This is a genomic window from Sorangium sp. So ce327, from assembly GCF_051530205.1.
In the GTDB taxonomy this organism is placed as follows: domain Bacteria; phylum Myxococcota_A; class Polyangia; order Polyangiales; family Polyangiaceae; genus Sorangium; species Sorangium cellulosum_B.
The window spans coordinates 9753115-10675860 of the sequence record NZ_CP150330.1 but is presented as its reverse complement, the minus strand read 5'-3'; the positions used below and the strand labels follow the sequence as shown (position 1 = coordinate 10675860).

672 protein-coding genes, 1 tRNA gene and 7 pseudogenes (2 of these 680 cut by a window edge) are annotated in these 922746 nt (G+C 70.7%); 335 read left to right on the top strand and 345 right to left on the bottom strand.

The window, feature by feature from the left end:
• Positions 1-46 carry the end of a hypothetical protein gene (locus tag WME95_RS39950; RefSeq protein ID WP_437904532.1) on the top strand. The gene continues 593 nt to the left of window position 1, outside the view, so the window shows 46 of its 639 coding nt (coding positions 594-639); the start codon falls outside the window, past its left edge; its stop codon occupies positions 44-46.
• A complete protein-coding gene (locus tag WME95_RS39945; RefSeq protein ID WP_437545257.1) occupies positions 43-669 on the top strand; it encodes a hypothetical protein in 627 nt (208 codons plus the stop codon). Before WME95_RS39950 ends, WME95_RS39945 begins: the two co-directional genes overlap by 4 nt.
• Before the next feature lie 61 nt (positions 670-730).
• On the opposite strand, the gene WME95_RS39940 is transcribed toward WME95_RS39945, so the two are convergent.
• Positions 731-991: a DUF4142 domain-containing protein gene (locus WME95_RS39940; protein ID WP_437904531.1), complete on the bottom strand. Its 261-nt coding sequence runs from the start codon at positions 989-991 to the stop codon at positions 731-733.
• Between WME95_RS39940 and WME95_RS39935 the strand changes: the two genes are divergently transcribed.
• Positions 972-1247, top strand: a complete 276-nt coding sequence (locus WME95_RS39935; protein ID WP_437741649.1) for a hypothetical protein — start codon at positions 972-974, stop codon at positions 1245-1247. The genes WME95_RS39940 and WME95_RS39935 overlap by 20 nt on opposite strands.
• A 53-nt stretch (positions 1248-1300) precedes the next feature.
• Here WME95_RS39935 and WME95_RS39930 read toward each other — a convergent pair whose 3' ends face one another.
• From WME95_RS39930 to WME95_RS39900, 7 genes are all read right to left on the bottom strand, one after another.
• Positions 1301-1657, bottom strand: coding sequence for a 2Fe-2S iron-sulfur cluster-binding protein (locus WME95_RS39930; protein WP_437295123.1), 357 nt, complete (start codon positions 1655-1657; stop codon positions 1301-1303).
• Positions 1657-3663, bottom strand: coding sequence for a Fe-S protein assembly chaperone HscA (hscA, locus tag WME95_RS39925; RefSeq protein ID WP_437904530.1), 2007 nt, complete (start codon positions 3661-3663; stop codon positions 1657-1659). Before hscA ends, WME95_RS39930 begins: the two co-directional genes overlap by 1 nt.
• Positions 3660-4196, bottom strand: coding sequence for a Fe-S protein assembly co-chaperone HscB (hscB, locus tag WME95_RS39920; RefSeq protein ID WP_437904529.1), 537 nt, complete (start codon positions 4194-4196; stop codon positions 3660-3662). Before hscB ends, hscA begins: the two co-directional genes overlap by 4 nt.
• A gap of 55 nt (positions 4197-4251) precedes the next feature.
• Positions 4252-4728 (bottom strand): HesB/IscA family protein, encoded by a 477-nt coding sequence (locus tag WME95_RS39915; protein ID WP_437545247.1) that lies wholly within the window; start codon positions 4726-4728, stop codon positions 4252-4254.
• Between the two features lie 73 nt (positions 4729-4801).
• Entirely contained in the window at positions 4802-5251 is a 450-nt protein-coding gene (gene iscU, locus WME95_RS39910) for a Fe-S cluster assembly scaffold IscU (protein WP_437904528.1), read from the bottom strand.
• Positions 5252-5323: 72 nt separating this feature from the next.
• Positions 5324-6541, bottom strand: coding sequence for an IscS subfamily cysteine desulfurase (locus tag WME95_RS39905; protein WP_437555576.1), 1218 nt, complete (start codon positions 6539-6541; stop codon positions 5324-5326).
• 18 nt (positions 6542-6559) lie between these two features.
• Positions 6560-7087 carry a MerR family transcriptional regulator gene (locus tag WME95_RS39900; RefSeq protein WP_437545243.1) on the bottom strand — a complete coding sequence of 176 codons (528 nt, stop codon included), beginning with the start codon at positions 7085-7087 and terminating at the stop codon, positions 6560-6562.
• 513 nt (positions 7088-7600) lie between these two features.
• Between WME95_RS39900 and WME95_RS39895 the strand changes: the two genes are divergently transcribed.
• The 5 genes from WME95_RS39895 to WME95_RS39875 all read left to right on the top strand — a co-directional run bounded on the left by WME95_RS39895 (position 7601) and on the right by WME95_RS39875 (position 12998).
• Entirely contained in the window at positions 7601-8707 is a 1107-nt protein-coding gene (locus tag WME95_RS39895) for a glycosyltransferase family 4 protein (protein ID WP_437904527.1), read from the top strand.
• On the top strand, positions 8704-9168 hold the full coding sequence (locus WME95_RS39890; protein WP_437904526.1) for a serine O-acetyltransferase: 465 nt from the start codon (positions 8704-8706) through the stop codon (positions 9166-9168). Before WME95_RS39895 ends, WME95_RS39890 begins: the two co-directional genes overlap by 4 nt.
• A 364-nt stretch (positions 9169-9532) precedes the next feature.
• A complete protein-coding gene (locus WME95_RS39885; RefSeq protein ID WP_049876490.1) occupies positions 9533-10225 on the top strand; it encodes a class I SAM-dependent methyltransferase in 693 nt (230 codons plus the stop codon).
• Positions 10226-10683: 458 nt separating this feature from the next.
• A complete protein-coding gene (locus WME95_RS39880) occupies positions 10684-12195 on the top strand; it encodes a glycosyltransferase family 4 protein (protein WP_437904525.1) in 1512 nt (503 codons plus the stop codon).
• A 56-nt stretch (positions 12196-12251) separates the two neighbouring features.
• Positions 12252-12998, top strand: a complete 747-nt coding sequence (locus WME95_RS39875) for a class I SAM-dependent methyltransferase (RefSeq protein ID WP_437904524.1) — start codon at positions 12252-12254, stop codon at positions 12996-12998.
• Positions 12999-13018: 20 nt separating this feature from the next.
• Here WME95_RS39875 and WME95_RS39870 read toward each other — a convergent pair whose 3' ends face one another.
• The 5 genes from WME95_RS39870 to WME95_RS39850 form a co-directional block, all read right to left on the bottom strand.
• Positions 13019-14575 (bottom strand): heparinase II/III domain-containing protein, encoded by a 1557-nt coding sequence (locus tag WME95_RS39870; RefSeq protein WP_437904523.1) that lies wholly within the window; start codon positions 14573-14575, stop codon positions 13019-13021.
• Positions 14572-15837: a glycosyltransferase family 4 protein gene (locus WME95_RS39865; RefSeq protein ID WP_437904522.1), complete on the bottom strand. Its 1266-nt coding sequence runs from the start codon at positions 15835-15837 to the stop codon at positions 14572-14574. Before WME95_RS39865 ends, WME95_RS39870 begins: the two co-directional genes overlap by 4 nt.
• A 60-nt stretch (positions 15838-15897) precedes the next feature.
• Positions 15898-16707, bottom strand: a complete 810-nt coding sequence (locus tag WME95_RS39860) for a hypothetical protein (protein ID WP_437904521.1) — start codon at positions 16705-16707, stop codon at positions 15898-15900.
• A 169-nt stretch (positions 16708-16876) separates the two neighbouring features.
• Positions 16877-18430 (bottom strand): hypothetical protein, encoded by a 1554-nt coding sequence (locus tag WME95_RS39855; RefSeq protein ID WP_437904520.1) that lies wholly within the window; start codon positions 18428-18430, stop codon positions 16877-16879.
• Between the two features lie 12 nt (positions 18431-18442).
• A complete protein-coding gene (locus tag WME95_RS39850) occupies positions 18443-20755 on the bottom strand; it encodes a GumC family protein (protein ID WP_437904519.1) in 2313 nt (770 codons plus the stop codon).
• Positions 20756-21041: 286 nt separating this feature from the next.
• Here WME95_RS39850 and WME95_RS39845 point away from each other — a divergent pair, with 286 nt between their 5' ends.
• Positions 21042-24521, top strand: coding sequence for an FG-GAP repeat domain-containing protein (locus tag WME95_RS39845; RefSeq protein ID WP_437904518.1), 3480 nt, complete (start codon positions 21042-21044; stop codon positions 24519-24521).
• Here WME95_RS39845 and WME95_RS39840 read toward each other — a convergent pair.
• A complete protein-coding gene (locus WME95_RS39840; protein WP_437904517.1) occupies positions 24518-25780 on the bottom strand; it encodes a hypothetical protein in 1263 nt (420 codons plus the stop codon). The genes WME95_RS39845 and WME95_RS39840 overlap by 4 nt on opposite strands.
• 58 nt (positions 25781-25838) lie before the next feature.
• Entirely contained in the window at positions 25839-28517 is a 2679-nt protein-coding gene (locus WME95_RS39835; RefSeq protein ID WP_437904516.1) for an O-antigen ligase family protein, read from the bottom strand.
• Positions 28518-28666: 149 nt separating this feature from the next.
• On the opposite strand from WME95_RS39835, the gene WME95_RS39830 reads away from it, so the two are divergent.
• Positions 28667-29302 carry a phenylalanine--tRNA ligase beta subunit-related protein gene (locus tag WME95_RS39830; protein WP_437911074.1) on the top strand — a complete coding sequence of 212 codons (636 nt, stop codon included), beginning with the start codon at positions 28667-28669 and terminating at the stop codon, positions 29300-29302.
• Positions 29303-29367: 65 nt separating this feature from the next.
• On the opposite strand, the gene WME95_RS39825 is transcribed toward WME95_RS39830, so the two are convergent.
• Together WME95_RS39825 and metK are read right to left on the bottom strand one after the other, a co-directional pair.
• A complete protein-coding gene (locus tag WME95_RS39825) occupies positions 29368-30651 on the bottom strand; it encodes a hypothetical protein (protein WP_437904515.1) in 1284 nt (427 codons plus the stop codon).
• A 343-nt stretch (positions 30652-30994) separates the two neighbouring features.
• Positions 30995-32245, bottom strand: coding sequence for a methionine adenosyltransferase (gene metK / locus WME95_RS39820; RefSeq protein ID WP_437545213.1), 1251 nt, complete (start codon positions 32243-32245; stop codon positions 30995-30997).
• A 258-nt stretch (positions 32246-32503) separates the two neighbouring features.
• Here metK and WME95_RS39815 point away from each other — a divergent pair, with 258 nt between their 5' ends.
• Positions 32504-32899 carry a YbjN domain-containing protein gene (locus WME95_RS39815; protein WP_437545211.1) on the top strand — a complete coding sequence of 132 codons (396 nt, stop codon included), beginning with the start codon at positions 32504-32506 and terminating at the stop codon, positions 32897-32899.
• Positions 32900-32917: 18 nt separating this feature from the next.
• Here WME95_RS39815 and WME95_RS39810 read toward each other — a convergent pair whose 3' ends face one another.
• Positions 32918-33286, bottom strand: coding sequence for a PDZ domain-containing protein (locus WME95_RS39810; RefSeq protein WP_437904514.1), 369 nt, complete (start codon positions 33284-33286; stop codon positions 32918-32920).
• Positions 33287-33699: 413 nt separating this feature from the next.
• Here WME95_RS39810 and WME95_RS39805 point away from each other — a divergent pair, with 413 nt between their 5' ends.
• Positions 33700-34653, top strand: a complete 954-nt coding sequence (locus WME95_RS39805; protein ID WP_437904513.1) for a CDP-alcohol phosphatidyltransferase family protein — start codon at positions 33700-33702, stop codon at positions 34651-34653.
• A gap of 56 nt (positions 34654-34709) precedes the next feature.
• Here WME95_RS39805 and WME95_RS39800 read toward each other — a convergent pair whose 3' ends face one another.
• The 5 genes from WME95_RS39800 to WME95_RS39780 all read right to left on the bottom strand — a co-directional run bounded on the left by WME95_RS39800 (position 34710) and on the right by WME95_RS39780 (position 38809).
• A complete protein-coding gene (locus tag WME95_RS39800; RefSeq protein ID WP_437904512.1) occupies positions 34710-35417 on the bottom strand; it encodes an NTP transferase domain-containing protein in 708 nt (235 codons plus the stop codon).
• Entirely contained in the window at positions 35414-35977 is a 564-nt protein-coding gene (locus tag WME95_RS39795) for a thiamine pyrophosphate-dependent enzyme (protein ID WP_437904511.1), read from the bottom strand. The genes WME95_RS39800 and WME95_RS39795 overlap by 4 nt, the downstream gene beginning before the upstream one ends.
• Positions 35974-36495 carry a thiamine pyrophosphate-binding protein gene (locus WME95_RS39790; RefSeq protein ID WP_437325131.1) on the bottom strand — a complete coding sequence of 174 codons (522 nt, stop codon included), beginning with the start codon at positions 36493-36495 and terminating at the stop codon, positions 35974-35976. Before WME95_RS39790 ends, WME95_RS39795 begins: the two co-directional genes overlap by 4 nt.
• 4 nt (positions 36496-36499) lie before the next feature.
• On the bottom strand, positions 36500-38164 hold the full coding sequence (locus WME95_RS39785; protein ID WP_437904510.1) for an isocitrate lyase/phosphoenolpyruvate mutase family protein: 1665 nt from the start codon (positions 38162-38164) through the stop codon (positions 36500-36502).
• Positions 38165-38497: 333 nt separating this feature from the next.
• Positions 38498-38809 carry a 2Fe-2S iron-sulfur cluster-binding protein gene (locus WME95_RS39780; protein ID WP_437904509.1) on the bottom strand — a complete coding sequence of 104 codons (312 nt, stop codon included), beginning with the start codon at positions 38807-38809 and terminating at the stop codon, positions 38498-38500.
• 80 nt (positions 38810-38889) lie between these two features.
• On the opposite strand from WME95_RS39780, the gene WME95_RS39775 reads away from it, so the two are divergent.
• Positions 38890-40179 carry an NAD(P)/FAD-dependent oxidoreductase gene (locus WME95_RS39775; protein ID WP_437904508.1) on the top strand — a complete coding sequence of 430 codons (1290 nt, stop codon included), beginning with the start codon at positions 38890-38892 and terminating at the stop codon, positions 40177-40179.
• Between the two features lie 67 nt (positions 40180-40246).
• On the opposite strand, the gene WME95_RS39770 is transcribed toward WME95_RS39775, so the two are convergent.
• The 3 genes from WME95_RS39770 to WME95_RS39760 form a co-directional block, all read right to left on the bottom strand.
• A complete protein-coding gene (locus WME95_RS39770) occupies positions 40247-40588 on the bottom strand; it encodes a hypothetical protein (protein ID WP_437904507.1) in 342 nt (113 codons plus the stop codon).
• 165 nt (positions 40589-40753) lie between these two features.
• Positions 40754-42055: a DNA methyltransferase gene (locus WME95_RS39765; RefSeq protein WP_437545196.1), complete on the bottom strand. Its 1302-nt coding sequence runs from the start codon at positions 42053-42055 to the stop codon at positions 40754-40756.
• Entirely contained in the window at positions 42033-42974 is a 942-nt protein-coding gene (locus tag WME95_RS39760; RefSeq protein ID WP_437904506.1) for a zinc ribbon domain-containing protein, read from the bottom strand. Before WME95_RS39760 ends, WME95_RS39765 begins: the two co-directional genes overlap by 23 nt.
• Before the next feature lie 8 nt (positions 42975-42982).
• Between WME95_RS39760 and WME95_RS39755 the strand changes: the two genes are divergently transcribed.
• On the top strand, positions 42983-43591 hold the full coding sequence (locus tag WME95_RS39755; RefSeq protein ID WP_437545191.1) for a CPBP family intramembrane glutamic endopeptidase: 609 nt from the start codon (positions 42983-42985) through the stop codon (positions 43589-43591).
• A 39-nt stretch (positions 43592-43630) separates the two neighbouring features.
• Here the strand turns inward: WME95_RS39755 and WME95_RS39750 are convergent, their stop codons facing one another.
• Positions 43631-44923 (bottom strand): response regulator, encoded by a 1293-nt coding sequence (locus WME95_RS39750; protein WP_437904505.1) that lies wholly within the window; start codon positions 44921-44923, stop codon positions 43631-43633.
• Positions 44924-45137: 214 nt separating this feature from the next.
• Here WME95_RS39750 and mnmA point away from each other — a divergent pair, with 214 nt between their 5' ends.
• From mnmA to ftsH, 7 genes are all read left to right on the top strand, one after another.
• A complete protein-coding gene (gene mnmA / locus WME95_RS39745) occupies positions 45138-46295 on the top strand; it encodes a tRNA 2-thiouridine(34) synthase MnmA (protein WP_437904504.1) in 1158 nt (385 codons plus the stop codon).
• The gene (locus tag WME95_RS39740) at positions 46292-46945 is read left to right on the top strand and encodes a hypothetical protein (RefSeq protein ID WP_437545186.1); all 654 of its coding nucleotides are present in this window, start codon (positions 46292-46294) and stop codon (positions 46943-46945) included. The genes mnmA and WME95_RS39740 overlap by 4 nt, the downstream gene beginning before the upstream one ends.
• Positions 46946-47135: 190 nt before the next feature.
• Positions 47136-49412, top strand: coding sequence for a protein kinase domain-containing protein (locus WME95_RS39735; RefSeq protein ID WP_437904503.1), 2277 nt, complete (start codon positions 47136-47138; stop codon positions 49410-49412).
• Entirely contained in the window at positions 49409-50806 is a 1398-nt protein-coding gene (locus WME95_RS39730) for a class I SAM-dependent RNA methyltransferase (RefSeq protein ID WP_437904502.1), read from the top strand. The genes WME95_RS39735 and WME95_RS39730 overlap by 4 nt, the downstream gene beginning before the upstream one ends.
• Before the next feature lie 128 nt (positions 50807-50934).
• Positions 50935-51168 (top strand): hypothetical protein, encoded by a 234-nt coding sequence (locus WME95_RS39725; protein ID WP_437904501.1) that lies wholly within the window; start codon positions 50935-50937, stop codon positions 51166-51168.
• Complete coding sequence (tilS, locus tag WME95_RS39720) at positions 51165-52166, top strand: tRNA lysidine(34) synthetase TilS (RefSeq protein WP_437904500.1); 1002 nt, start codon at positions 51165-51167, stop codon at positions 52164-52166. The genes WME95_RS39725 and tilS overlap by 4 nt, the downstream gene beginning before the upstream one ends.
• 163 nt (positions 52167-52329) lie before the next feature.
• Entirely contained in the window at positions 52330-54276 is a 1947-nt protein-coding gene (gene ftsH, locus WME95_RS39715; protein ID WP_437545176.1) for an ATP-dependent zinc metalloprotease FtsH, read from the top strand.
• A 147-nt stretch (positions 54277-54423) separates the two neighbouring features.
• Here ftsH and WME95_RS39710 read toward each other — a convergent pair whose 3' ends face one another.
• The 3 genes from WME95_RS39710 to WME95_RS39700 all read right to left on the bottom strand — a co-directional run bounded on the left by WME95_RS39710 (position 54424) and on the right by WME95_RS39700 (position 59894).
• Entirely contained in the window at positions 54424-55932 is a 1509-nt protein-coding gene (locus WME95_RS39710; RefSeq protein WP_437904499.1) for an alginate export family protein, read from the bottom strand.
• A gap of 180 nt (positions 55933-56112) precedes the next feature.
• Positions 56113-56955: a hypothetical protein gene (locus tag WME95_RS39705; RefSeq protein WP_437904498.1), complete on the bottom strand. Its 843-nt coding sequence runs from the start codon at positions 56953-56955 to the stop codon at positions 56113-56115.
• A complete protein-coding gene (locus tag WME95_RS39700; protein WP_437904497.1) occupies positions 56952-59894 on the bottom strand; it encodes a GYF domain-containing protein in 2943 nt (980 codons plus the stop codon). Before WME95_RS39700 ends, WME95_RS39705 begins: the two co-directional genes overlap by 4 nt.
• 153 nt (positions 59895-60047) lie before the next feature.
• Between WME95_RS39700 and WME95_RS39695 the strand changes: the two genes are divergently transcribed.
• The 3 genes from WME95_RS39695 to WME95_RS39685 all read left to right on the top strand — a co-directional run bounded on the left by WME95_RS39695 (position 60048) and on the right by WME95_RS39685 (position 63692).
• A complete protein-coding gene (locus tag WME95_RS39695; protein WP_437904496.1) occupies positions 60048-60788 on the top strand; it encodes a ComF family protein in 741 nt (246 codons plus the stop codon).
• 963 nt (positions 60789-61751) lie between these two features.
• Complete coding sequence (locus WME95_RS39690; protein WP_437545169.1) at positions 61752-62789, top strand: polysaccharide deacetylase family protein; 1038 nt, start codon at positions 61752-61754, stop codon at positions 62787-62789.
• 189 nt (positions 62790-62978) lie between these two features.
• Complete coding sequence (locus WME95_RS39685; protein WP_437904495.1) at positions 62979-63692, top strand: hypothetical protein; 714 nt, start codon at positions 62979-62981, stop codon at positions 63690-63692.
• Between the two features lie 98 nt (positions 63693-63790).
• Here WME95_RS39685 and WME95_RS39680 read toward each other — a convergent pair whose 3' ends face one another.
• Positions 63791-64855 carry an endonuclease/exonuclease/phosphatase family protein gene (locus WME95_RS39680; RefSeq protein WP_437545164.1) on the bottom strand — a complete coding sequence of 355 codons (1065 nt, stop codon included), beginning with the start codon at positions 64853-64855 and terminating at the stop codon, positions 63791-63793.
• Between the two features lie 14 nt (positions 64856-64869).
• On the opposite strand from WME95_RS39680, the gene WME95_RS39675 reads away from it, so the two are divergent.
• Entirely contained in the window at positions 64870-65328 is a 459-nt protein-coding gene (locus WME95_RS39675; RefSeq protein WP_437904494.1) for a hypothetical protein, read from the top strand.
• Between the two features lie 99 nt (positions 65329-65427).
• Here the strand turns inward: WME95_RS39675 and WME95_RS39670 are convergent, their stop codons facing one another.
• Complete coding sequence (locus WME95_RS39670; RefSeq protein ID WP_437904493.1) at positions 65428-66789, bottom strand: tetratricopeptide repeat protein; 1362 nt, start codon at positions 66787-66789, stop codon at positions 65428-65430.
• Between the two features lie 179 nt (positions 66790-66968).
• On the opposite strand from WME95_RS39670, the gene WME95_RS39665 reads away from it, so the two are divergent.
• On the top strand, positions 66969-67994 hold the full coding sequence (locus WME95_RS39665) for a hypothetical protein (protein WP_437904492.1): 1026 nt from the start codon (positions 66969-66971) through the stop codon (positions 67992-67994).
• Positions 67995-68028: 34 nt separating this feature from the next.
• Here the strand turns inward: WME95_RS39665 and WME95_RS39660 are convergent, their stop codons facing one another.
• Both WME95_RS39660 and WME95_RS39655 read right to left on the bottom strand, forming a co-directional pair.
• The gene (locus WME95_RS39660; protein WP_437545159.1) at positions 68029-69441 is read right to left on the bottom strand and encodes a DUF4331 domain-containing protein; all 1413 of its coding nucleotides are present in this window, start codon (positions 69439-69441) and stop codon (positions 68029-68031) included.
• A gap of 32 nt (positions 69442-69473) precedes the next feature.
• Positions 69474-70538 (bottom strand): hypothetical protein, encoded by a 1065-nt coding sequence (locus WME95_RS39655; protein ID WP_437904491.1) that lies wholly within the window; start codon positions 70536-70538, stop codon positions 69474-69476.
• A 289-nt stretch (positions 70539-70827) separates the two neighbouring features.
• On the opposite strand from WME95_RS39655, the gene kbl reads away from it, so the two are divergent.
• Positions 70828-72018, top strand: coding sequence for a glycine C-acetyltransferase (gene kbl / locus WME95_RS39650; protein ID WP_437545155.1), 1191 nt, complete (start codon positions 70828-70830; stop codon positions 72016-72018).
• A gap of 5 nt (positions 72019-72023) precedes the next feature.
• Here kbl and WME95_RS39645 read toward each other — a convergent pair whose 3' ends face one another.
• The 3 genes from WME95_RS39645 to WME95_RS39635 form a co-directional block, all read right to left on the bottom strand.
• The gene (locus WME95_RS39645; RefSeq protein ID WP_437545153.1) at positions 72024-73193 is read right to left on the bottom strand and encodes a zinc-binding dehydrogenase; all 1170 of its coding nucleotides are present in this window, start codon (positions 73191-73193) and stop codon (positions 72024-72026) included.
• 300 nt (positions 73194-73493) lie between these two features.
• Positions 73494-74954 (bottom strand): signal peptidase I, encoded by a 1461-nt coding sequence (lepB, locus tag WME95_RS39640; protein ID WP_437545151.1) that lies wholly within the window; start codon positions 74952-74954, stop codon positions 73494-73496.
• Between the two features lie 230 nt (positions 74955-75184).
• On the bottom strand, positions 75185-76258 hold the full coding sequence (locus WME95_RS39635; RefSeq protein ID WP_437904490.1) for a hypothetical protein: 1074 nt from the start codon (positions 76256-76258) through the stop codon (positions 75185-75187).
• Between the two features lie 104 nt (positions 76259-76362).
• Here WME95_RS39635 and WME95_RS39630 point away from each other — a divergent pair, with 104 nt between their 5' ends.
• The 4 genes from WME95_RS39630 (at position 76363) to WME95_RS39615 (ending at position 82970) form a co-directional block, all read left to right on the top strand.
• A complete protein-coding gene (locus tag WME95_RS39630; RefSeq protein ID WP_437904489.1) occupies positions 76363-77361 on the top strand; it encodes an NAD(P)H-dependent glycerol-3-phosphate dehydrogenase in 999 nt (332 codons plus the stop codon).
• Between the two features lie 100 nt (positions 77362-77461).
• Positions 77462-78514, top strand: coding sequence for a hypothetical protein (locus WME95_RS39625; RefSeq protein ID WP_437904488.1), 1053 nt, complete (start codon positions 77462-77464; stop codon positions 78512-78514).
• A 50-nt stretch (positions 78515-78564) separates the two neighbouring features.
• Entirely contained in the window at positions 78565-80511 is a 1947-nt protein-coding gene (locus tag WME95_RS39620) for a sigma 54-interacting transcriptional regulator (RefSeq protein ID WP_437904487.1), read from the top strand.
• On the top strand, positions 80511-82970 hold the full coding sequence (locus tag WME95_RS39615) for an endonuclease MutS2 (RefSeq protein ID WP_437904486.1): 2460 nt from the start codon (positions 80511-80513) through the stop codon (positions 82968-82970). The genes WME95_RS39620 and WME95_RS39615 overlap by 1 nt, the downstream gene beginning before the upstream one ends.
• Positions 82971-83007: 37 nt before the next feature.
• Here the strand turns inward: WME95_RS39615 and nusB are convergent, their stop codons facing one another.
• The 8 genes and pseudogenes from nusB to WME95_RS39575 all read right to left on the bottom strand — a co-directional run.
• Complete coding sequence (nusB, locus tag WME95_RS39610; RefSeq protein ID WP_012239877.1) at positions 83008-83430, bottom strand: transcription antitermination factor NusB; 423 nt, start codon at positions 83428-83430, stop codon at positions 83008-83010.
• 16 nt (positions 83431-83446) lie between these two features.
• Complete coding sequence (gene ribH / locus WME95_RS39605) at positions 83447-83956, bottom strand: 6,7-dimethyl-8-ribityllumazine synthase (RefSeq protein ID WP_272102824.1); 510 nt, start codon at positions 83954-83956, stop codon at positions 83447-83449.
• A 96-nt stretch (positions 83957-84052) separates the two neighbouring features.
• A complete protein-coding gene (gene ribB, locus WME95_RS39600; RefSeq protein ID WP_437904485.1) occupies positions 84053-85240 on the bottom strand; it encodes a 3,4-dihydroxy-2-butanone-4-phosphate synthase in 1188 nt (395 codons plus the stop codon).
• A 37-nt stretch (positions 85241-85277) separates the two neighbouring features.
• Positions 85278-86021: a riboflavin synthase gene (locus WME95_RS39595; RefSeq protein ID WP_437545137.1), complete on the bottom strand. Its 744-nt coding sequence runs from the start codon at positions 86019-86021 to the stop codon at positions 85278-85280.
• 17 nt (positions 86022-86038) lie between these two features.
• Entirely contained in the window at positions 86039-86401 is a 363-nt protein-coding gene (locus WME95_RS39590) for a PilZ domain-containing protein (protein ID WP_272102827.1), read from the bottom strand.
• Between the two features lie 6 nt (positions 86402-86407).
• Positions 86408-88999 (bottom strand): Rne/Rng family ribonuclease, encoded by a 2592-nt coding sequence (locus tag WME95_RS39585; protein WP_437904484.1) that lies wholly within the window; start codon positions 88997-88999, stop codon positions 86408-86410.
• Positions 89000-89544: 545 nt separating this feature from the next.
• On the bottom strand, positions 89545-90081 hold the full coding sequence (locus WME95_RS39580; protein WP_437904483.1) for a hypothetical protein: 537 nt from the start codon (positions 90079-90081) through the stop codon (positions 89545-89547).
• A 332-nt stretch (positions 90082-90413) separates the two neighbouring features.
• A pseudogene (locus WME95_RS39575) lies at positions 90414-90785 on the bottom strand (carboxyl transferase domain-containing protein); the annotation flags it as partial.
• Between the two features lie 694 nt (positions 90786-91479).
• Between WME95_RS39575 and WME95_RS39570 the strand changes: the two are divergent.
• Positions 91480-94140 (top strand): protein kinase domain-containing protein, encoded by a 2661-nt coding sequence (locus tag WME95_RS39570; RefSeq protein WP_437904482.1) that lies wholly within the window; start codon positions 91480-91482, stop codon positions 94138-94140.
• A gap of 9 nt (positions 94141-94149) precedes the next feature.
• Here WME95_RS39570 and WME95_RS39565 read toward each other — a convergent pair whose 3' ends face one another.
• The 3 genes from WME95_RS39565 to pyrH form a co-directional block, all read right to left on the bottom strand.
• Positions 94150-95385 (bottom strand): KamA family radical SAM protein, encoded by a 1236-nt coding sequence (locus tag WME95_RS39565; protein WP_437904481.1) that lies wholly within the window; start codon positions 95383-95385, stop codon positions 94150-94152.
• Positions 95372-96433 carry a peptidylprolyl isomerase gene (locus WME95_RS39560; protein WP_437904480.1) on the bottom strand — a complete coding sequence of 354 codons (1062 nt, stop codon included), beginning with the start codon at positions 96431-96433 and terminating at the stop codon, positions 95372-95374. The genes WME95_RS39565 and WME95_RS39560 overlap by 14 nt, the downstream gene beginning before the upstream one ends.
• Positions 96434-96565: 132 nt before the next feature.
• A complete protein-coding gene (gene pyrH, locus WME95_RS39555; protein WP_080599110.1) occupies positions 96566-97327 on the bottom strand; it encodes a UMP kinase in 762 nt (253 codons plus the stop codon).
• A 227-nt stretch (positions 97328-97554) separates the two neighbouring features.
• Between pyrH and rpoZ the strand changes: the two genes are divergently transcribed.
• Both rpoZ and WME95_RS39545 read left to right on the top strand, forming a co-directional pair.
• The gene (rpoZ, locus tag WME95_RS39550) at positions 97555-97797 is read left to right on the top strand and encodes a DNA-directed RNA polymerase subunit omega (protein ID WP_044966694.1); all 243 of its coding nucleotides are present in this window, start codon (positions 97555-97557) and stop codon (positions 97795-97797) included.
• A 117-nt stretch (positions 97798-97914) separates the two neighbouring features.
• A complete protein-coding gene (locus WME95_RS39545) occupies positions 97915-98793 on the top strand; it encodes a class I SAM-dependent methyltransferase (RefSeq protein WP_437904479.1) in 879 nt (292 codons plus the stop codon).
• A 170-nt stretch (positions 98794-98963) separates the two neighbouring features.
• On the opposite strand, the gene WME95_RS39540 is transcribed toward WME95_RS39545, so the two are convergent.
• Positions 98964-99701: a metallophosphoesterase family protein gene (locus WME95_RS39540; RefSeq protein WP_012239864.1), complete on the bottom strand. Its 738-nt coding sequence runs from the start codon at positions 99699-99701 to the stop codon at positions 98964-98966.
• Positions 99702-100065: 364 nt separating this feature from the next.
• Here WME95_RS39540 and WME95_RS39535 point away from each other — a divergent pair, with 364 nt between their 5' ends.
• Together WME95_RS39535 and tssM are read left to right on the top strand one after the other, a co-directional pair.
• Positions 100066-100758 (top strand): hypothetical protein, encoded by a 693-nt coding sequence (locus tag WME95_RS39535; protein WP_437904478.1) that lies wholly within the window; start codon positions 100066-100068, stop codon positions 100756-100758.
• A 93-nt stretch (positions 100759-100851) separates the two neighbouring features.
• Positions 100852-103764: a type VI secretion system membrane subunit TssM gene (tssM, locus tag WME95_RS39530; RefSeq protein WP_437904477.1), complete on the top strand. Its 2913-nt coding sequence runs from the start codon at positions 100852-100854 to the stop codon at positions 103762-103764.
• Positions 103765-103779: 15 nt separating this feature from the next.
• Here tssM and rimI read toward each other — a convergent pair whose 3' ends face one another.
• The 6 genes from rimI to WME95_RS39500 all read right to left on the bottom strand — a co-directional run bounded on the left by rimI (position 103780) and on the right by WME95_RS39500 (position 109007).
• The gene (gene rimI / locus WME95_RS39525; RefSeq protein ID WP_437904476.1) at positions 103780-104304 is read right to left on the bottom strand and encodes a ribosomal protein S18-alanine N-acetyltransferase; all 525 of its coding nucleotides are present in this window, start codon (positions 104302-104304) and stop codon (positions 103780-103782) included.
• Positions 104301-105509: a vWA domain-containing protein gene (locus WME95_RS39520; protein WP_437904475.1), complete on the bottom strand. Its 1209-nt coding sequence runs from the start codon at positions 105507-105509 to the stop codon at positions 104301-104303. The genes rimI and WME95_RS39520 overlap by 4 nt, the downstream gene beginning before the upstream one ends.
• Positions 105510-105571: 62 nt before the next feature.
• Positions 105572-106852 (bottom strand): alanine racemase, encoded by a 1281-nt coding sequence (gene alr, locus WME95_RS39515; protein WP_437545113.1) that lies wholly within the window; start codon positions 106850-106852, stop codon positions 105572-105574.
• Between the two features lie 99 nt (positions 106853-106951).
• Complete coding sequence (locus tag WME95_RS39510) at positions 106952-107488, bottom strand: hypothetical protein (RefSeq protein WP_437904474.1); 537 nt, start codon at positions 107486-107488, stop codon at positions 106952-106954.
• A 434-nt stretch (positions 107489-107922) separates the two neighbouring features.
• Positions 107923-108513 (bottom strand): GTP-binding protein, encoded by a 591-nt coding sequence (locus WME95_RS39505; protein WP_012239857.1) that lies wholly within the window; start codon positions 108511-108513, stop codon positions 107923-107925.
• 11 nt (positions 108514-108524) lie between these two features.
• Complete coding sequence (locus WME95_RS39500) at positions 108525-109007, bottom strand: roadblock/LC7 domain-containing protein (protein WP_012239856.1); 483 nt, start codon at positions 109005-109007, stop codon at positions 108525-108527.
• Between the two features lie 756 nt (positions 109008-109763).
• Between WME95_RS39500 and WME95_RS39495 the strand changes: the two genes are divergently transcribed.
• From WME95_RS39495 to WME95_RS39480, 4 genes are all read left to right on the top strand, one after another.
• Entirely contained in the window at positions 109764-113573 is a 3810-nt protein-coding gene (locus WME95_RS39495; protein WP_437904473.1) for a DUF3857 domain-containing protein, read from the top strand.
• A 206-nt stretch (positions 113574-113779) separates the two neighbouring features.
• Positions 113780-113977, top strand: a complete 198-nt coding sequence (rpmI, locus tag WME95_RS39490) for a 50S ribosomal protein L35 (RefSeq protein ID WP_012239854.1) — start codon at positions 113780-113782, stop codon at positions 113975-113977.
• 26 nt (positions 113978-114003) lie between these two features.
• Positions 114004-114363: a 50S ribosomal protein L20 gene (gene rplT / locus WME95_RS39485; RefSeq protein WP_012239853.1), complete on the top strand. Its 360-nt coding sequence runs from the start codon at positions 114004-114006 to the stop codon at positions 114361-114363.
• Positions 114364-115905: 1542 nt separating this feature from the next.
• Positions 115906-117267: a sigma-70 family RNA polymerase sigma factor gene (locus tag WME95_RS39480; RefSeq protein WP_437904472.1), complete on the top strand. Its 1362-nt coding sequence runs from the start codon at positions 115906-115908 to the stop codon at positions 117265-117267.
• A gap of 156 nt (positions 117268-117423) precedes the next feature.
• On the opposite strand, the gene dacB is transcribed toward WME95_RS39480, so the two are convergent.
• A complete protein-coding gene (gene dacB / locus WME95_RS39475; protein ID WP_437904471.1) occupies positions 117424-118998 on the bottom strand; it encodes a D-alanyl-D-alanine carboxypeptidase/D-alanyl-D-alanine endopeptidase in 1575 nt (524 codons plus the stop codon).
• Positions 118999-119176: 178 nt separating this feature from the next.
• Here dacB and WME95_RS39470 point away from each other — a divergent pair, with 178 nt between their 5' ends.
• Together WME95_RS39470 and WME95_RS39465 are read left to right on the top strand one after the other, a co-directional pair.
• Positions 119177-119710, top strand: coding sequence for a hypothetical protein (locus WME95_RS39470; protein ID WP_437904470.1), 534 nt, complete (start codon positions 119177-119179; stop codon positions 119708-119710).
• The gene (locus WME95_RS39465; protein WP_437711171.1) at positions 119707-120189 is read left to right on the top strand and encodes a hypothetical protein; all 483 of its coding nucleotides are present in this window, start codon (positions 119707-119709) and stop codon (positions 120187-120189) included. The genes WME95_RS39470 and WME95_RS39465 overlap by 4 nt, the downstream gene beginning before the upstream one ends.
• A gap of 46 nt (positions 120190-120235) precedes the next feature.
• Here WME95_RS39465 and WME95_RS39460 read toward each other — a convergent pair whose 3' ends face one another.
• Positions 120236-121135 (bottom strand): fumarylacetoacetate hydrolase family protein, encoded by a 900-nt coding sequence (locus tag WME95_RS39460; protein ID WP_437904469.1) that lies wholly within the window; start codon positions 121133-121135, stop codon positions 120236-120238.
• Between the two features lie 460 nt (positions 121136-121595).
• On the opposite strand from WME95_RS39460, the gene WME95_RS39455 reads away from it, so the two are divergent.
• Positions 121596-123281, top strand: coding sequence for a CTP synthase (locus WME95_RS39455; protein ID WP_437545102.1), 1686 nt, complete (start codon positions 121596-121598; stop codon positions 123279-123281).
• 280 nt (positions 123282-123561) lie between these two features.
• On the opposite strand, the gene WME95_RS39450 is transcribed toward WME95_RS39455, so the two are convergent.
• Both WME95_RS39450 and WME95_RS39445 read right to left on the bottom strand, forming a co-directional pair.
• The gene (locus tag WME95_RS39450) at positions 123562-124524 is read right to left on the bottom strand and encodes an acyl-CoA desaturase (RefSeq protein ID WP_437711167.1); all 963 of its coding nucleotides are present in this window, start codon (positions 124522-124524) and stop codon (positions 123562-123564) included.
• Positions 124525-124654: 130 nt separating this feature from the next.
• A complete protein-coding gene (locus tag WME95_RS39445) occupies positions 124655-125644 on the bottom strand; it encodes a diacylglycerol/lipid kinase family protein (RefSeq protein ID WP_437904468.1) in 990 nt (329 codons plus the stop codon).
• A gap of 95 nt (positions 125645-125739) precedes the next feature.
• Between WME95_RS39445 and WME95_RS39440 the strand changes: the two genes are divergently transcribed.
• Positions 125740-127062 (top strand): hypothetical protein, encoded by a 1323-nt coding sequence (locus WME95_RS39440; RefSeq protein ID WP_437904467.1) that lies wholly within the window; start codon positions 125740-125742, stop codon positions 127060-127062.
• A gap of 36 nt (positions 127063-127098) precedes the next feature.
• Here the strand turns inward: WME95_RS39440 and WME95_RS39435 are convergent, their stop codons facing one another.
• From WME95_RS39435 to WME95_RS39425, 3 genes are all read right to left on the bottom strand, one after another.
• Positions 127099-129114, bottom strand: coding sequence for a DUF6029 family protein (locus tag WME95_RS39435; protein ID WP_437904466.1), 2016 nt, complete (start codon positions 129112-129114; stop codon positions 127099-127101).
• Positions 129115-129202: 88 nt separating this feature from the next.
• Positions 129203-129727, bottom strand: a complete 525-nt coding sequence (locus WME95_RS39430; RefSeq protein WP_437295034.1) for a TlpA disulfide reductase family protein — start codon at positions 129725-129727, stop codon at positions 129203-129205.
• 145 nt (positions 129728-129872) lie between these two features.
• A complete protein-coding gene (locus tag WME95_RS39425; protein ID WP_437904465.1) occupies positions 129873-130400 on the bottom strand; it encodes a TlpA disulfide reductase family protein in 528 nt (175 codons plus the stop codon).
• A 407-nt stretch (positions 130401-130807) separates the two neighbouring features.
• On the opposite strand from WME95_RS39425, the gene WME95_RS39420 reads away from it, so the two are divergent.
• From WME95_RS39420 to WME95_RS39410, 3 genes are all read left to right on the top strand, one after another.
• Positions 130808-132049, top strand: a complete 1242-nt coding sequence (locus tag WME95_RS39420) for a hypothetical protein (RefSeq protein ID WP_437904464.1) — start codon at positions 130808-130810, stop codon at positions 132047-132049.
• 126 nt (positions 132050-132175) lie between these two features.
• Entirely contained in the window at positions 132176-133276 is a 1101-nt protein-coding gene (locus tag WME95_RS39415) for a P-loop NTPase (RefSeq protein ID WP_437545093.1), read from the top strand.
• A 127-nt stretch (positions 133277-133403) separates the two neighbouring features.
• On the top strand, positions 133404-135455 hold the full coding sequence (locus WME95_RS39410) for a S1 RNA-binding domain-containing protein (protein WP_437904463.1): 2052 nt from the start codon (positions 133404-133406) through the stop codon (positions 135453-135455).
• A gap of 83 nt (positions 135456-135538) precedes the next feature.
• Here WME95_RS39410 and WME95_RS39405 read toward each other — a convergent pair whose 3' ends face one another.
• The 4 genes from WME95_RS39405 to WME95_RS39390 are packed head-to-tail and all read right to left on the bottom strand — an operon-like array spanning position 135539 to position 140243.
• Positions 135539-136771, bottom strand: coding sequence for an ABC transporter permease (locus WME95_RS39405; protein ID WP_437904462.1), 1233 nt, complete (start codon positions 136769-136771; stop codon positions 135539-135541).
• On the bottom strand, positions 136768-137988 hold the full coding sequence (locus WME95_RS39400; RefSeq protein ID WP_437904461.1) for an ABC transporter permease: 1221 nt from the start codon (positions 137986-137988) through the stop codon (positions 136768-136770). The genes WME95_RS39405 and WME95_RS39400 overlap by 4 nt, the downstream gene beginning before the upstream one ends.
• A complete protein-coding gene (locus WME95_RS39395) occupies positions 137985-138782 on the bottom strand; it encodes an ABC transporter ATP-binding protein (RefSeq protein WP_437711146.1) in 798 nt (265 codons plus the stop codon). Before WME95_RS39395 ends, WME95_RS39400 begins: the two co-directional genes overlap by 4 nt.
• 6 nt (positions 138783-138788) lie before the next feature.
• A complete protein-coding gene (locus WME95_RS39390) occupies positions 138789-140243 on the bottom strand; it encodes an efflux RND transporter periplasmic adaptor subunit (RefSeq protein WP_437545088.1) in 1455 nt (484 codons plus the stop codon).
• 82 nt (positions 140244-140325) lie between these two features.
• Between WME95_RS39390 and WME95_RS39385 the strand changes: the two genes are divergently transcribed.
• From WME95_RS39385 to WME95_RS39355, 7 genes are all read left to right on the top strand, one after another.
• Positions 140326-140937 carry an FKBP-type peptidyl-prolyl cis-trans isomerase gene (locus WME95_RS39385; RefSeq protein ID WP_437904460.1) on the top strand — a complete coding sequence of 204 codons (612 nt, stop codon included), beginning with the start codon at positions 140326-140328 and terminating at the stop codon, positions 140935-140937.
• A 40-nt stretch (positions 140938-140977) separates the two neighbouring features.
• On the top strand, positions 140978-141208 hold the full coding sequence (locus tag WME95_RS39380; RefSeq protein ID WP_437904459.1) for a hypothetical protein: 231 nt from the start codon (positions 140978-140980) through the stop codon (positions 141206-141208).
• Positions 141205-141507, top strand: coding sequence for a DUF1844 domain-containing protein (locus WME95_RS39375; protein WP_012239831.1), 303 nt, complete (start codon positions 141205-141207; stop codon positions 141505-141507). The genes WME95_RS39380 and WME95_RS39375 overlap by 4 nt, the downstream gene beginning before the upstream one ends.
• Entirely contained in the window at positions 141504-142652 is a 1149-nt protein-coding gene (locus tag WME95_RS39370; protein WP_437904458.1) for a S1C family serine protease, read from the top strand. Before WME95_RS39375 ends, WME95_RS39370 begins: the two co-directional genes overlap by 4 nt.
• A gap of 113 nt (positions 142653-142765) precedes the next feature.
• Positions 142766-143566 carry a sigma-70 family RNA polymerase sigma factor gene (locus tag WME95_RS39365; RefSeq protein ID WP_437904457.1) on the top strand — a complete coding sequence of 267 codons (801 nt, stop codon included), beginning with the start codon at positions 142766-142768 and terminating at the stop codon, positions 143564-143566.
• Positions 143563-144288, top strand: coding sequence for an anti-sigma factor family protein (locus WME95_RS39360; protein ID WP_437904456.1), 726 nt, complete (start codon positions 143563-143565; stop codon positions 144286-144288). The genes WME95_RS39365 and WME95_RS39360 overlap by 4 nt, the downstream gene beginning before the upstream one ends.
• Positions 144288-144806 carry a hypothetical protein gene (locus WME95_RS39355; protein ID WP_437545081.1) on the top strand — a complete coding sequence of 173 codons (519 nt, stop codon included), beginning with the start codon at positions 144288-144290 and terminating at the stop codon, positions 144804-144806. The genes WME95_RS39360 and WME95_RS39355 overlap by 1 nt, the downstream gene beginning before the upstream one ends.
• A gap of 22 nt (positions 144807-144828) precedes the next feature.
• Here the strand turns inward: WME95_RS39355 and WME95_RS39350 are convergent, their stop codons facing one another.
• The 7 genes from WME95_RS39350 to WME95_RS39320 form a co-directional block, all read right to left on the bottom strand.
• Positions 144829-146028: a sensor histidine kinase gene (locus WME95_RS39350; protein WP_437545080.1), complete on the bottom strand. Its 1200-nt coding sequence runs from the start codon at positions 146026-146028 to the stop codon at positions 144829-144831.
• Positions 146025-148046 carry a PAS domain S-box protein gene (locus WME95_RS39345; RefSeq protein WP_437904455.1) on the bottom strand — a complete coding sequence of 674 codons (2022 nt, stop codon included), beginning with the start codon at positions 148044-148046 and terminating at the stop codon, positions 146025-146027. Before WME95_RS39345 ends, WME95_RS39350 begins: the two co-directional genes overlap by 4 nt.
• Before the next feature lie 118 nt (positions 148047-148164).
• Positions 148165-149187 (bottom strand): Holliday junction branch migration DNA helicase RuvB, encoded by a 1023-nt coding sequence (gene ruvB / locus WME95_RS39340; RefSeq protein ID WP_437545078.1) that lies wholly within the window; start codon positions 149185-149187, stop codon positions 148165-148167.
• An 80-nt stretch (positions 149188-149267) separates the two neighbouring features.
• Positions 149268-151187, bottom strand: coding sequence for a sensor histidine kinase (locus WME95_RS39335; RefSeq protein ID WP_437711123.1), 1920 nt, complete (start codon positions 151185-151187; stop codon positions 149268-149270).
• Complete coding sequence (locus WME95_RS39330; RefSeq protein ID WP_437904454.1) at positions 151184-152746, bottom strand: sensor histidine kinase; 1563 nt, start codon at positions 152744-152746, stop codon at positions 151184-151186. The genes WME95_RS39335 and WME95_RS39330 overlap by 4 nt, the downstream gene beginning before the upstream one ends.
• A gap of 93 nt (positions 152747-152839) precedes the next feature.
• Positions 152840-153415: a GNAT family N-acetyltransferase gene (locus WME95_RS39325; RefSeq protein ID WP_437545075.1), complete on the bottom strand. Its 576-nt coding sequence runs from the start codon at positions 153413-153415 to the stop codon at positions 152840-152842.
• 4 nt (positions 153416-153419) lie between these two features.
• Entirely contained in the window at positions 153420-156152 is a 2733-nt protein-coding gene (locus WME95_RS39320; RefSeq protein ID WP_437904453.1) for a serine/threonine protein kinase, read from the bottom strand.
• A 661-nt stretch (positions 156153-156813) separates the two neighbouring features.
• Between WME95_RS39320 and WME95_RS39315 the strand changes: the two genes are divergently transcribed.
• The 4 genes from WME95_RS39315 (at position 156814) to WME95_RS39300 (ending at position 160751) form a co-directional block, all read left to right on the top strand.
• The gene (locus WME95_RS39315; RefSeq protein WP_012239819.1) at positions 156814-157152 is read left to right on the top strand and encodes a P-II family nitrogen regulator; all 339 of its coding nucleotides are present in this window, start codon (positions 156814-156816) and stop codon (positions 157150-157152) included.
• Positions 157153-157318: 166 nt separating this feature from the next.
• Positions 157319-158731, top strand: a complete 1413-nt coding sequence (glnA, locus tag WME95_RS39310; protein ID WP_437545073.1) for a type I glutamate--ammonia ligase — start codon at positions 157319-157321, stop codon at positions 158729-158731.
• Between the two features lie 428 nt (positions 158732-159159).
• Entirely contained in the window at positions 159160-160245 is a 1086-nt protein-coding gene (locus WME95_RS39305) for a serine/threonine-protein kinase (protein ID WP_437904452.1), read from the top strand.
• Between the two features lie 158 nt (positions 160246-160403).
• Positions 160404-160751 (top strand): hypothetical protein, encoded by a 348-nt coding sequence (locus WME95_RS39300; protein ID WP_272102879.1) that lies wholly within the window; start codon positions 160404-160406, stop codon positions 160749-160751.
• A gap of 162 nt (positions 160752-160913) precedes the next feature.
• Here the strand turns inward: WME95_RS39300 and WME95_RS39295 are convergent, their stop codons facing one another.
• Positions 160914-162770: a permease gene (locus WME95_RS39295; RefSeq protein WP_437904451.1), complete on the bottom strand. Its 1857-nt coding sequence runs from the start codon at positions 162768-162770 to the stop codon at positions 160914-160916.
• Between the two features lie 167 nt (positions 162771-162937).
• Complete coding sequence (locus tag WME95_RS39290) at positions 162938-163390, bottom strand: Fur family transcriptional regulator (RefSeq protein ID WP_437295011.1); 453 nt, start codon at positions 163388-163390, stop codon at positions 162938-162940.
• Between the two features lie 767 nt (positions 163391-164157).
• On the opposite strand from WME95_RS39290, the gene WME95_RS39285 reads away from it, so the two are divergent.
• Positions 164158-165066, top strand: a complete 909-nt coding sequence (locus tag WME95_RS39285; RefSeq protein ID WP_437904450.1) for a zinc metalloprotease — start codon at positions 164158-164160, stop codon at positions 165064-165066.
• Between the two features lie 75 nt (positions 165067-165141).
• Here WME95_RS39285 and WME95_RS39280 read toward each other — a convergent pair whose 3' ends face one another.
• The 6 genes from WME95_RS39280 to WME95_RS39255 all read right to left on the bottom strand — a co-directional run bounded on the left by WME95_RS39280 (position 165142) and on the right by WME95_RS39255 (position 171491).
• Entirely contained in the window at positions 165142-165909 is a 768-nt protein-coding gene (locus tag WME95_RS39280; protein ID WP_437545067.1) for a hypothetical protein, read from the bottom strand.
• Positions 165910-166301: 392 nt separating this feature from the next.
• Positions 166302-167138 carry a CPBP family glutamic-type intramembrane protease gene (locus WME95_RS39275; protein ID WP_437904449.1) on the bottom strand — a complete coding sequence of 279 codons (837 nt, stop codon included), beginning with the start codon at positions 167136-167138 and terminating at the stop codon, positions 166302-166304.
• Complete coding sequence (locus WME95_RS39270; protein ID WP_437904448.1) at positions 167120-168271, bottom strand: peptidase MA family metallohydrolase; 1152 nt, start codon at positions 168269-168271, stop codon at positions 167120-167122. Before WME95_RS39270 ends, WME95_RS39275 begins: the two co-directional genes overlap by 19 nt.
• Positions 168268-169203 carry a hypothetical protein gene (locus WME95_RS39265; RefSeq protein ID WP_437904447.1) on the bottom strand — a complete coding sequence of 312 codons (936 nt, stop codon included), beginning with the start codon at positions 169201-169203 and terminating at the stop codon, positions 168268-168270. The genes WME95_RS39270 and WME95_RS39265 overlap by 4 nt, the downstream gene beginning before the upstream one ends.
• Before the next feature lie 58 nt (positions 169204-169261).
• A complete protein-coding gene (locus WME95_RS39260; protein ID WP_437904446.1) occupies positions 169262-170260 on the bottom strand; it encodes an NAD-dependent epimerase/dehydratase family protein in 999 nt (332 codons plus the stop codon).
• A 94-nt stretch (positions 170261-170354) separates the two neighbouring features.
• The gene (locus WME95_RS39255; RefSeq protein WP_437904445.1) at positions 170355-171491 is read right to left on the bottom strand and encodes a hypothetical protein; all 1137 of its coding nucleotides are present in this window, start codon (positions 171489-171491) and stop codon (positions 170355-170357) included.
• Positions 171492-171703: 212 nt separating this feature from the next.
• On the opposite strand from WME95_RS39255, the gene WME95_RS39250 reads away from it, so the two are divergent.
• Positions 171704-173947, top strand: coding sequence for a cyclic nucleotide-binding domain-containing protein (locus WME95_RS39250; protein ID WP_437904444.1), 2244 nt, complete (start codon positions 171704-171706; stop codon positions 173945-173947).
• 76 nt (positions 173948-174023) lie between these two features.
• Here WME95_RS39250 and WME95_RS39245 read toward each other — a convergent pair whose 3' ends face one another.
• Both WME95_RS39245 and WME95_RS39240 read right to left on the bottom strand, forming a co-directional pair.
• Entirely contained in the window at positions 174024-175715 is a 1692-nt protein-coding gene (locus WME95_RS39245) for a serine/threonine protein kinase (protein WP_437904443.1), read from the bottom strand.
• Between the two features lie 85 nt (positions 175716-175800).
• Complete coding sequence (locus WME95_RS39240) at positions 175801-176769, bottom strand: serine/threonine-protein kinase (protein WP_437545059.1); 969 nt, start codon at positions 176767-176769, stop codon at positions 175801-175803.
• Positions 176770-177224: 455 nt separating this feature from the next.
• Between WME95_RS39240 and WME95_RS39235 the strand changes: the two genes are divergently transcribed.
• Together WME95_RS39235 and WME95_RS39230 are read left to right on the top strand one after the other, a co-directional pair.
• Positions 177225-177935: a helix-turn-helix domain-containing protein gene (locus tag WME95_RS39235; protein WP_437545058.1), complete on the top strand. Its 711-nt coding sequence runs from the start codon at positions 177225-177227 to the stop codon at positions 177933-177935.
• Positions 177936-177992: 57 nt separating this feature from the next.
• Positions 177993-178538 (top strand): hypothetical protein, encoded by a 546-nt coding sequence (locus WME95_RS39230; protein ID WP_437904442.1) that lies wholly within the window; start codon positions 177993-177995, stop codon positions 178536-178538.
• Between the two features lie 322 nt (positions 178539-178860).
• Here the strand turns inward: WME95_RS39230 and WME95_RS39225 are convergent, their stop codons facing one another.
• Positions 178861-180681: a PE-PGRS family protein gene (locus tag WME95_RS39225; protein ID WP_437904441.1), complete on the bottom strand. Its 1821-nt coding sequence runs from the start codon at positions 180679-180681 to the stop codon at positions 178861-178863.
• A 247-nt stretch (positions 180682-180928) separates the two neighbouring features.
• Here WME95_RS39225 and WME95_RS39220 point away from each other — a divergent pair, with 247 nt between their 5' ends.
• Positions 180929-182059: a vWA domain-containing protein gene (locus tag WME95_RS39220; protein WP_437904440.1), complete on the top strand. Its 1131-nt coding sequence runs from the start codon at positions 180929-180931 to the stop codon at positions 182057-182059.
• Between the two features lie 301 nt (positions 182060-182360).
• A complete protein-coding gene (locus tag WME95_RS39215) occupies positions 182361-184613 on the top strand; it encodes a hypothetical protein (RefSeq protein WP_437904439.1) in 2253 nt (750 codons plus the stop codon).
• Positions 184614-184748: 135 nt separating this feature from the next.
• On the opposite strand, the gene WME95_RS39210 is transcribed toward WME95_RS39215, so the two are convergent.
• Entirely contained in the window at positions 184749-185585 is an 837-nt protein-coding gene (locus WME95_RS39210) for a ferredoxin--NADP reductase (protein ID WP_437904438.1), read from the bottom strand.
• 420 nt (positions 185586-186005) lie between these two features.
• Here WME95_RS39210 and WME95_RS39205 point away from each other — a divergent pair, with 420 nt between their 5' ends.
• The gene (locus tag WME95_RS39205) at positions 186006-190052 is read left to right on the top strand and encodes a hypothetical protein (RefSeq protein ID WP_437904437.1); all 4047 of its coding nucleotides are present in this window, start codon (positions 186006-186008) and stop codon (positions 190050-190052) included.
• Between the two features lie 94 nt (positions 190053-190146).
• Positions 190147-190887: a Crp/Fnr family transcriptional regulator gene (locus WME95_RS39200; protein ID WP_437545050.1), complete on the top strand. Its 741-nt coding sequence runs from the start codon at positions 190147-190149 to the stop codon at positions 190885-190887.
• A gap of 119 nt (positions 190888-191006) precedes the next feature.
• Here the strand turns inward: WME95_RS39200 and WME95_RS39195 are convergent, their stop codons facing one another.
• Together WME95_RS39195 and WME95_RS39190 are read right to left on the bottom strand one after the other, a co-directional pair.
• Positions 191007-191654, bottom strand: coding sequence for a sigma-70 family RNA polymerase sigma factor (locus WME95_RS39195; RefSeq protein ID WP_437904436.1), 648 nt, complete (start codon positions 191652-191654; stop codon positions 191007-191009).
• Positions 191651-192277 (bottom strand): cupin domain-containing protein, encoded by a 627-nt coding sequence (locus WME95_RS39190; protein WP_437904435.1) that lies wholly within the window; start codon positions 192275-192277, stop codon positions 191651-191653. The genes WME95_RS39195 and WME95_RS39190 overlap by 4 nt, the downstream gene beginning before the upstream one ends.
• A gap of 216 nt (positions 192278-192493) precedes the next feature.
• Between WME95_RS39190 and WME95_RS39185 the strand changes: the two genes are divergently transcribed.
• From WME95_RS39185 to WME95_RS39160, 6 genes are all read left to right on the top strand, one after another.
• Positions 192494-192805, top strand: coding sequence for a hypothetical protein (locus tag WME95_RS39185; protein ID WP_012239792.1), 312 nt, complete (start codon positions 192494-192496; stop codon positions 192803-192805).
• A gap of 168 nt (positions 192806-192973) precedes the next feature.
• Positions 192974-193354, top strand: coding sequence for a dihydroneopterin aldolase (locus tag WME95_RS39180; protein WP_012239791.1), 381 nt, complete (start codon positions 192974-192976; stop codon positions 193352-193354).
• Positions 193355-193397: 43 nt separating this feature from the next.
• A complete protein-coding gene (locus tag WME95_RS39175; protein ID WP_437904434.1) occupies positions 193398-194117 on the top strand; it encodes a molybdopterin-dependent oxidoreductase in 720 nt (239 codons plus the stop codon).
• 34 nt (positions 194118-194151) lie between these two features.
• Positions 194152-194541 carry a YidH family protein gene (locus WME95_RS39170; protein ID WP_437904433.1) on the top strand — a complete coding sequence of 130 codons (390 nt, stop codon included), beginning with the start codon at positions 194152-194154 and terminating at the stop codon, positions 194539-194541.
• 412 nt (positions 194542-194953) lie between these two features.
• Entirely contained in the window at positions 194954-196009 is a 1056-nt protein-coding gene (locus tag WME95_RS39165; RefSeq protein WP_437904432.1) for a hypothetical protein, read from the top strand.
• 166 nt (positions 196010-196175) lie between these two features.
• Complete coding sequence (locus WME95_RS39160) at positions 196176-196718, top strand: hypothetical protein (protein WP_437904431.1); 543 nt, start codon at positions 196176-196178, stop codon at positions 196716-196718.
• Between the two features lie 33 nt (positions 196719-196751).
• Here the strand turns inward: WME95_RS39160 and WME95_RS39155 are convergent, their stop codons facing one another.
• The 6 genes from WME95_RS39155 to WME95_RS39130 all read right to left on the bottom strand — a co-directional run bounded on the left by WME95_RS39155 (position 196752) and on the right by WME95_RS39130 (position 204913).
• Complete coding sequence (locus WME95_RS39155; RefSeq protein ID WP_437904430.1) at positions 196752-197840, bottom strand: AAA family ATPase; 1089 nt, start codon at positions 197838-197840, stop codon at positions 196752-196754.
• Positions 197841-197876: 36 nt separating this feature from the next.
• Complete coding sequence (locus tag WME95_RS39150) at positions 197877-201803, bottom strand: AAA family ATPase (protein WP_437904429.1); 3927 nt, start codon at positions 201801-201803, stop codon at positions 197877-197879.
• 216 nt (positions 201804-202019) lie between these two features.
• Positions 202020-203045 (bottom strand): MvdD family ATP-grasp ribosomal peptide maturase, encoded by a 1026-nt coding sequence (locus tag WME95_RS39145; RefSeq protein WP_437904428.1) that lies wholly within the window; start codon positions 203043-203045, stop codon positions 202020-202022.
• Complete coding sequence (locus WME95_RS39140; RefSeq protein ID WP_437911073.1) at positions 203042-204034, bottom strand: MvdC family ATP-grasp ribosomal peptide maturase; 993 nt, start codon at positions 204032-204034, stop codon at positions 203042-203044. Before WME95_RS39140 ends, WME95_RS39145 begins: the two co-directional genes overlap by 4 nt.
• Before the next feature lie 51 nt (positions 204035-204085).
• Positions 204086-204322, bottom strand: coding sequence for a microviridin/marinostatin family tricyclic proteinase inhibitor (locus tag WME95_RS39135; protein WP_437545041.1), 237 nt, complete (start codon positions 204320-204322; stop codon positions 204086-204088).
• Between the two features lie 375 nt (positions 204323-204697).
• Positions 204698-204913, bottom strand: a complete 216-nt coding sequence (locus tag WME95_RS39130) for a microviridin/marinostatin family tricyclic proteinase inhibitor (RefSeq protein WP_437294983.1) — start codon at positions 204911-204913, stop codon at positions 204698-204700.
• A gap of 173 nt (positions 204914-205086) precedes the next feature.
• On the opposite strand from WME95_RS39130, the gene WME95_RS39125 reads away from it, so the two are divergent.
• The 5 genes from WME95_RS39125 (at position 205087) to WME95_RS39105 (ending at position 215801) form a co-directional block, all read left to right on the top strand.
• The gene (locus tag WME95_RS39125; RefSeq protein WP_437904427.1) at positions 205087-206256 is read left to right on the top strand and encodes an HlyD family secretion protein; all 1170 of its coding nucleotides are present in this window, start codon (positions 205087-205089) and stop codon (positions 206254-206256) included.
• Positions 206257-206378: 122 nt separating this feature from the next.
• Positions 206379-209189, top strand: a complete 2811-nt coding sequence (locus WME95_RS39120) for an ATP-binding cassette domain-containing protein (RefSeq protein WP_437904426.1) — start codon at positions 206379-206381, stop codon at positions 209187-209189.
• Positions 209186-211444: an ATP-binding cassette domain-containing protein gene (locus WME95_RS39115; protein WP_437904425.1), complete on the top strand. Its 2259-nt coding sequence runs from the start codon at positions 209186-209188 to the stop codon at positions 211442-211444. Before WME95_RS39120 ends, WME95_RS39115 begins: the two co-directional genes overlap by 4 nt.
• Positions 211445-211792: 348 nt before the next feature.
• On the top strand, positions 211793-213739 hold the full coding sequence (gene treZ / locus WME95_RS39110; protein ID WP_437904424.1) for a malto-oligosyltrehalose trehalohydrolase: 1947 nt from the start codon (positions 211793-211795) through the stop codon (positions 213737-213739).
• Positions 213729-215801: an amylo-alpha-1,6-glucosidase gene (locus WME95_RS39105; RefSeq protein ID WP_437904423.1), complete on the top strand. Its 2073-nt coding sequence runs from the start codon at positions 213729-213731 to the stop codon at positions 215799-215801. The genes treZ and WME95_RS39105 overlap by 11 nt, the downstream gene beginning before the upstream one ends.
• Before the next feature lie 36 nt (positions 215802-215837).
• Here WME95_RS39105 and WME95_RS39100 read toward each other — a convergent pair whose 3' ends face one another.
• The 4 genes from WME95_RS39100 to WME95_RS39085 all read right to left on the bottom strand — a co-directional run bounded on the left by WME95_RS39100 (position 215838) and on the right by WME95_RS39085 (position 235732).
• Complete coding sequence (locus WME95_RS39100; protein WP_437904422.1) at positions 215838-216458, bottom strand: Uma2 family endonuclease; 621 nt, start codon at positions 216456-216458, stop codon at positions 215838-215840.
• Positions 216459-216682: 224 nt separating this feature from the next.
• A complete protein-coding gene (locus tag WME95_RS39095) occupies positions 216683-217900 on the bottom strand; it encodes a cytochrome P450 family protein (protein WP_437904421.1) in 1218 nt (405 codons plus the stop codon).
• A 177-nt stretch (positions 217901-218077) separates the two neighbouring features.
• On the bottom strand, positions 218078-219337 hold the full coding sequence (locus WME95_RS39090; RefSeq protein ID WP_437904420.1) for a metallophosphoesterase family protein: 1260 nt from the start codon (positions 219335-219337) through the stop codon (positions 218078-218080).
• 231 nt (positions 219338-219568) lie between these two features.
• Positions 219569-235732, bottom strand: coding sequence for a protein kinase domain-containing protein (locus WME95_RS39085; RefSeq protein ID WP_437904419.1), 16164 nt, complete (start codon positions 235730-235732; stop codon positions 219569-219571).
• Between the two features lie 1147 nt (positions 235733-236879).
• On the opposite strand from WME95_RS39085, the gene WME95_RS39080 reads away from it, so the two are divergent.
• Complete coding sequence (locus tag WME95_RS39080) at positions 236880-237302, top strand: hypothetical protein (protein ID WP_437904418.1); 423 nt, start codon at positions 236880-236882, stop codon at positions 237300-237302.
• A 506-nt stretch (positions 237303-237808) separates the two neighbouring features.
• Complete coding sequence (locus tag WME95_RS39075; RefSeq protein ID WP_437904417.1) at positions 237809-238936, top strand: DUF4419 domain-containing protein; 1128 nt, start codon at positions 237809-237811, stop codon at positions 238934-238936.
• 32 nt (positions 238937-238968) lie between these two features.
• Here WME95_RS39075 and WME95_RS39070 read toward each other — a convergent pair whose 3' ends face one another.
• Entirely contained in the window at positions 238969-241314 is a 2346-nt protein-coding gene (locus WME95_RS39070) for an AAA family ATPase (RefSeq protein WP_437904416.1), read from the bottom strand.
• Between the two features lie 461 nt (positions 241315-241775).
• On the opposite strand from WME95_RS39070, the gene WME95_RS39065 reads away from it, so the two are divergent.
• Complete coding sequence (locus WME95_RS39065; RefSeq protein WP_437904415.1) at positions 241776-243497, top strand: hypothetical protein; 1722 nt, start codon at positions 241776-241778, stop codon at positions 243495-243497.
• Positions 243498-243561: 64 nt separating this feature from the next.
• Here WME95_RS39065 and WME95_RS39060 read toward each other — a convergent pair whose 3' ends face one another.
• Positions 243562-244107 (bottom strand): hypothetical protein, encoded by a 546-nt coding sequence (locus tag WME95_RS39060; protein WP_437545026.1) that lies wholly within the window; start codon positions 244105-244107, stop codon positions 243562-243564.
• A 256-nt stretch (positions 244108-244363) separates the two neighbouring features.
• On the opposite strand from WME95_RS39060, the gene WME95_RS39055 reads away from it, so the two are divergent.
• Entirely contained in the window at positions 244364-246874 is a 2511-nt protein-coding gene (locus WME95_RS39055; protein WP_437904414.1) for a PAS domain-containing protein, read from the top strand.
• A 22-nt stretch (positions 246875-246896) separates the two neighbouring features.
• On the opposite strand, the gene argF is transcribed toward WME95_RS39055, so the two are convergent.
• From argF to WME95_RS39040, 3 genes are all read right to left on the bottom strand, one after another.
• Positions 246897-247832: an ornithine carbamoyltransferase gene (gene argF, locus WME95_RS39050; RefSeq protein WP_437904413.1), complete on the bottom strand. Its 936-nt coding sequence runs from the start codon at positions 247830-247832 to the stop codon at positions 246897-246899.
• Between the two features lie 144 nt (positions 247833-247976).
• Complete coding sequence (gene rtcA / locus WME95_RS39045; RefSeq protein WP_437904412.1) at positions 247977-248996, bottom strand: RNA 3'-terminal phosphate cyclase; 1020 nt, start codon at positions 248994-248996, stop codon at positions 247977-247979.
• 52 nt (positions 248997-249048) lie between these two features.
• Positions 249049-250275, bottom strand: coding sequence for an RtcB family protein (locus WME95_RS39040; RefSeq protein WP_437904411.1), 1227 nt, complete (start codon positions 250273-250275; stop codon positions 249049-249051).
• Between the two features lie 131 nt (positions 250276-250406).
• Between WME95_RS39040 and rtcR the strand changes: the two genes are divergently transcribed.
• From rtcR to WME95_RS39020, 4 genes are all read left to right on the top strand, one after another.
• Positions 250407-252059 carry an RNA repair transcriptional activator RtcR gene (rtcR, locus tag WME95_RS39035; RefSeq protein ID WP_437904410.1) on the top strand — a complete coding sequence of 551 codons (1653 nt, stop codon included), beginning with the start codon at positions 250407-250409 and terminating at the stop codon, positions 252057-252059.
• Positions 252060-252671: 612 nt separating this feature from the next.
• Complete coding sequence (locus WME95_RS39030; protein WP_437904409.1) at positions 252672-255824, top strand: hypothetical protein; 3153 nt, start codon at positions 252672-252674, stop codon at positions 255822-255824.
• The gene (locus WME95_RS39025; protein ID WP_437904408.1) at positions 255821-256897 is read left to right on the top strand and encodes a formylglycine-generating enzyme family protein; all 1077 of its coding nucleotides are present in this window, start codon (positions 255821-255823) and stop codon (positions 256895-256897) included. Before WME95_RS39030 ends, WME95_RS39025 begins: the two co-directional genes overlap by 4 nt.
• A gap of 375 nt (positions 256898-257272) precedes the next feature.
• Positions 257273-257887: a glutathione S-transferase family protein gene (locus tag WME95_RS39020; RefSeq protein ID WP_437904407.1), complete on the top strand. Its 615-nt coding sequence runs from the start codon at positions 257273-257275 to the stop codon at positions 257885-257887.
• Here the strand turns inward: WME95_RS39020 and WME95_RS39015 are convergent.
• Positions 257806-258435 carry a M16 family metallopeptidase gene (locus WME95_RS39015; RefSeq protein WP_437904406.1) on the bottom strand — a complete coding sequence of 210 codons (630 nt, stop codon included), beginning with the start codon at positions 258433-258435 and terminating at the stop codon, positions 257806-257808. The two genes, WME95_RS39020 and WME95_RS39015, sit on opposite strands and share 82 nt — an antisense overlap.
• A gap of 479 nt (positions 258436-258914) precedes the next feature.
• Between WME95_RS39015 and WME95_RS39010 the strand changes: the two genes are divergently transcribed.
• The 3 genes from WME95_RS39010 to WME95_RS39000 all read left to right on the top strand — a co-directional run bounded on the left by WME95_RS39010 (position 258915) and on the right by WME95_RS39000 (position 262933).
• Positions 258915-260240, top strand: coding sequence for a GDSL-type esterase/lipase family protein (locus WME95_RS39010; RefSeq protein WP_437904405.1), 1326 nt, complete (start codon positions 258915-258917; stop codon positions 260238-260240).
• Positions 260241-260488: 248 nt separating this feature from the next.
• Entirely contained in the window at positions 260489-261085 is a 597-nt protein-coding gene (locus WME95_RS39005; RefSeq protein ID WP_437545014.1) for a TIGR00725 family protein, read from the top strand.
• Between the two features lie 72 nt (positions 261086-261157).
• A complete protein-coding gene (locus tag WME95_RS39000) occupies positions 261158-262933 on the top strand; it encodes a protein kinase domain-containing protein (RefSeq protein ID WP_437904404.1) in 1776 nt (591 codons plus the stop codon).
• 36 nt (positions 262934-262969) lie between these two features.
• Here WME95_RS39000 and WME95_RS38995 read toward each other — a convergent pair whose 3' ends face one another.
• Both WME95_RS38995 and WME95_RS38990 read right to left on the bottom strand, forming a co-directional pair.
• Positions 262970-263749: a nucleotidyltransferase domain-containing protein gene (locus tag WME95_RS38995; RefSeq protein ID WP_437904403.1), complete on the bottom strand. Its 780-nt coding sequence runs from the start codon at positions 263747-263749 to the stop codon at positions 262970-262972.
• Positions 263746-265083, bottom strand: coding sequence for a DNA polymerase beta superfamily protein (locus tag WME95_RS38990; RefSeq protein WP_437904402.1), 1338 nt, complete (start codon positions 265081-265083; stop codon positions 263746-263748). Before WME95_RS38990 ends, WME95_RS38995 begins: the two co-directional genes overlap by 4 nt.
• A gap of 334 nt (positions 265084-265417) precedes the next feature.
• Here WME95_RS38990 and WME95_RS38985 point away from each other — a divergent pair, with 334 nt between their 5' ends.
• Positions 265418-266338: a transposase gene (locus WME95_RS38985; protein ID WP_437904401.1), complete on the top strand. Its 921-nt coding sequence runs from the start codon at positions 265418-265420 to the stop codon at positions 266336-266338.
• Between the two features lie 444 nt (positions 266339-266782).
• Here the strand turns inward: WME95_RS38985 and WME95_RS38980 are convergent, their stop codons facing one another.
• Entirely contained in the window at positions 266783-268309 is a 1527-nt protein-coding gene (locus WME95_RS38980; RefSeq protein WP_437904400.1) for a hypothetical protein, read from the bottom strand.
• Between the two features lie 60 nt (positions 268310-268369).
• Positions 268370-268555 (bottom strand): hypothetical protein, encoded by a 186-nt coding sequence (locus WME95_RS38975; protein WP_437904399.1) that lies wholly within the window; start codon positions 268553-268555, stop codon positions 268370-268372.
• Between the two features lie 528 nt (positions 268556-269083).
• Here WME95_RS38975 and WME95_RS38970 point away from each other — a divergent pair.
• From WME95_RS38970 to WME95_RS38960, 3 genes are all read left to right on the top strand, one after another.
• Positions 269084-270064, top strand: coding sequence for a TOMM precursor leader peptide-binding protein (locus WME95_RS38970; protein WP_437904398.1), 981 nt, complete (start codon positions 269084-269086; stop codon positions 270062-270064).
• Complete coding sequence (locus WME95_RS38965) at positions 270061-271452, top strand: YcaO-like family protein (RefSeq protein WP_437904397.1); 1392 nt, start codon at positions 270061-270063, stop codon at positions 271450-271452. The genes WME95_RS38970 and WME95_RS38965 overlap by 4 nt, the downstream gene beginning before the upstream one ends.
• Positions 271453-271584: 132 nt before the next feature.
• On the top strand, positions 271585-272406 hold the full coding sequence (locus tag WME95_RS38960) for a SagB/ThcOx family dehydrogenase (RefSeq protein ID WP_437904396.1): 822 nt from the start codon (positions 271585-271587) through the stop codon (positions 272404-272406).
• Here WME95_RS38960 and WME95_RS38955 read toward each other — a convergent pair whose 3' ends face one another.
• Positions 272407-273300: an SDR family oxidoreductase gene (locus WME95_RS38955; RefSeq protein ID WP_437904395.1), complete on the bottom strand. Its 894-nt coding sequence runs from the start codon at positions 273298-273300 to the stop codon at positions 272407-272409. It lies immediately after the preceding gene.
• A gap of 90 nt (positions 273301-273390) precedes the next feature.
• Between WME95_RS38955 and WME95_RS38950 the strand changes: the two genes are divergently transcribed.
• The 7 genes from WME95_RS38950 (at position 273391) to WME95_RS38920 (ending at position 281780) form a co-directional block, all read left to right on the top strand.
• A complete protein-coding gene (locus WME95_RS38950; protein WP_437904394.1) occupies positions 273391-274311 on the top strand; it encodes a LysR substrate-binding domain-containing protein in 921 nt (306 codons plus the stop codon).
• Positions 274312-274497: 186 nt separating this feature from the next.
• The gene (locus WME95_RS38945; RefSeq protein ID WP_437904392.1) at positions 274498-275631 is read left to right on the top strand and encodes a PAS domain-containing protein; all 1134 of its coding nucleotides are present in this window, start codon (positions 274498-274500) and stop codon (positions 275629-275631) included.
• A 311-nt stretch (positions 275632-275942) separates the two neighbouring features.
• Positions 275943-276587, top strand: a complete 645-nt coding sequence (locus WME95_RS38940) for a DUF2267 domain-containing protein (RefSeq protein WP_437904390.1) — start codon at positions 275943-275945, stop codon at positions 276585-276587.
• Between the two features lie 250 nt (positions 276588-276837).
• On the top strand, positions 276838-277137 hold the full coding sequence (locus WME95_RS38935; RefSeq protein ID WP_437904388.1) for a hypothetical protein: 300 nt from the start codon (positions 276838-276840) through the stop codon (positions 277135-277137).
• Positions 277138-277172: 35 nt separating this feature from the next.
• Positions 277173-277910, top strand: coding sequence for a phytanoyl-CoA dioxygenase family protein (locus WME95_RS38930; protein WP_437904386.1), 738 nt, complete (start codon positions 277173-277175; stop codon positions 277908-277910).
• Positions 277911-278022: 112 nt separating this feature from the next.
• Positions 278023-280773 (top strand): hypothetical protein, encoded by a 2751-nt coding sequence (locus WME95_RS38925; protein WP_437904384.1) that lies wholly within the window; start codon positions 278023-278025, stop codon positions 280771-280773.
• A 134-nt stretch (positions 280774-280907) separates the two neighbouring features.
• Complete coding sequence (locus WME95_RS38920) at positions 280908-281780, top strand: DNA-formamidopyrimidine glycosylase family protein (RefSeq protein WP_437544997.1); 873 nt, start codon at positions 280908-280910, stop codon at positions 281778-281780.
• Between the two features lie 13 nt (positions 281781-281793).
• Here WME95_RS38920 and WME95_RS38915 read toward each other — a convergent pair whose 3' ends face one another.
• On the bottom strand, positions 281794-283830 hold the full coding sequence (locus WME95_RS38915) for a hypothetical protein (protein WP_437904382.1): 2037 nt from the start codon (positions 283828-283830) through the stop codon (positions 281794-281796).
• Between the two features lie 422 nt (positions 283831-284252).
• On the opposite strand from WME95_RS38915, the gene WME95_RS38910 reads away from it, so the two are divergent.
• Both WME95_RS38910 and WME95_RS38905 read left to right on the top strand, forming a co-directional pair.
• Positions 284253-284543 (top strand): hypothetical protein, encoded by a 291-nt coding sequence (locus WME95_RS38910; RefSeq protein WP_437904380.1) that lies wholly within the window; start codon positions 284253-284255, stop codon positions 284541-284543.
• Between the two features lie 65 nt (positions 284544-284608).
• Positions 284609-285115 carry a LamG domain-containing protein gene (locus WME95_RS38905; protein WP_437904378.1) on the top strand — a complete coding sequence of 169 codons (507 nt, stop codon included), beginning with the start codon at positions 284609-284611 and terminating at the stop codon, positions 285113-285115.
• 182 nt (positions 285116-285297) lie between these two features.
• Here the strand turns inward: WME95_RS38905 and WME95_RS38900 are convergent, their stop codons facing one another.
• On the bottom strand, positions 285298-285699 hold the full coding sequence (locus tag WME95_RS38900; protein WP_437904376.1) for a hypothetical protein: 402 nt from the start codon (positions 285697-285699) through the stop codon (positions 285298-285300).
• Between the two features lie 873 nt (positions 285700-286572).
• On the opposite strand from WME95_RS38900, the gene WME95_RS38895 reads away from it, so the two are divergent.
• From WME95_RS38895 to WME95_RS38885, 3 genes are all read left to right on the top strand, one after another.
• On the top strand, positions 286573-290535 hold the full coding sequence (locus tag WME95_RS38895; protein WP_437904374.1) for a serine/threonine-protein kinase: 3963 nt from the start codon (positions 286573-286575) through the stop codon (positions 290533-290535).
• Between the two features lie 273 nt (positions 290536-290808).
• Positions 290809-291609, top strand: coding sequence for a hypothetical protein (locus WME95_RS38890; RefSeq protein WP_437904372.1), 801 nt, complete (start codon positions 290809-290811; stop codon positions 291607-291609).
• Positions 291610-291731: 122 nt separating this feature from the next.
• Positions 291732-292634, top strand: a complete 903-nt coding sequence (locus WME95_RS38885) for a LysR family transcriptional regulator (protein ID WP_437904370.1) — start codon at positions 291732-291734, stop codon at positions 292632-292634.
• Here WME95_RS38885 and WME95_RS38880 read toward each other — a convergent pair.
• The gene (locus WME95_RS38880) at positions 292615-292932 is read right to left on the bottom strand and encodes a putative quinol monooxygenase (RefSeq protein WP_437904368.1); all 318 of its coding nucleotides are present in this window, start codon (positions 292930-292932) and stop codon (positions 292615-292617) included. The two genes, WME95_RS38885 and WME95_RS38880, sit on opposite strands and share 20 nt — an antisense overlap.
• A 238-nt stretch (positions 292933-293170) precedes the next feature.
• On the opposite strand from WME95_RS38880, the gene WME95_RS38875 reads away from it, so the two are divergent.
• The 3 genes from WME95_RS38875 to WME95_RS38865 all read left to right on the top strand — a co-directional run bounded on the left by WME95_RS38875 (position 293171) and on the right by WME95_RS38865 (position 295728).
• Entirely contained in the window at positions 293171-294109 is a 939-nt protein-coding gene (locus tag WME95_RS38875) for a hypothetical protein (RefSeq protein WP_437904366.1), read from the top strand.
• Positions 294110-294663: 554 nt separating this feature from the next.
• On the top strand, positions 294664-294903 hold the full coding sequence (locus tag WME95_RS38870) for an MbtH family protein (RefSeq protein ID WP_437904365.1): 240 nt from the start codon (positions 294664-294666) through the stop codon (positions 294901-294903).
• Positions 294904-295173: 270 nt separating this feature from the next.
• Positions 295174-295728, top strand: coding sequence for a hypothetical protein (locus WME95_RS38865; RefSeq protein WP_437904363.1), 555 nt, complete (start codon positions 295174-295176; stop codon positions 295726-295728).
• 42 nt (positions 295729-295770) lie between these two features.
• Here WME95_RS38865 and WME95_RS38860 read toward each other — a convergent pair whose 3' ends face one another.
• Positions 295771-296613, bottom strand: a complete 843-nt coding sequence (locus tag WME95_RS38860) for a PfkB family carbohydrate kinase (RefSeq protein WP_437904362.1) — start codon at positions 296611-296613, stop codon at positions 295771-295773.
• A 517-nt stretch (positions 296614-297130) separates the two neighbouring features.
• Here WME95_RS38860 and WME95_RS38855 point away from each other — a divergent pair.
• The gene (locus WME95_RS38855) at positions 297131-300934 is read left to right on the top strand and encodes a M23 family metallopeptidase (protein ID WP_437904361.1); all 3804 of its coding nucleotides are present in this window, start codon (positions 297131-297133) and stop codon (positions 300932-300934) included.
• 213 nt (positions 300935-301147) lie between these two features.
• Positions 301148-302623, top strand: coding sequence for an ATP-binding protein (locus WME95_RS38850; RefSeq protein ID WP_437904360.1), 1476 nt, complete (start codon positions 301148-301150; stop codon positions 302621-302623).
• A gap of 80 nt (positions 302624-302703) precedes the next feature.
• On the opposite strand, the gene WME95_RS38845 is transcribed toward WME95_RS38850, so the two are convergent.
• Both WME95_RS38845 and WME95_RS38840 read right to left on the bottom strand, forming a co-directional pair.
• Positions 302704-303606, bottom strand: a complete 903-nt coding sequence (locus tag WME95_RS38845) for an MBL fold metallo-hydrolase (protein WP_437904359.1) — start codon at positions 303604-303606, stop codon at positions 302704-302706.
• Positions 303603-304787 carry an acetyl-CoA C-acyltransferase gene (locus WME95_RS38840; RefSeq protein ID WP_437911072.1) on the bottom strand — a complete coding sequence of 395 codons (1185 nt, stop codon included), beginning with the start codon at positions 304785-304787 and terminating at the stop codon, positions 303603-303605. Before WME95_RS38840 ends, WME95_RS38845 begins: the two co-directional genes overlap by 4 nt.
• A 612-nt stretch (positions 304788-305399) precedes the next feature.
• Between WME95_RS38840 and WME95_RS38835 the strand changes: the two genes are divergently transcribed.
• Positions 305400-305963, top strand: coding sequence for a peroxiredoxin (locus WME95_RS38835; RefSeq protein WP_437904358.1), 564 nt, complete (start codon positions 305400-305402; stop codon positions 305961-305963).
• 279 nt (positions 305964-306242) lie between these two features.
• Positions 306243-308378: a glucan endo-1,3-beta-D-glucosidase gene (locus WME95_RS38830; protein WP_437904357.1), complete on the top strand. Its 2136-nt coding sequence runs from the start codon at positions 306243-306245 to the stop codon at positions 308376-308378.
• A gap of 183 nt (positions 308379-308561) precedes the next feature.
• Here the strand turns inward: WME95_RS38830 and WME95_RS38825 are convergent, their stop codons facing one another.
• The 5 genes from WME95_RS38825 to WME95_RS38805 all read right to left on the bottom strand — a co-directional run bounded on the left by WME95_RS38825 (position 308562) and on the right by WME95_RS38805 (position 315746).
• The gene (locus tag WME95_RS38825) at positions 308562-310307 is read right to left on the bottom strand and encodes a class II glutamine amidotransferase (protein WP_437904356.1); all 1746 of its coding nucleotides are present in this window, start codon (positions 310305-310307) and stop codon (positions 308562-308564) included.
• Positions 310308-310330: 23 nt separating this feature from the next.
• The gene (locus WME95_RS38820) at positions 310331-311368 is read right to left on the bottom strand and encodes an alpha-E domain-containing protein (RefSeq protein WP_437904355.1); all 1038 of its coding nucleotides are present in this window, start codon (positions 311366-311368) and stop codon (positions 310331-310333) included.
• Complete coding sequence (locus WME95_RS38815; protein WP_437904354.1) at positions 311365-312993, bottom strand: circularly permuted type 2 ATP-grasp protein; 1629 nt, start codon at positions 312991-312993, stop codon at positions 311365-311367. The genes WME95_RS38820 and WME95_RS38815 overlap by 4 nt, the downstream gene beginning before the upstream one ends.
• 53 nt (positions 312994-313046) lie before the next feature.
• Positions 313047-313514, bottom strand: coding sequence for a response regulator (locus tag WME95_RS38810; RefSeq protein WP_012239707.1), 468 nt, complete (start codon positions 313512-313514; stop codon positions 313047-313049).
• 333 nt (positions 313515-313847) lie between these two features.
• Complete coding sequence (locus tag WME95_RS38805) at positions 313848-315746, bottom strand: chloride channel protein (protein ID WP_437904353.1); 1899 nt, start codon at positions 315744-315746, stop codon at positions 313848-313850.
• 271 nt (positions 315747-316017) lie between these two features.
• On the opposite strand from WME95_RS38805, the gene WME95_RS38800 reads away from it, so the two are divergent.
• Both WME95_RS38800 and WME95_RS38795 read left to right on the top strand, forming a co-directional pair.
• A complete protein-coding gene (locus tag WME95_RS38800; protein ID WP_437544954.1) occupies positions 316018-316386 on the top strand; it encodes a hypothetical protein in 369 nt (122 codons plus the stop codon).
• Between the two features lie 99 nt (positions 316387-316485).
• Positions 316486-316872, top strand: coding sequence for a hypothetical protein (locus WME95_RS38795; RefSeq protein ID WP_437904352.1), 387 nt, complete (start codon positions 316486-316488; stop codon positions 316870-316872).
• Positions 316873-316915: 43 nt separating this feature from the next.
• On the opposite strand, the gene WME95_RS38790 is transcribed toward WME95_RS38795, so the two are convergent.
• Positions 316916-317620 (bottom strand): hypothetical protein, encoded by a 705-nt coding sequence (locus tag WME95_RS38790; protein WP_437904351.1) that lies wholly within the window; start codon positions 317618-317620, stop codon positions 316916-316918.
• 465 nt (positions 317621-318085) lie between these two features.
• Between WME95_RS38790 and glgC the strand changes: the two genes are divergently transcribed.
• From glgC to WME95_RS38765, 5 genes are all read left to right on the top strand, one after another.
• Positions 318086-319354, top strand: a complete 1269-nt coding sequence (gene glgC / locus WME95_RS38785; RefSeq protein ID WP_437544951.1) for a glucose-1-phosphate adenylyltransferase — start codon at positions 318086-318088, stop codon at positions 319352-319354.
• A gap of 197 nt (positions 319355-319551) precedes the next feature.
• Entirely contained in the window at positions 319552-320247 is a 696-nt protein-coding gene (locus tag WME95_RS38780; protein WP_012239701.1) for a metallophosphoesterase, read from the top strand.
• Between the two features lie 123 nt (positions 320248-320370).
• Positions 320371-321324, top strand: coding sequence for a 50S ribosomal protein L11 methyltransferase (locus WME95_RS38775; RefSeq protein WP_437904350.1), 954 nt, complete (start codon positions 320371-320373; stop codon positions 321322-321324).
• Positions 321321-322079, top strand: a complete 759-nt coding sequence (locus tag WME95_RS38770; RefSeq protein ID WP_437904349.1) for an RsmE family RNA methyltransferase — start codon at positions 321321-321323, stop codon at positions 322077-322079. The genes WME95_RS38775 and WME95_RS38770 overlap by 4 nt, the downstream gene beginning before the upstream one ends.
• Positions 322079-323053, top strand: a complete 975-nt coding sequence (locus tag WME95_RS38765; protein ID WP_437904348.1) for an alpha/beta hydrolase — start codon at positions 322079-322081, stop codon at positions 323051-323053. The genes WME95_RS38770 and WME95_RS38765 overlap by 1 nt, the downstream gene beginning before the upstream one ends.
• Positions 323054-323062: 9 nt before the next feature.
• On the opposite strand, the gene WME95_RS38760 is transcribed toward WME95_RS38765, so the two are convergent.
• Positions 323063-323185, bottom strand: a complete 123-nt coding sequence (locus WME95_RS38760; RefSeq protein ID WP_437904347.1) for a hypothetical protein — start codon at positions 323183-323185, stop codon at positions 323063-323065.
• A gap of 16 nt (positions 323186-323201) precedes the next feature.
• Positions 323202-324407 (bottom strand): endo-1,4-beta-xylanase, encoded by a 1206-nt coding sequence (locus WME95_RS38755; RefSeq protein ID WP_437904346.1) that lies wholly within the window; start codon positions 324405-324407, stop codon positions 323202-323204.
• Between the two features lie 400 nt (positions 324408-324807).
• On the opposite strand from WME95_RS38755, the gene WME95_RS38750 reads away from it, so the two are divergent.
• Positions 324808-325242 carry a hypothetical protein gene (locus WME95_RS38750; RefSeq protein ID WP_437904345.1) on the top strand — a complete coding sequence of 145 codons (435 nt, stop codon included), beginning with the start codon at positions 324808-324810 and terminating at the stop codon, positions 325240-325242.
• A 75-nt stretch (positions 325243-325317) separates the two neighbouring features.
• Here the strand turns inward: WME95_RS38750 and WME95_RS38745 are convergent, their stop codons facing one another.
• Positions 325318-329367 carry a serine/threonine-protein kinase gene (locus WME95_RS38745; protein ID WP_437904344.1) on the bottom strand — a complete coding sequence of 1350 codons (4050 nt, stop codon included), beginning with the start codon at positions 329365-329367 and terminating at the stop codon, positions 325318-325320.
• Between the two features lie 497 nt (positions 329368-329864).
• On the opposite strand from WME95_RS38745, the gene WME95_RS38740 reads away from it, so the two are divergent.
• Complete coding sequence (locus tag WME95_RS38740) at positions 329865-330119, top strand: hypothetical protein (RefSeq protein WP_437904343.1); 255 nt, start codon at positions 329865-329867, stop codon at positions 330117-330119.
• 164 nt (positions 330120-330283) lie between these two features.
• Here WME95_RS38740 and WME95_RS38735 read toward each other — a convergent pair whose 3' ends face one another.
• Both WME95_RS38735 and WME95_RS38730 read right to left on the bottom strand, forming a co-directional pair.
• The gene (locus tag WME95_RS38735; protein ID WP_437904341.1) at positions 330284-331456 is read right to left on the bottom strand and encodes a hypothetical protein; all 1173 of its coding nucleotides are present in this window, start codon (positions 331454-331456) and stop codon (positions 330284-330286) included.
• 62 nt (positions 331457-331518) lie between these two features.
• Positions 331519-331839 (bottom strand): hypothetical protein, encoded by a 321-nt coding sequence (locus tag WME95_RS38730; protein WP_437904339.1) that lies wholly within the window; start codon positions 331837-331839, stop codon positions 331519-331521.
• Between the two features lie 261 nt (positions 331840-332100).
• On the opposite strand from WME95_RS38730, the gene WME95_RS38725 reads away from it, so the two are divergent.
• On the top strand, positions 332101-334347 hold the full coding sequence (locus WME95_RS38725; RefSeq protein ID WP_437904337.1) for a DUF3160 domain-containing protein: 2247 nt from the start codon (positions 332101-332103) through the stop codon (positions 334345-334347).
• A 66-nt stretch (positions 334348-334413) separates the two neighbouring features.
• On the opposite strand, the gene WME95_RS38720 is transcribed toward WME95_RS38725, so the two are convergent.
• Positions 334414-334884 carry an SRPBCC family protein gene (locus tag WME95_RS38720; RefSeq protein ID WP_437904336.1) on the bottom strand — a complete coding sequence of 157 codons (471 nt, stop codon included), beginning with the start codon at positions 334882-334884 and terminating at the stop codon, positions 334414-334416.
• Positions 334881-335501 carry a TetR/AcrR family transcriptional regulator gene (locus WME95_RS38715; RefSeq protein ID WP_437904335.1) on the bottom strand — a complete coding sequence of 207 codons (621 nt, stop codon included), beginning with the start codon at positions 335499-335501 and terminating at the stop codon, positions 334881-334883. The genes WME95_RS38720 and WME95_RS38715 overlap by 4 nt, the downstream gene beginning before the upstream one ends.
• A 107-nt stretch (positions 335502-335608) precedes the next feature.
• On the opposite strand from WME95_RS38715, the gene WME95_RS38710 reads away from it, so the two are divergent.
• The 3 genes from WME95_RS38710 (at position 335609) to WME95_RS38700 (ending at position 337417) form a co-directional block, all read left to right on the top strand.
• Positions 335609-335794, top strand: coding sequence for a hypothetical protein (locus tag WME95_RS38710; protein ID WP_437904334.1), 186 nt, complete (start codon positions 335609-335611; stop codon positions 335792-335794).
• Between the two features lie 151 nt (positions 335795-335945).
• A complete protein-coding gene (locus WME95_RS38705; RefSeq protein WP_437904333.1) occupies positions 335946-336470 on the top strand; it encodes a hypothetical protein in 525 nt (174 codons plus the stop codon).
• The gene (locus WME95_RS38700; RefSeq protein WP_437904331.1) at positions 336467-337417 is read left to right on the top strand and encodes a hypothetical protein; all 951 of its coding nucleotides are present in this window, start codon (positions 336467-336469) and stop codon (positions 337415-337417) included. Before WME95_RS38705 ends, WME95_RS38700 begins: the two co-directional genes overlap by 4 nt.
• A 290-nt stretch (positions 337418-337707) precedes the next feature.
• Here WME95_RS38700 and WME95_RS38695 read toward each other — a convergent pair whose 3' ends face one another.
• Positions 337708-338712, bottom strand: a complete 1005-nt coding sequence (locus WME95_RS38695) for a hypothetical protein (RefSeq protein WP_437904329.1) — start codon at positions 338710-338712, stop codon at positions 337708-337710.
• A gap of 45 nt (positions 338713-338757) precedes the next feature.
• Between WME95_RS38695 and WME95_RS38690 the strand changes: the two genes are divergently transcribed.
• The 7 genes from WME95_RS38690 (at position 338758) to WME95_RS38660 (ending at position 346934) form a co-directional block, all read left to right on the top strand.
• Positions 338758-339141, top strand: coding sequence for a helix-turn-helix domain-containing protein (locus WME95_RS38690; RefSeq protein WP_437904328.1), 384 nt, complete (start codon positions 338758-338760; stop codon positions 339139-339141).
• A 278-nt stretch (positions 339142-339419) separates the two neighbouring features.
• The gene (egtD, locus tag WME95_RS38685; RefSeq protein WP_437904326.1) at positions 339420-340385 is read left to right on the top strand and encodes an L-histidine N(alpha)-methyltransferase; all 966 of its coding nucleotides are present in this window, start codon (positions 339420-339422) and stop codon (positions 340383-340385) included.
• The gene (locus WME95_RS38680; RefSeq protein ID WP_437904325.1) at positions 340382-341671 is read left to right on the top strand and encodes an SUMF1/EgtB/PvdO family nonheme iron enzyme; all 1290 of its coding nucleotides are present in this window, start codon (positions 340382-340384) and stop codon (positions 341669-341671) included. Before egtD ends, WME95_RS38680 begins: the two co-directional genes overlap by 4 nt.
• The gene (locus WME95_RS38675) at positions 341668-342462 is read left to right on the top strand and encodes an ATP-binding cassette domain-containing protein (RefSeq protein ID WP_437904324.1); all 795 of its coding nucleotides are present in this window, start codon (positions 341668-341670) and stop codon (positions 342460-342462) included. Before WME95_RS38680 ends, WME95_RS38675 begins: the two co-directional genes overlap by 4 nt.
• Positions 342459-343979, top strand: coding sequence for a glycine betaine ABC transporter substrate-binding protein (locus WME95_RS38670; protein ID WP_437904323.1), 1521 nt, complete (start codon positions 342459-342461; stop codon positions 343977-343979). Before WME95_RS38675 ends, WME95_RS38670 begins: the two co-directional genes overlap by 4 nt.
• A 458-nt stretch (positions 343980-344437) precedes the next feature.
• Entirely contained in the window at positions 344438-345076 is a 639-nt protein-coding gene (locus WME95_RS38665) for a DUF1294 domain-containing protein (protein WP_437904321.1), read from the top strand.
• A 538-nt stretch (positions 345077-345614) separates the two neighbouring features.
• Complete coding sequence (locus tag WME95_RS38660; RefSeq protein WP_437904320.1) at positions 345615-346934, top strand: peptidylglycine alpha-amidating monooxygenase; 1320 nt, start codon at positions 345615-345617, stop codon at positions 346932-346934.
• A gap of 274 nt (positions 346935-347208) precedes the next feature.
• Here WME95_RS38660 and WME95_RS38655 read toward each other — a convergent pair whose 3' ends face one another.
• Complete coding sequence (locus WME95_RS38655; protein WP_437904319.1) at positions 347209-347757, bottom strand: TetR/AcrR family transcriptional regulator; 549 nt, start codon at positions 347755-347757, stop codon at positions 347209-347211.
• 298 nt (positions 347758-348055) lie between these two features.
• Between WME95_RS38655 and WME95_RS38650 the strand changes: the two genes are divergently transcribed.
• The 4 genes from WME95_RS38650 (at position 348056) to WME95_RS38635 (ending at position 351174) form a co-directional block, all read left to right on the top strand.
• Positions 348056-349126 carry an NAD-dependent epimerase/dehydratase family protein gene (locus tag WME95_RS38650; protein ID WP_437904318.1) on the top strand — a complete coding sequence of 357 codons (1071 nt, stop codon included), beginning with the start codon at positions 348056-348058 and terminating at the stop codon, positions 349124-349126.
• Between the two features lie 56 nt (positions 349127-349182).
• Positions 349183-349731, top strand: coding sequence for a hypothetical protein (locus WME95_RS38645; RefSeq protein ID WP_437904317.1), 549 nt, complete (start codon positions 349183-349185; stop codon positions 349729-349731).
• Positions 349728-350663 (top strand): MBL fold metallo-hydrolase, encoded by a 936-nt coding sequence (locus WME95_RS38640; RefSeq protein ID WP_437904316.1) that lies wholly within the window; start codon positions 349728-349730, stop codon positions 350661-350663. The genes WME95_RS38645 and WME95_RS38640 overlap by 4 nt, the downstream gene beginning before the upstream one ends.
• 406 nt (positions 350664-351069) lie before the next feature.
• A complete protein-coding gene (locus WME95_RS38635) occupies positions 351070-351174 on the top strand; it encodes a DUF4215 domain-containing protein (RefSeq protein WP_437904315.1) in 105 nt (34 codons plus the stop codon).
• Between the two features lie 45 nt (positions 351175-351219).
• Here the strand turns inward: WME95_RS38635 and WME95_RS38630 are convergent, their stop codons facing one another.
• From WME95_RS38630 to WME95_RS38615, 4 genes are all read right to left on the bottom strand, one after another.
• A complete protein-coding gene (locus tag WME95_RS38630; protein WP_437904313.1) occupies positions 351220-352149 on the bottom strand; it encodes a hypothetical protein in 930 nt (309 codons plus the stop codon).
• Between the two features lie 133 nt (positions 352150-352282).
• Entirely contained in the window at positions 352283-352741 is a 459-nt protein-coding gene (locus tag WME95_RS38625; protein WP_437904312.1) for a hypothetical protein, read from the bottom strand.
• Positions 352738-353475 (bottom strand): hypothetical protein, encoded by a 738-nt coding sequence (locus tag WME95_RS38620; RefSeq protein ID WP_437904311.1) that lies wholly within the window; start codon positions 353473-353475, stop codon positions 352738-352740. Before WME95_RS38620 ends, WME95_RS38625 begins: the two co-directional genes overlap by 4 nt.
• Positions 353472-356081 carry a TonB family protein gene (locus WME95_RS38615; RefSeq protein ID WP_437904310.1) on the bottom strand — a complete coding sequence of 870 codons (2610 nt, stop codon included), beginning with the start codon at positions 356079-356081 and terminating at the stop codon, positions 353472-353474. Before WME95_RS38615 ends, WME95_RS38620 begins: the two co-directional genes overlap by 4 nt.
• A gap of 186 nt (positions 356082-356267) precedes the next feature.
• Here WME95_RS38615 and WME95_RS38610 point away from each other — a divergent pair, with 186 nt between their 5' ends.
• From WME95_RS38610 to WME95_RS38575, 8 genes are all read left to right on the top strand, one after another.
• Complete coding sequence (locus WME95_RS38610) at positions 356268-356684, top strand: hypothetical protein (RefSeq protein ID WP_044966617.1); 417 nt, start codon at positions 356268-356270, stop codon at positions 356682-356684.
• Between the two features lie 338 nt (positions 356685-357022).
• Positions 357023-357793 carry a hypothetical protein gene (locus tag WME95_RS38605; protein ID WP_437904309.1) on the top strand — a complete coding sequence of 257 codons (771 nt, stop codon included), beginning with the start codon at positions 357023-357025 and terminating at the stop codon, positions 357791-357793.
• 95 nt (positions 357794-357888) lie between these two features.
• Positions 357889-358374: a hypothetical protein gene (locus WME95_RS38600; protein WP_437904308.1), complete on the top strand. Its 486-nt coding sequence runs from the start codon at positions 357889-357891 to the stop codon at positions 358372-358374.
• 143 nt (positions 358375-358517) lie between these two features.
• On the top strand, positions 358518-359327 hold the full coding sequence (locus WME95_RS38595; RefSeq protein ID WP_012239668.1) for a ParA family protein: 810 nt from the start codon (positions 358518-358520) through the stop codon (positions 359325-359327).
• Positions 359302-360135 carry a hypothetical protein gene (locus WME95_RS38590; protein WP_437904307.1) on the top strand — a complete coding sequence of 278 codons (834 nt, stop codon included), beginning with the start codon at positions 359302-359304 and terminating at the stop codon, positions 360133-360135. The genes WME95_RS38595 and WME95_RS38590 overlap by 26 nt, the downstream gene beginning before the upstream one ends.
• Positions 360132-361049, top strand: coding sequence for a hypothetical protein (locus tag WME95_RS38585; protein ID WP_437904306.1), 918 nt, complete (start codon positions 360132-360134; stop codon positions 361047-361049). Before WME95_RS38590 ends, WME95_RS38585 begins: the two co-directional genes overlap by 4 nt.
• Entirely contained in the window at positions 361046-362353 is a 1308-nt protein-coding gene (locus WME95_RS38580; RefSeq protein WP_437904305.1) for a hypothetical protein, read from the top strand. Before WME95_RS38585 ends, WME95_RS38580 begins: the two co-directional genes overlap by 4 nt.
• 111 nt (positions 362354-362464) lie before the next feature.
• A complete protein-coding gene (locus WME95_RS38575; protein ID WP_437904304.1) occupies positions 362465-363070 on the top strand; it encodes an HAD family hydrolase in 606 nt (201 codons plus the stop codon).
• Between the two features lie 57 nt (positions 363071-363127).
• On the opposite strand, the gene WME95_RS38570 is transcribed toward WME95_RS38575, so the two are convergent.
• The 4 genes from WME95_RS38570 to WME95_RS38555 all read right to left on the bottom strand — a co-directional run bounded on the left by WME95_RS38570 (position 363128) and on the right by WME95_RS38555 (position 368008).
• Positions 363128-364522: an MFS transporter gene (locus tag WME95_RS38570; RefSeq protein WP_437904303.1), complete on the bottom strand. Its 1395-nt coding sequence runs from the start codon at positions 364520-364522 to the stop codon at positions 363128-363130.
• 323 nt (positions 364523-364845) lie between these two features.
• Positions 364846-366651 carry a fatty acyl-AMP ligase gene (locus WME95_RS38565; RefSeq protein WP_437904302.1) on the bottom strand — a complete coding sequence of 602 codons (1806 nt, stop codon included), beginning with the start codon at positions 366649-366651 and terminating at the stop codon, positions 364846-364848.
• Positions 366648-366914 (bottom strand): acyl carrier protein, encoded by a 267-nt coding sequence (locus tag WME95_RS38560; RefSeq protein ID WP_012239660.1) that lies wholly within the window; start codon positions 366912-366914, stop codon positions 366648-366650. The genes WME95_RS38565 and WME95_RS38560 overlap by 4 nt, the downstream gene beginning before the upstream one ends.
• 104 nt (positions 366915-367018) lie before the next feature.
• On the bottom strand, positions 367019-368008 hold the full coding sequence (locus WME95_RS38555) for a helical backbone metal receptor (RefSeq protein ID WP_437904301.1): 990 nt from the start codon (positions 368006-368008) through the stop codon (positions 367019-367021).
• A 171-nt stretch (positions 368009-368179) separates the two neighbouring features.
• On the opposite strand from WME95_RS38555, the gene WME95_RS38550 reads away from it, so the two are divergent.
• Positions 368180-369532 (top strand): serine/threonine-protein kinase, encoded by a 1353-nt coding sequence (locus tag WME95_RS38550; protein WP_437904300.1) that lies wholly within the window; start codon positions 368180-368182, stop codon positions 369530-369532.
• A 220-nt stretch (positions 369533-369752) separates the two neighbouring features.
• Here WME95_RS38550 and WME95_RS38545 read toward each other — a convergent pair whose 3' ends face one another.
• Positions 369753-370352, bottom strand: a complete 600-nt coding sequence (locus WME95_RS38545; RefSeq protein WP_437904298.1) for a DUF2231 domain-containing protein — start codon at positions 370350-370352, stop codon at positions 369753-369755.
• 477 nt (positions 370353-370829) lie between these two features.
• On the opposite strand from WME95_RS38545, the gene priA reads away from it, so the two are divergent.
• Entirely contained in the window at positions 370830-373295 is a 2466-nt protein-coding gene (gene priA / locus WME95_RS38540; RefSeq protein WP_437904297.1) for a replication restart helicase PriA, read from the top strand.
• A 48-nt stretch (positions 373296-373343) separates the two neighbouring features.
• Here priA and WME95_RS38535 read toward each other — a convergent pair whose 3' ends face one another.
• On the bottom strand, positions 373344-373925 hold the full coding sequence (locus WME95_RS38535; RefSeq protein WP_437904296.1) for a hypothetical protein: 582 nt from the start codon (positions 373923-373925) through the stop codon (positions 373344-373346).
• Between the two features lie 349 nt (positions 373926-374274).
• On the opposite strand from WME95_RS38535, the gene WME95_RS38530 reads away from it, so the two are divergent.
• A complete protein-coding gene (locus tag WME95_RS38530) occupies positions 374275-374721 on the top strand; it encodes a helix-turn-helix domain-containing protein (protein WP_437544900.1) in 447 nt (148 codons plus the stop codon).
• A gap of 12 nt (positions 374722-374733) precedes the next feature.
• On the opposite strand, the gene WME95_RS38525 is transcribed toward WME95_RS38530, so the two are convergent.
• Positions 374734-375279 (bottom strand): RNA polymerase sigma factor, encoded by a 546-nt coding sequence (locus WME95_RS38525; protein WP_437904295.1) that lies wholly within the window; start codon positions 375277-375279, stop codon positions 374734-374736.
• Between the two features lie 611 nt (positions 375280-375890).
• On the opposite strand from WME95_RS38525, the gene WME95_RS38520 reads away from it, so the two are divergent.
• From WME95_RS38520 to WME95_RS38505, 4 genes are all read left to right on the top strand, one after another.
• The gene (locus WME95_RS38520) at positions 375891-376808 is read left to right on the top strand and encodes a prephenate dehydratase (protein WP_437904294.1); all 918 of its coding nucleotides are present in this window, start codon (positions 375891-375893) and stop codon (positions 376806-376808) included.
• Positions 376809-377099: 291 nt separating this feature from the next.
• On the top strand, positions 377100-379193 hold the full coding sequence (locus WME95_RS38515; RefSeq protein ID WP_437904293.1) for a PPC domain-containing protein: 2094 nt from the start codon (positions 377100-377102) through the stop codon (positions 379191-379193).
• A gap of 426 nt (positions 379194-379619) precedes the next feature.
• Complete coding sequence (locus WME95_RS38510; protein ID WP_437904292.1) at positions 379620-380726, top strand: hypothetical protein; 1107 nt, start codon at positions 379620-379622, stop codon at positions 380724-380726.
• A 118-nt stretch (positions 380727-380844) separates the two neighbouring features.
• Positions 380845-381408 carry a DinB family protein gene (locus tag WME95_RS38505; protein WP_437904291.1) on the top strand — a complete coding sequence of 188 codons (564 nt, stop codon included), beginning with the start codon at positions 380845-380847 and terminating at the stop codon, positions 381406-381408.
• 32 nt (positions 381409-381440) lie between these two features.
• Here WME95_RS38505 and WME95_RS38500 read toward each other — a convergent pair whose 3' ends face one another.
• The 4 genes from WME95_RS38500 to WME95_RS38485 form a co-directional block, all read right to left on the bottom strand.
• On the bottom strand, positions 381441-383516 hold the full coding sequence (locus WME95_RS38500) for a bifunctional metallophosphatase/5'-nucleotidase (protein WP_437904290.1): 2076 nt from the start codon (positions 383514-383516) through the stop codon (positions 381441-381443).
• A gap of 91 nt (positions 383517-383607) precedes the next feature.
• On the bottom strand, positions 383608-384891 hold the full coding sequence (locus WME95_RS38495; RefSeq protein ID WP_437904289.1) for a diaminopimelate decarboxylase: 1284 nt from the start codon (positions 384889-384891) through the stop codon (positions 383608-383610).
• Between the two features lie 202 nt (positions 384892-385093).
• Positions 385094-385996 carry a protocatechuate 3,4-dioxygenase gene (locus WME95_RS38490; protein WP_437904288.1) on the bottom strand — a complete coding sequence of 301 codons (903 nt, stop codon included), beginning with the start codon at positions 385994-385996 and terminating at the stop codon, positions 385094-385096.
• Positions 385986-386336 (bottom strand): hypothetical protein, encoded by a 351-nt coding sequence (locus WME95_RS38485; RefSeq protein ID WP_437904287.1) that lies wholly within the window; start codon positions 386334-386336, stop codon positions 385986-385988. Before WME95_RS38485 ends, WME95_RS38490 begins: the two co-directional genes overlap by 11 nt.
• A gap of 416 nt (positions 386337-386752) precedes the next feature.
• Here WME95_RS38485 and WME95_RS38480 point away from each other — a divergent pair, with 416 nt between their 5' ends.
• Both WME95_RS38480 and WME95_RS38475 read left to right on the top strand, forming a co-directional pair.
• Positions 386753-387160, top strand: a complete 408-nt coding sequence (locus tag WME95_RS38480) for a response regulator (protein WP_437904285.1) — start codon at positions 386753-386755, stop codon at positions 387158-387160.
• Between the two features lie 63 nt (positions 387161-387223).
• A complete protein-coding gene (locus WME95_RS38475) occupies positions 387224-388120 on the top strand; it encodes a dienelactone hydrolase family protein (RefSeq protein ID WP_437544890.1) in 897 nt (298 codons plus the stop codon).
• Positions 388121-388178: 58 nt separating this feature from the next.
• Here the strand turns inward: WME95_RS38475 and WME95_RS38470 are convergent, their stop codons facing one another.
• The 3 genes from WME95_RS38470 to WME95_RS38460 form a co-directional block, all read right to left on the bottom strand.
• The gene (locus WME95_RS38470) at positions 388179-389039 is read right to left on the bottom strand and encodes a Uma2 family endonuclease (protein ID WP_437904284.1); all 861 of its coding nucleotides are present in this window, start codon (positions 389037-389039) and stop codon (positions 388179-388181) included.
• Between the two features lie 124 nt (positions 389040-389163).
• The gene (locus tag WME95_RS38465; protein ID WP_437904283.1) at positions 389164-390414 is read right to left on the bottom strand and encodes a hypothetical protein; all 1251 of its coding nucleotides are present in this window, start codon (positions 390412-390414) and stop codon (positions 389164-389166) included.
• Complete coding sequence (locus WME95_RS38460; protein WP_437904282.1) at positions 390411-394724, bottom strand: VIT domain-containing protein; 4314 nt, start codon at positions 394722-394724, stop codon at positions 390411-390413. Before WME95_RS38460 ends, WME95_RS38465 begins: the two co-directional genes overlap by 4 nt.
• A 247-nt stretch (positions 394725-394971) precedes the next feature.
• On the opposite strand from WME95_RS38460, the gene WME95_RS38455 reads away from it, so the two are divergent.
• From WME95_RS38455 to WME95_RS38435, 5 genes are all read left to right on the top strand, one after another.
• The gene (locus WME95_RS38455) at positions 394972-395733 is read left to right on the top strand and encodes a hypothetical protein (protein ID WP_437904281.1); all 762 of its coding nucleotides are present in this window, start codon (positions 394972-394974) and stop codon (positions 395731-395733) included.
• Positions 395734-395919: 186 nt separating this feature from the next.
• The gene (locus WME95_RS38450) at positions 395920-397491 is read left to right on the top strand and encodes a S28 family serine protease (protein ID WP_437904280.1); all 1572 of its coding nucleotides are present in this window, start codon (positions 395920-395922) and stop codon (positions 397489-397491) included.
• 79 nt (positions 397492-397570) lie between these two features.
• Positions 397571-398878, top strand: coding sequence for a PH domain-containing protein (locus WME95_RS38445; RefSeq protein WP_437904279.1), 1308 nt, complete (start codon positions 397571-397573; stop codon positions 398876-398878).
• A 380-nt stretch (positions 398879-399258) separates the two neighbouring features.
• Complete coding sequence (locus WME95_RS38440) at positions 399259-399960, top strand: thermonuclease family protein (protein WP_437904278.1); 702 nt, start codon at positions 399259-399261, stop codon at positions 399958-399960.
• Between the two features lie 603 nt (positions 399961-400563).
• Positions 400564-401904, top strand: coding sequence for a cytochrome B6 (locus tag WME95_RS38435; RefSeq protein ID WP_437911071.1), 1341 nt, complete (start codon positions 400564-400566; stop codon positions 401902-401904).
• A gap of 11 nt (positions 401905-401915) precedes the next feature.
• On the opposite strand, the gene WME95_RS38430 is transcribed toward WME95_RS38435, so the two are convergent.
• Positions 401916-402692: a TetR/AcrR family transcriptional regulator gene (locus WME95_RS38430; protein WP_437904277.1), complete on the bottom strand. Its 777-nt coding sequence runs from the start codon at positions 402690-402692 to the stop codon at positions 401916-401918.
• 92 nt (positions 402693-402784) lie between these two features.
• Between WME95_RS38430 and WME95_RS38425 the strand changes: the two genes are divergently transcribed.
• Positions 402785-404377 carry an FAD-dependent oxidoreductase gene (locus tag WME95_RS38425; protein WP_437904276.1) on the top strand — a complete coding sequence of 531 codons (1593 nt, stop codon included), beginning with the start codon at positions 402785-402787 and terminating at the stop codon, positions 404375-404377.
• 66 nt (positions 404378-404443) lie between these two features.
• Here the strand turns inward: WME95_RS38425 and WME95_RS38420 are convergent, their stop codons facing one another.
• The gene (locus WME95_RS38420) at positions 404444-405601 is read right to left on the bottom strand and encodes an RCC1 domain-containing protein (RefSeq protein WP_437904275.1); all 1158 of its coding nucleotides are present in this window, start codon (positions 405599-405601) and stop codon (positions 404444-404446) included.
• Between the two features lie 500 nt (positions 405602-406101).
• Positions 406102-407001, bottom strand: coding sequence for an SGNH/GDSL hydrolase family protein (locus tag WME95_RS38415; protein ID WP_437904274.1), 900 nt, complete (start codon positions 406999-407001; stop codon positions 406102-406104).
• Between the two features lie 394 nt (positions 407002-407395).
• Between WME95_RS38415 and WME95_RS38410 the strand changes: the two genes are divergently transcribed.
• Positions 407396-408271 (top strand): helix-turn-helix domain-containing protein, encoded by an 876-nt coding sequence (locus tag WME95_RS38410; RefSeq protein ID WP_437904273.1) that lies wholly within the window; start codon positions 407396-407398, stop codon positions 408269-408271.
• Between the two features lie 23 nt (positions 408272-408294).
• Here the strand turns inward: WME95_RS38410 and WME95_RS38405 are convergent, their stop codons facing one another.
• From WME95_RS38405 to WME95_RS38375, 7 genes are all read right to left on the bottom strand, one after another.
• Entirely contained in the window at positions 408295-409425 is a 1131-nt protein-coding gene (locus WME95_RS38405; protein ID WP_437904272.1) for a polysaccharide deacetylase family protein, read from the bottom strand.
• Between the two features lie 67 nt (positions 409426-409492).
• Entirely contained in the window at positions 409493-410818 is a 1326-nt protein-coding gene (locus WME95_RS38400; RefSeq protein ID WP_437904271.1) for a glycosyltransferase, read from the bottom strand.
• Positions 410819-411569: 751 nt separating this feature from the next.
• Complete coding sequence (locus WME95_RS38395; protein WP_437904270.1) at positions 411570-411977, bottom strand: hypothetical protein; 408 nt, start codon at positions 411975-411977, stop codon at positions 411570-411572.
• A gap of 296 nt (positions 411978-412273) precedes the next feature.
• A complete protein-coding gene (locus tag WME95_RS38390) occupies positions 412274-413347 on the bottom strand; it encodes a cyclase family protein (RefSeq protein WP_437904269.1) in 1074 nt (357 codons plus the stop codon).
• Positions 413348-413548: 201 nt separating this feature from the next.
• Complete coding sequence (locus WME95_RS38385) at positions 413549-414832, bottom strand: PAS domain-containing protein (protein ID WP_437904268.1); 1284 nt, start codon at positions 414830-414832, stop codon at positions 413549-413551.
• Positions 414833-414876: 44 nt separating this feature from the next.
• The gene (locus tag WME95_RS38380; protein ID WP_437904267.1) at positions 414877-417102 is read right to left on the bottom strand and encodes a cytochrome c peroxidase; all 2226 of its coding nucleotides are present in this window, start codon (positions 417100-417102) and stop codon (positions 414877-414879) included.
• A 131-nt stretch (positions 417103-417233) separates the two neighbouring features.
• Entirely contained in the window at positions 417234-419039 is a 1806-nt protein-coding gene (locus tag WME95_RS38375; RefSeq protein WP_437904266.1) for a hypothetical protein, read from the bottom strand.
• A gap of 335 nt (positions 419040-419374) precedes the next feature.
• Here WME95_RS38375 and WME95_RS38370 point away from each other — a divergent pair, with 335 nt between their 5' ends.
• The 3 genes from WME95_RS38370 (at position 419375) to WME95_RS38360 (ending at position 421492) form a co-directional block, all read left to right on the top strand.
• Positions 419375-420004 carry an NAD(P)-dependent oxidoreductase gene (locus WME95_RS38370; protein WP_437904265.1) on the top strand — a complete coding sequence of 210 codons (630 nt, stop codon included), beginning with the start codon at positions 419375-419377 and terminating at the stop codon, positions 420002-420004.
• 31 nt (positions 420005-420035) lie between these two features.
• On the top strand, positions 420036-420941 hold the full coding sequence (locus WME95_RS38365; protein ID WP_437904264.1) for a sigma-70 family RNA polymerase sigma factor: 906 nt from the start codon (positions 420036-420038) through the stop codon (positions 420939-420941).
• 149 nt (positions 420942-421090) lie between these two features.
• Positions 421091-421492: a hypothetical protein gene (locus WME95_RS38360; protein WP_437904263.1), complete on the top strand. Its 402-nt coding sequence runs from the start codon at positions 421091-421093 to the stop codon at positions 421490-421492.
• Between the two features lie 1217 nt (positions 421493-422709).
• Here the strand turns inward: WME95_RS38360 and WME95_RS38355 are convergent.
• The gene (locus tag WME95_RS38355) at positions 422710-423735 is read right to left on the bottom strand and encodes a hypothetical protein (RefSeq protein WP_437904262.1); all 1026 of its coding nucleotides are present in this window, start codon (positions 423733-423735) and stop codon (positions 422710-422712) included.
• Positions 423736-424453: 718 nt separating this feature from the next.
• Between WME95_RS38355 and WME95_RS38350 the strand changes: the two genes are divergently transcribed.
• Positions 424454-424591: a hypothetical protein gene (locus tag WME95_RS38350; protein ID WP_437904261.1), complete on the top strand. Its 138-nt coding sequence runs from the start codon at positions 424454-424456 to the stop codon at positions 424589-424591.
• 60 nt (positions 424592-424651) lie between these two features.
• On the opposite strand, the gene WME95_RS38345 is transcribed toward WME95_RS38350, so the two are convergent.
• The gene (locus WME95_RS38345; RefSeq protein ID WP_437904260.1) at positions 424652-426334 is read right to left on the bottom strand and encodes a right-handed parallel beta-helix repeat-containing protein; all 1683 of its coding nucleotides are present in this window, start codon (positions 426332-426334) and stop codon (positions 424652-424654) included.
• 217 nt (positions 426335-426551) lie between these two features.
• On the opposite strand from WME95_RS38345, the gene WME95_RS38340 reads away from it, so the two are divergent.
• Positions 426552-426941 carry a hypothetical protein gene (locus tag WME95_RS38340; protein WP_437904259.1) on the top strand — a complete coding sequence of 130 codons (390 nt, stop codon included), beginning with the start codon at positions 426552-426554 and terminating at the stop codon, positions 426939-426941.
• Between the two features lie 349 nt (positions 426942-427290).
• On the top strand, positions 427291-427890 hold the full coding sequence (locus WME95_RS38335) for an HdeD family acid-resistance protein (protein ID WP_437904258.1): 600 nt from the start codon (positions 427291-427293) through the stop codon (positions 427888-427890).
• Between the two features lie 40 nt (positions 427891-427930).
• Here the strand turns inward: WME95_RS38335 and WME95_RS38330 are convergent, their stop codons facing one another.
• From WME95_RS38330 to WME95_RS38310, 5 genes are all read right to left on the bottom strand, one after another.
• Positions 427931-428746: an HAD hydrolase family protein gene (locus WME95_RS38330; RefSeq protein ID WP_437904257.1), complete on the bottom strand. Its 816-nt coding sequence runs from the start codon at positions 428744-428746 to the stop codon at positions 427931-427933.
• Positions 428743-430137: a glucose-6-phosphate dehydrogenase gene (gene zwf, locus WME95_RS38325; protein WP_437904256.1), complete on the bottom strand. Its 1395-nt coding sequence runs from the start codon at positions 430135-430137 to the stop codon at positions 428743-428745. Before zwf ends, WME95_RS38330 begins: the two co-directional genes overlap by 4 nt.
• Before the next feature lie 178 nt (positions 430138-430315).
• Positions 430316-430708, bottom strand: a complete 393-nt coding sequence (locus WME95_RS38320) for a hypothetical protein (RefSeq protein ID WP_437904255.1) — start codon at positions 430706-430708, stop codon at positions 430316-430318.
• A 26-nt stretch (positions 430709-430734) separates the two neighbouring features.
• Positions 430735-431886 (bottom strand): zinc-dependent alcohol dehydrogenase, encoded by a 1152-nt coding sequence (locus tag WME95_RS38315; RefSeq protein ID WP_437904254.1) that lies wholly within the window; start codon positions 431884-431886, stop codon positions 430735-430737.
• A gap of 229 nt (positions 431887-432115) precedes the next feature.
• Positions 432116-433687, bottom strand: coding sequence for a sigma-54 interaction domain-containing protein (locus tag WME95_RS38310; protein ID WP_437904253.1), 1572 nt, complete (start codon positions 433685-433687; stop codon positions 432116-432118).
• A 197-nt stretch (positions 433688-433884) separates the two neighbouring features.
• On the opposite strand from WME95_RS38310, the gene WME95_RS38305 reads away from it, so the two are divergent.
• Positions 433885-435120 (top strand): RtcB family protein, encoded by a 1236-nt coding sequence (locus WME95_RS38305; RefSeq protein ID WP_437904252.1) that lies wholly within the window; start codon positions 433885-433887, stop codon positions 435118-435120.
• Entirely contained in the window at positions 435117-435776 is a 660-nt protein-coding gene (locus WME95_RS38300; RefSeq protein ID WP_437904250.1) for a peptide chain release factor-like protein, read from the top strand. Before WME95_RS38305 ends, WME95_RS38300 begins: the two co-directional genes overlap by 4 nt.
• A 156-nt stretch (positions 435777-435932) precedes the next feature.
• On the opposite strand, the gene WME95_RS38295 is transcribed toward WME95_RS38300, so the two are convergent.
• Entirely contained in the window at positions 435933-436949 is a 1017-nt protein-coding gene (locus WME95_RS38295; RefSeq protein WP_437904249.1) for a hypothetical protein, read from the bottom strand.
• Between the two features lie 394 nt (positions 436950-437343).
• A complete protein-coding gene (locus tag WME95_RS38290; RefSeq protein WP_437904248.1) occupies positions 437344-437538 on the bottom strand; it encodes a hypothetical protein in 195 nt (64 codons plus the stop codon).
• A gap of 43 nt (positions 437539-437581) precedes the next feature.
• On the opposite strand from WME95_RS38290, the gene WME95_RS38285 reads away from it, so the two are divergent.
• From WME95_RS38285 to WME95_RS38265, 5 genes are all read left to right on the top strand, one after another.
• Positions 437582-437746, top strand: coding sequence for a hypothetical protein (locus WME95_RS38285; protein ID WP_437904247.1), 165 nt, complete (start codon positions 437582-437584; stop codon positions 437744-437746).
• Positions 437747-438061: 315 nt separating this feature from the next.
• On the top strand, positions 438062-438553 hold the full coding sequence (locus tag WME95_RS38280; protein ID WP_437904246.1) for a cytochrome c-type biogenesis protein: 492 nt from the start codon (positions 438062-438064) through the stop codon (positions 438551-438553).
• Between the two features lie 248 nt (positions 438554-438801).
• On the top strand, positions 438802-439650 hold the full coding sequence (locus WME95_RS38275) for an MbnP family copper-binding protein (RefSeq protein WP_437904244.1): 849 nt from the start codon (positions 438802-438804) through the stop codon (positions 439648-439650).
• A 1-nt stretch (position 439651) separates the two neighbouring features.
• Positions 439652-440185, top strand: a complete 534-nt coding sequence (locus WME95_RS38270; RefSeq protein WP_437904242.1) for a hypothetical protein — start codon at positions 439652-439654, stop codon at positions 440183-440185.
• Positions 440182-441321 carry an MbnH family di-heme enzyme gene (locus WME95_RS38265; protein WP_437904241.1) on the top strand — a complete coding sequence of 380 codons (1140 nt, stop codon included), beginning with the start codon at positions 440182-440184 and terminating at the stop codon, positions 441319-441321. The genes WME95_RS38270 and WME95_RS38265 overlap by 4 nt, the downstream gene beginning before the upstream one ends.
• Positions 441322-441344: 23 nt before the next feature.
• Here WME95_RS38265 and WME95_RS38260 read toward each other — a convergent pair whose 3' ends face one another.
• On the bottom strand, positions 441345-442115 hold the full coding sequence (locus tag WME95_RS38260) for an SDR family NAD(P)-dependent oxidoreductase (RefSeq protein WP_437904240.1): 771 nt from the start codon (positions 442113-442115) through the stop codon (positions 441345-441347).
• Between the two features lie 121 nt (positions 442116-442236).
• Here WME95_RS38260 and WME95_RS38255 point away from each other — a divergent pair, with 121 nt between their 5' ends.
• Positions 442237-442923, top strand: a complete 687-nt coding sequence (locus WME95_RS38255; RefSeq protein WP_437904239.1) for a TetR/AcrR family transcriptional regulator — start codon at positions 442237-442239, stop codon at positions 442921-442923.
• An 18-nt stretch (positions 442924-442941) separates the two neighbouring features.
• Here the strand turns inward: WME95_RS38255 and WME95_RS38250 are convergent, their stop codons facing one another.
• From WME95_RS38250 to WME95_RS38240, 3 genes are all read right to left on the bottom strand, one after another.
• Positions 442942-443505, bottom strand: coding sequence for a sigma-70 family RNA polymerase sigma factor (locus WME95_RS38250; RefSeq protein ID WP_437904238.1), 564 nt, complete (start codon positions 443503-443505; stop codon positions 442942-442944).
• 72 nt (positions 443506-443577) lie between these two features.
• Positions 443578-443742, bottom strand: a complete 165-nt coding sequence (locus WME95_RS38245; RefSeq protein WP_437904237.1) for a hypothetical protein — start codon at positions 443740-443742, stop codon at positions 443578-443580.
• Between the two features lie 126 nt (positions 443743-443868).
• Entirely contained in the window at positions 443869-444954 is a 1086-nt protein-coding gene (locus WME95_RS38240) for an RNA polymerase sigma factor (RefSeq protein WP_437904236.1), read from the bottom strand.
• A 248-nt stretch (positions 444955-445202) separates the two neighbouring features.
• Here WME95_RS38240 and WME95_RS38235 point away from each other — a divergent pair, with 248 nt between their 5' ends.
• Genes WME95_RS38235 through WME95_RS38225 form a run of 3 tightly spaced genes read left to right on the top strand, consistent with a single transcriptional unit; the run spans position 445203 to position 449526 of the window.
• Positions 445203-446297: a PEGA domain-containing protein gene (locus tag WME95_RS38235; protein ID WP_437904235.1), complete on the top strand. Its 1095-nt coding sequence runs from the start codon at positions 445203-445205 to the stop codon at positions 446295-446297.
• A gap of 15 nt (positions 446298-446312) precedes the next feature.
• Positions 446313-447956 (top strand): hypothetical protein, encoded by a 1644-nt coding sequence (locus tag WME95_RS38230; protein WP_437904233.1) that lies wholly within the window; start codon positions 446313-446315, stop codon positions 447954-447956.
• Positions 447957-447993: 37 nt separating this feature from the next.
• Positions 447994-449526, top strand: a complete 1533-nt coding sequence (locus WME95_RS38225) for a hypothetical protein (RefSeq protein WP_437904232.1) — start codon at positions 447994-447996, stop codon at positions 449524-449526.
• Positions 449527-449569: 43 nt separating this feature from the next.
• Here the strand turns inward: WME95_RS38225 and WME95_RS38220 are convergent, their stop codons facing one another.
• The 3 genes from WME95_RS38220 to WME95_RS38210 are packed head-to-tail and all read right to left on the bottom strand — an operon-like array spanning position 449570 to position 451919.
• Positions 449570-450664, bottom strand: coding sequence for a hypothetical protein (locus WME95_RS38220; RefSeq protein ID WP_437904231.1), 1095 nt, complete (start codon positions 450662-450664; stop codon positions 449570-449572).
• Positions 450661-451383, bottom strand: coding sequence for a hypothetical protein (locus WME95_RS38215; protein WP_437904230.1), 723 nt, complete (start codon positions 451381-451383; stop codon positions 450661-450663). Before WME95_RS38215 ends, WME95_RS38220 begins: the two co-directional genes overlap by 4 nt.
• On the bottom strand, positions 451380-451919 hold the full coding sequence (locus WME95_RS38210) for a hypothetical protein (RefSeq protein ID WP_437904229.1): 540 nt from the start codon (positions 451917-451919) through the stop codon (positions 451380-451382). The genes WME95_RS38215 and WME95_RS38210 overlap by 4 nt, the downstream gene beginning before the upstream one ends.
• A gap of 554 nt (positions 451920-452473) precedes the next feature.
• Between WME95_RS38210 and WME95_RS38205 the strand changes: the two genes are divergently transcribed.
• The gene (locus WME95_RS38205) at positions 452474-452704 is read left to right on the top strand and encodes a hypothetical protein (protein WP_437904228.1); all 231 of its coding nucleotides are present in this window, start codon (positions 452474-452476) and stop codon (positions 452702-452704) included.
• Positions 452705-452958: 254 nt separating this feature from the next.
• Here the strand turns inward: WME95_RS38205 and WME95_RS38200 are convergent, their stop codons facing one another.
• Complete coding sequence (locus WME95_RS38200; protein ID WP_437544842.1) at positions 452959-453108, bottom strand: hypothetical protein; 150 nt, start codon at positions 453106-453108, stop codon at positions 452959-452961.
• Positions 453109-453368: 260 nt separating this feature from the next.
• Positions 453369-453917, bottom strand: coding sequence for a hypothetical protein (locus WME95_RS38195; RefSeq protein WP_437904227.1), 549 nt, complete (start codon positions 453915-453917; stop codon positions 453369-453371).
• 362 nt (positions 453918-454279) lie between these two features.
• Here WME95_RS38195 and WME95_RS38190 point away from each other — a divergent pair, with 362 nt between their 5' ends.
• From WME95_RS38190 to WME95_RS38165, 6 genes are all read left to right on the top strand, one after another.
• A complete protein-coding gene (locus WME95_RS38190) occupies positions 454280-455317 on the top strand; it encodes a deoxyhypusine synthase family protein (protein WP_437904226.1) in 1038 nt (345 codons plus the stop codon).
• A 49-nt stretch (positions 455318-455366) separates the two neighbouring features.
• Positions 455367-456410 carry an NAD-dependent epimerase/dehydratase family protein gene (locus WME95_RS38185; protein WP_437904225.1) on the top strand — a complete coding sequence of 348 codons (1044 nt, stop codon included), beginning with the start codon at positions 455367-455369 and terminating at the stop codon, positions 456408-456410.
• A 62-nt stretch (positions 456411-456472) separates the two neighbouring features.
• Positions 456473-457360, top strand: coding sequence for a phosphotransferase family protein (locus tag WME95_RS38180; RefSeq protein ID WP_437904224.1), 888 nt, complete (start codon positions 456473-456475; stop codon positions 457358-457360).
• Positions 457361-457798: 438 nt separating this feature from the next.
• Positions 457799-459031, top strand: coding sequence for a polysaccharide deacetylase family protein (locus WME95_RS38175; protein ID WP_437904223.1), 1233 nt, complete (start codon positions 457799-457801; stop codon positions 459029-459031).
• A 161-nt stretch (positions 459032-459192) separates the two neighbouring features.
• Positions 459193-459987: a hypothetical protein gene (locus WME95_RS38170; RefSeq protein WP_437904222.1), complete on the top strand. Its 795-nt coding sequence runs from the start codon at positions 459193-459195 to the stop codon at positions 459985-459987.
• Entirely contained in the window at positions 459984-460982 is a 999-nt protein-coding gene (locus WME95_RS38165; protein ID WP_437544833.1) for a HupE/UreJ family protein, read from the top strand. The genes WME95_RS38170 and WME95_RS38165 overlap by 4 nt, the downstream gene beginning before the upstream one ends.
• Positions 460983-461140: 158 nt before the next feature.
• Here the strand turns inward: WME95_RS38165 and WME95_RS38160 are convergent, their stop codons facing one another.
• Positions 461141-462316: an SUMF1/EgtB/PvdO family nonheme iron enzyme gene (locus WME95_RS38160; RefSeq protein WP_437904221.1), complete on the bottom strand. Its 1176-nt coding sequence runs from the start codon at positions 462314-462316 to the stop codon at positions 461141-461143.
• A gap of 466 nt (positions 462317-462782) precedes the next feature.
• Here WME95_RS38160 and WME95_RS38155 point away from each other — a divergent pair, with 466 nt between their 5' ends.
• The gene (locus tag WME95_RS38155) at positions 462783-465281 is read left to right on the top strand and encodes a penicillin acylase family protein (protein ID WP_437904220.1); all 2499 of its coding nucleotides are present in this window, start codon (positions 462783-462785) and stop codon (positions 465279-465281) included.
• 257 nt (positions 465282-465538) lie between these two features.
• Positions 465539-467338, top strand: a complete 1800-nt coding sequence (locus WME95_RS38150; protein WP_437904218.1) for an ABC transporter ATP-binding protein — start codon at positions 465539-465541, stop codon at positions 467336-467338.
• Between the two features lie 64 nt (positions 467339-467402).
• On the opposite strand, the gene WME95_RS38145 is transcribed toward WME95_RS38150, so the two are convergent.
• Positions 467403-468404: an alpha/beta hydrolase family esterase gene (locus WME95_RS38145; protein WP_437904217.1), complete on the bottom strand. Its 1002-nt coding sequence runs from the start codon at positions 468402-468404 to the stop codon at positions 467403-467405.
• 284 nt (positions 468405-468688) lie between these two features.
• On the opposite strand from WME95_RS38145, the gene WME95_RS38140 reads away from it, so the two are divergent.
• The gene (locus WME95_RS38140; protein ID WP_437904216.1) at positions 468689-470671 is read left to right on the top strand and encodes a carbamoyltransferase family protein; all 1983 of its coding nucleotides are present in this window, start codon (positions 468689-468691) and stop codon (positions 470669-470671) included.
• Between the two features lie 216 nt (positions 470672-470887).
• On the opposite strand, the gene WME95_RS38135 is transcribed toward WME95_RS38140, so the two are convergent.
• The 4 genes from WME95_RS38135 to WME95_RS38120 all read right to left on the bottom strand — a co-directional run bounded on the left by WME95_RS38135 (position 470888) and on the right by WME95_RS38120 (position 492230).
• Entirely contained in the window at positions 470888-471715 is an 828-nt protein-coding gene (locus WME95_RS38135) for an FkbM family methyltransferase (RefSeq protein ID WP_437904215.1), read from the bottom strand.
• A 68-nt stretch (positions 471716-471783) separates the two neighbouring features.
• A complete protein-coding gene (locus WME95_RS38130; protein ID WP_437904214.1) occupies positions 471784-480261 on the bottom strand; it encodes an amino acid adenylation domain-containing protein in 8478 nt (2825 codons plus the stop codon).
• Positions 480262-480299: 38 nt separating this feature from the next.
• Entirely contained in the window at positions 480300-485705 is a 5406-nt protein-coding gene (locus tag WME95_RS38125) for an SDR family NAD(P)-dependent oxidoreductase (protein ID WP_437904213.1), read from the bottom strand.
• 3 nt (positions 485706-485708) lie between these two features.
• Positions 485709-492230 carry an amino acid adenylation domain-containing protein gene (locus WME95_RS38120; protein WP_437904212.1) on the bottom strand — a complete coding sequence of 2174 codons (6522 nt, stop codon included), beginning with the start codon at positions 492228-492230 and terminating at the stop codon, positions 485709-485711.
• 559 nt (positions 492231-492789) lie between these two features.
• Here WME95_RS38120 and WME95_RS38115 point away from each other — a divergent pair.
• The 4 genes from WME95_RS38115 to WME95_RS38100 all read left to right on the top strand — a co-directional run bounded on the left by WME95_RS38115 (position 492790) and on the right by WME95_RS38100 (position 497515).
• Entirely contained in the window at positions 492790-493422 is a 633-nt protein-coding gene (locus WME95_RS38115) for an RNA polymerase sigma factor (RefSeq protein WP_437544827.1), read from the top strand.
• Positions 493413-494714 (top strand): FecR domain-containing protein, encoded by a 1302-nt coding sequence (locus tag WME95_RS38110; RefSeq protein ID WP_437904211.1) that lies wholly within the window; start codon positions 493413-493415, stop codon positions 494712-494714. Before WME95_RS38115 ends, WME95_RS38110 begins: the two co-directional genes overlap by 10 nt.
• Before the next feature lie 98 nt (positions 494715-494812).
• Positions 494813-495865 carry a hypothetical protein gene (locus tag WME95_RS38105; RefSeq protein WP_437904210.1) on the top strand — a complete coding sequence of 351 codons (1053 nt, stop codon included), beginning with the start codon at positions 494813-494815 and terminating at the stop codon, positions 495863-495865.
• A gap of 75 nt (positions 495866-495940) precedes the next feature.
• Entirely contained in the window at positions 495941-497515 is a 1575-nt protein-coding gene (locus WME95_RS38100) for a hypothetical protein (protein ID WP_437904209.1), read from the top strand.
• Between the two features lie 30 nt (positions 497516-497545).
• Here the strand turns inward: WME95_RS38100 and WME95_RS38095 are convergent, their stop codons facing one another.
• Positions 497546-498538, bottom strand: a complete 993-nt coding sequence (locus WME95_RS38095; protein WP_437904208.1) for an amidohydrolase family protein — start codon at positions 498536-498538, stop codon at positions 497546-497548.
• Between the two features lie 292 nt (positions 498539-498830).
• On the opposite strand from WME95_RS38095, the gene WME95_RS38090 reads away from it, so the two are divergent.
• The gene (locus WME95_RS38090) at positions 498831-499628 is read left to right on the top strand and encodes a hypothetical protein (protein WP_437904207.1); all 798 of its coding nucleotides are present in this window, start codon (positions 498831-498833) and stop codon (positions 499626-499628) included.
• A gap of 271 nt (positions 499629-499899) precedes the next feature.
• Here WME95_RS38090 and WME95_RS38085 read toward each other — a convergent pair whose 3' ends face one another.
• From WME95_RS38085 to WME95_RS38070, 4 genes are all read right to left on the bottom strand, one after another.
• Positions 499900-500550, bottom strand: coding sequence for a LolA family protein (locus tag WME95_RS38085; RefSeq protein ID WP_437904206.1), 651 nt, complete (start codon positions 500548-500550; stop codon positions 499900-499902).
• A gap of 47 nt (positions 500551-500597) precedes the next feature.
• On the bottom strand, positions 500598-503096 hold the full coding sequence (locus WME95_RS38080) for a cytochrome c peroxidase (protein ID WP_437904205.1): 2499 nt from the start codon (positions 503094-503096) through the stop codon (positions 500598-500600).
• 414 nt (positions 503097-503510) lie between these two features.
• Positions 503511-504971 (bottom strand): C45 family autoproteolytic acyltransferase/hydolase, encoded by a 1461-nt coding sequence (locus tag WME95_RS38075; RefSeq protein ID WP_437904204.1) that lies wholly within the window; start codon positions 504969-504971, stop codon positions 503511-503513.
• Between the two features lies 1 nt (position 504972).
• Positions 504973-505776, bottom strand: a complete 804-nt coding sequence (locus tag WME95_RS38070) for a glycosyltransferase family 2 protein (protein WP_437904203.1) — start codon at positions 505774-505776, stop codon at positions 504973-504975.
• Positions 505777-505809: 33 nt separating this feature from the next.
• Here WME95_RS38070 and WME95_RS38065 point away from each other — a divergent pair, with 33 nt between their 5' ends.
• Positions 505810-507126 carry an MFS transporter gene (locus WME95_RS38065; RefSeq protein ID WP_437904202.1) on the top strand — a complete coding sequence of 439 codons (1317 nt, stop codon included), beginning with the start codon at positions 505810-505812 and terminating at the stop codon, positions 507124-507126.
• A 12-nt stretch (positions 507127-507138) separates the two neighbouring features.
• Positions 507139-508122 carry a phosphotransferase enzyme family protein gene (locus tag WME95_RS38060; RefSeq protein ID WP_437904201.1) on the top strand — a complete coding sequence of 328 codons (984 nt, stop codon included), beginning with the start codon at positions 507139-507141 and terminating at the stop codon, positions 508120-508122.
• 479 nt (positions 508123-508601) lie between these two features.
• Here the strand turns inward: WME95_RS38060 and WME95_RS38055 are convergent, their stop codons facing one another.
• Both WME95_RS38055 and WME95_RS38050 read right to left on the bottom strand, forming a co-directional pair.
• A complete protein-coding gene (locus WME95_RS38055; protein WP_437904200.1) occupies positions 508602-510296 on the bottom strand; it encodes an adenylate/guanylate cyclase domain-containing protein in 1695 nt (564 codons plus the stop codon).
• 522 nt (positions 510297-510818) lie between these two features.
• Positions 510819-511631 (bottom strand): hypothetical protein, encoded by an 813-nt coding sequence (locus WME95_RS38050; protein WP_437904199.1) that lies wholly within the window; start codon positions 511629-511631, stop codon positions 510819-510821.
• 374 nt (positions 511632-512005) lie between these two features.
• On the opposite strand from WME95_RS38050, the gene WME95_RS38045 reads away from it, so the two are divergent.
• The 6 genes and pseudogenes from WME95_RS38045 to WME95_RS38020 all read left to right on the top strand — a co-directional run bounded on the left by WME95_RS38045 (position 512006) and on the right by WME95_RS38020 (position 532096).
• The gene (locus tag WME95_RS38045) at positions 512006-522601 is read left to right on the top strand and encodes a SpvB/TcaC N-terminal domain-containing protein (RefSeq protein ID WP_437904198.1); all 10596 of its coding nucleotides are present in this window, start codon (positions 512006-512008) and stop codon (positions 522599-522601) included.
• Positions 522602-522898: 297 nt separating this feature from the next.
• A complete protein-coding gene (locus WME95_RS38040; protein WP_437904197.1) occupies positions 522899-523036 on the top strand; it encodes a hypothetical protein in 138 nt (45 codons plus the stop codon).
• 136 nt (positions 523037-523172) lie between these two features.
• Positions 523173-524183 (top strand): annotated as a pseudogene (locus WME95_RS38035) (toxin TcdB middle/N-terminal domain-containing protein); the annotation flags it as partial.
• A gap of 3094 nt (positions 524184-527277) precedes the next feature.
• Complete coding sequence (locus WME95_RS38030; RefSeq protein ID WP_437911070.1) at positions 527278-528096, top strand: polymorphic toxin type 8 domain-containing protein; 819 nt, start codon at positions 527278-527280, stop codon at positions 528094-528096.
• Positions 528093-528482 carry a DUF2750 domain-containing protein gene (locus WME95_RS38025; RefSeq protein WP_437904196.1) on the top strand — a complete coding sequence of 130 codons (390 nt, stop codon included), beginning with the start codon at positions 528093-528095 and terminating at the stop codon, positions 528480-528482. Before WME95_RS38030 ends, WME95_RS38025 begins: the two co-directional genes overlap by 4 nt.
• 170 nt (positions 528483-528652) lie before the next feature.
• The gene (locus WME95_RS38020) at positions 528653-532096 is read left to right on the top strand and encodes a toxin TcdB middle/N-terminal domain-containing protein (RefSeq protein ID WP_437911069.1); all 3444 of its coding nucleotides are present in this window, start codon (positions 528653-528655) and stop codon (positions 532094-532096) included.
• Between the two features lie 93 nt (positions 532097-532189).
• Here WME95_RS38020 and WME95_RS38015 read toward each other — a convergent pair whose 3' ends face one another.
• Positions 532190-534070 (bottom strand): DUF885 domain-containing protein, encoded by a 1881-nt coding sequence (locus WME95_RS38015; RefSeq protein WP_437904195.1) that lies wholly within the window; start codon positions 534068-534070, stop codon positions 532190-532192.
• Between the two features lie 345 nt (positions 534071-534415).
• Between WME95_RS38015 and WME95_RS38010 the strand changes: the two genes are divergently transcribed.
• Complete coding sequence (locus WME95_RS38010) at positions 534416-535645, top strand: phospholipase C (protein WP_437904193.1); 1230 nt, start codon at positions 534416-534418, stop codon at positions 535643-535645.
• A 136-nt stretch (positions 535646-535781) separates the two neighbouring features.
• On the opposite strand, the gene mscL is transcribed toward WME95_RS38010, so the two are convergent.
• Positions 535782-536231, bottom strand: a complete 450-nt coding sequence (mscL, locus tag WME95_RS38005) for a large conductance mechanosensitive channel protein MscL (RefSeq protein ID WP_437544785.1) — start codon at positions 536229-536231, stop codon at positions 535782-535784.
• A 379-nt stretch (positions 536232-536610) separates the two neighbouring features.
• On the opposite strand from mscL, the gene WME95_RS38000 reads away from it, so the two are divergent.
• Positions 536611-537216 (top strand): 5-formyltetrahydrofolate cyclo-ligase, encoded by a 606-nt coding sequence (locus tag WME95_RS38000; RefSeq protein ID WP_437544784.1) that lies wholly within the window; start codon positions 536611-536613, stop codon positions 537214-537216.
• A 16-nt stretch (positions 537217-537232) separates the two neighbouring features.
• Complete coding sequence (locus tag WME95_RS37995; protein ID WP_437904192.1) at positions 537233-539818, top strand: hypothetical protein; 2586 nt, start codon at positions 537233-537235, stop codon at positions 539816-539818.
• Positions 539819-540289: 471 nt separating this feature from the next.
• Here WME95_RS37995 and WME95_RS37990 read toward each other — a convergent pair whose 3' ends face one another.
• On the bottom strand, positions 540290-540619 hold the full coding sequence (locus WME95_RS37990; RefSeq protein ID WP_437544781.1) for a PilZ domain-containing protein: 330 nt from the start codon (positions 540617-540619) through the stop codon (positions 540290-540292).
• A gap of 202 nt (positions 540620-540821) precedes the next feature.
• On the opposite strand from WME95_RS37990, the gene WME95_RS37985 reads away from it, so the two are divergent.
• Positions 540822-540998: a hypothetical protein gene (locus WME95_RS37985; RefSeq protein WP_437904191.1), complete on the top strand. Its 177-nt coding sequence runs from the start codon at positions 540822-540824 to the stop codon at positions 540996-540998.
• A 741-nt stretch (positions 540999-541739) separates the two neighbouring features.
• Positions 541740-543650, top strand: coding sequence for a hypothetical protein (locus tag WME95_RS37980; RefSeq protein ID WP_437904190.1), 1911 nt, complete (start codon positions 541740-541742; stop codon positions 543648-543650).
• A 327-nt stretch (positions 543651-543977) separates the two neighbouring features.
• Here the strand turns inward: WME95_RS37980 and WME95_RS37975 are convergent, their stop codons facing one another.
• The 3 genes from WME95_RS37975 to WME95_RS37965 form a co-directional block, all read right to left on the bottom strand.
• On the bottom strand, positions 543978-546032 hold the full coding sequence (locus WME95_RS37975; RefSeq protein ID WP_437544778.1) for a M3 family metallopeptidase: 2055 nt from the start codon (positions 546030-546032) through the stop codon (positions 543978-543980).
• Between the two features lie 129 nt (positions 546033-546161).
• Positions 546162-547301, bottom strand: a complete 1140-nt coding sequence (locus tag WME95_RS37970; protein ID WP_437904189.1) for an acyl-CoA dehydrogenase family protein — start codon at positions 547299-547301, stop codon at positions 546162-546164.
• Between the two features lie 82 nt (positions 547302-547383).
• A complete protein-coding gene (locus WME95_RS37965) occupies positions 547384-547941 on the bottom strand; it encodes a CAP domain-containing protein (RefSeq protein WP_437904188.1) in 558 nt (185 codons plus the stop codon).
• A 437-nt stretch (positions 547942-548378) separates the two neighbouring features.
• On the opposite strand from WME95_RS37965, the gene WME95_RS37960 reads away from it, so the two are divergent.
• On the top strand, positions 548379-549569 hold the full coding sequence (locus WME95_RS37960; RefSeq protein ID WP_437904187.1) for a hypothetical protein: 1191 nt from the start codon (positions 548379-548381) through the stop codon (positions 549567-549569).
• 79 nt (positions 549570-549648) lie between these two features.
• Here WME95_RS37960 and WME95_RS37955 read toward each other — a convergent pair whose 3' ends face one another.
• Positions 549649-550692 (bottom strand): AraC family transcriptional regulator ligand-binding domain-containing protein, encoded by a 1044-nt coding sequence (locus WME95_RS37955; protein WP_437904186.1) that lies wholly within the window; start codon positions 550690-550692, stop codon positions 549649-549651.
• A gap of 77 nt (positions 550693-550769) precedes the next feature.
• Between WME95_RS37955 and WME95_RS37950 the strand changes: the two genes are divergently transcribed.
• Positions 550770-551795 carry a Rieske 2Fe-2S domain-containing protein gene (locus tag WME95_RS37950; protein WP_437904185.1) on the top strand — a complete coding sequence of 342 codons (1026 nt, stop codon included), beginning with the start codon at positions 550770-550772 and terminating at the stop codon, positions 551793-551795.
• A 186-nt stretch (positions 551796-551981) separates the two neighbouring features.
• Here the strand turns inward: WME95_RS37950 and WME95_RS37945 are convergent, their stop codons facing one another.
• From WME95_RS37945 to WME95_RS37920, 6 genes are all read right to left on the bottom strand, one after another.
• Positions 551982-552452 carry a response regulator gene (locus WME95_RS37945; RefSeq protein WP_437544773.1) on the bottom strand — a complete coding sequence of 157 codons (471 nt, stop codon included), beginning with the start codon at positions 552450-552452 and terminating at the stop codon, positions 551982-551984.
• Positions 552453-552996: 544 nt separating this feature from the next.
• A complete protein-coding gene (locus WME95_RS37940) occupies positions 552997-554379 on the bottom strand; it encodes a sigma-54-dependent transcriptional regulator (protein ID WP_437544771.1) in 1383 nt (460 codons plus the stop codon).
• 2 nt (positions 554380-554381) lie between these two features.
• A complete protein-coding gene (locus WME95_RS37935) occupies positions 554382-554519 on the bottom strand; it encodes a hypothetical protein (RefSeq protein ID WP_437904184.1) in 138 nt (45 codons plus the stop codon).
• Positions 554516-555991: a sensor histidine kinase gene (locus WME95_RS37930; protein WP_437904183.1), complete on the bottom strand. Its 1476-nt coding sequence runs from the start codon at positions 555989-555991 to the stop codon at positions 554516-554518. Before WME95_RS37930 ends, WME95_RS37935 begins: the two co-directional genes overlap by 4 nt.
• A 131-nt stretch (positions 555992-556122) precedes the next feature.
• Positions 556123-557124 (bottom strand): flavin-nucleotide-binding protein, encoded by a 1002-nt coding sequence (locus WME95_RS37925; RefSeq protein WP_437904182.1) that lies wholly within the window; start codon positions 557122-557124, stop codon positions 556123-556125.
• Positions 557121-557744, bottom strand: a complete 624-nt coding sequence (locus WME95_RS37920; protein ID WP_437904181.1) for a glutathione S-transferase family protein — start codon at positions 557742-557744, stop codon at positions 557121-557123. The genes WME95_RS37925 and WME95_RS37920 overlap by 4 nt, the downstream gene beginning before the upstream one ends.
• A gap of 147 nt (positions 557745-557891) precedes the next feature.
• Here WME95_RS37920 and WME95_RS37915 point away from each other — a divergent pair, with 147 nt between their 5' ends.
• On the top strand, positions 557892-558794 hold the full coding sequence (locus WME95_RS37915; protein ID WP_437904180.1) for a LysR family transcriptional regulator: 903 nt from the start codon (positions 557892-557894) through the stop codon (positions 558792-558794).
• A gap of 41 nt (positions 558795-558835) precedes the next feature.
• On the opposite strand, the gene ahpF is transcribed toward WME95_RS37915, so the two are convergent.
• Together ahpF and ahpC are read right to left on the bottom strand one after the other, a co-directional pair.
• Positions 558836-560398: an alkyl hydroperoxide reductase subunit F gene (gene ahpF / locus WME95_RS37910; RefSeq protein ID WP_437904179.1), complete on the bottom strand. Its 1563-nt coding sequence runs from the start codon at positions 560396-560398 to the stop codon at positions 558836-558838.
• 83 nt (positions 560399-560481) lie between these two features.
• The gene (gene ahpC, locus WME95_RS37905; protein ID WP_012239567.1) at positions 560482-561045 is read right to left on the bottom strand and encodes an alkyl hydroperoxide reductase subunit C; all 564 of its coding nucleotides are present in this window, start codon (positions 561043-561045) and stop codon (positions 560482-560484) included.
• A gap of 133 nt (positions 561046-561178) precedes the next feature.
• Here ahpC and WME95_RS37900 point away from each other — a divergent pair, with 133 nt between their 5' ends.
• Positions 561179-562144: a hydrogen peroxide-inducible genes activator gene (locus WME95_RS37900; protein ID WP_437904178.1), complete on the top strand. Its 966-nt coding sequence runs from the start codon at positions 561179-561181 to the stop codon at positions 562142-562144.
• A 140-nt stretch (positions 562145-562284) separates the two neighbouring features.
• Entirely contained in the window at positions 562285-563115 is an 831-nt protein-coding gene (locus WME95_RS37895; protein WP_437904177.1) for an EI24 domain-containing protein, read from the top strand.
• Between the two features lie 39 nt (positions 563116-563154).
• Here WME95_RS37895 and WME95_RS37890 read toward each other — a convergent pair whose 3' ends face one another.
• From WME95_RS37890 to WME95_RS37860, 7 genes are all read right to left on the bottom strand, one after another.
• Positions 563155-563745 (bottom strand): Uma2 family endonuclease, encoded by a 591-nt coding sequence (locus WME95_RS37890; protein ID WP_437904176.1) that lies wholly within the window; start codon positions 563743-563745, stop codon positions 563155-563157.
• Positions 563746-563840: 95 nt separating this feature from the next.
• Entirely contained in the window at positions 563841-565541 is a 1701-nt protein-coding gene (locus WME95_RS37885; protein ID WP_437904175.1) for a delta-60 repeat domain-containing protein, read from the bottom strand.
• 115 nt (positions 565542-565656) lie between these two features.
• Entirely contained in the window at positions 565657-566790 is a 1134-nt protein-coding gene (locus WME95_RS37880; protein ID WP_437904174.1) for a prohibitin family protein, read from the bottom strand.
• A gap of 68 nt (positions 566791-566858) precedes the next feature.
• Positions 566859-568766 carry a PAS domain-containing protein gene (locus WME95_RS37875; protein WP_437904173.1) on the bottom strand — a complete coding sequence of 636 codons (1908 nt, stop codon included), beginning with the start codon at positions 568764-568766 and terminating at the stop codon, positions 566859-566861.
• A gap of 115 nt (positions 568767-568881) precedes the next feature.
• Positions 568882-569667, bottom strand: a complete 786-nt coding sequence (locus tag WME95_RS37870; protein WP_437911068.1) for an ABC transporter permease — start codon at positions 569665-569667, stop codon at positions 568882-568884.
• Between the two features lie 5 nt (positions 569668-569672).
• Positions 569673-570479: an ABC transporter permease gene (locus WME95_RS37865; protein ID WP_437904172.1), complete on the bottom strand. Its 807-nt coding sequence runs from the start codon at positions 570477-570479 to the stop codon at positions 569673-569675.
• Positions 570476-571531, bottom strand: a complete 1056-nt coding sequence (locus WME95_RS37860; protein WP_437904171.1) for an ABC transporter ATP-binding protein — start codon at positions 571529-571531, stop codon at positions 570476-570478. The genes WME95_RS37865 and WME95_RS37860 overlap by 4 nt, the downstream gene beginning before the upstream one ends.
• Before the next feature lie 115 nt (positions 571532-571646).
• Here WME95_RS37860 and WME95_RS37855 point away from each other — a divergent pair, with 115 nt between their 5' ends.
• Positions 571647-574046 carry a protein kinase domain-containing protein gene (locus WME95_RS37855; protein WP_437904170.1) on the top strand — a complete coding sequence of 800 codons (2400 nt, stop codon included), beginning with the start codon at positions 571647-571649 and terminating at the stop codon, positions 574044-574046.
• Positions 574047-574152: 106 nt separating this feature from the next.
• On the opposite strand, the gene WME95_RS37850 is transcribed toward WME95_RS37855, so the two are convergent.
• A complete protein-coding gene (locus WME95_RS37850; RefSeq protein ID WP_437904169.1) occupies positions 574153-575334 on the bottom strand; it encodes an FIST signal transduction protein in 1182 nt (393 codons plus the stop codon).
• Positions 575335-575467: 133 nt separating this feature from the next.
• Here WME95_RS37850 and WME95_RS37845 point away from each other — a divergent pair, with 133 nt between their 5' ends.
• Both WME95_RS37845 and WME95_RS37840 read left to right on the top strand, forming a co-directional pair.
• Positions 575468-576223 carry a PP2C family protein-serine/threonine phosphatase gene (locus WME95_RS37845; protein ID WP_437764615.1) on the top strand — a complete coding sequence of 252 codons (756 nt, stop codon included), beginning with the start codon at positions 575468-575470 and terminating at the stop codon, positions 576221-576223.
• A 33-nt stretch (positions 576224-576256) separates the two neighbouring features.
• A complete protein-coding gene (locus WME95_RS37840; RefSeq protein WP_437544745.1) occupies positions 576257-576574 on the top strand; it encodes a hypothetical protein in 318 nt (105 codons plus the stop codon).
• A gap of 103 nt (positions 576575-576677) precedes the next feature.
• On the opposite strand, the gene WME95_RS37835 is transcribed toward WME95_RS37840, so the two are convergent.
• The 6 genes from WME95_RS37835 to dnaB all read right to left on the bottom strand — a co-directional run bounded on the left by WME95_RS37835 (position 576678) and on the right by dnaB (position 586955).
• The gene (locus WME95_RS37835) at positions 576678-578735 is read right to left on the bottom strand and encodes a PrkA family serine protein kinase (RefSeq protein ID WP_272104360.1); all 2058 of its coding nucleotides are present in this window, start codon (positions 578733-578735) and stop codon (positions 576678-576680) included.
• A gap of 274 nt (positions 578736-579009) precedes the next feature.
• Positions 579010-580212, bottom strand: coding sequence for a YcbK family protein (locus WME95_RS37830; protein ID WP_437904168.1), 1203 nt, complete (start codon positions 580210-580212; stop codon positions 579010-579012).
• 270 nt (positions 580213-580482) lie between these two features.
• A complete protein-coding gene (locus WME95_RS37825; RefSeq protein WP_437904167.1) occupies positions 580483-581472 on the bottom strand; it encodes an L-threonylcarbamoyladenylate synthase in 990 nt (329 codons plus the stop codon).
• Positions 581473-582165: 693 nt separating this feature from the next.
• Positions 582166-584964: a CehA/McbA family metallohydrolase gene (locus tag WME95_RS37820; protein WP_437904166.1), complete on the bottom strand. Its 2799-nt coding sequence runs from the start codon at positions 584962-584964 to the stop codon at positions 582166-582168.
• A gap of 44 nt (positions 584965-585008) precedes the next feature.
• Complete coding sequence (locus WME95_RS37815) at positions 585009-585437, bottom strand: hypothetical protein (protein WP_437544737.1); 429 nt, start codon at positions 585435-585437, stop codon at positions 585009-585011.
• Between the two features lie 15 nt (positions 585438-585452).
• On the bottom strand, positions 585453-586955 hold the full coding sequence (gene dnaB / locus WME95_RS37810; protein WP_437904165.1) for a replicative DNA helicase: 1503 nt from the start codon (positions 586953-586955) through the stop codon (positions 585453-585455).
• Positions 586956-587451: 496 nt separating this feature from the next.
• Between dnaB and WME95_RS37805 the strand changes: the two genes are divergently transcribed.
• On the top strand, positions 587452-588378 hold the full coding sequence (locus tag WME95_RS37805) for a PfkB family carbohydrate kinase (protein ID WP_437904163.1): 927 nt from the start codon (positions 587452-587454) through the stop codon (positions 588376-588378).
• Positions 588379-588512: 134 nt separating this feature from the next.
• On the opposite strand, the gene rplI is transcribed toward WME95_RS37805, so the two are convergent.
• The 6 genes from rplI to WME95_RS37775 form a co-directional block, all read right to left on the bottom strand.
• Positions 588513-588965, bottom strand: a complete 453-nt coding sequence (gene rplI / locus WME95_RS37800) for a 50S ribosomal protein L9 (protein ID WP_437544731.1) — start codon at positions 588963-588965, stop codon at positions 588513-588515.
• Positions 588966-588975: 10 nt separating this feature from the next.
• Positions 588976-589296, bottom strand: coding sequence for a 30S ribosomal protein S18 (gene rpsR / locus WME95_RS37795; RefSeq protein WP_012239546.1), 321 nt, complete (start codon positions 589294-589296; stop codon positions 588976-588978).
• A 3-nt stretch (positions 589297-589299) separates the two neighbouring features.
• On the bottom strand, positions 589300-589839 hold the full coding sequence (rpsF, locus tag WME95_RS37790) for a 30S ribosomal protein S6 (protein WP_437544729.1): 540 nt from the start codon (positions 589837-589839) through the stop codon (positions 589300-589302).
• Between the two features lie 108 nt (positions 589840-589947).
• Positions 589948-590619 (bottom strand): aminoacyl-tRNA hydrolase, encoded by a 672-nt coding sequence (gene pth, locus WME95_RS37785; RefSeq protein ID WP_012239544.1) that lies wholly within the window; start codon positions 590617-590619, stop codon positions 589948-589950.
• A 124-nt stretch (positions 590620-590743) separates the two neighbouring features.
• Positions 590744-591439 (bottom strand): 50S ribosomal protein L25/general stress protein Ctc, encoded by a 696-nt coding sequence (locus WME95_RS37780; protein ID WP_437904162.1) that lies wholly within the window; start codon positions 591437-591439, stop codon positions 590744-590746.
• A 214-nt stretch (positions 591440-591653) separates the two neighbouring features.
• Positions 591654-592598: a ribose-phosphate pyrophosphokinase gene (locus tag WME95_RS37775; RefSeq protein WP_437544725.1), complete on the bottom strand. Its 945-nt coding sequence runs from the start codon at positions 592596-592598 to the stop codon at positions 591654-591656.
• Between the two features lie 185 nt (positions 592599-592783).
• Here WME95_RS37775 and ribF point away from each other — a divergent pair, with 185 nt between their 5' ends.
• From ribF to WME95_RS37760, 3 genes are all read left to right on the top strand, one after another.
• Positions 592784-593785, top strand: a complete 1002-nt coding sequence (ribF, locus tag WME95_RS37770) for a riboflavin biosynthesis protein RibF (protein WP_437904161.1) — start codon at positions 592784-592786, stop codon at positions 593783-593785.
• Between the two features lie 49 nt (positions 593786-593834).
• A complete protein-coding gene (locus WME95_RS37765; RefSeq protein WP_437904160.1) occupies positions 593835-595955 on the top strand; it encodes a hypothetical protein in 2121 nt (706 codons plus the stop codon).
• Between the two features lie 84 nt (positions 595956-596039).
• Complete coding sequence (locus WME95_RS37760) at positions 596040-597017, top strand: hypothetical protein (protein ID WP_437904159.1); 978 nt, start codon at positions 596040-596042, stop codon at positions 597015-597017.
• 45 nt (positions 597018-597062) lie between these two features.
• On the opposite strand, the gene WME95_RS37755 is transcribed toward WME95_RS37760, so the two are convergent.
• From WME95_RS37755 to WME95_RS37745, 3 genes are all read right to left on the bottom strand, one after another.
• Complete coding sequence (locus WME95_RS37755) at positions 597063-597992, bottom strand: hypothetical protein (RefSeq protein WP_437904158.1); 930 nt, start codon at positions 597990-597992, stop codon at positions 597063-597065.
• A gap of 116 nt (positions 597993-598108) precedes the next feature.
• Positions 598109-599524: a protein-disulfide reductase DsbD family protein gene (locus WME95_RS37750; protein ID WP_437904157.1), complete on the bottom strand. Its 1416-nt coding sequence runs from the start codon at positions 599522-599524 to the stop codon at positions 598109-598111.
• A gap of 64 nt (positions 599525-599588) precedes the next feature.
• Positions 599589-600287, bottom strand: coding sequence for a tetratricopeptide repeat protein (locus WME95_RS37745; protein ID WP_437544713.1), 699 nt, complete (start codon positions 600285-600287; stop codon positions 599589-599591).
• A gap of 407 nt (positions 600288-600694) precedes the next feature.
• Between WME95_RS37745 and WME95_RS37740 the strand changes: the two genes are divergently transcribed.
• From WME95_RS37740 to WME95_RS37720, 5 genes are all read left to right on the top strand, one after another.
• On the top strand, positions 600695-601213 hold the full coding sequence (locus tag WME95_RS37740) for a hypothetical protein (protein ID WP_437904156.1): 519 nt from the start codon (positions 600695-600697) through the stop codon (positions 601211-601213).
• A complete protein-coding gene (locus WME95_RS37735; protein ID WP_437904155.1) occupies positions 601210-601545 on the top strand; it encodes a hypothetical protein in 336 nt (111 codons plus the stop codon). Before WME95_RS37740 ends, WME95_RS37735 begins: the two co-directional genes overlap by 4 nt.
• A 223-nt stretch (positions 601546-601768) precedes the next feature.
• Positions 601769-602875 (top strand): hypothetical protein, encoded by a 1107-nt coding sequence (locus tag WME95_RS37730; RefSeq protein ID WP_437904154.1) that lies wholly within the window; start codon positions 601769-601771, stop codon positions 602873-602875.
• A 109-nt stretch (positions 602876-602984) separates the two neighbouring features.
• Positions 602985-604643 (top strand): DUF2254 family protein, encoded by a 1659-nt coding sequence (locus tag WME95_RS37725; protein WP_437904153.1) that lies wholly within the window; start codon positions 602985-602987, stop codon positions 604641-604643.
• A gap of 195 nt (positions 604644-604838) precedes the next feature.
• Complete coding sequence (locus tag WME95_RS37720) at positions 604839-606470, top strand: serine/threonine protein kinase (protein ID WP_437904152.1); 1632 nt, start codon at positions 604839-604841, stop codon at positions 606468-606470.
• On the opposite strand, the gene WME95_RS37715 is transcribed toward WME95_RS37720, so the two are convergent.
• Positions 606467-606598 (bottom strand): hypothetical protein, encoded by a 132-nt coding sequence (locus WME95_RS37715; RefSeq protein ID WP_437904151.1) that lies wholly within the window; start codon positions 606596-606598, stop codon positions 606467-606469. The genes WME95_RS37720 and WME95_RS37715 overlap by 4 nt on opposite strands.
• Positions 606599-606644: 46 nt before the next feature.
• A complete protein-coding gene (locus WME95_RS37710; protein WP_437904150.1) occupies positions 606645-607502 on the bottom strand; it encodes an FxLYD domain-containing protein in 858 nt (285 codons plus the stop codon).
• A gap of 829 nt (positions 607503-608331) precedes the next feature.
• On the opposite strand from WME95_RS37710, the gene WME95_RS37705 reads away from it, so the two are divergent.
• From WME95_RS37705 to WME95_RS37695, 3 genes are all read left to right on the top strand, one after another.
• Positions 608332-610092, top strand: a complete 1761-nt coding sequence (locus tag WME95_RS37705) for a DUF1592 domain-containing protein (protein WP_437544698.1) — start codon at positions 608332-608334, stop codon at positions 610090-610092.
• Positions 610093-610111: 19 nt separating this feature from the next.
• Positions 610112-611746 (top strand): DUF1552 domain-containing protein, encoded by a 1635-nt coding sequence (locus WME95_RS37700; RefSeq protein WP_437904149.1) that lies wholly within the window; start codon positions 610112-610114, stop codon positions 611744-611746.
• Between the two features lie 196 nt (positions 611747-611942).
• The gene (locus WME95_RS37695) at positions 611943-612716 is read left to right on the top strand and encodes an FxLYD domain-containing protein (protein ID WP_437904148.1); all 774 of its coding nucleotides are present in this window, start codon (positions 611943-611945) and stop codon (positions 612714-612716) included.
• An 86-nt stretch (positions 612717-612802) separates the two neighbouring features.
• Here the strand turns inward: WME95_RS37695 and WME95_RS37690 are convergent, their stop codons facing one another.
• Positions 612803-613231, bottom strand: coding sequence for a hypothetical protein (locus WME95_RS37690; protein WP_437904147.1), 429 nt, complete (start codon positions 613229-613231; stop codon positions 612803-612805).
• Between the two features lie 751 nt (positions 613232-613982).
• Between WME95_RS37690 and WME95_RS37685 the strand changes: the two genes are divergently transcribed.
• The 3 genes from WME95_RS37685 to WME95_RS37675 all read left to right on the top strand — a co-directional run bounded on the left by WME95_RS37685 (position 613983) and on the right by WME95_RS37675 (position 619457).
• Complete coding sequence (locus WME95_RS37685; RefSeq protein WP_437904146.1) at positions 613983-616046, top strand: O-linked N-acetylglucosamine transferase family protein; 2064 nt, start codon at positions 613983-613985, stop codon at positions 616044-616046.
• 250 nt (positions 616047-616296) lie between these two features.
• Complete coding sequence (locus tag WME95_RS37680) at positions 616297-617847, top strand: DUF1592 domain-containing protein (RefSeq protein WP_437904145.1); 1551 nt, start codon at positions 616297-616299, stop codon at positions 617845-617847.
• A gap of 14 nt (positions 617848-617861) precedes the next feature.
• On the top strand, positions 617862-619457 hold the full coding sequence (locus tag WME95_RS37675; protein ID WP_437904144.1) for a DUF1552 domain-containing protein: 1596 nt from the start codon (positions 617862-617864) through the stop codon (positions 619455-619457).
• 168 nt (positions 619458-619625) lie between these two features.
• Here WME95_RS37675 and WME95_RS37670 read toward each other — a convergent pair whose 3' ends face one another.
• Positions 619626-620192, bottom strand: coding sequence for a hypothetical protein (locus WME95_RS37670; protein ID WP_437904143.1), 567 nt, complete (start codon positions 620190-620192; stop codon positions 619626-619628).
• Between the two features lie 489 nt (positions 620193-620681).
• Here WME95_RS37670 and WME95_RS37665 point away from each other — a divergent pair, with 489 nt between their 5' ends.
• Positions 620682-621554 carry a sulfurtransferase gene (locus WME95_RS37665; RefSeq protein ID WP_437904142.1) on the top strand — a complete coding sequence of 291 codons (873 nt, stop codon included), beginning with the start codon at positions 620682-620684 and terminating at the stop codon, positions 621552-621554.
• A gap of 6 nt (positions 621555-621560) precedes the next feature.
• On the opposite strand, the gene WME95_RS37660 is transcribed toward WME95_RS37665, so the two are convergent.
• From WME95_RS37660 to WME95_RS37635, 6 genes are all read right to left on the bottom strand, one after another.
• Positions 621561-622679: an arginase family protein gene (locus tag WME95_RS37660; protein WP_437904141.1), complete on the bottom strand. Its 1119-nt coding sequence runs from the start codon at positions 622677-622679 to the stop codon at positions 621561-621563.
• A gap of 22 nt (positions 622680-622701) precedes the next feature.
• Positions 622702-623325 (bottom strand): histidine phosphatase family protein, encoded by a 624-nt coding sequence (locus tag WME95_RS37655; protein WP_437904140.1) that lies wholly within the window; start codon positions 623323-623325, stop codon positions 622702-622704.
• 15 nt (positions 623326-623340) lie between these two features.
• On the bottom strand, positions 623341-624108 hold the full coding sequence (locus WME95_RS37650) for an adenosylcobinamide-GDP ribazoletransferase (RefSeq protein ID WP_437904139.1): 768 nt from the start codon (positions 624106-624108) through the stop codon (positions 623341-623343).
• Entirely contained in the window at positions 624105-625193 is a 1089-nt protein-coding gene (gene cobT, locus WME95_RS37645; RefSeq protein ID WP_437544676.1) for a nicotinate-nucleotide--dimethylbenzimidazole phosphoribosyltransferase, read from the bottom strand. The genes WME95_RS37650 and cobT overlap by 4 nt, the downstream gene beginning before the upstream one ends.
• Positions 625194-625280: 87 nt before the next feature.
• Positions 625281-625353 (bottom strand) — tRNA-Ala (locus tag WME95_RS37640).
• A 136-nt stretch (positions 625354-625489) separates the two neighbouring features.
• Positions 625490-626659, bottom strand: a complete 1170-nt coding sequence (locus WME95_RS37635) for an acyl-CoA dehydrogenase family protein (protein ID WP_437544674.1) — start codon at positions 626657-626659, stop codon at positions 625490-625492.
• Positions 626660-626929: 270 nt separating this feature from the next.
• Here WME95_RS37635 and WME95_RS37630 point away from each other — a divergent pair, with 270 nt between their 5' ends.
• Genes WME95_RS37630 through WME95_RS37620 form a run of 3 tightly spaced genes read left to right on the top strand, consistent with a single transcriptional unit; the run spans position 626930 to position 631788 of the window.
• Positions 626930-627982, top strand: a complete 1053-nt coding sequence (locus WME95_RS37630) for a RimK family alpha-L-glutamate ligase (RefSeq protein ID WP_437710729.1) — start codon at positions 626930-626932, stop codon at positions 627980-627982.
• Positions 627979-628734, top strand: a complete 756-nt coding sequence (locus WME95_RS37625; RefSeq protein WP_437904138.1) for an enoyl-CoA hydratase/isomerase family protein — start codon at positions 627979-627981, stop codon at positions 628732-628734. Before WME95_RS37630 ends, WME95_RS37625 begins: the two co-directional genes overlap by 4 nt.
• 12 nt (positions 628735-628746) lie before the next feature.
• Entirely contained in the window at positions 628747-631788 is a 3042-nt protein-coding gene (locus WME95_RS37620) for an ATP-binding protein (protein WP_437904137.1), read from the top strand.
• Between the two features lie 26 nt (positions 631789-631814).
• Here the strand turns inward: WME95_RS37620 and WME95_RS37615 are convergent, their stop codons facing one another.
• Both WME95_RS37615 and WME95_RS37610 read right to left on the bottom strand, forming a co-directional pair.
• Positions 631815-632660, bottom strand: coding sequence for a Uma2 family endonuclease (locus WME95_RS37615; RefSeq protein ID WP_437904136.1), 846 nt, complete (start codon positions 632658-632660; stop codon positions 631815-631817).
• Between the two features lie 104 nt (positions 632661-632764).
• Positions 632765-633895 carry an AAA family ATPase gene (locus tag WME95_RS37610; RefSeq protein ID WP_437904135.1) on the bottom strand — a complete coding sequence of 377 codons (1131 nt, stop codon included), beginning with the start codon at positions 633893-633895 and terminating at the stop codon, positions 632765-632767.
• A 175-nt stretch (positions 633896-634070) separates the two neighbouring features.
• On the opposite strand from WME95_RS37610, the gene WME95_RS37605 reads away from it, so the two are divergent.
• On the top strand, positions 634071-634697 hold the full coding sequence (locus WME95_RS37605; protein ID WP_437904134.1) for an RNA ligase family protein: 627 nt from the start codon (positions 634071-634073) through the stop codon (positions 634695-634697).
• Here the strand turns inward: WME95_RS37605 and WME95_RS37600 are convergent.
• Entirely contained in the window at positions 634686-635294 is a 609-nt protein-coding gene (locus tag WME95_RS37600) for a hypothetical protein (protein ID WP_437904133.1), read from the bottom strand. The two genes, WME95_RS37605 and WME95_RS37600, sit on opposite strands and share 12 nt — an antisense overlap.
• A gap of 297 nt (positions 635295-635591) precedes the next feature.
• On the opposite strand from WME95_RS37600, the gene WME95_RS37595 reads away from it, so the two are divergent.
• From WME95_RS37595 to WME95_RS37570, 6 genes are all read left to right on the top strand, one after another.
• Positions 635592-638090: a beta-glucosidase gene (locus WME95_RS37595; RefSeq protein WP_437904132.1), complete on the top strand. Its 2499-nt coding sequence runs from the start codon at positions 635592-635594 to the stop codon at positions 638088-638090.
• Between the two features lie 359 nt (positions 638091-638449).
• Positions 638450-640195 (top strand): protein kinase domain-containing protein, encoded by a 1746-nt coding sequence (locus tag WME95_RS37590; RefSeq protein ID WP_437904131.1) that lies wholly within the window; start codon positions 638450-638452, stop codon positions 640193-640195.
• 7 nt (positions 640196-640202) lie between these two features.
• Complete coding sequence (locus WME95_RS37585) at positions 640203-641264, top strand: hypothetical protein (RefSeq protein WP_437904130.1); 1062 nt, start codon at positions 640203-640205, stop codon at positions 641262-641264.
• Complete coding sequence (locus WME95_RS37580; RefSeq protein ID WP_437904129.1) at positions 641261-642226, top strand: PEGA domain-containing protein; 966 nt, start codon at positions 641261-641263, stop codon at positions 642224-642226. Before WME95_RS37585 ends, WME95_RS37580 begins: the two co-directional genes overlap by 4 nt.
• 130 nt (positions 642227-642356) lie before the next feature.
• A complete protein-coding gene (locus WME95_RS37575; RefSeq protein ID WP_437904128.1) occupies positions 642357-643310 on the top strand; it encodes an alpha/beta hydrolase in 954 nt (317 codons plus the stop codon).
• On the top strand, positions 643307-644728 hold the full coding sequence (locus WME95_RS37570) for a pyridoxal phosphate-dependent decarboxylase family protein (RefSeq protein WP_437904127.1): 1422 nt from the start codon (positions 643307-643309) through the stop codon (positions 644726-644728). The genes WME95_RS37575 and WME95_RS37570 overlap by 4 nt, the downstream gene beginning before the upstream one ends.
• Positions 644729-644770: 42 nt before the next feature.
• Here WME95_RS37570 and WME95_RS37565 read toward each other — a convergent pair whose 3' ends face one another.
• The 15 genes from WME95_RS37565 to aroA all read right to left on the bottom strand — a co-directional run bounded on the left by WME95_RS37565 (position 644771) and on the right by aroA (position 662278).
• The gene (locus tag WME95_RS37565; protein WP_437904126.1) at positions 644771-645361 is read right to left on the bottom strand and encodes a PDZ domain-containing protein; all 591 of its coding nucleotides are present in this window, start codon (positions 645359-645361) and stop codon (positions 644771-644773) included.
• Between the two features lie 289 nt (positions 645362-645650).
• Positions 645651-647204, bottom strand: a complete 1554-nt coding sequence (locus tag WME95_RS37560; protein WP_437904125.1) for an FAD-binding oxidoreductase — start codon at positions 647202-647204, stop codon at positions 645651-645653.
• Between the two features lie 340 nt (positions 647205-647544).
• Positions 647545-649104 carry a SulP family inorganic anion transporter gene (locus WME95_RS37555; RefSeq protein ID WP_437544642.1) on the bottom strand — a complete coding sequence of 520 codons (1560 nt, stop codon included), beginning with the start codon at positions 649102-649104 and terminating at the stop codon, positions 647545-647547.
• A gap of 107 nt (positions 649105-649211) precedes the next feature.
• Entirely contained in the window at positions 649212-649880 is a 669-nt protein-coding gene (locus WME95_RS37550; protein WP_437904124.1) for a carbonic anhydrase, read from the bottom strand.
• Positions 649881-650538: 658 nt separating this feature from the next.
• Entirely contained in the window at positions 650539-650964 is a 426-nt protein-coding gene (locus WME95_RS37545) for an HIT family protein (protein WP_437544638.1), read from the bottom strand.
• 143 nt (positions 650965-651107) lie between these two features.
• Positions 651108-652049, bottom strand: a complete 942-nt coding sequence (locus WME95_RS37540; protein WP_437544636.1) for a hypothetical protein — start codon at positions 652047-652049, stop codon at positions 651108-651110.
• Positions 652050-652196: 147 nt separating this feature from the next.
• Positions 652197-653147: a hypothetical protein gene (locus tag WME95_RS37535; protein ID WP_437904123.1), complete on the bottom strand. Its 951-nt coding sequence runs from the start codon at positions 653145-653147 to the stop codon at positions 652197-652199.
• A 124-nt stretch (positions 653148-653271) separates the two neighbouring features.
• Positions 653272-654729 carry an AI-2E family transporter gene (locus tag WME95_RS37530; protein WP_437904122.1) on the bottom strand — a complete coding sequence of 486 codons (1458 nt, stop codon included), beginning with the start codon at positions 654727-654729 and terminating at the stop codon, positions 653272-653274.
• Positions 654726-655277, bottom strand: a complete 552-nt coding sequence (locus WME95_RS37525) for an HIT family protein (RefSeq protein ID WP_437904121.1) — start codon at positions 655275-655277, stop codon at positions 654726-654728. The genes WME95_RS37530 and WME95_RS37525 overlap by 4 nt, the downstream gene beginning before the upstream one ends.
• 121 nt (positions 655278-655398) lie before the next feature.
• Entirely contained in the window at positions 655399-655785 is a 387-nt protein-coding gene (locus tag WME95_RS37520; protein WP_437904120.1) for a hypothetical protein, read from the bottom strand.
• A gap of 191 nt (positions 655786-655976) precedes the next feature.
• A complete protein-coding gene (locus WME95_RS37515) occupies positions 655977-657782 on the bottom strand; it encodes a 30S ribosomal protein S1 (RefSeq protein ID WP_437904119.1) in 1806 nt (601 codons plus the stop codon).
• 179 nt (positions 657783-657961) lie between these two features.
• Complete coding sequence (locus WME95_RS37510; RefSeq protein ID WP_437904117.1) at positions 657962-659110, bottom strand: hypothetical protein; 1149 nt, start codon at positions 659108-659110, stop codon at positions 657962-657964.
• Between the two features lie 4 nt (positions 659111-659114).
• Positions 659115-660068, bottom strand: a complete 954-nt coding sequence (locus tag WME95_RS37505) for a hypothetical protein (protein ID WP_437904116.1) — start codon at positions 660066-660068, stop codon at positions 659115-659117.
• Complete coding sequence (cmk, locus tag WME95_RS37500) at positions 660052-660864, bottom strand: (d)CMP kinase (protein WP_437904115.1); 813 nt, start codon at positions 660862-660864, stop codon at positions 660052-660054. The genes WME95_RS37505 and cmk overlap by 17 nt, the downstream gene beginning before the upstream one ends.
• 37 nt (positions 660865-660901) lie before the next feature.
• Positions 660902-662278, bottom strand: coding sequence for a 3-phosphoshikimate 1-carboxyvinyltransferase (gene aroA / locus WME95_RS37495; protein ID WP_437904114.1), 1377 nt, complete (start codon positions 662276-662278; stop codon positions 660902-660904).
• A gap of 168 nt (positions 662279-662446) precedes the next feature.
• Here aroA and WME95_RS37490 point away from each other — a divergent pair, with 168 nt between their 5' ends.
• From WME95_RS37490 to WME95_RS37470, 5 genes are all read left to right on the top strand, one after another.
• The gene (locus tag WME95_RS37490) at positions 662447-663349 is read left to right on the top strand and encodes a nucleotidyltransferase domain-containing protein (RefSeq protein WP_437904113.1); all 903 of its coding nucleotides are present in this window, start codon (positions 662447-662449) and stop codon (positions 663347-663349) included.
• 86 nt (positions 663350-663435) lie between these two features.
• On the top strand, positions 663436-663717 hold the full coding sequence (locus WME95_RS37485; RefSeq protein WP_437904112.1) for a cupin domain-containing protein: 282 nt from the start codon (positions 663436-663438) through the stop codon (positions 663715-663717).
• A gap of 661 nt (positions 663718-664378) precedes the next feature.
• Positions 664379-665224 (top strand): hypothetical protein, encoded by an 846-nt coding sequence (locus WME95_RS37480; protein ID WP_437904111.1) that lies wholly within the window; start codon positions 664379-664381, stop codon positions 665222-665224.
• Positions 665218-666642, top strand: a complete 1425-nt coding sequence (locus WME95_RS37475) for a hypothetical protein (protein ID WP_437904110.1) — start codon at positions 665218-665220, stop codon at positions 666640-666642. The genes WME95_RS37480 and WME95_RS37475 overlap by 7 nt, the downstream gene beginning before the upstream one ends.
• Before the next feature lie 427 nt (positions 666643-667069).
• Entirely contained in the window at positions 667070-667570 is a 501-nt protein-coding gene (locus tag WME95_RS37470; RefSeq protein WP_437904109.1) for a hypothetical protein, read from the top strand.
• Positions 667571-667628: 58 nt separating this feature from the next.
• On the opposite strand, the gene WME95_RS37465 is transcribed toward WME95_RS37470, so the two are convergent.
• Together WME95_RS37465 and WME95_RS37460 are read right to left on the bottom strand one after the other, a co-directional pair.
• Positions 667629-668168, bottom strand: coding sequence for a hypothetical protein (locus WME95_RS37465; RefSeq protein ID WP_437904108.1), 540 nt, complete (start codon positions 668166-668168; stop codon positions 667629-667631).
• A gap of 7 nt (positions 668169-668175) precedes the next feature.
• Entirely contained in the window at positions 668176-669273 is a 1098-nt protein-coding gene (locus WME95_RS37460) for a hypothetical protein (protein ID WP_437904107.1), read from the bottom strand.
• A gap of 951 nt (positions 669274-670224) precedes the next feature.
• Between WME95_RS37460 and WME95_RS37455 the strand changes: the two genes are divergently transcribed.
• The 8 genes from WME95_RS37455 to WME95_RS37420 all read left to right on the top strand — a co-directional run bounded on the left by WME95_RS37455 (position 670225) and on the right by WME95_RS37420 (position 679438).
• A complete protein-coding gene (locus tag WME95_RS37455; protein ID WP_437904105.1) occupies positions 670225-670917 on the top strand; it encodes a hypothetical protein in 693 nt (230 codons plus the stop codon).
• Positions 670914-672044: a hypothetical protein gene (locus WME95_RS37450; RefSeq protein WP_437904104.1), complete on the top strand. Its 1131-nt coding sequence runs from the start codon at positions 670914-670916 to the stop codon at positions 672042-672044. The genes WME95_RS37455 and WME95_RS37450 overlap by 4 nt, the downstream gene beginning before the upstream one ends.
• A gap of 150 nt (positions 672045-672194) precedes the next feature.
• Positions 672195-672794, top strand: a complete 600-nt coding sequence (locus tag WME95_RS37445; protein WP_437904103.1) for a hypothetical protein — start codon at positions 672195-672197, stop codon at positions 672792-672794.
• A gap of 90 nt (positions 672795-672884) precedes the next feature.
• Complete coding sequence (locus WME95_RS37440; protein WP_437904102.1) at positions 672885-675620, top strand: ATP-binding protein; 2736 nt, start codon at positions 672885-672887, stop codon at positions 675618-675620.
• 262 nt (positions 675621-675882) lie between these two features.
• The gene (locus WME95_RS37435) at positions 675883-676089 is read left to right on the top strand and encodes a hypothetical protein (protein WP_437904101.1); all 207 of its coding nucleotides are present in this window, start codon (positions 675883-675885) and stop codon (positions 676087-676089) included.
• A 185-nt stretch (positions 676090-676274) separates the two neighbouring features.
• Positions 676275-677390: a hypothetical protein gene (locus WME95_RS37430; RefSeq protein ID WP_437904100.1), complete on the top strand. Its 1116-nt coding sequence runs from the start codon at positions 676275-676277 to the stop codon at positions 677388-677390.
• 504 nt (positions 677391-677894) lie between these two features.
• Positions 677895-678158, top strand: coding sequence for a hypothetical protein (locus tag WME95_RS37425; RefSeq protein WP_437904099.1), 264 nt, complete (start codon positions 677895-677897; stop codon positions 678156-678158).
• Positions 678159-678163: 5 nt separating this feature from the next.
• Positions 678164-679438 (top strand): hypothetical protein, encoded by a 1275-nt coding sequence (locus WME95_RS37420; RefSeq protein ID WP_437904098.1) that lies wholly within the window; start codon positions 678164-678166, stop codon positions 679436-679438.
• Positions 679439-679467: 29 nt separating this feature from the next.
• Here WME95_RS37420 and WME95_RS37415 read toward each other — a convergent pair whose 3' ends face one another.
• On the bottom strand, positions 679468-681063 hold the full coding sequence (locus WME95_RS37415; RefSeq protein WP_437904097.1) for an ATP-dependent DNA ligase: 1596 nt from the start codon (positions 681061-681063) through the stop codon (positions 679468-679470).
• Between the two features lie 789 nt (positions 681064-681852).
• Here WME95_RS37415 and WME95_RS37410 point away from each other — a divergent pair.
• Positions 681853-682890: a D-alanine--D-alanine ligase gene (locus WME95_RS37410; RefSeq protein ID WP_437710644.1), complete on the top strand. Its 1038-nt coding sequence runs from the start codon at positions 681853-681855 to the stop codon at positions 682888-682890.
• A gap of 180 nt (positions 682891-683070) precedes the next feature.
• Here WME95_RS37410 and WME95_RS37405 read toward each other — a convergent pair whose 3' ends face one another.
• Positions 683071-683721 (bottom strand): hypothetical protein, encoded by a 651-nt coding sequence (locus WME95_RS37405; protein ID WP_437904096.1) that lies wholly within the window; start codon positions 683719-683721, stop codon positions 683071-683073.
• Between the two features lie 200 nt (positions 683722-683921).
• On the opposite strand from WME95_RS37405, the gene WME95_RS37400 reads away from it, so the two are divergent.
• Together WME95_RS37400 and WME95_RS37395 are read left to right on the top strand one after the other, a co-directional pair.
• Positions 683922-686633, top strand: coding sequence for a M23 family metallopeptidase (locus tag WME95_RS37400; RefSeq protein ID WP_437904095.1), 2712 nt, complete (start codon positions 683922-683924; stop codon positions 686631-686633).
• A 21-nt stretch (positions 686634-686654) separates the two neighbouring features.
• On the top strand, positions 686655-688817 hold the full coding sequence (locus WME95_RS37395) for a hypothetical protein (protein ID WP_437904094.1): 2163 nt from the start codon (positions 686655-686657) through the stop codon (positions 688815-688817).
• Positions 688818-688847: 30 nt separating this feature from the next.
• Here WME95_RS37395 and WME95_RS37390 read toward each other — a convergent pair whose 3' ends face one another.
• Positions 688848-692963, bottom strand: coding sequence for a kelch repeat-containing protein (locus WME95_RS37390; protein WP_437904093.1), 4116 nt, complete (start codon positions 692961-692963; stop codon positions 688848-688850).
• A gap of 143 nt (positions 692964-693106) precedes the next feature.
• Positions 693107-693337, bottom strand: coding sequence for a hypothetical protein (locus tag WME95_RS37385; protein ID WP_437911067.1), 231 nt, complete (start codon positions 693335-693337; stop codon positions 693107-693109).
• Between the two features lie 179 nt (positions 693338-693516).
• Between WME95_RS37385 and WME95_RS37380 the strand changes: the two genes are divergently transcribed.
• Together WME95_RS37380 and WME95_RS37375 are read left to right on the top strand one after the other, a co-directional pair.
• The gene (locus WME95_RS37380) at positions 693517-694989 is read left to right on the top strand and encodes a PLP-dependent aminotransferase family protein (RefSeq protein WP_437904092.1); all 1473 of its coding nucleotides are present in this window, start codon (positions 693517-693519) and stop codon (positions 694987-694989) included.
• A gap of 114 nt (positions 694990-695103) precedes the next feature.
• Entirely contained in the window at positions 695104-696636 is a 1533-nt protein-coding gene (locus WME95_RS37375; RefSeq protein ID WP_437904090.1) for a hypothetical protein, read from the top strand.
• 338 nt (positions 696637-696974) lie between these two features.
• Here WME95_RS37375 and WME95_RS37370 read toward each other — a convergent pair whose 3' ends face one another.
• From WME95_RS37370 to WME95_RS37340, 7 genes are all read right to left on the bottom strand, one after another.
• Positions 696975-698429, bottom strand: a complete 1455-nt coding sequence (locus WME95_RS37370) for a tyrosine-type recombinase/integrase (protein ID WP_437904089.1) — start codon at positions 698427-698429, stop codon at positions 696975-696977.
• Positions 698430-698500: 71 nt separating this feature from the next.
• On the bottom strand, positions 698501-699028 hold the full coding sequence (locus WME95_RS37365) for a hypothetical protein (RefSeq protein WP_437904088.1): 528 nt from the start codon (positions 699026-699028) through the stop codon (positions 698501-698503).
• A 102-nt stretch (positions 699029-699130) separates the two neighbouring features.
• Entirely contained in the window at positions 699131-699538 is a 408-nt protein-coding gene (locus WME95_RS37360) for a hypothetical protein (protein ID WP_437904087.1), read from the bottom strand.
• A gap of 1765 nt (positions 699539-701303) precedes the next feature.
• Positions 701304-701516: a hypothetical protein gene (locus tag WME95_RS37355; protein ID WP_044966212.1), complete on the bottom strand. Its 213-nt coding sequence runs from the start codon at positions 701514-701516 to the stop codon at positions 701304-701306.
• Positions 701513-702073, bottom strand: a complete 561-nt coding sequence (locus WME95_RS37350; protein ID WP_437904086.1) for an RNA polymerase sigma factor — start codon at positions 702071-702073, stop codon at positions 701513-701515. Before WME95_RS37350 ends, WME95_RS37355 begins: the two co-directional genes overlap by 4 nt.
• Positions 702074-702129: 56 nt before the next feature.
• Entirely contained in the window at positions 702130-703014 is an 885-nt protein-coding gene (locus WME95_RS37345; RefSeq protein WP_437904085.1) for a helix-turn-helix transcriptional regulator, read from the bottom strand.
• Positions 703015-703169: 155 nt separating this feature from the next.
• A complete protein-coding gene (locus WME95_RS37340) occupies positions 703170-704249 on the bottom strand; it encodes a sigma-70 family RNA polymerase sigma factor (RefSeq protein ID WP_437904084.1) in 1080 nt (359 codons plus the stop codon).
• Positions 704250-704593: 344 nt separating this feature from the next.
• On the opposite strand from WME95_RS37340, the gene WME95_RS37335 reads away from it, so the two are divergent.
• Together WME95_RS37335 and WME95_RS37330 are read left to right on the top strand one after the other, a co-directional pair.
• On the top strand, positions 704594-705589 hold the full coding sequence (locus tag WME95_RS37335) for a hypothetical protein (protein WP_437904083.1): 996 nt from the start codon (positions 704594-704596) through the stop codon (positions 705587-705589).
• 20 nt (positions 705590-705609) lie between these two features.
• Positions 705610-707244, top strand: coding sequence for a hypothetical protein (locus WME95_RS37330; RefSeq protein WP_437911066.1), 1635 nt, complete (start codon positions 705610-705612; stop codon positions 707242-707244).
• A gap of 41 nt (positions 707245-707285) precedes the next feature.
• Here the strand turns inward: WME95_RS37330 and WME95_RS37325 are convergent, their stop codons facing one another.
• Positions 707286-707549, bottom strand: coding sequence for a hypothetical protein (locus WME95_RS37325; protein WP_437904082.1), 264 nt, complete (start codon positions 707547-707549; stop codon positions 707286-707288).
• A gap of 252 nt (positions 707550-707801) precedes the next feature.
• Between WME95_RS37325 and WME95_RS37320 the strand changes: the two genes are divergently transcribed.
• The gene (locus tag WME95_RS37320; RefSeq protein WP_437904081.1) at positions 707802-708827 is read left to right on the top strand and encodes a hypothetical protein; all 1026 of its coding nucleotides are present in this window, start codon (positions 707802-707804) and stop codon (positions 708825-708827) included.
• Positions 708828-709003: 176 nt separating this feature from the next.
• On the opposite strand, the gene WME95_RS37315 is transcribed toward WME95_RS37320, so the two are convergent.
• The 6 genes from WME95_RS37315 to WME95_RS37290 form a co-directional block, all read right to left on the bottom strand.
• Positions 709004-709153, bottom strand: a complete 150-nt coding sequence (locus WME95_RS37315; protein WP_437553442.1) for a hypothetical protein — start codon at positions 709151-709153, stop codon at positions 709004-709006.
• 215 nt (positions 709154-709368) lie between these two features.
• A complete protein-coding gene (locus WME95_RS37310) occupies positions 709369-709908 on the bottom strand; it encodes a hypothetical protein (RefSeq protein ID WP_437800063.1) in 540 nt (179 codons plus the stop codon).
• A gap of 308 nt (positions 709909-710216) precedes the next feature.
• Positions 710217-710783 carry a hypothetical protein gene (locus tag WME95_RS37305; protein ID WP_437553438.1) on the bottom strand — a complete coding sequence of 189 codons (567 nt, stop codon included), beginning with the start codon at positions 710781-710783 and terminating at the stop codon, positions 710217-710219.
• Entirely contained in the window at positions 710780-711544 is a 765-nt protein-coding gene (locus WME95_RS37300) for a hypothetical protein (RefSeq protein ID WP_437904080.1), read from the bottom strand. Before WME95_RS37300 ends, WME95_RS37305 begins: the two co-directional genes overlap by 4 nt.
• Positions 711541-712080 (bottom strand): hypothetical protein, encoded by a 540-nt coding sequence (locus WME95_RS37295; RefSeq protein ID WP_437904079.1) that lies wholly within the window; start codon positions 712078-712080, stop codon positions 711541-711543. The genes WME95_RS37300 and WME95_RS37295 overlap by 4 nt, the downstream gene beginning before the upstream one ends.
• A 510-nt stretch (positions 712081-712590) precedes the next feature.
• A complete protein-coding gene (locus WME95_RS37290) occupies positions 712591-713034 on the bottom strand; it encodes a hypothetical protein (RefSeq protein ID WP_437904078.1) in 444 nt (147 codons plus the stop codon).
• A gap of 143 nt (positions 713035-713177) precedes the next feature.
• On the opposite strand from WME95_RS37290, the gene WME95_RS37285 reads away from it, so the two are divergent.
• Positions 713178-713423 (top strand): hypothetical protein, encoded by a 246-nt coding sequence (locus tag WME95_RS37285; RefSeq protein WP_437904077.1) that lies wholly within the window; start codon positions 713178-713180, stop codon positions 713421-713423.
• A gap of 187 nt (positions 713424-713610) precedes the next feature.
• Positions 713611-714294, top strand: a pseudogene (istB, locus tag WME95_RS37280) (IS21-like element helper ATPase IstB); the annotation flags it as partial.
• Between the two features lie 129 nt (positions 714295-714423).
• Here the strand turns inward: istB and WME95_RS37275 are convergent.
• The 12 genes from WME95_RS37275 to WME95_RS37220 form a co-directional block, all read right to left on the bottom strand.
• A complete protein-coding gene (locus WME95_RS37275) occupies positions 714424-714915 on the bottom strand; it encodes a hypothetical protein (RefSeq protein WP_437904076.1) in 492 nt (163 codons plus the stop codon).
• Positions 714908-715501 carry a hypothetical protein gene (locus WME95_RS37270; RefSeq protein WP_437904075.1) on the bottom strand — a complete coding sequence of 198 codons (594 nt, stop codon included), beginning with the start codon at positions 715499-715501 and terminating at the stop codon, positions 714908-714910. The genes WME95_RS37275 and WME95_RS37270 overlap by 8 nt, the downstream gene beginning before the upstream one ends.
• Before the next feature lie 75 nt (positions 715502-715576).
• Positions 715577-715813, bottom strand: a complete 237-nt coding sequence (locus WME95_RS37265; protein WP_437904074.1) for a phosphopantetheine-binding protein — start codon at positions 715811-715813, stop codon at positions 715577-715579.
• 20 nt (positions 715814-715833) lie between these two features.
• Complete coding sequence (locus tag WME95_RS37260) at positions 715834-716790, bottom strand: thymidylate synthase (RefSeq protein ID WP_437904073.1); 957 nt, start codon at positions 716788-716790, stop codon at positions 715834-715836.
• A 5-nt stretch (positions 716791-716795) separates the two neighbouring features.
• On the bottom strand, positions 716796-717887 hold the full coding sequence (locus WME95_RS37255) for an ImmA/IrrE family metallo-endopeptidase (protein ID WP_437904072.1): 1092 nt from the start codon (positions 717885-717887) through the stop codon (positions 716796-716798).
• Positions 717874-718200 carry a hypothetical protein gene (locus WME95_RS37250; protein WP_437904071.1) on the bottom strand — a complete coding sequence of 109 codons (327 nt, stop codon included), beginning with the start codon at positions 718198-718200 and terminating at the stop codon, positions 717874-717876. The genes WME95_RS37255 and WME95_RS37250 overlap by 14 nt, the downstream gene beginning before the upstream one ends.
• A gap of 288 nt (positions 718201-718488) precedes the next feature.
• Positions 718489-719325: a hypothetical protein gene (locus WME95_RS37245; RefSeq protein ID WP_437904069.1), complete on the bottom strand. Its 837-nt coding sequence runs from the start codon at positions 719323-719325 to the stop codon at positions 718489-718491.
• A gap of 101 nt (positions 719326-719426) precedes the next feature.
• Complete coding sequence (locus tag WME95_RS37240) at positions 719427-720188, bottom strand: hypothetical protein (RefSeq protein ID WP_437904068.1); 762 nt, start codon at positions 720186-720188, stop codon at positions 719427-719429.
• Between the two features lie 1297 nt (positions 720189-721485).
• Positions 721486-725562 carry a kelch repeat-containing protein gene (locus tag WME95_RS37235; RefSeq protein ID WP_437904067.1) on the bottom strand — a complete coding sequence of 1359 codons (4077 nt, stop codon included), beginning with the start codon at positions 725560-725562 and terminating at the stop codon, positions 721486-721488.
• Positions 725563-725616: 54 nt separating this feature from the next.
• A complete protein-coding gene (locus tag WME95_RS37230) occupies positions 725617-726102 on the bottom strand; it encodes a hypothetical protein (RefSeq protein ID WP_437904066.1) in 486 nt (161 codons plus the stop codon).
• Positions 726103-726253: 151 nt separating this feature from the next.
• A complete protein-coding gene (locus WME95_RS37225; RefSeq protein WP_437904065.1) occupies positions 726254-728623 on the bottom strand; it encodes an alpha-amylase family glycosyl hydrolase in 2370 nt (789 codons plus the stop codon).
• Positions 728624-728874: 251 nt separating this feature from the next.
• A complete protein-coding gene (locus WME95_RS37220; RefSeq protein WP_437904064.1) occupies positions 728875-729936 on the bottom strand; it encodes a glycoside hydrolase family 16 protein in 1062 nt (353 codons plus the stop codon).
• Positions 729937-730022: 86 nt separating this feature from the next.
• Here WME95_RS37220 and WME95_RS37215 point away from each other — a divergent pair, with 86 nt between their 5' ends.
• Positions 730023-730892 (top strand): helix-turn-helix domain-containing protein, encoded by an 870-nt coding sequence (locus WME95_RS37215; RefSeq protein WP_437904063.1) that lies wholly within the window; start codon positions 730023-730025, stop codon positions 730890-730892.
• 119 nt (positions 730893-731011) lie between these two features.
• On the top strand, positions 731012-736162 hold the full coding sequence (locus WME95_RS37210) for an AAA family ATPase (RefSeq protein WP_437904062.1): 5151 nt from the start codon (positions 731012-731014) through the stop codon (positions 736160-736162).
• 197 nt (positions 736163-736359) lie between these two features.
• On the opposite strand, the gene WME95_RS37205 is transcribed toward WME95_RS37210, so the two are convergent.
• The 3 genes from WME95_RS37205 to WME95_RS37195 all read right to left on the bottom strand — a co-directional run bounded on the left by WME95_RS37205 (position 736360) and on the right by WME95_RS37195 (position 743064).
• Positions 736360-737232 carry a hypothetical protein gene (locus WME95_RS37205; RefSeq protein ID WP_437544570.1) on the bottom strand — a complete coding sequence of 291 codons (873 nt, stop codon included), beginning with the start codon at positions 737230-737232 and terminating at the stop codon, positions 736360-736362.
• Between the two features lie 469 nt (positions 737233-737701).
• Positions 737702-740812 carry a zinc-dependent metalloprotease gene (locus WME95_RS37200; RefSeq protein ID WP_437904061.1) on the bottom strand — a complete coding sequence of 1037 codons (3111 nt, stop codon included), beginning with the start codon at positions 740810-740812 and terminating at the stop codon, positions 737702-737704.
• 17 nt (positions 740813-740829) lie between these two features.
• On the bottom strand, positions 740830-743064 hold the full coding sequence (locus tag WME95_RS37195; RefSeq protein ID WP_437904060.1) for a hypothetical protein: 2235 nt from the start codon (positions 743062-743064) through the stop codon (positions 740830-740832).
• Positions 743065-743445: 381 nt separating this feature from the next.
• Between WME95_RS37195 and WME95_RS37190 the strand changes: the two are divergent.
• Both WME95_RS37190 and WME95_RS37185 read left to right on the top strand, forming a co-directional pair.
• Positions 743446-743589, top strand: a pseudogene (locus WME95_RS37190) (transposase); the annotation flags it as partial.
• A 148-nt stretch (positions 743590-743737) separates the two neighbouring features.
• Positions 743738-743887 (top strand): hypothetical protein, encoded by a 150-nt coding sequence (locus tag WME95_RS37185; RefSeq protein WP_437904059.1) that lies wholly within the window; start codon positions 743738-743740, stop codon positions 743885-743887.
• Positions 743888-744066: 179 nt separating this feature from the next.
• Here the strand turns inward: WME95_RS37185 and WME95_RS37180 are convergent, their stop codons facing one another.
• A complete protein-coding gene (locus tag WME95_RS37180) occupies positions 744067-745263 on the bottom strand; it encodes a serine hydrolase domain-containing protein (protein ID WP_437904058.1) in 1197 nt (398 codons plus the stop codon).
• A 366-nt stretch (positions 745264-745629) separates the two neighbouring features.
• Between WME95_RS37180 and WME95_RS37175 the strand changes: the two genes are divergently transcribed.
• The 5 genes and pseudogenes from WME95_RS37175 (at position 745630) to WME95_RS37155 (ending at position 749574) form a co-directional block, all read left to right on the top strand.
• Entirely contained in the window at positions 745630-747303 is a 1674-nt protein-coding gene (locus tag WME95_RS37175) for an alpha/beta fold hydrolase (protein WP_437904057.1), read from the top strand.
• Between the two features lie 43 nt (positions 747304-747346).
• The gene (locus WME95_RS37170; RefSeq protein WP_437911065.1) at positions 747347-747949 is read left to right on the top strand and encodes a transposase; all 603 of its coding nucleotides are present in this window, start codon (positions 747347-747349) and stop codon (positions 747947-747949) included.
• Between the two features lie 19 nt (positions 747950-747968).
• A pseudogene (locus tag WME95_RS37165) lies at positions 747969-748256 on the top strand (homogentisate 1,2-dioxygenase); the annotation flags it as partial.
• Between the two features lie 55 nt (positions 748257-748311).
• Positions 748312-748590, top strand: coding sequence for a hypothetical protein (locus WME95_RS37160; protein WP_437904056.1), 279 nt, complete (start codon positions 748312-748314; stop codon positions 748588-748590).
• A gap of 117 nt (positions 748591-748707) precedes the next feature.
• Positions 748708-749574: a PAS domain S-box protein gene (locus WME95_RS37155; RefSeq protein WP_437717078.1), complete on the top strand. Its 867-nt coding sequence runs from the start codon at positions 748708-748710 to the stop codon at positions 749572-749574.
• A 190-nt stretch (positions 749575-749764) separates the two neighbouring features.
• On the opposite strand, the gene WME95_RS37150 is transcribed toward WME95_RS37155, so the two are convergent.
• From WME95_RS37150 to WME95_RS37140, 3 genes are all read right to left on the bottom strand, one after another.
• Positions 749765-750196 carry a hypothetical protein gene (locus WME95_RS37150; protein WP_437904055.1) on the bottom strand — a complete coding sequence of 144 codons (432 nt, stop codon included), beginning with the start codon at positions 750194-750196 and terminating at the stop codon, positions 749765-749767.
• 221 nt (positions 750197-750417) lie between these two features.
• The gene (locus WME95_RS37145; RefSeq protein ID WP_437904054.1) at positions 750418-751782 is read right to left on the bottom strand and encodes an IS110 family transposase; all 1365 of its coding nucleotides are present in this window, start codon (positions 751780-751782) and stop codon (positions 750418-750420) included.
• Positions 751783-751922: 140 nt separating this feature from the next.
• On the bottom strand, positions 751923-752318 hold the full coding sequence (locus WME95_RS37140; protein ID WP_437904053.1) for a transposase: 396 nt from the start codon (positions 752316-752318) through the stop codon (positions 751923-751925).
• Positions 752319-752647: 329 nt separating this feature from the next.
• Here WME95_RS37140 and WME95_RS37135 point away from each other — a divergent pair, with 329 nt between their 5' ends.
• Positions 752648-753748: a hypothetical protein gene (locus WME95_RS37135; protein ID WP_437904052.1), complete on the top strand. Its 1101-nt coding sequence runs from the start codon at positions 752648-752650 to the stop codon at positions 753746-753748.
• Between the two features lie 41 nt (positions 753749-753789).
• Here WME95_RS37135 and WME95_RS37130 read toward each other — a convergent pair whose 3' ends face one another.
• Positions 753790-754263: a hypothetical protein gene (locus WME95_RS37130; protein WP_437904051.1), complete on the bottom strand. Its 474-nt coding sequence runs from the start codon at positions 754261-754263 to the stop codon at positions 753790-753792.
• Between the two features lie 364 nt (positions 754264-754627).
• Between WME95_RS37130 and WME95_RS37125 the strand changes: the two genes are divergently transcribed.
• From WME95_RS37125 to WME95_RS37110, 4 genes are read left to right on the top strand one after another with little or no spacing between them, the layout of a single operon-like run.
• Positions 754628-756037, top strand: a complete 1410-nt coding sequence (locus WME95_RS37125; RefSeq protein WP_437904050.1) for a hypothetical protein — start codon at positions 754628-754630, stop codon at positions 756035-756037.
• Positions 756034-758244: a hypothetical protein gene (locus WME95_RS37120; protein WP_437904049.1), complete on the top strand. Its 2211-nt coding sequence runs from the start codon at positions 756034-756036 to the stop codon at positions 758242-758244. The genes WME95_RS37125 and WME95_RS37120 overlap by 4 nt, the downstream gene beginning before the upstream one ends.
• Positions 758241-759293 (top strand): hypothetical protein, encoded by a 1053-nt coding sequence (locus tag WME95_RS37115; RefSeq protein ID WP_437904048.1) that lies wholly within the window; start codon positions 758241-758243, stop codon positions 759291-759293. Before WME95_RS37120 ends, WME95_RS37115 begins: the two co-directional genes overlap by 4 nt.
• Before the next feature lie 29 nt (positions 759294-759322).
• On the top strand, positions 759323-760384 hold the full coding sequence (locus WME95_RS37110) for a hypothetical protein (protein WP_437904047.1): 1062 nt from the start codon (positions 759323-759325) through the stop codon (positions 760382-760384).
• A gap of 209 nt (positions 760385-760593) precedes the next feature.
• Here the strand turns inward: WME95_RS37110 and WME95_RS37105 are convergent, their stop codons facing one another.
• On the bottom strand, positions 760594-761688 hold the full coding sequence (locus WME95_RS37105; RefSeq protein ID WP_437904046.1) for a sigma 54-interacting transcriptional regulator: 1095 nt from the start codon (positions 761686-761688) through the stop codon (positions 760594-760596).
• A gap of 380 nt (positions 761689-762068) precedes the next feature.
• On the opposite strand from WME95_RS37105, the gene WME95_RS37100 reads away from it, so the two are divergent.
• Positions 762069-762398 carry a DUF2934 domain-containing protein gene (locus tag WME95_RS37100; protein WP_437904045.1) on the top strand — a complete coding sequence of 110 codons (330 nt, stop codon included), beginning with the start codon at positions 762069-762071 and terminating at the stop codon, positions 762396-762398.
• A gap of 300 nt (positions 762399-762698) precedes the next feature.
• Entirely contained in the window at positions 762699-766574 is a 3876-nt protein-coding gene (locus WME95_RS37095) for a protein kinase domain-containing protein (protein ID WP_437904044.1), read from the top strand.
• Between the two features lie 152 nt (positions 766575-766726).
• On the opposite strand, the gene WME95_RS37090 is transcribed toward WME95_RS37095, so the two are convergent.
• Complete coding sequence (locus tag WME95_RS37090) at positions 766727-767209, bottom strand: hypothetical protein (RefSeq protein WP_437904043.1); 483 nt, start codon at positions 767207-767209, stop codon at positions 766727-766729.
• Between the two features lie 598 nt (positions 767210-767807).
• Here WME95_RS37090 and WME95_RS37085 point away from each other — a divergent pair.
• The 5 genes and pseudogenes from WME95_RS37085 to WME95_RS37065 all read left to right on the top strand — a co-directional run bounded on the left by WME95_RS37085 (position 767808) and on the right by WME95_RS37065 (position 771780).
• A complete protein-coding gene (locus WME95_RS37085) occupies positions 767808-768245 on the top strand; it encodes a CBS domain-containing protein (protein ID WP_437904042.1) in 438 nt (145 codons plus the stop codon).
• Between the two features lie 90 nt (positions 768246-768335).
• Complete coding sequence (locus tag WME95_RS37080) at positions 768336-769271, top strand: hypothetical protein (protein ID WP_437904041.1); 936 nt, start codon at positions 768336-768338, stop codon at positions 769269-769271.
• Positions 769272-769357: 86 nt separating this feature from the next.
• The gene (locus tag WME95_RS37075; protein WP_437904040.1) at positions 769358-770833 is read left to right on the top strand and encodes a hypothetical protein; all 1476 of its coding nucleotides are present in this window, start codon (positions 769358-769360) and stop codon (positions 770831-770833) included.
• 42 nt (positions 770834-770875) lie between these two features.
• Positions 770876-771148, top strand: a pseudogene (locus WME95_RS37070) (DJ-1/PfpI family protein); the annotation flags it as partial.
• A gap of 161 nt (positions 771149-771309) precedes the next feature.
• Positions 771310-771780 carry a cupin domain-containing protein gene (locus WME95_RS37065; protein WP_437904039.1) on the top strand — a complete coding sequence of 157 codons (471 nt, stop codon included), beginning with the start codon at positions 771310-771312 and terminating at the stop codon, positions 771778-771780.
• Between the two features lie 273 nt (positions 771781-772053).
• Here the strand turns inward: WME95_RS37065 and WME95_RS37060 are convergent, their stop codons facing one another.
• Positions 772054-772947 carry a sigma-70 family RNA polymerase sigma factor gene (locus tag WME95_RS37060; protein ID WP_437904038.1) on the bottom strand — a complete coding sequence of 298 codons (894 nt, stop codon included), beginning with the start codon at positions 772945-772947 and terminating at the stop codon, positions 772054-772056.
• Positions 772948-773083: 136 nt separating this feature from the next.
• Here WME95_RS37060 and WME95_RS37055 point away from each other — a divergent pair, with 136 nt between their 5' ends.
• Positions 773084-773563, top strand: coding sequence for a carboxymuconolactone decarboxylase family protein (locus tag WME95_RS37055; protein WP_437911064.1), 480 nt, complete (start codon positions 773084-773086; stop codon positions 773561-773563).
• Positions 773564-773589: 26 nt separating this feature from the next.
• Here WME95_RS37055 and WME95_RS37050 read toward each other — a convergent pair whose 3' ends face one another.
• Complete coding sequence (locus WME95_RS37050; RefSeq protein WP_437904037.1) at positions 773590-774900, bottom strand: MBL fold metallo-hydrolase; 1311 nt, start codon at positions 774898-774900, stop codon at positions 773590-773592.
• Positions 774901-775067: 167 nt separating this feature from the next.
• Between WME95_RS37050 and WME95_RS37045 the strand changes: the two genes are divergently transcribed.
• The 5 genes from WME95_RS37045 (at position 775068) to WME95_RS37025 (ending at position 789645) form a co-directional block, all read left to right on the top strand.
• Entirely contained in the window at positions 775068-775271 is a 204-nt protein-coding gene (locus WME95_RS37045; protein WP_437904036.1) for a helix-turn-helix domain-containing protein, read from the top strand.
• Between the two features lie 191 nt (positions 775272-775462).
• Complete coding sequence (locus WME95_RS37040) at positions 775463-781432, top strand: AAA family ATPase (protein WP_437904034.1); 5970 nt, start codon at positions 775463-775465, stop codon at positions 781430-781432.
• Positions 781429-783573, top strand: a complete 2145-nt coding sequence (locus WME95_RS37035) for a response regulator (protein ID WP_437904033.1) — start codon at positions 781429-781431, stop codon at positions 783571-783573. Before WME95_RS37040 ends, WME95_RS37035 begins: the two co-directional genes overlap by 4 nt.
• 193 nt (positions 783574-783766) lie before the next feature.
• Positions 783767-788830, top strand: a complete 5064-nt coding sequence (locus WME95_RS37030) for a protein kinase domain-containing protein (protein WP_437904032.1) — start codon at positions 783767-783769, stop codon at positions 788828-788830.
• Between the two features lie 299 nt (positions 788831-789129).
• Positions 789130-789645, top strand: a complete 516-nt coding sequence (locus WME95_RS37025; protein ID WP_437904031.1) for a GxxExxY protein — start codon at positions 789130-789132, stop codon at positions 789643-789645.
• A gap of 209 nt (positions 789646-789854) precedes the next feature.
• On the opposite strand, the gene WME95_RS37020 is transcribed toward WME95_RS37025, so the two are convergent.
• A complete protein-coding gene (locus WME95_RS37020; RefSeq protein ID WP_437904030.1) occupies positions 789855-800897 on the bottom strand; it encodes an amino acid adenylation domain-containing protein in 11043 nt (3680 codons plus the stop codon).
• Between the two features lie 952 nt (positions 800898-801849).
• Here WME95_RS37020 and WME95_RS37015 point away from each other — a divergent pair.
• The 6 genes from WME95_RS37015 to WME95_RS36990 all read left to right on the top strand — a co-directional run bounded on the left by WME95_RS37015 (position 801850) and on the right by WME95_RS36990 (position 809637).
• On the top strand, positions 801850-803328 hold the full coding sequence (locus WME95_RS37015) for an ATPase domain-containing protein (RefSeq protein ID WP_437904029.1): 1479 nt from the start codon (positions 801850-801852) through the stop codon (positions 803326-803328).
• Entirely contained in the window at positions 803325-803774 is a 450-nt protein-coding gene (locus tag WME95_RS37010; RefSeq protein WP_437904028.1) for a hypothetical protein, read from the top strand. Before WME95_RS37015 ends, WME95_RS37010 begins: the two co-directional genes overlap by 4 nt.
• Positions 803775-805472, top strand: a complete 1698-nt coding sequence (locus WME95_RS37005; protein ID WP_437904027.1) for an RAD55 family ATPase — start codon at positions 803775-803777, stop codon at positions 805470-805472.
• A 21-nt stretch (positions 805473-805493) separates the two neighbouring features.
• Positions 805494-806738, top strand: coding sequence for a PAS domain-containing sensor histidine kinase (locus WME95_RS37000; protein WP_437904026.1), 1245 nt, complete (start codon positions 805494-805496; stop codon positions 806736-806738).
• 367 nt (positions 806739-807105) lie between these two features.
• Positions 807106-809334: an NADP-dependent isocitrate dehydrogenase gene (locus tag WME95_RS36995; protein ID WP_437904025.1), complete on the top strand. Its 2229-nt coding sequence runs from the start codon at positions 807106-807108 to the stop codon at positions 809332-809334.
• Between the two features lie 165 nt (positions 809335-809499).
• A complete protein-coding gene (locus WME95_RS36990; protein ID WP_437904024.1) occupies positions 809500-809637 on the top strand; it encodes a hypothetical protein in 138 nt (45 codons plus the stop codon).
• Positions 809638-809845: 208 nt separating this feature from the next.
• Here WME95_RS36990 and WME95_RS36985 read toward each other — a convergent pair whose 3' ends face one another.
• On the bottom strand, positions 809846-811390 hold the full coding sequence (locus tag WME95_RS36985; RefSeq protein WP_437904023.1) for a hypothetical protein: 1545 nt from the start codon (positions 811388-811390) through the stop codon (positions 809846-809848).
• 224 nt (positions 811391-811614) lie between these two features.
• On the opposite strand from WME95_RS36985, the gene WME95_RS36980 reads away from it, so the two are divergent.
• The gene (locus WME95_RS36980; RefSeq protein WP_437904022.1) at positions 811615-812034 is read left to right on the top strand and encodes a GFA family protein; all 420 of its coding nucleotides are present in this window, start codon (positions 811615-811617) and stop codon (positions 812032-812034) included.
• Positions 812035-812073: 39 nt separating this feature from the next.
• On the opposite strand, the gene WME95_RS36975 is transcribed toward WME95_RS36980, so the two are convergent.
• Positions 812074-813399, bottom strand: a complete 1326-nt coding sequence (locus tag WME95_RS36975) for a hypothetical protein (protein ID WP_437904021.1) — start codon at positions 813397-813399, stop codon at positions 812074-812076.
• Positions 813400-813647: 248 nt separating this feature from the next.
• On the opposite strand from WME95_RS36975, the gene corA reads away from it, so the two are divergent.
• Positions 813648-814853, top strand: a complete 1206-nt coding sequence (gene corA / locus WME95_RS36970; protein WP_437904020.1) for a magnesium/cobalt transporter CorA — start codon at positions 813648-813650, stop codon at positions 814851-814853.
• 29 nt (positions 814854-814882) lie between these two features.
• On the opposite strand, the gene WME95_RS36965 is transcribed toward corA, so the two are convergent.
• Positions 814883-815992: a glycosyl transferase gene (locus WME95_RS36965; RefSeq protein WP_437904019.1), complete on the bottom strand. Its 1110-nt coding sequence runs from the start codon at positions 815990-815992 to the stop codon at positions 814883-814885.
• 192 nt (positions 815993-816184) lie between these two features.
• Between WME95_RS36965 and WME95_RS36960 the strand changes: the two genes are divergently transcribed.
• From WME95_RS36960 to WME95_RS36920, 9 genes and pseudogenes are all read left to right on the top strand, one after another.
• A complete protein-coding gene (locus WME95_RS36960) occupies positions 816185-817261 on the top strand; it encodes a PHP domain-containing protein (RefSeq protein WP_437904018.1) in 1077 nt (358 codons plus the stop codon).
• 390 nt (positions 817262-817651) lie between these two features.
• Positions 817652-824998, top strand: coding sequence for an RHS repeat-associated core domain-containing protein (locus tag WME95_RS36955; protein ID WP_437904017.1), 7347 nt, complete (start codon positions 817652-817654; stop codon positions 824996-824998).
• Positions 824999-825049: 51 nt separating this feature from the next.
• Complete coding sequence (locus WME95_RS36950) at positions 825050-825355, top strand: hypothetical protein (RefSeq protein ID WP_437904016.1); 306 nt, start codon at positions 825050-825052, stop codon at positions 825353-825355.
• Between the two features lie 100 nt (positions 825356-825455).
• Entirely contained in the window at positions 825456-825776 is a 321-nt protein-coding gene (locus WME95_RS36945) for a hypothetical protein (RefSeq protein ID WP_437904015.1), read from the top strand.
• Between the two features lie 2 nt (positions 825777-825778).
• Positions 825779-827257: an RHS repeat domain-containing protein gene (locus WME95_RS36940; protein WP_437904014.1), complete on the top strand. Its 1479-nt coding sequence runs from the start codon at positions 825779-825781 to the stop codon at positions 827255-827257.
• Positions 827254-827466, top strand: a complete 213-nt coding sequence (locus WME95_RS36935; protein WP_437904013.1) for a hypothetical protein — start codon at positions 827254-827256, stop codon at positions 827464-827466. The genes WME95_RS36940 and WME95_RS36935 overlap by 4 nt, the downstream gene beginning before the upstream one ends.
• Positions 827463-827801 carry a DUF6972 family protein gene (locus tag WME95_RS36930; protein ID WP_437904012.1) on the top strand — a complete coding sequence of 113 codons (339 nt, stop codon included), beginning with the start codon at positions 827463-827465 and terminating at the stop codon, positions 827799-827801. Before WME95_RS36935 ends, WME95_RS36930 begins: the two co-directional genes overlap by 4 nt.
• A gap of 406 nt (positions 827802-828207) precedes the next feature.
• Positions 828208-828402, top strand: a pseudogene (locus tag WME95_RS36925) (papain fold toxin domain-containing protein); the annotation flags it as partial.
• A gap of 101 nt (positions 828403-828503) precedes the next feature.
• Positions 828504-829124 (top strand): hypothetical protein, encoded by a 621-nt coding sequence (locus WME95_RS36920; RefSeq protein WP_437911132.1) that lies wholly within the window; start codon positions 828504-828506, stop codon positions 829122-829124.
• Here WME95_RS36920 and WME95_RS36915 read toward each other — a convergent pair.
• The 5 genes from WME95_RS36915 to WME95_RS36895 form a co-directional block, all read right to left on the bottom strand.
• Positions 829114-829425 (bottom strand): hypothetical protein, encoded by a 312-nt coding sequence (locus WME95_RS36915; protein WP_437904011.1) that lies wholly within the window; start codon positions 829423-829425, stop codon positions 829114-829116. The genes WME95_RS36920 and WME95_RS36915 overlap by 11 nt on opposite strands.
• Positions 829409-829666 (bottom strand): hypothetical protein, encoded by a 258-nt coding sequence (locus WME95_RS36910; RefSeq protein WP_437904010.1) that lies wholly within the window; start codon positions 829664-829666, stop codon positions 829409-829411. The genes WME95_RS36915 and WME95_RS36910 overlap by 17 nt, the downstream gene beginning before the upstream one ends.
• 71 nt (positions 829667-829737) lie before the next feature.
• The gene (locus WME95_RS36905) at positions 829738-830958 is read right to left on the bottom strand and encodes a DUF790 family protein (RefSeq protein ID WP_437544505.1); all 1221 of its coding nucleotides are present in this window, start codon (positions 830956-830958) and stop codon (positions 829738-829740) included.
• Positions 830945-832447 carry a DEAD/DEAH box helicase gene (locus WME95_RS36900; protein WP_437904009.1) on the bottom strand — a complete coding sequence of 501 codons (1503 nt, stop codon included), beginning with the start codon at positions 832445-832447 and terminating at the stop codon, positions 830945-830947. Before WME95_RS36900 ends, WME95_RS36905 begins: the two co-directional genes overlap by 14 nt.
• A 55-nt stretch (positions 832448-832502) precedes the next feature.
• Positions 832503-832913, bottom strand: a complete 411-nt coding sequence (locus WME95_RS36895) for a 6-pyruvoyl trahydropterin synthase family protein (protein WP_012239418.1) — start codon at positions 832911-832913, stop codon at positions 832503-832505.
• Between the two features lie 162 nt (positions 832914-833075).
• Here WME95_RS36895 and WME95_RS36890 point away from each other — a divergent pair, with 162 nt between their 5' ends.
• The 3 genes from WME95_RS36890 (at position 833076) to WME95_RS36880 (ending at position 835553) form a co-directional block, all read left to right on the top strand.
• Entirely contained in the window at positions 833076-833672 is a 597-nt protein-coding gene (locus WME95_RS36890; RefSeq protein WP_437294584.1) for a YqgE/AlgH family protein, read from the top strand.
• A gap of 25 nt (positions 833673-833697) precedes the next feature.
• On the top strand, positions 833698-834165 hold the full coding sequence (locus tag WME95_RS36885; protein WP_437544496.1) for a Dps family protein: 468 nt from the start codon (positions 833698-833700) through the stop codon (positions 834163-834165).
• Between the two features lie 149 nt (positions 834166-834314).
• Positions 834315-835553 carry a formylglycine-generating enzyme family protein gene (locus WME95_RS36880; RefSeq protein WP_437904008.1) on the top strand — a complete coding sequence of 413 codons (1239 nt, stop codon included), beginning with the start codon at positions 834315-834317 and terminating at the stop codon, positions 835551-835553.
• Positions 835554-835645: 92 nt separating this feature from the next.
• On the opposite strand, the gene WME95_RS36875 is transcribed toward WME95_RS36880, so the two are convergent.
• Complete coding sequence (locus WME95_RS36875; protein WP_437904007.1) at positions 835646-836503, bottom strand: CvfB family protein; 858 nt, start codon at positions 836501-836503, stop codon at positions 835646-835648.
• Positions 836504-836910: 407 nt separating this feature from the next.
• Between WME95_RS36875 and WME95_RS36870 the strand changes: the two genes are divergently transcribed.
• From WME95_RS36870 to WME95_RS36855, 4 genes are all read left to right on the top strand, one after another.
• A complete protein-coding gene (locus WME95_RS36870; protein WP_437904006.1) occupies positions 836911-838650 on the top strand; it encodes a hypothetical protein in 1740 nt (579 codons plus the stop codon).
• Between the two features lie 175 nt (positions 838651-838825).
• The gene (locus WME95_RS36865; RefSeq protein ID WP_437904005.1) at positions 838826-839458 is read left to right on the top strand and encodes a glutathione S-transferase family protein; all 633 of its coding nucleotides are present in this window, start codon (positions 838826-838828) and stop codon (positions 839456-839458) included.
• A gap of 257 nt (positions 839459-839715) precedes the next feature.
• Positions 839716-840516: a hypothetical protein gene (locus WME95_RS36860; RefSeq protein ID WP_437904004.1), complete on the top strand. Its 801-nt coding sequence runs from the start codon at positions 839716-839718 to the stop codon at positions 840514-840516.
• A gap of 1483 nt (positions 840517-841999) precedes the next feature.
• Positions 842000-842785 carry an alpha/beta hydrolase family esterase gene (locus WME95_RS36855; RefSeq protein ID WP_437904003.1) on the top strand — a complete coding sequence of 262 codons (786 nt, stop codon included), beginning with the start codon at positions 842000-842002 and terminating at the stop codon, positions 842783-842785.
• A gap of 91 nt (positions 842786-842876) precedes the next feature.
• Here the strand turns inward: WME95_RS36855 and WME95_RS36850 are convergent, their stop codons facing one another.
• Positions 842877-845966 carry a hypothetical protein gene (locus WME95_RS36850; RefSeq protein WP_437904002.1) on the bottom strand — a complete coding sequence of 1030 codons (3090 nt, stop codon included), beginning with the start codon at positions 845964-845966 and terminating at the stop codon, positions 842877-842879.
• 229 nt (positions 845967-846195) lie between these two features.
• Between WME95_RS36850 and WME95_RS36845 the strand changes: the two genes are divergently transcribed.
• The 4 genes from WME95_RS36845 to WME95_RS36830 all read left to right on the top strand — a co-directional run bounded on the left by WME95_RS36845 (position 846196) and on the right by WME95_RS36830 (position 852215).
• Positions 846196-847452 (top strand): FG-GAP repeat domain-containing protein, encoded by a 1257-nt coding sequence (locus tag WME95_RS36845; RefSeq protein ID WP_437904001.1) that lies wholly within the window; start codon positions 846196-846198, stop codon positions 847450-847452.
• Positions 847453-847613: 161 nt separating this feature from the next.
• Positions 847614-849236, top strand: a complete 1623-nt coding sequence (locus WME95_RS36840) for a formylglycine-generating enzyme family protein (RefSeq protein ID WP_437904000.1) — start codon at positions 847614-847616, stop codon at positions 849234-849236.
• A 390-nt stretch (positions 849237-849626) separates the two neighbouring features.
• Positions 849627-850922 (top strand): S1 family peptidase, encoded by a 1296-nt coding sequence (locus tag WME95_RS36835; protein ID WP_437903999.1) that lies wholly within the window; start codon positions 849627-849629, stop codon positions 850920-850922.
• Positions 850923-851090: 168 nt separating this feature from the next.
• The gene (locus tag WME95_RS36830; protein ID WP_437903998.1) at positions 851091-852215 is read left to right on the top strand and encodes an ABC transporter substrate-binding protein; all 1125 of its coding nucleotides are present in this window, start codon (positions 851091-851093) and stop codon (positions 852213-852215) included.
• Positions 852216-852241: 26 nt separating this feature from the next.
• On the opposite strand, the gene WME95_RS36825 is transcribed toward WME95_RS36830, so the two are convergent.
• Positions 852242-853669 carry a carotenoid oxygenase family protein gene (locus tag WME95_RS36825; protein WP_437903997.1) on the bottom strand — a complete coding sequence of 476 codons (1428 nt, stop codon included), beginning with the start codon at positions 853667-853669 and terminating at the stop codon, positions 852242-852244.
• A gap of 25 nt (positions 853670-853694) precedes the next feature.
• The gene (locus WME95_RS36820) at positions 853695-854735 is read right to left on the bottom strand and encodes a MerR family transcriptional regulator (RefSeq protein ID WP_437903996.1); all 1041 of its coding nucleotides are present in this window, start codon (positions 854733-854735) and stop codon (positions 853695-853697) included.
• 710 nt (positions 854736-855445) lie between these two features.
• On the opposite strand from WME95_RS36820, the gene WME95_RS36815 reads away from it, so the two are divergent.
• On the top strand, positions 855446-855892 hold the full coding sequence (locus tag WME95_RS36815; protein WP_437903995.1) for a DUF2147 domain-containing protein: 447 nt from the start codon (positions 855446-855448) through the stop codon (positions 855890-855892).
• Positions 855893-856025: 133 nt separating this feature from the next.
• The gene (locus WME95_RS36810; RefSeq protein WP_437852379.1) at positions 856026-856256 is read left to right on the top strand and encodes a VF530 family DNA-binding protein; all 231 of its coding nucleotides are present in this window, start codon (positions 856026-856028) and stop codon (positions 856254-856256) included.
• A gap of 54 nt (positions 856257-856310) precedes the next feature.
• On the opposite strand, the gene WME95_RS36805 is transcribed toward WME95_RS36810, so the two are convergent.
• Positions 856311-856772: a macro domain-containing protein gene (locus WME95_RS36805; RefSeq protein WP_437903994.1), complete on the bottom strand. Its 462-nt coding sequence runs from the start codon at positions 856770-856772 to the stop codon at positions 856311-856313.
• A 383-nt stretch (positions 856773-857155) separates the two neighbouring features.
• A complete protein-coding gene (locus WME95_RS36800) occupies positions 857156-859642 on the bottom strand; it encodes an arylsulfatase (protein ID WP_437903993.1) in 2487 nt (828 codons plus the stop codon).
• A 455-nt stretch (positions 859643-860097) separates the two neighbouring features.
• Between WME95_RS36800 and WME95_RS36795 the strand changes: the two genes are divergently transcribed.
• Complete coding sequence (locus tag WME95_RS36795) at positions 860098-861345, top strand: LuxR C-terminal-related transcriptional regulator (RefSeq protein ID WP_437903992.1); 1248 nt, start codon at positions 860098-860100, stop codon at positions 861343-861345.
• Positions 861346-861577: 232 nt separating this feature from the next.
• On the opposite strand, the gene WME95_RS36790 is transcribed toward WME95_RS36795, so the two are convergent.
• From WME95_RS36790 to WME95_RS36780, 3 genes are all read right to left on the bottom strand, one after another.
• Positions 861578-861730: a hypothetical protein gene (locus tag WME95_RS36790; RefSeq protein ID WP_437903991.1), complete on the bottom strand. Its 153-nt coding sequence runs from the start codon at positions 861728-861730 to the stop codon at positions 861578-861580.
• Between the two features lie 164 nt (positions 861731-861894).
• Complete coding sequence (locus WME95_RS36785; protein ID WP_437903990.1) at positions 861895-862698, bottom strand: calcium-binding protein; 804 nt, start codon at positions 862696-862698, stop codon at positions 861895-861897.
• Positions 862699-862944: 246 nt separating this feature from the next.
• Positions 862945-864072, bottom strand: coding sequence for an STAS domain-containing protein (locus tag WME95_RS36780; protein WP_437911063.1), 1128 nt, complete (start codon positions 864070-864072; stop codon positions 862945-862947).
• A 462-nt stretch (positions 864073-864534) separates the two neighbouring features.
• Here WME95_RS36780 and WME95_RS36775 point away from each other — a divergent pair, with 462 nt between their 5' ends.
• From WME95_RS36775 to WME95_RS36745, 7 genes are all read left to right on the top strand, one after another.
• The gene (locus tag WME95_RS36775; protein ID WP_437903989.1) at positions 864535-865518 is read left to right on the top strand and encodes a DUF4202 family protein; all 984 of its coding nucleotides are present in this window, start codon (positions 864535-864537) and stop codon (positions 865516-865518) included.
• On the top strand, positions 865515-866585 hold the full coding sequence (locus WME95_RS36770; protein WP_437903988.1) for a CgeB family protein: 1071 nt from the start codon (positions 865515-865517) through the stop codon (positions 866583-866585). The genes WME95_RS36775 and WME95_RS36770 overlap by 4 nt, the downstream gene beginning before the upstream one ends.
• 40 nt (positions 866586-866625) lie before the next feature.
• Entirely contained in the window at positions 866626-867354 is a 729-nt protein-coding gene (locus WME95_RS36765; RefSeq protein ID WP_437903987.1) for a sugar phosphate nucleotidyltransferase, read from the top strand.
• An 11-nt stretch (positions 867355-867365) separates the two neighbouring features.
• Entirely contained in the window at positions 867366-868169 is an 804-nt protein-coding gene (locus tag WME95_RS36760) for a TIGR04290 family methyltransferase (RefSeq protein WP_437544437.1), read from the top strand.
• Entirely contained in the window at positions 868166-869050 is an 885-nt protein-coding gene (locus WME95_RS36755; protein ID WP_437544435.1) for a beta-xylosidase, read from the top strand. The genes WME95_RS36760 and WME95_RS36755 overlap by 4 nt, the downstream gene beginning before the upstream one ends.
• Before the next feature lie 311 nt (positions 869051-869361).
• Complete coding sequence (locus tag WME95_RS36750) at positions 869362-870228, top strand: PIG-L deacetylase family protein (protein ID WP_437903986.1); 867 nt, start codon at positions 869362-869364, stop codon at positions 870226-870228.
• Positions 870219-871274 (top strand): glycosyltransferase family 4 protein, encoded by a 1056-nt coding sequence (locus WME95_RS36745; protein WP_437903985.1) that lies wholly within the window; start codon positions 870219-870221, stop codon positions 871272-871274. Before WME95_RS36750 ends, WME95_RS36745 begins: the two co-directional genes overlap by 10 nt.
• Before the next feature lie 77 nt (positions 871275-871351).
• Here WME95_RS36745 and WME95_RS36740 read toward each other — a convergent pair whose 3' ends face one another.
• The 10 genes from WME95_RS36740 to WME95_RS36695 form a co-directional block, all read right to left on the bottom strand.
• Complete coding sequence (locus WME95_RS36740; protein ID WP_437903984.1) at positions 871352-871822, bottom strand: hypothetical protein; 471 nt, start codon at positions 871820-871822, stop codon at positions 871352-871354.
• 93 nt (positions 871823-871915) lie between these two features.
• A complete protein-coding gene (locus WME95_RS36735) occupies positions 871916-872272 on the bottom strand; it encodes a DUF4150 domain-containing protein (RefSeq protein WP_437911062.1) in 357 nt (118 codons plus the stop codon).
• 33 nt (positions 872273-872305) lie between these two features.
• A complete protein-coding gene (locus WME95_RS36730; protein WP_437903983.1) occupies positions 872306-872956 on the bottom strand; it encodes a DUF3540 domain-containing protein in 651 nt (216 codons plus the stop codon).
• 7 nt (positions 872957-872963) lie between these two features.
• A complete protein-coding gene (locus WME95_RS36725; RefSeq protein ID WP_437903982.1) occupies positions 872964-874055 on the bottom strand; it encodes a pentapeptide repeat-containing protein in 1092 nt (363 codons plus the stop codon).
• A gap of 168 nt (positions 874056-874223) precedes the next feature.
• Positions 874224-877337 carry a DUF2169 domain-containing protein gene (locus tag WME95_RS36720; RefSeq protein ID WP_437903981.1) on the bottom strand — a complete coding sequence of 1038 codons (3114 nt, stop codon included), beginning with the start codon at positions 877335-877337 and terminating at the stop codon, positions 874224-874226.
• A gap of 82 nt (positions 877338-877419) precedes the next feature.
• Positions 877420-879837, bottom strand: coding sequence for a type VI secretion system Vgr family protein (locus tag WME95_RS36715; protein ID WP_437903980.1), 2418 nt, complete (start codon positions 879835-879837; stop codon positions 877420-877422).
• Between the two features lie 649 nt (positions 879838-880486).
• Positions 880487-882904 carry a type VI secretion system Vgr family protein gene (locus WME95_RS36710; RefSeq protein WP_437903979.1) on the bottom strand — a complete coding sequence of 806 codons (2418 nt, stop codon included), beginning with the start codon at positions 882902-882904 and terminating at the stop codon, positions 880487-880489.
• Between the two features lie 249 nt (positions 882905-883153).
• The gene (locus WME95_RS36705; RefSeq protein ID WP_437903978.1) at positions 883154-883987 is read right to left on the bottom strand and encodes a hypothetical protein; all 834 of its coding nucleotides are present in this window, start codon (positions 883985-883987) and stop codon (positions 883154-883156) included.
• A gap of 1 nt (position 883988) precedes the next feature.
• A complete protein-coding gene (locus tag WME95_RS36700; RefSeq protein WP_437903977.1) occupies positions 883989-884456 on the bottom strand; it encodes an ABA4-like family protein in 468 nt (155 codons plus the stop codon).
• Positions 884457-884531: 75 nt separating this feature from the next.
• Positions 884532-885299 carry a TetR/AcrR family transcriptional regulator gene (locus WME95_RS36695; RefSeq protein ID WP_437903976.1) on the bottom strand — a complete coding sequence of 256 codons (768 nt, stop codon included), beginning with the start codon at positions 885297-885299 and terminating at the stop codon, positions 884532-884534.
• 184 nt (positions 885300-885483) lie between these two features.
• Between WME95_RS36695 and WME95_RS36690 the strand changes: the two genes are divergently transcribed.
• The gene (locus tag WME95_RS36690) at positions 885484-886125 is read left to right on the top strand and encodes a Uma2 family endonuclease (RefSeq protein WP_437903975.1); all 642 of its coding nucleotides are present in this window, start codon (positions 885484-885486) and stop codon (positions 886123-886125) included.
• 67 nt (positions 886126-886192) lie between these two features.
• On the opposite strand, the gene WME95_RS36685 is transcribed toward WME95_RS36690, so the two are convergent.
• From WME95_RS36685 to WME95_RS36645, 9 genes are all read right to left on the bottom strand, one after another.
• On the bottom strand, positions 886193-887158 hold the full coding sequence (locus tag WME95_RS36685; protein WP_437903974.1) for a hypothetical protein: 966 nt from the start codon (positions 887156-887158) through the stop codon (positions 886193-886195).
• A gap of 137 nt (positions 887159-887295) precedes the next feature.
• Positions 887296-888303, bottom strand: a complete 1008-nt coding sequence (locus tag WME95_RS36680) for a UDP-glucuronic acid decarboxylase family protein (protein ID WP_437903973.1) — start codon at positions 888301-888303, stop codon at positions 887296-887298.
• Complete coding sequence (locus WME95_RS36675) at positions 888300-889463, bottom strand: CgeB family protein (protein ID WP_437903972.1); 1164 nt, start codon at positions 889461-889463, stop codon at positions 888300-888302. The genes WME95_RS36680 and WME95_RS36675 overlap by 4 nt, the downstream gene beginning before the upstream one ends.
• Positions 889460-890599, bottom strand: coding sequence for a CgeB family protein (locus WME95_RS36670; RefSeq protein WP_437903971.1), 1140 nt, complete (start codon positions 890597-890599; stop codon positions 889460-889462). Before WME95_RS36670 ends, WME95_RS36675 begins: the two co-directional genes overlap by 4 nt.
• A complete protein-coding gene (locus WME95_RS36665) occupies positions 890596-891750 on the bottom strand; it encodes a CgeB family protein (RefSeq protein ID WP_437903970.1) in 1155 nt (384 codons plus the stop codon). The genes WME95_RS36670 and WME95_RS36665 overlap by 4 nt, the downstream gene beginning before the upstream one ends.
• On the bottom strand, positions 891741-892901 hold the full coding sequence (locus WME95_RS36660) for a glycosyltransferase family 4 protein (RefSeq protein ID WP_437903969.1): 1161 nt from the start codon (positions 892899-892901) through the stop codon (positions 891741-891743). The genes WME95_RS36665 and WME95_RS36660 overlap by 10 nt, the downstream gene beginning before the upstream one ends.
• Positions 892894-894195 carry a TIGR04295 family B12-binding domain-containing radical SAM protein gene (locus WME95_RS36655; protein ID WP_437911061.1) on the bottom strand — a complete coding sequence of 434 codons (1302 nt, stop codon included), beginning with the start codon at positions 894193-894195 and terminating at the stop codon, positions 892894-892896. Before WME95_RS36655 ends, WME95_RS36660 begins: the two co-directional genes overlap by 8 nt.
• A complete protein-coding gene (locus WME95_RS36650) occupies positions 894192-895328 on the bottom strand; it encodes an SDR family NAD(P)-dependent oxidoreductase (RefSeq protein WP_437903968.1) in 1137 nt (378 codons plus the stop codon). Before WME95_RS36650 ends, WME95_RS36655 begins: the two co-directional genes overlap by 4 nt.
• Positions 895325-896443, bottom strand: coding sequence for an NAD-dependent epimerase/dehydratase family protein (locus WME95_RS36645; protein ID WP_437544393.1), 1119 nt, complete (start codon positions 896441-896443; stop codon positions 895325-895327). Before WME95_RS36645 ends, WME95_RS36650 begins: the two co-directional genes overlap by 4 nt.
• Positions 896444-896902: 459 nt before the next feature.
• On the opposite strand from WME95_RS36645, the gene WME95_RS36640 reads away from it, so the two are divergent.
• From WME95_RS36640 to pssA, 4 genes are all read left to right on the top strand, one after another.
• Positions 896903-897259 carry an antibiotic biosynthesis monooxygenase family protein gene (locus WME95_RS36640; protein ID WP_437710456.1) on the top strand — a complete coding sequence of 119 codons (357 nt, stop codon included), beginning with the start codon at positions 896903-896905 and terminating at the stop codon, positions 897257-897259.
• Positions 897260-897333: 74 nt separating this feature from the next.
• Positions 897334-898737, top strand: coding sequence for a selenium-binding protein SBP56-related protein (locus WME95_RS36635; RefSeq protein WP_437903967.1), 1404 nt, complete (start codon positions 897334-897336; stop codon positions 898735-898737).
• Positions 898738-898743: 6 nt separating this feature from the next.
• A complete protein-coding gene (locus tag WME95_RS36630) occupies positions 898744-899382 on the top strand; it encodes a hypothetical protein (RefSeq protein WP_437710452.1) in 639 nt (212 codons plus the stop codon).
• Between the two features lie 234 nt (positions 899383-899616).
• The gene (pssA, locus tag WME95_RS36625) at positions 899617-900552 is read left to right on the top strand and encodes a CDP-diacylglycerol--serine O-phosphatidyltransferase (protein ID WP_437903966.1); all 936 of its coding nucleotides are present in this window, start codon (positions 899617-899619) and stop codon (positions 900550-900552) included.
• A gap of 13 nt (positions 900553-900565) precedes the next feature.
• Here pssA and WME95_RS36620 read toward each other — a convergent pair whose 3' ends face one another.
• From WME95_RS36620 to WME95_RS36610, 3 genes are all read right to left on the bottom strand, one after another.
• On the bottom strand, positions 900566-900970 hold the full coding sequence (locus WME95_RS36620) for a hypothetical protein (RefSeq protein ID WP_437903965.1): 405 nt from the start codon (positions 900968-900970) through the stop codon (positions 900566-900568).
• A gap of 361 nt (positions 900971-901331) precedes the next feature.
• A complete protein-coding gene (locus tag WME95_RS36615; protein ID WP_437903964.1) occupies positions 901332-902825 on the bottom strand; it encodes a lamin tail domain-containing protein in 1494 nt (497 codons plus the stop codon).
• Between the two features lie 326 nt (positions 902826-903151).
• Positions 903152-904450, bottom strand: a complete 1299-nt coding sequence (locus tag WME95_RS36610) for an STAS domain-containing protein (RefSeq protein ID WP_437903963.1) — start codon at positions 904448-904450, stop codon at positions 903152-903154.
• Positions 904451-904888: 438 nt separating this feature from the next.
• On the opposite strand from WME95_RS36610, the gene WME95_RS36605 reads away from it, so the two are divergent.
• Positions 904889-905704: a tetratricopeptide repeat protein gene (locus WME95_RS36605; protein ID WP_437903962.1), complete on the top strand. Its 816-nt coding sequence runs from the start codon at positions 904889-904891 to the stop codon at positions 905702-905704.
• Entirely contained in the window at positions 905704-906657 is a 954-nt protein-coding gene (locus WME95_RS36600) for a glycoside hydrolase family 75 protein (protein WP_437903961.1), read from the top strand. Before WME95_RS36605 ends, WME95_RS36600 begins: the two co-directional genes overlap by 1 nt.
• A gap of 199 nt (positions 906658-906856) precedes the next feature.
• Here WME95_RS36600 and WME95_RS36595 read toward each other — a convergent pair whose 3' ends face one another.
• The gene (locus WME95_RS36595) at positions 906857-908107 is read right to left on the bottom strand and encodes a hypothetical protein (protein ID WP_437903960.1); all 1251 of its coding nucleotides are present in this window, start codon (positions 908105-908107) and stop codon (positions 906857-906859) included.
• A gap of 185 nt (positions 908108-908292) precedes the next feature.
• Positions 908293-908670, bottom strand: coding sequence for a hypothetical protein (locus tag WME95_RS36590; RefSeq protein WP_437903959.1), 378 nt, complete (start codon positions 908668-908670; stop codon positions 908293-908295).
• A gap of 388 nt (positions 908671-909058) precedes the next feature.
• Here WME95_RS36590 and WME95_RS36585 point away from each other — a divergent pair, with 388 nt between their 5' ends.
• Both WME95_RS36585 and WME95_RS36580 read left to right on the top strand, forming a co-directional pair.
• Positions 909059-910525: a formylglycine-generating enzyme family protein gene (locus tag WME95_RS36585; protein ID WP_437903958.1), complete on the top strand. Its 1467-nt coding sequence runs from the start codon at positions 909059-909061 to the stop codon at positions 910523-910525.
• Between the two features lie 29 nt (positions 910526-910554).
• Positions 910555-913488 carry a glycosyltransferase gene (locus WME95_RS36580; protein ID WP_437903957.1) on the top strand — a complete coding sequence of 978 codons (2934 nt, stop codon included), beginning with the start codon at positions 910555-910557 and terminating at the stop codon, positions 913486-913488.
• Between the two features lie 74 nt (positions 913489-913562).
• Here WME95_RS36580 and WME95_RS36575 read toward each other — a convergent pair whose 3' ends face one another.
• The 5 genes from WME95_RS36575 to WME95_RS36555 all read right to left on the bottom strand — a co-directional run.
• The gene (locus tag WME95_RS36575; protein WP_437903956.1) at positions 913563-916301 is read right to left on the bottom strand and encodes a kelch repeat-containing protein; all 2739 of its coding nucleotides are present in this window, start codon (positions 916299-916301) and stop codon (positions 913563-913565) included.
• Positions 916302-916970: 669 nt separating this feature from the next.
• Positions 916971-917699 (bottom strand): DUF6748 domain-containing protein, encoded by a 729-nt coding sequence (locus tag WME95_RS36570; RefSeq protein ID WP_437903955.1) that lies wholly within the window; start codon positions 917697-917699, stop codon positions 916971-916973.
• Between the two features lie 578 nt (positions 917700-918277).
• On the bottom strand, positions 918278-918910 hold the full coding sequence (locus WME95_RS36565) for a class I SAM-dependent methyltransferase (protein WP_437903954.1): 633 nt from the start codon (positions 918908-918910) through the stop codon (positions 918278-918280).
• An 11-nt stretch (positions 918911-918921) separates the two neighbouring features.
• Entirely contained in the window at positions 918922-919890 is a 969-nt protein-coding gene (locus WME95_RS36560; RefSeq protein WP_437903953.1) for a LysR family transcriptional regulator, read from the bottom strand.
• 100 nt (positions 919891-919990) lie between these two features.
• A protein-coding gene (locus WME95_RS36555; protein ID WP_437903952.1) for an AAA family ATPase crosses the window boundary here: on the bottom strand, positions 919991-922746 show its 3' portion. It continues 3241 nt past the right edge of the window; the window shows 2756 of its 5997 coding nt (coding positions 3242-5997); its start codon lies beyond the right edge, outside the window; it ends in the stop codon at positions 919991-919993.

The following is a 922746-nucleotide window of genomic DNA, read 5'->3' as shown; positions in this document are numbered from 1 at the left end:
GCCCACGGTCTTCCACGCTGAATCCACCCTTCGAGGTGCCCTGTGAGCCTCGCTGAGCTGATCGAGCAGCGCCGGTTCGTCGGCCGCGAATTCCTTGTCTGGCTCTGGTTCGAGAGCGAGCTCTTTGAGGGCCGCTTCTCCCTGGACGCCCTCGGCGTCTGCGAGCTCTGGCTCGAGGGGCAGATCACGCTCGTCCAGGAGAAGGAGCAGAGCCGGCTCAAGGGCGCGGCGCCGAGCAGCGCCCCCGAGGCCCACGAGGCGCTGCGCCAGGGCAAGCTCCCGTCGCACGCGCGCGTCCGCGTCACGCGCGGAGAGCTCGAGTATGCCTTCCTGTTCAACGCCGACGCGTTCTCGCTCTCGGGCGTGAAGATCCCGAGCGTCGTCAAGGACGCCGCGGACGAGCAGTTCTACGAGCGCATGTACCTCATCGAGGAGCTCGAGACGCTCTTCACCGCGCTCTACGGCGAGTTCCTCGCGCTCCGCCTCGGCGCCGCCTGGGAGTCCGGGGTGGCGCCGTTCATCCGCACCTGGGTCCGGGGCGAGCCCGTCGACACGGCCGCGTACCAGAAGCTCCGGGGCAAGCTCGCGCCCGTCCGCGGCGCGGCGAGGTCGAGGACGACCCCGCCGCCGGCGGCGAGGCCCGAGCGCGCGGCGCGCGTCGTCGCCTGAGCGCGCCGGCCGCCGTGCGCCGGCCACGCCGCGCAGGGCCGGCGCGCTCGCGCCGCCACGTCTACTTCACCTTGTCATAGGCCTGTCTCGCCGTCGCGAGGTGCTCCCGGAGCAGCGGCAGCCCCGTGGCGGCGAAGCGCTTCACGCCGGCGTCCTTCGCCTCCTTCGCGGCCTCCTCGAACTCCTCGACGCCGTCCTCGTGGTCGCGAGCATGGGCGAGCGGGTGATCGCCTCCGGCTGGAAGGGCGAAAGGCTCCCGAGAACTGGGCCCCGGCCGATCGCTCCATCTACGGTTGGCGCCTGTGGTCGGCGAGTTCTTCAAGCGCCTCACGAACGGCGTCGTCTTCCTCCTCGCCGCCCTGACCTTCTTCCTCGTCCCCATCGGCAGGAAGACGGCCGCGCAGCACCTCGTCGCGATCGTCTCGACGCCGCCGGCCAGGGAGGCCGCCTCGGCCTTCGCCCACATCGCCCGGCGCATCGCCACCGAGGCGAGCACCGAGCTGGACAAGCTCCGCCGCCCGCCGCCCTCGCAGCGCGAGCCGAAGCCGGCGACCGCGAAGGTGAGGCCGCCGCCGTAGCCGTCCCTGCCGTCGTTGCGGGTTGATCGCGCTGGTCGGCGCGCGCCGGGGGCTCAGCCCTTGCGCGGATCCTTCACGTTCGGGTGCTCGTTGTAGAAAGCGTCGAGGCTCTCGCGGGAGATCTCCGCCTCGATATCGCCGTCTTTCAAGATCTTCGCCTGACAGCCGAGGCGGCTCGTCGACCGGACGTCGAAGGCCTTGTCGAGGATGTCCTCCTCGTCCTCCTCGGCCTCGCTGAGGAGCTCGCGCCCCTTCGTGACGTAGACGTGGCAGGTGGAGCACGCGCAGACGCCGCCGCACGCGTCGCCCTCGGGCGCGCCCACGGACTTCGACGCCTGGAGGACGGACGAGCCCACCGGGGCCTCGACCTCCCACGCGCGTCCGTGCGCCAGAAATCGGACCTTGGCCATCAGCTCCTCCTCGCCTCGACGCCGGCCTTCGCCGCGCCAGCGCCGCCCGCCTCGACCTGCGTGTGGCTCGCGTCGTCCCCGCCGTGCTCGGCCAGGTGCGCGTCCACGCCCTTCGCCGCGGCGACCTTCGCCTCGACGTCCTCGACCTGCTTGCCCGCGATCGCCCTGGCCACGGCGCGGTCCATCCGCCGCCCCGCCCACCCGTGCGTCGCCTCGTCGAGCGCCTCCGTGCGCGCCAGGATCAGCCCCGGCTTGTCCCCGCGGATCGCCGCGTCGAGGCCCTTCAGCGCGCCCTCGATCGCCTCGCGCTCGCCGGGCTCGAGCAGATCGGCGTCCGCGGAGAGCGCCTTGCGCGTCGCCATCGCCACGCGCTCGCCCTCGACCCGCGCCTCGACGAGCCGGCGCTTGAGAAGGTCCTCCTCGCCGTGGTCCAGCGCCGCGAGGAGCATGTCCTCGACCTCCTCGTCGGTCAGCCCGTAGCTCGGCTTGACCTCGACCTTCTGCTCGACCCCCGTCGTCTGCTCGCGCGCGGTCACGCCGAGCAAGCCATCGGCGTCCACGCGGAACGTCACCTCGAGCCGCGCCATGCCCGCGGGCATCGGCGGGATCCCCTTGAGCACGAAGCGCGCGAGCGAACGGCAGTCGGCGGCGAGCTCCCGCTCGCCCTGCACGATGTGCAGATCGAACCCGGTCTGGTGGTCCGCGTAGGTCGTGAAGGTCTGCCGCGCCCCCGCCGGGATCGTCGTGTTCCTCGGCAGGATCTTCTCGGCGACGCCGCCCATCGTCTCGATGCCGAGCGACAGCGGCAGCACGTCGAGCAGGAGCACCTCGTCCGCGCGATCCATCGAGCCGGCCAGGATGTCGGCCTGGATGGCGGCGCCCAGCGCGACGACCTCCTCCGGATCGATGTCCTTGAGCGGCTCCTTGCCGAAGAGGCGCGCCACGTAGTCGCGCACGTGGGGCACGCGCGTCGCGCCGCCCACGAGGATCACGCCGTCGATGTCCGCGGCCTGGACGCCCGCGTCGCGGAGCGCGCGGCGGCACGCGACGCCCGTGCGGTCCAGGAGCGGCGTGATGAGCGCGTTCAGCTCGTCGCGGGTCACGGTGACCAGCTTCGACGCCGGGCCGCCGGTCGCCTCGGCCGCCTGCACGGGCAGCTCGATCTCGATCTGCGTCGCGTCGGTCAGCGCGTGCTTGATGCTGCGGGCGGTGTCGAGCGCGAGCCGCACCACCTCGGGCGTGCGCCGCGTCGCGCCCATCTCCTCGAGCAGCCGCTCCGCGAGCGCCCTGTCCATGTCGTCGCCGCCGAGCGAGCTGTCGCCCCCCGTGGACTTCACCTGGAAGACCCCGTTGTCGAGCAGGAGGACGGTGACGTCGAACGTCCCGCCGCCGAGGTCGTACACGGCGAACAGGCCGTTCTGCTGCTTGTCGAGCCCGTACGCGAGCGCCGCGGCGGTCGGCTCGTTGAGCAGGCGCAGCACCTCCAGCCCGGCCAGCCGGCCGGCGTCCTTGGTCGCCTGTCGCTGGGCGTCGTCGAAGTACGCCGGCACCGTGATCACCGCGCCGCCCACGGAGCGGAGCTCGCGCTCCGCCGAGGTGCGGAGCTCCCTCAAGATCTCCGCTGACACCTCGACGGGCGTCACGACCGCGTCCCGCACCTTGAAGCGCACGCTCTTCGCGTCCTCGGGGCCCTTCGGCTCCGCGAACTCGTACGGCCCGAGCCGCCGCGTCTCCGGATCGTCCGCGCCGCGGCCCATGAAGCGCTTCACGCTGACGATGGTCTCGCGGGGGTGGCTCTGCGCGAGCCGCCGCGCGCTGTCGCCCACGACCGCGCGGCCGCGCTCGTCGTAGTGCACGACCGATGGCACCAGCCGCTCTCCATTGCAGTCGTCGATGACCACCGGGCGGCCGTCGCGCACGCGGGCGACGAGCGAGTTCGTCGTCCCGAGATCGATGCCGATCGGGCTGGGCCTTGCCTTGGGGTCGAAAATTTCGAGGAGGGTCATTTCAAATCTGCGAGCTCTTCTTCGATGGCGCTCACTTCTTCGAGGAACCGCCGGATGTAGCGGAGCTCGCTGAGCAAGGCGAGCACGCCATGCAGCTGCTCCGGATCATCCCCTGCGGCGGTGAAGGCGCCCTGGATCGCCGTGAGGGTCGCCTGCTCGCGCGCGAGCATCGCCTCGCCGAGCCGCACGATCCGCGCGGGGTCGCGCCCCTTCGCCGCCTCGGCGAGCTCTTCGCGCGACTCCATCATCTCCATGAGCAGGGCGGGGGAGGCCTTCTGCTCGCCCTCCTCGCCCCGCGCGACCCCGGCGCGCTGGAGCAGCGCCTCGGCCCGGCGGATCGGATCCCTGAGCACGCGCAGGGCGTCGTTCGCCTCGATCGCGCGGCCGAGCGCGAGCCGGCGCTCGGCCGCGGGGGCGCCCGCGTAGCGATCGGGGTGGAGCGCGCGCGAGAGATCGCGGTGGCGCTGCTCGAGGGCGCGCAGGTCGAGGTCGAACCGCGGCTCGACGCCCAGGGTATCGAAGGGATCGGTCATGGCGTGCTCTGGGGGGAGGCGCCTTGGAGACGGGGCGGGCGCTCCCAGCGGCGGCTCAGGCCACCGTGAACGAGTGCCCGCAGCCGCAGCGCGTCGCCTCGTGCGGGTTCTTGAACTTGAAGCCCTGGTACATGAGCGTCTTCTCCCAGTCGAGCACCGAGCCGCCCAGGTAGAGGATGCTCTTCTTGTCGCAGAAGACGCGCACGGTCGCCTTGTCCGGCTCGGCGAACTCCAGGACGAGGTCGCCGGACCGGGGCGGCTTGTCCTCGAACTCGATGACGTAGGAGAACCCGGAGCAGCCGCCGCCGCGGATCCCGACCCGGATGGCGCCTTCGGGCGTGCCGCGCTTGGCGAGCTGCGCCCGGATGGCCTGCACCGCGGCGTCGCTCACCGAGAGCGTCCGCTTCGGCTTCGCCTCCGCCTCGCCCGAGGCCCCGTCGCTGCGCGCGGGCGCGGCGTCAGCGGTCGTGGTGGGCGCGGCGTGCGGACCGGTGTCCGCCGGCTTGGTCGTGGTCTGCTCACTGCTCTGCATGCGTCGTTCCTTCTCCGGTTCCGGTTCCGGTTCCGGTGCTGTGGGCCGCCTCCGCCCCGAAGCCCCGGCGCTGTTACTCCGCGCTCGCCGTCGCGGCGGCCGGGGCGGGGACCGAAGGCGCCGCGCCCGCGAGCTCCTTCTTCGCCTGCTGCTTGGCGCGGAAATCGGCGATGGCGCTCTTGATCGCGTCCTCGGCGAGGACCGAGCAATGGATCTTCACCGGAGGCAGGTGGAGCTCCTCGGCGATCATGCTGTTCTTGATCGTCTCGGCCTCGTCGATCGTCTTGCCCTTCAGCCACTCGGTGGCGAGCGACGACGATGCGATGGCCGACCCGCAGCCGAACGTCTTGAACTTCGCGTCCTCGATGACGCCGCCCTCGCCGACCTTGATCTGCAAGCGCATGACGTCGCCGCAGGCCGGAGCGCCGACGAGCCCGGTGCCGACGTGCTCATCATTCTTGTCGAGCGTGCCGACGTTGTGGGGGTTCTCGTAGTGCTCGATGACCTTATCGCTGTATGCCATGGCTCTCTCCTCGACCGTTTCCTTTCGTCTCGAAACCTTGCTCTGTCGGGCCGGCGGCGCCCGCGCCGCTCGTCAGTGGGCCGCCCACTGCACGGTGTTCAGGTCGATCCCCTCCTTGTGCATCTCGTAGAGGGGCGACATGTCACGCAGCTTGTTCACCTTCCGGATCACGAGGTCAGCCACGTAGTCGACCTCCTCCTCGGTGGTGAAGCGCCCGAGCCCGAACCGGATGGACGAATGGGCGAGGTCGTCGCCGATGCCCATCGCGTGGAGGACGTAGGAGGGCTCCAGGCTGGCGCTCGTGCACGCCGAGCCGCTCGAGACCGCCACGTCCTTGATCGCCATCATCATGGCCTCGCCCTCGACGAAGCTGAACGACACGTTGAGGTTGCCCGGCAGCCGCCGATCGGGCGAGCCGTTCAGCTGGATGGCGTCGAGCTCCTTCCAGAGCCGGCTCCTGAGCCGCTCGCGCAGCGACAGGATGCGCGCCGACTCCGCCTCGCCCTCCTCCATGAGGATCTCGGCTGCCCTGGCGAACCCGACGATGCCGGGCACGTTGAGCGTGCCGGACCGCATGCCGAACTCGTGGCCGCCGCCGTCCATCTGCGCGGTGATGCGGACGCGCGGCTTCGACCTCCGCACGTACAGGAAGCCGATGCCCTTCGGGCCGTAGATCTTGTGGGCCGTCACCGACGCGAGGTCGACCCCCATCTGCTCGACGTTGAACGGGACCTTCCCGACCCCCTGCACCGCGTCGGAGTGGAGGAGGATGCCCTTCGATTTCGTGATCTTTCCGATCTCGGCGATGGGCTGGACCGTGCCGACCTCGTTGTTGGCCAGCATGATCGAGACAAGGATCGTCTTGTCGGTGATCGCCCGGGCGACGTCGTCCGGGTCGACCATCCCGTACTTGTCGACCTTGAGGTAGGTGACCTCGTAGCCCTGCTTCTCGAGCCGCTTGCAGGTGTCGAGCACCGCCTTGTGCTCGATGACGCTCGTGATGATGTGGTTGCCCTTGTCCTTGTAGAACTCGGCGACCCCCTTGATGGCGATGTTGTCGCTCTCGGTCGCGCCCGAGGTGAAGACGATCTCCTTCGGGTTCGAGGCGCCGATGAACCTGGCGAGCGTCTCGCGAGCGTGGCCGACCGCCTCCTCGGCCGTCCAGCCGAAGACGTGGCTCCGGCTCGCGGCGTTGCCGAATTTGCCGTTGAAATACGGCAGCATCACGTCGAGGACACGCTGATCGACGGGCGTCGTCGCGTGGTAGTCCATGTAGATCGGAAGCTGGATAGCCATGGTGTTTCTCGCTCAGCGGTGATTCGAGCCGTGGCGGCAATGCCCATTGCCGCGGATCCCGGCGACGAGCTCGGGCTCAGCCGTGCTCTTGTCGTGGAGGTTACAGTTCGTACAGGCGGCGACGAGCTCTGCCGGGTCGCACGCCTCGCAGGTGTCGAGGTAGGCGAGGCTCGCCACGAGCTCGTGCTCGAGGGTCTTGAGGTGCGCGACCTGCTCCCGCACCTCTTCGAGCTTCTGCTGGTAGACGTGGCGGATCTGCGCCATCGCGCCGGGGGCCGAGGGGGACGACTCCCAGGTCGAGACGATCTGCTGGATCTGGCTCAGCGACAGGCCGAGGTCGTGGAGCTTGCCGATCCACCGGACGCGGGTCAGGGCCGCGTGATCGTAGAGCCGGTAGCGCCCCTTGGAGCGGGCGTGCGGCGTGAGCAACCCCACCTCTTCGTAGTGGTGGATCGCCCGCACGGTTTTCCCGGTTGCCTTGGCGATGTCCCCCACCTGAAGGAGGCGCTCCTCGTCCTCGGCACCACCGAGAGCCCCCATCAGGTCGTCCGTTCGGGACGTGCTGGACGTGACGGGCCCCGCGATGCTTTGCTCGTGGGCTAGCGGAAGGTGGTGGCGGGTGGTCATCGGGTGGTCAACGGCCCGTCGCGATCGAAACCGTGCTCGGTTGAAACCATGACCCTTACGTGCGCGTGAGGGTTGGGGACCTTGTAGGTCGGAGCGCCAAGACTGTCAACCGGGTCGTACGGGGCCAGCGTGAAACAGCGGAAGGAGGCGGAATCGGCGGCCGCTCGAGATGCCGGAGGAGCAACGTCCCGGGCCGCCGGCCGCGGCCGCGAGAGGTGTCCGCGCCGCGGCGGGTCGGGGCGGCGGGAGGGCGCGCCTGCAGAGCCCGCCGCCACCGCCCTGTGCCGAGGCAGGCTGACTGCTTTCCTGGGATCGCGGGCCGTTCGGTGACGATCCGGCGCTGTCGGCGCGGCGCTCGGCGAGCGGGCGTTCCCGCCATCCATCGCCGGACAGGTATGGTATCACCTCCGCGACGATAGCGACGCGATGGCAGACAAGAAACGAATCCTGTTCGTGGGCTCGTTCAATCCCCCGGCTGACGGGAAGATGGGTGGGCAGTACTTTGCTTGTCGCTCTCTGATCGAGAGCGATCTGAAAGACGATTTCGATTTCCTCCTCGTCGACTCCACCCTCGACAGCATCCGGGTGCAATCGGTGCGCCGCAGGCTGCACAGGATCGCGCCGAGGGTGCTGAGGTGCGTCAGGGCGCTGCTCTTCTCGAGGGTGGATGCGGTCCTCTTGTTCTCGAGCTCGGGGCTGAGCTTCGTCGAGAAGGGGTCGATCGGGCTCCTCGGCAAGCTGCTCGGCAAGAAGGTCGCCATCTTCCCTCGCTCGGGGCCGATCGTCGACAACGTCGCCAGGAGCAGGCTGTACCGGTCGTACCTGAGCGCCGTCGTGAGATCCTGCGATGTCGTGATATGCCAGAGCGAAACCTGGCGGAGCTTCTTCCAGAGCCTGGTCCCCGAGAAATATGGGGACAAACTCGTCGTCATCGAGAACTGGCTGCCCGACTCCAGCTTCGGCGACGTGGAGCACAAGGCATACCCTCGAGCCATGGACAGGCCCTTGAGGCTGCTCTATTTCAACCGGATCGAGCGGCAGAAGGGTATTTACGACTTCCTCGAGGCCATGCTCCTCTTGCAGCGGGCGAACGCCTCGGTCAGCGCCAAGATCTACGGAGACGGAAGCGAGCTGGACGACGTGCGCAGGTTCATCTCCGAGAACCAGCTCGAGAACACCGAGTACATGGGCTGGCTCTCGACGGACAAGAACGAGGTCATCTCGTCCTTCGATCTGTGCGTGTTCACCTCGCACCGCGAAGGGTTCCCGAACGCCTTGCTGGAGGTCATGGCCCTCGGGGTCCCCGTCGTGTCCAGCAGGGTGGGGGCCGTGAACGATCTCGTCGTGTCCGGGAGAAATGGGCTCCTCGTGGACGTCGGGAGCCCGGGGCAGATCGCCGAGGCGGTCCTGACCGTCCTCCGCGAGCCGGCGCTGCTGGAGGAGTTCTCGCGGCGCTCGCTCGAGAGGGTGAGGCAGACCAACAGGATGGGTCATGCCGTGACCAAGTTCAGAGACCTGTTGTCGACGCTATGAAGAACCCTTCTGTGCTGCTGTATCGGCTGGGAAACTTCTTTTATCGGAACAACCTGACCTTCGTCGCCACGCTCATCACGTGGTTGAACAGGTTCGTGTTCGCGGTCTTCGTCCCCTCCTCGGCCACGATCGGGGCAAATTTCAGGCTCGCTTACTGGGGGCTCGGGGTCGTGATCCACACGAGGACGGTCATCGGCGACAACTGCCTCATCTGCCAGAACGTCACGATAGGGAGAAACTTCGGCAGCCAGGGCGTCCCACGCCTGGGCAACGACGTCTATGTCGGAGCGGGGAGCGCCATCTTCGGCGACATCACCATCGGGGATAACGTGATCATCGGCGCCAACAGCGTCGTGAACAAGGACGTGCCGTCCAACTCCGTCGTCGCCGGGAACCCGTTCAGGATCATCGCGTCCGACAGGAAGCTCAAGTACTACGAGCTGGATAACCCGAGCGCCTGATCCGCAGGATCGGGTCGGCTCGACCGGGTGACCGGGCGCATCTCCGTGCGTGCCCGGTTCCATGGCGCGCGTGGCCCGTGCGGGCCCGCATGGCCACGGGCGTGCTGGCTTCGCCCGGCCGGGGAGCGCCCGGGGTGCCGCGCTGCGACAATTCGTCCAGATTTGTCCTGGACCGAGCTGGGAAACCGTGATTCCTTTCGCGAGGCATCCGCCCCGCCGGCGGCCCTGCCCTAGCGAGGACGTGATGAGCAACGCGGCTTCGTCGGCCGGAGACAAGGCAGGAAAAGCGCATTGGAATCAAGTGTGGTCGAACCGGTCGCTCCCAAAGCCGGTGGATCCGCACGCGCGTGGGTTTCGGCAATACGTGCGCCAGGCATTTCATCGGGAGTTCGTTCGCGCGTTCGAGGGCATGGACACGAAGGGGCAACGCCTGCTGGAGATCGGCTGTGGTCGTTCCGCCTGGCTCCCCTACCTCGCGCGTGAGTTTGGCTTTCAGGTCAGCGGGCTCGACTATACCGAGATTGGCTGCGCGCAGGAGCGGGACATCCTCGCGAGCGCAGGCATCCCTGGAGAGATCGTGTGCGCCGATCTGTTCGAGCCGCCGGAGCGCTTCGTGGGCGCCTTCGACGCGGTGGTGTCGCTCGGCGTGGTCGAGCACTTCGAGGACACGGCGGGCTGCCTCCGCGCATGCGCGCGCTACCTGCGCCCAGGCGGGCGCATCGTCACGGAGATCCCGAACATGCGCGGGCTCGTGGGGTGGGTGGCCAAGGTCACCGACAGGCCCACCTACGACGTTCATGTTCCGCTGGACCGCGAGGCGCTGGTGAAGGCGCATCGCGACGCGGGCCTCCATGTGCTGCGGAGCGACTACATCCTTCCGCTGGACGTCAGCCTCTTCGGCGTGGGCAGCATCGGGTCGCGCTGGCTCCGCCTACCGGCGGTCGGCGCTGCCTCCGCCGTTGCTGAGCTCGTCTGGGCGCTCGACGCGCGCGGCCTGGCTCCCCGACCGAACGCCGTCACGTCCCCGTACATCTTCTGCGTCGCCGAAAAGAGCTGATGGCCCGACTCCATCACACCATGGAGTCTCGGGCCAGAAAGCGCACACCAGGCGCGGGATCCAGCGCTGCTTCGGAGCGCCACGCGCCTCGCGAGGGGCTCCAAGCGCTGCGGGGACGAGGAGGGCCGCCGAGGCCACGTCTCTGTTTCGATGAAGGCGTTTCCGCTTTCACGGCAAACCCTGCTACGGCCGAGGCCGGCATAACGACATTGTCATCAGGGCGACGCACCACGGTAAACACTCACAGGTAAAATTGTACAATGTGACTGTAAAATGTAAGCAACGGAGGAAAGTTCCAGACCCTCGCCGGATTCCAAAGCCTGCTCCTGGGTTGTTCCGTGTGCTGACTTGGGGTACTAGGTGCGCACCAACAACGGGCTGTCCGCCATGGTGATGAGCTATGAATGCCGCCCGCCGCGCCGCACCTTAGGGGTGCGGGATTTCCAGAGGAGCGAGCGATGGTAAGTACGCTCACGGCGGTTATTCTGGCGCTGGTGCTCTCGTGGGCAGCGACGCCGCTCGCGCGCCGTTTGGCGGTGACGGTGGGGGCAGTGGATGAACCGACCGCGCGACGCGTACATACGCGGTGCGTCCCGCGCCTGGGCGGGCTCGCGATCGTGGCGGGTTTCGTGCTGCCGCTGTTCATCCTGGCCGCGCTGGGGACGCAGATCGGGCTGATGTGGTTCTCGCAGCACTCGCTGGTGGTGGGGCTGCTGGCTGGAGGGCTGGCGATCGCCGCGGTCGGCGCCTGGGACGATACGAAGGGAATGCGCGCGCGGCACAAGCTGGCCGCGCAGGTCCTCGTCGCGTCGATCGCCTGGGCCTTCGGGCTCCGCCTCGAGTGCGTGACGCTGCCGTACTTCGGGCATGTATCGTTCTGGCCGCTCTCGTTCCTGGTGACGATTCCGTGGTTCGTCGCCATCATCAACGCGGTCAACCTGATCGACGGGCTCGACGGGCTCGCGGCGGGCGTCGGCTTCTTCGCCTGCGTCGCGAACTTCATCACCGCGTACCTCGGCGGCTACCCCGGCAACATGGTGATCTGCCTGCTCGCGGCGACGCTCGCGGGCGCGATCGTGGGGTTCCTGTTTCACAACTTTCACCCCGCGACGATCTTCATGGGGGACACCGGGAGCATGTTCCTTGGGTTCATGCTGGCCGCGATCCCCCTCTTCGGCGTGGGCACGCACAAGGGCGGCACCGCGCTCGCCGTCATGGTGCCGCTGCTCGCGCTGGGCCTGCCGATCTTCGACATGATCTCGGCGATGGTGCGGCGTTATGTCGCTCGCCGGCCGATCTTCGCCGCCGATCGTTCGCACATCCACCACAAGCTGCTCGACAAGGGCCACTCGCATCGCAGCGCGGTGCTGATCCTGTATGGGCTCAGCCTGCTGTTCACCGTGGTCGCGCTGGTGGCGTATGTCGGTCGCTCGCTCGAGATCGGGTTCGCCCTCGTCGCCTGCAGCGTGGTGCTCTTCATCGTGGTGCGCACGGCGGGCTCGCTCCCGCTCTTCGGGGCGCAGCCGCAGGACCCCCGGCGCCCCCGCGAAGCCGCCGTGGAGGCGCTGCGCCGCGCTGTGCCGTGGGCGCTGATGGAGATCGAGGCCGCGAGCGGCGTGGACAAGCTGCGCCCGGTGCTCGAGCGCTTCGCCGAGGAGGCGAAGCTCGTCGCGCTCGAGGTGAGCTCCGCCGGGGCCAACGGCAGCGCGCGCGTGAAGCCCTGGAGCTGGGCGCAGGACGCGGCGACGCCGCAGCAGCTCCGCGAGGCGGTGGTCGCGGTGTTCCCGATCAAGCTCGAGGGCGAGACCGTCGAGCTGCGCTTCCGCTGGGACAGCGAGGAGTGCGCGGTCAATCCGCAGGCCGACATGCTGCTGCAGCTCGTCGTGGACTCTGCAGAGCGCCTGCTGCTGCGCCGGCCGCCGCCGCGCGCTCGGGATTCGCGCCCGCATGGGCGCTTCTCGGTGGTGTGAGGGGCCGCTATCCCGCGCTGATGTGTTCGTGCTGCCGGACTGATTGAGGAGATATCGTGGATATTGCCCGCAAGATCGTTGGTCTCAACTGCAAGACGAACGAGCTCTATTATCGTTTCAGCGATCATGCGCATTACTGGAAGGTCTATCAGGGCATCGTGGACGAGGCGGTCGCGCCGGCGACGGACATCATCCACCTCGGCTGCGGGCCGCTGTGGTTCGGAAAGGTCGCGACGGTGCCTCTCGACGGCAAGACCATCTACGCGGTCGATCCGGATGAGGCGGCGCTCGCGCGCAACCCGGCGCAGCGGCATATCTGCGCGTACGGCGAGTCGATCCCGCTGCCGGACGGCTGCGCGGACGTGATCGCCGCGGACCACCTGCTCGAGCACCTCGAGCGGCCCGAGGCGGTGCTGCGCGAGGCGCACCGTCTGCTGCGGCCGGGGGGGCGGTTCGTGTTCACGGCGCCGAACCTCCTCTCCTATTCGGGCCTCGCGACCCACCTCACGCCGCACTGGTTTCATACGCTCTACGTCGGGCTCCTGCGCGGGACGAGCGGCAGCGGCAATGCCAAGCCGTACCCGACGTACTTCCGCATGAACACGGTCTGGGCCGTGAAGCGCCTCGCGAAGGCCGCGGGCTTCCGCGTCGACAAGCTCGCTACCGGGGTCGACCACCCGAGCTATACGGTGTTGATCCCCGGGCTCCACCAGGCTGCGCTGGCGCTGCACCTCGTGCTCGACAAGGTCGAGGCCCTCGCGCCTTTTCGCATCACGCTCACAGGCAGCCTCGTGCGCGAGTAGCGCACGAAGACGCGCCCGCTCTAAAAGCGGATGCGAAAGCCGCTGCGCCAGGCGTCGCGCACGTCGCCGCGTCCGGAGAACACCGTGGCTGCCTGGGGCTTCCGGAAGCAGGGGTGCCATACGCCCGGGCTCCGCTCGGGCGTGAGCTGGATGCCCTCGATCTCGATGGCCTGGCGTCGCAAGGTGGCCTCGTCGAGCCTGAGCCGGGAGCAGGCGCTCGTCCTGCCGCCGAGGATGTCGTCGAGGACCACGAGCTCCCGAGCGGACAGCTCCACCGTCCGGCGATGCCGGGGGGCTCCGGGGAGAGCGCGATACCCGTCGTGTTCAGCCTCGACGGCGACGTGCGCCGAGGCGCGCTCGAGCCTGCGCACCCCGGCGCGCGCCCGGCGGCCGACGCGGAAGGCGCTCCACACCTCGCTCGAATCCATGTCGCCGAGCTCCACCGTGTTGTGGGCGCGCGTGGAGCGGGTGGTCTGCCGGTCGCCGTCGGTCTTGTAGCTGGAGACCCCGTAGTCGACGACAGCGCGCTCTCCGTGGAGCCATAGCTCGAAGGTGAGCGCGTCCGCGTGCACGTGCCCGGGCTGATAGGGGGCTCCATCCATCCCCGCGTCGAGCGCGAGCCAGGCCCGGTCGCCGAACCGCAGGATCACCCAGCCGGTGGCCGCGAGGTGGTCGAGCGACGGCGTGTCGTCCGGCGGCGCGCCGGGGGCTCCCTGCCCGCCACCGGAGGCGCTGCCCGGCGTGAAGAGTCCGAGCTCCTCGCCGAGGGCGAGCACGTGGTCGAGCTCCGGCGCGGCGTCGAGCGACGCATCGTTGAAGAGCGGGTACGAGCCGTCCGGCGCGCGCACGGCGGCGGCCCACTCCAGGGCCCTCTCCGCGGTGGCCTTCCAGCGCTCGGGTACCTCGCGGCCGGCCGCCTGCGCGAGCTCGATGGCCTCGAGCAGCCCGGCCGTCAGCGCGAGGTGGTACGACGCGGAGAGCTCGAAATGGCCGCCGTCCGCGAGGAACTGCTCCGGCAGCTGCCACGCCAGGATCGCGGAGCCGAGCCGCCACCACGCCTCGGCCTCGGGCCCGTGGGCCACGGCGCCGCCGCACACGAGCCCTATCGCGTTCTCCAGGAGGTGATTGGCGAGCAGGTGAAGCTCGAGGCCGAGCGCGATGGCCCGACACGCGCGCGCCAGCTCGGCAGAGAGCCCGGGGCGGCCGAGGCGCGCCGCCGCCGCGAGCCGGCGGGCGCGCACCGACGCGGGAAACGGGTGTGACGCGATCGGGTCGTCCCACGCGCTCGGGGCGGGGAGGGTCGGCTCGGCGCCGAGCTCATAGCCGTAGGCGCGCTCGTAGGCGTGCAGGAGCGACCCTTCGGGAATTGCGGCCAGCCGCGCGCGCCCGCGCTCCTTCTCGGCGTCGGCGAAGGCCGCGAACCGCGGGCTCGACGGGGCAAAGCCCGGCCGGAGGCGAGGCGCCAGCGCCGCGCTCGGCCCCCCGCCGAGCGCGCGGTGGCCGAGGGCGATCGGGCGGGCGAGGACCTGCAGCGGATGGAGCTGGACGAGGGTGCGGGCGATCCGCGGGAGGTTCATCGCTCGCTCCTGCTCTGGCCTTCACGAGAGCGCGAGCGGCAGAGCACGCGCTCCAGCACATCGACATACTCGCGCGCGAGCATGTCGCGCTCGAACGAGCGCATCACGTAGGCCCGCCCTGCCGACCCCATGCGCCTTCGCCGCTCTGGATCGGAGGCGAGCTCGACGATCGCCCGGGTCATGGCCTGTACGTCTTCCGGGGGAGCGACGACGCCGGCGCTCGCCTCCTCGACGATGGACCGCGCTTCGCCGTCGACCGAGATCACGATGGGCCGCTCCATGGCGAGGATCTCGAAGATCTTGGACGGGATGACCGTCTGAAAGAGCTCGGTCTTGCGCAGAGGAACCAGGCAGATATCGGCGGTCGCATACACCTCGGTGACCGCATCGCGCGGCAGGGCGCCGAGGAACGTCACGTTGGAGAGCCCGAGCTCCCGGGCGCGCGCCTCCAGGCTGGCCCGCTCCGCCCCCTCGCCGACGAACAGGAAGCGAATGTCGTCGCGCGCGCGCAGGCCGCTCGCCACGTCGAGCACGGCGGAGAGGCCGTGCGCCATGCCGTGCGTCCCCACGTACGCCACGACGAGGCGGTCGCCGAAGCCGAGCTTCTCCCGGAGCGGCGTGTCGCGCGAGGAGGGGGTGAAGCGCCCGAGGTCCACGCCGTTCCTGATGACGTCGATCTTGTCGGCGGGGACTCCTCGCTGGATGAGCCGCTCCCGGAAGCTCTGCGTGACGACCACGATCCCGTCGGACGCCTCGTAGAGGTGCTCCTCGACGCGCGTGAGCCCGCGCACGACCGCGTGCCCGGCCGACAGCGCGCCCACGGCCACGATCGACTCGGGCCAGAGGTCGCGCACCTCGAACACGAACGGCATCCCGCGGAGCCTGGAGAGCCCGTAGCCGGCCACGGCCGCGAGGAACTGGGGGCTCGTCGCGATGAGGACGTCGGCCTGCGGTAAACCGATCTGCGCGAGCGAGAGCGCAGACAGGGCGAAGGACCCATACGCGAGCGAGCGGCGCACCTTGCCCCGGTTGGCGGCGGCGTAGATCCAGGTGCGGAGGACCCGGACCCCGTGGAAGTCCTCTTCCACGCGGAGCCGACCTCGATAGGCAGCCGGGATCACCCCTGTCGGGTGGTTCGGCATGCCCGTCAGGACCGTGACCTCGTGTCCGGCACGCCGCCAGGCCCGGGCGAGCTCGGAGACACGCGCGGCGGGGGCCCCGGGCTCGGGGGGAAAGTAGGGAGAGACGTAGAGGATGCGCATGAGGGCTTCAGGGAGGTCCGTGCGTGGGAAGCGAGCTTTGCTGCCGATGAACGAGGGGCTTCAGCAGCTCAGGATGAGCTCCTTGATCTCGGTTCCGCCATGGATGCTGTCGATGTGCCCGAAGCCGCCCTCCGTTCGCGCGAAGAGCGAGGCCTTCTCGGCGTCGCGGTTGTCGATCACAAGGAGCAGCCCGTCAGGCGCGAGCGCGCGCCAGAAATTGCGCGCGGCTCGGCGGATCTGATCGTCGGAGAAATAGGCGCGGTTCAGGATGTTCGCTGCCTTGACGACCGTCGGCGCGGGGCCGTCCCACGGCTGGAAGATGTCGTGAGGCCTGAGGCGCACGCGCGCGTCACGGCGCGCGATCTCGCGGAGCCGCGGCTGGACGAGCGATACCTCCGGATAGGCCGGGTCGAACGGCGGGATGGCGCCGCGCCACCCGGGGAGCACCCAGAGCGGCCAGCGGCGCGAGCCCCCCGCTGCGGGATAGAACAGCAAGCGCGGGGTGGCGGCGAGGACGCAGGCGCCGTCCGCATCATAGAAGAACGCGCGCCCGTGATCGTCGGCGCGCACCCGGAGCGAGAGCGCCCTGTCCGTCACGTAGTACGCCTCGAAGGCGTCGCCGAGCGCGGTGATCAGATCGAGCGCCGTGCTCCCGTCGGAGGCGCCGACGTCGAGGACGACGGGGCGCTTCTGGCGGAGCGCGCCCACGAGGAGGGCGTCGCTCTGCCGGTGCCTGCCCGGCCGCGTCGTCTTGTAGGTGCCGCCCAGCAAGAGGACGGAGATCCGCTCCGAGAACACCTCGGGCGACGTGATCTCCTCGGGCCGGAGGAGGGCCCGCGGGTCCGGGAAGCAGACCCTGCGAGGCAGCATGCGCGCCGGCCAGCCTGAACGGTTCAAACGAAAGGGAAATCTCATGACGATAGGGACCTGGCTTCTCCGCTCTTCATGTTCCGACGCCGCGCGCCGCGCGGTCCATCCTGCGGCTTGCGGGCGCGCGGTCCCGCGTTGTCCTCGCGCCGGCCAACCCCGGTCGGCGCGGCTACCGCCCCAGCGCCGACGAGGGCCCGAGGCGCGGATCGCGCAGGCGCTGCCCGGATCTCCGGCGTGTCGGGCCGAGGGCGGCCAGCCCGCGCCGCAGGTGCGTGACCACCGAGGTGAGCACCACCGCCGCGAGCAGCGCGATCGCCAGCGACACCGTGATCTTGAGCAGCGCGGTCAGCTCGCCGCGAAACTGGTTGTACGCGAACGAGGCGAGGTTCACCGCCGCGGCGCGGGCGAGCAGGGGCGAGCCGCGCGCGCCGGCCACGAGGAGCGGCATCATGAAGAAGAGCCCGCTGAAGACCGCGATCTCGATGGCCGTGCCGGCGAGCCCGAAGTTCAGGTACCCTTCGGCGGCGGCGCCCATCGCGAAGCCGGCGCCGCGGCGCGCGAGGTCGGGGGCCGTCCACATGGCATATCGCTGCGCGAGGCCGAGCGGTCGCTCGCTCCAGAGCGGCTTGGGCACCAGGATGAGGAACGCGTTCACCCAGCTCTCGCCTGGGTAGCTGATGATGGGCGGCTGCTCGTTCACGACGCTGACGAGGTTGGCGTAGACGCGCTGGAGCTCTCCGATCTCCAGCGGGTTCTCTATCCGATCGAGGTACGCGCTGGCCGACGATATCTGCGCGTCGAGCCCGCTGCCCTGCTCGGCGCGGGCGCCTTCCACGACGATGCCGTAGAAGAGGACGCCCACCATGCCGATGGCCAGCCACACGCGTCGGATCTGGATGCCGAAGGCATGCGCGGCGAGCGCGACGGAGAGGATCGTCCAGACGAGGGGGCCCCGCCGGCCCATGATCGTGTTGAGCAGGAAGCTCACGAAGAAGCAGAACCCTGCGAGCGAGACCACCCTCGGCACGGTCAGCCCCGCCTTGCGGAGCGATACGACCCGGAGGAAGAGGTAAACGACGGCCACCCCGATGAGGTGCCAGCCGCCGGTGAGCAGCCCTTTGCCATCTGCCTCGAGGTGATTGGAGGCGTAGTTCATCGAGAAGAACCGCCCCACGCCGATCGTGGCGATCCATGTGGCCACGAGCCCCAGGCCCACCATGCCGACGAGGATCGTGGCCCAGTCCTGGTCCAGCGTCGCCTTGGGCCTGTGCGTCGGGACAAGGCGCTGCAGGTCGGGCGCTTCCTTGGGGCGGCTCAGCGCGGTGCAGGCGAGGGCGCACCCGACCGCGCCGGCATAGGCCACCTCCATGGCTGCCGTCTCATGGCTCGACAGGGAGAACTCGCGGGAGATGAGGAGGCGCAGGATAGGTGAGTAGGCGACGCTGAGGAAATAGGCGGCTGGTATGTAGGTCTCCGGATCCAGCGGATGGAACCGGGGGCCGCTGGCGCGGGCGAGCGACGGGGCGGCCAGCAAGAGCAAGAGGCCGATCGTCCATCCGCGGCCGTCGCCGAGCGCTCCCTCGAGGATCGGGCCGAGGGCCGCCAGCGTCCCGACGAGGAGCGTCGCGGTGACCCGGCCGAGGGGCGTCTTCGTCCGCCGCGCGGGCGCCGCGCCGGCGGCGCGCGCAGCGCCGCGCGCGCGGGGGAGTCTCAGCGAGGGCAACGGCGGCGCTCCTCAGTTCGGCAAGGAGGGTGGAGAGGGGGGTGGCGAGGGGGGTGCAGGAGCGTCCGTCGGGGCCGGGGGCGACGGCTCGGAGGGCGCATGGTAATAGCCGTCCTTCCTGTCGCCATAGTAGTGGTACACCCCGTACTCTTGGCGCTTCAGATCGACGGCGTTCAGCACGACGCCCACGGTCTTGCCGCCGACGTCGAGCAGCGCGCGGATCCCATGGCGCGCGAAGTCGTGCCTCGTCGCGGAGGCGCGCACGACGAGGACCGTGCCGTCGACCAGCGTCGACAGCACGGCGCCGTCGGTGACCGCCACGATGGGCGGGCTGTCGATGATGACCCGGTCGAAGCGGCTCTGGAGCTTCTGGAGCAGCGCCTGGAAGCGCTCGCTGTGCAAGAGCTCCGCCGGGTTCGGCGGGATCGGCCCTGCCGGGATGACGTAGAGGTTCTCCACCTCGGTCTTGAGCGCGCTCTCGTCGTCCACCACGGAGTCGTCGAGAAGCGCGCTGGTGACGCCGAGCTCCGGGCTCTTGCCGAAGATCTGGTGGATGCGCGGCTTGCGGAGGTCGCAATCGATGAGGACGACCTTCTGTCCGGCCTGCGCCATGGCGACGGCGATGCAGCAGCACACGGTCGTCTTGCCCTCGCTGGGGCCGGCGCTGGCGATGAGGAGCGTCTTGTAAGGCCGGTCGGGCGACATGAAGAGCAGGTTGGTCCGGATCGCGCGCGCCGCCTCGGCGATCCCGCTCGTCGGCTGATCGTGCACGACGAGCTCGCGCCGGCCCAGCTGGGGCGCGGCCTTGCCGCGGTGGCGCGCCCTGCGGCGCTGGGCTTCCTTCTGTTCCCGCTTGTCGAACTCCGGGAGGAGGCCGAGGAAGGGCAGCCCGAGCTCCCGCTCGACCTCATCCGGCGTCCGCAGCGTGCGATCGAGCATCGCTCGCGCCAGCGCAGCGCCGATCCCGAGGAGCAGCCCGGCGAGGATGCCTATCCCGATGTTGACGCCGACGCGCGGCCGCAGGGCGGTGAGCGGGAAGTTCGGCCGATCGAGGACGTGGATGTTGTTCACCCGCAGCATCCGCTGGAGATCGCTCTCCTTCGTGCGCTCCAGGACGAGCTGGTACAGCTTCTCTGTGTTGTCCTTCGTCCTGCGGAGTCGATCGTACTCGATCTTGAGGGAGTTCAGCTCGAACGCCTGCTTCTTCGCGTCCTCGAGCAGCCCCACGAGGCCCCCCTCCTGGCGCTTCACGATGGCGAGATCGCGGTTGACGGCGCCCTGAACGTTCTTGATCTCGGCGACCAGCGCGCTCCTGTTGGCGGCGACCCGCTCGGTCGCGGCGCGGACGTCGGGGTGGTTTTCGCCCTTGCCAGAGCCGATGAGCGCGTCGCGCTCACGGACGCACTCCTCCTGGCGCGCGCGCAGCATCTGGAGGACCGGGCTCTGGATGAGCTCGGAGGCGGGGAGGTCGAGCGGGGTGTTCGGATCGAGCTTCGACAGCTCGTGGCTCCGGGCCGCGAACTCTTCACGCTTCGTGCGCACGGACGTGAGAGCGTCGTTGATCTGCTTCATCTCCTCGCGCAGCAGGTTCGTCTTGTCCTCGAAATCGACGTCGAGGATGTTCTTGCTGAGCTTGTATTCGTGGAGCGACGTCTCGCTCGCCTCGAGATCGTACTTCAGCTTGTCGAGCTGCGCCCGGAGCCAATCGACCGCTGAGTTCGTCGAGGCGAGCGCGTCATCGAGGTTCTGCTCGATGTAGATGTCCATCAACGTGGTGAGGATGCGCTGAGCCCGCTCGCGATCCGCGTCGTTGTAGCGGATCACCGCGAGGCGGCTGTCCTTCACCGGCTCGACGACGAGCCGCTCGCGCAGGATCTCCGCGGCCTCCTCCGGGGTCACGGACATCGGCCCGGGCGAGGCCGCGTCCTTCGGGAGGTCCTTCAGAAAATAGGCATCGTTCTGCAGGTTGAGCTGGGCGACGACCGCCAGCGCCACCCGGATGGACCGGATGACCTTGTACTGGGTTTCATAGTACTCGCGGTTATTCCAGTACGAGCCGGCGCCCATGTCGACCACGGTGTCGACCCCGCGGCCGAGCGGCCGAGGAGGGTTCGGATCGAACTGCACCGTCGCCGCGGATTGATAGATCTTCTTCTGGCCGAGCGTATAGAACGTGACGCTGAGGGCGACCAGGAGCAGGGTGGTCAGCGCGATGGCCCAGTGCTTGCTGACCGTTCGCCAGGTGACGACGAGGTCGAACGCGCGCTCGTTTGAGATGTCGTCGCGGAGAGCGGTCGTGGAGGGGGCTCTGGAATCGTCGGCCATAAGTCATGCGCTCGAAGCGCCTTCGAAGCGCCTTCGTGGAGGGTAGAGGTCCGCGCGGAGGGGTAAGGTGCCCGCGGCGTCTCCAAAATTCAAGCTGGGGTTCTCGACAGGGGGACGATGTGGCACAATGTGCGCGTCGTGACAATGCGCGGCCTGGCGGCGCGCCTGGCGTCGGCTTGGCGTCGGGGAGGCGAGGTGCGGCACATTCTCGCGCGGTGCGACGCTCGCTGATGGAGTACACTCCGGCCGCGCGTCCGGAAGCGGAAAACGCGCTCGGGCAGTCAGAATGGAACGATCGTCCTTCATGGCGCGCGGCGCGGTCGCGAGCGCGGTTTGCTCTGCGCTCCTCCTCGATGCGGCCTCGGCCTCCGCCGACTGGCCATCTGCCCGTCACGACGCGCAGCGCACGGGCGCCACGTCGTCCACGAGCAATATCGTGAAGCCGGCGCCCTACTGGCGGGCGTACCTCGGCGGTGTCCTCGGGACAGGCCGGGTGCTCGCAGGGGATACGAACCAGGACGGCGATATCGACCTGCTCTTTGTGTCCGGCGGCCGCGTCGTCCTCTCCGATCCGCTGGGATTCGTCCGCTGGAGCACCCCATCGCTGGGATTGCAGACGCTGCACTCCGTCGACGATCTCGACGGAGACGGGCGGCTCGAGATCGTCGCGCTGAGCGGCGCGGGCGCGGCGGTCATCGATGGATCGAGCGGAGGCATCCTGTGGCGCGAGGACGCCTCGGAGCTCGGAACGCTCGGGGCCGCGCGCCTCGCCGATTTCAACGGCGACGGTCATCTCGATCTCTTCCTGGACGAGTGTGGCTGTTGCACCGTGCGCACGGACAGCCCGGGTGTCATCTACAGCTTCGCGGGGGGGTTCGGCGCTGTCGAGCGGTTGCCTCCTCCTCCGCGGCGCGTGCATTGCAACGCGACGATCGACACGGTGGGCGACTGGAACGGAGACGGCGCGGACGATCTCCTCGTGTCCTCCTATGACCAGCTATTCCTCGTCTCGGGCTCGGGGGACGTCTTTGCGGAGTCGGCCAGCATCGGCGTCCATCTCGGCGGGGCCGTCTGCGAGGCGGTGACCATGGGCGATCGGGCGAGCCCCGGTCAGCACGCGCTCTGCTTCCAGAATCGGGTCCGCGGCAACCAGGGCGCGCGCGAGGTCACCCTGCTCGCGTACAGGCCGGACGAGAGCCCGTCGCTCGCTGTGGTCTGGCGAAAGACCCTCAGCCCCAATGACGGCGGCGACGCCCGCGCCCCGACGCGCCTCGCGTGGGATCTCGACGGAGACGGCGCGCTCGAGGTGCTGGCGAGCGGCAAGGTGGGCGAAGCCTGGACGTCCTTCGTGCTCGATGCCGCCACGGGCGCCGTGCTCGCCACCATTCCCGACGCGATAGCGCAGGGCGCGGTCCAGGGAGACGCGGGCTCCGAGCAATGGATCGTCACGTCGCGCGAAGAGCGCGTGTCGGCGTACCGGTTCAGCCGCGCCGCCGGGGGCTCGCTGGAGCGGCTCTGGTCGCTGGACGGCGAGCGGGTGCGCACGCGGGTCGACTGGGCGAGATCCCGCAGGACGAACCTCTCCTTCTCGCTGGTGACTCCGGATCTCACGGGCGACGGACGCGGCGAGCTCGTGCTCGAGTCGACGTCGGAGCCCGTGGCGCTCACCGCGGTGGATATGCAGGGGGGCGGGGCGACGGTCGCGGCCGTCTACTCCGTCGGGCCCGGAAGCGGCATCGCGGCGCTCGAGCTACCCGTCGCGAGCGCTCCGTCGTGGCCGCGGCTGGTGGTTTCCCGGGCCGATGGGTTCCTCACGCTGCTCGACGCGTCGTTCGAGCCCTTGAACCTCGTGCGGGAGGGGCGCGACGTCCTGCCCGGGATGCGCGTCGGCGGCTTCTACACAGGCCCGGGCGCCTTCGTCAATTTCGGCCGCGCCCCGCTCGCTGCGAGGTTCTCTCCGGAGGACGCCGCCGCCAGCGTCGTGGTCGTCGACAGCCGGGGCGACCTCGTCCGGGTCGCGTCCGACGGCGCGAGCAATGTGGCGCCGGCCAAGCCTGCCTGGCGCGTGAGGGACGCGTTCGGCGCGTCCATCGCCCCCGCCGAGGGGAGCTCGCCCGCGACGCTCGCGTGCTTCAGGCGGCTGCACCCGCTCACTGACCCGGTGAAGTACGCCGTCGCGACGCTCGACGCGAACGGCAGGCAAACGAGCGAGACTCCGCTCGAGAAGCCCCCCGCGTGGGACGTGCTGCACGGAGATCTCGACGGAGACGGCGCGCGCGAGCTCGTGGCGGTCACGGTGGATCCGAACCTGCGCACCGAGGTCGTCGCGATCGATGGGGGCGGCGGAGAGCGGTGGAAACACCGTATCGACGCCTCCGCCGGCACCCAGGCCGTCGCGATCGCCGACTGGAACGGAGACGGCGCGGAGGACGTGGCGGTCGCGATCAACAGGGCCAAGGTGCTCTCGGGTCGGAACGGCAGCCCCCTCGGCGAGAACCCGGAGACGCTGCTCTATTTCATGCCCATCCTCGCCGATGTGTCGGGAGATCATCGGCTCGAGATGACCCTGCAGGGGGGGTATGCCCCCGCGCGGGCGCTGCCGCACGACCTGAGCGCAGCGCTGTGGAAGGGCGCGCAGGACATCCGTCCCTACCCGCACGGCGCGATCGCGCGCTGCGACGGCAAGACCGTCCTCGTCGAGGGATCGTTCATGAATCCGGCGCGGCTGACGTTCTCCGTGCTGGACGCCGCCAGCGGGGGGCAATCGAGCTTCATCGTCCTCGCGGGCGACGGCGCGTTCGACGCGGAGGACGCCGCAGCACAGGCGGGCGCCCCGATGGGCCAGCTCGGAGATGTGGCGATCTCGGGGAACCTGACCGGGCGCGCGTCCGCCGGTCCGACCGCCATCGTCGGCTCCACGAACGGCTTCCTCTATGCGGTCGACGCGTGCTCGGCGCGCCTCGTGTGGTCTTATGCTTTCGGCAGCCCCGTCGGCTCACCGAGCCTCGCGGACACCGACGGTGACGGACACGACGACATCCTCGTGAGCGTGGCAGACGGCTACCTCTACAACATGCGGCACGAGATCCTGCCGGCGCCCGAGTTCGTCTGGGATGTCGATCCGGGCAGCGGCGAGCAGGGCGAGGACATCGACGAGATCGAGACCAGGGACACGCTCCACATGAGGTGGTCGAAGGTCGAGGGCGCGACGTCGTATCAGGTGACGGTCGTGGGCGGGCAAGGCGATTACCTGAGCTCGCCTGCTTGGCAGGACGTGGGCGACGTCGTCGAAGCCTCGGTCGGCGGGCTGCCGCTCCTCGACGGGGCGAAGTACTACGTCGGCGTGCGCGCGATCTCTGCCGCCGGGCTCTCGCCGGACCGGGGGTCGGACGGCGTGATCGTGAGGATGCCGCAGGGCGAAGGGGGAGGCGGCGGTGGAGCGGGAGGCGCTGGCGGCGGTGGAGCGGGAGGCGCTGGCGGCGGTGGAGCAGGAGGCGCCGGCGGCGGAGCAGGGGGCACCGGCAGCGCAGGTCCTGGCGGAGCCGGCGCGGCCGGATGGGACGACACGCTCCTCTACGGCCGTGGTTGCGTGTGCACCGAGGCGCCGGGGCAGCGCCCGGCCTCGTGGGCGGCCGGCCTCGGCGCTATCGCCCTGGCGCTCGTCGCCCTCGGCAGGACCCGCGGGACGACGAGCGCGCCGCCGGGCCGCCGCGCGATCAGGGCACCTCGCGGGCGCTGGCCGCGCGACGTGCGGCCGGCGCGTTAGAAGCTCACACCCCCGCCGAGCGCCAGCGTGAGCGCGAACGCCGCGATCAGCAGGAGCAGTGCGCCGAGCGTGTACCGCCGCACAGGCGCGTCGATCACGAAGGCGAGGCGCGCCACGCCGACAAGCACCGAAGGGCCGAACACACCGAAATGGCGGACCAGGGGCGCCGGCGCCAGCAGGAGCCATCCGGCCACGCATGCGCTGCTCAGCACGCTGCCCGCCGCGAGCACGCGGCGCGAGCTTGGGCCGGAGAAGTAAATGCACATGGCGTCCGTGACGAGCGGAGCCACCGCAGAGACCAGCATCGTCATCGTCATCGCGTCGCGCGCGGCCCCCGAGTGCGGCAGGCCGGGGATCCGGACCGTGAAGATCACATAGATGGCCGCGCCGAGGAGCGACAGCAGCGCGGCCGGAGGCAGCCAGGCGCGCACGGCGCGCGCCTGCCAGGCCGCCTCGTCTCCCGATCTGCTCGCGCCCGCGACCGCGCGCGCGGCGAACGCCTGCGACGCCTGGGACAGCACCGCGGCGAACGACCAGTAGAGCACCTGCTGCCCCACGCGATGATCGCCGATGAGCTTCAGGTTGGCGCTGAGCGAGATCGGGTAAACGATGACGGTCGCGAAGTTCGCGATGGAGTACGGGACCGCGCGCCGGACGACGAGCATCGCGTAACGCGCGGCGCGCCGGAGCCGGGTCGGGCGCAGGAGGAGCAGCGCAGGCGAGGCGCCGGCGATCCCGATCGCGACGGCGACGGCATCAGGGCGCCCCGCGAGCGCGGCCAGCATGGACGCGCCCGGGGAGAAGACGAGGAGCACCGCGAGCGCGTGCAGGTACCGCCCCCGGAGCTGCCAGCTCGGCCAGATGCTCGGCGAGGCGGCGGCGAGCAGCGAGCACGCGCTGAAGAGCGCGGTGACCAACCCCGCCGTCCCGCCCAGCCCGGTGGTCAGCTCATGGGCGAGCGTGCAGCTGAAGGCGAACACCGCGACGAGCGCGAGGGCGCCGCCCACGAGCGCGCGGCCCCCCCTGGTCGCGAAGGCGCGCGCCCGGCGCGCGAGGGTCGGCGCGAGGCCGGCGGAGACCAGCGCGACGACGACCATCCCGCGCGACGTGTAGTTGGCGAGCGCGGCGAGCGCCGCGGGGGCGGCCGACAGCGCAAGCACCCACTGGGCCGCGAGCGAGACGGCGCGAGGCAGGATGACCGCGAAGGCGACCCCGGCGCCGCCGTGCATCCCAGCGCGCAGCAACGACGACAGCTTCACAGGGCGATTCGAAGGAGAGGGAGGAAGGCGAAGAGGGGCACGATCGTGCGCAATCTACCTACGGGCTGAGCGAAGGCGCCAGCGCCTTCGCCTTCTCCTCGAGGACCCGCTTGCGCAGCGCAGGGTCCTGCCCCCCGCGCCGCTGCAGCAGGCGCTCCAGCGCCTTCGACGCCTCGATGTGCGCGCCCGCGCGGCTGGCGGCGTCCGCCAGCTTGAGGAGGCGCTCCTCGGTCGGCTCGTCCTGCGCTGCCCGCGCGTAGTAGGTCACGGCCGACGGATGGTCTTGCCGCGCCGCGAGCAGGTCGCCGGCCCAGGTCGACGTCGCCGCGCACGCCGCGAGCGTGGTGCACGACGCGGAGAGCAGCTCGCGGAGCGCGGGGAGGAGCTTCTCGGACGAGGCCATCTGCGCCGCCGCGACGACCCGCAGGCGAAGACAGCCGGCCCGGTTGTCCAGCCGCTCGCAGCTCCCCGAGAGCAGCTGCTCCGCCTCCGCGCTCTTCTTGCCCAGGAGGAGGAGCCGCGCCCTCAGCTGGACCGCGAAGAACGAGTCGTCGTCGAGGCCCTGCACCGCCGCCGCGTGCGCCTCGATCTCCCGCTCGCAGGCGGCCCTCCGCCCGTCGTCACCGCCGCAGCGGGCGGAGCCCGGGACCTCCAGCATCGCGAGCAGCGCGTCGCCTGCGGCCCAGCGCGCTCCGACCCGCGCGGGGTCGCGCGCGATCGCCTCCTCCGCGCAGCGCAGGCGCAGGTCGACCTCTTCCCGGCGGTCGCCCGCGGTGGCCATGCGCTCGAGCACCTCGACCCCGGCCTTGCCTTCCGGCACGGCCCGCAGCAGCTCCTCCCACGTGTGGGTCCACTGCCGGGCGAGCACCGCGGCCGTGTCGGTCACGCCGGGGTCGTCCTCCACGGCGAGCCGCAGGCTCAGGAGCGCCTGCTCCTTGGCGCCGCGGGACGCGAGCACCTCCGCGAGCAGGAGGTGGGCGCGCCCGTGGCGGCGTGAGCGCTCGAGCGTGCGCTGGAGCCATGGGATGGGGCTCTCGCCGCTGCCCCGGAGCGCGGCGACCGCGCCGAGCAGCGGGAAGTACGGCTCCGCGGGGTGGCGGAGGATCGCCGCGCGGAGCTCCTCGCGGAAGCGTGGCCAGCCGGCGCCGCTCGCCGCGCCGGCGTCGCTCTGCGCGCGCAGCGACCGGCGGTCGTGGTCGACGTCGCGCCAGCCGAAGCGCACCATCAGGGAGACGAGCGCGAGCGCGGAGGCCACGGCGCAAGCCGCCGCATGCCACGGCCGCCACCGCGCCGGGCCGGGCTCGCCCGCCGGGGCCTCGTGCCGCGGCCGCTCGCCGTGGGCCTCACCCCAGAGCGAGCCCAGGGTCGCCGCGAGCGCGATGCTGACGCCTGGCACCTCGAGCCCGAGGTCGAACAGGTTCTGGAGGACGAGCACCGCGCAGCCGACCCAGGCGCCCAGCGCCGCCGTGCTCGCGCGCAAGGCGATCTTGCCCGGGCGAAACGCGACGCCGAGCGCGACGAGCGAGGCCGCCGCGACCGGAGCGCCCCACTCGGCCGCCCACTGGATCACGACGTTCTCGGCGTGCGTGAACACGATGTTCCCCGGCGACTGCCGGTACGCCGGGAACACCGTCTCGAACGCGCCGCGCCCGATGCCGAAAAGCCAGTGATCCGCGAGCAGCGGGAGCGTCGAGCGAAAGAGCGACAGCTTGTCGAGGTTGTCGTCCGCCATCTCCGCGAGCGTGCGGTTCGTCGCGGCGAGCGCGGCCAGCAGCGCGCCGCCGCCGATGGCCACGCTCAACAGCCAGGCCGCCGCGCCCCGGCCGCGGGGGCCGGAGCGGTGCCTGCCGCGCCGCCGCCGCGAGAGCAACGCGAAGAGGGCGAGGCCGAGCGGCAGCACGAGCAGCCCTCCGCGAGACGACGCGATGATGCCGACCCCGACGATCGCGGTGAGCCCGACGCCGGCGACCCAGGGCGGCAGGAGCGGCCTGCTCGTGAGCAGCAGCCCGACCCCCGAGAGGATGCCGAGGTTCAGGTAACCGGCGAGGTTGTTCGGGTTGAGCAGCGGCCCGACGTGCCATGACGCCACCGAGAACCGCGGTTGATACAGGCCGAAGACGGTCGTCGCGCCGAGCAGCCCGTGGGCGATCGTCGTGAGCGCGGCGAGGAACGCGCTGCCGAAGACCAGGGTGATCCCGAGCTTCGCGCCGCGCCGCGCGCCGACGAACGCGGCCGTGAGGAAGACGCCGGTATAGGTCAGCCATTTCAGGGCCTCCACCAGCGTGGCGCCGGGGTCGAGCGAGACGCTGGCGTACCGCGGCGCCGCCTCGCCGAGCGGCATCAGGGAGCGCGACCAGATGTCGGCGCTCGCCGGCGAGAGCCGCTCGAGCCACGTGAGCGGCAGCGGCGCGGCCTGCAGCAGCGTATACGCGGTCAAGCCGAGCAGCGTGAGCGCCGGAAGCGTCTTCACGGGAGACGGCTCGCCGGCGAGCGCGCTGGCGCGGAGCGAGAGCGCGGCGGCGATCGCCACGACCGCGGACACCAGGGCCAGCGTCGGCGTATGGACAGCGCCGATGGCGAGCACGGACCCGGCGACGACGGCCCCGAGCAGCCACGGGATCACGCGCTCGGCGAGCGGTGGTGCGGCGCCTCCTGGGCGGCTCCGCGCCGCGGCGCCCGTCGAGCGCCGGAGCTCGGCGGGCGACCTCAGCTTCGGGCGTGTGGAGTCCGTCGTCACGGCCGGCCAGGGTAGTCGATCTGCGCCGCAGAGGGACGGGGTCGCTCACGGCACCATCGAGTCGACCTGCGCACTCCCGGGATTGACCGAGAGAGCGTGAGATGACGAGCATCCATCCAGGAGCGCTGTCGTCGTGTAGAGTGCGCCGCGTGCTCACGCTCTCGGCGCATCCTCTGCTCGAAGTCGCCGCCTTCGTCACGACGTTCCCCGCGCCGCTCGGCGAGCTGCAGGGGAACGACGCGCTCCGCGGCCTCCTGTCCGACAAGGCCTCGGCCCCGTTCCGCTCGGACGACGCCGTGCGGTCGGCGGTCCGCGATCTGCTCCGGCACGGCGGCTACAAGCCGACAGGCCGGGGCAAGCCGGCCTCCGAGTACCTCATCCGCGCCGCCGAGGGGGGATCGCTCGCGCCCATCAACGCGGCCGTGGACGCGTGCAACGCCGTGTCGCTGCACACGGGCCTGCCCATCAGCGTGATCGATCTCGATCGCGCCCGCCCGCCGCTCCGCATCGAGGTCGCGCCCGCCGGCTCCCGGTACGTGTTCAACGCCTCGGGGCAGGAGATCGACCTCGAGGGGCTCCTCTGCGTCTTCGACGCGGACGGCCCGTGCGCGAACGCCGTGAAGGACGCGCAACGGACGAAGACGCACGCGGGGACGACGCGCACGCTCTCGGTCCTCTGGGGCAGCCGCGCGCTTCCGGGCCGCGCGGCGGGAGCGGCCGCCTGGTACAAGGAGCTGCTCGCCGGCATCGGCGCGGCGACCTCGGACGCGCCGATCGCGGCCTGAACACCCGGCGCGCGGGCCATCGCCTCTCGACGCGCGCCGGCGCGCCGCCGCTGCCGCGATATGCCCTACGGCGCCGGCGCAGGGGGATCGGGCAGCGTGATCACGCTCTCGTCCTTGTCGGTGAGCCACCGCCAGTTGTCGACGAGCCCGGTCGAATCGAGCTGATGGTCTCCGGCGTCGTATGCGCCCCACCGGATCTTGATCTCCGTGTTCGGCTCCACGGGCGCCGAGGTGACCAGCCAGCTCGTCCCTGCGCGGCCCTCGAACCCCGTCCCGAGCAGCTCCCGGATCCCGCGGGTGCACGCGTACACCCTGCCGTCGAGATCGCAGGGAGGGCCGCTCTCGCAGGCGCAGACGTCGATGAAGGTGCTGTTGACGCTCATCGCGTTCCGCTCGCTGTCGAACAGGATGTGGCCATCGATGAGGTTGGCCGGCCGCGGTGAGAGGAACGCGACGAAGTAGTCGTTGAAGCTGTCGCAGACGACGGGCCAGTCGAACGTGACGTAATTGACGTTGAACGCGAAGCCGCGGACGTTCGACGGGACCCGGAGGGTGATCTCGACGGCGGTCGGGTCGGACGGCTTCGCGAGCACCAGATCGTCACAGCCGCGGGGGTCCTTCGGGAAGTCTTCGGGGAAATCACCTTCGTATTTCTTGTCGAAGCCTTGCGGGCTCTCGAACCCCTCGTCGTTCTGCGTCCGCGCCGTGCCGCTCGAGAGGGCGAGCAGCCGCGTGCCCGCCCTCGGCGGGACGTTGGGGCCGAACTTGGGGAGGATGCCGTGCCCGAGATGGAAGTTGGCGAGCAGCTCGGCTTCCTGCGGCGGCGGCGCGCCGTCGACCATGACCCAGGCGGCGGAGACAACGCCCCAGTCGTCGGGCCCGGACGACATCTTGCACAGCTCGACGGCCCTCGCGGCGTTGAGCGGATCCAGGTCGTCGAGCGGGATCCCGTCGTCGCACGGCTCGGGCACGTTGTCGGCGATGCCGTCGCAGTCGTCGTCCACGGGCTCCGGCGAGGCTCCCCCTTCTCCTCCGACCGTCGGGAGCTCAAGCGCTCGCGGGTTGATCAGCGCGTTGCAATCGTCGCAGTCGCCGCCGAGCTCCGTGAAGCCGTCGCCGTCGTCGTCGGCGTCCGGCGAGCCGCTGCAGCCCGCGCCCCCCGCGCCCACCCCCGCGGACGTGGCGACGGTCGTCGCGTCGGCCGTCGTTTCGGCTGTTGTCGTGGCCGGTATCGCGCCGGTGCTGGAGGCGCTCGCGGCGCCGCCCTCCCCGACCTCAAGGCCGCCTACCGGTCCGATGTTCCCGGTGCAGGCCGTGCCCAGACACCCGGCCGCAGTGATGAAGCTCAAGAAATTCAACCAAGGTCTCATCGGTGCTCCTCGAGGTCGCATGGAACCAGGGAGGTTCGGTCGATCCGGCGATACGGGAGTCGTCGATGATTTTATCAGCAGAAGCGGCCGCAGCAGTCAGCCCATCCCGGCAAAGGCCGGTGCTTTTTTGTGAGGTGAATGCCCACATCGTGGCCCCTCCCTCCGACCCAGGCGCCATGGTCACGCGCGCTCCAGGAGACGCGGGTCGTGGCGACAAAACGCAGAGCGCCGGCGCTTTCACAGCGCCGGCGCTCTCGGCCTCTCCGAGGGGCCGTCCACGGTTCGCCCCGCTCACACGCAGCGGGCGGAGCGCTCTGAACGATCAGGCCTGGGCGCCCACTTCCTTCTTGCCCTTGCGCTTCGGCTCCTTCTTGCTCCCGGAGCCGTTCGTGGCCGCGGGGACAGCGGCGAGCGTCGGGCGCAGCAGGTCCTCGGCCAGCTTGGCCGCGCGGTCCGTCTTCTCCCAGGTGAACTCGTCACGCCCGAAGTGGCCGTACGCGGCCGTCTTTCGGTAGATGGGCTTCAGCAGATCGAGCTGCTCGATGATCGCCTTCGGCCGCATGTCGAAGTTCTGCATGATGTACTTCTCGAGCACGTCCTCACCTACGCGGCCCGTGCCGAAGGTGTTCACGTGGACGCCGACCGGCTGGGCGACGCCGATGGCGTAGGCGATCTGCACCTCGCAGCGCGCCGCGAGCTTGGACGCGACGACGTTCTTCGCGACGTAGCGCGCGTAGTAGCAGGCGGAGCGGTCGACCTTCGTCGGGTCCTTGCCGCTGAAGGCGCCGCCGCCGTGCCGGCCCATGCCGCCGTAGGTGTCGACGATGATCTTGCGGCCGGTGAGGCCGGCGTCGCCGAAGGGGCCGCCGACCACGAAGCGGCCGGTGGGGTTCACGTAGATCTTCGTGCTCTTATCCATCAGCTTGGCCGGGATGCACTTCTCGATGATCAGGCTCCGCACCGCGTCCACGATCGTCTTGTGCTTGACCTCGGGGCCGTGCTGCGTCGACACGACGACGGCGCTCACGCGCACGGGCGTCTGGTCTTCGTACTCGATCGTGACCTGGGTCTTGCCGTCGGGGCGCAGCCAGTCGAGCTTCTTGGATTTGCGGAGATCGGCGAGCTTCCGGGCGAGGCGGTGGGCATAGCTGATGGGGGAGGGCATCAGCTCCGACGTCTCGTCCGTCGCATAACCGAACATGAGCCCCTGGTCGCCTGCCCCCTGCTCCTTGAAGAGGCCCTCGCCCTCGGTGACGCCGCGGGAGATGTCGGGCGACTGCTTCTCGATCGCCGTGAGCACCGCGCACGTCTCGTAGTCGAAGCCCATCGCGGCGTCGGTGTAGCCGATGTCCTTGATGGTGTTGCGCACGACGACCGGCATGTCGACCCACGCCGAGGTGGTGATCTCGCCGGCCACGACGGCCATCCCCGTCTTCACCAGGGTCTCGCACGCGACGCGGGCCGTCGGATCCTTCTCGAGGATCCCGTCGAGAATGGCGTCGGAGATCTGGTCGCACACCTTGTCGGGGTGTCCTTCGGTGACGGACTCGGATGTGAACTGGTAACGGCGCATGAATCGCTCCTTCGGCGGACTCGAAATCGGACCTCTACGCATAGTTCGAGCGCGGGGCACCGTCAACGCGAGCCGCGGCCTTCCGCGGACAAAAGCGCCGGCCGGACGAGCTGCCTCCGGGCCGTCGGTGTGGACGCGAGGTGGAAGCGAGACCGGGCGAGCGGGGGGCGTCGGGCCGTCGATCCGTCGATCCGGCGCGCTCCCGGCCGGCGCGCTCGCCCCGAGTGCGCCGCGCCGTCAGAGGTTATGATGCCGCGCATGATGTTCGACGAGATCAAGGCGTGCCTCGAGCGCGAGGGCTGGGCTGTGGAGGTCGTATCCAACGACACCATGCGCAGCGACTTCCAGGGGGCCGAGCGGCTCTTCCCGCTGTTCGTGCGGCTCGCGCCACCCTTCGTCGTCTTCGCGGTGATCCCGTTCGTGCGGCTCCCGATGGAGCTCGAAGAGGGCGACGCGATCGTGCGGCGCCTGCTCCAGCTGAACCGTGAGATCAACATGGCCAAGCTCTCGGCCGACGAGGAGGGCGACGTGATTCTCAGCGTCGAGTACCGCCTCGAGGACCTCGATCCGAGCGAGGTGCGCGACGCGGTCGATGTGCTCTCCTTCTACGCGAACAAGCACTATGCCGAGCTCGTGGCGCTCGCCGCGCAATGAGCGGTCACCGGCCCCGCTTCAAGGCAGGATCTGCTCCTCTCTGGGCTTGAGCCCCTCGTGCGCCCTTAGCTCGGTGCGCACGACCCGGACGCGCCGCACGTCGCGCCCGCGGACGACGGTGAGCTCGACGGCGCTCCCGACGGCGCCGCGGAGCCGATCGCGCACCGCTGCCGACGAGAGATCCCGGACATACACGCCGTCAATCATCATGATCTCGTCGCCCGGGATCAGCCCCGCTCGCTCGGCGGCGAGGCCCGGCGGCACGTCGCGCACGTAGAGCGCCAGCGACTCGTTATCTCGCCCAAGGACAGCCCCGATGGATCCCACGCTCGCGGTGCACCCCGCGGCCACGAGCAGGAGCGCCGCGCTCCAGGACCTGCTTGCCACCGCGGCACCATAGCGCCGAGGAGCCCCGGCGCGCCGCCATTCTCGCAGGGCGCCCCCCGGAGCGCGCGGCGGGGCGCGGCGGCCATGTCAGACCGGCTCCAGCGGACGCGCGCGCTCGTCAAACGTCGCAACGCCACTGCGCCGCAGGCGAGAGAATGTGATTTTCCAGGAAGGGAGCGCCCGAGTGTGCCTGTCGCGTCCGCACGCGAGGTGCGAAGCGCGGTTCTCGGTGGGGCTTCAGGAGCGCAAACAACTACGCGGCTGGTCGCCGGAGGCGCGGGATACGCCCTGGAAAGCGCGGCGTGGCGCCGGGACGCGGGCTTGCAGCGATCTGTCACGCCATGTCCATCGAGAGGTCGCAATCCAGTTGGTCCCCGGGGGCGGCTGCCCTAGAGTCCGGGCCGGGATCGCCCATGCCTGAACCGCGCGCCGCTGCCGAGAGCTCGACACCTGCCGCCCAGTCCGGCGGTGTGCCCGGCGGCTGGAAGATGCGGATGGAGGACCCGCTCAATCGCTACTATCGGTACCCGATCGCGCGCTGGATCGTGCGGGCGCTGATGAGGACGCCGGTTACGCCGAACCAGGTGACGCTGGTTCAGCCGCTCTTCGCCGCGCTGGCCGGTTACCTGGTGACGTTCGATGATCCGAGGCACCTCATCGCCGGGGCGCTCGTGTTCGAGCTCCGCTCCATCCTGGACTGCGTGGACGGCGCGCTGGCGCGGGCGAAGAGGATGGTGAGCCCCGCCGGTCACGCCATTGACGGCCTGGCCGACTGGCTGGGCGTCGTCTTTCTTTATGCCGGCATCTTCTGGCACGTTCACCTTCACCCGCCGCCGGAGGGCCCGTGGAGCGCGACCGTGTCCACGAACGCACTCCTGCTGATCGCGCTGCTCCAGGGGGCGCTGCGCTCTTTCTCCGCGGACTACTTCAAGCTCAAGTACTGCTCGATCTTCGAGACGGGCACAGACGAGACGGCGGACGTGCTGCGCCGGAAGATCCAGGCGCTCGGCCCCTCCTCCTCGTTCTTTGCCCATTTCGATGTCTTCATCGGGCGCATGGGGCACCTCGCGTTCGAGCACGAGTGGTTCGACCCGCGGCGGAGCCGGTCCTCGACCAGCGCGGATCAGGTAAAGCAGCTGATCCGGGAGGAGGCGTCGCCGCTCACGCGCCTCATCGGCGCGCTCTGGGCGATATCGAACGGCGACGCGTTCCTGTCGATGGTGGTGCTGACGCTCCTCCTGAACCAGCTCTGGCTGGGTCAGGTCTTCTTCGCGACGGGCGGGGTCGTCTGGATCGTCGCGGTCATCGGGCTGAACGGCTGGTTCCTCCGCGGCGCATCCCGCCGCGCGAAGCTGGCCGTCGCCTGAGCTCGGCGCCCTGCGCCGCCGAGCTCAGATCCGCGCAGTCCCCGCCAGAGCCCGCTCTAGAGAGCGCTTGCCAGGCGGCGGGCCTTCTCCACGTCTTCTTCGAAGTCGATCTCGGTCCAGGGCAGGTCATCGACGCGCTCGATACCGAACGGCACCTCCTGGAAAGCGCGGTCCATCGCGGCCTCGTACTCCTGATCGAGGCGGCCGGCGGAGACCTCCTCCTCCAGGAGGCGCTGCATCGTGCGACCGCCCTGCGGGCCGACCTTGGCGAAGCCGACGGTTTCACCGGCGAGGTCCCAGTCCTTGCCCACGCGGCGCGCTATCTTGAGGACGCGGCCGGCGCGGACGCCGACCATCATCTCTTCGCCGCTCTCCTCCGAGCTCGCGTCGACCAGCAGGCAGTTCTCGTGGGGCGAGCTCACGAGGCGCCGCAGCAGCGCGGCGGGGTACAGCACGTCGGCGTCCATCCACAGCCCGCCGCCTGACAGCCGGTCGGCCGCGACGTGGAGCGAGACGATGCTGCCGTGGGTGAACCGTGGGTTCTTGACGAGCTCGATCTTCAGCGAAGGGCGGAGCGAGGCGAGCGCGTCCTCGATCATCTCGTGCCGGAAGCCGACGACGATCGTCAGATCGGTGACGCCGCTCTCGGTGAGGTTCACGAGGTGGCGCTCGAGCAGCGTCTTGCCCTCGATGGAGATGAGGCACTTGGGCGCGTCCCGGCCGATGCGCCGGCCGCGGCCGGCGGCGAGCAGGATCGCCCTCATCGGCGCGCCTCGGCCGCGAAGCGGGAGGCGAGCTCCTGCGGCGTCTCCGCGACGCGGCCGATGCCCTTCACGGTGCCGCCGTCGACGAGGGCGAGGACCATGACCGGGCCCGGCTGCACGAGCGCGACGCGCAGCGACGCCTCGAAGGAATCGACGGAGTCGGCGCGGTGCGTGGCGCGGTAGCCGACCGCGCTGGCGACCGACTCGAGCTTCACGTCGCCCGAGATCGTCCGCTGCCCGCCCGTCGAGGCGTGGGAGCGGTTGTCGAGGACGACGTGCACGAGGTTCGCCGGCCGCTCGCTGCCGACGCTGGCGAGCGCGTTCATGCCCATGAGGACGTTGCCGTCGCCGTCGAGCACGAAGATCCGCTTGCGCGGCTGCGCGAGCGAGAGCCCCAGGCCGATCGACAGGCCGAGCCCCATCGAGCCGATCATGTAGAAGTTCGAGGGCCGGTCCTGCGTCGTGTAGAGCTCGCGGCCGATCATGCCGTTGCAGCAGACCACGAGGTCGTCCTTGCCGACCGCCGCCGTGAACACCTTCAGCGCTTCGAGCTTGTTCATTCGAGCACCCCCGCGGGCACGATGAGCGCCGCCGGCTGCCTGGTGGAGAGCATGACGTCCTTCGCCCACTGCACCTGGGGCCCCATCGGCTCGGCGGCGCGGAGGACGCGGTGCTGGATCTTCATCAGATCCAGGATGGGGAGCATGATCTCGCCCATCATGATGTGCTCCGGGGCGTCGTTGCCGCCCTCGCCGCGCCAGGAGATGACGAGCAGCGCGGGCACCTCGTACATCGTGCTGAGCGAGGCCAGCGCGTTCACGGAGACGCCGAGCCCGGAGTTCTGCATCAGGACCATCGGCAGCCTGCCGCCGAGCCAGGCGCCGAAGGCCATCCCGATGGCGCTGTCCTCGCGGGTCGCCGAGATGTAACGGGCGCTCGCGTCGGCGTCGAGCAGCGAGACAAGGCCCTTCAACAGCGAGCAGGGCACGCCCGCGAAGAAGTCGAAGCCCGCCTCCTTGAGCGCGGCGACGAACTCGGGCGCGTACGATTTGCCTGAACCGTGGGAACCGTGGGACATCGCCTCACTCCTTGATGAGCGCCCAGGCGCGACGGTAGTCCTCGAACGTGTCGATCTCGAGCCACCCCTTGTAAACGTCGATCGCCTGCACGTCCGCGCCGCGGTCGATGAGCTCCTGGAGCAGGTCGGTGAAGCTCGCGCTGCGGAGCGACTCGGCCTCGTGGAAGCCGCCCTTCGCGCGGCTCTCCTGCAGCTGGTGGTAGCAGTCGGTGAGCAGGCGCGCGCCCTTCGCGGTGAACATGGCCATGCCCACGAACTCGCCGTGCGCCTCGCCCGCGGGGATCGCGCGGCCGACGCGGGCCACCCGGTGCGGCGCCTCGGCGCCGACGAAGCGGTAGCCGGCCTCCTGCGCGTCCTTCAGGGCCACGAGGTCGGGCACGCCGCGCGCGTCCTTGGGCCGCTGGCCCTCGGCGTACGCGCGGTCGACGACGATCGAGATGTCCGCCGGGCTCTTGAGGAGCTTCTCGAGGTGGCCGCGCTCGAACACGATGTCGCCGTAGAGGAAGAGGAACGGCCCGCTCAGCTCCTTGGAGGCGCGGAAGAGCGAGGACACCTCGTTCGTCGTCGCGTACTCGTCGTTGTCGTAGAAGCGGGCGTTCGGGACCTTGATGGCCTCCTTCTTGTACCCGCGCACGACGGCGACGTCCTTGACGCCGCAGGCGTTGAGCACGTCGATCTGCCGCTCGAGGATGCTCTTGCCCTTCAGGTCGAGCATCGGCTTCGGCAGCTCCTCCGTGAGCGGCAGGAGCCCCTGGCTCTGGCCGGCGGCGAGGATGACGGCGGTGACGCCCGGGCTGCCGGAGGGCAGGAAGCTCGACTCCTCCTGCTTCATCTTGTCGACGCCCACGAGCTGGTAGACGCGCTCGAGCGGCACGACCTTGTCGTCGACGCTGCCGGTGTACATCTCGCGCTTCAGCGTCTGGAGCGTCTCCGTCATCGCCTTGATCGACGAGCGGATCGCGTGGTTCGCGAAGATGATCAGCTTGAAGCCGGCCTTGTGCAGCGTGTCGACGCTCGTCGTGCGGTAGATCGTCGGCACGCAGACGAGCGGCGTGTTCGGGCGGTCCCACGCGCGGGCGAAGGAGAGCACCTCGTCCGGGTCCTTGCTCTTCGAGTGGATGAGGACCATGTCGGCGCCCGCGTCCGCGTAGGCGCGGCCGCGGCGGAGCGCCTCCTCCATCCCCCAGCCGGCGATGAGCGCCTCGGTCCGCGCGATGACCACGAAGTCGCGATCCTTCTGCGTCGCCTTGGCCGCGCGGACCTTGAGCGCGTGCTCCTCGACGTCCGCGAGCTCGCGCTTCACGCCGGCGTAGAAGCTGCAGCGCTTCGGGAAGATGTTGTCTTCCATGCAGATCGCCGCGATGCCCGCCGCCTCGTACTCCTCGACGCAGCGGACGACGTTGACGGCGTTGCCGTAGCCGTTGTCGCAGTCCGCGATGACCGGGAGCGACGTGCTGTTCATCATCTTGGCGGCCTGGAGGTTCTCCGCCATCGTGAGGATGTTCGCGTCCGGCACCGCGTAGCTCGCGGAGATCTCGAAGCCGGAAGCCCAGAGCCCGTCGAACCCTGCCTCTTCACCGATCTTTGCAGACAGCCCATTGTGCGCGCCGATGATGACGATCGGCCCGGGGCGGGCCATGAGTTCGCGCAGCTTCCTGGCTTTGGTCACGTCTCGTCCACTCCTCCGCGCGGTGTTGCCATCTCCGCCCGACGGGCGACCGCGGCTGCAGGTGTCGCGGTGCGCGTCCCAGGCGAGCGGCGCCCCGTCGTCACCGCGCGCGGGCAGCTCCGGGGGGCGCCTGATCTCGCTCTCCTCCCCGAGGAGCCGGGCTTCAGAACGGGGCCTGCCTTAACACCGTTCGCCTGTGCCGCCAATGGAAGGGCACGACCGGGGCAGACGATCGCGAGGGCGGCGGAGCGCGCTCCGCCGCGTCGGGACGTGCGCGCTGCGGCGGTGCCTGACGGAGGGCGCGCGGGATGCTCGCCGCGGGCCCCCTGCCGCTCAGCCCTCGCGGCCGACGACCCCGCGCAAGCGGACCAGCCCGGGGCCCGCGCGGAGCACCGCCTGGCACGCGAGCCGGAGCCGCGGCGGGGCGCCGAAGCGATCGAGCAGATCGCGCTCGCCGCGCGCGGGCGGTTCGAGGAGCTGCTCCCCTTCGACGACCTCGACGCGGCACGTGGCGCAGCGCGCGTCGCGGCACGAGAACACGATCGGAGCGCGCGCGTCGTCGCAGACATCGATGAGCCTGCCGGCTCCCGCCTCCGCGGTGACGGCGGGGCCGAGCGCGCCGTCCTCGAACACGACCGTGGGCACCGCCGATCCCTCCTCCCTACCTGGCGCGCGACGCCGAGAGCGCATTTTCTCGAGCGTCGGCACGCACTATACGACGAGCGATGACGGATCGCTGGGACGCAATCATCCTCGGCGGAGGGCCGGGTGGGTCGACGCTCGCCGCATCGCTGGCCCGCCTCGGGCGCCGGGCCCTCGTGCTCGAGCGGGAGAGGTTCCCTCGCTTTCACATCGGCGAGTCGCTGCTGCCGCTGTCCCGCGAGGTCTTCGAGCGGCTCGGGCTGGACGAGGAGCTGGACGCGCGCTTCCTCCGCAAATACGGCGCCCGGTTCCTGTGCTCGTCGACGGGGCGGACGCGGACGTACAGCTTCGCCGACGCGTTCGATCCGAGGTTCGAGTTCGCCTACCAGGTGCAGCGCGACGCGTTCGACCAGCTGCTGCTCCGCCACGCCGCGGAGCTCGGGGCGGAGGTGCGCGAGTCGTGGGAGGCCGTCGAGGTGGTGTTCGAGGGCCCCCGCGCGGTCGGGGTGCGCGCGCGGCCCCGCGCTCGACCCGACGGCGCCGGGGCGGAGGAGGCCGTGGCCGCGCGCGCCGACTCGAGCGACGTCGTCGAGCTCCGGGCGCCGGTGATCGTGGACGCGACGGGGCGGGACACGCTGCTCGCGTCGAGGATGCGGCGGAAGGCGCAGCTGGCCGAGCTCGACAAGACCGCGCTGTTCACCCACTACGAGGGCGTGCCCCGCGAGGCGGGGATCCACCAGGGCGACATCCAGATCGTCCTCTTCGAGCACGGGTGGTTCTGGTTCATCCCGTTCCGCGGCGAGGTGACGAGCGTCGGCGCGGTGGTGTCGTCGAGCTGGATCCGCAGCCGGGCGAAGGGGGAGCGGCTCGACGAGCTCTTCGATCGCACCGTCGCGCAGAGCGGCTGGGCGCGCGAGTTCCTCGCGAGCGCGCGGCGCATCAGGCCGGTGGGGGCGCTCGCCGATTTCTCGTACCGGATCGACCAGCTCGCCGGAGACGGATGGCTCTTCGTGGGCGACGCGGGCGGGTTCCTCGATCCGCTCTTCTCGACGGGCGCGCACCTCGCCATCAAGGGCGCCGATCTGGCCGCCACGGCCATCCACCGCGCGCTCGACGCCGGGGACACCTCGCGCGCCGCGTTCGCGGCCTACGAGGCGGAGATCCGCTACGCCGTGGATCTCTTCCTGGGGGTCGTTCAGGGCTTTTACAAAGGCCAGTTCCGGGAGACGCTGTTCGAGCCGAACCAGCGGCCCACGATGCGCAAGCTCATCACCAGCATGCTCGCGGGCGACGTGTTCCACGCCGAGCGGCGGCCGCAGTGGGCCTCGTTCCTCCGGCAGCAGTATCCGGCGGAGGTGCCCGCCTTCGCGTGAAGCGCGGCGGGCGGCCGCGCGTGCCTCGCCGCGTGCACGCTCGCCCGGGCGCTCGGCTCTCCGGCGCTCAGCGGCCGCAGGCGTCGCGGTCCAGGACCGCGTCGCTCATCTGCTTGCAGGCGGCCGCGAGCGCGACGCGCGCCTCCGCCCTCGCGTCGCCCTTCAGCGCTTCGTCGTCGGCCTCCGCCTTGGCCTCGAGCACGTCGCGCGCGATCCGGATCGCGGCCTCGTGGCTCTTCCTGCTCTCCGCGGGCAGCTTGCCGGCGCAGGTGGTCATCGCGGCCAGGTAGCTGTCGCAGGCGTCGACCCCCGTGCTGTCGAGGTCGGCCTTCCCCGGATCGCCGCCTGCCTTGCCGCAGCCGAGGGCGAAGGTGCCCGAGAGGAGAAGTGCCAGGTGAGCTCTCGCCATCGTCGCGCGCGCCGGAGCGCCGCAGGAGGCCGGAGCTGGCCGCCTCGCGCGCTGCCCGACGCCGGCGCACCCTGCCATGAGCCCGCGCCGCGGGGCAATTTTCGGTCGCTCATGCGCGGCGGGGCGCCCTGCCATGCGCCTGCGCCGCGGGGAGAGCCTGGCGGGTCAGGCGCGGATCAGCAGGATGGCGTGCTCGTGGCGCGGGCGGCGCTGGAAGGCGCGCGCCGTGGGGCGGTGGAAGTGGGGGCGCGGCTGCGACGCGACCGCGCGGACCGCGAAGCGCGCGCCGGACGCGGCGGCCCTGACCACGTCGACCGCGTAGACCGGCGCGCCGGCGACCACGCTGTCGGCGATCAGCAGGACGAGCGGCGCGCCGCTCCGCAGGACGCGCGCGAGCGCGGTGAGCACGCCGCCGAGCTCGTCGCGCCAGCGCGCGCGGCCGGCCTCGGGGCCGAGCGGGTCGAGGTGCCGGCGGGCCCCGATCTCGTCCTGCTCGAAGCGGGCGCTGCGGAGCCGGAGCCAGCGCAGCCTCGCCTCGTGGTGGGCGAGGTAGTCGTACACGCCCGGGTAGGGCGGTGACGTGATCGCGAGGTGGACGGAGCCGGCCTCGACGCCGCGGAGCACGCGCGCGTCTCCCTCCTCGACGAGCGCGGGCGGGCTCGCTTCGAGCGGCGCGGCGACCTCGGCGAGGCGCTGGGCGAGCTCCTCCGCCTTGCGGATGAAGAGCCGCGCCGGATAACCGGCGGCGATTCGCCGCGGCAGCTCGTGCTCCGACGTGTCGGACGTGCGGCGGCTGAGCTTCGTCAGGATGGCGGAGAGGACGAGCTCGAGATCGGCGCGGAGCGCGTCGGCGCCGTGGCCCGCGAGGCGGTCGAGGCCGACGCGGAGCCCGTCGAGCTCGAGCAGCACGTGCGGCTCGAACAGGGCGACGTCCTCGGGGCCGTACCGGCGGCTCGGCCCGGCGCGCGCCTTGCGGCGCTCATCGGCCGCGGCCGCGACCTCGCGGGCGGCGGCGACGAGCCGCTCGCGCTCGCCGGGGGTGCTGCCCTGCACCTTGAGGCGGGCGAGGCGCACGGCCAGCGGGTTCGCGTCGACGCCGATCGCCGCCCGGCCCGCGAGCCGGGCCTCGACGAGGACGGTGCCGCTGCCGCAGAAGGGGTCGAGCACCCGCTCGCCCGGCCTCGAGAGGCCCTCGATCAGCCGGCGGGCGGTGTCCGGGTGCATCCGGGCCGGGTAGCTGTGGAAGCCGTGCACGTGCGCGCGCGCCGCTTCCTCCGCCGTGCTCGAGCTGGCCACGTCGAGCGCGTGGGCGAGCTTCGCGGCGCTCTCGGGGTCGCCCTCGAGCACCGTCGCGCCGCCGATGTGGGTCAGGGCGCGGCGCTCCTGGGGCGCGGGCCGGCCCGCGCGGGCCTTCTGTTGCGGCGGGCCCGGCTTCGGCTTGGGATCAGCGCTTCGCGGGGTCGACATGGGCGGTCCGTTGCGTCAGGGGCTCGGCGGCGAAGGCTTCCTCTTCGGCGGCGAGGGCGTGCGCCACGCTCTCGGCCCCCGCCTCGCCCCGGTCTTCGTCGCGCGCCGCGCCGACGCGCAGCTTCGGCGCATAGCCGAACTCGCCCGCGGGGCTCACCGCGCCGCGCACGACGTCGTTGACCTCCAGCAGGGCGAGGAGCTCCTCGGCCTGGGACTCGGCGATGCGGAGGGTCGAGGCGAGCCCGCCGGCGGTGAGCGGGCCCTCGGCCTGGCGGGCGACGTCGGAGGCGACGGAGACCCAGGCGGCGTCGAGCGAGGGCGCGATGTCCCGGCTCCGCGACTTCGTCCGCCGGAGCGCCCAGAGGGCGAAGGCGCCGACGGGCGCCATGGTGAGGAGGCCGGCGGTGAAGAGCCCGACGCTCGCGTTGAGGACGAGCAGCAGCACGGCGAACAGGAACAGCTCGAAGCCGAGCAGCGCGCTGGCCGCGATGCCCGCGGCGCGCCAGACCGAGCGCGCCGAGGCCGCCGCGCGCGCCTTCTGGAGCAGCGGCACCTCGCGGCCGGATCGCTCGACGCGGGCGTCGGTGACGGGGACGCGCGGGCCGCCGCAGGCGTCGCACGCGAAGCGCAGCTCGGGGTGCGCCGAGACGCCGGTCACGCCGCCGCAGTGCGGGCAGGCCTCGGCGCGCGCGGCCGCGCCGCACTGCGGGCAGCGATCGCCCTCCGGCGCGAGCGCCGCGTCGCACACGCGGCAGCGGGCGGCGCCGGGCGACGCGTCGCTCACGGCGCGCTCGCGGATGGGGCCGAGCGGGCGATGACCACGGTCGCGTGCATGGGCGTCGACGTACTCCGGTTGCCGGCGCTCGGCCAGGGGTCCTGACGGCGGGCGCTGCTTCACCGGCTTCTTTCGGCGTGCCATGATGGGACATGGCGTCGCGATGGGCGCGGACCGGTCGAACCGACGCGACGGTGCAGGCGGCGTCCGGCTATCTCGTCCTCGCGGCGCTGGCGATCTCGCTGGGCCTGGTGCTGCGGGATGGATGGCCGTGGATCCACCCGAGCCCGTGGCTCGCGCTGCCGCCGCTGGCGGCGCTGCTGATGAGCGCCGCGCTCGGCCTCACGCTGGCGGCCGGCGTCATCGTGACGACGCGCGTCGCCGTGGCCCGGTTCAGCTGGGCCCGGCGCCTGCACGCGGAGCTCCGCCCGGTCGCGCGCGACTTCTCGCTCGGCCAGATCCTGCTCCTCGCGGGCCTCTCGAGCCTGGGGGAGGAGCTGCTCTTCCGCGGGCTGCTGACGCCGCTCCTCGGCGTGCTGCTGAGCGCGATCCTCTTCGGGCTGATGCACCAGATGCGCGGTCCGAGCCGCTGGGTGTGGATCGGCTGGGCGGTGGGCGTGGGCGCGGGGCTCGGCGCCATCTTCGCGGCGACCGGGTCGCTCGTCGGGCCGATCCTGGCGCACGCCGTCGTGAACGCGGTCAACCTGAGCTACCTGCGCGATCACGATCCGGGCGAGGTGGAGCAGCAGCCGACGCTGTAGATCGGCGCTTCCGTTTCCTCGCTGTCCCCGTTTCTGCCGTCAGCGCTTCTTCGCGTCAGGGCGGGGGGGCCTGGCCGGCGCCGGTCTCGGGGGGATCGGGGTCGCGCGCGGCGGGCCCTCTTCGCTTGCCGGCTGGGTCTCCGGGGGAGCGAGGGTCCCGCGGGAGAGCTCGCCCGTGTCCACGGCGCTCTGCCGCTCGCGCCCTGGCGAGGACGGTCGCGAGGGCGGCGTCAGGCTCCCGCTTCGCGGGAGCGTCGGAGGCTCGCTCTCCTCCACGCGCATGCCGCGCTGGCTCGACGGCTTCGCCGTCCTGCGGGTCAGCGAGGGCAGCGTCGGCGGCGCCGCCGGGGTCACCAGCTCGAACTCGAAGTTCAGCTCGAGCGACGGCGGCCCATCGGAGATCGCCACGCCGGGGTCGGAGCCCCTCTGTGGCAGAGGGGTGGGACCGCGGCGCAGGCGCTCCTCGGACACGACGCGCGACGACGGCGGCGCGACGTCGTCCAGAATGGACGACGGCCCGCCGAGCGCCGTCGTCGCGCTCCGGGGCTCCGGACGGCGTCGCGACGGCGGGAACGGCAGCTCGACGCGGGCGCTCTCGTCCTCGAGCCGGGTCGCCTCGAGCAGGTACGCAGCGATGGATGTCCGCTCCGCGGGCAGGGGGCGGACGCCTGGCACGAACGCGAACCGTCCGACCTTCCAGCTGAGCATGGTGCGGAGCGCGGCGAGCGCCGAGGCGCGCGTGCCTCCCACGGTCCCCTCGACGATGCACCCTTCGGCGATGTCCAGCTGAGCCCGACGTTTCTTGCTGCTCACCTCGAACACGCCCGAGCGCCGCTCCATCTCGAGGACCGTGAGGACGGTCGCGATGGACATCTGGCTGAGATCTCCCTCGATCGCGGTCTGATCGACGGAGGCCGGGATGGACATGAGGCTGTCCCGCCGCTGGCGAAGGCGTGACGCCATCTGCACGAGCGCCCCGATCTGCGCGACGACCTCGCCGACCCGGAACGGCTTGGTCATGTAGACGTCGGCGCCCACGTGGAACCCTTCGAGGCGGGCCTCCTGGTCGTCGAGCGCGGAGAGGAACAGGAACGGGGTGACCGATACCCGGGACGGCTGGGTGCGCACGTTGCGCGCGACCCAGTAGCCGTCGTGGTCGGGCAGCCCGATGTCGCAGACGATGCACTCGGGCTCCAGGGTGCAGGCGGTGGAGAGCCCGGCCTCCGCGGTGGCGCAGAAGATGACCTCGTAACCTGCCTCCCGGATCGCGGTGGCGAGCAGGTCCGCGATGTACTCCTCGTCCTCGATCACGAGCACGACCCCGCTCGGCATCAGGCAGACGGTACACGCGCCCTGCGGGGGTGGCCAAGGGTGAATGGCGGCGAGCCAGCCTGATCATTCATTCGCCGGCGCGCCGCCGTCCTGGCTCCTCGCGCGAGCCCTCGTCGCAGCGTCCCTCCCGCGCGCGCTCGCCGGAGCATCCCTCCCGCGCGCGTTCGCCCGCGGCGTCCGGCCGCGGCGAGGAATCCACGCTATAAGAACGGAAATGGCAACACTGGTCCGAGAGGCCGACGGTACGGCGCGGCCCGGCGAGCGGGCCTCCTCGGGGGCACGCGTCTTCATCGCGATGAGCGGCGGAGTCGACTCGTCCGTCGCGGCGGCGCGCCTCTGCGACGCTGGATACGAGGTCGTCGGCGTGACGCTGCACCTCTGGGACTACCCCGACGACGGCAGCGTGAAGAGCCGCTGCTGCGCGCCCGAGGATCAGCACGACGCCCGCCGGGTCGCCGACCACCTCGGGATCCCGCACTACACGTTCGACCGCCGCGCCCTGTTCCGCGAGCACGTCGTCGACCCCTTCGTCGAGGCCTACCTCGCGGGTGAGACGCCGAGCCCGTGCGTGGCCTGCAACCGCTCGGTCAAGCTCCGGGAGCTGTTCCCGCTGGCGGAGCGGCTGGGGGTCTCGTGGGTCGCGACGGGCCACTATGCGCGGGTCGTCCTGGAGGAGGGCTGCGCTCGCCTCTACCGCGGCCGCGATCGGCACAAGGATCAGAGCTATTTCCTGCACATGCTCCGGTCGGACGAGCTGTCGCGGCTCCTCTTCCCGCTCGGCGACTCGACCAAGGACGAGGTGCGCGCCGAGGCGATCGCCCGCGGGCTCCCGGGCGCCGAGAAGGGGGAGAGCCAGGAGCTCTGCTTCATCCCCTCCGGCCGTTACGCGCCGTTCGTGGCCGACCGCGCCGCGGACAGGCTCCGGCCCGGCCCCATCGTCGATCGGGACGGCCGCGTGGTCGGGTCGCATGGCGGGGTGCACGGCTTCACGGTGGGCCAGCGCAAGGGCATCGGCGTCTCGCTCGGCCGGCCCGCGTTCGTCGTGGGCCTCGACGCCGCGTCCGGCGCGGTGCACCTCGGCGACGAGGGCGATCTGTACGCCGCGGGCGCCGAGATCGACGACGCGGTGTGGTGCGACGACGCGGTCTTCCCCCTGGAGGCCGAGGTGCGGGTGCGCGCGCGGCACGAGGCGGCGCCCGGCATCATCGAGCGGCGTCGCGACCCCGCGACGGGCGTGGAGAGCTTCGTGGCGCGGTTCGCGAGCCCGGTGCGGTCCGTCTCCCCCGGGCAGATGGCCGTGGTCTACCGGGGCGATCGCGTCCTCGGGGGAGGCCGCATCAAGGCGGCCCTTCGCTCGCAGGCGGCGTCATGAGGGCCCGTGCGCTCGCGCCCCTCGCCTGCGCGCTCTCGCTCGGGTGCTCGCTCGGGCAGGGGGAAGGCGAGGTCGTCAGCGAACGGCTGCGCGCGGCCGGCTGCTGGGACGACAGCTACGACATGAACCCGGACTTCTTCGCCGCGGTCCCCTACCGCTCCACCTTGCAGGTCCGGGTGCAGCGGGGGAGCGACCTGCAGGAGATCTCGGACGGGCTCGCGGTCCTGATCGACGACGTCGACATCATCCGCGGGGACGGGACCGTGAACAAGCTCGACGTCGACCTGAGCGTCGGGCTCCCGCCCGGCGTCGAGCTGCCGGGCTCGCCTCCGCCGACGCCGAAGCCGGAGGGGCTCGCGCCGCTCGTGCACATGGCGCTTTACCTCCAGCGGTCCTGCCACAACCAGAACATCGTGCTCTACGCCGTCGATGGGACCATCAAGTTCCAGGCGCTGTTCAGCGGCGATCCCAACGAGACGGACGCGGTCGACAAGTACACCGACGCGACGTTCGACGTCTGGGTCGGCGATCCGCGCGACGCAGGGCTCGGTCATCCAGCCGACGCCATCCCTCGGGAGCTCCTCTCGCGGGTCACCGGGGGGTTCCGCTTCTACTTCGAGCGGGGTCAACCTGGGCAACCGTTCCCCTGAGCCCGTCACGACTCCGTCCTGGGTTTCAGGTGGTGTCCTACCTGTCGGGACAGGCGCCTTCAGCGCCCCGGTGGATTGAAGTTGACCATCTGGAAGGTGTCCTGGCCGAGACGACATGGCAAAGCGCCGCGAACTCGCGGTAAAGTAGTGACCGCTCATGCCCCAACCCCCGCCTCGACCCGCATCGCGAATGGGCGGACCGCCAAGCCCCGGGTCGACCCATTCATCGCTCGAAGCGCGCGCGAAGGAGTCCGAGAAGCAGCAGGGGACCTACTTCCTGGGCCGTTACCGTGTGGTCGACGAGATCGGGGTGGGCGGAATGGCGAGCGTTCACCTGGCTCGCATGGATGGCCCGGGCGGCTTCCAGAAGTGGGTCGCGATCAAGCGGATCCACCCTCATCTGGTCGAGGACGATCAGTTCGTCGACATGTTCCTGGATGAGGCGCGCATCGCGGCTGGCATCAACCACGCCAACGTCGCGCAGGTCTTCGACCTCGGGAAGGACGACAACACCTACTGGATCGCCATGGAGTACCTCCACGGCGAGCCGCTCCGCGAGGTGATGCGCCGCGCGGAGGAGCGCCGGCTGCGCATCTCGCCCGAGCTCGCTGCGCGCATCTGCTCCGACGCCGCGGAGGGGCTCCACGCCGCTCACGAGCTGCGCGGAAAGAACGGCCAGCTGCTCGGCCTGGTGCACCGAGACGTCACGCCGCACAACCTGTTCCTCACCTACGACGGCTACACCAAGGTCGTGGATTTCGGGATCGCCAAGGTGGCCGACCGGCTGTCGTCCACCCGCGCGGGAACACTCAAAGGCAAGTTGGCCTACATGTCTCCCGAGCAGGTGCGCGGCAACGAGATCGATCGCACGACCGACGTGTTCGCGCTCGGGGTCGTCCTCTGGGAGCTCACGACGAACCAGCGCCTCTTCCGGATGGATACGGATCTCGACACGCTCGAGAAGGTGCAGGCCTGCGTGGTCCCGCCGCCGTCCACGATCGTGCCCGACTATCCGATCGAGCTGGAGAGCGTGGTCATGAAGGCGCTCGCCAAGCACAAGCAAGACCGCTTCCAGACCGCGCGTGAGTTCTCGCGAGCGCTGCAGAATTTCCTGATGAGGAGCGGGGTCTTCGTTGGCTCCGAAGAGGTCGCGCACTTCGTGCAGCAGGTGTTCGTCGATCGCATCCAGAAGCGCGAGGCGCACCTCGCGTGGGCTGCCGAGGTGACGTCCACCATCAACGTCGAGCAGGTGCGCTCGCGCAGCTCGACGACGGCCACGGACAGCGTCGGGCTGCGCAGCCGCGGTCGGGAGCCTGAGCCGCAGCAGCGCCTCACGCCGCCGCAGATCCTTCGGCACAACGCTCCGCCGGCGAGCGGGATCGCGCCGGTCGGGCGCCCGCCGTCGAGGGACGTGGACGATCGGCAGATGGTCGCCTCATCGCTGATGGATGACGATGAGGATGTCCCGACGACGGTCGCGACGCGCGAGCAAGCCGAGCCGGTGCGCTCCCTTCCTCATGGGGAGCGCCCGATGGTGCGCCCGGCGGCCGGCATGGTGCCCGAGCCGGCGCCAGCGCAGCCGCGCCAGGCCGGCGTCCAGTCCGGCATTGCCACGGTGCGCCCTGGCATGCCGACGGCGCGCCCCGGCTTTTCGCCGGCCTACCCGGGCCCACCGCGCGTGCCCGGCGGCCACGATCCTGCTCCGCCTCCGCTCTCCTCGAGCCCGTACCCTCCGCGCGACTTCGACACCGGCGAGCTCGCGCCCCTCCCCAAGGGAGGCCTCCTCGACAGCGAGCTGGGCAACCCGCTCGCGTCCACGCTCGCGCTCCCGTCGCAGGATCCACCGCCGGTCCCGCAGGGCGCGAGCGAGCCTGCGCGTCACGCGCGGATGACCAGGACCCCGGCCGTCGCCGCGCCGTCGCCGGCGCACGCCGCAGTCCCGTACGCGCTTCCCTTCAATGGCCAGGGCCATGCCGCAGCCCATGCGCCCCCTGTCAGCTCGCCGGCGCATGCGGTCCAGGCGCCGATGACCGTGGGGCAGGCCCAGCTGTTCGCGTCCGCGGCGACAGCGCAGCCTCCACAGTCGCAGATCGAGACCGCGCTCTCCCTGCCGCGCCCGGATCCGGCGGCCATCTGGGCCGCCACGCAGGACGCGGCGTCCAGGGGGAACGGCAGGAACACGCTCGTGCTCGTCGCCGTCATCACCCTCACCGTGCTGTGCGTGCTCGGTATCGGCGCGCTGATCTACATGAAGACGAACGCCGCGCAGTCCTCGCCCTCCAGGGGCGTGGACGCTGTCCCTGCGTCGCCCGCCTCGACGGACGCGACCACCACGGGCCAGTCGAGCTCCTGCGTGCCGGGGAGCTCTGCGGGCGCCTTTCGCGCGCTCTCTCTCGCTGTCCGCGACCGAGCGTCCGTCGTCCACCCCGGCCGGATCGGCCTGCAGCGCCTTACGATGAAGGGATGAAGTCTGTCCACCGCCGCTCGAACGGCGTCAGGGCGCGGCACCGCCCCGGCGAGCGAGCTCAGCTGCGTATCGAGGCGCTGGCCGCTGGGGGCGCGGGGGTCGGTCGGCTCGCCGGCGAGGTCGTCTTCGTCCCTGGGACCGCGCCGGGTGATCTTGTCGAGGTCGAGCTCGACCGGAGCGCACGCCCGGCGAGGGGCAGGCTCCTCGGTGTCGTCGAGCCGAGCGCCGACCGCGTCGCTCCGCCGTGCCGCTTCGCTGACGCCTGCGGCGGCTGCGACTGGATGCACGTCCGTATCGAGGCGCAGCAGGTCGCGCACGAGCAGATCGTCCGGCAAGCCATCGCGCGGGCGACGTCGCTCGCCGAGGCCGATCTGCCGCCGATCCGCGTCCATCCGGCCCCCCTTTCGCTCGGCTACCGGTCGCGGGCGAGGTTGTTCGCGCGCGCGGAGCGCGGCGAGGTGCGCGTGGGGTATCGCGCGCCGAGGACGCACGCGGTGGCGGCGGTCGATCGCTGCGTGGTGCTTGTCGACGCGATCGCGCCGCTCGCCGGCGAGTTGCCCGGCGTCCTCCATGGAGCCGTGGGGGAGGGCGATGTCCTGATCTCGCTGGGCGCCTCGAGCCGCCCGGTGGTCGAGGTCCTGTGGCGTGGGCAGCTGCCGCCGGCCGTATGGCAGCGGCTGGACGAGCGCACGGCGCGCGGGGAGTGGGCCGGCGCCCGCGTCACGCTCGACGGCGCGCGCGAGGCCGCGTCGTTCGGCGATCCGCGGCCCGCGATCCTGGGAGCGGACGGCCTGCCGCTGTTCCTCGCGCCGGGCGGGTTCGGGCAGCCATCCGAGGAGGGGGCGGCCGTCCTCGCCCGCCGCGCCGCCGAGCTCGCCCACCTCGACTCGACCCGGCCGCCGCACGTCCTGGAGCTGTTCGCCGGGAGCGGGACGCTCTCCGTGCTGCTCGCGCGCGGCGCGCAGCGACCCTCCCCGGCCGCCGAGCCCGCCGGGGCCGCGGCCTCGGGCCCGCCGGGGCCCGCGTCCTTCACGGCCGTCGAGCTCTCGTCCGCAGCGGTCGCTTGCCTGCGGCAGAACCTCGCCGCTCGGGGCCTCGCCGGCAAGGCGATCGAGGCGGACGCCGATCAGCACCCGATCCCGGCGCGCACCGACGTCGTGGTGCTGGATCCGCCGCGCAGCGGGGCTCCCGGCGCGGCGCGCGCGATCGCCGCCTCGAGCGCGCGCGTGGTCGTCTACGTCTCCTGCGATCCGGCCACCCTCGCGCGCGATCTCGGCGGGATCCTCCGCGGTGGCTTCGAGATCACGGACATCGAGGCGGTCGAGCTCTTTCCCCAGACGAGCCATATCGAGTCGATCGTGCGGCTCTCCCGCGCCCGCAAATCCGTGCGCTGACGCGCGCTGATCCGCGCCGGCATGCCGGCCTGCTCGCCGCGCCGAGCGCTGCTCCGCCGAGCTCGGCCGGAGGGCCGCGAGCGGCCGCGTGGCGCCGTCGCCCGGCGGCTTGCGCTACGCTGCCAGGGATGATTCACCACCTCGACGATCGGCTCCGCGAAGAGGCGCGGCGCTATCGCCTCGTGTTCGCCTGCCCCGATTGCGCCTCGTTCGAGCCGGTGGTCCCCGATCCCGAGGGGGGCGCCGGGTCGCCTGGCCGCGGGCCTCGTTGCTCGCTTGGCTACCCGGTCGCGCCGCACCTGAGCACCTCACTCGAGGATCGCGACGAGATCATCTTCTGCAAAGCGTTCGAGCTGCGATGAGCCCTCCTGCTGGACCTCCCCCGCCGCCCAGGCGGGGCCGGTCGCACCCCCCGTCGCTGCTCCGCCTCGCCGAGCGGCTGATCCGGGACGAGCGGCTGCTCGCTCGCGGCGACGTCGTGCTCTGCGCCTGCTCCGGAGGCCCCGACTCGACCGCCCTGCTGCACGTCCTTTCGCTGCTCCGGCGGCGGATCGGCCACGAGGTGGTCGCGCATGGCGTCGACCACGGCCTCCGCGCCGCGGCCGCGGCCGAGCTCGAGATCGCGCGCGACCTGTCCGAGCAGCTCGGGGTCCCTTACGCCGAGACCCGCGTGAACGTGGCGCCCGGCGCGAACCTCCAGGCCAGGGCGCGCGCCGCCCGGTTTGCCGCGCTGGCAGCCGCCGCGGCGGCGCACGGCGCCCGCGCGATCGCGACCGGCCACACCGCGGACGACCGGGCCGAGACGGTGCTCTTGCGCCTGCTGCGGGGCGCGGGGCCGCGTGGGCTCGCCGTCCTGCCGCCGCGCGCCCCGCTCCCGTCCGACGTCGCCGGCGCGGCGTCCGGCGGCGTGGCGCCGGGCTCGGCGGCGAGCATCGAGCTCATCCGCCCCCTGCTCCGGGCCCGCCGCGCAGACATCCTGGCTCACCTCGGCCGACATCGAGTGGCGTTCGCAGAGGATCCCAGCAACCGGGATCCCCGTTTCACCCGCGTCCGCGTCCGCCGCGAGCTCCTCCCGCTCCTCGAGGACCTGTCGCCGGCGATCGTCGAGCACCTCTGCGCGCTCTCGGACATGCTCGTCGCCGGGCGAGATCGGCCGTCTGGCGGCGATCCAGACGTCCTCGACGGCAGCGAGCCGCTGTCGATTCCGCTCGGTCGGGCGCAGCGATTCGCGATCGAGCGGGCTCGCAAGCTGGGGCGGCCGCTGCGCGTCCGGGTTCGCGGCGGCGAAGAGATCGCCGTGGGCTTTCCAGAGGAGTCCAGCGTGCTTATCGAGGATGGGTCTGCGCGTCGCGGGACCTGACCGCATGCACCCCACCCGCGGCCCCTGTCGAGCCCCCTTTTTTCGCCGTGTCACCACGGTGGAGACCCGCGGTCGACGACCGAGCTGACGGGTGGCATGCTGACTGGAACACGCGTACAATTTCAGTACACGCCGGCTCGCCGCGCGAGCTTAGAGGGTCCTCGTGAAGCAATCGCACAAGACGCTGCTGCTCTGGGTTCTGCTGATCATGATGTTCTTGGCGATCTGGCAGTTCTTGAGCCCGGATTCCCGGCCCGCCACACAAGTCGCGTTCAGCGAGTTCATGGCCCAGGTCCAGGTCGAGGCCAAGGACAAGGATCCGCACGTCGAGTCGGTCACGATCAAGGACCGCGAGTACACCTTCTGGGTCAAGGACCCGAAGAGCGGGACGAAGACGAAGAAGGTCACGATCGGGCCTGACAACGCCGACGAGATCACGAAGACGATCGTCGACAACAAGGTCGCGGTGTTCTTCGAGAAGGAAGACACGTCGCCGTTCTGGCCGGGGGCGATCATGTACCTCCTGCCGACGGTCTTCCTGCTCGTGATGTTCTATCTGTTCATGCGCCAGCTCCAGGCCGGCGGCGGCAAGGCGATGAGCTTCGGCAAGTCGCGCGCCCGGCTGCTCAGCGAGGCGCAGAACAAGGTGACGTTCGCCGACGTCGCGGGCATCGACGAGGCGAAGGACGAGCTCGAGGAGATCATCGCGTTCCTCAAGGACCCGAAGAAGTTCCAGAAGCTCGGCGGCCGGATCCCGAAGGGCGTCCTGATGATGGGCCCCCCCGGGACGGGCAAGACGCTGCTCGCGCGCGCGATCGCCGGCGAGGCGGGGGTGCCGTTCTTCTCGATCTCCGGCTCGGATTTCGTCGAGATGTTCGTCGGCGTCGGCGCGAGCCGGGTGCGCGACCTGTTCGAGCAGGGCAAGAAGCACGCGCCGTGCATCATCTTCATCGATGAGATCGACGCGGTCGGGCGCCACCGCGGCGCGGGGCTCGGCGGCGGTCATGACGAGCGCGAGCAGACGTTGAACCAGCTGCTCGTCGAGATGGACGGCTTCGAGTCGAACGAGGGCGTGATCATCGTCGCCGCGACGAACCGCCCCGACGTCCTCGACCCGGCGATCCTGCGGCCTGGCCGCTTCGACCGGCGCATCGTCGTGAACCGCCCCGACGTGCGCGGCCGCGAGGGCATCCTCCGGGTCCACACGAAGAAGGTCCCGCTCGGTCCGGACGTCGACATGGAGATCCTGGCGCGGGGCACGCCCGGGTTCGTCGGCGCCGACATCGAGAACCTGGTCAACGAGGCGGCCCTCCTCGCGGCGCGTCAGGACAAGGACGTCGTCTCGATGGTCGACTTCGAGATGGCCAAGGACAAGGTGCTGATGGGCGCCGAGCGCCGCAGCATGGTCATCAGCGACGAGGAGAAGCGGACCACGGCCTACCACGAGGCCGGCCACGCGCTCGTCGCGAAGCTCCTGGAGAAGTTCTCGGATCCGGTCCACAAGGTGACGATCATCCCGCGCGGCCCGGCGCTCGGCCTCACGCAGCAGCTGCCGAAGGAGGACCGGCTCAGCATGTCGCGCGACTTCGCCAAGGCGCGGCTGTCGGTGCTGATGGGCGGCCGCGTGGCGGAGGAGATCGTGTTCGGCCAGTTCACGACGGGCGCGGGCAACGACATCAAGCAGGCGTCGAACCTCGCGCGGCGCATGGTGACCGAGTTCGGCATGAGCGACGTGATCGGGCCGATCTCGTACGGCGCTGACGAGGAGAGCGTGTTCCTCGGGCGCGATTTCACGAGCCGGCGCCGCGACTACTCGGAGACGATCGCCAACCAGATCGACGACGAGGTGCGGCGGTTCATCCTCGACTCCCACGCCGAGGCGCGGCAGCTCCTCACGGACAACCGCGAGATCCTCGAGCGGCTCGCCATTGCGCTCCTCGAGCGCGAGACGCTGGACGCCGAGGAGGTCGACGCCATCGTCGGGGGCCGCGAGCTGCCGCAGCGCCAGCGCGTCGTGATCCCGAGCTACAGCGACCGGGATCGCGCCGCCAAGGAGAAGCGCCGCGCGGCCAGCATCTTCGGCACCCCGAAGCCCGCCCCGAGCACCTGATCACGAAGCGCGGGGCGGCGCCCGATGCCTCGGGCGGCCCCCCGCGTACCTGCGGCGCCACGCGGGACGGCGCGGCGCCTCGAGCCCCTCGATTCCCTTCCCCAGCAGAAAAGCGGCGCGCGCACCCGGCGCGCTCCCGGGATCGCCTCAGGGGGCGGTCAGCGTTGCCTGCAGGAACGCCCACTGCTGCAGATCCGCCGGGCGGCCGTCGTCGTGCGCGCGGTTCGCCTTCGTGAAGATCGCCTGGGCGCCGTCACCGAAGATGAACAGGCCGTAGCCGAGCGCGAGGCGCAGCGGCTCCCACGGCTGCAAGGCGAGCGAGACGTCGATCTCGTGGCCCAGCGTCCGGCTCTCGTTGTCGCTGGCGGCGCCGACAGGGAGGAGGCGCGCTGTCACCCACCTGCCTGTTGGAGAGGCGAGACCGACGAACGTATATCCGGCGGAGACGGTCAGCGGGTCGAAGGGCGAGGCGCGGACGCTTCCGCCCCCCTCGATCACGTTGGACCACGCGTAGAGCCCCATGGGGCCGTGGTTGTTCTGCGCGTCGGGCAGGATCGGATCGAAGCGGCGCTGCGTCTCGCCCACCGCGAGCGCGCCATCGTCGCCCGTCGCGTAAGCGCCGCGGGCGCTGAAGGTGAGGTGGGCGGGGAGCGCTGTCTCGAGCTCTGCCCGCGCTGCGGCCGCGAACGCGCCGAGAGCGCGGTCGGCCGCGAACGTGGCCACACGACCGAGCTCGTACGCCCCCTCGATCGCGTAGCGAAAGCCCCGGCGGTCGCCGGAGACGCGCGCGTCGAGGACGACGGTGTCGCCGGGGGTGAGCCAGGTCGGGCGCGGCTCCCGGGTGATGCGCGCGAGCGCCGTGGCCTCGAGGTGGAGCAGGGGAGCGAGCCGCCAGATCGCGTTCAGGCCGTAGAGCTGGGCCCCTGTCCCGGCGGCGATGGGCTTGCGCGCCCCCGCCACCTCGGGCGGAGCGCCTCCCGGCGCGGCGAGGAGCACGGCCATCGCCTCGAGGTCGACGTTGCCGAGCTGCAGCCCTGCGCGCACCGCGTCGAGCGATCGCCCGGTGAGCGTCTCGTCATCCGCTCCGACGAGGCGGCCATCCCCCCACGCGATCCGCTGCCGGCCCAGCCGGATGAAGGCGCGGCGTCCGGAGCGCGCGCGCAGATCGATGTACGCCTCGTACGGCGCCGTCTCCGGGAGGGCCGGCTCGCCCGGCCCGACGAAGATCGCGTCGTCGTTCCCCCAGAGGCGCGCGTCCTGCAGCGTGACGACGCCCGTGACGGGGCCGCGCTCGACGCTCAGCCCGAGGCGCGCGCGCTGGGCGAAGAACCACTGTGTCTTGACGACGTTGCCCGTGTCGCTGAGCGGCGGCAGCGCGCCTCCGAAGCCCTCGGCGAGCACCGCGTTCGAGCTGTAGACGTCGCCGCCCGTGTCGACCGGGTACCGGCGGAACTCTCCGCGGAGCCGGAGCTCCACCGAGGGGCGGAACGTGAACCCGCCGACGGCCAAGCCCTCCGACTGCGGCGACGCCTGCGCCGCCGCCCTCCTGGGCGCGAACGTGAGCGCGAGGAGCGCCGATCCCAGAGCGATGGAGGCGAACGGCAGGGATCGGATCATCAGCGAGGAGGGCCGGAGCGCGGGGGCGTCGAACTGCACATGTGCGGCCAGGGCCGCGGCGTTCAGGCGGGCCGCGCTCCTGGATCGCTCGCGCGAGGATAGGCGTCTCGATGCGCGTCGGACAAGTGGGGAAGCGGCTCCGCTCCTCCCCGGCGGCCCCGGCGTCCAGCGGGGCCAGCGCGCGCCGTGCGGCGTGCGCGGTGCGCGATGCCGACGATGTCAGGGATCGAAATCGTCCTCGCCGTGCGACGTCGGTGGCTTCGGCGGCTTCGGGGCGGCCCCCGTGCTGCTCCCGCGCCGCGGCGGCGCCTTCACGCTCGCGGCGGGTTGCCTCGTCGGCGGTCGGCTCGCCGCGCCCCGCCGCGCCGGAGCGTCGCCCGAATCGACGGCGAGCACCAGATCGAGCGCGAGCTTCGACGCCCTGCCGGCATGTCGATCCGCGGCCGCGCCCGCCTCCGCGATCACGCGTTCGGCCGCCGCGAGCTCGTGCTTCACCTCGCGACGCTGCGGATCGTCCGCGAGCGCCTCTGCCCACGTGGCCGAAAGCGACGCCCGCTTCTTCTCGAGCTCCGCGGCGCGGTTCGAGAGCTCGCCGAGCTGCTTCGACGTCGCGAGGGAGCTCTTCAAGGACGCCTCGAACGCCGCGATGGTGTCCCTGTCCTCCGCGTCCAGCGAGCGCCCGCCTCGGGCGCTCGCGATCCGCGCCTCTGGCACGAGCTCGACCTGGAGCAGCACGCCCGCCGCGCGGAGCTCCGCCGCGCGCGCGCGCGCCGCTTCGAGCGCCGCCTTGCTGTCCGATTTCGGATCGAGCCCCAGCGCGCGCGACAGCTCGGCCGGCGCTGCGTTCGAGAGCTCCTCGGCCTTCAGCGACTCGTCGCGGAGCGCCCGGGTGGCCTCGAAGAACTCGTCGTAGGGCTGCTTGCCCGTGCGCAGGGCCTGTCCCTGATCGAGCAGCGAGACCTGCGCGGTGCACGCGGCGAGCAGGGGCGCGTGCGGCGCGACCAGCAGCAGCGCGAGCGCCGCCACGCGGAGCCGGCTCGCGCGGCCCGGCGGCCTCGTCACCCGCATTGGAGGATGACCCCCCAGAGCTCGTAGCTCGCGGCAGGCTTCGAGAGGAACACCACGCCCACGTAACCCGAGCGCGACGATACGCCGAGCACGCCTTGCCCGAAGTTCCCGGCCGGCGGCGAGAGCGCGATCGGATCCCCGATGGGGGAGAAGTTGGCGGCCAGGGTCTGCGCGCGCATGGCGCGGCTCCCCGGCGGGCCCTCGGTCCACACGAGGAGCCAGCGTCCATCGCCGAGCCCCGCGATATCCGGCGCGAAGGCGTCCCCCCCGGGGCCGCCGGAAGGGAGCGGGATCACCTGGGTCGACCTGGGGATGGTGCCCGGAGCGGCCTGCCCGGCGCGGATCTCCCATCGCCCGTCCGCTGGCCGATCGGCAAAGACGACGGCGAGCGCGCGCTCGTTCCATCCGAGCGATGGCTTGCCGATCGAGCCTCCGGAGCCGATCACCCGGGTGAGCTCGCCGACGGGCTTGCGCTCGGCGTCGAGCCAGCCTGCCCACACGGCCTTCTCGCGGCGGAACGCGACGGCGTAGCCGCTGGCGCCGGCCGCGAGCGCGCGCGGCGCCTCGAGCGGCTCATCCCCTTGCACCGGCCAGAGCGGGGAGGGGGCGGCGTCGGGAGCATCGGCCGCCACCAGAGCGCCGTCCGCCAGACCGACGACGAACGACCTCGGCCCCGGCACGCTGACGGGAGAGCGGATGGCCTGCTGCGCTGCCGTGAGGACGGTGAAGCGCTCCTCGACCGGCGAGATGCTCACGATGTCGGCGGCCTCTCGGTTCGAGAACCGCTCGCTTCGCTCCCCGGTCGCGGGATCGATCTCGAGGCCGACGGCCTCCATGGGGCTCTTCGCGTACCCCACCACGAGCTTGCCGCCCTTCGTCGCCGTGACCTCGAAGGGGATGCTCTTCGCAACGAGCGGCGCCCATGGCTGGGGCTGACGCGCCACCCAGCAAGGCTTCGGCGGGACGGGGATCGCCGAGCGCGCGGCGTCCTGCGCTGCGCCGAGCGTCGTGCGCGCCGTCCCGACCGGCGACTGGCGCGCGGTCGTGACGGAGCGGCGGCCCGCGAAGAAGGCGACGACGCTCATGAGCAGCGCCGCCCCGCAGAGGCCGACGAGCGACGAGACCGGTACGGTCACCGCTGCAGAGAGCCCCTTGCCGTCACCGCGTCGCGCCGCGAGCGCGCGCGGGTTGAGCCCTGGCGGGCCGTTGCCCGATCCGGGGACAGAGCCCCGATCCGATCGCTGGCCCGAGGCCTGCAGCGCGTCGGCAGCCGTCGCGCTGCGCTGCGGGTTCGGCAGCCCCGGCCACGAGCGCATCGCCGGGTGCCCCTGCGACGCGCTCGATCCGACGCCGACCGACGGGATCGTCGCATACTCGCGGCGCCCCATCGGCGCCTCGGCGGCCAGAGGAGAGCGCTTCGTCTCGCTGGGCACGGGCGGCGTGGGGAGCTCCGGGCTCTCGCGGCGCAGCACCGTGGTGGAGGGCTCCGGGGCGTCGCCGCGATCGCGGCTCGCCGCGGGATCGCGGCCGTCGGCGGCCGGCGTGTCCTCGGCGCTGCGGGGCGAGGGACCGTCGGCGGACGTCGCTGGGCTCGCAGGGCGAGAGCCAGGCGACGCCATCGCCGCGGGGCCGGCGACCGTGACAGGCGCCGCTTCGGCCGGCGGGGCCGGCGCAGCGAGGGGCAAGGTCGGCGTCGCCAGCGGGGCCGACGGCGCGGGGGGCGCTGCGATCAAGGGCGTGGCGCGGGGCGCGTCCGCAGGGGGGCGCGGCGGCGGCGCGGGGAGCGCTCCGAGACGGACGAGAGCCTTTGCGCCGGCCGCCGTCTGATCCGACGCGTCAGGCGCGCGCGGGCCTGCAGGCCGCTTCCCGGCGACCGCGGGGAACCGGACCGGAACTGGAGGTGGCGGCACGGAACGCTTCCCCGTGAGCGCGGGGCGCTTCGTGGGGCGACCGGGGCTCGACGGCGCCGGTGGCCCCGCCGAAAGAGGCTTGCCGGCGCCCTGATCCGCGCCGGTCGTCGCTCCGCCGCGCCCATCGTTCTGCGGTGCAGCGCCCGCCAGCTTCGCGTCGCGATCGACGGGGAGAGGCGGCGGCCGGGGTGGTCTCGCCTCCGCGCGCGACGTCGTACCGCCCGCGGCTCTCGGCGCCGTTCCCGGGCTGCTGGGCGCGGCCGCGCCCGCCGCGCGCCTCGGCGGCGCCGGCTCATCGCCGTCCGCCGTCGCGCCGGCGCCTCCCGCGGCGCTGCCTGCGTCTGCGGCAGGGCGCTGACCCGCGGAGGTCTCCTCGGGTTCCTCCGCCCCCGAGGGGAGCTTCGGCGCGCGCGGGATCTCGGTCGGTCCCTGGTCGCCGGGCGAGGGGCCGTCGTAACGGGGGAGCTGGGTGATCGCGCGGGCGACCCCCGCATCGAACGTCCCGCCCGCGGCTGGCACGACGATCGGCGCGCTCTGTCCGCTGGCCGGCGCGTCTGCCGGCGCCTCGACGCCTGTGAGCGTCCTCATGGACTCTCGCTTGCGCGGCGGCAGGGGAGGCGGCTTCGGTCGCGTTGTCGCCCGGCTCGCGTGCGGCGCCGCGGGCCTCCGCCCGTTCGAGGACCTCTCCGTGGGCGCCGGGCCGACGGGCTGCCCGCTGCGGGCGGGCGCTGCACCCAGATCCTCGATGAGCTCGAGCTCCAGCGCCGCGCCGTCCTCGCGAGCGGCCTCTTCAACCCCGGCGGCCGGCCCCTCGGGCGCAGCGGTGCGCGCCTCGGGCTTGCGCCGGAGCTGGGCGGCGTCGGCGAGCTCCGGCTGCCTGGACGCGGGCGCCCAGGCGTCCATGCCCTTGCGCCAGACGAGCGTGGAGCCTGGAATGATCCCGGCAGCCAGCGCGCTGCGCAGCTCGGCGGTGCCCAGGCTCCGCTGGACGCCACGCTCATCCGTCCATCTCCACGCGCTCAACGGGGGCCCCTCCGCCAGCTGGTAGAGCGCCGGAATTTCAGGACGTGAACCACGATGATCGCGATCGTACCGCGCGTCGTTTGCAAAGAGATCTTCTTTCGTGCGCCCACGCAACCGCACGTCCACTCACGACGAAGATCGCGCTGGTAGCTCATGAGCCTTTCCAGCGCCCTCGTCGCCGCAGTCCGCTCCGTGGTCGCCGCCGCTGCGCGCACGCTCAGCCCGCCGGCCTGTGCGGGCTGTGACACCCCGATCGCCTGTGCCTCGGTGTTCTGCGCCGATTGCGCGCGGACCTCCGTGCCTTACGCAGGGGGGGCGCCGCGAGGAGGCGCGGGCACGCGCGCCGCTGCGGGAGCACCTCTCGTCGCGTTCGCTCCGTTTGGCGGGGCGGTTGCGGAAGGTATCCGGCGCTTCAAGTACGGAGATCGTCCGGATCTCGCGCGGCCGCTCGGCCGGTTGATGCTCTGCGCGGCGCGCGATGCGGACGTGCGCGTCGACCTCGTTGTCCCGGTGCCGCTGCATCCGCGTCGTCTCGCCGAGCGCGGGTACAACCAGGCCGCCCTGCTGGCCGCGCACGTCGCTGACGGACTCGCGGTGTCCTTCGCCCCACGGGCCCTCTGCCGTGTCCGTCCCACCGCGCAGCAGGCGCAGCTCCCGCGCGATCTCCGCCTGCAGAACGTGGCAGGTGCGTTTCGCGTGCACGCGCCCGAGCGCGTCCAGCGCCGGAGGGTCGCGCTCATCGACGACGTGGCGACCACGGGGGCCACGCTCGAGGCGTGTCGAGATGCGCTCCTCGGCGCGGGCGCCGTTTCGGTGATCTACCTCGTCCTCGCGACGGCCGAGAGCGGGGCGGACGAGCTCAGAAGCTCACCTCCGTCAGCACACCGCACTTGACGCGGACGGTCCTGCCCTCGGTGAGCCATCGCGTGCCGTCGCGCGTCGGCTCGCCGAGTCGAACGAAAAAGCGCCCGCAACGCACCTCGACGGGTCGCTCGCTGGGTCCCACCGGCACGCCCGTCACGTAGACGGTCGCATTCTGGGAGGAGTTGAGCTTGAGCAGGCCGTGGCCCTTTCGCGGGGTCGGCGGAGTCGTCGCTGCAGCGTCGACGGATGTCTGTTGTTGAAGGGCTGCCGTCTCGGTGGCTGATGGTGCTGGAGGTGCCGCGGCCTCGGTGCTTGGCGGTACTGGCGGTGGCGCAGCCTCAGCACGTGGCGTCGGGGATGCGGTCGGCGTCGGCTGTGCCGTGGCCTCGGTCGCGCTCGCCAGCTGCATGGGGACGGCTGCTTGCTTTGAAGCCACAGCGGTGATGCTTACAGGACCGCCGGTGGTCACGATCGCCGGTCGAGGTGCTCGGCTGCGTGCCGCCAGTTCGGGCAGGCTCGTCTCGACGGTATACACCCCCAGCGCAAACAGGATGGTTGCTGTCGCCAGCGCAACTCCGGCGGTGCCGAGCGGCGAGAGCGGCTTCGACAGAGGCGCCGCGACTGACTCAGGTTGAGGCGAGACCGAACCAGGCTGGGGCGAGGGCGGCTTCGAGGGGGGGCCATCGCCCGACCCAGGTTGAGGTACGTCCACGCCCGTCGACCCAGGTTGAGGTACGTCCGACCCAGGTTGGGGGGCGTCCGACCCAGGTTGGGGGGCGTCCGACCCAGGTTGAGGGGCGTCCGTCGAGAACATCGGGCGCCACTTTAGCGGGATCGCTGCCGCCCCGGATTCCCCGGTCGGCGGCCCACCCGCCGGAAGCGCAGGAGCTTCGCCGTCGGAGCCGCTCTCGAGAGCAAGCACGAACGTCGGATGTGTGCTGGAATACATCCGTGTACGTCGTCGCACATCCACTGACGTGGATTCGCAGGAGGTTGCCGCGCGGTCGTCGTGTGCTCGCCGCCGGGGTGCTCGACACCCTCGGGCTCCTGGATCGCTTCCTCTGGCTGCGCGCGAAGCTTCGGCTGCCCGTGCTCTCCGTGTTCACCTACCACCGCATCGCGGAAGTCTCGGAGGTGGACGAGCTCGATCCCGGGGTCGCCGAGGTGAGCGCGCGCGAGTTCGAGGAGCAGCTCGCGGTCATCAAGACGCACGGCACCGTGGTGTCCCTCCGGGACGTGCGGCTCCTCGCGAAGGGGCGGAAGCTCCCGCCGAACCCCGTCATGGTCGCGTTCGACGACGGCTACCGTGACAACCACGACGTCGCGTTGCCCCTCCTCGAGCGCGCGGGGGTCACGGCCACGTTCTTCATCGCCACCGGGTACCCCGACAGGGGCCGCCTCTTCTGGTGGGATCGCGTCGCGCTCCTCATGCACCGGTGCCGTCGGGCGCGCGTCGAGATCGCCTACCCAGCGACCCTCGTGCTCGAGCCGCTGCGCGACCCGATCGCGGCGGCGATGCTCGTCTGCCAGACCATCAAGCGCACCTCCGGCGTCGACATCGGGCGCCTCTGGGACGAGATCGAGCGCGCCACGGGGGTGTCGATCGACCTCGGCGAGGAGCGCGCGCTCGCGACCAGGACGATCATGGACTGGAACCACATCGGGGCGCTGCGCCGGGCGGGCATGGACGTGCAGTCGCACTCGCACAGCCATCGTGTCCTCCAGACGCTCTCGCCGGAAGAGGCCACTCGCGATCTTGCGCGCTCCCGGCGCGTGCTCTCCGACGCCCTGAACGAGGCCGTGCACGCGGTCGCGTACCCCGTCGGATACAGCCTGTGCGGCGCCTTCCATCGCGCCGTGAAGGAGGCCGGCTTCGAGATCGGCTTCACCAACAACTCCGGCCTTTGCATGCTCTCGTCCTTCGACCCCCTGAATTTCCCGCGCATCGCCATGGACCGCGGGCAGATCGGCGCGCTCTTCAAGCTCAAGCTGCTCATCGGCCAGCGGCCCGGCTCCCGGTCCGGCCGCTGATCGAGCAAAGACCGCGCGCCGCTCCGCCGCCGCGCGCCCCGAGCGCCTCCGCTCGCTCGACGCCGCCTCGGCCGGCGCGCGTGTGGCCTGGGCTGTGCACGTGCACGTCGCTGGGCCGGTTCTGCACGCGCGTGGCCTCGATGGGCCAGGAAAGCTGCTGCGCAGCCTGTTCGACGAAGGGGGGCTCCCGTGAAAGGCACAATCCATGAACGCAGCTTCCGCGCCGCCGCCTCCATGCTCGGCGCAGCCTCGCTGATCTCCGCGGCCCTCGCGTCGGGATGCGGCGGCGCGTCGGCGCCCGCCGCCTCCGCGAAGGCGCCCGCGCGACCCGCGCAGGCATCGCCCGACGGGCAGGGCGCGCGGGGGGCCAGCGTCGAGCAGCGCGAGCAGCGCGAGGCCCAGCGCGCCTGGTGCGTGTACCTCGAGGCGCTCTACCAGCGGGCCACCGAGCAGGCGAAGGGCTGGCCGAAGTTCGAGCAATGCACGCAGATGACGACGATGGCCTCGCCGAAGATGCTCCGCGCGACCTCGGAGTGCTCGCTGGCAGCGCTGCGGCGCTTCGAGGGCGATCCCTTCACCGCCGCCTATGCGGAGGAGGTGAGCCGCTGCGGCTCCGAGGCCATGACGGCCACCACGCTCCCGCGCGCCGACCTGGCGCCGTACATGGCCGTCCTCTGCGGCCGCCTCGCGGGGTGCGGAGACCTCGATTACGACACCTGCCGGCAGAGCCTGGAGGACGGCCTCGGCCCGCAGCTCGAGCGAGCCATCGGCGCGATGAACAGCCGCGGCCGGCACGAGGTCCGCGCCTGCTTCGGCAAGCTCGCGTGCGGCGCCGATCTCGGCCCCCAGATCTCCGCGTGCCTCGAGCCCATCATGGACGACCTGCTCTGGCTGCCGGGGTGAAGGGCCGCCGCGCCGCGCTCCGCCGCGCCGCGCTCCGCCGCGCCGCGCTCCGCCACGCCGCGCTCCGCCGCGCCCAGAGCGGCGGCGCTGCGGGGCGGTCAGCCGGCGGAGCCCGGCAGGCGGCAGCGCGCGATCAGGGGGACATGATCGGATAGCCCCGCGAACGCGCCCTTGTGCCCGAACGGGTGCGTGCCCGTGAAGTCCAGCCACTGGAGGCGCTCGGACGAGTAGACGTGGTCGAGGTGCATGCGGAGGTTCATGAAGCCGGCCGTCGGGAAGGCGCGCGCCTCGGTCTCGGAGAGGCAGCGGACCTTCGCGAACGCGTCCACGAAGCCGATCTCCTCGCGCAGGAAGCGATCGACCGGCGAGCCTGGCAGCGAGTTGAAATCGCCGACCACCACGAAATTGTCGCTCCGGCGCTCGCGGCGGACGAAGTCGGCGAGCACCCTCGCCTCCTCGATCTGATTGGGCCCGAACCCCATCCGCGCCTCGCCTGTCCAGAACTCTCGCGAGAACACGCTCGGCAGGCTGAGGTGGGTGTTGAACACATCGAAGCTCTGCCCGCTCTCGTGCTCGAACGACACGTGCGCGCAGATGCGCGTCTGCTTCAGGCTCTTGACCCCCCGCCGATGGGTGATGTCGTGCGGGCGCTCCGCGTTGTGGTGTCCGATGTGGAATGTGTCGCGCGCGAGCACCGCGAGCCCGGTCGTGTAGATGTTCGTCCGCGAGGTAAGCCTGTAGGTGTGCGCGGGGAAGTAGTAGGCGACGTAGCGCTCGCGCCGCTCTGCCTGCGCCAGCGCCGCGTGCAGCTCCGTCATCAGGCGATCGAGCTGGGTCTCTTCCGGGTGCCAGCGCGGGTTCATCGTCGAGGACCTCAGCGACTGGGTCTCGACCTCCTGGAGGCACACGAGATCGGGCAGCGGGGACATCCGCGCGAGCGTCGTCGCGATCCGGGTGATGGCGGCGCTCGTCGAGGCGATGCCCCGCAAGCCGTGCCCGAAGTAGCGGACGTTATAGGTGACGATCCTGAGCGCCGTGGCGTCGTCGCGCGGCGTCCCGTGGCCGCGGAGAGCCCCGGGCGCCGCGCGCGTCGAGGTCGGGTCCGGTGCCCGCTCCTCAGGTGTTGTGCCGCTCGAACGAGGTGGGAGGCGTCGCTCGGTCATGTATCCTCTCGCCCATGGGCAAGAACGTCATCGTTTCCGAGGATACCATTCGTGACCTGCTGGAAGCGCATGCCTCCCTCTCCGCCTGGTATTACGAGCTCTGGTCGGCCCTGCGGGTCGCGAAGGCCTCGGCGAGCGCCCCCGATGATGCGGCCCGTGCGGCGTTTGTCGAGCGGATGGCCATGAGCTTCCCGGAGGTCGCGTCGATCGCCCGCTCCATCCAGGTGCCGAGGATGTTCGTCCCGCCGCCGCCCGCGGTGAGCGTGCCCCCCGTCGCGGCGGGGGAGACGGGAGGAGATGAGGCCCCGACAGCGATCGAGCCCGCGCCCGCCCGGCTGCGGGAGCTCCACGGCCAGCCACCGAAGAGCCAGCCAGGATCGGACCCCACCGATGAGCCCGCCCCTGCGCCGTCACAACCTGCGATCGCCCCTCCACCGCTGGTGGTCCCGTCGACCGTGAAATACGACACCTGAGGTCGAGTGCCCCCTCGGCCGGACTCACGAGCTTTCACAACACGGCACGCCTCGCGTGCTCACCCTCAGCGCGCCTCCCGCGCTGCTCCTTCAGAGCCGTCAGCGCGCCGGGCCGCGGGGGGCCTTGCGACGCGCGAGGAGCTGCTCGGCCTCGGCGGCCCCTGTCATGTCGAACCTGGGGTTCAGATCGAGCGCGTCCCGCACGAGCCGCTCGCCTCGCGCCAGGTCCCCCAGGGCGATCCGGATCGCCCCGGCGTGGTAGAGCAAGCGCGCGTCCCTCGTGCCGAGCGCCAGCGCCCTGTCGCTGGCCGCGCGCGCTTCGGCCAGCTTGCCCGCGCGGTACAGCGCCCAGGCGTGAATGTCCTCGGTGTAGATGTCTGCGCGGACGGCGCGCTCCGCGTCGGCGAGGCGGAGCGCCTCGTCGCGCTCCAGGCCCTTGGTCGCGTAGTACAGCGCGAGGGTCCGCCGGTCCGACCGCTGCCCCGCGTCGACCGCTCCGGCGTAGGCCCGCGCTGCGCCGGCGTGGTCGCCTGCAGCCATCCTGGCGTCGCCGAGCAGCCACGCGGTCTCCGCGTCCGGGCGCTGCTGGTGGGCCCGCTCGAGGAGCTCGACGGCGCGGCCCCACGCGCCGCGGGCCAGCGCGACGCGCGCCCTGCCGGCGAGCGCCGGCGGATACCCGGCCTGCGCGGCGAGCGCCCGCTCGAAGCCCAGGTCTGCGCCCTCGTGGTCGCCCTCGTGCCAGAACATCATGGCCGCCTGGGTCAGGGTCCACGCGAGCGCCTCGGGTTCGCCCGGGTCGCCGGCGTCGATCGCGAGGCGGATGATCCGCTTCGCCGTCGCCGCGTCGCCCTGGAGCCACCGGAGGTGTGCGGCCCGCGCGTAGGACGGCAGGCCGGGCCGCTGGTCGACCATCCGCTGCGCGGCGTGCGCCGCGACCTGGAAGGCGCCGAGCGCGAGGGCGGCGTCGCTGAGCGTCCCGAGCGCGAGCGCGTCGCCCTCGTCCCGCGAGAGGACCCGCTCCGCCGCGTCGCGCGCCTCGGTGAACCTGCGCTCGTGGATCAGCGCGAGGCCGAGCAGGTTGAGCGACGCGCGATCCCCTGCGGCCAGCGCGAGCCCGGCCTCCGCGCACGCGTGAGCCCGGCCGTAGAGCGACGGATCGCCCGAGGCGCGCGCCTTTCGTAGCCACGCGTGGCCGAGCGCGCTCCAGAGATCCGCGCCGTCGGGCGCCTTCGCGATACGCCGGGATAGCGCCTCGATCTCGCGATCGACGGCGCTCGCGCCCGCCGGGGCCGCGAGCGCGAGCGCGCGCGCCGCGTCGAGGCTAGAGGGCGCCGGCGCCTCGGCGGGGCGCCCGGTCGATACCGTCGCGGCCGGGACGGCCTCTGCGCGCGGGCGCTCGGTGCAACCGAGGCTTCCGCTCAGGGCAGCGCAGGCGAAGAGGCAACCCGTTCGTCGCAGCATCGGAGCGCTGACCTCCCCTCGCGCCGGAGCTCCGCCCTGGGCGCGCCGTGGCTCTCCCAGGGGCGTCACAGGCTCGAGCCGATCGCGAAAGAGCTTGCCTCGCCGGCCTGCGCCGGCAAGCTCGCCGCTCCAGCGCATCGTTCGATCGACCAGCAGCGCGCAGCGCGGAGGAGATCGCATTGCCTGTCCAGACGGATGGCGACCGCCTGCAGCGGCTCTGCGCCGCGGCGCTGATCGTGCACCTCTGCGCCGCGTGTGCTCGCCGCACCTCGCCGGAGGCGGGCGCGACCGCGACGCCGTCGCCAGGGGCGGACGCGGCCGCGGCGCCCTCGCCGGAGGCGGGCGCGACAGCGGCGCCCTCGCCGACAGGGCCCGCGGAGAACCTGCCGGGCGACGAGATCACCCCCGTCTACGGGAAGGCCGAGGGCGCGCCGGAGCCGGTCGCGGCCCGGCTGTGCGACGCGCTTCACGCGTTGCCCGTGCGGCGCAAGGCGGCGTGCTGCGGCGGCGCCGCGGGCTTCCAGGCCGCCGCCGAGTGCGCGCGCGCCCTGAGCGTCGCGGTGCGCGCGCGGGCGGTGACGCTATCGACCGACGAGGTGGGCCGCTGCGTCGAGGCGATGGAACGGTCGCTCGATGGGTGCGACTGGGTCTCTCCGCTCGCCGCCCCGGTCCCGCCAGCGTGCGAGGGGATCGTGCTGGGCGCGCTCGACGAGGGGGCCCGGTGCCGGTCGTCGCTCGAGTGCGCGGGCGGGCTGCGCTGCGAAGGCGCCGGCCCCACCGACGCGGGCACCTGCCGCGCCCCGCGCGCCGCGGGGCCCTGCGGCCTCTCGGTCGACGCGCTGGCCGCGGTCACCCGGCAGACGCGCTACGCCGAGGCGCACCCCGAGTGCCGCGGCCACTGCGCCGGGCGCGCGTGCGCGGACGACGTCCCGCTCGGCGGCCGCTGCGAGGCCCACGCGGCCTGCGGGCGGGGCCGCCGCTGCGTCGACGCGCGCTGCAGCGAGGCGGCGCTGCCCTCCGCCGGCGCCGCCTGCCTCGGCGGGCTCTGCGCGGCCGGCGCGCGCTGCGTGGACGGGCGCTGCGCGGCGCCGAAGGCCGAGGGCGAGGCCTGCACGCGCGACGGCGAGTGCCGCGCCGCGTGTGTTCGACGAGGGCGCGGGGGCGCCGCGGGCGGCGTGTGCGGGATGCGGTGCGCTGCGCCGTGACAGGCGAGCTGCGCGCTGCGCCACGCCGGGCGGCTCAGGGCCGGAAGTGGCCCTGGGTCGCGCCCTCCCAGGCCGTCGCGAGGTAAGGGAAGGCCGGGAGGAACCGCGCGTCGTTCGCGCCCACGCCGTCGCCCGCCGTCGCGCCGAGCGCGCCGGTCAGGACGAGCGTGAGCAGCGCGTCGGTGACGTCGGTCTGCTCGTGATCCGCGCCGGGGACCAGCGCGCGGCCGTTCGGGAAGCCCGACGGCATGCCCAGATCGATCCGGAGCACGTCGCCGACGGTCTCCAGGCTGTGCCCTCCGAGGCTCGCGGGCTTCAGGTTGAAGGCGTCGATGAGGTCGCTCCGGCTCTGCTTCAGCGCCTCGGGATCGAAGGCCGCGAGCGGCTGGCCTGCCTGGTAGAGCCCGGCGAACTCGGCGTCCCGCACCAGGATCGGGTTCAGGAAGTAGGCTCCGAAGTTGGCGAGATCGTCGCGCGGGTGCGCGCGGTTGTACTTGTCCTTGTCCTGCAGGCCGATGATCCAGGTGTTGATCAGCGGCAGGCCGACGCGCGACACCTGGACCCAGGGACCGAGGCCATCTTCCTTGCCGTTCGCGCGCAGGATCCGCACCTTGCGGCGGCTCGCGGAGGCCCAGACGCCGAGCGTCTGCCGGTCGCTCGGCCCCGGCGTCGGCTCCGCGCCGCCGTTGACCGCGGCGAGCGGGAGCTCGAGCGCGAGCGTGTGGACGTTGAAGCCAGCGAGGTTGTCGCGCGCGGTGCACGACGGGTTCGGCGCCGCGAGGAGCGGGCACAACCCCGCCAGATCGGACGCGCGGCCGAGATCCGCGTAGAACCCGTCGTCGCGCGGCCCGGCCCAGGCGCGCCCCGCGCCGCCCGCCATCTGCTTGAGGAACTTCGAGGACGTCGCGAAGGCCGGGTAGCCGCCGCCGGTGATCCGGTAGGCGAGCTGGTTCGTCCTCCTCCCGATGTTCGGCGGCGCGACCGCGGCGTCCCTCAGGAGCACGGTCGACGCGCCGCCCTCGATCTTCGTCACGGTGTACGTCTGCTCCCCGCCGGCGAGCTGCGAGAAGAACTCGTTGCCGCCGCTCGGCGCCGGCGTGAGCCCCGCCGGATCCGCCGCCACGTACGGCCTTGTCGAGAACCGGAACTGATAGGTCAGCGCGTCCTCGAGGCTCGACGGCCCGCGCGCGATGTGCACCTCGTAGAGCACGTCGTCCGAGAAGCCGTGGAAGTTCGGCCCGCTGGCGGGCTCCTCGAGCGGAATGTAGCTCGCGAGGATCACGAGGTTGCCGCCTTCCACCCACGCGTACAGGTCGGTGTTGTCGGCGGCCGGATCCCTCGCGATGGCCGGCGCCTCGCGGTGGCTCGACGCTGCGGCGAGGCTGGGCGCGCTGAGCGCGACGGACGCCGTGAAGACGGCGACGGCGCGGGACGGTCGGTGGATCATGCGTGCGGGTCCTTCCATCGCTCCTCTGCGGCTCATTGCCTGAGCAGGAACACCGAGCCTTGCTTCTGGGCGCTGTGATCGACGAACGCGAAGACGTCGGCGCCCCTCGCCCGGTGCAGCCCCCCGGGCTCGTCGTGGCCAGGCGCGCCGGCGGCCGTCGCCGAGCGCGCTCCGGACGCCACCTCGATCCACACGACCTCGTCGGCGCCTCGGGTCGGGTCGCGCGTGAGCACGAGCAGCGCCGCGTCGTCGCGCGTCAGCGCGATGCCGCACGGAGTACCGACGTGCAGCCCGGTCGCGAACGGGCTCACGAAGCCGTCCTCGATCCTGAAGACGGTCGCCGTCTTGTCGGGGCTCGCGAGGGTGTCGCACACGAAGACATCGCCCCGGCCGGCGACCGCGATCCCGCTCGGATCGACGAGCGGGCTCCCCTTGGCGAGCGCCGACGCCTCGCCGCCGCGCGCCGGCAGCGAGAACACGCCGGGCTCGCCATCGTCGCGATCGCGCCCCGAGAAGATGATCCGCTCCTCGTTGTCCGCGCCGCGGGCGACCTCGAGGCCGCGCGCGCGCAGCCCCTCGCCGCCCTCGATCGGGGCGACGGCGCCGCCGGGCAGGTCGATCGCGAAGAGGGCGCCCGCGTCGTCGAGCGCCGGGTCGCCCGCGCCTGGGTCGGCCACGAAGATGCGACCGCCGTCCGCGCTCGTCGCGATCCCGAGCGGCGCCACGAGCGGCGGACCAGCCGCGATCTCGGCGGCGCCCGCGCCGCCTTGCGCGCCGATCCTGAAGACCCCGGCCCTGCCGTCCGCGCCAAGAGCGGTGAAGTACACGTAAGCCCCGGCGACATCCGGCGTCGCGTCGAACGCGATCGCCGGGACGAGCGGCAAAGCCGCATAGGGAGCATCCCCCCCCGCGCCGCCCGCGCCTCCCGTTCCGCTCGCCGCTGTCGTGCTTGGCGCTCCGCCGGTGGAGCCCGCGCTGGTCCGTCCGGGCGGATCCTCCGCGCGGCTGCAGCCCGGGTTGCTCGCGGCGGCCGCGAGCCACGCGACAGCGCACAGCACACCGGCGCTTCGCCGGAAGTCCCCCCTGGCTTCCGTCATGCCTGCTCCTCCCGAGGGCGCCGTTCGTGCGCTCGGCCCGCGCGGCGCGCGCTGGCGCACGCGACGCGAGCCGCACGGCGATCGCGCGGCGCTGGACGCTGCCCGTTCTGCCACGTGCCTCCTGGATCGAGTAGGCCGCGGCCGCGCCGCGCGCGACAAAGCGGCGTGCACCCTGCCTCTCGTGTCCGGGGTCGCCTGCTGGCGCTCAGGCCCATGAGCAGCGCCGCCCTGGGGGTCCGGACGGCGTTCCCCCGTCGACCGGCTGACAGCCCCGTTTTATAACGACGTCATGTTCGATGTCGCTCGGTCACTGTACGTACGGGCGTTGGAGGACATCCGTGCGGCGGGTCTCTACAAGGAAGAGCGGATCCTCGCGACGCCGCAGGGGCCGGTGATCCGGACCGAAGGCGGCGCCGGGGTCCTCAACTTCTGCGCGAACAACTACCTTGGCCTGTCGTCGCACCCGGCGGTCATCGCGGCGGCGAAGGAGGCAATCGACACGCACGGCTTCGGCCTCTCCAGCGTGCGCTTCATCTGCGGCACGCAGGACCTTCACCGGCGGCTCGAGTCCAGGATCGCCCGCTTCTTCGGCACCGAGGACGCCATCCTCTACTCGTCGTGCTTCGACGCGAACGGCGGCCTCTTCGAGACGCTCCTCGGCGAGGAGGACGCCGTCATCTCGGACGCGCTGAACCACGCGTCGATCATCGACGGCGTCCGCCTCTGCAAGGCCGAGCGGCACCGCTACCCGAACGGGGACATGGCCGCCCTCGAGGAAATCCTCCGCGCGACGGCCGGCAAGCGGCTCCGGCTCATCGCCACCGACGGCGTGTTCTCGATGGACGGGTACCTGGCGAAGCTCGATACCATCTGCGATCTCGCCGACAAGTACCGCGCGATGGTGATGGTCGACGACTCGCACGCGACCGGGTTCATCGGGCCGACGGGGCGCGGGACCGCGGAGCTCTGCGGGGTCATGCACCGCGTCGACGTGATCACCTCCACGCTGGGCAAGGCGCTGGGCGGGGCGAGCGGCGGCTTCACGACCGGCCGGCAGCCGATCGTCGATCTGCTCCGGCAGCGATCGCGGCCGTACCTGTTCTCCAACACGCTCGCCCCGGCGATCGCCGGCGCCTCGATCGCCGTGTTCGACCTCATCGACGCGGAGCCCTCGCTGCGCCTGCGGGTGATGGAGAACGCGCGCCGGTTCCGGCAGGGGATGACGCAGGCCGGCTTCACCATCAAGCCAGGCGTCCACCCGATCGTGCCCATCATGCTGGGCGACGCGCAGCTCGCGAACGAGATGGCGAGGGCGCTGCTCGCCGAGGGCATCTATGTCATCGGCTTCTCGTACCCCGTCGTGCCGAAGGGCGAGGCCCGCATCCGGGTGCAGCTCTCCGCCGCGCACGAGCCCGAGCACGTCGATCAGGCGATCGACGCCTTCCGGCGGGTCGGCCGGCGCCTCGGCGTCGTCGCCTGAGCGGCTCAGTACCGGAGGATCACCTTCGGGTGGCTCGAGATCGCCTCCTGGAAGGCCGCCGCGTCGTAGTCCTCGAAGTCGAACACCGTCCCCTCGCCCCGGTTCAGGATGACCTCCCAGATGAGGTCGTGGATGTTCGGATCGCGCGACTCGAGCAGGTGGCGCGTGATGTGCCACGTCTCGAAGATGCGCCGGCCGATCACGCTGTGGAGGCTGATGCCGTCCACGATGAGGCGGTCGAAGTTCTCGATCACCGCGTCACCGCTCTTCAGGCCGAAGAGGATCACGTCGCCCCCGCGCCTCGCCGCGTGGATCGCGTTGTTGACGCTGCTGTTCACGCCGCTCATCTCGAGCACGACGTCGACGCCGACGCCGTCCGTGAGCTTCCGGACCCGCTCCGTCAGCTCGGGATCGCTCGCGTGGGGCCGCTCGGGGCTCGCGCGGTGCGGGCGCAGGACCGCGTCGGCGCCCAGGCGGCGGGCCATCTCGGCGTTCCGCTCCGCCGGCTCCACGCCGATGACGTAGATCGCCCCCATCGCGCGGGCGATCGCGATCGCGAACAGGCCGATGGTGCCGCAGCCGAAGATGGCCACGCGCTTGCCGCGGAGGTTCACCTTGGTGCATGCGTGCACGGCGTTGCCGAACGGCTCCTGCACCGCGGCGACCTCGGGCCGGATCTTCGCGATGTCGGTGCGCCAGAGGTTCTTCGCCGGCAGCTTGACGAGCTCGGCGAAGCAGCCGTCCTCGCTGATCCCGATGATCTTGTCGTCCGCGCACACGTGGGTGTCGCCGACGCGGCACTGGTAGCAAGCGCCGCAGGCGATGTGGCTCTCGGTCGACACGATGTCGCCGATCTGAAGCCCGAAGGACCGGCGCGCGTCGGTCCCGAGGTCGACCACGCGGCCGAGCAGCTCGTGGCCGATCGTGCGCGTCGCCTTCCGATCGCGATCGAGCGACGAGAGGATCATGTCCTTGAAGGCGCTGCGGAACCAGATGCCGCGATCCGAGCCGCAGAAGCCCGTCATGATCGGCTTGACGAGGACGCTCGCGCGGTCGTGGTAGTCCCTGGCCTCGTCGATCGCCGGGCGCTCGACCTGATCCTTGGACAGCCCGACGGTGGACTCCCACGGCTGCTTCTCGCGGTTGTACGTCAGCGCCCACATCGCGTCGCTCATGCACCTGGCTCCTGTTCGGGGTTCGAGGCGCACGCAGCTGGCGCACGGGCGCCTCGGGCATGGGAAGCGTGGCGCGTGAACGACCGAGCGCCCATCAGAAAATTGCGCTCGGGCTGCTCACGTCTACCGGCGCCTCCCCTCGGTCTCTTCGGCTCGATCCCGTGGCGCCCCGGGCGCACCGCCTGCTCCGTCGCCCTGGACCGGAGCATGACTCGCCGCGTCGAGATCGAGGGGACAAGACCGCCTACGCGCTGTCGTGGAGACTGCGCTCCCACGCGCTGTCGGCGCGGCTTCAGTGCTTCAGCGGCGCTTCGACGGAGGGCGCGCGGGCGGGGGCGGCGGGGTCGTCTCGGAGACGGGGGGCCGCTCGCGGAGGCATTTCTCGAGGCCGTCGTGCAGGGTCGCCTCGTGGGCGCCGGGGAGCTTCGGGCGCCCCATGACGTTCACGAAGAGGCGATCCTGCGCGATGCCGCCGCCGGGGCCGAAGCTCATCCACACGAACATCGCGCGTCCCTTGATGTGATCGAAGGGCACGCCCGCGCCGAGCCCGCCGCGCCAGCTGCGCGAGTCGTGGCTGTTGTTGCGGTTGTCGCCCATCACCCACGCCTCGTCGGCGGCCACCTTGAAGGGGCCCTGGAGATCGCCGCAGATGCCGCCCCGGCACGTGGAGCCCGGCGTGCAGTCGTCGCTCTCCACGCACATCATGCCGTCGGGGTTCTTTTCGTAGAGCGAGAAGTACGACTTGTCTCCGAGGTACTCGACGAACAGCTCCGCTTGCCGGCCCTCGTAGTGGTAGGGGCCGACGTGACAGTGAGGGACGAGCCAGCCGTTGATGACGGGGCGGCCGTTGATCGCCTCCAGCGTGTCGCCGGGGATGGCGATCGTCCGCTTGATGAAGTCCTGCTCCTTGTTCTCGGGGAACTTGAACACCATCACGTCGCCGCGCGACGGCGGCAGGCGAGGGAAGAGGCGCTGGTCGGTCCAGGGGATGAGCGGGCCGTAGGTGAACTTGTTGACGAAGATGTGGTCGCCGACCATGAGGGTCGGGATCATCGAGCCGCTCGGGATCTTGAACGCCTCGACGACGAAGGCGCGCAGGAGGAGCGCGACGGCCACGGCGATGCCGATCGACTCCGCGTACTCGCGCATCTCGCCCTTGCGCCAGCGGCCGAGGTGCTCGCCGACCGCGCGATCGGCGCGGCTGTGGGCGGCGTCGAACTCGTCGGCGTCGAACGTCTCGGCGCTCATCGCGCGCTCGAGCGCCGCGATCGCCTGCGTCACCTGCTCGCGCTCGCCGCTCGTCAGCTCGCGCTCGACGTCACGCTTGCGGCCGCGCAGGATCCGGTGGGCTTCCTCGAGGAGGGCCGCGGCGTCCTCGAAGCGAGCGCGCGCCTTTGGCGGGATGTCCCGGCGGCCGCCGACGCCGATCGCCGACGCGAACGGCAGCTCGTGGCGGAACCGCCAGAGGATCATCGCGAAGATCGTGAAGAGCACGATGCCCGCCGGGATCTGCTGCTCGCCGACGAAGACCCGGAGCGGCTGGGAGCTCCCTCCCTGGGCCGGCGGGGTGAGCAACCAGACGTTCAGGACCGCGAGCGCGAAGGGAACGATGCAGATCCACACGAGGTGGAACAGGAAGCGCAGCGGCGCCCGGCCGTCCCTGCCCCCTGGCGGAGGAGAGCTGCCCGTCGAGCGCGGGTCTGCGCCGCCTGTCGCCTTGGCCGCGCTGGCACGGGGCTCCGAGCTCGCGCTGCCCCTCATCGAGGGTCTGAACTCCGAGCTTGCGGGCCGACTGGCCGCGACCGACGGGACGCTCTGGGGTTGATCATCGGGGCGCGGCGGCAAGAGAGAGCTTATGTATACGCCGCCCCTCGCCGCGGCAAGTGCGCAGGCGTGGCGGGCGACGCGCGGTCCGTCGGCGTCGTCGCCCGCGTGTCCTCGTTCGCCCTCGTTGCCCTCGTTCGCCCCTCGTTCGCCCTCGTTCGCCCTCGTCAGGGCGCGTCTCCGACCTCGACGGCGTAGCTCACGAGGGCCGCGCGGTCGTCGCGGGCGTACGTCGTTGGCTGCGTCCGCCCCGCGGCGCTCGTGTTGTCGATGACCAGGTAGTATTGCCCCTTGGGCAGCGGCACCGTTCGCCGCCAGGGGGCGCCGGAGTACACAGGCTCGTCGAGCAGGGCCGCCGCGGTCAGGGGCGCCGGCGCGGGCTGCGTCAGGTACGCCTGGAGCCACGGCTCCCCGGCGCCTTGAGGCACGAGGATGACGTCCACGCCGGGCGCGCCCTCGACGGCGACCGTGAGCGTCAGGGCCTCGTCGCTGCCCGCGATCTCCAGCGGGCCGATGTAATCGCGCTGCTCCTGGTGCACCTCGGTGCGCTCGTTTGCCAGGAGCAGCTTGCCGTTGTCGCGGCGCTGGTACGGAGCGTTGGGCCGCTGCCCCTTCTCGATGATGCCGAGCCCGAACTGCACGGCGCCGTCGTCGTCGCGGATGACGGTGAAGCCCCGGGCGATCTCGGTCTTCAGGAGCTGGGCGCCGAGCGCGTTCGCGTACGCGCTGCCCTGGGCGAGCGACACGCCGCCGAGCGAGATCGCCGCGGGCTGCTCGATGAGCTTGGTCGTGAAGCTCGCCGCCGTCGTCGAGCGCTGGCGGAAGTACACGTACATCGTGTCGCCATCCATCAGGAAGTCGTGGTCGTACTCGACGGCCGCGCTCGCATCGAAGCTCATGCGCTTCGTCAGGTTCGTCCAGACGACGCCGCTCCCCCCGAACTGGAGGAGCAGGTGCCCGTTCGCGAGCTCCTGGGCGACGCACGAGCCCGGGTAGAACCGGCCCGTCACCGGATCCTCGTCGCGGAGGCGCAGCGGCACGCTCCGCTTCCGCATCTCGGTGCAGAGCTGGCTCGTCGCGAAGGCGAGGATGGCCCTGCGGAGGGAGAGGTTTCCCGGATCGTTCACGACGCCGGGCATCACGCCGAGCGCGCCTTGGCCGCACGCGCCGCACACCGTTCCGAGCAGCGAGAGGCAGAGCGCGAGGCCGAGCGCGCGCAGCGCGGCGGTGCGGAAGAGCATGGGCGCAGCATAGTCGAAACACCGGCGGGTCGAGCGGCGCGCCGGCGGGTCGAGCGGCGCGCCGCCGTCGGCCCCCGCGCGCCGGTGGTGATAGGGTCACTGCCATGGCGAACGTCGCAGTCATCGGGGCCGGCGCGTGGGGGACGGCGCTGGCGAAGTTGCTGGCGGACAAGGGCAACCCCACCGCCCTCTGGGCGCACCACGGCGAGCTCGCCGAGCGCATCGGCCGCGAGCGCCAGAACGACCGGTACCTGCCGGGCGTGGAGCTGCCTGCGAGCCTGCGGGCGACGGGCGATCTCGAGGACGCGCTCCGCGGCGCGGAGCTCGCCGTCGTGGTCGTCCCGTCGCACGCGCTGCGCGAGGTCGTCCGGGAGGCAGGGCGCCACATCCCCCGCGGCGCGCTCGTGTGCAGCGCGACGAAGGGCATCGAGAACGACTCGCTGATGCTGATGAGCGAGGTGCTGGTCGACGAGCTCGGGCGCGAGGCCGAGCCGCGGCTCTCGTACCTGTCGGGCCCGAGCTTCGCGCGCGAGGTCGCGGCCGGCCAGCCGACCACGGTCGTGGTCGCTGGCAGGAGCGAGCGCGAGACGCACGCGGTGCAGCGCATGTTCGCGACCGACAGGTTCCGGGTCTACTCGTCCGATGACGTCGTGGGCGTCGAGGTCGGCGGCGCCCTCAAGAACGTCATCGCCATCGCCGCTGGCATCTGCGACGGCCTCGGCTTCGGCCACAACGCGCGCGCCGGCCTCATCACGCGCGGCCTCGCGGAGATAGGCCGCGTGGCGGCGGCGAAGGGGGCGAACCCGCTCACCCTCGCCGGCCTCTCCGGGATGGGCGACCTGGTGCTCACGTGCACGGGCGAGCTGTCGCGCAACCGCACCGTCGGGATCGAGATGGGCAGGGGACGGAAGCTCGACGAGATCCTCGCCGGCCTCGGCCATGTCGCCGAGGGCGTGAAGACCGCAAAGAGCGCGCACGACCTCGCGGACAAGCTGGGCGTGAGCGCGCCGATTACGGTCGAGGTGTACCGGATGCTGTACGAGGGAAAGCCGCCGCAGCAGGCCGTCGTGGACCTCATGACCCGCGCCCTCACGAGAGAGTGAGACGCGGGGTCGGCTCGCGGGAAGGCACTTTCTCGCGCCGCCGCGCGCCTCGCCTCTCGCGAGCGTGTAAAGTGGCGGCGCGATGCACACGCGACCTCTCATGAGTCTCCTCTCCGCGCTCCTCCTGTCGAGCGTCAGCTCGACGGCCGCCGCCCAGTACGGCGCGCCGCCCTACGGTGGTCAGCAGGGCGGCGCGTACGGCGGTCAGTACGGAGGCCAGTACGGCGGCGGGTACGGAGGCCAGTACGGCGGCTACGGGTACGCCCCGCAGAAGAAGAGCGAGCCCAAATCGACGCCGCTTGAGGTCGGCTACCTCTACGCCACCTCCGTGGCCTACGGCGTGGGGACCGGCATCTGGATCGACGCGCTCGCCGGCATCGACGATCCCGGCGCGCAGTTCATCGCGCCCGCGCTCCTCGGCGTCGCGGCGCCGGTCGGCGTCTACTTCCTCGACTCGCCGCCGATGCCGCGCGGCATGCCGTCCGCGATCGCCACGGGCATGGTGATCGGCGCGGGCGAGGGGCTCGGCATCGCGTCCTACCAGTACGTCAGCGCCCGGAAGGGCAAGGAGTGGGGCTTCCTCGGGCTCGCGACCGCCGAGGTGATCGGCTCCACCGTCGGCGGCGCGGCGGGGTGGGGTTTCTACTATCTCCTCCGGCCCAAGCCGCAGACCAACATGTTCCTCGCCTCGGGCGCCGTCTGGGGCTCGCTCATCGGCAGCGCGTTCGGGGCCGCCGCCAGCAACGGCGACTGGAGCGAGTCGAACGACAGCATCTCGCTCGGGGGCCTCATCGGGTTCAACGTCGCGACCGCGGGCGCCGTCGGCCTGTCCGTCGCGTGGACGCCGTCGTGGAACCAGCTCGCGTGGATGTGGGGCGGGCTCGGCATCGGCACGGTGGTGTCGTTGCCCATCTACCTCGCGTACATCGGGAGCGATCACGACCCCCGCCGCGGCCTCATCGCCCAGGGCGCGGCGGGCACCCTCGGCCTCGTCGCCGGCGCTTTGTTCCTCGGGAGGCCGGACTCGAGCGCCTCCGTCGCCCTGGACGACCAGGAAGATCGTGGCCGTCCCCCGTTCGCGCGCGTGCTCGGCGGCAGCCTCACGCCCTATCGAGGCGGGCTCGGCGCCGTCGTCGTCGGAGAGCTCTGGTAAGCCGCGGTGTGCCGTCCAACACGGCTGCATGAGGCCGCGGCGCGCCTGCTATGCTGCCCTCGATGCCGACCCTGAAGTATTTCCCCTCCGAGGGCGCGCCACGCCTGTACAGCGTCCACAAGCCGGTCACGACGATCGGCAAGGCGCTCGGAAACGACGTCGCGGTCGCGGGGGCAGGGGTGCTGGACCATCACGCGCAGATCGTGTTCGACGGACGCGATTTCGTGCTGGAGGAGTGCGAGCGCGACGGGGAGATCGCGATCAACGGCAAGAAGAAGCGGCGCGCTCGCCTGGTGCACGGCGACCGGCTCCAGCTCGGCACGGTCGAGGTCGGCTTCTCGATGTTCGCCGAGGCGCCGACCGTCCAGGAGCGGCTCCCGGCGTGCGACGGCGGGTCGGAGCGGCCCGCGCCGCTGCAGGGCTCGTCGGAGCTCGCCGGCGTCCGCAAGCTGTTCGCCTTCAGCGAGAAGCTCATCAACCGGCGCAGCGTCGACGAGCTCCTCGAGGCGATGCTCGACGACGTCATCGAGCTGACGCACGCCGACAAGGGCTTCCTCCTGCTCCTCGAGGGGGCGGAGGCGGCGGCCGACACGGCGGTCAGCGGCGGCGCTCCGGCCGCGCCGGCCGCGGGCGGCGACCGCAAGCTGGCGGTGCGCGCGTCGCGCAACATCCGCAAGGAGGCCATCACGGACGCGGCCGGGGGGATCTCGGACAGCATCGTGCGTCAGGTCATCGTCTCGGGCCGCCCGGTGATCGTCTCCGACGCGCTCGCCGACACGCAGTTCGGCCGGAGCGACAGCGTCATCGCGATGAAGCTCTCCAGCGTGATGTGCGCGCCGCTCCTGTCGCAGGGCCAGATCATCGGCGCGCTCTACGTCGGCAACGACAAGATCAAGCACCTCTTCGACCGCGCCCAGCTCGACCTGCTCAGCATCTTCGCGTCCCAGGCCTCGCTCATCCTCCAGAACGCGATGCTCCTGAACGCCCTCAGGGCCGACAAGGCCAAGCTCGTCGCGGAGCTGCACGACAAGAAGTTCGGCGAGATCATCGGCGCCTGCCCGTCGATGCTCGAGGTGTTCCGCAAGCTGCAGAAGGTCGCGGCGACGGACATCAGCGTGCTCATCACGGGCGAGACGGGGACCGGGAAGGAGCTCATCGCGCGGGAGCTGCACCGGCGCAGCCCGCGCGACGGCGGCCCCTTCGTCACCATCAACTGCGGCGCGATCCCCGAGAACCTCATCGAGAGCGAGCTCTTCGGCCACGTGAAGGGCGCCTTCACCGGCGCCATCGCCAGCCGCCCGGGCAAGTTCCAGGTCGCCGACAAGGGCACGCTGTTCCTCGACGAGATCGGCGAGCTACCGCTGAACCTCCAGGTGAAGCTCCTCCGCGCGCTCCAGGAGCGGGTCGTCTTCCGCGTCGGCGACTCGAAGCCCGAGAAGGTCGACATCCGCATCGTCGCCGCCACGAACAGGAACCTCGAGGAGGAGATCCGCGCCGGCAATTTCCGGGAGGATCTCTACTACCGGCTCAACGTCGTGAACCTGTGGCTCCCGCCGCTCCGCGAGCGCGGCGACGACGTGCTCATCATCGCCAAGGTCCTGCTCTCGAAGTACGCCGACGAGCTCGGCAGCGCCGTGCGAGGCTTCAGCCCGGCCGCGCTCTCCGCGATCAAGAAGTACCCCTGGCCCGGCAACATCCGGCAGCTCGAGAACCGCATCAAGAAGGCGCTCGTCCTCTGCGACCAGGCGCTCCTCGCCGTGGAGGACCTCGATCTCGGCCCGGGCGCCGAGACGGCCATCATGCCGCTGGAGAAGGCCAAGGAGGAGTTCCAGCGGCGGTACGTGCTGGAGGCGCTCGAGCGCAACAACGGCAACCGCACGCAGACGGCCCGCGACCTCGGCGTCGACCCGCGCACCATCTTCCGCTACCTCGAGAAGGAGCAGAACCCGATGCCGAGCGGGGCCGGCGGCGTGGCCCGCGATCCGACCGAAGCGTGATGGACCACAACCCCGAAGGGCCCTTCGCAGATCCCTGTCCCACCAAGACCCGCGCCGACCTGGAGTGGGATCGCGTCCTCGAGGCGCTCGCGGAGCGATGCGCGTCTCGGGGCGGGAAGCGGCTGGCCCGGGCCCTGCCGTTCGCGTCGACGCGCGCCGAGGCCCTCACCGCGCTCGCGGAGGTGCGCGAGGCGGTGGAGCTCGCCCGGGCCGGGGAGCCGGTGCCTTCGCGCGACGTCGCGGAGCTCGAGGACGCGCTCGATCGGGCCCGCATCGGCGCGGCGCTCGCGAACGAGGAGCTGCGCGCCGTGCTCGGCCTCCTCGAGGCCGCGCGGACGTCGCGGCAGTACCTGCAGAGCCGGCGTCAGATCGCGCCCGCGCTCCACGCCGCGTGCGCGACCAACCCCGAGCTCGACGCCGTCGCGCGCGAGCTCGCGGCGGCGTTCGATCCGGACGGCACGCTCGCCGATCGCGCGTCGCCTCGCCTGGAGGCGCTTCGCGCGGAGCGGCGCGCGGTGCGCGAGCGGCTCGTCCGGCGCCTCGAGGACCTCATCCAGAAGCACGAGGACATCCTCCAGGACCGCTACTGGACGGAGCGCGACGGGCGCTACGTGCTGCCGGTGCGATCCGACGCGCACGAGCGCTTCCCCGGCATCGTCCACGCGACGAGCGCGAGCGGCGCCACCGTGTTCGTGGAGCCCCGGGTGCTCGTCGAGACGGGCAACCGGATGAAGATGGTCGACGCCGAGGTCGCGCGGGAGGAGCTGGCGATCTACGCGGCGCTCACCGCCCGCGTGGCCGAGGACGTCGAGAGCGTCGCGGCCGCCGCCCGCGCGCTGGCCCACGCCGACGTGCGGGCCGCGGCGGCGCGGCTCGCGGAGGACCTCGACCTCACCTTCCCGGACGTCCCGGAGGACGCCTTCGAGGCCGGGCGGGGCGCCTCGGAGGGCGGATCGAGGCCGACCTCCATCGAGCTCATCGGGGGCCGCCACCCGCTCCTCGCGCTCGACGGCGTGAAGGTGGTCGCGAGCGACCTCGCGATGAGCGCGGGGCGCGCGATGATCGTCTCCGGACCGAACGCCGGCGGCAAGACCGTGGCCCTGAAGACGCTCGGGCTCGCGGCGCTGATGGTGCGCGCGGGCCTGCCGGTCGCGGCCAGGGACGGCTCTCGCGTCGCGCTCTTCGACGTCGTGCTGACCGACGTCGGCGACGAGCAGAACCTCCACAAGAACCTGTCGACCTTCAGCGCCCACGTGAAGAACCTGGGGCGGATCCTCGGCGAGACGCGCCCCGGCGCGCTCGTCCTGCTCGACGAGCTCGCCGGCGGCACCGATCCGCGCGAGGGCGAGGCGCTCGCCGCGGCCGTGCTCGACGCGCTGTGCGCGCGCGGGGGCACCGTCGCCAGCACCACGCACTACGAGGGCCTCAAGGCGCTCGCGCTCGGGGATCAGCGCTTCGAGAACGCCTCGGTCGGCTTCGATCTCGCCACCATGAGCCCGACCTTCCGGCTCGTCGTCGGCGTGCCCGGCGCCTCGAGCGCGCTCGCGGTCGCGCGGCGGTTCGGCATCCCGGGCGCCGTGCTGGAGCGGGCCGAGCGCTTCCTCACGAAGGAGACGGTCACCTTCGAGCAGATGGTCGAGAAGCTCTCCGCCGAGCGCCGCGCGCTCGAGCTCGCGCGGGAGGACGCCGAGCGGGAGGCGGCCTCCTCCCGCGCGAAGCGGCGGGAGCTCGAGGCAGAGATCGAGCGGCTCCGGGACAAGGAGCGCGGCGTGATCACGCGGGAGGGGGAGGCGCTGCTCGCCAGCCTGCGGCGCGCGCGCGAGGACCTCAAGGCGGCGCAGGCGCGCCTGCGCGGCAAGCCCACCGAGGAGGACGTGCGCGCGGCCGCTCGGGCCATGGACGCGGTCGGGCAGAAGACGTCGATCGGCGGCGAGCTCGAGCTGCGCCCGAAGGACGAGCCGCAGGCGCGGCCGGCGATCGATCCGGCCGCCATCCGCGTCGGCGCCCGCGTCTACGTGCCTCGCTTGCGGGCCGAGGCCGAGGTGGTGGAGATCCTCTCGGGCGGCCAGCTGCGGGTCACCGCCGGCTCGCTCAAGCTCACGACCTCGATCGCCGAGCTGCGCGGCACCGGCGCGCCGCCGGCCGCCGCGGCGCCCCCGCAGCGCCGCGTCGATCTGGACGCCGCCGCCGACCCCGACGTCCCGATCCAGACGGCGGACAACACCGTGGATCTCCGTGGCCTGCGCGCGCACGAGGCGGTCGCCATGGCCGAGCAGTTCCTCGATCGCTCGCTCGGCGCGGGCCGCAAGGTCACGTTCTTCGTCCACGGGCACGGCACGGGCGCCCTGCGCGATGCCGTCCGCGAGGCGCTGCGCGGGAGCCCTTACGTGGCGCGCCTCCGCCCGGGCGGCCCGAGCGAGGGCGGCGACGGCGTGACGGTCGCCTGGCTGAAGTGGTGAGCGAGGCGCGCGCCCGAGCGACGGCGCGCCGTGACGCTCAGCGATCCCGGTCGACGCGGCCGAGGTTCTCGGCGATCCGGTCGAGCACGCCGTTCACGAAGGCGCCGCTCTCCTCGCTGCCGTAGCGCTTGGCGAGCTCGACCGCCTCGTCGAGGATGACCGCGCGCGGCACCTCCGGGCGGTTCATGAGCTCCCACGCGCCGAGCCGGAGGACGTTCCGATCGACGCGCGCCATCCGTTCAAGGCGCCAGTTCGTGCTCGCCTTCCGGATCGCCTCGTCCACGGCCGCGAGATCCTCGGCGACCCCGACCACCACCTCGTCCGCGTAGGCGCGTCCCTCGGGATCGCCCGGCGTCTCGCGCCAGAAGGTCGCGACGACGCGGGGCGCCGAGCTCCCGCCGGCTTCCACCGCGAACAGCATCTGCAAGGCCGCTTCGCGGCCGGTAGAGCGCGCACCCATCTCTCAGAACCTTCGTTTACAGGCCAGCGGTGTCCAGCGCGGCGCCGAGCGCGAGCATCTCGATCGCGCTGACGGCGGCCTCCCACCCCTTATTGCCATGCTTCGTGCCCGCCCGCTCGACCGCTTGCTCGATCGAGTCGGTCGTGAGCACCCCGAACGTGACCGGCACCCCGGTCTGGAGCGACACGGTCGCGATCCCCTTCGTGACCTCGGCCGCCACGTAGTCGAAATGCGGCGTCGAGCCCCGGATCACCGCGCCCAGCGTGATGATCGCGTCGACGCTCTTCTTGTGCGCGAGCCTCCCCACGATGGTGGGCATCTCCCACGCGCCCGGGACGCGCACGATCGACGTCCGGCCGAGCGCGCCGCCGTGCCGCGCGATGGCGTCGAGCGCGCCCTCGACCAGGCGGTCGACGATGAAGTGGTTGAAGCGGCTCGCCACGAGCGCGAAGCGCGCCCCCGGCGGGACCACCAGGTTCCCTTCGATCACCCTCGCCTGTGCCTGCCCGACCGCTTGCTCTGCCATCCGCCGTTCCTCTCTCCTGCAGCGCGGGATGCGCGATCGTCGCGATCGCGATCCTGTCCGAGCGTCCTTTTACCAGCGAACGAGCGCGCCCGTCTGTCAGGCTTCGCCCTTCATCGAGACGAGCGGCACCCGCTCGATCACGGTGAGCCCGTACCCGGTGATCCCTGCGATCTTCGGCTGGCTGTTCGTGAGGAGCCGGATCTGGTGCACCCCGAGGTCCGCGAGGACCTGCGCGCCGAGGCCGAACTCCCGCAGCGTCCACGGCTGCTGCGTCTTCACGACGGGGAGCGTCTCGTCGGGGCCCGAGCCCTTCAGCAGCTCCAGCTCGCGGCCCAGGTCCCCTCGCGACGGGATGTAGACGACCACCCCGACGCCGGCGCTCTCGATCGCGAGCAGCGCCTCGCGCAGGTTCGAGCCGCCGTCGAGGGGCGTCGAGCTGAAGAGGTCCGCGATGGTCGACCCGGAGTGCACGCGGCACAGGATGGGGTCCGGCGTCGCCACCGCGCCCTTGGTCAGCGCGAGGAACTGCCGCTGCTCGTTGATCACCTCGTAGACGTACACGGTCCACTCCGTGCCCGTCAGATCGAGCCGCAGCGTCCGCTCGCCCACGCAGCGGACCAGCCGCTCGGTCTGGAGCCGGTACTGGATGAGGTCCGCCACCGTCACGATCAGCAGGCCGTGCTTCGCGGCGAACACCTCGAGATCCCGCATGCGGGCCATGCTGCCGTCGTCGTTCATGATCTCGCAGATCACGCCCGCCGGCCGGAGCCCGGCGAGGCGCGCGAGATCCACGGACCCCTCGGTCTGCCCCGTCCGCACGAGCACGCCCCCGCGGCGCGCCTTCAGCGGAAACACGTGCCCCGGCGTGACGAGATCCTCGGGCGCGGCGTCGCGCGCGATCGCGACCCGGATCGTGTGCGCCCGATCGGCGGCGCTGATCCCCGTCGTCACCCCGGCGCGCGCCTCGATGCTGACGGTGAAGGCGGTGCCGAGCGGCGGTCCGCTCCGCCCTGGCGCGGACATCATCGGCAGCTCGAGGCGCGCGACCTGCTCCTCGTCGAGGGCGAGACAGATGAGCCCGCGCCCGTGCATCGCCATGAAGTTGATCGCCTCGGGGGTGACCGCCTCCGCAGCCATGCAGAGATCCCCCTCGTTCTCGCGATCCTCGTCGTCGACGAGGATCACCATCTTGCCCGCGCGGATGTGATCGAGCGCGGTGTTCACCCGGTCGAGGACCGCTTTGTCGATGGTCAGCCGATGAGGCATCGGGCCCCCGGAGGTCATGTCCTGGTCGAGCCTGCCGCTCGAGGCTGACACAGCCTCACCAGAATCCCCCCGCGCGCAGCTTTGCGAGGAGTCGTTCGTCGTGATCCGCATGCTCTCCCGTATTTCCGCGCTCTTCGTCGCGCTCGGTGGAGGCATCGCCGCCGAGCGCGTCCTGGCTCGATCGGCCCTTCACGCTGGCGAGCGATGCGACCTCGAGCGCCCGCGCCACGTAGCGCGCGAGCACGTCAACTTCAAGGTTGACGGCCGCGCCGGGGCGGAGCTCGCCGAGGAGAGTCCGGCCGATGGTGTGCGGCACCAGCATCACCTCGAACCAGATCTCGGCGGCGCCCGGCTTGGACACGGCGTTGAGCGTGAGGCTCGCGCCGTCGACCGCGATCGAGCCCTTGGGAGCGAGGTACGGCGCGAGCTCGGGCGGGGCGCTCACCCGGAGGCGGATCGCGTCGCCGGCCCGCGCGTGCTCGACGACGCGGCCGAGCCCGTCGACGTGTCCCAGCACCACGTGCCCCCCCATCCGCGCGCCGAGCGGCGTCGCGCGCTCTAGGTGGACGCGCGCGCCGACCGGCAGCGCGCCGAGCGTCGTGCGGCCGAGGGTCTCGGCGGACATGTCGCACTCGAAGCCGCCGGGCGCGATGCGATCGACCGTGAGGCAGGCGCCGTTCACGCTCACGGACTCGCCGAGCGTCAGCGGCCCGAGGCTCGCCTCCACGAGCGCGCGGGCCACGGCGCCGCCGCTCCGGCGGCGGAGGACCCCGATCGTCTCGACAAGCCCGGTGAACATCGCCGACGCCCCTCTGCCTAGCCCTTCGAGGTGCGGTGCCCCTGGCTGGTCAGGAGCTTGTCGATGAGCCCCTGCGAGTAGCCCGACAGCTCGGTGAAGACGACGCCCATCCCCTGCGGATCGTCGTGCACGCGCACGACCTCGCCGACGCCCTCGACCGTCTCGATGTCGTCCATGATCACGGTGAACCGCAGGTTCACCTTCGTCCCGACGGCGAGCGGCGTCTTCGAGCGCACGAACACGCCGGTCCGCGAGATGTTCGTCACGTACTCGTTGATGAACGCGTCGTAGGACTCGAACTCCTTGTTGATGGTGACGCGCTCTTCCTTGCGCCCCGTCTTCGCGTCGCTGCTCTCCGGAGAACCCTGATCGTCCACCATGACGCCTTACCTGCCTTGCAGATCGAACTGCTCGAGGTGGTACTCCTTCCGGGGCACGAGATCGATCCGGCGCTGGAACAGCCGCTCCGCCTCTTGCACGGCGATGCGCTCGTCGTTCTTCAGCAGGTCGATCACGGCCGGGTGCGCGTTGACCACGACCGAGTAGCCGGGCAGGTTCATCCGCTCGCGCCGTATCTGCCGCAGGATCTCGTAGGCGACGGTCTGCTTGGATTGCAGCTGGCCCGTCCCGTCGCAGTAGAAGCACGGCTCGAGGATCGTCCGCCCGAGGCTCTCGCGCGTCCGCTTCCGGGTCATCTCGATGAGGCCCAGATCGGAGATCCGGTTCAGCGTGGTCTTCGCCTTGTCCCTGGAGAGCAGCTCCTCGAGGCGGCGCCGCACCTTCTCCCGGTTCTGGGCGCGCTCCATGTCGATGAGGTCGAGGATGATGAGCCCGCCGATGTTGCGGAACCGGAGCTGGTAGGCGATCTCTTCGACCGCCTCCAGGTTCGTGGTCAGGATCGTCTCCTCGAGATCCTTCGACCCCTTGCCGACGAACCGCCCTGTGTTCACGTCGATCGCGGTGAGCGCCTCGGCCTGGTCGATGATCAGGTGCCCGCCCGAGGGCAGCGGGACCTTCCGCGACAGCGCGCGCTGGATCTCGTCCTCGATCCCGTACGCGTCGAAGATCGGCTCCGTCCCCTCGTAGAGCTCCACCGCGTCGGCGCGCTCGGGCATGAACATCTCGACGAAGCGCCGCAGCCGGATGTACTCCTCGCGGTCGTCGATCACGATCTTCTCGATGTCGTCGGTGAAGAGGTCGCGGGCGGTCTTCAGCACGAGGTCGAGCTCGGTGTAGAGCACCGCGGGCGCCCTCACGCCGCTCTCCCGCTTCTTCGCCACCTCGCCCCAGAGGCGCACGAGGTAGCCGACGTCGGCCTTGAGCTGCTTCTTCGTGAGGCCCTCGGCGAGCGTGCGCACGATGAGCCCGCCCTGCGGAGGCTTCATCGCCTCGATGGCGTCCCGCAGCCGGGATCGCTCCTTCTCCGAGCCGATGCGCTTGGAGATCCCGATGTGATCGACCGTCGGCAGGTACACGACATAGCGGCCGGGCAGCGAGATGTGGCTCGTGACCCGGGCGCCCTTCGTCCCGATCGGCTCCTTCGAGACCTGGACGATGACCTCCTGCCCTTCGCGGACGACCTCGCGGATCGGCGTCGACTTCGAGATCCGCGGCGGCTCGTTCTGCCAGCTGCGTGAGCTCTGCTGGCCCCGCGCGGTGCTCTTGCCCTTGCCGTCCCGCGACTGTTCGCGCCCGCGCTCTCGCGTCCGCTGCTCGCGCCCGCGTTGCTCGCGATCGCGCCCCTCGCGTCCGCCCTGTCCTTTGCCGCCCCGGTCGCGCCCTTCGCGCGGCGCCTCGCGGCCTTCGCGCGGGGTCTGGCGTCCCTCGCGCGGCGCCTCGCGGCCTTCGCGCGGGGCCTGGCGTCCCTCGCGCGGCGCCTCGCGGCCTTCGCGCCCCTCGCGCGGCGCCTCGCGTGCTTCCGCCGGGGCCGCCTCCGCGAGCGCGGCGCCGCCCTCGAGGTTGGCGCGCCGGTCGCGCGTCCGTCCCGATCGGCGCACGCGCGCCTCGCGCCGTCCGCGCGTGCGTCCGCTGCGCGCACGCGCTGCCGGCGGGACGTCATCGCCCTCGGCGGCCGCCGCGGCCTCCGGGACCGGCGGCGCGCTCGCCTCCTGCGCTCCCGTCTCGCCGCTGTCCGCGGTGTTGCTCAGCGCTTCCGGATGCTCCTCGGCCGCGCTCCACGCGTCCGCGGCATCCTCCGGTGGCGGGGAGGCAGGCTCGACCTCGTAGCCGGGCGCGTCGAGCTCGTCGTCGTCCTCGATGCTCGCCTCGTCGGGACCGGATTCCTCGTCGCTGGCCTCGTCGGCGTCGCTGCCTCCGCCTGGCGCGACCAGCTCCTCGTCGTCGTCCTCGTGCCCGTCGTCGATCTCCGGCTCCGGGTCGTCGGCCTCGTCGAGCGCCACCATCGTCCCCACGCCGGCGAACGCCTGGCCGGAGGGGCTTCCGAGCACATCGAGCGCCGTGGGCAGCTCGATCGGCACGTCGCTCCCTTCGTCGAGCGAGCCGCCGGCATCGACGGAGCCGCCGGCCTCGAACCCTTCTTCCGCCCCGAAGTCCCCTCCTTCCCGCAGCTCGTGTCGCCCGGGCGTCAGGTCGGGGCTCTCGGGCGCGGCTTCTGCGCCCGATAGCTCATGCACCTCGCTTTCGTCAGGTCTAGGCGCCTCGCTGCCACGCGCGGCGCGGCCTCGCGAGGAGGCGCGCTCTTCCTCGACAGTCCGGCGGTGCCCAGCCAGGTACGCCTCGAAATCGTCGGGCCGGATGAGGTCCTCGACGTGCAGGAAGGCTGCTCGCTCGAGCCCCACGTCGATGAACGCGGCCTGCATTCCGGGCAAAACGCGGCTGACTTTGCCGAGGTAGATGTTTCCGAGCGTCCCCTTGGAGCTCTCCCGCTCGAGATGCAGCTCAGCGATGATCCCGTTTTCGATCAGCGCGACGCGTGTCTCGCGGATGTCCACATTGATGACGAGAAGGTTCTTTCCCATGTCGGATGCCGCACATCGGCGGCGCCGCCAAGCGTTACCACGGGTTGCCCGGCCCATGAAGGCGCAACCCGGAGTATGCTGCGCGATTGAGGGCCCGGGACCGGAGGTCGCCGAGGCAGGCCGGCCGCCAGCGCGTGAGCTACCTCGCGTCTCCGCCGCTCTGCCTCGACGGGGCCCGGCGGCGCCTGCCGTCTGGCCCGCGGACCGGCGGCTCCTGCCGCCGGGCCAAGGCCCTGGCCGGGAGCGCCGGGTCGAGGCGCCCGCGCGCCGGCGAGGGCGCGCGAGCTTGGGCGACGTCCCTCAGGAGGCGCTCCCGGCCCTCGCTCGGGACCCGAACCGCCCGGTTCCCTCGCCCACGCTGGCACGCCGCCGCTTCCGTTGCTGCTCCGGAGCCGCCGGTGTCGTGCCCCGCGCCGCCCTGCGCCGGCTGTCGAGCCGCGACGGCTGGCACGGGCGAGCCGTCCGCCGCGGCTCAGCCCGCATAAAGGCCGAAGGGGGCGGCCATCTGGCGCCCCCTTCGGAGATGCGCTGCTGTTGTCAGAAGCTCACAGGCCACATACCGGCTCTCCGGCGGCATCGCAGCTCTTGGCGCACTCCTCGCAAACAGTGCACGTGAGGAGGGCGTCGTAGGGCGCGACCCCGGCCGCGATGTCCGTGCGGCACGTCTCGATGCATGTGGCCGGGTCATCCTCGTCGGCGCAGTCAGCGATACACACCACCAGGTCAATACAATCCTCGCTGTCCGCGCAGCCCTGGTGGACCTCTTTGCACGGCCCATCGACGGCGCACTTGTAGCAGCCATCATTCGTGTCGCGGCCGCACGTGTCCTCCGTGTCATCACAGGTCGGGGTACCCGTCGAGGAAGTGCTCGTGGCGCTCGTGCCTCCTTCTCCGCCGGCGCCGCCGCTGCCGCCGTTGCCGCCATTGCCGCCGTTGCCGCCGCCGCCGCCACCGCCGCCAGAGCTGCTGCTCCCGCTGCTGCTGGTGGTGGTGCTGGAGCCCGACGACGTGGTGCCGTCGTCACCGCAGGCCACGAGGGCGCAGCCGGAAATCAAAACCGCAGCGAATACCCAAGATTTCATGCTCAATACCTCCACAGAATCCAACCGACCCTTCATTCGTGTACTCGGCGCCCCCCCAACGCTCGGCATGCCTGCCAAACCACCCGTTTCCTGCGACCGGCCCCCGGGTGCACCTGTGCAGATCGTCGGTCAGAGAGAAGCATCGCGCGTGGAGTTCAAAGAAAAACAGCCACGCAAGTCGTTTCTACACGCTCGGGATCGGCTGCGCAACGGCGTCGCTCGCCCCAGCACCCACCTGCCGTGGCGCTCTAAGCGGTTTGCTCGCTGATCTCTCCCGGAGCACGGCTCTCACGGGCCCCCCAGCTGCCGCAAAATTCTGCTAAAGCGGGATGTTTGATGTGCTTGGAGGCCATGACGTCGTAAGCGCCGCCGCAGGCCTTGCCGGTGATCACCGTCGCCTCGGGCACGGTGGCTCCGGCGAACGCATAGAGGAGCTTCGCTCCGTGAGTGATGATCCCGCCCTATTCCTGGTCGAACCCCGGGAGGAAGCCGGGCACGTCGACGAACGTGACGAGCGGGATAGTGAAGCAGTCGCAGGAGCGGACGAAGCGCGCCGCCTTGATGTCGAGGATGTCGAGGCAGCCGGCGAGCCCCTGGGGCTGGTTCGCGACCACCCCGATGGGCGCGTCCCCGATCCGGGCGAGCTCGACCACGATGTTCTGCGCAAAGCGCTCGTGGATCTCGAGGCGGCGGCCCTCGTCGACCCCGGGGCCCCATCACGGCGCCCGGAGAGATCGAAATCCCGCCGCGCGCGACCGCGCGAGGCCATGGCAGGGCGACGACCCCTTGCAGCCTGTACGACAAGGGAGCGAGGCCGGCGGAAACGTGCGAACCGTGCGAAACATGCGAAACGCGCGCGATGTGGAGACCTGGGGACGTGCGAGGCGCGCGGGACCTGCGACGAAAAATGACCGCGGTCCTCGAGCGGCTCCGCCCTACTCTCTTGCGCGGGCGAGGGGACACCACGTACGCTGAGCGGCGCTCAGCTGCCGATGGTAAATGCAGGAATTCCCGATACGTAGACCATCTGAAGACCGGGACGCGGGGGCCGCCATCGCCGCCGCGGACCTGCCGCGCCGCGACTTCGAACGGGGCAGCTCGGGCCGGCGTGGCAGCAGAGCGGTCGCCTGCCACGGCAACTGACGTGCGGCGCCTCGTGAGATGCGCACGGAACAGCGTCACCGGCAGCCCTCGATCGTTCGCGGGAGCGCCACGCGCTCCTGGCTCGCGGCGCCTAGCGCTCGACGGCCTCAGCGTGGCCTTCCGCCTCGCGTCGCGGGGTGAGATCGTTTCGGACGAGAGGTCGCTCGAGTGAAGCTCGCTCAGACTCGTGAGGCTCGTGCCCTGGCCGTCGCCGCCGTGGCGCGAGGGCTCATCGAGCCCAACGCCCTTTGGGATATGGCTTGCCGATGGACCCTCGGCGGCGCGTCGACGCCCCAGGAGCTCTTCGAGGGGATCCTCACGCCCGAGCAGCTGGCGGCGCTGCCGGAGCTGCTCGCGCAGGAGGGCCGCAGCCCGCCCGTCGCGCGCGCCCTCTCGCCGCAGAGCGACGACCAGGACGCGCTGCGCTTCGACACGCAGCGGGAGATCGACCTGCCAGGAGAGGACGTCGGGGCCGATTTCCCGACGCTCGCGACCTCCGCCACGCGCGCCGTGAACTCCGGCGGCACCCGGTACGAGGTGGGCGAGGCGCTCGGGGCCGGGGGCGCCGGGAAGGTGGTGAAGGCGCGCGATCGGGAGATCGGGCGCGTTGTCGCGCTGAAGACCTTGAAGCCGGGGGCCGAGGAGGACTCCGCGGTAGGCAACCGCTTCCGGACCGAGGCGCGGATCACGGCCCAGCTCGAGCACCCGAACATCATCCCGGTCTACGACCTCGGCACGCTGCCGAACGGCCAGCCGTACTACTCCATGCGGGTCGTCAAGCGGCAGAGCCTGCAGAACGTGCTGACGAACCCCGAGCTCCGCAGGCAATGGCCGCTCGTCCGGCTCATCGGCGCGTTCGTGCAGATCTCCCGGGCGCTGGCCTACGCGCACCGGCGAGGCGTCGCCCACCGCGACATCAAGCCGGAGAACGTGCTGCTCGGCGACTACGGCGAGGTCTACCTGGGCGACTGGGGCAACGCGAAGCTGCTCGCGAGGGCGGAGGTGAGCGAGCCGATCTCCATCGATCCGAGCGGGCAGGACTTCGGCCGGAGGCGGCACGAGGCGATCGCGAGCGCGCTCTCGGGCACGCCCGGCTACATCGCGCCCGAGCAGATCCGAGGGGATCACGCGCGGATCGATCACCGCGCGGACATCTTCGCGCTCGGCGTGGTGCTCTACGAGATCCTCACCGGCGAGCACCCGTTCGACGCGCCGACCGTCCTCGCCGTGATCCTCGCGACGCAGACGCGCGACCCCAGGCCGCCGCGCTCGATCGCGCCGAGCTGCCCGCTGCTGCTCGAGGACCTCTGCCTGGCGATGCTCGCGAAGGATCCTGATCAGCGACCGCCGACCGCCGACCGCGTCGCGGCGGAGGCGGAGGCGTTCCTCGAGGGCGCCAAGGAGCGGATGCGCCGCCGCGAGGAGGCCATCAAGCTCTGTGAGCTCGCCAAGGCCCCGCTCGAGCGTGACCGGCGGCTCGACGGCGAGCGCGAGCGGCTCGTCGAGGAGGCGCGGCGGCTGCTCAAGGACGTGAAGGAGTACGAGGCGATCGAGCGCAAGCGGGCGGGGTGGCAGCTCGAGGACAGGGCCGCCGGGGTCGAGCGCGAGCAGGCGCGCGCCGCGGCGGAGGCGATCGATCTCTATACGAAGGCGCTGGCGTACGATCCGGACCTGGTCGAGGCGCGCGCCGGGCTCGCGGATCTCTACTGGTCGCGCGCGGTGCGGGCGGACCAGGAGCACCAGCACGCGGCGCGCATCTACCACGAGGCGCTCGTGGCGGAGTTCGACGTGGGCCGCTACGCCGCGCTGCTCACCGCCGATTCGGTCCTCTCGTTCGACTCGTCGCCGCCCGGCGCGAGCGTCGTCGCGTACCGTTACGTCGAGAAGGATCGCATCCTCGTGGCGAGCGACGAGCGCTCGCTCGGCCGCACCCCGCTCCGCGAGGTGCACCTCAAGCCCGGCAGCTACCTCTTCATCCTGAAGCGCGCCGGCTGCCGGGACGTGCGCTACCCGCTGCTGCTCAAGCGGGGCACCCACCACCGCGTCGAGGTGAACCTCTACACCGACGCGGAGATCGGCGAGGGGTTCGTGTACATCCCGGGGGGGACCTTCATCGCCGGCGGCGACGCGCACGCCTACGATCCGCTCCGCCGCGCCGAGCTCCACGTCCCCGACGTCGCGATCGCGAAGTTCCCCGTCACCTTCCGCGAGTATTGCGAGTTCCTGAACGAGCTCGAGACGCGCGATCTCGACCTCGCGCTCAAGCGCGCGCCGCACGGGACGCGCGGCTCCGAGGGCTACGTCGCGCGGCCCGCCAGCAGCGGCGGCTGGGAGCCGTTGCCCAGCGTGGTCGAGGGCGACGCGCAGAAGCGGTTCCCCGCGGAGGAAGGGCACCTCTGGAACCTGCCGGTCATCCTCATCGACTGGTTCGACGCCGTGGCCTACTGCCGTTTCCGGAGCGAGCGCGACGGGATCGAGATCCGACTGCCCACCGAGCTGGAGTGGGAGAAGGCGGCTCGCGGGACCGACGGCCGGTTCTACCCGTGGGGAGATCACTTCGACCCGACGTTCTGTCTGATGCGCTCGTCGCGGCCGTTCCTGGCGCAGCCAGAGCCGGTAGGGACCTTTCCCATCGACAGCTCGCCCTACGGCGTGCGTGACATGGCGGGCGGCGTGCGCGAGTGGGTCGCCGACGTGAACGGCGAGAGATCGTGGGCGGAGACGTCGGGTGAGCTCGAATCGGCCGCCGACGCCGGCGGAGACGCGCCGCCTTGGCGCATCGCCCGCTCCGGGAGCTGGGCCGCGGACTCGCAGCAGTGCAGGAGCGCGTCGCGCACCCGCTTCTTCGGGATCGCGCGGGCGCTGAACCTGTCGTTCCGGGTCGCGAAGCCGCTCTCGCGGGGCCCGGGTCGCTGAGCGGGCGGCTCAGCCGCCAGACCCCGCCGGGGGGTCGACGTACTCGACCTCGACGCCGCGGTGCGTGCGGAGGACGGTGCGCCCCGGCCGACGGTCGACGACGTAGTCGGGCCCGATGGGCACCTTGCCCATCCCGCCGGGCGTATCCACGATCAGCTTCGGCAGCGCGATGCCGGTGAGCCGGCCCTGGAGCTGCTCCATGAGGGAGACGCCGGTCGCGAGCGGCGTGCGCAGGTGCGCCGTGCCGCGCACGGGGTCCATCTGGAGCAGGTAATAGGGGCGCACCCGCCAGCGCACGAGACCCCGGAAGAGCGTGGCCAGCGTCGTCGCGTCGTCGTTGATGCCGCGCAGCAGCACGGTCTGGTTCATGACGGGGAAGCCGTGATCCGCGAGGCGCTTGCACGCGCGCTCGGCGGCGGGCGTGAGCTCCTTCGGGTGGTTGAAGTGCGTCATCACCCAGAGCGGGTGGTACGGCTTGAGCGCGCGCACGAGCTCCGCGGTGATCCGCTGCGGCAGCGTGACCGGCACGCGCGTCGCGATCCGGATCGTCTCCACGCTCTGGATCTGCCGCAGCCGAGCGATGAGCCGCACCACGCGGTCCGTCGAGACGGCGAGGGGATCGCCGCCGCTCACGATGACATCGCGCACTTCCGGGTGCGCCTCGAGGTACGCCATCGCCGGCGCGAGGCGCTCGAGCGCCACCGCGCCGCCGCCGTCGCCGACCATGCGTGATCGGGTGCAGAAGCGGCAGTAGACGGCGCAGCGGTCGGTCGCGAGGAGCAGTGAGCGATCCGGGTACCGCTGCACGAGGTGGGGCGCGACCTCGTGCGCGACCTCGCCGAGGGGGTCGACCAGATCGCCGGGCACCTCGATGGCCTCGTCGGCGAGCGGCACGCACTGCCGGCGGATCGGGCACGCCGGATCGCCGTTGTCGCAGAGGCTCAGGTAATAGGGGGTGACGCGGATGGGCAGCCCCGCCTTTTCGGCGCGCCTGGCGCCAGCGAGCTCCTCCGGCGTCAGCGACAGCGCCCGGTGGAGCTCGTCGGCGCTCGAGAGCGCGTGACGCAGCTGCCATGTCCAGTCGCTCTTCCGCGTCTTCACGCGGGCTGGTCGCGCTTCCTGCTGCGCGCTCGCGGCGAGCGGCCCCGGTCGCTCCGGCAGCGCGACGGCGCGGGCGTTCGCGCCTTCCTCGCCGGGTCGCCGGGCGAGCCGCGCGGCGGCGACGAGCTCGCTACTTGCCCGCATCGCTCGACGGCGCCGCGGCAGCGCCGGACTGCTCCGGCTGTGGCGTGCGGGGCTTCGTGGGATCGGGCTGCGCCGCGCTCCCGGTCTGCATGAGCTGCTCCGGCACCTTGACCGAGGAGAGCGCCGCCTCGTTGATCTCGACGGGGAACTTCTTCCGCAGCTCGTCCTCGAGAGCGCGCTCCTGGTCCTGCATCTTCTGCTGGAGGAGCGCGACCCGGATCGAGCGCTCGGCCTCCGCGAACTCGCGCCGGTGCCCGCTGGTGAGCCCGTTCAGGCGGACGATGAAGAACCGTCCGTCGGCCTCGACGACCTCCTCGCCGACCGCACCCACGCCGCCGATGCGAAAGGCGGCCGCGCGGACCGGCTCTGGGACGCGGGGGTGGGCGCCGCGCGGATCGCCGGGCGGGCTGACGATGCCGAGCTCTCCGGCGAGATCGAGCGGCGGGGCCGCGCTCTTGTCCTTCGGCGCCGTGAGCGAGTGCTTGAGGAAGAGCTCACCCCACGCGCCGCTGCTCCCGGCCTTCTGCGCCTCCTTGAGGACCTTCTCCCCGAGCGCTCGGTCGCCGACGACGATGGCGGCGACGCGCCTGCGCTCGGGCTCGCTGAACTTGTCGGCGTTCGCCTCGTAGTACGCGCGCACCTCGGACGCGGGGATGTCGGCCGGCGCGGGCAGGCCCTTTCGCGCCCGGGCGATCATCGCCTCGCGGAGGATCTGCCGGATCGTGTCCTCGACCGCGGGGTCCTTGTCGAGGCCTCGGCGCCGGGCTTCCAGCGCGAGCAGCTCCGCGTCGATGAGCTCGCTGAGCAGCTCGCGGCGCCGCTCCTTCGTCTGGTACCGGAGCCGATCGAACTGGTCCATTCGCTCCAGCGTCCTGCCGAAGTCGCCCAGCGTGATCACCCTGTCCCCGACCTTCGCGAGCACGCGCGCCGACTGCTCGGCGGTGAGGCCGAAGACCGGATCTCCCGCGTCCGAGGGGACCTGGAGCGCGGGCTCATCGCAGCCCGCGACGAGCGCGACGAGCGAGATGGCGAGCAGGGGTCGGCGCACCGGAGCTCGGATCATTGCTGGCTCGGGGTCTAGCACGGTTTCCGCGTGGCTCGAGGTCGCAGCGCCTCGTTCGGGCTGGCGCGTCGGCGGACGCCTCGGGTCGTCGCGCGCGCTGAGCGCTCGAACGCGCGCTCAGTCGACGATCGTGCCGATCTCTTCGCCCCTGCAGACGCGGAGGATGTTGCCGCGGGTCATGAGCTTGAACACCCGGATGGGCATCTTGTTCTCGCGGCAGAGCGTGACCGCCGTCGAGTCCATGACCCCGATCCTGTCGGCGAGGAAGCGGTCGTAGCTCAGGTGCGCGAACATCTGCGCGCCTTCGTGGCGCACGGGATCGCGGTCGTAGATGCCTTCGACCTTGGTCGCCTTGAACAGCGCCTGCGCCTGGATTTCCATGGCCCGCAGCGCTGCCGCCGTATCGGTCGAGAAGAACGGGTTGCCCGTGCCCGCGGCGAAGATGACGATGCTGCCCTTCTCCAGGTGCCGCATCGCCCTGCGGCGGATGTACGGCTCGGCGACCTGCCGGATCTCGATCGCGGTCATCACGCGCGTCGGCACGCCCGTCTTCTCGAGCGCGTCCTGGAGGGCGAGCGCGTTGATGACGGTGGCGAGCATGCCCATGTAGTCGCTCTGGGAGCGGTCCATCCCCGCGCTCGCGCCCTTCAGCCCGCGGAAGATGTTGCCGCCGCCCACGACGACCCCGATCTGCACCCCCATCCGCTGGAGCTCGGCGACCTCGCCGGCCACGTGGTGGAGCGTCTCGGGACGAATGCCGAACCCCCCTTCCTCGCCGCAGAGCGCTTCGCCGCTCAGCTTGAGCACGATGCGGCGGTACTTCAGCCCGGGGGCCGGACGAGGGGGAGGGGGAAGGAGAGAGTCCTGGTCAGCGGCCACGGTGCGACCTCGTAGCCGGGACCTGCGTGGAGGGCAACGAACAACGTGAACCATCGCTCGGGCCAAGCGGCAGCGCGCGCCGCAAAGGAGGAAGAGCGGGAGGCAGAACCAGAGCAAGCAGAGCAAGCAGAGGAAACAGAGGAAACAGAGGCAACGGAGCAGGAAGACCCGCCGGGGCGGCATGCGCCTTGCGCTTGCTGGGGCGGGGAGCTAGTCTCGGGCCCCCTATGGCGCGTGTGACTGTGGAAGACTGCCTCGAGCGCGAGGAAAACCGTTTCGCTCTCGTCGTGCTCGCGGCCAACCGGACGCGGCAGCTCATGAAGGGCTCGGACGCTCTCGTGAAGACGAAGAACAAGCCTGCCGTGACCAGCCTCCGAGAGATCGCGGCAGGCAAGGTGCACTTCCACCGGAGCTCCCACGAGGTCGTCTCCGAGTGGCTCCAGCAGATGAACGCTGGCGGCCAGCGCTGATGCCGCATCGGAAGGGCGCGCGTCCGGTGATGCGCGCCTCCGTGGAGGCACCGTTCCGCAGCTCGCTCCCGTCACCGTGCCAGCGCTGCGCTTGATCTGTTGCCTCGCATGAGCTGGATGGCCACGAGGCGGACGGCGCGTGTTTCGGGCTCCGGCCAGCGTCGCGATCCGGAGCTCGAAGCAGGGACGTCGGCTCACTACGAGGATCCGGCGTACTACGCGAAGACGTACGCGCGCCGTAAGGATGACGTCCGCTACTACGTCGACCTCGCCGTCGCGTCTGCGGGGCCGGTGCTCGAGTACGGCTGCGGCAACGGGCGGATCACGCTGCCTGTCGCGAGGGCGGGGGTCCAGATCACCGGGGTGGACCTGTCGGCGCCGATGCTCGGCGATCTGCGCGCGCAGCTTGGACGCGAGCCGCGCGGTGTCTCCTCTCGCGTGAGCCTCCGGCGGGGCGACATGCGGGCGCTGCGGCTGGGGCGCCGCTTTCCGCTCGTGATCTGCCCGTTCAACGCCTTCTTGCACCTGTACACGCGCGTCGATGTGGAGCGGTTCCTCGCGCGAGCGCGCGAGCATCTGACGCCGAAGGGCGAGCTCGTCTTCGACGTTTCCATGCCCGAGCCGGCAGAGCTCGCGCGAGATCCGGATCGCGCCTATGCCACGCCGCGGTTCCGGTACCCCACGAAGGATGGCCCTGGCGAGTTCGTCCGGTACACGGAGCGGTTCGACTACGACAAGGTCCGGCAGATCCTGTTCGTCTCCATGGAGTTCTCGCCCGTCGACGGCGGCGAGCGCTGGATGACGCCGCTCGCCCATCGTCAGTTCTACCCGCAGGAGCTCGAAGCCTTGCTCCACTACAACGGCTTCGAGCTCACGGAGCTCCGCAGCGATTTCTCCGCGGAGCCGCCCGACAACCAGACGAGCATGCTGCTCTATCATTGCCGGCCACGCCGTTCTGCCAGGGCTCGCCGCCCTGGACATGACGGGGGCCGCTGAAGGAGCGCGGCACCGGCGCGCAAACGCCCGGCGCCTGCTGCGCCTTGCGCCGCCGTGTGGTGGCGCCCGGTCGGCATCAGGCCATGCGCGACGTGTCCGTGCACGAGCGCGCGCGTGCCCCTTGGTCCTGCCGCACCGAGCGTGCGCCAGTGCCGCCGTTGCCTGGAGTCTCAGACGCCGATGTAGAGGCGGTGGGCGAAGTTGCGCTCGAGTTTGGCGCGCAGCACCTTCTCCGCCGCTGTCTCGATATCGTACTCGACGCGCTTGAACTCGAAGCGCTTCGTGTCGCTGTCGTAGACCGTGTAGCTCGCGCGGTTGTCGTAGTCCCGCGGCTGTCCCACCGAGCCGACGCTCACGATGTACTTGCGACCCTGCTCAAGCTGGAAGTCGACCGCAGGAAGCTCCTCGACGCTGTTCGGCGTGAGCGCGAACACCTTGCAGAGGTGGGAGTGGCCGATCAGCGTGATGTGACCGAGCTCGTTCCACATCGGGAGGCATTCGCGCGCCTGCTCGGGGGCGAAGATGTACTCGAACTCTTCGAGCCGGACGGGCGAGCCATGGCAGAGGTCGACGTTGATGTCCGTCAACTTCTCCTGGTACGTCAGGCTCCGGAGCCAGGCTGCGTTCTCGGAGGACAGCATCGCAGCGTGGGTGTCGAGCGCTTGCCGGGCGGCCTCGTAGTAATACGAGTAATCCATCCGACCCGCGACGGCCGCGTCGTGGTTGCCGAGGATCGTCTTCTTGGCCACCTTGCGGACGAGATCGGCGCACTCGTTCGGCGAGCCGCCGTAGCCGACCGTATCCCCGAGGCAGTAGTAAACGTCGATACGTTCGTGGCGGTAGGACTCGAGCACAGCGCTGAGCGCCTCGTAGTTGGCGTGCGTATCGCTGAAAATCCCGAGTCTCATTTCGACGCGAGGGCGGAGCTTAGCACGAAGGCCTCGACTTCCGTTAGGAATTCAAACCTGGATCCACGGATGGGCTGGTCGGACCGGCACCGAGCTTTGTCGGCTCGCTGGCGTTGTGTCGGCTGGCTCGTTGGTTCCGCTGGCTCCGGCGGAACCATCGGGTCCGTCAGTTCCGTCAGTTCCGTAAGTTCCGTCGGTCTCGTCAGCTTTGTCCGCTCCGACGGAGCGTGCTTCCGCTGCGCCCGGGGATCTGCAGAGGACGATCGAGGGCCGGACACGGTCCTTGCGGAGCTTGCCGAGGCGCTCCCAGCACGAGCACGTTGACGAGCGGCCACCCGCACCGGAGAAGAATAGCGTGGAGCCCATGAATACCAAACAGAACGGTGCAGGGACGTCTCCGATTTCTGCGGAGCGGCCGGCCGAGTCTGCGCTGTCCGCTGCAGCTGTCGAACCTGTCGCGCCGCCGCCGTCCACCGTGGAGGATCTCGCCGAGGGGTGCGTGCGGTTTGTGGAGCGCGCCCTCGGCGTACGGCTTGACTATCGGCCGGAGACCTTGCCCGTGCTCGACCACTACCTCGAGCAGGCGCGTGGTGCGACGTCGGAGCGGGTCGAGGCCTTGCCGATGATCGCGCACATGGCAGGCGCTTACTTCGGCGAGGTGATCCGGCGCCGGCACGCGTCGTGGTGGCGCCTGGATGGCGAGGATCCGACCTACTGGCAGGTGCAGTTCGGCTCGGTTTACCTCGCGTTCAGCCCCGTCCTCTTCGTGCGCGAGACGCTCACGCGCGGACATCGACCCGACGCCGCGCTGGACCTTGCAGAGGACTCCCTGAGCGGCGATCCGGCGGCGCTGGAGCTGCAGGAAGACGATCGCGAGGCGGTCGCGGCCAGGCTCGCGGAGCTGCCGTCGGTCTCGGAAAACGAGTACTACGCCCCCTCGACGCGGCTCGAGGTGATCGACATCGCCGTGGACGCGATCCGTTCGCGTCGGCTCGCGGCCGGCGAGGATACCGACGCCGCGCTCGATCCGGGCGACTACGAGCGCGGCGGCGACTGACGCGGGTATCGCGGCGCGCGGGGCGCCCACGCTCGCTCGGCGGCGCCGCGTGGACGTGCTCCGGAAGCGGCGACCGGTGGTATCGTCGCTTCCGTGTTGTGGGTCCTCTTCGGGCTGTTGTTCCTCATCTCGTGGGCGGCGTTCTTCACGTTCGACCTGCCCACCGCGATCCCGATCGCGACGAGCGTCGTCATCGCGCTCGCCGCGATCGCGCTCTTCGTGTACCGCCGGATCAACGCGCGCCGCGCCGCGTCTGCGCTTGAGCGGGCCATCGTCCAGCAGGGAGCGCAGCAGGCGCTCAACGCGCGGCCCGAGCGCCGCGCCGAGATCCAGGAGCTCCAGCGGCAGGTCCAGGGCGGCATCAGCGCCCTGAAGAGCTCGAAGCTCGGCAAGGGGAAGGAGCACGGCAACGCCGCGCTCTACTCGCTGCCCTGGTACGTCATCATCGGCCCGCCCGGGGCGGGGAAGACGACGGCGTTGAAGCACTCCGGCCTCGTCTTCCCCTACGCGCACCCGAGCAACGGCGGCGGCGTGCGCGGCGTCGGCGGCACCCGCAACTGCGACTGGTGGTTCACCAACGAGGCGATCCTCCTCGACACCGCGGGGCGCTACACGACGGAGCAGGACGACCACGAGGAGTGGATCGCGTTCCTGCAAATGCTCCTCAAGCACCGCGCCCGCCGCCCGCTCAACGGCATCCTGGTCGCCGTGAGCGTGGCGGATCTCATCGACGCGAGCGAGCAGCAAGTCGAGCTGATGGGGAAGAAGCTCCGCGCGCGCATCGACGAGGTGATGACGCAGCTCCACATGGTGCTGCCCGTCTACCTCCTGTTCACGAAGTGCGACCTCATCGCGGGCTTCTCGGAGTTCTTCGGCGACATGCGCAAGAGCGACCGCGCGCAGGCGTGGGGAGCGACGCTCAAGCTGAGCGCGGACAAGGCCGACCCGGGGAGGCTCTTCGACGCCGAGTTCGACGCCCTGGCGAGGCAGATCCACGCCCGCTCGCTGAAGCGGCTCGTGATGGAGCGCAGCCGCGAGGCGCGCGAGCGCGTCTACCAGTTCCCGCTCGAGTTCTCGGGTATCCGGCGGAACCTCTCCGATCTGGTCTCGACCGTCTTCATGGTCAACGCGTTCCAGGGGACGCCCATCTTTCGCGGCTTCTACTTCACGAGCGGCACGCAGGAGGGGAGGCCGCTCGACCGGGTCCTCCAGCGCATGGGCCAGGCGATGGGGATCCGCACGCACGAGGCCGCGGCGCAGCAGAACGTAGAGTCGAAGAGCTACTTCCTCCACGACGTCTTCATGAACGTCGTCTTCCCGGACGGGGACATCGCCGCCAGGAGCGCGAGCGAGATCCGGCGTCAGCGGCTCGTTCGTGGCGCGATCAGCGCGGCGGCCGCGGCGCTCGGGGTCATCCTCGCGATCCCCAGCGTGGTGTCGTTCGCCAACAACCGCGCGTTCCTGCGCGACGTGGAGGCGGACGCGCGCACCGTCAGCGCGCTCCGATGGGAGGACACGCGACCCCTCTCGGAGAAGCTCGCCGCGCTGCGGCCTGCGCTGGATCGGCTGAAGGAGATCGACAAGGCGCGCGAGGAGGGGCCGCCGGACGGGAAGGGGTGGACGATGTTCCAGGGCGAGACGGTGTACCCGCCGCTCGTGCACGTCTACGTCGCCAGCCTCCAGAACGGCTTCGTGATCCCGTGCAAGCAACGGCTCGAGGATCGCCTCAAGCTCGCGAAGGGCGACCACTACCTCCGCGAGCGGAACGACCTCAAGCTGTACCTGATGCTGAGCGACGTCGAGCACCTCGACGTTCCGTGGGCGAAGGACAGGTTCACCTCGCTCTGGGCCGAGGTGCTGCGGGCGACCTCGAACCTCACCGAGACCGAGCTGAAGAAGCAGCTCGAGCGGCACGTCGAGTACTACCTGACGCTCATCAAGGAGAAGCGGGTCACGCCGATCGCGCGCAAGGAGGATCTGGTCGCGAGCGTGCGCGCGACGCTCCAGGCCGTGCCGCCGCGGAAGCGGTACTACGACTTCTTCGTCAACGCGATCATCGAGGAGAAGTACGACGAGACGGGTGATAACAGCCGCGCCAACCGCAAGTACCCTCCGCACACGCTCGGCGACATGTTCGCCGACCGTCCCGCCGTGCTGAAGATCATCGGCAGCAAGCTGTACGCGAAGGAGAAGCGCTGGAAGGAGGTGGACGGTCCGTACACCGAGAGGGGGCACTTCGCGGTGCTCGAGAGGCTCGAGAGCGGCGCCGACAGCTTGATGGCTGAGCGGTGGGTCGTGGACCTCGCGCCCGGCGAGGAGGCCTCGATCAACAAGAACCTGGACGGCCTCGCGGCCGACTACGACGTCAGCTACATCGCCCAGTGGACCGACTGGATGGCGGACCTCACCGTGCGGGTCCCGGCCAACCTGAAGGAGGCGAAGGAGACGTACCAGGCGCTCACCCAGGCGGATTACCCCTACCTCCGCATCCTCCGCGCTCTCGAGGACAACACGCAGTGGAAGCGGGATCGCAGCGCGATCGAGGACTCGGCCCTGGCCAAGCGGGGGAAGGAGTACCTCGATCGAAAGATCGAGCAGAAGACGAGGCTGAAGGTCCCCGTCAACGTGAAGCTCATAAGAAACCGGGCGAGCTCGGTGCCGGATGAGTTCAAGCGGACCGTCGAGTTCGGCGTGCCTGCCGCGCCGAGCGGCTCGGCGCCGATCACGGACACGCCCCTGGCGAGGTACATCTCGTTGCTCAGCGCTCTTCGCGACGAGATCCAGCGCCTCGAGGATCTGAACCCCAACGTCGACGCGCGCCTCATGGCCGATCGCTTGGTCGAGGCGACGCGACAGGCCGACGCGCTCCTCCAGCCCTTCGACGAGCGGGCCAAGACGCTGCTCCGGCCGCTGCTGCTCACCCCGATGCAGGTGGTGGCGGCGCGGCTGCCGCCGCTCGCCGCGGTGTCTCGCTTTCCCGCGGCGCCTGCCGCGGGCCCGCGCTGAGCCCCGCGGCGCGGTTCAGATCTCGATGCGGATCTCGTCCCGGCCTGGTTGCACCGCGCCGGTCGCTGGATCGAGCGTGAGCACCATCTCGATCGCATCCTCGCCGTTGTCGCTGTAGTACCGAGGGCGGACCCCCATCGCGGTGAAGCCGAGCTTCCGGTAGAGCCGGATCGCTGCCCGGTTCGAGCGGCGCACCTCGAGCAGGATCAGCCGCACTTGCTGCTGGCGTGCATACTCGAGCGATCGATTCATCAACGCCGTCGCGAGCCCGCGCCGCCGCGCGGCCGGGCAGGTGGCCACGTTCAGCACGTGGAGCTCGTCGGCGACGTGCCACGCGATGAGGAAGGCGAGCGCGCGCCGCTCTTCGCGCGCGACCCAGCAGCGCGTCCAGGGGCGGCGCAGCTCTTCTCGCGCGGAGAATTGCGGCACGTCGAAGGCCGCGGACGCGACCGCGTCGATCTCGTCGAGCGCAGCGTCGTCCGCAGCGTCGGCCGTCAGCTGGCTCAGCGAGGTTGAGGGCCTCGTCGCGTCGCGCTTCACCTCGCCACCTCCGTGGGACAGCCGGAGACGATCTGGACTTGCCCCACCCGCCCGCTCTTGAGCTTCTTGCAGGCTTCCCCGAGGAGCTCGACGACCGCGGGCGACTTCCAGCGCCAGCCGTTCTCCGGGTCGTAGGCGACCAGCTCGTCGTCCAGGTAGACGTTCGTCTGTCCCGCCTCGGGAGGCGGATCGACCAGGTCGAACTCGCAGGAGACGACGATGCTGGCGATCTTCGAGAGGACGTTCCCCAGCGTGTCGAGGTTGTCCACCTTGAAGTAGAACGGGCTCACGAACTGCGCCGCGCCGCCGGCGAGCGCCATCTGGTCGAGGACATCGCCGTAGAACTCGCTCCCCGGGATGCCGACGACATAGACCTCGATCCCGCTCGCCGCGAGCCGCTCGATCGCGGCGACCGTATCGTCGCGATCGAGGCACCCTTCGGGGCCCGAGGGGCCCAAGGGCGAGCAGCAGTTCTCCTCGGGGTCGGGGCACTGCTGTTCGATGTTGGCGATGCACCCGTCCGCCTCGCAACTCGCCGAGCTGTTGCAGTTCGGACCGCCGTCGGTCGCGAGCACGACGATGGTCTTGCCGGGGAGCTCGACGAGCTTCGGCGTCAGCGCCGCGAGCGTCGCCGCGGTAGGCGTGCCGCCGAGGGGCGCGGCCCGCGTCGCCGCGCGGAACCGCGATGTCGTCGTCGAGCCCTCCTGTCCCTCTGCGAAGGGAGCCCCCGGCGTGACAGCGAACACCTCGCCGCCTGGCCTGCACGGCGCCTCGTCGGTCGCGTCCAGGGGGAACACGGCGGCGCCGACGTTGATCAGCGGGCCCAGGTTGCGCACGAGGTCGACCGCGGCGTCACGGACCCGGTCGTATCGGGTCGCGTTCGAGCTCGAGGAGGCGGGGCTGAGCATGCTGCCCGACGCATCGAGGACGAAGTAGATGTTCGGCGCTTCGGCGATCTCGACCTGGTGGATCCGGTTGCCGCAGAGCCCGCCCGCATCCGCGGCCGGTGGTCCGCTCGGGTCTTCGGTGTCCGGATCGAACCCGTCCTCCGGCTCTTGCGCCTCCTGACCGGCGCCGCTGCGCGGACGCTGCTTCGTGACCTCGTCCTCGCATGCGGTCATCGCCGCGCCGCCGAGCGCGAGCGCGGCTCCGATGCAGAAGAGCACGCCGCTGGCGCCGGCTCGCTGCTTCACGGCCGTCTTCATGGCGAGCAGCGTATCACGCCCGCTCGAGCCGGCAGCGCCAGCGCGGGCGCCGCCGCGCGCGTTCAGGGCTCGCGGTAGAACCTGGGCACGCGGCGCGAGATGCTGGTCAGCACCTCCCAGGCGATCGTCCCCGTGAGCCCCGCGATCTCTTCGGCGCTGATCGTGCCGCGCCCGAGCGGCCCGTCCTGCGTTCCGAGGAACACCACCTCATCTCCCAGGCGTGCTCCCGGTACATCCGTCACGTCGAGCATCGTGAGATCCATCGACACGGCGCCCGCGATCGGCGCGCGTTGACCGCGCACGAGGGCGGCCCCGCGGTTCGAGAGCTGACGGCTCAGGCCGTCGGCGTACCCCATCGGCACGGTGGCCACGACGCTCTCCCGGGAAGCTTGCCAGGTGTGGCCGTAGCCGATCCTGTCGCCCTTCGCGATCGTGCGCAGCGCGACGATCTCGCTGCGCACCCGGATGACCGGCTTGAGGTCGGGCGCGAGCCCCGCGCACGGCGATATTCCGAAGAGCGCGACCCCCGGACGGACGATGTCGAGCCACGCCGCAGGGAGGCGCAGCATCGCCGCGCTGTTCGAGGCGTGCCGCACCCGCGGCGTGAGGCCGAAGCTCTTCGCACGCTGCTCGATCTCCCCGAAGAGGCGCATCTGCTCGATCGTCACGCCGAGATCGTCGGCGTCCGCGCAGGCGAGGTGGGTCATGAGCCCGTCGAGCTTCACCTCCGGGTGCTTGGCGAGCGTCGCGAGCACCGCCTCGATCTCCGAGCTCGCGGCCCCGAGCCGTCCCATGCCGGTGTCGACCTTGAGATGGACGCCCACGCGACCGCGCTGCTCGATCCGCACCACGCTCGCGAGGCGCTCGATCTGGCCGGCGTCGTAGACGACGGGCACGAGATCGCGCGCGATGATCTCCTCGAACCCGTCGCGCCGCGGGCCGTAGTAGCCGCCCATGACGAGGATGGGCAGCCGGATGCCGGCGTCTCGCAGCTCGATGGCCTCCTCGAGCAACGCGACGCACAGGCCGGGGATCCCTGCGCGCTCGAGCGTCCGTGCGACCGCTGGCGCGCCGTGGCCGTACGCATCGGCCTTGAGCACCCCCCAGATCTGCGGCTTCGTCGCGCCGGTCAGCCCTCGCTCGAGGACGCGCAGGTTGTGCCGCAGGTGCGCGAGGTTCACCTCGGCGCGGGTTGGCCGCACGGCGTCCGCGGGCGCCGCTCGCCGTGGCCGCAGCACCCGCATGGGGCCTGCGCTCGCGCCGAGCCCCTCGAGGGGCGACGCCGCGCCGTTGCGATCAGGAGTCGTGCTGCTGAGCTCTTTGGGCGCGTGCGAAGCGGACATCGTGTACGCCGATAGCCCTACGCTCGATCGCGGGTCAAGATTCCAGGCCATCTTGGTGTGACAAGGTGAGGCATCTGCGCGGAGAGCAGACGACGTCGATCAGAAGCAGCGACGCATGCACCGCGTGTACTTGCCGGAGCAGCCTTTTTCGCAGGCGGCGGATTTGCAGTCGTCCTGGCATTCCTTCCAGTCCGTCTGACACGACGCGCTGCACTTCGCTCCCGGCGGTGCAACCTCCTCCGCGGTCTTCGACGCCGAGGCCGCAGCGCCGCCGTCGTTCGCGTCTGGGTCTGCGTGGGCCTCTTCCGTTGCCGCCGGCGCGGCCACGTCGGCGGTCAGGAGCCTGGGCGGCGGAGCGAGCGCGCTCGTTGGCTCAGGCACGGCAGGGGCTCGGCTGCTCGGCGGAGTCCACTCGCCTTCGTCAAAATCACTGGCGTGGCTGAGCTGCCCGGCCCGCAGCGTGGCGTACTCCACACGGTCGCGCGTCTGGCCGAACGTACAGAACTGAAGCCACTCGTCCCAGCACGCGCGCCGCAGGGTCGGCTTGACGTCGGCCAGCGAGTCAAGCGCCATGCAGTGCTCGAAGCGTACGTCCCCCTCGTAGACCGCGTTGATGCTCGCGCCGCATGCGGTCACCGAGGCGGCGGCTAGGCAGAGGAGGGTCCTGAACCGCACGTCGTAGAACACCGATAGCAGAAAAGCTCGGCCCTGGTGCCGGGGCCCGTCCTATCCGCCGCGAACCTGCCGGTCGCCCGGTCGAGGTGCTCTCCGGTTGAACTTTGCCTTGTGATGCCGTACGTTGCCGCCCCTTCGCACCGGCGGCGGCGGCACGACGCCCCCGCGCCGGGCGCCTCAACGGAGCCTGTTCATGTTCCTCATGTTGTCGAAAGGTCCTCGGAAGACCACGCGCTCCAAGTCGAAGCGCCACCGGTCCAAGCTGAAGGCGAAGAACCGCAACCGGCGCAACCGCATCTACCAGCGCGCCTGATTGTTGCGCCGAGCGCGAGCGAGTCCACGGACTCGCTCGCTGCGCGTTCTTCGAGCCAATCTTTGGGGCCGGCCCTTGGAACCTAGGGGCCGCCCTTCTTCAGCTCGGTCAGCACCAGCTTGGCGACCGCCTTGAGCGTGTCGAACACCCCGACGCCGGTCCGCGCGACCCCCTCGAAATCGGGGACGTTCGTCGGGTTGAGCAGCGAGCGGAGCTCCTCGACGGTGCCGATCTCCGGCAGATCCCGCTTGTTGTACTGGATGACGTACGGGATCTTGTCCAGCGAGTAGCCCTGCTCGGCCAGGTTTGTGCGGAGGTTCTCCACCGACTCCTGGTTCGCCTCGATGCGGCCGAGCTGAGAGTCTGCCACGAAGACCACGCCGTCGACGCCTTTCAGGATGAGCTTGCGGCTCGCGTCGTAGAAGACCTGCCCCGGCACCGTGTACAGGTGGAACCGCGTCTTGAAGCCGCGGATCTCGCCCAGCGCGAGCGGGAGGAAGTCGAAGAAGAGTGTCCGGTCGGTCTCCGTGGCGAGGGAGATCATCTTCCCCTTCGCGTCCGGGTTGGTGCGCTCATAGATGTACTGCAGGTTCGTCGTCTTGCCGCAGAGACCCGGGCCGTAATAGACGATCTTGCAGTTGATCTCGCGCGCCATGTAATTGATGAAGCTCATCGACCGCGCTCCTAGTCGTTGAAGAGGTTGTCGATGTCCTCGTCGGTGATCTCGGCGAACGGCGAGTCGGCGCCCGGCTCCTGCACCTTCTTGAGCAGCGCTTCGAAGATGTGGTTGAGCTCCTCGCTCGCCTTTCGCACCCGGAGCCTCACCAACCCGAGGCTCGACTTTGAGTCGAAGATCACCACGAGGATGACGCGGTTCCCGACCAGCTGGATGTGGATGTTCGCCTTTTCACCCTCGTGGAACTGAGTGGCGAACTCGTTCTCCTTGAGGAGCTTCGCCATCCCGCCCGTAGCGGCGATGTTCCCCGCCGTCAGCGAGGCGAGCGACGTGGTGTCGAGGTTGTCGACGTCTCCGCTCGCGGCGATCAGTTGCCCGTTTTTGTCAACGATGAAGACGACCTTCGCATTGGCGTCCTTGACGAGGCGATCCACCACGCTCTGGATCTGATTGAATTCCTCCTCGTACATCACCATCTGAGGGTTGACCATCGTTCCTCCGCCAGCGCTCTCGCGATGGGGCCCTGGGCATTGCGGGCTCTGTCGCCCTTGTCATCACCGGGCGCCGCACGTGCGGTCCCCGACCATCGTCATCCAACTGGCTTCCCGCTGCGCGGGCTTGCCTTACCACCGGTACCACGTTCGCGGCGTGACGCTCGCTGCCTTGGGACTTGCATGGCTGGTTCGCAGCGCGCAGTGCGGCTGCTCCTCGACCGTGCACCCGTACATCTTGGGACGTTTCTATCCGAAGCAGGTGCGGCGGAGCAAGGCGGCCCTTTCTGGAAGTTGGAGGATCGCACAGCCGAACCTCGCCGAGCCTTGCCGGACCCCGACGGAGCTCGCTCCCCCCTGCCCCCAGGGGAGGCTTGGTTCCGGACCTTTTCCAGGCGCCTGTCCGCCCGGGTCTCCCAGAAGGCCTGCATGATAAATATCGAAGATTGCTATTGTTTCCTTTGTTGAATGCGGTCGGACGGCGCTGCGCCCTCCTCCGGGGGCGCCGGTGTGGGGCGCGCTGCGTGTCATCGGTCTGTACCCGGCAAAAGATCGACCAAATTCGCGGGATCGGCGCGCGCGGCGGGGCGAGCTCATGAAGGTGCGGCCCGATGAACGCGGCCCGGGGGACGACCTCCTGCCGGCGTGCGTTCCGCCGGCTCGTGGGCAGCTCCCTCTTGACCTCGGCCGGTGCGACGCCTCTCCAGCCATGGCTTGTGCTTGACCGATGGCTTCGGCCACGGGATAGCGCCTCGGATGCGTGACGTGCTCAGCCGGGCCGAGCCCCGTGAGATCGAGCTCAACCCGGGGACGACGAGGGGGCGCTCCTTCTGCGCGCTCACCGTGGGGACGGCGGCCTTGACGTGCGCCATGTCGCTCGGCGCCGACGCGCGCGCGGAGCTCGGCGCGGTTCACCCTGAGGTGCTCTCCGCGCACGCGGCTGTCCGCGCGGCGAGGGGCCCCGAGGTCTACGCCGCGTTACGTGAGCTCTGGCGCACGTGGGACCGCGCGGACCCGACCCAGGTCGAGGAGGCGATCGCGTCGATCGCTGAGGCCGGCGCGACCAGCGCGCCCACCCAGGTCTATGCGGAGCTCCTCTCGGCATACGCGCGCAGGCGTCGAGGTGATCTCGACGGAGCGGTCGCGAGGATCCAGAAGCTCGGGTTCATCGGCCGCTGGGCGACGATCGGACCGTTCGACAACGAGAACAAGGGGGGCTTCGAGCGGGCGTTCGGGCCCGAGGAAGATCTCGAGCAGCCGATGGCTGCGGGCAGGACGTACGACGGCAAGGCGCGCGCGGTCCGCTGGCGCGTGCCCCCCGAGGCGCCGCAGTACGGGTGGTTTGATTTCGGCGACTTCATTCGTCCGGTGGAGAGCGTCTGCGGCTACGCGACGACGTTCGTCCGCGCGAAGGCCGGGACGCGCGCTCCCCGGCCGATCTCGATCTGGGTCGGGGCAGACGGGGCGTTCAAGCTGTTCTGGAACGGCGCGAAGGTCCTGGCCGATCCAGGGTACCGCGAGCTCGACATCGATCGGTTCGCCGCGCCGGTGACGCTGCGGCCCGGCTACAACCGCCTGACGGTCAAGGTCTGCGGACGCGCGTCGGCGCCCAAGTTCGCGCTGCGCATCGGCAACGAGAAGGGGGCGCCGGATCTCGATCTGGATGTGACCTCGGACATCGGAACCCAGGTCACGGCGCCTCAGGGGGAAGCCGCTGACGCGAGGCGCGCGGGCGGGGCGCGGGCGCAGGCCGGAGGGCCAACCTCCGGCGCGAAGCTCGCCGCGCGCGCGGCTGTGATCGAGGGGCCGATGCAGGCGTTCGAGCGAGCCGCGAGCGCCGCTCGGCCTTCGCCCGCCGTGCTGGAGGCGTTCGCGCGGTACCTCATGCTCACCGGCGGCGACGCCGAGGGGGAGCACAGAGCGCGCGATCTCGCGCGGCGCTCCGCCGAGGCCGAGCCGAGCGTGCGTCGCTACCTTCTCGCCGGTCAGCTCTCCGAGGACAGGAACCAGCAGCGCGCGTGGATCGAGCGCGCCGCCGCGCTCGCGGGCGATCGTGAGGACATCGACGTCCTGCTCTCGCAGGCTCGGCTCGCGCAGACGAGCCCGAACTGGCGGGAGGCGGCTCCGATCTACGAGCGCATCCTGGCCTCCGATCCCGATCATGTCGTGGCCGTCCTCGGGCTCGTGGACCTCTACGTGGAGGCTGGGCTGAAGCGCACCGCGCTCGCCACGCTGGAGCGGGCGCTCGCGCGCCAGCCGAGCAGCGTCTCGCTCCTCCGCGCCTCGGCGGCGCAGCTGCGCGCGCTCGGGCGCGACACGGAGGCCGCCGAGATGGAGGCGCGCTACGCCGCGCTGCGGTTCGACGACTCGAGCTTCCTTCACCAGCAGGTCGAGCTCGCGGTGGCGCGGCGCGATCCTGCCGGCGCGGAGCGCTGGATCGAGCGCTTCCTCCGCAGCGAGCCGGACTCCGTCTGGGCCCGCACGGTCGCGGCGCGCACGTACCGCGCGCTCGGCCAGGGCGATCGCGCCCTCGCGGCCCATCAGCGGGCGCTCGCCATGGCGCCTGAAGACATCGGAACGCTGCGCGCGCTCTCGGACCTCTACGGCGAGGAGGGAAACCGAGAAGCGCAGCTGGAGATGCTGCAGCAGATCCTGGCGATCAGCCCTCAGGCGAAGGATGTGCGCGAGTACATCGAGCACATCGAGCCGCCGAAGCCGCGCGCCGACGAGGCTTACGCCTGGGCGCCCGACCGCTTCCTCCCGATGCGGCGCAACGCTGACCGGCAGTATCCCAAGCGCACGCTGCGCAACCTGACGGTCACCACCGTCTTCCCGAACGGCCTGGCGAGCCGGTTCCGGCAGGTCGTCTTCCAGCCGCTGACGGACGAGGCTGCGGCGAGCGCCCGGCAGTACGCGTTCGAGTACCAGGCCGATCGCCAGACCGTGAGCCTCCGTGCCGCGAAGGTCTACCGAGCAGACGGCAAGGTCGACGGGGCGATCGAGAGCGGCGAATCAGGGGCGAACAACCCGGCGCTCGCGATGTACACATCGGCGCGCACGTTCTACGTCAGCTTCCCGCGGCTCAACGCCGGCGACGTCGTCGAGCTGCGCTACCGCGTCGATGACGTCAGCCCTCGTAACGAGATCGCCGATCACTTCGGCGAGATCGAGTTCCTCCAGGGGGATGAGCCGATCGCCAGCAGCGAGTACGTGCTGATCACCCCGAAGACGAGGCAGTTCCACCTCTTCGCGTCCGACCTCCCTGGCCTCGTGCGCGAGACCAAGGAGGACGCCGACCGGCGCATCTTCCGCTTCTCTGCCGCCTCGGTGCCGCCGGTGGCGCCCGAGCCGGCGATGCCCGCGTGGTCCGAGATCCTCGCGCACGTCCACGTCTCGACCTTCAAGACCTGGGATGAGGTGGGCTCCTGGTACTGGGGCCTCGCGCGTGAGCAGTTCGATGTGGATGATGAGGTGCGCAAGCGGGTGCGCGAGATCACGAAGAACCTTGCCGACGATCGGAGCAAGGTCCGCGCGATTTACAAGTACGCGACCGAGACGCGCTACGTGGCGCTCGAGTTCGGCATCGAGGGGATTCGCCCGAGGAGGTGTGCGCAGACGCTCGCTCGTGGTTGGGGGGACTGCAAGGACAAGGCGACGCTGATCGTCACGATGCTCCGCGAGATCGGCATCCCAGCGACGATCGTGCTCGTGCGCACCCGCATGCGAGGCGACATCGGGCCGGAGCCCGCGAGCCTTGCGCCGTTCGACCACGCGATCGCGTACGTGCCGTCGCTCGACCTTTACCTCGACGGAACGGCGGAGCACTCGGGCTCGACCGAGCTTCCGATCATGGATCGCGGAGCGATGGCGCTTCAGATCAACGAAGGCAAGCCGAAGCTCGTTCGCCTCCCGGAGCCTGCTCCCGAGGCCTCGGTCGTGCACCGGACCGTCGACATCGCCGTCAGCGCTGACGGATCGGCTCAGCTCGGGGTCGACATCCAGGTGTCCGGCGCATCCGCGCCGGAGTGGCGGACCCGCTACATGGCGGAGGGGACGCGCCGCGACCGCGCTGCTCGTGACCTCGCCACGGACTTCGGGGCGGTCGAGCTGGCGCCTGGGAAGGCCGGGGTCGAGGTGAACGATCTCGAGGACATCGAGCAGCCGGCGAAGCTGCGGGCTCGGGGAAGAGCCGTCGCGCTCGCTCGAAGGGAGGGCGACAGCCTGTCGGTCCCGGCTGTCCCCACGCAGCGCCTCGCCACCGAGTTCGCGTCCCTCTCGGCGCGCACCCGCGACGTGATCATCCCCGCGCTGACCACGCGCCGGGATGAATGGACCCTCCGGATCCCTGCCGGGTGGCGTGTCACGAGGGCGCCGCTGCCCCAGGACGTGGACACCCCCTTCGGCAAGTTCTCGCTCTCGGTCGAGCAGTCCGCGGGGAAGATCGTCGTCCGCAGTCAGATCTCCCTCACGAAGTCCCGGATCAAGCCGTCCGAGTACATGGCCTTCCGAACGTTCTGCGAGACGGCGGACCGCGTCTTCGGTCAGCGGGTGGTGTTCGGAAAGTGAGCGCCTGAGTGAGCGACTGAGCGACGCCCTGACCCCCGGCCCTCCGGCGCGCCGACCGGCCCCTAGCCGCTGCCTGGACACTTGACAACCCCACGCCGGATCGCCATAAAGCGCCCCTTCTACGCATCCCTGCGGCGCAGAACAGCCTCTCCGGTGGTTCGGAGCGGTGGCCGCCGGGAGCGATAGGCATTCGGATCGAGGGCATCATGCCGAAGATGAAGACCAACCGCGCCGCGGCCAAGCGCTTCAAGGTGACCGGCTCCGGCCGCATTCGCCGCAGCAAGGGCGGGCTCAACCACTGCATGCAGGAGAAGAGCAAGAAGCGTCTGCGTCGTCTCCGCAAGAACGACATGGTCGACTCGGCGATGGAGAAGCGCGTCAAGCTGCTTCTTCCCTACGGCTGACCCTGGAGCAGTGAGGTAAATTACCGATGCCGCGTGTAAAGAGAGGCTTCAAGGCCCGTCGCCGTCGCAACCGTGTCCTCAACCAGACCGAGGGCTACTTCCTCGGCCGAAAGAACCGCTTCCGCCAGGCGGTCGAGGTGCTCCGCCACGCCTGGGAGTACGGCTACATCAGCCGCAAGCTCAAGAAGCGGGATTTCCGTCGCCTCTGGATCACCAGGATCAACGCTGCCGCGCGCCTCAACGGCACGACTTACTCCCGCCTCGTCAGCGGGCTCAAGAAGGCAGGCATCGCCCTCGATCGGAAGATCCTCTCGGAGATCGCGATCCACGATCCTGCGTCGTTCGGTGCTGTGGCGAAGCTCGCTTCGCCCGCCGCGGCGAAGTGACGGCTCCGCGGGGTGGTCTTCGGCCCGCCGTTCGACCACCCCGATGCGGAACGGCCGAAACTGGCCAAGGCCGCCCCCTTCCCTCGCAAGTGCCCGATTATCGTAGTATTTCGTATTTTTGACTCGCCTCCGCTGCGAGCGATCCCTCGGGTTGCATCGCAGACGTAGAGTTCGGGCGCATCCCTCAGGCGGGGACGTGCGGCTGCCGTCGCTGACGCTGATCAGCATCGTCAGTGTGAGGCGATTAGGCACCGAGCAGATGCGCAGCGTGCATTTCGTGCGCACCTACTATGCACCGCCGATGGCACCCTATGATCGTGTGATCAGGGTAAACTCCGACCCAGCTCAGTCCGCCAGCGACCGGCGACCGATCGTTGTCTTTCAAGAGGCCCTGCGTCCCCAGCCGAGGCCTGACCAACCTAGGGCGTGATCCCGGTCCCCTCTCCGGGGACAGACTTAGCGATTAATTGCGCTGAGGCTGAAATTGTTGCCGGAATTCCCAACTTTCCAGGCGGTCTGTCGCGAAAAATAACCTTCTCCGCCTTCGTCCGTCGGGTGAGGGCTCGACATTGCCATCGGGAGGCCCAGGTTCAGGAAACATCGAAGCTCACTGAGAGAACGGCCTCAGCGGCTAGGTACGGGCTCCTACACGCTGGATAAGACAGCGAAATTCCCTTGCCTAGGCTGCGAGGGCGGACCCACCGAACCGCGGAACGCTGGCGAACTCGAGGTGTCCCCAAGGAGAGCAGGTTGCCGATGTTGTTGCGTCCCCGGAAGCGTACCCAGCCATGCCGTTCGGCTCGGTCGCAGCGAAACGTCTCGCTCGACAGGACATGGACAGCGCCTTCCGCTCTACATAGCGCACCCAGGTCGAGCTCTCAAACGGGAGAAGCGGGAACGCACGCTAAAAAAGGCACTGTTTTTGCTTCGGGAGCTGAGGTGCTACCGGGGACTGGCGCAGGAGCATCATTCTGCAAGAGCAGACCTGCCTCAGGTGAGAAGAGTTCGACCGGAATCAAAAGAAAGCACCAGCGGTTGCCAGTTTCAACAGGGGCTCCTTCGGTCAGCTCCTCCCCTCTGTTTGGCACGAAATCGTCTCGCCCGCCGTCAAAAGGTGGCGAGACATTTCAATCTCGCAAGGTCAGCCGTTTAGAAGTGAACGCCGACACAAAGACCAAGATGAGCACGTCGACCGCCCGCCGTCCAGAAACTGCGCGGAGAAACGCCAAGTCCTCTGCTGTAGGTGCCTCTGCGCGGCTCGCGGCATCCAAGAGCTCGCAGGGGGCCGAGACCGCATCGGCTCCCCGGCGGGGGGCATCGCAGACCACCGAGGTGGAGGTCTCCGAGGTCGAAGATTTCGGGGACAACCAGTCGCCGCGCTCGCACTTTCAAGGAGCTACCACCGTGGAGGGAGCCGCCATGAGGTCGACCAAGAGCAACGCCACTGTAGTGAAGGGCGACCCGCTCGCTCAGGGTGGGACGGCCACGCCGGAAATCGCAGCGCTCGGCCTTCTGGAAGATGACCAGACGGAGGAGACGGCTGTGCGACCCCGCCCGGCCGAGATCCTCGATGAGGAGCGGGCGGCTGACTTCATCGATCTGGACCTCGGACCGCTCGATCGGCTGCCTCAGCCCGAGCGCGCGAGGAACCAGGATCGGGAGCTGAAGGATGTCGAGGACGGGGGCGGTGACTCGATGCTCGCCCGCTATTTCCGCGACATGGCGCTCCACCCCGTCATGGGGCCGGACGAGGAGCTCGACACCGCGCGGGCGGTCGAGCGCACGGAGGTGGAGCACTGGGTGGCTCTCCTCTCCTACCTGCCTGCGGCCGAGTACATCCTCACCGCGCTCGAGGAGGATGTCGCCAAGGCGGGTGAGGACGAGGTGAAGGCTCCTCAGATCGCGGAGCTGCAGAAGCTCGTTCGCCTGGCGAAGAAGCAGAAGGGAAAGCTGCTCGCCGAGCAGGAGAAGCCGTGGACCCAGCTCTCCGAGGAGCTCGCGGCGGCTGTCCGCCTGCCTGACTCGGATCGCCTCTGGATGGCGCGTGCCTTCACCATCGCGCGCGATCTCGTGCGCGAGCCCGACTTCGAGGACGACGTGAGCGATCCCGAGGAGACCCGCCCCACGCGGCCGAGGCTCCCGATGTCTGGCTCCTACCGCCGTTACCTCGATCGGGTCGAGCGATCCTTCCAGGCGCAGCACGACGCGAAGAACCGCTTCGTGAAGGCCAACCTGCGGCTCGTCGTGTCGATCGCGCGGCGCTACAACCGCGGGCGCCTGCCGCTCATCGATCTGATCCAGGAAGGCAACATCGGCCTGATGAAGGCGGTGGAGCGCTTCGACCACAGCCGTGGCTACCGCTTCTCGACGTATGCGTCGTGGTGGATCAGGCATGCGATCAGCCGCGCCTTGGCCGACAAGGGCCGCGCGGTCCGCATCCCGGTCCACATGCTCGATACGTACAACCGCGTGGCGCGGGCGACGCAGGCGATCATCGCGCGCACGGGGCATGAGCCGACCATCGAGGAGCTCGAGAAGGAGACGGGGGTTCCGCGCGAGAAGCTCGACAAGGTGAAGGACTTCTACGCGGAGACGCCCTTCTCGCTCGATCGTCCGGTCGGTGACGAGGATGGACGCAAGTTCATCGACTTCCTCCAGGAGGAGAACGCGCTGTCGCCGTTCGATCACCTGGCCAACAGGAAGTGGAGCGACGAGGTCCGGCGTCTCCTGACCACGCTCACGCCGATCGAGTCGCGGATCATCCGCTGGCGCTTCGGCCTCGACGACGAGGACGAGCTCACGCTCAAGGAGATCGGCGACAAGTACAACCTGTCGCGCGAGCGCATCCGTCAGCTCCAGGAGCAGGCGCTCGGGAAGATCCGCAAGCAGATGCGCGACTACTGAGCGACGAGCTCAGGACGAGTCGGTGAAGCGGCCGCGCGGCGTCATGCTGCGCGGCCGCTTTGCGTGAGCCGCCCGAACGCAGCTGCGTGGGGGGCGCGCAGAGGTGAGCGGGGTCCGGAGCGCAGCGCAGCGGCCGACACGAGACAGCCCGCGCTCTCACGGCGTGCGTGCGTCCTTCCAGAGCTCGTCGGCGAGCGACTCGACGAAGTGGTCGATGGCCCTTCGTGCGGGGTCGATCTTCCCTGGGACGTCGGAGGCGAGCACGGCGAAGGCGATCGGGGAACGACCAGGGGGCGCGAGGATGTAGCCAGACAGGGCCACCACCGAGGCGAGCGTTCCCGTCTTGGCACGGATGGCGCGCTCCTTCGACCACCCGCGGAAGCGGCTGCGCAAGGTGCCGTCGACACCGCCGATCGCGAGCTGCGCGGTGAAATCTGCGCCGAGCGCCGGATCGAGAAGCGCGGCGCGCAGCAGCCGGACGATGGCCTCCGGCGATGCGCGAGCGGCGTCGAACAAGCCCGAGCCGTTCCTCAAGACGACGTCTTGCCCGAACGCATCGAGCTCCCTGAGGGTCTCGCCGACCACCTCCGCGGCATCCTCGGCTGTGCCGGGGCGCCCGCGCTTCTCTGCGGCGAGCGTCTTGAAGATCGTCTCCGCGTAGAAGTTGTCGCTGTCCTTCCCGAGGGCGGAGAGGAGCTCGCCGAGCGGCGCCGAGCGGTGAGCCACGAGGAGCCGCTTCTGGCGCTCACCGCCGAGCCGCACCTCGCCGGAGACGTCGACGCCCACCTCCAGCAGCATCTCCTTGAGCGCATACGCTACGACCAGGCGGGGATCGTCGACGCGCCTCGCCAGGCTCACCGCGCGGCCGCCCTCTGGGATGTGCCCGCTGAGGTGCGCGACGAGGCGCTCGCCGTTCGGTTCGAGCCGGACCCCGAGCTTCTCTGGTGTGCCGCGCCTCGCGGTGGTCACCGTGCCCTGGAGCACCGTGAAGCCCGGGGGATCGATCGCGATGGAGGCAGCCTGCCCTGCCTTCGACGGGCGCACCGTGAAGAGCAAGGCGTTCGCGTTCAGCGAGGCTGCCGCGACCGGGGCGCGAAAGGCCGCCCACTCCTCCGGCTGCTGTTCGAAGGCCGGAGGCACGTAGCGCGTGTCGAAGTAGCCCTGGTCGATCGCGATCGCCGCGACCTTCCGGACGTCGGACGCCCTCAGGGCGCGCGCCATCTCCCAGAGATCACGCGTCCTGAGGGAGGGATCGCCCGAACCCCGGAGCACGAGCTCGGCGACGGCTCCGTTCGACGCGTCCCCGTAGAGGCCGGTCAGGTAGCGGTAGCTCGGCCCGAGCAGGCGAAGCGCGGCGGCTGCCGTGAAGAGCTTCGCGTTGGATGCAGGGTTGTACAGGCCGCGCTGATCGAAGGCCGCGAGCGTCGCGCCGCTGGCGACGTCGAGGGCGAGCACGCCGACCCGTCCCCCCAGGCGGCGCACGTCGGTAACGAGCGTCTCGACCTGCGCTCGAGCGCGCTCAGGGTCGATTTTTCGAGGTCCGTGTGACGCGAGGGGCGCCGGGGGCGCGCTCGGCGAGACGGGGGCTCCCTGGGTCGGCCTCGCTGTGGGGGTCGAGCGGTCAGCGGGAGCGGCGCCGCTGTCGAGCGGCTGGGAGCCGCCGGGGCGGGCGAGGAGCGACGAGAGCACGAGCGCGACCGCGGAGACTGTACGGCGGGGATGTCGAGGCATGAGACCTCTCCGCCTCTACAACGCCTCCACCGCGGACGCCTCCTCCGGTCGACCGGTCGTCGCAGCCCCGGCGTCGCTCATCGGTGCGCGCGTGTGCGCTCGGGGTTGTCCTCGGAAAGGAGAGCTTGCTAGGGTGCGCGCAGACGCTCCTTCACGCTCTGTTCGAAGGGAGGACACCGTGTCCCAGCAGCATTCGACCCGCGCGCTCTTGCCGCTCATCATCCTCGCGGCTGCAGCATGCTCCGGCGCCAAGCCCAAGCAGGCAGGGGAAGACTACAACTTCGATCAGGGACCGTCCGATGTTGCCGCACCAGCCGAGACGGGGAGCTCCGGCGCCGAGGCGGGCAGCTCCGGCACCGAGGCGGGCGCGTCGGCGGACAGCGGGGGCGGGCTCAACCCCGATCAGAAGAAGCAGATGGAGATCGCCCTGCGACGCGGAGGGGACAAGGCGGCGAACTGCGCCGAGGTCGTGTCCAACGCCCCGACGGGCGAGGGAGAGGTCAAGGTCGTGTTCGACGGCCAGAAGGGACGCGTGACCGACGTGCTGGTCGGGCCGCCCTTCGCAGGGACGCCCGCCGAATCCTGCGTGAAGCGCGCCTTCGTCGGAGAGATCGTGCTGCCGTTCGATGGCGAACCGCTCGAGGTCCCGTACACCGTGAAGCTGCCGTCCAAGAAGTCGGGCGCGGGAGCTTCCGGAACGAAGACGCCATGAAGTTCGCCTCAATCGCCGTCGTCGCCGCGCTGGGGTTGGCCGCTGCCTCCGCCGGCGCGGAGGAGCCGGCGGCGCCTCCGCGGTACCCGCCGTCCTCAGCACGCGTGAAGGTCATCGTCGGCGGGGTGGCCGTGACGGCGCTCGCCTACGGCGCGGCGTTCCTCGCCGCATCGTCATGGCCAGAGGTCCCTGGGGCGAGCGAGCTGAAGATCCCGATCGCTGGTCCATGGCTCGCGCTCGCCAAGAACGGCTGCGCCGCGGACGATCCGGACTGCGGAGCGACGCTGTACGTTCGCGGGGCTCTCACCGCCATCGGTGGGCTCGCGCAGCTCGCCGGTCTGGGCCTCGTCGGCGAAGGGATCTTCATGACCACGGAGGCGCGCTCGGCGCAGCCTTCGACCCCTGCGGCGCTGACGGTGCGGCCGGCCCCGGTGATCACCGCGACCGGCATGGGCATCGGCGTCGTCGGCACGTTCTGAGCTACCGAGAACCACGCGGGCCGCGCGGTGATGCGCCGACGCCCGCTCACCGGCGGCGCCATGGCAACAGCGCAGGGCCGCTGACGGGCTTGCCGGTCATCCGTCCGATGCGCTCGATCATCAGCTCGACGCTGGCGCCGTACGGTATGCGCTGATCAGCGCTCCCACCGAAGACGCGGCCCGCTCCGATCACGTCGCCCGCGCGCAGCTCGATGTGGTTGCTGATGTACGCGACGGATTCCGCCAGCGAGAAGGTCCACTCGCCAACGCGCGAACAGGAACGCGTCTCGGCGTCGACGCGGACCTGGGTCCGCAGCGCCTCGACCGAGCCGAGCTCGTCGGGCGTGACGAGCACCGGGCCGAGCTGCGTTGCAAAGTCCTTCGCCTCCGACGGTGGGAGCCCGCGCACCAGCGACCGCGCCTCCAGGCTGCGCGCGGTCCAGTCGTTCAGCACGGTGTAGCCAGCGATCGCGCGCTCCACCTCCTCCGGGGTGGCGCGCCGCAGATCCTCGCCGAGGACCACCGCCAGGTTCAGCTCGTAGTCGGGCCTGTCCTCGAGCGGGGAGAAGGGGATCTCGGCGGCATGTCCGAGCAGCGCGCGGCTGTTGCCGAACCGATACCAGGGGCGCTCGGCGCCGTGCGCGTAGGGGCCGAGCTGGATGTACGCCGCGCGATCGGTGGCGCAGGGAGGCAGCCACAAGATCGTGGCTGGGTGCAGGTGCGTCGACGCGGGACGATCTCCGCTGAGCAGCCGATCATCCAGCGCGTGAAGGCCGGCGCAACGGAGCGCCACCACGCGCGTGTGGAAGTCCGACACGCCGCGGATGTCCGCGAGCTTCGTCCCGAAGTGGCGCTCTAGCTCCGCGACGTCGTAGAGCGCCCCGTCCCGTTCGAGCGCTACGATCGGGGTGGACGTCGCGAGCTGGAGCACGTGCGCGATTCTCATGGCGTGACCAGGCCCGCCGGGCGCCGGCGGAGCGTACCATCCCGGTCCGCCGACGCTCTCAGGCCGGCGGAGCCCCCAGCGCCTACGCCTGCGGCCGGCGGTCGGCGCCCGATCCCGAGGGACTCGACCCTTCTTGGGACATCGGATTGTCCTTTGCATTGACGCGCTGGGAGAGCGGCCTAGAATGCCGGCGGATTCAGAGCGGCATCACGTCGCGCAGGCTTGCCGTGGGTCCCTGCCGGTTGCAGATGGGCTCGTACGGCAGGTCAGGTTCTGTTGCCGGCGCGGGGTTCCCCGTCGCGGGGTTTCCTCCGGCTTCGGTCCTGCTGACGGGGCCGTGCGGCTTGTAAGCCGGGCAAGGTATTTGCCGTGGACAGCCGACCCTTGGCGGCGCTCATCTTGGAGCGCCGCTCGAGGGACTGGTTACAGGCGCGCACACGGCGCAGCGGAGCGATGGGTCATGAGCAAGCGGACCAAGTTCGTCTTCGTCACAGGCGGAGTCGTATCGTCGATCGGCAAGGGACTGGCTGCGGCCTCGATCGGGGCGCTGATGGAGTCCCGTGGGTTGAAGGTCACCCACCTCAAGCTGGACCCGTACATCAATGTCGATCCCGGCACGATGTCCCCCTACCAGCACGGCGAGGTCTTCGTCACAGACGATGGAGCGGAGACCGATCTCGATCTCGGGCACTACGAGCGCTTTACGCTCGCCCGGATGAGCCGCCAGAACAACTTCACCACCGGCCGCGTCTACGAGGCGGTCATCTCGAAGGAGCGCCGCGGCGAGTACCTCGGGGCGACGGTGCAGGTGATCCCGCACGTCACGGACGAGATCAAGCTGCGCATCCGTTCTGCTGCGGACGGGGCTGACGTCGCGATTGTCGAGGTCGGCGGCACCGTGGGTGACATCGAGTCGCTTCCGTTCATCGAGGCGATCCGCCAGCTCAAGGTGGAGTCGGGCGCGCAGAACGCGATCTCGGTGCACGTCACGCTGGTGCCATTCATCGCGACGGCGGGCGAGCTGAAGACGAAGCCCACCCAGCACTCGGTGAAGGAGATGCGCGAGATCGGCATTCAGCCGGACATCCTCCTCTGTCGCTGCGATCGGCCGCTCCCGCGCAGCATGAAGGAGAAGATTTCCCTCTTCTCGAACGTCGCCGTCGACTGCGTGATCGCGGCCGTCGATGTCGACTGCATCTACGAGCTCCCCCTCGTGCTCCACGCCGAGGGGATCGACGAGAAGATCACGGAGCTGCTCAACATCTGGGCGAGGCAGCCGGACCTGTCGCCGTGGCAGCGCATCGTCGAGCGATTCAAGAAGCCGTCCCGCGGCATCGTGAAGATCGGCGTCGTCGGCAAGTACGTGCACCTGCGCGACTCCTACAAGTCGCTGCACGAGGCGCTCGTCCACGGCGGGCTCCACAACGACGTGCGGGTCGAGCTCGAGTACATCGACTCCGAGCAGATCGAGGCGCGCGGCGCGCCCGAGCTGCTGTCAAACTTGGACGCCATCCTCGTGCCCGGCGGCTTCGGCGATCGCGGGACCGAGGGGAAGATCGAAGCCATCCGCTACGCGCGCGAGGAGAAGATCCCGTTCTTCGGGATCTGTCTCGGCATGCAGCTCGCGGTCGTCGAGTACGCGCGCCACGTCTGCGGCATGACGGGAGCCAACTCCGTGGAGTTCGATCGCAACGCGGCCGACCCGGTGATCGATCTGATGCCCGACCAGAAGGGGGTCGTCGAGAAGGGCGGGACGATGCGCCTCGGCGCGTACCCGTGCGTCCTGGACAAGGGGTCGATCGCCGCGGAGGCGTACGGGCAGACGAGCATCAGCGAGCGGCACCGGCATCGGTACGAGGTGTCGAACAAGTACCGCGAGGCGATGGTGCAGAAGGGGCTCGTGCTCTCCGGGACGTCGCCCGACCAGCGCCTCGTCGAAATGATCGAGCTGCGCGAGCACCCGTACTTCGTGGGCTGTCAGTTCCATCCCGAGTTCAAGAGCCGCCCCCATAGCGCGCACCCGCTCTTCGCGCGCTTCGTGCGCGCCGGTCTGGAGCGCCAACGCGAGCGCAACAAGGCCGAGAAGCCGAAGCCCGGCGATTCCGCCGCCGCGCACACCCAGCAAGCTGCCTCGTCCGTCAACTAGAGCGGGGTGCACAGGTTCGTGCGCTACGGGCTCGGCCGCTAGGCGGGCGAGTAACGCGTACGAAGCTACGCCGAACGACGCGGATGAGCGCGCAGCGCACGAAGATGCGCCCGCGCTCTAGCGGCCGGCGCCAGAGCTCCCGAGGGGCCCTGGCCGCCGCATCGACGGCGAGCCGGGCGGCGCTGCGATGGTCGCCGAGGGTTTTGTCGCGAGCTCTTGCGGACGAAGGCGGCCCTGCAGCCTCCGTCCGCAGATCATCGATGACGAACGCTGCGCGCGATCAGACGTCGCCGAGGCTCGGCCGGCCCAGCGGCGGGGCGTCAAGGGGCTCGGCGTTTGTGGCCTGAGGGGCGAGGAGCGGCGAACGCTCACCGACCTCCTTGATCAGGTTCCGCTGCAGCACGTGCGCCGGCGCGGTCCTGAGCTCCCAGATCAGGCCGAGCTTCTCCATCGCGCGCAGGACGTAGAAGCTGACGTCGATCTCCCACCAGAAGAAGCCCTGGTTCGCGCTGCTCATGTAGTGGTGGTGGTTGTTGTGCCAGCCCTCGCCGAGGGTGATCAGCGCGAGCCAGAAGTTGTTGCGGCTCGTGTCGGTCGTTGCGTAGCGCCGCGAGCCAAACACGTGCGCGAGGGAGTTGATCGTGAACGTGCCGTGCATGAGCGCGCACGTCGACACGACATAGCCCCACAGGAACGCGTCGTAGCCGCCCACCGCGAAGAGCAGCGCCATCATGCCGAGCGGCCCGACCACGTGGTAGCGGTCCAGCCAGCGGAGCTCAGGGAAACCCGCGAAGTCAGGGATGCGCTTCAGGTCGAGCTCCTCGTGCTCGCGGCCGAGCCACCAGCCCATGTGCGCGTACCAGAACCCCCTGCGGAGCGGGCTGTGGACGTCGCGCTCGGTGTCCGAGTACTTGTGGTGGACGCGGTGCGTCCCCCCCCACCACAGCGGGCCCTTCTGGGTCGCCGTGGTGCCGAGCAGCGCGAGCAGGAATTGCAGGCCGCGGCTCGTCTTGTAGCTACGGTGCGAGAAGTACCGGTGGTAGACCGCCGTGATCGCGAACATCCGGACGACGTACGTGGCCGCGGCGAGCGCCGCGAGCTTCCACGTGGCACCTCGGAGGATGGCGACCACGGTGCCCACGTGGATCGCAGTGATCCCCAGCACGTTGAAGATCTGGCCGAGGCTGGGGCCAGGTTTCGGTACGACGACCCGTGTAGGGCTCGATGCAGGCGCTTGCGTCATGGGTTCCAAAGTGGATGGAGCATCGAGCACGCCCGTCACTGGGGCTCACGACGCTGGTCATGATTCCGTCATGCGATGCGGCCGCCGGCTCGCCGACGGATCGGCGCAGGGCGTCGACGAGCGCGCGATCTCAGGGGCGCAGGGAGAGGACGTCGATGGCTGGCCCGGCCGAGACCCGGATCTCGCTCGCTCGGAGGGGATCGCCGTCGAGGATGTAGGGGCCGTCGCCGATCGAGGTCGCGCTGGCCTCGGCGCCGAACCGGACCGTGAAATCTTGGACGAGGTCGTCGAAGTGGTCCTTGCCGCCGATCCGGCGGCCCGCGAGGACGAGCGGAGCGCGCGGCCCGAGCTCTCGAGGGGGCAGGGCGCTGGCGACGAGGTGAGGGCGATCGAGATCCTCCCCTGCCCGGTAGGTGACCAGCATGTGGATCCCGAGGTCACGCACTGCAGACGAGCAGATGAGCGACCAGGCGCGTGGGGCGAGCTGCCGCCCCTCCACCTCGATCGTGCACGGCAGCGGGTCGAGGACGCGGCGCGCGTAGGCGCCGCCGTAGAAGGACTCGATGAACACCCGCGCCACGATGCGCGCAGCGGCGCCGTAGCCGTCGCCTCCGCGCTCGTAGTAGACATCGAAGAAGCTGGCCACGAGCCCGGTGCCGAAGATGAAGCCGATGCGCTCCTCGACGCCGCTGCGGGTCGTCGCGCGCACACGCAGGGTGGGCCGGCGGACGGCGCTCGGGATGGCCGCGCCGCTCGGGAGGCCGCGAACCTCGCTGACCGTCCGCGCGAGGAGCGCAGCCGGATCGCCGGTCATGCCCCAGTTCCGCGCGACGGTCGCCACGGTGCCGCCTGGCAGCAGGGCGAGACGCGGCAGCGAGCGATCGCCGAAGGCGCGCGCGAGGGCCGTGACGCCGGCCATGAAGCTGCCGTCGCCGCCCGAGAGCGCGACGAGATCCGCGCCTCGCCGGGCGAGCCGCTCGCAGACCTCCGCGAGCTCCGTGACGTTCGAGGTCGGGTGGAGCTCCGCCGCGCCAGCGCACGCGGCCGCCATGCGGTCGATGAGCGACGGCCTCGCCCGGTACCGGCGCGCCGTGGTGTTGACGATGACGTCGATACGCATGGTGCCGGAACGTGACCGCCCTATAAAACGGATTCCCCGGGTGGTCGAGCCGAAGGGGCTTCGAACGCGAACTTCGGCGCGGTAAGAGGCGCGTCATGCGCCGCGTGCTCTCCCGGTCGATCCTCGCCGGCCTCCTCTCGTTCGCCGCCGTCACCGGCTGCGCGAGCTCGGCCTCCCTACGCGCAGCCGAGGCGGGCAGGTTCGACGAGCTGCGGCGCACGTTGAGCGATGAGCTTCGCCGCGGCACGCTGGACAGCGACGACGCACGAGCGATCGCCCGCGCGGTCGCGCAGGGGGAGATCGCGCGCGCGACGCCGCCCTCGGGGACCGATCGGCTGCGCGAGCTCCGGACATGCGCGCGCGCGCTGGAGGACGCGCTCGCCGAGCGCGCCGCGGGCTCGGACGCGATCGCGACCGCCGCGGCGATGATCCTCCTCGAGGCGGGGCTCACCGACCCGGAGAGCGTGAAGCGGTACGCAAGCGACGCGGCGGCGGGGCGATACCCCGGCAAGGACACGGCGCTCCGCGCGCTGGAGACGCGGGCGCTCGTCACAGCCGAGGACGGCGCGGTGCGCCGCTCCCGGATGCTCGACGGAGATCAGGAGGTCCGCGTCTCGGCGCTTCGCGCCGCCGCCGCGGCGGCGGACCCGAGCGATCGGGAAGCGCTGCTCGAGGCGGCGCGGCTCGATCCTTACCCGCTCGCGCGGACGCTGGCGATCCGCGCCGCCGGGGCGCTCGGCGGTCAGGATCTCGTGCTGGCGCTGCGCGATGTCTGGACCCTCTCGGATGAACCCGGGCGCGAGGCGATCGCCGAAGCGTGGGCGACGCCGCGCGCGCTGGACAGCGGCGGACGCGCGCAGCTGCGCTGGGCGATCTCCACCCAGCGCGGCGCGCCCGCGATCGCCGCCGCGCGCGCGCTGGTCCGCGCGGGAGGCGAGGGCGCCGGCGAAGCGATCGCCGTCCTCATCGGCTCCATCCGCTCCAGCCAGAGCCGGGATCGCGTCTACGCCATCCTCTCCGCGCCGCTCCAGGACCCGGCGGTGCGATCTGCGCTCATCGAGGCGCAGGGCGATCCGGATGAGGCCGTGGTCTTCGCCGTCCATAGCCGCCACGTCGACGCCGCGCCGCGGGACGTCGCGGCGCGCGAGCGCTCCGCGGCCGTCGCTTGGCTGATGAAGCTCGCCGCGGGGACGTCGACGCGCGCGGTGCTCGCGCGGGGAGTCCTCGCACGTGCAGGAGTCCGCGCGGTCGTGCCGCTGCTGGAGCGCGACGTCCGATCCCGCGAGATCCCGGTGCGCGAGGCGGCGGGGGCGGGCCTGGTCGCGCTGGGCGAGATCCCGCGCGCTGCATCGCTCCTCGCCGACGCCGAGCCCCAGGTCAGGAACTCGGTGGCCTGCGAGATCCTCGAGGCGTTCTGAGCGTTGCCGAGGCTGCGCCCGAGGTAATCCGGTCGCTCAGAACCTGGAGACGAGCTCGAGCCGTGCGCCCTCGAACGGTGGGAAGAACCGGCACACGCCCGAAACGCATCGCAGGCCCCCGCGTCGCTGGCCCACGAAGAGCTGTGCGGTATCGACGATCCGGTCGAGCGTCGTCCTCCTCGACCCGGCCTTCCACTGCAGCCCCCCGTTGAAGAAATGGCAGAGCTCGGTGTCCTTGCCAGGCTCACACCCAGGCTGTGAGGTGTACTCGTAGCCGAACATCGCCGCGAGGTGGGGCGACCACTGGAGCGCGAGGTAGTTGTCCCCTTCGACCCAGGAAGATTCGAAGTTCTCTGGCCTGTAACGGCGACGGCTGTTGCCTTGCGCCTGGATCGAGAACGCGCCGGCAAGGTGCTTCACGACGTCGTAGCGGACGTAGCCCTCGCTATAGAAGACGTGGCCAGTGTCGGCTTCATCGGATTGCCGGACTCCAGCCCAGGCGCGCACGTGCGATCGGCTGCCGTCGAAATCGATCTCGGTGCCTGCCGCGGTGTCCCAGGTGTCGGTCCTGTTCGCGTCGTCCGTCTTGCAATCATCGTTCGCCTGGCGCTCGGAGAAGCTCACGTAGCGACCGAGCCAGGCATAAATGGCCGCGCTCCGGGTGAAGCGATAGTCGACGCGCCCGCGCCCGCCGGTCACGCAGACGTTGGGCGCTCCGATCGGCTCGACGTAGATGGGCTCCGCCGTCGGAGGCTGGTTGTACGCCACACCGTCGAACTCCGGCGCATTGAACCCCGGGTTCGACAGCGAAGAGACGTCGATGTTGGCCGAGAGCGGGAAGAATCGCCGGTAGTGCTTCCCTTCGACGGCGACGGCGAGCGGACCGCCGCGCCCGTTCGCCGCCAGATAGACCGCATAGCCGGACACGTCCTTTGCCGGCACGTCATCACGGTCGAGATGACCGCCACGGAGCTGCTGACCGGCAACCTCGACGTAGACGTCCCCGCGCTCCGCGATGGACGGAATGCTCACCGAGCCGCTGAACGTGCGGATCGTGTTGTGCTGCCGCGCAGGGGAGGCGCTGACGACATTGAACTCCGGGAATTTTCCGCCGCACAGGCGCAGCGCGACCTGAAGATCTGCGCCGCCCTCGTCCAGGCATCGGTTGAACTCTTCGGTGTATGTCTTGCGCAGCAGCAGCGCGCCGTTCGCCGCGAGCTCCACGCCCTTCAGGCTTGCCTCCAAGCGTCCGCCGAGCACGGTGTCCTCCAGGTAGTTCGGCCGTGCCCCTTCGGTGACATCGCGGGTGCGAGGGTTTCCCTGCGCATCCACCGTCGTCTCGCGCGTGACAAGGTCGTCGGCGCCAGGGAAGCCGAAGAAGAGCGGCGACCCGTCGCCATGGAGCCGCCTGCCGCTCGCGTCATCGACGCGCAGCGGGTTCATCTGCCCGGCGAAGGCGGTGGCTTCGAGCCTGAATAGCTGGAAATCCTTGTCGAGCACGAGCCTGCCGCCCCTCACGGTCGTGTCGATGGCGAGCTCGTCCATCTTCCGCACGCTGAAAACGAGGCCGCGTCCGAGTTGGGCGTAAAAGTCGCCTGCTGTTGCCTCGATGCCCGGCTGCGTGTAGGTGAGCCAGAGCTTCGCTGGATAGACGGTCGTCAAATAGCGGGAGTGAACCTCCCGCGTGGCGTCGTTCAGATTGAACGAGACCTCGTCGTTGAGGACCTTCTGTTGCAGCTCGAAGCTGGTCGCCGAGGGCCTGGCTAGGTAGAAAGAGGCGTTGAGCCGCGTCCCGAGCTGGAGGCGCCACCAGTTGAGCTGAGCGTCGACCCGATCGACGATCTCTCCGTAGTTGTCGTCGAGATAGCGTGCGGGATAGCGGCGATCGTCGTTGCGATTGTCGAAGTGGTAGCTGACGGCCGCGGTGTTCACGACATCGAGCGAGAGCGGTTCGCCGCCGACGTTCGGGAGATCGACCGCCGCCGCCGGCGAGGCCGCGAGGAGGAGCGTCGCTGTCAGGCAGGAACGGACGAAGAGGAGCGGGCTGCGCACCGCCCGATCTCTACCATGGACCTCGCCGCCGTGGAGCGAGCGAGCCGTCGATCGCGCCGAGAAGGCGCGCCGGACGGCCGCCCCGGCGCTACAGGCCAAGCGCCTTCTCGACCTGCTCGGTGAGTGCCGCCTCGTCGCCGGGCTGGTACCCGCCGCGCTTGTGGAGAATCGAGCCGTCTCGGCCGATGAGCACGGAGAACGGAAGCTCGCGCTTCGGATTGTACCTGGCGGCCACGGTCGTCTCCTCGTCGAGGAGCACAGGGAAGATCATCTCCCTGTCGTGGACCGTGCTGCTCACCTGCGCCCGCGACTCCGGTCCGTCGAGCGACACGGCGAGCACGACGAACCCCTTGTCCCTGTGCTTCTTGTAGAGCTCGACGAGGTGGGGCATCTCCGCCAGGCACGGATCGCAGGTGGTCGACCAGAAGTCGATCAGCACCACGCTCTTGCCGGCATAGTCCGAGAGCCTGACCGTCTTGCCGTCGAGGGCGGGGAGCGAGAAATCCGGGGCCGGGCTCGCCGATGAGCCGCCTGAGGCCGCTCCGCACGAGGCGGCGGCGAGGCCGAGGACAATGAACGCCAGCGAGAGCGCGCAGCGGGTTTTTCTGTTCATTGGGTTTCCGTCGCGAAGGGGTCGGCCTGAGCGCCCGACCGGCATAAGGGCTCAACGTCGCGGGCGCCCTCTGCGGCGCCCTGGCAGATTCTCCCTACACGCGCGCCGACCGGTGGTTCGACGACGCGCCCACGGCGAAGCTCGTTCAGAGCTCGCCGTTCATGATCTTCTCAAAGGTTCGCCAGAAATTGCTGTCTTCCTCGGGCACGCCAGCGACGATCTCCATGATCGTCATGTCCTGCGTCCTGACGATCATGTTCGCCGGGAACGCGTCGGCCTGGAAGAGCGCGCCGAGCTTGTACGAAGGGTCGATCGCCGACGGGTACTGCACGTCGTATCGGGTCGTCCAGCGGTACAGGTCGTTCGGGACCGCCGCCTCGCCCGGGGTCCTTCCGTCTGCGAGCTGAACAAGGAACTCGCCGCCCTGAGGTTGATACTTCTTGTAGAGCTCGGGCAGGACGGACTCTGCCTCGATTTTGCAGGGGCCGCACCATACGGACGAGACGTCGATCAGCAGCACCTTCGGCTTCGGCTCTCCCGCGCCGTAAAGCGAGCCTTCCGGAAAGACCTCCGTCCCGGTCGGGTTGTAGAAATCGGCGAGCTGAATCGGCTGCATCGTGTCGTTGTGTTCGGCGGCGTTGGCGTACCCGACGAACTGATAGTTCGCGATCACCCGGTGGAGGCTCACCCCATACGGCCCAGCCGGATATCGAGCGTTCGCAGCTTGACCCGTCCCCTCGGGAAAAGGAGGAGCAGGAATGGGATCCTCTTCTGCGCAGCCGACGAGCCCTAGAGCCGCCACGACGAAAAGGCCCATCCCACCGAGAACCGCGTCGATTCGCATGATGCCACCGCCTGAAGTATGGTGTAGGAGTGCTCATTCTTCTGGGCGGCACGGGGGGCGTCAAGGGCAACCTTGGCGTCGCCGCTTCGCTCGGGAGCGCGTTTCCGCAATCTCCGGCCAGGCCCGCCGTGCCTGCCCCGATCCGCGGGTGTTTCCCGCGCTGAGGTCCTATGCAGCAGGTTGTCGCTTCTCACAGCGCCCGTCGGCCCCGTCTCCGTAGTATCCACGCCTTCCTGATGCTGTGCTGCCTGGCGAGCGGGGCGGCCATCGCGAGCGGCGCATGCTCGTCGGGCACGCCACAGGACAGATGCTTCGGGGGGGTCATCGTCGACGGCAACTGCGAGGGCAAATGCGAGCCAGAGCTCTGCCTGGAGGGCAACACCTGCGTCGGCAACCGCTGCGTGCTCAGGTGCAGCAGCCACCGCGAATGTATTCCAGGCATCCAGGACTGCGCGCCGGCCGAGGAGGACGACACGAAGGCCGAGATCCTGGTCTGCACGCAGAAGGAGAAGATGGTGGGCTTCGGTGCGCCCTGTCCATTCGGCACCGAGTGCGGCCAGTTCGGTCGCTGCCCCGACGAGACGCCGTGCAACCCGATCCAATGCAACGGGAACCCAGGCGAGTGCAAGCGCGACACGGAGCGGTGCGGCGACGATCCCGCCTGCTCCGCCGGCAAGTGCAGCGACGGCAGCGCCTGCGTCGTCCCGGCCTGCTCTCCCGACCAGTGCACCTCGCTCGGCCTGGAGTGCCTTGGCAAGGGGCAGGGCGACGCCGAGGCCTACTGCACGATGCCGCACTGCATGGGCGATGCGGACTGCCCCGGCGGCTTCGAGTGCGCCGTGTCCCGCGATCCTCACGCGATCTGCGGCACGGACAAGGGGGATGACGGCTTCTGCGGTGAGACCGACGAGGAGTGCATCGACCCGTCCACGTTCGGGGACGGCAACACCTATGTCGAGGGCCCGGTGTGCCTGCTGCGCAGCACCTGCGTCAAGCGCACCCAGTGCGCGCCGTGCAGCACCGATTTCGACTGCTCGTTCGCCGCGGAGCAGCGCTGCGTCGCGATCGACGGCGAGCGCCGGTGCGCCAGGTCCTGCAGCGAGGACTCCGACTGCGACCTGGACTACCGGTGCGACGAGGGCGAGGGCGCGTGCATCCCGCGGTTCGGCGCCTGCACCGGCAAGGGCAACTTCTGCGAGCCGTGCCGCAACGACATGGACTGCGGCGACGCGGACTCCACGATGGAGTGCACCACCACGCTGCGCGGCGAGCGGGCGTGCCTGGACGCGGCGCTCCCCATCCGGTGCACCGCGGAGAACGCGGCTGAGGTCTGCCCGAAGTCGCCCAGCGGGCTCGTCGGCGCGTGTGTGTGCGTCGAGCAGAGCTCGAGCGGGGACTGCGTGGACTCGCGGTGCTACCTGCCGTCGCGCCAGCTCGATCGCGGCGACCCCGATTCAAGCGTCTCCACCTGCTGGTGACGGCGCCGGCCGGGCGCACGAACGGCCTGTGTCGCGCCGCGCCCGGCCAGGCCAGAGCCAGCGCCCGCGGCGACGCCGCGCTCGCCGGTTGACGGGAATCCCGAGCAGTCCTAACTCCTTCGCCCCATGCCCATCACGAAGGACGCCGCGCTCGCCGCGCTGGCAAAGGTCATCGCGCCGGACCTCCAGCGCCCCATCACCGACCTCGGTCGCGTCCGGGAGCTCTCGGTCGAGGGCGAGGCCGTCTCGCTCACCGTCGAGCTGACCAGCTACTTCAAGCAGCGGCTCGCGGCGGACATCGAGGCGGCTCTGAAGGGCGCCGGCGCGAAGGGCGTCCGGATCGCGTGGGACGTCGGCATCCCCACGCGCACCATCCTTCAGGACGACCCGTCCCCGGGCGTGCGGAACATCATCCTCGTGATGAGCGGCAAGGGCGGCGTCGGCAAGAGCACGGTCGCCGCGAACCTCACCCTGGCGCTCAGCCGCGAGGGGGCCAAGGTCGGCCTCCTCGACGCGGACATGTACGGGCCGAGCGTCCCGACCATGCTCGGCGTGATGGGCCGCCCGACGTCGGCCGATGGACAGAAGTTCCTGCCGCTCGAGCGCTTCGGCGTGAAGCTCATGTCGATCGGCTTCTTGCTGGAAGATCCGAGATCGGCGGTCGTCTGGCGCGGGCCGATGCTCCAGAACGCCCTGATCCAGTTCATGCGCGACGTGGAATGGGGTGAGCTCGACTACCTCGTGCTGGATCTTCCGCCCGGTACCGGCGACATCGCGCTGACGATTTCCCAGAAGATGAGGACCACGGGCGCGATCGTCGTGACCACGCCGCAGGAGGTGGCCCTCCAGGACGTGTATAAATCGGTCTCGATGGCCCAGAAAGTCGGGATCGCCCTGCTCGGCGTGGTCGAGAACGAGAGCTACTTCGTGTGCGACGGGTGCAGCAAGCGGCACGAGCTCTTCGGGGCCGGCGGCGGGCAGAAGATCGCCGAGTTCGCCGAGGCGCCGCTGCTCGGCCAGATCCCGATGGATCCGGCCATCCGGGAGTGGGGCGACGCCGGCACGCCGGTCGTACAGGCTGCCCCGAGCAGCCCGATCGCGCGCGCTTTCGTGGATGTGGCGGAGCGGCTGGCCGGCCAGGTCAGCGCCCACAACCTCGCGAGCGGGGGCGGCCTCCGCATCGATCGGAGCGGGGGGACCAACAAGCACCTGCCCATCATGCGGTAGGCTCTCGCGTAAACGTCCCGGATACGATATGGTTCCGGCCCCTTCCCCCCATTCAACCGAGGGGGCCGCTGGAGAGAACGCGAGCACGTTTCGCCCCCATCGGCATGCGTTGTCGCGCGAGGCGCGGATGAATACCCACGAAAATACCACCACGCCGGCGGACGCGCCGGGAGCTCCGGCCGACCAGGGCGGCCCGCTCGAGTCGTCGAACGCTGCGCCCGAGCAAGCAGCCCAAGCCCATGAAGGGGGGTCCACCCCCCCAACCGAAGCGAGCCACGAGCCCGGCGCAGAAGCGTCGTCGCAGGCGAGCTCGGCCCAGTCCGAGGCGACACCGGCCGCGGCGGCGACCGCCGCCCCGGCGAGCGCTGCCGACGACGAGTGGGAAGAGCAGCCGGGCGACAACATCGGCAACCGCGTTCCAGGCCTGCCGCGGGATGATATCGGCAACCGCAAGCCGGGGTTTTCGCCTGGCAAGCGGACCGCTCCGGCGGCCGCGAAGCCGGCGCCGGCCGCGAAGCCCGCGCCGGCCGTGAAGCCCGCGCCGGCCGGAGAGGCCGGTGCGGCCGCGCAGACCGAGGGTGGCGCTGGAAAGAAGCGCCGTCGCCGCCGTCGCCGCAAGGGCGCGGAGGAGGCCGGCCAGCCCGAGGGCGAGGCAGCTGAGGCGGCCGAGGCCAGCGGCGCGGAGGCGGCCGACGCGGCAGAAGAAGACGAGGGCGAGGAGGAGCAGGCGGCCGACGAGGCAGGCGGGCAGCCGCAGCCTGGTGGCGAGAAGCGCAAGCGGCGCAAGGGGCAGGGCGCGCCGCCGCCGCGCGAGCGCCCGGCCTTCAGCATCGGCGAGGAAGTGTTCGGCAAGGTCAGCAAGATCACCGACCATGCCATCTGGATCGACATCGCCGGGAAGGCGACGGGGCTGTTCGACCGTCGCGAGATCCTCGAGGAGGAGCCGCCCGTCGAGGGGGATCAGTTCATCGCGACGGTGGCGAGCACCGGCGTGCGCGGAGGCATGCTCCTCCTGTCGAGGGCGCCGGTGCAGCTCGATCAGGCGCGCGCGCGCGCCGAGGCTGCGCTCCAGAGCGGCGAGTCGATCGAGGGGTTCGTGACCGGGGCGGTGAAGGGCGGGCTCGAGGTCGACCTCGGCGGCCTCCGCGCCTTCGCGCCGGCGTCGCACGTCGATCTGCGCCACGGCGCCGACCTCAACTACCTCGTGGGCCAGCGGCTCGACTTCGGCGTGACCCAGTTCGCGAAGAAGGGGCGCGACATCGTCGTGTCCCGCCGCAAGATGCTCGAGGAGGAGAGCCGGAAGGCGCGCACCGAGGCGCTCACGTCGATCGAGCCCGGCTCGCTGCACAAGGGCATCGTGCGCAAGGTCGTCGCGTGGGGCGTGTTCGTCGCGCTCCCCGACGCCGGCGGCGTCGAGGGGCTGGTCCACATGAGCGAGGCGAGCCACGACCGCGGCGCCAAGCTGGCCGACCTGTTCAAGCCGGGCGCGGAGATCGACGTGAAGGTCCTCCGCGTCGACGACAAGGGCAAGCTCTGGCTGAGCCGCAAGGCCGCCACGGTCGACCCGTGGGACGCGGTGAAGGAGAAGTACGCGGTCGGCACGCGCCACAAGGGCAAGGTCGCTCGCCTGCAGCCGTTCGGCGCGTTCATCGAGCTCGAGCCGGGCATCGATGGGCTCATCCACACGGCCGACCTCTCGATGAAGCCGATCCAGCACCCGGACGAGGTCGTGAAGGTCGGTGACGACGTCGACGTTGTCGTCGCGACCTGCGACGCCGCGGGCCGGCGCATCGGGCTCCACCCCGCTCCGCCCGAGGGCGAGGAGAGCGAGCCGCGCCAGCGCGTTCAGCAGGGCAAGGCGGTGAAGGTGTCCGTCACGCAGGTGACCGAAGGGGGGCTCGTCGTCCGGGTGCTCGGCACCACGGGGCGAGCGGCTCGCGGCTTCATCCCGGCCGGCCACACCGGTACCCAGCGTGGCACCGACCTCCGGAAGGAGTTCCCCATCGGGACCCAGCTCGACGCGAAGGTCATCGAGGTGGATCCGCGTCGGGGCGAGGCCAAGCTGTCGATCCGCGCCCTCAAGGAGGACGCCGAGAAGCAGGCGTACCAGCAGTACCGCGCGGGGGTTGCGCGCGAGGCCAAGTTCGGCACGTTCGCCGACCTGATGAAGAAGAGCTGATCCCGGGGAGGCGCGCGCCGCCCGTGCGGCGGCGCCTCCTCCCTCCTCCTCCAGCCACCGCCCGCGGTCCGGCGCGCTCCGCGCTACTCGCGCCCCAGCGCGTTCACGGGATCCATGCGCGCGGCCCGCCGCGCCGGGAAGAACCCGAAGACGATCCCGATCGCCGTGCTCACCCCGAGCGCGACCGCGAGCGCACCCGGCTCGAGCCTCATCGGCCAGCCGAACGCGCGCGAGAACCCGAGGATGACGCCGTACCCGAGCGCGCTGCCGACGACGCCGCCCAGCGTGGCGAGCACGAGCGCCTCGAGCAGGAACTGCAGCAGGATGTCGATCTCCCGGGCGCCGATGGCCATCCGGATGCCGATCTCCCGGGTGCGCTCGGTGACGCTGACCAGCATGATGTTCATGACGCCGATGCCGCCCACGACGAGCGACACCGCCGCGATGCTGACGAGCAACGCCGAGAGCGCCGCGAAGATCGCGTCCTGCATGGCCTGGAACTCCGCCTGGCTCCGGACGGCGAAGTCGTCCTCGTCGTTCTCGCCGATGCGGTGCCGCTGGCGGAGGATCGCCTCGGCCTGCTGCCTGGCGCGCTCCGACGTCTCGGCCGACGTCGAGCTCAGCAAGATGGCGTGAACCTCGCCGGGCCGCGTGGCGATGACGTGCGACCGCATCGTGGTGATGGGCATCAGCACGATCTCGTCCTGGCTCTGCCCGAAGGGCGACGCCCCCTTCTCCTCCAGCACGCCGAGCACGCGGTACATCTGGCGGCCGATCCGCACCATCCGGCCGACCGGATCGAGCGATCCGAACAGATCGCGCGCGGTCTGAGCCCCGATCACGACGACCTTCTCGGAGAGGTTCTCCGAGGCGGGGCTCCACGGCTCTCCCTGCGCGACCTTCCAGCTCCGGATCTCGAAGTAGTTCAGGCGCGTCCCGACGAGCGTCGGGCTCGCGTTCTGGCCTTCGTGGATGACCTGGGCGCTCGACCTGAGGAACGGCGCCACGAGCCGGATGCTCGTCGACTCGCGCGCGAGCGCCTGGCCGTCGAGCTCCGAGAGCTTGGCGCCCGCGGTGCTGCGGACGCCCGAGGCGCGGGCGGAGCGGGCGAAGACGATGAGCGAGTTGGAGCCGAGGTTCGAGATCTGCGCGTTGACGTTGGCGCGCGCGCCGCTCGCCAGCGCCGTGACGGTGACGACGGCCGCGACGCCGATCGTGATCCCCAGGATCGTGAGCCCGGCGCGGAGCTTGTTCCGGCGGACGGCGCGCAGCGCGATCACGACCGCCGAGAACACCCGGGTGAGCGTGGCGCTCATTCGTGCCTCAGGGCGGCGATGGGATCCTGACGGGCCGCGCGGCGGGCCGGGAAGAACCCGAAGACGATCCCGATCGTCGCGCTCGTCCCCACCGCGACGACGACCGCGCTGGCCGGCAACGTCATGTTCCAGCCGAGCGTCGCGGCGAGGGCCTTGATGACGCCGAGCCCCGCGCCGAGCCCGAGCACGCCCCCGATGAGCGACAGGGTGATGGCCTCGACGAGGAACTGGACGAGGATGTCTCCCTCGGAGGCGCCGATGGCCATGCGGATGCCGATCTCGCGCGTCCGCTCGGTGACGCTGACCAGCATGATGTTCATGACGCCGATCCCGCCGACGAGGAGCGACACCGCGGCGATCGAGGACAGGAGCATCGTCAAGGTGTCCAGGATCCGCTCCTGGGACGCGCGGAACTCCGCCTGCGTGCGGATCACGAAGTTCGGCTCGTCGTCCGGCGCGATCTCGTGGCGCTGCCGGAGGATCCTGTCGATCTGCTCGACCGCGCGATCGACGGTCCGCTCGCTCGTGGCGGCGGCGACGAGCATCTGCACCCTGCCCGGCGCGCTCGGCACGATCCGCGACCGGAAGCTGCCGATCGGCATGAGCAGCCGGTCATCCTGGTCCTCGCCGAAGGGCGATTGCCCCTTCTTCGCGAGCACCCCGATCACCCGGAACGGGTGCTTGCCGATCCGGATGTACCGGCCAACGGACTCGCCCGAGCCGAACAGGTTCTCCCGGACGGTCTCGCCGATCAGGCAGACCTTCGCCTTGAGCTGCTCGTCAGCCTCGGTCCAGCCCTCGCCCATCCCGACGCTGTACGAGAGGATCGAGAGGTAGCTCCGGGTCACGCCCATGACCTGGGTCGCGACGTTGGCCTCTCCAGCCACGACCTGCGTCGACGTCGAGCTGAACGGGCTCAGCGCGGCCACGCTCGTCGACTCCTTCAGGATGGCGATCCCGTCGGCCTCCGACATCCTCGCGTTCTCGCGGCGCTTCAGCCCCGACGCCTGCGTCGACTGCGGGAAGATGTAGATCGAGCTCGCCCCCATGCCCGAGATCTCGCCCAGGACGCGGTTGCGCACGCCCGTCCCGAGCGCCACGACGATCACCACGGCCGAGACCCCGATCAGGATGCCGAGCACCGTCAGGGCGGCGCGGAGCTTCGAGCGGACGATGGCGCGCAGCGCGATCCGGACGGCGGCGAGGTAGCCGCTCATGGCGAGAGCTCGTCGCTCTCCGCCGCGGAGAGCGGCAGCGCGGCCAGCGCCGCGGCCGCGTCGACGGGGCGATCGTTCCTGAGATCGCTGCGGATCTCGCCGTCGCGCATCGTGATCACGCGGCTCGCGCACGCGGCGATGTCCGGCTCGTGCGTCACGAGGACGATCGTGATCCCGCCCCGGTTGAGCCGCTGCAGCAGCCCGAGCACCTCGTAGCTCGTGCGCGTGTCGAGGTTGCCCGTGGGCTCGTCGGCGAGGAGCAGCGGCGGCGAGGTGACGAGCGCCCGCGCGATGGCGACGCGCTGCTGCTGCCCGCCCGAGAGCTGGTTCGGCGTGTGGTGCAGGCGCTCGGCCAGCCCCACCGCGCCGAGCGCGTCGAGCGCCCGCTCGCGCCGCTCCGCCGCGCCGACGCCCCGGTAGACCAGCGGCAGCTCGACGTTCTCGAGCGCCGTGGTGCGCGGCAGCAGGTTGAAGCCCTGGAAGACGAACCCGATAAGGCGGTTCCTGACGATCGCGCGCGCGTCGTTGCTGCGCCGGGTGACGTCGAGGCCGTCGAGCCGGTACGTGCCATGCGTCGGCCGGTCCAGGCACCCGATGATGTTCATCAGGGTGCTCTTGCCCGAGCCGCTCTGCCCGACGATCGCGACGAAATCGCCGTGCTGGATGGTCAGATCCACGTGCCGGAGCGCCCTCACGATGACGGCCTCGGTCGTGTAGTCCTTGCCGACGCTCGAGAGCTCGATGAGCGGCTCGTCTCGGGGCGCCGCGGCGACGTCTTGGCTCTGGGGCAGCATCACGCCTCAGAACAGCCGAGGGCCGCGCCCCCTGCCGCTCGCTGATGGATCGTCGTTCTCGTCGGTGACGACCTTGAGCGGCCCGAGATCGGATCCGAGCGCCGTGAAGATGCCGTCGGTGATCCCGACGTCGACGACGCGCGGCTCGATCTTCTCCGCCCCGGGGGTTGCGTCGGTCAGCACGTAGATCCGGCCCTTCTTCGGCGGGAGCGGCTCGAGCGGCGGCGCCTTGATCTCCTTGCCGTCCTTGTCCCGCGCCGGGGCGGGCTTGAACCGGAGCGCCGCGTTCGGCAGCCGCCGCACCCCCTTGGCCTCGGCGGACCGGACGCTCACCGTCGCCGTCATCCCCGGCCGGAGCTTGACGTCGGGGTTGTCGACCTCGACGACCGCCGCGTACGTGACGACGCCGGACTGGCTCAACGGGCTGTAGCGCACCTGGCTCACCGTCCCTCGGAACGTCTCGCCCGGGAACGCATCGACGCTCACGTCCGCCGTCATGCCCTCGCGGAGCCGCCCGACGTCCGCCTCGTCGATGTCGGCGAGCACGCGCATCTTGCGGAGATCCTGGGCGATCACGAAGAGGGTCGGCGCCTGGAAGCTCGCGGCCACGGTCTGCCCGGGGTCGATCGCGCGGCTGATGACGACCCCGTCGATGGGCGAGAAGATGCGCGTGTACTGGAGGTTCGTCGTGGAGGAGCGGAGCACCGCCCTGAGCTGCGCCACCTGCGCCTTCGAGGCCGCGAGGTCGGCGAGCGCGACGTCGTAGGCGCCCTGGGCCGTGTCCAGATCGGCCTGCGAGCCCACCCCCTCCGCGACCATCTTCCTCGCGCGCTCGAGCCGCTGCTTGGCGGTCCCCAGCGACGCCTCCGAGCGCACGACGCTCGCGCTCGCCGCCGCGATCTGCGCCTGGTTCGAGTCGATCTGCGCCCCGAAGAGCGTCGGATCGATCTCGGCCAGCACGTCGCCGGCCTTCACGATGCTGTTGAAGTCCACGTAGACCTTGGTGATTCGCCCCGAGACCTGGGCGCCGATCTGCACCTCGGTGAGCGGCTTGACCTGCCCCGTCGACTGGACCACTTCGAGCACGTCGCCCGTGGTGATGTCGCCCGTGACGTAGCGCGGCGGCGGCGGGGGCCTCGTCCGGATCCGCCAGACGACGATCCCCGCGACGAGCGCTGCGATCGTCGCGAGGACGCCGAGGCGAGCGAGCCAGCGCTTCGTGCCTACCCGGGAGAGCTCCTGCTCCAGGCTCTCTCCCCCACGTCGAGGACGCGGTCCGCCCTCACGCAGGCCCCGGGCTGCCGCGCCGCCGGGCGGCGCCGGCGCGGTCGAGGCCGGTCGCGTCTCGCCCGGCGCCGCCTCTCCGGGACGGAGGCGCTCCGTTTCCGTGGTGGCCTGCGCAGCAGGGGGCGGCGCGTCGAGGGGGTCGCGACCGGTCGCCCGAGCCATGGAGTCGGCCATCGGACGTCCTCATAGCATGCTGCCGCGCGAGCGCGCCTCGCTTGAAACCGCGGAACCGCCGTGGCAGACCAACCGCCGCCCCATGGAGTCGCTGCCCATCGCAACGGATACGGTCGTCACGCTGTCCTACGTCCTCTTCAACGAAAGCGGAGAGACGGTGGATGAGGCATCGACCGCGGAGCCGCTCGTCTACACGCACGGATATGCTCAGATCGTGCCTGGGCTGGAGCGCGCGCTGGAAGGGCTGCGCGCCGGCGAGCAGCGCGAGATCACCGTCGAGCCGGAAGATGCGTTCGGCGAGCGCGATGACGCCGGCGTCTTCGAGGTGGACAAGGCGGATTTCCCCGATGGGGGCGCTGTCGAGGTCGGCGACGAGTTCGTCGCCCAGGGCCCGGACGGTTCGCCGATCGCGCTCCGGGTCATCGAGATCCTCCCCGAGGGGTTCCGGGTGGACACGAATCACCCTCTGGCGGGCCAGAAGGTGCGCTTTCAGGTTCAGGTCAAGGACGTGCGCGCCGCCAGCGAGGAGGAGATCGCGCAGGCTCAGGCCGAGCTGGAGGAGCGCATCGAGGATTCCGAGGGCGAGGGCTGCTGCGGTCACGACCACGACCACGACCACGACCATGATCACAGCCACCATCACGAGCACGGCGATGGTGGGGTGCTCGTGACGCTCTCGAAGAAGTCGTCATAAGCCCACCGCGAACTGGTGGGTTGTCCGAGGAGATCACATCATGACCGTAGGTGAGAAGGGCAAGCTGACGGAGCTGCAGCTCGATCGCCGGGTGCGCGAGCGCCTCCTGGCGAGCGGGACGCTCAACGCGGGGACCATCGAGGCGCACCTCGCGGGCTTGCCGGACCTGGAGGAGCACGCCGAGGGGATCGCCGTCGATCAGCCGGCGCTCGGCGCGTCAGCGCATGGGTCGCGGATCGAGCCCGAGCTCGACGACGAAGGGGCAGAGTGAGCGACGCGAAGAATCGCGAAGAGCTCCCTCCGCCGGGGAGCCCCCCGGAGCTGCCGACGCTCGACTTCTCGACCTTCGTGCTGTCGATCATCGGCTCCGCGTACGTGCACCTCGGCGACGCGCCGAGCCCCGACGGCAGGGAAGAGCAGAACCTGATCCTCGCGCATCAGGACATCGATTTGCTGTCGCTCCTCCAGGAGAAGACGAAGGGGAACCTCTCGGGCGACGAGGAGAGGTTGCTCGAGCAGGCGCTCTACGATCTGCGGATGCGCTACCTCGAGGTCTCGAAACGATCGTGACCGTTGGCGCCAGGGCTCTCCTGTGGGTCCTCCTCGCCTCGCTGGTCGCCTCGTGCAGCAAGGCCTCTCCTGGCCACTCTTCCAGCGCAAGCAGCTCCACCGTCCCCTCGGGCGCCGTGCCGGTGGCGATCGCGCCGCCTCCGTCCGCGCCGCCTCCTCCTCCGATCGTCCGCTCCGAGGGCATGCCCGGCTCCTTCGCGCCGCTCGCGCGCAGGGCCGATCCAGCGGTCGCGACGGTCAAGGCGCGCGTCGAGCGGCAGCAGCAACCGGGCGGCCGCCGCCGCACGGTCGCCGAGGGGCTCGGGACGGCCTTCGTCTATGATCCAGAGGGCTTCCTGCTGACGAACAACCACGTGATCGAGGGCGCGACCGACATCCTCGTGAGCTTCGTCGACGGCCGCGACATCAAGGCGACCGTCATCGGCCGCGACAAGCACACGGACGTCGCCGTGCTGAAGGTCGACGAGAAGGGGCTCCCGTCGCTCCCCCTGGGCGACTCGGACACCATCGAGGTCGGCGACTGGGTGGTCGCGATCGGCAACCCCTTCGGCCTCTCCCACACGGTCTCGGCGGGCATCCTCTCCGCCAAGGGCCGCACCCGGGACGACGTGAAGGGGCTCGACCCGAGCGGCTACTTCAACTTCCTCCAGACGGACGCGAGCATCAACCCCGGCAACTCCGGCGGCCCGCTCCTGAACCTCAAGGGCGAGGTGGTCGGCATCAACGCGGCCGTGCGCGCCAACGCGAACAACATCGGGTTTGCGATCCCGATCAACATGGTGCGGCAGCTGCTCCCGATGCTGCTGCGCGACGGCAAGATCCGGCGCAGCCAGGTCGGGGTGATCGTCGACGTCCTGAACTCGATCGAGGCGGGGCGGCTCAAGCGCCCCGATCGAAAGGGGGCGTGGGTGAAGACCGTGGTGGCGGGGGGACCCGCGGACCGGGCTGGCATCGCGCCGGACGATGTGATCCTCGGCTTCGAAGGAAAGACGATTTCCGACCCGAACGAGCTCCGGTGGATGGCGAGCATCGCCGGGGTGAACAAGGTCGTTACGCTCCGCGTCGCGCGGCTGGAGCGGGTCTTCGATGTCCGCCTCACGCTGGGCGAGCTGCCCGAGCTCAGCGATGAGTCCGATGAGCCGTGAGCTGAACGGCCGCCGTCTGCCGCCCGGCACGTCCGCCGGCCGCTGCGCGCCGTGCGTGGCCGCCTGCTCCGCGACCTCCCTCGTCCCCCAGCCTCCTCAGGTAAGCTGACCCCGTGGCCATTGCACCTTCTCACCCGGACGAGCTCGAGCCGGTCGCACCTCCCGGTGATCCCGGCGAGGGCGACGCGGAAGGCGACGACCTGTCCGCGGAGGGCGACCACCCCGAAACGAAGCAGATCCACCCGCGCCTGAATAGCGCTTCCGCCCGTGCGTCCAATCGCGAGGCGCGACGGCGGGAAGCGGAGGAAGATCGTGAGCTCATCGAGCGAGCGCAGAAGGGGGACCAGGCGGCTTTCCGCTCGCTCGTCGAACGGCACCAGCGCAGGGCGTTCGCGATCGCGATGGGGCTCGTCCGCGACGAGAACGACGCGCGCGAGCTCGTGCAGGACGCCTTCCTCCGGGTCTACAAGGGCCTCGGCTCCTTTCAGGGGGGCTCCTCGTTCTTCACCTGGCTCTACAGGATCGTCACGAACCTGGCGATCGACCTCATGCGGAAGCCGGGACGCCGCGACCTCGAGCTCCAGGAGAACCAGGCGGCGGACGAGCAGTCCGACTTCCCGCTCGTCGCTCGGATCGACGGCGCGGACCCCCTCAACGTCGTCCGGCGGCGGGAGATCGCCGGGCGCATCCAGGCCGCGCTCGACGCGCTGCCGCCCTACCACCGAGGCGTGATCCTGATGCGGGAGGTGGAGGGCATGTCGTACGAGGAGATGGCTCAGGCCATGGGGGTCTCGAAGGGGACGATCATGAGCCGCCTGTTCCACGCCCGTCAGAAGCTTCAGCGCGCCCTCGCCGACTGTTACGCGGAGGAAGAGGGCAAGGCCCCAGCAGAGGACCCGGAGGAGATCGCGTGAGCACCGCCAACAGCAGCAAGGCGAATCACGGGGAAGCGAGCGCCCCGCCGACGGATCTGGAGCTGATGCTCTATGCCGACGGTGAGCTCGATGAAGCTCGTCACCGGCAGGTGGAGGAGTACGTGCTCCACGACCCGCGCTGCCGGGCGAAGGTCGCAGCGCTCGTCACCGCGGCCGACATGGTCCGGGACAGCGCGCTGGCCTCCAGCGCGGCCGACGGCATCGCCGATGGGGTGATGGCGAAGATCCTCGAAGGGCAGGCGGGCGCCGCGCGGGTCGACGGGGTCGGCGCCGCGCGGCCGCTCGCGGCGCCGCCGTCGGGCGAGCCGCCCCGCGCTCGGGCGCGGCTCCAGGGATCACCGGCGAACGACAACGCGCGCGGGATCTTCGCGCTGACGGCGCTCGCCGTGGCGGCGGCCGCCGCCTTGATGGTCTGGGGCAAGATGGGCGTGGAGACGCCCACCGCGGAGCTGACGGCGCAGGCGCCCTCCGCGTTGCTCGCCCCGCCGCCCGCGGCGCCCTCCGCGTCGCTCGCGGCGCCGGCGAAGGAGCCGGACGCCGCGCCGAGCTCCGAGGGGGAGGTCGAGCCCGGCGTCGAGATCGCCGCGGTCGACTTCGGGGCACGCATGGGCACCATCTTTTACGTCCCGCAGGAGGCCGTGGCTTCAGGCCCGACGACCACGGTGGTCTGGCTCTCCGATGACGGTCCGGGAGGACAGTGATGAGATTTCTTGCGAGTGCGATCACCGCGACCATGGTCCTGGCGCTCGGCGTGAGCCCTTCCCCTGCCGTCGCGCAAGAGCAGGCGCCGGCCCCCCCGCAAGCGGCGCCGTCGGACGCCGAGGTCACGTCCGAGATCGTGATCCTCCACGCGACGAACGATGGGAAAGGCATCGACCCGAAGATCGGCAAGATGCCCGAGCTCGGGAAGCCGCCGTTCTCGTCGTACAACAGCTACAAGCTCCTCGAACGGCTGAAGGTCACCCTGCAAAAGGGGAAGCCGACCACGACGAAGCTGCCGAACGGCAGCGTCCTCATGGTGTCGCTGAAGGACGTGGTCGCCGCGAAGAAGAAGGACGAGCCGAGGCGCTTCGTCGTCAGCGCGAGCATCCAGAAGCCCGGCGGCAACTCGTTTCTGCCCCTGCTCGAGGTGAACGCCAAGGCCGGCGAGAGCTTCTTCGTCGCGGGTCAGCAGCACATGGGCGGCGTGCTGGTGCTGGGCATCAAGGTCGCGCCCTGAGTCGAGGGGATCTCGCCCCTGCTCAGCGGCGGGCCGAGGACGGCAGCGCGATCGGCAGATCCAGAGAGAAGACCGTCCCGCGCGGGGCGCGCGCCTCCGCGCGGATGCTGCCGCCGTGTGAGGCAACGATGTTCCTTACGATGCTCAGGCCGAGCCCGGTGCCGGTCCCGTCGGTCTTCGTCGTGAAGAAGGGGTCGAAGATCCTCGGCAGGTGCTCGGGCTCGATCCCGTGCCCGTCGTCGCGGATCGTCACCGTGATGTAGCCGTCCTCCGGCGACATCGCGGTGGAGATGCCGAGGCAGCCGCCGCGCTCGTTCATCGCGTGCGCGGCGTTCGTGAACAGGTTCACGAACACCTGCGTCAGCGGATCGATGACGCCGCAAACCGGAGGGATCTCGTCGAAGCGCCGCTCGACGGTGACGCCCGTCTGGTCGAGGAGGTGCTCGCAGAAGACGAGCGCGCGCTCGATGATGTCGTGGAGCGAGACGGCGCCCGGCTTCTCCGTGGACGGCCGCGCGTAGGCGATCAGGTCGCGCGAGAACCGGCGGATGCGATCCGCCGCGTCGTTGATCCTCGCGAGCCGCTCGATGTCCGAGGGGTCGAAGCCGCCGCGCTCGCCCTTGCGGCGCAGGTACTCGGAGTAGGCGAGGATCGAGGTGAGCGGGTTGTTGAGCTCGTGCACGACGCCCGCGGCCATCTTCCCGAGCGAGGCCAGCTTCTCGGCCTGCATGACCTGAGCGCGCAGCGACTCGTGCGCGCGCGCCTCGCGGAGCGACGCGCCCAGGGTGAGCACGAGCCGGTCGACCAGCGCCTGTACAGGCGCGCTGTCGAGGTACGCGGCGTCGTCGGCCGCGATGTGCATCGTCGAGCGACCTCCGGGCTCGATCGCCACGACGCGCTCGAAGGCGAACTCCGGGAGGAGCCGCGCCGGATCGCGGCCGTCGTCGCGGCGAGCGCGCGGCGAGACCCGGACGGCCACCTGCGCCCCCGTCGCGCCGGGGATGTAGACGCCGAGCCCGCAAGCCGTGAGCACCTTCGCGGCCGCGCCGAGCAGCGTCGAGGCGCGCTGCTCGATGGAGGCCGACGGATCCAGCTCGCTCGACGCGATGAGCAGGCTGTCCACCCACTCGAGCGGGATGTCCCGGGTGAGGGGCTTCCGGAGCGTGACGGGAGCGTCGGACAATGGCTGCTCCCCCAGGCGCTCCGCGGTCTTTCCGCTCACCCGATCACCCTGTTCGGGTCGTCGCCGCTCGATCGGTCGAGATCGATGATCTTCGCGGCGCCGACATAGGATTTCGTCTCATAGCGGGTGATCTTGCCGATCTTGCGGACGATCTCCGCCATCCGCTCGGCTTCGCTGCGGATCGTGGTCGCGGCCCCCTTGATGGGGGACGCGTCGTCGATCCGGCGGCAGATCAGCTCGGCGTAGCCGAGCACGCTGGTGAGCGGCTGGTTCAGCTCGTGCGCGGCCGCGCCCGCGAGCTCGGCGATGATGGCCTGCTTCTCGCGCGCGCGGAGCTCCTCCTGCGCCTCGGTGAGGCGGGCCTCCATCCGCATCCGCTCCCGCAGGTCCGTGAAGATGCCGACCGAGCCGACCGGGACGCCGTTCTCGAAGATCAGCGCCGCGGAGAGGTGCACCGGGATCCGTGACCCGTCCCTGGCCAGGACCTCGGTCCGGTAGCCCTCGAGCCGGCCGGGACCACCGTGCTCCTTCGCGTGGATGAGCCTCATGATGTGCTCGGCGTTGTGGTCGGGGTAGAGCGCGCGGGCGTTCATCGCGCCGACGACCTCCTTCGCGTCATACCCGTAGATCCGCTCGGCGGCGCGGTTGAAGAGCAGGACGACGCCCTCCATGTTGGCCGAGACGATCGCGTCGACCGAGCTGTCGATGACGCGCTCCAGGAACTCCTTCGTCTTGGTGAGCTCCGCCTCGGTGGCGCGCTCCGTTGTGACGTCGCGGAAGCTGACCAGGACGGCGCCGCTCTCCTCGCGAAGGACGCTGCTGAAGCTGAAGCTGAGGATGAGCCGCTCGTGCTCGCCCCGCCGCACGGTGAAATCCACCATGTGCGGGAACGATCCCTTGGCGAAGCCGGCCCGGATCTCCTCGAGGAGAGGGTGCTCGCGCGCGTCGACGAGATCGGCCAGGTTCGCCCTCTCGAGGTCCTCCGCCGTGCGCCCCGTGATCGCCTGCGCGCGCGGGTTGGAGAAGAGGATGTGACCGTCGGGATCGACGACGACGATGCCGTCCGCCGTCGAATAGAAGAAGTCGGCGTAGCGCTGGAGCGCCTTCAGCCGGCGCTCCGCCTCGAACCGCGCGAAGGTGCTCTGCTGCGTCTGGTCGCGGAGCGACTGCAGGATGCGCGCGTTGCGCAGGGCGATCGCGGTGGCGCTCGCGACCGTGCGGGCCAGCGAGAGCTCGTGCGCGTGGGGCGCCACGGGCTGCCGGCCGCGCAAGAAGAGCACGCCGAGCGGCTTGTCCTCGAACAAGATCGGCAGGAGCGCCAGCGAGCGGAACGCGTTCTCCGGGAGCTCCGCGCGCACGAGGTCGAACAGCGGGTGCGCCTTCGCGTCGTCGATCACGAGCACGTCGCCCGTGCGCATGACGCGCTGGATCTCGGGGTACTTGCCGAGATCGATCGGCAGATCCCGCAGCTCCTTGTCGTCGCTCGCGGCGACGACGTAACCGACGTCGCCCGCGTCGCGCACGAGGACGATGCTGCAGCGGTCGACGCGCGCCACCTCGGCGATGCGCCGCACGACCGTGAAGAGGATGTTCCGGAAGTCGAGCGTCGAGGAGAGCGCCTGCGTGAGCTCGAGGACCACCTTCGCGTCGTGCTCTTTGCGCGCGAGCGCGTCGACGTAGTCCCGGATCCGGAGCTGACCGCGGATGCGCGCGATGAGCTCGGCAGGGCGGAACGGCTTGCGGATGAAATCGTCCGCGCCGAGCTCGAAGGCGCGGGCGACCTCCTCGTCCGCGTCGAGCGCGGTCAGCACGACGACGGGGACGTCCTGCGTCCGGGGGGCGTCCCGCACGGCGCTGAGGACCACGTAGCCGTCCGGGGGCGGCATCACGAGGTCGAGCAGCACGAGCGCGGGCACGCTCGCCTTGAGCCAGGCGAGCGCGTCCGCGCCCGAGGTGACCGCGACGGCCTCGATGCCCGCGTCGGCCAGCGCGTGCAGCAGCATCTGCCGGCTGACGGCGTCGTCGTCCACGACGAGCACAGGATCACGGCGAGGCACACGCCAAGCTTAGCGACTCCAGGCTGGAGCGATGAGAGAATTCCGGGCCTCGGCGCGGCGCTGGCGCGGCGTTGCGCGGCGTTGCGCACCGCATTGCGCTGCCCGCGCGGCGCTGGGATCAGGAGAAGAGATCCCCCTGCTTCGTCGCAGGAGCCGCGAGGCCCAGGTGCTCGTAGGCGCGGCGGGTCGCGACCCTGCCGCGCGGCGTGCGGCCGACGAAGCCCTGCTGGAGCAGGAACGGCTCGTACACGTCCTCGATCGTGTCGCGCGGCTCACTGAGCGCCGCGGCCAGGGTGTCGATGCCCACAGGGCCGCCGTCGTAGTGATCGACGATGACGCGCAGCAGCCGGCGATCCATCTCGTCGAGGCCGGCCGCGTCGATCTCGAGCCGCTCCGCGGTCTTCCGCGCGATCTCCATCGTGATCGCGCCGTCGCCCAGCACCTCGGCGAAGTCGCGGACGCGGCGCAGGAGGCGGTTGGCGACGCGCGGCGTCCCCCGCGCGCGCGCCGCGATCTCGCGCGCTCCGCCGGCGTCGATCGGCACGTCGATCAGGCCGGCGCTGCGCTGCACGATGCGCTCGAGCTCCTCGACGGGGTAGAAGTCGAGGCGGACGACGTGGCCGAAGCGCGACAGCAGCGGCGCGGTGAGCAGCCCGGTGCGGGTCGTCGCGCCCACGAGCGTGAAGGGCTTCAGCGCGAGCTGGATCGTCGTCGCGTAGGGGCCGTCACCGGTCATGATGTCGATGTTGAACGACTCGATCGCGGGGTAGAGGCTCTCCTCGACCGCCGGCGTGAGCCGGTGGATCTCGTCGATGAACAGCACGTCGTTGCGCTCCAGCTTCGTCAGCAGGCCGGCCAGCGCGCCCTTGTGCTCGATCGCGGGTCCGCTCGTCACATGGAGGGCGACGCCCATCTCGCGGGCGATGATGTGGGCGAGCGTGGTCTTTCCCAGGCCGGGCGGGCCACAGAACAGCATGTGGTCGAGCGGCTCGCGCCGCCGGCGCGCGGCCTCGACGAAGACCTTGAGGTTCTCCGTGTGCTTGGCCTGGCCGACGTACTCGGCGAGCGAGGCAGGCCGGAAGAGGCGGTCGAAGCGATCGTCGTCGCCTGTCTCGGCAGGAGAGAGCGCCCGTTCAGGCATGCCACGGGCGTACCGCGTGCAAGCAGCGAAGGGAAGCGATCCGCGCGGCGGCGTGGGTCGCCGCGGGGCGCTGTTCGAGGTCAGCCGAGCGCAGGGACAGAGGACAGGCGGGGGCGGCGGGGGGGCGGGATGCGCGGCAGACGAGCGCGGCAGAGCGGCCGCCCGTCGGGGGCGCCGTCCACCTCGAGAGAGCCGCCGTGGAGCTCGATCACCGAGCGCGCGTGGCTGAGGCCCAGCGTCAGGCCGCGCCCGCGCGCCGTGGTCTGCCGGCTGAACAGGGCCTCGAGCTCGTCCGGCGGCACGTCGCGGCTGCCGTACTCGATGTCGATGCGGACCTCGTTGTTGAACTCGCCGGCCATCGTCGCCGTGAGGCGCACGAGGCGCGCCGACGGGTCGGCCGCGCCCGTCCGGAGCGCGTGCGCGACGATGACCGCGATCGCGCGCGTCGCGTAGGCCTGATCGACGGGGATCAGCGGCAGGGTGTCGCCGACCTCGATGACGACCTCGCCGCCGGCGTCGCTCGCGAGCTCGCGCGCCTTGCGGAGCGCGCCCGCGATGAGCCAGCCGACGGACGTCGGCTGAGGCTCGAGCGTGAGCTGCCCGGCCTCGACGCGGGCGGCGTCGAGGATCGACTCGATGAGGCCAAGGAGCTCCCGGCCGCGCGTCGCGATGAGCTCCAGGCTCTCGCGTTGCGCGGGGGTCAGATCCTCCTGGCCCACGAGCTCGGCGAACCCGAGGATGGCGTTCAGCGGGCTCTTGAGGTCGTGGCTCACGCTCGCGAACAGGAGGCCGCGCATGCGCTGCGCCGCCTCGCGGGACTCGAGCGCGCGCTCCTGCGCCGCGGCGAAGACGCGGAAGCGCTCGGCGAGGTCCTCGATGGCGTGCCCGAGCCGGGCGACGACGGCGAACCGGGCGGGGCGCGCGATCTGGGTGGCGCCGCGCAGCACGCTGTCCGTGCCGAGCAGGCGGACCTGCTTCGTGGCGTGCACGAGATCGGCCGCGAGGACGCGGCCGAACAGGTTGCCGAGCGCGCCGGCGACCAGCACCGCGAGCAGCGCGACGAGCGCGCCCCAGATCGCGGCAGAGGGCTCGAGGTCGGCGGAGAACCGGGTGTTGACGCAGCCGTAGTCGAGCGGCGTGATCACGGCGATCTGCCCGTCGGCCTCGCGGCCGAAGGAGGGCTCCGAGCCCACGCAGTCGTGCTCCAGGCGCGCGAGGAACCCGAACTCCGCCGCCGAGGCCACGACGTCGTTGCGGCCGGCCGCGTCGATGGCCCCGAGCGACGGGTCGAGCGCCGTGCGCGCGATGAGCCCCGCGGTCGAGCGCCGGCTGCGCTCGATGAACGTCTGGAGGTGCGCGTTCGCGATGAGCACCGCCCCGACGCCGACGAGCAGCACCGGCGTGGCGACGGCCAGGAGCAGCTTGGAGGTGACCCGCCGGCGCGGCGTCTGGTAAAGCTCGGCGGTCTCGAGCAAGGCGCCGATCGCCTCGGCCGGGCTGATCTCGAAGAGGCTGAACGCCGCGGCGCGCGTCAGCACGTAGTGCGGGATCGCGGACGCGCTGAGGATCGTGATCGCGAGGATGAGCAGGCTGACCGCGCGGCCGTCGTCGAGCTTCTCTGGCCTGATCCCGGGGATCATCATGAGGCCCGAGATCGTCGAGCTCGCCAGCACGAAGCGCAGCGCCAGCGAGGTCGGGAGCCCGGCGAACCGCTCGAGCTCCTCGTGATCGATGTCGCGCGAGCCGATCACGAGCGAGCGCAGCAGGTTCTCGTGGGTGCGCAGCCGGAGCAGCGTCAGCAGCGTGGTCGCGCAGATCGCGGCGAGCGCGATCTTGGCGCCGACCGAGAGCACGCTGGCGGCGACGCGCTGCTCGAGGATGAGCAGCTTCGGCGCGAGCGCCGCGATCGCCCCGAACGCGGCGACGCCGACCAGCGCCTGGCGGACGAGCACGCGCCTCGCGAAGTGGATCGCGTCGTCCCTCATGCGCTCCTCGGTCATGCGATCCTCCCCTGGGGGCCGCCGGCGCCGGGGTCGTTCCCGGGCGGCGCCGCCACGTCGGGCGTGGGCGGGGTCGGCGCGAACAGGGGCTGCTGCACGATCCACATCGGCAGGGTGATCGTGAAGGTCGAGCCCCGCCCGAGCTCGCTCTCCAGCTGGATCGTCCCGCCGTGCATCAGCACGAGGCGCCGCGCGATCGAGAGCCCGAGCCCCGTCCCGGCCCGGCGCGAGCGCACGTCGCCGGTCTGCCGGTACTCCTCGAAGACCGCCGACGTCTCCTCCGGCGGGATGCCGGGGCCGGTGTCCTGGACGACGATCGCCGCGTAGCGGCCGCGCCCCGTGATGTTGACCGTCACCGAGCCGCGCGCCGTGAACTTGACGGCGTTCGAGACGAGGTTGGTCAGGATCTGCCGCACCCTCCGCGGATCGGCGTGCGCGACGAGGGCGTGGTCCCCGGTGACGCGCAGCTGGAGGGGCTTGTCGCGCGCCGCCGCGGACGCCTCCCGCATCACCTGATCGACGAGGGCGCGGAGGTTGACGGCGCGGCGGGAGAGCTGGAGCTTGCCCGTCTCGAGCGCCGAGAGGTCGAGGATGTCGTCGATGAGCGTGCGCAGGTGCTCGCCGCTCTGCCGGATGACCGACAGCGCCTCGCGCGCGTCCTGGCTGAGCGGGCCGTCGACCTCGCTCTCGAGGACGTGCGCGAACCCGAGGATGGCGTTGAGCGGCGTGCGCAGCTCGTGGCTCAGCCCCGCGAGGAACGCCGAGCGCTCGCGGTCCATCGCGGAGGCCTGCTGGAGGTCCGCCCGGTAGGTGCGCTCCGCCGCGGCGAAGCGGGTGATCAGGAGGTTGAAGGCCGCTGTCAGGAGGCCGACCTGGTCGAGCGACCTGATCGGCACGGGCTCGGCCCGGATCACGTCCGTGGGCAGCGCGCTCTGGACCTGTCCGCGCGCCATCGCCGTGATGCGCTCGCGCAGGTAGTCGACATCGTCGCGCGCCGACTTGGTGAACGAGAGCGCGACCGCGACAGCCACGCCGAGCAGCAGCACCGTGAGCGCCGCGACGGCGTTGCCGAGCGCGATCGAGTCGGGCGGCGGGCTCGGCGCCGAGACGAAGGTGAGCACCGAGAGGTGAGAGAGCGGCGGGTGCAGCGGGCGCGCCGCGAACCGGACGCGGCCGAGCGAGGTCGTCGTCTCGCCCTTGCCCAGGGTGAGCATCTGGACGATCCCGGCCCTGGCCGGCGCGCTGAAGCTCTCGTTGATCAGCACGTGGCCGCCCTGATCGACGAGCAGGATCTCCGACCCAGCCCGCCGCGCCGCCTCCCGCAGGAACGCCGCCCGCTCCCCCTCGATGGTCCCGCGGAGCCGCGCCGAGAGCGTCGCGGCCAGCACCTCGGCGCGCAGGCTCGCGGACTGATCGCTCATCTTCGCGAGCTGGCCGATGCCGATCAGCGCGATCGCCACCGCCGTGGCGATCCCCACGACGATCACGATCGCGGGCGCGAGCGGCACGAGCGGCGTCGTGCCGCGGGGCCAGCGGATGAGGCGACGACGGCGGGCCACGGCGGAGTCAGGATGCTAGCGCGCTTCGGGCGGCGCACGGGCTACCTCGGGCGCGCGGAGGGAACTAGCGAGCGAGCGCCCTCGTGGGCGGCTCTACCTGGGATCGGTCGCCAGGAGCGCGAAGACGGAATGGTCGAGCCAGCGGCCGTCGCACCACTCGGCCTGCCGGGCGATCCCCTCGAAGCGGAAGCCGAGCCGGCTGATGACCGCGAGGGAAGGATGGTTGTCCGTCGCGGCCGCAACCCGCACGCGGTGCGCGCCCATGTGGCCGAACGCGAACCCGAGCGCGGCCCTCGCGGCCTCGGTCATGAGCCCGCGCCCGGTCGCCTCCTTGCGGAGCCAGTAGCCGAGCTCGCAAGAGCGGTGCAGGTGGACGCACGCCTCGAGCCCGACCACCCCGGCGAGCGAGCGGTGCGCGCGCTCGCGGATGACGAAGCGCAGCGCCCTGCCGTGATCCCAGTCGGCGGCGCACGCCTCGGCGAAGCGCACGCTCGCGGCCGGATCCGTGTGGAACTGCACCCAGGGAAGCCACCGCTGGAGGGTCGCGCGTGAGCCGTTGACCGCGAGCCAGAGCTCTGGCCCGTCGGACGGGTCGATCGGCACGAGGATCAGCCGCTCGGTCTCGATGGGACGGGCGCGGACCTCGCTTCGAGGTGGGAGGATGAGCATGGGGTCACCGGCACTGGATGCGGGCGGCGTAGGGCTCGAGATGACCCGCCTCGTAGTCAAGCCAGGCGACATACCACTCTCCGGGCTTCGCGCCGGGGCTGATCGAGGGCGCCGGCTGATCCCCGCTGATGCGGGCGAACTTCGTTGGCGCGCCGATGCCGTCGCGGTTGATCGACGCGGTGAGCAGGCGGCCCCCCTCGAACCAGACCAGCTGGGCCTGCCCGCTCGGCGCGATCGCGATCGACGGGCGCGCGCCCGACTTCGAGAACCGCTTGCGCCAGAGCGGCTGGCCCTTGGCCGGATCGATGTAGGCGGCCGATGCGCCCCCGAGCGGCGCCTCGCCGTGCCAGACGACGAAGCAGCCGCCCGCGCCGCAGGCGAGCGAGGGGCTGTCGCTCCGGACCCGATCGCTGTTCACGAGCGACAGGTCGCCGAGCGCGCGGTCGGCGCGCTTGCCAGGGCTGGCCGGCGGGAGCCCCTTGTTGGCGTTCGCGAGCGGGAGGCGCATGTACTGGATGACGCGCGTCGGCTCGCGATCGAAGCGGAAGGCGAGGTGCATCACGTCGTTCGCCACCGCCACCGAGGGGAAGCGGACGCGCGGCTTCGAGGGGCCCGTCGGGGTGACGTCGGTCAGCCGGATGATCTCGCCCGCCGGATCGAGGTTCGGCGAGAGGCGGCGCATGAAGAGGTCCTCGGAGGCGTTGTCGCCGTCGTCCGACCACGTGATCAGGAACCCCTCGGCGGCGCGCGCGAGCGAGGGCCACGAGTTCCCTCCGCGAGGGAAGGGCGCGACCATCACGGCAGGGCCGTCGATCCGCCCGTTGGCGTCGAGCCAGCGCACGTGCACGCCGGCCTCCGGCCCCTTGCCGTCCCAGTACGTGAGCACCAGCCGATCGCCTGCGGAGGTCAGCTCGGGGCGTCCGATGGCGCGGCCCTCGGGCGTCACGTCGAGCGCCGGCGACGACGGCCGCAGCGCGCCGTCCAGCGTCGTCGTGTAGGCGTGCTCGGTGCCGCCCTCGTGCGAGTCCGTCCAGGTGACCACCGCGCCGCGCGGCCCGAGCGCGATCGAGGGCCGGCTGGCCCCGACGACGCGGCCGCCCTCGCGCACCAGATCGTGCGTGCGCGGCCTCGCGAGGCCGGTGAGCGCGCAAGGCGCCTTGCCGCTCGCGTCTTTCAGGGCGACCTGCACGTGCTCGATCAGGGTCCGGGGCACGGGGTGGTTGCCCTTGTCCTGAGCGTCCTTCAGCAGCCTGAGCGCGGCCTTGAGATCGCCGGCGGCGACCGCCTCCTGCGCCTGCGCGACGAGCGGCGGCCACGCCAGGGCGGGCGGCTCGACGCGGGCGTCGGTGCGCGCCGGCACGTTGGCCCCGGCGGACGCCGACGCCGAGGGGGAGCTGGTCGCCGACGGCGCCGCGCTGCTCGACGAGACGGGCGGCAGGGCCGTCGGCTTGAGGAACTGGCGGTAACCCGCGTAGGCGCCGCCCGCGACGAGCGCGAGCACGCCGAACACGACGAGCGCGCGTCCCGCGCCGCCTCGCTTCGGCGTCGATGCGTGCGCCAGCGGATCGGGGACCGAGGTCTCGCCCGAGCCCCCGGAGAACGTGATCTGCTGCCCCGCGCCCTGGCTCATCCGCCCGGCGATCGCGGCGCCGGGCGCGCCCGAGGTGTCCAGCCCGGCGAACGGATCTCCCCCGCGCTCCGCCGGACCCGACGGGACGGTCCGCCGCGATTCGTTGGGGGTCACACGGACGACCCCCGGCGGGTCGAACGACAGGTCGGCCGGCGGGTCGCCGCCCGGCATGACGAGCCCCGCCTGGGACGGCTCCGCGCCGCGCGGCGGCGTCGGCTGGGCGACGCCGAGCGCGACCGACAGCTCGTCGGCGAACTCCCTCGCGGTCTGGAAGCGGCGATCGATGGAGCGGTCGAGCGCCTTCTCGAACCACGTGGTGAAGCTCGCCGGGAGGTCGGGGCGGAGCGCCGCCGGCTGCGGCAGGGGCGCGTTGGCGATCTGCGCGAACGTCATCGCGACGCCCTGCTCGGTCTGCCAGACGGTGCGGCCGGTGAGGCACTCGTAGGTGATGCAGCCGAGCGCCCAGAGATCCGCGCGGTGGTCGACCGCTCCCTGGCCGCGCACCTGCTCCGGGCTCATGTACGCCGGCGTTCCGAAGACCGCGCCCTCGCGGGTGAGGCGCGCCTGCGCGTCGCCGCCGTCGACCGGCGCGTAGAACTTCGCGAGGCCGAAATCGAGGATCTTCGCGCAGAGCCGGCCCTCCTCATCCTTCGTGAGGAAGATGTTCTCCGGCTTGAGGTCGCGGTGGACGATGGAGGCGGCGTGCGCCTTGGTGAGCCCTCGACACACCTGGGACACCACCGTCACGGTGGTCTCGGGGTCGAGGTACCTGATGACGGTCATCCGCTCGTACAGCGACTCGCCTTCGAGGAGCTCGAGCACCAGGAAGGGCCGCCCGTCGTCGAGCTTGCCCGAGTCGTAGACGTCGCAGATGAAGGGGCTGCGGATCGACGCGGCGGCCCGGGCCTCTCGGAGAAAGCGCTCGACCACGACGGCTGAGGTCGTCAGCTCCTGGGCGAGCACCTTGATCGCCACGCGTTTGCCGATGTCGATGTGCTCGGCCTCGTACACGGCAGCCATGCCGCCGCGCCCGATCTCGCGTGTGATGCGGTATTTTCCGGCGAGGACCGTGCCTACCGGGATCTTCGCTTTGTTCGGCAAAGCCATCAGGCAGGGCTGTCCCGCGACTGGATTCGCCAGCGCAGCCTATTCGAGCCGCGTCACAAGAACAATGGCGAGCGCAGCATGACCGGTCGGGGAGGGGCCCGATCCTCTCCATGGCGCCGCGCGAGCGGGCTCAGCGGTTCCGGAACGGCACCGTGAAAACGGATTCCACCCCGGGACGGCATCATTCATAAGGAGGGGGCCACCTCCGGCGTCGCGGTGCGTAAGCGAATTCTCACCCCCCGGCGCGCCGCCGCGCAAGCGAGCTCTGCCTTGCCCAGGTGGAGCTGTGAAAAAAGTAAGCGGGCTCCGATTTCCTGACGTCCGATGCACTTTTCTCACGCTCGCGCGGTGCGCGAAACATTCCGGAAACATGAGCTTGGGTACACCAGCCTGGACCTTCGGTCGCGCGCCAGCGTCCGGGGTGAAGGGTCGCCGATCCGGCTCCGCTGGATGGGTCCCTGAGTCGTTGACAGTGGCGGGCAAGGCTCGGTGGACCGGGCCGCCCCCGTCACGGATCGGAAGCCGGGCGGCGCCCGGCACATCGATGGGAGGCCGCCGGCGGAGGTGTCCCCCCTTTACCAGCTCTGCTCCGGCGGGGCCTTTCGGGTGAGCGCCCGGGTCTTCCACCCTGGCGGGCACCCGGTCACCACAGGCGTGCGCAATGAAAAAGGTCGAGGCGATCATCAAGCCGTTCAAGCTCGACGAGGTCAAGGACGCCCTCGCCGAGGTCGGGATTCAGGGCATGACGGTGACCGAGGTAAAGGGCTTCGGTCGGACCGGCGGCAAGAAAGAGGTCTATCGAGGGTCGGCGTATGTCGTCGACTTCGTGCCGAAGGTGAAGGTCGACATCGTCGTGCCGGACAGCATGGTCAGCGACGTGATCGACGCCATCGAGAAGAGCGCCAAGACGGGTCGGATCGGCGACGGCAAGATCTTCGTCGTCCCCGTCGAGGAGGCCGTGCGGATCCGCACGGGGGAGCGCGGCGAGGACGCCATCTAGGAGGCGCGCCGCCGGCAGAGCGTCACAGGGCATTCGCGGCGGGTCACAGGCTCGAGGATCGACAGCATCGACAGATCGGCAACCGACAACCGAGAAGCGAGCACGAGCCCGCGCACCGTCGAGTCACATACAGCGAGAGCAGCGAGTCAGCGAGGTAGAGAAGATCATGAAGGCGAAAGATGTCGTCGCGTTTGCGAAGGAAAACGACGTAAAATTTGTCGATCTCAAGTTCATCGATCTGCCCGGCATCTGGCAGCACACGACCATCCCGGCGTCCCGCCTGAACGAGGATCTCTTCGAGGAGGGGATCGGCTTCGACGGCTCGTCGGTGCGCGGATGGCAGCCGATCAACGCGAGCGACATGCTGATGACGCCCGATCCGTCGACGGCGAAGCTCGACCCGTTCCATGCCCAGAAGACGCTGAGCATGATCTGTAAGATCAGCGATCCGGTGACCGGCCAGCCCTACGGCCGCGACCCGCGTTACATCGCCCAGAAGGCCGAGAACCACCTCCGCGCGAGCGGCATCGCCGACACGTCCTACTTCGGGCCCGAGGCCGAGTTCTTCGTCTTCGACTCGGTCCGCTACGAGAGCTCGCAGCGCGGCGCCTTCTACGAGATCGACAGCGACGAAGCGGTCTGGAACTCCGGCAAGGCCGGCCCGAACCTCGGGCACAAGATCCGGTCGAAGGAGGGCTACTTCCCCGTCGCGCCGACCGACACGCTCGGCGATCTGCGCGGGCAGATGATGTCCACGCTGATCGAGACCGGCATCGGGGTCGAGGTCGGCCACCATGAGGTGGCGTCGGCCGGCCAGTGCGAGATCGGCATCAAGTTCTCGACGCTGACGGCGATGGCCGACAACCTCATGTGGTTCAAGTACGTCATCAAGAACGTCGGCCGCAAGAACGGCAAGTCGGTGACGTTCATGCCGAAGCCGCTCTTCGGCGACAACGGCAGCGGCATGCACTGCCACCAGTCGCTCTGGAAGGAGGGCAAGCCGCTCTTCGCCGGCGACGGCTATGCCGGGATGTCCGACACGGGCCTCTGGTACATCGGCGGCATCCTGAAGCACGCGAAGGCGCTCGCCGCGCTCACCAACCCGACGACGAACAGCTATCGCCGGCTCGTCCCGGGTTATGAGGCGCCCGTGAACCTCGCGTACTCGAGCCGCAACCGCTCGGCGTCGATCCGCATCCCGCTGGCCCCGGGCAACAGCCCGAAGGGCCGCCGCATCGAGGTCCGCTTCCCGGACGCGAGCTGCAATCCGTACCTCGCCTTCGCCGCCATGATGATGGCCGGCCTCGACGGCGTCCAGAACCGGATCGATCCGGGCGACCCGCTCGACAAGGACATCTACGCGCTCTCGCCCGAGGAGCTCAAGGAAGTGCCGCACATGCCGGGTTCGCTCGACGAGGCCCTCGGCGCCCTCGAGCGCGACCACGAGTTCCTGCTCCGCGGCGACGTCTTCACCCGCGACATCCTCAAGACCTGGCTCGACTACAAGCGCGAGCGCGAGGTCGACGCGGTCCGGCTCCGCCCGGTCCCGCACGAGTTCTTCCTCTACTACGACGTCTGATCGCCCACCCCCGAGGGCAGCGCAGGGGCCGGCGCACAAGAAAATTGCGCTGTGCCCCTCGCTGCCCAGCCTCTTCATCGCTCGCCGTCGTGCTCGGCGAGCGCCGATGACGCCGAGTCGAAGCGTCGCGGTATCGGAAAATCCACGGATCTCTGCGCCCCCGGGGGCGGCGAGGCGGGTTGTCGCCCCCTCGCGCCGCGAACTTTTGCTTCCTGCTGGAGCGCGCCGCACCGCGGTACCGCTCGTCCATGGCTCGGGTTATCCTGCGGTCCGGATCCGACGGGGGCGGCGTAAAGCCAGCTCCTCCTCGGTTCCTCGGTTCCTCGGTTCCTCGGTTCCTCGGTTCCGCGGTCCTCTGGCCCGCCGGTTCGTCCGTATCCTCGGTTCCCTCAGTTCCTTCAGCTCCCCAGCGACACCTCGGCGCAGCAGTGAACCCCGGCGATCTCATCCAGTCTCGCTACCGGCTCGTGAAGCTCCTGGGCCAAGGCGCCAGCGGGTCGGTGTGGGCCGCGAAGAACGTGCTCATCGATCGCGACGTGGCGCTCAAGGTGATGAGCCCCGAGGTGGCCGGGGACGCCGTCGCGCTCCAGCGCTTCTTCAACGAGGCGAAGGCGAGCGGGCGCCTGCGGAGCCCGAGCATCGTCGAGATCCTCGACCTCGGTCAGGCCGAGGACGGCTCTCCGTTCCTCGTGTTCGAGCTGCTCGTCGGCGAGGGGCTCGACGAGTGGCTGCGGCGCGAGGGCACCATCGAGCCGGAGGTGCTGGTCGAGCTCTTCCTCGGCCTCGCGCGGGCGCTCGACATGGCCCATCAGCAGGGGATCATCCACCGCGATCTGAAGCCCGCGAACATCTATGTGCATCGCAACCACCTGGGCGAGCTCGTGGGGAAGATCCTTGACTTCGGGATCAGCAAGGTCCTGGAGAAGGAGCACAACTTCTCGCTGACCCGCACGGGCTGCGTCGTCGGCTCGCCGGCGTACATGTCGCCCGAGCAGGCCGCGGGGCGCGAGGACGTGGACGCTCGCGCCGACATCTGGTCGCTGGGCGTCGTCATGTACGAGGCGTTGACCGGGACGACCCCGCATCAGGCGCCGAACTACAACGCGCTGATGGTCCGGATCCTGAGCAAGGACTGCGATCCGATCGCCGCGCGCAGGCCAGGGCTCCCGCAGCACCTCTGCCAGCTCGTCGAAGCGTGCCTCCGCCGCGAGCGCGACGAACGGATCGCCTCGGCGGACGCGCTCGCGAAGGAGCTCGAGGCCGTTCTCCGCGAGCTGCGTGCCGAGCGCTTCCGGGGACAGAAGGGGCGGCGCGCCTCGGATATCGGCCTCAGCGGCGACGTCGGCCTCGCGCCGGAGAGCACGGCGGCGCGGGGCGGCGACGCCGCCGGGACGCTGGGACGGCTCGTGCAGCACGGCAGGCGCCTGCCAAAGGCCATGCTCGTCGCGGCGGGCATCGGGGTGGTGCTCTGGGCAATGGCGCTCGTGCTCATCGGCAGGTACTGGATCCGCTGAGCGCCGCGGCGCCGCAGGGCGAGCGAGCGTGGTCGGCTCGCCCACGGCATGCGCGCCAGGTTGCTCCTTGCGGCGGTGCGCGTCGGGGCCCCATGTTGGCCCCACGTCGAGCCGTCACCCGAGCTCGAAGCGAGCATTGATGGAAAGGATGCAAGTCGATGGACGACCACCAGACGCATGAAGCGCACGCCCATGTTCATGGGCAGGGATGTGGACATCAGGCGTTGCGGCATGAGGACCACGTCGATTACCTGCACGACGGACACCTGCATCACCCGCACGGCGATCACTTCGATGAGCACGTGCTCTCGGTCGGCAAGGAGAACCCTGACGCGTGCACGCCGAGCCATGCATGCGCCGATCACGAGAAGGCGCACACGCACGGGGCAGGCTGCGGCCATCAGGCCGTGCCCCACGGCGATCATTTCGATTACCTCGTCGGGGCGCACCTGCACCATCCGCACGGCGATCACTGCGATCACCACGGCTCGGTCCAGCTAGGGTGATCGCCGCGCCGCCCCGCGCCGGAGCTCCGGCGCGTGAGGTGGAGGCCGCGGGACGACGCGCGAGGGAGACCGGCGAGCGGCGCGCGAGGGAGAGCGGCGAGCGGCGCGCGAGGGAGAGCGGCGAGCGTGAGCTCCTGGAACGACGTTCCGGGGAGCCCGGCGTCACGCGGGCGGCGCGCCGTGGTCGCCCGGTGCGCCGCTCGCGCTGCAGCGATGTGCGCCTGCGCAGGGCGCAAGCGGCTCCTCCGGCCCGGACGCACCGATGTCGCCGGCGCCGCGCATGCCGCCGAGCCATGCGCGAGGGCCGAGCCTCATGAAGCTCGAGAGCAGGAGCGCGCCGAGCGCGGCCGCGCAGACCCACGCGATGGTGGAGTGCTCCTGGGGCGCGAGGTCGTGGAGGTCCGGGATCGCCGCGAGGGGGACGAAGGCGTTCGCGACGAGGCCGAGCGCGACCGCGAAGGCGACGCTGAAGAGCGCGGCGGCGGCGGCGGCGCGCGCTCCGAACGCCCGACGCAGGCCGCCGAGCGCCGCGATGTGGGTCGCCGGTCCCGCCACGAGGAACGCGAGCGCGGCGCCGACCGGGAGCCCCTTGTGGATCATCACCGCGGCGAGCGGCGCCGCGCCGTGCGCGCACACGTGAGCGGGCACCGCGAGGAGCGCGCTCACGAGGACGTCGTCCGGCGCGCCGAGCGCGCGCGCTGCGGCCGGCGCGATGGCCGCCTCGAGGACGGCGGCGAGCAGGAGGCCCGCGACGTACCAGGCGGCCATGTGATCGAGCGCTGGACCGACGGCCTCGGCGACGGCGGCGCGGAGCCGCGCGCCCGGCGATGCCACGGTCCGGGCGACGACGGGCGGCGCGCCGCCGGAGGGCGCAGCGCTCGAGCCAGGCGTCCTGGCCACCCTGGCGACGAGGAGCGCGACCAGCACGGCGAGGAGCGCGCCGCCCGCGACGCGCGCCGCGGTGAACGGCAGGCCGAGCATCCGCAGCGAGAGCAGCGCGCCGGCAGGATCGAGCGCCGGCGCGCAGAGGACGACGGCGACGACCGCGGCGACCGGCGCGCTCGCGCGCGAGAGCCGCTGCATGCGCGGCGCAACGCCGCAAGCGCAGAGGGGCAGCGCCGGCCCGGACGCCAGGCTGCGGGCGGCCCGGGGCAGCGCCGCGCCGCCGCGCAGCGAGCCGGTCGAGCGATGCAGGACGATCGGAGAGAGCGCGCGCAGGAGCCCTGCCACCGCGAGCCCGGCGAGCACGGCGGGCGCCGTCTCGATGAACAGCGGGCCGAGCGACTCGGCGAACGACAGCTCGGACGCGTGCGCGCTCGTGAAGGAGCTCTCCGGGCTGGGGAGCGCGAGCGCGACGCAGAGCCCCGAGGCGAAGGCGATCGCGCTCGCCGTCCGCGCGCGCGCCCCCCGGGGCGGCGCCTCGTGCGTGTGGACCACGAGCCGCAGGAGGACGCCGAGGCCGAACGCGATGAACACCTCGAACGACTCGTGGGGGAGGCTCTCCACGGCGCCCTGGCCGAGGAGGGCGCCGAGGACGGTGAGCAGCCCGAGGAGCCCGAGGCGCGCTCCGAGCTGCCGCCAGCCCCAGGCGGGCAGGAAGCGCGCCGCGAGCGACAGCCCCTCGGGCAGCCGGTGCACGAGGACGGCGCTCGCGAAGAGCACCCCGTCCGCGCCGCTGTCGGCCGCAGCCACGGCCAGCGCGAGCCCGGCGCCGTCGAGCAGCCCGTGCACGGCGAGCGCCGAGAACGCGATCTCCCGCCCCAGCACCTCGCCGGTGTCGCGCCGCCGGTGCTCCGTGAGCCCGAGCGCCGCGTACCCGAGCGCCGCCCAGAGGAGCGCCTGCGCCCCGATCTCCTCGACGACGTGCGGCAGGTGGCGCGTGAGGATGAGCGCGGGCACGAGGCCGAGCGTCAGCCCGTCGAGCGCCGACGTCGGCAGCGCCTGGCGCCGGCCGAGCGCCACGAGGAGCGGCCCCGCGGCGAGGCCGGCGATCGACAGGACGACGACGAGCGCGAGCATGGGCGCGGTGGGCTATGCCCGAGCCGCGTAGCCTAATCAATATCAAATTGGTGTTGCAACCAGGATGCGGACAGGCGTCTGTCGTCGCTGAGCGTCGCTGAGCGCCGCCGAGCGCCGCGTCATTCACGCGGCACGGGGCCGCCGGTGGCCCGGGGCTGCTCCGCCGCTCAGGCCTGCACGCACCGATCGCAGCGGCCCTTGATCTGGATCTGGAGTCCCTTGCGCCGCAACGCGCGCGGCGCGCCGCGCGCCGCCTTGATTTCGATGCTCTCGTCAGGGAGGCAGAGCACATCGCCGCATGTGTCGCACATGAAGTGCGGGTGCTCGTCCGCCGCGTGGGCTCCGGTGGACTCCCGCAGCTCGAACCGCCAGAGGTGGTCGCCCATGTCGGTGCGGCGCACGAGCCCGGCGTTGGTCAAGTCGATCAGGTTCCGGTAGATGGTGGCGCGATCCCACCCTTTGGGGGCGAGCTCAGCAGCGAGCTCCGCGTGGCTGACGGGCGTCCGCGAGCGGCCGAGGCTATGCAGCACCGCGATGCGCGGCGAGGTGGCCCGCAGGCCGGCCGCCCGGATCTGCTCACGGAGCTCCTCCGCGGACTGACCTGCTTTCGTACGCGCCATGCCAGACATCTACCGTCGCCAGGAGAGTACTGCAATCACGATGCATCGCGCCCGTCGGCCGCGCAGCGCCCGGGTCGGCCGCGTGCCAGTGTGAGCGAGATCGCAGGGGCGCCGCCGAGCCCGCCGCGCCACCGCCCGCGAGAACGCTGCGTCTGCCCTCGTGCGGGCCGCGTGTGCGCGTGTCCGGCGCGGCCCCGACGAGAGGGCCGGCGGCGGCGAGCGCCGACCCGGCGCCGAGAGGATGTGGCAGGCGGAGAGTTTGGATAACGCCGTGCACCTGGCTTCGAGCGTCGCTCTAGCTGCACAGACCAGGCGGATGGGCGCGCGGCGCGGCGCTCCTCGGGAAAGCGCCTCGAAATCGGGGTGAGCTCCGCGGGCCCTGATCCCGAAGGCGCGGAGGACATGGAACAGGCGGAACAGCCAGGTCCCCGTCGTCGTCTGATCTCGAGTCGCGGGGCGCTCCCTCGGTCCGCGCCGCTCTCGACGTGTGCTCCATCATGGAGCGATCGATCCACGTTGGAGCAATCGGCGTGTCCGTTCCACACGGGCCGCTGCGCCTCGTCATCGCTCTGCGTGTCCGGGGGCCTGTCGGCGTTCGGCGAGAGAGCGCAAGACTCGTAAGACGACCAGAACGACCAGAACGACCAAGACATGGAATCTTCCTTGGTCGTCGCGAGTGGAATCAGCCCTTTTGGAATTGAACCGATTGTGATCGCGGATATATATTCATGCTTCCTTTGCGGGGAAATGAACCAAGGAGAGTGTCCATGCGAGCTCGGACGTGCGCGGAAGTATTTGCCTTAGTCTTGATCGCTGCCTTGGGCGTCGCGTGCGGCGCCGACCCCTCGACCCCCGCGGAGGATGCGCCGGCCGTCGTCGACGTCGAGCCCGAGCAGGTCGAGGCGGCGCCGGCGCCCCTGCGGCGCGGCTGCGCGACCGTCGAGCTGAGCGACGTTGAGAAGGAAGCCGTCGAGCAGTCCGTCCGCAGACAGATGGCGCTCGGGTTCTCGGTGGGCGCGGCGGTCGAGATCCCCGTGCACGTCCACGTCATCAACAAGGGCGTCGGCGTTTCGAACGGCGACGTGACGGACCGGATGATCGCGGAGCAGATCGAGGTGCTCAACGAGGCGTACGCGAACACCCGCTTCAGCTTCACGCTGGCCTCCGTCGATCGGACGAGGAACGCGACCTGGTACACCATGTCGTCGGGCTCTTCGGCCGAGCGGCAGGCCAAGGCAGCGCTCCGCATTGGTGGGCCAGACCACCTCAATCTCTACACGGCCAATCCGGGCGGCGGTCTGCTGGGCTGGGCGACGTTCCCCTCGAGCTACGCGGCCCGTCCGACCGACGACGGCGTCGTCCTGCTCCATTCCACGTTACCCGGCGGCAATGCGGCGCCGTACAACGAGGGAGATACGGGGACACATGAGGTCGGTCACTGGCTCGGCCTCTTCCACACGTTCGAAGGCGGCTGCCACAAGAGCGGTGATGGCGTCGCGGACACGGCGTCGGAGCGCAGCGCCGCGTATGGCTGCCCGCTGAACAGGGACAGCTGCCGGGGAGGTGGGCTCGACCCGGTCCAGAACTTCATGGATTACACCGACGACTCCTGCATGGATGGGTTCACTGCAGGGCAGGCCGATCGCATGTCGGCGCACTGGGACACGTATCGTTGATCGGTGGGTGATGTGACGGCGGGCGGCGGGCGACTCCGCCGCTCGCCGGCCGGACAGGCGTCCGGCAGAGATCGATCACATCGACTTGATCTGGGCCCGGCGCTCGAAGCTCCGGCTCTCGGTGAGGACGCGCGGCGCGGGCTCGGCAGGCGCCGGCCCCGCGCTCGAGTCCCTGTCTCCCTGCGCCAGGCGCTGCTGGCGGCGGGTGCCGGCCTGTACGCCGAAGTACACGCCGAGGAACGTCACGACGCCCCAGCCGAGCAGGCCGACGGCGATGAGGCCGGTCTGGCGCGACGCATCGCCCCCGAGCTGGCTGATCTCCTCCATCGGCGCCGACAGCTTGCTCACCTCCTTCATCGGCTCGCGCAGCGTCGCGACCTGCTCCATCGGCTGCTTCAGCCCGGCGACGTCGCGCATCGGCGCGTCCAGGGCGGCGACGTCGCGCATCGGTGCGTTCAGGGCGGCGACGTCCGTGAGCGGGCCGCGGATGCCCACGAGGCTCTCGTTCATCGCGGCGATGGTGGCCTCCATCTGGCTCAGCCGATCCATCGACTCCTTGAGGCGCGCGGTCTCCCGCATGCTCTGCTGCATTGCGTCCATCGACCCCTTGAGCTCGGCCAGCCGCTCCATCGCCGCCTGCATCTCGGCGAGCTTCTCCATCGGCTGACGCAGCTCGGCGAGCTGATCGATGCTCTCCTGCGAGCTCCGCAGCGTCTGATTCGAATCCTCGATCGTCGCGCGGGTCCGCCGCATCTCCTCCGTCGTTGCCTGGATGGAGCGCGTGTTCGTGTCGATCATCGTCGCCATGCCGCAGCCCGTCGACACGAGCGCGAGCAGCATCATCGGCGCAATCCGAAGGATCCTTCCGCAGTGCATACCTGATCGTTGGTTCCTCGAAGGCGGCGCGTCAATGTGTGCTTGACGCGGTGCGCTGAAATATGACATAGCCGTGTCCGAGGGGTGAGGCGCTGTGGGACATCGCGCGTGTTCGCCCGCGATCCGCTTGCGCGGCACGTGCTCTCACGGCGCTGTGAAATGTCGGTGTCGGTCCGGTGGATGTGACGCGCCGAGCGCTGGAAACCGGACGCAGGCGGTGGAAGGGGAGAGGCCGAGTGCGCAGCTGCGATGGACGCGGCGCCGCCAGCGCCGATGTCCGGAGCTACAACGCGGGTGCGTCGCGCTTCATGCCAGCGCGGCGGCGAGAGCTCCGTGGCGGCCGCGCGGGGCGGGGGCGCTCACCGCGCTGGACGGTCAGGCGGCGGGGCGCCGGCGCGGAGGGTGAGCGCGGCGAGGATCGCGAGCACGGCCGCGCCGAGCCAGGCGGGCGGGCCGGAGGCCTGCGTCCCCGCGGCGAGGGCGCCGTCGATCCACGTCGCGTCGAGCAGGGCGCCGCGCAGACCTGCGCCCGCGAGCGCGGTGAAGCTCGCGTGGACGGCGACCGCCGCGAACACGCCGCGGCCGCGCAGGAAGAGCGCCGCGGCGAGCGCGCCGAGCGCGGTCGCGAGGGCGAAGCTCGACGGGGACGCGCCCGGCGCGAGCCCGAGCGCGGCGCCGTGCGCGAGGGCGGAGAAGACCAGCGCGGGGCGGGGCGAGAGGCCGGCGCGCGCCGCGGCGGCGAACGGGATGCCGGTGAGCAGGAGCTCGTCGCGGACAGCGAGGGCGATGGCGCGCGCCAGGGCGAAGCCGAGGCTCGCCGAGGGCGCCCCGGCCTCGACCGTCACCCACCCCAGCACCGCGGAGACGCCGAGCGTGATCAGCACGGCGAGCGCGCCCAGCGCAGCGCCGAGCCCGACGCGACGGGCCAGGCGCGCGCGGCGGCCTGGGCCCTCCGGCTCCAGAGGGTCGGTCCACTGCACGCCGGCCCGCGCCGCGACGACGTCGGCGATGACCGCGCCGGCGAGCGCCGCCGCGAGCGGGCTCGACGACAGGAGCACGGACACGATCTGCAGGGCCGCGGCGAGGCCGATGAGCCAGGCCGCGCCGAGCGCGAGCTCCGTCAGGCGGCGCTGCGGTCCGGGGGGATCGCGCCGAGGAGGGGCCTGCTCCGTGGTGTTCAATGGAGCGTGTGCCACTGGCCGTTGTGCTCCACCTTCGGGACGTCCGCGTCGCCGTCGACCTCGTTGCGGTGACGCGCGCCCAGGGTGGCGACGAGCTGCACCGTGGACGGGCGCGCGGGCCGGTGGCGTACCTCCGACGCCGCGCGGAGCCGGCGGCGCGGCGCGGGAGGCGGCGGCGACCTCCGGCCGCGGAGCCGCTGCACGGCCAGCCGGCCGGAGACCAGCAGCCCGATCGCCAGCAGCGAGCCGGCCAGCACCGGGACGAAGCCGTAGCGGCGCGCGACGTTGGCGCGCCACGCGAGCTCGATCTCGCGGCCCGTCGAGACATAGGCGGCCCCGAGCGCGGCCTCGAGCGGCACGCCGCCGCGCACCTGAGCCAGCGCGCGCACGAAGCCCTGCCGCCGCTCGTCCTCGACGAGGAAGCGGACGATGTCGGCCGCCTGCGCGTAGGGCAGCGAGCCGGCCGTGTCCTCGGCGCCCGTCAGGTTCGCCTCGAGCTCGTCGAGCGGGAGGAGGCGCCCCCGGAGCGCGGCGACCGAGAGCTCCTGCGCGCGACGAGCGCCGCGGTCTCCGGCCACGTGGGCGGCGAACCCCTCATGGAACCAGCGCGGGACGACGGCGCCGCCCGTCACCTCATCCAGGGCGAGGTGCGCGAGCGCGTGACGGAAGGATGCCTCGAGATCGGGCGTCTCGGCGCCGAGCCGCGGAGAGGCGCTCAGGACGGCGAGCCGCAGCGCGCCGAACGAGATCGCCGTCACGCGGCCAGCGAGGCCCCCGGGGACGAGATCGTCGAGCTCGGCGGGCACATCCGCGATCCGGACCTTCACCGGCGCGGTCAGCACGTCGCGGCCGAGCAGGGCGCCGAGCTCGGCGCGCAGGTCGCCGGCGCGGGCGATCAGCGGGCGGACACGGTCGCGGGTGGACGGGTGATAGGCGAACTCGATCCAGCCGAGATCCTCGGTGTGGTACGCCGGAGGCGGCGGCGGCACGGGAAGATCGGCGCTGCCGTCGCGCGGCGCGGCGGGCGCGTCGTAGACGCGGGGCGCGGCGCCGGCGAGCCGCGCGGGCGCGGCGATGATCGCGACGCAGAGGAGCGCGGCGAGCCTCAGCCCGAGCCCCGCTGGTCTGCGCCGGGAGGAGCGCGTCATGGCGCGATCCGGCCCCGGAGGTGCACGGTGTCGCCGTCATCGCCGCCCGTCTGGGCCAGCACCAGCACGACGATCCCGGTCGCGACGACGCCAGCGAGCGGCCCCCAGAACCAGGGGGAGCTCCACGTCGAGCGCCGCTCCGACGGCTCCGACGAGCTGGCGCCGCCGCCCGCGGACCCCGACGCCGCCTGGGCGACGTCGGCGCGAGGCCCGCGAGGTCCCGAGGCCCCGCGCGGCGATGAGGCGGGCGCGGTCGGCGTCGCAGCGGGACCCGCCGCGCCTCCGCGCCGTTCGTCTCCCGCGAGCAGCGCGCGCACGGCCGCGCCCGCGCCCGGCCAGCCGAAGATCGCCCCGGCGGGGGCGGCCGCGCCGTCGGCGGTCCGCTGGACCGTGGCGCCGAGCTCGAGCGGCGCGTAACTCGCGCCCGCGACCCGGAGCACGCGCGCCACGGGGTGGCCGTGCGCCGTGCTCACCGCGACGACGAGCGCCGCGCCCGCGCCCGCGCCGAGCGACGCGAGCAGCCCGCGCGCGACCGGCTCGGACTCGGCGCGCCCGGCGGAGCGGCGCACCTCCGCGAGCTCCTTCACGGCGGCCGGCGCGTCCGGGCGCGGCGGATCGCCGGCGAGCACCTGCGCTGTCGCCTCGTCGATCGGCGGGCGGAGCGCGGGGTCGCCGTAGATCGCGCGGGCGAGCGAGCGAGCCGCCTCGGCGCTCGCGTCGTCCACGGCCACCACGACGGCGCCGCGCAGGGCCGACCGTGCGGCGGGCGCCTCCGGCGCGCCGCGCGCAGCCGGCGCCGCCGCCGCGCTGCCCGCGTCCGGAGCCGCCGCGGCGGCGCCGTCTCGAGGCGGCTCCTGGGCTTGCGCGGGCGCCGCCGTGAGGCCGAGCGCCATCGCGACGAGGCCCGGGGCAACCGGCGGACAGCGGAACATACATTTACGGTACGGAGGCCGTGGGCGAGCGTCAAACGGCGCGCGGCGCGGCGTCACGTCACAGCCAGCCGTGCTCGCGGTACCAGGCGACCGCGCGGCGCGTCCCCTCCGCCCAGCTCACCTCGGGCGCCCAGCCGAGCTCCCTGCGGGCGTCGCTCGAGTCGCAGACCCAGTGCGACGCGGAGAGCTCGTTCAGCTTGTCGCGCGTGAGCATCACGGCCTTGCCGGTGAGGCGGCCGAGCCCCTCGCTCGCGAGCGCGGCGCCGCGCACGAGCGAGAACGGGACGCCGAGACGGACGAGCGCCCGCGCGCCGAGCGCCGCCTCCACGTCCGCCAGCATGTCGCGCCACACATACACGCTTCCGTCGTCGATGAAGTAGGCGCGGCCGCTCGGCACGTCGCTCTCGATCGCCCGGATGCACGCGGCGGCCGCGTCGGAGGCGTAGATGACGCTGAGCGTGTTCCTGCCGTCGCCGAGCATCGGGAGGAAGCGGCGCGCGACGCTCTGGAAGAACGCGAACGACTCCTGGTCGCGCGGGCCGTAGATCATCGGGGGGCGCAGGACGACCACGGGCAACGCGCCCTTCTCGGCGAGGACCAGCCGCTCGGCCTCGAGCTTCGAGCGCCCGTAGCGCGTCACCGGGGCCGGGCGCGCGTCGGCGGCGATGGGGCGCCCGTCCAGGCTCGGGCCGATGGCGGCGAGGCTCGAGACGAACACGAACCGCCGAATCGCCCCCGCCGGCGCCGCCTTCGCCGCGTCGAGCAGGTTCCGCGTGCCGTCGACGTTGATCCGGAAGAACTCCGCCTCATCGCGCGCCTTGACCAGCCCGGCCGAGTGCACGATCGCGTCGACCCCCGGCGGGCCGACGACCGCGTGGCGGACGCTCTCCGCGTCCTCGACGGCGCCGTACGCGAGCTCGACCCCGCGCAGCGACGACAGGAACCTCGTGTCCGACGAGCGCCGCACCAGGGCGACGACGCTGTGCCCCTGCTCCACGAGCTGCTCGGCGACGTGCGAGCCGAGGAACCCGCTCGCGCCCGTGACCAGCACCCTCATCGATCCGCTCCTCCTTTCCGGTCCCGGCGCCCGCCGGCGGCTCGACGTGGCGCCGGCGCTGGCGCCCACGTCGCACAGCCGGCGCGCGCGTCCATCACAGCGCCCGCTCGTAGACGCGGTACTTCTTGTGGACCCGGCCGCCCATCAGCCGGATGCCCGCGTTGATGGCGGCGTTGTCCTCCAGCGTCCACCCCAGCTCGCCGCCCTCCATGCCGAGCAGATGCGCCGCGCGGTTCATCTCGACGTAGAGGAAGGCGCTGAGCCCGGCGTAGCGCCGCACGTGGCGCCACTTCTTGCGGATGCCGAGCACGACGAGGCGCCCGCGCTTCGGGCCGCGCACGCGCAGCCGCCACAGCAGCTTGAAGATGCCGCCCGGGAGGAGCTTGCCGTGGAAGTCCTTGATCAGCTGGTTGAGGTCGGGCAGCCCGAGCGACACGGCGGCCGGCTCGCCGTCGATGAACGTGATCTTGGTGAGCTCGGGCATCAGGATGAGCCGCACGTCCTTCGCCCACTTGACGAGCTCCTTCTCGGTCATCGGGACGAAGCCCCAGTTGTCGCTCCAGGCGTCGTTGTAGACGTCCATGAGGATCCGGATGTCGCGGAGCAGGTTCTTCGGATCGCCGCAGCGCGTGTGCACCTCCGGCATCGCCAGGACCTCGGCGTGGGCCCTCTGCGCCCGGGCGGGGACGTTGCCGACCTCGTAGCCCCACGCGTAGAGGTCCTTCACCTTCTCGAGCCCCGCTTGCTCGATGAGCCGGCCCTGGTGCGGCCGGTGGTAGGGCATCATCATCACCGGCGGGAGCTCGAAGCCCTCGATGAGACAGCCGATCTCCTCGTTGGTCGAGAGCGAGTAGGGGCCCCGCATGCGCTTCATGCCGCGCGCGCGCAGCCAGCCCGCGGCCTCGGCGAGCAGCGCCCCGGCCGTCTCGGCGTCGTCGATCGTATCGATGAACCCGAACGAGCCGGTCTCGTCGCGGTGGACCCGGAGGTGCTCGTGATCGACCTGCGCGGTGATCCGGCCCGCTGGCCGGCCGTCCTTGTACGCCACCCACGCCGTCCCCTCGGCGTGCTCGAAGAACGGGTTCTTCTTCTTGTCGAGCCGATCGGAGATGTCCAAGTCGAGCGGGCGGATATAGTTGGGCTCACCCTCGTAGACGGTGTCGACCACGTTCAGGAAGTCCTTGAGGACCTTCTTGTCGCCCTTCCGGAGCTCGCGGATCTCGATAGCCATAGGGCTTGAGCCCGTACCTTCCGAGACGCGGCGCTGCAAGGGGCTCGCACCGACGTGGTCTCGGCCCGATCGCGGAGCGCCGCGCCCCGCGCGCCGAGCCGAGCCCTCGGCTTCGCGCGCGCGCCGCGCTGATCGCACGACGCCGCGCGCGCGAAGCCGGTAAGCTCTCGCGGAGGGCCTGTCCGGCCCCCGGCAACTCAGGTGGACGCAGCATGATGACCCCGAAGGAGTTCCAGAGGCAGTTCAAGCGGCTGCTGATGAGCCGTGTGGAGGGCATGGACTGGGAAGACAAGCTCGCCCGGGTCCGCCAGTACCTGCGCCAGCTCGAGGCGCGCCAGAGCCCGGAGGAGGAGTCGGCCGAGCTCTCGCCGTCGCTGGAGCTCATCCCGTTCGAGCCCGGCAAGCGGCCTGTCGACGAGGCGCTCTATCCGGGGCACGGGTGCAGCGAGCGCGTCGGCTGCATCAACACCTCCGGCGACCCGTCGGAGCTCGGCGACGAGGTGTGGCTGCTCTACCGGCTACGCGATATCTACGCGTTCGTCGCCCCCTTCGAGCGCCCGTTCGAGGTGACCATGTCGGCGTGGTTCCTCCCCGCGAGCCCCGACGGCGGCGAGCCGTGCCCGGTGCCCGGCCTCATGGACGTGCCGCTCAGCCCGCAGATCGTCTCGACCTCGTCCTACCCCGTCCCGAAGCTCGAGCCCGCCCCGTGGAACTCGTTCCATCAGACGGTCTACGTGGCCACCATCGTGCCGGCGCGGCAGCTCGTGCCGCACCCCCCCGGCGAGGCGACCGGCGGCGGCTATTTCTGGGGCGACCTGCCCGAGTCGTTCCGGCGGCGCGTCACCGACGGCTTCGAGCCGTTCACGTTCGCGAGCCTGTTCCGGCAGCAGCTCCGCGTCGAGATCAAGCTCAGCGAGGCGGGCAGGACGGTCGCCTCCGAGTCGACGGACATCGAGATCTTCGACACCGGCCGCTTCGGCTCGCTCTACGCGCGCCTGCTCGACCGGCTCGTCAAGGCAGACACGGAGATCCAGCAGCGGGCGCTCGGGGCCGACGAGCTCCACGTCGGCTATCACCCGTGGTTCCCCGTGCTGACCATCGGCATGGACAAGGCGCTCCTGTACCTCCGGGCCATCCATCAGGACCTCGAGCAGCACCGGCGCAACCTCCCCGACCCCCGCTGGCTGCTCCGGGTGGGCCTCTACCTCGAGCTGCTCACGTGCCTCGGCATCTTCGAGGCCGTGAAGCACGACTACCCGGACATGCTCTCGCCGGGGGAGCGCGAGGCCTTCGAGGAGGGCGCGGCGTTCGCGCCGATCCGCGCGTCGATCGACGTCGCGGCGTGGGCGCAGGTCTGGGACATGCGGCACATCGCGCCGCGCGCGGCCGGCTTCTTCGCGGCCGGGCCCGTGAGCCTGACGAACCTGATGCGCAAGCAGAAGGCCACGCTCGCCTTCCTGCACGCCCACCACGCGGACCTGCAGAAGGCGATCGAGCTCGCCGGCCCCAACCTGTGGAACGCGCAGGAGACGTGGCACCGGGTGTTCCGCGACGCGGAGCGGGCCGTGCTCAAGAACAACGTGCTCGCGTTCCCGGAGCTCGCGCACCTCGATCCGCGGTGGCGCGACTTCGCGCTCTGGCACCAGCGGGGGGACATGCGGCTCTTCGGGCTCAACCTGATGCCCGAGGCGCTGACGGGGCTCTTCGGCGACCAGGACGGCATCTTCCCCGCGGCGTGCCGGCAGTACCGGAAGTCGATGAACGACGTCGCCCGGTGGGCCGCCGAGCGGAACCTCATGGATTACACGGGCGACGAGTGCATCCCGCGGAACGCGAGCCTGCTCGAGGCGTACATGGAGAAGAACCCGTCGCACCTCGCCGCGCTGCAGCGGCGCGACGGCCACGGGGCCGCGCCGTCGATCGAGCTCGAGGAGCCGAGCAAGGCGGCGCGGGAGGCGAGCGCCGAGGACCTCATGCTGCTGCTCCGGCGGACGCCGGTCTTCAAGCCGCTGCTCGATCGCGAGCTCCGCAAGCTCGCCACGAAGGCGCGCCGGATCGAGTACGGGCCGCTCGACCGGATCGTGCTGCAGGGGCAGCGGGACTCGTCGATGTTCGTCGTCGCGTCCGGCGCCGTCGAGGTCCTGGTGCGGCACGCCGACGGGCAGGACGCGACGGTCGCCGCGCTCGAGAAGGGCGCCGTCTTCGGGGAGTTCGCGCTGCTCACGGGCGAGGAGCGCACCGCGACGGTGCGCGCCGTCGACGAGGTGGTGCTCTACCAGATCACGAAGGAGGCCCTGCAGCCGATCATCGAGGCGCGCCCGCAGCTCGTGATCGAGCTGAGCTTGCTCATGGCGTCACGCCAGGCCCACCTGCGCGACGCGGCCGAGCGCTACCTCGAGGCCGAGGAGAAGGTGCGGAGCCTCGCCGGGCGCATCCGGCGGTTCGTCCTCGGCTGAGCGCGCTCGGCCCTTCGCGGCCGGCCTCGCGCTCGGCCCTTCGTGGCCGGCCGGCGTCGCTCGGCCCCCCTCGCGCTCAGCCCTTCAGGAGCCACGCGACGGCGTCGGCCTCCGCGGTGAAGAACGAGTACTCGGGCAGCCCCATGGCGGCCGACAGGCGGGAGATCTGCATCTTCGACAGCGCGCTGTTCACGAGGTTCGCCGCCTTGCGCATGCCGTGCTCGACGGCGTAGGCCATGGTCTGCTCGACGTACGGGCTCACCTCGGGCTTCTGCGGGGGGAAGTCCGCGATGTCGGCGAGCACGTACCAGGGCTTCCCGAGGTTGAGCAGCGTCGCCGCCTTCTGGCGGAACTCGTCGAGGTACGCCTTGCCCTCGTCGATGTCCCAGAACCCCCACACCTTCACGTGGAGGACCCCCGTCGACGTGTCGGGCCTGATGTTGAAGCGCCGCTGCGGGGCGCGATCGCGCTTCGACGTGAGCTCGGACCTCCTCGACGGCTCGCTCCCGGAGAGGCCCGTCCGGCCCGGCGGGTCCAGGGGGGGCGGCGTCCGGGGTCGGGTCTCCGCGGACTTCGAGGCGGCCGACGGCGCGGGCGGCGCGGAAGAAAACGAGGGAGGGACGGAGCGCGAGGGCGGATTGGGCGCCGACGGCGTGACGGAGCGCGAGAGCGGGCTGGGGTAGGAGGCCGGACCGGGGCGCGAGGGAGGCGTCTTCGACGACAGCTCCGGCACGGTGACGGTCGGCACCTCGGCGAAGCCCTTCGCCGTGCCGGGCTTCGAGGGCAGCGTCGGGTCGGTCGGGCTCGGGTTCGCGCTCGGCGCGGGCGCCGTCGGCTCCGGCAGGAGGATGACGCGCGAGGCCCGCGGGAGGGCGACGTCGAGCGCGGCGGCGAGCGCGCTGACCGCGACGGACGCGCGCTCGAAGCGGTCCTCGGCCTTGAGCGCCGTCGCCTTGAGGAACCAGCCGTCGAACTCCTTCGGCAGCGCCGCCGAGGACCGCCGCGCCGCGCGCGCGCTGGGCGCCTCCATCGCGCCGCGCAGGAGCTCCCCCGCGAGCATGTACGGGGACGCGGTCGCCTCGGCCTCCTGGGCCCAGTACGACTCGCCGACGAGGAGCGCGTACGCGACGTGCCCGAGGGCGTAGATGTCGGCGCGCGGGCCGACGTTGCGCTCGGCGCGGATCTGCTCCGGCGCCATGTACACGGGCGTGCCGAGCATCTGCCGCGTCAGCGTGGAGGCGTGGTGCTGCTCGATGACCTTGGCGATCCCGAAGTCGAGGATCTTCACGCACGGCGAGCCGTCGTCGCGGACCGTGACGAACAGGTTGTCCGGCTTGAGGTCGCGGTGGACGATGCTCGCCGCGTGCGTCTTGTCGAGCGCGAGCGCGGCCTGGAACAGGTAGAGCGCGACGTCCTCGGCGGGGAGGGCGCCGCGCTTCTTGACGAGGCTGCCGAGCTCCTCGCCGCGGAGCAGCTCCATGACGAGGAACGGGGTGCCGGTCTCCTCGTCGACCCCGGCGTCCGAGGTCCTGACGATGTGGTCGCTCTCGATGACGCCGGTGATGCGGGCCTCGAGGGAGAAGCGGGCGCGCAGCTCCTCGCTGTCGAGCAGGCTGGGCAGCATCACCTTGAGCGCGCGGCGCGTCGCGGTGACGTCGTCCATCACCTCGTAGACGGCGCCCATGCCGCCCGCCTTGATGACGCGCAGCACCTGGTAACGGTTGCGAAACCGCGTATTCGGCTGCAACAGGCCGGGCGAGGAGCTCATCCTGCGGCCCTCGGTTCAGGCATGGTTTGCACCACGCTACCAGCGCCGCTTCCCGCGTCGCAAGGCGGTCGGGTGAGGAACGTGCTCAGCGCGGGATCGCGCCTCCGGCGGCAGGCTCGCCTCTGGATCGATCGGCGTGGTCGAGGTGCGGCTCCAGCGCGCTCCAAAGCGAGCGGACGTCCTGGAAGCGCTCCTCGGGGGCCACGGCGAGCGCCCGCGCGACCCACGCGTCCACCTCGGGGAGCAGGTCGGGACGGAAGGCGTGCAAGCTCGGCCGCGGGCCGCGGGCGGCGGCGAGCAGGATGTCGACCCGGCTCGCGCCGGCGAACGGCAAGCGCCCCGCGAGCGCGCGGAAGAGCACCGCGCCGAGCGAATAGATGTCGATCCGGTGGTCGATCTCCTGGGGCCTGCCCTTCCATACCTCGGGCGCGATGTAGCTGGGCGAGCCGGGGATCGCGCCCTCGCGGGTGAGGGGGTCGGCCTGCATGACCTTGACAAGACCGAAATCTAGCAAGCGCACGCGCCCCCGTGCCGCCGTGCCGGCGCGGGCCGGCGCGCTCCCGCGGTGAGGGGAGGTGGAGGAAGGAACGCCCGTGTCGTGGTCGAGGACGAAGATGTTCGCGGGCTTCAGATCGCGGTGGACGATGCCGCGCGCGTGCGCGGCGTCGAGGGTGTCGACGATCGGGCGGAACAGCTCGCGGATCTCGTCGAGCGGGAGCCGCTGGTTCCGCGCCTCCAGCTGGCGCAGCGCCGTCTCGAGATCGCTGCCCTTCAGGAACTCCATGACGATGTAGAGGGTGCCGTCGGGCGCCTCGCTGAATGCGAAGACGTGCGTCGCGCTGGTGCCGGCCAGCTCCCCCATGGCGCGGGCCTCGCGCCGCAGGCGGGCCTTCAGGGCGGGATCGCTGGCGAACTCGGGCCGCAGGTACTTGACGGCGACGTGCGCGCCGGTTTCCTGGTCCAGGGCGCGGTAGACCACGCCGTGGCCTCCCTGACCGACCACCTCGATCAGCGTGTACCGGCCGTCGATCACGTCGTCGATGTCGTGGTCCATCGGCAAGCCCTCGGTGCTTGAGCGCGCTGCGTCAGCGTGCCGCACCGCGAGCCCAGGTTGTAGCCGCTTCGGCGCGCTGGCGGTAGGGACGGTTGGGCGCCGACCTGACGCGCCGGCCGGGGGCGGACCGGAGGCGGAGAGGGGCGGGGAAGCGGGGGCGCCGGGGGACGCGGTCCGCGGGTAGGCGCCTGCGGGGGGAAGAGGCCTGCGGGGAGCGAGCCTGCGGGGAGCGAGCGTGCGGCGAAGCGCGCTTGGAGGAGGCGCGACCCTGCGCGAGAGGGCGAACGCGCCGAGGGGGGAAGTGAATGCGACAGGGACGTCACGGATCGGGTTCAGGCGATATCCTAGGAGTGACGGAAATTGCCTGATGATTGATCTCACTCATCATGACGCAGCGACGAATTTGGTTGGTTTGCCGACCCTGAGATCCCGTGTAGAGTGGCGCCCATCCTCCGATGAGAGCCGTCCGACAGAACAGCGACCTTCCCCGGGTGAACGGCGCGCTGCCGGTCGCGCTCGACGTGCAGCCGGCCAGGCCCGGCGCGCAGGAGCAGGAGCTGGAGGAGGAGTGGACCTATGAGGTCGCTCACCACGACTCGCCGCCGGATCTCACGCATGTCGTCGGGGAGAACCTTCGGCGTTTGAGGACGCGGCGCGGCCTCTCGCTGGAGCGGCTCTCGAAGATCTCCGGCGTGAGCCGTGCGATGCTCGGCCAGGTCGAGCTCGGCCGCAGCGCGCCCACGATCAACGTCGTCTGGAAGATCGCCCGCGCGCTCGGCGTGCCGTTCTCGGCGCTCGTCAGCGCTCGCTCGGCGAGCGGCCCCATGCTGCTGCGCGGGGATCGCGCGAAGCGGCTGACATCGCACGACGGCAAGTTCACCTCGCGCGCGCTCTTCCCGTTCGATGCGCCGCGAACGGTCGAGTTTTACGAGCTCTGCCTGGCCCCGCTCGGCGTCGAGAATGCCGATCCCCACCCGCCCGGGACGACCGAGAACATCGTGGTCTGTCAGGGGACCGTTGAAATCAGCGTCGACGGACAGCGGTTTCTGCTCGCGACGGGCGACGCGCTCGTGTTCCAGGCGGATGTCCCGCACGTCTACCGCAACCCGGCGAACGTCGACTCGCTGATGTACCTGGTGATGACGTATTCGCTGCCGGCGCCCTGAGGCGGGGCGCGCTCCTCGCCGAGGAACGGGGGAGGGCGGAGCCGCGCGAGGACGCCGGTGAGCGCCGACGCTCCGCTGCTCCGAGGAGGTTTGCGGCCGCGCTACTTGGTCATGGCGGGGGTGCACATCATCATGGGCATCCCGCCGCACATCATCATCATCGGCATCCCGGCCGACATCATCTTCGTCATGGCCTCGCAGCGCTCCTTCAGCATGTCCATCGACATGCCCTCGGGCGGCATCATCTTGCAGATCATTCCGTCCTTGGTCATCTCACACGACATCTTGCACATCATGGGCATGCCCATGCCCATCATGCCGGGCATCATGCCCATCATCGGCATGCCCATGCCCATCATGCCGGGCATCATCGGCATGCTCATGCCCATCATGCCGGGCATCATGGGCATCATCGGCATGCCCATGCCCATCATGCCGGGCATCATGGGCATGCCCATCATGCCGGGCATCATGGATGCGCCAGCGGCCATCTCCGGCGTCGACATCATGGGGTACATCGTCTGCGGCATCATGGGCATCTGCATTGCAGTGGTCATGGGGGCTCCTGTCGTCAGCGCTCGTTGCTCCGGGGAGCCGTTCTAGCCGGTCGGCGTGCCGTCGCAACGCGTTGACACGGGCGCCTGTCGCTTTGCTCCAGTCTAGCGGAGGCGCCTCCACGGCGTTGGAGGCGCCGGCGCCCTGGGCGGACGAGTATCCACGATAGCGACGGCCGCTCCGCCAGGAGCGCGCTGGAGCGAGGACTGGCAGGCTCGTCTGCTCCGGGAGCGATCGAGTCCAGATCGCCTTCAGGGGTCACGTCGCCGTCGACACGGCCGGCGACAACGTGCTTGCCGCCAGGGGCGCAAGCGCCATCGACTTCGGAGCACACGTGTGGGAAATGGCTTCTCGAGCTCAGCAGCGCTGATCAGTTGATCTGCAGGTTCGCGGCCGCCTCACCGTCCTGTCCCGCGCCCGCGGCGCCGCCGCTCGGGGTCGTGCCGCCAGCGCCGCCGTACCCGGGGGCGCCGGTCGAGCAGCTGTTGTCTCCGAACGTGAAGCCGACGCTCGCGGCTCGCGCCAGGCAGGCGCTCGGGCCACCGCCCCCGCCCGCGCCCGGGCCGCCGTCGCCGCCATTGCCACCCCTGCCGCCGACGCCGCCGTTGCCGGCGTCATCAGGACCGGGGCCGCCAGGGCCGCCGTTCCCTCCGAACTGCGGCGCTCCTCCGTTGCCGCCGCGGCCGCCGTTGCCGCCCTTTTCGGTCGTGATCTCGTTGCGGGAGACGACCACCCGTCCGGCCGCCGCGAAGATACCAAAGCTCCCGCCTCCACCGCGGCCAGCCTGGCCGCTGCGGCCTCCGAGCCCGCCGCATCCGCCGCTGCCGCCGCCACCGCCGCGATCATCAGGGAATACCGAGCACGAGCCGCCGCCGCCGCCGCCCGCGCCGCCGCCGCCGCCGCCGTTCGTTCCCTGCTGCCCGTTGGTGCCGTTCGCAGGCTGGTAGACGCCCGAGGCGATGCGCCCGAGATTCGCGCCCCCTGTTCCCGGCGTCCCTTGCGATCCTGCCATGCCCGGTGCGCCATTTTGTTCTGGCGAGGTGCGCGTCGAGCAGCTTCTCGACGCGATGCCCCCCGCGCCGCCCGCCGCGCCCTGGCTGCCCAGATGGCCCGCCGCTCCGGTGTTCGGGCCATGTCCGCCATATCCACCTTTGCCGCCAGGCTCGTCGCAGGTGGGCGCCGGGCCGGCATTGCCGCGGCCGCTGCAGTTGTGGCAGCCCTGCTCTCCCGAATTCCCCGCCGTCGCCGTCCCCACCATGTGCGCCGCCCCGTTCGCCCCCGCGGCGCCGGCCTGGCCCTCCTCCACGTTGATCTGGTTGAACCGCACGAAGAGATCCGCCGTCCCCCCGCCGAGGCGCACTCCATAGGTGCTCGCGCCGGCCGACGACGGGCTCAGCGCTTCTATCGAGAGGCCCTCGATGTGCGTCGGCTGCGTGATCGACGGCGCGTGGAACACCGTGCCTGTCGCGCGCACGGTGGTGGTCACCGAGGGCGTCCTCCGGAACTTGAAGTCAGCGTTGGCGTGATCGAACCCACCGTAGATGCTGATGCCGGACACGACCGTGATTGCCTCCTGGTACAGCTCGCCCGACAGGCAGATGGCCGGCACCGCGCCCTCCTGCGCCACCTGGATGGCCTTGGCGATCGTCTCCACCGGCGCGTCGCGCGTCCCGCTGCTTGCGTCGTCCCCCGTGCTCGTCGAGACGTAGATGCATTGCTCGACGAGCCCGTCGCCGCCGTCGCAGTTGTCGTCGATGAACTCGGCGTCGATCGGATCCTCGCCCGCCTCTCCCGCAGCGGTCGGCGTACACGCGTATTCACAGCCGCACTCGTCCCCCGTGAGGGGATTGCCGTCCACGTCGTGTGTGCCCGGCAAGCACCCCAGCGCGCATCGATCCGTGCCCCCGCCGCCGCCGCCGCCCGCCTCTTCGCTGCCCCCCTCTCCACCCGACCCGCCCTCACCCCCACCCGAGCTGCCCTCACTCCCGCCCGAGCCGCTCGTGGCGGCGGCGCTGCTCGATGACGCTGTCGTGGTGCTGCTGCTCGCGGAGGACTCGCCGCCCGCGCCCGAGCCGCCTCCCGTGCCCGCGACCGGACCGATGGGGCCGTCGATCGAGCTGCTCTCCGCGCAGCCGATCGCCGAGAGCAATGCGAGCAGAGATGTCGTCTCGAGGAAGAATTGTGCGCGCATGCTTAATTCTGCACCTTCGCGCGCTTCTCGAAAAGACTTTGTCTTGCTCGTTCCCAATCATCATGGGGCTGTGTGCCACATTGCGGCTGGCATCAACAGCGCGTCCGCCCGCGCCGTTATGTGCTGCGCCGGCGCGTGCCAGCTCACGATTCCGCGATTCGCCCCTCGCGCCTGTCACCGTCTCCGGTACTCTGTGTCTGCGTACCTTCCCGCTTCCGCGCCGTCCTCGCCGTCCTCTGTTCATCCCATGCGCCTCGAATCGCTCCACCCCACCTCGCTCGCTTCCATGGTTGGGCTCGCCGTGGCCATGGGGCTCCATGGCGCGTGTGCACCGGACTCAGGAGCTGGCCTTGTCTCGTCCTCTTTCTCTTCGGACGGAGCTGGCTCGGGCGGGACCTTTGATCCGGATGGCGGGCTGTCGACCGACGCGCCTGTCGAAGCCCTGGATCCGGACGCCGCGTGTGGCCTTGTCACCGAGGAGGCGATCGCGGTCCCGCTCAATCTCTACATCATGATGGACAAGTCGTCCTCGATGGCGGGCGACAAGTGGACAAGCGCGAAGGCCGGCCTGACGGCGTTCGTCAACAGCGCGAGGTTCGCCGGCGTGCGCGTGGCGCTGCGCTTCTTTCCGCGGGTGGCGGACGACGTGCCGGCCTGCGACCACGAGGCGTACGGGGAGCCGCTGGTCCCGTTCGGTCCGCTCCCCGACAACGCGGGCGCCATCGTCGCGGCCATCGAGGCCGAGTCGCCGAACGGAGCGAGCACGCCCGTCTATCCGGCGCTGGGCGGCGCGTTGCTCCAGGGCATCGACGTGGCGAAGAACCACCCCGGCGAGGCCTCGGCGGTGCTGCTCGTCACCGATGGGCAGCCCCAGGGGCCGGCGGCCCAGTGCGCCGGGGTGAACCCGGAAGACCCGGACGCCATCGCGGATCTCGCGGCGGCGGGCGCGCGCTACGGCACCCCCGTGCGCACCTTCGTGATCGGGCTCCCGGGCGTGAACCAGAGCTTCGCCAACCAGGTGGCGGCCGCGGGAGGCACCGACGCCGCCGTCCTCGTCGGGGCGACCAACATCGCCGTCGAGTTCCAGGACGCGCTCGCGAAGGTCACGGGGCAGGCGCTCCCGTGCGAGTTCGAGGTCCCTTCCCAGGTGGCCGGCGGACAGGTCGCGTTCGACGACGTCAACGTCCTCTTCGGGCTCGACGGCGCATCGCAGGAGATCTTGCCGCAGCGCCCCGGCTGCGACGGCCCGGGCTGGCGCTACGACGACCCGGCCTCTCCCGCGGCCCTCGTGCTGTGCCCCGCTACCTGCGAGGCCGCCAGGGGCGCTTCCATCGCGAAGATCCAGATCCTCCTCGGCTGCGAGACCGTGATCCTCTGACCGAGCGCAGCCGAAGGACCGCGCGATCTCGAAGGAGGGAGGGCGAGCCGCCGGTGTCGTGGAGATGACGGCGGGAGCGACGGAGAGGCCCAGGAACCTGCGGCGCAGACGCGAAGCGTCATGGGTGAGGCGGCTCACCACGCTGACGGCGTGGATGCGCGGATCGTGGGGCCGGCACGAAGGCGTCGGACCGGCGCGCGCGGGCGGCGCCCGGCGGCGCCCAGCGCGGTGAGCGCCGCCTTGCAACTCTGCACTGCGCTTTGTGGACTCCGGGCCCCCAGAGCCGTAAGAGGACGGAACCATGACGAAGGAGTCCTCCCTCGCCGCCGCAGGCTCGCCGCGGCACGCCGCCCCCGCCGCGCTCCATCCCGCCCTGGTGCTGAGCGCCTACCTCGAGCCGCTCGTGCGCGGCCGGCGGGTCGCGGTGGTGGGTGACGCCACCATCGGCCTCGCCGACCGGCTGCTCCAGCGCGGAGCCCGCCTCGTCCATGCCTACGACCCGGACGCCGCGCGCGTCGCCGAGAAGCTCGCGCGGACGGCGCCCACCCGGCAGCCGCACCCGAACGTCGCCGTGTTCGAAGGCGACCTCGGCGTGCGCGACGGCGCCTTCGACACCCTCGTCATCCCCGATCTCTCGCTCTTCGGCGATCCCGCCGAGGTCGTCCGGCGCGCCCGACGCCTCACCGCCGCGAGCGGCGTCGCCGTCATCGCGTCGCCGAACCCGGAGGCCGCGCGGGGCCTGCTCCCCGCGGGCGCGCGCCGCGGCGCGGCGCCCGGCTACTACGCGCTCTACGACCTCGTGGCGCTCCAGTTCAAGCAGGTGCGGATGGTCGGCCAGGCGCCGTTCGTCGGCTACACGGTCGCGGAGTTCGCGCCGAAGGGCGAGCCCGAGGTCAGCGTGGACACGTCGATCCTCGACGCGTCCGAGGAGCCCGAGTGGTTCATCGCCGTGGCCGGCGAGCGCCTGCCCAGGCTCGACGCGTTCGCCGTGATCGAGCTGCCGTTCGCCGACTTCCCGGGCGCGAGCGCCGGCGCGTCGCCCGAGGCGCTCACCGAGGCCGAGGGCCGCGCCCAGCGGCTCGGGGGCGAGCTCGCGGAGCTGCGCACCCGGCACCAGCGCGATCGCGAGGACGCCGGGGTCCGCGCCGAGAGCGCGGTCGCCACGGCCGCGCGCCTCGCCGAGGCGGAGGCGGAGCTCGATGCCAGGGCGGCGCGCCTCCGCGACGTCGAGGCCAGGGCGGGCGACGCCCACGTCCGGGCCGAGCGCCTGTCGCACCAGATCCGCGACATGGAGGAGGAGCTCCGCAGCCAGCGCGATCGCGCGACCCGGCTCACCAAGCAGCTCGACGACGAGAAGCGGGTGCGGACCAAGGTCGAGCTCGAGCTCGGCATGATCCGCAACAAGCCGGAGATCGCCGGCGCCCGCGACCGCCTCGACGCCGTGACCGCCGACCTCGAGGCCGCGCGCGCCCGGATCGCCGAGCTCGAGGCGCGGCCCGCCGTGGCGGCGCCCGACCCGGCGCTCGCGGCGCGCGTGGAGGAGCTCGAGGCCGCCGCCGCGGGGGCGCGGCGGGAGCTCTCGAAGCTCACGTCGGAGCGAGACACGGCGCGCAGGCGCGCGCAGGAGAGCGAGCGCGCGCTGGAGGAGGCGCGGCGCGCGGGGGGGAGGGTCGAGGAGCTGGAGGCCGCCCGCGCCGAGCTCGCGCGCGACCGCGACCGGCAGAAGGAGCGGGCCGACCGGAACGAGCGCGAGAGCCGCGCGCTGGAGGACCAGCGGAGCGCCCTCGACGCGCGCAGGCTGCTGCTCGAGGCGCGGATCGTGGAGCTCGAGCAGACCGTCGTCGCGCTGGAGCAGCGGGCGTCGGAGCTCGAGAAGCGCGACGCAGGCGAGGCGGCGGCCGCGGAGATCGCGGGCCTCGAGGAGGCGCTGCGCGACCGGGGCCACGTCATCGCGTCGCTCATGGCGCAGCTGCGCGAGAGCGAGCGGGTGGGCAAGGAGCTCGTCGACGAGCTCGGGACGGTCTTCGCGTCGGCGCCGGCCGACGACGGCGGGCCGGGCCAGGCGGCGGACGGCGGGCAGGGCGGAGCGCTCGGGGGGCCGGGCGGGCCGGGCGGCGCGGTGGAGGCGCTGCGGCAGCAGCTCGACGCGCTGGCGCGGAGCGCCGCCGCGAGCGAGGCCGATCTGCGCGCCGCGGGATGGAAGATCGCGCAGCTCGAGCGCGAGCTGACCGAGGCGCGCGACACGGCCGGCTCTCCGCCGGCGCTCCACGAGGAGCTCGAGCAGGCGCTCGTCGCCGCGCAGGCGGAGATCGCGGCGCTGCGCCGGGCGGCGGAGCGGGACGACGTGGCGGTAGCCCGCGAGGACGTGGCGGTAGCCCGCGAGGACGTGGCGGTGGCGCGCGAGGACGAGGACGTGGCGGTAGTGCGCGAGGACGTGGCTGGCGCGCGCGGGGATGTGGCCGTCGTGCGCGACGATGTCGGCGTGCCGCCCGAGGTGATCGAGCAGACCGTGCTCCTCCAGCAGGTCGCCAGCGCTGTCGAAGCGATTGTGTGAGCCGCGGTCTGGACCGAGGCGGGCGGTGGCCCCGGTCCAGATCCGACTGCGCGGCGTGCGCGCCGCATCGACCCGCGCGTCAGCCGTGACGCCGACGCGGGGTCCCGGGCGCAGCCCGACGCGCGGCGCGCGACGTCACGCCGGGCCGGACACGTTCGTGCTCTCGGCCGGCGACGCGCTGGCGAGCGGGGAGCGCTTCTCGCCCGCGAAGGCCTTCTCCACGAGGTAGTCGCCCGGCTCGCCGCTGTTGCCCTCCTCGAAGCCGCGCGACTCCAGGAGCGCGGCGGTGTCGGCGAGCATCTCCGAGCTGCCGCAGAGCATCAGCCGGTCGTGCGCGGGGTCGAGCGCGGGCAGCGCCAGATCGGCGAAGATGCGGCCGGACTCGATGAGCGCCGTGATCCGGCCCTCGGTCTTGAACGCCTCGCGGGTGACGGACGGGTAGTAGCGGAGCTTGGGCCGCACGATCTCGCCGAGCAGCTCGTCCGCCGCGAGCTCGTGCTCGAGGTAGCGCGCATAGGCGAGGTCCTGCACGCGGCGGCACGTGTGCGTGATGACCACGCGCTCGAAGCGCTCGTACGTCTCGGGGTCCTTGACGACGCTGAGGAACGGCGCGAGGCCGGTGCCGGTCGCCAGGAGCCACAGGGTCCGGCCCGGCCGCAGGTTGCCGATCGTGAGCGTGCCCGTCGCGCGCTTGCCGACGAGGATGGTCTCGCCGACGGCGATGTGCTGCAGCCGCGAGGTCAGCGGGCCGTTCGGCACCTTGATCGAGAAGAACTCGAGCGTCTCCTCGTGGTTTGCGCTCGCGAGGGAGTACGCGCGGACGAGCGGCTTGCCCGCGACCAGGAGCCCCATCATGCAGAACTGCCCGTTCGCGAAGCGGAAGCTCGGCGAGCGGGTGGTCTTGAGCGTAAAGAGCTTGTCCGTCCAGTGGTGGACCTCAAGCACCGTCTCTTCTGTGTAACCGGGTACCATGTCGTTCATCCTTGTCGGTGCGAAAGCATCGCGGCGAGGTGGTTCGAAAGAGCGCGCTCCCCGATCAAGACAGCGGGGCGGCGCCGCGGTGCGCGAGCGAGCCGAGCTCTACCGCAAGGTCGTCTTCCATGAGTTCGCCGCTTCACATAGCAATGATGCAAATGATAATCAAGATCAGCATCGGCCCATGGGGCCGTCCACGTTGTCGCGCACGATCTCGTGGCGCGTCGTCCTCTAGGGGCGACGGCGCTCCTTGACGATGCCCCTGGAGCCGCGGGCCACACGCCGTGGAGACCGCATGCCGCGGGTCGGGCGGCGACGGCGGGCCGGGCGGGGCGCTCACGGGCCGGGCGGGTCAGGAGCGCTGCGCCGCGCGGCGTCTCTGTGCGCACGCGGTCGCTCGCGCTAAGGACCGGGCCGATGCGCGCTCCTCGCCCCCTCTCCACGCTCGCCCGGCTCGCCGGCGCCGCCGCCCTGGCCCTCGCGCTCGGCGCCTGCGGCGCGGTCACCGCGTCCGGCGCGAAAGACCCCATCGCCTCGCTCCGCGACGCCGGCGCGCATTCGGCCGACGGCGAGGTCGTCGGCCGCTGGCTCCTCGGAGAGCTCCTGGTCCCGGGCGGCACGCCTGCCGGCGCCAGGGAGGCGCGCAAGCGCCTCGAGGGGATCGGCGCGAAATCGATGCTCGCGTCGCTCGGGCGCGCGATCGACGACGAGGGGCACGGCCGCAACGCGCGCGCGGCGGCGGCCTACCTCGATGCGCTGGACGCGGCCCGGGTGAGCGCGCACCCCGACGCCCCGCTCGTGGGCTGGTTCGCCGCGAACCGCCTGCTCGGCCTGCGCTCCAGCGTCGCGGGCCTCTGGAAGAAGTCCCGCGAGGTCGTCCTGCGCGCCATCGACCACCCGGGCAAGCTGGGCTGGCGCGCGCGCGGAGAGCTCGTCGAGTGGTGGAGCCTCGACGGGCTGCCCGACGAGTCCGCCGCGGCGCGCCCGGGCGGCGCCGCCGGGACCGCCGACGACGCCGGCGACGCCGGCGACGTCAGCCGCGCGGCGCCCGCCGTGCCGCTCATCGACCACGCGGCGCGCCGCTACGGGTGCATCGAGAACGCCCGCTTCGCCGGCCCGTTCGGCCACCTGGCCGCGAGCGACCACCGCGTCCACTACGAGGCGGAGCGCGCCGGCCCCTGGCCGCCCGTGTTCCCGCGCGATCCCCACCGCAGAGGCCCGCCGCGCGTGCTCGGCGCCGAGCGCCGCGGCTGCCAGCTCTCGGCCGTCGCGCCGGAGGGGCCCGGCGAGGGCGGGGCCAGGGGAGGCATCTTCTACGTCGAGACCTTCATCGACCTGCCCGCCGAGCGCGAGATGCTCATCGCCGTCCAGGGGGCCTACGCCATCCTCGTCGACGACGTCGAGGTGCTGACGCGCGACACGAAGCAGTGGGGGATCTGGCCCCGCTTCGGCGCCCGCCTGCGCCTCGGCCCCGGCCGGCACCGCATCCTCGCCCGCGTCGGGGGGCGCGACACCTCCATCCGTCTGCTCGCGCCCGACGGCACGCCCCTCGGCGTGGCCACGTCCGCCGATCCGACGCCGCCCTATTCGCTCGTCGCGCCCGAGGTCCTGCCGGATCCCAACCCCATCGAGCCGTTCCTCACGGCGCTCGGCGTGCCGCCGCAGCCCGCTCCGAAGGTGGCGCGCGCGCTCGGGCTGCGCGGCGCGCCCCCCGCCGAGCGCGACGTGGGCGATCCGATCGCCCGGTACCTCGCGGCGACCATCGCGCACCTCGAGGGCCAGGACGACGTGAGCGCCGTGCTGATCGAGCCGCTCGTGGCCGATCCTGCGCGCGCCACCGGCCCCGCGCTCGCGGCCCAGGCGGTCTTCCTCGAGAAGGACCCGATCTTCCCGGCGTCCGACGGGCAAGACCTCGTGAAGGACGTGCGCGCGCGCGCCGCGGAGAAGGACCCGGAGCTCTGGTACCCCCGCCTCTGGCTCGCGCTCGAGGAGGCCGACAAGGTCGGCCTGTCCGAGATGACCCGCACGATCGAGGCCCTCGCCGACCGCTTCCGGGAGGTGCCCGACCTCCTGAAGACGCTCGCCGGGATGTACTCGCGCCTCGGCTGGCGCGTCGAGCACGTCCGCACCGTGAAGGAGGCCGCCGCGCGCTTCCCGGACGACATCGAGGTGCTGGGCGCCCTCCTCCGGATCCACGACGGCGACGGGCACATCGCGCAGGCCGACGCCCTCGCCGCGCGCATCCGGGAGCTCGATCCCGACGCGGAGATCGAGCTGGAGAGGGCGATCGATCGCCGCGACTACGCGGCGGCGATCAAGGAGCTCCAGCGCCTCGGCTCCGCCCGCAAGGACCGCAAGGACATCGCCGCGCGCATCGCCGATCTCCTGACCCGCGCCGGCAAGCGCGCCGAGTCGTTCGAGCAGCTCGAGCGCGCGCTCGCGAAGTCGCCGGACGACGCGGACGCGCGCCTCGCGCTCGCGGACGCGCGCTTCGCGCGTGGCGAGCGCGACGCGCTCCAGAAGGCGCTCATCGAGGCGATCCGCACCGGCGCCGACACCTCGGGCCTGCGCGACGCGATCGAGCTGCTCGACGGCACGACGGAGCTCAGCCCGTACCGGCTCGACTCGAAGAAGGTGATCGCCGAGCACGAGGCCTCGGGCGAGGTCATGCCGGGCACGGCTGCGCGCGTGCTCGACTATGCGGCCATGTGGGTCCACGAGGACGGCTCGGCGCGGATGCTCCAGCACGAGATCATCCGGATCCAGTCGCGGGAGGCCATCCAGGAGCACGCCGAGCAGCGCATGCCCGAGGGGCTCGTGCTCAAGCTCCGCACGGTCAAGCGCGACGGGTCGATCCACGAGCCGGAGTTCATCCAGGACAAGCCGACCGTGACGATGCCCCACCTCGAGGTGGGCGACTACATCGAGGTGGAGAACCTGTTCGTGCTGCGCGGCGACGGGCAGGGGGGCCTCACGTTCCAGGGCCCGCGCTGGTTCTTCCGCGAGGAGAAGGTCCCCTACTGGCGGAGCGAGTTCATCGTCGTGTCGCCGAAGAGCCGGCCGCTCGACGTGGAGGCCTCCGGCCCCGTCCCGGCGCCCGAGATCGTCGAGTCCGGCGCGCTCGTCACCCGCCGCTACCGGGTCGACAAGAGCCCCGCGCTCCCGGAGGAGCCGGCGAGCGCGCCGATCTCGGAGTTCCTTCCGAACATCCGCATCGGCTGGGGCATCCGCCTGGACAGCACGATCGCGCGCATGGTCGACGCGGCCGCCGACGAGACGCCGCGCGATCCGCGGCTCGTGCGCATCGCGCGGGCGATCGCGCGCACGCCGCTCGCCGCGGGCGGCGGCGAGCAGGGGAAGGCCGCCGGCGCCGCGCAGGACGCGCGCGGCGAGGGCGGCGGAGCGGCGCCGTCGAAGGACGAGCAGGCGCGCCGGATCTACCGGTGGGTGCTCGCCAACGTGGAGCCGGGGCGCGAGGACGACGGCCGCCGCGTCGTCATCGGCAAGAGCGGCAACCGGACCGAGGCGTTCCTCTACCTGTGCCGCCTGGTCGGCATCGACGCCGGCTACGGCGTCGTGAGCGACCGGCTCACCGCGCCGCCGCGCGGGCCCATGAGCGAGGCCGAGACGTTCAACGCGCTCGCCGTCCGCCTCGACACCGGGGACAAGCCCGGCGCTGGCGCGGTCCGCTGGATGTTCGTGCGCGACAAGTTCGCGCCGTACGGCTACCTGCCGAGCTCCCTCCGCGGGCAGCCGGCGATCGTGCTGAAGCCGGGGACGCCGCGCGAGGTGACGCCCTCGTCCGGCGCGCACGACGGCGTGGTCACGGAGGGCGTCGCCGAGGTGGCGAGGGACGGCTCGGCCTCGCTGACGATCGAGCAGCGCTACGAGGGCAAGCTCGCGATCGCGCTGCGCTCGGCGCTGGAGTCGCTCCCCGACGCCCAGCTCAGGGACGCCGTCGAGTCGCGCCTCCTGCCGCAGATGGTGCCGGGGGCGCGGCTCCAGACGATCGAGATCAAGGAGCTGGGCGAGATCGATCGGCCGCTCACGCTGAAAATGAAGATCGCCGCCGCGAGCTTCGCGCGCGCGCAGGGTGGGGAGCTGGTCATCACGCCGCCCTTCGGCGTGCGCGTGGCCAGCCTCGCCAGCCTGCCGGTCCGCGAGACGCCGCTCTACCTGTCGGAGCAGATCGCGACGCGCTCGGAGGTGCGGCTCCGCGTCAAGCTCCCCGCGGGCGCGCGCGTGATCACGAAGCTCGCTCCGTCGAAGGCGGACGACGAGGGGCGCGCCGTGCGTGTGAACGATCGCATGGACGGGGGCGCGCTGGTCCTCGATCGCTTCCTCGAGCTGCCCGCGGGCCGCGTGCAGCCCGATGCCTATACGAAGTTCCAGCAGTTCGCCCGCGCGGCGGACAGCGCGCTCGACCGGGACATCGTCGTGCAGCTCGACCGCGACGGACGCTGAGCGCTGCGCTCCGTTCGCCCTGCGCCGGGCCTCGGTCGCAGGGGATTCCTGTGTGTCAACCCACGCGGGATGGATTACTCTTTTGTTCCCTACCGTGAGCGATCTGGATTCCCAGTACGCGCAGGATGCTGGCCGCCAGCCCACGGATCCCGTGAAGGCTCGGGTGGCGCGCGCCTTCCGGCTCTGCTCGCTGTTCGCGCAGGTGGATCGCGAGGTGCGGGAGGCGGTCACGGACGCCGCGGTGCTCGAGGTGGTGGCGTCCGACGCGGCGATCTTCGAGCAGGGGGCCCCCGCGGACACGCTGGTGGTGCTCGGCCGGGGGCGCGCGCGCGTCGAGCGCGTCAACGAGGCGGGGGCGGCGTTCCCGCTCAGCTACCGCGGCACGGGCGACGTGCTCGGCGAGTCGTGTCTCGGCGGGCTGGAGACGCGGACGGAGCGGGCGATCGCCATGGATGAGGCCGAGGTGGTCCGGGTGCCGCTCGCGCTCGTCCGCGAGCTCTGCGCCCAGCACCCGGGGCTCGGTGGCGCGGTGTTCGCGCTGCTCGTCGCGCGGCAGCGGGAGACCGAGGACCGGATCGAGTCGATGCTCTTCAAGAACGTGGGAGGGCGCCTCGCCGAGTTCCTCCTGCACGCGGCGGAGCGGTGGGGCGTGCCGACGCCGCGCGGGACGCTGATCTCGGCGCCGATCACGCACGCGGAGATCGCCCAGGTGATCGGGTCGACGCGCGAGACGGTGACGCTGACGCTCGGGGCGTTCCGGAAGGAGGGGGTGCTCGACGCGGCGGGGCGGCGCCTCATCGTCAAGGACCGCGAGGCGCTCGCGCGTAAACGCTAGGGGCGGTCACCCGCTGCGGATACGGGCCCATCTCGACGTTTTCGGTGCTCAGCGCACTGGAGTGCGCTTCCGCGCCGAAAACGCCGATCTGGACCCGTCTCCTGTGCGGGTGACCGCCCCTAGGGTAGGCGTGCAGCGGAGCTGGGGAAGATGTCAGCGCGCGGCGGCTCCTGGAGCGTGGCGCGCAGCTTTTCCAGCGCGCGCGAGAGGCGGGATTTGACGGTGCCCACCGGCACCGCGAGGCGCTCGCCGATCTCCACGAGGGAGAGCCCCTCGAAATAGGCGAGCTCGAGCACCGTGCGCTGGTCCTCCTGGAGCGCTGCCACGACGCGCCTCACGCGGGCGCAGTCGGAGCCGAGCGCCGGGTCGGGGCCGCCGAGGTCGGCCGGGGCGTCGTTCTCCTCGCCGTCCGCGACCAGGCGGAGCTGCCTCGCCGATCGGAGCCGATCGAGCGCGCGGCTGCGCAGCCGCATCATGAGCCAGGTGCGGGCCGACCCGCGGAGCGGCTCGTAGGTGTGGGCCTTTCGCCAGACCTCCAGGCAGCAGTCGTGGACGAGATCCTCGGCTTCGGCGGGGCTCCCGAGCACCCGCTGGGCGAGCGCGAGGAGCGCGGGCGCGTACCGGTCGTAGAGGGCGGCGAGGGCCTCCCGGTCGCCGCCGGCGATGCGGGCGACGAGCTCCTCGTCGCTGCCCGGCGCGGACGGGGCCGCGACGTGAGCCGGCGGCGCCTCGTGAGCGGGCGCGGGCCCGGTGCTCGCGGCGATCAAAGCGCCACCTCGATGCCGCCCTCGCCGACGATCGCGCACAGGCACGGCGCGTCGCCGACGACGGTCGGGATGGCGTGGATCGAGCCGGCGGGGCTGTGGAGCTCCTCCCCGGCGCGGACGACGCGCCCGTCGTCCACGGCGAAGGCGCCCTCGAAGACGAGGATGCGCTCGTCGCCCAGGTGACGGTGGCGCGGGATGCTCCCGCCCGGCTCGAGGCAGACGAGGATCGCGCTCGTGGTCGCTCGGCGCGGGCCGGTCGCGAGCGGCAGGACGCGCATGCCCGGCAGCACGGCGTTCATCGTCTCCGGCTCGGACAGCGCGTGGAGGGCGCGCCGGGCGTCGTCCGGCGCGACGTCGGTGAGGGCGGCGAGGCGCGGCGCCATCGGGGTGAACCGCTCCAGGCGATCCACCGAGGCGAAGAGCCGCGCGCGCAGGCGGCCCTCCGCCGGGACCGGCGGCAGCGCCAGGGCGACGGCCGCGACGGCGGCCTCCGCGTCGGCGAGCCGGCGCGCGCAGTCGCTGCAGGCGCCGAGGTGCGCTTCGACCTCGGCGTCGCGCGCCCGTCCCGCGCGGGCGAGGAGCGCGTCCTCCAACGGATCATCGAGGTGTCCAGCGAGCATCATCGGCGCCGCTCCTTCGAGGCGAGGTTGTGCCCCTGGATGAGTACGCGGAGGAAGGGGAAGCGGTTCCAGCGGACGTGGCTGGACGCCCCGGACGCGCGCCGGTGACGGCCGAGGGGCCGGCGCGCTCCGCGCCGGCGCGCGCGCCGTTCCCAGTTGACGTGGCGCACGAAGCGTCGATACGCCTTCGCGAGTCGACCCCGCAGGAAAGGACCGCTCATGCCGAAGCTCAGCTCCGGGACAGCCATCGCCGTCGCATTTCTTTTCGGTTGCTCCGCGTCGTACGTCGCGCCGCGCTTCCTGGTGCCGCCGGTGCAGGCGGGGACCGATCCGCCCCGGTGGGAGATTCGATGCGTGGACGTGGAGACCGCGCGCGTCAGCGACAGTCAGGTGATCGAGGTGACCACCACGTCCGGATGGAACCCGGTCCTCAAGCGGTTCGGGCAGGAAGGCTGGGAGCCGGTGCAGTTCCTGCGCAGCGAGATGACCGCGAAGATCGAAGCCGTGTGCTTCAAGCGGCCTCTCCTCTGACGCACGTGGCGCGGAGGAGCCGCGCGCCTCGGGGGCGGTCGCGCCGGGAAGGCCGCCCGCGCCGCCGAGACGGCCGCCGCGCGCCGGGAGGGCCGCGGCGAGCGGGCGAGCCTGCTGCCTGGCATTCTTGCGGCGGAAGCCGGCCGGAAGGCGTGCTAGGGGGCGCCGATGGAGTCCGCGATCCAGACGTACCGGATCCGCCTTGACGGCATCCGCTTTCGCGCCAAGCACGGCGTGTCTCGCGCCGAGCGCGACCTGCCCCAGGATTTCGTCGTGTGCCTGGAGGTGGAGCTCCCGGTCTCGCTGTTGCCTCGAGCGGACACGCGCGCGCGCGTCTTCGATTACGACAGGCTCGCGAGCCTCGTCGTCGAATCGGGCACGAGCGCGTCGTACAAGCTGCTCGAGACGCTCGCCGAGCGCATCATCGAGCGCGTGCTCGACGACACGCCGGCCCTCCTCGTGACCGTTCAGGTCAAGAAGTTCGGCCCGCCGACGTCGGTGTCGGTGGATGCCGCCTCCGTGGAGCTCTCGGGCCGCAAGGTCGGATGAGCTCGCTCTTGCAGGCGTCCAGAGCTCTCGCCATGGTCACGTCATGGGGGACGACGCGGGGCGGCGGGCGAGGTCGTTGATCGAGCGCAAGCAGGCGTTCGCCGCGCGGCAGGCGGCGCGCGGCAAGGGCGCCTTCGACGGGCTCGCGCCGATGGGCAGCGGGCCGCCGAACCGGCACGGGATGCCGAGGCTGCCGGTCGGGCAGCGCGAGGTGACGAGCTGGCCGGTGCTCGATCTCGGCGATACCCCGGACATCCCGACCGACCGCTGGCAGCTCGAGATCGACGGGCTCTGCGAGGCGCCGCGGACCTACTCCTGGGAAGAGTTCATGGCGCTGCCGCAGACGCTCGACGTGTCCGACTTCCACTGCGTGACCACCTGGAGCCGCCTGGACAACCACTGGATCGGCGTCCGGTTCGCCGCCCTCGCGGAGCGCGCGCGCCCGCTCGCGGACGCGCGCTTCGTGCTGATCGAGGCGAGCGACATCGCGCCCGGCACGCAGACCCCCTACACGACGAACCTGCCGCTCGAGGAGGCCATGCTGCCCGACGTGCTGCTCGTCCACACCTGGGAGGGCAAGCCGCTGCCGCGCGAGCACGGGGGCCCGGTGCGGATGATCACGCCGCAGCTCTACTCCTGGAAGGGCGCGAAGTGGATCCGGCGGATCACGTTCACCGCGGCCGATCAGCCGGGGTTCTGGGAGGTCCGCGGCTACTCGAACACGGCGTACCCGTGGTTCGACGATCGGTACGGCCGACGCTGAAGCGGGCGCCGCGCGACGAGGAGGGCGAGCCAGCATGCCGGGCGAGGAGAGCGTGAAGCGCACGGAGGCCTACGCGAGGGAGCACCTGGCCAACGAGCGGACGCACCTCGCCTACGTGCGCACGGCGATCGCGCTGCTCGGCTTCGGCATCACGCTCAACCGGGTCAGCCTCTACTTCCTGGAGGCGGGGCCGCCGGCCGCGCCGGGAGGGCCGCGGTCGTTGCTGCGCGAGGTCGTGGGCGTCGGCGCGGGGATGGTCGTGCTCGGGATGGCGCTCATCGCGTGGGCCGCGATGCGTTACCTGCGCGTCGCTCGCGCCATCGATCGCGGGGAGTACCGCCCCGACCGGACGGCGATCCTGATCTTCACGGCGGCGCTGTTCCTGGCCGGCGCGGCGAGCATCGCCTGGCTGTTCGCCTCGTGAGCCGGAGGCGAAGCGTCCCGGCGCGACGCGACGCGACCCGGTGAGCAGGGGCGCACGGCCACGGACGTCCCCTCCTCGCGGCCCGGCGGAGAACACGGCGTCCGTCACCGGCTTTCCGTTGACGAGCACCGTTTTTCCTCCCTTCGACAGCGCGCCTGCCCTGCGGGAAGGCTGCCTCGCCAGCGGCGCATTCTGGCGAAAACTTGCGTGACGGCCGCGGGCCCGACGCGGCATAGTGCGCGCCTCGGATGACAGGCAAACGACACCCCGGCGGATTGGGGCCGCCAGGGTGCCGCGCCTCAGCCTCGTGCCGGAGGACTGGAGCATGGGTAGGCCCATCGCGCCTTGGTTTGTTGGTTCCATTCTTCTCATCGGCCCAGCGACGTTCTTCGCATGTGGTGACGTGCCCTATATGGGCGGAGACTGCGCGGTCACGGATGACTGCGAGTCGGACCACCAGTACGTGCCGGGCACGGTCTGCGTCGATGAGCGCTGCGTGTGCGGCGACCCGGGCAAGGTCATCTGCTGCGCGCGCGGCGAGGAGGGCTCGCGCGGCGAGCAGGGCTCGGAGTGTTTCAAGGAGTGCCTCACCTGCGACGAGTGCGCGGAGGGCACCGAGGAGGGCACCGAGAGGTGCTCCGGGGTGCCCGTGCCGCCCGGCGGCTGTGAGAGCGGCGCGGAGTGCCCCGGGGTGCCGCCCGGCGGCTGCGAGAGCGACGCGGAGTGCCCTGGCCCGCCGGACCCGCGGTGCGGCGCGGGGCGGTGCGTGGACGGCGCGTGCGCGTTGGAGATCCACAAGGGCGCGCTCGAGTCGCAGCTCCGCGGCGACTGCAAGATCGAGGAGTGTACAGCCGACGGCCGCGTGGTCAGCGCGGCGGCCCAGGACATCTACGATGATGGCAACCAGTGCACCCTCGACTTCTGCGCGGTCGATGAGCCGCAGCACCTCCTCTTGAACGAAGTCACGTGCCCCGCCTCGGGCGAGGGGCGGTGCCATGAAGGCGCCTGCGTGCAGTGTGTCGACACCGACGCGTCTCTGCGCTGTCCCGGCGGGCTCGCGTGTGATGGCGTCCGGTGCGTTCCGGGGCACTGCGAGAACGACGAGCAAGACGTCGGCCTCGGAGAGACCGGCTTCAACTGCGGTGGCCCGTGCCGGCCGTGCCAGGCGGGGGACCGCTGCCGCGCGGCCACGGACTGCATGAGCGGCGTGTGCACGAACGAGAGCTGCATGATCCCGACCTGCAGCGACGGGGTGAAGAACGGCCGCGAGTCCGGCGTCGACTGCGGCAAGCTGTATTGCCCGCGCTGCGAGCCGGGCCGGGGCTGCCAGACCGGCGCGGACTGCAAGAGCGGCGTGTGCTGGGCCGGCGCCTGCGAGGCGCCCACCTGCACGGACGGCGTGAAGAACGGCGACGAGGCCGGCGTCGACTGCGGCGGTGAGGGGTGCGCCGGGCCGTGTCCGGAGTGAGCGTATCGCCGGCGGCCACCTCGGAGACGGCGACGCCGGCGCTTCCCGGATCACGCCCTGAACCGTGGGCGTTCACCGCGGGAATCCCGGTTGACGTCCAATTTCACCATCAGTAGGACGGCTCGCGTCGTCGCGTCGCTCGTCCGCTGGGGAAAGGGGAGGTACCATGGGCACGAGAAGCTGGCAGAAGATCCCATGGGCGGTCGTGGTCGTCCTCCCGCTCCTCGCCGCACCGGCGCGCGCAGGAGCTCCCGAGATCAGCGCCGGTGCGAGCATCGGGTGGATTGAGATCGGCGACGATTATCGCCCCTCGGTGGGTCCACAAGCGGCGATATCGTGGCGCTTCGAGCGAGACTTCGTGTTCACGGTCCACGACCTGTGCACCATCCACCTGGGGCCCCAGCACGGCGGGCTCGGTGTCTACAATCAGACGTCACTCGACGTCGGCGTTGCGTGGGACGAAGGCAATTTCAGTCTGGGGCCATCGGTCGGGCTCTTCGACATGCCGTCGTGCGGCGCCGCCTTGTGCGGGCGCGTCGCCGGGGTGGCGATAGGCGGGCATGCGCAGGTCAACTCGTACTTCGCAGGGCCGCTGGGCTGGTCGACGAGCGCCCATGTGCAGTGGCTCGGCGGGGAGAGTCCTGTGCTTCCGGGCCAGGTGGCCTTCGTCGTCGTCGCCGGTCCCGTGCTTCGATGGATCATCGAATGAACACGAGGAGACCTCTGTCGTTGATGGCGGACGTCATTCGTCCTCCGCCGCGCCGCTCGCCAGCACCGTCTCTCCACCCTCCTTGCCAAGCTCGATGAGCCGGCAGGGCGTCGCCTTCCGGATCCGCTCCGCCAGCGGGCGGGAGTGCGTCGTGATCCACAGCTGGCTCCGGGATGCCGCGTGCACAAGGAGATCCCCGAGGGGCCCGAGCAGATCCGGATGCAGGCTCGTCTCCGGCTCGTTCAGCGCCATCAGCAGCGGAGGCCTCGGGCTCAGCAGCGCCGCCAGGAGGCAGAGATAGCGCGCCGTGCCGTCCGAGAACTCGCGGGCGTCGAGCGGCCGCGACATCCCTGGCAACCGGAGCTCGACGCGGAACCGCCCCTGCGTCGAGGAGACCTCGAGGGACGCGCCAGGGAACGCGCTGGAGACGGCGTCCTTCAAGGCGACCCTGTCGCCGATATCGAGGATCGTCGCCAGCGCCGCGGCCAGATCGTGGCCATCGGTGCTGAGCACAGGCGTCCGCACCCCGACCTGCTCGACCCGCAACGGCGCGCCGGAGTCGGTGCGGAAGTGGTGATAGAACCGGAAGTTCATCAGCTGTTGCCGCACCACCGAGAGCAACGGAAAGCGGTGCGGCTCCACCACCTGCGCCAGCACCGACTCCGAGCCCCAGAGCGAGAAGGGAAAGGTCACGCGGTGGCCGTCCGCGTCGCGCGCGAAGGCCGAGCCCGCGGCCCGCTCCAGCATCGGCAGGCGGCGGCGCTTGTCGAGCAGCCAGAGGTTCTCTTCCTTGATGTCCGGGTCCAGCTCGAACGGCCCTCCCGGCGGCGGCGTCAGCCCGCACTGGAGCTCGTAGACGAGCTGATCCAGCCGCACCCGCAGCGTCATCCGCACCGGGCCTTTGCTGCGCTGGCCGGCCCAGAGCACCGAGGGCATCCCCCCCTCCTCGGCCAGCGTGCGCGCAAAGGTCCCGCTCGCCGCGGAGCCGAGCAGCACCATGGTGCGATAGAGGTTGGTCTTGCCGACGCCGTTCGGTCCGACGATGACGTTGACCTGCGCGAGGGGGAGGGTCAGCTCGCGGATCGAGCGGTATCCCGCGACGTGGAGCTCCTGGACCGTCATCCCGCCCAGGATAGCCCATCGCGGTGACCGGCCTTGCTACCGCAGGCGGTGCTCGCGGAGCACGTCGGCCGGCACCGCCTCGCGCGCGAGCTCGCAGAGCCGCGCGTGGTGCGTGAAGAACAGCACCTGCGTCGTCCCCGCGAGCTCGCCGAGCACCGCGAGGGCAGCCCGGGCGCGGTCGTCGTCGAAGTGGATCAGGATGTCGTCCAGGATGAGCGGCATCGGCTCGCCCGTCCGCGCGTGGTGCTCGAGGCTCGCGAGGCGCAGCGCGAGGTAGAGCTGGTCGCGCGTGCCGTCGCTCAGGCCCGTCACGTCGACCTCGCGCTGCACCGGCGCCCTCGCGGGCTCCGCCGCTGCGTCCGCGGGCGCCTTCGCGGGCTCCGCCGCTGCATTCGCCGGCGCGTTCGCGGGCTCTACCGCTGCGTCCGCGGGCGCCTTCGCGGGCTCCGCCGCGCCGTCCGGCGCGGGCGCCCTCGCGGCCGCTGCCCCGCCGACCCCCGCGCCGGACGCCGCCGCGCGGACGCAGCGGAGGATCGCCTGCTCGCTCTCGTCGTACCCCACCCGGAGGCCGGCGAAGGCGCCCAGCGTCAGGCGGTGGAAGAGCGCGCTCGCGCGCGCCAGGATCGGGCCCTGGTTGCGCTCGCGGTAGCGCTCGATCTCGCGCTCGAGCAGCACCGCGGCGAGGCGCGCCCGCACGTAGCGGCGCACCTCGCCGCGCAGGTGCGAGAGGCAGATCTGCGCCTCCGCGGCGGCCTCCGCGGCGCCCACCGTCGCCCGGAGGTGCTCGCGCTCCTGCTCCAGGCTCCCGAGCGCCCTGTCGATCCGGCGCCGCTCGTCCTCGAGCGCCGAGAGGCGCTCCTCCGCCCGGTCGAGCTCGAGCGCGAGCGCGTCCCGCTCCACCCCGGCGGTCTCCTGCTCGAGCGCGGCGATGCCCGCGCCCTCGCCCGCCTCGAGGAGCTTGCCCTCGTTCTCGACGAGCTCGCGGTCGAGCCGGCGCGCCTCGCGCGAGCGCTCCTCCGCCAGGGAGAGCGCGGCGACGTCGTCGGCGTCGTCACCGCCGCGCGGGACGCCCGCCGCCTCGAAGAGCTTGGCGAGGCGCGCCTCGGCGGCCGCGCGGCGCGCGTCCTGCTGATCCAGCTCGCGGCGCTTGTCGGCCAGGCTCCGCGCGATCTCGCCGCGCTCGCGGAGGTCGGCGCGCGCCTTGTGGTGGCGCTTGATCAGCTGATCGGCGGCCTGATCCGCCGGCAGCGGGGCGAGATCCGGCGCGTGCCGGGACGCGAGCTCCGCGACGTCGGCCCCGAAGGTCCGGGCGTCGCGCTCCATGCCGCGCACCCGGCGGCGCTCGTGGGCGGCGCTGTCCGCCTTGCGGAACAGCGCGCCGAGCTCGTCGAGGATCGCCGTGGCCTCGTCCGCGGAGGCGTCGCCGGGCAGGCCGAGCGGCCGCACGCCCTCGGCCCACTCGGCCCGCCACGCCTCGAGCGCCCGCGTGTGCTGCGCCTGCTCGCGCTCGAGGTCCTCGATCTCGCGCTCGAGCTCCTTGCGCTCCCGCAGGAGCTCCTTGCGCTCGCGGGCCGCGCCCTCGATGGCCGCGAGCTCCTGCTCCGCGGCCTCGACGAGCGCCGGGAGGCGCGCCGGCGCGTCCTCCGGCGCCCCGGCAGCGTCGCCGCGCGAGCTCGCGCCGGCCGCGTCACCGCGCGAGGCGCCCGGCGCGGCGCGGGCGCCCTGGAGCGCCGCGTGGAGCTCGGCGGCGTGCGCCTGCATCCGGGCCCGCAGCGCCGCGGCCTCGGCCTCCGCGGCGCGCAGCCGGTCGACCGTGGCGGTCAAGGCCGCGTAGCGGCCGAGCCAGCCGCGCATCTCCTCGGGGGAGCGCGGGGCGACGCCCGCGGGCCGCCACAGCTCGAGCCACGCGGCCTCGGCCTCCTCGGCCCGGCGCGCCAGCGCGGCGCGCTCCGCGGCGAGCTGCGCCTGGTCGGCCTGGGCACGCGCCTCGTCCGCGAGCAGCCGCGCCAGGCGGGCGACCCGGTCGGCCTCGCGGCGCAGCCGATCGGCGAGGGCGTCGGCGGCGCGGACCAGGTCGGCGTAGTCGTCGGGCTTCCCCCGGGCGGCCGGCGGATCGTCGCGCGCGGCGAGCGACGGCCTGCGCCGCCCCCCGGGCGAGGCGGGCGCGTCCGCGCCGAGGTCGAAGAGCGAGGCGGTGTGGATCGACGCGGCCGCCGCGCGGGCGCCCGCCTTCGCCTGGAGGGCGCGCACCAGCGCCTTGAAGGCGGCGTCCCGGCGCTCGCGCGCCTCCGCGAGGTCGGTCTCCGTGGGGACGGCGCCGGCGCGCTGGAGCGCGTCGATCTCGCGGGCGCTCTCGCGGAGGCGCGCCTCGATCTCGGCGGCGCGCTCGCCGAGCCGCTCGCGCTCCCGGGCGAGCGCGCCCCACTGCGCGGCCGCCTGGTCGACCGTCTCGGGGAGCGGGACGGGCAGGGCGCTCGCCTCGGCCGCGGAGAGCGGCCGGCCTCCGGGCGCATCGCCCGCGTCGAGGCGCGCCCGCCGCGCTGCCGCGAGGCCGAGCCGATCGCGCTGCGCGTCGGCGTCGCGGGAGAGCTGCGCCGCGGCGGCGGCGGCCTCGCGGAGGCGGTGCTCGAGGTCGCCCTGCTTCTGCGCGCGGGAGAGCGCGCCGCGGAGCGGGGCGGGGTCCTCGCCCGGCGGCAGCTCGGCCAGCCTGCGCGCGCAGGCGTCGCGCCGCGCGCGGTGCGCGGAGAGCAGCCGCTCCACCTCGCGCGGCTTGGCCTCGGCGGCGCCGCGCTCGCGGGCGAGCTTCTTGATGCGCGCCTCGGTCGCGACGTCGACGCGCATCGCCTCCAGCCGCTCGGGGTCGTCGCCGCCGGCGAGCGAGGCGTCCCGCCCGAGCCTGCGGAGGATCGCGCGCGCGTCCTCCTCGACGCCGTGGAGCTCCGCCCGGACGCGCGGCAGGTCGACGGCGGCCTTGCGGTGGCTCCCGAGCCGGGTCACGAGGCCGTCGATCGCCCCCGCGTCGAGGTCGGCGAGCGACGCGGGGACCTCCAGCGCGGCGTGGCGGGCCTCGAGCTCCGCGATGTCGGCGCGGAGCCGCGAGGCCTGGGCGCTCGCGTCGGCGGCGCGATCCTGGGCGTCCTCGCGGTCGCGCTGCGCGCTCTCGGGCAGCAGGACGACGTGGCCGAGGGCGGCGCGCCGGCCGAGGATCGCGCGCCGCGCCTCCAGCAGCGGGAGCACCCGGAGCGCGCGCCGGAGCCGCTTGTCGGTCGACCGGAGCGCGCGCAGCTCCGCGTCGACGCGCTCCTGCTCGGCCCGCTGCTCGTCGATCTCCTGCCGCTTGCGCGTCCAGTCCGCGGGCGGGTGAGCGGCGCTCCTGGCCCCGTTGCGGGCCGCTTCGAAGGCCTTGATCGCCTCGTTGAGGGGGCGGGTCCTCGCCTGGGGCGTGAAGATCTCGTCCGCCTCCTGGCGCAGCGTGGCGAGCAGCTGATGCAGCCCCGGCCCGCCGAGCCCCGCGCCGAACAGGCTCTGACCGACGTCGCCCTTGCCCTGGAGCAGGGCCTCGGCGCCCTGGCGGAGCGTCTCGTGGGTGAGCCCGAAGGAGGTCCGGAAGAGCTCCTCCGTCACGCCGCCGAGCACCGGCGCGAGCGCGGCGTCGTCGAGGGGGTTGTCGTCCGGGTCGCGGAGCGTCTTCACGCGCCCCTTGCGGCGGACGAGCGCGAGCGCGGCGTCGCCCCTGCCCGCGAGCCGGCCGCCGACGCGGAGATCGGTGTTGTGGTGCAAGTGGGCGTCGGGCGTGATGTGCGGGATGCCGTAGAGCAGGCCGCGGATCGCCCGGAGCGCGGTGCTCTTCCCGGCCTCGTTGGGGCCGTAGACGACGTGGAGGCCCGGCGACGGCGAGGAGAAGTCGAGCCGGAGATCCGTGAAGGGGCCGAACGCGAGGAGGTGGAGCTCTAGGATCTTCACGAGATCGCTTGCCGGGCGCAGGGGGCGGTGCCCTCCCCTGAACGGATAGCAAGTGCGGAACCTCCGGGCGTTGTCAAGCCGCACCGCGCGGCGCCGGGGCGCGTTGCGCGGCGCCCGTCCGTCCGATGAGGGAGCGGCAGGTCGTGTCGTGCTGGAAGAGGCAGGCGGGCGGGCGGGCGGCACCGAGCGTCCGCTCAGCGGCGCTGCGCCGCCGCCTCAGCGGGGCTGCGTCGCGGGCGTGTGGAGGAAGGCGCTCCACGAGCCGCGCCGCGGCGCCTTGCCCAGCAGGACCTCGGCGAGCGCCTCGCTGATCGGCAGCCCGGGGTTCCGCTCCAGCCAGAAGAACTCGCCGGACGGGTTGACCTCGAGGAAGACGTACCGGCCGTCCGGCGTGCGGAGGATGTCGATCGCGCCGTAGTTGAGGCCGAGCTGATCCATCAGCCGGAGCACGCCCGTCTCGACGTCGGGCGGGAGCGTGTCCTTGCGCCAGGCGTCGATGAGCTCGATCCCCTGCCGGCGCCAGTCGACCTCGGCGCCGGGCGCCGCCTGCGAGTCGACCGAGGCCGTGAAGACGCGCTCGCCCACGACCGTGACCCGCAGCTCGCGCGCCTTCGGGATGTTCTCCTGGAAGGTCATCGGGCAGAGCGAGAGCCCCCGCATGTCCGCGAGGTCCTTGGCCTCGAGGGCGTTCGTGAAGACCACGTGCTCCTCGCCGTCGCGGTAGACGGCGAACGACGAGAGCATCTTGGCGATCACCCCGCCCGGGCAGGTCGCGGCGAAGGCCCGCGCCGCGTCCGCGTCGTTGGTCGTGAGCGTGCGCGGCGTGTCGAGGCCGACCTCGCGCGCGATGTCGAGCTGCACCTGCTTGTTCGACGCGAAGCGCACCGCCGGCAAGGGGTCGACCTGCGGGACGCGGAACGCCGCGAGCATGCCCTCCGCGGTCTGCTTCGCCTCCTGGATCGACGCGCTCCGGAGCTGCGGATCCATCGACGAGGGCAGCCTGGCGCCGTAGGCGACCCGGCGATACCAGACGGCGGTCACGTCGCCGAGGTCGAGCGCGCCGTCCCGGGTGGTCAGCGTGGAGCGGCCCGCGCCGTCCCCCGACGAGAGCGAGAGCCGCGCTCCCGCCGGGTAGGCGTCGGTGTCGAAGCGGAAGGCCTGGCCGCCCAGCCTGGCGATCGCGGCGGCGACGCGGTCGATGCACTCGTTGTCTTCGCTGTGCGTGATGATGAGGACTGTCACCGGTTCTCCGTCGGAGCGAGCAGCGCCTCCGCCAGCGCATCGGCGATCGGCAGCCCGAGATCCCGCTCCAGCATGCCCCACTCGCCGGCGGGGTTCACTTCGAGAAAGACGTGCTCTCCGTCCGGCGTCCGGATGAGGTCGACGGCCCCGAAGACCAGCCCGAGGGCGCGGAGGAGCGCGCCGAGCTGCGCTTCGACGTCGCGCGGGAGGGCGTCCGGCTCCCACCCGATGCCGATCTCGCTCACGTCCGGGTGGCGCCAGTCGACAGCGACCGACTCGTAGCGGGTCGCGTCGAGCGCGCCCGGGAAGCACCGGCCGTCGACGCAGGCGACGCGCAGCTCGCGCGCCTTGGGGATGCGCTCCTGGAAGATCATGGGGCTCTGGCGCAGCCCCGCGAGGGCGTCGAGGTCGGCCTCCGCGACGGCGTGCGTGAAGACGAACGGCGCGCCGCCGGAGAGGCTTGTCGAGAAGGGCGTGAGCATCTTGGCGACCACGTTCCCCCCGAGGCGCGCGAAGAGGCCGCGGACCTCGGCCGGGTCGTTCGTCACCACCGTCTCGGGGATGCGAAGGCCGACCGACGCCGCCGCCGCGAGCTGGCGCAGCTTGTCCTGGGCGCGCTCCTCGGCCGCGGGCTCGTTGATCCAGCGCCGCGCGGGGAGCCCGCGCAGCCAGCCGGTCAGCGCCGCCATCGACTCGCGCACGCACGCGCCGCGGTACGCCTCGGGGATGCCCTCGCCGAGGTTCGGCGCCCAGAGGCGCCGGAGCCAGACCGCGGAGATCTCGTCTCCGCCGATCTCGGCCCCGGCGTCCTCCAAGCGGCGGCGCACGCCGCCCGGCCCGAGCGCCGTCGAGAGCGTGATGTCGCGAGGGAACCGGTCGACGTCCAGGCGGACGGGGCGAGCGCCGCGCCTTCGCAGCGCCTCCGCCACGCGCCCGATCCCGAAGTCGTCCTGTGAGTGCGAGACCAGGAGGACGCTCGCGCTCGCCATCGTCACGTCAGGGTGCCTCTCTCGCACGGGCGCGGGCGGTCCATGCGGTGCTCAGGTCTCGTCGCCGTCCGAAGGGTACTTCAGCGTGGTGTAGATGGGGTCCTTCCCGCCGCCCCCGCCGTCCTCCTGGTCCGACGGGTACTTCAGCGTCTGGAAGGGCGGCCTGCCGGCCTTGACGCCGGTACGGACGCGCTTCTGATCCTCCAGGAAGCGAGCGAAGAACGGCACCGCCTCGGCGTCGTCCTTCTGCTCCTGCTGCTCGGGCTCACGGTTGTCGATATCGGCCATGGGATACCTCCAGATGGTTGCGTTGCCGCGGCGACGGAGCCGCCGAGGGCAAGAGGGCTAACATAGCGAGCAGCCAGGCGGGGGCGCAAGCCCGAGCGCGATCTTCGGCGCTTTTCAGCACAATTGCAGCGGCTCGATGTCGCAATTCCGCCATCCCGTGATGCTGTGATTCCGCTGTTGCGGCGATCTTTCAATCTCGGGCGCTCAAAGGTGTTGAATCGTGTTGAGCTTGGTTACGCGTGGTCGCGTGGTCGCGTGGTCGCGTGGTCGCGTAGTCGCGTGTTGTTACGGATTACGGGGCTACGGGATGTTGCGGGCGATTTCGGTGGGTTCCGCTCGGCCGCGGGCGGTTACCCGCCGCGCGGCGTTCGCGGTTCACTTCAGGGCCAGATCTTCGTCGCCGTCGGAGGGGTACTTCATGGTGACGTTCTCATCCCTGTCCGACGGGTACTTGAGGGTCTGGTAGATGCCGCCGGCTTTGACGCCGGTCCGGATGCGCTTCTGATCTTCCAGGTAGCGAGCGAAGAAGGGCACCGTTTCCGCCTGCTCCGTTTGCTCGTTCTGCTCGCCATCACGATCGATATCAGCCATGGGGGACCTCCAATCCAAATGGAATGACTGCCTTGCGGCGGAGCCGCAGGGGAGAGCATTCATTCAATCGGTCCGCGCTGCACGTGAAGTTTTGGGAGGCTCATCGCCTTTACCCGGGCGATGGGTGCGACTTCCTGCGCATCCTTCGCTCGTGTACCTTGGCGCGACCCCTCATGCCCGCCGGGTTCTCACGCTCGATCCACGCGATCGCGACCGACGGCCATCGCGGCTCGATCGTCGGCGCCGCGATCGGCGCGCTCCTGCTCGGAGGCTGGCTCGCGTGGTTCTTCCTCGCGCGCGTCGGGCAGTACGAGGCGAGCGTGAGCGCGCGCCTCGAGGTGGGGCAGGCGGCCCACCGCGTCGAGGCGCCCCTCGGCGGGAGGGTCGCCGCCGTCCGCCTGGACCTCCTCGGGGCCGAGGTCGCCGCGGGCGACGTCCTCGTCGAGCTCGACGTGGAGCCGCTCCGCCGCGACATGGACGACAAGCAGGCCCGGCTCTCGGCCATCGCGGGGCAGATGGGGCCGCTCCAGGCCGAGATCGCGGCGCGCTCGCGGGCGCTGCGCGACGGGGCGGAGGCGGCGCGCGCCCGCATCGACGAGGCGAAGGCGCGGCTCAAGGAGGCGGAGGCGGGCGCGCGCTTCCAGGAGCTCGAGGCGGCGCGGGCCGTGCGCCTGCGGCAGGACGGGCTCGTGTCCGAGGCCGAGGCGGCGCGGCTCGCGGCCGAGGCGCTGTCGCGGCGCTCGGCGACCGAGGCGCTCGACCGCGCCGCCGCGCGGGCCGGCGTCGAGCGACGCACCGGACAGAGCGAGCAGCAGGCCGAGCTCGCGCGGCTCGACCGCGAGGCGGCCTCGCTGGAGGGGGAGCGGCTCGTGCTGGAGGCGACGATCGCGGGGCTGCTCGCCGAGATCGAGCGGCGCAAGATCCGCTCGCCGATCGCCGGGCGGGTCGGTGAAATCACGGTGCTGCGGGCCGGCTCCTTCGTGCGTGAAGGGGACGTCGTGGCCGCCGTCGTCCCGCCCGGCGAGCTCAGGGTGATCGCGGAGTTCCCGCCCTCCTCCGTCGGGCGGATCCGCGCGGGGCAGGCGGGGCGCCTGCGCCTCGACGCGTTCCCCTGGACCGAATACGGCACGCTGGCCACCACCGTCGAGCGCGTCGCCAGCGAGGCGCAGGAGGGCCGCATCCGCGTGGAGCTCGGCGTGCGCCCCGATCCCGCGTCGCCGATCCCCATGCAGCACGGGCTGCCCGGCAACGTCGTCATCGAGATGGAGCGCGTCTCGCCGGCGTCGCTCGTGCTGCGGGCAGCAGGGCAGATCGTGAGGGTCCGCGGCGGAGCGGACGGGTGAGCCTGGGGACGGCGGGCGCCGATCCACGATCCGCATCGGAGCGAGCGAGCGCCGATCCCCGCCGCCGGCCGCCGAGCCCGAGGCGGAGGCTCCTCGCGCCGGAGGTCGTGCAGACGTCGGCGATGGATTGCGGGCCCGCCACGCTCAAGTGCGTGCTCGAGGGCTTCGGCGTCGGCGTGAGCTACGGGCGCCTGCGCGAGGCCTGCCAGACCGACGTCGACGGCACCTCCATCGACACCCTCGAAGACCTCGCGGAGCAGCTCGGGCTCGTGGCCCAGCAGATCCTCGTGCCGCCGGAGCACGTGCTCCTCGACGAGGCGCAGGCGCTGCCCGCCCTGGCGATCGTGCGGCAGTCGACCGGGCCGCTCCACATCGTCGTGATCTGGCGCCGGCACGGCGGCCTCGCGCAGATCATGGACCCGGGCACGGGGCGGCGCTGGGTCACGCGACGGCAGCTCGAGGCCGAGCTCTACCAGCACGAGCTGCCCCTGTCCGCGGCGGACTTCCGCGCGTGGGCCGCGAGCGACGGGTTCACGCGGCCGCTCGGGCGCCGGCTCGCGTGGCTCGGCGCAGGGACGCGGTCGATCGAGGCGGCGCTGTCGGACCGGGACTGGCGAGCGATCGCCGCGCTCGACGCCGGCGCGCGCCTGGTCACGTCGCTCGTGCGCTCCGGCGGCCTCGGGCGCGGGCGCGAGGCCGCGCGCGTGCTGGGCGCGCTGCTCGACCGAGACGCCGAGGCCTCCCGGGAGGAGATGATCCCGCCCGGCTTCTGGACGGCGCGTCCGGGGCCGGCCGACCCGTCCGGGGAGGAGATGGTCCTCACGCGGGGCGCCGTGCTCGTGCGGATCCGCGGGCGGCGGCCGCTCAGCTTCGCCCGCGCGCCGGCAGGCCGCGACGGCGCGCCGGGCGCCTCCGCCCCCGAGCCCCCGGCGCACGCCGAGGCGGCTGCTCGCGGCGGCGGCGAGGCGGCTCGCGGCGAGGCGGCTCGCGGCGAGGCGCGCCTCCCCCCCGACCTCGCGGCCGCCCTCGCGGAGCGCGAGATCCCGCCTGCGCGCGCGCTCCTCCGGATGATCCGCGAGGACGGCCTGCTGACACCCGCCGTGCTCGCCGGCGCGCTCTTGCTCAGCGTCGCGACGGTGGTGCTGGAGAGCCTCCTCTTCCGGGGCCTGCTCCAGATCTCGAACGATCTCGCGCTGTTCGAGCAGCGCCTCGCCGCCCTCGTCGCCCTCGCGGCGTTCCTCGCGGTGGAGCTCGCCCTCGATCTCTCGCTGACCTCGGGGATGATCCGGCTCGGGCGCCACCTCGAGGTCCGGCTGCGGATGGCGTTCCTCGCGAAGATCCCGCGCATCGGCGATCGCTACTTCCAGAGCCGCCCGGCCTCGGACATGGCGCAGCGCGGCCACAGCTTGCACGTGCTCCGCGGCCTGCCCGCGTTCGGCGGCCAGATCGCGCGCTCGGCGCTCGATCTCGCGGTGACCACGGCCGCGATCGTCTGGATCGATCCCGGGAGCGCGCGCCTCGCCGTGCCGGGCGCCGCGCTCGCGCTGGCGCTGCCGTTCGCGGGGAACCGCGTCCTCGTCGAGCGAGACCTGCGCGTCCGCACCCACGCCGGCGCGCTCACGAGCTTCTACCTCGACGCGCTCCTCGGCCTCGTGCCGATCCGGGCGCATGCGGCGGAGCGGGCCGTGCGGCGCGAGCACGCGGGGCTGCTCGGGGAGTGGGCGCTCGCAGGCCGCGCGCTCCTCCGCGCCGCGCTCGCCGTCGACGGGGCGCAGGCGCTGATCGGCTTCGCGCTCGCCGCGTGGATCCTCGGCGATTTCCTCGCCCGCGGGGGCGCCCTCTCGCGCGCTCTCCTGCTCTTCTACTGGGCGCTCGCGCTGCCCTCCATCGGGCAGGCGCTCGCGAGCACGCTGCTCCAGTACCCGGGGCACCGCAACACGGCGCTGCGCTTGCTCGAGCCGCTCGGCGCGCCGGAGGAGCTGCGCGCCGGCGCCCCCGTGCGCGCGCCCGCGGCAGCGGCGCCGCTCGCGCAAGGGGCCGCCGGCGGCTCGGGCTGCGCGATCGCCTTCGAGCGCGTGCGCATCCAGGCGGCCGGTCACGTGATCCTCGACGGGGTGGATCTGAACATCGCGGCGGGCAGCCACGTGGCGATCGTGGGCTCGTCGGGCGCGGGGAAGTCGAGCCTCGTCGGGGTCCTGCTCGGCTGGCACCGGGCGAGCGAGGGCAGGGTGCTCGTCGACGGCCGCCCCCTCGACGGAGAGCGGGTGCGCGCGCTGCGCGAGGAGACCGCGTGGGTCGACCCGGCGGTCCAGATCTGGAACCGATCGTTCCTCGACAACCTCCGCTACGGCGCGCCCGACGACGCGGCCGACTTCGGCGCCGTCGTCGAGGAGGCCGAGCTGCGCGAGGTGCTGGAGCGGCTGCCGGAGGGGCAGAAGACCCTGCTCGGCGAGGGCGGAGGGCTCGTCTCCGGCGGCGAGGGGCAGCGGTTGCGCCTGGGCCGGGCGATGCTGCGGAGCGAGGCGCGGCTCGCGATCCTCGACGAGCCGTTCCGCGGCCTCGACCGGGAGCGCCGCCGGGCGCTGCTCGCCCGGGCGCGGCGGCGCTTCCGGCGCGCGACGCTCCTGTGCGTCACCCACGACGTCGGCGAGACGCGATCGTTCGAGCGGGTGCTCGTCGTGGACGGCGGGCGCGTGGTCGAGGACGGGGCGCCGTCCGAGCTCGCGGCGCGCCCCGGCTCGCGCTACCGCGCGCTGCTCGAGGCCGAGGCAGCGGTGCAGCGAGGGCTCTGGTCGAGCGGCGAGTGGCGCCGGCTGAAGGTCGCGCGCGGGCGCATCGCCGAGGCGGCTGGCGAGGGCGCCGAGGCGGCGAGGGCGGGCGCCGGAGCGCCAGCGGAGGGCGGCGGAGCGCCAGCGGAGGGCCAGCGGAGGTGACCGCCGAGGCGCAACCCGGGTGGGAAGCCCGGCCGGACGGGGCGGAGGCGCAACCTGGGTGGGGAGCGCGGCCGCAACCTGGGTGGGGAGCGCGGCCGGACCAGGCGGTCGACTCGCTCGGCGCCCTCGAGTGGCCGGCGGAGCGCCTCGGCGACGCGCTCGAGGCGCTCGCGACGCAGGGCGGCCTGGGCCCGCGCGCGGTCGCGGCGCCCGTCCCGGCCGCCGGGCACCTCCGCAGCGCGGACGCGCTCGGGGCGTGGATCGATCAGGCCGCGGCGTACCTCGGCGTCGAGGCGGAGCCGATCGCGGCGCGCTACGACGAGATCGGCGAGGCGCTCCTCCGCGTCACGCCCGCGCTCGTGTGGCTGCGCGACGGCGGGGCGCCCCGCTTCCTCGCCGTCGTGGGGCGCAGGGGGCGGGACCTCGCTGCGCTCCGCGCCGACCGCTCCACGGCGCGCGTCCCGGTCGAGGCGATCGCCGGCCGCATCTGCCGCCCGATCGAGGCGCAGGTGCTCCCGGAGATCGAGCGCGTCCTCGCGCGCGCGGCCGTGCGGCCGCGGCGGCGCGCGCGCGCGCGGCGGGCCCTGCTCGACGAGCGCCTCGGGCCCGTGATCGTCGACGGCATCTGGAGCCTGCGCCTGCCGCCGGGCGCAACTCTCGCGCGGCAGGCCATGGCCGCGCGGATCCCGCGCCGCCTCCTCGGCCTGCTCGCGGCCCACGCGGCGGGCTACACGCTCTGGATCCTGGTGTGGATGACCGTGGGGCGCAGCATCCTCGACGACCACCTCGACGAGGGGTGGCTCGTCGCCGGCGCGCTGCTGCTCGCGACGGTCGTGCCGCTGCGCCAGCTCATGGCGTGGCTGTCCGGCCTCGTCGCGATCGACTCGAGCGCGCTGGTCAAGCAGCGCCTGCTCTCGGGCGCGCTCGCGCTCGACGCCGAGGAGGTGCGCAGCGAGGGCGCGGGCCGCTTCCTCGGCCGCGTGATCGAGTCCGAGGCGATCGAGGGGCTCGCGATGGGCGGCGGCGTCGCGGCGGTCGCGTCGGCGTTCGAGCTCGCGGCGGCGGCGGCCGTGCTCGCCCAGGGCGCGGCGGGCGCGATCCACGCGCTGCTGCTCGCCGCCTGGGCGGCCCTGGTCGTCGCGCTCTGCGTGCGGTTCTACCGGCGGCGCGCGCGCTGGACGGCCGCGCGGCTCGCGATGACGCACGACCTCATCGAGCGCCTGGTCGGCCACCGGACCCGCCTCGCCCAGGAGCGCCACGGCCGCTGGCACCACGGCGAGGACGAGGCGCTCGCCCAGTACCTGCTGCGGTCGCGCGACATCGACCGGAGCCAGATCGAGATCGGCGCGCTGATGCCGCGCGGCTGGCTCATCGCGGGCATCATCGGCCTCCTGCCGCCGTTCCTCGCGGGCACCGGCTCCGCCGGGGCGTACGCGGTGGCGCTGGGGGGCGTCCTGCTCGCGAGCCGCGCGCTGCAGGGCCTGTCGGGCGGCCTGTCGAGCCTCGCCAGCGCGGTGATCGCGTGGGAGCAGGTCTCCACGCTGTTCCAGGCGGCCGCCCGCGGCGGGCCGCCGCCGCCGCCGCTGCCCCCCGACGCGGGGCGATCGCCGGCCCGCGCGCGCGCGGAGGACGCCGAGGCCCGCGCTGTGGTCCTGGAGGCGCACGAGCTGTCGTTCCGGCACAAGGGACGGGCGCGCCCCGCGGTCGTCGACGTCTCGGTGCGGATCGCGGCGGGCGACCGCATCCTGCTCGAGGGGCCCTCGGGCGGCGGGAAGTCGACGCTGAGCGCGCTGCTCTCGGGGCTGCGCGCGCCCGACGCGGGGCTGCTGCTGCTGAACGGGCTCGACCGCCACATGCTGGGCGCCGGGGCGTGGCGGCGCCGCGTGGCGGCGGCGCCGCAGTTCCACGAGAACCACGTCCTCGCCGGGACGTTCGCGTACAATCTGCTGATGGGCAGGCGCTGGCCGCCGAGGCCCGACGACCTCGCGGAGGCCGAGGAGATCTGCCACGAGCTCGGCCTCGGCGAGCTGCTCGGCCGGATGCCGGGGGGGCTGGAGCAGGTGGTGGGCGAGACGGGCTGGCAGCTCTCGCACGGCGAGCGGAGCCGGCTCTACATGGCGCGCGCGCTGCTGCAGGGCGCCGAGGTCGTCGTGCTCGACGAGAGCTTCGCGGCGCTCGACCCGGAGACGCTGGAGCGCGCGTTGCGCTGCGTGCTCCGGCGCGCGCGCACCCTCGTCGTCATCGCCCACCCGTAGCCGCGGAGAGCGCGCTTCATCGCCTTCCATCGCACGGTCGTCAAGCCCACTTCATGGCCTCTCCCCATCTCGATGGGTCGACTCCTGTCTCGCTCTATCTCTTTCGTGTTCTCGAACACGCGTCGTGGGCAAGGAGGGAGCCCAGCGGCGCGCGAGCTTCAGAGCGAGGTCACCTCGCGCAATTTCGCCACACAGACAGCGCTGACCTCGATGTCGGTTTGCCCCTGAACGCTCTCAGGCAGCTCCGTAAGGCACGTTGCGCTCGACAGCTGAGCAGTGACAGCGGTAGCGTCGTCATGTGCAGATCGGCGCTGGACGTCATCTGTGTTGCGCCTAGAATTCATTTCAATGCCGGAATTCAAGACGGAGAGGCGGTTGCCCGTTGGCGCAGAGGTGCTCGTCGGGAAAGGGGTCCACTTCCGTGTCTGGGCGCCGGCCAGGCGCAAGGTCGAGGTCGTCCTGGAGGCCGGGCCGGGGAGCGGCGGGGCCGCCCCGCTGCGGCCCGAGGAGGGCGGTTATTTCGCGGGGCTCGTCGCGTCCGCGGCGAGCGGCACCCGCTACAGGTTCCGGCTCGACGACGGCGAGGCGCTCACTCCCGATCCCGCCTCGCGGTCGCAGCCGGAGGGGCCGCACGGGCCCTCCGAGGTGATCGATCCCGGCGCGTTCTCATGGAGCGACGCGGCATTCCGGGGCGCCCCGCTGAAGGGGCAAGTCGTCTACGAGATGCACATCGGGACGTTCACCCGGGAGGGCACATGGGAGTCCGCCGCCCGCGAGCTGCCGGAGCTCGCGCGGATCGGCATCTCCCTGATCGAGCTGCTCCCCATCGCCGAGGTCCCCGGCCGCTTCAACTGGGGGTACGACGGCGTGAACCTCTTCGCGCCGACGCGCCTCTACGGCAGCCCGGACGATCTCCGGCGCTTCGTGGACGCGGCGCACCGCGCCGGGATCGCGGTGATCCTCGATGTCGTCTACAACCACCTCGGCCCGGACGGCAACTACATCGGCCAGTTCTCCCGGGACTACTTCACCGATCGTCACAAGACGGACTGGGGAGCGGCGATCAACTTCGACGGCCCGCGATCCGAGGCGGTGAGGGAGTACTTCATCGCCAACGCCGGCTACTGGATCGACGAGTTCCACCTCGACGGGCTCCGGCTCGACGCGACGCAGAACATCTACGATGGCTCGAAGGACCACATCCTCGCCGCCATCGCGCGCCGCGTGCGGGAGGCGGCGAAGGGCAAGGAGACGTTCCTCGTGGCCGAGAACGAGTCGCAGGAAGAGTGGCTGATCCGCGCCGCCGAGCGGGGCGGCTACGGGCTCGACGCGATCTGGAACGACGATTTCCACCACAGCGCCAAGGTGGCGCTCACCGGCCGGAGCGAGGCCTATTACAGCGATCACGAGGGCTCGTCCCAGGAGCTCCTCTCCGCCCTGAAGCACGGGTTCCTCTTCCAGGGGCAGCGCTATCACTGGCAGAAGCAGCGGCGAGGGACGCCGGCGCTCGGCGTCGATCCGGCCCGGTTCGTCCTCTTCCTGGAGAACCACGATCAGGTCGCCAACACCGCGCGAGGCGAGCGGCTCTGTCAGATCGTGAGCCCGGGCAAGCTCCGGGCGATGTCGGCGGCCCTGCTCCTCGCCCCGGGGACACCCATGCTCTTTCAAGGGCAGGAGTTCGGGTCCTCGGCGCCGTTCCTCTTCTTCGCGGACCACAACCCCGAGCTCGCCCCGCTCGTGCGCAAGGGCCGGGCGGAGTTCCTCGAGCAGTTCCCGTCCTGCTCGGCGCCGGAGGTCCGCGCGCAGCTCGACGATCCGAGCGACCCGCGGACGTTCGAGCGCTGCAAGCTCGATTTCTCAGAGCGCGAGCGCAACGCCGCCCTCTACGCCCTCCATGAGGACCTCATCGCGCTCCGCCGGCGCGACCCGGTGATCCGGGCCCAGCGCCCGCGCGGCGTCGACGGGGCCGTCCTCTCGGCCCACGCCTTCCTCCTGCGCTACTTCGGCGACGACGGCGACGACCGGCTGCTCCTCGTCAACCTCGGGCGGGACATCCATCGAGGGTCGTTGCCGGAGCCGCTCTTCGCCCCGCCGCCGGGGCGCCGCTGGGAGACGTCGTGGTCCAGCGAGTCCCCCCGCTACGGGGGCCAAGGCAGTCCACCTGTCATCACCGAGGACGGCGTCCACATCCCGGGCGAGGCGGCGATCCTCCTCCACCCCGTGGTCGGGACGCCGGTGCCCGAGAAGACGAGCGCCAATCCGCGCCCGGAGGAGCCCAAGAAGCATGTACGCTGACGAGATCTGCCGGAGGATGGTCTGGTCCCGGGGCGCCGCCCCCACCTCGCAGGACGACGCCGAGCGCGGCTCGGACCCGCTCACGCGGGAATGGCTCGTCACGAACGGACTCGGCGGTTACGCGTCGGGCACCGTCTCCGGCGCGGTGACCCGCCGCTTCCATGGACTGCTGATCTCCGCGCTGCCGGCTCCCTTGGGCCGCACGATGATGCTCAGCGATCTCTCCACCCGGATCTTCACCGCGGAGGACAGGGTGTACCAGGTGGGCGGTCAGGAGCCCTGGCTCGACGACGGCGCCGCGCAGGTCATCGATCTCGCCGAGTTCCGCCTCGAGGCCGGGCTCCCCGTCTGGCGCTACGAGGGCGCGGGGATGGCGATCGAGCGGCGCCTCCTCATGCCCCACGCGCAGAACACGGTCCATGTCACGTACACGCTCGTCGAGGGGACGGGCCCGGCGCGGATCGAGCTCCAGCCGTGGGTGAATTTCCGGCCGCACGAGGGCGCGCTCGATCGTCCGGTGGCGGGCCCCTATGCGCTCACCGTGGTCGAGGATCGCTACGAGCTCGCGTCGCCGGGCGACCTGCCGCCGCTCCGGCTGAAGGTCCAGGGCGCTCGGGCCGAGTTCAGGATCGAGAGCGCCCGCCTGCGCAACGTCCGCTACCGGATCGAGCAGAGCCGCGGATACGACGCCGTCGGCGAGTTCTACAGCCCTGGCCGCTTCAGCCTCGAGCTCCCGGTCTCCGGCAGCGTGACCCTGATCGCGTCCACGGAGGCGTGGGAGACGCTCAACGCCCTCTCCACGGACGAGGTGCAGCGCGCGGAGCGCAAGCGCCGGACGCGGCTCCTGCTCGCCGCGGCGCCCGAGGTCCGCACCGGGCCGGCGGCGGAGCTCGTCCTCGGCGCCGATCAGTTCCTCATCAGCCCCGCGGGCCGCGTCGAGGACGCCGCCCGCGCCCGGGCCGCGGGGGACGAGGTGCGCACCGTCATCGCGGGCTATCACTGGTTCACCGACTGGGGCCGGGACACCATGATCAGCCTCGAGGGGCTGACGCTCGTCACCGGGCGCCACACCGAGGCGGGCTACATCCTCCGCACGTTCGCCCATTACGTGAAGGACGGGCTCATCCCCAACATGTTCCCGGAGGGCAAGAACGACGGGCTCTACCACACAGCCGACGCCACCCTCTGGTTCTTCCACGCGCTCGATCGCTACCTGGCGACCACCGGCGATCGCGAGACGCTCCGGCTCATCCTCCCAACGCTGATCGACATCGTCGAGCACCACACCCGCGGGACGCGCTTCGGCATCCGCGCCGACCCGCAGGACGGCCTGATCCGCCAGGGGGAAGAGGGGTATCAGCTGACCTGGATGGACGCGAAGGTCGGTGACTACGTGGTCACGCCACGCCGGGGGAAGCCCGTGGAGATCAACGCGCTCTGGTACAACGCCCTGCGCCTCCTCGAGCGCTGGGCGCGCGAGTCCGACGGCGACGGCGCGGCGAAGCGCTACGGCGCGGCCGCCGAGCAGGTCAAGGCCTCCTTCAACCGGCGCTTCTGGTCCGAGAAGCACGGCTATCTCTACGACGTGATCGACGGCGAGCAGGGCGCCGACGACGCCTTCCGGCCAAACCAGCTCCTCGCGATCTCGCTGCCTCACCCCGTCCTCGAGCCCGCGCGCTGGAAGGGGATCGTCGATCAGGTGAAGGAGCGGCTCTGGACGCCCGTGGGCCTCAGGTCGCTCGCGCCGGGGCACCCGGACTACAAACCGAAGTACTTCGGCGACCTCCGCGCGCGGGACATGGCCTATCACCAGGGCACCGTGTGGGGGTGGCTCATGGGCCCGTTCATCGACGCCTGGCTGAAGGTGTATCCCACCGATCTCGCCGGGGCGCGGCGCCTGCTCGAGGGCTTCGCGCCGCACCTCGACGAGGCTTGCGCCGGCTCGATCAGCGAGATCTTCGACGCGGAGCCGCCGTTCACGCCCCGCGGGTGCGTCGCCCAGGCGTGGAGCGTGGCCGAGGCGCTGCGCGCCTACGCCCGGACGGCCCCCTCGGGGGGCTGAGCGCGTCCTGCCGCGTGTCCCTCAGAGCTCTCGGCCTCACTTCAGCGCCGCGCGCAGCGCGTGGACCGCCTGGGTCTGCGTCGGCTGATCGAGGAACCCCGCGAGCCACGCAGGATCGAGCTCGGGAAGGAACGCACTCCGCGCGCGGAGCTCGAACCGCTCACCCGAGAGCGCGAAGATGCGGAGGCCCTCGTCTCGGTCCCACATCCAGACCTCGGCGACGCCGAGGCCACGGTAGATCTCCAGCTTGTCGAGGCCTCCGTGCGTCCAGACGACCTCGATCGCCAGGTCTGGCACCTCTTTGTTCGTGTCGCCGACGATGTAGCACTCGTCGGGCTCGGCCCCGCGCTCCTTCGGCGCGTTGCGGAGCGTCCACGCGCCGTATCCGCTGAGCTCGATGCCGCGCGCATCGCAATAGGCTTCGAGGAGCCGCGCGATGGTCTTCTTGACCCCTTCGTGACTGCGGGACGGGCTCATCAGCTCGATCGCTCCGTTCAGGTAGTACATGCGCACGCCGGCCCGGTCCCCCCGCACGGCGAGGAGGATCTCGTAGTCCTTCCACGTCATCCCGTAGAGGATGACGTGCTGGTCGCTCTCCTCGTGACGGGGCCGCGGTCGCTCGGCCTCGGGTGCGGCGTTCGTGGGGACAGACTGCATGGGCCAGAGGATACCCGACGGTGGAGCCGGCGGCGAGCGCTGGCAGGCGCCGGGCGCTTGCTTCCATCATTGCGTGGCGACTTCACCGCTCTCCTCCCGGCGCGCTGATGGCGGGCCGCTCGCGCTCGGAGGGGATTCTCATCACGAACGCCGCTGCGGCGCAGCAGACCGAGTGACCTGAAAGATGTCCGACGAGTCGGCGTCCAAGGAGCTTTATGTGCTCCTCAGAACACCACAGGCACCGCCGCCGGGCCACGGATCATGGGCCATTCGCTCCACACGATGTCGCGGGGCGAGGTGGCGAGCTCGATGCGCGGCAGCCTCCGGAGGAGCGTCGAGAAGGCGATCGCCGCCTCGATCCGCGCGAGCATCGCGCCGAGGCAGAAGTGGATACCGCCCCCGAAGCCGATGTGCCGGTTCGGCGAGCGGCCGATGTCGAAGCGGTCCGGATCCGGAAAGTGCTCCGGATCCCGGTTCGCGGCCATGAGCCCCGCCGCGACGCCTTCTCCCGCCGGCACGCGGGCGCCGAACAGCTCGATGTCCTCGAGCGACCAGCGGATCGTCGAGAGCTCCGCCGGCCCCTCGCAGCGCAGCACCTCCTCCACCGCGGAGCCGACGAGCCCGGGGTCCTCGTCCAGCCGGCGCCGCTCCGCGGGGTGCGAGAGCAGGAGGAACATGCCGCTCGCGATGAGGTGCACGGTGGTCTCATGGCCCGCGACGATCAGCAGGAACACCATGCTCGAGAGCTCCGCCGGGCTCAGCTTGTGCTCCTGCTCTTCGGCCAGCAAGAGGCCGCTGATCAGGTCGTCGCGCGGGGCCTTGCGGCGCGCGTCGGCGAGCGCCCGGAAGTACGCCGCGAACTCCTCCACCACCCGCTGCGCGCGCTCCACGAACTCGCGACCTTTCGCGGGCGCGAGGAGGACCTTGGTCCACCGGCGGAACCGGTCGCGATCCTCGACGGGGAGGCCGAGCAGCTCGGCGATCACCGCGGTGGGGAGCGGAAACGCGAAGTCTGCCACGAGCTCCATCCGTCGCCGGTCGATCGCCGCGTCGATGAGCCCGTCCGTGATCGCCTGGATGCGCGGGCGCAGCCCTTCCATCATCCGCGGCGAGAAGGCCCGCTGGACGATGGCCCTGAGCCGCGTGTGATCCGGCGGATCGGCGTCGAGCATGTGCTGATCCATGAAGGTCGTGCGGTCGCTGAGCGGGAAATAACGCCGGCGCACCTCGTCGGGGAGCTTGCGGAAGTCGCGGATCAGGCGCGGATCCTTGAGGAGCTCCACGCAGTCGTCGTAACGCACGGCCACCCAGATGGGCACGTCGAGGCGGGGGTGAATGAGGCGATGCAGGCGCCCCGCGGCCCGCATGCGCGCGTAGATCGCGTGCGGCTCGGCGCGGCTGCTCGGATGGAACAGCTCCGGAAAAGCGTCCTGGTCGACCATGATTCCCCCCCTTTCATGGCGTCCGGACGTTCGAGGTGATGCTCGCGTCACGCCGGATCGCGAGGTGTGCATGGTGGAGAACAGCGCTCCGTCAAGCGGCGGCCGGAGGGTTGCGCGCCGTCGACCGTCGAGCCGCGGCGTCGGATCTCGGGCGCGCCGCGGGAGCGCGCCCGACCTTCAGGGCGCGTCGCTCGCGCCGAGCAGCCGCGAGATCAGCGTGTGCTCCACGTCGTCGAGCGCCTCGCGCAGGAACGTCGGGTCGTCGAGGCGGATCGCGTCGTCCCCCTCGCGCGCCTCGACGGGCAGCTTGTTCCTGAGGCTCGCGAACTCGCGCAGCAGCGAGGACAGGCCCGCCTCGTCGTCGCGCAGCGCGCGCAGCGACCTCGTGAGCTGGCCGATCGCGTCGTCCCGCTCCTCGAGCGCGCCCACCTGGAGCGGCGAGATCGTCCGGGAGAGCACGCGCTCGATCCACAGCGCGCCGCCGAGATCGTTGGCGATCGCGCGGATCTGCCCCGTCCATCGCTCGAAATCGGCGCGGAGCGCGGCGTGCGCCTTCGTCGCGCCGCACAGGAAGACCCGCGCGGCCAGCGTGCGCCCGTCCGCCTCGGCGAGGCGCCGCTCGAGCTCCTCCCGCGTCAGATCCACGATGTCGTCAGCGCTCGCGGCCGGGGAGAGATCGACCTCGCACGCGCTCCAGCGCACGACGTCGAGGGGCCGGTGCTCGACCGAGGTGATGCGGCCGTCGTCCACCGCGACGAGGAGGGCGCCCTTCTCGCCGGTCTCGCGGGCGTGGCGGCCCTGGAGGTTGCCGGGGAACGCGATGTACGGATCGCGCGAGAGCACCTCCCGGGTGTGCACGTGGCCGAGCGCCCAGTAATCGTATCGCTTCCCGACGAGGGTGTTCAGGCTGCAAGGAGCGTAGTTGTCGTGGCCCTCGCGGCCGCCCAGACAGGTGTGGAGCATGCCGATGTTGAAGAGGCCTGCCCGCGCGTCCGGATAACCCGCGGCGAGATCGTCGGTGACGGCCTTGGCCGCGAAGCTCTGTCCGTGGACGGCGACCCCGAGCCGATCGAAGACGATGGACTCGGGGCGGCGGGGATCGAGCCGCCGGGCGTTCTCGGGGAGCTCCAGGTGACGCGTGATGTTGCTCTCGGCGTCGTGATTGCCATAGAGGAGCACGACGTCCACCCGGGCGGCGCGCAGGCGGGAGAGCTGCGCGGCGAAGAACAGGCCCGTGCTGTAGTCCTTCCAGTCGCCGTCGTAGATGTCGCCCGCGAGGAGCAGGAGGTCGACCTCCTCGGCGAGGCAGAGGTTCACGAGGTTCTCGAGCGCGCGGCGGGTCGCCCCGCGGATCTGCTCGACGGGGGCGCCCGGGTAACGGTCGAGCCCGCGGAGGGGGCTGTCGATGTGGAGGTCGGCGGCGTGGACGAACTTCATGGGCAGACGCGGCCCGAGCTTAGCCGCTCGGCGCCGGGAGCGCTGCTCATCCGATGAGGATCGCGGTCGATGCCTCGCTGGCCGTCGCCGGGCTCGACCGCGCGAGGACAGCCCCGCACAGCGCCACCCGAGCTCGTCCTTCTTCGCGTCGAACCTGCTCGTCTTCTTCGGGCTGCTCTCGCTCGGCGCGCCGCGCGCGGAGGTGGGGTTCGGGGCGGAGCCCCGAGGGGACTAGCGGACGCACGTGCAGGCGGAGTGCTCGTCGTCAGGCCCGTCTTTGCCCTGCTCGCCCCTGTCGACCACCTTCGCGTCCATGCCGAGCTGCTGCAGGAGCTCGGTGACGAGCGCGATGGCCTCCCGCTTGTCCGCCTGCGTGCGCGGAGAGGACCAGGCGCCGCTCTTCTCGACCAGCGTCCGCACCAGGGCGTCGATCGGCGGGGGGATGGGGACGTCGCCGTCGAGGGCAGCCGGCGCGTCGGTCAATTGCGCGGCCGGCGCCTCGCGCGGTGAGCCGTGCGGCGTTTCGCCCGTCGCTACCGGCGTCGTGGCCTGTGCTGGCGTCGTGGCGAACCAGCTCCGGGCGGGGGCCGCGTCGCTCACCTCGTCCATGAGCGAGCGCGTGCGGAGCTCCCAGAGCTGGCCCTGGATCTGGTTCATGAAGTCGGCATCCCGGGCGCCGTCGCTGTAGAGCTGACGGACGATGTCCACGAGCTTCTCGACCGTGCTCGGGTCGCGCGGCATCTCGTAGGCGGCGATCTTGGTCAGGCTGACGATCCCCAGATCGTTCTTCAACGAAGCCAGCGTCTTCCGGTCGCGCGCCGAGAGCTGACCGCGCGCCAGCGCCTCGGTGTGCTCCAGGATCATCAGCCCGAAGCGCTTCGCGTCCTCGTTGATGCGCTGCTGAGCCCCGTCGATGCGCTTGCTCAGTCCGAAATCGGAGACGAGGTATTTCCCGTCCTTGACCAGGACGTTATCGGCCTTGATGTCCTTGTGCAGGATGCCCGCCCTGTGCATCTCTGCATAGCTCCCCGCAAGGTCGTGGAAGATGCTGATGAGCTGCGTCCGGCTCGGCGGATTCTTCTGCAGGTGGCTCTCCAGAGACCCCTCGGCGGGATCGAGCACGATGTAGATCGAATCCCTGGCGACGAGCGCCTTCTGGAGCTTGACGACCACCGGCTCGGAGTCTTGATCCATGAGGTACATCTGGATCGCCGACTCGCGGAGGATGTTGTCGAGCTGCTCTCTCTCCTTGCCCACCTCCAGCTTGATCTTCTTGACGACGACCTTCTGCGTCTGTCCCTGGCTCTGGTGCTCGGCCAGCGCCACGTTGCCCGAGATGCCTTTTCCGATGACCTTCTGCAGCGTGTAGTTCTCGAGCGGCAGCTTGCCCGCCTTGACCGGCCTCACGCCGCCGTCGGAGATGCGCACGGGGCCGGACTGCGCCGCATCGGCCACCCGGGACGTTATGCCGCCTTCCTGCAGGCGAGCCTGTTGCGTCCCATCGATGAACTCGTCGATGAAGGCCTGCCTCGTGCTGATGGGCTGGTCGTCTTCCGCTTCCGCTTCCGCGCTGTGCACGGGGGTGGCGCTCGACAGCGCGCCCATGGCCCTGGCCTTGATCTCCGCCGGGGCACGGTCCGATTGCTCGGCGTGCTGCAGGAGCTCCACCTGCATCGGGCTCAACGCGCTCAGCGTGCGCTCGTCACCGAGCCTGCTCTCCACGAGCTCATAGGAGAGGTTCTTCACCTGCTCGAACAGCGCGTCGTAGCCCGGCGGCGCCGACGGCCCCGGCGCCGGCATGGGACCCACGAAGAACCCGTGCGCCAGCTGTATCTGCGCGTCTGAAGCCTGCTCCGCTGTGCCGTCTTCCGCCTGCGCGAGCAGCTGCTGCGCCAGCTGCATGGCTCTCGGGATGTCCTTGTCCTTCAGGGCGACCACGAGCGGAGACGGCTGTGACGCTGCGGGCTGCTCCTGGTCGCCAAGGGGCGCAGGGGCGTTCTGTCCGCCTTCAGGCGGCGAATCCGGCAACGCCCCCGCGTTGATCCCTTCGCGCAGGGCCCGGCTTCTCGCCTCGACAGCGCTCGCGTCGTCATGATGAGCGTAGGCGTCCGTCACCGAAACGGTGTCGTTCTCTCCTGACCGGACCTCCACCTTGGTACCGGGCGCCTGATGCACCCATTGCGAGCCGTCTTTGACGAGCGTCCGCCCGTCCTTGGTGATGGTAACGAGATCGTCGCGCCCCGTGATTCGCTCGACGAAGATCCCCTGCTTCTGGAGCTCTCCCATCAGCTCGCGCGCGAAGTCCGCGCTGTCGCACCCTTTGAGGCTCAGCGTCCCGAGCGCCTTCGCGCCGTTTTCCTTGAGGTGCGTCGCGAGCTCTGCCGGCGTCATGCCCCCGAAGCGGCCTGGGCTGCCGTGTGCCACGATGGTGAGCTTGTCGTTCGCGCCGAGCTCGCCCAGCTGGTCGCTCGACACCGGTCTGTGTCCATCTTTGCCCGCCAGGTTCTTGGCGTTGTCCAGGACCGCCTTGTCCGAGCCGAGCGCATAGACGCCGCCCGGGTTATCGCCCGTCTCGGCCGACGTCGTGGCCCGCGCTTGCTTGCCGGTGAACCAGCTCCGGGTGGGCGCCGCGTCGCTCAGCTCGTCCATGAGCGAGCGCGTACGGACGTCCCAGAGCTGGTCCTGGATGCGCTTCATGAAGCCGGCATCCTTGGGGGCCGCCGGGTCATCGCTGTAGAGCTGACGAACGATGTCCACGAGCTGGTCGACCGTGCTCGGGCTGCGCGGCATCGTGGAGGCGGCGATCTTGGTCGGGCTGAAGAACCCCATGTCGCTCTTCAACGACTCCAGCGTCTTCAGGTCGCGCGCCGAGAACTCTCGTGCCTTCGGGGCACGCGCCGAGAGCTGACCGCGCGCCAGCGCCTCGGTGTGCTCCAGGATCATCAGCCCGAAGCGCTTCGCGTCCTCGTTGACGCGCTGCTGGACCCCGTCGATGCGCTTGCTCAGCCCGAAATCGGAGATGAGGTATTTGCCGTCCTTGACCAGGACGTTATCCGCCTTGATGTCCTTGTGCAGGATGCCCGCCTTGTGCATCTCTGCGTAGCTTCCTGCCAGATCATGGAAGATGCTGGTGAGCTGTGTTCGGCTCGGCGGGTCCTTCTGCAGGTGGCTCTCCAGAGACCCCTCGGCAGGCTCGAGCACGATGTAGATGGAGTCCCTGGCGACGAGCGCCTTCTGGAGCTTGACGACCACAGGCTCGTCGCCCTGGTCCATGAGGTACATCTGGATGGCGGACTCGCGGAGGATGTTGTCGACCTGCTCTCTCTCCTTGCCCGGCTCCAGCTTGATCTTCTTGACGACGACCTTCTTCGTCTCTCCCTGGCTCTGGTGCTCGGCCAGCGCCACGTTGCCCGAGACGCCCTTTCCGATGATCTTTTGCAGCGTGTAGTTCTCGAGCGGCAGCTTGCCCGCCTTGGCCGGCCTCACGCCGCTGTCGGAGATGCGCACGGGGCCGGACTGCGCCGCATCGGCCACCTGGGACGTTATCCCTCCGTCCTGCAGGCGAGCCTGTTGCGTCCCATCGATGAACTCGTCGATGAAGGCCTGCCTCGTGCTGATGGGCTGGTCGTCTTCCGCTTCCGCGCTTTGCACGGGGGTGGCGGCCGACAGCGCGCCCATGGCCCTGGCCTTGATCTCCGCCGGGGCAAGGTCCGACTGCTCGGCGTGCTGCAGGAGCTCCATCTCCACCGCGCTCAACGCGCTCTGCGTGCGCTCGTCGCCGAGCCCGCTCTGCACGAGCTCATAGGAGAGGTTCTTCACCTGCTCGAACAGCGCGTCGTAGCCCGGCGGCGCCGACGGCCCCGGCTCCGGCATGGGGCCCACGAAGAACCCGTGCGCCAGCTGTATCTGCGCGTCCGGCGCCAGCTCCGCCGTGCCGCTGCCCGTCGGCGCGAGCAGCTGCTGCGCCAGCGCCATCGCCCTCGGGATGTCCTTGCCCTTCAGGGCGACCACGAGCGGAGACGGCGATGGCGCTGCGGGCTGACGCTGATCGCCGCTGGGCGCGCGGTCTTGCTGTCCGCCTTCAGACGCCGACAGCGCGAGGGCCTCCCCCTGCTGAGCGCTCTCGTCCGTCGCATCGTGCGAGACCGCGGACGCATCGGCCCGCGTTTCGCCCGTCGCTGCCGGGGCCGTGGTGAGCCAGCTTCGGGCGGGTGCCGCGTCGCTCAGCTCGTCCATCAGCGAGCGCGTGCGGACGTCCCAGAGCTGGTCCTGAATGAGGTCCATGAAGCCGGCATCCTTGGGGGCCGCCGGGTCATCGCTGTAGAGCTGACGAACGATGTCCACGAGCTGGTCGACCGTGCTCGGGTCCTCCGGCTTCTTGTAGGCGGCGACCTTGGTCGGGCTGAAGAACCCCATGTCGCTCTTCAACGACTCCAGCGTCTTCAGGTCGCGCGCCGAGAGCTGACCGCGCGCCAGCGCCTCGGTGTGCTCCAGGATCATCTGCCCGAAGCGCTTCGTGTCCTCGATGATGCGTTGCTGGACCCCGTCGATGCGCTTGCTCAGCCCGAAATCCGAGATGAGGGACTTGCCGTCCTTGACCAGGACGTTATCGGCCTTGATGTCCTTGTGCAGGATGCCCGCCTTGTGCATCACTGCATAGCTCCCCGCCAGGTCGTGGAAGATGCTGATGAGCTGCGTGCGGCTGGGCGGGTTCTTCTGCAGGTGGCTCTCCAGAGACCCATCGGCAGGCTCGAGCACGATGTAGATGGAGTCCTTGGCGACGACCGCCTTCTGGAGCTTGACGACCACGGGCTCGTCGCCCTGGTCCATGAGGTACATCTGGATCGCGGACTCGCGGAGGATGTTGTCGAGCTGCTCTCTCTCCTTGCCCGCCTCCAGCTTGATCTTCTTGACGACGACCTTCTTCGTCTCTCCCTGGCTCTGGTGCTCGGCCAGGGCCACGTTGCCCGAGACGCCTTTTCCGATGATCTTCTGCAGCGTGTAGTTCTCGAGCGGCAGCTTGCCCGCCTTGACCGGCCTCACGCCGCTGTCGGAGATGCGCACGGGGCCGGACTGCGCTGCATCGGCCACCCGGGACGTCATGCCGCCTTCCTGCAGGCGAGCCTGTTGCGTCCCATCGATGAACTCGTCGATGAAGGCCTGCCTCGTGCTGATGGGCTGGTCGTCTTCCGCTTCCGCGCTTTGCACGGGGGTGGCGGCCGACAGCGCGCCCATGGCCCTGGCCTTGATCTCCGCCGGGGCAAGGTCCGACTGCTCGGCGTGCTGCAGGAGCTCCACCTGCATCGGGCTCAACGCGCTCAGCGTGCGCTCGTCGCCGAGCCCGCTCTGCACGAGCTCATAGGAGAGGTCCTTCACCTGCTCGAACAGCGCGCCGTAGCCCGGCGGCGCCGACGGCCCCGGCGCCGGCATGGGACCCACGAAGAACCCGTGCGCCAGCTGCGTCTGCGTGTCCGGCGCCAGCTCCGCCGTGCCGCTGCCCGTCGGCGCGAGCAGCTCCTGTGCGAGCTGCATGGCTCTCGGGATGTCTTTGTCCTTCAGCGCGAGCACGAGCGGAGACGGCTGTGGCGCTGCGGGCTGCCGCTGCTCGCGGCTGGACGCGGGGGCGTGCTGTCCGTCTTCAGACGTCAGCGGCTCCAGAGACGGCGCCTCGACCTGAGGACCCATGGCGCTCGCGTCGCCAGTTCCGGTTCCATCGCTCGCGGGCGCGGCGACCATGAACCCGCTCTTGCCCGCCGTGGGAGCCTGGCTCGTGGGAGCGACCTGCGAGGGCGACTCCACGGCTGGAGACGTCGGTGGCCGGTGCCAGCTGCCGGTGAGGATGTTGGGGAAGTACTCCCCCATCCTGTCTTTGCGCACCACGAACGGGAAGGTCTTGCCGTAGCTCGAGATCGGAACGACGTAGGCGTCCGCGCCGTCGGGGGTCGTTGTCGTCTCGATGGGGCCGGCGATCCTGACCTGGTGCAGCCCCTGGTTCCCGAACGAGCTGGCCGGATCGCTCCAGGCGCTGAGGTCCTGGTCCGATCCGAGGTTGTCAGAGCCAGGCGCGTACTTCCTGGCCTCGGCGCCCACCGGCGCGGCGAGGACGATCCCATGGACGAACGGCCCGCTGCCCCCGTCGTCGAACAGCCTGTTGATCGCGTCGATGTCGTACTCGCCGTCCTTCGACGACATGACGTTGACGTCGTTCGCCTCGAGGACGTCGCCGAGGATGCCGGTATAGGCCTCCTCGCTCATGGGGAAGTCGCCGCGCTTCAGGCGCACGCCGTCGCCCGCGAGCTGGTCCTGCTTCTGGGCGAAGCGCTCGTCGAGGCCCCCCTCGACCTCCTTGATCCACGCGTCGTACTCGTCCCTGGAGCGCGTCTTCCAGAGCTTGGGCAGCGCCCGGGCGAGCATGATGTCGAGGCGCCTGTCGCCGTAGTCCTTGCCCGTGTGGCTGGACATGCGCTCGATCTGCCTGACCCTGCCGCCGAGCAGGACGTTGCGATCCGGGTCCTTGCCCCGGGCGATCTCCTCCTGGCTGGGGGTGACCTGGATCGAGCCGCCTGACGCCAGCGGGTAGGGCGTGGTCTCGAACAGCGACCTGAAGACGTCGATGGCCTTCATGGGGTTGTTGTGCAGGACCGCCTCGGCGATGGCCGTGAGCCCGCAGAAGGCGAAGTCCCGCTGCTCGATGCGCTCCGGCTGCTCGAGCAGCGTCTTGGCCCGCTCCTTGAACTCGCGGGGCATGCCGTCGATGCGGTCCACCAGCGACTTCAGGTAGCTCGTCGGATCCGTGTCGCCGGTCTCGAGCGCGCGGCTCGCATACTCGTCGAGGGCGCTCCCTCGCAGCCCGCGCTTCATCCCCATGTCGGTCAGCTCGGCGAGCGACGGGGCCGGCGCCGAGGACTCGCCCGGCGCGGCCTGAGCGGCGGCGGCGCCGCCGGGCTCGACGACGGGCCCGCCCTTGCTGGGCGCGAACGATTGAGCCCCGCCGGAGGGATCGGCCTCCGGCGCGGTCGGCAAGGAGGAGGCCTTGGCAGGCGGCGGGGGAGGGGTCTTTTCGACCCTGATGAGCTCGGTGAAGGCGATCTTCACCTGATCCTTCGTCGCGGATAGATCCTTGAGCGCCTTGAAGTACTTGCTCAGAGCCGAATCGGGCTTCTGTGTGTCGTTGATGTACTCCCCGATGAGCCGGTCGGGATCACTCTCCTGGAGCTTGCTCGAGATGTAGTCCTGATTCTTGGTATACAGTTTGTTGAGCTCGTCCGGAGTGTAAGGCTTGTCCTTGAATTCGGTGCTTCCCTTGGGCTTGAACCTGCGCTCGCCCTCGCCGTAAATTTGATCTGTCTTGTTGAGCTTGACCTCGATCTTGCGGCCTTCTTCCCTGGGCGACTCGAGCGTGCGGCCCAGCTTCAGACCTGCTATCTCCTCAAAGAGAGCCCGCATGCTGTTGTGGATATAGTTCCGCTTCCAGCTCTGGAGCCCTGCACGTCCATCGATCTGTCGCCCGACGAGCTTGGCCCGAGCCGCCGCGTCGTCCGCTCCGTCCACCCCGACGAGGTCCTCTGACCCCGGGAACTTGTTGCTGATGCCCTTTCCGACATGGAAGTAGGGCTTGTTCTGCCGCTCCTTGTCCATGCCGTTCACGCTCTCGAATCCGTTGGGTAACGATGTCTTGGATCGGAGGTACTCGAAGACCGGCATGGGGAGGCGGTTCGGTGAGAACTCGACGACGAGCACCTCGTTGGGCCCGACGCTGGCGATGCGCTTCGGCGCTTCCGGATCCTCGATGTTGATCACCGTCGCGCGCGGTTCGCCGTCATCCTTGAGGAGCCGCTGATTCAGGCGATCTACGAGCGGCTCCCAGCCCTCTTTGTCGAAGGTGTCGCTCTCATCGACGACGAGCCGGAGCCCGCTCTCCCATACCCCTCTCAGCATCTTCTCGAGCGTGGCGATCTCGTCCTTGTCCGTCCACCCCGCCGCGCCGATGATCGCGCCCTTGTCCTTGAGATCCGTTTCGGCGCCCTTTTCATCCTGCGCATACAGGACCCCTGTGATGAGGTTGAACAGCTCGAAGATGGCCGCTTTCGACTCGTTCCCCGTGCCGAACCCGTAGACGACCATGGTGTGGGTCTGCGGGCTCTCGTCCTTGCTCTTCGGGGTCTGGTCCAGGAAGGCGAGCACGCCGGGGGTCTTGGCCGCGGCGTTGCTCTTCTCGAGCTCCTCCTCGATCATCGCTCTCGGATCACCCGGCTCCGTGGTGTCGTAGATGTAGCCGAGCCCGGCGAGCGCATCGACCTCGTGGAACCGCTCTTCGTTTGCGCTGTCCCGGTAGGTGACGCCCCGCAATCCGCTTTCGCGGTTCCAGTCCATGGGCTGGAGCTGGACGAAGGAGCGGACGCCGAGCTTGGTCAGGATGTCTTTCGGCTTCTCCTCGTTGTCCATCGCGCCGGTGAGCCCGTAGTTCGCTGGGTTCCGGTCGGTCAGGGTCTGGAACGTCTTGAGGCCCATGACGTTGACCCGGAGCCCCCCGGTCTCGAAGCGCTGGGTGGCCTCGCCGTTCTCGTCGAAGCCCGGCAAGAGGCTCGTGAGCTTCGCCCGGTTCAGGCCGTATTTCTTGCCGCCGGCCTTTACGTCCTCTTGCGTGGGGTCGTCGTCGCGCTCGTTGGAGTCGTCGTAGACGACGTCGAACTCGCCGGTGAAGCCGAGATGGACGAGCCGCTTCATGAGCTGCACCGAGGCGGACTGATGGCCGTTGCCGGGCGCCCGCGGGATGAAGATCCTGAGCGTCGTCTGCTGCTTCAGCACCTCCATGGCCTCGGCCTCGAGATCCGCGGTGCTCGCGTCGTCGGCGCCGGTGGCGCTGGTCTCTGTCGAGGTGGCGAAGAACCCGCTCTGCTTGTCCTGGAGCTCTTGCGGCGGCTGGGTGCGGGGGCCGAGGAGCTCGTGGAGCGCGTCCTTCCCTTTTTGCTTCAGGTCCTGCTCGAACCTGTCGGCGCGGTCCTTGAGGGTCCTGGCCCAGTTGGTCCCGAGCTTGCCGAGGTCGACGGTGCGGGCGTTCTTGGTGCTCTCGTCGCCGATCTTGTCCTGCTTGAGGCCGCCGACGCTGGAGATCGGGTTGGCGGTCTTCTCGGTGGAGCGCCAGTTGTGGGGGTAGGCGACGGTGCTGGGCGCCCCGGGGCCGGTGGTCTCCATGCCGATCTGGAGCGCGCCGGGCCTGCCCGGCTTGGGCGGGCGGTAGCCGATGAACATGTGACCGTGGGCGCCGTCGGGCAGGATGACGTCGCCGTTGAAGTCCTTGAGGCCGAGGCCGCCGACGGCGAGGTTGATGCCGTACAGCTCGGTGTCGTCGAACTTGGTCTTGAGGGCGGCGAGCTGGCCGCCCTGCTCCTTGAACTTGCCGTCTGCGAACGAGACGTGGTGCGTGCCGATGAGGCGCTTGAACACGCCGGGCATGGGATTGCCCTTGTTGTCGGTGATGCCGAGGTGCTCCGTGAGCGCGTAGGGAGCGTTGCCCGCGGGGATCTGGATGTTGACGCGGCCGCCGTGCGACAGGAGCTTGGCGACGGGCACGTCCTGTAGGGGGACATGGCTCTTGGCGGCGCCGTCGTAGATCTCGGCGCCTTCCTGGAGCAGGTGGAAGACGTTCTTGAGCACCTCGAGCGACTGCCCGTGCCGCTCGACGACCTCATCCTTGGAGAGCTTCTTGCCCTCGGTGAAGGTCAGGGTATTGAGGAGCGTCTTCGGAGCGAGCACGGCGCCCTTGTTGATGGCCGTGGTCGCATCGTCGTTGGGCTCGGTGTACTCGAGGGTCCTGGACCATTCCTCGATGATGCCCTGGTCGATGAGCCTCTTGAGCTCGTCTCGCCTGGCCGGGTCGGTCGTATGCCTGGCCTCCATGGACAGGGCCAACGCCGCAGGCGGGGTACCCTCGAAGCGCTTGCCGGCCTCGCCGCCGTTCATCTGGCGCGAGACGTAGCTGGCGAGCACCACCTTGCTCGCCTTGTGGAGCTTGTGGAAGCCGCGGAAGCGCTCGGGGTTCTTGGTCGGGTCGTCCGACAGGTACTGCTCGATCTGGCCGTGGGTGAGCATGCCCGAGGCGTTGAGCCAGCTCTGCCCCTGGGGGGTCGAGGAGAGCTGCTCGAAGGCGCTCCACTCGGCGTCGCTGAGCAGCGGTCCCCTGGGGAAGCGCCCGCCGAGCTGCTCCTTGGCCGTCGTGGGGTCGGGAGGGAAGCCGCTGGCGCTCAGCGGGCCCTGGATCGCGTAGAGACCGTGCTTGGCCCTGTCGCGGCTGAGGGGGCCGGTGTCGGTGCGCCAGAGGGTGTTCTTGACGGCCTTGTCGACGATCCAGGTCACCTCCTCGACGGGGGTGGAAGTCGCCGGATCCGGCGCTCTCTCCGACGGCGGCTCCGCTTCTTCCTGGATCTCGTCGAACTGCGATTGCGGGTCGGCTGCCCTGTCCCCGCTGCCCGAAGCGGGGTTGTACCCGCCCAGCCTCTCCGCCGGGTCGCTGGTCTGGCCGTCACCGAGGCTGTTCGGGTCGGCGTTCGCGGCAGGGTTGAAGCCGGTCGTGATCGCGCTCGGGCCCACCGCGGACGGCCGGTTGCCGGCGCTGCGCGCGATGTTCTGGCGGATGCGCTCCCATGCGTCCCGCCCCTGGGTGACCATGCCCGGGAGCTCGTCCTTGAAGAAGTCGCGCACCTCCTGGGTCAGCTGCGCCCTCGGCGCGGGGTTGGGGTCGTGATAGGACGCGTAGGTCTCGGCGAACCACTCTTTGGGCGTGGAGAACTGGTAGTTGGAGACGGCGTTGGTGCGGGCGCTTTCGCGGTAGCTGACCCAGTTGTCGTAGTGGTCGACGTGGTAGATGCGGCCGTCGTGCGCCAGCTCCTCGGCCCCGCCGTCGGCCAGCGTCCAGGGCTGGGCCATGGCGATCTTGACGGTGCGGACGGCCCGCTCGAGCTTGTCCTTCAGGTCTGGGTCGATGGAGACGAATCTCGCGGGAAAGCTCTCCAGGGGAGCCATGTCCCTGCGCCGGTATTCCGGATCGAGGAGGGAGGCGAAGCGCTCGAGCACGGAGAAACCGTCGGGATCGCTCCGCCCCTCGTCGTCGACCTTCTGCTGCGCCTGGTCGTCGGTGATGCCCACCTTGGCAAAGATGGCGCGAGCGACGGTCTGGAATCCCCGCGAGTCGGAGTGCTCCTGCCAGCCGCCGAACCGGTCTTCCCCTGCGAGGCTCCTCCAGTCGACCAGCTTGTCGACGGAGTGGGCGACCTCGTGGCGTATCGTCCACTTGAGCAGGTTGCCGTTGGCGAGCACGTCGGACACGCCGCCCATGACCTGGCGGCGCCCGGTGATGCCGAGGGCCTGGTCCTGCTCCTGGCTGATGCCGGGGTAGTCGGCCAGGGCGCCGCGATCCATCAGCTTTCGCTGCCAGTTCCAGCGCCGGTTGAGCCGGCTGTAGATGAAGGTGGGGACGTTCGGGGGATTGACGATGTTGATGGTGTCGGTCTCCTCGTCGTACTCGCTCGCCGATTGCTCAGAGGAGAGGGCGCGGATGACCTTCCGCAGCGTCGGGCTGCCCGTGACGTGCTCGGGCGGCAGCTCACCGAGGGCCGTCTCGATGTGGTCGAGCATCTTGTGCGAGAAGTGCTTGCCGTCGGCGCCGTCGTCCGGTCCGACCTGCAGCTCGTACTGCTCGGACAGCGCCTGCTCGCGCTCCGCGGCGCCCTTGTTGGCGAACAGCCCGCCGAGCCCGTGTCCTCCGGTGCCGAGCGGGTCGCCGCCCCCCGTGGTGAGCTGGGTCCACGCATCGGCTTTCGGTGTCCGGCTCCGGGCGGGGTCGTTCGCGGCCGGCGCTTGCGATGGGAGATAGGTTCCGTAGGTGAAGACCGGGAAGAGCGACGGCAGCAGGTCCTTCTTCACCTTGATGGAGAAGCTCTGCTGCCAGGTGTGCAGCGGGACGACGTAATGGTCGCCGTCCTCGGTGATCTTGCCGTTGATGACGACCTGGTGCGCGCTCGACGTTTTGCTCGTGACCGCCTTGTCGAACGGCGTGGCCGTGGTGGGATCCTTCGCGGACTGCCTCGCGCGCTCGACGAGCCCGTGGCCGTCGAGGAAGTTGGCCAGGGCGAACGGCGCCTGTTCGGGCTTCGCGAGCGCGTCGTTGATGCGGCCCACGTCGTAGTTGTCGCCGGCGACCATGATCTGGGCGTCGCCGCCGAGGATCTCGGTGAAGATCGTCACCAGCGAATCGGCCGAGATCTGCAGATCGCCGCGCTTCTTGGACGGCCCCGTCGCGTCCTTGTCCCTCGTGGGCGCCTTGTCGAGATAACCGGGGATGGCGCGGGCGGTGTACTTGGCGTCGGCCTGGTACTGGTCGGGGGCGAGCTTGCTCAGCATCTTGCCGAGGCCCCGGGCCAGGAGGTAATCGAGGACGTGCTTGTCGGACCAGGCGCGCCCCTTGCGCGCGACGTCGGCGCGCTTGGCCCCCGCCTTCTTGACGCCGTTCTGGAGCAGCTTGTTGCCGATGGGGGCGTCCTTCAGCGGTAGCTCGCCGCGGATGACGCTTTGGATGGGATCGTCGGTCGCCTGGGCGCTCGTCGTCGCGCGGCGTTCACTCTGCGTGTCGAGCGAGAAGTCGGCGATCTGCTTGCCATCGCGATCGAAGAGCTTGCCGGTGAACTCGGCCGCGACCACGCGCGCGAACCCGGCCAGGTCGGACACGAGCTGCGTATGGAGCACGCTTTGCAGCGCGCAGATGGCGAACTCGTTCTGGGAGAGGGAGCCGGGGTCGTCGATCAGCTCCGCGAGCCTGTCGACGAGCGATCCATCCACGCCCTGAGAATGCATGAGGTCGCCAAGGAGCTTCTTGGCGTCCTGCTTGTCCGCGGCGGTGGCCGGATGAGACCAGGTCTTGCTGGCGTCGATGAGCGTCTGCAATGCGGCCTGGGTGTTGGTGTTGCCCAGGCCCTCGCGGGCGCCGTCGCTCTCCCGGACCGCGCTGTCGCTCGGTGCGCGCGTGACGTCGCGCGGGGGCCTGTCCTTGGGTGCGCGCGTGACGTCGCGCGGGTCGCTGGATGGGGCTGCGGTCGCGATGGTCGCGGCGAGGCCCACGGTGACCGCGCTCTGGCCCGCTGCGCTCGAGCCGGCTCCGGGCGGCTGCCGCGGCTGGTTGCCGGCGCTGCGCGCGATGTTCTGGCGGGCGCGCTCCCATGCGTCCCGCCCCTGGGTGACCATGCCCGGGAGCTCGTTCTTGAAGAAGTCGCGCACCTCCTGGGTCAGCTGCGCCCTCGGCGCGGGGTTGGGGTCGTGATAGGACGCGTAGGTCTCGGCGAACCACTCTTTGGGCGTGGAGAACTGGTAGTTGGAGACGGCGTTGGTGCGGGCGCTTTCGCGGTAGCTGACCCAGTTGTCGTACGGGTCGACGTGGTAGATGCGGCCGCCGTGCGCCAGCTCGTGGGCCCCGCCGTCGGCCAGCGTCCAGGGCTGGGCCATGGCGATCTTGACGGTGCGGACGGCCCGCTCGAGCCTGTGCGTCAGGTCTGGGTCGATGGAGACGAATCTCGCGGGAAAGCTCTCCAGGGGAGCCATGTCCTTGCGCCGGTATTCCGGATCGAGGAGGGAGGCGAAGCGCTCGATCACGGAGAAACCGTCGGGATCGCTCTGCCCCTCGTCGTCGGTCTTCTGCTGCGCCTGGTCGTCGGTGATGCCCACCTTGGCAAAGATGGCGCGAGCGACGGTCTGGAATCCCCGCGAGTCGGAGTGCTCCTGCCAGCCGCCGAACCGGTCTTCCCCGGCGAGGCTGCTCCAGTCGACCAGCTTGTCGACGGAGTGGGCGACCTCGTGGCGTATCGTCCACTTGAGCAGGTTGCCGTTGGCGAGCACGTCGGACACGCCGCCCATGACCTGGCGGCGCCCGGTGATGCCGAGGGCCTGGTCCTGCTCCTGGCTGACGCCGGGGTAGTCCGCCAGGGCGCCGCGATCCATCCGCTTTCGCTGCCAGTTCCAGCGCCGGTTGAGCCGGCTGTAGATGAAGGTGGGGACCTTCGGGGGATTGACGATGTTGATGGTGTCGGTCTCCTCGTCGTACTCGCTCGCCGATTGCTCCGAGGAGAGGGCGCGGATGACCTTCCGCAGCGTCGGGCTGCCCGTGACGTGCTCGGGCGGCAGCTCACCGAGGGCCGTTTCGATGTGGTCGAGCATCTTGTGCGAGAAGTGCTTGCCGCCGGCGTCGTCGTCCGGTCCGACCTGCAGAGCGTACTGCTCGGCCAGCGCCTGCTCGCGCTCCGCGGCGCCCGTGTTGGCGAACATCCCGCCGAGCCCGTGTCCCCCGGTGCCGAACACCTTGCCGAGCCCCTCCGGTTTGGTGCGCGCTCGCGACGGCCGATCCGTCCCCTGGTCCGGTGTCGCGGAGGTTGCGGCGACGTCCCCCGCGCTGGCCGCGGGCGGCTGCATCCCCGTGGTCATGGCGGTGGCCGGGTTCCGGGGGCGCCGCGCGGGCGGTTGTGTGGTCACCTGCTCGACGGGTGTGGATGTCTCCGGATCCGGCGTTCGCTTCGACGGCGGCTCCTCGGAGTCGTCGTCGTCCTCGTCCTCGTCCTCGGAGTCGTCGTCGTCCTCGTCGTCCTCGTCGTCCTCGTCGTCGTCCTCGTCGTCGTCGTCCTCGTCGTCGTCCTCGTCGTCGTCCTCGTCGTCGTCCTCGTCCTCGTCCTCGTCCTCGTCCTCGTCGTCGTCGTCCTCGTCGTCGTCGTCCTCGGAGTCGTCATGGTCCGAGTCCGCATCGCGGTGGTCCTCGTCGCCGTCGTCACTGCTCTCGTCCTCGTCCCCCGGCGGAGCACGGCGATCGCCGCCCAGCGAACCTCGCTCGGGGCGATCCGACCCATCGGACGATTCGTCGGACGATTCGTCGAGCGACTCGTCGGACGACTCGTCGGAGGCGTGCGGCGCGGTATCGTGGGTGTCCAGCTGCGAAATATCGCGCGGGCCGACGAGGTTCTTGATCGCCTCTGTCGGGTTCTCCGTCACGTCTCGCGCGAACTGGTCCGCTCGTTCCTCGAGGGGCCCTTTCCAATCGTCCCCGAGCTTGCCCAGGTCGACGGTGCGGGCGTTCTTGCCCTTCTCGTCGCCGATCTTGTCTTGCTTGAGACCGCCGACGCTGGAGATGGGGTTGGCCGTCTTCTCGGTGGAGCGCCAGTTGTGGATGTAGCCGACGGTGCTGGGCGCGCCTGGGCCGGTGGTCTCGATGCCGATCTGGAGCGCGCCCCGCCTCCCCGGCTTGGGCGGGCGGTAGCCGATGAACACGTGCCCGTGGGCGCCGTCGTTCAGGATCACGTCGCCGTTGAAGTCCTTGAGGCCGAGCCCGCCGATAGCGAGGTTGATGCCGTAGAGCTCTGTGTCGTCCAGCTTGGACCTGATCGCGGCGTACTGCCCGCCCTGCTCCTTGAACTTGTCCTTGCCGAGCGAGATGTGGTGCGTCCCGAAGTCGCGCTTGAACACGCCGGCCTTGGGTTGACCGTTCCCGTCGGTGATGCCGAGGAACTCTGTCAGCGCGTAGGGCGGGCTGCCCTTGGGGATCTGGATGTTGACGCGGCCGCCGTGCGACAGGAGCTTGGCGACCGGCACGCCCTGGAGCGGGACATGGCTCTTCGAGCCGGCGTCGTAGATCGCGGCGCCGGCCTGGAGCAGGTGGAAGGTGTTCTTGAGCACCTCGATCGACTGCCGGTACCGCTCGAGGGCCTCGTCCGTCGAGAGCGACTTGGGCTCTGCGAACGTCAAGCTGTCCTTGAGCGTCCTCGGAGCCAGCACGGCGCCCTTGTCCATGGCCTCGATCGCGGCGTCGTTGGGCTCGGTATGCTCGAGCGTCTTGGCCCATTCGTTGGCAATGCCCTGGTCGATCTGCTTCTTGAGCTCGTCCCTCCTCACCGGGTCGGTCGTGTGCCGCGCCTCCATGGACAGGGCCACCGCCGCCGGAGGCGTGCCCTCGAAGCGCTCGCCGTCATCGCCGCCCTTCATCTGGCGCGAGACGTAGCTCGCGAGGACGACCTTGCTCGGCTTGTGGAGCAGGTGGAAGCCGCGGAACTTCTCGGCGTTGTCGTTCGAAAGGTACTGCTCGATCTCGTCGAGCGGCAGCATGCCGGAGGCCTTGAGCCAGCGCTGTCCCTCAGGGGTCGAGGAGAGCTGCTGGAAGGCGTCCCACTCGGCATCACTGAACAGCGTTCCCTTGGGGAAGCGCTTCCCGATCTGCTTCTTCGCCTGCGCGGGATCGGTGGGGAAGCCGCCGCTGGTCAGCTGGTCGGCGATGCTCGGGATGGCACGCTTCGCCTTCTTGCGGCTTACTCTGCCCGTCGGAGTCCGCCATGCGGACTTCGTGACGGCCTTGTCCGCAATCCACGTCACCTTGCCGCCCTGCGCAGGGTCAGCCGTGGTGGACGAGCCTCCCGGCGGCGGTCCCGAGCGTCCAGACCCCGGCTGCCGGGAGCCCTGCCCCGCGGGCGGTGACTTCGAGGTAGAGGACTCGGCGGGCGTGGGCTCCGCGGTGGAAGCGGGTTTTCCGGCGGGGGTGCTCTTCGCGCCGCTCTCGCCCGTCTTGGGGGAGGGCTGAGCTGACGTGCTGTCCTTCGCGACGGTCTCGTTCGCGGGCGTCCCCCCGGGCACCTCGCCCCCCTTGGGAGCCGTGCTTCCTGGCGCCGTCGCCTTGGTGCTCCCTTGGGGACCCTTGCCGAGGTCCTGAATTGGCTGGTTGGTAGGCTGGGTGGAGCCCTTGGGGAGGCTGCCGTCGGTAGGAGCGGATCGAGGCCTGACGGTGGCCTCGGTGGTCCGTGGCTGTGTGGTCGAGCTGCCCTGGCCCTGAACTGGCTGGTTGGTAGGCTGGGTGGGGCCCTTGGGGAGGCCGCCATCGGAAGGAGCGGATCGAGGCCTGACGGTGGCCTCGGTGGTCCGAGGCTGTGTGGTCGAGCTGCCCTGGCCCTGGATTGGCTGGTTGGTGGGCTGGGTGGGGCTCTTGGGGAGGCTGCCGTCGGTGGGAGCGGATCGAGGCCTGACGGTGGCCTCGGTGGTCCGAGGCTGTGTGGTCGAGCCGCCCTGGCCCTGAAGTGGCTGGTTGGTAGGCTGGGTGGGGCTCTTGGGGAGGCTGCCATCGGTAGGAGCGGATCGAGGCCTGACGGTGGCCTCGGTGGTCCGAGGCTGTGTGGTCGAGCTGCCCTGGCCCTGGATTGGCTGGTTGGTGGGCTGGGTGGGGCTCTTGGGGAGGCTGCCGTCGGTGGGAGCGGATCGAGGCCTGACGGTGGCCTCGGTGGTCTGTGGCTGTGTGGTCGAGCCGCCCTGGCCCTGAACTGGCTGGTTGGTAGGTTGGCTGGGGCTCTTGGGGAGGCTGCCATCGGTAGGAGCGGATCGAGGCCTGACGGTGGCCTCGGTGGTCCGAGGCTGTGTGGTCGAGCTGCCCTGGCCCTGAAATGGCTGGTTGGTAGGCTGGGTGGAGTCCTTGGGGAGGCCGCCATCGGAAGGAGCGGATCGAGGCCTGACCGGATCCTGCAGGTTCCCGGCGTTGGAGACCGGTTGCCTTGGCGTCGCGGTGGGTGAGCTTGGTGCGCTGGTGGGTGCTCGGCCGACATTGGCGCTATTGTTGCCGGTCGTCGTGCTCCCGACATGGCTCCCTGACGGACTGTGCGGCGCGGCCGTCGTCGTCGTCGGGCCGGGCGAGCTCGGTTTGCTCGTGCTCTTCCGCGTGACGGGATCCCAGCCGGAGAAGGGGTCTGGCTTCGGGGTCGGGCTGGGAGCCGCGGCCTGGTTCACGGCGCTGGGCGCGGCCGTGCTGCTGGACGTGCTGCCGCCGTCGGTCAGGGGATGCGCGAAATTGCCCGCGCTCTTTACCTGGGCGCGCAGCCCCGAGCGGACACCTGTGGCTTTCGACGGCGAAGGCGAACGGCTGCGCGAGGAGCTGCGCGAGGAGGGCATGCGCCATGAATGACGCGAAACTCATGCGCTGCCAAGCGCCTCGCTCCTCGCCTGGAGGCGGGATATGCGGTGCCATGTCACCCTGCTCGGCCAGCAGCGATCTCTCCGGATCCGCCTTGTGGACCGGGAGATGCCCGCACCTTCGCGCCATCGTGGCGGTCCCCTGGGACCGAATCCGCGCATGCATCCAGGGCGACGTGGCGACAAGCATCGCGATTGCGGTCGGTCCGCCGAGCAGGTAACCTGGAGCTCTGATTGCACGCACGGGTGTGTCAGTTTTTCTGGAATGTTCCGCTGTGGGTGAGCGCTCGCTGTCTCTCCGCTCACGCATCTGACGCACGGCCGTGCGTCGGCGCGCCCGACGAGGTCGAGGTGCTGCCGAGGCGATTCCAAGGTTGAGCCCGCTGCGCGGCTGCCGCCGGCGCGAGTTGTCTCGCGCGGCGCGCTTGTGTACGAGGTTCTATCTACGGCAGCGCTGGCCCATGAAGCCGTTGCGCAGGGCCAGGAGGACGAGGAGCCATGAGCGTCACGACGATCGACGTTGCCGGGGTCGCGCCTTCGACGGCGCCCTTGCCTGCGTTCGACGAAGAAGCTTCGGTGCAGAGCCTGCTCGTCTCGCCGATCGAGGCCGCCTACCGCCATCGCCTGCCGCTCGTCGGGTGCACGGACGTACATCCGCTCGTCCAGGCAGCGTACATGGCCTTCACCCAGCGCTATCCGCTCGTGCTCTCGCCCGACGTGATATGGCTCTGCCTGGCGCGCGGGCTCACGCTCCACATCGCCTCGAACGAGGTGCAGCGGCGCAAGTTCATCCGGGAGGACCGCGATTTCGAGCTGACGCTCGACCGGCCTGATTTCACGCTCGGCCAGGTGAACCCGTGGCCCATCACGTTCTCGGAGCTCTCCGCCCAGACCGCAGCGCAGGTCGGCGAGCTAAGGGAGCTCCTGGCAGCCGCCTTCTCGACGACAGGGCCGGTCGAGCGGGTGGCCTCGGAGCTCACGGTGACAACCCCGCTCGCGCCGCATTTCGAGTGGGAGCCGCCGTTCCCGGCCGACATGGTGTTTCCGACACCCGGAATCCCGCGCATCTACCTGATGGGTACGGCGGATGACTGGCGCTCTGTGCGGCAGCGCGCGGAAGCGTTCGGACCGGTCGGCGCGGAGCGCTGGACCCGCGCGCTCCTGCCCGTGCTGGACCAGATCGTCGCCTCGGCGGAGGGGCGAAAGCCCCCGGATCCGGCGTTCTGGCGCGCCTTCTTCCGGTACGAGAACGCGGCGGACGAGCTCACCGGCTGGATTCACGTGCTCTTCCCCTACCTCCGCGCGTGGCCCGCAGATCACTTCGTCCCGAATACACACCTCGACGACTGGCTCGAGCGGTGGACGGCGGCGGATGCTCGGCGCAACCCGCTCTTGGCGCTGGCGGAGCCGCAGGGGCCGGGGTTGGCTCGGCTCCCGCCGGCGCTGGCGAGCGCGCCGCTGCGGCTCGTCGACGCGCACCGCCAGGAGCACGCCCTGGAGCTCATCAGCGGGCTCATCGGCGTCACACAGGACCCGCACTCGCTCGCGCTCATCCCGGAGTTCGTCTGGGCCATCTTGCACGAGGAGCCCGGGGCCGCGCCCGACGAGCCCATCGAAGCGGGCTGAGCGCCGGCCGACCGCCGCTCCCCCCCCTTCGTCTACCCGAACCGCACCTCGAGCCCCGCGCCCCCGCTCGCCACCACGACCTCTCGATCCCTGCACCCCGGATCCTCCGCCATGCGCGCCGCGATCGGCGTGATCACCCGCTCCTCGATCACCCGCTTCAGCGGCCGCGCCCCGCGCCTCGGATCGAACCCCGCCTCGGCCAGAAAGGAGCGCGCCTCGGGCAGCACACGGAGCCTCAGGTTGCGCCGCACGAGCCCGGTGCGCGCCTCGGCCTTGGCGAGCTCGAGATCGACGATCCTGAGCACGCTGTCCCGCCCGAGGCCCCTGAACTGCACGACGTGATCGATGCGGTTCACGAACTCCGGCCGGAAGTGCTCGCGCACGCCCGCCGGCGCCGCGCGCCGCGCGCCCGGGGGCAGGGCGCGCTCGTCGTCGCCGCCGAAGCCGACAGGCGCCCGGTCGGCGACGCCGAGGTTCGAGGTCATCACGATGAGCACCATCCGGAAATCGACGTGGCGCCCGTCCTCGTCCGTCAGCCGCCCCTCGCCCAGGATCGCGAGCAAGAGGTCGAACACCTCGCGGTGCGCCTTCTCGATCTCGTCGAGCAGCACGAGCGACAGCGGCTCCTGCCGCACGCGCTGCGCCAGCGTCGTCGCGTCCGGCCCCGCCGCGAGCAGGCGCGCCGACGAGCCCGGGAGCCTGTACTCGCTCATGTCGAGCCGGATCATCCGCCCCTCGTCGCCGAACATCGACCGCGTGAGCTCCTTCGCGAGCTCCGTCTTGCCCACGCCGGTCGGGCCGACGAACAGCAGCGTGCCGCACGGGCGCTCGGGGTCGTTCATCCCGGCCTTGAAGCGCGCCAGCACCCGCGCCGCCGTGTCGCACGCCTCGTCCTGCCCGATCACGCGCCGCTTCAGCCCGCGCGCGATCGTCTCGGCGCTCGCGGGGATCTCGTCGGCGATGAGCTCGATCGGCAGCCCCGAATGGCGCGCGTAGGCCTCGGACACGTCCCGCGGGTACAGCACGCGCGAAGGCGCCGCTCCGGCCGCCTCCGCCTCCGCGCCGGCCCGCGCGCCGGCCTCCTGTGCGAGCCAGTCGAAGAAGCGGAACGCCTTGCCGGGGAAGAGCACGTCGCGCCGGAACATCGCGAGGTGCTGCACCAGCCGCTTCTTGCCCGCCGGGTGCAGCCGGACGCGCGTGTCTTTCCGCGCCTCGTACTCCGCGAGCAGCGCCGGCACCGCGGCCGCGTCCGGCTCGCGCAGCCGGACGATCTGGAAGCACGCCACGAGCGAGGCCGCGCGGCGCTGGCACGCCTCGAGCTCCGGCTCGGTGCACTCCGCGATGAGGCTCACCTCTCCCGTGCGGAGCGCCGGCAGGAACACGTCGCCGATCGACGCGCCGTCCGGCTGCGGCCGCAGCAGGGGCAGGAGCGCGCCGACGTGGAGCAGATCCCCCTCGTGCGACAGCTCGCCCACGAGCTTCAGGCACCTCGCCTGCCACATGCCGAGGTACTTCATCCCGGCGAGCAGCCTGTCGGCCGACGTGCTGAACAGGCCCGGCGAGCCCGCGCGCGCCTTGTCCCTTCGCCACGCCGCGAACCGCCGCGCCAGCCGGTGGACCCAGGTCGTCTTGCCGACGCCCGGGCCGCCCACCAGCAGGATCGACGGCATCGACGTGGCGCGCGCGCCGTGCGCGGCGCGCGCCGCGTCGAACAGCGGCAGCGCCTGCTCCAGCTCCTCGGACTCGCCCACCGCGAGCGGCAGCCGCTGGCGCGCGGCCTTCTCGACGAGATCCTCGGAGACGGCGTGCAGCGTGGGGCGCTCGTCCTCCGGGCGCCGAGCGCTCCGCCCGGCGCGCTCCATCCGGCGCGGCGACCACGGGCGCACGTACTCGTCTCCCTCCCGGCGAAAATCGAAGAGCGACCGCGGGGACTCGCCGAGCAGCGCGCTCGTGACGAGCTGGCGGAGCACGTCGGGCGCGATCGAGAGATCCTCGAGGACCACGGACCAGCCGAAGCGGGGGAGCATCACGCGGACGCCGCCCTCGGCGAGCTTGCTCGCGAGGTACGTGAGCCGCAGCGGGATCTGGCGCCGGCCGACGACGGCCGTCCGCTTGACCGTGGTCTGCGGGTGGACGTCGACGTCCAGCGAGCGGACCTCGAACGACTCGTCCCACAGGTAGCGATCGAGATCGTCCTCGTCCGTGGCGAGCCTCGCGTGGAGCTCGACCTCGATCGCGCGCAGCACCTCGTCCTCGGAGGCGCCATAGGCGGACGGCGCCGGCCGATCGAAGAGGAATGCCCACGTGCGCAGGAGGATGCCGGTGAAGCGGCCGTCGTGGTGGGCGATGAAATAGACGCGGAGCGATTTCTTGGTCATACGGTGGCGGTGGAAACGCGCAGCCTGACCGCGCGAGCCTACCACACCCGGGCAACACCCCGCGCCGGGAGCGTCTCTGCGTTGCTCGGCCGCGCTGCTGGTTGTTTCATTGCGCGCGCCGTCGGTTCATTGCTCCCCTCTTTCATTGCGCCATTGTGCCGATTCCGCCGCAGTCGTCCGCGCAGCGCCCGAGGAGGCCTGTCCCGGCGCGAGGTGGAGCGGCGCCGGAAACCGCTGACGGTCGACTCAACGTCAGATCAACTCCATGCGCCGTGGTGACGGCGTGCGTCAAAGCGGCCGCGCGCCGCGACGCAGGAACAACCGTGCTGCATAATTCTGGCGGTGTGGAGATGTGTAATCTCATCCACCCTGGTCTCCTCGGGAGGTGTAGAGTGGTGTTCATGCCGCAAACGCCTTATCTCACGACGCCTCGCCGCCGCGCGGCTCGAGCCGCGTTTTCCTTGTTCCTATCGCTTGCCCCGCTCGTGGGGGCCGTGCCCGCGAGCGCTGCTGTGACGCAGCTGGATGGCACGCGCCTGCCCACGGCGGTCAAGGAGGCCGAGCTTGGCCTCGTGAGGAGCCGGGGCTTCGAGGAGGACGCTGTCACGCTTGAAGGGCTCTTCATGCACCGGGACGAAGACATCGATCCGCTGGCCGACGCGAGCACGGAGCCAGGTGTCTTCTCGCCGCTCTGCGGGTTCTCGGGAGAGCTCGTGCTGCGCGGGGGCGGGTGCAAGGTCGCGTTCGGCTGGTACAACGCGACCGCGAGCGGCGTGCGCCCGCCGGACAACCAGATCTACGAGCTGATCCCCGCGGACACCTCAACGGCGTTCGACTGCGACGACGACGACTTCTGCCCGCTGGCCACGATGGAGACCACCCAGACGGGGCAGCACGGCTGGACGCCGCGGCAGTTCTCGGCGGCGGACATCCGGAGCGATCGGCGGTACCAGGGCGGCCTGGTCGGCTTCGCGCTGATCGGCAAGGCGGGCACGTACTGCACCCAGACGAAGTTCTCGCAGCGCGAGCTGAACACCGTCTGCACGAGCTGCACGCCGAACGCGCCGTGGGTGACGACGCTGATCTACACGTCGACCGCCGAGCCCGACGCGTTCTATGTCGCCTTCGAGGACCTGCCCGTGACCGCGACGAGCTGGAAGGGGAACCAGGGCGGGTACGAGAACGACGGCGATTTCAACGACTTCGTCTACTACATCACGGGCGTGACCTGCAAAGGCGGCGGCGAGGTCTGCGACACGGGCCTGCAGGGCGCGTGCGCCGTGGGCAGGACGGGCTGCGCGACCGAGGGCGAGGTCGAGTGTCTGCCCGTGCTCGAGCCCGGCGAGCAGAAAGAGACCTGCGACAACATCGACAACGACTGCGACGGCGAGGTCGATAACGGCGAGGGGCTCTGCAACGAGGGCTTCGTGTGCAACCGCGGGTCGTGCGTGCCGTACTGCGGGCGCGGCGAGGTGGTCTGCGACCTCGGCCTCGTCTGCAACGACGACGGCTTCTGCGTGGAGCCGGCGTGCGTCGACAAGGAGTGCACAGGCGGCCAGATCTGCGTCGGCGGCAACTGCGTGGGCGGGTGTGACGGCGTCGTCTGCCCCGCGAACCAGGAGTGCCAGCTCGGGCGGTGCGTGGATCTCTGCGCCCACATCGAGTGCGAGGAGGGCGCGGTCTGCGAGCGCGGCATCTGCCAGTCCAACTGCGGGTGCCGCACCTGCCCCGCCGGCAAGGTGTGCGCGCCGCAAGACGGTCGCTGCGTCGACGCCGGCTGCGAGGGGAAGACGTGCGCCGAGGGGCAGGTCTGCGTCGCCGGGAGCTGCGCCGACGCGTGCGCGGGCGCCGTCTGCCCCGGCAACGCCCCGTGCGTCAACGGGGTCTGCGGCGAGCCGGTGGTCCACGGCGGCGCCGCCTCCGCCGCGAGCGGGTCGAGCGGACCCGACGTGGGGCTCGACGATCCGGTGGATCTGACGACCGGCTCCGGCTCCGGTCCCGGCTCCGGCTCCGGCGGCGCGAGCGGCGGCGGCACGGGCGGCAACAAGCCTGACGCGTCCTGCGCGTGCCGCGCGGGCGCGACCTCGGAGGCCTCGCCGGCCAGGGTCGGCCTGCTCGGGCTCGGTCTCCTGCTGCTCGCCGGCCGCAGGCGCCGCGCGCGCCGCGCCGCGAGCCGCCCGTAGGCCTCGCCCTGGGGCGCGCCGCGGGCCGTCCGCGAGCCGCGCCCTGGCCCGCCGCGCGCCCGGGTCACCCCGCGGAGCGCGCGGCCATCGCCGCGACGAGGCCCCCCACGATGGCCGCCAGGACCCACGCGAGGCGCGCGCCGAACGGCGACGCGGCCGCGGCGCCGGCGGGGAGCGGGAACACCACCGACCGCACCCGCCGCGACTCCGCGTCGACGAGGAGCACGCCGTCGACGTCGAACGCGACGCGGTACTCGAGCAGCTGCCGCCGCGTCGCGGGCGTGTCGATGCGCGGCGCGAGCCGGCCCGTCTTCACCTCGGCGACATACCGCCTGGGACCGTGCGCCACGAGGTAGTCGGCGCGGAGCCCGACGCTGACCGGCTCGCCGTCGATCTGGACTCCGTACGAGACCGCGACCTGCCGGCCGACGATGGTGTAGCCGAGCTCGCGGAGGAGCGCCTCGGCGCGGACCTCTCCCGCGGCGCCCTGCTCCCGGCACCGCGAGAGCCGGCGCCGCTGCCATGCGCGCCTCCACGCGAGCCGGAGCGTCTGGACCAGCCCGAAGGCGAGCGCCGCGCCGGCCACGGCCAGGAGGAGCTCGGGCGGCATGTCGCGGAAATCCACGCTGCGCGGGTTTGCTCAGGAATCGGGATACCGGGCCAAGTTTTCTGCGCCGGATCGCCTGCGGCTTGGCTGGCGCGCATGTCCACGCGCTCCTATGACTGGGCCGCAAGAGGCATACCGCCTGCTCGTGCTCTGGTGTGGTGGCGCCGTGTTCCAAGAGCGTGCCCGGCTGATCTGGTCAGGGATGTACACCCATCGTCCGCGAGAGCACCCTCCTGCTGGATCCGAGGGTCGTCTGCCTGTGATCGAACACGAGGAGAGGCACCGTTCGCACATCCGCGCGCTGACCGAGGCCAGCCGCGCGCTCGCGTCGGCGTGTTCGGCGCCCGCGATTCACGAGATCGTCCTCTCCGCTGCGGCGCGCCTGAGCGGCTCCGGCAGGGCCGTCCTGATCCTGGACGACGAGGACGGCCGTCCGGTCGTGCGAGCGGCGCTGGGGCTCGATCCGGCGCTGCTCGCCGAGCTCCGCGGCCGCCCGCTCCCGAGCGCTGACGACGGGATGGCGCGAGCGCTGGACGGGGCGGCCCACGTCGCCGCCGCGCCGCTCATCGTCAGCGGCCGTGTCTCTGGCGTGCTCGCGGCCGAGCGGGGCGCCCCGGCCTCCGGCGAGGAGGCCTGGCTGATCGAGGCGCTCGCCGATCAGGCCGCGGTCGCGCTCGCAGGCCTCGCCGATGGCGCCGAGCAGGCTGGCGCCCGGGAGCAGCGCGCGCGCTGGGAGGCGGACGTACAGGACGAGCGCTATCGCCTCCTCGGTCGAGCGATCAAGGACCCGATCTGGGACTGGGATATCCGGACAGACCGGGTCGAGCGCAACGCGACGTTTTACGAGGTCTTCCGCTACACGCCCGAGCAGACGGACTCGACCGGCGCGTGGTGGGTGGACCGCGTGCTGCCCGAGGATCGCGACCGCATTGCGCGCGCGCTCGAGGAGCTCATCCACGGGAACGCCGACAGCTGGTCGGCGCAGTACCGCGTCTACCGCGGCGACGGCTCCGTCGCCCGGGTGTTCGATCGCAGCGCGATGCTCCGCGACGCGGATGGCAAGGCGATCCGCATGGTCGGCGCGACGGTCGACCTGACCGAGCGGTTCCGGATCGAGAGCGCGCTCCAGGACCGGGAGGATCGGCTCCGGCTGGCCACGTGGGCGGCGGACGTGGGCACGTGGCGGGTCGACCTGGAGACGAACTACGACACGAGGGACGCGAGCCTGAACCGCATCCTGGGCCTGGACGAGCGCGAGACGACGCAGCCCATCAGCGACTGGCTGAGCCGGGTCCACCCGGAGGATGTCGACGCGGTGACCGCCATGACGGAGAAGAGCGTCCACGAGCGGTGCATCTACGACATCATCCACCGCGTCGTCCGCGCCGACGGGTCGATCCGGTGGGTCCACGATCGCGGGCGCATCGTCGCCGATCGGGACGGCTCCCCGCTGTTCCTGACGGGCGCCGTCGTCGACATCACCGAGCTGAAGCAGCTCGAGCACGAGCGCACGGAGCTGCTCCGCCGCGAGCAGCAGGCGCTCGCCCAGTCGGAGAAGGACCGCATCCGGGCCGAGGACGCGAACCGCATGAAGGACGAGTTCCTCGCGACGGTCTCCCACGAGCTGCGGACGCCGCTCACGGCGATCCTGGGCTGGGCGCGGCTGATCAAGGACAAGGGCCTCGCCCCGGAGCGCGTCAAGCAGGGCATGGCGTCGATCGAGCGCAACGCCCACGCGCAGGCGCAGATCGTCGACGATATCCTGACGGTCTCCCGGATCATCACGGGCAAGCTGCGGCTCCGCACGATCGCCGTGGATCTCGCGGCGGTCATCGAGGCCGCCGTGGACACCATCACGCCGACGGCGAAGGCGAAGGAGATCGAGATCCGCGTCGAGCCGGGCGAGGGGCTCAGCCACGTGTGCGGCGACCCGGATCGCCTCCAGCAGGTCATGTGGAACCTGCTCTCCAACGCGGTGAAATTCACCCCGAAGCGAGGGCTTGTCACCGTCCGGGTGGGGCGGAGCGACGCCCAGGTCGCGATCTCGGTCACGGACAACGGCAAGGGCATCGCCACGTCGTTCCTGCCGTATGTGTTCGACCGCTTCCGCCAGGGCGACTCCTCCCCGACGAGGGCTCACGGCGGGCTCGGCCTGGGGCTCGCGATCGTCCGCCACCTCGTCGAGCTGCACGGCGGCACGGTGGAGGCGGAGAGCCCGGGCGAGGGGGGAGGAGCGACGTTCACGGTGACGCTCCCCCTGCCCGTGGCCCCCTCCGCCGCGCACGAGGGGACGCCGTCCGCGCCGGGGCGCGCCCCGCTGCGGAGCGGGGAGCCATCGCCGCTCTTCGGCGTTCACGTCCTCGTCGTCGAGGATGAGCCGGACGCCCGGGAGATGATCGCGTTCTTGCTGGAGGGAGCGGGCGCGCGGGTCACAACGGCCGGCTCGGCGAGCGAGGCCATGAGCGTCCTGGATCGGCTGAGGCCCGATGTCCTGCTCAGCGACATCGGTATGCCGGGGGAGAGCGGTTATGCGCTGATCCACCAGCTCCGCGCGGCGGGCCGGGACGAGATCCGGCGTATCCCCGCCGTGGCCCTGACCGCCTATGCCCGGATCGAGGACCGGAGGAGGGCGCTGGCGGCCGGCTTCCAGAAGCACATCGCCAAGCCGATCGACCCTGCCGACCTGGTGCAGGTCGTCGCGGACCTCACGGGCCGCTCGGGCGGCGACGGGCCCCCCGCCCGCTCCCGGCGCGGCGCCCTCCTCGGTTGACCCCGCGCCGCACGCGGCCGCTCTAGGCGAGCTCGACGCCGAGCAGCCACAGCATCAGCGCCTTCTGCACGTGCAGCCGGTTCTCGGCCTGATCCCACACGCGCGAGCGCGGCCCTTCGAGCGTCTCGTCGTCGATCTCCTCGCCGCGGTGCGCCGGCAGGCAGTGCAGCACGATGGAGTGCTGCGCGGCCTTCGCCATCACCCTGGCGTCCACGGTCCAGCCGGCGAACGCGGCGCGGCGCTTCTCCGCCTCGGCCTCGTGTCCCATGCTCGCCCACACGTCCGTGTTCACCACGTCCGCGCCCGCCGCGCCCTCGCGCGGGTCGTGGGTGATCGTGACGTGGCCCGTCTTCCGCGCGCGCTCGACCTCGTCCGCGGGCGGCATGTACCCCTCGGGCCCGGCGAGCACGAGGTGGAAATCGAAGAGCTGCGCCGCCTCGAGCCACGAGCGCGCCATGTTGCTCGCGCAGTCGCCGAGGAACGCGATGCGCCGGCCGGCGATGCCGCTCCTGTCCCCGTTCGCCGCGAGCGCCTCCTGGATCGTGAAGACGTCGCTCAGCACCTGCACCGGGTGGCCGTCGTCCGAGAGCGCGTTGATCACCGGCACGCTCGCCTCCGCCATCTCGAGCAGGCGCGCGGTCGACGACGTGCGGAACGCGATCGCGTCGCAGTACCGGGCGAGCACGCGCGCCGTGTCGCGGATCGGCTCGCCGCGGGCGAGCTGGCTGCCCTGGGTGCTCAGCACGACCGGCTGGGCGCCGAGCTGCGCGATGCCGACCTCGAACGACACGCGCGTGCGCGTGCTCGCCTTCTCCAGGACGACCGCGATGGCCCGGCCGGCGAGCATCGTCGTGCGCCGCCCTTTCGGCTCCTCCTTCAGGCGAGCGGCGAGCCTGAGCACGCGGTGCGCTTCGGCCAGGGTCGTGTCCGTGATCTTGAGGTAATCGCGCTTCGCCATTGTCCCGCCTTCCGCGTCGCCGCCGTCCGGGCGCGCCGCCGCGCCGCGGGCAGCCCGCGACGCAGGGCGCGCCGTACGCCCGTCGTGATGTGGCACAACCGGGACGCCGACGTCAATCGGCCGTGGATCCGCCGTGGACCGCGCTCAGCGCCAGATCTCGATCTGCCACGCCGCGTCCGAGATCTGCGCGACCGACGCGCGGATCCCGAGGAGATCTCGGAGCAGCCCGAGGTGGGTCGTCGTGTGGGATGACGGGCGCACGGTCCGGAAGGCGCCGCGGCCCGCGAGGGCGATCGGCAAGAGCAGCTGATCGGCCAGGTGCTCACCCACGGGGACGCCCGCCGCGAGGTAGTCGCGCGCCTCCTCGGCCGCCTTGGTGGCGACGGACTCCGCGCGCACGCCCTTCACCCCGAACCCGGTGAAGACCTCGGTCACGTGCTCGCTCTCGACGGCGATGGTGAGCACGTTGCCCGGGCCGTTCCCGCCCTTCAGCACGCTGGGCTTGAAGCAGTCCGGCTCCCAGCCGAGCACCGCCGCCGCCGCGTCGAGCTCGCGCACCGCGATGGCGCCCGGGAGGTTCGACACCGTCGCGACCGCCCGCCGGCCGCGGATCTCCCCGCGCTCGAGGAGCTCGAGCGGCGCGAGCGCCGGCGCCGGCGCGATCGAGACGCGGGCCACCCCGCCGCCGGCCGGGTAGAAGCCGGGCGTCACGAGCGTCGCGGTGACGTCCGGCCCCATCCTCCGTACGAGCGGCAGGTAGGCGAGGTCCAGGAAGTCGAACGGCGGCGCCAGCGGGTTGTGCGTGCCGCCCTCGAGCGTGAGCGCCGACGGCGCGGGCGCGCGGAGCAGCGCCGGCAGGACGGTCTGCAGCACGAGCGTCGTGCTCCCCGCGCTCCCGACCTGGAACGTGTGCTCGCCGGGGACGATCGCGGTCGGTCGAAACACGATCTCCTGCGACCCGAGCGACGCGCCCGACACCTCGGCGCGGCCGATCTGAGCCGCGGCCCGGACCGAGGTCAGGTGTTGCCGCATCAGGCCCGGGCGCGCGCGGCCCTTGCGGATCGAGGTGATACGGACGGGCGTCTGCGTGATCAGCGAGAGGCCGAGCGTCGTGCGGAGGATCTGGCCCCCTCCCTCTCCGATGGATCCATCGATGGTCAGCATGGCGGTCGGCTCTCCCCTGGAACAGCGATATCACGGCGCCGGGGCGCGCGGCTCACCCCTTCACGCAGACGACCTGCCGCAGCGTGTGGACGATCTCGACGAGATCCTTCTGCGCCCGCATCACGTCGTCGATCGGCTTGTAGGCCGCCGGCGTCTCGTCGATCACGTCCTCGTCCTTGCGGCACTCGACGCCCGCGGTCGCGGCCTCGTGGTCCGCGACGGAGAAGCGGCGGCGCGCCTCGCCCCGCGACATGACGCGGCCCGCGCCGTGGCTCGAGCTGCAGAAGCTCTCCGCGTTGCCGAGCCCGCGGACGATGAACGAGCGCGCGCCCATGCTGCCCGGGATGATCCCGAGATCACCCGCCTGCGCGCGGACGGCGCCCTTGCGGGTCACGAGCACGTCCTTCCCGTAGTGGTGCTCGCGCGCCACGTAGTTGTGGTGGCAGTTCACCGCCTCCACCGTCGCGTCGAAGGGCGGCAGCTCGCCCGAGCCGCGGAGCGCCGCGATCACCTGCGCCATCATCAGCTCGCGGTTCACCGCCGCGAAGTCCTGCGCCCACGACACGGCCTGCATGTAGTCGTGGAAGTGCCTCGTCCCGTCCGGCAGGTACGCGAGGTCGGCGTCGGGCAGGTTGATGAAGAAGCGCCTCATCTCCTGCTTGGCGAGCTCGATGAAGTAGCTCCCGACCCGGTTGCCGACGCCGCGCGACCCGCTGTGCAGCATGACCCAGACGCGGTCCTCCTCGTCGAGGCAGAGCTCGATGAAGTGGTTGCCGGTCCCGAGCGTGCCGAGGTGCTCGATGGCGTAGCCGCGCCCGATGCGCGGGTGCTTCTCGACGATCTGCCGGTACCGCGGCTCGAGCTCGGCCCACGCCGCGACCTGGGCCGGGGGCGGCGAGCGCCACGCGCCGCGGTCGTTCTTCCCGCCGTTGTCGGTGCGGCCGTGCGGCACCGCGCCCTCGATGGCCGTCCGGAGCCCGCGCAGCGCGTCCGGCAGCTGCGACGCGGAGAGGCTCGTGCGCGCCGCCATCATCCCGCAGCCGATGTCGACGCCCACCGCCGCCGGGATGACCGCGCCGTGCGTCGCGACGACGCTCCCCACGGTCGCGCCGATGCCCTGGTGCGCGTCGGGCATCACGGCGATCCACTTGTGGATGAACGGCAGCGCGGCGAGGTTCTTGAGCTGCGCCTCCGCGGCGGTCTCGAACGGCACGCCGACCGTCCACGCCTTGATGGGCACGCCCGAGTCCGTGGGGATGACGTTGTAGCTTCGCTCCATGGCAAGATCTCCGGTGAGGGGTCGTTCTGCCTTCTGCGTATCGCACGGCGCGTGCCACTCGAAATCCAGGCGATCACGGGCCGCTGGCCCTGTGGATTAGACCTGTGTATAAAACGGTTAGAGAACATTCTATGACGCGCAAGACGACCGTGGTCCTCGGCATGCTGGGCCCGACGCTGGACACCGGGAAGACGGCGGAGCGCTGGTCGCGCTGGCGCCCGAGCGTGGCGCTGTGCCAGCACGAGGACCTGATCGTCGACCGGTTCGAGCTGCTCTACCAGCGCCGCTTCGAGGGCCTGGCCGAGACGGTGATGGGCGACGTGCGGCGCGCCTCGCCGGAGACGGACATCCGCGGTCACGTGGTCGAGGTGGACGATCCGTGGGACTTCGAGGCGGTGTACGGCGCGCTCCACGACTTCGCGAGGGCGTACCCGTTCGCGCCGGACCGGGAGGACTACCTCGTCCACATCACGACGGGCACGCACGTCGCGCAGATCTGCCTGTTCTTGCTCACGGAGTCGCGGTACTTCCCGGGTCGGCTCATCCAGACGTCGCCGCCGAAGCGCGACCGTGAGGAGCTCGCGGCCGGGTCGTTCACGATCATCGATCTCGACCTCTCGAAGTACGACCGCATCGCGTCGCGGTTCCAGAAGGAGCAGCGCGAGGGGGTGTCGTTCCTGAAGAGCGGTATCGAGACGCGCAACGCGGCGTACAACAAGCTGATCGAGCGGATCGAGCACGTGGCGATCGCGTCGCGCGCGCCCATCCTGCTGATGGGCCCGACGGGGGCGGGGAAGTCGCAGCTCGCGCGGAAGATCTACGACCTCAAGAAGGGGCGCCGGCAGGTGGGCGGCGACTTCGTGGATCTGAACTGCGCGACGATCCGCGGCGACGGGGCGATGTCGGCGCTGTTCGGGCACACGAAGGGGTCGTTCACGGGGGCGCTCCAGGACCGCCCGGGGCTCCTGCGCAAGGCGCACGAAGGGGTGCTGTTCCTCGATGAGATCGGCGAGCTGGGCGCCGACGAGCAGGCGATGCTGCTGCGGGCGATCGAGGAGAAGGCGTTCTTGCCGGTCGGCTCGGACAGGGAGGTGAGGAGCGAGTTCCAGCTGCTCGCCGGCACGAACCGGGATCTCGCGCTGGAGGTTCTGGCGGGGCGCTTCCGCGAGGATCTCCTGGCGAGGATCAACCTGTGGACCTTCCGGCTCCCGGGCCTCAGGGAGCGGGTCGAGGACATCGAGCCGAACCTCGATTACGAGCTCGACGCCTCGGCGCGGCTGCTCGGCGTGCGGATCACGATGAGCCGCGACGCGCGCGCGCGGTTCCTCGGGTTCGCGACGTCGCGAGAGGCGCTGTGGCCGGGCAACTTCCGGGACTTCAACGCGGCCGTGACGCGGATGGCGACGCTCGCGCCCGGGGGGAGGATCGGGGGGCCGATCGTGGAGGAGGAGATCGGGCGGCTGATGGAGGCCTGGCGGCGAGCGCCCGCGGCGGGCGGGCGAACGTTCGCCGGGGGCGGCGCGGCGGGGGAGGGGAGCGACGGGGACGATCTCGTTGTCGCGGCGCTCGGCGCGCGCCGGGCGGCGGCGCTCGACCCGTTCGACCGGGTGCAGCTGGCCGAGGTGCTGCGGGTGCTGAAGGGCGCGCGGTCGCTGTCGGAGGCGGGACGGGTGCTGTTCGCGGCGTCGCGGGCGAAGAAGAAGAGCGTCAACGACGCGGACCGGCTGCGGAAGTACCTGGCGCGGTTCGACATCGACTGGAGCGAGGTGGCGGGGGGCGCGTAGAGAGGGGTCTCCCTAGAACAGCGATCAGCTTGGAAACGCGAGAAATGAGACGCCAGGACGCCAGAAGACGCCCAAAGAAGCCAGAAGACGCCAAAAAACAATAAATCTTGGCGTCTTCTGGCGTCTCTTGGCGTCCCAACTTCTCGCTGTTTGCGTGCGGCTTCAACCCGTTTGTCGCTCCAGCACGGGGCCAGAACCGAGCCCTGGGCAACGATGTTGCGGCGACGAACCGTCGAGAGCCGCGCGCGACCAATGCGCGACGCTCCTGCGGGCCGTGACATGTCACGCCGCAGCCCGTGACATGTCATGGAGAATGCGCCTCACAGCGCGGCGGGCGGCTCGTCGTCCAGCGCGTGGAACGCGACGGATCGAGACTTTTCGCGCCCTCTGCGCCTGGCACATGGAGTGCTACGTGCCAGTCCGAGCGGCCGAGAAACAGCGTTTTCCACAGCGGCCTGTGCTCACGGGACGACAATGGCAAAACACGAGAACATCAATCTACCGGAGCGCACCAGGTTGTGTCCTTCTGCCGGTGGCAGAGGAAGGAGCACGACGAACGACGGTTCAAGGATCCAGGCGCGGCTCTCACGGGCTTTGGCGCTGGCGGCGAGCGTGAGCGTGGTGGGCTGTGGTACGCCCGAGGGGGAGGCCCCCGAGCAGGCCGCGATCTCCACGGCCAGGCAGGCGCTCTTGAACCAGTTCGAGATCGCGCTCGGGTTCCCAGCAGGCTTTTCACAGAGCAACGTCGCCCTCCATGCATCGCAGTCGCTGCGCATCGCCGGCGGGGTCACGCTGCGCGACGTGAGCGGCGCGCCAGCGCCGGCGGTGAACGTCGGCACTGGCCTCCTCGAGGTCAACGCCGCGACGAAGACAGGGTCGCTCGTCAGCGGAGGCAATGTCTGGCTCGGGAGTCAGACGGAGGCCACCGGCACGGTCCAGGCTGCAGGCACCATCACCAAGCAAGCCGGCGCAGCGATCGTCGGGACCGAGCTTCCGGCAACGCCCCTCGGCCCGCTCGGGAACCTGCGCTTCACTGTCGACTTCCCGTCGCTCGTCAGCGTACCGCCCGTCGGACCGGACACGACCTCGTCGCTGGCCCCGGGAGGGTACGCGAGCGTCTCCGTCGGCTCTCGGAGCACGCTGGATCTCAGCTCGGGCACGTACTATCTCGATCAGCTCCAGATGCAGCCTCAGTCGATCGCCCGCCTCGACACGTCGGCCGGCCCGGTGATCGTCTATGTACGCCAGCTGCTCGATTTCAAGGGTAGAGTTCAGTTCGTCGGCCCGGACAGCAGCTTCTTCCTGGCCTACCTCGGGACCGGGACGGTCTCGCTCGAGGCCGCGTTCAACGGGACCCTCGTGGCGCCCAGCGCGACCCTGCGCCTCGCGCCGGTCGGGTCGCCCGGACATCGAGGGTCGTTCTTCGGGCAAACGGTCGAGGCCGCCGAGGCGGGCTCCACCGTCACGTTCGACCCCTTCGACCACTGGTACGATGTCCTGAACATTCACCCGGTTGTCGAGTGCGTGCGACGCTTCAAGCACCCTGCGGGGGCCGCGCTCTTCGGCTACGAGAACGAGAGCGACTTCCCGGTCACGGTGCCGCTCGGCCCCCAGAACCAGCTCGTCCCCGCGGGAGGCGTGGCGCCGCCCACGACGCTCTTGCCCGGGGTGCACGACAAGGTGTTCTTTGCGCCCTTCGACCTGAGCGGCAGCCTCTCGTGGCAGCTCGCCGGAGAGACGGCGACCGCGAGCTCGTCCAGCCCCGCTTGCGATCTGGGAGATGTCCCCCCGGAGCCAGAGCCCGCCCCGCCGCTCGCCCTCGTCCCGATCGAGCGTCCGGGCGTGTCGCTCGCGTCCTTGAGCGTGCAGCTCGCGCCGGAGGTGACGACGTCTGCCACGTCCCACCTGGCCTCGGAGGTGTACGGCGACTTCGTGGGCCCGCAGGTGGGCAACACGAGCAACGAGGAGGCCGGCCCGGCCGCCTTCACGTTCACGGTCACCTCGCTCAACTTCGATGACGGCGAGGGGCTGTGTGGCACGGTCGATCCGTTCGTCGCGAGGCTCGTCATCGACGGCCAGGACAAGGGTCAGACGAGCAGCGGCACGGTGCAGGTCGCCCGCGAGCGGGCCACGGTCCACGTCTCGGTCGACGTGGACGACGACGACGCATGGTTCTGCCTGGGGGACGACGACCTCCGGGACTACGGGTTCGACGTCGACCTGTACACCGGCGCTACCGGCGCGAACGAGACGTGCATCGACGGCGGCCGCATGTGCTTCACCGCGACGCCGATCGCGAGCCCGGACATCTGCTTCGACTGGAACGCGCAGTTCGTCGACTCTGGCCCCTGGGCTGGCATCGGCAGCGAGGACTACCTTCCCGGCAAGGAGATGCAGCCGGTCCCGGCGAGCTTTGCGCGCTACCAGATCACGATGTCGAACTCGACCGGCGTGCTCTTCGACCGCGGCGGCGTGCTCGACGGCGACGGCTGCGTTCCGAGGCCCAAGCTCCCCGTCCGCTCGCACTGGCAGCTGGGCACCGACCTCCAGATCGCGACCCGCGTCATCAGCCAGCACTGCCTGGACCCTTCGGGGACCAACTGCGCCATGAACGGCTCAGCGTTCACCGGGGCCAACGTCGTCGTGCGGCAAACCGGGCAGAGCGGGCCGGCCTCCATCTGCGCGATCTACGCGGAGGACCTCGGGAGCGTCACCGACGCGACGTGCTCGGCCCACCCGATCGATTGGCCCACGATGCCCCCCGCGCCCCTCCGCCCGGCCTTCGTCGAGCACAACTCGATCACCCGAGCCGGCGCGGCGATCAGCCAGATGCTCAAACGTGAACACGAGAGCGATGGGGAGCTCGGCATCGTGCGTGCGATGATCGATCATCGCTACGAGGGCAATGGTCGAGTCGAGATCGTCGTCGACGAATATTGCGAGATCGACGATCCCTGCACGGAGGAGACCCTCATGACGAGCTGCAGGAGCCGGGACACGCTGTTTCTCGAGCCGGATGGACTCGCCGCTTCGTCGACCCGCTTCAAGTACGTCGTCGCGCACGAGTTCGGTCATTTCATTCAGGGCAGTGGTCAAGGGCTGATGAGGCCGGAGTACGGCTGCGCGGGCGACGCCGACCAGCCCGCGCTCTGCCGCTGCGATGGCGTCCCGCCCGATCAGCGGCTCCACTGCCTGCAATCGCTGGAGGAGCCGAACGCCGCGCAGGTCGAGGGATTTGCTCAGTACTTCGCGGCCAAGGCCTTCAACGCCGACATGGAATCCGACTGCACGTTCGTCTACTACAAGCCGATGTCGACCGCGGAGTGCATGCCGGGAGTGACCGATTGCGCGTTCGATGAGGACACCGGCCTCTACATCAATCAGCCGCCGATCCCGGTGAGCTGCAAGCAGGCGGTCCGGTGGCGCAACACGCACTGCGTCGACGGGAGCTCGTCCCCCGACCTCCTCTCGTTCGGCACCGAGTACGACTGGCTGGAGTTCCTCTACGGGGTCGACAGCCATCCGACGCCGGAGTTGCGCTGGAAGATGAAGGATCTCTTCAACGCCTACGTCGCCGCGTGCAGTGAATCGGAAGAGAACGTCGAACCTTGCACCGGCAAGCGCGTCAGCTGGAATGGCGGACCGGGGCACGACAGCCTGGTCGACGGCGTCGCCTTGCTGGTGACCGTAGGGCTCAGGACGCCGGCGGCAGCGCAGAGCTTCGAAAACCTGGGTGACGAGTTCGGGGTCAGCAACGTGCCATGAATACGAACGCTCCGATGACGTGCGCGATGGGCGTCGCTCTCTGGGCTCTCCTGGTCGTACCCCTCGGCTGCCAGCCCGGGGCGGAGCACCGGGAGCCGTCCGTCGTGCCTGCCAGCAACATGGATCCGGTCGGTCCGGAGGTGACTGGCTGGGAGCTCGCCTCCGCCGATGGATCCGTGTGCCGGCATCCAGCGGTGGTGGCTGAATGCGCGAATGGTTGGTGTCGCGTTCCGCCGGGCTGCTTCATCATGGGCTCGCCAGAGAGCGAGCTCTGGCGTGGTGAGTACACCGAGATTCCAAGGGCGGTCACGCTCGAGCGCGGGTTCGAGATCGGGCAGTTCGAGCTGACGCGCAAGCAGTGGTCGGAGCTCGTCGAGCTCATGCCGGAGAAGCCGGTGAAGGTCCAGGATGGTACGGCGACCTGCGAGGACGACGCGTGTCCGCTCCGGTATGCGACGTGGTTCGAAGCCCTGCTCTTCGCGAACCTGCTCTCCGCACGTCACGAGCCGCCCCTCGCGCCCTGCTTCGAGCTCTCCGAATGTCAAGGCGAGCTGGGCCGCGGCGTGATCTGCGGCCGCGTGGGCCTCGCGGGCGACGCGGCGAGCGTCTACGAGTGCGAGGGCTATCGCCTGCCGACGGAGGCAGAATGGGAGTACGCCGCGCGCGCGGGGACGAGGACGGCCTACTACGGAGGTGACATCACCGGAGCGAACCCGGACGCGCGCTACGACCCCGAGCCGAACCTCGAGCCCATCGCATGGTATGACGTGAACTCGGGAGCGCGTACGCACCCCGTGGGGACGAAGCGGCCCAACCGCTGGCTCTTGTTCGACATGCTCGGCAACGTCGTCGAGTGGACCAGCGATCGACCCGTCTTTCACGATGCCGAGGGGCCAGTGACGAACCCTGCCACGGAGATCACCCTGAGGACCGACGGGACAGATCTCCGCGTGACCCGAGGCAGCAACGCCGCGGGTTCGCGTTTTCAGCTGCGAGCGGCCAGCCAGAATTACCCCGCGTCGGACGCGGTGCACCGAGGCGTCGGCTTCCGTCTCGTCCGGACGATCAAGTGAGGCTCAGCCGCCGGGCGCCTCGTGGCGGAGGGCCCCGTCCTGTGTTGCTGCGATCTCTGGTGCAGCGAACTGGGCTTTACTGGTTCATTCACGTCACGACGGGCACGCACGTCGCGCAGATAGAGCGAGGTGGTGGCGGAGGGCGGGGAGAGGGGGTAACGGCGAAAGGCCGCTCACCTCGGGTGACAGAAGATCCTCTGTGCGATCCCGTACCCCCGGAAGAGCGACGCTATACCCCTAGGTTATCCATGCATCCAGGGCGCCGCCCTCCCTCAACAGCGTGCGGGCCCGGTTGACGGCGGCGCACATGGGCTGATATCCATCCAATGGGCCAGCTGGGTGCGCCCCGGCGGCCCGGGTCCGAACGGAGGTCACATGAAGCTCTACTACTCGTACAACTCAAACCCACGTCTCGCCGTGGCTGTGGCGCGGCACGTCCAGGCGCCGGTGGAGTTCATCCGCGCGGCCCCGTTCGCGCCGGACCAGATCGAGTTCTTCCGAACGCTCAACCCCAACACGCGCGTCCCGATCCTCGTCGAGGACGGCGCGCCCCTCTGGGAGGCCGACGCCATTGCCTGTCGCCTGTGTCAGCTGACTGGCTCGGACTTTTGGCCCGCGCCCGCTCGTCTGCCGGAGCTCTTGCGCTGGCTGAGCTGGGCGCACCAGCATTTCAATCCGCCGGCGAGCGCGCTCTACTTCGAGTACATCGTCAAGCCCACGTTCACGACCGACCGAGCAGAGCAGTCGGTGATGGACCAGCACCTGAAGGAGTTCCGACAGTTCGCGGAGGTCCTGAACGGTCTGCTGAAGGGCCGCCGCTGGCTGATCGACGACAAGCTGAGCTATGCCGACTTCCGCGTGGCCTTCGTCTTTCCGTATGCCGCGCGCGCGCGGCTGCCCTTGGCGGACTACCCCGAGGTGCAGCGGCTGTCGAACCAGCTGGACGAGATCGAGGCGTGGCGCGAGCCGTTCAAAGGCCTGGAGGGATGAGATGAGGCGTCCGCGGGCCCGAAGATGGCGCGCCAGGTGTGGCGCCGGAACATGCCCTCGATGCCATCGTTCATCAAGAGCTCGTTGCGCACGATCTTCTGCTCGAGCGTGAGCGCCTGTTCGTTGAAGCGCTCGAGCGTGAATGCCATGCGCTCGCTCTCGATCCACAGCGCGAGGGGGAGCGCGGCCGCTGGCGCGAGCGCGTAGTAGGCGGTGTAGTCGGGGCTCGTGACCCCGTTCATGCGGTGCACCCCCGCTCGCTCGAGCAGGCTCAGGGCATCGAACGGCTTCATGTGACGTGAGCCCCGGTACGTCATGTGCTCGACGAGGTGCGCCAGCTGGCTATAGCCCCGCGGATCATCGCGGCTGCCGATCTCGTATGCGACGAGGACGGCGACCGTCGGCTGCCTGTGATCTTCCTCCAGGAGCACCTCGAGGCCGTTGGCCAGGCGGAAGTGGGCGGCGCTCTGAGCCAGGCCCTCGACACCTCCCGCCGCCGAGCGGGCGCCCGGAGCTCCCGAGGGGTCCGCCGCTGCAGCGAGGGGCATGGCGACCGCCAAGAGCCCCGCCACCAGCCCTGCCGCCCTCGATCGTCCCGGCGCGCGCAGTCTCGGCTCTTGCTTGGCGTTCACTGGTTCACCCCTCGCGTGCCGTCTCCTGGCGCATGGACGCTGGAACTGTCGTCTGTGTCAAGCGCGCCGTATGGGGTGGTGTCGCCGGAGCGCCCCCCGACGGCGCCGCTCGTCGCTCGCCTGGCGTCGTGCGTGCTGGCCTGTGTGGGAGCGCTCGACGTGGATGCCGTCCGTCGCGAGGACCTGCCGTCCCGCCGGCGCCACGGAGAACATCTCTGGATATTTACCGTTTCAGTTGATAATTCCTCCCGACGGCACATTGCCCTCAGCTGCTGCGAGCCGTGATGTAGCGAACGCGACTTTACCGGTTCACTTCGTCGGCGCGGATCGATGACGGAGGTGTTGATCGTGGCGCCGAACTGCCCCAGAGTGCCCGGCGCTGGAGGTCAGTTTCGATGGCTTTTCGTTCATTTCACCAGTCACCTCTCCTGGCCCTTGCGCTGGGGGCGGTGGTCCTCCTGTCGGCCTGCTCGGATGACGACGGCGGCGGCTCGTCAGCGAGCTCCGGGGGCACGGGCGGCTCGTCCGCGAGCTCCGGGGGCTCCGGGAGCACCACCGCGCAGGGCACGGGCGGCGCGGGCGGTGGTACGGGCGGCGCCGGGGACACGGGTGGCGGCGGCACGGGCGGCGGCGGCGGCACCGGCGGCGGCGGCGGCGCCGGCGGCGGTGCGGACGCGCAGGGGATCGTGCCCAATCCCATCATCTCCCGCGGCAAGCCGGCCTTCGCCTCGGGGGGGACGGCGTCGGTGATCAACGACGGCAAGTACAGGTCGGCGGGGACCTGGATCGCGGGCAAGCCCACCTCGGCCGCGCCCGCGTGGGTCGCCATCCAGGTCGGCACCGGGTACGAGCGGCTGCTCCTGAGCTGGACGGCCTCGTACAACTACAACTACACGGACGTGCAATACGGGGCGCCGGGCGCCTACCGCGTGGAGACGTCGAGCGACTCCACGAACGGCTCGGACGGCACCTGGACGAAGGTCGCGGAGGTGACCGACAACCCGGTCCGCACGCGCGCCCACAGCTTCGATTTCGGCGGAAAGAGCTGGGTCCGGCTCGTCGTGACCGCGGCCCCCGCGACGACCGACGACACCGGCGTGCAGCTCGACGAGATCGACGTGCACGACATCTCGAAGGGCGCGGAGGACACGTGGTTCTTCCTGGGCGACAGCATCACGGCGTACGCCTACGACCGCGACACCCCGGCCACGCAGCCGAGCTTCGCCGAGAACGTGCACGCGGCGCACCCGGCCCACTATCCGGCGATGATCAACGGCGGCATCGGGAGCGAGCTCACGAAGAGCAGCGACAAGCCCAGCGCGCTCGATCGCATCGATGATGTCCTGGAGCTGAACCCCGACTTCCACTACTTCGCCATCGGTTACGGCACCAACGACTCCTGGGGCCAGACGGACCCGAGCACCTTCAAGGCAAACCTGCAGCAGATCATCGACAAGATCGAGGCAGCGGGCCGCGTCCCGGTGCTCGCGCACATCCCGTTCTCGCCGGACGGCAACCACGACGCGGTCCCTGTGTTCAACGAGGCGATCGACGCGCTGACGGAGGAGAATGGCCTCCCTCCTGGGCCGGACCTGTATACGTGGTTCAAGGACCACCCCGACCGGTTCACCGACAAGGTGCACCCGGATCCCGCCGGACGGGTGGCCATGAACAAGCTCTGGGCCGACGCCGTGGACGGCCTCTACCCGGCCCAGCGGTAGCGCGACCACGCGACCACGCGACCACGCGACCACGCGGCGCCGGCGCGAGCCTTGACTCCACGCGGCCGCGGGGGCTAGCTCGATCCGGCGCACGGACGGCGGCCCGGGGAGCACTGCCCTCGGGTGGGCTCGGCCGGCCCGCGCCCTCCAGGGTGGAGCATCTGGTTCGGGAAGATCGAACAGCCCAAGCTGGGTGATCAGCTCCTCGGCCGGCTGAAGAAATGGCGGGCGCCGGAGCGGGAGCCGTGATGGACGACGATCGGGACGAGCGAGAAGAGGAGGACACGAAGCGGGACATCGCTCCCTACGTGCCGCGCCGCCCCGTGATGGCGGTGATCGGCAACGGCCTCGCGGTGGACGCGGCGACCGAGGTTGTGTGCGTCGAGCTCGGGCGGCGCGCCGTGGAGGCGGGGTTCCGGCTGGTCACCGGGGGGCTGGGGGGCGTCATGGCCGCCGTGTCGCGCGGCGGGCGCGAGGCGACGACGTGGCGCGACGGCGATATCCTGGGGATCCTGCCAGGGTACGAGGCGTCCACGGCCAACCCGTACGTGGACATCGTCGTGCCGACCGGCATGCAGATCGGGCGCAACATCGTGGTCGTCGCCATGGCCGACGTGGTGGTCGTCGTCGGCGGCGGCGCGGGCACGCTGAGCGAGATCGCCGTCGCCTGGCAGCTCGGCAAGCCGCTGATAGCGCTCGCGGCGAGCGGGGGCTGGGCGAGGCAGCTCGCCGGGGGGCGCGTGGACGACCGGCGCTCGGATCGGATCGTGTCGGTCGCGAGCGCGGAAGAGGCGGTGGCGACGGCGTGGGAGACGGCGGGCCGCGGCCGCGGCCGGGGGGCGTGACAGGGCGCCGCGCGCGCGGCGCGGCCTCCGCGCGAGCCGGCCGCGCGGCAGCCCGTGCTAGCCTCCGCGCCGATGTCGGAAGCGGAAGAGGACGAGATCCAGCGGCTGAGAGCCCGCGTCGGGACGATCCTCCACGGAAAATGGCGGATTGACGCGCTGATCGGGGCGGGGGGAATGGCCGCCGTCTACGCGGCCACCCATCACGTGGGGCACCGCGTGGCCATCAAGATCCTGCACCCGGAGGGCGCCGTGTCCCGGGAGCTCCGCGCCCGCTTCGAGCAGGAGGCGCTCGCCGCCGCGCGGCTCGGGCACCCGGCCGCGGTGCAGGTCCACGACATCGACGTGACCGAGCGAGGAGAGCCGTTCCTTGTCATGGAGCTGCTCGACGGAGAGAGCCTCCGCGAGCGCGTGTTGCGGCTCGGTACGATCGATTCGATCGAGCTCCTCGCCCACATGGACACGCTCCTCGAGGTCATCAAGGCAGCGCACGACGCCGGGATCGTCCATCGGGACATCAAGCCCGACAACCTCTTCGTGACCCGCGATGGGCGGCTCAAGGTGCTCGATTTCGGGATCGCGCGCATGAAGCAGGGCGGCTCGGGGCTGAAGACGCGGACGGGCGCGGTGCTGGGCACGACCAGCTACATGGCGCCCGAGCAGATCCTGGGGAGGAACGTGGACGGGCGGGCCGACCTCTACGCGGTGGGCGCGACGATGTTCACCATCCTCGCGAACCGTCGAGTCCACGACGACGACGGGCTCACCGAGGGAGAGCTCCTCGTAAGGAGGAGCACGACGCCGGCTCCTCCGCTCTCGACGGTGGCGCCGGGCGTGGATCCGCGGGTCGCGCGCGTCGTGGACCGCGCGCTCGCCTTCCAGGTCGAGCGTCGCTACCCGGACGCGCAAACGATGCTCGCCGACGTGCGCGCGCTGCGACGGGGCGAGGAGCCGCCCTTCGCGACGGGGGAGCTGGCCAGGATGGACGAGCGCACGCGCGCGTACGGCCGGGCCATCCCCGACGGGCCGCCGGTGGGGGCGCAGTTCCCGAGCGCGAGCCCGCCGGGGGGGGTGATGCCGGCGGCGGTGGCCGCCTCGACGGGGGCTCCTCCGGGCCAGCCTTATCATCCGGTCGCGGCGGGGGCCGCGCCCCGGGGGCGGGGGCCGCGCGCGCCGGGAGCGACGCAGATCGCCGTCGTCGGCGGGGTGGGGGCGCTCCTCTTCTGCGTGGGAGTCGGCTTGGTGCTGCTGCTCTGGCCCTCCCGCGACCAGGGCGCCGGCGACGCTGGCGACAGCGGCGCGCCGGTGTCCCTGCCGGATGCCGCGCGGGCCCGGAGCGCTGCGGCGCTCGCTGTCGACCCCGCCGGCTGCCCGCCGGGCGTGCCTTGCACTTGCCCGGGCGGCAGTCCGGGGAACGTGCCGGTGAGCTGCCTGCTGACGTGCGGCGACGCGCCCGGCTGCAGGCCGAGCTGCTCCGATCGAGAGAGCTGCGCGAGCCACTGCGCCGCTGACTGCCAGTCTTCCTGCGCGAGGAGCAAGGGGTGCAACACGACGTGCGCTGACGGCTGCTCCACCGACTGCCGCAACGCGGAGACGTGCCAGGTCACCTGCGGCGCAGGGTGCTCGATCACGTGCGAGGACGTGAACAAGTGCGCCCACGTCGTGGGCGACGGGAGCGTGGTGAGGTGCAATCGGGTCGGAGGGTGCCAGGTGATGTGCATGGGCTCGTGCGCGGTGGCGTGCTCCAACGCCGGGGGAGGATGCCAGGTGACCTGCGTGGGGCAGGGGCGCGCGGTGAAGTGCGGCGACGGCCGCAACGCGTGCGGGGACGGCTGCTCGCTGCCGCGGTGAGACCGGGCTGGCGAGCCCGCGAGCCCTCGCCGCGCCTCAGAGCCGCGCCTTGCGCAGCGCGAGCAGCCAGTCGTTGAGCTCTCCCTGGTTGGGCGGCTCCTCCGGCAGCACGGCGTGATCGCGGGCCGCCTCGAGGGTCGTGAAGGCGCGGGCGATCTGCTCGGCCCAGCGCTCGGCGATGTCGGGAGCGAGCGGCGCCTGCTCTCCGGCGCGCTTGGCCTCGACCAGCTCGCGCGCGGCGCTGAAGCCGTAGAGGTCGAGGAGCGCGGTGACGTCGGTGACGATCTCGCCCGTCCGGAGGGCGTGGGCGCCGGTCAACGTGGTCCTGAGGACGTAGAGGAGCTTCTTCGCCGACGAGCGGCCTCCCGCGTCCCAGGCGCGGAGCTGGCTCGTGGCGAAGCCGACGTAGTGGCGGAAGATCCGGCGCGAGAGCGCGGCGGCGACGAGCGGGCGGAGCGAGGCGAGGTCGGGATCGACGTGGAGCTGGAGGGGGCCGAGGATCCGCTCGATGTAGTTGCCGTTGCCCTGGAGGACGCCGATGAGGACGGGGTGGAGCTCGTTCGAGGTGTAGTCGATCTCGACGCCGTCGATGACCTGCATCCGCTCGGGGCTCGCGTTGCCGCGGTGGAGGCCGAGCAGCTTCTCGGTCGGCTCGACGTGAACCGCCTTGAGGTCGAGGTCGCTGTCCGGCGAGGGGAAGCCGTACGCGTGGGCGCCGCTCAGGGCGATGACGAGGTGCGAACGCTTGGCCTCCTCCTCGGCGATGACGCGCGCCGCGACCTCCTGCTGCTTTGCTTCGAGCACCTGGGGGTTCATCCGTCGTCCTTTCTCTCCTCGTTGCCGGGCGCGGGGTCGTTGCCGGGCGTGGGGTCGTTGCCGGGCGTGGGGGCCGCGTCTCCGTCGTCCCAGGTTGCGACCGGCGCGGGGGGAGCGTCCTTGCCGAGGGGGCCGGGCTCCGCCGCGAGGTGCCGGCGGGCGATCGCCTCGCGGACCCGCCGGAGGAGCACGTCGGCGCGGGGAACGTCGGGGTGCGCCGGCAACCTGGTTGCGAGCCGCGCGGCCTCCAGCTCGGGCGTCATCGACTCGGCGAGCTCGATGGTGCGATCGAGCGGCCAGGCGCCGGCCTTGATGGCGAGGAGCGTCTCGCGGAGATCGCCCTGCACGACCAGGTCGACCTCGCCGTCGCGCAGCCAGCGGATGGCGGTCGCGATGAGGCGTACCAGGTTGTAGGCGTTCTTGGGGCGGAGGTCGCGGGAGAGGTCGAGCGACGTCCTGTCGGCCCGGGCGAAGGCCGCGAGCGAGGCGAAGTCGCGCGCGGGCAGCAAGCCCTGGTCGTGGAGCGAGCGGTAGAGCTGCTTGATGTACTCCTTCGCCTGGAGCTCCCGGTCAACCTGGGTCGGCGCGGCGCGCGGGCTGATGGCGGCGAGCTTCCGGGCGACGTCGTCGAGCGCCAGCGAGGGGTCGTCGGCGAGCCACTCGAGCACCCGTTCCCGGTGCTCGGCGAGGCGGTGCGCCTGCGAGAGCCGCTTCAGCTGGGAGAGCGCGTAGCGGCCGAAGCTGCCATAGATGGCCGAGGAGACGAACGCGTCGCGCGCCTCGAGGATCCAGGCGCCGATCTCGTCGCGCGCCTCGGCGGTGCGGACGAAGAGCAGCTCGAGGGTGTTCGGGTCGGCGCGCAGGGCCTGCCGGATGGCCTTCTCGACCTCCCAGTACGAGGCGCTGCCGTCGGCGCTCACGAGGTCCCGCGGGGGCTCGGCGAGGCCCGTGGTCCAAGGGAAGGGGAGGGCGAAGACGCCGCGCCGGTCGGTGTCGGACCCCTCGTTCGCGAGCCCCCACGCGCGCGACCCCACGACGGCCTCGAGGACGATGGCGGGCAGGAGCGCGTCCCAGGCGGCGCTGCGCCGCTCCGCGTGCCGCACCTGGCCGGTCTTGCGCGGGACGAGCTCGTCCCGGCGGTAGCGGACGACGCCCACGCCGACGAGCATCACGTCGAGCTCGGCGCCCGCCGAGCCGACGACGCGCCCGATGGCGCCCTGCGGGACGCGGCGCTCGCCGAGGACGCGGTCGACCCGGGTTGTCACCTCGGTGCCGTGGGGCAGCGGGACGGCGAGCGGATCGAGGTGGGTGAGGCCGCGCAGGCGGAGCTCCATGAGCGGACGCTACCATGACAACGGCATGACGACTCGACCCAGGTTGGGGGCGACCGACCCGGCGGGCCCACCGGGGCCGACCCAGGTTGGCAGTGGGCCAGGCTGGCCGGGCCCACCGGGGCCGACCCAGGTTGGCAGTGGGCCAGGCTGGCAGTTCGAGCTTGGCGTCCCGATTCGGGTCGGACTACTAACCGCAACCCAGGTCGGGCTAGCGTAAGCAATGGCTCCAGCTAAGGTGGCGGACCGCCAGGCGGCCGCCACCCACGAAGCTTGGCGAATCGGCGAAATGATTGGCGAAAATCCCTGGCACGGCACTTGTCTTGTTGCGCCTGTCATGAGCCAGCCCCGCGAGATCGCTGCCGGAGCCACCTACCTCATCACCCGTCGCGTCCTGCGCCGGCACCTGCTCTTCCGCCCGGATGCGGCAATCACCCAGCTCCTGGTCTACGTGCTCGCGGTGTCAACCCGCCGTTACGGCATCAAGGTCCATGCGCTCTGCGCCATGTCAACGCATCTGCACCTGGTCGTGACCGACTCGAGGGGCGTCTTGCCGCGGTTCTTGCAATTCTTCCATCGCATCGTCGCGCTCGGCACGAAGGTGCTTCGCGGGTGGGAAGGCCCGGTGTGGGACCACGAGGCCACGAGCGTGGTGCGGCTGCTGACGCGCGCGGCGGTGGTGGAGAAAATTGCTTATGTCATGGCGAATCCTGTCGCCGCTGGCCTGGTGCAGCATGCTCGCGAGTGGCCGGGCGCCAAGGTGGACGTGGACGACCTCGGTCGCGGCGTGCTGCGCGCGGCACGGCCTTCGGTGTATCTCGACCCGGAAAACCCGCAGTGGCCCGAGGAGGTGACGGTCTCGCTCGCGCTGCCGCCGGCCATCGAGGAGGACAGCGCGGAGGGCTTTCGCCAGGACGTCTCTGCCGAGATCGAGCGACAGGAAGCCCGGGCCCGCGCGGAGGTGCAGCGGCAAGGACGTCACTTCTTGGGCGCCGAGAGAGTCAGCAAGGTGTCCCCTTACGAGCGCGTGACGAGCTTCGAGCCGCTGCGCGACGGCAATCCAACGTTTGCGGTTGGTCGCGAGCAGGGAGACGCGTGGCGAATCGCTGGTGCCGCTGTGCGTGCATTTCGAACGTTGTACCGTGCGGCACTCGAGCGATGGCGTGCTGGCGTACGCGACGCCGTATTCCCCGCGGGGACGTGGTGGATGCGCACGTTTCACGGCGCCAGCGTGGCCGACGTCGTGCTCACGATGTAGAGCCACAGCGGCGGCGCTGCAGGAAGGCGGGCGGGACGGGCGAGGGCATCCGTGCCTTGTCATGGGGCGCTTCCGTCTGGGCCGGCGGTGTAGGCCGCAGATCGTCGTGCGGCACTGTACGCAATGGGATGTGCAGGGACGATGCCGTTCCGAATGTGTAGGAGTGGGGACGGAGGGGTTGCGATCGGCTCTGCGCGATCGAACGGGGAGGTTCGTCCGGGAAAACGAACAATTAGCCCAGCTTGGCTTTAAGTTCGCCTGGCCGGGGTCCGATCGTGACATGAGTAGAGTTCAGCTGGGCTGAATTGCTGCGTTGCCGCAGCTCAACCAGGGGCCGGCGGGCAGGCGTGCAACCTGGGTCGGGTTTGCAGGTTGGGCAACCTGGGTCGGATCGGGCCCAACCTGGGTCGGGTCGCCGCAACCTGGGTCGGGTCGCCGCGGCCGTCACCGCTCGATCAGCAGCACCGGGCTGCCCGAGAGGGCGAGCGTCACTTTGCCGCCGCTCGCGTCGGCGGAGGTCTTCGCTCCGTCCCACGCGTGGACTTCGAACCCCGTTGCCGTCGCGAGCTCGACGCTCGCGGACGCGTCCTCCGTGCCGCTCGCCGTCACGGCCCAGAGCGCGAGCCGGCGCTTGCCGTCCTTCGTGAACACGGCGCCCCGAGCGCCCCCCGGCAGCGCGAGCTCCCTGGTCGCGCCGTCATCGTAGGACGTGCCGAAGAGGACATCGTTGAGCGTGGTATATGCCTTGCCGAGGTCGGTCTTCGTCGCCTCATCCACGCTGGCGAGGGCGCCGACGTCGTTGTAGAGCCCCATGTGCGCGAACACGTCGTCGCTCCCGTCCTCGCCGTTCGATAGAATGAACCAGTCGACGCCGCCGATGCCGCGCGCCTGCGCCATCGTCATCATCTTGATGAGGTAGTTTCGCGCGTACTCCGGGCTCCCCACCTCCGGGTACTCCGGCGTCCGCGCGAGCGGCGCGCCGTTCTCCGAGACATTCCACCCCTGCACCTCCGCCCCGGCGTCGGCGAGCGTCGCGGCGAAAGCGTCCTTCGACGCGAGGAAATCGTCGACGGACGCATCCGAGCTCTTCGGGCTGAAGATCGGATAATAGTGAAAATCGAGCACGTCGATGTAGGCGCCGCCCTTCTCCGGGTAATCTGGCGTGACCGCCCCCCCGTCGGGGTTGTCGGTGTAGCGCAGGATCGCCGAGAGGAACGAGGGGTATCCGATCCCCCCCGTCGCGATCCGCGCGTTCGGATCCGCCTTGCGCGCGGCCTCCTTCGTGACGCGCAGCATTCGTATATAGTCAAATATCGATCCGTTGAACCGGGGGAGATCGGCGGCCTTCGGCGGTTCGGTCCTCCAGGTCTCGGTGACGCGCCAGTCGGCCACCCAATCGGGCTCGTTCCACACGTGCCACAGCTTGACCCAGGGCTTGTAGGCGTCGACGGTCCGATACACGTAAGAGGCCCACGCATTGCCCGGATTCACCGTTCCATCGGCCGAGAAGATCGGCTCGTAAAGGCTCTTCGGGATATAGTACTCGTTCTGCCAGTCCTCCGCGTCGGCCGGCGCCACCGTCAGATCGACCGACTCGGAGCCGATGAGAAATCCGATATGGTCCGCCATGCCCAGGGACGCGTACGATTGAATGTCCCCGACCTCGATCTCGTATCCCCACCTCGCGAGGTGGGCCGCTGGCAGCTTGATGCGGAGGCTGCGGACGCCCGCTCGCGCCGCGAGCGTGGCCTCCTTGTCGTCGCCCCAGTCCACGTTGCGGTGGCCGAGGTTGGCGCCATAGCGAAACGGGTGAGAGAGCCCGCCGTCCCCGCCGCTTCCCCCGTCTCCCGCGCTTCCGCCTCCCCCGGAGCTGATGTCGCCGCCGCCCGACGCATCGTTCCCCGGAGAGTCGTCCCCCGAACCACATGCAACGACAGCTGAAGCGCACAGCAGAACGGACCATCGACGCATGAACATTCCTCCTCCAGGCAGATCCCGGGAGGCCAGCGTAAGGGAGTTTCGCGTCCAATTTCAGGAAATCTGCGAAGCAGATTGCACCGCGCGCTCCCAGGTGCCGTTCGCCCGCTTTACAGCGGCGGGCACGCCGAGGTCGAGGACGCGCTCTCGCCGCCCGTCTCCGTGGGCGAGGTGCAGGAGCGCGAGGTGCTCGCCCGTCTGGCTCGTGCCGCCGCGCAGGTTGGCGATCCTGGCTGACACAAGCGCGTCTCCCACCGGGCGCGCAGCGCGCCGGTGGGGCATTGCTCGATCGCGCAGGAGGTTGCGCGTGCTTGTCTTCCAGCTCGCTCGGCCGGCCCTGTGGTGGCCGAGCGAGAGTGCCCGCTCTTCTCTGCGGTTCATGGGTCTCGAGGCGAGATCGGGCACACCCTCGCGGCTGGCACATCGCTTGCGATGGTGACCAGATGTAACCGATGGCAGACAGGAATCGAACATGACCGACAGCTGATCGAACGATTCCAGGACCTCGCGTCGGGAGAGGGCCTCGCGGAGAGCCAGCTCGGCGCAGGCGTCCTCGATGTCGAGGCGGTCGGCCGAGCCGTCGTTGAAGAAGGTGTGTCGAGCGATGGGCGGCTGAAATCTGGGGCTCCTCGTCAGATGAGGAGCCTCCTTCGGCGATCCATTGATTCCTGACGGGCTCTGCCCCGGTCATCGTCCTGCGTGCCAGCGCTGGCGGCGTGGTGATGCCTCGTCGCCAGCTCCGCAGCGCGAAGAAGCTGACGAGCGAGTATGAACAAGCTAGACGACGTCCCCGAGTTCCCCTGTGTCAAGACCTGGTATCGGGTCGCGATCACCGATGATGCGGTGATCTTCCAGCACGGAGAGAGGGCGCTCTGCTTTCAAGGCAAAGCCGCGAGCGAGCTGCTGCCGGTGCTGCTTCCGATCCTCGATGGAACGCGTACGGTCGAGCAAGTGATCGAGTACATGGGAAAATCCATCGAGCCCGCCACCGCGAACGCCTTGCGGTTGCTGGCCGAGAAAGGGGTGCTCACGAGCGGTTCTCCCGTCGGGGCCTCGGCGCCGCGGCCCATCCGGGAATCGGCCCGCTTCCACGCGGCATACCGCGATGACGAGCCGGAATCCCTCACGCAGCAAAGGTTGAGCGACGCCAGCGTGGCGGTCGTCGGTGCCGGCGTTCTTGCCGACGAGATCGCGCGCCAGGTGAGCCTCTCCGGGGTCACGGGCGTGCAGCGGAGGTCGTTCGATGCCGACGCGGGCGACCTGGCCTCGGCGGACCTCGTCGTGGTCGCTCCGGATCGAGGCGAGCTCGATTGGGTGGCGCGCTGGAACGCGGAAGCGCTGCGCCGGCGGTTCCCCTGGATGCAAGTGCTCGCGTACGACAGCCGGTTCTCCGCGGTAGGCCCGCTCTACCTTCCGCACGCAACCTGCTGCTACGAGTGCTACCGGCTGCGCCTCGCTTCGAACGTCGCGTATCGCGGACAGTACTGGGCCCTGGAGCGCAGCACGCCCAGCTTCCCGCTGCCCTGCGCCATGCTGGCGATCGTGAGCGGCCTCGCCGCATTGCTCGTGGCCCGCTGGATCGTCTCGCGGGACCCGCTCTTGCCAGGGCGGTTTTACGCGGTCAGCCCAGGTCAAACCGTCCGCAGCGACACGCACATGGCGTACCGCGTACCCCGGTGCTCGGCATGCAGCGTCGCCGCGAGCGCCCCCAGCCCCTGGTACGCCCTTCAGGCAGGAGCCGAGCCATGAACATGTTTGCTCCGCTCCGCTCCCGGGGCGACGAGCTGGCGCGTGGTCACGTCACGCCGAGGCGTGCGCACCGCACGCCGCTCGCCGAGGTCGCCCGCAGGCTGCGCACCCTCGTGTCTCCGTATACGGGCGTCGTGCGCGACACCGTGGAGCTGCTCCGCGCTCCGGATGACTGCCGCTTCTTCAACGTTGGCGCCCGCACGGGCGACATGTCGGATCTGGTCGGCGCGCCGAGCGAGGTCATGTCCAGCGCCGTGCATCCCGATCGAGAGGCGGCCTGGGTGGCGGCGGTCGCCGAAGCCGTCGAGCGATATTCGTCGTTTTACGTGCCTGCAGGGGATCTTGTGCTCTCTTCGTATGAGGAGCTGGACGGAGCAGCGCCGGAGCCGGAGAGCTTCGCCCTGTTTCATCCATCGCAGTACGCGTCGAGCGACTTCCCCCATGTGCCCTTCACCTCCGGCACCCGGGTCCGGTGGGTGCGTGGCTGGTCCATCCAGGATGGGATGCCCGCGTGGCTGCCGGCGCAGCTGACGTTCATGGGCTCACACCTCGCGCGCGGCGAGCCGCAGATCGCCTACGCGACGAGCAGCGGGACCGCGCTGGGCGGTACGCTGGAAGAGGCTGCGTTCAGCGCGCTGATGGAGGTCATCGAGCGAGACGCGTTCATGCTCGCATGGAACAACCGATTGGAGCTGCCGCTCCTGGATTGGCAGGGAGGCGACTCGCTTCGTCATGACGAGCGCGTGGTTCCGGCCCCAGCGGGCATTCACTGTGCCGCGCTCGACGCGAGCGTCTTCTTCCGCGTGCCGACCGCCATCGGCGTGACGCGATGCACCCTGGCCGGGCAGCCCGCGCTGACCGTCGGCGCTGCCAGCGCGGCGACCGGTCAGGAGGCTGCGCGGAAGGCGCTGCGCGAGGCCTTCCAGACCAGGGTGCTGGCGAAGCAGCTCCTGAGCGCTCTGCCCAGGGGACGGCGCGCCCTGGAGGCGCATCAAGTCCGCACGTTCGACGACCATGCGCTCTACCATGCGCTGCGAGAGAACTCCGCGTCTTCCGCGTTCCTCGATCGAAGCAGAGAGCGGCGCCACCTCGGCGACGTGCCCCCCCTGGAGGGTACGGACGTGCTCGGTCAGACCGCTTCGGCCGTGCGAGCGCTCGCGCGGCGAGGCGTCGGCGCGTACCTCGTCGACATCACCTCGCCGGATGTGCGCGACGCCGGGCTGTGGGTGGTGCGCGTGATCTGCCCGGAGCTCTGCCGGCTCGACGCTCCGCATACCGCGCGGTTCCTCGGCGGCAAGCGGCTCTATCATGCGGCGTACGAGGCGGGGCTCCGCGACCGGCCGCTCTCGTTTGCAGACATCAACGTCCATCCGCACCCGTTCCCGTGAGCTCATGCGAGAGAGGACGAGCGGGCGTCATCCACGGCGTCCGTCGTTGAACGAGCTGAAGAGACGGATCGCGCTGCACGGCGGCACGGCGCCGTGGCGCGCTGACTGGGGCACCTGGGGGACATGATGAAATTGAGTCAAGCCGATGCGGTCACGGTCAATGTCGCGGAGCTGGTCTATGGAGACCAGGTGGAGCTCGATGATCCGGCGGAGACATACCATGAGGCTTCCAAGCTCCATCCGGGCATCCTTGGCGAGGAGGCCTCTGGTAGGGCGCTCCTGGAGACGAGCGCGCAGCTCCAGCGCTCGACGGCGAGGTCGACCAAGCGGTACGTGCTCGGCGAGGCGATTCGACTGCCAGGACCGGCGCTGCCCGATGTGGGCCTGACCGCGCTCCTGCGGGAGCGCAGATCGATCCGCCAGTTCAGCGGCGCGCGCATCGACCTGCAGGCGCTCTCGAGCCTCGTGTACGCCGGGTACGGCATCACCCACACGGTCCCCGCGAGCCCGATGACGATGCGGACCGTCCCTTCAGGAGGCGCGCTTTACCCCCTGGATCTCTACTGCGCCGTCCTCGGGGTCGACGGGGTTGCCTGTGGCGTGTACCACTACGACCCCTTCGAGCACGCCCTGGAACAGGTGCGGGCTGGCGACTGCCGGGAGGAGATAGGCGGCTCCATGGTCGCTCCCGGGATCGTGATGGGCGCGAGCGTTGTCCTGCTGATCGCGGCGATGTTCAGGCGAAACCGGTTCAAGTATGGCCTCCGAGGGTACCGGTTCGCGCTGATCGAGGCCGGGCATCTGGCGCAGAACGTGCTGCTGGCCTCCCAGTCGCTTCAGCTCGGCGGCGTTCCGCTGGGCGGCTACTATGACCGCGGCATCGACGATCTCCTCGGCATGGATGGGGTGAACGAGTCTGTCGTCTACACGCTCGCCATCGGTGTGCCCGCCTGATCAGGCGTCGACCGGCGCGAGCAGCGCTGCCCGGTGGCGTGAAACGTAGCTCCGCACGTCCTCCGCGGGCTTGCCGGTGAGCTCCTCCACCGCCCTCGTCGCCACATCGAGCGTTCCGCGGGCGATCGCCTCGTCGAAGGAGGCGAGCAGCCCGGCGATCGCCGCGGGCATCCCGGCCTTCTGCATGCCTTGCTCCAGCACATCACGCGGCACGGGGACGTACTGGATCGACTTGCCTGTGACGGTCGAGGCGATCTGCGCGAGCTCGCGCTGGGACACGGCCGCCGGCCCGGTGATATCGAGCACGCGCTTGCCGTCGAAATCGGCCGCCAGGGCCGCGGCCGCGGCGCGGGCGCAGTCCTCGCGCGTGACATACCCGGCCTTGCCGTCGCCGGCCGCAGCGACCAGCTGGCCCGTCGCCAGCGCGCGCCGCAGCGAGGGCACGAGGAAGTCCGTATAGAGGTTGTTGCGCAGGACGGTCGCGCCGAGCCCGCTCTCCGCGAGGGTGTCCTCGGTGGCCTGGTGGTCGGGCGCGATCGTGATCGGCGAGCCTGGCCCGGGGTTGGTCAGCGACGTGTAGACAACGTGCCGCACGCCCGCCTTCACCGCGGCCTCGAGCGCGCTCCGGTGCTGCGCGATGCGCCGGCCCGGGCGGTCCAGCGCGTCGGTGCTGATGAGCAAGAGGCGCGCCGCGCCGGCGAACGCCTCCGCGAGCGACGCGGGAGCATCGAAGTCTGCGCGCCGCACCTCGACGCCGCGGGCGCGGAGCTCGCCGAGCTTCTCCGGGTGCCGGGTCGTGACGATGAGCGGCCCGGCGCCCTGCGCCAGCAAGAGATCGACGACGCGCCGCCCGAGCTGGCCGTTCGCGCCGGTGACGAGGAGAGGCTGAGACATGGTGAGAGCTCCTTGTGACGAGGTGGAGCGGATGTTTGCCTCTGTCTCGAATCTGGTGCAACACGCAGAAACTGGCTACTGTGTGCCGGAATGGGAACAATGGATCTGAACCACCTCTCCGTCTTCGCGGCGGTCGCCGAGACGGCGAGCTTCACGGAGGCGGCGCGCCGGCTGGGGGTGCCCAAGTCGACGGTCAGCCGGGGCGTCGCGTCGCTGGAGGCGTCGCTCGGCGTGCGGCTCTTGCAGCGGACGACGCGCAGCGTGGCGCTGACGACGGCCGGGCACGCGCTGGTGGACCGCCTCGGCTCGCGGCTCAAGGCGCTGACGGAGGCGATCGAGGGCCTCCCGGAGCTCGAGGACGAGCCGTCGGGCACGCTGCGCCTCACCGCGACGGCGGACTTCGCCACCGAGGTGCTGGCGGAGATCCTCGCCGCCTTCTGCCGCCGCTACCCGCGCATCACGGTCGACATGCACCTGTCGACGCAGCCCGTGGATCTGGTGAAAGAGGGGTACGACGCTGCGTTCCGGTTCCTCGCGAAGCAGCCGCGAGACTCGACGCTGGTCGCGCGCAAGGTGGGCGAGCTGCACCTGCAATTCTACGCCTCGCCCGCGTACCTGGCCGCGCGGGGGACGCCGAGGACGCTGGAGGATCTCGCGGGGCACGATGGCGTGTCGCTCATCAAGACGAGCCCGTTCGGGCGAGACGAGGTGTCGCGCGCCCGCGCGCAGCTCCGCGTCCGGTGGCTCGTGAACGACGGGTTCTTCGCGCGCGAGGTGGTGCGCAACGGCGGCGGGATCGGCCTGCTCCCGACCTTCCTCGTCCAGCAGGACGTGCTGGCCGGAGCGCTCGTCCGCGTGCTCCCGCGCTGGACGGCGCCGACGGGCGGGGTCTTTCTCGTGTTCCCGAGCGGCCAGCACTTGCCGAGGAAGACCGTCGCGCTGCGCGATCACGTGGTCGAGGCGCTGCGGGTGCAGCTCAAGGCGCGCGCGGGCCGCGCCGGTGAGGGCTAACGCTGCATCGGGGTGTCGCGAACATTACACGCGTGTTGGACCCACGGCAGCGCCGCGACGAGATGGGATCCGCGCCTCCCCGCGGGCGCCCCTTAAGGCTTGATTTGCCGGCAGGTCGTGAGGTTAGGTTGCGCAGCCGAGGCCGCCGGCGCATCGCGGGCGGGGCACCTGAACATGAGCGCACACGTGGACACTCTCGCGCGATCGCCGCTCGCGGTGGTCGAATACGGGCTGGATCTGGCGATCACGGCGTGGAACGAGAGCGCCGCGCGACAGCTCGGGTTCTCGAGGCAGGAGGTGATGGGTCGATCCATCGTCGAGCTGCTCCCTGTCCCCGAGGACGCGGGGTTGTGGCGGCGGCTGCTCGACGAGGACAGCGGGGAGCAGCGCCTGCGTCACACCCGGAGGGACGGGCGCGACGTGGCCGTCGTGTGGGTTCATCACCGCGTGCTCGATGCGCGGGGCGAGGCGGTTGGCGTGATGTGCATCGGCCGCGATGTGACGGCCGAGATCGAGGCGTCCAGGCGTCAGGCGGAGCACCAGCACATCCTCCGTGCCCTCGTCGAGAACCTCGATGTCGTCGTCTGGGCCTGCGATGCCAGCGGCGTGTTCACCTACTACGACGGCAAGGCGCTCGCGGCGGCCGGCATGAAGCCAGGACAGCTCGTGGGGCTGAACAATTTCGACATCTACAAGGAGCACCAGACCGGGGGGTTGCGCAGGGCGCTTCGAGGGGAGCCGATGCACAACGTCATGGAAGCGGACGGAAAGCCCATCGAGAACTGGTTCGTCCCGGTCCGGGGGGAGGGGGGCGAGGTGGACTCGGTGGTCGGCATCACGCTCGATCTCACCGAGGCACGGCGCGCGGAGAGGGAGCTCCGGGAGCGGCTGGCGATCATCGAGCGTCAGCAGCAGGTCATCCGCCAGCTCTCGACACCCATCCTGCAGGTCTGGAAGGGCGTGCTGGCGCTCCCGATGATCGGCGTGGTCGACAGCGCGAGGACGGCGGAGGTGATGGACAGCCTGCTCCAGGCGGTGGTGCGCACCGGGGCCCGCTATGCGCTGCTGGACCTGACCGGGGTCGAGGCCGTGGACACGAAGACCGCGAGCTACCTCGTCGATCTCGTCCGCGCGATCCGGCTCCTCGGCGCGGAGGGCATCGTCACCGGGATCCGGCCGAGCGTCGCCCAGACGATCGTCTCGCTCGGGATCGATCTTGCCGAGATCACGACGCTTTCCGACCTCCAGGCGGGTCTGAAGCATTGCATCGGGCTCACGCTGCGCGAGGCGACCCGAGGCGGGGGCCCCGACCCAGGTTGAGGTCGGGCGCCCCGACTCAGGTTGGGGTTGAGGTCGCCGGTTGGGGGGGCGCCGACCCAGGTTGAGGTCGGGGTCGGCGACCCCGGGGTCGCCGACCCAGGTTAGGGTGGGACGACCGACCCAGGTTGAGGTCGCCGGCCACCCAGGTTGGGGTGGGACGACCGACCCAGGTTGAGGTCGCCGAGGTTGGGGTGGGACGACCGACCCAGGTTGAGGTCGCCGCAGGTTAACGTTACCGGCCGGACCCTCCTCCCCCGGGCACGCGCCTGGCACGGGCCTCGCAAAGGATCGTCTCCGGAAGGAGGCCCCTCATGGATTACGACCGCTTCGTCGAGGAGGTGCAGCGCCGCGCCGGCTTCGAGGGCCGCGATGAGGCCGAGCGTGCGATCGCAGTGACAGCACGGACGCTCGGCGAGCGGCTGCTCGTGGAGGAGGCGGCCGCGGTCGCCGGTGGGCTGCCGGGTCCGGTCGCCGCCGTGGTGCGCGGCGCCACGTACCAGGGCGACTTCGATCGCGACGAGCTCTACGACCGCATCGCCCGCCGCGAGGGCGCGCCGCGCGGCTTTGGCATGGAGCACGCCCAGGCCGTGTGCCAGGTCATCGGCGAGGCGCTGCCCGAGGCCGAGCGCGTGCGGCTCCAGCGGCACCTGCCCGACTGGGCGGACCTCTTCGCGCCGCGCTCGGCTGGCGCACCCCCGCCGCGGCCGGCGCACGCCGCGTCTCCGCCCGAGACCGGCCAGGGCTCGACGCTCGCAACGGGCCGGCCTGGAAGCCGCCACCCCTTGAGCGAGGCGCGCCCCGAGACGGCCCATGCGCAGTCGGTCGCCCGATCGGATGATCCCCACGCGGATACCAAGCTATCGAGCAGCCCGGGGCTGACGCAGGAGCGCCTCCGAGAGACGCTGGCTGACGGGCGCCCCGGCCCCGAGCACCCCGTCAGCGAGACGCAGCGCTGAGGCCCTCGTGGCGCGTGGACGGCCCCACCCGGCGCGAGGGCCCCTGGCGCCTGCTTGACAGCGGCCGTGCTCCCGCGAACACTTCGTCTCACGGGCTGCTCCGAGCCCGGCTCCTCGCTCGCCGCCGGCACGGCTCCGCGAGGGGCGAAGAGGGCGCTGCCCTTCGGCGGTCTTCGCTCGTGATGCTGCCGCTCTTCCGTCGGTGCCGGCCGACAAGGACCGATCTCGGCAGATCACCTGGACAGGGCCGATGGGGAACCGCCACCACCACAAGAAGCTGCGCGCCGACGTCCGCGCCAGGATGGCCCGGACCGGCGAGAGCTACCAGAAGGCGCTCGCGCAGATCCTCGACGAGCGTTCCACGCCGAAGGCGGCGCGAAGCATCGATCTCGTGCCGATCGATTACTTCGGCGCGCCGGCCGCGCTCGCGACCTTCGAGATCGCGGGGCGGCTCGCGTGTCTCGTCGTCTCGAGCCGCCACCGCCCGCGGCCGTTCCCTCAAAGCCCCCTCGTCGCCCTGGCGATGCGTGGGCCTCGGGCCATCCATTGAGTGATCTCCGCGATCCCCCGTGTCGCGAGGTCAAGATGAGCACGTCAACGAGAGATCGAATCGACGCCTTTCGCGCGCAAGGCTTCTTCATCATGCGCGCTTTCCTCGACATCGCCGAGCGCGCCGAGCTCCGCCGCGCGTGCGACGCCGCGCTCCTCCGCACACGAGCGCTCTCCCGGGAGACGGGTCACTCGACCCCCAGGATCTCGCTCCTCACGGACGGCGCGACCTGCTTTCAGGACGATCCTTGCGCGCTGGAGCTCATCTCCGCGTTCGTCGGCTCCCGGCGTGTCTGCGAGCTGCTCGCCGGCCTCTCGCGTGCGGGAGCGGGAGAAGGAGAGGAAGACGTCCCGCGCCTGAAGGACGCGCATTACTACCACGAGCAGACGAGGCGCGACTGGGACGGGGACTGGCACCGAGACAGCCAGTTCGGCCAATCCGATCCAGAAATCGAGCGCGCGATCATCGCGACGACGACATCGGTCCACTTCAGGGTGGCGCTGGAAGACGACGATCGGCTCGAGATCGTCCCCGGCTCCCACGCCCGCTGGGACACCCCGGACGAGCTCCGGATCCGCAGGGGCGCCGACCGGACCACGCCGGACATGCCGAACGCCGCGCGCGTCGTCTTGCGCGCCGGAGACGCGTGTATCTTCCACGCGTGGTCGATTCACCGAGCAACTTACCTTCGGGCTCCTCCACGTCGCACGATCGACGCCCTCTACACCTTCGCTCGTCCGACCGTGCGTCGGTGGGCGCCGCCGGCGATCTGAGGTGCGGCGAGCGCCGCCGCGGCCTCCGCGCGCGTGACCGGCGCGCGATCGGCGAGCAGGCACCCGGCGAGCTTACAGCAGCCGCGCGCGAGGTCGCCTATCCTTGCCGCCCATGGCGCCCCGCCTGCCCCTGCTCCACCGCCTCGCCGGCGGGCTGGAGACCCGCCCCGTCAAGGCCGCGATCTCGCTCCTGATCCTCGTCTCGGTCCTGCCCATCCAGGGCCTCGACGAGCAGCTCCGCCCGTATTTCCTGGCGATCTTCGGCGTCGAGCTCCTCTTCCGGGCCGTCCTCCTCCACCAGCGCGGGGACGGGCGATCGCGCCTCGACGTGCTCCTCTTCGCCTTCGACATCATCGCCTGGGTCAGCTTCCTGCCGCTCGAGCGGATCCTCGACGCGCACGCCGCCCACGCCCTCCCCATGCTGCGGCTCTCGCGGCTCTTCCTGCTCCTGCGCTTCACGCGCGAGATCGCGATCGACCTCTACGCGATCATGACGCGGCGCGAGCTGCTCGAGCAGTTCGGGCTCGTCACGCTCGCCGTCTGGGGGCTCGCGTTCGGCTCCTCCGTGCTGCTCAGCCACCTCGCGATCACGCACGACTACGATGGCCGCGGCCCGACCCCGGACACCGACTTCATCGACCGGATCTGGTGGTCTTTCCGGCAGATCGAGAGCGCCGACAACCTCGTCGAGAACCTCCGGGTCCACCCCGTCGTGGCCGTCGTCTCGCTCGGCCTCACCATGGTGGGCGTCTTCATCACGTCGTTCATCATCGGCATCGGCGCCAACGTGGTCGACCAGGTCGTGCGCGCGGCGCGGCGGCGGCCGGTCCGCTACGCGGGGCACGCGCTCGTGATCGGCCCGGTGCACGAGGCCGAGATGCTGGTGCAGGAGTTCGTCCGGCTGTACGAGCGCCACCGCGCGCTCCGGAGCATCCGGCTCGCCGAGCTCTGGCTGTGGCTCATCCGCCGCGGGCCCCCGCCGACCCGCCACGCCCTGCCGCGGATGGCGCTCCTCGGCACCGAGGACGACCCGCCCGCCTACCTCTACGCGCCGGGGATGCGCTGGGTGAGCTACCGCCAGGGGGACAGCGCGCAGCCGGAGGCGCTCGAGCTCGTGGGCGCGGCCGAGGCGAAGCGGGCGTTGATCCTCGCGCGGCCCGACGCGGGGCCCGACGCCGACGCCCTGACGGCGATGACGCTCTCCTCGTTCCGGACGCAGAACCCGCACGGCCACGTGTTCGTCGAGGTGCAGGAGAGCAAGAACCGCGATCTCATCCAGGAGGTGGGCGGGCCCGGGACACATCCGCTCGACATGCAGCGGTTCCTCGGCTTCTTCCTCTGCCAGCACCTGCTCACGCCGGGCGTGGAGTCCCTCTACACCGACCTCATGACCGCGGACGGCTCCGAGTTCTACACGCACATCTTCCTGGGCGAGGAGGCGGCCGGAGCCGTCGGCAAGCTCGGCAAGGCGCCGGAGCACGAGCTCTCGTTCTCGGACATGGCGCGCGCCGCCTGCGAGAAGCAGGTGATCCTCGCGGGGGTGTTCCTCGGGGACGAGGCGGCGGTGCCGAAGCGCGAGGAGGGCAAGCTCGTGTCGGTCGAGGGGCTCGTGCCGTGGCTGAATCCGCTGCTCGATCCGCCCGAGGGGTCGCCCGCGTGGGCCCTCGGCGCGCGGGCGGGCCGGGTGCCGGCGCAGCGGCTCAGGGGGCTCATCGGCGTATCGGCGACGTATGCGCCGCTCCTGGACTACGGGCGAGAGCTCTACAGGGGGCGGGGGATCGAGCGCGCCGCGGCGCCGGACGGCGCGACGGCCGCGCACGCGTGGGCGGCGAAGCTCTCGCTGCACCTCGGCGAGATCGAGCGGGTGCTGATCGTCGGGTACAGCGCCGCGCTGCCCTCGCTGCTGCACGCGCTCGCGCGGTTCGTGCCGGGCGTCGAGGTGACGCTGGTCCTCGGGGAGCGCGGGGACGAGCGGATGCCGCTCCCCGATCGGCTCGCCTCGCTCGGCGTGACGCCCGGCCCGGGCGGCGCGCCGCCGGGCTCGGACGGGGCGATGCTCTCGCTCCCGCGCGGGGGCAGCGCGACGGTGTACACGCAGCACGGGCACGACCTCGCCTCGCTCGCGGTCCGCTGCGTGGCGCGCGGCGCGCCGCTCTCCGCGGCGGTGTTCCTGAGCGAGCCCGAGGGGCTCGATCGCGACGCCCGCACGGCGATGCGGGTCATCCGCTTCGCGCGGGCGCTGGCGAGCCGGGAGCTCGCGCACGGCAGGGCGCTGCACGTGCTCGCGGAGTTCTCCTCGGTGGCGAAGGGCGAGCACGTCCGGAGCCTCCTCGCCCCCGACAAGTGCGGCCTGGCCGTGCGGGTCAGCCTCGTCAGCACCGAGCGCATCAAGAACTATTTCATGGTCCACAGCGCCTTCGTGCCGGGAGTAACGGCTCTTTACGATGAGCTCCTCGGCGAGGGCGGGCAGGACCTCGTCCGCATCGAGGCGCCGCCGCCCGACGAGGCGGGGCAGGCGGGCGGCGAGCTCCGCTTCGACGACATCCGGTCGGCGCTCGAGCCCCGGGGCGCCATCCCCATCGCGCTGGAGCTCGAGGAGCCGAAGGAGGACCAGCCCGGCGGCGCGAGCCCCGTCGCGCAGCGGGGCTCGCGCCGGGGCGCGAGCCATGTCGCGCCGCCGGGCGAGCGCAGGGTCGTGCACCTGAACCCGCCGCCGGAGAAGGCCTTCAAGACGGCGCTCATCCGCGTCGTGTACGCGCTCGCACGGCGCCAGGATCTCGTGATCCAGGGGGCGCAGCGGCCGAGGCGGGGCGATGCCGGCGAGGCCGCGCTCGGCGAGGAGTCCCCGCGGATCAGCGCGTGATCAGCGCGTAATCAGCGGGTAATCAGCGGGTAATCAGCGGGTAATCAGCGCGTAATCGGCGCGCCGCCGCGCCTCTTTTTCGCGCCTCGCCCGAAGTCGCGCGATCTTCGTGGCGAGATCTGTATCCTGGAGGCGTGCCCGAGCGCCCGGACCTGGAGTACGTCGTTCCGATCCTCGCGCGCGAGCTCGCGGGCGCGGCCGTGGCCGCGGCGCGGGCCGAGAACTCGGTGGTGCTGCACGTCCTGCTCCCGGAGCGCCTCGACGCGCTCTTGCCGGGCGCGGAGATCCGGCGCGTGGCGCGGCGGGCGCACGCCGTGGTCTTCGAGCTCGACGGGGCGCGCGCGTTCGATCTCGTGATCTCCCCGATGCTGGCAGGGCGGTTCTCGATCACGCGGCCAGGAGAGACGCGGATTCCGACCGATCTCGCCTTCTCGCTGACCCTCGGGGACGGCCGCGAGCTCAGGGTCCGAGACGACGTGCAGATGAGCAAGGTCCACGTGCTCGCGCGGGGCGATTTCGACAGGATCCCCGGGCTCCAGCGCGTCGGCCTCGACGTCCTCGATCCCCGGGTGTTCACGCAGGAGGCGTTCCGCGCCGCCGCGCGCGGGCGGCGCGACCTCGCCAAGGATTTCCTGATGGACGGGACGGCGCTCGACTCCATGGGAGACTCGTACGCCGACGAGGTGCTCTTCGAGGCAAGGATCCACCCGAAGGCGACGGTCCAGAGCCTCTCCGAGGAGGAGACCGACCGCCTGCACGTGGCGATCGCCCGTGTCCTCGGCGACGCGACCCGGACGATCGCCCGGCGCGCGCCGGCGCTGGACGAGCGGCTGCGCGACTTCCTCAAGGTCCGCGGGCGCCCGGGCCAGCCGTGCCCGCGCTGCGGCGACAAGCTCCGTCGCGCGAGCGTCCACGGGCACGACGCGATCTTCTGCCCGGCCTGCCAGCCGGAGGCGCGGAGGAGCGCAGCGGGGGATCCGCGCCGCGCCCGGCGGGAGCCGGGCTGAGGCGAGGCCGGCGTCACAGCGCTTCCGGCAGCGGCTCCGGCGGCGCGAGCCCCGCGCTCTTCGCCCTGCACGGGACGCTCACGCCCTGACAGCCGCACTGGTTCTGGCCGCCGTCGGTGATCTTGCCCGCCGTGCCGCTCTCCGTCTCGACGTTGAGATCGATGAAGTTGCACTCGATGGTGCTGCGCGCGAGCGCCACCGAGGCGCCGAAGCTCGCGACGGCGGCGCCGTCGCTCGCCTCGATGCGCACGCCGGTCAACGTGGCCTCCGAGTCGCCGGGGTCCTTGACGATCGTGACGCCGTTTCCCTGGAGCCCATCGGCTGAGCTCCGCGTGCCGCGGACCGTGGTCTCCTCCAGGGTGGCCACGGATCCGAAGAGGGCGAGCCCCGAATCGACGCTCTCCTCGACGAGCGACGACCGGATCACGAGGCCGCTCCGCCCGTCCGGCGCGTCGAGCGCGTGGACCTCGATCCCCCGGCCGAAACGCCCGTCCGACGCCTGCGGGAGCGTGCGGCGGACCGCGACCCGCTCCAGCGTCGCGTCGGCGCCCTCGATGAAGACACCCGCGGTGCGGCTCCCCTCGACAACGGAGCCGCGCGCCGTGACGTCGCCGCGCAGCGGGCCCCGGGAGGCCACCGCGAGCCCGACGCCGTGCTTCCCGTCCGCGTCGCGCGGCAGGGTGTCGCGCACGAGCACGCCGTCGAGCGAGGCGTCGGAGCTCAGGATCGCGACGCCCACGTAGCGGCTCTGCTCGACGACCACGCGTTGCAGGGTCGCCTCGGAGCGCAGGCCCTCCTCGAGGTCGGCGGCGATGTAGATGCCCCACCCCGTCGCCAGCTTGTCCGGGTAAGGCCGCGTGTCGCGCACGACCGTATCCTCGACGACGGCGGACGAGCCCTGGACCCAGATCCCCGCCTCCTCGTTGGCCTCGAGGACGCTGCGCCTCAAGGTCACCTGGCTCGGCTGGCCCCGGCTGTTCCGGATGGCCAGCACGCCCATCCCGGCGGCGTTGGTGTCGATTCCGGTGCTGTCGCGGATCACGCTGTCCTCGACGAGCGCCTCGGAGGCGATCAGGTACACGCCGGTTCCGTGGCTCTGCTCGACGATGGATGCGCGTATCGTGATCGGGGCGGCCGTGTTGCCCTCTCCCCTGTTCGCGCCGACGCCCGTCCCGTCGACCTCGCCGGACTCGAGGGTTCCTCGCACGACGGACGACTCGAGGGCGAGCTCGGCGCCCGCGCTGTGCACGCCGACCCGATGGGCCCCTTCGACGAGCGAGCCACGGACGGTGAGCGCCGCCGGGCCTTGCTCGTTGTCCACCTTGATGCCCTGGGCGCCCGCGCCGGCCACCCAGACCTCGTCGATCACGACGCCGCTCGAGCCCGAGACCAGGATACCTTGCCCCGCGCTGCGGATCGCGACGCCCCGTATCTCGGCCGCGTCGGCGCCCGCGCCGACTTCGATGGCCGCTGCGGTGTCCGGCCCCGCCCCGGCGATCTCGACGAGCGCCGGGCACCTCCCCCACAGCCGTACTGGCTTGTCGACGATCACGTCCTCTGGATACGTACCCGCGGCGATCGCGACGACCGCGCCGGGCGCGGCCGCGCGGAGGCCCTCGCCGACGGTCGTCCACGGCCTCTCCGGCGTGCCATCGGAGTCGCCCCCTGGATAGGCGCCGTCGACGTGTTGTGTCCCCTCGTCCAGGGCGATGTCGCCCCATGGCGCCTCACCGCACGGCGCGACCTCGCGACAGGCGGTCTCCCCCGGCACGGCCATCGTCCCCGCAGGGCAGGGGGCATCCGGCAGGACAGGCGCGCACGCTCGGTCGCCCGGCGTGAAGCCGGCGCCGCAGGCCTCGGGCGGGATGCCCGCGGGCTCGCACCCAGAATCGGTGGTGCGCTCGCCGGCCGCGCACCCCGGCGCGGCCGCCCCTCCTCCTCCGCCGCCGTCAGGCGTCGCGTCCGGCCGAGGTGGGGGGGCCTCCCTGTCGCAGCCAGCCAGGAGCCACGTCGCCGTGAGCAGCAGGAGCGGAGCCCCGTGTCGGTCCATGAATCCGTCCATGAACCGGAGCACGACGTCGAGCAACAGTCTACTTGTCGTCCACCACCGTAAAAAAACGCCGGCCCGTCCGCGCTCACGGTCTTCTCTTTGCTCGAACGCGACCCAGGAGACGCGGAGGGTTCACAGGAGAGAGCAGCGAGCGACCGCCATGCACTCCGCGCCTCTTCTTCTGCGCCTCTGTGGTGCATTTTTCTTCTCACTGCATCGTCGCGTGGCGCGCCGGCGCGAGTCGAGCCTCCGTGCGAGGCACGGTGACAGGGAGCGGCGTTCTGAGCTACGCTGAGCGCCCCGTAGGAAACGCAGCATGCTTTGTAAATCTTATCACTCTGCACATCGCCTGGCCGGCGTCGCCGTGCTTCTTCTGTCGCTGCCTGGCTGCGCCCTCGACACGAGAGGCACAGGCGGGTCAGGTGAATCCGAAGCTCAACCCGGAGGACCTGGCGGCGATCCCGCTGGAGAACCCGGCGGAGCCATCGCCGGACAGCCTGACGGCGCTCCCGTCGAAGAGCCGGGCGGCGCTCCCGTCGAAGAGCCTGGCGGCGGGCCGGCGGAAGAACCCGGCGGAACGCCGACGGAAGAACCCGGCGGCGATCCGGTCGAAGAGCCCGGCGGGGATCCGGTCGAAGAACCCGGCGGCGCTCAGGTCGAAGAGCCTGGCGGCGCTCCCAAGCCGCTGTGCGGGGCGGCAGCTCCATCGCTGATCGCGTGCTTCGCGTTCGAGGGGAACCCCGACGACGCCTCGCAGCATCACTTCACGCCCGAGCGGGTGCGCAGCCTGCACTACGCGCCTGGCCGGGCCGGGCAGGCGCTCTCGGTGAAGATGGGGAGCAAACTCTACTTCCGTCACGACGCCGCATGGACCGCCTCCGCGATGACCATCGATGTCTGGATCAACCCCGCCTCTCTCCCCGAGAAGCGGCGATACACCGTGATCGACAGCGGCGGGAAGCCTTCGCTCTTCCTGATGCCGGGCGGACAGATCCGCTGCACCATGGGCGTCGAGCGGAACGTGGCTTACCCCATCGTTCCCGGGCAGTGGACGCACGTCGCCTGTCTCTCTGATGGCCAGACGCAGAGCCTCTACGTGAACGGCGTCGAGGTCGACCGGAGCCCCTCTGGCCCGGTGATCGCCTCCGGCGAACAGCCCGTCCACATCGGCTCGGACGAGCCCTCGGGGGAAGACGAGTTCAACGGGCTGCTCGACAGCCTCCGCATCTTCGGCCGGACGCTCACGCCCCAGGAGATCTGCGCGGCTGCCGGCGGCGGCTGCTGATCTGCGCCGTCCGGCGCGCACCCGACGGGGGCTCTGGCCCGCGGGCCGGCTTCATGGCCGGCGCCGCTCAGCGGCAGGCGAGCCCCGGCGTGACCGGCCAGGGCTGCCGCAAGAAGGCGCGCTCTCGGCGCGCGCAAGGAAGAGTGGAGGGAGGGAAGAGGGCTAAAGAGGAGAGAAGCGCCTCAGAAAGCGGCGTCGCGGAGCTTCTCTTTGTACTCCGCCTTGTACAGATCGTGGCAGGTCTTGCAGCTCGCTTTGGCACCGTCGATGTCGCCCTTCTTGGCCTTCTCGATGCCGTCGTTCGAGATCGCGACCCACTTGTCCATACCCTTCGGCGGCCTCGCCGCCACGTACTTCAGCGCCTCCGCGATCTTCGCGCCGTCGCCGCTCGTGGTCGCCGACTGCATCACCGTCTTCATCCAGCCCTGCATCGGACAGGCCTTCTGTCCTTTTGCACCGCAGCCGAAATCCTTCTTCTCGGCGACGGATGCGGGGAGGTCCGCGGTCCCGCCAGCGGCCCACGCGGCTCCAGCAAAGCCAATGCCGACGGTCATCAACACGGCACTCATCAGCTTCTTGCTCATCGACATCCGACGTCTCCTGTGGGTAAGGGCAAGCGCAGCGAGAGACATTGCAGCTCCGCGGGTGGATGTCAACAGCCACCTTGGTCGCCGAGCCAGCTCGCGAACGCCACCCAGGCGGAGACGGCGTCGGGGCACAAGATCTTCATCACAAACGCCGCCGAGGCGAAGATAACGTCAGGAGAGAAAAACTTCATTCATGATGTCCGCCCAGCGCCGTCTCCGTCCTCGCTCGCACCGCGCGGACGTCCTGACACCACGCCGCGGGCGGAGGTGCCGGGCCGCCGGCGAGCGCGCCTCGGGGCCGCCCTCTGGATGCGCGCCGCCTCCTTGCCGCTCGAGCGCCCACCCTGGGCGCCGTGGGCGGCGTCTCGCGTTCGTCGATGGCGCAGGCGAGGTCTCCTCGCCGGCGCGATGACGAGGTCCGCGATGCGCCAGACCGACCCATCGACAGGACGCGACTACGTAGCTTATTGACAGGGCGCGATGCGCCCTTGGATGCCTTTCAGATGCCTTGAACCGAGCCCGCAGAACACGGCACCCGGGGCGCCCTCTCCGGCGCCGGAGCCGTTCCCCCATCACGGGCGCCCTCGTCGTCGACGATTTACCCGCGCTCGGCGCACCACCCGGACGGCCTGCGCACACGCACGTATCCGTCGAGAACCTTCGTTCGCGCCGGCGGGCGGCCAGCGCGTGCGCGGAGCCGGTCCTCCCCGAGCGCCCCGGCGTGTTCTTCGTGAGACTCCAGCCCTGACGCGCCGCATCGCGCGTTCGATCCGGTCGCGACCGCCGTGGAGGTGAGTCGCCATACCATCCCGGGCCTGTATCCAGACCAGGAGGGGGGCGCGCGTGATATCGCTGGATTCACGGCCGTTGATGCGCGTCGGAGAGATCGTCGACGAGCGGTTCCAGATCGAGGGCCTCGCGGGCTCGGGCGGGATGGGGCACGTCTACCGGGCGCGCGACCGGCGAAGCGGCGACACGGTGGCTCTCAAGGTGCTTCGCCGCGCCGACAAGGGTGAGCTCAGCCGCTTCTCCTGCGAGGTGGAGGCGCTCTCGGCGCTGCGCGTCCCCGGCGTCGTCCGGTACATCGCCCACGGCGTCGCGGCGGGCGGCAAGCCGTATCTGGTGATGGAGTGGCTCGCCGGGGAGACGCTCGCCGAGCGCATCGCGCGGCGAGGGCTCACCCCCGCCGAGAGCGTCGACGTCGTCGCGCGGATCGCGGAGACGCTCGGCGCCCTCCACGGGCAGGGCGTCGTGCACCGCGACCTCAAGCCGAGCAACCTGGTCCTCGTCGAGGGGCGGCTCGATCGCGCGATGGTGCTCGACTTCGGGATCGCGCGCTTCCGGATCGACCAGCAGCTCACCCTGCCGGGCACCGTCCTCGGGACCCCGGAGTACATGGCGCCCGAGCAGGCGCGCGGCGAGCGGCGCGTCGACGCCCGCGCCGACGTGTTCGCGCTCGGCTGCGTGCTCTTCAAGTGCCTCACCGGGCGCGCCGCCTTCCAGGGCGCCGGGGCGCTCGCCGTGATGGTCAAGGTGCTGCTCGACGAGCCGCCGCGCCTCCGCGAGGTCCGCCCGGACTTGCCGGACGACCTCGACGCCCTCGTCACCAGGATGCTCGCGAAGCAGCCAGACGGGCGCCCCCGCGACGGCGCGGCCGTCGCCGAGGAGCTCCGCGCGATCGACCTCAGCCGCGCCGGCGCGGCGGATGGCGCCTACCCTGCCGCGCTGGCGCCCGTCCTGGAGCTCACGAGCAGCGAGCGGCGCGTCACGTGCCTCGTGCTCGCGCACGAGCGCTCGGCGCCCGAGGAGGTGACGCGCTCGCAGGAGGAGGAGCACGCGCGGGCGACGGGCCGCGCCGACGAGCTCTACGCGCTCGCCGAGCGCTACCAGGGCCAGATCGAGCTCATCGACGCGAGATCGCCGCTGCTCGTGCTGACGAGCGCCGAGGCGGCCACCGATCTCGCCGCGCAGGCCGCGCGCTGCGCGCTGTCGCTGCGCGCATTGCTCGGGGGCGCGCAGGTCTCGCTCGTGACCGGCCGGGCCGAGCTGACGTCGCGCATCCCGATGGGCGAGCTCATCGACCGGGCGGTCCAGCTCCTGCCGTCGCGCGGCGAGCCGGGCGCGGTCGCCGCGGTGCGCATCGACGAGGTGACGGCGGGGCTGCTGGGCGGCCGGTTCGAGACGAGCTCCGAGGGCGGCGCGCGCTTCCTCCACGGGGCGCGGGACGACCTCAAGGTGACGCTGGCGCCGGCGCTGCTCGGCAAGCCGGTGGCGTGCTTCGGGCGGGAGCGGGAGCTCGCGGTGCTGACCGCGGAGCTCGATCGGAGCATCGAGGAGTCGACCTCCGGCGCGCTGCTGGTGGTCGCGGCGGCCGGCATGGGCAAATCGCGGCTGCGGCAGGAGTTCCTCGAGACGGTGTCGGCGCGCAACGCGCGAGCGGCCGACCGCGCGCGCGGCGGGGGCGGCGCCGACCTGGCGGACGGCGCTCCCGTGGAGGTGTGGGTCGGGCAGGGGGACCCGATGAGCTCGGGCTCGGCGTTCGGGCTGCTGTCGCGCGCGCTGCGGGGCGCGATGGGCATCGTCGACGGCGAGCCGCTGGAGGAGCGGCGGCGCAAGGTGAGGGCGCGGGTCGAGCGGCACCCGGAGCTCGACGTCGGGCGCGTCAGCGCCTTCCTTGGCGAGCTCCTGGGCGCGCCGTTCCCGGACGACGACATCCGGGTCGGCGCGGCGCGGCGCAACCGGCAGCTGATGGGCGATCAGCTGCGGCTGTCGTGGGAGGAGTTCATCCGGGCCGAGTGCGCGAGGCAGCCCGTGCTGCTGATCCTCGAGGACCTGCAGTGGGGCGACCTGCCCACCCTGACGATGGTGGAGGCGGCGCTCCGGAGCCTGCGGGATCTGCCGTTCCTGGTGCTGGGGCTGGCCCGACCCGAGGTGCACGAGGCCTTTCCGGGGCTGTCTCAGGGGCGCTTCGGCAACCAGATGATGCTGCCGCCGCTCACGCGCCGGGCGAGCGAGCGGCTGGTGCGCGCCGCGCTGGGCGACGACGCGCGCGCGGAGCTCGTGGCCACGCTGGTGGACCGGGCGGACGGCAACCCGTTCTACCTGGAGGAGCAGGTCCGGGCGGTGGCGGCCGGCCACGGCGCGGACCTGCCGGAGACGGTGCTGGCGATGGTGCAGGCGCGCATCGAGGCGCTCGACGCCGAGGCGCGGCGCGTGCTGCGGGCCGCGAGCGTGTTCGGCCAGGCGTTCTGGCCGAGCGCGGTGAGCGCGCTGCTCGGGGGCGCGGTGGTGACGCGCTGGCTCTCGGAGCTGGAGCGCCGCGAGGTGGTCCACCGGCGCGGCCCCGGGCGGCTGCGGGGAGAGGTCGAGTACCGCTTCCGGCACGCGCTGGTGCGCGAGGCGGCGTACGGGATGCTGACGGAGGCCGACCGGCGGCTGGGCCACGCGCTGGCGGGCGCCTGGCTGGAGGGCGCGGGCGAGCCCGACGCGATGGCGCTCGCGGAGCACTTCGAGCGCGGCGCCGTGCCCGCGCGGGCCGCGGCGGCGTACCTGCGCGCGGCGCAGCACGCCCTGGAGGGCAACGATCTCGGCGCCGCGATCGCGCGGGCGGAGCGCGGGCTCGAGTGCGCGCCGGAGTCCGCGGTGGTGGGGGCGCTCCGGCTGGTCCAGGCCGAGGCGCACATATGGCGGGGCGACCTCGCGCTGGCCGAGGAGCGGGGGACGGACGCGGCGCGGCACCTCGCGCCCGGCTCGGCGCCGTGGTTCGCGGCCGTCACGCAGGCCGTCGCGGCCGCGAGCAAGCTGGGCGGCTTCGACCGCGTGGAGCGGTGGATGGGCGCGGCGGTCGTCGCGCCCGCGCTGGAGGGCGCGGGCAGCGCGAGGAGCACGTGCCTCTGCGCGGGCGCGGCGACGCTGGCCTTCGCCGGCCGCCCTGCCGTCGTGGACGCGCTCATCGCGGCGGTGGAGCGCGCGCTGCGCGACGGGTCTGCGACGGGCGCGGAGGTGGTCGCGGGCCTCCACAACGCGCGCGCTTTCCGCGCCATGAGCGAGGGCGATCCCAGCGCCTGCGTCACCGGCCTGGAGGCCGCGCTGGCCGCGTTCGAGCAGGTCGGCGACCGGCGCAACGCGTGCATCACCCGCGGGAACCTGGGCTATTCCTACGGGGAGCTCGGCGATCTCGGCGGCGCCGAGGCGGCGCTCAGCTCCGTGGTGGAGGCCGCCGATCGGATGGGCCTCTACGAGGTGGTGGCGGCCGCGCAGGCCAGCCTCGGGCAGGTCCTTGCCTACCTCGGCAGGCTCGCGGAGGCGCGGGCCGTCGCGGAGGCGGCCCTCGCCTCGAGCCAGCGGTTAGGCGACCCGCGGGCCGAGGTGGTGTCGCGCTCGTACCTCGCGAAGATCGCCCTGCTCGCCGGCGATTTCGCGGGCGCGGAGCGCGAGGCGCGCCTCGCCGAGACGCTGGAGAGCGCGTCGCCGTTCCGCGTCACGGCCATGGCGATCCGCGCCCGGGCGCTGATCGGGCTGGGGCGCGCCGCCGAGGCGCTCGCGGCCGCCGGCGAGGCCCTGGCAGCGCTCGAGTCGCTCGGCGGGATCGAGGAGGGCGAGTCGATGATCCGCCTGGTCCACGCGGAGGCATTCTCCGCGGTCGGCGATGAGGCCAGCGCCGCCGCCGCGATCTCCGCTGCGCGCGACAAGCTGCTCGACCGGGCGGAGAGCGTCCGTGACCCCGAGTGGCGCAGGCGCTTTCTCTCACACGTTCCGGACAACGCCCGCACCCTGGAGCTCGCAGCGCAGTGGGTCGGAGCTGTCGGAGCTGGGCGGAACTGTCAGAGCTGAACGTGATTAAATGTGGCTGAGCGTCGCTGAACGTGGCTGAACGTTGCTGTCCCACGGCGGAATCCGCGGAGGACGTGCAATTAAATAGCTGACAGTCGAAGTGGTTTGCCGTACCCTGGTCATTGACGTGGAGAGTTCCCGGCCGTCGTTGTGTTGAGCGACGCGCCGGAGGGCGTGCTGCGATCGGGGAGCGTGGGCGCTCCCCTTGGCTCGCTACCGAGGTCTCATCACGTGAAAACCAGTGCTGTACTTGGGTGCGCAGGCATCCTTCTCGTGGCTACCGGCTGCGTCGCGCCCGAGCAGGCGCTCGAAGCGGGGGATGAAACAGAGGAGCTCAGCTCGACCGCTGACGCGCTCGCGAGCGGCAACGCGCTGAGCTTCAATGCGCTGAGCTTCAATGCGCTGAGCTTCAATGCGCTGAGCTTCAATGCGCTCAGCCACGCCGCGCTGAGCAGGGACGCGGCCTCCGCGCTGAAAGATCCCAGCGAGAGGGGCGATCTCTTCCGCACGCTCGTGAAGTACACGGTCAGCTGCGCGCTCAAGGAGTCGCAGTCGTTCCGGTTCTCCTGGACCGACCGCGCGGGCGCGACCCACAAGGAGGTCTATCCCGGACACCTCGGCCTCGCGCCCCGGTGGGACCGGCGCCCGCTCGACGATGAGGGCAAGCGCATGGTCTCCGCGTGCCTCGCCGCCCACACGAACCGTTATGAAGTCTCGGTCAGCATCTCGATGCGCTCCCGACAGAACCCGCTGCATCACGAGGTCGGGTGCGACGAGCTCGACGATTACCCTCATGTCGAAGGGGCCTTCTGGGGGAACCTCTTCACGGAGACGCCGTACCTGCGCGCCTGTTACAACCCGGCGAACGTCGATGTCGCGCGCGCGGCGAAGCGCGACTGCGCCGCCGGCCGCCTCGACGCCGACGGCGATCTCGAGGGCTGCGGGATGATCGAGATCGTCGGGCGTTGCAAGGAGTCCTGCGGCAAGCTCAACCGCTCCGGGGAGTATTACAAGGAATGCGATGATCCGGAGTTCGGCGAGACGCGCTATGTGATCACCACCGCGCTGCGGTGACCCTTGCCCTCCCGCGGAGGGGGGCCGCCGGTCGTCTTCTCCCTCGGCAGCCATGATCGGAGCCGAGCGAACGCGCCGCCCTCCCTGGCGCGGGCGGCGTCGCCGGGCGAAGATGCGCGGCCATGGAGATGCATCAGGTCCGGTATTTCCTTGCGGTGACCGAGACCCGCAGCTTCACGCGCGCGGCCGAGCGGTGCGCGGTCTCGCAGCCCGCGCTCACGGCCGCCATCAAGAAGCTCGAGGAGGAGCTCGGCGGGCCGCTCGTCCTGCGCGAGCGCGGCGGCGCCAAGCTCACGGCGCTGGGGCAGCGCGTGCTGCCGCGGCTCCAGCGGCTGCGGGACGAGATGCAGGCCGTCCAGGTGATCGCGGACAACCACCGGCGGCTCAAGCAGGTGCCGCTCCGTGTGGGCATCCTCTGCACCATCGGGCCCGCGCGGCTCGCGGGCTCGCTGGCGGCGTTCCGCGCGGAGGCGCCGGGGGTGGAGCTGGAGATCGCGGTGGCCGTGCAGGGTGAGCTCCTGCGGCGGCTGGAGGAGGCCGAGGTCGACGTCATCGTCTCGAACCTCGGCGACGCTGTCCCGGACTGGTGCGTTGTGGCGCCCCTCTACGAGGAGCGCTACGTCGTGGTCCTCCCGCCCGGCCACCACCTGGCCGGGCGCGAGGGCCTGCGGCTCGAGGATCTGGACGGCGAGCCCTACCTCGATCGGCTCGCCTGCGAGATGCGCGAGCAGGTGACGGGCGTGTGCGCCGCGCGGCGCGTGGACCTGTACGCGGCGTACCGGACCGATCGGGAGGACTGGGTCCAGAGCCTGGTCCACGCGGGGCTGGGTTTTGCTTTCATGCCCGAGCACTCGGTGCTCCTGACGGGCGCTTCTCAGCGCCCGCTCGTCGATCCGGCCCTCCGTCGCACCGTCGCGCTGGTGCGCTCGGGCGATCGCACGCCGGCGCCGGGCTTGCAGCTCTTCTGGGACGCGCTGCTCTCGCGCGCTGCCCGGGCGCGGCCGGTCAACCCTTCGCGGCGATGATGTCCACGTGCTCGATGACGGGCGGCGCGGCGAGCAGCTCCGGCGCCTTGGCCATGAGCGCTGCGGCGATGCGGCCCGCGAGGTGCTCCTTGCGCCCCACCTCGTCCGCGAAGGTATCGAAGATACCGAACGTCGACGTCCCGATGCGCAGCGCGAACCAGTGAATCGTCCGCGGCTCCTCGGCGGCGAGGCCGACGGCGGAGCGGAGGAGCGCCTCGACCTCGGCCTCCTTGCCGGGCTTGGCCTCGATGCGGGCCAGGAGGGAGAGCGTCACGGCGGTCGGGGAAGCAGCGGTCATGAGATCCTCCTCTTCGGCGGCGCACGGCGCGCCGCGCTTCGGTGAAGAGAGTTGTAACGATCGGCGTCCGGCCGACCATTCGATGTTCTGGATGGATCCATCAGCGCCGTGGATGGGCGCTTCACCGGAGGGATGGCCGCGACCCTCCGCCATGGCGGCGCCACCCCCTGAGGTGGAGCGCCCCTCGGGTCCTCCCGTGTTTTCGCGCCGGCATGGGGTGTGCTCGAGGCCGAGCGTCATGCCGACGCTCGAGCACAACGCCCTCGTCGAGATGTTCCGCGAGCACCCCGAGCTCGCGCCCCACTGGCTCGCGACGCTCTTCCACCTCGATGTGCCGCCACACACCTCGGCCGGGGTCGTCGAATCGTCGCTCGACCAGCTCATCCCGGTGGAGTTCCGCGCTGACCTGGTGCTCGAGCTTCGAGACGCGAGCGGCGCGCTGGTGCTTGCGATCGTCATCGAGGTCCAGCGCGACATGGATCCGGACAAGAAGTTCTCGTGGCCGACGTACGTCACGGTCGTGCGTGCCAAGAAGCGCTGCGGCACGGTCGTCCTCGTGATCGCACCGGACGCCGGCGTGGCCGCCTGGGCGGCGGAGAACATCGATCTGGGCCTGGGCCTCGGCCATGTCGAGCCGCTGGTGCTCGGTCCGGCGGTCGTCCCCCAGATCACCGACCCGGCCGAGGCGGAGAAGGATGCCGAGCTGGCCGTGCTCTCGGCGGTGGCGCACGGCAATGGGCCGAACGGGCTCACCGTGCTCAAGGCCGCGCTCGTTGCGCTTGGCCGGCTCGACCAGGAGCACGCGATGGTCTATTTTCAGGTCATCTGGAGCGGGTTGCGTGAGCCCATGCGGCGGGCTCTGGAGGCGTTGGTCATGGAACGGCAGATCGAAGACGAGGCGAGGTTTCCGTTCGTGCGGGAGCTGATGGATCGCAGCAAGCTCGCGGGCCTACGTGAGGGCGAGCTCAAGGGCCTACGTGAGGGCGAGCTCAAGGGCCTACGCGAGGGCGAGCTCAAGGGCAAGAGGGACACGCTGCTGCGGCTGCTTGCGCGTGCAGGGATCGCGCTGACCGCCAACGAGAGCGCGCGTATCCACGCATGCGCGGACATCGCGATCCTCGATCGCTGGATCGATAACGTCCTCGGGGCGAAGACTGCGACCGACGTGCTCTCCTGACTGGCGCGCCGATGGCGAAGACAGGCGAGGAGATCCTCTCGCTCCAGCGCGTCACCGTGGAGGCGGGCACCTGCTATTGGCTCGCCGTGGACCCGAGGAAGGCGAGCCCGTTCGACCGCGGGTAGCTCGTCCTCGGCGAGATCACAGCGACGCTCGACCGGCTGTTCGACGATGGCGTCGAGGACGAGAGCGACGCGAGGCTCGCCAAGCTCGGACAGGCCCACGGGGTGACCCGCCGTTCGCCACCCGCCTTCCCCCGCCGCGCCCACCCTTCCCGCTCCGACCTGCTGCGATGCCCCCACGACACTACATGAGCTGAGGCTCCTTGCCTGTTCCCGCGGCGTGAGTCGCCGATCGATGGTGGAGCGGATCCATGGGCCATCGGTCTCGCTGGCGTGATGTCGTGACACGGGCATCGATCCCGGCGTGATGCCGTCTCGGGCGGAGACGGCCTGATCCTGCGATCCGTGCTCGGAGATTCCGGCTCGACGGCGCGGGGACCGAGGTTATGGTGCGACCCCGCAGCGCAATCGGGCCGACCCGCGGAGGGGAAGATGAACCAGGAAGAGCGGCAGGACGCAGCCACCTATCGCGTCGTCGTCGATCACGAGAAGCAGTACACCGTCTTCCCTGTCGAGCGCGCGATCCCTAGCGGGTCGCGGGAGGCCGGCAAGCAGGGCTCGATCATGGAGTGCCTCGCTTACATCGAGCAGGCATGGGAGCGCCTGCGCGCCCCGGAGGAGGGATGCGCCCCGGCGGAGGTCGCCCGGGCGCGCGCGGAGTGGCTCTCCTGACGCCGCCATGAGGCGAGGATGGCGGCGATGACAGGGGCGACGTGGCCATGAAAGCGGAGTCCGCGCCGTCCGCCCGGTAGCCTGGTCAGGCTGGACCGGGCAGGCTGGATCAGGAGCACGCTGGCTGGACGGAGGTCCGTGCGCCATGGGGGCATGCCGAAGCGTGCCAACCTGGGCCAGAGGGGAACTCCCGCGCTCGACGCAGCTGCATGAAACAAGGCAAGGATCGCCGCGGAACGGCAATTGCTGAGGGCAGGCCCGGAGGAGCTGATGCGTCACATCTCTCTCGTCGGTATTGCCCTCGTTGTGCCCCTGTTCATCGGCTGTTCCTCGCACGTGGACCTCGACGCTGATAGTGCTTCAGCGAGTGGGTCCGGAGGCGCGCCGAGCGGGGGAGGCGGCGCGCCGAGCGGGGAAGGCGGCGCGCCGAGCGGGGAGACGATGGTTTCGCCCGGGTGCCCGAGCGAGGTGCTTGTCGAGTCGACAGCGTGTCCTGAGATCGGGAAGACCTGCACGTACACGACGGGCGATTGCGTCCTCGTGTTCGAATGCAAACCCAATGAAGGTGATCCCGACGATATCTATAACAGCTGCGCAGCGCGGCCGGCAGCCTGGCTCAAGACGGAGCAATCGGCGTGCGGTGGATGCTCCGGGGCCAACGCGAGCTGCGCTCCGTGCGAGGGCGCCAGCCCAGGCGAGCCGTGCGATGCTGTCGGCTATGCTTGCGAGGACGATTTCGGGGGCGGCAACTGCGGTGGGGCGATGCGCTGCAAGCAGGACAAGACATGGGCTGCATCAACGCTCTACCCCTGGTGCTGCATCTAGGGTACAAGCGCCGGGATCCCGCCCCGCAGAGGTGGACCCGAGTCACGGCGCGATAAGCGCCGTCTGCGTCTCGATCGGATCGATCCCGCGCAGCACGGCGGCGCCGTGCGGTCCAGCGAGGCGACAGGCTTCCTCGACGGGGAGGCCGTGGGCGAGATAGAAGGTGAGCGCCCCGGCGAAGCTGTCGCCGGCGCCGTACTCGCCGAGGACGCGGTCCGGCGCGGGCGGCGCGTCGACCAGCGCGGCGCTCCCCGGGCGGAGGACGCGGACGGGCCGCGGCCCGTCGGTGAGCACCAGCGCGCCGGGGCAGGGGTCGTACGCGTCGAGCGGGGCGTTCTCGCGCGGATCGGAGGCGCTGCCGATGACCACGTCGGGGGCGATCGCCGCCGCCCGGAGCGCCGCGCCCCGGCGGGCGGTCACCACGAGGCGACGCGCGGCGCGCGCGAGGCGCAGGCTCTCGGGGTCGGCGCCGGTGAAGTACACGGCGTCGCAGCCGGCGAGGATCGACCAGGGGAGCGGGTCGGTCGCGGCGGGCTGGAGCGGGGCCGCGGTGACGAGGATGGTGCGACGGCCGTCGGCGTCCACGACGACCACCACGCGCGGGTGGTCCACGGCGCGCACCGCCGCGTGGACGTGCACGCGCCCCGGCGCGACGCGGATGCGCTCCTCGACGGCGCGCGCCGCCGCGTCGTGCCCGAGCGCGGTGAAGAGGTGGATCTCGGCGTCGCCCCGGCAGAGCTGCGCGAAGGCGAGGCCGCCGCCCCCGCCGGGCAGGAAGCGCGCGTCGAGCAGGTGAACGATGTCGCCCGGCTGGGGGACGCCCTCGGTGCGGCCGAGCGTCACGTGCTCGACGTGACCCACGACGGCGATGCGCGGCGCTGCCATGCCGCTCGACATAGCACGGCGGTGCCGCGCCGCGCGGGCGCCTCCTGGCCGCCGCCCGGCCGGAGCACGCCCGCGTCCCCAGCCCCCCGCGCTCCCCGCCACGCCCGGCGACGCCCCTCGCCGGCCATGCCCGCCACGCCCGGCGACGCCCCTCGCCGGGTATGGCCGGCGGCGCGCGGGAAAAGAGGATCGGTGCCTGTCAGAAGCCGGACGGCCGCGGCGTAGGAACGGGGGTGGCCGTCGAGCCACACCCGATCCGCGCCCTCCTGCGCGCCAGGGCCAGCCGCCGTCGCGCGCTGGTGAACGGAGACGCACGCGCGACGGCCGCGCGACGCGCGACGCGCTACCGGCAGCGGCGCGCTGGCGGGAGGGCTTTGTCTGCCCGGCTTCTCATCAACGATCCATGTCCAGAGGAGATCAACACCGTGCTTCAACACGCATTCGATAGATCCATCCGGTACCCTGCGCCATGCCTCGCCGCCGCGCTCGTCGCGGGCCGCGGGAGGACGGGCGCATCATGAGGAGGCTCTGCAAAGGCGCGCTCCTCGTGGCGCTCGCCGTCGGGAGCACCATCGCGAGCGCGAGAGACGCGCGGGCTGCAGAGGGCGCCACCGCCTTCTGGAACAACGCCGTCGAGGTCGAGGTGTCGGGCGGCGCCCTGACCCGCGGCCCGGGCTGGGGCTGGAGCGCCGGCGCCTCGTCGGTCCAGCAGATCGAGGCGGGCGACGGGTTCGTCGAGTTCTCCACGAACGAGGCGAACCGGACCAAGATCGCCGGGTTGAGCCACGGCGATGAGAGCCAATCGTTCTGGGACATCGATCACGGGGTGCTCCTTCGCGCCGACGGGGGCGTGGAGATCCTCGAGCAGGGGTACGGGAAGGGCTACTTCGGGACCTACCAGGCCGGCGACGTCTTCCGCGTCGAGGTGTTCGATGGCCAGGTGCGTTATCGCAAGAACGGGGTCGTATTCTATACGAGCCACACGGAGCCCACCTACCCGCTGGCGCTCGACGCCAGCCTGCACGACGAGGGCGCGACCGTCACCAGCGCCCAGGTCACGAGCTGCACGGCCGGCGACGAGAGCTGCATGCCGCCGGGGTTCTGGAAGAACGTCCGCTACGCCCCGGCGAACGGGACCTTGCTGACGCGCAGCCCCGGCTGGGGCTGGCACGCCGGGGCCTCGTCGGTCCAGCAGATCGAGGCCGGCGACGGGTTCGTGGAGTTCTCCACGAACGAGGCGAGCCTCGACAAGATGGCAGGCCTCGGCAACGGCGACGCCGATCAGGGCTTCGGGGACATCGACTATGCGGTCTTTCTGCGCGCCGATGGAGGCCTGGAGATCGTCGAGCAGGGGTACGGGAAGGGCTACTTCGGGACGTACCAGGCCGGCGACGTCTTCCGCGTGGAGGCGTTCAGCGGCCAGGTGCGTTACCGCAAGAACGGGCTCGTGTTCTACACGAGCGCCACGGCGCCCACCTACCCGCTCGGGCTCGACACCAGCCTGAACCACGAGGGCGCGACCATCACAAGCGCCCAGGTCGCGAGCTGCGCGGCCGGGGACACGAGCTGCATGCCGCCGGGGCTGTGGCGGAACGTCCGCTATGTCACCGCCAACGGAGGCGTGCTGACGCGAAGCGCCGGCTGGGGCTGGCACGCCGGGGCCTCGTCGGCCGAGCAGATCGAGGCGGGCGACGGGTTCGTGGAGTTCTCCACGAACGAGGCGAACCTCCAGAAGATGGCGGGCCTCGGCCACGGCGACGCCGATCAGGGCTTCGGAGACATCGATTACGCGATCTACCTGCGCGCCGATGGAGGCCTGGAGATCGTCGAGCAGGGGGTTGGACAGGGGTACTTCGGGACGTACCAGCCGGGCGACATCTTCCGCGTCGAGGTGTTCAATGGCCAGGTGCGTTACCGGCAGAACGGGATGGTATTCCACACGAGCAACACGGCGCCCACCTATCCGCTCGGGCTCGACACCAGCCTGAACCACGAGGGCGCGACCGTCACAGGCGCCCAGATCATGAGCTGCGCGGCCGGGGACGAGGGCTGCATGCCGCCGCAGGAATGGAAGAACGTCCGCTACGCCACGGCGAACGGAAGCCTGTTGACCCGCGACGCCGGCTGGGGCTGGCACGCCGGGGCCTCGTCGGCCGAGCAGATCGAGGCGGGCGACGGCTACGTGGAGTTCTCCACGAACGAGGCAGACCTCCAGAAGATGGCGGGCCTCGGCCACGGCGACACGGACCAGGGCTTCGGAGACATCGATTACGCGATCTACCTGCGCGACGACGGGGGCCTGGAGGTCTACGAGCAGGGCGTTGGACAGGGATACTTCGGGAGCTACGAGGTCGGGGACGTCTTCCGCGTCGAGGTGTTCAATGGCCAGGTGCGCTACCGCAAGAACGGGATGGTGTTCCACACGAGCACCACGGCGCCCACCTACCCGCTCGGGCTCGACACCAGCCTGGACCACGAGGGCGCGACCGTCGCCGGCGCCCAGGTCGTGAGCTGCGCGGCCGGGGACACGAGCTGCATGCCCCCCGGGCTATGGCAGAACGTCCGCTATGCCACCGCCAACGGAGGCGTGCTGACGCGCACCGCCGGCTGGGGCTGGCACGCGGGGGCCTCGTCGGCCGAGCAGATCGAGGCGGGCGATGGCTATGCTGAGTTCTCCACGAACGAGGCGAGCCTCGAGAAGATGGCGGGCCTCGGCCACGGCGACGCCGATCAGGGCTTCGGGGACATCGACTATGCGATCTACCTGCGCGCCGATGGGGGCCTGGAGATCTACGAGCAAGGGGCTCTACAGGGGTACTTCGGGACCTACCAGGCCGGCGACGTCTTCCGTGTCGAGGTGTTCAATGGCCAGGTGCGGTACCGCAAGAACGGGCTGGCGTTCCATACGAGCCTGACGGCGCCCACCTATCCGCTCAGGCTCGATACCAGCCTGAACCACGAGGGCGCGACCGTCGCCGGCGCCCAGCTCGTGAGCTGCGCGGCCGGGGACACGAGCTGCATGCCGCCGGGGTTCTGGAAGAACGTCCGCCATGCGCCGGCGAGCGGGGGCTCGCTGGCGCGCGCCGCCGGCTGGGGCTGGCACGCAGGGGCCTCGTCGGTCCAGCAGATCGCGTCGGGCGACGGGTACGTGGAGTTCTCCACGAACGAGACGAACCGGTACAAGATGGCGGGCCTTGGCCACGGCGACGCCGATCAGGGCTACGGAGACATCGATTACGCGATCTACCTGCGCGGCGACGGGGGGCTGGAGATCTACGAGCAAGGGGTTGGACAGGGCTACTTCGGGACCTACCAGGCCGGCGATGTCTTCCGCGTCGAGGTGCAGAGCGGCCAGGTGAGCTACCTGAAGAACGGGGCCGTGTTCCACACGAGCAGCGCGGCGCCCACGTACCCGCTCGAGCTGGATACCAGCCTGTACGACGACGGCGCGACCCTCACGAACGCGTCGGTCTCGGGCGCCGGCGGCGGGGGGGGCCCGACAACCGGCTGCGGCGAGGTGGGGCCCGGCGACGAGCTCAGCGGCACGAAGGTGCCCACGTTCTGCAATCACCCCACCACGATGCCGAACGGGGATGCGCCGCCCATGGGGCAGTACTTCGGCCATACGTGCACCTCGGTCGTGCTCCAGACCGTCTATTACACGCACACCTCCGGCAACCACAGCGGGCTCGATTTCTCCGTCCCGGCGCGCAGCCCCTTGTACTCGGTCGGCTATGGAAAGGTCATGTGCGCCGGGCGAGACGCCTGCACAGGCAGGTACCCCACTGCCCGGGGCGCGCCTTCCCAGATCGATCTCACGATCCGCTATGGCTCGGTGTACGTCATCTACGGGCACGCCGCGTCGAGCCTGGTCGCCGAGGGCGATCTCGTCGTCCCGGGGCAGGAGATCGGCGAATCGTCGGACTGGCCAGGCAACGATCACCTGCACTTCGAGGTCCGCCGCGTCGCCGACAACAAGGCGCCGAACCCGGTGCCCTTCTTCTCGTCGGCCCTCCGGAGCTATCTCGAGGGCACCGTCACCGACGCGCACTTCTGCACGGGGCACTTCGATGATCAGGCGGACGTGGGGTTCACGGCGACCACCCAGCTCGACGAGCGGCCGTGCACGGACGCGAACGACGGCACGACCGGCCCGATCCGCTGCCAGGGGGTGTGCGACTACAGCCCTGCGGACTGCGAGGTAAAAACCTACGGCGATGGGCGCAGGGAGGTGCGCGAGTACTGCAGCGTCTTCAGCTGCGGCGGCGGCACATTCGCCTGCGGGCTCCGCCGGAACACGGCCGCCCAGGCGTGCCAGTGACACCCGCGCCGTGACGCCGCCCATCCTCGGCCAGCGCTGTCGAGCCGAGCTCGCCGGCGCTGCCGTCTGGCCGGGCTCCACCCTCCGCCATGGCGCCGTCACCAGCCGCCGCGGAGACGCGCCGCGCCCGCGGGCGAGCGTGGAGGGCCGCGCCGCTCGGGGGCGGCGGTGCGTACGAGTTGCCTCGGGCGCGAAATCGGATCAATCGACGCCATGGAATCAGCAGTGGCGCGGCGCGCGCCAGAGCTCGGCTCCTCGAGGCGGCCAAGCCTGAGCACGCTCCTCGGGATCGCGACGTTTCTCCTCACGGGCGCGGCGATCGCCGTGGTCGCCGCGCTCATGGCCGCCGCGGCGACCATGCAGCAGGCCACCGGGATCCTCGGCGACGCGATCGAGAGCGTCCGCCTGGTGCACAGCCTGCAGATCGACCTCCTCCGCGATGCACATCAGATCCACCGCGGCGCTGGGTCCGCCAGCGGCGGGCCGATCTCCACCTTCCACGAGTGGGAGATCGAGCTAAGGGAGGGCCTTGCGGAGGCTCACCGTCACGTGAGCAGCGAGGAAGAGAGCGGCGTGCTCGTCGACGCAGAGCGGCGCGTCGACGATTACCTCGTCGGGCGTCGAGCCGGCGATGCCGGCGGCTCACCCCCCTCGCCGGACGCGCCGGCGCTGGTCACCGATTCGCTCGCTTTCGACGAGTCGTTCAAGGCCCTGGACCGCCTTGTCGAGATCAACCTCCATCAGGCCCGTGAGTCCCAGGGGCTCATCGAGCGTCTGGGCCGGCGCGCGACCACCGCCGGCGTCGCCGCCGTCATCTTCTTCATGGCGGGCGCGTCCCTGGTCCTCATCAGCGCGCGGCGGCTCGTCTACGGCCCCGTCGTCGCGATCCAGGAGGCGATCGGCCGCTACGGCGCGGGGGACCGCGCCGCGCGCGCGCCGCTCGTCGGGCCGCGCGAGCTCGGGGACATCGCGCGGGCCTTCAACAGCACGGCAGAGTCGCTGGAGCGCCAGCGTGAGGCGCAGTTCGCGTTCCTCGGCGGCGTGGCGCACGACCTCAGGAACCCGCTCTCGGCGCTCCGGCTGTCGGTCGGCTTCCTCAACGACGGAGGCCCCCCATCCGAGCCGCGCGTGCAGCGGACCATGGCGCTCGTCGGGCGGCAGGTCGATCGCCTCGAGCGCATGGTCGGGGACCTCCTTGACGCGTCGCGGATCGAGGCGTGCAAGCTCGACCTCCGGGTCGAGGATCGCGACCTGCGCGAGCTCGTGCAGGAGGCGGCCGAGCTCTACCGCCCGGTCTCGCCGCAGCACCCGATCGAGCTCTCGCTCCCCGAGGCGCCGGTGCTCGTCCGCTGCGACGCGGCGCGGATCCAGCAGGTGCTCAACAACCTCCTGTCGAACGCGCTCAAGTACTCTCCCACCGGGGGCCAGGTCGACGTGGCGGTCCACGGCGGCGCGGGCCGCGCCGAGATCGCGGTTCGCGACCGCGGGGTCGGGATCGATCCGGCGGATCTGGCGCACCTCTTCGAGCCGTTCCAGCGCCTCAAGGCGTCGGCGGGCGCGATCCCGGGGACGGGCCTCGGGCTCGCGGTGGCGAAGCGCATCGTCGAGGCGCACGGCGGCCGCCTCCTCGTCGAGAGCGAGCCGGGCGCCGGCTCGGTGTTCCGGGTCGAGCTGCCGCGTGCGTCCTGATGGGCGAGGCGGTGCACGAGGCCGCGGCGCGCGAAGCGCGACGCCTCCACGAAGTGACCCCGCTCCGCCCGGCCGTACGGTCAGGCGCCTGCCCCCGCCGCGCGCCGCCATCGGTCCTCGCGGCGCACCACCCGCCCCTCGCGCTCCAGCTTGATCAGGTGAGCCTCGAGGCTCAGCCGCGCGAGCGGCCAGACGAGCGGCGCTGTGTCTGCATAGACGACCGGCAAGAGCGCCTCGATCGGCGTGCCGCCTGCGCCGCCCGCGCCGGCCTCGCTGCCTGCGCCGGCCTCGCTGGCCGCCTCGAGCGCCGCGACCACCAGCCGCTCCCGCCCCAGCCGGTGCGCGATGTAGCGCCGGAACAGCGCCTCCGGCGCGTCGATCGGCCCGCCGTGCGCCGGCAGCGCGATCCGCGCCCCGAGCCCCGCGAGCCGATCGAGCTGCGCGAGGTACTCCGCCATGTCGCCCTCCCGGGGATCGATCAGGATGGTCCCCTCGCCGGCGACCATGTCGCCGCAGACCAGGGCGCCCTGCGCCTCGTCGAGGAAGCAGAGGTGGTCGGGCGCGTGCCCCGGCGTGTGGAGCACCCGCAGCGCCGTCGGCTCCGGCCCGCCGAGCCGCACCACCTCCCCGTCCGCGAGGCGGCGCGCGAGCGGGACGCCCGGGAGGCGCGGGGCCGCCTCGGCGTGCCCCCAGACAGGCAAGCCGAGCTCGGCCGCGAAGAAGCGCGCGCCCCCGACGTGGTCGGCGTGGTGGTGGGTCACCGCGATCGCCACGATCGACCGCCCCTGGGAGGCGAAGCCGCGCGCCCAGGCGAGCCACTCGCGGCGCTCGTCCTCGTACGGCGTGGCCGGCTCGACGAGCAGCACCTCGCCGCCGCCGAGCGCGTAGCTGTTCGTGTGGGTCGCGGGCGGCAGGGTCGGCGTGCGCGCGGGGAAGGCCTCCACGCCGCGCACGCCGGGCCCGACGGGCTGCGGGCGGATCACCGCTCCACGACGACCGCGAGCGCCTCGCCGCCGCCGATGCAGAGCGTGGCCAGGCCGCGCTTCGCGTTCCGGTCCTTCATGGCGAAGAGCAGCGTCGTCAGGATGCGCGCCCCGCTCGCGCCGATCGGGTGGCCGAGCGCGACCGCGCCGCCGCGGACGTTGACCTTCTGGGCGTCGAGCCCGGAGAGCTTGTTCACCGCGAGCGCCACCACCGCGAACGCCTCGTTCACCTCGAAGAGGTCGATCTGGTCCGTCGGGATGCCGAGCTTCTTCGTCGTGTTCGCGATGGCCGCGGCCGGCGCCGTCGTGAACCACTCGGGCGCCTGCGCGGCGCCGCCATAGCCCACGATCCGCGCGAGCGGCGTGAGCTTGTGCTCCTTGACTGCCCGCTCGCTCGCCAGGACGAGCGCGCTCGCGCCGTCGTTGATCGACGACGCGTTGGCCGCGGTGATCGTCCCGTCCTTCTGGAACGCGGGCTTCAGGGACGCGAACTTCTCGGGCTTGCCGGCGGGCGGGCCCTCGTCCTCCTTCACGATCACGGCGTCGCCCTTCCTCTGCGGGACGGAGACGGGCGCGATCTCCGCGGCGAAGAGCCCCTCGCGCTGGGCCGCGACCGCGCGGCGGAAGCTCTCCTTCGCGTACTCGTCCTGCGCCTCCCGCGAGAAGCCGTGCTCCCTGGCGCACGCGTCGCCCGCGGTGCCCATGTGGAAGTTGCCGTACGGATCCCACAGGCCATCGTGGATCATGCCGTCCACGAGCTTGCCGTCGCCCATGCGGTAGCCCGTGCGCGCCTGCGGGAGGTAGTAGGGCACGTTCGACATCGACTCCATGCCGCCGGCGACGACGACGTCCGCGTCGCCGAGCGCCACCGTCTTCGCGCCGAAGATCACGGCCTGGAGGCCCGAGCCGCAGACCTTGCTCACGGTGGTGGCCGGCACCTTGCTCGGGATGCCGGCGAAGATGGCGGCCTGCCGGGCCGGAGCCTGCCCGATACCGGCGGACAGGACATTGCCGAGGAACACCTCCTCGACGGCCTCCGGAGACAGCTTTGCCCGCTCGAGCGCCGCCCGGATGGCGACCTCACCCAGGCGGGGGGCGGGCAAGGGCGAGAGTGCGCCCTGGAACGCGCCGATCGGCGTCCGGGCCGCTGCGACGATGTACACGGGGACGGGCAGGGTCATGATCTCCTCCAGCAGCGCTGATGCCATTTCATTCGATGACGCCAGCCATGCGCCTTGCGAATGTGCCTTGGGTACCTCGGTTGCCCTGGGGGGGCAAGCCGGCCCCGGCGACGCTCCGCTGCCTGCGCGGTCGCGCGCGCGGTGGCCTGCGCGGTTCGTTCGGTTCGCGCGGTTCGCGCGGTTCGCGGGTTCACATCCTCATCGCGCGCCCCCTGCGTCGCTCCGCCGGCCGGGCTCTTCGCGACCGGGCTCTTCGCGATCCCCTCGAGATCGTATGTCACCACGCAGTCGTCCGTCGCGCCCGCGCGCCGCGCCTCGCGGGAGGGGCGCCGCGGCCGCGCGCAGGCGCGGGATACCGGGAGTGGAGAGCGCCGTCGTCGTGCGGCCGCTCGCGGACGGAATCCAAGCTCCGCCCGAGCCGGATCCAGGCTGGCCCTGAGCGCCCGCGCCCTCCGGGCCGGGGCCCCGCCGACTGAGCGCGGCGCGCGGCGACGCTGGCGCGGGCCGGGGGGCGCTATGTGGTACGCCGGGGACGTCGCGTGATATCGTGCGCGCCGATGGGGAAGGGGGGCTGTCCTCCCTGCGCCCGGGCGGACAAGGAGCGAACGAGCGATGGTGAATGCTGGCGATCGTGCCCCCGATTTCTCTCTCGAAAGCGACAGCGGTAAGACGGTGGGCCTCGCGGATTTCCCGGGCAAGACGGTCGTCCTCTACTTCTATCCAAAGGACGACACCCCCGGCTGCACGCGGGAGGCCCAGGCCTTCTCCGCGGCCCTGCGCGCCTTCGCCGATGCTGGCGCCGTCGTGCTCGGCGTCTCCCGCGACTCCGTCGAACGCCACCGGAAGTTCAGGGACAAATACGATCTCGGGGTGACGCTCCTCAGCGATCCGGATCTCGCCGCGCACAACGCTTACGGCGTCTACGGCGAGAAGTCGATGTACGGCAAGAAGGTGATGGGCACCATCCGGAGCACCTTCATCATCGGCCCCGATCGCGCGGTGAAGCACGCCTTCAGCGCCGTGAAGGTCGACGGACACGCGGACGAGGTGCTCGCGCTCGTGCGCGGAGGCGGCAGAGGCGAGGCGCCGCCCGCGCCTGGAGCACGGGCACCCGCGAAGAGCGCGGCCAAGACGCCTGCGAAGAGCGCGGCCAAGGCGCCCGCGAAGACGCGATAAAGGACCCCAGGAACCGTCGGACAACGACATAGCCGACTCGGGGCGTGCGGGTCGTCGATCGCCTGATGGATGGCATCGCGAGGGCCTCCGGCGCGGGGACGGCGGGCTCGCCAAGCTGGACGGGCCCGGCGCTTCATGAAAGAATCTGTACCGTTGCTTGCAAATCGATGAAACTACCACGACACCAGGGCTCATCTCTCGATCCGCTTCGCGGCAGGTGGAGCGATGAGCGCTGGAGCGAGGGAGCGAGGGAGCTGGATTATGATGTTGAAGCATCCGATGCTACGGACTTTTGCTTTGCTGAGCTGCCTCTCCGCGATCGCCGCGTGCGGCGACGATGAGCCGCCGCCCAAGGTGACCGAGGGCGACGGCGGCGGAGGCAGCGGGGGGGACGGCGGCGGCGGCACCGGCGGCACCGGCGGCGTGCCGGTCGAGACGTGGGATCTCGACCGCAGCAAGCCGCTCTCGGACGTCGCTCCGGAGTTCATGGAGGCGGAGCACCCGCTCGCGCCGGGCGCCGTGCTGGCCGATCTCAAGGCCCCGCTCCCCACGAACGCGACCTGGATGAACTTCGCTCTCGGCGCGGGCGATCAGCGGATCAACGCCGCGCCGTACGACCTCAAGGCGGTCCGACAGGCGCTGTCGATCTCCCGGCCCGACGTCGTGGTGCAGAGCACGGCCGTCACCTCGGCGGACCTGACGCAGCTCGCGCTCAGCGCGCGTCAGGCCTTCTCCGGCCACACCGTCAAGTCGGCCGATCTCCTCTCGGTCACCGTGGAGTGGGCGGCGGAGGGCGGCACGATGACGGCGCCCATCGTGTACGGGATGCCGTACGTGACGGCCACGTACGACGGGCTCGCCCCCTCCGTCCGCGCCGGCGACGGCGTGGCGATCACCGAGGTCAACGGCGAGTCGACGAGCCCCACAACGGTCACGGGCGACCGATTCGAGATCTCGCTCAACAACGGTCAGACGTGGGTGCTCTATGCGTTCCCCGAGATCAGCCTCGAGTGGGACGCCCTCTCCATGACGGCGGACGAGCCGTACGAGGGCTCGCTCCGCCTCGCGCTCGTCCCCGGGCCGAACGCCGCGGCCGCGCTCGACGACCACGCCGCCGTCATCCCGGTCGGCGGCGACATCGAGGCTTCGGTCACCGAGGACAACGCCACGGTGCGCTTCGTCTGGAAGACCGAGGGCGAGGGCGATCTCCTGACCATGGCGCTGCCGCACCATCTGGATCACCTCGATATGTTCAAGACGGCGGACGTCTCGTACCCGACCGTGATCGGCCAGATGAAGGGCATCTCCGGCGCGAGCTGGGAGCTCGAGTACCCGCTCAGCACGATCGGCTGGGACGCGCCGCGCCGCGCCTCGGACGAGTGGGGCGAGGCCATCATCGCGGCCCTCGAGGAGGACAAGGGCTTCATGCCCGACGAGGCGGTCGCCGGGACAGACCCCTATTTCGGGGGCAAGCAGCTCGCGAAGCTCGCGCGCCTCGCGCAGATCGCCGAGGTGGTCGGCAAGGCGGATCTCGCGGAGGAGCTCAGGGCGCGGCTCAAGTCGCGCCTCAACCCGTGGCTCAACGGCCAGAACGACAACCCCCTCGTCTACGACACGACCTGGGGCGGCCTCGTGACGACCAAGGGCCTGACGGACGAGGCCGCCGACTTCGGCCAGGGGTATTACAACGATCATCACTTCCACTACGGCTACTTCCTCTACGCGGCGGCCGTGCTCGCGAAGAGCGATGAGGCGTGGCGCGAGGAGTACGGGGACAAGGCGCTCTGGCTCGTCCGGGACATCGCCAACCCGAGCGCCAAGGACACGTTCTTCACGCCGTTCCGCAGCATGGATTGGTTCAGGGGCCACTCGTGGGCGTCAGGGCTGTTCCCGTTCGCGGACGGCCGCAACCAGGAGTCGACCTCCGAGGCCGTCAACGCCTGGTACAGCATGCAGCTCCTCGGCGAGGCGCTCGAGAACGAGGACGTGGAGAACCTCGGCCGGGTGCTCCTCGCCATGGAGACGGCCTCGGCGCAGACGTACTGGCAGGTGACCGCGGACAGCACCGTCTACCCCGAGCCGTTCAAGAACAAGGGCGCCGTCGGCGTGCTCTGGTCCACGAAGGCCGACTTCGGGACGTGGTTCGGTCCCAACCCCGAGTACGTCTATGGGATCCAGCTGCTCCCGATCACGCCGATCTCGGAGTCGCTCATCTCCAAGGACTGGGTCCAGGACGCGTGGCCCGAGATCTCGGAGACCACCGCGACCGCGGAGGACCCCTGGAAGGCGTTCCTGATCGCGGCGCACGCGACCGTCGACAAGGAGGCCGCCTGGGAGGACGCGCAGGCGCTCACCGCGCTCGACGACGGCCTCAGCCGGACCGCGCTCCTCTACTGGATCGCCACGCGGCCCTGAGCCGGCCGCCCTCTCCCTGAGGCGTCCCCTCAAGTTCTTCGGGAGATTCACAGGGAGGCGGGGAGGCGGGGAGGGAAATCTTCAAGACACTCCCTGTCTCCCCGCCTCCCCGTTCAATTTTCCCGCTGGAAAGGGCTGCTCAATGAGGGAGTCTCAGGCCCTCTCCATCCCAGCGCCCCGCCATCAGTCGATCGGCTCGACCCGCACGTCGACCGCGAGGCGCTCCGCGCCGCCACCCACGTAGATCGTGCCCGAGGTCGGCGTCGCGTCCACGTAGTTGCGCCCGACCGCGACGCGGATGTGATCGGTCTGCGTCAGGATCCCGTTCGTCGGGTCGAAGCCCTTCCACCCGATCTCCGGCAGGTACACCTGGACCCAGGCGTGCGACGCCTCGCTCTGCCGCTGGTTCTCGTGCTTCGGCCCCGTGTAGATGTACCCGCACACGTAGCGCGACGGCACGCCGAGCAGCCGCGTCAGGCAGATGAACAGGTTCGTGAAGTCCTGGCACACGCCGCGGCGGTTCGCGTACACGTCGAACGCCGTCGTGAACAGGTTGGTCGACCCCTGCTTGTACTCGTACTCCTCGAAGATCGACGCGTTCAGGTCGAGCAGCGTGTCGAGCAGATCGTAGCCGTTCCGCTCCACGAAGGTCATCGCGTACTCGATGAGCTCCGAGAGCTCGCTCTCGGCCAGCTCCGGCGGCAGGAGGAACGGCTGCAGGATCTGGCGCTGCCACGGCATCCACACGAGCGGGATCGTCGACCGCGCGCGCAGCGGGCGGAAGCTCAGCGGATCGGTGTCGAGCAGCTCCACCCGCGACCTCGACTCGATGACGAGATCATGGAACGGCGTGTCGAGCAGCACCCGCCGCGCGCGGTTGCCGAAGACGTCGTCGTACTCGCGCTGCTGGCCCTCGACCGACACCTCGATCTCGTTGTGCAGCAGCGTCTGCAGCCGGTCGTGCGCCGGCGTCAGCCGCAGGAGATGCGTGCTGCGCTCCACCGCTGTCGCGTAGTGGTACGACGTGCGGTGCACCACCTGGAAGCGGCGGATCGCCGCGTGCACGGGGCGCCGGACCGGCCGCGACGAGAGCGGCGGCGTGGACGACGACGGCTTGCGCCGGTCGGTGCGCGGCGACGCCGTGGCCCGGAGCGCCCCCTGCCGCAGCACCACGAGGTGCCCCGGCGGCACGCGCTTCCAGGACGCCGCCCGCCCGCCCGCGTGGACCTTGAGCTCCTCCGACGAGACGATGACGCCCTTGCGGCTCTTGACCCCCCGGCGCGTCAGGTCGACCTCCAGATCGTCGTCCCCGAACGCGAGGCGCTCGTACGGCGGCAGCACCTCCCACAGGAACGCGTCCCCCTCGCGATCGCGATCCGCGTAGACCACCAGATCGCGGCCGTCGGCCAGGACCGTCGTGAGGGGGCCGTGCTCGTTCATCTCGTCGAACCAGTCGCGCAGCACCGCCGGATCGATGTCGCCGATGCTCCGGAGGTTCTCCGACGCCATCCAGCGCATGAGCTCGCACAGGATGAGCTCCGTGTCCGTCGAGCCGACCGGCTGGAAGAGCGATTTCGGATCGACCTCGATCCGGTCGACGAGGCTGCCGCTGTGCGCGAACAGCCAGTCGCGCCCGCCCCAGCTCCGGCTGAACGGCTGCGTGTTGGCGTCGTTGACGCTGCCCCACGTCGCCGTGCGGATGTGCAGCACGAGCAGCGACGACTCGAGGTGCTCCCACGCCTTCACGAGCTCGCTGCGGATGCTCCCCTGCGGCGGCGCCGGCTCCTTGAGCACCGAGGCGCTCGGCTCGCCGCCGGGGTAGTACCCGATGCCCCAGCCGTCAGGCAGTTTGCGTCCGGGCTGCAGGCAGGTGAGATCGAAACATGGGGCGAGCTCGCCCTCGAACGACATCGCGAGGAGATTCGGCATGGGTACGTCGGCGACTCTGGCGGCTACTGGCTCGTGACCGTGGGGTTGCTGTCGGGCGGCCCGTAACCGAGCAGCTCACGACCGATACCGTCGCAGATCATCGCCGTCTCGTCGACCACATGGGTGAGCGCCGCGTGGACCGCCATCGGGTCGAACGGCTCGGTGGCCCTGTCGGCCACCCACTGGTGCAGGAGCTGGAGCCGCTCGAGGCTCTCGCCGCCGGGGAGCGCCACGCTGTCCGGCGGCCGGATCTCGCAGAGGCGCGCGAACGCCGCGTGGACGCAGTGCCGGATCGAGCGCGGGAAGCGCGGCTCGTACAGGAGGAACTGGGCGACAGCCTCCTCGCTCACCTGACCCTGGTTGAGCTTCATGAACGGCTCGAACCCGGAGCAGGCGCGGAGGAGCGAGAGCCAGAGCGCCGTCTCCACGACCCGGTGCTGCCTGCGCAGCGCGCCCTGCGCCTGCGCGCTCATCTCCGACGGCGACGGCGGCGGGAGGTTGGTCAGCGCGTGGTGGTGCACGTCGAGCGTGCGCGCGGTCTGCCCGACGCGCTCGAGCAGCACGCCGAGCCAGATGAAATCGAGCGGCGTGTCGTTGAGCATCGTGCTCTGCGTGAGCCCGAGGCAGAGCTGTGTGAGCTGGCGTACGCGCCGGTAGAAGGCGTAGCGGCTCGACCTGAACTCCTCCCGCGCCTCGTCGCTGTTCACCCAGAGGTGGAGCTCGTTGAGGGTCTCCCACACCTCGAGGCTGACGACCTCCCGGATCGACCGCGTGTTCCAGCGCGCGGCCGAGATCGAGCTGCGGAGGCTCGTCGGGTTGTCCTCGTCGAAGCTCATGTAGCGCTGCACGAGCTCGCCGTCGGCCGCGGCCTCCTCGCCGTGCTCGGCCCCGAAGTGCTCCTTCTGCCCGGCCACGATGATGACCGGAAGCCAGCACTGCTGCGTCGGGATCTCGGCGTCGAGCGCGAGGTTCTGCGTGACGGCGAGGATGCGGGCCATGTTCTCGGTCCGCTCGAGGTAGCGGCCGAACCAGAAGCAGTGATCGGCGACGCGGGAGATCACGGGGCCTCCGGGGGGGCAGATCCCGGCGCGGCGCCGGGAGGGTCGTTGTTCGCGGCGGCGGGGCTCGCGTCGGAGCCGCCGACCGAGGGCGTGCGCTGCCCGTTCTCCCCTGGGCCCTTGAGGACCCAGGTGTCCTTCGAGCCCCCGCCCTGGCTCGAGTTGACGACGTAGGAGCCGGCCACCAGCGCGACGCGCGTGAGCCCGCCGGGCAGCACCCACGCGCCGTCGCGGCCCGTCAGCACGTAGGGGCGCAGGTCGAGCCTCCTCGGGACCGCGGTCTTCGTGGTCGGGTCCCAGGTGGGGCTCGTCGAGAGCTCGATCCGGTGCTGGGCGATGTAGCGGCGCGGCGTCGCCTGGATGCGCGCCCGGAACTCGTCCCGCTGCGCGGCGGTCGACTGCGGCCCCATCAGCATGCCGTAGCCGCCGGCCTCGTCGACCGCCTTGACGACCAGCTGGTCGAGGTGGTCGAGCACGTAGCGCCGGTCGTCGTCGCGCATGCAGAGGTAGGTGGGGACCTGCTCGAGGACCGGCTCCTCGCCGAGGTAGTAGCGGATCATCTCCGGCACGAAGGGGTACACGGCCTTGTCGTCGGCCACGCCGTTGCCGGGCGCGTTCGCGAGCGCGACGTTGCCGGCGGCGTAGGCGCGCATCAGGCCGCGCACGCCGAGCATGCTGTCGGGGCGAAAGGCCTCGGGGTCGAGGAACGCCTCGTCGATGCGGCGGTAGATGACGTGGACCCGGCGCGGGCCGCGCGTCGTCCGGACGAAGACCTCGTCCTGATCGACGAACAGGTCGGGGGCCTGCACGAGCTCGAGCCCCATCGTGCGCGCGAGGAAGCTGTGCTCGAAATAGGCCGAGTTGTAGGGCCCCGGCGTGAGCACGACGGCGCTCGTGCCGCTCGGGCTCGCGGGCGACACCGAGCGCAGCGTCTCGGCGAGCCGGGCCGGGTAATGGTCGACCCGCTGCACGCGCGCCTTGTCCAGCAGGTGCGGCAGGACGCGCTTGCTGATGAGCCGGTTCTCCAGGACGTAGGAGACGCCGGACGGCGTGCGGAGGTTGTCCTCCAGGACCCGGAAGGTCCCGGCCGGATCGCGGATGATGTCGACGCCCGCGATGTGGATGCGCACGCCGCCCGGGGGCCGCAGGCCGTGGACCTGCTTCAGGTACTGCCCGGAGCCGAGCACGAGGTCCCGGGGGACGCGCTCCTCCTTGAGGATGCGCTGGTCCCCGTAGACGTCGTCGAGGAAGAGGCCGAGCGCGCGGACGCGCTGCTCGAGGCCCCGCTCCATGTGGGCCCAGTCCGCCGCGGAGAGCATCCGGGGGACGAGGCAGAGCGGGAAGATCTTCTCCGCGCCGCGCTGATCCGCGTAGACGGAGAACGTGACGCCCTGGTTGAGCAGGGCGAGCTCCGCGAGGTGCTGCGCGCGCGCGAACTCGTTCGGCGCGAGCGCGCCGAGGAGCGTGGCAGTGCGCAGGAACTCGGGGCGAGGAGCGCCGTCTCGACCAAACAGCTCGTCGTAGGCGCCGGGGAGGGGAGTGTAGCCGGCGAAGAGGCCGGCACCCGGGTTCTCTAACAACACTGGAGTGAAGCTACCGCCGGACGGCCCTGGAGGTCCATGGGCCATTTGCGGTTTCTGCCGCGATGGAGGCAGTGGCGCGGTCGGCTGATCGACTCGGCCTACTCGGCGTCGAGGATTTGCCGCTCTCTGGAGCGCGTGAGCTCGTCGACCGCGGCCAGGAAGGCGTCGTAGTCGATGGGCTTGGGCAGCACCCGAGCGACACCGAGGCTCGTCGCGTCATGTTTTGAAGACGCGGATGAAACAATGACTGGTATACGGGCCGTCTTCTCGTTGTGCCGGAGCGCCGTGAGCAGGCCCCAGCCGTCCATCACCGGCATCATGATGTCGACGACGAGCAGATCCGGCGGCGCGATCTGGTCGAGCAACGCCAGCGCCTCCTCGCCGTTCGAGGCGCAGCGCACCTCGTAGCCGCCCTCGCTCTCCAAGATCATGCTCACGACCTCCTGGATGTTCGGCTCGTCGTCCACGACGACCACGAGCTTGGCGCGGCTGTTCGGCGCGCTCGATCGTGTTCGTACTTCCGCGTTGCGCCGCACCGTCCGACCTCCGAGCGTATCGACAAGCATGCCGTTCTCCCCTGCGCTCTCCGGACCCCGAATTCTCCGGATGAACGAGAGTATTCCCCACGCGCTCCGTTCCGTCGCTGCGTGGAATCCAAGATTGAAAGCTCAGGAGACTCCCGAAAGCGGTGGGGGCCGCAGGCTTGCGTCATTACGCCCGAACCACGATCGGGCGCGCGGCGCGACCAGGACATCCGCGCGCGCACGTCCATGAGACGCGCGCGTCGCCCGCGTGGGCGCGCGAAAGCTAGCCATTCCCGAATTTCCAGGACGAGCGCGCCATGCGTCCGCCGTGCGTCGTGCGTCGTGCGTCGTCGTCGCTCGCCTGTCCCGAGATTCCTACTGTCCCGCGCTCTCGAGCTCCGCCGTCGCGTCGTGGTAGGCGCGCGTGACGTCGGATTCGTCCAGGATGCCGACGATCTTGCCCTCGGCGTCGGTGACCAGGAGCTCTCGCACGCGCAGCTCCAGCAGCACCTGGAGCGCGTGGTGCAGGTCCTCCGCTTCGCTGACCGACGCGGGGCTCGCCATCATGTCGTGCGCGATCGCGAGCCCCGAGAGCTCGGGGCTCGTCGCGGTGGCGCGCAGGATCTCGGCGTCGATGGTGCCGACGACCTTGCCGTCCTCGGAGAGCACGGGGAAGGTGTCCTGCCACTCGCACGCCGCGATGCGCTCGACGACGATCGAGGCGGGGGTCCGCGCCTCGAACGACACGAACGGGCGGCTGCGGATGACGATGTCGGCGACGCGGATGCTGCGGAGCACGTCGACGATGAGCTCACCCCGGTGCGCCGGGGACTCGCGCTTGGTCGCGACCTGCGCGCGGTACAGGGTGCTGTGCCGGAGCGCCACGAAGGCGATGCCCTCGCAGAGCATGAGCGGCACGAGCAGGTCGTAGCTGCCGGCGAGCTCGCAGACCATGACGAGCGAGGCGATCGGCACATGCGCGATCCCGCCGTAGAACGTGCCCATCCCGACGAGCGCGAACGCGCCGGGGTCGATGCGCGGATCGCCGAGCAGGAGCTCCGCCGCGCGCCCGAAGGCCCCGCCCGTGAGCGCGCCGAGCACGAGCGAGGGGCCGAAGTCCCCCGCGCTGCCGCCCGAGCCGACGGTGAGCGAGGTCGCGACGATCTTCGTGGCGAGCAGCACGAGCAGGAGCTGCACCGCGGTCCACCCGCCGGGCAGCCACGAGGCCCCCGTGATCGCGATCTGGGCCGCGCCATACCCCGCGCCCAGCATCCCGAACCCCTCCCCCGGCCTGGCGAAGCGCGGCCCGAGGAGCATGAGCAGCGGGGTCACGAGCGCGCCGAGCGCGAGGCCGCCGAGCGCGGGCTTCGCCCAGGGCGGCAGCGGGATGCGGTGCACCGTGTACTCCACGGCGTGCAGCGTCCGGAGGAAGACCGTGGCCACGAGCGACACGACGAGCGCGAGCGCGGCGTAGAGGGGGAGGTGGCTCGGGATGAACGGGTAGCGGGGAGCGTGCGCGAAGAGGGTCGACTCGCCGAAGAAGTAAATGAAGACGGAGTACGAGACGACGCTCGCGAGGATGGAGGGGATGAGCGCGTCGGCCTCGAAGTCGTCGCGGTGCAGCACCTCGACGGCGAGGAGCGCGGCCCCGAGCGGCGTCCGGAACACGGCCGCCATACCCGCGGCCGCGCCGGCGATGAGCAGGATCCGCCGCTCGCGCGTGTCCACCCGGAGGGCGCGCCCGATGATCGAGCCGAGCGCGCCGCCGATCTGCATCGTCGGCCCCTCGCGCCCGCCGGACCCGCCGCAGCCGAGCGTGAAGATGGAGGCGAGCGCCTTCACCACCGGGACGCGGCGGCGGACGATGCCGCCCATGTGGTGGAACGCCCGGATGAAGGCGTCGCCGCCGCCGCCGCGGGTCTCGGGCGCGAGCGCCGTCGTGAGCACCCCGCCGACGAGGGCGCCGAACGCCGGCAGGACGAGGACGAGCCAGGGCCGGAACGCCCCGACGTGCGCGCTCGAGAGCACCGCCTCGCCCTTGGCGCGGAGCGGCTCGTAGCCGGTGACCGCGATGAAGAGCTCGTGCTCGGCGAGCTCGAGGGCGGCGAAGAACAGCGAGCCGGCGATGCCGGCCGTGACGCCGACGAGGATCGCGTGGAGCAGCACCCGACCGACGAGCTGGAACGGGATCAGCCCCTGCGCGCGGGGGATCGGCGTGCGCGCCGCCCCCGTGCGGCTGGGGCGTGATGGGGAGTACTCGCGGGACGACATCATGATCTCGTGGCCCAGGGCCTCCCCCCTCGAGCGATGGGCCTGGCAGGAGCGGTAGCTTCCCTGATCTTCGGCGGGTTGCCGCCTGAAATCGCCGCCAGGATCGCCGTCCCCGGAGGCGCCCTCGCGGCGTCGGCCTCCGCTCGGTCTACGTTCGGCTTCCGTTCGGCTTCCGCGCGGCTTCCGCTCGGGCCTCCCGCGCTCCATGAGCGAGGAAGGAAGCCTGGCGCGGGCGCGGCATCCGGACCCGCCCGAGCCCGGACGAGGTGGAGTCATGACGACCGATCGGAGCACCGTCGAGTACGGCACCCTCATCACCGGAGACGCGAGCGTCACGATGGGCGACGCGGCCGTCCAGACGACGGACGAGAGCGTCCGCACGACCGCCGAGACCGTGGTGACGCCCGTCGTGGCGCTCGAGCTGGCCGCCGAGATCCTGGCGGGCTCGCTCGGCCCGCTGATCGACGAGGATTACGTGCAGGGCAAGACCCGGTTCCGGGACGTGCTCTGCGACCGGATCGACATCTCGCAGCTCGAGGCGGAGGAGCTGGTCGACGACATGGAGCGGTCGGGGCGGATCCGTTTCATCGGCGTGGCAGAGGGCCGGGGGTGGCACATCCAGCAGGGAGCGGGGGTGCGTTGATGGCCGCTGTCTCGCGCAGAAAGGCGGGCTCGCCGGTGGTGCCTGACGAAACAATTCCCTTGCCGGCGTACTCGACTCGTGGCCTACGCTGAGGCGCCTATGGAGGACGGTACGAAGCCGCGCAAGGCTGTGGTCCCGAGCGCTCCGCCCGCGCCGCTCGTGATCGTGGCCGGTTGTCCTGCCGAGCTCGTCGCTGTGTGCAGGGAGGCGGGGGCCCGGCTCGGGGTGACGGTGCGCGAGTGCGATCTGCGCTCGCTCCGGGCGACGAGCGCGGCGTCGCACCTGTACGCCGTGATCGTGGGGGAGGAGCTGTACCGGTTCGATCGGGAGGTGTTCGACGCGATCATCCGCCAGGCGCCGGCGTCGCTGGTGCGCGTCGATCGCCGGGAAGCGGACGACGCGTCGGCGCGGCGGCTGCTCGTCGATGCCGTCTTCGAGTCGGCGGCGACCGAGCCGAGCAGCGGGATCCGGTCCACCCTGACGTGAAGCGGCGCGGCGCGACGTCGCACCGCCGCCGCCAGCGGCCGCGTCAGGGCTTGCGCTTCATGCCGGGGAGGGTGGCCTTCTCGGGCGGCGGCTCGAGGTACTCGATCTGCTCCGCGGACAGGATGCCGTACTTCGGGTTGGCCGCCGCGCCGCCTGTCGACTTCGTGAACGTCACGCCGTAGGTGCCGGTGACCTTGACCTTCGCGCCGACGGCCGGGATCGGGTTCGGCAGCTCCTGGCCCCAGAACTCGTCCGTGAGCTTCGCCTCGCCCTCCTTGCCCCGCGGCGCTTTGTCGATCGCCTCGATCATGCTGTAGATCTGCGCGAAGTTCGACGCCCAGCCCATGACCTCGATCATGTCCTTCGTCTCGCCCTTCTCGTCGGCGATCGCGAAGCTGGGGACCGGCGCCTTGCAGTCCGGCGGGTCACCCTTGCCCGTCTTGTGCACCGCACAGGCGGGGGCCTCCGCGAGGTTCGTCTTGACGATGTAGCCGACGATCGAGAGCTTCTTGCCGTTCACGTCCTCGAAGTGGACGCGGCTCCGGAGGTCGTGCGTGACGCCCCAGACCGTGTAAGCGTCACCCTGCTTCTTGTTCTTCGCGGGCAGCGTCGGCACCGCGGGCAGGGTCGCTTTGCGGCCGCTGAAGGCGGGCTTTGCCGTGTAGGGCTGCTCGTCCGTTCCGCACCCTGAAGTGCCCGCGACGAGGAGGATGGCGGCGAGGAGGGGTCGACCGAATCGGGCGTTCATGGCATCTCCAAGGTCAGCGTGACGGGCACCTCCAGCAGGAAAGATCCAGCTCTGGAATAGCCCTCGGACAGCGGTGCGCCGCGTGCGGGTCAGGCGCCTCTCGCATGCGCGCGCGACGGCGGAAACGGCTAACACGGCCGCGAGTCGATCGTAAAGAGAAACGGAGACGTCCCCCTCTCTTCATCGATCCTCGTCGCGCGGCAGCGCGCCGCGGCGGAGGGCGGGCGGAGGACGGTAGAGCGCGACGGGCCGCCGCCGGCGCCGCCCGATCGCGGGGCGGGAGGGCGCGAGAGGCGGGCTCGGCGAGGCGCGCCGCGCGACCCGCCCAGGCTCAGCCCGGCGCCGCCAGGCCGGGTTGCGCAGGCCTCCGCGGCGTTCTCCCGGTCCCGGGGTTGCCTCGAATACGCGAAGGACGTGTTTCCGCTCTTCGCGATGGCAACATCGATCGAGTACCCTCTCCGTCCCATGCGCGAGACGACCCTGCGCACCGCTTTCGAAGCCTCGAAGGTTTTGGTGATGATCCTTGCTGGCGGCGAGGGCCGCCGGCTCGGCCCGTTGACGCACGACCGGGCGAAGCCCGCCGTGCCGTTCGGCGGCCGGTACCGGATCATCGACATCGTCCTCTCGAACTTCGTCAACTCCGGGCTGCACCGCATCAAGATCCTCACGCAGTACAAGAGCGCGTCGCTAGACGAGCACATCGCCCGAGCTTGGCGCCTCTCGCCGATGCTCGACAGCTTCATCGAGACCGTCCCTGCGCAGCAGCGCACGGGCAAGAGCTGGTTCAAGGGGTCGGCGGACGCCGTCTACCAGACCCAGCACGTCATCACGGACGAGTCGCCCGAGCACCTCTGCATCTTCGGCGGCGACCACGTCTACAAGATGGACGTGCGCCAGATGCTGCACGATCACCTGTCGCGCGACGCGGAGGTGACCGTCGCCGCCATCCCGGTGACGAAGGAGGAGGCTCGGTCCTTCGGCGTCATCGAGTGCGACGAGTCGGGGCGCATCCTCGCCTTCCACGAGAAGGTGCAGGATCCGCCGAGCATGCCCGGCAGGCCGGGCATGTGCCTCGCGTCGATGGGCAACTACATCTTCAAGACGAAGGCGCTGCTCGACGTCCTCGAGCACGACGCGGCGACCGAGGACAGCGCGCACGATTTCGGGCGCGACATCATCCCGCGCATGGTCCAGAGCGGCAGCCGCGTCTACGTCTACGATTTCCACGAGAACCTCGTCCCCGGCGAGGACGAGGGCGCGGGCTACTGGCGCGACATCGGGACGATCGACGCGTACTGGGCGGCCCAGATGGATCTCGTGAGCATCCAGCCGGCGTTCAATTTCTACAACCCGCGCTGGCCGATCCGGACCGGGATCAGCCACGACCCGCCCGCCAAGTTCGTCTTCCGCGACGAGGCGAACGCGCGCGTCGGCATCGCCACGGACAGCCTGGTCTCGCTCGGGTGCATCATCTCCGGCGGCAGGATCCACAGGAGCGTGCTCTCGAACCGGGTCCGCGTGAACTCCTTCAGCCACATCGAGGAGTGCGTGCTGTTCGAGGACGTCAAGATCGGGCGCCACGTCAAGCTCCGCCGCTGCATCATCGACAAGGACGTCGAGATCCCCGCCGGCGCCGAGATCGGCTTCAACCTCGAGGAGGACCGCAAGAAGTGGTTCGTCAGCGAGGGCGGGATCGTCGTGATCCCGAAGCGCGCCAAGATCGACTCCCCGTAATGCGCCTGACCAGGGCCAAGCGCGGCGCCGTCCGGGTGGCCGGCGCGTAACTCTCCTGAATTGCTTGTAAAATTCCGATTGCGGCGCGCGGCGATCGCCGCGCGCTCGCCGGCGGGGCCGCGCGGTCCTGCCGCGTCCGCGGGGACGGGCCTGGGCGCCCCCCATGGAACGGGCGTCCCTGCTACGTTGGGTGTGCGATGCCGCGCACGATCATCATCGGTGACGTTCACGGCTGCCGGGACGAGCTGGCGCGGCTGATCGAGCACGTGGGCCTCGTATCGGGCGATCGGGTCGTCATGGTCGGCGATCTGATCGTGCGCGGACCTGATCCGTGCGGAACGCTCGATCTGCTCCGGGAGGTCGGCGCGATCTCGGTGCGGGGCAACCACGAGGATCGGCTGCTCCGCTGGCGTGCCGGGCGGAGCGATCCTCGCGGCGAGCCGCTGGGGGAGCTCTCGAAGGAGACCGCGCAGCAGCTGCGCAAGCGGGACTGGGCGTGGCTGGAGACGCTGCCGTACTGGCTGGATCTGCCGGAGCACGGGCTCCGTGTGGTCCATGCAGGGTTGATCCCCGGGCTGCCGATCGAGCGACAGGATCCTCACACGTTGATGTACGTGCGCTGCCTCGGCCGCTACGGCGAGCCGGTCGAGCGCCGCGGGGGCAAGACGCTGTGGGGCCAGACGTACCAGGGCCCGCCGCACGTCGTGTTCGGCCACAACGCGCGGAGCGAGCCGCAGATGCACGCGTGGGCGACCGGGATCGACACGGGCGCGGTCTACGGGGGGCGCTTGACCGCGATGGTGCTCCACGACGGCGAGCGCGTCCCGCCGCCGGCGGCGCGCTCCGAGGTTCTGGTCTCGGTCCCGGCGCGGCGCCGTTACGTGGGGCGTTAAAAATGCTCCGCGTCTTCCAGCGGTTCCGCGCGATCGGCCGCGCCTCTCTGCGGGAATTTCGTTAGGCTCCCGTCCGCGCCGCGGCCGCTCTCCAGGCCGGCGGCCCGTCACGGAGCAAGCCAGGTGGAGCCTCGATACCCGTTCGTTGCAGTCGATGTCCCCGAGCCGGAGGCCGACGAGATCGGCGCCCTGCTGTTCGAGCTGGGCGCCAGCGGCGTCGAGCAGCGCGACGAGCAGACCCTCGTCCGCGGCGCGCGCTCGGGCCAGGTGACGCTCGTCGCCAGCTTCGAGGCGCACGGCGAGGCGATGGAGGCCATCGCGGCGCTCGGGGAGCTGTCGCCGCCGCTCGCCGCGCGGCTCGAGGAGGTGGTGGGCGACGCCTGGCGCGACGCGTGGAAGGAGCACTTCGCGCCGTTCGCGCTGACGCCCACGATCACGGTCGTGCCGCCGTGGGAGGAGCGCGCGCCCGAGCGCGAGGGCGAGCGGGTGCTCCTGCTCGAGCCGGGCAGGGCGTTCGGCACGGGGCTCCACGCGACGACGGCGCTCGTGGCGGAGCTCCTCGACGAGCACGCGGCGGAGCTCCGCGGCCGCGAGATCCTGGACGTGGGCACGGGCAGCGGCATCCTCGCGCTCGTCGCGCTGCTGCTCGGCGCGGAGCGGGCGGTCGCGATCGACAACGACGAGGACGTGATCGAGGTGGTGCTCGAGAACGCGGCGCGCAACGGCCTCGAGGGCCGCATCGAGGCGAGCGCCGGCGTCGTCGAGGGGGTGACGCGGCGGTTCCCGTGGGTCGTCGCGAACATCGAGGCGCGGGTGCTGCGGCCGCTGGCGCCGGAGCTCGCGCGCGTGCTCGAGCCGGGCGGCCGGCTGATCCTGTCGGGCATCCTCGAGAGCGAGCGCGACGATCTGATCGCGCGGTACACGTCGCTGCCGCGCCAGCTCGAGCACGTCGCGACCCGGCCGGATCCCGCGTCGCCGGGCGGCGATCGCAGGGCGGGGCGGGGCGACGCGGGCGGCGAGGGCTGGGTGGCGCTCCTGTTCCGCGCGCCGGGCGGCGCGGCGTCCTCGCCCGGATGAGCGGCCCGGGGCTCTTGCGGGTGCCGCTCGGCGCGATCGCGGCCGGCGTGATCGCGCTGCCGCCCGAGGCGGCGAGCTACGTCGTGCGGGTGCACCGCCTCCGCGAGGGGGATCGGTTCGTCGTGTTCGATCCGGAGCTCGGGGTCGAGGCGGAGGCAACGCTCGAGTCGATCGGCCGCCGCGGGGCGGAGGCGCGCATCGACCCGCCCCGCCCGGCCGCGCTGCGGCCAGGCCGGCGCGTGACGTGGATCCAGGCGGTGGGCAAGGGCGACAAGATGGACGCGGTGGTGCGCGACGCGACCGAGCTCGGGGCGACGCGGATCATCCCGGCGATCTCGGCGCGGAGCGTGGCGCGGCCCGCGGAGGAAAAGAGCCAGCGCTGGCGCCGGATCGCGGTCGAGGCGGCGCGCCAGTGCGGCCGCGGGGATGCGCCCCGGGTGGAGGCGCCGATGAGCCTCGCGGCGGCGCTCGCCGAGGCGCAGGCGGCGCCGTCGACCGAGGGCGGCGCGCTGGGGATGTGCCTGGATCCCTACGCGGAGACGCCGCTCGGCGCGCGGCTGGCCGCGCTGTCGCCGGGCATGGAGGCGGCGTTCGCGGTCGGGCCGGAGGGCGGGTTCACGCCGGAGGAGCTCGGCATGTGCGCGGCGCTCGGATTCGAGCGGGTGCGCCTCGGCGCGCTGACGCTGCGCACGGAGACGGTGTGCGCGGCGGCGCTCGGGGCGCTGATCGCGGTGAGCGACGCGCGCGCGGGGTGATGGGGCGGCGGTCGGCGAGCGGCGCGCTGGCGAGCGCTGGTCGCAGCGCCAGCGGCGCGTCGTCGCGCGGCGCGGCGCGGTGGATCGCGGCGTTGCTCGGCGCGCTCGCGGTCGCGCTCTGCGCGTGCAGCAACACGGCAGACGCTCCGAGGAGCGCGCGCGCGCCTGCGCCCGACGCGGCCGCGCTCGAGCCAGCGGAGCCCGGCGTCGTGCCCGCGGCGCCGGCCCCGGCCGTCTCCGCGGCCGCGACCGCGCCGTCCGAGCCGGCGCCGTGGCCCCGAGCGCGCCCGCCGCGCGTCGAGACGGACTGGTGCATCGACGGCGTCGACGCGCTCGACGAGGAGACCTGCTACGTCCTGCCCGACGCGCCGACCCGGACGCTGCTGCTCTATTTTCACGGCATCGTCCCGCCGGGGAAGGAGAGCCAGCAGAAGACCAACTTCGAGACGGTCGTGTCCCGCGCCGCACGGCGCGCGGGCGTCGCCGCGCTGATGCCGCGCGGCAAGGTCGGCCTCGCGCCGAAGGGCTACGCGAGCTGGTGGGGCTGGCCGACGGGCGGGCGGGCGTACGACGAGCACGCAGCTTCGTTCGTCGCGGTGTTCGCGGAGAAGCGGAGGAGGCTCGAGGAGATCGCCGGGGCCTCGTTCTCGCGGGTGTACGTCGCCGGCTCGTCGTCGGGCGCGTACTTCGCCGCGGCGCTCGCGCTGCGCGGCGGGATCGACGCCGACGGGTTCGGCGCGATGTCCGGCGGGGGAGGCCGCGCGACGCCCGAGCTCGCGACGCTCGCCCCGAGGCCGTTCTACATCGGCTTCGGCGCCCACGACACGGTGGGCGGCTCGGCCCGCGCCCTCGCGGGCGTCCTCCGCGGCGCGGGCTGGCCCGTGCGCGTCGCCGAGCACCCGTTCGGCCACGGCGCGAAGGAGGTGTACCTGGACGAGGCGTTCGCCTTCTGGCGCGAGCACGAGGCGCGCTGATCCCGCGCGTCAGAACTGGATCCCGAGCGTGTCCTCGCCCCACGACAGCCCGCCATCGAGGTGCTCCGGCGATGCCGTCTCTGACCCCGAGACGTAGGTCACGGTCGTGCGCGCCAGGGAGCGCCGCGACACGGTTGTGCGAGGGAGATCACTCGCCGCGACCGAGGAAGTCCATCAGCCAGGTCATTGCCGGCCGCATCGTGCCGTCCGGGTACAGGAGGCCCGTGCTGTCCCTCCAGGTGGAGCCGACGACGTAGCCCCAGAGGGTGATGCCCTTCACGGCGCTGTGGTTGTAGAACATCGGGAACTGCTCCTCCATCACCCTGCGTTGCTCGTCGTCGTCCGCGAGGTCGATGTCGTACTCGGTGATGTACACGGGCAGGCCCGTGGCGGCGAGCCTGTTGATGTAGTGCATCACGGTTCTGGTGCTGATCTTGTACGCGTCGTGGGCCTCCGCGCCGAGGCCGTCGATCGGGGCGCCCGCCTCCAGCGCCGCCTTCACGATCTCGACGAAGTGGTTGTGATCGCTCTCGTACTCGATGTTGTTGTAGTCGTTGAGGATCAAGGTCGCGCCCGGGCAGAACTCGCGAGCCCACTTGAAGGAGTTGACGATCCAGTCATAGCCGCTCTCGCCGGCGCCTCCGATGGCGTTCATGAAGGGAGGCACGGTGTGGGGCGGCGGCTCGTTGACGACGACGATGTACTTCGTGTCGGGGTACCGCTCGCAGAACGCCTGCATCCAGTCCCTCACGGCCTGCCGCTGCTCCTCCGCGGGGAGGCTCGTGAGCCAGGCCGCCTGCGAGGCACCCCACACGAAGCTGTGCTGCATGAAGGGGATGTCGTTGTCCTGCGCGTACTCGTAGATCGCGTCGAGCCTGCTCCAGTCTCGAACGCCGCGGGTCCTCTCGACAGAGGGCCACTTGCCCTCGTTCTCGGGCGCGATCTGGTTCCAGTGCTGGATGAAGCCGTCGCGCACCTGGCCCCTCGTCGTGATGTTGCCGACGAACTTGCCGGTGCTGCCGCTCGAGCCACCCGACCCGTCGCTGGAACCGCCGGCCCCGGAGCTGCTCGGTCCGGCGCCTCCGGCGGCTCCCGCGCCTCCGTTGCCGCCGTCGCCGGAGCCGCCCGTACCAGAGCCCAGAGCGCCCGTGCTGCCCGTGCCGGCTCCGCCGGCGCCCGTTGCGCCGGCGCTGGCGCCATGGCCCCCCGCTCCCGTCGTGCTGCCCGCGCTCGACGAGCCGCTCGGGCCATCGTCAGCCTTGTCCACCTTGCCAGAGCAGCCGGAGAGGGCCGCGATCCCGAGTGCGATCGAGATCGTGCCGCACAGCCATCGAGAAGAACGGTTCTTGTTCATGCCAACCACCCGCAAGCTGAAGGATCGTGACCGGTGACTCCCGGAGCGGGAAAGCCGAGGGGAGCAGCGCGAGGTAGAGAGCATGCGCCCAGCGCCACGCACGCCAGACAGACGGGCCCCCGGAGTTCCCGTTGCCCCTCGGATCTATCACGACCCGTGCGGTGGAGCGATCCTCCACGGTCACGAGCGCGGGCGAACCGCGTGAGGAGCGACGCGGCGCGCCGCACCCTCGCGGCGCTCCCCCGGCGGGTGCGGCTTGGTCCTCGGCGCTGCGTCCGCGAAAGTGCTCTTGCGCGCTCCGACGTGGCCTACACGGGGGCTTCCATGGGATGGCGCGCTCGGCGTTCTACCATTCGCTCGGGGCTCGCGGTAGAACGCGAGGTCCCTCAGGTAAGACAGCATGATCTACAGCTTCCCAAGCTATGTGCCCGGCATCGCGATCGCCATCGCGGTGCTCGCCGCGTCGATTGGCGTGCTCCTCCTGTGGAGGCGTCAGCCGCTGGTGGTTGCCTTGATCGCATTCGGAGTTTCTGCGGTAGCGGGTGGCCTCTTCGCGCCGATGCTGGCGATGGATCGGGTCGTCCTCGACGACGAGAAGCTGGAGCAGACCACGGGGTTCTGGTTCGCGCCGACCGTGAAGGGATTTCGTCTCGCCGAGGTCGAGTCCGTCGCGATTGGCACCGCCAGGGATAGAAAGAATCGCGAGATCGAGGTGTGGATTGTGAAGGGGAGGGACGGCCAGACGCGAGAGATCGACCCGGGTGATCTCTGGGAGATGAACGGTCAGGACATCCTCCGGCGATTGAGAGAAAAGGGAATCAACGTCAGGCGATGAGGAGAGTCGTGCTTGTCTCGCGCCCGGTGTCGGTGACCGTCGCTGAGGCGCGGAGGTCGCACGGTGCTTGAGGCCTCAGCCGAGCCACGCCTCCGCGAGCGCCAGCAGCCGAGCGTTCCCGGGGACGTTCTCGAGGAAGCACCGCCGGATCTCTGCATCCGGGATCCGGTCCGCGCGCGCGAGCAGGTCCGCGCGCGCCGCCGCCAGGGCCGCGCGCGCCGCGTCGGTCGACCCCGCTGCGTGGAGCGCCTCGGCGTGCACCAGCGTGAGCCCGATCCCCTCCGGGAGCCTGAGCCCGAGCGCTTGCAGGCGCGCCACGACGTCCTCGGCGAGCGCCGCGGCCTCCGCGGCGCGGCCTTGGGAGAGCCTCACCTGCGCGAGCACCGTTCTCCCCCAGTCATAGGCCATCGAGGGCATCGGGAGCCCTTCGAGCCCCGCGAGCGCCTCGCGCTCGGCCGCGGCGAGGTCGCCGCGCCGGCAGAGCAGGCTTGCGTGCAACAGGCGCGTCTGTTTCTGCAGGAACCGATCCTGCTGTGCCGCGTCGGCGCTGGCGAGGTCGGCGATATCCGTGATCGCCTCGTCCAGCAGGCCGCGCGCGTAGAGCAGGGCCGCGCGCCACCACCGGGCCATCCGTCCGCTCATGTCGGCGCGGGAGCTCCCCTCGGGCAGGAGGGCGCGCAGGAGCTCCTCGGCGCGGTCGTGGACCCCGAGCTCGACGTAGACTTGGGCGATGCTCACGCGCGCGGCTTCCACCGGCAGCCGCATCCCCGCCGCGTCGAACGCGGCCTCGGCCTGGCGCAGGAGCTGGAGCGCCGCCCAGGCGTCGCCGTGAAGGAGGCGCGCCTCGTCCGCCTGCATCATGCGCCGCTGGCCGGACACAAGCAGATCTCGGCAGCCGAGCGATTCGTCGAGGCGATCGAGCCGCGCGCGGCAGGCCTCGGCCAGGTCACGTCGCTCCACGAGCATCAGCCACGACCGGGCAAACCACAGCGCTTGCGCGAAGGCTGCGGCCGCCTCGGGGTCGGGGTCGATCGCGAGGAGATCTCCAGCGACCAGCTCGATGCGCTCCGCCGAGCGCTCCTCCAACGCGTGCCATAGCAACTCGGCCGTCACCAGGCACCAGTTCCGGCTCCCCGGTCGGGTGAGGCGCTGCACCTGCTTTGCCAGAGCGCCAGCCCGATCCTTCTCCCCTAACCAGCGGAGCGCCTCGCACTGAACGAGCCGCAGCGCCCCGTGGAGCTCACCCTCGGCGCCGCACTGCACGCCGCGCTCCGCGCGCTCGATCGCCCCCGCTGTGTCGCCCCCGCGCAGGAGCAGCTCCGCCGCCTCCAGGTAGCGAGCCGCCGCCTGGGCGCGCTCGCCGCCGCGCTCCAGGTGCTCGGCGAGCACCCCGGGATCGCTCTCGCCCGCCGCCGTGAGCCACGCCGCGGCCAGCTTGTGCCCGAGCGCGCGATCGGCGTCGGTCAGGGTCGCGTACGCGCCCTCGCGCAGCAGCGCGTGGCGGAACGCGAGCTCCTCCTCGCCCGGAAAGCGGCTCTCGGCGCGGCGCTCGACCACCTCCCGCGCGACGAGCGACGCGAGCGCTCCGCTCACCGGCGAGGCGGGCTCGCCGCAGGGCAGGTGCGGCGCCTCCCCAACCCAGGTCGCCGCGCCGGTCGCGGGCAGGGTCACGTCATCGCCCCCGGGCGGGGGACCGCCCTGGGCCTGAGGAGCGAGATCGCCGCCGAGCAGGCGCCGCGCCCCGCCGGCCCAGAACACCTCACCGAAGACGCTGGCCGCGCGCAGCACCCGCCGCTCCGCCGGATCGAGCGCGCTGATCCGCGCGTGCACCATGGCCAGCACGGTCTCCGGCAGCGCCTCTCCGCGCCCCTCGCTGACCGCGCGGATGAGCTCCTCCAGATAGAACGGGTTGCCGGCCGCGCGCTCGACCAGCTCGGCGATCCGGGTCGCATCCACGGCGTCGCCGAGCGCGTGCAGGGCGAGCCGCTCGGCCGCGCGGCGCGGCAGCGGGGCGAGCCGGATCTCCTGGACGCTGCGCTCGGCCCACAGCCCGGGGAAGCGCTCATGCACCTCGGGGCGCCCGAGCGCCAGCACGAAGAGCGGTCGATCCTCGAGCCGGCGCAGCGCCTCACCCAGGAGCCGCACCGAGGGCAGGTCGCCCCAGTGCAGGTCGTCGAGCGCCAGGAGGATCGGCCGGGCCTCGACCTCGGCGGCCACGAAGCGCTCGAAGGCGCGGGCGATCTGCTCCGCCATCGCCGCCGGGTGCTGGCGCGCCGCGCGGAGGGCGGGGCTCTCCTCGTCGGGGAAGGGCGCGCCCGCGATCTCGCCGAGCATCTCCGCGACGCGGCGCTGCTCGGCCTCGGGCACGCGCCGCGCGACTCGTGCGCGGATCCGCGCCTGCCGCTCGCCGAGCGGCGCGCCGGCCAGCGCGCCGGTCGCGCAGCGGATGGCCTCGCCCAGCACCCCGAAGGGCGCGCCCTCACCCACCACGTCGGCGCGGCCCGTCCAGATCTCCACGTCGGGCCGGAGCGCGCGGATGCGCTGGAGCGCCTCGTCGCAGAGGCGCGACTTGCCGATGCCCGGCGGCCCCGTCACCAGCGCCGCCCGGGCGAGCCCCTCGCCGGCGCACTCCTCGAAGAGGTCCACGAGCGCGCGGATCTCGCGGTCGCGGCCGACGCACGGGCTCTTTCGCCCGAGCAGCGTGCGCGCGCCCCCGCCCGCCTCCCGCTCGCCGTGGAGCTCGAAGCCGGCCGGGCCGCGCCGCACCTCGAAGCGGGGGTCGAGCAGCGCCCGGGTCACCTCGTCGAGCATCGCGACGCCTGCCGCGGGCGGCGCGCTGGCCACCATGGTGGCGGCGCGATCGATGAGATCCCCGACCGGCGTCTGCCCGGTGAGCTCCGCGCGCCCGGTGACGACCGCGATCCGCGCCGCGCCCCCGCTGTCGTCGAGCAGCGGCCCCAGCACCATCGCGCACCGGGCCGCGCGCGCGGCCTGATCGGTCGCGCTCCCCTTGCTCTGGAGGCTCACCAGCACCCCGCCGCCGGCGAGCTGGTCCACCCGGCCGCCGAGGCGGGAGATCGCGGCCTCGAGGCGCCGCTGCCGCGCCGCCGGCACCTCGGAGGGCAGCGTCTCGCCGGCCGCGCCGGCGGCGCCCGCCGGCACCTTGGAGGGCAGCGTCTCGTCGCCGGCCGCGCCGGCGGCGCCCGCTGGCGCCGCCATGACCAGCGAGAGCACGCGCTGCTCCCCCGCGGTGAGCGCCGCGCCGGGCACCGGCGCCGGCTCGCCGCCCTGCGCCCCGAGCGCGCGCAGGGCCGCGCCGACCTCGGCGGCGCTCGCTGGCCGGGCCGCCGGGTCCTTGGCGAGCATGCGCGCGACCAGCGCATCGAGCGCCGGCGGCGCGTCGGGCCGGAGCTCGCGCACCCGCGGCGCGGGCTCGAGCAGCAGCCGCGCCAGCACCGCGAGGATGTTCGCCCCCGCGAAGGCCGGCTGGCCGGTGAGGCACTCGAAGAGCACGGCCCCCAGCGCGAAGACGTCGGCGCGCGCGTCGGCGCGCTCGCCGCGGGCCTGCTCCGGGGCCAGGTAGCCCGGGGTGCCCATCACCACGCCGGTCCGGGTGTGCAGGCTCGTCGCGCCGCTGAGGCGCGCGATGCCGAAGTCGATGAGCTTGATGCGGCGCGGGTCGCCGCCGACGAGGAAGATGTTCGAGGGCTTGATGTCGCGGTGGATCACGCCGCGCGCGTGCGCCGCGGCGAGCGCCTCGGCCGCGGCGAGGGCGAGGGCCACGCTGTCGTCCACGCCGAGGTCCGCGCGCACGAGCCGCGCGGCGAGGTCCTCGCCATCGAGCCACTCCATGGCCAGCCAGCGCTGCCCCGCGTCGGTCACCCCCTGGGCGACGAAGCGCACGATGCCAGCGTGGCTCAGGCCGGCAAGAATGCCGCACTCCGCGGCAAAGCGCTCTCCCTGGCGGTCGCCCTCGCCCGCCAGGAGCTTGAGCGCGACCGGCTCGCCGCGGGCGCGATCGAGGGCGCGGTAGACGAAGCCCATGCCGCCCCGGCCAGCCTGGCGCTCGATCACGAAGCGCTGGGCGAGGAGGTCGCCCGGCCGTGCGCTGGCTGGGGGCAGCATGGCGAGAGGATGGGGCAGGGGTGCAGCGCGGTCGAGGGCGCGGCGCCGCAGCGGAGAACCCCACAGCGGCGCCGCTTTGAGCTGGCGGCCTTGGCGCGGAGGTGCCGTGAGCTCTGATGGGGGCGACTGCTACTTTCCGCCATGGCGCCGCCACCCCCTGAGGTTGAGTTCTCCTTGGGTTCTCCAGTCGTTTCGCGCCGGCATGGGGTGTGCTCGAGGCCGAGCGTCACGCCGACGCTCGAGCACAACGCCCTCGTCGAGATGTTCCGCGAGCACCCCGAGCTCGCGCCCCACTGGCTCGCGACGCTCTTCCACCTCGATGTGCCGCCACACACCTCGGTCGGGGTCGTCGAGTCGTCGCTCGACCAGCTCATCCCGGTGGAGTTCCCGCGCTCGTTGCGCTTGGCCGGCTCGACCAGGAGCAGGCGATGGTCTGTTTTCAGGTCATCTGGAGCGGGTTGCGTGAGCCCATGCGGCGGGCTCTGGAGGCGTTGGTCATGGAACGGCAGATCGAAGACGAGGCGAGGTTTCCGTTCGTGCGGGAGCTGATGGCTCGCAGCGAGCTCAGGGGCCTACGTGAGGGCGAGCTCAAGGGCAAGAGGGACACGCTTCTGCGGCTGCTTGCGCGGGCCGGGATCATGCTCACCGAGCGCGAAAGTGCGCGCATCCAGGCATGCACGGACATCGCTACCCTCGACCGCTGGCTCGATAACGTCCTCGGGGCGAAGACCGCGGCCGACGTGCTCTCCTGACGGTTGACGGATGCGGCCCAACAACCCAGCAAGGCGATGAATCTGACGGGTCTTGCTCGTGGATTGTCGCCGCATGTGGCCGAGCTCAGGGCTCCCCCTCCTGCGCCAGATATTACCGAACGGCTACGAATGCTGCCAAGCTCCCTGGGTAGCTCGACGTCGCCTCAGCGCCAGCGCGCCAGCTCTTTGACGTCGATGCGATAGACCGGGCTGATCCGGCCCTGCTGCGCGGGATCCGGGCAACGCAGACCGGGGATGTCGTCGGACGAACCCAGCTGGGGGAACCTGTTCGCCAGCTGGCCCCTGTTCGGGCCGTCCGGCTTGCGGTTGTATTCCTTCAGCAAAAACGTCACGAACTCGGCTTCGGTCCACGCCGGATCTTGCGAATCGAACGTGGTGAAGCGCGGCTCGCCGCTGACGTTGCCGAGGTAGACGGCATTGGCACCCTGCCAGGTGGCGAAGGAGCTGTCGTGGTGGCGCTTGACGTAGTCCGGATGATTGTAGAAATACACCCAATCGCCGGGGCGCAGCTGGTCGACGGAGTCCACGGCCAGCGCCACCCGCAGCTTGCTCACGCTGCCCTCGTCTCCCGGCGCGACTTGCACGATGTCCTCGGTGACCCCGTCGAGCGCCGCCGTGCCGACCGTCTTCATGAAGGCGCGCAAGAAGCAGATGTGCAGCGCGCTCATGCACTCGATGGCGATGGGATGGGCGTCCCAGGTGAACAGATCCTCGAGGGCGGCGGACGCGCTGAAGTCCTCGGTGTTGGCGAAATTCATGGTGATCGAGTGGGCGGGGTGGTCGTCGTCGACGGGCGCGTCCGCCATCCACGACCGCTCCGGGAAGCGATAGACACCGCGATCCCATTCGTTGGCGTAGATGAAGCGTCGATCCTGGCCCAGACGTCGCGCGGTGTTGAGCTCGCGGAGGCTTGCGATCATCCATTGGCCGAACAGAGCCTCTCGGTGCTCGACCACGCAGGTGCGGACGATGTCGACAAGGTCGCGTGCCCGGCCTTGCATGGGCTTCGAGCGGGCGTGGTTTCTGGCCAAGCCCATGAGCAACTTGCGGCGATACAGCCAGGCCCGGTCTGCGTACTGGGGCGCGATTTCACCTTGCTCGACCTTGATCAGGCGCCGGAGCAGGGTGCGCCGCTCGTTCTGGCTCTTTCGCGCCTTGTTGAGCACACGGCGGATGTGCTGGCGCTCGGCGGGCCAGTCGGTGTTGCCGGGCGGGGCCGTCGTGTGGTCGAGACGGACGAGCTCCTGGTCGATCCGGTCGATGCGCCGCTGGCAGCGCGCGGCTGCCCGCAACAACACCGCCACGCTCAACGGCACGCGCGCACCCGAACCGCAGCGACACTTGCCCACGCAGCCGCGATCGGGCGTCGTCGCATCGCTTACCCGATCACCAGCTCGTCCGCGATGGCCTGCGCCTTGGCGTCGCTGGTCACATTCGGGGCGCGGAGCGTGGCGACGAGCGCCGCGTACTCCGGCTGTTCCTCGAACGTGTCGCCGAGCTCGAAGCACAGATCCACATAGCTGGTCACGTGGGCCTCGAGGTGAAGCCCGTGGCCCGCCGCCCGCTGGAGCTGCGCCTTCAGGCGCTCAATCAGCGTCTCGTCGTTCGTGCTCCAGACCTGTTCCGGATACATCACCCGCACGCGCTCGAGCAGGCGCGGCATGAGCTCGGCGTCCGAGCGCCGGGCCAGGAGCTTCATTTGCTCGCGCCGGATGGTCAGCACGCGGCAATTACGACGGCTTCATCAAGCCGTGTCAAGGGTAGTGGCCAGCAGGAAGCCCGGAAGCCGCTTGTCGGCTCGGAGGGCTGGCACGCCGGTTGCTTGTTTGTGGCGTTGGCACACATGGAGTGGATGAAACCCGCAATTCGAGCGTCCTTCGGCCCGGGGCCGCGGCACAACGATCCGGGTTTGGCACACCGGCACACCAGCCCCCGTGTCGCGAAAGGAGCAGGAAAATCCGTGCACACCCAACGAATTCTCTCCACCCTGGTCAGCGTTGGCTTGCTGGCGGCGTGTTCCGGTTCCACCGAACCGGGCGGGTCGGGCCCCGCAGGTCCTGGCGACGAGCGTCCCGCAGACGTCGGAACCCAGGTGCAGCTCGAGCTCAGCTCGGTCGCCGCGACCGAAGTCGAAGCCCAGGTGGCCACCGCCAGACAACACGACGCGGCATCCCTCCAGGAGGCCTACGCGGTCTCGTTTTCGAACGATCTGGGCTACGGTCTCACGGACGTTCAGAACCTCGATCTGATCCAGCGATCAGAGCTGGGCCTGAATGACGCGGAGCTCGAGGTCCTGGCCGCGAACGGCTTCGTGGTTTCCAGTCGACTTGCCTATCCCAGCTTTCCCTACGCCTACGCTGCCATCTACGTGCACGATCTGCCGGTCTTCGTGAGCGGCGACATGGTGCTCGAGGCCATGCACCGTTCGTACGACGACATCTTGCAGGCCCTCGAACAAGCCGTCTTGATCCCGCGTGTCACCCGCTTGCTCGACACGATGCGTGCTCGCCTGGCGTCCGGAGATTCCGGGCTCTCGCAGCAGGCGGCAGCCGACGCGGACTTCTACCTGACCGTCGCGCGCAGCCTGCTGATGGGAGCGCCGAGCGACCCCGTGGCGGGAGCCAGCAGAGCTGAGATCGCGTCCTTCCTGACGCACGCCGAAGCGGCCGACGGAGAACAGCAAAAGTCCATGTTCGGCGTTCCGCGCCGCTTCGACTTCTCGCAGTTCAAGCCCCGGGGCCACTACACGGACACGGTGGCGCTCGAGCGCTATTTCCGCGCCATGATGTGGATGGGACGCATCGATTTTCGGCTGATCGAGACCATGCCCGATGGCTCGCGCGTCTTCTGGCGCCGTCAGCTCGAGGCAGCGCTGGCGCTGCGTGACTTGATGGATACCGCGGCGCTGGAAGACTGGTCGGGCATCGATCGAACCGTCACCGCGTTCGTGGGTGAGCACGACTACATGATCGTGCCCGAGCTGGACGGGCTGTTGCAAGGCCTGGGGGTGTCCGACGCGAGCGGGCTTGCTGCGATCGACGACTCGACGATCGCTCAGGCGATCATCGCCGGGCGCTACGGCGAGCAGCGCATCGCGAGTCACATCATGCGAAAGGACGGCGGCGATTCCACGTTTCCGCTCAACGCGAGCTTCGCGTTCTTCGGGCAGCGCTACGTGATCGACAGCCACGTGTTCTCCAACGTGGTGTACGACCGGACCGCGACGCGCGTGGTCCCGAACCCGCTCGACGCCGCGTTCGCCGCCCTGAAGAACGATCACGCGGTGAGCCTGCTCGCGCGTGAGCTCGAAGAATGGAACTACGCCGGCGATCTGGCGGCCGTTCGCGTCATCGCCGACGCCCACCCTCCATCGTACTGGGAAGGCAGCCTGTACACGTCCTGGCTCGGGGCGCTGCAGACGCTCTCGGCGAACGCCACGACCCTGGGGCCAGCCGCGGAAGGTCTGCCCAGCGTGGCGCGCAGCGAGGCGTGGGGGCGCCGTTTGCTGAACACCCAGCTCGGATCGTGGGCGCAGCTCAGGCACGACACGATCTTGTACGCCAAGCAGTCGTATACCGGCAGCAATGGCTGCGACTTTCCGGATGCGTACGTCGAGCCCTACCCCGAGCTGTTTCAGAGGATCGCCAGATTCGCCGGCCAGGGCCAGGCCTTGGTCGATACCCTCGACTTCAGCTTGAACGGGAACAACGCGTTGGGGGAGCAGGTGAGCGCCTACTTCGGCACCCTGTCGCGCATCGCGACCACCTTGAGTGAAATGGCGGAAGCGCAGCGGACGGGCATGCCCCATTCGGAGGAGCACCTGACCTTCATCAAGCAGGCAATTCACATCGAGGGCGGTGGCAGCGGCGACCCCTGGCAAACGGGCTGGTACAAAGATCTGTTCTTCGATCCCGTCGACGGCTTGAAGAGCGACCCGACCATCGCCGATGTGCACACGGACATCGGAGGCGACCTGCCGGTCCCGCGAGCTCCGTCGGTGTTGCACGTGGGCACCGGCAATCCACGCATGATGGTCATGACGGTCGATACCTGCCAGGGGCCTCGCGCGTACGCGGGCGCGGTGTTCGCCTACCACGAGCACCTGGCGGAGGGCTTCACCCGACTCACCGACCAGGAATGGGCTCGGAAGCTGGTTCAGGATCCGCCGGCCGATGTGCCGTGGATGGCGCCGGTGCTGGCGGAGTAGAGACCGGCGCGGCAAAGGCCTCGGCGCGCAGGGCTGCGCCGAGGTGCGCTCGAACGCCGGCACCCTTCACGACCGCTCGCGCTCCAGGTTCTCGCGGAGCTTGCGCAGTCCGTCGCGCGCTCGGCCGCGCATCACGCGGCGCAGGAGCGGGAGCACGAGCCAGCGAAACCACCACCGCTGATTGCGGCTGACCATGCGCCACGCGACGCGCGTCCCGTCGTCGGAGAGCGCCGCGAAGTCCACGCTCATGCGGGGCAAGAGGAAGCTCTCACCTTCGGTCACCAGACGCTCTCCGACCCGCGCGTCCTTCACCTCGATGTCGATCGTGCCGGTGCGCCCGAAGGGCATGCGCACGGTCTCCTGGTAGCGCTTGCCGACCTGCCCGTGCTCCAGCGTGTCGAGCTCGCGCATGGCTGCGACGCCCGGGAACCAAGCCGGGAAGTTCTCCATGTTGGACACGTACGCGAACGTTTCGTGCAGGGGCCGGCCGATCTCCACCGAGCCCTGCGCCAAGAGCTCCGGCTCCGCGCGGCTCACGAGCGCCTCCTCGGTGCCGTCTTGGTCTCCATCGGCCTGAGCAGGCTCTGCTCCACGATCCGACGCATCGCGCGGACGTAGCGCGGCCGGGACCAGCTCCGCTCCTCGATGAGCTCCTGCCAGTTCCCGATCGACAGGAGGGTGGCCAGGAAGTCCGCCGCATCCGACGCCGACCATTCCTCGGCCAGCGCGCCTTCGGCCTGAAGCCGCGCCACGAAGCCCGCGCAGACGCCCGTGAAACCGCGCATGCGGTCGCGCCACGCGAGCTCCGCGTCCTCGTCCGTGGCCCGCGCCGCCCGCATGGCCCGCGCCACGTCGGTGATGTGGGCGACGTAGCCCGCCCACGCGCCGATGAACTCGGAGAGGATCGCGCGCGCGTCGGAGGCGCGCTCGCACTTTCGGACCAGGTCGGCGAACCCGTGCACCTCGTCGACGTGACGCACCAGCGCGACCAGGAGCTGGGTCCTGGTCTCGAAGTGCAGATAGACCGCCTGGCGCGACACCCCGGCCGCCGACGCGATCTCCGCCATCGAGACGCCGCGACGCCCCGGCTCGGTCACCAGCCGGCGCGCGGCCTCGAGGATCACAGCGCGGGTTTCCCCGTCCTTGCTTGACATGGTGTCAACATGGGGCATAGTTTACACTGTGTCAAGTTCGACAATCGCGTCCATCGCCGCCTCACTCCTGCTGCTCGGAGGCGCTCTCACCCTCCCCGCCGATCGACGTGTCCTTCAACACCTTCCTGATCCACAGCAACGGCAGGACGATCCTCGTCGACGAAGCGGCCGACAAGGGCTACCTCGTCGCGCATACCCACGCCCCGTTTCCCGGGCTGGGCCACGTCCGGAGAGACGGAGCGTCCTACCGCTGGGTGCCCGCTCCCTACGTCGACGACGCGAAGAGGAAGTAGCGCGACGCCGCGAGGACGCACGGACGGGCTCACCCCGGCGGATGGATGACGCGCATGGCCCCTCTCCCCCGGTGACGGTCGGATCGGCCGCAGGCGCACGTCGCCGGTGGCGAGTTCACGCAGGTAGGGCGTGACTGTCAGGTCCTATCGGATGCCGCACACCGAAAAACTCGCGAAAAATCTGCTGGTCCGAAGCTTGCCAGGCTTGCGAGCGAAGCTTGCCAGGGCGGGAACCGAGGTCGAAATGGAAGGGACCCTTCAGGAAGGGCGGCGCGCGCCCGAGTTCTTGGCGTGGGCGCCGCTGGCGGCCGTCGCGCTGTTCACGTTCAACAACTTCTGGCTCAAGGGGCGGGCGCCGGTCGTGCTCGCTGGCAAGCTCAGCGACTTTGCCGCCTGCTTCTTCTTGCCGCTGTTCGTGGCGGCGCTGCTCGCTCACGTCACGTGCTGGTCGCGAGCGCGGCGGGTGGCGCTCGGGGCCGTCACGACGGCGCTGGTATTCACGCTGGTGAAGACGAGCGCAGCGGCGTCGGCCGTGCTCGACGGCTTTTGCGCCGCGCTCGGCTCGCTCGTGGCGCTGCGGTCACCAGCCAACCGCGTGGATCCGACCGACCTGCTGGCGTTGCCGATGGTGCTGCTCGCGTGCTGGTGGTCGAACAATCAGGGGAGAAAGCGATGAAGAGGTGGGTAGCTCAGAAGCTCGAGCTGGTGGCGCTGATCGCGACGGGCGCCTCGCTGGTGGCGCATGGCGGGGACATTCCGACGTGCGGTCTGAACGACGCCGAGAGCATCACCGTCAACGTGACCGGCGATTGTGGTCCTGCTGGCGTCGTCACCATCAAGCTGGGGGATGCGTCGTGCTCGGTCAGCGTGAGCGGGGACCAGACGGGCTTTCCTCGCTCGGGGCACAGCAGCGATGGCTTGAGCTCGGGGTTCAGCCTGCAGGTCGACGAGGCAGGCGGCGTCGAGCGCAGATGCACTGCGGAAAAGCAGGCGGACGCCGAGGACACGTACAAACTGAGCTGCGGTGTCCGCCGCGCCGGTGGCAGTCCGTACTGGACCCCGGTGTGCGAAGCCGAGCTGTCGCCCGTCAGCGACCAGTGCGACGTGCGCCAATGCGCCCCGCTCGCGTGCCCGGACGGCCAAGAGCCGCGCTCGGCGGCCGGTGCTTGCTGTCCGGTGTGCGTCGAGCCGCCATCGCAAGGCGAGCCGCCGCCGTTGCCGGTCGACCCGTGCGCCGACGTCGTGTGTCCCAGCGCCTGTCCGGAAGGGCAGGAGCTGGCCTACACCGGTGCCGGGTGCTGCGCCGAGTGCATCACGCAGTCTGCAGCTTGCTTCGAGCAGCGTGAAGCCTTCGAGCCCGAGCGAGCCGCGACGCTCGCGCTGGCGCGCGCCTGCAAGACGGACCTGGATTGTTCGTTCACGCAGCTGTGGACGCGCTGTAGCCCCGAATGTCCGGTCCCCATCGCCGGCAACGCCATCGGCATGACCCACGAGACGCTGCGCCTAGCGGCCGAGGAGACCTGCGCGGACTGTCTCCCGGCGGAGTTCCACTGCAGCAGCGAGCAATATATGACGGGGCGCGCCGCGTGCGTCGACGGCTCGTGCGTCGGCATCAAAGACTAGTTGTTCTGCTTCCTCAGTAGAATCAGTAGAACTTGTGGGTGAGCCATTCGGGCTCCGGCAGGTTCCCGAGCGTGTGGTAGAGGGCAATCTCCGCGTGTTCGTAGGTACGAAACCCAACCGCTTCTCTCGGGCATCTACTTGAGGAAGGACCGCGCGAGGGATCTCCCGTTCCGGGAGCGGGGGCCGAGGGTGCTGGAGAAGGTGCGCGCCATCCACGAGCGGGAGCTTGGCCTGTCCGCACACGGGTGGAGCCCAGCTCGTTCGGCGCTCACCTACGTGCAGCTGTAGTACTAGAGGCGGCGGATCCAGGAGCGCAGCGCCGCGAGCCCTGCCTCGTCGACCACCTCGGTCCCGAGGGGCGGCATCGAGGGCCAGTCGGGATCGCGCCGCCGGGCGCGCTCCACCACGTCGCTCTCCTCGGGATCGCCCGGGTTGATCACCGTGCCCACGGCGGTGCGGTACGTGGCCGTCGCCTCGACGGAGGCGAGGTCGCCGACCCGGAGCGTGAAGTCGAAGCTGCGCTCCGGGTCGTAGCAGCGCGCGCCGTCGCTCTCCGGGCGGCGCTTGTTGTGGCAATGGCTGCAGTTCGCGTGCAGCCACCCGAGGGCGGCGCGCGCCGCGGCGTCGCCGGGCAGCTCGACGGGCGCGGGCGGAGCATCCGAGAGCATCCCGCGGGCGACGACCTCGTCGAGGTCGACCTCGCCGGCGCTCGCGGCGAGCTGGATCGCGGAGAACCCGAGCACGCGGCCCTCCGTCCCGCCGTGGCAGCCCATGCAGTCGGCCGCCGCGGGCACGTCGTGCGATGTCCCGCGCGCGTCCACGGCGCCTCCGGGCGTCGCGAGCGCGTCGGTGCCGTCCGCGTTCCAGACGTAGGCGAGCGCGGCCCAGTCCCCGGGGGCGGAGCCCACCTTGGCGAGCACGCGGGTCTCGACGAGCACGCCGTCCCTGCGGAACTCCTTCCAGAGATGGGTCCCCTCGGGGAACTGCCATGCGTCCTGATCGCCGGTGTCGATCTGCGCGCCGGGCGGCAGCCGGATGAACCGGCGCTTCTCCGCGCCGTCGCTCCAGAGCTCGAATCCGGGCTCGTAGGCCACCACGTCGCTCGCCACCGCGCCGGCGGTGATGTCGGCGTACAGGCCGGTCTGCGACAGCGCGGCCGGCAACGCGGACTGACGCGCAGGAGCGGGCGCGTCGCAATGGCGGAAATCCTCGCAGCCTGCGGCGGCGAGGCCCGCGGCGGCGAGGTAGAGAAGGGTGATTTGAGGGGGAATCCGGCCTCTCTCTCGGTTGGGCATGGCCGTATCTAGGCAGGCGCGGTGTGCCACATCCAGTGATGGTTCGTGATAGATGTCATCATCGTGGTGAATCTATCGAGCATCGACCTCAACCTGCTCCACGTCCTCGCGGTCACGCTCGAGGAGCGCAGCGCGACGCGCGCGGCGCGGCGGCTCGGCGTCACGCAGTCGGCGGTCTCGAACGCGCTCGCCAGGGCGCGCGAGCTCCTCGGCGATCCGCTGCTCGTCCGCGACGGTCACGGCATGGCGCCGACGCCGGCGGCGGAGGAGCTGCTGCCGGAGCTCGCCAGTCAAGGACGGAGAGACGACCCAGCGGCTCGCGTGCACCCCCGCGTTCCGGGAAGCGCCCTTGTACTCCGCGCGCGAGCGCGCCGCCCTCGCCTGGACGGAGTCCCTCCCCCGCCTGTCGGAGACGCACGCGCCGGATGATGTCTTCGCGGAGGTGCGGGCGGTCTTCAACGACAAGGAGCTCGTGGATCTGACCATGGCGACCTCCCTCATCAACGCGTGGAATCGGCCGGGGGCGGGCTTCAGCGTCGAGCCCGGCGCCGTCGAGGTGTGATCGGCAAGTCGCCGCTCGCATCCCTGCCGGCCGCGAAGGGCGACGCAGGGGGCGCTCGGCCACCCCGGGCCGGGGATCCATGCTTGACGTCCGCCGCTCTCCTCCCAATGGACGCGCTGCCCAGCGCTTTCTCAAGGAGGTCCTGTTGAGCTCCACATTCGCGGAGGACGCGTACCCTTCACCCGATGAGCGCGCTCGGTTGCGCGAGAGCCTCACACGATCGCTGCCCGAGATCCCGCCCGTCTACTTCTACGACGATCTCGGGAGCGAGCTGTTCGAGCAGATCACCCACCTCGGGGTCTACTACCCGACGCGCACGGAAGTCGGCATCCTCGAGCAGCGCGCCGGAGACATCCTGCGCGCCGTCCGGCCGCGGCGCCTCGTCGAGCTGGGCAGCGGCGCGGGCCGCAAGATCCGCATCCTGCTCGACGCCTGGCGGTCGGTGGGCGGCGGCGAGACGTGCACGATGCTGGACGTGAACGGGCTCTTCCTGGAGACGTCGATCAGCCGCCTCCGCGCCGACTACCCGGAGTACACGTTCCGCGGCGTGATCGGTGATTTCACCACCGACCTGCCGCGGCTCGGCCGGGGCGGGGGGCGCCTCGTGGTCTTCCTTGCGGGCACCATCGGCAACCTCTACCCCGACGAGCGGCGCGCCTTCTTCCGTGAGATCGCGCGCCTCATGGAGCCGTCGGACGCGCTCCTCGTCGGCGCCGATCTGGTCAAGGACACGGCCCGGCTGGAGGCCGCGTACGACGATCCGGAGGGCGTGACGGCGGCCTTCAACCGCAACGCGCTCCGCGTGATCAACCGGCGCTTCGGGGCGAATTTCGTGCCCGACGCGTTCGCGCACCGCGCCTTCTACGACGCGGCGCGGGCGTGGATCGAGATGCGCCTCGTGGCCACGCGGCGGATGCGCGTGCAGATCCCGGCGCTCGATCTGGGGCTCGATCTCGAGCGCGGCGCCGAGATCCGCACCGAGGTGAGCTGCAAGTTCACGCGCGACTCGCTCGAGGCCTCGGCCCGGGCCGGAGGGCTCGTGATGTCTTCGTGGCACACCGATCCCGACCAGCTCTTCGCGCTGGCCCTGCTCCGGCGGAACGACGCGTGACGGAGGCCTCGTTCGAGGCGCTCCTCGCCGCCGCGTGGCGCCGCAGCGACGATCTGTTCGCGCTCGTCCCGGAGGCGTCGATGGGGCGTCGGCCCATCGCGCTGCGACACCCCTTCTCGTTCTACCTGGGGCACCTCCCGGCCTTCGCGTGGAACCAGATCGGCCGAGGCGTCCTCGGGCTCGGGCCCATGCGGAGCGATTTCGAGGTGCTGTTCGAGCGCGGGATCGATCCGACCGACGAGGACGGCGCCCGCGCCGCGTCGAGGGACGCGTGGCCGGCGATCGCCGAGGTGATCGCGTACCGCGACGAGGTCCGCCGCGCCGTGCTGGCGCGCATCCCCGACGTGCTGGCGCGCGCCGAGGACGTGCTCGGCGCGCGGGGGCGGATCCTCCAGCTCGTGATCGAGCACGAGCGGATGCACCACGAGACCCTGATGTACATGCTCCAGGAGCACGGCGCCGCGCGGCGCCCCGACGGCGCGCCCGCGTTCGTGGGCGGCGGGGGGCGCGCGGCCGAGCCCCGGCACGTCCCGGCGGGCCGCGTGGTGATCGGCGCGGACTTCGAGGCGATCCCGTTCGGCTGGGACAACGAGTTCGGGCGCGCGGAGATCGATGTCCCGGGCTTCACCATCGACTCGCTGCCGGTGCGGAACAGTGATTACCTGGCCTTCCTCGAGGCGATGGAAGACGGCGCGCGGGCCGCGCTCACGCCCCGTACGTTCGTGCGCCGCGGAGGCGGGCTGGCGGTGAAGACGATCTTCGGGCCGGTCTCCTTCGAGGTCGCGTCGGGCTGGCCGGCGCAGGTCTCGGGCGAGCAGGCGCGCGCCTATGCAGCCTGGCGCGGTGGGCGCCTGGCGACCGAGGCCGAGCTGCGCCGCGCCGCGTTCGGCGAGCCGAGCGGCGGTGTGCGCGCGCGTCCGTGGGGGCACGCGCCGGGCGAGCCGCGTCATGGCCAGTTCGGCTTTCGCGGATGGTCGCCGGTGCCGACGGGCAGCCACCCGGACGGCGCCAGCGCGTTCGGCGTCGAGGAGCTGGTGGGCAATGGCTGGGAGTGGACGTCCACGCCCTTCGCGCCCTTGCCCGGCTTCGTCGCGTACGCCCGCACGTACCCCGGGTACTCGGCGGATTTCTTCGACGGGGAGCACGACGTCGTCTTCGGCGCCTCGTGGGCGACCGACGAGGGGTTCCTCCGGCCGAGCTTCCGCAACTGGTATCGCCGGGACTATCCCTATGTCTTTTCGAGCTTCCGGGTCGTACGCGAAGAGCCACGCTCTCGGCGGCGATGATCGAGCTCGAGCAGGTGACCAAGCGCTACGATGGAATCGCCGCTGTCGACAGCGTCTCGCTGCGCGTCGCGCCGGGCGAGCTGGTGGTCCTGCTGGGCGGGTCGGGATCGGGGAAGACCACGACGCTGAAGATGACGAACCGGCTCATCGAGCCGAGCTCGGGTCGCATCCGCGTCGAGGGCGAGGACGTGACCACCGTGCCGCCGCACGCGCTCCGGCGCCGCATCGGCTACGTGTTCCAGCGGCTCGGGCTCTTCCCGCACCTGACGGTCGCCGAGAACGTGGGCATCACGCCGGCGCTCCTCGGCTGGGACGCGAGGCGCATCCGTGGTCGGGTGGACACGCTGCTGGAGCTCGTCGAGCTGGATCCAGCCGAGGTCCGCGATCGGCGGCCGGACGCGCTCTCCGGCGGCCAGGCGCAGCGCGTGGCCGTGGCGCGGGCGCTGGCGGCCGAGCCGGGCGTGCTGCTGCTCGACGAGCCGTTCGGCGCGCTCGATCCGATCACGCGCGAGCGCCTCCAGCGATCGTTCGCGCGGGTGCGCCGGAGCCTGGGGTTCTCGGCGATCTTCGTCACGCACGACGTCGTCGAGGCGCTGCTCCTCGGCGATCGCGTGGGCGTCATGCGCGGCGGGCGCCTCCTGCAGCTCGCGCCCGGCCGCGAGCTGGTGCGCGCGCCGGCCGACGACTACGTGGCCGATCTGGTGCGCGGCCCGCTCGAGCAGGCGCGCGCCGTCGAGTCGCTGATCGCGGGCGCGCCCGCGCGAACGATCGCGGGAGGCGACGCTTCGTGAAGGAGCAGCTCGCCCTCCTCCCGCGCTACCTCGCCGCCCACCTCGGGCTCACGCTGGTCGCCCTGGCGCTGGGCGTGGCCGTGAGCGTCCCGCTGGGCGTGCTGGTCACGCGATCGCGCCGCCTGGAGGGGCCGGTGCTGGGCGTGGCGAGCGTCGTCCAGACCATCCCGAGCCTGGCGCTCCTGGCCTTCATGGTGCCCGTGCTCGCGGCCCTGGGCGCGCGCAGCATCGGTTACCTGCCGGCGCTGATCGGCCTCTTCCTCTACAGCCTCTTGCCGGTCCTCAGGAACACGGCGGCCGGCCTCTCGGGCCTCGATCCGGCGGTGATCGAGGCCGCGCGCGGCGTGGGGATGACGCCCTGCGAGCAGCTCCGCCGCGTCGAGCTGCCGCTGGCGCTCCCGGTGATCGTGGCCGGCGTGCGCACGGCGGCGGTGCTGACGGTGGGCACCGCCACGCTCTCCACGCCGGTCGGGGCGCCGAGCCTTGGTGACTACATCTTCAGCGGGCTGCAGACGCGCAACACCACGGCCGTGCTGATCGGCTGTGTGGCCTCGGCCGGGCTCGCGCTGATGCTGGACGGCCTGGTGCGTGGCCTGCTCGCCGGCGTCACGCGCCACAGCCGGCGCCTCGTGCTGCTGTGTCTCGGCGGCTTCGCCGGGCTCGCGGTCTTCGCGGCCACCCCGGTCGTGCGCGCCCTCCTCGCGCGCGATCGGGTGTCCATCACCGTCGGCGCCAAGACCTTCACCGAGCAGTACATCCTCGCCGGCATCGTCGCCGGGAGGATCGAGCGCGTCGCCGGCGTGCCGGCGCGGACGCTGGGATCGCTCGGATCGACGGTGGTGTTCGACGCGCTGAAGAACGGCGAGATCGACGTCTACGTCGACTACTCGGGCACCCTCTGGGCGAACGTCCTGAGACGGAGCACGGAGAGCGCGGACCGCGCGTCGGTGCTGGCCACGGTGGAGAGGGAGCTGCTCGATCGGTACAACGTCCACGTGGCCGCCGCGCTCGGGTTCGAGAACACCTACGCGCTCGCCATGCGGCGGCCCGAGGCCGAGCGGCTGGGGATCCGGCGCATCGGCGATCTCGGGGCGCGCGCGCGGTCGCTGCGGGTGGGGGGCGACTACGAGATCTTCCAGCGGCCGGAGTGGCGCGCCATCGAGCGCGTGTACGGCCTCGCGTTCCGCGAGGCGCGGAGCATGGATCCATCGCTGCTCTACGAGGCGCTGCGGGCGGAGCAGGTGGACGTGATCACCGCCTTCTCTACCGACGGGCGGATCATCGCCGATGATCTGGTGCTGCTGGAGGACGATCGCCGGGCCATCCCGCCGTACGACGCGCTCGTGCTGGTGAGCGATCGGCTCGCGCGCACCCGCCCGGAGGTGCTGGAGGCGCTGCGCGGGCTGTCGGGGACGATCGACGCGGAGAAGATGCGCCAGATGAACGCGGCCGTGGACGAGAAGAAGGGCTCGCCGGCCGCGGTGGCCGCCCGTTTCCTCGATGAATTGCGGCGCTGAATTCTTCTGCGCTGGGCCCCCCGCGGGCCGGCCGTTAAGGCTCGCACGTCTGGCGCGGCGTGATCGGCCTTGACGTGGAACGCGCGTTCCAAGGCCGTCGGCCCATGTCGAAGGGTATCGACGTCGTGGGTTGGCGCGGATGCGCCAAGCAGATGGAGCTCGGGGCGGATAGGACAGGCAAACGCGTTCCGCAAAGCCAAGATTCTCGGAGCCGTTCCTGACTCGTGCAGTCCGATGGTACGAGCTCATTGACAGAACGGGCCTTATGCGACGAGGCAGGTCTTCCACGCCTGAAACGCCTGGGATCACCGCGACGTGCTTCCGCTTGATGTGCCGCCGCCCCCGCTGGCCGCGTTAGGATGGTGCACGGATCACGGCCCCATCCGGTGACCCCGGTGGGGCCGCTGACGGCCCCGTCGCACCGAGCCGACCCGGCGCCCGTACTTCGAGGAGACCCCATGCGCAACACCGGAAAAATCGTCCGCTGGCTGGACGACAAGGGCTTTGGCTTTATCGCGCCGGCCGACGGCGGCCCCGAGGCCTTTGTGCACATCAAGTCGCTGCCGCGCGGCCAGCGCCCCGCGGTGGGCGCGACGGTCCGCTACCGTGCGGCTCGCGACGCGCAGGGCCGCGTCCGCGCCGAGGACGTCGAACTGGCCGGCGCCAGCGTCAGCCTGGGCCCGGCGAGCCGCGCCCTGCTGGTGGCGCTGCCCTTCCTCGCGCTGGTGACAGCGCTGGCCGCCCTGGGGCGGGTGCCGCGTGTGCTGCCCTGGCTCTACCTCGGCGCCAGCCTGGTGACGCTGCTGGTCTATTACAAGGACAAGCGCGCCGCCGAGCGCGGCGCCTGGCGCACGCCGGAGCAGACCCTGCACCTGCTGGCGCTGGCCGGCGGTTGGCCAGGCGCGCTGTATGCGCAGCAGTGGCTGCGCCACAAATCCAGCAAGCGCTCCTTCCGCGTCGTGTTCTGGCTGACGCTGGCGCTGAACGTCGCCGGCCTCGGCTACCTGGCCTCCGACCATGGCGCCGGCGTCCGTGCGGGGATCGACCGGGTCACGGCACTGCTGGCCGCCGACCGGGATGCCCCTGCCCCTCATTGACTCCCCGAAACTCCCATGAGCGCTACCCCCATCCATGGCGCTGCCCTATGACGACGACCGCTTCGATAAGCCTGCCCTCCGCGGCCGTACACCACGACGGCGGCGCGCCACGGCGCGTTCGGCCCGAGCACGCCGCTGAGCCTCAGTAGCGGGCTCGGGCGCGCCCCGTAGATGGATCCCCGCGCGCGACCCTGGTCCGCAGCCGAGCTTTGACCAGCCGGCACCGCGCCTCCTGGCGCGCGAGCGCCTCGATACCTTTCGCGTGAGCGCACCGTTGAACATTCTCGGAGCGAGCGGGCACTCACCGAAGTAGCACCGACGCCAGGTCGCCGGCCCGTCCGTAGACCTGGGTCGCCGGTGCTCTCACGCGCCAAGTCTCCCGCTGTTCTCGGGAGCTCGCGGCGCGCGTGCTTCTTCCACCCGATTCGACGGCGTTCTTCGGAATCTCGGTCTTCGACCGCCCTTCCGAAAAGCTGCAGATCAGCGCTCGATCCCCTCGAACGCCGATTCAGGTCGCACTTTTGCCCGAGGAGCTCGCATGAATCGTAGTCATTACTTGTTCTCGGCGCTGTCCTTCCTATCCGCTCTCGTGGTCGTCGCGTGCAGCGACGCCGAGAAGGGCAGCAGCGGCTCATCCGGCTCCGGTCCGGAGAACGGCGACGCGGAAGCGCTGCCGTGCGACGTCGACAAGATCCTCTCCACGAAGTGCCAGACCTGTCACGGGGCGTCCCCGAAGTTCGGCGCGCCGTTCCCGCTGGTCGACCGGAGCGATCTGGTCGCGCCCGCGGTGAGCGATCCCAACAAGAAGGTCTACGAGCTCGTCGCCGCACGCGCCCGCGACACCGCGCGCCCCATGCCTCCGCCCCCAACCGAGCCCCTGACCGCCGCGGAGCTCGCGATCTTCGATCAATGGATCGCCGCCGGCATGCCGGCCGGTAAAGACACGTGCGTCGACCCGGGCGACGGCGGAACCCTCAACCCTCCGACCCTGAGCTGCACACCGGATGTCCTGCTAGCGCCGTCCGCGCCTTACGTCATGCCGAAGGACGTCCAGGACCAGTATATGTGTTATGGGGTCGATGTAGAGATCGGCCAGAAACGACACCTCGTCGGGGTCGCGCCCCGCATCGACAACAGCACCATTGTGCACCATATCCTGCTCTTCAAGGCGGATGAGGCGTCTCCCTCGACGCCCACGCCGTGCGATGGGGGCGACATCATGGGGCCTCTTCTGGCCGTCTGGGCGCCCGGCGGCAAGGCCACGGAGCTGCCGCTGGAGGCGGGCTTCCCGCTGGAAGGCACGGCACACTTCACAATCCAGGTGCACTACAGCAACATCAAGGGCCTCGACGGGCAGCAAGACAGCACCGGCTTCGACGTCTGCACGACGACGGAGCTCCGCCCCAACGACGCCGGCATCTTCATGTTCGGCACAGAAGACATCAACATCCCGCCTCACGGCTCGCTCGACGTGAGCTGCGATTACCAGTTCCCGCAGGATATGGGGGCGATTTCGGTGATCGGTGTCATGCCGCACATGCACACCCTCGGCAAGCACCTGTCGAGCAACACGGTGCCCACGGATGGCAGCGAGCCGAGCAACCTGGGGCTCGCCGATCCGTGGAACTTCGACAACCAGATCTGGTACGACAACGATACCATCCTTCGAGGCGGCGACACCGTGAGGACGCGTTGCGCGTGGGACAACCCGGGCAACCGTGCCGTGGAGTTCGGGGACCGGACGCAGGATGAGATGTGTTATAATTTCGTGATGTACTATCCGGCTCAAGAGCTGGAGTCAAAGGTGGAGGACTTGACTTCTCCGACGGAAGACGTGTCCTGTGTGACGACAAGATAGACCAGCTCGTGCAAGGCGCGCGGGTATAGCTGTACCCTACTGAGCTCGTCCAAACGGCCGGATGGCGAGGAATGGCCCGGGAGAAAGCCGAACAGGGCTCGCACCCGGGTCAACCGCTTCATGAGCGCCTGTTCCTGCCGCGCCAGCTCCACCGGCGGTAACCATCGTTCCACCCGTGCACCTCCGGATGCGGACGAGATCATGGCCCGGCGAGGCCGTCGAGCGCTTCCATCGAAGCGCTCGGGATCACCGCAAAATCAAACGGATCGGTTCCCTAGGCCTTTCCAAAGAGCTCGCGGAAGAGCGCGTCGAGCGCCGCCCGGGTTGTCTGCCGACTTGGCGACGTGCCCGTCGGGCTCGCGACGATCGAGAGCGCGAGCCCCTGGATGACGGCCCAGACGTGCTCCGCGGCCTGTTCGACCGGCACACACAGCGCATCGCTCTTCGCGCAGCGCTCGATGCGGTGCCGCATCAGCGCGTACGCCTGCGAGAACATCGAAGGGAGCTCGACCGCACGCGCCATGACGGCCGCCGTAACTGCTGGATGCGCGACGACAAATTCGAGCACCTGCTCGCAGCTCGCGCGGAGGTCCGCGACGGGATCGGACGTCTGCGCGAGCGCACGCTTCTTCGCCATGAACTTCTCGAGCGCGACGGCATGGACCGCCGACAGGAGCCCGTCACGGTTGCCGAAGTGATGGTAGAGGGTCGGCATCGTGACGCCCGCTTCCTCGCAGACCCGCCGTGTCGTGAGCGCGGACGCTCCCTCCTCTTCGAGCACGCGGTACGCGACGTCCAGCAGCGTATTCTTCACATCGGCCATCGATGGAGGGTAGCACAGCTACCCTGGCGCCCCATCGGCTTTCAGCTCCGACATAGCGCCGTCGCGTCCGAGCAGGCGATCGTGGATCGGATGTCCGGTCTTCGATCGCATCGTCGGCAAGGGCGCCGCACGATAGACGCGCCCCCAAATTCCGTCCTAGTTGGAAACGTGCGCTCGGCAGCCTCTTCGCGACGCTCCCGAGGCGCTCTCAGTAAATAATATAGCGACGCTATATACGCTGCGTATAGCTGTGATATATTAACTCTCGCCGGCCGACACCGGCAGGAAGAGTGCAGAGATGGCCGAACTCATTTTCGTCACTGGAGGTAGCGGCTTCGTAGGCGCCGCCATCATTCGGGCAATGGTCTCCGCGGGGCACCGCGTGCGTGCGCTCGCGCGCAGCGAGGAGAGCGCCCGAACCGTTTCATCGCTCGGCGCCGAGCCGGTCCCAGGCGATCTCGACGACGAGCGGTCGCTCGCGGCGGGGATGCGCGGTTCGACCGTCGTCGTGCACGCCGCCGCATCGCTGACCAGCGGCGTACGCTATCGCGACCACGAACGGACGAACGTGGAAGGCACGCGAAGGGTACTGACCTGCGCGCGCCAGGCCAAGGCTCGGCGGTTCATCTACGTCAGCGCGGCGTCCATCGTCGTCGAGCCGGGCCGCCCTACCCACGGCGACGAGACGCTCCCCGTCGTGCATCACCGGTCGATGCCGTACAGCGCGACCAAGGGCCTCGCGGAGAGGATCGTGCTGGAGGCGAACGGCAGCGAAATGTCGACCGTCGCCGTCCGCCCTCCGTTCCTCTGGGGCGAGGGCGCACCGTCGATCGGGCACATCGCCCACGCGTTCCACGAAGGACGCTTCATGTGGATCGGTGGCGGCGAGTATGCCTACAGCGTTTGCCACGTCGACAACCTCGCAAGCGCGGTCGCCCGCGCCGTGGACCATGGCCTGGGCGGAAAGGCCTACTTCGTGACCGACGACGACGTGACGAGCATGCGTCAGTTCTTCACGGACGTGATCGAGGCGACGGGCCAACCGGCCAAAGCGCGGGCCGTCCCGTACTGGTTCGGAGCCCTGCTGGCGCGGATGATGGGCCTCGTCTTCGCGCTGTTCAGACCCGGCAAGCAACCGCCTCTCAGCCTCGAGACCGTTCGGCTGATCGGCAAGCGCCTCGAGCTCTCGAACGCGCTCGCGAAGCGCGAGCTGGGCTACGTGCCCGAGGTTTCGCGCGAGGTCGGCGTTTCGCGATTGCGAGCAACGGCGTCGAACAAGCTCGTCCGACACGGCTCGACGCACGCCGCGGCGCTCGGACGGCTCGGCAAGCCGTACGGGGACATCGTCGACGGGACGGAAAAGGGCTAGTGTTCACCCCTCGGGTTCGAGTCCGCCAGCCCACGATCGCGATCGCAGCGGCATTTGTGATCGCCTCGATCTTGAATCCTCAAGCGGCCGGCGCGGTCGAGACGCCATCGGCGCAGCCGTCTTCCCCGCGCGTCCTTCCAGCTTCCGAGATTCTGTGGCCGCTGCTGCAATTGGTGCCCAGTCCTGAGATCACTTTCGGCGACGGGAGAGTGTCCGGAGGCCTTCGGTGGGAGCTCAGTCCATTTCTCTACTCCTTCGGGCTTCGCGAGCCGAGGACGCGCGTTCGCGCATTCTTCGTCCCGCCTTCGGCTCGGTTCACGGGCTCACTCGAGCTCGTGGGATCGGCCGAATACGCACCCGGGCCGCCTGAAACCAGCGACTGGGTCGGCCGACTGGGCGTGCGCGTCAACGTGCCGCTCGTCGAGCGAGGCGAGGCGCTGGCCTTGTCCGTGGGCACCGCGGCATTTCTGAGCGATGGCCACGTACGCCCGTCGTTCGACGTGGCCTTGTTGACGTTGTTCGGAACGTGCGGAGTGCGCGCCACGTTCTCGCCGGAGCTGGCGGGACGCCAGGTGATCGTGACCCTCGCGCTGAGGTTCTTTTGAAGTCGCTGCACGCCCTGCCGGCCGTCCTCCTGCTTGGTTGCGGCTTTCCTTTTACGTCGACAGCCCGAAACCTCTCGGCGTTGACGGCCACCTCATCGCCAGCGCCCGTGCGCTCGTTGCCCGAAACATCGGCGGCGGGCGTTTCCGTGCTCTGGGTGGGCCATGCGACCGTCCTCATACGAATGGGCGAGCGCTATGTTCTCACCGATCCGGTATTCTCACACACCGTCGGGATGCTCTCTCCGCGCCTCGTCGAGCCGGGCATGCCAGTGAATGAAGTCCCGAAGCTAACGGCGACCCTTGTTTCGCACCCGCACTTCGACCACCTCTCGTTTTCGTCGCTCGACGCGCTCGGCGAGCGGACGGGCACCCTTCTTGTGCCTCCTGGGATCCTGGACTACCTGCCGAGGTTTCCTTTTCAGGAGCGTGGCCTCGGCACCTGGTCATCCATCGTCCTCGATGCAGTGAAGATCACGGCGGTACCCTTGCTGCATCCGGGCGGGCGATACGGTCTTGACGAATCCTCGTGCGACGACTGCGCGACGGGATTCGTGCTCGAACACAACGGATGGACGATCTACTTCGGCGGCGATACTGCTTACTCCCCGACCCACTTCGAGGAGACACACCGGAGGTTCCCTCGAATCGACCTCGCGATCCTCCCCATCTGCCCCATCGCTCCTCGCGATTTCATGCGCAAGACGCACATGGATCCGGGCGAAGCGCTTCGCGCCTACCGAATCCTTGGCGCCAGGTGGATGATGCCGATCCACTTCGACACCTTCATCAACTCCGACGACGTCAAGGGCGACTGCTTGAACGAGCTTCACGCGAGCATGGACCAGCTGGGCATCTCCTCGGACGCAGTCGTCGAGCTGAAGATCGGAGAGCGGCGCGTTCTTCTGGAGCGGATCGTACCTCGCGACAAGTAGCCTGGAATTCTCTGCGCCCGTCGACTTCGCGTGGGTGCACATGGCGCTGCGCCGGCCCGGCGTGACGCGGCAGCTGCTGTGGACCGAGTACGCGGAGCGGAGCGGCGTGATCTGCTCGAGGTGGAGGAGGCGATCACGCTGCCGTCGGCGGTCGACCTCTGGGGCGGACGTCTCTGCGATGACGGCGATGATTGGTCGTATGAGGGGCGGATGCATCCGCGAACGACGGCAAGTCGTCGATCGCGATGATCTTGAGCGAAGGGACCAAGGCGAACGTGGTGTCGAGCAAGGTCATCGCGGGCGAAGGCAGGGAGGGTGAGCCGGGCAATGATGCGCCGAGCTTCCGCGCGAACGCCGGCGTGGTGGGGAACGACGGCGCGGACGCGCAGCGGGGAGCGCGGGCGCGGTGTGCGGAGACGGCGTGGTGGAGCCGCCGCGGGAGCAATGCGACGACGGCAACACGGCTGACGGCGACGGGTGTACGAGCGATTGTCAGATCGGCCCGGCATAGCGCCGTGAGCCTCGTGGGGCGGCGCGGCCCGCCGCTTTCAGCCGATCACGGCAGCACCTTGCGCGTCGGGCACTCGCCGTCACCCTGGAAATCGCCGAGCGTACGCGCCTGCGCGACGACGTAGTCGTACGCCGTCTCGATCGGGTCCCCGGGCACGGTGATGTTGTACTCGTCGCCGAACACGTCGGTGGCGCTCACCTGCTTGAGCTCCTCGATCGTCGTCTCGCCGTCTCCGTCGAGGTCGCAGTCGGCGACGTACTGCGCGTAGCGCTTCGTCAGCTCCACGCCGGTGGTGATGTTGTCGAAGAACCAGTGATCGCCGTGGATGGTCGGCTTCACGGCGACCGTGCCGCTGGTCGGCACGCCGAAGCCCGTTATCCCGTCCTCGGTCGCGCAGTCGTCGAACGACGTCCCGGCCGAGAAACCCCAGCGGAAGCGCACCTCCTCCGCGGGGACACACGTGTCCCCGGGCGGCGGGCACGACTCGCCGCCCGCCTTCTCGATGACGCCCTCGAAGAACACCGAATAGCCGTTCTCCACCATCAGGGCCACGTCGTCCTCCTTGGTCGGAGGCAACGTCTTCACCCCCTCACGCGCGTTCGGGAGGTCGAAGCCGAAGTGGTTCCAGCGCACCGCGCTCACGTCCTGGAACTCCGCGATCACGTACCGCGTGGCCGGGGCGTTCTTGAGGTCGAGGACGAACACCGAGGGGTCGACGAGCGTCTCGCCCGCGTCCGTGCGCCCCGCGCGCACGTTGCCCACCGTCACGAGGAACTGCGTGTACGTGACCTTCCAGCCGTCGGCGATGTTCTCCTCTCCCGTGCCCGGCTCGAGGCCCTCCGGGATCGTGTCCTCCGGCTCCACGAACACCTGCACCGTGCCGGTCTCCGACGTCGCGCCGTCGTCGCCGCACCCGGCGACGAGCGCGAGCGCGCAGGCCGCCACCACGAACCCTGTTTCTCTCATTCTCTGCATGATCGAGCTCCTGAATCGTCCAGAATCCGCCGTGATCCGACCGAGCGCGCACGGGCGCGCCCGGCGAGCACAGGCCCGCGCTGCGTCGCGCGCCCCGCGCCCGCGTCGTCTCTTGTGATGAGGCCGAGGGGGATCAGGCCGCGGGCGGGGAGCTCTTCGGCGCCAGGATCAGCAGCGGGATGGGCCGGACCTCGGACGAGGACCGGAGCGAGGCCGGACAGAGCACCTCGAGCAGCGTGGCCTCGGCCACGGGGTGCACGGGCGCGCCGAGCTGGCCGCGCAGGGTGAGCACATCGCAGTGGTCGTCGTCGAGGTGGCCCTCCGCGGCACGCTCGGCGACCTCCGCTCCGGGCGAACGGCGCTCGGCGACCTCCGCTCCGGGCGGGCGGCGCGCGGCCTCGTGCAGCGCGGCGGCGGCGGCGACGTGCACGAGCTCGCCGTGCTCGCAGCGCGCGTGGCGGACGAGCAGCGCGTGCGAGAGGCCGCACAGCTGCGCGAGCAACGCGAGCACCACGAGCCAGCGGGCGCCCCAGCCGGCGCGGGGGAGCGCCCGCGCCGGGCCGGCGGCGCCGCCGCCGCGACGGCGCCTCATGGCGCGACCGCCGCGTCGATCCAGCGGAGCTCCGGCAGGCGCTGCGCGGTCATGGCCTTGACCAGCACGTTGTGCGCCTGCGAGCCCGGCGCGATCGCGACCTCGGCCGCGCCGCCCGCGGCCAGCTCGTCGAAGTCGACGCGCGCGATCCACGTGGCCACGTCGAAGCGGACCACCAGGCGGACCGGCTCGGCGCCGACGCGCGCGTCGAGCCCGATGCTCGGCACGGCGTTCTGCCCCGGGTTCTGTGGGACGGCGTCGACCTCGGCCACGAAGTCGAGCACCTGCGCGCCCCGCGTCGCGCGCCCGCGCAGGCGAGCGGAGTGGCCGCCGGGGGCCTCGGGCGCCGGCGTGGGCGACGCCTCGGTCAGGAACCAGTGGACGCCGTAATCGAACGACGCGCTCTGGATCCGCCCCTCGAACCCGTGGACCCGGCCGAGCGGCTGGGGGGCGGGATCGAGCAGGTCGACGCGCGCGATCGAGATCATCTCGGCGACGGCGGCGTCGCAGAGCGTCGCCGCACCGCCGGACGCGGAGCAAAAGTACACAGGCCCGAAGGCGACCGTCGCCTCCTCGAGCTCGACCGTCCACGCGCGCGCGGCGATCGCGCCGGGAGGCGCGGCCTCGGCGATCGCGTCGTAGGAGACCTCGGGCTGGCTCGTGTCGGCGCAGCCGATCGCGGGCGCCGCGAGGAGCAGGAGGAGGGCGCTCGGCGCTGCCAGGCGGTCGTTCATAGGGAGAGCGTCACGTTGCCGAGGATCGTCAGCGGCGGCCCGGCGCTGATGTGCCGCGCCGGCAGCCGCGACGGGACCGGCGTGGTCGGCCAGCTGGAGACGAACGAGTACTCGGCGTCGGCGTACTCGGCGTCGAGCAGGTTCTGCGCCTCGACCCCGACCTCGATCCAGGGCCGGGACGGCGCGTCGCCGCCCCCCGCGCCAAGGCGCCGCCGGAAGGCGAGGGACGCGTCCATCACGAAGACCGGCGCGGCGCGCTGCGCCCTCGGCAGCGGCTGCGGCGAGAGGAACGTCGCGCCGTAGCCGAGCCGCCCCTCGACGGGCGCGCCGGCGATCGCGACGAGCTCCCGCCGGAGCGAGAGGTCCGCGCGCACCACCACGGGCGGCACGAACGGCAGCGGCTCCCCCGGGACGTACGACGGGCTCGGGTCCTCGGGCGTCGGCGCGGGCGGCGCGTCCTTCGTGGCGTGGGTGAACGTCGCGCTGACGGTCGAGACCAGCAGGGGGCTCGGCGCCGCCTGAACGTACAGGACGACCCCGCGGCGGGTCGTCGGCCCGATGAGGCGCATCCTCCCGCCCTCGGTCGGGTCGGCCTCGACGTCCTCGGAGAGGCGCGTCTCGTAAGCGGCCGCGGTCGCGCTGAGGCCCCCGCCGGGGCGCCACGTCGCGCCGACCTCGTAGCTCCTCACGGCCGTGAACGGCGCGTTCTCCCCGTCCTCGAGCCACAGCGCCTGCGGCGAGCGGTAGCCGTGGCCGTAGGACGCGGAGAGGCGCAGCCGGGGCAGCGGATCGACCTCCAGCGTCGCCCGCGGGCCGAAGGCCACGCCCGCCGCCGTGCGCCGGAACCCCACGATGTGCGTCTCCTTCTGGGCCGCCGGGATGAAGTTGCCGAGGCGGTCGTCCACGTCGAACACGAGCAGATCGGCGCGGAGGCCGCCGCGCAGGCGCGCCCAGCGCGCCGGCTCGAGCAGCACGTCGCCGTGCACGCCGATCCCGGTCAGCTGGATCGAGGCGTCGATGCGCCGATCCCACGTCTCGTTCTGGGGTTGGTGGACGAGGTTCTGCGCCTGATCGATCCAGTCGGTCTGCACCTCGGCGCCGAGCGCGGCCTGGCCTGTGAGCCAGGAGGTGACCGGGGCCTCGGGCGTGCTGTAGGTGAAGCCCCCGCCGAGCGCGGCGTCGTGGTTCGACTGCTCGAAGAGGTCGCCGCGGCCGGTCCACGCGGGGCGCTCGCGCGAGCGCTGCATGAAGCCGGTGAAGTTCATCCGGCTCCGGTACCCGGACGCCATCGTCCAGAGCCACGCGCTCTTCCGGGAGCCGTCGTCGTCCGCCCGCTCGACGAGGAGCGCGAGCTGGAGCCGGGTCGCCGCGGCCGACTGCGAGCGCGCCGAGACGTCGGGGTAGGCGTCGTGGAAGTCGACGCGCCCCGCCTCGATGTCGTCCCGCCGGAGCACGCCCGCGAGGTTCGCGCGGGCGCCGTGCGCCGCCACGTGGAGCAGCGCCGAGTACTCGTCCGGCAGCGGCACGCGGTACTGGCCGACCGCGCCGCCCGAGACCGCCCCGCGCGTGCCGTCGCCGAAGCCGTCGGTCGCGCGCACCACGGCGGCCCCGAACGTGTCCTCGGACTGCGTCTCGGGCGCCCAGATCGCGAGCAGCCGCCGGGTGCCGAACGAGCCGAGCGTGCCCTTCAGCAGGAGCCCGCGCTCCTCGACGCCGAGGTCGAAGTACGCGCTGCCCGCGATCGCGAAGTCGCCCTGCTGCGGATCGTAGACGCCCTCGACGACGCGCAGCGACCGCACCACCTCCGGGATGATCACGCCGAGGTCGGCGTAGCCCTGGCCGTGCACGTGCGAGCGCTGGTTCAGCGGGATCGGCCCGACCCGGAGCTCGATGTCCTGGCCGTGCTCGGCCTCGAAGCCGCGCAGGAAGATGCGCTGCGCGACCGCGTCTCCCTCGGGGTGCGCGATGTGGACGCCGGGCGCGGTGCGGAGCAGGTCGGCGGCGGTCGCGTGGGGCGCGGCGGACAGCGCCGCGCGGCCGATCCGGAAGTCGCTCGACGCGCGCCGCGGCGGGTTCGGCCGGCCCTGCACGTGGATCTCGATCGGCTTGCCGGGCTCCGCGACGGCGTGGGGGCCGGCGACGCCGCCGGCGAACTCCTCCACCGGCGCCGGCGGGGCCTTCGGCGGCGGCGCCGGCGCGGACGCGGGCGGCGCGGGCTCGGCCGGCGCGGGCGCGGGCTCCTGCTCGTGGGGGCCGGGCGCGAAGTGGAACGGCACGCGGATCCGCGCCCGCAGCGGCGCGCCGCCGCGCATGGCCGGCGAGAAACGCCACCGCCGCACGGCCTTCATGGCCGCGTCATCGAACGCCGCGCCTCCGGACTCGGCCACGACCGCGTCGCTGACCGTGCCGTCCTTCTCGACCGTGACGAACAGCGTGACCGTCGTGTCGATGCCCTCCGCGAGCCGCTCGGGCGGGTACTCCGGATCCACGTGCTCGAGGATCTGCGGCGCCACGGGCGCTTCGGGCCGCGCCTCAGGCTGCCCGAGCGCCAGAGGCGCGGCGAGGGCGACCGCCGAGAGGCAGCAGAGGAAGGACGGCCAGCGCATGAGCAACCGAGCTCAACGCGACTACCACGCCGCACAGCGGCGCCGCAAGCGCCGCACCGCCGCGCGGCGCGCGCAGACGACGGCGACGGAAGCGCGCGACGTCCGCGCGCGCGGCTTTCCGGCGACAAGTCGCGCCGGTGCAGCGGCGGTCTCGCCGCGGGGCGCGGGGCCGTGTATCGTCTCGTCATGCCGAATGAGACGCTCGTCCAGGCGGTCAAGACCATCGTCGCCCTCGCGCGCGGTGGCGACCTCGACGCGGCCTACAAGGGATACCGCGACCTCTTCCAGAAGCCGGAGTTCCTCAAGCAGCGCCCCGAGGATCAGCGCCAGGTGCTGCGGCTCATGATCCTCGCCAAGGGCGTCCCGTCGACGCCGACCGAGGCGATGATCGACGCCCACCGCGCCGCGGTCCCCGCGCTGACCGAGCTCGTGTCGATCCACGGAGATCCCGGCGACCACGAGCTCCTCGGGCTCTGCCACGTCGTGCTCGGCAACGTCGAGAGCGCCGACAAGATCTTCCGCGCCGGCCTCAAGATCGAGCGCGAGCGCAACCCGCAGAGCGATCTGTGCGGCACGCTGATGAAGCGGATCTCGCTGCTCTAGCTCCGTACGTCCGGTTCAGCGCGTCCGATCGAGGGGGCGCCGTGCTCGCGTGCCTTGAGGCGCCTCGCCTTGCGGCGGGGCGCCTGCAGCAGCCTGGATCCACGCCGAGCGCGGAGCCTGCACGGTAGCGCGGGCGACGGCGGCGGGGCGCTCCCCTGGGGGGATCGCAGGCCGTCCGCCGTGACATGTCACGCGTGCGTGACGCTCACCGCGCCGCTCCCCGTGCTCACGCCGCGCGAGATCCTCGCTTCGTGGCGTGGGACGTTCGCGTCCGGATCGTGGCTTTGCCGCCGCCGTCTCCTTCGGCAATGGCCTCGCGGAGCGGTTAGGGTGACCTCATGAACAACGGGTGGACGGCGGCGGGTATGGTGTTCTATGGCTGTTTGGCCGGCTGCGGTGGTGCTGAAACGTCACCGGGAGACTGGAAGCAGGTGCTTGCGTCGCTCGATGGCGAGCCGGCGACCTTCTCCTTCTCCTACAGGGCCGATCCGCCGGATGGAGCGATCGTGCGCGCTGCCGTTCATCAGGGGGGGATCGACGCGCCGTGCAGCTTGTACTCCGGATCGGAGACCACCAACGGGGACTTCTGGTATCTATCCGTCACGGCGAACAGCGCGCGCTCCGGCGCCTTCGACATCGTCCCGCAGATGAGCGGAGGGGACGGCATGCCTGAGCACAGGGACAGCGCGCTCGTGCGCTTGATCGACGTGCGCGGCTGGGAGAAGAGGCGGGTCTACACGGCGCTCTCGGGGACGGTCACGCTGGCGGACGTCCCGCTGGACCTGGAGGAATGGGCGGAGGGGCGGCCGATGGTGATGGACATATCCGCCTCGTTCCCGGACCAGCCCATGCAGAGCCTCGGCTGCTCCGGGGGAGGGAGCGGTGACGGGAGCATGTCTGTCCATCGATGCGAGTGCGGCAGGGAAGACGGCACGACGGTCACCTGCACGCCGGATATGCCAGGACAGGACTGCTGCCTGCGCGACGCCGCTTCGGGCGCGGGAGCGCAGGTCCGGTTGAACGCGGTGGCCCAGCAATGCCCGGACATGTGCAGCTTCACTGATCCGGGGCTGGCCAGGCACTGCCGGGCGCTGAAGGATGGGAACTGAGAGTCGGGGGAGCGTGATGCCTTGGCGGACTGTCTTCGCTTGCTCCGGGTCGCCCGTACCGCCAAGCGCTCAAGAAGACCCTAACCACGCGTCAGGTGAGCATGAAAATTGGGTGGAGTGCCCTTGCTTGTATCTGGGTCGTCGGTTGCGGCGCGGGGCCGTCGGACGGAGACGGTTCCGCGGGAGGGTCGAGCAGCTGCAATGGCGGATGTGAGCGCGACCTCTGGCCGAGGCTCATCCTCGGGATCAGCGGCTCGACGCCAGAGGCGGAGCTCGACGTGGTCGTCCTGGCGGAGGGAGACCGCTCGGGAGAACGCGAAGCCCACCGGGGAGGGTGCCCGACGTCGCTCCCGGCACGGTATCTCTGCTCGTACGGCATCCTGTCGAGCCCGAACGACAGCACGATGACGCTGACCCTGACCCTGAAGGGCAGCGGGGCCTCGGAGGAGGTCGTGATCGACCTCGCGGAGTATAACTACTGTGGTCGACAGATCAGCTATCTGCTGGTCGAGCATGACGGAGCTTCGCTGATAGCCGGTGAGCCGACGCTGATCTCCCCCTGTCAATCGATCCCCGAGTGAGCGCGCGGACCGACCAGCGCCGCCCCCCGCGGGCGTGGCCGGCCCCGCCCGTGCCACGACCCGGAGTCGAGACTGGTTTCGGGCGGCTTCCGTCCTGTTAGGATGCCCCCTGGGCGCCATCGCTGCGCGCCGTCAGGGAGTCCATGCACGTCATCGCGGTCGCGAGCCAGAAGGGCGGCGTCGGAAAGACCACGATTTCCCTCAACCTCGGGCTCGCCCTCGGGCGCGCGGGCAACCGCGCGTTGATCCTGGAGCTCGACGCGCAGGGGAGCCTCGGGCTGTCGCTGGGCCTCGCCGATCGCGCGCGGCCGGGCGTCGCGGAGCTGCTCACGGGCGCCGAGCGGCTCGAGTCGGTGCTGCTCCGGACGCGCGAGCCGGAGCTCCAGGTGCTCACCGTCGGCCGGGTCGATCCCACGACCGTCGCGGGCTTCGAGGACGCGCTCGCCCGCGGGCCCGTGCTCCCGAGCGTGCTCGCGCGGCTCTCGCCGGACTTCGACATTGTCGTCGTCGATTGCCCCGCGGGGCTCGGCAAGGTCACGACGCGGGCGCTCGAGGTGGCGACCCACGCGCTCCTGCCGCTCCAGGCCGAGCCGCTCGCGCTCCGCTCGATCGGCCAGCTGCTCGCGGTGATCGATCGCGTCCGCGCCGAGAAGAACCCGCAGCTGTCGCTGCTCGGCATGGTGCTGTCGATGTTCGACCGGCAGGCGTCCGCGTCGCTCGACGTCGCCGAGACGCTCTGGACGAAGTTCCCCGACGGGATCATCCTCGACACGGTCATCCCGCGCGACGAGGCGTTCCTCGAGGCGTCTCTCCGCGGGGCGCCGCTCCTGCTCATGCAGAAGCGCCCTCCGCCGCTCGCGCGCGTCTTCGATCAGCTCGCGAACGACGTGCTGGTTCGCCTGGACCCCACCTCGCCGGACGATGACGATGGCCCGATCTCGCTCCTCCTTTGATGTCGACGGCGCCGTCGTCACCGCGGCGGCGCTGGTCAAGCGGTCGAAGTCGCGGAGGCCTCGGGCGGCGTCGGTCGCGCCCGCGGCCGAGCCGCTCGTGTCGTTCGAGTCCCGGCCGCCGTCCTCGCGGGCGGAGCCGGAGCCGATGTCCTCGTCGCCGCTCTCGCCGTCGTTCGAGGAGCTCGCGCCCTCGAGCGATCTCCTGCCCCTGTCGAGCGCGGGCGTGGGCGGCGAGCTCGGGCTGCGGGGCGCGCTGCCCTCGTCGGCCGACGACGTCGACTCGCGGCGCGGCTCGCCGCTCGACCTGCGGCCCCTGGGCTCGCCGCCCTCGTTCGCGGCGGCGCGCGAGCCCCTCGAGGAGCGGCTCGACGGCGCCATCGAGGCGCTCTCGGCGGGCCGGGCGCCGCGCTTCCCGGACCTCGCCGCGGCGGGCGGGCCGGTCGCCCGCTGCGAGCGGGTGCTCGAGTGGATCGCCGAGGCGACGGGCGCGACGGACGTGTTCCTCGCGGACGCGGCCGGGCTCCCGTTCGCCGGCGCGATCCGCGACACGGAGGCGAGGCTCGCCGCCTCGGGCCTCATCGCGTCGGCGATCGGCTCGCTCGTCGCGGCGCTGCCCGGCGCCCCGTCGCAGCGCTTCGAGCTCTGCGTCGGCGACGGGCCGTTCTTCCAGCTCATCGGGTTCCAGGTGCGCTCCGCCGCGTACATCGTCGGCCTGATGCGCCCGGGCCCGCTCACGCCGCGCGAGGCGCACGCCGTCCGGATCGCGTGCCGTCACGCGATCGACGCCGCGGTCGGGGTCGTCGGTTGAGCGCGGAGCACGGCGAGCCCTCGTTCGGTCGTGACGTCGAGGCCGGCGCGGGCGCGCTGGACGACGACGACCCGCTCGCGCCGATCGCGCTCGACGGCATCGGCTACGGCGTCGGCGGCCTCGACGCCATCGTCGTGTTCCACCTCGGCGACGCGCGCGTCCACGCCGTGTTCGTCCGCGAGGGCGCGGCCCTGTCTCCGAGCGACGTGGCCGCGGGGCTGCGCGACGCGTACCTCGGGAGCCAGCTCGCCGCGCAGCGGCTCGTCCCGGAGCGGGAGGGCTCGATCCGCCCCGCCCGCAGCCGCGGCGCGCGGTCGTCGAGCAAGCCGCCGCGCTCGCAGGGCCGCGCCGAGGAGCTCCCGGACCCCGTGGTCACGCTGGAGCTGAGCGGCCGGACCGTCCTGCTGCGCCGCGTCCGCGCGTGCGTCGTCGCGAGCCTGTTCGACGGCACGATGCCGCTCGGCATGGCGCGGCTCGTGGCGCAGCGGCTCGCCGCGACGCTCGCGCCCGAGCTGCCGCTCGAGGAGCCGCCCGAGGAGATGCTGAGCGACCCGTCGGGGCTCTTCGAGGAGCCGCTCAGCGCGGACACGGTGGACGATCTCGTGCGGGGCGTCGCGCGCTCGGCGCCGCCGAGGGGCTCGTCCAGCATCCCGTCGCGCCGGACCAGCGGGACGCCGCCGCCCGTCGATCCGCCGTCGGCCGAGGTCACGCGGATCCAGCGGCTGCTCGCGCTGCTCGAGGCGCGCGCGCCCGAGCCTCACGTGGCGCGGCTCCGGCTCGCCCTGCGCGCCGGGCTGACGCCGCTCGCGCTCGAGCACCCCGACGGGCTCGGCGCGGAGGCGATGGTGCTCGTCGAGACGGCGGTCGCGGACATCCTCGGCCTGGAGCGCGCCGCGCTGCGGAGGCTCCTGTGACGGCGCTCCGGCACGGCCTGCGGGGCCGCATCGACGGCCCGCTCGGCGATCTGGTCGGCCCGATCGTCCCCCACGGGCTGCTCCACGTGGCCGATCAGCTGGTGATCGCGCACTCCCACCACTTCGCGCTCTTCCTGGAGCAGACGATCTTCGACGCGCTCGGCGGGGAGAGCCGCGGCGTGCGCCGGCAGGCGGCGTTCGAGGCGGCGCACGCGCTGCTCGGGCCGCTGTACGAGGACCGCCACGGGGCGTCGCCGCGGGAGAAGCTCGAGCTCGCGGGCGAGCTGTTCGCCGCGATGGGGCAGGGGCGTCTGCGGTTCGAGGTGAGCGCGGAGGGCGGCGCGGTGCACGCGGACTCGCTCTTCCACGGGACGAGCTTCCTCGCGAAGTACGGCGGTCGGATCCAGAACCGGCTGGCGGTGGACGCGTTCGCCTCCGGCTACTGCGCGGCCGCGGCGAGCCTCGCGTTCCCGTCCGACTGGGGGCGGCTCGACGCCGACGAGGTGACGTGCGTCGCGCGGGGCGACGCGGCCTGCACCTTCCTGCTGACGCGGCGGTCGGAGCGGCCGCGCTTCGGCGAGGCGCTGACGCGCAAGCAGATCGAGGCGGCGCGGGTGCGCTGGGAGCCCGAGGGCGGGCCTCTCTCGCGGGCGCAGCGCGTCGAGGGCGCGATGCTCGAGGAGATCGGGGCGCTGCGGTCCGACGAGCGCGGGCTCATCTCGGCGTACGGGGTGAACGTGGCGCTCTTGCCGGTGGGGTACATCGATCAGAAGACGTTCGACACGGTGCACCTCATCGAGCGGCGGTCTCCCGAGCTGGTCCCTGTGTTCGAGGCGCTCGTGCGGGAGGCGGCGCAGACGGGCGCGTTCCACCTGCTCGGGGGGATGCTCTCGTCCTCGTCGTTCGAGGCGGCGTGCGGCCCGGTGGGCAGGGACCAGCACGAGCGCCTGGAGCAGCTGCTCGGGCTCGCCCGCGCGCTCGGCTGGGGGGCGCTCTCCGCGCCGGAGTTCCAGCCGGGCCGGGCGCTCGTTCTGCGGGCGCCGATCACGCACGAGAGCGCGTATTACGCCATGAAGCACGGGTCCACGGCGCGGGGGCGGCTCCTGTTCCAGCAGGGGACGGCGCTGGCCATCATGCAGCTCCTGCACCGCGTCGATTTCGGGACGGTGCGGCCGATCGATGCCGAGACCTACGGTGGGCTGTTCAAGATGGGGACGCGGTTCCGCGTGCAAGAGACGAAGTCGCCGCTCAGGGGGGATGGCGCGTGCGAGGTGCGGGTGGAGGCGGTCGAGGACAGGTGGTGACGTTCACGTTCGCCCGCGAGCAAAACGAAGCACAAGGTTCTGAACGGCGGACTCTCCGAGGTGGCCGGCGCACCAGCGGGAGGCCTGCCGATGTGCTACGAGGTGCGGCCCATGCCAGGACTCGTATTCCCCTCAGGCTCGTTTGCAGCTTATCTCTTTGATTGTGACGGGACGATCGCGGACTCCATGCCGCTCCATTACCAGGCCTGGCTCGAGGCGCTCGCCCCGCATGGGTGCGAGTTCTCCGGCGAAGATTTCTACGGCTGGGCGGGCATGCCGACCGACCGGATCGTCGAGCGCCTGAACGGGAAGTACGGGCTGCGGATGCCGGTGGCCGAGGTCTTCGCCGTGAAGGAAGCGGCGTACCACCGCCTGATACCGACGGTGCGAGGCGTGCCTGAGGTCGTGGCCGCGCTCCGCGACGCTCCTCCGGGCGTGAAGCGCGCCGTCGTCTCGGGGAGCCCACGGGCGTCGGTGGAACGGACGCTCGAGTTCCTGGGCCTCCGCGGGTACATCGACGAGGTCGTCGCGGCGGAGGATTACGCGCGGCCCAAGCCGGCGCCCGACCCGTTCCTCGAGGCGGCGAGGCGCCTGGGCGTCGAGCCCGCGCGGTGCCTGGTCTTCGAGGACGCCGCGCTGGGGATCCAGTCCGCGCAGGCGGCGGGCATGCCGTGGGTCTTCGTCGATCCCCGGGCGCTCGCGGCCGAGCGTGGGTGAGCGGGGCGGAGAGGGCCGGCGGGGGATACCTCGCCTGGCTCGCGTGGAGGCTGCGCGTCAGTGCGCCGCGCGCCGCTCGGGCCGCGCGTTCCACACCCGCGTCGCCAGCGCGAAGCCGACGAGCGCGACCGGGAGCATGGCCGCGGGCCATGGCATCCAGTTCCCAGGGTGCTTCGCCGCGTCGCCCGAGGGCAGGATGCTCGCGTAAAGGAACGACTGCGCCGCGGTGCCCAGGTAGACGAAGCCGTCGATGATGCCAGTCGCGACGCCGGCGTTCTTCCTCCCGCCGAAATCCATGCTCGCGGTCCCGGACAGCATGCCGTGGACGCCGATCACGCAGAGGGACATGAACACGACGGTCCACCCGGCGATGGGGAAGCTCAGCGTGAAGAGGACGACGACCGCGCCGAGCACGAGGCCCGCATACAGCACCGAGGCCACCGGGCCCCGGCGCGAGTCAAAGACATGATCGGAGATGAAGCCGGCGAACACGCCGCCCAGGATGCCGGCGATGCAGAGGAGCACGCCCCAGTGCGCCGACACGAAGCCCGCGAGCCCGGTCTTGTCGGCGAAGATGAGGTACCACTTCATGACGGCGTTGCGGAGGAAGCCGCTGCAGAACTCGATGGCGACGATGATCCAGATGACCCGCTGCGAGAACATGCGCCGTGCGACCGCGATCGCCCCCAGGCGCTCGCCGGTGTCGCCCGAGGACGCGTCGGCTGTGTCGAAGTCCCGGAACCCCGCCTGGCCCGGCGTGTCGCGGATGAGGAAGACGTCGAGCGCCAGAAAACCGAGCAGCAGCAGGGCGGGGACGTGGAACACCCACGGCATCGGCAGGTGCTTGGCGATGAATCGACTCCAGTCGTAGGCGAAGTAGAGCCCGAGCGAGATCAGGATACCAAAGACGCCGCCGAGCATCCCGCGCTCGCGGACGTGGAACCAGGGCGCGTTGACCTTGACGATGGATACGGCGCCGAAGCTCTGGAAGTACATGTTGGCGGAGAAGAGCACCGTCATCGTGGTGATGGCGGCGCCGTGGTCGAGCCGCCCTTCCTGGGCGAGGCGGACGGCCACGCCCAGCAGGACGTTCATGAGCGCGGATCCGCCCGCGGCGATCAGGATGGTGGCGCGCCCGCCCCAGCGGTCGGTGAGCGGCCCGTTCAGCAGGAAGGCGACCCCATAAACGGCCGAGCCCCAGCCGTCGATGTTCCCGAACTCGTGCTTGCTGACGAGGTGCAGCGCGTCGAGCTCCGGCGCGTTGGCGGAGAGGTTGTACCGCCCCATGTAGAGGAAGGCGTACGTGAGCCCGAGCGGAAACCAGTTGAAGAACCGCCGGCGCCGGAACTCCTCCGAGTGCCCGAGATCGATCTTCGGCAGCCGCCGCATGACGACCGCGATGGCCGCGAGCAGGAGCACGATCGGCAGCAGCTGATTGAGCCACACGGGCATGGACGCCCTTCGACGATAACGGCCGCCCGCACGAGCGGCCATGCCTTCGCGCTTCCCCCGCGCGCCCGCTCGCTCGAACTCCGTCCGTGAGGTCCCAGCGCATGCAGTGACGTGTCGCTGTCCTGAGAGCTGCCGGAGGGGGCAGGGAGCGCGTGCGGCGCGCGTGGGGACGGGCCGTGTCTAAGCATGGCCGGTGAATCGCCCCTCAAGGGCGGTTCACCGGCCATGCGAGTTCGGCGGGGCCCCGCGCGCGCCGCACGCGCTCCCTGCCCCCTCCGGCAGCCCCTGCAGTCTCCAGGGCCTCTTCCGAGGCCCCTCCAGGATCACCCCCCCCGCCCGCGGAAGATCGCGTGGCGGAAGAAGTTGATCTGGCTCTTGGCGAACTCCTTCGCCGCGTCCAGCCGGTCCCCTTCGCGCGACGAGCTGCGGATCAAGAGCTCCCCGTTCTCGTAGAGCTCCCGCGTCTTGCTCCGCTGGAGCTTCCCGCTCGAGGTCTTCGGCAGGATGCCCGATCCGACCGCCACCACGTCATCGACGGTGAGCCCCATGGCCTGCTGGACGACGCGGCGCACCTCGCCCTTCAGCGCCTGCTTCTCCTGCTCGTCCGACGCCGGGGTCTCGAAGACGATGACCACGCGCTCGCGGTCGTTGTGCGGCTTCATCGTCCCGAACGCGATCACGTTGCCCTTGCGGACCCCGGAGACGCGGCTCGCCTCCCACTCGAGATCCTGCGGGTAGTAGTTGCGCCCGTTGACGATGATGACCTCCTTCGAGCGCCCGCAGATATAGACCTTGCCCTCCGCGAGGTACCCGAGATCGCCGGTCCGCAGCCAGCCGCCCGCGAACGCCTCCTTCGTGAGATCCGGATCGTTGAAATAGCCGGGCATCACGCTCGGGCCCCGCAGCCGGAGCTCGCCGACCTCGCGATCGCCCAGCGGGCGGGCGCTCTCCGCGTCGTCCGACGCGAAGGCCGCGATCTCGTGCCCCTCGAACGCCGACCCGCACTGCACGAGCGACGAGGCGCCCTCGCTGTCGGCCGGGACGGGCGTCGCCTTGCCCTCCTTCCAGAGCGTCTCGCCGTCCACCGCGTCGATCTGCAACCCGGCCCCGAGCGCGCTGAACGACACCGCCAGCGTGCTCTCGGCCATCCCGTACGAGCAGACGAACGCCTTCTCGTCGAAGCCGACCGGCGCGAACTTCTCGGCGAACGCGCGCAGGTTGTCGGCCCGGATCGGCTCGGCGCCGCACCCGGCGACCCGCCACGTCGAGAGATCGAGCCCCGCCATCTCCTGCTCTCGGATCCGCTTCACGCAGAGCGCATAGGCGAAGTTCGGGCCGAACGACACGTTGCCCCGGTGGCGCGTGATCGTCTCCAGCCAGCGCACCGGGCGCTTCAGGAACAGGAGCGGCGGCAGGAACGTGATCGTGTTGACGTAGTAGAGCGGGGCGATCACGAAGCCGATGAGCCCCATGTCGTGGTAGAGCGGCAGCCACGACACGCCCGTGTCGACCGACCCGCGCACCGCCAGGCCGAGATCCACGATCGCCCGCACGTTCGCCGCCAGGTTCGCGTGCGTGAGCACCACGCCCTTCGGGCGCGACGTCGAGCCGCTCGTGAACTGGAGGAAGCACACGTCGTCGAGCTCGACCTTGACCGGCTTGAGCTCCTCGCGGGCGCCCCGGAGGCCCTCCACCGCCACGATCTGCTCGAGCCCCGGCGCCTGCGCCTGGATCGTGCCGAGCATCCGCTTGATCTCGGCGCTCGTGAGCAGCACCTTGGCGCCGCTCTTCGCGACGATGTGCAGCGTGTTCTCGAGGTAGCCGGTCAGCTTGCCGAGGCCGGTCGGCGGGTAGATGGGCACCGGGATGACGCCCGCGCGGATCGCGCCCAGGAAGGCGAAGATGAAATCGGCGTTGTCCGGCAGGATCAACGCGACGCGATCGCCCTTCTGGAGCCCGAGCGCCTGGAGCGCGCCGCCGAAGCGCGCGCTGGCCCGCTCGACGCCCCCGTGCGTGAAGAACGGCTCGTTCTCGCTGGACTCCTCGATGAAGCGATAGCCCGTCTTCGTGCTCGCCGCTGCGTCCTCGATCGCCTGCGCGACCGTCCGCGGTTTCCAAACAGCCGTCATCCCGAGAGCCTTCCTTCGTTCTTGAGCCGGAGCTCGATGGCCTTCACGACGTCGGCGACCGTGTCGACCTCGCGCAACATGTCGTCGGGGATCGAGAGGTCGAACTTATCCTCCATATCCGCGACGATCTCCATCACTCCCAGCGAGTCGAGGCTGAGGTCGGCGACGAGGTGGCTCGACTCCTCGATCTTTACCTCGCCGGCCGTGTGTCCTTCCAGGAGCTGGATGATCTCTGCCCGCAACGTCTCCCGTGTCCACGTCATCCTACGTTCCTACCCCAACTGCGGCGTGGCGAGGAGGGGCTTGCTCGGCCGCAAGGACGCGGGAATTCGGCGTCGCGCCCCCTGACCCGACGCTGGCGCGTGCATCAGGGACGGGCGGCGTCGACGATCTCGCGCAGCCGACTGAGCCCCTCGAGCGCCCGCGCGCCGTACCACATGAGGTCCTTGCCGTCGCACCTGATCACGTGGCCCCGGCGGGCAGCGGGGATGTCGAGGGAGCGAAATATTGCCGCGTCGGCGTCGCTGAAGGCGTGCGGCTCATCGGGCAGCAGGACGAGCTCCGGGGCGCGGGCGATCACCTCGTCGAGGGTCACGCGGGGGTAGCGGAGGTCGCGGCCCTCGACGCGCTCGGGGGGCAGCGGCGGCGCCTTGCCCAGGTCGGCCGCGAGCGGGTAGCGCCGGGGCCGATCCTCGAAGACGTTCTGCGCGCCCACGAGATCGAGCATGTCGGAGAGGAACGTGTCGCCGTGGACGGTCATCAGCGGGTCCATCCAGATCGGGACGAAGGCGCGGATCGGCGGGCGCTCGCGGCGGCGCGCCTCGGCCGCGGCGTGGGCGCGGTAGGCGGCCGCGACCAGCTCGCGCGCTGCGGCCTGCGGCGGCTGGCCCGGGGCGCCCTCGGCCGGGGGTGCGGGCGCGCCGGGCTTCGCCGCGGCGTGCCCGAGCAGGCGCGCCAGCCGGGCGAGGTGCGCCACGCCGTCGGCGACCCGCTTCGGGAACGAGACGAGCACCCGGAGCCCCGCGGCGTCGAGGCGCTCGATGTCGCGCTTGCTGTTCTCCTCCTGGTTCGCGACGACGACGTCGGGCTCGAGCGCGGCGATCCGGTCGACGTCGGCGTCCTTCGTGCCGCCGACGAGCTCGATGCCCTCGACGTCCTCGGCGGGCGCGACGCAGTAGCGGGTGCGGCCGACGAGCCGATCCCGGGCGCCGAGCCGGAGGAGCGAGTAGGTGTCGCTCGGCACGAGCGAGACGATGCGCCGCGGAGGGGAGCGCCACTCGTGCTTGCGCCCCCGGTCGTCGACGATGCGGATGAACGACCCGGCAAAGGCCGCTCCCCAGCCTGCGCTGAACGCCATGCGCCGGATGTAGCCCGCCGCCGCGCGCGCTGCACGTGAACTGACGAGGACTGACGTGAACTGACGTGAACTGACGTGGACCGCGCCGCGCCTGAGCTGCGCGCCCCGGGGCCTGAACAGCGCCGCGTCCACTTAGTTGGCCCGCCCGGGCGAAGTCTGCGACGACGGCTCGTGCAGATCGATCGCCTCGATGTGCGTCGCGGAGGCACGCTCCCGTACCCGCCTTCCGGCCTGCCCGCTCTCCCCCTCGGCGCCGCGCGCGAGGAGACACCCCGCCGCCGGGCTGCGCCCCGCGGGGGGCGGCTGCTGCCGTGCCAGATCGGCCGCTACACGCTGTTCGATCACATCGGCCAGGGAGGGATGGCCGATCTCTACCTGGCCCGGGTGCGCACGGACCTCGGCGCCGCGCGCCTCGTCGCCATCAAGGAGGTCGCCCCGAGGTTCGCGCACGACCCGCGCTTCGTCGAGATGCTCGCGAGCGAGGCCAGGCTCGCGGCGGGGCTGCGCCACGCGTCCATCGTGCAGGTCGAGGACCTCTGCCGCGAGGACGGCTCGCTCTTCATCGCGATGGAGTACGTCGAGGGCCTCGACCTGCGCGAGCTGCTCCGCCGCTGCGCGCGCCAGAAGGTGAAGTTCCCGGTCGCGTTCTCGCTGCTGATCATCGCCGAGGCGCTCCAGGCGCTCGCGTACGCCCACCGGAAGGGCGTCGTGCACCGCGACGTCTCGCCGTCGAACGTGCTCCTGAGCTTCGAGGGCGAGATCAAGCTCTGCGACTTCGGCATCGCCCGCGCGCACGAGCGCTGCGGAGCCATGGACGAGGCGCTGCAGGGCAAGGCCGGCTACATGAGCCCCGAGCAGGCCCGGGGCGAGGCGCTCGACGCGCGATCCGACGTCTTCGCGGCGGGCATCCTGCTCTGGGAGCTGCTCGCCGGCCGGCGGATGTACAGCGCCGGCGCCGCGCTCTCCAAGGAAGCGGCGCGGGGCGATCTGCTCGAGCTCGCGCGGCGCGCGTCGATCCCGCCGCTCGTGGAGCGCGGGCTCCCCGACGAGGCGGCGCTCCACGCGATCGTGGCGCGGGCGCTCGCGATCGCGCCCGACGAGCGCTACCCGAGCGCGGCGGCGATGCTCCAGGACATCGCCGCCTACGCGGCGGCGGCCGAGCTGACGGCGAGCCCGCTGCGCTTCGGGGCGTGGCTGCGCGACAACTTCGGCGCGGAGCTGGTCGCGCCCCGCCGGGCGCGCGAGCGCGCGGTGCGCGCGCTGGAGCTCGGTCCGCCTGCGGTGATCGAGCCGATCGCGACCGCGGCCATCGCGCCGGGCGCGGGGGAGGCCGTCACGCCGAGCGCGATGGACATCGGCGCGCAGGGCGCAGAGGCCGCCGCGCCGGCCCTGGCCGAGCCCCCGCCCTGGGTCAGGGCGCAGCCTCCGCTCGCTCGCCCGCGGCAGCGCTGGCTCGTGCACAACGCGCTGCTGTTCGCCCTCGCCGCGCTCGTCATCGCGGGCTGCTATCTCGCGGCGCGCTAGAAGCGACAAACGGGTTGAAACCACGAGAAAAAGCAAGAGTTTCACAGGGAGGCGGGGAGGCGGGGAGCGAGAGACGGCAAGAGGGAGAAGTTCATTTTTCTTCCTCCCCGCCTCCCCGCCTCCCTGTGAAAATTCTCCGGGTTTCAACGTGATGGGCGTTCCAGCGCCCGCTCGGGCGAGGAGAACGTCGCGCCTCGCTCCCGTCCGGCGCCCGTCGCCGTCAGCCCGCGTCGGCGATCGGCGCTTCGGGCACGGGCACCTGCATCTCCGGCCTCCGCTCGCACGCGTCGGTGCCGATGCCGACGCCGTAGCGGTAGATGAGCTCTCCGCCGAGCCAGCCGCTCGCCCCCGCGAGGCCGAACCCCGCGGTCGACAGCGCGATCCCGAGCGGCCGCAGCCCGATCGCCCGGGAGGCGAGCGAGGCGCCGTACAGGCCGGCGATCGCGAGGTTCACGGCGCCGTGGACGAAGCCGATCCGCTTCGCGGGGCCGAGGGTGGTGCTCCAGTCGGCAAGCCCGGCGAAGGTGGCCACGAGCGCCCCGCCGAGGCCGATGGCCGCGGTCGCGTCCGCTCCCCGATCGAGACGACGCCGCCTGCGGCCGACGCCGGCGAGATCGAGCACCAGCGCGCAGGACCAGGCGCCGATGGGGATGGTCACCAGCACCGGGTGCAACGGGTGCCCGAGGAACTTGCCATGCAGCACCTTGGCGACCGTCGGCGCTCGCCTCAGGACGGATTGGATGCCGCGCTGAAGCGGGTCCGCGATCCGGTCGATCCAGTCCTGCTCCTCGATTCCCCCCAAGACTGCGGTTCCGATCATGTTCCCCTCCTCCGAGGCGCGTGGCTGCGCGGATTTCCAGCGCATGGCGCCCGCCCCGCCGAGCGTCCAGCGGTGAACCCCTGACCGGATCCGGAGCAATCGGCGGACCCCGCGGGAGCGGGTCGGGCGTTCCCATGCCCTCCCGCGGCGCGTGCCGCTGCGACGCTCGAGCAGGCCACGCAGTGCGCTTTTGCAATGGTGCTTTACCGAAATTTCAGGTTCGAAATCGACGAGCGCCCCATCTGAAGTGAAATACGTTCGAATCGCGAATCCCGCGGATGGCATGGACGGTGCTCTATGTCCGGCCAGCGCTGCCGGCGCGGCCTTCCCCCCCCCGAGGCCCCGGCGGCGCTTTTTTTTGGAGTCTTTCCTTTCGGGCCCGGCGCGGCGCCCGCGCGCACGCCCTGCGTTCCTCGTCCCGGGCGGCGTTCTCTGGTATCTCGCCCGTGCCGCGCTGCGCGCGGCCTCCCCGGAGCGATGCCCCTCCTCGCCGACGTCGCGGTGCCCGTCCCGCTCTCGCAGGCCTTCACCTACGAGGTCCCCGCCGCGCTCGCCGGCGAGGTCCGACCGGGGGCGCGCGTCCTCTGCGAGTTCCATCGGCGCAAGCTGCTCGGCGTGGTGCTCGCCGTCAGCGAGCGCAGCGCGGCCATCGACCCGTCCAAGATCAAGCCGCTCGCGGCGCTCGTCGACGCGCGCCCGGCGCTGCCGGCGGAGCTGCTCGCCTTCCTGCAGGAGCTCGCCGCCTACTACTTCGCGCCGATCGGCGAGGTGCTCCGCCTCGCGCTGCCGGCGATCGAGCGCGAGCAGGTGCGCGCGCTCAAGGCCCAGGGGGAGCTCGGCGGCGTCCTCGACCTCGGCCGCGCCAAGCAGGTCGGCGGCCGCCAGGTCGCGTACGCGAGCGCGACCGACGTCGTCGAGGAGCCCGGCACGCTCCGCGGGCAGGCCGCGGCGGTGCTCGCGCTGCTCCGGGCGAACGGCGAGCAGCCGGTCGCGCGGATCGAGGAGCGCTTCGGCAACGCGCGCAGCGCCCTGAAGAAGCTCGCCGAGCGCAACCTCGTCGCCCTGGACGAGCGCGAGCCGCCGCGCGACCCGTTCTTCCGCCGCGCCGAGGAGCGCGACGTGCCGCCCGAGCTCAATGCGGCCCAGGCCGAGGCCGCGGCGCGCATCGACGCGGCGCTCGCGGCGCTCGCGCCGTCCGGGGGAGGGGAGCACCCCGCGAGCACCCAAAAGGAGCCGCGGCCCGCCGGGCAGGAGCCGCGGCCCGCCGGGCAGGAGCCGCGGCCCGCCGGGCAGGAGCCGCGGCCGAGCGCGTTCCTCCTCTTCGGCGTGACCGGCTCCGGCAAGACCGAGGTGTACCTGCGCGCCATCAAGAGCTGCCTCGACCGGGGCCGCGGCGCGCTCGTCATGGTGCCGGAGATCGCCCTCACCCCGCAGCTCGTTGCGCGCTTCCGCGCCCGCTTCGGCGACGAGCTCGCCGTGCTGCACAGCGGGCTGAGCGACGCCGATCGCCACGCGATGTGGGCGAGCCTCCACGTCGGCAAGGTGCGCGTCGCCATCGGGGCGCGCTCCGCGCTGTTCGCGCCGGTGCCGGACCTCGGCCTCATCCTCGTCGACGAGGAGCACGACGGCTCGTTCAAGCAGGAGGAGGGCGTGCGTTACCACGCGCGCGACATGGCGCTGCTCCGCGCCCACCGCGCGGGGGCGGTGTGTGTGCTCGGCTCCGCGACCCCTTCCATCGAGTCCGTCGCGCTGGTGCGCCGCGGCAAGCTCGCCGAGCTGCGCCTGCCGGACCGCGCGCACCGCGAGGCCAGCCTCCCCGAGGTCTCGCTCGTCGATCTCCGCCGCTTCCGCGCCGGCCCCTCGGGCGATCCGCTGATCTCCTTGCCGCTGCACCGCGCGCTCGAGAAGACGCTCGCGGCGAAGGAGCAGGCGATCCTCTTCCTGAACCGCCGCGGCTTCGCGCCGAGCGTCGTCTGCGGCTCGTGCGGGACGCTGACCACGTGCGACGCCTGCTCGGTCGCGCTGACGTACCACCGCGGGCGGCGCCGCGACCCGCGCCCGCCTTCGCCGGGCGGCGCGCCCGCGCCCGCGGCGCCGCTCGACGAGCGGCCGGAGGGGGGGCGGCTGCGCTGCCATTACTGCGACTATGCGGGGCCGCTGCCGGACCGCTGCGGCGCGTGCGGCGCGCGGAACCTGCTGCTCGAGGGGCTCGGCACCGAGCGGCTCGAGGCCACGATCGCCGGCTCGTTCCCGGAGGCGCGCGTGGCGCGCCTCGATCGCGACGTCGCCGGCAAGGATCGCTCGCAGGCGATCCTCGCGAGGATGCGCGAGGGCAAGATCGACATCCTTGTCGGCACGCAGATGGTCACGAAGGGCCATGACCTGCCCAACGTGACCCTGGTCGGCGTGGTGAACGCCGACGCCGCGCTCGGGCTGCCCGACTTCCGGGCGGCCGAGCGCGGCTTCCAGCTGCTCGTGCAGGTGGCCGGACGCGCGGGGCGGCGCGACCGCCCCGGCCGTGTGCTCATCCAGACGCGCAACCCCGAGCACCCGGCCATCGCGTTCGCCGCGGCGCACGACGTGCCTGGCTTTCTCGAGCGGGAGATCCGCGAACGCGAGGAGGTGGGTTATCCGCCCGCCACGCGCCTCGCGCTGCTCCGGATCGACGCTGTCGACGAGAGCGTGGGGCGCGGCGCCGCGGCGAAGCTCGCGGCCCACGCCCGCACCTGCCCCGAGGGGGCCGCCCGGCGCGTCGAGGTGCTCGGCCCGTCGGCGGCGCCGATCGCGCGGCTGCGCGGGCGCTACCGGTTCCGGGTGCTCCTCCGGGCGCGCGATCGCGGTCCGCTCCGGGGGGCGCTCGCGGCGCTGACCGGGCTGATAAGGGATGGCCTTGACCGGAACGCCCGGGTGATCATCGACGTGGATCCGGTCGCCATGCTGTGACGGGCGATCCCCGGGAGACGGGCGCGCTCGCTGCGCCAGCGGCGCTCTCTATCGAGATCCACGCGCGGTGAGCTCGCCGAGCGCGTCGCGCGACGCGCGCGAGAGCCGCTCGAACTCCGCGCCCAGCCAGTCGAGGAACGCCGCGTCCCACGTCGGCCCTTCCGGGCGGGAAGCGACCGCCTCGGCGAGCTCACGGTCCCAGCGGCCGTAGACGTCCCGGAGGAGCGCGTGCGCCCGGCGGCTCTCGGCGGACGCAGGATCCGCCTGGCCGTCCGTGCGCTCGGCGAAGGCGTCCTCGCAGAGGAAGTAATTGCATGTCGCGGCCCGCCGCTCGGCGGGGACGGAGCAGCCGCGCGCGCCGTGATAGACGCACTTCGATTGCCGCGGGGCCGTGCGCTCCTCCCGCTTCCGCACGCGCCGGAGCTCGAGTCCGCGGCTCACGGGGAGCAGGTTGCCTGCGGCGATCTGCTCGAGCAGCCAGCCGCGGCCGTCGAGGGAGACGATGCGCCCGATGTCCGTCCAGTCGAGCTCGGGCGGGCTGACGCAGCACCCCGCGGGGCCCTGCGGGCACTGGGCGCACAGCGTCGAGTGCAGCCGGGTGTGCTCTGCTGAAAGCTCCAGACGGATCATCGAACCCCTTGCCGTCCCCCGGAGGGGTCGAGACACGCGCTCGAACCAGCGCACATCCTGCCAGCGAACGCGCCAGGAATGACAGAAGCGCCCCGCGGCTGCAACCGACGCAACCGACGCAACCGACGCAACCGACGCTGACCCCGCGTCGACCCGAGCGGCGGCCAAGCGCGCCTCCTCACCGGCATAGCGATCGAGAAGCGCGAGAACTCGCACTCCCGGGCGCTCTTGGAGGAGCTGAATCAGTTAAAGTAAGTAACGGACATCGACGTGCGCCCCCGCGAATGCAGGGTGAAGCGTGCGATCGTCCTTTTCCGGCCGCGGCGGGAGTTGATAGGCTGCGCCGGCCATGAGCGATGCGCTTCCCAAGGAGGTCGGTCGAGCCATTCGCGTGCTCCGGCAGCTGCACGGGCTCACTTACGCCGAGTTCGCCGAGAAAGCGCGCCTCTCGGCGACCTACCTGCGGCAGGTCGAGCGCGGCGAGCGCGATCTCGGGCTCGGCGCGCTGGCGCTCATCGCACAGGGGCTCAACTGCGATGCTCGGCTCCTCCTGCCCGGCGACGGGAGGAGCCCGGTCTCCGCGGTCGTCGCCGATCGCTTCGATCGCGCGCCCGAGGCGCTCCAGGAGGCGCTCCTCTTCCTGTTGATCGAGCCCGACGACTCGCCGAAGAAGCAGGCCATCCTCGCGCTCATCAACGAGGATCCGGATCGCGCGCGGCCCCGCTCGCGGCCTCGACCCGAGGAGCGCGGGTCGCGCGGCTCCGCCCCCTCGTCATCGAACCGCCGCGGGCGATGAGCCCCTGAGCCGTCACGTCCGCGCGGACCAGCCCGCGACGCGAGGTGACCCGGCGCCGGACTCCGTCCGGCCGCCGCCCGGCGCCTCTGCTCCGGGCATCGACGCGAGGCGCCGCATGGCCAGCTGCTGAAACGCGGCGAGCGCTCGGCTCCGCCGCTTGTACGCCGTCGAGAGGGGGATTCCCGCCCGGCTCGCGAAGTCCGCCATGGGCACGCCCTCGATGTCGTGGGCCGTGAGGATCGCGCCGAACTCGGCGTCGAGCTCGCGCAGGACCGCGCGCGCGAACAGGCGGTCGCACGCCGAGATGATCTGCTCCTCGGCCGAGGGCTCGTCGAGCTCTGCGTCGAAGTCGTCAGGCAACGGGTCCTCCCTCCGGCGCCGCTCGCGCAGCCCGTAGTGGGACGCGGCGTGGACAGCGATCTTGTTCAGCCAGCGGTCGGACGGCCCGAGCTCCGGATCGTAGTTCCCGAAGCTCTCATGCGCCGCGAGCATCACGTTCTGGGCGATGTCCCAGCGATCCCGCCGCGGGACCCCGAGGAGGCGAAGCCATCGGCGCACGAGCACGATCGTTTTCTTGTTGAAGATCCGCCAGTAGGCGCCTTCTCTGTCGTTCGGCGGCCCTGAACCGTGGCCTCCACGCCCCGTTCCCGACATCGCGTAACGATCGTTATCACAAGAAACGGAACTTGCAAAATCTGGTCGGGGCGATCACAGGCGAAATTCGATCGAAAAAGTGGTCGAATGTGTGTTCGTGTGGTTATCTCCTGCGCCACCCTCCGCCTGCGCAATTGCGCGCATGCAGGCCGAATCGCTCGGGAAAGCGCTGCTTGACGATGGTTCTCGGGATGTAACGATCGTTCCTCACCTGAACCGCGTCAGGGGGCCTTCCGGCATCGTCGGCAACGATGGTGCTCCCGCCTGGCTGATGAAGCGCGATCGCCGCGCGGGTGGGCTCGGCGGCTGCCTGGTGCACCGCGGGGGCTGGCGCCTCCTCGCGCGGGCGGACGCCGCCGCTTTCCTCGCTGGACGCCGCCGCATCGCGCCGGTAGACAGGCGGCGCTCGATGCACAGCTTCCATCGAAGGATGCCGGCCCCACGGCGGAGCGGCGCGCCCTGCGGGGGGCGCATCGCGACCGTCCGCGCGGGCGCCGGCGAGGCGCCCATCGCTCATGTCGGCTGACGCGGGGAAGCCAGGGACGGCGCGCGGCGACGACGCGGCGCCCGCGGAGAGCGACGCGGCAGGGGCCCCGGCGCAGCGCCGGCGGGTCGCCTACTTCGGGCGGCCCGGGACGTTCAGCCACGAGGTCGCGTCCCGGCGCTTCGGCGCGAGCGCGGACCTCACGCCCCGGCGCACCATCTCGGAGGTGTTCGACGCCGTGGCCGGCGGCGCGGCGACCTACGGCGTCGTGCCGATCGAGAACGCGCTGGGCGGCCCGATCTACGACACCGTCGATCAGCTGATCCGCCGCGAGGGCACGGGCGCCGCGCTCGCCGTGTGCGAGGAGCTCTCGCTGCACGTCACGCTGTCGCTCCTCGGCAGGGCGGGCGTGGCGCCGAAGCGCATCTATTCGCACTTCGTCCCGCTCAAGCACTGCGGCGACTGGCTGCGCGAGACCTACCCTGACGCGCAGATCCTCGAGGCCGAGAGCACCGCCGAGGCGGTCGAGCGCGCGGCGCAGGACGGCGAGGCCTGCGCGATCGGCAACAAGGGCGCGGCGGCCATCTACAAGCTGGAGATCCTCGTGCCGAAGCTCGGCGCGAAGGGCGAGAACATCACGCGCTTCTTCATCGTCGGGAGGGCCGCGGAGCCGCCGGCCTCGGGGGGGCGGACGCTGCTCCTGTTCGGGCTGGACCACCGCCCGGGCGCCCTGGTCGCGGCGCTCTCCGCGCTCGGGAGACACCACATCAACCTCACGCGCATCGTCTCTCGCGCGCTGCCGGACAGCCCTGAAGAGTACCTCTTCCTCGTCGAGTGCGAGGGCAGCACGGAGGAGCCTGCGTTCAAGGAAGCCCTCGCGCTGCTCGAGCAGCACGCGACGGGCGTACGCTCGCTCGGCTCGTTCCGCGTCAGCCAGAAATACGAGTAGGCGCCCCGGGCCGACCCGACGACGATCGCCGAGCCGCGCGGTCATCGGACGTACGCGCGGCGCGGCCCGTGCGTCGGATGACCGCGAGTCCACCGCGGCGGACGCGCGCCAGCCGCTCGTCGCGTGGGCGCCCCCACGCGCGGGGAGAACAACGCCGCTGCGAAGATGGGAATATCTTCGCGCGGGGTATCCCGCGTGACTCATGCGCTCTTTTCAATAACCACTTACCCCTCGCCTGTGACTAGAACGCTCGGCAGGTGCGGTCTCGCACTCCTCACTAGGCAAGGTGTCATGGATCTACATTGGCGATGGCTCTTCGTGGTGGTGCCGGCGCTCATGGGTTCTCTGGAAGCGTGTGATGTGGACCCATGGGAGTCGGAGTTGACGGTCGAGAGCGAGGTGCAGAGCGGCGGGGCGAGCCAGAAGCGCCTCCCCGCCGGCGCGAGCTGCAGCTGCGATGCGGACTGCGACGGCGAGGCGGCCGTCTGCATGCTCGGCATCTGCATGCAGCGCGCGGAGGGGCTGTGTACGGCGCCGAACAGCGAGGAGGGCTGCGCGCCCGGCTCTCGCTGCTTCGACACGGACATCCTGACCGACTCGGGGGTGTGTTATCCCCTCTATGATCCAGAGACCTGCGATGGCGTGCAGAGCCGTCATGGCCTGTGCTCTCCCCGGCGCGGCGACGGGTGCAACGCGGCCTGCGGCGCGGCGTGCGCGGAGGATACGGTCGGCGCCGGGGAGATCGGCGCGGCCTGCGACGCCGACGAGGCGTGCTCGCTGCGCGGCGCGACCTGCTATCGTGACGAGGATCCCTCGGCGCCGAACGGCTGGGTGGAGGGGTACTGCCTCGCCTTCGACTGCGAGAGCGACGACGAGTGCGGGCCAGGCGCGGGCTGCTTCCCCGCGGCGGAGGGCGGCTCGCCCGTGTGCATGAGCACCTGCGGCAGCGATCTCGACTGCCGGCCTGGCTACGTCTGTCACACCGTCGACGGCGAGGGCAGGTCGGCCTGCTTCGCCGGCTGCGACGGCGCGTCGACCTGCCCGGAGGGCACGACCTGCCTCGGGGAGCTCTGCGTATCGGACGATGTCGCGTGCTCACTCGACGTCCCGTCCGGCTGGTGTCCGGAGGGCAGCTCCTGCGATGGCGGCGCGTGCCGCAAGGGCCCCTCGGCCTGCGGCGCCGAGGGCGACGCCCTCGAGCCCAACGACGACCTGGGAGCCGCGGTGACAGCGCCCATGGGCGTCACGAAGGACCTCACCCTCTGCGAGGGGGACGAGGACTGGTTCAAGATCGTGGTGCCGGAGCGGACCATCGTCCGCGTGGGCATCCGGTTCCGTCAGGCCGCCGGGGACATCGATCTGGTGGTCTATGACGGCGTGGGCCGCCTGCTCGGCGCGCGCGACGGCGCGCAGTACCCGTACTCGTACCGCGATCAGGAGACGGACACCGAGTTCTACGGGTTCTACTCCGAGCGGGGTGGCGCCGAGTACTTCGTCCGGGTCGTCGGTCACGACGGCGCGCAGAACGTCTATGGCCTGGACGTGACGTCGACTCCGTATGTCGACGGCCCGAGCTGCGTGGACGCCGGCTTCTCGTTCGACGAGTGCGCCGGCTTCGGCGAGCGCGGCGGCGGGCTCTTGCCGTTCCCGTTCCCCGACCTCGACGACTCGGTGGTCGGCGGCGGTTACATCTGGGAGACGTTCAGCAATTACCGCTTTGCCCGGCGCGAGCTCATCATGCTCGTCCGGGACGCCCTCGCGGAGACGCTGCATGCGTTCCCGGGCACGACGCCGCTCTCGCTGATCGACGTCTGCCAGATCAACGGCGTCACGCCCGGCTACGACGTCGACAGCCCCCGTCACCCCGAGTCGACGCACGACCAGGGTGGCAACATCGACATCGCCTATTTCCAGACGGACGGATCGAACGATGGGGAGATCATCTGCGGAGACGGGTCGAAGCACGAGGACGGGTACTGCTCTTCGGCGGCGAAGCGGAAGCACATCGTCGACCTCGAGCGGGAGGCGTTCTTCATGGCCAGGCTGTTCCGCTCGCCCCGCACGCGCGTCATCGGCGTGGACAAGGTCATCGCGCCGTTCCTGTCGAGGACCGCGGCTCGGCTGAACGCGCTTCCGGCCCGGGATCGGCGGAAGATCACCGACGACGAGCTCGCGAGCTTCTCGGACCGGATGGCGTACGGCGAGGGGTGGCCGTATCACCACCACCACATCCACCTCAGCATGGACTGGTGGCCGAAGAAGACCGCGGCCGGCGGCGGCACGCCGGAGGCGTCGTTCGCGGCGCCGCCCGCCATCCATCGTTCGCCCGCGCTCGCGGCCGAGCAGCGGATGGTGTGGCCACCCCGCCCCGCGATCGTGCGGTGAAAGGTCGCTTGCGCGATCCACATCCATCCTGGAAAAGTGCGCTGTATCCACAGCGCACTCATGCATCGAAGGATGCCTCGTCTTGCTCCACAGCCGCTGCCTGCGGGGCCTTCTACGAGGCGACGTGCAACAAGCAACCGATGCCGGCCTGAGCCATGGGATTCCCCGCGGTGATCGAGGTTCTTCGCACGTGGATCCAGGGGGGCGTGCAGGCCCCTGTCACCCTTGATACCTGACGCGCCGATGCGCGTGAAACGGCAGAGGATAACTACATAAAGGCGGGAATATGGGATCAGCTCGGGTCCCGCCTTCCACGCCCCGCGCCGCCATGCTTTACTGTCGCCGTTCTTGGGAAGATGTTGCCGCCTTTTCGGCGCCTTGTCCGCCGGACGGACAGGTCATCGACCACCTGAGGAGAGCTGCTTTATGAGCAAGGAACGAGATACCGAGACCCAGGGCCCGTTGTTCAAGGTCGTTGACCGGCGGCAGGCGCTCCTGGGGCTGGGAGTGATTGCCGTCACCGTGTCGTGCGGAGATGGCAGCGAGTCGGAGGACCCCAGCGGCGCCGGCGGGGGCTCTGCGAGCTCCGGGGGCAATGGGACCACGGCCTCGGGTACCGGAGGAGGCGGGTCCGACCCCGGCACCGCCACGTCGAGCTCGAGCGGCGCGGGACCGGCCACCTCCACCACGGCAGGCACGGGCGGCTCGGGCGAGGGAGGCTCCGAGCCGGGCACGGGAGGCGCGGGAGGCAGTGGCGGCAGCGGCAGCGGCGACGGCCTCCAGGCACCGCCGTTCGACGATGTGCCGACGTGCAGGGCGATCAACAAGACGGACGGCGCCGGTCAGGGCCCCTTCTTCATTCACGAGCTCGAGAAGAACGACGACATCTCCCTGATCCGGCAGGACATTCGTGGTCGCTACAATGAGAGCGCGCCGGAGGGTGTGGAGATGCACCTCCACCTGCGCGTTGTCGACCTGAGCGCGCCCGGCTGCGATGGCAAGGGCGTCGGCCTGCCCGATGTGGACGTTTACATCTGGCACACGGACGGGCAGGGGTTCTACAGCGGCTTCGGGACGAGGGGTGCTGCCAGCGAGCAGAAGCCCGACTCGCCCTATGCGGGCAGGCCGGGTCAGAACGATCTCAACAACACGGACCGTTTCTGTCGCGGCGTGCAGACCACGGACGCAAACGGCGTCGTCTCGTTCCGCAGCATCTTCCCCGGCTGGTACAACGGCCGCGACGTTCACATCCACTTCGTCTGCTTCAAGAAGGGGTCGATGTCGAAGGGTCGCACCACGTACCAGGGTGGAGACCACATCTTCACGACGCAGTTCTACTTCGAGCCCACCTTCACCGACTCCGTCCATACCAAGTACGAGCCGTACAAGGCGCGCACCACCGGCAGCCTGGCGAATTACTACCAGGGCGCCATCAAGGCCGACGAGGCGGGCAACAGCGGCCTCCGTGCCAAGGCCGTGATGGAAGGGGACATCGTGATCGCCCAGATGCAGATCGCGGTGAATCCGGGCTAGGCAGGGCGGGCTCGCTCCCTCGAAGAACAGTACGGAAGGGCCTGCTCGGCCGCGCGGTCGTAGCTCGGTGCGCGGCGCGGGCAGGATGAGGGACGGCAGGCATGCTAGGGTCGGGGCCATGAGACACGATGGCCCTGACGCCGCTCCCTCGTCGATGCCCGGCGAGGTCGGCGGCTACTTGCTACGGCAGTTCGAGATAGCCTGGCAGCTCACCAGCTTTCACCTCGACGGGCTCTCCACCGAAGAGTGCTTGTGGCGCCCTGCTGACCAGGGATTGCACGTTCGTCAAACCCCCGATGGCCAGTGGCGCGCCGACTGGCCGGAGCACGAGGGCTACGATCTCGGCCCGCCGAGCATCGCGTGGCTGACGTGGCATCTCGGCTTCTGGTGGTCCATGGCGCTCGACCACGCCTTCGGCGATGGCGCCCTCACCCGCGAGAAGGTGACGTGGCCTGGCAACGCCGACGACGTGCGCGCGTGGCTCGGAGGGCTTCAGGGCCAGTGGCGAGCGGTGCTCGAGCAGGTTACCGACGAGGACCTGCGCTCGACACGACGGACGCGATGGCCTTTCCAGGACCGCCCGTTCGGTGACGTCGTCGCGTGGGCCAACGTCGAGCTCACGAAGAACGCCGCCGAGATCGGCTATGCACGCTTCCTCTATGCACGAAGGCCGCGCAGCTAGGGGGCGAGCTTGCGCGGCTCCAGGAGGCCCGATCAGGGCACGATCGTGATCCGGTCGAGCGCGGGCGGGGAGACGGGCGAGTTCGCCGCGAAGTAGTCCCGCAGCGCGTCCAGATCCAGCGCGCCGCCGAGCCGGTCGGTGCCGTCGTTGAGCACGGTGAAGCCGTCTCCGCCCGTCGCCAGGAAGCTGTTCACCGTCACCCGGTAGGTCCGCTCCGCCTCGATCGGGACGCCGTTGAGCCGGATCGAGGCGTTGTCGACCTTCGCGCCGACGGGCGCGCTCTGGCTGTAGGTGTACGTGAAGCCGTTCGAGACCTGCAGGATCACGCTCCGCAGCACGCCCCCCGCGTCCACCCGGAACTGCTGCTCCAGCAGGGTGTCGATCTCCGCCCCCTTGAGGGTCATCACGACAAGGCTGTTGCCGAAGGGCTGCACCGCGAACACCTCGCTGAACGTGACCACCCCGTCGCTGACCTCGGTGGACGAGGCCGCATAGGTGAGGTCCGTGCGGACGCCGCCCGGGTTCATGAACGCGATCTCGGCACCGCCGGTCCTCGGGTCGCGCGTGGCGGCGAGCTGGGCGTCGGCGATCACCGTGCCCATCGGGAACAGCCCGGCGCCCATGGCCGGGACCGTGCGGTCGAGCGTCGCGGTGATGGTGCCGATCTGCACGTTGGCCAGCGGCGCCGCGAGGTCCTTGTAGCGCGTCACCAGGGTGCTCACGCCCGCGTCGGGCGCTTCGCGCGTCACGATGACGTTGTTCGCCGTCTTCGCCGTCACGTCGCCCGTGCTCTTGCTGATCTCCAGATCGATGTCCGTCACCAGACGGCCGAACGACGCCGCGCTCGTCACGATCTTGTCGCCGAGGATGCAGTTGTACGCCTGATGGGTGTGCCCTGAGACGATCACGTCCACGGCGGGGTCGATGTTCGTGGCGATGTCGACGATGGGGCCAGAGAGGCCCGGGCACTCGTTGAAGAGGCCTGTGGGGAGCCCTCCCTCGTGGAGCAACACGACGATCGACTCGATGCCCTGCGCCTGGAGCTCCGGCACGATGTCGTTCACCGTGTCGACCTCATCCATGAAGGACAGCCCCGCGACGCCGATCGGCGTCACGATGGACGGCGTGTCCTCCAGCGTCATGCCGATGAAAGCGATCTTCACGCCGTCGAACTCGCGGATGTCGTAGCGCGGGAAGAGCGTCCTGCCGCTCGTCGTGTCCACGACGACGTTGGCGGCGAGGAACTTGAAGTTCGCGCCCGGGAAGAAGGTCCCGTCCGTGCAGCCGTCGGCCGGGCTGCACCCGCCGTACTGCATCCGGAGGAGCTCCGCTGTGCCCTTGTCGAACTCGTGGTTGCCGACGCCGTTGATGTCGAGGCCGAGCAGGTTCATGGCCTCGATCGTGGGCTCATCGTGGAACAGCGCCGACACGAGCGGGCTCGCGCCGATGAGATCGCCGGCCGAGACCACCACGGTGTTCGGGTTCGTGGCGCGGAGCGCGGCGATGCGGGACGCCAGGTAAATGACGCCGCCGGCGTCCACGGTGGTGTTGGTGGGTGTGGCAGGTACGGTGATCCTGCCGCTGCTGCCTGTGGGGGGCTCCAGGTTGCCGTGGAAGTCGTTGAAGGCGATGATCTGAACGCTCACGGTGTCGCCGCCGGAGCCGCCGGAGCCGCCGGAGCCGCCGGTGCCATCCGAGCCGCCGGAGCCACCGGTGCCGCCCGAGCCGCCGGAGCCGCCCGAGCCGCCGGTGCCACCAGAGCCGCCCGAGCCGGCAGCGCCGGTGCCACCGGAGCCGCCCGAGCCGCCGGAACCACCGGAGCCGGCAGCGCCGGAACCACCGGAGCCGCCGGAGCCGGCTGCGCCGCTGCCGCCGGAGCCACCTGAGCCGGCTGCGTCGCCGCCGGAGCCGGCAGCGCCGCCGCCCGCGCCGGTACCCGTCGCGCCGCCGCCGCCGCTGCCGCTGGACACCGAGGCGGTGGTCGTCGCCCCGTCATCGCCGCAGCCCGCGCTGGCGACCGGCGGCACGCACAGCGCGGCTCCGAGGAGCGTGACCCGCCACGCTTGTGCGCATCGCCCGGGGACCCACGAAGCTCCGCTCGATCTCATCTCTGCTCCTCCACGCCGCAGCGCTCGCTGCTCCATGGTGCCACATGCTGGATTCCCCTGGAAACGGTCATGTGAACGCCGCGCGGCGGGCTCATGGCCGGCCGCGGCCGCGGCTCCAGAACGCTACGACGTCCTCTGGCAGCTCGCGCTCGCGCAGGACCCGGAGGTCGTCGGCGTCGACGCCGAGCACAGCAGGGATGCCGCGGCTGCAGTGGCGGGACCACATGCTCAGCGTGTAAGCCCCCGTGTCGCGGATGAGCACGAGATCGCCGGGCGACAGCTCCGGAAACGCGAGATCGCGGGCGAGCACGTCGCCGCCGAAACAGAGCGGGCCGCCGAGGGTGCACGGCGAGAGCGGCCCCCCCTTGGGTTCGGCCTCGGGATCGAGCGCCATGAAGTCATGGTGCCAGTCGTCCGGGTGATACGCGCGGCGCAGCAGGAAGTCGGCGCCGAGGTGAAGGATCGCGGTGCGCCCGGCCGAGTCCTTCTTCACATACTCCACCCGCGAGACCGCGAAGCCGCAGCCCGCCTGGATCCAGCGCCCGAACTCGGTGATCAGCGTGGTCCCCTCCTCGAAGAGCGTCGGCACCTCGCGCCGCAGCGCGGCCGCGTAGTCCTCGAGCGCCGGGGGGCGGTCCGTGCTCCGGTAGGCGACCGGCAGACCGCCGCCGATATCCATGGTGCCGGCGGCGAGCGGGCCCATCGCGCGCCGGAGCTCCTGGCGCAGCGCCTCGACGCGGCCGATCCCGTCGATGAGCTGCGAGAGCGCGCACCCCTGCGAGCCGACATGCACGTGCAGCCCGGCGAGCCACGGGTACCGCGCAAAGGCGGCGCGCACCGCGTCCGCCTGTTCCAGAGGGACCCCGAACTTGGAGCGCCGATCCGCGACGCTGGTCAGGGCGATGCTGGAGGCCCCGACCTGCGGGTTGATGCGCAGCCCGATGCGGCTGGCCACCCCCCCGTGACGGACGAGCTCGTCGATGCGTCCGAGCTCATCGAGGTTGTCGGCGTTGAGCCGCACGCCCAGGCGGAGGGCCTCCGCGATGTCGGCGCGGGACTTCGCGGGAGAGTCGTAGACGATGCGGTCGGGAGGGCAGCCGGCGGCCAGCGCGAGCTTCACCTCCTCGAGGGAGGCCGCCTCGAGCCCCGCGCCGCAGTCGACCGCCGCCCGCAGGACCTCGACGAGGGGGTTCGCCTTGATCGCGACGGTGTGGAGGGCGCCCGGCGGAAACGCCGCGCCGATCCGTCCGATGCGCGCCCGCATGCGCCCCAGATCGTGGAACAGGACCGCCGGCTCCACATCCATCCCGCGGCGCCGCGCCTCGCGGAACGCGCGCGCCATGCTCCCGGGATCCAGCCGATCCGTGTCGCTCATGGAACCTCCCTGCCGCAGTCTGGCGCCCCGGAGGGCGATTGTCCGCCCCGCGCCGGCGCGGCGAACGGAAGAGGTGCCCTGTTTCCTCGAATTTTCGTGACGCTCGGCGGGCAGCGGGCAGGCGCCGTCCCGGCTCGCCGAGGGGTGGCCCGGGTCGAGCCGGGGCGTGACGCACGGCCCCCTGGGCAGGACATCCGTGCGCTCAGGCATCGACGATGATGTTGAGAATGCTGGTGACCAGCCCCGAGGTGTACGTGGCCGGCATGATCACGTTGCCTGGCGGCGGATCGAGGCTGGACGCCGGGAGGTTCGCCGAGCGAGCCGCGTAGGCCGCCTCCTTCTCGAAGACCTCCGCGCTGAGGTCCGCGTCGAGATAGAGCTGCGTCGTGATCAGCCTGGTCGTGGCTCCGTTGATGCGAGCGACCATGTGGACGTGGACTGGCCGCCCCGCGTCCGACCCGGGATAGATCGACTTGAAGCCCACGATCCCGTTGCGATCCGAGAGCTGCACGCCGCGGCAGAACCGATCCTGGCTCTCCGGCGTGCGCTCGGCCGCGCCCGTGGACGGCGTGGAGGGGCGCTGATGCTCGAAGCCGCTGGTTTGCCCATCCGCGTCACAGTGCCAGAGGTAGACCTCGGCGTCGGGGATGGGCTCGTTGTTGCTCCGGGCGTCGAGCAGGCGGACATAGAGCCGGAGCTCGCAGCCGGGGTGGTCGTCCCGGATGTCGCTGCGAAACAGGCTGATGTCGTTCGGGATCTCGCTGTTGTCGATGAAGAACGGACCCCCGATGTCCTTGGCGGTCAGTCGGCAGCTGCCGGCGCCCTCGAAGATCGACGGATCCAGCGCGTCGGCGCCGCCGGCGCTGCTCGAGCTGGTGGCGAAGGGGCCGGCGGTGCGGCTGCCCTTGCTACCAGGGCCGCTCCACGTGCCCCCCCCGCCGCCGGTGCCGCTCCCGCTCAGGTCGCCGCCCCTCTCGTCGTCCTCCCTGCAGGACACGAGTACGGGCCTTGTGATGGCGAATGCCCCGAGCTTGACGAGGGGCTGCCGACGGTTGAAGACCCAGTCGAGCAGCTCTCGCGGCACGGCTCCTTGGCTATTGCGCATACAACGGTCTCCTTCGATGCGTCGCTGAGCCGACCCGTGCAACCACCCTGGCTTGACCGGACAGGGAGCGGCGTCCCGCCCCGGCGCTGCCCATGCCGGCGCCGTGGCTGACGGTGGGGCCGTTGTCGACGCCGCCAGCGCCGCTGGTCGCCGAGGAGGCGCTCGTCGACGCCGCGTCATCGGGGGCCTCATCGCTGTTCCCGGTCTCGGACTGGCACGCCACCATGACGAGCGACGGGATGAGCGCGCCGAGGAGGGGTCGGGGAGCACGGGGACCGAAGCTGCCCGAGGACAGGCTGCCCCACCCGCTGTTCACGGTGAGACAGTGCTTCAAGGACATACGGGCTTGGCCCTCCTAAGTAAGAACCGGGCGACGCGCCGAGGTGCGCGGTAGCGGAGCGACGTACCGCGAATGAGAAGCTCTCGCCCCGTCCAGCTCTATCGTGGCCGAGCCAGGGCTCTCATCGAAGCAGCTCTGGTGAAAAAATGCAGTGCGCGCGGTGCGCACAAGGTTTCCTGTGTGACTCAGACGAATTCCCGGAACGCGCCGATGTGATCACGGCACGGGTTCGAGGAGGGGCCAGGTCGGTCCTCGGAGGCCGCCGCGGGGCACCTGACCAGCGCGCAGCCGGGCCTGGAGGGCTCAGGGGCGCCGCCGGGGACGCGCTCTCCTGTCGGAAGGCCGACAAACGCTTCCGATTTTGCCGTTTGTGGTGTACTAGGCGCCCCCTCGAGAGCTCGAGCCGGACCCGCCGCATGACCCGCATCCTCCTCATCGACGATTCCGCCGCGATGCGGACGTACATGCGAGCCGCGCTGGAGGGGGCGTCAGAGCTCGGGCCGGCGGTCGAGGTCGCCGAGGCGGCGAGCGGGTTCGAGGCGCTCCGGCGGATGCACGGGGGCGCCTACGACGCGGTGATCCTCGACATCCACCTGCCGGACATCGACGGCCTCGAGCTCATCCGTTTCATCCGGCAGAGCCGGCACCATCGCGACGTCGCGGTCGTCATCGTGTCGTCGATGTCCTCGCCGCGCGAGCGGGAGCGGGCGTTCCGGCTCGGCGCCCATGCGTTCGTCGCCAAGCCGTTCGCCCCGGATACGCTGGTGGCCGCCGTCCGGCGGGGGGTCGCGTCGAGCCAGCTGGGCCTGCGCGTCGCGACGTAAGCGGGCGCGACGCCTCGCGGCGAGGCTTCCGGCGCGCCGCTCCGAGCTGGTAGGGTGCGGGCCATGACGCTCCTGTCCCACCTGCGCCGCTTCCGCGTGGCTGCGTCGCTGGCGCTGCTCGCCGCGACCGCCTGCTCTGCCTCGTCTCCCGCGCCCCGCGTCGAGCCGCCGCCCGCGGCCGCCGCGCCGGCGTCGTCCGGCGCGCCAGGTGAAGTCGGCCCGACCGGGCTGCTCTCGGAGGAGGACTTCAAGGCCCTCCACGAGCTCAGGGCGGACAAGGCCCCGCCCGCGCGAGGACAGACGGTCGAGGTGGCTGGCACGAAGGCGTACCTGAGCCTGCCGCGGGACGCGAAGCCGCCGATCGCGGGCGTCGTCGTCATCCACGAGTGGTGGGGCCTGAACGAGCACATCAAGCACTGGACCGATCGCCTCGCGGAGGACGGGTATGCGGCGCTCGCCGTGGACCTCTACGGCGGCAAGGTCGCGACCACGCCGGACGACGCGATGGCGGCGATGAAGGCGGTCGACGAGGCGAAGGGGATCGAGGTCGTGCGCGCGGCGCACCGCTTCCTCACGACGGACGCGCGCGTCCTCGCGCCGCGCACGGCCTCGATCGGGTGGTGCTTCGGCGGCGCGTGGTCGCTCAAGCTCGCGCTGAACGAGCCCGAGCTCGACGCGGCCGTGATCTACTACGGCCGGCTCGTCACCGACCCCGCGCAGCTCAAGGCGATCAAGGCGCCCGTGCTCGGCATCTTCGGCAACCAGGACAAGGGCATCCCGCCCGAGGTCGTCAACGACTTCGACAAGGCGCTCCACGACGCGGGCATCGAGCACGAGGTGCTCCGGTACGACGCCGACCACGCCTTCGCGAACCCGTCGGGAGAGCGGTACAACACGAAGGCCGCGGCGGACGCGTGGGAGAAGGCGCGGCGGTTCCTGGCGGCGAAGCTGAAGGGGTGATGAGCGGCGTGGCTGGCGAGGAGGGCTCAGGCGGCCATCCCCCTCGCCGGCCAGGCGCTCAGCGCGACTTGAGCCGCTCGATCTCCGCGCGCGCCTGCGCCAGCTGCCTCTCTGTCTCCTCGCGCAGGCGCTGCTCCTCCTCGCGCAGGCGCCGCTCCCTGTCGAGCTCCGCGGCCAGCTCCTCGGCGATGCGCTGCGCGTCCTCCTGGTGGGAGATGACCTGATCGAGCATCCCGCCAAGGCGGGCGATCATCTCGTCCGCGTCCTCGAGAGGGGCGTTGCCCGCGAAGAAGCGGAGGCGCGGGCCGTCGAGCAGCAGATCGAGGCCGAGCACCTCGGAGGCGAACCGGCCAGCCTGAGGCACGATGCGCTGGTAGGCGCGCGGGCGTGAGGGATCGCTTTCCTGTGCCGCGGCCGCGGGCAGCCTGTAGGCGTGCAGGCGCAGGCGGGCGCGGTCGAAGAGGAAGTACTCGTGGATGCCGAGCCGGGCGTAGCGGTCGACGTTGAGCTTGTGATCCTTCGTGCGGCTGCCGGCGACGTGGACCTCGATCACGAGATCGAGCCCCTTGCCCTCGTGGTCGACCACCCACCGCATGCGCTCGTGGGGCTCGACGTCGACCACGGCGAGAAGATCGGGCGCGAACCGCGGCTCGCCTGGATAGAAGACGGCGAGCTCGGAAGAGAGGTAGATCTTGCGGGCGGTGCGGCGAAAGAAGCCGTCCAGGGCGTCCAGCGCGTCGCGCTTCGCCTTGCGGTGCGCGTCTCCCTCGGGAGGCATGAGCTCCAGCGGGACCTCGGCAGGGAGCATGTCGACGACGCGCGCGCGCTCGGCCGGGGTCATCCGCGCCCACTGCTCGCTCGTCGGCGCGCGGGGGTCGGCAGGGTCGAAGAGATAACCGGCAGGGAGGGCCTGAACCACACGCAAAGCCTAGCTCAACCGACCTCGCTCGGGGAGGCTCCCAGGGCGCCGCGCGCCAAGGGCACCCCTTACGGCCAGGCATCGTTTTGCGTGTGATTTTCAGGGGCGGCCGTCGCTCATCGCCTCAACGGAGCTCGCGCAGCGCTGCGATGAGCTCCGCCAGCGACGTCGTGTCGCTCCGATCGAGCGCCCCCGATCCCGCGGCGAGCGCCTCGGCGAGCGCGCGCGAGCCCCCGGCCTCCGGCGCGGCGGCGGCGACGGCCGACTCGGCGCGCGCTATCTCCGTCACGAGCGCGCCGATCGCCGCCGGGTCGATCTCCGCCGCCCTCGCCGTCGCGGAGAGCGCGCCCGCGGCGCTCTCGACCTGCTCGACGGAGGCGCGCGCCGAAGCGTGCAGCTCCGCCAGGCGCAGCCGCTCGAGCAGCGCGCCGTAGGCCGACTCCATCGCGGTGAGCTCGCGCAACGCGAGCGCCGCCGGGCCCTCCGCTCCCTCTGGACCGGTCGCACCGTCTTCGCCGGGCGCGCCCGGCGCGCGCCGCTCCGCGATCTCCACGACCTCGGCGCGCGCCGCCCGCACCTCGCCGAGGAACGCCTCGATCGACGCCGCCGCCGGGGCGAGCGCGCCCGCGCCCAGGGTCGCGAGCGCCTGCGTCGCCTCGCGCGGCCGCCGCCGCAGCAGCCGCCGGAGCGGCGCGTTGCATGCGATCCGCAGCGCCGCGGCCTCCGCGGCGGCGAGCACCCGCTGGCCCATCGACAGCTTCAGCGCGGCCTCGTCGCACGCGCGCGCGAGGTCCTCGGCGAGCGCGCTCGCCTCCGGTCGCTCCTCCGACTGCGGCCCGTCCTGCGCGCCGGCGCGCTTCGCCTCGAGCGCGGCGCGCGCGCCGGCCAGCGAGCCCACCGCGGCGCGCAGCCGCGCGACGGCGTCGTCGGCCGCCGCCGTCTCGGCGGCGAGGTCGTCTCCCTCGGCGTACGCGCGCTGGCTCGCCGCGAGCAGCCGGCGCCGCTCGTCGCCGGCCCGCAGCGCCGCGGCGCTCCGGCGGGCCTGCGCCGCCCCGAGCGCCGCCGCGGCGCGCGCGCCGAAGGTCCACGCGCACGCCGCGGTCGCCCCGATCGCGGCCGCGGCGGCGATCCCCACGGCGGCCGTCGGGACGGTCGCGCCCGCGCCCGCGCCCACGCGCAGCCCGACCATCCCGGCCGCGAGCGCGCAGGCCGCCGCGCCCGTGCCGACCGCGCGCGCGCCGCGCCGGCGCGGCGCGGCCTCGAGCGCCGTCACGCCGAGGTAGGCCACCGAGCCGAGCGCCACGAGCAGCAGGACGAGCGCCAGCGGCGACGTCAGCGTGACGAGGAGCCAGCCGAGCAGCGAGACGTCGATCATGGCAGCGCGCCGCTCGCCAGCGTGACCTCCCGGTCCTTCGCGCCGATCGACCCCGGCGCGCTCGTCACCTGGAAGGACGCCCCGTCCCACACGATCGTCGTCACCACGAAGCGCACGTCCCTCCCCGGCGGATCGCTGCGGAACCGGACGCGCCACTCGAGGCGCGCGAGCTCCGAGGCGGGCAGCTGCACCGCCGCGAGCCCGACCGCCGGCGCGAAGGTGCCGTCGCCGAGCGCCGCGTCCACCTGGCCGTCCCGCGCCGCGAGGGCGAGCTCCGCGGCGTAGTCCTCCCAGAGCACGACGCGCAGCGCCCCGGGGCCGCTGAAGAGCTGGAGCTCCTTCAGCTTGCGGGCGAGGCTCTCGGCCTCGGCGCCGGCCGCAGGGGCCGCGCCGCCGCCCCCGGCGAGCAGCCGGCCGATGCGCGCCGCCGACAGGAGCCGCGCCCACGCGCGCGGATCGTCGGGCCCCGGCGTGCCCTCCGCGGCGGAGACCTTGCGCTGGATGCGGAGCGCCTCGTCGACGCGCCCGCTGCCCGCGGCCGCCGCGGCGAGCCGCAGCCAGCCCTGGGGCTCGGCCGGCGCGAGGTCCGTGAGCGTCGTGTACTGGCGGTACGCCGCCGCGTACCAGCCGTGCCGGAGGTAGACGTCGCCGAGCATCGCGCGCGACGCGGGGCTCGTCGGATCGAACTCGACGACCTCCGAGTACGTGCGCAGCGCGTCCGCCTCGAAGCCGCTCGACGCGAGCACGTCGCCGAGATCGAGCGCGAGCGCCGGGCTCATGAAGCCGCGGTCGCGCAGCCGCCGCCCGTAGGCGAGCGCCTCGTCCTTCCGGCCCGCCTCCGCGAGCAGGCGCACCCGCCGGATCTCCCCCTCCGGATCGTCGGGCCGCTCGGTGAGCGCCTGCCGCACCAGCGCGAGCCGATCGTCCACCGCCGGGATCGCCGCGAGCCGCTCGTCGAGGAGCGCCCAGCTCGCCCTGGGATCGACGCCCCCGAAGAGCGTGCGCCGCACCGCCGCAGAGATCGCCGGGTCCACGCTCCGCCTGAGGAGCGCGTGCGCGATGAACCGCTGCGCCTCGGGCTCGCCGGCGAACCGGGCGAGCAGCGCCTCGGCGCCGCCTTCCGTGGACACCCTCGCCTGGAGGAGCGAGAGGAGCGCGGCCCTCGAGCGCCAGTCCGGCAGCTCGCAGGTCGTGAGCGCGCCCTCGTAGCGCGCGATGAGCTGCTCGGCCGTCGTGGCGCGGGCGAGGCGCTTCGACCAGACGACGATGCGCTCGGCGAGCGGCCGCCGCGCGGTGTCGCTGCACGGCGCCATCGCGACCTGCGGGCGCCTCGGCGGCGGGGAGGTCCGGGAAGCGGGGCGCACCGCCGGCGGTGCCTTGCGGGCCTGCCCCAGGCGCGGGCTGGCGTAGGACGGCGCGCTTGCTCCGCCGCCGCCCGACGCGGCCTTGAGCCCGAGCGCGCCGGCCGCGCGGAGCTCGGGCGGCTCGCCGGCCGCCGGTGCGCTCATGGGTGCAGCCAGCGGGCGGGGGGCGGCCGGCTGGTTCGCCGCGGCCTCCTGCTTCTGCCGCAGGGGCTCTTGCTCCGCCTCCTCGGCCGGGCGCGCCGCCTCGGGCGCGGGGGGCGGGGCCGCCAGCGTGGCGCTGGGCGCGGCGACGTCTCCCTTGGCGCTCTGGTCCCGCTCGTTGCCCTGCTCCGCGATCACCGGCGCCATCGCCAGCGCTGGCGCCGCCGCCTGCGCCCTCGCGCCGTGGCCGCCTTCTTTCGCCGAGCTCTCCTCGTAGGCCGCGCTCGGCTCGCTCCGCGAGCACCCGGCGGCGACGGCCGCGGAGGGCGGCGCGAGCAGCGCCGCGAGCTCGCGCTCTCGCTGGGGCGTGAGCGCCGTCAGCCGCTCGCCCCGGAGCGGCGAGCGCCGCCGCCGGATCCCCTGGTTCACGTAGGCCTGCTCGCTCTCGAGCGCCAGCGTGCTCGTGAACGGCGTGATCAGCCCGTAGTCGAGCCCGAGCTCGACCACCTTGCCCCGGTGCGCCTCGATGTCGTCGCCGTCCGCGAGCAGCCGCCGCATCTTCTCGGCCGCCCAGAAGCGGGGCACCAGCGCCGCGCCGACGCCCCGATCGAGCTCGATGGGGTGCTCGCGGGTGTACTCCTTCCCCGCGAGCCGCCCCTTCACGATCGCCTTCGTGGGCAGCGCGTGGTGCGTGCGCGCGAGCAGCACCACCTCCTCGCCGCGCGACACCTTGCCGCTCGCGGTGAGCATCGGCTCGTCGAGCCCTGCGCCGAGGTCGATCGCGAGATCGGTGATGGTCGGCGTCTTGATCGCGCCGGCGAGGCGCAGCACCTCGGACGTCGAGCCCTCGGCCTCGTCGATCCGGAACGCCTGTCCTCCCCCGGCGCGCGCGAGCTCGCGGAGCAGCGCGTGGTTCGAGTTCTCGCCGACGCCGACCGTGAAGAAGCGCGCGCGCGAGCCCGTGAGCGAGCGCCGGAGCCGCTCCGCGAGGCGCGCGCCCGTCACCTCGCCGCTCGTCGCGAGTCCGTCGCCGATGTAGATGACCGCCGGCTGTTCCTTGCCGTGCACCCGCCCGAGCGCCGACTCGAACAGCGCGCCGAGGTCGGTCGCGCCCCCCGTCGCGTGCTCGGCCAGCCGCGTGAGCGCGGCGGAGATCTCCTTGTCCGACGCCTCGGCCAGCCCGTCCTTCGGGTGAAGGACCGCCGGCGCCGAGTCGAGCGCGATCAGCGCGAAGTGGTCCGACGGCGACATCGCCCGCAGGATCGCCTCGGCGGCCGCCGCCTTCTGCTGGCGCGCCGACTCGTCGGCCGACGCCGACGTGTCCACCACGACGACCAGGTCGGCGGGCAGCTCCTTGAGCTCGGCCCAGTCCACGTCGGGCACGTACCTGGCCATCACGTAGTCCGCGCGGTCCTCGCCCGCGGCGAAGCGCGACACCCGCAGCGGCGACGGCTTCACCTTGACGGCGGCCTCGAGCTGGAAGTCCGCGCGCGGCTCGTAGCCGCTCCGCCGCATGCTCACCCGCCGCCCGCCGTCCTCGATCACCGCGTCGGCCAGCGTCGCGATCTCCAGCCCCTGACCGGCCTGGCCGAGATCCACGGAGAGGGAGAACTCGCCGATCTGCACGGGATCGCTCGCGCGCATCGGGTAAACGTAAGCAAGCTTACCTGACGGCGCGCTGAGCATCTCCACGTAGCGCAGCACGACGCGCCGGGAGCCGCTGGCGGGCACGGGGAAGATGCGGGCGCGGTAGCTGTGCCCGTCGACCCACTCGAGCAGGGCCGGCTCGTGGCCGGTCTGCACGGCGGTCTGGTACCGCTGCGCCGCTTCCTTCCGCTCGATGACCTCGCCCTCGACGAGCACGCCGTTCGTCTCCACGGCGAACGAGCTCACGATCGCCCGCTCGGGCACGGTGAACCAGTACCAGCCCTCGACCTGGCGTCCGCCCGGGTTCGAGAAGGTCTGGTCCACCTCGGTCTCGGCGATGCCGTCGCGCAGGACGGCCCGCACGGCTTGCCGGCTGATCTCGAGCGTGCGCGCCTGTGTCCCGGGGGCGCCCTGCAGGTCGACGCCGTAGATCCGCCCGGCTCCGCTGCCTTCGCCTGCGAGCGGCCGGTGGTCGCCCATGCCGCCGGTCCAGTCCTCCCAGTAGGCGAGCGGCGCCACCTTGGGTGCGGCGCCGCCGGCGACCGTCGCCTGCTCCCCTGCGTGCACCTCGACGCGCCCGCCGGGGGCCGCGACGACGGCGAGCCCGCGCGCCACGTACACGCTCACGGCGTCGCCCGAGCGCCTCATCGACAGGCCGGCGTCGGCCGCCGAGACGTTGACGTCCCCGAGCGCGTGCGAGAGCCCGCTGCGCCCTTCGGGCGGCGCGTCGAGCCAGACCTCGCCCTGGGCGATCGAGAGCCCCTCTGCGCGGAGCGCGATCTCCGAGTCTGCGCGGAGGAACACCGCCGAGCCGTCGGCGAGCCGGACGAGCGCCCGCGCGCCCTTTCCGGTCGCGAGCTTCGCCCCGACCGGGACCGGGATCCCGGACACCACGGTCGACTTCCTTTCGCCCTGAGCGTTCGCCGCGAGCGTGACCTCCCCCGAGGACAGCTCGAGCCGCGCGCCGATGGCGCTGGTCTTCTCGGGCTTCGTCTCGTGGGTCAAGACGAGCGCGGTCACGCTGGCGGCCAGCGCGAGCGCCCCGAGCGCCAGCCGGAAGCGCAGGCCGCGCCTGCGCCGCGCAAGCTCGGCCCCCGCCCTTGCTGCGCCCTCTTCTGCCGGCGTCTCGGCCGGCTCTATCTGTTCGTGCGACGACATCCAAGACCTCCTCGCCGCGGTGGCCCTCGCCCCCGGGAGCCCTGCGCGGGGCCGCATGCAGACGTCTCATGCCCCCCGGCGATCTACGAAGCGATCGCGCTGGTCATCGTAACGGGAAAGCGCGGAGGAAGCGTAGCCCCAAGCCGGAGCGGGACGGCGAGGGGCGCGCATCCGGCTGCCGCCTGCTGTGGGGACGATCTGCGAGCCGCCCAGACGGCAAGAGAGCAAGAGAAGAGGAGAAGAAGAGTTGAACGCCAAGACGCCAAAAGACGTCAAGAGAAGAGAAAAAGCTCGTGAAGGCGCCAGGGGAAGTTTGCAACGCCAGCGCGCCAAGGGAGCGAAGGAGGAGAATGTTCTCTCTCGCATTTGGCGTCTTCTGGTCTCTCTTGGCGTCTTTTGGCGTTCGATTCTTCCTCTCCATCCGACCGGCGCTTCAGGTCATCTCGCGCCCCGCGGGCCAGGCGCGGCGGGTCGCGTTGTGCTCCGCATGGAAGCTCTCTATGCTCTGTCCATGCAATGGACACATCGATTGCTTGTGATTTCCGTCGTGAGCTGTCTCGGCTGTGAAACGAGCGGCCCCGAGGAAGGCGTCAGCGCCGGCGGCACGGATGTTCCGGACGTCTCGGGCGGCACTGGAGGCTGGGATGACGCCCGGGACCCGGACTTTGGCGCCGGGATCATCCCTTCGGAGGGAGAGTTCGATCCCATCCCGCTCGAGGGCCTCACGCCCTGCGCAGAGCGTCCGGTGTTTTGCGAAGCTGGAAACACCTCTGAAGACGTTGCGACGGAGCGCCTGCTGGAGATCGGCGAGGATTGCGTCATCGCCACGAACTTTCCGTGCGGCGCTGGGTTAGCGGCCAAGTTCGATGAGATGGGCTGTGCGGTAGGGATACAGGATCCTGACATCGACGCGAGAGCAATGTCCTGCGTCATCGAGGCCGTCACGGCGGAGCGATGGGCTTGCGCCACGGGCATGATCGTGCGCGCGGGCGCCTGGACTTGTGAATAACCGGCGCTCGCCTCGACACGCCACCCAGGGCCGCCAACGCCCAAGAGCGGGGTCAAGCAAGTCGAGCCGCCACGGTGATCCGGACGCATGATCCGGGATGGCTCACCCGCAACGTGGAAATCTTGCTGCGCTACGCCGTTCCGGACGCTGATCGGGCACGCTGCCGCCACGATGGCCGACCGGGCGATGCAGAACAGCAGGGCGGCCTTCTTGATATCGCTCGCGCTGGCGGCCGTCGCCGCCTGCGGAGACGACGGCAGCGGAGAGGCGAGCGCCTCGACGACATCTTCCGCGAGCTCGGGCACAAGCGCGAGCGCCGGGACCGGCGGCGGCTCGACCGGCGAGGGCGGCGCGACCGACGGCGGTGGCGGCAGCGGCGGCGCAACGGACGGCAGCAGCGGCGTGACAGGTGGCGGCGGCGCTGGCGGCGTGGGCGGGTCGGCCGGCGGCGGCGGCGCGGCGGTGGAACTCCTGGATCAGCTGCGCGCGCTCGACGTCGCCGTGGTCACGGAAGAGGCGTCCAAGATCCCCGGCTATCGGTTCTTCGTCATCGAGCTCGAACAGCCTGTCGATCACGATGCCCCGGGCGGCGAGCGCTTCCGGCAGCGGCTCGCGCTGCACCACCGCGACTCGAGCGCGCCGCTCGTGCTCGCCGCGACCGGCTACTCGTTGTTTCTCCCCGAGCAGTACATCGAAGAGCCCACCGCGCTCTTGAACGCAAACCAGATCTACGTCGAGCACCGGTTCTTCACGCCGTCACGCCCGGAGCCGGCGGATTGGACCAAGATGACGATCGAAGCGGCGGCCGCCGATCACCACCGCGTCGTCGAAGCGTTCCGCACGATCTACACCGGGAGATGGATCTCCACGGGGGCGAGCAAGGGGGGAATGACCTCCGTCTACCATCGTCGTTTCTACCCCGATGACGTCGACGGCACGGTGGCCTATGTGACTCCGCTCAGCCACGGCGTGGAGGATCCACGCTACATCGATTTCCTGAACCAGGTTGGCGAGGCGGACTGCCGCGAGCGCATTACCGCGTTCCGGCGCGAGGTGCTGCTCAGGCGCCCGGCCATGCTCGAGCGCGCGGAGACGGAAGCGGACGCGCTGGGCTTGACCTACGACCTGTTCGGCGTGGAGGCGCAGCTCGAGAGCGCTGTGATATGGCTCCCATCCTACTTCTGGCTCTACTCGCACGAGGCCACCTGCGGCCAGATCCCGGATGTGTCGGCGTCCGACGACGACCTGTGGCTCGCCCTCGGCCAGATCTCTCCCGTGAGCGCCGGCGCCGATGCTGCGTATCTCGCCTTCGAGCCGTACTACTGGCAATGCTACACAGAGCTCGGCGCCCCCCTGCCCGACACCGCTGATATCGCTGACCTGCTCACGTTCGACTGGGGGTCGGTCGACCGCCTGCCGAGCATCCCCATCGAGCCGGAGTTCTCGCCTGCCGCGATGGAGGACGTCGCGCGCTGGGTCGCTACAGAGGGCAGCGAGCTCCTGTTCATCTACGGCGAGAACGACCCCTGGTCTGCCGGGGCCTTCGATCTCGGCGCGGCGGTGGACTCGTATCGTTATTTCGCGCCGGGCGCCAACCACGGCGCGCACCTCGGCGGCCTCGCCCCGGCCGACAGGGAAGCCGCGGTGGCGACGCTCGCCCGGTGGGCGGGTGTGCAACGGTCGCTCATGACGGCGCAGCCCTTGCGCGCAGGCCTCCCCCGCTCTCCGCGCATGCCGCGCCCTCGATTCGCTCTCTGATCTCTTTGACCCCGGGTTACCCTCGACCGATGACCACCGCGGACCACGGGCAGCACCTCCTGGCGATGCGGCCGCAGCAATGAGCGAGGACGCTCCCGGGGCGGCTTCGCCCGAGCGACTTTGCAAGGTCGAGGTGCAGGACGCCCGCCGCGACAAGCGCCTCCTCGGGTCCGTGGTCGTCACATCGCTCGTCGGCACGTTCGCCGCTCCGTGGGGGCTGGCCGTGCTCGGGATGGAGAGGGCCTCGCTCTTCGCCGCGCTGATCGGCCTTGGCAGCTACTTCGCCAGCGCGCTGTCGTTCGCCGGCGCGGATCGCGGACCGGGCGAGCGCCGCCTCCGCGACGGCCGCGTGAAGATCGAGGGCGAGCGCCTGCTGATCGCGGAGGGAGCGAAGGAGAGCCGTCTGCCGCTCGCGCGCCTCGCCGGCGGCTGGACGGAGCGGACGCCGAACGGCCACGCCGCGGTGCTGTCGTTCTCGGATGGGCGCGTCGCCGCCGTCGAGCAGGCCTCGGAGGAGGAGGCGATCGACCTCTTGTCGCGGGCCGGGGCGGGGGCGCAGGCGCGCGCGGTGCGGATGCGCACGTACCGCGAGGACTCCAGCGGTCGCAAGATCGCCGGCTGTCTCCTGGCCATCTTCGTCCTGATCCTCGCCCCGGGGGTGCTGGCGTTGCTGATCCTGCTGTTCATGGCCATCGCGGAGTGGTCCATCGCGCCCCTCGGTCCGATGGTGGCAATGGGCGGGCTCGCGCCGCTCCTGGGCGTCGCGGCCTGGCTCTGGTCCAAGGTGACGCCGACCTGGGTGCATATCGGCACCGACGGGGTGATGGTCAAGGGCGCGTTCCGGCGGCGGTTCTTCCCGCACAGGGCCATCGTCCACGTCACTTTCACCCACGGGGGCGTTGGCGGCGCCTATCATTTCGTGAAGATCGGCCTGCGGGACGGAAGGTCGATCACCGTCCCGGCGGCCAGCCCCGCCGAGGCCACGGCGCTGATCGAGCGTATTCGGGCCGCTCAGGCCGCCGTCGCGATGCAGGATCGGGCGCGGCTGCTGGAGGTCATCGCGCGCAATGGCCGGCCGCTCGCCGAGTGGAAGAGAGCGCTGGGGTCGCTGGTGGCCAGGGCAGGCTACCGGACGGCGGGGAACGACCTCGAAGAGGTGCTGCGCATCGTCGAGGACGGTTCTGCGCCGCCGGAGCAGCGCGTCGCTGCGGCGCTCGCGGCGCGCCCGCACGGGGGCGAAGCGGTGGAGAAGCGGATCCGCGTCGCCGCCGAGGCGAGCGCCGAGCCGAAGCTGAGGCTGGCGCTGGAGAGGGTGTCCGCGGGGGAGGACGAGGAGGATTTGCTGGAGGAGATCGTCGCCGGCGACGCCCGGAAGGCGGCGGGATGAGCGGTGCTATGAAGAAGAATTGAACGCCAGAAGACGCCAAGAGACGCCAAAAGACGCCAAGAGAAGAGAAAAAAAGCTCGAGAAGGTGCCAGAAGAAGATTGCAACGGCAGCGCGCCAAGGGAGCAAAGAAGGAAAAATATTCTCTCTCGTCTTTTGGCGTCTTCTGGCGTCTCTTGGCGTCTTCTGGCGTCCAGATCTTCCTCTCTCCATCCGACGGCGCTTCAGGCCACCTCGCGCTCCCCGGGTCAGGCGCGGCGAGCGCTTTCCTAGGGCCAGGGCCCTCTCTATATCTTCATGGAACAGGCCGCCTGGCAGGGCGAACGTCCCTGCGATGCGCGAACGGCGGTCTCTGTGGGGCTATCCATCATAGGAGGGGGCGATGGCAGGATTGCTTCCGGAGTTCCGGAGGTTCATCGACTACGTGTCTCTTGTCGCCTGGAGGCGGGGGCCGCGCCGGGAGCTGCCGAGCGACAGGTTCCTCGCCGAGGTGGTGAGGACGGTCGACGGCGACACGCTCCGCGTGCGCGACGAGAACGGCGTGATCCATCCTGTCCGTATGCTCTCCATCGATACGCCGGAGACGCACTTCCTCGGCGCCTCGCAGGGTTACTGGGCCGAGTTGGCCGCCGAGCGGCTCTCCGAGCTGCTCCCCGACGGCGCCGAGGTCGAGATCCAGACGGACCAACAGCCGTTCGACGCCTATGGTCGCGTCCTCGGATACGTCCTGTCGCGCGGTCGGCTCATCAACCGGCAGATGCTGGAGGAGGGCCTTGCGACGACCTACATCGTCGCCCCGAACCTCCGTCATGCCCGGGAGCTCTCCGAGGCCGCGCGGCGGAGCTTCGCCGAGCGCCGCGGCATGTTCGGCGACGCCAGCGTCCTGCTCCCGTACGAGTTCCGGTGGAGGATGCGAGGCCAGTCGAGCGCGAAGCTCGTCGGCAGCCTGTCCCGAGGCGAGGTGGTCGATCTGGCGGAGCGGGAGCGGATCCCCGTCTGGGATCGGGTGTTCTTCTTCGACGCGAAGGACGTCAGGGCGCCGTTCTTCCGCGCCAGGCCGGAGCGGGACGAACAGGGCCGCTGAACGGATCGCCGCGGGGCGCGCGCTCTCGCCCCGGTCGCGCACGCGGCGCGGCGGGGCGCAAGCCATGATGCCACGGATCGTGGCAGTTTGCCTCGCGCGGCCCGCACATCGGCTGGACGGAGCCGCGCTCGTGAGCTCCGCGGGCACGGTGACCCGCGATGGCGCGAGGCGTGCTCGTTCGCCGATCCGAGCGAGGAGGCACGATCTCCCGCGCAAATTGCCCCGCTCCGCGCCTGATCAGGAACGGAGCGCACAGCGGGCGCACCCTTGGCACAGGAGTCGCCTGCGGGCGGAACTGCCCACGGCGCCTCGGCTGTGTGCCCGGCGAGCCGCCATTCGTGTGCACCGGGCGGGAGCTCCGCGCGCCGGGAGGCGGGGCGCTCGGCCAGCCATTTCTGACGACGTACCCCTCGTGAAGGAGCCGCTCGTATGCCTGTGAAGAGAATGGATATCACGTGCGTGGTCGCGTGCACTGCCGCGCTCTCGCTCGGCCTCGTGAACTGCGCCTCGACGCCGGGGGCGGTACATCTGGCGCCTGACAGCACGCGTGGCACGCCGCCGGGGACGCCCGAGGCGGTCGCGCCCACGGGCCCGAGGGCGCCCATGAACGCGTATCCGCCGCCCGGCCCCGCCACGCCGCGAACGAGCTACCTGCCGGTCGACGACAAGGAGCCGTTCGCCGCGCTGCTCGCCCGGATGAAGGCCGACAAACCCGCCGTGATGAAGCGCCACCAGACGCTGCTCGACGCGCGGTACGACCTGGCGAACCGCCCCGCGCCCGGGGTCACCATGTCGCGCGGAAAGCCCGTTCAGGGCGGTGTCCGTGTGAAGCTCGAGAAGGGGACGACGTGGGAATCGCTGGCCGCCCTCACGCCCGACGCCATCCGGGACCAGGGCCTCTGGCCGCAGGGCTTCCTGCCGCTGCCCCACCCGAACCAGCCGGAAGGCGGGATGCTCTTCCCGAAGCTCCAGATCGAGGAGCTGAAGCGCCAGACGGGCAGGGATCTCACGCGCTTCGATCTCGACTTCGATATCCCGGATCACCTCATCTCCGAGTTCCCGCCGCCGATCTACCTCACGACGCGGCCTGACCTGGGCGACGTCTCCAAGGGGCAGCTCGTCACGATCGACAACTTCTACGAGCTCTTCAACGGCATCCTGAACCCGAAGCAGCTCGAGGGGCTCCGCCTCCTCGTCACGCCGTTCCCGCAGATGCAGTTCAACGCGACCGCGGACCGGCGCTCGGAGAAGGCGAGCCTCGGCGTCGCCTGCTTCGACTGCCACGCGAACGGGCACACGAACAACGCGACCCACCTCGTGGGCGACATAAGGCCGCAGGAGTTCCGTCACCGGGTCGACACCCCGACGCTGCGCGGCGTGAACATCCAGCGCCTCTTCGGCTCGCAGCGCGCGCTCAAGACCGTCGAGGACTTCACCGAGTTCGAGCAGCGAGCGGCGTACTTCGACGGTGACATCGTCATCGCCGTGAAGAAGGGGATCAACATCCTGGACCGGGGGCACCAGGTGCACCCGATGGCCGAGTTCCAGGAGATCCTCGACTTCCCCCCGGCGCCGAAGCTCGCGTTGAACGGGCGCCTCGACCCCGCGAAGGCCACGCCGGAGGAGCTCCGCGGAGAGCAGATCTTCAACGGCAAGGGCCAGTGCGCGACGTGCCATGCCGCGCCGTACTACACGGACAACCTGATGCACAACCTGCGGGCGGAGCGCTTCTTCAAGCCCGTGCTCATCAACGGACGGATGGCGACGGCGGACGGCCCCATCAAGACCTTCCCGCTGCGCGGCATCAAGGACAGCCCTCCGTACCTGCACGACGGGCGCCTGCTCACGCTGGAGGACACCGTGGAGTTCTTCAACCTGGTGCTCGGCACGAAGCTGACGGCGCAAGAGAAGGCCGATCTCACGGCGTTCCTGCGCGTCCTTTAGGAAGGCCGCGGCTACCGCCGCTCGCGGGGGCCTTTTCCCGCCGCCGCGCCGCAGGAGAGGCGCGCGGCGATGCCGTCGAGCACGCAGTCGAGACCCCTGTCGAACGCGGCGTCGGCCGGCGGGTGGGTGGCGTCCTTGACCACCTTGGCGAGCGTCGGGAAGCGGCCGGTGGCGATCACCCGGCGGATGTACGCCTCCGACGCCCGCTGCCATTCGGTCTTATCCATGCCACTCGCGACCTCGGCGCGTAGCTCGTTCGCCTCGCTGCGCATGGCGCCGATCACGTACGCGTTGACGGTCCCGACCGCCATCATGACGGCATCGATGTCCTCGAAGCCCGGAGCGCCGCTCAGCGCGGCGAGCGAGGCCTCGAGGTGCGCCAGGGCGTTCGGGCCCAGATGGGGACGGCCTCCCAGCAGATCGATGAACCACCCGTGCTCCCTGGCGGCGCGACGGGTGCGGTGGGCGATCGTCCGGAGGGCCTCGCGCCAGCCGCCGGGGATCGGCCCCGCGGACGCCATCTCCCCGTACACCGCGTCCACCATGAGCTCGAGCAGCTCCTCCTTGGTGTCCAGGTAGCCGTAGAGGCGCATCGGGCCGGCGTCGAGCGATGCCCCGATCTTGCGCAGGGACACCGCGGCGAGGCCTTCCGCGTCGGCGAGCGCGATGGCCGCGCGCACGATCCGGTCTCTGCTCAGCGGCCCAGGAGCGGGACGGAGCGCCGGCTCCGGGCGGTCCCAGATGAGGGAGGCGCCGGTCGCGTGCGGTTTTTTCTGCCGTGCGGTCATCGCTCGTCTTGTTCGCATCGGCAGCCGGTTGACAACAAATCCGATGCGATACACTGTATCGTAGTGATACACTGTATCAAAGGACGGTTCTCATGCACGTAGAATCGACGTCGGTGCTCGTGGTCGGGGGCAGCCTGGTCGGCCTGTCGGCCGCGGTGTTCCTGGCCTGGCGAGGTGTGCGCACGGTGCTTGTCGAGCGGCACGCTGGCAGCTCGCCGCATCCACGCGCGATCGGCTACACGCCGAGGACGCTGGAGCTCTACCGCGCGGTCGGGCTTGGGCCGCACATCCCGCAGGTGCCGCCCGGCTTTCGGCTGCGCCGGGCTCGGGTCGAGAGCCTGGCCGGGGCGTGGTTCGAGGAGGTCCCGTGGACGCCCGGGGAGCAGGTGGCGCCCGCGATCGAGCGCTCGCCGTGCTCGGGTGCCGCGATCGCCCAGGATCGTCTCGAGCCCAGGCTTCGAGACAGGGCGGTCGAGCTCGGCGCCGACGTGAGGCTCGGGACCGAGCTGACCCGCTTCGAGCAGGACCCGGGCGGCGTGACCGCCTGGCTGCGCGAGCGCGACGGGCGAGAGGTCGCGCTGCGCGCTTCCTACCTGGTGGCGGCGGACGGCCACCGCAGCGCGATCCGCGAGGCGCTCGGGATCGGCCGCGCCGGGAGAGGGCACATCCGGACGGTGCGCAGCGTCCTCTTCCGGGCTCCGCTCGAGGAGTACCTTCGAACGGGGGTCACGCAGTTCGCGATCGAGCAGCCGGGCTTCAGCGCGTTCCTCACCACGTACGGCGATGGCCGCTGGGTGCTGATCTTCTGGGATGACGAGGAGCGCGACGCGGCGACGTTGAGAGCGCTGATCTCCAGGGCGATCGGCAGGGCTGATCTGGAGATCGAGATCGTCACCACCGGGCGCTGGGAGATCAGCGCCTTCGTCGCCGATCGATTCACGTCCGGCAGGGTGTTCCTCGCCGGGGATGCCGCGCACACGCTGCCGCCCAACCGGGGCGGTTACGGCGCGAACACCGGCATCGAGGACGCCCACAACCTCGCGTGGAAGCTCTCTGCCGTCCTCTCCGGCGCGTCGGCGCCGGAGCTGCTCGACACGTATGACGCCGAGCGGCGCCCGATCGCGTGGCTCCGGCATCACCAGATCTTCGCCCGGGAAGACTACAAGGCGCACGCGGGCGGGACCGCCGGAGGCGCGCCGATCCTCGACGACGACGCCATGGAGCTCGGGCAGCTGGTCCGATCGACGGCGGTGCTCGGCGCCGGCGACGGGCTCCCGCCGGCATTGCGGCCCGAGCAATGGGCGGGTCAGCCCGGCACGCGCGCGCCGCACGCGTGGGTGGTGAGGGGCGGAGAGCGGCTGTCGACGCTCGATCTGTTCCAGCGACGCTGGGTGCTGCTCACCGAGGACGCGCGGTGGCGCCCCGCCGCAGCGCAGGTCGGTGAGCAGCTCGGCATCGAGCTCGAATGCGTCTGCATCGGCGCGGAGGTGCTGCCATCCGAGGAAGGAGCGTTCTGCAAAGCGTTTGGCCTCGGGGCCGGGGGAGCGTCGCTGGTCCGCCCGGACGGCTATGTGGCGTGGCGCTCGCTCGATCTGCCGGCGGATCCGCGCGGCGCGCTCGCCGATGCCCTCGGGCGGGTGTCGTCCGCCGCGCGCCGCGCCGGCGGGCCCGCCGCCCTCACGTAGGTGGTCGCCTGAGCGCGTCCTTGGTTGGCCGGGAAGTCATGGCGAGCCGCCCGGCTCCCCGACGGCTCACGGCAGCGCGACGCTGACGGGCGTGCTGCTCCCGGTGGTGCTTCCGTTGCCGAGCTGCCCAAAGGTGTTGGTGCCCCAGCACTTGGCTCCGCCGCCCGAGATGGCCGCGCATGTCGACACGTATCCTCCAGCGATCCGCGTCACATTGCTGAGGCTCGAGACGGAGACCGGTGATGTCCTGCTGGTCCATGTGCCGTCCCCCAGCTGATAGTTACCGTTCAGGCCCCAGCAGGACGCGCCCCCGCCGGCGTGAACCACGCAGACATAGTTGTAACCGGCGCTGATCGACACAGCGTCGCTGATCCCGGTGACGGTAACCGGAGTGGTGTTGTAGACGGGCGACGTCGAGCCTATCCCGAGCTCACCAGAACTGTTACTTCCCCAGCACTTCACGGTCCCATCGGACAGCAGGGCGCAGGTGTGATTGGAACCGAGCGACACGGCAGTTGCCGTCGAGATGCCTGTCACGCTCACAGGTGTTTGCCGGAGGGTCTGGGTGCCGTCTCCGAGCGAACCGAGGTAGTTGTCTCCCCAGCACGAGACGGCTCCCGTGCTGTGGAGGGCACAGGTGGAATATTGATTCGCTGCGACGGCCACCGCATCGGTAATACCATAGACCGTCACCGGCGTGACCTGATCGGTCGCCGCGTTCGTATCCCCGAGCTGCCCGTACATGTCCGATCCCCAGCACTGGATGGAGCCCCCGGAGAGCAATGCGCAGCTGTGGTCGTATCCGGTTGTCACGGCGATGACTCCCGAGGAGAGGCCCGAGACGGCCGTCGGCGCGTGACGTGCTGTACGGGTCCCATCGCCGAGCTTCCCGTAACCATTGCTCCCCCAGCAATAGACGGCCCCGCCGTCAACGGCGCAGGTGTGGTAGAAATTCGCCGCTATACCGACGACGCTGGACAGCCCCGGGACCTGCACCGGGCTGCTCGAGTTCGTGGTCGTCCCATCACCGAGCTCGCCGTCTCCGTTATAGCCCCAGCAGTACGCCGTGCCGTCGGTCAGCGCAGCACAGGCATGCGTGCTGCCGACCGTGAGCGCCACGGCGACGCTCAGGAGCTCCTCGCTCGACCCGACCTCCTCGGAGAGCTCCGCACCTTGCTCTCCTCCACACGCCACCAGCACCACGGCGGCACACAGCAGGGACATCGATCCTGACACCTTGTTCACATGAACCTCTCTTCGGTTGATGAAGGAACGACAAGACGACGGCGCACGCCTATCATGGTGTCGGATGTAAGCTCAACAACATTTTGATGTGCGTGGCGATTTCACGCACAGCAGGAAAACGACGCGGTCGGAGCGGCTCAAGGGGGGACGACCGAGGTTGCTGGCATCTACCAGCTCACCGTCAGGCTTTCATGCTGCTCACCCAGGCTCGGCAGCGTGGCTTGAAGGTCGCGCGCTCTCCGTGCGCGGCGCGCTCGACGAGCGAAGGACCGCAGCGAAGAGGCCGAACCGAAAGCGGAGGAAGATCCGGTACAGCGCGACGAACATGACAGCGCGCCGGCGCACGCAAGGGTGGTCGTCCATCGGCCGCTGCCGCGCCGTGCGCCGCGCGCGGGGACGGAACGCTCGTGATGTCGGGCAATCGCGCCGCCGCGCGCCCCGACCGGGGCGGCGGTCTCTCGATCGGGCTGGCGCCCGGATCACCTCAGGTAGTCGGAGATCGCGTCGTACCAGCGGCCCGCCATCCGGGCGTAGCCAGCCTTGTTGGGATGGACCCCGTCGCCGAGCTCGGACGTGGGGAAGTCCTTGAACTGATCGACGAAGACGACGTGCGCGCCCTTGCTGGCGCGCGCCTCGACCAGCGCGGGGATCTTCGCGTTGTACGTGCTCACCGGGTTCGCGCTGCTCGGGAGAGGAATGATGTTGCTCACGACGATCAGCGCGTCGGGCGCCTCGGCGATCAGCTCGTCGATGAGCGCGCCCAGGCGGGTGTCGGCGCCGTTCGGGTCTCGATACATGTCGTTGGTGCCGGCGTGGAGCAGCACGATGTGCGGCATCTCCCGGAGCCCCGGGGTCGGTATACGATTGGCGATCTGCTGGATGGTCTCTCCGCTGATGCCCTCGTGATTGCGGGGGAACGGCTTGCCATCGACCATCGCGGGGCCGTTCATCTGCTGCGTGCCCGTGAAGGTGACCTCGTGGCCGTCTTGCGTGGCAAGGTGGAAGAGCTCGACCCGGTAGCCGCCGTCGAAGCCGAGACCGAAGGTGATCGAGTCCCCGAGGGGCAGGATCTTGCAGGCGCCCGTCGCAGGGCAAGGCTGGAACCCTGTGTCGGGAGAGCCGCCACTGCCGCTCGATGCTTCCGCTGCGCTGCTGCTGCTGCTCGCGCCCCCATCCCCTCCGGCGCTGCTCGAGCTGCTGGAAGAAGCGCCACCGCCCGAGCCGCTGGTCGCCGTCGTGCTGCTCGCTCCGCTCGTCGTCGAGGAGACCCCGGAGCCCTCACCCGCGCTCGTCGTCTGGGCGTCGCCGGAGGAAGAAGCCCCTCCTCCGGAGCCGCCCGAGCCGTCGGACGACCCATCGGAAGCGCTGGAGCAGGCCATGGAACCGACCAAGAGAAGGCCCACGAGCGGAATCCCGCGGGCAAAGGTGCCGAATGCGCCACGGCGGACGAGCAGCGAAGAGGTCGAGGTGGACATGTGAGCCCCGCTCCCGGTCAGCGACCGAAGAAAATTGTGTTGTAAGCAGAGAGGGCGGGCGCTCGGCGCAATGCCACACCACCCGCACAGCCTCTGCGAGGAAGTGAAGGGAAGGGTACGTGGCGCTCGCAGAGAGGTCGTTCAAATTCCCGGCGAAGCTTTTCAGGATCCCGACGCGCGGGACCCGATCCACCCGGCGCCAGCGAGCAGAGGTGTGTGTGCGCTCACATGCCCAGCGCACGGGGGGCTTGACCCCCGTGTTCCTCGACGCCGACGATGCTCCGGGGCGACCCGAGGCATGACCGCGGAGTATTCAGCAAAGTACGGCGCGGCGCTCACCGGCTCGGACTGGGTGGGGCTGCCGCTCCGGATCGGGTATGTGCCCGAGAGCGGCCGGCTCGAGGGGCTGGAGGCGCAGAGCGACGCGGTCCTTGTGTGGACGGGAGGCCCCTCGCAGGTCGACATTCGCTTCGCGGAGCCGGCCTCGGGCGAGGTCCGGGAGCATTCCTTCGAGCGGCTCTCGGGAATGATGGACCTCTTGCCGCGGAGGACCAGGCTGTACAGCGTCGAGTGGCGGGGGCGGCCCTCCGTGTGCACGTCGGTGAACTTCCCCGAAGCATCCATGTTGGCGCTCTGCGCGTCTCCGTCCGGCGTGCTGGTCCCGGAGCGGGAGCCGCGGTTCGGTCTGGTCGACGCCCATGTCGTCGACCTTGTCCGTCGCCTGCAGGCGCAGGCCGAGGGGCAGGAGTACTTCGGGGCCGTCTACGTGCAGTCGCTCTGCCTGGCGCTGGCTTCCTACCTGTCGGCGCGGTACGGCGCGGGATCAGGGGCGGAGATCTCGCTGCGCAACGCGAGCCTCTCGAGGAGCCAGCGAACTCAGATCGAAAAATTCGTGGACAGCGAGCTCTCCTCGAACTTCGGGCTCGTCGACCTGGCGGGGCTGGTGGGCTATTCGCCGGACCATTTCTCGCGCCTGTTCAAGAGCGCCTTTCACCAGACTCCCCACCAGTACGTCATTTCGCGCCGCATCGAGAGGGCGATGACCATGCTCCAAGACGAGCGGCTGTCCATCGCGGAGATCGCGCTGGAGTGTGGCTTCTCCAATCAGGGGCACCTCACGACGGCGTTCAAGCGCCGCACGGGGACGACGCCGGGCGCCTATCGGAAGAAGTGAGCGGCCGCGCGCGGGTTCCGCGATCACTGGACCAGCGGGGCCGGCGGGCCCTCGGCTTCTTCCTGGGATCCATCGAGCGTCAGGCCCGGATCGACCGGCGCCACCGCGCTTCGCAGGGCGAGCTGCCGCTCCAGCAGCTGCTTGGTCCGCCGGACGCCCGACACCGAGCGGATGAGGCTCCGGTGATCCGCGCCGAAGTCGATCCGCGGCACCGAGAACGGCGCGTCGACGGAGCTACGGAATCCGCTGACGGTCGCATGGTCGCCAGGCCAGTTGGTCACGGCGCCCAGGAAGCCGAGCCGGCGAAGCGTCGCGCACTCGCGAGGACCGAAGTCCGTCCCCACGTGCCCGTTCGGATAACAGAAGATGGGGACCGGGCGCCTGGCCTCGGCGCGCAGGCGCGCCCAGGACACGTGGATCTCGTGCTTCGACTGCGCGTCGCTCGTCCTGGAGAGCACCGGATGGGTGACCGTGTGCGGACCGAACGTGATGCCGCGCGCCTCGCACGCGCGGACGTCATCCCACGACATGGGCGCGTACCGCGCGGGAGGGCGCGCCGGGAGATCGACCTCGGCCGCGTCGGCGAGCCGCTGGATGGCGCGGAGCTTCTCGGTCTCGGGCACGCGCTTACACCGCTCCATGAAGCGCCGCGCGAGCTGCGCCCGCGGGACGCCGTCGTGCAGGCGGATGACGTGGTGGATGCCGCCCACCATCACGCTGAGCTCGCGGCGCCGCGTCGTCTCGAACACGTGCTCCACGCGGTGCCACCAGCACCACAGATGGCCGTCCAGATAGCCGCTCACCACGAAGATGGTGGCCGGGCAATCGAACTCCGCGAAGATCGGCGCGGCGACCGTCGCCTGGTCGATCGTGCCGTCATCCATCGTGAACGCGACGGCCCGGTCGATGGGCGGCTCCTCGCCCGCGAGGCCCCGGAACACCCGCTCGAGCGACACGAGCGGATACCGCTCGCGTCGCAGGAACTGCAGCGCGCGCCGGAGGGCGCGCGGATCGAGGCCCTCGATCCCGCGATCCGGGTCGGCGAGCCGATGCATCACGATGATGGTCGAATGGCCGTGCATCATCGGTGTGAATGGCCGCGTCGCCCAGGGCGAGGCCAGGAGATCCGAGAGCCATCGCATTGCGTTCGACATGAGTCGTCCCCCCTCGAGAGCGTTTGAAAGCAGCAGCGTTCGGCGACGGCGGCGCTCCGCCGCGCGATCAGCTCGCGAGCGGCGCCGGCGAGCGCGACGACGGGTGATCGCCGAGAGCTCGCCCGCCGTCGCGGTGCGGGGCGGCGGTGGTTGCGCGCGGCGCCGGGTCCGCGCCCCAGATCCGGGCGAGCAGGGCGCTCGGGCGGACCGCGGCGGCGCGCCGCGAATGCCGCAGGAGCAGCAGCGCGTACAGATCCATGTAACGCTCGGCCATCCGGATGGCCGAGTAGCGCCGGAGCGCGAGCATCCGGCCGCTACGGCCCATCTGCGCGGCGCGGGCGGGATTGGCGTGGAGCTCCGAGAGCCTCGCGGCGAGCGGCGCTACCTCGTCGGACGGCACGAGGTAGCCCGTCTCCCCGTGGACGAGCACGGTGGACACGCCGCCCACGTCGGTCGCAACGACCGGAAGCCCAGCGGCCATCGCCTCGAGGAGCGCGAGCGGCAGGCCCTCGGAGAGGGAGGGCAGCGCGAACACGTCGAGCGCGGCGAGGAGCGCCGGCACGTCGTGGCGCTCGCCGGCGAACAGCACGCGCTCGGACACCCCGAGCTCGCGCGCGAGGGCGTCGAGCCGCGCTCGCTCGGCGCCCTCGCCGACGAGGAGCACCCTTCCGTTCCGGGGCAGCGACGTCGCGGCGGCGCGCACGAGCAGCGCGTGGTTCTTCACGGGAGAGAGGCGCCCCACGCTCCCGACGACCCAGGCGTCTCGTGGAATCGCGAGCTCGGCCCGCACCCGCACCCTCGCCGCCGGATCCGGCGCGAACCGCGATAGATTGATGCCGTTCACGACGACATGCAGCTTCGGCGGGTCGACCTCGCGCCGGCCGAGGACGACCGCCGCGGTCGGCTGCGACACCGCGACGTGAGCATCGACGAACGCGGACGCGGCGCGGCGCAGCCAGCTCCGTCCTTGCATGTCCTGAGACACGCCGTGCTTCGTGTGGATGACGGGGACCCGGTGCAGCCATCCGGCGGGCGCCGCGTAGATGAGCGAAAGGTGGTTGTGCGCGTGGACGAGCGTGACGCCCTTCGTCGCGAACAGCGCGGCGAGGCGGGCGGTGAGCGTCGCGTCGAACCCCGGGCATTTCGGCGCGAGGTGCACCTCGACCCCGCGCCGCCGGAGCTGCTCGGCGCGCGGGCCGTCCGGATCCTCGGCGATCGCGACCGCCAGCACGTCATGACCCGCGGCGCGCTGGGACGCGGCGAGATCGACGACCACCTGCTCGGCGCCGCCGATCTGGAAGCTGCTCACCACGTGCGCGATGGCGAGCCGCCGGGAGGCCCGTGAATCCTTGAGAACACGAGCCTCGATACCGCAATCGGTCCGTACCACCATACCCCTCTCCCCCCATCGAGTAGACTGTCGATCTCTCGACTCGACCGCTCATCGAGCGCCAGGCATGCCTCGCTGTCCTCCCGCCGCGCCGTGGCTCTCCGGTACGGAACACACCGTCCAGGGCATCGCGAGCGCGAAACCGGGACGGATGAGGCCTCGACCTGGCAGATCGACACGAGCGCTGCAACACGCCGCATGACCAGATTGCGGACGGCAGGGGCGCGACTCGCATCCACTATACGGCGAATTCGCGAACTGACAAGCACATCGCACAACAAACGGGAAGACCGGAGTAAGGGGGCCGCAAAGCTCAATAAGGACATGGGCAGCGGCCCAGGAGTGGTGATCCGTCCCAGTCTTCGACTGGCCACGTCCCTCGCGGGCTCTCGCCGGCCCAGGTGCTCGCCGAGAGCCCGCGTGGGCGGCCGGTCGCTGGCCATGAAATCCGTTTATTTTCGCCAGGTTACAAGAATCGTCGCCGGCCAGTCACGAAAGGTGAGCCGCGTCTGGCTCGTCCGAGCACTGTAGAGGGCGTGCCGCGGCCCGGGCCGGGGGGCGACCTGGGATGGCGCGTGGTTGGCAGCCGTTCGCTCTGCGGCGGCGCCGGGGGTGACTTCGGATCATCGTCTCCTCACGGAGCATGGGATACCGCGATGGATATCGCCGGACGGAGGACACCTCGACGCGGATCGCAGGCGGCGCAGCCGCGCGCGTCTGGGGGGGGCTGCGCCGATCGCGACCGCGACCCGCGTCAACGGATGCGCGCGGGTGCTTCTCGGAGGTACTCGAGCAGCCGGGCCTCGTCGCTGCCGATCATCCGATCGATGCCGTCCTCGCGGACATGGCGCTGGATCTGCAGCGCCCCCGCGGGCGTCCGCACGAGGATGGCGACGCGCCGGAAGCGGCCCATCACGGGCGGCCGAATCCGCTGCATCGCCGCCTCGAACTGCGGGTCGTTCCGCCCCACGGCGGCGCGCAGATCGATGAGCAGACACAGCCGATGGCGGTCGACCCGGTCGAGCGCGCGGCTCACCTCCATCCACAGCTCCTCGAACTGCACGACAGACTCGGACGGCAGCGCGCTCCGCGTGACCCGGGCGATCTGCGAAACCGGGTCGATCGTCACCGTGTGGTGCGCGTTGCGGAGGAGCTCGAGCATGGCCAACGACCATTCTATCAGACCCAGAGCAGCGGAGCGAGCTGGCCTGGCACCCCGGGTGGAGCTGCCGAGTTCGCCGGCGTGGCCTGATTGTTCCTTCGACGCCGCGGGAAGAGACGCCTCGGACACGTCCTGGAAACCAGCCCGGCGAGCCCCACAGCGTGAATCGCTCTGACGCGCAGTGGCAACCCCTGGACAGGAGGGGCGAGGGATGCGCTCGGCTGGCAGAATGGTCCAGGGGCATCAACGCTTCGCCGGGTGACGCGGGCGCGCGCGGCCCCGTGTCGCCGATCCGCTCACCGGATCGCGAGCGGGATGCCCGGTGATCCGGACGCGCCCCGGAGGGGCAGCGGGCTGTAGACGTAGAAGAACTCGTAGGGGCTCTTGTGGCCGTGGGGCCGCTCCTGGAGCTCCGCGGCCAGATCCGCGGCCAGCTCCGAGAGCACCATCACCTCGTGCATGAAGATTCCGCTCTTCACCAGCAAGTGATGGTGCACCGGGAAGACCACCCCCGGCGCCACCGGAGGCTTCGGCGGGGTGACCTCGATGCCGAAGTTGTCCGACCCGACGCAGGCGATGCCCTTCGAGGAGAGCCACTTCGCGACCTCGATCCCGATCCCCGGCTGGGCCAGCCCCACGCCTGGCTGCGTGTAATACCCCTCGGTGCCGAGCTCCCAGTTCTCCTCCCAGCCCGTGAAGATCAGCACGACGTCGCCGACGCCGATGTCGCGCTCGTCCATTTTCTGCGCGCGCAGCGTCTTCTTCACCATGGCCAGCGTGATCTCCTGGCCGAACGCGAGCGTCTGCCCGCCGTTCGCGTAGCGCTTGACGTCGAGGAGCACGCCGCGCGTGACGAGCGGCTTCACGTGCTCGACGCCGAGGTGCGCGAGCCCGTCCTCCGTGAGGATCTCGGCGCCGGTGAACTGATTGTAGAAGAGCGCGTCGGCGGGGTCCGTGCTCCCGGGCGGGATGTAGCCGAAATGGCCCAGCGCGTCGAACTCCGTCCCCATCTGGCCGAACTCCCCGTGCATCACCTCGGAGTTCGTGACCTGCTGCTGGATGACCGCGGTCGGGCCGGCCTCCAGGGAGAGCCCCTGGTTGCCCGGGAACGTCGGCATACCGGGCTCGTAGACGTGACCCAGACGATAGACCTTGCCCTCCTTGATCAGGCGCTTGCCCTCGAGGACCTTGTCCGGCGTCTGCGTGTTGGAGGCGCCCGCCTCGTCGTCAGGGCCCCACGGCGAGGGACCGGGCACTGGATCGTAACTCTCCAGCATCGGCACGCCGCGGGCCAGCGCTGCCCCCGCGACCAGGCTGACAGCCATGGTCACCACGATCGCGCCACGCAACGGCATCACTCCAGGCTTCATAGGCAACCTCCTGGGTCACATCGCACGTTGTACCGACATCGCCCCGCGCTCCGTCATGGGCGCGGGCGCATCTCATCCCTAGAGTACACCGTCAGGGGCGCCAGTAACCTGCTCTCCCGAGGTCCTCGGGGGCTTCGCCAATTCGGTGAAGGCCTTGTGCGTATCCGCGTACACCCGGTCGCTCGGTGGGAGCGCGCTCGGTCACCAGCGGAGCCGGCGCCCGAGCGCGTAGGCGATGCCGCTCTCCAGGGTCCCTTTGGTGACGATGCCGCTCAGATCGGCGCCCATCGTCGTGAGGGTCTGCGCGATCTGCGGCTTGATCCCGGTGAGCACGACCCGGGTGCCGAGCAATCCCGCGGCCCTGGCCGCGTCGACGAACGATTTCGCCACCCGCTCATCGACGACCTTCACCCCGGTGATGTCGAGGATGGCGATCCTGGCCTGCTGGGCGGCGATCCCTTCAAGCAACGTCGTCAGGATCTGCTCGGCGCGCGCGGGGTCGACGCTCCCGACGATCGGCATCGCGACGACGCCGGGCGCCAGCGGCAGGAGCGGCGTGATGAGCTCCTGGATCGTCGCCTGCTGCATCTCGATGAGCTGCCGCTGCATCTCCGCGCGCTCGGCCTCGGCCTGCTTGGCTCGGCTGATGTCCACCGAGATCGTCCCGACCGCGTAGATCTCCCCCTCGGCGTCGCGGATGGGGAACTTGGTCGACAGGTAGGTGCGCGGACCGTTCGGGAAGACGAGCACATGCTCGGAGGCGGCCGGGCGTCCGGCGACCGCCACCTCTTCATTGGCCTTTCGTATCGAGGCGGCGGCCGGCGGCGGGAGAAGGTCGTAGACGACCCGCCCCAGCAATTCCTCGCGGCTCATCCTGTAAAACGACTCGATTTCGCGGTTCACGAGGAGGAGCCGGCCCGCGGCGTCCACCGCGACCATCATGGACGGCGTGTATTCGAGGAACCCATGGAGCAGGCTCTCACTCCGCTCGAGCATCTGCTCGGTATGCTTGCGCGCGGTGATGTCGTGCGCCGACCCCAGCATCCGCCGCCCCGGTCGCTCCGGATCGCGGCCGAGCGCGACGCCTCGCTCGACGAACCATCGCCAGCCGCCGTCGCGACCGCGCACGCGGTACTCCACCGTCGCCTGCTCCCCGCTCTCCGAGGCGGCCACGCGAGCCCGGTACTCCTCGATGCGACCGATATCGTCCGGATGGACGATCGGTGACAGGTCGTCGCCGCGGGGCGAGCCCGCCGCGGCTCCGCCGCCCTCTCCGAGGAGATCGGCGAGCTCCCGGTTCCAGTAGACGTACCGCCCCTCATCGAGATCGAGCACGTAAACGAGGCTGGGCAGCGCCTCGAGCAAGCGCTCCGGGAGGCCGCGGCCGGCCGCCTCCAGCTCGGCGACGCGGGAGCGCAGGCGCTGCACTTCCTTCTGCAATGCGTCCAGCTCCGCCTCGAGCGCCACGGTCTTCTGCGCGTCCATCACCCTTCCAGGGCGATGGTATCCCAGCCCCGGGCTGAGGTGGGTCACAATTTTCCTGGGTATCCGGGTTCTAGCACGATCGCGCGCGACGCCTCGTCGAGCGCGATGTCGGCGCGGGGGATCTCGCCCGTCAGGCTGTCGAGCCAGCGGGTGATCAGGTGTACCTCCTTGTCGGCCAGCTCCTTCCCGAGCTGGTGTCTCGCCATCATCCTCACGGCCTCCTCCAGCGAGGAGACCGAGCCGTCATGGAAGTAGGGGCCTGTCTTGGCGACGTTGCGCAGGCTGGGCACCCGGAAGACCATCCAGTCAACGTCCCGCCGCGTGATCTCGTAGCGGCCCCTGTCCTTCGTGTCGGGCCAGGGCTTCACGAGCCCGGTCTTCTGGTACATCGTCGCGCCGAGGTCGGGCCCGAAGTGGCAGGAGACGCAGCCGAGCTCGACGAACAGGTTGAAGCCCGCCCTCTCCTCGGCGCTCAGCGCGGTCTTGTCCCCCTCGAGGAACACGTCCCAGCGGCTCCGCGTGAACAGCGTGGCCTCGAACGCCGCGAGCGCCCGCGCGACGTTGTCGAACGTCACGGCCTGCGGCTGCCCGGGAAACGCCAGCGCGAATGCCTGCCTGTATCCCCTGGACGAGCGCAGCGCCGCCTCGACGCCCTCGGGCGTCGACGCCATGGCGCTCCGGGCCTCTAGCTCTTCCTTGGCCTGATCCACGAGGTTGTTCTGCCGGCCATCCCACAGCAGCGTGGAGTAGCCGGCGACGTTGTAGACGCTCAGCGTGTTTCGCGGGGGCTCGAGACCCTCGCTCCCGCGCGATAACTTCCTGTGATCCACGCCCCAGGCCTCGAGCGGGTGGCACGAGGCGCAGGCGAGGTCGTGGTTCCTGGACAGGCGCGGATCGTGGAAGAGCATCCGGCCCAGCCTGATTTGCGCCGCGGCGGCCGGGTCCGGCGGCTTCGCCGGGCCGGCGGGCAGGGGCGCGAAGCTCGCGAGCCGCTCCGGCGCGATCGCCGAGGGCGCCGTCGGCGCCATGCGGGAGAGCCCGAAGGCGAGCAACGCGGCGGCCGCGACGGCGCCGCCCAGGATCGCGGTGAAGCCCCGCCGGGGCCGCGCCGGTGCGGCCGAGCTGGCAGCCGCGTTGTGCTGCAGGTCCGCCGCTCCCTCGGGGAGGGTGGATGTGACGAGCGGGCTCACGGACCGGTGCGAGCGCGGCTGTGCGTCGGCCGATGGCCGCTGCGAGGCGCTGGCGCGATGGGGCGATCTCTCGCCGGCGCTGCCGCTGTCTCCTCGCGCGGGTGAGAGCTGCTCGGTGGCCGCGAGGGATGGATCGCAGCGGTCAGGCTGCTCGCAGGCGTCGTCCGGCGCGCGGTAGCTGCGGATGTGCTCGACAGAGGCGCTGGCTGCCGGCGTCCCGAACGGCTCGATCGCCTGGGCCAGCTCGATGATCGTCTGTGGGCGCAGGCGTCGATCCTTCTGCAGGCAGCGCAGGATCGCGCTCTCGAGCGCCGCCGGCACGTCGACTCCCCATGCGCGGATGGCCGCGGGCGGGGCCTCGACGCCCGCGAGCAGGCTCTCCGGCGTCCAGCCGACCTCGAAGGGGCGGTGCCCGGTGATGAGCTCATACAGGATCACGCCGAGCGCCCAGATGTCGGAGCGCTCGTCTGCCCACTTCAAGCTGAGCGCCTGCTCGGGCGCCATGTACGGCATGGAGCCCGCGATCACGTTCGAGGTCGTGAGGCTCCCGGTCCCGTCCTCCACGGTGGATTTCGAGAGGCCGAAATCGAGCACCTTGATGAGCGCCGACCCGTGCTCGTCCCTCGCCAGGAACAGATTGGCCGGCTTCAGATCGCGGTGGACGATCCCGTGCGCGTGGGCCTCGGCGATCGCCTCGCACGCCTGCAAGACGAGGTCGACCGCCTCGGCGACGGGGAGGTGATCGCGCGCGCCGAGCACCTCCCGGAGATCGAGCCCCGTCAGGCGCTCCATGACCAGGTACGGCGTGCCTGCGTCGAGCAGGCCGGCGTCGAGCACGCGCACCACGTGCCTGTCCTGGAGCGACGCGGCGGCGCGGGCCTCGCGCAGGAAGCGCTCCACGGCGTCGGCCGTGCGCATGCAGCCGGGGAGCAGCAGCTTCAGCGCGACCGGCTGTCTCAGCGCCACGTGCTCCGCGGCGAGGACCACGCCCATCCCGCCGCGCCCGAGCACACGCTCGACCCGATACCTCTCTGCGAGGATCTCGCCCGGTGCTGGGACTCCAGGGATAGAGGCGTCCATGGTCTCTCGACGAGCTGGCGACGCGGAGAGGCACGGCCGCCCGGGCTCGGCGGCGCGACACGGCCTTGTGGCCGGGAACATGGGCGAGGCGATCCCGACCGGCAAGGGCCCGCAGCGGGCGAGCTGCGGTGTCAGGCCGGGAGGGCCGTATCCCGGGCCGCCAGCCGCCGGCGGCGCGCATCGCGGAGGCGCCTTGCCGGCAAGACGGCCAGCGCGAGGGCGAAGGCCATGAGGGTGGAAGCGCTGCGCGTCGGCTGACCTGGACCGCCAATGCGGCAGCCGCCACCCCCGCCGACGTCGGTCCCAGGACTGCCCGTACCAGCCGACGCCGTGCTACTGCCCGCGTTCCCGCCGCCGCCCGCAACACTGCTGCTCGCGTCGCCGCCGGCCTCACCGCCAGAGCCGCCGCCGCCCGCAACCGTGCTGCTCGCGTCGCCGCCGGCCTCACCGCCAGCGCCGCCGCTGCCCGCCTCACCGCCAGAGCCGCCGCTGCCCGCCTCACCGCCAGAGCCGCCGCCGCCCGCAACAGTGCTGCTCGCGCCGCCGCCGCCGGCCTCACCGCCAGCGCCGCCGCCGCCCGCAACAGTGCTGCTCGCGCCGCCGCCGCCGGCCTCACCGCCAGCGCCGCCGCCGCCGCCCGCGCCGCTGCTGCCCTCGGGCGCGCACTGGCCGGCCTCGCAGGAGCCGCTCAGGCAATCGGTGTCGGCCACGCACGCCGCGCCGTCCAGGGACGGCAGCGCGTACACATAGGCCGCGCCGCTTCGGTTCAGAGGGGCGCTGTGGTACGGCGCCCCGACGATCACGCTCCCGCCAGCGTATCCCGTGCTCCACCCGAAAAAGTCCAGCGTTTGCCCATCCGACGGCGCGAGCGTTCGCGCCTCCGTCCATGTTCCTTCTCCTCCGTGAAACACGGACACGATCCCCTTGTTGTCAGCCACGCCGACGAACCCGGCGACCACGGCGTTGTCCAGGAGCTGCACCCCTGTTGCCTCGCTCCCTCTCAAGGCGGGCACGAGCTTCGCCTGCTCGGTCCAGGCGCCGCCGCTCCGCGTATAGATGTACACCGCGCTCTTGGCTCCGATCGCCGCGGTGTCCCCGGCGAGATCGACCGAGAAGCCGAAGGACGCACGGGCGCTCATGTCATGCGGCAGGAGCTTCGCCTGTTGCGTCCAGCTGCCCCCATCACGCACGAACACGTAGGCCGAGCCGGCGAACTCGCTGCCTTCGGGCGAATCCGCTGCCGCGCCCACGATCGCCGTGTCACCCGACACGGCGACCGACCAGCCGAAGCCCCGAGGGCTGTCCTGAGGCACGAGCTCCACCCGCGGCGACCACGCGTCGCCCGTCCTCGTGAACGCAAATGCCTTGCCCAGCACGATGTCGATGTCCTCTCCCACCGTGCTCGCGACGACCGTGTCCCCACCGACGTCGACCGCCATCCTCGAGAAGCTCAACGCCGGATCCTCGGGGACGGTCAGCTTCGCTTGCTCCGACCAGGCGCCGTCGCTCCGGGCAAACACATAGACGCGCTCTTCGTACGGCCGCACCTCGTAGTTGGCGCTGGCCATGACGGCAGCGGTATCGCCGCCGAGGGCCACCTGACGGCCGAACACCATGCCGTTTTCGCCGTCGCTGGGCACGAGCGTGGCGTCGAGCGTCGCGGCCCCGCCGGTCACGGTGTAGACGTGCGCAGCGCCGCGGGTCAGGCTGTTCTCGTCCGGCGCTCCGATCAGCGCCGTGTCGCCGCTGCCCGCGACCGCGAATCCGAACACACGCTGGAGGGCCGGAGTCTCCTCGGTCAGCTTCTGGTCCTCGGTGACGGTGAGCGCCGCGCGCGCGGCCGCGAGCGGTCCTTCGTTCGGGCCTGGAGCGGCGCACGCCGCAGCGCAGAACGCTGTTGGAATCACGATCATGCGTTCGATTCGCCAAACCTTCATCGGGTGCACCTCGGAGCGCGGAGCGTAGCCGGAGCGCTGCCTCGTGGGAATCGGGGCGGAATCGCAGCGGTCCCGTGCCGGGCGCTGGCGCCGGCGCCTCCTGTGGTCAGCGGGAGGCGAAGACTCGCGGGGTGGGGGGCTCTGCTCCACGTCAGGTGGACGCCGCGTGCGACAGGAGAGGCGACTCTCCGCGCTGCCGCCGCTCGGCCGGTGGCGATGTCAGCGTGGAGGATGGGCAGGCCGAAGGAAGCCGAGGTGCCGAGGGGGCGCTCCCTCTCCTGAAAAATGCACGATCCTCGTCACATCTTCACCGCCTATCCGGTCTTCACGATGACATGCGACTCCTCGTACTCGGCGCGACCGGCAAGACCGGCAAACACATCCTCGACCTTGGCCTCGCGAGAGGCCATCGTCTGACCGCCTTCGTTCGATCCCCGCACAAGATCGCGCGCTGCGACGGCGCGCTGACCGTCGTCCAGGGCGACCCGCTGCAGGTCGAGCAGCTCGCGCGCGCCCTCGCCGGGCACGACGCTGTGCTCTCGGCGCTCGGCCCGCCCGCGCGCGAGGCGTTTCGGCCGAGCACGTTGCTCGCGGAGTGCGCCGCCAGCACCGTGGCCGCGATGACGACGGCGGGGGTGGAGCGCATCGCCGTCGTGTCGGCTGCGCTCCTGTTCCCGGAGAAAGGTCTCCGCTTCGCCCTGTTCCGCCGGCTCCTCACGCACCACCTGCGCGATCTCGTCGCGATGGAGACCGTCGTCCGGGCGAGCGGCTGCAACTTCACGATCGCGAGGCCGCCTCGGCTGGTCGACGCGCGCGACGAGGGCTACCGGAGTGAAGCTGAGGCGCTCCCAGCGGGCGCCGCGGTCATGTCGTTCCGTGCGGTCGCGGCGTTCTTGCTGGATTGTGTCGAGCAACGCACCCACGCGCGGGAGGTCGTCGGGCTCGCCAGGCGGCGGTCACCTTGAACACCGGGCTCATGGATGCGAGATCCTTCCGATGACGACGAGCTCCGCAGCGCGCCGGCTCGCCGCGTTCGAATCGTGTCGTCGGGACCTCGTCGTGCTCGCGTACCGCATGCTCGGCGACATGGGGCGCGCCGAGGACATGGTGCAGGAGGCCTGGCTTCGCTGGGAAGGCCACGAGGTCGAGGCGAGCTCTCCGAAGGCGTACCTGACGACGGTGGTCACACGCCTGTGCCTGAGCGAGCTCGACTCCGCCAGGGCGCGGCGCGAAGAGAGCCGCGCCGACAGGCTGCCAGAGCCCGTGGATCTCGACGAAGGAGGGATATCGCGCGTCGAGCGGATCGAGGAGGTGTCCATGGCATTCCTGGTGATGCTCCAGCGCTTGACGCCTGCGGAGCGCGCCGTGCTCCTGCTCCACGACGTGTTCGACTTCGAGCACCAGGAGATCGCAGCGCTGGTCGGCAACAACGCGGCGGCGTGCCGCAAGCTGCTCGAGCGCGCGCGCCAGCACATCGCCATGGAGCGGCGCGTCCTGATGGCGCGGCCCGACGAGCACCGGCGGCTGCTCCGAGCGTTCTTGAACGCCGCTTCGGCCGGGGACACGCGGGCGCTCGTGGAGCTCCTTGCGGAGGACGCGATCATGATCACCGACGGAGGGGCGGAGGGCCGCGCCGTCGGGCGGCAGCGCAACCTGCCGCGGCCGCTGGCCGGAGCGGCGCGCATCGCGGCGTTCGTGGCCGCGACGACGGCGGCGCGGAAAGGCGAGCTTCAGGTCGAAGAGCACGAGCTCAACGGGCAACCGGCAGTCGTGTTCTGGGCCGGGGATCGACCCTTCGCCGCGCTGCTGCTCGCGGTGGCCGACGGGAAGATCCAGCGGGTGTTCTTCCACGCAGACCTGAGCCGCCTTCGATATCTGGGTCGGCGTGGACTCCCGGCATGAATCGGGGATGATCGTCGCGCTCACTGTGCGCGCGTGGAGCTTGGCGGGCCCGACTCCGCGGATGAACCGATGCCGGTAGGGTGAGCGAGGCGTTCCATGCGGTGAACCCGATGCTTCCCTCTGCGCCAGCGCTGCGTTAATGGGGCAGCATGCAGAGCGTGTTGGAAGCGTTCACGGCGTGCGGGTGGGCGGCGTGGCTCGCCCTCCTGGCCGGGATAGCCGGCATCGCGATCGGCCTTGCGGGGGCGGGGATGCTGGCGACGAAGGCGCGCGGCATGGCCTGGATCCCGGGCGCCATCGCCGTGCTGCTGGGGCTCAGCGCCGTCTCGGTGGGGCTGCTCGGCCGATCCATCGGAATCGCCCGCGTGGAAGCGGCGCTCGGCTATTCGGGCATCGAGATCGACGCCACGCAGCGAGAGATAATCCGGCGCGCTGGCACGGAGGAGGCCAATCAGTGCGTGAACATCGGCGCCTCGATGGGCGTCCTGCCGTTCGTGATCGGCGCGGCCGCGGTCGGGATCGGGCTCGCGCTCCGCGACAAGCCGGCTTGAACTATTCGCGATGTGCACGAGGGACACTTGCGGGATCTGCTCGATGGCCCCGCACTCGCCTGAAAGTTCGCCGAGATGATGTTCCGCTGCGACGTCCGGCGAGAGCTGCCCGAGGTGCCGGTCTCCGCGCTCGTCATCCAGTGCACGCGCGACGACTTCCCTCACGGGATGGGACGAACAGCGCGCTGAAATGCCTGGAAACCAAGGATTTGTGCGATCGAATCGTCAGGGCGAAGTGTCAGCGCACCTCGCGGCCTAGCTCCGCCGGGGTCGAGGTCGAGGTGCAGAGCGACTCCGCCGACCATGAGGGCGCCGACCTCTCTCGCCGCGAACGTGTCCCGTGTCCCGAGGTGTCCTGACGTGTCCTGGACACGCCGTGAGCATCGTGTCCCGTGTCCCCCTAAAGGGGGAGAACGGACACGTACGCCGCGGGCGCGGCGCCGAAGAAGGCGCGGTGCTCGATCGGCAGCGCCCGGGTCGTCGGGTCCGCGCTCGCCGCAACCGCTACCGCGGCGCGGCCTGCGCGCTGACGGAGCGAAGCGGGTGGAACGGGGTCCGGGGCTTCAGCAAAGAGGCGTCGTTGCGCGACATCGCGCACCCATCTGCGCAGCGTGGTCCAGCCGGTGACGGCGCTGTCGCCGACGATCCCCGCGGGGGCCACGCGGCGCCGGACCTTTTGTGGCCGGCCCCGCGCCGCTGCTCCGCTCCTCGGGTGGACCTACCCCGTCGTGAGTTGGGCGTGCGAGCAACGATAGCTAGAAATCTTCGATGGTTGAACGGAAGGGGCCGAGATCGGGCATCAGCGGCGTCTTCGGCCGACGCGAATGTGCTGGGAGGGGCCCGTGGTGAGAATTTTGATCAGCTAACCGGATTGCACGGCGCCGCCACTCTCCGGACGCCATCGCCCTCGTTGTCCGTGCGGAGCGAGCACGCTCCATGATGGCCAGCTTCGCCGGGCAGGGCTCCTCGCCATCAAGAAGGATGCTCGATAAGAGGAGCTTCGGCATCAACGAGAGTGCGCGGTAATACCGCGCTGCGCGCGTGGCTCATGCAGCGGATCGAGCGTAAAGGCGGCGATGGGTCGGCTTGGCGGAATTAACCATCTGTCGAAGCGCCCGAACCCGACGCCGAGGAGAAGCAGCCGGCGGAGCTTCCCTCGACGTTGCCCCGCTCCGCGCAGCCGGTGAGGCGGCTCTGGCCGGAGCCGCTGCTATCCCTCACAGCCAAGCGAGCCGACCGTCTTCAAGCAGCACCCAGGGGGCCGAAGGCGAGTACGCATCGGTCCCGGCGACGGGCAGGCGTGGCGCGTCCGAGAGCTGAACGAGCCCCTTGTCTCGGAGCCGCATCCCGCGTTCGGTGAGGCGATAGACGAACGACTTCATTGGGATGTCGGGCCTCGGGCCGGGTGCGCGCTCTACGAACGCGCTCGACTCGTGGCCTGCCCAGTGCTCCAATCGGCGTCCTAAGAACAGGTCACCTGTACAGGAGAGAAGCCGCCACAAATTCATACCCGTTTGTGATTTGTGGACGGCCACGGCCACCGGAGTCTGCCACTCCGCCGACAAAAGAGTGAGAAGCAGTTCGTCGAATCGGCTGAGGAGCAGGGCTCCTTCAGTGGTCTTCCTTGGAAAGAAGCAAGAGAGAAACGCCCACAGAGGAGCAAGTTCTGGGAAGCCTTCGCCACCGGCGATGCAGCTGTCGACGAAGGGCATCGGGTTCTCACCGGCGTAGCTTTCCCAGAGGTGAATGGCACAATCGTAGCGTTCCGCTGGCCAAGGGCACGCCTTGTCGAGACGATCCAGGAGCACCTCATCAGGGTAGTGAGCGACCGACGCGGAGCAGTTGAAGGGCGGAACGCTTGATGGTTCTGGAGAGCTTTCTATTGTGCTTGACACAAAATCGAACTCGGCGATGAGAACGTCACTGCGCTGGATCCCCAGGTGCCGCAACCAGCTACAAGTCCTCCATAAGTTCACCCGCTCGTGTAAGCTCACTGACGCCCACAGGATAACGGGCGGCTTCCAACGGACCTCCGGCGAATAGAGCCGGTCCCACTTCTCATCAGAGTTCCACAACTCTTCACGCACCCGAGCGTGTTCAAGGGTATCCCGCCGGTTAGGTCCGACGATAAGACGATCGGCCGCACGCACGACGTTGGTAGCTCCGAGCTGCAGTAGGCGTTCTGTCGTCCGTGCATCGAAGGCGACGTGCGTCGCTCTGTGAAGGGAGGTGAGGTCCGTCATGTTCAATAAAACCCGCACTTATCGCACTCGCCCCAGGAGTAGTCTCGTTTGTCGTAACAGTCGTCACGACAGATGTCGCATAGAGTCCTGCCGAACTCGATTTCTCGCGTGCAAGGTCTACCCTTATCCCAGCAAGCGTCGTACATGTCGGTACATGACTTGCTCGGCGAGCACCCCCCGCCATCGCAAGCTGTGCGCTGCCCACATCGTCGTCTTCCGGCTCGTCTTCTTCGCCGTTGCTGGGGTAGTCTCCCGCCCCTGCGGATTCTGTCGGGTATCCAGCACCCGCGCTTCCCGGCTCCACTGTGTCGCAGGTGTAGGACAAGTCGCATGCCGACGCGAGCACCATCACGAATCCGCCGCACAGCACGAGTGCGCTCGCCTTCTTCAAGCCGTCTCCCGTGCTTCCTCCCTTTTCTAAATTGGCGCATCCGTTCTCGCACCGGAAGGGCGGCGTCAACGGTGATCTGAGCCGTGGTTATGTCCGTGCTGCGATCGAGCCTGCGACTCAAGTCGCGTCCGGTGCGTCGCTGGGTCGAGGATCGCGTCGGCGAGCTCGGCGTTGTCGCCCCCCACCTACCGACCGCGCGCGACCTGTGCGGCCAAGCGAGACCGCCTACGCCGCCCTTACGGGCATCGACCTGAACTCTCTCGTCTCCGTGCGCCCTCCGTGTGCCCCGACGCCAGGGCACGCGGCTCCAACGCGGCCGACCTCGCGATGGGAGACGGGCACCTCGCCCCCGCCGAGCAGCAGATGCTCAACCAGATCGTCCAATCGTGGCAGATCCCCGAGCAGTACCTCGGACCCTACGTCCAGGCCCTGATGGTGAAGAACAACGTCGCTGTCTTTGGCTGAGCGCCGTCCTCGCCGGCGCGCCTCCACGTGGGCGCGCCACCCCGATCCGTCTCCCAGCGCTCACCCACTTGCAGGGACTCGGCGCTTCCGGCGCGCCCTGAAGCACCAGAGCACGAGGTTGAGGAGCGCAAAGCCCGCTGCATCCGGCCGGTGGCCGCCAGGCGTGCTGCACGCGCAGCCGGCCGAGTCGTCGGCGCTGCTCGTGCTCGGATCGGCGCCATCGCCGCCCGCGCCCAGGGTTCCGCCGCTACCGACGCTCGTCGTGCCGCCGCTGGTTGCGCCGCCGCTGGCTGCGCCGCCGCTTACCGCTCCTCCGCTTGCGCTTGCGCTCGCGCCGCCCGACCCCGTATCCGCGGTACCGCCGCCGCCCGAGCCACCGCTCCCCGCTCCGCCGGTGCCGGAAGCCCCGGCGGTCTCGGTCTCGGCCAGCCCCGCCTCGAAGCAGCCAAAATCCGGAGCGGAGCCCGCGTAGGGCAGCCCGACGTCGACGCCCTTGTCGATGGCGTCGCTTTCCGGCGCGAGGCGGAAATTCGTGAGCACGGGCAAGCTGCCGTCGGCCTGTCGCGGAGCGTCCAGCCCCATTTCGGACGGATTCTGAAAGTCCGCGTCCGAGACCGTGACACCCCCCGCCGTCCAGGAGTTGTTCGCGTCGTCGGCGCCGTTGCGGTTCGAGAACAGCGTCCCGCCGAACGCCAGGTTGTTCCGGTAAACCCCGACGGTGATGTCGTTCCCGTTCGAATCCATCCCGAGCATGTTGAAGTCGGGGCGATTCCCGTACGACGTGTTGTTGTAGAAGTAGAGCGTGCTCGGGTGGTGGTTCGCGTAAAACCCTGCCGCCCTGTTGAAGGCGGCGAGGCAGCTCTGCACCGTGTGCGCCGCGGGCTCGGCCGGAAACCTCGCCGGATCGGCGCCGTAGCCGCCGCCCTTGAAGCCGTTGCCGTTGCCGATGCCGGTCTGCGTCCCCGGCTTGTAGCCGTTGTACCAGGCCCACGAGCGCTCGACGAGGCAGGCGGCGCCGGAGTTGATGAAATCGTAGCCGTCGTCCGCGTTCCACCAGGCGCGGCAGCCTCGGAAGACATTGCCGGTCTCCCGGGCGCCGACGTGACAGCCGAAGCCGTCCGCGCTCTCGCCTGCGCCGTTCGACGTGAGCTCGTCGAAGTTGTCGTGCGAGTCGCAGTTGAGCACGAGGTTGTTGCTGCCACGCTGGATGAAGATGCCCGCGCCCATGATGTGGTGGACGTCGAGCGCTTCGAAGATGTTGTTGCTGCCCTGGTTCCACACGCCCCAGGACTCGTGGTTCAGGTTGTTGTTCTGGCGAACGCCCTTGATCTCGAGCCCCTTGAGGTGAATGTAATTCCCGGAGACGAGGATGCCCTTGATACGGCAGGAATCCTTGATGCCGTCGAAATCGAAGACGGGCTTCTCGCCGGGCGCGGCCCAGTACTTGATCGGATTGCCGGCGCTCCCGCTCTTGTTCAGCACCACGCCGCTGATGATCGCCGTCCCGCTCGAGCAGGTGGTGGTGCCCTTCGTGTACGTGTACGTGCCGCCTTTGAAGTAGACGACGTCGCCGGCCATGGCTACGCTTTGCGCTTTGGCCATCGACGCGAACGGCGCGCCTTCGGTGCCGGCGTTGTCGTCGTTGCCGGCGGGGGCCGGGGCCACGTAGTAGTCCTTGGCCCAGCCGCTCGTCGCGACGAGCAGCGGCGCGCCCAGCGCGGACAGCGAGAGAAGGAGTCGCACGTTCATTTTTGCACCAGCCCGAGGTCGTCGAGGTTGAAGCTCGCGGAGGCCGGGGGAAAGCACACCCAAGCGTCCTGGAGACGTCAAGCCCAAACTGCAGGACCTCCGGGTTGACAGGTCCAGCGTCCATGCGATATCGGCTGCAGGTGCGCCGCCGGAGCACACGGGGAGTGGAATCATGCGACGATTCGCGATCTCTCATTGGCTGATAGCGTGCTTGGCGAGCTGCACGTCGGCGCCGCCGTCCACGCCGGGGGACGGGGTCGTCGAGGGGCCTCCGCCCCCCGCGCCGTCGTGCCCGACCCAGAAGCTCGCGTTCACCCGGGAAACGGGGTGCGTGAACGATGGATCCCTGGAGTTCTGCCTGCCGTCGGACGACGCGGCGCTCCTCGCGCGCGCGCGGGGCATCGCGCCCGCGATCCGGGCCGGCTCGTCGAGGGGGCGCGCCAGGTGCGATGTGCCCGCAGAGACCCTGTATTTCTTCCCCACGGGAGACGCCGAGTGCACGGCGCGCCATGGCGCGCTCGATGACGCGGCATGGGACCAGGTCTGTCGTATCGCCGCGCTGCCCGAGGTGCGGGAGATCGTGCCGACGTGGTACGAGTGAGCGCGGGCGGGCGCTCCTGCGCTGGCTCGCCGGCCGAGCGGCCCGGCCGCGCGGATCGCTGGTAGAACCGCGCCGCGGAGAGGGCCGCCCGCCATCCACCGGCGTGAGGGGGTGAGCAACCCGGTCACGGGCGCGCGAGGCCGGCCGCCCGGGAGTCACTTGACACCGCTCGGGGGCGGCACCTTGTTCGCCGTGGCCCGACCCCTGCCGTGCCCCGCCCGGCTCATGCGCTCTCGGCGGAGCGCGTGGCGCTCGTTGCGGCGAGCGGTCACGCCGGTGAGGCGCTGGGCTTCCATTGGCGGTTGCGGTTACGGCGAAACTCCAGCTCCGGGAAGAGGAGGGTGCACACATGGCTGATCGCTGGGAGGACCCTGTTCATACGACGAGCTTCGGATTGCAGCTGGTCGAGCCTCATACCTTGCGGGAGAACCGCGGCTCGTTCATCGGGCTCGGCATCGCCCTTCTGGTGCTTGGCGCGCTCGCGATCCTCATGCCCGTGATCGCCTCGCTGGTCACGGCGGTCGCCATCGGGGCCGTGCTGGTGGCGAGCGGCCTCTTTCAGGGCCTCCACGCCATCCAGCACCGGCAATGGGCCAACGCCGGCTGGTCGCTCGCGAGCGCCCTGCTCCAGATCGCCGCGGGCGTCCTGATCGTGGCCTTCCCGCTGACGGGCACGGTCACGCTGACCTTGATCCTCGCGGCCTTCTTCTTCGCGGAAGGCTTCCTCAAGATCGTCCGCGCGCTCCAGCATCGCGAGATGCCCGCCTGGGGCTGGCTCCTGTTCGACGGGCTGCTCGCGCTGGCGCTCGGGGTCCTGATCTGGTGGCGCTGGCCGAGCACCGCGGCGTGGGCGATCGGGCTGCTCGTCGGCGTCAACGTCCTCGTCAGCGGCACGTCGATGTTGCTGATCGGGACCAGCGCGCGACAGCGGCCGGTGGCCAGCATGTGACAGGCGCCCCGGGCTGGCGACCGCGCCTGACGCTCGTTCCTCACTGGCCGCCACCGCTCGTGGCGAGCAGCCAGGTCTCCACGGCGTGCGCGAAGCCCTCGTCGGCGTTCGACAGCGTGATGAAGTGGGCTTGCCGCTGCACGACGGCGCGCGCCTGCCCCATGGCGATGCTGAGCCCGCTCTCCCGGAACATGAGCACATGATCGGGCAGCTCGCCGATCGCGGCCATGGCCGCGCCGGGGAGGCCGAGGCGCGCCGAGAGGGCCCTCGCGACCTCTCCGGAGTTGGCCCGCGGGTGCATCACCTCGATGCAATGGGGCACGGGGCGTGACGCCGAGAAGAACGCGCAGGCCCCCCGGAGGTCCGACTCGCCGCGCTCGAGCACCTCGGCGTCGTCGCTGACACCGACGATCTTGACCGCGCTGTCCACGACGCCTTCCCAGCGCTCGACGACCCTGGGGACACACTGCGCGACCTCCTGCTCGCGCGCGACGTGCGGCGCGTCGGCGCGGCGCACCAGCCAGTCGTCGCCCTGGTAGACCCAGACCGCGGCGCCGTGCCGCTCCAGGGTCGCGATGACGACCGCGGCCGCGCCGTTGTCCAGCGGGTGCTGCTCGATCACCGAGAGATCCGGCCGCACCAGCATGGCGCCGCCGAACGCGGCGACCGGCGTCGTGATCCCCAGCCGCCCGAGCAGGACGCGCAGGCCGCGCGGCGAGCGCCTGCTCATCAGCGCGAGGTCGATCCCGGCGTCGCGGAGCCGACTCACGGCCTGCTCCGCCCTGGGGGTGAGCACGCCGTCGGGCGTGAGGAGCGCGCCGTCCACGTCGGCGAGCAGCACGCGAATCCCGGTCATGCGGCTCTCCTCGCCACCGGGGGGGCCAGGGCGGGCGTCCGCCACCCGCCGAGGTCGGCGGCGAGGCGGTCGGCTTCGGCTGGGCCCCAGCTGCCCGGCTCATAGGGCGAGAGCAGAGTCGCCTGGTCCAGCACCGGATCGACAACGGCCCATTGCGCCTCCACTTCGGCCTGGCTCGCGAACAGGGTCGGATCGCCGGCGAGCGCATCGCCGAGGAGCCGCTCGTAGGGCCCCAGCGCCTCGGACAGGTCGCTCGCCACGAGCAGCTCGGTCGGCTGTCCGGCCATCAGCTCGCCGGGCGCCTTGATCCGCACGCCGACGGCGAGCTCCGGCGCCGGGGCGAGCCGGATGCGCACGTAGTCGGGAGCCCCGCGCCCGACATCCTCGAACACGGCGTGCGGAGGCCGCCGCAGCAGGACGAGCACCTCGGTCGCCGTGACCGCGAGGCGCTTGCCGGCGCGGATGCAGAACGGCACGCCCGCCCAGCGCCAGGTGTGGATGCGTAGCCGCGCGGCGCAGAACGTCTCGACCTGCGACCCTGGCGCGACGCCCGGCTCGCCGCGGTACCCGTCGTATTGACCGCGGACGACGTGCGCCGGATCGAGCGGCGTGATGGCCCGCAGCAGCCGGACGCGCTCCGCGCGCACGGCGTCCGCGTCCCCGGACGGCGGTGGATCCATGGCGAGGCACGCGACCACCTGCAGGAGATGGTTTTGCAGGACGTCGCGGATGCACCCGGTGGCGTCGTAGAACCGGCCGCGGCCCTCGATGCCGAACCGCTCGGCCATGGTGATCTGGACGCTCTCGACATGGTGGGAGTTCCAGACCGGCTCGAGCAGCGCGTTCGCGAAGCGGAAGTAAACGATGTTCTGGACAGGCTCTTTGCCGAGGAAGTGGTCGATCCGGAAGATCTCCTCTTCCGGAAAGACGCTCGCGAGCGTGCGGTAGAGCGCCCGAGCGGACTCCAGATCGTGGCCGAACGGCTTCTCGACGACGAGCCGCCCTCGCCGCACGCACCCGGAGCGGTCGAGCGCCTTGACGACCTCTTCGAACAGGTCGGGCGGCACGGCCATGTAGTGGAGCGGCCGCTGGGAGGTGCCGAGCCGCTCGCGGAGGCGGTGGAACGTCGCCGGATCGGCGTAATCCCCGCTCACGTACGAGAGCCGCGCGCACAGCTCGCGGTACACGCCGGCCTCGAACGCGCCCGCCCGCTCGAGGCTCTCGCGGACGCGGGCGCAGAGCTGATCGAGGCCCCACGGGCTCTTGGCCACGCCGACGATCGGCACCTCCAGCCTGCGGCGGCGGATCAGCCCGGCCAGCGCCGGGAAGATCTTCTTGAAGGCCAGGTCGCCTGTCGCTCCGAAGAGCACGAGCGCGTCGGCGGCGTTCATGCCGCCTGCTCGGCGGCGCCGGACATCACGCGCCGCACGCCCGAGCTCTCCTGGCCTTCAGCTTCCATCCATCCAGTGCGCATGCGCTCGGCTCCTCGCGTCTCGCCATGGCCCGGGGGCCCTGGTCCCGATCCGGCATCGCGTGTGCCACGCTGGATCGGCGCGAGCACGCCTTTCGTCACGCGCGCTGTGACGCCGTGCGCCTGGGCTTGACTGCCCTGACGGCCCGCCTCTTCAACAGGAGAGGGAGGCTCTCGATCACGTCGACCCGATCCGCGATGAACAGCGCGACCCAGTGGGAGAGCCGGTGATCCGGGACCTTGTAGGCGATGCGGCGCAGCGCGCCGCTCGCTCCTCTCGGCGGCAATGCCGTGCTGAACACCGGTGTCGGGCGGGCGCGCCCGGGGTGCCTGAGCAGCGGCCCCTCGATCGGCTGCTGCTCGGGCTCGAGCCAGTGCGCGCTCTCCAGGAGGCGCGGCGGCACCTCCCTCGGGACGCCTGGCCTGTCCTCGAGGCAAAGGTCGACTCCCCAGTACGGCAGCTCCCTCGGCAGCACGCTCTCGGCTTCCATGATCGCCTCCTCCTCGATGGCAGAGCTCACTTGGCCCCCCGCGGAACGAGCACGCATTTGAGGATCCCGTCGGTCCTCGCCGCGAACACCCGGTACATCTCCGCGGCCGCCTCGAGCGGGGCGCGGTGGGTGATGAGCGCCCTCGGGTCGATGTTCCCGCTGCGGATGTGCTCGAGCAGGCGGGGCATGTACCGCTTCACGTCGCACTGCCCTGTCTTGATGGTCAGGCCCTTGTTCATGGCCGCGCCCACGTCGAGGAGGTTCCACGGCGGCCCATAGACGCCGACGATCGAGACCCTCCCGCCGCGGCGGACCGACTGGATTGCCCAGTTGAGGGCGACGGGCGACCCGGCCTCGAGCTTGAGCGCCTTGCCCAGCACGTCGTGCAGCGCCGAGCCGTTCGCCTCGAGGCCGACCGCCTCGATGCAGACATCCGGCCCGCGGCCGTCGGTCATATCCCGGAGCGCGGACACGACATCCGGGGTCTCGCTGAAATCGAGCGTCTCTGCCTTGTTGTGCCGGCGCGCGAAATCGAGTCGGTAACCGACCGAATCGACGGCGATGACCCGGCGCGCGCCGAGGAGCCATGCGCACCGCTGGGCCACGAGGCCCACGGGCCCGCAGCCGAAGACGGCCACGGTGTCCGCGGGGCTGATGTCCCCCATCTCCGCGGCCTGGTACCCCGTGGGGAGGATATCCGAGAGAAAGAGCGCGTCCTCGTCCGAGAGGTCGTCGGGGATCTTCATGGGGCCGACGTCGGCGAAGGGGACGCGGACGCGCTCGGCCTGGCCCCCCTGGTAGCCGCCGGTGGTGTGTGAATAACCGAAGATCCCGCTGGCGAGCGTGGTGAGCGGGTTCGTGTTCTCGCAGGCGGAGGTGCGCTCTCGCTGGCAGAAGAAGCACGTCCCGCAGGCGATGTTGAACGGCACCACGACGCGGTCGCCGCGCTTCAGCGTCTGCACCGAGGCCCCGAGCTCCTCCACGACGCCGGTGAACTCATGGCCGAAGATGGTCCCCACGCGCGTGTCAGGCACGTAGCCATGATAGAGGTGCAGATCCGAGCCGCAGATCGTGGCGCGACTCACGCGCAGGACCACGTCGTTCGGATGTTGAACCCGAGGCTCCGGGTTTTCCTCGACGCGGACGTTCTTCGGCCCATGGTATGTGAGCGCCAGCATTCGCACGACCTCCCAGCTTGCTCGAGTGGGCAATGCAAGGGGTGAACCAGGCGCGCGCGCTCGTGGGTGCACCTGGCGTAGGCATCGGCTCTCCGGGCTTCGAGCGCCTTCGGGCGCCCAGCCTCGGGACATCGAGGACATTGCTGCTGGCGCCGGCGGCCCGGGCGCCGTTCGCCCCGTCAGCGGTCGTTCGTCTTCTTCTTCTGTTTCTTCGCCAGCGGCGGCAGCTTCAGCTTCTTCGGATCGTCGAGCGCGCAGGCGCACCCTTGCCGAGGCGATAGGCCGCCATCTTGCGCTTCAGGGTGTTCCTGTCGATGCCGAGCGCGCGCGCTGCGCGCGAGAGGTTGCCCTGGTGCACCTCGAGCGCGCGCCCGATCGCGGCGCGCTCGGCCGACGCCACGGCCTCCGCGAGCGGCGCGACCTCGTCGCCGCCTGCCTCCGAATCCGTCGCTCGCGCGATCCCGCCTGCGCCGCCGCTCGCCGGCCGCGCCGCCGGCGACGCGATCTCCGGCGCGAGATCGCCCACGTCGACCGTGTGCTCGCAGAACACGCCCCACCGCTGCACCTCCGCGCGCAGCTCGCGCACGTTGCCTGGCCAGGCGTGCTGGTAAAGGCTCCTCAGCGCCTCGCGTGTCACCTCGAGCCCGCGCCCCTTGCGCCGCGACTGCACCTCGTCGAGGAACGCGCCGACGAGCACCTCGATGTCGCCACCCCGCGCACGGAGCGGGGGAACCTCGATGATCGCGCCGCGCAGGCGGTAATACAGATCCTCGCGGAACGTCCCTTCCTCGACCATCGCCGCGAGATCGCGGTGGGTGGCGGCGAGGACGCGGACGTCCAGCTCGATCTTCGCCTCGCCGCCCACCCGCCGCAGCGTCCCGTCCTGAAGCACGCGCAGCAGCGACGCCTGCACCCGCGGCGACAGCTCGCCGATCTCGTCGAGGAACAGCGTCCCGCCGTGCGCCTGCTCGAAGACGCCGCGCCGCCGCCCCGCGGCCCCGGTGAAGGCCCCCGCCTCGTGGCCGAACAGCTCGCTCGCGAGCACGCCCTCGGCGAAGACGCTGCAGTTCTCCGCGATGAACGGCCCTCTCGCGCGCGGGCTGTGCTCGTGGATCGCCCTGGCCGCGAGCTCTTTTCCCGTCCCGGTCTCGCCGACGATCAGCACGGGCACGTCGGTCGCGGCGACCCGGGCGATGCGGGCGCGGAGGAAGCGCATCGGCTCGCTCTCGCCCACGAGCACCGTGTCGCGCGTGCGCGCCTCGGCCCGCAGGCGCACGACCTCCTCGCGCAGCGCGCGGATCTCGGGGAAACCCTCGATATCGAGCCGGACCTCGCGCACCGGCCGCGGGTGCGGGTGCGGCACGAACGCCGCCGGGATCACCTGGAGCATGCGCGCCGGCAGGATCCCCGCCTGCACCAGGATGACCCAGAGCGTCTGCGCCTGCGGCGTGCCGGCCGAGAGCAGGACGTCCGTCGCCCACGCCGCCGGCGGGAAGGCGCGCTTGAGCTGCGCCGAGAGCTTGCCGAGCGCCCGGAAGAGCTTCGCGTGGTCCGACGGATCGTCGACGTCCACGACCCGGAGCTCGATCCGCGGCGCGCGGGCCCGCGCCTGCTCGACGAGCGCCCGCGACGGCGCCTCGCCCGCCGGGATGGTGAGGACCACGATGGCGTCGTAGCGGCTCTCTTCCTGGTCGAGGAGCCGCAGCACCGGCCCGCGATCGCCCTCGGGCCGGCGGCTGTGGTGCGCCGGCGCCGGCCCGAGCGTGCCCGCGTCCGACCAGGTGAGGAGGAGGCGATTCACTGGTGCACCGTACACCAGGTATGGTGCACGATGTACCACTTTGTCTGGTGCGCGACGCACCAGTTTGAGGCGTTCTGCCGGCGCCGCCGCGGGCCGCGCGATGGCATGGAAGACGCAAGTCTCCTGCGCATTCCCATGGGCATTCCTGTTCCCATCCGCGTTTGCGCCTGCCCTTGCCTCCTGCCCCGGAGATCTCGATGAAAGCCCCCGCCGACAGCGCAGTCCTTCCTGCCCACGCCCGCCTGGTCGCCCGCGACGACGTCTGGCTCGAGGGCAACGCCGTCCAGCAGCTCGCGCGCGTCGCCGCGCTGCCGGGCTGCGTCCGCGCCGTGGGCATGCCGGACCTGCACGCCGGGCGGGGCATCCCCATCGGCGCGGCCTTCGCCTTCGCGGACCGGGTCGTCCCCGAGCTCATCGGCGGCGACGCCGGCTGCGGCGTGCGGCTCGTCGCGACGTCGATCGGCCGCATGGCGCCGGACGTCCTCGAGCGGCGCGCCCGGCAGGCGATGGATGACGATCCGCTCGCCGAGTGCGACCCGCGGGAGGTGTTCGAGCGGGTCTGGGAGCGCGGCGCGCGCGGCTTTGCCGAGGTCGACGGCGTGCCCGAGGCGCTCGCGCGGCTCGCGGCGGCGGAGCCCGAGGACGGCCTTCGCCCGAGCGGGGACGCGTCGCCGTACCGCGCGGGCTACGAGGGCGCGCTCGGCTCGGTCGGCGGGGGGAACCACTTCCTCGAGGTCGCCCGGGTCGGCCCGCTGCGGGACCCTGCGGCGGCGAAGGCCCTCGGCCTCTCCGCGGGGGAGCTCGTCGTCCTGGCGCACTCCGGCTCGCGCGGGCTCGGCGGCGCGCTCGGGCAGCGCTGGGGCGGCGCGGTGCTCGAGGGGGACGCGGCCGAGCCGTACCTCGGCGAGCTCGCCGGCGCGTGCCGCTTCGCGCGGGCGAACCGGCTCCTGCTCGCGTACCGGATGCTGCGCGCGCTCGGCGCCTCGCGGGCGTCGACGATCACGGGCGGGCTCGACCTCACCCACAACGACGTCGCGCGCGAGGCCGTGGGCGGCGAGCTGGCCTGGGTGCACCGCAAGGGCGCGGCGCCTGCCCGGGGCAGCGACTTCACCGTGGTGCTCGGGTCGCGCGGCGCGCCGTCGTGGGTGATGCGCTCGTGCGACGCGGAGGCGGGGCTGCGCTCCGTCGCGCACGGCGCCGGCCGCAAGATGGGGCGCAGCGAGGCGCGCGAGAAGATCGCGGCCAGGTACCGGCGGCGCGAGCTCGCCCGCACGGAGCTCGGCGGCCGCGTCGTGTGCGACGATCCGGCGCTGCTGCTCGAGGAGCACCCGGACGCGTACAAGCCGATCGAGCCGGTGATCGAGAGCCTTGTCGAGGCCGGCCTGGCGACGGCGGTCGCGCCGCTCGTGCCGGTGCTCACGGTGAAGCGATGAGCCGGTCGTGGGTGCAGATCAGCGCGGGGAGGGGGCCTATCGAGGTGCGGCGCTTCGTGGCGCGGCTCGCCGAGCGCATGGAGGCGCTCTGCGAGGAGCGCGGGCTCGCGGTGGTCGACGTCACGCTGCACGGCGACGAGGACGCGCCGGCCTCGGTCGAGATCCTTGTGGAGGGCGACGCGCGGCGCTGCCTGGAGGGCGAGCTCGGGACGCACGCGCTGGTCGAGCGGAGCGCGGCGCGGGGGAAGGCGGCGCGCAAGCGGTGGTTCGCGGGGGTGGCGGTCCACGCTGCGGGGGCGGAAGCTGGGGTGGGCGCGGGCGAGGGCGTGGGCGTGGATCTCGGCGAACTCGAGATCTCGGCCTGCCGCGCGAGCGGGCCGGGAGGGCAGCACGTGAACAAGACCCTGTCGGCGGTCCGGATCCACCACCGGCCGAGCGGGATCACGGTGCGCGTGGCCGATGAGCGCTCGCAGCGCGCGAACGTCCGCCGCGGGGTGGAGCGCATCGCCGAGCGGCTCGCCGAGCGCGCCGCCCGGCGCGCCGCAGAGGGGGAGGCCGCGCGCTGGAGCGAGCATGACCGGATCGTCCGGGGAGAGCCGGTGAGGACGTACCGGGTGGGGCGGAAGAGCGCGCTCGTGGTGGCGGAGGCGCGGTGAGGGGGAGCAGCCCCGAGCCATGTCGGCGCCTGCGGGGTTCCTCGTGCGGCCATATCCACGAACAGCCGCGAGGACCTCCGTCGCTCGGTGGGGCCCGTGCCAGGCGTCGTCTCCTGGCACCTGAGACGAGCGGGGCTTCGCCCGCGCCGCACGAGCTCACGGCGGCTTGCAGAATCCGATGCTCTGTGAATGGCAGATCCCGTCCTTACAGAGGGTCCCGAAAGGGCATTCCGCGTTCACGGAGCAGGGCTCGCCGACGTCGCGCGCTTCGAAGCAGTGCCTCTCTTCGCAACCGGACGTCGCGCACGCGCAACGCATGTCCACCGTGCAATCCTCGTCGAACTCGCATGGAGCACCGACCGGCAAGCGCGTGGCACAGGTATGCTCCGTGTTTTCGGCATCATCGCAGTAGGCTTCTGGAACGCACTCATCGGAGCTGCGACATGGCTCGCCGAGAGACACGTTCGGCTCGCAGGTGCCGAACGTGCAATGGTGGCCAGCCCCGCAGACAGGGATGGTGGCGCCCTCGTTGGCCCGCCCGCAGGGGGCGCCCTGTTCGACCTCGACGATCGGCCGGCAGCTGTCCACGACACATCCGTGCCCGGGACCATACTTGGTGACGCAAGTCCGGTTCGAGCTGCACTCGTCGGGCGTTTCTCCTTTTGGAGAGATAACGAGGGCATCCGAGCAAGGATCGACCCAATCGAACAAGCTCTCGTCGGTAAAAGCGCACTTGTTCGAGACGGAGCGCGCGACTTGCACGCAATGCTCCGCCATCACGTCGTCGATGTAGAAGTCGAGCTCGCTCGGGTCCTTTGCACCGAGGTCTGTGGCTTCTACCAGCCGCAAGAGGAAGAGCTCGCCGCCGAGCTGCAGGCAATCGGTGCGCGCCGCGAGCCCGTAGTCGTCGCAGCAGTTCCGACCTCGTTCGCAGACGGCAGCGCCCAGCTCGGCCGCGAGATCGAGCAGGCGAGCTTCGACGTCGGGCGGCAGCTCGATGGTGATCTGGAAGTCGCTGGGGTCGCCGGTCGAATCGGCAGCGTTGCCGCAGCCGTGAGCCAGGGCGGCAACCGGCAGCATCGCGGCCATGAGCGCGAACAGCGGGCGTGCGGAGCGGATGAAGCGAGTCGCCAGGCGCTTGGGGTCACAGATTCCGAAGATCGGCTTTGCCATAGGGGAACCGCACAAAGTGAGGCTACGGGGGGTCTTGCGAACACGCAGCGCGCTCGTCGGATCAGCGCGCATTGGCGAGGGTAGGTGTAAGGAATCTCGCATCTGGTCGAAGATGTCAAGGACGATGCGGCGCGTGTTTCAGCGACCGAAAAGATGCGATTGCTAGGAAGAACGCCCCGCAGGTCCCCGCTCGCCCTTCAACACCTCGTCACGTCGGCCGGCCCTCGCTCGCGCGGAGGATCTCCCCGGGTGACCGCGGTGTTCGCCGCGGAGCACAGGAAGACGGTGGCGGGCGCTACCTCCTCGGGGCGCAGCAACCGCCCCACAGGATACGCCTTCCCGCGCCGCGCGACGAGCTCCGGTGATACCTGTGCGCTCACCCTGTCGGTCAGGGTCAAGCCCGGCACCACCACGTGGTCAAGAGCCCGCGCGGCCCGAGCTCGCGCGCGAGCTCGGACGTGAGCCCGTGGAGCGCCGCCTTGGCGGCGGGCCTGCTGCGTACCGGGTTCGAGGACGTCCGCAAGGAGGCGGGCGCGAGCCCATCGAGCGTGTACCACCTCGGTGAAGCATGCGTGTTTGCGCTGGGCATGGAGAGGAGCGTGCCTATCCACCATCCTGGGACCGTTCGAGAGTTGGTCGTTCGACGAGCCCAGCTGCTCCAGGACTTCCACAAGCCAGCGAGCGCGGTGCAGCTCTCGGTGGTACCGGATGTGGACATGGACGGGGTAAAGATAGTGGGCGAGGCGACGATCTACGTGTGCCTCTTCTCGCGCGTCTGGACTTGGGTGGATCCGTAGCCATTCCCCTGAGCGGCCGCTGTCCGCTTGGCCAGGAGGCCCCGGTATCCCCGTGGCGGTGAGCAATGCGTCAAGGTGTCGCACCTCGTCGAACCATGCAGCCGTAATCCGGCCTTCGGCGCGCGCATCGCCGCGCTGCGACAAGCGCGACATCGTGTCGCAGGACCTTGGCAGCGGGCGACGCTAGCCTGTTTCGCGATGATCCAGCGAGACCAGGACGGGCCTGCCAATGCCCCGGCCCGCTTCCCCCACGGCGCGCGAAAGGGAAGCGGACTGGTGGGTCTCCGGTCGCTCCAGAGCTCGCGCTGGCGCCGCGTGGCAACGCTGGCCGTCGCCCTCGCTGGCGTGGCGCTCACCGGCAGGGCCGAGCCCGCGCCGCCCAGCCAGGCCGCCTCCGAGCTCGTCGACTCGACCCCGGCGCCCGGCGAGAGGGCGCTCGCGGCGCGTCTGCTCGCGCCTTGTTGCTGGGATCAGACGCTCGATGTCCACGAATCGGAGGTGGCGCGCGATCTTCGTCGCGAGATCCATGCGCGTCTCCGTCGGGGCGAGGCGGCCGACGCGATCGAGCACGACCTCGTGGCGCGGTACGGCGAGCGCCTCCGCGCGGCGCCCTCGTCAGGCACGCTCGGCAAGGTCGCGCTGGGATTGCTGCTGGCCATCGCAGCGACCTTCCTCGGGATCTTCGCCCTGTTGCGATCGTGGCGGAGCAATGCAGCGCAGGCCGCTCCGGCCGGAGGCACCCTTGCGGCTGCTCGCGACGAGTACGACGAGCGCCTCGACGACGAGCTCCGGGAGCGCGACGCGTGAGTGCACCCGTCTTCCCGGTTGATGGGAGAGGAGGCTCAGCAGGGACATCTCGTTATGACCGCGGCGCAGTGGCCACGGCGGAAACCTCTTCGCCCGGATGCCGTCGACTCCCCTTGAAGGATGGCCACAGGGTGCGACAACTTGCTGCACGTAGGAGAGCCGAGCTTCGAGTAAGCTCCGCTCAGTCCGGTGCGGTGGTGACGACGTTGTGGCTTCGTAGCTTGAAAGGTTGCCTGATGAGTTGTTCAATGGCTCGTGTCACGTGCCTCGGCGTGGCCTGTCTCGCGGCTCTGAGCGGATGCGGCGGGAGCGATGAGGACGTCATCTCGAAGACGTTCGCGTTGAGCTTCGCCGCCAAGGTCGGCGACAGGACGTTCTCCTGCACCGACACCTTCGATGGAGTCGGCACGACCGGATCGTCGGTCAATGCGCTCGATTTTCGCATGTACGTCTACGACGTGCGGCTCGTTCACGGTGACGGCGCCGAGGAGCCCCTCTCGCTCGAGCAGGATGGCCAATGGCAGCGCGACAAGATCGCGTTCCTCGACTTCGAGGACGGCACGGGCTCCTGTGAGACCGGCAGCCCGGAGATGAGGACCGAGGTTATTGGCACAGCGCCCGCCGGCGATTACGCCGGTGTCAGGTTCAACGTGGGGTTGCCCCCGGAGATGAACCACCTCGATGCGGCGACGGCCCCGGCGCCCCTGAACATTCCCGGTATGTGGTGGTCGTGGAAGGGCGGCTACAAGTTCGTGCGCCTCGACCTCATCTCGACGATGAACCCGACCTATTTCTTCCACCTCGGGGGTACGAAGTGCGAGGGTACGGTGAGCGAGGGGTACTCGTGCGCCGCTGACAACCTCGCCGATATACGCATCGACGGGGTCGACCCGGAGTCGAGCACCATCGTCTTCGATATCGCCAGATTTTATGCCGCGTCCGACCTGGACCACCAGGTCGACGGCGAGACGGATCGCACCTCCGGTTGCATGTCGTTCGAGGGAGATCCAGAGTGCCCGCCCGTCTTCAACGCGCTTGGCATGGGCTTCGATGGCGTGAACCCGTCCGCCGCGCAGACCGCCTTCCGGGTGGAGTGAGATGTACATCCTCAGAACGGCGACCTGCCTGCTCGCGTCGTTATGGGTCTGTGGGCTTGCCGGCTGCGGTGCCTCCGACGAGGGCATGGACGAGCCGAGCGACGCGGAGATCCTTCCGGGTGACCCTCGCTTCGAGCGCGATCCGGCGCTCGACGTGGAGAACATCAGCGCCGCTGCGGAGAAGCGCAGCCACAACATGGGGCAGAACTGCATCGGCTGCCATCAGCCCCACGGGCCTGGCAAGGGGCTCTTCACCACGGCCGGGACGGTGTACGCGCCGTCGGGCACGCCGGTGACGGGCGGAACGGTCGAGCTCCGTACGGCCGGCGGAGGCGAGGGAGAGCTCGTGCTCTCCGTTGCCATCGACGGGAACGGGAACTTCTTCACGACCGAGCCGCTGCCCTTCCCGGACCAGGCGCTGTTCTTCTTCGTGCGGTCCCAGGACGGCGAGGGGACGAACGAGATGCCGTTTCCATCCATCTCTGGAGCGTGTAACCTGTGTCACAACGAACAGCGCCGCATCCTGCTGGAGTGATCCGCGCAATCGCGTCGGCCGCGCTCGTCGCGCTCGCGGCGGCGTCGTGCGGGGGCGAGACGGAAGCGACCTCGCCGGTCGACGGCTACGAGCTCGCCCTGCCCGTTGGCTTCCCGAAGCCGTGGGTGCCGCCCGACAACCCGATGACCGAGGCGAAGGTCGCGCTCGGGCGCGCCCTGTTCTTCGATGAGCGCTTGTCGGGCAATGGGACCATGGCGTGCGCCTCGTGTCACGAGCGCGACAGGGGGTTTGCCGACGGCAAGCCGACCCCGACCGGCTCGACAGGGGACGCGATCCCGCGCAACGCGATGGGGCTGGCCAATGTCGCCTATTTCCCGCTGCTCACGTGGGGCAACCCCACGCTGTCCTCGCTCGAGGAGCAGGCGCTCGTCCCGATGTTCGGCGAGAACCCGGTCGAGCTCGGGATCACCGGCGCCGAGGACGTCGTTCTCGGCCGGCTGCGCGGCGACGAGGCGTACAAGGCGGCGTTCGTCGCCGCCTTCCCCGGCGAGAGCGAGCCGATCACGTTCGATACCGTCGTGAAGGCGATCGCGACGTTCGAGAGGACGCTTATCTCCGGGCGCTCCGCGTACGATCGGTACACGTACGGCGGAGAGGCGGGCGCGATGTCCGAGGCGGCGTTGCGCGGCATGGATCTCTTCTTCTCCGAGCGGCTCGAGTGTTATCACTGCCACAGCGGGATCAACTTCACGACCGCCTTCCGGAGCGCCGAGACGAAGCAGGCGGAGATGGATTTTCACAACACCGGCCTCTACAACCTCGGCTCGGACGGGGGCTATCCCTCCGGCGGAGAGGGGCTGTTCGAGTTCACCGGTGACCCGGCGGACAAGGGGAAATTCCGCGTTCCTTCGCTGCGCAACGTCGAGCTGACGGCGCCCTACATGCACGACGGGAGCGTGGCCACCCTGGAGGAGGTCGTCGACCACTACGCCGCGGGAGGCAGGACCATCGACGACGGGCCGTTCGCGGGCGTGGGCAGCGAGAACCCGAACAAGAGCACGCTCGTCAGGGCGTTCACCATCACGCCGGAGGAGAAGGCGGATGTCGTGGCCTTCATGAAGAGCTTGACCGATCCGGAGTTCGCGGCCGTGGTGGACGGCGCGCCGGCGCCGTGACCGGTGGGTGTCAGTTCCCTCGATTACATCGGCCGGCCCCCGCTCGCGCGGACGATCTCCCCCGTGACCGCGGTGTTCGCCGCCGAGCACAGGAAGACGATCGTCGGCGCCACCTCCGCGGGCCGCAGCAACCGCCCCACGGGATAGGCCTTCCCGCGCTGCGCGACGAGCTCCGGTGATGCCTGCGCGCTCACCTTGTCGGTCAGCGTGAAGCCCGGCACCACCACGTTGGTCAGGATCCCGTGCGGCCCGAGCTCGCGCGCGAGCACGGACGTGAGCCCGTGAAGCGCCGCCTTGGCGGCGGCGTACGGCCCTGCGCCCACCACCCCGTCGAGCGCCACGCCCGAGGAGACATTGACGATCCGCCCCCATCCGCGGGCCCGCATCGAGGGCACCGCGGCCTGGATGGCGGCAAAGGCGCCGTCGATGTTGTCGTGGATGACGCCCTGCCACTCCGCGAGCGGGATGTCCTCGAAGCGCGGCGCTTCCCAGGGCAAGCGCTCGCTCCAGCGGACCGCGTTGTTGACGAGCACATCGATCTGCCCGAAGCGCGCCACGGTGGCCGCGACCGCCGCCTTGACGGACTCGACCGACCCGAGGTCGAGCTCCAGCGCGACCGCCTCGCCGCCTCGCCCCTCGATCTCCCGGACGACCTCTCGGGCCTTCTCCCGCTCGCTCCGGTAGGTGAGCGCCACGCGGGCCCCCTCGGCCGCGAGCTGCAACGCCACCTCCTTGCCGATCCCCTGCGAGCCACCGGTCACCAGCGCGGCCCTCTTCTCCAGCCCCAGCTCCATGCGACACCTCGCTTTCGACAGGAAGGGTAACAAAATGGAAGAAACTTCCAAGATTAAATTGGAAGAATCCTCCAGTTGGGCCTGCTGGCCAGCGGTGCGCGGCTGGGGTAGGGGAGGGGCCATGGCCGTGGCTCGACAGAACGGCGTGGCCCGCCGGGAGGCGCTCCTGGACGCGGCGCTCCGCTGCTTCGAGCAGCGGGGCCTCTTGCGCACCGGGATCGAGGACGTCCGCAAGGAGGCGGGCGCGAGCCCTTCGAGCGTGTACCACCTCTTCGAGGACTTCCCGGCGCTCGTGGCCGCGCTGCTGGAGCGGACCTTCGAGCGGCTGGTGGGGCACGTGACCGCGCGCGTGCTCGCCGCAAGGACGGCGCGCTCGGCGGTGCGGGCGCTGGTGGAGGCGCACTTGACCTGGGTGTTCGACCACGAGGGCGAGGCGCGCTTCATGTACCAGGCGCTCGCGCTGGAGCTCGACGGGCATCACCGCGCCGCGCTCCGGGAGACCAAGGCGCGGCTCAAGGCAGAGACGATCGCGCATCTCTCCGATCTCGGCGTCTTCTCCGGGGCGCGCTCGTCCGAGGTGATGGTCGACGTCGTGCTGCTCGGGCCGGCGCACCAGGCCTGCCGCGCCTACCTCTCCGCGCCCGGCGCCGTGGACCCCGCGTGGATGAAGGCGACCCTGCCCGAGCTCGCATGCGCAGCGATGGGCAAGGTCGACCCGGCGAAACCGGCGGCCCGGACAGGGCGGCGCGCCGCTGGCGTGGAGCCGCGCAAGCAGGCCGGCGGGAGAAGGAAAGGTAAACCAGGTTGAGGAGGTGTCCGCTGATGCTCATCGCGACCCCGCTCTCCGGGCGAAATCCTCCGTGGTGACCCGAAGCCCGATGATGTCGCGCAGCGCATCGATGGCCTTCGTGCGTCGCTTGTAGAGCGTAGAGAGAGGCAGCCCCGCGTCTTCCGCCACTTGGGCCATCGGGATCCCATCCAGATCGTGTGCCACGAGAATAAAGCGCAGCTTCGGATCGAGCTCGTTCACCGCCTCGATCGTGCCCGTTCTGATGCTGTCGGATTCCATCGTAGCGGCGGCATCCGGCGCGGGATCGGCAAGTTCGATCAGATCGACGAGCTCCTCCCTGCGGTGCTTCCTACGCTCGTGATAGTGCGAGGCAACGTGTACGGTGATCCCGTTCAACCAGCGTTCCGGCCTGCCGCGCTTCGGATCGAACCTGGGCCAGCTCTCCCAGGCGGTGAGCCAGACCTGCCCTGCCACGTCGGCACGATGGCATCGTGGGACGCCCAGCCTCCCCAGCAAGCTCAGCACGGCACGAACGAGCGCCGGGCAAAACAGGCGCGCGTGCGCGGCGGCTCGCTCGTCGTTATTCGACGGACGACCCATGGTTTCACCCTCCCGCGAACGCGATGGACAGCTGCGCTCATCCATGGCTCCCCACTCCCGGAAGTGTCGTGTTCAGCAACCGCTCCACCTCCCTCGGTTCCAACCCGCGTGCTCGCGCGCCTCGTGAAGCCCGCGCTCGCGTCCCAGCGCTTCGCGCGCGGTGACCGCGAAGCCGATCGCGACGCACGCGATCATCGCGAGCCCGAGCGGCGAGACGAGCCACATCGCACCCAGCATGGTCCTCCATGTTCCCTCCTGAACCATGAGCATTCCTGTCCGACGCGCGGCGGAGCCCGGCCTCGTGCTGCCCGACGACAGCACCGACCTCACCGCTGGCTTGGCCGTCGATGGACAGCCGACTCGTCAGCGAAGCTGCCTGAGCATCTCTTCGCGCTCTACGGCGAGCCGACCGCGCGGGAACTCCTGCGCATGTGCCTCGAGCAACCGGTGCGCCTCGAGGTCCGCCTCTGGACTGTGAGCCTCGATGGCCGTCCGGGCCTGGCGGATCAGGCTCCTCTCGCGCGCGCTGATCGCCTGCTTCGCGTGCGTCGTCGAGGACGACGCACGCGAAGCAGCCGTTACCGACGGCGCGGGCGTCGTGGTCGCCCCGGCGCCATCCTGTCCGGCGCTGCGCTCCACGGGGAGCGCAGCGGCCTGCGCCGCGGGTGATGCGGAGGACGTCCCCGCCTGCCCGGCGCGGCGCTCCGCGGGGAGCGGCGCGGAGGCCTGCCCCGTCAGCGCCGGCCAACCGTCATCGAGAGCCGATCGAACCCACGCCTGCAGCGTGGACGAGGAGGTCACGGCAGCGACAATGGCGCTCATGAGCACGACGCTCGCCCCCTGCGCCAGGAGCCTCCAAGTCCAGCGGAGCAGGGAGTCAATCCCTGCCCGGCGTGGAGTGAGCCCGAACGGAACGACGCAGGGGGTCTCGTCCCATCCGCGCGAGCGTCGCTTCGCCTTCCAGCGCTTCGCCGCCACCTCCAGCTGCTCGTGGGCGCGACGGTGCTGCGTCTTCACGGCGTCAGGGTGGAGCCCCAGCTCCACGGCGATCTGGGTCAGCGGGATCTCCTCGAGATCGTGCTTGATCAAGATGTCGCGGTACTTCGGCTCGACACCGTCGATGAGCTCCCGCAACACGGCTTCCCGCTCGCGCCACCTGAGCAGCTCTTCCGGCGTAGCGTGCTCGTCGTGAAGCTCGGGGTCGTGAGACGGCGTCAGCTCCTCTCGCCGGCGGCGGGCGCTTCGAACATGGTCGCGCGCCTGGTTGGCTGCGATCGTGACGCGGTACGGCGCCGGGTCCCCGCCTGCCTCGATCCGTCCCTCCGCGTCGAGACCCCGCAGCAGCGCGTCCTGCGCGACGTCCTCGGCATCGCGCGCGGGAACCCCGAAGCGCCTCGCCAGGCGCCGGAAGAGCTCGAAGCTGCTGAAGGTCCCCGCTGGCCTGCCCATGCCGGTAGCACGTCCGAGCGGCCCTCCCGGGGTCAGAAAAGTGAACGGCCCGGTCCATTTTGGTAGGATAATGTGTACCTGTGTGCCACCTGTGCGACCGCACAGCACTCGGCCCCTGGGAGAGATGACAACGTTGCTGTTTCGCGCTGAAATTTCTCACGGCAAACGCAAGCGCATGGCGATTTCACCCGCCATTGACGCCGAGCAGTTGACGCAACTACCGTCATGATATGCGTTGCGCTCCACAGTTGTTCTCGATTCTCCTTGCGGTCGGGGCATCGACATGCCTTACGAGCGCGGCGCGCGCCCAGGGCGGCTCATTAACGACAAGGTCGAGAGAGCACGCGACAGTGAAGGACCATGTTCGCCGTGGCCAGAGGGCGCGCGCGACCGGGCAATGGACCGAGGCACACGCCGCCTACAAGGCGGCCTTCGAGGCCGCAGACCAAGCGTCGAGTACGGAGCGCGAACGCGCGGAGATTGCCGGGGAGCTTGGCCTCTGCGAGCTCGCGTTGGGCAAATACCGCGACGCGGCCGAACACCTGGCCTGGAGCCTCGAGCAGCGCGAGGCGCTGCCGGCCGCTCTGCAGAAGCGATTCGAGGAAGGGCAGCGCAAGGCAACACCGCACGTCGCGAAGCTCCGCGTCTCCGTCGACCCACCGGACGCCGAGGTGTTCGTCGATGGCAAAGCCGTCGGCCGCATCGCGCGCGTCTATACGCTGTTCGTCGAGCCGGGGCTGCACATGGTGCGGGCCCGAGCGCCAGGCGGCGAAGATGCGTTTCAGTCCGTGCGCGCCGTGGCGAAAGCGGAGCACGAGCTCTCTCTTCATGTGCCGCGCGCGCCGGTGAGCAGCGCCGAGGGGGGCGCGCCGGCGTCACCGAACGAAACACCGCGACCCCTGAGCGCTCCGGCGGCTGCGCTGACGCGACCTGCGAGCCCATGGGCTTCCTGGCCGGGGACGGCGCGGATGGGCGGCATCGTGGTGACGACGGCAACAGCGGCGGCCGGCGCGGTCTTTCTCCTGCGCGCGCACGTCGTCCACAGCAATCTGCGAGAGAGAGACATCACGCGTCGCGCGCAGGGGTGGACGTCCCATACGTGCCGGGAAGCCAGCGCACCGGCGACGTGCGCCGGCATTCGTGACCAGGTGAACGAGCGGGATCTGTTCGCGACCCTCGGCAAGGTGTCGCTGGCGACGAGCGCCGTGTTCGGCGTGGCGACGGCGGCCTCGTTCTTCACGGAGGTTGCCTTTCTCGGTGGTGCGCCCACAGCCGCCAGCGTCCGCATCGTGCCGGTGACGACGAGCGAACGGGCGGGTGTGCTCGTCGAAGGCGCCTGGTGAGGGGGAGGCGAGGTCATGCGTTCTAGATCGATGGGTCGCCGTCGAGAGGTCCTCCGTTCGCTGGCGGCTGTCGCGTTCGGTCTCGCAGGCGCCGCCGGGAACACCGGCTGCTACTCCGACAGCTGTGCGGACAGCTACTGGTGCGAGGTTCCGCCGCCGGAGCCATCCCCTTGTGACGGGGATCCGAGGACGGCGACGGCGCTCGACGTGTGCGGCGTGTTCGTCAGCGAGCAGGGCGACGACAACAGCGCCGGCACGAAGGACGCGCCGGTGAGGACGTTGCAACGTGCGATCGGCCTCGCCGCGCACGTTCGACGCGACGGCCAGGCGCCGACCCGGCGCGTGTACGCGTGCGGCGGATTGTTCGAGGAGGACATCTCGCTCCCCCAGGGTGTCGAGCTCTGGGGCGGCCGTCTGTGTGCCGGCGGCGACTGGTCCTACGGAGGGCCGCTCGACGAGCAGAACGCGCTGACCGTCATCGCGCCGCCCGTGGGGATCCCGGTGCGGGTCCTCGGGGGGGACGACGATGCGGCCATCGCGGAGGAGGATGCGACGTCGGTGATCTTCGGCGTGCGAGTCGAGGCGGCCGACGCCTCCGCGAGCGATGGGAAGTCGTCGATCGCGATGATCCTGGAGCATGGGGCCAGGACGATCGTGCAGTCGAGTGTGATCCTCGCAGGCGATGGCAAGGATGGAGAGCCGGGCGAGGACGCGCCGAGCTTCCGCGCGAAGGCCGGCGTGGTTGGGAACGACGGCGTGGACGCCTGCACGACGAACGCGGCGCCTGGCGCCCTTCCGGTCGTGACCGTGTGCGGCGACGGCATCGAGTCGACGGGTGGCGAGGGGGGCGATGGAGGCCCCGAGATGGGCGGCGACGGGACCTCAGGACTGCCGGAACCGGTCGGGAATGCGGACGAGCAGGGCCTGGGCGGCTTCGGCGGGTCCAGCATGCCGTGCAAGAATGGGAAAAACGGAGCAGTCGGCGCCGACGCAGAGCGCGCTGCCGGAGCGGCGGGCGCCGGCCTCCTGGGCATCGACGGATGGGTCGGCGTCCGCGGTAAAGACGGGGAGAAGGGCGGCGTCGGCCAGGGCGGCGGCGCGGGTGGCGGCGGCAAAGGGCGCGACGCCACGGTGGCGTGTCCGGCAGGTCGCCCCCAGGCCGGAGCGGCCGGCGGATCGGGGGGCAGTGGCGGCTGCGGGGGCAGAGGGGGCCAGGGGGGCGACTACGGCGGCGCGAGCATCGGGATCGTGGCACTGCAGAGGAGCGACCTTACGATCAAGGACAGCAAGGTCCTCGGGGCCAAGGGCGGCGATGGCGGGGCCGGCGGAACGGGCCAGTGGGGAGGCTCTGGCGTTTCCGGCGGCCTCGGTGGGAAGCACCCTTTGAACGACAGCTGGAACGCGTGCCGCGGTGGAAGCGGCGGCGACGGCGGTCGTGGGGGCGATGCCGGCGGCGGGCTCGGGGGCCACTCGCTCGGCATCGGCTCCGTGGGCGCCTCCGTGGCCATCTTGGAGACCTCGACGGTCTCGCCCGGACAAGCCGGCACCGGTGGGCGCGGCGGCAATGCAATCCCGGAAAGTGAGCTCGGCCAGGGGCGAAGCGGCACCGCGGCGTTCTGGTACCGGTTCGATGCGCCAGACCCGGAGCCGCCTCAATGAACCGCCCTCTGCTGGCGGCACCCCTCAGGAGACGCACATGAGAAAGAGCACCGCTGCTACCTTCGTCCTTCTGTTGTCGCCGTGGGCGGCCGGCTGCGGAACCGCTCCCGGCGTGAACGATCCTGGCGTGACGCCTTGTAAAGGCACTTCGTGCGAGGACGAGCCGCCCCCGGAGTCGGTCTGCGTCGAGCACGTCGCCGCCGGTGTCCTCGACGACGGCTGCGGCGTGTTCGTCGCCGGAGCCTACGGTTTTGGCGACGACAGGAACCCCGGCACGAAGGCGAAGCCGGTGTTCACCGTCGAGTACGCCGTCGAGCTCGCGCGCGCTGGACGAGGACGCGTGTTCCTTTGCAACGATGGATTCGTCGTGGAGCAGATCAGGGTGCCCTCCGGCGTGGATCTCCTCGGGGGCTTCCACTGCCGGAAATGGGAGCGCGACCCCCTGCGCCCGTTCACCCTGTTCAATCCCGAGCGGGTCTTCGGCCCCATGGTGATCGTCGAGCCCTCGGCCCCCGGGGACACGGGGGCCGCGGACGGGGTCTCGACGCTCGCCGATCTCCACGTCCCGAGCTGGGGCCCGGTCGGTGTGCTCGCTCAGTCCAACACCGCGGTGGAGATCCTGCGGAGCGAGATCTCCGCCAACGGAGGGGGTGGAAACAGACACGGCGAGAGGTGGCCGACCAGGCAACCGGACGGGCCGGATGGCATGTTCGGTGGGGACGCATGCTCGGCGGCCGTCGTCGCCGGCGGGCCTGCGCCCGTGAACCAGTGCGAGAGCGCGCTCACGAGCGTCGGCGGCAAGGGAGGGGACGGGCTGCCCGACAGCGCCGAGGATGGAGCCGACGGGGAGCCCGCCGATGCTCCGCCCTCGGGACGCGGTGGTAGCGCAGAGCAGGACAACACCAGCAGTTGCTATCCCGGATCCCAGGGAGGCCCGGGGGCTCCGGGAACACAGGGCGCACCGGGCAAGGGCATCGGGCGCCTCACCGAGACAGGATGGGAGGGCGACACGGGGGGCGAGGGGACCTGGGGCACGCCGGGCCAGGGCGGCGGCGGCGGCGGCGGTCGTCGGGGCGGGCTCGCCCGGTGCGGCGCGGCCTCGAAGGGTGGCCCAGGAGGAGGCTCGGGAGGGGCCGGCGGTTGCGGGGGCCGAGGAGGCCGCGGGGGAGGGAACGGTCAGCCGTCCATCGGCGTCCTCGCGCTTCACGCCCGGGTGACCGTGCGCGAAACCAAGATCACGGCGGACTTTGGCGGCAAAGGCGGCGATGGCGGGCCCCCCCAGGACGGTGGCCGAGGCGGTCGAGGCGCACCGGGCGGAACGCTCGGGAATGAACTCGCCGCCTGTTTCGGAGGCGAGGGGGGCCAAGGAGGGCCCGGCGGCTACGGCGGCCCGGGGCGCGGCGGCGACTCGATCGGCATCGCCTACCTCGACGAGGATCAGCTCACGCTCGAGGGCGTCACCATCGGGACCGGACAGCCGGGCAAGGGCGGCACCAGCTGGAACCACGACGGCAGCATGACGGTGGGAGAGAGCGGCGAGGCCCACGAGACGTTTCGGTTTCCTGAATAGCCGAAGTCACGTCACGGGAGGACGGCGTGAATCTAGGCGACGGCTACGAGGAGGCTTTGGGGTCTGAGTCCACGAGCCAACTCGCCAGAAAGCTGGAGGCCCAAGCGACCATGGAGGCTGGCGGCTCGCCGTGACCGTCCCACGAAGCGGCCAGCGCTTCGAGCTCGCGCTTGGCAGCTTCGAGCTCACGCCTGGAAGCGACGCCGCGCGCGGTCTTCGGCGCCTCAAGGAGCAGGTGAATCTTCGCAAGTGCCGCCAGGACCTCCTCTCTGTGCAGTACCCCATCTGTCGTCACCACCCGGTAAGAAGAACCGCTCTGCGCGTCTGACATCAGAGTCCACAAGATGTGATAGATTGCCGCAAGGACGCTTAGTACCGCGATGAGCGAATCTGTCAGGCTGCTCGCTTCGACGTCCACCCCGCCCCCCGATATTTCAGATGGCGATGGCTTCACCCATGCACGCTGGTCCGAAAACAAACAGTCGTAGAGTCTGACCTCACCGGGAAGGCGCACGCTTGTTGTCACATCCGGCACGAGCACGGTCCCGATCTCCGGCGGCATGCATTCGCAACCGAAGGCCATTTCGATATCACGGGAAATCCACTCCGCACATGGCTGTTCTTCGGGCAACAAGTCGAAGGTGACGTAGCGTTCCCTGATGTTGACGAACCTGAGACTATCGTCCGGCCGTGACACGAAAACTGGATCGAATGGGCTTCGACGAACAATAAAACGCAAACCTCGAAATGCGACCGCGAACAGGTTGCTCGCCTGTTTCACAATCTCGACCGTGCACGGCCTGTAAACAATGTAGTACGGAGCCAAGAAACTAATTTGAAACCACAGCGGCTCACTGGTGGATTTCCGAAGATCAATCGTGAATGAATAGCAGCCATCGCAGCCACCGGTAGTGAGATGCAGCGAATGGTTTCTCAGCATACGAGGAAATCGACCTTCGATGCGACGGAGCATGGAATGCCATCGCTCGTCCTTTGATGCCTGGATCCGGGCGGCCACGAGCCGGGCGTGCTCTTCGGTCTGGCGGATGAGCTCTTCGTCGACATCATCGGTGATTCCAACGCCACGGGGGTAGTATCGGTAGACAATGTCCAGTAGTTCGTCGAGGCTGTGTTTCATGGATTCTGGACCCTCGCACCAATACCTTTGTAAAAATCAGATTCAAAACGTTTTATCATTCTAGATTTGAACGTCTTGCAGAATATGCCAGGCGGGAGATCCTCACCATTGTCCTTCTTGTACGCGTCATCTGCTGATAGATTCGCCACGTCGGCGCTAATGCTGGCTGCCCTGTCCGATGAGATCGTTCCCCACTCTTCGCTTCGCAGTGGCATCCCGATGTGAACCATGCACGTCGAGTCGCCCTCATTATTATGGCCGAACGCCAAATCGGCCTTTGCCTCCTGCCAGCCACCTGCAACCCCGGCCCCATCGTAGGCAACGATGGTAACAAAATCGAAAGCCCGCGGGTCGATCAGTTTTTTGCCTGTGCACCCCATGGTCGGAGCGCCGCCCTGCTGGCAGGGGTCCGGCGGGCTCGTCGGGCTCGCGGCCGGCCTCTCCGTGCTGTCGCTGTCGCTCGGGCGCTCCTCTTCTTCCTCTTCTTCGAGGTCCGACTCGTTGCACGCGATCTCGCGCTCGCCGCCCCCCTGCGGGTCGGCCCCGAAGTCACCGGATGCGGCGGAGGTGAAGATGGGGCGGGGCTCCGAGCCTGGACCGGCCCCTGCCCCCGAGGTCCTCTCCTCGACAGGATAGCAGTCACCGAACGTCCGGCTGCACGCCGCCAGCGCCCAAGCCGCGATGACCAAGATCAACAAGAGAGCTCTTCTCGCGTTCATTTCTCACTCCATCGAAGCACAGGACCAGCAACGAGCACGACGGACATATAGCCCGGGAGCACCAGACTGCCCCGACCGACCCAATCCACGTTGACGCTCACCGACACCCCCAGCGGTCCGGCGACGTACGCGTTGGTCTGCGCGTGGCCGCCCACGGCCATGCCACCGACGCGGCCGCACAAGGTGGCGCCGCACGCCGGCATGAGGTAGAACGCGATAGACGGCCCCGCGCTGACATTGCCATCCTTCCACGCAACCCCGATGTCAACCGAGGTCTGGTTGTAGACCCCGAGCCCGTCCTCCTGGATCGGGGGTAGGATCGTGCAGAGGTCGTGCACCGTGAACAGGATGTCTCGCTGGATGGGCCACGATATTCCCGCATGCGGCCCCACCGCGAGGCGCGGAATGGTACCGGCCTGGAGCCATCCGAGGCTCACTCCGGCGCTGAGCTCGGACGCCTCTCCTTGCGTGGGTACGACGACCAGCGGGGGGACGACCAGGACCGCCCATGGGATCCGCCGGCTTCCTGTGCCCATCGTCCCCTTCTCCCCTCTCCGCAACGGACGAGCAACGTAGCGACGGGAGCGGTTCTTCTGATAACAGGGATCCGGCGTCAAACGGAATTCAGACGAGAGGACCACAATGGACGTGGATCGCTCCGTCCAGAGCGTGCAGCACTGCGCAGCTTACGGCGCGGCCCGAGTGCTCGTCCACCTCCGGTCCAGGTCGCCGCGGGAGCGCGCCAGCCGCCGCGCGGCTTGGCTGCACGACGTCGCCCGTGAGCGCAGCGGGCTCACGAGCGTCGGCGGCAAGGGAGGAGATGGGCTGCCCGAGAGTGCCGAGGATGAAGGCGACGGGGAGCCCGCCGACCTTTTGCCGCCCGCACGCGGTGGCATCGGGAGCGGGACAACCTCCGTTGCGGCATCGGATCCGAGGGCGGGCCCGGGGCTCCGGGAACGCAGGGTGCGCCCGGCGAGCGCATCGGGCGCCTCACCGAGACGGGATGGGAGGGCGACACGGGGACCGAGGGGAGTTGGGGCACGCCGGGCCAAGGTGGCGGCGGCGGGGATCGTCGGGGCGGGCTCGCCATGTGCTGCGTGGCCTCCAAGCGGGGGCGCGGGCGGGGGCCGGCGGTTGTGGTGGCCCGGGGCGCGGCGGCGACTCGATCGGCGTCGCCTACCTCGACGAGGATCAGCTCACACTGGAGGGCGTCACCATCGAGACCGGACAGCCGGGCAAGGGCGGCACCAGCTGGAACCACGATGGCATGACGGTGGGAGAGAGCGGCGAGGCCCACGAGACGCTTCGCTTCCCCGAATAGCCGAAGTCACCACCGAGGCGCCGAGTCGCGGGTACCTGGACTTGAACGCAGCGTCCGCCGCGTCGCCGAGCTTATGACAGAAGATCCCCTACGGGAGATCGTAGTCCATGCGGTTTGCGCCCTGGTCGACTGCGGCGCTCCGCCGTCGACCAGGTGGACATCGACGTCGCCGAGCTTGCCGGCATCCACCTCTACCCCGCGGTCGCCTCCCCGCCACGCGCCGCCCCCTCGCGGGGTACAGCCGCCCTATCGCGTCAGCGACGGCGCCGGATGCCCAGAACGACCGCGGCGCCCATGCCGACGAGCACGAGCAGGGCCACGCCGACCCACGCCCAATCCCAGGGATCCGAGCTAAAAGAGACGGCCACTGCGCCGCACCCGGGAGACCACGCTCTTCTTTTCATCAGGCAGCCCATCCTCTCATGAACCGCTCCCGTCGGTCCATTGGAAGGTGCGGACTCCGACGCGGTGCTCCTCGACGCTGCGGCGACGCTATCTGCTGGGCGCCGTGGACGTTAGCGCGATCGGGAGGTCGCCGGCGTCCGCCGCGACGTGGCCGAGCTCGCCCAGGTCGACGGCCATAGCCCCGAGCTCGCCTCGAGCTCCTCGCCGGCGGTGCGGCACGAGCTCGGCCAGGTCGAGGGCGGACGCCCAGGGGAAAGGGCTACACGGGATCCACCCAAGTCCACACGACCGAGAAGAGGCACATGTATATCGTCGCCTTGCCCATCGACACCGTGTCCATCGCCACGTCCGGAACCACCTCGTTCCCGAGCTCCGGCGGGATCGGTCGGTAGCCGGGGTACGTGGCCTCGATCTCCCGAGCGATCTCGTGCGCCACCGGCTGCTCCTCTGGGATGATGTCGGAGAGGTGGATGCCGTAGTATGGCCCGAGCAGGGACACGTGGAAGCCGAGCGCCGTTTCGTCGGTGAGCCAGATGCGGGCCGAGTACGCCGGGTCGCCCCCTCCCGCCAACAGGTGGAGCGACTCGTTCTGAAGGCCGTATCGATCTCCCAGGCGGCGGATCATCGCTTTCCACGTTGGGTACTCCTCTCGCCCTCGGTTTGCGGCTTCCACCAGGCGGCGGTGCTCCTCCGTGTCATCGTAGAAGGGCTCGTTGGGAGGCACGTAGATGCGATTGGTGCAACGCACGCCCCGCGGGTAGAAGTGATAGACGACGTCGAGCAGCTCGGAGCGAGTTGTCACCATCATTTCGTCACCCTGGCGCCGAGTCGCCTATACTTCGAATTGAACGCAGCGTCCGCCTTCTCGCGAAACGTGTCGCAGAACGTCTCCTGCGGGAGATGGTAATCTATACGGTTTGCGACCTCCTCCGTGATCTCATCGCTGAGGCTGGCTCACGCAGCTCGCCGTCGAGGGTCCGGGCTCGACAAGGTAAACCGCCCGCTGAGACGGGCTTGACACGAACCACGCGATCCGTGCTACGGTGCCCCCGAAGCCACCCGACGTTGCGATGGCGGCCCGGCCTGCGCCGGTCCGTAGCGCGTCCCTGGTGGCCTGCGCGACCCGAGACCACCGGGACGACCTTCGTGGTCGCTGAGGCTCCGCACAACATGGCTGGGACGAAGTCGGCGTCCACGACGCTGCCCCTCCTCTCGTTCGTTCTCCGCAACTACAAGAATTTCAACGCCCGCGCGACGCGCGACGCGCTCCTCGCCTACTGGGAGCACATCGAGCGCGGGGGGAAGATGTTCTGGGCCGTGGCCGGGGCGATGTCTTCGGCCCAGCTCGGCATCACGCTGGCGCCGGCCATCCGCGCCGGCCTGATCCACGGCATGTCCGTGACCGGCGCCAACCTGGAGGAGTCGCTGTTTCGCCTCGTGGCGCATGACGGCTACCGTGACTTCCCCGACTACCGTTACCTCACCAAGCAGGACGACACGCGGATCCTCGAGAACCGGATGCGGCGCGTGACCGACACCAGCATCCCCGAGGACGAGGCCTTTCGCGCGGTGGAGAAGCACATCGTCCCCATGTGGGAGCGGGCGACGGCGAGCGGCGAGCGCCGCTTCTGGCACGAGTACTTCTACGATCTGATCCGGGCGGTCGAGCCCGCGCTCCACCGCGGACCGCCCGAGGAGTGTTGGCTGCTCGCCGCCGCGGAGGCGGGGCTGCCGCTGGTCGTCCCGGGCCACGAGGACTCGACCTTCGGCAACATCTTCGCGTCCTACGTGAAGCGGGGCGAGTGCAGCGCGAGCATCGTGAAGTCGGGCATCGAGTACATGGCCGCGCTCTACGACCAGTACCGTGAGCTCAGCGCAGGCGCGGGCGTGGGGTTCTTCCAGATCGGCGGGGGCATCGCCGGGGACTTCCCCATCTGCGTGGTGCCGTCGCTCAAGTACGATCTCGAAGAGCCGGCCCGGCCCTGGGCCTACTTCTGCCAGATCTCCGACTCGACGACGTCTTACGGCTCGTACTCCGGCGCCACGCCCAACGAGAAGATCACCTGGGACAAGCTGACCGAGGACACGCCCATGTTCGTGATCGAGTCGGACGCGACCATCGTGGCGCCGCTCCTGCTCGGGGCGCTGCTCGAGTGCAAGCGCTACCCCGCCGAGGCTCGGGCCATCATCGAGGCGCGCGGCGCGTGAGCATCGACGGCTCTCCTTATTCCTGTCCCAGAAGCGAGGTTGTGAGACGATGAGCAAGAAGAAGGTCCTGATCACGGGCGGCGCGGGCTTCCTCGGGATCAATCTGGTGCGGCACCTGCTCGAGCGCGGTTATGAAGTCACGTCGCTCGATCTCCTGGACTTCGACTATCCCGAGCGGTCGAGCATCCGCGAGGTGCGCGGGGACATCCGTGACGCGGCGGTCGTCGACGAGGCGGTAAAGGGGCATGACTTCGTCGTGCACACGGCGGCCGCGCTGCCCCTGTACACGGCGGAGGAGATCTACACGACCGACGTGATCGGCACGCGCGTGGTCATGAGCGCCGCGCGCCGCCTCGGCGTCGAGCGCGCGGTGCACATATCCTCCACGGCCGTGTATGGCATCCCCGATCACCACCCGCTCTGCGAGGACGACCGGCTCGACGGCGTGGGCCCGTACGGGCAGGCCAAGATCCAGGCCGAGGTCGTGTGCCTCGAGGAGCGTGGCCGGGGGCTCGTGGTGCCCATCATCCGGCCCAAGTCCTTCATCGGACCGGAGCGGCTCGGGGTCTTCGCCCTGCTCTATGACTGGGCGCTCGACGGCAAGGGCTTCCCCATGATCGGCGACGGCAAGAACCGCTACCAGCTCCTCGACGTGGCCGATCTCTGCGAGGCGATCCATCTGTGCATGACGAAGGACGCGTCGGTCGCCAACGACACCTTCAACATCGGCGCGAAGGACTTCACCACCATGGGTGAGGACTACCAGGCGGTGCTCGACGCGGTGGGCAAGGGCAAGAAGATCGTGCCCTTCCCGGCGGCGCCGGCGGTGCTCGGCCTGCGCGCGCTCGAGGCGATGGGCGTGTCGCCGCTCTACAAGTGGGTCTACGAGACGGCGTCGAAGGACTCGTTCGTGTCGATCGAGAAGGCCGAGCGGGTGCTCGGCTTCGCGCCGAAGTACTCGAACAAGGACGCGCTGGTGCGCAACCTCGAGTGGTACCGGGCGCACAGGAGCGAGTTCGAGAGCCGTTCGGGCGTGACCCATCGCGTGCCCTGGAAACAGGGCGCGATCGGCCTGTTGAAAGCCTTCTTCTGAGGGGCGCGCGGCCCCGGGGAGAGCGAGATCTTCCTCACGAGTCACCCGCAGCGGACACCGGAATGAGCATCGACGACGACGCCCCCCTGCTGCAGGTGATGAGCCATCTCGGCCTGACCCGGGATGCGCTGCTCGGCATCGGCGGTGAAGCCTGCGTGTTCGCGCTGGGCAGCGAGCGGGTCGCGCGGGTCCACCATCCCGGGACCGTCCGGGAGACGGTCGTTCGACGAGCCCAGCTGCTCGAGGGCTTCCACGAGGGCGCGAGCGCGGTGCCATTCTCGATCCCGCGTGTCCTGGAGATGACCGAGCTGCACGGCCGCCTCATCACCTTCGAGCCGCGGTTGCCCGGGCGGCCCCTCTTGCAGGTGCTCGGCGAGGCGGCCGGCGCCGAGCGGGAACAGCTCATCATTCGCTTTCTCGAGGCCTCGACGCGCCTGCGAGCCCTGCGCGTGAGCGCTGCGTGGTACGGCGACCTCTGCGAAGCCGAGCCGATCCGGACGCCCTCTTACCGCTCTTACCTCGAGCTGCGCGCAAGGAAGAGCCTGGCCTGCGCCGGGAGCGCGTTCGACGGCATCGATCCGGCGCCTCTGGCCGCCGCGCTGCCCGAGCCGGAGCGACCGAGCTTCGTGCACATGGACTTCTATCCAGGCAATGTGCTGGTCGAAGGCCAGGAGGTGAGCGCCGTGATCGACTTCGGGGGCCTACCCATCGTGGGAGATGCTCGGCTCGATCCGCTCTCTGCCGTCATCTACCTCACGCCGTTCATCACCACGACCGCCACGGATCGCGACCGACGCCTCGCCCGGGAGTGGCTGCTGGCCCAGCACCTGGACGCGCTGTTCGAGCCTGCAGAGCGATGGCTCGCCGCCCGCTGGTCGTTCGCGACCGACGACGTGCGCCTGCATCGATGGTGTCGACGCGTGCTGCTCGGACACCAGGGGGATCCGTGAAGCGGAAGCTTGTACCCACGCAGCGGGCGGTTGCTCCGGCCGTCTACTCGGGGTCGCCCGCCTGCTTTGCCGATCGCCCAGGCGGGGGTGGCATCCACCTGGCGAGTCAGGGTGACGGCGCTGCGCATGAGGCCGACGCGAAGCCCGGTACGCTCCGGCGGTCGCCGCGCCGCTAGAAAGATACGGCGGAGCGCTTCGCTGACGCGGCGCTCGCTACTTTTGGTAACGTGTGAGCCGCTCGCTACTTTTGGTAACGTGTGAGCCGCTCGCTACTTTTGGTAACATGTGAGCCATTCGTGCGATGCGTCGATGCGCGTGCGTCGTGCATAATCCTTTGAGCGCCTTCCGGGGGTTTTGTATCCTCACCCCATGCTCAAATCATCGCGATTCTTCCACTTCGATAATTTTCCTGCGCCATCATCCTTGGCGCTCGGTGCGATGTTGTTGCTGGGCACGCTGCACGTCAGCGGCTGCGGCGATGACGGGGAGGACACCACCAGCGGCGGCACCACCGGTGGCCAGCAGACGACGAGCAGCAGCAGCAGCGGCGGCACGCCGGGAAGCTCCTCCTCCAGCGGCGGGGATCCCGGCGCGACCTCGGCGTCGGCCGGGGGGGGCGACGGCGGCTCGAACCCCGCCGGCACGGGCGGCGCGGACCCTGCCGGTGGCGGCGGCTCGGACCCCGCCGGCGGCTCGGGCGGAGCGGGTGGAGCAGGAACGGGCGGTAGCGGTGATGGAGGAGAGGCGCCCGAATCCGGCCTTCCGCCGGGGCCCGGCGCTGGCAACGTGCCGAAGCCGGCCGGCGCGGCCGGCGGGTTCAAGGTCATCGACTGGGCCGGCTTCGCGGGCGCCGTGACGTACAGCTTCGACGACGTGAACCAGACCCAGATCCAGCACTTCGATGAGATGATGGCGCTCGACGTGCCGTTCACCTTCTTCGTCTGGACCGGTAAGCAGGAAGCGAACAACGCGGTCTGGAAACAGGCTCTGATGCGCGGGCACGAGCTCGCCAACCACACGAGGAGCCACTCGAGCAACGACAGCGGCTCCGATACGGACGCCGCGACGAAGGACATGAAGGACAAGTACGGCGTCACGCCGTACACGATGGCGGCCCCGAACGGCGCGGGTGTATACGAGGGCATCGCCCGGACGCGCTTCATGATCAACCGCGGCGTGTCCAACGCCCTGATCGGCCCGAACGACAACAGCAATCCGTTCGTTCTGCCCACCTACATTCCCCCGACCAACGCCTCCAAGGCGCAGATGGACTCGGAGGTCGCGAGCGCGCGAAGCGGCAAGAAGTGGCGCACCTTCTGCATCCACGGCTTCACCGGCGGCAACGACGGCGCCTATCAGCCCATCCCGTTCCAGGCCTGGGCCGATCACGTCAAGGCTGTCAAGGCGTACGGCGACGTGTGGATCGGCACCATGGAGACCATCGGCGCCTACTGGCGCGGCCAGAAGGCGATCACCGACGGCTCCAACACCAAGAACGGGAATGACACGACCTACAACTGGACGCTCCCCCAGAACTTCCCGCCGGGCAAGTACGTGCGCGTGACGGTCACCGGCGGCACGCTCAAGCAGAACGGCACCGCGCTCAAGTGGCATCCGCAGGGCTACTACGAAGTGGCGCTCGACGCGAAGTCCGTCACGCTCTCGCCGTGACGCGAGCCGCCCGAAGCCCGCGCCGTTCACCGGCGCGGCTCCGGGCGGAGCCGATCTCACCCGGGGCAGGCCCCGCAGCTGGGGCTTGACGTCTCCGGAGCGTTTGGGTCTCCTCTCCCCCAGCCAGAGCGCGTCTCATGCCTGACATCAGCGGTAGAACCATGGGGAGCTTCGCTCGGTTGCTCCGCGAGCCGGTCCTTCATTTCCTCTTCATCGGCGCGCTGTTGTTCCTCGGCCACCGGCTCGTCGCCGGCGATCCCAGGGAGATCGTCGTCAGCACGGGGCTGAAGGCGGACCTGGAACGGCAGTTCCGCGACACCATAGGGCGGGCGCCGACGGCGGCTGAGCTGGCGGAGGCGCTCGACGGGTGGAAGCGGGACGAGGTGCTCTACCGCGAGGCGCTACGGGAGGGCCTCGATCGGCAGGATGCGACGGTGCGCGTCGCGCTGGCCGAGAGGCTGCGGACACGGGCGGCTCAGCCGATGGCGGCGCGGGAGCCGACGGATGCAGAGCTGGACGCGTGGCTGGCTTCTCACCGGAGCCAGTACGAAACGCCGCTCCGGTACGATTTCGAGGTCGTGGCCTTCTCCAGGAGCGATCCGGCCGCAGAGGAGCAGCGGTCGACGTATCGACGTGCGCTGGCCGACGGCGCGGACCCACGAACGCTCGGTCGTCCGATCGAGGGTGGCAACCTCACCCGCGATTCACTCGCAGCCAAGTTCGGACCCGCGGTCGCCGAGAGCATTGGCAGCTCGCCGCTCGCCACGTGGCAGGCCCTGGAGACCCAGGACAGCCTGCTGCTCGTGCGGGTCAACCAGACAAGCGGGGGGCTGCCCAGCCGCGAGGCGATCCGCGCGACCCTCACCCTCGACTGGACCGCCGCACGGAAGAAGGAAGCCGTCGACGAGTTCGTCAAAAGCCTCCTCGCGCAGTACAGGTTCAAGGAGAGCCCTTGAATCGTTCGCGTCTGCTCCGGCTGGCTCGTTTCCTGCCGTTCTTGCTGGTCCTGCTTCTGGCGCCTGCCCCCGCGGCCGGCCACGCGCTCAACTCGGCGCTTCTTTCGCTGACGGAGGTCGAAGGTCACGACGGGCGGTTCCTCGTGCGCTGGCAGGCGAGCTCGTCCGCGCTGGCGGCCGACCTCGCGACGCCCGCCGTGTTCCCCGCGGCCTGCAAGCTCGACGGAGCAGCTCTCGACTGTGGTCACGACGGCCTGGTCGGCACCATCGAGCTCCCCTGGCTCGAGGGGACCGAGACCAACGTGATGGTGGTTGTCGAGTGGCGGAATGGAAGCCGGCTTGTCCGGGTGTTGACCGGCAACGACCCGAGCCTGGTGGTCTACGGTATTCCCGCGTCCGCCGGGCTCGGCGCGCTCCGGCCGATCATGGTCGATTACACGTGGCTCGGCGTCGAGCACATCCTGACCGGGTTCGACCATCTCCTCTTCGTCATCGCGCTCACGCTGCTCGTGAGCGGCGGCCGGAAGCTGCTCGGCGCCGTCACGGCCTTCACGGTCGCGCACAGCCTGACGCTGGCCTGCGCCGTGTTCGGCTGGTTGACGCTGCCGGCCCCGCCGGTCGAAGCGGCCATCGCGCTCTCGATCGTGCTGATCTGCGGCGAGTGCATCCGGCCGACCGACTCGCTCACCCGCCGGGCCCCGTGGGCCGTCACGTTCGCCTTCGGGCTGCTCCACGGGCTCGGGTTCGCGTCGTCGCTGCTCGACATCGGGCTGCCGGAGAGGCATGTGCCGATTGCGCTCCTGTTCTTCAACGTGGGCGTGGAGCTCGGTCAGCTCGGCGTCATCGCGCTGGTGGTCGCGCTGCGCCTCCTTGCCGCGCGCGTCCCCACGCAACCAGCGACGGTGAGGCGCGGCGTGGTGTATGCGATGGGCGCAATGGCAGGCTACTGGTCGATCGAGCGCGTCGTGGCGATGCTGACGGAAGCCAGCATGTAGAGCGGCGGTCACCCGCTTCGGATACGGGCCCACCTCGACGTTTTCGGTGCTCAGCGCACCGGAGTGCGCTTGCGCGCCGAAAACGCCGATCTGGGCCCGTCTCCTGTGCGGGAGACCGCCGCTCTGCTCGGCATGGTGCAGAGGCGGGCGGAAACCGCTCACCGCTTCTTCTCGCCGCCCGCTGGCGCAGCGGGCGCGCCGCCCCCCGGTGTCGCGTCCACCGCGCCCGGCCCGAGCAGCGTGCCGCACATCGTCTTGCACAGGATGTCGGTCGGCCTGCACTCGCACTTGCCCTGCTGCTTGAGCTCGAGCTTCCCGCGCATCTCCTCGACCGTGAACTGCGCCATCCGCTCGACGCGAGCCATGTCCCACCCCTCCTGGACTTGCCGGGGCGTCCGCGGCTCGGTGGCCTTGCCGTCGGGCTCGGCGCAGCAGCGGAAGCTCAGGAAGTAATAATAGAACCCCTCGTCATGGGTGTAGATCTTCGGCCGGCACTGGTTGCGCACGCCCTTGTACCAGGGGCCGCCGGTGTGGACGCTGTCGAACTTGCCGCGCCAGCCGCCGCTCGTCTCGCTCGCCACCACCTCGTCGGTGTTCGCGGGCAGGTCGGCGACGCCATAGTCGCTGATGCACTCGGGCTGCGACCCGCTCGGCACCCCCTTCCAGAGGCGGGCCAGCTCGCCCGGGTCGCGCTTCGCGACCTTCTTCATGTCGGGATCGTCCCAGAGGTGGTCGCCGTTGCACTTCGTCGCGTCGCGCGAGTACCCGTAAGGGAACGGCTTCATCTCGGGGCCCTCGCAGGCGAGCGTCCACTCCGACTCGGTGCAGAGGCGCTTGCCGACGGCGGCGCACTTGACCTGCGCCTGGTGGAAGCGGTTCATCACCTCGGGCCGCTCCCCCTTCTTGTTCGGCCACTCGTACGTGTCGATGCAATAGCGCTTCTTCGTCTTGTCGCCCGTGCAGCGGGCCGGGGCGGGGGCGAACTCCTCGCAGATCGTCTTCTTGTTCGACTTGTCGTACCAGCTGCGGAGGCAGCTGTGCTCGACCTCGCTGCAGTACTCGCCCTCGACGAGCTTCATGTCGGCCGGGCACGCCTGCTCCTCGGCGGCGGCGCTCTCCCCGCCGGCCGTCCCCGTCTGGGCGGCGGGCGCGCCGGCCTCCGGGGCGGCGGGCGCCGCGGCTCCGGCCTCGGCGGGGGACGCCGCGGCCGCGGGCGGGCGGCCGTCGTGCGCGCGCGGGGAGGGCAACGGCTGGGCGGGCTCCGGGGGCGCGCCGGAGCAGGCGGCGGCGAGCGTCAGGGCGGGGAGGGAGAGCGGGAGCAGGAGGCGTCGCATGCCCGGCGTCATAGTCGAGATCGCGGCGAGGGGAACCAGGCGTCGCGCCCCCGGATCGACGCCGCGCGCCCCGGCCGGGCCGGAGGCGGTCCGGCGGGGGCCTTGCTCGCTCCGGGCGGCGGCGCGCCGGGCGCTCTCCGGGAGCCCCGGCTCCACGATGTGGCGCTGCGGATCTCCCCCTCTGCTCCGGCAGGCCATCGACGCGCACAGTTCGCCGTTCCCGCCGGAGGCGCGTGATATCGTGCGCCCGAAGGCAGGAGGAGTATCGCTGATGATGCGTACGGCTCGTTTCGGTTCGCTGGTCCTTGCGTTCGTCTTTGCCGCTTCGGCGGCCGCGGTTTCGTGCGGCGACGACGGCGAAGCCCCGTCCAGCGCGGCAAGTGGCAATGGCGGTGAAGGCGGCGGGGGAGCAGCGGGGGGCGGGGGAGCAGCGGGCGGCGGCGCAGGGGGAGCGGACCCTGGCGGCGTGGCGATTCCCGATCTCGACGGGGATGTCCGGGCGGTGACCGACGAGTTCGGCGTCCTTCACCTCGAGTGCGCGTCCGACGACGACTGCTTCGCCGCGCTCGGTTACTTCCACGCTCAGAACCGCTTCTTCTTCATGGATTTCATCCGCAACCTCGTCGAGGGGTCGCTCGGCGGGCTTGTGAAGGCGGGCGCGCAGGTGCTCGAGCAGGACTATCGGAACCGCCATTTCTTCACGACGCGCGACGGCGAGCCGCTCGAGAGGGTGCTCTACGAGCAGGCGAGCCCGGAGGTGAAAGGGCATCTGGTCGCGTATGCGCGCGGCGTGAACGCCTGGCTCGCCGACATGCGGAGCAAGAGGAACGGCGCGACGCTGACCGTCGAGTACAACCTCGCGCTCATGGTGAAGGACGCGATCCGCGACTGGACGCCGGAAGACAGCACCGCCGTCGGCCTCTACGTGCTCAACGACCTCTCGAACAACAGCGGGGGAGAGCTCGAGCTCGCGGCGCAGATACCGCTGTTCGACGCGGCGCTCGCCGCCGATCTGTTCTCGCCCGCGCCGGTGTTCGACGCGTCCACCGTGCCCGCCGCGCAGACGGCGGACCTCGTGCGGCCCTTCGCGCCGGTGGCCGTGTCGCGGCTCTCGCCGCACCGGGCGCTCCTCACGGGCGCGGCGGAGCGCGCGGCGAAGGTCGGCGACGGCCGGCGCAAGATGGCGGGCGACGCCGGGTCGAACAACTGGGTTGTCGGCCCGGGCCGCACCGAGAGCGGCCACGCCATCCTGGCGAACGATCCGCACCTGTTGCTCGGCAATCCCAGCACCTGGTTCCCCGTCGAGATCGACGCCAGGAGCCGGGGCGACGGCGAATACCACGTCGCCGGCGCCACGATTCCGGGCATGCCGAGCGTGATCATCGGACAGAACGAGTCCATCGGCTGGGGCGTGACCACCGCGTACTACGACCTGGCCGACGTCTACCTGGAGACGCTCACCGGGGACGGCGCGTCGGTCGCTTTCAAGGGGGAAGACGTGGCGATCGTCGAGAAGAAGTTCTCGTTCAAGGACGCGGCTTCCGGCGAGACGATCGAGAAGACCTTCCGCTGGGTCCCGCACCACGGGCCCATCGTGAGCGAGGACGCGGCCGCCGGCACCGCCGTGACCATCCGGTGGCGCGGGCACGACGGCGGGACGGACCTCGACGCGCTCTTCGCCCTCGGGCGCGCCGGAAGCGTCGCCGAAGCCAGGACGGGGCTCGAGGCGGCCAGCTTCGTCAGCCAGAATTTCGTCGTCGTCGACACCGAGGGCAACATCGGCTGGTTCCCGTACAGCAAGGTGCCGGCGCGGCCCTGGGCGTCGCCCGAGGTGCCCGCGTGGCTGCCGCTCCCGGGTGACGGAAGCGCCGAGTGGGGCGACCCGATCCCGTTCGCCGAGCTGCCGCAGCTCCTCAACCCGCCTCGGGCCGCGATCGCGACGGCCAACGGCGACATGACGGGCGCGACCGCCGACGGCGATCCCACGAACGACGGGCAAGGCGCGCTCCAGGCGTGGGGCAAGGCCGACGGGACGCGCCAGCAGCGGATCCTCGATCTGCTCGACGAAGGCGGCGACGCGCATTCGCCCGACACCATGACGGCAATGCAAGGCGACACGTACTCGCTCTATGGCAGCTTCGTCGTGCCAGCCGTGCTCTCGGCGGCGGAGCTGGCGACGTTGACGGACGAGGAGCAGGCGGTCGTCGACGCGCTCGCCGCCTGGGATTACACGTGTCCGACAGGGCTCGACGGGCACGATCCGGTGGACGCGGGCAAGGTGGACGACGCGACGCTCGCCGCCGAGTCGATCGGCTGCACGGCGTTCCACGCGACGTTCTATGCGATCGTGAGCGAGGCGCTGGGCGACGAGGCGGCGGCCGCGGGCCTCGATGAGCCCGGGTTCGGGCTGACCGTGGTGGCGCGCGCGCTGCGCGATCCGGCGCGCCTGAGCTCGGGCCCTCTGCTCTGGGACGACGTGACCACCGACGGCGTGGCGGAGACGCAGGACGACATCGTGCTCCGGGCGCTCGCGAAGGCGGCCGCCTCGCTCGCGGTCATCGGCCCGGCGGACGACTGGCGCTGGGGCCGCGTCCACACGCTCACGCTCCGCAGCATCTTCGATAACTTCGGCCTCGCCGTGTACAACGACGGGCCTTATGCCGCGCCGGGCGGGCTCTTCACCGTCAACGTCGCCAACCCGAGATCGCGCGCGCTCCCGGCGGACGGCAAGAAGCCCAGCTTCGCCTTCGCCAACGGGCCGTCGATCCGCCTGGTCATCGACGCCGATCCGGCGGGCCCGAAGATGCGCTTCGGGCTCCCCGGCGGGTCGGACCTCCACCGCGAGAGCGCGTTCTACAACAACCTCCTTCCTCAATGGCTCGACAACGAGCCGCTCGAGTTCCACTTCGGGCCGGGCGCGGTGACGGATCCGGCGAGCGTGGTCAACGTCTCTCCGGCGCGCTGACCCCGCTCGCGCCGGCGCGTGATCCAGACTCCCAGGATCCCTCGGCTCCGCGGGCTCCTGGGACACCGATGATTCCATTCGAACGCGCAGAGAAGACCGTTGCGTCTAGGGTTATCCCCTGCTCGTATCCGGCCGCGCCTGGCGCCTTCTCCTGCGCTGCGATGAGGCGAGAATGAGCATTGGCCGTGAAGCGATCCCTGATTCGTGACCTGCGCCGGAGTCTGAATTACTTATCCCCCCATCGCGCGAGACTTTCCGTGTGCCTCGCGCTCACGCTCCTCTCGGGCGGCCTGCCCGCGCTCGAGCCGCTCGCGCACCGCGCGATCTTCGACCAGATCTCGGCGAGCGCCGGTGTCTTCGGCCCCGGGAGCGGGCCGGCCGCGCCCGTGGAGCAGAGCGCCCGGGCCCTCGCCTGGCTGACGCTCGCCCTGTGCGCGCTCGTCGTCCTCCGGCAGATCGCGGAGGGCCTGGGGGCGCTCGCCGTGTGGCGGGTGCGGCTCCGCATCAACCGCGACCTGCTCGACGAGACCACCGCGCGGCTGCACGCGCTGCCCCTCTCGTACCATCAGGAGAGGGGCGTCGGAGAGACGATGACGCGGGTCGATCGCGGCATCACGTCGCTCATGGACTGCCTTGCTTCGGTCGCGTTCCAGCTCTTCCCCGCGCTCGTCTACCTCGTGGTCTCGCTCGGGATCATGCTCCGGCTGAGCCCGCTGCTCGCGCTGGTCGCGGTCGGGTTCATCGTGCCTCCGCTCCTTCTCGGCAGGGCGACGACAGCGCGCCTCGTGGAGCGCGAGCGCGAGGTGCTCGACCGCTGGTGCGGGATCTACAACCGCTTTCAGCAGGTGCTCTCGGGCATCAAGACGGTCAAGGCGTTCGCGCGCGAGGCGGACGAGCACGCCCGGTTCATCCGCTCCGTCGAGGAGGCGCAGGGCGAGGTGCTCCAGAGCATCCGCCTCCAGACGCGGCTCTCCGCGGGCCGGAGCGTCTGCGTCAACATCGGCCGTGTGGCGCTGCTCGGCGTGGGGGGCCTCCTTGTCCTCCGCGGGGAGCTCGGCGTGGGAACGCTCGTCGCGTTCCTCGGCTATGTCGGCGGCCTCTATGGCCCTGCGCAGACGCTCCTCGGCGTCTACGAGACGGCGCGCCGCGCCGAGGTCGGCCTGGCGGCGATCTTCGGCGTGCTCGACGCCGAGGTCGCTGTCGCCGATCCGGAGCGCGCGTTGAGCCCGGAGCACATCCGCGGCGACCTCGAGCTCGACCAGGTGAGCTTCCGCTACCAGCACGCCGCCGGGCGGGCGGTCATCGACGGGGTCTCGCTCTCGATCCGGGCCGGCGAGTTCGTGGCGGTCGTGGGCCCGAGCGGCGCCGGCAAGAGCACGCTCGCCGATCTGCTCCTGCGGCTGCACGATCCGACCTCCGGGGCGATCCGCATCGACGGGCTCGACCTCCGGGCGCTGTCGCAGCGCGCGCTCCGGCGGAAGCTCGGCATTGTCACGCAGGAGCCGTTCCTCTTCGAGGACACCATCGAGGCGAACCTCCGCTATGGCTCGCCCGACGCGACGAGCGAGGCGCTCCACGCCGCGGCGCGCGCCGCCTGCGCGGAGGAGTTCATCGAGCGGCTCCCCCTCGGGTACCAGACCCTCGTCGGCCGCGGCGGCGTGGCGCTCTCGGGCGGGGAGCGGCAGCGCCTCGCGATCGCGCGCACGCTGCTCAAGGACCCGTCGGTCGTGATCCTCGACGAGCCCACGAGCAGCCTCGATATCGAGAGCGAGACCGCGGTGCAGCGGGCCATCGAGGGGCTCTCGCGGGGCCGCACGACGCTGCTCATCGCGCACCGGCTCTCCACCACCCTGCGCGCCGACCGCGTCGTCGTCATCGAGGGCGGGCGCGTCGTCGAGCAGGGCCCGCCCGCGGCGCTCCTCCGCCGCGGCGGGGCGTATCGCCGGATGATGGATCTCTGGCGGGCGCACGAGCCCTCCGGCGCGAGGGGCCTCGGCCACCGAGCGGGTGTGCTGGAGCCAGCGCTGATCGAGGCCGCGGCGGTGCCCGGCGCGTGAGCGGATCCCGAGGCGCCGGTCAAAGCATGATCGGGAGTTCGCCTCCGCGCGCCGGGCGCGCCCGTCAGAGCTCCGAGAACAGGCTCCAGAAGGCGCCGGGCGCGAGCGCGTCTTGCCGGTCGTGGCCCTTGCCGCTCGTCTCGCACCAGATCACCGGATAGCCCGCGTCGCAGCCCTGATAGCGAGCGCACGGCGCGGGGTCCTCCGGCACCGGCGCGGCCTCGGCGTCGCAATGGTTCAGCTCGAGGAGGCGATCGCGCTCGGCGTGATTGCGGTCGATCGTGTTGTCCTTGTCGTCCGCGTCATGGATGAAGATGCGCGCCACCCGCCCGACGCAATCGCGCGGCGTGCCCGGCGTGCCGCCCGAGACCGTGCCGGTCGCGCGGAGTTTGTCGCCGCGCTTGCACTCGAGCATGTTGATGAGCCAGGAGCCGCTGCTGTAGCCCGCCGCGAACACGCGCGACGTGTCCGCGCAGGTATTCGCGAGCACGTCCGCCAGCATCTCATCGAAGAAGGTCAGATCCGGTCCGTTCGACGAGGCATCCCAGCAGACGCCGTCGGAGACGCCGGCGCCGCGCACCAGGATCGCGTCGTCGCCGGTCACGTTCTGCATCGGGACGTTGTTCGTCGCGCTCGAGCAGCCGTGGAACATGAAGACGACGGGATGGGCGCGCGTCGGCTCATAGTTTTCGGGCAGCCGCACCCACCAATGCCGCTCGACCGACGCGATGTTCTTCGAGGGCTGCTCGACCCATTCGTTGAGCGCCTGGCTCGGCGCGTCTCCGCAGCCCGCGCTCGGCGTCGCGCTCGCGCCCCCGCCGCCGCCCGCGCCGTCCGAGCCGCCGCCCGTCACGCCCGACGAGGCCGCGGTGCCAGGGCCGACGCCGCTCGTTGCGCCGCCGCCGCTCGTTGCGCCGCCGCCGCTCGAACTGCCGGCCGAAGCGCTCCCTCTGCCCGCGCCGCCCCCGGCTCCGGACGCCCCTTCCGGCGAGATCGGCGAGTCCTCCCCCTCACAGCCCACGGCGCTCGCGGCGGCGAGCGACACGGCGAAAAGCGCGCTCCACATGTTTCGGATGATCATCGAGCTCGGCTCCCTTCTCGTCGCCGTTGACCCGCGGCGAGCAGCCCGAAGATAGCCGAATCGAAACGACCGAACGTCGAACAATCGTGGTCCGGCGACATCGACGCCGGCCTGCGACCTCGTCATACAGATTGCTTCCTACAAAATGAAAGCAGCTTCGTTCGGCGCGTCGATCGTGCCGCTCGAATCTCGCATTGAACGCCCTGTTGGCGCGTCGATTTGCCGGTGAGCGAGCTTTACTTATCGCATTCGAAAGCTACCCTCCATTCATGCGAATCCTTGGAATCAGCGGAGGCCACGAGCCGGACCAACTCGGTTATCCGAGACCGGTATTCAATGCAGCGACCTCGCATGACGGCGCCGCCGTCCTCCTCGAGGACGGAGAGGTCGTCGCCGCGATCGAGCAGGAGCGGCTGAACCGCCTCAAGCACTCGAACAAGGCCCCCTTCCAGGCGGTCCGCTTCTGCCTGGAGAGCCGGGGGCTCCGCGTCGACGACGTCGATTACCTCTGCTTTTACATCAGCGAAGACTGGTGCGACGCCCAGGTGAAGCGCGGGCTCTTCTCCGCAGACCCCGAGCTGCGCACGGCGAACGATGTCATGAGGCGCCTCGTGCTCGCCGAGTTCGGCGTCGACGTGAGGCCCGAGTGCATCCAGTTCGTCAAGCATCACACGGCCCACGCGATGAGCGCCCTGATCGGCTCGGGGTACGAGAGCAGCCTCGTCCTGACGCTCGACGGCTGCGGCGACGGCGAGTCGGGCTCCGTCTCCGTCGGCTCCGGCGGAGCGCTTCATTCGTTGAGAGACATCCCGGAGCGGGACTCGCTGGGCAATTTCTACGTCCAGGTGATACGGTTCCTCGGGTTCTCGCTGTTCGACGAGTACAAGGTCATGGGGCTCGCCCCGTACGGCGATCCGCGCAAGTTCCGCGCGCTGTTCCAGGCGATGTTCACGCTGCTCCCGGAGGGCGCATGGGCCGTCGATTTCGACAAGATCGTCGATCTCCACGGCGCGATCCGGCCGCGCGCGCCGCGGGAGCCGATCACGCAGGACCACAAGGACATCGCCGCCTCGCTCCAGGAGGCGCTCGAGACCATCGTCTTCCATTGCCTGCGGCACTTCCAGCGCGAGACCCGGCAGGCGAGCCTCTGCTTCGCGGGCGGCGTCGCGCACAACTGCACCTTGAACGGGAAGATCCTCCGCTCCGGGCTGTTCGAGCGGGTGTTCGTCCAGCCGGCCGCGCACGACGCCGGCTGCGCGCTCGGCGCCGCCATGGCCGTGCACACGCGAAAGGCCCCGGGGCGGCGGCCGCCCGCGATGGACCACCTGTACTGGGGAAGGCACATCGGCGAGCAGGGCGAGATCCGGAGCGCGCTCGACGCGTGGCGCGATTTCATCCGTGTGGAGGAGCTCGCCGACGCGCCGGAGGCCGCCGCCGAGCTCATCGCGGCGGGCAGCGTGATCGGGTGGGCCCAGGGGCGGTCCGAGTTCGGCCCCCGCGCGCTCGGCAACCGCAGCATCCTGGCGGATCCCAGGCCGGCGGCGAACAAGGACCTCATCAATGCCATGGTGAAGAAGCGCGAGGAGTTCCGGCCCTTCGCGCCCGCCGTGACGGAGGAGGACGCGCGCGACTATTTCGATCTCGGCGGCGCGGAGGCCATGCCCTTCATGATCTTCACCGTGCCCGTCCACGAACAGAAGCGACAGCAGCTCGGCGCCGTCACGCACGTGGACGGGACCGCGCGGGTCCAGACGGTCTCCAGGCGCACGAACCCGCGCTTCTGGCAGCTCATCCGCGCCTTCGGCGACCTCACCGGCGTGCCGGTGGTGCTCAACACCTCCTTCAACAACAACGCCGAGCCGATCGTCGATTCGGTCGACGATTGCGTGACCTGTTTTCTGACGACGCGGCTCGACAAGCTCGTCGTCGGCGATCACCTCGTCCACAAGACGCCCGCGCCGCTGTCGGCTTATGCGGAGCTCGTCCCCTCGTTTCCGACCTTCGTGAAGCTGCTCTCGCTGCGAGGGCCCACGCCGGGCGGCCACGAGGTCGAGCGCGCGATCGTCACGACCTACAATGACGCCCGGACCCCGGTCTCCGCCGAGACGTTCGAGGTCCTGTGGCGGGCCGACGGCCGGAAGCGGCTCCGCGAGCTGCTCGACGGCGTGGAGGATCGGGAGGCGGTGATCGCCGAGCTGATCGAGCTGTGGTCGCAGCGCGTGGTGCGACTGCTGCCTGCCACCGGCCATTGACGGCGGAGGAGAGGGGGAGCCGCCGAGCGCCCTGCGGACGGCGCTCCCCCGCATTCTCATAGGCGTTATCACCATCGGTCACCAACGTGAACGTGAACGTTTACGTGGTCGTGGTCGTTCACGGCCTATCGTTGACGACCACGACCACGTAAACGTAAACGTTCGGATGTAGGAGAACGCGGCGCGAAGCTTGATTGGCGCCTACGCCCCCGCATTCTACCGGTACCCTGCCATGGTGATGATCACGTCCTCGGGGCAGATCTGGTCACTCTCCACCTCGAACCCATGATCGCGCAGCATCCGCCGGACACGCTCGCCTCTCCCGCCGAAGTCGTGCAGCTCGAGGACGACCGCCCGGATCCTCCCCCAGTCGCCGGGACGAATCCCTTCCAGCACGTCGATCTCGGCCTTCTCGGCGTCGATCTTGAGCAAATCGATCTGCCCGATCTTCTCCCGTTCGATGAGCTCGGACAGCGTCGCGAGCTCGCACTCCACGCGCCTCATGCCGCGCCTCATCCACCAGGCATGACCGTCGATGAGCAGCGAGTTCACCGCGCGCGGGAGGTGCTTCATGTAGACCGGCAGATCCGCGTGGTGCTTCTCCCGGATCCGTTCGTCGTAGATGGCCGCGAGCGTGGCCTGCTTGTCGTCGCTCGCCATCATGTCGTACATGCTCGAGATGGCACCCTGGCGTGGCGCGTAATGGAACGTCGCTGTGCCCGCGGTCCGACCCAGGCCCGCGCGGTGCAGGCGCACGCGCTCCGATCCGGACGATCTCAGGTTCATCCGGAGGAGCTCGAAGGTCTCGGGGATCGGCTCGAAGCAGTGGATCCGCGCCCGTCCGCCGGTGCGCTTCAGCACCTCGAGCGCGAAGAGGCCGATGTTCGCGCCGACGTCGATCACGGTCACCTCTCCGCTGGCCAGGAGGCTCTGCACGCGAGGCCTGAAGTAGCCCTGCACCTGGAGATGCAGCGTCTTCGCCATGTCGGGGACGCGATCGTGAACGACCCTCTGATCCGGCAACTGGATTGCGAACGTCTTCATATGGGCTCATCCAAACGTGATGTGTCCATCCATCCTCGCGCCTCCGCGCGCACGCGCGCGGAGGCCGCTCACCCGCACGCGCGCGCGATCGCCCGCAGATCGTCGATGACGGCGCCGGCGACCCGCTGCGCGGTCGCTTTCGCGTGCACGTTCGCGCTGTAGCGCCACCGGAACGTCAGGGCCCCTCCGCGGACGAGGACGTGGCACTCGAACAGGTTGAAACGCAGGTTCGTCGCCTCCTCGTCGTACCCCGTGGACTCGCTCGCCATGCGGAGGATCGAGCCCTGCGCCGGCGGCTCGACGCGCCCCTGGTAATTGAACAGGATCCCCGGTCGCTTCCGGAGCCGCCCGAGCTCCGCGCTGAGCCGGGCGTCGCCTCCCAGGTACTTGAGGAGGTTGTAGCCATGGCCCCCGTTCGGGATGCGATCGATCTGCCGGCTCGTCTCGAGCAGCGCCGCGAGGGGCTCTTGCTGGCTCGAGCGCCGGAGCACGAGCACCCGCTCGGCGCTCAGCCAGCCCACCGTGCGCGACACGTCGAGCTCCGGGTGATGGGGCATCAGATCACGCCCGGAGTTCAGGACCATGATGTCCTGCCAATCGCGACCCGTCCAGGCGGTCACGCCGCGGAGGACCGCGGCGATGAGCGCGTGCTCCGTGCTCACCCCGAAGCGCGCCGGCAAGCCCCGCAAGATGACCTGAGACTCCGGCTCGGGGAGCGACGCCCAGTGATCGCGGACCGACTCCACCGTGTAGAGATGGCGGGTCGCTGGGTGGTCCGCCGGGAGGAGGTCGATCTCGTCCCAGGGCAGCGAGATCCAGTAGGCGCGCTCGTTCGGCAGGATCTCCTCGCTCACCCACCGCTCCAGCGCGCGCGTCCAGCGGCCGGACGAAACGCCCGTGGGCGATAGGCGGAGCGTGGCCGTCGTCGCGAGCTGATCGTAGATGGATTGCAGATCGAGCGCGGCGATCATCATCGACATCCAGTCGACGACGAGGTGATGCGCGGTGAGCCACAACCGGCCTCGCCCCTGCTCGTCCCACCGGAAAAACACGATCCGGAACAGCCGCCCGCGCTCGAGCTCGACCTCGTCCTGCATGCGATCGCAATGCCGCTCGAGCTCGGCCCGGCGCCGATCCTCCGGGATCCCGGACAGATCCACGCAAGCGAACGGCGCCTCGGTCCACGGCGCGTCGATCACCTGGCGAAAGCCGCTCGGGGCGCGCTCGAAGCGCGCGCGGAGCGCCTCATGGCGGTTTGCGAGGACCAGCGAGGCGCGCGCGAGCCTGTCGAGATCGAGCGGCGCCGCGGCCTCCAGCAGCAGGTTCACGTTCCAGCGCGCCGGGCGGGTGCGCTCGCGGGCCTCCTCCAGATACCAGCGCTGGAGGACGGTGAGCGGCCGCTCCCCATTCTCCGGTTCGACGTCCACCGCCGGGCGGTCCGGGGAGGCGCAAGCGGCCGAAAGGCGCGCGATCGTCTGGTGCTGGAAGAGCTGCCTCGGCGTGACATTGAGCCCCGCCTCCCGCGCCCGCTCGACCAGCGCAATGCCAAGGAGCGAATCCCCTCCGAGCGCGAAGAAATTGTCGTCCACGCCGACCCGATCCAGCTTGAGGACGCCGGCCCAGAGCGCGGCCATCCGGCGCTCTGCCTCCGACGACGGCGCCCGGTAGACCGCGCTGGCCCCCTGGTGGTGCTGCGCGGCGAGCTCGAGGAGCGCCCTCCGATCGACCTTGCCGTTGGCCGTCAGCGGCAGGCGCTCCAGCGCGATCCACGCGCTGGGCACCATGTACTGCGGCAGCCTCGCGGCGACGGCCTCCTCCAGGACGCGAGGCTCGAGCGCGGCGCCCCGCTCCGCCACGTAGCAGGCGACGAGGCGCCTGGCCCCGCTCGGGGTCGACTCCACGCACACCACGGCTTGCTCGATCTCGGGATGCTGCGCCAGCGCGGCCTCGATCTCCCCGAGCTCGATGCGGTTTCCCTGGATCTTCACCTGGAAGTCTTCCCGTCCGATGAACTCGATGTTCCCGTCCGGAAGGAATCGCCCGAGATCGCCTGTCCAGTAGAGCCGCTCGCCCGTCTCCGGGTGCTCGAGGAAGCGCTCCGCGGTCTGCGCAGGATCGCGGTAGTAGCCGCGGGCGAGGCAGATCCCACCGACGTACATGCGGCCGACGACCCAGTCGGGACACGCCTGCATGCGCTCGTCGAGCACGTGGACACGCTGGTTTGGGAGCGGCTTGCCGTAAGGGATGCTCCTCCAGGTCGAGTCCACCTCTCCGACGGGATAGAAGATTGACCAGATCGACGTCTCCGTCGGCCCTCCTGCCCCGATGACCCGCGCCCCCGGGCAAGCGCGGCGGATCTGATCGGGCAGGGGCACGGGGATCCAGTCGCCGCTCAGGATGACCCAGCGCAGCGAGGGGCACGCCGGAGGACCGCCGCCGAGGTGCTCGACGAACATCTGCATCAGCGCAGGCACCGAGTTCCAGACGGTGACCCGGTGGGTCTCGATGAGCTGCCGCCAGCGCGCCGGATCCCGCGCCGCCTCGGGCGAGGGGAGGACCAGGGCGCCTCCCGCGCCGAGCAGACCGAACACGTCGTACACCGAGAGATCGAAGTGAACGGCGGAGAGCGCGAGTGCGCGATCGGAGGGAGACACCTGGAAGCGCTCGTTGATCTCGAGGATCGTGTTCAGCGGGCCGCGGTGATCGAGCGCCACGCCCTTGGGCTTCCCCGTCGAGCCCGACGTGAACAGCACATAGGCGAGATCGTCCGGCCCCTGGACCGCCGCGACCGGGCTGTCGTCCTCCGACGCGGACGCGCTGTCGTCGTCGACCGCGATCAGGCGCAGGGCCTCGGGCCAGGCCAGCGAGGAGGCCAGGCGCTCCTGCGTGAGGACGATCTCCACCTGTCCCTGATCCAGGACCGCGCGGATGCGCTCGATGGGCCACTCCGGATCGACGGGCAGGTACGCCGCCCCCGATTTGAGGGCCGCCAGGATCGCGACGATCTGCGCCCACCCCTTCGTCGCGGCCACCGCGACGAGCGCGTTCGGCCGGGCTCCGAGCGCGCGAAGGCGCCGGGCGAGCGCGCTGCTCCTCCGATCGAGCTCTCCGTAGGTGAGCGTCCTCTCGGGGCTGATGACCGCCGGCGCAGCGGGCCGCAGCGCCGCTTGCCGCATGAACCCGCTGTGCAGGAGATCGCTCGAGACCTCACGGGTGGCGCTGTTGACGCTGGCGCGGACAGCGCGCTGCCGCTCCGGGAGCTCGATGGCCGCCGCGCTGGTCCAGGGCGCACCGTCCCGGGAGAGGCGGCTCAGGAGCGCCTCGTACGCCTCCAGGAGAGCCGCCGCGAGGCCTTCAGGGAACAGATCGTCGGCGGCGCCGAAGCTCAGCACGAAGCCACCCTGGTCCTGCTGGATCTCGTGCTCGATGCAGGGAGCCTGCGTGCCTGGTCCTCCTCCCTCGGGTCGGAAGGGCCCAGGGACGCGCAGCCTGACGGCCGTCGCACCGGGGTGACGCACGGCTTCGTCCGGCGCTCGTGTCCCGGGCGCGGCGAGCGCGATGGCCCCGTCGAAGGCCCGGGCGAGGTCGACGAACGGCGCTTCGCCGCCGCGGCTCACCTCGAGCTGCCCGCTCCCCGCGCCGATGGCGACGGACAGCATTCCGTACGGCGGCTCGCCCGGCGCGCCGACCACGACGGCCAGCGGCGACGTGCTCCACGCGGCGATCGCCTGCGCGAAGGCGGCGGCGACGGCCGCGCCCGGGGCCACGCCGAGGAGCGCGGCGCGCGCCTCGATCCCGCGGACGAGCCCGGCGTCGACGCGCCGGGCGCGGCGGACGAGCCGAGGAGGCTCCCCTGCGAGGTCGCTCCGCACGAACGGCAGCGCGGGCGCCGAGAGCGCCCGGCGCGCGGCCGCGGCCGTCGCGGGTCCGAGCGCCTCGCCGCCGAGGAGCGCCGAGACCCTCTTGTCGGGCTCACGTGCCGCCTCGGCGAGGAGGCGCTGGAGGAGCTTGGCGTGGCGCGCGATCGTCGCCTCGCCGAACAGCGCCGTGTCGTACTCGATATGGCCGCTCAGGGTCGCCCCGTCGTGCTGCATCGACAGGGTGATGTCGTACTGCGACGTCCCGGGATCGAGGTCGATCGGCGTCACCCGCGCCCGCCCCAGCGCGACCGGCGCGGGCACCTTGGGCTGGAAGGCGAACATCACCTGGAACAGCGGAGTCCGGCCGAGGTCTCGCTCCGGTCGAACGGCGTTGACGAGCCGCTCGAAGGGGATGTCGGCGTGCGCGAAGACGCGCACCGCCGTGCCGCGCACCCGCGTGAGGAGCACGCTGAAGGGCGGGTCGTCCCCGAGGTCGCCGCGGAAGACAAGGGTGTTTACGAAGCACCCGATGACGCCCTCGAGCTCGCGATGATCACGCCCCGCGATCGGCGTCCCGACGAGGAGGTCCGCCTGCCCGCTGAGCCGGTGGAGCAGCCCGAGGAACCCGGCCATCAAGGTCATGAACGGCGTCACGCCGCGCTCGCGGCCGAGGTCCTCGACGGCCTCGGTCAGCGCTCGCGAGAAGCGGAAGTGGTGCCGCGCCCCCTGATACCGCTTCTCCGCGGGGCGAGGGTGATCCGTCGGGAGATCGAGCGTTTGACTGGCCCCCGCGAGCTCGGCCTTCCAGAAGGCGATCTCCTCGCCCCGCGCCGCCTCGTCCCAGCGCTGCCGCTCGTGGACCGCGTGGTCGCCGTGCTGGACCGGGAGCGGCTCCCAGCGCGGGCGCTCGCCCGCCGAGATCGCTTCATAGGCGGCGGCGAGCTCGCGCACGAAGATCTCGTGCGACCAGCCGTCCGTCACGATGTGGTGCATCGCGAACGCGAACAGGTACCGCTCGTCGTCGACCTGCGCGAGCTCGGCCCGCACGAGGGGGCCCGTGGCGAGGTCGAACGGGCGCCCCGCCATCCGCCGCAGCCGCGCGAGCGCCGTCGCCTCGCGCGCGTCCCGAGCGAGCGCCCGGTGATCGATCTCCTCGAAGTCGAGCTGCGCCGACGGCTGGACGATCTGGACGGGAGCCCCGTCCACGACGCGGAACACGGTGCGGAGGGCCTCGTGCCGCTCGAGGACGGCGTGGATCGCGCGCTCCAGGGAGCGCACGCACAAGGGCCCCGCGATCTCGGCCGCACCACCGACGTTGTAGGCCCCTGTCCCGGGCGCCAGCCGGTCCAAGAACCAGAGCCGCCTCTGCGCGTAGGACAGCGGGATCACCCCGCCCGGGTCGCGCCGGCGCAGCGCCGGACGCACCGACGGGCGCGCGAGCTGCTCGATCCGTTGAGCCAGATCGGCGAGCGCCGGCGTGTCGAACAGCCACCGGAGCGGCACCTCGGCGCCAGCGCGCTCGCGGATGCGGGAGACGGCGCGCATCGCGAGCAGCGAATGGCCCCCGAGCTCGAAGAAATGGTCGGTCCTGCCCGGCGCGCGCCCGAGGAGCTCTTCCCAGACAGCGGCCACGAGCCTCTCCATCTCGGTCGCCGGCTCCTGCCGATCGCGCGCCGGCGCGCGCTCCAGCGCGTCCAGGCCCGGGAGCGCCTTGCGGTCGATCTTGCCGTTCGGCGTCTGCGGCAGCCGGGGCAGCTCGACGAAGCGCGCCGGGAGCATGGCCTCGGGCAAGAACGCGCGCGCGTGCGCCCGGAGCGCCTCGGGGCTCACCGGCCCCGCCGCGGGCACGTGAGCCGCGGGCACGTAATAGGCCACGAGCACCGCCTCGCCCACCGCGTCCCGATGCGCCGCGCAGACGCACTCCCTGACGCCGGGGTGGCGCGCCACGGTCGCCTCGATCTCGCCGAGCTCGACGCGGAAGCCGCGGATCTTCACCTGATGATCGATCCGGCCGAGGAACTCGATCCGCCCGTCGTGCGTGATCCGCGCCAGGTCGCCGGTGCGGTACATCCGCGCGCCCGGCGCCGGCGAGAACGGGTCTTCCACGAACCGCTCCAGGGTCAGCTCGGGCCGGCCGTGATACCCGCGGGCCAGGCCCGCTCCGCCGATGTACAGCTCCCCGGCCACGCCGATCGGGAGCCGCTCGCGCCGCTCGTCCAGGATGTAGATGCGCGTGTTGGCGATCGGGGATCCCAGGGTGATCCTGTCCGGATCGTCGACGCGCGCCGCGGCGGACCACACGGTCGTCTCCGTCGGGCCATACAGGTTCCAGAGGCAGCCAGCGCGCGCGCTGATCTCCCGGGCGAGGTCCGGCGGCAGCGCCTCCCCACCTGCCAGCGCGCGGAGCTGCGGGCTGCCCGTCCACTCCGCCGCGAGCAGGAGGCGCCACGTGCTCGGCGTCGCCTGCATGACCGTCGCTCCCGAGCTCTCCAGCGCGCGCAGGAGCGCGGCGCCGTCCCGCGCTTCGGCGGCGGACACGAGGACCGTCCTTCCGCCGACGCTCAGCGGCAGAAACAGCTCCAGGACGGAGATATCGAAGGACGCCGTGGTCACCGACAGCAGCACGCCGCCGGCGTCGAGGCCGGGGCTTTCCCGCATCGCCTCAAGGAAATTCACGACGCTGCGGTGCTCGACTTGCACGCCTTTGGGGTGCCCGGTCGAGCCCGACGTATAGATGATGTACGCGAGGTTCCGGCTGCAGGGCGGCGTCGCGAGCGGCTCCTCGGCCAGGCCGGAATCCGCGGTGAGATCCTCGAAGAACGCCGTCCTCTGCGGCTCGCCGGCGAGCGGGAGCCGCAGCGCGCGCTGCGTGAGCAGGACGGCGGCCCCGACGTCGCGCAGGATATAGGCGATGCGCTCGCCCGGCAGCGCGGGATCCAGGGGCACGTAGGCGCCGCCCGATCTCAGGATCGCGAGCAACCCGATGACGAGATCGATCGATCGCTCCATGCAGATCGCCGCCGGGACGTCCGGGCCGACGCCCATCGCGCGCAGCCGGCGCGCGAGGCGGGCCGAGGCGCGGTCGAGCTCTCCGTACGTGATCTCGCCCTCACCGAACGAGAGCGCGACGCGCTCCGGATGGCGCCGCGCCTGCCGCTCGAAGAGCTCGTGGACGCAGAGCTCCTCGGGAAAAGGTCGCTCTGTCCGGTTCCATTGCTCGAGGCGCAGCGCGTCGGCCTCGTGCACGACCGGCAGGTGGAGCACGCGTGTGTCGGGGCGCGCGGCCGCGGCGCGCAGGAGCGCTTCATAGCTCCTGAGCATCCGCTCCGCCGTGTCGCTGCGGAACAGGTCGGTGTCGTACTCCAGATCGAGCCGGAGGCCCTGCGGGCGGTCCCAGGCCTCGACGGTCCAGTCGAACTTCGACGTCGTCACCGGCACCTCGACCGGATCGAGCGTGAGCCCCGTGAAGGCCGGCAGATCGGCCGCCGCGGTCTGCAGGATGAACAGGGTCTGGAACAGCGCCGCGTGGGACGCGCTCCGCTCGGGTTGCAGCGCCTCCACGAGCAGCTCGAACGGCAGATCGTCGTGCGCGAAGGCGTCGAGCGCGACGCGCTTCGTGCGGCGGAGCAGCTCGACGAAGCTGGGGTTGTCCGAGAGGTCGGCGCGGAGCGCGAGGTTGTTGACGAACATCCCGGCGAGCGGCTCGATCTCTCGCCGCGTCCGCCCGGCGACCGGCGACCCGACGACGACGTCGAGCTTCTGCGTGACGCGACAGAGGAGGATCTGGTACGCGGCGAGGAGCGCCATGAAGAGGGTGACGCCCTCCCGCTGGCACAGCGCCTTCACCGCCGCGCTGAGCCGCGGTGACAGCGTGAGCGACGCCTTCGCCCCCCGGTGCGCCTGCGAGGCCGGGCGCGGCCGGTCCAGCGGAAGCTCGAGGAGCGCCGGCGCGCCGCGCAGCCGCTCCTTCCAGTACGCGAGCGCCCGTTGAAGGCGCTCCTGGCTCCACTGGCTCCGCTGCCAGACGGCGTGATCGCCATACCGGACGGGCAGCTCGGCCAGCCGCGGGGCGCGCCCCGCGGCCAGCTCGTTGTAGAGCGCGCCGAGGTCCCGGAGCAGCACGCCCCAGCTCCAGTGGTCGCTGGCGATATGGTGAGTCGCCATGAGCAGGACGTGCTCCTCTGCGGTCAGGCGAAAGAGGGCTGTCCGGAGGAGGTCGCCTCGCTCCAGGACGAAGGGCGCATGGGCGATCTCTGCGCACCGGAGGGCGAGCTCGCGCTCGCGCGCCGCCGGATCCATCGTGGAGAGATCCGTGACCGCCACGGCGACGCCGGACGGCGGCAGCACCTCCTGGTAGGCCTCCTCGGCGTCCTCGCCGAAGCGCGTCCGCAAGATCTCGTGCCGCTCCACGAGGAGCGAGAGCGCCCGCTCGAGCGCCGCCGCGTCGAGCGAGCCCCGGAGCCGCGCGGCCCCGTGGAGGTTGTAGGCAGGGCTGTCGGGCGCGTACCGGTACAGGAACCAGAGCCGCTGCTGCGCGAACGACAGGGGAAACCTCGACCGCGTCCCGGTCCGCTGCGGCCCCGCCGCCGCGCCGCCTCCGGACGGACTTTGTCCCTTCAGCTTCGCGACGAGCGCCTTGAGCTCCTGGGACGACAGGCCTTTGATCCGCTGCTCTAGCTCGCTCACCTCGACGCTCCTCTCCCAGGTTCCGGCGCGTTCACGGCTCAGGACGGCTCGCCGGGCGCGTCCGCGTCCGTCATCGACTCGAGCATCGCCAGGCGCTCGGCGAGCGCGCTCGTGATCTTCTCGGCGAGCCGGGCGACGGTCGCCCCCTCGAACATGTCCTGCTTCGGCAGATCGACGTCGAACGCGTCCTTGATCCGCGAGAGGATCTGGATCGCCAGGAGCGAGTGGCCGCCGAGGCTGAAGAACTCGTCGTGGATGCCGATCGGCCGCCGGCCGAGCAGCTCCTCCCACTGCGAGCACACCACGCGCTCTATCTCGTCGCGAGGCCGCTCGTCGTCGCCGAGGGGCCGCCGCGGGCTCGCGGAGGGCTCCCGCCGGGCGCGGCGCTGTTGCTCGGCGAGGGCCGGGAAGTCGCGCGGCGAGACCACGATCTGCTCGGGCCCGGTGAGCGCGAGGATCTGCTCGAGCGCCTTCATCCCGTCCTCCGGGTCGATGCCGGGCGACGTCCTGGCGAGGGCGGCGCCGGCGCCGCCGTGGACGCGCTGGAGGACGAAGCGGGTGACGTCGGCGATGACCCGCCCCTGCTCGTCGAGCAGGGTCACGTCCGCGGCGAGCGCACGGCCACGCTCGGTCTCCTCCCGGCGCAGGCGAACATGGCTGAACAGCCGCGCTGGCGTCGGCGCCAGGCAGGCCACGCGGCCGTACCCCGCGGGGAGGTAGATCCCTCGAGGGTCGAGCGCGGCGGTCACCGAGGTCGCCACGTCGAGCAGCGCCGGATGCAGACCGTACACGGACAGGTCCTCCGCGAACTCCGGGCGAAGGCGGAGCTCGGCGAGCGCCTCGTCCTCCCCGACGTGGAGCGATTCGATGCAGTCCCAGCGAGGTCCCCACCGGAGCAGGCCGCTCGCGTTGACGGCCTCGAAGAGCTGCCGCGCGGCCGCCGGACGGCAGCGCCGCCGGATCGACTCGACCGGCGCGTGCTCGCGCGTCTGGTCGAGCGCGGGCGTCCAGGTGCCTGACGCGAGCCGCTCCCTCGCCCCGGCGGGGCCCGGAGCGAAGATCGAGAAGTCGGTCCGCCCCCCGCTCCGCTCGCTCTCGAGGCAGACGTCCTGCGGCGCCCCGTCCTCCACGCGGCAGGGCGCGTGGAAGTGGACCTCGTGCAGCTCGACGGCGCCCATCCCCGAGAGCGTGGCCGCGGCCCGCGCCATCTCGAGCAGGGTCGTGCCGGAGACCAGCCCGGCGCGCTGCGTCCGGTGCTCCGCGACAGGCCAGTCGCGCGCCAGGCTGAACCGCTTGTGGAACACCCGCGGCCCGGTCGCCGCGCCGTCGACCCGGTCGATCAGCGGGTGGTGCCCCCGGAGGCTCGACCTCGGCCCAGGCGGCAATGGCCCTGGCCGGGTGATCCCGGCCCGCGCCGCCATCCCGATCTGCTCCCAGCCGTCCCAGGCGACGGCGAAGCTCGGATTGCCGGTCGCGCTCTGGTACGCCCCGGCGAAGGCGTCGAGGTACGCATTCGCGGCGGCGTAATCCGCCTGTCCAGTCGCCCCGAGGTGCGAGAACGTCGACGAGAACAGCACGAGGAAGGGCTGCTCTCGCCCCTGCCCGAGCTGGTCGGCGAGGTTCCGTGTCCCGCTGGTCTTCGGCGACAGCACCCGGCAGATCTCCTCGTTCGTCCGCGTTTGGAGCGGACCGGCGCCCGGAACCCCGGCGCCGTGGAAGACCCCGTCGACGCGCCCGAAGCGGGCCCTCGCCTCGGCGAAAGCGCGCGCCACGTCCTGCGGCTCGGCCACGTCCCCGGCGGCGACGACGAGCTCCGCGCCCTGCGCCTCCATCCGCCCGAGCGCCTCGAGGATCTCGGCGGTCGCGGCCAGCGCCCCGTCGCCCTCCCGGTAGCTCGGCCACTCCGATCGCGGCGGGAGCGGCGTCCTCCCCATCAGCACGAGCTTCGCCGACCAGGCGCGCGCGAGGTGCTCGGCAAGGCGCAGCCCGATCCCGCCGAATGCGCCCGTGATCAGGTAGACGCCCCCGCGCCGCAGGCGCGACGCTTCCGCGGCCGGCGATGGAGGGAGGATCGCCTGGAACGCGGGTACCCAGCGCTGCTGCGCGCGCAGGAGCACGAGGTCGTGCTCCGGCTCGCCCGCGAGCTCCCGGAAGACGGCCCGCGCCCACGACGTGGTGGTCTCCCCGTCCCGCGGCGGGATCACATCGACGGCGCGACAGCGGACGCCGGCGAGCTCGTTGCCCAGGCTGCGGCAAAGGCCGACGAGCGCGGCATGGTCCGGCGAAGGGGTCGTCTCGCCGGCGATCGCGTGGGCTCCCCGGGTCACGATCGCGAGCTCGATCCCCGCCCCTGGCGACGCGGCGCCGAGGCTCCGCGAGACGGCGCACACGCTGAGCAAGCCTCGCCGCAGGATCGCTTCAGCGCCCTCGCCCGGCCTCCCCAGCGCGCTCCACAGGTGGACGATGCGCCGGGGAAAGACGCCTTGCCCGTCGAGGGTCGAGAATAGCGCCCGGAGATCCTCCTCGCTGTCAGGGCGCAGGACGAAGCCGAGGTCGCCCGACGCAGCGAACGCCGGCCCGGGGCGGGCGGTGATCACGCGAGCGCCCGAGCCGCGGATGTGCGCCTCCAGCGCGCCCGCGCCCTCGTCTGCGTCGGTGAGGAGCAGCCACGGCGCCTCGTTCGCTGGCTGGGATACCGGGGCGGCCTCGTGGAGACGAGACCAGCGGAGCCGGAACAGCCGCGCTCCTCCGGTGCCCTCCGCGCCCTCGGGAGCCGCGGTCTCCGTCGCGCTCGCCGACGGCTCCGGCAGGCCGTCCTCGACCGCGTGGCGCCTCCGCTCGAAGGGGTAGGTCGGCAACGGGACGCGGCGCGCCCGGGCGTCCGGGAATACCGCCTGCCAGCGCAGGTCGGCGCCGCGCGCCCACAGCTCGCCGGCCGCCTCGAGCAGCACGCGCCGGCCCTTCCCGGCGTCGCCCGGCCCGGTCAGCAGCGGAACGGCCGCGCTCTCCGCGTTCCCCCCGAGCCGCGCGCGCACGAGCGAGCACAGCGTCGAGCCGGGCCCGACCTCCACGAACAGATGCGGTCCCTCGCCCTCGAGCGCCGCCTTGACGCCGTCGCCGAAGCGGACCGCGCGCCGCAGGTGGTCCGCCCAGTACTGGGCGCTCCGCGCCATCGAGCCCGTCATCCACCCGCCGGTGACGTTGGAGAGGAGGGGAATCCGGGGCTCGCGCAGCGTGATCCCCGCCATGACCCTGCGGAACTCGTCCAGGATCGGCTCGGTCGCGGCGGAGTGGAAGGCGTGGGAGGTCTGGAGCCGGCGTCCCTTGATCCCGCGCGCGCCGAGCTGCGCCTCGTACCTCGCGATGGCCGCCTCGGGGCCGGAGACGACGCACAGCTCGGGCCCGTTCACCGCGGCGAGCGACAGCGCTTGTGGCAGGTTCTCGAGCGCCGCCCCCTCGGACAGCGGCACCGCGAGCATCGCTCCGCGCGGCAGCGACTGCATCAACCTCCCGCGCACCGCGACCGCCCGGAGCCCGTCCTCGAGCGAGAACACCCCCGCGACGCAGGCCGCCACGAGCTCGCCGACGCTGTGCCCGAGGAGCGCCTCGGCGCGCACTCCCCACGACTCCTCGAGCAGCCGCGCCGCGGCGTACTCGACGGCGAACAACGCCGGCTGAGCGACCTCCGTCTCCCGGAGCTCCTCTGCCGGGCCATCGAACAGCAGCGCTCGCAGGTCGCGGCCAAGGAGCGGCCGGAGCCTCTCCGCGCACTCGTCCAGGGTCTCCCGGAAGACGGCGTGCTCCTCGTACAGCGACCGGCCCATTCCGGGGTGCTGGCTTCCCTGGCCGGTGAACAGCATCACCGCGCCGGCGGCGCCCGTCCGCGCCCCTCGCCCCGGCCTGGGCGCGCGCAGCCGCGCGACGGCGTCGGGCGACGACGACGCGACGACGAAATCGCGGTGCGAGAACCTCCGCCTCCCCTCGAGCAGCGTGAACGCCGCGTCGCGCAAGGAGATCTCCGGGTGCCCCTCGAGGTGCTCCGCGAGGCGCGATCGCATCGCTGCGAGGGCCGCCTCGCTCCGGGCCGACAGCGCCAGGATCTCGCTCTCTCCGCCGGGGGTCGGGTGATAGACCGGCCCTTCCTGGAGGACGGCGTGCACGTTCGCCCCCCCGATCCCGAACGAGCTCACGCCGGCTCGCCGAGGGCCGCTGTCCCTCGGCCAGGCGCGGAGCTCCGTGTTCACATGAAAAGGGGAGCTGTCGAAGTCGATCTCCGCGTTGGGCCGCCGGTAGTGGAGCGTGGCCGGGATCTGCGCGTGCCGGAGCGCCAGCACCGTCTTGATGAGCCCGACGATGCCGGCCGCCGTGTTCGAGTGGCCCACGTTCCCCTTCACCGAGCCGAGGGCGCACCGGCGGAGCGGGGCGGCGGCGCGCCGGAAGGCCTGCTCCAGGGCGCGGACCTCGATGGGGTCGCCCAGCGCCGTGCCGGTCCCGTGCGCCTCGACGTAGTCGATGGAGTCCGGCCGGACGCCGGCCACCTCGTGCGCCATCACGATCACCGAGGCTTGCCCGTCGACGCTCGGGGCGGTGTACCCGACCTTGGCGGAGCCGTCGTTGTTCGTCGCGGACCCGAGGACGATCGCGTGGATGAAATCGCCTTGCTCTATCGCGTCCTCGAGCCGCCTCAGCACGACGACCCCGACCGCGTCGCCGAACACGGTCCCCGCGGCGTCGGCGTCAAAAGGACGGCAGTGGCCGTCGGGAGAGCACGGCCCGCCCTTCTCGTAGAAGTACCCGCGCCGCTCCGGGAACATCACCGACGCCGCGCCCGCGATCGCCATGTCGCACTCGACGGCGCGCAGGCTCTGGCATGCTTGATGGACCGCCGCGAGCCCGGTGGAGCAGGCCGTCTGGACGCTGATGCTCGGGCCCTTGAGGTTGAGTTTGTACGCGACGCGCGTCGTCAGATAGTCCTTGTCGCTCGCGATCAGGAGCTGCATCGCCTCGGAGGACTCGAACTTCTGGAGCAGCGCGCGGCGGTGCGACAGGAGATACGAGTTCATCTTGGCGCCGGCGAAGACGCCTATCCAGCCGGGGAACCGCTCGGCGTCGTAACCTGCGTCCTCGAGCGCCTCGTACGCGCATTCGAGGAACAGCCGCTGCTGCGGATCGATCCACTGCGCCTCCCGCTCGCTGTATCCGAAGAAGTCGGCGTCGAACCACTCCGGCCTGTCGAGGCCAGGTCGCGCCTTGACGTAGCCCGGATCCCTCAGCTGGGCCCGAGGGACCCCGGCGGCGATCAGCTCCTCTTCCGTGAAGCGGGCGATGGACTCCCTGCCATCGCGCAGGTTCCTCCAGAACGCCTCCGGATCGTTCGCCTGCGGGAACCGCCCGCTCAGCCCGACGATCGCGATGGCGTCGCGCAGATCGTTGAGGTCCTTCATCGCTCACTCCTCCGGTTTGCCCTGGCGCGAGGCCTGCTCTGACGTGGACAGCGCGGACGGCGCGAGCGCGCGCCGCTCCAGACCTCGCTCGCGCTGCCGCTGGGCGCGCGCTGCGATGGCGTCGAACCGGCCGCCCTCCGCTGCGCGCGGCGCGGCCCCGACCGCCGCGGCATCCTCGCCTCTCGTCGAGGGGGGCGCGTTCACCCCGAGCGTCCTCAGGTAGGCCGCCTGCTGGGACACCGTCGGATGCTCGAACAGGTGCACAAGGGGAACATCGCGGTTGAAGCGCTCGCGGAGGCCGCGCGCCATGCTGACGAGAAGGAGCGAGTCGCCCCCGAGGTCGAAGAAGTTGTCGTCGTGACCGACGCGCGGGCGCCTCAGCACCTCGGCCCAGATGCGGGCGATGGCGCTCTCCAGGCCGTCGCTCGCCACCGCGGCGGGCCTCGCCCTGGCTCCCTCCGCGAGTGGCGGCGCGTCCTGGGGGACTGACCACTGCGCGCCTTTCGGGACCGACCGCAGCGCGCCCTCCGCCGACCCAGGGAGCCTGTCGGCGACGACCACCCTGACGGGCTCCTCCGTCCAGCGCTCTGCGACGTACGACGAGAGCGCTCGCGCGAGCCCATCGCGCGGCCGCTCCGGCCTAGCCAGCGCGGCGCCCTGCGGCGACGCGGCGCGCGTCGCGGCGTCGACCATGGCTGCCAGCGCCGCCGACTCGCGGGCCAGCGCCTCGAGGGTGGTGTCCGAGTCCGAGATGCCCCCCCCGACGAGGCCGTGGAGGTATTCGTGGCGCGGGCCGACCTGGAAGAGGTGGGCGACCTGCGCGAAGTCGAACCCACCCGTCTGGCAGAGGCCGATCTGGTGATCCGGCGCCGTCGACTCGAGCAGATGGGCGATGACGCCGGCCTCCATGAGGCACAGATCCCGCGCCCGGCTGCCGTACACCGGCTCGATGGCGCCGAGATCCGCCACGAGATACACGCTGAACGCCGAGCTGTCGAACGCCTGCCCGTTGGGGCCCCCGTGGACCGACCGGTCGATGTGCGCGCCGGGCTGGATCGTGACCAGCTGCTCCCGCTCGGGGTGGAAGTAGTACGTGCCTCCGGGGACCCGCTCGATCCGATCCGGCTTCACATACAGATACACGTGCACCGGATACAGGTTGCCCGCCGAGGCGTAGAGCTGCTTGGCGAGCGGATACCCTGGCAACCTCACCGGAGACAGCTGCCTCAGGAAGCGCGCCAGGCGTTCGAAGGTGATGGGCTCGCTCCGGAACTCGCGATAGCTGCGCCGCCGCGCGAACGCCGAGAGATCCTCGTCCGTGCGCGCGCGGGCGATGAGGGGGATGGCGGCCCCGGAGAGATCATCGCGCTGCGCCGGCTTGCTCAGCTTGAACTTCAGCCTCGCGATCGGATCCTGCAGCAAGGGGACCTCCGGGTCCGCCGCGCCCTCCCGGGCCGTCACGTGCGCGATGCTCCCGGCGCGCTCGCCGGACTCGCTCGCTGGATCCGGAAGGGCGCTGCGATCGACCTTGCCGTTGCTGGTGAGGGGGAGGTGGGACGTCTCCACGAAGGCGCCCGGCACCATGTAGTCCGGGAGCTTCGAGGCGATGAACGCCCGCAGCGCGGGCGCCTCGAGCGCCCTGCCCGGGGCCGGAACGACGTGGGCGATGAGCCGCTTTCCACCGCTCGCCGTGCTCCCCACCGAGACAGCGGCGCTCGCCACGTCGGGGTGCTGGAGCAGCGCGGCCTCGATCTCCTCGAGCTCGATCCTGTGCCCTTGAATCTTCACCTGGAAGTCTTCGCGTCCCAGGAACTCGATGTTCCCGTCCGGCAGACAGCGTCCGAGGTCGCCGGTCCAGTACAGCCGCTCTCCGGTCTCCGGGTGTGTCACGAAGCGCTCGCGCGTCCGCTCCTCGTCCCGCCAGTAGCCGCGCGCGAGGCCCACGCCGCCGATGTAGAGGCGCCCGGGCACCCCGTCGGGACACGGCTCCATCGCCCCGTCGAGCACGTAAAACCGCTGGTTCGCGAGCGGCTTGCCGTAAGGGACGCTCTTCCAGCTCGGATCCACGCGGGTGATCGGATAGGCGATGGACCAGATCGACGCCTCCGTCGCCCCGCCGAGGCTCAGCACCGACGCGCCCGGGAACGCCTCGCGGATGCGATCGGGCAGGGTCACGGGGATCCAGTCCCCGCTGAGGAGCGCGGCGCGCAGGGGCGCGGGGGCGCCCGGGCGCTCCGCCCGGTGCTCGACGAGCATCTGCATGAGCGCCGGGACGGTGTTCCACAGCGTCACGCCGTGCCGGGACATCAGCTCCTCCCAGTGGCCGGGATCGCGCAGCCGGGCCGGCTCGGGCAGCACCACCGCGCCCCCCGCCGCCCACAGGCCGAAGAGGTCGTAGACCGACAGATCGAAGGCGAGCGACGAGAGCGACAGGACACGATCGGACGCGTTCACGCCGAGGCGCGCGTTCACGTCCGCGAGGGTGTTCACGGCGCCGCGGTGATCGATCGCCACGCCCTTCGGCCTCCCCGTCGAGCCCGAGGTGAAGATGACGTAGGCCAGATCGTCGGGCCGCTGAGCGGCCTCGAGGGGCGACTCGTCCTCTGAAAGCCCGCACGGCGCGTCGAGGGGCACGACGATCGTCCCCGCGGGCCACCGGGCCGGCTCCGCGAACCGCGCCTGGGTGAGGACGATCTGCGCCTCGCCCTGCGCCAGGATCCCCCAGAGCCGCTCTCGGGGCCACGCCGGATCGACGGGAAGGTAGGCAGCCCCGGACTTGAGGACGCCGAGCGCCCCGAGCGCCTGCGGAATGCCCTTCTCGCAGGCGATGGCGACGAGGGTGTTGGGGCGCGCGCCGCGGCCCCGCAAGGCTCGGCCGAGGGCGTTGCTCTGCCGGTCGAGCTCACCGTAGGTGATGCTCCCCTCGGGCGCGATCACCGCGGGCGACCCGCCGCGGGCCGCCGCGCTCCGGAGGAACGCCGCGTGGAGCAGCTCCTCCGGCGCGGCTCGCTGCGTCCGGTTCATCCGGGCGCGCGCCTCCTGCTGCGCGATCGGGAGCGCGACCCTCGCCCGCTGGAGCGCCTCGTCGCCGCGCGCCAGCCGCGCGAGCAGATCCAGATAGGACTCGAGCATCGCTCCGACCATCCCCTCGGGGAAGAGCCCGTCGACGACATCCCAGGAGAACGCGAGCTCCCCCTGGTCCTCGGTCACCTGATGATCGAGCCACACCTGCGGCGTCTGGGTGATCATGAAGACCTCCTGGCCGAGCCAGGAGAACAGCGACTGCGGCTCGGCCCCTCCCTGGCCGAGCAGGCTCGTGAACACCACGGGGACGCTCGGCGCGCGCGCATGGCGGAGCGCCGGGATAGCCCCCGCGCGCCGGTGCTCGATCGCCCTCCAGATCTGGTCCTGGGTGGCGCGCGCCAGCTCGGAGACCGCTTTGCGCCCGCCCACGTCGAAGCCCACGAGCACCACGGTGGTGAAGTCGCCGACGATCTCCGCGACGTCCTCGTGCAGCCGCGGGCGCTCGAACGACGTCAGCGTGAGCGAGAACTCCGGGCGGGCGCTCCACTTCCCGAGCACCTGGGCGAACGCCGCGAGGATGACGGCCGATGGCGTGAGGCGGCTCGCCTTCGCCCGGCTCTTCAGCGATTCCCACGCGGACCCGTCGAGGCGCCCCCTGTGCCGCACGAACCGGGGCGGCGTGACCTCTCGAGGCTTCCTGGCGAGCGGCAGGTCGGGCGCGGGGGGGAGGCTCGCCACGCGCTCGCGCCAGAACGCAAGCGAGCGCTCGTGATCCGGTGTCTGCCGGTGGCGCTCCGCATCCACGATGCAGTCCCGGAAGGTCACGCCGAGCAGCGGTAGATCGAGCTCGGGCCGCTCGTAGAAGCGCTCCAGATCGCGCGAGACGATCCCGCAGCTCCAGGCGTCGAGCGCGAGGAGATCCAGGTTGATGTGCACGCGGCGCCGGCCGTCTGGAAGGAGCGACACGCCGGCGTCGAACAGGGGCCATTCCGTGGGCGTGAACACGCGGTGGGACAGCCGATGACGGATGTCATCGAGCGCCCGGCCGGCGTCGGCCGGCGTCATCGCGCGGAGATCCCAGATCTTCGGCTCGAAGCGGGGCACCGTCCGCTGCACCCGCTGGAGCCCATCTCCGGTGAACACGGCCCTGAGCATCCCGTGCCGTGCGATGACCCGATTCCACGCTTGCTCGAAGCGCTCGAGATCCAGTCCATCGCACTCCCGCTCGATGTAGCCGTGACAGCCGACGCCCCCGAGGTCGAAGGCGCTCTCGCGCCCGACGAGATACGCCCGTTGAACGGCGGTCTGGCGAAAGGGCGCTTCGGGATCGTCGTCACCCGGGCTGACGGCGGGGACCTCCTCCTCGCGGCCGCCGGGCGAGGGCGGCTCGGCGAGCAGGCGCGACAGCTCGTTCAACGTCATTCCCTCGATCAAGCTCACGGGCGAGATCTGCCTGCCGCTGAGCCCGGCGATGCGCTCCGCGAGCTGGATGGCCTTGACCGACTCGAGCCCGACCTCGACGAGCGGTACGTCCCAGCGCAGCTGCGCGGCGTCCACCTGAAGGATCTCTCCCACGAGCGCCCCGAGGCGCGCGGTACAGCTCGATCCATTGGGCTTCGCGCTGGCTGCCGCGGACGCCCCGTCCTGGGCCGCGACGGGCGCTCCATCGCCCGTCGGCCCGCCGTGAAACACGCCGAGGGGCTCCAGCTCGCCGCGCAGAAAGGCCGCCTTGCACGCCTTCCGCTGCACTTTCCCGCTCGTGGTCTTGGGGAGGCGGCGCGGGGGGAGGAGCACGACCGCGTGCACCGGCAGCCCGAACTGCTGCGCCACGGCGCGCCGAGCGGCGCGCGCGAGCGCCTCGAGATCGAGCCCGCGCTGCCCGCGCTTGATCTCCTGGCAGACGACGATCGCCTCCGGCTCCTCGGCAGGGAGGCTCAACCCATCCTCGACTCGCACGGAGAAGGCTGCTCCCCCGTCGGGCGCAAAGGCCTCGTGCGCGGAGCACACCGCGAGCTCGATGTCCTGCGGATAGTGATTGCGCCCCCGGACGATGATGACGTCCTTGAGCCGCCCTGTGATGAACAGCTCCCCCTCCTGCATGAACCCGAGATCGCCGGTCCGCAGGAAGCGCAGGTCGCCTGTCCCGCGCAGCCGCGCGCCGAACGACGCGCTCGTCGCCTCGGGATTCTCCCAGTAGCCGCTCACCACCGCGCTGCTCTCGACCCACACCTCGCCTACCTGCAGATCCGGCGCAGGCTCTCCGCTGGCTGGATCGACGATCGCGACGCGCGTGCCGGGCAGGGGCCGGCCGCAGCTCGCGAGCTCCTGTGCGCCGGACTCCGCGGCGGCGCAGGCGCGCGCCCGCCCCTGTTGCAGCTCCGTGGAGCTCACCTTGACGACGAGCGGCGGGCGCCTCGGCGAGGCGCTGACCACCAGCGTCGCCTCGGCCAGGCCATAGGAGGGTCGCAGCGCGTCGGGCTGGAATCCGCTCGGCGCGAAGGCCGCGATGAAGCGCGCGAGGGTCCCCGCGCGGACGGGCTCGGCCCCGTTGATCACCGTCCTCCACGCGGAGAGATCGAGCCGGGCGCGCTGCTCGGCGGTCGAGCTCGTCACGCAGAGATCGAAGGCGAAGTTCGGCGCCGCGCTGTGGTGGCCGCGGTGGCGCGACAGCGCCTCGAGCCAGCGCATGGGCCGGAGGACGAACGACGCCGGAGGCATGCTGGTGCATCTGCCGCCCACGAAGAGCGGCAGCATGATCCCGTGGATCAGCCCCAGATCGTGGAAGTGGGGCAGCCAGCTGACGAAGGTGTCGCCGCGCTCGATCCCGAACCCGTCGGCGATCATGCGGCAGTTCTCGAGGACGTTGCGATGGCTGACCATCACGCCCTTGGGGCTGGAGGTCGAGCCGGAGGTATATTGCAGGTACGCGACGTCGTCTGTCGTGCCGCGCGCGGCGCGCGCGTCCTCGACGCCACGCGCGCCGCCCGCGCGTCCGGCGTCGGCGCCCGAGGAGCACTCCTCCAGCGTGTGAACGGCGAGCCCGGAGCGCGAGTTCGGCGCGCTCCGCTCCCGCGGCGTGGCTCTCGCGACGATCGTGCACGCAGGGGCACAGTCGGCCGTGATGGCGTCGAACCGAGACTCCGCCCGATTCGGCCGCGGGAGCGAGGTGGGAACAGCCACCATGTCCGCCAGCAGACAGCCGAAGAACGCCTCGATGAACTCGAGCCCAGGGCCGAACAGCAGGAGGACTCGGCTCTTCGGCGGATAGCGCGCGCGGAGGAAGGCGGCGATCGTTCGAGCACGGGCGTGGAGCGCGGCGAACGAGAGCGCCGCCGTCTCCTCCTCGCCTTCGTGGAGATGGACGTACGCGGGTGCGTCGCCGAGCTCTTCCGCGCGGCGAGCGAGCAGCTCAGGCAGCGACGTTATGGCGCTCCGAGATCCAGACAGAGCATCCTGTGCGTCGCCGGGCGTATGCCCAGAAAAAGTCATGCCAAGTGTCACGAACGGTTCCTTTCGATTCAAGCACGCAAGACCACCTGCGCGCGCCCAGGCGCTTCACCTATCGAATCGATGCATGCTTCCCGCAGCGCATCGAAGGCTTCGCGGGGGATGCAGGGGGCGCCAACGGTCGAGGTGATCCACCGGGCTCGGCGCTCGCTCAGCTGCGAGCCCGAGAGGATCGTGGGTTACGGGGAACGCTCGAGCAACGGGCGCAGGTCATGCCACGAAGGAGAGGCCTTGTCTAGCCCACCAATCGACGGAGCATGACGTCCTCTGATGATGCGGAAGAAGCCTGTAGCGCGGTGATGTGCGGCGCGCGCTCACTCCATGATCGCCTCGTAGGGATGCGATTGTTAAGTAATGTTATTTATTGTTTAGAACGACGCCGGCGACGGGCCCGGTCGCATGAAGAGATCCAGCGCTCGCTCTGTCGCAAACTGGCGAATGGCACTCGCGCGCCAGCGCTCACGCATCAGCTCGCCGGGCGGGGGCGCAGGGCGAGGCTGCACGCCCGCTCTGAGCCGTTGGGGCGGGGGCCGGCCATCTTAGAGGCTGCCCCATGTCCGTGCACCTCCGCGTCGTTGGAAAGCCCCGTCCGCCGGACCGCCCTGCCGGCGCGCAGCTCACCTCACCCGACATCCTGCGCGGCCTGCACGCTCGGAACCCCGCGGCGGAGCGCCGCCTGCTCGACACCTATGCGGGCCTCGTCGAGCGGATGCTGTTTCGCATCCTGGGCGACGTCCGGAGCCTCGAGGATCTGGTCCAGGACGTGTTCGCCCGGGTGTTCTCCCGCATCGACGACGTGCGCGAGCCCGAGGCGCTGAAGCCCTTCATCACAAGCGTCACCGTGTTCGTCGCGCGCGAGGCGCTCCGCAAGAGGCGCAGGCACCGCTGGCTCGCGTTCTTCGCGAGCGACGAGCTGCCGGAGGTCGCGGCCAGCGCCGATCCGGAGGCCCGGCAGGGCGTGCGTGCCTTCTACCGCGCCCTGGAGACGCTCGACGCCGACGATCGGCTGGCCTTCACGCTGCGCATCGTCGAGGGCCAGGAGCTCGCGGAGGTGGCCGCCGCGTGCAAGGTGTCGCTCGCCACCGTCAAGCGCCGGATCCAGCGCGCGGAGCTCGCGTTCGTCGAGCGCTGCAAGAAGGATGAAGTGCTGTCTTCCTGGCTCGCGGAGGGCGATCGATGGACCTGAGGACCAAAGACGTCGCGGCCGTGGGGCGCCGGGTCGCCGCGCACCAGGATGCCGCGCTCGAGCGGCGGGTGCGGCCGTCGACCACGGATCGACTCGAGGCGATCTACCGCAAGGAGGCCGCGCTCTCGCTGAGCGCCAGGGCGGCTCCCCGCTCGCGGCGCCTCGGCGTCGCGCTCGCTGCGGCGTGCGTCGCCGCATCGGTCCTCTGGTTCGTGCTCTTCCGGCCGGGAGATCCGTTGACCTACCAGGTCGCGGGGGCGCCGGGCGCCGTCGGCCGGTGGGTGGCGGCGGACGCGTCGCAGGTCGGGCTCGATTTCTCGGACGGGTCGCGCGTGGACCTCGCGCCCGGGACGCGCGCCCGCGTGACCGAGGTCGGCCCCCGGGGCGCGAGCGTCCTCCTGGAGCGCGGCTCGCTGCGCGTGCGCGTCGTGCATCGCGACGACACCCGGTGGGTCGTGGCCGGGGGGCCTTTCGAGGTCCACGTGATCGGCACCGAGTTCGACATCACGTGGAACACGGAAGCCGAGGAGCTCACGGTCTCGATGATCACCGGCCGCGTGCGCATCCTGGGCCCCTGCGTCGACCCCTCGGGGCGCGCCCTCGCCGCCCCCGAAGCGACGCGGCTGGCGTGCGCGGCTCCTCGATCCGCCGCGCCGCGGGCGTCGTCGCCGGCGCCTGATCCGGAGGCCACCCCCTCCGCGCAGCCTCCCGCGCCCCTCCCGGGCGCGAGCGCCGCCGCATCCGCGCCCGCGCCCGCCCCCGCGCCACCCGCCCTTGGCTCGCCGCGGCCCCGCGCGGGTGAGCCCCTGGCCGACGCCCCCGCCGAGCGCTGGCGCGCGCACCTCGCCGCGGGCAAGCTCGGCGAGGCGCTCGCGGACGTGGAGCTCCTGGGCATCGACACGGTGCTCGGGCGCGCCGGCGGCGCGGAGCTCGTCGATCTCGGCTCCGCGGCGCGGCTCTCGCGCAAGCCGGACGTCGCGGCCAGGTTCTACGAGGCGGCGCGGCAGCGGTTTGCCGGGAGCGACGCCGCGGCCGCTGCGGCGTACCACCTCGGCCGCATGGCGTTCGACGGGCGCGGCGCCTGGGCGGAGGCCGAGCGCTGGTTCGCCGTGTACCTCGCGGAGAGGCCGCGGGGCGCGCTCGCGCCGGAGGCGCTCGGCCGCTCGATAGAGTGCGCGAGGAACCTGCAGCTCCGCGCGCGCGCCCGCGAGCTCGCCGCGCGCTACCTCGCGGCGTACCCGAACGGCGCCCACGCCGGGCTCGCGGCGACGCTCGCCCATGGGGCCGATTGAGGGATCCGTTCGGCACCCTGAACGCTGGATCGAGCCTCCTCCCGCGGAGGTCGCCGCCGCCGCGCCGGCGCCGCCTGCGCTCGCCGGGGGCGCGCGCCGTGGCGAGCTCGATCGGCTGCGCGCTCGTCGCTTTGCTGGCGTTCGTGGCGTTCGCAGCGCCGTGCTCCGCCGAGGAGGCGCCGCCGATCACGGTCGTCGCCGGCGCGCGCGGGGCGCTGGCGTACCGGCTCTCGCAGGAGCTCGAAGCGGCGGGCCTGCAGGTCCACGTCCAGGCGGGCCCCGTGGCGGCTGGTTCCGGCGGGCTGCTCATCGTCATCCCCGAAGGCGAGGAGGGGGCCATCGAGATCTGGTCGGACTCGAGCGGGCGCGCGGACCTGGTCGCGAGCGTGGCGCCCGACGGCCCGCTCGACACCCGGGTGCTCCGCGCGGCCGAGCTGGTGCGGGCGCTCCGGTCGACGGCGTCGACGGCCGGGGCCCCCGCCGGAGCCGTCGCACCGGAGCCGGCGGCCGTCGCGCCGGCCCAGGTCCAGCCCTCTCCCGCCGCGCCTCCCGCCGCGTTGCCCGGTAAGGAGTGGCGGAGCCCGCCGCTTCGCGCCTGGGCGCCGCCCTCGCCGCCGTTCGCGGTGCCCGCGGCGCCCAGGGTCCCGCTCGTCGAGGTCGGCGTCGCGATCGCCGCGGGATGGCAGGCACCTGGCGCCTCGCTGGCGCTCGATGCCTCGCTCCGGATCTGGCCCTCGGCCCGGGTCGGTGTCGGGCTCCTGGCGGACCTGTCGATCGTCGGTCCGGACATCGAGGCGGCGGAAGGCAAGGTTCGCTTTCGCCGCTCGCTCTTCGGCGCCGAGCTCGCCCTGGCGCCCATCGAGAGGAGCCGTCGGTTCGGACTCGTCCTCTCCCCCGGCGTGGGTCTCGGTTACGTGAGCGCGTCCGGCGATGCGAGACCGCCCTATATCGACAGCGACGAGTCCACGTTCACCGCCTTGGTGTACGGGCGAGGCGAGGCGCGTTTCCGGCTCGTCGACTCCGTGGTTCTCACGGCGGGTGCGCTCGGCGGCGCGGCGATCCCGCCTGTCGACATCCGGTTTGCAGGACGGGTGATCTCGACATTCAGCCCGCTCGCGTCGTTCTCGCTCGGCGTCGTCGTCCAGCGGTGAGCCGCCGCAACGACAGGCGGCCATTCATAGGAGCAAGCCACGCGCACTTCTTCAATCGAGATCGGAGAGGCCTCCTTGAAACAGCTCCTCGTCCCTGGATGCACCGCGCTCATGACGCTTGTCGCCGCATGCGACAGAATCCCGCTCGATCCCATACGCGATGAGGGCGCCGGAGGTGGCGCGACCGGAGCGGGCGGGGCCGGCAGCGGCGGCGCCGGCGGCGCAGGCGGCAGCGACGCCGCCGTCGGCAGCGGCGGCGCAGGCGCCGGCGGCGCAGGCGGCAGCGGCGGCGCAGGTGCCGGCGGCGCCGTAGGCAGCGGCGATTCTCTGTGGAGCCGGCACTTCGCCGCGAATCCACGCCAACCCCAGGTGTGGGTGGGCAGCCGCATCGCCGTGGACGAACCCGGCAACCTCGTCGTCGCGACGACGGTTGCCGATGGCGTCGACTTCGGCGACGGTCCGCTCTCGACCGGGGGCGCCCTGGCCTTCTCCCTCGCGAAATTCGACGGCGAAGGAGAACCCCTCTGGCACAAGGAATTCACCGGTTCCGTCTACCCGCATGACGTCGCGGTCAACCAGGCGGGGCTCATTGCCACGACGGGGGTGGTTTACGGGACCGGCGTCGACTTCGGAGGTGGTTTGCTCGTGGGGCAGGAGTCGGGTGGCGACGCCTTCATGGCCGTCTTCACACAAGACGGAGATCACGTCTGGTCGGCTCGGATCGGCGTCGATGGTGATCAATGGGCGGACAGCCTCGCTATGGATGCAGCCGGGAACGTCGTCGTGGCAGGGACGTTCATGGGCCAGATCAGCGTCTGCGGCGCCTCGCTGACCAGCGTCGGTGACATGGACTCGTTCATCGCGAAGTTCGACCCTGCGGGGAATTGCCTCTGGAATAAGCAGCTCGGCTACACGGAGATCCACAACGTCGCGCTCGACGCGTCGGGCAGCGTCGTCCTCGCCGGCAGCTTCGGCGACTATTTCGCTGAGGCGATCGACCTCGGCGGCGGGCCGCTGACCACCGCGGGCAGCGAGGATATCTTCGTGGCGAAGCTCGACGCGGCCGGTGAGCACGTCTGGAGCAAGCGGTTCGGCGACGAGGCGCTCCAGAGGGCGTACGGGGTCGCGGTCGACGGCGCTGGAAACGTGGTCATCAGCGGGACGTTCCTCGGAAGCGTGGATTTCGGCGCAGGTCCGCTGGTGAGCGAGGGAGGGTACGGTCCTCTCGAGCCCGGCTCTGTCACGTGGGGCGGCAACGCCTTCGTGACCAAGCTGAACCCGGCAGGCGAGCTCCTCTGGGCCAGGCGCCTCGGGCAGTATGGGCCGCAGACGGCGCTGGACGTCGCGGCGACCGCGGGCGGCGAGCTCGCGATCACCGGCTTGATCTACGGCGACGTCGACTTCGGCACGGGTCTGATGGACTGCACCTATGGCGATGCCTTCGTCGCGAAGCTCGATGCGGCGGGCACGGTCCGCTGGGTGAAGCACACCGGCGGCAGGGGGCAACAGTACGGCTATTCCACGGCCATGGACGCGACCGGCGACGTGTACGCCGCCGGGCCGTTCCTCGGCACCATCGACTTTGGCACGGGGCCGCTGGTGACCCCGACGCCTACCCGGGCGATCTTCCTCGCGAAGTTCGGCCCCTGAGGCCGCGGGCGGCGATCCGCGAGGTGGCCCTCAGCGCACGCAGGCGCCGAGCCATCGCGCGGCGTTCTGCCCGAGGGCGGGGCCGAGGAGCTCGGGGGGCAGGTGAAGGCCCTGATAGGTGCCGATGGTGCGGGCCGGCTGATCGGCGGTTTGACGGAAGAAGCGAAACTTGTCCTCTTTCAAGAGACCCATGTTCGACTCCACCTGCAGGTCCCACAGCTCCATGGACATGGGGTCCAGCCCGCTGGTCACGAGATCGGTCCCGAACAGGAAGCGCTCGGGCCAGCGAGAGAACAGCCTGAGGAGCTGGGCGCGCTCCCGCTCGAGGCTCGCGAACCCCTCTGTCGCCGGGCCGGCGGAGCCATGGCTCGTATCGACGAGGAGGCGTGGAAATGCCTCCATCAGGGACTCCATGCGCGCGAGGTCGGTGCGGCTGCCGCAGAGGTGCGCGCACACGAGCTGCAGGTCGGGGAAGGCGCGCAGGACCGCCTCGAGCTCGCTCCTGTAACGGACGGTGTTGGCATGAAGCAGAACCGGAAGCGCCTGAGCCGCGAGCGCCTGCCACATCGCCTGGTGCGAGGGGTCGTCGAGGGGACGCTCGTGGAAGAGGTTGTGCCCCTGGTAAAGCTTCACGCCGCAGGCGCCTCGACTGCGCAGCTCGGCGAGGTACGCGAGATCGTCGTGACCCAGATCCAGGGTGACGAAGGGAATGAGCTTTCCACGGTGAGCCGCCGCGGCGTCGAGGACGATGTCGTTGCCTGCGCGGTAGCCGGAGAGGCCAGCGCCACCGCGGCCGCTGGTCAGATCCGGGCTCGCCAGGATGACGGCGCGATCGACGTGATGCTTGGCCATGTGCGCGAGCAATGGTGCCACCGCGCTGGTCTCCGTCAGGTGCACATGGATGTCGATGACCTCCTGGCGGGCCGGCGGAGGCGGCGACGAACGGCACCCCAGGACGGCGGCGAACGCGGCGCCCCACGCGATGCTCCGGAAGCGAGCTCCGCGATCGGCGCGCGAGCTCATCGAAGGAGGGCAATGAGGGCGGCGGCGATCACGAGAGCGATGAGCGACGATTGAACGATGCGGATCCATCGCCGACAAGGATACGCCGCGGCAGGGATGGCGCCATGAGAAAGGAGGGAGGAATGAAGTATGAAATATGAAAATTGATGTGAGCTGATGATTCGCTTCTGAGCCTGCTTTGTGCGAACGCTCGATGTTCGCGCCTCGAGGGCGAGGTTTCGCCCTGGAGATCGTTGTTCATTTGTGCCCAGTGGAGTTATCTATGTCGCTCATTCCTAGCTCGGTTCGTCTCATGGGGTTCGCAGCGCTCTGCGCGTCTTTGTTTGGAACGACGGCTTGCTCGCGCTGGCTGGACGATGGCGCGGGCTCAGGCGCCGAAGGAGGCGGCGGCAGCGATGCCAGCGGCAGCGGTGCCAGCGCCAGCGGCGGTGCCGGCATCAGCGGTAGCGCCGTCAGCGGCAGTGGTGGTAGCGGTGGTAGCGGTGGTAGCGGCGGCAGCGGTAGCGCCATCAGCGGCAGCGGCAGCGGCAGCGGCGGCAGCGGCGGCAGCGGCGTTGGCGTTGGCGGGGCTGGTGCAGGCGGGGCCGCGACCGGGGGCGGTGGAGCGTCTGTTTGCGCAGACGACGCCTACGAGGCGAACGACGCGTCCGTCTCTGCTGCTCCGCTCGCGTATGACCATACCGACGACAGCCTCGGTCCCAGCGCGTGGTTTTCGAAGATCGACTTCGTCCTCTGCCAGGGCGACGAGGACTGGTACCTGCTCGACACCACCTCTCTCGGGATCGAGGAGGTCAACTGGAGCCTTCGCGTCCTGGCCTCCGGAGCAGAGCTGTGCGGCGCGGGTTGTGAGCAATATACTCCGCCCTCCGGCCCGGAGAACACGTTGATCGTGGAGGTCTACAGCGCTGCCACGATGGAGCTCCTCGGGGCCGAGGAGAGCGATCATGGACGGGTATGGCTCGACGGAGGGGGCGCGGGTTCGGCGAACGATCTGCTGCTCCGCGTCTATGGGCCGCCCGAGGCGAACTACCCGTACGACATGAGCTTCGTCGCCAAGTCCTATGAAGGGGAGGACGAGTGCGAGTGCTGATCTTCGCCTAGAGCGACAAACGGGTTGAAACCACGAGAAAAAGCAGGAAATTCACAGGGAGACGGGGAGGCGGGGAGCGAGAGACAGCAAGAGGGAGAAATTCATTTCTTCTTCCTCCCCGCCTCCCCGCCTCCCTGTGAAAATTCTCCGGGTTTTGACGTGATAGGTATTCCAGCGCCGCGACGCCCGCGCTCTTCTCTGCTTCCGTGTCCCGGGGGGCCGGCGGCCCGGCGCTGCCTCGCGCGCCGCCGGGCACGAGCTCGGCGCCCGCTCAGCCCTGCTTCGGCGCCTTCATCCGCGCCGGATCCACGCTCACGTCCCGCGCCACCTTGCCGAACGCGATGACGCTCCGGTCGCCGTTCCGCTCCTCGATGACCACGCGCCGCACCGACCACAGCTCCGGCCCCGAGGTCATCTCGAGGCTGCGCACGTGCTTCGCGACCTCCTCGGCCCGCGGCCGCGCCGCCAGCGTGATCCCGTCCGCGCGGCTCGGGATCGACAGATCGTAGCGCGCCCGCAGCTTCCCGAGATCGCCGCCGAGCAGCACCAGGAGGTCCGACAGCACCGCCCCGAAGCGCCCCGCCGCGCCCCGCCCCGCGCCCGCCGCGCCCTTCGGCGTCGCGAAGCCGAACCCCTCGGGCGTGATCCAGTAGGTGATCGCGTCCGGCGGCTTCAGCTCCCACCGGAGCCGGTCGGGCAGCACCAGCGTCATCTCGCCGTCGCTCTTCACCGCCGTCGCCAGCAGGCCGATGCTCCGCTCCTGCGTGAACGGCGCGACCAGCGTCTTCACCGACGCGCGCGCGCGCGTGATCTCGGCGAGCGCGTCGCCCACCTCGTCCGCGCGCGCGCGGCGCGCGTGGCTGCCGAGCGACAGCGCCCCGCCGCACGCCGCGAGCCCCATCATGAAAGATCGTCGCTGCATCCTCGCCTCGCCCTCCGACATGGTCATGTCAGACGAGCGGGCCGCGCTCAATCCGCAATGGGCTTCGGCGTGTTGGGCCCGCTCTCCGGCAGGTCCGGCTTCGCGATGTACTCCTTCGGGAGCTCGCCCGTCAGGGACTTCAGCCACACCACGATCTGCTCGACCTGGGCATGGGACAGGTCCTTGCCGAGCTGGTGCTTGCCCATGAGCCGCACCGCCTCCTGCAGCGACGAGACGGACCCGTCGTGGAAGTACGGCGCCGTCATGGCCACGTTGCGGAGCGTCGGCACCCGGAAGACCATGAAATCGGCCTGCTTCTTCGTGATCTCGAAGACGCCGCGGTCCATCGTGTCGGGCCACGACCGCACCAGGCCGAGCTTCTGGAACATCGTCGCCCCGACGTGCGGGCCGAAGTGGCACGTCACGCAGCCGACCTCGACGAACGTGTTGAACCCTTCCTTCTCCGCGTTGGTCAGGGCCTCGGGCTCCCCCTCCAGGAACAGGTCCCACCGCCCGCGCGTGATCAGCTTGCGCTCGAACGCGCCGAGCGCCTTCGCGGTGTTGTTGGCGTTGACGGGCCACGGATCGCTCGGGAACGCCCTGCCGAACGCCTTCACGTACTCCGGGATGGAGCGCAGCGTCGCCTCCAGCCGCACCGGCGTCATCGCCATCTCGCTCGGGTTCATCATCGGCCCGTTGGCCTGCGCCTCGACGTTGTCGAAGCGCCCGTCCCACATGAGCGAGAAGAACCCCGCCGAGTTGTACACGCTCGGCGTGTTGCGGCGGCCGCTCTGGTGCGCGTGCCCGATCGACACCTTGGCGCCGTCCGCGCCGTAGCGATCGAGCGGGTGGCACGAGTTGCACGAGAGGTCGTGGTTCTTCGAGATCCGCGTCTCGTAGTAGAGCATCCGGCCGAGGTTGATCTTCTCGTCCGTGAGCGGGTTGCTCGAGGACGTGATGACCGCCGGCAGCGGGTTGAAGCTCCCGAGCCGCTCCGGATCGATCTGCACGGCCGGCTCGGCCGCGGCGGACGCGCCCGGCGCCGCGGTGGGCGCGGCCGGGGCGGCGGCCGCCGGCGCGGGCTGCGTCTCGCCGGTCGCCGGGGCGGACGCGGACGCCGTCGTCTTCTGCACCAGCCAGGCGCCGACGCCGGCGCCCGTCGCCGCGACCAGCGCCGCCGCCACCACGAGCGGGGCCGCCCTGCTGCGGGGACGCACGTGGGCGGTGGGCTGGTCGCCCGCCACGATGATCGTCTTGTGGAAGGGCACGGAGGTGCCCGAGACCGTCCTCGATGGCGGCGGGCCGTCCGGGAGCCCGCGGATCAGGAGGCCGTGCGGGGTCACGTGGTGGCCGCTCTGGGTCGTGTGGTGGTGACCGCTCTGGGTCGCGTGGTGGTGGCCGCTCTGGCCGAGGGCCCCGCTGTGCGTGACGTGCTCGGGCCAGCTGCGGGGCGTCCCCACGGGCGTGGGCGGGCGCCGCGTCGAGAAGTCGCCGGGGTCCGGCCAGCTGCGGGACGTGCTCCCGGGCGTCGGCGTGCGGCTGCGGGGCGTCCCCACGGGCGTGGGCGGGCGCCGCGTCGAGGCGTCGGGGTTCGGCGGCCCCTGCGAGGGCGGCGGGATGTCGGCCTGCACCGAGTCGGGGAGGGGCCGCAGCATGCTCTCGTGGATCGAGATGCCGTGCGACAGGAGCATCCGGCACTCGTCGAGCATCTCCGCCGCGCTCTGGAAGCGCAGGTTCCTGTCGATCTGGAGCGCGCGCTGGACGATCTCGGAGACCTCGTAGGGCACCCAGGGCGCCAGGCTCTGGATGGGCGGCGCCGGGGTCGAGCAGATCGCGACGATGAGCTCGCCGAGCCCCCGCGAGTTCCTGTAGGGGGTGCGCCCGGCGAGCATCTTGAAGAGGACGATGCCGAGCGACCAGACGTCGGTCCTGCCGTCGACGTCCCGCATGTTGCGCGCCTGCTCGGGCGACATGTAGATCGGCGAGCCGATCAGGTTGCTCGTGGCCGTGAGCTCCTTCTGCTGCTCGAAGGTGTCGTCCTGGATCTTGGCGACGCCGAAGTCGAGGAGCTTGACCGCGTACTCGCCCCCGTCGCGCCGCGCCAGGAACAGGTTGGCGGGCTTGATGTCGCGGTGGAGGACGCGCGCGTCGTGCGCCTTGATGAGGCCCATGCACGCCTGGGCCACGATGCAGAGCGCGAGCTCGGGCGGCAGGGGGCCGAGCCGCCGGAGCATCTGGTCGACGTCCTCGCCGTTGAGCAGCTCCATCACGAGGAAGGGCAGGCCGGTCGCGCGGTCCCTGCCGCTATCGAGCACGCTCGCGATGTGCTCGCTGTCGATCGCGCCGGCCGCCCTGGCCTCGCGCTCGAAGCGGGCCATCACCGCCTCGTCCTGCGCGAGCTTGCTCGTGATCACCTTGACGGCGACGCGGCGGCCGGTGCCCAGGTGCCGTGCCTCGTAGACCGCCCCCATCCCGCCTTCCCCGAGCAGCCCGAGGATGACGTACCGTTGATCGAGGGTCGTGTTGATCAGGTTGATGTCCGTCATGGTCTGGTCGACCCGGTCGCCGCTCCGATGCCGCGACCTTGGCGCCCCGAATCGCATTGTCGGACGGAAGGTCGCGCTAGGCAATCTTGCGGTAAGGCCACGCCGGACGAGAGGTGTCCCACCTCCGGTGTATGGGCGTGGGAGAGAGGGCACCCCGAAACCACGCCGAAAACTTGCGATTTCGCGCCGGGTGTGTCGCCGCTGCGCTGCGGGGAGGATCCTCGCGGGCGCGGCGCTTTCGTGCTCGCTGTGGGATGAGGCGCATCCCGGGCGCGGGGCTGTCGCGCTCGCTCGCCATGCTCGCCACGCTTGCCACCTCCGCGTCACGGCATGGAGGCGGCGCCGCCGCGCTTGCGCGAGGGACGGAGCGGTTATTTGGTTGCGTCTGTTTATTTAAGGATTGTCGTTGCTTATTTAAGGATTGTCGTTGCCGCGCTCCCCGCCTTCGTGGGGTGAGCCCGCGCGCTCCCAGGCGGCGTAGTCGCCGCTCGTGAGCAGCGGATCCTCGGGCATGGCGTCGGGCTCGGCGGTGTCGAGCGCCGGGTCGAACGTGGGGCTGAGCAGCCGGGTGAGGTCGAAGCGCAGGAAGCGGCCCGCGAGGTGGGGGCCTTCGCTGACCCAGAGGACGCGCGCCGTGGCGTCCATGACGACCCCGTGGGTGGCGATGAGCGCGTCGATCGCGCGCCGGTCGCCGAGCGGCAGGGGCGCGCCGCCGCGCCCGCGCCGGTCGCGCAGGACGTCGATCGCCGCCTCGATCGTCGCGCCCTCGGGCAGCGCCGCGAGCCGCTCGTCGAGGCGCTCGCGCCGCGGGCGGGTCGAGGTCTCGGCCTGGACGCGGAGGTTGCGCGGATCGCCCGCGAGCGGCCCCTCGAAGTGGTTGGTGAGCGGGACCTTGCCGTGGCCCCGGCGCGCGTGCAGCGGCGCGCCGGGCGCCCGCTCGGCGATCGCCGCCTCGCCGCCCGCGTCGACGAGCATCACGAGGTGGGAGACCATCGGCGCGCGCGCCTCGAGGATCGCGAGCGCCTCGTCGACGCTCCGCGCGCGGCCGAGCACCTCGCGCATCGTGTGGACGACCGGCTCGCCTGCCGCCCGCGGCTCGCCGGCCCGCCCGCCGTGGACGACGAGCGCGAGGCCCTCGGCGTTCATCCCCGTCACCGCGCCGATCAGGCCGGGCCAGGACACCGAGGCGTACGGGATCTTCCCCTGCTCGTGGACGAGGAACACCGCCTTGCCCTCGTCGAAGACGGGCCCGGCCTCGAAGTCGAAGTTGCGGGCGAGCACCGCGTGCCCGTCCGCCGACGCCGTCCCGGTGAGCGCGAAGCTCGTGCAGCCGATGAGCGGCGAGTGCTCGAACGAGAGCGCGATGTCGTAGAGCGACTGGAGGAAGACGAAGCGGTGGTACGTGGGGAGGACGCCGTCGAACGGGTCGGGCGAGAAGGCGCGGGCCTGCGCGGCGATCTCGCGCCGCACGCCGTCGGTCATGCCCTCGTCGACGCCGCGGAACTCGAGGCGCGACAGGTCCATGATGAGCCACCGGAGCGGGGCGACCGGCACGTAGCGGTGGAACTGCTCGTAGAGGGTCCCCTCGTTCTTGACCATCTCCGGGTAGAAGAGCCGCCCGTGCTGGTGCCCGATCTCCTCCGGCGACCCGGAGAGGCGCGCCTCGAGGATCCGCCCGCGAGGGCGCACGTAGGCCGGGCCGAGCACGCGCAGCCCCCCCGGCCTCGCCTCGGGCTCGCCGGCGGCCGCGCGGATCGGGGGCGGCTCGATCCGCGTCGCGGCGGCGATGCCGAGGTGCGCGAGGACCGGCGCGGCGAGGAGCGCGGCGGCCGCGAGGAGCTTGCGGCGGTGGCGTGCGAGGCGCGGCGGCCGCAAATCAGGGAGGCGCCGTCACCGGCTGCCGCGGGTGGGGGTCGAGCTCCGTGGCGAGCGCGCTCGCCGCGGCCGGGCGGACGGGGTCGGGGGCCAGCACCGGCTCGGTCGGCACGTGGCGGAGCCCGCGCGTGAGCGCGAGCGTCGCCACCACCCGGCGGATGATCCGCGCCGGATCGCGCACGCTGTCGAAGTGGGTGAGCCGCTCGCCCTCGGGCGGGTAGATGACCCGGATCGGCGCCTCGACAAGGCGGACGCCGGCGGCCACCGCGCGCAGGAGGATCTCCGCCTCGAAGGCGTACCCCTCGTCGCGGGCGCCGAGCGACAGCGTCGTCCGGAGCGGGTAGCGGCGCAGGCCGCACTGGGTGTCCGCGAAGGGGCGGCCGGCGAAGAGGGAGAGGAAGAAGTTCGAGATCCGGTTCGACATCTGGTTCGCGCGCGGCGCGCCTGCGCCCACGAGATCCCGGATGCCGAGCACCAGCGCCTCGGGGTCGGCGTCGGCCTCGATGAGGCGCCGCGCCTCCTCCGGCGGGTGCTGTCCGTCCGCGTCGATCGTGACCGCGACGTCGAAGCCTGCGGCGAGGGCGAACTCCATCCCGGTGCGCAGGGCGGCGCCCTTGCCCAGGTTCTCCGGGTGGCTCAGCACCGTGGCGCCCGCCGCGCGCGCCCGCTCGGCCGTCCTGTCGCTCGACCCGTCGTCCACGACGATCACGGTGCCGGCCAGGCCGTGGACCCGGAGCGCCTCCCGTGTGACGTCCCCCACGTTGCGCTCGGCCTGGTAGGCGGGAATGATGGCGCAGATCCGCATGAGACAGAGCGCGATTAGCATGGTGTGCCCTGGATGAACAGCGGCAGGCGCCCGGAGCGCCGTCCTGGCCTGTTCCTGCTCCGTTGCCGTCCTGCGTTCCGTCGCGTCTGGATGAGCGAGGTCGTCTCGCTGCTGGGCGACTGGATGAGCTTCGTCGCTGTGAGCCTGCTCGCGCTGGGGGGCGAGGGGGGCGGGGTCGTGGCGCTCGCGCTGGTGATGGTGGGGCATCACCTCCCGATCGCGCTGTTCGCGCCCGTGGCGGGGGTGCTTGCGGACCGGCTGGATCGGCGGTGGCTGCTCGTCGCGACGAGCGTGGCGCAGAGCGCGCTCACGGTCGGGATGCTGGGGGCCGCGGTCGCCGGCAGCGTGGTCGGGGTGCAGGTCCTCGTCTTCGTGCGCGCGTCGGTGGGCGCGCTGCGCTTGCCGGCGCAGAGCGCGGTGCTGCGCCATGTGGTCGAGGAGGACGAACTGCTCGAGGCGAACGCGATCACGTCGGCGACGTGGAGCGTCATGTTCGCGGTCGGGATGGCGGTCGGGGGCCTGATCGCGGGGCTCGGCCCTGCGGCGGCGCTCGCCCTGGACGCGGCGTCGTTCGGCCTGGCGGCGCTGTTCCTCCGGGGGCTCCCCCCGATGGTGGCGGAGGGGCGGCCGGCGGAGGGCGGCATGCTGTCGGCGCTCGCGTCGGTGCGCCGCGACATGGTCCTCGCGTGGCGGCACGCGTGGGAGCGGCCTCCGCTGCTCGCCGCGGTGCTCGCGAAGACGCCGGTCCACATGGCGAACGGCGGGGCGCTCCTCTTGCTCAACCTGGTCGCGACGCAGCTCCCCTTCGCGGGCACGGGCGCGCTCACGCTGGGCGTCCTCCAGTGCGTGCGCGGCGCGGGCACCGGGGTCGGCCCGCTCGTCGGCGTCGCGCTGGTCCGCCGCGGCCTGCGGGGCGAGCTCGCGGCGACCGGGGCCGTCTGGGTCACGTTCGGGGCGATCGCGGTGTTCGCGGTGACCCGCCACCCGGCGGCGCTGCTCGCGGTCGTGCTCGTGTGGGGCCTGGGCAGCGGGGCGAACTGGGTGCTGTCGAGCACGGAGATCCAGCGGCTCTCGCCGGATCGTTTCGTCGGCCGGCTCTCGGCCGCCGACAACCTGGCCCTCACGGTGGGCCTGTGCGGGACGTTGCTCGGCGGGGCGTTCCTGGTGGAGCGCGCCGGCGCGCCCGCGGCGTCCACCTGGCTCGGCCTCGGCGCCGGCGTCGTCACGTGGCTCGGGGCGCAGTGGATGCTGCGCCGGCGTGCCGCGGCGGTCCCGGCGGTCTCGGCGGTCTCGACGCCTCCCTTGCCCCCCGAGACCGAGCGCAGCTAGCCTCCCGCCCCGATGATCCCGGACGTGTGGGCGCCCCTGAGCGGCCTCTCCGTGCGCCGCTGCGAGGACGAGGGCCTCATCAACGGCACCTGGCTGGCAGGCGACCCTCCGCGGTACGTGGTCCAGCGGGTGAGCCCCATCTTCGCCCCGGAGGTCCACGACGACATCGAGGCGGTGACGGCGCATCTGGCGGCCCGCGGCCTCGCGACGCCGCGGTTGCTGCGCGCCGGCGACGGCGCCCTGTGCGCGCGCGATGCCGAGGGCGCGGTGTGGCGGGTGATGGACTTCGTCCCTGGCCGGACGCACCACCGGGTCGGCTCTCCTGTGCTGGCGCGCGCCGCCGGGGAGCTCGCGGCCCGGTTCCACCGGGCGGTGGACGATCTCGAGCATGTGTACCGCCACGTCCGCGCGGGCGCGCACGACACGGCGCTCCACATGGAGCGGCTGGACGGTGCGGCCAGCGGGGGCGAGGGGCGGCGGCTGGCGGACGCCATCCTCGACGCGTTTCGCACGTGGCGGGGGCGGCTCGACCTGCCGGTGCGGCACTGCCACGGCGATCTCAAGATCTCGAACCTGCGCTTCTCCGAGGCGGGGGAGGGGATCTGCCTGCTCGACCTCGACACGCTGGCGCTGCAGTCGATCGACGTGGAGCTCGGCGATGCGTGGCGGTCGTGGTGCAACCCGGTCGGGGAGGACTCGACCGAGACGCGCTTCGATCTCGAGGTCTTCGCCGCCGCCGTGGCGGGCTACCGCGAGGCGAGGCCGTTCGGCGCGGAGGAGCGGGAGGCGCTCGTGGACGCGGCGGAGCGGATCGCCCTGGAGCTCGCGGCGAGGTTCTGCCGGGATGCGTTCGAGGACCGGTACTTCGGCTGGGACCCGTCGCGCTTCCCGACGCGGGTCGCGCACAACCTGTACCGGGCGGCGGGGCAGCTCTCCCTGGCGCGCTCGGCGCGGCGCCAGCGCGGGGAGATCGCGCGGCTGCTCGCGGGGGGGTGACGAGCGCGGCTGCGCGGGAGCGGGCGGACATGTCGGGAGATGGGCCGAGCCTGGCCGAATGTGCCTGAGCCACCGCCGGACCGAACTCGCGCTCGATGAACGCGACCACCTCGGGCTGAGTGCATCGTGGATGGTCGACGAGGCACCGCGCGAAGCGCGGTCAGCACCAGCGGTTCGTTGGGCGGGAGACAGAGAAAGAGAGAGTACACAGGGAGACGGGGAGACGGGGAGGAGAGAGAGACATACAAACCAAGGTGGAGAGGTGAGCCTGACGGTTCGAACGACTGATCCCCATCTCTCGCCTCCCCGCCTCCCCGCCTCCCTGTGAATCTTTTCTTCTTCCTTTCCGCCCAACATGCATTGAGGAGAAAGTCGTCGCTGAACGCTCCGAAGGGATCGGAGGCGTTTGGTGCTAGCCCGCGGTCACGCGCACCCCCGCCGCGCCGAGCGCCTTGATGCGCTATCGCCCCAGGCGCTCGTCAGAGATCCGCCACCGCGTAGGTCATCACCGGCTGCACTCGGCCTTTGACGGTGATCTCGCTGACGGGACGTGTGGTGAAGACGTCCTTCACGAGGAGGTGCGTGTCCTCGCTGAGGAGCACGCTCACGCCGAGCTCCTTGGTCGCGCTCTCCAGGCGCGAGGCGAGGTTCACGGCGTCGCCGATGACGGTGTACTCCATCCGCGCTTCACTGCCGATGTTGCCCGCGACGACCTCGCCGGTGTGGATCCCGACACCGGTCTTCAGCGCCGGGATTCCCCGTTTGGCGAGTCGCTCGTTGAAGCGCTCGAGCGCGGCGCGCATGCGGACGGCCGCGCGCACGGCGCGCACGGCGTCGTTCGGCCTGGGGACGGGCGCGCCGAACACCGCCATGATCGCGTCGCCGATGTACTTGTCGACGACCCCGCCCTCGTCGAGGATGATGGCCACCATCTCGGTGAAATACTCGTTGAGGAGCCCCACGAGCTCATGGGCGTTCATCCTCTCGCTGATCGTCGTGAAGCTCCGGATATCGCAGAAGAGGATCGAGACGGTGAGCGTCTCGCCGCCGAGCTGCACCTTGCCGGCGAGCAGGTGCTCGAGCACGGATTCGGTCATGTACTTGCCGAAGGTGCTGCGGAGCTTGTCGCGCTCCTTGAGGCCGTCGACCATCGAGTTGAAGCCGGTCGCGAGATCCTCCAGCTCGTCGCCGGTCTTCACCGCCTCCACATGGACGTACTGCTGTTGCTCGAGGTGCTTGAGGGCGACGTTCACGCGGGAGAGCGCGCGCGACATCGTGCTTGCGAGGCGCGCGCCGAGGACCAGCGAGAAGAGCGCCGCGACGGTGAGCACGCCGGCCGCGAACATCAGGTTCTGGCGCACGATGTTGCGGACGTCGCTCACGTCGAGCGCCATGACGATCGAAAAATCGCCGGCCTTGCCCCGGAGCGATCGGGGCGCGAAGCGGGAGAGGGCCCACAGCGAGCTCGCGTCCTCGACGATCGTGGGGTGGGTCTCGTCGCCGATGACGGAGCCCTGGAGCAGCTCGGTCGGGAAGCGCGCCGTGCCCGTGATCCTCTTGCCCGACGGATCGACGAGCGCGATCTCCACGCCGAGCTTCGTCGCCACCTCGTCGAAGTAGGTGTGATCGATGGGGATGCAGGCGAGCAGCGATCCGGCGTCGCTCCTCGCATGCTGGGCGATCATGTACGCGGGCGGCGAGCCTGGCTGTCCATCGCACCCATGGACGAGCACGTCCCGCAGGTCGTCCATCTCGGCGAGGCCCGAGAGGCCCTCGGTGAGCCCGGGGACCTCGTCCGTGCTCGGCGGCGGCGCATCGAGCCCCCTGGCCGCGACCCGATTGCCGAGCTCATCGAAGGCGACGATGGCGACGTTGGGATGGGCGGCGGTGACGGCCTCGAGCGCCGTCTCCACGGCCGTCTCGTTCCGCAGCCGGAGCCCCTCGACCAGCTCGCGCGTTCGAGACGCCTGGCGTGAGGTCGCCGAGATGGCGCGCTGCTGCTGCCTGAGCTCCAGCCGGAAGTTGCGGATCGCCTGCGGGACGCGCTCGCTGATCTGCGCGAGGAGCTGCCGGTGCATCACCCAGGAGAGCACGGGGAGGGCCGCGAGGGTCGCGAGCGAAGAGAGCGCGACGAGGACGGTGAGCTTGGCGCGCACGGTGCTGAGGCGGAACATGAAGACCTTCATCAAAGCAAAGTCGGCTTCCGGTGGACAGCGCGTCGACATGTCGACCTGACGTCGAAGTTCGAGCGCTCCTTGAAGGAGACCAGAAGGGCCTCGGTGAAGACGGCCAAGATGTGGCGGGCATTGGTGATGAGCGTGGCGGTGCGCATCAGCACATCTGTGAACGCGCTGCGCGCGCGGCTGTTGGCGGGGGGTGAGCGAGGCGGCGCGGGCGCTGCTGGGCCTTCCGGCGGTATGTCCGACATGGGGAAGTGCCTGCTGGCCGATGCGCCCGGGGAGGTCCGACATGGGGAAGTGCCTGCTGGCCGATGCGCCCGGGGAGGTCCGACATGGGCGGGCGCCTGCTCCGTCTCGGCTCCCGGGATGTCGCGACATGGGCGGGTGCCTCGCCGAGCAGGCCGCCGGGGATATCAGACATCGGCGGGTGCCTCGCCGAGCAGGCTGCCGGGTGTGTCGGACATCGACGGGTGCCTCGCCGCTCACGCCCCCGGCATGTCGCCGCGAGCGGTCCGGCTACAGCTCGGGATCGGCGCTTACTACGGGCGCGGCCGGAGCTGACGCGCTGGGCACCGTCGGCGGGCTGGGGGGCGTGGGCGGGGCCTGCTCGGGCGCCGCGCGCCCGCGCCCGATCCGCTCGCGATCGCTGTTGAGCTTGTCGACGTAGGCGAACAGCCGCGCCTCGTGGTCGGCCGGCAGCTTGCTGCCCTCTTCCTGGATCTCGTCCCGGAGCGCCTCCCGGAACCGCCCGAGCAGCCCGACGGCGGCGCCGCGGAGAGGGCCGGTGGCCGCGGCGTTCTCGCCCGTCGCGAGGAGCGTGGCGCGCCTGCGCAGCAGGCCATCGATGTCGTCTCCGGCGGCGACGAACGCCTTCACCCAGTCGTGCAGGGTCCCTCCGCCGGGGGTCGCGGCGGCCTTCAGCTCCGCCTTGAGCCGGGTCAGCTCGGGCCGGTTGTCGAGCGCCGCCGATGCCTCGTCGGCGTACGGGGCGCGGAGCACGTCGAGCTTCGGGACGAACGCCTGCTGCGCGGTCGCCGCCGCTTCCTTGAGCGCCGCCGGCAAGGCGGGGTGCGCCTCGACGGCCTTGCACAGGAAGAAGACGGCCGCCCCGAGGCCGTCGTGCCGGGCGTCTGCCTCGGCGAGCTCCCTGGCGAGCGGCGCCTGCGTGCCCGCGGCGTCGGGGATCGCGTCGATCTCCTTCTGCTTCGCCCTGAGCCGCGGCTCATACAGCTTGCCTGTCGCCGACAGGCGCAGCTCATCGGCCTTGTCGGTCAAGAGATCGCGCAGCGCGAGCTTCAGGTCCCCTATCGTGAGATTGCGCAAGGTCACCTCCGTGAACGGCGTGATCGGCCACCCCCACGCCGCACGGGCGGTCGAGAGGGCGAGCCAAGGAGTGTTGCTTGAGCGTCACAGGATAATGAACTTCTCCGCACCCGGTAGTCCGAATTCGATGGCTCAGAGGTGCAGCGCCTTCGGGTGCGCTGAAATCGTGCTGGGAACCGGCCGAGTTTGGCGCCTTTCGTGGCGAGACCGCCCCGTCTGTTATCGTCTGTAATTGCTATTTACGATGCCGTTTGCTCCCTTCGCGCCCGCGGAGGCAAGCGATGACGTCCGGGTGGATGAGACGGGTATGGCGGCGGTGCGCGGGTTGCGTTCTCTTGCTCATGGTGGTGAGCGCGCCCCTCGGTGCGTGGGCTCAAGCGTTGACGCTGCGCCGGATAGGCGATCCCTTGCGCGCGCGGCTCACCGGCGCTCGCGGCGGCGCCGAGCCCGCGGCGGCGCTCGCCGGGGACGCCGCCTTGCTCGCGAGCGCGGCAGAACCCGCAGGCGGCCCCGACGGCCTCGCCGTGGTCCCGATGGTGGCCTTGCCAGCGGACGTTCGCGCCGATGGCGCCGGCCCGGGGGTGGACCCGTGGGTCCTGTTCGACGGCCGCGGCGATACGGGGCTTCGCAGCGAGACGGGGGAGAAGGTGCGGATACGGGTCTCGTTTCCGCAGCCCACCGCGCTGGAGGCGCTCGCGCTGTACGGGCGCAGCGAGGGCGCGCTCACGGTCCGTGCGGAGGACGGCGCCGAGCTTCAGGCCGTCTCCGGCCTCGCCGACGTGCCGCTCCACGACACGGGCGAGCGCTGGACGCGCCTTCCCATGGCGGTCACGGCCCAGCACGTCGTCCTCGAGTGGCTTCCTTCGGGCGAGCGCGGGCCGCAGGAGATCCTGTTCTGGAGCGCCGGCGCGCCCACGCGCGGCCTCTCGGAGGTGGAGCTCGCCGATCGCGTGCTCGCGGGGCGGCTCGCCGGGGCTTACCAGTTCGCTGCGACGTCGGAGCGGGCCACAGTGACGCGCACGGGCGGCGAGCAATCGCTGTCGCTCCATGTGGACACCGATCCACGGGCGCTCGCGCGCGCGTTCCTCGTCTACCAGCTGGAGGGCCGCGGGCACTGGTCGAGCGTGAACCGGCAGATCAACGGCACGGCCCCGCGCGGCGGCTCCCTGGCGGCAGCGCCCGCGACCGGAGGTCTGCAAGTGGAGGAGATCGCGCCCGCGTGGCTGAGGCGCGGCGAGAACGTGGTGCGGTTCCGGCCCTCCGCGGAGCAGGAGCACGGATTCACCGTGAGCGCGCTGCGGGTGGTCGGGATCCCGCACGCCGGTGTGGTCGAGGCGCGTCCCGCTGCCGAGGCGCGCGCCCGGCCGGCCGGCGGCGAGCGCGCGCCTCGCACGGAGGCGCTGAGCCTCGATTTCGGCGCGCGCGTGGCGCCGCACGCGCTCCTCTTCCAGCTGACCAGCGCGGGCGCCGGGGAGCTCCGGATCGCGCCCAGCGAAGGAGCCGAGGGGCTGCGCTTCGACCTGAAGGACCTGCCGCCGGGCTGGCACCGGTTCGATCTCCCGCACTCAGCGAGCTGGCCGGGGGCGGCCTCCGTGCAGATCGCGCGGGCGAAGGGGAGCCACGCCGAGGTGTCGGACGTCGCCGTGGTGGCGAGCCCCGTCCCCTCCCGCGCGCGGCGGATCGCGCTGAGCACGCCGCTGCACGGCGAGTGCGCCGAGGGGAGAGCCCTTGTGCGCGGGTTCCTCGATCTGGCCGGCGAGGACGCGTCGCGAGCACGGCTGTTCGCCGGCCCGGAGCCGGTGACGCTGGGCGACGACGGCAGCTTCGAGCTCACGCTCCCGGAGCCCGAGGGGGCGAGTCACCGGGCGTGGACGGCGCGCCTCGAGGCGCGGATCGAGGACGGCACGCGCCTCGGTCGCGAGCTCGATCTCGGTCCGTGCGCCGCGGGCGCCGCCCCGAGCGGGCTCGTCGTGGACCACGGCGCGCCCTATGGCGCGGTGGTGAGCCCGGACAAGGGCGCGGTGCTCTCGTTCGCGGGCGCCACGCTCGATATCCCGCCTGACGCGCTGGAAGAGACGACGCGCATCACGATCCGCCCGCTGATGCCCGTCCAGGTGCAGCCGATGGGGCGCGCGATGCGCAATGTGACGCCCGAGGGGCGCGCGTTCCGCTTCGGCCCGCACGGGCTCAAGTTCAAGAAGCCGGTGAAGCTGACGTTGCCTGTCGACGCCGCAGCGATCCCGAGCGGCGCCAGGGCCAGGGAGATCTTCGGTTTCTACTTCGACGAGACGGTTCAGCGATGGACGAAGCTCGGGCGCGTCGAGGAGGGCGGGGCCCGGGAGCTCACGAGCCTGACGGATCACTTCACCGATTTCGTCAACGCGGCGATCTCCATGCCGGATCAGCCGGGCGCGCAGTCGTTCGATCCCAACGCGATGAAGGGGATCCAGCTCGCGAGCCCGTCTGCGGGCGTGTCGTTCATCGAGCCGCCGGAGGCGAACGGCCGGGGCACGGCGCAGCTGTCGTTCCCGATCGAGGTGCCGCCGGGCCGGCACGGCATCGCGCCGGATCTGGCGGTCACGTACGAGAGCGAGCTGGGCAATGGCTGGCTCGGCGTGGGGTGGGATCTGCGCGTCTCGGCGATCGAGATCGACACGCGGTTCGGCGTGTGGCGGTACACGGGCGACGAGCTCTACACGCTCGACGGCCAGATGCTGCGGGCCATCCCCGGTCAGCCGGGCAGGTACGAGCGGCGCGTCGAGGGCGCCTTCGATCGCATCGAGCGACTCGGGGCCGATCCCAAGAGCTTTCACTGGGTGGTCACCGACAAGGACGGCACCCGGTATACCTACGGGCAGAGCGCGGGCGCGCGTCTTACGGACCGGTCCAGCGAGGTCGGGATCTTCCGCTGGAACCTGGAGCTGGTGGAAGACACGTTCGGCAACCGGATGCGGATCTCGTACTTCAAGGACGCGCCCGAGGGCGAGGACTGGGTGCAGCTCTATCCGCAGCGGATCGATTACACGGAGCACGAGAGCGGCGTCCCTGGAGCGCACTATCACGTGGTCTTCTCCGTGGACGACGGAGCGCAGCGGAGAGACGTCGTGAGCTCGGCGCGCGCTGGCTTCGAGGTGCGGACGACGCGGAGGCTTACGCGCGTCGACGTGACCATGGGCCAGGCGCCCGATGCCGAGGAGATCATCCGGAGCTATCATTTCGCATACGACACGCCGGACGCGCGGCACCATCACAAGTCGCTGTTGAAGAGCATCGCTGTCCACGGAAACGGCGGTGAGGAGCCGCTCTACGAGCACAGCTTCGAGTACTTCGGCCTCCAGCAAGACGGCGGCGAGCTCCAGGTGTTCTCGGCGCCGACGGAGTGGAGCCGCCCCGCGGAAGGGCGCGATGGTCTCGGGGCCACGAGCTCGGTCGAAGGGGGGCTCAGCGCGTTCGTCGGCGTGGGGCCGACGGTGTGTGATCCGCACGTCGGGCTGGGGGTCTCCGTCTCGTTCGGGGCGGACGACGAGGACGTCGCGTTCACGGACATCAACGGCGACGGGCTCCCGGATTTCGTGGGCAGCAACGGCGTCTGGCTGAACTCGCTCCCGGATCGGTCGAGCGGAAACGCGTTCTCGCCGGAGAGCGTGGGCAGCACGCACCAGATCACGGCCGGCTTGCAGGGGGCGATGCACCTGTTCCAGGAGCTCGGAGGTCTCGGTCTCAACCGTGCCTGGAGCACCGCGACCGCGCAGAGCCTGCTGCTCGACATCAACGGGGATGGCTTCCCGGAGCTGCTGGATGGGAGCGGGGCGACGCTGAACCCGAACAACGCGCGGCTGGGGCCGGGCGCCCGCGGCGCCGGGTTCACGATCGACGAGGATTTCAGCGATGGCGAGCAGGTCGAGGCGCTCCGCAACGCGTTCTACCGGACCAGCGCGCTGGTGAAATGGGTGCCGCCGTACGACGGTGTCGTCATCATCGACGGCGGCGTGTCGCTGGCCGGGGGCGGCGCGGGAGACGGGGTGACGGCGTCGATCACGAAGACGACGTTGGCGCCGCGGCCGAGTGACAGGTTGCACCGCGAGCACCTGCCGCTCTGGCAGAGGGACATCGGGCCGAGCGATGCTGCGTGTGTGCCCGAGGGCGAGAGGGGGTGCGGGAGCGGCATCCGCGTCCGCGTCCGTCCGAGGGATGCGCTCTATTTCCGCGTGGACCCGAAGGAGGACATCGAGGGCGACGTCACGCGCTGGAACCCGCGCATCCGCTATACGGAGCTCTGCCCGTCGGAGCGTTGCCTGCCGCTGTTTCCGGGCGACATGACGCGCGTCGACGCGCTCGGGCGCCCGGTCTTCACCTTCACCTTCGCGGACGACTTCTCCGTGCTCGATCGGAGCGTGCCGGGCTGGGCCGCGGGGGCGGACGGGCAGGTCACCGTGCAGGCGAGCTTCGTCAGGACCGACGCGGACGATGCGTTCGATGTGCGGCTCGTGCGCCAGGACGTCGACTCGGGGCAGAGCATCGAGCTCCATCAGACCAGGGTGTCCGGCGCGCAGCTCGGCACCGAGATCGCGTGGCAGGTGTCCGTGCTTCAGGGCGACCTCCTGTTCCTGTACGCCGAGCTCGGCGAGAACGTGGTCGACCCCTCGCGCGTGCAGTACCAGGGGTTCGCCCGGTACACCGAGGTGTGCGGCCACGACGCGGATCCGGGGAGCTGCCGCGCGGTAGGGGAGTGCGCGCCCAGGTCCGGTGGTCCGTCCGGAAAGAGGGTTTGCGGGCTCGAAGCGTTGCCCGGCGACCGCGGGCCGATCTCGGTGCCCGAGGAGTCGATCGTGGCGCCCGTGCAGCTGAGCGACAGCACGACCGGCGGGACGGCGCTTTCGCTGTCGCGGGTGGCCATGCCCGAGAGCGGGCCGGTCAGCCTGCTCGGCTCCGCCTCCAAGCGAGCGACGCAGGGGCCGGTGACCCTGCGGGTGGATCGCGGGATCGAGCGGCTGTTCCGGGAGCTGCTCGGAGCGGAGGCGATCTCGCCGGCCAGGAGCGTGCCTGGCCCGAGCGATCCGGTGGTGTTCCCGGTGACGGAGGGCGAGGAGCTCGCCTTCACGAAGTTCTTCGAGAGCGCAGCAGACATGGACACATCGCTGTCGGATCCCGGAGCGTCGGTGTCGTGGCTCCCGCAGCTCGTGTTCAACGAGACGGGGACGGTGCTGGACGTGCCCGCCGTGAACGCTCGAGCGATCCCGGATGGGAAGCTGGAAGCCCGCATGGTGGGCGGGTTCCGCGGCTTCAGCTATGGCGAGTGGACGACGGAGTACCCGTTCGACGAGAACCAGCTCCGCCGGAGGCCGGAGGAGAACAGGCCGCCTTATTTCACGCGCGTCGAGCCGCACTGGGAGGGGTACCACGCGGGCTGGTCGCCGGGCGAGGCCGGGTTTCCTCTCGTGGGCAGCGTCAGCGGCCCGGTGTTCCGGGGCTCGGGCGCGGACATGTACATCCGGGCCGGGGAGCTCAAGCCGTCGCGCGTCGGCGGCATCCGGCCGGAGGACGTGGCCAACGTCCCCGGGCTGAGGAAGAGCCACAACGGCTCGGCCTCGGGGGAGCTCGCGCTCATCGGGTCGTTCCAGGTGACGACCGGGACCACCGAGTCGAAGCTGGAGCTCGTCGACCTCAACGGCGATGGGCGGCCCGATGCCGTCACGCAGGGCGGCGTGCGCGTCCAGACGTGCGGCAGCGGCGGCCGGTGCGACGGGCAGCAGCCGGGGCAGTATGGCGCCCTGACCCTCGGGGGGCCGGGGGACATCCGGGTCATCGAGACCATGAGCGCGCGGTTCGGGTTCGGCTTCGGATCCGCGGCGTCGGTGGTCGCCGAGAAGATCGAGGCGAGCGCCGAGACCAAGGAGGTGCTCAGCGTGCTGCCCTCTCTCGGCAAGAGCTGGGGCACGTCGCAGACGACGAACGACCTGCTCGACGTGAACGGCGACGGGCTTCCGGACAAGGTGAGGAGCGCGGGCGGCGTGCTTCGTGTGGCGCTGAACCTCGGCCACCGCTTCAGGGAAGAGCGCACCTGGGCGGCGATCGATCCGAGCGGCGATCCGTTCGAGCCGCTGCCGGAGGTCGACGGGGATCCGCTGACCGCGCTGAGCCGGGTCTGGTCTCCGGAGCAGCTCGAGTCGGTGCGGGTGCAGGACAACACGACGAACAGCCTGCAGGTGGGTTATGCGGGGATCGGCGGCGGCATCGCGCACACGGTGAGCCGGACGCTCGTCGACTTCGTGGACCTGAACGGTGACAGGCTGCCCGACCGGGTGATCAAGCAGCCTGGACAGGGCTACTACCGGGTCCGGCTCAACCTCGGCGACCGCTTCGGGCCCGAGGAGAGGTGGAGCGCCCCGGCGGTGAGCGGCGCGCTGCCGTGGGGCGTCGTGCTGGAGAAGGAGTTCACGAAGGAGATCAACGGCAGCAACGACGCGCTGTCGTTCTCGGAGACGACGGCGTTCAACGCGGGGTATGGCGTGCCGATCAAGATCCCGACGCCGTACGTGTGCATCGTGCTCGAGATCGCGGCGCAGCTCGGGTTGAGCGACGGACGGAGCGAGCTCGGATGGGAGGATGTCGACGGCGACGGGACGGCGGATCACGTGCTGAAGCTGAGCGAGGGGATGCTGCGCGAGAGCGACCCGGCGCTGCGGGCGCGGCTGAACCTGACGGGCAAGACCAACCGCCTGTCGCGGGTGGTCCGTCCGCTTGGCGGCAGCATCCGGCTGGACTATGCGCGTGAGGGCAACAAGGTGGCGTATGCGAGCAGCCCGGACGAGCTGAGCGTGGACATGCCCGGCAGCAAGTGGGTGCTGTCGCGGCTGGAGGTGGACGACGGCATGGGCACGCCCGCCTACGTGCACACGTTCGATTACCACCAGAGCGGGTTCTACGACCGGGCGGAGCGCGAGGACTATGGCTTCGCGCAGGTGACGGCGACGCGGGAGGACGGCTCGCAGCTCGTGACGCGTTACCACAACCAGGACTATTACCGTCGCGGGCTCGTGGCCGAGGTGATCGAGCAAGACGCCGAGGGGCGGCTGTTCAGCCGGCAGCAGGTGGCCTATCGCGCGCCCGTGGCGCAGCCGACGCTGACGGGCTCGTTCTTCCCGGCGGAAGAGCTGCGGACGATGTCGTGGTACGAGGGCAAGACGACGGACCCGAGCGCGCCTGGCAAGCAGACGAGCGAGGAGCGGGAGTGGGACGACCGCGGCAACCTCATCGAGGTGATCGAGCACGGTGAGCCAGGCACGCTGGAGGACGACGTCACGACCACGATCCACTACGTGACGTACGACGGGCCGCACGTTGTGCGGGCGGACAGCGTCGGGGTGCGCGACAGCGCGGGGACGCTGCTGCGCGAGCGCACCGCCGGGTACAACGAGGTGACCGGAGCGGTGGAGTGGATCACGAACACGGTGATCGGCGGCAGGGATCCGGCGACGGGCGCGCCGTACACGGGAGACGCATCGACGAATCCAACATGGGAGTTCTCGCACGACGCGTACGGCAACCTGGAGCAGGCGATCGATCCGCGGAGCTTCACGCTCACGTACGAGTACGACGATGTGGCGGAGACGTACCTCTCGCGGGTGGACGACTCGTTCGGATACTTCTCGGAGACGTCGTCGGACTACCGCTACGGCGCGGTCAGCGCGGTGCGGGACGTCAACGGCCATGAGGCCCACTACGACTTCGACGCGTTCGGGCGGCTGCGGGCGGTGTTCGGTCCGGACGACCCGCTGACGGCGGCGGAGGCGACGATCGCGTTCGAGTATGCGCTCCAGCCGGGGGAGAGCGTCGCCATGCCGGCGTGGGCGCGGACGCGGCACAAGGACGTGCAGCACCCGGGGGATCCGATCGACACGGTGACGTTCATCGACGGGCTGGACCGGGTGATCCAGACGAAGAAGGACCTGGAGAAGGATCCCGGGACGGGGGCCGCCCCGACCGTGGGCATGAGCGTGAGCGGCCGGGTGGTGCTGGACGAGCGGGGGCGCGTCTGGCAGCAGGGGCAGCCGGTGTTTGCGACGGGGGAGGCGACGGCGTTCGTGGACGTGGCGCTGAAGCACCCGACGACGTTCGAGTACGATGTGCTCTCGCGCGTCGTCGAGCGGAGGGAGCCGGACGAGGAGGCGGAGACCGGCGAGGCGGTGACGACGACGAGCTACGATATCGACGAGCTCGATGGCGTGGCGATGTTCGTGGCGACGGAGGTCGACCCGAAGGGGAAGGTGCGCAAGGCGTACCAGGACGTGGACAACGCGATCGTGGCGGTCGAGGAGCGCAATCGGCTGCGCGGTTCGGAGGCGTGGACGACGCTGATGACGCGGTACGGGTACAGCGCGGTCGACGAGCTCGTGCGGGTGACGGACACGCGCGGGAACGTGACGACGGCTGCGTACGACACGCTGGGGCGGATGGTGACGCTGACGAGCCCGGACATGGGGCGCACGGAGTGGCGCTACGACCGGTCGGGCAACGTCGGGGCGCGGCAGACGGCGAAGCTCTTGGCGGAGGGTGCGAGCAAGCTGATCCGGTACGAGTACGACTTCAACCGGCTCAGGCGGGTGAACTACCCGGACTCGACGGACGTGACGTATGTGTACGGCGCGCCGGGCGAAGCGGGCGACGAGCACGGCAACCGGGCCGGGCGGCTGGTGGAGGAGCAGAGCGAGGCGGGGAAGAGGACGTTCTCCTATGATCGGCAGGGGAACGTGGCGAAGCTGGCGACGGAGTTCCCCCGGCTGCGGGAGCCGCACCGGGGGCCGTACCAGGCGACGATGGAGTACGACTTCGACGCGTTCGGGCGGCTGCTGTCGCTGAAGTTCCCTGGCTCCGGTGCGGAGGTGGTGACGTACGGCTACGACCGAGGGGGCCTTGTGCGGTCGGCGGTGGGAACGAACACGCAGATCAACCCGCAGCACCCGGACGAGCCTGCGGTGACGCAGTACCTGCAGCACATCGGGTACGACGAGTTCGAGCAGCGGGTGAGGGTGGTGCACGGCAACGGGATCGCGACGTCGTATCGGTATTACGAGAAGTCGCGGCGGCTTCAGGAGATCAACGCGGACCACCGCGACCGGTACCTCGTGGAGCGCGGCCGGCCGGCGCGGGCGTTCCAGCGGATGCGGTACGAGTACGACGCAGCGGGCAACCTGGAGCGCGTTCGGAACGAGGTGCCGTACGAGCAGGACATGCCGGGCTCGGTGCTGGTGGGGCCGACGACGCACGACTACGGGTACGATGATCTGTACCAGCTGCTCTCGGCGAGCGGGACGTACCAGGACCGGAGAGACTGGCAGTACCGCTACCGGCTATCGTTCGCGTACGACGAGATCGGCAACATCCTGACGAAGGACCAGGCGAGCTACCGGTACGTGCCGCAGGCGTGCCCGACGCCGGTTCCGGCTGGGTGCGACGGATGGCGCGAGGACCACGCGATCCGGGAGCAGACGTACCGGTCGGAGTACCAGTATACGGGCCCGCAGCCGCATGCGCCGAAGCGCATCGACGAGCACCTGGTGGCGGAGTCGATGCCGTGGCCGCGGGAGATGCGGTATGACGGGAGCGGCAACCAGACCGGCTGGACGTACCGTGGCTCGGACACGCGGGTGACGGACTGGAACGAGGAGAACCGGGTCACGCGAGTCACGCAGAACGGGCAGGTGCTGTCGCGGATGCTCTACGACGGCGACGGCGAGCGGCGGGTGCACCTGCACTACGTGAGCGGCGAGGAGGAGACGGCGTACCACGACCAGCACCTGACGCTGCGGGACGGGCGGTTCGTGACGAAGCACATCTATGCGGGGCAGACGCGGATAGCGAGCAAGATGGATCCGGACTGGTTCCGTGACCCGCCGACGCTGTACTACCACCCGGACCACCTGGGCAGCACGAGCTTCGCGTCGAACAACGAGCAGACGCTGACGCAGCGGGACGAGTACTTCCCGAGCGGGGAGCTGTGGATAGACGCGTCGGACTCGCGGTACGAGCTGCGGCGAGCGTACGTGTTCACGGGGAAGGAGCTCGACCAGGCGACGGGGCTGTACTACTTCGGGGCGCGGTACTACGACCCGAGGAGCAGTGTGTGGCTGAGCCCGGATCCGATCCTGGACGAGTACATGGAGGGAGGGACGAGCGGAGGGGTGTTCAACCCGGGGAACCTCGGGCTGTACAGCTACACGCTGAACAACCCGGTGAACCTGGTCGACCCGGATGGGAGAAGTGCGCAGGGGGCGCATCGGAACTTCCCGCCTGGGGCCAATGGGTGCAGGCACCCGAGCTGCTTCAACGGGCCGGCGGGGCAAAAGTACCACCAGGAGCAGATGCTGCAGCGGATGAACGCTGGCGCTGCGGCGGCGGGTCGCACGTCTCGCGGTCTCGGGGACGGCATGCGCCGGCTGCTGTTCAGGTTCGTCATGCAGCAGCAGCAGGCTGCTCGGCCGCCGGCGCAGCCGGCAGCCGCGCCGGCGCAGCCATCAGCCGCGCCGGCGCAGCCGCCGCAGGCGGCGCAGCCAGCGAAAGGCCCGCAACCGGCGCCGGCGGCGAAGCCCCCGCAGGGGGCAGAGGCGGCGAAGGCGCCTGCGAAGCAGGCAGCACCATCTAAAGGAGCTGCAGGGGGTAGAGGCGAAGTCGCTCGACCGCCAGGAGGGGCTGCGCCAGAGCAGGTCACGCCAGGTGTTCGGCGAGTCGAAGGGTGGTATCAATCACCAAATCGCACACGGCCAGAACCGTACTCGGCTCACTATGACAAGTACGGCAGGCAGATCGGGCGAACGGACTACACGTCGCAGCCCGATCCGCGAACCCACGCTGACCCTCATCATCACATCCGCGAGTACGGACCTGGATATGGACCTCGCGGTCGAGAAACCGGCCCTCACCCCGGACCGCATCCGCTGGATCAGGGGCGGCCTATACCCGGAGGAACTCCTCAGTGAATATCGAATCCGCAAACGATCATCTATCGGGATATACCGACGTGCTTGCTCTTGAGTTCAGCTCCGAGCCTGGATCGTGGCTGTGTACCGTTTCGATTACGCTGCTCAACGGAAGTCGAGATGGGTCTAGCGTAGTGCTAACATGCTTCGACGTGAGTCAATTCTCGCTGTCCGAGTTCGGCGGAGGTCTCACGCAGCTACTCTGTCTTCGGATTCGAAGTATTGCGCACGAGGGCAGAGACCGCGCCCGCTTCGTCGTAGAGGACCTGGAAAGACAGACCATGCGGTTTGAGTGCGATGCCTTCAGTATCGCGCTGCAATGAAGGGACTCCTCGCGCGTCGTCCTCGCTCGGGTGCGTGAGCGCGTGGACGGCGGCGCTGGCCACGGGCCTCTTCGTCCTCGCGGGCGGCGAGATCCGGGCGCTGTTCCGCTAGCGGCTGGTGCTGCCGTACTGGCGCGCCAACCGCGTCGTGTGCTTCATCGTTCAGCTCACCGAGCACACGCCTGACGACCCGTGGGAGCAGGCCAAGTACAAGAAGCTCCTGATTTACTGCGGGTAGCACGGGCGGCGTGCTCCATGTGCAGCTGAACCTCGGCTACCGCTTCGGGGACGAGCGCCCTTGGGCGGCGCTCGATCCGAGCGGCGATCCGTTCGAGCCGCTGCCGGAGGTCGACGGGGACCCGCTGACCGCGCTGAGCCGGGTCTGGTCGCCGGAGCAGCTCTCGACGGTGCGGGTGCAGGACAACACGACGAACAGCCTGCAGGTGGGTTATGCGGGGATCGGTGGCGGCATCGCGCACACGGTGAGCCGGACGCTCGTCGACTTCGTGGACCTGAACGGCGACAGGCTGCCCGACCGGGTGAGCAAGCAGCCTGGACAGGGCTACTACCGGGTCCGGCTCAACCTCGGCGACCGCTTCGGGCCCGAGGAGAGGTGGAGCGCGCCGGCGGTGAGCGGCGCGCTGCCGTGGGGGGTCGTGCTGGAGAAGGAGTACACGAGGGAGATCAACGGCAGCAACGACGCGCTGTCGTTCTCCGAGACGACGGCGTTCAACGCGGGGTATGGCGTGCCGATCAAGATCCCGACGCCGTACGTGTGCATCGTGCTCGAGATCGCGGCGCAGCTCGGGTTGAGCGACGGGCGGAGCGAGCTCGCATGGGAGGACGTGGACGGCGACGGGACGGCGGATCACGTGCTGAAGCTGAGCGAGGGGATGCTGCGCGAGAGCGACCCGGCGCTGCGTGCGCGGCTGAACCTGACGGGCAAGACGAACCGGCTGTCGCGGGTGGTGCGTCCGCTTGGCGGCAGCATCCGGCTGGACTATGCGCGTGAGGGCAACAAGGTGGCGTATGCGAGCAGCCCGGACGAGCTGAGCGTGGACATGCCCGGCGGCAAGTGGGTGCTGTCGCGGGTGGAGGTGGAGGACGGCATGGGCACGCCGGCCTACGTGCACACGTTCGATTACCACCAGAGCGGTTTCTACGACCGGGCGGAGCGCGAGGACTACGGCTTCGCGCAGGTGACGGCGACGCGCGAGGACGGCTCGCAGATCGTGACGCGGTACCACAACCAGGACTATTACCGTCGCGGGCTGGTGGCCGAGGTGATCGAGCAGGACGCCGAGGGGCGGCTGTTCAGCCGGCAAGAGGTGGCCTATCGCGCGCCCGGGGCGCAGCCGACGCTGACGGGCTCGTTCTTCCCCAGGGAAGAGCTGCGGACGATGTCGTGGTACGAGGGCAAGACGACGGACCCGAGCGCGCCCGGCAAACAGACGAGCGAGGAGCGGGACTGGGACGACCGCGGCAACCTCATCGAGGTGATCGAGCACGGTGAGCCAGGCACGCTGGAGGACGACGTCACGACCACGATCCACTACGTGACGTACGACGGACCGCACATCGTGCGGGCGGACAGCGTCGAGGTGCGCGACAGGGCGGGGACGCTGCTGCGCGGGCGCACCGCCGGGTACAACGAGGTGACCGGAGCGGTCGAGTGGATCACGAGCACGGTGATCGGCGGCAAGGATCCGGCGACGGGCGCGCCGTACACGGGAGACGCATCGACGAATCCAACATGGGAGTTCTCGCACGACGCGTACGGCAATTTGGAGCAGGTGATCGAGCCGCGGGCCTTCACGCTGACGTACGAGTACGACGATGTGGCGGAGACGTACCTCTCCCGGGTGGACGACTCGTTCGGATACTTCTCGGAGACGTGGTCGGACTACCGCTACGGCGCGGTCAGCGCGGTGAGGGACGTCAACGGCCATGAGGTCCACTACGACTTCGACGCGTTCGGGCGCCTGCGGGCGGTGTTCGCTCCGGACGACCCGCTGACGGCGGCGGAGGCGACGATCACGTTCGAGTATGCGCTGGAGCCAGGGGAGAGCGTCGCCCTGCCGGCCTGGGCGCGGACGCGGCACAAGGACGTGCAGCACCCGGGGGATCCGATCGACACGGTGACGTTCATCGACGGGCTGGACCGGGTGATCCAGACGAAGAAGGACCTGGAGAAGGATCCCGGGACGGGGGCCGCTCCGATGGTGGGGATGAGCGTGAGCGGCCGGGTGGTGCTGGACGAGCGGGGGCGCGTCTGGCAGCAGGGGCAGCCGGTGTTCGCGACGGGCGAGGCGACGGCGTTCGTGGACGTGGCGCTGAAGCACCCGACGACGTTCGAGTACGACGTGCTCTCGCGCATCGTCGAGCGGAGGGAGCCGGATGAGGCGGCCGAGACCGGCGAGGCGGTGACGACGACGAGCTATGATATCGACGAGCTCGATGGCGTGGCGATGTTCGTGGCGACGGAGGTCGACCCGAAGGGGAAGGTGCGCAAGGCGTACCAGGACGTGGACAACGCGATCGTGGCGGTCGAGGAGCGCAATCGGCTGCGCGGGTCGGAGGCGTGGACGACGCTGATGACGCGGTACGGGTACAGCGCGGTCGACGAGCTCGTGCGGGTGATGGACACGCGCGGGAACGTGACGACCGCGGCGTACGACACGCTGGGGCGGATGGTGACGCTGACGAGCCCGGACATGGGGCGTACGGAGTGGCGCTACGATCGGTCGGGCAACGTCGGGGCGCGGCAGACGGCGAAGCTCTTGGCGGAAGGTGCGGGCAAGCTGATCCGGTACGAGTACGACTTCAACCGGCTCACGCGGGTGAACTACCCGGACTCGACGGACGTGACGTATGTGTACGGCGAGCCGGACGAGGCGGGCGACGAGCACGGCAACCGGGCCGGGCGGCTGGTGGAGGAGCAGAGCGAGGCGGGGAAGAGGACGTTCTGGTATGACCGGCTGGGGAACGTGGCGAAGCTGACGACGGAGTTCCCCCGGCTGCGGGAGCCGCACCGGGGCCCGTACCAGGCGACGATGGAGTACGACTTCGACGGGTTCGGGCGGCTCTTGTCGCTGAAGTTCCCTGGCTCCGGGGCGGAGGTGGTGACGTACGGCTACGACCGAGGGGGTTTGGTCCGGTCGGCCGTGGGAACGAACACGCAGATCAACCCGCAGCACCCGGACGAGCCTGCGGTGACGCAGTATCTGCAGCACATCGGGTACGACGAGTTCGAGCAGCGGGTGAGGGTGGTGCACGGCAACGGGATCGCGACGTCGTATCGGTATTACGAGAAGTCGCGGCGGCTTCAGGAGATCAACGCGGACCACCGCGACAGGTACCTCGTGGAGCGCGGCCGGCCGGCGAGGGCGTTCCAGCGGATGCGGTACGAGTACGACGTGGCGGGCAACCTGGAGCGCGTGCGGAACGATGTGCCGTACGAGCAGGACATGCCGGGCTCGGTGCTGGTGGGGCCGACGACGCAGGAGTACGGGTACGACGATCTGTACCAGCTGCTCTCGGCGAGCGGGACGTACCAGGACCGGAGAGACTGGCAGTACCGCTACCGGCTATCGTTCGCGTACGACGAGATCGGCAACATCCTGACGAAGGACCAGGCGAGCTACCGGTACGAGCCGCGAACGTGCCCCCCGGAGGAGGAGGAGTGCGACCCATGGAAGGAGGGCCACCCGATCCGGGAGCAGACGTACTGGCCGGAGTACCAGTACACGGGCTCGCAGCCGCACGCGCCGAAACGCATCGAGGAGCAGCTCGTGGCGGAGTCGGCCCCGTGGCTGCGGGAGATGCGGTATGACGCGAGCGGCAACCAGACCGGCTGGACGTACCCGGCGGGCACGCGGACGACGGACTGGAACGAGGAGAACCGCGTCAGCCGCGTGAGCCAGAACCAGCAGTTGAAGTCGCGGATGCTGTACGACGGCGACGGGGAGCGGCGGGTGCACCTGCACTACGTGAGCGGCGAGGAGGAGACGGCGTACCACGACCAGCACCTGACGCAGCGGGACGGGCGGTTCGTGACGAAGCACATCTATGCGGGGCAGACGCGGATAGCGAGCAAGATGGATCCTGACTGGTTCCGTGACCCGCCGACGCTGTACTACCACCCGGACCACCTGGGCAGCACGAGCTTCGCGTCGAACAACGAGCAGACGCTGACGCAGCGGGACGAGTACTTCCCGAGCGGGGAGCTGTGGATAGACGCGTCGGACTCGCGGTACGAGCTGAGGCGAGCGTACGTGTTCACGGGGAAGGAGCTCGACCAGGCGACGGGGGCTGTACTACTTCGGGGCGCGGTACTACGACCCGAGGGGCAGTGTGTGGCTGAGCCCGGATCCGATCCTGGACGAGTACATGGAGGGAGGGCCGGGCGGAGGGGTGTTCAACCCGGGGAACCTCGGGCTGTACAGCTACACGCTGAACAACCCGGTGAACCTCGTCGACCCGGATGGGCGGCAGGCGCAAGGGGGACACCGGAACTTCCCGCCTGGGGCCAATGGGTGCCGGCACCCGAGCTGCTTCAACGGGCCGGCGGGGCAAAAGTACCACCAGGAGCAGATGCTGCAGCGGATGAACGCCGGCGCTGCGGCGGCGGGTCGCACGTCTCGCGGTATCGGGGACGGCATGCGCCGGCTGCTGTTCAGGTTCGTCATGCAGCAGCAGGCTGCTCGGCCGGCGGCGCAGCCTGCGGCCACGCCGGCGCAGCCGCCGCAGGCCGCGCAGCCGGCGAAAGCGGCGCAGCCTGCGCCGGCGGCGAAGCCGGCGAGTTCTCCGCAGGCGGCACCTCCGGCGCAGACGGGGCAGGCGGCTGCGAAACAACCAGCATCATCTACCGGAACCGTAAAGGGAGGAACTGGACGTGCCCGTGCCCAAGAACGGCTAAGGCAAATCGCTGAAGACCCGAGTACATCATCTGCAGACCGAGGCTGGATTAAGCAAGAGCAGAACGCTATTGACCGTGGTCAGCGACCCACTATCCGCGTCCCACCAGGAAAACAGCTCGCTCACAGTAGAGGGCGCGAGGCAGCTAAGGGTTACGATCACGTTGAGTCGCCCTCGAAGCTTCAGGACACGGATCTTCATAGGACCCAGCATAAGCTCGATGATTTTGGTCGAGCGAACAAGGAGCGTCGATGAAACGAACCACTGAAAAAGAGATTCGGTCTGTTTTGGCGCTTGATGGTCCAGCCCGCTTTCGTCACTTCGTGAAGACGGTGGTCGCATGGGAGGCCGCATGGGGCCTCTGGAAAGATGGCTGGTCGCTCATGGAGAATGATGAGGGAATACCGGTGTTTCCGCTTTGGCCTGCTCGCGAATATGCTGAGCTCTGCCGTGCTGGAGACTGGGTGGATTACGAGGTTGAGGAAATCCCATTGGAGAGACTTCTCGGTGAGCTGCTGCCAAAGCTCGCAGAACGAGGTATGCTAGCTGGCGTGTTCCCGACACCCGCAGGCAAGGGTGTGACCTCCAGTGCCGAAGAGCTCGCAGGTTTGCTTCGTAAGGAGCTGGAAAATTACGAATGAGTACGACCGATTGCCACGTGACGCTTGCTAAGCCCGTGCGGCATGGCTCTTCGGTACATCGCTGGATCTGTCGCGGATGGTGATGCCCGAGAGCAGGATGGCGAGTCGGCTCAGCTCCGGCTCCAAGCAGGTGACGCAAGCGCCGGTGAGTCAATGAGTGGATCGTGGGGATGCTGCGCGAGAGCGACCCGGCGCTGCGGGCGCGGCTGAACCTGACGGGCAAGACCAACCGCCTGTCGCGGGTGGTCCGTCCGCTTGGCGGCAGCATCCGGCTGGACTATGCGCGTGAGGGCAACAAGGTGGCGTATGCGAGCAGCCCGGACGAGCTGAGCGTGGACATGCCCGGCAGCAAGTGGGTGCTGTCGCGGGTGGAGGTGGACGACGGCATGGGCACGCCCGCCTACGTGCACACGTTCGATTACCACCAGAGCGGGTTCTACGACCGGGCGGAGCGCGAGGACTACGGCTTCGCGCAGGTGACGGCGACGCGCGAGGACGGCTCGCAGATCGTGACGCGTTACCACAACCAGGACTATTACCGTCGCGGGCTGGTGGCCGAGGTGATCGAGCAGGACGCCGAGGGGCGGCTGTTCAGCCGGCAGCAGGTGGCCTATCGCGCGCCCGGGGCGCAGGCGACGCTGACGGGCTCGTTCTTCCCCAGGGAAGAGCTGCGGACGATGTCGTGGTACGAGGGCAAGACGACGGACCCGAGCGCGCCCGGCAAACAGACGAGCGAGGAGCGGGACTGGGACGACCGCGGCAACCTCATCGAGGTGATCGAGCACGGCGAGCCAGGCACGCCGGAGGACGACGTCGCGACCACGATCCACCACGTGACGTACGACGGGCCGCACATCGTGCGGGCGGACAGCGTCGAGGTGCGCGACAGCGCGGGGACGCTGCTGCGCGGGCGCACCGCCGGGTACAATGAGGTGACCGGGGCGGTGGAGTGGATCACGAGCACGGTGATCGGCGGCAAGGATCCGGCGACGGGCGCGCCGTACACGGGAGACGCGTCGACGAATCCGACATGGAGGTTCACGCACGACGCGTACGGCAACCTGGAGCAGGTGATCGAGCCGCGGGGCTTCACGCTGACGTACGAGTACGACGATGTCGCGGAGACGTACCTCTCCCGGGTGGACGATTCGTTCGGTTACTTCTCGGAGACGTCGACGGACTACCGCTACGGCGCGGTCAGCGCGGTGCGGGACGTCAACGGCCATGAGGTCCACTACGACTTCGACGCGTTCGGGCGCCTGCGGGCGGTGTTCGGTCCGGACGATCCGCTGACGGCGGAGGAGGCGACGATCACATTCGAGTATGCGCTCCAGCCCGGGGAGAGCGTCGCGCTGCCGGCGTGGGCGCGGACGCGGCACAAGGACGTGCAGCACCCGGGGGAGCCGATCGACACGGTGACGTTCATCGACGGGCTGGACCGGGTGATCCAGACGAAGAAGGACCTGGAGAAGGATCCAGGGACGGGGGCCGCTCCGATGGTGGGGATGAGCGTGAGCGGCCGGGTGGTGCTGGACGAGCGGGGGCGCGTCTGGCAGCAGGGGCAGCCGGTGTTCGCGACGGGGGAGGCGACGGCGTTCGTGGACGTGGCGCTGAAGCACCCGACGACGTTCGAGTACGACGTGCTCTCGCGCATCGTCGAGCGGAGGGAGCCGGATGAGGCGGCCGAGACCGGCGAGGCGGTGACGACGACGAGCTATGATATCGACGAGCTCGATGGCGTGGCGATGTTCGTGGCGACGGAGGTCGACCCGAAGGGGAAGGTGCGCAAGGCGTACCAGGACGTGGACAACGCGATCGTGGCGGTCGAGGAGCGCAATCGGCTGCGCGGGTCGGAGGCGTGGACGACGCTGATGACGCGGTACGGGTACAGCGCGGTCGACGAGCTCGTGCGGGTGACGGACACGCGCGGGAACGTGACGACGGCGGCGTACGACACGCTGGGGCGGATGGTGACGCTGACGAGCCCGGACATGGGGCGCACGGAGTGGCGCTACGACCGGTCGGGCAACGTCGGGGCGCGGCAGACGGCGAAGCTCTTGGCGGAAGGTGCGGGCAAGCTGATCCGGTACGAGTACGACTTCAACCGGCTCAGGCGGGTGAACTACCCGGACTCGACGGACGTGACGTATGTGTACGGCGCGCCGGGCGAGGCAGGCGATGATCACGGTAACCGGGCCGGGCGGCTGGTGGAGGAGCAGAGCGAGGCGGGGAAGAGGACGTTCTGGTATGACCGGCTGGGGAACGTGGCGAAGCTGACGACGGAGTTCCCCCGGCTGCGGGAGCCGCACCGGGGCCCGTACCAGGCGACGATGGAGTACGACTTCGACGGGTTCGGGCGGCTCTTGTCGCTGAAGTTCCCTGGCTCCGGGGCGGAGGTCGTGACGTACGGCTACGACCGAGGGGGCCTGGTCCGGTCGGCCGTGGGAACGAACACGCAGATCAACCCGCAGCATCCGGACGAGCCGGCGGTGACGCAGTACCTGATGCACATCGGGTACGACGAGTTCGAGCAGCGGGTGAGGGTGGTGCACGGCAACGGGATCGCGACGTCGTACCGGTATTACGAGAAGTCGCGGCGGCTTCAGGAGATCAACGCGGACCACCGCGACCGGTACCTCGCGGAGCGCGGCCGGCCGGCGCGGGCGTTCCAGCGGATGCGGTACTCGTACGACCCGGCAGGCAACCTGGAGCGCGTGCGGAACGAGGTGCCGTACGAGCAGGACATGCCGGGGTCGGTGCTGGTGGGGCCGACAACGCAGGAGTACGGGTACGACGATCTGTACCAGCTGATCTCGGCGAGGGGGACGTACCAGGACCGGAGAGACTGGCAGTACCGGTACCGGCTGTCGCTCTCGTACGACGAGATTGGCAACATCCTGACGAAGGACCAGGCGAGCTACCGGTACGAGCCGCGAACGTGCCCCCCGGAGGAGGAGGAGTGCGACCCATGGAAGGAGGGCCACCCGATCCGGGAGCAGACGTACTGGCCGGAGTACCAGTACACGGGCTCGCAGCCGCACGCGCCGAAACGCATCGAGGAGCAGCTCGTGGCGGAGTCGGCCCCGTGGCTGCGGGAGATGCGGTATGACGCGAGCGGCAACCAGACCGGCTGGACGTACCCGGCGGGCACGCGGACGACGGACTGGAACGAGGAGAACCGCATCACGCGGGTGACGCAGAACACTCAGGTGCTGTCGCGGATGCTGTACGACGGCGACGGGGAGCGGCGGGTGCACCTGCACTACGTGAGCGGCGAGGAGGAGACGGCGTACCACGACCAGCACCTGACGCTGCGGGACGGGCGGTTCGTCACCAAGCACATCTATGCGGGGCAGACGCGGATAGCGAGCAAGATGGATCCTGACTGGTTCCGTGACCCGCCGACGCTGTACTACCACCCGGACCACCTGGGCAGCACGAGCTTCGCGTCGAACAACGAGCAGACGCTGACGCAGCGGGACGAGTACTTCCCGAGCGGGGAGCTGTGGATAGACGCGTCGGACTCGCGGTACGAGCTGAGGCGAGCGTACGTGTTCACGGGGAAGGAGCTCGACCAGGCGACGGGGCTCTACTACTTCGGGGTGCAGTACTAAGACCCGCGGATCAATGTGTGGCTGCGCCCGGATCCGATCCCGGACGACGGCGCGCAGGAGCTCGTCCAGAGCGAGCCGCGCGCCCTCCGCCGCTCACGGCGCCCGCTGTGCCGGCACGAAGCGCTCGATGACCGCCTTGCGAAGCAGCTTCGGCGGCAGGATGCCCTGGGCGAGCACGAAGTCGTGGAACCGCTGCGCGTCGAAGCGCGGGCCCATCATGGCCTCGGTCTCTCGCCGCAGCTCCATCAGCCGGGTGAACCCGTAGAAGTACGAGGTCGCCTGCCCCGGTGCGCGGAAGGTGTAACGCTCCACCTCGGATTGCGCGAGGGGCGGCGACAGGACCACCTCTTTCTCGAGGAAGGTCCGCGCGGCGGCCGGCGTGATCTTGCCCGCCTGGAGCTCCGGGTCCAGGAAGCCGCGGGCGGCCCGGACCAGGCGGTGTTGCAGGGAGACGAGCTGGCCCTCGGGCGGCATGAACGGGAGCAGGATGGCCTCCGAGTAAAGCGCCCACCCCTCCATGTTGGCGCTGTTCTCCGCGAAGACGGCCCGGGCGAGCGAGACGCCCCGCTCGACGAGCGAGGCGAACTGGAGCTCGTGCCCGGGGCGCGCCTCGTGGGCGGTGAGCGTCCATGACGCCGCGGCATAGGTGAAATCGTCGATCTTCCGCAGCTGGTCAGAGGGCCCAGGCAGGCTGAGCGGAAGCACGAACTCCCCCGCTTCTCCCTGGTTGTCGAGCAGCCGCGGCGGCCGCATGCGCGGCGCCGGCATCTCGGCGCTCTCCGCGGCGGTGCCGAGCCGGATGCGCGCCGGCCGCTCCGGCAGCGTGACGAGGCGCTCCTTCCGGAGGATCTCTTCGATCTGGGCGAGCCGCTCCTTGTAATGCGGCACGATCGCCTCGCCCACGAGCTGCTCTTTTTTCAGGGCGCGGATCACGTCTCGGTAGTCCGCGCTCGGCAAGTTGCGCGCTTTCGCGATGGGCAGCGAGAGCTTCTGCATCTGCGCCTTCAGATCGTCGAAGGCGGCGTGCGCCAGACGAGCGAGCTCGGCGGGCGGGATGTCGACGCCATGCAGCTCGAGCATGTACGCGTAGAGCGGCGGCGGCAGCGCGAAGTCGGTCCGCGCCTTCGGGAGGACGTCCTTGCGCAGCGCCGCGTCGTACGCCTCGAGCTGACGATTCAGCGCTGCCAGCGGCTCTTCGTGGCCGCTGATGCCGTATTTCCGGAAGAGCTCGCCGATACCCTCCCGCACGCGGGCGTTGGTGGCGAGGTGCCGCTCGATCTCCACCCTGGAGGGCGCCAGCAAGCCGGGCTTCCCGAACTCCTGGTCGAGCCTCTTCCTCGCCTGCTCGGCGATGGGCGCGTGGCCCGCCTCCAGCCCGGCGTACCGCCGGAGCCGCGCGAGGGCCGTGGCTCGGCGCGGCGGCGGGATGCGGTCGTCGAGCAGGGTCGAGATGCCCTCGAACACGAGCCCCGTGACGTGCACATAGGTGACCCGGGTCCTCTCCTCGAGCTCGGACCCGCGGACGGCCCGGTCCGCGGCGTCCAGCAAGATCTGAAGATCCTCGGCGACCGCTGGGTCCTTCTCGGCCGCTCGGCGCTTCTCCAGCTCCGCGATGGCCTCGCGGTACGCCGCGCGCAGTCGCGCCTCGACGCCGGGCGACAGATCGGAGACCTCCTGGTCGGCGCGCTCGACCCCCAGCGCGCTGGCGCGCTCCGGCGAGAACCTGGCGAGCACGTCGAGGAGGATCTTCGCATGCTGGTTGCTGCGCTCGACCCACGCTGGCCGTCGCGGCGCCGCGGCGGCCGCGCTCTGGCCCGGCGAGGCGGCCGCGCTCTGGCCCGGCGAGGCGGCCGCGCTCTGGCCCGGCGCGGCGGAGGGCGAGGGAAGGGGAGCCGGCGCGGCGGGCGGCGGCGCCTTGACGGTGCACGCGGCGACGAGCAGGGGCGCGAGGGCGCGGAGCGGGCGCAAGGTCATGAGGCACCTCTCGCACAGGCGCCCTGGAGCGCCAACCGGAAGCCGAGGAGCAACGTCCCCGCGCACCGAAGATGCCTCCCGCGGCCCGCGGCGTGAACGCGGTCCCACCGGCGCATGGACAAGTTGTTGAATTGCACCGCTTTTCAGGGGACGTCGGAGCGCATGGAAAAGTTTCAGTCAAGCCGGGTCAGGTCCCCGCAGCTGGGGCTTGACGTCTTCGGAGACCTTGGATCTCCTTCTCCGCTGGCAGGTTTCGGTAGATGAATTCACGATGGTGAAACTGGCCCTGCGCGGCCGCGTCGACCGGCACAGCGCTGAGCCGCATGGGAAAGCGAGCGGTGGAACATGGCAGACATTCGTCATCTGGTCATCGTGATGCTCGAGAACCGCTCCTTCGATCACATGCTGGGTTACCTGCGCGGCACGGGCATGGACGTCGATGGAGTGATCGGCGCGACGAACTCGGACGATAACGGCACGCCGATCACTGGATATCATCTCGAGAGCACGAGAGTCCGGATCCGCCCGCATCACCACCGGAAGGAGGTCGTGCGGCAGATCAACGGCGGCGCGATGGACGGCTTCGTGAAAGGCTACAGCACGAACAGCCACGTCGCCGAGATCATGGGCTGGTACGACCAGCGTGATCTGCTGACGTACGATAGCCTGGCGCGACAGTACGTCGTTTGCGACCGGTGGTTCGCTTCGTTCGCGGGCCCGACGTGGCCGAACCGGTTCTTCGCGCTCTGCGGGACCAGCGGCGGGCGCACGGGCAACCTGCAATGGATCGACCACGCGACGTTCTTCGACCTGTTGCCGGTCGACTCGTGGCGCTACTACTCGCACGACATCGCGTTCTTGCGGACCGTCGAGAAATACAAGGGCCACCGCGGGCTGCCGATCGCGAAGATCTCCTCGTTCTACAGGGCCTGCCGTGAAGGCACGCTGCCCAGCGTCTCGTGGATCGACCCGAACTTCACGCTGGTCGACGTGGACGCGCTCCTGAACTGGGCGAATGACGACCATCCCCCGGCCGACGTGGCGCGCGGTCAGAACCTGATCGCGCGCATCTACAACCACCTGATCGCGAGCCCGTCCTGGCCGCACGTGGCGCTGGTCGTGACCTACGACGAGCATGGCGGGTTCTACGACCACGTGCGCCCGCCGCCGTCGCCCGCGAGCGAGGCGGCGCCGTTCGATACGCTCGGCGTTCGCGTGCCGGCCCTCGTCGTCTCGCCCTGGGCTCCGCGCGGCGTGCCGTTCCACGGAACACTCGACCATACGTGCATCGCGCGCACCGCGCTCGAGCTGTTCGCGCCCGATCGCGTGAACGCGCTGAGCCCTCGGGTCACCGCGTCTCCGAGCCTGCTCTCCTTGCTCAGCGAGCCGAGGCCACGCACCGACCAGCGCAGGCTCGATGGTATCCCGATCCTGGAGACCGCGGTCGCCCCGATCCACATGGGCTCGACCGCGCCGTCCGGCTTTCACTCGATGGAGCTCACCGACGCCCAGCAGGAAATTCTGACGCTGAAGAAGGCCGTGCTCGAGGCCGGCGTGCCCGTCGAGAACCATTGAGGCAGAGCGCGGCGATCCGCGGTCGAGCGCCCCTTCCAGCGAACCCGGCGTCGACGCGCTCTGCCTCGACGGAGAGCCCGCTCGCCGGCGAGCGGCGCCAGCTGCGCCGCCCACGCGGTGACCTCTCCGTTTCGCGTTACGCGCCCTTCAGCGCCGCCGTGCAGTGCCCGCAGCGCACCGCCTTGATGGGGATGCTCATCGCGCACTCGGGGCACTCCTTCGTCGTCACCTCCTCCGCGTGTTGCCTCTGAAGCTTCCCCATGAGCCGCACCAGGAGGAAGACGCTGAGCGCGACGATGAAGAAGCTCACCAGGCTGTTGATGACGACCCCGTACTGGAGGAGCACCGCGCCGGCCTTCACCATCTCCTCGGGGGTCGCGTACGGACCGGGCCCGCTCGGCGACTTCAGGACGATGTAGTGCCGGCTGAAATCGATGCCGCCCGTCAGGAGGCCTATCGGCGGCATGATCAGGTGATCTACCAGCGTCTTGACGATGTTGCCGAACGCCGCGCCGATCACGACGCCCACGGCCATGTCGACGACATTGCCACGAACCGCGAACTTCTTGAAATCCTCCCAGAACATCGCTTCCTCCGGCGTCGGGGGCTCCTGCCCCCCGCGATCGCACCGCTCCGGTATCGTCTCTCCGCGATCAGGATGCTACCAGCTGCCTGTGCGGACCGCGCGGCGGCGCCGCCATCCGCGCGGCCGCCGGCAGCAGCACGAACGGTGCCACCGGGCTCGTCCGTGGGCTCACCCTGGCCAGCCGCTCGCAGCTGCGGCCTCGGCGCGGTCGCTCCCGCCCGTCCCGCTCCCCCCGCGCTCGGAGCGCGGCCGTTGCCCGCCCTCCGTGCAAGGGCGCCACACCTGGGGCCAACTGCGCCACCTCACACCGATTTCGCACATGGCGGTTCCCCGGCCCGGGGCGGCTCTCTAGGATGCGCGCCGGAGGAACCACCGAGCCATGGACCCCGACGCCGAGGCCGCCCTGCGCTACCGCGCCAAAGCCGAGCTGCGGAAGCGCGCTCGGGCCGTCCGCAGCTCCATCCCCCACGACGCCATCCTCGAGCGATCGCGCCGGATCCAGCGCGCGCTCGCGGAGCTGCCGGCCCTCGCCGCGGCCCGGCGGGTCGCGCTCTTCTACCCGATCGAGGGGCGCAACGAGGTCGACCTCCGGGAGCTCGATCCGCTGCTGCGCGCCCGCGGCGCCCGGGTCGCGTACCCCTCCATCGACCCCGAGTCGCGCGCCATGACCTTCCGCTTCGTCGAGGACCCCGAGGCCATGGAGGAGCGCGGCCTCGGCTTCCGCGAGCCCGACGCGACCGACGAGGAGGCCGCCGCGCTCGACGTCATCGTCGTGCCCGCGCTGCAGATCGACGCCCGAGGGCACCGGATCGGCTATGGCGCCGGCTACTACGACAGCACCCTGCCGCGCTTCTGCCCCCCGGCGCATGCGGTGGGCGTCGTGTTCGACTTCCAGCTCGTCGCCGAGGTGCCGGCGACCCCGGGTGACGTCCCGCTCGGGACCATCGTCACCGACGCCCGCGTGCTCGCCGCCGAACCCGCCTAGGATGCCCAGGGCGCAGGTGGGAGAGGACAGCGCGAGCGACAGGCCCGTCCTCCTCGCGGCCATCGCCTCGGGCGCGATGATCGCCCAGCAGGTCGCCGGCCGGGCGACCCGGGACGCCCTCTTCCTCGCCAGCTTCGGCGCGGCCGACGTCCCCAAGGTCATGGCCGCCGGCGCGGTCCTGTCGTTCGCCGCCGTCGTCCTGCTCTCGCGTGCGCTCCTCCAGCTCTCCCCCGCGCGCGTCGTCCCGGCCACGTTCGCTGCGAGCTCCGTGCTGCTCGCCCTGGAGTGGGACCTCGCCCGGCGCGCGCCCGGCGCCGCCGCCCTCGTCTTCTACCTGCACATCGCCGTCTTCGGCGCGACGCTCATCTCCGCCTTCTGGTCGCTCGTCAACGAGCGCTTCGACCCCCACACCGCCCGCCACTCCATCGGGCGCATCGCGGGCGGCGGGACCGTCGGCGGCGTGATCGGCGGCCTGTTCGCCTGGCGCGCCAGCCGCCTCATCGACGCCCCGACGATGCTCCTCGCCCTCTCCGCGGTGAGCGCGCTCACCGCCTGGGCCACCCACCACCTGGGCGCCGGCCTCGCGCGCGCGGCCGGCGCCGCCGGCGGGGCGGGGCGCACCGAGGTTGAGGCGGGGCGCACCGAGGTTGAGGCGGGGCGCACCGAGGTTGAGGCGGGGCGCACCGAGGTTGAGGCGGCCCGCACCCAGGTTGAGGCGGGGGGCACCGAGGTTGAGGCGGCCCGCACCCAGGTTGACGCGGCCCGCACCGAGGTTGAGGTGGCACGCACCGAGGTTGGCGCCGGCGGGTCGGGGCTCGCCGCGTTGCGCGACAACAGCCACCTGCGCGACCTCGGCCTGCTCGTCGGGCTCGGCGCCGTGAGCGGCGCGTTGTTCGACGTGGCTCTCAGCGCCGAGGCGGCCGCCGCGATGACCGACCGCAACGCGCTGCTCTCGTTCTTCGCGCTCTTCCATCTCTCGGTGAGCGTGCTCTCGTTCCTCGTGCAGTCGCTCGCCGCCACCTTCTCGCTCGACCGGCTCGGGCTCGCCGCCACCATGGGCATCCTCCCGGCCGCGGTCGTCGCGAGCACCCTCTCCCTCGTGGTCGCGCCGCGGCTCTGGGCCGCCTCCATTGTCCGCGCGACCGAGGCGGTGCTCCGGAACTCGCTGTTCCGGTCGGGCTACGAGCTGCTCTACACGCCCCTGCCCCCGGACCAGAAGCGGTCGATCAAGACGCTCATCGACGTCGGCTTCGACCGCATCGGCACCGCGGCGGGCAGCGGCCTCGCGATGGCCCTGCTCGTGCTCGCCCCGGGCGGGTCGCTCCCGCTGCTGCTCGGCCTCGGCGCGGCGGCCGCGGGCGTCACGTTGCTCTTCACGCCTCGGCTGCACCGGGGCTATGTCGCCGCGCTCGAGGGCAGCCTGCGCTCCGGCGCCGTCTCGCTCGACCCGACGAACGTCGTCGACGCGACCACCCGCCGCACCCTGAGCGGCACCGTCGACGCGCTCAGCCGCGACAGGGTCCGCGCCGAGCTCGCCGCGCTCCGGAACGCCGCGGCGGCGCGGCACCACGCCGGGCGCGCCTCGGCCGACGGCGAGCGCACGTCGCACCCCGGCCCGCCGCTCTCCGGCCGTTCACCGCTCTCCGGCCGTTCACCGCTCTCCGCCCCCGCCCCCGGGGACTCGCTGCGGCCTCCGGCGGGTGATCGCAGGGGCGTCGACGGGCCGCTGTCTGCGCGCGCCGCGTCGGCCGCGCTGGCGTCCGATCCGGTGCTTGCCGCCACGGCCGACCTGCGCTCCGGCGATCCCGAGCGGATCCGCCGGGCGCTCGTCCGGGAGCCGGACCCTGCGCTCGTGCCGCACCTCCTCCCGCTCCTCGAGCGCGAGGGGCTCACCTCCGAGGCGATCCGGGCGCTCCGCGCCGTCGCCCCCCGCGCGACCGGCCAGCTCACCGACGCGCTCCTCGATCCGTCCGTGAGCGTCGCCCTCCGGCGCCGCATTCCGCGGGTGCTCCAGGCCTGTCCCACCCAGCGCGCCGCCGACGGCCTGATCCTGGGCCTCGCCGACGAGCGCTTCGAGGTGCGTTTTCAGTGCGGCGTCGCCCTCGCGCGGCTCCTCCAGCAGCGCGCGCCGATCCACCTGCGGCACGACGACGTGATCGAGGCGGCGATGCGGGAGATCGCGATCGGTCGCCGGGTGTGGGACGCCCAGCCCCCCAACGTCGCGCCCCCGGTCGAGGCGCCGCTGGCCGAGCGATTGCTCGTCGAGCGGACGAGCCGCAGCCTGGAGCACGTGTTCCGCGTCCTCTCGCTTTGCCTGGAGCGCGAGCCGCTCGAGATCGCCTACAGGGCGCTCCACGCCGACGACGCCCACCTCCGCGGGACTGCGCTCGAGTACCTGGAGAACGTCCTGCCGGCGCCCATCCGCGAGAGTCTCTGGCCGTACCTGGGCGCCCGCGCGCCCGCCCCTCCCGAGCCGAGCGCCGCCGAGCCGCGCGCGCCGCGCCTGCCCGAGCACGCGCTCGACGAGCTTCGCCGCTCTGCCGCCAGCATTCCGCGGGCGTCGATCTCCGCCGCCCGCCGGCGACGAGAGCCCCGCACGTAGCCGCGTGGCCCACCGCTCGTCGCTCCAGCGAGCGACAAAAAAAAAGCGTCGCCGGGGCCTAGGGGGGGAGAGGCCGCACCAGCAACGCTCGTCCGTGAATTAGCAGCTCACATGCCACCGCGAGAAGACGGAAATAGATTTAAAATTCGCATAGATGTCCCGGTCACATCCTCCCCGCGTTGCAATCCTGCGATTTCATCCTTGCAGGCGAGCATCATGTCGAGGACGTCCCCCCCATCCGTCTCAAGCCGTTCCCCCCGCCCGTCTGCCCCATCTCCACCGGTTTCCGCCCCCCTCTGCCCCATCCAGAGCACGGCGGCAGCAGAGCCGCAGCAGAGCGGCGGTCTCCCGCACAGGAGACGGGCCCAGATCGGCGTTTTCGGCGCGCAAGCGCACTCCGGTGCGCTGAGCACCGAAAACGTCGAGGTGGGCCCGTATCCGAAGCGGGTGACCGTCGCTCTAACCGTCGCTCTAATGGAGGGGGGAGCGGTGGTGGACGCGCTGGTCGAGGTGCTCGGCGATGGTGAGCCGGTCGGCGTCGCTCATGACCACGAAGCGGACGGCGAGCAGGTTGTCGCGGTCCCAGACCGGGCGGGCGCGCAGCCGGATGGGGCGCCCGACCCCGAGGTCGAGCTCGAACGGGGTCACGGCGGGCAGCGCCCGGCCTGCCAGCGCGGGCGCGCGCTCGACGACCATCCCCGTGGGGGAGAGATCGATCGCGCGACACCGGTGCCGGTGGCCATCGACGAGCGCCGAGACGGGGAAGTCGACCTGCGCGCGCGCGCCCTGCCTCCGATCCATGCGAGCCTCCTTGGTGTCCTCGTGACGCGGCGAGCCTAGGTCGCGAGGCTCGTCCGGGCCAAACATCGGGCGGGCGAGCCGTGCGGTCCGCTCGCGGCGCCGGGGCGCGATCTCGGCGCGGTCCGCTCGCGGCGCCGGGGCGCGATCTCGGCGCGCGCGGGATCGGTGCGATATGCTGGCCCGGCGAAAGGAAGGTGTGGCGATGCCCACGTGCCGGGAATGCGATAACGAGGTCGACGAGCTCAAGACGATCAAGGTCGGAACCAAGAAGAAGAAGGTCTGTGAGGACTGCGCCGACCGCGCGGCGCAGGAGGGCGCGATCGCCGAGGAGAGCGAGGCGGTGGTGCAGCAGATGATGGGCTTCAAGGGGAGGCGCTGACCGCTCGCGCGCCCGCCGATTCCCGCCGATCTCCCCCGCGCGGCGAGCAGCGCGATGCCGCGCGGACGCCGCCGATCTCCCCGTCGAACGCCGGCCCGTCGTCCTTCTCCACGATCTCCCGCGAGCCCGTGTCGCGCGCCGACCGCGGCAGGCCAGCCGCGACGCGCATAGCGAATGCTCCGCCAGGCGATCGAGCAGGGCCGTGAGCTGTTTTCTTGCTTGCGGTGCAGCGGTGTCGCCGAGGAAGCGCGCGACCTCCCTCGGGTCACAGGCGCCGCGGCTGAGATAGCGAATGCGGGGGTAAGGTAGGTGAAGGTCGTTGACCGACATGGAGAACCCTGTCGCATTGAAGGTTTACCCACATTTTCGGGGGATTTCGTCTGCATTCAAGCGAGCGAGCGACCACTTCTCTATACCTTCCTTACATCAGCGGACGGACTGCGCATTGCAGTTCTGCATCGAAAATTTGCAACAGTGATGTGAAAAGCGGCCGAGGTGTGCGACCTAATTGGGTGTTCGTTTCGTTTTCGAAAGCATTTCGTCTTGACCCGTCGTGTTAATCCGGGAATAAGTTGTTTCACGAGAGCGCCGGTATCCGCCCCTCTGGTGCTGAATGGTCTGCACCGATGGTTCGCGGCGCGAAGGCACGCAGCGGGAGGCTCCTCTTCTGCCCCCTGATGCTTTCGCCCGTTACGGTCCTGTTCACCACAGGGGTTCGACGACGCCGGGGGAGAAAAAGCCATGCATTCAATTTCTCAAGGCTTTGGGTCGCGGTCGTTTGCCGCCGGTAAGTTCATCGCCTCGCTCGTGGCGATGTCGATCGTCGGCTTCGGCTGCGCGCCGCTCGACGAGGACGTGACTGCAGAGGAGCTGGACGCGGAGGAGCAGGCGGCCGGCACGACCTATCAAGTCGGTCCCACGCGCACCTACAAGACCATCGGTGAGGTAGCCAGCAGACTGCAGGCGGGCGACGTGGTGGAGGTCGACGGCAACGCCACGTATTCGGGCAACATCAGGCTCACGAAATGGGGCACGCCCACCTCGAAGATCACGATCCGCGGCGTGCGCGTCGGCGGGAAGCGCCCCGTCCTGAAGGGCGGCACCAACACGATCGAGATCAACGCGAACCACATCGTCTTCGAGGGGTTCGATGTGACGGGCGGCACCTCGAGGTGCATCTTCCAGCACGGGCACGATGTCACGATCCGTGACTCCGTGATCCACGATTGCCCAGCGCACGGGATCCTGGGCGCCGACAGCGATTCGGGTTCGCTGTTGGTGGAATACGTGGAGGTCTATAACTGCGGTAACGGTACGCAGAAGCACCCGATCTACATCGCGACGGATGAGTCCGCCTACCCGGGCTCCGTGTTCCGGATGCAGCACAGCTATGTCCACGATGCAACCGGCGGCAACGCGGTGAAGACCCGCGCGGAGCGGAACGAGATCTATTACAACTGGATCGAGGGCGGGCTCTACAAGGACCTCGAGCTCATCGGCCCCGACGGGCAGGATCCGGGGCTCGCGCGGGAGGACTCCGATGTGGTCGGCAACGTCTTCCGCAAGACGCACACGCAGTACGTGATCCGCGTCGGCGGCGACGGCACGGGCGACACCAACGGGCGGTATCGGTTCGTGAACAACACGTTCCTGCTGATGGCGGGGTCGAGCGCGGCGATCCACCTGTTCGATGGCATCGAGAGCATCGAGCTGCACAACAACATCTTCCATCGCGTCGGGGGCGGGAGCGTTCAGGTCTTCCGTGACGACGCGAGCTGGACGACCGGCAGCCCGCTCATCAAGGGCGTCAACAACGCCATGCCCCCGGGCACGATAGTGCCTTCCGGCTTCGCGGGGACGCTGTTCGTGAGCGATCCCGGCTTCACGAGCATCGGCAACCGCGACGTGACGCTGCTCTCGACGAGCGCGCTGCGGAACGCGGGTGTCAGCTCGACGACGGGGATCTCGGGGCGCACGTTCCCGTCGCCGCTCGCGATGCCGCTGTACCACCCGCCGAAGGCGGCGGTCGCGGCCGTCGGCTCCGCGCAGCGGCGGACGGCCGTGGGCGCGGTCGACATCGGCGCGTTCGAGTTCGGGACGACGACCACGACGCCGACGCCCACGCCGACGACACCGACGCCCACGCCGACCACGCCGACGCCCACGCCGACCACGCCCACGCCGACGGCGCCGGTGTGCTCGGTCGTCAACGCGGGCAAGTGGTTCAATTCGCAGCTGCCTTCGACCCAGCGGGGCACCTTCACGGCGACCTGGGACGTGACGCCGAGCGCGTCGAAGATCGACGCTGTGGTCGGCCTCTCGAGCGGCTCCGCGAGCCAGTGGACCCAGCTCGCCGCGATCGTCATCTTCGACGAGGAAGGCAATGTCCGCGTCCGGAACGCCTCGAGGTACCAGGCGCTCCGGGTGTTCCCGTACACCGGCGGGACGACCTATACCGTCCGGATGGTGGTCGACGTGGCGGCGAAGCGGTACTCGGTGTACATCCGGCCGAAGAACGGCACCGAGGTGCAGCTCGCGAGCAACTACGCGTTCAGGTCCGAGCAGGCCAGCGTCGCTTCGCTCGCGAACTGGGCGATGACGCAGACGATCGGAACGGCCACCCTGTCGGCCTGCAACTTCAAGATACAGTGATCCCACGGGGGCCCGGCGCGAGGAGACCGTGTTCTTCGCGCGGCGCGGGGACCCCGCCGGACTCACCTGAGACAAAGCTCCTCCGGCTTCGCCGGAGGAGCTTTGTCATTTGGGCTCAGATATCGGCCCTCCCCGCGCCGCGCGAAGAACACGGCCTCCTCGCGCCCACGGAGGTGGATGGGGAGTAGGCCCTAACCAAGCTTCGCGCCCTGAGCGTGACCGAACGAGCCTGCTCAACGCCTCACGAAAGCGCCGTTCGGTCACATGGCCAGAGAGGGAGTCTGGGGTGTAGCCGTGATGGATGAGGCGCCGGGCCGCCCCGGAGGCTCAGGCGAGTCCGCTGCGCTGGAGCAGGGCGTCGAGGGTGGGCTCGCGGCCGCGGAAGCTCCTGTAGAGATCCATCGGGTCCTGCGTGTCGCCGAGCGCGAGGATCTGGCTCCGGAACGCGTCGCCCACCTTCCGGCTGAACAGGCCCTCTTCCTGGAAGCGGGAGAACGCGTCGGCGTCCAGCACCTCGGCCCATTTGTACGAGTAATAGCCCGCTGCGTAGCCCACCGGGCTCGAGAAGAGGTGCGAGAAGCCGGCGATCATGGCGTAACCCTCGGGCAGCGGGACAGGCGAGTAACGCCCGAGGACCTCGCGCGCGAACTCGACGACATCGCCCTGCTCTCCGGTCCAGTCCATGTGGAGCGCGAGGTCGATCTCGGCGAAGCCGAGCTGCCGCATCGTCGCAGCGCCGGCGCGGAACGTGCGGGCCGCGCGCATCCGCTGGAGCAGGTCGTCCGGGACCGGCACGCCCGTCTCGTGGTGGCGCGCGAAGAGGTCGAGCGCGTCCCGCTCCCAGCACCAGTTCTCCATGATCTGCGAGGGGAGCTCGACGAAGTCCCAGGCGACGTTGGTGCCGGCGAGGCTCCGGATCGGCACCCGGCTCGAGGCGTGGTGCATCATGTGGCCGAACTCGTGGAACAGCGTTTCGACCTCGCGGTGGTTGAGCAGCGCGGGGCGGCCGCCGACCGGCGGGGTGAAGCTGCCCGCGAGGACCTCGAGGTGGCGCGCGTCCTCGCCGGCCGCGCGCCCATTCTCGCTCGGCGCGCCCGTGACGAGCCCGTGCATCCAGGCGCCGTCGCGCTTCTGCTCGCGTGGCACGAAGTCGAGGTAGAAAGCGGCGCTCTGGGCGCCGTCCGGCTCGACGAGCTGATAGGCGCGGACGCTCGGGTGCCACGTGGGGGCGGACTGCCAGGGCGCGATGCGCACGCCGTAAAGGCGGTGGGCGATCTCGAACAGGCCGGAGACGACGCGATCCAGCGGGAAATACGGGCGGAGCGCCTCGTCGTCGAAATCGTAGCGGGCGCGGCGGAGCTTCTCGGCGTAGTAGGCGACGTCCCACGGCGCGAGCGGCGGCGCGTCCGGGCCCTCGATCTCGCGGCGGAAGGCGGCGAGCTCCTCCTTCTCGCGGGCGAAGACCGGCTCGGTGCGCGCCCGCAGCGTGTCGACGAAGCGCCGCGCCGCGGCGCCCGTCTTCGCCATCCGGTCCTCGAGCACGAGATCGGCGAAGCTCGCGTAGCCGAGCAGCCTCGCCTTCTCGCCGCGGAGCTCGAGGATGCGGCGGATGAGCGGCCGGTTGTCGTGGTCGCCCTCGGTCGCCCGCGTGTTGAAGGCGCGGTAGAAGCGCTCGCGGATGGAGCCGTCGTCGAGGTGCGTGAGCACGGGGATGTAGCTCGGCGCCTGCAGCGTGAAGCGGTACCCCTCGATGCCCCTGTCCTTCGCGCCCTGACGGGCCGCCTCGACCGCGCTCGGCGGCAGGCCGGCGAGGCGGGCGGCGTCCTCGACCACGAACTCGAAGGCGTTCGTCGCGTCGAGCACGTTCTGGGAGAAGCGCAGGGTCAGCGTGGCGAGCTCGACGTCGATCTCGGAGAGGCGCTTCTTGCCGGCCGGGTCGAGCTCGGCGCCGCTCCTCCGGAAATCGTCGAGGGTCTTCTTCAGGAAGCGGTGCCGCGGGCCCGTCAGCGCCGCGGCCTCGGGCGTGGCCGCGTACGCCTTGAGCGCGCCGTAGACGCCCTCGTTGAGGGCGATGCCGCTCAGGAACTCGCTGACCTCCGGCTGGACGGCGTTGTACGCGGCGCGCAGCGCGGGGGTGGTGGACGTCGATTCGAGGTGGGAGACGACGTTCATGGCGCGGTCGAGCCGCTCGGTGACGGCCTCGAGCGCGGCGAGGGTGTTGTCGTAAGTGCGGGGGCCGGGCGCCGCGACGAGCGCGTCGAGCCGGGCGCGGGCGTCCTGGAGCAGCGCGCGCACCGCGGGCTCCACGTGCTCGCTCCGGATGCGATCGAACGGGATCTCGAAGCCGAGAGTGAGCAGGGGATTGTCGGTCGCTTCGGTCATATCGTTCCTGGTTGGGCTTGAAGGGCCGGCGGACGGGCGCGGGCCGGCGACCCTCGGCCGGCCCGCGCAGCCCTACCTTGGTAAAGGCGCCGGCGAGGGTTGGCCAGTAGTTCGTCGTCGGGCGAGCGGCTAGACGCCCAGCCACCGCGCGACGATCGTTGCGAGCACGTCGGACGTCCCCGAATGGATGCTGCCGCCCAGGGCGTCATCGATGGCGGAGGGGAGGCCGCTCTCCTCGAGGTAGCCAGCGCCGCCGCGGAGCCGGAGGTCGTCGAGCGCGGACGCCACGGCCGAGTCCGCCGTGTGCCACTTCGCGAGCGCGGCCTCGGCCTGGCCGCGCTCGCCCTGGTCCAGCGCCCACGCGGCGCGGTAGATGAGCAGCCGCGACGTCTCCAGCCGCAGCTTCATCTGCGCGAGGCGGTGCGCGACGGCCTGGTGGCGGGCGATCGCCTGGCCGCCGATCTCGCGCTCGCGGGCGAAACGGACGGCCTCGCCGAGGGCGCGCTCCATGGCGCCGAGGCGGAAGGCGAGGATGAGCGCGCGCTCGAAGGTCATCGCGATCTGGAAGACGGCAAGGCCGGCGCCGGCGCGGCCGAGGAGCGCGTCATGGCCGACCTCGCAGCCGGCGAACGAGACGGGCGCGAGCCGCGCGCTCCGGAGGCCCGCGGTCGCGAGCGGCGCGCCGGGGAGGATGCGCGCGGCGCCCTCGCCCGCGGCGCGGGGGACGAGCAGCGCGGTGAGGCCGCGCGCCGGGGTCCCTCCGGCGCCGCCGCTGCCGTCGCGCGCGATCGCGAGGTACACGTCGGCCCGGTCGGCCCAGGTCACGTACCGCTTGTCGCCGGTGAGCCGGTAGCCGGCGTCCGTGCGGTCGGCCCTTGCTTGCACCGACGCGACGTCCGAGCCCGCGCCGGCCTCGGTCGCGGCGACCGTCGCCATGCTCGCGCCGCTCGCCATCCGCGGCAGCCACGCGCGCTGCTGGGCGGGCGTGCCCACCCGCGCGAGCAGGAGCGCCACGCCGAAGAGGTGCGCCCCCGCGGCGAGCAGGACGCCGCCGTCGCGCAGCGTCGCGCCGAGGCCCTCGTAGGCGAGCGCCGTCGTGACGAGGTCGAGGCCCTCGCCGCCGAGATCGCGGGCGATCGGCAGGCCGAGGGCGCCGCCCCGGGCGAGGACGCGCATGCGATCGTCCGGGGCCGCGGCGTCGGCCTCGGCGCCGAGGGCGCGCATGCGATCGTGGACGGCGCGCTGGGAAGGGGTCCACCCGAAGTCCATCACCGCTGCGATACCAGAGCCGGCGAGGGGCGGGGAGGAGACGAGGACGGCGCGCGCGCGTCGTCGGCCCGCGCGCGCGGGCTCAGTAGGGGCGCTCTCCGACGAAATTGCCGGGAGGATCGTAGTTGCACACCCAGAGCTGCCAGGTGCCACCGCCGAACGGCGAGCCGGTCGTGCAATCGGCGACCCCGCAGCCGAGCCGCAGGGAGTCGGCCCATACCACCTGAGTGTAATGGCCGCAGGTGGAGCTGCAGGCATTGCTCGCAAGGTCGTAGTTGGCCGCCTCGTCGACCCACGAGGCGACAACATCCTCCGGTGTGGGTGACGAGCCGGTCGACGCGAAGATGTTTTCGCCATAATCGCTCGCGCTATGGCCGAACATGCACTTGGCGGCATAGGCCTGAGCCACCGCGGCGATCTCGGGCGACCACACGAGAGGGGGCACCGGCTGATCGGCGGGCGGCTCGACGGCGGCGCGCGCGGCATTGTGGGCCGCCGTCATCCCGGTCATCCTGGGCGGCTCGCCGGCGGCCTGGCCGCTCGTCGGGCCCTCGTCGTCGGACGAGGCGCCGCAACCGGCCGTCAGGGCGAGAAGGAGAGAGAGCTGCACGAACCGGGGGAGCCGTGGGTCGAGCGTCATCACGGGGCCATTGTCCTACGGCTCGGCCGAGCTCTGCAACGGCGATTCGATGAAGGCTCGTTGAACCCACGACGTGCCGTGTCATGGCGCGCCCTCAGCCGTCCCCTCAGCCGTTCCCTCAGCCCTCCCCTCAGCCCTCCCTGGACGGCCGCGATCGGGCGTTCTTCCAACGTCTGCCGTCGACATGAACATCAACAGATCTCGTCGTGGATGGCTCCCGTGCTGACGGGCTTCGCCCTAGGGTGACGTCGAGACGAGCAACAATTCCGCCTCATGGGCCTTGTCATGTGGGTCGATCTATGAGCTATTGTCGCCCTGCTTCGGAGGCGGCTGCAGGCCGAGCTCGGAGGCGAGCGTGCTCCCTCATGGGGTTTCACCGCTCTCCGTGGCAGTCCCGCACCAGCGGCACGCCCGACAAAGAACGAAGGAGTTTCCCGATGAATATCCGTGTGACGTGGCGAATCGCGGCATTCCCGCTGGCGCTGGCGGGGCTCTCCGTCATCCCGGCGATGGGGTGTGACAAGGTCTCGGAGCTGCAGAGTGACATCTGCTGTCGCGACTTCACGCCGGGCGCCGATCTCGCCACGGTGGAATGGGGTCTCGAGGGCGAAGCAGAGCTCAATTATGGTGCCTTCATGCAGTCCGTGTCGGACTTCACGGGCGCCGCGGGCGCCATCGTGGCGGACGTGACGAGCGCCTGTCAGGCGATCGCGCTCGACCTCGGCGCGGACGTGGCGACGATCACGGCGACGAAGCCGAACGAACGGGCGGAGCAATGGTGTGAGCTCGCCGTCGACGCGCTCGGGGACGCGACGGCCGACCTGTCGATCACCTTCCAGCCGCCGAGCTGCACGGTCGACGCGAGCGTGCAGGCGAACTGCGAGGCGAGGTGCAGCGCCAACGTCGAGTGCCAGCTGACCCCGGCGGAGATCGTCGCGCGCTGCGATCCCGGTCAGCTCTCGGGGCGGTGCGAGGGGAAGTGCACCGGCTCGTGCGAGGGCTCGGCCAACCTGGCGGTCCACTGCGAGGGGACGTGCCAGGGGACGTGCGAGGGCACGTGCGACGGCGATTGCTCCGCGACGACCGCCGGCGGCGACTGCCGCGGCGAGTGCCAGGGCACCTGTACGGGCGAGTGCCGTGGCTCGTGCTCGTTCGCGGCCGAGGCAGAGGTGCAGTGCAACGCCGATTGCTCGGGCTCGTGCGACGTCCAGTTCAAGGCGCCGAAGTGCAGGGCCGAGCTCAAGCCGCCGAGCGCCGAGTGCCAGGGGTCCGCGGAGTGCAGCGGCTCCTGCGAGGCGAGCGCGAGCGCGAAGGCCAGCTGCAAGGAGCCCGCGGTCAACATCGAGGGTGGGGCCGACGTCGAGGCGGCGATCGCGACGCTCAAGGCGAACCTGCCGCGGCTGCTCGTCGTCGCGCACGCGCGCGGCGAGCTGCTCCTCGCCAGCGCCGAGGCGGTGGTCCAGGCGGGCGGCAACCTCGAGGGCGCGGCCACCGGCAGCGTGAAGGCGGGGGCGTGCCTCATCCCGGCCACCAACGCGATCACGCAGGCGGTCGAGAACATCCAGGCGAGCCTCACGGGCAGCGGCAGCGTGATGGCGAAGCTGGAGATCGCCCCCCCCGGCCCGTGAGCGCAAGCCCGGCAGCGGCGCAGGCCGCGGCCGGGCGCGCGTGAAGGAACCCGTCAGGCCAGCCGGTGGCGCAGGCCGCTCACTGCGGCGCTGCGCCCCTGGTCCGGGCGCGGAACGCCTCCGGCGTCACGCCGGTCCAGCGCCGGAACGCCCGGTGGAACGCGCTCGGCTCGGAATAGCCGAGCAGATACGCCACCTCCCCGATCGCCATGTCCGCGTCGAGGAGCGCCGCAGCGCGGCCGCGCCGGACCTCGTCGAGCAACGCGTGGACCGACGTCCCCTCGTCGCCAAGGCGGCGCTGGAGCGTGCGCGGGCTCATCCGCAGGCGCGCCGCGAGCGCGCCCAGGTCGGCCCCCTCGCGCAGCCGCTCGCCGAGGAGCGCGCGCACGCGGTCGGACAGCGCGGGCGGCGCCGCGCCCGGCAGGCGCGCCGCGGCCGCGCTCATGTGGCGCTCGAGGAACGCGGCGAGCGCCTCGTTCGCGTGCGGCAGCGGACGAGCGAGCTCTTCGACCGGCAGGACCAGCTCGGTCGCCGGCGCCCCGAACAGCACCGGCGAGCCGAGCCGCCGCGCCTTCTCCTCCGGATCTCCCGCCGGCGCGTGGCGAAAGCGCACCGCGAGCGCCTGGAGCGGCGCGCCGCACATGCGCCCGGCGTTCACGAGCGCGTCGAACGCGAACATCTCCGCGAGCTGGCCGTGGGCCGGCCGGTCGGGCCCGAAGGGCACGAACCCGAGGTGCGCGCGGCGCCCGCGGATCTCCAGCGTGTAGCGCTCGCCCTCGTTCCAGATCTGCTGGTAGCGGAGCATCCGGCGGAACGACTCTCCGAGCGTCGGGCTGCTCATGGCCAGGAAGCCGAGCGCGTCGAAGTGCTCCGGCTCGAAGCGCGCCGCGAAGTCGAGGCCGAGGTGCGGATCGGCGGTCGCCGCCGCGGCCGCCTCGATGAGCGCATAGAACGCCGCGAGCGGCACGCGGGCGTCCGGATCGGCGAGCGCCGCGCCGGCGAGCCCCGCGGCCTCGAGCAGCGCCCGCCGATCCGCCCCGCGCTCCGCGGCGTGGTCCGCGAGCTGCGCGGCGGTGCGGGCCCAGATCGTCGGTGCGGGCGCCCGCGGGGCCTGGCGCCGCATGTCAGCCCTTGTGGCGCGCGCTGTCACTGCTCCCCGGCCGGGCCGGCCCCAGGCTTCCGGGCGATCGGAGGAGCATCATGCGAAAGCACGGCATCGAGGAAGGGCGCGGCGCGTTCGTCGAGGGCGCCTGGTACATCATCGCGGACGCGGCCTGCGTGGGCAAGCGGCCGGTCGCCGTCGAGCGCTTCGGGACGCGGCTCGTGCTGTTCAGGGACGAGCGCGGCGCCCTGGTCGCGGCGCGGGCGCGCTGCCCGCACCGCGGCGCGGACCTCGGCCTGGGGCGGGTCGTGGACGGGGCGATCGAGTGCCCGTACCACGGCTTCCGGTTCGCTTCTGACGGGCGCTGCGTCGCGATCCCGTGCGAGGGGCGCGGCGCGAGCGCGCGCGGCGCGGGGGATGCGCTCGCGCTGACGCGGTACGAGGCGCGGGAGCACCGGGGCTTCGTGTGGCTCTTCTGGGGCGAGCGGCCGGCCGAGCTGCCGCCGGTGCCCTGGTTCGATGGCCTGCCGCCGGACGAGCGGCACGCCCACACGGCGTCGATGGACTGGGACGTGCCGTTCGCGCGCGCGATGGAGGGCATGCTCGACTTCCACCACCTGCCGTTCGCGCACCGCCCCTGGTTCCCCGGCGTGGGCGCGATGCTCGACCCTTGCGAGGTCCGCGTGGAGGGCGACGTCATCCACGCCGAGGCGGTGCTGCGCCACGATGATGGGGAGCCCTGGGACGGCCGTCGGGGATGGAGGTTCGAGATGGAGGTGCGCTTCCCGGGCGTGCTGCGCCTCTCGTTCGGGAAGCGCGTGGTGGGCGTGGCGGGGTGCGCGCCGATCGACGCGGAGCGGACGGCGATCGTGGGGCGGTACTACATGCCGATCCCGGTGATCGGGCGGCTGCTCGCGTGGCTCGGGTTGCGGGCGGAGTTCTGGCTGATCCAGCCGGGCGACGAGCGGATGCTCGCGTCCTCGGAGCCGCGCGACGCGGATCTCGACGCGTGCCGCTTCGTGCGCGCGGACGCGGGGATCCTCGCGTGGCACAAGATGCGGCGGGCGCGGCTGAAGGCGCAGCGCGCGGGGGAGCCGCGCCGGCTGCCGATCGAGGCGGGGTGAGGCGGCGCCGGGCGACTCACGATCGCGCGGATCTGCTCCACGACGAGGTTGAAAGCCTATCCAACGGTCAACTGGCGCGCTCCCGACAAGGGGCGTGTGTAGGTCAGCTGCTCGTCGATAGGGGTCCACCTACGCGCCATCTCGTGATGTCCGTGATCGCGAGATGCTCTCCAGCGGCGTGGTGCGTCAGCCGCGCATCGAGACGAGGGTCTGGACCACGAGCCGCAGATCGTCCACGTCGAGCGGCTTGTCGAGCACCGCGTCGGCGCCCAGGCGGTAGGCCTCCGCGTGCGTCTCCGGGTCGCCGAACGCGGTGATGAGGACCACCGGCGTCGTCCAGTCGTCGCGGCGCAGCCCGGCCAGCAGATCGAGCCCGCTCGCGCCTGGCATCCGGATGTCGCTCACCACGACATCGACCGGGGCGCCGTTCCCGGAGACGAGCGCTTCGCCCATCAGCTCGAGGAGGTGCTTGGCGTCATGCGCCTCCAGGACCTCGTAGCCGTCGCGGCGGAGGGCGGTGGCGAGGAGCAGCCGCAACTCCCTGTCGTCTTCGGCGAGCAGCACGCGGATGGGGATCGGGCCGTGGTGGACGCGCGGCACCGGCTCAGGGGGCGTATTCAGGATCGAGGCAAGACCGCGCATCGAGTCGGGGGGCATCGGGCTCTCTCCTTGGTGAGGGCCCTGTGTTGCAGGCCGCGTGCCGCCCGCCGGCGGCCGTCTCGAACCGACCGAGGTTGGGGTGGCCGGAACCGACCGAGGTTGGGTGGCCGGAACCGACCGGGGTTGGGCCGGAACCGACCGGGGTTGGGGGGCTGGCCGGAACCGACCGAGGTTGAGGCCGCAGGCGACCGGGGTTGGGTTGGCCGGAACCGACCGGGGTTGGGCCGGAACCGACCGGGGTTGGGGGGCTGGCCGGAACCGACCGAGGTTGAGGCCGCAGGCGACCGAGGTTGGGGTGGCCGAGGTTGGGGTGGCCGGAACCGACCGGGGTTGAGGCCGCAGGCGCCGACCCAGGTTGCGGCGGACGGGCGGGTTACAGCGGGACTGGCGGGTTGCAGCGGGACTGGCGGGTTGCAGCGGGACTGGCGGCGACCCCCCGTGGGCCATCCGGGGTGGGGCGTCGTTCCCCGCCCGGGGTATTCCTCCGCGCCTCGGCGTGGGCTTCGAGCTCCAGGTCGCCCGACCCACTCCGCCCGCCCTGTCAGCTCCCCTTCGTCCCCCCGGCGCCCGGCTCCCACCGCTCCAGCTTCCGGTGCAGCGTCTTCCGGTCCAGCCCCAGGATCCTCGCCGCCAGCGTCTTGTTCCCGCCCGCCGCCTCGAGCACCCGCAGGATGTACCGCCGCTCCACCTCCTCGAGCGGCACCAGCTCGGACGGGTCGTCCCCCGCCACGAGCACGTGCGACGGCCGGTGCTCCCGGATCTTCGCCGGCAGGTCCTCCACCGTGATCTCCGGGTACCCCGTGAGCGCCACCGCCCGCTCCATGCAGTTCTGGATCTCCCGCACGTTGCCCGGCCACGTGTACGCGAGAAGCCGCTCGGCGGCCGCCGGTGACAGGCCGACCACCTCCTTGCCCCAGCGCGTCGCGAAATCCTCGATGAAGCGCTGCGCGAGCAGCAGCACGTCGCTGCCCCGCGCCCGCACGGGCGGCAGCTCCACGTGGAGCACGTTGATCCGGTAGTACAGGTCCTCCCGGAAGCGGCGCGCCTCGACGGCCTCGTCCAGGTCGCGGTTCGTCGCGGCCACGATGCGCGCGTCGAACGGCACCTCCGCGCTCCCGCCCACCGGCCGCACCCGGCGCTCCTGGAGGGCGCGGAGCAGCTTCGGCTGCACCGCGAGCGGCAGCTCCCCGATCTCGTCGAGCAGCAGCGTCCCGCCGTTCGCCTCGACGAACAGCCCGGAGCGCGCCGCGCGCGCGTCGGTGAACGCCCCCTTCACGTGCCCGAACAGCTCGCTCTCGATCAGCGACTCCGGCACCGCCGCGCAGTTGATCGCCACGAACGGCCCCTCCTTGCGGCGGCTCCGCGCGTGCATCGCCTTCGCGACGACCTCCTTGCCCGTCCCGCTCTCGCCGGTGATGAGCACCGTCGCGTCCGCGTCGGCGATGCGCTCGATCAGGTCCTGCACGCCCCGCATCGCGGCGCTCCGGCCGATGAGGTCCGGGAACCCGCCGGGCCCGGCCACGGCGCGGCGCAGCCGCCGCACCTCGGCCTTGAGCGCGTGGTGCGCGATCGCCCGCTCCAGCGCCAGCGCCAGCGCCTCGATGTCGACCGGCTTGGTCACGTAGTCGTACGCGCCCGCGCGGATCGCCTGCACCGCGGTCTCGATGCTGCCGAACGCGGTGATCACCACGACCGGCACGTCCGGCCGGATCTCGGCAGCCCGTCCGCAGACCGCGATCCCGTCCATCCCGCGCATGTTCAGATCGGTCAGGATGACGTCGAAGCCCTCGTCCGCCTCGAGCAGCGCGAGCGCCTCCGCCGGTGAGGTCCGGGTCGTCGCCTCGACGCCGCGCGACTGCAGGTCCGCCGAGAGCCACGCGCACATCGCCTCGTCGTCGTCGATGATCAGCGCTCGTCTGCCCATCGTCACCTCGATGGCTCGCCCGCCATCTCTCCTCGATGACTCGCGTAGTACAGCGCCACGCCCGCGGCCAGCCGCGGCGCTGCGGCCGCCCCGCCGAGCGCGCCTTCGCCCTCGGCCCGCGGCCGCCGGGCTCGCGTCATCCTGCGTCATCCTGGCCGCTCGGCGGGAGGTACACCGTGAACGTCGAGCCCTTGCCGAGCTCGCTCTTCACGTCGATCCAGCCCCCGTGCTCGCGCACGATCCCGTAGGACACGCTCAGCCCGAGGCCCGTGCCCTCGCCGACGTCCTTCGTGGTGAAGAACGGCTCGAAGATGCGGAGGATGTTCTCGGGCGCGACCCCCTCCCCGCCGTCGATCACCCGGACGGCGACGTGCTCGCCCTCGGCGCCGCCGTGGTCGGCCGGCGGGCGCGCGCGGGCGCGCTCCACCCGCACGGTGAGCTCGCCGCCCCGCCTCATCGACTGCATGCCGTTCATGATGAGGTTCGTGAGCACCTGCTGCATCTGCCCCGAGTCCACCTCGGCGCGCGCCGCCCCGCCGCACGCCTCGTCGAGGTGGAGCGTCACGCCCCGCTTCCGGGCGAGGGGCTCGAGCAGCGCCAGCGTCTGGCGCGCGATGTGCGCGAGATCGGCCGGCGCCTTCTGCGCGACCCGGCGGCGCGCGAAGTCCAGCAGCTGCCGGATGATCTTCGTCATCCGGTCCGCCTGCTCGGCGATGATGCGCGCGCTCTCCGCCGCCTCCTCCTGCGGCAGGCCGCGCGCGATCATCTTGGCGCGGCCGCCCACCACGTTGAGCGGCGTGCCGAGCTCGTGCGCGAGCCCCGACGCCAGCTTGCCCACGGTGGTGAGCCGATCCGCGTGCCGGAGCTGCTCCAGCGCCGCGATGCGCGCGGTCGTCTCGCGGCCCGCGCGCTCGCGCGCCTCGGCCAGGTGCTCGCACATCGCGTTGATCTCATGGGCGATCCGCCCGAGCTCGTCGCGCTGCGGCAGGAGCAGCGGCCCGCCGAGGTCGCCCTCTCCGATCCGCCGCGCCTTGTCGACGAGCCGCCGCGTCGGGCGCCCCACGAGGACCTGCCCGAAGGTCATCGCCAGGAGCCCGCTCAGCGCCGCGAGGGCGATGATGGTGGCCACGGTGTTGACAACGCTCGCCTGGACGTACGCTTCTTCCTCCTCGAGCGACTCGGAGATCTCGATGGCGCCGACGCGCGAGGGCTCCACCCCGACGGGCGCGTACGTGTAGAAGCGCCCGCTCTTGTCGCCCTTGCGCTCGATCCGGAACACCTCGGTGCCCCGCGACAGCTCCTCGATCTCGGCGGCGGGCAGCGCGGGCGCGAAGCGATCCCCGGCCGGCGCGTCCAGCCACACCCAGCGGAACCGCACGCCGTCCTCGCGCTCGCTCATCTCGTCGAGCAGCTGGAGCGCCTCCCCCATCCCGTCCCGGCGCCACGTCTCGACCACCGCCGCGCGGAGCGCGATGCCGATGAGGTGCTCGTCGCGCCGCATGTCCGCCTCGAAGAGCGCCCGCTCGCGCCGGACGGAGAGGTAGCCGTACAGGCTGAGCGCCGCGCACATGACGAGGACGAGGGCGAGGGTGAGCTTGCTGGCGAGTCGCATGAGGTCGCCGGTAGGATGCAGGACGCGTACGCGTTCTCAAGGTGCCCGTCCGCACGCTGACGCGCCCGGGCCCGCCCCGGATCGCCCCGATGGGGCAAAACTCCCCTGGACGGGCCCCGCGGGCCGCGGCGTCACCTGCGCGCCACGTCCTCCCACGAGCCGGTCGCCGCGAGCTGCGGCGCGGGCACCGGCGCCGACCAGCGCAGCGGCAGCGCGTCCTCCCGCCAGGCGCCCTCGGCCACGTGGAACCGCAGGAGCCGCTGGGCGCCGGCGAAGGCCGAGAGCTCCGGCCCGTCCCAGAGCACCTCGGCCTCGCCGGTCAGCGACAGCACCCCGCCGGAGGCGAAGTCGACGAAGAGCACCCCGGCGCGCGGGCAGAGCGCCAGGTTGCCGAGCGTGTTGAACGCGAAATTGCCCGTGAAATCCGGCGAGATCAGGACGGTGTGGCCGTCCTCCTCGGTCACGCGCACGAAGCCCGTCTTGCCGCCCCGATGGGACACGTCGGCGCCCTCGATCGCGTCGCCTCCCCGCGCGGCCGGCGCCGCGGTCGCGATGAAGAACGTGTCCGCGCGGCGGATCAGCGCCGCCGCGCCGGCGGACAGCGCCGGCCCTTCCGCCTGCGCCGGGGGCGTGGCGGCCGCCTCCGGCGCCCTCACGAGCTCCGGCGCTCGCGCCTGGATGTACTGCGGGCAGTTCCCGAAGCTCTGCCCGACCTCGACCACGAAGCCTCGCTCGTCCGCCGCCGTGATCGTCCCGTTCATCCGGTTTCGGCGGCGGGTCTCCAGCTGGATGCCGAGGAGGCCGACGGGCGCGCCGGCCACGAGGTGCGGGCCGAGCGCGTCGCCGGCCCCCGGGCGAGCGTTCACCGCGAGCGTCCGCGGATCCGGGGACGAGATGAACCCCGGCGGCCCCACGACGATCGAGGCCCACGGCCGGCGCTCTGCGTCGAGGGCCCCGACGAGCAGGAACGGCAGCTGCGCGAACAGCTCGCGGTGCTGGTCGGGCATGAAATCCCGGATGATCCGGCGCCCGGCCTTCTCGGCGCGCTCGCGCGCCCCGGCCCGCGCCTGCACGGCCATCTCGCCCGGGTGATAGGGCGAGCCCTCCCTGGTCCACCCGGGCAGGGAGGTCACGACAGCGCCTTCTTCATCGGCACGAAGCCGGGCAGCGCCTCCACGCGGGCGAGCCACGCGCGCAGGTTCGCGTACGGATCGAGCAACACGCCGCCCTCCGGCGCGTGCGCCGTGTAGGTGTAGATCGCGACGTCCGCGAGGGTCGGCTCGTCGCCGGCCAGGAACCGCTGGTCCGCGAGGTGCTGGTCGATCACCGCGAAGAGCTGGGCGGCGATCCCCCTGGCCTGCTCGACATCCAGCTTGCGGCCGAACACGCTCGCGATGCGCGCCGCCGCGGGCCCCGCCGCGAGCTGCCCGGCGGCCACGGAGAGCCACCGCTGCACGTGCGCCGCCGCCACCGGATCGCGCGGGAGCCAGCGCCCCGACGGGTCGTACCGCGCGGCCAGGTACACGAGGATCGCGTTGCTGTCGGCCAGCGTCACGTCGCCGTCCTCGATCACGGGCACCTGACCGAACGCGTTCTTGCTCAGGAACTCGGGCGTCTTCTGAGCGCCGCCCTTCAGGTCGACGTCGATCCTCTCGAACGGCAGCCTCAGCAGCGACAGGAACAGCTCCACGCGGTGCGCGTGGCCCGAGAGCGGATGGCGGTAGAGGCGGATGGGGCTGGCAGGGAGGGTCATCGAGGTGTCCTTTCGGCTGTGGATGTCAGCGGGAGCGGCACAGTCCGCGTGGGGCTCCCGCGCTCGCCGAGCCAGGATGCCCATTCCCGCGGCCAAGGGTAATGCTCGTCCTTGACAAGGGACCATTCCGGAAACTGGAATAATCCGATGGACCGCCTCGACTCCATGCGCGTGTTCGTCGCCGTCGCCGAGGAGGAGGGCTTCGCGCCGGCCGCGCGGCGGCTGTCCATGTCGCCGCCGGCGGTGACCCGGGCCATCTCTGCGCTCGAGGAGCGCATCGGGACGCGGCTCCTGCACCGCACAACGCGCGTCGTCCGCCTGACCGAGGCGGGCGCCCGGTTCCTCGCGGACTGCAAGCGGATCCTCGGCGAGATCGAGGAGGCCGAGGCGTCGGCGGCCGGGTCCCACGCCGCGCTCCGGGGGCAGATCGGCGTCACGGCGCCGGTCCTGTTCGGGCGGATGTTCGTCGCGCCCGCCCTCTTCGATTTCCTGGCTCTCCATCCGCGCGTGTCGGCGTGGACGCTGCTCGTCGACCGCATTGTCGACATGGTCGACGAGGGGCTCGACGTCGCCGTCCGGATTGCCCATCTGCCGGACTCGTCGCTCAGCGCGATCCGTGTCGGCTCGGTGCGGTGGGTGGTCTGCGCTTCGGCGGAGTACCTCGCCGCGCGGGGCGAGCCCAAGGCGCCGGCCGATCTGGCGCGTCACGACACCATTGCTTTCTCTTCGACAGGCTCCCCGGTGGAATGGTCGTTCGGGTCGGGCTCGCGGGTCGAGAGGGTCTTTCCGTCATCGCAGCTCCTCGCCAATACGGCCGACGTCGCCATTGCAGCGGCCGTGGCCGGGCGAGGGCTCGCGCGGGTGCTCTCGTATCAGATCGACCCGGAGCTGCGCGCCGGCCGCCTCTCGATCGTGCTCGCCGCGCACGAGCCCCCGCCGGTCCCCATCCATGTCGTCCACCCGGAGGGCCGGCGGGCGGCGGTCAGGGTGCGCGCGTTCGTGGATTTCCTTGTCGATCGGCTCCGGTCCGAGGCGTGGCTGAGCTCGTGATCGCAGGCGGGTTCGCGCGTCGAACCTCGGCCGGAGGGCGCTCAGTCCGCCGGCGCGGTGGCGCGGATGAGGTGCTCGAAGGCCCCGAGGGCGGCCTTCGCGCCGTCGCCGAGGGCGACGACGATCTGCTTGAACGGCGTCGTCGTCATGTCGCCGGCGGCGAAGAGGCCGGGCACCGACGTCTGCCCGCGGTCGTTGACGACGACCTCGCCGAGGCCGTTGAGCTCCACCGTCCCCTTGATGAACCCGGTGTTGGGGAGCAGGCCGATCTGCACGAACACGCCCGCGAGCTCGATCTGGCGCTGCTCCTTCGTCTCTGTGTGCTCCCAGCGGAGCCCGACGACCTTCTGCCCGTCGCCCACCACCTCGGTCGTGCGCGCGCGCGTGACGATCTCGACGTTGGGCATGCTCTTGAGCTTGCGAACGAGGACCGCGTCGGCGCGGAGGGCGGGGGCGAGCTCGAGCAGGGTGACGTGGCCGACCACGCCCGCGAGATCGATCGCCGCCTCGACGCCGGAGTTGCCGCCGCCGATGACGGCCACCCGCTTGCCCTTGAACAGCGGTCCGTCGCAGTGCGGGCAGTACGTCACGCCCTTGGTCCGGTACTCGGCCTCGCCGGGGACGTTCATGTCGCGCCACCGGGCGCCCGTCGCCAGGACGACGCTCTTCGCGCGGAGCGTTGCGCCGCTCGCCAGGCGCAGCTCGAACGGTGAGCCGGGCGTGATCGACGTGACGCGCTCGTGCTTGAGGAGCTCCACGGGATACGCGCGCACGTGTTGCTCGAGCGCCGCCGCGAGCTTGGGCCCGTCGGTCTCCACGACCGAGATGAGGTTCTCGATGGCGAGGGTGTCCATCACCTGCCCGCCGAAGCGCTCGGCGACGATGCCGGTGTCGAGGCCCTTGCGCGCCGCGTAGATGGCCGCCGAAGCGCCGGCGGGTCCGCCGCCGACGATGAGCATGTCGAACGGCTTGCGCTGGTCGAGCGCCTCGGCGCGCTTCTTCACGGCGGAGCCGTCGTCGAGCTTGGCGAGGATCTGCTCGATCTCCATCCGACCCTGGCCGAAGGGCTCGCCGTTCAGAAAGACGGTCGGCACGGCCATGATCTTCCGTTGCTCGACCTCGCCCTGGAAGAGGGCGCCATCGACGGCGACGTGGCGAACCCTCGGGTTCCTGGCCGCCATCAGGTTCAGCGCCTGCACGACGTCGGGGCAGTTCTGGCACGATTGAGAGAAATAGGTCTCGAACCGGAGCTCGCCGTCGATCCGCGCGATCTGCTCGAGCGCCTCGGCGCTCACCCGCGGCGGATGGCCGCCGACGTGCAGGAGCGCGAGGATCAGCGAGGTGAGCTCGTGACCGAGCGGGAGCCCCGCGAAGATCACGCGCGGCTCCTCGCCGGGGGAGTGGATGCCGAACGACGGCGTGCGCCCTTCGCCCTCGCGCCGCTCGTGGAGCTCGATGAGGGACGAGGCGCTCGCGACGTCGCGCAGGAGCGCGCGCATCTCCTCCGACCCCTGCGAGTCGTCGACGAAGGCGGTGACCGCGACGGGACGGGTCAGCCGTCCGAGGACGTCGCGGAGCTGGGTCTTGATGGAGTCTTCGAGCATGGCTGCGTTCCTTCCGGCGAATACGAGCGGGTCACGAGCGCTGACGGGCGTCGCCGCGGCACGCGCGGCGACGCCCGAGCACCTCAGATCTTGCCGACGAGATCGAGCGACGGCTTGAGGGTCTTCGCACCCTCGTCCCACTTCGCCGGGCAGACCTCGCCCGGGTGCGTGGCGACGTACTGGGCCGCCTTGACCTTGCGGAGCATCTCCGCCGCGCTGCGGCCGATGCCGAGGTCGTGGATCTCGTAGACCTTGATGACGCCGTCGGGGTTCACGAGGAACGAGCCGCGGAGCGCGAGGCCCTCCTCCTCGATGAGCACGCCGAAGTTGCGCGAGAGGGTGGCGGTCGGATCGCCGACGAGCGGGTACTTGACCTTCTTGATCGCCGCGGACGTGTCGTGCCACGCCTTGTGCGCGAAGTGCGTGTCGGTGGAGACGCCGTAGATCTCGACGCCGAGCTTCTGGAACTCGCCGTGGAGGTCCGCGAGGTCCTCGAGCTCGGTCGGGCACACGAAGGTGAAGTCCGCCGGGTAGAACACGAAGAGCGACCACTTGCCGAGGACCGACTCGTGCGAGACGTCCACGAACTTCCCCTGGTGGAACGCGGTGGCCTTGAACGGTTTGATGCGGGTGTTGATGAGCGACATTCTCTTTTCCTCGTTTCGGGGCGGGGGCGTCTCGTGCCTCCGCGCCGGCGAGAGGCAACGTGGTCGTTCTGCGCCCGCGGTGCCAATCGAACGATTTTATGAATCGTTCACTTTTTGTGATACTCCTCCGGCGATGGACCTCGAGCAGGTGACGCTCACGCAGCTCCGCTACGCCGTGGCGGTGGAGCAGACCCGCAGCTTCCGCACCGCGGCCGAGCGCTGCCACGTCTCGCAGTCCGGGCTCAGCATGCAGGTCCAGAAGCTCGAGGAGCTCCTCGGCACCGTGCTGTTCGACCGCAGCAAGAAGCCCGTCCTCGTGACCGAGGAGGGGGCGCGCGCCATCGCTCAGATGCGCGAGATCCTCCGGGAGACGGAGCGGCTCGGTCAGATCGTCGCCGGCGACGACGCTCCGGCGGGGCGCTACCGGCTAGGGATCATCCCGACCCTCGCTCCGACCGTGCTGCCCCTGTTCCTCGATCCCTTCGTGAAGGCACACCCGCGCGTCGAGCTGTTCATCGAGGAGCTGAAGACCGAAGAGATCATCGAGCGGCTCGCCGCCGACACCCTCGATGCGGGGCTCGCCGCGACGCCGCTCCACGCCCCGGGGCTGAGCGAGATGCCCCTCGGACACGAGGCGATGGTCGCCTATCTCCCCGAGGGCGACCCGCTGCTCGACCGCAAGACGGTCACGCAGGCGAACCTCAGCGATCGCGAGCTGTGGGTGCTCCCGGAGGGGCACTGCTTCCGGAGCCAGGTGCTCTCGTATTGCAGGAGCGGTCAGGCGAGGCCCCCGCGCGGCGTTCAGCTCGAGAGCGGCAGCTTCGAGACGTTGATCGGCCTTGTCGACACCGGGCTCGGAGCGACGGTGCTGCCCGCGCTGGTGGCGCAGGGGCTGCCGGCCGAGAAGCGCCGCGCCCGCGTGCGGCCCCTCGCCCGGCCGATCCCGCTCCGGGAGATCGGGCTCGTCACGTCGCGGACTCAGCTGCGCAGGCGCGTCACCGAGTCGCTCGCGGCCGCGATCCGCGAGCACCTCGGCCGCGCGCTCGGGCCCTCGCCCCCGGGCGGGAGCGTGCTCGATCCGCTGCCCCCCGAGGGCTGACGAGGCAGGCTCGGAGGTCATCGACGCATCGACGATGAGGCAGCCTTCGCCGCACAGCCGGCGGGAGCCCGTCCAGCGGCGGATGCCAGCGCGCGGAAGGTGTTGACCGGACGCACGACCGCTGGGACGTTCGTGGTTGAATGATCCCCCCCGATGCTCCCCGCGGCTCTCTCACAGCGGCCGCGCAGCGCCCGACCGCGGGGCTCGTGCCGCTCGAACGCCCCGGCTTCGGCGCGGGCCTCAAGGCCATGCTGGGCGGTTACGGTTACCTCTTTCGCACGCCGGACCTCTGGCCGCTCGCGCTCGTCCCCACGGGCATCGCGCTGGTGCTCATGGTCGTGCTCTCCATCGTCGGCGTGAAGCTCGCGCCTTCGCTCGTCGAGCTGATCGTGAGGGAGCCGGGGACGGGGTGGCCCTGGACCGTGCTCATGGCCGTGCTGCAGATCCTCTCGCTCGCGGTGGTGCTCGTGGCCGCCCTCGTCCTCTCGTTCGGGCTCGCGAAGCCGCTCTCGGGGACCGCGCTGGAGCGGATGGTGCGCAGGGCCGAGGCCGATCTCGGGGCGCCCCCGTGGCCGGAGGTCGGCTTCCTCGCGGACATGTGGCGCGCGCTGCAGTCGTCGCTCGTGGCGCTCGCCTTCACGCTCCCGATCCTCATCGTCCTCGGCGTCGTGGGTCTCCTCTTCGCGCCGGCGAGCGTCGTCGTCGTCCCGCTCCAGCTCGCGGTGACGGCGCTCGCGGGGGCCTGGGACCTCTGCGACTGCCCGCTGTCGATCCGCGGCGTGCCCGTGGCAGAGCGGATCGCTTTCGTGCGCCGGAACCTCGCCGCGGTGATGGGCTTCGGCTTCGGCCTCGCGCTGCTCTCGTTCTTGCCTTGCGCGCTGCTCATCGTGCTCCCGGCCGGCGTCCTCGGGGCGGCTCGACTCGTCGTCACGCTGGAGCGGTGGGAGGCCACGGAGCGAGCGCCGCGCTGAGCTCGGGCTGCCCGGGGAACCGAACGGCACGGCGGTCTGCTACGTCGCCCAGAGCACCGAAAGATCGAGCTCGACGGCCTCGAAGGGCTCGACTCGCACGCGCGCAGCGTCGCGGTGGACGGCGGCGGGCCCAAAGCCCCGGCCCGAGACGAGCGAGAAGACCTCCAACGTCCGTGCGATCGGATCGACCAGCCATGCGTACCGCACGCCCTCGCGCGCGTAGATCGGCATCTTCTCGTCACGGTCGACAGATGCCGTCGACGGGCTCAGCACCTCGCAGATCCAGTCCGGAGCGAGCGCGAAGTAGGCCGTCTCCGGCAGCTCCGGCATCCGCTCGCGCCGCCAGCCGGCGAGGTCGGGCACGAGCGCGTCGATCTCGCCCGGCGCGTCCGGGTCGGGGAAATGCAACTCCGGCTCGTCCAGGATCCACCAGCCGCCCGGCCCACCATCGCCGAGGCCGAAGGGGCCGCCGATCTTGATCCCCAGGACCGAGCTCGCGTTGGCGTGGCGCGGCGCCGGGCGGGGGAGGACGTGGAGCACGCCGCCGATGAGCTCCGCCACCTTGTTCGCCGGGACGGCTTCGAGGTCGGCGTACGTGGCGCGGCGCTGCTTCTCGGCGGGCTGGCCCATGCCCGAAGCCTGCCCGGGGGCGGGCGGCGGGGCAACCGAGCACGATCCGGTCGGCGGGCCCGCGCTCCGGCGCGGGGAGGTCCGTCGCGCCGCCGCTACATCCAGAGCCGCGCCACGATCCCGTACGTCCCCGGACCTGGCACGCCCCCCTGGTTCTCGCCGCAGATCACGACCTTCTGGCCCGGGTAGACCGCGGCCCGCTGGATGCCGCCGGAGTCGCCGACGTACAAAGAGAGCACCCCGCCGACCCCGAAATTGGGATCGAGCCTGCCGTCGCGCAGGTAGCGCGCGAGCACCGGCCCAGGCGTGGCGCCGCCGGTCGCATTGCCCACGACCAGGATCCGGCCGTCGGGGAGCAGGATGGCGTCCTCCGCCACGTCGTCGCCGTCGGTGATCGGGAGCGCGACGACGCCCGACGCGCCGAAGCCCGGGTCGGCGGCGCCGTCTTCGAGGAAGCGGCGGACCTCGAAGTCGGCGCTCCCGTCCTTGCCGGCGCTGCCGCCCACGAGGATGCGGCCGTCGTCGAGGACGGCGATCGCCGCCGTGCGCTCGCTGATCCCGGACGCACCGAAGACCTGCTGGCCGCCGGTCCCGAAGGTGGTGTCGGGCTGCCCGTTGGCCAGGAAGCGGGCGAGGATGCCGTCGGACTGGCCCCCCGTGTCCACCTCGCCCACGACCAGGATCCGGCCCTCGCGGTCGACGACCACGGCTCTCGCGGTGGAGGCGCGGTCGAGCGCCCAGAAGCCGTTCGGCGCGGCGAAGGCGGTGTCGAGCCTCCCATTCGAGGACACGCGCGCCACCATCATGCGCGCGTCGCGAGCGCCAGCGACGAGGATCTTGTCGTTGGCCAGGACGAGCCCGTCCACGACCGTCTCTTCGCCGCCCGTGTCGAGCAGCGCCTTGCCGTTGTTGCCGAACTCCGGGTCGGTGGTCGCGCCGTTCGCCCCGACGCGCCAGAGGGCGATGTCACGCGGCTCCGGGATCTCGTGCCAGCCCATCGCGATGATCTTGCCGTCGACCTGGTGCCCCACCGCGAACGACTCGGCCTCGGAGCCCGAGCTGCTCCCGATCCTCGTCGACAGCAAGGCGCCGCCGGCGAAGTCGGGATCCAGCGCGCCGGCGCTGGTCAGGCGCGCGATCTTCATCGAGGAGCCGCCGACGCCGCCGATGCCCCAGCCGGTCGCGACGATCCGCTCGCCGACCACCTCGATATCGGTGAAATAGCCGCCGTCGTCGTTCCCGAAGCGCACCGGCGCGATGCCCGTCGCCACGCCGAACGTGGCGTCCAGTGAGCCCGGGCGGCCGGTCACGAGCGCGTTCGTCACGGCGGCGGTGCTCTCCAGGGCGCCGGAGGTCGCCGCCAGGGTGAAGGAGATCGTGTTGCCCAGGGCGAGCGGCGCCTCGGCGCCTACCACGATCTCGGCCTTCGTCTCCTTGGCGGCGATCGTGATGCGATCGACGACGAGGCCCGCAGGAGGGCTCACCGCCGCCACCGTCACCTCGCCATCGAAGCCGCCAGTGCGGCGTATCTCGATCTCGACAAGGTTCTTCCCCCCGAGAGGCACCGTGACGTTGGGCGTCAGGACGACGAGCGCGAGATCCATGACGTCAGGGCCGTGACCGCCGCCGCCGACCTCGCCGCCGGCCTCGCCGCCGCCGCCGCCAGCCCCGGAGGGCGCGCCCCCGCTCCCTTGAGACGTTTGGCCGTCGGGCCTGCCCGTGTCTGGATCGTCGCTCACGTCATGAATGCCCAGGATCTGCTGGCAGCCCGCGAGAGCGAGCGGGAGCGAGGGCATACACAGAAGCGGGAGCAGGGCGGCGAGCCGCCGGCGAGGGCGCATTACCGCCATCGTCGCACCCCCCCTCGCGACGTCAATCCAGACCACGAGCTCTCCCGCCGCCCGGAGCTGCTCAGGGCGCGGCGGCCGGCGCCTGCGCTGCCGGCTTCCCCGCAGGCTTCGCGCCCTTGTCGCCTCCGTCGCCGCCCGCGCCCGTCGCCGCCCCGCCAGCCGGCGCCGCCTCACCCCCTGGCGCCGTCTCCTCGAGCAGCTCGGCCAGCTTCTGCTCGGCGTCCTTGTCGAGCGCGCTCTTCATGTCGAACGTCAGCATCGGCAGCGGGCCCTGGTTCATCGCCGGCAGGCGCCCGTTCCACCGCTCGAGCGCGCGGTACTGCAGCACCGCCGGCGTCGTCGACAGCCGGATGATCGTGTTCGCCTTGGCCTCGGAGCGCGCGCGGATGAGCAGCGCGTCCGCCTCGCCGCGGGCCCGCTCCCGCGCCGACTCGGCCGCGCCGCGGGCCGTCGCGATCGCCTGGTCGGCCTCCGCCCTCACCTGACGCACCCGGTTCTCGGCCTGGATCGCCTTCTGCGTCGCCTCCATCGCCTGGTTGATCGCCGCGGCCACGTTCTCGGGAAGCCTCAGCGCGCCGTTGATCGTGAGCTGATCGATCCGGATGCCGTCCTTCTCGAGCACCAGCTCGAGCTCCTTCGTCACGTCGTGGATGAGCCTCGTCTTGCCCGACCCGTAGATCTCCTGGACGGGCATCTTCGACGCGACCGAGTTGAACGCCTCGCGCACCGCGTTGCGCACGTAGCGATCGGCGAGCCTCATCAGGTCGTTCTCCCGGAAGCGCAGGTACAGGTGGGGCGCTTTCTCCGGGTCGATGTGGAACGACATCCCGATGTCCGCGCCGACGTTGACGCCCTCGGAGGAAGAGAACGTGATCGACTCGTCGACCGCTCGGCCCTCGTGCGCCGACGCCGTCCAGACCACGTTCTGCACGCTCGTCGGAAACTGCACGATCTGCTCCGTGAGCGGGTTGTAGAACACCCAGCCGGTCACGACCGGGATGTCGCTCACGCCGCGGTTCGAGCCGGCGAGCTTGACCCGGATGCCCACGTGCGCAGCGTCGATCCGCGTCACCGTGGTGCACGCGACGAACAGCATCGCCACGAGGAGCACGAGGCCGAGCGCGACGCCGCGGACCGCGCCGGCGACGCCGCCGCCGCTAGAGCGGCCGAACTTGATCGAGGGGATCTTCGCCATGGGCGAGGTTCTACCTCAACCCCTGCGCCTTACGAGGAGGTCGAGGGCGCTCGCGACGCCGGCGCCTCTCACCCGTCGCGCGAGGCGCGCGTCCCCTCCGCGTCGTCCGTGCGCTCGCGCCCCGCCCTGCGCTTGCGCCGCCGCTTGACCGACACCCCGCTCGACTGCATCGCGAAGAGGAGCGCCTCCCGGAGGTTCGAGAGCGTCTTGATGTTCGACAGATCGAGCCCCAGCGACACCACCGTCTGCGCCACCTCGGGCCGGATGCCGACGACGATGCCCTGCGCCCCGAGCAGCGCCACGGCGTCGATGAGCCTCAGCACGTGATCGGCCGTGGCCGCGTCCACGGCGCTCACCCCGGTCAGATCGATGATCGCGTGGCGGCAGCGGGTCCGCGCCACGGCCTCGAGCAGCACCTCCATCATCTGCTGGGCGCGCTCCTCGTCGAGGACGCCGAGCACCGGCATCGTCAGCACCCCCCTCCAGACCTCGATGATCGGCGTCGACAGCGCCCGGATCGCCTCCTGCTGCTGCTCGATGATCGCGAGCCGCTCGTTCAGCACGGCCTGCTGGCGCTTCTTCTCGGTGATGTCCGTCGCGCCGCCCGCCATCTGGAACGGCACGCCCTTGTCGTCCCACTCGGCCATGCCGCGGGCGAACACGTCGCGGTACTCGCCGTCCTCGCGCCGCAGCCGGTACTCCACCTCGAACGGCCGCCGCTCCTCGAGGTGAGCCCTCAGCGCGGCCTGCACCGCCCTCTGGTCGTCGGGGTGCACGCGCTCGAAGAAGCTCGCGAACGTCCCGCCCCACGCCTCGCGGCGGACGCCGATCAGCTGGAGCATGCGATCGCTCCACTCCACCGTGTCCTCCCGGATGTTCCAGAACCAGACGCCCTCGTTCGACGCCTCCGCGAAGAGCCGGTAGCGCGCCTCGCTCCTCCGGAGGGCGGCCTCGGCGCAGCGCAGCTCGGCCACGTCGGTGGTGCCGCCGATCCACCGGAAGATGTTCCCCGCGGCGTCGCGCTGCGGCAGCGCGCTGACCACGTGCTCCCGGTACGTCTGATCGCTCGCCCGCTTCAGGCGGAACTCCGTGTGGTACGGCTCGCCCGCCGTGAGGCTCCGGGTCCACGCAGCCACCGTCTTCGGGACGTCGTCCGGGTGCAGCACCGCGAGCCAGCCCTCGCCGATCATCTGCTCCTCCGTGCGGTCGAAATAGTCGAGGACCGCCCGGTTCACGAAGTTCAGCTGGCCGTCCGGGCGCGCGGTCCACACCTGGAGGGGCATGGCGTTCCCGAAGAACCGGAGCTGCGCGTCCAGGTCGCTGAGCGGCGCGTCCAGCAGCCCAGCCCCGCTCGCCGGGCCGCCGGCCCCGCGCACCCGGCTCGGCGGCGGCGCGTCCCGCCCGTCCGGCTCCTCCACCTCCTCCTGCCCCGCCCAGGAGGCGCCCCCGAGCGCGCGGAGGAGCGGCTCTTCCAGGTCGAGCGTGCGCTCCGCGCGGCTCTCCGCGACCCGCGCGCGCACGAGGCGGAGCAGCTCCCTCCGCACCTCCTCCTCGATCCGGCCGCGCAGGTAGTCCTTCGCGGAGGCCCGCGACTCGGCGAACCTCACCGACTCCGCCGGCAGCTCCGCGACGTCCAGGAAGATCCCGAGCGGCGCGCAGGGCCTCGGCGTGATGCGCAGCGCGAGGGTCGCGTCGAGCCGGTGCTCCTTCGCCTCTCCCTCCGCGTCGACCCGCACCGTCACCGCGTGCGGGATCGCGACGTCGAACGCGCCGCTCATGCTCCGCGTCGCCGCCGGTTCGCCGACCTCGAAGTCCACCGTGAGCCGCGACGGCCTGCCGAGGACATCGAGCTCCCGCTCCGCGCGGCGCCCGACCGGGAGGAGGGCGATCACCTGGCGGCGTATCACGTCCTCGGTCATCGCGAGATCGACGATGCTCCGACCCAACTCCTCGAGCGTCAGCCCTCCGTCCTTCACCGCGTCTCCTTCCCGATCCCGCTCGCCCCCCGGTGTCCGTTAGCCCTCCTCGCGCCCGGAGGGCAATCGTGTGACGTTAACGCACCGCGCCGCTCGCCGGAAGCCCTCGCGAGGCTCAGCTCGACGCCGATGTATACCGGCCTATCGCCCGCTTCCACACGCCGCGCGCGACGGCGCCGAAGGTGAGCGCGCCGAGCGCCGCGGCGGCGGCCGTGCGCGGCGCGATGGTGCCGAGCATCGCCTCCGCCGGGTACGTGGTCATCAGCCCGATCGGGACGATCACGGTGAAGACGACGCGCCAGAAGCCGCTGAAGATCGTGACCGGCCAGCGCGCGAAATCGAAGATGGAGTTGAAGAGGTAGGCCAGGTTGTCGAGGCGCACGACCCAGAACGCGGCGGAGATGACCAGGATGCACATGGAATAGAGCACCAGCGTCGCCGTCACGAGCAGGCAGAGCGCGAGCGCGACGTGGGCAGGCGCGGGGGCGCGCCCCATCTGGGCGAACGCGTAGGCGAAGATCGCCACCGCGGCCGCGGCGTCCACGACCTTGCGGATCTCGAACCGGGCCGTGGAGACGAGGAACTGCGCGTCGGCCGGCTTGAGCAGCGTGAAGTCGAGCGTGCCCTTCCGGATCTGGTCGACCACGCTGATGAGCGACGGGTTCACGGCCCCCTCGAGGATGCCCTTGAGCAGCGTGAACCACCCGACGACGACGAGCGCCCGCTCGTACGTCCAGCCCTGCACCGGCGGCCGGGCCGCGAGCGCGATGTGGAGCGGGACCAGCCCGACCACCGTCCACACGACGGTCATCACCGCGCCCAGCAGGAAATCCCACCGGTACTGCATCCCGAGCGCGATCGACACGCGCAGCTGCGTCGCGAGCAACCGGAGGTAACGCACGCCGCTCACCCGCCGAACGCCGAGAACCGCCGGACCCCCGCGCGCCACGCGACGAGCGCGGCGGCGGCGGACGCGGCGGCGAAGGCCCACTGCACAGCGAGCTCCGTGAGCGCGCGCCCCGGGTCGAGCAGGCCGGTGATGAGCTCGACAGGGAACGCCAGGCTGTAACGGAACGGCAGCACGCGCGCGATATCGGCGAGCCATGAAGGGAACAGCTCGATCGGGACGAGGTAGCCGGCGAAGACCATGAAGGCCGCGAGGTAGACGTCGAACACCGCGGTCGAGCTGTCGATCACGAACGCCAGCGAGCCGATCAGCGCCATGGTGAAGAAGTTGATCGCCCAGGCGCCGGCGAGGGAGACGACCCAGAGCCCGAGCTCGAGCGCCGTCGGCTGGAACCGCTCGCCCGACGTCGCGATGAGCGCGATGACAGCGATGGGCAGGCAGAGCGCCGCCCGGAGCGGCAGCGCGGCGAGGTTCTCGGCGGCGTACGAGAAGAGCGGGTGGATCGGCCGGAGCAGGCGCTGCGAGAGGGCGCCGCTCTTGATGTCCATGTTCATCTCCCAGACGAGCCACGAGCCGGTCAGCTGCCGGACGATGAGGATGGCCAGGAAGTACGCGGAGAAGTCGCGCGCCTCGAAGCGGCCGACCGGCGCGCTCGCGGCCACCGCCGACCAGAGCGCGAGGCTCACGAGCGGCATCGTCGTCGTGAGCATCCAGATCAGCATCTCGGCCCGGTACGCGAGCGCGGCCGCGACCCCGACGCGGAGCAGCGTCGGGAACGCCCGGGCGGCCCGAGCGAGCCCGCTCATGACGCGGCCCCGCCCGTCGAGCCCGCGGCCTCGCCCTCCGGCGCGCCTTCCGGGTCCGCCGAGGGCTCCACGCCCGAAAAGAGCTCGCGCATCACCTCCTCCAGGGGAGGATCCTCGACCGTGAGATCCGAGATGTCGGTGTGGCCGAGCAGCCAGGACATCGCCTCGCGCAGCTCCGCCTGCGGCACCTGCAGCACCGCGCGGCCAGGATCGAGCGAGAGGACGGCGCCCACCCGCTCGAGGAGCGCCTGGTCGACCGGGGTCTTGAAGTGCAGCGCGATCCGCTTGTGGGGCCGCATGCTGCGGACGAGCGCCGCGAGGTCGCCGTCGTAGCGCAGCCTGCCCTTGTCGATGACGATGACCCGCGGACAGAGCGCCGCCACGTCGTCCATGTAATGGGACGTGAGCACGATCGTCGCCCGCCGTCGCTCGTTGTAGCGGCGGATGAACTCGCGGACGCCGAGCTGCATCGCCACGTCGAGCCCGATCGTCGGCTCGTCGAGGAACAGGATCTCCGGCCGGTGCAGCAGGGCCGCGGCCAGCTCGCACTTCATGCGCTCGCCGAGCGAGAGCTGCCGCGTCGGCTTCGTCGCGATCTCGGCGATGCCGAGGAGGTCTTCCAGCTCACCGAGGGTCTCCTTGAAATCCGCGTCGCCGATCCCATAGATCGCTCGGTTCACCGCGAAGGTCTCGGCGGGCGGGAGGTCCCAGAGCAGCTGCTGCTTTTGCCCCATCACGAGGGTGATCCGCTTGAGGAAATCGGGCTCACGGTGCCGCGGGACGAAGCCGGCGACCTCGACCTTGCCGCCCGACGGGTGGAGGAGCCCGGAGAGCACCTTCAGCGTCGTCGTCTTCCCGGCGCCGTTCGGGCCGAGGAAGCCGACCCGCTCGCCGGGCGCGATCGAGAACGAGAGGTCCTCGACGGCGTGGACGACCTTGGTGCGGCGCCGGAAGAGCGAGCGCACGGAGGCCGAGAAGCCGGCGGCGCGCTCGTGGACCTGGTACGTCTTGGAGAGCGACTCCACCACGATGGAGCTCGACGCCTCTGCCATGGGCGGCGGAGACTAGCACCTCCGTGCTGGAGCTCCCGCGACGGTCGGCGCTCGACCGGCCGATCCCGTGGGCTAATCTCGTGACGCGGGGGGCAACGGCCGCCGGAATTCCCCTATGCCGCAGAGCTTCAAGGACGACACGATCCACGACCTCCCGCTCGCGGCGAGCGGCGCGCGGCAAGCGGCCGACTCCGCGGACGCCGTCGCGACCGGCCCGCGGCAGGTCCTCGCAGGCCGGTACGAGCTCCTCGGGCTGGTCGGCATCGGCGGGATGGGCAGCGTGTACCGCGCCCGCGACCTGGAGCTCGAGGAGCTCGTCGCGGTCAAGGTGCTGCGCCGGGAGCTCAGCGTCGCGCCGGAGGTGACCGATCGGTTCCGGCGCGAGGTGCGGCTCTCGCGCAAGGTGACGCACCCGAACGTGGCGCGGGTCTTCGACATCGGCGAGCACGAGGGCGACCGGTTCCTGACGATGGAGTTCGTCGACGGCGAGCCGCTCGCCGCGCTGCTCGCGCGCGAGCGGCGGCTCGGCATGACCCGCGCGCTGGACGTTGTGGAGGGCGTCTGCGCGGGCCTCCACGCCGCGCACCGGGCCGGCGTCATCCACCGTGACCTCAAGCCCGACAACGTGCTGCTCGGGCGCGACGGGCGCGTCGTCCTGACCGACTTCGGGATCGCGCGCGCGGTCGCGAGCGGCGAGGCGGGCAAGACGCTGGGCGCGGTCATGGGGACGCCGGCGTACATGGCGCCCGAGCAGGTGCAGGGCGCCGACGACGTCGACGCGCGCGCCGACATCTACGCCCTCGGGGCGATGCTCTTCGAGATGCTCACGGGCGAGCGCGCGTGGCAGGGCGACGCGCCGCTCGCCGTCGCCGCGGCGCGGCTCTTCGCCGACCCGCCGGATCCGCGGCTCCGGCGCGCCGACCTGCCCGACGCGCTCGCGCGCGTGGTGCTCCGCTGCATGGCGCGCGAGCGCGGCGACCGGTATCCGTCCGTCGAGAGCGTCGTGCACGACCTCGCCTCGCTCACCCGCCCGGCCACGGTGACGCCGCCGGCGTTCACGCCGCCGCAGGAGCGGACGGCCGTCTCCGGGGTGACCCCGGGGGCGAGCTCCGGGGTGGCCGAGCACGGCGGCAAGAGCGTCGTTGTCCTGCCGTTCGCGAACCAGGGGCCTGCGTCGGACGCGTACCTGGCCGAGGAGCTGACGGACGATCTCGTCGACACGCTCTCCATGACGCCGGGCCTCCGGGTGAGGCCGCGCGGGGCGATCGGGCGGCGCTCGTCCTCCGAGCTCGATCCGCGCGAGGTCGGGCGCGAGCTCGGGGTGCAGGTGGTCGTCGGGGGCTCGGTGCGGCGGCGCGACGGGACGGTGCGGATCAACGCGCGGCTCATCAGCGTCGCCGACGGGTTCCAGCTGTGGGCGAAGCGCTTCGATCGCCCCGAGGCGGAGGTGCTGCGGATCAACGACGAGGTGGCCGAGGCGGTCGCGGAGGCGCTGACGCTCGACGGGGCCGCGCCGAACCGCACGGCGCCGAGCGATCCCGTCGCGCTCGACCTGTTCCTGCGCGGGCGCCACGAGTACCGCAGGTTCTGGCCGGAGCACCAGGAGCGGGCGATCGCGCTGTTCGAGCAGGCGCTCTCGCGCGCGCCCGAGGATCCGATGATCCTGTCGGCCTACGCGCTCGCGCGCTCCCGCTTCTGGTTCTTCACGGACCGCGGCGGTGAGCTCGCCACGGAGGCGGCGTCGCGCGCCGTCGCTGCGGCGCCCGGGCTGCCGGACGCGCGGCTCGCGATGGCGTCGGTGCGGTTCCAGCGCCTCGACGTGGTCGGCGCGATGCGGGAGCTCAAGGCGGCGCTCGCGACCCGCTCGGGCAACGCCGAGGCGGAGGGCCTCATCGGCCACATCCTGCTCGAGTGCGGCGCCTTCGAGGAGGGCGCGCGGCGCGCCCGGTCCGCGCTGGCGCGCGATCCCGAGGTGGTGCTGGCGGCGCAGGCGCTGGCGCGCGCGTACACGCTGCTGGACAGGTGGTCGGAGGCCGACGACGTGATCCGGGCGCATCCGACGGTGGGCAGCGGATCGGGCTACACCGTCCTGCGGATGCGCCGCGCGCTCTGGCAGCGCGACCCGGTGGTGGTCGAGAAGCTCGCTCAGAGGCGCGTGAGCGAGGCCTTCCCGGACCTCCCCACGCCGTTCGCGCAGGTGATCGATGACCTCATCGAGGGGCGGCTCTCGGACGTCCGGCCCGTGCAGGTCGAGGGAGAGCGCCCGGCCGTCACGGCGCTGCGGCGCACGTCGTTCATCCGGCAGCTCCAGGCGGAGTTCGCGGCCTTCCTCGGCCAGCGAGAGCTCGCGCTGGCCGCGCTCGAGCTCTCGCTGGCCGACGGCCTGTTCGACCTGATCTGGCTCGAGCGCTGTCCGGTCCTCGCGCCCCTGCGCGACGAGCCGCGGTATGCGGCCGTCCACGCGGCGGTGCAGCGGCGGGCCTCCGCGGTGGTCGCGGTCTACCGCGAGCGCTGAGGCGCGGCGCTCGGCTCGACGCGCGGAAGAGCGCTCGGCTCGACGCGCGGAAGAGCGCTCGGCTCGACGCGCGGAAGAGCGCCCAGCTCGGCGCGCGAAGAAACGCTCAGCTCGGCGCGCGGAAGAGCGCGAGCACGCCGGTGTAGAGGGAGAGCCTGGCCTGGCCCCGGGCCCAGGGGGCGATCTCGAAGCTCGAGTGCATGCCGGCGATCGGGAGGTCGGCGAAGCGCTGGCGCAGGATGCGCGCCTCGACGTCGGGCGTCCCGTACAGGCCCTGGCCGCGCCCGGCGCAGGTCAGGTAGAGCGCGAAGCGGGGGGCCGACCCGAGCGCGCTCCGGGACACCTGCCGGGCGATCCCCTCGAGCCCGGCGCGGCCGATGGCGGCGTCGCGCACCGCGAAGGCGAGGCGCGCGCCGGGCCTCGCTTCGTCGCCGAGCAGCAGCCCCCGCCGCGACGGATCGATGCCGCGGACCGGCCGCAGCACGTAACGCACGGAATCGAGCGCCTCCGCCTCGGCGTCGCCGCGGCCGGCGCCCGGTGCGGCCGGCGGATCGAGCGGTGGGTCGGCCAGCGCGGCGAGGATGAGCTGCTGCGCGCTGGGCGGCTCGCCGAGCGTGGCGGTCGCGGCGGAGAGCAGGTCGAGCGCCGGCCGCCCGCCGGCGCGGAGCACGACGCCGCCGCTCGCCTCGTCGATGTGGTGGAAGCCGGAGAGCAGCCTGGCGGCGGGCGAGGCGTCGACGAGCGGCGGGGCGAACCCGGTGATGGCGAGGCCCGTCGCCGGGCCCTCGATGAGCTCGCCCTGCGACGTCACGCCGATGGCGGAGCCGGAGGCCGTCCCGGCGCCGAAGAGGCACGTGTTCGGTGCGGACAAGGAGAGCGCCTCGAGCCGCTCGGGCGCGAACGCCCCGGGCCGGGCGAAGAGGATGGCCGTCGCGGGGCGCTGGCCGACGGTGCGGGCGAGCGCCTCGCGCAGGAGGCGGCTCGGCTCCTCGGCGCGCTCGGGCAGCGCGAAGGGGGTGACCTGCCCGCCGGACCACAGCACCCCGCTCGCGCCGGTGTCCCCCTCGATCTCACCGCGCTCGCTGAGCACGCCCGCGGCCGGCACCACGCAGGCGGGGACGCCGCGCCAGGCGCCACGGACGAGCTCGGCGACGCCCGAGGCGCGCTGGGCGAGCTGTCCGGAGACGAAGACGACCCCGCCCGACGGCGACGGGACCGCGCTGCGCAGGTCCGCCAGGTGCTGGAGAAGGCCATCCGGCCCACAGGTCGCGGAGAAGCTTCGTGCCATGGCTGGCTCGCCCATCCTAATGGAGCCTCCGACCACTCGACAGGCCCCGCTTAAGAAGTTTATCGTGCGACAGTCGCGCCGGCGCCTCGGGGATTTCCTCACGGGACGGCGAGCGAAGGACCGGGCAAGCTCGATGAGGATCCAATCATTTGGCCGCACCGATGTCGGGCGCCACCGGCGCGCCAATGAGGATGCGTTCTTCCGGGACGACGAGCTCCGTCTCTACATCGTCGCGGACGGCATGGGCGGGCACGCGGCCGGCGAGGTCGCGAGCGCCGAGGCGGTCGAGACGATCTACGGCATGGTGAAGCGGGGCCTGCCCGCCATCGGCGATCCGAACGAGCCGCTGACGCAGCCCAAGGCGCGCGCCGTGCTGCGCATCCTCGAGGGCGCGATCCAGGCGGCGACGTACATGGTCTTCGCGATCGCCGAGCTCGATCGCGACAAGAGCGGCATGGGCACGACGATCAGCGCGGCGCTCATCGTCGGCGGCGCGCTCGTGACCGGCCAGGTCGGCGACAGCCGCATCTACCAGGTCCGCAACGGGACCGCGGTGCAGATGACCGAGGATCACACGCTGATCGCGTGGCAGATCAAGAACGGCCTCATCTCCGTGGACGAGGCCAAGAGCTCGCCCCACCGCAACGTGATCACGCGCGCGGTCGGCAACCGGGACTACGTCGAGGTCGACACCTCGATCGTCGCCGTGGAGGAGGGCGATCGATACCTGCTCTGCTCCGACGGGCTGCACGGGTATCTCCACGCCGAGGAGGAGGTCGCGAGCATCGCCTCGAAGGGCGGCGACGCGGCGGTCGATCTCTTCATCGACCTCGCGAATCGGCGCGGGGGGCGGGACAACATCACGGCGGTGCTTGTCGAGGTGGGCTGACGCGCCCGCGCGAAAGTCGGCTACGCTGCGCGCATGGCGCTGAAGGACAGACTGGTCACCGAGGGCATGAAGCTCGCCGCGAACCCGAACGTGGCGAAGCTGATGCAGGACGAGCGGTTCATGCGGCTGTTCATGACGGCGATGAGCGTGCCCGGCCGGGTCTCCTCGTTCACCGCGGAGCAGAAGGAGACGTTCGCCAAGGCGATGGGCCTGGCGTCTGTCGAGGAGGTCCGCGACCTCAAGCGCACGGTGGCCTCGCTGGAGCGCGAGGTCGCGACGCTCGAGCGCGAGCTCGCGAAGCTCCGGCGGGACGGGGAGCGCGAGCTCGCGAAGGTCAGGCGCGAGGGCTGAGCCTCAGGGCGGGTAGGATCGGAGGGGGCGAGTAGTTGGCGGCGAGCGGCGCGGCGAGCGGCGCGGCGCGCTGCCAGCAGCGCCGCCGCGCCCCCGCGACGGATCACTTCGTGTCGCCGCGCGCGTAGATGCTGGCGACGTAGTCGAGCACGTCGCGCGCCGAGACCTCGTTGTACCCGAAGTACTTGATCATCCGGGTCTTGATGATGTCGATCTTCTCCTGCGTCTCCTTGTCGATGACGCTCGACACGAGGGTCTGGAGCTTGATCGCGTCCTTCTGATCCTCGAACAGCTTGAGCTCGAGGGCGCGGCGCAGCCGGTCGTTCGTGTGCCACTCGAACTTCTTGCCGTCGACCGCGAGCGCGCCGATGTAGTTCATGATCTCGCGGCGGAAGTCGTCCTTGCGGTTCTCGGGGATATCGATCTTCTCCTCGATCGAGCGCATCAGCCGCTCGTCGGGCTCGACGTCCTCGCGGGTGAAGCGGTCCTTCACCTTCTCCTTCAGGGTGTAGGCCTTGATCGAGTCGATGTAGTTCGCCGCGAGCTTCTGGATCGCGTCCTCGTCGGCGCTGATCGCCCGCTGCACCTCGTTCTTGACGATCTCCTCGTACTCGCGCTTCACCATCCCGATGCACTCGGTGAAGCGCTTGCGCTGCTCGTCGTTCGTGATGAGCGAGTGGTGCCGGAGGCCCTTCTCGAGCTCGCTCATGACCATGAAGGGGTTGATCGTCCCCTCGCCGAGGTCGTTGACGAGCGCGTTCGAGATCTTGTCCTGCACGTAGCGGGGGCTGATGCCCTCCATGCCCTCGCGCGACGCCTCCTTGCGGAGCTCCTTCACGGTGTCCTGCGTGTAGCCGGGCAGGACCTTGCCGTCGTAGAGCTTCATCTTCTGGACGAGCGAGAGGTTGTGCTTCTTCGGGTCCTCGAGCCGGGTGAGCGCGGCCCACATCGCGGCGACCTCGAGCGTGTGCGGGGCGATGTGCTTGCCGCGGATCTTCTCCTTGTTGAAGTCCTTCTCGTAGATCCGGATCTCCTCCGACACCTTCGTGATGTACGGGATATCGATCTTGATCGTGCGGTCGCGGAGGGCCTCCATGAACTCGTTGTTCAGGAGCTTCTTGTACTCGGCCTCGTTGGTGTGGCCGATGATGACCTCGTCGACGTCCGTCTGGGCGAACTTCTTCGGCTTGATCTTGTGCTCCTGCGACGCGCCGAGCAGGTCGTAGAGGAACGCGACGTCGAGCTTCAGCACCTCGATGAACTCGACGATGCCGCGGTTCGCGATGTTGAACTCGCCGTCGAAGTTGAAGGCGCGCGGGTCCGAGTCCGAGCCGTACTCCGCGATCTTGCGGTAGTTGATGTCGCCGGTGAGCTCGGTCGAGTCCTGGTTCTTCTCGTCCTTCGGCTGGAAGGTGCCGATGCCGACGCGGTCCTTCTCGCTGAGCACGAGGCGGCGCACGCGCACGTGCTGCATCACCTTCGACCAGTCGCCGCCGTACTTGTCCATCAGGCGGTTGAAGATGAAGCGGCACGCGGGGTCGAGGTCGCCCTCGGTGCGGACGTGGTGCTGCGCGCTCGAGAGACCGAGCTCGCGGAACGCACGGTCGCGCCACGCCGGCGGGACGAGGCGCAGCGGCTCCTCGTGCATCGGGCACTTGAAGCGGGCGCTCTCCGTCCCGGCCATGCCGACGTCGTCGAGGTTCACCCAGTCGAACGTGTAGAGCGCGCCGTCGGGGGTCGTCGAGTAGTGCTCGATGCCCTTCTTGAGGAGCCGGGCGATCGTCGACTTCGACGAGCCGACCGGGCCGTGCAGCAGGATGACGCGCTTCTCCGGGCCGTAGCCCTCGGAGGCCGCCCGGAGCACGTGGACGAGCCGCATCAGCGGGATGTCGAGCCCGTACACGGCGTCGGCGCCGCCGTGCATCTCGTCCTTGAAGAAGTTGTACCGGATGAGCTTCTTCTTGTTGTCCGTGTACTCCTCGATGCCGTAGCGGATGATCATGTCGTACGCCCGCTGGAACGCGTTGCGCGTCACCTGCGGGTTCTGGCGCACGATCTGGAGGTACTCTTCGAACGTGCCCTCCCACGCGAGATCGCGGTAGAGCGCGAAGTCCTGCATCGCCGCGATCTTCTCAACCATCCCTGTCCGCAACTCGCCCATTTCGCACCCTTTTTCTCCAGGGCGACCGCGGGGCGGCCTTGGCCGCCGGAGGTGCGGGGGACAGATCTCGGCTCGCCGAGCTCCGCCCCCGTCTCGCGTCGCGCGCCCAGGGGGAAGACGCCAAGCTTAACACCGATCTCGGGGAGGCAAGTCACCGCGCCCCGAGGCGCGCGCCATCATCCGGAACGGGAGCGCGCGGCGGAGCAGCCGGTCGCGCGGGTGGAGGTGCGAGGTGCGAGGGCGACCGCGAGGAGGCGACGTCAGCGAGGCGACGTCAGCGAGGCGCGGCCCCGCCGGGGCGCGCTCCCTGCGCGCCTCCCCAGGAGAGCCCGCCGCTCTCGACGACGCCGGGCCAGGAGTCGACGTATTCCGACGGCTCGCCGGGGCCGGAGATGTCGATCCAAAAGACGTGCCCGGCGCCCGGGCGGCGCACGTCGACATGGACGAACTTGCTGTTCGGGTAGAACCCGCAGCCCACGTCGTCGAGCGTGCGGCAGAACTGAAACAGCGCGGTGTTCGGGACGCCCATCACGAGGATGTCCATGGCGCGCCCCTCGGCGTGCTGGCTGTGGTGGGTGCCGGAGGTCGGCCTGCGCGTGGCTGGCGCGTCGCGCGTCGTCGGCGCCCGCGGCCGGTACCCGCTGAAGATGTGGATCCCGCGGCGCGGGAAGGCGTCGGCGATCTGCTGGAGCAGCCAGAGCAGGCGCGGGTGGACGAGGCGGACCTGGGGCACCCACTCGAGCGCCCGCTGCCAGGTGTCGGCGTCGGGCTCGTCGGGGAGCTCTGCGCCCGGGTCGGGCGCGTCGGGCGGACGGGCCATGATCGACAGGCGATCCAGCGCACCGGGCGCGACGGAGCCGTCGCAGCGCACGAGCTCGAAGGCGTCGTGCTGGCCGCCGTACCGGGCGAACTGGACAGGGCTCCTGCGGCAACGCCAGTCGAGCGGCTGCTTCTTCGGCGGATCCCAGAGCAGATCGAAGCCGTTCGAGGAGAGGCTCGGCCCCGTGGTCGCGAGCACCGGCGGGCTGAGGATCGGATCGAGCTGGCGGAACCACGCCGGCGCGGCCGGCTCGAGGTGGAGGGTGCCGGGCGGATCGAAGGGGGTGAAGGGGGACCAGGCGCTCGCGAACGCCGTGGAGCCGAGGGCAGGGGAGGCGAGCGCGTGCTCGCCGAGCGCGTCCGCGGCGTCCGGCCGCGCGCCGCCCCAGGCGAGCTGCCACCACGGCTGCTGCCGCCATTTCCCGTAGGCGCTGCTCAGGTAGAGCCGGAACGGTCCGGGGCGCTCGACGGCGGCGTTGTGGAAGGCGCGGAGGAGCGGCAGCTCCGGCGCGACCGTCTCGTTCAGGTTGAAGCTCGCGCGCTTCGGCGGCTCGTCGAGCAGGCTGGCGCCGGCGCGCTGGGGGGCGGCGACGAGCGATGCAGCGAGGCCGAGGGCGGTCGCGAGGGTATGGACGGCGGCGCGGGACGTTGCCGGCATGGGAGGGATCGACGAGGGGCGCGAGTCGAGCGAGGAAGGTAGCTCACCCAGCGGGCGGGCGACCCTGATTTGCCACAAACCGCCAGCTCGGGGGATGAAAACCCACCCGCGGGGGGAACCTTGGGCGTCAACCAAGCTTCGCGCCGCGTTCTCCTACATCCGAACGTTTACGTGGTCGTGGTCGTGGTTGAACGACCACGACCACGTTCACGTCCATGTAAACGTTCACGTTGGTGACCCGATGGGCGGGCTGAGCGTGGCGGCGCTTGCTCAGGGGGCCGCGGAGGCGCGCGTCAGCCTGTCCCGCACGGCATCCCACGCGGGATCCTCGGGGACGGCGGCGATGACGATCACGTCGCAGCCGGCGTCCTCGAGTCGGTGCAATGCGGCGTAGAGCGCCGCGGCGTAGCCGGCGGGATCTCCTGGAAGGAGCTCGGCGTGCGGCCCGGTCGCGGTGCGGCTGCCGTGCTCGACGGCGCCGGCGCGCGACCCGGCCTGCGCGGCGCGATCGAGCTCGCCGCGGACGGCCTGGGCGGGGACCAGCGCGACCTGCGCGCGGGGGGCGTAATGGCGCGCGTGGGTCCCCGGGGACGGGGCGCGCTCGGCCGGGGCGGTGATCAGCCCGGCGGCCGTCTGGAGCGGCACGAGCGCGGCGATCGCCTCGGCCGTGACGTGCCCCGGGCGGAGCACCCGCGCCGGCGCGCGCGTGACGTCGACGATGGTCGACTCGATGCCGACGGCGGTCGGCCCGCCGTCGAGGATCGCGTCGATGCGCCCGCCGAGGCTCTTCTCGACGTGCTCGGCCGTGGTCGGCGAGATCTCGGTGGAGCGGTTGGCGCTCGGCGCGGCGATCGGCAGCCCGACCGCGTCGAGCAGGGCGCGCGCGACCGGGTGGACGGGGATGCGGATCGCGACCGTCGGCCCGCCGGCGGCGACCACGTCGGCGACGCGGTCGGGCCGGCGCGCGACGATCAGGGTGAGGGGCCCTGGCCACATGGCGTGCGCGAGCCGCTCCGCGTCCGGCGGCCAGCCGTCCGCGAGGGCGCGGGCGGACGCGACATCGGGGACGTGGACGATCAGCGGGTTGCCGGGCGGCCTCCCCTTCGCCTCGAAGATGCCCCGCGCCGCGCGCGCGTCGTCGGCGCGCGCGCCGAGGCCGTACACGGTCTCCGTGGGGAAGGCGACGAGCCCTCCGCGGCGGAGGATCTCGGCGGCCCGTGCGATGGATGCCGCGTCAGCGGCGAGCCGCTCGGTTCGCATGCGCCGCGGTCCATGTTGCCCGGGCGCGCGGGAGGCAAATGAAAAGCGATCCCCTCCGGCCGCTCGTTTGGATGCCCCCGCGAGGTCGCGATCTGGCGCGGAGGCTGCGCGCGAGCCGACGGCGAGGCCGCGATCTGGCGCGGAGGCTGCTCGTGAGCCCATGGCCTGGTCGCGACCTGGTCACTTGTATGAAAAGATCCATTTCTTGAGATCGGGACCTGTCTCCGGGGCCGAAAAGATCCTCCGCGATAGGTCGTGACCTATCCGCGGCCTCGCAAACGAGCGCCGGCGCTGATCGTGACCTTTGGTACAGGTCTTTTCTCGACGTGCACGCACCAAGGGCGCCGTATCAATCGTAGAGAGCCATTGGCGCCGTCGGTGCGCTCGTGTCGGAAGGGTGGGAAGCTCGCGTTGTCTTGGAGCTCCAGCCACCGGTCTTCTGGTCGTACTGGTTCCACCCACCAGGAGTCCGGCGCGGGATCCAGCGAGAGATTTAACGCAAAGTCGCAAAGTCGCAAAGCCGCAAAAAAGAACAAACTTCATACGTCCTTGCGTCTTTGCGTTGAAATCCTCTTTGCTCGCTTCTTTCGCGCGCCAAGGACGATTTAAAAGCAAAGCTCGACGGCTACACGTAATGCCCTCTTCCTGCGGGGCTGCGCTGCCGTGCCCGGCGCGCCACGGAGCTCGCCGCGCTCACGGCGCCGCGGCGCGGCCCAGGGAGCGGCCGTTGCCGTCGGCGTCGATCCAGAGCGGCGCCGTCATCGCGAACGGGAGGATCTCGCCCGGGTCTCCCGCGAGCACCGGCTCGAGCGGCCGTCGCCCCCGGACGATCGCGACGACGAAGGTGTCCTCGGCGACGGAGATCGCGCCGTGCGCGCTCTGCCCGGGCCCGCGGTCGCCGCGCGCTGCGCCGGCGCGGGCGTCGGGCCGCGGCGCTCGTCGCCCGTCGCCGGCTCCGAGGACGATGGGGATCGCGATCTCGTCGAGGAGCGCGCCCGCGGGTGTCGTGCGGGCGCCTTCCAGCGGGATCGGCGCGCCGCTCGCGACGCCGCCGACGAGCACGTGGAGCTCGCGCGCGTCGACCCACGGGGCGCGCTCGACGCGGATCGAGAGCGACAGCGCCCCGCCTCGGGACCCGCGCCGCGGCGAGGCGACGCCGCCCTGGCGGGTGTCGCCGAGGCGCATCGTCACGAACGGGCCGTTCGTGAGCACGACGTCGCGACGGCGCCGCAGGCCCGCGACGAGATCGGCCACGTCGAGCCGGCCCGGATCATCGTCGGCCACGGCGACGTAGGTGCGCGGATAACCCGCCTCCGCGCCGCGCAGCCCGTGGCTGTCGCTGGTCGCCGTCGGCGTGACCGGGTGGGACGCGCGGAGCAACGCCCAGAGCTCCTCGAGCGCGCGGTCCCGCGCGGCCGCGTCGCGCCCGGTCCAGACCTCGACGGCATCGGCGCCGGCCCCGACGATCTGCGCGAGCTGGCTCGGGCCCTGATCCGGCGCGACCTGCGGCGCCCCGGATCCGTGCAGCGGTGAGCCGCCGCCGTGCTGTCGGCTCACCTGGACGACGCGCTCGCCGGGCAGCGCGCGCACCTCGCGCAGGATCTCGCTCGCCGTCTCGTCGACCCACCGCAGCGCGCCCTCACGGGGCGCGGCCGCCTCGCTGCCGAGCGGGAACACGCCGAGGCTCCCGAGCCCGGCGCCGCTCGGGCCGCTCGTGAGCTCCACGCCCGGGAGCATGCGCAGCCGCGAATCGAGCTGCAGGGCGGCGACGTCCCGCTGGAGATCCGAGGCGAGGTTGTGTTCGCTCGCCACCGCGCACTCCACGCCTTCTGCCGCGTTCCAGACGAGCCGCGCGGCCGAGGAGACGCCCGCGTCGGCGCTCCGCGCCGTGTGCTGCCGGAGGTCGCAGGCGATGTAGCCCGACGTGTCGACCACCCGCTCCAGCGTGAGATCGAGCCGCGACGTTCCGCCGTCCGCGATGTCGACCGTCGCCTCGGCGAGCGCGTACTCGGGGCCGTGCGATGCGACGACGCGGACTCGCCCAGGGGGAAGGGCGACATCGAGCTCGCCCAGGAGCGCGAGCCGGGGCGGCGAGAGGGCCTCGCCGGTCGCGGCGTCGAAGAGGCTGACCTTCGCCGGCGCGATCGGACCGAGGGGCTCGGGGTCCGCGGCGGGCGCGGAGGCGCCGCCCTCGTGCACCCCGAGGTAGAGCCGGCCGGCGCCGGAGAGCGTGAGCCGCGCGGGGGCGATCTCGCCGGCGCGGATCCGGATCCGCGCGCTCCCCAGCGCGCGGCGGCCGCTCCCTTCGAAGCCGACGAGGTAGAGGCCGGGCGGCGCCTCGGCGGCGAGCGGCGCGCTGTCGCCGGTTCGCAACCACAGATCGAGCGCGGCGGCGGGCGGCGCGGCGCCGTCCTCGGCGAGCGGCGTCAGCGTCGCCTTGCCGGCGAGGGGCGGGAGCGGCGCGCCGCGGCCGTCCACGAGCTCGAGCGCGACGCCGCCGGGCGCGCCGCCGCCGAGAAAGAAGAGCTCCGTCGCGACGGCGAGCGAGTCGCCGCGCGGCGCGATCGCGAGGATCCGCTGGTACGCGGCGCGCCCGCCGGGCGGCAGCGCGGCCTGCCGAGCGAACGTCACGTCGCTGAAGCCTTCGCCGCTCCGCGCGCGGACCGCCGCGCCGTTCACCGGGGCGAGCGCGTACGCGACGCCGGTCCCGACGCCGGCCAGGTACGGCGCCTCGTGCTCGCCGCGGAGCCCCGGCGCCACGCCGGGCGCGACGTGCTCCGCCGCGCCCCAGTGGACGACGTCGCCGAGATCGAGCGCCTCGAGCGGGCGGTCGCCGTCGTTCCGGAGCGACGTCGTGATCATGACCGCCCGGTCACGCGGTCGGAGCGTGTAGCGGGTGGTGACGGAGAGCGCGCCGACGGCGAGATCGCGGCCGCGCACCTCGCCGCGCGCCTCGATCCAGGCGGCGCCGTCCTCGCCGCTGCCCGTCGTGATGTCGCGGTAGATCACCTGCCGCGGCGGCGCGCCGAGCCGCGTGACGATCTGCCCGAGCTCGTCGCGGCGCGCCCGCGCGTCCGCCGCGTCGATGAGGTTGCCGCCGCTCTCGGCGAGGCCAGCCCCGGGGCCGGGCTGATCGACGACCACGGCGATCTCGTCGTTCTCGAGCACGTAGTCGCCGGGCCGCCCCGCCGCGAGCGGACCGGAGAGCGCGTCCGCGGGCCCCGCGATCCGCCGGACGCGCGCCGGCTGCGCGGCGCCGCCGTCCCTGGGGCAGAGATCGCCCTGCTCCGCGCCGCCGCGGCCCCACCGGCAGAGCATGCCGAGGCGCTCGACAGCGCCGGAGGACACGACGACGCTGCCGCCCTGCACGGGCGGCGCGCAGGTCGCGGAAGCGAGCGCGAGCGCGAAGAGGCGCGCCGAACGGAGGGCGTGGCGCGCCGCGCGCTCCGCGGGGCTTCCGGGGGTGCGGGGGCACTCGGGCGAGCGGGTCATCGATCCTCTTCCGACTCCGATGCGCGGCCGCGGCGCGCCTTGGGTCAGGAGCGCTCGGTGGCGAGGACGAAGAGGGCGGCGAGCCCCAGGCCGACGCCGAGCGCCCGGCGTGCGGTGAACACCTCGCCGAAGAGCAGCGGCGCGAAGAGCGCGGCGATCGTGATGCCGCCGGCGAACACGATCGGCCCCGTCGCGGTCACCGGACCGCCGATGCGGAGCGCCATGAAGGTGAGCGTCGCGACGCCGCTGATGCACAGGCCGGCGGCGCAGGCCCAGAGCACCCCCTGGGCCGACGGAGGCGTCTCCGCGCCCGGGCGGATGAGGAAGAAGATGAGGATCCCGACGGCCGCGGTGCCCTCGAGGCACAGCGCGCCAAGGACGTCTCCTATCCGCCCTGCCGCCGCGCGCAGCATCAGGTAATGACCGGCCATGCAGAGCGCAGCGAGGAGGGCAGGGACGTACCAGGCGGACATGGCGTGCGCCGCAGCCTACTCGTCGTCGACCATCTCCGGGTAGTCGCCGGGCGCGAGGTTGTCGAACCGGGTGCACGAGGCGGTGAACCGCGTGAGCACCTTGCCCGTCGGCCCGTTGCGCTGCTTGGCGACGATGATCTCGGCGATGCCTTTGTGGTTGGTCGTCTCCGGGTTGTAGTACTCGTCGCGGTAAATGAACATGATGTTGTCGGCGTCCTGCTCGATCGCGCCCGACTCGCGGAGATCCGACAGCTGAGGGCGCTTGTCCTTGGTGGTCCGGGTCTCGACGGCGCGGTTCAGCTGGGAGAGCGCGATGACCGCCACCTTGAGCTCCTTCGCGAGCTGCTTGAGCCCGCGGGAGATCTCGCTGATCTCCTGCTCGCGGCTGCTCACGCCGTCCCGCCCCTTCATGAGCTGCAGGTAGTCGATGACGATGAGCCCGATGCGCCGGCCCGAGCTGCCGTCGCTGGGCGGCCGGTCGTACTCGGCCTGGATGCGCCGCACCTTGGCGCGCAGCTCGAGCAAGGAGATGGCCGGCGTGTCGTCGATCCAGATGGGCAGGGTGGACAGGAACGAGGCGGCCTCCGTCAGGCGGCGCCAGTCGTCGGGCTGCAGGAAGCCCTGGCGGAGCTTGCCGACGTCGACGCGGCCCTCGCTGCAGACCATACGTGTCGCGAGCTGTTCGCGGGGCATCTCGAGCGAGAAGACGGCGGCGCCGAAGCCGGGGTCGTGCCGCTCGACGCCGTGCCCCGACTGGTCGGGCCCTGGGGAGCTCACGGTGCGCGGCGACGCCACGTTCACGGCGAGGTTGAGGACGAAGGACGTCTTGCCCATGCCGGGGCGGGCGGCGATGATCGAGAGGTCGCCGTCGTGCAGGCCGGCCGTCTTGGCGTCGAGCTTCTCGTACCCGGTCGAGATGCCGGTGATCCGGTCGCCGCGCTCGGCGGCGGCGGTGATCTGCTCGAACGCGGCCTTGAGCACCTGGGCGATCGGCTGGGTCGCCGTCCCCTGGGGCGTGCGCGCGAGCTGGTAGACCGCCTGCTCGGCGCCGTCGATGAACTCCTGCACCACCCCGACGTCGCCGTACCCCTCGGCCGCGACGCGCTGGCACGTGGCGATGAGCTGCCGCACGCGCCATTTCTCGTAGACGACCCGCGCGTGCGCCGCGACGTGCGCGACCGCGGGCGTCGCGTCCGCGAGCTGGGCGAGGTACGCCGCGCCGCCCACCTGGGCAAGGCGCTCCCGGTCGCGCAGCCACGACGCGACCGAGACGATGTCGATGGGCGTGCCGGCGGCCGCGAGCTCCTGCGCGGCCTCATAGACGCGGCTGTTCGCCTCGCTGTAGAAGTGGTCCGCTTTCAGGATCTCGAGCACCCGATCGAGCGCGTCGCGGTGCAGCAGGATGGCGGAGAGCACCGCCGCTTCGGCGTCGAGGTCGTGCGGCGGCACGCGTCCGGCGACGATGGGAGGCTCGATCCTCTGAGGCCGCTGGCCCCGGCGCTCCATCATTCTCATCATCCGTGCTTCTCCTCCCCACCGATTCCCCCCATCCCGCCCCGAGCTTTTCCACAGGTGCCGAAATGGGCGACGCCCCGGAGAGGAAACGTTCCTCCGGGGCGTCGGGTGCAGGGTCGATTTCCGTCTACCAGAACATGGGCAGCCCTGAGAAGGGTTTCTGTTTGCATTGCAGTGAGCGTTCGTGCGGTCGGCATCCCAATGCAGGTTCCACGTCGAGGGGGCGCTTTTCCATCGTCGGAAGCATCGTCGGAGGCAGGCTCGGCGGCTTGCTCGGACGCTTTCGCGGAGGCCTCCTCGGCGGTCGCTGCTGAGGGTCCTCGCGGCGAGGCGCTGCCGCTGGCGGCGCGGTATGGAAATTGAGCAACCCCGGTCTCATCGGCATTTCTTTTCGCGCTTGACTCAGCTGCGATGACGCTTCGCGCCTCGGCGTGAGCCATCGCGGGGAGCCGCCATTGTGGATCACAAAACACGCCATACAAGGATTGAGCCCGCCGAGGTGGTCTGCGTCGGTGAAGCGCTGTGGGATCTCTATGCGCCCGAAGGCATTCCGCTCGAGCAAGCGAAATTGCTGCGCCGTGTGCCGGGGGGCGGGGCGGTGAACACCGCGACGGCGCTCGTCCGGCTCGGGATACGCTCGGGGCTGTGCGCCGCGCTGGGCGATGACGCGATGGGGCGCGGGCTGAGGGATGAGGTCGCGGCGGCCGGCATCGACGTGGGACGGCTCTCGCTGAGCGCGGCGCGCACAGGCCTCATGCTCGTGGCGATCGAGCGCGGCGAGGCGCGCTTCGCCGGGTACAGGCAGGGCGAGAGCGAGGCGCAGGCGCTCGCTGCAGCGCTGCCGGAACGATGGCAGACCCGGGTCGTGCACTTCACCGGGATCGCGCCGGTGCGCGGGGCGAGCGGCGCGCTCGCGCGGGCAGCCGCGAGCGCTCGCCGCGAAGGGTGCGCCGTCTCGGTCGACGTCAACGCGCGCCCGCGGATGTGGCCGCGTGCCGAGCGCGCCGCGTCCGTTCCCGGCGCGGAGGCCGGCGCCGCGCCGGTTTCCGACGCCGGCGCAGGCGTGCGCGGCTGCTTCCGCCTGTTCGGGCAGGCGGACCTCGTGAAGTGCAGCGCCGGCGATCTCGACGTGCTGGGGACGACGGCGCGTGCGCTCCGCGAGCGCCTCCGCCCCGAGGCGACGCTGGTCGTCACCGATGGCGCGCGGCAGACGCTCCTGCTCGGCCCCGGGGGCGAGCGCGCCGTCGCGCCGCGCACGGTGCGTCCGCACGATCCGACGGGCGCGGGCGACGCCTTCTGCGCCGGGATGCTGGCGAGCCTCGTCTGGGAGGAGCGAGCGCAGTGGGGCGACGCGGCGCTCATGCTGCGCGCGGTGGCGCGGGGGCACGACGTCGCGCGGGCGTGGGTGAGGCGGAAGCGCGGCTGAAGGGGGGCCGCGGGGGCGCGCGAGTGCGGCTGAAGGGGGCCGCGGGGGCGCGGCCCAAGGGGGCGCGCGGGTGCGGCTGGAGAGGGGAGGGGAAGCGCGGGAGCGCGGGTCGAGCCGCGCTCCCTGGCGCTGCGCTACTTGGCGGCGACCGTGACCTCGACCGACGCCGTGATGGACGGGGCGAGGCGGATCACGACGGGGTGGGCGCCGAGCGACTTGATCGCGTCGGTCTCGATGCGGCGCCGGTCGACGCTGAAGCCCTGCGCGGCGAGCGCCTCTTCGATGTCGCGCGCCGTGACCGAGCCGTACAGCTTGTCGCCCTCGCCGACCGGGCGGTTGATCGTGAGCTTGACCTGGTTGAGCTTGGACGCGAGCTGCTCCGCCTCGGAGCGCGTCTTCGCGGCGCGCGACTCGGCGACCCGCTTCTCGTGCTCGATGCGGGACACGTTCTCGGCGGTGGCGCCCACCGCGAGGCCGCGCGGGATGAGGTAGTTGCGCGCGAAGCCAGGGCGAACCTTCACGAGCTCGCCGCTCTTGCCGACGTTGTGGAGGTCCTCCGTGAGGACCACATGGATGTGGGTTGCCATGATCGACCTCCTACGCCGTGACGGTGAACGGCAAGAGCGCGATGTTGCGCGCGCGCTTGATCGAGAGGGTCACCTTGCGCTGGTGGCGCGCGCAGTTGCCGCTGATGCGGCGCGGGACGACCTTGCCGCGCTCCGAGATGAAGTACTTGAGCGCCTGCGGGTCCTTGTAGTCGATGACCAGCGCCTTGTCCGCGCAGTAGCGGCAGACGCGCTTCCGGCCCGTGCGGCGGCGCCCAGGGGCGTCGGCGTTCAGGTCGGGCGTGCGCCCGAAGTCGCGATCGTCGTAGTCAGCGCCGCCGTTGCGGCCCATGTCGTTGTTGCGGCCGTTCATAGCTCAGCTCTCCTCCTCGTCGGCGGCGCCTTCCGCCTCAGCCTCTTCGGCATCGTCGAGATCGCCCGCCGGGGCCTGCTCGGAGCTCCGGTCGATGCGGCGCTCCGGCTCGATCAGGCCGAGCTGGCGCTCGCGCGAATCGTCGCGGTCGTCCTCCAGCGGCGTGAGCTCGAGGCGCTCGAACTTCACGTCCTCGTCGGCGATCGTGACGCCCTCGACCTCGACGTCGTTGCGCACGAGCACCGTCTGGTACTTCAGCACGCCGTCGGAGAGGCGCAGGTTGCGCTCGATCTCGGAGACGACCTTCCCGCCCCCGAGGTACTTCAGGTACACGTAAACGCCGCGGCGGTGCTTGGCGATGTCGTACGCGAGGCGGCGGCGCCCCCAGGTCTCGACCTTGGTCAGCCGGCCCGACTCGCGGCCGACGACCTCGGCGAGGCGCGACCCGATCCGCTCGGCGCCGTCGGCGTCGATGTCAGGTCGCAGGATGTAGATCGTTTCGTACTCTCTGGCGCGCCCGGGCGCCGTTACCTGTCGGCTCATTCAGTCTTCCCTCTCGGCCAATGGCCCCGGGGCGGCGCCCCGGAGCGAGGAAAGGAACAGCCTGTCGAGCGACGCACCGGCGAGCTCGGCAGGCTGTCCCGTAGAGGATCAGGGCTTCTGCGTCGGGGGGAGGGGACCCTTCCCTTCCTTCGCGGCGGGGGCTGGATCCGTCGACCCATCCCCCTCGCCCTTCTGCCTCTTGCCCGGCTTGGGCCGGGTGTTTCGGACGTTCATCGCGGCCTCGAAGCCGCGGGCGGCGACTTCTAGCACACTTTGGACAGCTTGCTTCAAGCAGTCGGGCAGGCTCGCGCGCTCGACGGCGTCGAACCCCGACAGGACGTAATCCGCGACCTCGCCCCGGAAACCCGCCGGCGGCCGTCCTACCCCGAGGCGGACGCGCCCGAAGTTGCCCGTCCCGCCGTGCGAGATGATCGAGCGAAGCCCGTTGTGCCCCGCGTGCCCGCCGCCGACCTTGAGGCGAACCGTGCCGAACGGCAGGTCGAGCTCGTCGTGGAGCACGATCAGCTCGGAGGGCGCGACCTTGAAGAAGGCCATCGCCGGCTGCACGCTGCGCCCCGACTCGTTCATGTAGGTCATCGGCTTGAGCAGGATCGCCTGCTGTCCGGCGATCTCTGCCCGCGCGTGGACGCCCGAGAACTTCTCGCGGAACGGATCGGCCCGGACCTCGTCGGCCAGCGCGTCGATGGCCATGAAGCCGACGTTGTGCCGGTGAGCAGCGTATTCCTTGCCGGGGTTCCCCAGGCCGACCACGAGCAGCATGACGAGCTGGTTCTGCTGAGTCCCTGGAATGGGGCAGGTGAGGTAGGCGAGGCAGGTGAGGAGCGGGGCAGGGCGGGCCGCGCGCGCCTCGCGGTGCGGAGGCGCGAGGCGGCCCGCTCCCGGATTACTTCTTGTCCTTCTTGTCGCCGCCCGCGGGGGCCGCCGCGCCCTTCGCGGGAGCGGCCGCGCCAGCGGCAGGCGCAGCGGCCGCGCCAGCGGCAGGCGCGCCGGCGGCGGGCTTCGCCTCTTCCTCGGGGCCAGCCTTCTCGGGCGCGTTGACGACGGCGATCGTCTGGTCGTCCGCGAGGAGCGTCTTCACGCCCTCCGGCAGCTTCAGCCCGCTGGCCTTGTACGAGTCGCCCAGGTCGAGCTCGGTCACGTCGATCTCGACGAACGACGGGATCTTCTCCGGCAGGCAGCGCACGGGGATCGTGCGGAAGATCTGCTGGAGCACGCCGCCGGTGACCACGCCCTTCGGCTTGCCCACGCAGCGGAAGGGGATCTGCACGTCGACGGGCTGGTCGAGCTTCACCTGGATGAAGTCGGCGTGGACGAGCTCCCGCGAGATGGGGTGGTAGTCGTAGTCGCGCACCATGACGGTGAGCGTCTGGCCGTTCTCGATGGCCAGCTCGACCACGGAGTTCTTGCCGTGATCGGAGCCGAGCACCTGAAGGAGCGCCTTCGGCGAGATGGCGACCGACTGCGGCGCGAGCTCGCGCCCGTAGGCGATGGCGGGAATCTGTCCGGCGCGGCGCAGGCGGCTCGACGCGCTCTTGCCGCTATCCTCGCGCCTCGTGGCGTTGAGCTTGATGATGTCCATGACGACGGCTCCAGAAGTGATCCGGGGGTCCGCGGTGCGCGGTTCGACCCCGGCGTAGGGTGCGGCGCTATAGCAGAACGGAGAAGAGGAAGTCGAGCCTTCGTCGACGGAGGGCGCGTTTTGTGTCTTTTGTGAGTTCTCTGGTGTGTCCTGGCGAGGGTGCGCGGGCGACCTGCGTCGCCGGTGCGTCCCGCCGCCGAACGCGCGCGGCCGGTCAGACGAAGAGCGAGCTCACCGAGTCCGAGTGATGGATGCGGCGGATCGCCTCGGCGAGCAGCCGCGCCACCGAGACGACCTTGAATTTACCGGAGGCCCTCGCCTCGTCCGAGAGCGGGATCGAGTTCGTCACAACGACCTCGGTGAGGGGCGAGTCCTTGATGCGCTCGACCGCCGGCCCGGACAGGACCGGGTGCGTGGCGCAGGCGGCGACGCTCTTGGCGCCCTGCTTCATCAGGGCGTTGGCCGCGTTCACCAGGGTGCCAGCGGTGTCGATGAGGTCGTCGAGGATGAGGCAGTGCTTGCCGGCCACCTCGCCGATGATGTTCATGACCTCGCTCTCGTTCGCCCGCTCGCGGCGCTTGTCGATGATCGCGAGCGTGCCCTGGAGGCGCTTCGAGTAGGCGCGGGCCCGCTCCACGCCGCCCGCGTCCGGGGAGACGATGACAACGTCCTTGCCGTAGTGCTCGCGGAGGTGGTGCTCCAGCAGCGCCGGCATCGCGAACAGGTGGTCGAACGGGATGTTGAAGAACCCCTGGATCTGCCCGGCGTGCAGGTCGAGCGCGACGATCCGGTTCACCCCGGCGGCGACGATGAGGTCGGCGACGAGCTTCGAGGTGATCGGCGTCCGCGGCGCGACCTTCCGGTCCTGCCTGGCATAACCGTAGTAGGGGATGACCGCCGTGATGGATCCGGCCGAGGCGCGGCGGAGCGCGTCGACCATGATCAGGAGCTCCATCACGCTGTCGTTGACCGGCGAGCAGGTGGGCTGCACGACGTAGGTGTCGACGCCTCGGACGTTCTCCTGGATGACGCAGAACGTCTCGCCGTCCGAGAAGCGCGACACGCGCGACTTCCCCATCGGTTGCTCCAGGACCTGACAGATTTCCTGGGTAAGCGGGAAATTGGCGTTGCCGGAGAAGATACTGACTCTCTTGAACACGGCGCGCCTCCAGCCCATTTAGGGGAGCGCGGCTCTATCAGTCGGACATGGGCACGTCAAGCGACTCTGTACAGCGATCGCTTGGCTGTACGTGCGTATCGTGACGAGCGGCGCTGCGCTCACCTGCGTTCTCGCCTGCGTCCACCCGCATTTCGTTCGGCGCTGCTTCGGGCTAGGTAGCGGCCGTGGAGTATTTTGCTGCCGCCGCTTCCGGGCAGGGCGGGCGCGCCGCGGCCGGGCCGCGGGGCAGCCTGGTGATCATCGGCAATTTCGACGGCGTTCATCTGGGGCACCAGGCGCTGCTCGCCGACGCGGCGCTGGACGCGGAGCGGCGGGGGCTCGAGCCGGTGGCGCTCACGTTCGCGCCGCACCCCGCGAGCGTCCTCGGCCGGACCCCGCCGGCGACGCTGACGGCGCTGCCGCGCAAGATCGAGCTCATCCAGCGCGTGCAGCCGGCGATCCGGGTCGACGCGGTGACGTTCGACCGCGCGTTCGCGGCCCAGACGCCGGAGGAGTTCGTGCGGCGCGTGCTGCTCGATCGGCTCGCGGCGCGCGTCGTCCTGGTCGGCGCGAACTTCCGGTTCGGCCGCGGGCGCGCCGGCGACTTCACGACGCTCGGGCGCCTCGGCGAGGATCTCGGCTTCGAGACGCGATCACACCCGCTCGTCGGCGACGCCGAGGGGGCGTGGTCGAGCACCCGCGTCCGAGCGGCCCTCGCGCGCGGGGATCTCGAGTCGGCCGAGCGGATGCTGTCGCGCCCGCACATGCTGTCCGGCGTCGTCGCGCAAGGGGCGAGGCGGGGCCGGACGATCGGCTTCCCCACCTGCAACATCGACGAGATCGACGAGGCGCTCCCGCCGTTCGGCGTGTACGCGACGCTCGTCGATCGGGTGACCTCGTCGGGCCGCGCCATCGCGCTCGCGCGCGGCGTGGCCAACCTCGGGGTCCGCCCGACGGTCGAGGCGTCGAGGCAGGCGCGCCCGAACCTCGAGGTGCACCTCTTCGACGTCGACGAGGATCTCTACGGCGCGGCGCTGCGCGTGCACCTGATCGCCCGGCTGCGCGAGGAGCGGCGGTTCTCCGGGCTGCCGGAGCTCAAGGCGCAGATCGCGCGAGACGCCGAGGCGGCGCGCGCGCGGCTCGCGTCGCTCAGCGCGGATCCGGCGGCGGAGGGGGCGTTTCGCTGAGCGGTCCGGCGAGGGTGAGCGAGCGTCGGATGTGGTAGCGTCGGCGGCGATGGAGCGCCGGGAGCTCGACGGGCTGACGCGGGAGGAGCTGATAGCGCGCGCCGAGGGGCTCGGGGTGCCCCGGCCGCGCCTGCTCACGAAGGCCGAGCTCATCGACGAGATCGTGGCGCGCACCGCGCAGAGCGAGCCGGAGCGGGCCCGCCTCCGCGGCTTCCTCGGGCGGGCGCGCGATCTGCTCTCGCGCGTGGTCGAGCGGGGCCTGCACATGCCGGAGACCGCGCGCGCGCTGCGCGGCGAGGCGCCGCCGGAGCAGTGGCCGCCGCCCCCGCCTCCGCCGCCGCCGCGGTCCACCACGACGCTCGCCGAGATCTATGCGTCCCAGGGGCACACGGACCGCGCCATCGCGATGCTCGACGAGATCCTCGCGCGAGCGCCGGAGGACGAGGACGCGCGGCGGCTCCGGGAGAGGCTGATCGAGAGCGCGCCACGCGGGCAGGGGGCAGGCGTGGAAGCGCGGGACGCGGACGCGGAGGATGCGGACGCGGAGGATGCGGGCGCGGAGGATGCGGACGCGGAGGATGCGGGCGCGGAGGATGCGGACGCAGCCGCCGAGGATGCGGGCGCGGGCGCGGAGGATGCGGGCGCGGGCGCGGGGGATGCGGACGCGGCCGCCGCGGAGGCTTCCCCTGCTCCGTTCAAGCGAGACGATGGCGCGACCGAGCCACGCGGGGCCGCCATCGCGAGCGAGCACCAGGGGGAGCCCGGACCCGTTGCCGGAGCGCCTGGTGGCCTTCCGGTGCAGCCTCCGCGAGATCCTTCACCAGCAGGTGCCGGAGCGACGGCGTCGCCCGTCGCCGCTGGGGTGGTGCTGGGTCTTGCGGCGGCCTTGCGCGACGAGCGGGCGGAGGTCCCGGCGCGGTATGACGTCGACGAGATCGTCGGCATCGCGGTCGATCACGAGACGATCTACCTCTACTGGGAAGTGCGTCCCAGGACGCTCGCGCGAGCGCGGGCGCGTCGCCCGGAAGGGCAGCTCGCAATCCGCGTCGTCGCGGTGCTCCCGAGCTGGGAGCGGCCCGTGGTCGAGCAGCGGGATCTCGCCATCGACGCGCTCTTCGGGGACATGTTCGTGCGCGACATCCCGTCCGGCGCGAACCTCCGTATGTGCACGGGCTGGCTCGCCGGCGAGGTGTTCGAGCCTTTCGCGGTCGGCCTCGAGGTCGCTGTGCCACGCGCGTTGCCGGCTTCGCCCAGATCGTCCGCGGAGGAGCCACCAGCTTCTGCGCCAGCGCTGACCGGTGAGACCTCGGAGGAGCCTCCAGCCTCTGCGCCAGCGCTGACGGGCGAGACCTCGGAGGAGCCACCGGCCTTTGCGCCGGAACTGACGAGCGAGATCCCGCCGGGCAGCCCCACTGCGGCGATGAACGTCGCGGAGCGGCACCTCGAGGGCGGCGTCAGTGATGCCGCATCCCCGGCGCTGATCGCAGCGGGGACGGCGTCACTGTCGATCCCCGATGCCAGGGGAGAGCACGGCGAGCCTGTCGTCGTGGTCGGCGCGAGCGGAGGCTCGGTGACCACGGCGCTTCCGGCGTCGAGCGCGCCGGTCGCCAGCGGTGACGCAGAGGTCGAGGCGGCTGCGGCGGCGGTCATCACGGGCAGTGACGTGGCGCCTGCTGCGCCGGCCGCGATCGGCGACGTGGCCGCCGAGGCTGTCCGAGCGGCCGCGCCTCACGGCCTCGAGGCGGTCGCGGCTGGGCGCGGCGCGACGCTCGTCGTGGAGCCGACGCTCGCGTTGCCCGACCAGGCGCCGGCGCGCTTCTCCTCGGGAACGGCGCCGACGCCGGCGGCGATCGCGCAGGCGGTCGCGGCGACCCGCGGCGGTTCGAACGAGGGGCCAGCCCGCTTCCCGTCAGGAACGGCGCCGACGCCGGAGGCGATCGCGCAGGCGGTCGCGGCGACCCGCGGCGGTTCGAGCGAGCTGCTCCGGGGCGGAGGTAGGAGCGCGGGACCGCACGCCAGCGAGGCGCTCCGGCGCACGAGCGTGGAGCGAGGCCTCTCCCCAGGTGGCGGGCCGCGCCCTGGCGCCGATCGGGGCCGATCCCTGGGCGGTGGAGCGGAGCTCTGGCGGAGCTTCGCCACCCGGGCGCGCCCGCCTTCCCGGGGCCGCTGAGCGACCTGGTCGACCCGGCGCATGCAACTCGCGAGTCGACCCGGCGCACGCAACTCGCGACGTGCGGCGGTCGACCCACCTCGCGTGCACCCGAACCACCGATCCATCGCAAGCTCCGCTCTCTTCCTCCTCGGCGCGCTCGCCTGCGCCCTGTTCACCCGGCAGGCGCGCGCCGAGCTCCCCTTCGACGACGAGCCCACGGCGCTCGACCCGCGCGTGGACCGCCTCGACACCGCGCCGCACGAGCTCTGGGCTGCGTCCCCGGGCAGCGCTCAGCCGCTCTGGCTCGCGGTGGAGCTCGGGATCGCGCGGCTCGAAGGGGGCGAGCGCTCCCTCACCGGCATGCTGCTCGCAAGCATCCCCCTCGAGCGGCTATCCGCCCGCGCTGGCGCGCCGTCTCCACCGTCCGCCGTCGCCGAACCCGCGGCGCCTCGGCTGAAGCCTGCCCCGGCGACCCCGAGCCCGCCGCGCGCGGCGCCGGAGATCGAGCTCCCGGAGCCGCCTCCATCCGCGCAGCCAGCCGAGGCCGAACCGCCGCTCCCGCTGCCGGTGCGGGTCACGCCGGCGATGGCCCGCGCGATCGTCGAGGCGGCGCTGCGGCGATCCCGCCTCCTCGATCCCGAGGCGCGCATCGACGCGATCGCGTCGCGCGCGCGGACGTCGTCGCTCTTCCCGGAGCTCCGGCTCCGCGTCTCTCGGCTCGTCGATGAAGCGGAGAGCCTGGCCCCCACGGAGTACGATCCGGCGCGAAGGACGGCGTCCGGCGGCACGAGCCTGTGGCTCGAGGCGCGCGCGACGTGGCGGCTCGACCGGATCGTCTTCGCCGACGAGGAGATCGCGCTGGAGCGCCTCCGCCGCGAGCGCGCCGAGCTGCAAGCGAAGCTCACGGCGCGCGTCCTCGAGCTGCTCTTCGCATGGCAGCGCGCCGTCGCGCTCGCGGCCGATCCGGGCCAGAGCCCCGAGGAGCACCGCGCCGCGACGCTCGCGGCGCTCGAAGCGGAGGCGTCCCTCGACCTGCTCACCGGCGGCTGGATGACGCGGTGGCGCGCTGCGCGCGAGTGAGCCCCGCGCGCCTCCGCCTGCGCAGGGCGCCCGCGCGCTGCAGGGTTACAGGATGGTCTGCGAGAGCGTCACCGCGCGCCTGCCGGTGCCGGCGTCTCCGTCGGGATCGGTCACCGTCACCTCGACCTCCACGACCTTCCCGAGCAGCTCCTCGATCTTCCGCTCGCCATCCAGCCGGAACCGCAGCCCGGCGAGCGTGCAGAAGCCGCCTTCGTCGGGATCCAGGGTGAAGATGACCTCGAGCGGCTCGATCGCATAGCCGAGCTCGGGCACGATGCCGTTCACCACGGTGAGCGAGCCGGATCGGCGCAGGTTCTTGAGCCGGATGGCGACGAAGATGTGGTAGCCGCCTTGAGGTCCAGCCTCCACCTGGACCTCGTCGAGGTCATCGAGCGGGAAGTAGTCGGCCTGCCCCTCCCCGACGATGACGACCGGCTCGCCCCCGGCGGCCGGCTTGCAGACGTCCGGCTCCGCGCCCGCGTTCCACGAGGTGCTGTAGGGCTCGAGCTGCCGGGGATCCACGTCGGGGGCGCTGCAGCCGCCGGCCACGCAGGTCTGCGGCGCCGGGCAAGTGGCCGCCTCGGGCGCGACGACGCACTCCCGCTCGAGGCGCACCCGGAGCAGCAGCGTGCGGCCGCCGATCACCCGGGTCGACGCGGTGCGGGTGAGCAGCGGCCTCTCGGCGTCCTCCGCTCCGAACGCCTCCAGGGAGATCTCCACGGCCGTGCCATCCTCGAGATCGCTGAAGAAGAACTCCCGGGGGAAGAACAGCTGGCCGTTCTTCTGCGCCAGCGCGTCCTCGTGGACCACGTCTCCGCCGGCCCGCAGGACGACGCGCAGCAGGTCGACGTCGGCGCCTGCGCGGAGCTCGCTCGTCACCCCGAACACCACGGTGCCGGTGGTGGGACCCGCAGCGCCGCAGCCTGCGACGAGCAGGGCGCAGAGCGCGAGGGCGGCGAGCAGGAAGGAGCGCATGTTCGTGGCGGCCTGGCCGCGATGGGCGCGGCGCCCGTCGCTCCCCCCTCGCGGCGTTCGGTCCTCCTGAGCCATGCCGACGGCGTGTGCGGCGCGCTGCTGCCAGGCGCAGCGCGCTACTGGATGCCTTCGAGCGCGGCCAGGAACACGTCCGGGCCGACGAAGTCGTTGAAGCGCTTCCGCTCGGCCCCGGTGGAGTCGTACAGCACCACCGTGGGCAGGCCGACGACCTTGTACTTGCCCTTCACCGCGTCGATCTGCGGATCCTCGTCGTCCGTCGCGTCGACCTTCACGGCGACGAAGTGCGCCGCCTTGGCCATGACGCGGGGATCCGAGAAGGTCTCCTTCGCGAGCTGCTTGCAGGCGCCGCACCACTCCGCGGTGAAGTCCACGAGCAGCGGGCGCCCTTCCGCCTTCGCCTTGGAGACGGCCACCGGCTCTTCGTGCAGCCACGTGAGCTGCGGCGACACGGCCTCGCCGGCCACGGCCGACGGGACGGTCGAGGCGAGCTTCGGCAGATCCAGGCTCGCGACGAGCAGGAAGCTGCTGGCCACCGTGAGCGCGATCCCGACCCCCTTGCGGGCCTTCACGCCGGCGCCGCCGTCGTCCCAGGAGAGGTGCACCGCGCCGAGCGCGAGGCCGACCGCGACGAGGCCCGCCATGACGGCCATGAACTGCGGCGTGGGCTGCGCGAGCGACGACAGCGCCGGGAAGGTGGTCTTCAGGAAATAGAGCGCGACGACCATCATCACGATCCCGAAGAACGACTTCACCCCCAGCATCCACTTGCCGCCCTTCGGCAGCGCGAACGCGAACGCGCCGACGAGCCAGAACGGCAGGCCGAGCCCGAGGGAGAAGGTGGCGCCGACCAGCGCGCCGAGGCCGACGTTCTGGGTCTTCCCGATCCAGAGGATGATGCCCGTGAGGACGGGCCCGGTGCACGGCGCGGCGACGAGGCCGCTCACGAGACCGAGCAGGAAGGCGCCGCCGTAGCCGATGCCCCCGACCTGCGAGAGCCGCTGCATCAGGGTGTCCGGCAGCGTCATCTCGAACGCGCCGAACATGGACAGCGAGAGCGCGATGAACACCGCCGCGATGCCGACGATGACCCACCTGTTCGAGAGCACGCCGCCGAACAGGCTGCCCGTGAGCGCCGCGGCCACGAGCATCGTCGTGAAGAGCACGACGATCCCGAGCACGAAGCTCGTCGAGAGCAGCATCGCCTCGCGCCGGGACTTCGCCTCCCGCGCCCCGAAGATGCTCACCGTGATGGCGATCATCGGGTACACGCAGGGGGTCAGGCACGTGAGCAGCCCGCCCCCGAGGGCGGCGAGCGCGGCGAAGAGCGGGCCGGCCTCCAGACCGCGGGTGAAGAGATCGCGCTCATCGCCGGCCAGCGCGATCGCCGGGGACGCGAGCGCGGAGAGCGCGGCCAGCGCCGGGAGCGCGCGTCCGAGCGCGCCGCGCGCGCCGCGTCGGACACCCGCCGGTGCGGCGCCGGCGCTTGCCTTGAAACGAGTCGAAGCGGTCATCACGAAGGTTCTATAGCAAAGCGATCGGGGTCGTGCGGCGGGCCGCCGTCCGTTCAGGCCGGCATCAGCGTTCCGCGAGGGACGCGAGCGTCCGGCGCGCCGCCTCGATCTCCGCGCCGAGCGCGATCGCGACCGCGGCCCTCCCCGAGGTGCTCCGCTGGACGAAGGCTTCCAGGTATTTCTTGGCCTCGTCCCAGCGCTGGTCGAAGTAGGCCATCTGCCCGAGCACGAACCGGCCGTAACCCTGGCCCGCCGGCACCTCCGAGAGCCGATCGATCAGCGCGCCGAGCCCCTCCACCGGCTGGCCGCTCTCGCACTGCACGACGGCGAGGTGCCCCTGGTAGAGCGGCTTGTCCCGCGTGCCCCAGCGCGCCGCGCGCGTGAGCGCGCCGATCGCCTCGTCGTACCGGCGTGCCAGGTGATACACGCTGCCCAGCGTCCACCAGTGGAACGCCCTCCGGCTCGCCGGCCCCGTGCGCGCCGCCAGCCGGAGGTGCCCGACGGCCCCCTCGATGTCCCCGAGGGCCTGCTTCGCGCGCGCCGCGTCCTGGTGGGCGACGTCGCTCAGCACGTCGAGCGCCAGGATCTGCTCCGCCACCTCGGCTGCCCGCTCGAAGCGGCGTGTCTCGAAATACGCGAGGTAGAGCTGCCGCAGCAGCATGGCCTGCGTCGTCCTGTCGAGCGGCCCCCGGAGCGACAGGCCCCGCCGCGCCCAGAGGGCGCGCGACCGCGGGGTCGCCGCGCCCAGCGCGCGCCGCAGCATCTCCTCCGCGGTCAGCGCCGCCGCGGGCGCGCGCCGTCGCGGCGCCTTGCTCGGCCGTTTCTCTCGTGGAGGATTGGGGCCAGCGTCATTCCCGCTGCCCGCAACGGACTGCGCCGTCGCTTTCGTGCGTCGCCGCGTACCCCCGGGGCCCGTACGGACGGATCGAGCGCCGCCCACGCTGTCACCGTGCTCGCTCGCCTTGCGCACAGAAAGCAATCCTAACAGACCTGCACACGCGTTCCAGCAATACGCGACGATTCCATCTTGACTCGGGCCACATGGCTGGCAGGTGGCCGGTCGTGGACGACGGCTGGGTGCCGGCTGGGGTTGGCCGTGCGCCAGTACGGGCTGTCGGCTTCGGCTGGACCTTGTTGCGCCCCATCGAGCGTGGCGCCATCGTCGCGGCCATGCGTCGCCGTCCTGGCTCAACTTCCCTTCAAAGGAGGCGGTATTCCGTCTCCACGGTCTCCGGCAACCTGGGTCGGGTCCTCAACCTCAACCTGGGTCGGGTCCTCAACCTCAACCTGGGTCGGGTCCTCAACCTCAACCTGGGTCGGGTCCTCAACCTGGGTCGGGTCCTCAACCTGGGTCGGGTCCTCAACCTGGGTCGGGTCCTCAACCTGGGTCGGGTCCTCGGGCTCGCGCCATGCTTGGCCTTGCTCGCCGGCCTGCCGCTCCTGGCCGGGTGCGGGCATCCGGCCAGCCGCGACGAGTGCGAGGCCATCTTCCGGAGGAGCGCCGAGATCGAGCTCCGGGCGCAGAACGTCGTCGACCCGAAGCTCGTCGAGGAGCGCACGGCGGCGGTGCGGGACGCCCGCGGCAAGGAGCTCATCGACAGGTGCGTCGGGCGCCGCATCACCGACGCTGCGATGGTGTGCGTCCGGCAGGCAACGACCCCGGAGCAGGTCGATACGTGTCTGGAGTGACGCGCCCCGCGACCCGCACCGACGTCCTGGCAACCCTGGCGATCGTCCTGCTGGTGCTCGGTATCCTTGTGGGGCGCGCCGCGCTCCGCCGCGTTGCTCCACGCCCGTCCGCCGAGGAGTGCGCCACGCTCCTCGATCGATACGTCGAGCTCGTCCTGCGCGCAGCCAACCCCGAGCCCGCTGCGTCCCAGGTGGCCGAGAGGACCGCGATGGCGCGCGCGGCCGCCGGGGAGCGCGGCTTCGTCCGCTGCGAGGCCGACCTCACGCAGGCGGAGGTGGCGTGCGCCCTCCAGGCGGGAACTGCGGACGACCTGGAGCGCTGTCTGCCCTGACGCGACCCGCGCGCGGTCCGCGGAGGACCAACCCCGACATGCTCCCCTACCGCGGAGACGGTGAAGGAGCGGCGGAGGAAGGCGGAAGAGCGGCGGAGGAACGTGAAGGGACGCCGGCGCGCTGCGAATCGTTCCGGGCGCGCCGCGCTGTGATAGTCTCGGCCGTGGCGAGCGCTCCCCGCTGGCGCGATCTCCTCACCTCCCCACCCTCGGATTGCCTGTCGTGAAAGCCCCGTCGCCCTTGCTCGGCTTCAACAACAACGTCCGGCACAAGGGGCGGTTGTTCCACATACAGACTGAGGACTCGGGCATTCGCCATCCTCACATCATCACGCACCTCTTCGCCGACGGCGGGCGCATCCTCAAGACCACGAAGACCTCGTACGCGGAGCACGTCGGTCAGGCCTCGCTCGCGGAGACGGTCCGCGGCCTCATGAAGGAGCAGCACAAGGCGATGTTCATCGCCCTGCGCGACGGCCACTTCGACTACCTCTTCGACGACACCGCCGCCCCGCCCGTGTCGGCAGGCGCCGTGTCCGCAGGCCCCGCCCCCGCCCCGTCGCATCCGGAGGCGAGCAAGCCCGCGCGGGCGTCGTCGCCGTCGTCGCCCGAGGTGACGGGCGCGCCGAAGCCGCCCCCGCCGTCCCGGCCCCTCACGCCGCCCGTCATGCCTGAAGCGTCGCCGCGCCCGAAGCCGGCAGCCGCGCCGACGCCGGCGCCCAGGCCCGCCGCGCAGCCCGCAAGGCCAGCGGCCGCGCCCCTCGCCACGGCGCCGCGCGCCCCGGCGGCCGAGCCGGCGCCCGCTTCGGGCAGCGGGCGCCCCCGGCTCGAGCTCGATCCCGTCGCGCTCCAGGCGCTCGGCGGCGGGCGCGCGGCCAGCCCGCTCGCCGGCAGGGCCGTACGCCCGGCGTCGCCCGCCGAGATCAAGCCCGAACAACCGTCCATCGATCTCGATCTCGACGCGCTGGAGCGCGCCGCAGCCGAGGCACAGACGCCGTTCTTTCAGCAGATCCAGGACCTCCCGCCGCCGCCTGCGTCGGTGATCGGGCGGCGGGCGGAGTCCGCGGCCTCCGGCGCCGGGGTCTACAGCAATGTCCACCCCGAGCAGCCCGTCGCGCCGCCCGCGCCCCAGGTCGCGGTCGAGCATTTCTCGGGCGGCCCTGGCTCCGGCCGCTACGCGGCCTCGCGCCCGGCCAGCATCTTCGCGACGAACCGGCCGGCGGAGGGCGCCTCGATCTTCGGTGAGGACCTGATCAGCGAGAAGTCGCTCGACGAGGTGATCCTCAGCTACCTCGCGGAAGATCTCGACAGCCCCCCGGAGAAGAAATAGCCGGGCCGCCGCCTGGCGTGGCGGACGCGTGGAGCAGGTGCGTGGGGGGCAGCGTGGAGCGGGTGGGCAGGCGGATCGGCAAGCAGGTCGACCGAGCGGCGGTCACCTGATGAGACCCGATCGGACCGCAGACGACGCCGAACGACAGCGTCGCAGGGGCGCGACCGTGGCCCGCATCTGGCTGCGGCCGATGTCCTATCTCCTGGGCGTCAGCGTCGCGACCCTCGCCGTGGTCCACCTGCTCGACGTCGCGCGACACGAGAACGCGCACCTCTCGCTCTGGGAGGTGTTCGCGCGCATGTCGCCGAGCGACGCCGAGCACATCATGGGCGGCATCGGCGAGGTCATCGCCGCCATCCTCGGCATCGTCATCACGGTCGCGTCCATCATCGTGCAGCTCGCCGCGAACCGTTACACGCCGCGGATCACCGAGATGTTCTTCCGCGACCGGACGAACATGCTCGTGATGGGCTTCTTCGTCGTCAGCGCGGTGTTCTCGCTGTGGGTCAACTTCTCGATCCGCGTCGGCGAGGTCGGCTCGACCGAGGACGCCTTCGTCCCCACGTACGGCGTCGTCGTCACGATGGGGCTGCTCACCGCGAGCCTGCTCATGATGGCGCCCTACTTCGGGTACGTGTTCGACTTCGTCGAGCCCGACAACGTGGTCCGGCGGATCAAGACGAGCGGCGTCGAGCAGGCGCTGCGCCCCGCGGGCGGAGAGGACGAGGCCGAGGTCGACGAGCGGCGGGTGACGGCGCTCTCGTCGCTGGAGCAGCTCGCCGACGTGGCGCTCAACGCGATCGACCAGAAGGACAAGGGGATCGCGTCGAAGACGATCGACTCGCTGTCGGAGCTCGTCGTCGCGTACCTGCCCCACAAGGCGACGCTCGATCCGCGCTGGTTCCAGATCCGCGATCGCCTCGCGAAGGACACCGACTTCGTGAGCATGAACGCCGAGGCGCTCGGCAAGCTGTCGACCGCGCGGACCTGGCTCGAGTACAAGGCGCTCCGCCAGTTCTTGATGGTCTATCGCGAGGCGCTCACGGCGATGCCCGACCTCATCACGCGCATCGCCATCGACACGCGCTACATCGGGCAGACCGCCATCGCCGCTGGAGACCGGGCGGCCGTCGCGGTCGTCGTGAAGTTCTTCAACACCTACATGCGCAGGTCGCTCAACGCGAAGGACATCGCCGCGGCCTACAACAACCTGAACCAGTACCGCTACCTCGCGGAGGAGCTGCTCAAGGCGGGGTGGGGGGATCAGGTCCTCGAGATCGCGCGTCATTTCAAGTACTACGCGCAGACGGCGCACGCGATGGGGCTCGCGTTCCTCACCGAGACCGTCGCGTTCGATCTCTGCGTGGTCAACGAGCGCGCGTACGACCTGCACGCACCTGCCCGGGACGAGCTGCTCCAGCTCTTCCTCGAGGTGGACAAGGAAGCGGAGCTCGATCAGCAGGAGCCGTCGCTCCGCGGCGTCCGCAAGGCGCAGGTCAAGCTCGCCACGTACTACCTGCAGAAGGGTGAGGAGGCGCTCGCGCGGAAGATCTACCGCGACATGCGCGACGAGCGGCCCGACAGGCTGCGCTCCATCCGCGCCGAGCTCCTGGCCGTGACGAGCAACGAGTTCTGGGAGATCAACGACCGGGGCGCCGTGTTCGAGTACATCGAGCCCGAGCGGCGCCAGCTCATCCACCGCTTCTTCGAGTGGTTCCCGGCGACGACCATGCGGGAGCCGATCCGCGAGGAGCACACGCAGGAGTGAGCGAGGCGTGAGCGGCGCCCTCTCGGTGAGGCGGGACCCAGTCCACGCAGGCTGTATCTGCGCCGGGCATCGACGCGGTGATTCCTGCGGCGCGCGGGCGGCGGTAGGATCGGGCATGCCTTGCTTGCACCCTCTCCACCCCGAGCAGGAGGGCTAGCCTCGACGGAGTCGAGATCGAGCGCTGCACACAACGAGATGCCCGCCTCCCGCCCGCGTCGCAAGAACGCCGAGTCCGATCCGCCGCCGGAGCTGTTCGCCGGCAAGTACCGGCTCATCCGGATGCTGGGCAAGGGCGGGATGGGGGAGGTGTGGCTCGCCGAGGAGGGGCCTCCCGACCTCCGGCGCCACGTCGCGCTGAAGCGGCTGGTCCCGAGGCCGGGGCTCGGCGAGAGCGCGAGGGAGTCGTTCTTCGCCGAGGCCCTGGTGATCGCGCGGCTCGATCACCCGAACGTCGTCCGGCTCGTCGAGTTCGGGGAGTTCGAGGGCTCGGTGTACCTCGCGCTCGACTACATCGACGGCCCTGCCCTCGATCGCGTGCTCAGGAAGGTGGGCGCGTTCTCGCCGCGCGCCGTGGCCTACATCGGCCGGGAGATGGCGAGGGCGCTCGAGGCGGTGCACGGCCTGTGCGAGGACGAAGGGCAGAGCTACGCGGTCGTCCACCGCGACGTCTCGCCGTCCAACATCCTGATCGGGCGGGACGGCCGCGTCTGCCTGACCGACTTCGGCGTCGCGCGGATACCGGGCCTCGCGGACGAGCAGTCCGAGAGCAGCGTGTTCAAGGGGAAGCTCCCGTACATGCCTCCGGAGCAGGCGCGCGGGGAGCCGTTCGACGGGCGCGCGGACGTGTTCTCCCTGGGAATCACGCTCCTGGAGGCGCTGCTCGGCAGCCGGGTGCGCAAGGCCGAGACGCAGAGGCAGCTGATCATGGGCGTCGCGTCGCTGCCGATCCCTCGCGCGCGCGAGCTCCTGCCCGACCTGGGCGCGCGGCTCTCGGCTGCGCTCGACGCGGCGACCGAGTTCTCCATCGAGAAGCGGACCGCCAGCGCGGGCAAGCTGGCCGGTGATCTGGAGCAAGTGCTCCGCGACATGGGCCACGGCGCCGAGGAAGAGGCCCGGAGCGAGCTGAAAGAGCACGTCGAGACCTGCATCGCGAGGACGGGCACGCTGAGCGGCGCCGGTTACCGCGCCTCACCGTCGCTCCCTCCCGAGAGCGCGCCGAGACAGAGCTCGCCGGGCCTCGGGCGAAAGGCGCCGGCGGTCGGGACCACGTCCGCCGACCGTAGGTCGGTCCGCCCCTCATCGCCCGATGGACGGCACAGCGTTCCTGCGGCGGGCCGCAGCGACGCCCCGCTCCCTCTCGGCGCCGCGACGGGCTCGCTCTCGGTGCAGTACCTCGATTTCGACGGCCCGGACGATGTTCCGCAGCGCCCGCGCCAGCACGCGATGTCGACCACGCCGGAGGGGGAGCTCCAGCGAGGGCTGCCCGCGGCCCAGGCTGCGAACGGCGTTGCTTCCACGGCGAGCAGGCCGCCCGCCGCGGGCAGGCCGTCCGGAGCGAGCACGCCCCCCGCCGCGGGCAGGCCGTCCGGAGCGAGCACGCCCCCCGTCGCGCGCAGGCCCTCCGGAGCGAGCGCGCCGCCGGCAGGCAGCGAGCCGATCGCGGTGCCGGCGGTGCACGCCGGCGGGGGGGGGGCGCCTTGTGAGGAGTCCGCGTTGACCGGGCTCAGCGCCGAGCAGCTGAGGCGCAAGCGGACGATCTTCTATGCAGGGCTGTTCGTGCTCGGGACGCTGGCGACGATCCGCCTGATCTTCGTTTCCTCCTGCTAGCGCAGCTCGCGCGGCGCCCGCGCGCCGCGAGCGCCTGCGACGACAGGGATGCCGGCGGCGAGCAGCTCCTCGCAGAGGACCCCGACGCCGAAGCTCTTGCCCCGGCGGCGTACTTTCCTGCACATCATTCGCCTGCCCCGGCCACATCCGTATCCCACGAACCTGCACCCCGCTTCACGGAGGAACCGAAACCGTCGGATAGGCGATGTGATCAACGCCGACGTCGTCCACGGTAGTCGTCTCGAAGGTCCAGAGCCCGCCGGGCGGAATGTCGGCGGCCGCGCTGCTCGTCGCCATGCCGAGCGGCCGTCCGACTCGATTCACCGGGAAGACCGTTATCCTGGCGTCGCTCAGTGCCACATCGAGTCGGTTCTCGAGCGTGCCCGTGTAGGCGCTCCCGGCGCCCCCGCCGACGGTCTTCACCTCGCTGACGGTGACGGCATCGACAGGGACCACGTCCACGGTGAAGGCCGGAAACCTGTGCTTCAGATACCCGAGCTCCTCGATCACGAGGTCACCGGGGAGATCCGCTGAGCCGGTCATCGCGATCTCGCCCGGGGCGATGCAGGGGATCATCACGCCAGAGCCGTCGTCCAGCCGATAGAGCCGGCCGCTGAGCAAGCTACCGCCCCAGGTTGTCACGAGCTGATCGGCCTTGTCGATGAAGTAAAACATCAGGCCGGCGTCGCAGGACGGGGTCTCCCCGTCATTTCTGACCGCGGCGTAGAGCTCGGGGCCCGTCGCCCCCTGCACCAGGGTGAAGGCAACCAGCTTGAGCCCAGCCCCGTCCTCGTCCGTGTCGGTGCTGGACAAGCCCTCCGGCACGAAATGCAGGCCCTCGCCGGGGTCCCCGCCCATGCCGCCCCCGCCCGTCTCCGAGCCGCTCGATCCAGCTCCCGCCTCGCCGCCGCCCCCGCCGCTGCCAGGGCCGCTCCCGCCGTTGCCCGCCCCCTCATCGAGGGGGCTCGCCGCGCACGCGAGAGGGAGGGCAAGAGCGACAGCCCCGATGACGATCAAGGACTTCGATTGCATCGTTGTGCAGAGGGCGATGGGCAGGGGAGCTGGCTTCCGGGGCTCACGCTAGCGTCACACCGTCTCACGGGCAAGCGCCAACCTTCTGACGCTTGGAGAGCGAGTGTCCAAGTTCACACGCCCACGACTCCAGGACGACGACACCGTGTCTTCATCCGCGGTAGCCCGCGCGTTCTCAGCGGCCGCCGGGCGAATCTCCTCGACAGGCGCCTCGACGCGCCCGGTCGACACCCGCACATCATCCACCCAACGCTCGGTCGAGCGGGGGCCCCGCGCCCGCTTTCGCGAAGGCCTCGGAGGAAAGGAGACGCCGCGTCCTTCTCAATCAACCGGGTCGACGACGTCGCGAGCGAACCCGGCTTTACGAGCCAGAATTGACCGCCCTGAGCGCATGACCCGATTGGCGTGATGGCCCTCACGTTGGGTGATGCGGCGCGTTGCCCACGAACGACTCGAGGCTTGGAATGCCAGGGTTGCACATTTGAGAACCTACTGGATTCGTGAGGCCCGTGCGCTCGCGCAGGAAGCGCCGGCCTCTCGCGGCCGAGCGAGCTCTCGTCGAGCGCTCTATGGCCCTGACCGCGCCGCCGCGCCGCGTCGCAATGACGCGCTTGGCGGCCCCTGCAGTGGCCCGCGCGCGTCGCTGTTCCACAGCGAACTCGGCGTCCGCGCGCCAATCGGGCAGCTTCACGAGATCGAAGAGAGCATCAGGGCGCCGCTCGTACGCCGGCGTTTCACTATCACGTCTCCAGAGGAAGCGTTCGGCAAGACGCGCGTGATCTCGCGGACGGCGACCCTCGGGCCGATCCATCACTTTTGATCCGCTCCCATGATCACTCCGGCGCGGACCGGGAATAGTGAGGTCATGCGAACGTTACGGCAACTATCGTACATTGGTACGACAACATTTTTCACCTCATTGACCTTCCTCGCCGGGTGCACCGGCGAGATAGCGCCCGGCGAAGGTGGGATCACCGGCGGGGAGACCTCCGGCAGCGGTAGCGGCAGCGGCAGCACCGGTTCGGGGGGCACGGACGAACCCGACAACGGCCCCCCCGAGAAGTGCATCCCCGGCATCCCGATCACGAGCCAGATCCCTCGGCTGCTGAACCGGCAGTACGACAACACGGTGCGGGATCTCCTTGGCGTCACCAGCGTCGACAGCAAGCTGCCGTCCGAGCAGCTCGTCGACGACTTCGACGGCCCGATGACCCCCGACGCGTGGCGGCTCTATCAAGAGGTTGCCGAGAAGATCGCCAAGGCGGTGATGGCTGGGCCGAACAAGTCCAAGTTCATCAGCTGCGACCCTGCGGCGGCCGGCTGCTTGGAGCAGACGATCAAGACCTTCGGCCGCAAGGCGTTCCGTCGCCCACTGACCGATCTGGAGGTGGCGCGATTCCAGAAGCTGGGCCAGATTACGCCGGCAGGGACGCCCGCCGAGGTCGCCGAGGCAACGCTGGTCGGCTTCCTCGTGTCGCCCTCGTTCCTCATGCTCCCCGAGCTGGCGACCGACGCGGATGCGTCCGGCCAGGGCATCAAGCTGTCCAGCTACGAGGTGGCGACGAAGCTCTCTTACTTGCTCTGGGGCTCCGCTCCGGATGAGGTGCTGAGCGCGGCCGCCGACAACGGCGAGCTCCAGACCAAGGAGCAGATTCTGGCCCAGGCGCAGCGAATGATCGATGTGCGCGAGAAGACCGGGCCGCTCGTGACAGCGTTCCACCGCAACTGGGCGCAGATGAACAACGGAAACGCCCACTGGTGGAAGATGGATCACGACACCGAGACGTATCCGTTGTACTCCGACGCCGCCAAGCCCAGCTGGCAGGCAGAGCTCGACGCCTTCTTCGAAGACGTCGCGTTCGAGGGCGGTTCGTTCGACGATCTCCTCCTCAGCAATGTCGCCTTCGTCAACAAGGACAACGCGGCGATCTACGGGCTCGATCCTGCGAGCTACGGCACCGAGCTGACCAAGGTGGAGCTGGACGCCAGCGTGCGGCCGGGCTTCCTGACGCGCGTCGGGTTCTTGAGCTCCTACGCGGGCTACGACGCCACGAGCCCGATCCTGCGAGGCGCGTTCATCTCGGTGTACCTGCTCGGTGTCAATCCGGGTCCGCCCATCCCCGGCGCCACCATGCAGACCGTCACCGGCGACTTCGCGACGCAACGCGCAAGGATCGAAAAGCTGACGGAGCCGGCTAGCTGCAAAGGCTGCCACTCGGTCATCAATCCTCCGGGATTCGTGATGGAAGGTTTTGACGGCATCGGAAAATTGCAGACGACCGATCCTCTTGGTGGTGCGATCGACGCGAGCGTCACGACGAACACCATCGACTTCGGCGACGGCAACGTGAAGGAGATCTCCTCTCCGCTCGCGCTCATGCAGGAGATCGCTCAGCTTCATAAGGCCAAGCAGCTCTACGCCGAGTCGTGGGTCTCCTATGCCTTCGGGCGGGATCCGAACGGGAAAGATAAGTGCGTCGTCGATCAGATCGACATGAAGCTGTCCGAGGGTGGCTACAGCATCCTCAACCTGCTGGCCGATCTCACTCAAGCGGATTCGTTCCGCGTGCGCGTCCGCGAAACGCCGTGAAAGCTGAGGAAACTTGACCATGAGCAAGCAACTGAACCGCAGAATCTTCCTTCGTGGCCTGGGCGGAGCCGCCCTGGCTGCGCCGTTCCTCAGCTCCGTGTGGGAGCGCGACGCAAAGGCCCAGTCCGCTTCGGGTGGTGGGAAAGCGCTCATCGTGATGTTCACCCACTATGGGTGCGTCACGAACAAGTGGTTCCCCACGAAGACCCAGGGTGAGCTCACGGCTGCTGACCTCCAGTCGACGAGCCTCGCGTCCCTCGCTCCCTACGCGAAGAAGCTCCTCATGCCGCGCGGCATCCGCTCCATGAACGAGTGGACCTCCAACATGAAGCGTGGACAGGGGAACGACTCCCACACGCAGATCGTGGGGTCGTTCTTCACCTGCCAGCCGGTCACCCCGAACAGCAACGACCCGTTCAGCTTCAACCAGGCGACGAAGTTCAACGCGAAGCCCGTCGGTCCCTCGCTGGATCACGTCATGGCCCAGCAGCTCAGCCCGCAGGGCACGCCGTTGCTCATCGCCACGGCTGGCCAGAACGACAACTCTCAGTCGGCGATCTCCTACTCCGCCGCCGAGACCATCTTCAGGGGCCTCAACGCGTCGCAGGCCTTCAGCAGCCTCACGGGCCTCTTCCAGGCGGGGCAGCCGATGAATCCGGACACCTACGCGGCGCTCCGCGGCAAGAGCATCCTCGACCTCGTGAAGGATGATCTGCAGACGCTCGAGCGGTTCGACATGAGCCAGGCCGACAAGCGCAAGCTCGCTGCCTGGAAGGAGCTCCTCAACCAGACAGGGACCGTGGTGGCCTCCGCGCAGTGCAGCGAGGAGCTCGGCGTGATGCTCGGCGCGACCTCCGCGAACGCCTCGAAGGCGTCGTCGGGCGGCCTGGGCGTCGACGTCCTCACGACCAAGGTCTCCGGCGATCTGGATGGAGCGGACATCAGCTCGGCCATCGCGGCGCTCGCGGCGGCCTGCAACGCGAACCCCGTCATTTTCCTGAAGTACCCGGGAAACTACAACTTCAAGGGGCTCGGCATCACGATGGAGTCGCACTCCCTCTCGCACCGCCTCGACAACGCCGGCATGACCGGCAGCTGCCTGCCCAACGCGCTCGAGTGGCTCGTCAAGGTGGACACCTATTACGCGCAGAAGTTCGCGAAGCTCGTCGGAATGCTCGACAGCATCCCTCAGGGGAACGGGCAGACGGTCCTCGACACCAGCGTCGCTATCTGGTTCAACGAGATGTCGGACGGCAACGCGCACAACCTCAACAACGCTCCGATCATCCAGGCCGGCAGCGGCGGCGGCTACTTCAAGACCGGTCAGATCATCAACGTCGACCCCGCGTCGACGCCGACGAACGGCAACAGCGAGTCGCAGTGCGCCAACGGCAGCGGCCAGGTCAACGGTATCAACCAGGGCACCGGGACCGATCCGAAGGTCGGCAACGCGCCGATCAACAAGTACTTCTGCAACATCATGAACGCCATGGGCGTGAAGGCGGGCGCGGACGGCTTCCCTGCGAAGGGTGGCTCCGCGGAGGTGACCAAGTTCGGCTATTCCGACAAGACGGAAGAGTTCATCGGCGGCAAGGGCGCAGTCGCCGGCGCCTCGATCAAGAATCCGGGCGGGTTCACGGAGCTCAAGGCCTGACCTCTCCCGGAGCCAGGTCCTGAACACCCCGACGAGCGCGGGTCCAAAGACCCCTTCCTACCGAAGGGGTCTTTGCGTTTGTGCGCCGCCGGCGATCGCGGGCATCGCGAAATTGCTTTTCTCCCTGATGTGCCTCACGTCGCGACTCCGTGCTGTCCAACGATGGCGGGCAGCGATAGGCTGGGCATCTCTTCTCATGTTCATGCTGGCGAAGCGCCTCCTCCTCCCTGCTGCCGTGCTCCTCCCGCTGGCCTGCTCGAGCGAGGCGAGCGACGGTGCCGGGGTGGGCGGGGACGCTGGTGACGACGCGATCATCGTCCCCGAAGACCTCACCATCATGGCGCTCCCCGGCGGGAACGGCGTGCTCAACGTGATCGCGCTGACTCTCCGCAAAGGACCGACCAACACCGAGCTCTACGCCGCCTTGAGGAACGACGGGGATACCCCGGCCTGCAGCGCGGCCCTCTCCGTCGAGCTCTACAACAAGGCTCAGCAGTCGCTGGCATCCGGGATCAACGGGTTGTTGACCCAGCATTTCTATCGCGTCACGGATGGCTCGGACGCGATCGCTGCGTGCGTGGGTCCAGGTGACGTGACCATGACCGCGGTGACGGATCTGCCATCGGACATCGCGATCGACGATGTGGGGTACGTCGTCTACCGGTGCCCCTACTTTGCTCTCGACGTCGTTCCCATCGATGGCCTCACCGCCAGCGACGTGAAGGCCGTGACGGCCGGCGCCGGCACGGTGTACACGGGCACGCTCTCCAACGGGCTCGACGTGGCGGTGAGCGACCCCTCTGTCACGGTCTTCTCGGTCAATCGCGTCGGGCGTCCGCTCGGCGTCGCGATCGCCACCGGCACAGTCCAGATTCCGCCGGGTGGCAGCTGGGCCTTCGAGACGAACACCGTGGACATGCCCGGCGCTGATCAAGCCGCATATCCGGCAGGCGCGATGGCAAAGAAGTAAACCATCCGACGGGTCGCTCGGCTATCCCCTGACACGATGCGCCCGTGGGGCGCCGCGACCCGTCGGCGGCTACTCGCGAAGCCCGGCTACTCCTGCGCGCCGTCGGCGATCCACTGCGTGAGCGCTTCGATGTAGGCGGGGGGGATGCACTTGGCATCGTCATCGTTGACGCACTCAAGGGGCATTCGCGGAGTTCCGCCGCACGGCCCCTTCAAGATCTTGATGAGCGCGCTCTCTTCCGGATTTTCGGTGTTGATGAGATCGCCGCAATGCTCGGTTACGTGGGAGCTCACCCTCATGTGAAGCTCTTCGTCGACCATCAGGTTCAGGGGGTTCATATCGTCGTTGTGGCAACCCGCCCCGAAACAAGCGTTTTGTATGACGAACTGCAACGTCTCGAACGTCGGCGCTTCCCCGCTGCCGCTGCCGGTCGAGCCGCCGTCGCCACCGGTGCTCGCGCTGGTCGAGCCAGCCCCGCCCGAGCCGCCGGACCCGACCGCGCTCGAGGTAGACACGCTGGCGCTCGTGCTTCCGGCATCCGTGCCGCCGGCGCCTCCAGCGCCGGTATCGTCAGGGTCGTCGGAGCAGCCTGAAAGCGGTGACAGGACGGCGACGAATGCTGCCGCGATGAAGCTTGAGAATCGAAATTTCATGGTTCACGACGAGGATGGTGAGAGAGAAGGTTTAGCTCTCGTTCCCGTGGATCGAAGCAAAGGGCTTCGAGCTTCGGATTGCAGAGGCGACGCGCGATCCACGTCGCCCGTAGGCAAGAGCTGCGCGAGATGAACAACGTCCTCTTGTGTGGGTAGAATGAGCAAACGCCACCCGAAAATCAAGCGCTTCGTGGAGGGCATTCTGGGGTACAGCCATGCTGTACGCGTCGATTGACACTCGTGCCTTGTGCGCTCAAGCCGGTCTCACGTGCCCAAGAGCGCCTCTCGAAACCTCCCGTCACCAGGCAGACGGACGGCCGCGTCGCGTCGTTGCTCCTCGTCGCACCATGTCAGCAGGGCTCTTCGCCGCGCCAGGCGTCGCGCCCGAGCTCGGTTGCCTGGGTTGGTCCGGCACGATCAACGTCGGGAGGGGCGAGGAGCTCGAGGCGCGATCCGAAAGTCAAGCTCCTCGAAGTGGCCATCCCGAAGTGGCCCTTCCATCGTACAGCCATGCTGGATGCGCCGGTCGACAAGAAAACCGGCTTGCGCTCAGCGCCCGGGCGCAGCCATCCTGCTCGGCGCGATCCCGCGCTCTTCCGACAAGGAACTCCCCGTGACCGCCGCTTCGCTCTTCGAATTGGCAGTGCAGTTTCATCGGGCCGGGCAGGTCGATCGCGCAGAGCTCCTCTATCGCGGCACGCTCGAGCAAGCGCCCGGGCATGGCGACGCGCTGCTTCTTCTCAGCGTGATCACCGTCCAATCCGGTCGGCTCACGGAGGCCGCCGCGCTCCTCGAGCGAGCCGTCCGCGTCGCCCCGAACAACGCCCTCTACCTGTCGCATCTCGGCGACGTGTATCGCTGCCTCGGCCGGAGACCCCAGGCGGTCGCCGTGCTGCTCATGGCCGTCGCTCGGAAGCCCGACTTCGCCGAATCGGTGTTCAACCTCGCTCTCACGTTCGAGGAGCAAGGGGACCTGGACGCGGCGGCGGCATGCTACGAGCGCGCCCGCGATCTCGAACCTGGGTTATTGCAGGCTGGCGAGCGCCTCGCGAGCCTGAGAGACCAGCGGGGGGCATCCGCCGCCGGGGTCGGTCCGGCGGCGACGCGCAGCCCCGAGTCGAGCTTGAGCGCCTCCGATGCCCTGGCGGCCCTCGGCGAGACACTGCGCCTCGGCGGCCGGTCGGACGACGCCGCGGCCTGGTACCGCGTGGCGCTGAAGCTCAATCCGCGGATGGCCAACGCGTACACTGCGCTCGGCGCGATTCACGCGGACGCGGGCCGTTTCGACGAAGCGATCGACGATCTGCGTCGAGCGCTCGAGATCGACCGAAATTTCCATGTCGCTCGGGATTATCTCGCCGCCGCGCTCGGCGAGTCGGGGCTCCTCGACGAGTCCCAGGCGATGTACCGCGAAGCGGTCGCCCTGTGTCCCGACGACCCCGCCGCGCACAGCGCTCTTCTCTTCAACATGCCGTTCTGGCCGAACGTCACCGAGAGCGACATCCTCGCCGAGGCGCGCGCGTGGAATGCCCGGCATGCCCGCCCCCTCGCCGCGCAGGCTCCCCCTCACACGACCGATCGCTCGTCCGACCGGCGGCTCCGCATCGGTTACGTGTCACCCGACTTCCGAACCCACGTCCAGTCTCTCTTCACGATCCCGCTGTTCCAGAACCATGACCACCGGCAGTTCGAGATCTTCTTCTACTCGAGCACGGACAAGCCGGATAGCCTGACGGATCGCATTCGCGGTCATGCCGATGTTTTTCGCGAGGTCGCGGCGCTGGACGACGCTGCCCTGGCCGAGGTCATTCGACGGGATCAGATCGATATCCTGGTCGACCTCACCATGCATATGACCGACCGCCGCGTCCTGGCCTTTGCCCGCCGGCCCGCTCCCCTTCAGGTGTGCTGGCTGGCGTACCCCGGGACGACGGGCCTCGAATCGATGGACTATCGCCTGTCCGATCCCTTCCTCGATCCCCCCGGCGCAAGCACGGACGTCTACACGGAGGAGACCCTTCGGCTCCCCGACTCCTTCTGGTGCTACGACCCGCTCACCGACGTGCCCGACGTGAGCGCTCTCCCCGCTCTCACGGAGGGGAGGGTCAACTTCGGCTGCCTGAACCACTTCAGGAAGGTGAATGAAGGGGTGCTTCATGTCTGGACGAGGGTGCTGGCCGCGGTGCCCAGGTCGCGGCTCACGCTCATGGCGCCTCGGGGAAGGGCGCGGGACCGGGTGCGCTCGATCTTCGAGGAGGGGGGCGTCCAGCTCGATCGGATCGAGTTCGTCGATCGGTGCGGGCGGCTCGACTATCTGCGAAGGTACCGCGAGATCGACATCTGTCTCGATACGTTCCCTTCCAACGGCCACACCACGAGCCTCGACGCGCTGTGGATGGGCGTCCCGGTGGTGACCCTCGCAGGTGAAACCGTGGTCGGCCGCGCCGGCGTCTGCCAGGCGATGAACCTGGGTCTGCCGGAGCTCATCGCGACGACGCCGGATGACTACGTTCGGGTCGCCAGCTCGCTCGCCGAGAACCTCGAGCTCCTGGGCGAGCTTCGCCGAACGCTGCGCGATCGCATGAAGCAGTCGCCGCTCATGGACGGCCCGCGCTTCGCCCGCAATCTCGAGTCGATCTACCGCGACATCTGGCGCCGTTTCTGCGCTCAACCCTGAGGCGAAGGCCGCTCGGCGAACGCGCCCGGCCGGGGCCCGCGTTGGAATCATGCGCAGGGGGATCAGCTCGACGCAGGGCGGGGATAGTCACATTATGCGAACGCTGCGGCAACTAGCGTACATTGGTACGGCAACATTTTTGACGTCATCACCTTTTCTCGCTGGTTGCACTGGCGAGATAGCACCCGGTGAACCTGGGGTCTCCTCCGGTGGTGGGGAGACCTCTGGCACCGGTACGGGGGGCGGGCCGGTGGAGCCGGACCCCGGCGACCCGGATGTCTGCACTCCCGGCATCTGGGCGACGTCCCAGGTCCCGCGGCTCTTGAACCGGGAGTACGACGCGGTGGTGAGGGATCTGCTCGGCGTGACGAACGTGCCAAACGCTCCCACGGGCAACCCGTCCTCGCTCCTCGTGTCCGACTTCGAGGGCAGCATGACGGACATCGCCTGGAACTCCTACCTCGTGGCCGCCGAGAGCATCGCGGCCGAGGTGATGGCGGGAGCGAACAAGTCCAGGTTCATCGCCTGCGATCCTGCGGCGGCCGGGTGCCTCGAGTCGACGATCCGCGATTTCGGCCGCAAGGCCTTCCGCCGCCCTGTGACGGACGAAGAGGTGCAGCGCTACATGCGGTTCAACGCGCTGGAGCCCAAGGGCACGCCCGCGGAGGTCGCCGAGGCCATCCTCTTCGCCATGCTCGCTTCGCCCTCGTTCATCACGGTCCCCGAGCTGACGGACGACACGGAGAACGGCGCCATCAAGCTCTCCAGCCACGAGGTGGCGACGAGGCTCGCGTTCCTGCTCTGGGGCTCCATTCCGGATGACGCCTTGAACACCGCCGCAGACGCGGGTCAGCTCACCACCAGGGAGCAGATCCTCGCGCAGGCGGAGCGGATGGTCCAGGACCGCACCAAGACGGCGCCGATCGTGGCGCTGTTCCATCGTGCTTATGCGGACATTCGTGAGGGTTCGCACTGGGGACAGGTCGAGCACGACACGACCAAGTTCCCCGACTACTCCCCGGACATCGTCGCTCCGATGCTGGCCGAGGTCGACGCCTTCTTCGAGGAGGTGGCGTTCGGGGGGGGGTCGTTCAAGGACATCTTCCTCAGCAACGTCGCCTACGTGAACAAGGACACCGCTCCGATCTACGGGCTCAACGCGGCCGACTATGGCGCGGAGCTGACGCGGGTGGAGCTCGACCCGAACGTGCGGCCGGGGTTCTTGACCCGCGTCGGGTTCCTGAGCTCCTACTCGTCCTTCGGCGCCACGAGCCCGATCCTCCGGGGCGCGTTCGTCGCCAACAGGCTGCTCGGGCTCACCCTGAAGCCGACGCCCGGCGCGGACCAGACGCCGCGGCCTCCGGGCCCGTTCTCCACGGAGCGTGAGGCCATCGAGGCGCTGACCTCGCCTGCGGGGTGCGTCGACTGCCACAGCAAGCTGGTCAACCCGCCGGGCTTCGTGCTCGAGAGGTTCGACTCGGTCGGCAAGGTGCAGACGAAGGATCCGCTCGGCGGCGACATCGACGCGACGGACGACGTTTACTTCAGCGAGACCAACACCAAGACGATCACGTCGCCCCTCGAGATGATGACCGAGCTCGGCGCTGGTGCGATCGCCAAGCGTCACTATGCCGAGCAGTGGGTCTCCTGGGCCCGCCGGAGGGTGCCGAACACGAACGACGCCTGCACCGTCAACGAGCTCAGCGACAAGCTGTCGAGCGACGGCTATACCATCATCAATTTGCTTACCGATCTTACCCAGGCCGATTCGTTCCGCCTGCGCACCGTCCTCGGGGATTGAGAAGGAATACGACCATGATGAAGATCCTCAACCGAAGAGTATTCCTCCGAGGCCTGGGTGGAGCCGTCGTCGCTGCACCTTTCTTGGGCTCTGTCGCCGAGCGTGACGCCGAGGCGCAATCGGCCGGCGGCGGCGCTCCGAAGCGGCTGATCGTGCTCTTCACGCACTATGGCTGCCTGACGAACCGGTGGTTCCCGAAGAAGTCCCATGGCGAGTTGACCGCCGCCGATTACCAGGCGACGACGCTCAAGCACCTCGCGCCCTTCGCAAAGAAGCTCCTGATGCCCCGTGGCATCCGGGGGATGAACGAGTGGAGCTTCGGGCGGACCCACGGCCAGAACAACGACCCCCACGGTCAGGTCATGGGGTCGTATTTCACCTGCTACCCGGTGACGCCCGAGAGCGACAAGTTCAACGCGAAGTCGACAGGGCGGTCGCTCGATCACATCGCCGCGGAGCAGGTCAACCCCAACGGCGCCGCCCCCCTCGTGATGCAGATCGGCGGGGTGCGGCAGGACGCGTTCTCCAATTTCTCGTACGACAAGCCCAAGCAGATCTTCCCCGGCATCGGGTCTCCGACGACGATCTACAACAACCTCACGGGCCTCTTCGGTCAGGGCCCCGTGTCGCAGGATACGTACAAGGTGGTCCGCGGCAAGAGCGTGATCGACGTCGTGCGGGAGGACCTGGAGACCCTCGAGCGGGTCAGGATGAGCCAGGCGGACAAGCAGCGGCTCTCCGACTGGAAGGACCTCCTCCACCAGACCACGAACACGGTCAGGGCCCAGTGCAGCGCCGCCCAGGCAGAGGCGCTCGGTTTGACGGCCCAGTCCGTGCAGGCGGCCTCGCAGGGGGGTGGCCTCGGCATCGACCTGTCGAAGTCGACGAACGTCATGATGGACCTCGCGGTGCTTTCGGCCATCTGCGACCAGAACCGCGTCATCTTCATGAAGTTCCCCGGCACCCTCACGTTCAAGTGGGACGGCATCAATCACTCGAAGGACTCCCATGGCATCTCCCACCGCGTCGGCGACGCCAACATGGGTGGTGATTGCGTTCCTGGGGTCATCGAGATGATCCAGCAGATCGACGACTGGTACGCGAAGAAGTTCGCTTACCTCGTCGGTCGGCTCGACAGCATCGATGAGGGCGAGGGGAAGCTCCTCGACAACACCGCGACCGTCTGGTTCCAGGAGGACTCGGACGGCAACAGCCACAACCTCAACAACCTGCCGATCCTCCAGGCAGGGAGCTGCGGCGGCTACTTCAAGACGGGTCAGGCCGTGAACGTCGAAGGTGGCAAGGCTGACCTGGCCGTCGGTAACAGCGAGGCTGCCTGCGGACCGGGCCAGACGAAGCTCGAGTTCGGCGAGATCGACGGCACGGGGACTCCGCCGGACGTCGCCACGCAGCCGATCAACAAGTACTTCTGCAACCTGCTGAACGCCATCGGGGTGAAGGCCGGCGCGGACGGCTTCCCGGCGATCGGCGGCTCGGCAGAGGTGACTCACTTCGGCAAGCACGACGACACGAAGCTCTTCGCCAGCGAGACCAATCCAGTGTCCATCAAGGACGCTGGTGAGTTCAAGGCGCTTCGCGCGAACGGCTGATCGTCGCTCGCGCCGGGGCTGCCGGCTCGGGCGAAATGAAGACCAGGCCCCTCCCCTCAGGAGGGGCCTTTTGCTCGGCGCTGGGTCGCACCGACCGCGATGACCTCATGTCATCAGCACAACGACGCGGAGCTCCGGGGCGGAGCCCGCGTCGTCGTCATCGGCCGCTCACTGCTGCTGCTGCGCGCCGTCGGCGACCCACTGCTCGATCGCGTCGATGTATGCCTGGGGCAGGCACGTGTATTCCGGGCCGGGCTCGCTGACGCATCCATTGGGCATGCGGGCGATATCCCCGCAGGGGCCTTTGAGGATCTTGACGAGGGCGCTCTGTTCTGGCTCGCCGGGGGTGACGAGCGGGATGTCTCCGCACGCCTCGGAGATGTGCGTCGTCAGGGTCGCGTAGAGGGTCTCGTCGTCGAGCAGCCTCGGTTCCGCCTCGCCGTTGTGGCAGCTCGCATCGGAGCAGCCAGTTTGCGCGACGACCGCTCTGACCGTTTCAAAGGTCGGGTCGACCGCCGAGCCGCCACCGCCGGTTCCAGCGGAGGTCGAGCTCGAGGCCGTGGCGCCGCCGGCGCCATCCCCGCCCGAGCCCTGCCCGCCAGACCCGGACGCATTTGAGGTAGTGGTCGTGCCGGCTTCCGAGCTGCCGGTGCTTCCATCATCGGAGCAGCCTGAAAGAGCTGACAGGAGGGTGAGGATCGCTGCGGCGGCGAAGTTTGAGAGTCGAAGTTTCATGGATCGTAATTAAAGTGGTTAGAGAGCAAAGTACAGCCCTCTTGCCGATTGAAACAAAGGGAAAGGCTTCGATCCGTCGGACCTTCAAGACGAGGCGTGATCAATGAATGGCTCTGGTGAACTTTTGTGAGCACGTCGCCCGTGGCGCCGGCGGCTCTCGCTCGGTGAAGCGCTGAGCGAGGCCAGGGCGTCGTCCGGGATGGGAGGTGCTACGGGCGGGTAGGCGAGCCAATGCGTGTGAAGATCAAGCGGTTTGTGGCGGCTATCCTCGCAACCAGGCGTGCTGCACGCGTCGATTGACGTTCATGCCTGATGCCCTCAGGCCCCATTTCAGCTGTCAAAAGTGCTTGCAAATGCCGTCGCTTTCGGCGCTCCGTCGAGCGCCGGAGTCGCGTCCGGCCGCGCAGCGCCATCGGGCACAGCCGAGCACGTCGGGCATGGCGAGGATGCGATGTGGCCCGGCGCGAGCAGGGTGGGTACCCTTCGCCCATGCGCGATCCCTTCCTCGTGCCCCCCGGTCCGCTCGTCGATGTCGCCTGGCTCGCAGCGCACGCGGGCGATCCCCGCGTCCGCGTCGTCGATTGCCGCTGGTACCTCGGCGGTCGCCGCGGCGCCGACGAGTACGCCCGCGGGCATATCCAGGGCGCCGTCCACCTCGACGTCGACGCCGATCTCTCCAGCCCGGCGCACGGCGGCCCAGGCCGCCACCCGCTGCCCGACGCGGTGGCGTTCGCGCGCGTCCTCGCCCGCATCGGGGTCGTCCCAGGCTCGCTGGTCGTCGGCTACGACGACGCCGGTGGCGCCATCGCCGCCCGTCTCTGGTGGCTGCTGCGCTACTTCGGCCATCCAGGCGGGCGTGTGCTCGACGGGGGACTCCAGGCGTGGACCGCCGCGGGATACCCCCTCTCGACCGCGGCACCCACGATCGCTGAAGCGCCCGCCATGGATCTCGCCCCCGGCGGCGCTCCGGTCGCGGACAAGGCCGCTGTCGACAGGCTGCGCCGCGATTCCGCGGCGGTGATCCTCGATGCGCGCGCGCGCGAGCGCTACGAGGGGCAGACCGAGCCCGTCGACGCCCGCCCGGGCCACATCCCCGGCGCCCGCTCCGCCCCCTTCGTCGAGAACCTCAGCGCCCCCGGGGGCGCCTTCCGCGAGCGCGCGGAGCTCGAGCGGCGCTACCGCGACCTCGGCGCGCTCGATGCAGCCACCGTGGTCTGCTACTGCGGCTCCGGCGTCACCGCCTGCCACGACCTGCTCGCCCTGACGACGCTCGGCCGCGAGGACGCGATCCTCTACGAGGGGTCCTGGAGCGATTGGGCCCGCGACGCCGCCCTGCCCGCGGCCAGCGGCCCCGAGCCCTGAGCGGCGTCAGGCGAGCGCGCGGCCGACGGTGGCCTCGATCGTCTCGCGCAGGTAGCGCGCGGCGAGCGCGACCGTGCGCGCCGCGCTCTCCGGCGTCGGCTGGAGCGCGGGCGCGACCTCCATGACGTCGCCGCCGATCAGGCCGACCTCGCGCCCGAGCCGGCGGATGAGCGCCACGACGAACTCGGGCGACAGGCCGTCCGGCTCCGGCGTCCCCGTGGCGTCGGCGTACGCGGCGTCCGTGCCGTCGATGTCGTTCGAGAAATACACGCCCTCGACGCCGGTGCTCTTCACGTGGGCCACGATGGCGTCGAGCGCCGCCGCCGGATCGGCGCGGCACTCGGCCGCCCAGAACTGCCGCACGCCGTAGCGGCTCTCCCAGTGCTCGCGCGGCTTCTGCGACGCGCGGACCCCCACCTGCGTCAGCCGGCCGCCCCGCCCGACCAGCTCGTTCGCGTGGTACGACCACGTGGCGAAGCAGTATGCGACCCCGAGCCGCTCCTCGAGGAGATCGGTGTGCGCGTCGGGCTGGACGATGCCCCACGGCCGCTTCCGCGCGCGGGCGAGCGCGCGCGCGACCGGCAAGGCCGTGGAGTGATCGCCGCCGAGCACGATGGGGGCGACGCCCGGGTTGATCGAGAAGACGAGATCGAGCGCGCGCTCCGCGATGGAGAGCGGCGAGACCGGCAGCCGCGACGCCACGGGCTCGGGCACGCCAGGGTAGAGCGCGCGGCGCGACGCGGCCTTCTGCGCCTCCGAGAGCATGTCGTCGTGCAGGAGCTGCGGCACGACGAACACGTCGCCGATGTCGACGAGCCCGACCTCGCGCGCCCGCTCGGGGAAGTCCGGGGAGGCGTCGAGGAGCGCTGTCCGGATGGCCTGCGGGCCCATGTTGGAGCCACGGAGGAACCCCGCGCCGACGTCGGAGGGCACGCCGAGCAGGACGGCGCGCGCGCCGGCGATGCGGTCGAGCGACGCGCGGAACCGCGCGAGGACCTCCTCCTCGGTCGCGGCGCCGTAGAGCCGCCGCTGGACCTCGAGCTGCTGCGCGCGGCCGGTCGAGACGAGGTAGAGACCTCCGGCCGCCGGGCGCAGCAGGAGCGCGAGCTCTTCTTGCGGAGTCATGCCCGACGAGGGTACGCGCCCCTCAAAGGTCCGCCAGCGAAAGGGCGGACGGAGGGAGAGGGAAGCGCTCGGCCGTGAGGTGAGGGACCGGCGCGCTCATCGCCGCAAGCCAGCTGGCGCCGCGCGCGACGACCCGGAGCGCGCGCAGCACCCCGGCGTGCGCGACAAGGAGCGGCGGGCGCGCGCGGGACGCGACGTCCGCGACGTCCACGCCGGCCGCGTCGCCGAGCTCGCGCCAGAACGACCGCACCCTGGACTCGACGTCGAGCGCCGACTCGCCCCCGGGCGGCCCGACGCGCTCCCAGCCGTCGAGCCACGCGGCGTACGCGGCCGGATCGTCGCGCTCGATGTCCGCAAAGGCGCGCCCCTCCCACGCGCCGTAGGAGATCTCGAGCAGGCGATCGTCGATCGCGCGCGGCACCCCGAGGCGCGCCGCGAGCTCGGCGGCCGGGAGCGCGCAGCGGGAGAGCGGCGACGAAAAGACCACGCCGGGGCGGACGCAGAGCTCGTGGAGCGCGCGCTCGATCGCGGCCGCTGCAGCCTCCGGGGGGAGCGCCGCGGCGACGTCGAGGCGGCCGTAGCAGACGCCGGAGAGCGCGACGGGGGCGTGGCGGAAGGCGATGAGGCCGCGGGCGAGGGGATCCACGCGCGCGCCCGCGGCTCAGCCGCCCCGCACGAGCGCGAGGGCGAGCAGCGCGGCGCACTCGGCGATCTGCTGCGCAGCGCCCAGGAAGTCGCCCGTGAGCCCGCCGGCGCGGGCGTGGAAGCGGAGGCCGCAGATCGCCGCGGCGGCGGCGGACGCGACGAGCATGCCCGCCGCCTCGGCCGCCGTGAGGGCCCCGGCGGCGTGCGCCGCGGCGAGCGCGAGCGCCGGCCAGAGCGAGCCGAGCAGCGCCTGCGGGAGCGCCGCCTGCGCCACCGGGCGGCTGCGCGAGCCGCTCTGGGTCACGTAGGGCAGCGCGACCATCAGCCAGATCGGCGGGGTGCGCGAGAGGCACTGCGTCAGCACGAGGGCGACGGGCGCCGCGGCGTCGAGCCGCGCGAGCAGGGCGACGCGCAGCACGAGGACAACGATGAGCGCGGCCGCGCCGAACGCGCCGATGCGGCTGTCCTTGAGGATCTCGAAGATCCGAGCGCGATCGAGCGCGCCGCCGAGCGCGTCGGCCGTGTCCGCGAGGCCGTCCTCGTGGAACGCCCCGGTCAGCAGCAGCCCGAGGGCCACGGTGACGCTCGCCGCGACGAGCGCGCCGCTCCGATCGACGAGCAGCCACACCGCGGCCTGGACGGCGCCGAGCGCGGCGCCCACGAACGGGAACCAGGCAGAGGCCCAGCGCCAGTCCGCCTCGGCGTAGGGGAAGCCGCCGACCGGGACGCGCGTGAGGAAGGTCGCCGCTGCGCGGGCGCCGCGCAGCACCGGCGGCGTCGTCATGGAGTCCCGGGCCGCGCGCGATCCGGCACGCTCGCGCTCGCGAACGTCGCCATGCCGGCGTGGAGGGCGCAGGCCGCGTCGAGGAGGGGCAGCGCGGCCAGCGCCGCGCTCGCCTCGCCAAGGCGCATCCCGAGGTCCAGCAAGGGGCGCGCGTCGAGCGCCGCGAGGACGTGGGCGTGGCCGCGCTCGGCCGAGCGGTGGGCGAAGATCATGCCCGACCGCGCCTCGGCGCACATCCGGACGAGCGCGAGCGCCGCCGTCGAGACGATGAAGCCGTCGACGAGCACCGCCATGCGCCGCTCGATCGCCCGCGCCATGGCGCCCACCAGCGCGGCGATCTCCTTCCCGCCGACCGCCTGCACGACGCGGTGCGGGTCGGTGCGCTGGACGCCCGAGACCTCCCGCGCGCGTCGCGTCGCGTCGCGCACGACCTCGATCTTGCGCGACAGGGCGTCGCCGGAGACGCCGGTCCCCGCCCCGACGACGTCCTCCGGCGCGATCCCGAGGAGCAGCGCCGTGATGGCCGCCGCCGCGGTCGTGTTGCCGATGCCCATGTCGCCGAGCAGGACGACGCGCGTGTCGCCCCCGAGCGCGTCGATCTCCGCGGCGCCCGCGCGGAGCGCGCGCTCGTAGACGGCCTCCGAGAGCGCGTCCTCGATCCGCAGGTCACCGATGGGATCGTCGGCGACCGGATCGCGCCGCAGCCGCGCGCCATCGCCGCCGCCCACGCCCTCGTACGGGTGGGCGACCCCGACGTCCACGACCCGCAGATCGACACCGAGGTTCCGGCAGAGGACGCTGGCGGCGGCGCCGCCGCGCACGAAGTTCGCCACCATCGCCGCCGTGACCTCTGGCGGGTACGCCGACACGCCGTGCCGGGCGACGGGGTGATCGGCGGCGAAGAGCACCGCCGCCGCGGGCCGGCTCGCGGGCGCCCCGCCCTGGATGCCGGCGAGCGCCACGGCGAGATCCTCCAGCACGCCGAGGCTGCCGCGCGGCTTGGTCAGCGTGTCTTGCCGCGCCCGCGCCGCGCTCACCGCGCTCGCGTCGAGCTCCGGGAAGACCCAGTGAGGCGAGAGAGCCATGTCCGGGTTCTCTACTCCGACACGCCGGCGAGCAGGCACGGCGATGCGGACTCCTTCACAGGAACAGGAGTCCTTCGGTCCTATCGGTGGAGCTGAGGGGGATCGAACCCCTGACCTCATGACTGCCAGTCATGCGCTCTCCCAGCTGAGCTACAGCCCCGGTCGTTGGGAGCGGGATATCTACAGCCTCTCGCGCCGCTTGTCTCTACTTTTTTTCGACCGGCGCGCTTTTGTGTCCGAGGGTGTGTCCGAGGGCCTCGGTTCGCGGCGATGCGGCCGCCGGGCCGCGGGGGCGCTCAGAAGTTCATCAGCTTTGCCAGATAGTACTTCATCGTCTCGGTCGTCCCGCCGCCGATGCGGAGGAGCCGCTGATCACGCCACGCGCGCGCGATCGGGAAGTCCTCGATGTAGCCCCAGCCTCCGTGGAACTGCAGGCAGGTGTCCACGACGTCGTTCGCCACGTCGCCGGCCAAAATCTTCGCCATCGAGATGAGCTTCACCGTGTCGAAGCTGATCGGCACCTTCCGCACGTACCGCTCGTCGTTGTAGTGGTCGACGCACTTGTAGGCGAACGCGCGCGCCGCCTCGCAGCGCGTGTACAGGTCCACGAGCTTGTGCTGCCACGACTCGCGCTTGATGATCGGCTTGCCGAACGCCACCCGCTCGCGCCCGTACTCGACCGTGCCGTCGAGCGTCATGAACGAGCTCGCGATCGCGCTCACCGCAGCGACCAGCCGCTCGGTCTGGAAGTTCTGCATCAGGTACGCGAAGCCCTGATCGGGCTCGCCGAGCAGGTAGCGCCCCGGCACCCGCACGTCCTCCAGGAAGAGCTCCGCGGTGTCCGAGGATTTGTTGCCGATCTTCTTCAGCTTCTTCGCGACGTTGAAGCCGCGGAGCGCCGTCGGCACGAGGAAGAACGAGCAGCCGTGGGCGCCCCTGTCCGGCGACGTCTTGGCGAGCAGCGTCACGAAATCGGCGCGTGTCCCGTTCGTGATGAACGTCTTCTGCCCGTTCAGCACGTAATCCTCGCCGTCCTTGCGCGCGATCGTCCGGATCCCGGCCACGTCGCTGCCGGCCGCCGGCTCGGAGACGCCCAGCGCGGCGATCTTGTCGCCCGCGAGCGCCGGCTTGAGGAACTCCTCGATCTGCTCCTTCGTGCCGATGTCGCTGATCACCGGGGTCGCCATGTCGCTCTGCACGAGCAGGCCCATCGAGACCCCCGCCATCGTGCAGCGCACGAGCTCCTCGGCCTTGGCCGCCGAGAACCAGTAGTCGAGCCCGGCGCCGCCGTGCTCCTCCGGGAAGTGCGCGCCCAGGATCCCGAGCTCGCCGGCGCGCTTGAACACCCAGCTGGGGAAGCACTCCGACGACTCCCACTCCTCCACATGAGGAGCGAGCTCCTTCTCTGCGAAGGCCCGCACCGTCTTCCTGAACTGCTGATGTTCTTCCGTGAACGGCTGCCACATCGCGAACCCCTCCTCGCCGGCACGACCGAGATGATTCGTACACGAAACATTTTCCAGCGCAAGCGCTGCACCTCCGCGCTTCTGCCGCGCCTGGTCCGCCGAACGGGCCGCGCGGAGCCCCATGGAAAACGAGGGCCGATGGCGCGGCGCGCGACCGTGCGGGCGCGGTGTGAGCGGCGCGAGCGTCAGAAGAACCGCCGAAGAGCGAAAAATGAATCGGCACGCGCATCCATCCACGCAGTCTGCCGGCTCTGCTAGCCTCCGGGCCACATGCGACTCCTCGTCCTGTCCCGCAACGCGTCCCTCTATTCGACGAGCCGGATCGTGCTCGCGGGGCGCGCGCGTGGTCACGACGTCAGCGTCATCGATCCGCTCGATTTCCAGATCGTCGTGTCGCGCGGCCGCCCGTCGTTGCTCGTCGGTGGTTCGGCGGTGCCCCGCTTCGACATCGTGATCCCGCGCATCGGCGCCAGCATCACGAACTACGGCCTCGCCGTCGTCCGTCAGTTCGATCTCATGGGCGTCCCCGTCCTGAACGGCGCCGTCTCGATCGCGAGGAGCCGCGACAAGCTGCGCGCGCTCCAGCTGCTCACGCGCCGCAAGCTCAACGTGCCGATCACCGTGTGCGCCCGGAGCCCGGCCGGCGTCGAGGCGGCGCTCTCGCTCGTCGGCGGCTGCCCCGCGATCGTGAAGCTCCAGCAGGGGACCCAGGGCATCGGCACCATGCTCGCCGAGACGCCCCACGCCGTGCACGCCCTGCTCGAGACGTTCTGGGCCATGGGCCAGGACATCGTGCTCCAGGAGTACGTGCGCGAGTCGAAGGGGCGCGACATCCGGGTCATCGTCGTCGGCGGCCGCGTGGTCGCCTCGATGCGCCGCGTCGCCAAGCCGGGGGAGTTCCGCTCGAACCTCCACCGCGGCGGCAAGGGCGATCGGGTGAAGCTGCCGCGCGCCTACCGGAGCGTCGCGATGCGCGCCGCGAAGGCGATGGGCCTCGAGGTCGCCGGCGTCGACATGCTCGAGGCGCGCTCCGGGCCCAAGATCCTCGAGATCAACAGCTCGCCCGGCCTGGAGGGGATCGAGCGCGCGAGCGGCGTCGACGTCGCGGGCGCGATCATCAGCTACGCCGAGCGGTACGCGGCGGAGCAGCGGGGCCTCAGCCGCCGCACGCTCGAGGCGCGGATCGCCGAGGTGATCCACGACGAGCGCATGCCGGCGCCGCGGCGGCTGAGCCGCGCGGCGGCGGAGAACGGGGCGGGCGCGAGCCGCGGGAAGGCCGCGGCGCTCACCGGCGGGAGGGGCGCGCGGAGGGCCCTCTCGTGACCCTGCGGGTCGAGGCGGCCGGCGATGCGGTCGTCCTGACCATCGATCGTCCCGAGCGCAGGAACGCCATCGACAGCGACTTCGCGGGCCGCCTCGGCGAGGCGATCCGCCGCGCCAGCGCCGACCCGCGCGTGCGCGGCGTCGTGCTCACCGCGACGAGCAGCGACGTCTTCGTGGCGGGCGGCGACATCCGCGAGCTCCACGCGCTCGCCGCCGGCGGCGCGGAGGGGGGCGAGGTCCTCCGGCTGTTCGAGGGCCTCGCGGCCTTCGAGGAGAGCGAGGTGCCGATCGTCGCCGCCGTGCAGGGCGACGCGCTGGGCGGCGGCTGCGAGCTCCTGCTGCTCTGCGATTTCGTCGTCGTCGAGGAGCACGCCGCGCTCTCGTTCCGGCACGTCAAGATGGGCCTGTCCCCGGCCTGGGGCGGGCTGACGCGGCTCTGCGAGCGGGTGGGGCCGCTCGCGGCGGCGCGGCTGCTCCTGACGGCGGAGAGGATCGACGCCGCCGAGGCGCTCCGCGTCGGCCTCGTGAGCGAGGTCGTCCCCACCGGCGCGGCGCGGAGCCGGGCGATCGCGCAGGTCGGCCGCATCGCCGAGGGGCCGCGCGCGTCGGTCGCGGCCATGAAGCGGTCCCTGCACAAGGTGCGCGAGGCGCTGCGCGCCTCCGCCGCCGAGGTCGAGCGACGGGCGTTCGCCGAGCAGTGGAACGGCCCGGAGCACCGGCGTGCGATGGATACGTTCCTGAGCAAGAAGTGACGGTGACGCGGCGTGGAGGGCGCGGAGCGGCAGTACCCTGAGGGCGCCGAGCCCCCGCCGGAGGGCGCGGAGCCCGCGCCGGGGAGCGCCGAGTTCGCGCCTGCGATCGCCGAGGCGGCGCCTGCGAGCGCGCTGCTCCCGCCGGCGCCGCCGACGATCGAGCACTTCATCGGCCGCCGCCCGCACCTGCGCGCGCTCCAGCGCGCCGCCGAGGTCCTCGTGCTGGAGCGGCCCGTCGCCGTGCTCGTTCACGGCGCCGCGGGCATGGGCAAGAGCGCGCTCATCCACCACTTCTTGATGGGGCTCCGCCGCGACAAGGGGCCGGTCATCCTGCGGGGGCGCTGCGCGCTCGCGGCGGCCGAGTCCTACAAGGCGTTCGGGGGCGTGATGGAGGCGCTGAGCCGCTTCCTCCGGCGGGTCTCGCGCGATGATGTGGAGCGCCTCCTGCCGCGCGACGTCCGCGCGCTCGCCCGGGTGTTCCCCGTGCTCTCGAGCGTGCCGGCCGTCGCGTCGGCGCCGCGCGCGTGCGAGTCGCCCGACGCGCAGGAGCTGCGGCAGCGCAGCTTCGCCGCGCTCCGCCAGCTGCTCTGGCGCATCGCCGAGCGCAGCCCGCTCGTCGTGGCGATCGAGGACCTGCAGTGGAGCGACATCGACAGCGTGGCGCTCCTGCTCGAGCTCACGCGGCCCCCCGACGCGCCAGCGATGATGTTCCTCGGCAGCTTCCGGGACGAGGACGTCGCCACGAGCGCGCCGCTCCGCGCGCTGCTCGACGGGATGGGCCTCGAGCGCCGGGACGCCGAGGCCGAGGCCGCCGGCGCGCGGGGGCGGATCGCGTCGGCGCGCCGGGACGGCGAGCTGCGCGAGATCGCGGTCGGCCCGCTCTCGCCGCTCGAGGCCGAGGAGCTCTCGCTCGCGCTCCTCTTCGCGCGCGACGACGTGACCCGCGCGCGGGCGGACGCCATCGCCCGCGCCTCGCGGGGCAACCCGCGGCTGCTCGGCGAGCTCGCCCGCGACGCGCAGGAGCTCTCGGGCGAGGACGGCGCCCGGGGCGACGCCGCGTGGGGCAGGGCGCTCGACGCGCGGCTCCGCCGCCTGCCGGAGCACGCGCTCCGGCTGCTGGAGGTGATCGCGGTCGCCGGGGAGCCGATCGACGCGGCGGTCGTGGCGCGGGCGGCGAAGCTCCGCGACGACGAGCTTGCCCCGGCGATGACGCTGCTGCTCATGGAGGACCTGATCGCCGCGCGGCGCGCCGGCGAGGGCGAGCTCGTCGAGGCGTCGCACGACAGGGTGCGCGCGGCCGTGGTCGGTCGGCTCGGCCCGGAGCAGCTCGCGGCGCGGCACCGGAGGCTGGGGCGGGCGCTCGAGGCGCTGGGGACGGCGGACGCGGAGGCGCTCTCGCGGCACTGGCTGGGCGCTGGCGACGCGGCGCGGGCGGGGCGGCTCGCCGAGCGCGCGGCCGAGGAGGCGGCGGAGGCGCTCGCGTTCGAGCGCGCGGCGCGGCTCTACGAGCTCGCGCTCGACCTGCGCTCGCGCGAGGCGGACGTCCCCGAGGCCGAGCGGCGCGCGCTCGGCGTGCGGTGCGCCGACGCCCTGGTCAACGCGGGCAAGAGCGCCGAGGCGGCGAGGATCTACGCGGCGGCGGCGGAGGGGGCGGACGGCGCGCTCTCGCTCGAGCTCCGCCGGCGGGCCGCGGAGCAGTACCTGCGGAGCGGGCACATCGACGAGGGGATCGATCTCGTCCGCGCCGTCCTCCGGGCCGTCGGCCTGTCGTTCCCGGAGACGCCGCGGCGCGCGCTGGTGGCGCTGCTCCTGCACCGGGCGGAGCTGCGCCTCAGGGGCCTCCGGTTCCGCGAGCGGTCCGAGGCGGAGGTGCGGCCGGAGGACCTCGCGCGCATCGACGCTTGCTGGACGGTGACGGTGGGGCTGTCCGGCGTCGACATGGTCCGCTCCGCCGAGTTCTCGGCGCGCGCCCTGCTGCTCGCGCTGCGGGCCGGCGAGCCGTACCGCGTCGGCCGCGCGCTCGCGTTCGAGGCCTCGTCCGCGTGCATGATGGGGGCGCCGGGCCGGGCGCGCGCGGAGGAGCTCGTCGCGGCGGTGCGGGCGCTCTCGGAGCGGCTCGACAGCCCGCACCTGCTCGGCCTGTCGATGATGGTGTCGGGCATGCTCGAGGCGTTCACGGCCGGGCGCTGGAAGGCGGCGTCCGCGTGGTACGAGGTCGCCGACGAGCTCCTGCGCGACCGCTGCGCCGGCGTGTCCTGGGAGCTCGCCACGACGCAGCTGATGGCGTCGTGGGCGCGGTACTACCGCGGGCAGATCGACGCGCTCGCGCGGACGACGCCGGCGGTGCTCCGCGCCGCCGAGCAGCGGGGGGATCTCTACGCGGCGGCGATCTTCAGCGTGCAGGCGACGTGGGTGGCGCTCGCGTCGGACGACGTGGCGGGGGCGCGCGGCGCGATCGCGGGGGCGCTGTCGAGGTGGACGACGTCGGGGTTCCACCTCGAGCATTTCGTCGGGCTGCTCGGCGAGACCTACGTCGACCGGTACGCGGGCCGCGCCGGCGCCGCGATGAAGCGCCTCACGGACGCCTGGCCGAGGCTCGAGGGCTCGATGCTGCTGATGATGCAGAACAGCCGGGTGATGGCCCACGTCGAGCGCGCGTGCACGGCGCTCGCCGTGGCCGAGGCGGCGCCCGAGCCGGAGCCGCTGATCCAGGCGGCGCTCCGGGACGCCGCGGCGCTCGCCCGGGAGAAGACGGCGTGGTCGGACCCGTTCGCGCCGCTGATCCGCGCGGGCGCGGCCGAGCTGCGCGGCGACAGGGAGGGGGCGATCGCGCGGCTGGAGGCGGCGGCGGCCGGGTTCGACGCGGCGGACATGCCGCTCTATGCGGCGGCGGCGCGGCGCCAGGCGGGCGAGCTGCTCGGCGGTGAGAAGGGGCTCCAGCGGCTCCTCGTGGCGGACGCGGTGATGGCGCGGGAGCGGATCAAGAGCCCGGCGCGGTGGGCGGCGATGCTGGCGCCGGGCTTCGGGCGGGGCGAGCGGGTCGGCTGGGGCTGAACCTGGCGTCGGCGGCCGGGTGGCCGCTAGCTCGAGCCGCCGCCGGGCAGCGGACCGAACTGCTTCTCGTACGCCGCGAGCCGGGCTGCGAGCTGCCTCGCCTCATCGCTGGCGGCGCGCGCCTGCTCTTCGGCGGCGCGAGCCTGCTTCTCGGCGGCGCGAGCTTGCTCTTCGGCAGCGCGCGCCTGCTCTTCGGCGGCGCGAGCCTGCTCTTCGGCGGCGCGAGCCTGTTCTTCGGCGGCGCGAGCCTGCTCTTCGCCGGTCTGCAGCACGCGCCCATGGGCATCGATCCAGCGCAGCCAGTCGACGGCGAGGCCGCGGTACGTGCCGTGGCGCACCCCGAGGCGCAGGCCGAGGCACGCGCTAACGACGTCGCCGTTCGTCTCGGGCGGCATCGGCAGGTAGGACCGCGTGGCTCGATCGAGCACATACGCCTCGAGCACGCCCGAGAACGGATCGAACAGGTAGTACTCCGGCACGTGCAGGAGCTTCGCGTAGATCCGCATCTTGTCGCCGCGATCGACGGCCTGGGTGCTCTCGGAGAGCAGCTCGATCACCACGTCGGGCGTCCTCCCGTCCTCCTGCCAGACGACCCAGGACTTGCGCTCGCGCCTGTTGGTGTCGAGCACCACGAACACGTCGGGGCCTCGGAAGTCGTTCTTCTTCGCCTGCAACTCGCTGAAATAGATGGCCATGTTGCCGGCGACGTAGACGTCGTCGCGGTCGCGCCAGAGCAGCTTCAGCACCTCGATGAGCAGGTCCATCTGCGCGCGGTGGCGCTCGGATTCCATCGGCTCTCCATCGTCGTACGGGAGCTCGTCCTCGCCGGGCGGGGGAATCGGGATGAAAGAATTCTCGCTCTGGAAGGGCATACGTCGCTCCAGGCGCAGCGTACCCCATGCCGCGTGCGGGCGCAGCCGGGCGGCTCGTGCCGCTCCATCCGGCGGCTCCGGCAGAGGGCAGGCGACGTCAGGCGTCAGCGCACCGCCAGCACCACCTCGTGGGCCTCGGTCTTCGCCGGGATCTCCCAGCGCTCGATCATCCGGCGGATCACGGCCTCGGGCACCGCCGCCTCCCGCGCCCGGTTCTGCGCGAACAGCGTCGATGCAGGCACCTCCACGTAGACGACGCGGATCCTCGCCCCGTAGTCGGCCGCCATCTGCAGCAGCGGGCCGCGCCGCTGCCGCGAGAGGTTCGTCGCGTTCCACACGAACCGCTCGCCGCGCCGCAGGTATTCCTTCGCCCGCTCGCGCGCGGCCTGGACCACCTGTCCCTGCGTGTCCGCCGGATCGATCTCCAGCTCGCTCCGCAGCGCGTCCAAGGAGACGACCGGCCAGTCGGCGAGGTGGTGGCGAACATAGGTATCCTTCCCGGCGCCCGGGAGCCCGCTCATCACCACGACCTCGGAGCGCGTGTCGTCGTAGACCTCGACGTCCGGGTGGCGCCCGCCGGCGGGATCGGAGCGGAAGTACACGAAGCGCGTGTGCGTCGAGGCGAAGGACCGCGGCGCGGTGTAACACCCCTCCTCGCGACAGAACTCGCGGAAGAGCTCGATGTTGTCGACGACGCGCCCCATGTCCGCGCAGACGCGCCCTCGGATGTCGGCCTCGGCCACGAGCGCGAGCAGGTCGCAGCGCGCGTGGAGGCTGATCTCGGCGGCGACGCGCCGCGCGTCGTCGCGCTCGATGAGATAGAACGGGATCTGGTGATAGCGCACCAGCGCGCACACCTGCTCGCGCAGCGCGAACGGCGCGCCGAGCTCCCAGAGCAGGCGGCGCGCGAGGAGCTCCCCCGCGCGAGAGTGGCCCTTCGCCGTGATCCGTCCGTCCTCCTCGCGGGTGGTCGCCGGCTTCGCCACGTCGTGGAGGAGGCACGCGAGGTACACGACGCGCTGCTCCTCGGCCGGCAGCGCCTGCCACTCGGGCAGCCCGAGGAGCGTCTCCAGCACCATCCGGGTGTGGATCCAGACGTTGCCCTCGGCGTGGTGGATCGGGTCCTGCGGGCACGCCTCGAGCGCGCGGACCCAGTCGAAGACCTGGAGCTCGTTCCAGGGGACACGCCCCGGATCGGGCGTGAGCAGGTCGAGGAGCGAGGACGCGGAGGACATGACGGAGGACCCCTGGCGAGCGCGCGTTCGGCGCCGCGCGACGCGCAGCGCGCGTGAGGGCCGTAGCATGTCCGCGAAAGGACGCCGGTGCTACCCTGGCACCGCCATGTCCGCCAAATACCCTCGCTCGTTCCACCTGCCGTGGTCCCCCGGCGGAACGTCCGACGACAAGAGGATGGCAGACGTGTCGGGGTTGCTGGGCGTCGAGATCGTCATCACCGAGAAGTGCGACGGGAGCAACCTCACGTACACGCGGGCGAGCGTCTTCTCCCGATCGCACTCGGGCCCTCCGTCCCACCCGAGCTTCGACCTCGCGAAGGCCACGCACGCGAGCATCGCGCACCTGCTCTCGGAGGGCATGTCGCTCTTCTGCGAGTATTGCTATGCGATCCACTCCATCGAGTACGAGGCGCTCCCGGGGTATTCGCTGGTCTTCGGCGTGCGGGACGACGTGCGGGGCCTCTTCTGGGAGTGGGACATGGTCGTGGCCCAGGCGAACGATCTGGGGCTCCCCACGGTGCCTGTCCTGTTCCGGGGCACCGTCGAGGGCGAGCGCGAGCTCGAGGCGCTGACGACCGCGCTCGCGCGCGAGCCCTCCGCGTTCGGCGGCCCGCGCGAGGGCGTGGTGGTGCGGGCCGCCGGCGAGTTCCCGGACGCGGCGTTCCAGCGGCGGCTCGCCAAGTGGGTGCGGCGCGGGCACGTGCAGACGGACGAGCACTGGATGCACCAGGAGATCCGGCCTCAGCGCCTCGCCCCGGGGCCGGCGCCGGCGCCGGCGCCAGCCGACGCGTCACCGCCGTGAGGCCAGCGCCGCGAGCCGATCGCAGAGGCCCTCGCGGATCGGGCCGTAGGCCTTGCGGTACTCCTCCCAGTCGAGGCGCTCGTCCGCGACGATCTCGCGCCAGTACGGGTTCGCGGCGCCGTAGTCGTGGAGGACGCCGGACTCGGCGATCTGCACCGCGAAGAGCGGCACCCGGAGGGCGTGGAAGAGCTTCTTCTTCGAGGCCTCCGGCTCGTCGTCGAAGCGGGCGCCGGCCTTCTTGAAGTCGGACGCGGAGCGGCTCGCGGCCGACGCGGCGAGCTTCTTCCTGTCGAGCTTGAACGGGAAGGGCGGCCTCCCTTCCTTGAGCCGGTGCTCGGGCGGCAGGAACAGGCACTCGAGCGCGAAGACGCTGTGCTCGGCGATGGCGTCGCGGAAGGTGTCGAGGCCGTGGACGACGACGTTGACGCCCGGCGCAAAGGCGAGGTCCTGCCGCGCGTCGCGCCGCGCGAGGACGGCGACGAAATCCTCGTCCGACGTCGCGGACGCGGTGCCGTACACGCGCGACCCGGCGCGGAACACGCTGTGGACCTCGCCGTCTTTGCGGCCGAGGACGCGGAGCACGGTGGAGAGGCTCATGGCAGCGGCCTCGCTCGAGGGACGGCGAGCATCGCGCCGTTCCCATCCCCGCGCAACGGGCGGCGCGTCCTCGACCACCGCACCACCGCGACGCCCGCCCGCCCGCTCGCGAGCGGGCGCCGGCCGGAGCGCCGCCGAGGCGCGCGCGGCGCTCCTCTCCGCAGCTTCCACGGCTCGTGGCGAGCGCGAGCTTTCGGAGACCGTGACTCTCCTGCGAACCTGGTGTTTCCTCGACCGCGGTAGTCCCGTGCGCGCCGCCGCCTCGCCGGCGGCGCCTCCGCGCTTCCAGGAGGGTTCATGGCCGTCGCTGACTCGCGCTCCGCTCGTCCCCAGAAGACCGATCACCTGCCCGAGGCCGTCGAACGGCGGGTGGCGGACGCCCTCGCCGCGCTGTCGCTCGAGCAGAAGGTCCGCCTGCTCACGGGCGCCGACTTCTGGAGCACGCACCCCGAGCCCGCGATCGGCCTGCGCCGCATGGTCGTCTCGGATGGCCCGGTCGGCGTGCGCGGCGAGCGCTGGGACGAGCGCGACCCCTCGGTGTGCCTCCCTTCCTCGACCGCCCTCGCGGCCACATGGGACGAGGCCTTGCTCGAGCGCGTCGGCGCCGCGCTGGCGTCGGAGGCGCGGCGCAAGGGCGTCGACGTCGTCCTGGGGCCGACCGTCAACCTGCACCGCAGCCCGCTCGGCGGCAGGCACTTCGAGTGCTTCTCGGAAGATCCCCTGCTGACCGGCCGGATCGGCGCCGCCTACGTCCGAGGGCTGCAGGCCCACGGCGTCGGCGCCACGCCCAAGCACTACGTCGCCAACGACTCGGAGACCGAGCGGTTCACGGTCGACGTCCGGGTCGATGAGCGCACGCTGCGCGAGCTCTACCTCGCGCCCTTCGAGCGGATGATCACCGGCGCGGGCGCGTGGCTCGTGATGGCCTCGTACAACGCCGTCAACGGGGTGACCCTGACCGAGAGCCCGCTGCTCGCGTCGCCGCTCGAGGACGAGTGGGGCTTCGACGGCGTCGTGATCTCCGACTGGACCGCGACCCGCTCCACCGAGGCCGCGGCGCGCGCGGCGCTGGACCTCGCCATGCCGGGCCCGGGAGGGCCCTGGGGCGAGGCGCTCGTCGCCGCCGTCCGCCGCGGCGCGGTGCCCGAGAAGGCCATCGACGACAAGGTCCGCCGCCTGCTGCGCCTCGCCGCCCGGGTCGGCGCCCTCGAGGGCGTCGCGCCGGCCGCGCCCGCCCCGGCCCCGCTCTCCAGCGCCGAGGCCGGGACGCTCGCCCGCGAGGCCGCCGCGGCCGGCATGGTGCTCGTGCGCAACCAGGGCGACGCGCTCCCGCTCGACGCGGCCAGCCTGCGGCGCGTCGCCGTGATCGGCCCGAGCGCCGCGGCGGGGCGGATCCAGGGCGGCGGCAGCGCCAGCGTCCACCCGCACTACGCGGTCTCGCCGCTGGAAGGGCTGCGCGCCGCGCTCGGCCGGCGCGCCGAGGTGCTCCACGCCGTCGGCACCCGCATCCACGAGGGGCTCGTGCCGGTGGCCGGGGACCAGGTCGTCGACCCCGTGAGCGGCCAGCACGGCGTCCACGTGCGGCTCCTCGACGCGAAGGGCGGCGTCCTGCACGAGGAGCACCGCGACGTCGGGCGCCTCACGTTCATCGGGGATCAGCGCGCGAACGAGGCCGCGACGATCGAGGTGACGGCGCGGTTCCGCGCCGCCGAGGCCGGGCTCTACCGGATCGGCGTGGCCGGCGTGGGCGTCTACCGCCTCACCGCCGGCGGGCAGGTCCTCTTCGACGAGGCGGTCTTGCCGGACAAGGACGACATGGCCGCGGCCCTGCTCGCCCCGCCGCAGCGGGCGGCCGAGCTGTCCCTGGCCGCCGGCCAGGAGATCGATCTCGCCCTGACGCACACCGTCCCCGTGGGCACGCTCGCGGTGGCGTTCTCCCTGGGGGCCGAGGTTCCGGCGCTGTCCGACGAGGAGGAGCTGGCGCGCGCCGTGGAGCTCGCGCGCTCCGCCGACGTCGCGATCGTGGTCGTCGGCACCACCGAGGCGATCGAGAGCGAGGGCTTCGACCGGACCACGCTCGGGCTCCCCGGCCGCCAGGACGAGCTGATCCGCGCCGTCGCGGCCGTGAGCCCCCGGACGATCGTGCTTGTGAACTCCGGCGGGCCGGTGACGACGCCGTGGCGCGACGAGGTGGCCGCCGTGCTCCTCACGTGGTTCCCGGGCCAGGAGTTCGGCGCCGCCGTCGCCGACGTGCTGCTCGGCGCCGTGGAGCCCGGCGGCCGCCTGCCCACGACCTGGCCCGCGCGCGCGGAGGACGTGCCCGTGCTCTCGACGAAGCCCGAGAACGGCAAGCTGGTCTATGCCGAGGGCCTGCACATCGGGTACCGGGCCTGGGCGCGCGCCGGCGTCACTCCGGCCTACCCGTTCGGGCACGGCCTGGGCTACACGCGGTGGGAGATCCTCGACGTGGAAGCGCCGAGCGTCGCCGCCGGCGCGGCGGTCGAGGCGCGGGTGCGCGTGCGCAACGTCGGGACGCGCCGCGGGCGCCACGTGGTCCAGCTCTACCTGTCGCGGCCGGACTCCGGGGTCGAGCGCCCCGCGCTCTGGCTGGCCGGCTTCGCGTCCGTCGAGGCCGAGCCCGATCAGACGGTCGACGTCGCCGTCACCGTCGAGCCGCGGGCCTTCGCGCACTGGGCGGCAGGCCGATGGCAGGTGGAGCCCGGCGTGTACACGCTGCATGCGGGACACTCGGCCGCCGTCCTGACGAGACAGACCGCGGTGCGCCTGCACGAGTGAGAGCGCTGCTGCGCAGCCCCTGGCGCTATGCGCGCTCGCTGGGGTCGATCCGACGATCCCCGGATCGAATCGATGAGGCCGGGGGCGAGGCTTTGCCGAGCATCATGGCGGGCGCCTCGCTCCTCCGCACACTGCCTTGGTGCAAATTGCCCCAGCGTGACCGATGCGCGCGGCCGATTCCCGGCCGGAAAGGGGGATCCGTGCTCGTCTTGTCGTCTCGCCCCGAGGGCGCGCGGGTGAGCGTCGAGCTCGCCGGACGCTGCGCGCGCGGCGGGACGTGGGCTGGGGGGTCGCGCAGGCGCCGGCGGAGGTGAGGAGACGGCTCCTGGTTCGCCGCTTGCTTTCCAGGAGGGCGACCCATGATGGACGAGCACCATGTCCCCGGCCAGAGCGGATGGCTCGCGCTCGCCGGGAGAGGCGATGAGAGCACGGGCGGCGTCTCGTCGAGCGTCCGTGGATCGCCGCAGAGGGAGCGCGCCGTGGGCGAGGTCCTCGCGGGCAAGTACCAGATCGTGGGCCGGCTGGGCGCTGGGGGCATGGGCACGGTGTGGCGTGCGCGCAGCCTTTGGCTCGACGTCGACGTGGCAATCAAGGTGCTCCACGAGGAGCAGCTCGACGGCCACGCCGCCGAGCGGTTGCTCCGGGAGGCGCGCGCGACGGCGAAGCTCGGCCATCCGGCGATCGTGCGCGTGTTCGATTTCGGCGAGACCGACGCGGGCGAGCCGTTCCTGGTGATGGAGCTGCTCGAGGGCACGCCGCTCTCGAGCTGGCTGGAGGCGAGGGGCCGGGTGCCGGCGGAGCAGGCGGTCCAGATGCTCTTGCCGGTCGCGTGCGCGCTCGCGACGGCCCACGCGCAGCGCATCGTCCATCGCGACATCAAGCCTGCCAACATCCTCATCGTGCCCGACGGCGCGGGCGGCCACGTCCCCAAGGTCGTCGACTTCGGCATCGCCAAGCTCGCCAACGCGGCGAGCCCTGCGATCACGCAGCGAGGGATGATCGTCGGCAGCCCGGAGTACATGTCGCCGGAGCAGGCCGACGGCCAGCTGGACGTCGGGGAGCAGACCGACGTCTGGGCGTTCAGCGTGGTGATGTACGAGATGATCACCGGGCGGCGGCCGTTCAGCGGGGAGACGCTGAGCGCGGTGATCGTGGCGATCTTCAGCAAGGAGCCCGTGCCGACGACAGAGCTCGGCGCCGGCGACGAGGCGCTGTGGGCGATCCTCCAGCGCGGGCTGGCCAAGTCGCCGGCCGATCGATGGCCCAGCATGCGCGCGCTCGGCCGCGCGCTTGCCGCCTGGGCGGTCGAGCGCGGGGTGACGGCGGATGTGGCGGGCACGTCGCTCGCACACCAGTGGCTCGCGCGAGGGGCCGAGCCGCCGCTCGCGGCGGAGAATGCGGCTACGATCGCCGCGCCTGCGGGCGCGGCCTCCGGGGCGGAGGTGGCGGCGCAGCTCTCGGCCGGCGCGCGGGAGGCGCCGGGCGCGCTGCCGACGCCGGCGGCCGCGCCCGTCGCGCGCCGGGGCGGCACCATCAAGATGGCCGAGGCATGGCGCGGAGCTCGGCTCGGGCTCACGGCCTCGCCGTGGCTCCAGAAGGCGATCGTGGCCGGGGTCCTCGCCTTCGCCGCGCCTCTGGTGGTCGTCCTGGGGCTGGGCGCGCGGGGTGGGAGCGCGAGCGCGGGCACCGCTCGGCCGGCGGTCATGGCGGCTGCTCCTGCCGTCGCCCTGGGCGCGTCGGAAGCGCTGCGGGGGACGGCGTCCGCTGCGTCCTCCATCGGCGCCGCGCCTCGCGACGCCGGCGCGCGGCGCGCAGCTGCTTCCGAGACGGCCGTGAGGGGTGCGGCGGCGGACAGCGCGCCTGCCGAGCGGGACGAGCCGAGCGAGCCGTGGGAGGAGCCGAGCGATCCATGGGATGAGCTCTTGCCGGCGCCTGCGGAGCCGCGCGCTCCGGTGGCCGAGCCGGCCGGCCACCGGACCGCGCCGCGCGCCCAGGTGGCCGAGCCGCGCGCTCCGGTGGTCGAGCCGCGCGCTCAGCGAGCTGCGTCGCCGCGTCCGCGGCCTGTCTCCACGTCCATGCCGCTGCCGGCGGCGCCCGACTTCTGAGGTGGTCATGCGCACTCCCGGGGTGAAGCACCGCTCCCTTCGTGGTTCTGGCGATCTGATGCTCCTCCTGGTCACGCTCGCTGCAGCGGGGCTCGGGCCGGGAGGCTGCTCCGCTCTGATCAGCGAGGAGCTGTCCGACAAGGCCGACGAAACAGAGGGCGCTGGAGGGCTCGAGGACCGGGTCGGCGACGGGCGCGGCGGGGGCGACCTCATCGGGAGCAGCGGCGCGAGCACGAGCAGGACCACCGTGGGCAGCGGTGGCGACGAGAGCGCGACAAGCAGCGGAGGCAGCGGGAGCGCGAGCAGCGGGAGCGGTGCTGGAGCGAGCAGCGGGAGCGGTGCTGGAGCGAGCAGCGGGAGCGGTGCTGGAGCGAGCAGCGGGAGCGGTGCTGGAGCGAGCAGCGGGAGCGGCGCTGGAGCGAGCAGCGGGAGCGGCGCCGGCGCGAGCGGCGCTGGAGCGAGCAGCGGGAGCGGCGCTGGAGCGAGCAGCGGGAGCGGCGCTGGAGCGAGCAGCGGGAGCGGCGCTGGCCCGAGCAGCGGGAGCGGCCCTGGCCCGAGCAGCGGGAGCGGCCCTGGCCCCAGCAGCGGGAGTGGCCCTGACCCGAGCAATGGGAGCGGCCCTGGCCCGAGCAGCAGTGCAGGCGAGGGCAGCGGAAGCGGCGCTGGTGCGAGCGATGGGAGCGGCGCTGGCGCTAGCGGCGGTAGCGGTCCTGGCGCGAGCGTCGGCGGGGGCGACGGCAGCGGAAGCGGCGCTGGTGGGAGCGGCGCGGGAGGTGACGGCAGCGGAAGCGGCGCCGGCGGGAGCGGCGCGGGAGGCGACGGCAGCGGAGGCGGCGCTGGTGGGAGCGGCGCGGGAGGCGAGGGCGCGAGCAGCTGGAGCGGCGCGGGAGGCGCTGCAGCGAGCAGCGGCGCAGGCACCGAGACGACCTGCAATGGCCATTACGCCGATTGCGACGGGGACGCGGCGCATCATTGCGAGACCAACCTGTGGAACAACGACGCTCATTGCGGCGCCTGTGACAACAGATGTCCCGCCCGTACGAAGTGCCGGCAAGGAGAGTGCTCATGAGCGCGCGCCCCGCAGCGCGATCCACACGCCTCGGCGTCGCGCTCGCCGCGGCCTTGCTCATGGCCGCGGTCCCGCTCACCGCGTCGGCGCAGGGCGCGGGCGATGTGGAGTCCGCGCGCGTGCTGTTCGTCCAGGGGGCCAAGCTGGCGAAGCAGGGACGCTGGGAGGAGGCGCGCGCGCTGTACGCCCGATCGCTCCAGATCAAGGCGGCTCCCCTCACGCGCTACAGCCTCGGCGTCGCGCAGAAGGAGACCGGGCACCTCGTCGAAGCGCTCGCCAGCTTTCGCGCATTCCTGGCCGAGCCGCCGACGCCGACGACCTCTCCCTACGTCGTGCCGGCGCGCGAGGCGGTCGCGGCGCTCGAAGGGCGCATCGGCCGAGCGACGATCGCCGTCAGGCCCGCCCAGATCGGCGAGCTGACGCTGACCATGGACGGGAGGCCGCTGAGCGCGGCCCCTGGTCAGGTCATCGAGCTGGATCCGGGCGCTCACGAGATCGCGGCGAGCGCTCCGGGGTTCCGCGCCGCGGTCGCCCGGTTCAGCGTCGGCGCGGGCAGCTCGGTCGAGGTCCCGATCACCCTGGCGCGAGCCACGATCGAGACGAGGCAGGCCTCGGCTGCCGGGGGCGCTCTGCCTCCCGTGGCCGGCGCTGCCGATGCATCCTCGAGCCGGACGCTCCCGCTCGTCGTCCTGGGCGCGGGCGGCGCGCTCTTCGCCGGCGGAGCCATCCTCGGGCTCTCGGGCCTGAAACAGGCAGGTGATGCGCGCTCGAGCACGGGCGCGGACGCGGGCGCCGCGCGGGCCAAGGGGATCGCCGGCGACGTCCTCGGCGTCGCCGGCGTCGCGACCGTGGGCGTCGGGCTCTACCTGCTGCTGAAGGATCCCGCGCCGAGCACGACCAAGGCGGGCTCCGTGACGCCGTGGCTGAGCGCGTCCGGCGCCGGCATCGAGGTGCGGCTCTGACACGCCGCGCGGCCCGCGCTGAACCCACCGCAGGCGGCGAGCGCTCGACGCCAGGTCGCGGGGCAAAGACGCAAAAGAGAGGCGGCGAGGGGTATTCCCGGCAGAAGCGCGGACATGGTACTGCGCGCCCATGCGCTCGCTCGTGACGGTGCTGTCCCTGGCCGCGCTCCTGGCCGCGGGCGCATCTGCCTCGGCCAACGGCGACGGGACCAGCGCGCCGCACCCTGCGGCCGCGCCCGCGGCGAGCGCTCCTTCCGCAGCAGCACCCACGGCGAGCGCGCCCCCTGCGGCCGCGCCCGTGGCGAGCGCGGCCGCGTCCCCGCCGGACCCGGCGGCGGCCCGCTGGTGTGCGCCCGAGCTCGCGTCGCTGCCCGGTGAGGTGTGCGCCTTCCTGCCGGCCAGGCCGGCGCCTGGCCCGCGGGTGCTCGTGATCTTCCTGCACGGCGTCGTCCAGCCCGATTCCGGGTGGCAGTGGGCGCAGCAGCGGGGCGCGGCGCGGGCCGGCGCCCGGCACGGGGCCGCCGTGATGATGCCGCGCGGCCGGCGCGGTATCGGTCCGAAGGCGATGCCAAAATCGATGAAATCGATGGAAGACTGGTGGTGCTGGCCCACCGCCTCCGCCGCGCAGACGGCCCACGAGGACGCCCTGATCGCCGAGTGGGACGCGGCGCGCGCGGAGCTCGAGCGGCGCGCGGGCGCGCGCTTCGAGCGGGTGCTCGTGTTCGGCTTCTCGAACGGCGCGTACTACGCGACGTCGCTGGCGATGCGCGGGCGGCTGCCGGTCGACGGCTACGCGGCATTCGCAGGCGGCTCGGGCGCGCGCTACCTGCAGCGGGCGGGCGCGCAGACGAAGCTGCGCGCGCCGGTGTTCGTCGGCTGGGGCGGGAAGGACCCGGCGCACAAGGACCAGGTGGCGCTCGCGAAGATGCTCCGCACGCTGAAGTGGCCATCGAGGTCGCTCGGCAAGCCGCGCGCCGGGCACGCGATGACCGACGAGCAGGTCGACGAGGCGTTCGCGTTCCTGAGCGGCAGGCGCGGCGGCGACAAGGCGCCCGGCAGAGGGCGAGGAGCGCGGGCGCGATGATGAAGGACGCGCTGACGACCGCGCTCTCCCCCGATTTCCTCGAGCGCGAGGCGGCCCGCCTGGGCGCGCTGCTCGCGGAGCACGTGCGCAGGGCGCAGCGCCGGGAAGGGCCGGTGCTCGTGCAGCGATCGATCGAGGAGATCCTCGCGGCGCTCGACTTCGATCGCACGGTCGCGCACGGCGGCGCGGATCTCGCCGCCCTCGTCGCCACCGTCCTCGACAACAGCAACCGGCTGCACCACCCCCGCTACTTCGGTCACCAGGTGGCCGTGCCGATGCTGTCGTCGTCGCTCGCCGACCTCGTGCACGGCGTCCTGAACAACGGCATGGCCGTCTATGAAATGGGGCCGGCCGGGACCGCGATCGAGCGCGGGCTCCTCCGCTGGATGCGGGGCAAGATCGGCTGGGGCGCCGAGGGCGACGGCGTCATCACCCACGGCGGGAGCCTGGGCAACCTGAGCGCGCTGCTCGCGTGCAGGGAGCGCGTCGCCCCGGGGAGCTTCAAGGCGGGCGTCCCGCCCGGCCTCGTCCTGCTCGCCTCGGAGGCGGCGCATTATTCGGTCGCGCGCGCCGCCGCCATCATGGGCCTCGGCGTCGATGCCGTCGTGAAGGTCGCCGTGGACGACGCGCTGCGGATCGTCCCGCGGGCGCTCTCGCGGGCGTACGAGGAGGTGAAGCGGGCGGGCAAGCGGGTGCTCGCCGTGGTGGCCAACGCGGGCGCGACGCCGAACGGGGCCTTCGACCCGCTGCGGGAGATCGGCGCGTTCTGCCGGCGGGAGGGGCTCTGGCTCCACGTCGACGGCGCCCACGGCGCGGCGGCGCGCTTCACCGAGCGCTACCGGGGCCTCCTCGACGGCATCGAGCTCGCCGACTCGCTCGTCTGCGACATGCACAAGATGCTCGGCACATCGACGCTGGCCTGCGCGGTCCTCGTCAGGGATCCCGCCGCGCTCGCCGGCACGTACGAGCAGTACGCGCCGTACCTGCACGGCGACGATGAGCGGCAGGGCGTCGACCTGTCCAAGCTCACGTTCGAGTGCACGAAGGCGCAGCTGTCGCTCAAGCTGTTCTTCAACCTCGCCCTCGTCGGCGAGGCCGGCCTGTCCGCGCACGTCGAGCGCCTCTTCGACGCCGCCCGGCGCTTCCACGGCCTCCTCGCGCGCCGGCCGGCGTTCGAGTGCTTCGGCGCCCCGCAGGCCAACATCCTCTGCTTCCGGATCGGCCGCGACTCGGCGACGCAGGACCGCGTCCGGCGGCAGATCGTGGAGGAGGGGAGCTTCTACATCACGCGAACCACGCTGCGCGGCGAGTCGTGGCTGCGCCTCGTCATCATGAACCCGCAGACGACGGACGGGGACATCGAGGCGCTCGCGGCGCGCATCGAGGCGCTCGTCGTCGAGCGCGCGCCGCCGCCCTGACGAACACGCGCCGGGCCGAGGCCGCGGGCGGACGCGAGGCGGTCAGCCGCCGCCTCTCGGCCTGGTCGCCGCGGCCGACGGGGGCGCCGGAGCGTCGCCGGCCGGCACCTGGAGCATCGCATAGTTGATCGTGGTCTCGTTGCGGAGCACGGTGAGCACCACCATGTCGCCGGGCACGCGGGCGCGCAGGTAGCCCTCGAGGCCCGCCAGCGAGTGGACCGGCTGCCCGTCGACCGCGAGGATGACGTCGCCCGGCTCCAGGAGCGGGGACGTGAAGCTGCGGATATCCATGCTCGCGATCCTCGCGCCCTCCCCCGTGGTCGGCTGGATGGTGAGCAGCCAGGGCGCCGGGACGGAGGTGGCTGTCGGCGCGCGGCTCGACCGGTTGTCGCGTTTCTCTGACCTTGCGGTGGCCGCCGGGCTCGCCGGCGCGCCGGCGCGTTGCTGCGTGTCCTCGGAGCGCTGCTGCGAGGCCTCGACGCGCTGCTGCGAGGCCTCGACGCGCGGGCAGTCGCCGCGGCACGCGCTGACCGCCAGCGGGACGAGCGGCGTGAGCACCCCTGAGAGGCGTCGAGCCCACCCGTACGCGCCGCGCGCACGGAGGGGCTGATCCCGCTGTTGACTGCCATGCATGGCCCCGGCGTCCTCCGCGCGTTCGCCACGCGTCCGCACGCGTGCTCACATCGCTCACGTCAGCTCATGTCGCTCACGTCGAGAGCTGCAAGATCCCAACCACCGATTCCCCGCCGCTGTCCGGGCCGTTGTTCGGCGCGCCGCGAAGACCGGGGCGAGGCGGGCGCGGAGAGCGTTCTTCTCTCTCGCTGCGCCCTCGCGGTTCCGTCTCTCGCGAGCCCGAGCGGCGTCCTCGCGCCTTGGACTCACCGGAAAGCAGGGAGGGTGTCCGTCCCCCGGGGCGCCGTGCTCACGGGCTGGCGGGCCGTGGCGCCGCGCCGAAGTGCGCGGGGAACACCCGCTCGAGGAACTCGTTGCGCAGGAGCCCGTCGGGATCGACGAGCCGCTTCAGGCGGACGAACTCCGGGAGCGCGTGCGCGTACATCGCCTGGAGGTGCTCCGCTGTCGCGTGGACGTTCTTCACCAGGTAGACGCGGCCGCCGAGCTCGAGCGCGCGCGCGCTGAGCTCGCTGAGGCGGAGGCCGATCCGGTGGGCGCTCTCTTCCTCCGAGGCCTCGAACGCGAGCGTCACCGCGAATCCATCGGTCCCGTGGTTCGCCGAGAGGAGGAACTGGTCGCCCTGGATGTGGAGCACGTCGAGGAGGAGCGGCGGTATGCCGTCTCGGGCAGCGATCTCATCCACCTTGCCCAGGAAGTCGACGAGCCGGCGCAGGCTGTCCTCCCGGGCGCCTGGGTCGTAGGGGATCATGAACGCTTGCTGCACCGTGAGCATGGGCATCCCGAAGGTCTGCGCGATGCGCTTCGCGCGGACGTTACCGTCCATGAAGAACAGGTAGCCCATCAGCTCATCGACGTACGGGCGTGAGACATCGAAGAGGAAGCGGTCGATGAGCGTCCAGAGGCCCCGGCTCACCACGGAGGCGCGCATCAGCCACTCGATCGGGACGCGGAGCGCGTGCCGGGGGCGATGGATCAGCAGTGGGCGGAGCTCGTGCGAGGTCCCCGGGACGTACCGCGACCGGAGGACCATGCCCCTGCTCCCCTCCAGGGTGTGGAAGGCGATAGAGAAGAGCGCCTCCGGGATCCACCCGTCCTCGTCCGCGGTGCCTCCTTCGGACTGCAGGAGCTGCTCCGCGCGTGGGAGGAGGGCCGTCGCGAGCTCCGCGAGCGAGGCGCAGCGCGTCGCCTGGGTGACGACCCGGATCGGCGTCCCTTCCGGGGCGACGCGCGCGATGCGGTAGGTGACATCGATCACCGCGCCGAGGTAGCCGAGCCCGCCGATCACCGCGTGGAACAGCGCGCTCGTGGCCTCATCGCGGCTGAGGGAGAGCAGCTGTCCGTCGAGGGAGAGGAGGGAGAGCCGCTCGACGTAGTGTCCCTCTTTGCTGGCGATGCCCGAGAAGCGCGAGAGGCAGTCCCCCGAGACCGTGCCTCCCGCGGTGGCGTGGCTCGTCGAGACGACCGTGTAGGGCACGAAGCCGCGGGCGGCGAGCGCGCGGGCGATGGCTCCCCAGGTCGCGCCGGCGCCCACGGTCATCCGCGCTCCTTGCGTGTCGATCTCGATGGATCGGAAGTGGTGCATCGAGATCACGATGTCGTCGTTCAGCGCCTGGCTGTCGAACGACTGCCCTCCGGCGCGGAACGTGATCCTGCGCCCTGTCCGCTTCGCCATGCGGAACAGCACCCTCAGCTCCTCGAGCGACGCCGGGAAGTACACGTCTCCGCACGATCGGTGCAGCCCGCTGTAGCCCTGGAGCGAGTAGAGCGGTCTCCGTCGGATCTCGTCGAGCCGTGGCGTAAGAATCTCGCCCGTCGTCCTGGCCCGATCGAGAGCAGCGCGCATCCCACCAGCTTCGCTCGAGTCGGCTCGGCGGGCCAAATTGGCCGCTGTTTTCGCGTGCCCCCGGGGCCCAGGCGTTAACCGAGCTCGTTCGGTCACGTTCAGGGCACGAAGCCCCCCTTCACCCCACCATTGATCACCAATGTGAACGTGAACGTTTACGTGGTCGTGGTCGTTCACGGCCTATCGTTGACGACCACGACCACGACCACGACCACGTTCACGTTCACGTAAACGTTCGGAGGTAGGAGAGCGCGGCGTGAGGCTTGGTTAACGCCTAGGAGGCCCCCGGGGAGGGGGCTCGTCGCGCGGGGGCGGGGACGGGCAGGTGTCTGAGCGTCGCTTAGAAGCCGCGGAGCTCGACGTGGATGTTGCGTCGATGCGCGGACTGCTGGAAGCGCCGGATCAGCTCCGCGACGTCGTGGTCGATGTACGAGACCCCCTGGGCGTCCACGACCACGTGGGTGTCGCTCGGCAGCCGCTCGAGCAGCGCGACGAGGTTGCCCTGGGTGAAGAAGTACGCCGCCTTGTTGAACCGGATGGTCACGCGAGCCCCCTCGTGGATCACGTCGAAGACGCGGGACATATGGGTCCTCAGCACGAAGAGGACGCCGACCGCGAGCCCGATGGCGATGCCCTTCAGGAGATCGGTCAGCACGATGGCCACGATCGTCACCACGAACGGGATGAAGTGGTTCCAGCCGAGCTGGCGCATCTCGGCGAAGATCTTGGGCTTGGCCAGCTTGTAGCCGGTCGCGAGCAGGATCGTCGCGAGGCACGCGAGCGGGATGCGCGAGAGCAGCCCCGCGGCGAAGACCACCGCGAGCAGCAGGAGCGCGCCGTGCGCGAAGGCGGAGACCCGCGTCCGCGCGCCGGCGTTCGTGTTGGCGCTGCTGCGGACGATGACCGACGTGACCGGGAGACCGCCGGCGAACCCGGAGAGCATGTTGGCGAGGCCCTGCGCGACGAGCTCCCGGTTCGGCGGCGACTTGCGGTGCCACGGATCGATCCGATCCACGGCCTCCAGGTTGAGCAGCGTCTCGAGGCTGGCCACGATCGCGAGCGTCACGCCCAGCACCCACACCTCGGGCCGCAGGATCGCGGACCAGTCGGGGAGCTGGAGCGCGCTGACCAGGTCGCCCGTGGGCAGCGTCACGAGGTGCTTCTGCTCGAGGGCGAGCGACGGGATCGCCGTCTTGAACAGCTCGTTGCCGAGCGTCGCGACGACCACGGCGACGAGGGGCGCGGGGAGCCAGGAGATCTTCGCGAGGCGCGACTTCTCCCACCCGACCAGGATGGCGAGGCAGATGGCGCTGAGGAGGAACGCGCCCCACTCGATGGCCTGCGCCGCCTGGCCGAGCATCGTGAACGTGTTGCCGCCCTCGGCCTTGAACGACTCGGAGGCGAAGTTGTCCTTGTCGAAGCCGACGGCGTGGGGGAGCTGCTTCAGGATGAGCAGGACGCCGATGGCCGCGAGCATCCCCTTGATGACCGAGGAGGGGAAGAAATGGCTGATCGCGCCGGCCCTCAGCACGCCGAGCCCGAGCTGAAGGACGCCGCCGATCACCACGGCCATCGCGAAGGCCTGGAAGCTCTGCAGGCTGGTGATGCCCGCGAGCACGATGGCGGCGAGCCCCGCCGCCGGGCCGCTCACGCTGAGCTGAGCGCGGCTCACGAGCGGGATGACGAGCCCGCCCACGATGCCGGCCACGATGCCGGAGAGGAGCGGGGCCCCCGACGCGAGCGCGATGCCCAGGCAGAGCGGCAGGGCGACGAGGAAGACGACGAGGCCGGCGGGGATGTCGTACTTGAGGTTCGCGGTGAGGCGCGGGTCAAGCGGCGGCGCGCTCTCCGCCGGCGGCGATTCCCGGCTCGCACCCGGGCTCTCGGAACTAAGCGCCACGGCGCCGGCGGGATTCACCCCCGCGCCTGCATGGATAGGATTCGGAAGCTGCATCGGACGGGCCCTCTCGATTCGAGTTAAGACGTGGATCGGCGACGAACAGGCGCTCAGATGGCCCGCCGGTAGACCGTCGACTCCGGCAGCGCCGAGGGGGGCACCGTGTCACCGATCGGCCCGAACTGGCCGGTCGAAGCCTCGAATTGAAAGACCTGTCCGGTCTCGATCTTGAAGACCCAGGCGTAGAGAGAGAGATCGCCGCGCGCGAGCCGCGCGCGGATCGTCGGGTGCGTCCGGAGGTTCTCGATCTGGGCGAGCACGTTCTCCTCCACCGTGATCGTCAGCCGATCCTCCCCCTCGATGTGCGGGTAGTTCTCCTGCACAAGGCGGCGCGTCAGCTCCGCGTGCTGGAGCCACCCTTTGACCGCCGGCAGCTCGTCGAGGCCCGCGCAATCGAGCAGCCCGCGCATCGCGCCGCAGTGCGTGTGGCCGCAGACGATGATGTGCTTGATCCCGAGGTGCGCGACCGCGAACTCGATCGCGGCGGACTCGCTGCCGTTGCTGGCGCCGTACGGCGGCACGATGTTGCCGACGTTGCGCACGATGAAGATGTCGCCCGGCTGGGTCTGCGTGATGAGGTTCGGGTTGATGCGGCTGTCCGAGCACGTGATGAACAGCGCCTCGGGCCGCTGACCCCTCGCCAGGCTGCGAAAGAGGTCCTGATGTGTACCGCACACCTCGGCATGGAACTTGTGCAACCCTTCAGCGAGCTTCTGCATGGAATAAACCCTCTCGTTGACCGCGCCCATCGGGCGCGGCGATCGTCATGAACACCTCCGATTCCAGCGACTCCGAGCCGGACCGCGAGCGGCCTCAGCCACGGAGCTAGCCTGTCAGTTCAGGAAGCGTGGTGGAGGACGACGGAGGGGAGGGTGGGGGACGGGGGACGGGACGCGGACAGGCCGGAGATCGGCGACGAGAACGCCGCGCGGCCGCGCCGCGCCGGCGCGCGGCGCCGGTCGCGAGGCGACCGAACGATGGGCCCCGTCGCGGTGGGGCGGCTGCAAGGCCTCGAGGCCCCCCGCGTCGTTCTCGCTGGCCCCGGTACGAAACGATCCCGAAACATCGGAGTTGCCGGCTTCGATGATGCTGATATTCGCCCGTCCCAGCGCAGCGGGGGCGAGGATCAGCATGAAGAGAAGCGCGATCCGAGGGAAAAATGACCGGAGAGCCAGCATCGTTCGAGGAGTGAGAGGCTGTCGGCCCCGGGAACCAGGGAAGCGCCCTGTCTATTCCCTAACCTGGCAGCGGTCTCGGTTCATCGCAAGACACAACGAGGTGCAGACCGTGTGTGGCAGAATGTCCCGATCTGGGACGGACGTCTCGCGCCTGAGCCAGCACGGCGCCACGTCCAAATACCCGTACCAGCGACAGAATTCAACCCGCAGCCAATGCCGTCACGATGGCGTCGCGAAGGCCGCACATCTCGTGCTCACCCGCATATTTATAACGAGGCCAGAAGAAGCCCTTGAGACCGTCCCTCCGACGACGCGGGACCACGTGGATGTGCACGTGGGGGACGCTCTGACTGACGCGGTTGTTGATGGCGACGAAGAAGCCCTCAGCCGAGCACGCGGACTCGATGGCGCGCGCGAGGCGCTGCGCGGTCGCGAAGAGCGGACCGACGAGCGACGCCGGAACGTCGGTGAGCACCTCGTGATGGGCGCGCGGGATGAGCAGGCAGTGGCCGGGGAAGAGCGGGCGGTGATCCAGGAACGCCATGACCTCCGGCTCGTCGAGCACGACGTGGGCCGGCGTTTCGCCCCGGGCGATGCTGCAGAACACGCAGGGGCGGGGCGGCATGGCGGGCCTCGCGCTCTTCGATGCCGCGCCACCTGCCTGGCGTCAATGCCGGGGGCGCGGGCAGCGGAGCGCGTCCGCGGTCACGCTGGGAGCGCGCGACCGTGGCCACACAGGGCGGGCGCAGCTGCGCAGGGGGCGCGCGATCAGTGGCTCGCAAGGATGTCGTCGATCGATCCGTAGGTGGCAGGCTCGCGCGTCCAGTAATCGAGGAGAAGGCCGCCGGCCGTCATCCACGCTCGGTCGAAGCGGCCGTCCTGCGACGCGACGCGCACGACGTGGTCGCCGCCGTGGAAGGCCCAGTGGCGGCCCGTGTGGTCGAAGTGGTCGATGAGCGCGCCCTGCCGCGTCTTGACGTGGAGCGCGTCGGAGGGATCGTCCCACGAGGTGTCGATGATGAGCTCGTAGACCTGCCAGATGTTGCCGGACGGGAGCACGCCCCAGTCCACCTGGACCCCGGAGTCGTTCGGGAGCCCGAAGACGAAGCAGCGGGGCATGCGCCGCGCCGCGTGCCAGAGATCGCCGTTGCGGCTCGGCTCGTGGTGGAGCGTGACCAGCGTGTCGCGCGCGAGGCCGAACGCGTCGTTGTCGCCGGGGCTGTCCCACACCCGGCGGAAGAGGTGCTGGCAGAGCTGGTCGGCCCCGGCGGAGAACCCGACGGTGAGCAGGCCCCGCTGCCGGCGCTCGTGCAGGAGGCGCCCGAACTTGCCGGGCTCTCCGTCGAACATCGCGCCGAGCTGCTTGTAGCGCCAGAGCCCCGTCGTGCTGTAGCCGCCGCCCAGGATCACCACCTCGGACGACGCGAGGTAGTGCCAGAGGACGTCGACGTCCTCCCTGCGCAGGTCGCTGCTCCAGTAGAACGGCACGTGCTCGAGGCCGAAGCGCTCGTAGAACCGGAAGAACCAGCTGAAGTTGCCGTACGCGAACTCCTGCCGCTCGCGCTCGTTGCCGTCGCGGGGCGCCTCGGACATCGGCAGGAACAGGATGCGCTTGTTGTCCCGCCCCGAGAGCGCCCGCTGCGCGATGTAGTGGTCGTGGATGAAGTTGCAGCGGTTATGGGAGCTGTAGAGCAGCGCGGTTCCTCTCATGAGGGCGCGCATCTGAGCCGCTCGCCGCGCCGCGCGTCAAGGGGCCGCTCTCGGCGGGCGGGCTCGGCGCGCCGGCGGCGAGGCGCAACGCTGGTCGGCCTCGGCCGCTCGTTGGTCGACCACGCACCGCGCGCCGCGCGCCACGCGTCAGCCGCGCCGCATCTGCTGCATCTTGCGAGGGATGGCGCCCGAGCGCATCAGCATCTCGAACGCCTCCTTTTCGAGCATCGGGTGGACGCCGCGCGGCGGGACGCCCATGGGGCTCTTCTTCTTCGTGACGAAGCCGCTCAGGTACTGCGGGTTGAGCGCGCTCAGGCTCCGCAGCGTGGTCTTCATCTGCTTCGTGTTGTTCGCCCACGCATAGGCGAACGCGCGCGAGCGGAGCAGCTGCGGCTTGAGCTCGGCGAACGCCTCGTCGTTCGGATCGAAGGTCTCGAGCAGCTCGACCGCCTTCCCGGCCTGGCCGGTCCGCGCCCACGCCTCGCCGACGATGGCGGCCATCATGGCGCGGATCCTCGGCTCCTTGTGGCGGGTCATGTCGATCTTGTCGACGAGCGCCCGCGCCTCGTCCGTCTCGCTCAGGATGAGGTGGATCATGCCGCGCTGGGCGCGCGCCTCGTCGGCCATCGGGGCCATCACCTTGTCGAGGTTGATGGTCTCCAGCGTCCGGAGCGCGGCCCGCGGGTCCTCCTGCATCTGGAGCTGCGCCTTCGCGAACGTCGCGGCCGTGTCGTCCTTCTTGAAATCCGTGTCGAGCTTGGCGATCGCGTCCTTGCGCGCCTCGGCCGAGTCGGCGGTCTGCACGATCTTCGCGACGGCGCGCGTCCGGGTCGCGAAGCGCAGCGCCCACACGATGACGCCGCCCACGATGACCGTCAGGACGCCGGCGACCGCCTTCGGCCAGATCCCCGGGATGGCCAGGGCGATGGCCCAGACGATGAGCGCCGGGATGCCGACGCGGATGGCGAGCGAGCGCGGGTTCAGCTGGGAGAGCGGGTCGGCGGGGGCCTTTCCGCCGCTGCGGAGGGCGGCGATGGCCTGCTCGCGCTGCTGCTTGGGGCTCTGCTTCTTCGGGGTGGGTTTGCCGGGGGTCTTCATCGAGGTCGTGGAGCTGATTTCCTGCGCGGGGCGCGGGGTCTCATAGCCGGCTTGCGGGGGAGCGGCCAGCGGAGGCGGACGGACGAGCCGATCGGCCCCGGGAGGGGGCTCGGGCGGTGGAGGGCTAGCTCGCGGCCCTGTCGGGGTCGCTGCTGCGGGCGCTGGGCTCGCCTTCGGGCTCGGGGGCGGGGACGGGCGTGGAGGCCGGGCGGGCGGTCTCGAAGCCGCGCAGCGGCGGCAGCGGCTCGATCGCAGGGGCGATGATCGGGACGCCGCGCTGCGGCGGGATCGTGGCCGTCGGATCGGCGAGGCCCAGCGTCGACTCGCGGAAGTGGAGGAAGATCGTCTGCGCGAGCGAGAGGCAGGGCACCGCGAAGAGCGCGCCGGTGATCTGGAAGAAGTGCTCGCCGACGAGCAATGCGAGCACCACGAGGACCGGGTGGATCTTCGCCGCGTCGCCGATGATCTTCGGGTTCAGGAAGTTCGCCTCGAGCTGGTGGATGCCCACGATCCACGCGAGCACGCCGACCGCCGTGCCGAACGACTGCGTGAGGCCGATGAGGACCGCGGGGATCGAGCTCAGGATCGAGCCGAAGATCGGGATCAGCGACATCACCGCCGCGAGGACGGAGAGGATCGGCCAGTACTTGAGGTCGAAGAGCCAGAAGCCGATCGCGGAGAGGACGCCGTTGACGAGGCAGATGAGGAGCTGCCCGCGGACGACGCCGGAGAGCCCCCGGTCGAGCCGGCGCAGGAACCGATCGAACGAGTCGCGCGAGGTCGGGTGCCAGAGATCGCGGAAGAAGCGCAGGATCTTCTCGTGCGTCAGGATGATGTAGCCGGCGAGCATCAACGTCATGAAGAGGTTGAAGATGCCGCGCGAGATGGCCGTCGCGATGGCCTGCCCGATCCGGAGGACCGCGATCGAGTTCTCCTTCAGGTAGACGGCCGCCTTCTCGTAGCCCTCCTGGAGCATGTTCGCGCTGGAGAGCGCGTGCCTCGGGCGCGCCTGCGCGATCTGCCAGACGCCGTCGCGCGTCTCGCGGACCTCGACGTCGTCGGCGATCTGCACGTCGAATGAGCCGTCCGGCCCGGGCAGGATGCGGATCGGCGGGCGCTCGACGCCCTCCTCTCCTCCAGGAGAGGCCTCGATGGAGCCAGGCGGCCGCGCGGCCTGATCGGGCTCCTGTGCGGGCGCGATCGCCGGCGGCGCCGCCGCGGGCTCGCGGCCCGACCAGCGGTTGAGCCGCGCGTCGAGCGCGGGCAGGTACTCCTCGCGCAGGCGCGCGGCGAGGCGCGGGGCCTCGGTGGTGAGCGCCTTCCCCTCGGCGATGAGGCGCGGGACGCTGAGGGCGAAGAAGCCCGCGATCCCGGAGAGCACGAGCGCGTAGACGACGAGGATCGCCGCCCACCGCGGGACGCGCGCGCGCTCGAGCCGGAGGACCGCCGGCGTGAGCACGTAGGCGACCACGAGCGCGAGCACGAACGGGAGCAGCACCGCGTGGGAGACGATGAGCAGCGCCGCCGTGAGGACGGCGCTGACCGTCAGGAACACGGTGCGCTGCGAGGGGCCTTCGCTCACAGCGCCTCGCCGCGCGCGGCCCGGCCGTGGGCGCCCTCGTCGACGACCGACGCAGGGAGGTCGGCGAAGAAGCCGAGCAGGTGGTCCCGCGTCGCCTCGAGCGCCTGCGGGACGACGCGGACGTCGGCGAGCACCGGCATGAAGTTGGTGTCGCCTGGCCAGCGCGGGACGATGTGGACGTGCAGGTGCTCGGCGATGCCGGCGCCCGCCGCGGTGCCAAGGTTGATCCCGACGTTCATGCCCTCGCACTTGAGCGCGGCGCGCAGGCGGGTCGTCGACTCGCGCACGAGGCGGAAGAGGGCCTCGTGATCGGCCGGCTCGAGCGCGTCGAGCGAGGCGACGTGCGCGTGCGGGACGATGAGGAGGTGGCCCGAGGCGAACGGGTAGCGGTTGAGCATGACGAACGCGCGGCGGGTCGTCGCCACGACCAGCCGGTCGCGCTGTTCTTGCTCGGATGCGCGGGGGATGCCGCAGAAGATGCAGTCGGCCTGGCCCTTCGGCGCAAGGATGTACTCGATGCGCCAGGGCGCCCACAGGGGGTTACCCATGTCGCGGAGACGCTAGCACGGCGGCAACGCGCGCGGGACCACCGCTCGCTCGTCGCCGCGCCGCCCTCGCATTCGCCTCGCAGCTGCCGCGCCTGCGCGCCGCAGCGCCGTCGATGCGGGCTCAGAAATGGATCGGCGTGGCGGCGAGATCGAACCAGAGCGAGAGGCCAAGCCCGGCGGAGGTGCCGAGCGCATCCCAGACGACGTCGCGGACCGAGGGGGTGCCGTGCCCGGCGGCGTCGAAGGCCTCCTTCGCCAGGCCAGCGCCGAGCGCGAGCGCGGCCCCCAGCGCGAGCCGCTGCCGGACGTCGTTCGTCGCGAGCGAACCGAGCGCGTACCCGCCGCCGGCAAGGGCCATCGACGCGCAGAAATGGCGCGCCTTGTCATCGCCGAACCACGGGTCGGCGGCCGCGGCGCGGGGGCCGTCGGCGCGGGCAGGGAGCGCGCTGAGCGCCAGGGCGGCGAGGATGGGCGCCCCGAGGGCGGAGCGCGCGAGGAGGCCTGTCATCGCGGCATCGTCCGCGGCCTCGCGGAAAAAGCAAGAGGCGAGGCCCTGGGGAGGGCCTCGCCTCTCGTCGACATCGGGTCCACACGGCGAGCCGGGGGCACCGCGGCGCCCTCGGCCCGCCGCACCTGTGACGTGCGGCGGGTGAGCGCCTGGCGCGCGGCCGCCTCAGCGACGCCGCGCGCCGATCCGCGTCACTTCAGGTCCAGCTTGGCGCCGAACTTCTCCTTGATGAGATCACCGATCGTCCCGGCCACCGGCTTGTCGTCGTCGTCCTTGCGCTTCTGCTGCTGCTGCCGGACCGGGGCGGGGCGCTCCATGCCGATGTTCTTCATCGTCAGGAAGAGCCTGCGGTCGACCGTGTCGAGCGAGGAGATCTCGGCCTTCACCTTGTCGGCGACCTTCAGCTTGCCTTCCTCGGGCTCCTGCACGTCGCTCTGCGAGATGAGGCCCTCGACGCCCTCGCGCAGCCGCACGAACACGCCGTAGTCGACGATGCTCACCACCTGGGCGTCGTCGAGGACGCGGCCGGGCGGGTACTCCGTCAGCATGCTCGGCCACGGGTCGTCCCAGAGCTGCTTGATGCCGAGGGAGACCTTCTTCTCGTCGTGGTTGATCGAGAGGATGATCGCCTCGACGTCATCGCCCTTGTGGTAGAGGTCGCTCGGGTTGTTGACGCGCACCGACCACGAGAGATCGCTCTTGTGGACCATGCCGTCGACGCCCTCCTCGATCCCGACGAAGACGCCGTAGTCGGTGAGCGACCGGACCTTGCCCGCGATCTTGTCGCCGGGGTGGTACTTGTCCGTGAACAGCATCCACGGATCGGGCTCCAGCTGCTTGAGACCGAGGCTGATGCGCTTCGCGCGCGCGTCCACCTCGAGCACCTGGCACTCGAGCTCCTGGCCCACCTCGAGCAGCTTCGACGGGTGCTTGACCTTCTTGGTCCAGCTCATCTCGCTGACGTGGATGAGGCCCTCGACGCCCGGCTCCAGCTCGACGAACGCGCCGTAGTCGGTGATCGACATGACCTTGCCGCGGACCTTCTTGCCCGCCGGATACGCCTCCTCGGCGTGGTTCCAGGGGTCCTCCTGGGTCTGCTTGAGGCCCAGGGAGACGCGCTCGGTGTCGGCGTTGTACTTGAGGACCTTCACGAGGACCTCGTCGCCGACCTGGAACACCTCGCTCGGGTGGTTCACGCGGCCCCACGACATGTCCGTGATGTGCAGGAGGCCATCGATCCCGCCGAGGTCGACGAACGCGCCGTACTCGGTGATGTTCTTGATGGTCCCCTTGACGGTCATCCCTTCCGTCAACGTCTCGAGCGTCTTGGCCTTCATCTCGTCGCGCTCGCGCTCCAGGAGCACGCGCCGCGAGAGCACGATGTTGCCGCGCTTCTTGTTGAACTTGATGACCTTGAACTTGTAGGTCTGGCCGATCAGCTTGTCCAAGTTGCGGATCGGGCGGAGATCGACCTGAGAGCCCGGGAGGAAGGCCTTCACGCCGCCGCGGATGGTGACCGAGAGGCCGCCCTTCACGCGCTGGCTGATGGTGCCCTCGATGAGCTCGTCCGCCTCGCAGGCGTTCGAGATCTCATCCCAGACCTTCATCTTGTCGGCCTTCTCCTTCGACAAGGTCACGAGGCCGTCGTCGTTCTCGCGGCTCTCGATGTAGACGTCGACCTTGTCGCCCGCCTTGACGGCGCTCTGGCCCGCGGCGTCCGCGAACTCGCGGAGCGCGATCACGCCCTCGCTCTTGCCGCCGATGTCGACCACGACGGAGTCGCGGTTCACTGCGACCACGGTGCCGGAGATGATCTCTCCTTCACGCGCGAAATCGCCCCCCTCCACGCTCTGTTCGAAGAGCGCGGCAAAGCTCTCCATGCTCGCCCCGGACGAGCCAGCCTCCATATGGATGTTACTAGTCATGTTGTTCGTTCTTGTTTCCTTTCCTTCCCTGGGATTCGCCGCGCGGGCGCAGGCGTGGACCCTAGGTGCCACGCACGAGCGGCGGAGGGGCAGGCACACGCGTACCGATGCACCCGGGCCCCTCGGGAGAGGCGAGCCTGTAGTCTGAGGAGGGGCCTCTGTCAATGCAACGACCGAGCCACTGGAGGTTTTTGTAGGTCCGGTCCGTTTTGCTGGGAAGGATGTGCCCGCCCGCCCAAAGCAGCGTGATCTCAGGGCGCGGCGCCCGGCGCTGCGGCGTCGCGCGCGGCTCGGGCGCGGTGTGCGAGCTCTGCGCAGGCGCGATCGAGGCCCTCGTGGGGCCACTTCGTCCGGATCTCGACGCGCTCTCCCTGCGCGAGGGCCTGGGCTCCCTCGAGCGCGGCGCGTGCGCCGGCGATGTCGGGGAGCAGCGCGAGCGCGAGCTTGAGGCTGCCGAGGAACGCCTGGGTGTCCGGGGCGAGCGCCGCGGCGGCCTCACCCGCAGCGGGCGCGAGGCGCATCGAGAGCTCGGGCTCCGCGCCGAGGGCGAGGGCGCCCGAGGCGTGGTCGATGCGGCGGAACAGCGCTCCGGCCCGCGGCAGCACGCCGGAGACCGCGGTGGCGGCGCCGGACCACGCGGCGCTGGTGAGCGCGAAGGTGACGGCGCCCTGCTCGGGCAGATCGAGGCGCCGCCACTCGTCTGCGTCGGGCGACGCGGGCAGCGCGGCCTTCACGATCTCGACGTCCGTGCCGAGGACGAGCGTGCCGTCGTCGGCCTGGCCGAGCACGGCGCGCGGCCCGACGAGCAGGAGCTCGCCCTCGCGGCGGACGCCGGTCCAGCCCTCGTCGCGGGCGACCTTCTCCATGCCGGCGACGAAGCGGCCCTTCGGGATGCGCCCGCCCGCGAGCGCGACCCAGCTCGCGGCGTCGGTCGACGCGACGACGATCTCGCGCAGATCCGACGGGAGATCGAGGCCGGTGGCTGCCTCGATGCGCGCCTTGCGCGACGCGGTCTGGGGCGCGTCGTCGAGCAGCGGGAGGAAGTGCTGGCGCACGGGGCCGAAGAGCGCGAGGTCGGCGGTCTCGAGGCGGACCACGATGTTCGCGTCGCCCGGGATGTGCTGCCGGGCCGTCGGCACATAGCGCCAGAACAAGAGGTAGACGCCGAGCGCCGCGCCGGCGAGCAACGCGGCGAGCGCGATCGCGACCACGAGGCACGCGGCCCCGCGGGGGCGGCCCGGGCGCTGCGGGGCGGCGGGGGCGCCCTCGCCGGGCGGCGCGGGGCGCGCGTCTGCGGGGTCGCCCTCGGGCGCCGGCGCGGGGTCGCCCTCGGGCGCGGGCGCGGCGAGGTCGTCGGTCACGGTCGGTCGGATCGGTTCTTCGATCAGGGTGTCAGGCATCGGCTTAGCCCGGCGAGCGCCCGGACAGCAGGGCGAGCACGAGGGGCGCAGGGAAGAGCCAGCGGAGCCGCACGGTGCTCTCCACCTGCTCGATCGAGAGCTCCTTCATGAGATCTGCGTAACGTACATCCTCGACGTTGTCGCGGAACACCTCGAGGAACCGGCGGGCGCGCGCCGCGCCGGCCGCGTCGACGCCGACGAGCTCCACGTCGAGGCGCACCCCTTCGTCGTGGAGGGACGCCACGCCGCGGACCCGCGCGACGCCCGCGACGAGCGCGCCGATCGACGGGAAGCGCCGCGCGAGGTAGGGGGGGAGCCGGCGCGCGCGCAGGTCGAGGCTCACGAGCCCCTCGGCGGCCGGGTCGCCGCGGCGCGCGTCGGGGCCGTCACGGAGGAGGCGCGCGACGCTGCTCACCTCGACCGCCGACACGAGCGCGACCGCGCGATCGCCGAGCGCGATGATCCGCGCCGTGTCGGCGCGCGATCCCGCGACGCCGCCGCGGCGGTCGAAGACGGCGACGCCGTCCCGCGCCGCCGGCGCCGGCTCCCAGCGGCCGGGATCGGGCGTGAGCCCGGCCATCCGGCCCTCGAGGACGACCACGCGATCGCCCTCCTCGAGATCGGCGAGCCGCAGGCCGAGCCAGACGACGTCGGCGCGCTGGAGGGCGCTCTCCAGCGCCTCGTCGGGGACCTCGTCGAGCGCGCGGCGGGCGAGCTCGTCCGATGCCGCCTGGCCCAGCCCGTCGCGCATGCGGGCGACGTCGACGCGCACGACGAGATCGAGATCGGCCGGGAGCAGATCGGCCGGCTCGATGCGCCGGACGACGCGCGGGCCGGCCGGGCTCGCCGCGTCGCGCGCGGGGGGGCCGCCGCCCGCGTCCCCGCAGGCCGGGAGCCCGAGCGCCATCAGGGCGGCGGCAGCGACGGCGGCGGCGCGGACCTCAGCCGCCGCGCGCACGGAGCTCCACGAGGGTCGCCATCTCGTCGATGATCTCCTGCGGGCTCCGGTGCCCGGAGTCGACGAGGATCGCGTCCTCGGCCTTGCGGAGCGGCGCGACGGCGCGCTCGCTGTCGGCCTTGTCGCGGCGGAGCACGTCGGAGAGCGTCGCCTCGAAGCTGACGGGCATGCCGCGCGCGACGAGCTCGTCGTACCGCCGCTTCGCGCGGATCTCGGCCGGCGCCGTCAGGAAGAACTTCACCTCGGCGTCCGGGAACACCACGGTGCCGATGTCGCGCCCCTCGAGCACCACGCCGCCGCCCGCGCCGGCCTGCCGCTGCATCGCGAGCAGCGCCTGGCGCACGGCGGGGATGGCCGAGACCCGGCTCGCGCCGAGGCTGATCTCGGGCGCGCGGATCGCGCTGGAGACGTCCTCGCCGTCGAGCAGCACGCGCATGCCGCTGCCGCCAAGGCCCGACTGGGCCGGGGCGTTCGCGGGCGGGGGGGCGGAGGAGTCGGGCGGCATGCCGTGCGGGCTCCGCTCCAGCGCGATGCGCCCGCCGCGCGCGAGATCCTCGGCGAGCGCGCCGATCTCGCCCTCCTCTTCCCACGTGAGGCTCGCGCGGCGGGCCGCGAGCGCGACGGCGCGGTAGATCGCGCCGGTGTCGACGAGCAGGTAGCCGAGCCGCTCGGCGAGCCCACGCGCCACCGTGCCCTTGCCGGCGCCGGCCGGTCCGTCGATCGCGACGCGCAGCCGCCGGGGCTCGCCCCGGGCCGGGAGGTGGTGCGCGTCGTCCTGTCGTTGTCGTTCGGTCACCTGCGCTCCTCCTCCTCTCTCGCTCACCATCGCGCGCTCACGCGGCGCGGGCGCCCTCGACCTCGATGCGCGCGCCCAGGGCGCGCAGCGTCCCGACGAAGAGGGGAAAGCTGGTCGCGATGCAGCCCGCGTCGCGGACGCGCGTGGGACCGCCGGCGGCGAGCCCGAGCACGGCGGCCGTCATCGCGATGCGGTGATCGCCGCGGCTGTCGACGTCGGCCGCGTCGAGCGGCCGGTCGGGCCTGCCCTCGACGAGGAGCCCGTCGGTGCGCTCCTCGCAGCGCAGGCCGAAGGCGCCGAGCACGGACGCCATCGCCGCGATGCGATCGGTCTCCTGCGCGCGCAGCTCCCGCGCGTCGAACACCTCGGTGAGGCCGCGCGCCCGCGCGCCGAGGCCGAGCAGGATCGGCAGCTCGTCGATGGCGCGCGACGCGAGCTCGCCGCCCGCGCGCCCGGCGCGGAGGCCGGCGCCGGAGGAGGCGGGCGCGACGTGGACGTCGCCGGTGGGCTCGCCGAGGGCCTCTCCCTTGATCTCGACGGCGACGCCGCCATCCATGTCGCGCAGCACCTCGAGCAGCCCGGTGCGCGTCGGGTTGAGGCCCACGCGCCGCGCGGTCACGCGGCTCCCCGGCACGATCTGCGCGGCGGCGACGAGGAACGCGGCCGCGGAGAGGTCGCCGGGCACGTCGAGCTCGAACGCAGGGAGCGCGCCGGAGAAGCGGGCCGCGTCGAGGCAGACCATCGCGCCGACCGAGTCGATCGGCACGCCGAGCGCGGTGAGCATGCGCTCGGTGTGATCGCGCGAGACGATCGGCTCGCGCACGAACGTCGGGCCGTCGGCGTAGAGGCCGGAGAGGAGGAGGGCGCTCTTCACCTGGTCGCACGGGACGGGGATCTCGTGCTCAATCGACGAGAGCACGTGCGGCTCGGGGAGCGGCCCGACGTCGAGCGGCGCCGTGATCTCGCCGATCTTGCGCGGATCGAGCTGCCCCTCGATGCGCCCGCCGCGGAGCCGGAGCGGCTTCGCGACGCGCTCCATGGGGCGGCGCGAGAGCGACGGGTCGCCGACGAGCCGCGCGGCGAAGCGCTGGGCGACGAGGATGCCCGCGAGGAGGCGCATCGTGGTGCCGGAGTTGCCGCAGTCGATGGGGCCGTCGGGGGCGCGGAGGCCGGAGAGCCCGGCGCCGTGGACGACGAGGTCGCCCGGCGACGGCTCCTCGACGCGGACGCCCATGGCGCGCAGCGCGCCCACGGTCGAGAGGACGTCGCCGCCGAGCGTCCCGCCCCGGATGCGGCTCTGCCCGGTGGCGAGCGCGGCGAGGAGGAGCGCTCGGTGGGCGATGCTCTTGTCCGCAGGGACCGGCACGCTCCCGATGAGCGGCCGCTCCGCCGGGTGGACGATGAGGTCGGGCACGGGTTGCCGTGTAGCAGAACGGCGGGCGCAGGCACAGCGGGCGAGGCGCCGAGGGCGCAGCGCGTGCGGCGGGACGGCGCGGGCGCAGCGCGTGCGGCGGGACGGCGCGGGCGCCTCGATGGTAGGGTCGCCGCGTCGCAGCGGGGATCAACAGGAGGCGGAGGCGGCATGGACGGGGCAGTGGACGTGGCGGCGCGCGTGGCGGTTCGGCTCGGCGCGATCCCGGGCGTGGTGGCGGTCGTGCTGGGCGGATCGCGCGCTCGTGGCGCGGGCCACCCGGACTCGGACGTCGATCTGGGCATCTATTACGAGCCCGAGAGCCCGCCCGACCTCGCGGCGCTGCGCGCGCTCGCGCGGGAGCTCTGCGCGGGCGGGGCCGAGGGCGACGTGGCGCCGCTCGCGCGGGAGCTCCACGGGAGCGCCGCCGAGGACGTCGTCACGCCGCCGGGCGCCTGGGGGCCGTGGATCAACGGGGGCGCGTGGCTGGAGATCGAGGGGCACCGGGTCGACTGGCTCTACCGGGATCTCGCGCGTGTGCGACGCGTGATCGGGGAGTGCCGGGCGGGGCAGGTGACGTGCGACTACCAGCCCGGTCACCCGCACGGCTTCCTCAGCGCCAACTACCTGGCCGACATCCACGACTGCCGGCCGCTCTACGATCCGGAGGGCGCGCTGGCCCCGCTGAAGGCGCTCGTGACGCCCTATCCGCCGGCCCTGCGGAGGGCGCTCCTCGAGAGGTTCCTGTGGGAGGCCGGCTTCGCCATCGACACCGCGAAGAAGGCCGGGCGGCGCGGCGACGTGTTCTACGTGAGCGGCTGCCTGTTCCGCGCCGCGGCCTGCCTGGTGCAGGCGCTGTTCGCGCTGAACGAGCGCTACCTCTCGAACGAGAAGGGAGCCGTGCCGAGGACGCGGTCGCTCTCGCGGTGCCCCCAGGGCTTCGCCGACAGGGTGGAGGCGGCGCTCGCCGCGCCGGGCGAGGGCGCGGACGCGCTGCTCGCGAGCCTCGGGCGCATGGAGGCGATCGCGCGCGAGGTGCGCGAGCTGTGCCGAGGGGACGAGCCGAGCTGCTAGCATCCGGCGCGACGATCGCGGAGGGCGCCGCGGGGGCGGGCCCGGCGGCGCATCGCGGGCGGCGCATCGAGCGAGGACGAGGAGCCATGGAGTCGATCAAGCTGGAGCACGGTCCGTCGGAGGAGCAGCTGGCGAAGCTCGGGGCGCGCGGCTGGCCCATCTGGACGAAGGAGGTGTCGACCTTCTCGTGGCACTACGACGAGCGGGAGATCTGCTACCTGCTCGAGGGCGACGTGATCGTGACGCCCGCGGAGGGAAGCGGCGCGCCGGTGCGGATCCAGGCGGGGGATCTGGTGACGTTCCCCGCGGGGCTGAGCTGCACCTGGGAGGTGCGCTCGCCGGTGCGGAAGCACTACCTGTTCGGCTGAGCAGCGGTTTCGCGGCGCCGGGGCGCCACGCGAGCGCCTGCTGCAGGCACGGCCGAGGGGCCGGGGATGGGCTGCGGGCGGTGAGCGCAAGAGCGCTGGGCTCCGGTGCCGTCGAGGGAATCGTCGTTGTTGGCGCCGGCGGGGGCGGCGCCATGTCGTTGGCCGGCGCCGGCTCGCGCCGCGCGCCGCGCGCCCGGCAGCGCGTCTGCGACCGCACTGGTCGGCTCGGACAGACCCGCGGGGGCGAGCGAAGGGCCTGAGGTGCTCACCATCGCCTGGCCCTGTAATCGCGATAGGACATGAGAATTTCTGGCCGCGATCTGCAATGCACACAAATCGCGATAGGGAATGAGAATTTCTGGTCGTGATCTGTAATGCGTGCGCACGCGGAAATTCGGTCCATTGAGGATTCAAAGCGCAAGGAGATCCATGGTAGTCAACCTCTGCGCGAGGCATAGATGCCGCCCGGCCGAGGCTGGGCGGGAAAGCGATGCTGTGCCGGACTAGGCCAGCGCGGCATCCAGGCCCCCGCGTTGGGCCGAGGTGAACCTTGCTGCGTTCTGCGCTGGTCGTCTGTTGGTCGCATGTGGCCGCCATAGCGATGTTCCTCCTCGGGCTCCAGCCGGCGTTTGCCGCGTCGCCGCCGTCACGGTCGCCGCGCGTGACAGCTTTGATCAAGGAGGCAGAGGCCGCCCTGGAGCGGCTCGACATCGCGCGCGCTCGCGACCTGTGGGCGCAGATCTACGATATCGAGCGTTCTACGGTGGGGATCTGCCAGCTCGGGCAGCTCGACCGCCGACTCGGGCGCTGGGTGGACGCCGTGGTGGAGCTCACGCGGTGTGTGCAGGAGATGCGCCCGCCGGCCACGCCCAGGGAGCGGCGGCTCTACGAGACGCGGCATGCGGATCTGGCGGCGGCGCGGCTCGAGGTGGCGCAGCTCCACGTGTTCACGCCTGCCGGGGCGGCGCCCGTGCTCGTGGACGGGCGCCTCGTGGACGAGAGCGGTCAGGTCTACGTGGCGCCTGGGCAGCATGAGATCACGACGATGTTGCCGGATGGCCGCAAGGTACGATCCATGGTGCACGTCACCGCGAGAGAATCGCGCGTTGTCCTCCTGAGCGCCGAACCGGCGAGCGTGCGCTCGGTCGCTCCGTTGAAGGCGACGCTGGCGGGCGCGCCGGTACGGCCAGCAAGCCCTCCAGCCCCGTGGCTGCTTTATACGGGGTCCGCGGCGTCGGGTGTATTCCTCGTGTCGGGGATCGTGCTGCACATCTTGGCATCGACCGAGGACAGCGTCTTGAGGGAGGAGATGTGCAAGCCCGGCTCGGCGGAGAATCCGAAGTTGGTCGAGGACTTGCACGCCGTAGAGGTGCAGCAGCACATCAGCACGGCAGCCCTTGTTGCAGGTACCGCGCTGGGCGCCGCGACCGTCGCGATTGCGGTGCTGCCGCGCGGCGCCCAAATCCGCGCGAGCGCGGCTGGCGCGGAGGTGTGGTTCTCGTGGTAGAGCCTGGTACCGTCTGGGAAGGTCACCGGATCCTCAACGAGGTTCACGACGGCATGGTCCGCACGTTCCTCGCCCAGCAGGTCGGCGATGAGGCCGCGATCGTCTGGTTGCACCTGCGCGAGGGTCAACCGATAAACCGGAGGGCCTTCGCATCCGAACTCCAGCGTTTGCAGGACATCGCGCGAGCGGTTCCGCAGGTAGAGCCCGTTCTCTACGCTGACGCAGGAGGCCTCTCTGCCTGGGTCGCCTACCGGCGGAGCGACAAGATTGGCATCATGGACGCGATCCGCGGGGTGGATCTCGGGGTTACCGCGCTGCACACGGTAATCGAGGTCGCCCACGCCATCCAGCGGTGCCACACGCTGGGCGGGTGCCATGGGGCGCTCGGGTCCGACCGCGTGTTCATCACATTGAAGCGGGACTACAGCATCGGCCAGTTCGGTCTGGTCGGGCTATTCCGGATCGAGCCGCACGAGGCCGCGCGGGAGCCGCTGGTGGCGTCTCCTGAACTGCTGCGCGGCGACCGAGTGAGGCCACAGACGGACGTCTATGGCCTCGGGACGCTGCTGTACGAGCTCGTTTGCCGTCGGTCGCTCGACGTCGGCCAGCCAGGTATGTTGGGGGTGCGGCGGGGTAGGCCCGCGATCCCCGTCGACACACCGCCCGCTGTGGCTGCCGCCATCGAGATGGCCTTGGAAGAGGATCCGCGCCGCAGGTACAGGAACGTGGGCCACTTCATCGCCGTGCTCGAGGGCCTTGTGGACGTCTGGCCCACGCTGGACCGGGCACCGAGCCGGCGCGATAACCACACCCCCGTCGCCAACGCGGCGCCGTCGACCTTGCGCAGCTCCCATCTCCAGAGTCGTCGTTCGTCAGCGCCGGTGACGGAAGCTCCGGACACCCGGACGTCCGAGGTGGCTCCGGTGGCAGCGCCTTCGAGCGACGATGAGCATCAGCTGCCGCAGATCCCCCCTCTTGACGGACCATTGCCGACTGCTCCCGCTTCGAAAGAGCCGGTGACGCCACCGCCGCCTTCCCTCCGCCGAGTACCTGGAGGAGAGCCAATGATGGTCCGGAGCGCCCCTGTCGCGGCGCCGCCCCGCAAGCTGGTGAGCCGCCTTGCTATTTCGCTCGCCGCGACGGCTGCGCTGTGCGCCGGCGCTCTCTGTCTGACGCGCCCGGCGGGGATCGCGCCCCGCGCGGAGAAGCTTGGGACGATGCTGGTGGAGCGAGTATCGCCGCGGTCTGGGCAGCGGCGTTTGCCGTCGCCGGAAGGTGCGGCGAGGACCGACTCGAAGGAAGCGGACAGCCGCCCGCGTGGTGCGTACACGCAACGAACGGGCGTGACGGCGAAGGCCGAGCTGCGCCGGCCGTACTGCGAGGCCGGCGATTTTAGCTGTGGTCCTGCGATGTACTAGGAGGGCTTCTGTCGATGCGATGCGTTCTTCTGCTCATGGGCGCGAGCGCTGGGCTAGGTTGTGTCTCCGATCGCGGTTGTCCCGCCCCAGGCCCCCACGAGGGACACCCTGCGGTATGGCTCTGGGATGGCACGCAGAACGAGGCGCCAGGATGCGCGGAAGACACGGATGTCCTCTGGGACGGGTGGCTGAAAGGGTCCTCTACCGCCCCGGAGTCGCCGACGTTCGCACGCGCTTGTGCCGGCGTTGTTCGAAGCGATATCCCCGAGGACTACACCCTTTGTGTGATCCCCAGCCTGGTGGACGATGTCTGCTGGGAGGGATACGAGGACAGAGCAACGTATGTTGAAGAGGATGGCGAAGAGCACGTGATGTGCTGCGCCCCCGCGGGCAACCCGCCGACGGTGATCCCGCAGAGCTACGGCGCATGTACGACATGAGCGATCCGATGACAAATGCCCTCGCATATGCATTCTCATCCCTGCTCTTGGCTGCCCTGTGCGTCTCGTCCGGCGGATGCATCGCCCATCCCGAGATCTCGGGCAAGGCGGTCGTCACGCGGGATGGCGAAGAACTGGTGATCGACACCGGCGGCAACGGAACCAGGCTCGTGGATGCAAGCGGCGAGGTCGCAGGCGGGTGCATCGTACCCAATCAGGGGAAACTCGGCGTAGCGGTGCAGAAGGAGGGCGCTGCCTTCTCGTTCTTTGATATGATGGTCGAGGCCGACTCGCCGTATGCGTCCGTGACGATCGACGGAGGACGGTACCAAGGCGCATGTGAGATCATCATTGAGGAGCAGCGAGGCGACCCGTACGAGGCCGATGTATCGGCGGGGCCGTGTGACCTCGTCCGGCTCTTCGACGGTGCAAAGGCGCGCCTCGAGACGGCGGTCTTTCACGTCTCGGACTGCAGCGGAGCCGATTAGGCGGGCGGGCTCTCCCGGGGCTATTGCGCCAGCGGTGGCGTCCGTTGGCGGCGGTTGACTACCAGAAGATTCGACCCGCCGCCGCCGGCTCCACGCTGACGCCGGACCACGCGAGCGTCCTGACGAAGCGGACGCCGCACGTCGCCACGATCGCCACATGCTGCGTCGATAGATAGGCCGCGCCGGCCTCCATGGCCGGGAAGAATCCAAGATAACGCAGGCACAACCCCCATGCGTTGCACACAGGGATGCGCCCGAAGTCGAGCCGCGCCGCGAGCTCGAAGGACACCGGCGCACGGAACGGCCTGCCCCGGACGGCCGCGGTGGGCCCGGTCAGCACGCCGAGCCAGCGCGCGTCGCCGCCCAGACCGAAGAGGCCCACGTCGGCGCCGATGCCGATGTCAACGGCGTTGCGGACGGGCCATCGGCGCAAGCCGGTGACCGACGGCATGATGCCGCCCGTCGCGCGCGTGGCACGCGACCCCAGCACGACGTAGGTCGCCTTGACGTCGATCTCCCAGCGCGGCGGCGCGCTCTCTTCCGCCCGCGCGACCGTGGGCAGGAGCGACAGCGCGACGAGCCCGGCGCGCGACCCCATTCGAGCGCTACCTGCCCATCGCCGGCGGACCATCGTCGGCCTGCGCCTTCCTTCGAGCGGCGCGGACCGCCGCGAGCCAGTGCGCCCGGTCGGGGTTGCTGTCCCACGGTGGGGCGTCCCGGTAGAGCGCATCCCAGTATTCCCATACGGCCGCCTCGGTCGTCGCCTGCTCGCTCTCGCCTTCGGGCGCCTCCTCGACGCGGTCCACGAGAGAGTACCAGGGTTCCTTGGCGAAGGTGTCCACGCTACGCCACGGTCCAGCAGGCCCGCTGCCGAAGCGTCCATCGCTGCTCTGGAGATAACCTTCATAGGCGCTCTGCGCCAGGGCATTTCTCCGGCATTGATTCACCCACAGCATGCACGTTTCACGGTACAGCGCTGCCCAGAGGCGGTCCTCCTCCGGCACGTCATCTCGCCATGCGCTCCCATACAGCGCTCGCAGCTCCTGCTCGCGTGCCGCAAGCTCCTTCGCCTCGTCCGGAACCGGCAGCGCCCTGAGGGCCCGCTCGCTCGCCGCGCTCGGACCGGGGAGATGGAGCAGCGTATTCACCGGCCAGAACCGCGCAGCCTCCAGCCTCTGGGGGATGGGCCTCGTTAGCGTCCTCGGCCTTCCGCGACGTCCGATCCGAAAGCCCCTCTGGAAGGCGCGGAGCGCGTCGACTCGGTGCTCCTGGGCCGTCTCGTCGGAGGTGAGCGTCTGCCAGAGATAGGTCTTGTGGAGGCGCGACATCGGGTCGACCGCAGCAGGCTCGCTTGCGCCGGGGCGCTCTTTCTTGAAACCCTCTAGCATGGCGAAGAACGCGCTCTGAACGGCTTCCAGCAGCATGGGCCAGGGGGGCGCGGGCTCTCCGCCGAAGCGGCCATGGCGGCTCCGGAGATACACCGCACTCGCCTTGTGGTCCATGTCAGCGTGTCCGGGATCGTCAATCCACCTGCTGAATTTCTTGCGATACGGCTCCGCCCATGCGCGGTCTTCCTCGGGCAGGCCATCGTCCCATGCCTCTGCGCATAGCTGGCCGAGATTCTCGAGGTGCCATTTCCAGAGATCGGGGCTCTTGGTCGTGAACAGGCCGTATCCGTAGCCTGCCTCCTGCACTGCGAGCATTCCAGGGTGCTTCGCCAGCCACCTCATGGCCGATCTCCCGGCTGTCCGCCCGTCGGGTCCGTGGGCGTGGGCGGGCATCCCCAGCCTGGTCCAGCGCCGAGCGGGCAGAGGAGAGGGACGAGCCGAGGAAAGGCCCATCCAGGAGGCGGCGCGAGTAGCCCGATCAGGATATTGATGATGTCGTCCATGTCGACCGCGTCGGGGTCCGTCAGCTCGGCCGGCACCTTGATATCGCCTGCAGTGGCACTGCCGCGATCTGGTCCCTCCGCCCATCGCGATCGCTGGGTTCCACGATGGAGCAGCCGCGGGCAAACACGACGAGCAGAACGCCGCGCCGATGGTTCATCGGGTTCCCCTCCCTAATTCACCGATCCACGCACCCGCAGACGGTGGCCGACCTTACCAGCGGTCGCCGCCGCCGGTCAAGCCGCGACGGACCACCTGGAGGACGGTGACCGGTGCCCAAGCGCCGCCACTGGCCAGGGCTTCGCCTTCGAAGAAGTGGCAGTGACGGTGCCGAACAATTTGCCGAACATCGGCGGGTCGGGGAAGCCCGCCCGAACCGCCCTTCACCAGCAGCGCAGAGTTGCGCCGTTCTTTACGAGCGCGGCTCCGCGAACGCTCGCGCTGCTCGCCCTTGGTTGAGAGGGCACGAACTCGGCGCCGTCCACCGCGGAACTCCGGCTCCCTCCGCCCCGGGTCTCGACTAAAATACGACCCCATGGGCCATTTTCATCGCTCCGGCCTCAGGCGATATCGTCCCAGGCGTAAACGTCGGGTTTGGTGCGGTGGCGCCGCTCTGGCGCGGGGGTGAGGGCGGTCCTCTCTCTCGCCCCTGCGAGCTTGCTCAGGAACAGCGACGCCCGCACGTACGCATCGGGAAGGCGCGGCGCGGGGACTGGGCGCGCGGATGGCTTGATGCTCACCGCCTGGCCATGGGACCCTGCGCGCATGAAGCTGCTCCTGAAGGCTGTGGCGGCCGCTGCGGTCGCCGTGATCGCCCTTGGCTGCTCGATCGTGGACCCCAGCGACCGTGAGGAGCTGAGACAACGGATCGCGACGCTTCCGCCCGAGACGCTGTCGTCCTGGGAGAGGTGGAACATGAATGTCAACGCGGTGAAGTGGCTTAAACTATACAAGGACCCCAACGATCAAGTAGGCAAGCTCCAGTGCCGGTTGAAGGCCGGCGGCACCTGGAGCGGCTGGAACGACCAGGAGCCGACGTACACCGTCGCTGACTTGCTCGACTGTCTCCTCGAATCAGGAGATATCGCCGTGACCTACACGATGTGTGCCGACAAATTTCAAGCCGTGGACGGCAAAGCCATGGAGAGCAAGATCTTGAACGAGCAGCAGGTGCCGGGCGTGACGAACGTCGAGTGCAGGTTCGTGTGGGATTTCCGTTATGAGCCGGAGAAGGTGCCGTCCAACCTGACGAACCCCAGATCGATCACACTCGACGAGATGATCGATTGGCTGATCTCGCTCCCGGCGCCGCCTCCGGGATTTGCTTTCCCTCAGCTCGTCCCGCTCCTCTGCCCGCTCGGCGCGGGGCCAGGCTGGGGGTGCCCACCTCGGCCGACGGACCTTCCGGGCGAGCAACCCACCGACCCGACGGGCGGTGAGCCAGGGGATCATCCATGAAGCTCAGAACGTCGCGCGTGTGGTTCCTCATGCGGCGCATCGAGGTCGAGGCGGGCACGGCGAGTCACCTATTTTCGCCCCAGGATGCCTTGGGTCGGAACATGGACCTCGAGACCCTGGGCAGGCTGTGCGCCGAAGCATGGCACGACGACCTGCCCGAGGCGGACCGCGCATGGGCCGAGGCGCATCGCGAGAAATTCGGGAGGTGGGTCGACGATTCGCGGCCCGAGGCCATCCGCCCGAGGGTGGACGCGGGCTCTCTCCAGAGCCTCCCGGGCAGGTTCGACAAGGAGCCCGCTCCGCCGTGGCCGATGCTGCTCGAAGCCGTCAAGAGCGCGTTTTTTACCTTCGTCGTGGACTTCGGGCAGACGGTCGCGGGCGAGGGCGCGACGGGCGATCCGGCCGCGCGCCTCCACCGGACGTCCCTCTGGCGGGCGCTGACGGCCGACGACGCCCCCGAGGTGGACCGGCCCTCGGCGCTCCGCGCCTTTCAGAGGGGGTTTCGGCGCGGGCGCCGCGGGCTCCCGAGCTCCATGACGAGGCCCATCCCCCAGAGGCTGGAGGCTGCGCGGTTCTGGCCGGTGAATACGCTGCTCCATCTCCCCGGGCCGAGCGCGGCGCGCAACCGAGCCCTCTGGGACGCGTCGAGTCACTGCACGGATACCAAGGAGTACCGGGCGCTCCAGCAGGAGCTGCGCGATCTCTATGCGCGCGCCTGGCGAGATGACGTGCCGGAGGAGGACCGCGAATGGGCCGAGTCCTACCGCCACTCCTGCATGAACGAGGTCAACCGTCGCCGGCGAGACGCCGTGGCCCAGAGCGCGTACGAGGGCTTTCTCCAGAGCAGCGACGGGCTCTTCGACGGAGAGCCCGCAAAGCCGTGGCGGAACCTGAGAGGCTACGACTCGGACCCATGGCGCGCTCTCGTGGATGCCGTCGAGGACGCGCCCGAAGGCGAGAGCGAGCTCGCGACCGCCGAGGCGGCAGCGCGCGAATTCTGGGACTCGCTCTACCGGGAAGCCCCGCCGTGGGACAGCGACCCGGCCAAGGTGCACTGGCTCGCGGCGGTCCGCACCGCGCGACGAAAGGGGCTGTCCGGCGATGTTCCGGCGGACGGGGGGGCGTAGCGCTCACGATGTTCCGCCGGACGGGGGGGCGTAGCGCTCCCGGACTCCCATTTGCCTTTGGCACGGAACTGCCGCTCCCTCCGCCCCGGGTCTCGACTAAAATAAGACCCCATGCGCTTTTTTCATCGCTCCGGTGGGATCGTTTTCTCCATGAAGAGCGCTCGCGCGCTCGCGCGCGCCGCCGGGGTGCTCGGCGCCGTGCTCTGCGCAGCGTGCGCGGCAGACCCCGAGGCCCCGCCGCCCGAGATCTCGGTCGGCACGGTCGACGGCACGGACGCCGTGCTCGCCCTCGTGCGCGGCGAGGGCACGGTCACGCTCTACGTCTGCGGCGGCGTGAGCAGCTACGCGACCATGACCCGGTGGTTCGAGGGACCCGAGGACCCGAGCGGCGCGTTCTCGCTCGCGAGCGACGGGTGGACGGCGACCGCCGATCCGGGCGGCGAATCCGGCCAGCTGCGCACGCCCGAGGGCGCGGAGCTCGCCTTTCGCGCGCGTCCCGCGGCGCTCGATCGCATCGAGGGCCTCTACGCGGCGGTCGACGGCGGCTGCCGCACCGGCGCCGTCGTCTTCACGCCCGACGACACCGAGGCGCCCGCGCTCCAGGGCACCTGGTGCGGCGCCGGCGATCTCTATGCCCAGGTGACGCCGATCCGCCCGCTGTCGGTGCTCGACCGGCGCGGGATCGAGGTGCAGGTCGAGCTCAGCGGCGCACGGAAGAAGCTGCTCGTGACCCCGCTCGTGCGACCCTGAGCCCCGCCACGCCTCCGCCGTCCCGCCGCAGCCCCGCCGTCCGCCCGCTCTGGCGTTGAATCCAGCCCCCGTCCGATCGAAGGTCGGCGCATGGCGGACGCAGCTCGGCCGCGGAGGCGGCACCTTGCCCTGCCCGCGTCGCGCTTCATCGGCCGGGAGGGAGAGCTCGTCGCGATCGCCGAGCTGCTCCGGCGCGGCGAACGGCTCGTCACCCTCTGGGGCCCGGCCGGCATGGGCAAGACGCGGCTCGCCCTGGAGCTCGCCAGCCGCTGGGCCGAGGCGCACGCCGGCGAGGCCGTGTGGCTCTGCGAGCTCACCGCCTGCCGCGACCTGCGCGCCGTCTGCGGCGCGGTCGCGCGCGCGATCGGGGCGCAGGTCGCGGCAGGACGCCGGGAAGCGACGCTCGTCGAGCGGATCGGCCGCGCCCTCGCGACCGAGGGGCCGGCGCTGCTCGTGCTCGACAACCTGGAGCAGGTGCTCGAGCAGGCCGCGCCGGCCCTCGACGCGTGGGTGCGCGCGGCGCCCGAGCTCCGCTTCCTCGCGACGTCGCGCGAGCGCACCCGCCTGACAGGGGAGATCAGCTACGAGCTCGGCCCCCTCGGCCTCCCCGCGGAGGGCTCGACCGAGCGCAGCGCGGCCGTGGCGCTCTTCCTCGATCGCGCCGCGGCCCACCGCGCTTCCGCGCCGCCGCCGCCGCCCGGCGACGAGCACCTCGCCGACGTCGCCGCGCTGGTGCGGCGGCTCGAGGGCATCCCGCTCGCTATCGAGCTCGCCGCGGCGCGCGAGGGCGTGCTCGGCGTGCGCGGCCTGCTCGCGCGGCTCGGGAGCCGGCTCGACCTGCTCGCGGGCGCGGCGCGCGGCAGGGAGGCGCGGCAGGCGACGCTGCGCAGCGCGATCGAGTGGTCGTGGGACCTCCTCGAGGACCGCGAGCGACGGGCGCTCGCCTGCTGCTCCGCCTTCCACGGGCCGTTCACGCTCGCGGCGGCCGCCGCCGTCCTCGCGGAGCCCGACGCCGCCGCGATCGATCGGATCGAGGCGCTGCGCGACAAGTCGCTGCTCCGCGCGGCGCCCCCGAGGAGCGACGGGGCGACGCGCTTCGCGCTCTACGAGGTGGTGCGAGAGCTCGCCGCCGAGAAGCTCGCCGAGCGCGGGGAGCGCGAGGCCGCGATCGAGCGGCACGCGGCGTTCTACCTGGCCGCCGGCGAGGCGGCGGCCGCGGACTTCGAGCGGCGCGGCGCGCTCGACGCGCTCAACCGCATCGCCGGCGATCTGGAGGAGCTGCTCGCCGTCGCCGAGGGCGCGCTCGCCCTGGCGACGGCCCCTCGCGCCGGCTCCGAGGCGGCGGCCGAGCGCGCGCTGCGGGCGCTCTGCGCCATCGAGCCCGTGCTCAGCACCCGCGGCCCGTTCGGGGCGCAGCTCGAGCTGCTCGACCGGGCGCTCGCGGCGGCCGAGGCGCTCGCGGCCGATCCGCGCGTCGTGGCCCGCGCGCTCGCGGCGCGGGGGCGCGCGCGGCGGCTCCGAGGGCAGGCGGAGGCCGCGCTAGAGGACCTCGAGCGCGCCCGGGCGCAGGCGGCGGCGCTCGGCGCAGAGGCGCTCCTCTCGGGGATCCTCGCGGACCTCGGCGTGCTCCACCACGGCCGGCGCGACATGGAGCGCGCGCGCGACCACTACGCGCAGGCGCTCGCGCTCCACCGCGCCCTCGGCGACCGCCGCGCCGAGGGGCGGGTGCTCGGCAACCTCGGCGCGCTCCACCACGACGAGCGCCGCGAGGGCGAGGCCGCCGCCTACTACGAGCAGGCGATCGCGATCGCGGCGGAGATCGGCGACGGCCGGATGGAGGGCATCTTCTCGACGAACGCCGGCCTGCTCGAGCAGGAGCGCGGGGCGCCCGCGCAGGCGCGGCGGCGCTACGAGCGCGCGGCCGCGATCCTCGGCGAGGTGGGTGATCTCCGGCTGCTCGCGATCACGCTCGGCAACCTCGGCGCGCTCCACCACGAGGAGGGGCGCCTCGCCGATGCGCGCGCGTGCCACGGCCGCGCGGTGGGGCTGCTCCGCGAGGTCGGGGACCGCCGCTCCGAGGGGATCGCCCTCTGCCGCCTCGGGGCGGCGCTCGCGTCGGTCGGCGAGGTGGAGGAGGCGCGGCGCGCGATCGAGCCCGCGGAGCGGCTGCTCGCGCAGCTCGGGGACGAGCCTGACGTGGAGCTCGCGCGGGTGGCGTCCGGCTTCGTCGACCTCGCGCTCGCCCAGGCGGCGCGCCGCGCCGGGCGGGGGGAGGAGGCGGCGGCGCAGGCGGGCGAGGCGCGACGCAGGATCGCGCGCGCCCGGGAGGGATCGCCGTCGAGCGCGAGCCGATCCGACGACGTGCGGCTGCTGCTCCGGATCCTGGAGCGCAGCCTTGCGGCGCTGGGCGGCCTGCCCGAGGCGCGGGCGGAGGGCGAGCTCCTCCTGACCGAGGGGGCGCGCTTCGTCCGCCCGCCGGGCGGCGGCTGGCACGACCTGCGCGAGCGCCACGCGGCGCGGCGCCTGCTGCACGCGCTGGCCGAGCAGCAGCGGTCTGCGCCCGGCCGAGGGCTCTCCCTGGCCGCGCTGAAGGAGGCGGGGTGGCCCGGCGAGCGGATCTTGCCGGACGCGGCGGCGAACCGGATCTACGTGGCGATGAACCAGCTGCGGAAGCTCGGGATGAAGCCGTGGCTCCGGAGAGACGCAGACGGGTACTCGCTGGATCCGGCGCTGCCGGTCCACTACGTGGCGGTGGAGCCGGCCGCGGGGGGAGGGGGCGAGTCGCGCGGGGGGGAGACGGGCGAGGGCGGGGGGGAGCGGCGGTAGGGGGCCTGCAGAATGGATGGGAGAGCAAGGGCGGGGGAGCCGCGGGAGGGCGCGCGAGTCGGTTTAAGGGGGGATTAAGGGGTGGTCCTGCGGCGGGGACGTAGCCTGTTCGGCGGAGGTCGCGCCATGCGTATCATCGCTTCTGCTCTGCTGCTCTTTGCCCCTGCCATCACCCTCGCCGCGTGCGGTGAGATCCGTGTGCTCGATCCGGAGGTCAATTCGAGCAGCGCCCCAGGCGCGGGATCGGGAGGATCCAGCGGCGATGGCATGGGGGCCGCAGGCGCGGGTGGCGGCGGAGGCGCGGGTGGCGGCGGAGGCGCGGGTGGCGGCGGAGGCGCGGGTGGCGGCGGAGGCGCGGGTGGCGGCGGAGGCGCGGGTGGCGGCGGAGGCGCGGGTGGCGGCGGAGGCGCGGGTGGCGGAGGCGCGGGTGGCGGCGGAGGCGCGGGTGGCGGCGGGGGATCGCCGCTAGCGGAGGCCTGGTACCAGCAGATTTCGGGACCCGGGACGGAGCAGGCCACGGCCCTCGCGATCGATAGCGAGGCAAACGTCGTCCTGGCCGGCTGGTCGGGGGGAGCAGCCGATTTCGGCGCCGGCGCCACGCCGCTCGTCGGCGACGCGGACATCTTCGTCGCCACGTATGCAGACGACGGCGCCTTGCGCTGGGTCCGGCGCTTCGGCGGCGGCAGTAGCGTGATGGCCACGGGGGTCGCGGTCGACGGAAACGACGGCATCGCCGTCATCGGCCACTACGCGAACGGTCCGCTCCAGGCCGGCGACCTCGTCCTGGAAGAGCTGGAACGAGACGACCCGAGGACCTCCTCGAGCGACATCTTCGTGCTCGCGCTCGATCGGGACGGCGCCCCGCGCTGGATGCACCGCCTGGGCGGCGGCGGCTTCGACTTCGGAGGCCGCGTGGCCGTCGGTCCCGGAAACAACGTCAGTGTCGCCGCTCAAGCCGGGGGCCGCCTTACCCTCGCCAGGTTCGCCGCCGACGGGACGACCCGCTTCGCGACGGATGTGGGAAACCTGAGCGGATCCATCACGTACGCGATCAGCGGGATGGCCGTGGATCTCCACGGCGACATCCTCGTCGCAGGGACCTTCTCTGGTGACGCCGACCTCGGCGGGGGCTCCACCACCGGGCTGAGAGGCGCTCAGGCCTGGGTGGCGAAGTACTCGGGGGAGGACGGCGCCCACCTCTGGTCGAGGCACTTCGGCGCCCCCCAAGACAGTAGTGAAATCAGCGGCGACGTGGCGAAGGCGCTGATCGTGGACGAGCACGGCGACGTGCTGATCGCCGGTCAGTTCGCGCGGGGCGCCGACCTCGGGGAGGGGCGAATCGACGGTATACACGGCAATTTCCTCATGAAGCTCGCCGGCGAGGACGGCGCGATCCGATGGGTGAACGCGCTCCCGGGCGCACAGTACTTCGGCTCGACCAGCCTCTCGTTCGCGCCCGACGGCAGGGTCGCGCTCATCATCTCGCTCGCGCCACCCTTCGACTTCTTCGACCTCGGCGGCGGCTCGGTGAACACGCCGGGAACCTACATCGCCACCTACGAGCCAGGCACCGGGGCGTTCGTCGCGCAGCGGCGGATCGTCGAGCTCGGCGAGGAGGTCGGGAACATCAGCCTCGCCGCCTCCGTGCTCGACGCGAAAGGACACCTGTCGTTCGTGACGAGCTTCAGGTTCTCCGTGCAGACCGGCTTCGGCGTCCTTGAGAGCGAGGGCTGGGCGAACGACATCCTCCTCGCACACGTGCCGCTCTGAGACGACATGTCCTGCTGCGCGGCACTGGCGCTCTGCTGCGCGGTTCAGGCGCCGCTGCGGCCCGGCACTGGCGCTCTGCTGCGCGGGCCCGGCGTTCTGCTGCGCGGCCTCAGCATCTCTCCTGCGCGCCCTCTTGTGTGTACTGCGTCACATCCGTGCGGGTCCTGCGCGGCCCCGCCGCCCCTCCTGCCCCGACAAGGAGGCAACATTTCCGAACGCGACGGAGACATCGGCCCATCCCGCCACCCCGCCCCGCGAACACCCTCTCCGCGAGCCTGCGGAATGGATGGGAGAGCAAGGGCGATGGCGCCGCGGGAAGGAGCGCGCGAATCGCTTTAAGGTGGGATTAAGGGGCGATCCTCGGGCGGGGACGTAGCCTGTTGCGCGGAGGTTACGCCATGCGCATTATCGCTTCTCTTCTGTTGAGCCTTGCCCCTGCCATCATCCTCGTCGGATGCGGTGAGAGCCGTGAGCCCGATCCGGCCGTCAATTCGAGCGGCGCTCATGGCGCTGGATCGGGAGGATCCGGCGGTGACGGCGTGGGGGGCTGGGGCGGCGGCCCGGGGCAGGGCGGCGGCCCGGGGCAGGGCGGTGGTCCGGGGCAGGGCGGTGGTCCGGGGCAGGGCGGTGGTCCGGGGCAGGGCGGCGGTCCGGGTGAGGGCGGTGGTCCGGGGCAGGGCGGTGGTCCGGGGCAGGGCGGTGGTCCGGGTGAGGGCGGTGGTCCGGGGCAGGGCGGTGGTGGAGGAGAGCCGTCCGGCGAGCCGGTAGATTGCGTGAACCTACCCCACTTCGCGGCCGGCAAGCATCCGGTGATGTTCCTCCACGTGGCTCCCGGCGGGACGGACGCCGCGGGGTGCGGGACGGAGGAGGCACCGTGCTCGACCCTCGCCGCGGCCGTGGGCACGGCGACTCCGGGGACAGCGGTGCGGATCCACGCCGGAACGTACGAGCCCGAGCAGATCAGCGACGTCGCCGGCACTGCCGAGGCGCCGATCTGGATCGGCGGTGCACCGGGGGAGGATCGGCCGGTATTCGTCGGCGGGAGCCCGATCCTGCACTTCTCGAGGCTGCGCCACGTAGTGATGCACGACCTCGAGATCGCCCATACCTTGCCTTCGCAGGATACCCCCGCGCTCATCGTCGATGATGGCGAGGCGTACGCCGACCCGACGGTGACGCAATTCGTCGCCGTCGAGCGCGTTTCCGTGCGCGACGTCGACACGTATGCCGCCTCGGCTGTGCGCTTGGCCGGAGTCAACGACTTCTGGCTGCTGGACAGCGAGTTGGTCGACATGGACGCGTATAATGGGCTCGAAATCATCGGCTCGCATCGCGGCGTGGTCGCCCGCAACGCGGTCAACGGGGCGAGGGTCGCCGGCGTCGTGATCGGGGGCGGCAGCTCGGACGTCGAGATCCGCAACAATCGCATCTTCGATGTCATCGGGGGCTACGGGGTCTGGCTCGGCACGATCGTGTCGCCCGAGGCGTTTCGCCCGCCGGTCGCGCCGGGGGCCGACATCATCGAGGTGCAGGACGTCCGCGTGCTCGGAAATCTGATCGTGGCGCCCGGCGCGGCGGTCTCTTTCAACGGCTGTGTGGGGTGCCTGGTCGCCAACAACACCATCGTGTTCCCGAACTACAGCCTGCTGTCGTTCTTTCCCGGGTCGGGAGGCGTGGGCGAAAACCCCAGGGTTCGGGCGACAGCGGACAATCGCTTCGTCAACAACATCACGTACTATCGCCGCAGCGACGTCGGGGCGAAGGAGTATTATCCCCCGTCGTTCCCGACGCTGGCGACGAATTCATTGCACACGAACCTGTGGTACGCGGCCGACGATCCGGAGGCGTCGAGTCCGGTCGGGTTGCCGCTCACGGACTACGGCTCGATGGCGGGGATCGATCCGGGGTTCGTCGACGTCGCCGGCGGGGATTATCACCTCAAGCCGGACAGCCCCGCCGTGAGCAGCGGGACGCCGCTCGCGGCGCTGTCGACGGATCTCGACGGAGCTTGCTTCGACGACCCGCCCTCGCGCGGCGCGCTGCAATAGCAGCAAGGGCGGACGGCTCGCCCCGAGCGTCATCCGTCCCCCTCCGCCTCCTCTCCTCCTCCCGCCGCCTGCCCTTTCTCGGCCGCATCGCGCGCGAGCGCTCGGATCGCCCGCACCTCGTCCATCGTGCTGATCTCGTCTGCACCCTTGTCAGGCCGGTATCTCCTCACCCGCGCAGACCGCAGCGCGACCCCCCCGGGGAACCGCGGACTCGCCTGCACGCCGTCGAAGGCGACCTCGACGACGATCTCCGGCCGCACGTACACCGTGTCTGCGTCGCGGCCGATCTCGAGCTCCAGCAGCCGCTGCGTCTGCCACGCGATCACCTCGTCGTTCATGCCCTTGAACGTCTTGCCGAGCAGGACGAAGCCCCCGGCCGCGGGATCGCGAGCCCCGAGGTGCAGGCTGCTGAGCAGCCCCCGGCGCCGGCCGGTCCCCCAGTCGGCTGCCAGCACCACCAGGTCGAGGGTGCGCGCCCGCTTCACCTTGAGCCACGAGCCGCGGCGCCGCCCCGCCTCGTAGGGCGCGGCGAGCGACTTGGCGATCACGCCCTCATGGCCGCGGGCGAGCGCGTCGGCGAAGAACGCCTCGGCCTCGGCCGCCGTCGGCAGCTCGATGCGCGGGACCCTCAGCGACCGGTCGAGCACCTGCCGGAGCGCGGCCGTGCGCTCGCTGCCGGGCCGGTCGAGCAGATCCTCGCCGTCGAGGTGCAGCACGTCGAAGAACAGGGCGCGCAGCGGCAGCTCGGCGCGCAGCGCGGCCGCGTCGTGCGCGCGGCCGAAGCGGCGCATCGTGACCTGGAACGGGTGCGGCGCGCCGTCCGCGCGAAAGGTGAGCGCCTCGCCGTCGAGCACGACCGAGCGGACCGGGAGCGCCCGGACGATCTCGACAATCTCGGGGACCGCCTTCGTGACCGGGCCGAGGCCGCGGCTGAAGACGCGCACCTCGTCGCCGGCCTTGTGCGCCTGCACGCGCACGCCGTCGAGCTTCCACTCCAGCGCCATCGCGCGGAGCTCGCTCAGCGCCGTCGCGACGTCGTCGGCCGACTGCGCCAGCATCGGCTGCACGGGGCGGAGCAGCTGCAGCGAGAAGCGCTGGAGGCCGAGCGCCCCCTCGAGGAGCGCGGCCTTGGCCACGTCCGCCGCGTCGCCGGCCAGCATCACCGCGCGCCGCAGCGAGGCCGGCGGCACCCGCGCCGCGCGCGCCACCGCGTCGACCATGACCGGCTCGAGCCTCTCCTGGCGGAGCTCGCCGGCGAGGAGCCGCGCGAAGAAGTCCCGCTCGAGATCGGTGGCGCGCGCGAACAGCCCCGCCAGCGCCGCGCGGCGCTCCCCCCCGGCCCCCGGCCCCGAGGCGCGCGCGATCTCCGTGAAGACCGCGTCGGCGTCCCCCAGGGTGAGCGCAGGCTGGGCGACGGAAGGAGAGGCCCGGCGGGCCTCGGCGAACACCGAAGGCCCGAGGCCGAGCCGTCCCTGGCGCAGCCGACCGGTGAGCCAGTCGACGCCGATCTGCACCTCCGCGGGCGAGAGGCGGCGCAGGAGCGCGGCGAGCGCGCCGATCTTCTCGACACGGCGAGAGAGCGCGGCGACACGCTCGGAGGTGGCGACAAGGTCGGAAACGAGCACGCGGGCAACCCTACCCTGGCACCTCGAGAGCTCACGCTCGACGGGTCTTTTGACGAGGCCGCTGCAGGGTGTCCTCCGCAACCGAGCCGGGGAACTCCGCAGGATCGAACCTGGCCCATGGGCGCCAAGTGTTCTCCGCATGGGCCGAGAGAGCCTACCAAAGGGTGTAAGGCGGCGGAGCAGAAAAGCGCTCTCCCGCGCCGGAATGATGGCTACTCGCGATTGCAACCACTTGCGGGGGCGAGCGAAGAATTATCATGTCATCCGCAGTCGAGTGCCTCGCTCGGTCGCCGCCAGCGCCGCCAGCGCCGCCAGCGCCGCCAGCGCCGCGAGCAGGCGAGAGCGCTGTCGCTTTTCAAAATGATCTCGTGCGCCGCTCGTATAGATTCCCCAGGTGCGAAGCGCCCGACGCGCCTGCGCCGCCGCGCGGGGGGGAGAGCGCGCGCGGAGCCGCCCCGCCGTGGCCGCAGACTCCCGAACACGCCGCGCGATGGCCTCAGCTGCGCCCGTCTCCCTCGACGGCGCGATCGCTCCGTTTAGTTGACCTCCGCCGCGGGCCTTGATACCGGGTTGGCGGTCGGCACGCCGTGGGCAGGTGAACACGGCGGGCGGGCGCGGTTTTCCTCAACCACAGCTCAGGAATAGCGCCCTCCGCTGACAAGGCCGCCGATTTTGGCCTTGGGAGCAGCTGGCTTGGTTTTTGCGCAGCACCTCTCCGGCAGCTGGACTGTACTGGAAGGAGCTGACGTGGTGTTGGTGTCCGCACGGGAAGGCGACGGAGGTTCTTCGATGGTGGAGCGGCAAGTCCGGAAGCGGGTGGGCGTCGTGATGGGCGGCTCGTCGGGTGAGCGCGACGTGTCCCTGCGCTCGGGCGCGGCCGTCGCCGAGGCGCTCGAGGCCCGCGGGTACGATGTCGTGCGGATCACGCTCGGGGACAGGTTCGGCGCGGAGCTCTGCGCGACGCTGCAGCGCGCGCGGCTCGACGCGGCCTTCCTGGCACTGCACGGACGTCTCGGTGAGGACGGGTGCGTGCAAGGCGTCCTGGAGCTCGCCCAGATTCCCTACACGGGGTCGAGCGTGCTCGGGAGCGCCCTTGCGATGGACAAGCTGAAGGCCAAGGAGATGTTCCGGCTGCACAACGTGCCGACGCCTCCCTACTACACTGTGGGCGCGAATCAGGACCTCGAGGAGCTCGATGCCGTCCATGGCTCGTTCGGGTTCCCCGTCATCGTCAAGCCGCGCGGCGAGGGGTCGAGCCTCGGCGTGACCAAGGTCGGGTCGCTCGAGGAGCTGAAGTCGGCGCTCGCGCTGGCGTTCGAGTTCGACGACGCCGCCATCGTGGAGCGGTTCGTGGCGGGGACCGAGGTCAACGTGGGCATCCTGGACGGGAAGGTCCTTGGCGCGATCGAGATCGTCCCGAAGAAGGGGCTCTATGACTACGAGGCCAAGTACACGCCGGGCATGACCGAGTACCACATGCCGGCGCGCCTCCCGCCGACCCGCTACCGCGGCGTCCTGAACCTGGCGGAGCGGGCGGCCCAGGCGCTCGGGTGCACGGGCGCGGTGCGGGTGGATCTGCTCGTGACCGGCGGAGAGAACGAGTACGTGCTCGAGGTGAACACCCTGCCGGGCATGACCCAGACAAGCCTCCTTCCGAAGATCGCGGAGGCCGCAGGCTACGAGTTCGGCGACCTGTGCGAGGCCATCCTGGCGAGCGCCAGGCTGCACCAGCCGGTGCGGCGCCGCGCGCCCGCCGCCTCGGAGCTGCGGCTCAGCGAGCGGGGACAGGCCGAGAAGCGGCTGCGCCTCGTGAAGTCGGCGATCTGAAGCGCCCGCTCGAATTTTTCCGGAAAATTCACAGGGAGGCGAGGAGACGGGGAGTAAAATCCCACCGATCTCCCCGTCTCCCTGTTCAATTTCCGCAATTACAGCAGGACTCCTCACCGCGTCTGGCGCTGCACCCGACCTCGGCCGCCTGGCTCGGTCCGCCCTGCCCCGGGACAGGCGCTAAGGCACGCGCTTCATCGTGATGAAGTCGGTCGCCATGCCCTCGACGATGGGCTTGAGCTTGAACACGTCGCCTTCACAGCGGTACTCGAAGAGGGTCCCTGGGCGGTCCATGCCAGAAAAGGCGTTGGTCGCGGGCAGGGGCATGTCGCGGCCGCCGAGCGTGGCCTTGGTCTCGACGCGCAGCCCGCTCATGTCGGCGCGCGTCGTCTTCCAGCGGCCAGGGCCCGCGGGCTCGTATTCCGCGCTGGAGCGGCCGTTCATCTTGAGCGTGATCCTCAGGGCCGTCCCCGCCGTGGGCGCCTCGAACACGTTCTCGACGCCGCCCTCGCTCGTCTCGCACACGTAGCTGCCACGCTCGTTGCCGTTGAACGTGCAGATGTACTTCCCGCGCTCGCTGACGACGCGCGCGCCCGACGAGTTGCGCGCCAGCGTCTCGAGGAACATATCGGCATAGTCGTATTCCCACTTGCCTGTCGGGCAGCTCGCCGCCGGCGCCGCGGCGGACGCGCCGCTCGGGGCAGGCGCAGCCGGCGCGGCCGCGGCGGTCGCGCCCGCGGACGCAGGCGCGCTCGCGGACTCGGAGCGGTCACAGGCTGCGAGCGCAGCGATCGACACCAAGGTGAACGGGAGCAGGTGCGGACGTGCCATGCGCCGAGGGTACGCGCCCAGGCGCGCAGGTGCACGCATCAACGCGCGGAAGCGGGGACCGTGCCGGAATCCATTCCATGATCCGCAGATGAGCCTCGTGCCTCTGGACGGCAATCTCCGTCCGTGAGAGCCTCGGCGCCTCACGCCCCTCCAACCAGCCTCGCCTGGTCTCACCCCTCCTCGCCGCAAGGGAGCCGCTCATGGCCGGGTTCCGCCAACTCCTCGGCGCGTCGTTCGTCATGGCCTCCACGGCGACCGTCCTCGCGGCCGGTTGCAGGGAAGAGGCAGCGCCGCTCGTCCCCTCGTCCCCGCCCCGCGCGCCGCAGGACGTGGACCGCAGCTGCCGGTGCCCGGACGGAGCCTACTCGACCGGCGAGCTCATCGATCCGGACGACACCTTCTGCGACATGCAGGTCTGCGGGAGAGACTTCATCTCCTACGCCTGCACAAAGAACGGGTGGAAGAGCCAGCCGCAGGACCGATGCAGCGACCGCGCCTGCCCCGACCACCCCGATTACCCCGCCTCCGACGATCCGGAAGGGCTCACCTTCTGCGGAGCGCGCGTGATCAACGGCCACCCCGCTGGCCTCTACCATTGCTTCGGCGGCGGTCAGATCCCCCGGTGGTGGAGAGTGTGTGACGGCACCTGCGCGGCCACGAGCCCCGGAGACGCCGAATGCAGGCCTCCCCGCGAGGCGTGCGACTGCCCTCTTCCGCGAGGCCAGGCCGAGTGCGGGGCGCGCGCCTGCCTCCCCTCCGGCGCCGGCAACGAGCGGACGAAGTACGTGTGCGCCAGCGACGGCTGGCATGACCTCGGCGTCTCCTGCTCGGGCGCAGGCCCGGCGAGCTGCACCGCCTGTCGTGGAATCCAGGACAGCCACGGCAAGGAAGCCATCACGAGCGTCTGCGGGGACGAGATCTGCGGGCTGGGCATCGGCAATGAGAGCCGCTGGGTCTGCGGCAAAGAGGGATGGATCAACGCCGGACAGCCCTGCGATCCCGACGAGCGGCTCGGCCCGGCAGAAGAGGATCTCGGGAGGTGCCCCCTCGCGTCCACGACGCGATACGGCTCGGGCCAGCCCCTCCCCCGGCCGATCGAGCCAGGGCAGACCTTCTGTGGCGGGCAGAGGTTCTACGACCACCATGGCCTGCCCACCGGCGAGATCAAGGGCGATCCCGCCACGCTCTACGCGTGCCCCACGCCCGGCGGAGAGCCCGTCCTGTTCACCGCGTGTGCAGGCGCGGGAGGCGACGGGACGTGCAAGCGCATGACGGAGCTCGCTCCCTGGCACGAAGGGGACATCTGGGGCCAGGCGACCGCGGGCGCCCCGCAGATCCCGCAGTGGGACCGCTGCGACGACCGGTGCCCGCGCCCCTCCGAGGTGAAATACAAATACCGGGGTGATGAGCGCCCCAATGAATGGTGGTACCGCGCCTGCGGCCAGCACGGCAATACAGGGCGCTTCGGCACGCTCTACTACTGCAGGATCAGCAGCGAAGACTACGACGCCGCGCTCGCCGGCGAGGTCGAGATGGGTGAGCTCCTGCCGGCAGAGGCGTGCGCGAACAGCGAATGCAACGCGATGGAGGACCCGATGGCGAACTACGACCGGTGCGGCGATAGCGACGCCAAGCCGGTCGGCACGCCGCCCGATCCTCCGCCGGGCTCCGTCGTGATCGGCTGCGACAGCCTCCACGACTACCAGGGCACGCTCGTGCCGCAGCGCGAGACGCGCCGCGGCCTGCGGGTGTGCGGTCCAGGCAAGCAGGTCTACGAGTGCTCGGACCGGACGCTCGGGCGCCCGAGCGGCTGGGAGGTCAAGCCGATCTCCTGCGGGACCGATTGCGGCGAGTGCGGACCCGACCCGTACGGCAGGACGCCCCCGTATTGCAGGGAGGTCCCCGGCAACTTCAACCGCGGGCTGAAGTGGCTCGGCTGCGACAACTCGACGTCCGATCCGTCGGAGATCGCGTGCTACGACGGCGCGAAGTCGCCGGCTCCAGCCTACTGCGGGAGCAACAGCGGCCCGCTCGGCGCGAACGGGGACCCGAAGATGCTCTACCACTGCCGGGCGATGTGCCCGCGGGGGACCACGTCCGCGCCGTGCGCCGAGGGCGAGACGGCCGGGAGAACGTACGAGTTCGTCCGCTCGGAATACTGCACGTTCGGCTGCGTGGTCACGTCGGATAGCGCCCCGAGCGACCGGTGCTACCTCCCACCTGGCCTGGGCTTCACGGATCCCATCGACAACCCGCGCCTGCTGAAGATCCTCGGCTACGAGGACCCCTGCTGGGGCGGACACCACCTCGGCCAGGACGTCGTCGTGAACGGCGGTCGGACCGCCGGCGCGGAGGTGAAGGCGATGGCAACAGGACGCGTCCTCTTCGCCGGCCACAACGACTCGAGCTATCACGCCACCGTCCGCATCGAGCACTTCGTCGAGGACCCGAGCGGCGGCCCGGCGCGGCGGGTCTGCTCCTTCTACGGGCACCTCAGCCGCGATGGCCTCATCAAGGAGGGCGAGACGGTCTCCATGGGGCAGCGGATCGGATCCATCGAGTCGTGGGAGTCCATCAAGCAAGCTCACCCGGATCTGGGCCTCACGGGCGGGGAGGAGAACACGCATCTCCACTACGTGCTCCTCTCCGACGCGCTCTGCAGCACGTTCGGCACCTCGCGCGGCGCGCCGTGCGGGTACGACAAGTCCCTGAGCTCGTTCGACGAGCAGAAGTGCAAGGACTCGGTGTACGACGCCAGCAGGACGGATCCCGACGAGGAGCCGGCGACGTTCACGGCCGTGAACGACAGGTGCCAGAACTCGATGCACACGGACGGCTTCATCTCCCCGCTGCACTTCATGAACGAGACCCAGGGGCGGAAGGTGTGCGCCGCCAGGGCGGACTGCGAATAACGCTTGGCCGGAGGTGATCCCATGCGCCGCACTGGCACGATCTTCTTTCTCTCCATCACGACGCTCACGTGCGGCGTGTCCGACCCGAGCATCTGCCCGCCCGGCTCGCTCGCCGCGTGCTTCCTGCCGGACGGCACGCTCGGCGCGCAGCAATGCTCGAGCGACGGGAGCGCGTACGGCGCGTGCGGCGCGCTGCCCTCGCAGCCTCCTCCCGCCGGCGCGGGCTGCGCGCACCTCGGCGAGGCCTGCTGCCCGAGCCTGCCGGCCGAGCTGCGCCCCGGCTGCGAGGCCGCGGCCGCGGAGGGCGACGACGAGGCCTGCGACGAGGTCCTCCGCGCCGCGGGCGACGTCGACCTGTGCGTGGGCGGCCCCGCCGCGCCGCAGTACGGACCCAACTGCGCCGGCCTCCTGAACGAGTGCTGCGCAGCGCTGCCCGAGGCGCTGCGGGAGGCGTGCCACGCGATCGCGTTCTCCGGCAACGAGCGGCGCTGCGAGCGGTTCCTGGAGCAGGACGCCAAGGCGTCGGGGCGCTGCCAGGACGTGAGCCACGCCGGCGAGAGCTGCGGCTACCTCGGCGAGAGCTGCTGCCCCTCGCTGCCCGAGGGCCCGGACGCGCGCTGCGCGAGCGTCGCCGGGGCCGGCGACGCCGAGGAATGCCTCGGCTACCTCGGTCAGGTCGGGGACGCCAACCGGTGCCCCACCGTGGGCGACAGGGAGCCGCTCACGTCCGCCTCGTGTGATGGGCTCCTCGCGAGCTGTTGCTCGAGCCTCGACGGGCTGCTCGCCCACCGGTGTGACTTCACGGCGCTGACCGGCAGCGGCGCGCTCTGCGACGCGTTCCTGAGCGGCCTCGCGGGCACGGGGCTCTGCGGCGGCGGAGGCGAGGGGGGCGCTGGCGGAGGATGCGGCGATACGGACGCCGACGTCGAGAACTGCGGCGCCTGCGGCAACGTCTGCGGCAGCCAGAACGCGACGCCCTCGTGCGCCGCGGGCGCCTGCTCGCTCGCGTGCGCCGTCGGCTTCGGCGACTGCGACGGCGACGCGTCGAACGGCTGCGAGGCGGAGCTCGCCCAGGATGCCGACCACTGCGGCGGCTGCGGCAACGCCTGTGTCGAGAAGCACGGCACGGCGTCGTGCCTCGCCGGCCGCTGCGCGCTCTCGTGTGTGGAGGGGTTCCGCGACTGCGACGAAGATCCCCTCACCGGCTGCGAGACGAACGTGAGGAGCAACCCGTTCCATTGCGGCGGCTGCGGCAACGACTGCCTGGGCGGCGTCTGCGAGGACGGCGTCTGCGGCCCCGAGGCGACGACGATCGCCTCGGGGCTCGCCGTGCCCTCGGCGCTCGCCGTGCTCGGCGACCACCTCTACCTGGCCGGGGCGCGGCCGCAGGGCGGGGTCGCGGTCCGCGTCCTGAAGTACGGGTTGGACGAGGTCGCGTGCCTCGCCACGCTCGCGCCTCCGCAGGACGGGACGTGCGGCTTCGGCGTGTTCGAGGGCGTCGCCGTCGCCGGGCTCGACGTCTTCGTGACGGGCGCGGAGGGGGTGCTCAAGCACACGGCGCGCGACGGCCTCCTGCTCCTCAGCGCGAACGTCGCCGAGCCGTGGGCCGTCGTGGCCGACGCGACCGCGGTGTGGTTCACCTCGCGCGCAGAGAGCGGCGTCTTCCGGGTGGACACGGCGAGCAGCGCCGAGGACGCGGTCGAGATCACGGGGACCGTCGGGAGGGCGGGCGGAGCGCTCGTCGCCGACGACACACACCTTTACTGGGCCCAGGGCGGCGGGGTCGTGGTGAAGATGCGGAAGGACGGCGCGGAGCAGCGTCAGATCGCGTCCGGCCAGTCGTTCGATGACGGGCTCACCCCGCAGTTCCTCGGCATCGACGCGGAGCACCTCTTCTGGAGCACGGAGAGCGGCCGCCTGATGCGGCTCGGCAAGGACGGCGCGAACCTCGTCGTGCTCGCCGACGAGCAGCCCGCTCCGGCCGGGATCGCCGTGGATCCGGCGCCCGACGGGGCCGTGTACTGGGTCAACCGCGGCAGCGGCGTGGTGCGGCGGGTGAACAAGGACGGCTCCGGCCTGGCGACGCTGGCCGCCGGGCAGGCGCAGCCGATCGCGATCGCGCTGGATGAGGCGTACGTCTACTGGGCGGCGCAGGACGGGGCGGTGCGGAGGACGGCGAAGTGACCCTTCCGAAGGGGTGCGAGCGGTGGTGGATCAGGCTGCCTTGCGGAAACCCCTGGAGCGCGCGGCGAGCAGGGCGGCGGCGAGGAGGAGCCAGGGCAGGGACGAGCCGCCCTGGTCAGGACCGGCGCCGCGCGCCACGGCGCAGCCGTTTCCGTGCGCGCGCGGCGGGGCGCTCCCCTCCGCTGCAGGCGCTGGCGGCGCGCCGCCGGCGTCGCCGCCGGAGCCGCCGGAACCCCCGGTGCCGGTCGCGGCGGCGCCGCCGCCCTGGCCTGCGCCCCCCTGGCCCTCGCCGCCCTGGCCTCCGCCGCCCTGGTCCCCGCCGCCCTTGCCCTCGCCCCCCGCGCCGCCTCCGGAACCGCTGGCGGCCTCCGCGAGCAAGCAGCCCCCGGCGATGCACTCGCCGCCTGGACAGGGCGCCCCGTCGAGCTTGTAGCGCCTCTGGCAGGCGCCGGTGACCGGCGCGCAGACGGCGCGCCGGCAGGTGGAGGTGTCGGGCTGCGGGCACACGAAGGGATCGCTGCCGACACAGGCGCCGTTCTGGCAAGTATCGGTCTGCGTGCAGGCGTTGCCGTCGTCGCAGGGGCTGCCGTCGGGCTTGCGCGGGTTGTCGCAATCGCAGGCGTCGCCGACTCCATCGCGGTTGACGTCGGCCTGGTCGGGGTTCGCGACGAGGGGGCAGTTGTCCACCGTATCGCCGTCGCCGTCGGCGTCGTCGTCGTCATCGCAGGCGTCGCCGAGGAGATCGCCCGAAGGCAGGCCAGCATCGGTGTTGGCCTGGAGCGTGTTCGGGACCGCAGGGCAGTTGTCCTCGCTGTCGGGGATGCCGTCCTCGTCGGTGTCGAGCGCGCACTCTCCGGCCCTGCACTGCCCGCTGAGGCACTCCTTCGGGAGCGAGCACGGGGCGCCGACGGGCTTTTTCGGCAGGCAGTCGCCGCCGGTCGCCGCGCAGTAGGCCGAGTCGGCGCACTGGGTGTCGAAGGTGCAGCCCGTGAGGCAGGCGCCCGTGACGCAGCGGTACTCTGCGCAAGATCGCGTGTCGCCCTCGGTGCAGGCCCCGAGGCCGTCGCAGAGGGGGGCCTCGACGAGCTCGGAGGCGTCCTTGCACGAGGCCGCGCCGCAGGGGGCGCCCTGCGCCCGCAGCTGGCAGTTGCCGCGGCCGTCGCAGAGGCCGGTGGTGCCGCAGGAGAGGGCAGGCTCCGCGGCGCAGTCGTCGTCCGGATCGGCGCCGGCCTGGATGGGGCCGCACGCGCCGTCGGGGCCGGCGCCCTTCTTCGCGGCGGAGCAGGCCATGCACGCGCCCGCGCAAGGGACGTCGCAGCAGACGCCGTCGACGCAGGAAACGCCGGCGCAGTCCGCGTCGGTGTCGCAAGGATCGCCGGGGAGGGCAGGGATGAAGAGCTCACCGTCGGCGAGGATGCCGCCGGGCCCGTCGCCGCCGGTGACCAGGACCTTGCCATCGCTCAGCAGCGTCGCCGCGTGGTTGGATCGCTGGGAGTACATCGTCTCTCCCGGAGACCAGCTGTCGGTGGTCTGGTCGTACACCTCCGCCGTCGCGCTACCCTCGTAGCCGTAAGCGCCGGCGATGCCCGCCACGATGAGAACCTGCCCGTCCAGGAGCGACGTGGCCGTGTGGTTCTGGCGCGCGGCGCTCATGGGAGCCCGCGCCGTCCAGCGATCGGTCGCCGGATCATACGCCTCCGCGGCCGCGAGGTTGGCGTTGTCGGCCCCATAACCGCCTACGACGAGGACCTGGTCGTCATCGAGCAGCGTGGCCGTGTGGCTCTGGCGCGCGGCGCTCATCGGCTCCGTCGCCGACCAGGTGCCCGTGTCGGGGTCGAAGATCTCCGCGCTCGAGAGGTTGGTATAGTCGGCCCCATAACCGCCCGCGACGAGGACCCGCCCGTCGCTCAACCGCGTCGCCGTGTGACCCTGGCGCGCGGTGCTCATCGGCTCTGTCGTCGACCAGGTGCCCGTGTCGGGGTCGAAGATCTCCGCGCTCGAGAGGTTGGTATAGTCGGCCCCATAACCGCCCGTGACGAGGACCCGCCCGTCGCTCAGCAACGTCGCCGTGTGGATCTGGCGCGCCGTGAACATCGGCTCTACCGCTCTCCAGCCGCGCGTGTCGGGGTCGAAGATCTCCGCGCTCGAGAGGCTGACATAGTCGATCCCTTGGCCGCCCGCGACGAGGACCCGCCCATCGTTCAGCCGCGTCGCCGTGTGCGCGCTGCGCGAGCCGCTCATCGCCTCGGCCGCGGTCCAAGTTCCGTCCGCCGGGTCGAAGATCTCCGTGCCCGAGAGGCTGACATGGGCGGTTCCGTAGCCGCCCGCGACGAGGACCCGCCCGTCGCTCAGCAACGTCGCCGTGTGGTCGTAGCGCGCGTCGAGCATCGGTGCTGCTTCCGACCACGGGCTCGCGCCCGCCAGGTCGTAGATCTCTGCGCTCGCCTCGAAGCCCTGGTTGCCGCCCGTCACGAGCACATCGCCGCCCGGGAGAAGCGTCGCGGTATGAGCGCTGCGGCCCGCGGCCATCGCCGGCACGTTCGACCACGAGCCTGCCGCCGGGTCGTAGATCTCCGCGCCCGCCAGGGGCCCGGACTCGGACGACGCGGACCCGCCCGTGACGAGGACCCATCCGCCGTCCAGCAGCGTCGCGGTGTGGCGAATGCGCCCGACGCGCATCGGCGCCGTGAGCGCCCAGCTGTCGCTCGCCGGGTCGTAGAGCTCCGCGCTCGTGAGCTCTCCCTCTTCCTCCTCTTCGCCCTCGCCGTACCGGTCGTTCGCTGGGAGGCCCGTGACGAGGACGCGTCCGTCGTTCAGACGCGTCGCCGCGTGCTCCTGGCGCGCGATGCGCATCGGCGCCGCGGCGGTCCAGATGTTCTCGGCCGGGTCGTAGATCTCCGCGCTGGCCAGCGCGCCCTGCCACTCGTGTCCGCCTGTGACGAGGACCCGCCCGTCGCCGAGCGGCGTCGCCGTGTGCTGGTAACGGCGAACGCTCATCGGCGCCGCGGCGGTCCAGATGTTCTCGGCCGGGTCGTAGATCTCCGCGCTGGCCAGCGCGAGCTCACCGTCGAGGCCGCCCGTGACGAGGACCCGCCCGTCGCCGAGCGGCGTCGCCGTGTGCCCTTCGCGCGGGGCGCTCATCGGTCGCGTCGGCGTCCAGCGGTCCTCCGCCGGGTCGTACAGCTCTGCGCTCATCAACACGCCATCGCTGCCCCGGCCACCCACGACCAATACCTGCCCGCTGGCCAGCAGCAGGGCGGCGTGCTGGCCGCGCGCCTCGCTCATCGGCTGAGCCGGCGCCCAGCTGTCGTCCGCCGGGGCGTACAGCTCCGCGCTCGCGAGATAACCTTCGCCGCCATAGCCGCCCACGACGAGGATCCGCCCGTCGTCGCCGCCCAGCAGCGTGGCCGTATGCCCGGCGTCCCGCCGCGTGGCCATCGCTTCGACGGGGCGCCACAGCGGATCCACGAGCAGCAGCTCCGCCGACGCCTCGACCAGCAGCGCGATCTCCGCCCCGCGCGCCTCGAGGCGCGCCGCGATCGGCCGCCCGCCTTCCGCGAAGGCTCGCGGCGCGGTGACGCGCAGCCGCGGCGTCCCCGCCGCGTCCAGCACCTCGACGGCCTCGCCGCGCTGCCGCAGCGCCGCGCCGTCCACCTCCCAGACCGCCGCAGGCTCACCCGGCGGCACGGCGCCCGGCTCCACCGTGAGCCATTCCTCGATGCCCCCGGCGACCGCCCGCCAGAACGACGCGCCGCCCGCGCGGCCGTAGATCACCGCGCCGTCGACCACCGCCCCCGGGCCGAACGCGCCGGCCTCGCGCACCCGGACCTCGAAGCCGCCAGCGCCCGAGAGCCGCATCCAGCCGCCGCCGTCGCGCGGCAGCTCGGCCTGGAGCCGCGGCCCGCGCCCCGTCAGGCCAGGCGCGCCCAGCGCGAAGCCGTCGCCGGTCGCGCCGGTCGCCACAGGCGCGTCGGGAGCGCCGCTGCCCAGCACCTCGGCGGCCTGCGCCGGGAACCGGCGCTGCACGAGCGCCGCCGCCGCCGCGCCGTCGCCCCCGGCCGCGCAGCTGAGCGCGCCCATCCATCCCACAACGGCCAGCACCAAGACGGCCATGACCAGCACGCGAAGACCCGACCCAGCTCGCATGCCTGCGAATGTCTCACGCGGTCACGCCCGCAACAACAGCGCCGCGAGCGCGGCTCACACGAGCGATGTGCAGATGCCGAGCCGGGGATGAGGGACCCCGACTCGGCGCTTGCCGCTCCGCGTCTCACGACGAAATCGATGTCTCAGCTCACGCCTCGAGATCGCCTGATGCGCGCCTCGCCCCGAGCTGCAAGTAGCTCTCGTGGTCTTCGGTGCTCTCCTCGTAGGCGAAGCTCGCCTCGGCGCGCTCGCCGCGACCGAACGGCGCGCGCAGCAGAAGACGCGGCAGCGCCAGCCCGAGCGCGCGTGAGCACTCGCCCACGCCAGGCCCGCTCGAGACGCTGAAAGAGCGGGTGGTGGAGGATCTCGTCCACCTGCGCGCCGATGCGTCGATCGATGCCCGTGATCAGCTCTTCGAGCCGCTCTCGGATCAACTGGACGAGCCGCTCGTCGCGCGCCTCGGTTGACAGATTCCGGGCGGCGGGGCATCGAGAGCTCGGGGGCGGGCGCCAGGGCGCCCCGCCCCTCCGACGCAGGCACGGGCGGCGTGGCGGTGACCCGAGAACTCGTTCTTCAGCTCGGCGCGGCGGGTCAGGGGCCGCTCTTTCTGCAGATCGCGCGGGCCATCGTCGAGGACATCGAACGGGGCCGCCTGCGCCCCGGCGAGCGGCTGCCCTCCAGCCGCAAGCTCGCCCTCCAGCTCGGCGTCCACCGCAAGACCGTGATCGCCGCGTTCCTCGAGCTCGCGCGCCAGGGGTGGATAACGAGCACGCCCGCCTCCGGCACCTACGTCTCGAGCGACCTGCCCGCCAAGCTGCCCCCCTTCCGCCGACGAGCCCTCGCCGACCGGGCCGGGTTCGACCTGCCCGGACGCCCCTTGCCGGCCCCGTCCTCGACCCCGCGCGCCGGCCTGCTCCTGCTCGGCGGGGTGCCCGAGCTCGGCTTCGTGCCGAGGCTGGAGCTGTGCCGCGCCTACCGCCGCGCGCTGCTCGGCGCCGGGGCGCGCGCGCTGATGGACTACGGCGACCCCCGGGGCGAGCCGCGCCTGCGCCGGGCGGTGGTCGAGTCGCTGACCCGGGCGAGGGGGGTGCGGGCGAGCGTCGAGTCGGTCAACATCGTGCGCGGCAGCCAACAGGGCCTCTACCTCGCGGCGCGCGCGCTGCTGGAGCCGGGCGACTGCGTGGCGATCGAGGCGTACAGCCACCCCGCCGCCCGCGGCGCGCTCGAGCTCTCGGGCGTGGAGCTCGTGCCCGTGCCGCTCGACGGCGAGGGGCTCGACGTCGCCGCGCTCGAGGCCCTCTGCGCGGCCAGGCGGGTCAAGGCGGTCTACACGACGCCCCACCACCAGCTACCCACGACCGTCACCTTGACCGCGCCGAGGCGCGTGCGCCTGCTCGAGCTGGCGCGGCGCCGGCGCCTGCTCGTGCTCGAAGACGATTACGACCACGAGTTCCGCTACGAGGGGCGGCCGGTGCTGCCCCTCTCGTCCGCCGACCGCCACGGGGTGGTCGTCTACCTGGGCACCCTGTCGAAGATCCTGGCGCCGGGGCTGCGGCTCGGCTTCGTCGTCTCCACCCCCGACGTCGCCGAGCGGATCGCGGCCTACCGGGCCTTCGTCGACCACCAGGGCGACCACGCGATCGAGCGCGCCGTCGCCGAGCTGCTCGAAGACGGCGAGATCGATCGGCACACGCAGAGGGTCCGGCGCGCCTACCGCGCCCGCCGCGACGCGCTCTGCGAGGCGCTCGCGCGCCACCTGCCCGGGCTCGAGTTCGACCCCCCCAGCGGGGGCATGGCCCTCTGGGCGCGGGCCCCCGGCGTCGACATCGACGCATGGGCCCGGCGCGCGCACGCGGCGGGCGTCTCCTTCCAGCCCGCGAGTCACTTCGCGCTCGGTCGCTGGCCGCTCGACTTCGCCCGCTTCGGCTTCGCCGCGTGCGACGAGGCCCAGCTCGCGGACGCGGCGCGGCGGCTCGCGCAGACCTTGCCGAAGGCCCGGTCGAGGCCCGCGGGGGATCGCCCCTGACGCGCGCCTCGCTCCCCGCGGCGCGCGGGCGACTGGACTACTCGACATCGACGATCTGGCCCCAACGGAGGGTGCCTGCGCGGGCTAGGGTCTGACCGAACAGGAGACCCGAACATGGTCAAAGCTTTCTTCGCCAGCATGACATTCGGCGCGGCATTGCTCGGCTGCGCCCAGACCGAGGCGCCGGACGCGCCCCCCGCCGACGAAGAATCGGAGAGCCAGGCATCGCTCACGACGTCCACGAAATGGCTGGTGCAGCCGGGAGCGCGTCTGGTCTTGCTCGGCGTCACCAGCGACAATCACGCTCTCTACCAGGAGGGAGAGCTCGTGTATGCGACCGCGCTCAAGCCGGGCGCGACGAGGCAGCGAGTCGCTCAGGTGCCCTCCGGGAACACGGCGTTCGTCTACATCGTCGGCAAGGTCGCGTTCTGCTGGACCAACCCCGACCGGACCTTGCCCGGCTTCGGGGTCAGCCCCCTTGTCGTGTGGAGCGCGGCATCCGGCCCGCACGAGGCGTCCGCCGCCTCGCCCATCGGGACCTTCGCGACCTCGGCGAGCGCCGACGGCCGCTCGGTGCTCTTCCCCACCCATGGCAACGCTGACGGCAGCGTCGGCGACGTCGAGCTCGCCTCGACCGACATGAGCGAGCGCACGACGCTGCTCGGCGCCGTGCCGATGGGCTTCCCCCGGGGGTATTGTCGGCCGTTCGCCGCGTTCGTGGGCCGTCACGGCCGCTCGCACCCGGTCGCGCTGCACTGCGAGGGCGCCACGAGCTCTGCCACCTTGTCGAGCTGGGAGCGGGGCGAGCGGGTCGACCTGCTCAGCGGCGTCGCGACGCCCCCCTTCTTCAGCGCCGACGCCGACGGCGGGTCGTTCTTCACGACGCTGGCGGGCTCGGGGCACCCCGTCGTCGTCTCCGACGACGGCGAGGTGAGCGCGCTCGACGAGGTGCGCTCGAGAATAGGCTTCTTCACCAGAGGCAGCTTCGTCGTGTACACCGCGCAAACGCAGGCTGGCCTCGAGCTGCGCCGCGCCACGCCGGGCGACTGTCCGTCGACCGAGACCATCGCCGACGAGGTCGGGGGCATTCTCACCGTCCTGGCCGGGTCGAAGGTCATCACCGACGCGTGGGCGTCGCCGGACGGCAGCAAGGTGCCCTTCTTCACCCAGCGCGACCCGGCGACCGGTCTGTCCGACGTGGCGCTCGCCGACGCGCGCGACGGTACCCCGCCCCTGTCGGTCGACCCGCAGGCGCGGAACGTGCTCGGCGGCCCGCCCTTCAGCGCCGACTCGAAGCACCTTCTGTTCGCCCGCATCGTCGACCTGACGGCCGGCACCGCCCCCCTCTTCGCCTCGGCCGAGGGCGGCGTGCGGCAGTTCAGCGACGACGGGGGCTGGAGCTACCTGCCTGCCGTTCGCGGCCTCGTGTCGTTCAACGACAACACCCGCTTCGACGCGGAAGACTTCGCGAGATCGACGGCCGACCTGAAGGTCGTCGACCTGTCGCGCAAGCGCCTGAAGCCGCGGCTCATCGCGCCGGGAGCGAACCTGACCTATTTCAGCAGCCACGGCGGCCGCCGCCTCGCCTTCACGACGGACCTCCCCGGTACGACGGCTGGCCTCTATTCAGCGGAGGCCGGCGAGTAGGCGTGCAGAATCGGCGAGCCGGGCCCGGCCAGCGCGGGCGCTCGGCACGGCAAATTCGTCGCCCAAGAACTTCCCGGGTACGGAGGAGTGATCGGGGATAACTTCAACAATTTCGATGGGTTCAGCTTGGGGCTCGGACACCCTCGCAGTCGGCTTGGCCCAACGCGGGCCCAACCGGGCCCCTTCGGGGGCCTCGGCCTCCGCCGCGACGGGGGCGGAGAGGTCAGCCCGCGCCGGCGCCTGGACGGTCTGTGCGGGGGCGATGGCGGCTTCCGCGCTCGCCGCTCGTGTAGCTGGGCCAGCCGGCGCGGGAGTGCCCTCGGAACGCTCCTTGCTCGTCAACTCAGGGATCGCCTCATCAAGGGGGCGAAGTCGCCTAGGCCGAGTTCCGCGACCTTGCGCGCGGCGCGCTTGTAGTGATGGATCTGGCCGCTCGACTTGTGCCCGGTCCGATCGGAGATCCACGTCTCCGTGCGGCCGTTCGAGAGCTTGATCGTGATGAAGGTCGCGCGCGTGTCGTGCAAGCGGATGTTCAGCCTTGAATCCGTGGTCTCGAACAGCTCAGGCCGAGTAATGCCCGCGCGTCGGAGGTGGTCTCTGAAGCGCTCCGCCCCGTTGCGACCCGGTAAAGAGTTGCAGCCCCACTTTCCTACGAAGACGCGTACCTGGTCCGGGCAGATCTCGCGCCACTTCCGGAGCGCGCGCACGACGTCGGATGAAAGCGCCCATGCCCGGGGCTCGTCCGTCTTGTTCTCATCGAGAACAACGGCTCCCCGGTCGAGATCCACATCCGACCACTCCAGCTGTCCGGCCTCGTCGGCTCGCATTCCCTCGCGAATGAGGAAGCCGTAGTAGACCCGGAAGCATAAGGGAATCACCTTGCTCCCCATGAGGAGCTGATCCTCGTCCGGGTACAGGTACCCTTTTGCCTTGTCGTGGTCTGGCTTGAGAACCCATCCGCGCGGCAACGGATTGCCGCCTATGAGGCGCGCTGGATACACAGCCAACGACAGTATGCGGTGAACGACCATCGCAACATTTCGGCGCGTGCTAGGCTCCAGGTGCCCCGGCAATAAGGACATCGCGCGATCGGCATGATCGATCGTGAGGCGCACGAGAGGAACGGGACCGAGCACGTCGAGTACGTGCGCCAACCTCGATCTGTAATCATCCGCACTGCGAATCGCCTTCACATGATCCGGGTACTGCTCGGCCAGCTTTCCGGAAAGCACCCGCTCAGCAAACTCGGCAAAGGTGGTTTCTCCGGTTGCGCGGGCGCGCGCTTCTCCCTTGCACAGCTGGTCGATGGCAAGCCGGACATCCCGAAGAGCGTTTCCCTCGCGTGCGGCAGCCTGCTCCAGCAGCGGCACGCCGAGCACGATTTGCCCGGCGGCGAGCAGTCGCCCCGCAAGTTCCGACAGCACCTGCAGCCGCGCATTGGCTTCTTGCTCCGTACGGCACGTCGGCAGGGTGAACGTGGGTCGACCGGCCTCGCCGAGGCTGAGTCGTGCGGTCCACGCCTTCCCGCGCAGCCGGACGGAGCCGGAGCCATTGGCGCGCTTCTCTCCTGCGGACCTGCCGGTGGTGCGGGCGGTCGGCTTCGGGTTCTCCGTCGAACTGGCCGTACCAGGCGGGGCCGCGTCGGGCGCACCGGCCTCCCCCGGCAACGAGGGGCGCCCGCCGGAGCGGCCCGAACGCGGACGCCGGTCGGGCGATGTGGATGCGGGAAGGGATGATGAAGGGAGGACCGGCGAGCGCTTGGCACGCGCCCGCCGCTGGGGTACGTCGGTCATGGATCGGTCTCCGGTGATGCGGGGGTCGATCAAGGGCTCGTCCGGTGTTGCAAGCGCCGAACGAGCCCGCTCTACTTCGGCGGCAGCCTACCATGGCGTGCGCCTTCGGGAGGGACGCTCGCTCGGCCCGTACGCGCAGAAGCGACAGGTTCAAGGCCGGCGGCGGTCAGCACAGCGGCAACCCGCGTGCGCTCATCCGCCTCCGCGGTACGACGCGAGGCCGGCTCACCGGCCAGCGCGCGCAGGTACGCCACGAACGCCTCGCGCTCGACCAGACGCAGCTTGCCGAGCTTCGTGACCGGCAAGGGAAAGCCCGGCGCGCGGATCGTGTCGAGGAAGACGCGCGCCGGGATGCCGGTGACTGCCTCGACGTTCTTCTGCGAGAGCATCTCCGGCTGCGGCGCCGTGATCGTCAGCCCATCCAGCGGGATCGCGAGCGTTGCGGTTGCCGTCGCCGTCGCTGGCTGGTCGATCACCTTCGGGCTGGACCATCCGCCGGTGGGCGTCTCCAGGCACTCTCTGTCGATGGCACGCGTGCCGTTACCAGCCTGACGAAGAGCAAGCGGTGCCGATACACGCGCGAGAGCCGCTCGTGTCATGCCATACCTCCATCCGTGTTGAGTTCGTGAATAGGATTGGCGAGCGGGCGCGGTAGGCACGCACGGGAGAGGTACGCGGCGAAAGTCCAACGCGACGCCGCTTCATGTGCTCGACTCGCGCGCTTCCCGCCGGGCAGCGCTGCACCGCAGACCAGCATGCCGATCGCCCGGACGTGGGCTTGAGACCGCAGGCGTCCCGCGCTCCGCCGCCTCCCACGCGGCTCGCAGGCTGCTTTCAAGTTTTCCTCCCCCCTCCATCGACGGTCCCATTCGCTTCAGCGCCTCCAGGCGCGCAGCCTCCAGCCTCGACCGGCGCGGCGCCATCGCCCGGCGCTTCTCCACGAGCTCACCGAGCACCTGCGCCGCGCGCTCCCACTGCTCCGCCGCCCCCGGCGCGTGCGCGATCCTTCGCACGGCGTTCCAGGGCGCTTCAAGCTGATCACACAGGTTGCCGATCTCGGGGTGCAGCCGTGCGATCGCGCGCAGGTGGCACCGGGTCTGCTTGTTCATCTGGAAACACTCTTCCAGGACGTGGCTCGGCGCGCGGACAACTCCGCACGCGAGCTCGTACCAGCGCCGCGAGCTCATGCGTCTACAAAAGCACCGAACCAGAAACCTGCCAGAGCGAAGCCTTCATTTTCCGTTCAACTTTAAAGAGCGTTAAAGCACAGTACAAGAGTCGGCTCCTGGCGAGGGCGACGGCATTAAAGTCTGATGTAGCGTGTGACCAAGAGGACGCTGGTTCTCACGTGGCACCGTGACCTGACTGGCATTCGCTGGGGCCCGATCACGTGACCTCGGTGTGCGGGGTGACCCCTCCGGCGATCCCACGGCCCGGCCACGACGCCGGGCCAGCTGGCCCGGCGTCGTGGCCGCGGGCCGCGCTGGCGTCCACCTGGGCGAGCTCCGCCTTGCGCCAGCCTCCCGCCTGGACGAGCTCCGCGGCCCCGTGCGCCGAGTTCGCGCCCCGCCGGGTGCTCGCCTCCAGTCTCCAGCCCCAGGCCGCCCCGGCGTCCGCCAGGACGAGCTCACGCCGCGCCGCTCGGGCCGGCCCGCGGTCGTACCCGCCGCGCGCCGCCCTGTCGCGTGCGACAAAACGGAGGTCGGCGGCTCGCCGGAGACGCTCAGCCGACCCCGCGCAAAATTACCAAATCGACCCCTTCGCGCCCCCCCAAAATCGGCCCCTCGGGCGCTCTCTCGAAACGGCCTAACTGCGCGTCATCAAAGCGGGTTCCCCGCCTGACTAGATCCCGGTAACTCGCGACGAGTTACCGGGTCGTCAGAATTACCATTTCGGGCCTCCTCACGCGCGCTCGTTTAGGCTCTGTCCCGAACCCGAAACGCCAACACAACGGAGGTTCGGATGGGGCAGGAGCAGCTACCCTCGCGCTCTCGGCGGCTCCAGACGCGCGGTCGTCGGGCCGCGCTGGCGGGCGACGCTGCTGCACGGGCGGCATCGTGCGCAGCCCCAGGCGTTCGGCCGTCTGCGTGCGGTGACCGCAACCTGCCCCACGGCGCGCTCCGACGAGCCGCCCGCGCGCGGCACGGCCACGCATGGGCGACGCCGTGCAGCTCCAGCCGCGTGGTCGCCAACACTCCGCCAACGCCGTCGAGCGCCGTCCTGCCCACGGCGCCACGCCGGGCCGGGCAGGCGGACAACGCTGGCGCACGGACGGCGACATCGCCACGCCAGCGGGCCGGCGTCGCGGCGGTCGGCATGCGCCTCCGTGACGCCGCCCACGCTCCCCGCGCCTGTCACGGGCGCGAGGCCAAGCGCCAGCGGCGGCCCTTCACGTCAGACCGGGCAGACCGGACGATGGCGCGCGATCGGCCAGCTTGGCGCCTCCGAATGTCTCCCGAAAAATGTCTCCCAGGGCGCCTCGCGCGCGGACGTCCACGCGCGCCGATCCGGGCCGCGCATGGCGACGCTGAACCCGGGCGCCACGTTGGGGCCCTGCACCCGTCGATCGCGTACGAGACCATGGGGCAGCCGGCCGACGTCGCAGGCTCGCCGAGCTCCCTCGCGTCCGCTCGGCTTCAACTGCGCACGGTGAACACCATCTCTTGTGGGAATAGAATCCTGCGCGACCCCTTGCGTGTGCGCGTAGAACCCACACGATGCCGATTCGCCGCGCTCGGCTCGCGCATCGTGATGAGGCGCACGCCTGGAGCGGCACGACGTCGTCCGGGCGCCAGCGTCGCCCGCGAGCGCGGCCCGATGGCGGCACCGCGGGCCTTTTGCGTCGACACCACGACGACGCGGGTTCGTCGGCAGCTAGATCGGGGCCTCGTCATCCCTCAGAAGCCCATCAATCTTGCTTAGCAGTTCTCGCTTGACCCGCTGCCGGTTCAGTTCGTCTTCGTAACCGGCCTTGACAGATGATACCTTGGCGACGCCCTTCAGCATCATCAGAGCGTCGATCATTCGCTCCGCCTCGTCGTCATCCAGGTCGCGCCGGAAGTGAACAACCAGGCCCTTGACGCTCATTGCAGTCCCACTCCCCGCGAAGAGATCTCGCCGGCTTCCCGAAGCATAAGGATATTACGCAACTCACCGATGGCCCGTGCGCGTCGCCTGTAAAGCGTCGAGAGGGGCAGCCCTGCATCTTGGGCGATCTGGGCCATCGAAACTCCGCCCAGATCGTGTGCCACGAGAACGAGTCGCAGCATCGGATCGAGCTCATTCACTGCATCCATGGTGCTGGCCCGGACGTTGTCGGACTCCATCACAGCGGCAGCATCCGGCGCTGGATCAAGCACCTCGATCGAACTGACCAATTCCTCCCTGCGCTTTCGCGCACGCTCGTGGTAGTGGGAGGCAACGTGTACGGTGATCGCGTTCAACCAGCGCTCCGGCCTGCCGCGTTTCGGATCGAACCTGGGCCAGCTCTCGCAGGCGTTGAGCCAGACCTGGCCCGCGACGTCGCCACGATGGCACTGAGGGACCCCCATCCTCTCCAACCAGAGCAACACGGCACGAACCAGCATCGGGCAAAACAAGCGCCCGTACGCCGCAGCGCGCTTGCCTTCATCGGGACAATCCATGACTTTACCCCCCTTGCGAAATCGCACCCTATGATGAATGCGAGGCACGGCTGCGCTCACCCATGGCTCCCCACTCCCGGAAGGGTCGTGTTCAGCGGAGAGCGCTCTGCGTCCTCCCAATCGGCCCCGTTGGCGGAGCTCGCCCCCCCTTCGTCACGCTGTACCGGGAAGCTCGTCAGCGTGGCGGCGCGCTGGGCGAGCTCTGGCCCCGTGGCGGCGCGGACAGGGAGCGGCGACCTAAGGCGCAGCTGCGGAGGCGGCGGGAGCTTCGCGCGCGGGCTCCTGGCCGCGAGCTCGGGAGAGAGCACAACAGGCGGAGGAACGTCGAGCGCGCGGGGAGGTACCGTCGGCGGAGTCGGCGGCGTCGGCGGCGCCGAGCTCGGGGCCGTCGACGACGCCGGACGCGCCGAGCTCTCGCGCTTGGTGACGGGCTCGCCGACCGAGATCATGACGGTCTCCTCTGCGTCCGTTCGGTAGTCGTCGTGTAGCCGCCACAGGCGCTCCCAGTACCGCGCGGGCGTGCCGGTGAAGGCTTCCAGCTGCCGCGCGAGGCCGGGCGTCATGGGGAGCTCGCTCCTCAGCAAGCGCTCCACCTCCCTCGGTTCCAACCCCGTGCTCTCGGCCAGCTTTCTCCTCCATGAAGGCGTCGTCGCACAGAACGACTCGAGGATCCTTCCTGGCCAGGGGACGGGGCGCGCGCGGGCGACTGTCAGCTCTGCGAGCGCCGCGTCGACGTGACAGTCCAGAAGACGCCGGTACCGGTCCCGCTCCCCCGCGACCTGCGCCTTCGCATCGGTGAGGGCTGCCTCCTCGTCGTCATGCGCGTGCTCGCGCGCCTCGCGAAGCCCGCGCTCGCGTCCCAGCGCTTCGCGCGCGGTGACCGCGAAGCCGATCGCGACGCAGGCGATCATCGCAAGCCCGAGCGGCGAAATGAGCCACATCGCACCAAGCACATCCTCCATCGTAGTCATCGCGTTTCGTCTCCTGGACGTGAACGTTCTTGTCGGAACGCAAGGCGGATCTCGGCCCTGTGCTGTCTGGTCTGAAGACACCACCAGCGTCACCGCCAGCTCGCCGTCGATCGACGGCCGATGATTCAGCGAATGAGCCTGAGCAGCGCTTCGCGCTCCGCTGCGAGCCGGCCGCGCGGAAACTCACGCGCATGGGCTTCGAGCAGCTGGCGCGCCTCGTGATCGCCCTCTCCGTCGTTGTCCTCAATGGCCCTTCGGGCCTGGCTGATCAGGCGCATCTCGCGTGCGGTGACAGTTGGCCGCACGGGGCTTCCCGGGGACGAGTTACGAGGTGCTGTCGTCACAGAGGGCGCGGGCGTGCTGCGCGCCACAGCCTCAGCGCGCGCACTGCCTGTTGCCGCCGGCGACGAGCTCTCGGGCACGGCGGGCGCGGCAGCGGAATGCGCACTGTCACGTGAGCCTTGCGTCGTGACGTCGTCTGGTGCGGGCGCGCGCCCCGGTGCGCGGAATGCCGACGGGGGCAGCCACGATTCCGCGCTGGGCAGCGGCGGCACCGCCGAGAGGAGCGCGCCGGTCAACACGACGAACGCAACTTGGACGACGATCCTCACGCCCAGCCGGCGCAGCCAGGCCGTCCACGACGCACGGCGGTCCAGCCCGAGCACCAGCGGGACGCAGGCGCTCTCGTCCCTACCGTGCGCGGGTTGCTGGGCCCTCCACCGCTTGAAAGCCGCATCGAGTCGATCCCAAGCCCGGCGGTGCTGCGCCCTCACTGTGTCCAACGAGACGTTCAGCTCGGCGGCGATCGCGGAGAGCGGTGTCCCCTCGATCTCGTGCTTGACCAAGAGATCCCGGTACTTGGGGCCGACCCGGTCGAGCAAGTCTCGGGTCAGCTCTTCCCGCTGCCGCAAGCGCAGCAGTTCCTCCGGCGTGGGGCATTCGTCTCGGGGATCGCGCTCCTCGAACGGCGTCAGCACCTCTCCGCGGCGGCGCTCGTTCCGCCTGTGCTTCCGTGCCTCGTTGAGGGCGATCGTGACGAAGTAGCGCGCCGGATCGCCGCTCAGCTCGACCCGCCTCGTCACTTCCAATCCCCGCAGCAGCGCGTTCTGCGCGACGTCCTCGGCGTCGCGCGCCGGCACGCCGTGAAGCCTGGCCAGGCGCCGGAAGCGGTTGAAGCTGAGGAGATGGGTCGCTGGCTTGCCCACGGTAGGTAGCATCCCTGAGCCGCTCGAAACGGTGCAGGAAAGTGCAAGCAGCGGCAACTTTGGTAGCACCAGGTGGCACCGATACATGTGTTCAGGCGATCGGGTGCTCGCTGCCGCGAACACGCGATCGCATTGCCGCACCCGAACGCAATTTGCCACTGCCAGGGCCGCTTTGCATCGATTCGCTCTCGTTGACGCCGCGCGGCCGGCGCGAGTACCGTCCAACCATGCGATGTTCCGCATGCGCTCTGCTCTTCTCTGCGCTCCTCGCCGCATCCGGCGCTGCGAGCTCGGCCAGCGCGGAGGACGCCTATCCGGAGCCAGGACCACGTGACGGCGCAACGGTGAAGGACCATGTTCGCCGCGGTCGCAGGGCACGCAACGCCGGGCAGTGGACCGAGGCATACGCCGCCTTCAAGGCCGCCTTGGAGGCAGCAGACCCAGCGTCCAGCACGGAACGAGAGCGCGCGGAGCTCGCCGGCGAGCTTGGTCTCTGCGAGCTCGCGCTGCGCAAGTACCGCGATGCCGCCGAGCACCTGGCCTTTAGCCTCGAGCAGCGCACGGCGCTGCCGCTCGCGCTTCAGCTACGATTCGAGAAAGGAGAGCGCGAGGCAACATCGCACGTCGCGACACTCGTGCTCTCGGTCGATCCGCCGGATGCCGAGGTGCTCGTCGACGGCAAGTGGGTAGGCCGGGTCGCGCGGACGTACAAGCTATTCTTGGAGCCCGGCCAACGCATGGTGCGGGCCCGCGCACCGGGCCGCCAGGATGGTTTCCATGAGTTCGGGGCTGTGGCCGCAACGGCGTACAACGTCAGAATGCCATTGGCGCGTATGGCGGTGAGCCAAGCTCCGGAGAGCGCGCTGGGTTCACCTAAGGAGACGCCGAAGACCAGGAGCTCTTCACCCGCCGTGCGCGCGCAGGCCCCCAGCCCGTGGGCTTCCTGGCCGGGGACGCTGCGTATCGCGGGAATCACCGCCACGACGGCCACCCTGTCGACGGGCGCCGTCCTGATGATCAGGGCCAGCACGCTGGATGGTGACGCGAGCGAGCAACGCGACGGGCTCACGCGTGGTCGGACGTCCAGCTCGTCGATGTGCTGGCAAGCGTCCCAGCGCTCCTCGTGCGGCGCCCTGCGCCGCCTCCTCGACGAGCGCAACCTCTCCGACGGCTTGGGCACGGCCCTGCTCATCACGGGGGGTGTGCTCGGCGCAGCGACGGCCGCGTCCTTCTTCACGGACCTCTCCTTCCTGGGGCTCTCGCCGGCTCAGGAGCGGATCCACGTCTCGCCCGTGGCGGCCGGGCGTGAGACCGGCGTGAGGATCGAGGGAAGCTGGTGAGGTCAGGAGGGGCGGTGGAGATGCATTCGCAGGGCGGCCGAAGCGCTCGAGCTTCCGTCTTCGCCGTGGTGCTGTGCGCGTGGAGCGCGGGCGCGTCGACCGCGTGCCGTTATTCCGATGCTTGCTGGGAAGGGCTGGACTGCGCCCCCGATCCGGAGCCTCCGCCCGACCCCTGCGCAGGAGCGCCTGGTACCGCGCCGGCGCTGGACGAATGCGGGGTGTTCGTCAGCGGGTCGTCAGGCAACGACAGGCACCCCGGAACGAAGGACGCGCCGGTCAAGACCTTGCAACGCGCGATCGGGCTCGCCGCGCACGGGCGAGGCCACCGCGAGGAGCCGACCCGGCGCGTGTACGCGTGTGGAGGGGAGTTCGCGGAGACGATCACGCTGCCTTCGGGGGTCGATCTGTGGGGCGGACGCCTCTGTGACGGCGGCGACTGGTCGTATGCGGGATCGTTCGACGGACCGGATCATCCGACGATCATCGCTCCGCCGGTGGGGATCCCGCTGCGGGTCCTCGGGGGGAGCGACGCGGTCGTCGCAGGGGACGACGCGACGTCCGTGATCTTCGGCGTGCGCGCCGTGGCGGCGGATGCGTCCGCGGACGACGGCAAGTCGTCGATCGCGATGATCTTGAGCCAGGGGGCCAAGGCGAAGGTGGTGTCGAGCGATGTCATCGCTGGCGACGGCAAGGTCGGGGAGCCGGGCAAGGACGCGCTCAGCGTCCGCGCGAAGGACGGAGCGCCGGGGAACGACGGCGCGCTCGCCTGCACCGTGGACGCCGCTGTGGGCGCCCTGCCGGTTGTCAACTCCTGCGACGACGGCATCGAGTCGACGGGCGGATATGGCGGCGACGGCGGGCTTGACGGCGGCGGCGATGGCGCGCCAGGAAAGCCGGAGCCCGCGGGAAATCCGCAACGCTTCGGGGCTGCGGGGCTCGGCGCGGGCGGCGATCAGTGCACGAAGGGGGAAGACGGCGCGCCCGGTGCCAGCCGTGGCCGCGCTGACGGCGCGAAAGGTGAAGGCTACCTCGACATCCACGGATGGGTCGGCGTCCGGGGTGAGGATGGAAAGAAGGGCGGCGCCGGCCAAGGGGGGGGCGGCGGTGGCGGCAGCAAGTCGCGCGGCGACATGGTTGCGTGCCCTGTAAGCCGCCCCCAGAGCGGTGCGGCCGGTGGCTCGGGGGGGAGCGGGGGTTGCGGGGGCGAGGGAGGCCGGGGCGGCGGCTATGGTGGCGCGAGCATCGCCATCGTCGCACTGGAGGACTCGGAGCTGGAACTCGACGCCACGAAGGTTGTCGCGGGCAACGGCGGCGATGGCGGGGTCGGCGGAACGGGCCAACCAGGCGGCGTTGGGCTGAAGGGCGGTCGCGGTGGGCTCGGCTATGGCGACATGTGGGACGCGTGCAGCGGCGGCCGTGGAGGCAGCGGCGGCCACGGCGGTGATGCCGGCGGTGGGCTCGGCGGCGCTGCGATCGGCATCGCGTACGTGGTCCCCCATCTGGCCATCCTGCCCGGCACGATCATCGACGTTGGGCACGCAGGAGATGGCGGCTATGCAGGAAACGCTGCCTTAGACGACGAGGTGGGCCGAGGGGCGAGCGGCCCATGGGGTCCACTCTATCCTTTCGGTGCGGCAAACGAGCCGCCCCGTTGAGTCGCTCATCGCGGCGCAGCCGTCGAGGAATGCCGATGACGTCAAAACGCACGATTGGCCTGCTCCTGGCTCTTTCTTTCGCCGCGGTTGGCTGCGAGAGCGCGCCAGGCCCCATCGATGCCGATGGTCCGCCCTGCGCGCTCACATCGTCGTGCCAGGACGAACCACCGCCGGAAGCCGTCTGCCTCGAGCACCTTGCCGCCGATCGGCTGGCCGACGGCTGTGGCGTGTTTGTCGCCGGGCCCTTCTTTGGCGGCGACGATGCGAATCCAGGCACGAAGAACAAGCCGGTCCGCTCTCTCCATCGCGCGATTGCCCTGGCGCGCATCGGTCGAGGAAGGGTGTTCGCGTGCAACGACGTCTTCGAAGAGTCCCTCATCCTACCCTCCGGCGTGGACCTCTACGGGGGCGTTGATTGCCAAACATTCGAACGCTTCAAAGAGGGTGTTACAACCGGCCTCATCGTCCGTGAGAGACCATTCGCCATTGCTCTGACCGTCGAGCCGGCGGGCGCCGGCGACACCGGGGCGGCGGATGGAGTCTCGACGATCGACCACGTGACCATCCTGGGCCAAACCTATATCGGGATGCTCGTCCGGTCGGGTACCGCGGTGGAGCTCACCCGGAGCGAGATCAGCGCATCCCCCGGAAACGGGGGCGGCCATGGCGAGGAGTGGCCCGGGCCGGACGGAGCACCCGACGGGCCGCACGGCATCTACGGCGGGGATGCGTGCTCGGGCGCCGTTGTCGCCGGCGGGCCCGCGGTGGTGAACCCGTGCGAGGGCGGGATCCCGACCGTCGGTGGCAAGGGAGGAGACGGGCGTGCCGACGGCGCTGGAGACGGGGAGGCCGGCGAGCCCGTACCCGCGCCGGACCTCGGCCACGAAGGGCAAGGAGGACTTGGCAACCGCGAAGACGTTGGCTGCTACAGCGGCTTCAACGGGAAAAACGGCAAGTGGGGTGCGATCGGCGCATCTGGCGAGGGCATCGGGCGGCTCACCGAGACCGGATGGGAGGGCGACAGGGCAGCCGATGGCATCCGCGGCATGCCGGGCCAAGGCGGCGGCGGAGGAGGCGGGCGTCGTGGCGGGCTCGCCGTGTGCGGCGTGGCCTCCAAGGGAGGCGCCGGCGGCGGCTCGGGCGGCGCGGGGGGCTGCGGTGGCCGAGGCGGCCGAGGGGGCGGGAACGGCCAGCCCAGCATCGGAATCGCCGTGCTTCACGCCAAGCTGACGGTGCGCGACAGCCTGCTCACGACGCGCCTCGCCGGGTCGGGTGGGGACGGCGGGGCGCCGGAGCGAGGCGGCGATGGCGGCTGGGGCATGCCAGGCGGGGCCGTGGGGGACGGCACGTGGTCGTGTGGCGGCGGCGACGGAGGCCGAGGAGGCGACGGCGGCTACGGCGGCCCCGGACGCGGCGGCGACTCGATCGGCATCGCAACCCTCGACGAGGACCAGCTCACGCTGGAGGACGTCACCTACGATCTCGGACCGCCGGGCAAGGGCGGCGTGAGCTGGGATTGGTCTGGTGAAGAGATCCGAGGGGAGGACGGCACCCGGGTCGAGACGCTGCGTTTCCCTGAATAGGATCACGACACTTCAGGCGAACCCTGCAAACGGTGTGAAGCGCATACGCCTCGGGCGATCCGCCATGGCGTGATCGCGGGAACCATCGCCGCGCTCCAGCCGATTGCGGCGACGGCCACTGCCGACCGGAAGGACAAGGGAGCGGGCCCCCTCCGGGGTGCGGGCGGCCTACCGCTTCAGCGACGGCGCGTGAAGCCGAGGACGAGCGCCGCGCCCATGCCGACGAGCACGAGCAGGGCCACGGCGACCCACACCCAATCCCGGGGCTCCGCGCTGAAGTAGACAGCCCCCGCGCCGCACCCGGGAGAACACGCTCTTTTCATCATGCACCCGTCCTTTTCATCAACCACCGCCGCCGGTCCGCCGGAAGGTGCGGACCACGCCGCGGTATTCCTTGACGCCGCGGCCCCGCTATCTGCTCCGGCGCCATGGGCGACGCCGGCTTCATCGCGCGCCCGCGGGCGTCGAGCTCGACGCCCGCGGGCGCTCCGCAAACCGTGGCGCCGAATCCGGCCATGGGACGGCGGACGCCACGGAATGGCTACGGATCCACCGAAGTCCAGACACCTGAGAAGAGGCACACGTAGATCGTCGCCTTGCCCATCAACGACCAATACATGTCGACATCTGGCACCAGCTCGTTCCCGATCTCCGGCGGGATCGGCTGGTAACCGGGGTACGTGGCCTCGATCTCCCGGGCGACCTCGCGCGCCACCGGCTCCTCCTCGGGGATGCCGGGGAGGTGGATCCCGTAGTATGGGCCGAGCAAGGACACGTGGAAGCTGAGCGCCGTTTTTTCAGTGAGCCAGATGCGGGCCGAGTATGCCGGGTCGATCCCCCCCGCAAACAGGTTGAGCGACTCGTTGTGAAGGCCGTATCGTTCGTACATACGGTGGATCATCGCTTCCCACGTCGGGTACGCCGCTCGCCCGCGGTTTGCGGCTTCCACCAGGCGGCCGTGCTCCTCCGTGTCCTCGTAGACGGGCTCGCCCGGAGGCACATAGATGCGCATGATTTGTTGCACACCCCGCGGGTAGAATCGGTAGATGATGTCGAGCAGCTCGGAGCGAGTTGTCTTCATGGATTCGTCACCGAGGCACCGAGCCTTTTGTACTCGGATTTGAACGCAGCGTCCACCGCGCGGTGAAACCTATCACAGAAGGATCACATAGGATCACGTAGGGTCGTTCAGAAAGTCCGAAAGCTTATCCGGACACCCATCCCTGGAGCAGATGATCCCCTGCCGGTGCGAGCCGCCTGAGGTCCCCCGGCGCGCATCGCCACGGTCGCGCCGCGGCGGCGGAGCGCCGCCGAGCTCCCCGCGAGCGCTTCCGAGGACGAAGCGCCCGAGCTCACCCACGTGGACGGCGACTGCCCGGGGGGGAGTAGTTACGGATCCACCCAAGTCCAGACCTTCGAGAAGAGGCACATGTAGATCGTCGCCTCGCCCATCAACGCCCCGTCCATCGCCACGTCCGGCACCACCTCGTTCCCGAGCTCCGGCGGGATCGTCTGGTAACCGGGGTACGTGGCCTCGATCTCTTCTGCGACCGCCGCCGGTATCTCGTCGGGCTCGCCCGTATCGTGGATCCCATAATAGGGCCCGAGGAGGCTCACGTGGAAGCTGAGCGAAGCCCTGCTGTTGGGCGAGGGAACGGGCTCCAAGTCCTTGGGGCGATAGATGCGGGCCGAGTACGCCGGGTCGCTCCCCCCTGCCACAAGGCTGAGCGACTCGTTTTGAAGGCGGTATCGTTCGTACATGCGGTGGATCATTGCTTTCCACGTCGGGTACTCCGCCCGCCCGCGGTCTGCGGCTTCCACCAGGCGGCGGTGCTCTTCTGTGTCGTCGTAGAAGGTCTCGTGGGGAGGCACGTGCACGCGGGCGAAGTTATGCACGCCCCGCGGGTAGAAGCGGTAGACGACGCCGAGCAATTCCGAGCGGTTTATCACCATCATTTCGTCACCGAGGCGCCAAGTCCCTTATACTTAAACTTGAACGCAGCGTCCACCGCGCGGTGAAACCTATCGCAGAAGATTCCCGGCGGAAGATTGTAATCCATGAGCTGCGCGACCTCCTCCGTGATCTCCTCGCTGAGTTCGGCTGCACGGAGGTGATCGATTTTCCCCATCAACTCAGTCCGGAGCGGCATCTTGATGGTGATAGGACAGGACCACTCCCTCGTGCCGGCTGAACTTACCTGCTTAAAATTCAGGTTTGTCTTGGCCTGTTGGTACCCGCCTGCAGCCCCCCGGCCGTCATCCTCGACAGTGGTAACGAACGTAAAGAACGACGAATCGAAATCTACCCAGACGAAGTGGGCCATTCCAGGCTTCGGACACTTCGAGCTGCATGCACCGCTACAGCTCAGGAAGGTCGCTCCGGCTCCCCCTACATCGCCGGCTCCGGGGCACTGGTCTCGCGGGGTCTCCGGGCTAGTTCTCGTTGGGGTCTCCGAGCTGTCGCTCGGTCTCTCCTCTTCGTCTTCGAGCTCCCACTCGTTGCACGCGATCTTGCCCTCGCCGCCGCCTTGGGGGTCGGCCCCGAAGTCACCGGATGCGGAGGAGGTGAAGACGGGGCGTGGCTCGGAGCCCGGACCGGCACCTGCACCCGAAGTTCCTTCCCCGACAGGATAGCAGTCGCCGAACGTCATGTTGCACGCCGCCAGCGCCCAAACCGCGATGACCAAGATCAATAATAGAACTTTTCTCGCGTTCATTTCTCACTCCATCGAAGCACAGGACCAGCAACAATGACGACGGACACATAGCCCGGGAGCACCAGACTGCCCCGACCGACCCAATCCACGTTGACGCTCACCGACACCCCGAGCGGTCCAGCGACGTACGCGTTGGTCTGCGCGTGGCCGCCTACGGCCAAGCCACCGACGTGGCCGCACAAGGTGACGCCGCACGCCGGCATGAGGTAGAACGCGACAGACGGCCCCGCGCTGACGTTGCCGTCCTTCCACGTGTACCCGACGTCCACCGAGGTCTGGTTGTAGATCCCGAGCCCGTCCTCCTGGATCGGGGGTAGGATCGTGCACAGGTCGTGCACCGTGAACAGGATGTCTCGCTGGATGGGCCAAGATATGCCCGCGTGCGGCCCCACCGCGAGGCGCGGAATGGTACCGGCCTGGAGCCACCCGAGACTCACACCAGCGCTCAGCTCGGAGGCCTCTCCTTGCGTCGGTACGACGACGAGCAGCGGGTTGACCAGGATCGCCCATGGGATCCGCCGCCTTCTTGTGCCCATCGTCTCCTTCCCGTCTTCCGCAACTCGTGAGCAACGTGCCGACGCGGGGCATTCTTCTGATCAGAGGATCGGCGTCAAACGGAATCTAGGCGAGCACATTACACTGGCCAGGGGTCGTACCGTCCAGAGCGTGCGCCAGCGAGCAGCTACCCGCGCGGCGCCAGCGCGTGTCGACGTGCTGGCGCCAGCTGCCTGGCCGCGCCGCCGCGGGTGCGCGCGACCGGCCACGCGCCCGGCGCTGCACGATGTCGGCTGCAAGCCCGACCCAGCGCGGCACCGTGCCCAGGCAGCGGTGACCGCGCGCCGTGGCGGCCACGCGCGTGGCACCGCGCCACGTCGCCCGCGCGGCCATGCCGCCCGCGAGCGCGGCGCTTGGCGGTGGCCTGCGCGGTCAGCGACGACGACGCGCTAGCGCTCACGCACATGGAGCCGCACGACGTTGCTCGTGCGTCTGAGCCGCCCGCGAGCGCCACACGCCGCGGCGCCATCGGCGGGGAGCCACGAGATCGGCTACGGATGGCCCGATGGGGCTCCGCAGGCACCGCAGCCCGGACGGTCCCGCAGTCCTCGCCGCTGCTCGAGGTCGTCGCCGTTATTGCCCCGGCCGGCGGGCCGCTCGGCGTCGTCGAGCTGCCGAGCCGCGCCTACGCCGATCACCTCGCGCAGGCGATGCAGATCGCCCAGGAGCGCCATCACCTCGATCACACCGCGCGCGGTACTCCAGCGAGCGGAGCGGGAGAACAAGCGGTTCAAGAGCTCGATCATGCCGCTGCGCATCCGCCCGTCCTCAATCGACGGCGCCCGCGCGACAAGGGCAGGCCGCGCCGGTGCCTTACGGTTCTGCCGTGCCGCGACCGAGCACGGCTTGGACGCCCGCGCTCGCAACCAGCGACGGCCGGGCCCGACGCGCTTGAGCACACGGACATCGACGGCCCCGAACTCGCCGGTATCCACCTCGACCTCCGTGCGCGGAGCGGTCGCGGACCTCGGCCCTGCGACCTGTCTGCTCGAGCGCCATGTAGCGCGCCCTCGGGGACTCCGCGCCCCCGCGGCCGCTCCGGAGCAAGGAATGCGGCCTTCCTCTCTGCTCCGGCGCCATGTACGTCGCGCAGAACGGGCGCCAGCTGGCCGACGCGCGGCGTGCCGACTTCGCGCGCGAAGTCATCCAGGTGAACCTCGACGCCGGCGACGGCTCCGCGCGCGCCGGCGCCCACCTCGACCCCGCGACCGCGACCGCTGTCTGCTCCGGCACCAAGCAGCGCGACGCCGGCGCGATCCCGAGCTCGCGTGCGTCCATCTTGTGGCTGCAGCCGCTCCCGCGGAGCGCCCGGCGTGCCCCTTGATCTCCGCAGCCGTCCCCCGCGTACTCAACCAGGAAGACGGCGGCGTCGATGCGGCCAGAGTTCACCCGCCAGCATGCATTTCGCCTCGCTGGCAACGTGAGGTCGGTCGGGTGGAAGGCGTCGCGGATCATCTCCTCCAGGTAGAAGCGCATCAAACAGTGGGCTCGGCTACCCTGCGGAGGCGAACACCTGGGTGACACAGCGGACCGACCCCGCGATCGCCGAGCTCGACTTCGATGGCCGCTTCGCGCTGCTCGTCGATGCTGAGCACATCGCCCGTGACAACAAGCGGATCGGGCGGCTGCTGCGCGAGGCGAAGCTGCGAATCCCGAGCGCGTGCCTGGAGGACATCGACTACGCGCCCAAGCGGGAGCTCGACCGAGCCCAGATCCGCCAGCTCTCGTCGGGTCGCTGGATCGCCGACCACGCCAACGTGCTGATCACCGGGATGACCGGCGTGGGCAAGAGTTACCTGGCCTGCGCGCTGGCGCACCAGGCGTGCCGCGCTGGCTTCCGCGCCCTCTACCGGCGCGTGCCGCGCCTGCTCGAGGAGCTCGCCCTCGCGCACGCCGACGGGACGTACACGCGCCTGCTGGGGCGGCTGGCGAAGATCGACGTGCTCGTGCTCGACGACTGGGGGCTCGCGCCGCTCAAGGACCAGGAGCGCCGCGACCTGCTCGAGGTCTTCGAGGACCGTCACGGGCTGCGGTCGACGTTCATCACCAGCCAGATTCCTGTCAAAAAGTGGCACGATCACCTCGGAGACCCGACAATCGCCGACGCCGTCCTGGACCGCATCGTCCACAACGCGCACCGCCTCACGCTGAAGGGCCCCTCGCGCCGCAAGGGCAAGGAGACCACCGAGACCTGAACCCCAGACCCCGACGGACCAGCGTCGCTTCGCTCCGAGGGCGATCACGATGCGCGATCGCGGTGATCACGATGGCGTGATCTGCGTGATCACGATGGGCGGTCTCCGCACGCGAAAATCTCACGCGGTTTATTGCAGGTGCTCCAGCCGCAGCAGAGAGACTTGCCTGACGACTTCTTCCAGAGTGTCGTAGATCGGGGCACCCCCGTCCTCACCGAAGAGTCCATACATAAGTTCCGCTTCACGCAATTCCGGGGCATACACCACAACGGGTTTTCCCCGCCCCGCGCACCACCCAGCCTCCAGATGAGCGCTCATACCCGAGGGAAGAACGAGGGCGCATACGTCACACCATTCAAGGGCGCGCCGATCACGGCCGAAAGCGTGACGGGCGTGAGGGTGTTGGAGCCCCTGAATGAACTGCTTCACCGACCAGTTCTGCCAACTCGGATCCACATCAGACCATGAGAAGCCAACCTCGCCCGCACTCGGATGGCGAAAGTCGTAAACATCGTGTCCCGCAGATTGGAGTGCAAGAACAACACTCGGCTGATAGGTGTTGCGCCATGACGAGGCGACGTAGATTTTCACAGTAAAGGCTCCAGCAGCGACTTCATGCAAGAACCTCGTCTAGGATCGAATCAGGACTCCTGAACTGGCCCGTTTCTCGATCCGTCACGCAAACGAGCCTCTTGTCCCGGACCACCGATGCGTCGAAGGCACCTCGGAACAGAGCCTGCTCGTCCTGCCGCTTCTCCGCACCTCCGAGGCTCCGGCCGTCATCTACGAAGTGCCTACTCACGGCGAAGTCCTCGACGAGCAGGACGAGCCGCACGTGCGACAATTGGTGTACATTGAACTCGCGCTCGAGATTAAACACGTAGTCACCTGAATACCTGCGATATATTGGAGCATAAACGCATTCACCGAGATGGGCTCTATTGAAGATGACTTTGGCCAAGGGGGCTCCACGCAGGATCTGGAACATTGTTCGAAAGCTGGCTTCCTGATACCGGCACAGTGCTTCGTCCTTGGATGCTCCCATGGCATAACAACCGAGTTCCATCGGTTTCTGATAGTGCAACACCTGATGATATCCGAGGCGGTGCTGAATGCCATGAAGCAACTTGTCCTTGCCGACCCGATCGATGCCTTCCAGAATAAAGTGGTTAGGCAGTGTCACCTGGTCCTCCTCTTGGTTGAACATTGCTGAGATCTTCTTCGCGAGAACTGCAAGACATTGAGACGCAGTCGGCATCGGCGAGTGGGCAGGAACCGCTGATCAGGCGCCCTCCTGATCGTTGACATAGGTGATGATATCACTCACCGTGTGAAAACGGATGAGATCTGTATCTGAGATCTCAATCTCGAATTCCTCTTCGATGGCCAACGCAATTTCGAGGAGATGCGGAGAGTCGACCCCGAGTGTATCGAGAAAGCATTCCTCAGAGACAGCTTCTTTCTCCACCTCAAGCTCTCTCGCAATGATTTCGACAACCTTGCTGCGGCTCTTGGTCACGTTGTCCTCCCATTCCGCTACTAGGCGAAATAGACATCGTATGCAGACGAGCTCATTTGAGCCCTGATTCCCTCCACTCTTTCGCGGTACCCATCGAGCTTGTGGCGATTCTCAGAGTAGATCCGCAGGAGACGAAGGATATCTTCCCAGTACGGGTGGAATTGCGACACAGGCGGAGAAGCCGGACCCGTGCGGATCGCCTCTTCCGCCTCAAGCAGCTTTGGAAGCAGCGGTAAGGGGTCTTCCTGAGGCATCGGAGGCATTGGCTCAATAGATTGAAAGCCCTCGCTCAAGTAGGCCGTCGCCATGTCCCGATGCTTGTCGTAGAGATGCAGATGACCGACCATGTGTTGATAGAAGCCTATTTCTGCACCAAGCGATCGTGCGATCAACTCCTGAAGCATTGTAAACACAAATATATCATGTGGAAGTCCGAGATAGGCGTCGTTCGAGCGCATGTGTGTGATGAGGTGGAGCTGATCGCTTCGTAGAATGGCCTGCAGTGTGCAAGTACAGGGTACATCCTTGTAATCCTTTACGATATCGCTCGATGAGAAGATCTGAATTACGGCCCTCTTCGAGTTTCGTCTTCTGTTTAGCAGATCCACCATATTCCTGACTTGGTCGAGATCCCTCTCGCCAAACAATCTTGGCCCATAAGCGCCGTGGACTGTTTTCCCGTCATCGCTGTTGCGACTATAATCCTTGAGATAGTGCTCGATAAAACTAAGCTTGTTCGATCCAGAGAGACACCAGAATAGTTCGCCTAGCGCGCTGTAAACCTTGCCTCGCATCTCGGAGCGACTAATACGTGCGCGTGGATTTGTCAGGCGAAAACTGGCCCCCAGTATCTCAACGCCGCCGTCACCCTTTAATCCTGAAAACCGATCCTGAGACTCGACAAGACCTCTGATGGCTGCTCGCATCAGGTCGTCCGCGCACTTGTACTCGGGGGGCGAAAAGGCGTTAGTTGTCATCGCAGCTACCCCTCCTTCAGCTCGATTTCGTTGCGGTTGTTCCACTGGTAGTAGATTTTCAGCCGGTTGAATTGCTGATATCCAACAATTCTCTTGTGTTGCATTTGCCCCACAACGATGCCGCGCGAAACGCCAATGCGTCGCGCAAACGAGATAATGGACCTCTCGTCAACCAGCGAGGTAAGCCAGGTTTGAAACTCGGACGGGATCAGAATCTGTGCAGCGTACTGATCCGCTTCAAGCTCTTCCTTGGTTTCGCTATCTTCCCAGTCATCGACAATGATACTTCCTCGAGAATGAAGCAGAAGATGCGCCAGTTCGTGGAAGAACGAGAACCAGAACTGGTCATTGCTGAGATGGCGATAGCTCAAGAGAAGCATCGCCTTGGTCGTCGATAGGAACCTAACAGCGCCACGAGCGCTGCAACCACTTGGGGGCCGTACTACCGCAAGTGCGATGCCACAGCTCTGGCAGAGCCGCTTCAACTCAGGGAGGTATTGCGCGGGATCCTCCGTGCGAGTGAGCTTGCGCAACACCGGCATGAGGTTCTGAAGGCGCTCAGCATTCCATGCAGCGCACTCAATTTGATCTGCTTCGATCTCTCCGGCTCGAATCCATACAGCGAGAGAGCCAGGGTGAGAAATTATTGCGCGCGAGGTCTTCTGCTTTATTGATCTTGGCAGCTGCTCGATGTGTTCGTGACAGCTCTCCGGATCGTCCTTCCCGAAAAAATTGACGACCTCGTCCACCGTTTCGGCATGGGACTGTACGGGCTGGATGAATGCCCGCGACTTCATTTCATCTAAAGGTAGCTGTGCAAGAAGTTGCCGCTCACGCTGCCGGTGATCCAGGGCTTCGCGATACAGCTTTTCCCTCTCAATCCAGAACGACTTCGACAGGCCCACCGCGTGTGCGAGGAACGCGGCGACGTCGGAATCGATTCCGAGCTTCCCGTCGAACAGCTGCTGAGCCATTCCCCGGCCGAAACGCTCGATGATTACCTGCCGAGGGCGAGCGGAGGCTTTCCGCGAGAGGAGGTCTTCGATCGTTGCGCCGGGCGGCGGAATCCAGTCAGGATCATACTCAGCCTTGCTCATCGTGCCTCCCGATTGTGACAACCTTGACCCGAGTAACGCCCGCCCAATTTAATGCAAGTTCCTTCTTCTTGGGATGATTGGCCACAAGAACAAGGCTGCAATCTTTCGCCACCGGCACTTTCAGTGCATGAAGCCCATCGAATGCACATTCTTCGGCTCCGAAAGCCACCAATTCGCTGGCATTCTGCAGGGCGCGCAGATCCGCGAATCGCATCGCAAGTCCCTTGGCGGCGGTTGGTCCGTAGCGAATAAGTGCCTTCGCAGGAATTCGATGGTAATCCCGAAGCTCTTCTGTTTCGAAGGAAATCTGCAAGAGTCCTCCCCCTATGCACCTGTTCAATCGGATGGGGTAAGCAGCTGTCGCCCTGCGGGGGCGGACCTCAACGGGAGCGCATCAACCCAGGCACACAAACGTGGCCGGTGTGCCTGCGGCGCTTCGAGCGAAGCGGACGAACTGGCTTTCGCTGCTTGGAATGCGTTGCGCAACGGGCCCGTACAGCAGGTCCAACACAACCCAGCCGGATCGAGCGAGAAGACCCCTGGAAGGCTTGGCTCGATGGGAGCGAGTCTGAGACTGCTCGCATCATATGTGCCGAGAGGACTAGCCACTGAACCTCTCATATTGAGAAGGGGACTTCTGCCAGTTGCAGATCGCATCCTCGACAACCTGCATCGCGAACTTTACTCCTGCACCTGCGAGTTCATAACCGAGTGGCTGTATCTGCCGATCGAGGTGAATCGGGCGGAGAGTCTTGCCGCTGTGCCCCATCAGCAGCAGCTCGGCACCCGCACGCGGCCCTGTGGACCCAGAGATGTATGGAGAACCAGGTTCGATGGGGAAAATGTTCAGCTTTCCTAGTGAGCAGAGGAAGTCAAAGCACCCGGTCCTGCCGAATGCTCTGACATTCTTTCTCATATCTCTGTAGATGGCGTCGAAGAGGTTGCACCGGTCGTTGCCGACTCGTTGCTCAAACGACGCGAGTAGCTGCGCGTGGGAAGAGTGCTTCTGGACCCACTTTACGTAGCTTTCGATGGCCTGAGCGGTGCCAGCTCGAGATTTTGGTTTGAGACTCATATATTTGCGGTGGTTGCCGAAGCCGCCTTTCAGGAGCTCATGATTCGCCTCTAGCCACCGCGTGAATCGCATTGGCCCCTGCCGTACGTGGTGCCAGTCCCATCTAGACCCGGCGCCGAGCGAGCCATAGACTTCCCGAACGAGTCGCCAGCCGGTGCGGCGGTTAGTGCCAAAGTGGGTCGAGAGAAATGCCAACCATGCGGCCTCGTCCATATTGTTGGCTCGCAATTGGTGGATCGCGGCCCGGATGGGATCGAAGTTCTTCGAAGTTGGGTCACTGCGTGTGGGGTCTGGTACGCGGCTTCGGAGAGCAAAGAAGTACTCGACGCGGCGAACACTGTCGTAGATCTGCCGCAGCAGCACCTCGAAAGCTGCATCAGCACTGATCCCTAGCGGCTTTGCTGAGGATCGGTACCTGAATAGTCGATGGCGGATCGCTCGGCGGAGTTGTGGGCTGACTAGACTCACGATAGAATCTCCTGCACGTTCTTAGAAATCCAACGACGGATCGACGCTTTGACCGCGCGCGTGACCCCAAAGCTGCTCTGGATGTTGTGGTTGAAGCCGAGCACCGTCACCTCTCGATTGAGGTGAATGCCCGCAAGAACGCTGATCGATCCATGATAGGCGTATCCGGGAACCCCAGATTCTTCAGGCCGTGGCAGCTTCCATGAGGGCTTTAGGGTCGCGGCGAGCATGGTGCCACTGATTTTCTGGAACTGAGAGACGACGTAGCTACCATTCAGAACGAGGACTCGCAGCGGTGAGTCCCGTACAAGGCGCCCCAGTGCATCTCCAGTGACGGCGAATAGATTTGACCTATGTTCAGCGGTTAGCTCTGCCCACTTGCAAGCGGTCGCGAATGGAACGACGTCAAGGTGGCAGGCGCTGAACATCGGTGAGTAGTACGAGAAATTGGTGCCGGAGATGAGGAAGTCGAGTTGCCGGAACCAGCGATCGTAGGGATTCGTTTGGAAATATTCCTCGCACGCCCGGGCGATCTCCCGGTGGTGAATCTCACCGGCTTGAGCCCAGGTCTGCAGGCCCAGTGAACTCAGAGTGTGAAACCGCCGCTGCGCCCCTGCGAGCTCGTTATCGCGATCATCGACAAATTCCCTATTGCTCGGATTGATTCCGACCGTTGCAATTGTCGATCGCGACACATCGCCGAACGCGGGAACTGGAGAACTCCATGGAATGACCTTGGTGCTCTTCTTGGGTGCCATCTCGAGTCGGCTAATGAGATAAGAGACCACCTGCTGCATGCTGCCCTCGGCGAAGAAACTACGTCGGCTCCGGTCGCTTCGCGTTTAGGTGACGGGTTGCCGACCATGAGTGTCGGGCTTTCCGTTCGGTATCTGCTCGATTGAATACGCGCTGGCAGCAGCGAGCGTACCACGCCCGTTTGTGTGGTCAATCACCTTCGCCTAGGGGTAGCGCGTCTATCCGTGGCTCGTCTTGCCATACCGCGTGCAGCACGCCGGTGTGGCGTCCCGAGCTGCCACGCCCCATGTGGCGAGGGCCGCATCGCACAATCCTAAGCCGCGTCGGGACGGCGGCGGCCTCGACTTCGGCCGGTAGCGCACGACCCGGAACGGTCCTTCCCTCGCACCGGCCTCGCTGCGGCGCGTCATCGGGCGCAGCGCGAGGTCGGCTACCTAAGTGTTAGGGATGGCCCATTCGGATCACGCCTGGAGCGCCCAAGCGGATCGCGGACAGGCCCCGCTAGGAGCCCGCTGACTATGGACTGAACGCGGGCTCCTCGATGCATGGGTAAGTTGTTTATGCAGCGTCACTTTTCTAGGAAGGATGCGGATCGCGTATGGAGCCTTCTGTCACCTAAGAGACCAGAAAGGCGGCGACTGTAAGCAACGCCGGCACTAGAGCACGTGCGCGAGGTGCTTGCGCTCCAGGCGGACCCGCGGGAACGCGGTTTCGGTGGGCATCTTCAAGCGCCGGGCGACCCGGCTGAGGCGCTCCCGGGCGTGGTCAGCCGGGGTTGGTTCAGCAGCGCGCGCGCCTCGATGGGCTGTAGGGCGGGAACGGCGCCTACTCCTCGGCCCCTGCGGTGCGGATCCGCGACGGCCATCACCCCGTCGCGGGAGGCGTCGCCCTAGGGACGCGAGCGCGCTCGTCCCTCCGGTCGGCCGACAGCCCGAGCAGCCGACCGATCGCCTCGTGAACGACCCGGGTCGCCTCCGCGTCCCCAAGCGCGACGGCATGGGTGAGCGTCTCGGCGAGCGAGGCGACCAGCGCAGCTCGAGGCGACGGGCCGGCCGTCGCGAACTCCCCGGGCCCGGGGCTCGCCGGTTGGTCCCGGGTTGGGTCTATGCCCCCCCAACGGGGACAATCGGTGGTCTGGTGCCCCCGAAATCGCGGCAAACGCAACGGATCGCAACGGTTCGGCACGGCAATTTCGTTGCCCAAGGACTTCCCTGGTGGCGCGTGAGCGAGGCATGACCGAACCGCCCGGGAGCCTGTCGGAAGGGCACGACCAGCGAGAACCCGGCGAACGGTGGTAAATCAGCCTGCCTTGCGGAACCTCCTGGACCGCGCGGCGAGCAGCGCGGCGAGGAGGAGCCAGGGCGCGGCCGCGCCGCCCGGGTCCGAGCCAGCGCCGCGCGCCAGGGCGCAGCCGTTTCCGTGCACGAGCGGCGGGTCGCTCCCCTCCGGAGCAGGCGCCGGAGGGGCGCCGCCTGCATCGCCGCCGGTGCCGCCGGACCCGCCGGAGCCATTCGTGGCGGCGCCGCCGCCATGACCCCCGCCGCCGTGCTCCTCGCCGCCCTGGCCTCCGCCGCCGTCGCCCTTTCCGCCCTGACCCTCGCCCCCCGCGCCGCCTCCGGAGCCGCTGGCGGCCTCCGCGAGCAAGCAGCCCCCGGCGATGCACTCGCCGCCTGGACAGGGCGCCCCGTCGAGCTTGTAGCGCCTCTGGCAGGTGCCGGTGGCCGGCGCGCAGACGGCGCGCCGGCAGGTGGAGGTGTCGGGCTGCGGGCACACGAAGGGATCGCTGCCGACACAGGCGCCGTTCTGGCAAGTATCGGTCTGCGTGCAGGCGTTGCCGTCGTCGCAGGGGCTGCCGTCGGGCTTGCGCGGGTTGTCGCAATCGCAGGCGTCGCCGACTCCATCGCGGTTGACGTCGGCCTGGTCGGGGTTCGCGACGAGGGGGCAGTTGTCCACCGTATCGCCGTCGCCGTCGGCGTCGTCGTCGTCATCGCAGGCGTCGCCGAGGAGATCGCCCGAAGGCAGGCCAGCATCGGTGTTGGCCTGGAGCGTGTTCGGGACCGCAGGGCAGTTGTCCTCGCTGTCGGGGATGCCGTCCTCGTCGGTGTCGAGCGCGCACTCTCCGGCCCTGCACTGCCCGCTGAGGCACTCTTTCGGGAGCGAGCACGGGGCGCCGACGGGCTTTTTCGGCAGGCAGTCGCCGCCGGTCGCCGCGCAGTAGGCCGAGTCGGCGCACTGGGTGTCGAAGGTGCAGCCCGTGAGGCAGGCGCCCGTGACGCAGCGGTACTCTGCGCAAGATCGCGTGTCGCCCTCGGTGCAGGCCCCGAGGCCGTCGCAGAGGGGGGCCTCGACGAGCTCGGAGGCGTCCTTGCACGAGGCCGCGCCGCAGGGGGCGCCCTGCGCCCGCAGCTGGCAGTTGCCGCGGCCGTCGCAGAGGCCGGTGGTGCCGCAGGAGAGGGCAGGCTCCGCGGCGCAGTCGTCGTCCGGATCGGCGCCGGCCTGGATGGGGCCGCACGCGCCGTCGGGGCCGGCGCCCTTCTTCGCGGCGGAGCAGGCCATGCACGCGCCCGCGCAAGGGACGTCGCAGCAGACGCCGTCGACGCAGGAAACGCCGGCGCAGTCCGCGTCGGTGTCGCAAGGGGCGCCGGGGAACGCCGCGGTGTAGAGCTCGGCGCTGGAGATGTAGGTGCCGGGGCCCACGCCGCCTGTGACCAGGACCTTGCCACCGCGCAGCAGGGTCGCCACGTGATGAGATCGCTCGGAGTACATCGTCCCTGCCGGAGACCAGCTGTCCGCAGCCACGTCGTACACCTCGGCGCTCGCGCTGCCATGGCCATTGACAGAGGCATTGCCCGCGACAAGGACCCGCCCGTCCAGGAGGCGCGTCGCCGTGTGGTTCTGGCGCGCGGCGCTCATGGGAGCTCGCGTCGTCCAGCGATCGGTCGCCGGGTCGTACAGCTCCGCGCTCGCGAGCCCGCTGATCCCCTCCGAATCCGGGGAGCCGCCCGTGACCAGGACCCGCCCATCGTCCAGCAGCGTCGCCGCGTGCGCCCGGCGCATGGCGATCATCGGTGCTGCCGCTGTCCAGCCGCGCTCGCCGGGGCTCCAGAGCTCCGCGCTCGGGGCCTCACCGCGGGGCCCGTAGCCGCCTGTGACCAGGACCCGGCCGTCGGCCAGCAGCGTCGCCGTGTGCCCCTGGCGCGCGGCGATCAGCGCCCCCGCTGCGGTCCAGGTGCCCTCCCGCGGGTCGTAGATCTCCGCGCTCGCGAGGTTGACGTAGTCGGCCCCGACGCCGCCCGTGACCAGGACCCGGCCGTCGTCCAGCAGCGTGGCCGTGTGCCCCTGGCGCGCGACGATCATCGGCGCTGCCGCTGTCCAGCCGCTCGTCATGGGGTCGAAGATCTCCACGGTCGCGAGCGCGCCCTCCGCCCTGCTCGCGTACCCGCCCGCAACCAGGACCCGCCCGTGCGGCAGCAGCGTCGCCGTGTGCGTGTAGCGCGCGTCGCGCATCTCCTTCACCCCGGTCCATGTTCCGTCGGCCGGGTCGTAGATCTCAGCGGTATTGAGGTCGATGCCCTCGGCCCCGTAGCCGCCCGCGATGAGGACCCGCCCGTCGTCGAGCAGCGTCGCCGTGTGCGCGTAGCGCGAGTAGCGCATCGGCGCGGTCTCCGCCCACGGGCTCCTGCCCGGCGGGTCGTAGACCTCGGCGTTCGTCTCGACGCCTTGATTGCCGCCCGTCACGAGCACGCCGCCGTTCGGGAGCAGCGTCGCCGTATGAGAGCTGCGGCCGACGGCCATCGCCGGCGCGTTCGACCAGGAGCCCTCCGCCGGGTCGTAGATCTCCGCGTCCGCCAGGTGGAGGTTCGATGAGTGGATGCCGCCCGCGACGAGGACCCGCCCGCCGTCGAGCAGCGTCGCCGTGTGGCCAAAGCGCCCGAAGCTCATCGGCGCCGCCGGTGCCCAGCTGCCGTTCACCGGGTCGAACAGCTCCGCGCTCGCGAGGAACGTGCCGTCGCTCGTCAAGCCGCCCGTGACCAGGACCTGCCCGCCGTCGAGCAGCGTCGCCGTGTGCCCTCGGCGCACGGTGCTCATCGATTGCGCCGGGGTCCAGGTGTTCCTCGCCGGATCGTACACCTCCACGGTCGGGACCTCGCCCGCCGCCCCGATACCTCCGGCGACCAGGACCCGCCCGTTGCCGAGCAGCGTCGCGGTGTGTGCATAACGCGCGGTGCTCATCGGCGCCGTCGCGGTCCAGATGCCCTCGCGCGGGTCGAACAGCTCCGCGCTCCGGAGGAACGTGCCGTTGCTCCAGCCGCCCGTGACGAGGACCCGCCCGTCGTCCAGCCGCGTAGCCGTGGGGCCCTGGCGCGCGCCGTTCATCGACCGCGCCGGCGTCCAGCGGTCCCCCGCCGGGTCGTACAGCTCCGCGCTCGCCACCGTCGTGCCCGAGCCGTCGGAGCCTCCCGCGACGAGGACTTGCCCGCTGTCCAGCAGCAGCGCGGCGTGCTCGAGGCGCGGTGCGCTCATCGGCTGTGCCGGCGCCCAGCTGTCGTCCGCCGGGTCGTACAGCTCAGCGCGCGCGACATAGCCGTCGCCGTCATAGCCGCCCACGACCAGGACCCGCCCGTCGTCGCCGCCCAGCAGCGTGGCCGTATGCCCGGCGTCCCGCCGCGTGGCCATCGCTCCGACGGGGCGCCATAGCGGATCCACGAGCAGCAGCTCCCCCGACGCCTCGACAAGCAGCGCGATCTCCGCCCCGCGCGCCTCGAGGCGCGCCGCGATCGGCCGCCCGCCTTCCGCGAACGCTCGCGGCGCGGTGACGCGCAGCCGCGGCGTCCCCGCCGCGTCCAGCACCTCGACGGCCTCGCCGCGCTGCCGCAGCGCCGCGCCGTCCACCTCCCAGACGGCCGCGGGCTCACCCGCCGGCACGGCGCCCGGCTCCACCGTGAGCCATTCCTCGATGCCCCCGGCGACCGCCCGCCAGAACGACGCGCCGCCCGCGCGGCCGTAGATCACCGCGCCGTCGACCACCGCCCCCGGGCCGGACGCGCCGGCCTCGCGCACCCGCACCTCGAAGCCGCCCGCGCCCGAGAGCCGCATCCAGCCGCCGCCGTCGCGCGGCAGCTCGGCCTGGAGCCGCGGCCCGCGCCCCGGCAGGCCAGGCGCGCCCAGGGCGAAGCCGCCGCCGGTCGCGACCGGCGCGCCGGGAGCGCCGCCGCCCAGCACCTCGGCGGCCTGCGCCGGGAACCGGCGCTGTACGAGCGCCGCCGCCGCCGCGCCGTCGTGCCCCGCCGCGCACCCGAGCGCGCCCATCCACCCCACAACCGCCAGCACCAGGACGGCCATGACCAGCACGCGAAGACCCGACGCAGCTCGCATGCTGGCGAATGTCTCACGCGGTCACGTCCGCAACAACAGCGCCGAGAGCGCGGATCACACGAGCGATGTGCAGATCCCGAGCCGGGGATGATAGACCCCGACTCGGCGCTTGCCGCTCCGCGTCTCGGGCGTCACGAGGACCACCACGCTCTTGTCGAGCGGCGCGTTCGCGCGAATCCGCACGTGCTGGCCGGCGACGACGACGTGCCAGATATTCACCGTCCCGTACCTCGTCACGACGGCTCCCTCGTAGACGTGCGCCGCCGACGGCGCGCCGCGGAGCGCCAGGCGGCACGCGGCATAGCTGCCCAGCAGCTGATACAGGAGCACGACCGGCATGACGGCGTACGAGAAGGCGAGGATCATCGCGACGAAATCGATGTGCCGGAAGAACCAGCAGACACCGACCAGCCCCGCCCAGAAGAGCAGCGAGTACCCCACGCCAGCCAGCTGGTGCCGGACGTGCCGCAAGGCCGCCCAGGGGCGCGGGGGCGGCGCGCGGAGCTCCTCGGGCAACTGGCTCGCGTCGGGCGGCTGCATGTCGTACCGCTCCGACATACCCGGGGCGGCCGCGGAGCTCAATCGGACAGCGCGCGCGTCGCCGCGTCCTCCCGCGCTCTTCCAGGCGCCTGGCCGCTCCCGCTGCGCCTGCGCTCGCCGCCGCAGCCCGCTCCCGCCGGCCTGCCAGCGATCACGGCGCGAAGATCACCGCCCCGCCCGGCGGGACGCTCATCGAGAGCACGCCGGCCGCGGAGACGACCTCGCTCGCGCCGCCGAGCGCGTCCCTGAGCTCGGTGCCGGGCGGGAGGCCGAGCGCCTGAGCGACCTCGACCGAGATGTGCTGCTCCGTCCCCGCGCGCGTCAGCGCCACCACCGCGGAGTCCCCCCGGCCGTGCCGGCGGCCGAAGACCAGCGTGTCCTCCGTGGCGGTGAGGTTCACGTAGGCGCCGCGGCGGAGCGCGGGGATGCCCCGGCGCGCGGTCCCGAGCGCGCGCACGAAATCGAGCGTCTCCAGCTCGTCCGCCGTGAGATCCTCCTCCGGACGCCACACGCTGCGGTTGTTCGGGTCGGCGCCGCCCCACTCGCCGTACTCGTCGCCGTAATAGAGCAGCGGCGCGCCCGGGAGGCCCAGGAGCCACGCCATCGCGAGGCGCGCCCGCGCGTACACCTCGGGCGACTCGGGCGCTCCCGCGGTGTCCGACCACTGGCGGCCCGGGACCTCCCGGCCGCGAGGCCCCGCCTCGTCGCGGTAGTCGGCGAGCGTCGCGAACCGGGCCGTGTCGTGGCTGCCGATGTACGGCGTCATGATGGCGCCCTCCGGCCACCGCCGCTGCCCGTGCTCGACCCAGTACGCGGCGTGCAGCATGCCCTCCTCGCCCCAGCCGAACGTCCGGTACGAGACCCCGTGATAGAGGACGAAATCGAGCTGGCCGTCGAGCCCATGAGGGCCGATGTACCTCGCGATCGTCCCGTAGTTCTCGTCGTTGCACGGGCCTTCGCAGTCGCTCCAGCCCATCGCCGTCTCGCCCATCAGGAAATAACGTGTACCGGCCGGCTCGAACGCCTCCCGCACCTCCGCGGCGAGGTTGCGCGTGGCGATCTCCTCCACGTGCTTCACGGCGTCCACGCGGAGCCCGTCGAGATCGAACGCGTCGAGCCAGTGGATCGCGTCCGCCACGAACGCGGCGTTGGCCTCGGGGACCGTGTGGTCCACGTCGGGGAGGTAGCTCGCGAACATGCAATCGAGCGCGTGCGACGTCCAGTCGCACCCGTCCGTCCCGCAGACGCACCCCGTCCTGAACCACTCCGGGTGAGACGAGACGTACTCGTGATCTTCGTGGACGTGGTTCACCACGAAGTCCTGGAGGACGCGGATCCCATGGCGGTGCGCCTCGGCCACCACCGCCCGGAGCGCCCCGGCGCCGCCGAGCCGCGGATCCACCTCGCGCGCCTTGATGGGCCAGTAACCGTGATATCCGGTGACCTGGTGGACTCCATCGCTCGCCAGGTAGGCGCCGGCGGGGTTCTCCTGGAACGGCGTGAGCCAGATGGCCCGAACGCCCAGCGCGTCGAGCGTGCCGTCCTCGATCGCCTGCCGCAGCCCCTCGAGATCCCCGCCGGCCCAGTCGCCCCGCGGATCGGCGCCCGGCGTGGCGGGCGGGTTCAAGGCGGGATCGCCGTCGCGGTAACGATCGGTGACGACCATGTAGATGAGCGCGTCCTCCCAGGAGAACGGCTCGGCCTCGACCCAGAACACCAGCCGGAGCGGCTCACCGGCGCGGCCGCTCCGGGTCGCCCCGCGGAGGGTGACGCGGTATTTGCCGTCGCCGAGGCCTCCCAGCTGGATCCGCACGTCGCCGCGCGCGTCGACCGAGAGCTCCTGATCCGTGAGCGGGCGCGCCTCGCCGTCCTGGTCCTGCAGGACCGCCTCGAACGCGGCCGCCTCGGGGCCCGCGCCCTCGATGCCGTCCCGGTACACGAGCCGGGCCTCGAAGGCGCCCTGTCCGGCGGCAGGCCGCGTCGCCTGGCTGGACGCGACCGAGAACGACGGGAGGCGGCAGTCAGGGACCTTGACGGCCGAGTTCTCGACCCCGTCGACGTACTTGCGGCGCCCCTCCGCCGGGTCGAGCACCCACGAGATCTCGCCGCCGGACCGATAGGCGATCTTGTAGCCGTGAAGCCCCGGCGGCAGGTCGACGGTGGCCGTGAGCCGGCCCTGCGTACCGCCCTGCAGCTGCGGGGCGGCGCCGAGATCGAAGCCGTTCCACTCGCCGGCGACGCGGACATCCGTGGCCCCGGGAGGCGCGTTGAACGTGAACGATGTCGGACAGAGCACGTTCCCGTACTGCGCGCCTCCGCCCGCCCCGCTGGCGCCTGCCCCGCCAGCGCCCGCGGCCTCGCCGCCTGCGCCGCCCACGCCAGCCGCCTCGCCGCCAGCAGCACCGGCGCCTGCCGTCCCGGCGCCGCTCGTGCCCTGCCCCTGGCCCGCGTCGAGCGCGCGATGGCCCCCACACGCGAGCGGGACGGCAGGGAGCATGATGGCGGAGACAGCGGCGATCATGACGGCAGAACGGCGGCGCGACATGGCCTCGAGCAGTATCCGATCGCGAGAGGCATGTCAGCGCGCGCGTCGCCCTGAATCACCGCAGCCGCTGTGGAGAACAGCGATGCTCCGCCCATGCTGTCGTGTCGCTAACAGGCGCGCGCAGGTTCCGTCGGGGCTCCGCCCCGCACCCGGGCGTTCGCTTCGCGCTTCGTCGGGCCGAACCGCGTGAGCTCACGCGCTCGGAGCGGCCTGGTCTCGCGACCCGATCAAGGCGTGTACCGATAGAGCTCGATCCAATCGTAGGTCGCGCTCGCCGTGCCCGTCTCGGCCGTCACGGCCCCGGCCCAGGCCGCGCTCGACGACGCCCAGATCGTCATGAGCACGTTCTGCGGCAGCACCATGAGGTCGATGCGCTCCGTCCATTCGTGTCGGAGCACGTCGTCGACGGAAAAGCGGGCGCCGGACGGTGTCCATTCGATCTGGTACGTGTGAAAGTCCGCGCTCGGATCGAAGCCGAGGTCCACCTTCTGCGGATGCTGAGTCGGACTGACGGATTGCGTCACCGGCGGCCGTACCGGAGCGCCGGTGTACACCATGGCGTTGAACTGCACGTCATTCGGCTTGGCCCCCAGGCACTCGATGTCGAGCTCGTTCCAGTTGTCCGCTGGCCAGGGGGTGTAGATCGTGACCAGGGACGAGACGACCGCCGACCCTCGGGCCAGCTTGACGCGAGCGCGCACGCGCCCGTACGTGAGCGCGTCGACGGAGCGAACCTCGGCACCCAGGAAGGTCTTGGCGGCTCCGGAGCTGTCGGTGGTGCCCTGAGGGGCCGGCGTGAGCCGGAGCACCAGCTGGCCACGTTCGATGGTCGCGGCGGATCGCGAGAACAGCGCCAGATTCTCGGTCCAGGAATGTGTCATCAGCTGCCAGCGAGCTGCGTCCAGCCGATCGAAATCGTCGCGGAAGAGCAGCGTGAAGGCCTCTTCGTCCGGGGGAGGGCCGCCCGCTGAGCCGCCGTTACCCGTGGCGCCTGCCGCTGCTGTGCCACCCGCCGTTCCGCCTGCGCCGCCCGCGCCGCCTGCGCTGCCTGCGCCGCCTGCGCCCCCCGCGCCGGCTCCTGCGCTGGAGGCGCTATCCGCAGTCCCAGCCCCCGCCACGGAGCTGGAGCTACCCGTCCCGGCGCTGGAACCACCACCAGCCCCCGGGCCGGTGCCGTCCCCGCCAGCCCCCGTCGTCGAGCCCGGGGGCTGGCTGGCGTCGTCACAGGCCAGCGCGGTGAATGCGGAGAACAGAAGCGAAGCGACCGTGCAGCGCGTCGAAGACATCATGAGCTCCACGTGGCGCGCCGGGGGCGAGAGCGCTTCGCATTTTTTGCTTTCTGTCCGCGTCCCCGCTGCCTCACACTGACCTGGCCTTGAGCGCTCGGCCCGCGTTGTTCCAGCCCTTTCCGATGCTCGCCGGCCGGCGCGCCCAGGTCTTCCGTCACCAGCCGCAGTACCGTCGGCCCCGACATTTCCACGAGGAGCCGGAGATCAACCTCGTCGCTCGCGGCACGGGCATCATGGGCGTGGGGAAGCGCGTGGTGCCGCTCGTGGCGGGCACGCTGCTCTATTTCGCGCCGGGGCAAGATCACGCGCTCCTCGAGGAGAGCAGCGATTTCGTTCTGTACGTCGCGGCGCTCCGCCCCGAGCTGGGGGCTCGCGTCGCGGGGGCCGCGTCGAAGGTCGCGCTCGACGCTGTGCAGCTCACGCCGGCCGTGCTCGCCGACGAGCTCGCGCTCCTCGGCGCGCTCGACCGAGCGCGCGACATCTCGGTCGTGGAGCATCGCCTCGCGGAGCTCTTCGAGCGGTCGCTGTCGAACGTGCCGCTCCCCCACGTGGTGAGCCGCCGCATCTTCGAGCTCTTGCGGCTCGACCCGAAGCTCCCCGGGGCAGCCCTCGCGGCGCGCCTGCGCACGGGCGAGAGCGGGATCAGCCGGCGTTTTCGCAAGGATGTGGGCGTGAACGTCGTCGAGTACCGTGCGCGGCTCAAGCTGATGCAGTTCATCGCCGAGGTGGATCGCGGCGCGAGCTTCGCGCGCGCGGCGTACGCCGTCGGGTTCGGGAGTTATGCGCAATGCCACCGCGTCTTCACGCGCGCCCTCGGCTGCGCGCCCCAGGGCTATTTCGGCGGCCAGCGCGCGGTGCTGACCGAAATGACCGTGTCGATGCGCGGTAGCGGCTCGCGGCCGAGCCGGCCTGGCGACGGCGCCTCGGGCCCGCGCGCGGCCGAGCCCGCCGGCTGACGCGAATCCGCGCCGGATCGCCCGCAACGCTGGCCATGATGCGGGGGCGGGGAATGGTATACCTTGTCCGGGAGGGGGCGCCTGCTGCCACTGCCGAGGCTGCCTTGCCCATCGCCTGCATGACGAGCCCGTCCCCTCCCTTCCCGTACACGATCTCCGAGACCATTCGCGAGGGCCGCGGTACCGCCGTCTACCGCGCTGTTCGAAACGCCGACGGCCATCCGGTGGTCCTCAAGGTGCTCGACCCGAGGAGCTGCCGGCCGAAGGACCTCGCCCGGCTCAAGAGGGAGTACGAGACGGGCAAGATGCTCGACGTGGCAGCCGTCGTCAGGCCCCTCGCCCTCGAGATGTACGACGGGGCGCTCGCCCTCGTCATGGAAGACTCGGGCGCTGAGCCGCTCGATCGGCTGCTCGGCGCGCCGATGGCGATTGGCAGGTTCCTCGATCTCGCCGTCCGCATCGCGGATGCCGTCTCCGACATCCATCAGCGAAACGTCGTTCACAGAGACCTCAAGCCCGCAAATATCCTCGTCATTCCCGCCACGGGCGAGGTGAAGATCGCCGATCTCGCGCTCGCCTCACGGCTCTCCCGCGAACAGCACGCCCTGGAGCCGGCCCGCGTCATCGAGGGGTCCCTCCCTTACATGTCGCCCGAGCAGACAGGGCGGATGAACCGTGGGGTCGACAGCCGCAGCGATCTGTACTCCCTGGGGGTCACGCTCTATCAGATGCTCACGGGGAATCTCCCCTTCGACGCCCGCGACCCGCTCGAATGGATCCATTGTCACGTCGCCCGCGCGTTCGCGGCGCCGTCCAAGGTGGTCCCCGACGTGCCGGAGGCGGTCGAGCGCATCGTGATGAAGCTCCTCGCGAAGATGCCCGAGGAGCGCTACCAGACGGCCCGCGGCCTTGGCCATGATCTGAAGCGGTGCTTCGACTCATGGCGCTGCGACGGCAGCGTCGCGCCCTTCCCGCTGGGCGAGCAGGACGCGTCGGGCCGCCTGCGCATCCCGCAGAAGCTCTATGGGCGCGACGAGGCGATCGCGGCGCTGCTGCGCGCCTTCGAGCGCGTGGTCGACACCGGATCTCCACAGCTCGTGCTCCTCTCGGGCTACTCCGGCATCGGCAAATCGACGCTGGTCCACGAGCTGGACAGGGCCGTCGCGGGCGAGCGGGGGTTCTCCGCCTCGGGAAAATTCGATCAGCACAAGCGCGAGATCCCTTACTCCACCATCGTGCAGGCCGTTCAGGAGATCGTGCTCGAGCTCCTCGCCGACAGCGAGCGGATCGCGGCCTGGAAGCAGCGGTTGCTCGAGGTCCTCACGGTCAACGCGCAGCTCATCGTCGACTTGATCCCGCAGCTCGAGCTCGTCATCGGCCCGCAGCCGCCGGCTCCCGAGCTGCCGCCGGTCGAGGCGCAGAACCGGTTCCGCACCGTCTTCCGGCACTTCATCGGGGTGTTCGCCCGGAAGGAGCACCCCCTCGTCCTCTTCCTCGACGATCTCCAGTGGGCCGACTCGGGGAGCCTCGCGCTCTTGCAGGATCTGGTGACGCACCTCGACATGGGCCATCTCCTCGTCATCGGCGCGTACCGCGACAACGAGGTGACCCCCTCGCACCCGCTCATGACGGCGCTGCACGAGGCGAGGAGGGGGGGCGCGCACGTCCAGGAGCTCGTGCTCGGCCCGCTCTCCCGCGAGCACCTGTCCATGCTCGTCAGCGATATGCTTCAGTGCCGCCCCGAGGACGCCGCGCCGCTCTCGGCCCTGGTCCACGAGAAGACGGCCGGCAACCCCTTCTTTGCGATCCAGTTTCTCCTCGCCCTCCACGAAGAGCAGCTGATCGAGCTCGACCCGCAGGCGGGCGCCTTCCGGTGGGACATGGCGAAGATCCGCGCCAAAGGCTTCACCGACAACGTGGTCGATCTGATGGTCGACAAGCTCGCGCGGCTCCCCGCTGGCACCCAGGAGGCGCTGAAGCAGCTCGCCTGCCTCGGGAGCGCCGCGGAGGTCGGCGTCTTGACGATAGCGTGCGACCGCTCGGAGGAGGCGCTGCACGCGGAGGTCTGGCAGGCCATCCTCGCGGGGCTCGTCCTCTGCCACGAAGGCTCTTACAAGTTCCTCCACGACCGCGTCCAGGAGGCGGCCTATTCGCTCATCCCGGCGGCGCGGCGGGCCGCTGTGCACCTCGAGATCGGCCGGCGCCTCGTGTCCCGTCTGCCCGGCGGGGCGGTCGAGGAGCGGGCTTTCGACGTCGCGACCCAGCTCAATCACGGCGCCCACCTCATCACCGATCCACGCGAGAGGGAGGCGCTCTGCCGGCTCAACCTCCTGGCAGGGCTCAAGGCGAAGGCCTCGGTCGCCTACGCCTCCGCGCGCAGCTACCTGGCGCAGGCGACGTCCCTCTTGCCGCAGGACGCCTGGAGCGCGCGGTACGAGGACACGTTCAGGCTCCACCTGGAGCTCGCCGAATGCGAGTCCATCACCGGCAATTTCCAGCCGGCCGACGAGCTGTTCGACCTGATCCTCCAGAACGCCCGCTCCAGGCCCGACCGGGCCAGGGCCCACCGGCTGCGCATGCGGCTCTACCAGATCGCCGGGCGGCACCGCGACGCCATGGCGGTGATGATCGACGCCCTGCGGCTCTACGGGGCGACGCTCCCGGAGGTCGACGAGGAGATCCACGCCGCCGTGGAGGCCGAGATCCGGCAGGTCCCGATCGCCTTGCGCGGCCGTCGCGTCGCCGATCTCGTCGATGCGCCCGTGGCGACCGACGAGGACGTGCGGGCGTTCATCAGCCTGGTCGCCGAGTCGGCGCCCCTCATGTTCTCCGTGCGACCGGCGCTCTGGCCGCTGCTCGCCGCCAAGGGGGTGAACGCGTCCCTGCAGCACGGACACGCCGAGGAGTCCTCTTTCGTTTATAGCTGTTACGCCGCGGTCATGGTGTCCCTCCTCGGCGACGTCCCCTGCGCGTTCCAGTTCTCCGAGATGGCGATCAGGCTCAACGAGAAATTCAAGAGCATCACGGCCATGCTGAAGGGGAGGCTGCTCTTCCACCACGCGGGCGTCATCAGCATCTGGCACAGGCACTACGCGACGAGCATCCCGCTCATGGACAAGGCATTCTTCGATTGCCTCGACGTCGGAGACTTCATCTTCGCCGGCTACTTGACGTACAACATGGTGTGGATCGTCCTCGAGAACGGCGACCCGCTCGACCGCGTCATCGAGGTCGCGCGGAGATACACCGCCTTCGCCCGGCAGACCCACAACGACGTTGTCTACAACGTGGTCCGGTTCGAAGAGCAGCTCGCGGCGAGCCTGAAGGGAGCGACGCGGGGGCCCACGAGCTTCGACGGCGGCGACTTCGACGAGGCGAGCTCCCTCGCGATCCTCCAGAAGGCGGGCTTCGGCCTTGGGATCGCGATGTTTCATATCATGAAGCAGATCGCCGCGTTCACGCACGAGCGTCACGCCGAAGCGCTGGAGTCCGCGGCCACCGCCGCGCTGATGCAGGGGCAGGCGGCGTCTCTGGCCATGGAAGCGACGCACCACTTCTACCACGCGCTCACGGTGACTGCCCTCCACGCGGAGGCGCCGGCCGAGCAGCGGCAGCGATTCGCTCAGGCGCTCGAGAGCGCGCTCCAGAAGCTGAGGCGCTGGGCCGACAGCTGCCCCGAGAACTTCCGGGGCCGCTACGCCCTGGTGTCCGCCGAGGTCGCCCGCATCGAGGGCCGGGACCTCGACGCGATGCGCCTCTATGAAGAGGCCATCCGCGCGGCGCGCGAGAGCGGCTTCGTCCACATCGAAGCGCTCGCCTACGAGCTCGCGTCTCGGTTCTATCGAGCGCGGGGGTTCGAGCGCTTCTCCGATACGTACCTGCGCGAGGCCCGCTCGTGTTACGTGCGCTGGGGGGCCGACGGCAAGGTGAAGCAGCTCGAGCAGCGTTATTCGCAGCTCCTCGAGCGGCGGCCGATCGAGCCGACCGCCACCTTCGCGGCCCGCGCGGAGCAGCTCGACGTGCTCGCGGTCGTCAAGGCATCGCAGGCGATCTCGGGCGAGATCCTCCTCGAGAAGCTCCTGCGGACCTTGCTCGAGTTCGTCCTCGAGCAGGGAGGTGCGCAGAAGGGCTGCCTCATCCTGGTGCGGGACGGCGGCCTGACGATCGAGGCGGAGGCCGCGATCGAGGAGCGACAGGGGACCGTGACCAGGGTTCTCCAGTCGTTGCCGGTGTCGTCCTCTCCGCTCCTCCCTGCCTCGCTCCTCCACTACGTGCGGCTCACCAAGGAGCGCGTGCTCCTCGATGACGCCGCCGCGAAGGCGGGCAGGTTCTCGGGGGACGAGTACATCGTCCGGCACAACCCGAGGTCGGTCCTCTGCGTCCCCATCTTGCGGCAGGCCGAGGTGCTCGGTCTGCTGTACCTCGAGAACAACGTCACGACGCACGCGTTCACGCCCGAGCGGCTCCTCGCCCTCGAGCTGCTCGCCACGCAGGCGGCCATCTCCCTCGAGAACGCGCTCTTGCTCGCCAGGGAGCGCGAGGCGCGGGCGGCGGCGGAGGCGGCGGAGCGGCGCACGGCGTTCCTCGCCCACGAGCTGAAGACGCCGGTGACAGGCCTCCATCTGAAGCTCGACGCGCTCGCGCGATCGATCAAGCAGCAGGAGACGGTCTCCTCGTCCTGGCTATCGTCGTCCCTCACGTCGTTCAAGCGCCAGCTCGGCCGGCTCAACCTGCTGATCGACAGCCTGCTCGACCTCTCGCGCGTCCAGAAGGGGCGGCTCGCCCTGACGCGTGAGCCGGTGGACCTGGCGGCCCTCGTGCGGGACGTCGTCGGGCGGCTGAGCGAGCAGGCCGAGCTGGCTGGATGTGCGCTCCACGTGCAGGCGGAGCGCGCCGTCGTGGGCCAGTGGGATCGGCTGCGGCTCGAGCAGGTCGTGACGAACCTGCTCACGAACGCCATGAAGTACGGCGCCGGAAAGCCGGTCCGGATCGTCACCGACGGGGATGGGGCCGTCGCTCGTCTCTCGGTCTCCGACCAGGGCATCGGGATCTCCGAGGCCGACCAGCGGCGCGTGTTCGAGGCGTTCGAGCGCGCGACGGGGCTTCATCAAGCGCAGAGCCTCGGGCTCGGGCTGTACCTTGTCCGGGAGATCGTGCGAGCGCACGGAGGGCGCGTGGATCTGCGCAGTCAGCTGGGCTCGGGGACGACGTTCGTCGTCGAGCTGCCCGTCGAGCCGGAGGGAGAGCTCGGCCTCGCGCAGCCGTCGTGAGGAGAGGGGCGCGCGGGCCGCCTTTTGCCAGCTGGGCCTTGCGGCGCGGAGCCGAGGGGATGGAGGAGTACTTTGGCCGAAGGTGGGGTCTCTTGAACCGCCAGGACGCCATGAGACGCCATAGGTAGCTCAGCGCCTTGCGCAGGCGACTGCCCTCGGCCACGTGCGGATTGTCCAGCTGCTATACGGGGGGCAGGTCAGTACTTGCCGGTGACCGCGAGCGAGATCTGGGTGTCGTTGCGGTTGAAGACGTCGGCGTTCATGGCGCCGTCGCCGCGGATCATCGGGGCGTTGTGCTCCAGGCCGATCCTGGCCGATGCGTACTTGATGGGCGAGTAGGTCATCGCCATCGACCACGAATACGCGTTCGCGACGTACCGCTCGTCGCTCGCCTCGGACGCGTAGTCCTCGCGCGATGCGTAGCGGACCGCCCAGTAGCGGGCCAGGCTGAAGCGGACGTCGAGCTTGCCGTACGGCTTGTCCTTGAAGATCGCTTCCTCGAGGAACAGGCCGGGGGCGACGACGAACTTGGTGTTCATCGTCCCCTCGGGTCCGGCGCGCTCGGCGTAGCGGTGGTACCGCCACTGCCCGAGCAAGCTGATCCCTGCGACGAGGTTGTGCAGTGTCGTGTGGACCCGGCCGAGCGACAGGAGCTCCGGTGTGAGAATCATGTCGCGCGCCTGGCTCAACCGCGACGTCGGGAGGTACACCCCGAGCGAGTGCTCGAAGGAGAACCAGGGCTTCCCCTTCGGCAGCACCTCGAGCTTGTGCTCGTACGTGCCACCCAGGGACATGTCCTGGAAGAACAGCCCCGACTCGCCCTCTTCAGCGCTCCACGTCCTCTGCAAGACCTCCAGGGTCAGCCAGCCCGTCAGCCCCTTCACCCTGGGGATATCGACCGCGCCCATCAGGCTATAGACCATGAACCGGTCGTTGGCCGGATCGTCGTCGCTCACCACCGTCTGCCGGTACTGCACCTTCCCGGAGACGTGATACCAGCGCTCGTCCTTCGCCTGGCCCTCCCCGTCCGAGACCTCGTCCTTCTGGGGGTGAGCCGGCGCTAAGCCCATGGTGACCACGGCGGGTGTGGTCGTGGCCGCGGTGGGTTTGGCCGCGGGGGGTGCGGCTGTGGCCGCGGCGGGCGCAGTCGTGGCCGCAGCGGATGCGGCCGTGTCCGCGGCGGGTGCGGTCGCGGGGGGGACGGCCGCGTCTGCGGCGGCCGCGCCAGCGGGAACCGGTGCAGCCGGCGGAACCGGTGCAGCCGGCGGAGCCGGTGCAGCCGGCGGAACCGGTGCAGCCGGCGGAACCGGTGCGGCCGGCGGAACCGGTGCGGCCGGCGGAACCGGTGCGGCCGGCGGAGCCGGTGCAGCCGGCGGAACCGGTGCAGCCGGCGGAACCGGTGCAGCCGACGGAGCCGGTGCGGCTGACGGAGCCGGTGCCACCGAGGGCGTTGGGTTCAGCGTCTGGGCCGCCGCCGGAAGCGTCGCCATGAGCGACCCCCCCAGCAGCGCGAACAGGGTGCTTGCTGCTCGCTTCACGTCAGAACCCGGTGAAGTTGTTGTAGTACTCGTAGTAGGCAAGCAGGATCTTCAGGCCATAGTTGTCCAGATCGCCCGGGCGCCCCGCGTTGAGATCCTCGTTGTAGTCCTTCATGAACTGGAAGCTCACCGGGCTCCTGGAGCGGCTCGCCACGAGGTGCCAGCCCTGGTCGGGCAGGAACGCGTAGGAGAACTGCTCGCCGTCGTGAACGAAGAGCTGCGCCGGGTTGTCCGGGCTCGTCGCCTCGGCGAGCGCCTCGGCGCCGTAGACAAGCTCGAACTCCTCCTGGTTCTCGAAGCGCTGGATCGCGATGCGCTCCTTCAGCGACAGGTTGTCGACCAGGTTCGTGTTCGTCGCCGACGCGAAGAGGTTCACCGCGAGGAAGCGGAACCAGGGGAATGTGTCGTAGCTCGCGCCCAGCATGTTGTCGAGCACGCGCTGCGACAGCGCCGCGTTGCGCTCACCGAACGGCGCGTCGTACATCGAGACGTAGGTCGAGACGTTCGGGTTGTAGTTGTAGACGTCCTGGAGATCCATGAAGGCATAAGACGCGTACAGCTTGTCGACAACGATGCCGAGCCGGAGCACGTCGCCGAAGAAGGGATCGAACTCCGTCTGGTAATTGCGCTGGCTCGCCGGCTGGTTGATGATCGCGTCGTAGAACGCCATCGTGAGGTCGATCGCGGACGAGATGTCGTCGTAGAAATCGACCGAGATCGCGTCGTACTCCTCATCGGTCAGCACCTTCCGGCCAGGCGTCACCTGATCCAGGCTCTTCAGCGTCTGCTGCACGCCGCCGCCCGCCCAGTCGAAGATCCCGAGGTACCACATGCGCTGCAGCGAGAAGATGTCGTTGTAGACCGTGCCGGTGTACGCGCTCGTGTCCCAGAACGTGCGGTACGCGCGACGGTTCCTGATGTTGTAGAGCCAGTCGTAACGCTCGATGGAGTTGAGCACGATCTGCGAAGGGGTGATGCCGAGGTCGTGCGCCGTGCAGAGCGGCGAGCGGTAGCGGTGCTCGTCGGTGCAGTAGAGGTAGTCGTGCGCCATCACCTCGTCGCGCTTCTCCTCGGTGCCGTAGATCCACGTGAGCGCGGCGCGGTCGTAGCCGCCCCAGCCGTGCTGCGAGCCCGCCTCCTGGTACGCCTGCACGTAGTCCATGACGGAGGACGAGAGCTCGGTGCCCTCCATGTGCTTCGCGTCCACGCTCCCGTAGAAGTTGTGGCGCAGCCCGAGCGTGTGGCCGAACTCGTGGATCGCGACGTGGGCGACCACGTCCTCGATGACGCGCTCCGTGAACTCGGCGTCCGTCTCCCATGTACCGTCGTCCTTGCAGACGCGCGCGCCGTTCGCGACCGCGCTGATCGCGTCCTGCGCGTTGAAGACGTAGATGTTTTTCCGCGCGAGCAGGTCCTCGCGATCCGCCTCGAGCTCGTCGTGGTTGCGGCGGAACCGGCGCATCTCGTCCGCGAAGTCGTTCTGCGCCTCGATGCCGTCGCGGCCGTAGAGCCCCACGGGGCCGTACGGGTTCTCGTTCATGAGGATCGAGTGCATGGTCTCGTCGAACTGGCGCTCGACCGCCATGCGCTCCTGGAAGTTCGCGATCGGCGTCCGGCTCTGCATATAGACGTACTGGTTCCACTCGGGCCGCACGTAACGGTACTCGGGGAGCATCCGGTGGTAGTCCGCGAGGAACGCGTCGCGCCCCCGCGCCGGCGTCGGCAGGAAGAGCTCCGCAGGCTCGTCGTCCGGCCCCGGATCGGGCAGGTCCATCACGCGGCGCATCTCGGTGAAGAGCGCGCTCCGCAGGCGCGTCGACGGCGCCGCTTTCGCGGCGCGCTCGCCCGGCTCGCAGGAGCTCTCGAGATCCGGCTGCTCCGCGCCGCTGTAGGTGAGGAACTCGTCGATGAGGTACCGGTAGTAGTCGAGGCCGACGTTGTAGAGGTTGACGTTCGCCGAGATCGTCTCGCCCGTGCGCGGCTGCGCCGTCGACGGGCCATAGCCGAGCAGACCCCGGGTGCTGTCGATGTCCTGGTGCCACGCCACGAACGAGTACCGGAGATCGCCGAACTCACGCTCGACGCCGCCGTCGTCGTGGTCGCGGAAGTCGACCCGCAGGCGCGCCCCGGACTCCGCGAGCACCTCGTTCGTCTCCTCCTCGATCTCGTCGAACATCGGCTTGAACTTCGGCGGGAAGCCCGGGTGGAAGTAGTAGACAACGGGCTCCTCACGGTTCGGATCGAAGCGCTTGAGCAGGCTCTTCGCGTCGAGCAGGCCCGTCACCGGGTCGCGGTAGAGGCTGAGCTGCTGGAACGCCCCGTACTTCTTGTTGACGGGGTCCTTCTCCGCCACGACCTCGGGTTTGTACTCCGACACCGGTGGCCGCCAGAACGACAGGCGGTACCGGATCGTGACCGTGCCCGTGCCCGTCGCGAGCGAGACGAGGTCGTAGCAGCCGCCCTCGGTGGTGACCGCGTAGTTCGCCTCGAGCACGAAGCTCAGGTAGTCGTCGTCGGGCTCCCACTGGTACGTGTCGTCGACCAGGTTCACGCTCGTCGGACGCGCGCACTCGGTGAGGTAGTCGCCGTAATACCAGGCCATCGCCGTGATCGGGTCCATCGACGCCGTCTCGAAGTCCACCTTGAATTTCTGGCGACGCTGCCAGCGCTCCTCGGTGTTCTCTTCGAGGTAGTTCGTCCGCTCGCCGTCGAGGTTCTCTCGCAGCTTCACGTCGACGTGCTCCCCCTCGAACTCCATCACCACGCGCTCGGCGCGCGTGGACGTGTCGTCGTTCGGGTCCTCCGGGTCGTCCGGCTGGAGCCTGCGCCCGTCGAGGACCTGCAGCTTGTCCTCCGTGAAGCGGAAGTTCACGGCGTAGAGATCGCTCTCCATGCCGGGGAAGGCGTAGTCGCCGAGGACGTTCGGCGAGCTCGCTTCCACCACGGTCACCTTGTAGAGCCACGCGTCGTCGCGGCCCTCGGCCGGCTCGGTGAGCGCCGCCTTCTCGACGTAGATGGACTCGTTGACGAGGCCGTTGCGGACGGGACGATGATCGACGCAGCCCGCCGCGTAGAACCCCGCGAGCATGAGCAAACAAGACTTCACCTTCATGACGCCACCGTTCTCCTTCACAGCCACGTCGCCGCGCTGACAGCGCGCTCGGCCACCACACCCACGGACACACGGTTCTTGAGGGACGCGACGCTGAGCAGGATGTTGCCGTCCTCCGAGTAGTTGAAGACGAGCTCGCAGCCCTGGTACTCCTCCGCGCTCACACCTTGATGCCACGCCTCGACCTTGCTGCGCACGTCGTCGCCGTATGCGACGTCGAGCCCGCTGCACAGCCGCGCCTTCCCCTTGTAGGTCGACTGCTCCACGCGGAGCAGCTGGAGGGCGCCCGACGCGTCCGGGGCCGCGTGGACGAGGAGCTGCGTCTCCTTGCCCGCGAGCCGGATCTCGTGCGCGGGCACGAACTCGGAGCGCTCGCCGCGGATCTGCCGGAGGAAGCCGGCGCGATCGTCCATGTGCTCGCCGGGGACGGTCATCTGCACGGGCTCCACCTCTCCCGCCGCGTTGACCGAAAGGAGAGTGACGTCCAGCGTGCGGAGCCCGCGATCGGCCTCTCCGACCTCGATGGCCCCGGACGACCCGAGCGCGTAGGGGTTCTGTTCGGCGAGCTGCGCCGAGGACATTTGGAAGAGGTAGTAGGGCTGACCGAAGACAGCGTCGCTGACGCTGTGCAACACCCGATCGATCTGGCTCTGACCGCGCTCGACCGTCACCGCGGTGACCGCGCCGAAGTTCAGGCTGTACTGGACGGTGAGCCGGTAGGGTACGTCGCCCTGGAGGAAGTGGCCGAAGCCGATCGACCAGCGCTCGTCGTCCGTGGTGCGAAAGACCTTGAACGCGTCCGGCGCGGCCGCGGCGCCGAAGCTGAACGCGTCGAGCACCGCGTCGACGAACGGCTCGATCAGGAACACGGGGTCCGCGACGCGCGGGTCCACCGCCGCGCGCTCCGCCGGGGACAGGCGGCCATAGATGTCGCGGACCTCCGCGACGACGTCGCCGACCCAGCTCTCGCCCCCCTCGTACGCGAGCGCGCCGATGCGCTGCGGCGTGGTCGAGAGCGACGCCGGGACGGTCACGGCGAAGCTCGAGATGGGGTGCGTGGCCGCGTGCTCCGGATCGACCGCGGCGATGAGCCGCGCCTCGAGGCGGGTCTTGTACTGGGCCGCGAGCGCCTCCGGCACGAACTGCGCCACGGGCGCCTGCAGCGAGCGCGTGAACGTCATCCCGAAGAGGACGTCGGAGTCGACCGGGGCCTCGCCGTTGTGGAAAACGTCGGACTTCGTCGTATCGCGGAGGAAGTCGTAGGTGATGCCGTTGAACTCGACCGAGACCGCGTCGCGCTGCGTATAGACGTCGAGGTTCGCGCGCGAGAGCTCGCGCTCGCTATCGATGCAGCGCGACCGGAACGACTGCCATGTGACGTCGCTGTTCAGGCCAACCACGCACTCGTCGCGCGACGTGCTCGTGTACGCCGGCGCCAGCGCCGCGTCGCCCATGGTGAGCCCGCCCGCGACCTCGAACTGGGCGATGCGCACCGGCTGGAGGTACACGAAGGTGACCTGCCCCTCCGGCGTGAACCGGAGCTGGACGCCCGAGTCCTGGAAGTCGAGGAACGTGTCCTGAGGCACCGACTCGTCCGCGGCGGTGTAGATGACGTCGCACAGCGCCGCCTCGACGCAGTTGAACCCCTCGGGGAGCGGATCCGAGCCGAAGAACTGCTGCCGGATCATCCCGTAAATCTTCGTGATGTTGGCGTCGTTGAGCCACGAGTTCGTGCGCTCGCCCTGCTGGTCTCGCCCCGTGTACTGGTCGAGCTCCTTGACGCCGATCTGGATCCGCTCGCGCGGCTTGACGACGACGTCCTCCGCCTTGTTCCCGATCTTGACCTGACCTTCCATCGAGCCGAGGTACGACTGATACGCCATCATGGCCTCGACGAGCCGCGTCTCCTCGTTGAAGAACACGATGATCTCGTCCGTCGGGCCCCACGTGAAGGCGTTGGAGTAGACGCTGGTCGGGTCGCAGAACTTGCCGTCCTCGGGCAGCCCGACGAGCTCGTCCGCGCGGAGCTGCTTGCCGTCGTCGCCCCAGAGGCGCATGCCGGCGATTCCCACGTCCGGGATGATCGGCTTGCTGACGAGGCCCTCGACGAGCGCCGATGTCTTGGCCTCGTCGCAGAAGCGAGCTCGGCCCTGGCTGTCGCCGCTCGTCTTCGATCCGAAATCCCGCGAGCCCGGCTGTGTCCACGGATCCCCCGACTTTGCGGGGGGATCGGTGTTTATCGGCCGAAACACCTGAGCCGGCCCATCCTCGCAACCCGCGGCCGCGAGCAGGGCAAGAAACATCGAGCACTTGAATGCGCGCATTCCAACCTCCGTGGGCTTACCCACGTCGAACAAACTCGTACCCCTGTATCACAGGCGTCACCCCATGTGGACACGGGAAGTTTGCTCTCCCATCGATTCGCACGGTTCTCGCCGTCGCATCGGTTTCCCCACGGTTTCACGAGGGAAATCGTCAAGTTTGGTAAAGCTGCCATGGTTTAGCAGGAGAGGAATTTTAGCTAGGGCGGACCAGATGCGTTAACATTCTGGCGGGTGGACTCAGGGGCGAGGAGCGGTGTTAATTCCCTGACGGTCCGCCCCGCAGGCTGTGGCGTGAAGGCGGCTCCTTGGATGGATGAGCGCGGAGTGTGCTTCCGGACCTGCGGAGACGAGACCGTGACGCTCTCCGCAGAGGAGTTTCTGCGTCGCTTCCTGCTGCACGTGCTGCCTCATCGCTTCGTGAAGATCCGACACTTCGGCTTGATGGCTGCGTGTCACGCCGCCGCCGCGATCGAGGTGGCACGCACGAAGATTGTGGCGGCGTGAGGCGCAGGGCAGCGAGCTGTCTGGGGAGATGAGCACCGGGACGGCGGCTCTCACAACCCGGGCCCAGCGGCCAAGCCCCGGGCCTGGGGACCTCGCCGTGATCGAGCCGTCGCGTCGGGCTGCGGTGGTCGCCTCGCTCGCCAGCACCCTGAGCCGCGCCGTCGCCCTCGGGGACGAGGTGGCGGCCCGGGTCGTTCTCGAGACGATCGGTCGGCTGCTCGGGCTGCCGGTGGCACCGGAGGGGTGAGCAAGCTTGGGCCGAACGTCGAGCCCGCCGCTCGCATCGGCTCACGATTCCGTGATCCCGGCGCCCGGCTCCGAACATAGCTGCAGCAGACCATGATCAGCGCGACCTCAAACCGCTCGAACCTCGGCGCTGCTACGGGCCTCACCGGGGCGGCCGCGTCTCCCGCGCCGGGCTCACGCTCAATCGGCGCACATGAGCTGATCGATGATCTTGAAGGTATCGATGATCGTGGCGTACGCGGCCTCGGGGTCGTCGGTCGACGTCGACAGCGACATCACGATGACGCGAGAGCCGTCGTCGCTCGCGGCGTTCCGGGTCGAGTACCCGAGCGTGCCTCCGGCGTGGCTCCAGTACCCTCCACCGCAGCTGGTCGGGATCCACATGATGCCGAGGCCATAATCGGTGCCGGGCGCGATCGGGTCGAAGTCAGGCGCCGGGACCGTCTCGTGGAGCTCTGCCATCTGCTCCGGCTCGAGCAGCGCTCCTTCGGTCAGCGCCCGCCAGAACTTCGCGAGATCCGCGGTGGTCGTGACGAGGGAGCCGGCGGCGCCGGCCATGGTATGGTTCGCGACCGTGACGTCGATGAGCGGCCCGTCGACCTCGTACTGCTGGTATGCCACGGCGTGCGGGGCAGGCAGATCAGGCTCATCGCCGGGATCGAACGTGTGGTCGAGGCCGAGCGGATCGAGGATGCGCGCCTCGACCTCCTCGCTCCAGGGGTTTCCGGTGGCACGCTCGATGATCATGCCGGCGAGCACGTAGTTCGTGTTGGAGTAGGCCCACTGCATCCCCGGATCGAAGCTCGGCTTGTGGTCCATGGCGAGCGCCACGAGTTCTTCCGCGTCCATGTGGTCGAGCCGATGCTGCATGTACTCTTCGGCGGAGCGCAGCACGGCCAGGGCCGGCTGCGGATCCGGGCCGTCCGGCTCGGCCGGACCGATATAGTTGTAGATACCGCTCGTGTGCTGAAGTAGCTGGCGGATCGTGATCAGCGAGCCGTCATTGCCGTTGCCCGACACGACGCCGGGCAGCCACTGCTCGACCGTGTCGTCCAGCGACAGCGCTCCCTCACCGGCGAGCTGCAGCACGACGACGGCGACGAACGTCTTGGTGTTGCTGCCCATCCGGAAGTAGCTGTCGAAGTCGACCGGCGTCTCGCTGTTGAGCTGCGCCACGCCGCTGCGGGCGCGGAACCGTCGGTCGCCTTCGAGCATTTCCGCATGCACGGCGACAATGCCGCCCGCTTGAATCCTGTCCACCCCCTCCTGGAGCAGCTCGTCGTACGTCGCGTCGCCCTCCTCGGAAGAGTTGCTCGGGCAACCCGCGACGAGAGATGCCACGCAGAAGAGCGGAATGGAGAGCTTGTTGAGTGCCATGTCCGTGTGTTCCCCATCGGCCTGGTTCCGTTTAACGGTTTTCACGATTTCCTCGATGTCGCCCCGTCGCGCAGGTGGTTGGCGCGCTGCGGGCCGCTACGCGATCCTGCGGGCGCCCGGAGCAGCGCAGCGAGGAGTGGAACCGGTACCTCGACACGTGGCTCGGTGGCGAGGATGGCTCCCTGTACACCTCTGCCACCACGGAAAGTGAGGCCGGCGTTGAACAGAAACAGGCCGAGCGGGAACACACAGGACGGCGCTCGACACCGGCACACTCGTCGACGCCGCCGGCGCCGTGGTCCTTGCCACCGCAGACCTCGCGCCGTTCAGCCTTTGGCCGTTCCGGCGATTGCGAGGTCAACGAAGATGATCACACAGACTGTCGTTCGGGTAGGGCTCCTCCCCGTGGTGCTCGGGCTCACGGCGTTCGCTGCGGGCTGCTCCGGCGGCGATGGCCAGGCCAGCCCTGGCACGAACGGCGATGGAGCCTCGGGCGGCAGCTCGGCGGTCGAATGGGGAAGCTGCCCAAGCGACTTCATCTCCGAGTGCGCCACGGTCGCCCTGCCGCTCGATCCATCGAAGCCTGACGGCGCGACGCTGCCCGTCTTCGTCTCGCGCCACCTCGCGCCGGGCGGCGCGGCGAAGGCGCAGGTCTGGCTCCTGCAAGGCGGCCCCGGCGACTCCGGCAACATGTTCACGGGCTTCATCGAGCAGCTATGGGAGCGCGTGATGCCCGACGTGGACTGGTACGTGCTCGAGCACCGCGGCGTCGGGCTCTCGAGCCGCCTCGAATGCCCGGTCCAGGAGGACCCGAGCTCGGAGGACGGGGCGGAGATCAGCGCGAGCGAGTGGCCCGCCTGCATCCAGGCGTTGAAGGCGCAGCGGGGCGACGATCTCGCGCACTTCACGACGTCAGCCGACGCCGACGATCTCGCGCGCCTCATCGAGCGGACGCGCGAGCACGGCAAGAAGGTGATCCTTTACGGCGCCTCGTACGGGACGGCGCGCGCGCTGCGTTTCTTGCAGAAATACCCCGAGGCGGTCGACGCCGTGATCCTCGACTCGATCGTATCGCCGGGCGCGCAGTACCTGTCCTTGTACGATACGCAGTTCGATCCCGTGATAAAGGACATGTCCGCGATCTGCGCCGCCGATCCGGTCTGCGGGGCGAAGCTCGGGCCCGATCCCTGGGCGAAGCTCGACGCGCTCTTCGGCAAGCTCACGAAGGGGCACTGCTCGGAGCTCGGCGCCGACGTCGCGCTGTTCGCGTCGATCGCCCCGGCCTTCGCGCAGATGCGCAGCCTGCGGACGCACCTCTTCCCGCTCGCTTACCGCATCGACCGCTGCGAGGCGGGCGACGTGCAGGTGGTCGGCCAGTACATGCAGGCGCTGCGCGGATCCTCCTCGCAGGCCGACGGCGGCGAGCCGCGGGAATCGGCCGTCCTGGCGACGCACGTGGCCCTCTCCGAGCTGTGGGAGGAACCGGCCCCGACCTCGGCCGAGCTCCAGGCGCGCTGCGATGCGCAGCACTTCTGCCCGGGGGCAGCGCTGGAGATCGGCCATCTCTACGATGCCTGGCCGCGATATCCGCACGACCAGTTCTGGAACGAATGGCCGCGCTCCTCCGCGCCCATCCTGGCGATGAACGGCCTGCTCGACCCGCAGACGCCCGTCGGCCCGGCGGCGCTGGTGGCCGACAGGCTGACCGCGCCCCACCAGACGTTCGTGGCGGTGCCCTGGAGCCCGCACGTGGTCACGATGGAGTCCCCCGTGAAGACCGCCGATGCGGCGCCCTGCGGCACGCAGATGATGGCGAAGTTCATCGCGGATCCGGAGGCCCCTGTCGACACGACCTGCCTCGACGACCTCGTGCCCGTCACGTGGGACGAGGATCCGGCGGTCGCCGAGATGCTCTTCGGCACGAAGGATATGTGGGAGAACACGGCTTCGCGCGCCCCCGCGCCGAGGAAGGTGGCGCCGGTCGACTGGGCGTCCCTCGCGCGCCTCGCGCGTGAAAGGAGCCTCCGCGTCGAGCGCTGACCCGTACATCCCATGAACGAAAAGAAGCGAGCGCCGGCAGGCGATTGCGCGGGCTGATGCTCCGAACCCTCCGGCGGCACGGGCATCTCGAGATCGAGCACGACGTCGAGGAGGACGACGAGCCCGAGGCAGCGCTCTGTGCCTCCGCCTTCTCGGGACGAGAGCCGCGCCACACGTCGTCGCCCCGCAATGGCTCCGCGGGCTCTCGCCGTCTTCTCCGAGCGCGCTCGCGTACGACAAGCCGCTGTGCGCTGCGCTCGATGGCTTCACCTTGCACGCAGCGACGCGCGCCGGTGCGCACCATGCCGCGGCGAGGGAGGCGCTGCTGCGTTACGTGCTGCGACCCCCGATCGCAAAGGAGCGCGTCGAGCCGCAGCAGGACGGCCTGGTGCAGCTCTCGCTCAAGCGCGCCTTCGCTGACGGGACTGTCGCGGTGGACATGGATCCGCTCTCGCTCCTGTGCCGCCTCGCGGCCAGCGTCCCGCCGCCGCGCTTTCCCACCGTCAAGTACGCGGGCGTGCTCGCCTCGGCGAGTCGCCCACGTTGGCGCGCAAGCGCATCGGACCGCGCCCTGCCATCACGATGCTCGCGGTCCCACCCTTTCGCTCTGCCGCGCTACGCTTCCTCGCGCTGCGATCCGGCTTGATTTGCCTACGCGCAAGCACCACCTGTCCGTCGACTGCGACAAGGTCATCCTGTATTGCAGCGCTGACTTCACCTCGCGGCGCGGCGTCGGCCCCGGCAGCATCTCCCACCACCCCGCGGGCGTTCCACACGGGCCGCACCCGGGCGCGTACGAGGCGAGCCTGGGGAGCCGCGGGACGAGCGAGCTCGCGGTCATGCTCGACACGATCCGCCCGCTCTCGGCCACCGCAGACGCCATCGAGGTGGAGGACCCGGGCTACCAGGACAGCTTCATCGCAAGTCCAGGATCGGGGCCCGGCAGCGCATGACCGCGCGGCGGGGTTCGAGCCGCCGGACGAAGGAGAGCTCACGAAGGGGGCGTACGTGCGGCTCCAGCCGCTGCGCGGCGCGGGCGAGATCGAGGTGGCGCCGCCCTCGTTGCTGCTCGACGTCGAGGGCGAGGAGCTGGCGACGAAGCTCGTCCAGCGCTTCGTGGTCGAGCGGAACGGCTCGGTGAGGGAGCGGCTGTGGCGGCTCGCCTACAGCCCCGACGACCCGCTCGACGACGCCGAGGCGCCGGTCGAGCGCGACGTCTGCTGGCTGGGCCACATCCCCGAGACCATCTGGCAGCTCGTGCGCGACAACGTCCTGCGTTGCCTGTAGCCTCGATCCGCTCGCCCCTCCCGTGGCCAGCGCCGGGCTGCGTGGTCGCCGGCGCCTGCTCGCCGAGCGCGCGAGGCCGGAGCGAGGGGCGGCGGGACAGTCCGGGTTACGAAGACGATGGAACACGATGCACGGGAGAACGCGGAGGAGCTGCGGCGTCGCGTCGACGAGCTGACGCGGTCGCTCGCGGAGCACCAGCAGACCGTGGCGCGGCTGGCGGAGACCGAGCAGCGGCTGTCCCGCTTCGTGGACGCCTCGCCGGACGTCATCGCCATCAGCGAGCAGGGGATCCTCGTCGAGGTGAACGCTCGCGTCGAGGATCTCATGGGGTATCAGGCCCACGAGATGATCGGCCGGAGCGCTCTGGATTTCGCGGCGCCCGAGGACCGGCACATCGTGATCGATCACGTCCGCTCCGGGAGCGAGGTGACGTACGAGCACCACATCCTCCGGAAAGACGGCTCCCGGTTCTTCGCGGAGGTCCGCGGCCGGAAGGTCCCCTATCAGGGCCGGTCGGTGAGGGTCTCGATCATCCGGGACATCACCGACCGGAGGCGGGCGGAGGAGGCGACCCGCGTCGCGCTCGTGCAGCGGGAAGCGCTCCTCGCCCAGCAGGCGATGGTGGCGCAGCTCTCGACGCCGCTGCTGCCGATCACCGACGACACGCTGATCCTCCCGCTCATCGGCGCGGTGAGCCCGGAGCGGGCGAGCGCCGTGATCGAGGTCCTCTCGCGCGGCGTCGCCGAGAGGCGCGCGCGGGTCGCCATCCTGGACATCACGGGCGTGCCCGACGTGGACGAGCAGGTCGCCGACGCCTTGCTGCGCGCCACGCGGGCCGTCCGCCTCCTCGGGGCGCGGGCGATCCTCACCGGGATCCGCCCGGAGGTCGCCCAGCACATCGTCCGCGCCGGCATGGATCTGACCGGGATCACGACGTGCGGCACCCTGCAGCAGGGCGTCGCCGACGCCCTGCGTCGGCGCTGACCCGCGCTCAGGCGCCAGCTCCGTCGCAGGCCGAGCCCCCCAGCGCCTCGCATCGAGTCGATACCACCGGAGGTGCTGCTCAACGGCCTCGATCACTTCGAGCGTGTGGGTGTCGAGGCAAGAGGTGGCGTCGGAGCGCCATGGCTCCCGCGCCTGCCGCGGCAACATGGCTCGTTGGCAGTACGAGGACTCATGACGCGATGCTCGTGCTGCGTAATTCCCCTCTGAGCTCCCTCATGAGCTGGGAGGCGAGGTCGCGCTCGGCCGGAGTGAGCCCCAGATACATATACGCCAAGGAGATCTGATCGGGGGAGTAGCAGCGGATATGCGGATTGAAGATGGACGCGAGCTTCATCACCGCCCGCACGACAATGCTCTGAGTCACCACCGCGAGCGGCGGAGGGTTGGGATAGCCCTGACGTGCCACCACCTCCATGGCCTTACGCTGCCGCCCATCAGGGGATCCACCATCGGTCCACACCAAGACCCTCAGATTGGGAATGTTCACGTTCTCACGCACGTGATTGAGATAGATGTTCCACTCAAGATCCGTAGGCGCACACTCGTTGTGCACGACCACGGAGAGACGGTCCTGAGTCTTCCAGGCCAGGTTCTTCCCCATAGGGTCTATTTTCCCATAAACTCGGGTACTTTGTCGAGCCAGTAGGGTACAGTCGTACGGTAACATGCCTTCCGCTTGGTGCGACGTCGCGGTAATCCCAGGTGTTTCAGGCGTGGAAGACCTGCCTGATCGCACAAGGCCCGTTCTGTCAATGATCTCGTACAGTCGGACTGCACGAGCCAGGAACGGCTCCGGGAATCTTGACGTTGCGGAACGCGTTCCTAAGAAGCTCCTGCCGCAACCTGTCCCTCGACGAGCGTCAGGCCCAGCGCATCCGCCCGTCGGCGGAGATTGGCGATCGATCGTTGCCGGTAGCGCTCTTCGTAGTCGTTCGCGCCCGGGTCGACGTAGGCCGAGCCGTGCCGCAGGGTGTTGTAGAAAAGTACGGCGATCTTGCGGGCCGTGGCCGTTATGGCCTTCGCTTTGCCGATACGCGCGGCGAGTCGCCGGAAGAACGCCCCGAGCCCTGTGCTCGTTCGACTCACCGAGACCGCTGCAAGGCGCAGCATGGCCGCTGCACGATTCGCCGATGGGCGCGTGCGGGAGCTGAGTACCTTGCCGCCCGAAATCTTGGTGCCCGGTGCGAGCGTCAACCACGACGTGAAGTGCTTTACGGTCGGCCAGCGCGTCATGTCGGTACCGCACTCCGCCACGATCCGCAGCGCCGAAGACGGGCCGAGGCCGTTGATCTGTGTCAGGTCGACGCCGAGCATCGCATGCAGCAGGGCATGGACGTCGAAACGCGGTTCATTCCTCTGGACCTTGCGTGAGCGCGGAGGAGGTGGTGGCGCGGCAGTCTCCTTCTGTGGCAACGCGCGAACGGTTCGCTCGATCTCGGCATCGCAGTCCTGCAATTGGGCTTGGTAGGTGTCGTAGAGCTCGACAGCCTGCCGAAGAGCGAAGACGTGCTCCGGCCGGTAATTGCCCGTCATCGCCTCGCAGATCGTCTCGACCGATGCTTTGCAGCGCACGTCACGGTGAGCCGCCAGCACTTCGGGATCACGCTCCCCACCAATAATCGCCCGCAAGATCTTCAGGCCGGTGACGCCCGTGATATCACTGACCACATGGTGCAACTGCAGGTTCATCTGCATCAGCGCCTTCTGCATGTGCTGCGCGTGCGACGCGGCGTACTCGATCAGCCGTTCGCGGTGCCGGAGGTAGGCACGAAGCGCGACGATCGCCGCGCCAGGACGGAAGCTCGCTCGCAGCAGGCCATAGCTGTGCAACTGCTGGATCCACTGCGCATCGTTCACGTCCGTCTTGCGACCCGGCACGTTCTTCGCGTCGCGCGCGTTGACGAGCACGACCTCGAGACCGCGCGCCTCCAGGATCTCAAGTACCGGAACCCAATAAATTCCTGTCGATTCCATGGCAACGGTGGTGATGCCCAGGCTCACGAGCCAGTCGGCCAACTGGTTCAGGTCGGCGGTGAAGCTCCTGAACGACCGGACGGGCTCCGCGTCGAGGTCTGGTGAAACGGCCACCAGATGGACCCTCGATCCGATGTCGATGCCAGCGGCCCGACGATGGATCGGGGTCAGCGCTGCCGGCGTGCGAGTCCCCTTGGTTTTGTTGCTCGCCATGAGTGCCTCCACAAGTGGGTCGGAAGGTGAGAGTGCACGTCAGAACACTTTCCTAAACGGGATCGCGCGAAGCGTCACCACTGCCAAGTCCATAGCAGTCCCTGGACCATGTTTTTTACGGGATTGAGGTCGCCAAAAAGTTACCGGCCGCTCCCTTCCGAGCCCGCCGACAGCCTTATGCGTACTTGAGCTTCTCGTCTACAGGTGGGGCGCCGCCCTAGATGGTTTTTTTGGAGATCGATGAGCTTCTCAGCGAGCGCGAGCTTCTCCTCGAGCCGCGCGGAGCGCTTCTCGAGCTCGGCGATGCGCCGGTCCTTGGCGTCCTGCTTCGGCTTGCGGCCGGGCTTGCGCCCCGCGAGAGCCTCGCTGCCGTGGAGGGCGAGCTGCTTGCGCCACGCCGTCAGGAGGGAGCTGTAGATGCCCTCGCGGCGCAGCAGCGCCTCGATGTCGCCGCGCTGGGTGCATGCGGCCGCCTCGCGAACGATGCGCAGCTTCTCCGCCGCCGAGAACTTCCGCCTCTTGCCCGGCTTCGGCACAGTCTCGACGGCGGCGCCACTCGGGCGTGGAGCAGCGCCCTGCGCCGCTGGGGCGGGGGTAGGATCGACGGATCGGAGATGGGAAGGCTTCGGCACGGGTCAGGTCCATTCTCCGCCCTCTCACCACAGATTTCCAGGGGAAGCCTGTCTCACCCGACGTTGGCACAGAGGGCCTCTGGGGAGGGCGTCGCTGTGACGGCGGGGATTGGTCGTACGAGGGCTCATTCGAAGGGCCGGATCACCCGACGATCATCGCGCCGCCGAGGGGGATCCCGCTGCGGATCCTCGGGGAGGAGGGGGCGGCGCTCGCGGGGAACGACGCGACGTCGGTGATCGCCGGCGTGCGCGTCGTGGCGGCGGACGCCTCGGCGCGCGATGGCAAGTCGTCGATCGGGATGGTTCTGAGCACGGGGGCCAGGGCGAGCGTGCGGGAGAGCGTCATTCTCGCGGGCGACGGCAAAGACGGGGAGCCGGGAGAGGACGCGGACACCGAGCGGGCGCCGGACGGCCTGGTGGGGAACGACGGCGTGGACGCCTGCACCACGGACGCCGCCGTGGGCGCCCTTCCGGTGGCCAACATGTGCGACGACGGCATCGAGTCGACGGGCGGATACGGCGGCGACGGCGGGCTTAAAGGCGGTGGCGATGGCACGCGAGGACAGCCCGAGCCCGCGGAAAATCCCGAGGGCAAAGGCCTTGGAGGAACCGGGGCCAACAGCATGAGGTGCGAAGACGGGACAGACGGCGCGGAGGGCGCCGACCGTGGTCGCGGCGGCGGCGCGACGGGTGAAGGGTACCTCAACATCGATGGATGGATCGGCGTCCGGGGTGAAGACGGTAAGAAGGGCGGCGCCGGCCAAGGAGGGGGCGGCGGAGGTGGCAGCAAGTCGCGCGGGCCCATGTATGCATGTCCGACAAGCCGCCCTCAACGTGGTGCGGCCGGCGGCTCGGGGGGAAGCGGGGGCTGCGGCGGCGACGGCGGCAAGGGTGGCGGCTATGGCGGCGCGAGCATCGCCATCGTCGCACTGGAGGACACCAAGCTGGAACTCGCGGCGACGCTGGTTGTCGCGGGCAACGGCGGCAGGGGCGGGGTGGGCGGAACGGGCCAACTAGGCGGTATGGGTCAACCGGGAGGCCAAGGGGGCTTGGGTTATGGTACTACTGGCATGTGGAAAGCGTGTGACGGCGGCGACGGAGGGACCGGCGGCCGCGGCGGTGATGCCGGTGGTGGGCTCGGCGGCGCTTCCGTCGGCATCGCGTACGTGGTCCCCAATCTGGCCCTCCTGCCCGGCACGACCATCGAGATCGGGAACGCCGGAGAAGGTGGTCCCGCAGGAAACGCCAGCCTAGACGACGAGGTGGGCAAAGGCCGGTTCGGCCCGTTGGGTCCAATCTATCGTTTCGGTGCGGCAAACGAGCTGCCCCGTTGAGTCGCTCACGGTGGCGCGGCCGTCGAGGAGTGCCGATGATGTCAAGTTCCACGATCTTCCAGCTCCTTGTTCTCCCGCTCGTCGCTGCCGGTTGCGGCACCGCGCCAGCGGTGAACACGCCCAGCGAGCCGGTCCCAGAGCCGGTATGCATCGAGCAGCTTGCCGGGGGTCAGGTGATCGATGGCTGCGGTGTGTTCGTCAATGGCCCGTTTTTCGGCGGTGACGACGCGAACCCCGGCACGAAGGACAGGCCAGTTCGTTCGGTGCAGCGCGGGATCGAGCTCGCACGCACCGGGCGCGGTCGCGTGTTCGTAACCAACGACGGCTTTGACGAGTCCGTCACGCTGCCCTCCGGCGTGGATATCTATGGAGGCTTCCAAGTCCTCGGATGGGCACGCCGGCCGGACGACACGACCAAGATCGTTCCCCGCGACGGCAGGCGCATCGTGATGATCGTCGAGCCAGCGGGCGCGGGCGACACCGGGACCGCGGATGGAGTCTCGACGATCGACCACATGACCCTCCTCAGCGGAACCCATGTCGGGGTGCTCGTTCGGTCAGGCGCGGCAGTGGAGTTCGTCCGGAGCGAGCTTCGCGCTTCCCTTGGGTGGCGGGGCAGCGATGGGGAAGCGTGGGAGTACCCGAACCGAGCAGCGACTGGCCCCGACGGCCTATACGGTGGGGACGCGTGCTCTGCCGCCACTGTCGCCGGGGGGGTCGATCCACGGCCGAGCAATGTCCTAGCGCTTTGGCGGGGACGCTTGCTTCTGGAAAACGTGCGGGCGAGCGTGCGCGAGCGAGAAAAATCGCGGGGTGGAGGCAATGAGCATGGGCGAAAGATCCAGACCGAGGCGACGGAGGACGATCCTTGCGGTCGCTGTGGCCGCCCTGGCGCTCGGCGCGGCAGGGGCCGGGTGCTTGTGGAAGTTCGGGGACGACACGTTCGGGAGCTTCTGTGCGGCGGCGGTGGGCGGCGAGGAGCACTGCGTGGGCGAGAATCAGGGGCCAGGCGCCGCGTGGGCCCAGGCCGAGAACGACGGCGCTCTGCCCATCGAGGTGTGGGCCACATGGCCGAACAACAAGACGCCGGAGGAGATCGTCGCGAGCGAGTACTCGCTCGGCGTCTGGTTCGGCCACATCGACGAGGCTATCGCGTACGTGCGCGACGACGCGAGGAACGCCGAGTCCCTGCGGGCGACGCTCGCGGGCAAGCTCGCCTGGCTGCTCGACGAGGCGAGGGACCGCCAGAGGGTGCTGCTCGCGGAGGCGCCGGTCGACGCCCCGGGCAACTTCAAGAAAGCAATGATCGACAAGGCCAGCGCCGAGCGGGAGCCGCTCGCCGCCGCGCTCGCGGCCGACAGGCAGGCCATGGCGGCCGTGCAGGCGGTCTTCGACCAGGCCCGGAGCGACGTCGCGCCGCTGCGATCGAAATACGCGGGCGTCGCGGCGCGCTTCGCCGCGTACCGCGCGACCGAGGCGGCGGAGACGGCGGCGTACGCGGCGCTCTCGGCGCAGGCCTCGCGGTCGGACATCGACGGCCTCGACGGCGTGGAGCAGGCGGTGCTCGCGACGGCGCGCGACGCGAGCCGCTCGCCCGGCGAGCTCACCGCGGAGATCCTGAGGTCGTCGGCGACGCTCCAGGTCTTCGCGGCCTCCTTCGATGAGGCGATGGCGCCGCACAGGGAGCTGCTCGCGACGCACGGCGCGGTGCTGCCGGACATGACGTCGGGCGCGCTGCGCTCGCTGAACGCGATGCTGGGTTACGTGAAGGGTCGCGTCGCCCGGAGCGACGCGACCGCGGCGGCGCTGCTCGGCGGCATCGCGCTGCGCCGGCAGGCGCTCCGCGTGCTGCAGATGGACGAGGGGGCGCGCGAGGCGATCGCAGGGGAGCGGACGCGCAAGGCGTCGGACGCCTTCGAGCAGCGTGCGCGCGCGCAGGTCGCGGCGCTGTCGGCGGCGCCGCCGGTGAGCGAGAAGCTCGGGCTGCCGCTCTTGGCCGAGCGGTGCGGCGAGCTCCTGGCGCTGGCGCAGCTGCGACCGCTCTGCGAGGCGGCGGGGTCGTCCTGGCGCGAGGCTGGGTGCGCAGAGCTTCGAGGAAGGTTCGACGCCGCGGAGGCCGAGCTCAGGACGGGGGTGCCGCAGAAGATCGCGGCGGGTCTCGCGGCGCTGCGGGAGAAGGGCATGGCCGCGGCGGAGCTCGACGCGGCTCAGGCGAGGCTCGACGCGGGGGACGTGAAGGGCGCCGCGATCGCGTATGACGCCGCCGTGCGCGGCGCGGAGGGGACATGAGAGGCTGCAAGGACGTTGCGCTGCGCGGCCGGAGCGCCGCAGTGTTCCAGAGGCTCGTCGCGCTGGTCGCGGTGCTGGCGGTGGTGGCGCCCTCGTTCGCGTGGGCCGGCACGCCGTACAGGCTGGACTGGGTTAGCACGGAATCCAGCGCGTCGTGCGAGGCCCCTTTCCTCGCTCACAACGGAGGGACGTACTTCCATGTGAACGACACGCCGCTCCCCACCTACGAGGTTCCGGACACGCTGGTGACCCACGATGACGGCTCGCAAAGCCACCAGGCGGAGGCGGAGTTCGACTCGGTGCTGCTCCGGTTCGGAGCGAACGACTTCCACTTCGGTGTGCGGAACGCTGGCGGTGACGACTGGTGCACCGACGCGCACGAGCTTGTGAGCCTCGTCTCGGAGCCGCTCGGCCTGAACAAGCCGCTCTTCCATGTGCGGCGCAGCGGGACGGCGTTCTCCGGCGCCACGACCCTCGACCTGAGCCTCGCGGAGGTCAACCCGGCGCTGGCGCGCGACATCGAGATCCTGCTGGCCGAGATCGCCAAGGAGCGCGCGGCGCTCGTGGCGAACGCACGGGCGGTGGGCCTGCTGGCGGAGAAGCTGGACCTGCTCCAGCAGCTCGACACCGAGCTTAAGGACCTGGTCAGCCGGCCGCTGGACGAGATCTCGCGGACCGACCTCGAGGCGATCCTGGACCGGTACAAGGACGCGGTCGCGCCGGAGACGCGCGCGGCAATGGAGCAGCTCGTCGACGACCTGAAGCAGAGCGTCAGCGATCTCGAGGACGAGCTCGCGCGGCTGATGGACGAGTTCGGCGCGCAGGCCGACGAGGTGGCGGACCTGGCGACGAAAGACGCGCGCGCCGAGGGGTGGGACCCGGACGACCCGCAAGCGTACGCCCTCGGGGAGAGCGAGGTGCCGTGGGTCGAGGTGCCGGACATCGCGGGGGTCGACGGGGCGTTCGACGAAGGGAGGGATCCCTACGCAGCGTATGCGGATGCGGTGCTCGCGGCGCTGGAGGCGGACGTGAGCGGCCGGGTGGTGGTCTTCCGGGCGGACTTCGTGGCGAACGTGCGGGCGTGGCGGGCCAACAGCGCGGCGCTGGAGATCGCGCTGCGCGACCGGATGGGGGTGTCGCTGGCGGAGACCAACGCGTTCCTGAAGGCGCAGAACCGGATCACGGGGTTCGTGCGGCAGTTCATGGATGCGTCGGACTGGTTCGAGGACTCGCCCGTGCCTGCCGACCTGCGGGCGCAGGTGGACACGGTGCTCAAGCCGAGGTTCGATGCGCTCGCGGACCAGATGAAGGACAGCCTGAACCAGTGGACGGGGGACGGGCTCGACCTGGAGCAGACGCAGCTCTACCAGACGATCAGCGCGTTCGCGGGGGCGATGTCGACGGTCAGCGAGGGGTTCGAGGCGTACGCGGAGGTGATGCAAACGCTGGTGCACGCGACGACGCGCATCGGGGTGGGGTTCGTGCCGGTGGTCGGGCCGACGCTCGACCTGTGCGAGGCCGTGACGGGCAAGGAGTGGTGCCTGCCGGCCGGGCGAGAGTTGAGCGATGAGGAGCGGATCTTCTCGGGGCTGGGCTTCGGGCTCGGGGCGGTCGGGCACATCTGGCACGGCGTTGCTGCCGCCGGCGCGCTACCGCCGCGTGGGATCCGGATCGCTGGGGAGATCGCAAAGGTCGATAAGGTCGTTGTCAAGGGGTTCGAGGTATGGAGGCTCCGCGGGTTCAAGACGCTGAAAGGGCACGTCACGGAAGCCGGGTTCAACACCTTCGAGAAAACGGCGATCAGCTTCATGACCCGCGACGAGCGGGCGCTCCTCGGCGTCGGCGACGGCGGCGTGCGTAAGATGCTCGACCTTCCAGACGAGTCGCTCCCCGGCATGTCCGGTGGGAAGGCTCCTGACTTCGTGACAGTGTCCCGCGGGCAGAAGCTGATCGTGAGCGAAGTGAAAGGGGGCAACCCGGTTGAGCTAGACGATGTGTTCAAGCAGTTGTCGAACGGGATGGAGGGGCTACGGAACAAGGGGGTCGCGGGGGATGTCGAGCAGGTCGAGCTCATCGTGACGCGCGGTGCGAAATTCAAGCCGGAAAAAACGTATAGTGTCAAGGACGGGTACCTCTTCAACACGACGACGCGCAAGAAGGTGACCCTGAAAGGATTCAATCACCCCATCAAGGTGACCCAGCTATGAGCGAATCAGGACCGTCGTTCTTCGCCTGGTGTGACGCGGCAGAGACGCTCGACGCGTTCCTGGCGGCGCTGCCGGCGCTCATGTATCCAGGGACTCGTATTAGCATGTTGACAGACGATGGCCTATTCTACACGTCCTCCATGGACGAGGCGGTTGCGATGATCCGCACCCAGTTTGCCGCAGGTCCTTCGGCTGGAGCAAGCGTCGACGTCATGCTGAGCGCCACCAAACGCCTCTTCGGTTGCAGCGGTGACTGCTACACCGAAGAGGCCGGCCGTGACATTTCGGCCGGCCCCATCCACATGACCACGTGCGACCAGGAAGGCTTCCTCTGCTCGTATCTCGAGCTCGCCTGGGGCAGGGGCCCGCGCTCGATCGAGGCCGAGGCCGCGGTCGCATGGCACCTGCTCCGGGACGATCTCGTGGACCTCCTGCTCCGCCTCTGCGCGCCGGACGCGAGCGGTCGCATCCGGACCGGCGCATGCGCGAACGCAGGAGACTGGATCGCACCGGTGCGCATGTGCGCGACGTACAACGCGGACGCCCGAGACATCGCGCGCGATCTCGCCCTCTCGTGGCTACAGCGCCACGACAAGGAGATGGTATCGCGCAACGCGGGCCTGTCGCTGGAAGCGCTCCGCGCGCGGGTCGAAGCCGCGCCGGCCGGGGCGCGCGTCCCGCTCAAGGGCGGAAGCGAGCGCGCGCACGCGCTCTCCCGCGAGACCGTCCTCAAGGCGCTGGCAACGCCGCCCTCCGCCCTGCTGGAGGCGCTCGAGGCCGCGGCGGCGCCCGACGAGGCGTGGCGCGCCGCCGAGCCGCGCGCGAGAGAGATCCTGGCGCTGACGAGCCAGATCGCGGAGACGGGCGAAGGCCCGCCCACGTGGCAGGTGCACACGGACACGCGCGCCCACGTCCGCTTCCTTCGAAAGCACGCGCCTTTTCACGTGCGCCGCCTCGCGGGCGGCGGCGTGGTCCTGGCGACCCACCCGTTCCGCTCGCTCTGGCCACTCTGGGTCGACGCGCTCTTCTCGCTCGGCCTGATGCCCTGACCCAGCAACCTCATGTGGGTGAACCAAGGATGAAACCAGGGCCGTACTTCTTCGCCTGGTGTGACGAGGCAGAGCGGGTCGACGCGTTCGCGGCGGCGCTGCCGGCGCTCGTCATCCCAGGGATGTATATCAGCGTGACGATGGGCTCCGACGTGGATCGCACCGTGAACTTCGTGGACGAGGCGGTCGCGATGATCCGCGCCCACTTCGGACGCACCGATGCCGAAACCTACTTCGCCATGGAGCTCGACGACCAGCGCTCATTCTATGGCCACTATCGCTGCTTCACCGGCAAGAGCGAACGTCTCAAGCCGATGGGCCCCATCCACATGGTCCCTGCAGCAGTGGCGAACATTCTCCCGCTGGATTTGTACCTAGCCCTGGGCAGCGGACCGCGCTCCGTGGATGCGGAAGCCGAGCTCACGTGGCACATCGTTCTGGACGACCTCGAGAACCTGCTGCTCCGCCTCTGCGCGCCCGACGCGAGCAGGCGCGTCTCGACCGGCGGCTGCACGAGCGCGTGGACCTGGCTCGCGCCGGTCTCGATGTGCGCGACGTACAACGCGGACGCCCGCGACATCGCGCGCGATCTGGCCCTGTCGTGGGTCAGCCTCCACGACAAAGAAAAGGTCTCGTTGATCGCGGGCATGTCGCTGGAGGCGCTGCACGCGCGTATCGACGCCGCGCCGGCCGGGGCGCGCGTGGTTCCGACGGACAAGAGCGGGCGCTCGATCCCGCTCTCCCGCGAGACCGTCCTCAAGGCGCTGGCCATGCCGGGCTCCGCCCTGATCGAGGCGCTCATCGCCGCGGCGGACGTGCCCGACGAGGCGTGGCGCGCCGCGGAGCCGCGCGCCGAGGAGATCCACAACCTGACGCTGCAGGCCAGGGCGCGCGGTGAGGGGTTCACCCGCGGCGGCGGGTCCCTCACCTGGGTGGAATTGACGGGCGAGCACGTCTACTTCCTCGTGGATCACGCCCGGTTCCACGTCCGGCGCCTCCCGAACGGTGGCATCTTGCTGGCGACCCACCCCTACCGCACGCTCTGGCCGCTCTGGTCGGATGCCCTCTTCGCGCTCGGCCTGATGCCCTAATGAATAGGCGTTTGCAGGACTGCGCCGGGACCTCGCCGCCGCTGCTGCTCAGGCGCAGTCCCGCAAACGCCTATTCATTGGGCCCGCGTTGGGCCACGCCGGCGAGCTGCCCGGCCGCGAATCAGACAGAACCGATTGAAATCATTGATATTTCTTCCGCCTCCGCCGCGTCGTCTCAGAAATCCTGGCGGGATTCCTGGCGCGCGGCCCTAGCGATCGCTCAGCGGCTCCTTGTCGCGCGCGTCCGCGGCGAGGTACTGGCGCAGGTGCCGGCGGAGGGAGACCCGCGTGATCCCGAGCGCGCTCGCCGTGCGGGTCACGTTGCCGTTCTGGGCCGCGTAGACCGCGAGGATGTGGCGGCGCACGGCCTCCCCGAGCGACGCGCTGCCGCGGGCGGGCGGCGACGACCGCGGCGCGCCCGGCGGGCCCGAGCGCGGCGGCGCCGGCGGACGCGCAGCCGCGCCGATCTCCGGCGGCAGGTGCTCCAGATCGAGCGGCGCGCCGTGGGCCCGGAGGAACGCGCGCTCGACGACGCCCCGGAGCTCGCGGACGTTCCCCGGCCAGGGGTACGCCTCGAGCTGCGCGAGCGCGCGCGGGGTGACCCCGGCGCTCGCGAGCCCCGTCGCGCCGCTCTGGCGCTGGAGGAAGTGCTCGACCAGCCTGCGCACGTCGCCGTCGCGCTCGCGCAGCGGGGGGAGCGAGAGCGCGAGCCCACCGACGCGCCGGTGGAGCGCCTCGTGGAACGAGCGCCCGAGGACGCGCGCCGCGAGATCCTGGCTCGTCGCGGCGATGACCCGCACGTCCGCGACCAGCGCCTCCCCGCCGCCGATGCGGCAGAGCGGCTCCCCGTCGAGCACGGCCAGGAGCCGCGGCTGGAGCTCGAGCGGGAGCGCGCCGATCTCGGCGAGGAACAGCGTGCCCCCCCGCGCCAGCTCGAGCAGCCCGGGGCGCGCCGCGGGCCGCCCGTCCGCCCCGGCCGCCACGCCGAAGAGCTCCTCCCGGAGGCGCTCGGCCGGCAGCCGCGCCGCGCTCACCGCGACGAAGGGGCCGCCCGCGCGCGGGCTCGCCGCGTGAAGGCGCCGCGCGCAGAGCTCCTTGCCCGTGCCAGGCTCGCCCGTGATGAGCAGCGGCGCGCGCTCGTGCTCCGCCAGCCGGCGCAGCTGCTCCATCGCGCGCGCCCAGCGCTCCGAGGCGCCGATGAGCCGCACCTCGCTGTCGTCCTCGACCCAGACGACGCGCGTCATCCCGCGGCCGGACGAGCAGAGGTGTTCCGTGCGCCGGGAAGGGGCCGCGCTTTCTTCCACATCGCATCTCCTCGATTCGTGGGCAGACGGCGAGCGGCGCGCCTGCCGTTTTCTGGATTACCGAGCTGTCCTCGGCGCAGGCGGCGACCAGGGATGGGCCGCCGTGAGCGAAAACGGGAACGACGGTGGGAACGACAGATGGACGATGGCGGATGAACGTCGGCCGCGAGGCGGCGACGAACAACGAGGGATGATGGCTGACACATGCCGGGTGATCTCACCCGGTCAGCGACATCGACTCTACCGCGAATCACGGTCTCTTGGAAGGGAGATCCCGACCGGCGGCGGGGGGGGGCGCCGAGAAACTACGTGCTCAAAATTTGTGCGTACGCGCGGACCTGGGTTAGTCGACCCGTGTACCCGAAAGGAGAGACGACGAGATGAGCTCGAAGCGCAAGACCCCGGCCCGCACGAAGACCACCCGGGCCACGAGCCCGGTCGCCTCGGCGCAGCCCGAGAGCGCGGTCTCTGCCCCCGCCGCCGTCGAGACGCCCTCTGCGGCCGTGCAGCGCGCCGCCGAGCGCGCGAGCGCCGGCGCCCCGAAGGCCGCGCCTCCGCGCCCGCGGCTGTCGCGCGAGGAGCGCCACGGTCTGATCGCCAAGCTGGCCTATGGATATGCCGAGAGGGCCGGCTTCCGGAACAACCCCGTTGAAGACTGGCTGAACGCCGAGCGCGAGGTCGACGCGCGGCTCGAGCGCCTCGCCAGCTGAGGTCTCCGCCGCGGCGGCGCGGGCGGCGCGAGGCCGCGTGCCCCTGCGAGCGCGCCCCTGCGAGCCCGACAGGCGCGCTCGCGCGGGCGTGAGCGGCCCCGTCGGCCGGCGAGGGCGGGCCGCGGCCGCGCTCCCGCCGCTCCCGCCGGCCCGGCGGCTGCGCCCGCGGCCTTCGAGGCTCGTAGCCGCGCCGCGAGATGAGTATCCTCGCGCTCCGCGTGGGCGGTGGGCCCACGGTTCGCGATCCACGCGCGCCCCGGCCGCCTGGACCGCGGAGGTCTGCACACCGATACTTGCGCCATGCATTCAGGTCACGTCCTCGCCAACCGCTTCCAGCTGGAACGCCTCGCGGGCTCCGGCGGGATGGGCGCGGTGTGGCGGGCGCTCGACCGGCAGAGCGGCCAGGCGGTCGCGCTCAAGGTGATCTTCAACCAGGGCAGGGAGCACGTCGTGCGCTTCCAGCGCGAGGCGCGCCTGCTCGCCGAGCTCGAGCACCCCGTCGTCGCCCGCTACATCGACCACGGCGTCACGGCGGACGGCCTCTACTACCTCGCGATGGAGTGGCTCGAGGGCGAGGACCTCGGCGCGCGGCTGTCGCGCGGGCCGCTCGGGATCGAGCACAGCCTGCTGCTCGTCGGCCGCGTCGCCGAGGCGCTCGCCGCCGTCCACGCGCGCGGCATCGTGCACCGCGACCTCAAGCCGACCAACGTGTTCCTGCCCGGCGGCGACATCGGGAGCGCGAAGCTCATCGACTTCGGCATCGCGCGCCAGGCCGACGCGACGTACGAGCTCACCCTCACCGGATCGGCGATCGGCACGCCGGCCTACATGGCGCCGGAGCGCGTCCGCGGCGACGTCGACGTCGACGCGCGCGCCGACCTCTACTCGATCGGATGCCTCCTGTTCGAGTGCCTCACCGGACGGTCGCCGTTCGTCGCCCAGCACCCGCTGTCCGTCCTCGCCAAGGTGCTCTTCGAGGCCGCGCCGCGCCCGAGCACCTTCTGCCCGAACATCCCGCCGTCGCTCGATCTGCTCGTGGCCCGGCTGCTCGCCAAGAACCCCGCGGAGCGCCCCGCGGACGCGGGCGAGGTCGCCGCCGAGCTCCGGATGCTGAGCGTCGTCGAGGGCAACATGTCCACGGGCAACGGCCTGCCGACGCCCGCGCTGACGAAGAGCGAGCGCCGGCTCGTCAGCGTCGTGCTCGCCGCCGAGATGAGCGCCGGCAGGCGCGGCCCGCCGTCGGCCCGCCCGCAGGCGATCGCGGGCCCCGAGCGGGCGAGCGACACGATGCTGTCGGGGCACCACGCGACCGTCGTCTCCGGCAGCAAGGACGCGCTGCCCGAGGGCCTGCTCGCGCCGGCGCCGCCGGCGAGGCCCCGGCCCGCCCCGCCGCCGACCACGCCGTTTCACGAGGTCCGGCAGGCCGCGCAGGCGCACGGCGCGGTCCTGGAGGTGCTCGCCGACGGCTCGGTCGCCGCGGTCGTCGCCGGCGCGGGCTCGCCCACCGATCTCGCCGGCAAGGCGGCCCGCTGCGCGCTCTCGATCCACGCGCTCCTGCCCGGGGCGTGGGTGGCGCTGGCGACGGGCTGGGACGTCATCGCCGGGACGCAGGCGGTGGGGCAGGTCATCGACCGCGCGGGCGCGCTGCTCGACGCGCGGGTCCGCCACGCCGCGGAGGATCCGTCCTCGGGCCGGCCGGTGCTCATCGATCAGATGACGGCCGCGCTGCTCGGCGATCGCTTCGAGATCGCGGCGGGCAGCCAGGGCCCCACGCTGCTCGGCGCGCGCGAGCCGCAGGACGGCGGGCGCAAGGTGCTCGGCAAGCTCACGACGTGCGTGGGGCGCGAGCGGGAGCTCCGGGCGCTGGAGGACGTGCTCGACGAGTGCGCGACCGAGGGGGTGGCGCGCGTGGTGCTGGTCACGGCGGGGGCGGGCGTCGGCAAGTCGCGCCTCGCGCACGAGCTGCTCCGGCGGGTCGAGGCGCGCAGCGAGCCGGTCACGGTGTGGCGCGCGCACGGCGATCCGATGTGCGGCGCGGCGCCGCTCGGGCTGCTCGCGCAGACGGTGCGGCGCGCGGCGGGCCTGGTCGACGACGAGCCCGCGGAGGCGCGGCGGGAGAAGCTCGCGGCGCGGGTCGCGCGGCACGTCGGCGAGGCCTCGCGGGAGCGGGTGACGGAGCTGCTCGGCGAGCTGGTCGGGACGCCCTTCCCGGAGAGCCCGGCGCTGCGCGCGGCGCGGCAGGACCGCGCGGTGATGGAGGAGCAGGCGCGGCGCGCGTGGCTCGATTTCCTGCGGGCCGAGTGCGACGCGCGGCCCGTGCTGATCGTGCTGGACGACCTGCACTTCTGCGATCGCGCGACGGTGGAGACGCTCGACGCGGCGCTCCGGTTCCTGCGGCACCAGCCGCTCATGGTGCTGGCGCTGGCGCGCCCCGGGGTGCGCGAGGCGTTCCCGGGCCTGTGGGAGGATCGCGAGGCGACGGAGATGCGGCTCGGGGAGCTGTCGCGCCGCGCGTGCGAGCGGATCGTGCGGGAGGTCCTCGGCGACGCGCCGCCGGAGGCCGAGCTCGCGGCGCTCGTCGACCGGTCGGCGGGGAACGCGTTCTTCCTCGAGGAGCTCGTGCGCGCGACGGCGGACAGGCGGGCGGGGGAGGTGCCGGAGACGGTGCTCGCGATGATGCAGTCGCGGATCGCGGCGCTCGAGCCCGAGGCGCGCCGGGTGCTCCGGGCCGGGGCGGTGATGGGCGAGGTGTTCTGGCGGGGCGGTCTGGAGGCGATGCTCGGCGGGGGCGGGCAGGTGCCGCAGCTCGAGTCGTGGCTCTTGACGCTCGAGAAGCGCGAGTTCCTCGAGCCGCGGCCGGAGTCGATGTTCCGCGGGGAGCCGGAGTTCGCGTTTCGTCACGCGCTCGTGCGGGACGCGGCCTACGAGATGCTGACGGACGCGGACCGGGCGCTCGGCCACTGGCTCGCGGCCGAGTGGCTGGAGCGCGTGGGCGGGGACGATCCGGCGGTGCTCGCGCTCGTCGACTGCCACCTCGGCCGCGCCGTGGACGGGGCGCTCTCGCTCGGGAACGCGGACGGCGCGGCGGGGCACCTGGCGCGCGCGGCGGGGGTCCGCGTGCGCCGCGGCGAGTTCGACGCGGCGATCGCGGCGATGACGCGGGCGTTCGAGCTCTCGGACGTCGCGCGGCGCGATCCCGACGAGCTCGCCCGGTGGGTGGCGATCCTCTCGAAGGCGGTCGGCCACGCGCGCCGCGCGCCGTCGCTGCCGGCGGCGTCGGACCGCATCCTTGGGCGCGTCGATGCGGTCGGCTCGCTGGAGCTCCGGGTGAAGCTGCGCATCGAGCTCGCGCGCGCGCTCGGGGCGACCAACCTGTTCCGGCTGTCGCACGACCTGCTCGACGACGTTGTCGAGATGGCGGTAGGGCGCCGCGAGCTCCTGCAGGAGGCGCTGACGGTCGACGTGGAGGTCTCGTGCCTTCAGGGGCAGCTCGCGCGCGCGCGGCGGGCCGCGCTCGACCTCGCCGCGCTCGGGCCGACGGACGATCCGCGGGCGCTCCAGTCGATCGCGCTGGCGCGGGCTACCTCGGGCGACAGGGCCGGGGCGCTGGAGGCGCTGTCGCGCTGGGAGGCGGCCGCCCCGGGCGATCGGGTCGCGGAGGCGGTGCGGGCGAAGCTGCTCGTGGCGATCGAGCTCTACACGGGGGATTTCCGGGCCGCGGCGGGGGCGTGCGAGCGCGCGATCGCGCTGGACCGGGCGCACGGGCTGCGGTTCGACGGGATTGTGAACCTTCACAACCTGGGCTACGCGTGCGTGCGGCTGGGCGAGCACGAGCGGGCGCGGTCGCTCTTTGCGGAGTCGCTGGAGCGGGCGGACGAGGCGGGGTACGACCGGGTGGCCGCCTCGAACCGGATGTACCTCGCGTACCTGGACGGGGTGGCCGGGGCGGGGGACGCGCGGGAGCGGCTGCAGGCGCTCATCGCGCGGGCGGAGGAGCAGGGCTACTGGCACGACGTGCTGCAGGGCCGCTGGGCGGCGGCGATGCTGCTGAAGAACGCGCGCAATGACGCGCTGGCGCGGCGGGAGTTCGAGGATCTCTTGGAGCTGTCGGTGCGGCTCGGGGATCCGCTGCTGGAGAAGGACGCGCGCGCCTGGCTCGACCGCGTGGACCGGTGAGGGAAGGCGGGGGCGCGGCGGAGCGGTGACGGTAGGCGTCCCATTGGGTCGCCTACGAGCGAGATCGCAAGGCGTGCGTGCGCGCCGCGATACCAATCGGCCTCCTCGTGCGGTGCCTCAGCTGCGGTGCTCCGGTTCGCTCGGCTCGTGCGTCAGGGATGCCATTCCCATGTGTACTCCTCGTCGTTGCCGGTGAATCGCTGGAGCGGGTTCCCGGACGGTTTCCCCATGACGACCCACTCGTTGTTGGCATTGTCGAATGCCCAGACGTTCAACTGCTGCAAATTCCAGTTGTCGCCGTTGAAGCCGTTCCCGCCGTGTCTCCAGAATACGGTGACGCTCGCGATGTCATTGCTCTTCGTGCTTCCTGGAAGCTGAATGTACGTAAACGCTCCCCAAGACCAGTCTTTCCAGGTGGGATCTCCGGAGGCCTCCTCGGTCGAAGAGTTGCCGTTCTTGAGCTTGACGCGAATCCAGACCCGGCTGTCGTCCCGCTTGTCGTCGCCGCCTGTCCGCATTTGCACGGCGACGACGCCAACCGGCGCATCCGCGGCGATGCCAGCGGCGGACGCAGAACGCGACGCGAGCGTGAGGCCAATGACGAACGCCAGGTTCAAACAGGTCGCCGACTTCATCGATGCTCCGCAGATGTGAGTTGTTTTTTTCTTTTTTCGAGGTCCGAAACGCGTGTCCGTTGGCGTCAGGACTCCTCGAGCAGGAGCACGCGTTGTGCCCGCCGCTCGCGCCGCCGGCCCGGCGCCGTATCACCGAGCGATGCGCTGGGCGCCGCCGGCTCGACGCGAGAGCCGCGCGCGCAGCCTGCGCGATCGAGCAAGCCATTGCGCGCAACCGTCTGCGAAACGATCGCGGTCGTGGCGCCTCTCCGCGCCCGCGCTGCCTCAACTCCAAAGATGGATGGATCCCCGGACAGCGGGACCGCCGTCGCGAGGCCGAGGCAATGTGCGATCGGCTGTGGACGCTCCAGGTACGGCGCCGCGCGGACCTGCGGCGAGTGGCGATTGCTTCCACGGAGACGCGTTCGAGGACGTCACTCCGAAGCTCCACAACAAAGGGCGGCCGCCTCAGGCCGGCCGCAGCCTCCACGCCTGGACGAGCCCGGCCGTGAAGCGCGGGAAGCCAGACGTCCAGGTGAAAAGCAGCCAAAATAATTGCGCATGAGCACGCTGCACGCGCGATTTTCTTGTCATGATTCCCCTTAGGAAGGGGATGACCATGGATAGCATTGGCGAAATCCTCAGCAGGAAGGGCCGGAACGTCTACACCATCTCGCCGGATGCAACCGTCTTCGAGGCTGTGCAGTCGATGTGCGTGCGGCGCGTGGGCGCGCTGCTCGTGAGCATCGACGGGTCCCCGAGCGGGATCATCAGCGAGCGGGACGTGATGACGCGGGTGATCCTGGCCCGACGCGATCCGGCGGACACGCCCGTCGCGGAGGTGATGACGTGCGGCGTCGTCTGCGTCGAGCTGAGCACGTCGGCGCGGCAGGCCATGGCGGTCATGACCGAGCGACGCTGCCGTCACCTGCCCGTGGTCCAGGACGGGCGGGTGGTCGGGATGATCTCGATCGGCGACCTCGTCCACTGGGTGAGCCGCGAGCAAGAGGCCGAGATCAAGATGCTGACCGAGTACGTGCAGGGGGTCTACAGCTGAGCGCCCGGCGGGCGGCCACCTCTCCTCCGGGCTGCCTGTTCCATCGTCCCGCCGGATGGCCCCGGACGGAAAAAAAGATACGCTGTCCGCATGCGCCAGCTTGCTTCGTCCCTCGCCGCCCTCTCGCTCCTGCTCTCGTTCACCCCGCCAGCGCTCGCCGAGGAGACCGTCACGGATGCGCAGTGGGCCAAGTCCCACGGCTTCCGTCTCGGCGTGGAGGCGGACGTGCTCACCAGCACCATCGAGGCGAACCTCCCCGACTGGGAAACCGTGAGCAGCGACGGGACGAGCGGCGCGTGGGAGGGGAACTCCTTCGTGGCGTCCTTCGCGGCGGTCGCCCAGATCAGGCTGTTCGGGGGGCTCCACCTCGACGCCGAGCTGCCGTTTGCGTACGGGAGCAGCCAGGCGAGCGAGCCAGGCGCGGGGGAGCACGACGCGACGACGGTCGCGCCGGAGCTCGAGGGGTTCTTCTTCGGCAATCCCTCGATAGGACTTCACTACGCCGGGAACATTTCGCCCATGATGATGCTCGTCGGCGGGCTCTCGGCCTCCATCCCCATCACGCAGGATCCGTCCGACGACACGAAGGCGGCCGCGGCGGCGGCGCTGGCCGTGCGGGGGTATTTCGACACGCAGCGGGCGCTCCTGGAGCACGTCCCGCTGCGGGCCCGCGGCGGCATCGAGCTGCGCCCGATCGAGGCGCTCTATGTACGGAGCGATCTCGTGGCGATGTTCGCCATCCCCACGGGCGGCGGAGACACGGAGTTCTTCATCGAGCAGAGCAACGAGGCGGAGCTGCGCAGCGTGGGTGGGTTCGGGGTCGGCGCGCGGCTCCAGGCCGCGTTCCCGCTCACTCAGGCCGACAAGATGCAGCTCGCGGCCGAGCCCTTCGTCGGGGTGGAGCCACCCGCGTCGGGCCTGTACTTCCGCGCCGGGCTGCTCGTGGCGCTGGACGAGCCGCTCGGGTTCGGCCTGGAGCAGGGCAAGCTCGCGACGCTCCGTCTCGCCGTGGGGGCCAGATTCTGAGCTGGCTGCGGCCGCGTGGCGCGAAGGGACAGGGCCTGCGGCAGGGACCTGTGCCGGCACGGGGGGTCTGCTAAATATCCCTGTGAATGAAGCGACGGACGGCAGAGCTCAGCGCCGATGATCTGCAAACGCTCGCGCGCTCCCCCGACGAAGGTCTGCGCGTGAAGGCGGCGCTGCACCCGCACACGCCGCTCGCGACGCTGCTCTCCCTCGCCACCGACAAGGCCATTGGCGTTCGTCGCGCCCTCGCCCGCCGCATGGGCGCTCCTCGCGAGGTCCTCGCGCAGCTCGCGCGTGATCCCACGCGCCCCGTCCGGTGCGCTGTCGCCGCCCATCCAGGCTGTGACGAGCAGCTCCGCCGCCTGCTCTGGACCGACGGCGACGGTAATGTGCGCGCGGTCGCACGACACGCCGCGGCGATTCCGCGTCCCTTTGGCGAAGACCTCGCGCGAATCGCACGCAACGAGCCGGTGCCCGCTCCAGTGCTCGCCGAGTTTGCCGAGCTTGGAAGCCAGGCACGCTGTGCCGTCGCCTCGCACCGCGAGTGTCCGCGCGACTGGCTCGAACGCTTCCGTCACGACGCCGACGCAGCGGTGCGGCTCATCGCCGAGACGCGCATGGGTCTCCCGCTCGACACACTACGTTCCTTCGCGCAACACCGACTGGCTTCTTATCGCGCCATCGCCGCCGCGTCGCTTCCGTGGGACGACGCGAGGATGCCCCAGCTGCTCGCTGATCGGAATGAACGCGTCTTGCTCACGCTCTTGCGGCGGCCGGACTTCCCCGCCGCGTTCTACACCCAGATCACGGACAATCCGCCGCCCGCCGTGCGTCTGCTGCTCGCAACCCACGAAGCGCTCGACGCCGCGCACCTGCAGGGCCTGCTGCGCGACCCGCTCGCGGATGTTCGCCGGCGTCTGGCGCGGCGCCGCGGGCTGAGCGCCGAGCATTTCGAAGTGCTTGCGAGCGACGACGACACCAGGGTGAAGCTCGAGCTCGTGAAGCGCCCCGAGTGTCCCGGAGCGTGGCTGCGCCAATGGAGCCGTGCCCCGAGCGAAACGTTGCGTCGCGCCGTGTTCGCGCATCCAGGCGTGACGCCGGACATCCTCGCCACAGCGAGCGCCCTGCGCGACAACCACTGCGAGATCGGAAAGCACCCGCTCACACCGCAGCGGATCCTCGTCCAGCTGGCCGACTCCGCCGACCTCTTCGTCCGTGGCGCCGTCGCGCAGAATCCGAGCACGACCGAGCGCATGCTGTCGCAGCTCGCGCGGGACGCCGACTCCTATGTGCGCTTGCTCGTTGGCAGAAACCAGACATGTCCACTGTCCCTGCTGCTCGACCTCGAACACGACCCGGACTTCGTCGTGCGCCGTCACATCGTGTGGCGCGCCGACTGTCCGCTCGATATCCTGGAGCGGCGCGCCACCGACGAGAACGCGCATGTCCGCTACGCCGTCGCGGACCACCCGCGAGCCACAGCCGCCGTGCTGTCGGTGCTGGCGCGTGACGGAGCGATGTTCGTGAGTTCGCGCGCCAAGGAGCGTCTCAGCGGCTCCTGACGACGCGGCTGGAGCGGGGGTGGACGATTCAGAGGGGGCGTCGTCGTGCGCGACGGCAACGTGATCACGGGCGGCGGCGTCACCGCCGGCATCGACTTCGCGCTCACCCTGGTGGCGGAGATCGCCGGCGAGGACGTCGCTCGTTCCATCCAGCTCAGCATCGAGTACGATCCTCAGCCCCCCTTCGACGCCGGCTCCCCCGAGACCGCGCCCGCCGAGGTGGTCACCCGCGTCCGCGATCGCGCCCTGCTCCAGGTTCCCGAGCGCCGCGCCGCGCTGCTGGCCGCGCGCGCCGCGCTCGCCCGACCGGTGTGACTGCGCTCCCGGGAGCCTCCTCCCTCTCCCTCCGGGAGGGGCTCGGGGTGCGGCGCTGGTCGTGAGCCCCCGCGATCCCCTTGAGCCCCGCGGCGCTCGCCTCCACGCTCATGCCCACACCGCGCGGCCGCTGAGCGCAGCCGCTTTGCTAGGAGATGATCATGCCCGTCGAACGCCCTGCCCTGAACCCCAGCGATCTCGAGCCCCGCACCGGCTCGACGTACCCCGAGCCGTTTCCCGCGCGCGTCACGCCGCGCGAGAAGCGCGCGCTCGGCGACGCGCTCGGCCTGACGAAGATCGGCGTCAACCTCACCACGCTCTTCCCGGGCAAGGCGTCGGCGCTTCGGCACTACCACTCTCACGAGGACGAGCTCGTCTTCGTGCTGGAGGGCGAGGTGGTGCTGCGCACGGACGACGGCGAGCAGGTGCTCACGGCGGGTCAGTGCGCGGGTTTTCCGGCCGGCGCGCGCGACGGGCATCACTTCGTCAACCGCAGCGCCGCGCCCGCGCGTTACCTCGAGATCAGCAACCGCGATCCCGAAGACAGTGTCGAGTATCCCGACGAGGACCTCGCCTTCCGCAAGGTGGGCGGCGAGTACGCCTTCACGCACAAGGACGGAACACCTTACTGAGTGGATGAGTTGGTGAATGACCGCCGCGAGAGGTGGGCTCGGGTCCACGCGGCGCCGGGACGCAGCGCAGAGCAGAGCAGGTCCGCCGCGCGCCGGCGCGGGTTGTCTAGAACACCAATATCATGTTGAAACCCGGAGAGTTTTCACAGGGAGGCGAGGAGGCGGGGAGGAAGAAGAAAATGAATTTCTCCCTCTTGCCGTCTCTCGCTCCCCGCCTCCCCGTCTCCCTGTGAAATTCCTGCTTTTTCTCGGGGTTTCAAGCCGCTTGTCGCTCTAGATCTCCAGCTGCGGTCCGCCGTCCAGAACCAACAGGTCGAGATCGCGGAGCTGCTCGCGGTCGCCCACGACGTCGATCCGGGCGATCTTCCCCTGCGCGAGGGTGAAGCGGAGCACCCGGAAGAGCCTTCCTTTCGGCGCCACGACGATGCCCACCGTGCCGTCCACGAGGGCGGGGCGGGCGAATTTGGCGCCGCGCGCGGCGGGGATCGCCTGCTTGGCCCACGCGCGCGCCCCGCGGATCTCGCCCCCGGCCGGGGGCTCGACCGTGGCGTCGGAGTGGACCACGACGTCCGGATCGAGGATCGCCACGAGCGCGTCGAAGTCGCCGCCGCGCATGGCCGCGATGAAGGCGTCGACGACCTCGCGCTGGCGGCCGACGTCGGCGTCCGGGGACGGGGGTGCTCCTTGCACGCGGCGGCGGGCGCGGCTCGCGAGCTGCCTCGCCGCGGCCGGGGAGCGGCCCACGATGGCGGCGATCTCCTCGAAGGGCACCGCGAACAGATCGTGCAGCACGAAGGCGAGGCGCTCGGCGGGGGTCAGCGTGTCGAGCACCACGAGCAACGCGAGGCCGACCGAGTCGGCCAGCACCGCCTCGCGCTCGGGGTCGGTCCCGGCCTCGCGGTCCGCGGCGGGGTCGGGCGCGGCCATCGGGTCCTCGCGCCGCGCCTTGCGCGAGCGCAGCATGTCGAGGCACACCCGCGCCACGACCGTCGTCAGCCACCCGCCCAGGTTCTCGACGCCGCTCGTGTCGGCGCGGCTCAGGTGCAGCCAGGACTCCTGCACGGCGTCCTCCGCCTCGCTCAGGGAGCCGAGCATCCGGTACGCCACGGCCTGCAGATGGGCCCGGTGGGCCTCGAACCGCTCCGCCAGCCAACTATTTTCATCCATCGGTCACACTCCCTCGTCGTGCTTCGTCATGGCTGTGACGGACGAACCCTAGCCGATGTGACGACGCGAACGGACGTTCCGCGCGCCGTCACCGTTGGCGAGCACACCCGAACGCCTCGAGAGGAGCACGAACATGCTGAAAGCACGGATGAAGAACCCCGCGATGGTCATCCCCGACGTCATGCAGCCGATCTACGCCCTGGTCGGCGCGGTGAAGAAGAGCGGTGTGCCGGCGCGGACGCTCGAGCTCGTCCACCTGCGGGTGAGCCAGGTCAACGGGTGCGGCTTCTGCGTCGACATCGGCGCGCGCGAGATGAAGAAGACGGGCGAGACCGACGAGCGCATGTTCGCCGTGGCGGCGTGGCGCGAGGCGCCCTATTTCACCGACGCGGAGCGCGCCGCGCTGGCGCTCGCCGAGGCCGCGACGAGGCTCAGCGACCGCGCGGATCCGGTGCCCGACGCCGTCTGGGAGGAGGCCGCGCGGCATTACGACGAGCCGGCGCTCGCGGCGCTGACCCTGCACATCGGGCTGGTCAACCTCTTCAATCGGTTCAACGTGACAACGAGGCAGATCGCCGGCTCGATGAAGTTGGATGCGCGCGCGGACAACCGCTGACGGGGAGAAGCCGTGGGATTAGCGTCCTAGGAGCGACCAGAAAGGGCGCTCATGTCCCGGCGCGCGGTGAGCCATGCGGTCCCGGCGGCGGCCAGGAGCGCGGCGGCGCCGAGGAGATAGAGCCGGCGCAGGGCGGCCCCCGTCTTGTCGGGATCGAAATCGGGGAGCGAGCTCCGCGAGCCGCGCGGCAAGACCCAGGCGTCGCTCCCGCCGCCGACCGCGCGCATGGCGCGCCCGAGCGGCTTCTCGGGCGCCATCCGGCTCTGAACGTACATGATCCAGCGGCCCAGCGGGGTATGCCCCTTCGGCTTCTGCTCCATCGACGTGATGACGCGGCGGAGCTCGGCGGCCGTCTCGGCCGCGCTCCCCTCGCCCGGCAGGCGGGCCCATTCCCCGTGACCCGGCAACACCCACGCGAACCTCAGCCACCCGGCCTCCGCCGCGGCGAGCAGATACCGCACCGAGCGGATCTGGCGCTCCCAATCCTCCCAGCATTGCAGTCGGTGCGCCACGAGCTGACCCAGGAAGCGCGAGTAGCTCAGGTGATCGCCGGTGAACAGGAAGCGGCCTCGATAGAGGAGGCATAACGAGCCCGGCGTGTGCCCGGGCTGCGGCAATAGCATGAGCTCGGCCTCTCTGGCCGCCTCTCTCGAGAGCGGCTCCCCCTCGAGCGAGAGCGGGCCGAGCTCGTTCCCGAGCTTGATCTCCACGTCGCCGGTCGAGGGCATGTACTTGGTCTCACGGAGGTTCACGTCCGCGGCGCCGAGGATGCGGCGGCAACCCGGGAAGCGGCTGGCGAACTCGGCGTGGTGGTTCGTATGGTCCCGGTGCGTCAGCAAGAGCCATCGCACGCCGCCGTGCTCCGCGAGCCAGCGGAAGACCTCCTCGCTCGGCCTCGGGGGATCGATCAGCACCCCGCCTCCGTCGCGCTCGATGAAATAGGACACGGCGCCGAAGTTCTTGACGGATGGCTGTCCGATGACCCAGACATGATCCTCGATGGGCCGCGGAAAGCCGCGCCAGGGTGACCCGAGATCGCCCCGGCGAACCGGCGCCGCGCCCGGCTTGAGCGTGATGGCGCCGAACGGGCACGCCGCGACCGCCGTCCGCGCCGCCATCAGCTCTTCCTTGCTCCGCGGCTGCCGCAGCACACCCGTGAAGGCGCCCTGCTCGTGGGAGCCCGGCAGCACCGAGAGGCGGCGGCCTCCCCGGAGGTCGCTGGCCGGCACCACCTCGCCGAGGAGCTCCGGCGCGAAGTTCCGGCACGTGCCGGCGCCGCAGCACTTGCGTGTAACGAATAGCTCTCCCCACTCCTCAACCTGCATTTCGTCTTGCATCGCGGTACCTCGTGGATGGCAATGGCCGGTAGCGCATCTCTCAGCCGAGCTCGGAGCTCTCCATTTCTTCGCTGCCAGCCGTGGCAACGTCAACGACGAGGGTAGGTTCTCCCGCTGCGCTTGACCAGGTAGCGGCGGGCGAATGGCCTGTTCGACCAGGCTGCACAATGTTCGATTTCGACGCGATGGCGACGTTCGTGGAGGTGGTGCAGCTCGGGAGCTTCAGCGCGGCGGCGAAGGCGCTGCGGCCGCCGCGTTCGACGCTCAGCCAGCGTGTGGCCCGCCTCGAGGCGTCGCTCGGCGTGCGACTCCTCGAGCGCACGATGGCTCGGTCCGGTTTGGTTCGGCGCTCATGGTGCCTGACGAGCTGACGGGTGCGGGGGGACAGCTCGCGAAGGAACCCGCTCGGTCGCCGATCAGCGCGGAGACGACCACTGCCTTGTCGCGCAGCAGAGGTCGCCCGAAAAAATCCCCACAGGGAGGATCGCTGGTCGCATTCCGTCCTGCTCGACACTACGATGAGGCCCCGACAGCAGCGCCCCTGAAGGATGTGAGGGGGGCAATGATGGAGCTGCGGGATTACACGCTGGAAAAGGTAATCTACGACGGCACCGAGACACGGGTATGGCGCGCGGTCCATGTCCCCTCGGGGGCGCGCGTGGCGATCAAGATCCCGGTGGCCGAGGTGGCCAGTCCGCGCGTGATGGGGCGGCTGATCCACGAGCACCAGGTGCTGACGCAGCTCGCAGAGGTGCCCGGGGTGGCGCGCGCACGGGCGCTGGAGCAGCGGGGCGGCTCTGCGGCCCTGGTGCTGGAGGATCCTGGCCTCGGGTCGCTCGATCGACTGCTCGCCAGGCAGGGGCGCGTGCCGGTCGGGGCAGCGCTGCGGCTCGGCCGGCTCCTGTCACGGGTGCTCGAGGGCGTGCACGCCGCCGGCGTGATGCACAAGGACATCAAGCCGCAAAACGTGCTGGTGGACGAGGCGTGCGAGAGGGTCACGCTGCTCGACTTCGGCATCGCCTCGCTGCTGTCCCAGGAGGCGACCGAGGCGAGCATTCCCGAGGCGCTGGAGGGGACGCTCGTCTATATTTCCCCGGAGCAGACGGGGCGCACGGCGCGCGCGCTCGATACGCGCACGGACCTGTACTCGCTGGGGGTGACGCTCTTCGAGGTCATGTCGGGGCGGCTGCCGTTCACGGAGCGCGATCCGCTCTCGCTGGTGCACGCGCACCTGGCCAAGGACCCGCCTCCGCTCGACGCCGTCGCCCCGGAGGTGCCGAGCGCCGTGGCAGCCATCATCGCGAAGCTCCTGGCCAAGGATCCCGAGCGGCGCTACCAGACGGCCCGCGGCGCCGCCGAGGATCTGGAGGAGGCCCTCTGTCAATGGGACGAGCGGGGCACGGTCGAGCCGTTCGGCCTGGGAAGAAAGGACTTCTCGCGCAAGCTCCGGTTGCCGCAGGTGCTGGTCGGGCGGGAGCGCGATGTCGAGCGGGTGGGCGAGTCCTTTGCGCGCGCCGCGCAGGGCATGACGGAGCTCCTGCTCGTCGGCGGCCCCTCGGGCATCGGCAAGACGGCGCTGGTGCGCACCGTCTACAGGGATATCGCCCAGGCGGGGCGCGGGCTCCTGATCGCGGGAAAACACGATCAGCTCGCGCGGTCGACGCCTTATGCGGCGCTGGCGCAAGCGTTCGGGGCGCTGATGCGCCAGTGGCTCTCCAGCTCGGAGGCGGTACTCGAGGCCTGGCAGGAGCGGATCCGGCGCGAGGTCGGGGACAACGCGCGGCTCATCGCGGACGTGGTGCCGGAGCTCGACCTGGTGATGGGCAAGCTGCCGCCGGTGCCGCCGGTGGAGGGCGAGCAGGTGCTCAACCGGCAGAAGCTCACGTGGCTGAATTTCGTGCGAGCCGTCACGGCGCCGAACCCGCCGCTCGTGATGTTCCTGGACGACATGCAATGGGCCGACAGCGCCACGCTGATCATCCTGCAGACCTTGCTGACGGACGTGGAGCGCAAATCTCTGCTGGTGATCGCGGCGTACCGCGACAACGAGGCGCCGCCCGAGCACCCGCTGTGGAAGCTCGTTGAGGCGGTGGAAAAGAGCGAGGCCAGCGTCTCGCGGATGACGGTGGGCCCGCTGTCGGCAGAGCAGGTGCAAAAGTGGTGCTCGCGGACGCTGGAGAGCGAGCCCGCGCGGGTGGAGCCGCTGGCGCGCGTGCTCTCGCGCAAGACCCGCGGAAACCCCTTCTTCCTGGAGCAGCTGCTGCTCTCCCTGCACCGGCAGAAGCAGGTGGTGAGGGACCCGGAGACCGGGGCGTGGCGGTGGGAGCAATCGTCGCTGGAGAAGGCGGGCGTCACCGACAACGTGGTGGCGCTCCTGACCGGCAAGGTGCGTGAGATGCCCGAGCCGACGCAGCAACTCCTCGGGCTCGCGGCCTGCGCAGGCCACACGTTCCACCTGCACGACCTGGAGCGGCTCAGCGGGTGGGAGCGCGCCCGCGTGACGGGGGCGTTATGGCCGGCGCTGGACGCAGAGCTCGTGGTGCCGGTCGATGGGGCCTACCGCCCAGCGCAGGCGCTCGGGGTCATCGGCGCCGCGGCGATGGACGCGGCGTACCGGTTCCTGCACGACCGCGTGCAGCAGGCGAGTTATGAGCGGATCTCGCCGGAGCAGCGGGTGCTCGCGCACCTCGAGATCGGCCGCCGGCTCCAGGCGCGTCATCGTGCCGAGGGGGGGACGGCCCCGCAGTTCCTGGAGCTCGTGCGGCACCTGAACCTGGGCGCGGCGCGGCTCGAGTCCGTCGAGGAGCGCAAGGAGCTCGCGCGGCTGAACCTGGAGGCCGCGCGCGCCGCGATGGCGGCGAGCTCGTACCGGTTGATGGCCAACCTGCTGGACAGCGCCCAGGCGCTCCTCGGCGAGCGGGCCTGGGAGCAGGAGCGCGCGCTGTCGGTGGAGATCGGGCTCGAGCGCCTGGAGGCCGCCTACCTGCTGCGGGAGTTCGACGACGTCGAGGCGCGGGCGCTCGCCTTGCTGGACAGGCCTCTTCCGGAGGTCGCCTGGCTCTCGGCGCAGGAGATCCGCACGCGCTGCTGCGTCGCCACGGGCCAGTACACGCGGGGAATCGGGTTCGGGATGGCCGCCCTCGCGAAGCAGGGCATCACGTTCCCCGACACGGATGAGGCGTGCCAGGTCGCGCTCCTGCGAGAGTCCACCGCGCTGGATCAATGGCTCGATCACGAGCCGGACGGGTTCGATCGAATGCAGGTCGATCCGTCGCTGGAGCACCGGCTCATCGATGCCCTGATGACGCAGGCGCAGCTCTGCGCGATCTACGGTGGCCGGCCGATGCTGTATTCGCTCGTCATCGCCCGCATCGTGTCCGAGGCGATACGGCGGGACGCGCTCACGCCCGCCGCCACCCTCATGATCTGCAGCTTCGCCAACGCGTGGTCGGTGGCGACGGGCATGTATCGCCGCACCATGCGCTGGCTCACGCCCGGGGTGCGCGCCGCGGAGCGCCTGGGCTCCCCGATGCTCCCCGAGTGCCTCGCGCTCAAGGGGATCTACATGGGCCACTCGAGGCCCATCGATGAAGCGTCCCCCGTTTACGAGCAAGCCATCGCGGCCGGCCTGAAGATCGGGTCGTTTCAAGGCACGAGCTGGGGGCTCCTGTGCGACTTGCTCTATTACCGGCTGTGGCGCGGCCTGCCGCTCGGCCAGGTCGATGCGCAGCACAAGGCGCGCTGGGAGCTGGTGCAGCGCGCAGGGGACGCCGTCGGGCGACACCACTTCGAGCTTGTCGCGTCCTTCTGCGAGGTCTTGATGTCTCCTGACGGCGCCAGGCGCCTCCTGGAGGAGGAGCCGTTGCCGCGAGGTTCTCGCTCCCTCCTCGCCGACGGGGACAGGTACACAGGAGGGTTCGCTCGTACGCTGGAAGGGTATCTGTTCTGCGCCGTCGGCAAGTGGGAGCGGGCGCTGTCGAGGATGCGGGAGGCGGAGCAGTTCCAGGCGGATCTCCTCGGGATCCCGATGGTGACGGACATCGCGCTCTTTCTCGCTCTCGCAGCAGCGAAATGCTGGCCTGACGCCATGACGAGCGAGGAGCGGGCGCGGCTGCGGCAGCACATCGAGCACAGCCTCGCGCGATTGCGCTACTTCACCGAGGGCTGCGAGGCCAATTTCCTCCACAAGCTGCGCCTCGGCGAGGCGGAGTGCGCCCGCGTCCTGGGCAAGCCCGAGGAGGCAGCGGCCAGATACGACGAGGCCATCGAGCTGGCCCGCGAGCACCGCTTCCTGCACATCGAGGCCCTGGCGGCCCAGCTCGCCGCCGAGTCTCGGCTGGAGGCGGGCAAGAGCCATGTCGGGGTGATGTACCTGCGCGAGGCGCGCGACGCCTACGCGCGCTGGGGTGCTGACGCGGTGGTCGCCCATCTGAACGCGAGGTACCCCGCCGTGCTCAAGGCGTCCATGCACGAGTCGGCCTCCGACCGAACGACCGTGACGGCGACCACCACGACAACGGGCGGGTCCACGGGCGCGCATTTCGACGTGAAGACCGCGGTGCGCGCGGCGCAGGCGCTCGCGGGTGAGCTCGACCCGGGGCGCGTGGTGGGCCGGCTGATGGAGCTCACGCTGGAGAACGCGGGGGCGCAGCGCGGCGCCCTGGTGCTCAGCGAAGGGGAGGCGCTCTCGGTCGTGGCTCGTTTATGGGTGGAGGGGACCCGCATCGAGGCGGGCCTGTCGGAGCCTCTCGGGCAGAGCCACGACGTGCCGGTGGCGGTGGTGCACTATGCGGCCCGCACGGGCGAGCCGGTGGTGACGGGCGACGCGAGGTCCGACGCGCGCTTCGCCGGCGACCCGTACCTCGCATTGCACGCGGTGCTCTCGCTGCTGGCGCTGCCCTTGACGCATCGGGGCCACGTGGTGGGCGTGCTCTACCTGGAGCACCGCGACGTGCCGTCGGCGTTCCCTCCGGCGCGCGTGGAGCTCCTGTCGGTGCTCGCCTCGCAGGCGGCGATCGCCGTCGAGAACGCGGTGCTCTACCGGGACCAGGAGGTCAAGATCCAGGAGCGGACGGCGGAGCTGCGGATCGCCAAGGAGGCGGCCGACCGCGCCAATCGCGCGAAGAGCGATTTCCTCTCCAGCATGAGCCATGAGCTGCGCACGCCCCTCAATGGCATCCTGGGGTACGCTCAGTTCCTCATGCGAGCGCCCGAGCTCTCGCCGAAGAGCCGCGAAGGGGTGCAGATCGTGAAGAGATCGGGCGAGCACCTGCTGGCGTTGCTCAACGACCTCCTGGACCTGGCGAAGATCGAGGCCGGCAAGATGGAGCTCGTCCCCCGGAGGTTCGACTTTCCCTCCTTCGTGCACAACGTTGTGGATCTCTGCGGCGTGCGCGCCGAACAGAGGGGCATCGCCTTCACCCACGAGGTGCGGGGCCCGGCGCTCGCCGCCGTGCACGCGGACGAGAAGCGCTTGACGCAGGTGCTCCTGAACCTGCTCGGCAACGCCATCAAGTTCACCGAGCGCGGCGCGGTCACCCTGCTCGTCGACGTTCTTGATGAGGGAGGAGATGGGCAGCGCGAGGTGCGCTTCCGGATCGAGGACTCGGGCACCGGCATCGCCCCGGAGCACCTCGCGCGCATCTTCGAGCCCTTCGAGCAGGTGGGAGACCTGCGCGCGAAGAGCGAGGGCACCGGGCTCGGCCTCGCCATCAGCAAGAGGATCATCGAGCAGCTGGGCGGGACCATCCATGTCGAGAGCGAGCTCGGCAAAGGCAGCGCGTTCACCGTGACGCTCACGCTCGCCGAGGCGCTCTCTTCCGCGGCCGCCGACGAGGCCCCGGCGTGGGCCACGATCACCGGGTATCGCGGCGAGCGCCGCACGATCCTCGTCGTGGACGACAACCCCGGCAACCGCGCCCTGTTCTGCGATCTGCTGATCCCCATCGGCTTCGACCTCGTCGAGGCTGACGGCGGCGAATCCGCGCTGCGACTCGCCCTGGAGCACAGGCCGGCGCTGATCCTGATGGACCTGGCCATGCCGGGCCTGGACGGCTATGAGACCACGCGCCGCCTTCGGCGGATGCCCGAGCTCGACGGGGTGGTGATCCTGGCCTCGTCGGCGAACGTCACCGCCGCCGAACAGCCGAAGGGGGCTCACGCCGGCTGGGACGACTTCTTGCCGAAGCCGGTGCATGCCAGCCTGCTCTTCGAGAAGATCGCGCGTTTCCTGCGCGTGGAATGGATGCATGAACCGGTGAACGCCGCCGCCCCCACGGCGGTGAAGGGGGATGACGTGCTGGTGCCGCCCTCGGCCGAACAGCTGTCGCTGCTGTCGGGGCTTGTGGCGTCGGGCCGTATCCGGAAGGTGCTGGCGGAGGCGGAGCGGATGCAGCGAGATGAGCCGCGACTCGGCCCCTGGCTCGATCAGCTCCAGACGCTGGCGCGGACGTACCAGATGCGGAAGCTGCAGGAGTTCGTCGAGGAGCACGCCGCGGTAGGCCAGGTGGTGGCCGACGGTCGGCGATCATGAGCAGAGCCTCCGCGCCCGGCGCTCGTGAGCCCACGATCCTCATCGTGGACGACATGCCCGCCAACCTGGCCCTGCTCGTGGATCACCTGGAATCCGCGGGTCATCAGGCGCTCGCCGCCGAGGACGCGGAGGCGGCCCTGAAGCGGGCCCGCCTCATGAAACCCGACCTGATCCTGCTGGACGTGGTGATGCCCGGGATCGACGGGTTCGAGACCTGCCGGCGCCTGAAGGCGGCCGAGGGCACCCGGGACATCCCGGTGATCTTCATGACCTGCCTCGGAGAAGTGGCGGACAAGCTCGTGGGGTTCGAGGCGGGGGGCGTCGATTACATCACCAAGCCGTTCGAGATCGAAGAGGTGCTTGCGCGGATCAGGACGCACCTGAGCTTGCGCGAGGCGCAGAAGGAGCTCGAGGCGAAGAACGCGCAGCTCCTGCGTGCCCACCAGGAGCTCGAACAGCGGGTGCGAGAGCGCACGGCCGAGCTGGCGAGCTCGAACGCCGCCCTCGAGGCGGAGAACGCCGAGCGCCGGCGCGCGGAGGTCGCTCTGCGCGAGAGCCAGCACCTGCTTCAGGCCATCATCGACAACTCCACGGCGGTCATCTTCGTCAAGGACCTCGAAGGACGGTATTTGATGGTCAACCGCCGCTACGAAGAGCTGTTCCATGTGACCACGCGGTCGATCGTCGGCAAGACCGATCATGACCTGTTCCCCGCGGAGTGCGCCGACGCGCTTCGCGCTTTCGACCGGCAGGTGGTGGCGGCCGGGGGGCCGCTGGAGATGGAAGAGATCGTGCCCCACGACGATGGGCTCCACACGTACATCTCGATCAAGTGTCCGCTCTTCGACGAGTCGGGCCGGGCGTATGCGGTTTGCGGGATCTCCACGGACATCAGCGATCGAAAGCGGACCGAGGCGGAGCGGGAGATGCTCCTCTCTCGCGAGCAGGCGGCGCGGGCGGAGCTCGAGCGCACCGGGCGGCTGAAGGACGAGTTCCTGGCGCTCTTGAGCCACGAGCTGCGGACGCCGCTCACCGCGATCCTCGGCTGGTCGCAGCTGCTCCGCATGCGCGGCCCGTCGGACGAGATCCTGGGCCGGGCGCTCGGGACGATCGAGCGGAACGCGCGGGCGCAATCCAAGCTCGTCGACGATCTCCTGGACATGTCGCGCATCATCGGCGGGCGGCTGAGCCTCGACGTGGAGGTGGTCGATCTGGTCGAGATGCTCGAAACGCTGCTGGAATCCGCGGAGCCGGCGGCAAAGGCGAAGGGGATCCGCCTGGAGCTCAGCGTCGAGTCGGCCGGGGAACAGGTCATGGGCGACCCGAATCGCCTCCAGCAGATCGTGTGGAATCTGGTCAGCAACGCGATGAAGTTCACGCGGCAAGGCGGGCAGGTCAAGGTATCGCTGCGCCGCGAGGGGACGTACGCGCGCCTCGCGGTGAGCGACACGGGGATCGGCATCGCGCCGGAGTTCTTGCCGTACGTATTCGAGCAATTCCGGCAAGCGGACGCCTCGACCACGCGCGAGTACGGCGGGCTGGGTCTGGGTCTCTCGATCGTGCGGCACCTGGTGGAGCTGCACGGGGGGACGGTGGAGGCGACAAGCGCGGGGAAGGATCAGGGGGCGAGCTTCACGGTGAAGCTGCCGCTCTCGGCCAAGCAGGCCGAGGCGCTGGCCGGAGGAGAGCCGCCGCCGGCGCCGCAGCGCCGGCCGTCATGGCACCGCGCCGGGGAGCTCTTGAGCCTGAAGGGGGTGCGGGTGCTGGTGGTGGACGACGAGCCGGACACGCGAGAGCTGCTCCTCCGGATACTGGCGGAGTGCCAGGCGGAGGTGCGGACAGCGGGCTCGGTCGTGGAGGCGCTGGCGGAGCTGGAGCGGGACCAGCCGACGGTCCTGGTGAGCGACATCGGTATGCCGCACGAGGGCGGGTATGAGCTGATCCAGAAGGTGCGGCAGTTGCCGGAAGAGCGTGGGGGGAGCGTGCCGGCGCTGGCGTTGACCGCGTTTGCGCGCGCCGAGGATCGCGCGCGGGCGCTCACGGCCGGATACCAGATGCACCTGGCCAAGCCGGTGAAGCCACCGGATCTGGTGGCGCACGTGGCGACGTTGGCCGGGCGAATCCATGGCGGGGCGAGGTGAGGATCGACGCCTCCTGCTCGGATCCGTTCGCCGCGCACGCTGGGTCCGGCGCGCTCCGAGATCGACTTCATGCCCGCACATTGTGGACGGGCTGCACCCGGGTTGGAGAGCACGGCGGCGCCGCGGCGGATTTCCCTCGAATGGCCGTGCGGACCGCTTGATGCAGCGCACAGAAGCGCTCTACAAGTAGTCCATGATCGGTATCCCCGGGTACACCCTGACAGGCCTCATCCACGAATCCGCTGCGTCGACCGTATACCGAGGATACCGCAACGAGGACCGGACCCCTGTCGCGGTCAAGCGCCTCAGGAACGAGCGCCCGGCGCCGGCCGAGATCGCGAGGCTTCGCTACGAGTACGCCATCGCCAAGGAGCTCGCGCTGCCCGGCGTGGTTCACGTCCTGGGCATCGTGAAGATCGGGGCGAGCCTGGCGCTCATCATGGAAGACGCCGGGGGCTGCACGCTCCATGAGCTCATCACGGCGCGCTCCCTCACCCTCAAAGACGCGCTCCGGATCGCGATATCCATCGCGAGCACGCTCGAATCCATTCATCGGGGCGGCGCGGTTCACATGGACATCAAGCCGCAGAACATCATCGTCGAACCGTCCACGTGGAACGCCAAGATCATGGATTTCGGCAGCGCCACCCGCCTCTCCCAGGAGGCACAGAGGCCGAGGAGCCCCGCCGCCTTCGAGGGCACCCTGGCGTATATGTCCCCGGAGCAGACCGGGCGGATGAACCGCGTTATCGACCTGCGCACGGACCTCTACTCCCTGGGGGTCACCCTGTACGAGATGGTGACGGGCAAGCTCCCTTTCCCGACGAAGGACCTCCTGGAGCTCGTGCACTGCCACATCGCCAGGCTCCCGCCGCCGCCGGCGCGGGTCTCGCCCGACGTGCCGCGCTCCGTCTCTGACATCATCATGAAGCTCCTGGCGAAGAGCCCCGATGATCGGTACCAGGGCGCCTACGGGCTCCGGATGGATCTCGCCGAGTGCCTCACGCAGCTCGAGGCGGCGTCGGCGATCGAGCCGTTCGAGCTCGGGCGCCACGATTACGTGGACGCGCTCCGGATCCCGCAGAAGGCCTACGGCCGCGAGGCGGAGCTCGCGGTCCTCGAAGGCGCGTGGCGGCGCGTCAGCCAGGGCGCGAGCGAGCTGCTCCTCGTGTCCGGCCACGCCGGTATCGGCAAATCGCTCCTCGTCGGCGAGATCCAGAAATCCATCGCGCAGGGCAAGGGGTACATCGTCGCTGGCAAGTTCGACCAGATCAACCGGACCGTCCCCTATGCGGCCGTGGCGCATGTCTTCCGGGAGCTCGTCCGAGCCCTGTTGACCGAGCCCGCGGAGGCGCTCGCGCTGTGGAAGGAGCGAATCGCGAACGCCGTCGGGCAGAACGGCCAGCACCTCGTCGACCTCATCCCCGAGCTCGAGCTCCTCCTCGGCCCGCAGCCCGGCGTCGAGCCGCTCGGACCGACCGAGGCGCAGGCCCGCTTCCACCTCGCGTTCCGGAAGTTCTGCAGCGCCATCCCCGCCCAGGAGCACCCCCTCGTCGTCTTCCTCGATGACCTGCAATGGGCGGATCCGGCCTCGCTCAAGCTCCTCGAGCAGCTCCTGACCGAGCCGGAGATCAAGCATTTCCTTGTGATCGGCGCGTACCGCCACAACGAGGTCGACGAGAGCCACCTCTTTTCGATCACCCTGGGGGAGCTGCGCAAGGCCGGGGTCGCCGTCGGCGACATCGACCTCAAGCCGCTCGAGTTTCCCGTCGTGACGCGGCTCCTCGCCGACACGCTCTCGTGCGACCCCGAGCGGGTCGAGCCGCTCGCGCGTCATGTGATGAGCAAGACCCACGGCAACCCGTTCTTCATGAACCAGTTCATGAGGGCGCTGCACGCCGAGAAGCTCGTCTCCTTCGATCCGGCCCGGCGCGAATGGACCTGGGACCTGCCGCGCATCCAGCAGATGAAGGTCACCGACAACGTCGTCGACTTCATGGCAGGCAGGCTCCTGGAGCTCGATGGGCGCGCGCAGCGCACCCTCACGCTCGCCGCGTGCATCGGCTATCGCTTCGACCTGAAGACGCTGGCGAGGGTGGCCGGCAGGCCGCGCCGCGAGGTCGCAGGCGAGCTGTCGGCGGCGCTCCGCGAGGGGCTGATCCTCGCCGTCGGCGCGGACTCCAGGTTCTTCGACGCGGCGCTGAGCGGGGCGATGACCGGCGAGGCGGACGAGCCGGAGCTCGCGCTCGACGCCGCCTACCGGTTCTTGCACGACCGGGTCCAGCAAGCGGCCTACCGGCTCCTCGACGAGCCCCGCAAGCAGGAGATCCACCTCCAGATCGGGCGGCTCATGCTCGCGGACAGCGACCCCGGCGGCATGGAGGGTGAGGTCTTCGAGGTCGCGACCCACATGAACCTCGGCATGCCGCGGATCACCGATCCGGGAGAGCGCGTCGCGCTGGCGCGCCTGAACCTCGAGGCGGGCAGGAGGGCGAAGGCCGGCGCGGCGTACGAGGCGGCCGTGGGCTACTTCGAGGCCGGCACGAGCGCGCTCGGCCCGGAGCGCTGGGACGCGCAGCACGATCTCACCTTCGCGCTGACCACCGGGCTCGCGGAGTGCCTCTGCCTGACAGGCCAGTTCGACGCCGGCGAGCGGCTGTTCGACGCGCTCCTCGAGCACGCGAGATCCCCGCTGGACGGCGCGCAGGTCCGCAACCTGCGCATGTCGTTCCACCTGATGCGCGGCGACCTCTCCGCGGTCGTGCGGTGCGGCCTCGAGGCCCTCGCGCTGCTCGGGGTCGACATCCCCGCGGCGGCCGAGGAGCAGCGCGCGCTGCTCGGCCGGGAGCTCGAGGCGATGCAGGCCCACCTCGCGAGCCGCCCGATCTCCGCACTTTTAGGGCTGCCCACCGTCGCCGATCCAGAGAAGCAGACCATCCTCCGTCTCCTCGCCGACATGACGCAGCCCGCCTCCGCGCTCGGGCTGCCGGTGCTCGGTCCGCTCACGCTCATCATGCAGATCAACCTCGCGGTGGAGTGCGGCACCTCGAGCACCACGGCGTACGCGTGCGTGCTCTATGCGGCGCTCCTGATCGACGGCGTCTTCGAGCCGAGGACCACCGACGACCGGTACAAGGAAGCCTACCAGTTCGCCAGGGTCGGTATCGAGCTGAACGAGCGGATCCCCAACCAGCGCATCACATGCATGCTCCTCCTGACCTTCGCGTGCATTCTCCATTTCTTCGAGCCGCTCCGGGACACGGTGAAGCTCCTGGCCCGCTCCCGGCAGGCCGGCCTCGAGTCGGGAGATCTGGCGTACGCGTCGTACTGCTGCATTCACATGATCTCGGCGAGCCTGAGCCTCGGCGACGATCTGGGCGGGGTGGCCGGCGAGATCGAGCAGGATCTCGCGCTCATGCGGAAGACGAACGACAAGCTCACGACGCTCATCCTCACGTGCGCAAGGCAGGTCGTCGCGAACCTCACGGGCGGCACCGCCGGGGCGCACACCCTGAGCGACGGCACCTTCGACGAAGCCGCCTTCGCCAGCATGATCTCGGTCCCGGAGCTCACCTATGTGGCCGCCTGGTACCACACGCAAAAGGTCCAGCTGGCCTATCTCCACGGCGACCACGGCGCCGCGCGCGCGCTCATGGCCGCCGCGGAGAAGATGACCGCCGGCTGCGTGAACAACTTCTGGGCGACCGAGCTCGTCTTCTATTCATGCCTGATCCTCGCCGCCTCGTGCGACGGCGCGCCGGCCTCCGAGAAGGAGCGGCTCGTGGCGGCGCTGGCGGCGCACCGGGAGAAGCTCGCCCGCTGGGCCGAGCTCTGCCCCCGGACCTACGCGCACAAGCATCTCCTCGCCGAGGCGGAGATCGCGCGCATTTCGGGCGGCGACCGGCACGCCGTGGCGCAGCTCTATGACAGGGCGATCGAGGGCGCCGAGGAGGCCGGGTTCACGCGCGACCAGGCGATGGCGAGCGAGCTCGCCGGGAAGTTCCACCAGGCGAACGGCCTCACCCGGAGCGCGCGCGCTCACATGACCGACGCCCACCACGGTTACATGCAGTGGGGTGCGACCGCCAAGGCGGACCGACTGGAGGCCGAGGTGCCGCAGCTCGTGCAGAAGATCGCGCTCACGTCGGCGCCGCCTGGCATGCTGGAGCACGCCCGGGCCGCGGTCCAGACCACCTCGACGACGAGGCTCAGCACCAGCGTGCTCGACGTCGAGGCGGTCATCCGGGCCGCTCAGGCCATCGCCGGCGAGGTCGTCCTCGAGAGCGTGGTCAGCCGGCTGCTCGACATCGCGATCCAGAACGCCGGCGCGAAGAAGGGGGTCCTCGTCCTGGAGCGCGATCATCAGCTGATGATCGAGGCGTCCATCACCGTGGATCCAAACGCCGTGAGGGTCGGCCTGCTGCTCCCCGTCGAGGGCAGCGACGAGGTCCCCGCCTCGATCGTGCAGTACGTCGCGAGGACGATGCAGCCGGTGGTCCTCGCGGACGCGAGCCACGAGCCCCGCTTCGCCGCGGATGCGTACGTCGCCGCGCACAACCCGAGATCGATCCTCTGCCTGGCGATGGTGCACCAGGGGCGCGCGAACGGCGTTCTTTATCTGGAGAACAACACGGCGACCAACGTGTTCACGCCGGCCCGACTGGAGCTCTCGAAGCTCCTCCTGGCGCAGGCGGCGACCGCGGTGGAGAACGCCGTGCTCTACGCGAACCTGCACAGGCGCACGGAGTCGCTGCGCGTCGCCGAGGAGCAGCTCAGGGTCGAGTTCTCGGCGCGGGAGCGGAGCGAGCACGCGCGCGCCGAGCTCCAGGAGGAGATCATCCGCGTGCAGAGCGCCCGCCTGGCGGAGCTCTCCACACCCATCATCCCGATCACCGACCGGATCATGGTCATGCCGCTCATCGGGATGATGGACCGGCAGCGGGCGGAGCAGGTGTTGAGCACGGCGCTCCAGGGGGTCGAATCGAGCGGCGCCGAGGTCGTGATCATCGATATCACCGGCGTGAGGACGGTCGACGGCGACGTCGCGAGCACCCTGATGAACGCCGCCCTCGCCCTCCGGCTGCTCGGGGCGCAGGCGGTGATCACGGGCATCCGCCCGGACGTCGCACAGACGCTCATCCGTCTGCAGATCGACCTCGGCGCGGTGGTCACGCAGGGGACGCTCCAGAGCGGCATCGCCTATGCCCTGCAGCGGGTGGGGAGCCGCGGCGCGCCTCTCGGAACGCGCGCGCGGTGAGGGGCGGCCGGGGCGGTCGGGGCGGCGCGTTGCCCCATCCAGGATCGATTTGGCGCCAAACCGGGGCGCTCGTGCAGACTCCCGGGGTTTGGGTGGGCGGGAGACAGAGAAAGAGAGAGTACACAGGGAGGCGGGGAGGCGGGGAGGCGAGAGAGAGTACAGACAAGGGCGGAGGCGAGAGATGGATAGCATCGTTCGAGCTCGCTCGGGGCCGGCTGCCTCCAGGTCGCTCGTTTTGTAGGGGGGCGGGGGACGTCAATTCTGCGCAACTGAGTCTGGCTCCGCGTCGACATGCGGGTATGAACACAGAGTCGGCGATAGGGAGATTGTGGGAGCTATCCGAGCGAGTCCTCGGAGCGTGCATCGAGGTGCATCGCCACCTCGGTCCCGGGCTTCTGGAGTCCGCCTACGAACAATGCTTGTGCCATGAACTGTCGCTCACCGGTTTGAGCTTCGCGAGACAAAGGCCGCTGCCGGTGATCTATAAGGGAGTTATGCTCGACTGTGGCTATCGACTCGACGTTGTTGTCGAGGAGAAGCTCGTGCTAGAACTCAAGGCCGTCGATCACCTGCTGCCAGTCCATGAAGCTCAGGTGCTCACATACCTGAAGCTGACGGACCTGGACGTCGGACTACTCGTCAACTTCAACACGCCGGTGCTTCGCCGCGGGATCCGCCGCCTGGTACGCCGCGGCACGGAGGCTGTGCGGCTCGCCCGGTTTCGCATCGAAGACGACCACTCCGGCACCACGAGCCGCCCGGCATCGACCGAACCCGAAGCAGCCGGCGCTGAGACTGCTGATTCGAACGACTGATCTCGGCTCTCGCCTCCCCGCCTCCCCGCCTCCCTGTGAATCTCTCCCTCTCCGGGGGCCGGGGCGTGGCGGACGCACAGCCGGAGGCGGCGCGCGTGGGTGACACGGCGCGGCCGCCTCATCAGGAGGTTGCCGGACACAACCCGGGCCGGGGGCTCGGCAAGATCTCCTGCCGAGCCAGGGACGAACTCAGTCGCCGAGGACCCAGCTCAGTGTGACGGCGGCCCGCTCTCGGGCACGCTCTCCGCGCCGAGCGGCCTGGCCCTCGACCTCCGGAGCGACCGCCCCTCCAGCGGGTCGGCGAGCGCGGGCCTGACCGCGGCCGCGATGCGCTGCTGGATCGCGCGGGCGACGTGCGCGACGTGGGGCGGCTCCAGCATCGTGAAATGGTTGCCGGGCACCACCTGGAGCGCGAACTCCCCTCGCGCGAGGTCCATCCAGGCATGGACGGCGGCCGCGTCTTCCGGGCTGATCTGCTCCCGCGCGCGCAGGAACAGGACGCTGGCGTCCGTCGGCTGCGGCGCGTAGCTCGAGAGCGCCTGCCACGTGCTCGTGACCTCGGCGCGGAGCCGCGCGTCGTCCTCCATGGCCGCCATGAAGCCGCGGTATCTCTGGGACGCGATCGCCTGGATCTTCGCCATCTCGTGGCCCAGGGCGCTCGCCGGAGAGCGGTCGCTCGCTCCCTGTACGCTGCCCGTGTCCAGCAGCAGCAGCAAAGGCACCTTGCGCCCCTGCGCGAGCAGCTGCTGCGCCATCTCGTACGCGACCACGCCGCCGGCCGAATGCCCGCCCAGGAGGTACGGACCCTCGGGCCTGACGCTCAGGATCTCCTCCACGTACCGGGCCGCGATCGCGGGGACGGACATGGCGCTCATGAAGCTCGGCTCGTTCGGATCCGCCCCGGTGGGTTGAATCCCGTAGACGGGCAGCTCGCCGCCCAGGCGCTGCACCAGGGGCCGATAGAGGTGCACCGTGCCGCCGAGCGGCGGGATCAGGAACAGCGGCGTGGCGTCCGGCGCCCCCGCCTGCAGCGAGACGAGGAGCTGTCCGGCAGCGCGCCTGGCCGTGAGGACCGCGGCGCTCCCGCTCCGCTGCGTCATCGCGGGGCTCAGGGGCGCCGGCGAGCTCGGAGGCAGCGCTTCCCGGACGCGCTCGGTGAGCACCGCGACCGAGGGAGGCCCCGACGGCTCCGGCGGACTCCAGATCTTCGACGGCAGGGATCGCTCCGTGGCCGGGCCCACGGTGCAGGTGGTGTCGAGCATGTGAGCGGTGCGCTCGAACGGGTACGTGGGGAGCGGCACGCGCCTCCGGCGCTCGTCCCGGGAGAACGCGGCCCAGTCCACGTCGACGCCGGCGCACCAGAGCCGGCCCACCGCGACGAGCAACGCCTCGAGGTCGCCGGCGCCCTCGCCCGGGCCCGCCAGGGTGGTCGCGACCCGTCGCTCCGCGTCCGGGTGCCGCGACGCCACGGAGGCCAGGGTGGAGCCGGGCCCGACCTCGAGGAGGGCGCGATCGGCCGACGCGAGCAGCGCGGCGATGCGATCGTCGGGGCCAGCGGAGCTCGTGGCCTCCTCCTCCGCGCGCCCGCGCAGCGCGACCCGCACGACCGCGTCGTCGAGCGAGAGCGTGCCGGCGACGCACGCGGCGGCGACCTCGCCCACGCCATGCCCGAACAGCGTAGCCGGGCGGATCCCCCACGACATCAGGAGCTGCGCCAGGGCGACCTCGGTCGAGAAGAGGGCGGCCGCGGCCACGCTAAAGCGCGGAGAGCCGATCTCCGCGCCCCCGCGGGCGCGCTCCTGCGCCTCGGGGAAGAGCCAGTCGCGGAGATCGACCGACAGCTCGCGGCGGAAGAGCTCGGCGCATTCGTCCAAGCTCTCGCGGTAGGCGCGCTCCCGCAGGTAGAGCTCGCGCCCCATGCCGGCATGCTCCGCGCCCGCGCCGGGGAACAGGAAGACGACCTCCGGAGGCCGCCTGCCGGCGACCTGCGTGAAGACGCGGGCGGGGTCGCGCCGATCGAGGAAGGCCGCGCCCGAGGCCGGATCCGCGCACACCACCGCGCGGCGGTGCGCGAAAGGCACCCTGCCGCGCTGCAGCGTGAACGCGACGTCGGCGAGCGAGCGCTCTGACGCGCGCCGCAGGTGCTCGGCCAGCCGATCGGTGCTCCTCTCGAGCGCGGCGCCTGTCTTCGCCGAGACGACGAGCAGCTGGCAGCGCCTGGACGGGCCGGACGGCGCCGTCTCCGGCGCCTCCTCGAGCACGGCGTGCGCGTTCGTGCCGCCGATGCCGAAGGCGCTCACCGCGGCGCGGCGCGGGGCTCCGCCGCGCTTCCACGCGCGCGGCGCCGAGTTGACGAAGAACGGGCTGCTCGCGAGATCGAGCTCGGGGCTGGGCCGGCGGAAATGGAGCGTCCCGGGGATGAGCTCGTGCTCCAGCGAGAGCGTCGCCTTGATGAGGCCGGTCACCCCGTTCGCCGCGCGGAGGTGGCCGAGGTTGCTCTTCACCGACCCGAGCGCGCAGAAGCCGACCTGATCGGTCGCCTTCCGGAACACCCGCGCCAGCGCGGCCACCTCGATCGAGTCGCCGAGCCGCGTGCCCGCGCCGTGCGTCTCCACGTACGTGATGCTCTCCGGGCTCACGCCGGCAGCGGCGTGGGCCCGCGCGAGGGTCTCGACCTGCCCCTCCAGGCTCGGCGCCGTGTAACCCACCTTGAGCGCGCCGTCGTTGGTGACGGCGGATCCGCGGATCACGGCGTGGATCGTGTCGCCGTCGTCCAGCGCGTCCTTCAGCCGCTTGAGGACGACGAGGCCGACACCGCTGCTCGCCACGATGCCGCTCGGCTCGGCGTCGAAGGGCCGGCAATGGCCGTCGGGCGAGGTGACCCGGCCTTCCTCGTAGAGGTAGCCGATCCTCTTCGGCGTGAGGATGCCGACGCCTCCCGCGAGGACCATGTCGCTCTCCCTGGTGACGAGGCTCTGGCAGCCGAGGTGCACGGCGACGAGCGACGTCGAACAGGCCGTCATGACGCTCACCGCGGGCCCCCGGAGCCCCAGCTTGTAGGCCACGCGCGTGGTCAGGGAGTCGGTCACGTTCCCGGTGTAGATCCGGTGGTGCTCCGAGTTCGGCGCGGCCGGAAGCGGCCCGACCTGCTCGATCCAGTAGCTCGGCGCGTCGCTCCCGGCGAATACGCCGATCGGCTTCGGGTAGGCGAGCGGGTTGTAGCCGGCGCTCTCCATCGCCTCCCAGGCGCATTCGAGGAAGACGCGCTGCTGCGGGTCCATGAGCACGGCGTCCTGCGCGCTGTAGCCGAAGAACGCCGCGTCGAAGCACATGACGTCCTCGATCACGCCGGCCGCAGGAATGAACCCGGGCGACCGGTAAAGCTCCGACTCCACGCCGAGCGCCTTCAGCTCCTCGATTGAAAGGAAGGAGATCCCCTCGCCACCGCCCTTGAGCATCGACCACAGCGCGTCGACGCTGCGCGCCTTCGGGAAGCGACCCGCCATTCCGATGATGGCGATGGCGTTCTCGGGGAGCGCCTCCCGCGCGGGCGTTCCGGTCGCGGGGGCCGCGGCGCCGCGCTCGCGCCCGGAGGCCGCGCCCTCTCCCGGGGCGGCCGCCCGAGAGCCCCTCTTCAGACGTGCAGAGAGGCTGCGGATCGTCGGGTACTGGAACAGCTCCATGAGGGGCACGTCCTCGCCGAGCCGCGCCCGGATCCCCGCGCGGACCCGGGCGAGGAGCAGCGAGTGACCGCCGATCTCGAAGAAAGGATCGTCGAGGCCGACCTCGTCGATGCCGAGCACCTGGCGCCAGATCTCGGAGACGATCACCTCGATGTTCGAGGCGGGCGCGGGGGGCTCCGCCCGCGGCTCGGGTCTCGCGCGATCGTCGGCCGGAAGGGCCCCGATATCGACCTTCCCGTTCGCGGTGAGCGGCAGCGCGTCGAGCTTCACGAAGGCGGCCGGAACCATGTAATCGGGGAGCTTCGCCGCGGCGAGCTCGCGCAGGCCTCGAGGCATGACGCGCGCCTTCTGCCTCCGGAGAGGGCTGTTCGCGAGCGACAGGGCCGGCGAGGTCTCCCCGGGCCGCGCCTGGACCCAGGCGCGCGGCCGCGGCGCGCCGCCCTCCGAGCGTTCGACCGCGCGTTCGACCGAGCGCTCGAAGAGCACGTCCATGCAGCCTGGGCCCGAGGTCCTCGACGCGGTGATCCGGACCGAGCAGCCGAGGCGCGCGCCGAGCGCCCACAGCGCCTCCGGCTCGATCGCGGCCGCCGCGCTCCGAGCAGCGAGCTCGGCGCGGTCCAGCTCGGCGCCGCCCCCTTCCCGCAGCCGGCTCGCGGCGACCACGTCGGCGTATACGCGCGCGTTCGGGATCCCCGGGACCAGAAGCGCGCCGGAGCCCCCCTCGCGCAGCGCTCGCTCGACGCCCGCGAGGCCCTCCGAGGCAGCCCAGTCCAGGGATCGGCCGATGGCGATGGGCTCGGGCGCCACGCCCACGTGCAGGACCACGTCATAGCGGAAGCGCGTCATCTCGTCGGCGCCCGAGCCCCGCTTGAGCCAGCACTCCACGTGCTCCACGCCCGGGACCTGGCCGGTCAGCGCGTGAAAGAACTCGGGCGCGAGGACGAGCTCTTCCTCGCCGAGGGCCGCCCGCCGCACCCGGGCAAAGAGCTCGGCCGAGGTCACGCCCGCGGGCGCGCGGTGAAGCTGCACCGAGGTGTGAAACGCCTCGAGCAGGGGAAGGCTCCTGATGTCGCCAAGGAACACGACGCCGCCGGGCGCCGACGCGCGCACGGCGCCCTCGATCACCGAGCGCAGGTAATCGGCGCTGGGGAAATACTGGACGATCGAGTTCAAGACGATCACGTCGAAGCTGCCCGGCTCGACGCCGCTGAAGTCGTTCGCCTCCCGGCGCTGCAGCGACACATGCGAGAGCGTGCCGCGCGCGAGCTCCGGGCGGAGCAGCGAGATCGCCTTCTCCGAGAAATCGGTCCCCAGGTAGGCGGCGCACTGCGGGGCCAGCTGCAGGAGCAGGAGCCCCGTCCCACAGCCGATCTCCCACGCCCGGCGCGGCTGGAACGAGAGGATCCGCTCGACCGTGTGATCCCGCCATGCGCGCATCGCTCCGGCGTCGATGGGCTCTCCGGTGTAGCTGCTGTTCCAGCCCGTGATGTTGAAGTCCGGGTCCACGCCGGCGCCGGCCTTCCCGTAGGTGCCGTCGTACAGCGCCTGCCACGCCGAGACGTGCTCCGCTTGCAGGGCCGGGGCCTGATCCGCGGCGCCGCCGTCATCGAGGCGAGGGATCACGTAGGCGACGAGCCGCTTGTTGCCCGGCGCGTCTTCCCGCGCCACCACGACGGCCTCTTCCACGGCGGGGTGCTCCCGCAGCACGGCCTCGATCTCGCCGAGCTCGATGCGGTAGCCGCGGATCTTCACCTGGCTGTCGACCCGCCCCAGGAACTCGATGTTTCCGTCAGCGAGCCACCGGGCGCGATCGCCGGTGCGGTACATGCGCGCGCCCGGCTCGTCCGCGAACCGGTCGGGGAGAAACCTCGCTTCGTTGAGCTCGGGCCGGTTCAGGTACCCGCGGGCGACGCCGGCGCCTCCCAGGTAAAGCTCGCCGGGGACGCCCACCGGGACGAGCTCACCGCGCGGATCGAGGAGGTAAACCCGCGTGTTGTCGATGGGGCGACCGATCGACGGGTCGGGGGTCGCAGCCCCGCCGCTCGGCACGACACAGGAGGTCGCGACGACGGTCCCCTCGGTCGGACCGTAGTTGTTCACGACCTCGAAGGGGAGCCCTGCGCCTGGCCAGACGCGGAGCTTGTCTCCTCCGGTGAGCAGGTACCGGAGCGCGACGGAAGCAGGCCAGTCGAGGCGCAGGAGCTCCTCGGCCACCGGCGTCGGCAAGAACGAGACGGTGATCCCTCGCGCGAGGAGCCACGTCTTCAGCTCGTCCGGGGAGCGGCGGAGCGGCTCCCCGGGGATGAACAGGCACGCTCCCGCGCACAGGTACGGCCAGAGCTCCCATACCGACGCGTCGAAGCCAGGGCTCGCGACGAGGGTCGCGCGATCCGCGGAGGTGACGGCGAAGCGCCGCACGTGCCACGCGACCAGGTTCATGAGGCTCCGGTGCTCCACGAGCACGCCCTTCGGGCGGCCCGTCGAGCCCGACGTGTAGATGGCATAGGCCAGATCCCGGGGGCCCGCGCACACCGGAGGGGGCGACCCGTCGCGCGCCGCCATCTCCGGCCAGTCGGCGTCGAGGCGGATCACCGCGCCCGCGAACGGCGGGAGGCGATCGGCGAGGCGCTCCTGCGTGAGGAGCACCGGCGCCCCCGAGTCCTCGAGGAGGAACGCCAGCCGCTCTCTCGCGATCTCCGCGTCCACAGGGAGATACGCCGCGCCCGCCTTGAGGACTCCGACGATCCCGACCACCATCTCCAGCGAGCGCTCCGCGCAGATCGCGACCAGGGACTCGGGCGCGACGCCCAGCTCGAGCAGGCGGCGCGCGAGCTGGTTCGCCCGGCGATCGAGCTCCCCGTACGTGAGCGAGCCGCGATCGGACACGACCGCTGCGGCGTGCGGCGCGCGCGCCGCCTGCTCCTCGAACAGATCCAGGACGCGCCGGTCGCGAGGGAAATCGGCGCCGGTGTCGTTCCAATCGACGAGCAGCCGGCGCCGCTCGCGCTCCGGGAGCAGCGGCATCGACGAGACGGAGCGCGCTGGGTCCGAGGTCGCGGCGGCGAGGAGCGTGAAGAGGTGACTCAACAACCGCTCCATCGTCGCCCGCTCGAAGAGGTCGGTGCTGTACTCCAGCATCCCGGCGACGCCCCCGGCGCTCTCCCAGGCATAGAGCGAGACGTCGAAGATCGTCTTCCTCGTGTCCGTGTCGATGGCGCGCGCCTCGATCCCGCCGAGGTGGAGCTCGCGCTCCGCGGGCGGCTGCGGCGCGAACACGATCTGCACGAGAGGGCTGTAGCTCGGGTCGCGCTCCGGCTGGAGCTCCTGGACGAGCCGCTCGAACGGGAGCCCGTCGTGCGCGTAGGCGTCCAGGCACACGTCCCTCACGCGGCGGAGCAGCTCCTCGAACGACGGCCCGCCGGAGACGTCGATCCGGATGGGGACCACGTTGACGAAGAAGCCGATCGCCGCCTCGAGATCGGCGTGATCCCGGCCCGCGCTCGGCAGGCCGACAAGGAGGTCGTCGCGTTGCGTGGTGCGGTGGAGCAGGACGGCGAACACGGCCAGGAGGACCATGTTCACGGTCACGTTGTTTCGCGCGCCGAGGTCCCGGACCGCCCTTCCGACCTCCGGATCGAGCTGGAACGGGAGGGTCGCGCCGCGGAAGGTCTGGACCGCCGGCCGGACGTGATCGCTCGGCAATTCGAGCAAGGGTGGCACATCGAGGAGCCGCTGCTTCCAGCCGGCGAGCAGCTCCGACAGGACCTCTTCGGTCATCTGCTCGCGCTGCCACGAGGCGAAATCGGCGTACTGGAGCGGCGCGTCCGGCAGCGCCGCCGGAGCCCCCCGGCAGAAGGCATCGTAGAGCGCCGCGATCTCACGGTAAGCGACCTCGAGCGACCAGCCGTCGACGGCGATGTGGTGGATGTGCAACCAGAGGACGTGATCCCGAGGCCCGAGCCGGAGCAGCCCTGCGCGGAAGACGGGGCCACGCTTCAGATCGAAGATCCTCTGAGCTTCCGACGAGAGGTGCTGCTCCGCCTGGGCCTCGCGCTCCTCCCCGGAGAGGTGCTGGAGATCCGCGACCTCGAGCCGGAAGGAGGCGTCCTCGGCGACGATCTGGACGGGCTGGCCGTCGAGCTCCGTATAGACCGTGCGCAGGATCTCGTGTCTGCGGACGAGCTCACGGAGGCTCCTGTCGAGCGCAGGGACGTGGATGTCTCCGGCGAGGCGGAAGGGACAGAAGCAATTGTAGGCCCTGCTCTCCGGCGCGAGCCGGTGGAGGAACCACATGCGCTCCTGCGCGAACGACAGGGGGATCGATCCCGCCCGGGCGCCTCTCGGAATGGCCCGAACGCTCCGCGCCGCGGCGCGCTCCTCTCCGCTGATCAGCGCCGCGAGCGCGGCGATGGTCGGGTGGGCGAAGAGCTGCTGGAAGGTGACGTGGATCCCGAAGGCGCCGCGCAAGCGGGAAAACAGCCGGAGCGCGTGCAGCGAGTCGCCGCCCAGCGCGAAGAAGCTGTCGTGCACGCCGGCGTGATCGACGCGCAGGAGCTCCTTCCAGAGGTGCGCCAGCTCCTCTTCCAGCTCGGAGCGCGGCCCGAGGAGCGCGCCCCGGAGCTCCCGACGAGCGCCGCTCGGCGCGGGAAGCGCCTTGCGGTCGAGCTTCCCGTTCGGCGTGGTGGGGAGCGACGCGAGCAGCACGATCGCGGACGGGACCATGAAGCTCGGCAAACGGCTCTCGAGAAAGGCGAGGAGCGCCGGAGCCAGCACGCGCTCGTCGCTCGCCGGGTCGCCCTGGCTCGTCCGGTGAGGGACCACGTAGGCAACGAGCGTCTTTTCCCCGGGCGCGTCTTCGCGCGGCACAACGATGGCCTCGCGTACCTCGGGGTGCTGGGCCAGCACCGACGCGATCTCGCCCACCTCGACGCGGTGGCCGCGGATCTTCGCCTGGTCGTCGACCCGACCGAGGTACTCGAGGTCTCCCGACGGGAGGTAGCTCGCGAGATCACCTGTCCTGTACAGGCGAGCGCCCGGGTCGTCGCTGAACGGGTGCTCGATGAACCGCTCCTGCGTGAGCTCGGGCCGGCGGAGGTAGCCGCGCGCGAGGCCCGCGCCGCCGACGTGAATCTCTCCGGGGACGCCGACCGGGACGAGCGCGCGGTTGCGATCGAGGAGGAGCACCTGCGTATCGGGGACCGCGCGGCCGATCCTGCTCGACCAGGGCCGCTCGAGATCGGACAGGCCGACAGGGCGGTAGGTGACGAACATGGTGGTCTCGGTGGGTCCGTAGAGGTTGAGGATCGCGGGCACCCTGTCGCCGTGGCGCTCCCACCACGGCTTCAGCGCGGTCACGTCGAGGGCCTCACCGCCGCAGATCACGAGCCGGAGCGCGAGTCGCTCTCTGGCCTCCGGCTCGATCGTCTCCTCGGCGTGGACGAGCAGGCGGAACGCCGACGGCGTCTGGGTGAGCACCGTCACCCCCTCCTCGCCGAGGAGCCTGTAGAACAGCTGCGGCGCGTGGATCACCGGCCGCGGCACGACGACGAGGCGACTGCCGTGGAGGAGCGCGCCCCAGATCTCGAAGACGGAGATGTCGAAGGCGAACGAGTGGAACGTCGTCCACACGTCCTGATCGCCGAAGCGGAACCATCCGGCGGTGGTGTCGAACAGGCGAAGGACGTTGGCGTGGCTGACCATCACGCCCTTGGGCTTCCCGGTCGATCCCGAGGTGTAAATGATGTACGCGAGGTTCTCCGGACCCTCGTTCGGCGAGGGCGCCACCTTGTTGTCGGGCTGCCGGTCGATCATGGCCCGATCCGCGTCGAGGCACACAACCCTCGCGCTCCCGCTCCCGCTCCGGAGCCGGGAGGCGAAGCGCTCCTCGGTGAGGATCACGGGGACGCCGGCATCTTCGAGCAGGAAGGCGAGCCGGGCCTCCGGATAAGAGGGGTCGAGCGGGACATAGGCGCCGCCGGACTTGAGGATGCCGAGCAGCGCCACGATCATCTCGAGTGATCGTTCCAGGCAGACGCCGATCGGGACCTCGGGCCCCGCGCCGCTCTCTCGGAGGAGGTGGGCTATCTGGTTGCTCCTTCGATCCAGCTCGGCATAGGTGAGACGCTGTCGCTCGAACACCACCGCCACCGCGGACGGGGCGCGCCGGGCGTGCGCCTCGACCCGCTCGTGCAGCCGATCGCGCGGCGGATCGAACACCTCGCCGCGGTTCCACGCGAGCAGCGTACGGCGCTCCTCCTCGGTCAGGACCGGCAGCTCCGAGACGCGCTGCTCCGGGTCGCCCGCCGCCCCGCACAGCAGCACCGCCCAGTGCCCGAGCAGCCGCTCGACCGTCGCGCGCTCGAAGAGGTCTCGATTGTAATCGGCGCGCGCGAAGAGGCCCGCGCCGGTCTCCTCGACGCGGACGGCGAGCTCGAAGGCCACCTCGGTCGCCTCGAGCGCCACCTCCGTCAGCGTGAGCAGAGGGCCTCGCTTCGGCTCCAGCGTGCTCGGCTCGCTGGAGAAGATGGCCTGGACGAGCGGTGCGCGGCTTGGATCCCGCGGCAGCGAGAGCTGCTCGACAAGAGAGGTGAACGAGAGATCCCCGTTCTCGCTCCCCTCCTGCAGGGATCGGCGCACCTGGCGCAGGAGCGCGCGAAAGCTCGGATCCGCGCCCAGCCTGCCCCGTACGGTCACGAGATTGCCGAATGCCCCGATGAGGCCTCGGGTCTCCTCGTCTCGTCCGGACAGCGGAACGCCGATGAGGATGTCGTCCTGGCCGGTATGGCGGTGGAGCACGGCGTGCATTCCCGCAAGCAGGACGGCGTTCAGCGCCACGTCCTCCTCCCGGGCCAGCGCGCGGAGCTCTTGCACGAGCTCCTGATCGAGCGCGCACGCCACCGAACCTCCTGCGAAGGTCCGCACCGCGGGCCGCGGCCGATCCGTCCGGATCTCCAGCGCCTCCGGTGCCCCCGAGAGCTCGCGACGCCAGTGCGTGAGCTGCTGGTCGAGGAGCTCGGCGGTCCTGTGCTCCCGCTGCCGTCGTGCGTGGTCCTGGTAGCGTATCGGCGGCGCCTGCAGCTCGACGCCATGATAGCCGTCGAATAGCTCCGAAAAGAACAGCGCCACGCTCGGTTTGCCATCCGAGAGGAGGGGATGCATGGAGAGCGCGATGAGGTGGCGCCTCGAATGCACCCGGATGAGGCTCACGCGCCAGAGGGGGCCGCGCTCCGGATCGAGGGGCAGAGCGATCTCCCGGCGGGCCATCGCGAGCGCGGCTCCCTCCGAGGCGGGCTGCCCTTCGGCGCCGAGATCCACCTCGAGGAAGGCGATGTCTGCCCGCGGCGAGACGACCTGCACCGGCTGCCCCTCGTGCTCTGCGAAGGATGTCCTCAGGATCGCCTGACGCCCCGTGAGCTCCTCGATGGCATGGACCAGCCGGGGCACATCGAGCTCGCCGTCCAGCCACGCCGCGCCCCCTTCGTTCAAGCCCGGCGCGGCGCCTCCGCCCCGGCCGAGCAGCCAAGCACGTTCTTGCTCCAGAGAGAGCGGCGAATAGGAAATTTCATTCATCGCGGATGACCTCCTTGTTGCTGGTAGGGGTCGGTTGCATCGATGCGCGTGGAGCAACCGTGCGCCGCGTCGAACGTTCGACGCGCACACACCTGCGCGCACACCGTGCTTGCTGATCTGTCGTACGCTCTTCAGACATCAGGGCCGCCTGGTCACCTGGGCACGAGGAGCAGGTACCAAGCTGGGCCAAATTTGTAGAAAAATGCAGAAAAACTCTAAATCGATGTCGGCCGCATCGCGAGGGGCGCGACGCACACGCTACGCAGTATGAAGTACGGACACCACGACGCCAGTGTGTATTTGGGAGGATGCGGGTGCTGGCGATTGATGGACCTTGTCTGGATTCCGGGATCCCGACCTCGCGCCTGCTCTTGTGGGCCGATAGACAAATCCGGCTTCCGTCTCACGCTGAGTTGTCCTCTTCCCCACGTTCGGGGCAGCTTCCAGCGCATCACGTCCGAATCGTGCTCGCGGCAGCCGTCGACAGGCTCGGTCCTCAGCTGCACCGCTGCCTCTCAGGGAACCGGGGACGGACATGACTGGACGAGGCGCGGGCGACAGGCAGGGCGCGATCCAGTCGACGACGAGCCGCTTGCGCACGTGCGCGTGAACCACGACGAACGATTCGCGGTGCGTCGCGTTCGAGCCGACGCTGTATTGCACGTAGAGCTCGCGCTGGTTCGGCGGAGGCTGCAGCCAGCACCATGCATTGCAATGGTACCGGATTCATGGCCGCTCTCGGGAATGGCTCGCCGGCTGCGTCCGCGCGCACGTGCAACTCCAGCCCTGGCAGCAGCTCGACGCGCGACCGACCGCTACCTTACCGTCGGGCTCTCCGGAGCGGTTCTCAGCGGGGGGAACCCCACATGGCGCTTGCTGGTCAGCTTGATGGGCTTACTTATACGACGGCGAGGCACCGCAGCGAGTCAAGGACGAGCGGTGGGTCGGCCACATGCTTGAGAGCGGCGTTTCGAACCTCGATCGGCTCCTCGGCGGCGGCGTCCCCGAGGGCGACGTCGTCCTCGTCATGGGGCCGCCCGGGTCGGGAAAGACGACGCTCTCGTTTCAGATCGCCTTCCGCGCCGCGTCCTGGAACAAGAACGTCGCGTACGTCTCCACGCTCTCGGAGCCTCCCGCCCGGCTCGTCCGGCACCTCCGGTCCTTCTCGTTCTTCGACGAGAGCAGGATCGGAAAGCAACTCTTCCTCTTGCACGTTTATCCGATCATCAAGGAAGGGCTCGACAGGACGCTCGACGCGCTCATCGCGGCGGTGAAGGACCATCGGACGAGCCTCCTCGTCATCGACGGCCTCGACACGATCCGCGACCTCCATGCCGGGACCGCGCAGATCCGGACGTTCATCTACGAGCTCGCCGTGGCGCTCGCGGGGCTCGAATGCACCACGATCATCACCAGCACCGGCAGCGGCCGGCTCGAGCCAGGCGCGGGGATGTCGCCCGAGCTCACGATGAGCGACTGCATCCTCCTCCTGGGCCAGATCAACGTCGGCACCCAGGCCGTGCGCACCGTCCAGGTCCAGAAGGCGCGAGGGCGCTCTCCGATGCTCGGCGTCCACACGATGCGGCTCGGTCCCGACGGCGTGAGCCTCTTTCCACGCATCGAGGCCCTCACGGCGCCTTCCGACGGCGGCCTCCACCAGGAGCGGCTGCCGCTCGGACAGGTCGAGCTCGACAAGATGCTGTCGGGAGGGCTGCCCCGCGGCAGCGTGACGCTCCTCGCAGGCGCCCCCGGGACGGGCAAGACGCTCGTGGGGTTGCAGTACATCCTCGACGGCGCCCAGCGAGGTGAAAAGGGCCTCATCGTCGGCTATCGAGAGTCGCCGAGCCTCCTCATCGACAAGGTGCGCGCCTTCGGCATGGATCTGGCGACGCCCCTCGAGCAGGGCCTCGTCCGCGTCCTCCATCGCATCCCGATCGACACCGGCGCGGACGAGCTGCTCTGCGAGATGCTGCGGGAAATCGATGACTTCGGCCCGAAGCGGCTCGCGCTGGACAGCATCGCCGAGATCGAGCACGCCGTGCCCGACGAGCGGCGCCGGCGCAGCGTCATCGTCTGCTTCGCGGAGGTGCTTCGAGCCCGTGACGTGACGGCGCTCGTCACGCGGGAGATCAGCCAGGTCACCGGCCCGGAGCTCGACTTCTCCGACTCTCCGCTGGCGAGCCTGGGCGAGAACTTGATCCTCTTCCGATACGTGGAGTTCCGCAGTGAGCTCTACCGCATCCTCTCCATCCTCAAGATGCGCGACACCGCGCACGACCGCACGATCCGGCAGTACGAGATCTCGAGCGACGGCCTCCGCGTGCTCACCGCCATGGAGAGCGGCGAAGGGGTCCTCTCGGGGATCGCCCGCATGCCCTCGGAGCTGCGGGTGAAGCGCTCGGCGCCCTCTTCCATGGGAGGGCCCCCGTGATGAACCCGAGCCCCGATGCGCTCGACGTGGCGCGCAGGATCATGCGGCACGAGATCGGGGAGCGCGAGGCTCCCGAGGAGATCGCGCGGGGCGTCGAGGGTTGCTTTCGCCGCCTCCACGAGGCGCTGCGGAACATCGTCGGCGTGGCGGGGGTCGAGGCGCTCGTCGGGCGCGCGGTCCACCTGGCGCGGCCGGAGCACGGCTGGCTCGAGACCGCCGTCGTTCCGGGGAGGTCGAACGTGGTCTTCGAGGGTCTGGCCGGGCGCGTCGAGCGCCAGGGCGCGCCGGCCGTGATCGACGGCACGACAGCCTTGCTGGCGCACCTCATCGGGCTGCTCTTCACGTTCATCGGCGATGAGCTCACGCTGCGGATCGTCCAGCGGATCTGGACGGAGGTGCCGCGACTTGGAGAGGGCCGTGGATCCTCCACCACGGGGGGCAAGTAGATGAGCACGACCGGAGATTCGCCGTTCACGCGTCTGTTGACCGGGGTCCCGGGTCTCGACGACGTGCTCGGCGGGGGGTTGCCCGAGTACTCGTTCAACCTGATCGCGGGCGAGCCGGGGTCGGGGAAGACGACGCTGGCCCATCAGATCATGTTCGGCAGCGCGACGGCCGAGAGGAGAGCCGTCTACTTCACCGTCCTCGGCGAGCCGGCCCTCAAGATGCTGCGCTATTTGCGGCAGATGTCGTTCTTCGACGCCAAGAAGGTGGGAGATCTCGTCCGCTTCGTGGATCTGAGCCAGGAGGTGCTCCAGCAGGACCTCGGCAAGGTGATCGACAGGATCGTGCAGATCGTGAAGGAGACGGAGCCCGCCATCGTGGTGGTGGACTCCTTCCGCACCGTCATTCGCGCGCGGGTGCTGCGCGAGGCGGGCGAGATGGAGCTGCAATCGTTCCTGCAGCGCCTCGCGCTTCATCTCACGAGCTGGCAGGCGACGACCTTCCTCGTCGGCGAGTACCTCGAGGCGGAGATGCAGGACAACGCGATCTTCACCGTCGCGGACAGCATCTTCTGGCTCAGCCAGAGCAGGGAGCGGAACTCCATCGTCCGCAAGCTCCAGGTCATGAAGCTCCGCGGCCAGGCGTCCATGCCTGGGCTCCACACCTTCCGGATCGACCGAGACGGCCTCCACGTCTTCCCGCGCGTCCTGAAGAGGATGGCGGAGAGCGAGAGGGTCGACCCGAGCCACCGCGTCTCGAGCGGCGTCCCCGGGCTGGACGGGCCGATGGGCGGCGGGATCCCCCTCGGGGACACAGTGCTCGTCGCGGGGCCCTCGGGCTGCGGCAAGACGTGCCTCAGCACCCACTTCATCTCCGGCGCGACCCAGGAGGAGCCCGGTGTCCTCGTGGTCTTCGAGGAGCACCCCAAGGACTACCTCGCCCGCGCGGGGGCGATGGGCTTCGACCTCGACGGCATGGTGAAGAGCGGCGCGCTCAGGATCATCTCGCTCCGGCCCCTCGACCTCTCGGTCGACGAGACGCTCCAGGAAGTGCAGCAGGCGGTCATCGAGATGCACGCCAAGCGGCTCGTGATCGACTCGCTCACGGGGTTTGAGGTGGCCCTGGCGCCGGCCTTCCGCGAGGACTTCCGGGAGTCGCTCTATCGCATGATGGGGGCCTTGACGGGCGCGGGCGTGACCATCCTCATGACCGTCGAGGTGACCGAGTCGTTCCACGAGCTGCGCTTCAGCCCCCACGCCGTCTCGTTCTTGACCGAGAACATCTGCATCCTGCGCTACGCCGAGATCAACGGCGCGCTCAAGAAGGTGTTCTCGATCGTCAAGATGCGGAGGAGCCATCACTCGTCCGAGCTGTACGAGTTCGCGATCACGTCGAAGGGGATGGTGATCAAGGAGCCGCTCACGCAGTACCAAGGCATCTTGACCGGGGAGCCGAAGCTGCGCGCGCCGCGCGAGCGCGCGGCGTATCCCGGGCTCACCGAGGAGGAGGACACGCTGCTGAAGCTCCTCCTGGAGGCGAAGGAGGCCACGCAGGAGGAGATCGCCGCCGCGCTCGGCTGGAAGGGCGCGAAGCTCGGCAGTGCGCTCGATCGGCTGGTCAAGCTGAGCTACGCCATCACGGTCGTCGAGGAGGGCAAGACGATCTACCGGCCGCTGGCGCGCGCGCTCGGCGGAGAGTAGAGGAGGGGCGAGGCCGGGGAGATGAATCGGCTGCGGAAGGCGAAGAGACCGTCCGAGCGGAGGGCCGCGCCGCTGGGCACCGATGCCCTCCTGCGCCGCGCCGCGGAGTCCTCGCCCCTGCCGACCGCGTTCACCGGGGGGCCGAAGCACGTCGTGCGCTACGCGAACCAGGCGCTCTGCCAGCTCATGCAGAGATCGCCCGAAGAGATGAAGGGCGCGCCGCTCGTCACGCTCCTCCAGGAGGCCGGGGCGCTCGCCGAGATCGAGGACCGCGTCCATCGAAGCGGGATCACCGAGCTCGCGAGCGAGCTCGTCTATCCCGCCGCAGGCGGACGGACGGGCCATTGTTTCGCCGTCGTGTGCCCCGTCCTCGACGGGCGTGCGCGCTCATGGGGCCTCTGCGTGCGCCTCGTCGACACGACGGCGCAGGTGACGGCGCGCATCGAGCTGGCCCAGCTGGCCGCCGAGGTGCGACAGGCCAACGAGGCGCTCGTCCTCGCCGGGCTCCGCGAGCAGCAGCTCGCCGAGCGCGCGACGCAGCTCTACCAGGAGGCTCAGACCGCCACGCGCGCGCGAGAGGGCCTCCTCGCCATCGTCTCTCACGACCTCAAGGCCCCTCTGAGCGCGATGATCATGAGCATCGAGCTTCTGAGGAGTGCGCCGGTGCCGGACTCCAGCGGAAGGTCGCGCGAGCGACTCGACGTCATCCAGCGATGCGCCGAGGGGATGAGCCGTCTCATCCGGGACCTGCTCGACGCCGCGGCCATCGAGGCCGGGCGTCTCTCGGTCGAGCGGCGCCCGGTTTCGCTCGCGCCGCTCGTGGGCGACGCGGTCGACGCCATCCGGCCGCTCGCGGCGGCCAAGCTCCTGCGCCTCACGAGCGAGCTCGCGGCCGACCTCCCCGCCGTCTCCGCCGATCCGGTGCGGCTCCAGCAAGTCCTCTCGAACCTCCTGGAGAACGCCGTCAAGTTCACGCCCACGCACGGGGAGATCACCGTCCGGGCACGAGCCCTCGGCGACGAGGTGATGCTCTCCGTGACGGACACCGGGCTCGGGATCGCACAAGAGGACATCCCCCTGATCTTCGATCGTTTCTGGCAGGCCCGCCCCACCGCCCGCGCGGGCACCGGGCTCGGGCTCTCCATCGCGAAGGGGATCGTCGAGGCTCACGACGGCCGGATCTGGGCCGAGTCCAGCGTCGGACGGGGCAGCGCGTTCTTCGTCACGCTGCCTATCGCGGCGGCCCCCGCCAGCGGCGGCGGCTGATCTGCGCCCAGGCCCTCCTCACTACGGCATGTGCGCCGCTTTTGGCGCGCTGCGTCGCGCCCGAATGCGCTCCAGAGCCCCCGCGACCTCGCCATCTGACGCTCACGATGGCGCCCGATCCGCTCGTCGCGCACACCGCATCGCGCAGCGAGCCGGCTTCTTCTACTTACGCGCTGCGCCGCGCTTCGGCGGCGGCTCTGCCACGGCCCGCCGCTCGTGCATCCGGCGGGCCAGGTCGGCGGCGCCTCGGCCTGGAGCCAGGGGCTTGCGCAAATTTCGGTGCCAGGCATTGTGCCGGTGCGACGGGCCCTTGGCACCGGGCGAAACCTTTCCAACAATCCCGACCCGTTCAACCCTCGAGAAAACAGTGGAAACGCAAAATTCTACCATCATTTACACGAAGACGGACGAGGCGCCGGCCTTGGCCACCTATTCGCTCCTCCCGATCGTCGAGGCGTTCACGAAGGCCGCCGGGGTCCGGGTCGAGACGCGCGACATCTCCCTGGCGGGCCGCATCCTCGCCAACTTCCCCGAGCGCCTGACGGACAGCCAGAAGCTAGGCGACCACCTGGCGGAGCTCGGCGAGCTGGCCAAGACGCCGAGCGCCAACATCATCAAGCTACCGAACATCAGCGCCTCCATTCCGCAGCTCGTGGCCGCCATCAAGGAGCTGCAGCAGCAGGGCTATGCCGTGCCGGACTATCCCTCCGATCCGAAGACGGAGGAGGAGAAGGCGGTCAAGGCGCGTTACGCCAAGGTGCTCGGCAGCGCCGTGAACCCCGTCCTGCGCGAGGGCAACAGCGATCGTCGCGCCTCGCCCGCCGTCAAGGACTACGCCAAGAAGCACCCGCACTCGATGGGCGCGTGGAGCCGCGACTCGAAGAGCCACGTCGCTCATATGTCGGGCGGTGACTTCTACGGCAGCGAGAAGTCCGTCGTTGTCGACAAGGCGCAGGAGCTGAAGATCGAGCTCGTGGCCGGCGGCAAGACGACCGTGCTCAAGGCGAGCGTCAAGGTGCAGGCGGGCGAGGTCGTGGACGCCAGCGTGATGAGCGCCAAGGCCCTGCGCGCGTTCTACGCCGAGCAGGTGGCGGACGCGAAGAAGCAGGGAGTGCTGTTCTCCCTGCACCTCAAGGCCACGATGATGAAGGTCAGCGACCCGATCCTCTTCGGGCACGCCGTCAGCGTGTTTTATGCCGAGGCGCTCGAGAAGCACGCGGCCACGCTGGCCAAGGTTGGCTTCGACCCGAACAACGGCATCGGCGACCTGTACACGAAGATCCAGGGCTTGCCGGCAGACGAGAAGGCGGCGATCGAGGCGGACATCAAGGCCGTCTACGAGCAACGCCCGACGCTGGCCATGGTCGACTCCGACCGCGGCGTCACCAACCTGCACGTGCCCTCCGACGTGATCATCGACGCCTCGATGCCGGCGGCCATCCGCTCCAGCGGCAAGATGTACGGCACGGATGGCAAGCTCTACGACGCCAAGTTCACGATCCCCGATCGCTCCTATGCCGGCATCTACCAGGCCACGATCGAGTTCCACAAGCAGCACGGGGCGTTCGACCCGCGCACGATGGGCACCTCGCCGAACGTGGGGCTCATGGCGCAGGCCGCGGAGGAGTACGGCTCACACGACAAGACCTTCAAGATCGCCGAGAGCGGCACGGTGCGCGTCGTCGACGCCTCCGGCAACGCCCTGCTGGAGCAGGAGGTCGAGGCCGGCGACGTCTTCCGCGCTTGCCAGACGAAGGACATCGCGATCAAGGACTGGGTCAAGCTGGCCGTCTCCCGCGCGCGCGCCACGGGCTCCCCGGCGGTGTTCTGGCTCGACGAGAACCGCGCCCACGACAAGAACCTGATCGCCAAGGTCAAGGCCTACCTGTCCGAGCACGACACCAAGGGCCTGGAGCTCCCGATCAAGAGCCCTGTGGAGGCGATCAAGTTCACGCTCGGCCGCATGAAGGAGGGCAAGGACACCATCAGCGTCACCGGCAACGTGCTGCGCGACTACCTGACGGACCTGTTCCCGATCCTGGAGCTGGGCACCAGCGCCAAGATGCTCTCCATCGTGCCGCTGCTGGCCGGCGGCGGCCTGTACGAGACCGGCGCCGGCGGCTCGGCGCCGAAGCACGTCCAGCAGCTGCAGAAAGAGAACTACCTGCGCTGGGACTCGCTCGGTGAGTTCCTGGCGCTGCAGGTCTCGATCGAGGACCTCGCCAACAAGACCAACAACGCCAAGGCCAAGGTGCTCGCCAAGGCGCTGGACACGGCGGTCGGCCTGTTCCTCGAGAACAACAAGAGCCCGGCGCGCAAGGTCGGCGAGATCGACAACCGCGGCAGCCACTTCTACCTCGCGCTCTACTGGGCGCAGTCCCTCGCCAAGCAGACCGAGGACAAGGAGCTGGCGGCCAAATTCGGCAAGCTCGCCCAGACCCTGACGGACAACGAGTCCACGATCGACGGCGAGCTGATCGGCGCGCAGGGCAAGCCCGTCGACCTCGGCGGGTACTACCATTTCGACGACAAGAAGACGTTCGCCGCGATGCGGCCGAGCGCCACGCTGAACGCGGCCATCGACGGCTTCTCCTGAGCCGCGCGGGGTCCCCGCCGAGCGCGCGTGTCCACAGGCGACGCGCTCGGCGGTCGCGGCCGTTCAACCACCGTACGACCGAGTCACGCTCCGGGTGAGCGCCTTGACGCCCACCACCCGACGATGACACCCTGTCTGAAATCGTTGGGTGGACTGGAGCAGGGAATGGCCGGACGGGGACGATCGAGCAGCGGAGACAAGCCCAACGTGAAGGGCGCCCGCATCCCGCTCGAGGCGGCGATCCTCCTCGCGGCCTCGTTCGGCATGCACGTGCTCGGATTCACGGAGAAGGACGGCGGATGACGGCCCGAGTCTCGGTGCGCTGAGGCCTCGAAATACCTCTAGAGCGACAAACGGGTTGAAACCACGATAAAAAGCAAGAATTCACAGGGAGACGGGGAGGCGGAGAGCGAGAGACGGCAAGAGAAAGAACTTCATTCTTTCTTCCTCCCCGCCTCCCCGCCTCCCTGTGAAAATTCTCCGGGTTGCCTCATCGTCGGTGTTCTAGCCTTTATAGCTTCGCGGCGCTCCCCAGCTCAGCCGGCAGCGCCGCGTCGAGCCAGGCCTCGAAGGTGCTCGACAGCGCGCAGGTCGTCGCGCCGCCGCAGAGGTCCGCGCGCTTGGCCGTGAGCTCGCCCTCGAGCGCCTCCCGCGTGGCGCCCAGCGCGCGCGCGCAGACGAGGTTCTTGGCCGTCTGAGCGACGTTCACGCCGCTGCCGGCCGTCACGACGATCGCCGCGGGCTTCTTGCCGCACGCGCGGCCGAGCGCCCCGGTCGCGCTGGCGTCGGTCGCTGAAAACGAGCCGTCCTGCACCGAGTGAAAGTAGAACTTCGGCCCGGTCACCCGCGGCGGGCAGCTCTTCACGCCGCAGTCCGCGCCGAGCCACGCGACGAAGGGACCGTAGCTCCCGATGTCCGGCCGCATGTCGTGATCGAGGTGCTCGATGCCGAGGCCGCCGGAGACGCTCGGGGCCTTCGCATAGGCGGACACCGCTCCATTCGAGAACGTCCAGACCGGGCTCGGCGCCGCCGGCTTCGCGCCCGCGGCAAGCGCGTTGAGCTCGTAGGGGACGATGAGCTCGTCGTTGCCGTCGTCGTCGAAGTCATAGACGTTCAACGCGGAGATCGCGAGTCCGCCGGGCGCGACCTCGATCGTTCCGAGCGGCGCCGCGAAGCGCTTGCCCTCGAGGTCGATCCGCACGACCTCGATGTCGAAGGCGAGCGTCCGCGCCGCGCCCTCGCCGGCGCCCGCGAAGCGCGTCAGCGACAGCGCCCAGGAGCCGAGCCCCGCCGGCTGGCAGACCCCGAACTTCGGCAGGCGCGTCGCCTCGGCCGCCGAGACCTTCTCGGGCCCTTCGAGCTTCTGCGCGCCGGAGATGCGCGCCCGGTTCTGATCGAGGAGCTCCTGGCAGGCGCGCCGGTGCGACACCACGGAGCCGGCCCAGTCGAGCTTCGCGCTCGTCCCGTCGATCTGGAGCTCGTAGCGCGTGTCGGTCCACTCCAGCGTGACGGTCTGCTTGGCCTCGGCCCGGAACGGCGCGACGAGCCGGAGCTCGCCGCGCTCGTCGGCGAGGACCTCGTTCGACGGGCCCGCGTCGGGCGCCTCGCCGGCGTCGTCGGCCGCCACGGGCTCGCTCGGCTTTTCGGCCGCGGCCTCCGCGCCCGGATCGTGGATCACCGCGCGAACAGGGTGCCCGCCGGTCCCGTTCTTCTTCCGGCAAAGCAGCTCGAGCCAGCCGTCGAGGCTCTTCGCTTCGCAACCGAGGCCGACGGCCGCTGCGATCGACTCGCTCCGGCCGTCCTTGAAGGACGCCGGCGCACCAGGAGACGCCGGCGCGGTCGGCGACGGAGCCGGCTCGGCGGGCGCCGCGGTCGCGGCCGCGGGGGCCGACGAGGCCGCCTCCGCGGCGGCCGGCGACGCTGTCTCCGCGGCGGCCGCCGCGGGAGCGCTCGAGCCGGCGCTCGGCCCCGAGCTCGCCGCCGGCAGGCCGGCCTCCTCGGATTTCTGACAGCCAACGAGAATCCCCAGCAGAAAGCAAGCGCTCAAGGTCTTCATGGTCCGGTCCCCTGGATCTAAGCAGCCTGCGTACCAGGTCGGGGGCACGGGCGAAATGCCGCTGCCCGTCGCTGCCGGTCCAAGGAGCGGCCGCGGCGCGTGTCGGGGCCGCCACGGCGTCGTGTTCCGGGCGCGTCGGGCGGACCGAGCTCGATCCTCGCCGGTCAGATCGGATAGGCTGAACGTCCCATTCCATCGCGGCGTCAGGCGCCTGGAGAGAGCAGATGAGCGAGTCCAGCATTCACGGAAGTTGCCTTTGCGGGGCGGTGACATTCGAGGTCGATCCGCCGTTCAAGTTGATGGTCCATTGCCATTGCTCGCGGTGTCGCAAAGGCACGGGCACGGGCCACGCCACGAATCTGGCCGTCGATCCAAGTCAGCTCCGATGGCTGTCAGGGGAAGAGGCCATCACGCGTTATGAGCTGCCCACGGCGAAGCGCTTCGGGAAGTGGTTTTGCAGTCAATGCGGGTGTCCCGTCCCGCGCCTGAGGCGCGACGGCAACATCGTGGTCGTCCCGGCCGGTTCGCTGGATACAGCGCCGCCCATCTCTCCGACGGATCACATCTTCTGGGGATCGAGAGCGCCGTGGGGGTGCGCCAGCGGAGGGCTTCCCACCCACGACGAGCTTCCAGCGTCGTGGTAGGACGACCGGGCGTGTCGTCCCCTTGAGTGGAGTGCAGGGTCAGCGGGTCACGCTGCTGTCCGGCCCGGCGCCCTTGGGAGGCTCGTAAGGCTCGGGGCTCTTGCCGACGGTCCTGAGGTTCACGAGCTTGTTGAGCAGGTCGAACCAGAACGGCGCGCCGAGGGAGGCGGCGGCCGCGGTGATGAGGATGCCGGGGGTCAGGAGCCTGTCGAGCACCCCGCGGATCCAGCCGACGATGCCCTGGCCGAGGACCGCAGCGATCGCGCTCCAGAGCTTCGGGACGCTCGTGTGCTCGGGGGCCTTCACGCCCCAGGTGATCTCGATGTCGAGCCCGGCGAGCCGGGAGCGAGCGCCGCTTCCCTCGGCGATCGCGGCCATGATGTCCTCGTTCTGGTTGGTGCCGCCGGCCTGGGGCGCGGCGCGGGGCGGCGACTTCGCGATCTCCTGCGCCGCCGCGATCAGCCGGGCGCGCACCACCGCGTCGCGCGAGAGGGCGCCCGCGAGGCGGATGCTGTCGGCGTTGAACCCGACGCAGAGGACGAGCGCCGTCGCGCTGATGATCAGCTGCGCGCGGCGCTTGTACCGGCCGGCGGCCCGGTCCATGGCGTCATTGAACCAGCGCTCCAGCCGGATGTTGGCCTCGCGCATGTCCTTGACCGTGGAGTCGACGATCGTGGCGAGCGCGCGCCGGAGATCGCTCTTCGGCGGCATGCTCCGGATGATCTGCTTGAGCTCGTCGAGCGGGTCCTCGTCGCGGCTCGGCGCCGCCGCGATCTCGCCCTGCGCCGGCGCGGCGGCGCTCGCCTCCGGCGGAGGGACGCCGTCGCTCGCCTGCTGCAGGGGCGCGGAAGCGGCGTCGCCCGCCAGCACCGGCGCGGCGCCGGTCTGCGAAGGCGTGGCGCCGGCCTGCGGGGGCGGCGCCGCGGCGCTGTCGGGCCAGGGGACGTGCCGCAGGGTGTCGATGAGCGCGGCCACGAACGCGTGCGACGGGATGTAGGACGGCCCTACCCAGCCGTACTTGAGATCCTTGATCAGCGGGTGCTCGCGGAGCTTCGCCGCGAGCGGGCTCGGGAGCGGCCCTGGCATCACCCGGGTGCGGACGAGCTCGACAGCGCGCCGCGCCGCGCGCTTCACGGCCTGCTCCAGCGGGGAGCTCTTGGGGGCGGCTGAGTCGGCGGCGCCGGGCGATTGCTTCACGTGCGCGTCGAGCTCGCTGTCGGCCAGCATGATCTCGATGCTCTGCGCCAGGTTGATCGCGCGCAGCCGGAGCACGCCGGCGAGCGCCTCGTGGATGGCCGAGCAGAGGACGCTGAGCAGGAAGAAGACGCTGACGAGGCCGATCGCGATGTCGAGGGTCGTTCCCATGGGCATCCGGAAGGGCAGGGCGCGCGGCGGCGCGAGGCGCAGGCCGGCGCGCGTCGCGCGCTCCCCCGGCCAGCAGGGACAGGGAGGAAGAGGCGGCCCTGCGAGCGCCCGTTCCCCGCCGCGGCCCGACCAGCAACTCCCCTCCGCGGCCCGATCAGCATACGCCACCCGGCGGCGCGGAGCGAGCGCGAGAGCGCCCGTCATCCTGTGCTCGATGCCGCGCGATCTTGGTCTACCATCACGCCCCCGTGACGAGCACAACCCTACCCCCCGAGTCGCGGCGCAGCAGCGTGCCGCAACCGCACGCCGCCTGGGTCCAGGAGAGGGCCGACCTCGACCGGACGACGCTGCGGCCCAGGCGCGCCCGGCTCGTGCACGAGCCGCCGCCGGCGTCGCCGCCCGGGACGCTCGTCATCGAGGAGACGCAGCGGCCGAAGATCTTCGTCATCGACTACGACGCCGAGGTCGTGTCTGAGAAGGAGATCCAGAGCGTCGACGAGTGCATCCCCTACCTCACGGACGACCGGCCCTCCATCACGTGGGTCGATGTCCGGGGGCTCGGGCACAAGGGGACCTTCGAGCGGCTGGGCGAGATCTTCCGTGTCCACCCGCTCGCGCTGGAGGACATGGTCAACGTGCCCCAGCGGCCGAAGGCGGACGTCTACGGCGGCGAGCACGTGCTCATCATCGCGCGGATGGCGCAGGTCAACGAGCGCTGCGTGCTGCGCACCGAGCAGCTGGCCATCCTGGTCGGCAAGAGCTTCGTCCTGACGGTGCAGGAAGAGGCCGACTGGGACGTCATGGAGGCCGTGCGGGAGCGAATCCGCACCGGCCGGGGCTCGATCCGGGAGCGGGGCGCCGATTACCTGGCGTACGCGCTGCTCGACGCGGTGGTCGACGGCTTCTTCCCGGTGCTCGAGCGGCTCGGCGAGCACATCGAGGACCTGGAGGTCGAGGTGATCGACGCGAAGCGCCGGATGTCGAAGCCGATCCACGATCTGAAGCGGGATCTGCTCACGCTCCGGCGCGCCATCTGGCCGCAGCGCGATCTCGTCAACGCGCTGCTCCGCGAGGACAACCCGCTCATCGCCAAGGACACGCGGCTCTACCTGCGCGACACGTACGATCACGCGGTGCAGCTGATGGACATGGTCGAGACCTACCGCGAGCTGAGCTCGGGCCTCATGGATCTCCACCTCTCCGGGATATCGAACAAGATGAACGAGATCATGAAGGTGCTCACGATCATCTCGACGATCTTCCTCCCGGTGACCGCCATTGCGGGCATCTACGGAATGAACTTCCACCACGAGAGCTCGCCGTACAACATGCCGGAGCTCGACTGGTATTACGGCTATCCGTTCGTATGGTGCCTGATGCTGGCGAGCGTCGTCGGGCTGCTCACCTACTATCGCCGCAAGGGCTGGATCAGGAAGGACGACGACGGCGCCTGAGCGTCAACAAGCGGCGCGAGCGCGGCGCGTCAGCGCTTCTTCGCGGGCGCGTAGAACGCGAGGTTCCCGAGCAGGCGCGGATCGCCGGGGCGGCGCGCGAGGGCCTTGCGCAGCGCCGCCTCGCCGGCGGCGAGCTCGCCGACGTGGAACGCGCTGGTGGCGACGAGGTCGAGCAGCTTGTGCTCGTAGACCTCGGCGTCCACGAAGAGGGTGGCCTCGGCGGGGAAGGGGAGGGCGGCGCCGCGGGAGGCGAAGAGGTAGGTGAGCGGCCAGCACCGCTGTCCGTACCAGTGCCAGGCGACGGCGAAGAGCGGCTCGGCGCGGTGCGGGCTGTGGGCGTGGGCGTCGAGGTAGCGCTGCTGCACCTCGGGCCAGGGGCGCCCGAGCGCGGCGGCGGTGCGCGCCATGCGGAACAGCGATTCGTAGACCTCCTCCTGCCAGCCCCCGAGCGCGGCGCGCCGCCCGTAGGCCTCGAACGCCTCCGCGTGCCGGCCGAGGCACTCCAGCGTCTGCGCGAGGTAGAAGGCGGCGCGGCCGTCGCCGGGGGATCGGGCCAGCGCGGCGGAGAGCAGCTCCAGGTCGCGCTGCCACCTCCGGGTCTGGGCGGCGGCGTCGCGGCGAGAGAGGTCGTGGACGATGTGGGCGTCGGGGACGCGGATCGAGGGGGGCGGCTCGCCCTCCCTGGAGAGCACCTCGTGGGTGGCGCCGACGTAGCGCCACCCGGCCGAGGCGCGGGCGAGCCGGGCGGAGTCGTAGACGGAATCGCCGTAGCGCACGCGGACGTGGTAGGCGCCGTGCACCGGGCCCGACGCGTCGCGGCGCTCCTCGCAGAAGCGACGGAGCGCGCCGCCGGCGACGAGGCGCTCGTCGCCGCTCAGCATGAGGGTGAACACGGCCGCGTCGCCCGCGAGGTCGAGGGCGCGGCTGCGGGTCGCGCCGAAGTCGACGAAGGGCTCCTCGACGAGATCGCCGGGGACGCCCGCCATGGCGGCGCGCGCGAGGGCCTGTGTGCCGTCGGTGGAGCCGGTGTCGAGGAGGGTGAACCGGTCGACGTGGGGCCTGGCCGAGGCGAGGGTCTCGCGGATGGAGGGGGCCTCGTCCTTGACGATCATGACGAGCGCGAGGAGGGGGAGCGTCACGGGAGCAGTATGCCGCCGGACGCCGGTGGACCGGGGCAATTAAAAATTGAAGAAGAGGCGGCGCGCGCATGCGTGCGCCACCTCGCGCGCGCCGGAGAGCGCGAGAGGTAACGCGCGGCGGCGGAGGCGCGGGCGCGCTCTCTGCGAATTGGCCGCGGCCCTGGCGTTCTGTATACTCTCCTTGTCATCTCAATGAGCATGCGCGGACGCTGGAGTGCTCTCCTGTTCATCGGCGCAGCGGCGCTCCTCGCGCTCGCCGGCAGGGCGGAGCGCGCCTCGCCCGATTCGGGCTCTGCTCCCGGAGGGCATGGACCGCCGGGCCGCCCGCGCTTCGAGAAGGCGCTCGACGTGGAGGTGTTCCAGCGCGGGAACATCCACACGCACACGTCCCTGAGCGATGGGGACAGCGAGCCGCGCGACGTCGTCCGCTGGTACCGCGAGAACGGGTATTCCTTCGTGGCGCTGACAGACCACAACCAGCGCGTCGATCCCGCGATGTTCCAGGACCCCTCATCGACGTCGAATTTCGCCGTGATCCCCGGCGAGGAGGTCACGATGTGGGCCGAGGGGAAGCCCGTGCACGTGAACGCGCTCTGCACGCGGGCGACGATCGGCGGGGGCGCCTTCCTGACCAAGGGGGAGGCGCTGAAGTGGGCGATCGGGCGTGTGCGGGCCGAGGGGGGCGTGGCGCTCATCAACCATCCGAATTTCGACTGGTCGTTGTCCGCCGGCGACCTCCTGGCGGCGCCTGCGGCGGAGCTCCTCGAGATCCACAGCGGGCACCCGTACGTGTACACGGACGGCGACGCCACGCGCCCGTCGCACGAGGCGCTATGGGATGCGGTGCTGACAATGCGCGGCGCCGAGGGAGGGGGGATCGTCGGCGTCGCGGTGGACGATCTGCACCAGCTCACGGCCGGCTCGGGCGCGCCCCCCGCGGGGCCCGGCCGCGGGTTCATCGAGGTGTTCTCGCGGGAGGCGTCGCGCGCCGCGATCTGCAGCGCGCTCGCCCGGGGACGGCTCTACGCGTCGTCCGGGGCGAGGCTGCGGAGGATCGCGCTCGCCGGGGACGCGTTCTCGGTCTGGCCGGTGGCGGCAGGCGCGGTCGTCGAGTTCGTCGGGCGGGGCGGGCGCGTGCTGGAGCGGCAGCAGCCCGCGGAGGGGCGGGCGACGTACCGGCTCCGCGGCGGGGAGCGGTACGTGCGGGCGCGGATCACGCGGCCGGACGGCAAGCGGGCGTGGACGCCGGCGTACGCGACCGTGGAGTAGGAGTAGGGGCGGCGAGGGCGGGAGCGCGCAGGGCGGAGCCGACGGACGGCCCGGTGAGGCGAGGTGCACCCGCGTCCGTCAGCGGACGAGCTTGGGGACGGCGGCGGATCTGCCGGGGGTTCGGGCACGCGTGAACGGCGCGTGAGGTGGCGCGGCAGCGACGCCAGCAAGAACGCGTCGCTGCCGAGATTGAAAGTGCAATTGATTTGCGTTGTCCTGGGTCGGCAATGCTGGTAGCGGTGCGGCGTTCAGCGGGACGATGGTCGTGTTGGACGGGAGGACAGAATGGCTTGGCTCGGAAGCGGTCGGTCGCGGTGGAGCGCTGGGCTGATCTGCGTCGTTGCCTCAGCATCGGGGGCCAGCAGCTGCGCAACGGACACCAAGGAAACGGTGTCCGTTGCGCAGCAGCAGGCGGTGGTCAGCCTGAATTTGACCTTTCCCGCTGGCGTGAATCGGCTGGATGGCGTGCTCAATGCCTCGGGATCCGTGAGCGTCGGCGATCGAGCTCAGGTGCTCGACAATGCCTCGCAGCCGGGCCTGGTGAGCTGTTCGGGCAGCTCGACGTGTTCCGTAGGCGTAGAGGCGTCCGTCGGCTCGATCATCAGCGTCGGGCCCGTCCGGCTGAGGAGTCGAGCGGTGGCCGGTGACGCCATCTCGGCAACCAGCATCACCAAGGACAGCGATGCCACGATTCGCGGCATCGAGGCGTCTCACGCTACCCTCACCCCGGCGACGAGCTTCTCGTTCACCGTGGATTTCCCCGACTCGGTCGCGGCCCCCATCTCGGTAGAGCCGAACACCAGCGATACCCTCGATCCGGGTCACTACTCGACGGTTACCGTCAAGCGCGCCGCTACCCTGCGCTTGAGCAGCGGCGATTACACGTTCCGCACCCTCGACATTCAGGACGAGGGCATCGTCTACGTCGTGGACGGCGCGAAGCTGGCGGTGCGCGATGAGTTGCTTCTGAAGGGCAACGCGTGGAGCTCTTCAGGACCGCCGCCGGTTCTTCCGGGCATCCCGCCGGTGTGGAACATCGTCTACGCCGGGACGCTCGACGTGGGCATCAATTCGGCGTTTCAGGGATCGCTGATTGCTCCGCGCGCGAAGCTCGTCCTGGCCGCCAAAGATCACACCGGCTGGTTCTATGCGAGAGACATCGACGTGCAGGCGGGGGCGACGGTGCGCGCGCGGCCCGGCACGCAGATCTGCATTCCGTCGCACGGTTGTACCACCATCGAGCAGCCACCGGCCGGCGTGCGCCTCCCCTTGCCGGATCCCTTGCCGACGACCGCGCCGGCGCCTGTGGGCGCGGTGCCGTGGAGCTTCGGCGTGACACCGACCGGCATGGCGGCGTACACGGTCCCTATCGAAGTGCCGCTGGGCCCAGGCGGCATCGCGCCGGCCATCTCCCTGAGCTACGCCAGCGTGCAGTCGGTGGGCATCGCCGGAACGGGGTGGTCTCTCTCCGGCTTGTCGGCGATCGCGCGCTGCCCGAAGAGCTCCGGCACGGATGGTTTTGCTGCAGGCATTTCGGACACTCAGAAGGACCGGCTCTGCCTCGACGGCCAGCCGCTGATCGCTCACGAGGGACGGTATCGAACCGAGCTCGAGAGCTTCCGTCGCATCACGCCCATCGGCAGCCCCCAGGCGCCCAGCGGGTTCTTGGTGGAGCAGCGAGACGGAAAGAAGCTCGAATACGGCGGCAGCGGCGCCACGGATTCGCACGATGGCGTCATCCGCGCCTGGATGCTGCGGCGCGTGATGGACCGTAGCGGCAACGCCATGACAATGCGGTATCGAAGAGGCTGTGCCGACGGCGCGTGTTCGGATGCACCTCTGATCCCGGAGCGGATCGACTTCGGCGAGCACGTGAATCCGGATGTGGCCGGAGATCGCAGCGTTCGCTTCAGCTACGAGGATCGCCCGGACGCGCGCCAAGCCTGGCAGCGCGGCGCGCTCCGCACCTTGACGGCGCGGCTGACCCGTATTGCCACCTACGTGGGCGATAGCGAGCAGCGCTCGCACGAGCTGAGCTACGGGCCCGATCCCACGATCAGCAGGCTCGATTCGCTGCGGCAATGCGCGCTCGGGTCGTGCATGCCGGCGACCTCGTTCAATTACGACAGCAGTGAGGGGTTCAACATCGCACGGTCCGCGGACGAGGTGTCGCCGCCGGAGTGGTTCGGCAATGGTGTCACGAGCGGCGCGCGGGGCCGAACGCTGGTGCTCGACGTCGACGGGGACGGATTCGACGATCTGCTTTATCCGGATATCGACGGCGAGCATCCCGACGGCAATCCTTCGTTCTCCTACTTCGTAGCTCGCTCGGCCGGCGCCGTGGCGGACTTCGTGGGACCGCGCTTCGAAGCGCCGTTCAATACGCAGCTGTCGGCGGACGGGGTCGGCTTGGGGAGCGTGCCCGTCAACTGCCTGTCCAGCGGTAACGTGTTCGACTACAATGGCGACGGTCGAGACGACATCGTCGACGAGTGCCCGCACGGGTCTTTCGGCTTCCGGGTGCAAATCTCCAACGGCAACGGGTTCGACGCCGTGCCGTTGCCCTTGCCGAACGACGGTTACCCCGAAGACCGCGTCTACACCGCCGATCTGACAGGGGATGGCCACGTCGACCTCATTCACTGTGCGTACGAGGAAGGCAGCACGGCTGCCGATCCGCGCTTCCGCTACGATCTCTACCAAAGCCTCGGCCCGGGGCAGGGCTTCGATGCTCCGCGCGATCTCATTCGCTACGGTCCAGGGTGCGAGTACGCGCCGTTGTTCATCGACGTCGATGGCGACGGTGTGGTCAACGTCGTCCAGCGCTCACGCGATCCGTATCACGACTATCGGCTCGGGCTGCCCACCGACTGGAACGTCGAGTACCGCGCGCTCTTCATCGACCCCGACGGGCACGCCTGGCGCGACATCGGCCTCGAGGTGCCGGAGATCCCCGTCGATATCGACGGTACGCCGCTGGGCTTGAACGCGGAGGAAGACTATCGACTCGAGGAGTACCTTTCAGACGGTCACCTGGTGCTGTCGCAGTACGCGAACGGATGGCAGTTGAAGAGCCTCGATGTCAACGGCGACGGGCTGGTCGACCTCTTGAATTATCGCGGCGATCTTCCCACGGAACAGCGCATGACGTTGTTCGTCAACACCGGCGACGGCTTCCGCCGCGAAGGCACGATGCTGCCGAGCGACGCGCCCTACATCTCTCGCTTCGCCTTTTATCGCTCGGTCCCCGTCGACCACGATGGCGACGGACGGCACGATCTGCTGGTTCCGACGGGGCTGTCGCGTAACGGCACCAACCTCGTCTGGTATGTGCTGCGGGCCTCGGGGACATCGGCCGCGTTCGAAGTGCAGCCCGCAACCGGGCCAGTCAGCGAGTTCACCCTCTTCGACGGGTCGGCGCCTATCCTGGCGGACGTCGACGGAGATGGTGGCGCGGATCTCGTCATGATGGACGCGCGAGCGCCGCACGGCTTGCAGGTGGCGTACAATCTCTCGTCGCGAGCCAATCTGATGCTCACGGCGCGCGACGGCCTCGGCAAGGGTGTGCACATTCAGTACAGCCCAGAGTCGGCGGAGCAGATCGGCTTCCGGACGTACGGTCAGACGGGCTGCTCGGCGGCGACACGGCAAACGGTGCAGTGCGTGCGCCGGGTGGGCCCCGTCGTCAGCAGCTACTCAGAGACCATCCGCGATCTGCCGCCGGATGCGCCGGGCGGCGGCACGCGCGTCAACATGAGGCACACGTTCGAGTACGCCGGCGCGCGGCGGGGCTTCCATGGCCGCGGCTGGCTGGGCTTCGAGCTCCGGAAGCGAGTGACTTACGATGGCGACGCGAGGGTCCAGGTCGACGTCTGGCACTACGATAACAGCACGTACTTCGAGGAAGTGCCCGGCTCGGTCGTGGGCCGCGTCTATCCCTTCTCCGGGTTGGAAACGTTACACATTCAGACCTTCCCTCGGCTTCGCGAGCGACAGGTCGCTCGACTGTCCGCGGATTGGCAGCTGGAACTCTCGGACGCCGGGTTGCCGTTCGCTCAGTTGGCGACATCGCGCACGACGGTCTCCGAGTCCAGACCGGTGCCGCTTCAGGGAAGGAGCGTGCTCTCCGAGCTGAACGAATCCTTCCAGACAGATAGCTACGGCAACCGGACGCGTCATCAGTGGACCGTAGACGCTGGGGAAGACCTGGCGGAGACGCGCACCATCGTTCGAACCTTCAACCCCACCGCCGCTCAGCGCGCGTCGTGGCTGATTTCGCTGGTCCGTCGGGTTGAGGCAACCAGCGAGACGGCGGAGTCCGGCGTCACCCGGATCTCGATGTTCGACTATGACGACGCGGGCCGGCTCAGGCAAACCACGCGCGAGCCGGATGACGCTTACTACCGGCTCGTGACGACCGTGGTGGCGCGGCATTCGCGCACAGGTCACGTGCAGGAGGTGCGCGAAACGGCCGCGCAGGGGCAACAACGCACCCGTCGCGTGGTCTACGACGCTCGCGGCCTGTACCCCGTCAGCCATTTCGACGCCGAGGGCTTCGAGAGCCGTGTCCTCCACGATCCCGCAACCGGCAAGCTGCGGCTCGCCGCCGATCCGAACAGCATCGTCACTCGCTGGGGCTACGATGGCTTCGGGCGAGAGGTGACCGCGGAGACACCCAGCGCCACCACCACGACCACCTACGCGAACCTCGGCTTCCTCGACCGTGAGCGCATCGGTGTGGTGCGCCACACAACCGGCGGCGCGCACGTCGAGACCTTCCTCGACGGTTTTTCGCGCCCTGTTCGGCGCATCACCAAGGGGCTCCGTGGCACCGACGTGATCGAGCGCATGACGTACGACTCCTTCGGTCGCCTGCGCCAGCACGATCGCCCGCACGTCAGCGGCGATGCGTCTCAGGGCAGCCTGCTCTACCAGTACGATGACCTAGGCCGTCTTACCTACGAGGAGCGCGGCAGCGGTGGGAAATACCGCTTCGAGTACCTGCCGTTCTCGGATTTGCCCAGCGTCGCGCTCGACGCGCGGGCGCGGCGCGAGGCGGCAGAGGTGGTGCGACTCACGGATCCGGCTCAGCGTGAGAGCTGGGAGGTCATGGGCGTTCGCGGAGCGCCCGCCGCGACGATCGATGCCGCAGGAACCCTGACCCAGTTCTTCTACGGACCCTTTAACGATCCTATCGGGACGCGCGACGGCAAGGGTAACACCACGATCATTCAGCCAGATCGCTATGGGCGAACGGCCATGCGTCGGGACCCGGACAGCGGCGACCACCGCTTCACGTACTTCGCGTTCGGTGAATTGCGCACGCACACGGACGCGAGCGGCGACACGCAGACCTTGAGTTACGACGCGCTCGGCAGGCGCACTCTGGTGGTCGACGGCGACGGCACCCTGAATCGCTGGACCTACGACACGGGCGTCAACGCGGCGCACCGCGTGGCGCGCACGGAGCGCGTGGGCGAGTCTTCCGTCGAGTTCGGTTATGAGCCCCTGTCACATACCAGGAACCGCGGTCTGTTGAGCTCCGTCACGCAGACGGTAGCAGGCGAGTCCCTCTCGTCTCGGGTCGAGTACGACGAGTTTGGGCGGAGCTCCAGGACTCGCTATCCAGCCTCTGCGGGCAGCGAGCTCGTCGTCGGTCATGATTACGACGACCGCGGCAACCTGGTCAGCGTCTTCGACGACGACACCGGCGAGCCGTTCTGGGAGCTGCAGGAGGCGGATCAGGGCTATCGGATCGGCAGCGAGCGCTTCGGGAACGGCGTCGTCACGACGACGCGCTACACCGACGGCCTCGGGCTCGTGCTCAGCATCGAGAGCGCGCGGGGCGGCGAGCCGCTGCAGCGCCTGGAGCACCGCTACACCACGAACGGCAGCCTTCAGGTCCGGCTCGACGGGCTGGATTCGTCTCGCAACGAGTACTACTCGTACGACCCTCTCGATCGGCTGACGCGCGTCTCGCGCGCGATCCCGAGCCCGCTCGATCCCATCGACTTTGCTCCGGGTACAACCCGCTCGGAAATCGACTACGACGAGCTGGGGAACATCACCGCGAAGACCGGAATCGGCGAGTACAGCTACGCCGGCCCGCGGCCGCACGCAGTGACCGGCGCGGGCGACAACCACTACGACTACGACGCGAATGGCCGGCAGGAGTACCGCGCGGGCCCGGACGTGCTCGGGGGCGTGCAGGAGCTGACCTACAATGCGTTCGGCCTGCCCAGCTCGGCGCGCGTCGGTCAGGGAAGCGGCCAGACGCTCGTGGAGTTCGACTACGACGTCACGGGCGCACGCGTCCGCGAGCTCAGTCCGACGCACATGCGAGTCCAGCTCGCGACCCTCTTTCAGCGGGTAACCAGCAACGACGGCGCGACCGAGCACCGGCACCGCATTTGGGGGCCACACCGAGAGGTGGCTGAGGTGGTGGTGCGCGAGGAAGGTGGTGAGGTGTCGCGGAGCACCGTGTACCTGCACGCCAACGCGCTCGGCACGCCCGAAGTGCTGACGGACGAGGGCGGCGAGGTGATCCACCGCCAGGCGACGGACGCCTTCGGAAAAGGTGAGGAGCCGGTGGGGGGCGGCAGCGGCGTTCTCACGAGCTTCACGGGGCATCAACACGACCTCGAGCTCGGCGTCGTCGATATGCGCGGCCGCCTCTACGACGCCAGCGTCGGTCGCTTCTTGACGCCCGACCCAATCATCCAGGCGCCCTTCTACAGCCAGGGCCTGAACGCCTACAGCTACGTATTCAACAGTCCCACGAACTTCATCGACCCGCTGGGCTTGCAGGCGCAGCCTGCGGGCTCTGGAGGTTGCTCGGCGGTGTGGGGCTCCGGCCTCGACGGCAGCGGCCGACCGTATACCGTGACCGCGGAGATCGACGGGTGCTCACCAGCGCCGCAATCTGCACCTGAGAGCGCGCCGACCAAGGCGGCCCCGGCGACCGGTACGGAGGCGGCTATCGCCGGTGCCGCGGGGCTCGGGGTCGGGTTGGGGCTCGGCGTCGGCGCCAGCTACGCGACGGGTGCGTTTGCTTCGCTCGCCTGCGGCCCCGGCGCCCCGCTGTGCGCCGGTGCCGTCACGATCGGTATCACGCTTTCGCTCGCCGGCGCCGCCATCTACAGTCTCTGGAACGGCGGCGCCGAACAGATCGCGGACTCCGCGAGCCGCCTCGCGAGCGGCGAAGGCACCGTCGACGACTACTTTCTCGGTGGCTCGCTCGTGGGCGGCCTCGCCTCGGGCCCCCTCGCACCCAGATTCAACGCATCCGGCGCGAATCCCGGCCTTCGCCTCCGCCAGCTGTTCACCGGCAGCGCCGCAGTGCGAGGACCCGCGAGCGGCGCTCGCGTCATCTCGCCGCCAGGACCGGGGCAATTGCTCCTCGGCGGGGCCGACAATCCGATGGGCGCGATGGTGCTCGAAGGGCACGGCAGCACGGCGGCCGGATCGTTCACCGTTCCGCAGGGCACGTATCTTCAACTGCCGAACTCGCTGTTCGTGGCTGAGGAGGCGGCTCAGGCGGCGGCCATGCGAGGCACGTATCCAGCCGGGCAGAGTTTCTTCATCGGCCCCGGAGGCAGTGCGCCGAACCTCATTCTTCACCCGCCGACGCCGGGCATGTTCGTAAGGCCGTCTTCGACTATTGTGAAGCGGCCGACGCTACTGCGAGACATCCTGGAACCCAACATGGGCGTGTGCGTATGGGGCGCGTGCAGATGACTGATTCAACGAGGTAGTACACGTAACCGATTTAACGAGGGAGTACAAACGATGATTCATCGACGCGGGATCACGTGCCAGATCACGGCCTATGAGGTTCCGGACCCCCCGTCCGATCCTGATGCGCGGGGACGCAAGTGGCTCGCCATCGCCACGGCCCATGTATACGATCCGAACATTGAACTGCCGGGATTGAAACCGGGACAAGCGGCGCTCGTTGGCGAGACGATGCGTGTCTTCAATGGTCGAGCCGCGGCCGACACCGAAGCGCAGGCGATGGCGGCGGCACTCCAGGCGTTGTTGTTCGAGCTGACTGCGAAGGGCTTCTCGGCGAATCACGACGTGAAGCTCTGGTGAAAAGCTGAATCGAACCCAGGTTGCTGCTGTCCCTCATTTCGCGATCGGTTTCGAGACCAGAGAGGACGGAGAACTTGTAATGGTCGTACTAGGCAAGCAAATGGCACGCCATGGACTGACCCTCCACCCCGACAAGACCCGGCTGCTCGACTTCCACCGGCCGCCGAGCGAGCAGATGGGTGGAAAGGGATCATCGACCTTTGACTTCCTCGGGTTTACGATGTGCTATCGTCGTACGCGACGGGGAAGATGGGAGATGTGGTGCAAGACGAGGAGTGCGCACCTCAGGCAGTCCGTCAAGGCCGTCCACCACTGGTTCCGGCGCCACCGGCACTGGGCGGTGAAGGACCAGCACGCCTCGCTCGTCCGGCGCGTCGTCGTGCATTACAACTACTTCGGGGGTGAACGGCAACGGCCCTAGGCGTGCAGGAGCTGACCTACAATGCGTTCGGCCTGCCCAGCTCGGCGCGGGTCGGTCAGGGAAGCGGCCAGACGCTCGTGGAATTCGACTACGACATCACGGGCGCACGCGTCCGCGAGCTCAGTCCGACGCACATGCGACTCCAGCTCGCGACCCTCTTTCAGCGGGTAACCAGCAACGACGGCGCGACCGAGCACCGGCACCGCATTTGGGGGCCACACCGAGAGGTGGCTGAGGTGGTGGTGCGCGAGGAAGGTGGTGAGGTGTCGCGGAGCACCGTGTACCTGCACGCCAACGCGCTCGGCACGCCCGAAGTGCTGACGGACGAGGGCGGCGAGGTGATCCACCGCCAGGCGACGGACGCCTTCGGAAAAGGTGAGGCGCCGGTGGGGGGCGGCAGCGGCGTTCTCACGAGCTTCACGGGGCATCAACACGACCTCGAGCTCGGCGTCGTCGACATGCGCGGCCGCCTCTACGACGCCAGCGTCGGTCGCTTCTTGACGCCCGACCCAATCATCCAGGCGCCCTTCTACAGCCAGGGCCTGAACGCCTACAGCTACGTATTCAACAGTCCCACGAACTTCATCGACCCGCTGGGCTTGCAGGCGCAGCCTGCGGGCTCTGGAGGTTGCTCGGCGGTGTGGGGCTCCGGCCTCGACGGCAGCGGCCGACCGTATACCGTGACCGCGGAGATCGACGGGTGCTCACCAGCGCCGCAATCTGCACCTGAGAGCGCGCCGACCAAGGCGGCCCCGGCGACCGGTACGGAGGCGGCTATCGCCGGTGCCGCGGGGCTCGGGGTCGGGTTGGGGCTCGGCGTCGGCGCCAGCTACGCGACGGGTGCGTTTGCTTCGCTCGCCTGCGGCCCCGGCGCCCCGCTGTGCGCCGGTGCCGTCACGATCGGTATCACGCTTTCGCTCGCCGGCGCCGCCATCTACAGTCTCTGGAACGGCGGCGCCGAGCAGATCGCGGACTCCGCGAGCCGCCTCGCGAGCGGCGAAGGCACCGTCGACGACTACTTTCTCGGTGGCTCGCTCGTGGGCGGCCTCGCCTCGGGCCCCCTCGCACCCAGATTCAACGCATCCGGCGCGAATCCCGGCCTTCGCCTCCGCCAGCTGTTCACCGGCAGCCCTGCAAGGGAGGGAGGCAAGGCGTTCAGCGGCATAGCCTACGAACTGAAGCACATTCCGAAGCATATCGAGGGGACCCCCGCAGCTGCTCGCCTGGTCGCGAAGGATGGCTCGGCACACGTGTTCCACGATATGAGCACCCTAGCCCGGGTAGAGAACGCGATCTTCTCGGAGGGACAGTTTACGGGCGTCGTTAGGGGCACTGAGCGATTTGGTCTAACATTTGAGAACCCCATTGGGACCAGGATCGGAGCGGACGGAAGTCGAATTCCTCTATTCTATGGAGAAGCGACAGTCCGCCCCGGTGGTCTCTATCACATCATGCCCAGGACGGGACCGGCAGCGCCATGAGCACAAATTGGTACGAAGTATGGGCGAATGAAGGGCTGGATGTTCCCTACGTCCTGATTCTAAGGCCAACGGATCGTGGCTTTGAGATTCTGGATCCAGCGCAAGGGAATCGCAGGGTGTTCTCGACAGAGAAATTTGACGAAGCGCGCTACTGGCTCGGCGAGGACGAGTTCGTCTTCGTGGCACGGAAAGAAATCGATGAACCATGACGACACCGGTGGCACCCCACCAAGGAGTGGGCGACGACTACGTTCTGTGGAACAACGCCCACTCCGCGACGCTCGCTGACTATGGCCTCGTCGTGGTCGTCACTGGGCGCTTCGGTCTGATGTTCGAGACCCCGATCGGACAACGTGTCGCCGCCTATGGGAGCCGCATCCCCCCCTATTACGGCGAGGCGAAAGTCAGTACCGACGGCCTCTATAACGTGATGCCGCGGACAGGACCAGCAAGGACGAGTACGACGCGAATGGCCGGCAGGAGTACCGCGCGGGCCCGGACGTGCTCGGGGGCGTGCAGGATGCCGCCGGCCTCTATCACGTGATGCCGCGGACAGGACCAGCAAGGTGACTATGGAAGCATGGTACGAGGTGTGGGCTGACGAGGGGCATCCTGTTCCCTGTGTGCTTCTTCTTCGACCGACCGAGGGCGGGTACGAGATTCTCGACCCAGGCCAAGGTAATCGTCAGCTCTTCCGAAGCGAGAAATGCGAGGATGCACGGTTCTGGCTGCTAGAGGACGAGTTCGTTCTGGTTGGGCGAAAGGAACTCGATGAGCCATAGCTGTGGCTATCGACAAGTGAGCAGACCACCAGGAACCAGCTCCCCGACCTCGAAGCCCTGGCGTGCCAAGGGCCGTCGACCCGCCCGGTGTTGTTGGTGTCGAGCCTCGCCATCGACCGCTGTCCATGCGAAGCGATCGCGAGCCTGTCGCCAAGGCTGTTTCGACCGATGCAATGCACGCAATGTGCGAGCGCCATGGCCGATGCGCTGAAGGCCAAGGGGATCCCCGGCCAGATCCTCAACATCACCACAAATCGCGGTCCAGCCGGCCAAGTCGCGGACCACATGGTGAGCGACCTGGTCGGCCGCGGTGGGACTGCCCTAACCCAGAACGGCTTTCATCAGGCTGTTCGAGTTGGCGACATGGTTTTTGACAACTTCCTGCGTCAGGGCGTTCCCTGTGCGCAGTACGTCGAAGCCCTTGGCGCTCGCTTCGGAGTCACCATCCAAGCGGTTCCGTTCTGATGGGAGAAACAGAAATGACATCCGCTCTTCTAGCTCGTCGATTGAGTGCCATAGCCAGTCATTCAAAGCGGCTCGAGTGTCCGTCGCCGATTCATCTAGGTGCGTTCTTCTACGGCTACCTGCTCATCGTTCCTGGGCTTGCTTGGCTGAACGATACGCTAGATCGGCTGTTCAATGGCCCTGAACAGGCTCGCGCATGGACGCGTTCCTACCTTGCCTTGGGTGACGAGCTCGGAATGGCACGCATTCTCGAAGCCGCTATTGGTTTGCTCAACGATCCGAGCGGTCCTCTCGTCACCGTTGCTCATGGTAAGCCGGATTGGTTCGTGGATGTGGTTCTCGAAGCGCTAGATGCGAGGCGTCCAGCCACTGTCCTCGGAGAGTGCACAATCGAGTGGATGTACAACTTCGGACTCGGTGCGCAGGATGCGACCGAGGATCACTTCCCGGAGGTTGCGCGAGAAAGAGCGGAGCAGCTTGCTCGCTTCGAGACGTGGTTACAGGACTACTACGATTCTCCCGGAGTTCCGTGGCAACGCATTCTTCGTGGCTTCGAGGGTCCGGCCGAAGCTGCGATCTACCGCTTTGGTGAGCTCTGGAATGAGCACCTCAGCGGGTAGAGGCCGCAAAAGTAGAGCTTCCGTCGCGCTCGACGCGAACACCGTGGTCGCGGCCGTTGGGCCGCGCGCTCATTGACCGCGAGCTCGGCGTCGTCGATTGGGCTTCGAGCATCTCGGAGAACGCGTCGATCCGGCTCGCGCGCTGCACGTGCTGCAGGCCCTGGATGACCTCGAAGACCGTCACGGCCGTCAACGTGTAGCGCCCGTGCTGCGAGAGGTAGGCGCCCGCCCTGGCGAGGACCGTCGCGTTTTTCCCCTTGAAGATCTCGGACCAGATGTCGGTGTCAACGAGGGTTCTCATCGTCGAGCCCCCTCGCCCGACCCCGAGCGCGTGCATCCGCCGTGAGCTTCTCCAGCTGGTCGGCGAGCTCGGGATCGTCGGCGAGCCAGCCGAGAGGCGAGACCTTCGGGCGGGGCAGCGACGCCTCCCGCGGGTCCGCCGACGCGTTCGCGATCTCATGGACGATCCGCTCCACGAGCCGCAGGCGCTCCGCTACAGGGAAGCTCCGGACTTCTTCGACGAGCTCGTCCACCGTTCGCATGAGAGACCTCCAGGCGTCGGAGGGCAGTGTACCCGGTCGAGGTGAGCCGGGCAGCGAAACTCCGCAGCGGCTCACGCCCCCCCGCGCTTCCCGTCCAGCCGCGCCAGCACCGCCCGCGGCGACATCGTCGCCCGGTAGACATAGATCTCCCCGGCCTCGTCGTCGCCCAGCACCTCCTCGCTCACGCGGAGCTGCTTGCCGACCGCGAGCAGGATCCTCGCCGGAAACCCCTTCCGGATCAGCTCGACGCGCCGCCACACCGCGTCCCGGCTCCAGAACCCGAACGCCTCGAGGTACACCTCCTCCCCGGTCTCCGCGTTCAGGAACACCAGATCAGGGACGCACACCACCTCTCCGGGCAGCGCGAACAGCCGCTCGTTCGGCGACACGGTCCAGGGCGACCCGAGCTTCCTGAACCCCTCGCAGAACGCGTCCAGCTCGGGCGTCGTCTCCGCGAGCTCGCGCCCGTGGTACAGGAGGCCGTCTGCCGGGCCGATCTCGACGGCGAGCGGCTCCTTGTCGCGCCCCCAGCGCAGGTCGGCGCGCAGCCGGAACGAGGCGCACGCGAGCACCGACGGCAGGAACATCGCGAGCCGCAGGCCATACCGCTGTACCGCGTCGAACAGGCTGAACGGGCCGTCGAGCGCGATCGTGTAGCCGGAGACCGGATCGCCCTGGACCACGTGGATGAGCCCGTGAAAGCGCGCCGCCCGGAAGATCCGACGGTAGCGCTGGGCGCTCTCCCCCTCGATGCGGATCGTCACCTGCGTCGCCCGGAGGAGGATCGACTGCGCCAGCGCCAGGTTGTACCGATCCAGCAGGATCTCGGGCGCGTCCGCGGCCGCGCGCCGGAGGATCTCGGCGCCGCGCAGGTCGGCGTAGAGGCCCGCCTCGATCGCGGCGGGCGTCGTGCCGAGCCGTGCGGCCACCTCGTCGAGCACGGCGGCCCGGTCGAAGCGGGCGCGGACGTCGAGGGCGCGGTGCGCCGCCGCCGCCGCGTGGAACAGCTCGCGCCGGAGCGCCTCGGGATCGACGCCCTCCTGCACCTCGTACTCGCAGCCGTCCTCGAGCACCTTCCTCAGGCCGAGCGAGGCCACGCGATCCCGCGCGGGCACCTCGATGGCGTCGAGCGCGGCCTCGACGTCGTCGCGGCGCTCGCCGACGCGCTGCGAGAGGATGTCGAGGTATGCCCGCGCGACCGGCAGCAGGCGCTCGGCGGCCGCCCCGCGGAGGTACTGCGGCACGACCAGCCCGCCCCGGCGGCGGACGCGGACGAGGTCACTGGTAAGCAATGTGCTCCCGGCGCTTGTCGCTCACCCGCTGCTCGCTCGTGCCGAGGGCCACGAGCTCGTAGAGGATCGCCGTCTTGTTCTCGCTCCGGCGCAGGATGCGGCCGAGCCGCTGGACGTGCTCCCGCACCGAGCCGCTGCCCGACAGGACGATCGCCACGTTGGCCTCGGGCACGTTGACCCCCTCGTTCAGCACCTTCGAGGTGACCACCGCGGACAGCGCGCCGCGGTTGAAGGCGTCGAGGATGGCGCTGCGCTCCTTCACCTTGGTCTGGTGGGTGATGGCCGGCAGCAGGAACTGCCGCGAGATCTGGTAGACCGTGGCGTTGTCCTCGGTGAAGACCAGGGTCCGGTCGGCGCGGTGGGCGTGGAGCAGCCGGGCGAGGACGTCGATCTTGCCGGGCGCGCACAGCGCGAGGCTGCGCTGGCGGCGGTACGCCTCGAAGGCGCGGCGGCCCGCGTCCGACTGCGAGCTCAGCAGGATGAACTGGCCCCACCCCTCGGGCATGCGGATGCCGTTGGCGCGCAGAAAGCCGATGTACACGGCGCGCGCCGCCTCGTACGCGGCGCGCTCGTCGTCCGAGAGCGGCACCTCGAGCCGGACGACGTCGTAGGCCGCGAGGTACTGCCCGGAGAGCTCGGTGATCTCCCGGCGGAAGACGATCGGGCCGATGAGGTCGTCGTAGCCCCGGCCGTCGGCGCGCTCGGGCGTGGCGGTGAGGCCGAGGCGGAAGGGCGCGAGGCACATCTTCGCGGCGAGCGCGTACGACGGGCTCGGCAGGTGGTGGCACTCGTCGAAGATCACGAGGCCGAAGCGGGCGCCGAGCCGGTCCATGTGGGCGTGCGCGGAGTCGTACGTGGTCACCGTCAGGTCGAGGACGTCGTGGTAACCGCCGCCGAGCAGGCCGATCGGGACGCCGAACGCGGCGGAGAGCCCGTCGTACCACTGGTTCAGGAGATCCAGGGTGGGGACGACCACGAGCGCGCTGCGCTGCCGCGCGGCGATCGCGAGCGTCGCGACGAACGTCTTGCCCGCGCCCGTCGGGAGCACGACGACGCCCCGGCTGCGCCGCCCGGCCCAGGCGTCGAGCGCCTCTCGCTGGTAGGGGAACGGGTCGTGCTTGGCGAGCGGCGCGAGCGGGAGCGCCTCGTACTTGCGGGCGGCGTCGGTGAACGGCACGCCGCGGGCGCGGAGCCTCAGGACGAGCTCGGCATAGTCGATCGCCGGCACGCGGTAGACGCGCTCCCGCGCGTCCCAGCGGCAGGACGCGGGCAGGCACGCGGGGTCGAGCGGCGCGCCGCCATCGAGCGCGGGATCGCCGGCGTTGCCGCCGTCGGGCTCGCCCGCGCGCTCGTCTGCGTTCGATGGCAGCGCGCTGCTGTCGAGCGCGGGCGAAGGCGCGAGCGCCGGGCGCGGGGCGAGGCCTTCGATGCGGAGGGTGCCGCCCTGGAAGCTCAGGACGATCGGCGCTGTGCGGACCGGCTCGGTCATCGGCGCGCTCTTTTGCCGCGGTCAGGGCCGCGTGCCAAGCGGAGACGCCCGGCGCTCAGGCCAGCTCGGTCGGCATGACCGAGGCGCCCCGGAGCGGCGCGCGGTAGCGCACCCAGACGAGGGGGGACTCGTTCAGCGTGATCGTGAGGGCGCTGCCGGCGCTCACCGGGAGCTTGCGGCCGAGCTCGCGGTGGATGTAGCGCGCGATGAGCTCGGGCGTCGAGCGCTTGCCCTCGAACGCGGGGTGCTCGTCGAGGTTCCGGTAGTCGATCTCGGCGAGCACGGCGCGCAGGCTATCCCGCAGCGCGCTCGTCTCGACCACCTGGCCGAGGGGCGAGAGCTCCTCGCGCTCCACCTCCACGCTGACCGTGTACGTCGCGCCGTGCAGGCGCTGCGCAGGGCCGAACTGCACGCCCTTGAGGCTGTGGGCCACCATGATGTGATCGCGGACGCCGACGGTGTACATGGCTCCACTATACCCGCCGCGCCGGCGCTGGAGGGAGATCCCAATCGCCTGTCACGGCACGCCGGAGTAAGGTGGGGGCGACCCCCCGTCCGGCCCCCGCCGCGGCGGACGGGTTCGTGCGGGACGCAGTGACCGGTTGACCGTTGCGAGGGAGGATCGCCGATGAACAGCGAAGCGAGCGTGCTGGCCCCAGGGTTCCTCATCGCGTCGCCGCCGCTCGGCGATCCCAACTTCGACCGGACGGTCGTGCTCCTCGCTGTGCACAGCGAGGGCGGGGCGCTGGGGTTCGTGGTGAACAGGCCGGCGCCGATGACGCTGGGGGAGCTCCTGTCGTTCGCGGGTTATGGCAACGACCTGAAGGACCCGGCGCCGGTTTACCTCGGCGGCCCGGTCCAGCCGAGCTCGGGGTGGATCCTGTGCCTCGATCCGGCGCTCGGGGCCGAGGAGACGGGCGTGATCCCGGTGGGCTCCCGGGTGCGGGTCACGTCGTCCCGGAGCGCGTTCGACACCCTCGCGGCCGACGCCGTGCGCGGCACGGCCGCCGCCGACCCGCGGCGCAGGACGGTGCTCCTCGGCTACAGCGGCTGGGGGCCCGGCCAGCTCGAGCGGGAGATCGCCGCGGGCGCGTGGCTGCCCGTGGCCCTCGACGAGGGGATCCTGTTCGACGTGGCGGCGGACCAGCGCTGGGAGCAGGCATATGCGCTGCTCGGCCTGCGCCCGATCGAAGTGATGTCGATGCGAAGCATCGGAGAAGCCTGAGAGCACACGACACGAGAGGAGTCCTATGGAGATCAATATCGGAATCGATGCCAAGAACCGCGAGCTGATCGGCGCCGGACTGGGACGCGTCCTCGCTGACACGTACACGCTCTATCTGAAGACCCACAACTTCCACTGGAACGTCACGGGGCCCATGTTCCAGACGCTCCACCTCATGTTCGAGCAGCAGTACAACGAGCTGGCGCTCGCCGTGGACCTCGTCGCCGAGCGCATCCGGGCCCTCGGCCTGCCCGCACCGGGGACCTACAAGCAGTTCGTCGCGCTCTCGACCATCAAGGAGGATGACGGCATTCCGAAGGCCACGGACATGATCAAGCGCCTCGTCGAGGGCCACGAGACGGTCGCGCGCACGGCGCGTGAGCTCTTCCCCGTGGCCGAGAACGCCAACGATCAGCCCACCTGCGATCTGATCACCCAGCGCCTTCAGGTCCACGAGAAGACCGCCTGGATGCTGCGCAGCCTGCTCGAGTAGCGCCCGCGTCGCGACCGCCGGCCGAGCTGCGGTGAGGGGATCCCTCGACGCAGGCGGCCGGCCGGGAGCGGCTTGACAGCGGTGAACGAAGGGGGTGACGCTGTCGGGTCATGGGTGGAACCTGGGCGAAAGCTGGTTGGATCGGCGGGGTGGGAGCGCTCGTCGTCGCCGGATGCTCGGACCTCATCGGCGCGGACTGGGAGCGGTACAAGCCCGGCGGTGGTGAGGGCGCGGCGTCCGGGAGCGGCGGTGAGGGCGCGACGTCCGGGAGCAGCGGTGGGGGCGCGACGTCCGGGAGCAGCGGTGGGGGCGCGACGTCCGGGAGCAGCGGAGAGGGCGCGGCGTCCGGGAGCGGCGGCGAAGCGGGGGGATGCGGGCTGAACGGCGACGGCGGCAGCGGCGTGGGCGCAGGGGGCGGCCCGATCGCGTCGATGGCCCCGAGCTGCCTGACCCTGGCGACGCGGTGCGGACCGGACGGGATCAGCTGCTGCGACAGCAGGCCGGTGGACGGCGGCGCGTACACGAGGAGCTATGAAGACGCGACGGGCTCCGCCGAGCAGAGGCGGGCGATCGTGAACGACTTCTGGCTGGATACCTACGAGATCACGGTCGGCCGGTTCCGCGAGTTCGTCGAGGCGGGGCAAGGAACGCGGGAGAGCCCTCCCGAGGCCGGCGCCGGGGAGCACCCGGCGCTTCCTGGCAGCGGGTGGAAGGACAGCTTCGTGCAGTTCCTCCAGCCGGACACGGCGACGCTGATGGCGGAGCTGAGGAAGTGCACCCCTCCCGATCGCGACACGTGCAGCGCTATCGGGGCGCGCTGCTCGACGTGGAGCGACACGGTTGAATCGGACGAGGACGAGCGCCGCCCCATGAACTGCATCACCTGGCACGAGGCGATGGCCTTCTGTGCGTGGGACGGCGGGCGATTGCCGACAGAGGTCGAGTGGAGCTACGCGGCGGCGGGCGGCGATGAGGAGCGAAGCTATCCGTGGGGCGATACGGCCGACGAGGACCGCGCGGTCTTCGGCTGCTACGGGTACACGGAAGAGTCGGGCCGCCCTCCCTGCACGCTCGCCGACCTCCTGCAGGTCGGGTCCAGATCGAGCGGTGACGAGGCGACCTCCGGGGATGGAAAGTGGGGGCAGGCGGACCTGGCAGGGAGCCTGTGGGAGTGGACGCTGGACGGGTACAGCGACGAGTACCCGATCTCATCGCAGCGCTGCGAACTCTGCGACAACTGCGCGAACCTGACAGCCGGCTCCGAGCGCGTCATGCGCGGCGGGTGCTTCGACGACGATATCGAGAACCTCACGACATCCCGTCGCCTCCCTGGCAAACCCGCCGAGCGCTACTACGGCCTTGGCGCCAGGTGCGCGAGGGATCGGTAGTCGCCCGCGCGACGCTCCGGACGCGGCGTCCGCCGCGGGGCGCCGCGTATCGTTCCGCCCGTTCCGCCTCGTTCCGCCCCGTTCCGCCCGGCTCAGCGCGCGTTCTTGACGAGGAACCCCTCGCGGTCGATCGCCACGGCGCGCTCCTTCAGCAGGCGGCCGACGGCCCGCTTGAACGCCTTCTTGCTCAGGCCGAAGAGCGCCCGGATCTCCTCCGGGCTCGATCGATCGCCGATCCTCGGCGCGCCCGGGCGCGAGAGCCGCGCGAGGATCTCCTGCGCGTCGCTCTCGACCTCCTCGTGCGCGTGACCGCGGAGCGAGAGATCGATCCTCCCGTCGGGCAGCACGCTCGCCACGCGGAACCGCGCCGCCTGGCCGCGGGAGAGCGCGTGCGGCTCGTCGGCGGGGAGCAGGCCGACGAACCTGCGCTCGACGATGACGAAGAGGCCGATCCCCGGCTCGTTGCGCCACGCCTCACCCTCGACCCACTCGTCGAGATCGAACTCGCCCTGATCCCGCAGCATCTCGCTCACGCGCATCGTCCCCGCGAGGCGCCCGGTCCTGTCCACGAGCAGCCCCACCGGGTGCCGCTCGCCGACCCGCGGGTCGCGGGTCTGCTCCGCGCGGGGGACGAGCAGCTCCTTGGGCAGGCCCCAGTCGACGAAGGCGCCGAAGGGCGCGACGTCGGTGACCGCCAGAAAGGCGACCTCGCCGAGCGTGACCTTCGGCCGGCGCGTGGTGGCGATGGGGCGATCCTCCGAGTCGAGGTACACGAAGACCTCGAGCTCGTCCCCCTCCCTGGCGCCCTCGGGCACCTCGCTGCGCGGCAAGAGGAGCACCGGCGCGTCCGGGCGAAGGTCGTCTGGATCGGCCGAGAGGAAGGCGCCCGGCGGGCCGAACCGCCGCACCGGCAGGGTCACCACGCGCCCGAGGAGATGGTCGTACGGCATCGGCGCGCAGTCTTGCACAGGGCGGGGGCGCGCGGTCGGCCGGTCGCGTCTCTTTTGGCGCGATGACCTCCGATCCCACAAATCAGTTGAAGCTGCCTGAAAGACGACGAATGGTGAGCTGTCGAGGCGCCAGAACGCCAGGAGTTGGAACTCGATTTTGCGTTCGCGGCCGGCGGCCCGCGCTGAGCGAAGTCATCGACGGGTGATGGCGCCGCAGCCGCTCGCGCTGCTCTTTCTGCCCGCCCCCGGCCACGGCCGAGTCAGGCCGTTCGCTCCCCTCCACGCACGAGGCCGATGGCTTGACGAGCCGGTTCCATGACGTTACCGCGTTCCATGACGTTGCCGCTGGGAAGGCCCGCGAGCGGCGCGGGTCGCGCGTCGCGCAGCGGTGAGGCGCGGAGCCCGCCATGGACGACAGCTCCGGATACCGCATGTACGTGTTCCGCGGCGGCCGCCGCGACGTCCCGGGGCGGCGGCTCGTCGACGAGCTCGCGGGCGACCTCCGGGCGATCGCCGGCCCCGGAGGCGCGGAGCGCCCTCGCGACGTCGTGCTCAGCGCCTTGATCCGCGCTGGCGAGCTCGAGTCCCTCCTCGCCGACGCCGGCGCGGAGAGCGCCTCGGCGCTGGCGCAGCTCACCGACGATCTCGCCGCCGCGCTGATCCGCGGTGAGGGCGCGTGCGCGCTCGCGATCGAGGACGGCCAGACATCTGGCCATGGACAGCCAGACGTCTGGCGACGGACAGCCGGCCGTCTGGCCGCGCCCGAGGCCCTCACGGCCGTCGGGGTCCCGGCGATCGTCTCGACGTCGCCGCCCGAGGGGTTCTCGTTCTACGCGCTCCACCCGCTCGATTTCGCCCGGCTGGCCGAGCGGCTCGCGTCCCCGCCGGCGCCGGTCCGGGTCGTCGGTATCCGCAGCATCGGCACGACGCTGAGCGCGGTGACGGCCGCGGCGCTCCGCGGGCAGGGGATCCGGGCCGGCCGCACGACCGTGCGCCCCTCAGGTCACCCCTACGACCGCCGCGTCGAGCTCGACGCCGGGCAGATCCGCTGGGTCGAGGACGGCATCGCCGAGGGAGCGCGGTTCTGGGTCGTCGACGAGGGGCCGGGCCTCAGCGGCTCCTCGTTCCTCGCCGCCGGAGACGCCCTGGTCCGCGCGGGCGTCCCGCGCGCCAGCGTAGTTTTCCTCGGCTCCCGCGCGCCCGATCCCGACGCACTCGTCGCGCCGGACGGCGCCAGCCGCTGGCGGTCCTTCCGCTCGGAGCGCGCCGAGGGCGGGGCGCAGCTCCCCGGCGACGCGGGCGAGCCCATCGGCGCCGGAGCGTGGCGCCGCCGCTGCTACGAGGACGAATCGCGCTGGCCGCCCTCCTGGACGTCCATGGAGCGCCTCAAATACCTTTCCCGGGACGAACGCCGGATCCTCAAGTTCGAGGGGATGGGCCGCTACGGGGCGGAGTGTCTGGAGCGGGCACACGGCGTCTTCCGGGCCGGCTTCGGGCCGGAGCCGCGCGACGAGGGCCAGGGATTCTGCTCGTATCCATGGCTCCCTGGCCGCCCGCTCCAGGCAGATGACCTGTTCGCCGCGGAGCTCGAGCGCCTCGCCGACTACTGCGCCTTTCGCGCCTCGGCCTTCCCTGCGCCGGGCCCTGCGGCCGACGAGCTCATTGCGATGGCACGCACCAATTTCTCGCTGGAGATGCGGAGGGAGCTCCCGGGTGAGCTCCACCTGGAGCTCGCGCGTCCGGTGATCGTCGATGGCAGGATGGATCCCCACGAGTGGCGCAGGTCCTCCTCGGGCGAGCTGGTCAAGGTGGACGCCTGCGGGCACGGCGACGATCACTTCCTCCCTGGCCCCACGGACATCGCCTGGGATCTCGCCGGCGCCATCGTCGAGTGGCGGATGCCGCGAGGCGCCCGGCGCGCCTTCCTGGAGCGGTACCGGCGCCGCTCCGGCGATGATCCCGAGCGGCGCCTGCCGGCGTATCTCCTCGCCTACACGCTCCTGCGCCTGGGTCACGCCGCGATGGCCGCGGCCTCGCTCGTGGACGAGGGCGAGGCGCTGCGCCTCTCCGCTGCGCGACACCGCTATCGCGCGGCCCTGATCGAGGACCTCCGCATCACCTCGTGTGGCCGCGGCTCGAGCCGGTGAGCCTCGCGGGGCAGCGGTCGAGGTCGCCACGCGCCGAGGCGGGAGCCAGGAACGCGGCGGGCAGAGGAATTCAAGCCTGCCGCACCTGGCGCCGCGCCCAACGGGGCCGGCCTCTGGTACCCTCCGTCGCGCCGCCGACCGACCGGCGGAGACGAACGGAGAAAGAGACACCACCATGGCCATCGTTCTTTACCACCACCCGTTTTCGCGCGCCGCCAACACCGTGTGGATGCTCGAGGAAGTCGGCGTCGAGTACGAGCTCAAGTTCGTCGACATCATGGCCGGCGACCAGAAGAAGGAGGACGTCACGAAGCTCAATCCGATGGGCAAGCTGCCCCTGCTCGTCGACGGCGGCACCGTCGTCACCGAATCCGCGGCGATCGGCCTCTATCTCGCGGATCGTTATGCCCCGGGCCGCCTCGCGCCGAAGCTCGACGACGCGGCGCGCGGCACGTATTTTCGCTGGTCGCTCTTCGCCCCCTCGGTCATCGAGCCCGGCTCGATGGCCAGGGCCGGCAACTGGGAGTTCCGCGCCGGCGCCGCCGGTTGGGGCAACTACGACGACATGATCGCGACCATGGAATCGGCCATCTCTGGCCGTGACTTCGTCCTCGGCAAGGAGTTCTCGATGGCCGACGTCATCTTCGGCGGCACCATCGCGTACATGCTCGACTTCAAGATGCTCGAGCCGCGCCCGAGCTTCACCGGATATGCCGAGCGGGTCAAAGCCCGCCCGGCGTACGCGAAGAGCGAGGCGCGCAACAAGGCCGTGATGGACGAGCGCGGCCTCAAGATGCCTGGGGCTTAGAGCTCCCTGAACGATTGCCAGCCGCTTCCCCCCTGCCGCTGTCCTACGATAAACTCGCGTATCCGTACACAGAACCCCAGGCCCGCTCACCCGACGAAGCCGCTTGAGAGGTAGCAGTTGTCTGGTGACGAAGAAGTGGGTCGGCTCGTCGCCGCGGGATCGCGAGTCGCTGGGAGAGACCCTGGCCTTGCACGGGTCTGGAAGGTGATGCAGGAGTAAAGCGTCGATCTGGGCCTTGCGCTAGTTGAAGGTGATATATGCGTTTTCGGCGACATGGAACAGATGTTACGGATGTGATTATTCACATATCGAGCACCGAAGGGAACTCTTCGGCCAGCATCGAGCTCGCCGATGTTCCACGCTCGGATGGCCTGCCCAAGATAACGAGCAGTGATCCTGATGTGGTCAGCGTCGATGGCATACCTCGCGTACGCGCCGTTGGCAATTTTTCGTTTTACCTCAACGCGCTCGCCACGACATCAGGTGGTGGCGCTGTAACGGTGACCGCGGCGACACGGTCCGGAATCCAGGCGACGCTAAGGGTTGTGGTTGACGTTGCGATAGAGTTGCCGGACCCTGCTACTGAAGCTGGAGCTGTCGCCAGACTGTTGATGTCGGAGGCCCGCGGTCCTTCCCACGCAGACTACCTGGCAGCAGAGACATTGGATAGCATGGGGTGGATGCAACGGGTCCTGGAGAACCGATTGGCGAACGACCCTTCTCAGTTCGGGGCGCGCGGGGCGAGAAGTTTGATCGACATCATTCGCGCCGCCGATCAGTTTGATGGGTTCTCCGATTATCCCAACTACGATCAGGCGGTTCGTCGTCGGCTGCAGCAGATGGTCAATGTCGCGAACAATGACAATGATCGAATGCAGTCGGATTTTCGGATTTTTATACAGAATGCTATCGATGTGGCTCGGTCGCGGGTCGCCATCCGGGACCCAAGCTCAACAGGCTTGTTCGGGTGGAGAGCCGCAGGGACTGGAAGTCCAGGGCCCAGGTTCGCGAGATTTCGTACGTTGGCCGGAAACACGTTCTTTACGTTGCGTCCATGATTGAAGCCTTGGCCTGATCTGAGCTTCTTGCCTGCGCGCATGGGCGCACTCCGGCTGTGGCCAGCACGGACGAGCAGCACCCTCTCCATGCCCGCGTGGTAGGCGAAGCGAGCGTGATCCTCGAAGGAGACACCGGCACGGTCGCGGATCTTCCAGGCACCCCTGGGCGTCGGGTCGAGGGCCAAGGTGAGCGAACCGACGTCGTCTCGTACGGTTTGCGGCCGCGTGGAGCAGCCGATGAGCGCGAGGACGGCGAACACAGGAGAAACACGCAGTCACGCAGGAAATCTTCAGCGCTGATGCGATCCCGAGCGGAACCGATACCGGGAGACTCGAGCGTCTCTCACCCTGTAAGACTGGAGCCCTCCTGCAACGTCGCCGCACCATCGGGCGCCTCGGAGCGCACGGACGGGCTGATCCGTGACAGGGCGAGCTCGCCCGCGCGGGCAACATGACACGCTGGCAGTACGATTGTGGTCGGGCAGTCCGGCGATGGCCGAGGTCCGGCGCCCACCCCTCTTAACGCGGTGCTCCGAAGGAGCCCTGCCAGCCATGTCCTCCCTCGGGCCCGAAGATGCCCGCGGGCCGGTCGATTGGAATTGACACCGGCAGTGTGAGCGTTCACATTCCAGTCGAGGACCCTCCTTTTGTTTCGGTTTGCTCGGGTCCTCCTGAGTACCGAGCTCTTCGTCGAATCTGAGCCATTCGGTCAATTTTTACACCGATCCTGTTCGCTCGGTCGTCGCGGAAGCGATCGCTGATCGACGGTGATCGGCGTTCTGCCAGGAGCGATCCAACAGAGGACGCGACAACCCTCGCTTGTTCGACGGCTATCGTGAAATTTTGCGTGCTGTCCCCCGGAGATGATTTCGTCGAGAATCCGGCGATGCTTGCGAAGCGACCGGATGGCAAGCTCGGGAACGAGGGAACCTATCGTGCGGCGGGCCGTGCCGAGACGCTCCTCGGGCGCACCGGCGTGATCACATCGGCCCCGTCCGGGAGCTCGTCTGAGCCGGGGGGGAGGCGCTTTGCCAGGGAGGCGGATCCCGTGAGGAACGCTCTGTCACCCGAGGTGAGTGTGGCGAGTCGCCCTTGATACGCTCGAATCGTTTTGTTTCCTTTTCACCTGATTCCGGTACGTAGGAGACCTGTGATGCAATATCAAACATTCAGCCGACTCGCCTTTGGTGTCACCCTTGCGAGTTGGGTCGCGATTTCGTGCGCCCCCGCCGAGTCCGACTCGAACAACGACGGAGGGGGCGGAGCGACGGCGGCCGCTTCCGTTGGTAGCACGAGCGGCAGCGGCGTTGCGACCTCGAGCGGCAGCACGAGCGGCAGCACGAGCAGCAGCAGCGGCGTTGCGACCTCCAGCGGCACCACCGCGGCTGGGACCGGCGGTGACGACAGCGGCGGGAGTGGCGGGGCTGAGCCGACCGGCAGCGGCGGTGCTGGCACGGGTGGCTGGCCCGAAGGAGCCATTCCCATGGGGAACGCGCCTGTGAAGAGCGCGGGGTGCGGCAAGGCAACCACGCTGACGAGCAAGGAGTATACGATCTCGAGTTCGGGCCAAAATCGCGTGTACTACGTCGATATGCCCAAGAACTACGACATGAACAAGCCCTACCGGCTGTTCTACACCTCGCATTGGATCGGCAGCCGCTACCAAGACGTCAAGGACCAAAACTTCTACTTCCTCAAGCCGCAGCTGGAGGCCGACGGAGAGCAGGCCATCTTCGTGGCCCCCTCCTCGGACGGTGCAACGTGGCAAGAGAAGGATCACGCGCTGTTCGACGACATCATGGAGCTCATGAATGAAAGCGTCTGCTACGACACGACCCGCGTGTTCGCGACCGGCTTCAGCTTCGGAGGGATGATCACCTATTCGCTGTCGACGAACCATCAAGCGGAGATCCGCGCGGCCGTGGGCATCGCCCCGGCCAACTACAACATCTGGTTGCCTCAGAAGACGCGTAAGCCCATCGCCTGGATGCACACGACGGGCATGAGCGACGGGACGTGCCCCTGGGTGAACAACGAAGGTCAAAAGCGCGGGGCCAAGTTCATCGCCCTCGAAAAGGCCGAGGACAACGGCTGCACGATCCCGAACGACATCCCGACTTCGAACGGCAAGTACAGCTGCTTCGATTTCCAGGATTGCGATCCGGAGCATCCGACGCGGGTGTGCACCTTCGGCGGCGGGCACACGAACATCGACGGCAATCCGAACTGGATTCCCATCGAGTCGTGGAAGTTCTTCAAGCAGTTCTGACCGACGTCCTCGCCGCGGGCGGGACCCTCGCCCGCGCGTAGCGCCGCGCTCGGGGCCTGAGCGGCGCATGGCGCCCTTCCCCCCATGGGTTTCAGGGACTGAACGTCGCGACGAAGATGTCGGAGCCGCCGGCGTGGGGGATGGGGCCGGTCCCGAAGTCGACCGCCGCGCCCGCAGCCCCTGTGAGGGCGATCACGCCGCTCGGCGAGATCGTGATGCCATGTGCGCTGGCGCCGAAGCCGAGGGTCCAGAGCTCGGCGCCGCTCGGGTCGAGCTTGGCGAGCCCGTTTCCGGCGACGACGATGTTACCAGCGGAATCGAGCGCGAGCGCGTCGCCGAAGGGGATCGCGTCGCTGAACACGTGGGCACCCGCGGCGTCCAGCTTGAGGAGCACGGGGCCGGCGGGCAGCACGCCACCGCCGAGATCGACGGTCCCGTCCGTGGTGCCGGCCACGAAGACCTCGTCAGCCGCATTGACGGCCACCGACCAGCCCGCCTTCCACGCGCCGCCAGGGGGGATCGACGGATCCGGCGCGAACGGGCGGCTCCAGAGCGCGGCGCCGGTCGGGTCGAACTTGCTGACCGTGAGATACCCTGCGTCGGCCTGCGGTGCGGTCACGGTCAGCGCGTTGCCAGCGCTGTCGATCGCGAGATCGGCGTTGTATTCCAGGGACCTGAAATAGTCCTCCGGGCCGGGAGGGGGCGTGATCCTGTGTTTCCAGAGGACATCGCCGCCAGGGCTCAACTTTGACAGGTAGGCGCCGTTCGCCCAAAGGTCGGCGTAGACCAGGTAGGTGTTGCCGAGCGCATCGACGGCGATCCGCTCGGGAACGCTGTAGCTCTCGATCGCGTCCGACGTGTAGATGGGCGCTTGACTCCAGATGGCCTTGCCATCGCGGTCGAGCTTGGCCACGAAGGCTACGGTATTGTGGTCCGGCTGGAAGGGGGGGAGGCACTGGTTCAACACCCTGGCGCCGCCACCCGCGTATGTGCCGGCGAGCAGGAGGTCGCCGTTGCCATCGACGGCCACGACGAGCAGGTGGCCGCTCGTCAGGCGCTCGCTCCAGAGCGGCGCGCCCGATGGATCGAGCTTGAGCAGGAAGTGGCGTCCGGGCGGGGAGGTCAGAGGGCCCGCGCCGAAGTCGATGGTTCCTGTGAAGGTGCCGGTGACATAGGTGTTGCCTGCGGCGTCGCTCGCGATGTTCAGGCCCTCGTCGGCGCCGGTGCCGCCGAACCCGCGCGCCCACGACAGCATGGGGCAATGGGGGTCGCCGTCGCAGTTCTCGTCCTCCGGCGTGGAGCAGAGCTCCTCGGCAGGCGTCACCTCGCCCACGCAGGGGCCGAAGCCAAGGCCGCTGGGCCGGCAGGTCTGCGTCCCCGCAGCGCAGGGGCCGACGCCCCTGGTCCCGGCAGGGCCGGAGTAGCACGCGATGACCGAGCCCGGCACGCACGTCTCGGACGGGTCTCCGCCGCCTCCGCCGTCGCTGCCGCCGCTGCCTCCTCCCTCGCCGCTGTCGCCGCTCGCCGGCGGATTGAATGTGGCAACATAGATATCCCGGCCTTCTGTATACGCGATCGGGCCGGTCCCGAAGTCGACAGGGCCACTCACAACGCCGGTGACGGCGACCGCGCCGTTCGGGGAGATGGCCATGTCCGCTACAGAGGCCGCGAAGTCGCGCGTCCAGAGCTCGGCGCCGCTCGGGTCGAGCATCGTGAGCCCACCCCCGCCGAGGAAGATGTTGTCCGCAGGGTCGACCGCGATGTTGCCGGTGTGGCGGGCGGGCTGGGTGAACACTTCCTCGCCGTCCTGATCCAGCTTGATGAGAGCTCCCTCGACCAGCACGAGGATCTCGCCCGCCGAGTCGACCGCCACCTTGCCACGGAAGCCGTAGTCGTCCAATCTCCGGGACCAGAGCAAATCTCCATCCGGAGAGAGCTTTGAGACGTACGTGTAGAGCGCAATGTAGTTGCCATCGATACCTGCTTCATTCACTGTTACCACGTTGCCGGCGCTGTCGAGCGCGAGGTTCATGTGGAAGCTCGGGCTGCCCGGAGTGCTCCGCCTCCAGAGGACATTGCCCATGGCGTCCAGCTTCACCACCGCTGTCGCGTCCTCCAACCCGATGGCGACGTACGCGTCGTCGAGAGCATCGATGGCCACCTTCGTCGCCCAGGTAGGATGCGAAGGGTAGAAGCGGAATCCATCGCTCCAGATGTGATTGCCGTCGGGGTCGAGCTTGGCCATGAATTGCCCGGAACGATCGGCCGGAGCCGGCAGGGCGCACCCGCCGAAGCCGAGGTCCAGGCCGATGCCAGAGAGGTCGTCCTCGTAGTTGCCGGCGATCAGGACGTTGCCGTTTCCGTCGATGGCCAGGGCATCTCCTGTCTCGCGCAAGGGGGTGCCGAAGCGCTTGCTCCAGAGCGGCGCGCCCGAGGGGTCGAGCTTGAGAAGGAAGATGTCGCTGCCACCGGCGCTGGTCAGAGGGCCGGCGCCGAAGTCGACCGTTCCTTTGAAGGCGCCGAGGATGTAGTAATTCCCCATGGCGTCGACGGCCACGGTCGATGTGGGATAGGTGGGCTCGATGCCGAACCCGCGCGCCCAGGCGGCCGGTTGCGGGCAATGGGGGGCGCCGTCGCAGCTCTCGTCCTGCGGCGTGGCGCAGACCTCCGCAGCAGGGGTGATCTCACCCGTGCAGGGCCCGTAGCCGAAGCCGTCAGGACGACAGGTCTGCGTCCCGGCCGTACAGCGTCCGACGCCGTTGGTCCCCTCGGGGCCGGAGTAGCACGCGACGATGGATCCCGGCACGCATGCTGCCGGCGAGCCGCCGCTCCCGGTCGAGGTGCTCTCGTCGCCGCCGCCGTGGCCTGCGGAGCCGCCGCTGCCCGTGGCAGCGGAGCCGCCGCCGTGGCCTGGGGAGCCGCCGCTGCCCGTGGCAGCGGAGCCGCCGCCGTGGCCTGCGGAGCCGCCGCTGCCCGTGGCAGCGGAGCCGCCGCCGTCTCCTGTGGTTGCGGAGCTGTACCCGCCGCCGCCCGCGGCGCCGCCGCTGCTGCTGCTGCTGCTGCTGCCGGGCGCGCTCGGACCGCATTCATTCGTGGGGCCGAAGGCGGCGAGGAGCAGGGCGGCGGAGGCACGCCGGTGAAGCCCGGAAGTCGAACCGATGGACTCGAACGGTCTTGCCATGCCGCCTCCGATGCTCGAGGCAGACGCCGCATTCATGCCGCGACCATCACGGCCGTGACCGGGAGCGCTCACCCCCGCGATGGCCCTCGAACAGCCTGCGCGATCGAGCATCAACCATCGTGAGCGTCAACAGACCATTGGGCCCGGGTTGGGCCCATGCCTCCCGAGGGGGTGCGAGCCATCGTCAATTCTACCACGACGTGCTAAGCGCTCGGAGATGGCTTCGGGAATGGGGTTATTGCGCTGCACACCGCTCGCCTTGGTCATCGCCTGCGCGGACGAATCCTCGCGCGCGCCCGTCGACGCGGGCACCGACGCGCCGCCCGCGGGCACCGTCACCGCGCCCCCACCGCTCCCGCGTGAGGCCGCCCTCGACGCGCGCTTCGTGAAGATCACCCTGCACCGCGAGTTCTACTGCGAGGGGGCGAGCTTTGCGGACTTCAATCACGACGGGGTGACGGATGTCATCGCGGGCCCGGACTGGTACGAGGGTCCAGGGTATGGCACGAGCCATCCCGTGTGGCCGAGGGAAGCCTTCGATCCGCACGGCTACTCGGATTGCTTTTTCGAGTTCCCCTACGACTTCGACCACGACGGGTTCACCGACGTCCTCGTCGTCGGCTTTCCGGGTGCGCCCGCGGCTTGGTACCAGAACCCGCGCGGCGGCGACGCGCTCTGGGCTCGTCACGACACGCTGCCGTGGCCGATCGACAACGAGTCGCCCCTGTTCGCCGACATCACCGGCGACGGCGTGCCCGAGCTCGTGCACATGTCGGGGGGCGTGCTCGGAACGTCGTCGCCCGGCGTGGACCCGACCGAGCCGTGGGTCTTCCGGGCGCTCACCGAGAATCGGGGGTACGGCGCGTTCACGCACGGCCTCGGCGCAGGCGACGTCAACGGGGACGGCGCAAGCGACTTGGTCGAGGCGAGCGGCTACTTCACGCGGAGCGCAGGGTCGCCCGAGGGCTTGCCGTTCACGCGCGTCGAGCAGCCGTTCGGCGCCGGGGGAGCGCAGATGCCGGTGTTCGACGTGGACGGCGACGGGGACGCGGACATAGCGACCACGCTCGCCGCTCACGGCTACGGGCTCTCCTGGTTCGAGCAGGTTCCGAACGCGGCCGGCGCCGCGTTCGTAGAGCATGTCGTCGTTCCGGGGACCCCACCCGATGCCGCGTCGAGCGTGTTCATGCACGAGCCGCACGCGCTCGCTCACGCCGACATCGACGGTGACCGGCTCCAGGACCTCGTGAGCGGCGAGCGCTTCTGGGGTCATGTGCCTTCCGGCATGCCGGACTTCGACGCGCCGGCCCGGCTCTACTGGTTCGAGCAGGCGCGAGCGGCGGAACGCATCGACTTCCAGCCCGCTCTCATCGACGACGATTCGGGGGTAGGCACCCAGCTCACGGTCGCGGACGGCAACGGAGACGGCCGGCCGGACATCGTCATCTCGAACAAGAAGGGCGCTTTCGTCTTCCTGCAACGCTAGAGCGGCGGTCACCCGCTTCGGATACGGGCCCATCTCGACGTTTTCGGTGCTCAGCGCACTGGAGTGCGCTTCCGCGCCGAAAACGCCGATCTGGACCCGTCTCCTGTGCGGGTGACCGCCGCTCTGCGACGCTCGTACTGTGCGGAGCCTTCCTGCCTGGGATGCCAGCGCTCCTTTCTTGCTCTCGCCGGCGGCCGGTCCACGCCCTTGGCCCCGAGAACCGTGCTGGCATCGACCGTGAGGTCGCTCCTCAGCGGCGCGGCCGAGCACGAGGCGGAAGGCGCGCGCCGGTGGACAGGGAGAGCGGTGCGGCAGTAGGACAAGGTATGGCGAAGCGGAGGGGCGCGGCATGGCTGTGGGCAGGGTGGGCGCTCACGGCGGGCGGGTGCGGGTGGCTGACGGGGCTGGAGCCCAGCTACTACGTGGTGGCGGCGGGCAGCGGCGGGAGCGGAGGAGGCGCAGGCGGCGAGGGAGGCGGCCGGAGCGGGAGCGGTGGAGCTGCCGGGACCGGCGGCGAGGCGAGCGGCGGGAGCGGAGGAGCCACAGGCGCAGGCGGCGAGGCAGGCGGCGCGGGGCCTGGCGGGAGCGGCGGAGATGGCGGGAGCGGCGGAGACGGCCTGAGCGGTGGAGACGGCGGGAGCGGCGGAGACGGCGGGAGCGGCGGAGACGGCGGGAGCGGCGGAGACGGCGGGAGCGGCGGAGACGGCGGGAGCGGCGGAGACGTGGCGTGTACGCCCGGGGAGAACGAGTGCGTGGACCAGGCGTGCGTGGAGGGGAAGTGTCGTGGGGAGTGCAGACCGGAGCTGGTGCGGTGTAGGGCGACGGACAACCGGCCGCAGCACTGCGATGAGCGCGGGGAATGGGAGGATGCGGCGCCGTGTGGAGGGGCAGCGCCAGCGTGCGACCGAGGGAAGTGCGTGCCGCGGAGCTGTGTCGGGCTGACGGAGACGTGCGGTCCTGGGCGCAACGAGAGCTGCTGCGCGACGGGCGCGGCGATACCCGGGGGAACGTTCAACCGGAGCAACGGCGCGGCGTATCCGGCGACGGTGAGCGGCTTCTTGCTGGATAGGTACGAGGTGACCGTGGGACGGTTCCGGAAGTTCGTGGATGCATATCCAGGGAGCAAGCCCAGGGCACGAGCAGGAGAGCACCCGAAGATCCCGGGGAGCGGGTGGGACGTGGGGTGGGACAGCCTCCTGCCCGCCGGTGCGGCGGCATTGAAGACCGCTGTGAAGTGCGAGCCGACCTTCAATACATGGACGGATGGCCCCGGCGCGAACGAGCACCTTCCGATGAACTGCCTGGACTGGTACGTCGCGTTCGCGTTCTGCGCGTGGGACGGAGGCCGGCTGCCGACGGAGGCGGAGTGGAACTACGCGGCGGCGGGAGGCGGCGGAGCGGACGGGCAGCGGGTGTATCCGTGGTCGAAGCCGCCGAGCTCGACGACGATCGACAGCACGTACGCGGTGTATGGCTGCGGGCCCGACGGTTCGTGCGCGTTCAGCGATGTTCAGGCGGTCGGGTCGAAGTCGCCGAAGGGGGATGGAAAGTGGGGGCAGGCGGACCTGGGCGGGAGCCTGTGGGAGTGGGTCCTGGATTGGTACGAGAACCCGTACGACCCGTCGTGCGATGATTGTGCAAATTTAACCCCCTCCTCGGACCGGGTGATCCGGGGCGGGAGCTTCTACGTCGATGCGCCGGAGCTGGTCTCCTCCTTCCGCGACGACTTCGAGCCGGCGCGCCGCAGCCGCGGCATCACGGCCCGGTGCGCGAGGACACCGTAGATCCGCGAGCCGCGCGCCCCGGCGCTGCCGCTCGACGTCGCCCGGCGCGGGCGAGGTGCGGCGGGATGCCGCCTCGTTCCACGCCTCGAACGCGGCCGTTCCAGATCGCTGCCTGGCGCCGCTCCGGGTAGCGCAGCATACTCTCGACGTCATTCTTGAGCGTCGCGGGCGGATTTCGTACGCCCGCCTCCGGGCCTGCCGCTCCGGCTGTCCCTTTACCGGCTTCAGCCCGGTGCCCCCATGCGTCTGCTCGGAGACGCCGTCGCCGAGCCTGGCACGCCGCGATCACAGGCCCCGTCACGTTGATTGCTGACGAACGCTGGCGCCTGGCGGAGGCGGACTCCGCCGGCGCGAGCGATCGTCTGAACAGAATCATGATGTGGAGGCAGAATGAAGAAGAGAGAACTTGGTCATCAGCTTGGTCTCGCGGCGTGCGCGGGCGCCGCGCTCGGCCTCTCCGCGGGCTGCTCGATTGAAGGCGCGTCGGACGAGCCGATCGAGGCGCTCGGGTCGCATTCGTCCGCGATCGTCGGCGGCGAGCTCGCCGAGGCGAGCCCCTGGGCCGTTCAGGTCTTCGACGTGCGCGGGAGCACCGGCGACTTCTACCAGTGCACCGGCACCCTCGTCGCGGCGCGCTGGGTGCTCACCGCGCAGCACTGCATCGCGGACGAGGGCGAGACGTCGGCGGTGCGCGTCGGCAGCAACACGTACGGCGCCGGCCAGCGCATCGCGGTCGACGCCGTCGAGGTGCCCTCGGCCGCCGCCGACATCGCGCTGCTCCACCTGACCGCGGACGCCAGTGGACCGTTCGTCCAGCTGGCCGAGTCGACGTCGGTCGCGGTCGGCAGCGACGCGACGGCCTACGGCTGGGGGAGCGAGGGCACGCCGCTGGTGATGGCGCCGTCGCTCAAGAAGGCGACCGTCCACATCGACGGCTGGTACTCCGTCGAGGAGCTCCTGGCGACGGGCGTGACGGGCGCGGGCTGGAGCGGCGACTCCGGCGGCCCGTGGTTCGTCGATGGGCGTCAGGTCGCCGTGTTCTCGGCTTCGAACGGGCAGAACGGCACGAACCTGCACGCGAAGCAGCTCGGCGTCGACGTCGCGCGCCACCGCGCCTGGATCGACGCCACGATCGCCAGCGGCCCCACCGTCCACCCCAGCAACCAGGTGGTGCTCCACGATCTCTCGAACTTCTCCGGCGTCTCGCAGGGCTTCGGGATCGGCCGCTACGACCTCCCGAACCTGACGATCATCGGAGACAACCGCGCGAGCGCCATCAGGGTCCCCGCCGGGCTCCGGGTCACGGCCTTCATGCACGGCAGCTTCGGGGGCGAGGCGCGCGTCTTCACCTCGGACACGGATCTCGTGGCCGCGGGCTTCAACGACACGATCTCGGGCATCGTCGTCTCGAACGCCTCGGACCCGCAGCTCGACGTGGTCACCTTCTACGAGCACGCCAGCTACTCGGGCCAATCGGTCATCTACGGCGTCGGCTCCAGCTACTTTATAAGCACCCCATGGGACCAGAGGGTCAGCTCCGTCCGCGTCCCCTCCGGCCTCCAGCTGACGCTCTACAACGGGCTCTGGCGCTACTCGGCCGAGTGGCGCGTCCTCACGGCAGACGCGAACCTCGCCCCCCTCACCTTCGACAACCAGACCCGGAGCTTCCTTATCGAGCGCCTGTAGGAGCGAGCGAGCGCGCGGAGCGGCCAGCGCTCCTCGCGCCGCGTCGCGAGCGCCGAGTCATCCCCACGCCGGCCGCGCGAGGCCAGGACAGCGCGCTCTCGCGAGCCTTGCTCAGGTGGCCCCTTCCAGGCATAGTGCAACGAATCGTTGCATGAGTGACGCCAACCCATGAATACGCCACTGCCGCTACCTGGAGCGGAGCGGACCGACGGATCCTCCGTCCAGATCGGCGCTCTCGTTCCGCTGACTCGGCCCGGCTGGGTCGAGGCAGGCCGGCACTTGCTCGCTGGACTCGAGCTGGCCGTTCGCGAGGTCAATGACGCCGGCGGGATCGTCGGAAGACCCCTCGAGCTGGTGGTCCGAGACACCGCGGCTGATCCACAGAGGGCCGCGGCGGCCGTCGATGATCTGGCTCGCCTGGGCGTGGCTGCCTTGGCGGGGGAGTATCACAGCGTCGTCGCTCGCGCCGCTGCCGGCAGGGCCGACGCCCTCGGCCTGCCGTTCCTCTGCTCGTCGGCGGTCCTCGACGCGCTCACCGAACAGCCAGCGGAATGGGTCGCGCGCCTCGCCCCGGCGCAGTCCCACGGCTGGCGGATCTACGCGGACTTCCTCCTCCGCGCGGGCCACAGGCGCATCGCCGTGGCGGCCGATTCGAGCGTCTACTGGGCGTCTGGGGCCCGCGTTCTGCGGGACTACCTCGCTCCACGCGGCGGCGCCGTCATCGAGCTCGACATGCGCGCGCTCGCCCCCGCGGCCGTGTGCGACGAGCTCGTCGACAATCGCGCGACAGCCCTCCTTCTTCTGGTCGGCTACCCGGAGCCGGCGGTGTCGATCGTCAAGTCTGTCCGCCGCGACAAGCGCCTCGCCGAGATCATGATGGGTGCTCCGGCCGGGCAGCCGGAGTTCGCCGGATGGGCGACGTTGCTGGGCGCCGACGGCGCCGCGATCCCGTTCTTGCGCTACCTGCCCGAGCGCCTCAGCCCGCTCGGCGCCCGGGTCGAGACGGCGCTGCGCGAGCGGCTGGCCGAAGCGCCCTCCTTCGTCGCCTTCGAGGGCTACGACACGGTCGCCGTCCTCGCCGATGTGCTGCGCTCTCACGGCGCGGACCGGGCGCGCACTGCCGGATCCTGGGCGCGCGTCGCCGTCGAAGGCACCCGCGGGCAGATCCGGTTTTCCCGCACGCCAGGCATCAGCGTCTGGCAGTGGGCCTGGCCGCCAGTCCAGGTCGTTGATCGAGATCCGGCGGCCCCCGATCGCTTTCGGATCCTTCACGCCGGCGGAGAGAGCACGTAGGTCCGCGAAGGGCATCCCGAACCGAGTTACACGCTGGGCCGCCAGGTGCCGTGGAACCCGAATGGCACGCGGTGCGGCAAGCGGGCGACCGCGACGGGGCCAGCGGAAAGGCGCATGGCATCGAACACCAGCAAGTCGCTGCGCTTCGCCTGTTCACGCCAGGCCACGGCGAGCAGCCAGCCGTCGCCCTCGGCCGCGTCCTCCGCGCGCGGCACGAACACCGGCTCGGACACCACGTCGCCGTGCGGCAGCGTGTGAATGCTGCGTTCGCCGGTGTCGAAGTCGAATCGGGCAAGGCTGTTGTAAAGCACGCTCTCCGAGTCGCCTCGTGCGCGCGAGGTCGCATGGCAGGTGGTGAAGCCGTAGCGGTTGCGCCGCCCCGTGTAGCGCTCGTCGATCCGTGGAAACTCCGCCACGAGATCGTCGAGGTAGTCACGCCGGAAGCCGGCGCCTGCATCCGCCAGGTCGAAGGTCCAGCGGCACAGGCGAGCGGCCATCGCCTCGGGGTCGCCGGGGCGGCCCTCGGCGTCGGGCAGGCCGGGCGCGGTCTCCGACTGCATGACGTAGGCCACGATGGTGTCGCCGTCGTCCCAGGCGTTCATCCCATGGAACATGTGGCAGGCGTCGGTCTGGAACCAGCGCAGCGTGTCGGCCGCGCTCCCGCGCTTCATCACGCCGACGTGGGTCCGCAAGCCTGCGTCCCAGGCCAGCAGCGGCTTGCCGCGCATGGCGCGCTCCACGCTGAGCGTCAGCGGCGTGACGGGAAAGAGCACATGCCCGCGCGTCACCATGAAGTCGTGCACCATGCTGGCATACGGCGCTGTGAACGACTGAAGCTGCGTGACCTCGCAGCGCGTGTCCATCACGCCGTAGAGCATGCTCGGCGAGCAGGGGCCGTCGGGCGAGTACGCGAAGAAGTGCAGCTCGCCGCTCTCGGGGTCGATCTTGGGGTGCGCGGTGCAGCGCGAGGTCACGCGGCCGCCGAAGCTCTGGTGCCCCCTGGAAGCCAGCGTGCCGGGGTCGAGCTCGAAGGGCTGATGCGACTCTTCGAGCGCGAACAGCCGATCGCCGTGCCAGAGCATGCTGGTGTTGGCCGTGCCGCCGTTGCGGCCCCGCGCCATCGGGTCGCTCGTGGCGGGGTTTCCGAAGGTGCCGAAGAGCGCGCGCCCTGCTTCGTGCTCGAGCTGCCACTTCGGCGTGCGCGCCCAGCGGTTGCGGTACGACACCTTGCCGGCGCCGATGTGGAACGCATGCACCATGCCGTCGCCGGAGAACCAGTGGTAGTCGTCGTCGCGCGGCGTGTACTGCGGGTTCGGGCCGACACGGTACAGGCTTCCTTCCAGCTCGGGCGGCAGGGTCCCCTCGATCTCGAGCGCCGCGATGTCGTGCTCCTCGCGGAGCGGCGCGTAGTTGCCGGTAAAGAAATGAGGATTCTTCTGCGTTCTTGCGTTCACGTGAGGCCTTCGGGATTCAATTCGTTCAGGAGGTCGATGTGGCGCCGAGCCGTGCGATGGCTCGCCCGACATAGTCGGCCAGCGCCGCGTCGATGCCCGAGCCTGCGCGCAGGGCCGGGTCGTGGCGGAATGCGGCTCGCAGCTTCGCGTCCAGCGCGGCGTCGCCGCCGGCCTTGGCCAGCGACAGCGCCTGCCAGCGCAGCGCGAGAGCGCGCACGGCTGCGCCATCGGCGGGCGCGTCTGCCGCCATCTGTCGCCGAAGCTCGGCGATGAGCGGCGGCCATGCGTCGGTCTGCGCAACGTAGTGCTGGCGCAGCGTGGCCATGTCGCCGGCGCTGCAGTAGGGCGCGTAGAGCTGAAGACGCGCGAAGGCCATCGCATGCGAGATGTACCGGATGCCGGCGCGGTCCACGCCGGTCAGCGCGTGGAGCGCCGGCTCGTTCCAGTGCATGGAGTAGAGCTTCATCAGCAGGCCTTCGTCGCCGCCGGCTTCTTCGAGCAGCAGCTCGATCCAGCGTCGCGCAAGCGCCTGTGCCTGCGGGCTCTCGGGCGATGCGCCGGCCGCGACCAGCTCGTGCAGCCTCGCCGACAATCCGGCGCGCTCGGGCGCCACAGCGCTGGTGAGACCGTCGCGCTGCGCTTTGAGCGTGCGCTGCTCGTCCTCGCTGAAGTACTTCGAGCCCGCGACCATGCTTTCGAGCGCCACGAGCCAGTCGTCGATGCCGGGCTCTTCGTTGGCCTGCAGTTGACCCTGCACGGCGAGCAGGTGGGTGCGCAACGCGGACGCTTGCAGGATTTCCCTGTCGAGCTGCGCCACCTGCCGGGCCACCACCTCCGAGAGCCCGCCGGCCTCGTTGTCGAGCAGATCTTGTATGTCAGCCAGCGACAGATCGAGGCGCTGCAGCGCCTGGATGCGGTACAGCCGGGCGACGTCTCTCCGGTCGTACAGGCGATAGCCACCCGTGGACCTTCCGGACGGCACCAGCAGGCCAATCTCGTCATAGTGCCGCAAGGCGCGAACGGTCAGCCCGGTGCGCCGGGCGAGCTCGCCAATCTTCAGAAACATGCCTTTCCTCTCGAGTTGAAGGGATCCTAGACCCTCCCGTCGCGAGAGGGTCAAGCGGGTTTCTCCGGGGTGGGCGCTCGTTGTTGTTCAGGCCCACGACCCGACCGACCAGCACGCGCTGCCTGCTGGCGAAGCGCGCAGCCTCGATGGCCCGGCCCTGGATCGGCGCCGAACGATGATTCTCGGGGGTGAGGTGGCTCACTCCTCCCAGAACAATCCCTTCATCACGTACGGCCACGCTGCACGCGCTGGTTGACCTAGAGAACCTTACATGACCGCCTCCGTCGGCGGAACCGTACCGGCCCAGCACGGACGGACGCGGGCGGCCGAGGCGCGGGCCGTGGGTAGCTTGGCCGCGGCGGGATCCAGCCCCGTGGAATCAACCGTTCTCTGGTCACCAGACGTTCCGGCGCGCCGCCGCACGGCGCCGTTGCGCTCCACGAACCCGCTCGGTACCCTCGGGGGAAAAATGACGTCCACCGCGCCGCAGGGCTGCTGCGAGAGGAGCCATGTCGACCGTTCGGCTCCCCCTCTGACCAGAGCTCTGCCTCCCGCCGCCGCTCCCTCCGGTCCGATGAACAAACGGCGCGGCGCCCCGTCCCCCCTCCGAGGCATGTCGCGCTCAGCGGCGCGCACCGACATGCGAATCAAGCACCACGCCAGGGCCGAGCGCCGTGGCTTCGCAGACCGATGAAAGGAGTTCTGACGACATGAAGAGGTTCTTGGCTCTTTTTGCCGCCCTGGGTTGCTCCCTCGCCACTTCGCTCGCGCTCGCGGATCCTCTCCCTGTGACCGGCCAGTGGCGGACGATCGATGAGCAGGGGGTCGAGCAGTCGGTGGTCGAGATTTACGAGAAGGGCGGGAAGATCTTCGGCAAGATCGTGAGCCTGAAGCAGCCGCTCGACGAGAAAGGGAAGCCGAAGATCTGTACCGCCTGTGAGGGCGCCTACAAGAACAAGCCCATTCTGGGGCTCGTCATCATCTGGAACATGGTCCGCGATGACGACGAGTACGATGACGGTACGATCCTGGATCCGAACAACGGCAAGACCTACAGCTGCAAGCTCGAGGCGATCGAGGGCGGGAAGAAGCTGAAGGTGCGCGGCTTCTTGGGCATCTCCCTCCTCGGCAGGACCCAGACCTGGCTGAAGAAGTAAGATCTCCTCATCCACCGGTCGTCTGCCGCGTGGGGGCCGTGCGCGGGCGGCGTGGGTGCGGCGGCCGCCTCGCGACGTGCTACACCGCGGGCTCACGCCGGCCCTCCGGGGCGATCGCCCCCCGAGCATCGATATGACTCAGTCCCAGCCCGACAACCCTCTTCACGGCGTCACGCTCCAGATGATCCTCGAGCACCTGGTCGCGCAGCATGGCTGGGAGCAGCTCGGACGCATGATCGACATTCGCTGCTTCAAGTACGATCCCAGCATCAAATCGAGCCTGCACTTCCTGCGACGGACCCCGTGGGCCCGGCAGCAGGTGGAGGCTCTCTACCTGCGGGACAAAGCCAAGCCCAGCCCGTGACCGGCCCGCTCGATCGCACGCCGAGCACCGGGAGCCGGGAGCGGCGCGGTCTCGTCAGACGCCCGGGGCGCGCACGAACTGCTCGTAGACGACGAGCGTGACCGGCTTGTCGTTGGCGACCTTGACGAGGATGCTCTTGACGCGCAGCCATTCGAGGCCGGTCTTGCCGGCGCCCATGCGCGGCACGCCGATCCGCGCGATCCCCGCCCCGGCGGCGTGCGCCACCATCGCGGCGAGCGAGCGCTCGAGCGCGGCGAGCGAGGGCCTCTTCGTCGCGTTCTCCTGGATCGCGAGGGTGTACACCGTGTCGCCGCCCTCGCTCCAGATGAAGGCCTCCCCGAGCTGGAGCTTCCGCTCGGCGCTCCGCTGCTCGAACGCCGGGAGCAGGCCCGGCCAGCGCTTCTTGAAGGTCACGGAGATCCCCGTGTCCATCGTGCCCACGCAGCTCACGCCGTGCGCGTACGCGTGAAGATCGGGGGTGTTGAGGAGATCGCCCTTGGTGAAGATCGTCGGCACGGGGGGCACCCTAGCACTGCCGCGGCCAGTTTCGTGAGATGCCGACGGGCCCGCGAACGCGAGGCGAGGAGCCGCCGATGCCCCCGCCGCCTCGAGCGCGCCGTTCCGGCCGACCCGGTACGTCCGCACCGGCACCCCCGTACGAGCCGCTCGTGCTCGCTCCAGCGCGCGGCCTCTTCCTCCAGCCCGAGCAGCCGACCGATCGCCTTGTGAACGACCCAGGCCGCCACCTCATCCCCGAGGGCGGGGGACGGTGTGGCTCAACAGGCGCCATCGTTCGCGCGCGCGATCGATGGCGCTCTGCGCGATATGTCGAGGTCGAGCCCGACGACCGGCTCGCCATGGGGAGCCGCGGGCCGCTGGCCGGCGGCCGGGTCAACGTGTCACTGGATCGCCTCCAGTGCGTGCAATCTGTGTTCGGGGCTCACCTTGGCGGGTTCGCCCGTCAGCTCGATCTCCGCCCAGTGCACCTTGCCGGGGAAGCGGTTGTTCCCGCTACCTGCGAAGTCGGGGCACAACGGGCCGCCCGTCTTCTTGCCGACCATCAGGAAGGCGTCCACGTTGAAGATAATGGGATTGGTCTTGAGGAGTTGGCCCGGCGGCAAATCCTTCGGTGTATGGTTGAGCGGATCCTCACCGACGGCCGGGAACGCGACCAGCGTGAGAGGCTTGAACTCGTTCTCCCTGGGCCACTTGATGAGGAGCTCCACCCTGCCGCCCTCGCCCGTATCCGTGCCTGTGTAGGTAAACTTCATGCGGACCTCGTACGCTTCGGACAGAGGCAGCAGCAGAGATTCGGCTTGGACGTAGTAGCGTTCGAGCCCAAGGTAGTTGTAGACGTAAGTAAGCCTTCCATCTTTGACATAGAGGCCAAAGCCGCCGAAGTCGTTGCCCCGGGCGAGAATCGCGCCGTTCGGCGCTTCCCCGTGGGGGCCCTCGATCTTTGCCGTGATCGTGAACGAGCGGTTGAAGTTGTTGATCACGCACGGGTCGGAGACGAAGCTGCCGTCGACGTACCTCTGCTTCGTGCCGACCGGGGGGGCCGCCTGTTCCAGGCGCTCTGTCTTTTCGTCGTTGAGGGGAAAGACGTTATATCGGGCCGCGGTGATCTCGAAGAGGTTCTTCAGCTGCGCTAGCCTTTCGGGCTCCCTCTGGGCGAGGTTGTTTGCCTGGGTCCAGTCCACCTGATGCGGCGACTCCTCGCCCCATGGGTACGTGTAGTAGAGCTCCCACGTATCCTTTTCGTAGTCCGGATTGGATTCGAAGTCCCAGGGCTTCGAGTGGAGGGTGACGGCGGTCCAGCCGTTATGGTAGATGCCACGGTTGCCAAACATCTCGAAGTACTGGGTCGTGCGGAACTCGGGCGCGTTCTGCTCTTTGAACGTCCGGAGGAAGCTCGTGCCCTCGATGGGCATCTGCAGCACCCCGTCGACGCTCAACGGCTCCGGCAATCCGGCCGCCTCGAGGATCGTCGGAAGCACATCGATCACGTACGTGAATTGGTGGCGCAGCCCCCTGTCGCCCCGGACGATGTGGTCTTTCCCGTCGCCGTCTTTCCCTGGCCAATGGACGATCATGCCGTTGCGCGTGCCGCCGAAGAAGCTGGCAACTTGCTTGGTCCACTTGTACGGCGTGCACATGGCCTGGGCCCAGCCGATGGCGTAGTGATTGTACGCTTCCTTGGTGCCGAACTTGTCTATGTTGTCCTTGATGATCGTCTTTTGCTCATCGAGCGGTTTCTGGATGCCATTGAAGCCGATCATCTCGTTGAAGGTGCCCATGAAGGTGCCTTCGGCGGAAGCGCCGTTGTCGCCGAGGATGTAAATGATCAGCGTGTTCTCCATGAGGTGGAGGTCCTCGAGCGTCTTGATCACCCTGCCGACCTCCTCGTCGGTCTGCTGGAGGAAGGAGGCGTAGAGCTCCATCTCGCGGCGCAGGGAATCCCTCATGTCGTCGAACATCTCATCGTCCCACTTTGGAACGTCTTCGTTGACCGCCGCCTCCGCGTTCTCTGGAATGACGCCAAGCGATTTTTGTTTTTTGCAGATCGTCTCGCGCAGCTCGTCCCAGCCCTTGGCGAAGTCCTCGTTGTCCTTGTACTTATCAAGCCAGGCGTCCGGGATCTGGTGGGGCGCATGGGTCGCGCCGGGAGCGAAATAGATGAAGAAGGGCTTGTCCGGCGCCATGGCCTTCTGCTGCTCGATCCACTTGATGGTCTGGTTTGTCAGATCTGTGGTCAGGTGGTAGTCCCCATCGTGAGGCGTCTCGATGTAGGTCGTTCCATCGTAGAGGGTAGGGTAGAACTGGTTGGTTTCGCCTGCCACGAAGCCATAGAACTTCTCGAAGCCCATGTAGGTGGGCCAGTGGTCGAAGGGCCCCGATGGGCCGGTTTCCCAGACGGGCACCTCGTGGCACTTGCCGAAGTGAGCCGTCGAGTAGCCGTTGTACCTGAGGATCTTGGCGAGCGAGGCGGCGGTGTTGGGGATCATCGAGGTGTAGCCGGGCGCGCCGGTATACAGCTCGGTGATGCAACCCATGCCGACGGAGTGGGGGTTGCGGCCGGTCAGCAAGGCGGCGCGCGTCGGGCTGCACAGGGCTGTCGTGTGGAAACGGGTGAATCTGAGTCCGCCTTCGGCGAGCCGCTTGGCTGTCGGGGTTTGAATGACCCCCCCGAAGGGCTCCGCGGCGCCGAAGCCGACGTCGTCGAGCAGGATGAGGAGCACATTGGGGGCCTTCGAGGGCGGTCTGATCGGCTCGATGGGCGGGAAGTGGGAGGCTGGGTCCTGGGCATTGTACATCACCGGGCCGACATAGGGCCGGTCCGGAATCGGCAGGATTTCGCGCTTGAGAAGGTCTCGATCCAACGGCATGGGTGACTCCTTTCGATGGGAAGTTGTTAAGGAATATTCACAATCATTGGAACGTGTACAAAGTAAGACTGGATGAGGCTCTGGGAGCGCTTGGGAGATTCAGCAGGGGAACGGGAGGCATTGCCACAAGGCTGTTCCCGTCCCCGGATTCAGCGCGCGTGCAGCGCGCGGAGGTGCAGCCGGGCGCCTCGGGGCACTCGAGGCCGACGTGCTCCGGACACGCCGTGCCGTCCAGGGTGAAACGCGCCTCGCTGTCCGTGGGGCACATGAGGCGCTGACACGCGGCCGGCGTCGTGCAGGACCACGCGCCGCCCTGGCAATGACAGGCCGGCCCGCAGTCCGACTACCCGCCGCAGGTCATCCCACGATTGCGTCGTCAGGGCGCGCTTGCTTTCCTGACAGCGCTGACGTTTCCTGCCGTCCGATCCGCGATCGATCCTGGAGGCGAACCCCCCATGCCCCGCGCGACTCACGAGGACGTGCCCCGCCGGTTCGAGATCCACACCCGCGACCACCACACCGCCGTATCCATATGGGAGGGGCTTTACGGGGAAGTTGACCCCGCGCTCCCGCGCGGTTTCGAGTGGCGCGCCCACGCCGTGGACTTCGGCCCCATCCTCTTCGTCCAGGACCATACCAGCGACGCGATCTACCTGGACGCCCAGGTGGACGCGCCGATGCTCGTCATTCCCGTCCGCGGCAGCGGACGCGCGGCGCTGGGACGCGACAGCGCGACCCTGGGACACGGCGGCGGCCCAGCCATCTTCTCGGCTCACGGCCGCTCGAAGGTGAACTACGACAGCGCGATGGACGTCATCACGGTGCGCTTCGACCGAGGCTATCTTTGCTCCCAGCTCGAGTCGATCACCGGCGAGGTCGTCCGCGAGGACTTCCAGTTCCAGCTCTCGCTGGACTCCCGCGCCGGAAGCGGATCCTACGTCGAGCGACTCTGCCGCTTCATGGCCGCCGAGATCAACGCCGGCACGGACATCGATCACCCCCAGGTGTTCGCCGGGCTGACTGAGTCGCTCTCGCGCGCCCTGCTGATGGGGCAGCCTCACAACCTCGCTCACCTGTTGGAGCGGCCCACGCCGCCGTCGAGCCGGACGGTGCTCCGGCGGGTCGAAGAGTACGTGGACGCGCACGCCGCCGGGCCGATCAGCGCGATCGATGTCGCCGCCGTTGCCGGGACGAGCGCCCGCTCGGTCGAGGCGGCGTTCCGCGCGCACCGCGGGACCTCGCTCGGAACGTTCCTTCGCGATCGGCGCCTGGTCCGCGCGCAGCGGATGCTGCTTGCCGAGCCGCACCTCGCCGTGCTGCACGTCGCGCGCGCCGCCGGCTTCGCCGGGCGCGAGGTCTTCGAGTCGGTGTACGTGCGCGCGTTCGGAGAGCGCCCGGAAGAGACTCGCCGGCGCGGTCTCCTCGCCGCTGGGACGGCGCCCGGCGGGGCCGAGCCGAGCCGGTGCGCGGCGCCTTCCGCCGCCATCGAGCCTGACACCCTCGCGGCGCGGATGGCGCTCCTGTCCGCGCGGGAGCGCGAGGTCTGCGAGGGCGTCGCGCGGGGGCTGCTCAACAAGCAGATCGCGGGGGAGCTCGGGATCTCCGAGCGGACGGTCAAGGAGCACCGGGCGCGCGTGATGGCCAAGCTGGGGGCGAGGTCCGCGGTGGAGCTCGGGATCCTGCTGCAAAAGGCACGTGGATAGCTTCACACCTACGTCTCCTCGGCGCGACGACCCGTGACGCTGCCCAGAGGCTGAAGTCGCCACCGAGCCCGTTCAGCGCCTCGACGGCCGCCGCGCGCAGCTCGCCGAGCGCCTCGCGCGCCTGGCAGAAGACGGCGCCGCCCCCGGGAGCGCGATGCCGCCCTCGATGGCGGCGGGCGAGATGCAGTCGCCTGTCCTCAGTCGCAGGTCGCGCCCTTCTGCTGTGCCCAGCTCAGGATCTCCGCCTGGCAGGCCGAGTTCTCCGGCCGCTCCTCAGGCGGTCGTCCTCCGCCGGCGTGGGGGTACACTCGTTGAGCATGGTGACGGACTGCGCGCCCAGGAGCGTGAAGAGGGACACGAGGACGAGCGGTGTCTTGCGCTTCATCGGCGATACTCCTTTTCCGGTGACGCGCAAGCTAGCGATACGAGGTGGGATCAACCACCCGTACCTTGGTACGGCTTGTGGGACCCGGCGAGATGTGGTTCAATCGCGAAGGCGCTGACTTCGTCGTTTCGTCGCTCGCTGCCGCGGTGAACAGCGCGCAGCGCTCATCGACGAGACATGTAGACATCGATCACCGTCCCCCGGCGCGCCGAGCCCGTGGCGTCCGTGAAGGCAAAAGCGCTCCGCTCGCCCTCGCAATTGCCGCGCGCGTCGCAGCGCATGTCGCGGAAGTCGCGGAGATCGATCGACGTCACGCCGAGCGCCTCGATGGGCGTGATCTCGCTCGGCGCGCTGTTCCGGTCGAGGTTCTTATCCGACCACACGACCACCCTGGCGAACGCCGGATCCTGCCTGTCGAAGACGCCGCTCTTGTCCGCGTCGAGCTCCCGCAGCGCCTCGAAGCCGTTCTTCGCGAACCCCCCGCTCCCCAGCCGCGTGGCCGAGCCGAAGAGCTCGCCTCCATCCTGGATGGCGCCGTCGCCGTCGCGATCGAGCGCGAGCCAGGGCGTCGCCGAGGTGGGCCAATCGCTCGCGTGGCACACGCCGGTGCCGGTCAGATCGAAGGCGGCGCCCGCCTCGGCGGTGAACTCCACCGGGCGATTGTCGAAGGAGAGCACGAGAGGCGTGAAACAGGTACATTCAACCGATGTTCCGATGTGCCAGGCCGATTCAACGAAGGGGCACTCGCGCCAGGTGGTCCTGAGCCCCCAGACGGCCTTGCCGTCGATGTTCACGCACTTTTCACGGCAGAACCCGCTCCCCGAATGGGGATCCTTCTCAGGACATTCCCGCTCGTCGCCGATGGCGCATTCGCCGGGCGCCTCGGGGCCGAAGTCAGCCCAGCAGGAGGTCTCCTCTTCTTTCACTTCATCCTGCGCTTCATCGGTCGCGTCCACGATCTCGGCCATGCATCCCCCTCCGAAGGACGCACACGCCGCCAGCACCCCAACCCGAGCCGCTCGCTGTGCCATCTCGATCTTCATGATGGCTCGGAAGAGCATGCTTTGTACCATCTTGAATGCGATGAAATATTGATACGTTACAAGACTTCGGTGCCGTTTTGTGCCAAGCCTCGACCCGTGTGTGCCAGGTGGCCGAAAGCGCGCGCCAGGACGACGCCGGACGCCTGACCGGAGCACGACGGTGGTTCCAGCTCAGCGCTTCCTGGAACGCGAGAGGCCCTGGGCGATGGAGCCCACGAGGGTGATGCCCGTCCCGTCGAAGCCCGACGCCACGAGGGCGCGGGCCAGCGCGGGCTGGATGCCCGTGATCATGGGGGACGCGCCGAGCAGCCGGATGGTGCGTACCATGTCGATGAGGTGCCTGGCGCCGGCGTCGTCGAGCGCCGCGGCGCCGGTCATGTCGAGTATCACGCGGTCGACCCCGCTGCCGGCGATCGCAGGCAGGAGCCGCGCCGCGATCTCCGCGCTCCGCTCTCGGTTCAGCGCCCCGATGATCGGCAGCGCCAGCGCGCGCTCGCCCACGTCCAGGATGGGCGCGGAGAGGGCGAGGATCTCACCGCGCTGCCGCTCGACGAGCGCCAGCGTCGCGTTCAGCTCGTCCAGCAGGCGGCCGCGCTCCTCGGCGGAGCGCTCGGCGCCTATCCGCGCCGTCTCGTCCGTGTGGTGGAACAAGACTCCCAGGGCGCCCGTCACGGGATCACGCACCGCTCGCCCCTCGATCGCGTGCAGGCGCTCCCCATCCACGGTGCGGACGAGCATCTCTCGCGTCACGATGTCGCCGTCCAGCGCCGCCCGGAGCATCGCCACCGCCTCGCCGGGCTCACCCAGCCAGGCGCTCCACGTCCTGGTGCGGCCGAACGCCCGCAGCGCCGCCGGGTTCTGCATCAGGAGGTCTCCGCTCGGGTCGACGAACGCGATCATCACGGAGGTGTGGCGCAGCGCCTCGATGCCTCGGACGAGCTCCGGCTCAGGCGCTCCCTCCGTGGGAATCGCCTGGCTCAAGATCGCGAATCGCCCATCGTCGAGCGCGACGCTCGAGGAGTGGAGCGTCACCGTCACCGGCACCCCGCTCGGGTAGAAGGTCCAGCTCTCGCGCACGACGCCCCCCTCGCGCACCTGCGCGGCGAGGGCCAGCATGCGCGTCCGGATCGGCGCCGGCACCTTCGAGAAATCGCGCGCGAACAGCTCGTCGCGATCCTGCGCCCGCCACAGGTCCAGGCCGGCCTCGTTCACCCAGCAGACCCGCGAGCGGTCCACGTCGAGGACCCACACGGGGATGGCCGACACCTCAAGCCCGGCCAGGCGCTGCGCAAGCTGCATCGGCACCACACTCGCTTATCGGGCTGCGGCGCGCAATAAAAGCCGGTGAGCCGCGTGATGCTCCTCGTAAATTCGGCGTACGTGTTCGTGCTCAAGAGGGGGGCAGACGGCAGTGAGCGGGAGAGGTGGTATCAGGGGCGGTGGGCCACGCCCGGGCGACCCCGGCCGGCGCGCGGGCAGGGCAGGCGGACCAGGTACGGCCGTCGTGGCAGGGCGGCCGCGGAGCGGACGCCGGAGCTCGCGGCGGCCCGTCGAGGAGAGCTGGCCGCGGCTGGCGCGGCTACGGCGATCCCATGTCTCGCGCTCATTTCTTTCCCGACGTTGCTCTACGGAATTTCCGCGATGGTGCGGTGAGGACCGCGGCGATAGGTTCCCCACCTGCGATCCCGGTTCGTCCGCGGCAGCCGCGCGCGGCAGCTGTGTCGAGCTCCATTCCGGTGGCTGACCGGAGAGCGCACGCTCATGCTCAAGCGCCTCATCCTCATCGACGGCCCCTCTTCGAGCAGCGATGGACGCTCGATCCGCGGGACGCCGCTCCTCTCCCCGTCCGACAGGGCGGCGCTCTCCAGGGAGTTCCCTGGCGTGGAGGTGGAGAGCGGCGCGCCCGGCCCGTCCGGGGGGGCGCTCCACGCTGTCGTCGACGCCCGCGCGTGGCGCGCGTCGGCGGTCGACCTGTGGGCGCTCGACACCCACCTGCACGCGCTCGACGCCGGCGGCCTCTTCGACCTGCATATCGAGGGGATCGAGCGAGCGGGCGCCGCGCGCGCCGCCTACGAGGTTCTCACACGGTGCCAGCGCTTCATCCGCAGGAGGAACCTCGCCTCCGCGACGGCGGTCTTCGCCCGGGTCCTCGGGCGGCACCGGGAGCTCCACGATCTCGACAGGCCGCTCGTCCGCGCCGACCACGATCATGCGATTGACGTCTGGCAATGGATGCTCCGCCTCGAGCCGCGCGCCGGCGTCGCCGTCCAGGTGGCGGCGCTCTTCCACGACGTGGAGCGGCTCGTCTCCGAGGCGGACGTCCGGATGGAGCACCGCGCCCCGGACTACCAGGCGTTCAAGGACGAGCACGCGCGGCGCGGGGCCGCCCTGACGCGCGCCGCGCTCGCCGGTGTCGGGCTCGCGCCCGAGGTCCTCGACCGGATCGGCGCCCTTGTGGCGTCGCACGAGCGGCCGGGCGAAGACGCCGAGCTCGCCCTGCTCAACGACGCTGACGCGCTCTCGTTCTTCTCGCTGAACAGCGCCGGGTTCCTCGACTGCTACGGGCCCGAGCACACCCGCGCCAAGGTGGCGTACACGCTCCGCCGACTCCGGCCCGCGGCAAGGGCGCTCTTGCCGCGGATCCGCTGCCGCCCCGAGGTGGAAGCGATGATCCCCGGCGAGCCGGGCAGGCCGCCGGCGCCGGCGCCGGACACGCAGGCATCGAGGAGGTCCGCTCCGCCATGAGGCTCGTCATCTTCGGTCTGACGATCAGCTCGTCCTGGGGCAACGGCCACGCCACGCTGTGGCGCGGCGTCGTCTCCGCCCTCGGGCGGGCCGGGCACCGCGTCACCTTCTTCGAGCGCGACGTCCCGTATTACGCCGCGCGCCGGGATCTGACGGCGCTCTCGCACGGCAACACGCTCCGGCTCTACACCTCGTTCGAGGACGTCCTCCCCGAGGCCAGGCGCGCCGTCCGTGAGGCCGACGCGGCGATGGTCACGTCATACTGCCCCGACGGCGGCCCCGCGACCGACGTTGTCCTCGAGTCCAGCGCGCTCAAGGTCTTCTACGATCTCGACACGCCGGTGACGCTGGATCGCATCCAGGCCGGACAGCCGGTCGGCTACATCGGCCCGCGAGGCCTCGTCGATTTCGACTGCGTGCTCAGCTACACGGGCGGAGCGGCGCTCGATCAGCTCCAGGCGAAGCTCGGCGCCCGGCGGGTGTTCCCGCTCTACGGCAGCGCGGACCCGGCTGTGCACCGCCCGGTCCCGCCGCGGGACGGCTTCCGCGGGGATCTCTCGTACCTCGGCACGTACGCCGCCGACCGGCAGGCGGCGCTCTCCCGCCTCTTCCTCGAGGCGGCGAGGAGGCTGCCCGAGAAGCGGTTCGTCATCGGGGGCTCGCTCTACCCCGAGGACTTCCCGTGGGCGCAGAACGTCTATTACCATCGTCACGTGGCCCCGCCGGATCACCCGGCGTTTTATTGCTCCTCGCGGCTGACGCTCAACGTGACGCGGGGGGCGATGGCGGCGATGGGCTATTGCCCTTCCGGCAGGCTCTTCGAGGCCGCCGCCTGCGGGACACCCATCCTGAGCGACGGGTGGGAGGGGCTCGACCGGTTCTTCACGCCGGGGAGCGAGATCCTCGTGGCGGCGACAACGGACGAGGCGGTCGCGGCGCTCTCGCTCCCGGAGGGCGAGCTCGCGGCCATCGCCCGCGCGGCGCGGGAGCGGGTGCTCGCGGAGCACAGCGCCGCGCGCCGCGCGGCGGAGCTCGTGGCCATTCTCGGGTCGGTCTCGGCTCATTGAACGGAGCCGAGGTCGGCTCATCGAACGGAGGGACGGCGCGATGTGGGGAGTGATTCCGGCGGCGGGTCTGGGCAGCAGGATCCAGCCGCTCGCGTTCTCGAAGGAGCTGCTCCCGGTGGGGACGCGCCTGGACGGCGACGTGGAGCGGCCGCGCGCGGTCAGCGAGTACCTCATCGACCGGATGGTGCTCGCCGGCGCGACCCGGCTGTGCATGGTGATCTCGCCGGGCAAGTCGGATATCGTCGAGTACTACGGCGCGAGCGTCGGCCCGGCGCACATCTGTTATGTGGTGCAGCCGGCCGCCGCCGGGCTCTGCGACGCCATCTTCCGGTCGCTCCCCTGGATCGGGCCGGAGGAGGACGTCCTCGTGGGGCTCCCCGACACGGTGTGGTTCCCGGAGCACGGGCTCTGCTCGCTCGGCGGCGGGGGGCTCTCGTTCCTGCTCTTTCCGGTCGAGCATCCAGAGCTCTTCGATGCGGTCGTCACCGACGAGGAGGGCCGGGTGCTCGAGATCCAGGTCAAGCAGCGCAACGCGCGCTCGCGGTGGGTCTGGGGCGCCTTCAGGCTCACGGGGGCGGTGATGCAGGAGCTCCATGACCTCTGGCGCGAGCGCGGGCGGGAGGACCCGTACATCGGGACCCTGGTGAACGAGTACCTCGCCCGCGGCGGCAGCGCGCGCGCCGTGCGGGCCGGAGAGGCCTATGTCGACGTGGGGACGCTGCACGGCTACCACGAAGCCATCCAGCTCCTCAGCCGCGCCGCCGCGTGAAGGGAGGAGCCATGGAGAGGTGCGTCGAGGGAGCGGCGAAGTGGACGCGGGAGCAGATCCAGGAGCGCGTGCGCGGGCTCGGGCCGTGGTTCCACAACCTCGATCTCCGCGGGGTGAAGACGGCGCCCGACCATTTCCTCGGCGATTACCCCGCGTTCAAATGGAGGGGCTTCGCCGACGCCGTCCCGGCGGATCTCACGGGCAAGACGGTCCTCGACATCGGCTGCAACGCCGGCTTCTACTCGCTCGAGATGAAGCGGCGCGGGGCGGCGCGCGTCCTCGGGATCGACAGCGACGACGACTACCTGGCGCAGGCGCGCTTCGCCGCGGAGGTCTCCGGGGCAGACATCGAGTTCCGGAACCTCTCCGTGTACGACGTCGGCAGCCTCGGAGAGCGCTTCGATCTCGTGCTCTTCCTGGGTGTCCTGTACCACCTCCGCCACCCGCTCCTGGCGCTCGATCTGCTCCACGAGCACGTGGTCGGACACACGCTGATCTTCCAGAGCATGCAGCGCGGCAGCGCGGACGTGGCGCCGCTGGAGGAAGATTTCCCCTTCTCCGAGGAGGAGATCTTCGACGAGGCCGGTTATCCCAGGCTCCATTTCGTGGAGCACAGCTATGCGCACGACCCGACCAACTGGTGGGTGCCCAACCGGGCTTGCGCGGAGGCGATGCTGCGGAGCGCCGGCTTCGAGATCGTGAACCACCCCGAGCCCGAGGTCTACCTCTGCCGCCGGCGCGAGAGGGCCGCCGGTCGTCCGCCTGGCGCCGTCTACCCGGCGAGGCGAGCTTTCGTGAAGGGAGAGCAGGCGTGATCGAGGCGGTGATGCTCTGGAACGAGCCCAACAACAGGTCGCACTGGGATTTCGAGATCGATCCCGAGTGGACGACGTATGGAACCATGGTGAAGCTCGCCGCGGACGCGATCCGGAGCGAGCGCCACTGGCTGCTGCGCGTGCTGGGCGGCATCTCGCCGATCGATCCGGGGTTCATCGCCAACATGGGGCGGCAGGGCGTGCTCGAGCACGTCGACGTGGTCGCGGTGCACGGCTTCCCTCTCGACTGGAATCACTGGCAGATCCACGAGTGGCCCGCCAAGCTCGAGGAGATCCGCGTGGTGACCGACAGGCCGCTCTGGATCACCGAGATCGGCGTCTCCACGTTCGGCGCCGAGGAGGTGCAGGAGTTCGGTCTCCGGCGGAGCGCCGAGCTGCTCCGCGGCAAGGTCGAGCGGATCCACTGGTACAGCCTCTATGATCTGCCGCGCGCGTGGCCGGCGACGACCCGGCACCGCGAGGCCGAGGGCTCGTCGTATTACCGGCATTTCTACATGGGCCTGCTCCGCGAGGACGGGACGCCCAAGCGCGCGCTCCGGCTCTTCCCGGAGTACACCCCTGAATTCGGTCTGTGCCAGTGGTTCCACTTCGAGGACCACCGGCTCGACGACGCGGTGGCGTGGCTGAAGGAGCTCGGGGTGCGCCACCTCCGCACGGGCCTCAGCTGGGCCGACAGCTTCCGCCCCGGCGCGGAAGCCTGGTTCGACCGGCAGATGAAGGCGCTCGAGCCGTTCGAGGTGACCCTGACCTACTGCTTCACCCCGGAGCACGCCGGCCTCCGGCCCCACCACACGAGCCCTCCGCAGCGGATCGAGGAGTTCGCCGACTTCTGCGCCCGGATGACGCGGCGCTACGCATGAGACGACGCCGTGCGTAACGTGCGTAACGTGCGCAAAGAGCGCAAAGAGCGCAAAGAGGCGAGGGGCGGGTACGCGTCTGCCCGTCAGTCCGCGCTTTGCGCGCCGTCTGGCGCGCCGCGTCGCCGTTTGGTAGTGTGGGGATCGCTGCGTTTTGCGCCAGGACGACCTGGCCGCATGCGCTCCAGGTGGCTCATGTCCCACGTCGCGAGCACGCCGAAGCGAAAGAAGAGACCCGAGGAGCACCGCGGCATCCCGGGGAGGCGACCGGAGCCGCGGGCCGAGCTGCGCCGCGGGCGCGTGGAGGTGCCGTCGTGAACCTCGCCGTGCTCCGCCGTCAGGGCCCCTCCGCCCAGGAGCTCGCGTGGCCGCCGTTCTCGTGGCTCTCGTCGGGCCGGGCGCCGCGCTGTCTCGTCGTGCTCGCCCATCCGGACGACGAGACCATCGGGCTCGGCGCGCGGATCGGCCGGCTCAGCCCGATCGAGGTGGTCCACGTGACCGACGGGGCGCCGCGCGACGAGCGCTTCGTGCCCGCGGGCCTCGCCGGCATCGGGCGCGAGCGCTACGCCGCGCTCCGGCGCGAGGAGGTGACCCGCGCCATGTCGGCCGGCAACGTGCCCGCGGGGCGGCTCAGGTGCCTCGGCGCGGTCGACCAGGAGGCGATCGAGGAGGCGCCGAGCCTCGCCCGGCGGCTCGTCGAGCTGTTCGCCCGGACGCGGCCCGAGGTGGTGTTCACCCACCCCTACGAGGGCGGCCACCCCGATCACGACGCGGCGGCGCTCATCGTCCACGCGGCGGCGGTGCTCGCCCTCTGGAACGGCGTCACCGCGCCGCTGATCTTCGAGGCGGCGTCGTACCACGCCGCGCGCGGCCGCCTCCTCACCGGCGAGTTCATCGCGCACCCCGGCGTCCCCGAGATCGCGCTCCGGCTCTCGGACATCGAGGCGTCGCGGAAGCGCGCCATGCTGGCCTGCTTCGCCAGCCAGCGGGAGGTGCTCGCCCCGTTCGGCGCGGAGGTCGAGCGCTTCCGGCCGGCGCCCGCGTACGATTTCCGCAGGCAGCCGCACGATGGCCCGCTCCACTACGAGCGCCTCGGCTTCCCGATCGACGGCGCGCGCTGGCGGCGGCTCGCGGCGAAGACGCTCACGCTGCTCGGCCTCGAGCGCGAGCTGTGCCTCTGACGGTCCTGCTCGTCGGTTATCCGCTCGCGCCCGTGGGTCCGGACGCCGTCGGCGGCGCCGAGCAGGTCCTCTCGATGCTCGACGAGGCGCTCTCGCGCGGCGGCCACCGGTCGATCGTTGTCGCCCCGGAGGGCTCCGCGTGCGCGGGGACGCTGGTCGCCACGCCGGCGCCCCCGCCGGGCGCGGTCCTCGACGAGGCGGCCAGGGAGCGGGCCTGGAGCCACCACCGGAGCGCCGTCGCCCGGGCCCTGGACAGGTATCCGATCGACCTCGTCCACCTGCACGGCGTCGATTTCGATCGCTATCTGCCCGAGCCGGGCGTGCCGGTGCTCGCGACCCTCCATCTCCCGCCGAGCTTCTATTCGCCTGCGGTGTTCGGTCTCGAGCGGCCGAGGACGTTCCTCCACTGCGTCTCCGCCACGCAGCGGCGCGCCTGTCCGCCGGGGGCGCGGCTCCTGCCCGAGATCCCGAACGGCGTCCGGCTGGAGCACTACCGGCCGAGGCGGTACAAGCGCGGCTTCGCCCTTGCGCTGGGCCGGATCTGCCCGGAGAAGGGCTATCACGTCGCCGTGGAGGCCTCGGTCCGCGCCGGCGTGCCGCTGCTCCTCGCCGGCCAGGCGTTCGGGTACGAGGAGCACACGCGGTATCTCCAGGAGGTCCTGCTGCCGATGCTGCGCGGGCCCGGGCCTGTGCGGCGCCTCCTTGGCCCGGTGGGCCTCGCCCGGAAGCGCCGCCTGCTCGCGGCGGCGCGGTGCCTGCTCGTCCCCAGCCTCGTGCAGGAGACCAGCTCGCTCGTGGCCCTGGAGGCGCTGGCCTCGGGCACGCCGGTGATCGCGCTGCGCGGCGCCGGCGCGCTGCCGGAGATCGTCGAGCACGGCCGGACGGGGTTTCTCGTGGACGGCGTTGCGGAGATGGCCGACGCGATGGCGAGGGTCGACCGGCTCGACCCGGCGGCCTGCCGTCGCGCCGCCGAGGAGCGCTTCTCGGCGGCGGCGACGGCGGCGGCGTACCTCGAGACGTACCGCCGGATCCTGCGCGAAGGGTGAAGCGCCGGGTCGCCGTGCTGGGGGATGGAGGGCGACGCTCTCGGCCAGCGGCCGCGCCGCGGGATCGCAAAGGCCTCTCAGCGAGCGTTGCAGGCGAAGACGTGCTCGATGGCGTCCACGCACATCTGCTCCGCGACCTCTCGGGTGACCCGAGCCAGCACCCGGAACCGCGTGAGCTCGGTCAGGGTCTGGTAGACGTTGACCTCGGCGATGACCTCTCCGTCGCCCGCGGCCTCGGCGCTGTAGAAGAGGCGGATCAGGTTGTTCGCCTTCGCCGGCACGCCCCGGAGCAGGAGGTGAAACTCGATGCTGGGGGTCTTCTCGCCCACGTCCTGCTCGATCCGGTAAGCGTGGCCTGACGAGGCGAGCTCACGGCCGATGGCCTCGAACGTGGGAACGAAGATGTCGGCCAGGATCCGCCGGAATTCATCGATGAACACCTGGCGCCGATCCGGCGTGTTGGAGCCGTTCGTGCTCCGGGCCAGGCGATCGCCGTATTTCTTTTGAATGATCCCCAGGCGGATGCGGGTAGTTTCATCGATGGCCACGTGGGTGTCCCTCAGCGGTCAGAACAGGGCGGGATCTCGGGCGCTCTCGCGGGCGGCTCTCGCGGGCGGCTCTCGCGGATGACCGAGCGGCCGTCACTTGAGGATCAGGACCTTGGTCTGGCTCGGGACAATGGTCGTCGAGTTCGTGTTGATCTGGTTCCCGAGGCCGTTCGCGCTGAGCACCACCGCCGGTTTTCCCTGCCACAACGTGTTGCGAGAGAATCGGAGACGCCTCGCGGGGCCCATGTTGCGGCCGGAGATCACGCCGCCGAGGAGCCCAGGGTTGTCGCCGGAGGTGATCGGAATGGTGGTCGCCAGCGTATGGGCGGGAGCGGGCCCGATGCGCACTTTGTACGCGGGGGACGTCCCCATGGGCTTCGCCGCAAAGTTTGGAAATGGGACGGGGACCATCGTCGGAAGACGGCAGACGTCCGGGATGCCAAAGTCCATTCCGCCGCGCGATGTGATTGCAAACATGTTCGGTCACCCTACCTGGATCTGATCGGCGTCGATCTTCACGACGTGGCACGCGGTGATCTTGGCGTTCTCGCTGTGGATGACGAGGTTGCCCTTGGCCGCATAGTCGATGCGCTCGGCGCGCACATGGTCCGCCTCTTCCACGATGCGGTAGGAGCGCTTCACCCGCTGCGACAGCCGCTCGAGCGCCGAGTCGAGGCTCCGGCCGATCAGCTTGGCCCGGTCGACCTCCCCGCGGGCCATCTTGCTGAGGAGCGTGAACAGCTCCAGCGCGACGTGCCCCTCCTTGGCCTGGACACGGAAGGTCGACGCGGCCATCGAGAGGTCCTTGCCGGCGGCCACGTGGACACCGTCGGGCGCCGCGATGCCCAGCGAGCCGCGCCGCAGACGAATCTGGAGATCTCCTTCGGAGACGAGGTGTAAGGGCGCGCCTTCCTCCCGCTCCAGAACGGCGAGGATGTAATGCGTGCTGTTCACGGCCGTGAGGAGCACCATGTCGCCGGCGGCGGGCTCCAGCAGGCAGCTCGTCGCGCGCTTCGCGCGGACCTCGCCGCTCTCGGTCTCGACGATGTACGCGGAGCCATCGACGCGGAGCACCGCGCCGTGTTCGCCGTGGGCTTCCCGCTGGGTTTGTCTCGCTCTTGCTGCGCTCTGCATGGTTTCCTCATGAGTGAGGGGTGCGTTGACTGCCGGCAGGCCTCCCAAGGACGTTGGCCTGCCAGTCTTCTGCTTCCTTGAGCTCCTGGTCGTCTCCGTGCGCCAGCGCCTTGCCCGGCGGCCAGATCGTGCCCTTGTCCGTCACGCGGTGCAGCCGCGCGCGCGACAGCGTCGCGTCGGAAAAGTCGGCGAAGGACACGTCGGCGTGGGAGAAATCTGCATGGCTCAGGTCTGCCCGGCAGAAGCGGGCACCCGGGCAGCTCGCCCGGTGCCAGACGCTCATCTCGAGCCGCGCTCCCGAGAGGTTCGTGGCGCCCGCGCGCGCGTCGACGAAGAGCGCCTGGCTCAGGTCGGCCTGGGTGAGGCTCGCGTTCATCAGGGTCGCTTCGACGAAGTCGGCCAGCCGGGCGACGGCGCCGTCCAGTCGAGCCCCGGTCAAGTTGGCGCCCTTGAAGCCGCATTGCGTCAGCGTGGCCCCTGAAAAGTCGCAACCCTGCAGGTCGGCGCTGGTAAATTGCGTTCTGCTGAGGTCCATCCGCCGGAAGTCCCTGGGCCCCATCCGCACCTCGATCAGGATCGCTTCCACGAGGGTAGTCCCCGTGAGAATGGCCTGGGACAGGTCCTGACGGAACAAGACAGCCCTGGTCAGGTTGGCCTGAGAGAAGTCCGTGCCCTCGAGCGTGACGCCGAACAGGGTGCCGTCGGTCAGGTTGGCACGGACCAGTCGGGCGTTCTTGAGCTGGGCATGGTCGATGGTGGCCGACGAGAGGTCGGCTCCGGTCAGATCGGCCGATTCGAGGTCCACGGCCGAGACGCTCGCTCCAACCAGCGAGGCGTCGGTGAGCACCGCCCCCGCGAGCGTGCAGTCCATGGCCGTGCCAAGGTGAAAATCCAGCCCCTTCAGGTTGGCTCCCGCGAGGTCACAGCGGTGAAAGATCGCCTCGCGCACCTTGACGCCGGTGAGGTTGGCGTTGGTGAAGCGGACGTCTTCGAAGATCCCGCCGGAGAGGTCGAGCCCGGACAGGTCGAAGCCCGACAGATCCAGCTCCGAAATGACCTCTTCTTGTTCGATCAGCTTGCACAGCGCTTCCCTGTCCATGCTCCCTCTGGAACTCCTATCACGTTGAAACCCGGAGAATTTTCACAGGGAGGCGGGGAGGCGGGGAGGAAGAAAAATGAATTTTTTCTCTTGCCCTCTCTCTCCCCGCCTCCCCGCCTCCCTGTGAAATTCCTGCTTTTTCTCGTGGTTTCAAAACCGGTTGTCGCTCTAGGCCGGTATTACCCTGAGTCGCTTGAGGTTGGCGCCGGCAAAGCTCGTGTCGTCATCTCCAACCATTCGATCGGCGCACGCGCTGAACAGGTTGGCTTTCTCGAAGTTGGCCCCCTGGACGCACGCATGGTTCATGATGCTCTGCCTCAGGTCGGCGGCGTAGAGCGACGCCCTGGTGAGGTTGGCGCGGGTGAGCATGGCGTCGGCGAGGTTCGCGCGATCGAGGCTCGCCTCTGTCAGGTCGGCCTCGTTGAGCAGCGCGCCGCGCAGGTCGGCGTCGGAGAGGTCGCTGCCGGCGAGGCTCGTCCCCATCAGGTTCGCGCCGGCGAGCGTCGCGCCGGAGAAGTCCGCGCCGGCGAAGGACGAGCCCATCACGCTCGTGAGGTCCTTTGCCATCACGTTCCGGAAGACGGCGCGGTCGCCTTGCGCGGCGATGAACGTGGCGGAGCTCAGGTCGACGCCGGTGAAATCGACCTCGGTCACATTCACCTCGTTGAAGGTGCACCCCGTGAGCCGCGCGCCCACGAGGCGCGCTCCCGTGAGGTCCACCTGCTGGAACATCGCCTCTTCCGCGACGACGTTCTCCAGGTTGGTGTCGCAGAAATTGGCCTCGGAGAGGTCGGCGCGCGAGAGATTGGCGCCGGACAGATCCGCTCCCCAGAGGTCCGCCTTGACGAGCACGGCCTCGCCGAAATCGACGCCTCCCGTGGCCTTCACGTCCCGCAGGCACGCCGAGCCAAAATTGGCTCCGTTGAGCCTGGCCTCCGAGAGATCCGCGGCCTCCAGGTTGGCTCGCGCCAGGACGGCTCCTGTGAGCTTCGCCTTTCGCAGGATGCTCCCGGTGAGAAAGGCCGACTCGAGCATGGCGCCCTCGAGGTCGATCCCCTCGAGGTCGAGGTGAGAGAGGTCGGCGCCCGTGAGGTCGCACCCCGCGAAGCTCCGCCCCTCCTTGTGCCCGGCCTCCACGTCGCGGCGAAGTCGCAGGGATTCTTCGCTGTCGAGGGGCGCGGAGGCCGCCAGGAGGTGCGCGAGCCGCGGCCCGTCTTCGCCCAGCTCGGCGAAAGACGAAGCCCTGTCGTCCAGATCCTCCGCAGACGCGAAGCCCTCATCGTCCGCGGCTTCACCGCCCCAGGCCTCGTCCTCTGGCAGCGCGTGGGCAGCCTCGGGCGCCTCGTCGTGGAGGTGGAATGTGTCGTCGAGGTCCTCGTCAGCGGCGGCCTGGGTCTCGTCCTCGAAGGCTTGCCAATCCAGCGACGACACCAGCTCTTCGGTCTTCTCCGGCGTGAAGCCCTCGCTGGTCAGCGACTGCCGCATGCGCTCGCGGACCTCCGACATCCTGATCTCGCTCGGGCCCTCGGCGGCGTTCTGACGCGCCCTCGCCAACAGGGCACCGACGTCGACCCCGTGCGCCGTCAGCCCGCTGCCGAGCCTGCCCTCGACCAGGCGGACCACGGCCTCTTCGGATGCTTCCGGGTCATCGAGGGACGCGAGGTCGTCGGAGGGCTCTTCCTGGGCGAGGTGCGCCTCTGGATCGATGCCGTGGTCTCGCAGCTGCTTCTTGCCCCATTCCGTGAGCGCTTCCTGCGCGCGAAGCGCTTCGGCCTCCTCGGGGTCGTCTTCCAGGGGGGGCGTCGTCGCCGAGGCTGCAAACGCGAGCGCCTCCGGGTCCGCCTCGTGGTCCACCCCTGTGTCCGCCTGGGACCACGCGGGGCTCTCCTCTTCCTCCGTCTCCGTGCCCTCCGGGAAGTCCGTGGCTAGCTCCGCCTCGTCCTCGTCGGCCGTGGCGACGAGGTACTCGGAGTCGGTCCCCATTTCGGCGAGCTCGGCCTCGGTCGCCTCGACGTCCTGGTCCCCCTCGAGCTCGGCCTCGGCCGCCTCGACGTCGGGGTCCTCCGCTGCTCTCGCTCCGTGGACACCGGCGGTGACGACACCGGCGCCGGCCGCGACTGCAGCCGCGCGCTTGACGGATCGAGCCGGAGTGCCTCCCAGAAACCCCTCTCTCCTGAGCTTCGACGCGAGCCCGGAGAGCGTGTCATCGGGCAGCGGCGGCGCCTCCGGATCCTCGGGCTCGGGCATGAGCGTGTCGTCCTGGTCATCCGGGAGATCGTTGCTCAGAGGGCCAAGCCGGGGGATCAGGTAATCGTGGTAATAGGCGACGGGCCTGGGAGCACCCATGGCTTCGCAGGCGACCAGCACCGCCACCACGTCGTCTGCGTCGTCCTCGGAGATCTCGATGCCGCCGCGGAAGAGGACGACCCCTCGCTCGCGGTGCGGGAACAGACGCACTGTGTCGAGCTTCATCGCGGGCTCGTGGATCTCCACACCGTCGCTCGTCTTGAGGACGACGAAGCATCGACTTGCAACCCCGGGGAGGGCGCCTTCGATCCGAGGCTTGTCGGGGTGCATGTTCTCGACCACGAAGGTCTCGTCGCCCCGGAAAACCCCGTCGATCTGCTGGTCTTCCGGGGCCATGTTGAACAGCGTCGGGTCCAGATCCCGCGCAAAACCAGGGAAACACTCGTCGCGCCACGTTGCGTCGTAGGTGCCGATCTTGGAGAACCGCTGGGGCCACGTCAGGTCGTAGCCGTCGAGGCCGGCGGGCATCGGGCAGTCGCTGCGCGCGTGGATGAGGTGCTTGGGCGACTCGATGTTGGGGAGCGCCGCGTTTTTGTCGCCGTGGCCTTTGCCCAGCGGGTTCTTGGCGAAATCCTTCCCGCCAAAGGCGTTTCGCCAGGTGACGGGCATCTCGGTGAAGGGCGCCGGATCCGACATGCCGAGCATCCCCCACGTCCGGTCGCCGATGACGTAGAGGCTCTTGTTGATGGGTCCGAGCTGGACGCGGACCGAGCTCGCGGGGCGGGCGATGCGCCCCGGCGGATAGCAGCGGCCCGTGACGAGGAGCTCACCCCGGGTCTTGGGGTTGAACTCGTCGAGCAGGCCGTCCTCGCCGAGCTCCTCCATGGCCATCTTCCAGACCGTGGGCTCATAGAGCAGCCGGGCCGGCCGGTCGTAAGAGAAGCCGACGAAGGTGGTGACCACGAGGTGCGGGGTGCGCTGGTGCATGAAGACCCTGGGCACCAACCCGAGGCGCATGGGCTTGACGATTTTCATCCGACGGACTCCAGGGTGGCGGGCTCGATGGGTCGTTCGGCTCGGCGCTCAGCGCGAGCCTGCTCCGCGAGCAGCAGGTGAATTACTGGATGAGGTGCAGCTGCCCCCTGTGGAAGCCGAGCTGGTATTGAATGCGATACAGCTCGACGCTGTGCTTGAGCCCCTTCGCGTTGACCTCGGCGAACGTCACTTTCTTTATCTCTTTGGGGGCATATTTGTATGCCAGCCCGTTGATCCTCTCGGTCTTGGTCCCCTTGATGATCTCGATGCGCGACCCGATGGTGGTTTTGTAGAGCCCGGTGATGGTGCTTTCGGCGGGGCCATTCACAGTGCTTTGCTTCGGCCCGTGAAGCGTGTGTTTGATTGGGCCAAAGACCTCGGCGGTGGTACCACCCCTGATCGTCTTCTTGACTCCCCCCGCGTGAACCGTCGTCGATCGCCCTGCGTAAAAGTTGCCGGTGGCATGACCGCGGATGTCGGCACGTCGCGTGCCGTTGATATCGACCTCGCTGGTGCCGTTGACCGTCGTCTGGCTCGACACGTGGATCGTCGTCTCTCGCCCGTTGAAGAAAGTGCTCTTGTCGCGGCCCTGGATATTGGTGCTACGCCTCCCGAAGACGCGCAAGCTGCTGTTGCCCCTGATGGTCGCGACGCGATCGCCCACGAGCATGAACGTGTCGTCGCCCCCGATCTTCGTGCTCCGATTCCTCGTGATGGTGGTCTTTCGGTTGCCGCGGAGGATCGTCTTCTCATTGCCGAGGATGGTCGTGTGGCGATAGCCCAGGATCACGTTCTGTGAGTATCCAGCGATGAAGCTCCCGGCGTATCCCCCGACGGCGCTCAGGCTGAAGCCCCCGATCACGCTCTCGGAGATGCCCACGGTGATGGCCGTTCGGTTGCCAGTCACGATGTTCTCGGAGCTGCCTCCGATCCACACATAAGCGTGGCCTTGCGACTTGACCTCGTACGACGCGCCGCCGTTGGGCGCCCCCATCCGGAGGTAGGTGTTGTCATAAGGCGTCGACAGCGTGACCCGCTCCTGCCCGGCCTGGTCTTCGAGCTCGAGCCGGTTCCGCCCGCCCGTCTGGATCACGTTCCGCGTGTTGTTCCCCGACGTGACCGGGCTCGGCGTGAGCGCGTTGGGCGCGACGCCGACGATGGCCGGCCGGTCGGGATCGCCCCCCTCGAAGGCGCACATGACCTCGACGCCGGCGCGCAGCGGGAAGTGGAAGCCCTCGATGCCGCCGCCATGGGGCTGGAGCATCCGGACCCAGGTCGACGCCTTCCCACCGCTCAGGTCGCTCTCGTCGAAGAGGAACTTGATCCGGTAGCGGCCATGGCTGTCGATCTGCGCGTACTCGCTGACCGCCGCGCCCTCGACGAGCGCGATCTCGGTGCCGTAGATGCGCGGCCACTCGGTGACCTGCGGCGCGCGGAACTGCGTCGTCGTGGGGATGGCCTTGGCCTCCATGCGGTAGTTCTCGGTCCACGTCGTGAAGTCGCGGAGCTCGGGCATGTCCGGGGCCTGGTTGGACCAGTGCTCGACCTCGATGGCCAGGTACTTCGTGTTGAACGCGGCCCGCGGGTGGTCCTCGATCTCGAAGGTGAACCCAGGGACCACCGTCGCTGCCTTGCCCATCGCCTGGTACACGACGCCGGTCGCGGCGAGGCTCTCGGCCTTGATCCGCGCCAGCCGCGCCCCGTCGCCCGACGAGAAGAACCGCGCGCCGTACACGCTGACCTCGCCGACGCCCTTGGGGCTGACCGACGCCTGCCCGGTGACCGGCACGGCCGGCGTGGCGTAGTTGTAGTCCTTGAGGCGGACCGTGCCGGGCATGGCTTCATGCCGGCAGGTGAAGGCGTGGAAGGTGTCCTTCGCGGTGTTGGCGCCGCCCGGCTGCGGGAAATAACGAATGGGCTTGCCGCCGTGGGGCTGATGGGCCGACTTGTTATCGACCAGCACCAGCGTCTCGCCGCCCTCCCCGTGCTCGAAGTAATAATAGATGCCTTCGCGCTCCATCCACCGGGTGATGAAGGCGTAGTCGGTCTCGCGGTACTGACAGATATGCTCTTCGGCGGCGTAGGAGCCCTGGAGCTGGAGGGCGGAGTCCGTGACGCCGCCCTTTTGAAGGACGGCTTGAATGATCTCCGGGATGGCCTGCACCGTGAAGACACGGCTGTGAAACGACATGGCGAGCAAGGCGAGGCGCGGGACCATGGTGGCCCGGAAGACGGACCGGCCGACGAATTCGTTGATGAGCTCGATGCTGCCGAGGACGCCGCTTCGAAGGAAGGGCTCCCCGCCGTCGCTCCGCTCCAGGGAGATGCTCACCGGCTGCCCCACCGCCGCGGCCATATCAAAGCTCTGGCCGGCGTCGTTCGTCATCACCAGGTAGAGCTCGAAGCGATAGGGCTTCGAAATGCCCTCGATGCCATGAAAAGCTACGAGCTTGGTGGAAGAGGGCAGGGCGCTTGATTGGACGACGAAATTGTCGGGCATGGCGAGCCTCACGGGTGTGAAACGGCGGCAAGCAAAGACGCGCTGACGAGTGTAGACGGAATTTGTGTCGATTGTGTGGCGAGTTACCTGCTTGTCGTTGTCTTTCGATGGCGTTGGGGTGACGGACGCGTTGCACCTGATGTCATCCGCTGGACGACTTCCTGTTTGCGCCGATCATTCCTCGCCGTCGGTCGGCGGTGCTTTGCGCCTGCTCGCCCCCGGGAGCGCCGGACCGCCCGCTCTACGTTCGAATGAGCGGTCGCCCTGCGAGCGTCGTCAGCGAAGAGCGCCAGCGCGACGGCGTCGTAGCCGACGCGGAACGGGATGAGCCACCGCGCTGCCCGCTGTGTGCGCGACACCGACCCCGGCGCCTGCGCCGACAGGTAGTGCCCGAGCAGCGGGGTGGTTTGCACCGTGTGCATTTTTCCAGGCCGACGGCTCATAGAGCAGGCGGGCCGGTCGGTCATAGGAGAAGCTGACGCAGGTGGTGACCAGGAGGTGCGGACTGCGCTGGTTCATGAAGACCCTCGGCACCACCCCGAGGCGCATGGGCTTGACGATTTTCATCCGGCGGACTCCAGGGTGGCGGGCTCGATGGGTCGTTCGACTCGGCGCTCAGCGCGAGCCTGCTCCACAAGCAGCAGGTGAATTACTGGATGAGGTGCAGCTGCCCCTTGTGGAAGCCGAGCTGGTATTGAATGCGACACAGCTCGGCCCTGTACTGGAGACCCTTCGCCTGGATCTCCGCCCGCGTCACCTTCTTTACCTCGTTAGGGGCATATTTGTATGCCAGCCCGTTGATCCTCTCCGTCTTGGTTCCCCTGATGATCTCGACTCGCGTCCCAATCGTGGTTTTGTAGAGTCCGTTGATGGTGCTTTCGGCAGTGCCATTGACAGTGCTTTGCTTCGGCCCGTGAAGCGTGAATTTGACTGGGCCAAAGACCTCGGCGGTGTTACCACCCCTGACCGTTTTCCTGCTTCCCCCCGCGTGAACGGTGGTCGTTCGCCCTGCGTAAAAGTTGCTGGTGGCGTGACCGCGGATGTCCGCACGTCGCGTGCCGTTGATATCGACCTCGCTGGTGCCGTTGACCGTCGTCTGGCTCGACGTGTAGATCGTCGTCTCTCGCCCGTTGAAGAACGTGCTCTTGTCCCGGCCTTGGATACTGGTGTTGCGCCTCCCAAGGACGCGCAAGTCACTGTTGCCCACGATGTGAGCGCTGCGATCGCCCACGAGCGTGAAGTCGTCGTCGCCCCCGATCTTCGTGCTCCGATTCCTCGTGATGGTGGTCTTTCGGTTGCCGTGGAGGGTCGTCGTCTCATTGCCGCGGATGGTCGTGCGGCGATAGCCGAGGATCACGTTCTGTGAGAATCCGGCGATGAAGTTTCCGGAGTATCCCCCGGTGACACTCAAACGGAAGAGCCCCACCACGTTCTCGGAGGCACCTAGGGTAATCGTCGTTCTGTTAACACCCACCATGCTCTCGGAGGAGCCTGCGACCCACGTGAACGCGTGACCGTCTGTCTTCGACTCCCACGACCAGCCGCCGTTGGGCGCCCCCATCCGGAGGTAGGTGTTGTCATAAGGCGTCGACAGCGTGACCCGCTCTTGCCCGGCCTGGTCTTCGAGCTCGAGCCGGTTCCGCCCGCCCGTCTGGATCACGTTCCGCGTGTTGTTCCCGGACGTGACCGGGCTCGGCGTGAGCGCGTTGGGCGCGACGCCGACGATGGCCGGCCGGTCGGGATCGCCCCCCTCGAAGGCGCACATGACCTCGACGCCGGCGCGCAGCGGGAAGTGGAAGCCCTCGATGCCGCCGCCATGGGGCTGGAGCATCCGGACCCAGGTCGACGCCTTCCCCCCGCTCAGGTCGCTCTCGTCGAAGTGGAACTTGATCCGGTAGCGACCATGGCTGTCGATCTGCGCGTACTCGCTGGCCGCCGCGCCGTCGACGATCGCGATCTCGGTGCCGTAGATGCGCGGCCACTCGGTGACCTGCGGCGCGCGGAACTGCGTCGTCACGGGGATGGCCTTGGCCTCCATGCGATAGTTCCCGCTCCAGGGCGCAAGCTCGCGAAGCTCGGGCATGTCCGGGGCCTGGTTGGACCAGTGCTCGACCTCGGTGGCCAGATACTTCGTGTTGAACGCGGCCCGAGGATGGTCCTCGAGCTCGAAGGTAAACCCAGGAATCAGCGTCGTCGCATTGCCCATCACCTCGTAGACAACGCCGGCCGCAGAGAGGCTCTCGGCCTTGATCCGCGCCAGCCGCTCCCCTGCGCCCGACGAGAAGAACCGCGCGCCGTACAGGCTGACCTCACCAAAGCCATTGGGGCTAACCGACGCCTGCCCGGAGATCGGAACGGCCGGCGTGGCGTAGTTGTAGTCCTTGAGGCGGACTGTGCTGGGTATGGCGTCATGCTGGCAGGTGAAGGCGTAGACGGTGTCTTTCGCGGTGTTGGCACCGCCAGGTTGCGGGTAATAGCGAGCGGGCTTGTCGCCAAAGGGCTGATGGGCCGACCTGTCATCGACCAGCACCAGCGTCTCGCCGCTCTCCCCATGCTCGAAGTAATAATAGATGCCTTCGCGCTCCATCCACCGGGCGACGAAGGCATAGTCGCTCTCGCGGTACTGGCAGACATGCTCCTCAACGGCGTAGGAGCCCTGGAGCTGGAGGGCGCAGTCCGTGACGCCGCCCTTCTGAAGGACGGCTTGCATGATCTCCGGGATGGCCTTCGTGGTGAAGACACGGCTGTGAAACGACATGGCAAGCAATGCGAGGCGCGGGACCATGGTGGCCCGGAAGACGCACCGACCGGCGAAGTCGTTGATGAGCTTGATGCTGCCCAGGACGCCACTTCGAAGAAAGGGCTCGCCGCCGTCGCTCCGCTCCAGGGAGATGGTCACCGGCTGGCCCACGGCCGCGGCCAGATCAAAGCTATGGCCGACATCGTTCGTCATCACCAGGTAGAGATCGAAGCGATAGAGCTTCGAGATCCCCTCGGTGCCATGAAAAGCCACGAGCTTGGTGGAAGAGGGCAGGGCGCTTGATTGGACGACAAACATCTCGGACATGGAGCTCCTCACGGGTGAGAAACGACGGCAGGCGCAGACGGACTGAGGACTATATACGAAATTTGTGGGAATGCTGTAGCGCTGCGCCAGGTTGTTGCTGTCTTATGATGGCGGTGAAGTGGCGGGTTTGTTACAAGTAACGCCATCCGCTCGACGACTTCCAGCTCACGCCCATCGTCACGCGCCGCCGGTCGGCGGCCGGCGCCGGCTCGCCTCCGGGACAACGGGGCCGCCGTTCTCCTCGGCGCGCTAGATTCGAATGAGCGGTCGCCCTGCGAGCGCCGTCACGAAGAGCGCCAGCGCGACGGCGCCGTAGGCGACGCCGAACGCGATCACCCATCCCACGGCCCGCCGTGTGCGCGGCCCCGACCCCGACGCCCGCGTCGACAGCCAGTACCCGACCAGCGGGACGGCTTGCAGCGCGTGCATCCCGAAGAAGTGGGCTATGCGCAGGTCGCCTCCTCGCGTGCTCCAGTTGACGGCGGGGAGCCCGGGCCCGCCGTCCGCGACGCCGACGCTGTGCGCGTTGTGCGCCGACATGAAGCCGCCCTCCGCGCAGGCCAGCAGGAACAGGACGAGACCCAGCCGGATGCCCCAGAGATACGGGGCCGGCAGCGGGGGTCGCGTCGCCCAGAACCTGTACGCGAGGTACGCCGCGAGCGCCGTGTTCACAAGGATGGCGATGCCCATGAGCGCGAACACCGCCCCGTCGAACAGCGTCGATTGATTGAAGTGCGACGCCACGCCCCGCGCCGCCTGCGCGGTGATCGCGATCATCTCGAAGCTCACCATCGCCACCGTGCCCCAGACGACGGCCTTGCGGCCTCTCGGCGGGAGCGCGATATCGCCGACGAGCCAGTTGATCGTCAGGAGGTAAATGGCGATCGAGGCGGCGAACTTCGCCGGCTTGATCCACGGGTTCACCCCCATCACGAGGCGCGCGTCGAGCGGGGCGACGGCGAGCAGCACGACGAGCAGCGCGACGTGGGCGGCCGCCGCCATGAACAGGACGGGGCTGCGCCGGAGGAGCTCCTCGATCGAGCGAGGCAGCGACAGCGAGGGGCTCAGCGAGCGGGCGCTCATGTCAGGCCTCCCCGGCGCGGCGCGGCGCCGCGGTCGTGACGACGGCGCGCGGCGATCGAGCGGCGATCGCGCGGACGGCGAGGTAGAGCGAGAACCCCATCGGCCCGAGCATCAGCGTCAGATAGAGCACCGGGGCCATCAGCCACGGCGAGATGTCGCGATCGCGGCTGTCGAGGTACACCCACCGGCCCACGAAGAGATCGAAGGCGAGGAAGTGAACCCAGGCGATCGTGGCGCCCGCGGGCGAGCCGAGCAGCGGGGCGACCGTGGCGAGGCTCGGCTGGTTGACGATCGGGAACACCTCGCGGATGACCGGGAGGACGAGCGCCGCGTAGAGCAGCGCGGGCGCGACGACCACGAGCGGCGACTCCATGATCCGCCGCGTCCACCGAGAGCGGGGCAGAAAAATCATCAGGAACCAGAACGGCATCACGAGGAGCCCGCTCAGTCCAAAGACCCTATCCATCATACCCTCCACCGGCTGCTGGTTATAACGATGAAACTATTCGTAACAGTGTTAACTTTGCGGGAAAAAAGAGAGCGATCAGGGGCGCAGGCCTCGGACCATCATCTTCATGGCGATCTCCAGGGTCCGGTCGACGTCGTCGGCCGTGAAGCGGCCGCGATCGGCCAGGCCGAGGGCGGTGATCCCGTGGACCAGGGCCCAGACCACCTGGCTGTGGCGCTCCACGTCGCCGCGCTGCATCGCGCCGGCGTCCATCGCGGACGCGACCGCGTCTTGCAGCACGTTGAACGAATCGATCATCGGCTGTTGCCGCGCTTTCCGCTGGTCGAAGACGAAGTCGAAGCGCTGCATGAACATCAGCCGGTAGTGCACCGGGTTGTCCATGCCGAAGCGCACGTACGCGGCGCCGAGCGCCACGAGCCGCTCGATCGGGTCCGCCGTGCTCTCGGCGGCCGCGACGAGCGCCCGCTGGAACTCGCTGAAGCCCTCGTGGACGATGGCGAACAGGAGATCGTCCTTGTCCTCGTAATAGCGGTAGATCGTCGTCGCCGAGTAGCCGATGCGCTCGGCCACCTGGCGCATCGAGAACGCCTCGTAGCCCTGCTCCAGAAACAGCTCGCCCGCCGCCGCCAGGATCGCGCCCCGCAGGTTCTCCTTCTGCTGCTCACGGCGCTGCTGGCTCGACGCCTGCAGGCGCTCCGCCTGGGTCGTGCCGCTGGTCTTCGTGGTCTTCGGGCGCGCGCTCGCCATGTCCGTGTCGCCTGGCCTCCGGGCGGCGCAGCCGCCGCCCCCGTCGTCGTTCGTAACAGTGTTACTTTTGATAACGGTAGCATCGTCTGCCGTCAAGGATCTCTTCTCGAGCGCGTTGCGGCGGTCTCCCGGGCCTCTCGGGCCTGCCGTCACCCCCTGCCAGCCCTCACGCCTTGCGCCTCGCAGACGCGCGGATGCTTGCGCGCGCGCGCCTGGTCGGAGCAAGCGGCGGGCCGCCCTCGCGGTACACCCCTTGCGGCAGGCGTGATAGGCTCTGTTCATGGTCCAGGCTGCGGCTCGTTCACCCGCACCCGCGTCAGGCCGGCGGATGTCGCTCGTCGAGTGGGCGGCCCTGCCCGAGGATGAGCCGGGCGAGCTCGTGGACGGGTTGCTCGTGGAGGAAGAGGTGTCCGGCTACGTTCACGAGGTCGTGGTCGGCTGGTTGATCCACATGCTCCGCGCCTGGATCACCCCTCGCGGCGGGCTGGTGGGCGGCTCGGACGCGAAATTCGCGGTGAAGCCGCAGCGGGGCCGGAAGCCCGACGTGACCGTCTTTTTCCCCGGGAACCGGAGGCCACCGGCGCAGGGGCTCGTGCGTATCCCGCCCGATATCGCCGTCGAGGTCGTCTCTCCCACGCCGAGCGACGGGCGCCGCGATCGTGTCGAGAAGCTCCGCGAATATGCCGCCTTCGGGGTGCGCTGGTACTGGATCGTCGATCCGCAGCTCCGGAGCATCGAGGTCCTCGAGCTCGGGGCGGATGGGCGCTACGCGCACGCGCTCGACGCGACCGATGGGAGCATCGATGTGCCTGGATGCGAAGGGCTCCGGCTGGATCTCGATGCGCTATGGGGGGAAGTCGAGCTGCTCGGCGCCGAGGAGGGCGGAGCGTCGGAGGAAGACCAGGAGAGCTCGCCGCGGTAGCCTGCCGGCGGCGCCTCACGGCGCCGCCCTTCGTCAGCGCTTCGTCAGCGCGCCTCGCCCGGTGCGGTCAGTTGATGGGCACGAACTCCACACACGCCTCTTCGATCGCCGCGAGGGCGTTCGTGAGGCCGTCCTCGAGGTGCCCTTCGCACAGATCCCAGAAGAACCCACGGCCGTCGGCGGCGAACAGGCTCACGAGCTCCTGCATGTCCCGGGCCGCTTCCGCGTCCCCATAAGCGCCCTCGCACTGCCGCCTCCCGGCGATGCCGAGGAACACCACGTTCTTCGCGTCGCCCTTCGCGGCGACCAGCCGATCGTGGATCTGCTGCGGCGTCTGGCGCGGGACGGGCTGCTCGTCCTCGTCGCTGATCGTCACCACCACGAGCAGGGCGTCGTCGCGGAGGAACCCCGCGTTCTCGGCGGTCGAGAACGGCGGCTCCAGCGCGGCAGCGACGGAGGACGCGGGCTGCTCGTCGTCGCTGTCACCTGAGCACTCGACGTCGTCCCCGTAGAGATCTGCAGCGCACTGGAACTCGCTCGTGAGGGCGGTGCTCGTGCTCTCCATCCACGCCTTGCCGCTCTGGAACGAGCACTCGCCCCCGGCGCCGCGCGTGTGGAAGGTGGCGGGGAGGGGGCAGGCGTCCATCACGGCCGCGCGGAAGTCGCGGATGCTATCGATATCGAGCAACGCCTGCGCGAACGCCGGGAACACGACGTCGCGCATCGTCGCCTTCTCCTCATCCATGCTCGAGGAGTTGTCGAGCGCGAACACGACATCGACGTGCTCGCACCCCGAGGAGCCCGCGCCGTTGCCTCCTCCCCCGGTGGTCCCGCTGCCCTCGCCGATCCCGGAGCCGACCCCCTCGCCGAAGGAACCCCCCTGGCCGCTGGAACCACTCCCCTGTCCGCTGCCCGCGCCCGAGCCCGAGCCGCCCGGCGAACCGTTGGTACCACTCGTTCCCGAGTCCCCGCCGCAGCCCACGAGACCCACCGTCGCCGCGCAGAGCGCCGCGCACCATGCCCTGAGATCCATGCCGCTCTCCTTCGCTCTAAGTTAAGGGCACAGTGCCCCTGCCGTTCGCCGCACGGCCCTGTGCGACAATCGGGCGTCAGAGAGCTGATGGTATCATGGGCGCCGCACCGACTCTACGGTCGGCGCGTCGGCTCGGCTCAGCCGTTCGCCGCACGGGGCAACGGTGCGTCTTCGTCCGACACCGGGAGCCCAGGTGCGCGATGGCCCAGCCCGAGCGCGCTCCGGAAACCCTCGATCGTGCGGCGCAGTCCCGTGCGCAACGGCACCTTCGGCTCGAAGCCGAGCACCCGCCGCGCGCGGTCGATCACCGGCTGCCGCTGCCTCGGATCGTCCTCGGGCAGCGGACGGAACACCACCCGACCCCGGCTCCCGGTCAGGTGGAGCACCTCCTCGGCGAGCTCGAGCACCGTGAACTCCTCGGGATTCCCCAGGTTCACCGGGCCCGTCTCGGTCGGGTGCTCCATCAGCCGGACGATCCCGTCGATGAGGTCCTCCACGTAGCAGAAGCTCCGTGTCTGGGAGCCATCGCCGTACACTGTGAGGTCTTCACCCCGGAGCGCCTGCACGATGAAGTTCGACACCACCCGACCGTCATCGAGCGCCATCCGCGGACCGTACGTGTTGAAGATCCGCGCCAGGCGCACCTCGACGCCGCGGCGGTGGAAGTCCATCATCAGCGACTCGGCGCACCGCTTCCCCTCGTCATAACAGGAGCGGATCCCGATCGGGTTCACCGCGCCCCGGTAGCCCTCCGGCTGCGGGTGGACCTCGGGATCGCCGTAGACCTCGCTGGTCGACGCCTGGAAGACCCGCGCCCCGCGGCCCTCGGCGAGCTTCAGCGCGTGGAGCGCGCCGAGCACGTTGACCAGCGTGGTCCGGACCGGATCGCGCTGGTAATGCGGCGGGCTCGCCGGCGAGGCGAGGTTGTAGATGCGGTCGACCTCCCGCCGGTACGGCTGCATCACGTCGTGCTCCACCAGCCGGAAGCGCCGGTGAGAGAGGAGATGGGCGACGTTGTCCCTGGAGCCCGTCGAGAGATCGTCGAGCGCGACGACCTCGTGGCCCTCCCGGATCAGCCGATCACACAGGTGGGAGCCGACGAATCCGGCGCCCCCGGTCACCAGGATGCGGAGCGCTGCGCTCATGTCTCTCTGACCTCCTCTCCAGGTCGACTGCCCACGTCGACGTCATCGTCCCCGGTCTCCCGGGCGCTCCGGCGCTCCGGCGCGTCCCGCCCGTCGAGCAGCTCCCGGGTGTATCTCTCCAGCGCCTCGGCGCGGTGCGCCGCTGTGTGGCGGGCGAGCACGCGCTCGCGCGCCCGCTGGCCGATCGCGATCCGCTCCCGCTCGGGGAGCTCGCGGATCAGGTGGAGCACCTCCTCCGAGGAGCGGGCGACCAGGATCTCCTTGCCCGGCTCGAACAGCTCGTCGAGGCCCGGCCAGTCGTCGCTGATCACCGGCACGCCGCAGGCCGCGGCCTCGAAGAGGCGCACGCTCGGCGAGTACCCCGCCTCGATCATGTCCCGGCGGGTGACGTTGAGCGTGAAGCGCTGCGCGCCGTAAAAGCCGCGGTGCTCGCCCGGCGGGACGTGATCCGTGCGCTCGACGTTGGTGGGCCAGCCGATGTCCGCCGGGTACTGCGGGCCGGCGACGACGAAGCGGCCTCGCCCCCAGCGGCGCGCCGGCGCGACGAGGAGCCGGTCCAGCGTGGGCTGGCGATCGGCGCTGTACGTGCCGAGGTAGCCGAGATCCCACCGGGGCGGCGCGCGCTCCGGGAAATACTCGTCCGGATCCACCGCGCAGTAGAGCGGCCGCGCCCGCTTCGCCCCGTGGCGGCGCTCGAGCCGCTCGAGCGTCGGGCCGCCGGTGAACGAGAGGTACAGGTCGTACCGCGGGATCAGCGCCGGAGACAGGTACCCGGCGCCGCCCCGCTCGATCTGCTTGAGCGTCACCGGCGTGTCGATGTCGTAGAACGCGGTCTTCCCGCGCGCCGTCTCCGTCACCCAGGCGCCGACCTCGGCGCCGTCGGGCACGTAGGACCCGACGACCACCAGGTCCGCGTCGCGCACCGCGCCCCCGAAGCGCGCGCGGAGATCGTCGAGCCCCCGGTAGAGCTCGGTCCGGCCGTAGGGCGGGCTCGGGAGGTCGCGGTTCTCGGCGTAGAACGAGAGGTCCCGCTCCAGGAACAGCACGCTGTGCCCCCGCTGGGCCAGCCGCTTGAGCAGCCCGCGGTACGTCGTCGCGTGGCCGTTGCCCCACGACGAGGTGATCGACAGGCCCAGGAAGACGAAGGAGATGGGCTTCACGGCGGCGCGATCGCGGTGAGGGTTGCGCCGTCGGGGCGGGCCAGCAGGGCCTCGACCTGCCTCGCGCGCTCGGCGTAGGTGTGCCCCGCGAGCACGCGCTGCTTCGCCGCCCTGCCGATGGCGCCGGCCCGCTCGGGCGTGAGCGCCCGGAGGATCTCCGCGACGTCGTCGCCGCTCCTCGCGACAAGCACCTCGCGCCCGGGCTCGAGGAAGAGCTCGATGCCCTCCCACGCGTCCGTGACGAGGCACGCGGCCGCGCCCGCGGCCTCGAAGACCCGGGTCGCCGGGGAGAAGCCGACCGACGCCATGCTGTCGCGGGCCACGTTCAGCACCGCGCGGGCGCTGGCGTTGAAGGCGTTGTGATCCGCCGTGTAGACGTGCCCGACGTAGCGGACGTTCGGGGGCATGACCTTGTCCTGCCAGCCGCTGCCGCCAAGGAGGAACCGGAGCCCGGGGAGCGCGGCCGCGGGCCGCAGGAAGAACTCCTCCACGCGCCGCTCCCGGTCCGGGAGGCGGTTGGCGAGCAGCGCGAAATCGCAATGAAATCGAGGATCTGGCGCGACCTCGAAGTGGGTCTCGGGGTCGAGCGCGTTGTAGATCGGCGCGCAGCGCCGCGCGCCGAGCGCCTCGTAGCCGCGCACCACCGGGTCGCCGCCGCCGTAGGTGAAGACCAGGTTGAAGCGCGGGATCAACGCGCGGAAGGGATCCGAGGGCGTGGCGCGGACCCGCTCCAGCGTGGCCGGGGCGTCGACGTCCCAGAAGATCGTGGTGAGCCCCGGCCGATCGAGCGCGGCGACCTCGGCCTCGAGCAGCTCGTCGAAGACGCCGACGCCGCTGGCCTTGACGACAACGTCGGCGCTCCGGGCCTGCTCGACGAGGCGCCTGGGCTCCGCGGGGTCGGCGCCGGAGTAGACGACCACGCGGGCCCACGGCGGGTCCTCGATGTCGCGGTGCTTCTGGCGATCGTAGGCGTCCGGCTCGTGGAAGGTGATGCGGTGCCCTCGCGCCGCGAGGGCGCGGAGGATGCCGCGGTAGTAGGTGGCGGCTCCGTTCCAGTAGGCGGAGACGAGGCTCGATCCGAAGAAGGCGATGTCGAGCGATCGGCTCGCGGTCGGGCGTGGGTTGCGTCGGTTCATGACGTGGCTCGCTGGGGTGGGGCGGCGGGCGCGGGGCGATCGACCTCGACGCCGAGCTCGGCGGCGATGGCGAGGAGCTCGTCGACCCGGTGGGCGCACGTGTGGCGCGCGAGGATCGTCGCGCGCCCCCGCTCCGCCAGCTCGGCGGCCAGGGCGGGCTCGGCGAGGAGGGCCGCGAGGCGCCGCTTCATCTCGTCGCCGTCCCGGGCGACGAGGTAGTCGCGGCCGGGCGAGAACAGCCCCTCCGCGTCGCTCCACGGCGAGCAGACGAGCGGGATGGCGCAGGCCATGGCCTCGAACGGCCGGATGGTCGGGATCCCCGGGAGCGAGGCGACGTAGGGCCTCCTCGGGACGTGGACGGTCACCCTGGCCCGCGCGAACGCCTCGGGAGCGCGGTAGTTGGGGAGCCAGCCCCGGTGCTCGATCCCGGCCGCGTCGAGCGCGGCGCGGGCGTGGTCGGGGTAACGCACCCCGTGCACGCGGGCGGAGAGGCCGAGATCGCGCGCCGGGCCGATCAGGAACGCGTCGAGCTCGCGGGTGCGCTCCTCGTCGCCCCAGTTGCCGATCCACACGAGATCGCGCTCGGGCCGGGCCCCGCGGCGAGGGCGGAACACGCGGACGTCCGCGGCCTCGTGCCAGACGAAGGCCCGGCGGGCCCAGCGGCGCTCGAGGTAGAGGTCGCGGATCACCCGGCCGAAGGCGAGGACGCCGTCGTAGTGGGCGAGGTCGTAGCGGGCCATCGCCCCGGGATCCGTGACCGACCGGTGGTGCGTGTCGTGGAAGAGCAGCCGGTACGGCGCGCGCGACGCGCGTGACGCGCGTGCTCGGTGCGCGCCGATGCGGGCGACCAGCTCGGGCTCGCTCCACTCGTGGACGAGGACGAGCGAGGTGCCCTCGAGCGCCTCGTCCAGGTCGAGCGAGGCAAGGTCGTACCGGATCGGATCGACGCGCGGGTAGACCTCCCTCACCTCGCGCAGCGGCGCCTCGCCGTGATCGGCGACGAGGTTCTGGAGGCTCCAGGCGTCCCTCGGCTCGAAGGCGCGGACCTCGTGCCCGCGCTCGGCGAGCTCGGTGACCACGCCGCGGAGGAAGTGCGCGTTCCCGTGGTTCCAGTCGGAGAGCAGGGAGTGGCAGAACAGGGCTATGCGCATGGCGCGTGCTCCCCTCTCCACGGCGAGCGCCCTTCTTCGCCAGGCCCGCGGCCGAGGAGCGCGCCGTAGAGGCGCAGGTAGCCCCGGGCCATCCGCCGCGGCGAGAAGCCGAGGGCGCGGGCGCGGGCGCGCGTGGCCATCTCGCGCCGCGCGCCGGGCGCGTCGATGAGCGTGCGGAGCGCGCGCCGGAGGGCCTCCGTGTCGCCGGGATCCACGTAGAGGGCCGCGTCCCCCCAGACCTCGCGCAGGCTGGGGATGTCGCCCAGGACGAGGGCGCACCCGGAGAGCGCCGCCTCCAGGACCGACAGGCCGAACGGCTCGTAGCGGGCCGGGTGAGCGTAGATCGACGCGCGGCCGAGCGCGGCGGCGACGGCGGACGGCGAGAGCACGCCGAGGTGCTCGAGCGAGGGGAGGCGCGTCGCGCCCCCGCCGCCGTCCGGGTGGACGTCGCTCCCGGCCACCTGGATCGGCCAGGGCAGGTGAGGGGCCACCTCGCCGAGCGCCTCGATGTTCTTGGCCTGGTCCCAGAGCCGCCCGACCGCGAGGACGAGCTCCTCCTTGGGGCGCGGGGCGAACCGCGCGGGGTCGGCGGCGTTGGGGATCACCTCCGCCCGCGCGCCCCCGGGGAGCGGGCCGTGGTGGCGCAGGAGGGCGTCGAGCATCGCCCGGGTCGGGGCCACCACCGCCGACGCGGCGGCGAGCCCCCGGGCCACCTCGCGCCGGTAACGATCGTACCGCGGCGGCGCCTCCCCGCCGAGGACCGCGGCCCACCAGGAGAGGACGCACGAGTGGGCCACCACGAGCTTCGGGGCGCGGAAGCCGAGCGCGCCGTGCGCGTAGCCGTTCAGGTGGATCAGCGCCGGGCGGACGCGCTCCTCGAGCTCGAGGAGCCAGTCCCCGGCGCGCGCGACGTCGTTCCAGGGATCCTCCATCCACTCGAGCCGGAAGGAGCTCTCGAAGACGGCGAGCCCGGGCACGCGGCCCGCCGCCTCGCGCTGGGGCGCGGAGAGCGGCCCGCCCAGCGTGGCCAGCGACGTCCGGACCCCGCGCGCCGCGAGCGCGCGCGCGAGCTCGATCGCGTAGGAGAAGACGCCGCCCACCGTGTCGGCGGTCATCAGGACGGAGCCGGGGGCGCGCGCGGCGTCAGCCATGGCCGGGGGGCGCGATCTCCAGCGCGGAGAGCGGGAGAGGGCGGCTGTCCTGGAGGTCGCTGAAGCGCTCGAACCGATCGAGGTAGTGCGCGACCGAGCGCTCCCACGCCTCGTCGTCGGGGGCGCCCCAGCGCATCGTGTACTCGGGCGAGCCCGGGTAAGGGAACATCGGCACCGGCTCGTTCGCCCACACGCCGTGCTGCTGGAGCCGCTCCCGGAAGGCGGAGACGTCCGCGGGATCGTCGGTCGCCGACTGGATCAGGTTCGCCTGGACGAAGGGGACGCTCTTCTTGGCGTGGATCAGGAGGTCGCCGAGCTGCTCGGTCGAGAGCTTGCAGCGCTTGGCCAAGAGGCTCCTGCCCTCCCGGGTGATGCTCTCCACCCCTGCCTCGATCGAGACGCACCCCGCTCTCCCGAGCAGGTCGAGCATCTCCGGGCTCCAGTTGTCGACGCGCATCTGGACGCCGAACGACACCGGGCGATCGACGAGCGCCTCGAGCAGCGGGCGATCCGGCAGGAAGATCTCGTCGATGAAATAGACGTAACGAACCCCCTGGGCGACGAGCCCGTCGATCTCGTCGAGGAGCACCTCGAGCGGGCGCTTGCGGTAGCCGTCGCGGAAGTTGTCCTTCGCGCAGAAGGTGCAGTGGTACGGGCACCCTCGCGACGCCTCGACCTCGGCGCCGGGGCCGATCGGCGCGGTGTCGAAGCGGTGGTGGTGGTGGGCGTGGCGCGCCACCGTGGCCTCGTCCCAGCGGAGGGCCGGCAGCCGGGCCATGTCCGACGCGCGCGGGCCGCCCTGCACGCGCGCCTCGTCGCCGTCCAGCCAGGCGATCGCGTCGATCTCGCCCCAGCGCGATCGCGGGCGATCGGCGAGCTCCACCAGCACGTCCTCGCACTCGCCCATCACCACGGCGTCGACGCCGAGCTTGCGCAGGGTGGCGCGGGGGGTGGTGGAGGCGTGGGGGCCCACCGCGAGCCGGAGCCCCGGCAGCCCGTGGAGCGCGCGGAGCGCCTGCTGCGGGACGCGGAGCTCGGGCGGGGCGCAGCGCCAGAAGAGGTAGCTCGGCGCGGTGGTCACCACGATCGCGTCGGCGCGGAGCGCGGCCACCTCGTCGCGGAGGGCGCCGTCGGCGAGGCCCCGGGCCTGGGCGTCGACGACGGTCGCCTCGTGCCCCGCGGCCTCGAGCAGCGCCCTGGCGTAGCCGTATTCGAGGGGCAGGTGAGGCTCGCGGCAGCCGAAATAGATGCTCCCCTCGAAGCTCCAGGCCGGGTTGACGAGCGCGAACCTCACCGGACGCCCCCCGCGCACGGCTCCTTCGTGGGCTGGCCGGCGCCGGCGGCGGCCTTCGCGGCGCCGGTCGCCTCCGTCATCTCCCGCAGCCAGCCGTGCAGCCTGCGCACCCCGTCGCGGACCCGGACGCGCGGCCACCACCCCGTGGCCGCGGAGAGCCGGCGGCAGTCGGAGACGTAGTACCGCTGATCACCCGGCCGCCACCCCTCGAAGCCGATCAGGGGGCGCTTGCCGTCGAGCTCCTCGATGAGGTCGAGCAGCTCGAGCAGGCTGAGGGTGTTCTCCGGGCCCCCGCCGACGTTGAACGCCGACGCCGAGATCTGCCGGATGTCCCTGCGGGCGAGGAGGAGCGCGTCGACGAGGTCGTCGACGAAGAGCACGTCCCGGACCTGCATCCCGTCGCCGTAAAGCGTGATCGGCTCCCGCCGGAGCGCCTGGAGGAGGAAATGCGCGACCCACCCCTGGTCCTCGGTCCCGAACTGGCGAGGACCGTAGATACAGCTCATCCGGAACACCGCCGCGGGGAGCCCGAAGGTGCGGGCATAATCGATGACGTACTGGTCCGCCGCGCCCTTGGAGCAGCCGTAGGGGCTGTGAAAATCGAGCGGGCGGGCCTCGGAGACGCCGGAGGCCCGGAGCTCCGGATCCGCGGGCTCGTAGCGCCGGCCGCTGCACGAGAGCGGGACGTCGGGGAGGCCGCCGTACACCTTGTTGGTGGACGTGAGGAGGAGCGGCGGCGGGGCGCTCTCGGCGCGGAGCGCCTCGAGGACATTGAGCGTCCCGCGGGCGTTGATCTCGAAGTCTTCCACCGGCTGGACGAGGCTCGTCGTCACGGCCACCTGGGCGGCGAAGTGGAAGACGCTGGAGGCGCGCCGGACCGCGGCCGCGACCGCGCGGGCGTCCCTCACGTCGCCGGTGATCAGCGTGACGCGGTCGCCGTGGGTGCGCCTCAACCACTCGACGTTGCGCGCCACCGAGGGGCGGGAGAGGTTGTCGAAGAGGATCACCGTCTCTCCCGCCTGGAGCAGGCGGTGGGCCAGGTTGGCCCCGATGAAGCCGGCGCCGCCGGTGATCAGCGCCGGGCGCCCCGGCGCTGCGGTCGCGCCGCCCGGGCCATCCGCCGCGGCGCTCATACCGTCAGCCCCCTGGATTCAAGCTCGGCGCGGGCCTGGGCGACAGCGTCCTTCGCCACCTGCCCCTCGAGCCAGTCGGCGAGATCGCGGAGCCCCTCCTCGAGCGAGACCCGGGGCGCATACCCGATCTTCTGCTGCGCCGCGCCGATGTCGGCGAAGCAGTGCCGGACGTCGCCCAGCCGGGATTTCCCGACGATCTCCGGCTCGATACCGCTCTTCCCCATCACGTCGCGCACGCGCTCGGCGACCTCGCGCACGGTGTACGACCGCCCGCTGCCGATGTTGAGCACCTGGCCCACCGCGCCGTCGGCGCCGAGGGCCCGGACGCAGGCGCGGGCGACGTCGGTGACGCTCACGAGATCGCGCCGCTGCAGCCCGTCCTCGAAGATCACGGGCGGACGGTCGTTGAGGAGCCTCGCGGCGAAGATGGCGAGGACGCCGGTGTACGGGTTGGAGAGGGCCTGACGGCGGCCGTAGACGTTGAAGAAGCGGAGGGCGACGGTCGGGATCTGGTACGCGCGCCCGATCATCAGGCAGAGCCGCTCCTGGTCGTACTTGGAGAGCGCATAGACCGACTCGAGCGACGGGGGTTTGGACTCGGGCGTCGGGATGGGCACGAGCGCCTCGCCGGCCTCGCTCCGGACCTCCCAGTCGCCGCGCTTGAGCTGCTCGAGCGGCCGGCTCGCGCCGGGGACCACCGCGCCGGAGGCCGCCCGGTAGAGCCCCTCGCCATACACGCTCATGCTGGAGGCGACGAGCAGCCTCGAGACCGGCTTCGCGGCGAGCTCCTCGAGGAGCACTGCGGTGCCGAGGTTGTTGATCGAGGTGTACTCCGCGATCTTGTACATGCTCTGTCCGACCCCGACCGCGGACGCGAAGTGGACGACCGCGTCCACGCCGCGGAGCGCCGATTTCACCGCGTCCCGGTCGCGGACATCACCCACGATGAGCTCGACCTCCGGGTCGAGGTAAGACGGGCGGCTGCGGTCGGGGCCGTGCACCTGAGGGACCAGGCTGTCGAGCGCCCGGACGCGGACCCCCTGGCGCAGGAGCTCGTCGGCGACGTGAGAGCCGATGAACCCCGCTCCACCGGTGATGAGGACGTGACTCGTCATATCCCTCTGGTTCGAAACAGGGCATGATCGGTGCCCCGGACGCCATCCGAGTATCATGCGACTCACGATCACGCAACACGGTTTGTGAGGTATTCAACAAGGGCCCGCTCCGTGCGATTTTCCGTGCTCCGCTGCGGAATGCTCGAGTCTGGCGAGCCCATAGGGGCTTTCCCGTCTGTCTACCGGGCCAGTCTGTACCGTTCGAGTGCGCGAGATCCGCTGACGTCGGAGCGGTTAGGGTGCATCCGTAGCGATGCTTCTGATCGCTTGCGTGTCGCCAGCGGCATTGCGTTGAGCTCCGGGGGATTCCCAGGCATTCTGCCGGCGTGCGAGCGGCGCCAGCGCGGGAGCGCGCGGGCGGCGCCAGCGCCGCGCGGCCCCGGCCGGGCACAGGTGCTGCTAAGCTTGCCGCCGCCCGCAGCGCGCGGGCCTCCCGTACGAGCAAGAAGGAGAGGAGCGATGATCGTCGTCACCAACCGCATTCCCGTCGCCGAGGGCCACGAGGCCGATTTCGAGGATCGCTTCAAGAACAGGGTCCACCTGGTCGATCAGGCGCCCGGCTTCATCCGGAACGAGGTCCACAGGCCGAAGCCGATGAAGCTGGACCACGCGACCGGCGCGTGGAGCCCGGACCCGGACGCGCAGGGGTTCTACGAGGTGAAGACCTGGTGGCGGTCCATGGACGATTTCATCGCCTGGACGAGGAGCCCCGCGTTCGCGGAGGCGCACCGCAACCGCGCGCCGAAGGAGATGTTCGCGGGCCCGAGCAAGCTCGATATCCACGAGGTGTTCCTCAGCACGGATCTACCGGGGTAGCCTGTGGCCGCCGGTCCTCGCCGGCGGCCGCCTGGAACGACACGCGAACGCCCAGAACCAAGGAGACGCAGCGCATGCGGTTTCGTCCGGATCCCACCTTTTACCCGTCGCCGCGCCTGGCGATGGAGGCGCCGCCCGAGCGGCTGGCCTACGTGACCGCGCTCGACGCGGGCGCCGCGCTGAAGCGCCCGGGTGAGCTGCGCCATGACGCGCTCACGGTCGTCGATCTCGATCCGAGGTCGCCGGCGTATGGCACCCTGGTCTCGGTCAACGAGCTGCCGACCTACGGCGACGAGCTGCACCATTCCGGCTGGAACGCGTGCAGCGCCGCCCTGTGCCCCTACGCGCCGCACCCCCACGTCGAGCGCCGCTTTCTCCTGCTCCCGGCGCTCCGCTCGTCGAACATCTTCGTCTTCGACGTGAAGCCGGACCCGCGCCGCCCCGAGCTCGTCCACACGGTGCGCGCCGAGGAGATCGCGAAGCGGGCCGGCTACTCTCGCCCGCACACGCTGCACTGCGGCCCCGACGGCATCTACGTGAGCGCGCTCGGCGGCCCTGACGGCGACGGGCCCGGGGGCATCTTCGTGCTCGACTGCGAGAGCTTCGATGTGCTCGGTCGATGGGAGATCGATCGCGGGCCGCAGTTCCTCCACTACGACTTCTGGTGGCACCTCGGCCACGACACCCTCCTCACGAGCGAGTGGGGGACGCCGAAGATGATCGAGGACGGCGTGAATCCGGAGCTCCTGCTCGGCAAGAAGTACGGTCACCGCGTTCATGTATGGGACCTGCGGAAGCGCAAGCACCTCCAGGCGCTGGATCTGGGCGATGAGCACCAGATGGCGCTGGAGCTCCGCCCTGCCCACGACCCGACCAAGGCCTATGGCTTCGTCGGCGTCGTCGTGAGCGTCAAGGACCTCTCCGCCTCGATCTGGCTCTGGCATCGCGACGGCGACCGGTGGGCGATCCGCAAGGTGATCGAGGTGCCGGCCGAGCCCGCGGATCCCGACCTCTTGCCGCCGCTGCTGAAGGGCTTCAAGGCGGTGCCGCCGCTGATCACCGACATCAACCTCTCCCTCGACGACCGGTTCCTCTACGTGTCGTGCTGGGGCACAGGCGAGCTCCGCCAGTACGATGTATCCGACCCGTTCCACCCGAAGCTGGTCGGCTCGGTGCACCTCGGCGGCATCGTGCGCCGGGCGGCGCATCCGCGCTCCGGGCCGCTGCGGGGCGCGCCGCAGATGGTCGAGGTGAGCCGCGACGGCCGGCGCGTCTACTTCACCAACTCGCTGTATGCGTCGTGGGACGAGCAGTTCTATCCCGAGGGCATCGGCGGCTGGATGGCCAAGGTCGATGTGGCGGCGGGCGGGGGCCTCACGGTCGATCCCGAGTTCTTCGTCGATTTTGGCCCGCTGCGCCCCCACCAGGTGCGGCTCGAGGGGGGCGACGCGTCGTCCGACTCGTTCTGCTACCCCTAGCCGGCCATGATGCCCTGGCTCACGCTGGCGCTCCTCGGCGCCTATCACGGCATCAACCCTGGCATGGGCTGGCTGTTCGCGGTCGCCCTGGGCCTGCAGGAGAAGAGCAGCGGCGCGGTGCGGCGTGCGCTCGTCCCGATCGCGCTCGGCCACGCGGCGTCGATCGGCCTCACGGTCGCGCTGCTCGGGATCGGGCTCGCGAGCGTCCCCGCCGCGGCGCTGCGGTGGCTCACGGCGGCCGCGCTCGTCGCGTTCGGCGTGCTCAAGCTGGTGAGGCCGCGCCACCCGAGGTGGGTCGGGATGCGCGTCGGCTTCCTCGACCTGACCTGGTGGTCCTTCCTGATGGCCACCGCGCACGGCGCGGGGCTCATGCTGCTCCCGGTCTTCCTGCTCGGCGCCGAGAGCCCCGCTCCGTGCCACGGCGGCGGGTGCCACAACGCGGCTGGCCTGTCGCTCGCGAGCCCGCTCGGCTACCTCGCCGCCGTCCTCGTCCACACGGCCGCCATGATGGCGGCGGCCGCCGCGGTCGCGCTCGTTGTCTATCACAAGCTCGGCGTCGCCATCCTTCGCACTGCGTGGTTCAACCTCGATCGGGCCTGGGCCGTCGCGCTCATCGGGGCCGGCGTCATCGCGGTGCTGCTCTGACGTCCAGGCCGTCGTGACGGGCGGCGGGGCGACGGCCTGGCTCCCGAGCTCGCCCGCACCCACGTCGACACCCCGAGGGTCGACGGCGGCCCGCCTGCGCACCTCCGTGCCGCCGCCGCCGATCGGCCTGCCGCTTGAACGCGAGCCGCCTCGTGTACTACGAGGCCGGCCGGGCGTGCTCGTCGGGCCGCGGCCTTCAGCCGCGCTGCGCCGATGTCCCGCGGGATCGCCACCATGTCAGAACATCATCCAGCAGCGTGGGACACCGGCGTCGGGCCGTGGTGTCCCGCGGGCCCGGGGCAGGCGACGAGCGCGCGCCCCGAGCGCCCGCGCGGCGAGGTGGCGCCGGAGCGGCCGCGGCCCGCGCCAAGGCGGGCCCTGTACCTCCTTCCCAACCTGATCACGCTGTCCTCGGTCTTCTGCGGCTTCGACGCGATACGGCTCTCGGCCTCCGCGCGGTCCGACGACGACCTCCGGCGCGCCGCGCTCCTCATCCTCGTCGCGATGCTCGCCGACACCCTCGATGGCCGCGTCGCGCGCATGACCCGGACCGAGAGCGCGTTCGGGGTCCAGCTCGACTCGCTGGCCGATCTCGTCTCCTTCGGCGTGGCCCCGGCGCTGCTCGTGTATCAGTGGTCGCTCCACCGCCTCGGCCTCGCCGGCGTGCTCGGCGGGTCCGTGTTCGCGGCGTGCGGCGCGATCCGGCTCGCCCGCTTCAACGTCCTCTCCGTCCTCTCGACGGGCGAGGCGGGCGGGCCGCCGTCGCCCGCGAGGTACATCGTGGGCCTCCCTGTCACGGGCGCGGCGGGGATCCTGATCGCGATCGTCATGACCCGCCGCGGCGCGGGCGGGCAGCTCGGCGGCGCGCCGGCGGTCCTCGCGACGACGCTGCTCGTCTCGATGCTGATGGTGTCGACCCTCCGGTTCCGCTCGTTCAAGGATCTCCGGCCGGGCCCCCGCACGTTGCTGGCCATCGCGCTCGCGCTCGGATCGAGCGCGCTCCTCTCCGTCCGCTGGGGGCCCGCGCTCGTCCTCGCCTGGGGGCTCGGCGTCTATGTCCTGCTCGGCGTCGTCGAGTCGCTCTGGCGGCTCCCGGCGCTGCGGCGCGGCGCTCCGGCTGCGCTCGAGGCGCGCGCCGCGCGCGCCGGGGGAGGCGAGGAGCGGCCGTAGCGCGGCCCGCCGATCACGGCCTCCCCGACTGCCAGTATCCGTTCCCCTGCTGCTTCCACCATTTCACCTCGGCGCTCGGGGACCCCGGCCACGCGCGATAGGTGTAGATCCCGTCGTCCAAGAGACAGATCGGGTCCTGCTGCTCGTGGCTCAAGCAGACCTTCCCGGGCCCTCTGTCGTACTCGAGATAGTAATCCACCTTTTCGGGGTCCTGCAGCCCATCACTCCAGATATTTTTCGTTCGTGCCTCCCATCTGCCCATCGACACATAGGTGAACGTTCGATGGGTGGTCCCGGTGACCCCTCCGTCCCTGGTGGTCGGCCCGGAATACGCATAGATCATCATCTGCGCATAGGCGGCCGCCGACGTGAGCGACACGACGGCCAGGGTAGCGAGACCGCGGCGTAGCCTGCTCATGGATCACCCCTCCTGCCCTTGAGAGAACGATGCTTGTCTCGAACGATCGGCTGTACGTCAGGCCTCTGTCCGGCCTTGACGCGGTTCACCATCTAGAGCCCTGGCGCTGACCGTCAACCCTGTGTACCGGCCACCGGGCTACACCCCTCGCGCGGCCGCGAGCAGGCTCGTGCTGGCGGCGCACGCGGCGCTTCAGCGCTCGACCTCGATGGGCTGTCGCGGAGATCTGGGGCGAAGGAGCCGGTTGGCCGCTCTGCGGGACCAGCCCGATCGACTCCTCTGCAAATGCTGGTTCAGGGGCGGCCTCGGGTCATGGCGACCCGGGGCCAGCGGGGCAATCCACGCTCGTCCGGGCGGCGCCTCAGAACGCCGAGCCGTTCGCGCGACGGCCCGGAGAGGCGCTCGCGCCAAGGGCGCTGTGCAGGGCGAATTGCGCTCCCGGGGAGGCGTCGGGGCTGCGGTTCATCGAGACGCCGTCCTGCGCCGCGAGCCCGCTCGCGTAGGTGACGGTGTCCACGGTCGCGCTCGAGGCGTTTTTCAGCGTGACCTTGTCTCCGCTGTTGCCGAGGTTCAACGACCCCGTGGACGCGGCGACGGCCCCGCTGCCGCTCGGCACGGCGGAGGCGCCGCCAACCACCACGATGGCCGTCCAGGGCGCGAGCGACGCGCCGGTCGGGAAGGTGTGCCGCGTCGACGTGCCGTCGGAGAGCGTCCAGCCGGCGAGGGCCGCCGCGGCCGTGCCGACATTGACGATCTCCACGAACTCGCCGGCCGTGTTGCTGCCCGGCTCGTTCGCGAGGACCTCGTTGATGATCACGGCGGCGGTGCCCGTGCCCCCGCCGCTGCCGCCGGTCCCGCCGCTGCCGCCGGTCCCGCCGCTGCCGCCGGTCCCGCCGCTGCCGCCGGCTCCGCCGCTGCCGCCGGCTCCGCCGCCGCCGTCGGGGACCAGGAAGTCGCGCACGACGCCCATGTGCTGCATGTTCGGGGCGCCGCTGTCCGACGAGAGCGCGGGGCTGATCTCGGAGAGCGGCGAGTAGACACGCGTGTCTGCCACCAGGCCGTTCGCGAAGCTGCTCCCGCCGATCACGACGGCCGTCTCGTACGCCTCCAGGTCGCCGTCGACGAGCACCCAGTCATAGGGCTTCGTCCTGCCGGCGTTGGTGTTCGCGTTCCCGTTCCGGTCGGCGGGATAGGGCCCGGCCGTGACGACGACGTCCGAGAGGCTCGAGACGCACGCCTCGGTCCGGCTCGCCGTGTTGAAGTCGCCGCCGATGACCAGGTAATCGCCCTGGGCCACGTTCGCCTCGATGAACGAGACGAGGTTCCGCGCCTCCGTATCGCGCGCCCCCGCGCTGGACGTCAGGAGGTGGACGCTGATCGCGAACACGTGGCCGGGGCCGGGGATATCGATGCGCGCCCACGCGAAGTCCCGGTTGCTCACCGACGTGTCGTCCCACTCGCCGGACGCCACGATCGGCCACCGGCTCACGATCCCGTTCGGGATCTGCGCCCCGCTCTCGCGGTAGTAGCTGAACCCGGCCCCGAACGCCGCGTCCACGAAGGAGCGGAGCTCGGAGGTGGTGTTGCCGCCGTAGTTGAACTCTTGCAGCAGGGCGATATCTGGCTTGATTCCCCGCAGGATGCGCTCGCCGTGCCCGGGATCGTAGCTCTGGTAGTTGCCGCTCGTGATGTTGGCGGCCATGAGCCGGACGCGCGTCGACAGCGCGTCGCTGTGCTCGCCGAGGAGCTCCGCCTCCGCGCCCTCGTCCACGTCGAGCGGCAGATCGGCCGCGCACGCGGCCATGGCGAGCGCCGAGGCGAGCAGAGTCAGCCGAACCCATAAGCATCGCTTCAAGAGGGAAGTCGTCGATCGCATAGCGCTGCACCAGGCCTTTCTGGGGATCGTCTCCTGAAGCATCCCCTCGAATTTCCCGGGAAGATTCACAGAGAGTCGGGGAGGCGGGGAGTGAAATACCACCGATCTCCCCGTCTCCCCGCCTCCCTGTTGAATTCTCCTCTGAAAATGCGAGCAAGACGAGGGGGTTTGTCAGGAACATCTCATTACAGCACGGAACGAGGGCGCGGCGGTGTCGCGTTCGTCCCTGTTCCATGCAGTGATGATGCCGTTCCGGTCACGGACGGACGACACCCGACGTCGGGCGCGCTGGTCGCCTCGGCGGCTCAGCGGCTCGCCATCGCGAACGCGATCCCGCTCTGGAGGGAGCTCTTCACCGCGCAGCGGCCCATGTCCGCGCCGCGCTCGGCGAGGCGCTGGGCGACCTCGGGGCGGATCCCCGTGAGGACCACCCGCGCGCCGAGGAGGCCCGCGACCCGCACCGCGTCGAGCAGCGCCTCCATCGCCGGCGGATCGATCTCGTCCACGCCGGTCAGGTCGATGATGGCGATCCGCGTGCGGCGGTCCGCGATGCCGCGCGACAGCGCCTCGATCATGCGGCGCGCCCGCCCGGCCTCGAGCGGGCCGATGAGCGGCACGACCACCACGTCGTCGCGGATGGGGATGAGGGGCACGGACAGCTTCGCCAGCGCGGCGTCCTGGGCCTTGATCACCTCCTCCTGCAGCCGCGCGCGCTCCTCCTCGGCGCGCTTGCGCTCCGTCAGATCGATGCCGGTCATGATGACGAACCGGACCCTCTCGTCCCTGCCGCGCAGGACGGCGCCCGACCACGCCGTCACCCGGAGGGCGCCGTCTGCAGCCGTCCACGGCACCTCCACCTGCCTCTTCGACTCGCCCGCGCCGAGCTGCTCGAAGAGGTCTTTGAGCTGCGCGGACGCGCGCGGATCGGGCGTGAGATCCCAGAGGAACCGGGCCTCCCGGAGCCCTCGCGCGCTCCCCAGCGCCCGCTCGGCGGCGCTGTTCATGCGGACGATGCGGCCCCGCGCGTCGAGCACCACGATGAGGCCGTCGACGAGATCCATGACGGCCGCCATGAAGTCCCGCTCCCTGCTCAGCATCTCCTGCCCGTGCTTGCGCTCGAAGATGCGGCCGAGCTGCCGCGCGATGCGGCCGATGGTCGCCGTGAACTTCCCGTCGTCCGCGTGCTCGGCGTCGGAGAAGAACTCCAGCACGGCCACGACGTCCGCGCCGACGACCACGGGGAACGCGAACCCCGCCTTCACGCCCAGGTTCCTCGCGAGCCGGGCGCGCGGGAAATTGGCGTCCACCGTGACGTTGCGCACCCACGCCGGCTGCTTCGAGGCGAGCACCCTCCCGGGAAGACCGAGCCCCGCGGTGAACTGTGTCGCTTCCGTGACAGCCTTGAACGTCGCGAACTTTGCTTCATCGTTCAGGTGCCAGAGCGCCGTGGGAAGGAGCAGAGACGGATCGTCCGCGGCCGGCACGTACGCATGCCCGACCGGCCAGCCGAGGTGATTGCAGATGTGCGTGATGGTGCGATGCAGCGCCTCTTCGACGCTCGCTGCCTCGTGGACGTCGACGGTGACCACCCGGAGCAGGTCCACGAGCGACCGCTCATCCGTCAGGACATTGTCGAGCCTCAATCGAGCTCGCGCCGCCAGTTCATCCGAGCGTTTGAGGGGGCAAGTCATGCATGAAGCCGTAACATGCGCCATGTATCGAATCCGTTTCGACGCGGCGTCGTCGTCGGTCCGCTCGTTTCGCTCGTTTGCCATGGACCGGCGCGGCGCGCGCGGTCGCCGGCCGGCGCCGCGGTGACCTCGCCGGGCGGGCGGCGGGCGCGCCGGGGATCCTGGGAGATCACGGCGCTCGCCATCCGAGTCGTCCGAGTCGTCGCTGGACGGTGGTGCGCTCTTCCCCTTAAGGTGTCGGCCGCCGCGGCGAGGCGGCGTGCGCGGGCGCGCGGGGCCGTGAAGAAGGCGACGGCCGCGGTGCCCTCTCCGGCTTCTGCTCCAGTTTCTGATCGCTTCTGACGGACAAGGATGATGATGCTCTCGAACTGTCTTCGCCGGTGTGCGTTCGTTGTGACGTTGCTGGCTGCCGTGCCGGCGCTCGGGGCGCCTCCGCCGGACGGCGCCTCGGCCGAGGCGCAGCAGGCCGCCCGGACCAAGGCGCACGAGGGGCTCAAGCTGTACGGCGCGGACCGCTGGCAGGAGGCGTTCGACGTCTTCCAGGAGGCGGATCGCCTCTTTCATGCGCCGACGCTGGTGCTCTACATGGCGCGGTGCCAGCGCAAGCTCGGCCGCCTGGAGGCCGCGCGCGACCTGTACGAGCAGGTCCTCGGCGAGCCGCTCCCGGAGGATCCGCCGACGGCGTTCCTCGAGGCGCGGAAGGACGCCGAGACCGAGCTCGCGGGTGTGCGCGCCGCGCTGGACGCAGCCGCGGTGAAGGCGCCCCCTCGCGCCGAGCCCGCGGCGCCGGCCGGGGCGGAGGGCGGCGGCTCGCTGGTCCCCGCCGGCGTCGCGTTCGGGCTCGGGGCGGTGGGCATCGGCGTCGGCGCCGTGACCGGCCTCATGTCGCTGTCGCAGGTCTCGGACATCAGGTCGCGCTGCGAGGGCCGGCGCTGCCCGGCCGAGCTGCAAGGCGACGCCGATTCAGCGGCCACGCTGGGCCATGTGTCCACCGTGAGCTTCGTCGTGGGCGCGGCGGCGGCCGCGGCGGGCGTCGTGCTGCTCGTGGTCCGGCCCGGCGGCGGCAGCGCGTCCGAGGCCGCTGGCGCGCCGCCGCGAGCGCCGCGCGGCGTGGTCTGGAGCGCCGGGGTGGGCCTCGGGCGGATCGAGCTCCAGGGGAAGTTCTGATGCGAGCGCTGGCGCCACGCGCGAGGAGGGCGTGGCTCGGGGGAGCGCTCGCGGCCCTGGCGCTCTCCGGCGGCAGCGCGTGCACGAGCCTCTCCGGGGTCGGCGATCTCGAGTTCGGCGCCGGCCAGGGCGGGGGAGGCGCAGGTCAGGGAGGCGTCGGCCAGGGAGGCGCAGGCGGGAGCGGCGCCGGCGGCGGCAGCACAGGCGGGAGCGGCGCAAGCGAGGGAGGCGCTGGCGCCGGTGAGGGGGGCGGTGGCGAGGGCGGCACAGGCGGGGGAGGGGACGGGGGCAGCGGCGGCGGCGCCGGCGAGGGGGGCGCCGGCGTGGGCGGAGCCGGCGGGGGTCAGGCGCCGGATCCTCCGACGGCGGCGGAGCTGCTCGCGCTCACGGCGTCGTGCCGCCCGGCCTCGTCGGGGCTCTTCAGGAACGCGTTTGACGGCAACGCGGAGCCCGGCATCCCTGTCTGCGGGCTGAACGGGGCGTTCTTCTGGCAAGCCGGGATGGGGATCGACTGCGACGGTCTATCCCATGAGTCCTCCGAGTGTCCCTCGTCGACTGCTCACACGGCGCTGGCCGACTCGCAGGGAAACGCGCTCGACTCGGTCCATCTCCCGTTCGTCGTCGCCCCCAACAGCTGGCCCGACGAATGCGACGCGGTGGCGTGGAATCACAAGGATGCCGGTGTCGAGCTGGGGGCCGTGGTGGCGGTCATCCGCGGCGACACGGTCGCTTATGGCATCCTCGGCGATACCGGGGAGTGCGATACGATCGGGATGGGATCGTACGCGATGGCGAAGGCCATAGGCATCGAGCGGCCGGGCGCCGGGGTGGAGAGCGGCGTCACTTACATCGCGTTCGCGGGGCCGCGTGCGGTCGTGGATCCTGTCGAGGACCACGCGAAGGCCGAGGAGCTGGGGATCCAGCTCGCGGCCCAGCTCCTGGCGGCTCCCTGAGCTGGCGGCACGGGAGCGGGAGGATCACCCCCGGGAGCGAGAGGATCACCCCCGGGAGCGGGAGGATCACCCCCGGGAGCGGGAGGATCGCCCCCGGGAGCGAGAGGATCACCCCTGGGAGCGGGAGGATCACCCCCGGGAGCGGGAGGATCACCGCGGGGTGGCGCAGGGCCGCCCCGCGGCGCCTGTCATCGCGACGTCAGTCGCACGTCGCGGTCTGGCAGGTCTCCATCTCCGCGGCGCACGCCTCGCCCACGCACGTGTTGCAGGCCTCGGCGTCCTCGCCGCTGCACGCCTCGATGCAGGCGCCGTTCCCTCCCGTCATCTGGCAGGCGAGCGCCGCCGAGAGCTGGGGCCCGACGCTCTCGCAGCTGTTCACCACGCAGCCGTAGACCGCGGCGTCATCCTGGGCGTTGCCGAGGCACTCGAACGCCTCGGCGCACGTGGTCTTCCCGTCGCCGTACCACGTCGCCGCGATCAGGCCCTCCGCGGTGTCGCAGTTCTCGTAGGCCGGGGAGCGCGGGAAGTACGGCCCGATCAGCATGCACATCTCGTCGCGGCTGGTCAGGCCCTGCGCGATGTTGCGATCCTCGACGTTGTTGAACTCGCAGCGGTAGTCCAGGGACTCTCCCGCCTTGACCTCGAGGAACGGCGAGAACTCCTCGGACGGGACCCCCTCCCACCTGTCGTGGGCATAGAGCTCCCTCGTCGTGCCGTCGAGACCGACCTTGTGCGCGACGTAGCCGACGCCGCGGCGGTGCATGTGCGACTGGATCCTCACCACCGAGATGTCGTTCTCGGTGACGCAACGCATGCGCGCCGTGGACTTTCCGTGCGCTGGCACGCTGATGAAGGGGTTGTAATGGAAGAGCATGCCCGCCTCGACCTTCACCTCGTCGTCCGCGATCGTGTAGAGGTTGATGCGCGCGTCGGTCTCGATGGCCTCGGGCGACGCGTTCACGTAATGGGTGTTCATGAGGAGCACCGTGCCCGGCGCGACCTTGAGCGCCACGCCTTCCGGGAGCTCGCCCAGGAAGGAGTTGCCGTCGGGCGACTGAGAGCCGGCGACCACGCCCGTGGCGTCCCAGTCGGCCTGGGGGCCGTCGTTGCAGTCGTGGACCTGGCTCGCGTCCAGGGCGACGCCCCGGCGCGTCTCGGTCGGGATCGACGTGTAGGGCGTCGCGTACAGGAGCACATGGTGGCTCCCGCCGGAGTACCGCACCATCTCCCGGTTGACGTTGAGCCCCTCCGGCGGCGCGACGAAGAGCTGGCAGCGCTCGATCTCCTGCCCCGGCTGGAGCGTGGAGACCATCCGATACTGCACGCCGGCGCCCTCGGCCGGCGGCGCCAGAAGCTCGTCCTCGGAGGGTTGAGGGTTGGTGTCCGAGGAAGAACAGCCGAAGAGCGCGACTGCGCCGAGGAGAGCGATGAGTGAGGTCGTTGTTCGCATGCGTTGATCCCTGCCGTGTGTTGGTATCGCATCTCGCGCGCGCCGTTCGGGGCGCGCGCACATGGCTCCCGGGGGCCCGCAGAGGGGCGCGCACCCGGGGAAATCGATCGACGCCGGCTTGTCCGCGCCGGCATGTCCGCGGCCGACCTCATCCCATCGAGGGCGGAGTCGGACGCATCATGAAGTCATCTCCAGGATCGAGGGCGGCCGCGCTCGCTCGGCCGGTCCCGCGAGCCCCAGCTCGGAGAGCGGTCGAGCAGCGTGTCGATGGCGAGCCGCACCTCGAGGCGAGCCAGCGTCGCCCCGATGCAATAGGGATTGCCGCCGCCGAAAGCAATGTCCTTGTCGGCGCCCTGCCGCCGATCAAACGCGGATGCGCGGGGATCGGTGATCGTACCGCTCCTCATGTCGACACATACGCCCGGCGCCGCGCCAAGCTCCCCACTGTCCTCGCTGCCGCGCAGCAAGGAGTCGACGTCCTCTGCGCCGGAGGACGAGCCCCGCGCCCAGCGCTCGTCCGCGTGCCATGGACCATCGAACGCCTCGGCCGACAGTGCGTACATCCTTTCGCTTCGCTGTGAGGTGTGACCAGGGCGCGCTCGACCGCGGTTGACTCCGGCGTCGAGCCTCGCTGGATGCCATGCGGACGAGCGCCTGTCGAGCCTCGATCCCGCCGCCGATGGGTCACCCGGAGCGGCGTTGGAGGGCTGTTTTGTAGCTGTTTTCGCGCTGGTGCCGGTCAGATCACGTGTTGAGTGAAGAACTGTAAAGACACTTTGATAAGCGTGATGTCGCGGGCAGGACGCGAGGTAGCGAGGTAGGGGCGCGCGCCGGCGCGCCCGCTCTTCCGGCGGGGCGAGGGCGCTCCGGGCGCCCTCCGCCGCTCGGTCGGCTGCGCCGCTCGGGCCGCTGCGAGCGCACCTCGGCCGCGCTCTCTGGTAGCGTGGGCCCGTGCAGCCTCGCGCCACCGCATGCCGCGTCCTTCCTGCGATCGTCCTCGGGGCGGCCGTCGCCCTCCTCGCCCCGGACTCGGCGCAGGCCGCGGATCCGGCGCCCGCCGTCGCGATCGACCTCGGGGGGGTGCAGCTCGAGCTCGTGCTGGTGAAGGGGGGGCGCTTCCGTCAGGGCTCGCCGCCCGCGGAGGCCGGGCGCGGCGACGACGAGGCGGTCCGGGACGTGACCCTTGGCCGCGACTTCTACCTGGGGAAGTTTCCGGTCACGGTCGGGCAGTTCGGGCGCTTCGCCGCGGAGACAGGCTACCGCACGGAGGCCGAGGTCGGCGCCTCCGGCGGGTTCGGGTTCGACGGCAAGGGCCTCTCGCAGCGCAAGGAGTTCACCTGGAGGACTCCCGGTTTCCCGCAGACCGATCTGCACCCGGTGACGCTGGTGACCTTCAAGGACGCGGGCGAGTTCACCCGCTGGCTGACGCAGAAGACCGGCCGCGCCTTCGACCTGCCGACCGAGGCGCAATGGGAGTACGCCGACCGCGCGGGGACCCAGACGCGGTTCTATGCGGGCGACGCCGACAGCGCCGCGGCCGCCATCGGGTGGTTCAAGGGCAACGCGGGGAGCGGGACGAGGCCTGTCGGGCAGAAGCAGCCGAACGCCTTCGGCCTGCACGACATGAGCGGCAATGTCTACGAGTGGTGTCGCGACTGGTACGGGCCCTATGCGCCCGGACCGGCGGCCGATCCCGAGCAGGCGGCACCCCCGGCCGGCGACAAGCCCCGGCGCGTGCTGCGCGGCGGGTCGTGGCTCAAGGACGCGAAGCACCTGCGCGCCGCGGCGCGGTACCGCAACGACCCCGGCAGCCGCAACGCGGACAACGGCTTCCGCGTGATCGCCGCGCTCTCGGCGAGCGCCCCTGCCGCGGCGCCTTCGCCGACCCCGCCGCCGGCGGCGACCGCGCAGGCGCCGCGCTCGAGCTCCTGGTCGACCGCGGCGACGGTGGGGTTCGTCGGCGGCGGCCTCGTCCTGGCCAGCGCCGTCATCGGCCTCATCGGCCTGCTCGTGCACCGCGCGGTCGGACGCAGGCCCATGGCCGGGGCGCCGCCCGGCGTGACGTTCCGGCCGCAGGGCGACGGCTTCTGGCTGCACGCGCCCCCGCACCTGCACGGGTCGATGCTCCACTACCGCTGCCTCGTGAAGGGCGCGATCCGGCGCGCGTCGGTCCCGATCGAGCCGGGGCCGCGCGGGCAGTTCGTCTACACGGGCGGCGTCCCGTCCGCCGTGGAGGTGGAGCAGATCGGCGCGGCCGCGTGGGCCGCTCCGCGCGCGGCCGGGTGGGCCGCGGCGCCGTCCGCCGCGCCGCGCGCGGCCGCCGCGGGGGCCGCGGGTCGACGCTCGAGGGACCGGATCTCGAGCGCGCCGGACGTGGCCGTCGCCGCGCCGTTCCGCGGCTATCCGTCGGCCTACTGAGCCGCGCCGCTCTCTCTCGCATGCTTCGCATGTTCCGCAGCTCCCGCGTGCGCCGCCCCCTCTGCGCCGTCTTCGCCGAAGCGCCCGCGCACCGCGCCCGCGCCGGCCGCACGCTGCGCGCGCTCCGGCTCGCCGGGCTCGCGCCGGTCGATCTCACGGCGGCGCCGCTCGCGGCCGCGGCGGAGGCGCTCGCGGCGGGGCCGGTGTGGCTCGTGCGCGGGGGCGCCTGGCCTGCGCCCTCCGCGGCGATCGAGCCGGACCCGTTCCCGCCGCCGAGCGACACCGGGCTGCCGCTCTGCGCGCTCGGCGCCGTCCTCGCGCCGATCGACCTCGCCGCGCCCTCCGTGCCCGAGCCGGACGTCACGGCGTGGGCCGAGCTGCTGCGCGCCACGGGCGGCGAGCTGAGCCGCGCCGCGCGCGCCCGCCGCGCTCCGGGGCTGCCCCGCGCGGCGAGCGTGTACCTCGACGGGGCGCTCGCCGCGGGCGTCGCGGCGCGGCTCGGCGCGGGCGAGCCGCTCGACGCCGCGCTCCAGGGCGAGCTCGGGGCGCGGCGGGCGCGCGTGGTGCGGCACGCGCCGCTCGACGTGTGCGACGACGCGGCGCCGCGGGTCGCGCAGGTGGTGACCAGCCTGCAGCAGGGGGGCGCCGAGCGGATCGCGATCGACCTCGCGAGGGAGCTGCCGCGGCGCGGCGTGCGCTCGCTCGTCTGCGCGGTGTACCGGCCGACCCGCGCCACGTTCGCCGCGCCGCCGGGGGCGCTCGATCTGTCCGATGCGCGCGGCGACAGGGAGGCGCGCTTCGACGCGCTCGCCCGGGGGCTCGCCGCGTGGGGCGCGGATCTCGCGCACGCGCACCTGTTCGACGCCGAGGATCTCGCGCGCCTGTCCGCGCGCGGGTACCGCCCGCTCATCACGGTGCACAACGTGGCCGCAGGCTGGCCGGCAGGGCTCGATCGCCTCGCTCCGGAGGGCGCCACGCTGCTCGTTGCGTGCGCGCGCGCGGTCGAGGCGGAGCTCGCGGAGCGCGCGCTGCCGATCCCGGCGCGCACGGTCTGGAACGGCATCGACCTCGCGCCTGCGGAGGCGGCGCGCCGGGCCGAGGCGGCGGAGGCGCACCGGTCCGGGTCGGGGGAGGCGGTGCGCCGATCCCGGTCGGCCGAGGCCGCGGCGTGGCGGAGGCGCCTCGAGATCGCGCCGGGCGACCTCGTCCTGCTCGCCGTGGCGAACCCGCGGCCGCAGAAGCGGCTGCACCTGCTGCCTGGAATCCTCGAGGCCACGCGGGCCGCGCTGGCGGCGGCCGGCGATCCGCGGGCGGCTCGGCTCGTCATCGCCGGGAGCGCCTCGCCGGGCAGCGAGCAGGCGCTGGCCGCGGAGGCGGAGATCCGGCGCGAGGTCGACCGGCTCGGCCTGCGCGCCGAGGTGCGCTTCGCGGGCGCGGTCGGCGACGTCGCCGGGCTGCTCGCGGCGGCCGACGTCCTCGTGTCGCCGAGCGCCCACGAGGGGCTGAGCCTCGCGCACCTGGAGGCGCTCGCCGCGGGCCTCCCGGTCGTCGCGACCGGCGCCGGCGGCACCGCGGAGATCGCGGCCGAGACGCCGGCGATGGTCCACCTGCCGCTCGACGCCGCGCCCGAGCGGTTCGCCGGGGCGATCGTGGCGGCGGCGCGCGCCGGCGCCGCGGGCGACGCGGGCGACGGGTCGACGAGCGGCCGGGAGGTCGTGGCGCGGCACTTCAGCCTCGCGCGGATGGCCGAGGGGTATGCGCGGCTCTACCCGCGGGCGATCGCGCGGAACCGCGGCGTGCGGCGGGGCGACGGGCTGCTCCTCGTCACGAACAACTTCTCGATGGGCGGGGCCCAGTCGAGCGCGCGCCGGCTGCTGCTCGGCCTCGCGGCGGCCGGCGTGCGCGGCCGGGCGGCCGTGATCGAGGAGCAGCCGGAGTACCCGACGCCGGGGCGGCGCGCGCTCGAGGCCGCGGGCATCCCGGTGCTGGCGGTGCCGCCGCCGGCCGACATCGAGCCTGCAGAGGCGGTGGAGCGCCTGCTGCGCGCGATCGAGGAGGACCCGCCGGAGGCCGTGCTGATGTGGAACGTGATCGCCGAGCACAAGGTGCTCCTGGCCGACGGGCTGCTCGACGTCCCGCTCTTCGACATCAGCCCGGGCGAGATGTACTTCGCCTCGCTGCGCCGGTATTTCGCGTCGCCGCGCCGCGGGCTGCCGTACCGCGCGCCGCGCGACTATGGAGCTCGTCTTGCGGGGGTGATCGTCAAGTACGGGGCCGAGGCGGCGCTCGCCGCCGAGGTGCTCGGGGCGCCGGCGCATGTGGTGCCGAACGGCGTGGCGCTCGGCCCGCGCCCGGTTGCGGCGCCGCGCTCGACGCAGCCCGAGCCGCGCGGGTCCGGCGGCGAGCGCGGGTTGCTCGCGATCGGGACGGCGGCGCGGATCCACCCGCACAAGAAGCTCGACGAGCTCCTCGCCGCGCTGCGCCTCGCGGCGCCGCGCATGCCGCCGCACGTGCTGCGCATCGCGGGCGGCGTGGAGCGCGGCGCCGAGGCGCACGCCGAGGAGCTGCGGCGGATGGCGGCGGGGCTGTCGGTCGAGTGGGTCGGTGAGCTCGCCGACACGCGCGCGTTCCTGCGCGAGCTCGACGTGTTCGCGCTGATCGCCGAGCCCGCCGGGTGTCCGAACGCGTCGCTGGAGGCGATGGCCGAGGGGCTGCCGGTGGTGGCTACGGCGGTCGGCGGCATGTCCGAGCAGGTGGACGACGGCGTGACGGGCCGGCTGGTGCCGCCGGGCGACGCCGAGGCGCTCGCCGCGGCGCTCGTGGAGCTGGGCGCCGATCCGGCGCGGCGGGCGCGCATGGGCACGGCGGGGTGGGAGCGCGCGCGGGAGCGGTTCTCGCTGGAGAGGATGGTCGCCGATTACGTGGGCGTCTGCCTGGGCGGGCGGGACGTGCGTAGAGACTAGCCAATACAGCGTTGCCCAGGGACGAAATTGCCGTGGCGAACCGGCGCGATCCGGGCGCGACAGCCCCGCGGGCGTCAGGGGGTGTAGATCTCGACGCTCCCGTCGTAATTGCCCACGTTGAGCACCCGGCCGTCCGCGAGCAGGAGCATCATGCCGCGCAACGTATAGGGCTGGTCCATCGGCCCCGTCGTGGTCCACGTGTTCGATACCGGGCTGTAGACCTGGGTGCTCCGGAGCATGCCGCTGCCGTTTCGCCCCCCCGCGATGAGCACCCTGCCGTCGTTGAGCCGCGCCGCGTCGTGCATGGATCGGGCGATGATCGCAGGACCGGCTGACCAGGAGTTCGACGCCGGATGATAGATCTCGGTGGTCGACAGATAACTCGAGGCATCGCGCCCTCCGACGACCAGCACGTCACCGCTGGCGAGCAGCGTGGCGGTATGTTGTCCGCGAGCGGCGGTCATGTCGCTCGCAGCCGCCCACATGTCGTTCGTCGGATCGTAAATTTCGGCGGTCTTGGTATAGCTATCGTTGCTATTGCGCCGGCCTCCGGTGACCAGCACCTTGCCGTTCTGGAGCAGCGTCGCGGTGTGAGCCTGACGGGGAACGACCATGGGCCCGGCCGTCGACCAGATGTTGGTCGACGGGTTGAAGAGCGCGGTGGGCGTCTGATCGTTGTGATTATTGGGATCTCCCCCGGCGACCAGCACCTTGCCGGTCTGAAGCAACGTCGCGGTGTGGGAGGTCCGGGCGAAATCGAAGCCCGCGGGTCCCACCGACGACCACGTGTTGGTGGCGGGGGTGTAGAGCGCGGCGCTCTCCAGCGCAGAGACGTCCTCAAAGCCCCCCACGACCAGCACCTTGCCGTTCCCGAGCAGCGTCATCGTGTGCCATGTTCGGTCCACTGGCATGTCGGGCGCGGACGTCCAGGTGTTGGTCGTCGGGTTGTACAGCTCGGCAGTGTTCTCGGGGTCCTCGTCGTCATCGTCGTCGTATCCGCCCGTCACGAGCACCCTGCCGTCCTGGAGCCGCACCGCGGCACCGGCGGGGTGGGCCATGGCCATGGGCGCGACGAACTTCCATGTCTCGGCGTCGAGGTCGTAGAGCTCGGCGCTCGCCAGGTACCCGGTCGCGAGGCCGTCGTGCCTGAAGCCGCCCGTGATGAGCACCTTGCTCAAGCCCAGCGGCGTCGCGGTGTGCTGAGTGCGCTTGCTGCCCATTGGCTTGATGGCGATCCAGGTGTTGGTCGCCGGATCGTACATCTGCGCGCTGTCGGTCTCCGTGCTACTCGCGGTGGTTCCGCCCGTGACGAGCACCTTGCCGCTCAGGAATCGAGTCGCCGTGTGGGACATGCGGGGGGTGCTCATCGACGCGACCGGGGTCCAGGTGGGCGGCGTCCCCGGGGTGTAGATCTCTGCGCTCGAGAGCTCGTGAGAGTTCGAGTCGGCGCCGCCCACCATCAGCACCCTGCCGTCCGGAAGCAGCGTCGCCGTGTGCTTGTTGCGGGCAACGCCCATCGATCCCGCCGCCGACCATGTGTTGTTGCTCGGGTCGTAGAGCGCCGCGCTCGTCAGGTACGCGGCATTGCGCCCGCCCGCGACGAGCACCTTGCCGTCGAGGAGCCGCGTCGCCGTGTGTCCGCTGCGGCTCGTGGTCATGGGCGCGGCCGGCGACCAGCCATTGGACCCGGGCGTGTAGAGCTCGGTGCTCGCCAAGTAGGTGGAGCTGTCACTCTGGCCGCCGATCACGAGCACCTTGGCGTCCTCGACCGGCGTCGCGGTGTGCCCGGAGCGCGCCACGGTCAGGCTCCCGGCCGCCGACCAGCTGTTCGTGTTCGGGTCATAGAGCTCCGCGCTCGCGAGCGGCACGTTGGAGGCGTTGCTGCCGCCCGCGATGAGCACCCGGCCGTTGCTCAGCCGCGTCGCCGTGTGGTAGCGGCGGGCGGTGGTCAGCGACCCGGCCGACGACCAGCTGTTCGTGTACCGGTCATAGAGCTCCGCGCTCGCAACGACAGCGCCGTTGTAGCCGCCCACGATGAGCACGTCGCCGCTCGCGAGCACCGTCGCGGTATGCCCGCTGCGCGCCGTGCTCATCGCGGGCGCCCACGTCCAGACCGGGTCGATCAGCGCCGGCTCTCCACCCGCGTCGGCCCACAGCTCGATCGTCGCCCCGCGCACCTCGAGGCGCACGGCGATCGGCCGCCCGCCGCGCGCGTACGCCGCCGGCGCCGTCACGCGCAGCCGCGCCGCGCCGGCCTCGTCGACCACCTCGACCGCGTCGCGCTGCTGCCGGAGCGTCGCGCCCTCGACCTGCCACACCGCCGCGGGCGCATCCGCGCGCGCCACGCCCGCGTCGAGCAGCAGCCACTCCTCGTAGCCCGCGTCGATCGCCGACCAGAACGACGTGCCGCCCTTGCGCGGATACGCCACCGCGCGCTCGGCGAGCTCGCCCTCGCCCTCGGCGTCGAGCTCGCGCACGCGCGCCTCGAACCCGCCGGGCAGATGAAACCGGATCTCGCCCTCGCCGCGGGCCGGCAGGGCGGCGTGCAGCCCGCCGCGGCGCAGCAACGCTGCCTCGATGTCGAGCTCGCGGCTCGGATCGCCGAGCGAGGCGAGCGAGAAACCGTCGTTGACCGCGACGAACGCCTCGCTGACCTCGAGGACCTGCGCTGCCTGATCGGGGAACTGCTGCCGCAGCTTGACGCCCGCGGGCGCTTCAACGCCGCAGCCGGCGCCGCAGGCCAGCAGCGCCCCACCGAACAGCCATGTCGATAAGATGAATAGCCACCGTTGAAATGGTGATTGAAAACGCATCGCGGATCTCCTCTTGAACCACCGGCGCCTGGAGACGGCAGGCCCCATGTGCGCGTACGCGCATGCAGAAGGCGTACCTGCCCATGCACGTGGAGAGGCGCGCCGCTCTCTCGCCACCCCGCTCTACGATGCTCGTCGGCGCGGTCGCCTGGCCCGTCGCAGGCTGCTGCCCGCTGCCGTCACGTGGCTGGCGCGCGCCCGCGCGCAGCGCCGCCCCCTCGGGCCGGCGCTGCCGCTCCAGGGCGTCCACGTGACATGTCACGCCGCGATCGTGACATGTCACGTGACATGTCACGCTGCCCTGGCGGTCGGTGAAGCATCTCGCTCGCTGGCTGCCGGGCGAACACGGCCCCTTCGAGCCATGGACAAGTCGTTGCGCTCGTTCAGCTCCCGGCCGTGCGGGCGAGCCCGTTCTGGGTCGCCTAGAGCGACAAACGGGTTGAAGCCGCACGCAAACAGCGAGAAGTCGAGACGCCAGAAGACGCCAAGAGGCGCCAGAAGACGCCAAGATTTATTTTCTTTTTGGCGTCTTCTGGCGTCTCTTGGCGTCTTAGGCGGCGGCCTCGCTCAGCTCGACCTCGATGACCGCTGTTGACCGGCGTGGCCGCGGGTCATGAACTGGTTCGTTGTGAACGCGGCGCGCAAGGAGCACGAGCCGCCCCGCCGGCGTCACTTCAGGCGCAGGTAGAACTCCGCCACGCCGAGGCGGTTCATCGAGCCGGCCGGACCGGCGGTGATCGCATGTTGACCGGCGACCAGCAGACCGGGCCCGGACAGCGCCTTCATGCCGCCGTCGACCTGCTTTTCCGTGGCCCCGGACGCGGACAGAAGATCGAGGCCGTCGAGTGAACCGCTCAGGTTGGTGTTCAGGCTGTGCTCGGAGAAGGAGGGACAGGGGTACGTCACGCACACGATCCCGCTGCTGTCGACCCGAGAGAAGTGGCCCTTCGGCGCATTGCCCGTCACCCCGAGCCAGATTTCGCTGGCGATGAGGACGTCAGCCGGCCGCGACTGCAGGTCGCCCAGCTGGACCTGCTTCAGGCCGCCGCGGACCAGCGCCTGCCCGGCGCCGAACGCCTCTCTGGCTTTGGCCTCGGTCGAGCGATCGAGCCCGAGCCCCGACAGATCCAGCTCGAACATGTGGCATTCTTCTTGCCAAGTTCCATCGGCGCAGCGGGTCACGCTGGTGTTGACGCGGGCGACGAAATGGCCGCCGCACATCGGCGCGGCACATCTGCGGTAATCAGGATGGGTCGCGATGAAATAGTCCGCCACGGCGACCTCGGCCGCGGCCAGCGCGCCGACATCGTCCTCGACGTCGAGCTCGGCCTGGGCGAGATCTCCGGCGACGCCGCCCTCGCGCGGGGCTTCGCAGGCGAGCGCCGGCGCGGCCAGCACGCCGAGCAGGGAGAGCAGCGAGAGGCGATGATGGGTGAGGTTGAACATGGGTGTTCTCCAGGAGCGGACACGGGTCGACGTGGATGCGAGCGCCTCGGCCGGTCCGCAAGCCCGGGGCGCCTTCATGGGCTTCCACGCGTCGAGGGGGCGAGCTGTCGCGAGCGCGGTACGCCCCTGCCGCCCTGCCACCTGCTCGCCGTGCTTCGCCCGGAGACGATCGCCTCCAACGAATGAATGTAGTGTGCTAGCAGACCTGCCGAGTGAAAAGATGGTCGAAGCAAGAATTCGACGAGCAACGAAGCGTCGCGAAATCGACCTGAAGTGACGTAGATTGTAGGGGACTGTCCCCCCAGGCTCATCGGTGCTTTACGGAGAGCTTGACGAACTATGCTGGTACGGGATCGCGCGGTTCCCGGCCACGGTTCCCGGCCGCGGTTCTGACTCGGATTTTGCCGTTATTGTTGCTCGCGCATCCCCGTCCCCCGTGCGCCGTCACCGAGCGCTGCGGGGAGCATCCGATCTCGGATCGGAACCAGGGTTGGCTGGTCGCATGAGGGTCGGTCGTGGCGAGCTGCGCGCTACCTCGGCTTCTTCGCCACGACGAACGCAACCATCCTCCCGCCACCAACCTCCCGCTCCTCGATCTCGACGAACCCTGCCTCGCGCATCTCGCGGAAGATCGTCTCGCGATCGTAGCTGTGGACGGCCGGCGCCTTCCCGAACCAGCGCATCACCGTGATGATCGCGCCGTAAGGCACCCAGGTGCCGCCGAGGCAGACGTTGGACGAAATGAACGAGCCGCCGGGCTTGAGGAGGTCGAAGATGGTCTTGAGGGTGCGCCGCCGATCGGGGACGAGGTGCAGGATGGAGTAAGCCCAGGCGCTGTCGAAGTGCTCTGGCTCGTACGGGGTAGGTCCGTCCAGCGTGCCCTGGCGAAAGGTGACGTTGGTCGCGCCCTGGGCCTGCTTCTTCTGGTTGGCGATGCGGATCATCTCGCCCGAGACGTCCATCGCGTGGATGTGGCCGGCGCTCGGCGACATCTCCAGGGCGAGCGAGCCGGTGCCGCAGCCGATCTCGAGGACCGTCGAGCCCGGGCGCAGGTGCTCGCGGGTGATGGCCTTCTTGCGCTCGAAGGCGGTGACGTTCGCCACCGGCTTGGCGGCGTACTTCTCGGCGAGGTCGTCCCAGAACTTGGCGTCGGCGGTCGTCATGGTCGACGAATCTACGCACGCGGCGCGTCCGCGCCCGGTGCAAGTTCGTGACGCAGGGGCGCAGTTTCGCGCCACCCCTCGGCCTCGCCGCGAAACAGCGCCGCGCGCGCTGTCAGCGCCGCGGTGATGCCCTCGCGCGCGGCCCGCAGGCGCGCGTTGTCCCGGAGGTCGCGGTGGCCGAGGAGCCAGAAATCGGCGACGTGGCGCAGGTCCGGCCTCGCGAGCCGCTGCAGCCCGGGCTCCGGATCGCCGGCGTACGTGGGTAACATCACGAAGCCGAGGCCCGCGTGTGCGGCCTCCATCATGATCGCCATCGACTCGAACGTGCCCCAGATGGGAACCTCGGGATAACTCGACGACGCGACGAGCTCCTTGGCGATCCTGTGCATGCTGGATCCGAGCCAGCGCGCGGGGCGCGCGCCGCGCTCGGGGTCGAGCCGGGCGGCGTGCGCGGTCGCGACGTAGTTGCAGAGGGTGATGGGGACGAGCCGCCGCCCGATCAGGTGCTCCGGCGGGGACGCGCCGGGCAAGAGCGCGCGCACGGCGACGTCGGCCTCGCGCTTCGACAGATCGAGGTTCTTGGCGTCGGCATCCAGCTCGAGCTCGATGCCGGGATGCTGCTCGCAGAGGCCGGCCAGGGCGCGGAGGAGGATCTTCGCGATGAACGGGTCGGTGCAGGTCACCCGCACGGGCCCCTCGAGCCGCGCGTCTTGCCCGGCGAGGCCGCGCTCCAGCGCGGCCATCTCCCGCTCGACGCGCTCCGCCCCCGAGACCATCTCGTTGCCCGCGTCCGTCAGCTGGTACCCGTCGCGGTGCCGGTCGAACAGCTTCACACAGAGCCGCGCCTCGAGGGCCTCGACCCGCCGCGCCACGGTCGAGTGGCTCACGCCGAGCATCGAGCCCGCCGCGCGGACGGAGCCCGTTCGAGCGAGCGCGAGAAAATGGCGCACGTCATCCCAGTCCACGACGACCGCCAGCATACCCCTCGCGGGCGGGCGCGACAGATGCAGATGCAGACACGAGCCGCCGTGACCGAGGGCGCCGGTGCGCCGCGGGTCGACCTGGCGGCCCAGGCGCGCGTCAGGAGGCCTGCGAGGAAGAGGACCGAACGACCGGGGGCTCGAAGGAGCGGGAGGCGAGCGCGCTCTTCGGCATGAGGAGGACCAGCATGAACGGCCGGTGGCCATCGCGCTCCTCCCCGGTGAAGCGCACAAGGGCGTCACCGCCGCGGGCCCGGAGGTTCGCGCGCACGATGTCGAGCCCGACACCTCGACCGGCTACTTGACCGATCGTCTCCGCGGTCGAGACGCCGGACAGGAAGATCTGGTCGGCCAGGGCTTCATCGGGCAGCCCATGAACGCCCTCCCGCCGACGCAGCTTCTCGAGTGAAAGTCCGCTGCCATCGTCGAAGATCTGCAGCTCGAGCGCGCGCGTTCCGCTCCGCACGCGAACATCGATGCGGCCCTGCGCCGGCTTGCCGGCGAGCTCTCGCACGTCAGGCATCTCGATGCCGTGATAGAGGGAGTTGCGAAAGCACTGAACCAGGATGTTTTTCACGAGTCCCGTCCAGTCGCTGGCCAGCTGCGCCTCGGCCTGCTCCGTGAGCACCGCGGGCGCGGGCTTCCCGAGCTCGGCGGCCAAGCCCGGCAGCATCTCGCGCGTCTCGTCGACCAAGCGCGCCACCGACGTAGGGTCGAGGCGCGCGAGGGCTCCACGCAGTTTGCGCACCAGCTCCTCGGCCGGGTCGGTGGGAGCGGCCGTCGCGACCAGGCCCCGGATGTCGTGAAGGACACCCTCGCTCCGTTCATCCAGCCTCTGGATCACGGCCGTCAGCCGTTGCTGGCAAACCGACTCGTACTCCGCGACCGTTCGCTCGACGGCATCCAGTTGCTGCAGCAGCTCGTGCCTGTCGATCGGCCGCTCTGGCTCCCGGCGCAACGCCTGGCAGGCGTGCTCCGCAGCGTGCAGGCAGTCCACGAGGTGCGTGAAGCCGTGCAGGCGGGCGTTCCCTTTCAGGGTGTGCAGGGTGCGCAAGGCGGCATCACAGAGCTGCTCGGAGCTCTCGACCTGCAGCCCGAGCGCCGCGCGATTCACGGCGAGCAGCTCGCGACAGTCGACGCAGAACGCTCGTGTGGTCTCGACGCCGCGATCGAGCGCCTGCACGATGATGTCGACCTCGCGCTCCTTGTTGCGCGCCGCTTGCCTCAAGCTACGCAGCAAGGTCACGTCGCGAACCGTGACCAACATGCGCTCCACCTGGCCCGCTTCCGACTCGATGAAGTTCCAGGAGATCTCCAAGAACTGAGGTTTGCCGCCGGGACCCGTGCGCTCCACGTCACGGATCAGGTGATGGGTGTTCAGCGCCGCCAGCCATTGCTCTTGACCGAAGGCGCAGCTGAGCGCTGCCTCTGCCGCGCTCCGCGCGTCCGGTCGCACGCTGGAGCCATCGAACAGCAGCGCGAGGCAGTCGCGACCGGCCAGCTCGGCGTGGCCGAGGATCTCCGCCAATCGTCGAGAGTATCCCGGTTCGACGCGCCGGTTCCGGTCGATGGTGAAGACGCCCTCGTCCAGATTGTCGAGCATCGAAGCGATCTGACCGTTCTTGAGCGCCAGCTCCTCGGTGCGCTGGGCCACGCGTCGCTCCAGGCTCTCGTAGAGCTGGGCGTTGTAAATCGAGATCGCCGCCTGGCTGGCGATCACCTGCAACGCGGCCAATCGATCGAGCGTGAAAGCATACGCGCTGACGTTGTTCTCCACGTACAGCGCGCCCAGGACGTCGCCCTTGCGCATGATGGGAGCGCACAACACCGAACGTACGCCCCGCCTTCGAACTTGCGGGTCCGCCTGGAAGGCGCCGGCCTTCGATGCGTCGTCCAGCGTGACGGCCTCTCCCGTGCGCAGCACGTAGCTGACGACGGTGGGGCACAAGAAATCGGCTTCCGAGTACTCCACGCGCTGCGAAAGGTTCGTGATCGGGCGCTCGACGTGGGCGCGCGCCTCCACGTAGTACGCGCGATCGGCGTCGTCTCGCAAGACGAGGCAGCCGTGCTCTGCCCCGGCGTTCTCGATCAACGTGGCCATCAATGCGGCGAACAGCCGCTCGGTCTCGACCTCGACGAAGATGCTCTGCGTCGCCTTGAGCAGGGACGCGCTGTCGAAACCCTGGCCGGCCACCATCGCGCCGCGTGGTGTCGCGATGTCTCCTCTGACGGCATCCGCGAGCAAAGCGGGGTGCTCACGCGCCAGCGATTCGAGCTTCGCCGTGGCGCCCCAGTCCGCGTAGAGCCGGTAAGCCGTCTCCAGGCATGCCCTGGCGTGAAGGGGCTCGTCCAGCGATAGCCACATCTGGGCCTGGTGCTCGTGGACGAGCGCCCGCAAGTGGATGAACCCGTCTCCGGCCGTCCTGATCGCGTCGCGGTAGCGGGCGAGCACGACCTCCAGCGGCTGCCCCGTCACGCGCGCGTGCTCGGCGGCCAGGAAGTGAGCCTTGTGAGCGAAGTTCTCCGAGCACAGACGGGACCAGGCCTCGAGCTGCTTCAGGTTCTCCTCGACGACAGCGAGCAGGGCCTCCCGCGCCTCCGGGCCTCCTTCGCGGCACGCCCTCGCCGCCAGCAGCCCTTCCAGGAGCTTGTAATCGGGGAGCGAGAACTGCCCCGACGCGATGATCAAGAACTCCCGGGTGAACTCCATCCACTGACGCGCCGAAGCGAAGTCGCCCAGGATGAAGCTCGTCATCATCTGGGCTTGCCCGTAGGCGTAGCTGTACTGGGTGCTCTTCTCGGCGACCACCACGGCGGTCGCTTCGTTGTCGGCCGCGGCGACGGCCTGCTTCTCCG

Coding starts and splice junctions, on each gene's coding strand:
- WME95_RS39930 (WP_437295123.1), bottom strand. CDS start 1,657: ATGGCCAAGGTCCGATTTCTGGCGCACGGACGCGCGTGGGAGGTCGAG.
- hscA (WP_437904530.1), bottom strand. CDS start 3,663: ATGACCCTCCTCGAAATTTTCGACCCCAAGGCAAGGCCCAGCCCGATC.
- hscB (WP_437904529.1), bottom strand. CDS start 4,196: ATGACCGATCCCTTCGATACCCTGGGCGTCGAGCCGCGGTTCGACCTC.
- WME95_RS39915 (WP_437545247.1), bottom strand. CDS start 4,728: ATGCAGAGCAGTGAGCAGACCACGACCAAGCCGGCGGACACCGGTCCG.
- iscU (WP_437904528.1), bottom strand. CDS start 5,251: ATGGCATACAGCGATAAGGTCATCGAGCACTACGAGAACCCCCACAAC.
- WME95_RS39900 (WP_437545243.1), bottom strand. CDS start 7,087: ATGGGGGCTCTCGGTGGTGCCGAGGACGAGGAGCGCCTCCTTCAGGTG.
- WME95_RS39895 (WP_437904527.1), top strand. CDS start 7,601: ATGGCAGACAAGAAACGAATCCTGTTCGTGGGCTCGTTCAATCCCCCG.
- WME95_RS39890 (WP_437904526.1), top strand. CDS start 8,704: ATGAAGAACCCTTCTGTGCTGCTGTATCGGCTGGGAAACTTCTTTTAT.
- WME95_RS39880 (WP_437904525.1), top strand. CDS start 10,684: ATGGTAAGTACGCTCACGGCGGTTATTCTGGCGCTGGTGCTCTCGTGG.
- WME95_RS39870 (WP_437904523.1), bottom strand. CDS start 14,575: ATGAACCTCCCGCGGATCGCCCGCACCCTCGTCCAGCTCCATCCGCTG.
- WME95_RS39865 (WP_437904522.1), bottom strand. CDS start 15,837: ATGCGCATCCTCTACGTCTCTCCCTACTTTCCCCCCGAGCCCGGGGCC.
- WME95_RS39860 (WP_437904521.1), bottom strand. CDS start 16,707: ATGCTGCCTCGCAGGGTCTGCTTCCCGGACCCGCGGGCCCTCCTCCGG.
- WME95_RS39850 (WP_437904519.1), bottom strand. CDS start 20,755: ATGGCCGACGATTCCAGAGCCCCCTCCACGACCGCTCTCCGCGACGAC.
- WME95_RS39845 (WP_437904518.1), top strand. CDS start 21,042: ATGGAACGATCGTCCTTCATGGCGCGCGGCGCGGTCGCGAGCGCGGTT.
- metK (WP_437545213.1), bottom strand. CDS start 32,245: ATGCGCCGTTACCAGTTCACATCCGAGTCCGTCACCGAAGGACACCCC.
- WME95_RS39815 (WP_437545211.1), top strand. CDS start 32,504: ATGATGTTCGACGAGATCAAGGCGTGCCTCGAGCGCGAGGGCTGGGCT.
- WME95_RS39805 (WP_437904513.1), top strand. CDS start 33,700: ATGCCTGAACCGCGCGCCGCTGCCGAGAGCTCGACACCTGCCGCCCAG.
- WME95_RS39800 (WP_437904512.1), bottom strand. CDS start 35,417: ATGAGGGCGATCCTGCTCGCCGCCGGCCGCGGCCGGCGCATCGGCCGG.
- WME95_RS39795 (WP_437904511.1), bottom strand. CDS start 35,977: ATGAACAAGCTCGAAGCGCTGAAGGTGTTCACGGCGGCGGTCGGCAAG.
- WME95_RS39790 (WP_437325131.1), bottom strand. CDS start 36,495: ATGTCCCACGGTTCCCACGGTTCAGGCAAATCGTACGCGCCCGAGTTC.
- WME95_RS39775 (WP_437904508.1), top strand. CDS start 38,890: ATGACGGATCGCTGGGACGCAATCATCCTCGGCGGAGGGCCGGGTGGG.
- WME95_RS39770 (WP_437904507.1), bottom strand. CDS start 40,588: ATGGCGAGAGCTCACCTGGCACTTCTCCTCTCGGGCACCTTCGCCCTC.
- WME95_RS39765 (WP_437545196.1), bottom strand. CDS start 42,055: ATGTCGACCCCGCGAAGCGCTGATCCCAAGCCGAAGCCGGGCCCGCCG.
- WME95_RS39760 (WP_437904506.1), bottom strand. CDS start 42,974: ATGGCACGCCGAAAGAAGCCGGTGAAGCAGCGCCCGCCGTCAGGACCC.
- WME95_RS39755 (WP_437545191.1), top strand. CDS start 42,983: ATGGCGTCGCGATGGGCGCGGACCGGTCGAACCGACGCGACGGTGCAG.
- WME95_RS39750 (WP_437904505.1), bottom strand. CDS start 44,923: ATGCCGAGCGGGGTCGTGCTCGTGATCGAGGACGAGGAGTACATCGCG.
- mnmA (WP_437904504.1), top strand. CDS start 45,138: ATGGCAACACTGGTCCGAGAGGCCGACGGTACGGCGCGGCCCGGCGAG.
- WME95_RS39740 (WP_437545186.1), top strand. CDS start 46,292: ATGAGGGCCCGTGCGCTCGCGCCCCTCGCCTGCGCGCTCTCGCTCGGG.
- WME95_RS39735 (WP_437904503.1), top strand. CDS start 47,136: ATGGGCGGACCGCCAAGCCCCGGGTCGACCCATTCATCGCTCGAAGCG.
- WME95_RS39730 (WP_437904502.1), top strand. CDS start 49,409: ATGAAGTCTGTCCACCGCCGCTCGAACGGCGTCAGGGCGCGGCACCGC.
- WME95_RS39725 (WP_437904501.1), top strand. CDS start 50,935: ATGATTCACCACCTCGACGATCGGCTCCGCGAAGAGGCGCGGCGCTAT.
- tilS (WP_437904500.1), top strand. CDS start 51,165: ATGAGCCCTCCTGCTGGACCTCCCCCGCCGCCCAGGCGGGGCCGGTCG.
- WME95_RS39695 (WP_437904496.1), top strand. CDS start 60,048: ATGAGCCTTTCCAGCGCCCTCGTCGCCGCAGTCCGCTCCGTGGTCGCC.
- WME95_RS39680 (WP_437545164.1), bottom strand. CDS start 64,855: ATGACCGAGCGACGCCTCCCACCTCGTTCGAGCGGCACAACACCTGAG.
- WME95_RS39675 (WP_437904494.1), top strand. CDS start 64,870: ATGGGCAAGAACGTCATCGTTTCCGAGGATACCATTCGTGACCTGCTG.
- WME95_RS39670 (WP_437904493.1), bottom strand. CDS start 66,789: ATGCTGCGACGAACGGGTTGCCTCTTCGCCTGCGCTGCCCTGAGCGGA.
- WME95_RS39660 (WP_437545159.1), bottom strand. CDS start 69,441: ATGATCCACCGACCGTCCCGCGCCGTCGCCGTCTTCACGGCGTCCGTC.
- WME95_RS39655 (WP_437904491.1), bottom strand. CDS start 70,538: ATGACGGAAGCCAGGGGGGACTTCCGGCGAAGCGCCGGTGTGCTGTGC.
- kbl (WP_437545155.1), top strand. CDS start 70,828: ATGTTCGATGTCGCTCGGTCACTGTACGTACGGGCGTTGGAGGACATC.
- WME95_RS39645 (WP_437545153.1), bottom strand. CDS start 73,193: ATGAGCGACGCGATGTGGGCGCTGACGTACAACCGCGAGAAGCAGCCG.
- lepB (WP_437545151.1), bottom strand. CDS start 74,954: ATGAGGGGCAGCGCGAGCTCGGAGCCCCGTGCCAGCGCGGCCAAGGCG.
- WME95_RS39635 (WP_437904490.1), bottom strand. CDS start 76,258: ATGCTCTTCCGCACCGCCGCGCTGCGCGCGCTCGGCCTCGCGCTCTGC.
- WME95_RS39630 (WP_437904489.1), top strand. CDS start 76,363: ATGGCGAACGTCGCAGTCATCGGGGCCGGCGCGTGGGGGACGGCGCTG.
- WME95_RS39625 (WP_437904488.1), top strand. CDS start 77,462: ATGAGTCTCCTCTCCGCGCTCCTCCTGTCGAGCGTCAGCTCGACGGCC.
- WME95_RS39620 (WP_437904487.1), top strand. CDS start 78,565: ATGCTGCCCTCGATGCCGACCCTGAAGTATTTCCCCTCCGAGGGCGCG.
- WME95_RS39615 (WP_437904486.1), top strand. CDS start 80,511: ATGGACCACAACCCCGAAGGGCCCTTCGCAGATCCCTGTCCCACCAAG.
- nusB (WP_012239877.1), bottom strand. CDS start 83,430: ATGGGTGCGCGCTCTACCGGCCGCGAAGCGGCCTTGCAGATGCTGTTC.
- ribH (WP_272102824.1), bottom strand. CDS start 83,956: ATGGCAGAGCAAGCGGTCGGGCAGGCACAGGCGAGGGTGATCGAAGGG.
- ribB (WP_437904485.1), bottom strand. CDS start 85,240: ATGACCTCCGGGGGCCCGATGCCTCATCGGCTGACCATCGACAAAGCG.
- WME95_RS39595 (WP_437545137.1), bottom strand. CDS start 86,021: ATGTTCACCGGGCTTGTCGAGACGATCGGGGTCCTCCGCCGCCGGAGC.
- WME95_RS39590 (WP_272102827.1), bottom strand. CDS start 86,401: ATGGTGGACGATCAGGGTTCTCCGGAGAGCAGCGACGCGAAGACGGGG.
- WME95_RS39585 (WP_437904484.1), bottom strand. CDS start 88,999: ATGGGAAAGAACCTTCTCGTCATCAATGTGGACATCCGCGAGACACGC.
- WME95_RS39580 (WP_437904483.1), bottom strand. CDS start 90,081: ATGAAATCTTGGGTATTCGCTGCGGTTTTGATTTCCGGCTGCGCCCTC.
- WME95_RS39570 (WP_437904482.1), top strand. CDS start 91,480: ATGGCTTGCCGATGGACCCTCGGCGGCGCGTCGACGCCCCAGGAGCTC.
- WME95_RS39565 (WP_437904481.1), bottom strand. CDS start 95,385: ATGCGGGCAAGTAGCGAGCTCGTCGCCGCCGCGCGGCTCGCCCGGCGA.
- rpoZ (WP_044966694.1), top strand. CDS start 97,555: ATGGCGCGTGTGACTGTGGAAGACTGCCTCGAGCGCGAGGAAAACCGT.
- WME95_RS39545 (WP_437904479.1), top strand. CDS start 97,915: ATGGCCACGAGGCGGACGGCGCGTGTTTCGGGCTCCGGCCAGCGTCGC.
- WME95_RS39540 (WP_012239864.1), bottom strand. CDS start 99,701: ATGAGACTCGGGATTTTCAGCGATACGCACGCCAACTACGAGGCGCTC.
- WME95_RS39535 (WP_437904478.1), top strand. CDS start 100,066: ATGAATACCAAACAGAACGGTGCAGGGACGTCTCCGATTTCTGCGGAG.
- WME95_RS39520 (WP_437904475.1), bottom strand. CDS start 105,509: ATGAAGACGGCCGTGAAGCAGCGAGCCGGCGCCAGCGGCGTGCTCTTC.
- alr (WP_437545113.1), bottom strand. CDS start 106,852: ATGTCCGCTTCGCACGCGCCCAAAGAGCTCAGCAGCACGACTCCTGAT.
- WME95_RS39505 (WP_012239857.1), bottom strand. CDS start 108,513: ATGAGCTTCATCAATTACATGGCGCGCGAGATCAACTGCAAGATCGTC.
- WME95_RS39500 (WP_012239856.1), bottom strand. CDS start 109,007: ATGGTCAACCCTCAGATGGTGATGTACGAGGAGGAATTCAATCAGATC.
- WME95_RS39495 (WP_437904473.1), top strand. CDS start 109,764: ATGCGTGACGTGCTCAGCCGGGCCGAGCCCCGTGAGATCGAGCTCAAC.
- rpmI (WP_012239854.1), top strand. CDS start 113,780: ATGCCGAAGATGAAGACCAACCGCGCCGCGGCCAAGCGCTTCAAGGTG.
- rplT (WP_012239853.1), top strand. CDS start 114,004: ATGCCGCGTGTAAAGAGAGGCTTCAAGGCCCGTCGCCGTCGCAACCGT.
- dacB (WP_437904471.1), bottom strand. CDS start 118,998: ATGCCTCGACATCCCCGCCGTACAGTCTCCGCGGTCGCGCTCGTGCTC.
- WME95_RS39465 (WP_437711171.1), top strand. CDS start 119,707: ATGAAGTTCGCCTCAATCGCCGTCGTCGCCGCGCTGGGGTTGGCCGCT.
- WME95_RS39460 (WP_437904469.1), bottom strand. CDS start 121,135: ATGAGAATCGCGCACGTGCTCCAGCTCGCGACGTCCACCCCGATCGTA.
- WME95_RS39455 (WP_437545102.1), top strand. CDS start 121,596: ATGAGCAAGCGGACCAAGTTCGTCTTCGTCACAGGCGGAGTCGTATCG.
- WME95_RS39450 (WP_437711167.1), bottom strand. CDS start 124,524: ATGACGCAAGCGCCTGCATCGAGCCCTACACGGGTCGTCGTACCGAAA.
- WME95_RS39445 (WP_437904468.1), bottom strand. CDS start 125,644: ATGCGTATCGACGTCATCGTCAACACCACGGCGCGCCGGTACCGGGCG.
- WME95_RS39440 (WP_437904467.1), top strand. CDS start 125,740: ATGCGCCGCGTGCTCTCCCGGTCGATCCTCGCCGGCCTCCTCTCGTTC.
- WME95_RS39430 (WP_437295034.1), bottom strand. CDS start 129,727: ATGAACAGAAAAACCCGCTGCGCGCTCTCGCTGGCGTTCATTGTCCTC.
- WME95_RS39420 (WP_437904464.1), top strand. CDS start 130,808: ATGCTGTGCTGCCTGGCGAGCGGGGCGGCCATCGCGAGCGGCGCATGC.
- WME95_RS39415 (WP_437545093.1), top strand. CDS start 132,176: ATGCCCATCACGAAGGACGCCGCGCTCGCCGCGCTGGCAAAGGTCATC.
- WME95_RS39410 (WP_437904463.1), top strand. CDS start 133,404: ATGAATACCCACGAAAATACCACCACGCCGGCGGACGCGCCGGGAGCT.
- WME95_RS39405 (WP_437904462.1), bottom strand. CDS start 136,771: ATGAGCGCCACGCTCACCCGGGTGTTCTCGGCGGTCGTGATCGCGCTG.
- WME95_RS39400 (WP_437904461.1), bottom strand. CDS start 137,988: ATGAGCGGCTACCTCGCCGCCGTCCGGATCGCGCTGCGCGCCATCGTC.
- WME95_RS39395 (WP_437711146.1), bottom strand. CDS start 138,782: ATGCTGCCCCAGAGCCAAGACGTCGCCGCGGCGCCCCGAGACGAGCCG.
- WME95_RS39390 (WP_437545088.1), bottom strand. CDS start 140,243: ATGGCCGACTCCATGGCTCGGGCGACCGGTCGCGACCCCCTCGACGCG.
- WME95_RS39385 (WP_437904460.1), top strand. CDS start 140,326: ATGGAGTCGCTGCCCATCGCAACGGATACGGTCGTCACGCTGTCCTAC.
- WME95_RS39380 (WP_437904459.1), top strand. CDS start 140,978: ATGACCGTAGGTGAGAAGGGCAAGCTGACGGAGCTGCAGCTCGATCGC.
- WME95_RS39355 (WP_437545081.1), top strand. CDS start 144,288: ATGAGATTTCTTGCGAGTGCGATCACCGCGACCATGGTCCTGGCGCTC.
- ruvB (WP_437545078.1), bottom strand. CDS start 149,187: ATGCCTGAACGGGCGCTCTCTCCTGCCGAGACAGGCGACGACGATCGC.
- WME95_RS39335 (WP_437711123.1), bottom strand. CDS start 151,187: ATGACCGAGGAGCGCATGAGGGACGACGCGATCCACTTCGCGAGGCGC.
- WME95_RS39325 (WP_437545075.1), bottom strand. CDS start 153,415: ATGCTCATCCTCCCACCTCGAAGCGAGGTCCGCGCCCGTCCCATCGAG.
- WME95_RS39320 (WP_437904453.1), bottom strand. CDS start 156,152: ATGGCTTTGCCGAACAAAGCGAAGATCCCGGTAGGCACGGTCCTCGCC.
- WME95_RS39315 (WP_012239819.1), top strand. CDS start 156,814: ATGAAAAAGGTCGAGGCGATCATCAAGCCGTTCAAGCTCGACGAGGTC.
- glnA (WP_437545073.1), top strand. CDS start 157,319: ATGAAGGCGAAAGATGTCGTCGCGTTTGCGAAGGAAAACGACGTAAAA.
- WME95_RS39300 (WP_272102879.1), top strand. CDS start 160,404: ATGGACGACCACCAGACGCATGAAGCGCACGCCCATGTTCATGGGCAG.
- WME95_RS39295 (WP_437904451.1), bottom strand. CDS start 162,770: ATGCTCGCGCTCGTCGTCGTCCTGTCGATCGCCGGCCTCGCCGCGGGG.
- WME95_RS39290 (WP_437295011.1), bottom strand. CDS start 163,390: ATGGCGCGTACGAAAGCAGGTCAGTCCGCGGAGGAGCTCCGTGAGCAG.
- WME95_RS39285 (WP_437904450.1), top strand. CDS start 164,158: ATGCGAGCTCGGACGTGCGCGGAAGTATTTGCCTTAGTCTTGATCGCT.
- WME95_RS39280 (WP_437545067.1), bottom strand. CDS start 165,909: ATGATGCTGCTCGCGCTCGTGTCGACGGGCTGCGGCATGGCGACGATG.
- WME95_RS39270 (WP_437904448.1), bottom strand. CDS start 168,271: ATGACGCGCTCCTCCCGGCGCAGACCAGCGGGGCTCGGGCTGAGGCTC.
- WME95_RS39265 (WP_437904447.1), bottom strand. CDS start 169,203: ATGTTCCGCTGTCCGCCGGTTGCCCCGGGCCTCGTCGCGATGGCGCTC.
- WME95_RS39260 (WP_437904446.1), bottom strand. CDS start 170,260: ATGAGGGTGCTGGTCACGGGCGCGAGCGGGTTCCTCGGCTCGCACGTC.
- WME95_RS39255 (WP_437904445.1), bottom strand. CDS start 171,491: ATGGCTATCGAGATCCGCGAGCTCCGGAAGGGCGACAAGAAGGTCCTC.
- WME95_RS39250 (WP_437904444.1), top strand. CDS start 171,704: ATGATGACCCCGAAGGAGTTCCAGAGGCAGTTCAAGCGGCTGCTGATG.
- WME95_RS39245 (WP_437904443.1), bottom strand. CDS start 175,715: ATGAGCTCCTCGCCCGGCCTGTTGCAGCCGAATACGCGGTTTCGCAAC.
- WME95_RS39240 (WP_437545059.1), bottom strand. CDS start 176,769: ATGGACCACGACATCGACGACGTGATCGACGGCCGGTACACGCTGATC.
- WME95_RS39235 (WP_437545058.1), top strand. CDS start 177,225: ATGAGAGCCGTCCGACAGAACAGCGACCTTCCCCGGGTGAACGGCGCG.
- WME95_RS39225 (WP_437904441.1), bottom strand. CDS start 180,681: ATGCGCGCACAATTCTTCCTCGAGACGACATCTCTGCTCGCATTGCTC.
- WME95_RS39220 (WP_437904440.1), top strand. CDS start 180,929: ATGCGCCTCGAATCGCTCCACCCCACCTCGCTCGCTTCCATGGTTGGG.
- WME95_RS39215 (WP_437904439.1), top strand. CDS start 182,361: ATGACGAAGGAGTCCTCCCTCGCCGCCGCAGGCTCGCCGCGGCACGCC.
- WME95_RS39210 (WP_437904438.1), bottom strand. CDS start 185,585: ATGGTACCCGGTTACACAGAAGAGACGGTGCTTGAGGTCCACCACTGG.
- WME95_RS39205 (WP_437904437.1), top strand. CDS start 186,006: ATGCGCGCTCCTCGCCCCCTCTCCACGCTCGCCCGGCTCGCCGGCGCC.
- WME95_RS39190 (WP_437904435.1), bottom strand. CDS start 192,277: ATGATGCTCGCTGGACACCTCGATGATCCGTTGGAGGACGCGCTCCTC.
- WME95_RS39185 (WP_012239792.1), top strand. CDS start 192,494: ATGCCGAAGCTCAGCTCCGGGACAGCCATCGCCGTCGCATTTCTTTTC.
- WME95_RS39180 (WP_012239791.1), top strand. CDS start 192,974: ATGGAGTCCGCGATCCAGACGTACCGGATCCGCCTTGACGGCATCCGC.
- WME95_RS39175 (WP_437904434.1), top strand. CDS start 193,398: ATGGGGGACGACGCGGGGCGGCGGGCGAGGTCGTTGATCGAGCGCAAG.
- WME95_RS39170 (WP_437904433.1), top strand. CDS start 194,152: ATGCCGGGCGAGGAGAGCGTGAAGCGCACGGAGGCCTACGCGAGGGAG.
- WME95_RS39165 (WP_437904432.1), top strand. CDS start 194,954: ATGGGCGGAGACTGCGCGGTCACGGATGACTGCGAGTCGGACCACCAG.
- WME95_RS39160 (WP_437904431.1), top strand. CDS start 196,176: ATGGGCACGAGAAGCTGGCAGAAGATCCCATGGGCGGTCGTGGTCGTC.
- WME95_RS39155 (WP_437904430.1), bottom strand. CDS start 197,840: ATGACGGTCCAGGAGCTCCACGTCGCGGGATACCGCTCGATCCGCGAG.
- WME95_RS39140 (WP_437911073.1), bottom strand. CDS start 204,034: ATGGCGAGCGCGAGCGTCCTCCTGGTCTCGCACTCACAGGACGACTTC.
- WME95_RS39135 (WP_437545041.1), bottom strand. CDS start 204,322: ATGGCCGATATCGACAACCGTGAGCCCGAGCAGCAGGAGCAGAAGGAC.
- WME95_RS39130 (WP_437294983.1), bottom strand. CDS start 204,913: ATGGCTGATATCGATCGTGATGGCGAGCAGAACGAGCAAACGGAGCAG.
- WME95_RS39125 (WP_437904427.1), top strand. CDS start 205,087: ATGCCCGCCGGGTTCTCACGCTCGATCCACGCGATCGCGACCGACGGC.
- WME95_RS39120 (WP_437904426.1), top strand. CDS start 206,379: ATGGATTGCGGGCCCGCCACGCTCAAGTGCGTGCTCGAGGGCTTCGGC.
- treZ (WP_437904424.1), top strand. CDS start 211,793: ATGCCGGAATTCAAGACGGAGAGGCGGTTGCCCGTTGGCGCAGAGGTG.
- WME95_RS39105 (WP_437904423.1), top strand. CDS start 213,729: ATGTACGCTGACGAGATCTGCCGGAGGATGGTCTGGTCCCGGGGCGCC.
- WME95_RS39100 (WP_437904422.1), bottom strand. CDS start 216,458: ATGCAGTCTGTCCCCACGAACGCCGCACCCGAGGCCGAGCGACCGCGG.
- WME95_RS39095 (WP_437904421.1), bottom strand. CDS start 217,900: ATGGTCGACCAGGACGCTTTTCCGGAGCTGTTCCATCCGAGCAGCCGC.
- WME95_RS39090 (WP_437904420.1), bottom strand. CDS start 219,337: ATGAAGTTCGTCCACGCCGCCGACCTCCACATCGACAGCCCCCTCCGC.
- WME95_RS39075 (WP_437904417.1), top strand. CDS start 237,809: ATGAGCGTCACGACGATCGACGTTGCCGGGGTCGCGCCTTCGACGGCG.
- WME95_RS39070 (WP_437904416.1), bottom strand. CDS start 241,314: ATGACCAAGAAATCGCTCCGCGTCTATTTCATCGCCCACCACGACGGC.
- WME95_RS39060 (WP_437545026.1), bottom strand. CDS start 244,107: ATGCCGCCCGAGCTCCTCCTGGCCGTGGCCGGCGCGGCGCTCGCCTTC.
- argF (WP_437904413.1), bottom strand. CDS start 247,832: ATGGCGAAGCGCGATTACCTCAAGATCACGGACACGACCCTGGCCGAA.
- rtcA (WP_437904412.1), bottom strand. CDS start 248,996: ATGCTGACCATCGATGGATCCATCGGAGAGGGAGGGGGCCAGATCCTC.
- WME95_RS39040 (WP_437904411.1), bottom strand. CDS start 250,275: ATGGAGCGAAGCTACAACGTCATCCCCACGGACTCGGGCGTGCCCATC.
- rtcR (WP_437904410.1), top strand. CDS start 250,407: ATGACGCGCAAGACGACCGTGGTCCTCGGCATGCTGGGCCCGACGCTG.
- WME95_RS39025 (WP_437904408.1), top strand. CDS start 255,821: ATGAATACGAACGCTCCGATGACGTGCGCGATGGGCGTCGCTCTCTGG.
- WME95_RS39020 (WP_437904407.1), top strand. CDS start 257,273: ATGAAGCTCTACTACTCGTACAACTCAAACCCACGTCTCGCCGTGGCT.
- WME95_RS39015 (WP_437904406.1), bottom strand. CDS start 258,435: ATGCCCCTCGCTGCAGCGGCGGACCCCTCGGGAGCTCCGGGCGCCCGC.
- WME95_RS39010 (WP_437904405.1), top strand. CDS start 258,915: ATGGCTTTTCGTTCATTTCACCAGTCACCTCTCCTGGCCCTTGCGCTG.
- WME95_RS39005 (WP_437545014.1), top strand. CDS start 260,489: ATGGACGACGATCGGGACGAGCGAGAAGAGGAGGACACGAAGCGGGAC.
- WME95_RS39000 (WP_437904404.1), top strand. CDS start 261,158: ATGTCGGAAGCGGAAGAGGACGAGATCCAGCGGCTGAGAGCCCGCGTC.
- WME95_RS38995 (WP_437904403.1), bottom strand. CDS start 263,749: ATGAACCCCCAGGTGCTCGAAGCAAAGCAGCAGGAGGTCGCGGCGCGC.
- WME95_RS38990 (WP_437904402.1), bottom strand. CDS start 265,083: ATGGAGCTCCGCCTGCGCGGCCTCACCCACCTCGATCCGCTCGCCGTC.
- WME95_RS38985 (WP_437904401.1), top strand. CDS start 265,418: ATGAGCCAGCCCCGCGAGATCGCTGCCGGAGCCACCTACCTCATCACC.
- WME95_RS38980 (WP_437904400.1), bottom strand. CDS start 268,309: ATGCGTCGATGGTCCGTTCTGCTGTGCGCTTCAGCTGTCGTTGCATGT.
- WME95_RS38970 (WP_437904398.1), top strand. CDS start 269,084: ATGAACAAGCTAGACGACGTCCCCGAGTTCCCCTGTGTCAAGACCTGG.
- WME95_RS38965 (WP_437904397.1), top strand. CDS start 270,061: ATGAACATGTTTGCTCCGCTCCGCTCCCGGGGCGACGAGCTGGCGCGT.
- WME95_RS38955 (WP_437904395.1), bottom strand. CDS start 273,300: ATGTCTCAGCCTCTCCTCGTCACCGGCGCGAACGGCCAGCTCGGGCGG.
- WME95_RS38950 (WP_437904394.1), top strand. CDS start 273,391: ATGGGAACAATGGATCTGAACCACCTCTCCGTCTTCGCGGCGGTCGCC.
- WME95_RS38940 (WP_437904390.1), top strand. CDS start 275,943: ATGGATTACGACCGCTTCGTCGAGGAGGTGCAGCGCCGCGCCGGCTTC.
- WME95_RS38935 (WP_437904388.1), top strand. CDS start 276,838: ATGGGGAACCGCCACCACCACAAGAAGCTGCGCGCCGACGTCCGCGCC.
- WME95_RS38930 (WP_437904386.1), top strand. CDS start 277,173: ATGAGCACGTCAACGAGAGATCGAATCGACGCCTTTCGCGCGCAAGGC.
- WME95_RS38925 (WP_437904384.1), top strand. CDS start 278,023: ATGGCGCCCCGCCTGCCCCTGCTCCACCGCCTCGCCGGCGGGCTGGAG.
- WME95_RS38915 (WP_437904382.1), bottom strand. CDS start 283,830: ATGGACCGACACGGGGCTCCGCTCCTGCTGCTCACGGCGACGTGGCTC.
- WME95_RS38900 (WP_437904376.1), bottom strand. CDS start 285,699: ATGAGCAAGAAGCTGATGAGTGCCGTGTTGATGACCGTCGGCATTGGC.
- WME95_RS38895 (WP_437904374.1), top strand. CDS start 286,573: ATGCGCGTCGGAGAGATCGTCGACGAGCGGTTCCAGATCGAGGGCCTC.
- WME95_RS38885 (WP_437904370.1), top strand. CDS start 291,732: ATGGAGATGCATCAGGTCCGGTATTTCCTTGCGGTGACCGAGACCCGC.
- WME95_RS38880 (WP_437904368.1), bottom strand. CDS start 292,932: ATGACCGCTGCTTCCCCGACCGCCGTGACGCTCTCCCTCCTGGCCCGC.
- WME95_RS38875 (WP_437904366.1), top strand. CDS start 293,171: ATGCCGACGCTCGAGCACAACGCCCTCGTCGAGATGTTCCGCGAGCAC.
- WME95_RS38870 (WP_437904365.1), top strand. CDS start 294,664: ATGAACCAGGAAGAGCGGCAGGACGCAGCCACCTATCGCGTCGTCGTC.
- WME95_RS38865 (WP_437904363.1), top strand. CDS start 295,174: ATGCGTCACATCTCTCTCGTCGGTATTGCCCTCGTTGTGCCCCTGTTC.
- WME95_RS38860 (WP_437904362.1), bottom strand. CDS start 296,613: ATGGCAGCGCCGCGCATCGCCGTCGTGGGTCACGTCGAGCACGTGACG.
- WME95_RS38855 (WP_437904361.1), top strand. CDS start 297,131: ATGAGGAGGCTCTGCAAAGGCGCGCTCCTCGTGGCGCTCGCCGTCGGG.
- WME95_RS38850 (WP_437904360.1), top strand. CDS start 301,148: ATGGAATCAGCAGTGGCGCGGCGCGCGCCAGAGCTCGGCTCCTCGAGG.
- WME95_RS38840 (WP_437911072.1), bottom strand. CDS start 304,787: ATGACCCTGCCCGTCCCCGTGTACATCGTCGCAGCGGCCCGGACGCCG.
- WME95_RS38835 (WP_437904358.1), top strand. CDS start 305,400: ATGGTGAATGCTGGCGATCGTGCCCCCGATTTCTCTCTCGAAAGCGAC.
- WME95_RS38830 (WP_437904357.1), top strand. CDS start 306,243: ATGCTACGGACTTTTGCTTTGCTGAGCTGCCTCTCCGCGATCGCCGCG.
- WME95_RS38825 (WP_437904356.1), bottom strand. CDS start 310,307: ATGCCGAATCTCCTCGCGATGTCGTTCGAGGGCGAGCTCGCCCCATGT.
- WME95_RS38815 (WP_437904354.1), bottom strand. CDS start 312,993: ATGGCCCATGGACCTCCAGGGCCGTCCGGCGGTAGCTTCACTCCAGTG.
- WME95_RS38810 (WP_012239707.1), bottom strand. CDS start 313,514: ATGCTTGTCGATACGCTCGGAGGTCGGACGGTGCGGCGCAACGCGGAA.
- WME95_RS38805 (WP_437904353.1), bottom strand. CDS start 315,746: ATGATGTCGTCCCGCGAGTACTCCCCATCACGCCCCAGCCGCACGGGG.
- WME95_RS38800 (WP_437544954.1), top strand. CDS start 316,018: ATGACGACCGATCGGAGCACCGTCGAGTACGGCACCCTCATCACCGGA.
- WME95_RS38795 (WP_437904352.1), top strand. CDS start 316,486: ATGGAGGACGGTACGAAGCCGCGCAAGGCTGTGGTCCCGAGCGCTCCG.
- WME95_RS38790 (WP_437904351.1), bottom strand. CDS start 317,620: ATGAACGCCCGATTCGGTCGACCCCTCCTCGCCGCCATCCTCCTCGTC.
- glgC (WP_437544951.1), top strand. CDS start 318,086: ATGCGCGAGACGACCCTGCGCACCGCTTTCGAAGCCTCGAAGGTTTTG.
- WME95_RS38780 (WP_012239701.1), top strand. CDS start 319,552: ATGCCGCGCACGATCATCATCGGTGACGTTCACGGCTGCCGGGACGAG.
- WME95_RS38770 (WP_437904349.1), top strand. CDS start 321,321: ATGAGCGGCCCGGGGCTCTTGCGGGTGCCGCTCGGCGCGATCGCGGCC.
- WME95_RS38765 (WP_437904348.1), top strand. CDS start 322,079: ATGGGGCGGCGGTCGGCGAGCGGCGCGCTGGCGAGCGCTGGTCGCAGC.
- WME95_RS38755 (WP_437904346.1), bottom strand. CDS start 324,407: ATGAACAAGAACCGTTCTTCTCGATGGCTGTGCGGCACGATCTCGATC.
- WME95_RS38750 (WP_437904345.1), top strand. CDS start 324,808: ATGATCTACAGCTTCCCAAGCTATGTGCCCGGCATCGCGATCGCCATC.
- WME95_RS38745 (WP_437904344.1), bottom strand. CDS start 329,367: ATGCTGCCCCCAGCCAGCGCACGGCCGGGCGACCTCCTCGCCCAGCGC.
- WME95_RS38740 (WP_437904343.1), top strand. CDS start 329,865: ATGGAACGGCAGATCGAAGACGAGGCGAGGTTTCCGTTCGTGCGGGAG.
- WME95_RS38730 (WP_437904339.1), bottom strand. CDS start 331,839: ATGAAGCTCCTGGCCCGGCGCTCGGACGCCGAGCTCATGCCGCGCCTG.
- WME95_RS38715 (WP_437904335.1), bottom strand. CDS start 335,501: ATGTCAAGCAAGGACGGGGAAACCCGCGCTGTGATCCTCGAGGCCGCG.
- WME95_RS38705 (WP_437904333.1), top strand. CDS start 335,946: ATGCCGCACACCGAAAAACTCGCGAAAAATCTGCTGGTCCGAAGCTTG.
- WME95_RS38700 (WP_437904331.1), top strand. CDS start 336,467: ATGAAGAGGTGGGTAGCTCAGAAGCTCGAGCTGGTGGCGCTGATCGCG.
- WME95_RS38695 (WP_437904329.1), bottom strand. CDS start 338,712: ATGCCCAACCGAGAGAGAGGCCGGATTCCCCCTCAAATCACCCTTCTC.
- WME95_RS38675 (WP_437904324.1), top strand. CDS start 341,668: ATGATCGAGCTCGAGCAGGTGACCAAGCGCTACGATGGAATCGCCGCT.
- WME95_RS38665 (WP_437904321.1), top strand. CDS start 344,438: ATGCGCAACACCGGAAAAATCGTCCGCTGGCTGGACGACAAGGGCTTT.
- WME95_RS38660 (WP_437904320.1), top strand. CDS start 345,615: ATGAATCGTAGTCATTACTTGTTCTCGGCGCTGTCCTTCCTATCCGCT.
- WME95_RS38655 (WP_437904319.1), bottom strand. CDS start 347,757: ATGGCCGATGTGAAGAATACGCTGCTGGACGTCGCGTACCGCGTGCTC.
- WME95_RS38650 (WP_437904318.1), top strand. CDS start 348,056: ATGGCCGAACTCATTTTCGTCACTGGAGGTAGCGGCTTCGTAGGCGCC.
- WME95_RS38630 (WP_437904313.1), bottom strand. CDS start 352,149: ATGCAGAGAATGAGAGAAACAGGGTTCGTGGTGGCGGCCTGCGCGCTC.
- WME95_RS38625 (WP_437904312.1), bottom strand. CDS start 352,741: ATGAGGCGCCGTCGCGGCGGCGGCGCCGCCGGCCCGGCGCGGGCGCTC.
- WME95_RS38620 (WP_437904311.1), bottom strand. CDS start 353,475: ATGAACGACCGCCTGGCAGCGCCGAGCGCCCTCCTCCTGCTCCTCGCG.
- WME95_RS38615 (WP_437904310.1), bottom strand. CDS start 356,081: ATGCGCTGGCCGTCCTTCCTCTGCTGCCTCTCGGCGGTCGCCCTCGCC.
- WME95_RS38610 (WP_044966617.1), top strand. CDS start 356,268: ATGCCGAATGAGACGCTCGTCCAGGCGGTCAAGACCATCGTCGCCCTC.
- WME95_RS38605 (WP_437904309.1), top strand. CDS start 357,023: ATGAACAACGGGTGGACGGCGGCGGGTATGGTGTTCTATGGCTGTTTG.
- WME95_RS38595 (WP_012239668.1), top strand. CDS start 358,518: ATGCACGTCATCGCGGTCGCGAGCCAGAAGGGCGGCGTCGGAAAGACC.
- WME95_RS38590 (WP_437904307.1), top strand. CDS start 359,302: ATGGCCCGATCTCGCTCCTCCTTTGATGTCGACGGCGCCGTCGTCACC.
- WME95_RS38575 (WP_437904304.1), top strand. CDS start 362,465: ATGCCAGGACTCGTATTCCCCTCAGGCTCGTTTGCAGCTTATCTCTTT.
- WME95_RS38570 (WP_437904303.1), bottom strand. CDS start 364,522: ATGCCCGTGTGGCTCAATCAGCTGCTGCCGATCGTGCTCCTGCTCGCG.
- WME95_RS38565 (WP_437904302.1), bottom strand. CDS start 366,651: ATGACGGCTGTTTGGAAACCGCGGACGGTCGCGCAGGCGATCGAGGAC.
- WME95_RS38560 (WP_012239660.1), bottom strand. CDS start 366,914: ATGACGTGGACACGGGAGACGTTGCGGGCAGAGATCATCCAGCTCCTG.
- WME95_RS38555 (WP_437904301.1), bottom strand. CDS start 368,008: ATGGCGTTCAGCGCAGGCTGGGGAGCGGCCTTTGCCGGGTCGTTCATC.
- WME95_RS38545 (WP_437904298.1), bottom strand. CDS start 370,352: ATGATCGGAACCGCAGTCTTGGGGGGAATCGAGGAGCAGGACTGGATC.
- priA (WP_437904297.1), top strand. CDS start 370,830: ATGCCCCTCCTCGCCGACGTCGCGGTGCCCGTCCCGCTCTCGCAGGCC.
- WME95_RS38535 (WP_437904296.1), bottom strand. CDS start 373,925: ATGATCCGTCTGGAGCTTTCAGCAGAGCACACCCGGCTGCACTCGACG.
- WME95_RS38530 (WP_437544900.1), top strand. CDS start 374,275: ATGAGCGATGCGCTTCCCAAGGAGGTCGGTCGAGCCATTCGCGTGCTC.
- WME95_RS38520 (WP_437904294.1), top strand. CDS start 375,891: ATGTCGGCTGACGCGGGGAAGCCAGGGACGGCGCGCGGCGACGACGCG.
- WME95_RS38515 (WP_437904293.1), top strand. CDS start 377,100: ATGGATCTACATTGGCGATGGCTCTTCGTGGTGGTGCCGGCGCTCATG.
- WME95_RS38510 (WP_437904292.1), top strand. CDS start 379,620: ATGAGCAAGGAACGAGATACCGAGACCCAGGGCCCGTTGTTCAAGGTC.
- WME95_RS38505 (WP_437904291.1), top strand. CDS start 380,845: ATGAGACACGATGGCCCTGACGCCGCTCCCTCGTCGATGCCCGGCGAG.
- WME95_RS38500 (WP_437904290.1), bottom strand. CDS start 383,516: ATGAGATCGAGCGGAGCTTCGTGGGTCCCCGGGCGATGCGCACAAGCG.
- WME95_RS38495 (WP_437904289.1), bottom strand. CDS start 384,891: ATGAGCGACACGGATCGGCTGGATCCCGGGAGCATGGCGCGCGCGTTC.
- WME95_RS38490 (WP_437904288.1), bottom strand. CDS start 385,996: ATGCGCAATAGCCAAGGAGCCGTGCCGCGAGAGCTGCTCGACTGGGTC.
- WME95_RS38485 (WP_437904287.1), bottom strand. CDS start 386,336: ATGTCCTTGAAGCACTGTCTCACCGTGAACAGCGGGTGGGGCAGCCTG.
- WME95_RS38480 (WP_437904285.1), top strand. CDS start 386,753: ATGACCCGCATCCTCCTCATCGACGATTCCGCCGCGATGCGGACGTAC.
- WME95_RS38475 (WP_437544890.1), top strand. CDS start 387,224: ATGACGCTCCTGTCCCACCTGCGCCGCTTCCGCGTGGCTGCGTCGCTG.
- WME95_RS38465 (WP_437904283.1), bottom strand. CDS start 390,414: ATGATCGACGTCTCGCTGCTCGGCTGGCTCCTCGTCACGCTGACGTCG.
- WME95_RS38460 (WP_437904282.1), bottom strand. CDS start 394,724: ATGTCGTCGCACGAACAGATAGAGCCGGCCGAGACGCCGGCAGAAGAG.
- WME95_RS38450 (WP_437904280.1), top strand. CDS start 395,920: ATGCAGAACAGCAGGGCGGCCTTCTTGATATCGCTCGCGCTGGCGGCC.
- WME95_RS38445 (WP_437904279.1), top strand. CDS start 397,571: ATGAGCGAGGACGCTCCCGGGGCGGCTTCGCCCGAGCGACTTTGCAAG.
- WME95_RS38440 (WP_437904278.1), top strand. CDS start 399,259: ATGGCAGGATTGCTTCCGGAGTTCCGGAGGTTCATCGACTACGTGTCT.
- WME95_RS38435 (WP_437911071.1), top strand. CDS start 400,564: ATGAACGCGTATCCGCCGCCCGGCCCCGCCACGCCGCGAACGAGCTAC.
- WME95_RS38430 (WP_437904277.1), bottom strand. CDS start 402,692: ATGACCGCACGGCAGAAAAAACCGCACGCGACCGGCGCCTCCCTCATC.
- WME95_RS38425 (WP_437904276.1), top strand. CDS start 402,785: ATGCACGTAGAATCGACGTCGGTGCTCGTGGTCGGGGGCAGCCTGGTC.
- WME95_RS38420 (WP_437904275.1), bottom strand. CDS start 405,601: ATGTCCCTGCTGTGTGCCGCCGTGGTGCTGGTGGCGTGTGGAGGAGAG.
- WME95_RS38415 (WP_437904274.1), bottom strand. CDS start 407,001: ATGGCCTGCTCCAGCGCTTCCGATGGGTCGTCCGACGGCTCGGGCGGC.
- WME95_RS38410 (WP_437904273.1), top strand. CDS start 407,396: ATGACCGCGGAGTATTCAGCAAAGTACGGCGCGGCGCTCACCGGCTCG.
- WME95_RS38405 (WP_437904272.1), bottom strand. CDS start 409,425: ATGTCGAACGCAATGCGATGGCTCTCGGATCTCCTGGCCTCGCCCTGG.
- WME95_RS38400 (WP_437904271.1), bottom strand. CDS start 410,818: ATGGTGGTACGGACCGATTGCGGTATCGAGGCTCGTGTTCTCAAGGAT.
- WME95_RS38395 (WP_437904270.1), bottom strand. CDS start 411,977: ATGCTCGAGCTCCTCCGCAACGCGCACCACACGGTGACGATCGACCCG.
- WME95_RS38390 (WP_437904269.1), bottom strand. CDS start 413,347: ATGAAGCCTGGAGTGATGCCGTTGCGTGGCGCGATCGTGGTGACCATG.
- WME95_RS38385 (WP_437904268.1), bottom strand. CDS start 414,832: ATGGACGCGCAGAAGACCGTGGCGCTCGAGGCGGAGCTGGACGCATTG.
- WME95_RS38380 (WP_437904267.1), bottom strand. CDS start 417,102: ATGGACGCCTCTATCCCTGGAGTCCCAGCACCGGGCGAGATCCTCGCA.
- WME95_RS38375 (WP_437904266.1), bottom strand. CDS start 419,039: ATGAAGGTTTGGCGAATCGAACGCATGATCGTGATTCCAACAGCGTTC.
- WME95_RS38370 (WP_437904265.1), top strand. CDS start 419,375: ATGCGACTCCTCGTACTCGGCGCGACCGGCAAGACCGGCAAACACATC.
- WME95_RS38365 (WP_437904264.1), top strand. CDS start 420,036: ATGACGACGAGCTCCGCAGCGCGCCGGCTCGCCGCGTTCGAATCGTGT.
- WME95_RS38360 (WP_437904263.1), top strand. CDS start 421,091: ATGCAGAGCGTGTTGGAAGCGTTCACGGCGTGCGGGTGGGCGGCGTGG.
- WME95_RS38355 (WP_437904262.1), bottom strand. CDS start 423,735: ATGACGGACCTCACCTCCCTTCACAGAGCGACGCACGTCGCCTTCGAT.
- WME95_RS38350 (WP_437904261.1), top strand. CDS start 424,454: ATGGGAGACGGGCACCTCGCCCCCGCCGAGCAGCAGATGCTCAACCAG.
- WME95_RS38335 (WP_437904258.1), top strand. CDS start 427,291: ATGGCTGATCGCTGGGAGGACCCTGTTCATACGACGAGCTTCGGATTG.
- WME95_RS38330 (WP_437904257.1), bottom strand. CDS start 428,746: ATGACCGGGATTCGCGTGCTGCTCGCCGACGTGGACGGCGCGCTCCTC.
- zwf (WP_437904256.1), bottom strand. CDS start 430,137: ATGAACGCCGCCGACGCGCTCGTGCTCTTCGGAGCGACAGGCGACCTG.
- WME95_RS38320 (WP_437904255.1), bottom strand. CDS start 430,708: ATGGAAGCCGAGAGCGTGCTGCCGAGGGAGCTGCCGTACTGGGGAGTC.
- WME95_RS38315 (WP_437904254.1), bottom strand. CDS start 431,886: ATGCTGGCGCTCACATACCATGGGCCGAAGAACGTCCGCGTCGAGGAA.
- WME95_RS38305 (WP_437904252.1), top strand. CDS start 433,885: ATGAAAGCCCCCGCCGACAGCGCAGTCCTTCCTGCCCACGCCCGCCTG.
- WME95_RS38300 (WP_437904250.1), top strand. CDS start 435,117: ATGAGCCGGTCGTGGGTGCAGATCAGCGCGGGGAGGGGGCCTATCGAG.
- WME95_RS38295 (WP_437904249.1), bottom strand. CDS start 436,949: ATGGCAAAGCCGATCTTCGGAATCTGTGACCCCAAGCGCCTGGCGACT.
- WME95_RS38290 (WP_437904248.1), bottom strand. CDS start 437,538: ATGCCCAGCGCAAACACGCATGCTTCACCGAGGTGGTACACGCTCGAT.
- WME95_RS38275 (WP_437904244.1), top strand. CDS start 438,802: ATGGCTCGTGTCACGTGCCTCGGCGTGGCCTGTCTCGCGGCTCTGAGC.
- WME95_RS38270 (WP_437904242.1), top strand. CDS start 439,652: ATGTACATCCTCAGAACGGCGACCTGCCTGCTCGCGTCGTTATGGGTC.
- WME95_RS38260 (WP_437904240.1), bottom strand. CDS start 442,115: ATGGAGCTGGGGCTGGAGAAGAGGGCCGCGCTGGTGACCGGTGGCTCG.
- WME95_RS38255 (WP_437904239.1), top strand. CDS start 442,237: ATGGCCGTGGCTCGACAGAACGGCGTGGCCCGCCGGGAGGCGCTCCTG.
- WME95_RS38250 (WP_437904238.1), bottom strand. CDS start 443,505: ATGGGTCGTCCGTCGAATAACGACGAGCGAGCCGCCGCGCACGCGCGC.
- WME95_RS38245 (WP_437904237.1), bottom strand. CDS start 443,742: ATGCTGGGTGCGATGTGGCTCGTCTCGCCGCTCGGGCTCGCGATGATC.
- WME95_RS38240 (WP_437904236.1), bottom strand. CDS start 444,954: ATGGGCAGGCCAGCGGGGACCTTCAGCAGCTTCGAGCTCTTCCGGCGC.
- WME95_RS38230 (WP_437904233.1), top strand. CDS start 446,313: ATGCGTTCTAGATCGATGGGTCGCCGTCGAGAGGTCCTCCGTTCGCTG.
- WME95_RS38225 (WP_437904232.1), top strand. CDS start 447,994: ATGAGAAAGAGCACCGCTGCTACCTTCGTCCTTCTGTTGTCGCCGTGG.
- WME95_RS38220 (WP_437904231.1), bottom strand. CDS start 450,664: ATGAAACACAGCCTCGACGAACTACTGGACATTGTCTACCGATACTAC.
- WME95_RS38215 (WP_437904230.1), bottom strand. CDS start 451,383: ATGAACGCGAGAAGAGCTCTCTTGTTGATCTTGGTCATCGCGGCTTGG.
- WME95_RS38210 (WP_437904229.1), bottom strand. CDS start 451,919: ATGGGCACAGGAAGCCGGCGGATCCCATGGGCGGTCCTGGTCGTCCCC.
- WME95_RS38200 (WP_437544842.1), bottom strand. CDS start 453,108: ATGAAAAGAAGAGCGTGGTCTCCCGGGTGCGGCGCAGTGGCCGTCTCT.
- WME95_RS38195 (WP_437904227.1), bottom strand. CDS start 453,917: ATGATGGTGACAACTCGCTCCGAGCTGCTCGACGTCGTCTATCACTTC.
- WME95_RS38190 (WP_437904226.1), top strand. CDS start 454,280: ATGGCTGGGACGAAGTCGGCGTCCACGACGCTGCCCCTCCTCTCGTTC.
- WME95_RS38185 (WP_437904225.1), top strand. CDS start 455,367: ATGAGCAAGAAGAAGGTCCTGATCACGGGCGGCGCGGGCTTCCTCGGG.
- WME95_RS38180 (WP_437904224.1), top strand. CDS start 456,473: ATGAGCATCGACGACGACGCCCCCCTGCTGCAGGTGATGAGCCATCTC.
- WME95_RS38175 (WP_437904223.1), top strand. CDS start 457,799: ATGTTGTTGCTGGGCACGCTGCACGTCAGCGGCTGCGGCGATGACGGG.
- WME95_RS38170 (WP_437904222.1), top strand. CDS start 459,193: ATGGGGAGCTTCGCTCGGTTGCTCCGCGAGCCGGTCCTTCATTTCCTC.
- WME95_RS38160 (WP_437904221.1), bottom strand. CDS start 462,316: ATGCGACGCCTCCTGCTCCCGCTCTCCCTCCCCGCCCTGACGCTCGCC.
- WME95_RS38145 (WP_437904217.1), bottom strand. CDS start 468,404: ATGTGGAGCGCGCTTTTCGCCGTGTCGCTCGCCGCCGCGAGCGCCGTG.
- WME95_RS38140 (WP_437904216.1), top strand. CDS start 468,689: ATGCGAATCCTTGGAATCAGCGGAGGCCACGAGCCGGACCAACTCGGT.
- WME95_RS38135 (WP_437904215.1), bottom strand. CDS start 471,715: ATGAAGACGTTCGCAATCCAGTTGCCGGATCAGAGGGTCGTTCACGAT.
- WME95_RS38125 (WP_437904213.1), bottom strand. CDS start 485,705: ATGAAGGACCTCAACGATCTGCGCGACGCCATCGCGATCGTCGGGCTG.
- WME95_RS38115 (WP_437544827.1), top strand. CDS start 492,790: ATGTCCGTGCACCTCCGCGTCGTTGGAAAGCCCCGTCCGCCGGACCGC.
- WME95_RS38110 (WP_437904211.1), top strand. CDS start 493,413: ATGGACCTGAGGACCAAAGACGTCGCGGCCGTGGGGCGCCGGGTCGCC.
- WME95_RS38095 (WP_437904208.1), bottom strand. CDS start 498,538: ATGAGCTCGCGCGCCGATCGCGGAGCTCGCTTCCGGAGCATCGCGTGG.
- WME95_RS38090 (WP_437904207.1), top strand. CDS start 498,831: ATGGGGTTCGCAGCGCTCTGCGCGTCTTTGTTTGGAACGACGGCTTGC.
- WME95_RS38085 (WP_437904206.1), bottom strand. CDS start 500,550: ATGCAGCGACGATCTTTCATGATGGGGCTCGCGGCGTGCGGCGGGGCG.
- WME95_RS38080 (WP_437904205.1), bottom strand. CDS start 503,096: ATGACGGACATCAACCTGATCAACACGACCCTCGATCAACGGTACGTC.
- WME95_RS38070 (WP_437904203.1), bottom strand. CDS start 505,776: ATGCGGATCTGCGCCATCATTCCCGCCTACCAGGCCGAGCGCAACGTG.
- WME95_RS38065 (WP_437904202.1), top strand. CDS start 505,810: ATGAACAGCGGCAGGCGCCCGGAGCGCCGTCCTGGCCTGTTCCTGCTC.
- WME95_RS38060 (WP_437904201.1), top strand. CDS start 507,139: ATGATCCCGGACGTGTGGGCGCCCCTGAGCGGCCTCTCCGTGCGCCGC.
- WME95_RS38055 (WP_437904200.1), bottom strand. CDS start 510,296: ATGTTCCGCCTCAGCACCGTGCGCGCCAAGCTCACCGTCCTCGTCGCG.
- WME95_RS38040 (WP_437904197.1), top strand. CDS start 522,899: ATGCCTTCAGTATCGCGCTGCAATGAAGGGACTCCTCGCGCGTCGTCC.
- WME95_RS38025 (WP_437904196.1), top strand. CDS start 528,093: ATGAAACGAACCACTGAAAAAGAGATTCGGTCTGTTTTGGCGCTTGAT.
- WME95_RS38020 (WP_437911069.1), top strand. CDS start 528,653: ATGCTGCGCGAGAGCGACCCGGCGCTGCGGGCGCGGCTGAACCTGACG.
- WME95_RS38015 (WP_437904195.1), bottom strand. CDS start 534,070: ATGACCTTGCGCCCGCTCCGCGCCCTCGCGCCCCTGCTCGTCGCCGCG.
- WME95_RS38010 (WP_437904193.1), top strand. CDS start 534,416: ATGGCAGACATTCGTCATCTGGTCATCGTGATGCTCGAGAACCGCTCC.
- mscL (WP_437544785.1), bottom strand. CDS start 536,231: ATGTTCTGGGAGGATTTCAAGAAGTTCGCGGTTCGTGGCAATGTCGTC.
- WME95_RS38000 (WP_437544784.1), top strand. CDS start 536,611: ATGGACCCCGACGCCGAGGCCGCCCTGCGCTACCGCGCCAAAGCCGAG.
- WME95_RS37990 (WP_437544781.1), bottom strand. CDS start 540,619: ATGGATCGGAGGCAGGGCGCGCGCGCGCAGGTCGACTTCCCCGTCTCG.
- WME95_RS37985 (WP_437904191.1), top strand. CDS start 540,822: ATGCCCACGTGCCGGGAATGCGATAACGAGGTCGACGAGCTCAAGACG.
- WME95_RS37980 (WP_437904190.1), top strand. CDS start 541,740: ATGCATTCAATTTCTCAAGGCTTTGGGTCGCGGTCGTTTGCCGCCGGT.
- WME95_RS37975 (WP_437544778.1), bottom strand. CDS start 546,032: ATGACCGAAGCGACCGACAATCCCCTGCTCACTCTCGGCTTCGAGATC.
- WME95_RS37970 (WP_437904189.1), bottom strand. CDS start 547,301: ATGGACTTCGGGTGGACCCCTTCCCAGCGCGCCGTCCACGATCGCATG.
- WME95_RS37965 (WP_437904188.1), bottom strand. CDS start 547,941: ATGACGCTCGACCCACGGCTCCCCCGGTTCGTGCAGCTCTCTCTCCTT.
- WME95_RS37960 (WP_437904187.1), top strand. CDS start 548,379: ATGAATATCCGTGTGACGTGGCGAATCGCGGCATTCCCGCTGGCGCTG.
- WME95_RS37955 (WP_437904186.1), bottom strand. CDS start 550,692: ATGCGGCGCCAGGCCCCGCGGGCGCCCGCACCGACGATCTGGGCCCGC.
- WME95_RS37950 (WP_437904185.1), top strand. CDS start 550,770: ATGCGAAAGCACGGCATCGAGGAAGGGCGCGGCGCGTTCGTCGAGGGC.
- WME95_RS37945 (WP_437544773.1), bottom strand. CDS start 552,452: ATGCCCCCCGACTCGATGCGCGGTCTTGCCTCGATCCTGAATACGCCC.
- WME95_RS37940 (WP_437544771.1), bottom strand. CDS start 554,379: ATGGGCAGACGAGCGCTGATCATCGACGACGACGAGGCGATGTGCGCG.
- WME95_RS37935 (WP_437904184.1), bottom strand. CDS start 554,519: ATGACGCGAGCCCGGCGGCCGCGGGCCGAGGGCGAAGGCGCGCTCGGC.
- WME95_RS37930 (WP_437904183.1), bottom strand. CDS start 555,991: ATGCGACTCGCCAGCAAGCTCACCCTCGCCCTCGTCCTCGTCATGTGC.
- WME95_RS37920 (WP_437904181.1), bottom strand. CDS start 557,744: ATGACCCTCCCTGCCAGCCCCATCCGCCTCTACCGCCATCCGCTCTCG.
- WME95_RS37915 (WP_437904180.1), top strand. CDS start 557,892: ATGGACCGCCTCGACTCCATGCGCGTGTTCGTCGCCGTCGCCGAGGAG.
- ahpF (WP_437904179.1), bottom strand. CDS start 560,398: ATGCTCGAAGACTCCATCAAGACCCAGCTCCGCGACGTCCTCGGACGG.
- ahpC (WP_012239567.1), bottom strand. CDS start 561,045: ATGTCGCTCATCAACACCCGCATCAAACCGTTCAAGGCCACCGCGTTC.
- WME95_RS37900 (WP_437904178.1), top strand. CDS start 561,179: ATGGACCTCGAGCAGGTGACGCTCACGCAGCTCCGCTACGCCGTGGCG.
- WME95_RS37895 (WP_437904177.1), top strand. CDS start 562,285: ATGATCCCCCCCGATGCTCCCCGCGGCTCTCTCACAGCGGCCGCGCAG.
- WME95_RS37890 (WP_437904176.1), bottom strand. CDS start 563,745: ATGGGCCAGCCCGCCGAGAAGCAGCGCCGCGCCACGTACGCCGACCTC.
- WME95_RS37885 (WP_437904175.1), bottom strand. CDS start 565,541: ATGCCCTCGCTCCCGCTCGCTCTCGCGGGCTGCCAGCAGATCCTGGGC.
- WME95_RS37880 (WP_437904174.1), bottom strand. CDS start 566,790: ATGGCGAAGATCCCCTCGATCAAGTTCGGCCGCTCTAGCGGCGGCGGC.
- WME95_RS37865 (WP_437904172.1), bottom strand. CDS start 570,479: ATGAGCGGGCTCGCTCGGGCCGCCCGGGCGTTCCCGACGCTGCTCCGC.
- WME95_RS37860 (WP_437904171.1), bottom strand. CDS start 571,531: ATGGCAGAGGCGTCGAGCTCCATCGTGGTGGAGTCGCTCTCCAAGACG.
- WME95_RS37855 (WP_437904170.1), top strand. CDS start 571,647: ATGCCGCAGAGCTTCAAGGACGACACGATCCACGACCTCCCGCTCGCG.
- WME95_RS37850 (WP_437904169.1), bottom strand. CDS start 575,334: ATGGCACGAAGCTTCTCCGCGACCTGTGGGCCGGATGGCCTTCTCCAG.
- WME95_RS37845 (WP_437764615.1), top strand. CDS start 575,468: ATGAGGATCCAATCATTTGGCCGCACCGATGTCGGGCGCCACCGGCGC.
- WME95_RS37840 (WP_437544745.1), top strand. CDS start 576,257: ATGGCGCTGAAGGACAGACTGGTCACCGAGGGCATGAAGCTCGCCGCG.
- WME95_RS37835 (WP_272104360.1), bottom strand. CDS start 578,735: ATGGGCGAGTTGCGGACAGGGATGGTTGAGAAGATCGCGGCGATGCAG.
- WME95_RS37830 (WP_437904168.1), bottom strand. CDS start 580,212: ATGCCGGCAACGTCCCGCGCCGCCGTCCATACCCTCGCGACCGCCCTC.
- WME95_RS37825 (WP_437904167.1), bottom strand. CDS start 581,472: ATGCGAACCGAGCGGCTCGCCGCTGACGCGGCATCCATCGCACGGGCC.
- WME95_RS37820 (WP_437904166.1), bottom strand. CDS start 584,964: ATGACCCGCTCGCCCGAGTGCCCCCGCACCCCCGGAAGCCCCGCGGAG.
- WME95_RS37815 (WP_437544737.1), bottom strand. CDS start 585,437: ATGTCCGCCTGGTACGTCCCTGCCCTCCTCGCTGCGCTCTGCATGGCC.
- dnaB (WP_437904165.1), bottom strand. CDS start 586,955: ATGATGAGAATGATGGAGCGCCGGGGCCAGCGGCCTCAGAGGATCGAG.
- rplI (WP_437544731.1), bottom strand. CDS start 588,965: ATGGCAACCCACATCCATGTGGTCCTCACGGAGGACCTCCACAACGTC.
- rpsR (WP_012239546.1), bottom strand. CDS start 589,296: ATGAACGGCCGCAACAACGACATGGGCCGCAACGGCGGCGCTGACTAC.
- rpsF (WP_437544729.1), bottom strand. CDS start 589,839: ATGAGCCGACAGGTAACGGCGCCCGGGCGCGCCAGAGAGTACGAAACG.
- pth (WP_012239544.1), bottom strand. CDS start 590,619: ATGCTGCTCGTGGTCGGCCTGGGGAACCCCGGCAAGGAATACGCTGCT.
- WME95_RS37780 (WP_437904162.1), bottom strand. CDS start 591,439: ATGGACATCATCAAGCTCAACGCCACGAGGCGCGAGGATAGCGGCAAG.
- WME95_RS37765 (WP_437904160.1), top strand. CDS start 593,835: ATGGAGCGCCGGGAGCTCGACGGGCTGACGCGGGAGGAGCTGATAGCG.
- WME95_RS37755 (WP_437904158.1), bottom strand. CDS start 597,992: ATGCGCTCCTTCCTGCTCGCCGCCCTCGCGCTCTGCGCCCTGCTCGTC.
- WME95_RS37750 (WP_437904157.1), bottom strand. CDS start 599,524: ATGACCGCTTCGACTCGTTTCAAGGCAAGCGCCGGCGCCGCACCGGCG.
- WME95_RS37745 (WP_437544713.1), bottom strand. CDS start 600,287: ATGCTGCGGCGCGCGCTGGGCGCGGCGACCCCGCGGTCGCGCGCCCTC.
- WME95_RS37740 (WP_437904156.1), top strand. CDS start 600,695: ATGCGTCGCCGTCCTGGCTCAACTTCCCTTCAAAGGAGGCGGTATTCC.
- WME95_RS37725 (WP_437904153.1), top strand. CDS start 602,985: ATGAGACCCGATCGGACCGCAGACGACGCCGAACGACAGCGTCGCAGG.
- WME95_RS37720 (WP_437904152.1), top strand. CDS start 604,839: ATGCCCGCCTCCCGCCCGCGTCGCAAGAACGCCGAGTCCGATCCGCCG.
- WME95_RS37715 (WP_437904151.1), bottom strand. CDS start 606,598: ATGATGTGCAGGAAAGTACGCCGCCGGGGCAAGAGCTTCGGCGTCGGG.
- WME95_RS37710 (WP_437904150.1), bottom strand. CDS start 607,502: ATGCAATCGAAGTCCTTGATCGTCATCGGGGCTGTCGCTCTTGCCCTC.
- WME95_RS37705 (WP_437544698.1), top strand. CDS start 608,332: ATGATCACTCCGGCGCGGACCGGGAATAGTGAGGTCATGCGAACGTTA.
- WME95_RS37700 (WP_437904149.1), top strand. CDS start 610,112: ATGAGCAAGCAACTGAACCGCAGAATCTTCCTTCGTGGCCTGGGCGGA.
- WME95_RS37695 (WP_437904148.1), top strand. CDS start 611,943: ATGTTCATGCTGGCGAAGCGCCTCCTCCTCCCTGCTGCCGTGCTCCTC.
- WME95_RS37675 (WP_437904144.1), top strand. CDS start 617,862: ATGATGAAGATCCTCAACCGAAGAGTATTCCTCCGAGGCCTGGGTGGA.
- WME95_RS37670 (WP_437904143.1), bottom strand. CDS start 620,192: ATGAAACTTCGACTCTCAAACTTCGCCGCCGCAGCGATCCTCACCCTC.
- WME95_RS37665 (WP_437904142.1), top strand. CDS start 620,682: ATGCGCGATCCCTTCCTCGTGCCCCCCGGTCCGCTCGTCGATGTCGCC.
- WME95_RS37660 (WP_437904141.1), bottom strand. CDS start 622,679: ATGACTCCGCAAGAAGAGCTCGCGCTCCTGCTGCGCCCGGCGGCCGGA.
- WME95_RS37650 (WP_437904139.1), bottom strand. CDS start 624,108: ATGACGACGCCGCCGGTGCTGCGCGGCGCCCGCGCAGCGGCGACCTTC.
- cobT (WP_437544676.1), bottom strand. CDS start 625,193: ATGGCTCTCTCGCCTCACTGGGTCTTCCCGGAGCTCGACGCGAGCGCG.
- WME95_RS37635 (WP_437544674.1), bottom strand. CDS start 626,659: ATGTGGCAGCCGTTCACGGAAGAACATCAGCAGTTCAGGAAGACGGTG.
- WME95_RS37630 (WP_437710729.1), top strand. CDS start 626,930: ATGCGACTCCTCGTCCTGTCCCGCAACGCGTCCCTCTATTCGACGAGC.
- WME95_RS37615 (WP_437904136.1), bottom strand. CDS start 632,660: ATGCCCTTCCAGAGCGAGAATTCTTTCATCCCGATTCCCCCGCCCGGC.
- WME95_RS37610 (WP_437904135.1), bottom strand. CDS start 633,895: ATGTCCTCCGCGTCCTCGCTCCTCGACCTGCTCACGCCCGATCCGGGG.
- WME95_RS37605 (WP_437904134.1), top strand. CDS start 634,071: ATGGCAGACGTGTCGGGGTTGCTGGGCGTCGAGATCGTCATCACCGAG.
- WME95_RS37600 (WP_437904133.1), bottom strand. CDS start 635,294: ATGAGCCTCTCCACCGTGCTCCGCGTCCTCGGCCGCAAAGACGGCGAG.
- WME95_RS37595 (WP_437904132.1), top strand. CDS start 635,592: ATGGCCGTCGCTGACTCGCGCTCCGCTCGTCCCCAGAAGACCGATCAC.
- WME95_RS37590 (WP_437904131.1), top strand. CDS start 638,450: ATGATGGACGAGCACCATGTCCCCGGCCAGAGCGGATGGCTCGCGCTC.
- WME95_RS37585 (WP_437904130.1), top strand. CDS start 640,203: ATGCGCACTCCCGGGGTGAAGCACCGCTCCCTTCGTGGTTCTGGCGAT.
- WME95_RS37580 (WP_437904129.1), top strand. CDS start 641,261: ATGAGCGCGCGCCCCGCAGCGCGATCCACACGCCTCGGCGTCGCGCTC.
- WME95_RS37575 (WP_437904128.1), top strand. CDS start 642,357: ATGCGCTCGCTCGTGACGGTGCTGTCCCTGGCCGCGCTCCTGGCCGCG.
- WME95_RS37570 (WP_437904127.1), top strand. CDS start 643,307: ATGATGAAGGACGCGCTGACGACCGCGCTCTCCCCCGATTTCCTCGAG.
- WME95_RS37565 (WP_437904126.1), bottom strand. CDS start 645,361: ATGCATGGCAGTCAACAGCGGGATCAGCCCCTCCGTGCGCGCGGCGCG.
- WME95_RS37560 (WP_437904125.1), bottom strand. CDS start 647,204: ATGCGCGCTGCTCTCGATCGGGCCAGGACGACGGGCGAGATTCTTACG.
- WME95_RS37550 (WP_437904124.1), bottom strand. CDS start 649,880: ATGCAGAAGCTCGCTGAAGGGTTGCACAAGTTCCATGCCGAGGTGTGC.
- WME95_RS37545 (WP_437544638.1), bottom strand. CDS start 650,964: ATGCCGCCCCGCCCCTGCGTGTTCTGCAGCATCGCCCGGGGCGAAACG.
- WME95_RS37540 (WP_437544636.1), bottom strand. CDS start 652,049: ATGAGAGGAACCGCGCTGCTCTACAGCTCCCATAACCGCTGCAACTTC.
- WME95_RS37535 (WP_437904123.1), bottom strand. CDS start 653,147: ATGAAGACCCCCGGCAAACCCACCCCGAAGAAGCAGAGCCCCAAGCAG.
- WME95_RS37525 (WP_437904121.1), bottom strand. CDS start 655,277: ATGGGTAACCCCCTGTGGGCGCCCTGGCGCATCGAGTACATCCTTGCG.
- WME95_RS37520 (WP_437904120.1), bottom strand. CDS start 655,785: ATGACAGGCCTCCTCGCGCGCTCCGCCCTCGGGGCGCCCATCCTCGCC.
- WME95_RS37510 (WP_437904117.1), bottom strand. CDS start 659,110: ATGCCTGACACCCTGATCGAAGAACCGATCCGACCGACCGTGACCGAC.
- WME95_RS37490 (WP_437904113.1), top strand. CDS start 662,447: ATGGACGGGGCAGTGGACGTGGCGGCGCGCGTGGCGGTTCGGCTCGGC.
- WME95_RS37485 (WP_437904112.1), top strand. CDS start 663,436: ATGGAGTCGATCAAGCTGGAGCACGGTCCGTCGGAGGAGCAGCTGGCG.
- WME95_RS37470 (WP_437904109.1), top strand. CDS start 667,070: ATGTACGACATGAGCGATCCGATGACAAATGCCCTCGCATATGCATTC.
- WME95_RS37465 (WP_437904108.1), bottom strand. CDS start 668,168: ATGGGGTCGCGCGCCGGGCTCGTCGCGCTGTCGCTCCTGCCCACGGTC.
- WME95_RS37460 (WP_437904107.1), bottom strand. CDS start 669,273: ATGCTCGCAGTGCAGGAGGCAGGCTACGGATACGGCCTGTTCACGACC.
- WME95_RS37455 (WP_437904105.1), top strand. CDS start 670,225: ATGAAGCTGCTCCTGAAGGCTGTGGCGGCCGCTGCGGTCGCCGTGATC.
- WME95_RS37450 (WP_437904104.1), top strand. CDS start 670,914: ATGAAGCTCAGAACGTCGCGCGTGTGGTTCCTCATGCGGCGCATCGAG.
- WME95_RS37445 (WP_437904103.1), top strand. CDS start 672,195: ATGAAGAGCGCTCGCGCGCTCGCGCGCGCCGCCGGGGTGCTCGGCGCC.
- WME95_RS37440 (WP_437904102.1), top strand. CDS start 672,885: ATGGCGGACGCAGCTCGGCCGCGGAGGCGGCACCTTGCCCTGCCCGCG.
- WME95_RS37435 (WP_437904101.1), top strand. CDS start 675,883: ATGGCATGGGGGCCGCAGGCGCGGGTGGCGGCGGAGGCGCGGGTGGCG.
- WME95_RS37425 (WP_437904099.1), top strand. CDS start 677,895: ATGGCGCTGGATCGGGAGGATCCGGCGGTGACGGCGTGGGGGGCTGGG.
- WME95_RS37410 (WP_437710644.1), top strand. CDS start 681,853: ATGGTGGAGCGGCAAGTCCGGAAGCGGGTGGGCGTCGTGATGGGCGGC.
- WME95_RS37405 (WP_437904096.1), bottom strand. CDS start 683,721: ATGGCACGTCCGCACCTGCTCCCGTTCACCTTGGTGTCGATCGCTGCG.
- WME95_RS37400 (WP_437904095.1), top strand. CDS start 683,922: ATGGCCGGGTTCCGCCAACTCCTCGGCGCGTCGTTCGTCATGGCCTCC.
- WME95_RS37395 (WP_437904094.1), top strand. CDS start 686,655: ATGCGCCGCACTGGCACGATCTTCTTTCTCTCCATCACGACGCTCACG.
- WME95_RS37390 (WP_437904093.1), bottom strand. CDS start 692,963: ATGCGAGCTGGGTCGGGTCTTCGCGTGCTGGTCATGGCCGTCTTGGTG.
- WME95_RS37375 (WP_437904090.1), top strand. CDS start 695,104: ATGGTCAAAGCTTTCTTCGCCAGCATGACATTCGGCGCGGCATTGCTC.
- WME95_RS37370 (WP_437904089.1), bottom strand. CDS start 698,429: ATGACCGACGTACCCCAGCGGCGGGCGCGTGCCAAGCGCTCGCCGGTC.
- WME95_RS37365 (WP_437904088.1), bottom strand. CDS start 699,028: ATGACACGAGCGGCTCTCGCGCGTGTATCGGCACCGCTTGCTCTTCGT.
- WME95_RS37360 (WP_437904087.1), bottom strand. CDS start 699,538: ATGAACAAGCAGACCCGGTGCCACCTGCGCGCGATCGCACGGCTGCAC.
- WME95_RS37355 (WP_044966212.1), bottom strand. CDS start 701,516: ATGAGCGTCAAGGGCCTGGTTGTTCACTTCCGGCGCGACCTGGATGAC.
- WME95_RS37350 (WP_437904086.1), bottom strand. CDS start 702,073: ATGGATTGTCCCGATGAAGGCAAGCGCGCTGCGGCGTACGGGCGCTTG.
- WME95_RS37345 (WP_437904085.1), bottom strand. CDS start 703,014: ATGTGGCTCATTTCGCCGCTCGGGCTTGCGATGATCGCCTGCGTCGCG.
- WME95_RS37330 (WP_437911066.1), top strand. CDS start 705,610: ATGCATTCGCAGGGCGGCCGAAGCGCTCGAGCTTCCGTCTTCGCCGTG.
- WME95_RS37325 (WP_437904082.1), bottom strand. CDS start 707,549: ATGGAGAGAGCGGACCGGCTTGTTCTTCGTGCCTGGATTCGCATCGTC.
- WME95_RS37315 (WP_437553442.1), bottom strand. CDS start 709,153: ATGATGAAAAGAGCGTGTTCTCCCGGGTGCGGCGCGGGGGCTGTCTAC.
- WME95_RS37310 (WP_437800063.1), bottom strand. CDS start 709,908: ATGAAGACAACTCGCTCCGAGCTGCTCGACATCATCTACCGATTCTAC.
- WME95_RS37305 (WP_437553438.1), bottom strand. CDS start 710,783: ATGATGGTGATAAACCGCTCGGAATTGCTCGGCGTCGTCTACCGCTTC.
- WME95_RS37300 (WP_437904080.1), bottom strand. CDS start 711,544: ATGAACGCGAGAAAAGTTCTATTATTGATCTTGGTCATCGCGGTTTGG.
- WME95_RS37295 (WP_437904079.1), bottom strand. CDS start 712,080: ATGGGCACAAGAAGGCGGCGGATCCCATGGGCGATCCTGGTCAACCCG.
- WME95_RS37285 (WP_437904077.1), top strand. CDS start 713,178: ATGTACGTCGCGCAGAACGGGCGCCAGCTGGCCGACGCGCGGCGTGCC.
- WME95_RS37270 (WP_437904075.1), bottom strand. CDS start 715,501: ATGTTCAACCAAGAGGAGGACCAGGTGACACTGCCTAACCACTTTATT.
- WME95_RS37260 (WP_437904073.1), bottom strand. CDS start 716,790: ATGACAACTAACGCCTTTTCGCCCCCCGAGTACAAGTGCGCGGACGAC.
- WME95_RS37255 (WP_437904072.1), bottom strand. CDS start 717,887: ATGAGCAAGGCTGAGTATGATCCTGACTGGATTCCGCCGCCCGGCGCA.
- WME95_RS37240 (WP_437904068.1), bottom strand. CDS start 720,188: ATGGCACCCAAGAAGAGCACCAAGGTCATTCCATGGAGTTCTCCAGTT.
- WME95_RS37235 (WP_437904067.1), bottom strand. CDS start 725,562: ATGCGAGCTGCGTCGGGTCTTCGCGTGCTGGTCATGGCCGTCCTGGTG.
- WME95_RS37230 (WP_437904066.1), bottom strand. CDS start 726,102: ATGCAGCCGCCCGACGCGAGCCAGTTGCCCGAGGAGCTCCGCGCGCCG.
- WME95_RS37225 (WP_437904065.1), bottom strand. CDS start 728,623: ATGATCGCCGCTGTCTCCGCCATCATGCTCCCTGCCGTCCCGCTCGCG.
- WME95_RS37220 (WP_437904064.1), bottom strand. CDS start 729,936: ATGATGTCTTCGACGCGCTGCACGGTCGCTTCGCTTCTGTTCTCCGCA.
- WME95_RS37210 (WP_437904062.1), top strand. CDS start 731,012: ATGACGAGCCCGTCCCCTCCCTTCCCGTACACGATCTCCGAGACCATT.
- WME95_RS37205 (WP_437544570.1), bottom strand. CDS start 737,232: ATGGGCTTAGCGCCGGCTCACCCCCAGAAGGACGAGGTCTCGGACGGG.
- WME95_RS37200 (WP_437904061.1), bottom strand. CDS start 740,812: ATGAAGGTGAAGTCTTGTTTGCTCATGCTCGCGGGGTTCTACGCGGCG.
- WME95_RS37180 (WP_437904058.1), bottom strand. CDS start 745,263: ATGGCACTCAACAAGCTCTCCATTCCGCTCTTCTGCGTGGCATCTCTC.
- WME95_RS37175 (WP_437904057.1), top strand. CDS start 745,630: ATGATCACACAGACTGTCGTTCGGGTAGGGCTCCTCCCCGTGGTGCTC.
- WME95_RS37155 (WP_437717078.1), top strand. CDS start 748,708: ATGGAACACGATGCACGGGAGAACGCGGAGGAGCTGCGGCGTCGCGTC.
- WME95_RS37150 (WP_437904055.1), bottom strand. CDS start 750,196: ATGGGGAAGAACCTGGCCTGGAAGACTCAGGACCGTCTCTCCGTGGTC.
- WME95_RS37145 (WP_437904054.1), bottom strand. CDS start 751,782: ATGGCGAGCAACAAAACCAAGGGGACTCGCACGCCGGCAGCGCTGACC.
- WME95_RS37120 (WP_437904049.1), top strand. CDS start 756,034: ATGAGAGGCTGCAAGGACGTTGCGCTGCGCGGCCGGAGCGCCGCAGTG.
- WME95_RS37115 (WP_437904048.1), top strand. CDS start 758,241: ATGAGCGAATCAGGACCGTCGTTCTTCGCCTGGTGTGACGCGGCAGAG.
- WME95_RS37110 (WP_437904047.1), top strand. CDS start 759,323: ATGAAACCAGGGCCGTACTTCTTCGCCTGGTGTGACGAGGCAGAGCGG.
- WME95_RS37100 (WP_437904045.1), top strand. CDS start 762,069: ATGAGCTCGAAGCGCAAGACCCCGGCCCGCACGAAGACCACCCGGGCC.
- WME95_RS37095 (WP_437904044.1), top strand. CDS start 762,699: ATGCATTCAGGTCACGTCCTCGCCAACCGCTTCCAGCTGGAACGCCTC.
- WME95_RS37090 (WP_437904043.1), bottom strand. CDS start 767,209: ATGAAGTCGGCGACCTGTTTGAACCTGGCGTTCGTCATTGGCCTCACG.
- WME95_RS37085 (WP_437904042.1), top strand. CDS start 767,808: ATGGATAGCATTGGCGAAATCCTCAGCAGGAAGGGCCGGAACGTCTAC.
- WME95_RS37080 (WP_437904041.1), top strand. CDS start 768,336: ATGCGCCAGCTTGCTTCGTCCCTCGCCGCCCTCTCGCTCCTGCTCTCG.
- WME95_RS37075 (WP_437904040.1), top strand. CDS start 769,358: ATGAAGCGACGGACGGCAGAGCTCAGCGCCGATGATCTGCAAACGCTC.
- WME95_RS37065 (WP_437904039.1), top strand. CDS start 771,310: ATGCCCGTCGAACGCCCTGCCCTGAACCCCAGCGATCTCGAGCCCCGC.
- WME95_RS37060 (WP_437904038.1), bottom strand. CDS start 772,947: ATGGATGAAAATAGTTGGCTGGCGGAGCGGTTCGAGGCCCACCGGGCC.
- WME95_RS37050 (WP_437904037.1), bottom strand. CDS start 774,900: ATGCAAGACGAAATGCAGGTTGAGGAGTGGGGAGAGCTATTCGTTACA.
- WME95_RS37045 (WP_437904036.1), top strand. CDS start 775,068: ATGTTCGATTTCGACGCGATGGCGACGTTCGTGGAGGTGGTGCAGCTC.
- WME95_RS37040 (WP_437904034.1), top strand. CDS start 775,463: ATGATGGAGCTGCGGGATTACACGCTGGAAAAGGTAATCTACGACGGC.
- WME95_RS37035 (WP_437904033.1), top strand. CDS start 781,429: ATGAGCAGAGCCTCCGCGCCCGGCGCTCGTGAGCCCACGATCCTCATC.
- WME95_RS37030 (WP_437904032.1), top strand. CDS start 783,767: ATGATCGGTATCCCCGGGTACACCCTGACAGGCCTCATCCACGAATCC.
- WME95_RS37025 (WP_437904031.1), top strand. CDS start 789,130: ATGAACACAGAGTCGGCGATAGGGAGATTGTGGGAGCTATCCGAGCGA.
- WME95_RS37020 (WP_437904030.1), bottom strand. CDS start 800,897: ATGAATGAAATTTCCTATTCGCCGCTCTCTCTGGAGCAAGAACGTGCT.
- WME95_RS37015 (WP_437904029.1), top strand. CDS start 801,850: ATGCTTGAGAGCGGCGTTTCGAACCTCGATCGGCTCCTCGGCGGCGGC.
- WME95_RS37005 (WP_437904027.1), top strand. CDS start 803,775: ATGAGCACGACCGGAGATTCGCCGTTCACGCGTCTGTTGACCGGGGTC.
- WME95_RS37000 (WP_437904026.1), top strand. CDS start 805,494: ATGAATCGGCTGCGGAAGGCGAAGAGACCGTCCGAGCGGAGGGCCGCG.
- WME95_RS36990 (WP_437904024.1), top strand. CDS start 809,500: ATGGCCGGACGGGGACGATCGAGCAGCGGAGACAAGCCCAACGTGAAG.
- WME95_RS36985 (WP_437904023.1), bottom strand. CDS start 811,390: ATGAAGACCTTGAGCGCTTGCTTTCTGCTGGGGATTCTCGTTGGCTGT.
- WME95_RS36980 (WP_437904022.1), top strand. CDS start 811,615: ATGAGCGAGTCCAGCATTCACGGAAGTTGCCTTTGCGGGGCGGTGACA.
- WME95_RS36975 (WP_437904021.1), bottom strand. CDS start 813,399: ATGGGAACGACCCTCGACATCGCGATCGGCCTCGTCAGCGTCTTCTTC.
- WME95_RS36960 (WP_437904018.1), top strand. CDS start 816,185: ATGAGCATGCGCGGACGCTGGAGTGCTCTCCTGTTCATCGGCGCAGCG.
- WME95_RS36950 (WP_437904016.1), top strand. CDS start 825,050: ATGATTCATCGACGCGGGATCACGTGCCAGATCACGGCCTATGAGGTT.
- WME95_RS36945 (WP_437904015.1), top strand. CDS start 825,456: ATGGCACGCCATGGACTGACCCTCCACCCCGACAAGACCCGGCTGCTC.
- WME95_RS36935 (WP_437904013.1), top strand. CDS start 827,254: ATGAGCACAAATTGGTACGAAGTATGGGCGAATGAAGGGCTGGATGTT.
- WME95_RS36930 (WP_437904012.1), top strand. CDS start 827,463: ATGACGACACCGGTGGCACCCCACCAAGGAGTGGGCGACGACTACGTT.
- WME95_RS36920 (WP_437911132.1), top strand. CDS start 828,504: ATGGGAGAAACAGAAATGACATCCGCTCTTCTAGCTCGTCGATTGAGT.
- WME95_RS36915 (WP_437904011.1), bottom strand. CDS start 829,425: ATGAGAACCCTCGTTGACACCGACATCTGGTCCGAGATCTTCAAGGGG.
- WME95_RS36910 (WP_437904010.1), bottom strand. CDS start 829,666: ATGCGAACGGTGGACGAGCTCGTCGAAGAAGTCCGGAGCTTCCCTGTA.
- WME95_RS36900 (WP_437904009.1), bottom strand. CDS start 832,447: ATGACCGAGCCGGTCCGCACAGCGCCGATCGTCCTGAGCTTCCAGGGC.
- WME95_RS36895 (WP_012239418.1), bottom strand. CDS start 832,913: ATGTACACCGTCGGCGTCCGCGATCACATCATGGTGGCCCACAGCCTC.
- WME95_RS36890 (WP_437294584.1), top strand. CDS start 833,076: ATGAACAGCGAAGCGAGCGTGCTGGCCCCAGGGTTCCTCATCGCGTCG.
- WME95_RS36885 (WP_437544496.1), top strand. CDS start 833,698: ATGGAGATCAATATCGGAATCGATGCCAAGAACCGCGAGCTGATCGGC.
- WME95_RS36875 (WP_437904007.1), bottom strand. CDS start 836,503: ATGCCGTACGACCATCTCCTCGGGCGCGTGGTGACCCTGCCGGTGCGG.
- WME95_RS36870 (WP_437904006.1), top strand. CDS start 836,911: ATGGACGACAGCTCCGGATACCGCATGTACGTGTTCCGCGGCGGCCGC.
- WME95_RS36865 (WP_437904005.1), top strand. CDS start 838,826: ATGGCCATCGTTCTTTACCACCACCCGTTTTCGCGCGCCGCCAACACC.
- WME95_RS36860 (WP_437904004.1), top strand. CDS start 839,716: ATGCGTTTTCGGCGACATGGAACAGATGTTACGGATGTGATTATTCAC.
- WME95_RS36855 (WP_437904003.1), top strand. CDS start 842,000: ATGGGGAACGCGCCTGTGAAGAGCGCGGGGTGCGGCAAGGCAACCACG.
- WME95_RS36850 (WP_437904002.1), bottom strand. CDS start 845,966: ATGGCAAGACCGTTCGAGTCCATCGGTTCGACTTCCGGGCTTCACCGG.
- WME95_RS36845 (WP_437904001.1), top strand. CDS start 846,196: ATGGGGTTATTGCGCTGCACACCGCTCGCCTTGGTCATCGCCTGCGCG.
- WME95_RS36840 (WP_437904000.1), top strand. CDS start 847,614: ATGCCAGCGCTCCTTTCTTGCTCTCGCCGGCGGCCGGTCCACGCCCTT.
- WME95_RS36835 (WP_437903999.1), top strand. CDS start 849,627: ATGAAGAAGAGAGAACTTGGTCATCAGCTTGGTCTCGCGGCGTGCGCG.
- WME95_RS36830 (WP_437903998.1), top strand. CDS start 851,091: ATGAATACGCCACTGCCGCTACCTGGAGCGGAGCGGACCGACGGATCC.
- WME95_RS36820 (WP_437903996.1), bottom strand. CDS start 854,735: ATGTTTCTGAAGATTGGCGAGCTCGCCCGGCGCACCGGGCTGACCGTT.
- WME95_RS36815 (WP_437903995.1), top strand. CDS start 855,446: ATGAAGAGGTTCTTGGCTCTTTTTGCCGCCCTGGGTTGCTCCCTCGCC.
- WME95_RS36810 (WP_437852379.1), top strand. CDS start 856,026: ATGACTCAGTCCCAGCCCGACAACCCTCTTCACGGCGTCACGCTCCAG.
- WME95_RS36800 (WP_437903993.1), bottom strand. CDS start 859,642: ATGCCGTTGGATCGAGACCTTCTCAAGCGCGAAATCCTGCCGATTCCG.
- WME95_RS36795 (WP_437903992.1), top strand. CDS start 860,098: ATGCCCCGCGCGACTCACGAGGACGTGCCCCGCCGGTTCGAGATCCAC.
- WME95_RS36790 (WP_437903991.1), bottom strand. CDS start 861,730: ATGAAGCGCAAGACACCGCTCGTCCTCGTGTCCCTCTTCACGCTCCTG.
- WME95_RS36785 (WP_437903990.1), bottom strand. CDS start 862,698: ATGGCCGAGATCGTGGACGCGACCGATGAAGCGCAGGATGAAGTGAAA.
- WME95_RS36780 (WP_437911063.1), bottom strand. CDS start 864,072: ATGCAGCTTGCGCAGCGCCTGGCCGGGCTTGAGGTGTCGGCCATCCCC.
- WME95_RS36775 (WP_437903989.1), top strand. CDS start 864,535: ATGCTCAAGCGCCTCATCCTCATCGACGGCCCCTCTTCGAGCAGCGAT.
- WME95_RS36770 (WP_437903988.1), top strand. CDS start 865,515: ATGAGGCTCGTCATCTTCGGTCTGACGATCAGCTCGTCCTGGGGCAAC.
- WME95_RS36765 (WP_437903987.1), top strand. CDS start 866,626: ATGTGGGGAGTGATTCCGGCGGCGGGTCTGGGCAGCAGGATCCAGCCG.
- WME95_RS36760 (WP_437544437.1), top strand. CDS start 867,366: ATGGAGAGGTGCGTCGAGGGAGCGGCGAAGTGGACGCGGGAGCAGATC.
- WME95_RS36735 (WP_437911062.1), bottom strand. CDS start 872,272: ATGGACTTTGGCATCCCGGACGTCTGCCGTCTTCCGACGATGGTCCCC.
- WME95_RS36730 (WP_437903983.1), bottom strand. CDS start 872,956: ATGCAGAGCGCAGCAAGAGCGAGACAAACCCAGCGGGAAGCCCACGGC.
- WME95_RS36725 (WP_437903982.1), bottom strand. CDS start 874,055: ATGGACAGGGAAGCGCTGTGCAAGCTGATCGAACAAGAAGAGGTCATT.
- WME95_RS36720 (WP_437903981.1), bottom strand. CDS start 877,337: ATGAAAATCGTCAAGCCCATGCGCCTCGGGTTGGTGCCCAGGGTCTTC.
- WME95_RS36715 (WP_437903980.1), bottom strand. CDS start 879,837: ATGCCCGACAATTTCGTCGTCCAATCAAGCGCCCTGCCCTCTTCCACC.
- WME95_RS36710 (WP_437903979.1), bottom strand. CDS start 882,904: ATGTCCGAGATGTTTGTCGTCCAATCAAGCGCCCTGCCCTCTTCCACC.
- WME95_RS36705 (WP_437903978.1), bottom strand. CDS start 883,987: ATGAGCGCCCGCTCGCTGAGCCCCTCGCTGTCGCTGCCTCGCTCGATC.
- WME95_RS36700 (WP_437903977.1), bottom strand. CDS start 884,456: ATGATGGATAGGGTCTTTGGACTGAGCGGGCTCCTCGTGATGCCGTTC.
- WME95_RS36690 (WP_437903975.1), top strand. CDS start 885,484: ATGGTCCAGGCTGCGGCTCGTTCACCCGCACCCGCGTCAGGCCGGCGG.
- WME95_RS36685 (WP_437903974.1), bottom strand. CDS start 887,158: ATGGATCTCAGGGCATGGTGCGCGGCGCTCTGCGCGGCGACGGTGGGT.
- WME95_RS36680 (WP_437903973.1), bottom strand. CDS start 888,303: ATGAGCGCAGCGCTCCGCATCCTGGTGACCGGGGGCGCCGGATTCGTC.
- WME95_RS36670 (WP_437903971.1), bottom strand. CDS start 890,599: ATGAACCGACGCAACCCACGCCCGACCGCGAGCCGATCGCTCGACATC.
- WME95_RS36665 (WP_437903970.1), bottom strand. CDS start 891,750: ATGCGCATAGCCCTGTTCTGCCACTCCCTGCTCTCCGACTGGAACCAC.
- WME95_RS36660 (WP_437903969.1), bottom strand. CDS start 892,901: ATGGCTGACGCCGCGCGCGCCCCCGGCTCCGTCCTGATGACCGCCGAC.
- WME95_RS36650 (WP_437903968.1), bottom strand. CDS start 895,328: ATGAGCGCCGCGGCGGATGGCCCGGGCGGCGCGACCGCAGCGCCGGGG.
- WME95_RS36645 (WP_437544393.1), bottom strand. CDS start 896,443: ATGACGAGTCACGTCCTCATCACCGGTGGAGCGGGGTTCATCGGCTCT.
- WME95_RS36640 (WP_437710456.1), top strand. CDS start 896,903: ATGATCGTCGTCACCAACCGCATTCCCGTCGCCGAGGGCCACGAGGCC.
- WME95_RS36635 (WP_437903967.1), top strand. CDS start 897,334: ATGCGGTTTCGTCCGGATCCCACCTTTTACCCGTCGCCGCGCCTGGCG.
- WME95_RS36630 (WP_437710452.1), top strand. CDS start 898,744: ATGATGCCCTGGCTCACGCTGGCGCTCCTCGGCGCCTATCACGGCATC.
- pssA (WP_437903966.1), top strand. CDS start 899,617: ATGTCAGAACATCATCCAGCAGCGTGGGACACCGGCGTCGGGCCGTGG.
- WME95_RS36620 (WP_437903965.1), bottom strand. CDS start 900,970: ATGAGCAGGCTACGCCGCGGTCTCGCTACCCTGGCCGTCGTGTCGCTC.
- WME95_RS36605 (WP_437903962.1), top strand. CDS start 904,889: ATGATGATGCTCTCGAACTGTCTTCGCCGGTGTGCGTTCGTTGTGACG.
- WME95_RS36600 (WP_437903961.1), top strand. CDS start 905,704: ATGCGAGCGCTGGCGCCACGCGCGAGGAGGGCGTGGCTCGGGGGAGCG.
- WME95_RS36595 (WP_437903960.1), bottom strand. CDS start 908,107: ATGCGAACAACGACCTCACTCATCGCTCTCCTCGGCGCAGTCGCGCTC.
- WME95_RS36590 (WP_437903959.1), bottom strand. CDS start 908,670: ATGTACGCACTGTCGGCCGAGGCGTTCGATGGTCCATGGCACGCGGAC.
- WME95_RS36580 (WP_437903957.1), top strand. CDS start 910,555: ATGTTCCGCAGCTCCCGCGTGCGCCGCCCCCTCTGCGCCGTCTTCGCC.
- WME95_RS36575 (WP_437903956.1), bottom strand. CDS start 916,301: ATGCGTTTTCAATCACCATTTCAACGGTGGCTATTCATCTTATCGACA.
- WME95_RS36565 (WP_437903954.1), bottom strand. CDS start 918,910: ATGACGACCGCCGACGCCAAGTTCTGGGACGACCTCGCCGAGAAGTAC.
- WME95_RS36560 (WP_437903953.1), bottom strand. CDS start 919,890: ATGCTGGCGGTCGTCGTGGACTGGGATGACGTGCGCCATTTTCTCGCG.